The organism is Serratia sp. FS14, assembly GCF_000695995.1.
Lineage (GTDB): Bacteria > Pseudomonadota > Gammaproteobacteria > Enterobacterales > Enterobacteriaceae > Serratia > Serratia nematodiphila.
This window is the reverse complement of record NZ_CP005927.1, coordinates 2,696,942-3,619,687: the sequence shown is the minus strand read 5'-3', so window position 1 is coordinate 3,619,687 and position 922,746 is coordinate 2,696,942. Positions and strand designations below refer to the sequence as shown.

Sequence of the window (922,746 nt, the reverse complement as noted above, 5' to 3'; positions counted from 1 at the left end):
TTGTCAGCGAGCACGGCAGCTGGGATCGCTCGCCGCTGAACGGCTATCGGGTCAGCTACGTGGCGTTTGAGCAAGGCAAGCCGGTCGGTAAACTCAAAGCGGTGGTCACTGGCTTTGTCTCCGACGACGAGAAGGAACTCTATGGCGCACCGGTTGGATTAGCGGTCGATAAAGCTGGCGCCCTGCTGATTGCGGATGATGTGGGCAACACCGTTTGGCGCGTCAGCGCTAAATAACGTTAACGTGCAGGTTCCGAAGAACCTGCACGTGACATTGTCACTCAATGCTTTGCGCTAACCAGACCGTTCTTCCCCCGCAGGCGGGATCTTCCACCACATGATCGACCACGCGGAAGCCGTTCTCTTGCAGCAAGCGCGTATACTCCTCCGGCGCCAGGCTGGCGTGAAACAGCGGCTGGCCTTCGAAATTGCCGATCGCCACGCCGTCTGCAGGGCCGCTGGTGAACATCAGTGCGGCATTCGGCTTGGCGTGCCGTCTGAACAGTAGAAACATGCGGCGCTGATCGTCGCGCGCCAAATGGAAGAAGCTGTCCCAGGCCAGCAGGCCGTCGAATCTTGTCGCCAGATTCAGCTGGCGCATATCCATCTGCCGCCACTCCTGCTGTGGAAAACGCTGCCGGCAGCGCGCGATCATCGCCTGCGCACCGTCGATGCCGGTGACTCGATACCCTTGTTCAATAAAATAGGCGGCGATCGGCGCGCCATTGCCGCAGCCGAGATCGAGCAGCCGCGCATTGGCCGGGGTAAGCTGTAAAAAGCGGTCGAGCCACGGCCGCTCAAACAGCGTGATGGGTCTGAGGCGTTCCCAGGCGGCGGCATGTTCGTCATAAAGCGGAATAATCGTGCTCGCCAGTTTTTCCGTCATTAATATTGCCCCGTCACGTTATTGGCGCAAAAAAATAGCCTTTGGTCAGAGTTAACGCGCTTATCCGATAATATATTCATCAACAGGCCGTTGACCAGAAATAAAAGGTTTTAACATTTCGACATAAACCAGTACAATTCCCTACCCTGTGTTAACCCTTTTTTAGGTTGATTGTGTCGTTAATTCAGCCCCATGCATCGCGAAATCGGGCCGCCGCCTGGTTAGGGATGTTTGCCATTCTGATGTTGTTCATTGCGCCGGTGATCTCGCGATCCCTGGAGCATGTACGCGCCGGAAGTGCTGGAACGACCGTCATGGCGGATTGCGGCATGGATATGCCGATACATCACGAGATGCACTCGCCGCCGCCTGAACCTGAAAAAGCCGCGCAGCCGCTGATGCAGCACGGCGGCGGCCACCACAACATGGCGATGATGATGGACGACAGCGCCTGCGGCTACTGCGTGCTGTTGTTGCATGCGCCGCTGCTGGACGTGAGCCACGCCCCGCTGTTCTGGTCCCTGCCGCTGGCTTCGCGCCCGCCGCCGATCCACTATCTCGTTCCCCTGTTTGCCCACGTCGTTCACACCGAATTACAGCCGCGCGCGCCGCCCGTCTCTTTCCTCTGATTTAACAATAAGCCCATTGCCGTTCTCTGTATTGCCGTTGATCGCTTCAACCCGGCGGAATTAATTCGCCCAATGGTTAATCATCGAGACGACATTATTAGCCCGGTTATTTCCACGTTCAGGGAATTAACCCCCGTATTTACCGATGGTGATTTACGCCAGGCCTCCCCACGCCTGAATAATCCCTCGGCCAAGAACGGAAAAAGTTAGCTTAAGGAAAGATGATGTTTAAACCCGTTTATAAAAAGAACGCCGCCACCCGCGCCATTACCACCGCCATGCCGCTGTTCCTGCTGGCCGGCCACGCGGCGCAGGCGCATCAGCACCCTACCGACGCGCAGGTTAATGATGGCGACGTGATCACCGTCACCGCACCACTCTACTCTCCGCTGACCATCGTGACGTCACCGAAAACTCCGCGCCAGCCGGTGCCCGCCAGTGACGGTTCGGACTATCTGAAAACCATTCCCGGCTTTTCTCAGATCCGCAACGGCGGCACCAACGGCGATCCGGTGTTCCGCGGCATGTTCGGTTCGCGGTTGAAGATCCTCACCGACGGTTCGGAAATGCTGGGCGCCTGCCCATCGAGAATGGATGCGCCCACCTCTTATATCTCGCCGGAAAGTTTCGATCTGCTGACCATCACCAAAGGGCCGCAGACGGTGCTGTGGGGGCCGGGATCGTCGGCGGGCACCGTGCGTTTCGAACGTGAACGCCCGCGCTTCGACAAGCCGGGCGTCAAAGGCAACGCCAGCGTGCTGACCGGCTCCAACGGCCGCTGGGACGAGAATATCGACGCCAGCCTCGGCGCCGAGCAAGGTTACTTGCGGGTGATGGCCAACAAATCCCGCGCCAACGATTATCAGGACGGCACCCATACGCGCGTGCCGTCGCGCTGGGACAAATGGAACGGCGATCTGGCGCTCGGCTGGACGCCGGATGCCGATACGCTGCTGGAAGTCACCATGGGTCGCGGCAACGGCGAAGCGCGCTATGCCGGCCGCAGCATGGACGGTTCGCAGTTCAAGCGCGAAAGCCTGGGCATGCGGGTGGAAAAATCCAACATCGGCGAGGTGCTGGATAAGCTGGAAGCGCAGGTCTACTACAACTACGCCAACCACGTGATGGACAACGTCACCCTGCGCTCGCCGGGCGGCGGCGGCATGGGTGGGCACGGCGGCCATGGCGGCATGAGCATGGGCGGCCATGGCGGGCATATGATGTCCTCCGGCATGACGATGCAGCTCGATCGCCGTACCGTCGGCGGCCGCGTGATGGGCACCTGGCAATGGCAGGACGTGAAGCTGGAAAGCGGTCTGGACACCCAAACCAACACCCACCGCAGCATGAGCCGCGGCAGCTGGGAAAAAGACGCCCAGTTCAACAGCTACGGCGCCTTCGGCGAGCTGACGTGGTCCACCAGCGAGCAGGATAAGCTGATCGGCGGCGCGCGTCTCGATCGCACCCTGGTGGAAAACTTCCGCAGCGGCGGCGATGCGGAGCGTTCCGACACCCTGCCGAGCGGCTTTATGCGCCTTGAGCACACGCTGGCCGAGCTGCCGCTGATGCTGTATGCCGGCGTCGGTTATACCGAGCGCTTCCCGGATTACTGGGAGCTGTTCTCGCCGAAGCTCGGCCCGAACGGCAGCAAGGATCCGTTCTCCAGCGTCAAGAGTGAGAAAACCACGCAGCTCGACATCGGCGCGCAGTACAACGGCAAACGCTTCAACGGCTGGGTCTCCGCGTATGTGGGCCGCGTCGATGATTTCATCCTGTTCAAATACGATCCGCACAATGCGCGTCTCAGCCAGGCCGATAACGTCAACGCCAACATCATGGGCGGCGAAATGGGCATGGGTTATCAACTGAGCGAACACTGGAAAACCGATGCCAGCCTGGCTTACTCCTGGGGCAAAAACACCAGCGACGGCCGGCCGCTGCCGCAGATCCCGCCGCTGGAGGCCCGTCTGGGGCTGACCTATGAGTACGGCGACTGGAGCGGCACCGGCCTGTGGCGTTTGGTCAGCAGCCAACACCGCGTGGCGATCAACGAAGGCAACGTGGTGGGCAAAGACTTTGCCGAAAGCGCCGGCTTCGGCGTGCTCTCCGCCAACGCCGCCTACAAGGTGAATAAAAACGTCAAGCTGAGCGCCGGTCTGGATAACATCCTGAACAAGACCTACAGCGAGCACCTCAACCTGGCGGGCAACAGCGCCTTCGGCTATTCGGCCAACAGCGCGGTGAATGAACCGGGCCGCACCCTGTGGGCCAAGGTTAACGTCACCTTCTAAGCTATTCACCGGGCGATGGATAACCGTCGCCCGGTCAGGCGATATGCGATCCGGTTCTTAGGATATGAGTTTTAAGTTTTCCCATTCGGTTAGGCGGCGATTACTATCATCCTCAGGTTAATCATTGCCCCGGAGGGAATATGCAAAAGCTCACTCGTTTTCTGGCCCTGCTCGGCGAGCTGATGATCGAAAAAGCCGAAGACGCCGCGCCGCAGGCTACTCAGCCAGATGATCGCGACGACGCGTTGCCACCGCGCCTCGAGCGTGGCGTTCCGTTGGCCGACCGCTTCCTGTTCATGTAATTTCCCGCGCTGTTTTTTGTCCCGCACGTTCCGGTATTTCATTACCGGACGCCTGCGTCTATCTTCTTTCGATGGTTCCAGCAGATTCATTACGCCTGAAACCCCTGTGGAGGAGATAGCAACGCAATGAAGATCAGAACGATAACCCCGCAAGACGCTGAAGCGCTGACGCAGTTATTGAATGAGGTGATCAGCGCCGGCGGCACGACCGCGATAGAAACGCCCCTCAGCTCAGCCGAGTTCAGCGAATGGTTCATCAGCGGCGACAATGCGCTGAGTTGCCAGGTCGCGGAGGTGGATGGGTTGTTGGTGGGCTTTCAGTCGCTGAGCGTTGACGATGCACTGCCGCCCGATACCGCAGATATTGCCACCTTTTCCCGCCTGTCGCCGAAGGTGCGTGGCGTTGGCAGCGCGCTGTTTCCCGTCACGTTAGCGGCAGCGAAGTCGCACGGTTTCAAGCACATCAACGCCACCATCCGGGCGGATAACGTCGGCGGCCTCGCCTATTATCAAAAAATGGGCTTTCGCGATTACGATCGTCTGCTGCAGGTGCCGCTCAGCGATGGCACGCCGGTCGACAGAATCAAAAAGCGCTTTTCCGTTTAATCAGCTGCCCCTGAAAGCGCATTTCGCGCCGGGGCAAGACGGTTTCGGCGTTCACATCAAGTAACCGGATGCGCACTCCCTGGCGCATCCGGGGAGTCTCGTTAATTCAGGGCGGCGAGAAATGTCCGATAGTCCTGCGCGCTGCTGTCCAGCTCGTGCTGCTGAACCTGCTCTGCCGCCCCGTCCGAAGCGGCTTCCTTGCCGTAAAAGGCAAAGAACGAAGCATAGTCGGCCCGCACGTAACCGGCGGTGACTTCAAACGGCCGGAAGATTTCCTCCAGCGAGTAGCGATAACGCCCTTCACGCGCGTAATCTTCTGCGCGCACGCCCGCCGTGACCGCCAGCGCCAGTTTCTTGTTCTGCATCTTATAGCCGCTGCGGGAACCGTAGGCCCAGCCGTAGGTGAGCACGTCGTCCAGCCATTTTTTCAGCAGCGGCGGGCTGCTGAACCAGTAAATCGGGAACTGCAGCACGATGTTGTCATGCGCTTCAATCAACTGCTGTTCTTTGGCGACGTCGATCTGCCAGTCCGGATAGGCCTGATGCAGTTCGTGCACGGTATACAGCGCCGGATAGCGGCGCAGTTCCTCCAGCCAACGTTTGTTGACCACCGAGTTCGCCATATCGGGATGGGTCACGACCACCAAGGTTTTCATACTGAGTTCTCCAGTCAGGTGTTTCGACGCATCTTAGGGTATGCTGACAGAATGTAAAATACGCACACTCACGACACATACTTACCCTGGAGAAAGTGTAAATGACCGCAGAATCCCGCTGCAGCCCAACGGGCATCAGCCTCGAAGACACTGGCTATGGCTATACGCTGTCGGTGATCAACGGCAAATACAAAATGATTATTCTTTACTGGCTGGCGCTGTATAAGCCGGTATTGCGGTTCAACGAACTGCAGCGCTGTATCGGCACCATTTCGTACAAGACGCTGAGTTCGACGCTTAAAGAGCTGGAAAAAGATCGGCTAGTGGTGAGAAAGGAGTATCCGCAGATCCCGCCCAAGGTGGAGTACAGCCTGTCCGAGCGCGGGCGTTCGCTGATCCCGGTGATCGACATGATGTGCCACTGGGGGGAACAGCACCGGCCGGAAGCGCCGGTGCCATAAGGGGTTAATTGTCCGCCGCCGCTGAGGTTGCCGGCGCGGGTTCATCGTGCTCGACCAACGCGTCTGCCGGCCGGCACTGGCGCAGCGTGCGCACGCTGCAGGCCACCAGCACGCTGAGCACTGCGGCGAACGCACCGAACGACAGCACGCTCATCAATGGGGTGAACACCCTGCCCAGAACGCCGAGCCCCAGCGCGCCGATCGAATCGCCGGTCACGTCCTGTGCGGTGCCGAGGCTGTTCACCCGCCCCAGCAGATGGTCCGGCGTGTTGCTCTGGATCAGCATGAACTGCAGAAGTGAGGCGATGGCATTGGCATAGCCGTAGCACACCAGCGCCAACAGCGCCGGCGCCAGATGGCTGAACAGCCCCAGCGATGCGATGGCGGTGAACGCGACGATAGCGGCGATCAGGATCAGCACCCCAGGGCGAGGGAAACGCCCCACCCAGCCGCTGGTCAGCGCGCCCAGCATCGCACCGAGCGGCACTGCGGAGTACATCAGGCCTATAGAGGACGCGCCGACGTGGTAAGCGTCCTGCGCCAGCGCCGGAAACAGCACCCTGACGGCGCCGACGATGCTCATCAACATCCCCAGCAACACCACCGAGCCGACCACCTTATTGCGCCAGACAAACTGGAAGCCGCTGGCGAGCGCGCGCAGCGGATGTTCCGGCTCCTGCTGCTGCGGCAGCAGCGTCGGTAAGCGCACCAGCGGGACCAGGGTGCCCAGCGTCCCTGCCGCCGCGACGGCGAAAGCGAGACCGACACCGCCGAACACGATGATAATCCCCCCCAGCGCCGGCGCCAGGATCGCGCCGGTGCGCACCGTCACCATGCTCAAGGCCCCCGCCGCCGCCAGGTTTTCACGCCCGACCAGCAGCGGGATCACCGCCATCAGCGCCGTCATGCCCAGCGCGCCGAAGAAGCCGTCCCAGGCCGCCAGCAGGTAGAGCGCCCACAGCGAAGGCGCCGGGGCGAAGGCGTTCAGACTCAGGGCGACAAAGCCCAGCCCGCAGGTGCCGCGCGCGAACAGGATCAGCTTACGGCGATCGTAGCGATCGGCGAGTACCCCGCCCAGCATCAGGCCGATAAACATGCCCACCCCGTCCAGCGCCACCGCCACGCCCACCTGCAACGTGGAGCCGGTCATCGCCTGGATCTGAATCGGCACCCCCACCGCCAGCATGCCGAGGGAAAACACCGACAGCATGCGGGCGCAGAAAATCGCGCGAAAATGCGCATTGCTTCTCAGCAAACTGAAATCAAGAAAAAAAGAAGGTCTGGCCATAGTGTCCTGCATATCATGTTTTAGTACGGGCCGTGGCGCACGCCCCGGCCCGGTTGCGTTATACCAACCCGTATTGCCGCGTCAGCAGCGAATGCAATAGCGGCCCGAGCGTCTCCAGCGAGGCCGGCGACAGGATGTCTGCGTGTTCGCAGCCTTGGTGATGGCAGATCAACCCATCCAGATACGGCGCCCACACGGCGTTGATATCCATCAATGGCGGCAGCGTCCGGTCGGCGACGAACAGCGTTGCCGTGCCGTGGAAACGCTGACTGCGCGCCTGAGAAAGAAGGCGCACCGCGTCGCGGTAGTTGGCGACAATGCTGTCAAACATCGCCGCCTTCTCCGCCATCAGCGCCGGATCGCCATGATCTTCCGCCATAAACTCGGCCTGTTCCTGCGCCACCTCCTTCTGCGCCTCTTCCTCGGTGGGGCCGGTCCAGTCCTGGCCTTCCGGCGGATAGGTATCCAGCATGCCGAGGAACGCCACCTCTTCACCCTGCTGCTGCAGACGCGCGGCCATCGAATGCGCCAGCGTGCCGCCGAGCGAATAGCCCAGCAGGTAGTAAGGCCCCTGCGGCTGCAGGCGGCGCAGAGTGGCGAGATGACGATCGACCATCTGCTCAATGTCCTCACAGGTGGCGATGACGCCGTCCGGTCTTGGCGACTGCAGGCCTATGATCGGGTAACTCCCCGACAGATACCGGCTCAGCCCCGAGTACTGCCAGGCGAAACCGGAAGCCGGATGCAGGCAGAACAACGCCGGGCCTTGGCCGGCCCGCAGCTGCAGGCATTCGCCGACGCCGCGGCTCTCGGCCGAGCCGGCGGCCTGCACGTCATCAAGCAGATGCGCCATCTTCTCCAGGCTGCGGGCGAACATGATTTGCCCGACGGTCAATGGCCGAGGGACGCGCCGCCGCAATTCCGCCGCCAGACGCATCGCCAGCAGCGAGTGGCCGCCCAGTGCGAAGAAGTCGTCGTCGGCATACACCGTCTCGCGCCCCAGCAGTTCGCCGAACAGCGCCGCCAGCAGGCGCTCGCTGTCGCTGTGCGGCGCGCGGCCGCTCTGCGGGTTCAGCTGCGGCCGTGGCAACGCCTTGCGATCCAGCTTGCCGCTGGCGCTGAGCGGGAAGCTGTCGGTCATGACATAGCTGACCGGCATCATATGCGCCGGCAAACGCGCCTCCAGCGCCTGATGCAGTACGGCGGTATCCAGCGTCACGCCCGGTTGGGCGATCAGCCAGGCGACCAACTGCCGCATATCGGCGCCGCCCAGTCCCGTCGCGCCCTCGCCCAGTTCGATGGCGTGCACCGCCGCTTGCGCTACCCCCGGCTGCGCCAGCAGCGCCTGCTCGATTTCACCCAGCTCGATGCGCTGGCCGCGGATCTTCAGCTGATCGTCGCTGCGGCCCAAATACTCGACGCTGCCGTCCTCCAGCCAGCGGGCGATATCGCCGGTACGATACATGCGCGCGCCGTTGCCGGCGGGATCGGCGACAAACCGCTGCGCCGTTAATCCCGGCCGATGCAGATAGCCGTCGGCCAGCTGAATGCCGCGCAGGTAGAGATCGCCGGCGCAGCCGACGGGCACCGGCCGCAGCATGGCGTCGAGAATGCTCAGTTGGGTGTTCCAGACCGGTTTGCCGATCGGCACGCCGGCGCCGCTCACCGCCGCCAATGCCTCGCCGGACGCCGGTTGATAGGTAACATCGACCGCTGCCTCCGTCGGGCCATACAGGTTATGCAGCGGCGCGGCAACCAATGCCTGATAGCGGGAAGCCAGTTCACACGACAGCGCTTCGCCGCTGCAGAACACGCGTTTCAGGCTGGCGGCGGCGCGCTGCGGCGCCCGTTCGTTCAGCGCCTCAACCCAGATAGCCAACATCGACGGAACGAAATGCAGCGTGGTCACGCCATAGTCGTCGATCAAGGTCGTCAGCGCCTGCGGATCGCGGTGCGCCTCCGGCGGCGCCATCACCAGGCGCGCGCCGACCATCAGCGGCCAGAATAACTCCCAAACGGAAACGTCGAAGCTGCACGGCGTTTTCTGCAGGACCACGTCCTGCGCATCAAGCGCATACTCATGCTGCATCCAGAACAGGCGGTTGACGATCGCCCGGTGGTTCACCACCACCCCTTTCGGCCGCCCGGTAGAGCCGGAGGTATACAGCACGTAGGCGGGATAATCGCCGCTCCTCGCCGCTGGGCGCGGTGCCGGTTCGCGCCCGCTGTCGTCCAGCGCATCGAACCGCAGCGTCGGCGCCAGCGCGGCGAAGCGGGCATCCAACGCGCTCTCGGTAACGATCAGCCGTGGTTTGGCGTCCTCCACCATGTAGGCCAGCCGCTCGTCCGGATAGCCGGTATCCAGCGGCAGCCAGGCGGCGCCGGTCTGCACAATCGCCGTCAGCGCCAGGCTGAGGCGCACCGAACGCGGCAACGCCACCGCGACGATATCGCCCGGCTGAATGCCGGCCGCCGTCAGCCGTTCGGCCAACAGCGCGGCCTGGCGCTGCATGTCACGGTAGCTGAGGCTGTGCCCGGCGTCCTGCAGCGCGATGCGTTCCGGCGTGCGCCTCGCTTGATCGGCGATCGCCTGATGCAAGGTGGTGTCCGCCACCGCCTGCCCGGTGCGGTTGACCGCCGCGACCAGCGCCTGCTCCTGCGGGGTTTGCAATTGCCAGCGCGGCAGCGGCAGATCCGGTTGCGCTATCCATTGTTGCAGCAGCGCCATCAGCCGTGCGGCGAAGCGTTCAGGCTGCGGCACCGAATCGCGGTACTCCATCAGCAGACGCAGGCGCTCGCCCGGCAGCACCAGCAGCGTCAGCGGATAGTGGGTATAGCCTTTGTTACGGATGGCATCGCAGCGCAAGGAACCTGCGCCGCCAAGCAAGGCGTCGTTGTCCGGGTAGTTTTCCACCACCAACAGCGTGTCGAACAGCGTGCCCGCCCCGGCCAGATGCTGGATCTCTCCCAAGCCCAAGTCGTCGTGCTCCAGCAGTTCAATCTGCCGATGCTGCAGTTCGGTCAGTTGATCCGTCAACGAACGGTCATGCTGCAGACGAACCCGCACCGGCAGCGTGTTGCTGAACAGGCCAACGTGTTCCTCAATCCCTTCTATCTGGCCAAAGCGGCCGGAAACCGGCGAGCCGAACACCACGTCCTGATGGCCGCAACAGCTGGCCAGCTGCAGCGCCCAGATGCCCTGCATCAGGGTATTGAGCGTCAGCCCGCGCTCGCGGCACAGGGTCAGCAAGCGCCTTTCCTCGGCCGGCGGCAGCGTCATTTCCAACTCATGCACGCTATCGTCATGCGATTCACCGAACAACAACGTCGGGCGCACATCCTGCAGCGTCTCACGCCAGAGGCGGCGCGAGGCGTCGGCATCCCGCGCGGTCAGGCGGCGCACGATATCGGCGTAGTTCGAGCGCAGCGGCGGCAACGCCTGCTCGCCTTCACGCAGGGCCAGCATCAGATCGTTGAGCACCACCGGCGTCGACCAGCCGTCGACAATCAGATGGTGTGCGTTAAGGAACAGCGTGTAGCGTTCGCTATCGCCGTGTTTGATCCGCAGCGCATGCAACATCGCGCCCGGCTGGTTAAACAGATCGCGCTGCAGCTCTTCCTGTTCCAGTTCATGCAGCGCCTGCGTTTCTTGCTCTTCGGACAGCGGCGGCAGCTTACGGCTGTCCAGCGGCCAATGGCTTTCCTGCGGTATCAGTTGCAGCGGTTCGCCCTCGCGGTTGAACCGGGCGGCCAGCTGCGGATGGCGGCGGATCACCGCATTCAGCGCTTGCTGGAGTTGATGTTCGTCCAGCTCGCCGCAGAGGCTCAGGCGCGTCAGCGAGTTATAGCTGCCGCCCTGCTGCGCCGTCTGCGCATGGAACAGCAGGCCATGTTGCAACGGCAACAGCGGCAGCGCCGCGGCCAACGGCCCGCACTCTTGCTCCCAGGCGCGCACCGTCTCATCGTCAACGTTCGGCTGGGCGATCTCGGCCGCCACCAACGTTGCCGCCGCGCGTTCGGGATGACGCTCGGCAAACTCGCACAGTGAACGCACCGCTTGCTCGATGCCGCTGTGCAGCTGCGCAATGTCGCTCTCGCTGAAAATCGCCTCCAGCCAGCTCCAGTTGATCGCCAGGCAGGCGCCGTCGCGCCGCTCTTCGACAAAGATATTCACCTCCAGGCCATACGACAGCGCCTGTTGCGCATCCTGCGCCACGGCGAAGGCGTCGCGGAAGCGGGTTTGGCTGCGTTGCGGCGTCCAGTGCCCCTCATCCTGGCTGAAACGCCCGAGGTAGTTGAACAAGATCTCCGGCGCATTGCGCTGCGCCAGCGCCGCCAGTTCGTCACGCTGCGGATGCAGATAACGCAGCTGGCCATAACCGACGCCGCGATCGGCCACCGCTCGCGTCGCCCGTTTCACCGCACGCACGGCCTCATTGTGCTCAGCGTCATGCAGTTCAATGTGCAGCGGATACTCCGCCGTCAGCCAGCCGACAGTGCGGGCCAGATCGAGTCCGTCGTCCAGTTCTGCGCGGCCGTGCGACTCCAGAGAGAAACGCAGCGAAGCGGCCTGGAAACGGCGGCGGCAGGCCTGAGCCAGCGCGCACAGCATGATCTCTTCAACCTGCGCGCGGTATCCCTGCGGCAATGTGCCGAGCAGCGCGGCGGTCAGCCGGCTGTCGAGTAACGTGCGTTTTTCCGATACGTCGCCAGTGCGATCGCTAAGCGGATCCAGCGCGCGTCGCCCCAAACGCGGTGCGCCGTCCGCCAGCATCTGCCGCCAGAACGGCAGCTCGGCTTCCCGGCGTTCAGCGTCGGCTCGTAGGCGTGCAGACCACTCATAGAGCGAGGTTTCTTCCGGCGGCAAGGTGATTGGCTGCCCCTGCATGGCGCTGTCGGCCACCTGCCGCAGCTCGTCGAGCAGGATGCGCCAGGAAACGCCGTCGACTACCAGGTGATGGATCGCCAGCACCAGCCCCAGGCTCTGCCCGTCGCGCTGCAACAGGATGCCTTGCATCATGGTGCCTGCAGCCGGTTCGAGATGGTCAAGTGCGGCATCAAACGCCTGTTCCGCCGCTAACTCCAGCTCACCGGATACGTTATGAACCTGCATCAGCTCACCGGCGGCGGCGGTTTCAACCACCAACTGCCCCTCGCGGATCCGCGCGCCCAGCGCCGGGTGCGCCGTACGCAGCTGTTCCAATGCATAACGCAGCTGTTCCGGTTGCAGCTCGGCAGGCACGCGCAGAAAAACGCCGTGCGCGAAGCGACGATGCATATCGCCCGTCTCGGCAAACCAATGCAGGATCGGCAGCCCGTCGATCGGGCCTTGTTGCACGCTGCGCGCAGCCTGAGAGTCTACGGCCAGCGGCTGCATCGCCTGCGCCATGCGCGCGGGGGTGTGCAGCGCGAAGATCTCGCGCGGCCGCAGCAGATACCCTTTGCGCCGCAGGGCGGTGCCCAGCCCCATCGCCGAGATGCTGTCGCCGCCGAGCGCGAAGAAATCGTCGTCGGCGCCGATACGATCCATCCCCAGCAGCTGCGCCATGGCGCCGCAAATCAGCCTTTCCTGCTCGGTGGCCGGCTCGCGAATGCTTTGCGCCAGCGTCTCCTGCGGTTTGGGCAGCGCCTGGCGGTCAATCTTGCCATTCACGTTAAGCGGCAGCTCCGGCATCACCACCAGGATCGCCGGCACCATATAATCCGGCAGACGTTGCGCCAACTGCCCCAGCAGCTCGCTTTGCAGCGAGGGTGAGGCACGGCGCGCGTCATCCTGCACCGAACAGTAGCCGATCAGGCGATAGGTGGCGCCGATCGGCTCGGCGATCGCTACCGCCCGCCCCACGTCCGGCAAGGCGGCCAGCGCGCTTTCCACCTCACCCAGCTCGACGCGGAAACCACGCACCTTGATTTGGTGATCGGTCCGGCCAATGAACACCAACTGGCCCTCAGCGCTCCAGCGCATCAGATCGCCGCTGCGGTACATCACTTCGCCTTCGGCGAACGGATTGGCGACAAAGCGCGCCGCCGTCAGATCCGGGCGCCGCAGGTACCCGCGCGCGATGCCTTTGCCGGAAATGTACAGCTCGCCCGCCGCGCCGATCGGCACCGGCTGCAGGCGGCCGTCGAGCAGCCAGACTTCGGTATTGGCGAGGGGACGGCCAATCACCGGCTGTTCGGCGGCCGTGACCGGCGCGCCGAGGGTATCGACGGTGTATTCGGACGGGCCGTAATAGTTGTGGATCTCCACCTCCGGATGCTGCTGCATCAGGTTCCACAGCGTCGGCGTTGCCGCCTCGCCGCCGATCATCACGAATGCCGGCAGCGGGAACTGCCCCTTCAGCAGGCCGCAGTCCACCAGTTGCGAGAAGAATGACGGCGTGATGTCCAGCAGATCGATCGGCGTCTGTTGGGTTTGTTCGAGCAGCGCCCAGGGATCGCGGCGCAGCTCCTCATCGAAGATGACCAGTTCGCTGCCCATCATCATGCAGAACAGCGGTTCCCAGGAGGAGTCGAAAGAGAACGAAGCGGTATGGCCGGCGCGCAGGCGGCGCCCATGGCGAGCCTGGAATTTTTCGATCGCCGGGCCAAACAGCGAGGCCTGATGCGACAGGAACAGGTTCAGCAGCCCGCGGTGCGTGGACATCACGCCTTTGGGTTTGCCGGTCGAACCGGAGGTGTAAATCATATAGGCCAGATGCGCCTCGTTCAGCGGCGCACGCCGTTCGGCATCCGTTATCGGCGCAGCTTCGGCGGCCGCGCAGCGCGCCAGGCACGCTGCGTCGTCCAGGCACAATACCTGTGGCAGATCCGGCATATTGGCCTGCGTCACGCGGTGGGTCAGCAACATCGCCGGTCGCGCGTCGTCGCACATCAGCGCCAGGCGTTCACGCGGGTAATCCAGATCGAGCGGCATATAGGCCGCGCCGCTGGCCAACACGCCGAACAGCGCGACCAGCGTGTCCACCGAGCGCGGAATGCCGATGGCGACCACGTCTTCCGCGCCGATGCCGCTTTCGATCAGCACTCGCCCCAGCTGCATCACCCGTTCGGAAAGCTGACGGTAGCTGAGGCGCACATCGCCGCAGGCCACCGCCAGCGCCTCGGGCTGCCGCTCAACCTGGCGCTGAAACGCATCCATGATTGACACCATGCCTGCCGGCGGCGTCAGATGCGCGCCGCGCCCCCAGGCCGCGAGCTGCTTTAACTCCCCTTCGCCGATCAACGTCAGTTGACCGTTCGGCTGGTGCGGCTGCCGCGCCAGTTGCTGCAGCCAATGGCCGATGCGCTCCGCGTGGTGATGCAAGGTGCGCGGCGAGTATTTGGCCGGGCTGGCCACCAACGACAGCGTCAGCACGCCGTTGCGAAAGCCGATCTCAAACTCGAGATCGTCGACCGGCCCCATCGCCAGCGTATGGGTAACGGCCGCCTGGCCGTCGAAGGACAAGGCGCTGTGGTAAACCTTGACGTTGATCACCGGGCCGTACAGTTCCTGATGGCCGCCGACCAGGCCGAGATCGCGTTTGATCTGCTCCGCTTCATAGCGTTGATGGCGGCGCGCCTGTTTGATTTGCGCCACGGTCGCCTGGCAGACGTCCGCCAGCGACATCTCCGGCGTCACATTCAGCAGCAGCGGCAGCACGTTAACCACCGGGCCGACCGCCGCCAGCGCCTGGGAGCCCATACGGCGCATGAAAGGAAAACCGAGTGAAAAACGGGTTTCGCCGCTCATGCGCGCCAGATACATCGCCAGCGCCGCCGTGACGATATCGGCCGGTTGCAGCGACTGCAGCGCGCCATCGCGCAGCGCTTCGTCAAACAGCGATTCCGGCAGCACCAGCGCCTGTTTGAGCGGCCGGGCGCCCGGTTCAACCTCCCGACTCTCCGTCGATAACGACAGCGGCGACGGCAAATCGCGCAGATGCTGTTGCCAGAATTCGGCCGCCCGCCGGCGCGCCGGCGACGTTTGCCATTGCTGAAACTCTTCCACCACCTTGCCGAACGGGGTAAACGGCGATGCCGCCGGCGACAGTCCGTGACGCAGCGCGCGATAGATATCGGCGATCCGGCGGGTGATGGCCTCGAAGCTGAAGCCGTCCAGGGTCAGATGATGAAAGCGCTGGTACCAGAACCAGCGATCGGCGCTGACGCGGATCACCGCATGGCGATAGAGCGGCCGTTCGCCGTCCGCCGGCAGATCCTGCGCCAGATCGTTGTTCATCAGCGCCAGCGCCGCCTGCTCGGCGTCCGGCCGGGCGCTGAAATCGAACCACTCCGGCGCCTGCACGCGTGCGGGATCGGCTATCAGCGGTAAACGCTGCACCGGCTGGCCGTCCTGCGCCTCAAAGAATCGCGCCTGAACCGTATCCGCTTCGGCCAGCCCTTGACGGATCGCGCGCTCCAGCGCCGAACGATCGATAGCGCCGTGCAGTTCGGTGTAGTGCGCCACGGCGAAGCTGTTGCGGCGCAGCGCGATTTGGTCGGCGATCCAGATCCCCGGTTGCGCAGCAACCAGCGGATAATCCCGATACTCGACCTGAGTATCCGGTAAAGAAAGCGTTTCTGACATGGTGTCTGTCCTTTCCCTCAAACGGAATATATCGATTGACTGCCAGGCGCTTAACGCGCCGCATCCGCCGCTTTCAGCGCCGCCGGCCGCATGTCCTGCCAGTGCGTTTCGATGTAGTCGATGCACTCGCCGCGCGACGCCGGCCCCATCAGCACGCGCCACCCCTGCGGCGTATCGGCAAACTGCGGCCACAGCGAATACTGCTGCTGCGCGTTGACCAGCACGGAGAAACGGAGGCTTTCGTCATCGAACGGGTTTTGTTGTTCCTGAGTCATTTTCATTACCTGTCTGTCAAAATGTGGGATTACTTCATTGCGGAAAGCAGCCGGCGCACGCCGTCCACCAGACCGCCGCGCCAGCAGAGCGCGTCATGTCCGCCGGAATACACGCGGTATTCGGCGCGGTGCCCGGCCGCCGTCAGCGCCTGGTGCATCTGGCGATTGACGAATTCGATGTCCGCCTCCCGATCGCCGGCCTGTTGGATCACGGTGAGCTTGGGTGCCGCCGCGTTGCGCTGCCGAACCTGGCGTATCAGCCAGCCTTCCTCCAGTTCGTGGCGTTTTTCGAACTGGGTCACAAATTGCACCGTAGGCCACCAGAAGGAGCCGGACTGGCTCAGCACGTGGCCGAAGCGCTCTGGCCAGTGCAAACCGGCGTATAACGCCGCCAGCCCGCCGTAGCTCTGGCCGGCGACCACGGTGCGCGCCCCAGTCTCGCTGAACGCTTCGCGGCGCTGCGCCTGCGGCAGCAGTTCGTCGATCACCGCCTGCCAGAAGACGGCGTTGCAGGGCAGCTCGTTTTCCCGGTATTCACCATCGATCGCATCGATCAGCAACCAGCACGCGGGCGGCAACTGCCCTTTTGCGGTTTCGTTCTCGATCACCGGCAGCAGCGCATGCCTTTCGATCCAGTTTTGGCCGTCGAGCAGCAGCACCAGCGGGCGGTTCGCTTTCACCGCCGCGTCGCCGCTGGCATACAGCCAAACGCGCCGCTGGTTACCCAGCCGTTCGCTGTGCCACTGAAATCGCTGTAGCCGCGCCTCATCCAGCGGCCGATCGGCGGCCTGCCAGGCGCTTTGATCGTCGGCATCCGGCCCTTGCGCCAGGGATACGGACCGCGGGCGATGAGACGGCCCCAGCGAGAGCCGATTCAGCGGATCGGCTCTCGCCAACGGGAACAGCGATACCCACCAGGCACGCTGCTGGCGGTCGCGTAACGTTTCGTCGTCGCTGAAGACGGGGGGGAGATCTCGCTCGGTAATGGGGATCAGGCTGTAGCTGCCGCGCCAGCGGCGATCGATAACGGCCGAGCCGTACCAAACGTCAGTGCCAGGGAGCCTGGTCAGGCTGCTGGGGGACGTGCTGTGGTGATTGGTAATGCCGTTGATATCGGCGTAAACGCGGCATATCGGCGAGTGCCGTTCATCGCCGGCGGGGTCGCGCCATAGCCAGGTCATTTTGACGTGGCGTTTGTCGAGCGCGTCGACGATGGGCGTGCCCTGCGCGGCAACCTTCTGCCACCACACGGATTGCCCTGCCGCCTCTTCACGCAGCCATTGCGCCGCCAATCCCTCAAGGTCGTTTCCTGGCCTCTTTTCCGGCAAAAACTCCATAGCGCCCCTTACATAACATGAGTGATTTTTACAAAACCTGACAATCGTATTGATACTCATTATCATTTTCAATACTATTTGTCGGATTTTTACCGTCGTGCACATACGGCGTCTCCGCGTCGACGGGTGAATACCGCTCGCCGATATTTCGGGGTTTATCAGGGTGGCATAACACACAACGCAGGTATGCAGGAGAGATAATGAAGATTAAAAACAAAGGGATAGCTAACGGGAATGCGGAGGCGATGTCCGCCAGGCATCTGTTGCTGGGATCGGCGCTGGCGTTATTGCCCTTGGCGCAACACGCGTCTGCGGCAGCGGACGAAACGATTTTGGTGACCGCCGACGCGCAAAACAGCGTGACCGCGCCGGTCAAAGGGATCGTCGCCAAAGAGAGCGCCGCCGGCACCAAGACCGCCGCCTCTCTGCGCAAGACGCCGCAGTCCATCTCGGTGGTCACGCGCGAGCAAATGAACGACCAGGAGCCGGCGTCGGTCGCCGACGCGCTGAACTACACCAGCGGAGTGATCACCACCTACCGCGGCAACTCCAACCGCAATGACGAAGTGATCAGCCGCGGCTTCCGCTATGCGCCCAAACTGCTCGACGGTCTGCACTTTGGCCTCTCGAGCCAAAATGGCGGCGCCGGGCAGATCGACCCCTGGCTGCTGGAGCGCGTGGAGATGGTGCACGGCCCGGCCGGCGTGCTGTACGGCCAGGTCAGCCCCGGCGGCGTGGTGGTGATGACCAGTAAACGCCCTACCGCCCAGAGCATTCACGAAGTCAAATTCAGCACCGGCAACCGCCATCTGGCGGAAACGGCGTTCGATTTCGGCGGCAAACTCAACGACGACAACACCCTGTTCTATCGCCTGAACGGTATCGCCAGAACCGAGCACGAGTTCGTCAAAGACAGCAAGCAGCAACGGGTGGCCATCGCGCCGGCCTTCACCTGGCTGCCGAACGAAGACACCAGCTTTACGCTGCTGACCAGCTACCAGAACGATCCGAAAGCCGGGTCGCGCAACTTCCTGCCGCGCGCCGGCACGCTGTTCCCGACCAGCGCGGGTTACGTGCCCTATGACTTCAACGTCAGCGAGCCCAGCTTCAACAAATCGCGGCGCGAGCAGGCGTCGATCGGTTACAGCCTCGAGCACAACTTCAGCGATGCGCTGTCGTTTACCCAGAACCTGCGCTTCACTCACCGCGATGAAGACTATAAATATCTGGTCTATAACGTAAATTCTGACGTTAACGACCACACCGTGACGCGCAGGGCGCAGCATGAAACGCAGATGACCAACGAGTTTGGCGTGGATAACCAGCTGAAGGGCCTGTTCGATACCGGCGAGGTGAAGCACACCGTGCTGGGCGGGCTGGATTACCGCTACAGCCATAGCGATTCGAAGATGTATCGCGATCGCGGCAACGATTACCCGATCGACTGGGCCAATCCGGTTCGCCCCAGCATTGATGGCAGCGCGCTGACGCTGGTTTCCAGCGAATTGAAGACGCTGAATCAGGTCGGGGTGTATCTGCAGGATCAGCTGGAGTGGAATAACTGGAACCTGCTGCTGTCCGGCCGCCAGGACTGGTCGCAGGTCAACACCCGCGATCGCACCGCCGGCGGCAAAGAGCAGACCTACAACGATGCCCAGTTCACCGGCCGCGCGGGGCTGCTCTACGCCTTCGACAACGGCATTTCGCCGTATGTCAGCTACAGCACCTCGTTCGATCCTAACCTGTATCCGAGCGCGCCGGGCGCCGATCCGCTCAAGCCGACCACCGGCAAACAGACCGAGGTGGGCGTGAAGTACCAGATCCCGGGCGGCAATACCCTGCTGACCCTCTCCTGGTTCGACATTACCCAGCGCAATGTGGCGTCCTATAACCGTCTCACCTCCGCCTACGAGCAGATTGGCGAGGTGAAATCCAAGGGGATTGAGGCGGAAGTGCACGCTCAGCCGACGCCGGCGATCAAGCTGACCGCCGCCTATACCTACACCGACGTAGTGACCAAAGACTCCAACTCGGCGGACGAAATCGGCCACAGCCCGGCGGGCATCCCGCGCCACGCGGCGTCCGCCTGGGGCAGCTACAGCTTCCTGAGCGGCGCGCTGAACGGCCTGACCGTCGGCAGCGGCGTGCGTTACATCGGCGATGCGCCGGCCGACGCCACCGGCCAGTACGACGTGCCGCACTACACGCTGTACGACGCCATGGTGAAGTATGACCTCGGTCAGGCTTCGTCGGCGCTGCGCGGCGCGGCGCTGCAGCTCAACGTGCAGAACCTGACGGACAAGAAATACGTTTCGTCGTGCAGCGGCGAGTATGCCTGCTTCTACGGCAGCGGCCGCAGCATTATCGCTTCGGTCAACTACCGCTGGTAACGACAAGGGGCGGCCATCGCCGCCCCTTTCTTCCGCCTTTCTCGCCGCCTTTACTCCTGCTTCAATTCCCGCAGGTGCTTGTACACCGTGGCGCGCCCCATCGACAGCACGTTGGCGATGTAATCCGCCGCGCTTTTGGCCTTGAACGCCCCCTGATGATAGAGATCGCTGACCAGCCGCCGTTTCTGCTCGCGGCTCAGTGAGCCGAGCGCAGCGTTCTCGCGCCGCAGCCAGTCATGCAGGAAGGTGTTGATCTTCTCCTGCCAGTCGTCTTTGAACAGCTGTTGCGGCTGCGGCTGCAATCGCGTGACCGATAAAAACATGTCCAGCGCATTGCGGGCGTCCTCGAACATCGCGGTGCTCAGGTTGATGCACAGCAGATAGCTGGGCTTGCCCTGCTCGTCGCGCGCGGCGATGCTCACCGAACGCATTTTTTTGCCGTCCCAGTTCAGCTTTTCATAGGGGCCGGTCACGCCGGCGCCGCCATCGAGCTCGAAGTCTTCCAGCCCGGCGTCATCGCCCGGTTTGCGCTTCGACAGGTTGTTCGCCAGATAGGCAATCTTGTTGGTGGCCAAATCGTGGATCACCACTTCCGCATTCGGGAAAAACAGCGCGGCGATGCCGTCGGCGACCGATCGCAAAAGGTCGAGTTGAGAAGAAGAGTTCGGCACGCTGGGGGTCTCCGTATAGCCCGGTTTGGTTTGCGGTTCAGCCGCTTAGCATACCGCAGTTGCCGCCGCTTGCCGAGCGGAGCGGCGGCAAGCGGCGTATCCTTCGCCGGTTATTCCGCCTCGGCGCCGCGCCGATAAAACACGTAGCTCTCGCGCGCCACGCTGTCGCGGACCCGATAGCGCCAGATCAGGCCGAGCGTGGTAAACCACAGCGGCATGCTGCACAACGCGATCAGCGTATCGCGATCGAACACCATCAGCACCAGCGTAAAGGCGAAAAATGCCAGCGTCAGCCAGGCCATCGCTACCCCGCCCGGCATTTTGAAGTGGGAAGCGGCGTGCAGATCCGGCCGCTTCTGGCGATACACCAGGTAGGCGACCAAAATCATACCCCAGCTGTAAACCACCAGGATCGCCGCCACGGTAGAGACAATGGTGAACAGCGTCATGACGTTCGGCACCAGTGCCAGCAGCAAGGTGCCGGCCACCATGCAGAAGCAGGAAAACAGCAGGCTGCGGATCGGAATGGCCGTGGTGCGCGACAGAATGCGGAACTGACCGTGGGCATGCTTTTCCATCGACAGGCTGTACAGCATGCGGGTGCTGGAATACACCCCGCTGTTGGCCGAGGACATCGCCGAAGTCAGCACCACGAAGTTGATCACCGCGGCGGCGGCCGGCAGCCCCGCCCGATCGAACAGCATCACGAACGGGCTGCTGTCCGGCGAGATGTGGCTCCATGAGGTGACGGCAATAATGGTCAGCATCGAGCACACGTAGAAGACGATGATGCGGGCCGGGATCGCGTTGATCGCCTTCGGCAGCACCTTCTCGGGGTTTTTGGTCTCCGCCGACATCGTGCCCAGCAGCTCGATGCCGGTGCAGGAGAAAATGGCGATCTGGAAACCGGCGAAAAAGCCGAAGATGCCGTGCGGCATGAAAATGGCGGGATCGGTGACGTTATGCAGCGAAGCGGTCACGCCGTCCGGCGAAGTCCAGCCGCTGAACACCATCCAGGCGCCGGTAGCGATCAACGCGACGATCGCCACCACCTTGATCATCGCGAACCAGAATTCGGCTTCGCCGAACATCTTGACCGACAGCATGTTGAACAGACACAGAAACCCCAGCGTCAGCAGCGCCGGCAACCAGGGCGAGACGTCTGGCAGCCAATATTGCACGTAGCCGCCGCACACCACCACGTCGGCAATGCAGGTTACGACCCAGCTCAGCCAGTAGGACCAGCCGAGAAAAAAGCTGGCGCGCGGCCCCAGGTATTCGGAGACAAAATCGGCGAACGAGCGGTAATCGAGCCGCGTGAGCAGCAGCTCCCCCATCGCTCTCATCACCATGAACATGAAAAAACCGACGATGGCGTAAGTCAGTACGATGGAGGTGCCCGATAGCGCGAGGGTTTTCCCGGCGCCCATAAACAGCCCGGTGCCGATGGCGCCGCCGATCGAAATCAGTTGAATGTGGCGCGCACTCAGCCCGCGCTGCAAGGTTTGGGCACAGTGAGGCCCCTCGGCTGAACCTGGGTTCAGCCGATCGCAGTGGTTTTTTGTCATGGTGTTACCTGTCCGTCGTTAAGGCGATTAAGCAACCGATGCGCGGTTGCAGCAGGAATGAAACGCCCGCGGGCGCTCTAACCGGCAAAAAAATTGAGACCAAACGCTGCCCGCCCCGTTGTGACAGGGAGGTAATAATAATGGGTACCAAGAAAATGCTCTCGTGAGCCGTCGTATCGCCCACGTTTGGCGTACAAAGCCTGAGCGTGGTGGGTAAACACTACAATATCAAATGGTTATACTTTCTCTTGTGCAACAAAAAAACGACGCCGGAGCCGTTTTAACATTAATTTAACTCTGGCGAGGGGAAATGCCATTGTCAACATGGCAGTTAAATAAAATGAAACTTTTTGATCACATTCAAGCTTCTGAAAAATAGATAAAAAGGGTTTTTATGCGCTTTATATGCATAAATTATGCATGTGATCGCTCACCGCCGACAAAAAGTAATTAACTATTCATTTACCGCTCTGCAGGCGGCGAAAAACCGTCCGCTGGCCCGATGAGAGGGGGGCTAACAACCGGCATAATTAGTGGTAAATTTAGCGTCGCAAAGTGTTATGCGCTTGCTAATCCACGGTTAAACGAAATAAATACCTCTAATATATAAAGGTTGGTTATGGAAAAGCTATCCTACGCTTCAGACAGCAGCACCACCGCTTGGGCTACATATCTGCAACAAATCGATCGCGTCGCCCCTTACCTCGGTGACCTGTCACGCTGGGTTGATACGCTGCGTCACCCTAAGCGCGCTTTGATTGTCGATATCCCGCTGCAGATGGACGATGGCACCATCCGTCACTTCGAAGGTTTCCGCGTACAGCACAACCTGTCGCGCGGGCCGGGCAAAGGCGGCATCCGCTTCCACCCTGACGTCGATCTGAACGAAGTGATGGCCCTGTCCGCCTGGATGACCATCAAGTGTGCCGCGGTCAACCTGCCGTACGGCGGCGCCAAGGGCGGTATCCGCGTCGACCCGTTCAAACTGTCTGAAGGTGAACTGGAGCGACTGACCCGCCGCTACACCAGTGAAATCGGCTTCATCATCGGGCCACAGAAAGACATTCCTGCGCCGGACGTCGGCACCAACGCCAAAGTGATGGCCTGGATGATGGACACCTACTCCATGAACCACGGCACCACCATCACCGGCGTGGTCACCGGCAAACCCATCCACCTCGGCGGCTCCCTGGGCCGTGAGAAAGCGACCGGCCGCGGCGTGTTCGTCACCGGCAGCGAAGTGGCCAAGCGTCTGGGCGTGCAGATCGAAGGCGCCAAAGTGGCGGTACAAGGCTTCGGTAACGTGGGCAGCGAAGCGGCCCGTCTGTTCGTCGGCGTCGGCGCGCGCGTCGTCACCATCCAGGACCACTCCGCTACCCTGTTCAACGCCGACGGCATCGACCTGGCCGCGCTGACCGAATACCAGGCCAAGCACAAGCAGATCGCCGGCTTCCCTGGCGCCAGCGAGATCGAGAGCGAAGCGTTCTGGTCGGTCGACATGGACATCCTGATCCCTGCGGCGCTGGAAGGCCAGATCACCCGCCAGCGCGCCGAAATCCTCAGCGCCAAACTGGTGCTGGAAGGGGCTAACGGCCCAACCTTCCCAGAAGCGGACGACATTCTGCGTTCCCGCAACATCACCGTGGTTCCGGACGTTATCTGTAACGCCGGCGGCGTAACGGTCAGTTACTTCGAGTGGGTGCAGGACATGGCGAGCTACTTCTGGAGCGAGTCCGAGATCAACGAGCGTATGGACAAGATCATGACCGACGCGATGGTCCACGTCTGGAACAAGGCCGCCGAGAAAGAGTGCAGCCTGCGCACCGCCGCTTACATCGTGGCCTGTGAGCGCATCCTGACCGCACGTAAAGAGCGCGGCATCTACCCAGGTTGATACCCGTATTCCGGCCTGCCCCGGCAGGCCGGATTTTCCTCAGCGCAAACAGCGTTTCAACACCTTACCGGTACTGGTCATCGGCAAGCGTTCGACAAACTCGACGATACGCGGATACTTGAACGCCGCCAGCCGCTCCCGGCTCCAGGCGATCAGCGCTTCTTCCTCGATCGGTTCTTCCGTTTCCTTCAATACCACCACCGCTTTGATCTCTTCGCCCAGCGAAGGATGCTCGACACCGATCACCGCCACCAACGACACCGCCGGATGGCGAATCAGCGCCTCTTCAATCTCGCGCGGATAGACGTTGAACCCGCCGCGAATGATCATGTCCTTGGCACGATCGACGATAAAATAGAAGCCGTCGGCGTCGCGGCGCGCCAGATCGCCGGTGCGAAACCAGCCGTTTTCCAGCACCTCCGCCGTCGCTTCGGGGCGATTCAGATAGCCTTTCATGATGTTGTAACCGCGCACCGCGATCTCCCCCACCTGATCGACACCGTCGATCGGCTGCCCGGTGACGTCGAGCAAGCGAACCTCCACGCCCCAGATCGGTTGGCCGATGGAGCCGGGTTTGGTCACGCGGTGCGGATGGTTAAAGGTGGCGACCGGACTGGTTTCCGACAGCCCATACCCTTCGAGAATGTTGACGCCGAAGCGGCGCGAGAAATCCTCCAGGATCTGCACCGGCAGGCTGGCGCCGCCGGACACCGCCATACGCAGCGTGCTGCGCAAGCGTTCGATATCCGTGTGCTCATCCAGCGCATTCAACAGCGCCCAATACATGGTCGGCACCCCGGCGAAAAAGGTGATGCCGTGCCGTTGCATCAGCGCGATGGCCTGTGCGGCGTCGAAGCGCTCGACCAGCACCAGGGTGGCGGCGGCGGCAAATCCGGCGTTCATCTGCACCGTCGAACCAAACGTGTGGAACAGCGGCAAGGTTACCAGGTGACGATCGGGATTCGCCTCTGAACCGTCGAACAGCCGCACCGATCCCAATGCGTTGAGCACCAGATTGGCGTGGGTCAACTCCGCACCCTTGGCCCGGCCGGTGGTGCCGCTGGTATAGAGCACCACCGCCGTGTCGCTTTCGAGCGTCGCGGCAGACGCGAACTCAGTGGACTGTGCGGCTATCGCCTGGCTGAAACGCTCCCCCTCGAGCGGCAGCCGATCGCCGATAATAAACACCTCGCGGCATTGTTCCGCCTTCGCCGCCGCCCGCAGCGCCTCTTCCCCCAACGGCAGAGTGCTGCTGCCTTCGAAACAGAACAGCGCCACCGCCGCCGAATCCGCCAGGTAATAGTCGAATTCGGCGCTTTTAAGCAAAATATTCAGCGGCACCACCACGGCGCCGCTTTTGAGGATGCCGTAGTAGATAGCCGGAAACTCCGGCCGGTTTGTGCAGGCCAGCGCCACCCGTTCACCGGGCTGCACGCCGCGCGCGACCAGCAAATTCGCCACCCGGTTGGCCATTTCATTCAGCGCCCGATAGCTGAGCGGGATATCGTCCTGTATCACCGCCGGCCGCTCCGGCCAGGTATGCGCACTCTCTTCAAGCAAGGTTGCCAGATTCAGCATCGGGGATCCTCCCTGGGGTTGAGCGACGAGAAAAGCGCCGCAGTATCACGAGTATAGATAGGCGCTTTGCGGTTCGCATTCCAAGGGGGGCTGGGCTATACCTTAGGCATTCCCCCTCCTGCAGGAGTTGTGATCATGAGCAAGAAAAAGATCCTGATGCTGGTCGGCGACTACGCCGAAGATTACGAAACCATGGTGCCGTTCCAGGCATTGCAGATGATCGGCCATTGGGTGGACGCCGTGTGCCCCGGCAAAGCCGTCGGCGACTATATCCAGACCGCGATCCACGATTTTGACGGCGCGCAGACCTACAGCGAGAAACCCGGCCACCGTTTCACCCTGAACGCCGACTTCGCCGCCGCCAAAGAAGAGCACTACGATGCGCTCTTGATCCCCGGCGGTCGGGCGCCGGAATACCTGCGTCTGAACCCCGACGTGATCGCGCTGGTACAGGCGTTTGACGCCGCGAAAAAACCGATCGCCGCCGTTTGCCACGGTCCGCAGCTGCTGGCGGCGGCCGGAGTGTTGAAAGGCCGCACCTGCAGCGCCTACCCGGCCTGCGCACCGGAGGTGCGGCTCGGCGGCGGTCATTATGCGGAGATCGGCATCGATCAGGCGCACGTCGACGGCAATCTGGTCACCGCCCCGGCCTGGCCGGCGCATCCGCAGTGGCTGGCGAAATTCGCTGAGGTATTGGAGCAGTAATGCGGCGCTAACGGAGCTGCTCGATCAGAAAATGGATGTCGTACAGCCAGCGTTTGGCGCGCGCGGAGCGCACCAGCATAGACACGCACAGCGGCCGGGTGTGTTCTTTACAGGCGGAGGGAGAAAACCAGCGCCCGGTATTGCTCGGCGGCTGGAAATACAGCTCGTGGTTATAGTTGCCGCTGTCGACGCCGAAGGTGTCGAAGTAGCGGCGCATCAGCGTGTTGGAGTCGCTGAACGACAGATTGAGCACGGTGTTAATCTCGGTTTCCGGGGTGATGGCCACGCCCTTCTGCAGCCGCCCTGATGCGTTGAAGGCGGCGATAAGCGCGATGACCTGTTGCTGAATGTCTTCTGCCATGACGACCTCGAGCCGATATGAAGAAAAAGTGAGTGCAATTACCTGTCTGACTCTGCCCGCCGCGGCGAGTTCGGGCCGCCGCGCGGGTTTTCCGTTTCTTTACACTTTCCATAAAAAACGCGCGCAGCCAAACGCCCGGCGCGCGCGGTCGAAGGTTAGCGGCTGAGCGTCGTCTTGTCGGCGATGACGCCATCCCCCTGCCGCTCGGCGGCAACCCCGCCGCCCAACACTTTATACAGGGTCGCCTGATTATCGTACGCCGTCTGCTGCGCGGCGATCAGCGACTGCTGCGCCGTATACAGCGTGCGCTGCGCGTCCAGCACGGTCAGATAGCTGTCCACGCCCTGGCGGTAGCGCAGTTCGGCCAGACGATAATATTGCTGCGCCGCCGCCACATAGCCGGTTTGCGCCGCCAGCTGTTCCCGCAGCGTGGCTTTGCGCGCCAGCGCGTCGGCGGTTTCCTGAAATGCCGTCTGCACCGCTTTCTCATAGGTGGCGACATACAGATCTCTCTGCGCTTTGCTGTAGTTCAGTTGCGACGTGTTATAGCCGCCGCTGAAAATCGGCAGGCTGATGCTCGGGGCGAATGACCAAACGCCCGCGCCGTGGCTGAACAGCGACGAGAGTTCACCGCTGCCCACCCCGCCGCTGGCGGTCAGGCTGATCGACGGGAAGAACGCCGCCCGCGCCGAGCCGATATTGGCGTTGGCGGATTTCAGGTTATGCTCCGCCTGCAGCACGTCCGGCCGCGTCAGCAGAACCTGCGAAGAAACCCCGGCCGGCAGGTCGCGCATGATCCCGCCCAGCGCGTCGATGCCGCCGGGCAGCAGGTTTTCCGGCACGCTTTGCCCCACCGCTAAATCCAGCGCGTTTTTCGCCTGCGCGGCGCTGGTCGCATAGCTGGCGGCGTCCGATCGCGCCTGTTGATAAACGGTCTCCGCCGACGCCACGTCGACCAGCGACGAGATGCCGTGCTGCTGGTTCTTGCGTGTCACCTCCAGCGACCGTTTGGCGCTTTCCATCGTCTGCTGCGCCACCGCCAGATTGCTGCGCTCGGCCGCCACCGCCACCCAGTCGGTGACGATGTCGGCGATCAACGTCAGGCGGGTACTTTTCGCCGCCTCCGAGTTCGCCAGATAGGTTTCGAACGCCGCCCGCGACAGGCTGGCGTTTTTGCCGAACAGATCCAGCTCAAAGGCGCTGACGCCGGCCTGCGCTTCGTAACTCTGGCTGATGGCGGTGGCATTGCCGTTGCCGGTCAGCGAACGCCCGCGGCTGCCGTCGGCGGTGGCGTTGATCGTCGGCAACAGCGCTGCCCGCTGCTCACCGTACAGCGCGCGCGCCGAGGCGATATTGGCGATCGCCTCGCGCAGATCGCGGCTGCTGCTCAGCCCCATCGCCACCACCTGGCGCAGCCTGGCGTCCTGCACATAGTCGCGCCAGGCGACGTCCGGGTAGCTCAACGCCTGCTTGCCGGCGGCCTCGCCCTGCGGCAGGTTGGCGGGCACCGGCGCCGCCGGGCGCTGGTAGTGCGGATCCAGCGACAGACACCCGCTCAGCAGCAGCGGTAAAGTTAACATCATGACTCGTTGCAACACGTTATTCTCCTGCCTGCGACGGCGAGTTGGCGGGCCGACGGGTAAACATGCGTCGCACCAGCACATAAAACAGCGGTACGAAGAAGATCGCCAAGGCGGTGGCGGTGATCGTGCCGCCGATAATGCCGGTGCCGATGGCGATGCGGCTGTTGGCGCCGGCGCCGCTGGATACCGCCAGCGGCAGCACCCCGGCGGTGAACGCCAGCGAGGTCATCAGGATCGGTCGCAGGCGCATGCGCGCCGCGTGGACCGCCGCGCCAATCAGCGTTTCCCCCCGCTGGTGCATCTCCTCGGCGAACTCGACGATCAGAATGGCGTTTTTTGCCGACAAACCGACGATGGTGAGCAGCGCCACCTGGAAGTAGATGTCGTTTTCCAGCCCGCGCAGCGTGATCGCAAGCAGCGAACCGACGATGCCCATCGGCACCACCAACATCACCGCAAACGGAATCGACCAGCTCTCATACAGCGCCGCCAGGCACAGGAACACCACAATGAGCGAAATGGCGTACAGCGACGATGCCTGACCGCTGGTCAGCCGCTCCTGATAGGAGAGCCCGCTCCAGGAATAGCTGCTGCCGGCGGAGAACTTCGCCGCCAGTTTCTCCATCTCGCTCATCGCCGTGCCGGAACTGACGCCGGCGGCGCCCTGCCCGGTGATCTCGAACGACGACAGCCCGTTATAGCGCGACAGGTTTTCCGGGCCGTAGATCCAGTGTGAGGAAGCAAAGGCGGAGAACGGCGTCATGCTGCTGTCGCCCGCCGCGTTGGTGCCGCGCACAAACCATTTGTCGAGATCTTCCGGCTTGGCGCGATACGCTACGTCGCCCTGCATATAGACTTTTTTCACCCGGTTGCGATCGATAAAGTCGTTGACGTAGGTGCTGCCGAACGCGCTGCTGAGCGTGCTGTTGACGTCGCCGGCGCTCAGGCCGAGCGCCTGCAGTTTGCCGCTGTCGATCTCCACCTGCAGCTGCGGCGTGTCCGGCAAGGTGTTGGCGCGCACCGCCAACAGCGACGGATTGCCGGCGGCGGCGGCGACGATCTGATCGCGCATCGCCTGCAGCTCGGCGCGGGTGGTCGCCCCTTTGGCCTGCAGCTCGAAGGTGAAGCCGTCGGACTGACCGAAGCCGTCGATCGCCGGTGGGCTCATGGAAAAGACCTGGGCGTCGCGCAGCGAGGCGAAGTGCGCCATGGCGCGTTTGGCGATGGCGTCGGCGGTGTTTTCGCTGCCGCCGCGCTGGCTCCAGTCTTTGAGGCTGACGAACGCCATGCCGGCGTTTTGCCCGCTGCCGCTGAAGCCGAAACCGTTGATGGTGAAAATGGTGCTGACGTTGGCCTTTTCCTGCTCGAGGAAATAGGCGGTCACCGCCTCGCTCACCGCCGAGGTGCGGGCATTGGTGGCGCCGGCCGGCAAGGTGTACTGCACCATCACCGACCCCTGATCCTCATTGGGCAGGAAACCGGTCGGCAAACGCAGATACATCACGGCGGTGGCGATCAGCAGCAGGCCGTACAGCAGCAGATAGCGCGTCGGCCGGTGGATCACCCCGCCGACCTTGTCGGCGTACTTCTCCTGCAGCCGGTTATAACCGCGGTTGAATTTACCCAGCAGCCCTTTGTCGGTCTGTTCTTCATGCGACGCTTTCAGCAGCGTGGCGCACAGCGCCGGCGCCAGCGTCAACGCCAGCACCACCGACAGCACCATCGAGGAGACGACGGTGATCGAGAACTGGCGGTAGATCACCCCGGTGGAACCACCGAAGAACGCCATCGGCAGAAACACCGCCGACAGCACCAGCGCGATGCCGACCAGTGCGCCGGTGATCTCGCGCATCGATTTCTCCGTCGCCTCGCGCGGCGGCAGCTTATCTTCACGCATCACGCGTTCGACGTTTTCCACCACCACGATGGCGTCGTCCACCAACAGCCCGATCGCCAATACCATGCCGAACAGCGTCAGGGTATTGATCGAGTAGCCGAACGCCGCCAGCACGCCGAAGGTGCCCAGCAACACCACCGGCACGGTGATGGTCGGGATCAGCGTGGTGCGCAGGTTTTGCAGGAACACGAACATCACCACCACTACCAGGACCACCGCTTCGAACAGCGTTTTCACCACCTCCTCGATCGAGATGTTGATGAAGTCGGTGCTGTCTTTCGGATAGGCCACCTTATAACCCTGCGGCATCGCGCTTTGGTATTCCGCCACTTTGGCCTTCACCAGTTTGGCGGTATTGAGCGCGTTGGCGCCCGCCGCCAGCTTGACCGCGATCCCCGCCGCCGGGTGGCCGTTGAGGTGCGCGCTGGCGGAGTAGTCTTCGTTGCCCAGTTCAACCCGCGCCACGTCGCCCAGCCGCACCAGCGCCCCGCTGCTGTCGCTTTTCAGGATGATATTGCGGAACTGTTCCGGCGTTTGCAGCCGCGACTGCGCCTTCACCGTGGCGGTCAGCTGCTGGTCGGCGGCGGCCGGCAGATCGCCTACCTTGCCGGCGGACACCTGGGTGTTTTGCGCCTCGATCGCCGTCTGCACGTCGGAAGGCATCAGCGCATAGCTCGCCAGCCTGGTCGGATCCAGCCAGATGCGCATCGCGTATTCCGAGCCGAATACCTGCACGTCCCCCACGCCCTCGATGCGCGACAGCGGATCCTGCAGGTTGCTGACCAGATAGTCGGAAATGTCGGCCATTGTCGCCTTGTCGGTCTCGTCATACAGCCCGACGATCAGCAGAAAGCTGCTCTGGGATTTCTTGACCGTCACGCCTTGGGCGGTGACCGCGCTCGGCAAGCGGCTTTCCGCCTGCTGAACTTTGTTTTGCACCTGCACCTGCGCGATATCCGGATCGGTGCCCTGATCAAAGGTGACGTCGATGCTGACCGAGCCGCTGGAGCTGCTGGTCGAAGAGAAATACAGCAGGCCATCCAGCCCGGTGAGCTGCTGCTCTATCACCTGGGTGACGCTGTTTTCCAGCGTTTCCGCGTCCGCGCCCGGGTAGGTGGCGGAGATGGAAATCTGCGGCGGTGACACGTCCGGGTACTGCGAGATGGGCAACGAATTGATCGACATCAGGCCGCACAGCATGATGATGATGGCGATCACCCAGGCGAACACCGGCCGCCGGATAAAGAACTGCGCCATATCACTGCTCCCCGCGTTGGTTTTTGTCGACCGAGACTTCAACCGGTTTCACTGCGGCGCCGATCGTCACCTTGCTGGTGCCTTCGACGATCAGGCGATCGCCTTCGTTCAGCCCGCTGCCGATCAGCCAGTTGCTGCCCACCACCCGTTCGGCGCTGACGGTGCGCTGCGCCACTTTGTTTTGCTCGTCGACCACCAACGCGGTGGCTTCGCCCTTGGCGTTGCGGGTGATGCCCTGCTGCGGCGCCAGAATGGCTTTGGGATCGACGCCGTTATCCACCGTGGCGTGGATATACATGCCGGGCAACAGCTCATGTTCGGGGTTGGGGAACACCGCGCGCAGCGTGACCGAACCGGTGGCCTCATCCACCGCCACCTCGGTCAGCTCCAGCTTGCCGGGGTGGGCATAAGACGTGCCGTCCTCCAGCTTGATGGCGACCGGCGTGACCGCGCCGCGCTGTAACGCCGCCTGCTGGCGCCGCAGTTTAAGCAGCTGGGCGCTGGACTGGGTAAGGTCGACATAGATAGGATCCAGCGCGCGGATGGTGGTCAACGCATCGCTTTGGCCGGCGGTCACCAACGCGCCCGGCGTCACCGACGAAATACCGATGCGCCCGGCGATCGGCGCACGCACCTGGGTATAGCCGAGATTGATGCGCGCCGTCTCCAGCGCCGCCTGGTACTGCGCCACCGACGCCACGGCCTGCAGATACGCGGCTTTGGCGTCGTCTGCGTCCTGTTTGGAAACGCCGTTTTCTTTCACCAACGCCGCATAGCGCTGCGATTTGAGCCGGGTGGATTGCACCGTAGCCTGGGCGTTTTTCAACTGGGCGGCGGCCTGATCGTAGCTGGCCTGATAGCTGGCGGGGTCAATTTGATACAATACCTGCCCGGCTTTCACCTCGGCCCCTTCGGTAAACAGCCGCTGCTTGATGATACCGTCGACCTGCGGCCTCACGTCGGAGGTCATGGTGGCGTTGACCCGGCCGGTCAACTCGCTGCTCAGGGTCACTGACTGGCCGCGCAGCGTGACCACGCCGACCTCCCGCTCACCGCCCGCTCCCGCCGGCGCGCCGGCGTTTTGCCCATCGCAGCCGGCCAGCAACAGCGACAGCCCCAGCGCTAAAAGCGTTTTCCTCTGCATTGCAATACGATCCTATTGAGAATGACTATTCTCAATATATCGAATGCCGCAATGCGCTTCTGAAAGGGTTGCGTAAGGATTGCGTAAAATCTTTTCGGGCTGGAAAACGCGCAGCGCGGTGGGTTTACCCTAATCTGCGCGCAAGCGTCAGCGCCAAAACCGTGGCGATGCTGATACCCGCCGCTCCCAGGAAAACGGCGGATGAGCTGCCGGGAATGAACGCCATAAAGGATGACAAGAACTGGCCGGAGAAAATCGCCATCGATAAATAGGCCAGATTTCGCCCCCGGGTGCGGGGGGAACTTTGTTCTACGGTCATATGATTAACCAACGGCACCGAGAAGCCGAACCCGCATCCCATCAGAATGCCGCCGGCAACAAATGCCGCAGTGCCGTGCGCAGAGGCGAAGAGCAGATGCGCTGCGGCATAACAGACAAACGCCGCGCCAAGCGCGCCGTTTTCTCTGAGTAAAGCCACCAACCTGGGCATCAGCGCGGCGGCAAAAACGGCGATAAGCGAGATAAACGACAGGAAGTATCCCGTTTTCGCCGCCCCGATATTCATGTGGTGGAAATGCTGCGGGATGACAATGATCCCGGTGAAGAAGCAGATCATGGAAAGCACAGCGGAAAAATAGACCGCGGTTAATCTGCCGGCGCCGGTGGAAATGGCATCACCGCGCTGAACGTTGTCTGATTCACCCACATCGGACTGGGGTTTGGGCACAAACAGCAACTGCATTGCCAGCAACACCCAGGCGACAAGATACAACAGGAAGGGCCAGCGCCAGCCGAGCGTCGCCAACAGTCCGCCGATAAACAGAAAGATGACGCCGCCCAGCTCGATCGACATGCCTTGCGAAGCGATCATTTTCAAGCGCGCCTGCCCACTGTAAAAAGCAGAAATCAGACCGGTGCCGGCTGACATCACGATCGCCGTGGCGCCGCCAAGCAGCAGGCGGTCGAGCATCACCGGCCAAAAGCCGCGAAGCAACAGCCCCCCCGCACCAAGCAGGCCATACAACAACAGCCCCCAGCTGAGCGCCGCGTAAGCGCCCGCCCTGTCAATAAAACGTCCGGCGAAGGGGCCAAATATCACCACGCCCAACGACGGCACGGTGACCAGCCAACTGGCCGCGGAAGGCGTGCCCAACTGGCTCGCGATCTCCGTCAAACCGGGAACGATCACGCAACCGACCATGATCGTCAGACAGGCCACGGCCAAGAGCGTAAACGCCGCCATTTTTCTTAATTCACGCATAGAGTGCCTCACTGAAATATCCGATATATGGATATAGTATCCACAATTCGGACGGCATTCTTGAGGCTTCTGCCCAACATGTCAACGCGCGAACTGTAAATCGAATGTCAATCCTACCCTGCCAACGTCGGCAACCCCTCAGTTATTACCTGCAATGGCTGGCAGGCGCTTTTTGGCAATCCATGCGCTTTGTCACTCAATGAGCGTTGACATCGCCCACATCCAGCAACAGAATAATAACCATTATACGGATGAATGATCCATCATGCGGATAGTTCAGAATCAATATCAACCACACCACATCTCGCCGCCGTCAAGTCGGCGACAACCTAAGTGAGGATCTCATGAGTAAAGAAATTTCACGTCGTAATATCATCAAACGCATTCCGCTGTTGGCTGGCGGCGCCTTGCTTTCTCAATCCCTGCTGTCTTCCGCCATGGCGGCGCCATCATCCGCCCTACCGGCGGCGACGCGGAAAGGCGCGTTTACTGATGCGGGCGCATCGCTCGATAAGTCATTGATTTCCTACTATCAGGTGCCGATGCAGAAACGCTTGAAGATCAATGAGAAAGGCATTCAGGGCAAGCCCTATGCCGAGTTCTTCGACAGCAATCTGGATGCGCCCGTAGAGATGATCCGCGCGCTGGAACAGGGGCCGTTGGCAAAAGAACACATTCTTCAACCCACGAAAGCGGGCCTGAAAACCCTATTGGAACGTTTTGACGAGTTTCCGGTATCGGGTTACGCCGTCGTTGAGGATGGCGGCCCCTGCGCCTATGCGCAAAGCCGCCATATTTTTCCGGGCGTGACCACGGAGATGTTCAAGTGGTGGTTCTGCTGGCACCCGATCGAGAGCGAACGCTATTATCTGTGGTTCCCGCATGCTCATATCCACAACTCGGTTGTCGATCCCAAGCGTTTGGCGGATACCCGTCTGTCCTACGCTGAGCGGCTGTACGGCAACCCGAACCACATTACCGAGTACATTGGCGATAACTATCTTGACGGCGTTATCCATTTTAATGCGCCGGAAAGCTTCGGCGTCGAGAGCGAGTTGCTCAAAAAGCATCGCTTTACCTTTAACGCCAGCGGCATCATCACGCCTTATGATGCGCAATCAACGCCGCTGGTGCTGATGATTCATCTGGGACGCGACACGCCGCAAGGGATGGAAATGGTCAACCGTTACTGGATCGGCACGCATGAATCCTGGGATAGATTCGACAAGTTCCCGGACGGCGGAAAACGCTCGCGCGAATACATCGCAAAAGCGGGGATGACGAAAGCGTCGCTGGAAGGCTTTGCCTATGAAATGGCCGTCCACGATATGACGGAGTTTTCTTCGCTCGGCCGTTTCCTGCCTGAAATTTATGCCCGGTTCGGCAACAGCTGACTGCCGCCTTCCCCTCGCCAACGCAGCGCCGGGGGCGAGGCATGCTTGCCCATGCGGCGTTTAGCGCCTGCCGGGCCAAACGCCCCGGCTTGTTATGCCAGCATCGCCTCGATTTCCGCTTTGCACTGCATCAGCGAACCGAGCAGATGGTCAAACTTTTCCTCGAAACGCATGGCCGGAACCGCAATGGATATGGCGTAAAGCTCGTTGACGCCGATATTGAGGTAAACGCCGACGCCGCAGACGCCCCGAGCGTGCTCTTCGCGATCGATGGCGTAACGACGGATCCTGGTCTCCCGAATGTCCTCCAGAACGGATGAGACGGTTCTGAGGGTGTTATCCGTTCTGACATCCGGCTGGCCGCCGAGCAGATCCGCAATTTTTTCGTCAGGCAGCTCGGCCAGAATGGCTTTGCCATGCGCCGTGCAGTGGCACGGAAAGGCGGTGCCAACGGCTGATACGACGCGAAGTTCCTGATCGGAAACAAACTGGCCTACCGATACCGCGTGGCTGCCGCGGTAAACGCACAAATCGACGGTTTCACGCGTGCGGCGGCCAAGCGTTTCCATCGCCGGTTTTGCAAGGGTGATCACATCCGTATGCGCGGAAGCCGCCAGGCGGGCGAGCGCCGGCCCTAATTGAACGCCGCCGCTGCCCATGATGAGCAGCTGTTGCGATTCAAGCGAGGTGACCAAACGGTGTACGGTGGTGCGTGGCAGCCCCGTTTCCCGGGACAATTGAGAGATGGTCATGCCCTTCGGTTGAGTTTCCAGCGCCCGCAGCAGGGTGGCGGCCCGGGCAATCACCTGTGAGCCGCTGTTATCCGCGTCATTACTCATCGTGATGTTCCACATTGAATGGGGTCAGGGACGAAAGAATATCACAGGTTGTCCACATATTGGATAGGTGGACAAGATCCATGGAAAATCCCCCGCCTACCTGCCTCATCACAGATACCAGGATTTTTTAGAGCAACACCGTGAGATAAAAGCAATAGCTCCCCCCATGATATTCAGGATGGCCGTCTGCCCATGTTTCATCATCGCGCAGGCGCCTACGCCAACAGCCTCGCGTACCTACGGCTTTTTACGGCTTCGCCAATCTGAACACCGTTTTGGTGTGCCAATAGTAGTCGATCGCCGCCGCGATATTCGGCATCCAACCGTCCGGCTCATAGGGCACGAAGCCGGAAAAACCCAGCCTGCGGGCAGAGACCTGGAACCCCGCGCCGGAGAAAATGCGCGCATAGTCGTCCAGCGAGCGATCCTGCACCACGGTATGCGTCTGTTCAGCGACCCTTGCGCGCCATTGCGGCCACAGCGGGTTGTCGGTGTGGCAACCGGTCACCGCATAGTAAACGCCGCCCGGTTTCAGCGCTCGCAGCATATCGGCGGCATGCTGCGCGATATCTTCGATCAGGTAGATGACTTCATGGCTGAAGGCGATATCGAAATGGTCATCCCAGCCTGTCAGCCGCGTGTCGGTTTGATAATCGATCGGCAGGTTTCCTTTCAGGCGATTGGCGTGTTCGACGGACTGGCGGGCGATATCGACGCCGAGCCCTTCACGAAATGGCCGGATTTGGTGCAACAGACGCAGAAAACCGCCCTGATTGCAGCCGAAGTCCAGCACTCTGACGCCGGACAGTTCGTGTTCCGGCACCAGAGTTAGCAGATGCCGCCAGATAGGCGCATGGCCTTCGGCCATGGCCTGCTCTGCGTGCGGATCGCGATACCAGGTGGGAATGCTCAAGGATGAGTCGTTCATGATGGCCTCCTTATGTTTCCACTCAGCCAACCACAGCCTATGGTGACAAACAACCGTGCGCGCATTTTTTGAACATTCACTGCTCTGGTTTGCCATGCACCGGCAGCTGGCTGGTCACGCAGTGAATGCCGCCGCCGCCGGCCGCGATGGCGTCGATCTCCAACTGCACCACCTTGCGCTGCGGATAGAGCGCCGTCAGCAGCTCAAACGCCGCTTTATCCGCCTGCGGATCGCCAAACTCAGGGGCGATCACCGCGCCGTTGATCACGAAATAGTTGATGTAGCCCGCCGCAAAATCGGGATTGTGGCGGCTGAAACGACTGTCGCGCGGCGCCAGCGGCGGCGAAAGCGTATGCACCTGCAGCTTGCGGCCGTCGGCGTCGGTCGCTGCCTTGAGGATCGCCAGATGCGCCTGGGTAACCGCATGATCATAAGAGGCCGGATCGGTGTCCAGGTTGGCCACCACCACGCCCGGCCGCACGAAACGGGCATAAAAATCGACGTGGGCATCGGTGATGTCCCGGCCTTTAATGCCCGGCAGCCAGATAATTTTGCGTAGGCCGAGCATCGCCTTCAGCTCCTGCTCCACCCGATCGCGGTTCCAGCCTGGATTACGGTTTGCATTCACCCAACTGCTCTCGGTCATGATGCCGGTGCCGCGCCCATCCACCTCAATGCCGCCGCCTTCCCCCACCAGCGCGCTGCGGCGCGGCTGAGCGACACCGTATTTTTTGGCGGCGAACGCCGCCAGACGCGCATCCTTGGCATGCTGCTGCTTATCGCCCCAGCCGTTGAAGTTGAAATCCACCGCGCCCAGCGCACCGGCGTCGTTGATGACGAAATTGGCGCCAATGTCACGCATCCAGATGTCATCCAGCTCGGTGACGACATAGCTGACGTTCTGACTGCCGCAGGTGGCCTCCGCCAGCTGCCGTTCGTGCGCGCGGCAAAATACCGTCAGCGGCTGAAACTCGGCGATGGCGCGGGCGATGCGCCCCTGCGCTGCCTGCACGTCCGCCGTGAACCCGCCCCAGATAGCCTTCTGGGCGCCGAAGGCGAGAAACGCCCGCAGCTGAGGTTCCCCTTCGTCGGGCATCCGCCAGGCCGGATTAAGCGCAGCTTCTGCGTGACCGCGTAATGGAAAGCCCAACGATGCCGTCAAGCCGACGCCGGCCACCGCCGAAAGCTGCTTGATGAAGGTGCGACGCGATGACATAAACGACCTCTTTTAATTAATTTAAATTCAAATGGTTAACCGAATTCTTCACTCTCCGGCATTTGAATCCCATGCTAGTCTTCCCCTGCCACCGCGACAAACGATATATTTAGTGGATATCTGATTAGACAGGCTTATCGATAATGTTAAAACACTGGCCCCCTTTGAGCGCACTGCGCGGTTTCGAAGCGGCGGCGCGCCTGGGCAGTTTTCATCAGGCCGCCGAAGAATTGCACCTGACCCAGTCGGCCATCAGCCAACAGATCCGCAGCCTCGAGGCGTTTTTGGAACAGCCGCTGTTCTTCCGCACCGGCCGCAGCGTAACGCTGACCGACGCCGGCCACGATCTGTTCAGCACCGCGCAGGTGATGCTGCAACAGTTGGCCGTCGGCATTCGCCGTTTGGATCAGTACCGCAAACCCAATCAGCTGATCGTCAACACCACCCCGGCCTTTGCCCGCCACTGGCTCGCGCCGCGGCTGGGCGAGTTCAATCAGCGGCATCCGCAGATCGATCTGTGGCTGTTCACCAGCTTTGAACCGCCGGATATGGCGACGAACAGCATCGATCTGGCGATCCGCGACGATCTCAGCGCGCAGGCGGACTGCACCTTTAACGTTCTCTGTACCGACCGGCTCTATCCCGCCTGCCACCCCAGCCTATTGGTGCTGGCGCCGGAGCAGCGCGTGACCTTGCATGGCGAACGCGAGATGGACTGGAGCCACTGGACGGTGGCGGGCGGCGCGCACGTCGGCCAACGCGACAGCGGGCTGAACTTCTCCGATCCTGGTCTGCTGCTGGACGCCGCCTGCAACGGCCTCGGCATCGCGTTGGTCAGCCAACTGCTGGCGCAACACGCGCGCGACGTCGGGCTGCTGCAACCGTTAACCGAGCAACGCGTGCGCGGCGCCAACTGGGCGTGGCTGCTGCACCGCGACAGCGAACATAATCCGCTCGCCCGGCACTTCTGCCAATGGCTGCAGTCGGCGCTGCCCGCCGGCGCATAACGCGCCACATCACGATTTGCTACTCTGGTCAGGCGGCCCCGCCTGACCGCTGCTACCTTCAATAAAGCGCCGCAACAGCCCGAAGAAAACGCGCTAACCTGCTGTTTCAAAATAATTAGTTGAATTCACCTGATAACTGAACATCGCTAAAAGGATCTTCTATGTCTGCCGGTTTATTGAAAACGATAGCGCTGAGCGTGACCCTTGTTTGCTCCCTTCCCGCCGCCTGTGCCGCCGATCTGACCGCCGGCGCGGTCGCCGCTCCGGATCAGTATGGCGCAAAAGTCGCCGCGCACATTCTGCAGGCCGGCGGCAACGCGGTCGATGCGGCGGTCGCCACCGCCTTTACCCTGGCGGTGACCTACCCTGAAGCCGGCAATATCGGCGGCGGCGGCTTTATGACGCTGTACGTCGACGGCAAGCCCTATTTTCTCGACTACCGCGAAGTGGCGCCCAAGGCCGCCGGCAAAACTATGTATCTGAACGAGAAAGGTGAAGTGATCGAAAATCTCAGCCTGGTGGGCAGCCGCGCCGCCGGCGTGCCGGGCACCGTGCTGGGATTGTGGGAAGCCCATAAACGCTTCGGCAAACTGCCCTGGGCCGAGCTGCTGACGCCGGCGATCGGTTACGCCCGGCAAGGTTTCACCGTAGCGGATCAGCAGTATCAGTACCGTGAAGACGCCAACAAGCTGTTCGCCGGTAAAACCAACTTCGGCGACTATTTCGGCGCCATGAAGCCCGGCACGGTGTTCAAACAGCCGGAGCTGGCCGCCACCCTTGAGCGCATCGCCAAATCGGGCGCCGACGATTTTTATCACGGCGAAACCGCCCGCCTGCTGGTGGCGCAAATGCAGCGCGACAACGGGCTGATCGGCGCGGCGGATCTGGCCGACTACCGGGTGAAATGGCGCGAACCGATGCGCATCAGCTGGCGCGGCAACACCGTGTATACCGCCCCGCTGCCCAGCTCCGGCGGCATCGCGCTGGCGCAGCTGCTGGGGATAAAAGAAGATCGCGCCGCCGACTTCAAGGGCGTGCCGCTGAACTCGGCGCGCTATATCCACCTGTTGGCGGAGATCGAAAAACGCGTGTTCGCCGATCGCGCCGACTACCTCGGCGATCCGGATTTCACTAACGTGCCGGAAGCGCAGTTGATCGCCCCTGATTACCTGCAAAAACGCGCCGCCGAGATCAATCCGCAGGCGATCTCACCGACCGAGCAGGTACGGCCGGGGCTGGAAACCCACCAAACCACCCATTTCTCGATCGTCGATGCCGCCGGCAACGCCGTCAGCAACACCTATACGCTCAACTGGGACTTCGGCAGCGGCGTGGTGGTCAAAGGCGCCGGCTTCCTGCTCAACGACGAGATGGATGACTTCAGCGCCAAACCGGGCGTCGCCAATGCCTTTGGCGTGGTGGGCAGCGACGCCAACGCCATCGAGCCGGGCAAACGCATGCTCTCCTCGATGAGCCCGACCATCATCACCCGCGACGGCGACGTCACCCTGGTGATCGGCACCCCGGGCGGTTCGCGCATCTTCACCTCGATCTTCCAGGTGATCAACAACCTCTACGATTACCACCTGCCGCTGGCGCAGGCGGTGGCCGCCCAGCGCGTACACCATCAGCTGTTGCCGAAAGACACCGTCTACTATGACAGCTTTGCGCCGCTGACCGGCAAACCGGCGGACGAGCTGAAGGCCATGGGCTACACCCTCGAAGACCAGGGCTGGAACATGGGGGATATTCAGGTCATCCGCATCGATGGCCGCACGCCGGAAACCGCGTCCGATCCGCGCGGCCGCGGCGTGGGCCTGGTAGTGAAGAAGTAACGCCCCGGCGGCCCGCCTCAGGTTAGACGGGCCGCTACTTCCCCGCATTGACTGCCGCTGCGCCCTTTCTTACTCATCTATACTGAAGCGACAGGCTCGCGTTTGACGACGGCGGCGTCTGCCTTCCTTCTTAGACAATAACGATAATATTAATTTTAAATCAATCACCTGCATTTATCGTAAGCGGTGTCGGAGGCAATCAACAATGGCGAAAAGACGAGCAGTACCCGGTGTTCATCCCTACGATGGGCCCGCCGGCGGTTGGGGCGCGCTGAAAGCGACGGCCATCGCCGTGCGCACACAGATGGATACCCTGGAAGCGCCGGTGACGCTGATGCGTACCAACCAGCCCGACGGGTTTGACTGCCCGGGATGTGCGTGGCCGGATAAAGAGCATCGCTCCACCTTTCAGTTTTGCGAAAACGGCGCCAAAGCCGTGACCTGGGAAGCGACCAGCAAGCGCGTGACCCCTGAATTCCTGGCGCAAAATACCGTGACCTCACTGCTGCAAAAAACCGATTATCAGTTGGAGGACTACGGCCGTCTGACCACGCCCCTGTTTTATGACGCCGGGACGGACACCCTGCGCCCGCTGGCCTGGGACGAGGCGTTCCAACGCATCGCCGCCGTCTTGCAGACGCTGCCGCCGGAACAGGTGGAATTTTATACCTCCGGCCGGGCGTCCAATGAAGCGGCCTACCTGTTCCAGCTGTTTGCGCGTGAATTTGGCAGCAATAACTTTCCCGACTGCTCCAACATGTGCCATGAGCCGACCAGCGTTGGCCTGCCGCAGTCGATCGGCATCGGCAAAGGCACTGTCTCGCTGGACGACTTTGACAGCGCGGAGCTGGTTATTTCCATCGGGCACAACCCGGGCACCAACCACCCGCGCATGATGGGCACGCTGCATGAGCTGGCGCGCAAAAAAGTGCCGATCATTGTGTTTAACCCGCTGCGCGAGCGGGCGCTCGAACGTTTCACCGATCCGCAAAACGTCATCGAAATGGCGACCTACAGTTCGACCCCGATCGCTTCAACCTACTATCAGGTCAAAGCCGGCGGCGATGCCGCGGCGCTCAAAGGCATCGCCAAAGCGTTGCTGCAGTTGGATGATGAGCATGGCAATGCGCTGGATCACGCCTTTATTGCCGAGCACACTGAAGGGTTTACGGCTTTCGACGCCGATCTGCGGGCCACCCGTTGGGAAGCCATTGAGGCGGAAAGCGGTCTGACGCGTCAGGATCTGGAACAGGTCGCCGCCGCTTACGCGAAATCCAACGCCACCATCGTGACCTACGGCATGGGCATTACGCAGCACAATAAAGGGACGGCCAACGTGCGCCTGATCGCTGACCTGCTGCTGCTGCGCGGCAACATTGGCAAACCGGGCGCCGGCATTTGCCCGCTGCGCGGCCACTCTAACGTGCAGGGCAACCGCACCGTCGGCATCACCGAAAAACCCTCGGCCGAATTTTTGGCGAAGCTGGAAACGGTGTTTGGCTTCACGCCGCCCAAAGCCCACGGTCACGATGCCGTGAAATGCATGCAGGCGATGATCGACGGCGCTTCGAAAGCGTTGATTTGCCTGGGCGGCAACTTCGCCGTGGCGCTGCCGGACCCCGAGCAGAGCTTCCCGGCGATGAAAGCGTTGGAGTTAAGCGTGCATATCGGCACCAAACTCAATCGCAGCCATCTGTTGGTGGCGAAAGAAACTCTCATTCTGCCCTGCCTGGGCCGTACCGAGCTGGATCTGCAGGCCGGCGGACGGCAATCGGTGACGGTGGAGGATTCGATGTCGATGGTGCATGCCTCGTCCGGCAAATTAAAACCGGCGTCGGAACTCCTGCGTTCGGAACCCGCCATTGTGGCCGGCATGGCCAAAACGGTGATGCCCGCCAGCAAGGTGCCCTGGGATGAGTTGGTCGAGGATTACGACGTGATCCGCGATCTGATCGAAAAAACCATCCCCGGCTTCGACAATTACAACGCGCGCATTCGCCAACCCGGCGGTTTTCGCATGCCATTGCCGCCGACAGAACGCCAGTGGCCGACGGCGACGGGCAAAGCGATGTTTTCGGTGTTCAGCGGGTTGCACGAAGACCAGATTGCGGCGGAACAAAATACGCTGCGGCTGATCACCCTGCGCAGCCACGATCAGTACAACACCACCATCTATGCCCTGGATGACCGCTATCGCGGGGTTTTCGGCAGGCGCGATGTGCTGTTTATGAATGACAGCGATCTGCAACGTTTGGGGCTGGAGCATGGCGACGTGGTCGACCTGGAAACGGCGCTGCCCGGCAGCACCCAGCGCCTGGAAGGCATCACGGTGATCGCCTACAACATCTCGGCCGGATCGGTCGGCGCCTACTACCCGGAAGCCAACGTGCTGGTGCCGCTGCATTACATCGATGAGGAGAGCGGTACGCCTTCGTACAAATCGGTGCCAATCCGCGTGAAGCTAAGATCCAAAGAGGTGCGCGCGGTCGATATCGCCTGACGGAAGCGGTTTGAGCCTTTCTCCGCATGGAGAAAGGCTTCTCCCCTTTATACCTGCGCCACCAACACATTAACGTTGGCGGGGAAAACCAATCCTTCCAATGCATTACCGCTGTCGGAGGTCACCAGATAATCGACCTCGGGCCATTTGGCCACCAGCGTCATCGCATGCCCGCGCAGCTTGTTTTCGTCGGCCAGCACAATGCACTTGCGGCTCTGCGCAATCATTTTGCGCGCGATGGCCGCCTCATTGACGTTTTGATCCATCACCCCGGTCTGCACATTAACCGCACCGGCGCCGATAATGGCGTAATCGGCGAAAAACGCTTCGATATTATTCAACGCGATCGCGCCCAGGCACGCCATTTTGGAGTCGATGAACTGCCCGCCGATCAGCACCACGTCGATGGAGTCATTTTCCAGACAGACGTTGGCGATCAGCGGCGAGTTGGTGATGACCGTCAACTGATCCACCGTCGCCAACTGCCGAGCGAACTCCAGCGTGGTGGAGCCGAAATCCACGAACACCGTATCGCCCGGTTGGATCAGCGTCACCGCTTTCTCCGCGATGGCGCGCTTCTCAGCCTCGGCGATTTTGGCCCGCTCATTGAATTCATGCTCGAACTTGAACTGGCTGCTGACCGCGCCACCGTGGATCTTCTTGATCAGCCGATAGTCTTCCAGCTTGTTCAGATCGCGCCGAATGGTTTCCTGCGAAACCTGGAATTTATCCGCCAGCTCATTCACGTAAACCCGGCCATTGGCCTGGATCAGCGCCAGTATTTCATTGCGCCTTTCCACGGAATTAGAGATATCCATTCACATTACACTCGCTGCCTTAAGTAAGAGTGACTGCTTCCGCCGAGACTCGCGGCGTTAACTGACGGAATACTACGGGTTTCAGGGCGTTAGACGCAAGCCGTAGCCGCCGTTCATCCGGTGGGTTCGATGCTGATGTGCAGCGCGTCACGCTCGCCGCCGGGCGGCAAGGCGATATTGCGCAGCAGGATCCGCCGTTCCGGCAGGCAGCGATGCGTTTTGCGGTACAGCACTTTCTCCCCCAGCCGCACCACCACCGAACCGGACACCGGCTGTTCCACGCGCATATTGATCGTGACCGTGGTGGGATTGCCGATCAGCGCCACGTTGGCAGGCGCGGTCAGGCGGATCCGCTCGTCATGCCGCACCGGGAGGATTTGCCGCGCCGGCGGCAGCGTGCGCTGCAGCGAACGGGCAACGGCTTCGCCGACGTGCAGCCCTTCCTGATAACACTGGTCGCCCATGTCTGCCGGATGTAGCATGTTACCGACGGCGAAATAGGCGGCGTCGGAACAGCGGCCGAACTGATCGGTCAGCGGGCAGCCGCTGTCCGGCCGCTGCGCCAGGTGGCTCTGGCGGATCAGCGTATACTCCCCGGTGAAGCGGCCGGTGAAGATCAGGCTGTCGCAGGCGATGCGCCGTTTCTCTCCCTGGCGGTTCTCCACCTCGATGGATTCGACCCGATCGCGGCCGGCAATGTCGGTCACCCGCGAATAATAGTGAATCGGCACCCCCATCAGGCGCGCATAGAGCGCGCTCAGCCGCCAGGCGACGGGCCTGCCGCCGCTTTCAATCATGGCGACGGCGCGCACGCCGGCGTTGCGCAGCGTCCACAGCGCGGAGAAACTGACCAACTCGGTGCCGACCACCACCGGCGCCTTGCCCGGCTGCAGCCCGCGCAAATAGACGAACTGCTGCAGCGCGCCGGCGGTCAGCACGCCCTGCGGCCGCAGGCCGCTCACCAGGCGCGGATGACGCGGCGTCTCGCGCACGCCGGTCGCCAGGATCACCCGCTGCGCTTTCAAGGTGCTGACGCCACGGCGGTCCGTGATGGTCAGCTCACCGTCTGGTTTGATGGCGAGCACCGTCACGCCGGTGCGGATCTCTACCTGCCCGGCGCGCGCCAGTATCTTATCGACATAGGTGGACCCCAGCATCGGCCGGTAAAAAGTCTGCAGCCCGAAGGTGGGATGTCGGCAGTGCCTGGGCACGCCGCCCGCCTGCTGTTCCCGCTCCAGGATCACCACATCCTCGATGCCCGCCTGCCGCAGCGCGGTCGCCGCCGCAATCCCGGCCGGCCCGGCGCCGACAATCGCCACCTGATACTCAGTTTTCATCAATGCTCCCTACGGCCAGCGTTTGGCCAAAACGATCGCCCACCATTTCCGCCACCCGGCTGCTGCAATAGAAACCGTTGCAGCGCCCCATCATCACGCGCGTGCGGCGCCGCAGCCCGCCGATGCATTCCGGCGGCACGGCGGAATCGAACGCCGCCTCTATCTCCCGCTGGGTCACCAGCTCACAATGGCAAACGATGCCGCCGTTGTCCGGGCGCGCATAATCGCGCAGCGCATAGTCGGCAAGCATCGGCATCTGCGGCCAATGCACGGTCTGCGGCGTTGTCAGCGTGAAGCACGGCGTAAAGTGGTCGCGATAAAGCTGCTCCACGTATTGCGCGATGCCGAGCGCCGCCGTCAGGCCGGTGGAGCGAATGCCCGCCACGCAGATCCACTGCCGATCGGGATAGTGCTGAATGCAGTAGTGTTTCTGTTCGGTCGCCGGGCGTAATCCGGCATAGCTGGCGGTCACGCTGTAATTCGCCAGCGTGGGCAGCAGCCGGGTGCCCTGTTCGATCAGCTCGCGCATTTTGGTTTCGTCCACCGTCGCCGTCTCGCGATCCTGCTGCTCTTCGGCGGTCGGCCCGAGCAGCAAATTGCCGAAGATGGTTTTCGACAGCAGCACCCCTTTGGTGATCGCCGTCGGCACCGGCAAGATGATGGCGTTGACCTGACCGGCGGCGGCCTTGTCGAACACCAGGAACTGCCCTTTGCGCGGGCGGATTTCAAACTCGGGCTGATGGCAGAAACTTTCTACCCGGTCGCCCTGATTGCCGGCGCAGTTGATGACGATTTTGCCGTGAAACTCGCCCCGGTTGCTGGTTAGCCGCCAGCCGGTCGGCAAGCGTTCGGCGCCGGTCACCTCGGTATTGAAGCGATAGTCGCCGCCGTGTTTGACACCTTGCGTCAGGTACGCCAGCGGCGTGCTCCAGGGATCGATCACGCTCTCTCCCGGTACCTCTACCGCCGCCAACGCGCCGGGCGCCAGTTGCGGCTCACGGCGATACAGCTCGGCGGCGTCGATCTGCGCCACGTCCAGCACGCCGTTGTCATGCGCCTGCTGCACGATCGCGGGCAGCGCCGCCAGCTGCTGCTCGTCCCACGCCACCACCAACGCGCCGGTAGGCAACAACGGCAAATTCATCCGTTCACGGATGGCGATAAACTCCCGGTAGCCGGCCTGCATGCAATGCAGTTCCAGGCTGCCGCTCGGCGCATCGAAGCCGGTATGCAGCAGCGCGCTGTTGGCTTTGCTGGCGCCGGACAGGATATCGCCCCCCTTTTCCAACAGCAGCGTACGGGCGCCCATCAGGCAGAATTTGCGGAATACCGCACACCCGACCACACCGCCGCCAATCACGACAATGTCCCAATCCGTTTGTTCTTCCATCATGCTGATGTCCCGTTTTGATGTGATAACCACAATAAAACCACACAATAACCGCATTTGAAATGATAAAAACAACACAACTCCCAAAAAAAGGCCGCAAAAGGCGGTGATAAGCAAAAAGTATGAGGTCGATCACGCGGGGTTATTTTATCTTGTGATTTATGTTGCTTTAATGTGTGAAATTGAAGATAGATTATTAAAACAGTCACACAACCAACACCAGGCGCAATAAAAAACAAAACCTATAAGAGAGCGAAGCAATGATGAATCAACGTTATGCCGCGATTGATCAGGGAACCACCGGCACCCGGGTCGTGGTGTTCGGCGAAGACGGCAGGCACCATTCGCCGGCCAGCATGCCGCACAAGCAGATCACCCCCAATCCGGGCTGGGTGGAACACGACGCCCTGGAGATTTTGGCGAATATCCGCCGCTGTCTCAGCCAGTGCGACATGGTGGATGCCATCGGTTTAGGGCATCAGGGCGAAAGCCTGCTGGCCTGGGACGCCGACAGCGGCCTGCCGCTGTACAACGCCATCGTTTGGCAAGATCAGCGCACTGAGCCGGAGATCCAGCGCCTGAAACGCGAAGGCGTCGAGCCGCTGGTGATGGCGAAAACCGGCCTGCCGCTCGATACCTACTTCTCCGCCAGCAAGATGGGCTGGCTGATGAACAACGCGCCAGGGGCCAGGCAGCTGGCGCAACGCGGCCGCCTGCGGCTCGGCACCATGGACGCTTTCTTCCTGTTCCACCTGTGCGGCCGGCACCTCACCGACTATAACTCGGCCTCGCGCACCTCGTTGTTCAACATTCATACCCTGCAGTGGGACGAGGAGCTGTGCCGTTTGTTCGGCGTGCCGATCGTCAGCCTGCCCGAGGTCAGAGACAACATCGGCCACTTCGGCGACGTCGCGCTCAACGGCAAACCGGTGCCGCTGACGGCCTGCATCGTCGACCAGTTTGCCGGCACATACGGCCACGGCTGCCATCAACCGGGGCAGATGAAGATCACCTTCGGTACCGGCGCCTTTTTACAGGCGATCACCGGGCCGCGCCCGATCGATGCCGGCGAGTCCGGCCTGTTGCCCACGCTGTGCTGGAAGCTGCCCGACAGCGAGCCGGTGTATGGCCTGGACGGCGGCGTTTATAACGCGGCCTCCGCCATTAACTGGGCAAGAAAGATAGGCCTGTTCAACGAGTTCGATGAATTCGGCGACTTCCCCTCTCAGCCGGCCATCGCGCGCGGCCTGGCCTTTGTGCCCGCGCTCTCTGGGCTGGCCTGCCCGTACTGGGATCGCTCCGCCGCCGGGATGTGGGCCGGCCTGTCGCTGGAAACCGAACGCAAGGATCTGCTGCAGTCGATCCTCGAAGGCATCGCCATGCGTTCCGCCGAGGTGATCAACGCCATGGATAAACTGAAACCGATCGGCGACAGCATTTCGGTGGACGGCGGTCTGTCCGCCAACCGTTACTTCACGCAGTTTCTCGCCAACCTGATCCAAAAGCGCATCGTCTCTCCCGCCAATAAGGAGATCACCGCCCAGGGCGTTGCGCTGCTGGCGCGTAAAGGATTGGGGATGGAACATCCGCTCAAGGTGCTCAGCCGCTATGAAGTGACGGAACCCGCCGAGGTCGATATGAGGGTCTGGTTTACCCGCTATCAGGAAATCATCGCGCGCTCGCGCGGCTTACGTTCACCGCAGGAGGAACACCATGGCTGAGTTCGGTAATGTCATCATCTATATCATCATGGCCGGCACCCTGATCGGCGCGTTGGCGTCGATCGTCAAGCCGGAAGGCGAGCTGGGGCGTGAGTTCGTCAACGGCATTCATGCCATCGGCCCGGTGTTTCTCGCCCAGGCGGGCATCATGGCCGCGATCCCGATCATCTCTTACCTGATCATGTACAGCATCGGCCCCTTCTTCTCGGCGCTCGGCTCAGACGCCTCGATCGCGGCGCTGGCGGTGATCGCCGTGGACATGGGCGGCTACCAGTTGGCCGACGCCATCGCCGCCAACCGCGATATGTGGATCGTCGCCATGCTGGTGGGTTACACCTCCGGCGCCAGCATCGTCTACCTGATCCCGGTCGGGCTTATCATGCTGAGCCGCGACGACCATAAGTATCTGGCGTTAGGGGCCATGGCGGGTTTGATCAGCATTCCGTTCGCCGTGCTGATCGCCCTGGTGACCATCACCTTCAACAACCTGCCGGTCAGGGAGATCATTTCCACCACCTCGCCCGCCGCGCACTATCTGCAGCTGGACTTGCTGCAGGCGCTGCGGCTGCTGTCGCCGCTGTTCGCCCTGTGTTTCCTGCTGGCGCTGGGGCTGAAGCTGCGGCCGGCAGCGATGGTGAAAGGGTTCCTGATCTTCGGCAAGGCGGCGGATGCCTTTATCAAGCTGGTATTGGCGTTATGCATCATCGAACATTTCACCGGCGTGTTTAAAAAGGTATTCGGCGGCTGGGTATTCGATCCGTTATTTGCCGACAAAGACGAATTATTCCGCGCTATCGAGATCGCCGGCTATATCGGCATTATGTTGGCGGGCACATTCCCCATTTGTTATTTATTCCAGCGCTATTGCCGCAAGCCGATGCATTTCATCGGTAAAAAGCTCGGTTTATCGGATACCGGCGCGCTGGGCTTTATTATGGTATTGGCCAATATCATCGCCGTTTATCACCTGTTCAAAGGCATGCGGGCGCGCGATAAGGTGCTGTGCGTGGCCTTCGGCATCTGCGCGCAGGCCACGTTGGGCGATCACCTGGCGTTTACCGCCAACTTCCAACCTTCGCTGGTGTTGCCGATCATGATGGGCAAATTCCTCGGCGGCATGATCGCCGTGCTGATCGCCATAAAAATTTCAGTGCCGGAGGCTGAATTGCTGGAAAAAGAACAGACGCAAAGGCAATCGACGGCCATCGCCGCCGCCGCTCGCTGAATTTATCCCTAAGCCATAAAAATAAACGGGGCGCCGCCTCACGGGGAAGCTGCGCCCTTTTTTCGTCCCTGACAACAATTATTGAGAGAACAAACGCTAATGAGAAAAATATTTTTGGCCTGCCCCTACAGCCACGCCGACGCCAACGTCGTGCAGCAACGCTTTATCGCCTGCAACGACGTCGCCGCCGCTATCGTGCGCGCCGGCAATGCCGTTTTTAGCCAGGTCAGCATGTCGCATCCGATCAATCTCTGTCTGCAAGATCTCGACAAAACCGCCATCGGCACGCTGTGGGCGCCGATCGACGCGCTGTTCATGGCGGCGATGGATGAATTGATCGTGCTCGACTTGCCGGGTTGGCAAGAGAGCGGCGGCATCAAGCGCGAGATGGACGCTTTCGCGGCGCGCGGTTGCCGCGTCAGCCTGTGGTCCGAGGTCGCTAGCGAGTTCAACTGAGGCGTGCGCCCCGCCGCTTCGCGCGACGGGGCAGCGGCCTATTTGCCGTTGGCCAATTCACCGTACACCACCTGGCCGCGGAAACCGCGCCGCACCTGCTGGAACAGCTCGCGGAACGCCGGGTAATCCTGCGCCTGGCACAGCGCTTCCTTGCCGCGAATGGCATTCACCTGCAGGCGGTGATTGACGGTCACCTGCTGCCCGTCGCGCCGCCATGCCACGCGATAGTCGCCCGCCGCATTGCGGAACTGCCTGTCTTGCGGAATGGCGATAATCGGCACGTTGGCCGGCAGCTGCAGACGGTAGGTTTCGTCGTAGCGCTGCGCGCTGCAGTAGAACGGGGTTTCGTTGCCCGGCGCCGCCGTGGTGGTATACAGCGTGCGGAACGATTTGCCGCCGGGCGGGTTGGGCAAGGTCATGCCGCCCACCACGCCGAAATCGACGTAGTCGTCCGCCTTGAAGCGGAAGCGGTAACCGAACTGCTTTTTGAGATCCAGCGGATCGCTGTTCATCGCCACCTCGCCGCTGCCGTCGATGCCGGATGCGGACATGATCGTCGCTTCGGCCTGCGCCCGGTTCTGGCGGTTGATCTGCGAGAAGTAGCCCCGCAGGTCAATCTCTTCCACTTCGCTCAGCCGGCGCTCGGTTTCCCCCTGCAGGTTGCCCGCCTTGTCGAACACGAAATCGACGCTCAACGCGCTCTTGACCGGCTGCTCGTCGCTGCCCGGGGTGCGCGCCAGTTTGGCGTCACGCGTGAGCAGCACCGGCGCCCCCAGGTCGCCCTCCGGCAGTTGGCCAAACCGCGCCCAAGGGTTAGTGGAGTCCAGGTACAAATTGAACTCGGGCACGTAGGTGATGGCGTGATTAAAGCGGCCGAGCAGCGGCACGTCAGGCAGTATCGGGCCTTCGTCCATGCCGATCAGCACCGGCGAGCTTTCGATGCCCTTGGCGGCGAGCAGCGCCTCCAGGATCACCACGTGATCCTTACAGTCGCCGTAATGGTTATCGAGAATGCTCTGCGCCGAATTCGGCTCCAGCCCGCCGTTGCCCAGGTACACCGCCACGTAGCGAATGTTTTGCGCCACCCAGCGATAGAGCGCCTCCGCCTGCTCGCGCCGATCGCTGATGCCGGCGGTGATGTTGTCCGCCAGCGCCTGAATGCCCGGCGTCACCTTTGCCGCCGCGCCGGCCTTCAGCTGGTAGGCCTTGGCCAACTGCGGCCAATCGCGGTAGGTGCTGGCCATGATGGTCGGGCTGAAGGTCCAGCTGTCCGCCGCCCAGTTTTGTGCCTTCATCGGCACGTTTCGCGAATAATGCCAGCGCCAGTGCGCCTGCCCGTCGCGGATCTGCGGCTGGTCCCCGCCTTCCACGCCGCGCGTGAAGATATGCATCGGCAGCTTGGCCGGCGCCTGTAGGGTCACTTCGGCGTCGTCGAACTGATCGAAAACGCTGAACGTCTCCCACAGGCCGAAATAGTCGGGGAAATACGGGGTGTTTTGCGTGCGGCGCAGCTCATACACCACGCGCGATCCCGGCGCCAGGTTGGAGAACACGATGACGCGCACTTTGCGGTCGGCATACAGCGGCGCCGTGGCGCTGGAGTAGCTCTCCTGGGTGTAGATGCGGTCGGGCGCCACGTCGTGGCGCTGGCCGTCGGCGGTCAGCGTATAGGCGGCGACCACCTCCAGCGTTTCCATTTTTTCGCTGTAGCTCAGGCGGATCTGGCTGAATTTCTCGATCGCCGCCTTGGTCTTCAGCAGCACTTCGTAGCTTTCCGTCTTCACGTTGGTGGCGTTGGCGTTAACGCGATAATCCGCGCGATAGCGCACGAAGCTGAAATCGTTGTTGGCCGTGTCGTTCTGGCCCTGATCCGCCGCGGCGGGCGGTGCAGCGGCCAACACGGTGGCCGGGTGCGTCGCCGTCAAACCGGCGAGTAACAGTATGGAAGGAATAGCGATTTTCATCTTCGGTCCTTGAAGGGCGTTAAGCAGCGACACCGGCCATACGTCCGTCCCGGCGTCAAAACAGGCGGGCACACTAATATAATTGAGAATCATTTTCAATAAACGAACCGTCAACGCCGTGCTAGCCCTGCTCGATCAACATCACGGCGGTGGTCTCCGACTCCAGCGCTTCGAAAATATGCTCGCGATCGGCGGAGTAACTGATGTAATCCCCGGCGCTCAGCACCTGCGGCTGATCCGCCGGGCCAAGGCGCGCCCGTCCACTGCTGATGATCACATGCTCGACGGTGCCCGGCGGATGCGGCCGCGAGCATTTCGTTTCACCGGGTTGCACCCGCAGCCGGTAAATGTCGCGCTGCGCGCCCGGTGGACAAGTGGCCAGCAACGTGGCGGCGTAGTTGCCCTGTTCCGACAGCGCCGGCGTTCCCTCATGGGCGCGGATCACTTGCACCGGCCTGCTCGGCTGTGAAATCAGCCGGCTGACCGGCACATCCAGCGCCATCGCCAGCGCCCACAGCGTTTCCAGGCTGGGGTTGCCGCTGCCGGCTTCGAGCTGCGACAGCGTGGACTTGGCGATACCCGCGCGCTTCGCCAGTTCGGTAACGGACAGATTCAATCGCTCCCGCTCACGGCGGATTGCCGCCGACAAGAGGCCAATCGGCGTGATGTTCTGCATTAAGCTCTCGCTCATTGTTCGTTATACCATTCAATTGTTCGGCTTGACGAACAGCGTCAACCGTGTTCATCATAATGTTCGATTGTTCATTTTAATGATTAAGCGACTTCACCACAAGCACGGTCAGGCCGCGAGGGAAACGACATGAAAACGAAAACGCGCGGCGCAGTGCAAATGATCCTCGCCATGACGATCTCCGGCACCGTCGGTTGGCCGGTACTCGTTTTAGCGCAGCCGCCCGCCACGGTGGTGTTTTGGCGCTGCGCGTTCGGCGCGCTGGCGATGCTGGCCACCTGCGCCGCGCTTGGGCAACTGAAATCAGGCGCCATCAACCGGCGGCAGCTGGCTTTCGCCGTCCTGGGAGGCCTCGCATTGGTGCTCAACTGGACGCTATTGTTTGCCGCCTATGCGCATGCCTCGATCGCTGTCGCCACCGTGACCTACCATGTTCAACCGTTTATGTTGGTGGCGCTGGGAGTGCTGCTGTTCGGCGAAAAACTGACGGCTAATCGGCTGGGCTGGCTTCTGCTGGCGTTCGCGGGGATGGTGTTGATCGTCACCGGCCGGCAAAGCGGTGGCGGCGATGGCGACTATCTGTTCGGCGTGGCGCTGGCGCTGGGGGCGGCCCTGATGTACGCCCTGGCGGCGGCGATCGTCAAACAGCTGGCCGCGCTGCCGCCGCAGCTGATCGTGTTGATTCAGTTGACCGTCGGCGCGCTGGCGCTGGCCCCGTTCGCCGGTCTGGCCCACCTTCCCGCAGATTCGTTCGACTGGCTGCTGCTGGCGACCCTCGGTCTGGTGCATACCGGGTTGATGTCCACGTTGCTCTATGGCGCGATCCAGAAAATCCCCACCGCTCTGGTCGGCGCACTGTCGTTTATCTACCCGGCAGTGGCGATCGTGGTGGACTGGGCGGCGTTCGGGCACCGTCTCAGCCTGTTGCAGCTGCTGGGCACGCTGGCCATTCTCGGCGCGGCGGCGGGCATGAACTTCGGCTGGCGATGGCCGCCCGCCGCGCACCGGGCCGGTAAAATCGGTTAATCCCGCCCGACGGGCAAGCTATGCACAATAAGGCATTCGCCTTGTGTCCGGCGCGGTGCTATTTATTTAAACCGTGTAGGGTAGAAGGAGTGTTCTATGTGGCATCACCGCCTGCAACGGCGCATCCGTTTCAGCTACTGGAACGAACTGTGCGTCACAAAAAAATAAGGGAAGGCGCAAGCCTTCCCTTTTGTCATTCACCGCTCGGGTCAAAAACGGTCGGTTTTCACCACCTCGTCGAACGGCAGCTTGCCGATGCGCGGGTAAGGTTGCCCCGCCGCCTTGCCGATAGCGACCATCAGCGCGATCTGATAATGCGCCGGCTTATTGATAATCTCGCCCACCGCGTCGAAATCAAAACCGTCCATCGGGCAAGAGTCGTAGCCCTGCGCCTTGGCCGCCAGCATCAGCGTCTGGGCGAAGATGCCGCTGCTGCGCATCACCTCGTCGCGCTGCACCTGCGGCTTACCGCGATAATACTGATCGACGGCCGGGATCATGAATTGCTGCACCGGCTCCGCGGCCTCGGCCCAGACGGTTTTTACCTGTGACTCCCAGCTCGACAGATCGCCGCACAGCACGACCAGCATCGACGCGTCGGTCACCTGCGCCTGCCCCCACGCCGCCTCGCGAATTTTCTCGCGCTGCGCGCGATCTTCGATCAGCAGCGGGCGCCAGTGCTGCAGGTTAAACGCGCTGGGAGCGCCCTGCAGCGCGATAGTCAGCAACGCTTTTTTCTCTTCGAGCGTCATCACGTGCTGCGCATCGAACTGCTTGGTGGCGCGGCGCTGGCGGATTGCGTCTAACGTATTCATTTTACTGCCTCTGTCCATGTGAAAAGCTCTATTGTCGCCAACGCGGCGTGGCTGTCCAGCCCCCGGCGGCTATTTCTGCTCGGTTTCGGCGCGCAAGCGGCCGACCTGCGCCGCCAGGTCCGGCCACGGCGCCTGACCGGCGTAATGCTGCCGCAGGTAGTTGAGCAGGATGGCGATCTGTGCGTCATTCAGGTTATGGCGAAAGCCTGGCATATAGCCCAGTTCGGCGTTCGCCGGCCGCTGTATGCCGTCCAGCACCACGCGAATGGCGTTGTCCGGCGCCTCGGCGAACAGGTTGGTATTCAGCGCCAGAGACGGGCGCACCCCCGCCATCTGCGCGCCTTTTTCCTGCGCATGGCACGCCATGCAGGCACCGGAAAACAGCCGCGCCCCTTGCGAACTCAGGGGCTCGACCTGGCGCTCCGCCTGAGCGTTCAAGGTTGCCGCCGCGGCCTGCGCCGCCGCTTCCGGATGATAGCTGCGCAGATAGACGGCGATCGCCTGCAGATCGGCCTGCGACAAGCGCGACAGCCCTTCTTCGATCACCGGCGCCATCGGCCCGGCGGCGACGCCGTGGTTGGCCGAGTAGCCGGTGCGCATGAAATCGACCAGATCCTGCTGCGTCCAGGCGAGCGGCGCGGGCGAGCGGCCGCTCAACGCCGGCGCCGTCCAGCCCTCCGCCACGCCGCCGGCCAGGTGCTCGCCGCCGGTTTTCTCACCGAACAGCACGTTGCGCGGTGAGTGGCAGGCGCTGCAGTGCCCCAACCCTTCGGCCAGGTACGCGCCGCGGTTCCAGTCGGCGCTTTGGGCTGGCTGTTCCGGCAACGCGCCCGGCGTCAGGAACAGCAGGTTCCAGGCGAAGATGCCCTGGCGAATGTTGAACGGAAAGTGCAGATCGGTGGCCGGCGGCCGGTACTTGACCGGAGGCTGCGACATCAAATAGGCATACAGCGCCTGCAGATCGTCGTCGCGGGTGCGGGTAAAGGCGGTATAGGGAAACGCCGGATAGAGATAGCGGCCCTGGCGATCGACGCCGTGGCGCATGGCGCGTTCGAACGCCGCGTAGCTCCAGCTGCCAATGCCGGTTTCCACGTCCGGCGTGATGTTGGTGGTGTAAATGGTGCCGAAGGGGATCTCCATCGCCAGCCCGCCGGCGTTGCGCTCGCCGCCCGCACGGGTGTGGCACACCGCGCAGTCGCCGAGATCGGCCAACGTTTTGCCACGCGCGATCTGCGCCTCGCTGAAACTGTGGGTCGCATCGGCGGCGAGCGGCGCAATCTCCGGCTGCCAACTGGCGACCACGCCGGCGACCACCACGGCGATCACCGTGACGCCGCCCCACCCGACGATTTTTTTCATCTTACTCATCTTTGCTGTCCTTGTTCGTTACGGGGGGTTAATGGCCGGCCTGAGCGCGCAGCGCGGCGAGCACCCGCGCCGGTGTGAACGGCACCTCGCGCAGGCGCACGCCGAGGGCGTCAAACAGCGCGTTGCCGATCGCCGCCGCACTCGGCACCGAGGCGGACTCTCCTGCGCCCATCGGCGCTTCGTCCGGGCGGTCGATCAGCTGGATATCGACCTGCGGCAATTCGTCAAAGCGCAGGATCGGATAGCCGCCCCAGTCCAATGACGTCACGCCCGACGCGTTGAAGGTCACAAACTCTTTCAGCACCCGGCTGGCGGACTGGATAATGTTGCCGTGCACCTGATGGCGCACCCCGGCCGGATTGATCATCCGGCCGCAATCATGCGCCACGAAGATTTTATCGAGCGTGATCTGCCCGGAAAGGCGATTGACGCTGAGATCGCACACCCAGGCCGCCCAGGCGGCGCCGAAGCCGGGAAATTTGCTGTGGAAATAGCGCGCATAGGCGAAGCCGCGGCCGCTCACCACTTCGGCGCCGGCGGCGCGCGACCGGTGCGCCGGGCCGTCTTGCCAGTTCGCCTGGCGCTTCAGGGCCTCAATCAAGGCCACTGCGCGCGGATCGTTCAGGTAACGCAGGCGAAACACGATCGGATCCTCGCCGGCACGCCAGGCCAGCTCGTCGATCCAGGACTCATGGGCGAACACGTTGGGCAGCGCCGAAACGCCGCGCATCCACGAGGCCCGCACGATCGGCGCGGCGTCCTGACAGATCACCCGCATGTGCGGATACTCGTATTGCGGAATGGCGGTGCGATCGCCCATCTGTTGCACGTCAGCCCGGTTGGCCACCTTGCCGGTCAACACCAGCGGCAAGGTCACCGCATTGTTGGAGGGATAGCTGGTTTTCAACTCGTAGGCCGCCACTCGGTTTTGCGCGTCGAGGCCGCCGCGCACCCGGATCAACTGACCGGTGCCCTTTGGCTCCCAGCCGGATTCCTGTTCGCGCATCAGCTGCACCCGCACCGGGCGGCCGGTCGCCCGCGCCAACAGCGCCGCGTCCGCCGAGACGTCGTCGGCGCAGTTGCGGCCATAGCAGCCGGAGGCCTCCATGCGGGTGATATGCACCTGCTCAGGCGCCAATTCCAGCAGCGTGGCGATATCTTTGCGCAGATCGTGCGGGTTTTGCGTGCCGGACCACACCTGCGCCCGCCCGTCTTTAACCTCCGCCACTGCGCAGGAAGGGCCGATCGAGGCGTGCTGATGGTAAGGCCAGACATAGTCCGCCCGCACTTCGGTATGCAGCGATGCCAGCGCGTCGTCCGTGCCCGCATCGTCGCGCAGCACGCGGTCGGTTTTCGGGTTGGCTTCCAGTGCGGCGGGCAGCGCCTCCGGCGACAGGTCCGGCAGGCCGGCCCAGGGTTTCCATTCGGTTTTCAGCCGACGCATGGCGGCGATCGCCTGCTCTTCGCGCTCGGCCACAATGCCGATGAAATCGTTGATCACCACCAGTTTCACGATGCCCGGCAGATGCGCAATCGAACTTTCATCCACCGACAACAGGCCGCCGCCCAGCGGCGCGCTGCTGTCGGCGCCTGCGTAAGGCGGGCGCACCACCCGGCCATGCAGCATGCCGGGCAAACGCAGATCGTGCACGTAGGTCAGCGCGCCGCTGACCTTGGCCGGAATATCGACCCGGGCGACGGCGCGGCCGACATAGCGGTTCTGCTGTTCACCGTTCAGCGGCACGTTTTTATCCAGCGCCACGTGCAGATTCTGCCCGCTCGCCAGCTGCGCATAGCTCAAGGCGTGCCCCGGATTCTTGGTCACAAACACCTGCCCCGCCGCCGCCGTCAGCTGGTCGGCCGGCAGTTCGAAGGCTTTGGCCGCCAGCGCCGTCAGCATATGTCGCACCTGCGCCGCCGCCTGCCGCAGCGGCACCGACGTGACCTGGATGGTGGCGCTGGCGATGGTCGGCCCCTGATCCGGCGTGCGTTGCGTATCGCCAAGAATCATCGTGACGTGCTCAAACGGCACGCAAATTTCGTCGGCGACGATCTGCGCCAGCGCGGTGCGAATGCCGGTGCCGAGATCGACATGGCCATTGAAGGCCGTCACCCGGCCGTCGGCGGTGAGGCTGATAAAACTGTCTACCCTGTCCAGCGGCAGATCGGCAGGCGTTGGGGCGGGCTCGGCGGCGAAGGCGTTAAACGGCGCGGGCAGCAGGCTGCTGACCATCACCACACCGCCGGCCTGCAACAGCTGGCGGCGGGTCAGTTCGAGGCGGCTCATGCTTGCCTCCGTGCAGCCAGCAGCGCGCGGGCGCGTTCGGCGGCGCGCAAGATCTCAAGATGGGTGCCGCAGCGGCACAGGTTGTAGGCCAGCTCTTTCTTGATCGCCTGTTCGTCCGCCTCGGGTTCACGTTCGAACAGCGCGACCAGCGTCATGATCATGCCGTTGACGCAGTAGCCGCATTGCGCCGCCTGCTCATCGATAAATCCTTGCTGCACCGGGTGCGGCGTTTCCGGCGTGCCCAGGCCTTCCAGCGTGGTGACGGACTTGCTTCCTACCGCGGCCAACGGCATTGAGCAGGAGCGAGCGGCGACGCCGTCGATAAGAACGGTGCAGGCGCCGCACTCCCCCAGGCCGCAGCCGTATTTGGGGCCATTCAAGTGCAGATCGTTGCGTAACACGTACAACAGCGGGGTCTCGGGCGAGATATCGCCGAGTGGAACCACCCGGCCATTAACATTGATTTCCATGGTGAAACTATCCCTTAAACAAACGGATTTAATCCGTAACATCACTGCGGCGAATAATTGCGCAGCGTGCTAATAATTATCATCAAAAGACTTGATAATGTTAAGGGAATGTAGCCGCCATGGCTTTAACGAAAAGTGGGTATTTTCTATAAATTTCCGATAGATAAGCCCGGTTTTATGATTGCGTCCCGTGATTATTGGCGTTCGTCAGTCCGGCCTCGGCGCCATCGACCAACAGCCGCACGCCGGCTTCGAACAGCGCATCCGCGCCCTTCTCCTGCAATGTTTCCCAGCCTTGGCACAGCAGCGGATAACGGCGGCGGTCGGCATCATTGAGCGGATCGTCAGGCTGCATTTGCTGTTCCTCCAGCACCCAGCCCACCACGAAACGCCCGACGGCGAACAGCAGGTTTACCGCGCGCTCCGGCGTCAACCCCGCCCGGCACAGCAGCGCCACCTTGGCCTCAATGACGGCGAATTGCGGCTCCTGCGGCCGGGTGCCGGCATGCAGACGCGCGCCGTCGCGGTAAGCCAGCAGCGCCCGACGGAAGTTGCCGGCATTGGTGACAACCCAATCCTGCCAGGCCATATCGGCGGGCAGCTCTTCACGGTGATCCAACATGATGGTTTCCGCCATCGCTTTCAACAGCTCGGCTTTGTTCTTGAAATGCCAATAGAGCGTGGGAGATTGCACGCCGAGATGTTGCGCCAGGCGACGGGTGCTCAGAGCATCGATGCCGATTTCATTCAGCAGCGCCAGCGCTCCGCGCAGGACGGTTTCACGCGTTAAACGTATCGCAGTATTTTTTTCGCTCATATCTCTATCACTGATAGGGTAACTATGGAATACTCAATACTCTATCACTGTTAGAGTCACAATCTTGAAAAAACCTATGCTGGTTATTTTGTTGACGGTGTTGCTGGATGCGGTGGGCATCGGTCTGATCATGCCGATCCTGCCGGCGCTGTTGCGCTCGCTGGGCGGTCTTGACGCCGGCAGCCTGCATTACGGTGCCCTGCTGGCGGCCTATGCGTTGATGCAATTCCTGTTTTCACCGATCCTCGGCGCGTTGAGCGATCGCTTCGGCCGGCGGCCGGTGCTGTTAATTTCACTCGCCGGCGCCGCGGCCGACTACCTGCTGATGGCGTTCGCGCCGACGCTGGCTTGGCTCTATCTGGGCCGGTTGCTGGCGGGCATCACCGGCGCCAACATGGCGGTCGCCACCGCTTACGTTACCGATATTACTCCTGCCGGCCAGCGCGCGCGGCGTTTCGGCCTGGTGGGCGCGGTGTTCGGCGTCGGCTTTATCGTCGGCCCGCTGCTCGGCGGTTCGCTGGGCGAGTGGCATCTGCATGCGCCCTTCCTGGCGGCGGCGGCGATGAATGCCCTCAACCTGGCGATGGCGTTTTTCCTGCTGCCGGAATCGCGTAAACCCCGCACCCGCGCCGCCGAGAAAATCCGCCTCAATCCCTTTTCGGCATTGCGACGGCTGCACGGCAAACCGGGCCTGCTGCCGCTGGCCGGCATTTACCTGATCATGGCGCTGGTTTCACAGGCGCCGGCCACGCTGTGGATTTTATACGGCCAGGATCGTTTCGGCTGGAGCATGATGGTGGCGGGCCTGTCGCTGGCCGGTTACGGCGCCTGCCACGCGCTGTCGCAGGCCTTCGCCATCGGCCCGCTGGTCGCGCGGCTCGGCGAACGCAAGGCGCTGCTGATCGGCCTGACCGCCGACGCGCTGGGCCTGGTGCTGTTATCGATCGCCACGCGCGGCTGGGCGCCCTTTGCGCTGCTGCCGTTCTTCGCCGCGGGCGGTATGGCGCTGCCCGCGCTGCAGGCGTTAATGGCGCAAAAGGTGGACGACGATCATCAGGGCGAGCTGCAAGGGACGCTGGCCAGCATGGGCAGCCTGATCGGCGTCGCGGGGCCGCTGGTGGCGACGGCGCTGTATGCCGCCACGCGCGATGTCTGGCCCGGCCTGGTCTGGGCGTTGGCCGCCGCCCTGTATCTGCTGGTGCCGCCGTTGCTGGCGCGTTCGCGCGAGCGTGACGCGGCATAGCGTAGAGATCCCCTTCTCCCGCTTAAGCTGATTTATGGCTAAGCAAGGCATTATTCAGCATAAGCGGGCGCTTTACACGCCACTGCGCCGCTCATTATCATCGCCCTTATCCCGCCGCAGGAAAATTTGAATGCTGTTTCATGGTGTTACGCCCAGCGCGTATCGCTATTGTTCACTTCGCCTATCGGAAAATCAGGATGAGAAAACTCACAACGCCTCTGATCGCCGCCCTGCTGCTGGGCCTGTTTAGCCTGCCGGCCGGCGCGCAGGATAAACCGCAGCAAATCACCATCGGTTACCAGAAAGCCAACATTTTTGCGCTGCTGAAATACCGCGGCACGCTGGAAAAAGCCCTTGAGCCGCAGGGCGTCAAGGTTCGCTGGATAGAATTCCCCGCCGGCCCGCAGATGTTGGAGGGGTTGAACGTCGGCAGCATCGATCTGGCGGCGACCGGCGACGCGCCGCCGGCCTTCGCGCAAGCCGCCAAGGCCGATCTGGTTTATTTGGCGCATTCGCCGCCCAGCCCGAAAACCGAAGCCATCGTGGTGCCGCAGGATTCGCCGATCCGCTCCGTGGCCGATCTGAAAGGCAAACGCGTGGCGTTGAACAAAGGGTCTGACGTCAATTACCTGCTGGTGAGCGCGCTGGAACAGGCCGGCTTGAGCTACAAGGACATCACGCCGGTCTATCTGCCGCCGAGCGATGCCCGCGCCGCCTTCCAGCGCGGCAGCGTCGACGCCTGGGTGATTTGGGATCCCTACTACGCCGAGGTGGAAACCCGCGCCAACGCCCGCCTGCTGAAAGACGCGGAGGGCCTGGTGCCGCACTATACCGCCGCTTTGCCGAAACCTACCCGGACAGCGCCAAACAGGTGATTCAACAGCTCGGCGCGCTGAGCGACTGGGCCAACGAGCATCCACAGGAAGCGGCGGCGATCCTCGCTCAGAGCACCGGTCTGGATCAGGCCATTTGGGCCAGAGCCATCGCCCGCATGCCGTTCGGCAGCCAGCGCATGTCGCCGGAGGTGTTCAGACAGCAACAGCAGTTGGCGGATAAATTCACCGCCATCGGGCTGCTGCCGGTTAAGGTGGATGTCAACGCCGCCCGCTGGTCCGAAGATAAGCCCGAGGCGCCATAGCCTTTGCCGCGCTTTGGCTTTAGAAAGCAGAAACCGGCATTTTGCCGCCGGCATCAGCTGGCCTATGCTAACCCTGTGTGATGAAACGCGTTTTCATGGCATGTCTTCCGGAACGTTTTGCTTTAATTTGTTCGTCGTGAACCCTGGGCCGCCCCTGACTGGTGCGGCTTTTCTTTTTGTTCAGCAGTGCCGGCGGCGGCGAATTTTGCTATGGTAACCCGCAGATAAATGTCCCGTTTTCAGCCGCCGGATCGACCCATGTTTACCCATAAAGCAATCGCCGAGCTCAACGCCCTGGAGCTGATGGTTTATAACTACGTCAGCAAACACAAAAATCAAGTGATGTACATGACCATCCGCGAGCTGGCCGAGGCCGCCGGCGTATCCACCACTACCGTGCTGCGATTTTGCAAAAAAATGGGTTGCGACGGTTATTCAGAATTTCGCATCCGTTTCAAACTGTATCTGGAGCAAAGCGATGCGCCGCCGGTCGATTCCGGCATCGGCGAAATTCTCAGTTTTTTTAAAAGCGTCAGCAACGACGAATTTAATCAGTTACTCGATGAAGCGGCGCATCATATCGCCGCCGCCGAGCGGATTATTTTCGTCGGCATCAGCACCTCTGGCGCCTTGGGGAAATATGGTGCGCGTTTCTTTTCCAATGTCGGGAAATTCAGCACCCATATCGACGATCCTTATTATCCCGTCAACAGCGATATGTATAAAAACGCGGTGGCGATCATGCTGTCGGTTTCCGGCGAAACCGAAGAGATCCTGCGGCTGGCCAGCCAATTCAGTCTGCACCACTGCAAGATCATCAGCATCACTAACAACGAAACCTCTTCGCTGGCGCGGCTGGCGGACTTTAATCTCTCCTACCACGTGCCGCAGCATTTGATCGGCGGCCATCACAATATCACCACGCAGATCCCCGTGCTTTACATTATTGAAACCATCGGCAAACGGCTTGGGCATATTAATTCGGCAAAAATAAAACAGGCTGTTTTTTATTGTGACAAATCACTTTGTCCGGCGATTTGTTATATCGTGACATTTCTTTTGGTCTTGTTACTCTATTGGCAATGCGAACGTTATTATCCTTCATTAAATAAGATGAGACATTGACGATGAAACAGTTGCCGAAAGATTTTCTGTGGGGAGGCGCGGTCGCCGCGCACCAGGTTGAAGGCGGTTGGGATCGGGGCGGCAAAGGCCCAAGCATCGCCGACGTGCTGTCCGGCGGTTCGCACGGCGTCGATCGCGTGATGACCGACGGCGTGCTCGACGGCTACCGTTACCCCAACCATGAAGCGGTGGACTTCTACGGCCGCTACAAACAGGACGTGGCGCTGTTCGCCGAGATGGGCTTCAAGTGTTTTCGCACCTCGATCGCCTGGACGCGCATCTTCCCGAACGGCGACGAAGCAACGCCAAACGAGGCCGGCCTGCAGTTTTACGACGATCTGTTCGACGAGTTGCTGAAATACGGCATCCAGCCGGTGATTACCCTGTCGCACTTCGAAATGCCTTACCATTTGGTGAAAACCTACGGCGGCTGGAAAAACCGCCGGGTGGTGGAATTTTTCGTGCGCTTTAGCGAAGTAGTGATACGCCGCTACCGCGAGAAGGTGAAGTACTGGATGACCTTCAACGAGATCAACAACCAGAGCAACTACCGCTACCCGCTGTTCGGCTACTGCTGTTCCGGCGTGGACTACACCCAGGAAGACAACCCGGAGCAGGCGCTGTACCAGGTATTGCACCACCAGTTCGTCGCCAGCGCGCAGGTGGTCAAACTCGGCCATCAGATCAACCCGGAGTTCAAGATCGGCTGCATGCTGGCCTGCGTGCCGTTCTACCCTTATTCCTGCAAGCCGGACGACGTGATGTACGCCGTGGAGGCGATGCACCAGCGCTATCTGTACACCGACGTGCAGATGCGCGGCTACTACCCAAGCTATCTGCTGCGCGACTGGGAACGCAAAGGGCTGAAGATCGAGATGCAGCCGCAGGACGCACAGATCCTGCGAGAGGGCTGCACCGACTACATCGGCTTCAGCTATTACATGAGCAACGCGCTGCAGGCCAACGCGGTGGAAGGCAGCGACGGCATGTTCGGCTTCCCGGGCAACGTGCCGAACCCGCACGTCAAGGCTTCCGACTGGGGCTGGCAGATCGATCCGGTCGGACTGCGCTACTCGCTGAACGTATTGTATGAACGTTATCAGAAACCGCTGTTTATCGTGGAGAACGGCTTCGGCGCCTTCGACAAGGTGGAAGCGGACGGCCAGATCAACGATGACTATCGCATCGACTATCTGCGCGCCCATATCGAAGAGATGAAAAAAGCGGTGATTGAAGACGGCGTAGACCTGATCGGCTATACGCCGTGGGGCTGCATTGACTGCGTATCGTTCACCACCGGCGAGTACAGCAAGCGCTACGGCTTTATCTACGTCGATAAACACGACGACGGCACCGGCACGCTCGAACGTTCGCGCAAGAAAAGCTTCGACTGGTATCGTCGGGTGATCGCCAGCAACGGCGAACAGCTGTAACCGCCGCAGCTCAGGGGCGGAGACGCCCCTTCTCGCCCATGCCGCCCGGCATGGGCGTTTTCGCTTATATCGCCGGGAATGGCGCCCCGACATAATTTTCCGCCAGCATCGTCATGGCGCTGCGCGATTTCACCGTGTACTGCAGCTCTGAGAGTTGCAGCCGGTGTTCGAAAGGCGTGTCTTCCCGCCGGGTATGCAGCATGTGGGTCATCCACCAGGAAAAATGCTCGGCGCGCCAGACCCGCTGTAAGGCGGTGTCGCTGTAATCGTCCAGCCGTTGCCAGTCGCCTCGCCGGTAAAACGTCTCCAGCGCCTGGGACAACAGGCAAACATCGGCCATGGCCAGGTTCAACCCTTTGGCGCCGGTCGGCGGCACGATATGCGCCGCGTCGCCCGCCAACAGCAGGCGCCGGTAGCGCATCGGTTCGGTAACGAAGCTGCGCATGCCCACCACGTTTTTCTGAAATATGCGGCCCTTTTTCAGCGTCCAGCCTTCATGGTTTTCCAGCCGCTGATCCAACTCGCGCCAGATACGATCGTCCGACCATTGATCGACCTGTTCCGCCGGATCGCACTGAAAATACATGCGCTGCACGCCGGGCGAACGGGTGCTGATCAACGCAAAACCGCGCGGATGGCAGGCATAGATCAGCTCTTCGCTGGACGGCGGCGCTTCGACCAGAATGCCGAACCAGCCGAACGGATAGGTGCGGGTGTAATCCTGCCGCAGCCCGCCGGGCATCGCCGCGCGGCTGATGCCGTGGAATCCGTCGCAGCCGATGACAAAGTCGCAGCGGAGCCGGCGCGGCTGGTCGCCATGACGGTAGTGAACCTCGGGCTGCGCGCTGTCCAGCGCCCTCAATTCAACCTGCTCCACCTCGAAAAACAGATGGCCCTGCGCCGCCAGACGCGCGGCGATCAGGTCTTTCAAGACTTCATGCTGGGCATAAACGGTGACGGCGCGCTCGGTCAATCCGGCCAGATCGATGCGGTGCTGCCGGCCGCCGAACGCCAAGCGGATCCCCTGATGCCGCGTCCCTTCCCGCCGCATCCGCTCCCCCAATCCGGTCTGCTCGAGCAGATCGACGGTCCCCTGTTCGAGCACCCCGGCGCGAATGGTCGATTCCACCGCCTCCCGGCTGCGCGTTTCCAACACCACCGATTCCACACCTTGCAGGTGCAGCAGATGGGACAACATCAAGCCGGCCGGACCGGCGCCGATGATCACAACCTGTGTGCGCATAGCATGACTCCCTCATAGCATTTTGTTGAGCGGCGCCGGCAGCGCCGGGTAGCCGCCGGAAAGGTGTTTGGCGAGCAGCGCCAGCGCCGCGATCAGCGCCGGGATGGCCAACAGCGTGAAAATGGTGCTGAACGACAGCTGCATCTGCATCAGCACGCCACCGCTCATCGCCCCCAGAATGCCGCCAAAACGCCCGAGCCCGAGCATCCAGGCCACGCCGGTCGCCCGGCTCTGGGTGGGATAGAACCCGGCCGCCAGGGCCGGCATGGATGACTGGGCGCCGTTCATGCAGGTGCCGGCGATGAACACCGTGAGCGCCATCAGCAGCGGAGAGGTATAGACATAGCCGATGATGCCGACGAACAAACCGGTCAGCAAATAGCCGACGGCCACCACCTTGTGCGGGTTCATGCGATCCATCAACCAACCGATAATCAATACGCCAAGCCCCCCGCCGAGCGGAAACAGCGCGGTGATCAGCGACGCCTGCGTAACGGAGGCGCCGGTTTCACGGATCAGCAGCGGCAGCCAACTGGTCAGCAGATAGAAGATCATCAATCCCATGAAGTAAGTCAGACACAGCATCAACGTGCCCAGCAGATAGCGACGCGAAAAGATCATGCCCAGCGGCGACGCTGCCTTTACCTGCCCCTCTTCCTGCAACATGAAGCGCGGCGGCGGCGTCATGCGGATCGGCGCAATGCGCTTCAGCACCCTGGCGATGCGCTCTGCGGCATAGCCGCGCGCGACCATGAAGCGCACGGATTCAGGCAAGGCGGCGATCAGGACCAGCGCCAGCAGCAACGGCATGACGCCGCCCAGCACCATCACGCTCTGCCAGCCGAAATGCGGTATCAGCCAGGCGGAAGAAAAACCGCCCAGCGACGAACCGAGAGGGAAACCGCAAAACATCAGATTCACCATCAGCGCCCGGCAGCGCTGAGGGGCATATTCCGACATCAGCGTGGCGGCGTTCGGCATGGCCGCCCCCAGTCCCAGCCCGGTAAAAAAACGCAGCAGCGTCAGCGTCGAAAGCGAGCCGGCGAAGGCGGTCAGCAGGCTGAAGCCGCCGAACAGCAGCAGCGAAATCACCAGCACTTTCTTGCGGCCGATGCGATCCGCCAACGGGCCGGCGGCCAACGCGCCTACCGCCAGACCGACCAGCGCGGCGCTCATTACCGGCCCCAGCGCGGTTTTGTCTATTCCCCACTCCTGCACCAGCGACGTGGCGATGAAGCCGATAATGGCGGTATCGAAACCGTCCAGCGCGACCGCCAAAAAACACAAAGCCAGTATCAACCACTGGTAGCGAGAAAATGGCTGGTTATCGATAAACCCTCGAATTTCTACGTTGTTATCATGCGGCATGGCTTGCTCCTCAGAGAGTGCGGCAAACCTCACCGCACGGAACAGCCGGCTGCGAGCCGGCGAGAGGGTTAATTTGTGCGATTATCGGAATATAGTCCGTTAATCGACAATCAAATCAAACCACCCCACGGCGAATGCTTCAATATTGTTAAAAAAATAAGCGTGCGATAAACGAACATCAGAAAACGGTAAATAAAATAATTTTATTTACTATTAATTGGATATGGAGATTTAAGCCGTGACTGCGGCGTGGGGAGTTGTGATTTTGTTAACATTTTAAAAGCATCATGAGCGCCCGGTCTGACGTTGACCCTGGGCCGGAGGGAACCGGCGCTTGTCAAACCGCGCTCGCCGCCTAAAAACAGGAAGCGAGCGCAAGCCTCGGCGCTATTGGCTCACGGCGCCGTTTGCGCGGCGGCGAGGTATTTCGCCATTTCCGCCGTCGGCACCATGCCGCCGCCGGTCGCCCATACCAGATGCGTCGCCTGGGCCAGGTGCTCGGCGCTTATGCCCTGCTCGCTGAGTTCCCCCGCATGGGCGGCAACGCGCCACGGCCCGGCCATGCCCGCCAGGGCGGAGGGTTCCAGCTGGATATGCTCGTGCCTGTCCAACAACCCGAGCAACGCGAACATCTCTTCGTCGCTCAGGGTGTAAAACGCGCTCAGCAGGCGCTCCATCGCCCGGCCGACAAAACCGGAGGCGCGCCCCACCGCCAACCCGTCCGCCGCCGTGCGGTTGTCGATGCCGAGATCTTGCACCGCAATGCCGTCATGCAACCCGCTGTAGACGCCGAGCAGCATGCAGGGGGAATGGGTCGGTTCGGCGAAAATGCAGTGAACGTGATCGCCGAACGCCAGCTTGAGGCCAAAGGCCACACCGCCCGGCCCGCCGCCGACGCCGCACGGCAGATAAACGAACAGCGGATGCTGCGCGTCCACCACGATGCCCTGTTCGGCAAACTGCCGCTTCAGGCGGCCACCCGCCACCGCGTAGCCGAGGAACAGGGTTTGCGAGTTTTCATCATCGATAAAGAAGCAACTCGGATCGTTCGCCGCCTGTTTGCGCCCTTGTTCGACCGCCACGCCGTAATCGTCAGCGTATTCCACCACCGTCACGCCATTGTCGCGCAGCTTCTGTTTTTTCCACTCTCGCGCATCCGCCGACATGTGCACGCTGACATCAAATCCCAGGCGGGCGCTGATGATACCGATGGATAATCCCAGATTGCCGGTTGATCCGACGGCGATGCGGTACTGGCGGAAGAACTGACGGAACTCGTCGGAAAACAGCCGGGCGTAGTCGTCGCCGGTGTGCAGCAGCCCCGCCTCCAGCGCCAGCTTTTCCGCGTGCGTCAGCACCTCATAGATGCCGCCGCGCGCCTTGATTGAGCCGGAAATCGGCAGATGGCTGTCCTTTTTCAACAGCAGGCGCCCGCCCAACGTCTGCCCATAGCGCCGATCCAACGCGAGCTGCATGGCCGGGATCGCCACCAGTTCGGATTCGATGATCCCCTTTGTCGGTTGGGTTTCCGGGAAGGCCGCGGCAAGATAAGGCGCGAAACGCGCCAGGCGCTGCTCCGCGTCGGCGACGTCGGCGGCGGTCAACCCGACGTGGGGCAACCCTGCGGCCAGCGTTGTCGCGCGCGGATTGAACCAGGTGATCGGCTCTAGCGCGACCATGCGTTGCAACAGCGGATGCTGGGCGACCCACGATAGGATCTGTGATTTCTGCATAAGTGTCCCTGACTGATGTTGGCGTTGCCGTCACCTTGCCGCGAACGCCGGCGGCTGACAAATGATAAATTCTGAGCTTGAGGTGCACTAGATTGATGCAAGCGCGACGTTAGCCAGCCGTCACGCCAAACAGCATGCCCACGCCGGAAGAAACCGCCATCGCCAGTGCGCTCCAGATAAGGATGCGCGCCACGCCCGGCAAGATCGGCGCCCCGCCGGTTTTCGCGGCGATGCCGCCGAGAACGCCGAGGGAAATCAGCGCCGACGCCACCAGCGCCGGCCGCGTCCAGGCGACCGGCACCCACAGCGCCACCAGCAGCGGCAACAGCGCGCCAAGGGAGAAACTCAGGGCCGACGCCAACGCAGCCTGCAGCGGCCGGGCGCGGGTGGCGGAGGAAATGCCCAGTTCGTCGCGCGCGTGCGCCTCCAGCGCATCATGCGCCATCAGCTTTTCCGCCACCTGCCGGGCCAGCGCCGGATCCAGACCGCGATGCACGTAGATTGACGTCAGTTCGCGAAACTCCCCCGGGTAGTCTTCAAGCAGCTCCGCCTGCTCTTCCGCCAGCGCGGCCTTTTCGGTATCCGCCTGCGACGAGACCGACACATACTCGCCGGTGGCCATCGACATCGCGCCGGCCACCCACCCGGCGACGCCGGCGATCATCAGCGCGGAATGCGAGGCGCTGGCCGCCGCCACGCCCAGCAGCAGGCTGGCCGTTGAAACGATGCCGTCGTTGGCGCCGAGCACCGCCGCCCGCAGCCAGCCGATGCGTTCAATACTGTGCCGCTCTCGATGCATCCTTTCTCTCCTTCGTTCTCTTACCGCTAGCCCCGCGCCGCCGCTTCCAACCCGGCGATGTCGATTTTGCCCATCAGCAGCATCGCTTCCGTGACCCGCCGCACGCGGGCGGCGTCGGGATCGTTCATCAACTCCGTCAGGCGCCGCGGCACAATTTGCCAGCACAGCCCCCAGCGATCGCGCAGCCAGCCGCACTGCTCCGCCTCGCCGCCCTCGCTCAAGGCATCCCATAGCCGGTCGACTTCCGCCTGATCGTCACATTCCACCATCACGGAGAAACTGTGATTGAACGGATCCAGCGGCCCGGCCTCGATCGCCGCGTAGCGCTGGTCCCCCAGCGTGAAAGAAGCCAGTTTCACGCTGCCGGCCGGGCCGCTCGGCGTATCCGCCGGCAGGTCGGAAAACCAGTTCACGGATGATCCGGGGATCAACGCGACATAGCAATTCAGCGCCGCTTCCATGTCTTTTTCAAACCACAGATGTTGCGTAATTCTGGCCATCTGCGCCTCCTTTACGCATCTAGGATCGGCGCGAAACCGCCGAAGATCATGCGTTTGCCGTCGAACGGCATCTCACCCAGCGCTTTCATGCGCGGATCGTTCATCATTTTCTCATTGGCGGCGTCGCGCACCGCTTTGGAGGGGTACTCTATCCAGCTGAACACCACCACTTCGTCTTCCTGGGCCTTCACCGCGCCGCGAAAATCGGTGAGCTTGCCATCGGGCACGTCATCGCCCCAGCACTCCACGATGCGCGTGGCGCCAAACTCTTTGAACAGCGGAGCTGCCGCCGCCGCCAACCGGTGATAAGCCTCCTTATTGGCGGCCGGCACCGCCACCACAAACCCGTCTACGTATTTCATTCTGGCATCCTCTTGTCTGATTAAGGACAGTCGGTTCAGCGCGGGCGACGTTGCCTGCGCCCCCTACCAGTTTAGACGGCGGGCGCGCAACCCGGATCGGAAGTTCAGCGCTCAGGATCGTTCGGTGGGTCAGAGTCCGGTGTGGCGACCCGGTTACGGCCGGCGTTTTTCGCTTTGTATACCGCCAGATCCGCCAGCTTCAGCAGGTCGGCCAGGCTTTGGCCGGAACCGCCCGGGCAGGTCACCATGCCGATGCTGACGGTGATCTGCAGCGGATGGCCGGCCGGCATGGTGATCGATTCCGCCTCAATGCGTTGCCGCAGCCGTTCGGCCAGCTGCAACCCTTGCTGTGGCTGGCCGAGCGTCGAGACGATAGCGAACTCTTCGCCGCCCATGCGGCCGAACAGATCATCGACGCGCAAATCGGCGGCGATCGCGCGGGTAAAGGCCATCAGCGCCTGATCGCCGCCGGCGTGGCCGAAACGATCATTGATCGATTTGAAGTAATCAATATCAAGCATCATGACGCATACCAACTCGCCCTTTTGGTCAATCATCCGCTCGCCGCGCTGCATAAACGCATTGCGCGTCAGCACGTGGGTCAGCGCATCGTGGTTCGCCACATGCTCCAGCGTGCGCAGCAGCGCGCTGCGCGCATAGTTCATGCTGGCCACGGCGATGGGCCCCAGCGCCAGCAGTGCGATGCCCAAACGCATCGATACCGCGTTTTGCAACACCTTCATGTCGAGCGTCGTGCTAAGCAACCCGAAATCGATCGCCAGATGGCACCACAGCACATAAATCAGCACCGCAATCATGGTGCAGAACAGTGAGAAGGACATCGCCAGCCACAGCAGCACCGGCATGGGAAAGATCACCGCCCCGGGGCCGCCGATCAGCACGCTGCACACCGCCGCCAGCAACAGCAGCGCCAACACCGTGAGTTTTCGCCCCGCCCGCGGCCATTGGCTGCGCTGGGTGAACATGGCGCCGGCCGCCGCAAGGCGACGTCGCCAATCGCCGGGAAACGCCAGAATAAACGGCATCAGCGTGACGTAATTGGTGAACTCGGACGAGAACCACAGCGCCAGCGAGGTCAGATAGGGTCTGCCGAACAGCCACTGCGAAGTTACGGCGCCCACCGCGCCGGTCGCGGCGGCTGCGGCCAGGCAGATGCCGAACAGGTACATGCTGGACGTGCCGCGTTGCAACATGCGCGCCGGCGGCGACAGCCGCATGAACAACAGATACCCCACCACCACGCCGGTCAGATTGGCGACGTTCAGCAGCAGCGTCTTTTGCAGCGAACTGCCGGCCGCCAGATAGCCCAGCACCGCCATGCCCCAGCCGGCCCGCGTAGCCCACTGTGGCCGACGCACCAAAACGGCCAGCAGTACGGCGTTCACCGGCCAGAATATCGCCAGAAAGCTGCCGGGGCGACTCACGATGCCCAGCAGACACAGGGTGAACACCAACAAAAAAATGATGAGCGCGGGCCAGATTTTCCGGGTATCGGACAACGAGGTGGTTTGCATCTTGGATCCAGAGACTTCCGCTAGCATAAAGTGACAGTCTGTTCGCGTCACAACCGTCGACGATGAGGAGAAGATAAGCGGCCGACCCGCCTATTATTGCCAGTTTTGCCCGCCCGGACACCTGTTTATTCATTAAGGGAAAATATATTTGTGTATCAATATATTGACAGGAATCACCCTTCCAGCGAACAAACTGCCGCGCCCCTCCCGTCACTGCGATCGTTATTGCCATCCATCCGACTTTTTACCGGCAAAATCGCCGCCTTTTTCCCTAATGGCAAAATTAAATCGTGCAATGAAGGGATACCGGCATTCCCCTCTATTCAAAACCTATAAATGATAATTATAATGATAATCGTTACTATTTATTATTTTTTCATGGAATTATATGCACCAGTCAGTTCTTCGCCACCCCACTAAAAGAAATAAAAATCACGTTCTTCGCACACTGCCCCTGATTGCCGGTTTGTTCCCCGCGCTGGCGATCGCGGCCGCGCCCGGCGCAAAAACGGAGGAATCCATTACGGTGACCGCCGCGGCCCAGCCTTCCGGCAGCTATAGCGCCGACACTGCCTCGACCGCCGGCAAGACCGCCGCGCCGCTCGCCGAGGTGCCGCAATCGGTCAGCGTCGTCACCTCTCAGGTCATTGACGACTTCCAGGTCAAAAGCGTCAATGAGGCGATGAAGTTCGTCAGCGGCGTCACCCAGGGCAACACGCTCGGCGGCACGGAGGATGGCTTCGTCAAACGCGGGTTCGGGGTTAACTCCGACGGCTCGGTCTTCATCGACGGCGTGCGCAGCAACCAAGGGCTGAGCATGGACGCCACCACCGATCGCGTCGAGGTCCTGAAAGGTTCCGCTTCGCTGCTGTATGGCATCCTCAGCCCCGGCGGCGTCATCAATCTGATCGGTAAAAAACCGCAGTATGACTGGAACACCCGCATCAGCGGCGCCACCCACAGTTTTGGCGGTGGCAGCGGCAGCGTCGATGTGACCGGCCCGCTGGGCGGCGGCTTCGCCTTTCGCCTGATCGCCGAACGCCAGCACGCAGATTACTGGCGCAATTTCGGCAGCGACGAACACACGCTGATCGCCCCTTCGCTCAGTTGGTTCGGCGACCAGGCTTCCTTTAACATCGCCTACAGCGAATACAAGTACGACATTCCTTACGATCGCGGCACCGCATTTATCGACGGCAAACCGGTCGATGTGCCCTATGACCGCCGCTTGGATGACTACGCGAACCATGCCTGGGGCAAGAACAAACGTCTGAACGCCCATTATGAGTACGCGCTCGATCCGATCTGGACCACCCGCTTCAACTACGCCTGGCTGCAACGCCGTTACGACAGTAACGAAGTGCGCGCCACCGCGGTCGACACCACGACCGGCATCGTCTCGCGCCGCGCCGACGCCAACCGCGGTTTCAATCATCAAACCCACTATTACTCCTGGGATCTGACCGGTTCGCCGCAGCTGTTCGGCATGCAGCACGACCTGCTGCTGGGCGTGGACTACGAGAAGAATCAGACCTACAAGGCCTATTCCTACCGCGGCAAGGTCTCGAAGACCTTCAACATGTACGATCCGGTGTATGGCGAAACGCCGGTCACCGACAGCACCACTTACAGCGACGCGTCAAGCAACCTGCGCGCCACGCTGTTCAGCCGCTCCCTGTACGCCAAGGACAGCATTCATCTCTCCGATCAATGGATCGCGGTGCTGGGCGCGCGCTATCAGTCGTATTACCAGAACAACAGCAACGGTTTCCAGAAACCGAAAAATACGCTCAATGACAAAGACGACCAGTTTTTGCCGCAGGCGGGGTTGGTGTATAAGCTGACGCCGAGCCTGTCGCTGTACGGCAACTACAGCCGTTCATTCACGCCGTCCACCGCCATCGACGACAATGGCGACGTCGCCACGCCGGAAACCGGCACCACCTATGAGGTGGGCGGAAAATGGCAGATCACCCCGGCGTTTGACGCCACGCTGGCGCTCTATCGCATTGATGAAAGCAACATGTCGATCTTTATCAACGGCGTGACCCGCAGCATCCCCAAAGCGCGCTCCACCGGCGTCGAACTGGAGTTGAACGGGGAAGTGGCGCGCAACTGGGATCTCACCGCCAACTACAGCTACGACAAGACCGAAATTGTCGAAGACAACCTCAACCCGGACAACGTCGGCAATCGGCTGGTCAACGCCCCAACCCACATGGGCGGCCTGTACCTCAGCCGCCGCATGACATTGCCGGTGGTGCCCGGCGAGGTGCGCGTTGGCGGCGGCGCGCGCTACGTCGGTCGCCGCGCCGGCGATCCGGAGAACAGTTTCACCATGCCGGCCTATACCGTGGCGGATGCCTTTGTCGCCTGGGACAGCAAGCTGCTTGGGAAACATACCCAGCTGAAACTGAATGTGAAAAACCTGTTCAACCGCGAGTACTATGCCTCCAGCGCCGGTAATTTACGCGTGATTGAGGGGGAACCGCGCAGCCTCAGCCTGCAGGCGACGGTCGATTTCTAACCTGCCGATTGTCGGGCGCCGTTTGGCGCCCGTTTTCATTTCATCCCGCGTCGAAATGCCTTGCGATACATCACAAAACCGGGGCGCTCCGCCACCTTGTCGTACAGCCGCATGGCGATCTGGTTGGTTTCGTGGGTATTCCAATAGACGCGCGGCAATCCCAACTGCTGCGCGCGCTCGTAAACCGCCGCGATCAGCGCCCTCGCCACCCCTTTGCCGCGCACCGCCTCTGCGGTGAACAGATCCTGCAGATAGCAGTTGGGCTGCAGCTGAATGGTGCTGCGGTGCAGAAGATAGTGCGTTAATCCAACGACCTGCCCCTGATGCTCGGCGACCAGCGCGTACATCGGTTCGTAGGCGTCGAAAAAACGCCGCCAGGTGGTCTGTGTCACCTCATCCGGCAGCGCCGTTGCCCCCTCCCGGCCGTAAAAGGCGTTATACCCTTGCCACAGTGCCAGCCAGGCGGCGTAATCCCGTTGTTCCAGCGATCTGACCACGATGCTTTCGCTCATGATGTCCTCTTCGATGATGCCCAAATGCCCCGCCTCCAGCATAGAACAACGAGCGTCAACGCGCAGGCGGCGGCATCACACCGGCGAGAAAATCCAGCAACGCGCGGTTGAACAGCGCGGGCCGCTGCAGCGGCGCGAAATGGCTGACGCCCGGCAGTGTCGTCAAACGGGCGCCAGGAATGCTGCGGCTCAGGTAGGCGGCATGTTCGGCGCGGATAAATTCATCGTGTTCGCTGTGAACGATCGTCACCGGCACGCGAATGGCCGCCAATTCCTGTGCGCGGTAGTCCGGCTGGCTGCTCATCATCAGGCTTACGGCGGAGACGAAGGGAGCGAAATCCTCCGGCGTCGGTGACAAGGCGGCATAGTCCTGCGCATGGCACGCAAAGCAACGCTCGACGAGCGGACTGGACGGCGGCGGTTTAACCCCGCTGGCATCCATATTGCAGCCGAAGAAAAAGACGCCGTCCACCCGCTCGGGCGCCCGATGTGCGGCGATGAGCGCGACGCAAGCGCCGTCGCTCCAGCCCGCCAGCGCGGCGTGGGGGATTTGCAGCGCCGCCATCACCGCCAACAGATCATCGGCCATCCGATCGTAACGATACGGCCGGGCGTCGCGCGTGCTGCGCCCGTGCCCGCGGCTATCGATGAGCAACACCCCGTACCCGGCGGCCAGCAGCGCCGGCAGTTGATACCCCCAGTTGCCGCTGTGGCCCAGGCCGCCGTGCAACAGGATCAGCGTCGGATCAGCGCCATAGGCCGCATACCAGATGTGCGCGCCGTCGTGTTCGACAAAGCCCTGCCTGGAACCGGGCGGCAACGGCGGCGCGCCCTGCGCGGCAAAGCGGGTCAAATCGTCGTCGGTTTGCATCTTTCTCCCCTCATTCGCCGAGGTTGAGCATCAATACGGCATCCAGGGAGTATAGTTCGCAGCGGCAAGCGGTGCCGTTCGCTTTCCCGGCATATACTTAAAGGAGGAATCGCAATGGAGGACGGTGAGATGAAGAAGATAATTCTCGTGTTTTTGACGTTGATGCTGAGCGGTTGTATCGGCGGAGGCGGCGGCCCATCGAATGCGCCTTCGGCATCGCCAAATGAACCTTACACCTGCACCAAATCCAGCGCCAACAGCGACTGCTCGCAATCGGTGGAACCATCGATGTACTAGCCGCGCTCGGCGGGCCGTCGCTTAACGGCCCGCCGCCTCAAACCAGCACTAGGAGGAGTGCTCCTCTTCATTGGCCTGATATCGCGTCGCCTGCTGCTTCATAAATACCACTTCTTGCGGGCTGGACAGGCTCACTTCCTGCGCGCGCAGCAGCTTGAGGATATTGAACAGCAGTTCGCTCTTGGTGGCGCCGACCATGCGCGGGCTCGGCACATAGCCGGTCACGCTCAGGATAATGCCGTCCGGCCCCAGTTGGCTGAAGCGCACGTAAGGCGCCGGCGTGTCCAGAATGGTTTCGTACTCGTTATAGGCGCTGAGCAAGATATTGCGCACCTGCTCCGGATCGATCGAGGTCGGGAACGTCAACGCGATGGTCACCACGCCTTGCGCGTTGCCCATGGTGGCGTTGCGCACGTTCTGCGAGATCAGCTGCGAGTTCGGTACGATCATGGTGGAACGGTCGCTGAGCTGGATTTCGGTAGCGCGCACGTTGATGCGCCGCACGTCGCCTTCCACGCCGCCGATGCCGATCATATCCCCGACCTTCACCGGGCGTTCGGTCAGCAGGATCAGGCCGGAAATAAAGTTCTTCACAATCTCCTGCAAACCGAAACCGATACCGACCGACAGGGCGCTGACGATCCACGCCAGGTTGCTCCACTGGATGCCCAGCGCCGCCAGGGTGATCAGAATCACCAGCACATAGCCGATATTGCTGAATAGCGTCACCAGCGAGGCGCGAATGCCGACGTCCGAAATGGTCTTCGGCAGCAACTCAGAGCCCAGCCAGCGCCGCACCGCGCGCAGGATGTAGATGCCGATCGCCAGGCAGATCACGGCGTTGAGCAGGTTGCCGGGCACGATGTTGAAACGCTGCAAGCCTTCGCCGGTCAGGATCGAGACGATTTTCTCCATCAGCGAGCCCGGCGTGGTGCTGCCGAACGAGCCGTTGAACAACGCGACGATCATCAACAGCAACAGTGAACATTTGGCCAGCGCGGTGGTGATGATCGCCACCTGCTCCAGATGGCGATCCTTGAAGCTGAGCGTTTTCTTCAGCATCTTGCCGCTGACGGTCTGCGGCGAAAACAGCGCGGCGCACAGGTCGGTGGCGAACAGCACCATGAAGTAGAACGCCATCAGCACCAGCACCACCCAGATCAGCTGGTAGGTCAGGAAGCGGGCGAAGGCGATGTAGCCGATAAGCAGGGAAAGCAGGATCACCACCGAACACACCAGGGTGACGATGTGCACCAGCCCGCCGACCAGCGTGCGTTTTTCCAGGTGCGCGCCCTGCTGCTCCAGACGGCGACGAATACGCTGGCCGCGCAGCGGCGCCGCCAGCAGCACCATGCCGATCAGCCCCGCCACCAGGCCGTTGCCGAAGATGGTGGTGGCCAATGAGGCGCTGACGACGTTGTTGATCAGCTCCACAGTACCGAACGCCAGCGCCAGACCGGCCAGCAGCGGCGAGAAATAACGCAGCCCGGCGGCCACTTCATTGTCCAGCGCAGCCAAACGCCAGGACGGGCGATTCAGCGACAGCGCCGCACGCCCCAGCCCGGCGATCAGCGCGCAGAAAATCCCCAGACGGTTAAAGCCTTCGGCAAAGTCTTCCAGCATCACCGGCAGCGGCTGCACGCGGATAAAGACGTAATACAGCAGGTTCAGCGCAATCGAGGTGGTGATCACCGTCACCGCCACGGTGATGATGGCCATAAAGCTGCGGCGCAGGCGCCCGTCCGGCAGGAAGCGAATGCTGACCCAGGCGAGGAAACGCTCGGACAAATAGCGCCCCCAGGACCAGACGATCACCGCCAGCGCCAGCAACGCCAGCGTGCCGTACCGCCATTCGTCCTGCCAACTGGCGTCCCAGGCCGCTTTCATCTCGGCGTTGAACTGGTCCAGCCGCTGCACGTCATCCGCTGACGGCTGCACGACTGGCGTCCAGAATTTGACGCCCAAAATGCTGCCGGTGTTCAGCGCCAGCTGGGTTTTGAACGCCACCCTGCGCAGATCGCTGATCTGCTGGCCCAGATCGAAGGCGCTGGTCTTGATGGCCTGCGCGCGTTTTACCGCATCGTCCAACTGCTTCTTGCTGCTGTTCAGCGCATTGCGCTGCTGGGCGACGGCCGGGGTTTCCGGCAGCGCGCCGGCCGCCGGGGCCGGCCCCAGCACGTCCAGCTGCGCCTGCAGTTTTTCCTGCACCGGCTGCAGATCGGCGGACAATTTATCCATGCTGGCGACCAGATCGTCCGTCGCCAACCGCAGCTTGCTGAGCTGGGTGTCGGTCGTCGCTTTGGAAACCAGCTGCTTCATGCTGTCCAACTGCTTTTGCGCGGCTTTCAGCTGCGTAGCGGGATCGGGCGCGCTTTCGGCGGCGGGATCATCCTGGGTGGCGGCGACGGCGGCGAACGGCGTCAGTTGCATACCCAACAGCAATAATAACAACAGCAGGAACGGGCGAGGCTTTAACATAAATTCAGTGCTCAGCATCATTATCTGATAGACAGACGAACAGGCGGCGGATGAACCGTCGCTTAACCATAAACGCTAATTATAATAGCTGCTTAATGTCGGCCGAAATACAGTAATTATTCCCATTGTGTGCCACGCGCCCGCGCTCGCCTTAGCTTGCTGATAATTCAGGCGCTTTTACACTGGCGATACGGCATGAAGCGCTCTATAATCCAGCCACCGATTAACCTGCAACCAATAAAAGGAGACTTACTATGCTGACGTGTGAATTGGTTTTTCACTCACACTTCTTTGGTAATCGTCGCCGCTCAAGCATTACCGGTATCGCGCTGCGATAACCCAGCTTGAGCGAAGCTTACTAAATCCAGGATCTTCCCTCCGGCTTACCGGGTTGTCGTCAGCAATGTTTGACGATAGGCATTGTCATGCCTGTAACTCTTGAGTAAGCAATGAGCACATTACTGTCTGCACAATCTGTCGGTTACGACAACGCGTTCGGCGTCCTGCTGAGCGAGATTTCCTTCAGCCTGAAAAAAGGCGACCGCATCGGTTTGATCGGCGATAACGGCTGCGGCAAAAGCACCCTGCTGCAAATTCTCAGCGGCGACCTGCCTGCGCACACCGGAACGGTGACATTGTCACATCAATGTCTGATGGCGCGCATCGAGCAGCACCTGCCGCCGGAACTGCACACCAGCACCCTGCTGGATGCGGTTCTGGCGCGGCTGCCTGCGGGCCAACACCTCAGCGAACGCTGGCGCTGCGAAGCGCTACTGGCCGAGCTGGGGTTTGAGCCGGCGAGCTGGACGCTGACCGCCGGCACCCTCAGCGGCGGCCAGCATACGCGGCTGCTGTTGGCGCGCGCGCTGATCCGCCAACCCGATCTGCTGCTGCTCGACGAACCCAGCAACCACCTGGACCTGCCCACGCTACTGTGGCTGGAACAGTTCTTGCGTAACTGGACCGGCAGCTTCGTGCTGGTGTCGCACGATCGCTACCTGCTCGACCAGGTAACCAACTGCACCTGGATCCTGCGCGACAAAACACTGCAGTTCTTCCGTTTGCCCTGCTCTGCGGCGCGCACCGCGCTGGCGGAACAGGACGCCGCAGACGAACAGCGGCGACAGGCCGAGCAAAAGGAAATCGACCGGGTGGAAAAAAGCGCCAAGCGCCTGGCGACCTGGGGCAAGGTCTACGACAACGAAGATCTGGCGCGCAAGGCCAAGCAAATGGAGAAGCGCGTCGATCGGTTGAAGGAAGAACAGACCACCCTGACCGCCGGCAGCCCGTGGCGGCTGCGGCTGCAGGGAGAAGCGCTGGACGCCGATCGCCTGCTGGCGCTGCCGCACTGGGCGGTGCGCCCGGCGCCGGATGCGCCGGTGCTGTTCAGCCTGGAACATCTGCGCGTGAAAAGCGGCGATCGCATCGCCATCGTCGGGCGCAACGGCTGCGGCAAATCGTCGCTGCTGCGCCTGCTGTGGCGCGAGTATCAGCAACAAACGCAGCGCCCGGCGCTGTTCCATCCGCGCGTGCGCATCGGCTATTACGATCAGAGCCTGCAACAGCTGCGCGATGAAGACACGTTGAGCGAAGCGCTGGCGCAGTTTGCGCCGCTGACCGAGGAACAGCGGAAAATGGCGCTGATCGGCGCCGGTTTCCCTTACCTGCGCCACCATCAGCAGATCCGTTCGCTGAGCGGCGGCGAGCGTTCACGGTTGCTGTTTGTCGGCCTGACGCTGGCCAACCATTCGTTGCTGCTGCTGGACGAGCCCACCAACCACCTGGATATGGCGGGCAAAGAGGAGCTGGCGGAAACGCTGCGTCAGTTCCCCGGCGCCGTCATGCTGGTCACCCACGATCGGATGCTGATCGAACAGAGCTGCAACCGCTTTTGGCTGATAGACCAACAAAAACTGGAGGAGTGGCACGATCTGGCGCCGGTATACCAGCGTCTGGCGGGCGAAACGCCGGCGCTGCCGACGGCGCACCAGGCCAACGCAGACGCCCCGACGCCAAACCCGCAGTTGGAAGGCGAAGAGGCGTTGCTGACCGCCCTGTTGGCCCTCGAAAGCAAACTGGAGGCCGACCTGGCGCGTAAACCGAAGCATCAAAAACCGGAGCTTCAGGCGCGTTGGCGCCGCGAGATTGCCGACATCACCGCCCGGTTGCATCTGGGCTAATCCCACAGGCCGCCCCCGGCGGCCTGTCAGGCTATTGACAAAGAGGGGAAAAAGCGTGGTTTTTCCCCTCTTTGTGGCGATCAGCCGAAAATCAATAAATTGATTTTCCTTGTTTTTTATTCGGTGCTCTCTGCCAACCCGGCAAGGGTATAAGGTTTGTCATCAATCTCACAGGCCGCCCGGCGGCCTGTTTTTTCCTCTTTGTAAAAACCGCGTGCCGCCGGCGGTTTGAGACGCGACACGCTGCGCTTTTGTTATCCGCAGCGCTGAGCGACACATTACTTTCATCATTCTCTGGCAGGCTACTGCCATTCTTTTTTTCGTTATCAGGCACTCCATGACGTCACTCTCTCCACGGGACATCGAGGCGCGCTACCGCTTCGCGCGTGAGATCGCCCGCGCCGCCGCCGATCTCGCCTTCAGCTTTTATCAACGCCGGCAAAGTCTGGCCGTCGAGTTTAAACAGGGGCTGCAGGACGTGGTCAGCGAGGCCGACCGCCGAGTCGAGGCGCTGATCCGCCGTATGATCAACCGTCGGTTTCCCCAGGACGGGTTTCTCGGCGAAGAGAGCGGCAGCAGCGGCGATAATGCCGCCTGTATTTGGGTGGTCGATCCGATTGACGGCACCGCCTGCTTCCTGAACGGGCTGCATACCTGGTGTATCGCGATAGGCGTTGTGATCGACGGTGAGCCAGCGATCGGCGTGGTCTACGATCCCAACCACCGCGAGATGTTCCGCGCCTGCCGCGGCCAAGGCGCTTTCCTCAACGGGGAACCGATCGGCGTGCATGCCGGGCGCAGCGTCGCGGATGGCGTGATGGGCGTCGGGATATCACCGCGCGCCTCGGCGGCGGAATTCAGCGGTTTTCTCTGTCGCCTGCTGCAGGCGGGCGGCATGTTTGTGCGCAGCGGTTCCGGCGCGTTGATGACCGCACAGGTGGCCGCCGGCCGGCTGCTGGGCTATTACGAACCGCATATGAACGCCTGGGACAGCCTGCCTGGGCTGGTGCTGACGCGCGAAGCCGGCGGCGTGGCGAATGACTTTATGCACCACAACGGGCTGCGACGCGGCAACCCGCTGCTGCTGGCCAACGCGGCGCTCTATCCGCAATTGGCCGAGCTGATTCAAACGCCGGGCTTGATCGGCTCGACGTGCCCTATCGCGCGTGAGATGGCCGGATAAAGCGCGCGCAGCCGCCGCTCGACCCGATCGACCGCATCGTGCGCGGCGGCGATGGTTACCGCCGGCGACACCCGGCAGTGGAAGTTGACGATGATGCCGCCGTCGGTCCTGCGCGCGCGGATGTTATGGACGTCTTGCACCTTATCCCCCTGCTCCAGCGCCGACTGCAAAATCAGCCGGATATCGGCCAGCTCGGCGGCGGAAACATCCTCGCTGGCCAGCCAGTGCGGCGTCTGCGGCTCCAGATGGGTCTCTATCTCGGTGTCCTCGCCGATCGCCTGACGCAGGATCCCTTCTATCTCCGTGGCGATATCATGCGCCTGCGCCACGCTGGCGTTGGCCGGCACCGCCAGATCCATGCCGATCGCCATGCGCGTCGGCAACTGCTGCAAGGTGACGTTCTGCACCTGCGCGCCGTGATTGGCGGCGATCGCCCGAATGCGCGTCGCCATGTCTTCGTCGCTGCGGGTCTGCGGCACCGCGATGACGGTAAACTCCGCCTTGGCATACTGCTCCCGCAGTCGTTCGACGATTTCTCGCTTGAGCGCATCGATGCGCTCCAGCGGCAATGTGCGGCACACCGCCACCGTGAGCTCGACAAACAGTACGGCGCCGGCGTTGCGAATACGCACGCTGTCGCAGGCCAGCACCGCCGGGAAGCTGTCCAGCGTGGCGTGAATCGCCTCGGTGGCTCCGGCCGGCGCGGCATCCATCAGCGAGTCGAAGGAGCGTTTACCCAGTTTGATTGCCGCGACAAAGATAAAACCGGCGACGATCAGCGCGGCGATGGCGTCCGCACGGCCAAAGCCCAGCAGCACAAACACCATGCCCAGCAGTACCACGCCGGACGAAAGCATGTCGGAGAAGAAATGCAGCGCATCCGCTTCCAGCGCCGCGCTGTCGGTCGCCCTGGCGACGCGGTTGAGCGCCCGCACGCGGAAAAAATCGACGCAGATGGAAATCAGCAGCACCGCGATCACCACCGGCGCCGCGACGATCTCATGCGGCTGCCCAAGCAGGCTGCTGCCCGCCTCGTAGACGATCCAACCGGCGGCACCGAGCAACAGCAACACCTCGAACAGCGCCGCCAGGTTTTCCACCTTGCCGTGGCCGAAGTGGTGATCGTCATCGGCGGGTTTATCGCTGATGCGCACCGCCAGCCAGGTGATGCTGGTGGCGATAAAATCGGTGAAAGAGTGGATCCCTTCGGATATCAGGCCAATACTGCCGGTAAAAATGCCGGCGACGAATTTGCCCGTGGCCAGCAACCCGCTGGCGATCATCGAGTTTCTGGCCACGGCCTGTTTTTCATTTTGCATGATGCTGCTCACATTCGGACGGTGATTTATTTTTTACTTTAGAGGATAATTGCCAGACAAAGGCGATCAGCAGCATACTGCCAGAGAAAGTCAGCATGAGGCTAGTAAGAAAATTGGATTTTCCGGTGGAATAAAAATAAATCTCATTCACCCCCACCGAAATCATTAAAATGGCGTAGAGCAATCCCAGAATAAGAATCGTCATTATTATCAACTCCCGTTTTAGGCTGCGCGTTCAGCGCGCCGCTAAATCCTCCCCATAATAAATAGCGATCACGGGGAGGATGCATCTAGGCGGATCTTTAGCGTTCATTAATCATCCCATTTGGTGCTCATATAGGCCGCCAACAGGCCCAGCGAGCTGATCATTGCCAGGAATCCCATAAAAATAGTCATGTTTCCCATTATTTTGTCCTCAGGTTAAATGTTATCGATAAAATCCCCTTGCGTTAAATATCGGGGTTGGTCGGCATCCATGGTTTTTAACGTCCTCCTCAGGCTTGTCACATTTCCACCCTTTATGGGCGGAGCGGTTTAAATACCCAAAACGTGCTGGGCGATTTTGAAATAAATAATCAGGCCGGTGCCATCGATAAAGGTGGCGATAAACGGCGCCGACACCACGGCAGGATCGATGCCGAGACGTTTCAGCAGCATCGGGATGATCGACGAAACAATGGCGCTCCACACGGTGATCGCCACCAGCGATAGGCTGACCACCAGCGTCACCTCCATGCCGACGCCCATGATCCAGGCGCGCACCCAGGCCGCCAGACCAATGGTGACGGCGATCAGCAGCGAGGTCGTGACCTCCTTGCGGATCACCGCGCCCAGGTTGCGCAGGCTGACCTCTCCCAGCGCTATGGCGCGCACCAGCGTCGAGGTGATCTGGGTGCCGCTGTTGCCGCCGGTGCCGATCAGCAACGGGATGAAGAACGCCAGCGCAATCGCCGCTTCGAGCTGATCTTCAAACGCTTTCAGCACGTTGCCGGTGTAGGCTTCAGCGACGAACAACATCAGCAGCCACACCGAGCGTTTGCGCCACAGCGCCCACGGGCTGGTCTCCAGATAAGGCTTGTCCAGCGGCAGGCTCGCACCCTGGCGTTGTGCATCCTCGGTGTTTTCATCCTCGACCAGCCGGGCGATCTCGCGCTCGCCCAGTACGCCGACCAGCGTGTTATTGGCCACCACCGGCACCACGTCCAAACCGCCTTTGCCCAGCAGATGCGCCACGTCATTGCGGTCATCGTCGGGTGAAACCTGGAAATAGCTGTAATCCATCATTACGCCGACGGCTTTATCCTGTTCTTCGCACTGCAACAGTTTTTTCACCGACAGTGTGCCGCGCAGATGATAATCGTCCGCGGTAATAAATACCCGGCTGGGAATTTCGTCCGTTTTGAGCTGCGAAAGTAAATATTCCCGGGCATGATTGACCGTCATCGTTGCGGGAACGGTAATAAAATCGGCGTTCATATAACCGGCGACCGAAGTCTCGTCGAGAGTTTCAGTCGCGTTCAGCGCCGGAGAAGAAGAGTGTTGATGTGACTTGATCATTTTGTCAGTCCCTATTTCTGTTGTGAACTTCAACAGCGAATCGCATAGGGGCGTAACCACAGAGGGAGTGCAGACTGCCTATCTCCGCGTCCAGGTTTTAGCACTATACAACGTATCCGAGTTGTTGCTCGGAAGTTACTTTGGGCTGAACCTTAATCCGATAAAGCCTGTCTTAACCTTGGGCATCTCTCGATGTCGTCAGATCAGTAACCTGTGTTTGTATAGGAGCCTCGCCAAACGAGATACTGCATATAAACTACCGGCGCAGTATAGGCGTTGTTTTATCCGGCGGGAAGAAAAGATTGCCCGTCGTTTATGGAGTATTTAGGATAATGTTAATTAAACGGCCATTTATAAAAACGGCTGATATAAATCAGCCGTTTTTTATTTTTCAGTGTTCGAGAATGTAGACGTTTTTATCGTATAAGGCGCCCTGACGAGTAAAGTCGATCCCCTTCACGTAAGGTTTGATGAGCGTGGCGTTGGCTTCGTAGTACACCGGCGCGACCGGCGTATCGACGGCCAGCACCGCCTCGGCCTGCTGGAAATACTGCTGCACCTGCTGCGGTGTCGGCGCCGCCGTCGCCTGATGCAGAATGCGATCGTACTCCGGATTGCGGTATTTGGGGCTGTTCTCGCTGCTGTCGGAACGGAACACGTTCAGGAAAGTAGACGGATCGTTGTAATCCGCCAGCCAGCGGGTAAAGGCCACGCCGTACTGCCCGCGGTTGATATTGTCCAGCGTGACTTTGCGCTCCTGGCTTTGCAAGGTGGCCTCTGCGCCGAGGTTCTTTTTCCACATGGCGGCGGCGGCGATGACGATCTTCTTGATGGTGGCGTCATTGCTGTACAGCACGGTAAAGCGCAGCGGATGCTCGGCGTTGAAACCGGCCTGCGCCAGCAGTTGCTTCGCCTGGGCGTGGCGTTGTTCCGGCGTCAAACCGGCCGCGGCGCCGGGCTGCAGGCTATAGCCGCCCGCCCCGGTTGGGGTAAAGGTCCAGGCCGGCTGCTGGCCGTATCCCAACACTTTGCCGGCGATAATCTCTTTGTCCAGCGCCAGGTTCAGCGCCTGGCGCACCCGCACGTCGTTAAACGGCGCCTGGCGGTTGTTGAAGGCGAAATAGCTGGTGGAGAGCAGCGGATAGGTCACCAGCTGTTGCTCGCCGAGCGTTTTTTTCAGCTGCTGATACAGCTCCGGCGGCGTGGTATACCCCAGCTCAACCTCACCGGCGCGAAAACGCGCCACTTCAGGGAAGCCCTGGATCGGCAAGAAGGTGACCTTGTTGAGCACGGTATTGGCGTTATCCCAATACTGCGGGTTACGTTCCACCACCACCTTTTCGTTCACCACCCACTGGCTGAGGCGGAACGCCCCGTTGCCGACAAAGTACGCCGGCTGCGTCCAGTTTTTGCCGTACTGCTCCACCACCTTGCGGTTAACCGGCAAAACCGGGAAATGCACCAGTTGCTTGAGCAGATAGGAATTAGGCTCCGACAGCGTCACCTGCAGAGTGTGCGCGTCCGGCGCCTTGACGCCCAGCTCGCTCGGCGGTTTGCTGCCGGCGTTGATCGCCGCCGCATTCAGCACGTAGGCCGAAGCCAGATAGCTGCCGTACGGCGAGGCGGTTTTCGGATCGGTGAGGCGCCGCCAGCTGTAAACGAAATCGTCGGCGGTCACCGGATCGCCGTTCGACCATTTGGCCTGCGGCCGCAGATGGAAAGTCCAGACGTTGCCCTGATGCTCCCACGTCTGCGCCAGTGCCGGGATCACTTCACCGTCTTTTCCGACGCGCAGCAAGCCTTCGAACAGATCGTTGAAGATGTAGAACTCCACATTGCTTTCGGCCAGGTTTGGATCCAGCGTCGCCGGTTCATACCCGTTGGCGCGCACCAGTTCTTGCACCGCCGCCAGTTTAACGCCTGCCGGCACCTCGGCGGCTTGGGTAGCCGCAGCGTTAAAAGCCAGGAGGATTAAACCAGCCAGTTTCTTGCTATTAAATGAATATTTCACGTCGATATCCCTGATTAGTGTTTTATCGCGTTTAATATGCAATGAGGCAGTGGAATAAATTAAATCATTAATCGCTATGAGTCATAACCAAAAGCGGTGTTGAATTTCTTTCATTATCAAAGAAGTACTGGCGACAGAACGATGAAAAACACGAGGATAAACGCGGAGACCGGCATTCCCGTCAGGAACGCCGTGAACCGGCGGTGACATAAATTCAGGCAATCAATACAGATTATTCCAGCCGAAGCTTAACTTATCCTTAGGGCAATTCATTTTGTGAGCGATCGTCAAAAATAATTTAATACGAATCGTTTTCACTATCATTATTGATGTTCTTGGCTAAAATCGGCCTGCTTGCGCTCGCCAGGCGATATTCGTTTTCTTCATTCGAACGCTAAAAAGGATAACTGCATGAAGCTGCGTATTTCATCTCTCGGCCCCGTCGCCCTGCTCGCCTCCTCGATGATGCTGGCCTTTGGCGCTCAGGCGGCCTCCGCCGACCAGGGCATCGTTATTTATAACGCCCAGCATGAAAATCTGGTGAAATCCTGGGTCGACGGATTTACCAAAGACACCGGCATCAAGGTGACGCTGCGCAACGGCGGCGACAGCGAACTGGGCAACCAACTGGTACAGGAAGGCAGCGCTTCACCTGCCGACGTGTTTCTGACGGAAAACTCCCCGGCGATGGTGTTGGTGGATAACGCCAAGCTGTTCGCCCCGCTGGACGCCGCCACGCTGGCCCAGGTGGAACCACAATATCGCCCAAGCCACGGCCGCTGGATCGGCATCGCCGCCCGCTCTACCGTGTTTGTTTATAACCCGGCCAAACTGAGCGACGCGCAGCTGCCGAAGTCACTGCTGGATCTGGCCAAGCCGGAATGGAAAGGCCGCTGGGCCGCTTCGCCGTCGGGCGCCGATTTCCAGGCGATCGTCAGCGCGCTGCTGGAGCTGAAAGGCGAGAAAGCCACGCTGGACTGGCTGAAAGCGATGAAAACCAACTTTACCGCCTATAAAGGCAACAGCACGGTGATGAAAGCGGTCAATGCCGGCCAGATCGACAGCGGCGTGATCTATCACTACTACCCGTTCGTGGACGGCGCGAAAACCGGCGAGAACAGCAACAACATCAAGCTGTATTACTTCAAACATCAGGATCCGGGCGCCTTCGTCAGCATCTCCGGCGGCGGCGTGCTGGCTTCCAGCAAGCATCAGCAGCAGGCGCAGGCGTTCATCAAGTGGATCACCGGCAAACAGGGCCAGGAGATCCTGCGCACCAACAACGCCTTCGAATACGCCGTCGGCGTCGGTGCGGCTTCCAACCCGAAACTGGTGCCGCTGAAAGATCTGGACGCGCCGAAGGTAGACGCCGCGCAGTTGAACAGTAAGAAAGTTGTCGAACTGATGACCGAGGCGGGCCTGCTGTAAGGCCCGCCGGCAAACCGAGAGTTTTTGATCGTTATGTCAAACCTGAGTACCCACGCCGCGCAGACCGCGCGGCGTTATTCTGTTGTCCCCCGTCACCCGCGGCCAGGGGCGATCGTGGTGGTCAGCGCCGTGTTGCTGTCGTTGCTGGCGCTGCTGCCGTTGGGATTCGTTATCGGCGTGGCGGTTGAAACCGGCTGGCAAACGGTCAAAGCACTGGTTTTCCGCCCGCGCGTGGCGGAGCTGCTGTTGAATACCCTGCTGTTGGTGGTGCTGACGCTGCCGATCTGCGCCGTGCTGGGCGTGGCCCTGGCCTGGTTGACCGAACGCACCACGCTGCCGGGCCGCCGTCTCTGGGCGGTATTGGCGACCGCGCCGCTGGCGGTGCCGGCCTTCGTGCAAAGCTATGCCTGGATCAGCCTGGTGCCGTCGATGCACGGCCTGGGCGCTGGCGTTTTCATCTCGGTGCTCGCTTACTTTCCGTTTATCTACCTGCCTGCCGCCGCCGTGCTGCGCCGCCTGGATCCCGGTATCGAGGACGTCGCCACCTCACTCGGCTCCCGGCCGCCGGCGGTGTTTTTCCGCGTGGTGCTGCCGCAGCTGAAGCTGGCGGTCTGGGGCGGCTCGCTGCTGATCGCGTTGCACTTGCTGGCGGAGTATGGCCTGTACGCCATGATCCGTTTCGATACCTTCACCACCGCCATCTTCGATCAGTTCCAGTCGACCTTCAACGGCCCGGCGGCCAACATGCTGGCCGGCGTGTTGGTGCTGTGCTGCCTGGGGCTGCTGTTGCTTGAGGCGATAAGCCGTGGCCGCGCACGCTATGCCCGCGTCGGTTCCGGCAGTGCCCGCAGCCAAACGCCGCGCCGCCTTTCGCCGCCGCTCGCCGCGCTGGCGCTGCTGCTGCCGATCGCGCTGACTGCGCTGGCGTTGGGCGTGCCTTTCATTACCCTGGCCCGCTGGCTGTGGCTGGGCGGCCTCGACGTATGGCGCAACGCCGATCTGTGGCCCGCGCTGTGGCAAACGCTGTCGCTGTCCGCCGCCGGCGCGCTGCTGATCACCCTGTGCGCCATTCCGATGGCCTGGCTGTCGGTACGCTATCCGGCCCGGCTGTATCGGGTGCTGGAAGGCTGCAACTACGTGACCAGCTCGCTGCCCGGCATCGTGGTGGCGCTGGCGCTGGTGACCATCACCATTCACAGCTTCCGGCCGATTTACCAGACCGAAATCACCCTGTTGCTGGCGTATCTGCTGATGTTTATGCCGCGGGCGCTGATCAATCTGCGCGCCGGTATCGCACAGGCGCCGGTGGAATTGGAAAACGTGGCGCGCAGCCTGGGCAAATCGCCGGCGCAGGCGTTGTGGAACACCACGCTGCGGCTGGCGGCGCCGGGCGCCGCTGCGGGCGCGGCGCTGGTATTCCTGGCGATCGCCAATGAACTGACCGCCACGCTGCTGCTGGCGCCGAACGGCACCCGCACGCTGGCCACCGGCTTCTGGGCGCTGACCAGCGAGATCGACTACGTCGCCGCAGCGCCTTATGCGCTGATTATGGTGGCGCTGTCATTGCCGCTCACCTGGCTTCTTTATTCTCAATCTAAACGCACGGCGGGACTATGAGCACGCTCGAACTGCACGGTATCGGAAAATCTTACAACGCCATCAGAGTGCTGGAACGCATTGACCTGCAGGTTACCGCCGGCAGCCGCACGGCGATCGTCGGCCCTTCCGGCTCCGGCAAAACCACTCTGCTGCGCATCATCGCCGGCTTTGAAATCCCCGACGGCGGCCAGATCCTGCTGCAGGGGCAAGCCATGGGCAACGGCGGCGGCTGGGTGCCTGCGCATCTGCGCGGCATCGGCTTCGTTCCGCAGGATGGCGCGCTGTTCCCGCACTTTACCGTCGCCGGCAACATCGGTTTTGGCCTCAAGGGCAGCAAACGCGAGAAACAGCATCGCATCGAGGCGTTAATGGAGATGGTGGCGCTGGATCGCCGTCTGGCGGCCCTGTGGCCGCATGAACTGTCCGGCGGGCAGCAGCAGCGAGTCGCGCTGGCGCGCGCTCTGTCGCAGCAACCCCGGCTGATGCTGCTGGACGAGCCGTTCTCGGCGCTGGATACCGGCCTGCGCGCCGCCACCCGAAAAGCGGTGGCCGAACTGCTGACGGAGGCCAAAGTAGCGTCGATCCTGGTCACCCACGATCAGAGCGAGGCGCTGTCGTTCGCCGATCAGGTGGCGGTGATGCGCAATGGCCGGCTGGCGCAGGTGGGCGCGCCGCAGGATCTTTATCTGCGCCCGGTCGATGAACCGACCGCCAGCTTCCTTGGCGAAACGCTGGTGTTGACCGCCGAACTGGCGCACGGCTGGGCCGACTGCGCACTGGGGCGCATCGCCGTCGACGATCGCCAACGCAGCGGCCCGGCGCGCATCATGCTGCGCCCGGAGCAGATTCAAATCGGTTTGTCAGATCCGGCACAGCGCGGCCAGGCGGTGATCACCGGCATCGATTTCGCCGGCTTCGTCTCTACGCTCAACCTGCGGATGGTCGCCGGCGGCGCGCAAATCGAGATCAAAACCGTCAGCCGCGAAGGCCTGCAGCCCGGTTCTCAGGTCACTCTCAACGTGATGGGCCAGGCGCATATTTTCGCCGGCTGACTCACTTAAGGCCGGGCTGCTCCCCGGCCTTCTCAGCGGCAAATCTTGTCGCGGCGCGGCTTTTTCGGCGCCAGCAGATAATCCACCACGCTTTCGTCAACGCAGCTGTCGATGCCGTTCAGCGCCAGCGTATGCCCGTCGCGTTCGCGGGTGATCAGCGGGCTTTTAAAGGCGGCGGCCATCACTTGCGCGTTGCGGTACGGGGTGGTCGGATCGTAGCGCTGGGCGACGAACAGCAGCGGCGGCAGCGCGGCGGACGCAGCCGGGGTGTGCGGCCGATCTTTGCCGCGGTACGGCCACAGATCGCACATTTCCAGCGGGTATTCGTGCAGCGGCAGATAGTGGGCATACAAAGCGGCGGTATTGATCTCCTGCCGCTGCCGGCGCAACTGCTGCGGATCGGCCGTCGGGTTGGCGACGTCGGCGCAGGTGATGACGTTCAGGGCGTCATCGGCATCCGGCGAATAGCTTTCGTCGATCAGATCGGAAACCTGCTGCCCGGCGATGCCGGCATCGAGCTGGCGCAGCACGGTGGCCAGCTCATGCCAGCGCTCCGGCCACAGCAGCAGCGAACGCGTGACCGTCAACACGTCGTCGGCGGAGATTTCATAGCCTGCCGCAGTGACGAACGGCTGCTCGTGCAGCTTGCGCAGCAAGGCGTGATAGCGCTGCAGCGCCTGATTGGCGCCGCCGCCCAGCTGACAGCTGTCGGTTTTACCGCAGTAGGCGGCGAAGCGCAGGAAGCTTTGCTGGAAACCCCGTTCCTGGTTCAGCCGCTGGGTGAAATCGTCCTCAGCCAGATCCACCACCCCGTCGAGCACCAGCGCGCGCGTTTTCTTCGGAAAACGCTCGGCATACAGCGCCGCCACCTTGGTGCCGTAAGAGTACGCCACCGCCGTCAGCCCTGGCTCGCCCAGCGCGTGGCGGATCGCATTCAGATCGTTGACCGCTTCGTCGGTGCCGATATGTTGCAGCACGTCCGCGCCGGTCTGTTTGATGCAGGCGGCAATCAGGGCGCGCGTCTGGTTCTCCGCGCCGGCCACGTCGTTGTCGTCCGTTTCAGGGAGTTCGTCACCTTCGGCCAGCTGGCAGGAGATTTTCGGCGTCGATTGGCCGACGCCGCGCGGATCGTAACCGATGATGTCGTAGGATTTACGCAGTCTGGCGACGTGGGCGTCGTTGCCTAAATAGGGGTTGATGCCCGGCAGGCCCGGCCCGCCGCTGATCGTCACCACGCTGCCCTTTTTCGGCCCGGTGGCGGGCAGCAGGGTCAGCGCCAGGCGCACGGTCTGTTCGCCCGCCTGCACGGTATGAGCGGGCGGCGTGGCGTACGCCAGCGGCACCTCGAGATAGCCACAGCGCAGCCCCGGCGGCGGCGCCTCATCGAACCAACGCTGAAAGCCGCTGTTGAGACAAGATTGCCAACGAATGCCGTTTCCGGCCGCCGCCCCGTGGAGCGCAGGCTTAGCCTGAGCGGGCAACGCGGCGGCAGTCGCGGCGAGCAGCGCCAGAATACGCAGTACTGACATGGGGAGTCCTTTCAACTCAACGAATCGGTCAAAGGGTAACGGTACCCGGTTAAACCGCTAGCCAATAGAACACAAAAAGCCGCGCGGGTGAAGCCGTCACCGCGCGCCCGGCAAGACTTTTCTCTGCTCGGATTGCTCTTATAACGCACAGAATGCTGCAAAAAACGTCGTTTGCCTGCTAGGCTTAGAGTTCATTATCCCACAAGGAACAGGAGAGCAGCATGTTTGGAAAAGCGGAAGACAAAGCCAATGAAGCCGCAGGCGCGGTAGAAGAAGCGTTCGGCAAAGCCGTTGATTCGCCGGAGCATCAGGTGCGCGGCGCGGCGCGCAAATACGCCTCCCAGGCCAGCTATGCCGCCCGAGACGCCGCGGACAGCGTAAGAACGCAGGTGGAAGCCAACCCGCTGGCCGGCGTGGCCGTTGCGGCGGCGGTCGGCATCGTTTTCGGCTTCCTGCTGGGACGCAAATAAGCGGCGAACGCGCCGCTCGACAACAGGCCCGTTACGGGCCTTTTTTTCGCCTGTGTGCAAACTTTCATCTATCACAGCCATCGCTTAAAAAAACCAACGCCTTCAACTACGATTAGTTTGTGACCAGAGCGAGGCTCTGCGATCCGACGGATAACCCTATGAGGATTATCACCATTATCCATGCTGTTTAAGCCGCTCTCCTTCACGCGGCTAAGAAAGGTTGATTATGGCTCGCACCACCCCTATCGAACGTTATCGCAATATCGGCATCTCCGCGCATATCGATGCCGGCAAGACCACCACCACCGAGCGGATTCTGTTTTACACCGGGGTCAGCCACAAGCTGGGTGAAGTGCATGACGGCGCGGCGACCATGGACTGGATGGCTCAGGAACAGGAGCGCGGCATCACCATCACCTCGGCGGCCACCACCTGCTTCTGGAACGGCATGCAGCATAACTATCCGCAGCACCGCATCAATATCATCGATACCCCCGGGCACGTCGATTTCACCATTGAAGTGGAACGCTCGATGCGCGTGCTGGACGGCGCCGTGATGGTCTATGACTCGGTGGGCGGCGTGCAGCCGCAGTCGGAAACCGTCTGGCGCCAGGCCAACAAGTACAAGGTGCCGCGGCTGGCGTTCGTCAACAAGATGGACCGCATCGGCGCGGATTTTTTCCGCGTGCGTAAAATGATGATCGAGCGCCTGAAAGCCAACCCGGTGCCGATCGTTATCCCCATCGGCGCCGAAGACCGCTTCAGCGGCGTGGTGGATCTGGTGCGGATGAAGGCCATTCTGTGGGACGAGGCCTCGCAGGGCATGAACTTCAGCTTCGAAGAGATCCCGGCAGAGCTGCGCGATTCGGCGCAGGAATGGCGTGAAAACATGATTGAGGCCGCCGCCGAAGCCTCGGAAGAACTGATGGAGAAATACCTCAACCAGGTGCCGCTGAGCGAAGAGGAGATCGTCCACGGGCTGCGGGTGCGCACCGTCGCCGGTGAAATCCAGCCGATGCTGTGCGGCTCGGCGTTCCGCAACAAAGGGGTGCAACGCATGCTGGACGCGGTGATCGAGCTGATGCCCTCGCCGCTCGATGTGCCGCCGATGGAAGGCCACGGCGAACACGATGAAATCATCACCCGCAAAGCCGACGACAACGAAAAGTTCTCGGCGCTGGCGTTCAAGCTGATGACCGATCCGTTCGTCGGCCAGCTGACCTTCGTGCGCGTCTACTCCGGGGTGCTGGCCAAAGGCAGCAGCGTTTACAACCCGATCAAAGGCAAAAAGGAGCGCATCGGCCGCATCGTGCAAATGCATGCCAACGATCGTAAGGACATCGACGAGCTGCACGCCGGCGACATCGCCGCCTGCGTCGGCCTGAAGGATGTCACCACCGGCGATACGCTGTGCGATCCCGGCGCCATCATCACGCTGGAGCGCATGACCTTCCCTGAACCGGTGATCGCCCAGGCGATCGAGCCTAAAACCAAGGGCGACCAGGAGAAAATGGGCATCGCGCTGCAGCGCCTCTCTTCGGAAGATCCGTCGTTCCGGGTGCGCACCGATGAAGAATCCGGCCAGACCATTATTTACGGCATGGGCGAGCTGCACCTGGAGATTATCGTCGATCGCATGCGCCGTGAATTCGGGGTGGAGACCACCACCGGCAAGCCGCAGGTGTCGTACCGCGAAACCATCCGCAAACGGGTGGCCGACGTGGAAGGCAAGTTCGTGCGCCAGTCCGGCGGTAAAGGGCAATACGGCCATGTGGTGCTGACCGTCGAGCCGAACGAACCCGGCAAAGGCTTCGAGTTCTTCGATGAGATCAAGGGCGGCGTCATTCCCGGCGAGTTTATCCCGGCGGTGAAAAAAGGCGTGCTCGAGGCGCTGAATAACGGCGTGCTGGCCGGTTATCAGGTGGTGGACGTCAAGGTGCACCTGACCTTCGGTTCTTACCATGACGTCGACTCGTCGGAACAGGCGTTTCGCATGGCGGCGATCTTCGGCTTCAAGGACGCCTGCCGCCTGGCGGATCCGGTGATCCTGGAGCCCATCATGTCGGTGGAGGTGGAAACGCCGGAGGATTACGCCGGCAACGTGATGGGCGACCTCTCCTCACGCCGCGGTCTGGTGCAGGGCATGGAAGATATCCCGGGCGGCGGCGGCAAGGAAATACGCGCCAAGGTGCCGCTGTCCGAGATGTTCGGCTACTCGACCACCCTGCGTTCGATGTCGCAGGGCCGCGCCACCTACACCATGGAATTCAGCCACTACGCCGAAGCGCCGCGCAACGTGGCCGAAGAGATCATTCACCACAGCAAGCGTTAACCCTCACGCCCGCCGCTGCGGCGGGCGTCACCTCGGCTTGTCCTCCAGCGCCACCACCACCGGCTGCGGCTTGATGCGCATGGCGTACACCACGCCGGCGATCAAACAGACGATGCCCGCCAGCGTCAGCAACGGCGGCCAGGCCTGGCGCAGCAGAAAGGTATACGCCAGCCCCGCCAGAATTTCGAATACGATGAGCGGCCCCACCAACACCGTCGGCAGCCGCTGGCTGGCTTCGTTCCAGCACAGCGCCCCCAGCCAGGAGCAGAACACGCCGATGATCAGCATCAGCGGAATAAACACCTCGGGGCGTGGGCCGAACGGCAAGGCGAACGCCGGCTCGCTCAGCGCCAGCTGACCGCAGACAGCCAGATAGCCCAGCAGCGCCAGCGGCAGCGTCACCAGCCCCTGCGCCGTGGCCCAGGTGGCCGGCCGCTGCGTCGGATTCTCCCGCAGCCAGCGTGAATTGCGCAGCGGGAACCAGGTCCAGCACGCCACCGCCAACACGGCCAGCCCAAGACCGCTGAGATAGCGCCAGCCGTCGATCGATACCGCATTGCCGCGCAGCTCGGCGACGTTCACGCACGCCAATCCACAGACGATCAGCAGCAGCGCCGGCGCCAGTTTGCCCCAGGCCAGGCGCCCGTCGTGCCGGCCGTAAAACAGATTGGCGCAAATGGCGATCACTACCGGCAAGGTGCCGATGATCATGGTCGAGACCGGTGCACCGGTGCGCTGAATGGCGCTGGCCAAACACAGGTAGTACAGCAGATTGCCGATGGCCGTCAGCTTGAGCGCTTCCAGCCAATCCTGGCGCCGCAGCTTGCGCAGACGACGACGATCAAACCAGGCCAGCGGCAAGGTAATCAGCCCAAAGGCCAGATAGCGCCCGGTGGACTGCAGCGCGGCGGGATAGTCCGGTACCAGCAGCGGGCCGACGAAAATCAGTCCCCACATCAGCCCGGCGGCCAGGGCAAACACAACGCCAATGAACATAACGACTCCGACAAACGGCCGGCGCGGCCAACCCGCCCGGCAAGACAGCGGCAGAGTAGCGAAAACGCGGGGAGGAATTATTGTAGCAGGTTGCTGTTTTAGCCCAATTTCACCTGTTTCTGGAAACGCACCGGCGTGACGCCGTAACGGTTAGCGAACGCGCGCGTCAGATGTGCCTGATCGGTCAGCCCCGCCGCCGCCGCCACCTGTGCGGCGGGTATGCCGCGCTCCAGCATGCGTTTAGCCTGCGACAGCCGGATCGCCATCAGCATCTGCTGCGGCGAGACGTGATATTCGGCCTTGAACTTGCGCTGGAAATGGTACGGGCTGAGCGAGACCAGATCGGCCAGTTGGTGGAGGGTTACGGCCTCGGCATAATTATCGTGCAGGTAGCTTTTCACCACCTCGAAACGGTGCGCCGCCTCGGCTTTCTCTCGCTGCCCGGTACGGATATGCGGGTGCAGCAACTCGACGGCCTCCAGCAGCAGGCCGTCGAGCGTAAGCGGATCCTCGGTTTGCCACAGCATGGCGAGAATGGCGGACAGGCGCTGCGCCGCCCGCGGATCGTGACGCACCGCCTCGGTAAACCACTGGCTCCGATCGCCGGACAGCTGCTCCAGCGCCTCGGGCGCCAGATAGAGCATGCGGTAACACCAACCGCCCGGCGTTTCGGCTTCGCCGGTGTGCAGCTCGTCCGGGTTCATCAATACCAGCGCGCCCGGCGCCGCCAAATGCTGCGCCCCGCGATAGCGAAAACGCTCGGCTCCGGTATCTACGGTGCCGATGGCGAAGGCGTCATGGGTATGCGGCTCGAAGGCATAGCGCTCAATGTGCGCCTGATAGAGTTCGACGCCGGGCAGATGCGACAAATGCCGGAACTGCGCGCAATCCTTCTCGAACGGAAACTGTTGTGGAACCCCTTGCACCCGACCTCCTCATCCGTGCTGACAATCTGCTCAGCATAGCCAAAACATCGCCGATTGAGTAGCCGCCCTGGTCCTTTCGTGCCCCTCGCCTGGACGATCGCCGCCATTCGGCGTAGGGTTAAGATCCCTGTCCCATTCAGGCGCGCCGCATCGCAAAACTCAGCGGCCCCTGACCACTCCGTAAACAAGAGGCAACAATGTATCCGGATACTCAACTGTATATCGATGGACAATGGCGCAACGCGCTGGCCGGGAAAACCCTGCCTGTCACCAACCCCGCCAGCGACGAGGTCATCGGTCAGGTGGCGCACGCCGCCACAGAGGATCTCGATCTGGCGCTGGCCGCCACCGAGCGCGGATTTAACCTCTGGCGCAACACCGCCGCACACCAGCGCGCCAACCTGATGCGCAAAGCCGCTGCGCTGCTGCGCGAACGCGCCGACGCCATCGCCGCCATCATGACGCAGGAACAGGGCAAACCGGTGGCGCAGGCCAAGATTGAAATTCTCAACGCCGCCGACGTTATCGACTGGTTCGCCGGCGAAGCCACCCGCACCTACGGGCAGATCATTCCGTCCCGCGCCCGCGACGTGCAGCAGCAAACCCTGAAACTGCCGGTCGGCCCGGTGGCCGCCTTCACGCCGTGGAACTTCCCGATTAACCAGATCGTGCGCAAGCTGTCCGCCGCGCTGGCGGCGGGTTGTTCCATCATCGTCAAAGGTCCGGAAGAAACCCCGGCCTCACCGGCAGAGCTGATCAAAGCCTTCGCCGACGCCGGTATCCCAGCCGGGGTGATCGCACTGGTGTACGGCACCCCGGCGGAAATCTCGGAATACCTGATCCCACACCCGACCATTCGCAAGATCTCCTTCACTGGCTCCACCCGCGTGGGCAAACATCTGGCGGCGCTGGCCGGCCAGCATATGAAAAAGGCCACCATGGAGCTGGGCGGCCACGCGCCGGTGCTGATCTTTGACGACGCCGATCTCGACGCGGCAGCCAAAGAGCTGGCGCAGTCGAAGTTCCGCAACGCCGGCCAGGTCTGTATCGCCCCGACCCGCTTCCTGATCCAGCAAGGCGTTTACGAGGCCTTCGTGGAGAAATTCACCGCCGCTGTGCGTGAGCTCAAGCTCGGCAACGGGCTGGAAGACGGCGTGACGATGGGCCCGATGGTGCTGGGCCGCAGCGTCGACAATATCGAGGCGCTGGTGCAGGACGCTATCGCCCACGGAGCGAAGGCCAGCACCGGCGGCAAACGCGTGGCGGGCAAAGGCAACTTCTTCGAGCCGACGGTGCTGCGCGACGTGCCGCTGAGCGCGCGCGCCATGTCGGAAGAGCCGTTTGGCCCGGTCGCCCTGCTGCGCCCGTTCGCCACCTACGACGAGGCGATCGCCGAAGCCAACCGCCTGCCGTACGGGCTGGCCGCCTACGCCTACAGCCGCAACATCGCCACCGTCAATGCGCTGGGGCGCGACGTGGAGAGCGGCATGCTGAGCATCAACCACATCGGTTTCGGCCTGCCGGAAACGCCGTTTGGCGGCGTGAAGGACTCCGGCCACGGCACCGAAGGCGGCAGCGAAGCGATCGAATCCTACCTGGAAACGCGCTTTGTCACCGTCGCCGGCCGTTAATCGCGTGTCTGATGAATAGCCAAACGCCCCGCAATGCGGGGCTTTTTTTTCACTCGCCGGCCAGCTGGAACAGGCGCCGCGCCGCCGGGGTCAGCCCCAGCATGTGTATGCAGGCATGCACCATGCCCGGCAACCGTTCGCAGCGTACCGCCACGCCCGCCTCGCGCAGCCGCTGCGCATACTCCTCGGCCTCATCGCGCAGCGGATCATATTCGCAGCTCAGAATGGTGGCCGGCGGTAACCCGCGCAGCGTGGCGGCGTGCAGCGGTTCGCCGTAGGGTTCGCGCCGCTGAGCCAGATACTGCTGCCAACAAAATACCATCGCGTCGCGCGTCAGAAAGTGCCCCTCGGCAAACTCGCGATAGCTCCTCGTCGCCATTTCGCGGCTGAGCGCCGGATACAGCAGCAGCTGACGCTCGATATGCGGGCCGCCGCGATCCCGCGCCAGCAGCGAGACCGCCGCCGCCAGATTGCCCCCGGCGCTGTCGCCCCCCACCGCCAGGCGCTGCGCGTCGATCCCCAACTGCGGCGCCTGTTGCACCACCCAGCAGAGCGCCTGATAGACATCTTCCAGCGGCTGCGGAAACGGATACTCTGGCGCCAGACGATAGTCGACCGACAGGATCACCCGGCCGGTTGCGTTAGCCAGCGCCTGGCAGGGCTGGTCATACAGCGACAGCGAACCGAGGCACCAGCCGCCGCCGTGGGCGAACAGCATCGCCGGTTGTGCGGCAGCGCGCCTTTCCCCCGCCGGTAGATAAGCGCGCAGCGCAATCCGGTGCCCATCGGCGGCGACCACCGTATAGTCCCTGACGCCGCCGCTCGGTGCCGCTTCGCCCTGCAGCAAGCGCAAACCGGTTTCCGTGGCCGTGCGCATTTCCGCCAGCGACGCGGGTGGCAGTGCGTCGACCGATGCCGTCAAAAAGGCGGCGATGCGTTCATCAAGCGGCATGTTGTTCTCCCGCCAGGAACGGCGTAATCAGTGCGATAAACGCCTCATGACACTCCTCAGTGATGAAATGGCCGCAGCCGGCGACCGTTTCGCCCCGCAGATCGCGCGCATTGCCCTGCAGCGTCGTCAGCGGCGCGTCGCCGGTGGCGTGTTCCGCCCCCACGGTCAGCACCGGCATCGTCAATGGCGTGGCGGCGCGCACTCGGTTCTGGCGAACGGTCTCCGGGATCGCCCGGTAATAGTCGAATCCGGCGCGCAAGCCGCCCGGCGCCGAATAGGCGGCGATATAGACCTCAGCCGCCACCCGATCGCGCCGATAAGACCAGCGGTTGAAGATATAGCCAAGATACTCCCGTTCGCGCCCCTGGGTCAGGGTCTCCGGCAAATCCGCCAACTGGTTGAACATGAAATGCCACAGGAAGATGTTCTCCTCCGGCGCGACGAAAATCGGCGGCGGCGGCGCCAGACCGGGGATCACCGCCTCCGTCAGCACCAGGCGCTCCACCGCCTGCGGGAAATCGCTCGCCATGGCGTAACCGACCCACATGCCGATGTCGTGGCCGACCAGTTGGTAACGTTCGTGGCCCAGTTGCGCCATCATCGCGTGCAACGCCGCACCGATGCTGCCGGTGTCGTAGCCGCCAGCGGGCTTGTCAGAGCCGCCGATGCCCGGCGGATCGACGGCGATCGCCTGAAAACCGGCCGCCGCCAAGGCGCGCATCACATGGCGCCAGGTGTACCAGGTTTGCGGCCAGCCGGGGATCAGCAACACCGGCCGCCCTTCACCGGCTATCACGCAGTGGATACGTTGGCCATTGACCTGGGTATAGACGTGTTCCGCCCCGAGATCCTGCAACAGGATCTCGTTCTCTTGTTGTTTCATGGGGTTAACTCCCTGTGGGATCAGGCTCAGCGAATGCCGAGCAACGCATTGATCTGCTGTGGGTTGACCGGCGCACCGGCGAAGTCATCGAACACTTTGTCGGTGACATGGATGATGCGATCGCGAATGAAGGCCGCGCCTTCGCGCGCGCCGTCCTGCGGATTTTTCAGGCAGCATTCCCACTCCAGCGTCGCCCAGCCCGAATAGCCGTACTGCGTCAAACGGGAAAAAATGCCGTTGAAATCGACCTGGCCGTCGCCCAGCGAGCGGAAGCGGCCGGCGCGATCGATCCATGACTGATAACCGCCGTAAATGCCCTGGCGGCCGGTCGGGTTGAACTCGGCGTCCTTAACGTGGAACATGCCGATAACCTCTTTATAAATATCGATAAACTCCAGATAGTTGAGCTGCTGCAGCACCATATGGCTCGGATCGAACAGCACCCGGCAGCGCGGATGGTTGCCGACGCGCTGCAGAAACATCTCGTAGGTCACGCCGTCATGCAGATCTTCACTCGGGTGAATTTCGTAGCACAGGTTGATGCCCTGCTCGTCGCAGGCGTTGAGCACCGGCAGCCAGCGTTTGGCCAGCTCGTTGAACGCGGTGTCAATCAATCCTTCAGGGCGCTGCGGGAACGGGAACAGATAGGGCCAGGCCAGCGAACCGGAAAAGGTGCCCAGCTCGCTGAGCCCGAGCCGCGCCGAGGCTTTTACCGCCAGCAGCATTTGCTGCCGCGCCCACTCGCCGCGCGCGTTGGCATCGCCGTGCAGCGCCGGCGGCGCGAAGCTGTCGCACAGCGCATCGTAAGCCGGGTGCACCGCCATCAGTTGGCCGAAAATATGGCTGGTCAGTTCGCTGACCACCAACCCATGCTCCGCCAACATACCGGTCAGATCGTCGCAGTAGGTTTGGCTTTGCGCAGCGGTGGCCACGTCGAATAAACGCCGATCCCAGGCCGGGATCTGCAACGCGCTAAAACCGGTCTGCGCCGCCCACTCGGCAATGGCGGGCAGGCTGTTGAACGGCGCTGTCTCATCGCTGAACTGCGCGAGATGCAGGCTTGGACCTTTGAGGGTTTTCATCGTAAACTCCTATTGGTTGTCGATTGACAAACAATAGAAGCAAAGCGCGGCGACCGCAAGCGAAATTTATAAAGGCATTGGTATTCCCGCCGATTTAAGCGATCCTATGTCGCTGAATGGCAGGTAAATTGGAGCAGCGAATGGCAGGCAGACCGCGCGAGTTCGATCGCGAACAGGCGCTTTTGAAGGCGCGAAACTTATTCTGGCGGCAGGGTTACGAAGGCACCTCGATGTCGGATCTGGTGGCGGAATTGGGTATTGCTTCCGCGCGCATCTACAAAGCGTTCGGCTCCAAAGAGCAGCTGTTCCGCGAGGCGATCGCCAGTTACGAAACCAAGGAAGGCGGCTTTGCCGATCGCGCCTTCGCGCAGGAAAGCGGCATTCGCCCGGCGATCAAACGCCTGCTGGAAGATGCCGTGCGGCTCTATAGCCGGCCGGATCTGCCGCAGGGCTGCATGGTGGTCTCCTCCGCCGCCAGCGTCAGCGCAGAAAACGACGGGCTCAAAGCCTGGCTGGCAGAGCACCGGCTGCAGCGCACGCAGCAGATCGTCGAACGGCTGCGCCAGGCGGTGCAAACCGGCGAACTGCCGGCCGACACCGACGCCGACAGCCTGGGAGACTATTTCGCCGTATTCCTTCACGGCCTGTCGATTCAGGCGCGTGACAGCGTCACCGAGGCGCGGTTATTGGCGGCGGTAAACGTGGCGCTCAGGGCCCTGGGCAACCGCGCCTAATCGATTCTTGAATGCGGTTCAAACTCCGGCGCGTTTTACCTATGGCTGTGGAGGAACCGCGTTTGTGACAAAATCTGCGACGTGAGGATTGGTATTTTCCGGCTTGTGAATCAAAGCAACCTGATACAGGATCTGTTCTCCACTAAGCCGACAAAAAGAAACGTTTGCCCAGCCGCTTTTTTGCATGAATTCAGGGACCAGACTGACTCCTAATCCCGAAGCAACAAGGCCGACTATCGTTTCCATCTGCACGGCTTGCTGAACAACCTCAGGAGCAAATCCTGCCTTTTCGCAGGCCTCAATGATAGCGCGATAGAGACCTGGCCCTTCCTGCTCGGGAAACAATACCCACGGCTCCCTGGCCAGGGCAGAAAGCGAAAGAACGTCGCTTGTTCCGGCAGGATGTTTACTCGGCATAACGGCAATCAGCGGGCAGCTAAAAAATGGATGGCAAGACAGTTTCGGTATGGCGTATTCAGGAACAGGTAAAACCGCAATGCCAATATCAAGCGTGTCTTCCAAAAGGCTCACAACCTGTCGCGCGGTGGTCATTTCTTTCAGTTCAAGGACGACCTCCGGACAGGAAAAGTGAAAACGGGCGACTATTTCGGGAAGCAGATGTCTGACGGCGGAAGCGACAAAACCGATGCGCAAAGCCCCCGTCATTCCCTGGCCGGCGCGTCGTGTCAGCAACATCGACCGTTCCATCTGCATCAGCGTCGCAGCCGCTTCTTTCTGTAACACTTTGCCTGCCGGCGTCAGCGCCGTTATACGATTAGTTCGTTCAAAAAGCCGGGTGCCCAACGTCTCTTCCATATGACGGATCGCAGCGGTAAGGGGCGGCTGAGCCATATGCAGGCGCTCTGCCGCTTTCCTGATATTCATGGTCTCCGCAACAGCAAGAAACTGGCGAAGCTGACGCAGGGTGAGCATATCGCGATACCTTAAACGTATTAAGAAAGCCTCACGATAGTATTAGACACACAAGCAAGGCCGCCAGAAGATGCTTTCTGTATATATTCGCGGAGCAGAAATAACAATGAGCATACTCAGATCGTTGTCACTGACTTACCGAAGCCTAAATATGTTGCTGGCCCTCCTTGTGATGTCGGCATCACCCACACTGGCTGCATCGAAAGAAAATGAAATCTCCGCGCCGATAAAGCGAACAGACAGGTACATTGTGCTTGCGGACGGAGAGCAACTCCATGTCAGGGAAGTCCGCCTGAAATCTGAAGGCAAGATACCGCAACCGCCTGTGCTGCTGATTCATGGCGCGCGGGTTCCCGGCCTCGCCTCCTTTGACTTGCCTGTCAAAGGCGGCTCTCTGGCGGCAGATCTGGCATTTGCAGGCTTTCGAGTGTACATCCTCGATCTGCGGGGGTATGGGCTATCCAGCCGCCCGGCCGCGATGAATAGCCCCCCAGACCAATCGGCGCCTTTAATCCGCACTGCGGATGCCGTGGCCGATATCGCTCACGCCGTGCAGGCTATTCAGGCGTGGAGCGGCGCCCCTCGCGTTAACCTCCTGGGATGGGCGACGGGAGGACACTGGGCGGGCGCTTATGCGGCCCAATACCCACAGAATGTGGAACGACTGGTGCTTTATAACACGCTTTATGGCGGAACCACCCACCACCCGCTGCTGGGCCAGGGATCGCCGCTGGACGATCCTCAAAACCCGGGACATTTCAACGCAGCCAAATTTGGCGGCTGGAACCTGAGCACGCGGGACAGTCTGTTTGTTGCCTGGGATAACAGCATTCCCGTGGCGGATAAAACACAGTGGCGTGATGAGACAGTTAAACGCGCTTACGGTGATGCCGCACTGGCATCGGACAACACCTCGCAGCGCAGAACGCCACACAGCTTCCGCGCACCGACCGGTGCAATGGCTGACAGCTTTGAACTGGCGATGGGCAGAAAACAGTGGTCGGCAACCGCCTTAACCACCGTTCCCGTATTGGTTGTTCGCTCGGAGCGGGATTTCTGGAGCCGGCCCGAGGATGTTGACGCCATCATGAAAGATGCCCCTTCAGCCGAAAAGCTGGTCATTCCTGAAGCAACACATTTTGTCCATCTCGATAGAGATAACGCCGGCAGACAACGCTTTCTCCAGGGCGTTGTCAGATTTCTGGCGCAGCCTCAGCCCAACGACGGCGCTTGATCTTCCGGCAAATCGACAATCACCAGCGTGCCTGCGCTGCCCGGCAACACGCGGTGCGGCACGCCGGCCGCGGCCTGATACAGCTGACCGGCCCGCACCACCACTTCTTCCCCCGCCACCTGCAGCCGCAGGTGGCCGCTGATCACCAGCAACCCTTCGCTGTAATCATGCACTTCATCCGCAATGCTGCGCGCATCCATGCGCAGCACTTTGATATTGGCCGCACCGACGCGGCCTAGCACGGCAGAGCGCCAGGCCTCAGGCAGTTCGGCCGCCTGCTGGTTTAAATCGAACAGCATCGGAATCCCCCAGGTGCATGAAAAGCGCACTCTAGCCTGATTCTGCGCCGCAGGGAAAGACGCTTTGGTTGCAGGTTATGACCGTTGGTTCTGAGGCGAGACGCGCCGGATGAACGCTTAAGGCAGCAGCGCCGCGGCCTCCCGATCGGCGATAATCAACAGGTCCGGATGCAGCATCAAAATGCTGGCGGGCACTCCGCTCTCCACCGGCCCGCTGACAATGCGCCGCATAATGTCCGCTTTGTGCGAACCGTTGACGAGCAGCACCAGCTTTTTGGCGGCCATCACGCTTGCCGGCCCCAGGGTGACGTAATGATCGGGCAACCATTCAGTGCGGCCGCCCACCTCTTTGAGCAAAATGTCCGCCATATCCGGCCTGGCGGAAACCGGCACCCGACAGGTACGGTCTTCGAAGGCGGTGGTGCCCGGCAGATTGCCGCAGAAATGCCCGTCGGCTCCGACGCCCATCACAATCGCATCCAGCCCGCCATCCTCGGCGATACGCCGATCGTGCTGAAGGTAGTTGTCCGAATTCAAGACATGCAGTTGCCGCTCGGGGATCGCCGCCGGGCCAAAGAACATACGGTGCAGATTCTCCATGGTGACGCCATAGCCCGATCGGCCGGCGTAAGGAATTTCATCGAAATTATAGTAATGCGCGTTGGCGAATTCCGCGTGGCCCTTGACGCGCGGAGCCAACAACTCATACATCCGTTTAGGCGTCGAGCCGGCGGTGATAGCCAGATTGACGCGCTGCGGGCGCAGTATGTAACTCAACAACAGGCTGGCGGCCAACTCACTCATTTCCTGGTAGTCATTAGCGACGACAAGTTTCATTCCCTTCTCCTTTTTGCAAAAAAAACCTAACCGCCCATCCGGCCATGTTCGATGCCGGGAGAGAAGTTAGGTTTTGCCTGATCGCGTCAGTAACAATCCGTTTCTTGTCAGGTTATGGCGGCCAGGAATGAAATGCAATCTGCACGGTGTGATAGGCGCCGCAGTTGTGACATTTCTTTTCTTGCCGGCTATCAAGCCGCGCAAATCGCCGCGCCAGGCTGGGCGGTTCGAAGGTTCCGCGCCGCCATGGCCAAACGGCGCTTAATCCCCTCGGCTTTCCGCCGCCTCACGGCGCAGCCACTGCCGCAGATTTTCGCCTTCCTGCGACAGCTCGCTATCCAGTCGAGCGCACAGGTAATAATCGCGGCCGTCATCGATCGGCAGATCGAACATTTTGATCAACTCACCGCTCTCAAGGTAGTGGGCGATTAACGGTTCACGCATCAACGCGCACCCTAACCCCGCCTGCACCGCCGCCAACGTCAACAATCCATCCTCGAACATCGGGCCGATACTGCGCAGCGGGCGCTTGACGCCGGCCTGCTGAAACCATTGCATCCAGGTATTGCGCTCCTCGTCGTGCAGCAGCGGCAGCGTCGCCAGCTGATCCGGCGTATCGAGCAGACCGTGCAGTTTACTGAATGCCCGGCTGCACACCGGCACCATTTTTCCGGACATCAGCTTCTCGCTGCGATAGCCGGTCCACTGCCCGACCCCGAAGCGGATCGACAGATCGGCGGCGTCGCTCAGGTAATTGCGGTGGTTGGCGTAGACCACATTGATGTCGATATCCGGATTTTCACGCAGAAAACCGCGCAGCCGCGGAATGAACCAGCCCATGCCGAACAGCGGGATCAGGCTGATGGTCACCTGCCGCGACGCGGATTGTTCACGCACGTGTTCGGTCGCCTGGCGCAGCACGTTGAACGCCGAGCGAATCGAGCGGTAGTACTCCCGCCCCTCGCTGCGCAACACCAGGTTACGCCCCTGCCGTTCGGTCAACGGCATCTGCAAAAATGCCTCCAGCGTTTTGAGTTGATGACTGACCGCCGAAGGCGAAATCATCAGCTCGTTAGCCGCCGCGCTGATGCCACCCAGGCGCGCGATGGCCTCGAACGCCCGCACGGCGCGCAGCGGCGGATCGTTCGGCAGCATCGGCAATGGCTCATCGTACTGTTCTGTTTTTTTCATATATTGACTGTTTTTGGGAAATCGAAACTGAAGGAATGGATTTAATATACATAAAAATCAACACATTAAAATCACTCATTTTTTGTATAAGAAAGTATTTTTCCGTATTTTACAATTTTTTAAATTCTCTACTGTGAGCCTCTGACTCATTATCTCCGGACTCTCCTTATGGATACGCTGGTACAGCAAACCGTCAACGGTTTGATGCTCGGCAGCATTTATGCGCTGATCGCGCTCGGCTACACCATGGTGTACGGCATCCTGCGCATCATCAACTTCGCGCACGGCGACGTGCTGATGGTCGGGGCACTGAGCGCGCTGTCGGCGATAAACGTGTTGCAACACCACTTTCCCGCGTTATCGCCCTACGCCACGCTGCTGCTGGCAGCCCTGTGCGCCATGGCGGTCTGCGCCATCACCTCGATGGCGATCGAGCGTCTGGCCTATCGCCGGTTGCGTAATGCACCGCGCCTGGCCCCGCTGATCAGCGGCATCGGCGTCTCGCTGCTGTTGCAAACCCTGGCGATGCTGATCTGGTCACGCAATCCCCTGATGTTTCCGCAGCTGTTGCCGATGACACCCATCGCCCTGACCGCAGGCAGCGCCGAACATGCGCCGGCGGTGATCACCGGCACGGCGATCGTCACGCTGGCGGTGGCCGTAGCGGTGATGGCCGGTCTCTGGCTGCTGGTCGAACACAGCCGTTTCGGCCGCGCCATGCGCGCCACGGCGGAAAACCCGCAGGTCGCCGGCCTGATGGGCATCAGTCCTGACCGCATCATCGTTCTGACCTTCGCGCTCGGTGGCGCGCTGGCGGCGGTCGCCGGCATCATGATGGCCAGCAACTACGGCAATGCCGGTTTCTCGATGGGCTTTCTGCCCGGCATCAAGGCGTTTACCGCCGCCGTGCTCGGCGGCATCGGCAACCTGCGCGGCGCGATGCTCGGCGGATTGCTGCTGGGCCTGTTCGAATCGCTGGGCACCGGCTATCTCGGCGAGCTGACCGGCGGCGTATTCGGCAGCAACTACCAGGACGTGTTCGCGTTTCTGGTGCTGATCGCCGTGCTGGTTTTCCGCCCCTCCGGGCTGTTGGGCGAACGCATCGCCACGCGCGCATAAGGACATCACCATGACCGTTTTGACTCCCCCCGCTCCTCTGGCCAGGCCGCGTCGCGCCGGGCTGGGGCTGACGTTGTTCATTCTCGCCCTGCTGCTGGCGCCCTGGGTGGCGGGTGCCGCCGGCGGCAACTATTGGGTGCGCGTTGTCGACTTCGCCTTGCTGTACCTGATGCTGGCGCTCGGGCTGAACATCGTGGTGGGCATGACCGGATTGCTGGACATGGGCTTTATCGCTTTTTACGCCGTTGGCGCCTATCTGGCCGCGCTGCTGTCGTCACCGCATCTGACGCAGCAGTTCCCGCTGCTGCTGCAGTGGTTCCCCGACGGACTGCACCTGTCGATGCTGTGGCTGATCCCGCTGGCGGCGCTGCTGGCGGCGGCTTGCGGCATCCTGCTCGGCGCGCCGACGCTGCGGCTGCGCGGCGATTATCTGGCGATCGTCACGCTGGGCTTCGGCGAGATCGTGCGCATTCTGATGCGCAACCTGGATCGCCCGGTCAACCTCACCAACGGCCCCAAAGGCATTTCCGGCGTCGATCCGGTCAGCCTGTTCGGCCTGAAGTTTTCCGGCATGCATGAGTGGTTCGGCGTGCGTTTTTCCGGCCTGTACCTGTATTACTACCTGTTCGCCGCGCTGCTTCTGGCGATCCTGTTTATCAGCCTGCGGCTGCAGAATTCGCGCATTGGCCGCGCATGGACGGCGATCCGCGAAGACGAGGACGCCGCGCGGGCGATGGGCATCAACACCCGCAACTTCAAGCTGCTGGCCTTCGCCATCGGCGCCACCTTCGGCGGCGTGGCCGGCGCGCTGTTCGCCGCGTTTCAGGGCTTCGTGTCGCCGGAATCCTTCACCCTGCAGGAATCGATCGCCGTACTGGCGATGGTGGTGCTCGGCGGCATGGGGCACATCCCCGGCGTGATCCTGGGCGCGCTGCTGCTGGCCGCCCTGCCGGAGCTGCTGCGCAGCAGCATGGGGCCGCTGCAGCAGGCGCTGTTCGGCCAGGTGCTGATCGACCCGGAAATCATCCGCCAACTGTTCTACGGCCTGGCGCTGATCCTGGTGATGCTGTATCGCCCGGCGGGCCTATGGCCGGCTCGCCATGCCGGGAGGAACGCCGCATGACGCCGCTGCTCGCTTTAAATCACGTCAGCAAACGTTTCGGCGGCCTGACGGCGGTGGATGACGTCAGCATGAGCATCCGCCAGGGGGAAATCTACGGCCTGATCGGGCCGAACGGCGCCGGCAAAACCACCTGCTTCAACCTGATCACCGGCCTGTATCGCGCCGACGAGGGCGAGTTCAGCCTGTTGGGCCAGCGCTATAAACCGCAGGCCATCGACAAAGTGGCGCAGGCCGGCATCGCCCGCACCTTCCAGAACTTGCGGTTGTTCAATGAAATGAGCGTGCTGGAAAACGTGATGGTCGGCTGCCACGTGCGCACCCGCAACGGCCTGTGGGCGGCGATCGCCCGCCACCGGCGCGCGAAAGAGGAGGAACAGGCGGTGCGCGATAAATCTCATGCGCTGCTGGAGTACGTCGGCATCAGCCAATTCGCCCATTACCGCGCCGGCGATCTCGCCTATGGCCACCAACGCCGTCTGGAGATTGCCCGCGCGCTGGCGACCGAGCCCCGGCTGCTGGCGCTGGACGAACCGGCGGCCGGCATGAACGCCGGTGAAAAAGTAGCGCTGCGCGAGCTGCTGCTGCGCATCCGCGACAGCGGCAAAACGCTGCTGCTGATCGAACACGACGTCAAACTGGTGATGGGCCTGTGCGATCGGCTGACGGTGCTGGATTACGGCAAAGCGATCGCCGAAGGCGAGCCGGCGCAGGTGCGGCGCGAACCGGCGGTCATTCAGGCCTATCTGGGAGGCGGCGCGCATGTCTGAAGCCCTGCTGAGCGTTAAACGACTCAAAGTGTCTTATGGCGGCATTCATGCGGTCAAAGGCATCGATTTCACGGTGAACGCCGGCGAACAGGTGACGCTGATCGGCGCCAATGGCGCGGGCAAAACCTCCAGCCTGCGAGCGCTGACCGGCCTGCAGCCGTTCGAAGGCGACATCCTGTTCGACGGTTGCTCGATTCGCGGCGTGCCGCCGCACCGGTTGCTGCAACGGGGGCTGGTGATGGTGCCGGAGGGACGCGGCATTTTCACCCGTTTGACGGTGCGGGAGAACCTGCAGCTCGGCGCCTATGCGCGGCGCGACAAATCGGCGGTGCGGCAAGATTTCGAACGGGTGTGCGCCACCTTCCCGCGGCTGAGCGAGCGCCTGCACCAACCGGCCGGGCTACTTTCGGGCGGTGAACAGCAGATGGTGGCGATGGGCCGCGCGCTGCTCAGCCGCCCGCGGTTGCTGATATTGGACGAACCCTCGATGGGGCTGGCGCCGATTGTGGTGGAAGCCATTTTCACGGTCATCAAGCAGTTAGCCAGTGACAGTGTCACGCTACTATTGGTCGAGCAGAATGCCCGCCTGGCGCTGGAGTCCACCGATCGCGCCTACGTGTTGGACAGCGGCAGCCTGAGCCACAGCGGCCGTTCCGCCGACATGCTGGACGATAAAAAAATCAAACAGATCTATTTGGGTGAATAACCGTTGTTTCTTTTAACCGCACCAGGAGTATGACATGCAACAGAACATTCGCATCAAACCGTTGGCGCTGGCTGCCATGACAATGATTCTTAGCCTCCCGGCGCTGGCGGCCGACACCGTGCTGATCGGCCTGGCCGGGCCGCTGACCGGCCCTTCCGCGCGCATCGGCAAAGATCTCGAAAACGGCGCGCAACTGGCGATCGCCGACGCTAACGCGCAGAAACCGACGCTGAACGGCAAACCGGTCACCTTCAAACTGGTGTCCGAGGACGACCAGTCCGATCCGCGCACCGCCGTGGCCGTGGCGCAGCGTTTGGTCGACGAAGGCGTCGCCAGCGTGGTCGGCCACTGGAACACCGGCACCAGCATCCCGGCGGCGCGCATCTATCACGACGCCGGCATCGCCCAGGTGGCGCCGGTCGCCACCGGTCACGGCTATACGCAACAAGGTTTTGACACCAGCTTTCGCGTGATGGGCCACGACGACGACGGCGGCAACTACGCCGGGCAATATGCGGTGAAAACGCTGAAAGCCAAGCGCATCGCGGTGATCGACGATCGCACCGCTTTCGGCCAGGGGCTGGCGGACGAATTCATCAAATCGCTGCAGGCCCAGGGCGTGCAGCCGGTCGCCCGTGAATACGTCGATGACAAGACCGTCGATTTCAGCGCCGTGCTGACCACCGTGCGCAGCAAAAACGCCGATCTGATCTTCTTCGGCGGCGTAGATTCCCAGGCGGCGCCGCTGGCGCGCAAACTGAAACAGCTGGGCATGAACGCGCAACTGATGGGCGCCGGCGGCTTTGTCAGCCAAACCTTCCTGACGCTGGCGCAGCAGGAAGGTGAAGGCGTCGTTGCGTTGGAGCCGGGGCTGCCGCTGGAACAGATGCCGGGCGGCAAGGCGTTTGAGCAAGCCTACCGCGATCGTTACCACACCCACATCGAACTGCATGCGCCCTTCGCCTACGACGCCACCCGGGTGCTGATCGCCGCCATTGAGCAAGCCGATTCGGCCAATCCGGCCGATTATCTGCCGAAACTGCGCGCCATACATTATCAGGGCGTGACCGGCGCCATCGCCTTCGATGCGCAGGGCAACCTGCAACAGCCGAGCTTCACCCTGTATCGGGTGGTTGACGGCAAATGGCAGCCGCAAACCGTGTTGGGCGGCGCCAAACCACAATAAATCAAGAGGAGCAAGGCGATGAGCTGTGCAAACAACGAGTTGGGCATTTTGGCCCGCAGAAAAATCGAGGCGGAGATCATCAAACCGATCTACCAGATCCTGGTGCGTGAAATCGGCAAGGCGCGCGCCCAGGCAGTGATCGGCGAGGCCATCGAGAATGCCGCCATCGCGGCGGGCAAGCAGTTCGCCGCTCAGGAACCGAACGGCGCGGATCTGCGCAGCTTCGCCGCCTTGCAGTACCTGTGGGAAAAAGACGATGCGCTGCGCGTCGAGGTGATCAATCAGGACGAACAGCACTTCGACTATAACGTCACCCGCTGCCGCTACGCCGAGATGTATCACGAGATGGGGCTTGGGGAGATCGGCCACCTGCTCTCCTGCGCTCGCGACAGCCAGTTTATCGTCGGCTATGCGCCTGACGTTGAACTGCAGCGCAGCCAGACCATCATGTCCGGCGCCCCCTGCTGCGATTTCCGTTACACCGCCAAAACGCCGGGAGAAAAGCAATGACGTATCGGGTCAACGGCGAGCGTCTGTGGCAAAGCCTGCAGACGATGGCGCAGTTCGGCGCTATCGCTGACAACGGCGTCACCCGCCTGGCGCTCAGCGAAGAGGATCGTCAGGCGCGCGACCAGCTGCGCCGGTGGGCGCTGGAGGCCGGTTGCAGCGTGCGCGTCGATCGGATGGGCAACATGTTCCTGCGTCGTGAAGGCACGCGGCCCGAACTGGCGCCGGTCGTCACCGGTTCTCACGGCGACTCGCAGCCCCGCGGCGGCCGTTTCGACGGCATCTACGGCGTGTTGGCCGGATTAGAGGTTATTCGTACCCTTAACGATCGGCAGATCGTCACCGAACGCGCGATTGAAGTGATCAACTGGACCAACGAAGAAGGCGCGCGCTTCGCGCCGGCGATGATCGCTTCCGGCGTGTTCGCCGGGGTATTCGACCTGGAATACGGCCTGACGCGCCACGACGAGCACGGCGTCAGCCTCGGCGAGGCGCTGGAGCGAATCGGCTACGCCGGCGAGTATCCGGTGGGCGGCACGCCGATCCATGCCGCCTTCGAGTTGCACATCGAACAGGGGCCTATTCTGGAAGCGGAGCATCTCGACATCGGCGTGGTGACCGCCGCACAAGGGCAGCGCTGGTATGAACTGGAGGTCGTCGGCTTCAGCGCCCATGCCGGCACCACGCCGATGGACCGCCGCCGCGACGCCCTGCTGGGCTTTGCGTCGCTGGTCACGGCGGTCAATCGCATCGGCTGGGATTTCGCGCCCGACGCGCGCGCCACGGTGGGCATGGCGCAAATTACCCCCAATTCACGCAACGTGGTGCCGGGACGCGTCTTTTTCAGCGTCGAATTCCGCCATCCAGAGGAGTCAATTCTGGAGCAGATGGAGCAGCGCCTGCTGGCGGCGGTGAACGCCGTCAACGACGGCAGCCTGACCGCGCGCGCCGAGCGCATCTTCCAGTATCCCCCGGTCGCTTTCGATCGGGGCTGCATCGACAGCGTACGTCATGCCGCGCAAGCGTTGGGCTATCGCCATCGCGACATGATTTCCGGTGCCGGCCACGATGCCTGTTACCTTAACCGCGTCGCTCCGACCGCCATGATTTTCATTCCCTGCGTGGACGGCATCAGCCACAACGAACGGGAAGATATCACCCCCGCCTGGGCCGCCGCCGGCGCCGACGTATTGCTGAACACCCTGCTGGCGCACGCCGGCGCCTGATCCTTGCCCCGGTTTCTTGCCGGGGCAAAAAAACATTCAACAAAACGGTTGAATATTAGCCCGCCTGTTCTATATTCAACCATATGGTTGAATTATCTTCCTCACAGCTGGACGCCATTTTTCATGCGCTGGCCGACCCGACCCGCCGCTCGATGTTACGCGCGCTGGCCGGCGGTGAACGCAGCATCGGCGAACTGGCCGCGCCGTTGCAGATGTCGTTCGCCGGCGCCTCCAAGCACGTGAAAGCACTGGAACATGCGGGCCTGGTGCAACGCACCGTGCAAGGAAGAAACCATATCTGCCGGCTCGAACCCGAGCCTATGGCGCAGGCCATGCACTGGCTGCAAACCTATGAACATTTCTGGACTGAACGGCTGGATGCGCTCGAACAGGCGCTGCTGCAGCCCGAACAGCTTCCTCCCAAGGAGTGAACCATGAATGATTACGGCATGATTATCGAACCCGGCACGCTACGCATCCAGCGGCTGCTGCCCGGCCCCATCGAGCGGGTGTGGGCTTACCTGACCGAATCCGACAAGCGCGCCACCTGGCTGGCGGCCGGCGCCATGAAGTTGGAAAACGGCGCGCCGCTGGAGCTGGAGTTTCGCAACTCCGATCTGGCGGGCGAGCACGAGCCACCGCCGGCCAAGTACAAACAGCACGGCGGCTGCGTCAGCAACCGCGGCCACATCACCTGCCTGTTCCCGCCGCGCCTGCTGAGCTTTACCTGGGCCGAACAAGATCAGGGCCGCCCTTCCGAGGTGACCTTCGAGCTGACGGAACAGGGAAACGCGGTGCTGCTGACGGTCACCCACCGGCGCCTGGCCAATCGCGACGAGATGCTCAGCGTCGCCGGCGGCTGGCACACCCATCTGGATATCCTGCTGGATCGTCTGCACGATCGGGCGCCGCAGCCGTTCTGGAGCACCCATGCCCGGCTGGAAGAAGAGTACCGCGCCCGCCTGTAATTACGACTCGTCCCTGCGCCTGAACGCCAGATAACCGGCGATCAGCGTAAAACTGCCGACCAGCAACACCAGCAGGATAAAACCGTGGTGATTGCTGGCCAGCGGTATCCCTCCGACGTTCATGCCGAAGAAACCGGCGACGATGTTGATCGGCAACGCCAGCACGGTGATCACCGTCAGGGTGTAGAGCGTACGGTTATTCTGCTCCATCAGCTTGGCGCCCAGTTCTTCCTGCAGCAGCCGGATGCGTTCGGTCAGGCTGGTGAGATCGTTCAACACCACGGTGAACTCTTCGGTAAACTGCCGCAGATCCTGCACCACCTCGCGGCTCAGCCAGGCCGGCGGCCGGTTCAACAGGCGAAACAGCGCGGCCGGTTCCGGCGCCAACAGGCGCTGAAAGCGCAATAACATGCGGCGCATGCGCCCCAGCTCGGCGCGGTTGCGCTTGACGCGGCGGGTCAGCAGGCGATCCTCGATGGTATCGACATACTGGTTAGCCTGCCGCACCACCTGCTCCAGCACGTCCTCCTGCTCTTCCAGCAGGTGCGCCAGCAGTTCGGTGGACGACGCCAGCTGCAGCGCCGTCAGGCGGCCCAGCAACCGCTCGATCAATCGCACCGGTTTATGGCGCACGGTCACCACCAGCCCACGGCGGCAATAGAGCCACAGCGTCGCCGTTTCCGGGTTGTTGTCTTCAGGGTGGAAGATCACGTCGTTGAGCACGGCGAACAGATCGTCGCCCTGCAGCTCGATGCGCGTAGTGTGGGAACCGTGGCGAATTTCGTGAAAGAAAAAATCGGAAATGGCGAAATGGTTTTTCAGCCACTTCTCCGCCGCCGCGTGGTTGAGATTGAGGTGCAGCCAGATAAAACCGTCGCCGGGCGACAATGTTTGGTAAGCCTGGCAAACCTGCTGCGAGTTCAGGCGCGCCGGCGGCTCGCCGGAGCGAAACGCAGGGCCGTAGATCAGCCCGGTCACTTCATCATCAAAATCCAGCTTGTGCATCTTTTCCGCTGCCGTTTGCACCATAACGCCTTATCCTGCCTATGGCCGTTAGCCCAGATCGTCCACGCTGTTATAACAATCTTTATCGCTCGGCGTTAATGATTTTCAACGCTCTTGCTCATTAATATTTTCGTCATAAAAACGTCATTTCATTTTAAAAGTTTTCATCCCCTGCCCGTTCAGCAACCGCACAAACGGGGCCGCATTCGCGGTCGCTTTATCAGCTAAAGAATGGGCTATTCAATAAATCCCAGTTTGAACTGCGCCTTGCCCGCCAGCGACATCAGGCTCGCATCTTCAGGATAGGTCGCCAGCAGCGGGAAAAAGACTGCGCCGCCGATAATGCTGCGGCGCTTTGAATCTGCCGGGCGCAGCCCCCAGATATTCTGGTACGTCATCGGTACAACCTGGCCGTCAACGAGCGCATTGCCGATATACAGCATGATATGGCCCGGAATATAAACCAGCGTGGTGAAGGGTTTGCCGTGATCTTTGAGATAGCGCAGCCGTTCACGGGTGTTCGCTTGAGCAAGATCAACCACCCGGGTGGCCGCCTGTATCTGCGCGGCGGAATTTCTGGGAAGAAAGAGGCCAAAAGGCATCAACAGACTGCGCAGTTCGGCGGAGCAGTCATTATTGAAGTTATAGTTCCCCCAGCCATAAGGCCTGCCGCTCATTGACCGCATCAGTACGGCAAAATGTTCGGGCGTCATTTTCCACGGCATGGCGGCAAATTCCCCCTTCTTGACAACGATCCGGCGCATCTGTGCGCGGCCATCCTCTCGGCGTACCGGCACGGCGACCACAAAAAGACCCTGTCGGTGACGGTAAAATGGCAGGATCGTGCCGTGGCGCACCGTAAAATAAAATTGGCCGCCGGCTTGCACCGAGACCGGCTGTTTAATGAATGCCCCCAGATTTTTCTCCGCCAGCGCCAGCCATTCGGTGACAAACTGCCGATCCACCGCCGCGATGTCTTCGCTATGCACCCATCCGATCACCGTTGGCGACGCGACGTAGTTCCAGCGTTTATCGCGGCTTTGCGTAATAACGTATACAGGCGTACCGGGACGGATAGATGAATCCTGTAAATTATCAAACGGATAACCCTGTCCAGCCAGGCGAGGATCGTCATAAGCCGGATCGGCCGTCGGCAGGATCCTGACCAGCGTTTCCCTGACTGCAATGCCCCTGCCCGCAGGATGGAACGCCTTATCCATGTCGGTCGACGCGTTATCTCTGACTTGCTGTTTCCAGCGGTCAGTGTGAGTCCTGAAGTTTTCCCCCCAGGAGACACTTTCACTTCCCAGGTATTTATCCATTGCGGCATCACGGCGGCTTTGCGCTTCACGGTTCAGGACGGAAGCGATGTAATGCGGATTCCAGGGGGATTGATCATTCGGCCCCATGCCAAAATAGTGGGATTTGAGGGCGGAGAAATGGCGCTGCTGCGCGGCGGCATCCATCACGGGCACCCGCCGTTGCGGGCCATAGGGGATCCATTTATCGACAGATTGCGAGTAGTTACCCAGCGGGAATAGCGATTTGGTCGCATCGATAGGGGTTGTCGCTACGGCGTCTTGAGGTGGCTCTCTGACCGGCGCACTATGGCAGGCCGACAGCAACAGAAGCATCATCAATACAAAGGGTTTTATTCCATTAGGCATTTTTTATCATCTCCGTGACAGGTGAAAATTTCTTCTTCATCCTGACCAGAAGTGATTGCAAATGATACTCAATAACACTATCGATTGACGCCCGGTTGAGGAACAAAACGCAAAAGCAAACCCGCCCGCTTGCTCCTGCGCCCTCACATTCTCACCACGCCAACAGACGTTCCAGCGCCGCCGCCGGCCCTTTACGGCCGATAAGCGCCGCCCGATGCCAGATAGAGTCGCTGTCGCTCACCCACTGCTCGCTTACCCACTGGCGCCGGGCCAGGCTGCGCAGTGCCTGGATGCTGTCGACGGTGTTATACACCAGCCAGGCGCCGAACAATACGCCGGCCAAGGCGATCCACAGATTGACCGTTGCCGCCAGCTGCGCGATCAACAACAGCAACAGCGCCATCTGCAGTAAGGTTTTAGCGGTGAAAGCGCACAGAAAGAAGGTCCGCATTCGGTTTTCCAGCGCAAAACAGGGGTTGGTTAACACCTGGCGGGTTTCCTGTACCGGAATGCCTTGCACATAGACCATCCATTGCAAAGCCCGTCGGGGATTCATCGCCACGCCCTTTTCCGCCAGCTGGTGTAACCGCATCGAAACGGCGACCGGCCAGACGAGCGCGAGCAGCAGGCAATAGAAGAACGCCGCACTGACGCCGCACACGCCCAATCCGATCGCGGCCAGCACCGCCAGCAGAGCCTTGCCGGAGTAAAACCAAAACGGCACCACTTGGTAATTCATAAAGTTCCCTTTTAAGTCCATTAACCAGTCCGATAGATTACTCCCTTATCAAGGCGTTAAACGCGAGGGAACAAAAAATTTTTGCTGTTACGCAGAACGCGATCGGCCCCTCTATCCTGCGCCGCCAAACCTGCTAACCTGCGCATTTTGATTTTTGACAGGAGTCTTCCATGCGCCAACGCATCATTGTCTGCCCGCTGATTGAAAACGATAACGCCTTCCTGCTGTGCAAAATGGCGGCGCACAAGGGCGTGTTTCCCGGCCAGTGGGCGCTGTCCGGCGGCGGTGTCGAGCCGGGTGAACAAATAGAACAGGCGCTGCGACGCGAAGTGCGCGAAGAGTTGGGCGCCGCGCTGATCCTCGACAACATCACGCCCTGGACTTTCCGCGATGACGTGCGCATCAAAACTTACGCCGACGGCAGCCGGGAGCAAATCTACATGATTTACCTGATTTTCGACTGCCATGCCGCCAACCGCGACGTGACGATCAACGACGAGTTCGATGACTACGCCTGGGTGCCGCGCGAGCGTCTCGCGGACTACGATTTGAACGAGGCCACCCGCTTCACTCTGCGGCAAAAGGGATTGTTGTAACAGTTTGAGCGATTATCGCCCTATTTCCTTCACATTTGCCCGGCAGACTCTTTTGATATTTTTTAATCACTTAGGGTCACTATTGCCGCCGTTATGCTTTTATCTCACGCTTTTCTCCGTCTGCCTGTCCGGCGCTTCGGCGCCGCCCTGCTGTTCGTTTTGGCGCCCGTGCATGCCGCTGCACCGCCGCTGGTGCTGAATGCCAAATCGGTGCTGGTCGTCAATCAACGCACCGGAAAGACCCTCTATCAGAAACAGCCGAACCGCGTGCTGCCGATCGCCTCGCTCACTAAACTGATGACCGCCATGGTCGCCCTGGACAGCAAACGCCCGATGGGCAGCAAGCTCAAAGTCACCGCCGCCGATCGCGATTTGCTGAAGAAAACCCATTCGCGCCTGACCATCGGCTCGGTGCTCAGCCGCCGCGACATGCTGCACATCGCCCTGATGTCTTCGGAGAACCGCGCCGCCGCCGCGCTGAGCCGCAGTTATCCCGGCGGGCGCAAGGCCTTCGTGGCGAAAATGAATCAGAAAGCGCGCGCCATCGGCATGAAACGCGCCCGCTTCTACGATCCGACCGGGCTGACGCCGCGCAATGTGGCGACCGCCAACGATCTGCTGAAGATGGTCAATCACGCCTATCGCTATCAGTCGATTCGCCGCTTCAGCACCGACAAGCAGCAGATCGTGCGCCCCGGCCGCGGCCAGTTGGTTTACCGCAGCTCCAACGGCCTGATCAACAACCCCGCCTGGAAGATCCAGCTGCAGAAAACCGGCTTTACCGACGAGGCCGGTCACTGCCTGGTGATGCGCACCACCATCAAAGGGCAGCCGGTGGTGATGATCCTGCTCGGCGCGCAGCCGCGCTACGGCCACTACCGTGACGCCATTCGTCTGAAGGCCTGGCTCGAGGGGTAACATCGCGGCGCTTTACCGTTCTGCGCATATTCAAATCCGTTTTGGATCAATGGAATATCCTATCGCCAATCAGTATTAAGGCGTGCGCCGCCCGCATGGTATTTGTCAGGCATATCTGATGAGGAAAGGAGCGGGAAAATGGCTTATGCCTTGAGCATATTGGAAAAGAGTCCGATCGCCGAAGGGGAAAGCGCCGCGCAGGCGCTGGCGCGCACGCTGCATCTGGCGCAACAGGCGGAACGCTGGGGATATCGGCGTTTCTGGTTAGCGGAGCACCACAATACGCCGCAGCTCGCCTGCCCGTCGCCGGAGGTGCTGATCGGCTATCTGCTCGGCCAAACGTCGCGCATTCGCATCGGCTCCGGCGGCGTGATGCTGCAGCACTACAGCGCCTACAAGGTAGCCGAAAACTTCAACCTGCTGGCGGCGCTGGCGCCAGGGCGCGTCGATCTCGGGGTGGGCAAAGCGCCCGGCGGGCTGCCGCTCGCCACCCAGGCGCTGCAGGCCGCCCATGACCGGCAAAACAAACCGGCCTTCCCGCAGCAGCTGTCGCAGCTGACCGCTTACCTGAACGACGACGCCGAACCGGGCCTGAGCGCCACGCCGTTGCCGCCGCACGCCGCCCAGCGCTTTTTGCTCGGCGCCAGTAAAGAGAGCGCGACGCTGGCGGCTGAATCCGGCTGGGCCTTCGTGTTCGCCGCGCATCTGAACGGCAATCCGCAAGACATTAGAGAAGCGCTGGAGCACTACACCGCACACAGCGGCGGCCGCAAGGGGCTGCTGGCGGTGGCGGCGATCGTGGCGCAGAGCCCGGAACAGGCCGCGGCGCTGGCGGCGGAGATTCAGCAATACCGCGTGCACGTCGCCGGTGAGCAGAGCGTGACCGTCGGCAGCCTGGCGCAGGCCGAGAGTTTCGTGCAACAGGCCGGCGCCACCGACTACCGCATCGAGCCGCGGGAAAGCCATATTCTGCTCGGCACCGCACAGCAGGTGCATCAGCAACTGGCGCAGCTGCAGCTGCAGTACGGCGTGGACGAGTTCATCATCGACACGCCGATCGCCGAACCGACCGCCCGGTTAGCCTCGCTACAGCGGCTGGCGGAGGAAAACCTGACGCCGGCTTAGTTGATCGCCGCCCCGGCCCGCATGGCTTCGGACAGATCCTGCGCCAGCGGCGCCAGCTGTGCCGGCACCACGTTGGCCAGGCTAACGCGGAGCGCCGGGCCGCCCTTCAGGCGGAAAGGCTCACCGCCCTGCACCAACCACCCCCGCTGCGCCATCAGCTGCGCGGCGGCGCTTTCCGACCTCACCGGCAGCCACAGATGCAACCCTTCACCTACCGCCAGCGCCGTGTGATTCAATGCATTGAGCCGCTGGACCAGCTCATCCCGTCTGGCCTGATACGCCTGTTGCGCCCGCTGCAATTGCCCTTCCTGCAAGGCTTGTTCCCACAGTCTGGCGGCGATCTGCTGCAAGATATGGCTGACCCAGCGTTCGCTGATGTACTGATCGGCGCGCATCGCCTGCAGCAACGTCGGGTTGCCGCAGGCCAGCGCGATGCGCAGATCCGGGCTGAGAAACTTGCTCAGCGACAACACGTACAGGCCGCGATCGCCATCGAACGGCAGATGCAGCGGCTGCTGCGACAGCGGCCCCCAGAAGTCGTCGACGATCGCCAGACACTGCGGGTTGTCGCGCAGAAAGCGCCGCCACTGTTGCGCGCGCTGCGCAGAGAGCGAAGCGCCGGTCGGATTGTGAGCGCGCGGCGTCAGGATCACCGCGCCGGCGGCCCCGCTTTCCGGCAGCCGACAGCCCTGTTCATCTACCGCCAGCGGCAGCGGCCGTAGACGCAGATGGCGCAACAGCGTCAATAGCGGCGGCCAGCAGGGATCTTCCACCCACACCGCCGCACCCGGCTGCACATGGCAGCGCAGTGCCTTTTCCATCGCGTCCAGCGCGCCGGAGAACACCGCCGGTTCCCCCAGCGTGACGCCCTGGCGGCTGAGCCACTCGCGTCCCAGACCGGTCAATACCGGCAGATCACCACTGATGTCATAACCATTTTGCTGCGGGAACACCTCCGCCGCGCCCAGCGCCAATGCCGGCAACAATGCGGCATCCAGATTGCCGCTGGCCAGATCGCACATTCCCGCCGGCACCTGACGCGGCGTATAGGCCGCACTCACCGCCGCCAGCGGCGGCTCCAGCACCACCGTTCCCGCCCGCCCGCGCGTCGCCACCAGGCCGGCATCGCGCAATCGGGCATAAGCGCTGGCGACGGTATTCGGATTGACCTCCAGCTCCGCCGCCAGCTGGCGTACCGGCGGCAACAGCTCGCCCGGCCGCAGCGCGCCGTCTTTGATGCGTGCGGCGATCTGCTCGGCAATCTGGACAGCGCCGCCGCCTTTTGCATACAATAAACTCATACATAAATCCTTTTGTACTAGTTTAAATAAGATTAGCAGCTTCCGCGGCCAAAAGTAAGGGGTTCCATGGATAAACATTACGTGCTCGACATTCAGTATGCAGGAAAAGCCTTTGCCCGCCTGGAGATGTTCACTCCCTGGGCAGCCGATCAGCTGGAGCAGGCGTGCGCGCTGTTCCCGGCCGCGCAGGGTTATCAGGTGCAGCTCAGCCAGGTCAGCGAACGCCGCATCGTCTACCAGAGCGGCGCGCAGGGCATCACGGTGCTGGGCGAGTCGCTGGCGCTGACGCCGTTCACCCACGCTCACGAGGTTAAACAATGAAAAAAGCCGTCGCCATTCGACACGTCAATTTTGAAAACCTGGGTATTCTCGGTTCCCTGCTCTCGCTGCGCGGCTATCAGATCGACTATTACGATGCCGGTCGCGATGATATTCGTGCTATCAATAATGAAGAGACCGATCTGTTGGTGGTGCTCGGCGGGCCGATCAGCGCCGCCCGGCACTTTTCCGGTGAGCAGCGCTATGATTTTCTCGACCATGAATTGGCGCTGGTCAAACAACGCCTGGCGCAGCGGCGGCCGACCCTCGGGGTGTGTCTCGGCGCGCAGGTGATCGCCCAGGCGCTGGGCGCTGAGGTTATTTCGCTCGGCGTTAAAGAGATCGGCTTCGCTCCGCTGACCACGCTCGCGGCCCAAGACGACTCGGTGCTGGCGCCGCTGGCCGATACGCCGGTGCTGCATTGGCACGGCGATATGTTCATGATCCCGGACGGCGCCCGCTGCCTGGCCGGCACGGCGATTTGCCCGCATCAGGCTTTCGACTATCAGGGGTTCGCGCTCGGTCTGCAGTTCCATCTGGAGGCGGATCACCGCGATATCGAACGCTGGTTGATTGGCCATGCCTGCGAGCTGGAGCTGGCCGGCATCGCGCCCCAGAGCCTGCGCGAACAGGCGGCGCGCCACGGCGCACAGCTGGAACAGCGCGCGCGGCAGGTGTTCGCCCGCTGGCTGGATAATAACGAACCAAGGATGTAACTCATGCAACAGGCTTCACCCTTGCGATCACCGTCCATCGACGTGATCAGCATTCAATCTCAGGTGGTTTACGGCAGCGTCGGCAACGGTATCGCCTACCGGGCGCTGCTGAAAAAGGGGCTGGAAGCGCTGCAGGTGCCCAGCGTGCTGTTCGGCTGCCCTCCCTATTACGGCAAGCCGCATGGCGGCGTCATCTCCGGCGAGTGGTTCGGCGGCTTTCTCGACGATCTGATCGCCCGCGGCGTGATGAAACGCACCCGGGCGGTGATCGTCGGTTACCTGGGCGACGTGATGCAGTGTCATATTCTGGCCAACTGGCTGCAGCGGGTGCGCGCCCTCAATCCGCAGATAAGGATCTATATCGATCCGGTGATAGGCGATTACGGCGAAGGGATCTACGTGGATGAGCGCATCGTCAATTGCTATCGTTCACCGTTCCTGCGGCTGGCCAACGGCCTGACGCCGAACGGTTTCGAACTGGAGCAGCTGTGCGGCCGCTCTCTGAGCAGCCGGGAGCAGACGCAACGCGCCGCACAGGCGCTGTTGAACGACACCACCGAATGGGTGCTGGTGACCAGCGCGCCGGGCGTGGCACAGCACGAAGACGAAGTGGGTTTAATGTTGGTCACCCGGCAGGAAGCGCAGTGCTTTACCCATCCGAAGGTCAAATCGGCGGTCAAAGGCACCGGCGATCTGTTCACCGCACTGCTGGTGAGCCATCTGCTGCGCGGCGCCGCGCTCGACGCGGCCGTGGTGGCCGCCGGCGGCGAAGTGTGCGACGTGCTGGCCGAAGCGGCGCATTTCGGTTGGGAAGAGATCGGCAGCCTGCGGGCGTTAAAACCGTAAGACCTGCGGAGAGTCAGGGGCAGCATGCCCGCCCCTGATAAATATCAGCGTTTTTTCTTTTGTTGAAATCCAGCTCGAAGGCGAACACCGCGCTCTGAATTTTGCGCTCCATCGCCAGCCCCAGCTTGAGGAAACGGCACGACAGGCGCGAGAAGTGCACCACCTGGTCGTTATCGTCGGTTTCCTGATCGTCGTTGACCACCACCAGCTCCATATTGACCTTGAAGCTGCCGTAGCTGCCCAGATCCAGCTCCGCTTTTTTGAACTGCAGGCCAGGCTGGAAGAAATCCGGCAGCGGGCCGTCGAAACGCAAACCGACGCCGCCGGCGGAGAGATCGTGGATACGCAGTTCATAAGGCGTGCCATCCGGGTATTCGCCGGTACAGAAGAATTGGCGCCAGTGAGGCGTGGTGATGCGGAATTGGCGACGGCGCTGGATATAGACCAACTCCTGCGGCAGCCGGGTCGAGCAGGCCTGGACACCCTGATGTTCGGTCAGTTCTGCCTGACCGACGGAAAACTCGATTTTGGCGTCGTGGCTTTCAATCACGATGGTGCAGGCGCCGTCGATGGCGTTTTCCGCTTCCTCACCGCTAAACACGATATTGTCCGGCCCGACGCTCAATAACAGACTTTGAAACCGGTGCTGCTGATTTTCTACGCGCAGCGGCGTGCGTTGTTTGCAAATTTCACGCAGAATCGCCAGAACTTCAAAACGCTCCCGTTTGATAAACAGTCCGTTATCGCTGTGCTCCACACGTCTCTCCTGACTTTTTTTCTAATGACGTCTTATGTATTCCTTATGGTTATCATCTCTGGGAATATTCCTAAAGTCAAATTTGCCAGCGTTGCCAGGCCTGCGGCAGCAGGCGCGCGAAACGTTTCGCCCATGCCTGTTGCCCGCGTTCGTCGGCGATCAGATCCTGGCGAATTTCGATGCCGACGTAAGGCAATCCGCGCCGTTCCGCGTGCACCGGCAACGTGTAGTCGGTGGCGTCGGTCATTGCATAGGGCTCGTTGATCCCCACCTGCAAATCCCCCTCTTCGCGCAGCAGCTCGGCCAGCAGCCGGGCGAATTCCGGGTAGCGATTAAACAGCAACCCCACCTGCCAGGGGCGCGATTCCCCTTTGAACACCGGTGTGAAACTGTGCATGGCGATCACCGCCGTCGGCAGTTCGCGCAGCTGACGTTGCCCCAAATGATCGTCGATGGCGTGGTGATACGGCAAAAACACCTCACGCTCGCGCGCCAGCGCGTGCTCGGCGTCAATACCGATATTGCCGGGTATCGGCGTCAGTTCGGACAAATGCGGGATCGAGCTGGCGATGCCGGGCGCCCGGTTGCAGTCGATCACCAGCCGTGAATAACGCTGGTGGATCAGGGTGGCGTCCAGCTGACGGCTCAGATGGCGCGACACGCTCAGCGCGCCGATGTCCCAGCCGATGTGGCGTTCGATCTCCCCCGGCGGCAAACCAAGGTCGCCAAGGGATTGCGGTATCGCCTTACCGGCGTGATCGCACAGCAGCAAAAAGGGCGCTTTGCCGCGCGGGATTTCCACGGCGGCGGCAGAGGGTTCATCGGCGGACAATAACGGCGGGATAAACGAATGGGGCATGACGGGCTCCGGCGGTGGAAAGCAAAACGTTTATCGTAGCGCTATCCCGTCGCCGGCCCCAAGGTCGTGCTTAGATCAAAAAGGCATGAGTCAGACTGTAGTCATGCCGTCTCGGCCGGCTGCGGCTGGTGCACCGCGATGTAACGCTGATACCGCGATGGCTTGAGCCGCGTGGTATCCACCAACACCAGCCCGTCGATACAGTTGTTGAACGCCGGATCGGTGCCAAAGTCGATAAACTGTACCCCGCCCGGCTCGCACAGTTCGGTGTACTGCTTGTACAGCGTTGGGATCGAGCAGCCGATATTGCTGAGCAGGCTCTTCAGCCGCACCAGATCTTCCTGGTAGTTGTCCCCGGCAAACTGCGCCAGCACCTGCGGCAGCGACGCCGGATAAGGCCGCCGCGACTGCGCGAACGCGTGATCCGGCGAGAAATAGAGCCGATAGAAGGCGATCAGCAAATCACGTGCTGCCAGCGGCATGCCGCCGGAGATCGACACCGGGCCGAACAGATAGCGGTACTGCGGGTATTTCGACAGATAGGCGCCGATGCCCAGCCATAAATAGTCCAGCCCGCGCTTGCCCCAATAGGCCGGCTGAATGAAGCTGCGCCCCAGTTCGATGCCCTGCGCCAGGATCGGTTCCATATCGCGGTCATAGTGGAACAGGCTGTTGCTGTAGATGCTCTCCAGGCCCTTACGCGCGATTTGTTCGGCGGTGGGGATAAAACGATAGGCGCCGACGATCTCCAGCTCCTCCTCGTCCCACAGCACCAGGTGGTAGTAATCGTCGTCGTAGCTGTCCAGATCGCGGCGGCGGCCGGATCCTTCCCCCACCGCGCGGAAAGCGATCTCGCGCAGGCGCCCCAGCTCGCGCAGGATCGGCGTGCGCGCTTCATCGTGACGGCGATAGAGATAGATGGTTTTGCCGTCCGGCGTTACCCCCAACCGTTCGCAGTTCGCCAGCGCCTTTTTCAGCTCCAGACGATCTTCCGGCAGCGCGATCGGCGATTCGCTGGCGAACAGCCCCGGCTTGCCCTGGCCCAGACGATAGACGTGGCGGCGAAAACGCTCCGCCAGATCCTTGGCGCTGGTGTGGCCGTCGTGCCAGTTGGCGAACGGCACGCGGCCGCCGACGCGGATCTTGATACGCCCGCCCCGCTGCTGGAACATTTCGCGCACCAGCAGCAAGGTCGACAGCGGCCGGTAGACCAGAGAGGTAAAGTAGAACAGGTTGCTGTTGCGTGCGCTGATGTGGATCGGCACGATCGGCGCGCGCGCTTTGGCGGCCAGGCGCAGAAAACCGGTATGCCAGTGGCCGTCGCGGATGCCTTTCGGGCTCATGCGCGACACTTCGCCTGCCGGGAACAGGATCAGCGCCCCCTGGTTGTCCAGCTGCTGCTGCATGCCTTCAATCTGTTTGCGGCTGGTTTTATAAGCGACGTTATCCACCGGCACGAACAGGCTGCGCAGCGGTTCAATGTAGGTCAGCAGCTGGTTGGCCACCACTTTCACGTCCGGACGCACCGCGGCAACGGCGCGCAGCAATACCAAGCCGTCGAGCGAGCCGATCGGGTGATTGGCCACGAGCACCACCGGCCCCTGGCTCGGGATATTTTCCAGATCGCCGTCCACCAGCTCGCAGCTGAGGTTAAAGTAGTCCACCACCTGCTCGATCAGATCGAGCCCTTTCAGATGGGGATAATCGGCGGCGAACTGTTTGAATTCTTTTTCGAAGAGAAGGGTTCTTAGCAGGCTGCGCTGCCAGGCGGGGGTATTGCGGTGTGGAAATGCATCTTGCAACAGAGAATCCAGGCTGAACATCGCGTTATCTCCTGACGTAGTCGCTGCAAACTTAAGCCAGAGCCGTGACTCTGACATGTCAGTTACATGACAATAAAGTGAATCCATCGACTATCAGGTATAGCAAAGTAATGGCGAATTGGGAGCGAAAGACGCATTTTCGCCCCCACTTGCCTTCACATCGGCGCCAGCAACGCTTCGATGCGACGGTTTACCGCGTCGCGCAGGCGCAGCAGCGGCCCGGCCTGGTGCGGATAACGCTTGAAGGTGATGCGCATGCCCAGCTCACTTTCTATAAGCGCTTCCACCGTCGCCCGATCGGTCAAACTCTCCAGCAGCTGCAGCGCGCGCATGTCTTGCAGCCCCTGGTGCAGCACCCGCAGGCGCAGCGACTCCACCGGCTGCAGATCCTCACCGGGGTAGACCACGAACGGATCGCCGGAGGGAAACGCATGGCCGCTGTCGGTCACCGCGTACGGATTGATGCGTTCACGCGAATGGGCGCTGTTATAGAAGTTGAATCCCCAGTGCAGAAAGCCGGCGATGCGGTACAGATACAGCTGCACGCCCAATATGCGGTTGCGCGCCGAAGGCTGAGCGAAGAAGCGATTGGCGACCTCGGTCTTCTGCACGCAGCAATAATAGGCCCACAGCCCGGGCACCCGGTGTTCGATAAAGGGTTCGATATGGTCGGTCGCGGCCACCGGGGTCTCCACCAGGCCTTGCTGATAGAACGCGAAATCCGACAGCGCGTCGAAGGTGCGAAAACCGCCCAGCAACGGCCGCAGCGCGGCGCTGGCACGCTGGTAGGCCGCCAGGTTGTCCAGCGTCGGTTCATCGGAAATGTGGAACCACACCTGCCGTTCCAGCCCCCGTTCGCGAAACCAGGCGGTCAACGCCGGCAGCAGCGCGTGCAGGAAACGCTGATACGCTTCGCCCTGCGCATCGGTGTGCCAGCCGAACAGCGGCAGCGTCTCGCCCTGATCTTCTACCACTATCTTCGGCGCATGCGCCGCGCCCCATTGGGTAAACAGCGGCGCGATCTCGAAATGCTCGATGCCCTCTTCCTGTGCCAGCGCCACCCATTGCGCCAGACGGCTGAAATCGAAGCCGAACCCCTGCGCCGAACGCGTCACTTTCACCAGCTGCACCGTGGTGCGTTCACCGCCGACGGCGGTATCCAGCGGCGGCGTAAACAGCGGCGTCAACAGCATATTGACGCCGGCCTGCACCGCGCAGCGCACAAAGTTGCGCACCGCGCGCCAGTACGCCGGGCTGAACACCGCCAAACGGTAGTAATCCGCCAGGCAGTCGGTGTGCAGCCATTCGGTGTGCAACAGCGTTTGCGGCGGCAACGCCGCGGGCACCAGATGCAGCGTCAGTGTGGCCTCGGCCAGCGCCTCGCCGCTCTGGGCATCCAGCAGCCGCAGGGTCAACGGAAAGTCTCCGGCCAGTTGCGCGTCGACCGGCGGCGTCAGGGTCAACCACAGGCTGCCATAATAGCGGCAGGCGGCAAAAAAACGCCGTTGCGGCAGCGGCATCAGCGGATCGGGAAATAAGCCTGGCTCGGTGGTCAGGTAATTCTCATCGGTCTCGCGATAACAGGGAAAACCGCTCGGCACCGATTGCACCTGGCGCACGCTGATATACTCCGCCAGCGGCCCGTCGAGTTGATAACACAGCTCATGGCGAGTCTCGTTGCCCGGAGTTTGCAAACAGTACACCGCCTGCCAGGACAGCACCTCGTTATTTAACCCGCTCAGCCGATTTTCCACGGCAATGGGCGGCATATTTTGGCGATGAAATACTTTTTCCAGGCAATGCGTAAATACCAGAGACAGGCGCATGATATTTCGCCCTCTTTATTTTGGATGAATAAATGTTGTGAGATTCAGGCTAGCGTCTTTTATCGTCACAAACAATAGCCGGCAATAAAAAACGTTCAAGTGCCCTCCTCGGACAGCCCCAGCAAGATTTTTTTGTTTATTTGCATCACAAAAATGAAAGAAGCTGAAGCTTGCACAATAAAAATATTTTTAATCCCCATTATGGTGCAAGGGTTATCAGTTATTCCTATGCCTGCGAAGGCCGCTAAATGCCGCGCCACCGGGGAAAAACCCCGCTAAAAGGTTAATGAGATGTAAACAGAAACCCCTTTCACTTGGCCGTAAAAGCCTTTCGATTTTAACAACAATGAAACATTGTCGCCCCATTTTTGGGCGTTTGGGGGTGTATTGACACATTGAAAGTTAAGGGATAGAAAGAATTTACGTTGCGAAAAACGCTATTCGTCGCTCACCGAGGGGAAAGCAATGTCACCGATAAAAAATACCGGCCGCCTACTGGCGCATTCTATTCTTGCCAGCGCATTATTATTACCCACACTGCTCCATGCCGCAGATAAAATAACTTTACGCTATGCCGTTTGGGACAGAAACCAATTACCCGCCGAACAGGAGATTGCCAAGCGCTTTGAACAGGCTAATCCGGATATAAAAATAGAAATAGAATTAACTCCCTCGGCGCAATATTTCGTTAAATTAGATTCCGCCGCCGCCGGCGGCGTAGCGCCAGATATATTCTGGATCAATATGCCTTATTTTGTGCAGTACGCCAAAAACGGCATTATGGAACCGTTGGCGCCCTATATTAAGGACAGCGGCCTTAAACTGGACGACGTGGTCGCCAGCTCGGTGAAAGCCTATCAGTACGACGGCCAACAGATGGCCATCCCGCGCGACGTCGATTCCATCGCCGTGTGGTACAACAAAAAACTGTTCGATCAGGCCGGCGTCAGCTATCCCACCAGCGACTGGAGCTGGGACGATCTGAAGAGCAAGGCCGCCGCGCTGAAAAACGGGCTGAAAGGCGCCGCCTTCCCGCTGGTGATGGACCTCAGCATCGACGGCCAGGACAGCTACATGAACCTGCTGTTCCAAAACGGCAATCACATCGTGCCCAAGGATGGCCAGCCTACCGACATCGCCAACGACAAGTCCATCTGGGTCTATCAGCAACTGCAGGGCATGATGAAAGACGGCCTGATGCCGAGCGCCCAGCAGATGAGCGAAGTCAAAACCGAGAACATCTTCCAGTCCAACCGCGCCGCGATGGTCTATGCCGGTTCCTGGCTGGCGGCGCCGTTCGCCAATAACCCGCTGATCAACGACCACATCGGCGTGGTGATGATGCCCAAAATTGAACGCCAGTCCGGCGTGGCCCACAGTTTGGCCTTCGCCATGTCGGCGAAAAGCGCCCACAAGCAGGCCGCCTGGAAATATATCGCCTTCATGAGCAGCGAGGCCTCACAGGCGGAGCTGGCCAAGGTGGTGATCCCGGCCAACAAGACGGCGGCCAAAGTCTGGGCGCAGCAGATTCAGAAAGTCGACGTCTCGCCTTACATCCAGACCCTGGAAGTGACCCAGGCTTACCCCACCGCCGGCACCAATACGCCGAAGTGGCAAAACATGTGGATCGCCAGCCTGAAGAAGATCTTTATGGGCGCGGACGCCAAACAGGAAATGGACAAATCGGTCAAGAAGATCGCGCGCGTCATGGAGCAGTAATCGCCCCGCCGCGGCGCGCTGCCCCGAGCGCGCGCCGCGGTGGACCCACGCTGAACGTCATAGGTGAGGAATGGCAACATGTCTCTGGCAGAAACGGCTACGGTCACCCTGAAACCATCCCGGCGCACCGCCCGCCCCGCGCTCAATCGGCTCGAACGCGCCGAACGCTTCTGGGGCTGGGTGATGATCCTGCCGCTGCTGTTGGGGGTGACGGTGTTTTACCTGATCCCCTTTTTGCAGAACATTTTCTACAGCTTTACCGATCTGAACCAATTCATGCGCTGGAGCAGCATCAGCGTCGATAACTATCTCAACCTGTTTGAAGACGACGACTTCTACACTGCCGCCGCCAACACCCTGTTTTACGTGGTGGTCTGCGTGCCGATCAGCCTGAGCCTGTCGCTGCTGCTGGCGATTGGCCTCAACCAGAACATCCGCGGCAAAGGCCTGCTGCGCACCCTGCTGTTCCTGCCGGCGGTCACCATGCCCGCGGCGGTGGCCATGGTGTGGCAATGGCTGTTCAACAAGGATTTCGGCCTGATCAATCAGGCGTTGGGCCTGCTGCACATTGCGCCGGTCGCCTGGCTGTCCGATCCGGACGTGGTGCGCATCAGCGTGTCCATCATCATCATCTGGTCGTCGCTGGCGCTGAAGATCATCATTTTGCTGGCCGGGCTGCAGAGCATTCCGCGCCAGCTGTACGAAGCGGCGGATATCGACGGCATCCCCACCCTGCGGCGCTTCTTCTGCATCACGCTGCCGATGATGGTGCCGACGCTGTTCTTCGTGTCGGTGATGAGCTTTATCGAGATCCTGCAAGTCTTTGACGTGGTGTTCCTGATGTTCGACCGCGCACTGGTGGAGAACGACGTGATGACCGTCACCAACCTGTTCTACAAGTACGCGTTTTACCTGCAGGAAAAAGGTTACGCCTCCGCCATCACCGTGGTGCTGTTCGCCGTCACGCTGGTGATCACCCTGATTCAAATGGCGATCGGCAAGCGCCTGAAAGTCAGCTGAGGAGCTGCACATGAACGCAAGCAAGAAAACGCTGGTGTACCTGTTTATGGGGCTGGCGGCGCTGGCCTCGGTGGTGCCTTTTATCTGGATGCTGGTGACCTCGCTGAAAACCCAGGCCGAGAGCATTCAGATCCCGCTGACGCTGCTGCCGGCGCATCCCAGCCTGCAGGCCTACGGCCGGGTGATGCACGAAATCCCGTTCGCCGGTTTTTATCTCAACTCGCTGCTGGCGACCTTCTTCACCGTCACCCTGCAGATGGCGATCGCCACCCTGGCCGCCTATGGCTTCTCGCGCCTGCATTTTCGCGGCCGCGACGCGGTGTTTCTGGTGTGCGTGTCGATCCTGATGGTGCCCGGACAGGCGTTTCTGATCCCGCAATTCCTGGTGGTGCAGAAGCTGGGGCTGGTCAACAGCATCACCGGGCTGGTGCTGCCGGGCATTTTCAGCGTTTACGCCACCTTTCTGCTGCGCCAGTTCTTCCTGGCGGTGCCGAAGGAGATGGAGGAAGCGGCGTTGATCGACGGTTACAGCTACTTCGCCATCTTCTGGCGCATCATGCTGCCGCTGATCCGGCCCGGCATTATCGCCTGCGTCATCATCAACGGCCTGTGGAGCTGGAACAACCTGATGTGGCCGCTGATCGTCAATACCACCACCGAGAAGCTGACGCTGCCGGTTGGGCTGGCCTCGCTCTCCAGCCGCGCCGGGGTGGAATACCCGTTGCTGATGGCCGGGGCGCTGATGGCGGTGATCCCGATGCTGATGCTGTTCATTATTTTCCAACGCTATTTCATCCAGGGCATCGCCAGCGCCGGGGTGAAAGGCTAACGCGCAGACAAGGTAAACGACATGGCCGGAATTCAGTTAAACAGCGTTAAAAAAGTGTACCCCAACGGTTTCCACGCGCTGCACGGCGTCGATCTGGACATTGAGGATGGGGAATTTATGGTGTTCGTCGGCCCGTCCGGCTGCGCCAAATCCACCCTGCTGCGGATGATCGCCGGGCTGGAGAGCGTCAGCGAGGGGCAGATCCTGATCCACGATCGCTGCGTCAACGACAGCATGCCGAAGGATCGCGGCGTCGCCATGGTGTTCCAGAACTATGCGCTGTACCCGCACATGACGGTGTACAAGAACATGGCGTTCGGCCTGATCGGCAAAGAGAGCAAGGCCGAGATCGACCGCCGGGTGCGCGACGCGGCGGAAAAGCTGGAGATCACCAATCTGCTGCAGCGCAAGCCGGGCCAGCTCTCAGGCGGCCAGTGCCAGCGGGTGGCGGTCGGCCGCGCCATCGTGCGCAAACCCAAGGTGTTCCTGTTCGATGAGCCGCTGTCCAACCTCGACGCCAAGCTGCGGGTGTCGATGCGCGTGCAACTGATCGAACTGCACAACCAGCTGAAGCAGGAAGGCGCCGCCGCCACCATGGTGTACGTCACCCACGATCAGGTCGAGGCGATGACCATGGGCGATCGCATTTGCGTGATGAACCGCGGCGCCATCATGCAGGTGGATAAACCGATCAACCTGTACCACCACCCCGCCAACCGTTTCGTCGCCGAGTTTATCGGCAGCCCGTCGATGAATTTGCACGATCTGGCGATCGTGCGCGACGGCCAAACGGTGCGGCTGCGTATCGGCCTGCAGCACCAGCTCGATCTGCCGCCTGCGCTGCAACGGCAATTGGCGGACTACCCGCATGCGCGGGTGTGTCTCGGCATCCGGCCGGAGTCCTTGCGGCTGTGCGCGCCCGGCAGCGCCAACTGTTTCCCGGCGCAGATCGTCACTATCGAGCGCATGGGCAACGAAGAGCTGCTGCACTGCGAACTGGCCGATCTGCGCTTCGTGCTGCGCATGGCGTCGCTGCCGGATTGGGAGCCGCGCCTCGGCGAAAACATTCATCTGGCATTCGATCTGACGCGCGCGCATTTGTTCGACGAGCTCAGCGGCCAAAACCTCAAATAACAACAGCGGAGTATCCAGCAATGTCGTCAACACAACCCAACAGCTTTGCCCATCGCCCGGTGCGGGTGCTGGTGGTCGGCGCCGGGGCGCGCGGTGAGATCTACTCGCGCTATGCGCTGGCGCATCCCGATTTGATGCAGGTGGTGGCGGTAGCGGAACCACGTGACGCCTACCGCGAGCAGTTCGTGGCGCAGCATGCCATCGCGCCGGAAAACGTCTTCACCGACTGGCGCCTGGCCGCCGACGCCGGCAAGCTGGCCGACGCGGTGCTGATCTGCACCCAGGATCAGATGCATCTGGAGCCGGCGCTGGCCTTCGCCCGCCAGGGCTACGCCATGCTGCTGGAAAAACCGCTGTCGCCGGACGCCGACGAGTGCCGCGCCATCGTCGCCGAGGTGACGCGCCAAAAGCTGATCTTCTCGGTCGGCCACGTGCTGCGTTACACCCGCTATACCCAAAAGCTCAAGCAGCTGCTGCGCGACGGCGCGATCGGCGATATCGTCAGCCTGCAACATTTGGAACCGGTCGGCTACTGGCATCAGGCCCACTCCTTCGTGCGCGGCAACTGGCGCAACGATCGGCAGGCCGCCTTTATGCTGCTGCAGAAATCCTGCCACGACATCGACTGGATCCGCTACGTGATGGAGCAGCCCTGCGAACAGGTCAGCTCCTTCGGCAACCTGCGCCACTTCCGCCGGGAAAACCAACCGGCCGGCGCGGCGGACAACTGCCTGGATTGCGCGGTAGAGGCAAACTGCCCCTATTCCGCCAAACGCATCTATCTAGGCGACAATCACAAGGCTACGCCCGGTTTTCTGCGGGTGCTGACGCCAGAACCCGACCAGACGACGCTGCGGGCGGCGCTGCGCGACGGGCCTTACGGCCGCTGCGTCTACCGCTGCGACAATAACGTGGTCGACCATCAGGTGGTCAACATGCAGTTCGCCGGCGGCCGCACCGCGTCGTTCACCATGACGGCCTTTACCCGCCACGAAGATCGGCACACCCGCATCTTCGGCAGCCGCGGCTGCCTGGAGGGCGACGGTCGCCATATCCGCATCACCTCGTTCCTCGACGACGGTGAAACGCATTACGACACCGACGCCGGCCAGGATCTGCACGCCATGGCCGGCCACGGCGGCGGCGACTACTACCTGATGCAGCACTTTATCGCGGCCATTCGCGCCAACGATCCGAGCCAGGTGCTGGCCGGCCCGGCGGAAGCGCTGGAGAGCCACCTGATGGTGTTCGCCGCCGAACGCGCACGCCGCGAGGCGGCGGTGGTCACCCTGAGCGGAGCCTAAAGCATGGCGATGAGACAGATGCGTTACGGCTTCGACATCGGCGGCACCAAAATTGAAATGGCCGCTTACGATCGCCGGCTCAATCAGGTGCTGCTCCAGCGGGTGCGCACCCCAACCGGCGATTACGGCGAGTTCGTGGCCTGCATCGCCGGGCTGGCCGAGCAGGCGGATCGCGAACTGCACACGCGCGGCAGCATCGGCATCGGTTTACCGGGGATCACCGATCCCGTCAGCCGCCGCCAGTTAGCGGTCAACGTGCCCTGCCTGACCGGGCATTGCCTGGCGGATGACCTGACGCAGGCGTTGGCGCGACCTATCGCCATCGAGAACGACTGCCGCTGCTTCGCGCTGTCGGAAGCCAGCACGCCGCAAACCGCGCACCTGCCGCTGGTGTTCGGCGCCATCATCGGCACCGGTGCCGGCGGCGGCCTGGTGGTGAACCGGCAACTGCACAAGGGGCGCAGCGGCGTGGCGGGCGAATGGGGCCATATGCCGATATCGGCCCAGCTGGCGCAACGTTACGATCTGCCGCTGTTCAGCTGCAACTGCGGGCTGACCGGCTGCTTTGAACGCTACGTCTCCGGCAGCGGGCTGCTGGCGCTGAGCGGCCATTTCTCCCATCCGGCCGCTGACGTGCCGGCGCTGGTCGCCTGCTATCGTGCCGGTGATGCGCTCGCACAACGGTTGATGACCATGTACGTCGACATCCTGGCCTGCGCGCTGGCCGGCTTACAGCTGCTGTTGGACGTCGATGCTTTCGTGCTGGGCGGCGGGCTGTCCAACGTCGGCGAGCTGTACCGGCTGTTGCCGCCGGCGATGCGGCGCTGGCTGCTGCCTGGCATGGAGCCGGCGGCGGTGTTCCCGCCGGTGCACGGTGACAGCAGCGGCGTGCGCGGCGCAGCGCTTTTAAGCGCGCCGGCATTAAAAAAAACAGTGAAAGCCCGGCGGTTGTCGAGCGATCGCTGCGGCTTTCGGCATCGATGGACTGAATGAATAAGCGCTGGGAATTGGCGACTGAAAAATAACGAATTTGCCGTTTTCACTTTGCGTTAACACCGCTTTCGGTTGCCGCTCAACCGAAAGCAAAATCAAATATAACCAACTGATAGATATAGATATTTTAAAATTAATCGATTGCATTTCAGTGTTTCGTTTGCTGTAATTCGCCACGAACAACTGAAAGCGCTCCGGTCGGTATCGCTGCGGCTTATTAAGCCGCGGTCGGGCACGGCTACAGGTAAATCAGGAGTCTGCATTAATGATCAATACCGCAAAACGCCGGGAATTAATTATCGACCAGCTGTGCCGCGAGGGCACGGTGCGCGTGGAGCAGCTTAGCCAGCAGTTTTCGGTGTCCAGCGTCACCATCCGCAGCGATCTGCGCCAGCTGGAAAAACACGGCTGCGCGGTGCGTGCCTACGGCGGCGCCATGTTGAACAAACAGTTCGCCTTCGACCGCCCGCTGCAGGACAAGGGCCGCATCAATCGCGACGTAAAACACGCCATCGCCTGCGCGGCGGCGGCGCTGATTGAAGACGGCGACGCCGTCATCCTCGACTCCGGCTCCACCACCAGCCAAATGGCGCCGCAGCTGGCGGGGAAAAAGGATCTGGTGGTGATGACCAACGCGCTCAACATCGCTTTCGAACTGGCCAACAACGAGCAGATCGACCTGATGGTGGTCGGCGGCAGCGTGCGCCGCAAAGCCTGGTCGCTGTACGGCCCCGCCGCCGAACAACAGCTGCGCCAGTATCGGTTCGACAAGCTTTTTCTCGGCGTCGACGGCTTCGATCTCGCGAGCGGCATCACCACGCCGGATCCGGGCGAAGCGCAGCTGAACCGGGTGATGTGCGAGGTGGCGCGCGAAGTGATCGCCATCGCCGACGCCAGCAAATTCGGCCGCACCAGCTTTTGCATGATCCGCGACATCGGTCAGATCCACCGCCTGGTCACCGACAGCCGCATTCCTGAACACTATCTGCAGGCGCTGCACCATTTAGGGATCGACGTGATTATCGCCGACCGTTAATCGAGGCTTTTTAAGGAGCTGTCATCATGAACGCGTATTTCTCTTACGAGACGAATTGGCTGAAGCAGCGCAACGCCTGGCATACCGCCGCAGAAATTTGGCAACAGCCGGATTTGTGGGCGACGCTGCATCGCCAACTGCAGGATCAACAGGCGCAGTGGCAGCCGTTCCTGGCGCCGCTGCTGGCCAATCCGCGCCTGCAAATCGTGCTGTGCGGCGCCGGAAGTTCGGCATTTGCCGGCCGCGCCCTGGCCCCCTGGCTGCGCGAACGCACCGGCCGCGACGTGGTGGCTTACGGCACCACCGATATTGTCGCCAACCCGCTGCAGTATCTCGACCCTGACCGGCCGACGCTGCTGGTCTCCTTCGCCCGTTCGGGCAACAGCCCGGAAAGCGTGGCGACAGTGGAGCTGGCCGATCAATTGCTGCCGGAAAGCTATCACCTGATGCTGGTGTGCAACCCGGACAGCCGGCTGGCGCAGTACGCGCATCAGCGTGGCAACGTCTGCTCGCTGGTAATGCCGCATGGCGCCAACGATCAGAGCTTCGCCATGACCTCCAGCTTCAGCTGCATGATGCTGAGCGCCGCGCTGCTGCTCGGCCCAACGTCGCTTGAGGCCGCCCAGGTGCCGTTGAACGCCATGGTGCAGCGCTGCCGCACACTGCGCGAAACGCTGCAACCGCAGGTGAAGGCGCTGGCCGCCGGCGGTTTCCGCCGCTATATCACCCTCGGCGGCAGCTGCTTTACCGGCCTCGCCGAAGAGGCTTCGCTCAAGATGCTGGAGCTGACCGCCGGCCGAATCGTGACACGCTACGACTCGCCGCTTGGCCTGCGCCATGGCCCGAAATTTATGGTCGACGGCCAGACATTGGTGGTGCTGATGTTCTCCCACCACGACTACGCCCGCCAGTATGACCGCGATCTGTGGAACGAACTGCAGCGCGACGGACTGGCAATGCAGCTGGTCGGATTGACCGGCGAACGCCAACCTCTCGCCGATGCCCTGCTGCATATGCACGATGCCGCTGACGATATCTGGCTGCTGTTCCCGTATCTGCTGTTCAGCCAAATGCTGGCCTTCGAGAGTTCGCTGGCGCTGGGGCTGACCCCGGACAACCCTTGCCCGACCGGCGAGGTTAACCGGGTGGTGAAAGGCGTGACGATTTACCGTTTTCCTTCCCCCGAGCTGTAAGGAGATCCCATGTATCTGATAGCCAACCGAGACATGCTGCTCAAGGCGCAGCGCCAGGGTTACGCCGTGCCGGCGTTTAACGTTCACAATCTGGAAACCGTGCAGGTGGTGGCGGAGACCGCCGCCGAGCTGCGCTCGCCGGTGATCATGGCCGGCACGCCCGGCACCTTCAACTATGCCGGCACCGACTACCTGATCGGTATCTGTCAGGCGGCCGCGCACCGCTACGATCTGCCGCTGGCGCTGCATCTGGATCATCACGAAGCGCTGGACGACATCGAGCACAAGGTAAAAAGCGGCATCCGCTCGGTAATGATCGACGGTTCCCATTTGCCGTTCGAGCAGAATATCGCCAAGGTGGCCGCCGCAGTGGCCCTGTGCCACCGCTACGGCGCCAGCGTGGAGGCGGAGCTGGGCCGCCTGGGCGGGCAGGAAGACGATTTGATCGTCGATACGGCGGACAGCTTCTATACCGATCCGGCCGCCGCGCGCGAGTTTGTCGCCGCCACCGGCATCGATTCGCTGGCGGTGGCGATCGGTTCCGCCCACGGCCTGTACCACGGCGAACCCAAGCTGGATTTTGAGCGCCTGGCGCTGATCCGCGAACAGGTGGACGTCCCCCTGGTGCTGCACGGCGCCTCCGGCATTCCGGAAGCGATGGTCAAGCGCGCGATCTCGCTCGGCGTTTGCAAGGTCAACGTCGCCACCGAATTGAAAATCGCCTTCGCCGATGCGGTAAAAAGCTACTTTTCACAGCACCCGGATGCCAACGATCCGCGTAAATACATCGTCCCCGGCAAGCTGGCGATGAAAGAAGTGGTGGCGGACAAGATCCGCATCTGCGGCAGCAGCGGCATGCTGTAATCCCGCTCTCGCCCCCGTTGCTGCCGCCGCGCAACGGGGACGAAAACGGCCCGCCCTTGTCTGACTTTCCTGAGAGAACGATCACAGCCTGTTATCCCGCCTGCGCCTTAAATCATTAACCGGCCTTCACTATGATCCAAATCATGGTTTTACTCATCCTACCTCCCTATTATCAAATTCATTGAATGCGGGCAGTAGGATTTTTGCCCATTCGTTTTTATTTCTCCAAGCGAAATAGCTTATTTGATGAAAACAAGCGCGCTTGTTTTTTAATTGGCAGTGTTTTTACTCTGAAAGGAACAGCATATGAACCATTACTTAGCCGTATTAAGCGCATTGGTCATTCTGCCCTTCGCTCTGCAAGCAAAACCGCTTTCCGGCAGCCAGGTCGCCTCCGGCGTCGTGCGCTTCACCGGCGCCATTACCACGCCGGCCTGCACCGTCAAACATCAGGATGAAAAGCTTATCTCCAGCTGCTTCGGTAAAGTGACGGAATATCAGAACGGATATATATCCTCTTCGTTAAAAGAGATGCCAAAAGAATTAGTTTCTGCCGTCAGCAGTGAGTTGGTGAATAACGATCCCCATTTAAAACGCGTGACTATCAGCTATAAGTAAGCACAAAGCGTTACTGCCTGCTGAAATAATAAACAAGACACAGCTTGTCTTGATGACTTATAAATTTATTTTATAAATTTATCGCACAATAACTCCCCGCCTTACCGTAAGCCGGCTATTCGGGCAACCCTGCGGTTGCCCATCAGCATGTCCGAAATCCGCCATCGCTCCCTCCCAGTTCATGCGATAATCGCCACACTAAACTGAGGAGTGAGCCAGATGCAGACTTTTTTGATTGATCGTACCGCCACGCCGGTGGGAGAACTGGTGCTGATTGCCGATGAACAGGGGCGCCTGCGGGCGATCGACTGGACCGATCACGAAGCGCGCCTGATGAAGCTGCTGAACACCCACTACCGCGCCGAGCGGTTCACCCTGCGCGAACAGCGCGATCCCAGCGGGCTAACCGACGCCATGCAGCGCTATTTCGCCGGGGAGCTGAGCATTATCGATCGGTTGCCGGTGATGACCGCCGGCACCGAGTTCCAGCGCACCGTCTGGCAACAGCTGCGCCAAATCCCCTGTGGCGAGATCCTGACCTACGGCCAGCTGGCGCAACGCATCGGTCGTCCGACCGCCTCGCGCGCCGTCGGCATGGCCAACGGTTCAAATCCGATCAGCATCGTGGTGCCCTGCCATCGAGTGATCGGTTCGCAGGGCGCGCTGACCGGCTATGCCGGCGGCGTACAGCGCAAGCAGTGGCTGCTGCAGCATGAAGGCTACCTGCCGAAAAGTTTGCTGTAGCCGCTGCGATCGGCTTATCCAGCGCCATTGTTTGGCGCTGCTTAATAAAGCACAGTGCCCAACGCCGCGCTCGTGCCCGCAGGGCACTATTAATAACTTGTGTGAATAGAACGCATAAGTCACAAATAATACTCATAACTTCAGTCCGATACAGAATAATCGGCGGCATGTGTGCGCAAAATTCGCACACAATACCCCTATTCATGCTAATGCCACCCTTATCAGCTGCAGCAAAAGATGTTAAAATTGACTCATATCAATTATTGAATGAGCGTAATCTATGATCCCGGAAAAACGCGTGATTCGTCGTATCCAGTCTGGTGGTTGTGCGATCCATTGCCAGGACTGCAGCATCAGCCAGCTGTGCATTCCTTTCACCCTCAATGCTCACGAGCTGGACCAGCTCGACAACATTATCGAGAGGAAGAAGCCCATCCAGAAAGGCCAGACCTTGTTCAAGGCCGGCGACGAGCTGAAATCGCTGTACGCGATCCGTTCCGGGACCATCAAAAGCTACACCATCACCGAGCAAGGTGATGAGCAGATCACCGGCTTCCACCTGGCGGGCGACCTGGTAGGCTTCGACGCCATCGGCGGCCTGAAGCATCCGAGCTTCGCTCAGGCGCTGGAAACTTCGATGGTGTGCGAGATCCCGTTCGAGACCCTCGACGATCTGTCCGGCAAAATGCCGAACCTGCGTCAGCAAATCATGCGGTTGATGAGCGGCGAGATCAAAGGCGACCAGGACATGATCCTGCTGCTGTCGAAGAAAAACGCCGAAGAGCGCCTGGCGGCGTTCGTTTACAACCTGTCGCGCCGCTTTGCGGAGCGCGGCTTCTCACCGCGTGAGTTCCGGTTGACCATGACCCGCGGCGACATCGGCAACTACCTTGGGCTGACGGTGGAAACCATCAGCCGTCTGCTGGGCCGCTTCCAGAAAAGCGAAATCCTCAGCGTGAAAGGCAAATACATCACCATCGAAAACGCCGACGCGCTGTCGGTGCTGGCCGGTACGCCGCGCATCAACGTGACCGTCAACGCCTGATCCCCCCGCCGGATCAACATTTCACCGAAATTGTTGATCCGGCACGCTTCCGTTGTTGTTCTGTTTTTCAATGTTGGGTTACTCTGTAAATTAACAGACTGTTGATTTCAGCTGTAAGGAGGCCCTATGGCGAAGTATCAGAATCTTCTGGTGGCTATTGACCCCAATCAGGACGATCAGCCGGCATTGCGCCGCGCCGTATACCTGGTAAAACGGAACGGCGGGCGCATCAAGGCCTTCCTGCCCATCTATGACTTCTCTTACGAAATGACGACCCTGCTCTCCCCGGATGAAAGAACGGCGATGCGGCAAGGTGTGATCAGCCAACGCGCCGCCTGGATCAACGAGCAGTGCCGCTTCTATCTCAACGACGGCGTGCCGATCGAAATCAAAGTGGTTTGGCATAACCGCCCCTTCGAAGCCATCATTCAGGAAGTGCTGTCCGGTCAACATGACCTGCTGCTGAAAATGGCGCACCAGCACGACCGGTTGGAGTCGGTGATCTTTACCCCCACCGACTGGCACCTGCTGCGCAAATGCCCTTGCCCGGTGTGGATGGTGAAAGACCAGCCCTGGCCGGAAGGCGGCAAGGCGCTGGTTGCGGTCAATCTGGCCAGCGAAGAACCCTATCACGACCCGCTCAATATCAAACTGGTGCAAGAAACCGTCGAACTGGCGCAAAACGTCAACCAGACCGAGGTTCACCTGGTCGGCGCCTATCCCGTTACCCCGATCAACATCGCCATCGAATTGCCCGACTTCGACCCGAGCGTCTACAACGATGCCATTCGCGGCCAGCATCTGATCGCCATGAAGGCGCTGCGGCAGAAATTCTGCATTAAGGAAGAGTTCACCCACGTGGAAAAAGGCCTGCCGGAAGAGGTCATCCCCGATCTGGCCGAACATCTGCAGGCCGGCGTGGTGGTGCTGGGCACCCTGGGCCGTACCGGTATTTCAGCCGCCTTTATCGGCAATACCGCGGAACATGTGATCGATCATCTGAAATGCGACCTGCTGGTGATTAAACCGGAAAACTTCAACTGCCCGATCGAAGCGGATGAAGACGACGAACACGACGACGAAGATTAGGCTTCGCTCATAAAGAAACGGGCCGCTGAAAAGCGGCCCGTTTTTCTTTGGTTGCCCAATTCTACTTCTGCAGCGCCCGCAGAATCGCTTCCACGCTGTCTTTGGCGTCGCCGAACAGCATCTGGGTGTTCTCCTTAAAGAACAGCGGGTTCTGCACGCCGGCGTAGCCGGTGTTCATCGAGCGTTTGAACGCGATCACGTTCTGCGCTTTCCACACTTCCAATACCGGCATGCCGGCGATCGGGCTGCGCGGATCTTCCAGCGCCGCCGGGTTCACCGTGTCGTTGGCGCCAATTACCAGCACGGTATCGGTATCCGGGAAATCGTCGTTGATTTCATCCATCTCCAGCACCACGTCGTACGGCACCTTCGCTTCCGCCAGCAGCACGTTCATGTGGCCCGGCAAGCGCCCCGCGACCGGGTGAATGCCGAAACGCACCTTCACGCCGCGCGCCCGCAGTTTTTCGGTGATTTCCGCCACCGGATACTGTGCCTGCGCCACCGCCATGCCGTAGCCCGGGGTGATGATCACCGAGGTGGAGTTCTTCAACTGCTCGGCCACCTCTTCCGCCGTGGTTTCACGGTATTCGCCCATCTCTTCGGCTTCGCCGGTGGATGAACCGTCACTGCCGAAACCGCCGGCGATCACGCTGATAAACGAACGGTTCATCGCCTTGCACATGATGTAAGACAGGATGGCCCCCGAAGAGCCCACCAGCGCGCCGGTGACGATCAGCAGATCGTTGCTCAGCATGAAGCCCGCAGCCGCCGCCGCCCACCCCGAGTAAGAGTTGAGCATCGACACCACCACCGGCATGTCGGCGCCGCCGATCGAGGCGACCAGATGCCAGCCGAACGCCAGCGCGATCGCCGTCATCAGCAGCAGCGCTATCACCTGCCAGCCCACGCTGTCGGTGCGCACGAACGCCACCAGCAACAGGAACGAGATCACCAACGCCGCCAGGTTCAGCTTGTGGCGATTCGGCAGCATCAGCGGTTTGGAAGAAATGATGCCGCGCAGCTTGCCGAAAGCGACGATCGACCCGGTGAAGGTCACGGCGCCGATAAAGATGCCGAGGAACACTTCGGTCAGATGGATATTCGCCATCACCGGCTCCATCGGCGCGCCGTGATCCAGGTAGCTGTTGAAGCCGACCAGCACCGCCGCCAGGCCAACGAAACTGTGCAGCACCGCCACCAGCTCCGGCATTTCGGTCATCTCGACCTTCTTGGCCAGATAGACGCCGATCGAGCCGCCTATGATCATGGCGATGATGATCCAGCCGACGTTGCCGGAATCCGGCCCCAAGATGGTGGCGATCAGCGCGATCGCCATTCCGGCGACGCCGAACAGGTTGCCCTGCTTCGACGTTTCATGACGCGATAGGCCCGCCAGGCTGAAAATAAACAAAATAGCGGCAACAATGTATGCAGCTGTAACCAATCCTCCAGACATTTGTTACCCCTTAGTTCTTGCGGAACATCTTCAGCATGCGCTGAGTGACGGTGAACCCACCGAAAATATTGATGCTGGCGATCAGCACGGCGATAAAGGAGAGGAAACTCACCCAGCCGCCGTGGCCAATTTGCAGCAGCGCACCGACCACGATAATCCCTGAGATCGCGTTGGTAACCGACATCAGCGGGGTATGCAGCGCGTGGCTGACGTTCCAGACCACGTAGTAACCGACCACGCAGGCCAGCGCGAACACGGTAAAGTGCGACAGGAACTCTTTCGGCGCCGCGTCCGCCAGCCAGCCGAACAGCAGGATCGCCAGGGCCATCAGGCCATACTTCAGCCACGGGGAGGTCGGTTTGGCTTCGGGTTTGGCGGCCGGTGCGGCGGCGGGCGCCGCTTTCGGTTGGGCCGAGACCTGGATCGGCGGCGCCGGCCAGGTGATTTCACCGCTGCGTACCACGGTAACGCCGCGGATCACCGTATCGTCGAAATCGATGTCAATCTCACCGTTTTTCTCTTTCGACAGCAGCTTCAGCAGGTTGACCAGGTTGGTGCCGTACAGCTGCGAAGATTGGGTCGGCAAGCGGCTCGGCAGATCGGTATAGCCGATGATTTTCACGCCGTTGTCGGTCACGGTAATGGTGTCGGCCACGGTCAGTTCGCAGTTGCCGCCGGTTTGTGCCGCCAAATCGACGATCACGCTGCCCGGCTTCATCGACGCCACCATCTCTTTGGTGATCAGCTTCGGCGCCGGTTTACCCGGGATCAGCGCAGTGGTGACGATGATGTCAACCTCCGCCGCCTGCGCGGCGAACAGCGCCATCTCGGCCTTGATAAAGGCTTCGGACATCACTTTGGCGTAGCCGTCGCCGCTGCCCGCTTCCTCTTCAAAATCCAGCTCGAGGAACTCCGCCCCCATGCTCTGCACCTGCTCTTTCACTTCCGGGCGGGTGTCGAAGGCGCGCACGATGGCGCCGAGGCTGCCCGCGGCGCCGATCGCCGCCAGGCCGGCCACGCCGGCGCCGATGATCATCACCTTGGCCGGCGGCACTTTGCCGGCGGCGGTGATCTGGCCGGTGAAGAAACGGCCGAACTCATGCGCCGCTTCGACGATCGCGCGGTAGCCGGCGATGTTGGCCATCGAGCTCAGCGCGTCCATCGACTGGGCGCGCGAGATGCGCGGCACCGAGTCCATCGCCAGCGCGGTGACGTTGCGCGCCGCCAGCTTGGCCATCAATTCGGGGTTTTGCGCCGGCCAGATAAAGCTGACCAGCGTGCTGCCTTCGCGCATCAAGGCGATCTCGTCGTCTTGCGGCGCGTTGACTTTCAGGATCAGATCCGACTGCCACACTTCGCTTTCGTCCACCAGCGCCGCGCCGGCGGCTTCGTAAGCGACGTCTTCAAAACTGGCCAGTTTGCCCGCCCCGCGTTCAATCGCGACGGTAAAACCCAGCTTCAGCAGTTGTTCCACCGTTTTCGGCGTGGCTGCGACCCGGGCTTCATTGGTCAACCGCTCTCTTGGTACACCAATACGCATAATGTTCCCTTCTCACCTGTCTTGGATGATGTTTATTATTTTCCTGCCCATAGCATGGCGCCGTCGGCGAGCGTTGCGTTAACTTGCCCGCACTGATTTCAGGCGCCAACTATAACCTACTGAAAATAAGGTCGATGATCCATAATTGCTTACGCATTCATCCCTGTTTTTACATAAAAACGCCGCGCGCGATATGACAAATCGCAATTTACAGTGAAAAAATCCATACAGAACAGCACATTCTGCGTGACAAGAGGTTTACGCCCGGCGTAACGATTTATGGCCGCGCGCGGCGTAAAAGCATAAAAGTTATCATTTTGTGAATAATTAACATTAATGACACCAAAGCCGTTATTATGGAAACTTATGACGGCGGTGCCATCCGTGCGCCCCGCGTCGCCATCGGCGATTTGTCGCACGGGATAACATAAAATGCTGAGACAGTTTTCAGAATTACATGTAATAATCGACGGCTGAATTACACTTAAACAGTTCAGTACGTTATAAACGTTAATGCGCTAGGCGAAAGGATTTTTTATGAAGCTGAAGACCACGATCATCGCGTCAGCCTTGTTATCACTCACCGCGCTGTCTGCTCATGCGGCGCAAGAGTTAACTCCTGAGAAAGCAGCGGCGCTGAAGCCGTTTGATCGCATCACGATTACCGGCCGCTTCAATGCCATCAATGAAGCCGTCGACGCCGTATCCCGCCGTGCAGACAAACTGGGTGCCGATTCCTTCTATATCCAGGACAGCAACAACAGCAACAACGGCGGCAACTGGCGCGTCACCGCAGACCTTTATCATAAAGATGCGCCAGAAGTGAGCAAAACACCAAAATACCGCGTATTTAACGGCGTGAACGAACTGCCTAAAGAGGAAGCCTACCTGCTGGAGCCTTACGATACCGTGAGCGCCAGCGGCTTCTACCGCAGCCAGCCGGACATCAACGACGCCATCTCCAAAGAAGCGAAGAAAAAAGGCGCCGCTTCGTTCTTCATCGTGCGCCAGGTTGACGCCAACTCCGGCGGCAACCAGTTCGTCACCGCCTACATCTATAAGGCCGATGCGCCGAAACGCCGCGTGCAGAGCCCGGACGCCATTCCAGCCGATTCTGACGCCGGCCGCGCCGCCCTGGCCGCCGGCGGCGCAGCAGCCGCGAAAGTCGAAATTCCTGGCGTCGCGTCTTCCGGTTCGCCAAGCCGCGAAGTGGGCCGTTTCTTCGAAACCCAGTCCTCTACCGGCCAACGCTATACCGTCACGCTGCCTAACGGCACCAAGATCCAGGAAGTGAACAACGTGACCGCCGCGCAGATGGTGCCGTTCGATTCCGTCACCTTCACCGGCCACTTCAACAGCATGACCGATGTCTCCACCGAAGTGGCGAAACGCGCGGCCGAGAAAGGCGCCAAGTACTACCACGTCACCCGCCAGTGGCAGAACAAGAGCGGCGGCAACCTGACCGTCAGCGCCGATCTGTTCAAATAAAATCCGTTTTTAGGTTTACCATCGGGCAGCCCTTGAGCTGCCCGTTTTTATTGCCGCTTTTTCCATCGCGTGTTGAATAGTTTTTTGTAAATTCCGCATATTCAATCATTGCATCTCTAATCATCCCTCCGTAGAATTTGCGCCAATTTTTAGGGCTATTGTCTATTCGCGCAGTGGTTGTTAATACATTGTTGCCGCCAAGCAGTTCCCTTCCAGTTGTTTATTCTGCGTTCAGGATCCGTCATTGAAAAAAAACTCGGTCTTACCGCGCTAACCGCTTTGGTGCTCAGCTCGATGCTGGGCGCCGGCGTGTTCAGTCTGCCGCAAAACATGGCGCAGGTCGCCAGCCCCGCCGCGCTGTTGCTGGGTTGGGGGATCACCGGCGTCGGCATTCTGTTTTTGGCATTCGCCATGCTGTTGCTTACGCGTTTGCGTCCGGATCTGGACGGCGGCATCTTCACCTACGCCAAAGAAGGATTCGGCGAACTGGTGGGCTTCTGCTCCGCCTGGGGTTACTGGCTGTGCGCCGTGATCGCCAACGTCTCGTATCTGGTGATCGTGTTCGCGGCGCTGAGCATTTTTACCGATCGCGGTGGCAACGTTATCCTCGGTGACGGCAATACCTGGCAGGCGCTGATCGCCGAATCCGCCCTGCTGTGGATCGTGCACGCGCTGGTGCTGCGCGGCGTGCAAACCGCCGCCAGCATCAATCTGGCGGCCACCCTCGCCAAGCTGTTGCCGCTGGGGATGTTCGCCGTTCTGGCGGCGATCGTCTTTAAAATGGACGTGTTCACACTGGATTTCAACGGCATCGACCTCGGCAAACCGGTGTGGGAACAGGTCAAGGACACCATGCTGATCACCCTATGGGTGTTTATCGGCGTGGAGGGCGCGGTGGTGGTTTCCGCCCGCGCCCGCAATAAGAAAGACGTGGGCCGCGCCACTATGCTGGCGGTGCTGTCGGCGCTGGCGGTGTATCTGATGGTCACGCTGCTGTCGCTGGGCGTGGTGCCGCGCAGCGAACTGGCAGAGATGCGCAATCCGTCGATGGCGGTGCTGATGGTAGAACTGATCGGCCCGTGGGGAGACGTGCTCATTGCCGCCGGCCTGATCGTTTCCGTGTGCGGCGCCTACCTGAGCTGGACCATCATGGCGGCGGAAGTGCCGCTGCTGGCCGCGCAGCACGGCGCGTTTCCGCGCGTGTTCGGCAAGCAGAACCGCCATCACGCCCCGTCCTCTTCGCTGTGGCTGACCAACATCGCGGTGCAACTGGCGCTGGTGCTGATTTGGCTGACCGGCAGCAACTACAACTCGCTGTTGACCATCGCGTCAGAGATGATCCTGGTGCCTTACTTCCTGGTCGGCGCGTTTCTGTTCAAGGTGGCTTACCGCCGCCGCGACAAACGCCTGATCTTCGCCGCCACCGGCGCCTGCGTCTATGGCCTGTGGCTGCTGTACGCTTCCGGGCTGATGCACTTGCTGATGTCGGTGCTGCTGTATGCGCCGGGCCTGTTGGTGTTCATGTACGCCCGCCGCGGCCATCAGGATATCAATCTGCTGAATCGCCTGGAAAAAGGCAGCATCTTACTGCTGCTGGTGGCCACGCTGCCCGCCGGCTGGTTTATGCTGCACTAAAGTGCCCCGTCAATGCGGCTGCCCGTCAGCCGCATTTTGCTTCCTCTTTTTCCCCTGCTACCGCGTTTCCCCCCTTTGTACAGTCAGCCATGCGCCACGCTTGCGATCTCAAATGCAATTAATTATCATTATCATTTATTGGTCAATGGTAAGACGCGAGTGCCCCTGGCGAGAGGCGTCAGGCGGCGGATGAAGACAGGCTGAAAATGGAAGGCATTTCATGGCTGAGAAACTGCTGCACGCATTACCTTTGTTTACCGCCTGGGAGGCGCTGATCGCTGAGGGCAACACGGCATTCAATCAGCGGCGCGATCGCCTGGCGATGGCGCGCTATCAACAGGCGCTGGAGGGGGCTCAGGCGATCATCGCCGAGAAGCCCTGGCTGAATGCGGAATATACCGCCAGATTTGAAGCGCTGAATATTTTCGAGTCTGCCCTTGCCGCGCTGATCGTCACGTTCAACAACATTACCCATCTGCGCCTGCGGCAGAAGCCTCTTCGCGGCGTCGAGCTGCATGTTCATCAGGCCCGAGTCGCTATCGAGCAACTGTTGGACGATACGTCGCTGTGCGAACAGATGCAGCAGATCGCCGAACGGCACCTGCTGCGTTTCAGGATTGAAACTCTGCACTTGCTGCGCGAACACCGGCTGCCGGAAACCAGCGTCTGCGCGCCGGCGGCCAACGCTTCCGCTACCTTGCATTAAAAGTGACACACCAATCTGAGGGTCATCTGTAATGAATGAATTGAATGACGAGATGAAGAAGATGCTGGCTAAACAGCTGCCTGTGCAGGCGACCAGCAGCCCGAACGGCGTTCCCGATATCGGCCCCAAGCGCTCTTTGCGCCTCTATGATGACCGTACGCTGATTTACAACGAAAATACCGGTGGCCAAACGCTGAAAAACATCAAGGCCGGCTCGAAAATGGCCGTGGTGATCATCGATCGCGAGGCGCTGGACGGTTACCGCTTCGTTGGCACGCCCGAACTGTTTCTGGCGGGCAAGCCGTTTGACGATGCGTTGACGTTTGCGGAAAAAAATGGGATGAAGCCGCCGAAGTACGCGGTGTTAATTCATATAGACAGTATTTATACCCTGCGCTCCGGCCCGAATGCCGGGACCCAGCTCTAGACACCGGCCGTCATGCGGCGTGAGACATCACGTTCATGGTTAGGCCATCGCGGTAAGTCAATTGCCTAACCATGAACGGGCGGCCTGGTCGGTACACCCGGTCAGCTTTTAGGGGGAATGGTGATGGTCATGCGCTCACCCACCAGGGCGATCGCAATGCCTTCCTCGCACTCTTTTTGAATGGCCGCCAGCTGTTGCGCTTCCAGCGCATAGGGCAACTGAATATCAAACACCGTCAGGCCCTGCTGCTGCGCCAGGTCAATCAGGCGCACGATATTGGTTTCATCGCTGACCTGTGTCGACACCACTTGCAGCGCCAGCTCTTTCAACTGCTCTTTGCGCGTTTGTGACGTGGTCACGCGCGATTTCAACACCATGCCGAAGATCGGCATCACACCATAAATAGCATCAACAAAGCGCCAGTGCTTCCTGCACGATGCGGACAGAAAATCCATATAGTCGAAACAGATTTTCTCACTGCGCGCGATGGATGCAAGGTGATTGCTGTTCATCCCCTCATTCCTCTCATGGCCAGTGTTAACCCGTGGTCTTTCAAGCCGCCGCCGGGCGGCAACCTGAAACGCATTGGGGATCTTACATCCAGAAATGGATAATCATGCGAAGCTTTAACGACTTTCCGCCGTATGATGGCATAATTCCCCTATTGTTTGCCAGTCTGTCCAGGAGCTTTAATCAATGGAACACCCCAACTCTGCACCGGTGCTGATTACCGGCGGCGCGCGGCGCATCGGGCTGGCGCTCGCCAGAGCGTTTCTCCAGCGCGGCGTTCCGGTCATCATCGCCTATCGCAGCGAATATCCGGCGATGACCGAGTTGAAAGCCTTGGGCGCCAGTTGCATTCAAGGCGATTTTTCCACGCACGAAGGTATCTACCGTTTCGCCGACCAGGTGCGACAGGTGGCGCCCAAATTGCGCGCGGTGATCCACAACGCCAGCGCCTGGCAGGCCGAGTCGGCGGAAGTGCCGCCGGAGCAAGTGATGGCGGCGATGCTGCAAATTCACGTCTATACGCCCTATTTGCTCAACCAACTGCTCGAATCTTGCCTGACCGGCCAGGGCCAGGCGGGCGCTGACATTATCCATCTGACCGACTACGTGGTGGAAAAAGGCAGCGACAAACATATCGCCTACGCCGCCAGCAAGGCCGCGCTGGACAATATGACCCGATCGTTCGCCCGCAAGCTGGCGCCGGAGGTGAAGGTCAACGCCATCGCGCCGGCGCTGATCATCTTCAATCCGGGCGACGATGAAGCCTACCGCCAACAAGCGCTGGCGAAATCGCTGATGAAGGTCGCGCCGGGCGAGAGCGAAGTGGTCAATCTGGTGAACTACCTGCTGGAGAGCCGTTACGTGACCGGCCGCACCCACGGCGTCGACGGCGGGCGGCCGCTGCGCTGAGGCAAAGATCCGCATGGCGCATCGCTGTAGGCCGCGCTATGCTGAAATCCGCTTTTCTTATTAAAACACGGGCATATGCATAAAATTGTTTTTGTGGAAGACGATCCTGAAGTCGGCAAGCTGATCGCCGCCTATCTGGGCAAACACGACATCGAGGTGCTGATCGAACCGCGCGGCGACAGCGCGCAGGCGCGCATTGAGCGCGAGCAACCCGATTTGGTGCTGCTGGACATCATGCTGCCCGGCAAAGACGGCATGACGCTGTGCCGCGATCTGCGCCCTACCTTCCCCGGCCCGATCGTGCTGCTCACCTCGCTCGACAGCGACATGAACCATATTCTGTCGCTGGAGATGGGCGCCAACGACTATATCCTGAAAACCACGCCGCCGGCGGTGTTGCTGGCCCGCCTGCGTTTGCACCTGCGCCAACACAGCCAGCAGCCGAAAGAAGAGTCGGTTCAGCCGCTCACCCAGCACAACGCGCTGCATTTCGGGCTGTTGTGCATCGATCCGGTCAACCGGCAGGTCACGCTGGGCGAAGAAACGATCACCCTGTCCACCTCGGATTTCGATTTGTTGTGGGAATTGGCGACCCACGCCGGGCAGATCATGGATCGTGAGGCGTTGCTGCAAAACCTGCGCGGCGTAAGCTATGACGGCATGGATCGCAGCATCGACGTGGCGATCTCTCGCCTGCGCCGCAAGCTGTACGATAACGCGCTGGAACCGTTCCGCATCAAGACCGTGCGCAATAAAGGCTATCTGTTCGCCCCTAACGCCTGGGCATCGGTGCAACAATGAGAAAACTTTTCGTCCAGTTCTTCCTGTTGCTGTTCGTCTGTTTTCTGGTGATGGCGATGCTGGTTGGCCTGGTGTACAAGGTGACCGCCGAGCGCGCCGGCCGCCAGTCGATGGACGATCTGATGAAAAGTTCGCTGTACCTGATGCGCAGCGAGCTGCGCGAAATCCCGTTGAAGGACTGGAACAAGACCATCGCCACGCTGGATCTCAATCTGTCGTTCAAACTGCATATCGAACCGCTCGGCAAACAGGCGCTGAGCGAGGATCTGAAAAAACGGCTGCGGCTGGGGGAAATCATCGCCCTCGACGATCAGTACACCTTTATGCAGCGCATTCCGCGCAGCCACTACGTGTTAGTGGTCGGCCCCATTCCTTATCTGTTCTACCTGCACCAGATGCGCCTGCTGGATCTGGTATTGCTGGTATTTATCGGCATGTCGCTGGCGCTGCCGGTGTTTCTGTGGATGCGGCCGCACTGGCAAGACCTGCTCAAATTGGAAAACGCCGCCCAGCGGCTCGGCGCCGGGCATCTGGATGAGCGCACCCACTTCGATCCCACCTCCAGCCTGAGCCGGCTCGGCGTGGCGTTCAACCAGATGGCCGACAACGTCAACACCCTGATCGCCAGCAAGAAACAGCTGATCGACGGCATCGCCCACGAGCTGCGCACGCCGCTTGTGCGCCTGCGCTATCGGCTCGAGATGAGCGATAACCTGTCCGAAGGCGAGCAGCAGGCGCTGAACCGCGATATCGGCCAACTGGAGTCGCTGATCGACGAGCTGCTGACCTATGCCCGCCTGGATCGGCCGCAGGTTGCGCTAAACATTGAACCCATCGATCTGCCAAAATGGCTTGAGGACAAGGTCGATGATATCCGTCTTATTCATCAGGAACGTGACATCCAGCTCGATGTCCCACACGTCGGCGACTTCGGCGGCGTCGATCTGCGCCTGATGGAGCGCGTGCTCGACAACCTGGTCAACAACGCGCTGCGCTATTCCGAACAGCGTCTGCGCGTCGGCCTGTGGTTTGACGGCGACCTCGCCTGCTTGCAGGTCGAGGATGACGGGCCGGGTATTCCGCCGGAAGAGCGTGAACGGGTGTTTGAACCTTTCGTCCGTCTCGACCCCAGCCGCGATCGCGCTACCGGCGGCTGCGGGTTGGGACTGGCCATCGTCCATTCCATCGCCGTCGCCTACCAGGGGCAGGTGTTCGTCGAAGGCAGTTCGCTCGGCGGTGCCAGTTTCCGTTTCTGCTGGCCGGTAAAGCCGACATTCAGTTTAAAAGCCGATCTGGCATAATGCCGCCAGACCTTCTCATTGGAGCCGAATAATAATGACATCTGCACATTCCAACACGTCTGCTTACGATCACCTGCGCGCCCTGTTCAGCCGGTTGTCGCGTTTCGGCCACCTGTCCGCCATCGCCGGTTGGGACATGCAAACCATGATGCCACCGGGCGGCAGCAAGGCGCGCTCCGAAGCGCTGGCCGAGCTGAGCGTGCTGCAGCACCAGATTTTAACGGCACAAAGCACCGGCGCGCTGTTGGATCGCGCGCAGCAAGAGACGCTGGACGAACTCGACCGCGCCAACCTGCGCGAGATGCGCCGCCAATATGAAGACGCCGTGCTGCTGCCGGCGTCGCTGGTCGAGGCCAAGTCGCTCGCGGGTGCGCGCTGCGAACACGCCTGGCGCGCCCAGCGCCCGGCCAACGATTGGGACGGCTTCGCCGACAACCTGCGCGAGGTGGTCAAGCTCAGCCGGGAAGAGGCGCAGATCCGCGCGCAGGCGGCCGGCACAAGCCGTTACGATGCTCTGCTCAACCTGTATGAGCCGGGCATGCGCAGCAGCGATCTCGACCACATCTTCGGCGATCTGAAAACCTGGCTACCGGATCTGCTACAGCGCGTGGTGGCCAAACAAGCTAATGAGCCCTGCCAGGCGCCACAAGGCCCGTTCAATGTGGACACCCAGCGTCAGCTGAGCCTGAGCGTGATGAAACTGCTCGGTTTCAACTTCGACAATGGCCGTGTCGACGTCAGCGCCCACCCGTTCTGCGGCGGCGTGCCGGAAGATGTACGCATCACTACGCGTTACAACGAGAAAGAGTTTCTGACCGCGCTGCTCGGCATCGTGCACGAGACCGGCCACGCCCGCTACGAGCAAAACCTGCCGCGCGATCTGCTTGGCCAGCCGGTCGCCCTGGCCCGTTCTACCGCTATCCACGAATCGCAGAGCCTGCTGTTCGAAATGCAGCTGGCGCGCGGCAATGAATTCCTGAAAATCTTGCGTCCGTTAGTCACCGCGCAGTTTGGCGAACAGCCGGCGCTGGAAGAGGCCAACTTCATTCGCCTCAACCAGCGCGTTAAACCGGGCCTGATCCGCGTCGACGCCGACGAAGTGAGCTATCCTGCTCACGTCATCCTGCGCTACGAAATTGAAAAAGCGCTGATCGAAGGCGATATCGAAGTGGAAGACATTCCGGCGCTGTGGAATGAGAAGATGAGTGCTTACCTCGGCCTCGACACCATCGGCAACTACCGCAACGGCTGCATGCAGGATATTCACTGGACCGACGGTGCCTTCGGCTACTTCCCGACTTACACCCTCGGCGCGATGTACGCCGCGCAGCTGTTCCACAGCGTGCGTCAGGCCCTGCCTTCGCTGAACGAAGATATCGCCGCCGGCAACCTGCAGCCGCTGTTCCACTGGCTGCAGCACAACATCTGGCGCCACGGCAGCCGTTTCCCGACCGAGACGCTGATCGCCAACGCAACCGGCGAAGCGCTCAACCCACGCTATTTCCGTCAGCATTTGGAAAACCGCTACCTGTAATCTCCCCTGGCGCGGCCCTGCCGCGCCCTTTTCCCGCCTGCAAGACCGGATAATGCCTCATAACGCACGTTCTGTGCCGACATCGCCTTGGCTACAGAGTGGCGGGTGGCCACCCACCATTAGTATGTTGTAACTAAAGTAGCAAAAAACGCCGGCATTCCGGCCTCTCATCCCAGTGCATGACGGGCGATCATCGCCGCCAGCTGCGGCCTCAACGAGGCCGGCAGGTCATGCCCCATGCCTGGCATAATATGCAATTTGGCGTTGACGACCGCGCGGGCGATCGCCACCCCACCCGCCTTGCGTACCAGCCGATCGCGATCGCCGTGAATGACCAGCGTCGGCGCGGCTATGCGCCGGCTGTAGCGACGCAGATCGCCGCTGCCGAGCAACGCGGAAAGTTGCCGCTGCACGCCTTCGGGATCCACGCCCCGCTTCAACAACCGATTCACCAATGCATCCAGCTCCGCCTCCTCCGGCGGATAAAACCGGGTACCGAGCGCGCGCAGGAAGGCCTTCATTCCCTCGTGGCGCTGCTGCAGCGTCAAATCGGCCGCCGGCCGGCGCACCAACAGCCACAGCAGCGAAGGCGCCGGCGGTGGCAACAGCGGCTGATTGGTGCTGGAGAACAAGATGCATAACGAGGCGACGCGCTGCGGGTATTCGGCGGCCAACACCTGGGCGATCATCCCCCCCATCGAAGCGCCCAGTACGTGAGCCTGCGGGATGCGTAAATGATCGAGCAGATGCGCCGCGTCCGTCGCCATGTCCGCCAGGGTATAAGGCACCGGCGTTTGCCAACCGAGCTGGGCGCGCAGCATCAGCAGCCACAACGGCTGCGTGCGTTGCGCCTGCGTTTTGCCGGAAAGGCCGACGTCGCGGTTGTCATAACGGATCACCCGAAACCCCTGAGCCACCAGGGCGCGGCAGAAGTCGTCAGGCCACAGCAACAGCTGCGCGCCGATGCCCATGATGAGCAGCAGCGGCGGATGCGCCTCATCGCCCCAGTCCTCATAGGCCAGCGGCACCTCGCCCTGTTCGGTTACGCCACAACGAATCACTATCTCGTTCATTTTCAATCCCTTTTATCGCGCCTGGCGGTCATTATAGCAGCAATCCCCCCGCCGCCGTCGCCCTGTACATTAGGTTACATGCCGAAACCAATCACTCACGGAAAGCCGGGCGCCATTTGCCTACTATCATTTCAACGGCCCCGCAGTGGGGTTGATACCCAAAAGTCATGTTGAGGATTCTACGATGAAAAAAGTATTAGCTCTGGTTGTTGCCGCTGCAATGGGTCTGTCTTCCGTGGCTTTCGCTGCCGAGGCTGCCACCACCGCACCTGCGGCTACCGCAACCACCGCCACCGCTGCGCCGGCTAAAGCTCAGGTGAAACACCACGGCAAGAAAGCGCCGGTACAGAAAGCGCAGGCGGCCAAGAAGCATCACAAAAAAGCCGTGAAGAAAGCCCCGGCGCAAAAAGCCCAGGCGGCTAAAAAGCACCACAAGAAAACCAGCCACAAAAAAGCGTAATGACGTGAGGGTCCCCTCACCGCTTCAGGCTTGACGTGTACGACACCCGGTTCGCCGGGTGTTTTTTCATCGGGGGGTTCTCATTGATGCTGCGCCGCTACCTGTTCGAGATCGTTCTGACCGCCCTGATCCTTTGTGGACTGATCGCCGTCTTTTTTTATCTGTAGCCTGTCGCCTCGCGGCGGGAAATTATTGAAAAATCAGTTATTGCTCATCCACATGGCTGCTAAATCAGTCTATAGTTAGCATTCAGTGTGTTTATGGATGATCCGTATTTGTCAGGCAAGAGATCTATGCGCATATCCGTTTTACTGTTGCTGTGCTCACTCCCGCTCATCGCTGCTCAGGCGGCACGCGCCGACGGCCCGTCCAAGGCCGAGCAAACGCGTCTGTTTTTCGGCAAAGATGAACGAATCAAGGTCACGGATACCGCCGCCCAGCCGTGGCAAGCCATCGGCCAGGTCGAAACCGCCAGCGGCAATCTGTGTACCGCCACGCTGATCTCCCCGCACCTGGCGCTGACCGCCGGCCACTGCGTGCTGGCGCCGCCCGGGCAACTGGATAAAGCCATCGCTCTGCGCTTTGTGGCAGGCGATAAATCCTGGCAGTATCAAACCGGCAATATCGAGACCCTGGTCGACAGCAAGCTGGGCAAAAAGCTGAAGCCGGACGGCGATGGCTGGATCGTCCCGCCCGCTGCGGCCGCTTATGATTTTGCGCTGATCCGGCTGAAAGACAAAAAGCCGCTGCCGATCGCACCGTTGCCGCTGTGGCAAGGCGACAGCAAGGCGCTGACCCAGGCCCTGAAACAGGCCAAACGGCTGATCACTCAGGCGGGTTACCCGGAGGATCATCTTGATGACCTCTACAGCCACCAAAACTGCAAGGTCACCGGCTGGGCCCAGCAAGGCGTACTGTCGCACCAGTGTGATACCCTGCCCGGCGACAGCGGCTCACCGCTGCTGTTGAAAACCGCCGACGGCTGGCAGCTGATCGCCATCCAAAGCTCGGCGCCGGCGGCGAAAGATCGCTATCGCGCCGATAACCGCGCCCTGGCGGTGCCCGGCATCCGCGAAGCGCTGGACGCCCTGGCGGCGGGCAACTAACCCTCTCACAACGGCGCATTATGCGCCGTTGTGCTTTTTCAGCCCCCTTGCATATAGCGCCGCGGCGTGGTGCCGGTGAACTGGCGGAAAAAAGCGATAAACGCGCTGTCGCTGGAAAATCCCAACCGCTGTGCCACCGCGCTGACCGACGGCAACGACGCCAGCAGTTCGATCGCGCGCATCAGCCGCCACTGCTGGCACCACTGCTGATAGCTCAGGCCGGTTTCCCGCTGAAACAGCCGCGTCAGCGTTTTGGCGTGCAGATGCAAACGCTGCGCCAACGCCGCCAACGCCGGCAACTCGTCGCTCTCCGGCAGCGTCGCCAGCCAGGCGGCAAGACGCTTATCCTGCGGCAGCCGCAACTGGGTATTCTCGCGCTGCGCCTCGCCCAACTCATTGATCAGCACCGCCAGCAAATCGCGCGCCTGGGGCTGCGCCAACGCATAGTCCAGCGGCCAGTGCGCGATGCGCTCAACGATCGCCGCCAACAGCGGGTTTACCGCCAGCACCGCTGCCTGTGGCGGCATGGCGGCCGTCAGCGCCGGATCGAAATACAGCGAGCGATACGCGACGCGGCCACGCAACTGCACCCGATGCGCAATGCCGCCCGGTATCCAGACGCTGCGCGTCGGCGGCAGAATCAGCCACTGCTGCGCCAACGTGACCGTCATGCATCCCTGCGGCGCATACAGCAGCTGCGAACGCTGATGCCAATGCAGCCCGGAGTCGTGCTCCACCAGTTCCGCCGCGATGCCGAGAGCCGGTGCCGGCAGCCGATCCGGGTCGAACGGGTGATGCTGTTGAATCAGCGCCATCAGATTGTCCTATACCTGTTGTTTTTGTCCGGATGATTGTAATCGAACAAAATGCGACTCCCTATACTGACGCCTTAACATTTAGGGAGACCCTGCATCATGCAACGCTTATCTTTACCGCTGCTCGTCACCGCCATCATGACGCCGCAGATCCTGGAAACGCTGTACAGCCCGGCGCTCACCGCCATCCGCAGCGACTTCGGCATCAGCGCCGCGCAGGCCGGGCAGACGTTATCCATCTATTTCATCGCCTTCGCCCTCGGCGTCGCCTTTTGGGGAGCCTTCTGCGATCGGTTCGGCCGCCGTCCGGCGATGCTGGCCGGCCTGGCGCTCTATCTGGTCGGCGCCGGCCTCGCCCTGCTGAGCGGCAGTTTCACGCTGTTGCTGGCCGCCCGTGCGCTGATCGCCTTCGGCGCCGCGGTCGGCTCAATCGTCACGCAAACCATGCTGCGTGATGTCTATCAAGGCCCGGCGCTGGGGCGCATGTTCGCGCTGGTCGGCATCGCGCTCTCCATCAGCCCGCTGCTGGGAATGTTTGCCGGCGGCGCGCTGGTCGCCAGGGGCGGCAGCGCGGCGATTTTCACCGCGCAGGCGGCCTGGGCGCTGGTGCTGCTGCTGTGGAGTTACGGCACATTGCCGGAAACGCGGCCGTGGCAAACCGCAACGGCCGCCGCGCCGGGCATTACCCTGGCGACGATGTTGCGCGATCGGCACATCTGGTGTTCGGCGCTGCTGGTCGCCAGCTTCAATATTATGGTGTTCAGCTACTTCAGCCTGGCGCCGTTCATGTTCGAAAGGCTGGGGTTGAACAGCCAACAGTTTGGCTACTCGGGTGTGATGCTGGCGCTCGGCAGCCTGGCGGGGGCGCTGTTGAACCGTCACCTGCTGGCGCGCGGCGTCAGCGCCAAACGTCAGATCCTGCTGGGCGGTTTGCTGGCGGTGGCCAGCGGTGTGGCATTGTTCGGGTGGCAACACAGCCTGTGGATGCTGCTTCCCTGTGCGCTGGTGATGCTGGCGTTCGGGTTGGCTATCCCGAATGTGCTGAGCCAGGCGCTGAGCCGCTACCGGCAGCAACTCGGCACCGCCGGCGCGTTATTCGGGCTGCTGTACTATCTGTTGATCGGCCTGGGGCTGACGATTGCGGCGCGCGGGCAGGATTTGGCCGCCACGCTGCTGCTGTGCGGCCTGTTGAGCCTGTGGTGCGCCGGCCGCTTGCCGGCCGGTGCGCCCGAGCTTAACCCGAAAGCTGCTCGATAGTTTGCAAAATGCGCTTGTCGGAGATCGGGTAAGGCGTGCCCAACTGCTGCGCGAACAGGCTGACGCGCAGCTCTTCGATCATCCAGCGCACCGCCTTCACCTCTTCCTCCTGCTGTCGCTTCGGCGGCAGCTTGTTCAACCACTGCTGCCACGCCTGCTGTACCTGCTCCACCCGCAGCATCTGCGCGCGATCCCGGTGCGGATCGATAGCCAGTTTTTCCAACCGCCGCTCGATCGCCTGCAGGTAGCGCAGCGTGTCCGGCAGGCGTTTCCATCCGTTGCCGGTGACAAAACCGCGGTAGACCAGGCCGCTGAGCTGGGTCTTGATATCCGACAGCGCCAGCGCCAACGACATGTCCACCCGCCCCTTCAGCCGTTTGTTGATGTTGAAGACCGCCGTCAGGATCTGCTCAACCTGTTTGGCCACCTCGACCACCGTGTCGTTCAACTCGGCGCGGATCTGCTCCTGCAGGCGCGCAAAGCCTTCCTCTTGCCAGACCGGGCCGCCGTGTTCGGCGATCAGCTTGTCGATGCCGCACGAAATGCAATCGTCGATCAGCTCCAGCACCTTGCCGTACGGGTTGAAATAGAGCCCCAGTTTGGCCTTGTTCGGCAGCTTTTCATGCAGATATTTGATCGGCGAAGGAATATTCAGCAACAGCAGGCGGCGTGTGCCCTGCCACATCGCCTGTTGCTGCTCGATTTCGCTGTCGAACAAGCGGATCGCCACGCTGTCCTTTTCATCTACCAGCGCCGGGTAAGCCTTCATCGAATAGCCGCCGCGCTTCTGCTCGTAAAAGGTAGGCAGTTGACCAAAGCTCCAGACATGCAGATTGCTCTGCTCCAGCCCATCGTCGGCCACCGCCGACAGCGTCTCCTGCACCTTCTCTTTCAGCTGCAGGCGCAACGCGGCCAGGTCTTTGCCTTCGCGCAGCGTCTGGTTTTTCTCGCCCACCACGCGGAAAGTCATCTTCAGGTGATCGGGCACCTGATCCCACTGCCAATCATCACGTGACACGGTCACGCCAGTCATGCGCCGCAGTTCACGCTCCAGCGCGTCCAGCAGCGGCAACTCCAGCGCCGTTACGCGGCCGAGGAACGCTTCGGCGTAGTTCGGCGCCGGCACAAAGTTGCGACGCACCGGTTTCGGCAGCGACTTGATCAGCGCGATCACCAGCTCACGGCGAATACCGGGGATCTGCCACTCGAAGCCCTGCTCCTCCACCTGATTGAGGATCGGCAGCGGGATGTGCACCGTCACGCCGTCGGCGTCGGTGCCCGGTTCAAACTGGTAGCTCAGCCGCAGCTTGAGATTGCCCTGATGCCAGAAGTTCGGGTAGTCCAGCGCGCTGATCTTGTTGGCGCCGTCTTTGATCAGCATCTCTTTTTCGAAGTTCAGCAGATCCGGCTGCTGCTTGGCGGCATTCTTCCACCAGCTGTCGAAATGACGGCCGGAAACCACGTCGTTGGGGATGCGGCGATCGTAGAAGCCGAACAGCGTTTCGTCGTCCACTAGAATGTCGCGGCGGCGCGATTTATGCTCCAGCTCTTCCACTTCGGCGCGCAGCTTCTGGTTGTCGCGGAAGAAGGCGTGGCGCGTCTGCCAGTCCCCCTCCACCAGCGCATGGCGAATAAACAGCTCACGGCACAACAATGGATCGATGGCGCCGTAATTGACCTGGCGCGCCGCGACGATCGGCAAACCGAACAGCGTGACCTTTTCGCTGGCCATCACCGCCCCTTGCGACTTCGACCAGTGCGGCTCGCTGTAGCTGTGTTTCACCAGATGCTGAGCCAGCGGCTCGATCCATTCCGGTTCGATGCGCGCGGCGATGCGCCCCCACAGGCGGCTGGTTTCCACCAGTTCGGCCACCATGGTCCACTTCGGCGGCTTCTTGAACAGGCCGGAGCCGGGGAAGATTGAGAAGCGGGCATTGCGCGCGCCGGTGTATTCCTGCTTGTCCGCATCCTTCTGGCCAATGTGCGACAGCAAGCCGGTCAGCAGCGCGGTGTGCACGCTGCGGTAGTCGGAAGGCGTGCTGTTGATCGGCAGCCCCAGCTCTTTCACCACCTGGCGCAGCTGGGTATAGATATCCTGCCACTCGCGCACCCGCAGGTAGTTGAGGAAATCGTTGCGGCACAGCCGGCGGAACTGGCTGGAAGAGTTCGCCTTTTGCTGCTCCTGCAGATAATCCCACAGGTTGACGAACGCCAGGAAATCGGAGTCTTTGTCGGCGAAGCGGCGGTGTTTTTCGTCCGAGGCCTGCTGCTTGTCCATCGGGCGCTCACGCGGATCCTGAATCGACAGCGCGGCGGTGATGATCATCACCTCGCGCACGCTGCCGCTCTTCTGCGCTTCCAGCACCATGCGCGCCAGACGCGGGTCAATCGGCAACTGCGCCAGCTGACGGCCCTGCGGCGTCAGCTGATAGTGGCCGTTGTCGGCGGTGGCGATCGCCCCCAGTTCTTCCAGCAGGCGCACGCCATCCTGAATGTTGCGTTTATCCGGCGCTTCGACGAACGGAAACGCGGCGATGTCGCCCAGCCCCAGCGAGGTCATCTGCAGAATGACCGACGCCAGGTTGGTGCGCAGGATCTCCGGATCGGTAAACGCCGGCCGCGACAGGAAGTCCTGTTCGGAATACAAGCGAATGCACACCCCTTCCGATACGCGGCCGCAACGCCCTTTACGCTGGTTGGCGGAAGCCTGCGACACCGGCTCGATCGGCAGGCGCTGCACCTTGGTGCGGAAGCTGTAGCGGCTGATGCGCGCGGTGCCCGGATCGATGACATACTTGATGCCCGGCACCGTCAGCGAGGTTTCCGCCACGTTGGTGGCCAGCACGATGCGGCGACCGTGGTGCGACTGGAACACCCGGTTCTGCTCGCTGTTCGACAGGCGCGCATACAGCGGCAGCACTTCGGTGTGCGGCAAATTGAGGCGGTTCAGAGCGTCGGCGGTGTCGCGGATCTCGCGCTCGCCGCTCATGAAGATCAGAATGTCGCCCGGCCCTTCGCGCCCAAGCTCGTCCACCGCATCGAAAATCGCCTGCAGCTGGTCTCGGTCGGTGTCGTCGCCGTCGTCGATCACCGGGCGGTAACGCACCTCCACCGGGTAAGTGCGGCCGGAAACCTCGATGATCGGCGCATTGTTGAAATGGCGCGAGAAGCGCTGGGGATCGATGGTCGCCGAGGTGATGATCACCTTGAGATCCGGGCGCTTAGGCAACAGTTCGCGCAGGTAGCCGAGAATAAAGTCGATGTTGAGGCTGCGCTCGTGCGCTTCATCGATGATCAGCGTGTCGTACTGCATCAGCAGGCGATCCTGCTGAATTTCCGCCAGCAAGATGCCGTCGGTCATCAGCTTGACCAGGGTGTTTTCCCCGACCTGATCGTTGAAGCGCACCTTGTAACCGACGCTGCCGCCGAGCGGGGTTTCCAGCTCGTCGGCGATGCGGTTGGCGACGGTGCGCGCCGCCAGGCGGCGCGGCTGGGTGTGGCCGATCAGCCCTTTCACCCCACGCCCCAGCTCCAGACAGATCTTCGGCAACTGGGTGGTTTTCCCCGAGCCGGTCTCCCCGGCGACGATCACCACCTGGTGATCGCGGACAGCGTTTAAAATGTCCTGCTTTTTCTGACTGACCGGCAGGCTTTCCGGATAGGTAATGCGCGGGCAAGACGCGGCGCGCGCCAGCACTTTTTGCCGCGCCGCCGCGATGTCGCTTTCCACTTCGGCGGCAACCGCCAGCTGGGCATCGGGATTTTTGATTTTTCGTGCGCCCTGCAGGCGACGACGCAGGCGTTGTTGATCGCGGAGCATCAGCTCGCCCAGTTGGGCCGGCAGTGCCTCGAGCGGAGATTTCACGTTCGGTGTTCCTTGTTTCTTCGCCGCCAAGACCAGGCTTAGCAACGGTTTAATGTTTTTTTAGCGATTTTTTTGCTTTAGCCGCACAGCCTATCACAAACGGCTTTTTCGCCCTACTTCCGCGAGCAAAACCTCGGCATGTCATTCAATAAAATCGAACGAAGATCTCGAAATATTGCGCTATCACTGTTGGAGGAATGTGAATAGCATGTACTTCATGCAAGGGACGCTGAGTCCTGATGTCACTGTCACAACGTAAGGAATTATCGATGAGCAACGTATTGGTTCTGAAATCAAGCATCCTGGCGACCTACTCTCAGTCTAACCAACTGGCCGATTTCTTCGTAGAGCAATGGAGCAACGCCCACAGCGGCGACACCATCACCGTACGCGATCTGGCCGCACAGCCAATCCCGGTGCTGGACGGCGAACTGGTTGGCGCGCTGCGTCCTTCCGATGCGCCGTTGACCCCGCGTCAACAAGAAGCGCTGGCGCTGTCGGACGAGCTGATCGCCGAGCTGCAGGCCAATGACGTCATCGTGATTGCCGCACCGATGTACAACTTCAACATCCCGACCCAGCTGAAAAACTATTTCGATCTGGTTGCCCGCGCCGGCGTGACCTTCCGCTACACCGAAAACGGTCCGGAAGGCCTGGTGAAAAACAAACGCGCCGTGATCCTGACCAGCCGCGGCGGCATCCATAAAGGCACCCCAACCGACCTGGTAGAACCTTACCTGCGTCTGTTCCTGGGCTTCATCGGCATTACCGACGTGGAGTTCGTCTTCGCGGAAGGCATCGCCTACGGCCCGGAAGTGGCCACCAAAGCCCAGGAAGACGCCAAAGCGGCCCTGTCTCAGGTGGTTGCTGCCTAAGACCCTGCGCAGGGGCGCCGTGCCCCTGCCGGACAAAAGGCAAGTCCTGTCAAACCTGCACTACCCTCATAATAATCATCTATCCGTATCATTTAGCGCGCCAGACGGCGCGCTTTTTTTATTTCTTCAACCATTGTCCGTTGATGCCGCGCACATACTCGCCGCTCTGCGCACGCGTCACCAGCTTCTGCCCCGCCATGCGCGCCACTTCGTCGACGGCGATATGGTTGCCGTCCGCCACTTCCTGATACTTCTCGGCGCGGCCGGCGTTGATGCGCTTCACCAGCGCCAGCGTTTCCGCATCCTGTTTCACCGGCGCAATATAGCCGCTCAGGGTTTCGCCCACCCGCCCTTGCTGCTTCGCCTCATCCAGCGTCAGCGCCATCGCCACGCTGCTGAACAGCCAGGCGGCGCCGGCCAGCCACACATAACGTTTTTTCATGTCGGCTCCTAGAACAGACCGCTTTGGGTTTTCAGCAGGTTTTCGACGTCCTTATCCACCTTGATATGAATCTCATGCTCGATCTTGACGTTCATATTGATGGTGATCGGATCCTTCGGCGTCGCCACCTCGATGCGCGGCACGCAGCCGCTCAGCAGCGAAACGCACAGCACCGCTGCCAGCGCCGACACACTCATGATTTTCATTGTTGCTCCCCAGGTTGTGAGAGGGCCTGCTCCAGCCACTCCTGTAAATTGTCGCCGAAGCGCAAACTGCGCCACAGCTGAAACACGTTTTCCTGATGGCGATAGTTCAGGATCACCTCGCGTTTGGCGCTTTTCTGCGGGTTGATACCGTCGATGCGCGCGCTCAGCGTCAGCTCGCCCAGGTTATCGAGATCGACCCGGGCGTGCGAACGGTTGATTTCCATGTAGCGCAGCCAGTCGATCGCCGCGCCGGTCGCCAGGTTATTGCTGCCGATGGCGTCGGCCATGTCTTTGTCCAGCCGCAGCGTCAGGGTGCCGGCGTTGGCGATCCAGCCGTTTTGCACCAGCCATTTCGGGTGATTCAGGAACAGCGGCAGTTCGCCGTCGACCCGGCCGGACATGGCGAACTGCTTCGGTTTCAGGGCGGTGAACAACGCGCTGAGATCGACCTTGTCCAGCTTCAGCACCGCGGCGTCATGCTGCGGCAACCGCAGCGCCGACAGGCTGATATGCCCGTTGAGCATGTCCACGCCGACGTTGCTCAAGGTCAGCGGCTGCCTTTCGCTATAAGGATAGGTGCCCTGCAGATCGGCGGAAATATTCTGCATCTCGAACAGGTTGGTGAAAGACTTGATGCGCAGCGATACCGGCTGTTTAGCTCCCAATTGCCAGTGATGCTGCTTGAACCGGTACGACAGGATGAAATCCAGGCCGCTCATTTCCCCGTCTTTCAGCCACATGCCGCCGTTTTTCACCACCCAGTGGCCACCGGCCTCGAACCCCTGTTCGCGAGCGGCGGAAAACGCCGACTGCGCGTAAAACTCGCCGTCGCGCAGCGTGAGATTGAGATCCGGCGCCAGCAGCGGTTGGAAGACCTTCAGCGACTGTTTCGGCCACCAGCCTTCGCCGCGCAGACGTTCGCCGTCCCAACGGCCGCGCAGCGCGATCGGCCCAATCTGTTGCGCCTGCAGCTTGCCCTGCAGCTGGAAACTGTCCGGCGAACGGCCGTTCACCTGCAGCGCCAGCACCGGCGCCGGCAGATAGCCGCCGTCGCTGAAGCTGACCTTATCCGCCGCCAGCTGCAACTCGCCGTTGAACTGCGGACTTTGTTCATCACGCCGCCAGCGCAGCGGTTGATTGAGGCTCAGGCGCGGCGCGGCGACCGTCACCAGACCGTACTTCAACTTATCGAAGCCGGTGGAGAGTTTATCGAGCACCAACTCACTGTCGCGCCAACGGCCGCTGCCGGCGACGTCCCAGGCGGCCTGCAGCGGCGGCAAGCGGCCATTGCCCCAGTAACGCCATTGCCAGTTGCCCTTGTCCGGCCAGAAATCCTGTGCCTGGCCGTCCAGGTGCAGCTTGAAGCGGCCCCAGTAACTGTCGCTGGCGCTCAAAATCGCCTGCAGGCGGCCGGTGATGCCGGCGGCGGTCACCTTCACGCCCGCCAGCGGTAAACGCGCCTCTTCCAGCGTCATTTCCGGCGTCACCTTGCCCCACAGGCGCAGCAGCGAACCGGGCTGCAGCACCAGCGTCGGGTTGAGAATGCTGCCACCGATCACTCCCGGGATCGACGCGGTAGTGGAAAAGTCGGCCAGATTGGCCTGGCCGGTCAGTTGGAAGCGCAGATCGCTGTCGGTCAACCCCACCTTGCCCGGCCCGAGGGTGAGCACCGCATTGCCCTTGCCGTTGTGACCCGCAGTGATCACGTTCAGCCGCGCGCTGATCTCCGTTTCATCCAGCCCTTTGCTCCAATCGTGCAGCGCGATGCTGAGCCCGCCGTTCAACGGCTGCTCGCTGTACGGCCAACGCCACTCGCCCTGCTTGATGCTGACCCGCTGCGGCGAGACTTCCCACGGCAACACCGCCAGCGGGCGATCGTCGCCTTTCTCGCTCACCGTCAATACGCCCTGCTGCTGTTGCCAGCGCATGTCCAGCAATACCGGTTTTTCCAGATAGGCGGTCTGCATTTCCCCCTGCAACGCGCCCTGCGTCGGCAGGCTGGCCAGATCCAACGGGATGGTTATCTTGCCGGCGAGGTGCAGCGGTTGTGCGCTGTTGGGCGGAACCACGGTCAGGCTGTGCAACGTCAGCTGTTGTTTTTCATCCAGCTGCGCCTCGGCGCTGAGATTCGGGCCCCGATAATGCAGACCTTGCCCGTCGGGGCCGGAGGAGAGCTGCAGCTTGCCGGCATAGCGCTGCCAGGGAATGAGCGTCAGGTCATTAATGGTGAGATCCAGCGGCGGCAGCTGTTGCTGCAGCTGATCGAGCGCCAGCGGCGCACTGTTGGCGTCGCCGCTCGGCAGTTTTGACAAACAGGCGCTATCGATGCTGACCTTATCGCTCGACAGCTGCCAGCGGCCCTGGCGGTAAGCCAGCCGCGTCGGCCCGACGTTGGCCAACAGGCAATCTTGCGCAGTGAAACGCGCCCCCGCCAACGCCAGGCCGCCCTGGCGCCAGTGCAATTTGCCCTGCAATTCCAGGCGGCTCCCCGCCGGCAACCAATGCGATAACACCCCCGGCAGCCAGCGCGGCAAGGTTTGCCACAACGCCAGCACCAGGATTGCGCAGCCCGCCACCGTCCCTATGAATACTTTCAATCGCCTGGTCATTAAATGATTGCTTCGTTCCTGAGTTAGGCATTGGTTAAGTCTATGCCTGAATTGACAATAATGATGGCACGAATTTGACATAGGGTGAAGCCGAGCGGGCTCGCAGAAGCGATTTGCACCTTTTTGGCGCAAACGTGTGCGGGGTTGTAGATTTTCGTTACATATACATCACATAAACAGGACAGTTTTCAGACTTTTGTTATTGTTGTTACCGTTGATGATTAATAGTCTTGCAACCATTCTAATAAAAGTTTAGCTGCTAGCTAACTGTGTACTAGAGAAGCCATTCCCCACACCCCCGTGGGGATTTTTTTGCCGCCTGTCGCCACCGTCGTCTTCCCTCCATCGTATCCAGCCCCACCGCAGCCTTGCAGCAGCGATTTCGGCCATGTCGGAACGGGCTAACCAATTGTCGAATTTACTAAAATCTGTTAAATTGATCACAAAATCACGGTGGAGAAACCACGATGAAATTGGCGATATACAGTACCAAACAGTATGACCGTAAATACCTCGAACTGGTGAATCAGCAGTTTGGCTATGAGCTGGAATTCTTCGACTTTTTACTCAGTAAAAAAACCGCCAAAACGGCCGCCGGTTGCAAGGCGGTGTGCATCTTCGTCAACGACGACGGCAGCCGTGAAGTGCTCGAAGAACTGGCGGCGCTGGGCGTCGAAATTCTCGCCCTGCGCTGCGCCGGTTTTAATAACGTCGATCTGGACGCCGCCAAAGAACTGGGCATCAAGGTGGTGCGCGTGCCGGCCTACTCGCCGGAGGCCGTGGCAGAACACGCGGTCGGCATGATGATGTGCCTGAACCGCCGTATTCACCGCGCTTATCAGCGTACCCGCGACGCCAACTTCTCGCTGGAAGGGCTGATCGGTTTTAACATGCACAATCGCACCGCCGGCGTGATCGGCACCGGTAAAATCGGCGTGGCGACGATGCGCATTCTGAAAGGCTTCGGCATGAAACTGCTGGCCTACGATCCGTTCCCGAGCGAACAGGCGCTGGAACTGGGCGCGGAGTATGTCGATCTGAAGACGCTGTACGCGCAATCCGACGTGATCACCCTGCACTGCCCGCTGACGCCGGAGAACCACCACCTGCTGAATGCCGACGCCTTCGCGATGATGAAAAACGGCGTAATGGTGATCAACACCAGCCGCGGCGCGCTGATCGATTCCACCGCCGCCATCGATGCGCTAAAGCAGCAAAAAATCGGCGCCCTTGGGATGGACGTCTACGAGAACGAACGCGATCTGTTCTTTGAGGACAAGTCTAACGATGTGATTCAGGACGACGTGTTCCGCCGCCTGTCGGCCTGCCACAACGTGCTGTTTACCGGCCATCAGGCTTTCCTGACCGAAGAGGCGCTGACCAGCATTTCGCAAACCACGCTGCAGAACATCAGCCAGTTGGATCGCGGCGAAACCTGCCCGAACCAGTTGAACGCCTGAGCGTAACCTCGGGGCGCCCTTGCGGCGCCCTGTTTATTTGAGAGAACGCGATGAGAAAAACCACGGTAGCCGCCCTTGCGGCGCTGGCCTTAGCGGGGTGCAGCATGAAACCACACACGGCCGTCACGCCAGGCGATCTGTTGCATCACAACTTCGTGTTGCAAAGCGTGGATGGCGAAACGGCAAAATCACCGGCGGGCGGCGGCCTGCTCAATCTGGAGTTCGGCGAGAACCTGCATGTCTCCGGCACGATGTGCAACCGCTTTTTCGGCCAGGGGCAATTACGCGACGGCGTGCTGACGGTGAAATCGCTGGCCACCACGCGCAAGCTGTGCCCTGATGAGCAGCGCAACCGCTGGGATCGGGTGATTGGCACCGTGCTGGAAAACGGCGCCGAAGTGACGCTAAACGCACAGCAGCTGACGCTCACCGGCAGCGGCCACACGCTTATTTATACCCTGCGCGATTGGGTGTATTGATCCTGCAGGCCAGGCGCCGTGGGCTTACCCGGCGCAGCTGCCCAGGCCCAGCGTGCGTTCCTCACACTGCTTGCCGTTCGGCATCTGGCACATGCGCAGCGCTTCACCGTTCAAGTTGTGCGCGATGGTGGTAACGCCGCCGACCGCCGCGCAACCGGCGCTGGTCTGCAACGTATTGATTCTGGCACTGTTGCCCTGCTGTACTGGCTCTTCGTTATTGCTGCTGCAGGCGGCTAAAAGCAGCACGGCGCTGGCAAGCAGCCATTTTGATGTCGTCATTATCCCACTCCTGAACCCGGAACTGCGCTGTGTAAAATCGCCATTGCTGATAACGCGCGTCACTTGGCGGACACGTTTCGCTATCTTTGATGCAAACTTGTTTAATCTAGCTCGATATATAAATAATGAAAATATATTCCAGCCATTATTTGTCGTTTTTTTGCGCCGGCCGAACATTTATTTTGTTTGCAGAATATTTCCGTGACGGCGCCACGCGCTGTCAGGCGCTGGCCGCACGCAAAAAAGTGATAACGTCACCGCTGCCATCGAGGAAGTTTTTCCCGCGACAGCGGTATTAATTATCTTCGTGTGCTTTCATTGCAGCGGCGCATTTTTTTGCTACCGGAGAGAACGATATTTGTGTCTATGCTGGCGGCGCTAAGTAATTAGCATTCCACTATTTTCAGTGAATGATGACTGAATTCTTCAACCGGCGCGACTTGCTGTCACGCCGGCTTTTTTTACATCAAAATAACATTCAGTGCACCGAGGCTTTCGACAGTAAATTAATCACCAGCACGCCGGCAATAATTAATCCCATGCCGACGATCGCCGGCCAATCCAATTTTTGCTGATAAACGAACACCGCGGCGACCGACACCAGCACAATCCCCATGCCCGACCAAATCGCATACACGATGCCCAGCGGCATGCTCTTGACCACCATCGACAGCCCCCAAAACGCCACGCCGTAGCCCAGCACCACCAGCAGCGACGGCCACAGGCGGGTAAAGCCCTCAGAGGCTTTCAACATGGTGGTGGCGATCACTTCCGCGACTATCGCCATCGTCAAATACATAAATGCGCTCATGGTTTTCTTCTGTCAATTTGCCGATGCGCAATTATGACGCGCCGGAAATAAATTGTCTTTAAACGGTGAAAACAATTTATTGCCGCCGGCCCCTAATCGGCGAGGAAATATGCCTTTGACGATTTATCACCCGCCACACAAACGCGATAAAGCCGCGTTCGCCCCCTCTGTTAGACTTTTTTCCATTACTGCGAAAGTGCGCTTTCGCGGCTTTGTGAGCAATGAAAAGGTAACGCCGATGATAACTACAGATGGTAATAATGCAGTCGCTTCCGTGGCCTATCGCACCAACGAAGTGATTGCCATCTACCCTATCACGCCAAGCTCCACCATGGCGGAGCAGGCGGACGCCTGGTCCGGCGATGGCCGGCAAAACATCTGGGGCGATATTCCGCGGGTGGTGGAAATGCAGTCGGAAGGCGGCGCGATCGCCACCGTGCACGGCGCCTTGCAAACCGGCGCGCTGTCGACCTCGTTCACTTCATCGCAGGGTCTGCTGCTGATGATCCCCACGCTGTACAAACTGGCTGGCGAGCTGACGCCGTTCGTGCTGCACGTCGCCGCGCGCACCGTGGCCACGCACGCGCTGTCCATCTTCGGCGACCATTCAGACGTGATGGCGGTGCGCCAAACCGGCTGCGCCATGCTGTGTGCCGGCAACGTGCAGGAGGCGCAGGACTTCGCGCTGATCTCGCAGACCGCCACCCTCAACGCGCGCGTGCCGTTTATCCATTTCTTCGATGGTTTCCGCACCTCGCACGAGATCAACAAGATTGTGCCTCTCAGCGACGATACGCTGCGGCAGATGCTGCCGCAGGCGGCGATCGACGCTCACCGCCGCCGGGCGCTGTCGCCGGATCATCCGGTGGTGCGCGGCACTTCCGCCAACCCGGACACCTATTTCCAGTCGCGCGAAGCCACCAACCCGTGGTATGACGCCACCGGCCAACACGTGATCGACGCCATGGAAGCCTTCGCCGCCCTCACCGGCCGCCGCTATCGGCCGTTCGACTATTACGGCCACCCGCAGGCCGAACGCGTGGTGGTGGTGATGGGTTCCGCCGCCGGCACCTGCGAAGAAGTGATCGACACCCTGCTGACCCGCGGCGAAAAAGTCGGCGTGCTGAAGGTGCGGCTGTTCCGGCCGTTCTCCGCCCAGCATCTGCTCGGCGCGCTGCCGGACAGCGTGCGCAGCGTCGCGGTGCTCGATCGCACCAAAGAGCCGGGCGCGCTGGCCGAGCCGCTGTATCTGGACGTGATGACCGCGCTGGCGGAAGCCTACAGCCGGGGGGAGCGCGCCACGCTGCCGCGGGTGATCGGCGGCCGCTACGGCCTGTCGTCGAAAGAGTTCGGCCCGGACTGCGCGCTGGCGGTGTTCCGCGAGCTGGCCCTGCCGCAGCCGCGACCGCGCTTTACCGTCGGCATCTTCGATGACGTCACCGGCCTTTCGCTGCCGCTGAGCGACGAAATCCTGCCGCAGCGCGCCTCGCTGGAGGCGCTGTTCTACGGTTTGGGCAGCGACGGCTCGGTCTCAGCCACCAAGAACAACATCAAAATCATCGGCAACGCCACGCCGCTGTATGCCCAGGGCTATTTCGTCTACGACTCCAAAAAGGCCGGCGGCCTGACGGTGTCGCACCTGCGCGTCAGCGAGCAGCCGATCAATTCGGCCTACCTGGTCAGCCACGCGGACTTCGTCGGCTGCCACCAGCTGCAGTTTATCGATAAGTACCAGATGGTCGAACGCCTGAAGCCCGGCGGCACCTTCCTGCTCAATACCCCTTACGGCGCCGATGAGGTCTGGTCGCGCCTGCCGCAGGAGGTTCAGGCGCTGTTGCACCAACGCCAGGCGCGTTTCTATATCATCAACGCCGCCAAGCTGGCGCGTGAATGCCGGCTCGGCGCGCGCATCAACACCGTAATGCAGATGGCGTTCTTCCACCTGACGCAGATCCTGCCGAGCGACGTGGCGCTGCAACAGCTGCAGGACGCCATCGCCCGCAGCTACAGCAGCAAGGGCCAGGAGATCGTCGAGCGCAACTGGCAGGCGCTGGGCGCCACCCGCGCCGCGCTGACCGAGATCCCGCTGCAGCCGGTCGACGCCAGCAGCCCGATGCGCCCGCCGGTGGTGTCGGACGCCGCGCCGGACTTCGTCAAAACCGTTACCGCCGCGATGCTGGCCGGGCTGGGCGATGCGCTGCCGGTTTCCGCCTTCCCGCCGGACGGCACCTGGCCGGTGGGCACCACCCAGTGGGAAAAGCGCAACATCGCCGAAGCGATCCCGATCTGGCAGCCCGACCTGTGCACCCAGTGCAACCACTGCGTCGCCGCCTGCCCGCACTCCGCCATTCGCGCCAAGGTGGTGCAGCCGGCGGAGATGGAACACGCCCCCGCCTCTCTGCAGTCGCTGGATGTGAAAGCGCGCGATATGCGCGGGCATAAATACGTGCTGCAGGTAGCGCCGGAAGATTGCACCGGCTGTAACCTGTGCGTCGAGGTCTGCCCGGCGAAAGATCGCCAGAACCCGGAGATCAAGGCCATCAATATGGCGTCGCGCCTCGATAATCTGACGGCGGAGAAAGACAACTACGACTTCTTCCTGCAGCTGCCGGAAATCGATCCGGCGCAGCTGGAACGCATCGACATTCGCACCTCGCAGCTGATCACGCCGCTGTTCGAGTACTCTGGGGCCTGTTCCGGCTGCGGCGAAACGCCGTACATCAAGCTGTTGACCCAGCTCTATGGTGACCGTTTGCTGATAGCCAACGCCACCGGCTGTTCGTCGATCTATGGCGGCAACCTGCCGACCACGCCGTACACTACCAACGCCGAAGGGCGCGGGCCGGCGTGGGCCAACTCGCTGTTCGAAGACAACGCCGAATTCGGCCTGGGCTTCCGCCTGACGGTCGATCAACATCGCGCGCGAGTGCTGCGTCTGCTGAACGCACTGGCGCCGCAGCTGCCGGAGCAATTGGTCAACGCCCTGCAGATGGAAGACGTGGCGCCGGAGCCGCGCCGCAAGCAAATCGCCGAACTGCGCACGCTGTTGGCGAGTTTCGAAGGCGAAGATGCGCGCCAGCTGGCGGCGGACGCCGACTACCTGGTGGATAAATCGATCTGGCTGATCGGCGGTGACGGCTGGGCCTACGACATCGGCTTCGGCGGTTTGGATCACGTGCTCAGCCTGACGGAGAACGTCAACGTGCTGGTGCTCGACACCCAGTGCTACTCCAACACCGGCGGCCAGCAGTCGAAAGCCACGCCGCTGGGCGCGGTGACCAAGTTCGGCGAGCACGGCAAGCGCAAGGCGCGCAAGGATCTGGGCGTCAGCATGATGATGTACGGCCATGTCTACGTCGCGCAGATTTCGCTGGGGGCGCAGCTCAACCAGACGGTGAAAGCGATTCAGGAGGCCGAAGCCTATCCGGGCCCGTCGCTGATCATCGCCTACAGCCCGTGCGAAGAGCACGGCTACGATCTGGCGCTCAGCCACGATCAGATGAAACAGCTGACCGCCACCGGCTTCTGGCCGCTGTACCGCTTCGATCCGCGCCGCAGCGCCGAGGGCAAGGCCGCATTGGCGCTGGATTCGCGCCCGCCGAACAGCAGCCTGGCTGAAACACTGCTGAACGAGCAGCGTTTCCGTCGCCTGAACGCGCAGCAGCCGGAGGTGGCCAGCGCGCTGTATCAGGCCGCCGAGAAAGAGCTGAAGGAGAAGTACGATTTCCTCAGCCTGCTGGCCGGCAAGGCGGAAAAGTCCGCCGCTGAGTAACCTCCCTCAGGGCGCGAGCGATTCGCGCCCTGTTCTTTTACCGCCGACGTAAATCGCAGCAACAAAACCTGCTGGCATTCCGGCGCGCAATCCGTACCATACAGGCCTCGCGTCGGGTGCGTGGCGGCTGGATGATGAATAATGATCAAAATCGGCCGGTTGAATGGTAAACTCGCGGTCTATAACGCCATGCCCCTAGTGCCCCCCATTGAGAATGAGCACGATTTAAATGTCAGAAAAGCAATCCGTTAGCCAAAAAGAGCAGTACAACCTGAACAAATTGCAAAAGCGCCTGCGCCGCAACGTGGGCGAAGCGATCGCCGATTTCAATATGATTGAAGAAGGCGACCGCATCATGGTCTGTCTGTCCGGCGGCAAAGACAGCTACACCATGCTGGAGATCCTGCGCAATCTGCAGCAAAGCGCGCCGGTCAACTTCTCGCTGGTGGCGGTGAACCTCGATCAGAAACAGCCCGGCTTCCCGGAGCACATTCTGCCCGCCTATCTGGAAAGCCTGGGGGTGGAGTACAAGATCGTCGAAGAAAACACCTACAGCATCGTTAAAGACAAGATCCCGGAAGGGAAAACCACGTGTTCGCTGTGTTCGCGCCTGCGCCGCGGCATTCTGTACCGCACCGCCACCGAACTGGGCGCCACCAAGATCGCTCTGGGCCACCACCGCGACGACATTCTGCAGACGCTGTTCCTCAACATGTTCTACGGCGGCAAGATGAAAGGCATGCCGCCCAAGCTGATGAGCGACGACGGCAAACACGTGGTCATCCGCCCGCTGGCCTATTGCCGCGAGAAAGACATCGAGCGTTTCTCGATCGCCAAAGCGTTCCCGATCATTCCATGCAATCTGTGTGGCTCGCAGCCTAATCTGCAGCGCCAGGTGATCGGCGACATGCTGCGCGACTGGGACAAGCGTTACCCAGGCCGGTTGGAAACCATGTTCAGCGCCATGCAGAACGTGGTCCCTTCGCACCTGAGCGATATCAACCTGTTCGATTTCAAAGGCATTCACCACGGCAGCGCGGTGGTGGACGGCGGCGATTTGGCCTTCGATCGCGAAGACATCCCGATGCAGCCGGTCGGCTGGCAGCCGGAAGACTCGGACGACGCGGCGCCTGCGCCAGAGCGTTTGAACGTGCTGGAAATCAAATAAGCCCCCTCGCCGCTTGCCATCCTGCGAGCGGCGACATTTCTCTTTCCCGACGATCTCGATCCTGTTCACAGTTTGCGCAAAATTTGCTGGGCAGTGCCGTTTTTACCCTATACTGTTTATTTATACAGTCATATGGAGATCGCGCAATGAACATCACCCCCTGCCTGTCCCACGTCTCGCTGGGCTCCAACGATTTCGAGGCCGCCGCCGCCTTTTACGATCGTGCGCTGGCCGCTTTGGGTTGCCGACGCGTGCTGGAGCATCCCGGCGCCATTGGCTACGGCCGCGACTACCCGGAGTTTTGGCTGCAGGTGCCGATCGACGGCCGGCCGGCCTCGCCCGGCAATGGCACGCACGTCGGTTTTTTCGCTACCAGTAAGCAACAGGTGGATGAATTCCATCGCCAGGCGCTGCTGGCCGGCGCCGTCGATGAAGGCGCGCCCGGTTCGCGGCCGCATTACGGTGAGGCTTACTACGGCTGCTTTGTCCGTGATTTGGATGGGCACAAGATTGAAGCCAGCTTCTGGGATGAAAGCGCGGCCTGAAGAAGAAGGAAATCGAATAAAAAAATGCCGGTGATTAAACCGGCATTGTACGAATCAAATGTGCTATGCAGTAATTCAAAAATAAGAAAGTAAGACAATTATGGAGCGCAACGCCCATCGCTTGACGTTGCATTCACCTGCGAGAGAGATCATGCCCCATTTCCCCCGGCTAAATGTTGATATTGCTCAATGTTAACCGGGTTTTCGTCATTTTTGCCTACAGCCAGCGGCTGCGCTTCAGCCACCAGGCGACGCCAAGCACCAATCCGACCAGCATCAGGCAAAATGCCGCGAAACCGAAAGGATTACCGCCGCCCGGAATACCGCCAAGGTTGACCCCGAACAACCCGGTCAGAAAAGTGGTGGGCAGAAATACCATCGCCAACAATGACATGGTGTAAGTGCGGCGGTTCATCGCGTCGGCCATCACCGTGGTGATTTCGTCGGACAAGATGGCGGTGCGCGCGATGCTGCCGTCCAGATCGTCCAATCCCCGTCCCAGGCGATCGGCGATATCCTGCATGCGGCGGCGATCGTCATCGCTCATCCACGGCAGGCGGTCGCTGGCCAGCCGCGCGAAGACGTCGCGCTGCGGCGCCATGTAACGGCGCAGCACGATCAGCTGTTTACGGATCAGCGCCAGCTGGCCGCGCTCCGGCACCTGCTGCTCCAGCAAGGCGTCCTCCAGATCGATAATCTTGTCGTGCAGATCCTCGATAAATTCGCTGGTGTGATCGGTCAACGCATCGGAAATTTCCACCAGCCAGCTGCCGCTGTTGGTCGGCCCGGCGCCGCTTTGCAGATCGTTCACCACCTGATCGATGGAATACACCTTGCGGTGCCGGGTGGAGATAATCAGCTTGTCGGTGATATATACGCGGATGGTGACCAGCTGATCCGGCCGGGAATTAGCGTTAAAGTTGATGCTGCGCAGGGTGATCATGGTGCCTTCGCCCTGGCGGCTGACGCGCGGCCGTGAGCTTTCGCCGGAGAGCGCTTCACGCACCGAGTCCGGCAGCAGCGGCGTGGTACTCAGCCATTCAGCGCTGGCCGGGTGCGCGTAATCAAGATGCAGCCAGCACGGCGCCTCGCAGGTGATCTTGTCATCCCGCTCGATCGGCGTGACGCCCCCCTTGCCGTCGAGCTGGTAGGCGTAAACCGCATCGGCGACCTGCAGCTCGCTCCCCTCAATCACATCCATTCATTTATCCCCTCAGTCTTGCTTATGTTGCTGAGTCTAGCGTTAACACCTTGGAGATCAAAGGCCAAGCTGTAACGCCAGTTTTCTCGTTGTCCCATAAACGTGATCTATACTTCTGCCGCAAGGAACGAACGGAGAACCGCAGGAGATCGTCATGCTAAAAACTTTTCTGGACATCGTCGTACCCACCGTAGGCGCCTTTGGCGCGATGTTTTTCGCCCTCGTCAAAATGCCCTTCCGCATTCGGCGGGAAAACCACGATAAGCTGCTAAACCTGCTCGAATCCGTCGAGAAGCCCCAAAGCGCCCCCATACGCCTGTTGCGCTTTCGCGACTATATCGGCAACAGCAGCGCCAGCCTCGCTGCGCTGCAGCTGCTGCTGGCGTTACCGGACAGCGTAGCGGCGCTGGAACGCTATCGTTTCACCGGTGGCCGTCAGCAAATCTTGCACGCCACGCCCGCTGGCTTCGTGTTGCGGCCAAGCGCCAATAACGCTTTCAAACGTTTCCTGCTTTCCTGCCGCTATTTTTTGCTGTATTTGGTGTTCGTTACGCTGCTGGTGCTGTTCCCCGCTTTGACTCAATGGGGACTGCAGCAGTTAGGGGTATTGATTACGCCCCATTCACTCCGCTATCTGCCTAATGCGCGCATCACCGACGGCTGGCAGCTGCTGTTCCCCGGCCTATTATTTATTATGATTATGTTCAGTCTGGCATTCCTGACCTTCAGGCAGCTGGCACGCGCGGGTAACCTCAGTTCGGAACGCGCCTTTTATCGCTACTATCAACGCGCGCGTGAGGAACAACGATGCCGGGAAGTCCTGAGACAAATGCGCACGGTGCTGCGCCGAACCTGACGAGGCTGCGCCGTCTGCGCGGCATCGCCATGGCCACCCTGCTGCTGTTCGGCCAATCGGTTCGCGCAGAACCGGTGTTAGAACATCTCGCCACGCCCTACCACGCGCCGACGGCGGCGGGTTCCCTGCCTTATTTTGTCGCTCGCGCTCGATCCCCCCAGCCGCGTACCGCGCTGGTGGTGATGCACGGGCATCCACGCGACGCCGCCAAGACATTGCAAGCGGCGATCGATGCCGCGCAGGGAGCGGGAGACAACAGTTTGCTGGTCGCCCCGCTGTTCCAGGTTCCGGTGAAACTCGCCGTCCACTGCCATTCCGCCGGTCTGCCACGGCCGCAAGACGGTGACGCTCTCTGGCGCTGCGGCTCGTGGATCGCAGGCGGTTTGGATAATGGCGGGAAAACCGGCTCGTTCAACGCCATGGATAACCTGCTGGCCGATCTGAAACGGCGTTGGCCTTCGCTGCAGTCGATCACCGTGGCTGGTTTTTCCGCCGGCGCCCAATTCGTGCAGCATTATGTCGGCTTTGCTCATCCGCCGAGCGGAGTGCGTATGCGCTATGTCGTCGCCGATCCGGGCAGCTGGCTCTATTTTGACAACCTGCGCCCTCTGCCCACAAGCTGGGGAAGCTGCGGCAGTGAAACAACCTGCCGCTTCCGCTGGCAAACGCTGGACGCCGGCCGCTGCCCGCAGGCCAATCGTTGGAAATACGATCTGGAAGCGCTTCCCGCTCACCTGCAGCGCACTGCAGACGCAGCCCGCCGGCGCTATGCGGCGGCCGATATCACCTATCTGGCCGCCGCCGATGATACCGGCACCGCGCCGGGCGCCTACTATCGGATACTCGACAAATCCTGCGCCGCCCAGCTGCAGGGTTCCTATCGGCTGCAGCGCGCCCTGGCCTATGCCGACTATGACCGACGTTATCTGGCGCCGGATAAGCCGCATCGGTTAACGATCGTACCCGGCTGTGGGCACAACGTCGCCTGCGTCTTTCCGGCTCCGGCGGCCAGGCACACGCTGTTTCCCATTAATGCAGACTAATAATAACGGCAATGAAATAAACCCTTGCCGATAAATCAGACAATATCACCGATAAAGAGCTGGTAATGCCGTTATTATTATGACTTAACATATTGCTATCAATTTTAATTCAAAATGATAATAATAAATCAACACAAAGCTGTTTCAGCGCAAATTTTAGGGGCATATACTTTTCTCACTACGAGGAGGTAGTTATGTTACGCGACCATTTAAAAATAAACGCCAGCGATACGCTGGAAAAAATCAGCAATATTCATTTGCAAAACCAGGGCCAGGAAGAGATCAGTGAGTTCGTGGTGAAAAACGCCGCCGGGCTGCAGATTGGCAAGGTCTCCGTCCACGATCGTTTCAGTACCCGCCGTTCTTATCCCACCAGCTACCGCATTACTCAGACCGATATGAGCGGCCGCGTAGTGGTGGACGCCATGCGGGACTGTCTGTAAGCGTAACCGCGCTCTGAAATAGACAATATTAATGTGATGATGGCAACCCTGTTTATTATTAAACGGGGTTTATCGCGTGGAAAAATTAATTAGCCTCGTAGTTTCGCCGCCGAAAAAAAATAACGCCCCCACATTGCGCGGGGGCGATAAATAAATCGACTCAGTGTTTGATGATATACATCGTTTGGCTATAGGCCACGTCTTCCGGATTGGTGATCGGGTAGCCTTTTACCCACGGTTTGATCAGGCGGCCATTGGTGTATTGATATATCGGCGCGATTGGCGCCTGATCGGCAATGATCTGTTCCATCTTGTTGTAATCGGCGGTCACCGCCGCCGGATTGGTTTCCCGCCCCGCCTGCGCCAGCAGCTTGTCGTAGTCCGCATTCTTGAACTTGGCGATATTGCCGCTGTGGGTGGAGGTCAGCAGCGACAGGAAGGTCGACGCCTCGTTATAGTCACCTACCCAGGAGGCGCGGATCACATCGAAATTGCCGGTATTGCGGCTGTCGATGTAAGTTTTCCACTCCTGATTCTGCAGCTTGACGTCAATACCGAGCTTTTTCTTCCACATCGAGGCCACGGCGATGGCGATCTTCTGGTGGCTTTCAGAGGTGTTATACAGCAGCGTCAGCTTCAGCGGGTTGTTCGGGCCGTAACCGGCCGCCTGCAGCAACGCCTTGGCCTGCGCGTCCAGCTCCGCCTGTGATTGCTGTTGCAGCAAGCTCGCTTCCGGTTTGAACCCGGCGGTCACGTCCGGCGTAAAGTGGTAGGCCGGTTTTTCGCCGGTGCCCAACACTTTTTCCGCGATAATCTTGCGATCGATGGCGTAGGACAAGGCCTGACGCACCCGCACGTCGTTGGTTGGCGCACGCTGGGTGTTGAACGCGTAATAATAGGTGCCAAGCTGATCCGGGGTGTACACCTGCCCCGGGATGTCTTTCAGCAGCTTCTGATACATATTTTTCGGGAAGGATTCGGTGATGTCGATGTCACCCGCCAGGTAACGCTTGGTGGCGTTGGATTCCTGGTTGATCGGCACGAAGGTCACTTTGGTCAGCACGGTGCGCGCATGATCCCAGTAATGGTCGTTAGGCGTCAGCACCAGCTTCTCGTTCACCACCCGCTCCTGCAGTTTGAACGCGCCGTTGCCCACCAGATTGCCGACCTTGGTCCAGTCGTTGCCGTATTTTTCCACCACCGCCTTGTTCACCGGGAACAGGCTGAAGTTGGCCGTCAGGCTGACGAAGTACGGCACCGGCTTATCCAACTGCACCTTGAGCGTGTAGTCATCCGGCGCCGATACGCCCAAGCGATCGGCAGGCAGTTTGCCGCTGATGATCTGCTCGGCGTTCTGGATCCCCGCCAGCTGCGCGAACCAGGCGAACGGCGACAGATTTTTCGGTTCTACCAGCCGCTGCCAGCTGTAGACGAAGTCTTTTGCCGTGACAGGGTCACCGTTTGACCAACGCACGTCTTTACGCAGATGGAAAATATAAGTCTGGTTGTCGCTGGTCTGCCAGCGGGTGGCGACGCCGGGGATCACTTTGCCGTTGGCGTCCTGATTGACCAGCCCTTCGAACAGATCGCGCGCCAGCTGCGCCTCCGGCAAGCCAACCGCTTTGATCGGATCGAGCGAGGCCGGTTCGTCTTTAATGTGGCGCACGATTTCCTGTTTGTCCGCCAGCGCGGTGCCCGGGGGAACCTGCGCCGCCATGGCGCTGCTCATACAGGCGCCGATCGCCGCCGCGCAGAGCGCCAAACGAAAACCCCGTTGCATTTTTTTTCCCGTCATTGTGATTTGTCCCCCGTTAACCATCTGAATTTTTTATCATATAGCACAAGATCCATCCGGCCTAGCGCTCACGGCCGAGAAGTTGCAAAAAGTGCGATTCAGGCGATAAAAAAACCCGTGCGGCGCAGGGCGGCACGGGCGGTGTTTGCAGCGGCGACCGTCAGTCGTACAGGTGGATGCTGTTGATGCGGTAGCTGAACTCTTCGCCCTCTTCTTCATCGAACACGGTGAAAAAGCCTTTCTCGGCCAGCGGACGTGCCGAGATATCGGTTTTTTGCAGCTGACGCGCATCCGCGTCGTCGTAACCGTAGTCGAGGTAGAAGGCATCTTTCTGGTAATCGATATGCAGGGTGAACGGATAGTTCGATTCGTCCCCGCGCCCGTCGTCGTTTTTCACCACGCCGAACCATTCCCCCTGGCGGATCTGGTTTTCAGCGTCTACGCCGCACAGCAGCGTGATGGTGTCATTTTCATTTTCGCTATAGCTGGCGATGATTCTGGCTACTGGCATGTTAAATCCTCTTGCGGGTGATTGGCTTAGCTCTGCCGTTAGTATAACAACAGCCTCAGGCCAGGTGCGGTTTAATTGGCGTTTTCGCCGCTACCGCATCACAGATCGCGCAAACGCCGCACAATTGCGATGGGAAAGAAGTCTCAAAGCGTAATACACTGAATAAAATGACAATGACTCTCGGCCTTTAACTCAGGGACAACACCATGACCGAACATCGACCGCGCAGTGAACGTGGCCAGTTGGCCATCGCAGGAGAGAACTACGGCAGCTCGCTGCTGGGCGCACCGCTGCTCTATTTCCCGGCGGCGGTCAGCGGCCCGCAGACCGGGTTGATCATCGCCGGCACCCACGGCGATGAGAGCGCCGCCATCGTAACCCTGTCCTGCGCGCTGCGCAGCATCGCCCCCGAACAGTTGCGCCACCACGTGGTGCTGGCGGTCAACCCCGACGGCTGCCAGCTGGGGCTGCGCGCCAATGCCAACGGCGTCGATCTGAACCGCAACTTCCCGGCCGCCAACTGGCGCTCCGGCGACACCGTCTATCGCTGGAACAGCGCGGCGCCGGTGCGCGACGTCAGGCTCTCCACCGGCGGACGCCCCGGCTCCGAACCGGAAACCCAGGCGCTGTGTCATCTGATCCATCGCCTGAAGCCGCATTGGGTGGTGTCGTTCCATGAGCCGCTGGCCTGCATTGAAGATCCCGCCAGCTCGCGGCTCGGCGTTTGGCTGTCGCACAAGTTCGAGCTGCCGCTGGTGACCAGCGTCGGCTATGAAACGCCCGGTTCGTTCGGCAGCTGGTGCGCGGATCTGTCGCTGCCCTGCATCACCGCCGAATTCCCGCCGATCTCCGCCGATGCCGCCAGCGAGCGTTACATCGACGCGATGACCGAGCTATTGACCTACCCGGATTAATCCCTACGGGGCGATATCGACGATCGCCCCGCATTCGAACGCCAGGCCCGGTTCAGCGTCTCGCGCCAGCCAGGTCGGGCCGTCCAGATCGACGAAGCGCGCCGCCGGCGCCAGCGGCAAGGCGGCGGATATCGCCCGCGACGTGCACAACATGCAGCCGAGCATGATGGCGAACCCTTGTTCGCGCGCGGCCTGCGCCAGCGCCAACGCCTCGGTCAAGCCGCCGGTTTTGTCCAGTTTGATGTTGACCATCTGATAGCGTTGCGCCAGCCGCGGCAGATCGGCCCGGGTGTGGCAGCTCTCATCGGCGCAGATCGGCAGCGGATGGATAAAGTGCTCCAGCGCGGCGTCGTCACCGGCCGGCAGCGGCTGCTCCAGCATCGCCACGCCAAGATCGGCCAGCAGCTGGCAGCGCGCCGCCAGCCCTTCCGCCTGCCAGGATTCATTGGCGTCGACGATCAGCGTCGCCTGCGGCACGGCGGCGCGGATCGCCACCAGCCGCTCGCTGATATAGTGATCGTCGAGTTTGATCTTCAGCAGCGTGGCGCCCTGCCGCTCCAGCTCACGCGCGGCGAAGGCCATCGCTTCCGGCGTGCCGATGCTCACGGTCTGCGCCATGCGGATCTGCGCCGGCGCCGTCACGCCGCTGCGCTGCCACAGGCTTTTCCCGTGCAGACGACACTCCAGATCCCACAGCGCCGAGTCCAACGCGTTGCGGGCCGCGCCCGCCGGCATCTGCGTCAGCAGCTGCTCGCGGGTGATGCCCTGCGCGATCGCCGGCGCCATCTCAGCCAGCTGCGCCATCACCGATTCCTCGCTCTCGCCATAGCGCGGATACGGCGTGCATTCGCCGACGCCGCGCATGCCCTGCTGTTCGATTTCGACCACCACCACCCGGGCTTCGGTGCGGCTGCCGCGCGCGATCACGAAGGCGGTGTGCAGCGGCCAGGCTTCCGGGTAAAAACGCATGTCTCTCATAACGGCTCCTGAGCGAAAACTGCGCATCCAGGCAGGCTGATGCGCCGGTGATGTTTTATAGAACAGCCTAATATATACAACTATTTAGCAAACTTTGATATCCAATCCGCCCCGCTTGTCATAAACTGGCGCCAGGGTGTGAACCTGATGTTAACAGCCGTCGCCGGCGCGCCGTTCCATCAGGTTCATACCCTTTGTATAAACACCTGTAAAAGGAATCTAGCAATGACTCAGACAGTACATTTTCAAGGCAATCCGGTCAGCGTAGCGGGCAAACTGCCACAGCAGGGCGAACAGGCCAAGGCCTTCTCGCTGGTTGCCAAAGACCTGTCAGACGTAGCGCTGAGCAGCTTCGCGGGTAAACGCAAAGTCCTGAACATCTTCCCAAGCATCGATACCGGCGTCTGCGCGACGTCGGTGCGTAAATTCAACCAGTTGGCCAGCGGCCTGGATAACACCGTGGTGCTGTGCATCTCCGCCGATCTGCCGTTCGCGCAGTCGCGTTTCTGCGGCGCGGAAGGCCTGAGCAACGTGGTTACCCTGTCTACCCTGCGCGGCGCCGAGTTCAAGCAGGCGTACGGCGTTGAAATCGCCGAAGGTCCATTGGCAGGCCTGACCGCGCGTGCGGTCGTGGTGCTGGATGGCCAGGACAACGTGCTGTACAGCGAGCTGGTGAACGAAATCACCACCGAGCCGGATTACGACGCGGCGCTGGCAGCGCTGAAATAACAAAGCCGGCGTTCGCCGGCTTTGGAAACACGCTAAAGGCGCCGCAAGGCGCCTTTCTTATTCTTCGCCCTCGGCGCCGCCTTTACGGCTGCTCAGGCCATACTCGCGCAGCTTGTTGGCGATGGCGGTATGGGAAACGCCCAGGCGCTTCGCCAGCTTGCGGGTGCTGGGATAGGTGCGATACAGGCGCGTCAGCACCGAGCGCTCGAAACGCTTGCTGATGTCGTCCAGCGAGCCGTCCAGCACCTCGTCGCCCAACGACATTTCCACCTCGAACTCCGGCAACACGATATCCTGCGGCCGCAGTTCGTAGCCTTCGGTTTGCGTCAGCGCGCGGTAGATGGCGTTTTTCAGCTGGCGCACGTTGCCCGGCCAGCCGTATTTGCTGAGAAAGCCGCCCAGATCGTTCGCCAGCTTAGGCCGCGCCACGCCCTGCTCATCGGCGAAGCGCGCCACGAACAGTTCGGTCAGCGGCATGATGTCCTGCGGACGTTCGCGCAGCGGCGGGATGGTGATGGTCAGCACGTTGAGGCGATAATAGAGGTCTTCGCGGAATTCGCCGCGCTGCACCAGCTCGGTGAGGTTTTTCTGGGTGGCGCAGATCACGCGCACGTCGACGTGCACCTCATGCTCCTCGCCGACGCGGCGGAAGGTGCCGTCGTTGAGGAAACGCAGCAGTTTGGTCTGCATGCGCGGCGACATTTCGCCGATCTCGTCCAGCAGCACCGAACCGCCGTTGGCCTGCTCGAAGAAGCCTTTCTTGCCTTCCAGCGCGTTGGGATAAGCGCCCGGCGCATGGCCGAACAGCTCGCTCTCCACCACGTCATCCGGCAGCGCGGCGCAGTTCAGCGCCAGGAACGGCTGCTTGCCGCGCGGGCTGCGCAGGTGGCAAGCGCGGGCCAGAATATCCTTGCCGGTGCCGGTATCGCCCACGATCAGCAGCGGCGCATCGAGCATCGCCAGCTTGCGCGCCTGCTCCAGCACGTGACGCATCTTGGCGCTCACCGCGACGATGTGGTCGAATTCGGTATCGTCGTTCACCGACAGATTTTGCAGTTGGCGGCCCATGCGCGCGGTGGACTTCAACATCACCACCGCGCCAACCGCGGCCGGCTGTTGCTGTTCGTCCTCCAGATAGATAGGCGTAATGTCCATCAGGAAGTCCTGGCTGCGGATCACCACCCGTTCTGAGTGCGGCGCCGTATGCTCGCTCTCCAGCCAGCGGCTGAAGTTATAGCCGCCGATCAGCGCCCCGGCGGTCTGGTTGCGGATCTTGTCTTCGCTCAGGCTGAACAGCGCCAGCGCCGCCGGGTTGGCCAGCTCGACCTTGCCCTTCATATCGATAGAGAACACCGGCTCCGGCATCGACTCCAGCAGCGCACGCAGCGCGCGATGCTCGCGTTCGGAAGGCATAAAGCTGACGGTGCGCACGTCGGTTACGCCGGCGATGCGGCGGATCTCCGCCATCAACGCGCGGAAAGTATCGAAGTCCAGCTGGGAGAAATTGAGGTAAATGCGGCCGATGGGATCGATCTCGATGCCACGTAAGTCAATGCTGCGCGATACCAAAAGATCGAGTAATTCTCGAGTGAGACCGAGGCGGTCTTCGCAAAATACTTCCAAACGCATCAGTGTTGGCCTTATCTCTGCAAGTGCGGGGATCGTTAGCGATGATGATACTCCCTCGCACCGGGCGGTAGAAGCGATCTGTCAGCAAAAGTTGACAGAACTCTGATTTATTGCCGTGGTTGCTGATTTTAAACGCAAGTGAATAACAGCATCGGCGTCATTTTAGCCTGCAAACAGAGAGTTATCACAATCATAATTAATTTTTCAGAGATTTATCACGCAATCACAGGGGGATCGACTGTCGTCAAGTCTCGATTACGTCCGGCGTCGGCACCGCTCAGAAAACGGCGCTCCTGAGAGCGCCGTCGTGGGGTTATTTGGCCTTGCCGTCGCCCTTTTTCAGCGTATCTTTCAACTGGCCGATCAGCTGGCTGCGGAAATCGCCAAGCTTCGGTTTTTCCCCTTCCAGCCACGGCAGCGGGCGGCACAGTTCCATCGCCTTGATGCCCAGCCGCGCGGTCAACAGCCCGGCGCCAATGCCCTGCGCCGCGCGCGCCGACAGCCGCGCCGCCAGATCCTGCGACATCCAGTCCATGCCCACTTCGCGCACCAGCTCGGAAGCGCCGGCGAAGGCGATATTGAGCAGCACCAGCCGAAACAGACGAATGCGGCTGAAGTAACCCAGTTCGATGCCGTACAGCGCGGCGATGCGGTTAATCAAACGGATGTTGCGCCAGGCGATAAACGCCATATCCACCAGCGCCAACGGGCTGACGGCAATCATCAGCGTCGATTCGGCGGCGGAGCGGCTGATTTCGCGCCGCGCCTGATTGTCGAGCACCGGCTGCACCAGTTTGGCGTACAGCTCCACCACTTCACGATCGTTTTGCGTTTCATGCAGCGAGGCCTGCCAGCGCTGCAGCGCCGGATGCCCCTGATCCAGCCCGGCCTGGCGCGCCAACTTCTCGCAGAATTCGCGCCCTTGCCCCAGCCCGTGGCTGTGCAACAGCTCGCGCGCCACGTCGCGCTCTTCCGCGCGCTGGCGCAGCCGATACAAACGCCGCCACTCGGTGACCACCGAACCGACGCCGGCAAACACGATCAGGCCGCCGGCCACGCCGCCGCCCATGGCGATCCAGTCCTGCTGCACCCAGGCGGTATGCACCCACTGCACGCCCTGCGCCACCACGCTGACGCCGAACAGCGCCAGCCCGGCGGTCACCATTTTGCGCCACAGGCTGCGTTTAGGTTTCAGCGCGGCGTTAATGATGCCTTCGGCGCGCCCTTCCTCCTCTTCCTGCTGCAGCTCCGGCGCCGCCGGAAAGAAGCTTTCCGCCTGCTCGGCGTCGAAAGCGACGCCGGCGCGCAACGCCGGTTCCTGCGGCGGTTGCAGCGGCTCGTCAAAGTCGATACGCGGTTTGATCGGCTCGCTCATCGCAATTTGTCTCCCAGTAAAAATTCCATCACCGCATCCAGACGGATATGCGGCAACGGGGTGTCCACGCTCATGGCGCGCGGGCGAAATTCATCGAAGTGGAACCCCTGGCTCTGCCAGAACGCCGGCCCCGGCAGGCGGGCGGGCACTTCGCCGGGGAACACCGTCAGCGGCGCGCCGTCGCTGAGGCGGTTGCCCTTCAGCGCCGGGATACGCTGCCCCTGATGATCGACGATGCCGCTCTCGGTCGCCTGCACCGAGGCCAGGCCGACGCAATCCATGCTGATGCCTTCGAACGCCGCATTCTGCCACGCCTCTTGCACCAGCTGTTGCAGCAAGGACACCAGATTGGCGTGCTGATCGGCGGTGATATGGTCCGCTTTGGTGGCGGCGAACATCAGTTTGTCGATGGTCGGCGAGAACAAGCGGCGAAACAGCGTGCGCTTGCCGTAATGGAAGCTCTGCATCAGTTGGGTCAACGCCAGACGCATGTCGTTGAACGCCTGCGGGCCGCTGTTGAGCGGCTGCAGGCAGTCGACCAGCACGATTTGCCGATCGAAACGGACGAAATGCTCTTTGTAGAAGTTCTTGACGATCGACTGGCAGTAGTAATTGAAGCGAGCGCGCAACATGCCGATGTTGGTATGCTTGTCGGCCTGCGCCAGCTTCGACTCGCCGCTCGCGGCCACGTCAGGCCACGGGAAAAACTGCAGCGCCGGCGCACCGGCCATGTCGCCCGGCAGCACGAAACGCCCCGGCTGAATGAAGTGCAGCCCTTCACTTTTGCAGCGCAGCAGATAATCGGTGTAGGCCTGGGCGATCGCCGCCAGGCGGTTTTCGTCGGCCGGCGCCAGCGGATCGCAGATTTTGCACAGCTCAAGCCAGGGCTTGGCCCATTCGGCGCGTTCGCCCTGCAGCAGCCCGGTCATCTGGCGCGACCAGGCCAGGTAATCCTGTTCGAGCATCGGCAGATCCAGCAACCATTCGCCGGGATAATCGACGATCTCCAGATACAGCGTGGAGGTGTCTTTAAAGTGGCGCAGCAGCGAGTCGTTGGAGCGGTAGCGCAACGCCAGACGAATTTCGCTGACGCCGCGCGTCGGCGTCGGCCAGGCCGGCGGCGTGCCGTACAGCTGCGCCAGCCCTTCGTCATAGGTGAAACGCTGGATGCCGAGATCGCGCTGCGGGATGCGTTTAACGCCCAGCAGGCGTTCTTCGCGCACCGGTGAAAACAACGGCATGCGCGCGCCGCTGTGCACATGCAGCAGTTGGTTAACGAAAGCGGTGATAAAGGCGGTTTTGCCGCTGCGGCTCAGGCCGGTCACCGCCAGGCGCAGATGGCGATCCATTCCGCGGTTGACCAGCGAGGTTAACTCATTTTGCAGTCGTTTCATTGCTCTCCTTGACGTAACGCCCGAAAGCCTTGTTCAGGCCTTTACGGAACAGCGGTTCCAGCACCAGCGCCAGCACGAAGCGCACCGGTTTGCGGCCGACGGTTTTCAACAGCCAGCCGGCAGCGCCCGCCGGGCCATAGTTCAATAACGCTATGATGATGACTTTAGCCAATGTCTTCAACATTGCCGCCGCTCCTCGTTTAAATCCACCCGTTCTGGCGGTGTTCGCGACATCGATTTTATTCATGACAATGCCCTCCGGCACAAGACGATTAAGGTTATTCACGGGATAACGGCGGCGAAGATGCCCGGCCTGCACAGGCCGGGTCTCGCAAGAAGGGTTACAGCTTGCGGAAACGGCTCTGTACGCCGAAGGTGTCGGACGTCACGTAACGCTCGACCTGACGCAGCTGCTGCTCGCCGCTGCCCAGCTCATATTCCAGTTGATCGAGCAGCTGGCGCGGCGTCTTCTGATGCTCGCCTTCGAAGCGGCTGGCCGGCGCCTCGTCCAACACGAACACCAGCGCGATATAGGCCACCAGCGTGAAGAAGAACAGCCCAAAGAACAGCGACAGCACCACCATCACGCGGATCAGGCGCACCGGCACGTCGAAATAGTGGGCCAAACCGGCGCAGACGCCTTTCACCATGCCTTCTTCGGGTACGCGATAAAGCTTTTTACTGCCCAGCGTATTACTCATCAGGACTGTCTCCAGTTCGGGTGTTCCGCATCAAGGATCTCTTCCAGCGCCTGAATGCGTTCACGCATGCGTTTGGCGTCTTCCGCCAGCTGCGCCAGGCGCTGCATTTCTTGCTGACTCAGCTGGATGCCTGTCTGTTGCCGATTGCTGTAATGCAGCCAAAGCCAAATCGGCGCGACAAACAGCACGAAAATTGTCAGCGGAATGGCAAGTAATAAAGCACTCATTGTTATTCCTTCTTATCGGGTCCTGGATTGGCGGCCACCTTCGGTGTGTGGCCGCGGTTCGCCTTACTCTGAGCGGTTCATCTTGGCTTTCAGCGCCGCCAGCTGCTCACTGATGGCGTCGTCGGCTTTCAGCTCGGCAAACTCCTGGTCCAGCGACTTCTTTTTACCGATGCTGATGCTTTCCGCTTCGGCTTCCATGTGGTCGATGCGGCGTTCGAACTGTTCGAAACGCGCCATCGCCTCGTCCAGCTTACCGCTGTCGAGCTGGCGACGTACTTCACGGGAAGAAGACGCGGCCTGATGACGCAGCGCCAGCGCCTGCTGCCGCGCGCGGGTTTCGGTCAGCTTGTTTTCCAGCTCGCCGATTTCGCTCTTCATGCGCGCCAGCGTTTCTTCTACGGTCGCCACTTCCTGCGTCAGCGTGGCGATCAGGTCGGCAACCTTTTGTTTTTCGATCAGCGCCGCGCGGGCCAAGTCTTCTTTATCTTTGCGCAGCGCCAGTTCGGCTTTTTCCTGCCAGTCGCTTACCTGGCTTTCGCCCTGCTCGATGCGACGCAGCAACTGCTTTTTCTCCGCCAGCGCGCGCGCCGACGTAGAACGGACTTCAACCAGCGTGTCTTCCATCTCTTGGATCATCAACCGCACCAGCTTCTGCGGATCTTCCGCCTTGTCCAGCAGGGTGTTGATGTTGGCGTTCACGATGTCGGCAAAACGAGAAAAAATACCCATAATTCACTTCCTCTTGGTTCTGATGGCGTCTGAAGCGCCGCGTTAAGTCGTACAGCTTGCCCAAAGAGATAATCAAAACCCGTGCCAACTTTTATACCATTGAAAAACAACAACTCTTTATTTTTGACTCTCTGTGCGCTTGCTGTAGAGTGATTATTTTCACCAAACATTGGCGAATTTCATCATGAACGAACAGCCAGAAAATTTGTTGGGCGAAGCAAACGCCTTTGTCGAAGTATTGGAGCAAGTCTCCCAGGTGGCAAAGCTGAACAAACCGGTGCTGGTGATCGGCGAACGCGGCACCGGCAAAGAGCTGATCGCCCATCGTCTGCACTACCTCTCCAACCGTTGGCAAGGGCCGTTCATCTCGCTCAACTGTGCGGCGCTGAATGAAAACCTGCTGGACTCCGAGCTGTTCGGCCACGAGGCCGGCGCCTTTACCGGCGCGCAGAAACGTCATCTGGGCCGCTTCGAGCGTGCCGACGGCGGCACGCTGTTCCTCGATGAGCTGGCGACCGCGCCGATGCTGGTGCAGGAGAAATTGCTGCGGGTGATCGAATACGGTCAGCTGGAACGCGTGGGCGGCAGCCAGCCGCTGCGGGTGGATGTGCGGTTGGTGTGCGCCACCAACGACGATCTGCCGGCGCTGGCGGCGGCGGGCAAGTTTCGCGCCGATCTGCTGGATCGGCTGGCGTTCGACGTGGTGCAGCTGCCGCCGCTGCGCCAACGCCGGCCCGATATCATGTTGCTGGCCGAGCACTTCGCCATTCAAATGTGCCGCGAGCTGGGGCTGCCGCTGTTTCCCGGCTTTACCGAACGCGCCAGGCAGACGTTGCTCGAGTATGGCTGGCCAGGCAACGTGCGTGAACTGAAAAACGTGGTGGAACGTTCGGTCTATCGTCACGGCGACAGCGACAACCCGCTGGATGAGATCGTCATCAACCCGTTTGCACCACGCGAGGCCACGCCGCTTGCGCCCGCCCCTGAAGGCGTCGGCGTGTTGCCGTCGCTGCCGCTCGAGCTGAAAAACTGGCAGTTGGAGCAAGAGAAGGCGCTGATCGAGGCGGCGCTGCAGCAAGGGCGATTCAACCAGCGCAAGGCGGCGCAGTTGCTGGGGCTCACCTACCATCAGCTACGCGGTATGCTGAAAAAGCATGCGCTGCTGCAAAACGGCGAAACGGACGAGGAATAGCGGGCAAAAAAAAAGCCAGCACCCGAGCTGGCTTAAAAAACACTGGAAGCAATGTGAGCAATGTCGTGCCTTCCACATCAGAGCCGCAAACTGTGGCCTTCCGTGAACTGCCAGGCGATGATAATAGTTATCAGTATCGTCTGTAAAGCACTTTGTTGAGAATTTTTCTCATTACCACACGAAGATTGCGCAATTACCACTCAGGGAACGGGTCTGCCATCTCCAGCCAATAGTCCACGCCGGCGGCCATTTCGTCGTCGTTCAGCAGGCAGTCGTCCAGCAGACGCACGATCGCCGCCTGTTGCAAGTGCTGGCCGATAAACACCAGCTCCTGGCGCATGTCGCCGAACGGCTCCACCCATTTCTCCTGAATATGCGCCCGCGTTTGCGGATCCTGCGGCCAATTATCTTGCGGGATCGCGCGCCAAAAGGTGCCCGCCAGGCCGTAATGGGCGATGCCGCCGGCCTGGCTCCACTGCCCGGCCTGCCGCGGCCGCGTCGCCAGCCAGAAGAAGCCTTTCGAGCGCAGCAGCTTGCCGCCGCCCCAATCGCCGTTGATCACGCGGTAGAACTTGTCCGGCGCAAACGGCCGCCGCGCCTGATAGACAAAGCTGCTGATGCCGTAGCTTTCCGTTTCCGGCACGTGTTCCCCGCGCAGCTCTTTCAGCCAGCCGGGCGCCTGCTGCGCCTTTTCAAAGCTGAAGCTGCCGGTATTCAGCACCGCCTCCAGCGGCAGTTTGCCCGGCGCGATCGGCACAATGCGGGCGTCGGGATTCAGGCTGGCCAGCAGCGCCATCACTTCGCCCTGCTGCGTTGGCGTCAACAGATCGGTCTTGCTGACCAGGATCACGTCGCAAAATTCAATTTGCTCAATCAACAGGTCCGCCACGCTGCGCAGATCGTCCTCGCCCAGGCTTTGGCCGGCCTCCTGCAGGCTTTGCGCCTGCTGGTATTGCTGAATGAAATTCACCCCGTCGACCACCGTCACCAGCGTATCCAGCCGGGCGAATTGGGACAGGCTTTCGCCCGTTTCATCCTCAAAGGTAAAGGTTTCCGCCACCGGCAGCGGCTCCGAGATGCCGCTCGATTCGATCAACAGGTAATCGAAACGCCCGTCCTGCGCCAGTTCGCGCACCGATACCAGCAGGTCTTCGCGCAGCGTGCAGCAGATGCACCCGTTGCTCATCTCCACCAGCTTCTCTTCCTGGCGATCGAGATGCACTTCATTCTCCACCAGCGCGGCGTCAATGTTCACTTCGCTCATGTCGTTGACAATCACCGCCACGCGCATGCCCTGCCGGTTGTTCAGGATATGGTTCAGCACCGTGGTCTTGCCGGCGCCGAGAAAGCCGGAAAGCACGGTCACGGGAAGTTGTTTCATGGGGACCTCATTAAAATTCATTGCGTAATGCCTGGTAACCGCGCACCAGTTCGACGTTGGTGGCGGCCACTTCTTCCGAAAACTGCAGCGCGCCGCGATCGACCTGGCGATAGCGCGACAGATCGCTGTCGGTGCCCACGCGTTCGGTCGAGGGGGGGGATATAGCGGTTTTCCGGCAGCGTCACGCCGTCCACCACCGCGTTGTAGCGCACCACGCAGCCGGACTGAACGTGGCAGTTGAACAGCACGCTGTTGAAACCGATAAACACCCTATCGCCGATGCGACACGGGCCGTGTACGATGGCGCGGTGGGCGATCGAGCTGTAACGGCCGATGGTGACCGCCGCCCCGCTCTTGGAGTGGATCACCACGCCGTCCTGAATATTGGAGTGCGAGCCGATGACGATCGGCTCCATGTCGCCGGCGGCGTTCAACTCGTCGGCGCGGATCACCGCATACGGGCCGACGTAAACGAAATCTTCAACGATCACCCGGCCGCAAATAATGGCGGTGGGATCGATGTAGGCCAGCGGCGAGACCTGCGGCAGATGGCCGCTGGGATTTTTACGCAGCATGGTGTTCTCCCCGCCAGCTCAGCTCCGCCACCGCATTGTGGGCATGCAGGCTCTCCTGATGTTCGACGCGCAGCGAGAAGGCGCGGTAGTCGCACTGGCTGCGCAGCATGCGATACAGGCGCCGCGCCGCGTCCTCGCAGAACATCAGGTTCTGACCGTTAGCCAGCGCGAAGGCCTGCTCGTCGCGGCGTTTCACCAGCGTTTGCACCGGCGTGCCCAGCGCATGTTCGATGCGGTCAATCAGTTTCACCGGCTCAAACGCCCGTTCATTCTCGGGCGTTACGGTGATCCAGGCCCAGCTGCGCTGGCTGTGGGGCGTGGCCGGCATGCCCTGCTCCAACAGCCACTCGCTCACCTGCCGCTGGCTGACCCGCTCCGCCTCCTGTTCAAAATCAAACTGGAACTGTTGCTGCGCCAGCTGGCGGCTGAGCGCCGCTGAACTCGGGCAGGTGGAGGAATAAGGCACGCCGACGGTCAGCGCCAGCGTCAGCGTGTCCGTCAGGGTGGCCTCGATGCGCAGCGGATAGGCTTTCCAGCCGCGCTGCGGCGACAGCAGCGCCGGGCGCGACAGCAACAGCTCGCCGCTGAGCGTCAGGCTGGCGCGATCGCTGTGTTCCGGCTGCGAAGCCAAAAAGGCCTGCAACGTCCGACCGATGCGCTGTGGCGTCAGCTCTCCCTGCGTCAACTCGTCCAGCGCCAGATACAGCCGCGACATGTGAATGCCGCGTTTCCCCGCCGCTTCGGCGCGCAGGTTGATACCGGCGTCGACCTTCGCCATCAATGGCTTGCCGGCCAGCTCCAGCGGCAGCGCGATCCCTTGCATCCCGACCCAATCGAGCCCGACATCACTCATTTCGCCGCGCCATGCCTGAGCGTCCGGCAGCGAACGGCGTGGTGGAAGTGCAACTTCGTTCATACATCCCCTTGCGTTATGGTGACTTTGCCGGGGAACGGTAACATGATTTTGTTATATTATAACATAACATGAAAAACTTTTTTCTTGCCGCTGAACGGGCTGATTAATCAAGTCGCAGAAAACTCAGCGATTTTGCTCAATGGATTGGGCTGCTGGTCAGAGTGCGATACACTAACGCTATTGCTGATTAACCCATGAGCCTCTATGCGTGGTTTACCCTTTTGGATACTGTCGTTGTGCCTGACGGGCTCTGCCCTGGCCGCGACAACACCGCCCGCGCCCACCGCGGCGCCGCTGCCGGACATTCGCCAAAGCGGCTTTGTTTATTGCGTCAGCGGCATACTGAATACCTTCAACCCGCAAATGGCCAGCAGCGGCCTGACGGTGGATACCCTGGCCGCCCAGCTGTACGATCGCCTGCTGGACGTCGATCCCTACACCTATCGCCTGATCCCCGAGCTGGCGCAAAGCTGGGAAGTGCTGGATAACGGCGCCACCTACCGCTTCCATTTGCGCAAGGACGTGCCGTTCCAGACCACCGCCTGGTTCACGCCCACCCGCAAGATGAACGCCGACGACGTGGTGTTCAGCTTTGCGCGCGTATTCGATCAGAAACACCCGTATCACGACGTGAACGGCGGCGAATACCCCTATTTCGACAGCCTGCAGTTCGGTGATTCGGTGCAGAGCGTGAGAAAGCTCGACGACTACACGGTGGAGATTCGCCTGCAGTCGCCGGACGCCTCGTTCCTGTGGCACCTGGCCACCCACTACGCGCCGGTGTTGTCCGCCGAATACGCCGACACGCTGACGCGCGAAGGCCATCAGGAGCTGATCGATCGCGAGCCGGTCGGCAGCGGCCCGTTCCTGCTCAACGAATACCGCTCGGGGCAATATATTCGCCTGGCGCGCAACGCCACCTACTGGAAAGGCCTGCCGCGCATGCCGCAGGTGGTGATCGACCTGGGCGCCGGCGGCACCGGCCGCCTCTCCAAGCTGCTGACCGGCGAATGCGACGTGCTGGCCTATCCGGCGGCCAGCCAGCTGTCTATCCTGCGCGACGATCCACGCCTGCGCCTGACGCTGCGTCCGGGGATGAACATCGCCTATCTGGCGTTCAACACCCGTAAACCGCCGCTCGACAACCTCAATGTGCGCCAGGCGATCTCGCTGGCGATCAACAACCAGCGGTTGATGCAGTCGATCTATTACGGCACGGCGGAAACCGCCGCCTCGATCCTGCCGCGCGCCTCCTGGGCCTATGACAACGACGCGCACGTCACCGAGTACGATCCGGCCAAATCTCGCGAGATGCTGCGGCAGGCCGGCGTCAGCCAGCTGAACCTGAAGCTGTGGGTGCCGACCGCCTCGCAGTCTTACAACCCGAGCCCGCTGAAAACCGCCGAACTGATCCAGGCCGATCTCGGCCAGGTGGGCATCAACGTCACCATAGTGCCGGTGGAGGGCCGCTTCCAGGAAGCGCGCCTGATGGAGATGAACCACGATCTGACCCTGACCGGCTGGGCCACCGACAGCAACGATCCGGACAGCTTCTTCCGGCCGCTGCTGAGCTGCGCGGCAATCCGTTCGCAAACCAACTATGCTCACTGGTGTGATCCGGGCTTTGACGAAGTGCTGCAGAACGCGCTGCTGTCGCAGCAGCTGTCTCAGCGCATCGACAACTACCGCAAGGCGCAGAAAATCCTCGAGCAGCAACTGCCTGTGCTGCCGCTGGCGTCTTCCTTGCGCCTGCAGGCCTATCGTTACGACATCAAGGGATTGGTGCTGAGCCCGTTCGGCAACGCCTCGTTCGCCGGGGTGTACCGTGAATCCGCGCCGGAGGTGAAAAAGTGATTATCTTTACCCTGCGCCGCATTCTGCTGCTGCTGATCACGCTGTTCTTCCTGACGCTGGTCAGCTTCAGCCTGAGCTATTTCACGCCGCGCGCGCCGCTGAACGGCGCCGCCCTGCTGGACGCCTATCAGTTCTACTTCGTCAGCCTGCTGCACTGGGACTTCGGCGTCTCCAGCATCAACGGCCAGGCGATCAGCGAACAGCTGCGCGAAGTGTTCCCGGCCACCATGGAACTGTGCCTGCTGGCCTTCGCTCTGGCGCTGTTTATCGGCATTCCGCTGGGCATCATCGCCGGCGTGCTGCGCGGCAAGTGGCAGGACACCGCCATCAGCACCTTCGCGCTGCTGGGCTTTTCGATGCCGGTGTTCTGGCTGGCGCTGCTGCTGATGCTGTTCTTCTCGCTGCATCTCGGCTGGCTGCCGGTTTCCGGCCGTTTCGATCTGCTGTATCAGGTGAAACCCATCACCGGTTTTGCGCTGATCGACGCCTGGCTGTCGGACTCGCCGTATCGCGCCGAGATGATCGGCAGCGCCCTGCGCCACATGATCCTACCGATCGCCGCGCTGGCGGTGGCGCCCACCACCGAAGTGGTGCGGCTGATGCGCATCAGCACCGACGACGTGCTGAGCCAAAACTACATCAAGGCCGCCGCCACCCGCGGCCTGTCGCGCTTCACCATCATTCGTCGCCACGTGTTGCACAACGCGCTGCCGCCGATCGTGCCCAAACTGGGGCTGCAGTTCTCCACCATGCTCACGCTGGCGATGATCACCGAAGTGGTGTTCAGCTGGCCGGGCCTCGGCCGCTGGCTGATCAACGCCATTCGCCAACAGGACTATGCGGCGATCTCCGCCGGTGTGATGGTGGTCGGCACGCTGGTGATCACCATTAACGTTCTGGCCGACATTCTGGGTGCGGCAACCAACCCGCTGAAACATAAGGAATGGTATGCCCTTCGATAACGTATACCGCGAGAAAAAGATGCCGAGCCCGCTGCGCTACACCTGGCGGATTTTCTACGGCGACGCGCTGGCGATGATCGGTTTTTACGGCGTGATCGCCCTGCTGCTGCTGTCGCTGTTTGGCAGCCTGCTGGCGCCCTACGCGCTGGATCAGCAGTTCCTCGGCTATCAACTGCTGCCGCCGTCCTGGTCGCGCTACGGCAACGTGTCGTTCTTCCTCGGCACCGACGATCTCGGGCGCGACATCCTCAGCCGCCTGTTGACCGGCACAGCCGCCACCTTCGGTTCCGCGCTGGCGGTGACGCTGGCCGCGGCGTTCTGCGGCGTGATCCTCGGCGTGTTCGCCGGCGTAACCCACGGGCTGCGCTCGGCGGTGCTCAACCATATCCTCGATACCCTGCTGTCGATTCCGTCGCTGCTGCTGGCGATCGTGGTGGTGGCGTTTATCGGCCCCAAACTTGAACACGCCATGCTGGCGGTGTGGCTCGCCTTGTTGCCACGCATGGTGCGCACCATCTACAGCGCGGTGCACGACGAACTGGAGAAAGAGTACGTGGTGGCGGCCCGGCTTGACGGCGCTTCCACGCTGCAGATCCTGTGGTACGCGGTCATGCCGAACATCGCGGCGGTGCTGGTGACCGAGTTCACCCGCGCGCTGTCGATGGCTATTTTGGATATCGCCGCGCTCGGCTTCCTCGATCTCGGCGCGCAGTTGCCTTCGCCGGAATGGGGAGCAATGCTCGGCGATTCGCTCGAGCTGGTGTACGTCGCGCCCTGGACGGTGATGCTGCCCGGCGCGGCCATCCTCGTCAGCGTGCTGCTGGTTAACCTGTTAGGCGACGGTATGCGCCGCGCAATCAATGCCGGGGTGGAATAATGCCGTTACTCGATATCCGCAATTTGACGATTGAATTTATGACCGCCGAAGGGCCGGTCAAGGCGGTCGATCGCGTCAGCATGACGCTGACCGAGGGCGAAGTGCGCGGGCTGGTGGGCGAATCGGGCTCCGGCAAGAGCCTGATCGCCAAGGCCATCTGCGGCGTAACCAAAGACAACTGGCGCGTCACCGCCGATCGTTTCCGCTTCGACGACATCGATCTGCTGCAGCTGAGCCCGCGCGAGCGGCGCAGGCTGGTGGGCCACAACGTCTCAATGATCTTCCAGGAACCGCAGTCCTGTCTCGACCCTTCCGAGAGCATCGGCCGCCAGCTGGCGCAGGCCATCCCGGGCTGGACCTACAAGGGCCACTGGTGGCAGCGCTTCAACTGGCGCAAACGCCGCGCCATCGAGTTGCTGCACCGCGTCGGCATCAAGGATCACGACGACATCATGGGCAGCTTCCCCTACGAGTTGACGGAAGGCGAGTGCCAGAAAGTGATGATCGCCATCGCGCTGGCCAACCAACCGCGCCTGCTGATCGCCGATGAGCCGACCAACGCCATGGAACCGACCACGCAGGCGCAGATTTTCCGCCTGTTGGCGCGTCTCAACCAGAACAACAACACCACCATTCTGCTGATCAGTCACGACCTGCAGATGATGAGCAAGTGGGCCGACCGGGTGAACGTCTTGTACTGCGGGCAAACGGTGGAAAGCGCCCAGTGCGAAGAACTGCTGGCGGCGCCGCACCACCCTTACACCCAGGCGCTGATCCGCGCCATGCCGGACTTCGGCCGCTCGCTGCCGCACAAAAGCCGGTTGAATACGCTGCCGGGCGCCATTCCTTCGCTGGAACACCTGCCGATCGGCTGCCGCCTGGGGCCGCGCTGCCCTTACGCGCAGAAGAAGTGCATCGAAACGCCGCGCCTGCGCCCGGTCAAAAACCACTTCTTCGCCTGCCACTTCCCGCTGAACATGGAGGAGCAATAACATGGAAACGCTGTTGGAAGTGCGCAACCTGAGCAAAACCTACCGCTATCGCACCGGGCTGTTCCGCCGCCAGCACGTCGAGGCGGTGAAATCGGTCAGCTTTACCCTGCGCGAAGGCCAGACGCTGGCGGTGATCGGCGAGAACGGCTCCGGCAAATCCACGCTGGCGAAGATGCTCTCCGGCATGGTAGAACCGACCGCCGGCGAACTGTTGATCGACGATCATCCGCTGGAGTTCGGCGATTATCGTTACCGCAGCCAGCGCATTCGCATGATTTTTCAGGATCCGAGCACCTCGCTCAACCCGCGCCAGCGCATCGGCCAGCTGCTGGACGCGCCGCTGCGGCTGAACACCGATCTTGAGCCCGCCGAGCGCGAGCAGCGTATCAACCAGACGCTGCGCCAGGTCGGCATGCTGCCGGATCACGCCTACTACTATCCGCACATGCTGGCCTCCGGGCAAAAACAGCGCGTCGCGCTGGCCCGTGCGCTGATCCTGCAACCGAAGGTGATCGTCGCCGATGAGGCGCTGGCCTCGCTGGACATGTCGATGCGCTCGCAAATCATCAACCTGATGCTGGAGCTGCAGGAAAAACACGGTATTTCCTATATCTACGTCACCCAGCACCTCGGCATGATGAAGCATATCAGCGACCAGGTGCTGGTGATGCACGAAGGGGAAATCGTCGAACGCGGCAGCACCGCGGAGGTGTTGGCGGCGCCGCTGCACGAATTGACCAAGCGCCTTATCGCCAGCCACTTCGGCGAGGCGCTGACCGCCGATGCCTGGCGGCGCGACGGCGGCCGTTTCTGAGTCACACCTTCACCTACAAACCCGCTGCGGCGGGTTTTTTATCACCTTGCGCGCCTGCCGCTTAGCGAGAAAGCGCACATGCAAATTACATTCTTGTTATATATCCTTATATTTTATTCCTTTCAGTTATTGATTAGTCCGTAACATTATTTTATCTCGCCAGGGCGATCGGTGAGGATATCCCCTACGTTGCACTTCTCATACGACAGGATATCGCACTGATGAACAGCCTTCGCCATCGCCGCCTTACGCAGCTACTGCTCACGCTGGCAGCCGGTTTTTCTGTTTACGGCCACGCCCTCTGCTGTGATGAGCTGCGCTAAATCCGCCTTTCGCCCCGCCTGCGGGCATGTTGCCTCTTTGTCCAGCCGCCGCTGCCGTACGTAGCGTTGGCTGTTGATCATGATTAAGGATTGACCCTATGGAACGACTCCGTCGACAACATAATGCCCAGTGGTATCACGAAACCCAAAGCAGCGTGCGGGGCGATGCGCCGCTGGAGCCTCAGGCGGCTACCCTGCGTGACCGTTTTCTGCTGGGGCTGGGTGCCTTCGCCGATGAAGCCTTAAACAATGCGCTCAGCGCTCGCGCCGGCGTGTTCAGCGCCTCGTTGGCCGGTTACCACGCGCTGTTTCCCGACCAGGTGCCGCTGTCACGATACGTGACATTGTCACCCTACGATCGCCTCAGCACCGCGTTGACCGTCGCTCAGGTGACGGGCGTACAATCGCTTTGTAGCCACTACGCCGCTCGCCTCGCCCCGCTGCACAGCCCGGACGCCTCCCGGGAAAGCAATATCCGCCTCGCTCAGATCACCCAATATGCCCGCCAGCTTGCCAGCCAGCCCACGTTGATTTGCCGCAAAGCGCTGCAACAGCTCGCCGACGTCGGGCTGAGCCCGGCGGATATCGTCACCTTTTCGCAAATCATCGGTTTTGTCAGCTATCAGGCGCGCGTGGTCGCGGGCGTCGCGGCATTGGCCGGCCGGCCGGCGGTGGTGGTGCCCGGCTTTCCTAACGTCGAAGACGCCGATGGCATCGCTTTCAGCGCCGACGAACTGAATTGGTCTACCCGCCTGCCGCCGATCGACACGGAAGCCGCCGCCGCCGAACAGCTTGATGTGCTGGATCAGAGCCACCCGCAGGCGCGCGCCGAATCTTATTATCTGCTGTTGGCGCACGATGCCGCCGCACTGCGCGAGCGTAACGGGGTGTTCAACGGCATCAATGCCGAAGGATATGGGTTATCGAGCCGCCTGAAGGCGCTGGCGACGCTGGCGGTCTCGCGCATCAACGGCAGCCATTACTGCGCGGCCACCGTCGCGCAAGAATTGCAGGATGAGGGATTGGTTCAGGCGCTGTTCGCCGGGCTGCCTCAGGGACTGGCGTATACCGAAGACTCGGTAAAACTCGCGGTGATGCGCACTGCCGCCGAGCTGACTCGCGCACCGGAGAAGTTCACCCCGCAGAGCGTGCAGCCGCTGTTCAACAGCGGCCTGAATCAGGCGCAGGCGCTGGAAGTGATCCTCACCGCCGCGCTCTACGCCTGGGAAAATCGCCTGCGTCAAACGTTGGGCGATGCGGAATCTTTCAGCGCTATCGATTGAATACCTCTACGCGGCTAATTACTGGCCGCAATACATTCTTCCTTCAGATATTTTGCCGCCGCAACCACTCGCTGGCGGCATCGAAAAACTTCTGCGCCAACGGCGTGGCGCGCTCCGCCATATCAACCACCACCGCCGCATGGCGCGGCATGGCGGCGATGGCCACCGGCCGCCGCTGCAGTTCCGGCATCAGCGGCGATTGCAACTGGCCGCGCGGGAACAACCCGCAACCCAGGCCGACGAAAATCCCTTCCAGCAGTTGGAAGATCGAAGCGGTTTCCAGCCGCGGGTGCAGCGTCAACCCGGCGTCGCGGAAATGCTGATCGAGATAGCGGCGAAAATACCGCGTCGGCTCGGCCAGGCACAGCGGCAAGGCGGCCACCGCCTCCAGCGGCAACGGCGTGTCGCCCACCAGCTTAGGAAAGTGTTGCGGATGAAATACCAGCTCAACGCCGGTTTCCACCAGCGGTTGTGATTGAAAATGCAGTTCCTTCAGCGTCGACAGCTCGAAAAAGCCGATGCCGATGTCGACGGTATGCGCCGTCAACGCCTCCAGCAGTTGATCGGCGCTCAGCACCGCCAGCCGGTAATCAAGATGCGGATAACGCTCGCTCACCGCCTTGAGCATTTCCGCCACCGAGATGCTGCACTGCGGCACCACGCCAAGGCGCAGCGTGCCGTGCAAGCCATGCTTGAGCGACTCCACCTCCAGCTTCAGCCCTTGGTAAACCGAGACGATCTCACGCGCCCACGCCAGCACCCGCTCGCCTTCGGCGGTAAAACCGCCGAAATGGTTGCCGCGGTTAATCAGCGAAACGCCCAGCTCTTTTTCCAGGTTTTTCAATCGCATGGACAGCGTCGGCTGGCTGACGAAGCTGGCCTCCGCCGCCCGACCGAAGTGGCGTTCCCGTTCTAAATTACACAGATAAATCAGTTGTTTAATATCCATAGCGCGGCTCAATGATCGGCATTCGCGCTCAGTATACCACCGGGCGTCGTCGCTCGCCCGGTGAGTCAGAGCTTCAGCTTCATGTAATCCATCAGGCGTAAGAACACGCCGCCCTGCGGCACCGCCTGCAGCGCCACCAGCGGCAGGGTTTTCACCACCTGGCCATTATCGCTGATGCGGATCTCGCCAACGGTTTGTCCTTTGTTGACCGGCGCTTCCAGCCGCGCAGCATTGATCACGTACTGCGCCTTCAGTTTGTCCGCCTCGCTTTTCGGTAGGCTGAGCGACTGGTCCTGCGCGCTGCCGACCGGCAAGCGGTGGCTTTCGCCGTACCAGACCGGTTCTTCCCCCAGGCTCTGGCCGGCACTGAACAGGTGCACCGTGGTAAAGTCGCGCAGCCCCCACGTCAACAGCTTACGCGCCTGTTCCTCGCGGCCTTTGGAACTTTTGCCGCCCATCACCACGGCGATCAGGCGGCGATCTCCTTCGGTGGCGGAGGCGATGATGTTGAAGCCGGCCGAGGCGGTGTGTCCGGTTTTCAGGCCGTCGACGTGCAGGGTCTTATCCCACAGCAGGCCGTTGCGGTTCTGCTGCGTGATGCCGTTCCAGGTCAGCGATTTCTCGCTGTACATATGGTATTCCGCCGGCTCGCTCATGATGATGGCGCGCGCAATCACCGCCAGATCGCCGGCGGTGGTGAACTGGCCCGGCGCATCCAGCCCGTGCACCGTTTCAAAATGGGTGTTTTGCAGGCCCAGCTGGGCGCTCTTCTCGTTCATCAGCTTGACGAAGTTGACCTGGCTGCCCGCCACATAGTCCGCCATCGCCACGCAGGCGTCGTTGCCGGAATCAATGATGATGCCGCGGCTGAGATCGCGTACCGTGACCCTGTCACCAGGTTTCAGGAACATCAGCGAGGATCCTTTGAACACCGGGTTGCCCTGCGCCCAGGCGTCTTTCCCCACGGTGACGACATCATCGAGGCCAATCTTATGCTCATCGAGCGCATGATCGATCACCAACCCGGTCATGAGTTTGGTCAGGCTGGCCGGATTGCGGCGCTCGTCGGCATTGCCGGCAGCCAGCACCTGGCCGGTAGTGTAATCCATCAATACGTAAGAGGCGGCGTCTATCGCCGGTGGGGTCATGGTGGGAAAATGGGACGCCGTTTCCGCCGCCTGCGCCGCTAAAGGCAGTAAGATACCGCCGATCACCACTGATACTGAACGCTTCACGCTGTGTTCCTCAGGCCCGCAGGCTAAATAAAATGCCAATATAATCCGCGAGATAGACTGCATGAATTCACTTTCAGGCGAAACCATTACTCTTTTGCAGCGGGTGTCTTTATGCAACCATTTGTTTAGGTCAGCGTCCGCCTGCGATAGATATGCTCTATGCCGCCATTGCCCCATTCGATTAGACGCCTGCCTGCCGCCCCCCTAAACTTGTGACATAAATACGCAAGACGCATAAAAAAGCGTTTACTTTTTAGCTACAACCACCTGCGAAGTGTCACCATGAAATTCAAACCGTCAATCAAGCCTTATACCGGCCCAGCGGGCGGCTGGGGTTCGCTTGAAGCCACCACCCGCTTTGTCCTCGACAGTAAACAAACCCTAAAAAACATGCGCAACCTGATGCGCGTCAACAAGGCGCGCGGCTTCGACTGCCCCGGTTGCGCCTGGGGCGACGATAACCACAGCACCTTCAGCTTCTGCGAAAACGGCGCCAAGGCGGTCAGTTGGGAAGCGACGCGCAGCGCCGTCGAGCCTGAGTTCTTCGCCGCGCACAGCGTCAGCACCCTGCAGCAGCAGAGCGACTATTTCCTCGAATACCAGGGGCGCCTCACGCATCCGATGCGCTACAACGCCGAAACCGACCACTATGAGCCTATTCATTGGCCGGACGCGCTGGCGCTGATCGCCAGGCACATCAACGCAATGGACAACCCGAACCAAATCGAGCTGTACACCTCGGGCCGCGCCAGCAACGAAGCGTCGTACCTTTATCAGCTGTTCGGCCGCATGCTCGGCACCAGCAACTTCCCCGACTGCTCCAACATGTGTCACGAGGCGAGCGGCGTCGGGCTGAAGCAAAGCATCGGCGTCGGCAAAGGCACCATCCGCATCGATGACTTCGAAAAAGCCGACGCTATCTTCGTGTTCGGTCAAAACCCCGGCACCAACCACCCGCGCATGCTGCACAGCCTGAAAAACGCCGCCCGACGCGGCGCGCGCATCGTCAGTTTCAACACCCTGCGCGAGCGCGGGCTGGAAAGATTCGCCGATCCGCAGGATCCGGTGCAGATGCTGACGCCAAAATCCTCGCCGATCAGTTCTTCCTATTACCAGCCGAATCTGGGCGGCGATATGGCGGCGGTGCGCGGCATGGTGAAAGCCCTGCTGGAAACCCACCGCCAGCGGCTGGCCGCCGGTGAACCCGCCCTGTTTGACCTGGCGTTTATCGAACGGCACTGCGTCGGCGTGGAGGCATACCTGGCGCAGGTGGATGCGACCGAGTGGCGGACCATTACCGCACAATCGGGCCTGAGCGAAGCGCAATTGCGCCAGGCGGCAGCCACTTACCAGGGCGCCGAACGGGTGATCTGCACCTGGGCGATGGGCGTGACTCAGCATAAACACTCTATTGCGACGGTGCGTGAAATCACCAACCTGCAGCTGCTGTTCGGGCAACTGGGCAAACCGGGCGCCGGTCTGTGCCCGGTACGCGGCCACAGCAACGTTCAGGGCAACCGCACCATGGGCATTGACGAGAAGTCGCCCAAGGCGCTGCTCGACAGCCTGGAACGCCACTTTAACTTCATCGCCAATCGCGCGGTGGGCCACAACACGGTGGAAGCGATCGAAGCGATGTTGCGCGGCGAAGTGAAAGTGCTGATCGCGCTGGGCGGCAATCTGGCCGCCGCGGCGCCGGACACCGAACGCACCGCCCGCGCCCTGCGCAACTGCGATTTGACGGTGCACATCAGCACCAAACTTAACCGCAGCCACCTGGTGACCGGCAAAGACGCGTTGATCCTGCCGACGCTGGGCCGCACCGAACTGGACATGCAGGCCAGCGGCTCGCAGTACATCACGGTCGAAGATTCTTTCAGCATGGTTCACGCTTCGGAAGGCATCGGCAAACCGCTGGCGGATACCCAACGATCGGAAACGGCGATCGTCTGCGGCATCGCCGACGCGGTGCTGGGCACGCAGCAGCTGGACTGGCTGGAGTTGGCCGACGACTACTCGCTGATCCGCGATCACATCGCCGCCACCATTCCCGGCTTTGAGGATTTCAACCGTCGCTGCGAGCAGCCCGGCGGTTTCTACCTGGGCAATGCCGCCGCCGAACTGCGTTTCGCCACGCCGAGCGGCAAGGCGGAATTCAGCGACGCCGCGCTGCCGGCGACCCTGTTCCCGCAACTGGGCGGCGAGCAAGCGCCGTTTACCCTGCAGACGCTGCGCTCGCACGATCAGTACAACACTACCATCTATGGTCTGGATGACCGCTACCGCGGCGTTTACGGTCAGCGCGAAGTGCTGTTCATTCATCCGGAAGATCTGGCGGCGCTGGGCCTGCAGGATGGCGAACGGGTAGAGATAGAAACCCTGTGGAACGACGGCGTGGTGCGTAAGGTGGATGGATTCAAGCTGGTGAGTTACGACATCCCGCGTGGCAATCTGGCGGCCTACTACCCGGAAACCAACCCGCTGGTGCCGCTGGCGAGCTTCGGCGACGGTACCGGCACCCCGACCTCGAAGTCGATTCCGGTGGCAATTCGCCGCAGCGAGCAGCAACCGTCGCTGCGCATCGCCTGAAAACGCGCGCCCGGTTCACGCCGGGCGCGCCAATATTTCCAGGATAGTCTGCAATTCCTCGGACAGCTGATGCCGCCGCCAGACGAAATAGAGATCGCTCACGCCCTCCTCGCCCATTTCCACCACCTTCAGCCCCGGCGCCGGCAAGATCAGCGGCAGCAACGAACCCGGCACGCAGGCGACACCGCAACCGGCCTGCACGCAGGCTGCCATCGCGGCATAAGATTCCATTTCCAGCGTCATGCGCGGTTTCAGCCCGCGCGAGGCCAGCCAGTGATCGACCTTCAGCCGGAACGAGCACTCGCGGCTGAACGTGTAAAACTCCAGCGGCGCCAGCGTGGCGGCGTCGGGCTGCCCGACATCCGCCGGCATCAGCAGCACCAGCCGTTCGTCAAACGCCTTTTGACTGGCCAGCAGCGGATGTTCAATTGGGCCGTCGGTAATCGCCAGATCGAGATCGCTGTCGATCAGCATGCGTTCCAGCACCAGCGAGTCGCGGCTCAGCACGTTGATGTGCAAATGAGGCTGTAAACGGCGCAGCCGGGCAATGCGCGCCGGCAAGTGACTGACCAGCGAAAAATCCAGCGCGCCGAGGTTTAACAGCCCATGCTGTTGCTCGCCGGCGAACAGCTGCTTGCTGCGCTCGGCCTGCGCCACGATGTCGCGCGCCTGCTGATAGAACAGTCGTCCTTTGGGATTGACGTACAGCCGGTTCTTGTCGCGGAAAAACAGCTCGCCGCCCAGCGACGCCTCCAGCTCGCGCAGCCGCAGCGTGACGTTGGAAGGCACGCAGTGCAGCTCGCGGGCGGCGGCGGCGATGGTTTTGTGTTCCACCACGGTGCAGAAAAACTTCAGCTGACTCAGCTTCATTAATTATTCACTTTTAGTTAGTGTTTTAGTTAAAAACAATCACTTTAGATTAGCATCGATTTCATCTACAGTCTGCCAACACCCTGAGGAGGACCTCTGATGCCACTGAATGACCTACTGACGCTGCCCGGCGTGGCGGCCCAACCGGACGCGGTAACCGACGGTTACGTGTTCAACCACACCATGATCCGCGTGAAGGACCTGACCAAGGCGCTGGATTTCTATACCCGCGTACTGGGCTTTACCCCGGTCTATCTGGAAACGTTCGAAGAAGCCGCTTTCACCATCTGCTACCTGACGCGCAGCCCACGCGAGCAGATCCCGCAGGATGACGACGAACGCAAACGCTGGGCGCTGAGCCAACCGGGCATTCTCGAACTGACCCATAACCACGGCACCGAAAATCAGGCGGATTTCCACTACCACAACGGCAACGGCGAGCCGCGCGGCTTTGGCCATCTGTGCGTCACGGTGCCGGACGTGCGCGCCGCCTGTGAGCGGTTTGAACGCCTCGGCGTCACCTTCCAGAAACGCCTGCACGAAGGCCGCATGAACTACGTGGCGTTCATTCGCGATCCGGACGATTACTGGATTGAAATCCTGCAGCCGACGCCGCTGCGGGACTGATTGCCCCCTCCTTCACCCCGGCCCTCGCGCCGGGGTTTTTCATCTATCGCACTTCGATTGACCATTCTTGCGCAAAATCGCGCGGCAACGCGGGGTTCCGTGACGTTAGGCTTGCTCGCAGCGGGTGATTCGCGTAAAACTGTCAGCCGCAAATCTTGCCACTCACAACCCATTCACTGGACGATATGTTTCAAGATAACCCGCTGCTGGCGCAGCTTAAACAGCAACTTCACTCTCAGACCCCGCGCGTTGAAGGCGTCGTGAAAGGGACTGAGAAAGGCTTTGGCTTTCTTGAAGTAGACGGTCAAAAAAGCTACTTCATTCCACCGCCGTACATGAAGAAAGTCATGCACGGGGATCGCATTATCGCCACCCTGCACACCGAGAAAGAGCGCGAAATCGCCGAGCCGGAAACCCTGGTCGAGCCGTTCCTGTCGCGCTTTGTCGGCCGCGTGCAAAAGCGCGACGATCGTCTGTCCATCGTGCCCGATCATCCGTTGCTGAAAGAGGCGATTCCGTGCCGCCCGGTGCGTGAACTGACCCACAACTTCCAGGCCGGCGACTGGGCGGTGGCGGAAATGCGCCGCCACCCGCTGAAAGGCGATCGCGGCTTCAACGCCGATCTGACCCAGTTTATCACCGACGGTGAAGACCATTTCGCCCCGTGGTGGGTGACGCTGGCACGCCACAATCTGGAAAAAGAAGCGCCGGAGATGCAGGCCCTCAGCGAGCCGGACGCCGCGCTGACGCGTGAAGACCTGACCGCGCTTGAATTCGTCACCATCGACAGCGCCAGCACCGAAGACATGGACGATGCGCTGTATGTGACCGACAACGGTGACGGTTCGCTGCAGTTGACCATCGCCATCGCCGATCCGACCGCCTACGTCGAGCAAGGCAGCAAGCTGGACGATATCGCCCGCGTGCGCGCCTTCACCAACTACCTGCCGGGCTTCAACATCCCGATGCTGCCGCGCGATCTGTCGGACAACCTGTGTTCGCTGCGCCCTAACGAGCGCCGCCAGGTGCTGGCCTGCCGCGTAACCATCGCCGCCGACGGCGCGCTGGGCGACGATATTCAGTTCTTCGCCGCCGAGATCGAATCCAAAGCCAAACTGGTGTACGACGAAGTTTCCGACTGGCTGGAAGGCATTGCCGGCTGGCAGCCGCCGAGCGACGCCATCGCACAACAGATCACCCTGCTGAAACGCGTTTGCGACGCGCGTAACGCCTGGCGCCACCAGCATGCGCTGGTATTCAAAGATCGCCCGGACTACCGCTTCGTGTTGGGTGAAAAAGGCGACGTGCTGGAGATCGTCACCGAGCAGCGCCGCAGTGCCAACCGCATCGTTGAAGAGTGCATGATCGCCGCCAACGTCTGCGCCGCCATCGTGCTGCGCGATCGCCTGGGCTTCGGCGTGTACAACGTGCACACCGGTTTCGATCCCGCGTTGGTTGAGCAAGCGGTCACCGTACTGCAGGCTAACGGCGTGGAAGCCGAAGCCGAAAAACTGCTGACCCTTGAGGGCTTCTGCGAACTGCGCCGCCATCTGGATGCGCAGCCGACTCAGTTCCTTGACAGCCGCATCCGTCGCTTCCAAACCTTCGCGGAGATCAGCACCACGCCGGGGCCGCACTTCGGTCTGGGGTTGGAGGCTTACGCCACCTGGACATCGCCGATCCGTAAATACGGCGACATGGTCAACCATCGCCTGCTGAAGGCAATCATCAACCAGCAATCGGCCGAAAAACCGCAGGATGACGTAACGGTGCAGCTGGCGGAACGCCGCCGCCTGAACCGCATGGCGGAACGCGACGTTGGCGACTGGCTGTACGCCCGCTTCCTGCAGGACAAGGCCGGTACCGATACCCGCTTCAACGCCGAGATTATCGACGTGACACGCGGCGGCCTGCGTGTGCGCCTGCTGGACAACGGCGCGGTTGCCTTCATCCCGGCACCGTTTATTCACGCGGTGCGTGACGAGATGCAGTGCAGCCAGGAAACCGGCACCGTGCAGATCAAAGGTGAAGTGGTTTACCGCCAGAGCGACACCTTGCAGGTCACCATCGCTGAAGTGCGCATGGAAACCCGCAGCGTGATCGCCCGCCCTGTGGCCTGAACGCCAACCTGAAACGGTCGTAACGCAAAACGCCGGCGGTGAGAACCGCCGGCGTTTTTTTCGCCCCGCGTCTGCTAGCGCAGCGGATCGCCGCCGGTTTCACGCAACAGCGGCAGCGCGGCCAGCGAGATCAGCGTCGCCAACATCAGATAGCCGGCGGGCGCCAGCAGCGAACCGCTGAACGCGATCGACTGTGAAGCGATGTATTGGGCAAAGCCGCCGAAGATTGCGACGCCAAGGCTATAAACCAACGCAAACCCCAGCGCGCGCACCCGCTGCGGAAACAGCTCGGAAATCACCAACAGCGTAGGAACAGACCCCAACGTCGTTAGCCCAACCATCAGCGCCACCACGCTCAGCAACACCGCCGGATGCGGCGCCACCGTCAGCAGCCAGAAAACCGGCAACGCCAGCAACAAAATGGCGATCCGCGCCCAGCGGATCAGCGGCAGACGGCCATAGCGATCGCACCAGCTCCCAACCAGCAAACTGCCGCCGAAAGTGATGATCCCGGCCAGCAGCATCGCGGCATAGCCGTAAGTCTGCGCCATGCCCAGATACTTCACCGCAAAGGTACCGAAATAATACATAGAGATGTAAGTGGCGACCGTGGCGCCGATGGTCAACATCACGCCGAGTACCACCGCACGCGAGTGCCGGCGCAGCTGCACAGGCGGCTCCTGAGTGCGCGGCATCGGCGGACGGTCGCTTTCCAGCCCGAGGCGCAGCCAGCAACCGAGCGGAGCAAGCGCCACGCCGATAAAGAAAGGAATGCGCCAGCCCCATTCAGCCATCGCATTCGGTTCGCCCGAAAGCAGCGGCAGCGCGGCGCTCAACCCCAGCGCTGTCACACCGCCAATCACGCTGGCGATGCCCTGCGTCGCCAGTGACCAGCTGGAATAGAAGCCGCGCCGATTAGGCGGCGCCGACTCCACCAGCAACGACATCGACGCCCCCACCTCTCCGCCCGCCGCCCCCCCCTGGATAAGGCGCGCCACCACCAGCGTGATGGTTCCCCAATAGCCGGCGCTGGCGTAGGTCGGCGCAAAACCGATCATCGCCGTACCCAGGCTCATCAGTGAAATCGTCAGGATCATCGCCGGTTTGCGTCCACGGCGATCGGCATAGGCGCCGATCAAAATACCGCCCAGAGGCCGCATAATAAAACTGACGCCGAACGTGGCGAACGCCAGCAGCAACGCCAGATTAGGATCGCTCGACGGCGGAAAGAACAGCACACTAATATAAATGACGAAGAAGTTATAAATGCCGAAGTCGAAAAATTCCAACGCATTACCGAAGGAGGCGGCAAATATCACTTTCTTGCCGCCTGTCTTCGACGGCGCGTTTATTTCTGATTGCGTCACCGCCGTATTTTCACTCATTATTATCTTCCCTGTTATTATTTTTCTGACTTATTTTAAATACGCTTCCGTCAGCGCGCCCCAATAATGGCTGCCCGCCGCCAGACATTCATCGTTAAAGTCGTATCCCGGGTTATGCACCATACAGCTGCCTTCACCGTCGCCATTGCCGATCAGCAGATAACACCCCTGCGGCTGCGCCTCGAGCATGAAGGTGAAATCCTCGCTGCCCATCAGCGGCTTAGCGCCGTAGTGCGCGCGCGCGGCACCAAACTGCTGTTCCGCCACCTGATGCGCGAAACGCGTCATGGCTTCGTCGTTGACCAATACCGGAGCACCGTTGACATGAGTCACGACCGCGCTGGCACCGAAACTTTGCGCCTGCGCCTGAATCAGCGCGGGAATGCGCGATAACAGCGTTGTTCGCCATTCGCGCCCCAGCGCTCGTACGCTGAGCTTCATTTCCGCACTATCAGGGATCACATTGGCCGCCTCACCGGCTTTAATGCTGCCGACGGTGATCACCGCCGCTTCAAGCGGATTGGTATTGCGCGATACGATGCTCTGCAGCGCAATGACAATGTGCGACGCCACCAGTACCGGATCGACCGTCAAATGCGGCATGGCGCCGTGGCCGCCACGCCCCTGTATCGTGACCACAATCTGATCCGAAGAAGCCATAAAGGGACCGTGCTGGAAAAAGAACTCGCCGGCGGGCAACCCAGGCATATTGTGCATGGCGAAAATGGCGTCGCAGGGGAAGCGTTCGAACAGCCCCTGTTCCACCATGCGCGCACCGCCATCCAGCGTCTCTTCCGCCGGCTGGAAAATCACATGCAACGTGCCGTTGAAATTGCGCGTTTGCGCCAGGTAACGCGCAGCGCCAAGCAACATGGTGGTATGCCCGTCGTGGCCGCAGCCATGCATGCGGTTGGCTACGCTGCTGCTCCAGGGTTTGCCGTTGTTTTCCTCTAGCGGCAAGGCGTCCATATCGGCGCGCAGCCCGAGGCTTTTCACGCCGTCACCCACCCGCAGCGTCCCCACCACACCAGTGCCGGCCAATCCGCGGTGCACCTCATACCCCCACGAACTCAAATAATCCGCCACCAAATCGCTGGTACGAAACTCCTCGAAGCCAAGCTCCGGGTGCTGGTGAATATCATGACGAATCGCCGTGAGCTGCGGTAAATACCCTGCAATAACTTTATTTATCATAATTAAATCCCTTTTCTTTCCCTATTATTTATTTAATGAATGAATAAACAGACGGATGAAAATAAGGTATAACACGACGCGCGCCATTTTATTCCGGCACACCTCTACAGATGAAATAATAAGCCGACAAACGCCACACCCAGATAAAAATCGGCGATGATTCGCTGCATGCGCAGTAAAAGTGCAGAATGAAAATCTGTTCGGAAATGCGTGGGCGGTAGCCTGCGCCAACGGCGTTTCATCGCCTTGTTTTTACACCAAAACCCCACCTGCTTCACATTTCTCATCCGACCTGCCGCGGTTCAGCGGCAAAACTTCTACTGTTAAAACGTCATCCCTAATAACAACGTCAATTTCTACCTCTGTACGCCAAGGAGTTGTTTCATGAAAAACATCAGGTCCGGACTTATCTGGCTGCTGGTGGCGTTGGTCGGCGCTTTCGCCTTCGCCATGCTGGCGCTCAGCCGCGGCGAACACGTCAACGCCGTCTGGCTGGTGGTCGCCGCCGTCGCCTGCTACAGCATCGCCTACCGCTTCTACAGCCGGTTCATCGCCGACAAGGTCTTTGAACTGGATGACCGCCGTCTAACCCCGGCCGAACGTCACAACGACGGCCTGGACTATGTACCCACCAACAAATGGGTGCTGTTCGGCCACCACTTCGCCGCCATCGCCGGCGCCGGGCCGCTGGTGGGGCCGATCCTGGCCGCACAAATGGGCTTCCTGCCGGGAACCATCTGGATCCTGGTCGGCGTCATGCTGGCCGGCGCGGTGCAGGACTTCCTGGTGCTGTTCATCTCCACCCGCCGCGACGGGCGCTCGCTGGGGGAGATGGCCAAACAGGAGCTGGGGGCGTTCGCCGGGGTGATCACCATGCTCGGCGCGCTGGGGGTGATGATCATCATCCTGTCGGCGCTGGCGCTGGTGGTGGTGAAGGCGCTGGCCGACAGCCCGTGGGGGCTGTTCACTATCGCCGCCACCATCCCGATCGCGCTGTTCATGGGCATCTACATGCGCTTTATCCGGCCGGGCAAAATCGCTGAAATCTCAGTGTTCGGCTTCGTGCTGATGCTGCTGGCGATCGTTTACGGCGGCAACGTGGCGCAAGATCCCTATTGGGGGCCGTTCTTCACGCTGCACGGCACCACCCTGACCTGGGTGCTGGTGATCTACGGCTTCGTCGCCTCGGTGCTGCCGGTGTGGCTGCTGCTGGCGCCGCGCGACTACCTTTCGACCTTTATGAAGATCGGCGTCATCATCGGCCTGGCCATCGGCATCGTTTTCGCCATGCCGGAGATGAAAATGCCGGCGGTTTCGCGCTTTATCGACGGCAGCGGCCCAGTGTTCGCCGGCGCCCTGTTCCCATTCCTGTTCATCACCATCGCCTGCGGCGCCATTTCCGGCTTCCACGCGCTGGTTTCCAGCGGCACCACGCCCAAACTGGTGGAACGCGAAAGCCACATTCGCTTTATCGGTTACGGCGCCATGCTGATGGAGTCTTTCGTCGCCATCATGGCGCTGATCTGTGCCTCGGTGCTGGATCCGGGCGTTTACTTCGCCATGAACTCACCGGCGGCGCTGATCGGCACCACGGTGGAAAATGCTTCGCAGGTGATTAACAGCTGGGGCTTTATCGTCACGCCGGAGACGCTGGCGCTGATCGCCAAAGAGGTAGGTGAGAACTCCATCCTGTCGCGCGCCGGCGGCGCCCCGACCTTCGCCGTGGGTATGGCGCACATCATCAGCGAGGTGTTCAACAGCCGGGCGATGATGGCGTTCTGGTATCACTTCGCCATTCTGTTCGAAGCGCTGTTCATCCTGACCGCCGTCGACGCCGGTACCCGTGCCTGCCGCTTTATGGTGCAGGATCTGGTGGGCGTGGCGGTGCCGCAGCTGGCCAACAACCGCTCCTGGTTCGGCAACCTGGCGGGCACCACGGTGGCGGTGGCCGGCTGGGGCTTCTTCGTGTATCAGGGGGTGGTCGATCCGCTCGGCGGCATCAATACCCTGTGGCCGCTGTTCGGCATCGGCAACCAGATGCTGGCGTCGATGGCGCTGATCCTCGGCACCGTGGTGCTGTTCAAGATGAAAAAGCAGCGCTACGCCTGGGTCACCATTCTGCCGACCGCCTGGCTGTTCGTGACCTCCATGACCGCCGGCTGGCAGAAGATCTTCCATGAGAAACCGAGCATCGGTTTCCTGGCGCAGGCGAAGAAATTCTCTACCGGCATCGAGCAAGGCACGATCATTGCGCCGGCCAAGTCGCTGAAGGACATGGAGACCATCGTGTTCAGCAACCAGATCAATGCCGCGCTGTGCGGGTTCTTTATGCTGGTAGCGGTGACCATGCTGATCGCCGCCTTCTTCGCGATCCGCCGGGCGCTGTGTTCCGAACAACCGACGGCGCACGAGGTCAGCGCCGCACTGCGGGAAGAAACCGGCCGCGGCTAAGCGGCCCCCCCTCAAGCAAGGGCGCCGCGGCGCCCTTTTTACTGCCCAGGCTTCAACCCAGCAGCGTGGAACCGAACGCCCCCTGCCAATCCTGTTCGAACTTCTCGACCGCGGCCTGCACCGCCGGCGCATTCAGGAACTGCTCCGCGACGTCCACCGGCAGCGTGATGGCCTGACAGCCCGCGAGCAAGCACTCCAGCGCCTGGCGCGGCGTTTTGAAGCTGGCGGCCAGCACCTGCGCCGACGGCGCATGCAGGCTCAACAGCTGCTGCAGCTCGTGCACCATTTCGATGCCGTCGCCGCCCTGCGCGTCCACGCGGTTGACATAAGGCGCCACATATTCCGCCCCGGCCAATGCCGCCAACAGCCCTTGCCCGGCGCCGTACACTGCGGTGCCCAGCGTCGGAATGGACATCGTTTTAAGCTTCTTGATCGCCGCCAACCCTTCGGCGGTCGCCGGGATCTTCACTACCAGCCCCGGTACCCGCTGGCTGAGCAGCGCCGCCTCCGCCACCATACGTTCCGCATCGGCCGCCATCACCTGCGCAAACAGCTTGCCGGTGCCGCCGAGGGCGTCGCGCAGCGCGGGCAGCACTTCCCAGATCGGCTTGCCTTCCTTCGCCACGATGCTCGGGTTGGTGGTGACGCCGTGCAGCGGCAGAATGCGCGCCAGGCGTTTTACCGCGGTCACATCGGCGGTATCGAGATAAAGCTCCATCACGGACTCCTGTGTCATGTTCTGTGGGCGGATTCAAACTCTGATCATCATAGGGCAAAAAAACCGCCAACCTTTGATCAAAATCAATTCAACTTTCATTCGAAACACCTTTAATGGCGAAAGATTCAGCAACGCCAAACGGGTGACTCATGTTCTTTAATCTGCAGCGCTACTCGACCCATGACGGCCCCGGCATCCGCAGCGTGGTCTTTTTAAAAGGCTGCCCGCTGAGCTGCCGCTGGTGTCAGAACCCGGAAAGCCGTTCGCGCCACGCAGACCTGCTGTTTGACGAGCGCCTGTGCCTGAGCGGCTGCACGCTGTGCGCCGAGCGCTGCCCACAAGGCCTGCAACGTGACGAGGAGGCATTGACGCTGCGGCGTGAAGTCATCAGCGCAGACGACTACGCAGCGCTGGCCGCCACCTGCCCGACCGGCGCGCTCAGCCTGTGCGGCAGTCCGGTCAACCCCGACGATATCATGGCCGAGGTAATGCGGGATAAGCCTTTCTACCTGCGCAGCGGCGGCGGTTTAACGCTGTCCGGCGGCGAGCCCTTTATGCAGCCGGAGGTTGCGGCGGAACTGCTGCGGCGCGGCCACGAGGCCGGCATCCACACCGCCGTCGAATCCTGCCTGCACGTTCCCTGGCGTTACATCGCGCCTTCGTTGCCGTGGCTGGATCTGCTGCTGGCCGATCTCAAACACACCGACGAAGCGCGCTTCAGAGCCTGGACCGGCGGCTCCGCCCGCCGGGTGATGAACAATTTCCGCCGGCTGGCGGCGCACGGCGTGCCAATGACCGTGCGCGTGCCGCTGATCCCCGATTTCAACGCCGATCGCCGCTCTGTCCGCGCGATCGTCGACTTCGCCGCCGACGAGATCGGCGTATCGGAGATTCACTTTCTGCCGTACCACACGCTGGGCATCAACAAATATCACCTGCTCGGCGAGCCCTACCGCGCCGCCCGCACGCCGCTGGACGCGCCCGATCTGCTGGCCTACGCCGAAGACTATGCCGGCGCCAAAGGCCTGACCGCCATTTTGCGAGGATAACGCCATGACCACGTTGGATTTGACCACCCTCAGCGCCCGCATTCAGGCGCACAAGAACGCGCTGATTCACATCGTCAAACCGCCGGTGTGCACCGAACGCGCGCAGCACTATACCGAAGCCTATCAACAGCATCAGGACAAGCCGCTGCCGGTGCGCCGCGCGCTGGCGCTGGCCAACCACCTGGCGAAACGCAGCATCTGGATCGCCAACGACGAGTTGATCGTCGGCAACCAGGCCAGCGAACTGCGCGCCGCGCCGATCTTCCCCGAATACACCGTCGGCTGGATAGAAAACGAAATAGACCAGCTAGCCGACCGGCCGGGCGCCGGTTTTTCGGTCAGCGAAGAGAACAAGGCAATTTTGCATCGTCTGTGCCCCTGGTGGCGCGGCCAAACGGTGCAGGATCGCTGCTACGGCATGTTCACCGACGAGCAAAAAGCGCTGCTGGCCACCGGCATCATCAAGGCCGAGGGCAACATGACCTCCGGCGATGCTCACCTGGCGGTCAACTTCCCGCTGTTGCTGGAGCTAGGTCTCGACGGCCTGCGTGAAAAAGTGAACGCGCGCCGCAGCCGCCTGCGCCTGACCGAGTGGGAGGACCTGCACAAAGCGCAGTTTCTCAACGCTATCGACATCGTGCTGGCGGCGCTGAGCGAACACATCCTGCGCTTCGCCCGCCTGGCGCGCGACATGGCGCAAAACGAACCGCGCACTGGCCGGCGTACCGAGCTGCTGGCCATCGCGGATAACTGTGAACAGATCGCCCATCGCCCGCCGCAAACCTTCTGGCAGGCGCTGCAGCTGTGCTATTTCATCCAATTGACGCTGCAGATCGAATCCAACGGCCATTCGGTTTCCTTCGGCCGCCTCGATCAATACCTCTATCCCTGGTATCGGCGTGACGTGGAGCTGGAGCAAAAGCTGGCGCGGGAAGACGCCATCGAGCTGTTGCACAGCTGCTGGCTGAAGCTGCTGGAGGTCAACAAGATCCGCTCCGGCTCGCATTCCAAGGCTTCCGCCGGCAGCCCGCTGTACCAGAACGTCACCATCGGCGGACAGAAGCTGATCGACGGCCGGCCGTGCGACGCGGTCAATCCGCTGTCCTACGCCATTCTCGAGTCCTGCGGCCGCCTGCGTTCCACCCAGCCCAACCTCAGCGTGCGTTACCACGCCGGGATGAGCGCCGATTTCCTCGACGCCTGCGTACAGGTGATCCGCTGCGGCTTCGGCATGCCGGCATTCAATAATGACGAAATCGTCATTCCCGAGTTCATCAAGTTGGGGGTCGAACCGCAAGACGCTTACGACTACGCCGCCATCGGCTGTATCGAGACCGCCGTCGGCGGAAAATGGGGCTATCGCTGCACCGGCATGAGCTTCATCAACTTCGCCCGCGTGCTGCTGGCGGCGCTGGAACAGGGCCGCGACGCGACCTCCGGGCAGATCTTCCTGCCACAGGAACAGGCGCTGTCCAAAGGAAACTTCGCCGATTTCGAGCAGGTCTTAGCCGCCTGGGATCGGCAAATCCGCTACTACACGCGCAAGTCGATCGAGATCGAGTGCGTGGTGGACAGCGTGCTGGAGGAGAACGCCCACGATATCCTCTGTTCCGCGCTGGTGGACGACTGCATCGAACGCGGCAAAAGTATCAAACAAGGCGGCGCCAAATACGATTGGGTTTCCGGCCTGCAGGTCGGCATCGCCAACCTGGGCAACAGCCTCGCGGCGGTGCGCAAACTGGTGTTCGACCAAGGGGCGATCGGCCAGCAGCAGTTGGCGACGGCGCTGGCCGACGACTTCGCCGGGCTGGATGGCGAGCAGCTGCGCCAGCGGCTGCTCAACGCCGCGCCCAAATACGGCAACGACGTGGACGAGGTCGATCGGCTGCTGGTACGCGCCTACCAAACCTACATCGAAGAACTGAAGCAGTATCGCAACACCCGCTTCGGCCGTGGGCCGATCGGCGGTGGTTACTACGCCGGCACCTCGTCGATCTCGGCCAACGTGCCGTTCGGCGCTGCCACCCTGGCCACGCCCGATGGACGTAAGGCGCACACGCCACTGGCGGAAGGCGCCAGCCCGGCGTCCGGCACCGACCACCTGGGGCCGACGGCGGTGTTCAATTCGCTCGCCAAATTGCCGACCGAGGCGATCCTCGGCGGCGTGCTGCTCAACCAAAAGCTGAACCCGGCGACGCTGGACAACCCGCGCGACCGGGAAAAGCTGATGCTGATGTTGCGCACCTTCTTCGAGAGCTACCGCGGCTGGCATGTGCAGTACAACATCGTGTCGCGCGAAACGCTGCTGGCGGCGAAGCAACACCCTGACCAATATCGTGATTTAGTGGTTCGCGTAGCTGGCTATTCCGCCTTCTTTACCGCATTATCCCCTGAGGCGCAGGATGATATTATTGCGCGCACAGAACATACTCTTTAAACCTTTGACTCTTAGCGGCCGCGCCTTGGCGGCCGCATCATCAGGCCGATATGAATTTACGACAACAGACCATATTGCAGTTGGTTAACGATCGCCGGCGGATCAGCGTCAATGAGCTGGCGCGCGCCTCGGGCGTCTCGGAAGTCACCATCCGGCAGGATCTCAACCTGCTGGAAAAGCGCAGTTATCTGAAGCGGGTGCACGGTTCCGCCGTGGCGTTGGAGAGCGACGACGTCGACGCCCGCATGATGTCCAATTTCACCCTCAAGCAGCGGCTGGCGCAATACGCCGCCGCGCAGGTCAACGACGGCGAGACGATCTTTATCGAGAGCGGCAGCGCCAACGCCCTGCTGGCGCGCTACATCGCCGAACACAAGCGCATTACGCTGATCACCGTCAGCCACTACATCGCCAACCTGCTGAAAGAAACCGACTGCGACGTGATTGTGCTGGGCGGTATGTACCAGAAGAAAAGCGAGACCGTGGTCGGCCCGCTGACGCGGCTGTGCATTCAGCAGGTGCATTTCAATAAGGCGTTTATCGGCATTGACGGCTTTCAGGCCGAAACCGGCTTTACCGGCCGCGACATGATGCGCGCCGATGTGGTCAGCGCGGTACTGGCCAAGGGCGTGGAGAATATCGTGCTGACGGACTCCAGCAAATTCGGCCAGATCCAGCCCAATCCGCTGGCGCAGCCGGGGCAAATCAGCCGGGTGATCACCGATTCACGTTTGGCGCTGGAGTATCAGCATCAGCTGAAACGCCAGGGCGTACAGGTGGAGCTGGTCAACGAATAACGCGCCGCGCGGGCCACGCCGCCCGCCGTTTCCCTTGCGCAGCGGGATTTTAAGACTATTTACCTGTTTATCCTTCCCGAGAAACCTATACTCAGCTTCGGTAATTTTTGGGCCGTAACCCGCTAATTATTCGGCCGTTAACAAAAAATGCCATTTTTTATATCGATACCGTATGGGAATCAACAGCAGGCCTGATTTATGGTTAACGCCTATACTTATAAGGCACTTCCATATAGCCAATGCTAAGGAGAAGTCATTATGATGATTATCAATAAACGTTTCGCCACCGCCGCTCTGGCTCTGACTCTGGCGTTTTCACTGAGCGCCTGTTCCAACATGTCCAAACGCGATCGCAACACCGCCATCGGCGCCGGCGCCGGTGCAGTCGGCGGCGCAGTGCTGACCAACGGCAGCGCTTTGGGCACGCTGGGTGGAGCAGCGGTGGGCGGCATCATCGGTCACCAGGTTGGCAAATAACCTGCCCGATGTTCCTCCGCCGACAGGCGGGCAAAAGCGACTTGGCGCTTTGACGTATTAACCAATAACGATGATTTCAGGTCTGTTTTACGTTAAGTCTATGGTTCTTTCGCCGTTAACGGGTTAATCCCCGGAAGCAACAACCTCTAGCCATGCCGCAGCATTGCACTGCGGCATGGCGATTCGCCTCAACCGCCCGCCAGTTTGACCTTCATGCCTTTGGCCTCCAGCAGCTGTTTGAGCAGATCGCGTTTATCGCCCTGGATCTCGATGACTCCCTCTTTCACCGAGCCGCCGCAGCCGCATTTCTTTTTCAGTTCTGCCGCCAGTTTGTCGAGCGCGGCATCATCCAGATCGACGCCGGTAATCAGGCACACGCCCTTCCCCTTGCGGCCGCTGGTCTGGCGCTGGATGCGCACGACGCCATCGCCCTTGGCGCGTTGCGGTTTAACCTCTTCCTGCTTGATGCGACCGGTGTCCGTGGAATACACCAGACGGCTGTTATCGTCATTCATCATCGCTTCCTCAGGCCAAAGAGGCGCGGATCGCGCGCAGCGTCGTGGCCGGATCGGCGGATTGGGTGATCGGACGCCCAATCACCATATAGTCAACGCCGGCGGCCTGCGCCTGCACTGGCGTCATGATACGACGCTGATCGCCCGCCGCGCTGCCTTCAGGGCGGATCCCCGGCGTCACCAGTTGGAAAGCCTGCCCGCAGGCCGCCTTCAGCCGCTGCGCTTCGTGTGCCGAACACACTACGCCGTCCAGCCCGCAGTCGCGGGTCAGGCGCGCCAGGCGCTCGGCGTGTTCCGCCGGGCTGGCCTCGATGCCGATGCCGCGCAGGTCTTCCGCTTCCATGCTGGTGAGCACGGTTACGGCGATCAACAGCGGCGCATCCGTCCCGAATGACGCCAGCGCTTCTTTAGCGGCAGTCATCATGCGCGCGCCGCCGCTGGCGTGGACGTTAACCATCCAAACGCCCAGTTCGGCCGCCGCCGCTACCGCATGCGCAGTGGTATTGGGAATATCGTGGAATTTCAGGTCGAGAAACACGTCGAAACCGCGCCCATGCAGATCGCGCACCAGTTGCGGCCCAAACAGCGTGAACATTTCTTTGCCCACTTTCAGCCGGCAGTCTTGCGGATCGATACGGTCGGCGAACGCCAGCGCAGCGTTCTTATCGGCGTAATCTAACGCCACAACGATTGGAGATGATTTTAAGTCATTGTTATTAGCGTTATTTTCAGACTTCATTTCTTCTACCTTTTGTAAAATGGAGATAATCAGGGACTCACCCGCGAAACTGACCGCCGCATTCTACATGTCGGAGGCCCGAAATCCCAGCCGCAGCGCGCACCTACGCTCTGTCATGTTACCTCCCGCCTTTGTCATGGCGCGTCAATGAACGCCCGTCAGCAATAAACCACGCAGCGTAAAACGCCGTAAAGATGCGTAAATTGTTAATCAGATATTTTGAATGACTTACTCAGCATTATCAGATTTTCAATCGGCACGGATGCTTTATTATTCACCCCATCGGAAGCGAATGGCTTCCTTCCTAAATAAACAGACTGGAGTCACCCATGAAAACCATCAAATATTTTGCAGCCGCAGCCGCTATCGCACTGACCTCTTTCGCCACCTTCGCCGCTGAACCGATCAGCAGCCAGCAGGCCGATAACCTGACCGCCGCCGGCATCGTTTCCGCAGGTCACGCAACCACCCTCAGCAGCCTGGAGAAAAAACTGGCCGCTAAAGCGGATGCCCAGGGCGCCATCAGCTACCGCATCATCTCCGCCGGTGGTAACAACATGTTGAGCGGCACCGCGATCATCTACAAATAATGTTTCCGGTACAGGGCCCGAACGTTCGGGCCCTGCCTCTGTTTGCCGCCTGAAAAAACCGCATTTTCCCCGCCCCGCTTTGTTACAAAAATATTAAATTTTTATTACACACTAGACACCCGATCGTCAGTGGCTTAGCTTGAAGGCATCTTCCTGCAGAAAGGCTTTCAAAATGAGCGAGATATCGACACTTACCATTAAAATTCCTCTGGAACTGAAGGAAAAAATTCGCGCCGCCGCCGCTGAAAACGAATTTTCGTTGAGCGTGGAAGTGTGCCAGCGCCTGGAAAGCAGTTTCAGCGCGCCCGCCACCAAAGCAGAAAAACCGGCCAAAAAGGCGGATGAGCTGCACCACGGCGAGATCGACAATCAAAGCACCGAAGAAGAAATTGAACAGCCACTGAGCCAGAAAGAGCTGAAGAAACTGCGTCAGCTGTTGAAAACCGGCGTCAAAGGCGGCAAGAAAAGTAAGTGATGAACATAAAAAACGGGGCGATTTTCGCCCCGTTTTTTTGCCGCTCCGCCGCGTTATTGTCCATCCAGACCGCGTATCGGTTTGACCGATGACCAGGCGCGGCACGACGGGCAATGCCAATAGAGCGAGTGCGCGGTGAAGCCACATTTGTGGCAGCGGTATCGAGGCTTGGTGCGAATTTGCTCGCCGACCATATCGCGCAACAGCAGCAGACTCTCTTTCGCACGGCCGTCTTCAGCGTCCGCCAGGTGATAATCCATCAGCCGATAAAACACCCGCATAGTGGGATGACGCTGCAGCTGACGGTTGATATAGACCTGCACCACGTCGCGCCCTTCGTGCTGCTCGATGATCTCGGCCAGCATCAGATCGGCGGTGGCGCCGGTGTTCTCTTCTACGCAGCGCTTAAGGAAATCCGCCCAGTTGTGCTGCTGTTCCGGCAGATGCGTGTAGCATTCCTGCAGCATCGGCAGCGTCTCGCTGACCAGCTCTTTATCCTGGCTCAATACGCGCTGCAGCGACTCTGCCGCTTTGGCGTAGTCGTTTTGAGCCATGTAGATGCGCCCGAACATGATGGACACGCGCGCGCACTGTTTATCGGCCGCGTCCGCACGCTTGAGCAGGCTCATTGCCCGATCGAGATCGTCGCTGCCCATTGCCTGCAGCGCCAACTCACAGTAAAAGTGCGCGATCTCGACGCGTTGCTTCTCTTTGCCCAGCTTGACCAGTTTTTCCGCCACGTCGATCGCTTTCTGCCAGTCGCTGGTCGCCTGATGGATCACCAGCAGTTGCTGCAACGCCGAGACACGAAAATCCGCTTCGTCAGTCAACTGGCTGAACATGTCTTCCGCGCGGTCGTAAAGCCCGGCGGCCATATAGTCACGGCCCAGCTGTTGCACCGCCAACAGGCGCTGCTCAAAGGTCAGGGAAGCGCTTTCCATCAAGGCCTGATGGATGCGGATAGCGCGGTCGACTTCGCCGCGCGAGCGGAACAGGTTGCCCAACGTCAGGTGGGCCTCAACGGTGTTGCTGTCCTCTTTCAACATGTCGAGGAACAGATCGACCGCCTTATCCTGCTGGTTTGAAAGCAGAAAGTTCACCCCTGCCACGTATTCACGCGACAGGCGGTTGGCTTCTTGCTGTTTATCCTGCTGAGCGCTTCTGCGCCCCATGTACCAACCGTACGCGGCAGCCACGGGCAGCAACAGAAACAGCAGTTCTAACATAGAGGGTTATTCCTTGCTGACAACGGCCTGAGCCGCCGGTTCAGCGGGCTGCTCAAGCTGCAGCTCCAGCCTTTTGATCTTGCGCTCGGCGCGACCCAGCGCAATACGCGTGCGCAGGTAGAACAGGCCGCAAATGATCCAGCCGAGAACGAAACCGGCACCAAACAGCGTGGCCAACAGGGTCGATACGCGATAGTCGCCCTGCGCAACCAGATAGTTAAAATTGACCACCTGATCGTTATGCGCACCCAAAGTGACGGAAATCACGAAGATCACCAGAACCAACAAAAAAATCAGCAAATATTTCACATTCTTTCCCGCGATGCCGAGTGAATCGGATGAACGATGCCAAAATGTGGCGTCCCTAACCCTTAAGTTAGCATTTCCCGTTGCGGCAGGGAAACCCTGCGGCACGATAAAACCACATATCTGCTGGCATATTCGGCAGTAAACGGCTTTAACGAACAAATTGATGAGAAAGCTTCTCAAAACGTCGAATTTATAAGGATATGGGGGCGACGGCGCGGATTGCAATGGCGGGAAAATGTAAGCGGTTAATGCGGCACCGATCCGATGCCGCCTATTTTGTGACGTGGTCACATAGCGATCATATCTCCGGCTTGCGCGCCGCGATTTCCTGCTGCTCTTGTGGCGGCGGCGTCAGCGGGCCGAACCAGCGCTGCGCCAGCCAGCAGGTGACCACCACCAGCAGCCAACTGATCAGCGTAGCCATCGCCAGATCGCGCGGCCAGTGCATGCCCAGCAGCAGACGGCTGCCCATCACCCCCGTTGCCCACACCATCAGCAACGCAACGGTTTTATAATGGCGGCGCGGCCACAGCAGCCCTACGCCCAACAGCGCCCAGGTGGCGGCGAACATCGTATGCCCCGACGGAAACGCGAAGCCGGTTTCAAACTGCCAGTGCTTGCGCAGCCAGTTCGGCACCAGCGTCTGGTCTTGCAGTTGCTCGCGCACCAGCGCGCTGCGCTCTTTGCGATGCAGCGAATAGAAATATTTTCCGTCCACGCCGTGGGTTTGCTCGAGCCATACCACAAACGGCCGCGGTTCTTGCACCCGATCCTTGATCAACGACTTGACCCCCTGCCCAATCACCAACGCGGCGGAAAGCAGGATCGCCAGACCGATGGCCGCCTTCAGCCGAAAGCGCAGGCACCACAAAAACCAACCGCAAAGGACAGCGCTGGTCAGAATGCCCCACGGCGAGGTAACGGTTTCGGTCACCCAGAACAGCGCTTTGAGCAGCCGATCATTGCCGCCGGGCTGCCAATGCCAGCCGGATGCCCATACCACCAGCGGCATCAACAGCAGCAGCAGCGCGCCGCCCGCCGTACGTTTTGCTATCTCATACATTCCCGTTTTCCTCTGCGTGAATCAGGCTGCAGTGTAACAAGAGTGCAATATTGATAACACGCGAAAAATTAAACAGATAGAAAACCTATCGCAATAATAGGTGGCCAGAAAACGCCATCTGCTGGTTTGCTGAGCACCGCCCGGCAAGAAGTTGTGGCAAAATAGCCGATAATTAACGAAATAGAGATCGGCGTAGCACGTTTTAGTCTTGGTCAATTTACTGAACCGGACTTAGGATGCGCGACAATGATTGAATCGTAGGTTTTTGTGGAGAGTGACATGCAGCTGAAACGGGTGGCAGAGGCTAAACTGCCGACACCTTGGGGCGATTTCCTGATGGTAGGATTCGAAGAACTGGCGACCGGACATGACCATCTGGCACTGGTATTCGGTGATATTTCCGGCGAAGCGCCGGTGCTCGCACGCGTGCATTCCGAATGCCTGACCGGCGACGCGTTGTTCAGCCTGCGCTGCGACTGTGGTTTTCAACTGGAAGCCGCACTGGAGCAGATTGCGGAAGAAGGCCGCGGCATCCTGCTGTACCATCGCCAGGAGGGCCGCAATATCGGCCTGTTGAACAAGATCCGCGCCTACGCCCTGCAGGATAAGGGCGCAGACACCGTGGAAGCCAATCACCAGCTCGGCTTCGCCGCCGACGAGCGCGACTTCACCCTGTGTGCCGACATGTTCAAACTGCTGGGCGTCGACGCGGTGCGTTTGCTGACCAACAACCCGAAAAAGGTCGAGATCCTGACCGAAGCCGGTATCAACATCAGCGAACGCGTGCCGTTGATCGTCGGCCGCAATCCGAAGAACGAACGCTATCTGGCCACCAAGGCCGCTAAAATGGGCCATTTGCTCGACCAGAAGTGATCGCCACCGCCGCGGAAACAATCAGGGCGCCTTACGGCGCCCTTTTTATTGATTAATTACAGCATTTTCCTGATCACATAGTGCAGGATGCCGTCGTTTTCGTAGTAAGTCAGCTCATTGCCGGTATCGATGCGGCACCGGGTGTCGACCACTTCCTTGCGCCCGTCGGCATAAGTGATGTGCACCGGCACCGTCTGGCCCGGCTGCAGCTGTTGCAGGCCGCCGACGCTGATCTGCTCATCCCCGGTCAACCCCAGCGTTTTACGCGTCACCCCTTGCGGGAACTCCAGCGGCAAAATCCCCATGCCGATCAGGTTAGAGCGGTGTATACGCTCGAAGGATTCGGCAATCACCACCCGCACGCCCAGCAGGCGCGGCCCCTTCGCCGCCCAGTCACGGCTGGAGCCGGAACCGTACTCTTTACCGGCGATCACCGCCAGCGGCACCTTCTCCTGCTGATACTGCATGGCGGCGTCGTAGATAGACAGCTGCTGTTGCGAAGGAATATGGCGGGTATAGCCGCCTTCCACGCCCGGCACCATTTCGTTGCGGATGCGAATGTTGGCGAAGGTGCCGCGCATCATCACTTCGTGGTTGCCACGGCGTGAACCGTAGGAGTTGAAATCCTGCGGCGCTACGCCATGCTCGCTCAGGTAACGCCCCGCCGGGCTGTCGCGCTTGATGTTACCCGCCGGCGAGATGTGATCGGTGGTCACCGAGTCGGCCAGAATCGCCAGAATACGCGCATCTTTGATGTCCTGCACCGGATCCGGCTTCACCTTCATGGTGCTGAAGAACGGCGGATGGCGGATATAGGTAGAATCCTCCTGCCACTGATAGGTCGCCGAACCGGTCACCTGGATCGCCTGCCAGTTGGCATCGCCGTCGAACACTTCGCCGTACTCCTTATGGAACATCTCGGTGCGCACTTCTTCCACCGCCTGAGCGATGTCCCGGCTGCTCGGCCAGATGTCCTTCAGGTAGACCGGCTGGCCATCGTTGCCCTCGCCCAGCGGCTCTTTGGTCAGATCGATCTTCATGCTGCCCGCCAGCGCATAAGCCACCACCAGCGGCGGCGAGGCCAGCCAGTTGGTTTTCACCAGCGGGTGGATGCGCCCTTCGAAGTTACGGTTGCCCGACAGCACCGCGCCCACGGTCAGATCGCCCTCTTTGATCGCCTGCTCGATCGGATCCGGCAGCGGGCCGGAGTTACCGATGCAGGTGGTACAGCCATACCCCACCAGATTGAACCCCAACTCTTCCAGATAAGCGGTGAGTTTGGCGCTGTCGAAGTAGTCGGTCACCACTTTGGAACCCGGCGCCAGCGAGGTTTTTACCCAGGGTTTGCTGCGCAGCCCTTTCTTGACGGCATTTTTCGCCAGCAGGCCGGCCGCCATCATCACGCTCGGGTTGGAGGTGTTGGTGCAGGAGGTGATCGCCGCGATCACCACTGCGCCGTCGCGCAGTTCGTGCTGCTGCCCGTCCAGCGTAAAGGTTTTGCTGTCTGTCTTGGCCTTGTGGCCGCCGATATCCAACTCGGTAGCGGCCTTGAACGCCTGCGGCACATTCGGCAGCGCCACGCGATCCTGCGGGCGTTTCGGCCCGGCGAGGCTGGCCTCGACCGTCGACATATCCAGCGCCAGCGAGCTGGTGAATACCGGCTCATCCCCCGGGTTGCGCCACATGCCCTGCGCCTTGGCGTAGGCTTCCACCAGCGCGATTTGTTCGGCGCTGCGGCCGCTGAGCTTCATGTAGCCGAGCGTGACGTCATCTACCGGGAAGAAACCGCAGGTGGCGCCGAACTCCGGCGACATGTTGGCGATGGTCGCCCGGTCCGCCAACGGCAGATCGGCCAGGCCGTCGCCGTAAAACTCGACGAACTTGCCAACAACGCCGTGCTTACGCAGCATTTGGGTGACGGTCAGCACCAGGTCGGTGGCGGTAATGCCCTCGCGGAGCTTGCCGGTCAGCTTGAAGCCGACCACGTCCGGGATCAGCATCGATACCGGCTGGCCCAGCATCGCCGCTTCCGCTTCGATACCGCCGACGCCCCAGCCGAGAATGCCCAGGCCGTTAATCATGGTGGTGTGAGAATCGGTGCCCACCAGCGTATCCGGATAGGCCACGCGGCGACCGCTTTCGTCGCTGTGCCACACCGTTTGGCCGAGGTATTCGAGGTTGACCTGGTGGCAGATGCCGGTGCCCGGCGGCACCACGCGGAAACGGTTGAAGGCTTTCTGCCCCCAGCGCAGGAAGGTGTAGCGCTCGTGGTTGCGCTGCATTTCGATGCGCACGTTGTCTTCAAAGGCATTATCGTCGCCGAATTCATCGACGGTGACCGAGTGGTCAATCACCAGATCCACCGGTGACAGCGGGTTCACCTGGTCGACATTGCCGCCCAGCCGCCGCACCGCTTCACGCATCGCCGCCAGATCCACCACCGCCGGAACGCCGGTAAAATCCTGCATCAGCACGCGTGCTGGACGGTAGGCGATCTCACGGTCAGCATGGCCGGTTTGCAACCAGGCGACGATGGCCTTGAGGTCGTCAACCTGCACGGTATCGCCATCCACATGGCGAAGCAGGTTCTCCAACAGCACTTTCATTGATTTCGGCAACCGGTCGATATCACCCAGCTGCTTCGCCGCCAGCGGCAGACTGTAGTAGTAATATTCGCTATTGAGCGCAACCAGCTTATCCAGACTTGTTTCACGAAGATCGGACGACATAGCTCCTCCATTTCTTATTGTGATTAAAACAGGGTAATCAGTGAGGTCTTGTTTAAAGATACCACAAAGATAAGTTAACGTTTTGATAACAACACGATTTGATCACAGCGATAGGTGAGAACAATCAAGAAGAAGGAAGTGCGAGCGCAGCCAAGGGGTTAGGCTACGCGTCAACGAAAACGCCGCAACGAGGCGGCGTTTTTGCAGGGAAAATCTCGCGGCTTTAGCGGGATTGGCGCACCAGGCGGCGACAGACTGTGAGCACAACTGCAGCAATGATGGCAGAGACACCCAATTTAATGGCAATGACAGCCGAGTCGAAATTATTCATCCCTATTTCACCATCACCGCTAATTTCAATCTTGTTGGAAACGAAGCTGTCGAAAGGACGACGGCTTTTCAGGATGATCCTGAGAAACAAGGAAGGTGCGGGTTTCCGGGCTAAAAAAACCCGGTTTGACAGGCGCCTAACCGGGTTTGATTTGATATCGTCAACGATTACTTGATCGGCAGCTTGATGTCCTTGAACATCGCCTCGATCTCTTCGTTGGAGCGCAGCGCCACCGCGCTGTCGACCACGTCGCGCGTCAGGTGCGGCGCGAAGCGCTGAATGAAGTCGTACATGTAGCTGCGCAGGAAGGTGCTGCGGCGGAAGCCGATTTTAGTGGTGCTGTAGGTGAAGATATCGCGCGCATCCACCGTCACCAGATCCGGATCCTGCACCGGATCCACCGCCATGCTGGCGATCACCCCCACCCCCAATCCCAGACGCACATAGGTTTTGATGACGTCAGCGTCGGTGGCGGTGAAGACGATGCGCGGCGTCAGGCCGGCGCGGTTGAAGGCGGTGTCCAGCTCTGAGCGGCCGGTAAAGCCGAAGGTGTAAGTGACGATCGGGTAAGCCGCCAGCTCTTCAATGCTGATGCTGCTTTTGCCCGCCAAAGGATGATCGGGCTTCACCACCACCGCACGGTTCCAGTGATAGCACGGCAACATGATGAGATCGTCGTACAGGTGCAGCGCCTCGGTGGCGATGGCGAAATCGGCGGTGCCTTTGGAGACCGCTTCGGCGATCTGCGTCGGCGAGCCCTGATGCATGTGCAGCGAGACGCGCGGGTAACGCTCGATAAAGCCCTTGATCACGTTTGGCAAGGCGTAGCGAGCCTGCGTATGCGTGGTGGCGACGTACAGCGAGCCTTTGTCCGGGTAGGTGTGTTCACCAGCAACGGCTTTGATGGCGTCTACTTTGGACAACACTTCACGCGCGATGCGAATGATTTCCTGGCCGGCGGGGGTGACCTGGGTCAGGTGCTTGCCGCTGCGGGCGAAAATCTGGATGCCCAACTCATCTTCGAGCATGCGCACCTGTTTGCTGATGCCGGGTTGAGAGGTATAGAGCCCTTCTGCCGTCGAGGAGACATTCAGGTTGTGGTTAACCACTTCCACAATGTAACGAAGCTGCTGCAATTTCATATCTTATACCATCCTAGGTTAAACACTGCGGCTTACCCGCAGCCAGGTATATCGGTGTCGCCCCGGTATGCTGAAACTCACAAGCCATAAACCCCGTGTTCTACCCTGATGGTGAAGAAAACGCCGTTGTTAATAAGCTTTAATAATAAAAAAAATTTTTATATAACCACTATACCACGATGCAGCTTCAAGTATAGATCCGCGTCACACTATGATAACGATTATTTTGCATGGGTATCAACGTGAAACGGCGGTGTCGGAGGGATAAAAACAGCAAAGGATAGATCCGTTTGCCCCTTTTCATCAATAAAAAAACCAGCCACCAGGGCTGGTTTTTCATCTTGCGGGCAGGACATCGGCCTTACTTCTTGCCTTCGACCCACTTGCCGTCCACGTAGAACGCGGACCAACCGGTCGCCTTGCCGTCTTTTTCAGAGGAGACGTACTGCTGCTTGGTTTTACGGCTGAAACGCACCAGCGTTTTGTTGCCTTCGGCATCCGCCACCGGCGCATCGGCCAGATAGCGCAGTTTCTCCGGCAGACGATCCTTGAAGCGAGCCAGCTCTTCCACCAACGGCGCGCGGGTCTCGCGCGATTTAGGGAAGGTGTTGGCCGCCAGGAACACGCCGGCAGCGCCGTCACGCAGCACGAAATAGGCGTCGGACTTCTCGCACGGCAGCTCCGGCAACGGCACCGGATCTTCCTTCGGCGGCGCGACATCGCCGTTACGCAGGATCTTGCGGGTGTTTTTGCAGTTCTCGTTGGTGCAGCCCATGTACTTGCCGAAACGCCCCATTTTCAGGTGCATTTCCGAACCGCACTTGTCGCACTCCACCACCGGGCCGTCATAGCCTTTCAGGCGGAACTCGCCCTCTTCGATCTCATAGCCGTCACACGCCGGGTTGTTGCCGCAGACGTGCAGCTTGCGCTGGTTATCGATCAGATAGCTGTCCATCGCCGTACCGCATTTCTGGCAGCGGCGGCGGGCGCGCAACGCGTTGGTTTCCGCGTCGTCGCCTTCGAGGATGTTGAGCACTTCCGCTTCAGGCACCAGGTTGATGGTGGTTTTGCAACGCTCCTTCGGCGGCAACGCGTAGCCGGAACAGCCGAGGAACACGCCGGTGCTGGCGGTACGGATGCCCATCTTGCGGCCGCAGGTCGGGCAGTCGATGCTGGTCATCACCATCTGGTTAGGCCGCATGCCGCCTTCTTCCGGATCCTTCTCCGCCGTTTCCAGCTGCTCGCTGAAATCAACGAAGAATTCGTCCAGCACCGCTTTCCACTCGGCCTGGTTGTTGGCGACCTCATCGAGGCCGTCTTCCATGCGTGCGGTGAAGTCATAGTTCATCAGCTCGCGGAAGTTCTCTTCCAGACGATCGGTGACGATCTCGCCCATTTTCTCGGCATAGAAACGGCGGCTTTCCACCCGCACATAACCGCGATCCTGAATGGTCGAGATGATGGAGGCGTAGGTGGACGGACGGCCGATGCCGCGTTTCTCCAGCTCTTTCACCAGCGAGGCTTCGCTGTAGCGCGCCGGCGGCTTGGTGAAGTGCTGACTCGGGATCAGTTTCTGCAGATCCAGCTCACTGCCGATTTCGACGTAAGGCAAGGTGCGATCTTCATCGCCCTTGCGCAACGCCGGCATCACCTTGGTCCAGCCGTCAAAGCGCAGCGTACGGCCCTTGGCGCGCAGCTGATAATCGCCGGCTTTCACCGTCAGCGTAGTGGAATCGTATTGCGCCGGCGTCATCTGGCAGGCAACGAACTGGCGCCAGATCAGCTGATACAGCTTCTGCGCGTCCGCTTCCATGTCTTTGAGCTGCTCGGCGAGCACGTTCACGTCCGAAGGACGGATCGCTTCGTGCGCTTCCTGCGAATTCTCTTTGCTGCTGTACTGATTCGGCGCCTTCGGCAGGTATTTATCGCCGAAGTTGTCGCCGATATAGCCACGCACCATGTTGAGCGCATCCTGGCTCAGGTTGGTGGAATCGGTACGCATATAGGTGATGTGGCCGGCTTCATACAGCCGTTGCGCCATCATCATAGTTTTCTTCACGCCGAAGCTCAGGCGGGTGCTGGCGGCCTGTTGCAGCGTGGAGGTAATGAAAGGCGCGCCCGGCTTGCTGCTGGTCGGTTTGTCTTCGCGATCCAGCACCGTGTAGCGGGCTTTTTCCAGCAACTTGACCGCGGCGTGCGTCTGCTCGCGGTTGACCGGCTTGAACGGTTTGTCGTGCGCATGGGTCACTTCCATCTGCAGCGCGGTTTCACCCTTCGCCAGCAGATCGGCATGCAGCTCCCAGTACTCTTCCGGCACGAACGCCTTGATGTCGCGTTCGCGCTCAACCACCAGACGCACCGCCACCGACTGCACACGGCCGGCGGACAGGCCGCGGGCGATTTTCTTCCACAGCAGCGGCGAGACCATATAGCCCACCACGCGGTCCATAAACCGGCGCGCCTGCTGCGCGTTGACGCGATCAATGTTCAGCTCGCCCGGCTGTTTGAACGCCTGTTGGATCGCGTTTTTGGTGATTTCGTTAAACACCACGCGGCTAAAGCGTTTGTCATCGCCACCGATCACTTCCCGCAGGTGCCAGGCAATGGCTTCCCCTTCGCGGTCAAGGTCGGTTGCGAGATAAATGTGGTCGGCGTTTTCCGCCAACGATTTTAACTCGGCGACCACTTTTTCTTTACCCGGCAGGATTTCATAATGCGCTTTCCAGCCATGGTAAGGGTCGACGCCCATGCGATTTACCAGCGCCGCCTTCTCATCTTTTTTAACTTTTTTCTTGGCTTTGTCTTCGGTTGAGTCAGCGCTCTTTTTGCTGGCTGAGCCACTGGTCGGCAAATCACGGATGTGACCGACGCTGGACTTCACCACGTAGTCACTTCCTAAATATTTATTAATAGTTTTGGCTTTTGCCGGGGACTCAACTATTACGAGAGCTTTACCCATATTTACCTTTACCTAATTTATTTCTTCTAAAAAGAAGTCTTTTATCTCGCCGTGCCGCGGCAATTCGTGTCTCTTTTTTTATATTGCGGCAGTCTGGCAAGAGATCAACAGATTTTTTTCTTTTGGTTGCCCAACAGCTCAACCTGAACGCAAGTTGTTGATCCTGCCTGCTATTCACCCATGCCCCAGAAGTATGGCTGTGTGAGTTTTATTCATGGCGTAAACAAAACCTTCCACCCGACGCCGCAAAATCCCACACTGTACCTGATAAAAACCGTCACGCAACCTAATTAGCATGGAAAGTCCGATTTCGCCAACCGGCGGCCGCCCATGGCCATCCAGACGGCAAATAAACCTTAGTCGGTTTGCGGATAAAAGCGAACCGGCGTTAGAATATGCGCAGAGTTTTTAGTTTGGAGTCTAATAAATGCGCACGAATACTGCACCTATCGGCCGCGAGGCCCTGCTGGCGGAAGCAAATAACATCATCCGCCAACACGAAGATTATCTGCACGGCATGATCGCCACCGACGTTGAACAAAAAAGCGGCGTTTTAGTTTTTCGCGGCGAATACTTTTTGGATGCCGATGGATTGCCCACCGCCAAAACCACCGCGGTATTTAATATGTTTAAACATTTGGCTCACCTGCTTTCGGAAAAATACCACCTGGTCGATTAAGACAAGAAAACGGGGGCACCTGGCCCCCGTTGATTCCCGCTCTCGTTGCCGTTACAACAACGGCTTTTCCCCACGCTGCCACCAGCGCAGTAGCAAACGATCGACGCTTTCCGCCGCGCTGCCGGTGAAGCGATCCATCAGGCGTTTGCGGCGCGTATAGCGCACGGCGATCACTTCGTGGTTATCCAGCTCGGCGATCAGCAAATCATCGCTGGTGCCGATGGCGTCGATCAGGCCCTTCTCTTTCGCCTGTGAACCGAACCAGTGCTCACCGGTGGCGACGCTGTCGATGTCGAGCGACGGACGCTGCTCATGCACAAAGCGCTTGAACAGCTCGTGCGTTTCGTTCAGATCTTCTCGGAACTTCTCGCGCCCTTGTTCGGTGTTTTCGCCAAACAACGTCAGCGTGCGTTTAAATTGCCCGGCGGTGTGCAACTCCACGTCGATATCGTTCTTTTTCAACAGGCGGTGGAAGTTCGGGATCTGCGCCACCACGCCGATGGAACCGATGATGGCGAACGGCGCCGCCACGATGCGATCCGCAACGCAAGCCATCATGTAGCCGCCGCTGGCCGCCACTTTATCCACCGCGACCGTCAGACGAATGCCGCCTTTGCGCAGGCGCTCCAACTGCGAAGCCGCCAGGCCGTAGCCGTGCACCACCCCGCCAGGGCTTTCCAGGCGCAACAGAACTTCATCCTGCGCCGACGCCACCGCCAGCACCGCCGAGATCTCTTCGCGCAGCGAGGTGACCTCGTGCGCGTCCATGCTGCCCTTGAAGTCCAGCACATACAGGCACGGCTTGGCCACTTCCACCGCGCCGGACTTGGCGCGCTGTTTCTTCAATTTGTCATCAGATTTAGTCTGCTTTTTGAACTGTTTCAGCCAAACCTTCTGCTCGGCGGCATCCATGCGCGCCAGGCGCATATCGCGCTGCATCTCGCGATACTGTTCGCCGAGATCGGTCAGCTGCAGCTCCCCTTTCTGGCGGCTCTTGCGTTGCCCCAAACTGACCGCCAGGATGGCCAACGCGGTGATGGCGAGCACCACCGTGGCGACCTTGGCCAGAAACAGGCCATAAACAGATATAAACTCCACAGATTCCGCCTTTATTTACAGGTTGTTAGTATGCTTATTTCCATTTTAGCCAACCGCAGCGGCTGCTGTCGCGGCTAAATGAAAATTCATTGCGCACAGAGCATCACTATGGGGACGATTTACGGCCGAACCAAGCCGCCACCGCCGCGCTTTTGTTACAAAAGAATGCCATTTCAGCCTGCTACGCATTGAAAATGCCCGCGGATTAAGGCATATAACACCCATTATTCATCAATATGATGAGACGGATTCGCTGCGCGGCCCGCAGACGGTCGAGCCTTCGCTCCCGCCCCGGCCGCGCGTTTCACCCTTGCTCCCCGATATCTGCGGGAGAACAGCCACCCAGGCGAGGATTTATCGTGCATTACCAACCCAAACAAGATCTGCTCGAACAACGTAACATTTTGGTCACCGGCGCCGGCGACGGCATCGGCCGTGAAGCGGCGCTGACCTACGCGCGCTTCGGCGCCCAGTTGGTGCTGCTGGGGCGCACCGAGAGCAAACTGCTGGCGGTACAACAAGAGATCGCAGCCCAGGGCGGTGCCCCGGCCCTGGTGGTGACGCTGGACTTGCTGCACGCCACTCAGGAGCAATGCCGGCAGATAGCCGACGATCTGGCGCGCCAGATCCCCCGCCTTGACGGCGTGCTGCACAACGCCGGCCTGCTCGGCGACATCGCGCCGATGGCCGACCTGTCGATGACCATGTGGCAAGAAGTGATGCAGGTTAACGTCAACGCCACCTTTATGCTGACTCAGGCGCTGCTGCCGCTGCTGCTGAAATCCCACGCCGGGTCGCTGGTGTTCACCAGCTCCAGCGTCGGGCGTACCGGCCGCGCAGACTGGGGTGCCTATGCGGTGTCGAAGTTCGCCACCGAGGGCATGATGCAGGTGTTGGCCGACGAGTACAAAAACCGCAATCTGCGGGTGAACTGCATCAATCCGGGCGGCACTCGCACCAAAATGCGCGCATCTGCCTTCCCGCACGAAGACAAGAACAAGCTGAAAACCCCGGCCGATATCATGCCGCTGTATCTGTATTTGATGGGCGAAGACAGCCGCCGCAAAACCGGCATGAGCTTCGACGCGCAGCCGAACCGCAAACCCGGCGCAGCCGAATAATCAGGAGCGTTTCATGGCGGAAGATCGTCATCAACAGCGCCAGCAGCGCCTGAAAGAACAGGTCGATGCGCGCATCGCCGCGGCGCAGGACACCCGCGGCCTGCTGCTGGTGTTTACCGGCAACGGCAAAGGCAAAACCACCGCCGCCTTCGGCACCGTCACCCGCGCGGTCGGCCACGGCATGCGCGCCGGAGTGATCCAGTTCATCAAGGGCGAATGGCCCAATGGCGAAAAGAATCTGCTGCAGCAACACGGCGTTGAATTTCAGGTGATGGCCACCGGTTTTACCTGGGAAACGCAAAACAAGGCCGGCGACACCGCCGCCTGCCAGGCGGTGTGGCAGCACGGCAAACGCATGCTGGCCGACAGCAGCCTGGATCTGGTGCTGCTGGACGAAGTGACCTACATGCTGACCTACGGCTATCTGGAACTGGAAGAGCTGAAGGAAGCGCTCCTGCAACGCCCTGCGCATCAGACGGTGATCCTGACCGGGCGCGGCTGCCATCGCGATCTGTTGGAACTGGCGGATACGGTCACGGAGATGCGGCCGGTGAAACACGCGTTCGACGCGGGCGTGAAGGCGCAACAAGGGATCGATTGGTAACAAAACGTTCTGGCCCCGAACGGGGCCAGAATGGCGGGATTAGCTGCGTTTGCTTGGCTTGCCTGGTTTGCTGCCTGGCGCACTGCGGCGGCCGCTGCCGGCCACCTGCGAGTGGCGCTTGACCGCCCGGCGGATCTGGTTGGCCTTCACGCGGCGGCGCTCACGCTCCACCGGCATTTTGCTGACCGTTTCCGGTTTCAACTCCACCAGCTCGCGCAGGTAGTTGATCGCCGGCAGATCCAGTTCGGCCCAGCCGCCGCGCGGCAGGCCTTTCGGCAGATCGATGTCGCCGTAACGCACGCGGATCAGGCGGCTCACCTGTACGCCCACCGCTTCCCACAGGCGACGCACTTCACGGTTGCGGCCCTCGGTCAGGGTCACGTTGTACCACTGATTGAGGCCTTCACCGCCCTGGAAGCTGATGGTACGGAAGGCGGCCGGACCGTCTTCCAATTGCACGCCTTTGCTCAGCTGCTTCACTTTCGCATCGTCGACCTGGCCGAACACGCGCACCGCGTATTCGCGCTCCACTTCACGGCTCGGGTGCATCAGACGGTTGGCCAATTCACCATCGGTAGTGAACAGCAGCAGACCGGAGGTGTTGACGTCCAGGCGCCCTACCGCCACCCAGCGCGAACCGCGCAGCTTCGGCAGGCGATCGAACACCGTCGGGCGGCCTTCAGGATCGCTGCGGGTACACAGCTCGCCTTCCGGTTTGTAGTAAGCCAGCACCCGGCAAACCACCTCTTCGGACTCTTTGATCGACAGGACATGACCGTCCAGACGAATTTTCATCGCCGGCGTCACTTCAACGCGATCGCCCAGCTTGGCGACCTTGCCGTCGACGCTGACGCGCCCGGCTTCAATCATGGTTTCGATTTCACGACGCGAGCCATGCCCGGCGCGCGCTAAAACTTTCTGTAACTTTTCGCTCATTGAGCAACCTCTAATGTCGCCTTCACAGGCGTCGGGGGGATACCGCCGTGGCCAACCGCCACCACGGTCATAATACGTTTATCAGGATCGAACCGCGTATTATACAGGCTTTCTAAGGTGTTGAAACCCACTTTATCGGCGGTGGCCCCCACAGGCGGCGTTCACGGCGCCAAAAAATCCTCCACTGCCCACAGCACCGCTTCAGGCCGTTCCAGAATACCGAGGTGAGTGCGGGCCTCCCCTAGACGCACCACGGAGAAAAACGGCTGCTCGGCAGCAAATGCCTGCTGTTGCCGCAGGTAGTCGTCGCGGCGATCCAACGAGTAGATGTGCCGGCACGGCGGCGGCGCGCTCATGCCCGCCAGGCGTTGCAGCGGCGAGCCGAATTGCCGGTAGGCCTGTTCGATGGCCACCCCGGCGGCACGCCAAAGCCGGTAATCCTCCTGCGCCATCTCGACCTCCAGATGGCGTTTGACCCGATCGTGGCGGATGCCGCCCTGCCAAAAGTCGAACAAGGCGTCGCGTGCCGCCAGCCACTGCTGCGGCTGCTGCATGCGGCTCACCGCCGTAAAGAACGCCGGCTCCGGCTGCGTCATGATCCAGTCGAGAAACACCATGCCCCGTACCCGTTGCGGCAACGCTTCGGCCAACGCTACCGCCAGCCAGCTGGCGTGCGCCACCGACAGAGTGACCGCGTTATCCAAACGCAGCGCCGTCAGCAGTTGGCGCACATCCTCCAGCAAGTCGTCCGCCGTCAGCGACATCTCCGTGGCTTTTGACGACAGGCCATGGCCGCGCCAGTCGATGCTGATCACCCGATAGCGTTCGGCCGCCAGAGCGATGAACGGCTCAAACACGGTTTTCGGTTCGCACCAGCCGGGCAGCAACACCAACGTGAGCGGCCCTGAGCCGACATCCTGATAGTCGAGTATCATGTTGGCACTGTGAAATGCGGTCATATTACCTCCTGCGCGTCTCTCCCCGACCCGTTCGGGGAATACCGACGGGGATAAGGTGACAGCGCAGCAGGTATTGATCTATTGAAGTTCGTGCGGAAAGCCCCCTGGGCGCACCTTATGAAAAAATGCGCACTAATTGGAATGGGAACTTAATGGCGCACGCAAGGATAGGCGGCACTTAACGCCAGCATGATCACCGACGGTGCGGAATAATGCAGTTGCTCAGGATGCTCGTTCAAATACTGCATCACCGCGTCGGCGGCTACGCCGATGCTCATCCCGGCTTCCGGGCAGATATTGCGATTGCCCTGCATGGAATAAGTATCGAATACGCCGGCGACGTATCCCATGAACATGCCGCCATTCAGCGCTTCGGCCACGGTGGCTTCACCGCTTTTATTTTTTACGTAACCGCTGGATTCCGCCAGCAGACCACTGCCCGAATAAAACCCCGCATTTGCCATTGAGGAAAATAATAAGGCCGCTAAAAAAGAAACCTGTTTAATCATTGCTGCGCATCCTGCCCATTATCAATTCTGAAGTCTTCAAGAATAGCGGCTTTCACGCGAAATAGCGTCGCTTCAGCCGATTTTCAGACAATGGGCAAGGTGGCAACAATTGACATCAACGGAAAGGCGCCGCGTCGCCCGCCCCCTCACGCACCACTTCCGGCGAGGATTCGGTCAGATCGATCACCGTAGTCGGCTGTTGGCCGAGGAAGCCGCCGTGGATCACCAGATCGACCACCTTGCCCAAATGATCGTTGATCTCTTCCGGATCGGACTCGGCAAAATCATTGCCCGGCAGCATCAGGGTGGTGGACATCATCGGTTCGTTCAGCGCCTCCAGCAGCGCCAATGCGATCGGGTTCGACGGCACGCGCAGGCCGATGGTTTTGCGCTTTTCATTCATCAGGCGGCGCGGCACTTCTTTGGTCGCTTTCAGAATGAAGGTGTAGTTGCCCGGCGTATTGTTTTTAATCAGGCGGAACGCCGTATTATCGACGTGCGCATAAGTCGACAACTCGGACAGATCGCGGCACATCAGGGTGAAATTGTGGTTGCCGTCCAACTGACGGATGCGGCAAATGCGTTCCATCGCCGCCTTTTCTTCCAGCATACAGCCCAGCGCGTAGCCGGAATCGGTGGGATAAACGATCACTCCGCCCTTGCGCAGCACCTCAACCGCCTGGTTAATCAAACGCGGCTGTGGGTTGTCCGGGTGAATATAAAAAAGCTGACTCATGACTTGCTCCTAAAATGATGCCCGCGCGCGTTGCCACGCGCGAAAAATCAGACCGCCTCGCCAGGCTGCGGCCAATCGCGCCACACCGGCTCGACCCCGCCCGGCAGCCACAGTTTGCGGCCCAGTTCGATCCACGAACAAGGCTGATGAAAATCAGATCCTTGCGAGGCCAACAGGCGGTAGTCCTGGGCGTATTTCGCCAACTGCGAGCGCTCATGCGGCGCCTGCTGACACTGCGCCACTTCCATGGCGTCGCCGCCGTGTTCGGCGAAATGCGCCAGCAAACGTTTCAACCACTTCGCGGTCAGATCGTAACGGCCGGGATGCGCTATCACCGCCTGGCCGCCCGATTGATGAATCGCATCAATGGCTTGTTCTATTGTACACCACTGCGGCGGCACGTAGCCGGTTTTGCCTTTGGCCAGATATTTCTTGAACACCTGCGCCATGTTGTCCGCTACGCCAATCTCCACCAGGTAACGGGCGAAATGGCCGCGGGTCACCGCACCGGCCCCCGCCAACCGCTGGGCGCCGGCATAGGCGTCGGGAATGCGCGCTTTACCCAGACGCGCGCCGATCTCCTGCGCCCGCCGATGGCGACGTTCGGTTTGTTCCGCCAATAGCGCCACCAGCGCCGGGTGCGCGACGTCCATGCCCAACCCAACGATATGAATTTCATGGTTCTCCCACAGCGTCGAGATTTCCACCCCGTTGACCAGCCGCAGCGGCAACGCCTGCTCCGCAATGGCGGCGGCGGCCTCAGCCAAGCCTGCGGTAGTGTCGTGATCGGTGATCGCCAGCACGCCCACGCGCATCTCTACCGCCCGCAGCACCAGCTGCGTCGGCGTCAGGTAGCCATCGGAGGCGGTCGTGTGGCTGTGGAGATCGTACAGAGTAAAAGCGGTGGATGGGGGGTTACTGTCTGTCAAAACGGCTATCCGGCAATGGCTTGGCTTTCTATCATACCCGCGATCGGCGGCCGGACGGAAATCTATTCTGCGCCAGGCAGACGATGAATAGAATTCACGCTGATCGCTAAAACATTGTGCAAAAAGAGGGTTGACTTTGCCTTCGTGAACCAGTTAACTAGTACACAAGTTCACGGCAACGGCCGTGTCGGATGAGAGTTAACAAAGAGAGTCTGCAAATGAACACATACATTTCTCTTCACGGTTGGTGGCGTACCTCCCTCTTGCGGGCGGTGTAATCGCGCATAGCTGTCATCTGACAATGCAGATTTCCTGAGCCCGCACCTGATGCGGGCTTTTTTATGGACAGAATTCACTGGAACCACCGATGATGAACACCAAACCACAACTGACATTGCTGAAGGCGCAAGCCAGCTACCGGGGCGATCCCACCACCCTTTTCCACCAGCTGTGCGGCGCCCGTCCGGCCACCCTGCTGCTGGAGTCGGCGGAAATCAACAGCAAACAGAATCTGCAGAGCCTGCTGGTGATCGACAGCGCGCTGCGCATTACCGCACTGGGCCACACCGTCAGCGTGCAGGCGCTCACCGCCAACGGCGCGGCGCTGCTGCCGCTGCTGGACGAAGCGCTGCCGCCCGAGGTGCGCAATCAGGCACGCCCTAACGGCCGCGAGCTGACCTTCCCGGCGATCGACGAGGTGCAGGACGAAGACGCGCGCCTGCGCTCCCTGTCGGTGTTCGACGCACTGCGCACACTGCTGACGCTGGTGGACTCCCCGGCGGACGAGCGCGAAGCCGTGATGCTGGGCGGCCTGTTCGCCTATGATTTGGTCGCCGGTTTTGAAAACCTGCCGGCGCTGCGCCAGGATCAACGCTGCCCGGACTTCTGCTTCTATCTGGCGGAAACCCTGCTGGTGCTGGATCATCAACGCGGCTCGGCCCGTCTGCAGGCCAGCGTCTTCAGTGAGCAGGCGAGTGAAGCGCAGCGTTTGCAGCACCGCCTGGAACAGCTGCAGGCTGAGTTGCAACAACCCCCGCAGCCAATCCCGCACCAAACGCTGGAAAACATGCAGCTGAGCTGTAACCAGAGCGACGAAGAGTACGGCGCGGTGGTCAGCGAGCTGCAGGAAGCGATCCGCCAGGGCGAGATTTTCCAGGTGGTGCCGTCGCGCCGCTTCACCCTGCCGTGCCCGGCGCCGCTGGCGGCCTACCAAACGTTGAAAGACAACAACCCCAGCCCGTACATGTTCTTCATGCAGGATGATGACTTCACCCTGTTCGGCGCTTCGCCGGAGAGCGCGCTGAAATACGACGCGGGCAATCGCCAAATCGAAATCTACCCGATCGCCGGCACTCGCCCACGCGGCCGCCGCGCCGATGGGTCGCTGGATTTGGATCTCGACAGCCGCATCGAGCTGGAAATGCGCACCGACCACAAAGAGCTGGCCGAGCACTTGATGCTGGTCGATCTGGCGCGCAACGATCTGGCGCGCATCTGCCAGGCCGGCAGCCGCTACGTGGCCGACCTGACCAAAGTGGATCGCTATTCGTTCGTCATGCACCTGGTTTCCCGGGTGGTGGGCACCCTGCGCGCCGATCTCGACGTGCTGCACGCCTACCAGGCCTGCATGAACATGGGCACCCTCAGCGGCGCGCCGAAAGTGCGGGCGATGCAGCTGATCGCCGCCTCCGAAGGCACGCGCCGCGGCAGCTACGGCGGCGCGGTGGGCTACTTCACCGCCACCGGCGATCTGGATACCTGCATCGTCATTCGCTCCGCCTACGTTGAAGACGGCATCGCCACCGTGCAGGCCGGCGCCGGCGTGGTGCTGGATTCCATCCCGCAGGCGGAAGCCGACGAGACCCGTAATAAAGCCCGTGCCGTGCTGCGCGCCATCGCCACTGCGCACCATGCCAAGGAGGTGTTCTGATGGCCGATATCCTGCTGCTCGACAACGTCGACTCCTTTACCTACAACCTGGTCGATCAGCTGCGCGCCAGCGGCCACCAGGTGGTGATTTACCGTAATCAGATCGCCGCCGAGGTGATCATCGAGCGTCTGCAACAGATGAAACAGCCGGTGCTGATGCTGTCGCCCGGCCCTGGCGCCCCTTCCGAAGCGGGCTGTATGCCGGAACTGCTGCAGCGTCTGCGCGGCCAACTGCCGATCATCGGCATCTGCCTCGGCCACCAGGCGATCGTCGAAGCCTATGGCGGCCAGGTCGGCCAGGCGGGCGAGATCCTGCACGGCAAAGCCTCGGCGATCGCTCACGATGGCGAAGGCATGTTCGCCGGCATGGCCAATCCGCTGCCGGTGGCGCGCTACCACTCGCTGGTCGGCAGCAATATCCCGGCCGATCTCACCGTCAACGCCCGTTTCGGCGAAATGGTGATGGCAGTGCGCGACGACCGCCGCCGCGTGTGCGGCTTCCAGTTCCACCCGGAATCGATTCTGACCACCCACGGCGCGCGCCTGCTTGAGCAGACCCTGGCCTGGGCGCTGGCGAAGTAATATAAGGAACACGACGATGCAACCTATTCTTGAGAAACTGTACCGCGCCGAGTCGATGAGCCAGCAGGAAAGCCAACAGCTGTTCAGCGCCATCGTGCGCGGCGAGCTGGAACCGAGCCAACTGGCGGCGGCGTTGATCAGCATGAAAGTCCGCGGCGAGCGCCCGGAAGAGATCGCCGGTGCCGCCAAAGCGCTGCTGGACGACGCTCAGCCGTTCCCGCGCCCTGACTATCTGTTCGCCGATATCGTCGGCACCGGCGGCGACGGCACCAACAGCATCAATATTTCCACCGCCAGCGCCTTCGTGGCGGCGGCGTGCGGCGCGAAGATCGCCAAACACGGCAACCGCAGCGTTTCCAGCCGTTCCGGCTCTTCGGATCTGCTGGCGGCGTTCGGTATCCGTCTGGATCTGCCGGCGGAAGAAGCGCGCAAGGCGTTGGACGATCTTGGCGTGTGCTTCCTGTTCGCGCCGCAGTACCACACCGGTTTTCGTCACGCCATGCCGGTGCGCCAGCAGCTGAAAACCCGCACGCTGTTCAACGTGCTGGGCCCGCTGATCAACCCGGCGCGTCCGCCGCTGGCGCTGATCGGCGTTTACAGCCCGGAACTGGTGCTGCCGATTGCCGAAACCCTGCGCGTGCTGGGTTATCAGCGTGCGGCGGTGGTTCACGGCGGCGGCATGGACGAGGTGGCGATCCACGCCCCGACGCACGTGGCGGAATTGAACAACGGCGAAATCAGCAGCTACCAGCTCACGCCGCAGTCCTTCGGATTGGAAACCTATCCGCTGGAAGCCTTGCTGGGCGGTACGCCGGAAGAAAACCGTGACATTTTGGCGCGGCTGTTACAAGGTAAAGGCGAGCCGGCGCACGCCGCGGCGGTCGCGGCCAACGTCGCGTTGCTTCTGAAGTTATTCGGACATGAAGACCTGCGCCAAAATGCGCGGCAGGCACTGGATATGATCAACAGCGGGCAGGCCTATGAGCGTGTCATCGCACTGGCGGCAAGAGGATAAATGATGCAGGAAACCGTGCTACACAAGATTGTCCGCGACAAAGCGCAATGGATCGCGGCGCGACAACAGCAACAGCCCCTGGCCGGCTTTCAGAACGACATCGTGCCGAGTGAACGCAGTTTCTATCACGCGCTGCAGGGCACCCGGACGGCTTTCATTCTCGAATGCAAGAAGGCCTCGCCTTCCAAAGGGCTGATTCGCGAGAACTTTGATCCGGTAGAGATCGCCACGGTGTATAAAGATTTCGCCTCGGCGATCTCGGTGCTGACCGACGAGAAATACTTCCAGGGCAGCTTCGATTTCCTGCCGCTGGTCAGTAAAGCCGTCAGCCAACCGGTGTTGTGCAAAGACTTTATCATCGATCCGTATCAGATTTACCTGGCGCGCTACTATCAGGCCGATGCCGTCCTGCTGATGCTGTCGGTGTTGACCGACGACCAGTATCGCCAACTGGCGGCGGTAGCCCACAGCCTGAATATGGGCGTGCTGACCGAAGTGATCAGTGAAGAAGAACTGCAGCGCGCGATCGCGCTGGAAGCGCGCGTGGTCGGCATCAACAACCGCGATCTGCGCGATCTGAGCATCGATCTGAACCGCACCCGCCAGCTGGCGCCGCGCGTGCCGCATGGCGTGACGGTGATCAGCGAGTCAGGCATCAACAACTATGGGCAGATCCGCGAGCTGAGCCATTACGCCAACGGCTTCCTGATCGGCAGCGCGCTGATGTCGGAACCCGATCTGCGCGCCGCCGTGCGCCGCGTGATCCTCGGCGACAACAAAGTGTGCGGCCTGACTCGCCCGCAGGACGCCGCCGCCGCGTATCAGGCCGGCGCCATCTACGGCGGATTGATTTTCGTCGGCCGCTCGCCGCGCTATGTGGATATCGTCCGCGCCCGCGAAGTCATTTCCGGCGCGCCGCTGAAGTACGTCGGCGTGTTCTGCGACGCCCAGCTCGATACCGTGGCGTTGACCGTTGAGCGCCTCGGGCTGCATGCGGTGCAACTGCACGGCGCGGAAGACCAGGCCTATATCAGCGCCCTGCGCGCCCGTTTGCCGGCCGATTGCCGCATCTGGAAAGCGCTGAGCGTGAAAGATCGAGTGCCGGCGCGCGATCTGCAGCATGTCGATCGCTACCTGCTCGACAACGGCGCCGGCGGCACCGGCCAACGCTTCGACTGGTCGGTATTGCAAGGCGAAGATCTGACTAACGTGATGCTGGCGGGCGGCCTGCGCGCCGACAACTGCGTCGAAGCGGCCAAGCTCGGCTGCGCCGGGCTGGACTTCAACTCCGGCGTGGAAAGCGAACCGGGCATCAAAGATCCCGCGCGCCTGGCCTCGGTCTTCCAGACCCTGCGCGCCTACTGAATACGGCTCTATATTAATAACGGATAATAACGGGAACTCTCATGACGCTGCTTAACCCCTACTTCGGCGAATTTGGTGGCCAATACGTGCCGCAAATTCTGATGCCGGCCCTGAAACAACTGGAAGAAGCCTTTGTCAGCGCCCAGCGCGATCCGGCGTTTCAGGCGGAATTTATCGATCTGTTGAAGAACTACGCGGGCCGCCCGACGGCGCTGACGCTGTGCAAAAACCTCACCGCCGGCAGCAACACCAAGCTTTATCTGAAGCGTGAAGACCTGCTGCACGGCGGCGCACACAAGACCAACCAGGTGCTGGGTCAGGCCTTGCTGGCCAAGCGCATGGGCAAAACCGAGATCATCGCGGAAACCGGCGCCGGCCAACACGGCGTCGCGTCGGCGCTGGCCTGCGCGCTGCTCGGCCTGAAATGCCGCATCTATATGGGCGCCAAAGACGTTGAGCGCCAGTCGCCGAACGTCTTCCGCATGCGGCTGATGGGCGCGGAAGTGATCCCGGTGCACAGCGGCTCCGCTACGCTGAAAGACGCCTGCAACGAAGCGCTGCGCGACTGGTCCGGCAGCTATGAAACCGCCCACTATATGCTCGGCACCGCCGCCGGCCCGCACCCGTACCCCACCATCGTGCGTGAATTCCAGCGCATGATCGGCGAAGAAACCAAAGCGCAGGTGCTGGAGCGCGAAGGCCGCCTGCCGGATGCCGTCATCGCCTGCGTCGGCGGCGGCTCCAACGCCATCGGCATGTTCGCCGATTTTATCGATGACGCCGAAGTGGGTCTGATCGGCGTGGAACCCGCCGGCCTGGGCATCGAGACCGGCCAGCACGGCGCGCCGCTCAAGCATGGCCACGTCGGCATCTACTTCGGCATGAAAGCGCCGATGATGCAGACCGCCGAAGGCCAGATTGAAGAATCCTATTCAATCTCCGCCGGGTTGGACTTCCCGTCCGTCGGGCCGCAGCACGCCTTCCTGAACAGTATCGGCCGCGCCGAATACGTGTCGATCACCGACGACGAAGCGCTGGAAGCGTTCAAGGCGCTGTCGCGCCATGAAGGCATCATCCCGGCGCTGGAATCCTCACACGCCCTGGCGCACGCGCTGAAAATGATCCGTGAAACGCCGCAGAAAGAACAGATCCTGGTGGTCAACCTGTCCGGCCGCGGCGACAAAGACATATTTACCGTTCACGACATTTTGAAAGCACGGGGAGAAATCTGATGGAACGTTATCAGCAACTGTTCAAACGCCTGGAAAGCAACAAGGAAGGCGCCTTCGTCCCGTTCGTGACGCTGGGCGATCCTAATCCGACGCTGTCGCTGCAGATTATCGACACCCTGATCGAAGCGGGCGCGGACGCGCTGGAGCTGGGCATCCCCTTCTCCGATCCGCTGGCGGATGGCCCAACCATCCAGAGCGCGACGCTGCGCGCTTTCGCCGCCGGCGTCACGCCAACCCAGTGCTTCGAGATGCTGGCGGCCATCCGCCAGAAGCACCCAACCATTCCCATCGGCCTGCTGATGTACGCTAATCTGGTGTTCCATAAAGGCATCGATGCGTTTTACCAACGCTGCGCCGAAGTGGGCGTGGATTCGGTGCTGGTCGCCGACGTGCCGTTTGAAGAGTCTGCGCCGTTCCGCGCCGCCGCCGCTCGTCACGGTATCGCACCCATCTTCATCTGCCCGCCGAACGCCGATGACGATCTGCTGCGCGAAATCGCTTCGCACGGCCGCGGCTATACCTACCTGCTGTCGCGCGCCGGCGTCACCGGCACCGAAAGCCGGGCGCAGCTGCCGCTGCATCACCTGGTGAACAAGCTGCGCGAGTATCACGCCGCGCCGCCGCTGCAGGGCTTCGGCATCTCCGAGCCCGAGCAGGTGAAGGCCGCGCTGCAGGCCGGGGCCGCCGGCGCGATCTCCGGCTCGGCCATCGTCAAAATCATCGAACAGCACCATGCCAACCCGACGGAGATGCTGACCAGGCTGGCGGCCTTCGTCAGCAATATGAAGCGCGCCACCCGGGCGTGATCCTCTCCAGCGAGCGCCCCGCCGACGCTCGCTTTAACAGCTTGTTTCCCCTCAAAGTTTGTTCCATTTATTTACAGCAAAAATTTGAACAAACGCAGGTCTTGTCTCACAATGAACTTTGTTCGCTATGCATTTCTTCGTTTGATTTGGGGAATGCGCTCGCTGCGGCGAAAAACCGTACGAGTTTCAACCATAACATTGCATGGAGAGTAATTTATGAAGCTTTTTAAAACCCTTTCGGCCTTGTGCATGGCCGCCGTTGTGGCGGTCGCGGTGAGCGCTTGCGCGCCGACGGCGAAATCTGAGGGAACGGGCGGTTATATCGATGACACGGTGATCACCACCAAAGTGAAATCGGCACTGCTGGCGGATAAAAACATCAAGTCACGTGAGATCAGCGTGGAAACCTTTAAAGGGCGCGTTCAGCTGAGCGGTTTCGTGACGTCCAGCGATGACGCCAATCGTGCGGTGCAGGTCACTCGCGGCGTTGCCGGCGTGAAATCTGTTGAAAACGTGATGCAACTTAAATAATACCGACACAGGGAGGCGCAACGCCTCCCTGTTTGTGGCCTTCATCAGAAGCGGTAACCCGCCCCGAACATGAACACCCACGGATCCAGACGCGTATCGAAGCTGTGGTGCCCACCGTTCGCATCGTTGAAGCGAGTTTTGGTTTCGATGTTCATCCACCACACCGACATGTTCAGCATCCAGTGCTCATCCAGGTTGTAATCCAGGCCGGCCTGCGCCGCCACGCCCCAGGAATCTTTCAGATCGAGGTTGCTCAACCCGGCGCTTTTGCCGTAGTCGTTGAATTTCTCGTCAAAGAAAGTGGTGTAGTTAACGCCGACGCCCAGGTAAGGACGCAGCTTATCCTGCTTGTCGCCGAAATAGTATTGCGCCATCAGCGTAGGCGGTAATTGGTGAACGGTCGCCAAATCAGTGCCGCCCAGCGTAACCTTGTGGCGGAATGGCGTTGCGGCCAACAACTCAACGCCGATGTTGTCCGTCACCATGTAACCGAAGGTCAGACCGAGCTGGGTGTTGTTTTTCGCATCCAGCGAACCCAACCCCAGCACGTTGTCCGAACCTGCATTTGGACGCACCGTCGCGGTGCCCGCGCGGAACAGGAAATCACCGGCCTGATGCGCACTTGCCAACATAGGCGCCATCATCGTCGCCAATACCATCAGAGTTGTCTTTTTCATTATCCATTCCATTTGTGTGGTTAATCGCTCGAGGGGGGAATATACCTACTTTCGGGTATTTGTGATCCCATCGAGATCACATCTTATGTGTAAAAATTTAAAATCCTACTAAAAACAAGGTTACCTAACCGTCTAATAAATCAAGGATTGATCTGCATCAAAAAATCGATTTTGTTGCAAATTATCTACATGTTCAAATTTCTGTTGCGGAGAAAAATGCGGCTGAGGTAATTTCATTTTCCGTGTTGGTTTTGGTTGGTGCCGTGAGGAGTCGGTGGGCAATCAAGATGAGCGAAATCCTTAATCCCTGTGTCAGCTGCGGCGCATGCTGCGGTTATTTTCGAGTGTCATTCTATTGGGCCGAAGCCGAAGACGGCGGCGGCACCGTTCCCCTTTCCTTAACAGAGCCTTTGACCCCGTTCCTGCGCTGCATGCAGGGGACCAACAGCAAGTCCCCCCGCTGCAGCGCGCTGGACGGTGAAATAGGTAAAGCCGTTTCCTGCTCGATCTACCTGAATCGGCCCAGCCCGTGCAGGGAGTTCGATCAGTCCGGTGAAAACGGCCTGCGCAACGAAGCCTGCGATCGCGCCCGGGAACGCTACGGCCTGCCGCCGTTGCCGGTGCCCTTGCCGCTTTCGCTGCCTGAGACGACGATCGTTGAAGAAATAGGCGTAGTGCAATTCGCGGGGTGCCACAGCGGCGTGGAACAGGGTACAATCACCCACTGATTTATCTCTGTTTTCCCGACGCCAAGGAGTCTGCATGCCTATCACGGCCAACGCTTTGTACCGTGACAGTTTTAACTTTTTACGCAACCAACTGGCCAGCATCCTGATGCTGGCGCTGTTGACGGCGTTTATCTCCGTGCTGCTGAATCAGGCCTTCAGCCCTGATGCCGAACAGTTGGCGACGCTCGCTGCCACCACCAGCGATTTCGCCTCGTCTACCGGCATGGGCATTCAGGAAGTGATCCAGCAGATGACGCCGGAACAGCAGATGGTGTTGCTGAAAGTGTCGGCGGCCGCCACCTTCTCTGCGCTGGTCGGCAACGTGCTGCTGGTCGGCGGGATGCTGACGCTGATCCGTCTGGTGTCGCAAGGGCAACGCACCAGCGCCCTGCGCGCGCTTGGCGCCTCGGCGCCCGACTTGCCGCGCCTGCTGCTGCTGCTGTTTATCTGCACCCTGCTGATCCAGCTCGGCCTGACGCTGTTTGTGGTGCCGGGCGTGCTGATGGCTATCGCCTTCGCGCTGGCGCCGGTGATCGCCTCCGTCGATAAAAAAGGCGTGTTCGCTTCGCTCAAGCTGAGCAGCAAATTGGCCTTCGCCAATGCGCGCGTGATTGTGCCGGCGATGATGCTGTGGCTGGCGGCTAAGCTGCTGGTGCTGTTCCTGGTGAGCCATCTGTCGGTGCTGACGCCGAACGTCGCCAGCGTGGTGCTGACCGCGTTGAGCAACCTGGTCTCCGCCCTGCTGCTGATCTACCTGTTCCGGCTGTATATGCTGCTGCGCGGCTAACGCCGGCGTAAGCAAAAACCAAGGGGCACGCTTCGGCGCGCCCCTTTTTTGTTTACCCCACCACGGCGGCTTCCGCCTGCTCCTTACTCTGAATCAGCTTCAGCGCCAGGTACAGATCCGGCACCAAAATCAACTCTTTATCGCGTCCTAAGCGGTTGATGCGGAACCAACGCGTCAGTTCGGTGCGACGCCCCGCCAGCACCAGCCTTACGTTACGTTGTAACAGATCGCGTTTCAGTTCATCGATGGCCGCCAGCACGCTGATATCGGCATGGGTAAAACTGGCCACCGCATCCACCACCACCCAACGCGGCTGGAACGGCGTGCCGTCGACCAAATTGAGGATACGGCGTTTGAAATACGCCACGTTGAAATAGGTCAGCGGCGAATTGAAGCGATACATCATGACGCCAGGTACCGCCTTCACCCCATTGTTATTGCCCATGGAATGGATCATACCTTCATCGTTGACGCCCAGCAGTTGTTCCGTCGGCCGGAAGACGGTGCGCAGAAACTGCATCAGCCCCAGCAACACCGCCAGCCCGATGCCGCTGATCACGCCCACCAGCAGCACGCTGAGGAAGGTAAACAGCGCCAGGCGGAACGCCTGCGCGTTGCGACGGCGCAAGATCCAGATGCCGCGAATGTCCAGCAGCGACCAGGCCGCATACATCAGCACCACACCCAATCCCGCCACAGGAATAAACTGCAGCGGCGCCATCAGGAACAGCAAGACAAAGGCGATGACAGCGGCGGCGATGATCGACACCAACTGGCTCTTGCCGCCGTTGGCGTCATTCACCGCGGTGCGAGAATCTGCGCCGCTGATGGCGAAACCTTGCGACAGCGCAGAGACGATATTCACCAGTCCCAGCGCGCGAAACTCAGCGTCGGCGTTCACCTCATAACCGTTTTTGGCGGCGAAGCTGCGGGCGGTGAGCATCATGCTGACAAAGCTCACGACCGCCAGGTTAAGCGCCGGGATCACCATATCGCGCAGTAAACCGGGCTGGAAGTCCGGCCACTGGACGATCGGCAGCACGCCGCTGAAACCGCCCACCGTCACCACGCCATGCTGCTGCAGGCCGCCCGCCCAGGTCACGAACGCCGCCAGCACGATAGCGAACAGCGGCGCCGGCCAATTAGGCCGCCATTTTTTAAATCCAAGCAGCGTCACCAGCGTCAGCAACGACACCGCCATCGTCAGCCAGTCGCTGTGCAGCAGGTTACCGGGCAGCGCGTAGATGCGCTCGATCAACTGTGCCGGGCGCATCGTAAACCCCAACACCTTGCCGATCTGATCGACGATAATGGTGATCGCCACCCCGTTCAGCAGCCCGCTGAGGATCGGCCGCGACAGCAGATCCGCCAGCGCCCCCAGCTTGAACCGGCTGGCCAGCAGGCACCAACCGCCCATCATGGCGGTCATCATGATGGTCAATTGCCAATGGCGTTCCATATTGCCCGCCGCCAGCGGCGTCACCACCGCGGCGATCACCGCACAGGTGGCGGCATCGGGCCCGACGATCAGCTGGCGTGACGAGCCGAACAGCGCATAGGCCACCATCGGCAAGACGCAGGAATAGAGCCCCACCACCGGGCTGACCCCGGCCAACTCTGCGTAGGCGATAGCCACCGGCAACGCCACGGCGGCGACGGAAAGACCGGCGCGAATATCCGGCTTGAGCCAGCTGCGTTGATAGCCCAATAAATGCGTCAAACCAGGCGTCAGGGCCTGGAGAGATTTCCACTGCATGCTGTTTTCCGCGGTAAATTATCTGGTTATTATGACGCTTACTATGCGGCCTGCGGCCCGCGCTGGCAATGCGCCCGCGCTTTCTTGCGTAAGTTTATGCAAATTCCTGCTTTCGCGGCAGAAATCCGCCGGCCAAACGCCGATAATCGGCAACGCCCGGCGGTACACAGAGCTCGCCGAATCCGGTATAGTCGGCCGATGAACAGATGATGGATTGATTTATGAAGCAGTTTCTTGATTTCCTCCCGCTAATTGTCTTTTTCGCTTTTTACAAGCTGTACGACATTTACGTCGCTTCCGGCGCATTGATTGTCGCCACCGCGCTGGCGCTGGTGTTCACCTGGGTGAAATACCGCAAGGTCGAGAAGATGACGCTGATCACCTTCCTGATGGTGCTGGTGTTCGGCACCCTGACGCTGGTGTTCCACAACGATTTGTTCATCAAATGGAAGGTCACGGTGATTTACGCGCTGTTCGCGCTGGCGCTGCTGATCAGCCAATGGGTGCTCAAAAAACCGCTGGTTCAGCGCATGCTGGGTAAAGAGCTGACGCTGCCGGACAAAGTGTGGAGCAACCTTAACCTGGCCTGGGCGGTCTTCTTCCTGGCCTGCGGCCTGGCGAATATCTATGTCGCCTTCTGGCTGCCGCAAAGCGTCTGGGTCAATTTCAAAGTCTTTGGCCTGACGGTGCTGACGCTGGTCTTCACCCTCCTCAGCGGTATCTATATTTACCGGCACATGCCGGAAGAACAGAAAAAATAGTTACAAAATTGTTAATGCCTGCGGCGCTTGCCGCGGGCAGTATGATGTTATTCCCTCCTTTTAAAAGCAGACTGCTATGACACAACAACGACCTTTACCCAGCGGCGAGCTGGTGCTGCGCACGCTGGCGATGCCGGCCGATACCAATGCCAACGGTGATATCTTCGGCGGCTGGCTGATGTCGCAAATGGACATCGGCGGCGCTATCCAGGCAAAAGAGATCGCCGAAGGGCGCGTAGTGACGGTACGCGTAGACGGCATGACCTTCCTGAAACCGGTGGCGGTAGGCGACGTGGTTTGCTGTTATGCGCACTGCATCCGCACCGGACGCAGCTCGATCACCATCAATATCGAAGTGTGGGTCAAAAAAGTCTCTTCCGCCCCGATCGGCCAGCGCTACCGGGCGACCGAAGCGGTGTTCACCTATGTGGCGGTCGATGCGGAAGGCAACTCGCGCGCGCTGCCTGAGGGCAAAATGAATTTCCGCGTCGGCTTCGAAGAATAAACTGACGCTACACTGCAAATGCAAAAAGGGTCGCCGAGGCGACCCTTTCTTTTTGGTATGACCAAACTCAGTTCAATTCGGTCGTGCCGTTCAACTTGAAGCGGATAGTGACGGTGCGATCTTTCGCTTCTTTGGCTTCATAGCGCCATTTGCGCATCGCCTGCTTCACTTCACGTTCAAACATGTTGCGCGGTTCGGCCGACAAGATACGCACGTTGCTGACGCGCCCGTCGCTGTCGATATCAAACTGCACCCGCACGCTGCCTTCGATCTGTAAAGCCTGGGCCCGCGGCGGATAGAGCGGATTGGCGCGGCTGATCGGCCTTGGGCCGAGCTCGCGCGAGTTGCCCTGCACCGGCGCGGCAGGCGCCTGTTTCACCGGCGCTTTGTCTATCGGCTTGGCCGGCGAGTCGTTGTTGAACGGCGACGGTTCGCGCGGCTCGACTTTTTTCGGCTCCGGTTTCACCTGTTTTTCGACCTTCGGCTTCGGCTTGGGTTTCGGTTTCGGCTTGACCGGCTCCGGCTTCACAATCGCCTTCGGCGGCGGCTCCACAATAGGTTCCGGTTCTGGCTCCGGCTCAGGTTCGACCTGCGGCGGCTCCGGTTCGGCCGGTGCCGGCGGCGGCGGTTCGGCCATCGCGGCGGTATTGACCATCATGACGCTGATCGGCGCGTCCTCTGGCTTCGGCAGCTCCACCACTTCTTTTACCGAAGCGTAAAGCAATCCCGCCACCAGGGCGCTGTGAAGGCCTACGGACAAGACGAAAGGCACGGATATACGGCGATTAAGGAACATCTTTTTTAGCGGCATAATGATTCTGTTTCCTCTGGTTCGCCAAGTTTAAATGCAAATAGCAATCATATTCAATAACGAAAGGCAAACTATCGCTTTAATCGTCAGTATGCGCGGCGAAAACCAGCAAACTCATAAGGATATTAACCTGGCCTTTGCTTTTTTACCGCCGGGGCGACACGCTTCATTAACGTTTGGCCAGGCGTCAAAAAGTAAAAACCCGCCGGAGCGGGTTAATTGTGGTGAGTCAGCGTTATTCTTCATCGCCATAGTAAAGCACGCCCAGCTTGATCAGCGGCCGCCCTTGCGCCTTACGGTGCAGGTTGGTGTCGCGCAGCGAATAGACGCAGCCGCAGTATTCCTGCTGATAGAAGCGTTCGCGCTTGCTGATCTCTATCATGCGCGATGAACCGCCCTTCTTGCGCCAGTTGTAATCCCAGTACACCAGATCGGGATACTTTTCCGCCGCGCGGATGCCGCAGTCGGTGATCTGCTGCATGTTCTTCCAGCGCGAGATGCCCAGCGAGCTGGAGATAGTGTCGTAACCATGCTCATGCGCATACAGCGCCGTGCGCTCGAAACGCATATCAAAACACATGGTGCAACGAATGCCGCGCTCCGGCTCATTCTCCATCCCCTTGGCGCGGGCGAACCAGTTGTCGGTGTCGTAATCGGCATCGATAATCGGCACCCCGTGCTGCTCAGCGAAACGGATGTTCTCTTCTTTACGCAGCAGATACTCTTTTTGCGGGTGAATGTTGGGGTTATAGAAGAAAATGGCATACTCGATCCCGGAGGCCTGAATCGCTTCCATCACCTCGCCGGAACAGGGCGCACAGCACGAATGCAGCAGCAGTTTGTTTTTGCCCGCCGGCAAATCGAGTTTTTCCCTTACCAGTTCCGTCATGTCCTCACCTCAATGGCATATCAGTTTAAGCGCGCCGCACTATACGAATAAAAAGTAGCGGCTTCAAGGCATAAGCGCCAATCCGCCGGGAAATTCGCCCTATGCCGTTCCCCTGCCGCGCCTTTTGCGCTACCTTGGTAGCACCGTTTTATAGCCATGATTTTAAAGGTGAAACATGCTTTATCTGATCTACGCGCAAGACGTCCCCAATTCGCTGGAAAACCGTCTGGCGGTGCGCCCGGCACACCTGGCGCGCCTGCAGGCGCTGCGCGACGCCGGCCGTCTGGTGGTCGCCGGCCCTAACCCGGCTATCGACAGCAACGATCCCGGCGCCGCCGGCTTTACCGGTTCGACGGTGATCGCCGAATTCGCCTCGCTGGCGGAAGCCCAGGCCTGGGCGCAGCAGGATCCCTATATCGCCGCCGGCGTCTATGCCGACGTGACGGTGAAGCCGTTCAAACAGGTGTTTTGATATCCACACCGCCCAATACCGGGAACGCCTTGCGATACGGCGTTCCCGGCGCCAGCCACCTCTCTCCGTCACCTTCGTGCTCGATTCGTCTTCCCCACGCGGCCGATATTCATCTTCCCCACCGTAAATACTCACCGATGACGCTTTCCAGCACCGCCACCGCCGGTTGGCTGGCGGCCGCGGCAGAACGGAGCAGTTGCACTTCGTGTGGTGTGACCGACGGCAATTCGTCGAGTATCCGCATCGCCGCCGAAACCCGTGCGCGGTCGAGCAGCGTGACGGCCAATCCTGCCTCGACGGCAGCCGCCACCACGCTGGCCGAAGGGCTGCTCACAACCACTCGCCAATGCCTTTCTGCTCTGGTCAATGCATCGATCATAGCCTCACGATAAGGGCAATCGGCGGCATGCAACGCCAGCGGCAGTGGCCGGTTAGCCTGCAGCGCCAGCGAACGACCTCCGGCCCACACCGGCGCAGTCACCACGAGCGGTGTCTGACACGGTTTCCCCGAGGGTTGAACCACCAGCGCGAGATGCAGCCGATTACGGCCAACTTGTTCCGCCAGCGCCTGACTGGCAGCGGTAGAGACCTCCAGTTCCACCGCGGGAAAACTGTCGGCAAACCGCGGCAAAATATGGCGTATCACATGAGAAGCGTACTCATCAGGCAACCCCAATTTGATATGGCCGCTTAGCGGCGCACCCTGCAGTTCCCGCAGAATATCGTCATGGGCGCTCAGCAGCCCGAGCGTCGAAGCCAGCAGCTTGTTGCCCAGCGGCGTCAACGCCACGGACTGATTGTCACGCTCCAGCAAGCGGCCGCCCGCCACCTGTTCCAGGCGCCGGATATGCACGCTCACGGCGGCGGGGCTGCGATTGACAAATGCCGCCGCCGCGCGAAATTGCCCCAAACGCGCAATAGCGTGAAAAGTGCGCAAGAGATCGATATCCAATGTCGGCCGCATGATTTAACTCCATTAAACAACTGAACGAAAATTATTCGATTTATTAAATTATAGCCACTCACTACCATCGGGCGGAAAGGAGGTGACCATCATGTCCCTACCACCATTTCGCCCCTCTTCCCACCGAGGCAAAGCCGCCCTCTGGCTGGCTGCGGCCGAGGTCCTGCTGATCGTGGCCTGGAGCTCCGGCTTCGTCGGCATCCGCTTCGCCGCCGATTACGCGCCGGTGTTGCTGGTGGCGTTCTGGCGCTGCGTGGTGGTCGCGTTCGCGTTGCTGCCGCTTAGTGTGCGTGCCATCAGGCGCGCATCTCCGCTGACGATAGCTGTTCACGCCGGGATTGGGTTGCTCGCCATGACCGGTTACCTGACCGGCGTCAGCAAAGGCATCGAATATGGCGTGCCGGCCGGGTTGGCCGCGCTCATCGCCGATTTGCTCCCGCTCGGCACCGCGCTGCTGAGCATGCTGTTGCAACGCCGCTTGCCCGATGGCCGCGTTTGGTCCGGGTTAGCCTTGGGGGTTAGCGGGGTAACGCTGGCGACCGGCAGCGCCATCTCATGGGGAGACGCCCCATTGTGGAGTTACCTGTTGCCGCTGGCGGGGATGTTGGCGCTGGCGCTGGCAACGCTGTGGCAGGAACGGTTGCCGCAGACGCAAGCAATGAGTTTGCCAGCCTCGCTGGGGATACAAAGCGCGGTTTCCGCGCTGGCTTTCGCCGCCATGGCCGGCGCGGAAGGCCCGCTGCTGCCAACGGTAACGACGGGGGTTGTGATCGGCGTGCTTTGGACCGCGCTACTGGCGACGCTGGCCGGCTACGGTCTGTACTGGTTTTGTCTAAGGCTCACTTCTGCGTTGCGCGTGACGAGCCTGCTGTTTCTCAGCCCCTTCGTCACCTTCTGCTGGGCAGGGTTAATGTTCAATGAACCCCTTTCCTGGCCCATGCTGCTAGGCGCGGCGGTGGCAGGAAGCGGTTTATGGCTGCTAATCCGTCCCGCCGGGCGGGATGAGCCCAAAACAGCGCAACGCGTTGAAAAATGACGGATAAGGCGAAAGGCGGCGCCGTTATGCGACGAGTTTTCCCCGCACCACCACCTTGCCCGGCTTGATCTCGGGGTCGGCAATACGACGGATCGCCAGATTCAACGCTTGCCAGGCGATCTCTTGCAAGTCGTGTGACACGCACGGGAAATGAAAACCGTAGATCTCGGCATGTGAAACCTCATCGATGCTGAACAGCGACACCTCCTGCATCAACGGCAGCCGGTGTTCGATGCAGGCTTTGATAATGCCCAGGGAGATCTGGTTATTGCAGCCAACGAAAAAGTCCGGGGCGCGGTGATTGGCCAGCCAACGGCTCGTTTCTTGCCAGGCGACATCCATAAAGAAATCGGCATACAACACTTCAAACGACGCCACTTTCCCTTGCAGCGCCGCCTGCAGCCCTGTAACCCTGTCCCGTGCAACGTTGGAGTTCTCCGGCCCGGACACCACCACCACCCGCTGCGCTTTCTGTTCCAGCAGCCAGCGCCCCGCCTGAAGGCCGCAGTCCAGGTTATCGATATACACCCCGCTGCAGTGGCGATTGTCCAGCTCACGGTCGATCAATACCACCGGGATATTCAATGTTTCCAACCGCTTTAGATAGGAAGGCTGGTACAGATGATCGTTGGAAATGACCGAGAGAATGATCGCATCGACGTTGTAGCCAATCAGTTTGTCGATGATTCTGTCTTCGCTTTCCTGAGACTCATAGGAATCGAACACCAGGGTGTCATATCCCATTTTTTGCGCTTCAAGCGTCATCAACCGCGTCAGGCCGCCAAAGAACGGGTTGGCCATATCAGGGTTGACGATGCCGATGGTTCTGCTGCTTTTCGCCCGCAGGTTGCGCGCCGCAGCATTGACCACATAACCGAGTTCGGCAGCGGTCTCCCGAATGCGGCGCAGCGTTTCCGGATGAACCTTGTCCGGCTGTGAAAATGCCCGCGACGCGGTGATTTTACTGACGTTTGCCTGTGCGGCCACGCTAGCCAGCGTCGCTTTCCGTCCTCGCCCCACCGCCAAATGCAGCTCCTTAGCTTAAAGTTATCATTTTGTACCATTAACAACATCATGACAGAACTTTCATCGTGGCGCTAATGGTTTACGCTTGCCAGCCGGTTAATCCGGGGATCGGTAAAGATATCCAGCTCGTCACGGCTCTCGGAAGAGAACTCGGACACCACCGCCCCCCGCTTTCCAGCCTGAAACCAGTGCCGGGTATTGGGCGCGATGGTGTATTGTTCGCCAGGCCGCAAGAGGATATAGCGATTGCAGGTATACCACTGCTCCGCGCCTTCAGGCACCCGGCATACCGGTTCACCGCCGGCGTCATTAAGCGTCAGGTTTTCATCGTCGACAAACAGAAACACCTCACCCCAACGGCAGCGAAACGTCTCTTGCTTGCCGGGCGTGCCGGCAAAAGGAGGATGCAAATGCTCTGGGCAAGTCTGCTCAGGAAACAGCACCAACTCTTTCGCACAATACCGAGGTGAGTTGACATAGGTCAGCAGCTGCAGCCCTGAGACAGGATAGTCGGCCAAGCCAAACGTCGCAATTTCAATACGTTGCTGCTCTTTTTCGGTCAGAACGATGTCCGCCTCACGCAAATATTCCAGCGTAGCGGCTATGGCACGTTGTTGTTTGTTCATCATTTCCCCTGCAAGGTAACGGTATCGATATCAGAATGCTGATATTAAAACCGTCATTACATCGCCGATTTTGTGATCTTCATCCCCATATTGAATAACAACCCACCAGCAAAATTAACTCCCATCGAGTAATTCCAACATCGATCACAGTTTAACCACCCGCTTTGGCCCACTATCGCCGCATTGAAATGATATCGTTACCATAAAAATGATTCACCAGGAGGCAATATGAAAGCATTAGTGTTGGCCAAGGCGGGGGAAATCGCTATCGAGGACGTCCAGCTTGCCGAAACGCTGGGGCCCGATGATGTGCAGATAAAAATTCATTCCGTGGGCATCTGCGGCAGTGATGTGCACTATTACCAACATGGCCGCATTGGCCCGTTCGTGGTTAACGCCCCGATGGTGCTCGGCCATGAAGCTTCTGGCGTGGTGCTCGCGACAGGTAAAAACGTCACTCACCTCAGTATCGGCGATCGCGTTTGCATGGAACCCGGTATTCCGGATCTCAACTCGGCGCAGACGCGCACCGGGATTTACAACCTTGACCCGGCCGTGCGCTTCTGGGCGACGCCGCCGGTGCACGGCTGCCTGCGCGAAACCGTCATCCACCCCGCCGCCTTCACGTTCAAATTGCCGGACAACGTCAGTTTCGCTGAAGGCGCCATGGTGGAACCCTTAGCCATTGGCATGCAAGCAGCCACCAAAGCCGGGATCAAACCCGGCGATATCGCGCTGGTGATCGGCGCCGGGCCGATCGGCGTGGTCACCGCTCTCGCGGCGCTGGCGGGCGGCTGCTCGGACGTCATTATTTGCGACCTGTTTGACGAAAAACTCGCCGTTGCGGCCAGTTATGAGGGGCTGCACGCCGTCAATATCAAAACCGGCGACCTGGCGGGGAAAGTGGCCGCGCTCACCAGCGGCAATGGCGCCGATGTCGTGTTTGAATGCAGCGGCGCAAAACCGGCCATCGCTACGCTGGCCGAACATGCGGCGCCAGGAGCGACCGCCGTGCTGGTCGGCATGCCGATCGATGCCGCGCCGATGGATATCGTCGCCGCGCAGGCCAAGGAAATCACCTTCAAGACCATTTTCCGCTACGCCAACATGTACCCGCGCACGCTGCGGCTGTTGAGCAGCGGCAAATTGCGCGTCCAGCCGTTGATAAGCCAAACCTACAAGTTCTCCGACAGCGTGGCCGCCTTCGAGCGCGCGGCGGCGGGACATGCCTCGGACATCAAAATCATGCTGGAAATGGAGTGATCCTATGGCGCTCTATGCTGGCATAGACTGCGGTACGCAAGGCACGAAAGTCGTGATTGTCGACAGCACACAGGGCGTGATCCTCGGTGAGGGCAACGCCCCTCACCGTCTCATCAGCCAAGCCAATGGCCGGCGCGAACAGGAGGCCGACTGGTGGATCGAGGCGCTGGTCATCGCTTTTCGCCAAGCCGTGACTAACGCCGGTATTGATGCCGGGGAAATTCATGCTCTGGGGGTCTCGGGCCAACAACATGGGTTTGTACCGCTGGACGCAGACGGCAACGTGCTGCACAACGTCAAGCTGTGGTGCGATACCGAAACCGCAGAGGAAAACGAACGGCTCCTGCAGCAGCTCGGCGGTGCCAACGGCTCGCTGGAAACACTCGGCCTGCGGATCGCCACCGGTTATACCGCGTCAAAAATCCTTTGGTTCAAGACACACCATCCTGCGTTGTGGGCAAAACTGCACACCGTATTGTTGCCTCATGATTATTTGAACTTCTGGCTGACCGGAGAGCGCGTAGCGGAATACGGTGACGCTTCCGGCACCGGGTTGTTCGATGTGCGCACCCGTAGCTGGAGCAAAGCCGCCGTCGATCTCATCGACGACAGCGGCCGTCTGTGGCAAGCCCTGCCGCCGCTCAAAAATGCGGAGTGCTGCATCGGCACGGTGCGCCCCGCCGCGGCGGAAAAACTCGGCCTCAGCCCAACGGTGCGGGTATCGACCGGCGGCGGCGACAACATGATGGCGGCCATCGGTTCCGGCAACATCGAGGCCGGCACCCTCACCCTGAGCCTGGGCACCTCCGGCACGCTATTCGCCTGGTCTGCCGCCCCCGTCGCGGCGGAATCAGACATGATTGCCGGCTTCTGCTCCAGCACCAACGGGTGGCTGCCATTGATTTGCACCATGAATGTCACCTCGGCCACCACCGCGGTACAAACGCTGCTGGACGAAGACCTTGCCGGCTTTAACGGTTTATTGGCGCAGGCCTCACCCGGCGCAGGCGGTGTCGAGATGCTGCCGTTCTTCAATGGCGAGCGTGTTCCGCCGTTGCCTCACGCGCGCGCCAGTCTGCATAACCTCGATAGCGACAATTTTACCCGCGCCAATCTCTGCCTGGCGGTGGTCGAAAGCGCCACCTATGGCCTGCGCTATGGCATCGAGCTGTTTCGCCGTCAGGGCATTGAAGCGCGCGAGATCCGCCTCACCGGCGGCGGCGCTCGCAGCGCCGCCTGGCGACAAATCGTCGCGGACGTGATGGGGTGCCCGGTGGTCTGTCTGAAAGCCAAAGAGACCGCTGCGCTGGGCGGCGCCATTCAGGCGATGTGGGCGACGACGTTGGCCGACGATCCGCTGCGGAATGCCGGCGCGTTGCTGTCCGAACTGTGCCAACGTTTCGTTGCGCTGGATGAGGCCACACGCGCACGGCCACATGCCGGCAGACGGGCGCAATACGAGACGCTTTATCAACGGTACCTGCAACGCTTGCAGCAGACCTACCCGGAGGTGCAACTGTGACGCGAGATCCCCATACGCAAGCGCCCGCCTACCTGCTGGAGGTCAGCGGCGTCAGAAAAGCCTTTGGCCCGGTCGTGGCGCTCAAGAATGCGGAGTTTTGCCTGCGGCGTGGTTCCATCCATGCCCTGTGCGGCGGCAACGGCGCGGGTAAATCCACCTTTCTCAGCATTCTGATGGGCTTTATTCAACCCGATGGCGGCGACATTTTTATCAATGGCCAACGCTGTGAATTTCATCATCCCCGGGAAGCCCTCAACGCCGGCATCGCCATCGTGCAGCAGGAACTGAGCGCGATCCCGGATCTGACGGTGGCCGAAAACATTTGGCTGGGCCGTGAGCCGAGACGCCTGGGGTTCGTCGATTTCGCCACGCTCAATCAACGTACCACCCGTCTGCTCAAGGAACTCGATTTCAAGATCGACGCCCGAGAGAAAATGCGCAACCTGAGCGTCGCCGAGCAGCAGCTGGTCGAGATCGCCAAAGCGCTGTCGCATGCCAATGCCGACATCATCATCATGGATGAACCCACCTCGGCGATTGGCGAGGAGGATGCGCAAAAAATCTTTCAGACGCTTCAGCAATTGGCGGCGAAAGGTAAAGGCATTATTTACGTCTCTCACCGTTTGTCAGAGATATTTCAAATTGCGGACAGCTACACCATTTTCCGCGACGGCGCCTATATCCATGAAGGCTATATCGCCGACATTACCCGTGAGCAGTTGATCGAACACATTATCGGCGGCGAGTACGACAGCGAGTTCGCCAAATTCAATCAGCCCGGCGAAGAGGTCTTGCTGGAGGTCAACGGCCTGTGTTGGCGCAGCAAGATAAAGGATATCAGCCTGCAGCTTAAGCACGGTGAAATCCTGGGCATCTACGGGCTGGTGGGATCGGGCCGCAGCGAATTTCTCGATCTTATCTTCGGCATTCAGCATGCCGACAGCGGCACGATCCGTTTGGGCGACAAGACGCTGAACCGCCATTCCCCGCGAGAGGCCATCGACAGCGGCATTGCCTACGTGACGGAAGATCGCAAGGAAACCGGCCTGGTGCTGTGCCGTTCCGTCAGTGAAAACATCAATATCGCCTCTTTTGCCGGCATCAGCCGAATGGGGTTCGTCAGCGAGAAACGGGAGCAGGCGCGAACCCGCGACATGATCCAGCGCTTCAACGTTAAAACCCACGATGGCGAACAGCCCGTGGGCAACCTGAGCGGCGGCAACCAGCAAAAAGTGGTGCTGGGCCGCTGGGCGCTGCTGGATCCGGAGGTGTTGTTGCTCGACGAGCCGACGCGCGGCATCGACGTCGGCGCCAAGAAAGAGATCTATCGATTTATGTCGGAGTTCGCCTTGCAAAACAAGGGGATCATCATGGTTTCCTCCGAGCTTTCGGAAATTATCGGCATGAGCGATCGCATATTGGTGTTTCGTGACGGGCAGTTGGCCGGTGAGCTTTCGGCAGCCGATGCGACCCAGGCAGCACTGATGAAACTTGCGGTTTAACAGAGAGAGAAAAAAAATGAGCAGCGCCCACTCCTTATCACCAGGAATTTCATTTTTCACCCGCAATAAGCGTCGTATGCACAAATACGGCATTATCATCGCCTTCTTCGCGCTGTGCCTGATCGTGGCGCTGATTGGCGAATATCAGGTCGCCCAGGGGGCCTGGAGCAGCAATTATTTTCTCAGCAATGAAAACACCCTGATCGTCCTGCGCCAGGTCTCGATCAACGGCATTCTGGCGATCGGCATGACCTTCGTCATCATTACGGCCGGCGTCGATCTCTCCGTGGGCTCGGTGCTGGCGCTAAGCGGGATCGTCGCCGCCCGCTTCGCCACCAACAACAGCGGATTGGCTATCGGCGACACCGCGACCGCCGTCATGGCGCCGCTGATCGTGGCGCTGGGCATCGGGATCGTCTGCGGCCTGGTGAACGGCACCGTGTTGGCTCGCTACCGGCTGCAACCCTTTATCGTCACCATGGGCATGCTCTCTGCGGCGCGCGGTTTAACCATGTTGACCACCAACGGCAATCCGGTTTCGCAATTGAACAGCGATTTCCGCTGGTTGGGCAATGGTTATGTCGGCGGCGTTCCGGTGCCGGTCATCATCTTCATCGTGCTGTTCGCCCTCGCCTGGCTGGTGCTGAATAAAACCCTCTTCGGGCGCTACATCTACGCCGTCGGCGGCAACCCGAAAAGCGCGCGCACCTCGGGGATTAACGTCACGCGCATCAAAATACTGGTGTATACGCTGTGCGGCGCGCTGGCCGGCATCGCCGGCCTGATCCTCACCGCACGCACCGGTTCGGCGCAGACCAACGCCGGCGCAGGGTATGAGCTGGACGCCATCGCAGCGGTGGTGATCGGCGGCACCAGCATGGCCGGCGGCGTCGGTACGCTGGTCGGCACCTTCTTCGGCGTGCTGATTATCGGGGTGATGAATAACGGCCTCGATCTGCTCGGCGTGCAATCGTATTACCAACAAATTATCAAAGGCGCATTGATCGTTCTTGCCGTCTTGCTCGACCCATCGCGTAAGCAACAGCGCGATTAATAACATCAGACCCAACTCTACCAGGAGAAAACCATGAATAAGACCAAGATAGCGTTGTTTGCCTCTGCCATGATGCTCGGCAGCCTGTCGGCAGCTCAGGCCGCCCCGGTAAAAATCGCGGTATTGATGTACGGCAACAAAGCCGAGTTCGTGCAATTGATGGAAAGGTTCGGCAAGGAGCACCCGGCGGTGAAAAGCGGCGAAGCCGTGCTGACCTTCTACGATGGGCGTTATGATGCCTCGGTGCAAAACGATCAGGCCGCCACCGCTATCCAGACGCGCGCCGATGCCATTATCGTCAACCCGATGGATTTTGAGGCCAATATCGATATCGTCACTAATGCCAACGAAGCCAAAATTCCGGTGGTGGTCACCAACGCGCGCCTGAACACGGACGCGATGACGTCTGAAGTAGTGTCTAATGACGAGTTGGGGGGATACCTGGAAGCCAAAGCCGTCCTGGACAAACTCGACTGCAAGAACCGAAAGGTGAACGTGGTGATTATCGAAGGCCCGAAAGGCGGCAGCGGCGAGATCCAGCGCGGCAAGGGCAATGATAAAGCGATTGCCGAGTGCGGCGCCGGCCAGGTCACAGTACTTGAACGTAAAACGGCCAACTGGTCACGCGCGGAAGCGCAGCCGCTGATGGAAAACTGGCTGCAGAAACACCGGGGCAAAATCAACGGCGTGATCGGCCAAAACGACGAGATGGCGCTGGGCGCTATCGAAGCGATCAAAGGCGCCGGCCTGAATGTGAAGGACTTCGCGATTGCCGGCGTTGACGGCGTTTCCGACGCGATTCATGCGGTGCAGGCCGGTGAAATGGTCTCTATTCTGCAAGATGCCAAAGGCCAGATGCAGGGCTCCATCGACGTCGCGCTGCGCGCCGTGAAAGGGGAAAGCTATCAACCGCAGTCGGAGATCTGGAAGCAATACGCCAAGGATCTGAAATGGGAGGGCGGCACGCAAAAGCATTACTACATTCCGTGGACCGTCGTTACCGCAGAGAACGCCCAGTCGCTGTTGGACGCCCGTAAATAATTTCCCCCGCCCCCTGCCTTCAGGGGGCCCCGCTGGGGCGCTTGCCTGCAAACAAAAAAAAGCCAGCACGGAGTGGCTGGCTAAAAAGTTCTTCGAGGGAATATCTTGTGCGATAAACATACGCCTTTCACTGCGGGCTTTACTAGCTATCAGTGCGATAGGCACCCTCAGTTAAAATCAACGCCTGCATATCGGTGAACATCGCTTCCCATTCCGCCTGATCGATATCCATCAAACCAAAGTAACGCAGCATAAAGGCGCCTTCCGTGGCGAGAAACGCCAGGCGCGCGCGCTTGCCTTCTTCCGTCGTCAAATCCAAACCGGCGATGCGGCTGCGATACCATTCGCGCGTGCTCGCCAGATGCTCCGGCGTTTGAATCAGCGTCGCCATCAGCCCGGCGGCCTTGGCGCTGGCGGTCTGATCCGAGCTTTGCGTCGCCAGCATATGCGCCCGCACGCCGGTCTGCGGTGAAGGATCGTCACCGGCGATAGCGGCGAACAGCGTCTCGTAGGCACTGCCCCAGCGATCGAACATGGCGTCAATCAGGGCGTCTTTGCTGCCGAAACAGTACTGCACCCCGCCCTTGGAGATCCCCATCGCTTTGGCGACGGCGTCGATGGTCAAACCGGCGGCCCCCTGAGTGGCGACGATCTCTTCGGCGGTGTCCAAAACCTTGTCGCGATCGATGCTGCGTTGACGTCCCATTAAGAAACCCTTCTTTTCAATACGAACGTATGGATATATATTATCACCAGTATATCACCCGGCATCGCCGGATGGGTTACCCGAATGGCGGCGCCTTCGCGCCGCCTACTTTAACTGGATTATGACTTATGTACGCCAAGAACCGCTGGTTGATCCTGACGATGGTCGCCAGCGCCCTGTTCCTGATCGTCATCGATATGACGGTGCTCTATACCGCTCTGCCGCGTTTAACCCAGGCGCTGGATGCCAGCGCCTCGCAAAAACTCTGGATCGTCAACGCCTACCCGTTGGTGGTGGCCGGTCTGTTGCCTGGCGCCGGCATGCTGAGCGATCGCATCGGCCATAAACGGCTGTTTCTCGCCGGGCTGCCGGTGTTTGCCGTCGCGTCGCTGTGCGCCGCTTTCTCGCCTACCGCCGAGTGGCTGATCGCCGCACGGGTATTCCTCGCCGTTGGCGCGGCAATGATGATGCCCGCCACGCTGTCCATCGTACGCCACGTCTTTACCGACGAACGCGAACGCGCGCTGGCGATCGGCATCTGGGCGTCGGTGGCCTCCGGCGGCGCGGCCATCGGCCCGGTGGTCGGCGGCCTGCTGTTGGAATATTTCTGGTGGGGCTCGGTGTTCCTGATCAATGTGCCGGTGGTGTTGCTGGTCTGGCCGTTGGCATGGAAACTGATCCCGCGCTGCGGCGGCGATAACCCGCGCCCCGCCGACATCGTCGGCTCGATACAGATCATGATAGGCCTGGTCGGCGCTATCTATGCGCTGAAAGAATTGAGCAAGCCGGCGCCTGACGTCAGCGCCTTGCTCACGGCGGCTGCGATCGGCGTGTTGTTCCTGGTGCTGTTCATGCGTCGTCAGCAGCGCAGCGCCCACCCGATGATCGATTTCTCTCTGTTCCGCAACCGGCTGTTCGCCGGCGGCATCGGCGTGGCATTGCTGTCGATGGTGGCGCTGATCGGCGTCGAGCTGGTGCTCAGCCAACGCTTGCAACTGGTACTTGGCCTCAGTCCGCTGCAGGCGGCGCTGTTCATCTTGCCGATCCCGCTGGCCTCGGCGTTGGCGGGGCCGATGGCCGGTTTGCTGCTGCCGCGCTACGGCGAACGCAGCATCATCCTTGGCGGTTTCGCCCTGACCGCCTTCGGCATTGCCGCCCTCGCCCTGCTGTCTCAGAGCGGCATAGCGCCGCAGCTGGTGAGCCTGGCGCTGGTGGGCTTTGGCCTCGGCGGCGTGATCACCGCCGCTTCCACCGCCATCATGCTGAACGCGCCGGAGGAGAAATCCGGCATGGCGGCGTCCATCGAAGACGTCTCCTACGAGCTGGGCGGCGTGCTGGGCGTGACGTTGCTCGGCGGGCTGATGACGGCGGTTTACAGCCACACTCTGGCGCTGCCGGCGGAGCTGCCGGTCAGCGATTTAGCCTACGACAGCATCGACGAAGCGTTGCGCCTGGCGGCCGGAATGGCGGCCGATCGCGCGCAGCAGTTGACGCAACTGGCGCGTCTGGCCTTTGATCGCGCCTTTATTTCGGTACTGATCGCCGCCGCGCTGTTAATGGCGCTGGGCGCAGGTGTGGTAAAACTGGCGCTGCGCAAGTAACCGAGAAAAGCGGCTTTTTTCGCCTGCGGAACCTGCGTAAACTGATTCGGCAATTTGCTCGACGGATTTATCGTCATCGGTTTGAGCGATGGCAATAATGCCTGTTATCGTATTTAACCCTGCGATAAATCCGGTTACTGTAACAGCTATGGAAATTGATTCTGTCTACTATCGGAACAAATAATCAGGAGAAGATTATTATGGCAACGGCAAAGAAAGCAGCGAAAACCCATATCGGCCTTGACAGTAAACAATCGGCAAAACTCGCCGAGGCGCTCAATGCGCTGTTGGCAAACTATCAGGTGCTGTATATGAACGTGCGCGGCTATCATTGGAACATTACCGGCCCGCAGTTCTTTGAACTGCACGCGAAATTCGAAGAGACATATAACGATCTGCTGACCAAGGTAGATGAGCTGGCGGAACGTATTCTGACGTTGGGCTCGCAGCCGCGTCACGCTTTCAGCGATTATCTGAAAACCGCCGACATCAAGGAACACACCAACGTGACCGATGATAAGGGTACGCTGCGCGGCCTGTTGGAAGGGTATTCAATCTTGCTGCAACAGCAGCGTGAGCTGCTGACGGTGGCGGCAGACGCCGGCGACGAAGGCACCGCGTCGCTGATGAGCGATTACATCAAAGAGCAGGAAAAACAGGTCTGGATGCTCAACGCCTATTTGGGCAAATAACTCAGATGCCATAACAAAACAGTCCCTTACGGGACTGTTTTCGTTTTTACCACTCGCAGGATACCGCAAACAGCAGCGCGCGCCGATGCTGATCGTCCAGGCGGCGCCGCACCCGGATAATATGGCGATTGCTGCACGACTGGCGTTCCAGCCAGCGATGCCGCCGACGTTGGCTCTGCCGCAACATGCGCCAGCGGCCCACTTCATTTCTACTGCGTCTCATAATTCCGTCACTCGTTCGTCTAATGCCAACCGCGGGCATTATAGCCCTTTCCGCCCGCGATCCAAGCCGCCGTTATCGGCGGCACAGCGGACGCCACGCGGGCAAAAGCCGCCCTTTCAATTTCGGCAAGTGCCTTAACTTCATCATATTTATGCAACATAAGCGCCGATAAAAGGTTTCGCCTTGCCCGATCTGTGCGTACACTCATCATTGGTGGTTTGCGAACGGGATTTTTCGCCTTTATGACAACATTTTATACCGTAATCAGTTGGCTCATGGTGTTCGGCTACTGGCTGCTGATCGCCGGCGTGACGATGCGCATTTTGATGAAACGCCGTGCGGTTCCCTCTGCCATGGCCTGGTTGCTGGTTATCTATATTCTGCCGCTGTTCGGCATCGTCGCCTATTTATCGTTCGGCGAACTGCATCTGGGCAAGCGCCGTGCCGAGCGCGCCAAGGCCATGTGGCCGTCGACCGCGCGCTGGCTGAAGGAATTGAAAGAGAGCCGCCGCATCTTCGCCACCGAATACAGCGAAGTCGCCGAACCGCTGTTCCAGCTGTGCAACCGCCGCCAGGGCATCGACGGCGTCAAGGGCAACCAGCTGCAGCTGCTCACCACTACCGACGACACGTTGAAAGCGCTGATCCGCGACATCGAGCTGGCGCGCCACAACATCGAAATGGTGTTCTATATCTGGCAGCCCGGCGGCCTGGTCGATCAGGTGGCCGAATCGCTGATGGCCGCCGCGAGGCGCGGCGTACACTGCCGCCTGATGCTGGACTCCGCCGGCAGCCTGCCATTTTTCCGCAGCCCCTACCCGGCGATGATGCGCAACGCCGGCATCGAAGTGGTCGAAGCGCTGAAGGTCAACCTGCTGCGCGTATTCCTGCGCCGCATGGATCTGCGTCAGCACCGCAAGGTGGTGCTGATCGACAACTACATCGCCTATACCGGCAGCATGAACATGGTCGACCCGCGCTATTTCAAGCAGGATGCGGGCGTCGGCCAATGGATCGATCTGATGGCGCGCATGGAAGGCCCGGTGGCCACTACGATGGGCATCGTCTATGCCTGCGACTGGGAGATTGAAACCGGCAAGCGCATTCTGCCGCCGCCGCCGGACGTCAACATCATGCCGTTCGAGCAGGAAAGCGGCCATACCATTCAGGTGATCGCCTCCGGCCCCGGCTTCCCCGAGGAGATGATCCACCAGGCGCTGTTGACCGCGGTCTATTCCGCGCGCGAGCAGCTGATCATGACCACGCCGTACTTCGTGCCGAGCGACGATCTGCTGCACGCCATCTGCACCGCCGCTCTGCGCGGCGTTGAGGTCAGCATCATCGTGCCGCGCGACAACGATTCGATGATGGTGCGCTGGGCCAGCCGGGCGTTCTTCTCCGAGCTGCTGGAAGCCGGCGTGAAAATCTATCAGTTCGAAGGCGGCCTGCTGCACACCAAGAGCGTGCTGGTCGACGGCCAGCTCAGCCTGGTCGGCACCGTCAATCTGGATATGCGCAGCCTGTGGCTCAACTTCGAGATCACCCTGGTGATCGACGACGACGGCTTCGGCAGCGATCTGGCCTGCGTGCAGGAAGATTACATCGCCCGCTCCAAGCTGCTGAACGCCAAAGAGTGGTTGAAGCGGCCGTTCTGGCATCGCCTGGTCGAACGCCTGTTCTACTTTTTCAGCCCGCTGCTGTAAAAGCCGCAGCGAGCGTGCTTTAATAACGCCAAATCATTTGTTATCAGGATTTTTTTATGGATTTGAATAACCGCCTTACCGAAGACGAAACGCTGGAACAGGCCTACGACATCTTCCTCGAATTGGCCGGCGACAATCTGGATCCGGCGGATATTCTGCTGTTCAATCTGCAGTTTGAAGAGCGCGGCGGCGCAGAACTGTACGACCCCTCCGAAGACTGGAGCGAGCACGTGGATTACGACCTGAATCCGGACTTCTTCGCCGAAGTGGTGATCGGTCTGGCGGACAGCGACGGCGAGCCGATCAACGACGTGTTCGCCCGCGTGCTGATCTGCCGCGAGAAAGACCACAAGCTGTGCCACATTCTGTGGAAAGAGTGATTCGCCGCTCATATTTCGGATAAAAAAAGCCCCGCTGAGTCAGCGGGGCTTTTTGTTGCTGGCTAGCGGCGCATTACAGCGGATCGACCTTCAGGCATGAAACCGCATGACGGAAACTGCCCTCCAGCAGCGGACGCGTCTTGGCGCACTCCGGCCCGGCGATCGGGCAGCGGGTGCGGAACACGCAGCCGGACGGCGGGTTGATCGGCGAAGGCAGCTCCCCTTCCAACAGCTGGATCTGCTTTTCCTTCTCCTTGTCCGGATCCGGGATCGGCACCGCCGACATCAACGCCTTGGTGTAAGGGTGCTGCGGATTGTGGTACACCTCGTCATAGGTGCCCAGCTCCACCGCATGACCCAGGTACATCACCAGCACGCGATCGGAAATGTGCTTCACCACCGCCAAATCGTGGGCGATAAAGATCAATGACAGGCCCATCTCGCGCTGCAGCTGCTGCAGCAGGTTTACCACCTGCGCCTGAATCGACACGTCCAACGCGGAAACCGGCTCGTCGCAGATCACCAGCTTCGGTTCGAGGATCAGCGCGCGCGCGATGCCGATGCGCTGGCATTGGCCGCCGGAGAACTCGTGCGGATAACGGTTGATCAGGTTAGGCAGCAGGCCGACCTTCAGCATCATCGCCTTGACCTTGTCCTTCACTTCCTGACGCGGCATTTTCGGGTAGTAAGTGCGCAGCGGCTCGGCGATGATTTCGCCGATGGTCATGCGCGGGTTGAGCGAGGCCAGCGGATCCTGGAAGATCATCTGGATATCGCTGCGGGTTTTGCGCCAGTCGGCGTCGTTCATGCCCAGCAGATCTTTACCCAGCCAGGCGACGCGCCCGCTGGTGGCCTTCACCAGGCCGATGATGGCGCGCGCGAAGGTGGATTTGCCGCAGCCGGATTCGCCGACCACGCCCAGGGTTTCCCCCTCGAACAGCCGCAGCGTAACGCCATCAACCGCCTTCAGGGTTTTCGGCGGCTGCCAAAACCACTGCTTGTCGTCATGAATGTCGAAGTGCACTTTCAGATCGGCCACTTCGAGCAGCACTTTCTTGTCGGTTACCGCTGTCATACCAACGCCTCCACCGGTTTAAAGCAGGCGCGCAGGCGCCCTTCCCCAAATTGCTCCAATGGCGGAGCGCTCGCGCACTGTTCCATGGCGTACGGGCAGCGCGGCTGGAACGGGCAACCTTTCGGCAGCCGCAGCAGGTTCGGCGGGTTGCCGGGAATGGTCAGCAACGCTTCGCCTTCGGCGTCGAGGCGCGGCACCGCGTTCAACAACCCGATGGAGTACGGGTGGCTCGGCTGGTAGAACACCTCGCGCGCGCTGCCGTATTCCATGGTGCGGCCGGCGTACATCACCAGCACCTTGTTGCAGATGCCGGCCACCACGCCCAGATCGTGGGTGATCATGATGATGGCGGTGTTGAACTCGCGCTTGAGCTCATTGAGCAGCGTCATGATCTGCGCCTGAACGGTCACGTCCAGCGCGGTAGTCGGCTCGTCGGCGATCAGCAGCTTCGGCCGGCACAGCAGCGCCATGGCGATCATCACGCGCTGGCGCATGCCGCCGGAAAACTCATGCGGATACATGCGCATGCGCTTGCGCGCTTCCGGCATTTTCACCGCGTCGAGCATGCGCACCGACTCTTCGAAGGCTTCGCTTTTGCTCATTTTCTTATGCAGCATCAGCACTTCCATCAGCTGTTCGCCAACGCGCATATACGGGTTGAGCGAGGTCATCGGGTCCTGGAAGATCATCGAGATCTCTTCGGCCCGCAGCTTGTTGAGCTGGTTTTCCGGCAGGTTGAGGATTTCGCGGCCGTTGAATTTGGCCGAGCCGCCGATGCGGCCATTGCTGGCCAGCAACCCCATCAGGGCGAACGCGGTCTGCGATTTGCCGGAGCCGGATTCGCCGACGATGCCCAGCGTTTCACCGGCGCGCAGATCGAAGTTCAGATCGTTCACCGCCGTCACATCGCCGTCCGGGGTGGAAAACGTGACGCGCAGGTCTTTCACGTCCAGCAGCGGCGACGCTTTAACGCCGACGGCGGTTTGCAGCTCAGGATGTTCAATGGTGCTCATGGTGGCACTCCTTAACGATCTTTCGGGTCGAGGGCGTCACGCAGGCCATCGCCGATGAAGTTGAAACAGAACAGAGTGACAACCAGGAAACCCGCCGGGAACAGCAGCAACCACGGTGAAACTTCCATTGAGTTGGCGCCGTCGCTGAGCAATGCGCCCCAGCTGCTCAGCGGCTCCTGCGTACCCAGCCCCAGGAAGCTGAGGAAGGATTCGAACAGGATCATGCTCGGCACCAGCAACGAGGCATACACCACCACCACGCCGAGCACGTTCGGCACGATATGCCGCAGCACGATGTTGCGCGTGGAGACGCCGCACACCAGCGCCGCTTCGATAAACTCCTTGCGCTTCAGACCGAGGGTTTGGCCGCGCACGATACGCGCCATGTCCAACCACGACACCATGCCGATCGCCACGAAGATCAGCAGGATATTCTGGCCGAAGAAGGTCACCAGCAGGATCACGAAGAACATGAACGGGAAGGAGTTGAGGATCTCCAGCAGGCGCATCATCACCGAGTCGATCTTGCCGCCCAGATAGCCGGACATCGCGCCGTACAGGGTGCCGACGATCACCGCCACCAGCGCCGCCGCCACGCCGACCATCAGCGAGATGCGCCCGCCGATCGCCACGCGCACCAGCAGATCGCGCCCGGAGGAGTCGGTGCCGAAATAGTGCCCCGATTCAACGCTGGGTGCGGCGGACATCATCGCCCAATCGGTATCGTCGTAGGCGAATTGCGACAGCATCGGTGCCAGCACCACAAACAGTGTGATCAGCGCCAGTATGAACAGGCTGCTGACCGCCGCGCGGTTGTGCATAAAACGCCGACGCGCGTCTTGCCACAGGCTGCGCCCTTCCACTTCCAGCTTCTCGCTGAAGTGTTCCAGAGCTTCGCTGTTCTTTTTAGTCAACATCATTCGCGTGCTCCAGATTAATAACGGATTTTCGGATCGATGACCGCATACAGCACATCGACGATCGCGTTGAACAGAATGGTCAGAGCGCCCACCAGAATGGTCAGGCTCAACACCAGGGAGTAGTCGCGGTTCAGCGCGCCGTTAACGAACAGCTGGCCGATCCCCGGCAGACCGTAGATGGTTTCGATCACCATTGAACCGGTGATGATCCCGACGAACGCCGGGCCCATGTAGGACAGCACCGGCAACAGCGCCGGCTTCAGCGCGTGGCGGAAAATGATGCGACGCATCGGCAAGCCTTTGGCGCGCGCGGTGCGGATGAAGTTGGAGTGCAACACTTCAATCATCGAGCCGCGCGTGATACGGGCGATGCTGGCGATATAGGCCAGCGACAACGCCACCATCGGCAAGATGATGAACTTAGGCGCACCGCCGTTCCAGCCGCCGCCCGGCAGCCATTTCAACGTGATGGCGAAGATCAGCACCAACAGCGGCGCCACCACGAAACTGGGTATCACCACCCCGGTCATGGCGAACCCCATCACCGTATAGTCCCATTTGGTGTTCTGGTTCAGCGCGGCGATCACACCGGCGCTCACGCCCAGCACCACCGCCAGCAGAAACGCGGCCAGACCGAGTTTGGCGGAGACCGGGAAAGAGCTGGCCACCAAATCGTTGACCGAATAATCCTTGTATTTAAAGGACGGGCCGAAGTCTCCCTGCGCAAGCTGCGCCAGATAATGACCGTACTGTTTCCAGATCGGGTCGTTCAAATGATATTTGGCTTCGATATTCGCCATGACTTCCGGCGGCAATGCGCGTTCCCCGGTAAATGGACTGCCGGGCGCCAGGCGCATCATGAAGAATGAGATGGTAATAAGGATAAATAGTGTCGGGATCGCTTCCAACAAGCGACGAAGTATAAATTTAAGCATTGCCCTAACCCTGTGCGACAGCCTGATAACGGCTTATTATTCTCAACATGGGCCGGCGGCCAAGCCGCCGGCTCTTACCGTATCAATGCTTGATGATGTACAGGTTTTTGTCGTACACGTTATCAAGCGGGTCTTTGCCGGTGTAGCCACCGACGTAAGGTTTCACCAAACGGGCGTTCACATAGTAATACAGCGGAACGATGGCGGAATCTTTATCCAGCTGAACTTCCGCTTTCTGATACAGATCGGCGCGCTCGTCTTTGGTCTTCGCGGTCAACACGTTGGCCATCAGCTTGTCGAACTCGGCGCTCTTGTAGTGCGGGGTGTTACTGCTGCTGTCGGACAGCATCATGTTCAGGAACGAACTCGGCTCGTTGTAATCGGCACACCAGCCGGCGCGCGCCACGTCATAGGTCCCCTGATGGCGGGTATCCAGGAAGGTTTTCCACTCCTGGTTCACCAGCTTCACGTCCACGCCCAGGTTTTTCTTCCAGATGGAGGCTGCGGCGATCGCCAGCTTCTTGTGCAAGTCGGAGGTGTTGTACAGCAGGGAGAAGGTCAGCGGTTTACCCGGGCCGTAGCCGGCGTCCGCCAGCAGTTTCTTCGCCACTTCGTTGCGTTTTTCCTGCGTCCAGCCGAACCACTCCGGCGGGGTCAGCTTGGCACCGTCGGTGTATGGCGGCGTAAAGCTGTAGGCCGGCAGATCGCCCTGGTTTTTCACCTTGTTGACGATAATGTCGCGGTCCATGCCCAGCTTCAGCGCTTCACGCACGCGCGCATCGGTGAACGGCGCTTTCTGGTTGTTGATTTCGTAGTAGTAGGTGCACAGATAAGGATCGACGTGCACCTCTTTCGGGATCTCTTTCTTCAACTTCTGGAACAGTTCGATCGGCATGTTGTTGTAGGTCATGTCGATTTCACCGGTGCGGTAGCGGTTAACGTCGGTCACTTCCGACGAAATAGGCAGGAACGTCACTTTATTGATGATGGTTTTGGCGTTATCCCAATATTCCGGGTTACGTTCCAGTACGATGCGTTCGTTGACAATCCAGTCTTTCAGTTTGTAAGCGCCGTTGCTGACATAGTTGGCCGGCAGCGTCCACTTCTCGCCAAACTTCTCCACCGCGTCCTTATAGACCGGTTTCATGGCGTAGTGCGGGGTCATTTCAACCAGATAAGGCACCGGCTCGCTCAGGGTCACCTGGAAAGTGTGGTCGTCGATGGCCTTCACGCCCAGCGTCGACTTGTCTTTTTTACCGGCGATGATGTCATCGACGTTTTCCACATGGGCGTACTGCAGGTAGCTGGCGTAAGGCGACGCGGTTTTCGGATCCACTACGCGCTGCCAACTGTAGACGAAATCTTGCGCCGTCACCGGCTTGCCGTTGGACCATTTGGCGTCTTTGCGCAGGTGGAAGGTCCAGATTTTGAAATCCTTGTTATCCCAGCTTTCCGCGACGCCCGGCACGATGGAACCATCCGGGCTGTTGTTCGCCAGGCCTTCCATCAGATCGCGGGTCACGTTGTTTTCCGGCACGCCCTCGATTTTATGCGGGTCAAGCGACTGCACTTCGGAACCGTTGTTTTTGACGATTTCTTGCTTGTCGGCCAGTTGCACGCCTGCAGGAACGTCGGCCGCGAAGGCGGAGGTGGTTGCTGTGATGCCGAGTGCGGCGATGACGCCGGCGGCAATGAGGGTTTTCTTCGTGATGTTGGTCATACTTATCGACTCCAGTTTTTTATTATCACAGGCTCTTCGTGGAGCCTGCGTTGCCCGTAAGCGGACTCTGTTTTCCCGCCGCTGCGGAACGAATGCGGCGGCGGGCCTTCCCCATATTCCCCTGCGGTTCAGCGTGAGGAATACCCCTTTTACTGCTTGATGATGTACAGATTTTTAACGTCGGTATAGTCCAGCGGATCTTTGCCGGTGAACCCGCCAACCGTCGGCTTAATCAACCGCGCGCTGACGCGGTAATACACCGGGATCAACGCGGAGTCTTTGTCCAGTTGCGCTTCTGCCTGCTGATAGAGCGCGGCGCGCGCGGCCTCATCCGGCGCCTTCAGGGTGGCGGCCATGATGGCGTCGAACGCCGGGCTCTTATAAAACACGGTATTGATGCTGCTGTTGGACAGCACCAGGTTCAGGAACGCGCTGGGCTCGTTGTAATCCCCGCACCAGGTGGCGCGCGCCACGTCGTATTGCCCCTGATGGCGGCTTTCCAGCGAGGTCTTCCACTCCTGATTGCGCAGCGTGACGTCGGCGCCGAGGTTCTTTTTCCACATCGACGCGGCGGCGATCGCCTGCTGTTTGTTTTGATCGGAGGTGTTGTACAGCAGCGAGAACTTCAGCGGCTTGGCGTCGCTGTAACCCGCTTCCGCCAGCAGTTTCTTGGCTTCGGCGTTGCGCTGTTCCTGGCTCCAGCCGGCCCAGGCGGGCTGCGTGAAGTTGGCGCCTTCGGTGAAGGTTGGCGTGAAACTGTAGGCCGGGATCTGCCCCTGGCCCATGATCTTGTTGGCGATGATGTCGCGATCCAGCGTCATCTTCACCGCCGCACGCACCCGCGGATCGGTGAACGGCGCCCGCTGGTTATTGAGTTCGTAATAGAAAGTGCACAGATAAGGGTTAACGTGCAGTTGCTCGGGCACTTCGCGTTTCATTTTGACGTACAGGTACGGCGGAATGGCGCTGTTGGTGATGTCGATCTCGCCGCTGCGGAAGCGGTTGACGTCGCTGACTTCGGAAGCGATCGGCAGGAAGGTCGCCTGATTGATCACCGTCTGCTTGTTGTTCCAGTAGCTCGGGCTGCGCTCCAGCACAATGCGCTCGTTCACCACCCACTCTTTCAGACGGTAAGCGCCGTTGCCGACGTAGTTGGCGGGCAACGTCCATTTGTCGCCGAATTTCTCCACTACCGCGCGCTTTACCGGTTTGAGCGACGTGTGGCTCAGCATGCTGATGAAATACGGCACCGGTTCGCTCAGCGTCACCTGCAGCGTCTGGTCGTCCAGCGCCTTGACGCCGAGGGCCTGTGGAGGCTTCTTACCGGTCAGGATATCGTCGATATTGTCGACTTTGGTGTACTGCAGGTAGCTGGCATAGGGCGAGGCGATTTTCGGATCGGCCAGGCGCTGCCAGCTGTAGACGAAGTCTTGCGCGGTCACCGGGCTGCCGTCGCTCCACACCGCGCCGGGGCGCAGGTGGAAGGTCCATTGCCGATAATCCTGGTTTGCCCAGCTCGCCGCCGCCGCCGGCACCACATGCCCGTTGGCGTCGGTGCTCACCAGCCCTTCCAGCAGGTTAAGAATGATATTGCTTTCCGGTACGCCCTCGACCTTATGCGGATCCAATGAAGCCACTTCGCTGCCGTTGTTGATCACAATATTCTGCTGCTGCGCCAACTGAACGCCGGCCGGCACTTCCGCCGCCAAACTGCTATTTATGGCGCCGACGCTCAGCGCGCCGCTAATCAACAAGGTCAAAGAAGTGCGCTTCAGGGTTTGCTGCATAATCGAGGCTCCTTTTCACCGACAAACATCGCTTATCGAAGTTTGTGAAGTGTTTATAAGAATTCTAAATAAACGGATACCAGCAAAAATCATTCCCGTTTTTATGGCGCATTTCAGTTAATTGACCACGGGAAAGTTGCTCGGAAATTAGCAGAAGCCAAATTCCATAGCCAATAAATTTTACGAAAATGTTAAGCAATTCTCTTTTGTCGCACGAAGCCCGATCCGGCCCCCAAGATAGAGGACGCGGAGAAACAAAATCATCGCCATGATTTTAAAGAAAAAAAGACGAAATCATTTCATTTGAAACCATCAACGCAATCTCATTACCGCACAAAGAAACATTCAGTTAACAATCCAGGCATTCAAAGAACAAACACCTGCCTATGGTCGGTTAATCACTAATAACACCTGGATGAAAGTGAGACAAGCCCCACAGAATGATGTGATTAATTTAACAACAGCTTTACCGTTGAGCGGGGGCAAAACGCGCGAAAATGGGGGAAGAAAAGTGTCTGAAATAACGCTTAGCGTTTTTTTTGCACAGCAACATGAGATTTATGCAACATAAGAGTGCAACCGCATAAATTTTATTCATCCTGTGCACTATAATAATGCGAACCAATAAATAATTTAAACTTTAAAATTAATTTTAGCCGCGCCAAGGCGAAAGGTGCGCGGCTAAACAAAGGGTATTACAACAGGCCGGGGAATATCGCCTTAATGCCGGTAACGATAAACTCGATCCCTAGCGCCATCAGCAACAGACCCATGATACGGGTGATCACGTTGATGCCGGTCTGCCCAAGCAAACGCACCAACAGCGGCGCGGCGCGGAACAACAACCAACAGCAAAAGGCGAACAAGGCGATCGCGACCGTAAAGCCGAGCAGGCTTTGCCAGTTGTGATAACGGGAACTCCACACGATGGTGGAACTGATCGCCCCCGGCCCCGCCATCAGCGGCAGCGCTAACGGCACCACGCCGATGCTCTCGCGGATCGCGCTCTCCGATTTTTCCTGTTTGTTCTGTTTGTCTTCTCCCAGCTTGCCGCTGATCATCGACATGGCGATGGTCACCACCAGAATACCGCCGGCGATGCGGAACGAATCGATGGAGATGCCGAACATCCGCAAGATCCCTTCGCCCAGGAACAGCGATGTCCACAGAATAATGGCGACCGACAGGTTGGCGGTCAGGTTGGTTTTATTGCGCCCTGCTTCCGCCTGGTAGCTGGTCATGCTGATAAACACCGGCAAGATGCCCACCGGGTTGACCAGCGCAAACAGACCGACAAAGAACTTGATAAAGCCGGAAAGATCCAACAGAGATTGGCCCACAGATGGCTCCGCGTTAAGTGCTATAAAAAGGTGTGCTGCCTATGCGCGCTAATGTAATGGAATTGCCGCGGGTAATCCATCCGGCCAGAGCAGCATTTTTGACTACCAGCAAGTTAGGCAACAAAACAAATGCCCTTTGTTAAAGTGATGTATGGCCTTTTGATTTTTTATGTTGAAAAAAGAGTCATCGATCACAGTTATTGATAATCACTCTCAACACCGTCAAGCTGAAAGGTGTCAGCTTGCACTTTTCATGATTTAGATCACAAATCAACTACCCAACAGTGGGTAAGCTCTTAGTCGTAGTCAGGGAGTAGAACAAAGTCGGTGGCAATCCAGCCGGTTCCGTTCTCTTCACTGCCTGCCCCTCCGGTTGGCGCAGGGTAAAGCTCTTTAAGCAAATCAGCAGCATGCGAAGAAATAACGCGGGAAACCCCCGGTATTCGAATCACCGTTTATTCCCGTTATGACTATACTAGTGGCTCGCACGGCTTATTTACTGAAAGAGTTTAACATTATCAGGAGAGCATTATGGCTGTAACGAATGTCGCTGAACTGAACGAGCTTGTCGCACGTGTCAAAAAAGCCCAGCGCGAATATGCCAACTTCACTCAAGAGCAAGTGGATAAAATCTTCCGCGCTGCCGCCCTCGCCGCTGCTGATGCCCGTATCCCGTTGGCCAAAATGGCCGTGGAAGAATCCGGAATGGGTATCGTCGAAGACAAAGTGATCAAAAACCACTTCGCTTCCGAGTACATCTACAACGCCTATAAAGATGAAAAAACCTGTGGCATCCTGTCTGAAGATGACACTTTCGGTACCATCACCATCGCCGAACCTATCGGCCTGATTTGCGGTATCGTCCCTACCACCAACCCAACTTCTACCGCGATCTTCAAAGCGCTGATCAGCCTGAAAACCCGTAACGGCATCATCTTCTCGCCGCACCCGCGTGCGAAGAATGCCACCAATAAAGCCGCCGATATCGTGCTGCAAGCCGCTATCGCCGCCGGCGCGCCGAAAGACATCATAGGTTGGATCGACCAACCTACCGTCGAGCTGTCCAACCAGCTGATGCACCACCCTGACATCAACCTGATCCTGGCCACCGGTGGCCCGGGCATGGTGAAAGCCGCCTACAGCTCCGGCAAACCGGCCATCGGCGTCGGCGCCGGTAATACGCCGGTCGTGGTAGACGAAACCGCAGACATCAAGCGCGTGGTCGCCTCTATCCTGATGTCCAAAACCTTCGACAGCGGCGTTATCTGCGCTTCCGAACAGTCAGTCATCGTCGTTGACGCTATCTATGATGCGGTACGTGAACGCTTCGCTTCCCACGGCGGCTATCTGCTGCAGGGTAAAGAACTGAAAGCGGTGCAGGACATCATCCTGAAAAACGGCGGTCTAAATGCGGCCATCGTCGGGCAATCCGCACCGAAAATCGCCGAAATGGCAGGTATCAAAGTGCCGGCCAACACAAAAGTGCTGATCGGTGAAGTGAAGCTGGTCGACGAGTCCGAACCTTTCGCACATGAAAAACTGTCGCCTACCCTGGCGATGTACCGTGCCAAAGACTTCGAAGACGCGGTCGCCAAAGCCGAAAAACTGGTCGCCATGGGCGGTATCGGCCACACCTCCTGCCTGTACACCGACCAGGATAACCAAACGGCTCGCATCGCCTACTTCGGCGATAAAATGAAAACGGCTCGCATCCTGATCAACACCCCGGCTTCTCAGGGCGGTATCGGCGACCTGTACAACTTCAAACTCGCGCCTTCGCTGACGCTGGGTTGCGGTTCCTGGGGTGGCAACTCCATCTCTGAAAACGTCGGACCTAAACACCTGATCAACAAGAAAACTGTAGCGAAGCGAGCAGAAAACATGTTGTGGCACAAACTTCCGAAATCGATCTACTTCCGCCGTGGCTCGCTGCCTATCGCGCTGGAAGAAGTGGCGACCGACGGGGCGAAACGCGCCTTCATCGTGACCGACCGTTTCCTGTTCAACAACGGCTATGCTGACCAGATCACCAAGGTTCTGAAGTCTCACGGCATCGAAACCGAAGTGTTCTTCGAAGTGGAAGCCGATCCGACGCTGAGCATCGTGCGTAAAGGCGCCGAGCAGATGAACTCCTTCAAACCGGACGTCATCATCGCGCTGGGCGGCGGTTCGCCGATGGACGCCGCGAAAATCATGTGGGTGCTGTACGAACATCCTGAAACCCACTTCGAGGATCTGGCGCTGCGCTTCATGGACATCCGCAAGCGTATCTACAAATTCCCGAAAATGGGCGTGAAAGCGAAAATGATCGCCATCACCACAACCTCAGGTACCGGTTCAGAAGTCACGCCGTTCGCGGTCGTGACCGACGACGCCACCGGGCAGAAATACCCGCTGGCCGACTATGCGCTGACCCCGGACATGGCGATTGTCGACGCCAACCTGGTGATGAACATGCCGAAATCCCTGTGCGCCTTCGGTGGCCTGGATGCGGTGACCCACGCGCTGGAAGCTTACGTGTCAGTGCTGGCGAACGAATACTCCGACGGCCAGGCGCTGCAGGCGCTGAAACTGTTGAAAGAGTATCTGCCGGCCAGCTACAAAGAAGGCGCGAAAAACCCGGTTGCCCGTGAACGCGTGCACAACGCCGCCACCATCGCCGGTATCGCTTTCGCCAACGCCTTCCTCGGGGTTTGTCACTCCATGGCGCACAAACTGGGTTCGGAGTTCCACATTCCGCACGGCCTGGCCAATGCGATGCTGATTTCCAACGTCATTCGCTACAACGCGAACGACAACCCGACCAAGCAGACGGCCTTCAGCCAGTACGACCGCCCTCAGGCGCGCCGCCGCTACGCTGAAATCGCCGACCACCTCGGCCTGAGCGCACCGGGCGACCGCACCGCGCAGAAGATTGAGAAACTGCTGGCCTGGCTGGACGAGCTGAAAACCGAGCTGGGCATCCCAACCTCCATCCGTGAGGCGGGTGTGCAGGAGGCGGACTTCCTGGCGAAAGTCGACAAGCTGTCGGAAGACGCGTTCGACGACCAATGCACCGGCGCCAACCCACGCTATCCGCTGATTGCCGAACTGAAGCAAATCATGCTGGATACCTTCTACGGCCGCGAATTCAGCGAAACAGTCGAAGAGGAAGCGACAGCTCCGGCTGCAGCCAAAGCCGCGGTAAAGAAGTCCAAGAAATAACAGTTTCGTGAACCGATAAAAAAACCCGCCAAACGGCGGGTTTTTTATTGCGCCGGAGGCGCTGCATTTCGACTCACGCCGCCAAAACGCCTCAGCGGGCTTTGGCGGCGTTTTCTCCCCTACTCCAGGGAGTGAATCGCCTCTTTATAATGCTTGCGGCAGACGGAGACATAGCTCTCGTTACCGCCAATCACCACCTGCTCACCGGCGTGCATCGCCTGGCCGTTTTCATCCAACCGCAACACCATATTGGCTTTGCGCCCACAGTGACAGATGGTTTTCAATTCCACCAGCTTATCGGCCCAGGCCAGCAAATATTGGCTGCCGGTAAACAGCTCACCGAGAAAATCGGTACGCAGGCCGTAGCACAATACGGGAATGTCCAGTTGGTCCACCACATCACACAATTGCTCAACCTGCGCCTTGGTCAGGAACTGGCTTTCATCCAGCAGTACACAATGCACCGGCTGCTGTTGATGCTCTTGCTGAATCATGGCGTACAGCATCGAGTCGTTGTTATAGAGCTGGGCCTGCGAGGATAAACCGATGCGCGAGCTGACCTTACCTACGCCAAAGCGGTGATCGATCTCCGCAGTGAACACCAGCGTGCGCATACCACGTTCTTGATAGTTATATGAAGACTGTAGCAGCGCGGTGGACTTGCCGGCATTCATCGCAGAGTAATAAAAATAAAGTTGAGCCATGGCCCCGCAACTCCGATGGTATAAGAAATATTCAAATGTCGATTAGGACGGTAAGTGTACCATAAGCCGCCCCCCAGGCTCAGCCCAAAGCGAACGAATATTGCGTTCGCCGTAATAATGCGCTTTCAAGCGAAACATATCGTTCTGTCGGCCCGTTCTTTTTACAGCTATTTACAGGATAATGTATGCCTGTCATCACTATTAATTCTTGCTAATGGTTAACCGCGATCATTTGCCCATTAATGCATAATCACCCTTTCGCCGCGGCGGGTGCCGCAACCGCAACGGCGCGCCAGTCTATTATACACGGGGCCAATACAGGGCATTTAATCACCTCCGCTGTCCCCGACGTTTCCTGACGCAATCTTTACCTATATACCCCTATTGTTTACAATGTCTGCCTTGCCATGACGTGATTAAGCCCACAGAACCCATTGTAATATTGATATAAATTACGGCGATAACTTATCGATGAAAGCCTTGCGACACGCGCCTTTTAAAGCATGCCTGCTGAAATTTTGACTTAAGTGCGACAAGGGTAATAGTTAACAGCCCTTCCTATATTAGTCGGACAGATCCGATTAACGGATTTTTAAAAGGTAAATTTGAGTATTCAAGTCAATTTGGCTATTGCAGAAAAGAAAATAGCGCTCTATTATTATCGAGACGCCCCCCACCAATATAATTTGAGACTAGGACAATGAGCGAAGCATTAAAGATTTTGAACAACATCCGCACTCTGCGCGCCCAGGCAAGAGAATGCACACTGGAAACGCTGGAAGAAATGCTCGAGAAACTGGAAGTTGTTGTGAACGAACGTCGCGAAGAAGACAGCCAGGCTCAAGCAGAAATCGAAGAACGCACCCGTAAACTGCAGCAATACCGCGAAATGCTGATTGCTGACGGTATCGATCCGAATGAACTGCTGCAAACCATGGCTGCCAACAAGGCTGCCGGTAAAGCAAAACGCGCAGCACGTCCTGCTAAATACCAATATAAAGACGAAAACGGCGAATTGAAAACCTGGACCGGCCAAGGCCGTACTCCAGCGGTGATTAAGAAAGCTATCGAAGAGCAAGGTAAATCTCTGGACGATTTCCTGCTGTAATAGCGATTCGGCCCGTATCTGAAAGGCTCCCTGCGGGGGGCCTTTTCATTTTAAAGCTTATCGCCGCGATCCTGCCTCATCCCTTTCCTTTTAGTAAATATCCTAATTCGCATTTTGTTCCTTGCGTGAGGTTCCAGCGATAAAAAAGGGCCCTAAGGCCCCTTTGTCGCATATACCCTCGTTCAATTATTGAACCTGGTAGAATGCCTTATACCAATCAACAAAGCGCTTCACCCCTTCTTCAACGCTGGTTTCCGGCTTAAAACCAATGTCACGATAAAGCTCCGCGGTATCCGCGCTGGTATCCATCACGTCGCCAGGTTGCATTGGCAACATATTCTTGCGGGCAGTTAGCCCCAAAGCCTGCTCCAACGCCGTGATATATTCCATCAGTTTAACGGGGGTGTTATTGCCGATATTATAAACATGATACGGCGCGGAACTGGTCGCCGGCGATCCCTGTTCAACGGTCCATGACGGATCTGCCTGCGGAATAACCGCCTGCAGCCGCACAATCGCCTCGGTGATATCATCAATGTAAGTAAAGTCACGGTGCATTTCACCGTGGTTATATACATCGATACTCTCCCCCGCCAATATGGCCTTGGTAAACTTGAACAGCGCCATATCCGGACGCCCCCAGGGACCATATACGGTAAAGAAGCGTAGCCCCGTCGTCGGGAGACCGTATAAATGAGCGTAACTGTGTGACATCAGCTCATTGGCTTTTTTGGTTGCCGCATACAGTGACACAGGGTGGTCGACCGAATCTTCGGTAGCAAACGGCAACTTGCGATTGAGGCCATAAACAGAACTGGAGGAAGCGTAAAGTAAATGCTCGACCTTATTATGACGGCAGCCTTCCAGAACGTTCAAATGACCGATCAGGTTAGCGTCCGCATAAGCCAACGGGTTGACCAGCGAGTAACGCACGCCGGCTTGGGCACCCAAATGAATGACTCGTTGGAACTGATGCTCGGCGAACAATGTCGCCATGCCTTCACGATCGGCCAAATCCAACTTGATGAAGCGGAATCCCGGCTTATCCGCCAGTCTGTCCAGACGGGCCATTTTCAGGCCCACGTCATAATAGTCATTCAGGTTATCGATGCCGACAACCTGATGCCCGGCGGTCAACAAACGCTCTGCAACGTGATAACCAATAAACCCTGCGGCGCCTGTAACCAGGAATTTCATGCCCACTCCTTAAATAACCGGTTTAATCGAGGCACCGCGGCCAATCGCATAGTAGGTAAAGCCGCGATTCGCCAAACGCTCAGGATCGTACAGGTTACGTCCATCGAAGATCACCGGCTGCTTCAACGCGCCCTTGATCACATCAAAGTCCGGCGCGCGGAAATTCTGCCATTCGGTGCAGATCACCAGAGCATCGGCGCCGTGCAACGCAGCCTCTTTGGTACCCATCAGCTTCAAGTCGTCGCGCTGGCCATAGATGCGCTGAACTTCGTTCATCGCTTCCGGATCGTAGGCCTGAACGGTGGCGCCGGCAGCCCACAGCTGCTCCATCAGCACACGGCTGGACGCTTCACGCATGTCATCGGTATTCGGCTTGAACGCCAGACCCCACAATGCGAAGGTTTTGCCCTTCAAATCGCTGCCGAAATAGTCTTTGATAAAGCTGTTCAGCTTGTCTTTTTGTTGGTAGTTGACCTGCTCTACCGCCTGCAACAGCTTCGGTTGGTAACCGATCTGCTCCGCCGTGCGGATCAGCGCCTGAACATCTTTCGGGAAGCAAGAACCACCGTAGCCACAGCCAGGATAGATGAAGTGATAACCGATGCGTGAATCGGAACCGATGCCCTGACGCACTTTCTCAATGTCCGCGCCCAACATTTCCGCCAGGTTGGACATTTCATTCATAAAGCTGATTTTGGTCGCCAGCATGCAGTTGGCGGCATATTTGGTCAGCTCCGCGCTGCGGATATCCATCATGATCATACGATCGTGATTGCGGTTAAACGGCTCGTACAGCTCGCGAATAGGCTCGATCACCTCTTTATTATCGGTGCCGATCACGATGCGCTCAGGGCGCATGCAGTCAGCCACCGCAGCGCCTTCCTTCAGGAATTCAGGGTTGGACACCACGTCGAACGGCACGTTGCTGCCGCGTTTTGCCAGCGTTTCCGCCATCACCTGACGCACTTTGTCCGCCGTACCGACCGGCACGGTAGATTTGTCGATCACCACTTTGCGATCGGTCATGTGCTCGGCGATGGTGCGCGCCACCGCGGTGACATATTTCAGATCGGCGGAACCGTCTTCATCCGGCGGCGTACCGACGGCGATAAACTGGATATTCCCGTGCGCCACGCCCGCTTTGGCATCGGTGGTGAAATGCAGGCGCCCAGCCTCATAGTTTTGCTGTACCAGCGGCGTCAGGCCCGGTTCAAAAATCGGGATATTCCCTTTTTTCAGGTTCTCGACTTTTCGTTCGTCAACATCGATGCACATAACATCATGGCCAACTTCAGCCAGCACGGCGGCCTGTACCAGCCCCACATAACCAATACCAAAAACTGTTACTTTCATGTGAAAATCCTAGTTTTTCAAATTAAGACGAAAGATCAAATTACTTCTTGTCAGCGGCAACAACCTGTTGCAGCCACTGAGAAAACTCTTTGCCCAGGCTGGCATGACGCATGCCGTACTCCACGAAGGCCTGCATGTAACCCAGTTTGTTACCGCAGTCATGGCTCACGCCTTTCAGGTGATACGCTTCCACCGTTTCCTGCTGCATCAGCATTTCGATGCTGTCAGTCAGCTGAATTTCATCGCCGGCGCCTGGAGGCGTTTTCGCCAACAGCGGCCAAATATCGGCGGACAACACATAACGACCGACAATCGCCAGGTTGGAAGGGGCTTTATCCGGCGACGGTTTCTCAACCACGCTGACCATCGGCGCGCTTTCGCCCGGTTGCAAATCAACGCCCTTACAGTCGGCTACGCCGTAGTTTCCGACATCCTTATGCGGCACGGGTTCAACCATGATCTGGCTGACGCCGGTGGCTTCGAAGCGCTGCAGCATTTCGTGCAGGTTGTCTTTTTTCGGATCGGCGCTGTATTCGTCGAGGATCACGTCCGGAAGCACCACCGCGACCGGTTCATCGCCCACCATCGGGTAGGCACACATAATCGCGTGCCCCAGGCCTTTGGCATTACCCTGACGAACCTGCATCACGGTAACGCCTTTCGGGCAGATCGACTGCACTTCGTCCAGCAATTGGCGCTTGACGCGTTTTTCCAGCATCGCTTCGAGTTCGAAACTGGTATCAAAATGGTTTTCGATCGAGTTCTTGGAGGAGTGGGTGACCAGCACAATCTCGTTAATCCCCGCCGCAATGCACTCATTGACGACGTATTGGATCAGAGGTTTATCAACCAGCGGCAGCATTTCTTTCGGAATGGCTTTGGTGGCCGGCAACATCCGCGTACCCAAGCCTGCAACCGGGATCACGGCTTTTCTGACTTTGCGATTTACAGCAGGCATTATTTCCTCTCTTAAAGCTAAAGCGCTCATTTTATGAGCGTGGGCTCGATATAAAAAAACCTTCGGAGTATACCAGCTTATGCGCGCCGAGCATTAACCAGAACACAAATAGAAAACATTTAGGACTATTACCCGTTCGGATAATCCGGAGAATAAATAAACGGTTTAATTACAGATAAGTAAATAGCTTAAGATCGCGCCGATCGCTGCCTGCTATTCAGCGCTGAGCATCAGTCGCAATCGGCCACCGCTGCCCCATACCTGACATTGCCAGGCGGTACAACGCTGGCTGATCTGATTCATGTAGGTAGCCCCCAGCGTCCCCAGTGGCACGCCGTTGCTCAGCTGGATTTGATTGTCACCGGTATTGACGTTGGCATGCAGCCCGGCGGAAACCAGAATCAGGTTTTTATTTTCGGCGTGATAATATCCCAACAACAGAGGGAATTGACCGTCCAATTTCCCCTGCCGCAATAATTGATTAACCTGCTTTAACAATGCCGACATTTGCGGCAAACGATGCTGTTGATTAGCCAGATGGTCCTGCAGCAGCCCATTAAATAATGCGCGCAACAGCAGCGCCGCCAATACGCCATTATCGCCGGCGCGCGTGACGTCCAGACAATAGAATGCCAGATCCTTTTCTGACAAGGCGGCGATATCCAGCACCAGGCCGGGATTTTCGCCGGTGGTTAACTGTCGATAGTTGATCCGGCAATGCGCAATGTTCTGCTGTACCGGCGGCTGCAGTTGCTTAAGCAGTTTGACGGCTTCGGAAGGATTTTTGCTCAACGCATCCCAATCCTGAAACAGTTCAACCTCTTCAATCGCCTGGGAGGTGAACATATTGGGGTATAAGCACGCCAGCACCGCTTCACGCAGGCGATTGAGATCGGTCAGCGGCTTGAGCAGCACATCCTGCACGCCCAACCGCAGCACCTTGGCGATGTCCGCCATCTTGTCGGTGGCCGAGATCACCAGCACCGGGATCTGCAGCCCCTGCAAACGCAGGTGTTCAACGAATTCGATACCGCCCATTTCCGGCATCGCGAGATCGCACAGAATCAGATCCGGCTTGAAGTCATCGACGGCACTCAGCGCCTGTAAACCGTTGGTCGCCTCGCCGGTTTCAGCGCCCAGCGAGGTCAGATAACCGACCAGCACGGAACGAAAAACCTGTTCGTCCTCAACGATCAAGATGCGCTTGTGAGTGAGTGGTAATGCCATCAGCCGAGCCTCGTCCCTTTCCATAGTGTAATAGTGGCTCAAAAAGGTCACTTATGCTCGTCTGAAACAGACCAACTGCGCATTGCCAACCAAGAACCGAGAATTATCTATTTTTTATCAACGGCAACAACCGATCCAGTTGTTTTTCAACCGCCAGCAACCCCGCCTCGATCGCTTCATCGGCGCGGTGGAAATCCAGCGTTGAGATTTGCGGGCAAAAAGGCTGGATCAAGACATCCGGCGGATCGCTCGCCATCCGGTTGCGCTTCAGGCGATTCTCCAGCATTTGAATCGATGTGCTCATAATCTCCATCGCCGTCGGCGCCGTAGCCGGTTTGCGCTTGCGCATTCTGCCGACGCGTTCCCGCAGACGCCCGCGCCAGGTAGCCGCAGGCGCATCGTCCGGGCTTTCTTCCTCGATACGTATCGAGAACAGATCCTGCTGCATCAGGTGCGCGTCATGCTGCAGATCGACCGCAATGACGATATCGGCGCCCATGGCGCGGCAAAGCGACACCGGCACCGGATTGACCACCGCGCCATCCACCAGCCAATAGCCGTCGGCCCATACCGGCGCCAACAGGCCGGGCATGCTGCAGGAGGCGCGTATCGCCTGATGAATATCGCCTTCGGTCAGCCACAGCTCACGGCCGGTACTGAGATTGGTCGTCACGGCACCGAACTTCAACGCACAATCGGCGATATCATTGATCTTCAGCAGCTGTCCAACGGCGTTAAACACCCGCTCGCCGCGCAACAGGCCGCCGCGCTGCCAGGAAAAATCCATCAGGCGAATCACGTCCCAATAGCTGAACGATCGCACCCACTGCTCCATCGCCGGCAGGCGATGGCTGGCGAACGCGGCGCCCACCAACGCGCCGACAGAGCAGCCGGCAACGATATCGACCTCAATCCCCAGCTTCTTTAACGCATTGATCACGCCGATGTGCGCCCAGCCTTTAGCCGAGCCCGCTCCCAGCGCCAGTCCGATCTTGATTTGCCGCATCGCGTCATCCTCTCGGTAAACGGTGTTCTCTGCTTTCAGGGTAGATTGTCACTGACGAATATTGTTAGGTAACATATGCGCTAAATTCATTTTCAGCCTCGTTTTCTCAGGAGTCATTTTGCCCGAATCATGCCCATGCGGCAGCGGACTGGCGTATAACGCGTGCTGCGCCCCTTTTATCAGCGGCAGTCAACCGGCGCCGACGCCCGGCCAACTGATGCGTTCACGCTTCACCGCCTACGTGAATCATAACGTCGACTATCTGATCGCCACCTGGCACCCCGACTGCGGCGCCGAAGCGTGGCGCAATGCCATCGTCGACAGTTTTAAGAATACCGAGTGGCTGGGCCTGACGATCGTGGAAGAGAAAGCCGGTCATGAGCCGGATGAAGGCTTCGTCGAATTCATCGCCCGTTTCACCGATGGCGAAAGCGGCGAGCCGCAGGCGATGCATGAGCGCTCGCGCTTCCTTCGTCGCGATCAACGTTGGTATTATATCGACGGCACCAAACCCCAGCCCGGCCGAAATGCGATGTGTCCCTGTGGCTCAGGGAAAAAATACAAGAAGTGCTGCGGGCGCTAACCGGCCGGCGCTTCACGTTTACGCCTGCGCAGACAGGCCATTCAGTATCAGACAGGATCCTCAAACCCATGCCACACCAAAATGTACAACGGAAAGTGTTACGCACCATCTGCCCGGACGCCAAAGGGCTGATCGCCAAGATCACCAACATCTGTTACAAGCACGAACTCAATATCGTCCAGAACAATGAGTTCGTCGATCACCGCACCGGGCGTTTCTTCATGCGCACCGAACTGGAAGGCATTTTCAACGACAACACGCTGCTGGCCGATCTGGACAGCGCCCTGCCGGAAGGTTCACTGCGTGAACTGCACAGCACCGGGCGCCGGCGCATCGTGGTGCTGGTCACCAAAGAGGCGCACTGCCTGGGCGATCTGTTGATGAAAAGCGCCTATGGCGGCCTCGATGTTGAGATCGCCGCCGTAATCGGCAACCACGACACGCTGCAAACGCTGGTGGTGCGTTTCGATATTCCTTTCCATCTGGTGAGCCACGAAGGCTTGACGCGCGAACAGCACGACCGCGAAATGACGGCCAAGATCGATCAATATCAGCCGGATTACGTGGTGCTGGCCAAATATATGCGCGTGCTGACCCCGGCCTTCGTGCAACATTATCCGAATCAGGTAATCAACATTCACCATTCGTTCCTGCCGGCGTTTATCGGCGCACGACCTTATCACCAGGCCTACGAGCGCGGGGTAAAAATCATCGGCGCCACTGCCCATTACGTTAACGACAATCTCGACGAAGGCCCGATCATCATGCAGGACGTGATCCACGTCGATCACACCTATTCCGCCGAGGATATGATGCGCGCCGGCCGCGACGTGGAGAAAAACGTGCTCAGCCGAGCCCTGTATCAGGTGTTGGCGCAGCGCGTCTTCGTCTACGGCAATCGCACCGTTATTCTGTAATCGTTCAATAAATCGGTGCATTTCGTTCAGGGATGCACCGCCAAGAATAAAAAAACGGCAAACGATTCATTTTCTGCATTTCAATGCTTTACACATCCGCTTCATTTGATATGATGCGCCCCGCTTACCGAGACAGCGCTCTCGCAAGCAAGGCCAGTTAAATAGCCATGTATATGGTGGGGTTCCCGAGCGGCCAAAGGGAGCAGACTGTAAATCTGCCGTCACTGACTTCGAAGGTTCGAATCCTTCCCCCACCACCATCTTCTCTCTGTTGATGAACTTGAAGCGAAAGCTGAAATATCATTAGACGCCGAGGGGGAGGATGAGAAGCTTCGACAAGGTTCGAGCCGAGCGCAGCGAGACAACGCGCTTTAGCGCGGTAATCCTTAGAAGCGCACAATAGGAATTTAGCCCTTTCCTTAAAAAATCAGCAAATCCATGAATACCATGGTGGGGTTCCCGAGCGGCCAAAGGGAGCAGACTGTAAATCTGCCGTCACTGACTTCGAAGGTTCGAATCCTTCCCCCACCACCATCTTTTGCAGAAAATCCCCCAACCGAATTACAAGCACATCGCCTCATAATGCTCCGCATTGGGGAAGGATGAGAAGCTTCGACCAAGGTTCGAGTCTCACGCAGTGAGACAACGCGCTTCAGCGCGGCCCGCAGGGTGAGTCGCGCAGCGACGAATCATCCTTCCCCCACCACCATCTCTTGCAGAAAATCCCAAAACCCACTTAAAGCACATCGCATCCAACACGTGCATCCAATGTTCTCGTATCAATAAATCAAGTTATCTCCCCTTATTAACCGCTTTCATCCAGCCGTTTTGTTCCTCACTCCCAGCCGTAACTTGAACTCCGGCCGACAATTCGCTATACCACTGGCTTCTTTAGTGCAGTAAGGAACAGGTGGATGCGAAACAATATTTGCGTTTTTTGTGGCGCCAGCGAAGGCGTCAATCCCGCTTATGCCGAGCAGGCTCGTCAACTGGGGCAACTGCTGGCCGCACAGGGGCGCCGTTTAATCTATGGCGGCGGCAAAAAAGGATTGATGGGGATCGTGGCGGACGCGGTGTTGGCCGCAGGCGGTGAAGCGGTCGGCATTATCCCCGAACGCCTGGTTGAAGCGGAAACGGCGCATCGTGGCCTGACTGAATTGGAAGTGGTGCCAGACATGCATACGCGCAAAGCCCGTATGGCAGCGCTGGCGGACAGTTTTATCGCCCTGCCCGGCGGCATCGGCACGCTGGAAGAGCTGTTTGAAATCTGGACCTGGGGGCAAATCGGCTATCACAACAAGCCGGTCGGCCTGCTGAACGTCAACGGATTCTACCGCCCGCTGAGCCAGTTCCTCGAGCACGTCGCCGATCAGGGCTTTATGCGTCACGACTATCTCGGCACCCTTCACATCAGCGAATCGGCACAGACGCTGCTGCAACAGTTTGACGACTATCAACCTAAAAATTACGACCGCTGGGCGAAATAAACCCGCTGCGCAGTCAGCGGTCCTGCCGCTGTCTGCGTTACATTTCCCGCCAAACTCTGCTACTATCACAGCACATTTTTCTCGTGAAAACGGCACCGCTCATGAAGTTTGTCTCTTTTAATATCAATGGACTGCGCGCGCGTCCGCATCAGCTGGCGGCAATTATCGAACAGCACCAGCCCGACGTGATCGGTCTGCAGGAAACCAAAGTTCACGATGACATGTTCCCATTGGAAGAAGTCAGCCAGCACGGCTATCACGTGTTCTATCACGGGCAAAAAGGCCATTACGGCGTGGCGCTGCTGACCAAAGCGGAGCCCCTGGCCGTGCGCCGCGGTTTCCCAACCGATGAAGAAGACGCGCAGCGTCGCATCATCATGGCCGATCTGGCTACGCCGCAGGGCACGCTGACGGTGATCAACGGCTACTTCCCGCAAGGTGAAAGCCGCGACCATCCGATCAAATTCCCGGCTAAAACACGCTTTTATCAGGATCTGCAAAACTACCTGGAGCAGCAGCTGTCGGCGGAATCCCCGGTGCTGATCATGGGCGACATGAATATCAGCCCCAGCGATTACGATATCGGCATCGGCGAAGACAACCGCAAACGCTGGCTGCGCACCGGTAAATGCTCCTTCCTGCCGGAAGAGCGTGAATGGATGGACCGCCTGCTGAACTGGGGCCTGGTCGATACCTACCGCCACGCCAACCCGGGGCGCAACGACGAGTTTTCATGGTTCGACTACCGCTCCAAAGGGTTCGACGACAATCGCGGGCTGCGTATCGATCTGCTGCTGGCCAGCACCCCGCTGGCTTCGCGCTGCATCGCCACCGGCATTGATTACCAAACCCGCGGCATGGAGAAACCTTCCGACCATGCGCCGGTCTGGGCGGAATTCACGCTGTAACCCCATCCCCCGGCGCTCGCCGGGGTTTTATTCTGTGAAGCCGATGAAAATTATCGACGTAGTAGCCGCCATTCTGGAACAAAATGGGCGTATTTTGCTGGCCCAGCGCGGCGCAGGCAGCGATCAAGCCGGCCTGTGGGAGTTTCCCGGCGGCAAGGTAGAAACCGGCGAAAGCCAACCGCAGGCGCTGACGCGCGAGCTGGATGAAGAATTGGGGATTAGCGCCCGTATCGGCAACTATGTGGGCAGCAACCAGTGGCGGCAAGGCGAACGCATCATCCGACTGCATGCCTGGCGAGTCGCGGAGTTCTCCGGTGAACTGCAACAGCGCTGCCATTCGGCGCTGGTCTGGGTCACACCGCAACAGGCGCAGGAATACCCCCTGGCGCCCGCTGACGTTCCACTGCTGGCGGATTATCTCGCCGCGCAAGGCGAGGCGCGCTGAGCGCGGTGACAGGTTACATCGTCACTTCTTTAATCGTACCCAAATCAAGGGGTTGGTGCCGATAGTATTAGGCTCACGCACGCACTGCAGCACTTCCCCTTCGACTTTGAGCACCGCCCCCTCGGAATAGTTCTGATTCTGGTAGACGCAACAACGGCTGCAGGGCTGAGCCGGCGGCGGATTGTCGCCGCTTTTGGCCGCGCCCCAGATCTCCGGCGAAACCGGTAGCACCACGTCCACATCGCCCCGGTTGGCGGCCGCCAGGCCGCAGTACGCCAGGGCAGCGGCAGCCAGCATCCCATTGAGTCCGTGCTTCATTCACTCTTCTCCTGCGCCTTGCCGGCGCTTTTCCTGCGTTTTTTGCCTCCGCTGGAAGGCGGCGGCGGCAACCCACGAAACGCCATGCTCGCCCGGCTCTGCTTAGCCTGATAAATCAGCTCTTGCAGCGTGCCGACCAACGGCTGCATAAAGTCCTGATAACGGCAGGATTTCTCGCTGATTTGCGTCAGCGTGGCCTCCCAGTTGGCCGTCATATCAGGACGCGCAGCAAGATCCGGCAGCGAGTGAATCAACGCGCGCCCGGTTTCGCTGGAGTGAATATAGCGTCCCTTCTTGTACAGAAACGCCCGTTTGAACAGCAATTCGATGATCCCCGCTCGCGTCGCTTCCGTACCTAAACCATCGGTCGCCCGCAGGATTTTCTTTAGCGCTTTATCTTGTACGAAGCGCGCGATGCCGGTCATGGCCGACAACAGACTGGCGTCGGTAAACGGCCGCGGCGGCTGCGTCTGGCGCTCCACCACCTCACCGCGCTCACACAGCAGCTCATCATCTTTAGCCACCACCGGCAGCGGTGCGCCTTCGTTTTCTTCGTCGCGCTCCTTGCTGCCCAGCAGCGTACGCCAGCCGGCTTCCGCCAGGAAACGCGCCTTGGCGATAAATTTGCCGCCGGCGATATCCAGCTCAATCACGCATTTGCGGAATACCGCATCCGGACAAAACTGCATCAGATACTGGCGCGCCACCAGCCCATACACGTTCCGCTCATCCTGCGTCAGATTAATCTTGCCGGCGCGGGCGGTGGGAATGATAGCGTGGTGCGCATCGACTTTTTTATCGTCCCAGCAGCGGTTGCGGCGATCGCTGTCGATCACCGGCTGCGGATACAGCTCGGGCTGGTGCACGCTGATGGCGTTCAGCACCGCGTGGCGGCCGGCGAAATGCTCTTCCGGCAGGTAGCGACAGTCGGAACGCGGATAGGTAATCAACTTGTGGGTTTCGTACAGCCGCTGGCAAACGTCCAGCACCTGTTGCGCGCTGAGGTTATAACGCCGGGCCGCTTCGATTTGCAGCGTGGAGAGCGAAAACGGCAGCGGCGCGGTATCTGATTCCCGTTTATCGTTATAGGACGTGACCAGCGCCGGCTGGCCCTCGATGCGCTTGACCACGTGCTCCGCCAACGGCCGGTGCAGCAAACGCCCCTCTTCGTCCTGATAAGGCTCGCACGACTCGCTGGGCTGCCACAGCGCCACGAAACGCTCTTCTTTCGGCGTAACGATGTGCGCCTTGACCTCAAAGAAGTCTTTTGGCACGAAGTTTTCGATCTCTTCATCACGCCGTACCACCAATCCGAGCACCGGCGTCTGCACCCTGCCTACCGACAGCACGCCGTCGTAACCGGCGTTGCGGCCCAGCAGCGTGTAGGCGCGGGTCATATTGATGCCGTACAGCCAGTCGGCGCGCGAACGCGCCAGCGCAGACACGCACAGCGGGATGAAGTCACGGTTGTCGCGCAGGCGTTCAACCGCGCGCTCCACCGCCTGCGGGTTGAGATCGTTGATCAGACAGCGGCGCACGTTCTGGCGCTTTTCCGCCGTCAAATCCAGGTAGTCCAGCACCTCATCCACCAGCAGTTGCCCTTCGCGATCCGGGTCGCCGGCGTGAACCACTTCATCGGCTTCGAGCAGCAACTTTTTAATGGCGTTGAGCTGTTTGCTGACCGAAGGCCGCGGCTGCAACCGCCATTTTTCGGGAATTATCGGCAGGTCTGCCAACGACCAGCGCGCATAGCGGCTGTCATAGGCGTCAGGCTGGGCCTGCTCCAACAGGTGGCCGACGCACCAGGTCACCACGTCGTTGTTGCCACAGGCGATATAACCGTCGCCGCGGCGATGCGGCTTGGGCAATACGTCGGCAATGGCGCGCGCCAAACTCGGTTTCTCGGCTATGAACAGTCGCATTATTCACCGTTTTTCTGGCTGAACGTCATCAAGAATTCTCTTACTTCTGCATAGTTCCCACGGAAGACGATCCGCTGGGCTTTCTTTTCCAACTGATAGCAATACATCGGATCGTAGTACTGCTGCAACAGGGGCGCCAGCCACTCGCGGTGCGCCTCGCCCTGGCCGCTGAGCCGCTGTGCCCGCAGCGCCGCTTCCAGCCGCTGCGTCAGCTGCTGGAAGCGTTCCAGGCCCAACCGGCGGCGAATGGCGAACAGGCCGTGATGCAGATAGTCGTCGTACTGCCGCCAGCCTTCTTCCACGCCATAGGCCTGTTCGAACTGTTCGCGCATCCCGTCGATATATTCGGCCTGCAGGCGTGCCAGGCGAATATCAAACGGATCGTCGATCACCGCCACCGGCGCCTGCTGCATGCCGTTGAACAACGGCAACGGCAGATTGTTGCTGCCGATGATCCGCCCTTCGTCTTCCAGCACCCAACGGCGGCTGCCACCATGCTGTTTTTTCAGCAATAACACAGCCAGACGATTCTCAAAATCGATCTGTGAGCTTTGCCCCGCCAGCGTTCGGCCAAAAGATGAACCGCGATGGCGCGCCGCGCCTTCCAGATCGACGCCGTCGGCCAGTTCGTTGACCAACAGCGTCTTGCCGCTGCCGGTATTGCCGCCCACCAGGACCATCGGCAATGCCGCGCTTTGTGCCAACACGCCGAGCAGATAATTGCGCAAAGCCTTATAACCGCCAGTGATACGCGGGTACTCGACGCCGGCCTCATGCAGCCATTGCTGCACCAGCTGTGAGCGCAGCCCGCCACGGAAGCAGTAAATATAACCTTCGGGTCGCTGCGCACAGGCCGCCAGCCAGGCGGCGGTGCGCTGTTCGCGCAGTTTGCCGTTCACCAGGCTGTGGCCGAGCGCAATCGCCGCTTGCTGACCATGCTGTTTATAGCAGGTGCCCACCGCCTGCCGCTCGCTGTCAACCATCAGCGGCAGGTTCAACGCCTGAGCGAAGGCGCCTTGCTGAAACTCGATCGGCGCACGCACGTCAATCAGCGGCACGTCCTGCAGGAAAATGCGTTGGTAATCGTCGCTGTCCGGCCTGCCTTGCATCTTGGACACTACACAACCTCGATCAGCGGTTTACCTGCCTGTGCGGCATGCAGCTCACCGATAGGATTGAGCGTGATGCCGTGCTGCTCGGCAATCGCCAGCACCTGCGCCTGCGCCTCCGGCAATACCGCCAACAGCAAACCGCCGGAGGTTTGCGGATCGCACAGCAGCTGACGCTGCAAATCACTCATCTCGCCCACCAGATGGCCGTAACTGTCGAAGTTGCGCCCGGTGCCGCCCGGCACGCAGCCCTCGGCGATATACGCCTCGACATCCGGCAGCTTCGGCACCCGATCGAACCAGACCGTCGCCTGCAGACCGGAGCCCTGACAAACCTCGCTCAGGTGGCCCAACAGGCCAAAGCCGGTGATGTCGGTCATCGCCGTGACGCCCGCCACTTCGGCAAAGTCGGCGCCCGGCTTGTTAAGACGACACATCACGTCCGTCGCCAGCCCTTGATGTTCAGGGCGCAGCTTGCTTTGCTTCTCGGCGGTCGTCAGCACGCCAATGCCCAGCGGCTTGGTCAAATAGAGTTGCGCCCCGGCCTGTGCGGCGCTGTTCTTTTTCACTCGCTCGGTATTGACCACGCCGGTGACCGCCAGGCCGAAGATAGGTTCCGGCGCATCGATGGAATGGCCGCCGGCCAGCGCGATCCTCGCCTGCTGGCAAGCGAAACGTCCGCCGTCGATCACCTGCTGCGCCACCTCCGGCGGCAGTTTGGCGATTGGCCAGCCGAGAATGGCGATCGCCATGATCGGTTTGCCGCCCATGGCGTATACGTCGCTGATGGCGTTAGCGGCGGCGATACGGCCGAAATCGAACGGATCGTCGACGATCGGCATGAAGAAGTCGGTAGTGCTGATGATGCCGACGCCGTTGCCGATGTCATACACCGCCGCGTCGTCGCGGGTTTCATTGCCGACCAACAGACGCGGATCGACAAATTTTTCCCGCTCGCTGTGCAGGATGGTTTCGAGAACTTTCGGTGAGATTTTGCAGCCGCAGCCAGCGCCATGGCTGTACTGGGTTAAACGGATCGCTGGCGATGTCATAGTCCACTCCCTTCGATAACGGCACTCAAGATAACATAGGGTAGCGCTTGCCGAGGGGATTGATAAGAGCGGGCCGCCGATAAGCGAACGGCCTGCTCAGAAACCATGCAATTTTGCGGGGTTTGGCGCATTTTCGCCGCGCCCCGTTGGATAATACTTAGAAATAGCTGACGAAAGGCGTGTTGTCCGGCGGCGTCACTTTAGTGGAGGCCTTCAGCTGCGGCGTGCCCAGATAGAGGAAACCGACGATCTCGTCCTGCTCGCGGCAACCGAAGGCTTCACGCACCAGCGCATGCTCGGTCCAGGCGCCGGTGCGCCAGATGCCGTTAAAGCCCTGCGCCAGCGCCGCCATCTGCATCGCCTGCACGGCGCAACCGGCGGAAACCACCTGCTCCCAGCGCGGCACCTTGGTCTCTTCAGTGCAATGCGCGATGACGGTGATGATCAGCGGTGCGCGGAACGGCGCCTTGGTGGCTTTTTCGATCGCCGCTTCATCCAACTGATCCTGCTTCGCCGCCGCCTGCAGCAGCTGACTGAAGCGCTCCAGGCCCTGATTCTCGATCATCACGAAACGCCACGGCTGCAGCGCACCGTGATCGGGCGCACGCAGGCCCGCGTTGATGATGTTTTGGCGCACTTCCCCCGCCGGTGCCGGTTCCGCCAGGCGCGAAGCCGAGCGACGATTCAATAAAAGATCCAGAGCATCCATCGTAAACTCCTGATAACAATTTTCATTCCGGCCACGTTAACATAGCTAAACGGCGAGTTACAGCCTCGGCGATAGCGTCTGTGTGCCACGATTTAAAGCTGACATTTACCCGGCCGCTCATTAGGATAGCGGAACATTCTCGACTCTTGTTGGAGAGCACATGCGCACATTGTGGCAAATTATTGCCGGCATTTTCCGGTGGACATGGCGTCTGCTGAATTTTATCAGGGAACTGATCCTTAACCTGTTCCTGGTCCTGCTGATCCTGGTTGGGGTCGGCATCTATCTGTCCTTCCAAAGTTCCTCCACCTCGACGGCCCCGGCGCGCGGCGCGCTGTTGGTCGATTTAAGCGGCGTGGTGGTCGATCAGCCTTCGGTAAACAACCGGGTGCGGCAATGGGGGCGTGAACTGTTGGGCGCCTCCAGCAGCCGCCTGCAGGAGAACTCGCTGTTCGACGTGGTGGACAGCATCCGCAAGGCCAAAGACGACAAAAACATTACCGGCATGGTGTTGCAGCTGAATGACTTCGCCGGCGCCGATCAGCCGTCGCTGCGCTATATCGGCAAAGCGCTGCGCGAGTTCCGCGACAGCGGCAAACCGATCTTCGCCATCGGCGACAGCTACAACCAAACGCAATACTACCTGGCCAGCTACGCCAACAAGGTCTTCCTGTCGCCGCAGGGCGCGGTCGATCTGCACGGTTTCGCCACCAACAACCTGTATTACAAGTCGTTGCTGGACATGCTCAAGGTCACCACCAATATCTTCCGCGTCGGCACCTATAAATCGGCGGTCGAACCGCTGATCCGCGACGATATGTCCCCGGCGGCGCGCGAAGCGGACAGCCGTTGGATCGGCGGCCTGTGGCAGAACTACCTGGAGACCGTGGCCGCCAACCGGCAGCTGACGCCGCAGCAGCTGTTCCCGGGCGCAGCCGGCGTGCTGAGCGGCCTGCAGGCGGCCGGTGGCGACACCGCCCGCTATGCGCTGGACAATAAGCTGGTGGACGAGCTGGCGTCGCGCACCGCGATCGAAAATCAGCTGGTCAAGACCTTCGGCTGGGACAAACAGGCGAACGATTTCAACGCCATCAGCATCTACGACTACCAGCCGAAGCCGGACGCCAACCAGGGCGGCAAGATCGCCGTGGTGTTCGCCAACGGCGCCATCATGGACGGCCCGCAGACGCCGGGCAACGTCGGGGGCGACACCACCGCCGCCGAGCTGCGTCAGGCACGTCTGGATCCGGCCGTCAAAGCCGTGGTGTTCCGCGTCAATAGCCCTGGCGGCAGCGTCAGCGCGTCCGAAGTGATCCGCTCCGAGCTGGCCGCCGTGCGCGCCGCCGGCAAACCGGTGGTGGTGTCGATGGGCGGCATGGCCGCGTCGGGTGGCTATTGGGTCTCGACGCCGGCCGATTACATCATCGCCAGCCCGAGCACCCTGACCGGTTCTATCGGCATTTTCGGCATCATCAATACCTACGAGAAAACCCTGGATACGCTGGGCGTACACACCGACGGCGTGGCGACATCGCCACTGGCCGATATCGCGGTCACCAAGGCGTTGCCGCAGGAGTTCTCGCAGATGATGCAGCTGAATATCGAAAACGGGTATAAGAACTTCCTCGATCTGGTCGCCAAATCACGCAAGATGACCCCGCAGCAGGTTGACCAAATCGCACAGGGCCACGTCTGGCTCGGCAGCGACGCCAAGGCCAACGGCCTGGTCGATCAGTTGGGTGATTTCGACGACGCGGTGAAGAAAGCCGCCGAGCTGGCAAAGCTGCAGCAGTGGCAGCTCGACTGGTTCGTCGATACCCCAAGCCTCAGCGATATGGTGCTCAGCCAGTTTGGCGTTTCCATTCACGCCATGCTGCCGGCCGCGATTCAGGCCATGCTGCCCGCCCCGCTGGCTTCGGTCGCCAACGCGGTGAAAGAGCAGCCGGGTTTGTTCAATAACCTGAACGATCCGCAGAACCGTTACGCGATCTGTCTGACCTGCGGAGAAGTCCGCTAACAAATAATTCTGCAGCCCGGCCACCGCCGGGCTTTTTTTCTGCCGCCATGACCCTATAATTCAGCCCATCTTATCTTTGTTAAAATCATAACCATGCAAAAGAAATCCATTTACGTCGCCTACACCGGCGGCACCATCGGCATGCAGCGTTCCGATCACGGCTACATCCCGGTTTCCGGCCACCTGCAGCGCCAGCTGGCGCTGATGCCCGAATTCCATCGGCCGGAGATGCCGGATTTCACCATTCATGAATACGCGCCATTGATTGACTCTTCAGACATGACGCCGGAAGACTGGCAGCACATCGCCGACGACATCAAGCAGAACTACGATCGCTACGACGGCTTCGTGATCCTGCACGGCACCGACACCATGGCGTTCACCGCCTCTGCGCTTTCCTTCATGCTGGAAAACCTGGCCAAACCGGTGATCGTCACCGGCTCGCAGATCCCGCTGGCGGAGCTGCGCTCCGATGGCCAAACCAACCTGCTCAACGCGCTGTATCTGGCGGCCAACCATCCGGTGAATGAAGTCAGCCTGTTCTTCAACAACAAGCTGTTCCGCGGCAACCGCACCACCAAAGCGCACGCCGACGGCTTCGACGCCTTCGCTTCCCCCAATCTGCCGCCGCTGCTGGAAGCCGGCATCCATATTCGCCGCCAGCAAGGCATCGACAGCCCGGCTTGCAACGGCGCGTTGCAGGTGCATGACATCACGCCGCAGCCGATCGGCGTGGTCACCATCTATCCGGGCATTTCCGGCGCGGTGGTGCGTAATTTCCTGTTGCAGCCGGTCAAGGCGCTGATCCTGCGCTCCTACGGCGTCGGTAACGCGCCGCAAAAGGCCGAGCTGATCGACGAGTTGCGTGCGGCCTCTGAACGCGGCATCGTGGTGGTCAACCTGACGCAGTGCATCTCCGGGCGCGTCAATATGGAAGGCTACGCCACCGGCAACGCGCTGGCGCATGCCGGGGTGATCAGCGGTTTCGACATGACGGTGGAAGCCGCCCTGACCAAGCTGCACTATCTGTTGAGCCAGCCGCTGACGCCGGAACAAATCCGCGCCCTGATGCAGCAAGATCTGCGCGGCGAGCTGAGCATCAACGGTTAACCTACTGAACTCTGGAGCGGCGATGAAAACGGCCCTGTTGTTGATCGATCTGCAAAACGATTTCTGCCCCGGCGGCGCGCTGGCGGTCACGGAGGGCGACGCCGTCATTCCGGTCGCCAATCAGGCGATCGCCGCCTGCCTGGCGCGGGGCGAGCCGGTGGTGGCCAGCCAGGACTGGCATCCCGCCAATCACCGCAGCTTTGCGGTGAACTCCCATGCGCAGGTCGGCACCCTCGGCGAGCTGGAAGGTCTGCCGCAGGTGTGGTGGCCGGTGCACTGCGTGCAAGGGAGCCACGGCGCCGATTTTCATTCTCAATTGCAGCGGCAACACATCGATGCCGTTTTTCGCAAAGGGCAGGATACGAGCATCGACAGCTACAGCGCGTTCTTCGATAACGGCCACCGGGCGCAGACCGAACTGCACGATTGGCTGCAATCGCAGGGCGTCCGGCGGCTGGCGATCATGGGCCTGGCGACCGACTACTGCGTGAAGTTCAGCGTGCTGGATGCACTGGCTGCCGGCTATCCGACGCAGGTGATCGTCGACGGCTGCCGCGGCGTGAATCTGCAGCCGGGCGACAGTGAGCAAGCGCTGCAGGACATGGCGCGCGCCGGCGCACAGCTAGTTACCCTGTCACAGTTTCTCGCCAACTAAATCCTCTCGGGCGCCACCGGCGCCCTCTCTACGCAGCGGCGAAATTATCGACGCCGCTCACAATACCACCTTTCTTCTTCCCCAACGGCTTGTGACCGGCAGGCGCTTTTGCTGTTATGGCTGCGACGCTTTTGGCGTCAATCGGTTATACGCATCCGGGGCCCACTGAGCCCGGCTTTATTGTGCCCGCCCCTGGCGGTACGGTCGGCCTTGCCGACCACAAGGAGACAGACATGAAAATAACCCGAAAACTGCTGCCTTTGCTGGCGGCGGTGCAATTGGCTATGGCCGGCGCAAGCACGGCCCAGGCGGCCTATCTCTCCGTCGGCTACTTCAACGGCGGCGGCGACGTTACCGCCGGCCCCGGTGGTGACATCGACAAGCTGGACGTGACGCAAATCACCCATCTCAACTATTCGTTTGGCCTGATCTACAACGACGAGAAAGACGAAACCAATGCGGCGCTGAAAGACCCCGCTCGCCGCCACCAGATCTACCTGTCGCCGAAAGTCACGGCCGATTTGCAACGGCTGCCGGTGCTGCGCAAACAGAACCCCGAGCTGAAAGTGCTGTTGTCGGTCGGCGGCTGGGGCGCACGCGGTTTCTCCGGCGCTGCCGCCACCGCGGGAAACCGGGCGATTTTCATTCGCTCCGCGTTGCAGGTGATCGAGCAGTACGGGCTGGATGGGATCGATCTGGACTGGGAATACCCGGTAAACGGCGCCTGGGGTTTGGTGGAAAGCCAACCGGCAGACCGAGACAACTTCACCCTGCTGCTGAGAGAGCTTCATCAGGCGCTGGGTAAAGGCAAGCTGTTAACCATCGCCGTCGGGGCCAACGTCAAAAGCCCGCAGGAATGGGTCGATGTGAAAAGCATTGCCCCTTACCTCAACTACATTAATCTAATGACCTACGACATGGCTTACGGCACGCAGTACTTCAATGCCAACCTGTACGATTCAAAGCGCTGGCCAACCGTAGCCGCCGCCGACCGCTACAGCGCCGATTCCGTGGTAAAACATTATCTGGCCGCCGGATTAAAACCGGCGCAGATGAACCTGGGTATCGGTTTCTACGGCCGGGTGCCGAAACGAGCGACCGAGCCGGGCATCGACTGGGACAAGCCGGACGCCGCCAAACATCCGGTGACGCAGCCTTATTTCAGTGCGCGAGAAACCGCTCTGTTCCGCACGCTGGGGTTGGATCTCAGCAAAGACACTTACTTTAAATACCACGATATCGTCAGCAAATTGCTCAACGATCCGCAGCAGCGTTTTCGCGAACACTGGGATTACGACGCCAAAGTGCCATACCTGACGCTGCAATCCGCCGAAGGCAAACCGCTGTTCGCCATCTCCTACGAGAACCCGCGTTCGGTGGCTATCAAAGCCGAGTACATCAAAAGCCAGGGATTGGGGGGAGCGATGTTCTGGGAGTACGGCGCGGACGACAATAACCGGCTGGCGCAACAGCTGGCGGAGTCGCTGGGAATAAAAGGCGAGAAACGGTAAATCGACGGGGGCGATGGCGACATCGCCCCGCTTTAGGGACAGCTTACTGCGGTTTAAGTTTGACCAGCGGCTCGGCAACAAACTGCTGCTTCAGTTCTTGCTTGCTCTTCATCACGATCTGCCCGTCGGTGCCGATGCTCATGTGCTGCGGATCGACGTTGTTCATCGACTGCCACAGCATCACCGCCTGCAGGCTGTTTTCCTTCTGCTCAGGCGTCAGCGCCACGCCGTCCGGCCACTTGCCCAGCTCAACCGCCTGCACCAGGCGCTGGTATATCTCGGGCGTCATCGCCGCAATCAGATCTTTCACGTCCATCAGAGCCCTTCTCGCTTACAGATGAATAATTAGCTGAATCGATTTTGTTGATTAAATTACCACTTAACCGGCCGTTTGGTCGCCATTTTCGCCATCGGTGAAACTCAGCGAGGCGGAGTTGACGCAGTAGCGGTCGCCAGTCGGCTGCGGGCCATCAGGGAAAACGTGCCCCAGATGCGCGTCGCAGTGGCCGCAGCGGATTTCAACACGATGCATATTATGTGAATTATCATCAAGATAACGGATTGCATCGGCGGAAACCGGCTCATAAAAGCTCGGCCAGCCGCAGCCGGAATCGTATTTGGTTTCGGAATAGAACAGCGGCTGGTTACAGCACAGGCAATGGTACACGCCCTCGCGCTTGTTGTGCAGCAATTTGCCGCTGAACGGCGCTTCGGTGCCACGCTGTTGCGTCACATAACGTTGGATTTCATTCAGTTCCGTGACCGGATGACCGGGGGTTGTCTCTTTAGCCATTTGTGCTTATCTCTGAATGTGGATAATGTCAACGAAAACAATGATTAATAATAACAAAAAATTAACACCGCTGCAGGGGTTTTTGGCCTAAACTGTAGCCCATAAAGGCCACGTCACGATGATATGTGATAACGATCACACATCTTGCGTATGCTGACTTTATACTTGGCGGCTTGTCCCCATATAACGGATGAGGCCGAGCGCAAATGGACTGTGCAATAAGCGTGCAAAACCACCCTTCCGGTTTGACTTGCCGCAAGTATTGACACGATTCCGCTTGACGCTGGGTAAGGTTTTTGTAATTTTACAACCAACCTTTTATTCACTAACAAATAGCTGGTGGAATATATGACTATCAAAGTAGGTATCAACGGTTTTGGCCGTATCGGTCGCATTGTTTTCCGTGCTGCTCAAGAGCGTTCTGACATCGAGATCGTTGCAATCAACGACCTGTTGGACGCAGAGTACATGGCTTACATGCTGAAGTATGACTCTACTCACGGCCGTTTCAACGGTACGGTAGAAGTTAAAGACGGCCACCTGGTTGTTAACGGCAAAACCATCCGTGTTACCGCAGAGAAAGACCCGGCTAACCTGAAGTGGAACGAAGTGGGTGTTGATGTGGTTGCTGAAGCGACCGGTATCTTCCTGACCGACGAAACCGCGCGTAAACACATCACCGCCGGCGCTAAAAAAGTGGTTCTGACTGGCCCATCCAAAGATGCGACCCCAATGTTCGTTCGCGGCGCCAACTTTGACAAATATGCCGGCCAGGACATCGTGTCCAACGCCTCTTGCACCACCAACTGCCTGGCGCCACTGGCTAAAGTCATCAACGACAACTTCGGTATCGTTGAAGGCCTGATGACCACCGTTCACGCCACCACCGCTACTCAAAAAACCGTTGATGGCCCGTCTCACAAAGACTGGCGCGGCGGCCGCGGCGCATCCCAGAACATCATCCCTTCTTCTACCGGCGCAGCGAAAGCGGTTGGCGTGGTTCTGCCAGAGCTGAAAGGCAAACTGACCGGCATGGCGTTCCGCGTACCGACCCCTAACGTGTCCGTTGTTGACCTGACCGTGCGTCTGGAAAAAGCGGCTACCTACGAAGAAATCAAGAAAGCCATCAAAGACGCCGCTGAAGGCTCTATGAAAGGCGTTCTGGGCTATGTTGAAGACGACGTGGTTTCCACCGACTTCAACGGCGAAGTACTGACTTCCGTGTTCGATGCCAAAGCCGGTATCGCACTGAACGACAACTTCGTGAAACTGGTTTCCTGGTACGACAACGAAACCGGCTACTCTAACAAGGTTCTGGATCTGATCGCTCACATCTCCAAGTAATGGCATGATGTTAAGCTGATAATGAGGGCGACATTTTTGTCGCCCTTTTTTATTTGTATCTCCGGCAAACAATAGGTCATGAAATGAACGAGAAAATTTTCACCCTGCCCGTTTCCGAACAAATTTCTCCTTATATCAGCCAGCGGCAACTCGATGAGCTGGGCGTGGTTGTGGTGTCGCACCCGAAAGTGCGCGCGGCCGTCGCGCTGCAAGGCGCGCATTTGCTGGCCTGGCAGCCCAGCGGTGAGCAGCCGGTGATTTGGCTCAGCAACAACACGCCTTTCGCCACAGGCAAGGCCATCCGCGGTGGCGTGCCGATCTGCTGGCCGTGGTTCGGCCCGGTGGCGCAACCCTCCCACGGCTTTGCTCGCAACCAGCCCTGGAGCCTGACGGCGCACGATGAAGATGAGAACGGCGTCATCCTGACCTTTACGCTGAAAGACAATGAGCAGACCCGCAAACTGTGGCCGCACGCCTTCACGCTGATTGCTCGCTTCAAGCTGGGTGAAGAGTGCGAGATCGAGCTGGAATCGCACGGCGATTATCAAGCCACGGCGGCGCTGCACAGTTACTTCCAGGTCGGCGACATCGATCGGGTCAGCGTGGCGGGCCTGGGCGAGCCTTATATCGACAAGGTGGCGGGCGGCGCAGAGGCGCATCAGACAGGTGAAGTGACATTCATCGGCCAAACCGACCGCGTCTATACCCGCCCGGAAGCTTTCAGCCAGATCCGCGATCCGGCACTCGCTCGCACCATCGAGGTTCACCACCATCATATGAGCGACGTCATCGCCTGGAACCCCGGCGTGGAACTCTCCTGCAGCATGGGGGATATGCCGAACGACGGTTACAAGACCATGGTCTGCATCGAGACCGGGCGCGTCAGCAAACCGCTGGTCGCTGCCGGCGAGCAACCCGCCCGTTTGGGTGTCACCTTCCGCAGTCGTAAGAAGGCCTGAGGAACCGTGCGCGGAAGCGCACTACAGATGTGCAAAAGGGGCGCCAGCGCCCCTTTTTGATGCACGACATGCACGATAGTTGTGCAATGCGTGATTAGAAGGTGTAGCTCACACCCGTCATCAACAAACCGGTGTAAGATTTATCCACCATCGGGCTGTCTTTCACTTCATCCGACAACTTCACATAGCGGCCGACGAAGAAGGCGTTCCAGCTTTTGTTGATCTGATAATTGGCGCTCAGCTCGAGATACGGAGCCCAGCTATCGCCAGGGGTGTAGCTGTCCAGGCCGCTGCGACGTGATTCATTGGCGCTGACGCCGTAGTAATATTTGTTCTGGTTCTTGCTGTTCCACATCACGCCCACGCCCGGGACCAGCGTCAGCGCGTCCAGATCAAACTTGTACAGATAAGCGACATCGCCCACCAGCCCGTTGCTGTTGTTCAGCGTGTCGCCGGTGAACGTGGTACGAAGGGTGCCCCATTCCGCGTTGTGCGAATAGGCCAGGCCGGCCATCAGCGTGCCGCGACGCTTGTCGAGGCGCTTCATGCGATCGTCGTCGCTGTCGCCCGGACGGTAGCCCCATGGCGTGTAGTAACCCATGATGCTCAGCTGGTTTTCTTGATCTTTCCACAGGTAGTAACCGGCGGTCAGAGTACGGAAGTAGAAGTCGTCACCTTCATAGTCGATGACGGGCACCGGATAAACGCGGTCCTGATAACCGCGATACGCGTCCGGACTAACCAGCGCGGCAGCACCGAGTGACCAGGTCCCCGCCTGAGCACTTTGCGCACAAACCATTGCGGAAGCGATAATTGCTAGCGTTTTGAGTTTTGAAATCTTCACTGGTTCTTTTTCCATAAATTACAGGGTTAATAGCCGCGATAGTTTATGTGAAAATTTAGTTGCGCGCCTAATCTTTACAAAGGAAAACGACCAAGATCGAATAACTTATAGCGGAATTATGAATTAATCATGGCGGAACGATGACGTTTTATCCCGCAGGCCGCGCCAGACAAGGCATTTGGTTATCCCGGCAATAACTGAGTCATTGATATGACTTAAAAAAAGCTTTTTCTGCGGCAGGAAATTTTCCGGCAAGCAAACTAAGCTTAAATCAGAAGGTGAATTTATCCTGGGCCCAGTGGCATACAGCGCAACTCGCGATAATAAGCGCACCAAGTTGGCATACGGGTTGCTGTACTCAGGCGTATTCTCATCTTTCGGGAGCCAGAACACTATCACACGCTCTCTTTAACCTGTGCTAATAACGAAAGGACGGGCATCATGAACATATTTGACCACTATCGCCAGCGCTACGAAGCTGCCAAGGACGAAGAGTTCACACTGCAGGAATTTCTTACCATTTGCCGGCAAGATCGCAGTGCCTATGCCAACGCGGCCGAACGTCTGCTGATGGCTATCGGTGAACCTGTGATGGTCGACACTGCGCTAGAATCACGCCTGTCGCGCCTGTTCTCCAACCGCGTGATCGCACGCTATCCGGCCTTCGAAGAATTCTACGGCATGGAAGAGGCCATCGAACAGATCGTCTCTTACCTGAAGCACGCCGCGCAGGGCCTGGAAGAGAAGAAACAGATCCTTTACCTGCTGGGCCCGGTGGGCGGCGGTAAATCCTCGCTGGCAGAACGCCTTAAAGCGTTGATGCAGCGCGTGCCCATCTACACCCTCAGCGCCAACGGCGAACGCAGCCCGGTCAACGATCATCCGCTGTGCCTGTTCAACCCTCAGGAAGATGCCTCAATCCTGGAAAAAGAGTTCAACATCCCAAGTCGCTATCTCGGCACCATCATGTCGCCGTGGGCGGCGAAGCGCCTGCACGAGTTCGGCGGCGATATCACCAAGTTTAAAGTCGTGAAGGTGCGCCCTTCCATCCTGGAGCAGATCGCCATCGCCAAAACCGAACCGGGCGATGAGAACAACCAGGACATCTCGGCGCTGGTCGGTAAAGTGGATATCCGTAAGCTGGAGAACCACGCGCAGAACGATCCGGACGCCTACGGCTATTCCGGCGCACTGTGCCGCGCCAACCAGGGGATTATGGAATTCGTCGAGATGTTCAAAGCGCCGATCAAAGTGCTGCATCCGCTGCTGACGGCGACTCAGGAAGGTAACTACAACGGCACCGAGGGCATCTCCGCCCTGCCGTTCAACGGCATTATTCTGGCGCACTCCAACGAATCCGAGTGGGTGGCCTTCCGTAACAACAAGAACAACGAAGCGTTCCTCGACCGCGTGTATATCGTCAAGGTGCCTTACTGCCTGCGCGTGTCGGAAGAGATCAAGATTTACGACAAGCTGCTGGACCACAGCGAGCTGACTCACGCGCCCTGCGCGCCGGGCACCCTCGAAACGCTGGCGCGCTTTAGCGTGCTGTCGCGGTTGAAAGAGCCGGAAAACTCGAGCATTTACTCGAAAATGCGCGTGTATGACGGTGAAAGCCTCAAGGATACCGATCCGAAAGCCAAGTCCTATCAGGAGTACCGCGACTACGCCGGGGTTGACGAAGGCATGAACGGCCTCTCCACCCGTTTCGCCTTTAAAATCCTCTCGCGGGTATTCAACTTCGATCACGCCGAGGTGGCAGCCAACCCCGTGCACCTGTTCTATGTGCTGGAGCAGCAGATCGAACGCGAACAGTTCCCGCAGGATTTGGCCGAGAAATACCTCGAACATCTGAAAGGCTATCTGATCCCGAAATACGCCGAGTTTATCGGCAAAGAGATCCAGACCGCCTATCTGGAATCCTACTCGGAATACGGACAGAACATTTTTGACCGTTACGTGACCTACGCGGACTTCTGGATCCAGGATCAGGAGTATCGCGACCCCGACACAGGTCAGCTGTTCGACCGCGAGTCTTTGAACGCCGAACTGGAGAAAATTGAAAAACCGGCCGGCATCAGCAACCCGAAAGATTTCCGCAACGAAATCGTGAACTTCGTGCTGCGCGCCCGCGCCAACAACAACGGCCGCAATCCGAACTGGACCAGCTACGAGAAGCTGCGCACCGTGATCGAGAAGAAAATGTTCTCCAATACCGAAGAGCTGTTGCCGGTGATTTCGTTTAACGCCAAAACCTCGACGGACGAGCAGAAAAAACACGACGACTTCGTCGACCGCATGATGGAGAAAGGCTATACCCGCAAGCAGGTGCGCCTGTTGTGTGAATGGTATCTGCGGGTCAGAAAATCCTCATAACGCCTCAGGTAAGCGGCATTATCAGGGCCATGTCCACAGTCATGGACGTTGCAGCGCAGCTCAAGGAGGGGCTTACACATTGCGCTGTCGCGACCGGGACATGAAGAGTTGGCAACGTCGTTTGGGGGAAGTATGGCCTATTTCATTGACCGACGGCTGAACGGCAAAAACAAGAGCATGGTGAACCGCCAGCGCTTCTTGCGCCGTTACAAGTCGCAAATCAAACAGTCGATTGCCGAAGCCATCAACAAGCGTTCGGTCACCGACGTAGACAGCGGGGAGTCGGTCTCCATCCCCACTGACGATATCAACGAACCGATGTTTCATCAGGGGCGCGGCGGCACACGCCATCGCGTTCACCCAGGCAATGACCACTTCGTACAGAACGATCGCGTTGAGCGGCCTCAGGGCGGCGCAGGCGGTGGCGGCGGCCAGGGTAACGCCAGCCAGGACGGTGAAGGCCAGGATGAATTCGTCTTCCAGATCTCCAAAGACGAGTACCTCGATCTTTTGTTCGAGGATCTCGCCCTGCCCAATCTGAAAAAGAATCAGTACAAGCAGTTAACCGAGTTCAAAACCCATCGTGCCGGCTATACCGCCAATGGCGTGCCGGCCAACATCAGCGTCGTGCGTTCGCTGCAAAACTCGCTGGCGCGACGAACCGCCATGACCGCCGGTAAAAGACGCGCGTTGCACGAGCTGGAAGATGCGCTGACCCAGTTGGAAAATACCGAGCCGGTGCAATTGCTGGAAGAGGAGCGGCTGCGCAAGGAAATTGCCGAACTGCGCAAGAAAATCGAAAGCGTGCCGTTTATCGATACCTTCGACCTGCGCTACAAAAACTATGAGCGCCGGCCGGAGCCCTCCAGCCAGGCGGTGATGTTCTGCCTGATGGACGTGTCCGGCTCGATGGACCAGGCGACCAAAGACATGGCCAAGCGTTTTTACATTCTGCTCTATTTGTTCCTGAGCCGAACCTATAAAAACGTCGAGGTGGTCTACATTCGCCATCACACCCAGGCGAAAGAGGTGGACGAACAGGAGTTCTTCTATTCGCAGGAAACCGGCGGCACCATCGTTTCCAGCGCGCTGAAGTTAATGAATGACGTAGTCGAAGAGCGTTATGACCCGGCACAATGGAATATCTATGCCGCGCAAGCGTCGGACGGCGACAACTGGGCCGACGATTCACCGCTGTGTCATGAGCTGTTGGCGAAAAAGATCCTGCCGATGGTGCGTTATTACAGCTACATAGAAATCACTCGCCGCGCTCACCAAACGCTGTGGCGCGAATACGAGGATCTGCAGGCGAAATTCGACAACTTCGCCATGCAGCATATCCGCGAACCGGACGATATCTATCCGGTATTCCGCGAACTGTTCCGTAAGCAGACCGTGTGAATAACGCCGCGTGAATGTCACCACAGCCGGAAAGCACCGTTTTCCGGCTGTTTCTTTTTCGCATTATATATTTGCAAAACCCATGTTTATTTTTTAAACAATGACAACAACAATAATAAGTCAGATTCCCCAGAACGGTCCTCTCTATTATTTGTTCTTCTGAGGTTATTCCTAAACATCCGCCGCTCCCCCCGCACGGCTTGATAGGAATATTCCCATTCAGTTATCGTTACCCCATCGCTTAAGTCTCTTCCTAAGCGAAATTTGCCTCATTTTATTTTTCTATGGCTTCTCAGCCCGCTGCGGCGGGCATTTACCTGTCAGCAGGTTAGACATCATGATCGACTACACCCTCTATGGCCTCAACAAGCACGATGTTGATGAATACCATAAGCAAATATGTTGCCTGCTCGGCAAAAACGTGCTGCTGGTGTTGACCGCCAACAAGCCGATAACCAAACAGAACCTGCTCGCCAGCCTTATCCAGGAGATAGAAAAGCAGCCCGATGATTATTTTCAGCGGCTGCATCGCGCGGCAATAGAAATGATCGGCGTTAACGGACGCTAAGGCGATATGCGTAAGGCAGACCTCTACGCCATTATTGCCGTCGCCGTCGTGTTGATGATGCTGTTATAACGATATCAGCGAAGGGATAATCTGCCGCAGAATGTCGAGCCTTCCTGCCCCTGCTTTATTTCAAACCGGCCGCTTCGTCAATCAAACCCGCCACCTCATCGGCATGGGAAACCAGCGAGGCATGGCTGGCATTCAGCACCATCACTTTCTTGGCCTGCAGCCGCTGCGCCATGCGCCGCTGATTCTCCGGCGCTATCATGCAATCGTCGCTGGAAAGTTGATACCATGACGGCTTATGTTTCCAGGCGGGCTCGCCGATGGTGTTGCCAAAGGTCTCGGCCAGCGGGGCCTTCTGCGCCACCGCCATCACCAATGCCTCGTCGGCGGTCAGATCCTGGCAAAAGCTTTCGTGAAACTTGTCGGTTTTAATCCACAGATAACCGTCGCTGTCCGAGGCCAGATTCTCGACTGCCGCAGGAGGATGCGCTTGCGTAATACCGCCGGCACTTTCACCGGCATCCGGCGCAAACGCGGCGATGTAGACCAGGCCAACCACGTTAGGCTGGTTGCCCATTTCCGTGATCACGGCACCGCCGTAAGAGTGCCCGACCAACAATACCGGTCCCGCTTGCTGCGCGACCATCTTGCGCGTACGTTCCGCATCCTCAGCCAGCGACGTCAACGGCATTTCCACCGCATGAATCGCCGTATATCCCCTGCGCGACAACTCGATGATGACCTTACTCCAGTGCGCGGCGCCACCCCAGAATCCGTGTACCAGCACGATAGTTGGTTTTGTGCTCATTGCCGACTCCTTCATCTCATAGGAAAGCGCCGCAGGCAGATGAACGCCCCCGCAAGGGGCGAGCCTGGCTGCCTTCGACGCCACGCAGTCCCCCTTTTATATAGTCAGCCTCATGGCGTTCAGCAATAGCTACGACGAGTTAACGTCCCCGATTTTCCACCGCCGCCACGGCTTATCGAAGCGGCTTACGCCGCACGGCCGGGAAAAAAAGGATTAAAACTAGGATTTTTACCCATACCGATCTAAAATTTCGCGCAAAAACAAAGAGAAGTAAATTTGGCTCACCGGGAAAAGGAATGAAGTTGTGAAGGAAATGATCTCCATCGTTTTTATGGCATGCCTGCTGGCGCTGCTGTTTTCGTGGCTGTTCGTCTACGGTCTTAACATTCATTAAACCCATAACGACAACCATCCCCCTCCCTGGCGGGCAAGCGGCGTATCGCGACTGATGCGCTAAAACCGGTGCCTGAAGGGTTCACATACCGCCAAACCCGACGCCACCTCACCTGCCGTCCGCAAATACATCATTAATCTTTATGAGTCATAACCCCACCGCGTTTCCCCCTTCACCGACTCTTTTACTACTCAGCGGAGTTCACTCCAGAAGGATGGCTCGCCTGACGCAAAATGTTACCGGTAACTATGCTGTTGATTTCTTTTGGCAATAAACATAAAGCCGCTAATAACCCTACGTTCTTTATAGAAATAAATTATGCATACTTATGGATAAAGGTTTGAATAAAGGGCCTTTGGTCATTGATTATCACCCGCCAAGCTCCTAGAATTCGCGCGTAAAAATACAACTGGGATCGGGTTTCATGTCGCCGCTGTGGGTTGCAACGCAATACTGTTATTTTATTGGTCTGTTAGTTTCTATGGTTTTCACCTACCTGGTTAGCCGGGACACCGTCAAAATTCGCTGTATCAGCGCACTGACCATCGGGTTAACCTGGCCGTTGAGCCTGCCGGTGGTGTTGCTGTTTTCGCTGTTCTAACGCCCCAATGCCGCGCGCTGGCTTTTAAACAGTCATATTAATGAAAAGAGGCTGACCACCGGCGTCATGGTTTTTGGCGTGGGATAAAAAAGTGCCGGCGCAAGGCTGGCATGAAAACGGGAAGCAATGTGAGCAATGTCGTGCCGGATCGGGGGGCTCAGAAGGAGACAACCCTTTTCCCCTCACCGGTGAATAAAATGATAATACGTCTCATTATTGAATAAAAAGTCATTTCCCCAGGCAACTTTCCCCCTTGAGAAACTATCAGCCGCGCGGCGATCGCCAGCGCTGATACAATCGCCCCGCCCCCCACACCAGCAGCCAGAGCAAAGCGTTCAACCCCAACCATAGCATCAGCAAGTAGAAGAAAGTCTGATAGCCGGGTATGCCCCGATCGGCCAAAAACGGGTTGAAGTGAAAAAATTTGACGATCGCGAACGGATTAAGATTGAAACGGTTGAACACGACCGCCGTCAGCAACGGTGGCAACAGCGTATAAAACGCCAGGCTGAACAGCAGCAGGATTTTTGTGCCCGAAGTGTTTTTATAATCTTTCATATCAATAAATTATATCTGTCATCATAGTGCAAAAACCGCCAGGCATTCGTACGCCAATCGACCCCGCGGGCGCAAAAGAGTTCCAGGCCAACGCGGAAATAAAGCCGATCCCGCGTTTAATTGTCATTTAGCGCTCGGGTGATATATACCCTGTGGATTTTAAATTACGATGTCGCCGCGCCGTCTTCAAGCACAGCGTTTACATGGCATCATCAGGAGGCATTAATGAAACCGGACGCACTCTCCCTGCCGCCGACCCCGAAAAAGCTCAAGGTCATCTACGGCTGGTATATTTATGTGATCTATATCCTGCTGGTTTTCAACATTTATATGGCGGTCTACAACGTCTGCGTTCGGCACCCGATCGAGGCCCCGCTGTTGTCGCTGTTTCACAGCCTGTTTCTCGCGTTGATGCTGCAGCAGGTGCTCAAGAAGAACGTCGTTTTCGCCTGGATCTTGCTGAGCTATTTTATTCTGATGCGCCTGTATTACGCCAATGTGCTGCATGTTGAGTTCACGCTGGTGAGCCGTTGCCTGGTGCTGCTGATTCTGACGCTGCTGCTGACCGGCGCCGTAGCCGTCGGGCAACTGGCCACGCCGCCGCAGCGGCATGACTGGCTGGCGCGGCTGGGCGGGCGGCAATGGGGGGCACTCACGGCGCTGGCGGCCATCCTGACACCGCTGATTACCACCGACTATCTGGGATAAACTGGGGGCTATTTGGGAATATGAGGTTCGGAAATGTCTACGACGCGGCATATTTTGGTGTAGTTACCCGCCTTCTCACAGATCTTGTCCGTGACGAACATGCTAAGGTAGCCCAGCAACAGCAAGTAGCCGACCATGCACAGAATAAAGATAAGCGTTCTCACCGATAGCGACCAACCTGACAAGAGTATCACGAGCATCATAACCTGAACGAGGCGCTTTAAAAGGATTTCATGTGCGCACCGGCCGCATCGGCGCACGTTCTGTAGTAACATTAAGCCACCACGCCCACCACCGGAAACGCCGATGCACCATCTGATGTTAGACATTGAAACCCTGGATATAAAACCCAGCGCCGTCATTCTGGTGGTTGCGGCGGTGTTTTTCGATCCCCGGACCGGGGAACTCGGCGCCGAATTCGAGGCCGCCGTCAGCAGTCAGAAAGACCAACCAGGCCGTACCATCAGTCTGGACACGGTCGCCTGGTGGGCGAAACAGTCCGATGAAGCACGCAAACAGGCCTTCGGCGGCACCGAGAGCCTGAAGCGCGTGCTGAGCAGCCTCAGCCGCTTTATCCATATGAACAGCACCGATACGGTAAAGGTCTGGGGGAACGGCAAAGAGTTCGACTGCGCGATCCTCGAACACGCCTTCCAGCAGTTGGAAATGCCCTGCCCGTGGAAGTTTTGGGATACTCAGGACGTGCGCACGGTGATCACGCTGGCGGAACTGCATGGCTTTAACCCGAAAAAGGCTCGCCCGTTCGAAGGTATGCCGCATCGTGCGCTGGATGATGCTCGCCACCAGGCCCGTTATGTGGCCGATACCGTCTCGGCGCTCTATTATCGTCAGGGGGCGCAGCGCTGACCCGCTTTGCCCCTTTTCATTTGCCGCCAGAGTCTCTACTCTAGCCCTCTTTGTCACTCGGACGTGCCTTTTCTGTTATGCAAAAGTTTCTGTTTATGCTTCTCAGCCTGGTGCTGCTCGGCCCATTAGGCATCGATCTTTATCTGCCGACTATTCCCGCTATTGCCGTCGGTCTGGGCAGCAGCGAAGCGTTGATCCAATCCACCATATCGCTATTTATTCTGGTACTTGGCCTCGGCCAGGTCATCGCCGGCCCGCTGGTGGATAACTATGGCCGCAAACCGGTGGCGCTGGCCGGCATTATCCTCTACATGATCGGCGCCGCGATGGCGGCGCTGGCCACCAGCCCGACGATTTTCATCGCTTCGCGTCTGCTGCAAGGGGTGGCGGTTTGCTGCACCGCCGTCGTCGCCTTCAGCGGCGTGCGCGATCGCCTGAATGGCGACGACGCCGCCCGCGCTTTCGGCTTTCTTAACGGCACGCTGAACATCATCCCGGCGCTGGCGCCGCTGCTCGGCGGCCTGCTCGCCGAAGCCTTCGGCTGGCGCGCGCCCTTCTGGTTCCTGGTCGGCTACGCGCTGCTGGTGTTGGCGCTCATCGCGCTGCGCCTGCCGGAAACTCGCCCCGCCGACACCGTGCCGGTCAAGGGGTTGCCGGTGCGTCAATACGCGCGCATCCTCAGCGAACGGCGTTTCCTCTCTTTTGCGGTGGTGAACTCCGGGGCGATGGGCATGGCGCTGACCTACGTTTCTCTGGCACCGAACGTGCTGATGGGCACCGCCGGCCTGACGCCGCTGCAATTCTCGCTGGTGTTCGGCGCCAACGGTTTCTGGATCATGCTGGTCAGCTTCTTCGCCAACCGCATCATCCACAAGGTCGGCCGCCCGGTTTGTCTGGCGACCGGCGGCATGTTGATGGGACTGGGCTGTCTGGGCCTGCTGCTGGGCGTCATGCTGCTGCCCGCGACGGCGCAAACGCACTGGCTGACGTATATGCTGCCAGTCGCCAGCGCCTGCGCCGGGTTGGCATTCGTGATGGGCCCGGCCACCAGCTACGCGTTGGAACCCTACTCCAATGAGGCCGGCGTCGCGTCCGCGCTGGTCGGTTTCGTGCAGATGGCGGGCGGCGCCGCGCTGGGTCTGGTGGCGATGGCGTTGCCGCTGCAACCCAAGCTGTCGCTGGCGCTGGTGATGTTGGCGGGCTGCCTGCTGGCGCTGCACGCACGGCGGCTCAGCAAGCAGATTAAAGGGCAGATCAGAAAAGTCGCCTGAGCCCCGGCTCAGGCTTCGATGGCGACCGGCACTCGCGCCGCTAACGCCGACAGCAGTTCATAGCCTAACGTCCCTGCCGCCGTGGCCACCTCATCCACCGGCAGACGTTTCCCCCACAGCTCGACTTCGGTGCCCAGTTCGACTTGCGGACAGGGCGTCAGATCCACCGCCAGCATATCCATCGATACCGTTCCCAGGGTGCGCGTCAGCACGCCGCCAACCCATACCGGCGTACCGGTCGGCGCATGACGCGGATAGCCGTCGGCGTAACCGCAGGCCACCACACCGATACGCTGTGCGCCTGCGGCGCTGTAACGGCCACCGTAACCCACACGATCGCCAGACTTCAGCTGCTGAATGCCGATGATTTCACTGCTCAGCGTCATCGCGGGCTGCAGCCCCGTCGCCGCAATGTCATTCCAGCAACCGCTCGGCGAAGCGCCATAGAGAACGATCCCAGGACGGATCCAACTGCCGTGGGTCGAAGGGTGCCACAGCGTGGCGGCCGAGTTGGCCAAGCAGCGCGGCAACGGTATATCGTTAGCCGCCGCCTCGATGGTGGCCATCTGCTGCGTCACGCCTTCGGGGCCGTCGGCGGTGGCGAAATGGCTCATCAGCGTAAGCTCGGCAATGTTGGCTACCGCCTGCGCCCTGCGCCACACCTCATGCAGCCGCTCGGGTGCGAACCCCAGCCGATTCATGCCACTGTTCACTTTCAGATAGACATTGAGCGGCGCGTTCAGCGTGGCGTCGGCGATCGCCGCCAGTTGCCAGTCGCTGTGCACCGCCGTCGTCAGGCGATAACGGTCAAGCAACGCCAGATCCTGCGGCTGGAAGAAGCCTTCCAACAACAGGATAGGCCCTTGCCAACCCGACTCGCGCAGCAGCACCGCTTCGGCCAGATCCAGCATGGCGAAGCCGTCGGTTTGCGCCATGCTGCGCCAAACGTGTTTGATGCCGTGGCCATAGGCGTTAGCCTTGACCACCGCCCAGACTTTGGCGCCGGGGGCGAAACGGCGCACCACCTGCAGGTTATTTTCAATCGCGCCGAGATGCATCGTGGCGGTTATGGGACGGGGCATCGCTTCTCCTTGGGGCAGCGTACGGCGGCCACGCGCGCCTGCGCGTGGCCGGGAAAGTCTATGACAGAGTCAACGATTAACGTGCGGGATGCACGTCGTTCAGCGGAACCGCGTGTTGCTGACGAAACCCGGCGCTGTAACGCGCCACCGCCAGGTCATCGGAAGGGATCGCCGGCGTAATGCCGGACATCAGATCGGACAACAACTGCCCGGAGCCACAGGCCATCGTCCAGCCCAACGTGCCATGCCCGGTATTGAGATACAGGTTCTTCAGCGAGGTGCGGCCGACAATTGGCGTACCGTCCGGCGTCATCGGCCGCAGGCCGGTCCAGAACGTTGCCTCTTCCACTCGGCCGCCGTTCGGGTAGAGATCGCGCACCACCATTTCCAACGTTTCGCGCCGTTTTTGCTCCAGCTGCGTATTGAAACCGACGATCTCCGCCATGCCGCCAACGCGAATGCGCTGGTCGAAGCGTGTGATGGCGATTTTATACGTCTCATCCAATACCGTAGAGAACGGCGCCGCCGCTTCGTCGGTGATAGGAATGGTCAACGAATAGCCCTTCAGCGGGTAAACCGGAATGGACACCAGGCCGCGCAGCAGTGCCGTGGAGTACGAGCCGAACGCCACCACATAGCTGTCGGCCTTGAACACTTCCTCGCCGCACTGCACGCCGGCGATCTTGTCGCCCTCCACCAGCAGACGATCGACGCTGCGGTTGAACAGGAAGGTGACGCCCGCCTGCTCTGCCATCTTCGCCAACTGTTGCGTAAACAGCTGGCAATCGCCGGTTTCGTCGTTCGGCAACTGCAGGCCACCGGTCAGCTTGTGCGCCACCTGCGCCAGCGCCGGCTCGACGCTGCCGAGCTGGCCGGCTTCCAGCAATCTGTAAGGCACGCCGGCATCTTCCAATACCGCAATGTCTTTCGCGGCGTTTTCGAACTGTTGTTGAGTGCGAAACAGCTGCAGCGTGCCGCCCTGACGACCTTCGTACTGGATGCCGGTTTCCTGACGCAGCGCCTTGATACAATCGCGGCTGTATTCCGCCAGGCGCACCATGCGGCCTTTGTTGGTCATGTAGTGTTCGGTGTTGCAGTTTTTCAACATCTGCCACATCCAGCTCAGCTGGAAGCTGCTGCCGTCGAGGCGGATGGCCAACGGCGCATGGCGCTGGAACATCCACTTGATGGCCTTCAGCGGCACGCCCGGCGCCGCCCAGGGGGCAGCATAACCCGGTGAAATCTGCCCGGCGTTCGCCGCGCTGGTTTCCAGTGCGGGGCCTGGCTGACGATCGATCACCGTCACCTCATGCCCCGCCTTCGCCAAATACCAGGCACTGGCTACGCCCACCACTCCACTACCTAAAATTACCACTCGCATCGCTGACTCCAGCCCAAGGCTTCACAAAGCATAATCTTCTGCTTACAGGAAATTAACTCAGTGAAAAAATCCGTCCAACAACTTCGTCATCAAACGTGACAATATTCACAATTAATTTATCGTCGATGGGCCATGTATTTGCAATAGCCGTCTGCAAATAGCGATAAGATGCGGTTTAGAGGGGATTATGGCGTCATACCGCCACTGAATTGATATCAACGCTATCAATGATAGCACTCAAAAAAGGCGTAATAAGCAACATTGATTTAACAGAATATAAAAATACCAGCCAACATTTAAACAGAATAAAAATCTAATAAAATAAAAAATACCAACATAACAAACAAAGAGAGCCCCCTCCCTCCGCAGCAGAAAAATCGCGCAAAATTTCAGCTGCCGTTAACCTTGCTTTCAGTGCCGGAATAAAACACCCGAGCCCTTGGCCCGCCCGTTTATGTTGAACGCTGCAGCACGATATGAACGTTAAAGCCAGAAGCAGCGCCTAAAGTTCACACTGTCGCTATTGTGGAGAACGTCTTATGTTCATCGCCATCTACCAGTTTTCAGTCAAACCCGGACACGAGCACGCCTTTCGCCAGGCTTGGCTGGCGTTGACCCAAGGTATCTATCTGCAGCGCGGCAGCCTTGGCTCGCGCCTGCATCGGGATGTGGGCGGGCAGTTTATCGGCTATGCGCAATGGCCAAGCCGAGTCGCATGGGAAAGCGCCGGTGATATTCAGTTGGATGAACGCTACCTGCAAGCCCGGGAACGAATGCGTGCGACCTTGTTGGCAGATAAAACGCTATTTGAAATGGAAGTGACGGATGATTACCTGCAAATCAGACCGTTTGACTGAGCACAAGCCCACACAGGCGGGCGGGCTTGTGGTTGCGGGAACGAGCAGCATCAATGATGCAGCATCTCGTCCACGACTTCTTTGGTTTGCAGTTGGAATGGGTAGTAAGTCGGCCAGTTATCCATCTCTTTCAGCAACGCTTCCTGCGACGTGTTGCCCATAAAGATATGGAAATGCGCCGATTTGCGCGGGCCGATAATGTGATCGCTGAACTGCACGAATTTCGGCGCCAGGCTGCCGGCATCCTGGCATTCAAACAGATAACGCACGCCCTTTTTACCGGAAACATACGTCAGGATCTTATGCCCGGCGTACTTATACTGACAGGCGCTGGATTGGTCACCGAGGTGAAATTCCATGACGCCGTTTTCAATGCCGATGGTATCCACATCGGTGGCATACCCTTTGCGGTAATACGCCTTCACTTCGGCGAAGGTCTTGCGCTTGTCCTGTGCCGCTTTCTTCTTGAACACCGGGTCAAGATCCCCATTGAGCAGATAGGGATACACGGATTGCCACACGCCCTCCCAGTCGGCCAGATCGCGATCTTTGACGTCCTTATCGTCGAACACGCCTCCCTCCGCCTTTTTTTCCGCCTCCGTCAGCGGCTTGCCATGTGAATGATGCCCGTGGGCGCATGCCTGCCCGCTGATAAACAACGCGGCCAGCGCCACCGCCAGTTTGCCAAAATGCCTCGCCAAAATGCGCTCCTTGTCCGTTATCGAGAAAAATCAAAAGTTACAATATAACATAACAATTTTCAATCCTTGTCGTGCAACAGGCATTGTGTTGCGCCCCCCTGCCGCAGGGTTATACTCGAAGAGGAAGTGCGGTGCCGCACCGCCTTCTGCCGGGACGGGCGCCGGATTGACCGCCGTTCGCTCCTTTGCGTACCGGCATTTTTATTTCACTGATTTGCAATGGTTAATTATGACTTGAACTATGCTTGTTACAGGGTCTGCCGTTTGAGCAAGACCCGTGAATAATGAGGGTGCGCTGATGACTACTTCAACACATGAAAAGGTTAAGGATGATAAACGTCTGAGCGATGGACCGGACTGGACGTTCGAACTGCTGCAGGTGTATTTGGAGCAGATCGACCGCGTCGCCAAGCATTACCGACTCGACACCTACCCCCATCAAATCGAGGTGATCACCTCAGAGCAGATGATGGACGCCTATTCGAGCGTCGGCATGCCGATCAACTATACCCATTGGTCCTTCGGCAAGAAGTTCATCGAAACCGAACAGCGCTACAAACAGGGCCAGCAAGGGCTGGCGTATGAAATCGTCATCAACTCCAATCCCTGCATCGCCTACCTGATGGAGGAGAACACCATCACCATGCAGGCGCTGGTGATGGCGCACGCCTGCTATGGTCACAACTCGTTCTTCAAGAATAACTATCTGTTCCGCAGCTGGACCGACGCCAGCTCCATCGTCGATTATCTGCTGTTCGCCCGCCACTACATCAGCCAGTGCGAAGAGCGCTACGGCGTCGATGAAGTGGAGCGACTGCTGGACTCTTGCCATGCGCTGATGAACTACGGGGTCGACAGGTACAAACGCCCGCAAAAAATCTCTTTGGTGGAAGAAAAAGCGCGCCAGAAAAGCCGCGAAGAGTATCTGCAAAGCCAGGTGAATACGCTGTGGAAGACCCTGCCACGCGTCGAGCGCGAAGAGTCGCCGGAGCAGGCGCGCCGGTATCCGAGCGAACCGCAGGAAAATATCCTCTATTTTATTGAAAAGAATGCACCGCTGCTGGAACCCTGGCAGCGTGAGGTGTTGCGCATCGTGCGCAAGGTCAGCCAGTATTTCTACCCGCAAAAGCAGACTCAGGTGATGAACGAGGGGTGGGCCACCTTCTGGCATTACACCATCCTCAACCATCTGTACGATGAGGGCCGAGTGACCGAGCGGTTTATGCTGGAGTTTTTGCACAGCCACACCAACGTGGTGTATCAGCCGCCGTACAACAGCCCGTACTATAACGGCATCAACCCTTATGCGCTGGGCTTCGCCATGTTCCAGGACATCAAGCGCATCTGCCAATCGCCGACCGAAGAAGACCGCTACTGGTTCCCGGACATCGCCGGAAAAGACTGGTTGGACACGTTGCACTTCGCCATGCGCGACTTTAAGGATGAGAGCTTTATCAGCCAGTTCCTGTCGCCCAAAGTGATGCGCGACTTCCGCTTGTTTACCGTGCTGGACGACGATCGCAACAACTATCTGGAGATTGCCGCGATCCATAACGAAGCCGGTTACCGGGCGATCCGCCAGGAGCTGTCAGCGCAATACAACTTGAGCAACCATGAGCCGAACATTCAGATCTGGAACGTGGATCTGCGCGGTGACCGCTCACTGACATTGCGCTACATCCCGCAGGAACGCGCGCCACTGGATAAGAGCCGCCGCGACGTGTTGAAGCACCTGCATCGCCTGTGGGGCTTCGACGTGATCCTCGAGCAGCAAAATGAAGACGGCAGTGTAGAGCTGCTCGATCGCTGCCCACCGCGGCCTACGCCGCTGTAACCGCCACAACGACAAAGGGCGCCGCATGGCGCCCTTTCTTATTTCATTGACTCGCGATTAACGACGCGCTTCGGTCAGATCGCTCGGCATGGTGCCCTGCATGCTCTGCCAAATCGCTCCGCTGTCTTTACCGTAGCTGCGCACGGTATCCATCACCTGGTCGTACAATTTCTCATGGCACAGCGTGGACAGCTTGCTGTAGAAGGCCAGCGCCAGCTTGCGCGCTTCCGGATTGGAGAAGTAGTAACGGCCCACGCGGGTGTACAGCCCTTTCAGACCGTTGAAGATCAGGCCGTAGATCGGGTTGCCGGAAGCGAACGCCAGACCGCGGAAGATCTCGTAATCGAGCAGATTGAAAGCGTCCGCCTGATCTTCTACCTCGGCGGCCTTCGCCAACACTTCCTGGGCCTGCTCCGGATGATTGCGCACCGCGGCGCGAATAAAGATCGACGCGATATTGGTGCGCACGGACAGCAGGTTATCGATCAGCTGAGGGACGCTTTTGTGATCGAGACGGGCCACCGTCTCAAGGATATTGAGGCCGGACGTTTCCCAAAAATTGTTCACTTTGGTCGGTTTACCATGCTGAATGGTCAACCAGCCATCGCGGGCCAGACGTTGCAACACTTCACGTAACGTGGTGCGCGTGACGCCAATCAACTCCGAAAGCTCACGCTCCGCGGGCAAAATAGAGCCAGGGGGGAAGCGATTATTCCAAATACTCTCAATAATGTACTCTTCCGCGAAACCGGCAGGACTCTGCGCCTTTATGACCATGTGTTTGACGTTCCGTTGCGACGATAAAATCAGTAAAAGTAATCAGCTCATCATACCAGATCGTGCTGACATGACATAGCGTGAGCGAAAAACAATAAACGAAAGTGTGCATAACGTGGCAAAAAACGAGCAAAAATACCGGTCGTAGGAATTTTCTCATCGTAAAACAAGCTCAGGTTGCGCACGCCCCCGCCGCATTGTTAGGGTACGTGCTACGACTGATTGAAGGATGCATAGAGCACAATGGAAACAACCCTGCGTAGCGCCCTGCTCAAAAATTTTCTGGGGCAATCTCCCGACTGGTACAAACTGACCATTCTCATTTTTCTGGCGATCAACCCCCTGGTGTTCTTTTTCGCCAGCCCGTTTATCGCGGGTTGGCTGCTGGTGGTCGAGTTCATCTTTACCCTGGCGATGGCGCTGAAATGCTACCCGCTGCTGCCGGGCGGCCTGCTGGCGCTCGAGGCCGTGGCCATCGGCATGACCAGCCCGGCGCAGGTCTCGCAGGAAATCGAACATAATCTGGACGTGTTGCTGCTGCTGATCTTTATGGTGGCCGGCATCTACTTTATGAAGCAACTGCTGCTGTTCGTGTTCACCAAGCTGCTGCTCAACATCCGCTCGAAAACGCTGCTGTCGCTGGCGTTCTGCCTGGCCGCAGCCTTTCTTTCCGCCTTCCTCGACGCGCTGACGGTCGTGGCGGTGGTGATCAGCGTGGCCACCGGCTTCTATTCCATCTATCACAACGTGACGTCGAATCGCCCCGACGGCGACATCGGCGATGACAGCGATTTTACCGGCGAAGAGCGCAAACAGACGCTGGAGCAATTCCGCGCCTTTCTGCGCAGCCTGCTGATGCACGCCGGCGTCGGCACCGCGCTCGGCGGGGTCATGACCATGGTGGGCGAGCCGCAAAACCTGATCATCGCCAAAAACGCGGGCTGGGGTTTTATCGACTTCTTCCTGCGAATGGCGCCGGTCACGCTGCCGGTGTTGGTGTGCGGCCTGTTGGTTTGTTGGCTGGTAGAACGTTTTCGCCTGTTTGGCTACGGCGCGCAGCTACCGGAAGCGGTACGCGACGTGCTGAAAGAGTATGACCGCAAGGCCACGGAGGGCCGTAGCAAACAAGAACGGCTCAAACTGGTGATGCAAGCGCTGATCGGCGTTTGGCTGGTGCTGGCGCTGGCCTTCCACCTGGCTGAAGTGGGGCTGATTGGCCTGTCGGTCATCGTTCTCGCCACCTCCCTGTGCGGCGTGAACGACGAGCACGCCATCGGCAAAGCGTTCCAGGAAGCGCTGCCGTTCACCGCGCTGCTGACGGTGTTTTTCACCGTGGTCGCGGTCATCATCGAGCAGCACCTGTTCAGCCCGGTGATCCAGTTTGTGCTGCGCGCCGAGCCCGCTTCTCAGCTTTCGCTGTTCTACCTGTTCAACGGCCTGCTGTCGTCGGTTTCCGACAACGTGTTCGTCGGCACGGTTTACATCAACGAGGCGCGCACCGCGCTGGAAACCGGCGCTATCGGGCTGAAGCAGTTCGAGCTGCTGGCGGTCGCCATCAATACCGGCACCAACCTGCCCTCGGTCGCTACCCCTAACGGGCAGGCGGCGTTTCTGTTTCTGCTGACGTCTGCGCTGGCGCCGCTGGTGCGTTTGTCGTATGGCCGCATGGTATGGATGGCCCTGCCTTATACGGTGGTGCTGACGGTGGTTGGCCTGCTGTGCGTCCAGTTCACCTTGGAACCGGCGACCGAGCTGTTGACGCAGTGGCATTGGCTGACGCTGCCGTCCATCGACGCCGTCGGCCACTGAGACGGCGCCGGCAGGGTGAACCGACTATTTTTACGCTGAATCCGGCCCAGGTGGCTGGCAGCGAAGAGGAATTGGTTTACACTGCCGGTTCAATTGCTTACTGCATGGAAGAATCTAGATATGTTGCAATTCTTTAACCGCTGTTCACAAGGACGCGGCGCCTGGCTGCTGATGGCCCTGACAGCGTTGGTGTTGGAACTGGTCGCGCTCTATTTCCAGCACGTTATGCTGCTGCAGCCGTGCGTGATGTGCATTTACGAGCGTTGCGCGCTGTTCGGTATCCTCGGCGCCTCGCTGGTGGGCGCCATCGCGCCGAAAACGCCGCTGCGCTACGCGGCGATCTTGCTGTGGATCTACAGCGCCTGGGAAGGCGTACAGCTGGCGTGGAAGCACACCATGATCCAGTTGCATCCTTCGCCATTCAATACCTGCGATTTCTTCGTCAGCTTCCCGTCCTGGCTGCCGCTGGACAAATGGCTGCCGGCGGTGTTCCACGCTTCCGGTGACTGCTCCGTGCGTCAATGGCAATTCCTGACGTTGGAAATGCCGCAATGGTTGGTCGGCATCTTCGGCGCCTATCTGCTGGTGGCGCTGATTGTGCTGATCGCGCAGTTTGTTCGCCCACGCCGCCGCGACCTGTTCGGCCGCTGATCGGCAGACAAACAAAAAACGGCGCCGGAAGGCGCCGTTTTTTTTAGGTATTGCTGCCACATTCCGAGATAAAGCCACCTCAGGTATGTGTAAGGAAGTAAACGAGCACGATCAGCGCTCCAGCTACGGCAAACAGGCGGATCATTTTCATTGTTATACTCTCGAACTTGCGGGAGAGCGGCCAAATTACCCAACTTATCGTTTAAAAAGAAGCATCCCGGCACAATTAAGCGCGTAATTTACATAACATTAAACTTCTGCGATATCGGCGACTAAAAACTGGCCGCTCTGGCTCATTCCTTTCAGCCTTCGAGCATCAATAAATTACCGTTACTTATGAACGACTGCACCTTTGTCACATTCAGAGCACAATATTTTGGTGAAGTTTACCCATAAAATCCTTATAGTATCGGCAAAGTGAGTACTACCGATTTCCCTGGTGTTGTTGTGTGTCTTGCCCCTCATCTTTGCAGGGGCTTTTTTCCCCCTCCTCCCCCGCACAAGCCCTTACCATCCTTAAATAAATTGTTGGAATTTGCCTCTATCCGGCAGCAAGCATCAACGCCATTCGCGCACTAAAGATTAAAATCGTTCGCGATGCTTTCCCTATGCTAAATGACGTGTTGACTTTCACTCTTTCTTCCTGTGAGCCAGGTTTTGGCTGACTACAGCACATCATATGACATCAAGGACACGATACTATGCCGGATACCACATTGCCCCCTTCGTCTCAGCGCCCCTTCCTGCGGCGCATGCTGCTCAAAGCCGGGAAAAAATTCCTGCGCTGGAACGGCGAATTTCAGACTCGCCATTCGCTCATCTCCACCACACCGCGGATCGGTAATCATGAATTTAATTGGGTGACGGCGCTGGAAGCCCGTTGGCCGGCCATTCGCCAGGAGTTGGATCGGTTGCTGGAGCACCCGGAGGATATCCCAGCATTCCACCAAATATCGCCGGATCAGAAACGCATCTCTAAAGGAGATAACTGGAAAACCTTCGGGCTGTTTGTCTACGGGCAACGGGTTGATGAAAACTGCGCCATCTGCCCGCGCACAGCAGAGGCGGTCAGCGAGATCCCCGGCATGCGCACCGCCATGTTTTCAATCCTCAAACCGCACTATCACATCGTGCCCCACAAGGGCCCGACTCGAGCCGTCGTGCGCGCGCATCTGGGATTGATCGTGCCAAAGGATCGGGACAAGCTCTGGATCCGCGTTGACGACCAAATCCTGCACTGGGATGAAGGCAAGGTGATTTTGTTTGATGATTCTTATGAACACGAGGTCCGCAATGATACCGACGAGCTGCGTGCGGTGCTGTTTCTCGATATCGACCGGCCAATGGACAAAGTGGGCACGGCGGTGAATAAACTGCTGTTCAGCCTGATCAAAGCCAGCCCGTATGTGAAGCAGCCGATGAAAAATCTGGCCAACTGGCATCGCCGAGATAAAAAAGCGTGAAGCAAGAGTCTCACGCGCGTAAGCTCAATAGCCAAGAGGGCGGAATGTCTTAACACGCCGCCCTCTGGCATTAAAACTCGTGTTGCCGAGCAACATCTGTCAAGGTATCCGCGTTATCTGGCCCAGTCCGGCTTGTTGAGGATATGATCCTGCCAGTCCACCACTTCACTCTCGCGCACCGCGATATGCCGCACTGTGATGCGCTCGCCGTGCATCGCCGCCTTGGAGCCGCTCAGCAACGGGTGCCAGGGGAACAGCGGTTTACCTTCGCCAATCAGACGATAGGCGCAGGTAGGCGGCAGCCAATCGAAGGTGGTGAGATTTTCGCGCGTCAGTTTGATGCAGTCTTCTTCCAGCTCGAAGCGCCGCTCGTAGTTGCGGCATTGGCAGGATTTGATGTTGAGCTGGTTGCAGGCTACGTTGGTAAAATAAATCTCGTCGGTATCTTCGTCGATCAGCTTATTCAAACAGCATTGCCCGCACCCGTCGCACAGCGATTCCCACTCTTGTTCTGACATTTCCGCCAGCGTTTTCTGTTGCCAAAAAGCGAGTTGTGACATGTTAGCGTCCGGTTTCGGTAAATGGATAAGTCACCTGCGCGCAGGTTCGAGGGGGGACTATATAGACATTTTAGCCACAAGATGCAAGCTTTGCCGCCGACGATGCCGGCGGCAAGGAGAAATCAGATCACCCGGGTGCTGAGCGTTTTGCCGTTCAGGCTGATTTTCAGCATGTCGCCGGAAGCCATCGGGCCCACGCCCTGCGGCGTGCCGGTCAGGATGATGTCACCGGCGCGCAGCGTGAAGAAGCGGCTCATGTAGCTGATAAGCGGCAGGATTGGCGTGATCATGTCGCGCGTATTGCCCTGCTGGCGCAATTGATCGTTGACGGTCAACGACAGCTCGGCGTTTTGCGGATCGCCGAATTCCGCCACCGGGATAAATCCCGACATCGGGCAGGAACCGTCGAAGGCCTTGGCCTTTTCCCACGGCTGGCCGGCCTTTTTAAAGCCCGCTTGCAGATCGCGCAGCGTCAGATCGAGCGCCACACCGTAACCGGCGATCGCCCGCGCAACGCGATCTTCGTTGGCCTGTTTCAACGGTGTGCCGATCAATACCGCCAGCTCCACCTCATGATGCACCGCACCGAACTCTTTGGGGATGGCCACCGGCTGGCGAATATCACACAACGCCGTTTCCGGTTTGATAAACACCACCGGTTCGACGGACACCGCGCTGCCCATTTCCTTGATGTGATCGGCGTAGTTGCTGCCGACGCAGACTACCTTGTTCACCGGGAAATCGAGCAACGAACCCTGCCAGTCTCTATGTTGATACATACCGCTTCTCCCAAACTGTAGAGGCTTGGCGCGCCAAGCCGATTATTGGTGTGCCGGATCAATGCCCGATCGCGTCTGCCATCATACCCACGGCGAGAGCGAAATAGTAAGAGCGATTCCAGTGCATGAGGGTGCGGAAATTATCATAGACCAGGAACGTCCGCCCCTGCAGATCATCCGGCGCGATAATCCAACCGCGCTGCACGGCATGCGGCAACGCACTGCCATCCGCGCGGCGCACGCCGCGTTTTTGCCAGTCGTTGACGCTGCGCGCCTGCGCGTCTTTCAGGCCCAGTTCGGCCCGGTTGAAACCGGCGGGCAATTTGACCTCGCGCCCCCAACCGATGCCGGGCTGCCAACCCTCTTTGGACAAATAGCTGGCTGTAGACGCGAAAACGTCGTCAATGTTATTCCAGATATCGATGCGCCCATCGCCGTCGCCATCCGCCGCATAGCGCAAGAAGGAGCTCGGCATAAACTGGCATTGCCCCATCGCGCCGGCCCAGGAGCCTTTCAGCGGCGTATCGCCGACATGCCCCTGCTCAACTATCTGCAGCGCCGCCATCAGTTCCTGGCTGAAAAAAGCTTCACGGCGCCCTTCAAACGCCAAGGTCGCCAGCGCAGACACCACGTCTTCCCGCCCCTGAATCTTGCCGTAGGCGCTCTCCATCCCCCACAGCGCGATGATATAACGCCCTGGTACCCGATAGCGCTCGCTGGCCCGCGACCATTGCGCATGGCGCAGCCGATACAGTTCGCGTCCCTGGCGCACCTTGGCGGGCGACATCACCCGCCGTAGATAGTCGTCCAGGGTTACCTTCTGCTCCGGCTGATTGCGATCGGCCTTGATCACCCGATCGATGAAATGGATTTGCGCAAACGCGCGATCAAGGGTGGCCTGACTGATGCCCTGTTCCCGCGCCCGGCGCTTAAGTTGATCGACATACGCCGGGAACTGCGCCGGATCGCGGCCGCTCGCCGCCAGCGTCGTCTCCTGCGCCGCCTGCGATGCGCCGGGCATCAGCACCCCGCCCAGCGCCAACCAGGCGGCCAATACGGTCTTTCTCGCCGAACGTGTCATCGCGCCTCCCCTGGCCGTGGCGACTGTCTCAGGCCTTATCGCCCGCCAGATGCTGATTGAGCAGGTTTTCAACCGGCGGCGGGAACTGCAGATAATAGCCTTCGTCTTTCAACGCCTGCTTCACCTTTTCGATATCCGCCGAGGCCAATTTTTTGCGCTCATCGAGCGACAGCATCATGGCGAATTGCGGCACGCCGAAACTTTTCATCAGCTCTTCCGGCACACGAGAGAAATCGTCTTTTTTTTCGACATAAAGATAAGTTTGATCGCGTTTCGGGCTTCTATAGATCACACAAAGCATTTTTTTAACTCTATTTAATTGAGGGAGCGTCTTGCCTGGATATAACTCTGACTATAACATGCTTATAGTACATCGGAATATCGCACCCCGAGTGGTATTCCGGGGATTTAAAGTTGCTGAGACTGAGTCAGGATAGATGTCACAATCGCCAATTGAGCTAAAAGGCAGCAGTTTTACCCTATCGGTTGTTCATTTGCATAATTCGCAGCCCGAGGTAATACGCCAGGCGTTACAGGAAAAAGTTGAGCAAGCGCCCGCTTTTCTGAAAAACGCCCCTGTTGTTATCAACGTCGCAACGCTGGAAGGCGATGCGAACTGGAAAGAACTTCAACAGGCTGTCGCGGCAGCAGGTCTGCGCGTTGTGGGTATCAGCGGTTGCAGAGATGAGCGTCAAAAGCGCGCGATAGCCCGCGCCGGGCTGCCGCTGTTGAGCGAAGGCAAAGGCCAGAAAATGGCGGCGCCGGAGCCTGCACCAGCGCCCGTGGTAGCGGATAACGCCCCCGCCAAAACGCGCATCATCAGTACGCCTGTCCGCTCCGGCCAACAGATTTACGCCCGCAACAGCGATCTAATCGTGACCAGCAGCGTCAGCGCCGGCGCCGAGTTGATTGCCGACGGCAATATTCATGTCTACGGCATGATGCGCGGTCGCGCACTGGCAGGCGCGTCAGGAGACACGCAATGTCAGATTTTTTGCACCCACCTGGCGGCTGAGCTAGTCTCTATCGCAGGGCAGTACTGGTTGAGCGACCAAATCCCGTCCGATTACGTCGGGCAGGCCGTACGACTCAGCCTGTTGGATAACGCTTTAACCATACAACCTTTAAATTAAGCCCTTTTGACAAGGAATCCATTTCATGGCACGCATTATTGTTGTTACATCGGGTAAAGGGGGCGTTGGCAAGACCACTTCGAGCGCGGCCATCGCTACCGGCCTGGCCCAGAAAGGCAAGAAAACCGTCGTGATCGATTTCGATATCGGTCTGCGTAATCTTGACCTGATCATGGGCTGCGAACGTCGGGTAGTTTATGATTTCGTGAACGTGATTCAGGGCGATGCCACGCTGAATCAGGCGTTGATCAAAGACAAACGCACTGAAAACCTCTATATCCTGCCGGCTTCGCAGACGCGCGACAAAGACGCGTTAACCCGTGAAGGCGTTGAAAAAGTCCTCAACGATCTCGGCGAGATGGATTTTGACTTCGTGGTCTGCGACTCACCGGCCGGTATCGAAACCGGTGCGCTGATGGCGCTGTATTTCGCCGACGAAGCTATCATCACCACCAACCCGGAAGTCTCTTCGGTACGCGACTCCGACCGTATCCTGGGCATTCTCTCTTCTAAATCACGCCGCGCTGAGAAAGGCGAATCGCCTATCAAGGAACACCTGCTGCTGACCCGTTATAACCCGGGCCGCGTCAGCCGTGGCGACATGCTGAGCATGGAAGACGTGCTGGAAATCCTGCGCATTCCGCTGGTGGGCGTAATCCCGGAAGACCAGTCCGTGCTGCGCGCTTCCAACCAGGGTGAGCCTGTCATTCTGGATGCCGAGTCAGACGCCGGTAAGGCGTATGACGATACCGTTTGCCGCTTGTTGGGGGAAGAACGCCCATTCCGCTTCATTGAAGAAGAGAAGAAGGGTTTCCTGAAACGCCTTTTTGGGGGATAAACCATGGCCTTATTAGACTTCTTTCTGTCCCGCAAAAAACAGACAGCCAATATAGCCAAGGAACGGCTGCAGATTATCGTCGCAGAGCGTCGTCGCGGGGACAGTGAGCCCCCGTATCTGCCTGATTTGAAACGCGATATTCTGGCGGTTATTTGCAAATACATTCAGATCGATCCTGAAATGCTGCATGTGCAGTTCGAGCAGAAAGGGGACGATATTTCGGTACTTGAACTTAACGTGACATTACCGGAATCGGAAGAAGCAGCTAAATGATTGCGACGCATTAATTACCCCCTGTATATTTTATGCAGGGGGTAACTGTATGTGCATCCAGTTATTAAGCATTATCGACAGCAAAAAATCGATTTTTCCCTTTGGGATAATTCCCAATTAACTTTGCCGCCACCTCGTTTAAAGTAAATTCTGGCCAGATTTACCTTCAACGCATTATTTCCTGCCTATATTCACCCGAGCAGAGTTTCCCTACCCTGCCCTGGTGATAACCAGCGATTAATAATCTTTCAGGATGTCCTGCAACGGCACCATTAATAAATCGCCGCGCCAGCCGCTGATTAATTCAGGGCGACTCTCGCCGTCCTTCAGTTTCCAATGCCAGTTCAACAATTGGTTAATTTGGCGACGGGATGCCAGCAGCTCGCTGCTCAACCCGCTTTGCTCGCTGACGGTAGCGATCGCCGCCTTGATGTCTTTGAACACCTTCTTGTAGCCCGGCTGATCGATAAGGTTGGCCAACGGCGCCGGCAACTCGGACTCGTCCAGCGCTTCGGCCTCCGCCACCAGCGCCAGCAGCGTTTTACCGTGATAACGGATCTCCGGCCCGCTCAGACCCAGCGAATCCAGTTCTCCCAGCGAAGACGGCATATAGCGCGCCACCTGCCACAGGTTCTCCTCACGCACCACAAAGTTCACCGCCAGATCGCGCTCACGCGCCTGGCGCAGCCGCCATTCCGCCAACTTCTGCAGACAACCGAGCTGACGCGGGCGCAGCTGCCAGGCGTTGCTGATTTCGCGGTAGGCCAATGCCGGCGCCAGCGTCTCGCTACGGCGCTGGCACAGCAGCAGGCACTCGTTATTGGCCGCCGCGGTCCAACCGGCCACTTCGGTCTCCTGCACCAACTGTTTAGCCATCGGCAGCAGATAGAACACGTCGGCGGCCGCGTACACGCATTGCCTTTCGGTCAGCGGGCGCGCCAGCCAGTCGGTGCGCGACTCGCTCTTGTCCAGCTCAACCTTCATATACTCCGCCACCAGCGTCGCGAAGCCACAGGAGAGCGGCCGGCCGGTAAAGGCCGCCAGGATCTGAGTGTCGACCATCGGCGTCGGCAGCGTTTTAAAGGCGTTGAGAAACACTTCGAGATCTTCACTGCCGGCATGCAGGAACTTCACCACGGCGGTGTCGGCCAGCAGGTCGACAAACGGCTGCCATTGCTTGATCGGCAGAGGATCGATAAGGGAGAGTTGTTCACCGTCGTAGAGCTGGATCAGGCCCAGCTGCGGATAGTAGGTGCGCGTTCTGACAAACTCGGTGTCCAGCGCAATCTGGGCATGCTTTCTCGCCTGCTCGCAGACCTGCTGCAATCCGGCATCGGTAGTGATCAACTGATAATTCAAAACATCATTCTCTTGTAGGATTCAAACACAACAACGCCGGCATTCACCGGCGTTGTTGATAGTCAGGCGCGAGAGCGACACCTAGGCGGCATCGGCCGGCTTCGGCGTTTTTAGCTCATCGCGCAGTTCTCGCCGCAAAATCTTGCCGACGTTAGACTTCGGCAGTTCATCGCGGAACTCAACAATTTTAGGCACTTTATACCCGGTCAGGTGCCGACGGCAATGGGTCAACAGCTCTTCCTTGGTCAGCGAGGCGTCTTTCTTCACCACGCAGATCTTCACCGTTTCGCCGGAGACCTCGCTCGGCACACCGATCGCCGCACATTCCAGCACTTTCGGATGCTGGCTGACCACGTCCTCGATCTCGTTCGGGTAAACGTTGAAACCGGAGACCAGGATCATGTCTTTCTTGCGGTCGACGATGCGCACGAACCCCTGCTCATCTACGGTCACCACATCGCCGGTCGCCAACCAGCCATCTTTCAGCACTTCGTCGGTGGCGTCCGGGCGCTGCCAATAGCCTAACATAACTTGCGGCCCTTTGACCCACAGTTCGCCCGGTTCGCCCGGCGGTACATCCTGGCCATTGTCGTCCACCAGACGAATGTCCGTCGACGGCACCGGCAGGCCGATGCTGCCGCTGTAGTGTTTCAGATCGTAAGGGTTACCGGCCACCAACGGCGCGCACTCCGTCAGGCCATAACCTTCCAGCAGGTGTTTACCGGTGGTTTTCTCCCACTTCTCGGCCACCGCTTTTTGCACCGACATGCCGCCGCCGACCGAGAAACGCAGCGTAGAGAAATCGAGCTTGTGGAACTCTTCGTTGTTCAGCAACGCGTTGAACAGCGTATTCACCCCGCTCATGGCGGTGAACGGATATTTGCCCAGTTCTTTCACCAGCCCCGGAATGTCGCGTGGGTTGGTGATCAGCAAATTGCGCCCGCCCAGATCGATAAACAGCAGGCAGTTCACCGTCAGCGCGAAAATGTGATACAGCGGCAACGCCGTCACCACCAGTTCCTGCCCTTCGCGGAACAGCGGCGAATAGGCGGCCTTGGCCTGCTCGAGGTTGGCCTGCATGTTGCGGTGCGTCAGCATCGCGCCCTTCGCCACCCCGGTGGTGCCGCCCGTATATTGCAGGAAGGCCAGATCGGCATTAATGATGTCCGGTTTTACATACTGCAGGCGGCGGCCGCGCTGCAGCGCGCTGCGGAAGGAAATGGCGTCCGGCAGGTTGTATTTGGGCACCAGGCGCTTGACGTACTTGACCACGAAATTGACCAGCGTACCTTTGGCGGCCGACAGCTGATCGCCCATGCGCGTCAGGATCACGTGTTTGACCTGAGTGTTGAACACCACTTTTTCCAGCGTATGGGCAAAGTTGGACACGATGACGATGGCGCTGGCGCCGCTGTCGTTCAACTGGTGCTCCAGCTCACGCGGGGTATACAGCGGGTTGACGTTGACCACCACCATGCCGGCGCGCAGAATGCCGAACAGGGCGATGGGGTATTGCAACAGATTAGGCATCATCAGTGCGACGCGGTCGCCCTTCTTCAGGCCCAGTTCATTTTGCAGGTAAGCCGCGAAAGCCCGGCTGCGTTCTTCCAGTTTGCGGAAGGTCATCACCTCGCCCATATTGATAAAGGCGGGCTGATCGGCATAGCGCTGCACGGCATGCTCAAACATTTCGATCAACGACGAATAGCGATCGGCATCAATCTCTGCGGGCACATCTGCCGGATACCGTTTTAACCAGACCTTATCCAAGGTATTACTCCTGAAATCATTACTAATTATCATCGCAGCCCTCAAACTCGCAGCCTAACCATAACAATATTTTAACTCAGCAGACCAGTTCGGGTTTTAAACATTATTCAGGTTGCGATGTACGTCACTAATTGTCGGATATTCCTTATCCCAAAAAACAAAAGGGCGGCCTGAGCCGCCCTGTCAAATGTGTTCACATCAGCGTATGCTACTCGGTTACGATGGTTTGCACCTGTGCCGGGCCAGGGTTGTACCAGCCATAGCCTGCGCCCCAACCGGGTCCCCACGGACCTCCGCGCCAGCCCCAAGGGCCCATCGGCGCCGGCGGCATCACCACCTGCTGCACCAGATGCCAGCGTTTGAAACCGGTCACGTTCATCGTCACGAAGCGATACGGCGTCATGCCGATTCGCCCCTCTTTCAGACCGGTAATGGCGCCGACGACGGTCACCAGCTGGCCTTTGAAATCGACCGGTTCGAGGAAGCCGTTTACCGTGGCCAGCAAGCGGCCGCGCGACGGTTCGCCCAGTATCGGCCGCGCACCGCTGTCGAGCGGCACCGCCGCAATCTCCAGCACCGTGCGCCCTTGTTCGTTGGCGACGTTTACCACGGTGCCGCCGAAACGGGCTTCCGCGCCGGTAAACAGGTTGGGTGCATTTTGTACCGAGGAAAGCTGAGTCACCGGCGTAGGGCTGGAGCCTTTGATCGCATCCGGTACGGTGACGCACCCGGATAAAACCAGTGCGCCGCAGGCGACGGCCAGCAGCGACAGCTTTTTACTTGCAGTGCGGATTAACATGGTCGCAATCTCCTGAAATGGCTGTAACTTTGACCGCGTTTCATCGTTCAAGTTGCAGGCCTTCATCGCCCGGTATCAACATCAGCACAATACGCCGCGATCAGTCGCGGCCCGGCAGTTTTTTCCAGGTGACTTCATTGCGCAGATAGGTCGGCTCGGCGTTTTCCACCGCTACCGCCAGCCCTTCTTGCCAGGCCTGCAGCGCCAGCGGCAGCATGTCTTCCGCCTGCGGCAACAGCATCTGGCCGTCGCGCACGCTCAGCGTGGAACCGTTGACCAGATCGGGGTAGGTTTGCCAGCCGGTGCCGACGTGGGCCCATTCGCCCTGCAGGCGCTGCGCACGCTCCAGCACCTGCGCCGGCGACAGCACGGCCTCGCCTTCGCTTTCCAACCAGCGGCCGTCCGCCTGGCGTTCGAACTGCCCCCAGTAAACTTCCCCCATGCGCGCATCGATCGCCGCCAGCACACGCTCCGCGCCGCTGACGCGCCAGGCGCCCTGCGCCATGGTTTGCAGCGTGGAAACGCCGATCATCGGCAGATCGGCGCCCAGCGCCAGGCCTTGAGCGATGCCGATGCCGATGCGCACCCCGGTAAAGCTGCCGGGGCCACGGCCGAAGGCCAGCGCATCGAGCTGGTTGAGCGCCAGACCGGATTCCGCCAGCACCTGCTGCACCATAGGTAAAATTCGTTGCGTATGCTCGCGTGGGCACAGCTCAAACAGGGCGTGGATTTCGCCTTGATTCCAGACGGCGACGGAACAGGCTTCCGTCGCGGTATCGATCGCTAAAATTCGCGTGGACATGCCAACCTCTGGCGGGAATAATACTGGGTTTTTCATACAGGGCGCGCATTGTAGCACAGCCCCGTAAGCCCTTCATCTTTCACGTGGCCGACGTGTCGGCGGCCTGCAGGAAGGCGATTGCCTGCTTCAGATCGCGGGTGCGCGGCGTGGGCGGCAGGCTATTGAGGAACACCTCGCCGTAAGGGCGCATCACCAGACGGTTATCGCAAATCACCAGCACGCCGCGATCGTCGGTGTCGCGGATCAAACGGCCGACGCCCTGTTTCAGGGTGATGACCGCATCCGGCAACTGCACATCATTGAACGGATCGCCGCCACGCAGGCGGCAATCTTCAATGCGCGCCTTCAGCAACGGATCGTCCGGTGACGTGAACGGCAGCTTATCGATGATCACGCACGACAGCGCATCGCCGCGCACGTCCACCCCTTCCCAGAAGCTGCTGGTCGCCACCAGCAGCGCGTTACCGGCGGCGACGAACTGCGCCAACAGCTGGCCTTTACTGGTTTCCCCCTGCAACAGCACCGGCAGCGTCATCGTGGCGCGAAACTCTTCCGCCAGCTCACGCATCATCTGGTGCGAGGTGCACAAGAAGAAGCAGCGGCCGTTGTTGGCTTCGATTAATGGCCGCAGCATGCGCGCCAGCTGGCGCGCCCCGCCGGGCTGATTCGGCGAAGGCAAAAAGCGCGGCACGCACAGCAACGCCTGTTTGGCATAGTCGAACGGGCTCGGCAGCAGCAGCGTTTTGGCCTTGGTCAGCCCCAAGCGTTCGGTAAAGTGGCCCAGCTGATCGTTGACCGACAGCGTGGCCGAGGTAAAGATCCAGCTGCCCGGCTTCTCGTCCAGCATTTCGCGGAACCGGTCGGCCACCGTCAGCGGCGTCAGCGCCAGCACGAAGTGGCGCGAATTGCACTCATACCAATAGCTGTAGCCCGGTTCCGTCACCGCCTTGAGGCGTTTGAGACGCGCGCGGTACAGCGTGGCGCGCTCAAAGGCGGCGTCCAGCAGCGCCGAACGCCCCAGCGACAGTTTCATGACGTCGTAACACAGCTCCAGCGCGTCATCGAGCAGCAACAAAGCGCGCTGCACGTTCGGTTCGCCGAGCACATCCCGCAGGTTGCCGCGAAAACCCGGCTCTCCCAGATTAAGGCGAAAATCTTGCGTGCTCAGGCTGAGACGATCGGCGCTTTTTTGCAGTTGGGCGGCATCGCGCACCTCGGTGCGGTAGGCGATGGTGATGTCCTTCGCCAGATCCAGCAGTTGGCGGCTGGTGAGCTGCTGGCCGAAATACTGGCTGGCGATGTCGGGGATTTGGTGCGCCTCATCAAAAATCATCACCTCGGCTTCCGGGATCAGCTCGGCGAAACCGCCCTCTTTCACCACCATATCCGCCAGGAACAGGTGATGGTTCACCACCACCACATCCGCATCCATCGCGCGGCGGCGCGCTTTGACCACGAAGCAATCCTGATACAGCGGGCAGTCGCTGCCGAGACAGTTATCATTGGTGCTGGTCACCAATGGCCAGACGAAACTGTCTTCCGCCACTTCGCTGCAGGTGCTGATGTCGCCTTCTTTGGTCTGCGACGACCACTTGCGCAGCTGCACCAAATCGATCAGCGTCTGCCCCGCCAGCTCCCCGCCGGCCATCGACTGTTGCTCCAGCCGCTCCAGACACAGGTAGTTGGAGCGCCCCTTCAGCAGCGCCAGCTTGCCTTTGTACTTCAGCGCCTTGGCGACGGTGGGCAGATCGCGCGCATACAGCTGATCCTGCAACGCTTTCGAACCGGTGGAGATGATCACTTTGCGATCGGCGCGCAGCGCCGGCGCCAGATAAGCGAAGGTTTTGCCGGTGCCGGTGCCGGCTTCCACCACCAGCTCCTGCTTGAAATTGATCGCCTCGGTGACGGCCTGCGCCATCTGCCGCTGCGGCTCACGCGGTTTGAATCCCTTGATAGCCTGCGCCAATGCGCCGTCTGTTGCAAAATCGTCTGTCACGCTGTCTCTCTGCCGGTGTCATTCAGCGGTGATTATGCCAAGCCTGCCGCCCGGCTACCACCCACTTTATCGCCGCGCTTTTTCATCACCGGCTGTGCTACCCTTAGCGGGACTATGATATGGAGATAAGCAAATGAATATCGAAAGAATTGATCCCGATCAGCGCTGGTCCGAAGCCGTGGTGCACAACGAGACCGTTTACTATACCAGCGTGCCGGAGAACCTGGATGATGACGCGACCGCGCAGACCGCCAACGCCCTTGCTGCCATCGACGTGCTGCTGGCGCGCGTAGGCTCGGATAAAAGCCGCATTTTGGACGCCACCATCTTCCTGGCCAATACCGCCGACTTCGCCGCGATGAACGCCGCCTGGGACGCCTGGGTCGTTGCCGGCAGCGCGCCGGTACGTTGCACCGTGCAGGCGCAGCTGATGAATCCGAAATATAAAGTGGAAATCAAAATCATCGCCGCGCTGTAAGCCTGAGCGCAGACGAAAAAAAACCGCAGACGGCAACGCCTGCGGTTTTTTATTGCCCGCTATCAGGACAGTTTAAGGATCACCATCCCCGCCAGCAACAGCGCCAGGCCGATCCAGCCTTTGGCGTTTAACCGCTGGCCGAACATGATCCAGCCCGCGGCGATAGTGGCGGCGATACCGAAACCGCCCCACAACGCATAAGCGATCGACAGATCGATGCCCTTCACCGCCTGCGCCAGGGCGCTGAACGCGCCGAGCACCGACAGCAGCGACAGCAATCCCAGCCAAATTTTACGGAAGCCGTCCGACATCTTCAGGAAGATGTTGGCGATGATTTCCAGCACGATGGCCAGCCCCAGGAACCCAATGTGGTACAACTCAAACTGTTGCATGGTTGTCACCTCGCGGGCTGACCTGTTTTCGCTCTTTGCGGGTACCGGATTTCACCAGCATGATGCCGGCGATCAGCGTAGCCAGGCCCAGTACTTTCAGCGCCGAAATGGGTTCGTCGAACCACAGCACGCTGAACAGGGTGATGAACAGAATGCCGATACCTTCCCACAGCGCATAAGCCACGCCCAACGCCACGCGTTTTACCGCTACTGACAACAACACATAAGACGCGGTGATCATCACGTACATCACGATATGCCCGATCATGCCGCCATTGACGCTGGCGTATTTCATCGACAAGGTACCGATGATTTCGGTCATGATGGCCAAACCTAAAAAGATCCAATAAATCATAATTTTTCTCCCAAACGGCGAATAACACGCGCCAAGGCATATTTATCCCGATTTATCTCGTCGAACGGCCGCAGTACGGCGCGCAAGACGCAGAGATCCCTGGGGATAAACTGACCCAAACGCAAAAAGAATGTTTGCCCGGCTGAACGGTAGAACGAAGGCCTAAGCCCGCTACCCGCACCGGTTAAGGGAGAAAGACGCTATAGCTCGCTGCACCAGTGATGCTCACTGGCAAGGATCGCAGACAGGAAGAGTTGGCACGTAGAGGTTCTGAGGGTAGTTCCGTTAATAGTCATCATAATAGTTCTCTATTATCAGCCGCACACCGTGCGATTTGCCCAATATCCTCATAAAAGTAAAATTTTCAACTGAGATATTTTTACCACAGCCAAAATAAGAAAGCAAACTGCCGTTTTCATCAAAAAACAGAAAAAAACGGGTTAAAAATAAGAAAGTTAATCGCGATAAAAATTAAAAAAGGCTCAACGGAGCGTTGAGCCTTGCGATATCCGCGGGTGAGCAAATAAGCGCCAATCCCAGGCCTGGCGCGGGTTACAACGCGGCGCCGCTGACGGCGCTGCGCGCCAGTTCAGTGATGCGCGCATAGTCGCCTTTTTCGAGCGCGTCCGCCGGCACCAGCCAGGAACCGCCGATGCAAAGCACGCTTTTCAGCGCCAGATAATCGCGGTAATTGTTTGGCGTAATACCGCCGGTCGGGCAAAAACGCACCTGCGGGAACGGGCCGCCGATCGCCTGCAGCGCCTTCACGCCGCCGTTGGCTTCCGCCGGGAAGAATTTGAATTCCCGCAGACCGTGATCCATGCCCTGCATCAGTTCAGACACGGTGCTGATGCCCGGGATCAGCGGGATGGGTCCCGCCGTCGCCGCCTGCAGCAAGGCCTCGGTCAGCCCTGGGCTGATGGCGAACTGCGCCCCGGCTTCGGTCACCTGCCGCAGCTGCTGCGGGTTGATCACCGTACCGGCGCCGATGATCGCCTCCGGCACCTCTTCGGCGATAGCGCGGATAGACTCCAGCCCGCAGGCGGTGCGCAGCGTCACCTCCAATACCCGCACGCCGCCGGCAACCAACGCTTTCGCCAACGGCACCGCCTGCTCCAGCTTGTTGATCACGATAACAGGCACCACCGGCCCCGCCGTCAGGATCTGCTCGGCGCTGGTTTTCCAGTTTTTCATCGTTATTTCTCCATTACTCGCGGTTAACAATGGCACGCCCCTGCCACAGGGCTCCGCACAAATGCGCGGACGTCCGGCCGTACCGTAAGTGATGAGGCCCACGCGCAGATCGCAGGCAAAAAAAAGCCGGCAGACAGGCTGCCGGCATTACGCATTATTCGAACTCGTTCCAGGAGCGGCCGTCGCGGGTGATCATCGCCACCGAGGCCACCGGTCCCCAGGTGCCCGCCTGGTAAGGCTTAGGCGCCTCGTTGTCGGCTTTCCATGCGTCCATGATGGAGTCGACCCACTTCCAGGCTTCTTCCACTTCATCGCGGCGCACGAACAGCGCCTGAATGCCGCGCATGGTCTCCAGCAGCAGGCGCTCGTAGGCGTCCGCCACGTGCTCCTGGTTAAAGGTTTCCGAGAAGCTCAGGTCCAGCTTGGTGGTCTGCAGACGGTGCTTGTGATCCAGCCCCGGCACCTTGTTCAGCACCTGAATTTCGATGCCTTCGTCCGGCTGCAGGCGGATGGTCAGCTTGTTCTGCGGCAACTGCTGGTAAGAATCGCTGAACAGGTTAAGCGGCGGGTTTTTGAAGTACACCACCACTTCCGAACATTTGGTCGGCAGACGTTTACCGGTACGCAGGTAGAACGGCACGCCGGCCCACTGCCAGTTGTCGATATCCACGCGGATAGAGACGAAGGTTTCGGTGCTGCTGCTCTTGTTCGCCCCTTCCTCTTCCAGATAACCCGGCACTTTCTTGCCCTGGACGAAGCCGGCGGTGTACTGACCACGCACGGTGGTTTCCCGGACATTGGTCTGATCGATGCGGCGCAGCGAGCGCAGCACCTTCACCTTCTCGTCGCGGATGCGGTCGGTGGTCAGATCCGCCGGCGGCGACATGGCGATCATGGTCAGGATCTGCAGCAGGTGGTTCTGGATCATGTCGCGCATCTGGCCGGCCTGGTCGAAGTAACCCCAACGCCCTTCGATGCCTACCTCTTCCGCTACGGTGATCTGCACCGAATCGATGGTGCGGTTATCCCAGTTGGAGGCGAACAGCGAGTTGGCGAAACGCAGCGCCAACAGGTTCAGCACTGTCTCTTTGCCGAGATAGTGGTCGATACGGTAAACCTGGGATTCGTTGAAGTACTCCGCCACCTGATCGTTGATCACGCGTGAGGACGCCAAATCGGTGCCCAGCGGTTTCTCCATCACCACGCGCGCCGGCTCATGGTTCAGCTTGGCTTCGCCCAGCCCTTTGCAGATGGCGCCGAAGGTGCTTGGCGGCATGGCAAAGTAGTTGATGGTGGTGCGGTGCTTCTGATCCAGCATTTTACCGAGTTTGGTAAAGTTCTTGCTGTCGTTGACGTCCAGGTTGCAGAAGTCCAGGCGCGCGCTCAGCGTGGCCCAGAGTTCGTCATCCAGTTTTTCCTTCATGAAGGTGCCAAGCGCTTCCTTGACCACTTCGGTATAGGCTTGTTTATCCCACTCCGCGCGGCCGACGCCGATGATCCGCGTATCCGGGTGGATGTGTCCGGCTTTCTCTAACTGGTACAGGGAAGGCAGCAGCTTACGGCGCGCCAAATCACCTTTCGCGCCGAAAATAACCAGGTCACACGCCTGGGCTGTAGAGGTTACCGCCATGTTCATCTCCTCGTTGCAGGATATTTGTAATTTTCTTACATTACTAATGTACTCTGTTTGACTACGGCCAGCAAACCCGGAGCAAAGCAGAAAAAAAGGCCTCAAGATTCCAGTGGAAAGCGCCAATGTACGCCAACGCCCTCACCACGGGCAAAACTGTAATTTTTCGTCTTTTTTGACGCTCTGTTACCATTATGAAAGTTAGACACAGGTCATATTCTGGTGAAAAAACCCTGCATACGCCGTGTCGAGACTGCCAACGGTTACCAGCACGTAGTATATTTTCACTAAACCGGCATTGATTTCTCCTTTGTTTGAAATCGACATACCCTATCGATTCCAGGTTACAGCCGCTCGTTTGGCGTCTGCTTGCACGGCGAACACGGGCGAAATTCGACGCTGTTGCTTGAAAGCCACAGGGATAAAACCATGAGTGACTCTCGTTATATGAATACGCTGGACAAAATCCAGAGCCATCTGGAACGCCTGAGCAAATCTGAAAGGAAAGTCGCCGAGGTGATCCTGGCCTCCCCGCAGACCGCCATTCACTCCAGCATCGCCACGCTGGCGCGCATGGCCGACGTCAGCGAACCTACCGTCAACCGTTTTTGCCGCCGCCTTGATACCAAAGGCTTTCCCGATTTCAAACTGCATCTCGCCCAAAGCCTGGCTAACGGCACGCCCTACGTAAACCGTAACGTTGAGGAAGATGACAGCGTCGATTCCTATACCAGCAAGATCTTCGAATCAGTAATGGCCAGCCTGGATACAGTAAAGGCAAATTTGGATATTGCCGCAATCAATCGTGCGGTTGACCTGCTCACCCAGGCAAAAAAGATCTCTTTCTTCGGGCTGGGCGCCTCCGCGGCGGTGGCGCACGATGCGATGAACAAATTTTTCCGCTTCAACATTCCGGTGGTCTACTTTGATGACATCGTCATGCAGCGCATGAGCTGCATGAACTCCAGCGAAGGCGACGTGGTGGTGCTGATCTCACACACCGGCCGCACCAAGAATCTGGTGGAGATGGCCCACCTGGCGCGGGAGAACGACGCCACGGTACTGGCTATCACCTCGCGCGACACCCCGCTCGCCCAGGCGGCGACCCTGGCCCTGCTGCTCGACGTGCCCGAAGACACCGACGTTTACATGCCGATGGTGTCGCGGATCGCGCAATTAACGCTCATTGACGTGCTCGCCACCGGATTTACCTTGCGCCGAGGGGCTAAATTCAGAGATAACTTGAAGCGGGTCAAAGAAGCGCTCAAAGAATCGCGCTTTGATAAAGGCGTGGTCATTCCCAACAGTTTTGATTCGTGACCCGACGAAGAAAAAATCGCCGTTCAACAGACATTTGAATGACGGCATCAGAGGCGGTACCCTGTTAACATGCTCATACGGGTAACCCGGGTGAAATATCAGTGTTGTAAAATTACATTTCACGCCTGGTTTCGTTATCCGACGTTATCGCAACACCAATATTTGCTTCACCAGTCAACGGAGTAATACATGTCCAGACGGCTCAGAAGAACCAAAATCGTTACCACCCTGGGTCCGGCTACAGACCGCGACAATAATCTGGAAAAGATCATTGCCGCCGGCGCCAACGTAGTTCGGCTTAACTTCTCCCACGGCAGCCCGGAAGATCACCAGGCTCGCGCTGACAAAGTACGCGAAATTGCTGCCAAGCTGGGGCGTCACGTCGCTATCCTCGGCGATCTGCAAGGACCGAAAATTCGCGTATCCACCTTCAAGGAAGGCAAAATCTTCCTCAACGTGGGCGATAAATTCCTGCTGGACGCCAACCTGTCAAAAGGCGAAGGCGATAAAGAAAAAGTCGGTATCGACTATAAAGGCCTGCCAGCCGATGTGGTGCCGGGCGACGTCCTGCTGCTCGATGACGGCCGCGTTCAGCTGAAAGTGCTCGAAGTTCAGGGCATGAAAGTGTTTACCGAAGTGACCGTCGGCGGCCCGCTGTCCAACAACAAGGGCATCAACAAACTCGGCGGTGGCCTGTCGGCCGAAGCCCTGACCGAAAAAGACAAGGCGGACATCGTGACCGCCGCCAAGATTGGCGTCGACTACCTGGCGGTCTCCTTCCCGCGTACCGGTGAAGACCTGAACTATGCCCGCCGCCTGGCGCGCGATGCAGGCTGCAACGCCAAGATCGTGTCCAAGGTTGAGCGCGCCGAAGCGGTGTGCACCGACGAAGCGATGGACGACATTATTCTGGCCTCCGACGTGGTGATGGTGGCCCGTGGCGACCTGGGCGTCGAAATCGGCGATCCGGAACTGGTCGGCATCCAGAAGAAACTGATCCGCCGCGCCCGCACCCTGAACCGCGCGGTGATCACCGCGACCCAGATGATGGAGTCGATGATCACCAACCCGATGCCGACCCGCGCCGAAGTCATGGACGTGGCCAACGCCGTGCTGGATGGCACCGACGCTGTCATGCTGTCGGCGGAAACCGCCGCTGGCCAATACCCGGCGGAAACCGTGGCGGCGATGGCGCGCGTTTGTCTGGGTGCCGAGAAGATCCCGAGCATCAACGTTTCCAAACACCGCCTGGACGTACAGTTCGACAACATCGAAGAGGCGATCGCCATGTCTTCGATGTATGCCGCCAACCACCTGAAAGGCGTCACCGCGCTGATCGCCATGACCGAATCCGGCCGCACTGCGCTGATGATGTCGCGCATCAGCTCCGGCCTGCCGATCTTCGCCATGTCGCGTCATGAGCACACGCTGAACCTGACCGCGCTGTATCGCGGCGTGACGCCGGTTTATTTCGACAGCCACAAAGACGGCGTGATCGCCGCCAATGAAGCCGTCAATCGCCTGCGCGACAAAGGCTTCCTGGTCTCCGGCGATCTGGTGATCGTCACCCAGGGCGACGTGATGGAAACCGTCGGCACCACCAATACCAGCCGTATCCTGCGCGTCGAGTAATCCACGCCGCAGACGACATGCCGGCCGGCTCACGTTGGCCGGCATTTTTTTTGCCCTGACACCGCCATAAACGACGGAGAACGCCATGCTCCACCAACGCAATCCAGCCTCGACCGGTGATGCGCTCGATCTCGATGGGCGCGGTCTGACGCAGCTCGACGAATCGCAGCTAACCGGCCACGCGCTGCGCAAAATCAGCCTGTACGACAATCAGCTGACGGCCTTCCCCGCCTCCATCTTGCAACACCGCAACCTGCAGGTGCTGAACATCTCCTGCAATCAGCTCGACCGCCTGCCGCCGGAGATTGGTCAGTTGCAACAGCTTGAGATGTTCGACTTCGGTCACAACCGCGCAAGCGAACTGCCTGAAACATTGGGGCAACTGCACCGGCTGAAATACCTCTACCTGAGCGATAACGGCTTTAGCGACCTGCCGCGTGCGCTGGCGCAACTGCAGCAGTTGGTTTACCTCAACGCGACCGATAACCAACTGACCGCCTTGCCGCAGGCAATACCGAGTCTGGCGGCATTGCAGGAGCTGCGTTTATACAACAATCGCATCGGCAACCTGCCCGGCGAAATCGGGCAGCTACGCGCGCTGCGCGAGTTGCATATCATGAAAAATGCCCTGACCGCGCTGCCGGCGGAAATGGCTCTGCTCGGCGAGCTTGAGATACTCGATGCGGCCAACAATGCCATCACCGAACTGCCGGCAGCCTTCTGCCGCCTGCCGCGATTGAGCGAGCTGAACCTGCGTTTTAATCAGCTGACGCGCCTGCCGGAAAATATCGGTGAGCTCACGGCGCTGAGAAGCCTGGATCTGCGCGCCAACCGCCTGAGCAATCTGCCGGAAAGCCTCGGTGAACTGAGCCGGCTGCGCAAGCTTGATCTGCGCTGGAATGATTTCACCCACACGCCTAAAATCGTCGACATCCTGCGGGCTCGCGGCTGTAGGGTGCACATCTGAAGAGACGCCGGCCGGGTTGTGGCCCTGCCGGCGTTAGCGGTAGAAAGGATTAACGATACAGATCGTCGCGCGAGTAAGGCTCAATCTCCCCTTCCTTGCGCGTCTTCAACAGTTTGAGGATCCAGGTGTACTGCTCCGGGTTCGGGCCCACCAGGTTTTCCACTTCTTCATTCATACGGCGGGCAATGCGCGGATCGTCCGCTTCGGCCAGATCGTCCATCGGCTCGCGAATATAGATATCCAGCATGCTGGTTTTGCCGTCGTACACCGGGAACAACGGCACGATCGCCGCACGGCATACCTTCATCAACCGCCCGACCGCCGGCAACGTCGCCTTATAGGTGGCGAAGAAGTCGACAAACTCACTGTGCTCAGCGCCGTGATCCTGATCGGGCAGATAATAACCCCAATATCCCTGGCGAACCGAACTGATAAACGGTTTGATGCCGTCATTGCGCGCGTGCATGCGGCCGCCGAATTTACGACGCACGGCATTCCACAGGTAGTCGATCAGCTGATTGCGCTGATTGTGGAACATCGCCGCCATCGGTTGACCGCGCGCGGCCATCAACATCGCCGGCACATCCACCGCCCAGCCATGTGGCACCAGGAAAATCACGTTGCGCCCTTCCGCGCGGATCTTGTCCAACACCTCTTCGCCGTGCCAACGCACACGCTTGAGCACTTTTTCCGGTTTGGTGCAGGCCAGCTCAGCCATCAGCACCATCGACTGCGGCGCGCAGGCGAACATCTGGTCGATAATGTGCTCGCGTTCGCTTTCAGGCAACTCAGGCAAGCAATACAGCAGGTTGATGCGGGCACGACGGCGCGCGCCCTTCGCCAACTTGCCGGCCAGTTTGCCGACCGCACCCAGCACCGGATCGCGCAGGCGCGCAGGCACCAGCGAAATGCCGGCCATCAGACCGGTTCCCAACCACACGCCCCAGTAGCGCGGATATAAAAAGGCTTTTTGAAACTGCGGAATGAACTCTACGTTCGATTTCTTCTCGTTTTGCATGCACATGCTCTTGGCTTAGCGATTCGGCTAATCATAATTGCCAGCACCGATTTTGCAATTAACAACCGCGAACCGCCCAGGTAAAACAGCATCGGCCCGCAATCAGGCCGATGAAATTAACGGCGCCGAAGCGCCGGAAAAAGGGGGCGTTAATCCAACTGCAGCTGAGGAACCACTTCCTTCACCTGCGCCAGATAATCGCTGCGGTCTTTGCCGCCCAGCCCTTCGGAACGCGGCAGTTTGGCCGTCAGCGGGTTCACCGCCTGTTGGCCGGTCCACAGTTCAAAGTGCAGATGCGGCCCGGTGGAGCGGCCGGTGTTGCCGGAGAGCGCAATGCGATCGCCGCGTTTCACCTTTTGGCCTGGTTTCACCAGCAGTTTTTTCAGGTGCATATAGCGCGTGGTGTACTGACGACCGTGGCGGATCGCCACATAGTTACCCGCTGCGCCGCTGCGTTTGGCGATCACCACCTCACCGTCACCGACCGCCAGCACCGGCGTGCCGACCGGCATGGCGAAATCGACGCCCTTGTGCGGCGCCACGCGGCCGGTCACCGGGTTCACGCGGCGCGGGTTGAAGTTGGAGGAGATGCGGAACTGTTTCATGGTCGGGAAACGCATGAAGCCGCGCGCCAGGCCAGAGCCCTGGCGATCGTAGAATTTGCCGTCTTCGGCGCGGATCGCGTAGTAATCCTTGCCGCCGGTGCGCAAACGCACGCCCAACAGTTGGCTTTGCGATTTCTTGCCGTCGAAATGCTCACGCGACATCAGCACGGAGAACTGATCGCCTTTGCGCAGCTTGCGGAAATCGAGCTGCCACTGCAACGCCTTGATCACCGAGTTGATTTCGTTACGGCTCAGCCCGGCGTCGCCGGCGCTGCTGACGAAGCTGCCGTTGACCCGGCCGCTGATCACGTTGTTGCGCCATTCGCCCTGCTGCGCCTCTTTTGACTCCTTGAAGCTGTTGCCGACGCGATCATAGGTGCGAGTTTCGCGGCGGGAAACCTCCCAGGTCAACTGCTGCAAATCGCCTGCGTCGTTCACGGTCCACGACAGCTGTTGGCCGATCTTCAGGTTACGCAGATCGCGGTTTTGCGAAGCCAGCAAGGTGACATCCGACATATCAATGCCGTACTGCGTCAGAATGCTGCCAAGGGTGTCGCCGGTGGAAACCACATATTCATGCACGCCATCATCGCCGGCATCCTTCTGGTCCAGCTCATCCTGCGGGATTTCGTCATCGGGGGTGGGTTGGTCGACATCTATCGGTTCACTGGCTTCAGGGAGCAATGACCGCATCTGGCTGGATTCTAACTCGACGCTCTTGGCGATGGGGTTGTGTTCTGGGTGGTAAACAAAAGGCCGCCAAACAGCGACGGCCAATGTGACGACTGTCAGCGACCCCAGCATGACGCGGTGGGGCCGTGGCAGGTTGTTATACGCCAGAGCGATAGTTCGGACTATCTGCTGCACTCGATATTATCCTCATAAGCTTTACTTCAGGCAGCTCACGTACTGGTTTGACAGCTGAGTCAGGAATTTCCCGTAGCTGTCCTTCTCCAGCGCGATGCCGGTGCCCAGCGGGTCCAGCGTTCCGGAACGCACTTTGGTACCCTTGGCGACGGCATTGATTACGGCCGGCCTGAATTGTGGCTCAGCAAAAACGCATACCGCTTTCTGCTCAACCAACTGTGTTCGAATTTGGTGTAGGCGCTGTGCTCCAGGCTGAATTTCGGGATTGACGGTGAAATGGCCCAGCGGACTCAAACCGTAGTGTTTTTCAAAGTAGCCGTAAGCATCATGAAAAACAAAATAACCCTTACCTTGCACAGGCGTAAGCATGTTACCAACATTTTTGTCAGTTTGCGTCAGCAGATTCTCGAACTGGCGCAGGTTTGCGTCTAATTTGTCCTTATTTTGCGGCATAAGTTCCAACAATCTGTCGTGAATCGCGATCGCGGTCACTTTTGCTATCTCCGGCGACAGCCAAACGTGCATATTGTACTCGCCGTGATGATGCCCATGATCGTCATCGGCATGGTTATGCGCTTCGCCTGCATGTTCATGATCGTCGTCCTCTTCGCCTTTCATCAGCAGCGGCTTCACCGCCGGCAGTTCGCTGATAGCCAGCTTTCGCGTCGCCGAGATCGGCACCAGCGCCTTGGTCAGGAACGCTTCCATGTCCGGCCCGACCCACAACACCAGGTCAGCGGAACGCAGGCGCTGGATATCGGAAGGGCGCAACGCAAAATCGTGTGGCGAAGCGCCGTCCGGCAGCAACACCTCGGTCGGCGTCACGCCGTCGGCGATGGCCGCAGCGATAAAGCCTAAGGGGCGAATCGAGGTCACCACCGCAGCGGAAGCGCTGCTCAGCGGGCCGGCCATCAACAGTGCGCTGGCCAGCAGCGTGCGCTGCAGCCATTTATTTTCTTTGCCATCATCAGTAATCCCATCGTTTTCATCAATAAGGCGTGATATTATAACATCCGCTTCGTTCTGCAACCTGTAATCTCGAGATGTCTACACTGATAACGCTAAAAAATATCTCCGTCGCCTTCGGCAGCCGCAAGGTGCTGTCGAACATTTCCCTCAGCCTGCAGCCCGGCCGTATTCTCACGCTGCTTGGCCCGAACGGCGCGGGCAAATCCACACTGGTACGCGTGGTGCTGGGATTGGTCAAACCAACCGCCGGCACGCTGGAGCGGGAGCCCGGCCTGCGCATCGGCTACGTGCCGCAAAAACTCCACCTCGACGCCACCCTGCCGCTGACCGTTAGCCGCTTTATGCGTCTTAAACCCGGCGTAAAGAAAGCCGACATTCTGCCGGCGCTCAAGCGCGTGCACGCCGCCCACCTGCTCGACCAGCCGATGCAAAAGCTCTCCGGCGGCGAGAACCAACGCGTACTGCTGGCGCGAGCGCTGCTGAATAAACCGCAGCTGCTGGTGCTGGACGAACCCACGCAAGGGGTGGACGTCAACGGCCAACTGGCGCTGTACGACCTAATCGATCAGCTGCGCAAGGAGCTGGGCTGCGCCGTACTGATGGTCTCGCACGATCTGCATCTGGTGATGGCGAAAACCGACGAGGTGTTGTGCCTCAATCAGCATATCTGCTGCTCCGGCGCGCCGGAGGTGGTCTCGATGCATCCCGAATTCATCGCCATGTTCGGCAACCGCGGCGCAGAGCAGCTGGCGGTGTATCGCCACCATCACAACCATCGCCACGACCTGCAGGGAAGAATTGTCTTGAAGAAAACCGGGAGCCACGAAGCATGATCGAATTGTTACTTCCCGGCTGGCTGGCCGGGGTGTTGCTGGCTAGCGCCGCCGGGCCGCTGGGCTCCTTTGTGGTTTGGCGCCGCATGTCCTACTTCGGCGACACCCTGGCGCACGCCTCGCTGCTCGGCGTCGCCTTTGGTCTGCTGCTGGACATCAATCCTTTCTATGCGGTGATCGCCATTACGCTGCTGCTGGCCCTGGCCCTGGTGTGGCTGGAACGCCGCCCGCAGCTTTCGGTAGATACCCTGCTCGGCATTCTGGCCCACAGCGCCCTGTCGCTGGGTCTGGTGGTGGTGGCGCTGATGTCCAACGTGCGGGTCGATCTGATGGCCTACCTGTTCGGCGATCTACTGTCAGTCACGCTGAGCGATATCGTGATGATCGCCGGCGGCGTCGCCGTGGTGCTGTTGGTGCTGTGGTGGCAATGGCGCGATCTGCTGTCGATGACCATCAGCCCGGAGCTGGCGCACGTCGACGGCGTCAATTTGGCACGGGCGCGTACCGTGCTGATGCTGGTCACCGCGTTGACCATCGGCCTGGCGATGAAATTCGTCGGCGCGCTGATCATCACCTCGCTACTGATCATTCCGGCGGCCACCGCTCGCCGCTTCGCGCGCACGCCGGAGCAGATGGCGGGTGTCGCGGTACTGCTCGGCATGGTGGCGGTTACCGGCGGCCTGGCCTTCTCGGCATTTTACGATACGCCGGCCGGCCCTTCGGTGGTGCTCAGCGCTGCCGTGCTGTTCACGCTGAGCCTGTTCAAAAAACAACAGGCTTGATTAAAGCCGGGATATGACAAGGGCCGCATCTGCGGCCCTTTTTTACTGGCGGATTAAAAATTTACTCTTCGCGTTCGAGACCAAAGTGCCGGTAGGCGTGCTGCGTCGCCAGACGGCCGCGCGGCGTGCGCTGGATAAAGCCCTGCTGGATCAGAAACGGTTCAATCACGTCTTCGATGGTTTCGCGCTCTTCACCGATCGCCGCCGCCAGGTTATCCAACCCGACCGGGCCACCGGTAAACTTGTCGATAATCGCCAACAGCAGTTTGCGATCCATATAGTCGAAGCCTTCGGCATCGACGTTGAGCATATCAAGCGCCTGCGCCGCCACTGAACCGCTGATCACGCCGTTGGCGCGCACTTCAGCGAAATCGCGCACCCGGCGCAACAGGCGGTTGGCGATACGCGGCGTGCCGCGCGCGCGGCGGGCCACTTCATGGGCGCCCTCGTCGGACAGCTCCAGCCCCAGGCACCCGGCGCTGCGCGAGACGATGTGCTGCAGATCCGCCACCTGATAAAACTCCAGCCGCTGGACAATGCCGAAGCGATCGCGCAGCGGCGAGGTCAGCGAACCGGCGCGAGTGGTGGCGCCCACCAAGGTAAACGGCGGCAGATCGAGCTTAATCGAACGCGCCGCCGGCCCTTCGCCGATCATGATATCCAGCTGGTAGTCTTCCATCGCCGGATACAATACTTCTTCCACCACCGGTGACAAACGGTGAATTTCGTCGATGAACAACACGTCGTGCGGTTCGAGGTTGGTCAGCATCGCCGCCAAATCGCCCGCCTTTTCTAACACCGGGCCGGAAGTGGTGCGCAAATTTACGCCCATTTCGTTGGCCACGATGTTGGCCAGGGTGGTTTTCCCCAGCCCCGGCGGGCCGAAGATCAATAAATGGTCGAGCGCGTCGCCGCGCTGCTTGGCCGCCTGAATGAAGATCTCCATCTGCTCGCGCACGTGCGGCTGGCCGACGTATTCAGTCAGCAGCTTGGGACGAATGGCGCGATCGAGGATCTCCTCTTCGTTGATCGGTTCGGCGGAAATCAGGCGATCGGCTTCAATCATTATCTACCCCTTTTCGGCCTTACAGGGCGGCGCGCAGCGCGTCGCGGATCAGGGTTTCGCAGTCGGCGCCCGGCTTGGCAATCTTGCTGACCATGCGGCTGGCTTCCTGCGGCTTATAGCCCAGCGCCACCAGCGCCGAGACGGCTTCGGCTTCTGCGTCCGCTTCCGGCGTTTTGTCGGCGGCGGCCGGCAGGCTGATCTCGCTGCTGTTGTTGAACAGATCGCCGTTCAGCCCTTTGAAGCGGTCTTTCATCTCGACCACCAGGCGCTCGGCGGTTTTTTTGCCCACGCCCGGCAGCTTGACCAGTGCGGTGATCTCTTCGCGCTCCACCGCGCTGACGAACTGCTGCGCGGACATGCCCGACAGGATGGCGAGCGCCAGTTTCGGCCCGACGCCGTTGACCTTAATCAGCTCACGGAACAGCGCGCGCTCCTGCTTGTCGTTGAAACCGTACAGCAGCTGCGCGTCTTCACGCACCACGAAGTGGGTAAACACGATGGCCTCTTGCCCCAGTTCCGGCAGCTCGTAAAAGCAGGTCATCGGCATGTGCACTTCATAACCCACGCCGTTCGCCTCCAGTAACACCAGCGGCGGCTGCTTTTCCAGAATATTTCCTCTGAGACGACCTATCATTTACCCTCCTGCAGAATTACCGGGCATGGCGCCCTGCCATGCCGTTGCTGGTAAAGCTTATAACATAAAAAAGGCTGGATGAATATCCAGCCTGAGCAATCATCGTTTCGCGTCAGCGCAAACGCCCGCGCGCCAGGTTCAGCCGCCCTTCGCTCATTCGCAGCACGTTCTGGCTGAGGTGGCAGTGGGTGATGGCGATGGCCAGGGCATCCGCGGCATCCGCCTGCGGGTTTGCCGAGAGTTTGAGCAGCGAGCGCACCATGTGCTGTACCTGCGCCTTTTCGGCCGCGCCGGTGCCGACCACGGTTTGTTTGACCTGCCGCGCCGCATACTCGAACACTTCCAGGTTCTGATTAACCGCCGCCACGATTGCGACGCCGCGCGCCTGGCCAAGCTTGAGCGCCGAATCCGGGTTCTTGGCCATAAACACCTGTTCGATGGCGAAGAAATCGGGCTGAAACTGGGTGATGATCTCGCTGACGCCGGCGTAAATCAGCTTCAGCCGCGTCGGCATGTCGTCCACCACCGTGCGGATGCAGCCGCTGGCGATATAGCTCAACTGACGCCCCTGCTGGCGGATAAGGCCATAGCCGGTGACGCGCGAGCCGGGATCGATACCGAGTATGATCGCCATATCTACATCCACCTTGCATGCACGGCGCCGCCGAACGGCGGCGCCCGTTTTACCGGATTACAGCGTCGCCGCCACTTCGTCGGAGATTTCACCGTTATGGTAAACTTCCTGCACGTCGTCGCAGTCTTCCAGCATATCGATCAGGCGCAACAGCTTAGGCGCGGTTTCCGCGTCCATGTCGGCCTTGGTCGATGGGATCATCGACACTTCCGCCGCTTCGGCTTCGAAGCCCGCCGCGGTCAGCGCGTCTTTCACCGCGCCCAGGCTTTCCCAGGCGGTGAACACGTCGATGGCGCCATCATCATAGGTCACGATGTCTTCCGCACCGGCTTCCAACGCCGCTTCCATTACGCTGTCTTCATCCAGGCCCGGTGCGTAGGTGATCACGCCCTTCTTGGTGAACAGATAAGCCACGGAACCGTCGGTGCCGAGGTTGCCGCCGCATTTGGTAAAGGCGTGGCGCACTTCCGCCACGGTGCGGTTGCGGTTGTCGCTCAGGCATTCGATCATGACGGCGGTGCCGCCAGGACCGTAGCCTTCATAGATGATGGTTTCCATATTGGTATCATCATCGCCGCCCACGCCGCGCGCGATTGCACGGTTCATGGTGTCGCGCGTCATGTTGTTCGACAGCGCCTTGTCCATCGCCGCGCGCAGACGCGGGTTGGAATCCGGATCGCCGCCGCCCAGCTTGGCGGCCGTGACCAGCTCACGAATAATCTTGGTGAAAATTTTACCGCGCTTGGCGTCCTGCGCCGCTTTACGGTGCTTTGTGTTGGCCCACTTACTATGACCTGCCATAAAAAATCTCCGAAAAAAACTACTGGACTGAATTGATCACGAACTCTTCAATCGCCTGCTGATTGCTCCACGACTTGGTCAACTTCACGGCCTCGGCCGCCTCAAGCCATTGGTAAGCGTGATGCTCGGTAATCACCGGATCGCGCTCCTCGGGCAACGCCAGACAGAACCAGTGCTCTTTATTGCGCGTGGTTCCCGGCGCATAGCGATGTCGCAAATGGACAAAGAGTTCAAACTCCACGCAGCGCTGGCAATCGAACAACGGCAGGTGCTCTGCTTCGATATCGATGCCGACTTCTTCCATGACTTCACGCCGCGCGGCATGCGGCGGCGACTCATCCTGCTCCAGACTGCCGGTGACCGACTGCCAGAACTCGGTATCGTCGCGCCGCTGTAACATCAGCACCCGACCACTGGATTTCGCGTAAATCACTACCAGGATAGATTCAGGGCGCTTATAACTCATCACTCGCTCTCTTGTTCCGCACCGGCTTTCTTTACCACGCTGATCGCCAGCTCCTGCAGCGACGCCGGGTTGGCGAAGCTCGGGGCGTCGGTCATCAGACAGGCCGCCGCGGTGGTTTTCGGGAAGGCGATCACGTCGCGGATATTGTCGGTGCCGGTCAGCAGCATCACCAGACGGTCCAGGCCGAAGGCCAGGCCGGCGTGCGGCGGCGTGCCGTACTTCAGCGCGTCCAGCAGGAAGCCGAACTTCTCGCGCTGTTCGTGTTCGTCGATGCCCAGAATGCTGAACACCGTCTGCTGCATTTCGCTGCGGTGAATACGCACCGAACCGCCGCCCACTTCGTAACCGTTGATCACCATGTCATAGGCGTTGGCGATGGCGTTGACCGGCGCGGCGGCCAGCTCTTCCGGGCTCATATCGCGCGGCGAGGTGAACGGGTGGTGCATCGCCGCCAGGCCGCCCTCTTCGTCTTCTTCGAACATCGGGAAGTCGATCACCCACAGCGGCGCCCAGCTGTCGAGTTGGGTCAGCCCCAGATCGCGACCCAGCTTCAGGCGCAGCGCGCCCATCGCATCGGTGACAATCTTGAAACTGTCGGCGCCGAAGAACAGGATGTCGCCGGTCTGCGCGTCGGTGCGCGCCAGGACGGCTTCCAGCACGTCCGCGCTGAGGAATTTGGCGATCGGGCTCTGCACGCCTTCCATGCCCGCGGCGCGGTCGTTGACCTTCAGCCAGGCCAGGCCTTTGGCGCCGTAGATGTTGACGAAAGCGCCGTACTCGTCGATCTGCTTGCGGGTCAGCTGTGCGCCGCCCGGTACGCGGATCGCCGCCACGCGGCCTTTGGCGTCATTGGCCGGGCCGGAGAACACTTTGAACTCGACGTCCTTGACCAGGTCAGCCACGTCCACCAGCTCCAGCGGGTTACGCAGGTCCGGCTTGTCGGAACCAAAGCGACGCATCGCTTCGGCGAAGGTCATGACCGGGAAATCGCCCAGATCCACGCCCTTCACGTCCAGCCACAGTTCGCGCGCCAGCTTCTCCATCACTTCACGCACCTGCTCGGCGGTCATGAAAGAGGTTTCGACGTCGATCTGGGTGAATTCAGGCTGACGGTCCGCACGCAGGTCTTCGTCGCGGAAGCATTTGACGATCTGGTAGTAACGATCGAAGCCGGACATCATCAGCAGCTGTTTAAACAGCTGCGGAGACTGCGGCAGCGCGTAGAATTTGCCCTTGTGCACGCGGCTCGGCACCAGGTAATCGCGGGCGCCTTCCGGCGTCGCTTTGGTCAGCATCGGCGTTTCGATGTCGAGGAAACCGTGGCTGTCCATAAAGCGACGTACGAAGCTGGTGATTTTGGCGCGGGTCTTCAGACGCTCGGCCATTTCCGGGCGACGCAGATCGAGGTAACGGTATTTCAGGCGCGCTTCTTCGCTGTTGACCTGGTTGGAGTCCAGCGGCAGCGGCTCGGAGCGGTTGATGATCTCGAGCGCGTGGGCGAACACTTCCACTTCGCCGGTGGCCATATCTTTATTGATCTGGCTGTCCGGACGCGCACGCACGGTGCCGACGATCTGGATGCAAAATTCATTGCGCAGGTCATAGGCCTTGTCGAACGCCACTTTCTCGTCCGGGTCGAAGAACACCTGCACGATGCCTTCACGGTCGCGCATATCAATAAAGATCAGGCCGCCCAGATCGCGACGACGATTGACCCAACCACACAGAGTGACTTCCTGGCCCACGTGGGACAGATTCAACTGCCCGCAATATTCAGTACGCATACGCTATCCTTTTACACAGCCGATGCCGCGCCGGGCTACTGCGCCCCTGTCGCGCGGCTGTTATCTGATAAATTCTACTTGTTGCCCGGTTTAAAATCCGTCGCATACCAGCCGGTGCCCTTAAGCTGGAAACCGGAAGATGAAATCAACTTGGTCAACGCGGGCTGCCCACACGCCGGGCAGTCTGCCAGCGGCGCATCGGAAAATTTTTGCAATTTCTCTAACCGATGGTTGCAAGCACCACATGCATATTCATAAATCGGCATAGGTCGTTGGATTAAAGAGTGTTGAAAAAAGGGAGTCATTATAAAGGAAATTCATCCGCCCGATAAGTGCGAACACAGCATTGTTACTGCACTAAATGGCGCGTTTTTGTTCGAATCAACACATCGGTTAACAAATTTCCCATTAACCTGCGACAGTTTTTTCACGTAGCCTGATTCTCCCCCGGTTTTGCGCCGAACGCAGCTCGCCCGACGCGCCGAACAGTTTTTATCCACTTCGCAACGAGATGAAATCCATGCTGAAACTTGACGCCCAAACCACCGCTCTGGTGCTGATCGATTTGCAAAACGGCATTCTGCCTTACGCCGGCGGCCCGCACGGCGCCGACCAGGTGGTGGCGAACGCCGCCCTGCTGGCCGCGCGTTTTCGCATGCTGGGCGCGCCGGTGCTGTTGGTGCGCGTCGGTTGGTCAGACTCCTTCGCCGAGGCGCTGAAACAACCGGTGGATAAACCAGCTCCCGCGCCCGCCGGCGGTTTGCCAGCCAGCTGGTGGGAATTCCCCGCGCCGCTGGCGGTCTGCGACAACGATATTCTGATCACCAAGCGCCAATGGGGCGCCTTCTACGGCACCGATCTGGACTTGCAGCTGCGCCGCCGCGGCATCAAATCCGTAGTCTTGGGCGGCATATCCACCAATATCGGCGTGGAGTCCACCGCCCGCGCCGCCTGGGAGCACGGCTATGAGCTGGTGATCGCCGAAGACGTCTGCAGCGCGCAGAACGCGGAAATGCACCGCTTCGCGTTCGAGCACATTTTCCCGCGTCTGGCACGGGTGCGCGACACCGGCGAAATTCTTGCCGCGCTCGAGCGGTAACGTTAAGTTGTAGCCTGATAAGCCAAGCACAAGTAAAGGAAGACGACGCCGTGATCTACATCGGACTGCCGCAGTGGCAACATTCAGCCTGGAACCGTATCGGGCTGCGTGATTTGGCGGATTACAGCCGCTACTTCAACTGCGTGGAAGGCAACACCACCTTCTACGCGCTGCCGAAGCTGGAAATCGTGCAGCGCTGGCGCGACATGACCGGCGACGATTTTCGCTTCTGCTTCAAATTCCCGTCGGACATCAGCCACAAGGCCGCCCTGCGCAACTGCGCCACCGAGCTACAGGCGTTTTACCACTGCCTGAGCCCGGTGCATCAGCGCATCGGCCAGTTGTGGCTGCAGCTGCCCGCCGCCTTCGGTCCCGATGAGCTGCCGCGCATGTGGCAGTTCTTCGAAAGCCTGCCGCAGGAATTCACTTACGGCATAGAAGTGCGCCATCCGGCGTTTTTCGCCAAGGGCGAGGAAGAGCGCGCGTTGAATCAGGGGTTACACCAGCGCGGCATCAATCGGGTGATCCTCGACAGCCGCCCGGTGCATCACGCCGCCCCCAATACCGCCGCCGTGCGCGATGCCCAGCAGAAAAAACCGAAGCTGCCGGTACACGCGCTGGTCACCGCCGACCAACCGTTGGTGCGCTTTATCGGCGGTGACCAACTGGCCGATAACCTGCGCTGGTTCGAAGCCTGGCAACAAAAACTGCCGCTGTGGCAGCAACAGCATCAGCCCTATCTGTTTATTCATACGCCGGACAACGGCGATTCGCCCCAGCAGGCGCAAAAAATTTGGCAGCAGTTGCGCCTGGCGATCCCTGATTTGCCTGCGCCGCCAGACTGGCCAGAACAAGATGCACTGTTTTGACCTATTAATCTGACCAATAACATCAAATATTTCCCCGCGACAGTGAATACAATGACGGCTATGATGCTGGCTGCCAGTTTTGGTTAGGGAACGGAGTTAAAAATGGTAAGCGCGCTTTATGTGGTGCTCGGCGCATTGTTGTTGATCAAACTCTCTTATGACGTAGTCAGATTAAGGATGCAGTACCGCGTAGCCTACGGCGACGGCGGTTTCTACGAATTGCAGACCGCCATACGCGTGCATGGCAACGCCGTTGAATACATTCCTATCGCTGCCGTATTGCTGGTGATCATGGAAATGAACGGCGCGGAAATCTGGATGATTCACCTCTGCGGCCTGATGCTTATGGCCGGGCGGCTGGTGCATTACTACGGTTTACGCAACCGCGAGGTTCGCTGGCGCCGTTCAGGCATGGCCGCGACCTATATCTCTTTGTTGTTGATGGTTCTGGCAAATATCTTCTATCTGCCTTGGGATCTGATTTTCAGCCTGCACTGATCCCGTTTTATCATCAGGCGGCCGCGCCGCCTGCTTCCGCTCCGCTTTTTTGCGCTTTTCTGTTAGACTACGCAGCTTCGAATTCTGAACTGATTTGCCGCTATGCCAAACCGCGATACTCTTTTCTCCGCCCCCATCGCCAAACTGGGCGACTGGACCTTCGACGAACGCGTCGCCGAAGTGTTCCCCGACATGATCCAACGCTCCGTTCCCGGCTATTCCAACATCATCTCGATGATCGGCATGCTGGCCGAACGTTTTGTGCAACCCGACAGCCGGGTGTATGACCTGGGCTGCTCACTGGGCGCGGCGACGCTGTCAATGCGGCGGAATATCAAGGTGCCCGGCTGCCATATCGTCGCCGTCGACAATTCGCCGGCGATGGTGGAACGCTGTCGCCGCCATATTGACGCCTTCCGCGCCGACACGCCGGTTGAGGTTATCGAAGCCGACATTCGCGACATCGACATCGAAGACGCCTCGATGGTGGTACTGAACTTTACGCTGCAGTTCCTCGAGCCGGCCGATCGCCTGCGCCTGCTGGAGAAAATCTATCGTGGCCTGCGCCCAGGCGGCGCGCTGGTGCTGTCGGAGAAGTTCAGCTTTGAAGACGCCGAAGTCGGCGAGCTGCTGTTCAACATGCACCACGATTTCAAACGCGCCAACGGATACAGCGAGCTGGAGATCAGCCAAAAACGCAGCATGCTGGAAAACGTGATGCTGACCGATTCGGTGGAGGCGCACAAGGCGCGTCTGCAACAGGCCGGATTCGAGCATGCTGAAGTGTGGTTCCAGTGCTTCAACTTCGGTTCGCTGATCGCCCTGAAAGCGGGGGATGCGCAATGATCGAATTCGGTGATTTCTATCAGCGCATTGCCAAGAGCCCCCTCAGCCACTGGCTGGATACGCTGCCCGCGCAGCTGAGCGCCTGGCAACGCGAATCGCTGCACGGCAAATTCAAGCAGTGGTTCAACTCGGTGGAGCATTTGCCGACGCTGACCCCCACCCGTCTCGATCTGCTGCACGGCATGCGCGCTGAGATGGAGCCTGGCCTGTCGCCGGGCCAGCGTGAAGGCGTCGAGAAAATGCTGCGCACCCTGATGCCGTGGCGTAAAGGGCCGTTCTCGCTGTATGGCATCGATATCGATACCGAATGGCATTCCGACTGGAAATGGGACCGCGTGCTGCCGCACATCTCCCCGTTGGCCGGACGCACCATTCTCGACGTCGGCTGCGGCAGCGGTTATCACCTGTGGCGCATGATCGGCGCCGGCGCACACTTTGCCGTAGGCATCGATCCGATGCAGCTGTTCCTGTGCCAGTTTGAAGCGGTGCGCAAACTGTTGGGCGGCGATCAGCGCGCCCATCTGCTGCCGCTCGGCATCGAGCAGTTGCCGGAACTGGCGGCGTTCGACACCGTGTTCTCGATGGGCGTCCTGTATCATCGCCGCTCGCCGCTCGATCATCTGTATCAGTTGAAAAATCAGCTGGTAGCTGAAGGCGAACTGGTGCTGGAAACGCTGGTGGTGGAAGGCGATCGCCACCAGGTGCTGGTGCCGGGCGACCGTTATGCGCAGATGCGCAACGTGTATTTCATTCCTTCCGCCGAAGCGCTGAAATGCTGGCTGGAGAAATGCGGCTTCGTTGACGTGAAAATCGCCGATATGTGCGTCACCAGCCTCGAAGAACAGCGCCGTACAGACTGGATGACCAGCGAGTCGCTGGCTGAATTCCTCGACCCGAACGACCGCAGCAAAACGGTTGAAGGCTATCCTGCGCCGCTGCGCGCCGTGTTGACCGCCAAAAAGCCCTAGCGCTTGCTAATTGGGCCGGCCTGCGCCGGCCTCAACTTACCCGTTGCCGGCATCGACAATCCGCAGCTCATACACCATCGTCGCGTTCGGCGGTATCTGCGGCGCATAGCCCGTTTCACCGTACGCCAACGCCGGCGGCACCACCATCGTCAGCGAGCCGTGATTTTTCAGATGGCCGATCGCCTCGCGGAACAGCGGCGGATAGGCAGAGAGCGGCTGTGACATCACCTTTCCACTGCGATCCATATCCTGGATCACGCTGCCGTCGGTCAAGCTCTCTTTCACCACGATGTCTACCCGCGCGTTTTCCGCAATGGTTTCATCCCCCATATAATCGATGCGATACCAGAAGCCGGAAGGCGATTTCTGCGTGCCCTTCTTCTTTTTGAACTCGGCAACAAACGCTTCGCCTTTGCTGGTTTGCGTCTTCGCCGCCTGGCTTCTGGCGTCGTTCACCGCTTTTTCCGACTCCGCCAATGCGCTGGCCAGCTGCGCATCGCTCAACTGGTAATGGCCGTTGAAGGTATCAATTACACCCGCCAGCAGCACAGTTTTATCGGGTGTGATACCCCAATTTTTACGCTCCGCCAGCATCGTTTGAATGTCGCGCCCCAGGGCGACGCCGGCAGCATAGCTCTGTTGTTCCGGCTTTTTCTTCAGCGTTTTCACCTCCGGCAACCATTTGGCCCGCGATCTCAGCCCGCTCAATTCGTCTTGCAAAGCTTGCTGAGCCTGATGGACGGCAGCCAGCTCCACCGCCGTTTTATCCGCCCGTTGCGTCGCTTCATCCCTCTTCTGCGCTGCCTGCACGCTTTCCGCCGTCACCGCCGCCAGACGTTGTTCCAGCGCTTTGGCCTGCACGGTTTGCGTTTTGTTTTTTTCCTGCAGTTGCGCCAACTGCCGCTGCAGTTCCTCCGTCGCTTTGGCGGCTTCTATCGCCTGCTTTGCCAGCGCCGCCTTCAGGCTGTTCTCTTGCTGCTCGGCCTGCTGGCGTTGGCCATCACGCTCTTTTTGCAGCGCTGCCAGTTGCTGCTGAAGTTCCCCCGTAGCTTTGGCGGTCTCGGTCTTTTGCTGCTCCAGCGCCATCTTCAGGTTTTTCTCCTGTTGTTCGGCCTGATGACGTTGAACACCCTGTTCTTTCTGCAGCTGTGCCAGCTGCCGCTGCAGTTCCCCCGTCAACTTGTCGGCTTCGGCCTGTTGCTGCGCCAGCGCTGTCTTCAGGCTTTTCTCTTGTTGCCCCTCCAGCTGACGTTGGACACCCTGTTCTTTCTGCAGTTGTGCCAGCTGCCGCTGCAGTTCCCCTGTCAACTTGGCGGCTTCGGCCTTCTGTCGTTCCAGCTCAGCGGCGGCCGCTTTTTTGTCCTGTTCATAACGCTGACGCGCTTTATCGTTGGCGGTTTGCGCCGCCGCCAGCTTCTCCTCCCAAACCTGCTGCCGAACGTTTTCCGCCGGTTTAGGCAAGGCCGCCAGCCGTTGTTCCAGCAAGGCAATGCGCCGATCTCGCTCCGCGGTTTGTTGCTTTTGCCGCGCTAACGCGGCTTGCGCTTCGGCGATCTGCGCCTGAGCCTTGTGCTCCTGCGGCGTCAGATTCAGCGCCTGTCGCACGCCACTGGCGAAGTCGCTCAAGGCGCTCAGATCGGGAGCAGGTGCCGGTTTATCGGCAGCCGTCAGGGATGACGCAACGCGCAGCGCGGTCAGCTCCTGCTGCAGTGATTGAATAGCGGCTTGCTGTTGTTCCAATCGAGTCTCTTTCTCACGCAGCGCCTTTTGCAACTGCGTCAGTTGCTTTCTCTGCGCAGCCGTTTCACGAATCTGAACCGGCCGGGACGCCGGCTTTTGGGTTTCCTGAGATGGGGTAACCACGGTATCAGCCGCCGGTGCGTCCTGCCGCTGATAACGCTCGGCAAACTGCAATAACGCCGGCACATCGTCATCCGCCGCGGCCACCGCCGGCGCAAACGCCAGCGGTATCATCAGGCTCAGTAATGCCTTTCTTGCACGAGGGGTCATTGGGCGCGTTCTCCGCGCTCAGCCAGGCCGGTCATCATGGCAGAACTGATGTCTGCGCAGAGGCGGCTGGTGCGATAACGATACAGCGCGTCGACGGTTTCCTGCGTGCCCGTGTTGACCCGCAGGCGTACCCCGGCATACTGCGCGGCGCCGCTCATCAAGGTATCGAACTCGCGTTTGAATTTCTGATATTTCTCGTTATCCATGCCGCGCATGGCATCCAGTTCGCGCTGGCACTGTTGCATGCGCTCGGCCTCACGCTGCCGCTTATCTTGCTCCGCAACTTCTTCTGCGCTGGGCGGCTTACTCAATGTAGAAACGGGCCGCTTGGCGGTCTGGCAGCCGGTCAGGGCCAACGTCAGTAAAAGCGCCGCGGTCCAACAGTGTGCCGTTCGGGTCATTATCATTATCTCCTTGTTAAGTCCGCCGCCAACGCGCTCTGCAATCGAGCTGACGGCTCTCCTCATTGATGCTGTGATGTTCCGGCCATCAGCCAAGCTGTGTTCGGACATGAAAATGCAGACGCAGCATTGAGAGGCATGGCGCCAATCATTTACTGCATCAATACATATCAAAAAATCATTTAATGTTATGATATTTAAAGGATTTTAACTCACAAACTTATCAGCAGGACATGACGATCGCAAGAAGATATGGGGGGTGGTCGACCGAGATACCACGTTGAAACGGGCGAATGGTCTTTACAAAACATAAAAAAAGCCCCGGCAAAACGCCGGGGCCTGACTTTACGCTGTATCAGCGTCCTACAAACCTTATCGACTGTTTCAATCGTCCCATCTGATTGACAATCATGTTGCCAACCAACAGGAGAAATTCCATGAGCAATATGATTAGTGTAAATAATATCAGTGAATTGCGTAATCTGACGCCAGTTACAGATGACCAGATTGTCTTTTTAGTTTCTCACGCCGCCGGACGTTTCGCCGGCGGCGGAGAATTCTATTATGCGAAAACGGATACAACCAGTGCGGATAATAACGGCACCGTGGTGGTTACATCGGGAGGAGCCCGCTGGAAACGACTGGAGCAGAAACTTAGTTTCGATCACTTCGGCGCCGATCCCAGTGGTGCCTCCGCCTCGGATGCAGCAATCAGCGCGACATTAAACTATGCCGCGAGTTTAAAAAACAAAGTGGTCTATGCTTCGGAAAATGCTCAATATCTGCTGACCAGTGCTCAACCTATCAACGTCGCTAGCGGCGTCACTGTGAGAGGCTCCCGTCGCGGTATTGCTCAAGGTCCTGCAAGCCTCACAAGCAATGGTCCTAATCGGGCAGGCCTTGCGGACGACAGTGCTTTCATTATCAAAAAACCCGCGGGTACGGTTTGTTTCGCCTGCGATAAGAATGTTGTCTTTGATGGTTGGTCGTTCCTCTACCCGGATCAAAAATATACTGCCACCCAGCCGGAGACATTCGTTCAATACGGTGCCACCATTACCGCAGGTGGCGCTCTGTCAGTCGCCAACTGCCGTTATGTAGGCGCCTATGACTTTGTTGAAGCTCGAGGAGAAGCCAACAACTTTGAGAATATCTACGGTTGGGCAGTCCGCTGCGACTACAGGGTTTATGAAAGCAGGGACATCAACAGATTTACCAATGTTCACGTCAATGCCAATGTCGTGCGTCCGACAGAAAACGCAGTTACTGCCTCTATCGCCGTAGCCGGTTCTTGTGCTTTCAATTTCGATCGCCACGACAATACGTTTATGGTGAATGTATTCTCTTATGGCAAAAAGATCTTTATCAAAACCACAACACAAGGAACTTCCTATTTAGGCGGTCTCAGCCTAAGCAATTTCATGGCAGACAGAAATGGTACCGGCATCGATATCGACTCAGATTCCTCCGCCAATATTCAAATCGCCAACGGTTCCTACATCAATGATTATGGTGATGCCGTTGGGGGATTCCTGGTATTAAGAAAATCCACCAGCCAATCTAATATCACCCCAGTTCAAATCAGTAATGTTAACTTCGCTACCGCCAATGGGCCCAAGGGCACACTGTCGCCCCAGGCTATTCGCTTCGAAGCTAACGCTGGGTATCAACTCTCATTCAGCAACACCGTTATGCCAATGTGGACAAACGGCAGTCTGAACAATGAAGCTGGTTACAACATTCTCAGAGGCACACTGGGCATTGCACAGCGCAGTTATCAGCTGCATGAGGCCCCGCTAAATTATTTGACGAACAGCAATCTGATCGCCATCGGTGCTGACAATCAGCCTACAGGCTGGTTTATCGACGGGAAACTGACGGTAGACAGCAATCTTCTGACAGCCACTGGCGACAACCCGGCCTACAAAGGTTTGGGTCAACGTATTCATCGGAGCATGGGACCGAGGACATTCTGGGCCATCGCATCCTCTATCGGCGATCAATCTACCGCGCAAGCTTCGACTGGCATTTGGGCCCGCTCGTTCAACGATAACTATACCGACACTGTCGAGAGCAATCAGGCTATTCCCTGGATACGCATCGGCAACCTTTACTACGCGCGTTTTGTCATGAACAACAATCGCACTATCCACGATATCTTGGTCAATCCCGGCAGTGGCAATAATACGGTGCGCATTTTAGCCTGCGGCATTAGCCCGGGTGAAATCTTCGACTTCTCGCCTGACACGTTGCAATAGTCTCTCGCGGCATAAAAAAAGCCCCGGCAAAACGCCGGGGCCTGGTACTTGCGTGATCGCCGAGGGCTTCAGTGACACGCAAAGGGGTCTTACGGCCCGGAAACCGGTTGTCAAACGCGGCTAACTGCGTGCTTATGCGCTTTGCGCCAGAGGATCAACCAAGGCCAGCGCGTTTTTCATCGCCTCCACCATTTCGCCATCCACGCAATAATGGCTAAATTCGTCAAACTCGTTATCGGAGCACATGGTGACGCCCGCCTTGCGATAACGCATGGTCGACGGCACCAGATGGCCGGAAGAGCTGTGCAGTTCATGCAGGCCGATATCGACAAACTTGTGCAGATTGCTGAGGCGCACGCCGGCACCCGCCATGATCACCGGACCCTGGCTGGCCTGGCGCAAATCGCGCAGCAACGGCAGGCCAAGTTCGGCGCTCTGCTGCTGGCCGGAGGTCAGAATGCGCGCCACACCCAGTTCGGTCAGTTGCTCCAGCGCCACCATCGGGTTCTGGCACATGTCGAACGCGCGATGGAAGGTCACCGCCATGCCCTCGCACAGCCTCATCACTTCGCGCATGCGCGGCAGATCGATGTGCCCTTCGTCGTCCAGCATGCCAACCACCACGCCGGGGAACCCCATCTCGCGAATTTGGCGGATATCTTGTTTGATCACTTCGAAATCCACCGCGCCGTAGCAGAAATCGCCACCGCGCGGGCGAACGATCGGATGCACCGGGATCGCAACCCGCTCACGCGCCAGACGCAGCGTGCCATAGCTCGGCGTCAATCCCCCTTCGCTCTGGCTGGCGCACAACTCGATGCGATCGGCGCCCGCCCGTTCGGCCGTCAGCGCACAGTCGACGCTAAAGCAACAAACTTCCAGTTTTATCATTGTCACCCCCAGATAACGGCCAACATACGGCGGCAATTGTTCATTTCTTCATTTCTCACGTAGGCTCATGCTTAGGCATAAACCGGCTCAGGGTTATCACTATGGCATTCAATTTTGATCAATGGGTAGACCGCAGTCACAGTGACAGCGTTAAGTGGGATAAATATCGCGGCAGCGACATCATCCCGCTTTGGGTCGCCGACAGCGATTTCACCTCACCGCCGGCGGTGATCGAAGCCTTGCAGCGCCGCGTAGCACACGGCGTATTCGGCTACACCCACCCATCCCCTGATCTTATTGAGGTTTTTACCCGCCGCATGGTAGAGCGCTATGATTGGCACATCAAGCCTGAATGGATCATTTTCCTGCCTGGCCTGGTGTGTGGCCTGAACCTGTGCGTGCGGGCCTGCACCGAAGAACATCAGAGCACGCTGGCCCCCTCGCTCATTTATCCGCCGTTTCGCAAAGCGGCCAAATTCGCCGGGCGTAAACACCTTCCGGTATCGCTAACAGCGGTCAGCCAGCGTTGGGGACTGGATTTTTCCTCGATGCATGATCAGCTCAACGGCAACGAAAAACTCCTGTTGCTGTGCAACCCGCAGAACCCCGGTGGCACCGTGTATCGCCGAGAGGAGTTGTTGCAGCACCATCAGTTCGCTCGCGAACACGATTTAATCGTCTGTTCGGATGAAATCCACTGCGAACTGCTGCTTGAGCCCGGCGCGCGGCATATCCCCTTCGCCACCCTGAATGAAGACGCGGCCCAACGCAGCGTGACGCTGATGTCACCGTCAAAGACGTTTAATCTCGCCGGGCTCGGCGCCTCAATGGCGATCGTTCCCAACGAAGCATTGCGACAAAAGCTGAAACGCGCACGCAGCGGCATCGTGCCGGAGGTCAATCTGTTGGCGCTGGTGGCGGCGCAGGCGGCTTATCAATACGGACAACCCTGGCTGGATGAGCAGTTGATTTATCTGCGCGCCAATCGCGATCGGCTGACAAAACGTATCAACGCCATGCCGGGATTGACGTTGCTGCCCGTCGAGGCCACCTACCTGGCCTGGATAGACTGCAGCGCGCTGCCGGTAGATAACCCGCATCAGTTCTTCGAACGTGCGGGCGTTGGGTTAAGCGCCGGCCTGGACTTCGGCGATCGGCGCTTTGTACGGCTTAACTTTGGTTGCCGATGGGCTCTGCTCGATGAAGCGCTCGATCGCATGGCGCGCGCCTGTGCGGCGCTGCCTGGCTAACCTTGTTCGCTGGCGACGATGTCTCGAATGGAATACGGATGAAACTTGATCGTAACCGTTCCGTCGGTGATGGCCAGCGTCGGGTTCGGTAGCCGCTCGCCCTCGCCTTTTGGCGAGCTTTGCTTCAGCTTGATCCCCGGCACCAACAATGCCTCATCGGCAAGGTGGCTCAACGCCCGAACGTACAGCGTCTGAGGATCGCCACTGAGCACTAATTCGACGTGTTCCCAGCCTTCGTGCGGATAGCGTTTCTCCCCAGGATACGGCAGCTCGATGCAGTCTATCCGCCACGGCCCTACGGCCAGCGGCTGAGACAAATCGAACAGACAGATAGGCCGCCCGTTGATCATCGATTCGGATAGCAGTGTCCCGCACTGCATCAGCCCCTGGCGCCAACGTTCGGCGGTGGCATTCTGGTGACAGCGCAAAGAGATGTGATCGGCGGTGAACGCGGCCAGATCAAGCCGCAATTTGGCGGCAAATTGATGCAGCGCCTGCTCGAAACGCGGCAAATCGAGCTTCAGATCGTCAAGCTCGGCAATGGCCTGCAAGGGAGTGGTCATAGAAACCTCAAAACAACGGAGCGCAAAGTTAAACGCGGTAATTTACACGGTGGCGGCAGCGCTCGCCACCGTTACGACGTTTTTCGGCGGCAGTTCAGAATGATTTTTGGTTGCGGACGGGTAGAATGAAAAAACCAGTCCCTTATTAAGATGACTGCTTATTAAAACAACAGAAAAATAAAAATAAGATTTTTCGCAAGCCATTATACCTTTTCTTCATGACGCTATGATTTAAGTTATTTTGCACAAAACTCTCTGCAGCCCATTGGTCAACTCGATTGAATAGTCTGGTTTAATCAAACCTGATCCACTTATCGAAACCACATAAAACCATAAGCATAACCTATTGTAAAAGAAGGAAATAAACCCCATTAATTGATGGGAATCTAAGGATTATCTTAATTTTCCCCCGGGCAATTGATTCACCAAGACAACTCAGCTACTTTGGAGGAAATTTAAATTCGAGATGATCATTATGTTATTGCTGACGATATCCTTGGTGTTGATAATTATCGCCGTATACGCCATCTACCGTCATTTCAAATCACGCAGCGCCAACACGCTGGATGCCGGTCGCCGAAATAAAAAGCGCTAGCTTCGCAACTCTCCCCTTCGTACATTCTGTTCAGATCATTCTGCTTTCACCTTCCGGCAATCAACGCGCCGCCCTCGACAACTGTTTCATCGCAGCGGCCGCGCCAACTGCTGACGGGCTCCGTCAGATCGGTTACAATTACAGGCTGTTTTGTGGCGGTCGCCCATCGCGCCCGCCACCGTTGAATCCCGCAGGGGCTGGCTTCAGCCCCTCGTTCGTCATTAAGGTAACCCGGTGAATATTCAGGTTCTTCTTTCAGATAAAGTCAGCCAGGCGCTGATCGCCGCTGGCGCGCCAGCCGATTGCGAAGCGCAGGTCCGCCCTTCCGCCAAGGCGCAGTTTGGTGATTACCAAGCCAACGGCGTGATGTCAGTCGCCAAAAAGCTGGGCATGCCGCCCCGTCAGCTGGCGGAAAAAGTGGTGCAACTGCTGGATCTCGGCGACGTCGCCGGTAAAGTGGAAATCGCCGGTCCCGGCTTTATCAACATTTTCCTGAACAGCGATTGGGTCGCCCGCCAGGCCGATCAGGTGCTGAACGCACCGAAGCTGGGCATTGCGCCGGTTGAGCCCCAAACCATCGTTATCGACTACTCCGCACCGAACGTGGCGAAAGAGATGCACGTCGGCCACCTGCGCTCCACCATCATCGGCGACGCCGCGGCGCGTACCCAGGAGTTTTTGGGCCATAAAGTGATTCGCGCCAACCACGTCGGTGACTGGGGCACTCAGTTCGGCATGTTGATTGCCTATCTGGAAAAAATGCAGAACGAAAACGCCAGCGACATGGGCCTGTCCGATTTGGAACAGTTCTATCGCGAAGCCAAGAAACACTACGACGAAGACGCCGAGTTCGCCGAGCGCGCGCGCGCTTACGTCGTGAAGCTGCAGGGCGGCGATCAGTACTGCCTGAAAATGTGGCGCAAGCTGGTCGACATCACCATGGCGCAAAACCAGCTGACCTATAACCGACTGAACGTCACGCTGACCGAAGACGACGTGATGGGTGAAAGCCTGTATAACGCGATGCTGCCGGGCATCGTCGCCGATCTGAAAGCCAAAGGGCTGGCGGTGGAAAGCGAAGGCGCCACCGTGGTGTTCCTCGACGAATACCAGAACAAGGACGGCGACCCGATGGGCGTCATCATCCAGAAAAAGGATGGCGGCTACCTCTACACCACCACCGATATCGCCTGCGCCAAGTATCGCTACGAAACTCTGGGCGCCAACCGCGTTCTGTATTACATCGACTCCCGCCAGCATCAGCACCTGATGCAGGCCTGGACCATCGTGCGCAAAGCCGGTTACGTGCCGGAGTCCGTCTCGCTGGAACACCACATGTTCGGCATGATGCTGGGCAAAGACGGCAAGCCGTTCAAAACCCGCTCGGGCGGCACGGTGAAGCTCTCCGATCTGCTGGATGAAGCCATCGAACGCGCCGAACAGCTGATCGCCGGCAAAAACCCGGATATGCCGCAAGACGAAATGAAGACCGTGGCCCGCGTGGTCGGCATCGGCGCGGTGAAATACGCCGATCTGTCGAAAAGCCGCACCACCGACTATGTCTTCGACTGGGACAACATGCTGGCCTTCGAGGGCAATACCGCGCCTTATATGCAATACGCCTATACCCGTGTGGCATCGGTATTCAAGCGCGCCGGGATCGACGAAAGCAGCCTGACACTGCCGCTGACGCTGACCGAAGAGCGTGAGATTGCGCTGGCTACCCGCCTGCTGCAGTTCGAAGAGGTGCTCACCACCGTCGCACGTGAAGGCACGCCTCACGTCATGTGCAGCTACCTGTATGATCTGGCCGGCTTGTTCTCCGGCTTCTACGAGCACTGCCAGATCCTGAACGCCGACAGCGAAGAAACCCGTCAGAGCCGCCTGAAGCTGGCGCTGCTGACCGCTAAAACGCTGAAAACCGGCCTGGATACGCTGGGCATCGAAACCGTCGAACGTATGTAAACCGCACCGCGCGGAAAGTAAAAAGGTCGCCAAGGCGACCTTTTTTTGTTCTTGCATTCGGCTCAGGCGACGCGGCGCGCAAAATCACGCGGGCGGAAGCCCAACCCGGCCAGCACGCCAAAGTAGGCCACCACACCGGCCACCACCACCGCCGCCAAACGCAGCAAACGTTCCAGCATATTGCCCTGATCCCAGGCCGGCATCAGCCACATCACGCCAATCAGCACCGCAGACATCGCCAGCACGGCGATCACCAGCTTAGTGAGGAACAGCGCCCAACCCGGCTGTGGCTGGAAGATCTTCTGCTTGCGCAGCTGCCAATACAGCAGCGAGGCGTTCAGGCAAGCCGCCAAGCCGATCGACAGCGCCAGGCCGGCATGCTTCAGCGGACCAATAAACGCCAGGTTCATCACCTGCGTCATGAGCAGCGTGATGATAGCGATCTTGACCGGCGTTTTGATGTCCTGCCGCGAATAGAAGCCCGGCGCCAGCACTTTAACCACGATCAGCCCCATCAGCCCTACCGAGTAAGCCACCAGCGCGCGTTGCGTCATCGCCGCGTCAAAGGCGCTGAACTTGCCGTACTGGAACAGCGAGACGGTCAACGGTTTGGCCAAAATGCCCAGCGCGATGGCGCTCGGCAGCGCCAGCAGGAAACACAGGCGCAGCCCCCAATCCATCAGGCGCGAATATTCATCGTGGTTGCCGCTCGAGAAGCTTTTGGCCAGCGACGGCAGCAGGATGGTACCCAATGCTACGCCCAACACGCCGGAAGGAAATTCCATCAGGCGGTCGGCGTAGTACATCCAGGACACCGAGCCGGATACCAGGAACGATGCGAAGATAGTATTGATGATCAGCGAGATTTGGCTGACCGACACCCCAAGGATCGCCGGCCCCATCTGACGCATTACCCGCCAGACTCCGGCATCGCCCAATTTGATGCGCGGCAGCACCAGCATGCCGATCTTGCGCAGGTGCGGCAGCTGGTAGCCCAATTGCAGCACGCCGCCCACTACCACCGCCCACGCCAGCGCCAGCACCGGCGGGTGGAAATACGGCGCGGCGAACAGCGCAAAGCCAATCATGCTGACGTTAAGCAGCGTTGGCGCAAAGGCCGGGATCGAGAAGCGGTTCCAGGTATTGAGGATCGCCCCCACCAGCGACGCCAGCGAGATCAACAGAATATAGGGGAATGTGATGCGCAGCAGCGCCGACGTCAGGGCAAACTTGTCGGGCGTATCGGTAAAGCCCGGCGCGGTGAGATAGATAACCCAGGGCGCGGCCAACATCCCCAGCACCGTCACCACCGCCAGCACCAGCGTCAGCAGCCCGGAGACATAGGCGATAAAAGTGCGTGTCGCCTCGTCGCCCTGCTGGCTTTTGTATTCGGCCAGGATCGGCACGAAGGCCTGCGAAAATGCCCCTTCGGCAAAGATACGGCGTAACAGATTCGGGAGTTTGAACGCCACGAAGAAGGCGTCCGTTGCCATGCCGGCCCCGAACACCCGCGCGACGATCGCATCGCGGGCAAAGCCCAACACCCGCGAAAACATCGTCATCGAGCTGACGGCAGCCAAGGATTTGAGTAGGTTCATGTGGTTGTCTGATAGGTACCGTAAATATCAACGCCTGCAACAGCAGGCGTCAGTGAAACAATCGGCTCAGTTTACGCATCCGGAAAAGAATAGCTACCGCCAGATGTTACATAGAGTTATCCCGCAGCAAACGCTCGACCACCCGCTGGGCAAGCAGCGCCTGTTCGCCGCCGGTTTCCGGCGCGCTCTGATTGGCGACGGCATCAAGGAAATGCCGCACCGCACCGTCGAAGCCGCGTTGCACCAGCGTGCTTTGCCAGCCCGGCACCGGTTGTTCCAACTCGCCCTGCGCATCTTCACGCAGCCAGTGGCGCATATCGGTCAACTGATACAGCGCGCCGTCTGTCACCGCCTGCACGCTTTCGCGCTGGCTGCCGCCGCGGCGATGCATGCTGGTCGTCACCTGCGTATCGCCGCAGGCGAAGTGATGCTCGGCGTACAGCATTTCGCCTGCGGCGTTGGCGCGCACGCTGCCGCTCAGCAGTTGCTCGCCGCCGCCCGCCAGCCACAGCGCCGTGTCCACCACGTGCAGGTAATCATCCAACAGGGTAAAACGCAGATCGTGCGGGCCGACGCTGTCCGCCCGATGTTTATCCATGCGAATGGAGGCCGGCTGGTTCATTTGCTGCTTGAGCTGCCGGTAAAGCGGCGCGAAACGCCGGTTGAACCCCACCATCAACGTTTTGCTTCGCCGCTCGGCCAGCTCAAGCAACTGCTCGCCCTGCTCCAGCGTCTCCGCCAGCGGTTTATCGACGTAAACGTGCACGCCGCGGTTCAGCAGCTCGCCTATTACTGAAAAATGGCTGGCGGTGCTGCTGTGAACAAAGACCGCGTCGCACTGTTCGGCCAGGCTGTCCAGCCGGGAGAAACAGGCCATGCGGTAGCTGTCGCACAGCGGCTGCGCTTTTTGCTGATTGGGCGAAAAACCGCCCACCAGCGTCCAATCCGCCGCCTGGCCGAGGATTGGCAGATAAGCCTTCTGCGCGATACTGCCCAATCCCACCACGCCTACACGCAATTTAGTCATTCGCATCCCTCACCAACAGATGTTGCAACTGCCGTTTCAGTTCCGCCACTTCGCTTTCCAATGCGCTAACCCTGGCGCTCAGTTCGCCGTCGAACTCGGATTCGAACGCCGCCGCCGGCGCTTCATCAATCTGGCCGCTGAACAGATGCATGAATCGGCTTTCGCGCTTGCCCGGCTCACGCGCCAGGCGCACCACGAACGGGCCATCTTCTCGCGTGGCCAGCTGTTGCAACACCTGTTCGACCTCGTTGACATCACTGAACTCGTGCATCCGATTGGTACGGGTGCGCAGCTCGCCGGGCGTTTGCGCGCCGCGCAGCAGTAAGGTGGCGATCACCGCCAGTTCGGCGGGCGTAAGTTTCAGTTGGCCGAACTCGGAGTTGCAAAACCGCTGTTCGTACTTCACTACCCGGTTGCCGAATCCGCTGAGGGTGCGCAATAAATGTTTGCGCAGCAACAGATCGAGCAGCTGCTGCACTTCGCTTTCGCTCAGATCCATCACCGGTTCACGGTTGGTTTTTTGGTTACATGCCAGCGTAATGGCATTCAGCGAAAGCGGGTATTGATCCGGGGTCGTGACCTGTTTTTCCAACAGGCAGCCGATAACCCGAGCCTCTTTGGCGTTCAATTCATATTTCATCGTTTGGCCTCAACGTGGGGGTAGCCACTCTTTATTGGTGTATGCCGTCAAAACGTGGTCTTGCCACTGGCCGTCGATCAGCAGGTAATCCTTGGCGTAACCTTCGCGTTCGAATCCCAGACGCGTCAGCAATGCGCCACTGCGCTGGTTGTGCGGCATATAGTTGGCCATGATGCGGTGCATGCGCTGTTGGCGCAGCATATAGCGGATGGCGGACTGCAAGGCTTCGAACATCAGCCCCTGTCCCTGCCATTTCTCCCCCAGCGAATAACCGAGGAAACAGGCGTGAAACGAACCGCGCAGCACGTTGCTGAAGTTCGCCACGCCGCGCACTTCCTGCTCTTCTGGATCGAGCAGGATAAAATAGTAGGCGCTGCCCTGCTTTTGCATTTCAGCGATCATCCCCAGACGCGCCTGCCAGCCGGAAGGATAACAATGGCTTTCGTCGCGTACCGGCTCCCAGGGTTTGAGAAAGGCTCGGTTCTCGGCATAATAATCCGCCAGACGATAGGCATCCCGTTCATGCACTAAACGGACCACCATCCGGTCGGTAGTAAGACGTACTTTTGGCGATGCAGAGCGGTAGCCGAACATCATTTCCCCCGCAGTCAAAACGGTTCGATAAGAAGTATTTATTGGGAAGCCGCGTGGATAATCATCCGATGCCGATCTGATGGCATGATTTTATTTTGCCAATAGCGCTTCAGAACCGCACTTCCCTGCATTCAATATAACCGTAGCCCGCCCCCGAGGTAAAACCTCGGTCGCTCAGTAAATCGCCGAATACGCGTTTTACGGCGTTTTTCCGCCCATTTTGCAGCACAGGTAACACCTTGACGATAAAAAAATATTATCTACTCCGCCCCTGTCGCCGTCCGGCAATTGGGTAGAGAATGGTGGGGTTGCCTTCCCCCTCTCTCTTAATTGCTCATGGTGATGCATGTCTCTGGTGTCGCAAGCGCGCAGCTTGGGTAAATATTTTCTGTTGCTCGACAACCTGCTGGTGGTTTTAGGCTTCTTTGTCGTTTTTCCGCTTATTTCGATCCGCTTCGTCGATCAATTGGGATGGGCGGCGCTGATCGTCGGCATCGCGCTGGGTTTGCGTCAGCTGCTGCAACAAGGGCTCGGCATCTTTGGCGGCGCCATCGCCGATCGCTTCGGCGCCAAACCGATGATCGTCACGGGCATGTTGCTGCGCGCCGCCGGTTTCGCCACCATGGCGATGGCCGATGCCCCCTGGATCCTGTGGTTCTCTTGCGCACTGTCCGCCCTCGGCGGCACGCTGTTCGATCCGCCGCGCACCGCTTTGGTGATCAAGCTGACCCGCCCGCACGAACGCGGCCGTTTTTTCTCGCTGCTGATGATGCAGGACAGCGCCGGCGCGGTCGTCGGCGCGCTGATCGGCAGTTGGCTGCTGCAGTACGACTTCCACTTTGTCTGCTGGGTCGGGGCGGCGATCTTCGTGCTGGCCGCCGGCTGGAACGCCTGGCTACTGCCGGCTTACCGCATCTCAACCGTGCGCGTGCCGATGAAAGAAGGCATGCTGCGGGTCGTGCGCGATCGCCGCTTCCTCACCTATGTCCTGACGCTGACCGGCTACTATATGCTGGCGGTACAGGTGATGCTGATGCTGCCGATCGTGGTCAATGAAATCGCCGGCTCACCGGCGGCGGTGAAATGGATGTATGCGATTGAAGCGGCGCTGTCGTTGTCGCTGCTCTATCCGCTGGCGCGTTGGGGAGAAAAACACTTCCGGCTTGAGCAGCGCCTGATGGCGGGCCTGCTGCTGATGACGCTCAGCCTGCTGCCGATCGGCCTTGCCAGCAGCCTGCAAGGCGTGTTCACGCTGATCTGCTGTTTCTACCTGGGTTCGATCATCGCCGAACCGGCGCGCGAAACGCTGAGCGCTTCGCTGGCCGATCCACGTGCGCGTGGCAGCTATATGGGCTTTAGCCGCCTTGGTCTGGCGCTGGGTGGCGCGTTAGGTTACACCGGCGGCGGCTGGATGTACGATACCGGACGCACGATGAACATGCCGGAGCTACCCTGGTTGCTGCTTGGGGCAGTGGGCTTCGCTACGTTGCTGGCGCTGTACTGGCAGTTCAGCCCGCGGCGCAGTGCATCGATGATGCTGCGCGGCGGTTAACGCCATAGAAATCCGGCCGAATCGGCAACAGCTGCTATCCTGTTAGTAAAAACCCCCACAGGAGCCCGTCGGCATGAGTGAAGAAGCAAAATTACCGCAACTACTCGAACATATGATACTGAACTTGCGCATGATTTATGCGCGTTCCACCCTGGTGGAAAAGGCCCTGGCCCATATCCTCGCCAGCGACGCCGGCCTGAAAAACGATATTATCAAACAGCTGCAGGTCGTCACCGCCGCCAACGAACGTGACAAAATCGACCTGGAAGAAGCTCGCATTCACCTGATCGATGTGCTCAACTCGGTACCGGCCAAGAAATAACGCCCCCTAGCCCGCGCCGGTGCGCGGGCAATATCGCAATAACGCACCATCCAACACACGCACGTCAAGACAGCCTCGATAAGCTGTGGTAACTATTGCTGTTAAAACCTGACAACCCGGAGCAAGCATGAAACTGTTCATTTACGATCATTGCCCATTCTGCGTTAAAGCCCGCATGATTTTTGGCCTGAAACGTCTGCCGATTCGTCTGGTCACGTTGCTCAACGACGATGAGACGACTCCGTTCAATCTGATCGGCCAAAAAATGGTGCCTATCCTGGTCAAAGACAACGGCGAAGCGATGCCGGAAAGCCTGGATATCGTGCGCTATGTCGATAACCTGGACGGCAAGCCGGTGCTGACCGGCCGCACCAACCCGGCCATTGCCGAGTGGCTGCAGCGGGTCGGCGGGTACAGCGCAAAATTGCTGTTGCCGCGTATTGCGCATGCCGATTTCGAAGAGTTCGCCACCGACAGCGCCCGCCGTTATTTTATCGATAAAAAGCAGGGGTCAATCGGTGATTTCGCCGAGCATCTCGCCAACAGCGCCGATCTGATCGCCCAGCTGGAGGCCGATCTGCAAACCCTGTCACCGCTGATCGTCTCCGCCGAAGCGGTAAACGGCGAACTGTCTGAGGACGATATCCACCTGTTCCCGCTGCTGCGCTCGTTGTCGATCGTCGCCGGGGTTGCGCTGCCGGAGAACGTGGAAACCTACCGCAACCGCATGGCGCAGCGCTGCGAGGTGCCGTTGCTGCTGGACATGGAACAATAACGTTTGAATAACCCAAAGGATAGGGCGTACTGATGCTGAAAATGGTGCTCGCCACCGCTCGCGATCGGGCGCGGCTGAAGGAAATTACCTCCGTTCTGATTCGTTACGGCCTGCAAGACGTTCTGCGTCTGCTGGGCCTGGGGGCTTTGCTGCGCGGCGCCCGCGCTGGATCCGCCCAACAGGACGCACAAACCCTGCCCGAGCGGCTGCGCGAAGCGCTCGAGGCGCTGGGCCCGACCTTCGTCAAATTCGGCCAAATCCTGGCCACACGTTCTGATCTTCTGGATCCGGCCTGGACCGACGAACTGGATCGCCTGCACAGCCAAGCGGCGGTATTGCCATGGGAGACACTGGCGCCGCAAATCATCGCCGATCTGGGCGGCGAACCCGAGCAGCAGTTTGCCGAATTCGATCGCACGCCGCTGGCGGCGGCGTCGATGGCGCAAATCTACCGCGCACGCCTGCACAACGGCGAACAGGTGGTGGTGAAAGTGCTGCGGCCCGGCCTGGCGAAAACCATCCATGCCGATCTGCGGCTGCTGGCCTCGCTGGCGGAAACCGTGGAGCAGCAGAGCCCCGCGTTGGCGCGCTATCGGCCGCGGCAGATGGTCAGAGCGCTGGCGACGGCGCTGAATCATGAGCTGGATTTGACTCACGAAGGGCATAACTGCGATCGCGTCGCCGGGATGTTCGCGCATGAACCCGATGTGGTCGTGCCGAAAATCTATTGGCAATGGTCTTCCCCGCGCCTGTTAGTGCAGGAGTACTTGCCCGGCACCGCGCCGGAGAACCCTCAGCAATTGGCGGCGGCGGGCTTTGACGGCCCACTGCTGGCGCAACGCGGCGCGCGCGCCTTTATGAGCATGGTGCTGGAGCATCGGTTGTACCACGCCGATCCTCACCCCGGCAACGTCATGGCGCTGAGCGGTGACCGCGTCGGCTTTATCGACTTCGGCATGGTGGGCCAACTGTCTGAGCGGCGGCGCAATCAGTTGCTTCTGCTGCTGCAGGCCATTGCCGATCGTCAGTCCGAAGGCATCGTCAACACGCTGATCGCCTGGTCGGACAGCGAACCGCTGGATCTGATGGATCTGGAGCTGGCGGCGCAAAACTTTCTCGACAAACAGGCCGCCGCCACCCTGACGTTGGGCAAGGCTCTGACCGACCTGCTGGTGATGGCGCGTGAACACCAGTTGGCGCTGCCGCCCGATCTGGTGCTGCTGTTCAAGGCGTTAATCACCGCCGACGGCGTGCTGCACCGATTGGATCCCGCCTTCGACATCGTCGCCACGCTCAAACCGATGCTGCAACAAACGGTGCTGCAACGCTATGCCCCTGACGCCGTGCGCCAACGGTTATTGGCCCTGGGCGGGGAAGCGCTCGACGCCGGGGAAGAACTGCCGCAAACCCTGCGGCTGTTGGTGCGCCGCCTAAAACGCGGGCAGCTCAATGCCGATATCAACGTCAGTAATCTCGGCCAGTTGAGCAAAGCGCTGGAACGCGCCGCCGTCACCCTGGCTATCGCCATTGTCACCGCCGCTTTCGCCCTGGGCCTGGCGCCTTATCTGATGCACTCCTCACTGCAGTTGTGGGGCATTCCGCTGTTCCCGCTGTTGGGGGCCGCGGCCTGCCTGGCCGGCGTGATCCTCCTGGCGCTGCGATTGCGGCGCTGACGCTTTCGGCGTTATCCGATAGGTGTCGCCCGTTTTTGCGCGCACTATCCTCTGCACATCGCTGCCTGCCGTTTTCACGCGCAGGCGGAACGTTTATAATGATTAATCAATTATCTGCAGCACTTTTCGCCAGCAGTCGCAATGAGGCATTAATGAAGAAGATCCTGATGGGCGCAGCCGCCCTGCTGTTCGCCGGCGTATTGGCCGGTTGCAATCAACTGACCCAGTACACCCTGAGCGAGCAGGAAGTGAATGATTACCTGCAGAAACATAACGACTATCAGAAGCAGATCGGCGTGCCCGGCCTGGTGGACGCCAACATCGTGCTGACGCAGCTGCAAAGCCAGATCGGCCGCAGCGAGCCGGGTAAAGTCACCCTTTCCGGCGACGCCAAGGTCAACATCACGTCGATTCTCGGCCCGCAGGCGGCGGATCTGAAGCTGACGCTGAAAGCGCAGCCGGTTTACGACCGCGCACAGGGCGCCATTTACCTGAAAGACATGGAACTGACCGATTACAGCGTGCAGCCGGAAAAAATGCAGACGGTGATGAAAGCGCTGACGCCATATCTGAACCAGTCACTGAAGTCTTACTTCGACCAAAAGCCGGCTTATGTGCTGAATCCTGACAACAGCAAAACCGAAGCGCTGGCGAAAAAACTGGCGAAAGGGTTGGAAGTGAAACCGGGTGAATTGGTGATTCCGTTCAGCGACTGACGCCGTCCGGGGACATCAAGCCCGCCGCCAGGCGGGCTTTTTATTGCCAAAAAAGCGTTACTGTGGCGCGCTGTAGGCGATTTCGCCGGTGTTGCAATTAAGCGTCACGTTGTAGGTTTTATCTGCCTTGGTGCCACGCACCGTCAACGGCACCTGCCACACCTGATCCTTGCCGCTGATGGCATCCGGGCTGACCCAGGCGATCGGGGTGGCGGTGCCCAGCAGCTTTTTGTCCGATTCCCAGCGCGTGATGCGGTTCTGCAAGAAGTCGCGCTTGACCTGGGCGGCGATATCCGCCGGCTGCAGACCCGCACACTGCCCCACCTTGGCGGCGCGCTGCTCGTGATCCTGCGCCCACACCGCAGTCGATGCTCCCATCATGGCCAACAAGGCGATAGCCAAACCCGTTTTTTTCATGTCTCCTCCCGTTGTGATTAGCGCTATCCGGGCGCCCATCCCTGGCTCACAACAGGGTTTCGGCAAAGGGTTTACCGTTTGACGAACTCGATGACAAACAGCGCATCCAGGCCCGGATAGATTTCCTTGATCACCTGCTTCAGTTCGCCGAGCGACATGTTCTCCTGCTGTGCGTGGCGTTCAGTCAGCGCGTCCAGGCGCACCGGCGTTACCGACAGCACTTCGATAAAGCAGAAAAATACGCCGTCTTCATTGCGGCTTACGCGCAATACCTCGCCCGGTTCGAAGTGCGACTCACTGGCATCCCGAATGGTGATGGTTTTGCGCCCGGCCAGAATATCTTGCTCAAAGCGGCTGAAGAAAGTTATTTCACGGCTCATTTTAGATCCTTTTTCATCACAACACCGCAACATAAGTCATTATGCCGCTTGCTTTTCTGACGCAGATCCCTCTTTTGAGTTAGAGGCCGCTTTTTTCGCTTTCGCTTCCGCCGGTTTCTTGAGGGTTTCCGCCGGTGAAGCGCCGCGCAAAATCAGACCCAGCGCATCTTTATTCTCTGCCAGGAAGAAGCTCAGCCCTTCACGCTGTTCGTCGTCCAGGTTCAGCGGCGCCTGTTGCAGCCACTCTCCGAGGTTATCCGCCAGATCCAGCATTTTGTCGTAGGCGTCGGCTTCTTTCTTGCTCGCGAAAGTCATTTTTTCCTCACCGTTTCTCACCACCACATATTTAACTTCAACCGCCATGCGTGCGTCCTCAAATACTCAAATAACTGTAATTACATACAGTATAAATAGATAATGGCGGGAGGGCAAACCGCCGCCCGCCTTCGGCTTATTTCAGCAGCCGCACCTTGCAGCTCTTGCCTTTGATTTTGCCCTGTTGCAGCTGTTGCAGCGCCTTGCGCGCGCTGGCTTTACGGATCGCGACGTAGGCATGCACCGGGAACATGTCGATCTTGCCCACTTCCGCCGCCGTCAGCCCGGCATCGCCGGTCAGCGCGCCAAGGATATCGCCGGGACGGATCTTGGCCTTGCGGCCGCCGTCGATGCACAGCGTCACCATCTCTGCCTCCAGCGAGCCGTTGGCCGCCCCGCTCAGCTCGGACACCGGCGCCCAATCGACGGTCATCTGCAGGTAGTCTTCAATCGCATGCGCCCGCGCCATCTCCTGCGGCGTGCACAGGCTGATCGCCAGCCCGCTCATGCCGGCGCGGCCGGTGCGGCCGATACGGTGCACATGCACTTCGGGATCGAACGCCAGTTCGTAGTTAACCACCAGCTCCAGCTCTTTGATGTCCAGCCCGCGAGCGGCGACGTCGGTCGCCACCAACACTCGGCAACTGCGATTGGCGAAGCGCACCAACACCTGATCGCGGTCGCGCTGCTCCAGATCGCCATGCAGCGCCAGCGCGCTGATGCCGCGGGCCTCCAGGGCCTCAAGCACTGTCTGACAATCGCGCTTGGTATTGCAGAACACCACGCAGGACGCGGGTTGATGGTAGCGAATGGCCGACACCAGGAGCGCCGGACGCTGCTCGCGCGTAGTCTCATAAAAGCGTTGTTCGATAGCGGTCTGCGCTTCGTCATCGTCCACTTCGACGCTCAGCGGCTGACGCTGAACACGCTCGCTGATGCGTTCGATGCCCGCCGGATAAGTGGCGGAAAACAACAGCGTCTGACGCTGCGGCGGCGTGTAGCTGATCACATCGTCGATATCGTCGGCGAAACCCATATCCAACATGCGGTCGGCCTCATCCAGCACCAACACCTTCAGCTCGTCCAGCAGCAGCGTTTTCTTGCGCAGATGCTCCTGAATGCGCCCCGGCGTCCCCACCACGATGTGTGGCGCGTGCACCAGCGAGTCGAGCTGCGGCCCCATCGGTTGGCCACCGCACAGCGTCAGAATTTTGATGTTTTGCGTGAAACGCGCCAGGCGACGCAGCTCTTTGCTCACCTGATCGGCCAACTCGCGAGTGGGGCAGAGCACCAGCGCCTGCGTGGCAACCTGAGTAACGACGATGTTATTCAGCAAGCCAATGCCGAATGCCGCCGTTTTGCCGCTGCCGGTTTTCGCCTTGGCGCGCACGTCTCGCCCTTGCAGGATAGCGGGCAACGCGGCGGCCTGCACCGGCGTCATTTTGGCGTACCCCAGTTCGTTGAGGTTGGCCAACTGTTCGGCTGGCAGAGGCAGGGAAGAAAAAGAAACTGTGCTCACGGCGATAACTCTTATATGACGAATGGAATGGCGGCGCGCCCGCAGGTTGGCGCCGAATCAGCGGTAAATGATAACAGAGATGGGCGGCGTTACGGGCAGCGGGCATAAAAAAACCCGCCGGCGGCGGGTTTCTTGGCGGCTCAGTCGTTAAATCGCAACGACGTTGGCTGCAGCTGGGCCACGTTGGCTGTCCTGGATGGAGAATTCAACCCGCTGGCCTTCAGCCAGAGTCTTGAAACCATCGCTAACGATAGCGGAAAAATGAACGAAAACGTCTTTAGAGCCGTCGGCAGGCGTGATGAAGCCGAAACCTTTGCTTTCGTTGAACCATTTAACGTGACCAGTGATCTTGCTCATTTGTGTTTCCTTTACTTGATAAACCTGCCTTGACGGCACGAGACACGAAAACCTTGCTATATATAGGCCTTCTTTCGCCGTCGCTTATTAACGCACAATCGCCCAGGCAGGGCAAATATTTCTGCTTGTTATAAAAACAGTAAGTTAGCAACAAACCTGGCGCGGTGGCTGTGAACGCAATCGTTTTCGTATATACTGCCCGCCGATCATCAATCCGCTTACTTTCACCGATCCAGGTACGAAACTATGTTAACGATTGGAACCGCCCTGCGCCCTTCCGCCACCCGCGTTATGTTGCTCGGCTCCGGGGAGCTGGGTAAAGAAGTCGCCATTGAATGCCAGCGCCTCGGTCTGGAAGTGATCGCCGTCGATCGCTATGCCGACGCCCCCGCCATGCATGTGGCGCACCGCAGTCACGTCATCAATATGCTGGACGGTGACGCGTTGAAAGCCGTTATCGAACAAGAGCGGCCGGACTATATCGTTCCCGAAATCGAAGCGATCGCCACCGCCATGCTGGTGGAACTTGAACGTCAGGGCCACCGCGTGGTGCCCTGCGCCGAAGCCACGCGCCTGACCATGAACCGCGAAGGCATCCGCCGTCTGGCGGCGGAAGAACTTGGCCTGCCCACCTCCAGCTATCGCTTTGCCGACAGCGAAGCGGCTTTCCGGCAGGCGGTCGAACACATCGGCTACCCGTGCATCGTCAAACCGGTGATGAGTTCTTCCGGCAAAGGGCAAAGCCTGATCCGCGCGCCTGAGCAGCTGCAAAGCGCCTGGGATTACGCGCAACAGGGTGGACGCGCCGGCGGCGGCCGGGTGATCGTCGAAGGGTTGGTAAGATTTGATTTTGAAATTACGTTGCTGACCATCAGCGCCGTGGACGGCGTACATTTCTGCGAGCCGATCGGCCATCGTCAGGAAGACGGAGATTATCGCGAATCCTGGCAACCGCAGCGCATGTCAGCCACGGCGTTGAGCCGTGCTCAGGCTATTGCGGAGAAGGTGGTGAAAGCCCTGGGCGGGTTCGGCCTGTTCGGCGTGGAGCTGTTCGTCTGCGGCGACGATGTGATCTTCAGCGAAGTGTCTCCGCGGCCGCACGATACCGGCATGGTTACGTTGATCTCACAGGATCTGTCCGAGTTCGCCCTGCACGTTCGCGCGTTTCTCGGGTTGCCGATTGGCGCCATCCGCCAGTTCGGCCCTTCCGCTTCGGCGGTGATCCTGCCGCAGCTCACCAGCAGCGATGTGCGTTTCAGCGGACTGGAAAATGCGCTGCGCGGGCACAACCAGCTGCGCCTGTTCGGCAAACCGGAGATCGCCGGGCAACGTCGTTTGGGCGTAGCGCTGGCGACGGCGAACACGACGGAACTGGCGGTGGAGCAAGCGAAACAAGCCGCCGCCGCCGTGACGGTCAACGGCTGATACTCACGGGGCCGCTTGCGCGGCCCCGATAACGTCAATAGTCTTCGTCTTCTTCAGCATCGTCATCCCGCGACGCCTCCGGTGCGGCCTCATGTTGCTCGTCTTCGTCATCGAACAATACCGCAACCTGAGCACCCTGATGCTTCTCGCGAATTTCCTGCGCAACGCGAGCAATGGCCTCACCGCTGCTCATGCCCTGCTCCATCAGTTGATGGATGCGATCCGCCGCTTCCTGCTGCTCCGCGTGATTCAGTAATGGCATACCTGCATGCATGTGTCGTTCTCTCCGGCAAAAGGGAGAAGGAGTATACGCGCTAACGCGGCGGATCCCAACGTCTGGTGTGTCAGGCCGGTTGCGAACAGCCGTTATCGTTGCGCCACTGCTTCAGGCGATGCCGCCACAGCATGACATGCCACCCCTGCTTCAGGCCGCGCGCATTGGCGAACATCGCTCTGTCGATACCGCGCTGATAGAACTCTTCGGTGATCTGACTCTGAGCGGCCGGTTCCGGCTCGCGACGAATGCTGTGGCAAATGCCCAGCGCTTCGCGGGTGATTTGCCAATGGAAAGCCGGACGAATGACGATAGTGCCCGCATAGCGCTGGTTGAGCCGCTCCAGCATGTCGACGATTTTCATATAGTGGCGTTGATACTCCACGTTCGCCTTACCGATGCGACGACGATTACTGATCGACTTGTCGTGCACCCGTTGACGGTACAGCGGCGTACTTAACTATTTGACCCGTTTGGCATTAAACATAACTTCTGTCGTCCAGGGAATATCCTGGTGATGTAACCCCGGCTCGAAATAAAGCCGATGCTGGCGAATAAAGTCGAGGCGATATATTGCCAGCCATACAACGTGAATAAACTTTCGCGATTTCAGCGCACGTTCAAACCACTGCACGCCACTGATCACATCGGTGGTACGCAAACGCGCCTCGGGAAAAATCGGCTGCAATTCATCTTGGCTGGTGAAATAGCGCTCGCCATTACATTGCATCACGTCTAATTGGTGTTTTTCCGCCTGTTCCAGCAGCGTGGAATACATCTCCGGCGCCAGCAAGTCGTCGGCATCGGGAAACGCCACATATTTGCCTTGGGCAACGGCAAGCCCGGCATTACGCGCGTTAGAAACACCGGCATTGGCCTGATCGATCACACGAATATGCGGATGTACCGCCGCGTAACGGTGCGCGATATCTCCTGAACCGTCAGTGGAACCATCGTTGACGATGATCACCTCCAACCGTTGCTCGCGCTGGGCCAGCAGCGAGGCCAGGAAAGGCTCCAATAATTCCCCCGCATTGTGCATCGGGACGATCACGCTCAGCATTAACGACATAGTCAGCTCTTCAATGATAATGTAACAAAATAATAATTTTATTTTCTAAAAGACTCATTCGGCCTGCGTAGGCTTGGGATAGGCGTGAAACACTGCAAATTCCCGCGCCGGCTAATGGGACCGAACTGGCCTTTCTTTCTCAAACCCACGCCAGAAAAGCGCTGAGTAATTAAGCCATTAATTCCAAAGGGCGGCGACGTTGCTAAAATCGGGCATAGCAACATCTCCCCCGCTTCTAATAACAAGCAGAAATAATAAATTTATGAAATTAACGAATCTATTTTATATTTCTCGGGTATTGCGCCCTCGATGAATAGGCTTCCAGTGCATTTGACGTTAAATTTTTAACATATCGAAGTATAATCAATGGCGCAAAAAATGCCTTATTTAAGGTTTGTTGAGCTGCTGTTTATGTGAACTGTGCTTCATGTCGCGCATGGCAAAACATGCATGACGTGGCCGTCTATGGCACACTAGCCGCCAGATTATCGCCGTCCTCACAGCCAGGTTTATTGACGTTCATGAGCGTAACCGCCCCAAACATAAAATCTTTGCCCTACAGCCGCCGTGCCCTGATGACGCTTTTCGCCCCGCTTTCATCGCAGCCTTGGGCGATGCTGCTGCATTCGGGCTTTGCCGACCATTCGCACAACCGCTTCGATATCCTGGTTGCACAACCGCGCGTGACACTCACCACCCGGGGTGCCGACACGCAAATCGAAAGTGACGGTGTCACCATTCAGTCGCAGGAAGATCCGTTCTCCTTGCTGCAGCAGCAACTGGCGGCGCAAGGCTGGCAGCCGGCGTTTAATCCGGACCTGCCGTTTCAGGGCGGAGCTCTGGGACTGTTCGGCTACGATCTAGGGCGCCGGGTGGAAACCCTGCCGCAGTTGGCCGAAGCCGACCTCGCTTTGCCGGATATGGCTGTGGGCATTTATGACTGGGCAGCGATCGCCGACCACCAATTGCAAACCCTGACGCTGCTCAGCTATGGCGATGTGGAGCAGCGCTGGCGCTGGCTCAATAGCCAAACCGCACCTACAGAACGCCCTTTCACGCTGCTGAGCGACTGGCGCGCCAATATGAGCCGGCGACAATACGGCGAGAAATTCCAACGTATTCAGCACTACCTGCGCAGCGGCGACTGTTACCAAATTAATCTGGCACAACGATTCTCCGCCGACTATCAGGGGGATGAATGGCAGGCGTTCTGCCGCCTGAGCGCCTGCAACCGCGCGCCGTTCTCGGCCTTCCTGCGCTTGCCGCACAACAGCGTACTGAGCGTCTCTCCCGAGCGCTTCCTGTGGCTGGAGCAGCAGCGTATCCAAACCCGCCCGATCAAGGGCACGCTGCCGCGGCTGGCGGACGCGGAACAGGACGCCGCGCAGGCTCGCCGTTTGGCCGATTCACCCAAGGATCGCGCTGAAAATCTGATGATCGTCGATCTGCTGCGCAACGATATCGGCCGCGTCGCCCAACCTGGCAGCGTACGGGTGCCGGAACTGTTCGCCGTGGAGCCGTTCCCCGCCGTGCATCACCTGGTGAGCACCATCACCGCGACCCTGCCAAACCATACCTCGGCGGCCGAACTGCTGCGTGCCTGCTTCCCCGGCGGTTCGATCACCGGCGCGCCCAAGGTGCGCGCGATGGAAATCATCGAAGAGTTGGAGCCGCAGCGCCGCAATGCCTATTGCGGCAGCATCGGTTACCTGAGCGCCTGCGGCACCATGGACACCAATATCACCATTCGCACGCTCGTCACCGAAAACGGTCGCATCCACTGCTCCGCCGGCGGCGGCATCGTGGCGGACAGCCAGGAGCAGGCGGAATACCAGGAGACCTTCGACAAGGTCGGCCGCATTTTGCCGCAGCTAGGGGAGTATGCCCTGTCGTGATCCCATCGAACTCACCGGCCTCACTGCACGCCTTTATCAGCCGTTTTCAACTGCAGCTGCCACAGGCGACGCAGATTTCGCACCATGTGCGCCCGGCGGCGGTGCTGATCCCGATCGTCTGCCGCGCCGAGCCGACGCTGCTGTTGACCCGCCGTGCCGACTCGCTGCGCAAACATGCCGGTCAAGTGGCCTTCCCCGGCGGCAAAACCGACGCCGAAGACGGATCGGCGATCGTCACGGCGCTGCGAGAAGCGCAGGAAGAAGTGGCGATACCGCCGCAAGCGGTGACTGTCCTCGGCCAAATGGCGCCGCTCGACAGCAGCACCGGATTTCAGGTTACCCCTATCGTCGGCCTCATCCCGCCGGACGTGCAGTTCCACGCCAATGAAGGCGAAGTGGCGGACGTGTTCGAGATGCCCCTGCGGGAAGCGCTGACCCTGTCGCGTTACTATCCGCTGGATATTCATCGCGCCGGCCATACGCACCGCATCTACCTCTCCTGGTATCACAGCCAGTTTATCTGGGGGCTGACCGCCGCTATCATTCGGCGCCTGGCGCAACAGGTCAGTATTTAGCCCGCATTACGTGATCTGACTCGCAATCTGGCACGGTTGCCGACCTCCGCGGCGGGTAAAGCGATCGCTATCACTTCATTTGATCGCTTTTTCAACTACCGTTCCGTTTGAATGGTTTTAAAAAAACTGTAAACCCTCTCTTAAACCTTACGAAATACCTGTAAAATACCACCGTCCGAGATAAACCACTGTAGAAACAGGGATTAAGCCGGCGGCGTTCAGCACGGAAAGCTGGCGCGATTACCGCTAATGGAGCTTGGGCGAAAGCGGATACCCCGCACAAGGGTTCGCCCCGGGTAATCAGTAAAAAAAGCGACACCACGGATTATTTAATTTCATGCGAAAAAGGCAGCCGAACCCGCACGGCCCTTTTACAATATCGCTGTTCCCTGCGCGGTTTTTGACCGCCGCAGCCATAACAATACGTCTCTTTAAGGAGTTTTAGCGTGATTAGCGTTTTCGACATGTTTAAGATCGGCATCGGCCCGTCCAGCTCTCATACGGTTGGACCGATGAAAGCCGGCAAACAGTTTGTCGACGATCTGGTAAATAAAGGCCTGATGCCTTCTATCACGCGTGTTGCCGTAGACGTTTACGGCTCACTCTCATTGACCGGCAAAGGTCACCATACCGATATCGCCATCATTCTCGGCCTGGCCGGCAACATGCCGGACACCGTCGATATCGATAGCATTCCGGGTTTTATTCGCGATGTAGAACAACGTCAACGCCTGATGCTGGCCAACGGCCTGCATGAAGTCGATTTCCCACGCGACGGCGGCATGGTCTTCCGCAGCGACAACCTGCCGCTGCACGAAAACGGCATGCAGATCCACGCCTTCGCCGGCGATAAAGAAGTGTACAGCAAGACCTATTACTCTATCGGCGGCGGTTTCATCGTCGACGAGGAGAATTTCGGCAAGGCCGCCGAGCAAGAACTGCAAATGCCATATCCGTTCAACTCCGCGCGCGAAATGCTCGACCACTGCCGCGAGACCGGCCTGTCGCTGTCCGGCATGGTGATGCAGAACGAACTGGCGCTGCACAGTAAGCAAGAGATCGAGACCTACTTCGGCAACGTCTGGCAAACCATGCGCGCCTGTATCGACCGCGGTCTGAACACCGAAGGCGTACTGCCGGGGCCGCTGCGCGTACCGCGCCGGGCCTCCGCGCTGCGCCGCATGCTGGTGGCGTCGGACAAACTGTCCAGCGATCCGATGAACGTGATCGACTGGGTCAACATGTTCGCGCTGGCGGTTAACGAAGAAAACGCCGCCGGCGGCCGCGTGGTCACTGCGCCGACCAACGGCGCCTGCGGCATCGTGCCTGCGGTGCTGGCTTACTACGATCACTTCATCGAGTCCGTCAGCCCGGATATCTACATCCGCTACTTTATGGCGGCGGGTGCGATCGGCGCGTTGTACAAGATGAACGCCTCCATCTCCGGCGCCGAAGTCGGTTGCCAGGGTGAAGTCGGCGTTGCCTGCTCCATGGCGGCGGCCGGTCTGGCCGAACTGCTGGGCGGCAGCCCTGAGCAGGTCTGTGTGGCGGCGGAGATCGGCATGGAGCACAACCTGGGTCTGACCTGTGACCCGGTCGCCGGCCAGGTGCAGGTGCCGTGCATCGAGCGCAACGCCATCGCCTCGGTCAAGGCGATCAACGCCGCCCGCATGGCCCTGCGCCGCACCAGCGAGCCGCGCGTTTCGCTGGATAAGGTGATCGAGACCATGTACGAAACCGGCAAAGACATGAACGCCAAGTACCGCGAAACGTCACGCGGCGGCCTGGCAATCAAGGTGCAATGCGACTGACAGACAACCCCGCCACCCGGCGGGGTTTTTTATGGGTAATCAATTCACTGGCCGCTTTTTGTGACAATGTCACCAGAAAAAATCCTGCATTTCTCTCATCGATCCGGTGGTTAGCCTGCAAATTGACCTTCTGTTTTGCCAAATCGAAATAATTTACTGAGTTACCATCAATCTTGTATAACCTCAGGCTAGAATTAGCCGAGCGCAACTTAAGGATCTATGACCTGACCGTGACTCGGGGCTGGATTACCGAACAAGGATTTACCGGATGTTGATGACCCACCTCGCCGCGTCCCGATATCGTTATTACCGTTGGCTGCTGGCCGGAGCGGTGGGCGCGGCTATTCTGTTGGTATCGCTGTATACCCGTTACTATCAAGAGGTCAAAAGTATCGAGCTGAGCCAACAGACATTGGCCACCCGCACCGTCGGCAAGCTCAACCAGTTGTTGACGCCGGCTCAGCTGCAGGCGGAGCGCAGCATGGACATGCTGGACCAGCCCTGCGAGAACGTTTCGTCGACCCTGCGCTTTCGCGCCGCGCAGAATCAGGCGCTACGCGCCATGTTGCTGGTAAAAAACGGCATTATTTACTGCTCCAGCCTGTTTGGTTCCCGTCATTATCAGCTGGCCGCGGTAATGCCGACCTTCGTCAACAGCAACGCCAGGCTGGCGCTGCGCCCCTCGCTGGCAGTGAGCAAAGGCCTGCCCACGCTGGTGATGTGGACGCCATCCCCCCACGATAAAACCAGCGGCGTGCTGCACGTGTTTAATATCGAGCTGCTGTCCAACTTTTTACTCGAGCCGCAGGAGCCTTACGTTCAGCGCGTGGTGCTGAACGTGGCTGACAGCAGCCTGGAATACGGCCGACGCGAAATCCTGAGCCGTGACACCCTGACCAACGATCTGCGCTACACCGCCGGCTCTGCGCTATACCCGTTCTCGATTTCGCTGTTCGGCCCGCAGATCGGCATGCTGGCGCTTTCCGCACTGCCGCGCCATATCCCGCTGGCGCTGCTGATCAGCCTGTTGGCCGCCTATGTGGTCTATCTGCTCACCGCTAACCGCATGAGCCTGTCTTATCACATCGGCCATGCCATCACCCATCGCGAGTTCCGCGTCTATTGCCAGCCCATCATCCATAGCGACACCGGGCGCTGCGCCGGCGTCGAGATGCTGCTGCGCTGGAAAAAGAAGCGGCAAGGGTGGATCTCCCCCGACGTGTTTATTCCGCTGGCCGAGCAGCATGAGCTGATCATTCCGCTGACCCGTTATCTGATGAACACCGTGACGGAAAATCTGCAGCTGTTCCCGCCGCGACCGTCGTTCTACATCAGCATCAACGTCGCCGCCGAACACTTTAAAACGCTCAACATCATCGACGATATCCGCCGGATTTGGCTGCCGGCGCATCCGATGCCGTCACTGATGCTGGAGCTGACCGAACGCACCGCGCTGTCGGCGATCCAGCATGACCAGATCCGGACGCTGAAAGACATGGGGATCATGCTGGCCATCGACGATTTCGGCACCGGCCACAGCTCGCTGAGCTACCTGAAGAACCTTAGCCCGGACGTGTTAAAGATCGACCGCGGGTTTACCGCGGCCATCGGTACCGACGCGGTCAACGCCACGGTGACCGATACCATCATTACGCTGGCGCAGCGGCTGAAGCTGAAGCTGGTGGCTGAAGGGGTAGAAACGGCGGAACAGGCCGACTATCTGCGCTCGCGTGAGGTCAATGCCCTGCAGGGGTATTATTTCGCCAAGCCGATGCCGATCCACGTTTTCCCGCTGTGGTTGCAGCAGTACGAATCGCGCGTCAGGAAAACAGAAGAGAATACGCCGGAGGCCTGAGCCTCCGGCGGGTGGGTTACGAATGCGCCGGTTCGTCGAAGACGACGCGGGTGACACGCACCAACTCGATGCGATAGTCGGAGACCTCGACGATATCGAAACGCAGGTGGTTCAGTTCAATGGTGTCCCCCACCACCGGCATCTGGCCGTAGTGGGCTAACAGCAGCCCCGCCAGAGTGGCGTAGTCTGCGGTTGGGCTGACCAGGTCATCGCAGGCCAGCGCCTGTTCCAGCGAGTGCAGGTCGGTCCCGCCTTTGACCAGCCAGCCGTCGCCTTCCGCCACGATGTCCGGCGTTTCATCTTCGTCCGGGAACTCGCCGGCAATCGCTTCCAGCACATCCAGCGGCGTCACCAGCCCCTGCACCACGCCGAACTCGTTGGTGACCACCACCAGGCGCCCTTTGGCGCGGCGCAGCACCGCCAGCAGCTTGATGACATCCATGGTTTCCGGCACCACGATCGGCGGCGTGCGGGCGGCAAACTCGGCGATATCTTCCCCTTGCTCCAGCGCCACCAACAGATCCTTGGCGCGTACCACGCCGACGATCTCATCCACAGAGTCGCGACACACCGGGAACAGGCTGTGCGGCGTATCCAGCAACTGTGCGCGCACCTCCTCACGGGAGCGCTCGCAGTCGACCCAGGAGATGTCAGTGCGCGGCGTCATCACGCTGCGCAATGAGCGCGAGGCCAGCGTCAGCACACCGCTGATCATATAACGCTCTTCCGCCGCAAAGGTTTCATCCCTCGGCAACGCCACCGCATCGTCCGCCTGCTGCGCGCGCTGCTGCCCCATCAGGCGCATGATCGCTTCCGCGGTGCGCTCGCGCATCGGGCGACGCGCCTGATGCTTGATAAAGTTGCGACGCGCGATCTGATTGAACAATTCAATCAGGATCGAGAAGCCGATCGCGGCGTACAGATAGCCTTTAGGAATATGCAAGCCGAAGCCTTCGGCGATCAGGCTCAGACCGATCATCAACAGGAAGCTCAGGCACAGCACCACAATGGTCGGGTGCGCGTTGACGAAGTTGGTCAACGGCTTGGATGCCAGCAGCATCACCGCCATCGCGATCACCACCGCCGCCATCATCACCGGCAGATCGTTCACCATGCCCACGGCGGTGATCACCGCATCAAGCGAGAACACCGCGTCAAGGATCACGATTTGCACCACCACCGCCCAGAACTTGGCGTAACCGCGGTTGGCGCCATCCTGGTGCGTCTGCCCTTCCAGCCGTTCATGCAGCTCCATGGTGGCCTTGAACAGCAGGAATACCCCGCCGAACAGCAGGATAAGATCGCGGCCGGAGAAGCTGAAATCGCCGACGCTGAACAGCGGCGTGGTCAGGGTTACCATCCAGGAGATCACCGACAGCAGACCCAAACGCATCAGCAATGCCAGCGACAGGCCGATGATGCGCGCCTTATCGCGCTGCTTAGGCGGCAACTTGTCGGCCAAAATGGCGATGAATACCAGGTTGTCGATGCCCAGCACAATTTCCAGCACCACCAGCGTAAGCAACCCCGCCCAAATAGAGGGGTCCATTAAAAATTCCATATCAGACTCCAGAAAAAAGTGGGAATGAGCGCACGCCGCTCAGACATGACGATGCCGCCGCTGCATGGGCGCAGTCGACAATAGCAAAGTGACGGGATGGGATTACCGGGAGATGGCCGAAGGGCCGAACAACATATGCAACGCCAGCAGGTGGCGGGTGAAACCTGGAAAAACAGTTACTTCGGTGACAGTCCATAGGGAGGGCTGAGGCCCTTCACTCCTTGGTGATGAAAGAGGAAATTACTGTATCAGGATTTTTCTGGGGGACAAAGCGGCTTTTTCAACGGCGGTTTAGGGTGACGCCACGCCATATCGTCTGCGACAGCTAAGATTTCTCCGAGCATTCAATAGCGGAGCAGCGTCACAAAAAATATTTTTTCACTCACTAAAATAAATCTCGCGTTCGTGAAGTATCACGCACAGGCATTTGATACTGCGTGAGAAATGTTAGGCGTGCGTTTCTTTTTTTCTACCATAATGTATCTGAACCGCGGAAGTGACTGCCAAGACGGCGCGGAGAAACGACACAAACCGCGTCTGGAGTTCAACGAGGAGGTAGCGAGTGGCAATAGCTATTATCATCGGCACACACGGGGCTGCAGCGGAACAACTGCTGAAAACGGCGGAGATGCTATTGGGCGAGCAGGACAACGCCGCCTTTATAGACTTCGTTCCCGGTGAGAATGCCGAAACGTTAATCGTCAAATACAACGAAAAAATCAGTGGATTGGATACCAGCGGCGGCGTGCTGTTCCTGGTGGATACCTGGGGCGGCAGCCCGTTCAACGCCGCCAGCCGCATTGCGGTCGACAAAGAAAACTATGAGGTCGTCACCGGGGTCAACATCCCGATGCTGGTGGAAACCTTCATGGCGCGGGACGACAACCCCGCTTTCGATGAACTGGTGGCGCTGGCGTTGGAAACCGGCCGAGAAGGCGTGAAAGCGCTGAAAAAAACCGCAGGAAGAACCCGCAAAACCCGTGGCGCCCGTCGCCAAAGCCGCTGCCCCTCAGGCGCCGCTGGGGCCGAACGACCACATGAAAATCGGCCTGGCGCGCATCGATGACCGCTTGATTCACGGCCAGGTGGCTACCCGCTGGACCAAAGAGACCAACGTCAGCCGCATCATCGTCGTCAGCGACGAAGTCGCTGCCGACCATGTGCGCAAAACCCTGCTGACCCAGGTCGCCCCGCCGGGCGTCACCGCCCACGTGGTGGACGTGGCGAAGGCTATCCGCGTCTGGAACAACCCGAAATACGCCAACGACCGCGTGATGCTGCTGTTTACCAATCCGACCGACGTCTGGCGTCTGGTGGAGGGCGGTGTGGATATTCAATCCGTCAATATCGGCGGCATGGCGTTCCGCCAGGGGAAAACCCAGGTGAACAACGCCGTTTCCGTCGATGAAAAAGATATCGAAGCGTTTAAGAAACTGAACGATCGCGGTATCGAGCTGGAGGTGCGTAAGGTCTCGTCCGACAGCCGGCTAAAAATGATGGACCTGATTAACAAACTCAATTAGTGGCGCCTGCCGCTGATTATTTTACTCAGAGCTTTTTTGGTCATAGGAGAAGTGCAATGGAGATCACCACTCTTCAGATTGTGCTGATATTTATCGTTGCCTGTATCGCCGGGATGGGTTCCGTCCTCGACGAGTTCCAGTTCCACCGTCCGCTGGTCGCCTGTACCCTGATCGGCTTCATCCTCGGCGATATGAAAACCGGCATCATTATCGGCGGTACGCTGGAAATGATCGCCCTCGGCTGGATGAACATCGGTGCGGCGGTCGCGCCGGATGCCGCCCTGGCGTCCATCATCTCGACCATCCTGGTCATCGCCGGCGGGCAAAGCGTCGGCGCCGGTATCGCCCTGGCCATTCCGCTGGCGGCGGCCGGCCAGGTGTTAACCATCATCGTGCGAACCCTCACCGTGGCCTTCCAGCACGCAGCGGACAGCGCGGCGGAGCGCGGCAGCCTGCGCGCCATCAGCTGGATCCATGTCGGCGCCCTGCTGCTGCAGGCGATGCGTATCGCCATCCCGGCGGTCATCGTCGCCATCTCGGTGGGCACCGCCGGGGTGCACGCCCTGCTCAACTCGATCCCGGAAGTGGTCACCAGCGGCCTGAACATCGCCGGCGGCATGATCGTGGTGGTCGGTTACGCGATGGTGATTAACATGATGCGCGCCGGCTACCTGATGCCGTTCTTCTATCTCGGTTTCGTTACCGCCGCCTTCACCAACTTCAACCTGGTGGCGCTCGGCGTCATCGGCGTGGTGATGGCCGTGCTGTATATCCAGCTCAGCCCGAAATACAACAAGTCTCAGGTTGTCCAGGCCGGCCCGGCTAACGCGAACGATCTCGATAACGAGCTCGACTAGGAATAGGTGAGAGAAATGGTTGATACAACTGCTCAAAAGAAACTCACGCCGGCCGATATTCGCGGCGTATTCCTGCGTTCGAACCTGTTCCAGGGTTCATGGAACTTCGAACGCATGCAGGCGCTGGGTTTTTGCTTCTCGATGGTGCCGGTGATCCGTCGCCTGTATCCGGAAAACAATGACGATCGCAAACAGGCGATCAAGCGTCACCTGGAGTTCTTCAACACCCACCCTTACGTGGCGGCACCGGTACTCGGCGTGACCATGGCGATGGAAGAGCAACGCGCCAACGGCGCACCGATCGACGACGCCGCAATCAACGGCATCAAGGTTGGTTTGATGGGGCCGCTGGCGGGCGTCGGTGACCCGATCTTCTGGGGCACCGTGCGGCCGGTATTCGCCGCGCTTGGGGCGGGCATCGCCATGAGCGGCAGCCTGCTCGGACCGATCCTGTTCTTCGTGCTGTTCAACCTGGTGCGCCTGCTGACCCGCTATTACGGCGTGGCCTACGGTTACCGTAAAGGGGTGGATATCGTCAACGACATGGGCGGCGGCTTCCTGCAGAAACTGACGGAAGGAGCGTCCATTCTCGGCCTGTTTGTCATGGGGGCGCTGGTCAACAAGTGGACGCACGTGAATATCCCGCTGGTGGTGTCCAAGATCACCGACCAGACCGGGCATACCAACGTCACCACGGTGCAGACCATCCTCGACCAGCTGATGCCGGGCCTGGTGCCGCTGCTGTTGACCTTCGCCTGTATGTGGCTGCTGCGTAAAAAAGTCAATGCGCTGTGGATCATCATCGGCTTCTTCGTCATCGGTATCTTTGGCTATTGGATTGGCCTGCTGGGCCTGTAATCGTTCGAAACGGCCGGGGGGCAACCCCCGGCTTTTTTATGTGTGGAGCAAGAGATGTCACTGACCGACGCCGTACTGATGCTGTTTATCGCCCTGCTGTTGCTGTATTCGCTGTACGACGAATTCGGCATGAATCTGCTGAAAGGCAAAACGCGGCTCAAAGTGCCGCTCAAACGCCGCAGCCGCCTCGACAGCCTGATTTTCGTCGGCCTGATCGCCATTCTGATTTACCGTAACGTCACCGCCAACGGCGCGCTATTAACCACCTATCTGCTTATTTCTTTGGCGCTGCTCGCCATCTATATTGCTTATATCCGCTCGCCCAAAATGGTGTTTAAAGCGCACGGTTTTTTCTTCGCTAATGTTTTTGTCGAATATAACCGCATTAAGGCCATGAATTTATCGGAGGACGGCATTCTGGCCATCGACCTGGAGCAGCGCCGGCTGTTGGTTCAGGTGACGCACCTGGATGACCTGGAGAAGATATACAATTTTTTCGTTGATAATCAATAAATAAAGGAAAATTAATTTTATTCTCGCTCAAACCTTGCGCTGTCTGTGGATAATTAATCGGCAGCGCCATTTCATTTCTGACTATTATTTCTGCAACATTGTTACCCGCGTCTACATTATATTCCCGCATGAACTCAGATTAATGAAAACGAGTCTCAATTAAGAACAAAAATCGCGCCAGAATAAAGTTGTCGGTACCGGAAATAATATGGTATGGTTGCGCCGTCATTGGGGAGTAGCCGGTTTCTGGAGAATAAAACGCCAGAAACGCCCGTATCAACATACTCGTTTCGCCGTATGAAACGTGGTGCGGGCAGCCAGGTAAGGTTGGCGAGACCATAGACACGTAACTCCGTCGTTTGGTTGGGGGTGGGTTACGTGTATATGGAGCCACCCGGCCGAGGCTATTTCACATGAACCTTTCAGCAACGCTTATTCTCGCTTTCGGCATGTCCATGGATGCGTTCGCCGCTTCTATCGGCAAAGGCGCCAGTCTGCATCAGCCGCGCTTTCGCGAAGCGATCCGCACCGGTCTGATCTTCGGCGTGGTCGAAGCAATCACCCCGCTCATCGGTTGGGCCATCGGCCTGTTCGCCAGCCAATACATCATGGAATGGGATCACTGGGTCGCCTTCTCGCTGCTGTTCATTCTCGGCATGCGCATGATTGTCGAAGGGGTGCGCAACAGGCCCGATGAAGAAGAGAAGGTCAAACGCCACGGCTTCTGGATATTGGTGGCCACCGCTATCGCGACCAGCCTGGACGCCATGGCGATCGGCGTCGGTCTGGCCTTCCTGCAGGTGAACATCGTGCACACCGCAATGGCCATCGGCTGCGCCACCATGATCATGGCAACGTTGGGCATGATGATCGGCCGCTTTATCGGCCCGCTGCTGGGCAAACGCGCCGAAATCCTCGGCGGCGTGGTGTTGATCGGCATCGGCGTCAACATCCTGCTGGAGCACCTCGGCTACCTGGCCTGAGGCGACCGAACTGCAAAAAAAACCTGCCGCGGCAGGTTTTTTTTGTTTCTGAGTTCAAGGCCCCTTAAGCGCGACGTCGGTACAACGCCAACACGAAATCCGTCTCGCACACAAACTCGCCGCCCTCGGCCAACCGCTGTTGCACCTCCGGCGTAGCGCGCCAGGCGAACGGCGTCATCTGCAGCAAATTGGCGGCCTGCGCGCCCGGTAGGGTCATCGTATAGGCCAGCGCCTCTTTGCGCTCGCAGTCGAATCCGTCGAACTGTTCATCCTGTTCGGCATGCAGCTGCACCTGCTGGTACACCTGCTCTTTCAGCTGGTACAGATGACGCGGGCCCGGCGAAACCGTCAGCACCACGCCGCCCGGCTTCACTACCCGCGCCAGCTCCTCCGCCTTGCAAGGCGCATAAATGCGCAAGACCGCGTCCAACGCCCCGTCGGCGAACGGCAAACGGTGACTGGAGGCAACGCAGAACGAGACCGCCGGATAACGTTTGGCGCCATAACGGATCGCCACCTTGGCGACGTCCAGCCCATAGACCGCCATATTGCGCTCCTGAGCCAGCCGTGCGGCCACGGCGGCGGTGTAATACCCTTCCCCGCAGCCTATGTCCAATAACGCGCCTGCATCGGCCGCCAGCGCCGAATCCAGCCACTCGGCTACCTGCGCTTGCAACGGCTGATAATATCCACCGTCGAGAAACGCGCGCCGTGCCTGCATCATTTCCGCGCTGTCTCCCGGCTGCTTCGATCGTTTGTGCTGCACCGGCAGCAGATTCACGTAACCTTCTTTGGCTTGATCGAACTGATGATTGCCGTCACAACGCCAGTGTTGTGATGAAAAATGCAGCGGTTGATGACACAGGGGGCAGTGATAAGACATGAATGGGCTTCCAGAAAGACAGGGCGCGGCTAGTCTAAAGAAGGCGTCGGCTTGATGCAAGGCGCATCCCCGCTCGCTTTCGCCGCCAACAACATCTGGTCAAGCGGGGAAAAAGCTGGCTACACTGAGAGTCTGTTTTCTCATGCAGGTGAACATAACTTATGAGCGATCGTTCCGCGCTGCTCGATGCGGTGCCCCACATTCAGCACGGCTTCGGCAGCAAACTCGCGCTGCTGCCCGGGCATCTGCTGCCCTACAGCGCCACGCTGCCGGAAAAAAAACAGGTGCACGGCACCCGCATCGTCGATGTGCTGCAGCCGGCGCAGGCATGCGGCGAGGCCGATGGTTTCTATACTCGCCAGCCCGGCATTCTGCTCAGCGTACTGACGGCGGACTGTTTGCCGGTGCTGTTCAGCCGCCGTGACGGCGGCGCCATCGCTGCGGTGCACGCCGGCTGGCGCGGGCTGCTGGACGGCATTCTGGAACAGATGGCAGCACGCATTCGCCAGGACGGCGACACCGCCGATTGGGTCGTCTCCATCGGCCCTGCCGCCGGCCCGTGCTGCTACGAAGTCGATGAAGCGCTGGTGGAGAGTTTTTAAACAGCGCCTGCCGCTGCCCGCCACGCTGATCAGCCCGCATTACCGGCATCTCGATTTGGCCGCAATTGCCGAATACAAGCTGGCGGCGCTCGGCTTCGCCGCCGTTGACCGCGCCGGCAGTTGCACCATCTGCACGCCGGACGTCGACCCACAGCGGCCGCAGCGCTTCAAATACACCAGCTATCGCCGCAACAGCCACCGGCGCGCGCAGGATCCGACGCATCCGGGGATCAAAGGCCGCAACCAGTACGCCGGCATCATCATCGCCGCCGGATGACGGAAACGAAAAAGCCCGCGCGAAGGCGGGCTTTTTGTACAGCTGACGCTGATTAGATAGCAGTAACGTTTACTGCAGATGGGCCTTTCTGGCCATCTTGGATTTCGAACTCAACGTTCTGGCCTTCAGCCAGGGTTTTGAAGCCGTTACCCTGGATTGCAGAGAAGTGTACGAACACGTCTTTGCTGCCGTCAGCCGGGGTGATGAAACCGAAACCTTTAGACTCGTTGAACCACTTAACTTGACCTTTGATCTTTGCCATCTTGAGTATTTCCTTTGGATTGTTTAAACCGCCCGAGGGCGTTACATAGACAAACTAGAGTCGTTACTGCTTGAGGCACTAAGATAAGGATCGGCAGAGAAGCGGTATTCAACGCTAACGTCTTTACTCAGAACTTCTTTACTGAAAATGCCACACATATACAGAACTGTACCTCGTTTTACCCAGATGCGTTATCACATACTCTGTATGCGATGGCAAGCCATTTTTAATCACTGAACGACATGTCGCACATATTTGAAACGGTCGAGCGCAACATTTGCTTAAATAGGCCAAAAGATGTTGAAGCATCGGCTATTTTCTGCTTGCCAAAATCACTGCGCCAGACCCCGCATTCTGCTGGAGTTTTAACAAAACTTTCATCGTATTGACGCCTTTGCGTCTCATCATTTCCGCTTTTTTGCCGCTTATAGCGTTAAAAAATTTGAATCTTTATGGAATTTGATATGCAACATCTGAATATCGATGAACGGGGGCCAATTTATTCATCGCTCCTCCGACCATTTACCGCCGGAAAGCCCATTCATCATCGGCTTTCCGCCCTGCCGCCAAACGGCGCGGGCGAGAACGGCGCACGGGTCGGCGGCAACGTCTCCACCCTGCACAACGGATGCATAAGCATGCAAAGCGCCGGCACATCTTCCGCTGCCTGTGGTTTCATCATAAATAATCCGAATGTCATTAACCTCAATAGCCGGAATAATCTTATCAATAACGAAAGTTCAACGTTGAATTAAATCCTGAAAATACGGGGGTTATTTGAATCACCACCCGCACTTATCAATTCTGCTAATTACAGCTGCGCTTTCAAACCATTGACTTTATTCATCCCGCTGCGCCGACGGGTGATTAGGTAACGCAGGCGATGAGCCCTGCAACGCGATGCGCTCGCCAATCTTCAGCGGGAGGAATTGATGCTGCTCCAACCCCGCCTCGCTCAGGGCCAGGTTCAGCTGCTGCGGCGGTTCGTCCAGCGATTCATCCGCCAGTTCGAATACTCCCCAATGGATAGGAATGGCTCGCGGCTGATTCAGTTCGCGATACAGCGCCACCGACTGCTGCGGATCCATATGCTGCTCCTGCATAAACCAGCGCGGTGCATAGGCGCCGATCGGCAACGCAGCCACGTCGAACGGCCCCAGCCGTTGACCGATCTCCGCCAGCCGTTCCGAATAACCGCTGTCGCCGGAAAAATAAAACCGTAGCGCCGGATGGTGGATCACCCACCCGCACCACAGCGAGCGATTGCGATCCCACAGCGTGCGCATGCTCCAGTGCCGCGCCGGCGTGGCGTAGACCGTCAGCTCGCCCAGTGACAGGCTCTGCCACCAGTCCAGTTCATGCACCTTCAGCCGGTAGCGGCGAAACCAGCGCTTCAACCCCAACGGCACGATGAACTCGGCCTGTGGGAAACGCCGCGCCAATTGCCGCACCGTGCGCCTGTCGAGGTGGTCATAATGGTTATGGGAGATCAGCACCACATCCACCGCCGGCAGTTGCCCCACCGTCAACGGCGGCGGCGTTCTGCGCTTTGGGCCGTAAAAGCTCAGCGGCGATGCACGTTCGGACAATACCGGATCGATCAGGATATAGCGGCCACTCAATCGCAATAGCATCGAGGCATGCCCCAACCACCAGACGCTGTCGTCGCTGCCACTGAGATCGGCAGGTTGCCACCAGCGCTGGGTAAATTGCGCATAACCCTGCTGCGGCGGCCTGGGCAGCCCCTGCCGCTTGCGTTCATCTTGCCAACGCCGAAGATCGCCCTCCTCACGCCGCGAAGGTTCCAGGTTGCGAAATCCCTCCGGCGTATGATGCGCCTTGGCCGCGTCGTAATAACGGTTGATTCTTTTCATCCTGCCTTTTCTCCCGACCACAGCGCCCTGCACGGGCATGACTTTCAGTGTAACAAACCCGATGAAGCTCGCACTTTGTCAGCCGTGCGCTGCATCTCGGGACCTTTTGCCGTATGCTGTTGTCTCACTCCGGTGGAAAGCCAGGGCCGCCAAGAGCCCGTTAAGACTCTCTTAAGATCTTTGTGATTGACTTGTAGGGCATACAGAAAAGGAGAAGTTATGAGTCGTTCTACATCCCGCAAATCAGGCATCGGCCTGGGGCGTCGTATTCGCAGCGCGCTGCTCGCGCAGAAGCAATACTGGAAAATGTATTTCGCCATGAAGCTGCGCCGGCTGCGCGTGCCTGCACCGTTGGTGCTGCTGGGCGGTTCGCTGCTTGGGTTCTTCATGCTGACTCTGCTGATGCTCAGCGTAGTCGCCATCGACGTCATCAGCACCCTGCTGCTGCTGTGCCGGAAACTGCTGGGGCGGGGTCACGGTGAGGGCCGCGCCTTTATGCCGCGCGGCTAACGAGAAAAGAAGCGGAGGCGGGCAATACGCCTCCGCAGCACGCAGATTAACGCTTGGCGCCTTTGCGGCGCGTCAGCATGAACCCGCACCACAGCATCGCAACCCATACCGGCATCAGCAACACCGAAATGCGGATCCCTTCGCTGAAATACATGATCACCAGAATCAGGCCGAGGAACGCCAGGCACAGGTAGTTGCCGAAAGGATACCACAGCGCCTTAAAGCTGGGGATGACGCCCTGGCGGTTCTTGGCGGCACGGAACTTCAGGTGCGCCAGGCAGATCATCACCCAGTTGATCACCAATGTTGACACCACCAGCGCCATCAGCAGCTCAAACGCCTTGCCGGGCATCAGGTAGTTGATCAGCACACCGATCGAAGTAATCAACGCCGACAGCGCGATGGACAGCACCGGCACGCCGCGTTTATTCACGCGCGTCAGCACCTGCGGCGCATTGCCCTGGCTGGCCAGCCCGAACAGCATGCGGCTGTTGGCATAAACGCCGCTGTTGTAAACCGACAGCGCGGCGGTCAAGACCACCACGTTGAGCACCGTTGCCACCAGATTGCTGTTCAGCGCATGGAAGATCAGCACGAACGGGCTGCCGCCCTCCACCACTTGCCCCCACGGATAGAGCGAAAGCAGCACGGTCAGCGAGCCGATATAGAAGATCAGGATGCGGTACACCACCTGATTGGTGGCTTTGGGAATGCTGCGGCGCGGATCGGCGGCTTCCGCCGCGGTGATGCCGACCATCTCCAGCCCGCCGAACGAGAACATGATCACCGCCATCGCCATCACCAGCCCGGAGAAGCCGTGCGGCATAAAGCCGCCCTGCTGCCAGAGGTTGGTGATGCTGGCCTGCGGCCCGCCGTTACCGCTGGCCAACAGCCAGGCGCCGAAGACGATCATGCCGACAATCGCCACTACCTTGATGATGGCGAACCAGAACTCAGTTTCGCCGTACAGGCGCACGTTCACCAGGTTAATCAGGTTGATCAGCACGAAAAACAGCGCGGCGGAGGCCCAGGTGGGGATCTCCGGCCACCAGTACTGAATGTAGATGCCGACGGCGGTCAATTCCGCCATGCCGACCAGAATGAACATTGCCCAGTAGTTCCAGCCGGAAAGGAAGCCGGCGAAATCGCCCCAGTATTTATAGGCAAAGTGACTGAAAGAGCCGGCGACCGGCTCCTCCACCACCATTTCACCCAGCTGGCGCATGATTAAAAACGCGATAAAACCGCCGATGGCGTAGCCCAGCAGCACGGCGGGGCCGGCCATTTTTAATGGTTTGCGCAATGCCGAGAAATAAACCGGTACCGATGGCGCCCCCGAGGGCAATAAGCTGTATGTGTCTGTTTTTTAAACCGCGTTTTAGCGGAGTATCCTGATGCTGACCGCCCATCTTATCCTCATATGGCGTATACCCTTGCCGCTATCGGCCAAGATTTCACCAATCAATAAATGTATCTGCGGGCGGCTTTTTAACACTTAACCCCGTGAGCATCAAGGAGAAGCGCCCCGAAACGGCAGGCCGGAGCGCGATTTTTTTACCGCGAGAAAGCGGATAACGGCAGCGTTTAGCCAGGCATACCGCACAGTTTGGTCAGATTGCGCGCGCCGATCATCAGCGTGGCGACATAAGATTGGCTACGCGTGACCACTTCCACCGCCACGCGATCGTTTTGATATTTTATCAGGTAGGTCGAGGGCCAGCCCTGACGGCGCTGGCCGAAGCTTTCGGCATGACGATCGATCGCCGCATGGGCAATCACCAGATGAGACAAGTTTTTATCACCTTTGATAATGCGCTTCATAAACAGCCTCCGCCAACGACAGCTCTGTTATTAGAAAAAGGAGAAACTCTTACCAATCACCGGTATTGTTCGACTCAGTTAGCCTGTCGGCTCATCAGGAAGCAGATCATCGCCGCGCGCAGCGGACTGGCGCTGTCCGCCTGCCATTCACCGCCCTGAGTGCTCATGCGCGCCTGCCACTGCGGGCTGTCGCTTTGGTTATCGGGGTTCAGACTGATTTTGTTGGCGCAAATGATCGGCCAGGCATCGGAGGGATTCTTGCAGTAATCTTTACCTTTCACACCACCGTAGGGATACCACTTGTCCGGGTTCTCTCCGGTCAGCAGCGCAATGCTGCGGTTCACTTCGGCATCGCTTTCTTCGTACCATTTAATCATCGGCTTCATCCATCTTTCGTAAGGTTCGCGCCACATTACGATGTCTGTACGACAGTTTTATGACAGCGCCGCCGGTTTTCACATTATCTCTACTAATGCTTTATCCCCTTTATCTTTCCTTAGCGCCTGCGTAAACTTTTCTCCCTGTTCAACGCCCGGAGAACGCATGCATGTTGACCGGCCTTAACCATCTGACGCTCGCTGTCAGCAATCTCGATCGCAGCTTCGATTTTTATCGGCATCTGTTGGGATTTATCCCGCACGCCCGCTGGCAAGGCGGCGCCTATCTGTCGTTAGGGCCGTTGTGGCTATGCCTGTCGCTGGATGAAACGCGCATGCAACAACGTGAGCGCGATTACACCCATTACGCCTTCAGCGTCGCGCCGGAACACATTGAGCAGGTCAGCGAGCGGTTGCGCCAGGCCGGCGTCGAAGAGTGGAAAAGCAATCGCAGCGAAGGTGAATCACTCTATTTTCTCGATCCCGATGGGCATCAATTGGAGATCCATGCCGGCGATTTGGCCAGCCGCCTGGCGGCATGCCGGGAAAAGCCGTATCAGGGCATGGTGTTTTACTGAGGCGCCCCGGCGACGCTGCCGTCGGCCGGGGCATCATGCTCAACGTTCGGGGATGAAACCTTTGAAATCCAGCGCGGGGTTGAGATCGTCGTCAGCAGCAGCGGCGCCGTCTGCGCCGGCGCGGTGCGCCATACGCTTCAACAGCGCCGTTTGCTGGCGTTGTTGCTCGGCAATCTCCTGCAGCAGGCGAATCTGCTCATTGGCGCGCACGCTGGCGCGGTTCACCAGGAACCAGACCCACAGCCCGGCCAGCAACGCCACGGCGGCGAGGGCCAGCGACAACAGGCCGTTCTGGCCAAAACCTAAATCGTACATGGACAACCCTATCTACTGCGAAATTCAGGCCGCCATCTTAACACTCGCGGCGGCCGTGCGAACATCCCTGCCAAAAATTGCTTACCAGGGCACGAAGCGGGTCACCGAACAGATGCCCAACGCAAAATTTCCACCATCGTCGCAATAGCTGTCCAGCGCCAGCAGGTAGAAAAACAGGCAGGCAGCGACGGCCGTCATTATCACGAGGATTTTTTTTCGCAACAAATTTAGCAGCCTCATTGTTATCTTGGTAATCTATCGCGCATGTTATCACAGCGAAGTTAAACGAAGTTTAACTTTCCGTTTAGATTTCTGGCTATCGCCCGGTTTTCAGACTGTTACCCTTGCCCTCGCATAGGCGCCGTGGCTAGATGAACCCTCAGGGATAACGAGGAAATACGATGAGCAAATTGATTAAGTGGGTATTGGTGTTGGCGGTCATTTACGGCGGCTTTTTGATCTCGGGCTACGGCGTGCTGATCGGCAGCAACAAAAACGTTGGCGGGTTGGGGTTGCAGTGCAAATACCTGACGGCGCGCAACGTGGCGATCGCCCAGTACGTGAATGGCGACAACGGTTTCATCGGCGTAGCCGACTGCCCGCTGTTCAAGAAAATCGAAACGGTGGTGGATTAACCGCCACCGCCCGACGCCGCCGCTTTGCGGCGGCCCCGCCTCAGTTGCGGGTAAACTTCATCTCGATCAGCGCAATCGCCTTGTCAATCGCTCGGCGGGTCACCGGATCGGCGCCGGCAGGATGCGTGGAGAAATCGATGCTTTTGAGCTGACCCGCCATCTTGTCGCGCACTTCGGTCGGCGCAATCACGTCGATAACGTCCAGAATCTGTTTGATGACCAGTTGGCAAGCGACCAGATCGGAAGCCAGTTCCTGCTCGTTGCTCAGCATGTCAGACATAATAAATTTCCTTCTTGATTCAAACGCCGCACAGAATAGCATGGCGTCCGCGCCATTGCCCGCACTCCCCGTCTTTTTCCCCATTCTGCGCACCGGCGGGCAAAAGCCTGCGGCGGATTGGCCTATACTTGCTGCATGGCGGTGGTAAAAACCACCCGAAAGCCACAACCAACAGGAGAAAGTTATGGCGAATCACAATGTGAAATCCTGGGCGACAGTGCGTGAAACTTCGGTGGAAATCGCCGAAGCCATTTTTGAGCTGGCAGGGAACGATGAAGTGTTGGCGCAGAAAATCTGGGAAGAAGGCAGTGATGAGGCGTTGGAAAAGGCCTTTGCCAAAACCACCGCCGACCAGCTTTATTGGGGAGAGGAAACCGTCGAGCGGAAAAACGTTTGAGCGGTTACGCAACAAAAAGCCCGGGTTTCTGACCCAGGCTTTCCCGATTAGCGCTCGCCCCGCTCAGCGGCGTGCATGTCTTCTTGCTCTCACGGTTCTTCACCTCCCACACCTTCCGCATTCTTCATGCTCATCACCGGCGTCGCCATAAAAGCGCCGACGCCCACGATTACAACCAGAGTAATAATCACTGTCATTAACATGCGATCACCCCATCAACGTTGAGTTGTTACGGCTGACTCTGTTTTGGCGGTTCTTGCTGCGGCTTTCTTTGCGTCCCCCACCGCGGCGGCGACAGTCTCAGATTAGCCGTTTTTCCTTTCGGCTGACAAGCGGCGATCAAACGGTTTTTCCGAATAATTGCCCCCCGTCACCGGCGGCATTTTTGTCGACGGCGGCAAGTTGTGTATACTTCACCGCTATGTAGGTCTCACACTGACGCACTGATGATACAAGAACACCACCTCTCGTTGGTCTGCGCCCTCAGCAAATGGGTCGAAACTCACCTCGGACGAGTGATCCATCTCGAAGAGCTGGCCGAGTACTCCGGCTACTCGCTGTGGCACATGCAGAAGCTGTTCAAAGAAGCGACAGGGATTTCGCTCGGTAAATACATTCGCGAACGCCGTCTGGCCGGCGCGGTCTATCAACTGCGCAGCAGTGAAGCGTCGATCTTCGACATCGCCCTGGACTTTGGCTTCGGTTCACAGTCCCACTTCACCTACATGTTCAGAAAGCGTTTTAATATCACACCCTATGATTTCCGCCAGGATTTGAGCGTTGATCTGCACATCGATCCGCCGTTGCACGTCATTCACCAAAAATCCGCCTGAAGCCCGCCGCAAGTCGGCGGGTTAACGCGCCCCCCAGACCGCCAGCATCGCGATCGCGGCCGGCAGCGCCTGCACCCACAGAATTTTGCGGCTGGCGCTCAACCCGCCGAACACCCCGGCCGCCAGCACACACCCGAGAAAGAACAGCTGCAGTGCCATATCCCCACGCCAGTAGCTCCATACCAACCCCAACGCCAGAAAGCCGTTGTACAACCCCTGATTGGCGGCCAACACCCGCGTGGCTGCGGCGAACTCCGCCGTTGTGCCAAATGCGCGCCTGCCGAGGGGCGTACGCCACAGGAACATTTCCAGCACCAGGATATAAAGATGGAGCGCTGCGATGAGCAGCAGCAAAATATCGGCAAAGAACTTCATGATGGTTCCAGTCGTTTATTGAAGATGCCATCAATTATAAACGCCTTCGCTCACCTCCCCATCGGCGGAGATAAAAAACCCGCCGAAGCGGGTTTATGCAGGAGTCATTTTTTGAGGTTAGTTTAATACGGCGACCAACAATGCCGCGACAGAGACCCAAAACAGCGCCGTGGCAACCACGACATGGGACAATCTTGCACGATAAAGTACCTGGCTCATAATGACCTCACTGACATCTGACTAACGGGAGACAACCTGACTTCCTGAGGATTATCCTAAACTTCTTCTCACTGTCGTTATATGCGCCAGATCACTTTTCCGCCGAGAAACCTTATATTGTCGTAAAGCTGGAGCCGCGATCACATTAATTACGCCTTATTAGAGCGAAATAAGCCGAATAATCGCGGCGATTATATCCTAACGCTATCAAACATCGTTCCAGGGCAGGCGCGGTGCGGTCATGCGCTCACCAGAATAACCGCTAACCGGCAGGAAACGCGGCGCGCCTTGTTCCCAATCATGCTGAGCCCGAGTAATTTCAGCCTTGGTATGGCCAACGAAATTCCACCAGATAAGGATCTCTTCGTTTAATGGCGCCCCACCGATGAGTAATCCCCGGCTCCCCTTCCGTGCATTTAACCCAATAGAGTTATTCTTTATGCCCAAATAGGCGAATTCATCAGGTGAAAAGGTTTCACCATTAAGTTCAAATGCACCAATAAGGGGCAAAAAGCCGATTTCATAATCATCGCGCAACGGCAATTCGATTCTTGCCGCTTCTTCCCATTCCAGATCAATGGCGATTAATGGCGAAAGAGTGAACACCGGTGAACGATAAGCGCCAAATTCCCCGACCAACAAACGATGATTCACGCCATTATTCTGCCATTGCGGCAAATCAGGATAATGATCGAAGCGTGGTGCCATGTCGGCATGTTCGGCCGGCAGCGCGATCCATAATTGCGCAGCATGCAATCGCCGTTGCTCACCCACCGACTGTTCCGTATGCGCAATGCCGTGCCCTGCGGTCATCAGGTTAACCTGACCCGGACGAATCACCTGCTCACTGCCGAGGCTGTCTCGGTGCAGCACCTCACCTTCTATCATCCAGGTGAACGTTTGCAGCCCGGTGTGCGGATGCGGCCCCACATCCATGCCGGGCGAAGTGCCGTTGAATACCGTCGGCCCGGCGTGATCGAGAAAACACCAGGCGCCGACGGTGCGCCGCTCCCGGGTTGGCAACGCACGGTTGATCGGAATGCCCCCCACTTCGGCGTTACGCACGGCAATACGTTGTATCTGGCGCACGCCGTCAACGACGGGGCACTCGCGTGAAGGTGAAGAGAGCGTAGGACGTGGCTGACTCATCGCAAAGACCTCCTGAATGGCGCCGATTCGCCAAGGGTAACCGCCCAAGCTTAACACAGGACAGCTCCTCCGCAGAGCGGCGACGTGCAGGCACGTTTGCGCGGTTCAGGGGGCTTTGATATAGCAGCTCTTGATGTCTATATCGTCATGCGCGTGCCTGAGATCGGAGAAATAGGTCACGCCAAAGAGAATTGATACCACCAGCAGCACGGACACCAACAGGCCGATGATCGCCAGCAGTTTGGTTTCATCATGGAGATTAGGCTCCATTTTATCTCCCCTAGTTAATCGCGTCAGGTCACCCACAGCGTGACCGCCAGCGTAAAGATAATCAGTGAGCAGGACGCCACCGCCAACACGACGATCGCAAATTGCGCATCACCCAAGGTTTCTCGATAATTTTTATCCGTTGAGGCGTTACGCTCTTGTTTCACTAAATCGGTTTTCACTCGTTCAACTGCTGCATTGCTGTTTGACGGGGCAAAAAGTCCCCTCAGAATAAGGCGCCAACGTCGCTGACTTGGTCGCTCCGGCCTCAACCGGGGGATGACGCTATCAATTTTCCCCATCAGGGTCAACACCGCGCCTGCCGGCGAGCGAGCAAGTACACAGGGGAGATGTAACTGGCATGGAGAGCGCAAGGAAATAAGAGACGCCGATTGCAGAGGGCAAAAAAAAGCCCGGTACGTGACCGGGCCAGGGTAGACCGACGCGTTATTGCGGGATACGCAACACCTGCCCCGGATAAATCTTGTCCGGGCTCGACAGCATCGGCTTGTTGGCTTCGAAAATCTTGTTGTACAGATTGGCGTTGCCGTACATCTCTTTAGAGATCGCGCTCAGCGTATCGCCCTTCTTCACGGTATAGAAGCGGCTCTCGGCGTCGGATTGCGCTACCGCCACCTTGTCTTCCACACCGCTGATACCTGCCACGTTGCCGATAGCCACCAGGATCTTCTCTTTTAACTCCTGGCTGACGGCGTCGCCGGTCACTACGGCTTTACCATCGACCACCTGCACATTCACTTTGTCGGTGCCCGGCAGGCCGCTCTTATCGAGATGCTCCTTGAGTTTGGCGCTTTGATCTTCGGCGGAGGCATTGCCGGTGACTGTATCCCACAGTTTTTCGCCCGCTTCTTTGACGAAGTTAAACAAGCCCATATTCACTCCTTTTGATGGTTGCAGTAATGCGTTTAAGTAAGGCTTGTTAAGCTTAGCATCGACAAAAGGATATGCCATCCGCTCACGGCGTCAGAAACGGGTAGAGTATTCCGAAAGTGTCGTCAGCGGCGTTTCCATGGCGATTAATCGTGCAATGATGCTGAAAAATCGCGCTTTTCTACCTACACTGTTGCAGACAAGGCAACTCGACGAAGGAGGCGTGCGACGATGTACGCATTGGTGATGTTTGTCTGTTATCTGGATGGCGGCTGCAGTGAAATGGTGGTCGATATATTGCGCGACGAGCCGCAATGCCTGGTCGCGATGAAGGAACAGAACTTGCGACACGCCGGCTGTTATCCCATGGAAGAGTTTATCGACGGCTTCTGGTTGCCAGCCAGCGAATATTCGGATTTTTAACCTGCTCCCCGCGCAATGCTGAGGAATTTCTGATTTCATCGGAAACTTCGTCTTCCTCTGAGGCATAAGGCCGCTGTTTTGCTAAATTGCGGCTCCCGAAGAAGAGAGAGACAGAGAAAGGTCATGCCAGCATCGGCTCATTCCAACGAGCAATATGAAACTCTGCTGCGCGACGTCAGCCTGGCGTTAGGCGACGCAGTGTTGCAGTTAATCCAAAAACATAAAAAGGTATCCGGCGGCAATATTCTTTCACAGCTGGTGGACGAAATAGAGCGTGAGCAGGATCAGCAACGTTTCGTCGCACTGCGTTCCGCCATTGAACTGGTCGGGCTGGCGCCCAAAGGCTGAGATCCCGATAAAACAAAGGCAGGGCTTGCGCCCTGCCTGATTACCAATCCCGACACAGGATGAAGGTAATGAAATTGCAGATTAGAAACGATACGTCAGGCTGACGGCAACGATATCATCGTTGGCCAGTTTCAGTTTGTTATCGTCGCTCAGCTGGTTGATTTGATAATCGACGTAGGTGTACATATTTTTGTTGAAGTAGTAAGTCGCCCCCACTTCCACGTATTTCACCAGGTCGGCATCACCGATCCCTTCGATATCCTTGCCTTTGGACTGCACGTAGGCCACGGAAGGACGCAGGCCGTTCTCGAATTGATACTGAGCCACCACTTCGAAGTTTTGCGTTTTATTGGCGAAGCCGGAAGTGCCGTTGACGCTGATCGGCGTCATGTTACGGGTTTCGGCATACATCGCAGCCAAGTAAACCTGGTTGGCGTCGTATTTCACCGCGGTGGTCCAGGCGGTAGCGCTGTCACCCTTGCCATACTGCAGCGCTTTCTGAGCGCTGGTGCGGTTGGAATCGGAGAACGCCGCCGCTACGCCGATGCCGGAACCGCCGATATCCTGGTAGTCCAGAGACAGGCCGTAACCGTCGCCGTTTTGCTTGGTCACGCTGCGGCCGTCACCGTCGTTTTTACCCTGATACTGCACCGCCAGGTTCAGGCCTTCCACCAAACCGAAGAAATCACGGTTGCGGTAGGTGGCCAAACCGTTGGAACGGGCGGTCATAAAGTTATCGGTATAGCTGTAGGAGTCGCCGCCGAATTCCGGCAGCATGTCGGTGTAAGCCTCGGCGTCATACACCACGCCGTAGTTACGGCCGTAGTCGAAAGAACCGTAGTTGCCGAATTTCAGCCCCGCGAAGCCCAGACGCGTTTTGGTGCCGGCGGTGCCCTGCGCTTCGTCGTGATTGGCCTGGACGTTGTATTCCCACTGGCCGTAGCCGGTCAACTGGTCATTGATTTGCGTTTCGCCTTTGAAGCCCAGACGAACATAGGTCATATCACCGTCGTTGGACTTACTGTCGCTGAAATAATGCTTGGCGTTAACGCGGCCGTACAGGTCGAGTTTATTGCCATCCTTATTGTAGATTTCAGCCGCGTTGGCGAAGGAGGTGATCGCCCCGAGGGCGACAGCTAAGGCTAATACACTGCGTTTCATCATTTATTTTCCTAGATATTATAATTAGACCCCTGCCCGTCACGCCCAATTTATAATTTGGGCTGTGATTTTATCTTTTGGTATTTTATGAGCTCCCCTAATGCCGGGGTAATGTGACATTAGCATCATGAATCAAAACTTAAAATCAAAAAGTTCATGAAACAACGAGGAGAAAGCATGTTTATGTGTAACTAAATATTACAAAAAGAAATCACTCAACTCATTGAATATAAGAATTTTTTATCACATAAGTTATAACCAAAATGGTGCAATGCACCAATTTAGTGCATTTTGGTTTCGTTTTGCGTGCTTTCTGCGCGATTCAAAAGTAACAACAAGATTAGCATGGTTATTAAAAACGTTACTTATTTCACATTTTTATCTTAACAAAGTCACCAGGCAATTAAGGCTTTTCGATAACGGCTGAATACGGCCTTTATTCATTCACGTAAAGAAATCCCTATGGGACGAATAAAATTCGATTTATGGCCATTTAAATAGCGGGAAATAGCAGATTAAAATAATGAAAGGAATAACGGCGGCGCGCTGACGGCGCCACCGTGGATAAATCAATACAGCGTAGAGCGGGAAACTTCGCTCAACAACATGCCGGCACGCAGGCCCAACGCCACGCTGGGGTTAGGGAACAGTATCCACGCCCCCTCCTGGCCCACGCGATAGTCCTCTTGCGGCTGCTCGCACAGCAACATACCCGGTTGCAGTTCGGTGAAGTTGGCCGTGTCATCGTCCAGATGCAGTTTGAAATCTTCGCTGTGCTTGATCAACGAATGCATCACACGAAAAACCCGAATCTCGGCGCCCGCACGCGCCGGTAGTGCCCCTTCGCTGACCGCCGCCCGCAGAGCGCGATCGATGGCGGCAAACTGCTGCAGATCGTTGCTGCCGAACGGCCGCGCCTTGCCCAGCTCGAGCGTACAGCTCGCCGCATTGAGATGTTCGCTGGAGTAATGGCTAAAAGTCCCGCCCGGCGCACTGTGTACCACCAACGCATCCAGATCGGCGGCATCCAGCAGCTTCAACATCGGCTCACTGTACGGGCGTTTCTGAAAGGGCAAAATGCCGAAACGTGGCAAACGCGATTCACGGATGGCGGTGTGCAAATCGTAATGGAAACGTGCCGCCTGCTCCCCATCGAAAAAGGCGGCGAGCGCACGCTCCAACTGCTGCGCGCGCACGGTTTCGCCGCTGGCGGCGAAGTTGCGGTAGCGGCCGCCGAACATGCGGTTCATATCGCTGTGCAGATAACGCTTGCCGGCCCGCATCGCCGCCGGGTTGCCCAGCACCACCAACAGTCGCACCGTCAGCGGCAACCGGCCGGCAAGGAGATCGCCGACCAGCTGATTGAGCAGTTCAATCGGCGCGGTTTCATTGCCGTGCACGCCCGCCGACATCACCGTCGCCTGGCGGTAAGGCTGTCGCGGCGTAAGCTCCAGCACCCCTTCCCCCTGCCAGCGCCACCGCAGCTGCGATGTTTCACCTTGCCATTCGACGGGTTCGTTCCCTTCCAGCGTCAGGGGCAGTAGATCGATCATGCTGCCTCCCTTAGCGTTGGAACGGATAAATGGCGCCGAGACCGAGGATCGACGTCAGCGCATCCAGCGCCTCGCGCCCTTCGCGCAGCAGCAGCGGATCGGCCAGGTCATCCTGCGTCAGGCGGTCACGGTAATGACGATCGACCCACTCGTTCAACGTTGCGAACAGCCGATCGTTCATCATCACGCGCGGATTGACCGCTCTCAACTCTTGTTCGTTGAGCGCCACCCGCAACCGCAGGCAGGCAGGGCCGCCGCCGTTGCGCATGCTTTCACGCAGGTCGAACACGCGGATTTCATCGATAGGGCCGCCGCTGCCGACCATGTCGTTGAGGTAACGCCACACGCCGGCGTGCTGACGCGACTCCTCCGGCACGACGATCATCATCTTGCCGTTCGGTTTGGTAAGAATTTGGCTGTTGAACAGATAGGTCGCCACCGCGTCCGCTACCGAGACGCGCTCTGTCGGCACTTCGATCGCCACCAGCTCGCTGTCCAGCGTCGCCATCTTGCGGCGCACTTCATCCAGCGCCTGTTGCTGGCGGTAAAACGCCTGCTGATGATGGAACAGCACGTTCTGGTTGCTGACCGCAATCACGTCGTTATGAAACACGCCCTGATCGATCACCGCCGGGTTTTGCTGCACGAAGACCGTATGCTGTTCATCCAACTGGTGCAGGCGAGCGATCGCCTCACCGGCTTCGCGCGTCTGGCGCGCCGGATAACGCGCCGGCGCCGTTTCGCCGCCGAACTCCTGACGACCATAGACGAACACCTGCACGCTGCGCCTGGCGTAGTCGCCGCCCAAACGGTTATGGTTGGCCGCCCCTTCGTCGCCGAACAACGCCACCTGCGGCAGCGCCTCGTGGTGGACGAAATGCCGATCGTCGCTGAACATCGCCCGCAATACGGCGGTGGTGGTTTCCGCTTCGATGGCGCGGTGGAATTTGTTGTTCAGGTTGGCGGCGGTGAAGTGCACCTTGCCGTCGGCGCTGTCCGCCGAAGGCGAGACGGTGGCCGCATTGGCGGTCCACATGCACGACGCCGAGCTGAGCGCCGACAGCAAGCGCGGCGACTGACGCATCGCCTGCGCCAGCACCGCCTCATCGCTGCCGCTGAAACCCAGGCGACGCAGCATCGGCAAATGCGGCCGCTCCTGCGGCGGCAAGACCCCTTGCTGGAAACCGAGATCGGCCAGCGCCTTCATTTTCAGCAAACCTTGTTTCGCCGCCAGCTTCGGGTTCGATACGCTGTTTTGATGCTGCGTCGACGCCTCGTTGCCGAACGACAGCCCGGCATAGTGGTGCGTCGGCCCCACCAAACCGTCGAAATTGACTTCATATCCTGACATGTTTATCCCCTGGGGATAGCGTGCGGCAGCGCCATCGCGCCGCCGCAGACGATTAACGGAACGACAAGCCCGGCGAGAGCGTGGCCGGCAGCGACAGGCTTTCGCTTTCCAGCGAAGCCATCGGCCAGGCGCAATAGTCCGCCGCATAGAAGGCGCTTGGGCGATGGTTGCCGGAGGCCCCCACGCCACCGAACGGCGCCGCGCTGGACGCCCCGGTCAGCGGCTTGTTCCAGTTGACGATGCCGGCGCGCGCTTCCAGCAACAGCCGCTCGAACAGCTCGCGCTGCGGCGAGACCAATCCCACCGACAGGCCGTAGCGCGTCTGGTTGGCGAGCCGCAGAGCCTCGTCGAAATCGCGGTAACGCACGATGGTGGTCAACGGCCCGAAGTACTCTTCGTCCGGCACGCCGGCCACGCCGGTCAGCTCGATGATGCCCGGGCTGAGCAGCGAACTGCCCGGCTCCAGCAGACGCATGGCCAGCAGCGATTTGCCGCCCAACGCCAGCAAGCGCTGCTGCGCTTTCAGCATGTTTTCCGCCGCGGCAGCCGACACCACCCCGCCCATGAACGGCTGCGGTTCGGCATCCCAACGGCCGACGCGCAGTTCGCCCGCCACCTGAACCAAACGCGCGATAAAGGCATCGCCTTCCGCCCCTTGCTTCACCAGAATGCGACGCGAACAGGTGCAACGTTGACCGGCGGAGATAAATGCCGACTGGATAGCCAGGTTGACCGCCGCGTCGCGATCCTCGAAACCGTCGACGATCAGCGCATTGTTGCCGCCCATCTCCAGCGCCAGGATCTTCTCCGGCTGCCCCGCCAATTGGCGATGCAGGTGATAGCCGGTGCCAGCGCTGCCGGTAAACAGCAGACCGTCGATATCCGCACTGGCCGCCAAGGCTTCACCGGTTTCGCGGCCGCCTTGCACCAGATTGATCACCCCGTCCGGCAGACCGGCCTGCAGCCACAGTTTCAGGGTCTCCTCGGCGGTCAACGGCGTCAGCTCGCTCGGCTTGAATACCACGCAGTTACCGGCCAACAGCGCCGGCACGATATGGCCGTTCGGCAGATGGCCGGGGAAGTTGTAAGGCCCGAATACCGCCAGCACGCCGTGCGGACGATGGCGCAACACCGAAGCGCCGTCGGCCATCGCCGTCTGGCTAAAACCGGTGCGCGTCTGATAGGCCTGCAGCGAAATGCCCACCTTGCCGATCATCGCCTGAATTTCGGTCAGCGTTTCCCAACGCGGCTTGCCGGTCTCGCGGCTGATGGTTTCCGCCAGCGACTGCTTGTGTTCCTCCAGCAAGGCGGCGAAGCGTTTCACCAGCTGTTCGCGCTGCTCGAACGGCGTGCGCGCCCAGGCGGGGAACGCGGCGCGCGCGGCTTCGCAGGCAGCGGCGACGTCATCGGCGTCGGCGGCGTTAGCGCGCCACAGCGGCTGGTTGCCGACCGGATCGGCCTTGCCGAACTCGGCGCCGCGGCCCTGCCGCCAGACGCCGTTAATCAACAGTGCAGGATGGGACATCATGCTTTCTCCTGTGCAATAAGGGGGAGCACCCGCACCGGGCTGCCCTGTTCGACGCCCAGCGCCGCGGCGGTGGCGGCGTTGATATGCAGGCGGTCGTCATACAGATCGGCATTGACCAACAGTGCGCGGTAATTCTGATAGTTGTCGTTGGCCACCAGATGCACCGGCGCATCGGCGCGCATCGGCGTGTCATCCAGCACCACTTTCACCAGGCGGCTCTGCTTCACCGCGCGGATATGGTCGATCTCCGCTTCCAGCGTCGGGCCGCCGTCGAAGATATCGACGTAGCCCTGATAACTCAGGCCTTCCGCCTCCAGTAGGCGGCGCGCCGGCAGGGTTTGCGGGTGCACTTCGCCAATCACTTTCTGCGCATCTTCGGCCAGGAAATCGACATACAACGGGTGTTTCGGCATCAGCTCGGCGATAAACGCCTTTTGCCCGGTGCCGCTCAGGTAGTCCGCCTTGGCGAACTCGATGGAGAAGAAACGGTGACCGACGCTCTCCCAGAACGGCGAACGGCCGTTTTCATCGGAGAAACCGCGCATCTCGGCGATCAGACGCCGGGAGAAGCGTTCACGGAACGCGGCGATAAACAGGAAACGCACCTTCGACAGCAGCTTGCCGTTCTCGCCGTGGCGATAGTCCGGATCGAGGAACAGCGTGCACAGTTCCGAATGCCCGGTATGGTCGTTGCTGAGGAACAGCGTCGGCACCGATTTATAGACGTTCAACTGTTTGGAGGCGTGCACCTGCGTGCCGACGCGGAAGCTGTACCAGGGTTCCGCCAGGCCGACGGCCACTTCAATTGCGCAGACCCCCACCGCCTGCCGGCGCTCGCTGTCTTCCAACACGAACAAATAACACTGGTCACTTTGCGGAAGTTCGCCTTGCCAGGTTTTTAACGCCCGCTCAATGCGTGCCGACAGGGTATCTTCATTTTGCGGCAGCGACGTGAGACCGATACCGGATTTGCCGGCAAGCGTCAGCAAATCCGCCAAATCGCGGCGCTCTATAGGGCGAATAATCATCATAATGCGAACCTCTTCTGAATCAGGCTGCGCCGGTGAAGGCGCAGCCCGCTGATTAGCTGCAAATGCGCGCCACGGCGCGCGCGAATCGCGCCAGCCCCTCTTTCACATCCTGCTCAGGGATGATCAGCGACGGCGTGAAACGCACCACGTCCGGACCGGCGATCAGCGCGATAACGCCTTCTTCGTTGGCCAGTTGGGTGATCTGCTTCGCTTTGCCGGCATAATCTTTCTTCAGTTGGCAGCCGATCAGCAAACCGCCGCCGCGAATCTCGGCGAAGATCGGATACTGACGGTTGATGTCGTTCAACCCGTCGATGAACCACTGGTGGCGCTGCTTGACGCCTTCCAGCACTTCCGGGGTATTGATGATGGAGAACACTTCCCCCGCCACCGCCGTCGCCAGCGGGTTGCCGCCGTAGGTGGTGCCGTGGGTGCCGACGCCCAGCGTTTTCGCCAGCGCATCGGTGGTCAGCATCGCGCCGATCGGGAAGCCGCCGCCCAGCGCTTTGGCGGTGGTCAGCACGTCCGGCACCACGCCGTACTGCATGTAGGCATACAGATGGCCGGTGCGGCCGACGCCGGTCTGCACTTCGTCGAAGATCAGCAGCGCGTTATGACGATCGCACAGTTCACGCAGCCCCTGCAGGAAACTGGCCTCCGCCGGCAGCACGCCGCCCTCGCCCTGAATAGGCTCGACGATCACCGCGCAGGTGCGATCGTTGATAAGCTCGGCCGCTGCGGCCAGATCGTTATACGGCGTATGGGTGATGCCGCCCGGCAGCGGCGCAAAATCCTGCGAATATTTCGGCTGGCCGCCGGCGGAGACGGTGAACAGCGTGCGGCCGTGGAACGCGTTGTTGAACGCCACAATCTGATCTTTACCGGCGCCGTGCTGGTCGTGCGCGTGTTTACGCGCCAGTTTCAGCGCCGCCTCGTTGGCTTCTGCACCCGAATTACAGAAGAACACCTTGTCGGCGAACGTGGCGTCGATCAGTTTTTTGGCCAGACGCAGTACCGGTTCGTTGGTATAGCCATTGCCCAGATGCCACAGTTTGCCCGCCTGTTCCACCAGCGCCGCCTTGACCGCCGGGTGCGCATGGCCCAGCGCGTTAACCGCGATGCCGCCGGCGAAATCGATGTAAGACTTACCCTGCTGATCCCACACCTGCGATCCTTCGCCACGCACCAGAATAAAATCGGCAGGGGCATAAACCGGGACCATCCAGTCATCGAAAGACTGGCGGGTAACTGCGATTGGCTGTTCCATAGTGACCTCATAATCTCAGCAAAGGCTGAATTTTGACTGTAAGGGCCGCTCAAGCCCGGTTAGACCGCCACAATGCAAAAAAACCGTTGTTCAAAACCGACTTTCGCGGCGGAGAAAATGCTGTCCCTTACCGCTGATTTAGAAACAAATCTGTTACATAAAATCGGTTTTTCACTATTTATGGCGTATATCCGGTCCCTGAGCGGGGAGTAAATGTTAACGAGCAGTTAAAATACATGTCGTTTGATAAAGAGTGTAGAGCAGCTATCGTGCCAAAACGGGATTTTTGCCGGATTTTGCTATTTTTACGTTAAAACAACGGCTTATAATGAATATTTATTCATTTTCTATGCATTGGTAATGCATAAATTAAAAATAAGGCCTAAAATCATCATTGCGTGCGAAATCCTATTCAATTACGAAAAACTTCAGGATTTCTGATCGGGCTCGCAAAAATAATTTCCCCCAATTTGCTCGCTATCACACTTTTTGCCCCCATCGGGTGCAGCGGCGCGCCAGCATGGTGCAACGCGGCAGCGACGCAGAGGCGCCACCCGCCATACTCGCGAAAAAGGAGCCGCGCTGACCGCGATTCGTGCTTTGTACGCCAGCGACTACACTGTGATCCTGACCGCCCCTTCTCTTCTGCGCACAAGGAGCCACCATGCCCAAGAAAACCGTCGATCTCAGCCAGCCGCACGCCCAACACGACATCCGCGCGTTTCTCGACGCGCTGAATGCCGGTGGCGGTAAACCCATGGATCAGATGAAGCCCAAAGAAGCGCGCAGGGTTTTGGAGGACGTGCAACGCAGCGTCGAGGTGCCGCTGCGCGAGGTGGAAATCAGCGAGAAAACCATCCACGTTGAGGGCCAGGATATTCTGCTGCAGTTGGTGCGGCCGGCCAGGGTCAAGGAGGCGTTGCCGGTATTCATGTTCTTTCACGGCGGCGGCTGGGTGCTGGGCGATTTCCCCACTCATGAACGACTGGTACGCGATCTGGTTTACAGCTCCGGCGCGGCGGCGGTATTCGTCAACTACCCCCGCTCCCCGGAAGCGCATTACCCTCAGGCGATCAATCTGGCCTACGCCGCCACGGAATGGGTGGCCGAGTACGGCGAAAAAATCAATGTCGATGGGTCACGGCTGGCGGTGGTCGGCAACAGCGTCGGCGGCAATATGGCGGCGGTGGTCAGCCTGATGGCCAAAGAGAAAGGCATACCGGCGCTGCGTTGCCAGATCCTGCTGTGGCCCGTCACGCACGCCCACTTTGATACCGATTCCTATCATCAGTTTGCCGAAGGCCATTTCCTGACCCGCAACATGATGAAGTGGTTTTGGGACAGCTATGCGCCCGATAAGGCGCAGCGCAAAGAGATCTACGCCTCGCCGCTCAACGCCACGCCGGAACAGCTGCGGGGCTTGCCGCCGGCGCTGGTGCAAATCGCCGAGCTGGACGTGTTGCGCGATGAGGGGGAAGCTTACGCGCGTCTGCTTGACGCCGCCGGCGTCGAGGTCACCGCCACCCGCTACAACGGCCTGATCCACGATTACGGCCTGTTGAATCCGCTCGCCCACGTCCCGGCGGTGCATTCGGCGATCCACCAGGCCGGGCGCGCGTTGAAGCACTACCTGTCCTGACGCTAGCCAACCACGTGGCAAGCCACCTGATGGCCGGGCGCCACGCTGCGCAGATGCGGCGCCTGTTCACGGCATTGCGCCGTGGCCAGCGGACAGCGGGGATGGAAACGGCAGCCGCGCGGCGGGTTGGCGGGATTGGGCGCTTCGCCCCCGGCCACCCACGCCGGCGAACGGTGCGCATCCAGCGTCGGCACCGCCGCCAACAAGGCCTGCGTGTAGGGATGCAGCGGTTGGCGAAACAGCGAATCGCGGTCGGCGCTCTCGACGATCTGCCCCAAATACATCACCGCCACGTCCTGGCACAGATGCTCCACCACGCCGAGATCGTGCGAAATAAACAGCAGCGTCACCCCCTGCCTTTCCTGCAAATCGGAAAACAGATTGATGATCTGCGCCTGAATCGACACGTCGAGCGCCGATATCGGTTCATCGGCGACGATAAATTCCGGTTGCAGGATCAGCGCGCGCGCAATGCCGACGCGCTGCCGCTGGCCGCCGGAAAACTCATGTGGAAACCGCCCGTAATGCTGCGGCGACAGCCCGCAGATCGCCAGGGTATCGAGCACCCGTTCACGCAGTTCCGCCTTGCTTGCCAGGCCATGCTGCAACAGCGCTTCGCCGATGGCGTCGCCCACGCGCAGACGCGGATTCAGCGAGCTGTACGGATCCTGAAACACCAGCTGCATTTTCGGCCGCAGGGCGCGCAGCGCGTCTTTGCTGAGGCTATCCAGCGCCTGCCCTTTGAACATCACCTCGCCGGCGGTTTTATCGTGCAGGCCGAGCAGCGTGTGGCCGACGGTGGTTTTGCCACTGCCGGACTCGCCCACCAGCCCGAAAACGCGGCCCTTGCGAATGCTGAAGCTGACGTCGTCCACCGCCTTCAGTTGGCCGGTGGTTCGCCCGAACAGCCCGTCGCGCAGCGGGAAATATTTCTTTAATCCTTTCACTTCCACCAAGGGTTCAGTCGACATGCAGGCGCCCTCCGGCGTTGAGGAAGCAGGCGGATTGGCGCTGTTGAGTCCCGTACAGCGGCGGGATGCCGTCGCGGCAGCGCGCGGTGGCCTGCGCGCAGCGCTCGGCAAACGCACAGTGTTCAGGCAGCCGCGCCAGATCCGGCACCTGGCCGGGAATGGAGTACAAACGGCGACGCCGCTGCCCCGGCACCGGCCGCGAGGCGATCAGCCCCTGAGTATAAGGGTGCCGCGGTTCGGCCAGCACTTCCCGCATCGTTCCCTGCTCGACGACGCGCCCGGCGTACATCACCGCCAGCCGATCCGCCATTTGTGCGATCACCCCAAGATCGTGGGTGATCAAGATCATCGCCATATTGTGTCGCCGGCTCTGCTCGCGCAGCAACGCCAGGATTTGCGCCTGTACCGTGACGTCGAGCGCCGTGGTCGGTTCATCGGCGATCAGCAGCGCCGGCCGGCACCCTATCGCCATGGCGATCATCACGCGCTGCAGCATGCCGCCGGAAAGCTGGTACGGGTAGCAGCGCATCAGCGCCTCCGCGCGCGCCAACCCCACTTCCTCCAGCAGTTGCACCGCCTGACGCCAGGCCGCTTTCGGCGACAGGGCCAGATGACAAATCAGCGGCTCCAGCAGCTGTTCGCCGAGCGTCAGCACCGGATTGAGCGCGCTCATCGGCTCCTGAAAGATCATCGCCAGCCGGTTGCCGCGCAAATCGGCCATCTGCGCCGCCCGCAGCGACAACAGGTTTTGTCCTTCAAAACGAATCTCGCCGCCGTCTACCTGCGCCGGCGGGTGCGGCAACAGCCCCATCAGCGCCATGGCGGTCACGCTTTTGCCGCAGCCCGATTCGCCGACGATCCCCAGCGTTTGCCCGGCCTGCAGTTCCAGGCTGACCTGCTGCACCGCCCGCACCGGCCCCTGCTCGCCCTGAAACGACACCGACAGTCGGTCGAACACCACCAGCGGTTGACTCATCGTGTTACTCCGTTCATTTTCGGATCGAGCGCGTCCCGCAGGCCGTCGCCCAGGATATTGATCGCCACCACGGTGACGAAGATCGCCAGCCCCGGCGGCATCCACAGCCAGGGCCGGCGCTGAAAGTCGATCAGGCTGTTGGCGGCGTCCATCATGTTGCCCCACGACGGCGTCGGCGGCACCACGCCCAGCCCGAGGTAACTCAGCGCCGATTCGCTGAGAATGGCGTTGGCCACCGCCATGGTGGCCACCACCACCAGAATCGGTACGGTGTTGGGCAGCAGATGGCCGAAGAGGCGTCGCCGGGTGGAGAGACCCAGCACCTCGGTGGCCAGCATGAAATCCCGCTCGCGCAGCGACAGGATCTGGCCGCGCACCAGCCGCGCCAATGACGGCCAGCCCAGCAGGCTCAGCATGATCATCACCATGTAGATGCGGTAGTCCGGCGACACGTCGAGTTCGGTCAGCATCGCGCCCATGATGATCAACAGCGGCAGGCCGGGAATGGTCATCAGCAGATCGGCGAAGCGCATGATCAGCCGGTCCGCCACGCCGCCCAGATAACCGGAAAGCGCCCCCAGCACGTAGCCCAGCGTCACCGACAGCAACATCGACACCAGGCCGATGGTCAGCGATATCCGCCCCGCCAGCAGCAGCCGGGTGCAGATATCGCGGCCGAGAAAGTCGGTGCCCAACCAGTGCGCGCCGCTCGGCGCCTGATTGATAAGCACATCGCCGGCATCGTCGCGCCACGGCGACAACGACGGCCCAATCAGGCACAGCAACGCCAACAGCACCAGCAACGCCAGCGAAATCATCGCAGGCCGGTGGCGGCGCAGCCGTCGCCAGGCCTGCGCCGCGGGTGGTGGCGACAGTTGCGCCAGCGCCGGCAGTTGCGCCTGGCGCCAGCGGCGACGGCGGCCGAAAAACAACGTAGCCAACATCGTGTTACCTCAAGCGAATGCGTGGATCGGCGTAGGCGTACAGAATGTCCGCCAGCAGATTGCCGAGAATGGTCAAGGCGGCCAGAAACAGCGTGAACCCCATCAATACCGGGTAATCACGCGCCGCCAGCGAATCGATATGGATGTGTCCGGCGCCCGGCCAGTTGAAGATTTTTTCGGTGATCAGCGCGCCGGAGAACAATCCCGGCAGCTCGAACCCCAGCAGGGTGATGATCGGCAATAGCGCATTGCGCAGCGCGTGTTTGAGGATCACCGTTTTCTCCCTGAGCCCTTTGGCGCGCGCGGTGCGAATATAGTCCATGCGGATCACCTCCAGCATGCTGGCGCGGAAATAGCGCGTCAGGCTGCCAGCCTGCAGCATCACCAGCGCCAGCACCGGCAACAGCAGGTGCGCCGCCACCTCCAGCGCCCAGGCCAGCCCGCTCGCCTCGCTGCCGGTGCGCAGCATGCCGCCCGCCGGCAGCCAGTGCAGATCGACGGCGAACCATTTGATCAGCAACAGGCACAGGAAGAACGTCGGAAACGACATGGCGGCGAACACCGCCACGGTGATCAGATGATCGAACAGCGAATAGGGTTTCATCGCCGAGATCACTCCCACCGCCAGCGCGATGCCCCAATACAACACCATCGCCACCGCCGCCAGCAGGAACGAATTCCAGATGTATTGGTTCAGCAGCGTGCTGACCGGGATCTGGTACTGCAGTGAAAAGCCGAGGTCGCCCTGCAGCAGCCGGCCAAGCCAGTGCAGATAGCGGCTGAACAACGGCTGATCCAGCCCGTACAGCGCCCGCAGCTCGGCGGCGCGTTGCGCGGTCAGATTGATGTTGCCGTCGATAAAATCGCCGGGCGCCAGGGCGAAAATGCAAAAAATCAGCAAGGAAGCCAACAGCAGCATCGGGATCGTCTGCAGCAGGCGGCGCAGGATAAAATTTCTCATCGCGGGTTCCATCGCCGCCGCCCGGAATGGCGCGGCGGCGTCAGGGCGTTACGGCGCCGGTTTGACGTTCGGCAGGCTGCCGACCAATCCGTTGTAGATATCCGGTTTAAAGCCGGTGACGCGCGCGCTGCTGGCGCTCAAAATCTCGCGGTTGCCGAGCAGGATCACCGGCGGATCGTCTGACAGCGCCTGGTACAGCTGGTGGTACAGCGGCTTGCGCTGCGCGATATCCAGCGTGGCATTGGCTTTGGCGATCAGCCCGTCCACCTGAGGATTGTGATAGCCGGTCTCGCTCTCGCGGCTGATGAAATCGCGTACGCCGTCGTGCGGATCGTTCAGCGTGCTGGTGCTGAGAGACGCCAGATCGTAATTGCCCGCCTTGCGCTGCGCCAGCAGCGCGTTGAAATCCAATACCTGCGGTTTCAGCACCACGCCGAGCCGGCGGTAGTTATCCTTGGCGATCGGCACCAGCGCGTCGTTGATCAGCTTTTTGGTCACCAGCAGCGTCAGCTCCAGCTTTTTACCGTCTTTCTGCCGGATGCCGTCCGCCCCCGCCTGCCAACCGGCCTCGTCCAACAGCTTTTTGGCCTTATCGAGATCGTAAGCGTAAGGATTGATGCCATTCGCGTCATAGGCCCAGGAGATCGGCGAAATCGGCTGGTTGGCGACCTTGCCGTACCCCTGATACACCACGGCGATCAGCTTTTGCCGATCCAGGCCGTAAATCAACGCCTGGCGCACCCGCTTGTCCTGCAGCGCCGGGCGCTTGAGGTTGAAGTCGATGCGGCTGTAATCGCTTGAGCTGTAAAGGTTGATATTGGCGAAGCCGAGCAGCTTGAGCTGTTCGATATCGTCCGGCTTGGCGGTAAAGGCGTCGTAGTCGGTCTCACCGGTCTGGAACAGCTGGAAGTTGGTGGCCGGGTTGGTGACGCGATAGATAAAGCGCGCCATCGGCGGCGGGCCGAGGTAGAAGTTCGGGTTGGCGTGGAAGCGGATCTCCTGCCCCGGCACGTACTTGTCGTAAATATAGGGGCCGTTGCCGAGCGGTTTGCCGTTCAAGGCGCGCACGCCGTCGAGCTTGCCCCGCTGATAGTTTTTGCCGTAGTAAGCCCGCGACAGCACCGGGCCGCCGATCAGTTGCAGCGTGGTAGCGCCCGGTTGCGTGGTGACGATCTGAATGGTGCGATCGTCGATCACCTTCAGGCCGCTGATGCCGGCGGCGGTGCCGTTTTTATACTCGGCGCCGCCCTGAATGTGCGCCGGCGTGATGTCAGTGTCGCCGTCATAGGCCGGATCGTGCAACAGCGTCAGGGTAAAGGCGATATCGTCGGCCTTCAGCGGCGAGCCGTCGCTGTAGACCAGATTCGGCCGCAGCTTGATGGTGTAGGTCAGATTATCGGGACTGACCTGCCAGGACTCCGCCAGGCGTCCTTCCGGCTTGCCCTGGCTGTCCAGGCCGATCAGGCGGCTGAAGATCACGTCGGTGACGTTCTCATCCCAGCCGTTGGTGAACAGATACGGGTTGAAAATCCCCTGCGGTTCCGAGATGCCCGCCACCACGGTGTCTTTGCGCAGCTTGGCGGCGGCCGGCACCCGGCTGACGTCGCTGGCCGGCGTGATGCCTACGGCCAGCGTTTCCGCCTGCGCGTCGGCGCTCAATCCCAGCGCGCAGATCAACGCCAGCGGCGTCAACCGATAACGCAACAGTTTGTTTAGCTTGTTTTTTATTCTACTCACCCACTGCCCCTCGTCTACCCGTTGATAAAAATGTGACAAAATTTATCGCAGAGTAATGGGCGGCTGGAGGGCTGTCTAACAACGAAACCGGCATTCCATTGCCGAAAAAAGCATTATGAATTTTTCTGGGGCGAAGCGGCGTGAAAAACGTGGCTCAACCGGCCGCCGCCAGCCCCCCGGATAAGTTTGGCTAAGGTTTTGATCGCCTCTTCAAAGCGGTCATTCCATTCAAAAGAGGCGTTGAGACGGAAGCAGTGGTTGAAATGGTCGCCGGTGGTGAACATGCGCCCCGGCGCGATGCTGATACCCCGGGAAAGGGCCCGCCGGTACAACTCCATCGACGACAGCGCCGGATCCAGCTCCAGCCACAGGAAGTAACCGCCGTCGGGCTGGCTGACCTTTACCGTCGGCGGGAAATGGTGGGCAATCGCCTGACGCATCGCGCTTTGGCGCTGGGCCAGCAGGCGGCGCAACCGCCGCAGGTGGGTGTCGTAGCCGCCGTGCAGCAGATAATCCGCCAGCGCCATCTGGGTCGGCACGCTGGTGGAAACGGTGCTCATCAGCTGCAAACGCTGGATCTGCTGCGCATAACGCCCCGCCGCCACCCAGCCAACGCGAAAGCCCGGCGCCAGGCATTTGGAAAACGACGAGCAGTGCAGGATCTGGCCGCCGCTGTCGAGCGCCTTGGCCGGCAGCGGCCGTTCGGCGCTGAAGTACAGCTCGCCGTAGACATCGTCTTCGATCAGCGAGATCTGCCGCTCGCGCAGCAGCGCCACCAGACGCTGTTTGTTGGCCTCCGGCAGGGTGGCGCCCTGCGGGTTCTGGAAGTGGGTCATCAGCCAGCAGGCTTTGATCGGATACTGCTCCACCGCCTGCTGCAACGCGTCCAGATCGATGCCGTCCTGCGGATGGGTGGCGATCGCCACCGCCTTCAGCCGCAGCCGTTCCAGCGCCTGCAGCGCACCGTAAAACGCCGGCGACTCGATCGCCACATAGTCGCCCGGTTGGGTCACCGCCTGCAGGCTGAGGCTGAGCGACTCCATCGCCCCGGCGGTGATAACGATTTCGTCCGGCGCGACCTGCATGCCGCTCAGCGCATAACGTTGGGCAATGTGCCGCCGCAGCGCGTCGTTGCCCGGCGGCAGGTTAGCCAGCGAACTGTGCGGCGTGAATTTGCGCGCTACGCTGCTCAGCGCCCGCGCCAGCTTCGGCTGGGCGAACAGCGTGGCGTCGGGAAAGGCCGAACCGAAAGGCACGATGTCCGGATCCTTGCAGGCCTGCAGCACGTCAAAAATAAAGGCGTTGATGTCCACCTGCTCGCTCAGCAACAGTTTCTCGCCGCGCGAAGGCTGAGGCAGCGGCTGCGGACGCGCCGCCACGTAGTAACCCGACTGCGGCCGGGCGACGATCCACCCCTGGCTCTCCAACAGTTGGTAAGACTGCACCACCGTCATCAGGCTTAATCCGGCGCGTTTGCCGCTCTCGCGCAGCGAAGGCAGCTTGTCGCCCGCCCGCCACACCCGGTTCTGGATCTGTTCTCTAATCTGTTGCGCAAGCTGCTCGTATCGGGTCATAACCATTAACTGTTATATGAAAAAGTAAAATAACTGTCACTATTATAGTCACTGTACTTCGTGATTAACTTCACGCCAAGCTTTTCACATAAAAATGACAGCTATACTCAAGAGGTTAATTTATGTTCAACCCTAGGAGGCGCCATGCTGGGTCTTGATGCACTGGAACTCGCCAGAATACAGTTCGCCTTCACCGTGTCTTTCCATATCATCTTCCCCGCCATCACCATCGGCTTAGCCAGCTATCTGGCGGTGCTGGAGGGATTATGGTTGAAAACGCACAATGAAGCCTATCGTGAGCTTTACCATTTCTGGTCAAAGATTTTCGCCGTTAACTTCGGCATGGGCGTGGTTTCCGGGTTGGTGATGGCCTACCAGTTCGGCACCAACTGGAGCTTTTTCTCCGAGTTCGCCGGCAGCATTACCGGGCCGCTGCTGACTTATGAAGTGCTGACCGCCTTCTTCCTCGAAGCCGGTTTCCTCGGCGTGATGCTGTTCGGCTGGAACCGCGTCGGCCCAGGGCTGCACTTCTTCGCCACCTGCATGGTGGCGCTCGGCACGCTGATCTCCACCTTCTGGATCCTGGCCTCCAACAGCTGGATGCAGACCCCACAGGGACACGAAATCATCAACGGCCAGGTGGTGCCGGTCGACTGGCTGAAGGTGATCTTCAACCCGTCCTTCCCGTATCGCCTGCTGCATATGTCCACCGCCGCCTTCCTCTCCTCGGCGTTCTTCGTCGGCGCTTCCGCCGCCTGGCACCTGCTGCGCGGCCGCGATACGCCGGCGATGCGCAAGATGCTGTCGATGGCGATGTGGATGGCGCTGATCGTCGCGCCGGTGCAGGCGCTGATCGGCGATGCGCACGGCCTGAATACGCTGAAACACCAGCCGGCGAAGATCGCCGCCATCGAAGGCCACTGGGAAAACCCGCCGGGCGAAGCCACGCCGCTGATCCTGGTCGGTTGGCCGGACATGCAGCGTGAAGAGACCCGCTTCAAGCTGGAGGTGCCCTATCTCGGCAGCCTGATCCTGACGCACAGCCTGACCGAGCAGGTACCGGCGCTCAAATCCTTCCCGCCGGAAGATCGCCCCAACTCCACCGTGGTGTTCTGGTCGTTCCGCATCATGGTCGGGCTGGGCATGCTGATGATCCTGGCCGGGGTGTGGAGCCTGTGGCTGCGCTGGCGCGGCGGGCTCTATCAGTCGCGCCCGTTCCTGTACTTCATTCTGTGGATGGGCCCATCCGGACTGCTGGCGCTGCTGGCGGGCTGGTTCACCACCGAGATCGGCCGCCAGCCGTGGGTGGTGTATGGCCTGCTGCGCACCAAGGATGCGGTCTCCGCGCACGGCGATCTGCACATGAGCATCAGCCTGCTGGCGTTCATCATCGTCTACTGCTCGGTGTTCGGCGTGGGTTATTCCTACATGATGCGCCTGATCCGCAAAGGGCCGCAGCCGCATGAACACCAAGAAGACAATACCGAGGGCCGCCCGGCGCGTCCGCTGTCCGCGGTCAACGACACTCTGGACGACAGGAGCTGAACATGGGTATCGATCTTCCGCTGATTTGGTTTGTGATCATCGTGTTCAGCACCATGATGTATGTGGTGATGGACGGTTTCGATTTGGGCATCGGCATCCTGTTTCCGTGGGTGAAAGAGAGCGGCGATCGCGATCTGATGATGAACACCGTCGCCCCGGTGTGGGACGGCAATGAGACCTGGCTGGTGCTGGGCGGTGCGGCGCTGTTCGGCGCCTTCCCGCTGGCCTACTCGGTGATCCTCGACGCGCTGGCGATCCCGCTGACGCTGATGCTGATCGGGCTGATTTTCCGCGGCGTGGCCTTCGAGTTTCGCTTCAAGGCGACGCCGCAGAAGCGCCATATCTGGGACAAAGCGTTCATCTGGGGCTCTCTCTTCGCCACCTTCAGCCAGGGGGTAGTGGTGGGCGCCGTGATCAACGGTTTCCCGGTCGAAGGCCGCACCTACGCCGGCGGCGCGCTGGACTGGCTGACGCCGTTCGCGCTGTTCTGCGGGCTGGGGCTGGTGGTAACCTACGCCCTGCTCGGTTGCACCTGGTTGGTGATGAAAACCGCCGGCGATCTGCAGGCGCGCATGTATTACCTGGCGACGCCGCTGCTGGCGATCCTGTTGCTGGTGCTGGCCGCAGTCAGTATCTGGACGCCGATCGCGCATCCGGAAATCGCCGCCCGCTGGTTTACGCTGCCGAACCTGTTCTGGCTGCTGCCGGTGCCGCTGCTGGTGCTGCTCAGCGCCTGGGGCATTCAGCGCGGGGTGAAACGCGGCGCGCACTACTCGCCGTTCATGCTGACGCTGTTGCTGGTGTTCCTCGGCCTGAGCGGGCTTGGCATCAGCATCTGGCCGCACCTGATCCCGCCGGCCATCAGCCTGTGGGACGCCGCCGCGCCGCCGCAGAGCCTCGGCTTTATGCTGGTGGGCGCGCTGTTCATCATCCCGATCATCCTGGTCTACACCTTCTGGAGCTACTACGTGTTCCGCGGCAAGATCAGCCATGAGCACGGCTATCACTGAGGAGGGAGGACGCTATGCAAGATAAAATGGCAGCCGCCGCTCCGGCGCCCTGGTGGAAACGCATCGGTTGGCTGGTGATCATCTGGAGCGCCAGCGTGCTGGGGCTGTTCGTGGTCGCCTCGCTGTTCCGCCTGCTGATGACCGCGGCGGGCATGAAGTCGCATTAACGCGGCGCCTTATCTGGCCGCGCTGTTGGGAAAGTAAAAAGAGACCACCAGCGTGACCAGCGGCAAGGCGCCGATCTTCACCAGCTCGAACACTTGACCGAGCGCTTCGTTTTTGTCCCAATACGCGTGGGCGGCGAATACGCCCACGCTGACCGCAAATATCCCGCACAGTACCTGGCGCGCCAGGCGCAGCCGCTCCATTTCGTCGAAGACCAACACCTGCTCCAGATAAACCTGGCTGGCTTCATCGCGCAGATTACGGCTTTCGATGCTCATGGGAAGATCTCCACGACCCGTCCCACCGCTTCAAGCTGTTCGCCATTCTCTCGTACGATGCCTAGACACGTACCATCCTGCTTCATCCAGTACTTATCGGCAATGGCGATCAGTGCAAACGCCATTTTGATTACCTCGGTTTTTTCCATCCCGTGACGCCGGGCGATATCGTTCAGATCATCATCAATTTTGTTCGATAACCGAATAGGTAAACTCCGCATACTCCACCTCCTGTGGTCGTTGATTCACCGGGGGAAAGTCTACTGGAAGGGTAAATGTCGTTCAATTAGTGAACTGCGTAACGCCTCGCATAACCCGCATGCAACGCTAGTGCGGCTTGCGCCCCATCGCGCTGAGGAAACGCTGCTGCAGGCGCAACAGCTCCTCCAACTCCAGCAGGCGGTAGTCGATGCCGAAACGCGGCGCCACCTCGCCGATAATGCGGCTCAGCGCCGGGTAATGGCGGTGGCTCCAGTGCGGGAACAGATGATGCGTCAAATGCAGGTTCGCCCCGCCGAGCCAGTACCCCAGCCAGCGCGGCCGGGTCAGCCAGTCGAAGGTAGTGGCGAACACATGATGATACCAGCCGTGCGGCATTGCGCCTTGTTCTGGCGCCTGGTAGAAGTTGGCCTTGGCCCAGTGGGTGCCGATGATGAGCATCACGAACAGCAGTGAAGAAAGCATCTGGCTCAGCAAATAGACCAGCAGGATTTGCCCGATGCCGATAGCCGGCGGCAGCAGCCAGCACGGGATCGCCAGCGCCAGCAGCAGGTGCGCCGCCTTCCCCGCCAGAAACCCGATCCAGCCACGCACGCCCTGATGCGCCATGCGCGCCGCCACGCGGGTGCGGCCCGCCCTGTCCAGCCAATCGAACAGCCAGATGTAGTACGGAAAAGTCAGCGCCGCCACCAGCGGCCAATAGTAACGCTGCGCGCGCATAAAAGGCCGCCAGCGCTGGAACGGCGTTTGCCGCAGCACGCCGTTGGCGTCGATGTCGGGATCGTAATGTTCGATATTGTTATGGGCATGATGGAACAGCACGTGCCGCACGCGCCAGCAGTCGGGATCCAACCCCAGCGGCACGCTCACCAGGGCGTTCAACCCGCGGTTGGCCCAGGGGCGACGGAAAAATGCGTTGTGCGAGGCGTCGTGCACCACGTTCACCGTCAGGAACATGCCGATAAAGATAAAACCGAAATAGCAGGCGAAAAACGCCCAGCCGTTCTGCTGTTGCAGGCTCAGCCCGTAACACAGGCCGCACAGCGCCAGCAGCAGCGCGACCTTCGCCAGCATGCCGCCGTCGGCGAAACGGTGATCGCCGTTGGCCGCCAGATAATGCTGGGCGGCCTGCATCAGCGCGCGGTGCAACCCGCTGTCGTCGCGCCGATAGGCTAACGGACGCAGCGGTTTCATGGCTGCCCCATAAGGCGTAAGAAGCGCTGTTGCTGCGCCAGCAGTTCGCGATAGCCGATGCAGCGATACGCCATGCCATGCCGCTGCGCCACCTCTGCCACCGCTGCGGCCAGCGCCGGGTAATGGCGATGATTCCAGCCGGGCAACAGGTGATGGGTCAGGTGATAGTTCAGCCCGCCGGTCAGATGCTCCAGCCAGCGCGGTTCGGGCTGCCAGTCGCAGGCGGTGGCGAAATTGTGCCGATACCAGCCTTGCGGCATGCTGCCGCCCGTCGGCGCCGGGTAAAACTCGGCCTGCGCCCAATGGGTGCCCAGCAGCAAGAACACCACCAGCAGCGAGGCGCACATCTGGCTGAGCGCGTAAGCCAGCAGCACCCAGCCCCAGCCGATGCCGTGCAAGTGGCCCACGACCAGCGGCGCCACCAGCACCAGCGCCAGATGCGCGAGCTTGCACAGCACGAACAGCGTCCAACCGCCGCGCCCCGCCAGCACGCGTTTTTCCCGCAGCGGCGTTTTATCGAGCCGATCGGACCAATCGAAAATCCACGCGATGTAAGGCAAGGAGAGCGCGGCGATCAGCGGCCAGTACAGATGCTGATAACGCATATGCGGTCGCCAGCGCTGGAACGGTGTCTGGCGGAAGAAACCGTTCTCTTCGGTATCCAGATCGTAGTGTTCGACGTTGGCGTAAACGTGGTGGTAATCCACATGCCGCGTGCGCCAGTAGTCCGGATCGACGCCCAGCGGCAGCGTCACCAACCGCCCCACCAGCCGATTGGCCCAGGGCGCACGCAGGAAAGCGTTATGCGAAGCATCGTGGTTGACGTTGACGTTAAGCAGCATGCCCATGGTCACGAACAGGAAATAGCAGAGGAAAAACGCCCAGGGCTGATGCTGCAGCAGGCTCAATGCGTAAAACCCGACGCACAACGCCAGCAACAGCGCGGCCTTGGCCAACCGCGCGGCATCGGCATAGCGATGATCGCCCGCCAGACAGGCGTGGGCCGCGCGCTTAAGATCACGGTGGAAGGCCTGTTCGCCATCGGCGGGAAAACGCAGCGGCGGCAATGATTCAGCCATGCGGTTCCTCCACGGCGGCCGGTGCAGCCACCCGTCCCCAGCCCAGCGCGACGCACAGGGCATGCAACGCCACGGCGGCCATGGCGATATGCCAATAGCGCTGCGGCCAGCCGAGATAGCCGATAAACAGCAGCGGCATGCCCAACGCGACCAGCAACCAGACGGCGATCGCCCAAGGTCGCCCTTCCGTCATGCCGCCCAGCGCCACCGAGCCCAATGCCAGCAACACCAGCAGCGCCATTTGCGGCCAGTTGATGTCGCCGTAGCCGTAACCGTATTGGTAGACGTAACCGACCACCAGCGAGAACAACAGCATGGCGCCGCTGAATACGCTGAGCGCCGAACGGCGGTCGCGTGGCCGGCCCGGCGCCGGGCGCCAGGCCAGACGGAAATAGCGCAGGAACGGCAGATTGCTCGCCCAGAACGGGTTGGCGGACGGCCTGTCGCCGCCGACGCCATAGCTGAACGGCGTGCTCGGCAATGCCGGGCAGAAGGTGCCGAACAGCTTGTCCCAGAAGATAAAGCTGCCGCCGAAGTTCTTATTGGAATAGGCCATGTCCTTGACGTGATGCACCCGGTGATGCGCCGGCGTGACCAGGATTTTTTCCAGCACGCCAAGCTTCGGCGTCAGCGCGTTGTGATTAAACAGCTGGATGCTGTAGTGAAAAATAGAGACCGCAACGAACACCGACAGCGGCACGCCCGCCAGCGCCAGCAGCAAAAAGAACGGGATCGACGTCAACGACGAATACCAGGAGTTGCGTACCCCCAGCGACAGATTGAAATGCTCGCCCTGATGGTGCACCACGTGCACCGCCCACAGCAGGCGGAAACGATGGTGCAGACGGTGCAGCCAGTAGAAACCGAAGTCCCACGCCAGCAGGGCGAACAGCCACATCAGCAGCGGCGGCCAGGCATCCAGCAGCCCCAGGCTGAAATGCGCGGCCACGTAGTCGTAGCAGGTGATCTCCAACCCGCGGAACAGCCACAGCATGATATGGCCGGAATTCAGGTTGAACACCAGATCGTGCCAGTTGACCGGCTCGCGACGTCCCCACTGCAGCGCCACCGCCTCGGCCACCACGATGAACAGCATGAACACTATCGGCAATGCCAGATCGCTCATCCCATTTCTCCTTTAACCACGCGCCGGCGCAGGGTGTTCATACGCAGGGCCAGCCAGCCGGCGAACAGCGCCAGCAGCGCGCCGCCGGCCAAATCGACAAACAAATGGCGACGCAGTTGCAGAATCGAGAACGCGATTGCCGCGCCCCACAGCATCCACAGCGCCGTGCGCACTTTGCGCTCGCCGTCGCTCAGCGCCCACACCGCCAGCACCGTCAGCGCCATATGCAACGAAGGCAGGCAGTTCTGCGGCGAATCCACCTGGGTTAACGCCGCCAGCAGCTGCGCGCTGATCCCGACGCCATCGTTCTGCGGATAGGCCATGGTGGTCGGCCACAGCAGGTAAACCGCCCCGGCGCCCAGCGCGGTGAGCTGCATCGCCCGCGTCAGCCATGTGATCCGCGGTAGCGGCGCCAGCAGATAGCCCGCCGGGACAATGAGGAAGAACGACAGGTAGAGCCATATGGCCGTGGGGCTGAACGGGATCGCCCGGTCAAGCGCCGACGGCGGCAACAGGGTTCCCGCCCCCTGCAGGCGATCGGTCAGACTATACACCACCCCGACCGTCCCCCAGCCGAGCAACATGTGCCCTAGTCTGAACAGCGTATTTTTCATGCTTCCTCCGCCTGGCGCACGATGCGCCGCCGCTTGCGATCGAACTGCGGCAGCACCGCCTGCGCCGTCAACCGCCATTCGAGGCGCTCGGTGGCGATGCCCTGGCGAGCGAACAGCGCGATCAGCTGCGCCTGACAGTGCGCCAACGCCGCCGGGCTGCAATCGGCAATCAATTCCAACCGCCGTTCGCCGCGCTGGATCAGGCGGTAATCGCTGCTCAGCGGCAACGCATTGGCGATCGTTCGGCTGCAGGCATCGGCGAACACCGCCTGCGGTTGCCGCTGCGCATCGGGCAGCATCAGTTGATCGTCGCGCCGCCCCTCGATACGGGCGATCGCCCGCGTCGGCTGCCCGCACGGGCAGGGTTCCTTGCGCAGCACCAACACATCATCCAGCCGATAACGCACGATCGGCTGCGTGCTGCGGGTAAAGTCGGTGATCAACGGCGTAAAACGCAGTTCGTCGATCCACTGCGGTTCGATATGCAAAAACTCTTCGTTCAGATGCAGCGTACCGTGCGCGCAGGTCGCGGCAAGAAATCCTTCGGTGGCCTGATACACTTCGCCGACCGCCGGAAATACCTGCAGCAGCAGGCGGCGGTCCTGCTCTTCAAGCACCTCGGCCACCGAGATCGCTTTTTTGACCGGCAACTTCACCTGCCCGGCCAGCACCGCCAGCGCCAAGGCGCGCAGCACCTGCGCCGGGGCCACGATAATGCTGGGCGCCTGCCGTTCCAATGCGGGCAAATGCTCGCTGAACGGCGCCAGCAGATCGTAAAACGCCAGGCTCAGCCAACGATTGTTCACGCTGTGATAGAGATTATTGTCCGCCCGCAGAAACAGCGCAACGCGCTCGCCGGCCAACAGACCGTCCGGCAGCATCTTCGCCAGCATGCCGCCGGCCCACACCTGCTGTTCGCGCGGGCTGACGACAAACACGCCGCGCTGCCCGGAGGTGCCGGACGACAATCCAACGCTGTAGCGCCCGATCTTCGGCGTGAAATCGCGATCCGCCTCGCTGCGCTGCGCGCAGGCCAGCACCGCATCGCGCTGCAGCCCGGCGGTGTTCATCCGGTCGAACTGCGCCATCATCAGCGCCTTGTCCATCTGCGGCCATTCGGCGAACGGCCGGCGGCTGAAGCCTTGAAAATAGGGGCTCTTGCTCAGCACCCGACGGGCAAAGCCCGCGAGCTGCCGGGCCTGATGCGCCTCCAGCGCCGCACGATCGCCAAAGCGCAGGCGCCGGGCGCGGAAATAGTGCCAAAGGGTCATGAACGGGATCACAGGTCCCCCTCGTGGCACAGCAAAATGTTGACCTGGCCGCCCGCCCACAGCTGGTTGAGCCGCTCCAGCGTGCGGGTGTACGCCACCGCGTCGTCCATCACCAGATTGGCCAAGCGCGAAGGCCCGCGCAGCGTCTGGTAACTCTGCGGCGACCAGGCGGCGTCGCTGGCCAGCAGCGTCCAGCCGGCGTCGGTGAGAATAAAGGCGCCGATATGGCCGGCCGCATGCCCCGGCAGCGGCACCAGCACGATCTGCCCTTCGCTGCCCGGCAGCGCATAGCCGCGCTCGAACGGCGCCAGCAGCGCAGGCAACGCCACCGAGGGAAAAGCTTCCATAAACTGCAGGTTGCTCTCGAAATCTGCCGGGATCAGACCGGGAATAAAGGCGCGCTTCAGCGCCGCGAAACCGCGCAGCCCGCGGGTTTGCTGCCAGCCTTCGCCGGAGCAAATAAAGTCGAGTTGGCTGAAATCCTGCAGCCCGGCGATGTGATCGGCGTGAAAATGCGAGACGATCAGCGCCTGAATATCCCCCTCGGCGTAACCGGCGGCGCGCAGCTGATGCGCCAACGACTCGGCGGGATCGAAATAGACCGGCGTCATGCGGCGATACAGGCTGAACACCCCCGACTGCGTGTGCTGCTGAAAATAATGCGCGTAGCCGGTATCCCACAGCCAGCGGCGCTCCCCCACCTCCAGCAGATAGGCGCGCGCCGGGAATTTGCACACCCGGAACCCGGCTCCGCGCAGCGCCATGCAGCCGATATGCGTGCAATAGCCCACTTCAAACACGGTGACCTTAGCCATGCTGTCCGCCTCCTTGCCGCCGCAACCACTCGCCGGTCAGGCGAATGCCCTCTTCCATCGAATAACGCGGCTGATAGCCCAGCTCTTCGATCGCACGGGTCTGGCTCAGCGTCATGTCAAAATGCACCGCCGCCACGCTGTAGCGCGTCAGCAGCGGTTCCTTGCCGCTCAGCGTCGCCCACAGCTCCATGCCGCCGGCCAGCGTATGCAGCAACGGATAGGGCACGGCCTGCAGCCGGTAGCGCAGCCCCAGTTCCTGACGCAGCAGCGCATCCAGCATCTCCGCCAGCCGCTGCGGCTGGTGATTGGTAATGTTGTAAACGGTGCCGGACGGCAACCCGCGCTGCCGGCTGGCCAGGTCCATCGCGTGCACCACGTTGGGGGCGAAGGTCAGGTCCAGCAGCGCTTGCCCGCCGCCGGGCAGCCGCAGCACGCCGCGATCGCGTTCGAGCTGCTGCAACAGCCGCGGCACGATCACCCGATCGTGCGGGCCAAACAGGCCGCGCGGCCGCAGCATAATGTAGGTGGTTTGCGGGTAGATCTTCGCCTGCGCCAACAGGCGTTGTTCAGCCGCATACTTGCTGGCGGCATAGTGATTGGCGAAGCGCCGGGCGCGGTAACCTTCGTCAAGATCGTAATGCGGCTGAAAATCGAAGTAGATTGCCGGCGTGGAGATATGCACAAAGCGCCGCACGCCGCAGCGCCCCGCCGCCTCCGCCAGCCTCTCCGTCGCCGCGGCGTTGATGCGGTGAAACTCCGCTTTGCCGCCCCAGGGTGAAGACTTGGCCGCACAGTGCCAGACCCATTCGCAGCCGGTCACCAGCTCCCGACACTGCTGCGGCGTGGCCTGCGCCAGATCGAGCGCGCAAAACTCGGCGCCCAGCCGACGCAACGCTGCGCCGGCCCGCTCGTCGCGGCCGGTGGCGCGCACCTGATGTCCGGCCTCCAGCAGCCACTGCGCCGCGTTGCGTCCCAGCCCGCTGGTCGCCCCGGTGACCAGCACCCTCATGGCAGCAACACCATGCCGGCCAGCGCCAGCCCGGCGGCGGTGCCGATCAGCATCACCGGCTGGCCGGGGTTGAAGCGCCCGGTGGTCACGGCGGCATGCAGCGCCGTCGGGATGGACGCCGCCACCTGATTACCATGATGGCGGTAGATATCGACCAGCGCCTCGCTGGAGACGTGCAGCCGTTTGCGCATATGTTCGAGCGACAGATGGCTGGCCTGATGCGGCACAACGGTGGCGATCTGCGCCAGGGTCAGGCCGCTGGCGCTCAGCAGCCGGTCGAGGTAATCCTCAATCAGCGCCGACGCCTGGCGGAACAGCGGCTTGCCTTGCATATGAAACAGGAAGTCTTGCTCGCACATGCCGGCGCGCGGGTTGCGACGCGTGCCGCCGGCGCGGATCTCACACAGTTCGCTGCCGGCGGGGTAGGTTTCCACCAGGCTGGCGAGGATGCCGCTGGCGCCGTCGCCGCGCTCCACGATGGCGCAGGCCGCGCCGTCGCCGAAGATCAGCGACGACTCTTCGTGCTGCCAGTCGATGCCGCGTGAAGCGAGATCCGCCGAGACGATGGCGATGCGTCGATACGTTCCGGCGTTCAGCAGCCCCGCCGCCACCTGCAGCGCAGAGATAAAGCTGACGCAGCTGCTGTTGATGTCGAAGCCCGGCGTGCCCGGCGCCAGCCCCGCCACCTTGAGAATGTGCGCGGCGGTGCACGGCAGCGCCTGCACCGAAATCGCCGAGGCGGAGATCAGCAGATCGATCGAGTCCGCCGGAATGGCGCGGTGAGCCAGCGCATCCTGCAGCGCGGCAGCGGCGAGTTCGGCCTGGCTGGCATCGTCGGCGGCGTGATAGCGGTAAACGATGCCCGAGCGTTTTTCAACGTAGCCGGCCGGTTTCCCCAGCCGAGCGTCGAGCGCAGAGGACGCCACGCGGTTAGGCGGCAACGCGGCCCCGGTGGCGATGATTTTCAGAGGCAGCAGCTCGGATGAGCGTAATTGTGTGGTCATTATTGTTATTGATTAACCTGACTATCCATAAAGCGATTCTCCCGTACGGCGCGAAGGCCACACGGATCATCCCCGGTTTTTATGTCCCAAAATGCCTTTCATCAAGGCGGTATCTCTTGTTATCGGCTACCACAGGCCGACGTCCGTCGGCGCAAGCATAAACGTAACATAACTGAGATAGTGAGTTTACGACAAGGCGACGAGAATGGGCAGACGGCAGGGGAATTATCGGAATAGCGCCGCCGCTGGGGATCAGCGGCGGCGAGGTCAGGCTCAACGGCGGTTGCGCACCAGCTGGTAACGGCGGGTCAGGTATTCCACCGGCGCGCTCCAGATATGCACCAGGCGGCAGAACGGGAACAGCACGAACAGCGTCATGCCCAACACCATGTGCAGCTTGAAGATCAGCGCCACCCCGTCGAGATGCGCAGAGGCGCCGGCGTGGAAGGTCACCACCGCCTGGGCCCAGGCCACCAGCTTCATCATTTCGCTGCCGTCCATATGCTGGGCGGAGAACGGAATGGTCAGCAGGCCGAGGCACACCTGCACCACCAGCAACGTCAGGATCATGATGTCGGCGAAGCTGCTGGTGGCGCGCACCCGCGGGTTGGTTAACCGGCGTTTGAGCAACAGTGCGCCGCCGATCAGCGTCATCAGGCCGCAGGCGCCGCCGGCGATCATCGCCAGCTTCTGTTTCACGTCGATCGGCAGAAAGGCCTCATACATCCAGTGCGGCGTCAGCATGCCGAGGAAATGGCCGGCGAAGATGCCGATAATGCCGATGTGGAACAGGTTGGACGCCAGCCGCATGCCCTTTTTATCCAGCATCTGGCTGGAGCCGGCGCGCCAGCTGTATTGCCCGTAGTCGTAGCGCAGCCAGCTGCCGATCAGGAACACCGCGCCGGCCAGATAAGGGTAGATGTCGAAGAAGAACTGATTCAAAAATTGCATGATTAGCGTCCTTTGGTTCCGGTTAACGCATCCGTCAGGTCCAGATACTGTGGCGCCACCGCGCCGGCGAAGCGCCGCTGGTGCGCCGTCTGCTGGGCGGAGGCGCAGCCCTGTTCGCCGAGAAACTTGACCTGCTCCTCTTCCCACACCGCATCCAGCGCCTGCGGCGTATCGTCGCGCGCCTCTTGCGCCACCTGCGTCTCCAGAGCCTGCGCCTGTACCTCGCTGCCGGACAACGCCAGCAGCAAATCGAACAGCACCGCATACGGGCTTTCACGCTGCTGCAAGCGCGCGCCCAGCAGCGCCAGGATCGGCGCGATGTCCTGCAGCCCTTCGCGCGCCTGCGCCGCGTTGCGGCTGGCCAGATACTCCAGGTACAGCGGCAGGAAATCCGGCAGCTCGCGGCTGTCGATCTCCAGCCCGGCGGCGCGGTACTGCGCCATCAGGTCAACCATCGCCTGGCCGCGATCGCGCGATTCGCCGTGCACGTGTTCAAACAGCAGCAGCGAGGTGGCGCGGCCGCGATCGAACAGTTCGCAATAATCGGCCTGCGCGTCCAGCAACGGGCGCGCGCACAGGCGGCGGATAAACAGAATCAGCTGCGCGCTGTGGTGCAGATCCAACTCGCTGGCCGGCTCCAATGCTTCGATCAGCGCCTGCTGATGGTCAAACAGCGCCTGCTCCGGGTAATCCAGCAGGCGGGCGATCACTTTCAGGCTGATCATGAGGCATCCTCCGGCCGCGCGGTTTTCGCGGTCACGTCGATGGCGTCAATGCGGCGGCTGTTGAACAGGTTGAACTTGCCGTCGCTGCCGTGGCAGCCGTCGCCGAAGCTGAAGCCGCAGCCTTTGCTTTCCGGGAAGGCTTCACGCGCCAGCTCGCGGTGGCTCGACGGCACCACGAAGCGATCTTCATAGTTGGCGATCGCCAGGTAGCGATACATTTCCTGCGCCTGCGCTTCGCTTAACCCAACCTGCTCCAGCGCGCTGGTGTCGACCACGCCGTCGACGGTTTCCGCCCGTTTGTAATGGCGCATCGCCAGCATGCGCTTCAGCGCCAACAGCACAGGTTCGGTATCGCCGGCGGTCAGCAGATTCGCCAGATACTGCACCGGGATGCGCAGGCTCTCGACGTCCGGCAATACGCCGCTGTGCGCCAGTTCGCCGGCGTCGGCGGCGGACTGAATCGGCGACAATGGCGGCACGTACCACACCATCGGCAGCGTGCGGTATTCCGGATGCAGCGGCAGCGCCAGCTTCCAGTCCATCGCCATTTTGTACACCGGCGACTGCTGAGCGGCTTCAATGACGCCCTGCGGCACGCCGTCCGTCAGCGCCTGGGCAATCACCGCCGGGTCATGCGGATCGAGGAAAATATCGAGCTGGCTCTGGTACAGATCCTTGTCGTTTTGCACCGCCGCCGCCTGCTCGATGCGATCGGCGTCGTACAACAGCACGCCGAGGTAGCGAATGCGGCCGACGCAGGTTTCCGAACACACCGTCGGCTGCCCGGCTTCGATGCGCGGGTAGCAGAAGATGCACTTCTCGGACTTGCCGCTCTTCCAGTTGAAGTAGATTTTCTTGTACGGGCAGCCGGTCAGGCACATGCGCCAGCCGCGGCACTTGTCCTGGTCGATCAGCACGATGCCGTCTTCGCCGCGCTTGTAGATCGCCCCGCTCGGGCAGGTGGCGACGCAGGCCGGGTTGAGGCAGTGCTCGCACAGGCGTGGCAAATACATCATGAAGGTGTTTTCGAACTGGCCGTACATCGCCTTCTGCAGGTTGTCGAAGTTCTTGTCCTGCGAGCGTTTTTCAAATTCCCCGCCGAGGATCTCCTCCCAGTTCGGGCCGCTTTCGATCTTGTTCATGCGCTGGCCGGTGATCAGCGAGCGCGGGCGCGCCACCGGCTGGTGCTTGCCCTGTTTGGCGGTGTGCAGATGCTGATAGTCGTAATCGAACGGCTCGTAGTAGTCGTCCAGCGCCGGCACGTCCGGGTTGGCGAAGATTTTCGCCAGCACGCCGACGCGGTTGCCCATGCGCGGCTCCAGCTTGCCGTTGATTTTACGGATCCAGCCGCCCTTCCATTTTTCCTGATCTTCCCAGGCGTGCGGATAGCCGACGCCGGGTTTGCTTTCCACGTTGTTGAACCAGGCGTATTCCATGCCTTCGCGGCTGGTCCAGACGTTCTTGCAGGTGACCGAACAGGTGTGGCAACCGATGCACTTGTCCAGATTCAGCACCATGCCGACTTGCGAACGAATTTTCATTTGTGGTTCTCCTGCTGACTGCCCTGCGCGTAGTCGTTGCCTTCATCGTCCAACCAATCAATACGGTTCATCTTGCGCACCACCACGAACTCGTCGCGGTTGGAGCCGACGGTGCCGTAGTAGTTGAAGCCGTAGGCCAGCTGCGCATAGCCGCCGATCATGTGGGTCGGCTTCGGACAGGCGCGGGTCACCGAGTTGTGGATGCCGCCGCGTTGGCTGGTGATCTCCGAGCCAGGCAGATTCACGATGCGCTCCTGCGCGTGGTACATCATGGTCATCCCCGCCGGGATACGCTGGCTGACCACCGCGCGCGCCGTCAGCGCGCCGTTGGCGTTGAAGGCCTCGATCCAGTCGTTGTCCGCGATGCCCAGATCTTTGGCGTCGTCTTCGCTCAGCCAGACGATCGGCCCGCCGCGCGACAGCGTCAGCATCAGCAGGTTGTCGCTGTAGGTGGAGTGGATACCCCACTTCTGGTGCGGCGTCAGGAAGTTCAGCGCCTTCTCCTTGTTGCCGTTCGGCTTGCTGTTGAGCAGCGGCTGGGCGGCGCGGGTATCGATCGGCGGCCTGTACGCCAGCAGGCTTTCGCCGAAGGCGCGCATCCACTCGTGGTCCTGATACAGCTGCTGGCGGCCGCTGAGCGTGCGCCACGGAATCAGCTCGTGCACGTTGGTGTAGCAGGCGTTATAGGAGACATGTTCGTCTTCCAGGCCGGACCAGGTTGGGCTGGAGATGATTTTGCGCGGCTGCGCCTGAATGTCACGGAAGCGAATTTTCTCGTCTTCCTTGTTCAGCGCCAGATGCCGGTGATCGCGGCCGGTGGCGTTGCTCAGCGCTTCCCAGGCTTTCACCGCCACCTGGCCGTTGGTTTCCGGCGCCAGCGACAGGATCACTTCCGCCGCGTCTATCGCGCTCTCGATCTTCGGCCGCCCCGCCGCCGGGCCGTCGGCCTTGACGTAGTTCAGCTGCTTGAGGAAATCGACCTCGGTCTGGGTGTTCCAGCTGATGCCCTTGCCGCCGTTGCCCAGTTTGTCCAGCAGCGGCCCCAGGGAGGTAAAACGCTCGTAGGTGGCCGGGTAATCGCGTTCCACCGCGATGATGTGCGGCGCGGTTTTGCCCGGGATCAGATCGCATTCGCCTTTCTTCCAGTCCTGCACGCCGTAAGGCTGCGCCAGCTCGGCGGCGGAGTCGTGCTGAATAGGCAAGGTCACCACGTCGGTTTCCTGGCCCAGATGGCCGACGCACACCTCGGAGAAGGCTTTGGCGATGCCCTTGTAGATTTCCCAGTCGCTCTTCGAATCCCAGGCCGGATCGACCGCCGCCGACAGCGGATGAATGAACGGGTGCATGTCGGAGGTGTTCATGTCGTCTTTTTCGTACCAGGTGGCGGTCGGCAGCACCACGTCGGAATACAGGCAGGTGCTCGACATGCGGAAATCGAGCGTCACCACCAGATCCAGCTTGCCTTCGCCGCCCTGCTCGCGCCATTCCACTTCCTGCGGCTTCACGCCGCCCTGCTGGCCGAGATCTTTCCCCTGGATGCCGTTCTCGGTGCCCAACAGGTATTTGAGCATGTATTCATGACCCTTGCCGGAAGAGCCCAGCAGGTTGGAGCGCCAGACGAACAGGTTGCGCGGGAAGTTCTGCGGATTGTCCGGCTGCTCGGCGGCAAAGCACAGCGCGCCGCTCTTCAGGCTGTCGACGGTAAATTCGACCGGCGATTGGCCGGCGGCGCGGGCCTGCTCCGCCAGGCGCAACGGGTTAGCGCCCAGCTGCGGCGCCGACGGCAGCCAGCCCATGCGCTCGGCGCGCACGTTGAAGTCGATCAGGCTGCCGCCGAAGCGCGATTTGTCCGCCAGCGGCGACAGCAGCTCATCGGCGCCGACGGTTTCATAGCGCCATTGGCTGGAATGGTTGTAGAAGAACGAGGTGCTGTTCATGTGGCGCGGCGGGCGTTGCCAGTCGAGGCCGAACGCCAGCGGCAGCCAGCCGGTTTGCGGCCGCAGTTTTTKCCTGGCCGACGTAGTGCGCCCAGCCGCCGCCGCTCTGGCCGACGCAACCGCAGAAGATCAGCATATTGATCAGGCCGCGGTAGGTCATGTCCATGTGATACCAGTGGTTGACGCCGGCGCCGACGATGATCATCGAACGGCCGTGGGTCTTCTCGGCGTTTTGCGCGAATTCGCGGGCAATGCGGATGATGTTATGGCGCGACACGCCGGTGATCTGCTCGGCCCAGGCCGGGCTGTAAGCCTTGACCTCGTCATAGTCGGCGGCGCAGTTGGCGTCGCCCAACCCGCGCTCCAGGCCGTAGTTAGCCAGCGTCAGATCGTACACGCTGGTCACCAGCGCTTCGCTGCCGTCCGCCAACTGCAGGCGTTTCACCGGCAGTTTGTGCAGCAGGATCTCGTCCAGCGCCACGCTGTTGAAATGCTCGCTGTCGGCGCCGCCGAAGTACGGGAAACCCACCTCGGCAACGTCGTCATGCATGCCCAACAGGCTGAGTTGCAGCTCGACTTCCTGTTGCGACTTGCCTTCGCGCTGCTCCAGGTTCCACTTGCCCTTCTCGCCCCAGCGGAAGCCGATGGAGCCCTGCGGCGCCACCAGCTCGCCGCTGCGGCTGTCGATAGCGACGGTTTTCCATTCGGGGTTGTTTTCCTGGCCCAGCCCGTCCACCAGATCGGCGGCGCGCAACAGGCGGCCGGCGGCGTAGTGGCCGCCTTCACGCGGCTCGAGCAGCACCAGCATCGGCATGTCGGTATAGCGACGCACATAGTCGCGGAAGTAGCCAACTTCGCGATCGAGATGGAACTCTTTCAGCATCACGTGGCCCATCGCCAGCGCCATCGCGCTGTCGGTGCCCTGCTTCGGATTCAGCCAGTGGTCGCACAGCTTGGCGACTTCGGCATAGTCCGGCGTCACCGCCACGGTTTTGGTGCCCTTGTAGCGCACTTCGGTAAAGAAATGGGCGTCCGGGGTACGCGTTTGCGGCACGTTGGAGCCCCAGGCGATAATGTAAGAAGAGTTATACCAGTCGGCGGACTCCGGCACGTCGGTCTGCTCGCCCCAGGTCATCGGCGAAGCCGGCGGCAGATCGCAATACCAGTCGTAGAAGCTCAGGCAGGCGCCGCCGATCAGCGACAGGTAGCGGGCGCCGGCGGCGTAGGACACCATCGACATCGCCGGGATCGGCGAGAAGCCGATAATGCGGTCCGGGCCGAAGGTTTTGGCGGTGTAGACGTTGGCGGCGGCGATCAGTTCATTGACCTCTTGCCAGCTGGAGCGGACGAAACCGCCGCGGCCGCGCGCCACCTTGTAGCTCTTGGCTTTTTCCGCATCGCCGACGATAGAGCCCCAGGCTTCGACCGGATCGCTGTGCTGCGCTTTCGCTTCGCGCCACAGCTTGAGCAGGCGCTTGCGCATCAGCGGGTATTTCAGCCGGTTGGCGCTGTACAGGTACCAGGAGTAGCTGGCGCCGCGCGGGCAGCCGCGCGGTTCATGGTTGGGCAGATCGGGGCGGGTGCGCGGATAGTCGGTTTGCTGGGTTTCCCAGGTCACCAGACCATTCTTCACGTAGATCTTCCAACTGCAGGAACCGGTGCAGTTCACGCCGTGGGTGGAACGCACCACTTTGTCGTGTTGCCAACGGCTGCGGTAGCCGTCTTCCCAGTCGCGGTTGGTGTTCAAGGTCTGGCCGTGATCGCCAGAAAAAGGCTCCGCCAACTGCTTGAAATAGCGGAAACGGTCTAAAAATTTGCTCATCCGGAATGCTCCTGAAGGCTCTTGTCGTTATAAGAAGACATGCTCAATCTGCCGCCAGCCTACTGACGGCCAAGAGGCGGCAAATTGATTGCGATCAAGAGAAAGCGGGAGGCACCGCGCGCGTCGGCTGAGAAATACCACCAAAGTATAGGTGTGAAAGATTAAGTTAATTGATTGAATTAAAACGAGTAAAACAGAATATAGAGATAAAGGTGGGCAGGCGGGAGGCAAGGCGGGGTATTTGGGGGTAGGACGCGGGAGAAACCTCCCGCGTCAGACTGTTGACAAAGGGGGAAAAAGCGTGGTTTTTCCCCCTTTGTGGTGAGCGGCCGAAAATCAATAAATTGATTTTCCTTGTTTTTTATTTGATGCTCTCTGCCAACCCGGCAAGGGTATAAGGTTTGTCATCAATCTCACGCGGGAGAAACCTCCCGCGTGATGCTAACTCGATGCTTTCAGCGTTGGAGCCACAGCGTCGCGGTGCCCACTGCGGGCAACGCCAGCGCGATCTCCGCACCCGCGCCCTGCTGCCGCCAGCCCGCCGGAAGGCGCAAGCGGGTGCTTCCCTCCCGATAGTAAGGATTGGCTACCAGCAGCAAGGCGCGATCGCCCAGAATAAACATCCGCGCCGGCATTTGCGGGTCGCTTCCCGCCAGCGGCGTCGATTTTCCCGTCAGCAGATAAGGGGTGAAGGCGGCGATTTGCTGCGACACGGCAGCCACACCACGCCAGGTGGCGTCAAACTCCCGTTGGTCGAAGCGGCCGGTTTTGCGTTTGTAAAACAGATCGGTATAAGAATAAAACAACAGCCCCTTGGCGCCGCCGATCAGCGCCTGCCAGGCCTGATTGCGGATTTCCGCCTCTGACGGCGGATGTGGCTTGCGGCGGGCGTCATAAGCGGCGTGATCCATGATTTGCATCACCACCCAGGCTCCGCGTGCCTGGCGGGCGGCCTGCACCGTCAGTGCGGTATAACGCGTGGTGCGCGTCAGATCGCTATCGTTCCCCACCGGATAAGGGTCGGTCGCCAAAATGTCGCTGCTGTTGAAGTGAGCGTCCAACTCCCCGGTTTTGTTCAGCACCTGGAAAGTCGGATGATCGCCGTCAAGTCGCTTTATTTGCAGGTTTTTTTCCTCGATTTTATCGAGATATTCCGGCCCCAGCTCATCGTTGATGTACCAGGCAAGCAGGTTGGGCTGAGAGCGCAAACGCTGCACGTACCAGGCAGTCAGCGCCGCGTAGTCGCCACCGCGGACGGCCGGCGCGAAGCGGCTGCCGCGGTACTGATCTTTGACGGAGTAAATGACCAACAGCCCGCGCTTGCGTGCGTTGCGGAAAAAGGCGTATGGATCTTTCTTTTCCCCGTAATCATAGTTCAGCACCGTGTTGAATCCCGCCGAGGCGATGCGCGCCAAATGCTCATCGGTAGCCACGTTGGCGTAAATGCCCAACGGGAAAAGCCGTTGACCGTCGCGCAGGGTAAAACCTTCGCTGTCGATCGCCACTTTGGCCGCAGGCTGCCCGACGCGAAAAGACAGCTCGCTGCCCTGAGCCTGGCGGGATTGTGGACCGGTAACCTGCTGACGCAGGCGGTATTCACCCTGGACCAGGCCGGCCGGCGGTTGGTATTCGATACGGCGTTGTCCCTCAACCTGATAACGGTCGCGGCTACTGTGAACAACCTGCCCCTCGGCATTGAGCAATTCGCTGTCGACCTGCAAATGCTGCGGCTGCGAAGTGACGACCAGCGTGTCAACCTTCCCCTGCGCCGACGCGCCGAGCTGATATAACGCCGGCATAGACGCTCGAGCACAGGCATAGGCGTCGTCAAACCAGGCGGTACCGGTGCTCCCCTTACGCAGATAAACGCCAAAAGTGATTCGCGCCGCCTGCGGCGGCACGGTATAGCTGGCGTTCACCTGCCGCCAGCCGCTGTCGCCGGTTACCCCAGCCGGATAGCTGCCTTCCAGAAAGCGCCCCTGCGCATCAAAGCTCTGCAGATAAACCCCAGCGCCGCCGTCGCGGCTTTGCCCGCGTACGCCGCGAGTCTTGAGCCAGACGCCGAAATCTATCGTCTGTCCGGGCACAACCTGCAGCGCCTGGTTGAAGGTACGGTATTGCGCTACATCTGCATTGTCATAACGCAGACTCCCCCTGCCACTGTGCGTATCGCCGTCGGCCTGCGCGCCCTGCGCTCGCCAGCCGCTGAGCCCCTGCTCAAAGCCGGGGTTGGTCAACAGATTGGGTTGGCAGTTCTGCGCCAGAGCCGCTGCGCCCCACAAGGCGCAACAGCCCAGAGCCGCCCGCCGATACATCCCCCTCATGGTCATTTCCTTTTCACCACGGCATTGAACAGATAGGTGGCGAACAAATAGCAGGATTTCTGGTACGACAGCCCCAAATGCTGACGGTAAATCCGCCATTGCCAGTCCGCAGCGCGGATTTTGTTGCCCGACAGCGAATGAGTAGACAATCGGTAACAGGCCAGCGGTTCGGGAATGCAGTAGGCCAGGCCGTTACGCGCCTTCTGCAGCACCGCCAGCCACATCAAATAGTCCTCATGCCCCACTTTTTGCTGATACACCTTACCGATGCGCTTCTGGTTATAGATGCCGGTGAGATTGCCGATCCAGTTGCTTTTCAACATGTCCTGATAGCCGATAAGCTCATCCGCACCACGGGTGTTTTTGATCAACTTCAGATCGTCTTCGAAGGTGTAATAATGGGAACACACCACGTCATAGCGGCGGGTTTGCAAAATGCTCGCCTGGCGCGACAGCTTGTTGGGGAGCCATACGTCATCACTGTCGCAGAAAGCGATATAATCCCCGCTCGCCGCCTCAATACCGATGTTGCGCGTTTCCGCCACGCCCTGGTTATGCTCATTGCGTATATAGGTGAGGCGATCGTGGATAAACGGCCGCACCACCTCGGCGGTGTTGTCGGTGGACGCATCATCGATCACATACAGGTGATAGTCGGTAAATTGCTGGTTCAGCACACCAAGAATCGATTCTTTGATTGAGTTTGCCGCGTTGTAGGCGGGCATTATCACGGATATCTTTTCCATTCGGTCCTCACTCAATGAGCTGTTGCCACTGGGGATAAATACGTTCGGGAGAAAAACGGCGAGACTTATCAAGCGCAGCGACAGAAAAGCGCTCGCGCAGAGCCGGATCGCGCATCAGTTCGAGCACGCCTTCGCTGAAGGCGGCGGCATCGTCATCGGGCACCAGATAGCCGTTGACGCCGTTGTCTATCAGCTCGGCCGGGCCGGTCTTGCAGTCGTAGGCCACCAGCGGCAGGCCGAAACTCATGGCTTCGATCAGCACCATCGGCAACCCCTCATAGCGCGACGTCATCACGTACAAACTGGCCTGGCGATAATAGGCCGCCACGTCGGCGGTGGCCGGCAGCAGGCTCACCTGCTGCTCCAGCCCGGCGCCTTCAATCTGCCGCCGCAGTGCGTCGCGCTCAGGGCCGTCGCCAATAATCAACAGCCGCCAATCCGGCATCTGCGCCGCCACCCCTCGCCACAGCGCGATCAGACGATCGAAGCCTTTCTGATTGCTCAACCGCCCCACCGCCAGCGCCACCTTTTCCTGCAGCGCCGGCGTCGGCGCCTGTGCACCGAACGGCGAAACGTTCTCGATCACCCGGCATTTCCCGGCACCCACCCAGCGAGCGATGGCGTCGCTATCTTGCCGCGTCAGGAAAATCACGCGATCGCTCAAGCGGTAAACCAACAACTTCAACCATTTAAATACGCGCGGATACTGGTGAAAGCTGACGTGTTCGCTCAATAACAGCCGGCTGCGGGCACAAAACAAACGTAGAAAAGGCGTCATCACCACCGACAGTTTTCCCATGGAAACGGTAATGATCACATCCGCGCGTTCACGCCGCAGAGCCAACGCCAGCCGCCATGGCCAGAACAGCGAATCGCCGCCGCCACAGCGTAACCGGACGTTGCTCGCCAGCGGAAAGAAGCTCCGCTCGCCACACAGCGAAAACACCGCCACCTCGTAATTCGGCAGACGCGCCAGCGCATTGGCCAAACCGCTGGCGACCCGTTCAGTGCCGCCCTTGCCCGCCATATTTTCGATGACGATGATTACCTTGCGTGCTTGCATATCATCTCCTGAATCCCTGGCGCACATTGCGCAACAGCCGGCCGCCAACCGAGAACAACCCCAGCCGCGTCAGACAATCGCCATACCATTTGATCATCTTGAACTTGCCGCTCAGGCTGTGCCGCACGATGCGCGACGAATAATAGTTGAACGCCTGGGCGTTTTCCGAATACAGCGAGGCCAGCAGGTGCTTGCAGGCGAATCCGCTGATATGGCGATCGCTGGGGCTGAGGAAGGTATTGATGAAGCGGTCGCTGGCCTCCAGATTAAGCTTCGCCGTCATGCGTCCGTAGCGCCCCACGTCGAGAAACACCCCGCCGCCGGCGTCATGCGCCACTTGCGCGCCCAAATTGGTGGCGTTGACCAGAAAGCCCCAATCCTGATGTTTGTTGAGAAACTCGGGAAATAAAAAGCGGCGATCGCTTTTTTTACGCATGCTGATGGTGGATGACCGAATATCACCCATTTCCAGAAAAAGAAAATCCTCACCGGAAGAACCGGATTTGTAGTGGAAATTGAAGTCGCGTACCGAATCACCGCTCACCTCTGCATAATTACCGAAGATAATATCAATATGGCGATCTTCATGCTTCTTCATGCGGCGAATGATATAGTTGGTAGTGAAGTAATCATCCGAATCGAGAAAAAACACGATCTCCGATTGCGCTAAATTGGCGCCCAGGTTGCGCGATACCGCCGCATTGCTCTTTTGTTTTTTCTCATGCAGCATCACGTTGCTATTAGTCGCCGCTATCTGGCGAATATATTTGATATCATCCTCGTCAGAGCAATCATCAACCAAAATCACCTGATAGTCGAACCCTTGGCAAGCGTTGAAAATCCGCTTCAGAGTTTTAGGCAGGTAACGCGCACTATTATAAATAGGGATCACGATCGAGAAATCCATTTCTTAACCCTCCAAATTAGAATTTATCATTTCTTTTCCACGGCAAAGCAGCAATAACGACACGTTAAATACCGGGACCAAAAAATAGGTTTCCGTAAAAGTTGTTAGCAGGAAAACCACCACCACCCAGCGCATGAATCGACTCAGCCTGCGCATATTCCCCAACAGGTGAAAATAACAAAAAAGCATGACAACAGAGGCTATCCCACCAGCCGAATAAAACATGGCGATGAAGAAAAAATCGACCGGCTTATAGGGTTCGATATTCATGCCGAACAGCGGATTGGGTAGCCCCACCGCCTGAAACATCTGCCAGGAGAACCAGATGCGCCCGGTCAACGCCTGGTTCAACAGCGCGTCCAATGCCGGATTGTTCCCCCAGCGTATAACGCTGGCGAACTGAAAGCCTATGATGGCCAACGTCAGCGCAATGCAGACTTTTCTATTGGGGGTAAAACGCAGCAGCGGCGCCAGCCAAAACAGCAACAACATCAACAGCGCCAACATAAAACAGGTGCGGGAATAGGAATACATCAGCACCGGGATAATTAACGCCGACACCGCCAGTGAGGCGATATTTTTCATTCCACGCGTTAATTTTGCATGGTCGATCAGGCACAGCAGCATGGCGAACAAGGCAAAAGAATAATACGCCAAGGTGTTCGGGTTATCGAAACCCAGCGTTAATCTGTTGCCATAGCGCTCATCAAGATAAACAAATCCCTCGGTGTAAAAGGTATAGGGGATAACCATCAACAGCCCGGCAACCACAAAAGCGATAGCGAACATTTCAGCGCCGCGCACCATCTCGATGCGGCGGAATAAAATTATCACCGCCGAGCTGAATACCGCGCCAAAAAGGTAATCACCATGTCCGGTGGCGATATTAACCAGAAACAGCAGAACCAAAAAACCCGCAACCGCTTTTTCCGCCATCGTAGCGATGAAAAATGCATAGCCGACATAGAGCAACATCAGGGCATTAAGCCCCGTCACGGTTTTATTAATCAGCTCGCTGTTGAACGATCCCGAGGTAAGGAAAGTTTTCACGAAAAAGATCAACAGGAAGGTCAATATGATTGATTGATTGACCAAATCCCGCGACTGATTATAACCGACATTGGCATGCATGTGAAAATTGGAGGCGACTCTCTGCATAAGCGTTTACTCAGTAAAATAACTGCCCCATTCCTGCTCGATGTTTTCCGGCTTAAGCTTGCTTAACCCCGCACCAGGCGTAAACGTCAATTCACCGAAATAGACCTTCTCACCGACCTGGTAGAAATCCACGCGGACATAAGAGAACTGCTGCGCAACCTGGCGAGCCAAGCGCGTCATTTCTTCCAGCCGCGTAGGCCGCGGCATCGGTTCGTCGGCATTCGGCAAGCTGATGCGGATTTCGGTGCGGTTCCAGTCGATATCAAAAATGTCGCGCCGATGGGTACCGAAACGCTGGTAATCCACCTGGATGAACATGCGAATTTCATGGTTGTCGTTGAAACAATGAAACTTGATATCGTTCGGCACCTGCTCACCATCCAGCAACATGCGTTCCACCATGATGCAGGGTTCGATGTCCAGATAATGCTTTTCGCGACTCTGCTCGTAAAAGTTGCTGCGCATCCACGAACTGCTGAGATCGTACAATTCCGCGTAGCTAACCTGTTGCTTGTCGAACACCAACCGGTTATAGCCGCTGCCATGGTTGGCCTTCAGCACGAAGGCGTCGGGCAACTGCCTGAACGTGTCGTAGCTGAGTTCCGTGCCATGCGCATACAGCTCCACCAGATACTCTTCGCCCCACAGGCCGGCAATAAATTCACGGACCTTGTATTTGTCCGACAAGGTGGTGTAGATGCTGCGCGGATAAATTTTGCGGCGCATGATCTTTTCGCTGAAGCCGGTCGGTTTTGACAGGTGCGGCAGTTTTTTGAAATAGAGCGCGTATTTAACCTGATGGTGCCAGGCATCGGGCAGGCGCTTGGAAATGCTTTTAACCAGGGTGTTTAACATGCTCTCTCCTTAATTTGCTGACAAGACGCGGCAGGCAGTAAAAACAGGTCAGCTGCAGTCGGGTAATTTTCCCGCCACGGAATAAACTGTTCAGAACGAAGAATGAAATGAATTCCGCCAGTAGCGTAGACACCGCAGCGCCGGTCAGGCCGTACCGCGGGATCAGCAGCAGATTCATCGCCACGTTCATCAGAGCCACCAACGGCATCTTGATGGCGATAAAGCGATAACCGGCGAACAGTACGATGCTGCGGTACGAAACCGTCCCCATCACTGAGAACAGCGAGGTCAGCGTACAAATAGCCAGGATGTCGGCGGCCGGTTGAAAAGCGGCGCCATACAGCAGCGCAATAGCCGGGTGGGCGAACCACCACAGCCCCAGCAGCACCGGCAACGACAGGCCCAATACCACCAGATACAGCACCCGGATGCGGTACTCCTGCTCCAACGGATCGCGACAGTTGGCAATACCCGGCATCAACGAGGTGATCAGTGCCATCGGCACAAAAACCCACCCCTGACTGAGGGTGGTAGCGGCGCTGAACCAGCCCACCGCCTGCTCGCCGACCAGATTGCCCAGCATGATTTGATCGATGCGGGTATAAATCACTATCGCCAGACTGGAGATGGCCAACGGCAGGCCCACTTTCAGCAAATAACGGCCATAGCGCCTGGCCTGGCGCGGCGTAACCCGCGGCGTGGCCGCAGCTTCCCCACGGAATAGCCAGAGGCGCGCCAGATAAGGTACGGCGCTGCTGAGGATGTAGGGTACCGCGAACCACACCAGCGGCAGCGCAACGCTCACCAGCGCCAGCCGCAGCCCGATCGACAGCAGCAGCGCCAGGTTGTTGATCAGCGTATTGCGTTTCGACTGCAGGCGGGCATCGTAATAAATTTTGTACACGTCCTGAATCGAGAAATAGGCGCTGATAAGCAGCAACAGCGTCATCAGTTGACTGGCTGGCGGCTGGCTGAAATAGCTCCATATCAGCATCGGCAGCGCCACCACCAGGAACAGCCGGCGGCGCAAACGCATCGAAGCCAACATCAGGCGAATGCCGCTCGGCTGGCGGCGGGCGACGCGGTTGAAAATGATGCTGTCGGCGCCCAGCTGCACCAGCGGCACCACGATGGCGATCGTCGCCAATAGATAGTTGAGAGCGCCAAACTGGGCGGGCCCCAGATAGCGCGCAACGTAAATGGAGACGAAGATGCCGGACAGGCTGAGCGAAACGCGTTCCAGCATCAGCCACAGGGCGTTGGTGATAATGGCCTTCACCCGCTTATTCCTCTGCCTGCCGGTGATCTTCCCGATGGCTTGGATAGGCGAAGTTGTAATAGCTCATGTCGGTCGCCGCCCTCTTCACGATGCCGTTGAGGATTACGCCTCTGATCGCCACGCCATTTTGTTCGAAACGGCGCATGCTGGTTTCGATCTGCTTGACGGTGTTCACCTCAAAACGCACCACCAACAGTGACGTACCGGCGTGATTGCCGACGATGGCCGCGTCCGTCACCGCCAGAATCGGCGGCGTATCAATCAGCACCAGATCGTAATTTTGCCCGGCCCAGCGCAGGAAATCGGCGAAACGGCGATGCATCAGCAGCTCGGACGGGTTCGGCGGCACCTGGCCACGCGGTACGAAATCCAGATTGGCAATGGCGGTTTTCCGCACCGCCTGTTCCGTCGTCACTTTGCCCACCAGCATGTCGGACAGCCCTTGATGAGCGTCGTCCGATAGCCAACGATGCAAAAATCCTTTACGCATATCCGCGTCGATCAACAGCACCCGCTGCCCGGCCTGCGCCACCACCACCGCCAGGTTGGTGCTGGTAAAACTCTTGCCGCTTTCCGGGCTGGCACCGGAGACCATCAAAATGTTGTTTTTGGCCTCCAGCATGGCGAAATGCAGGCTGGTGCGCAGGCTGCGAATGGCCTCCACCGACAGATCCGCCGGCTCGGCCACCGCCAGGATCGGCAGGCGACGACCGCCGGATTTGGGCAACAGCAGGCGTTGTTCGCGATTGCGTTTCGCCTGCCATGGCGACAGCGGCACGGTGGCGTAGACGTTGATGCCTCGCTTCTCCAGCGTATCGATATCATTGATGCCGCGATGGAAGGCCGTGCGCAGCAGCACCACGGCCGCGGTGCCTGCAGCGCCCAATATCAACGCCAACAACACGATTAGCATCTTTTGCGGCTGAATCGGTCGGATAGCGGTTTCCGCCTCGTCAACGATGCGAATATTGCCCACCGTGCCGGCCTTGCTGATGCTCAGCTCCTGCTGTTTGTTCATCAGTTGCATGTAAACCTGCTGATCCACCTGCACGTCGCGGGTGAGGCGCAGGATCTCCTGCTGCATTTTCGGCAGCGTCTGTACCTGTTTGCCGAGCCGCGCCTTTTCCGCCTCCAGCGTGGCGCGCTTTTCCATCAGCGCCCGGTAAGCCGGGTGCACGCGGGTATAAAGCTTGGAAATCTCCGCCTCTTTGAAGGTCAGCTCGTTGAGCTGGGCTTCGAGCTGTACCTGCGTGTCCAGCACCGACTTGGCTTCCAGCGACAGATCCACCGAGTCGTTTTGCTGGCGGAACTGGTTGAGCTGGGTTTCGGCGTTGTTGAGCGAGGTTTGCGTTTGCGGCAACTGCTCCTGCAGGAAGGCCAGCATCCGCTGCGCCTCTTCCGTTTTGCGATCCACGTTCTGCTGCAGGTAGTTATCGGTGATGTTCTTCAGCACCGCCTCGGCACGCTGCGGATCTTCGCTCGGCAGCGTAAACGTCATGATGCCGCTGTCTTTGCCGCTCGGCACTACGCCCAGGTATTTACGCAGATCGTCCACCGCTTCTTGACGCGCGACTTTAACCACGGTGAAACTGGTGCCCGGCGCCGCGTCCAGCGCCGAAACGGTCATGCCCCACTCGCCCTGCGCCACCGGTTGCCCAACCACGCCGCTGAACAATTTGGCGCCGTCATGGCTCAGCTCGTAATGTTGCCCATCGCGCACCGTCAGCGTCAGCGCTTCGCCCTGCATGTCCGCCGGCGTTGTCAGCGTGGCGATGTCCAATACCGGCGCCTTTTCACCGCTCAGTCGGGCAAAGCCTTTACCGAATACCGGGAAATAGTCCGGTTCGACGCGCACCGTCAGGCCGAGGGCATCCACCGTTTTGCCGAGCACGTAGCGCGACTTGACCAGCGTCACCTCATCCTGCGTCGCCGCATTTTGCCCCAGCGAACTGTCCAGCGTTTCACGCAGCAGCGAATCGCCGGACAGCTGATTCTCCACCTGCACCACCGCCGTGGCCTGGTACACCGGGGTAGCCAACAGGGCGTAGGCGACGCCCAGCGCACCGACCACGCCGGTCACGACGGCGATCCGCCAGCGGTTATCCCACAGCGGCCCTACCAGACGCTCCCACTCCAGCTTTTCATCTTGTTCGGCCACCATCACGGACAGCGCATTATTTTTCATCTTCTGTTCCTTATTCACCCTGCTGAGTTACCAGTTGCGCACGCGCAAGGTAGCCTCGCTGAGATCGTTAAAACTGCTGATGGTCGGCACCAGCTGGCTGATCAAACGGTTCCAGCGCGCGACCGGCGCCGCGGTGACGTACACGACGTCGTAAGGGTGCAGCTGAAATTCAGCGCCCATCGCCAGCGCGCTGGCGTCGGAGAGATCGAACTGATACAGCGTCGCCAGCCGCTGCGGGGGATTGCCGCCGCTCGGCCGGATCACGAACACCCCGGTCGCATCCGCCACCGTCTGGCTGATCCCTTCGGAAGATCCGAGGGCTTCGGTCAGGGTCATGCCGCTGCGATCCATCTTCAGCGTCGCTTGCTTGCCCACCTCGCCCATCACGAACACTTTCAAGTTGTCATTGCGCGGAATGTAGAGGATGTCGCCCGGCTGCAGCAGCTCATTCTGGCTGATGTCGCCACGCTGCATCAGCGCCTGCAGCGAGATGGCCCGCTCTTTGCCCTGATGGGTCAGCACCACGTTGCGCCAGTCGGCATTGTCCGTCAGGCCGCCGGCGGCGTTGATCGCATCCAGAATGGTCAGCGGCACGTTGGTGATCGCCTGCTGACCGGAGGTTTTCACCTCACCGGTCACATAAGCCTTCTGCGAACGGAACGCGGCGATGCTGACATCCACCTGCGGGCTTTCCACATACTGCGCCAGACGGCCGGCGATCAGGCTGCGCACTTCGGTGACGGTTTTACCCACTACCGCCACGCGCCCGATATAGGGGTAAAAGATCGTGCCATCCGCATGCACCCAGTTACCGGTGTCGCTGGCGCTGCGATATTGCCCGGCCGGCGTGGTCAACTCGGGGTGATCCCAGACGGTGACGTTCAACACGTCGCCGACGCCGATACGGTATTGGTAGCTCTGCAACCGCTGATCCAGTGCCGGATTCGGCTGGGCGACCGGTTCAACGCGCCGCATTTTCTGCAGCAGCATCGGTGACATGCGATAAACCTGTACCTGGCTATTCAAATCGAAATCGTCGTCTTGTTGCACGACGATGGCTTTTCCGCTGGTCGATAAATGTGAGCCGGGAACCACCGTACAACCGCTCAACAACGCGGAGGTGAAGGCCAACGGCATCAAAAGAGGCAAATGAAAATTCATGGAAGTACCGTGATAAACGGGCTGCTGCCGCAGCCCGTGAGAGGATTAACGCCCGACGGTTGGATTATCGCTGAGCATCGTCGCCTGACGCGGTTCGCGCAACATGGCGAAATAACCGCAAAAACAGAACAGAAACGCCACCAGCATCAGGCTTTCCTGCAGTTGCAACACTTCACTGCAAATGCCGATGCAGGCCAGCGTCACCGCCAGCATGGTGCTCATCGCCAGTGCCTGACGCGCATTGAGCCCGCGACGCATCAGAATATGGTGCAAATGATCGCGGCCCGCTTTGAAGGGGCTTTGGCGGCGCAACAGGCGGCGCACCATCACGGTCACCATGTCCATCAGCGGAATGGCGATCAGCCACAGCGCGGTGACCGGGCGCATTACCGCCTGCTGCCCCTGCGTCGCCAGCAACACCAGCCACAGCACGCTGAAGCCGATCACCATGCTGCCGGCGTCCCCCATAAAGATTTTGTTACGCGCGCCGAACAGGCTCAGGTTGAACAGCAGATAAGCCGCCAGCGCGACGATCATGCCCAGGCACCACAGCGCCAGATCTTCCCGGCCACCCAGTCCGAACACGATGGCCAGCGCAACAAAGGTCACGCAGGACAAAGCGCCCAGTTGCCCGTCGATGCCATCCACCATGTTGTAGGCGTTGATCGCTCCCCATACCGCCAGCGGCGTGAGCAGCAACGCGCCATAACCGAGCATCACTTCCTGATGGCCCCAGGCATGGCCCAATGAGGAAAGCTGCATCCCTGCCGCCAGCATCATCGCCAGCGCGATCCCTCCCTGCACCATGACGCGCGGCGCCACGGGCAGATCAAAGCGGTCATCCAGTACGCCCAACACCACCAGCGCCGTGATGCACAGCAGGTAGACGGTGTTGTCGGGCAGCCAGGCGGGTTGCCACAGCGTCATCAGCATCAGTGTCAGGTAAACGGCGATGCCGCCGACCAACGGAATATGTCCCAGATGTTGCTTGCGCGCATTGGGCTTATCCACTAATCCCACCGTCAAGGCGACCCGGCGGGCAATAAGGATCCACGCGACCGCCAGCACAAATATCACGCTCAGTTGATATAACATCGTTCCTCCAGCGAATAAGCACGCTACCGCCCTTGAGTTACAGCTCCCAATGCGCTATTAACAAAAACAAAATTGATCCTGCCAGGATATAAGTCAGCATGAATTTATCCTGAAAAATACAGATTTATCCGCTTGTCAGCGGAATAATCAAATAACGTCAGCGTGCGATTAAGTTATCTATCAGAAAACTCATGTTTAATGGTTCTTTCGATTGCCGAATCAAGTTCAACAGGCGCCACGAAATTATTTTGCACATTACTTTTAAACTGCGTTCTGGCGCAGAATTTCTGTACTCTGACACGACTGATTGGGAATTTCTTTCGACTTATTTTACTCACAACATCCAATGCGGTTGCGCCGCATATGCCTACGGCATAAGGAATGCGAATCGTCTTATTTTCTCTCCCCAATGAAGAGGAAATTACGTCAACCAATTGATTCATCGTAAAGTCCGGTTTATCGACGTAGTTGCTGACCTGATAACTTGACTGTTGATCCAGTGCATATTCCAGCCGCGCGGCAATATTTTCAACGTAGGCCATCGACTTCATATTATTGCCGCTGCCAATCATCACGAAACGTCCGCTGGCGATCTGACGGAACAGGTTATACACGTTGCCACGGTTGCCTTCGCCGAATACCACCGTTGGGCGGATGATAGTCAACCGATTTTCCTCATCGGCCTTGCGCCAGGCTTCATAAACGTATTCCGCCTCGAGCTTGGATTTGCCGTAATGGTTGAAAGGCTCGAAACGGCCTTCTTCGCCGGTCTCCTGTTTGACGAAGCCGTAAACAGCGACCGAGGAGGTGAAAATGATTTGACGGATATTCAGGGCGGAGGCGGTCATGCAGACATGGCGCGCGCCTTCGACATTGACCTGATAATAGAGCGAAATAGGATCGACATTGTCCTGATGCTCCGCCGCAAGATTAATGATGGCGTCGCAGCCCGCCAGCGGTTCTTGCAAGGTCTGGGGTTGCGTCACATCGCCATACTGATAAAGGGATGGAAAATGTGCACTGGGTTGCTTATCGACGATGACCAATGTCAGATCATCGCGCTTACTGAGACGTTTCGCCAGGCGTGTTCCGATAAAACCGGAACCCCCGATAATAGCTACTTTACGCTTATCCATAATTTGTCACTCAGCAGGTTATCATTATTCCCGTCACCCGATTGGGACAGGACGCTAATACGCGTTAGGTAATGATTTCCAGACTGGACAAATCGAACCTGGCTTTCAAATAACAAATAATGAAATAAAAGATTTTATCAAATGTAAAATTATCGCTAAAGATAAAACCTCATTTAGCGTTAATTTTTAACATCGTAAGCAACTTGATATTGCAAGGTTTTATTCGGCAATATAAGATTAATCCGACCTTTGCCCGGCGTCGAAGAGGTCTCATATTTTACCGGCAGTTTCAGATGACCTTGCTTAGGATCGACACATTCGATGGTGGCTTGATCCATGTTCTCTCCCTGATACAGACAGACCAGCGTTTGCGGGCTGTTGGTATGGGGGTTATTCAGCGTCAGCGTCAACACCACGCGCGTGTTGTTCTGAATATCATTGATCACCGGGGGGCGGGTTTGGTTGCCGAGCACATATGAAAAATGTGAAATAACCAGCAAAGAGGCGAGTAGCGTCAGGTATTTCACTACACTGCTGGCGGGCATGCTGAAAAAGCGACGCGCCGCCGCCGACTTTTTTTCACGCGCCGGTTCTTTGGATGACTCCACCGTTGCCACAGGCGCAGCAACCAGCGTCGATTTATGCGGCTTATCTATTTTTTCATCGTTTGTTTCAGACGACTCACTTTCACTTTCAGAAAGTTCCGCTTGAATATCAACGCCAATATCTTCACCGCCATTTAATATATCATCATCAGCGTAGTCTTCATCCTCGGATATAAAGTGAAAAGCCGCTTGATTTTCCACCTTGTAACCCAAACGAGGAATGGTTCTGATAAGCGTGTGTTCCGTGTCGCTAATTTTTTGGCGAATAGATTTAATTGTTTGATTTATCGTTGAATCTGAACAATAGGTTCCTTTCCAGATATTTTCTATAATTTCCGTTCGGGTAACCAGTTCTGGCGATCTGGCGACAAGCAGCGAAAGAATTTGATACTCCTTCCAACGCAGACGAAGTTTCTCCCCGGCAGGAGTCAAAACATCGAGATTCCTAATCTTTATTCTTTTATCAAGATTCACTTTTAATTTCCTTAGCGTGCCTGTCCTGCACACTTTGTATAGAAATATCAAAAAATGTTCAAGAAATTAAATGTAAACTCAACAGGTTGCATTCATCGGATATTGGCCTTTATAAAAATTTTCTGATTTCATTTTTTACATTAGGCCATATTAAGGATGTTCCGTTTATCCAAATGACTCTTTTTCCCTGTTGGCAACATGGATTTCTTTCATGGTTACCGTAAAATTCAAATGAACACCCCATTGATTTAAAAAGAAAAACTAACCATACTGTTCGATTGTTAACCAAATGAAATTGTGAAATTTCATTCTTATCCGTGAATTCATGGTGTTTTCCCACCTAATCTGATTGTCAGATAGACTACAAAAAGCCGAAAAAAACAGAATGAGAGTTGTCTGATTTAACCCCGTTACACATTCCGCTCGGTGTATGCTGCATCTAAGACAAAATCCTATTACTGATTTTATAACAATCGCACTAATTATGCTTTGCCCTCCCGGAAATTTCATTTAATCTGCGAAAAGACATTAACGCCTTAATGTAAGAATACTCTCAATAAAACGAAAAAACGTGCAAATAATATAATCCGTTTTGGCGAAAACATTCTCACATTGAGAGATAGTGCTATAAAAAAGAAAAAAACGGCAAGCGAAGATGAGAATTTTACCTAAAGACAGAAAATTTCACTGAGGAGGTGAGGAGAGATGACTCGGAATGAGAGAAATATCCCTCCCCTGGCGGGAGGGATTGAGAAAGCAGTTTGATCCTCAGGCCTTTTTCTTGCGGCCATACACCGCCCAGGTGATGACCACACACAAGATATAGAACACCAGGAATACTTTCATTGCCCCCGCCGGTGAGCCGGTCAGCGCCAGCGAGGTACCGAATGCCTGGGGAATAAAGAAGCCGCCTGCGGCACCGATCGCCGAGATAAAGCCCAATGCGGCGGCGGAATCCGTCACCGCTTCACGCTGTGCGCTCTCGTCACTGCCGCCGGCCGCTTTCACGCGATCGACAGTGATTTTACGGAAAATGACGGCGATCATTTGGAAAGTCGACCCGCTGCCCAGCCCCGCCGTGAGGAACAGCACCATAAAGATGCCGTAGAAGGCGATGAACGAACCGCCCTCGCCCGCCGTCGGCAAGGTCAGGAACAACAGCGCGGCGAACACGGCCATCACCACAAAGTTGATCAACGTCACCCGCACGCCGCCGAAACGGTCAGACAGCGCGCCGCCGACCGGCCGCGCCAGCGCACCGAGGAACGGCCCGAAGAAAGCGTAATGCAGGATCACGACCTCCGGAAATTGCGTCTTCGACAGCATGGCGAAACCGGCGGAGAAACCGATGAAAGAACCGAAGGTCGCGAGGTACAACAAACTCAGCATCCACAAATGCCCACGTTTGAGCACTGGCAGTTGCTGGCGCAGCGATGCCTTGGCCGCCGCCAGATCGTTCATGCCGAACCAGGCCGCCAAGGTGGCAACCAGCAGGAACGGTACCCAGATCCAGGCGGCGTTTTCCAGCCATAACAGCCCCCCTTCTGCCTGATCTTGCGCCGTGCCACCAAACAGACCAAACAGGCTGAAAGAGATCGCCAGCGGCGCGACCAGTTGCATGACGCTGACTCCCAGATTCCCCAACCCGCCGTTGAGACCCAACGCGCCGCCCTGACGCGCTTTCGGGAAGAAGAAGCTGATATTGGCCATGCTGGAGGCAAAGTTGGCGCCCGCAAAACCGCACAGCAGGGAAATGATGACGAACACGCTGTACGGCGTGCTGCTGTCCTGCACCGCGAATCCCAGCCACAAGCACGGCACCAGCAGGAAGCAGGTGCTGATAGCGGTCCAGCGACGGCCGCCAAACAGCGGGATCACGAAGGAATACGGCACGCGTAAAATAGCGCCCGAGACCGACGGCAGCGCTGTCAACAGGAACAGTTGATCGGTGGAAAAGTTGAAGCCAACCTTGTTCAGGTTGACCGCCACGGCGCTGAACAGCATCCAGACGCAGAAGGCCAGCAGCAGACAGGGAATGGAAATCCACAGGTTGCGGGTGGCGATGCGATGGCCGCGCTGCAGCCAAAAGGCGCTGTCTTCAGGATGCCAATCCTGAATCAGCGCACCGGTTTTCTTTGATGAAGGCGTTGCAAGTTGCGACATAAAAACCTCAGACACGGGGGATTATTCCGACACCCTAGGGGGCGGCCCCGGCGGCAAAGTTGATGTATATCAACCCGAATGCAAGTAGTTGGCGGCACAAATAGCGCCTTCATCCCCTTAGGGGTACGTTCCGGATAAAAATTAAATCATTTACAATCAATAAATTATAATCAACCGCTTCGTCATCCTCACCGCTTCGCCGCCCCGCTGGAAACTAATGGGTACTTCATTCGAGGTATGGGGTTATGCTCAGGGATAATCAAAAATACGGCTGAATCGTGACTTGTTTACCCCGTCGCCGCCTTCGCCCCTGAGCTTCAGCGGCGCCAAATGCCAGGAACCCGCGCTTATGAAACGCCTGTTGGCCCCGCTTTCGATCGTGAATCAGGTCGCCCTGCTGATGTTGCTGTCGGGCATTCTGGGCGTGGCCGGCATGGGGATTTCCGCCTGGATGTCGCAAAGCATTCAGGGCAACGCGCATGCCATCAACAAGGCCGGCTCGCTGCGTATGCAAAGCTACCGTCTGCTGGCGCAGGTGCCGCTGGATGAACGGCATGAAGCGTTGATCCGCGAACTGGAGCGCGACGAAAACAGCCCCGACCTGCAGCGTTCGGTGGAGCAGGAAGGGTTGACGCAACCTTTCGACACCTTGCGCGACTACTGGCAACAGACCCTGCAACCTCGCCTGCGTAGCGCACAGCGCCCGGCCGACGCCGCGCCGCAGGTGGCGCACTTCGTGCAGCTGTTGGATAAGCTGGTCTCGGATATCGACAGGCAAACCGAGCGCCGCCTGCTGATGGTGACGCTGGTGCAGGCCGGCTTTATCGCGCTGACCCTGCTGCTGCTGATCGGCACCACCTGCTACCTGCGCCGCCGGTTGCTGCATCCGTGGCGGCAGCTGGTGGAAATGGCGTTGGCGGTGGGCCGCGGCGACTTTAGCCGCCGCTTCGCGCAGCGCGGCCATCAGGATGAAATGGCGTCGCTCGGCGGCGCGTTGAACACCATGTCCGACGAACTGTCGGCCACCTACAGCGGGCTGGAGCAGCGCGTAGCCGAGAAGACCGCGGATCTGCAGCAAAAAAATCAGATGCTGAGCTTCCTCTATCGCGCCAGCCGCCTGCTGCACGCCAGCGAGCCATTGTGCAGCCGCCTGACGCCGCTGCTCAACCAACTGCAAATCCTGACGCCGCTGCGCGCCATTCAGGTGCGGCTGTATGAAAACGACAGCCGGGAGCCGCTGCTGCAGCTGAGCGGCAACCAGCCGCTGCGGCCGGAGCATTGCCATAATCCGGTGTGCAGCGCCTGCCTGCACGACAGCGACCGCCAGCATCCCGACAACCCGTCGCTGAGCTGGAGCCTGAGTGACAAACTTGGCGACTACGGCGTGATCGTGGCGCAACATGCGCCGCAACAGCCGCTGAACGATGAGCACCGCCAGCTGGTCAACACTCTGGTGGAGCAACTGACCAGCGTGCTGGCCATCGAACGTCAGGTAGACCACCAGCAGCAGCTGATGCTGATGGAAGAACGGGCGGCGATCGCCCGCGAGCTGCACGACTCCATCGCCCAATCGCTCTCCTGCCTGAAAATGCAGATCGCCTGCCTGCAGATGCAAGGCGAAACGCTCTCGTCCGCCAGCCAGGCGCTGGTGCAGCAGATGCGCGAAGAGCTGAACGGCGCCTATCGCCAGCTGCGCGAGCTGCTGACCACCTTCCGCCTGCAGCTGACCGAACCGGGCCTGCTGGCGGCGCTGCAATCGACGGTAGCGGAGTTCAATCCCAAACTGGGCCTGAACATCAGCCTCGATTACCAACTGGGGCCGCGCACGGTGCCCGCCTACCAGGCCATTCATCTGCTGCAGATCGCCCGCGAGGCGCTCAGCAACATCCTTAAGCATGCCGCCGCCAGCGAGGTGAGCATTCAGGTCATCAACAAACGGGGCGAAGTGACCCTGAGCGTATGCGACAACGGACGCGGCCTGCCGGCCGAAACATCCCGCCCCGACCATTACGGCTTGATCATCATGCGCGATCGCGCCAAGAGCCTGCACGGCCGTTGCGACATTTTACCGCGCAGCGGCGGCGGCACCGAGGTGCGAGTCAGCTTCACGCCGGATAACCACGCCATCGACTAACGGAGACACCATGACGACAGAAACCGCCGCCACCATCTTACTGATCGACGACCACCCGATGCTGCGCAACGGCGTAAAACAGCTGATTGGCATGGACGCTCGCCTGCAGGTCATCGCCGAAGCCAGCAACGGTGAGCAAGGGGTCGCGCTGGCGGAGCAGCACGATCCGGATCTGATCCTGCTCGACCTCAACATGCCCGGCATCAACGGGCTGGAAACGCTGGATCGCCTGCGCCAGACAGACCTGTCGGGGCGCGTTGTGGTGTTCAGCGTGTCCAACCATGAAGACGACGTCGTCAGCGCGCTCAAACGCGGCGCCGACGGTTATTTGTTGAAAGACATGGAGCCGGAGGATCTGCTGAAGGCGCTGCATCAGGCGGCGGCCGGGCAGATGGTGCTCAGCGAAACGCTGACGCCGATCCTCGCCGCCAGCCTGCGGGAAAACCGCCCCAGCGCCGATCGCGATATTCAGCAATTGACGCCGCGCGAACGGGATATTCTGAAGCTGATCGCCCAGGGGCTGCCGAACAAGCTGATCGCCCGCCGCCTGACCATCACCGAAAGCACCGTCAAGGTACACGTCAAACACCTGCTGAAAAAGATGAAGCTAAAATCCCGCGTCGAGGCCGCCGTGTGGGTGCTGCAGGGCAAAAACGGTTAGTCGCCGCCGTACAGCGGCCCGGTTTGCGCCGGGATCGGCGGCGGCGTCAGGGTTTTGATCGGCGGCAGGCCCGCGTCATCACCGGCGGTCGCCGTCAGCGGCGGCGCCACTTTCAGCTCTATCCAGTTGGACGTCACGCGCTGCTGTTTATCGTCCTCCAGCGTGACCGATAGCCGGTAGCTGTTGGCGGCGCCCGGCGCGTCGTCCCACGGCGGCACGATCGCCGTCCAGCCCTGCGGATCGTTGGCATTGTGCGGCGGCGTCAGGCTCAGCGCCTGCGTATCCCCCTGCCAACTGACGTGAGAAATCCCGTTCAATGCCTTGATTTCCAGCACCAGCGGCACGGTTTCCCCCGCCTGCAGGCTCCACGGCGGCGTAGCGAGGAACACCTGCAGCGTTTTACGCTGGCGGAACTCCAGCACCGGCACGTTCTTGCGTTCGATAGGATCGTAGCGGCTGCCGCGCAGCGACTTGGCCTGCGCCACATACTCCGGCGAAATCTGCTTCACCAACGGCACCCCGAGCCGATAGCTCAGCGCCAGCTCGATCTGATCCTGGCTCTGCCCGCCCGCGCCAATCTTATGCAGCGCCTTCATCGTCACCAGCGGCACCGGGGTGTAATTGAGCCCCAGCTGCATCGCGCGCGGATCGTTTTGTTTTTTGCCGCTGCCGAACAGATCGACATTATCGCCGAGATACTGCTCATAGCTGAGCGAACCGCCGATCTGGCGATAAAACGGCAGATAGCCTTGCGTCGTAATGTCGTAACCGCGCGCCGGGCGGCTGAAAAACACGCCATCGCCAGGCTGTTGCGCCAGCGCCGACAGCGGGTAGTAATAGTTGGTGGAGAAACGCAGGTAGTCTCCCCAGGCCTCCGCGCCGACGCTGCCGCGATTGCGCTGCCGGGCGAAATCGCTGTCGAGCGCCGTGTTGTACCCCAGCAGCCAGTCACCGGCGATCCAGCGCTGCCCCAGCGCGAAATTACCGAGCGCCCCGGCGCTTTGCTGTAGCCAGCCGATCTGGCTGTAGGTCAGCAATCCGTCGACGTCGTACAGCGGGCTGAATAACTGCCCGTTGCTGCCGGTAAAGTCCCCCTCACCGGTCATCTTCAGCGATAATCGGGCGGTGCCCAGCGGCGACAACAGTTCCTGCGCCTGCTGTTGCAGCGCGCCGGTCGCCTGGCCCAGCAGATAATCCTCGGCGCGGCTGCGCATCTGCTGACGGGAAACGTTATTCAGATCTTTTTCGCCGAACTGCTTGGCCATCTCGGCCCACTGCTTCTCGCGCGCGGCGTCATCGGGCGCGCCGCCCAGTTCGGGCAAATTCGCGGCCGGATCTGCGGCGGCCTGTGCGGAAGAGACAACGCTCTCCGGCGCCGGCGGGGATTCGGCGCAGGCGGGCGCCGCGCCGGCCAGCCACACCAGCGCCCCGGCCAGCCACATCGTCCGGCGGCTGTGCCAGCGTCGTTTTTTGGTTTTGATGAGTCCCGCCTGAATTTCGTCTTTCATGGCACCGTTGGCCCCCCTCCCTCCTGGAGCGGGCCAACCCACTGCTTTGCTGTCGCCATTCCCGCGGCAGATCTGGAAACCCTACGCCCCGTCCAGGCCGGGGCGCCTCTCCCTTAAAGTCTAACGGCTTGACGAACAGAAACAATAGGATAAACCCCAATCACTCCCCAGTGACGCCGTCACTTACGCCCTTTACCGATCCATTCCGGCCGCCAGGTGAATTCACACCATTTCAGCACCGATTTTGCCGATAAAAAGCGCAACACCCCACTGCTGCGCGCCTCCGCGCATGACATTGCCTCACTCTGCAATACGTGAAGTGGCGATGCGTACAACTGCGCATTCCTCACAGCCCACCGCATTTCACCCCGATGAAATACGCATTTTGCCGTTATTTTAAACATCTATTTCACGACTGACGGAGCCCCGATGTTTCTTTCCTTAGTGTGGCCCGCGCTGTTTTTCACCGCGCTGCTGTCGGCAGGTGCGGTCGCCTTCACGCTCATCACCCGATTGGAGCGAACGGCGGCCGTGCGTGCCAGCCCACCGAAATTGCGCCGCCGTAGCCTGCTGCTGACGGCCTTCGGTTTGGCGTTGACGGCGCTGCCCTTCGACCTGCCGGCAGCACACCGGCTGTGGTTGCCGCCGGCCGCGGCGCTGCTGATCGCCCTGGCCTGGCTAGACTGGCGCCATCGGTGGCTGCCGGACCGGTTAACCCAGCCGCTGCTGTGGGGCGGGATGCTGTGCAATCTTGACGCTCGCTGGGCGACGCTGGGCGACGCGGTTATCGGCGCCGCCGCTGGCTACGGGGGGTTGTGGCTGCTCAACGCGCTTTATCGGCAGGTGCGGCGGCGTAACGGCATCGGCCAGGGTGATTTCAAACTGCTGGCGGCGCTGGGCGCCTGGCTCGGTTGGACGATGCTGCCGCTGCTGGTCTGTCTGGCGGCCATGTTCGGATTAGGCATGGCATTGACGCGCGGCCGCCGCAACCGCCGCGCCTGGCGAACGCGTCAACCTTTCGGCATCGCCTTGGCGGCCGCCGGCTGGCTGTTGCTCTTGATGGACGCCGGCCAGAACGCGCCGACGTTATTCGGTTAGTTCTTCAGTGTCTCGATCAGCCGATTGAGCAATCCTGCCACTTCCGCAGTGCTGGCCGTTGTCGGATTGGCCAGTGGCTGGATCACTGCGAGCCTGGTGGTGGATAACACCTCATCGCTGCGGATTTCCAACGCATCGGCGGGTGGCGTGCTCAATGAAACGCCGTCCGGCCGCCAGTAGCTGCCGCGCGTAGTCTGCACCTGATAACTGCCAAAGCCGAAATCTTTCTCGACGCGGTAATATATTTCGCAGCTTAACGGCCCGGTGCGCCGCAACATAAAGGCGCCTTTCGCACTATAGCTGCCTTTATTGACGACAAAGGCGGTCGCCTGCGAAGACAGATCGAACGTGATATATAAATCGCACGCCAGCACCTTGGTGCTTACGCCCTGTTGAAGAGTAATGCGCGTTGTAGGTTGCCGATCCGGCGCGGTCAGGGTGCCTAAAAAAGTCCACGATTGCTGTTTCGAGATATTGCGCGGCAAATGGTTGCTGGTGGCGGAAGGGGCAATTCCCCGCTCGCCCAGACTGTACATCGCTTCGACCCCGCTTAAAAACGACGTAACGTCGACGGTGCTTTTGCCGGCCACCGGGACGCCGCCGTTGTATACGTTACTGAAGGTTACCTCGGTATTGTTGCTGCAGGCGGCGATCGCCGCCGGGAACGGCGTCTTAGAACCGCTGTAAAGAGTCAACTGACCGATGTCCCAACGAGACTCGTTGATGAATCGGCACAACACGCTCCCGCTCTCCACATTCTGCGCATCCTGGATATTGATATTGCCTATCGTGCCCTGGGCAAAGTTGGTGGACAACACGCTGACATTGGCGGCGCGCTGCGTGTTGCGGTTCTCGCAACCCAACGAATTGATCGTGCCGTTAAAATCTTTGAACGAGTAGATATCGCCGATACAGTCATCCGCAGCCAACGAGCCGATAGTAGAGTAAAACCCTGAAATTCTGAACGCAGTCCCCTTGGCGCGAGCGGCGTAGAGGCCGTCTATAAAATTGGTGGTGCCGGACTTGTCCATCCACAGCACCCCATCGCCCGGCCGATTGGCGTTTGCCTCCATCTGCACATTCACCAGCCAGTTAATGAACATATCGCCCGAGACAAACAGCGAATAACCGCCGACCTTGGTGTAGATATCGCGAATATCAAACTTCGTCATATTGCGATCGCTGAACCACACGCCGTGAGTGTCGTCTACGTCGGTATCATCCCGCAACGTCAAGCCGTGCAGCGTCAGATTGGCGAAGCCTTTCACCACGATCACCGCTTTCTTCGTTTCGCCTTGTTCGTTGGTGTAACTGCTGTCCGCCGTCTTGACAATTTTGGTCGCCCGTCCCAATCCGACCACCCGCAACCCGATGCCGCCGTAGATGTCCGTTGTCGTCTGAATGAGTACGTGTCCGGCGACCGTATACACCCGCTTCCCAAGGGACAGCGTACCGCCGGCTTGCAGCGCCGCCGCCGCCGCTTTGTTGATCGCCGGCCCCCAGTTGCTTCCGTCGCTGTCCTGATAAAACTGTTCCGGCGTAACAACCTCACCGGTGGCGATCAAGGTTGCTGCGCGCGCTCCTGAAGCGTTTTCGTTATTGTCCATAATATCTCCTGACGTGATGTGTCCGCATCATTGCGGACGGCCGCGGTGAAAGGCGTCAACAACGCCGCCTTTCAGTGCCAATCTATCACCGTCATATGAGTGCGTTATGAAATTTCATTTTATTTCACCCTGACACAACATCTCGCGATCCGAGGTGACAACAGCCAGCGATTTCACTCGCCGTTGGCCTTTGGTGCGACAGAAAGCTCGGACAGGCCCGCGGCATTGCCGCTACTTGCTGACCCGATCCAGATACAGCATGCTGTTGGCGATATCCAGCCGGGCACCTTCGACGTTGTCTCGCAATGCCACCAGCGTTTGCCCCTGCAGCGCCACCACATACGGCGAACTGGCCTGCAGTTCCCGTTGCAACGTGACGTAACGTGCGCTGCGCGCGGCGCTGTTCCCTTCCGCAGCCGCGGCGCGCGTTTCCGCGCTGATGGCGGGAATGTTCCACTGGGTGCGCCAGGCCAGAGTTTTCGGCCCACCGGGCACGTTATAGGCAAAGGCGCTGGCGTTGGTGTTCGGATCCAGGTAGTCGGCGCCCCAGTAGGTGAAGATCGCCTGAAAATCGCGGCCGCGCATCTTGCCCCACAGATCGCTTTCTACCACCGGATGGATATCCAACCGCAGCCCGGCCTGCGCAAAACTGGCCTGCAGCGCCTGCGCGATGTCGGTATACGGCGGTTGGTTGATGACGATAAGATCGATGCGCGTACCTTCAGCGATGCCGGCATCGCGCAGGATCTGTTTGGCTTTGTCCACGTCGAGCTTAAACGGCCGATCGTCGAGTGCCCCGTCCAACCCCTGCGGCAAGAAGGCCTGATGCACGCGATATTGCCCTTTCAGCAGTTGCTCGGCGATGCTCTGATAATCGACCAGCCAGCGCGCCGCCTGCCATAACGCCGGATTGCCCAGCGCCGGATTGTCTTTGCTGCCGGTGTTGAAACCGAAGTAATAGATCCGGGGCGCATCGGCCTGCTCAATGCGCACGCCAGACGCGTTACGCAGTGAGTCGAACTGGTCGGCCCCCAGATCGTAGGCCACGTCGGCATCCCCTTTCAGCAACAGCAAACGGCGGGTACCGGCGTCGCTGACGTTCTTGAACAACACCGTTTTCAACCTTGCCGGCGACGGAGCGTAGTCATTACGGCCAAACAGCAGCGCTTCATGCGGCACATAGTTGTTCACCCGATACGGGCCGCCGCCGGCGGAATGGCTGCGCAGCCAGCCGTTACCGTAGTCCCCCTGCTGCGCGTGCTCGTTCAACAGCTTTTCATCCACGATCGAAGCCACATTCGCCGTCAGCAGCCGCAGCGCCAACTCGCTGCCGATGTTGGCGGGCCAACTGAGTTGCACCTGGTTATCTCCCACCTTCTTCAGCTGTTGTTCAACGTTATCCGGCGTCCAGCCAAACTCGCCGAGAATAAACGACGGCGCCTTGTTCAGCTTCACCGCGCGAACCAGCGAAAAAATCACATCTTCTGGCCGCAGCGGGTTGCCGGAAGCGAAACGCTGCTGCGGTTTCAGGGTAAAGGTCAGGCTGTGGCCATCGGCGCCCGCTTGCCAACTGCCTGCGGCGTCCGGCGCCAGCTTTTGCGGCGCGGCGCGATCCGGCGCCACCAGGCGCTGATAGAGGTTGACCAGATTGGCCGAACTGACGGTTTCAAAGCTCTCCGCCGGATCGAGGCTGATAATGCCCTCCAACGAACTGACCACCACCAAGGTATCCTGCGGGGTGGCAGCCTGCGCACCGAAAGCGGTCGCCAGCGCGCCATACAATAAGGTTGGAATTAACCGTTTCATCGATACACTCTCCACAATCACGCGGTTGCGCTGTTTTTCGAGTGTAGGGGGTAAGAATTAACAGAAGAACGACGATAAATTGCTTTATTTATTACCAAGATGGATATGCCCGCCGCGTTGGCGGGCACAGGTTTAAATGCTGATGCGGCCGTGCGCCATTGCCACCGAACGATCGCACATATGGTCAATCACGTCCGCATCGTGGCTGACCAGCACCATGGTCAGCTCGCCCGCCTGCTTCAGCTCGTTGAGCAGATTGAGGATCTCCGCCTGCACCGACATGTCCAACGCCGAAGTCGGTTCATCCAGCAGCAGCAACTTCGGCCGCAGCAACAATGCGCGCACGATCGCCACGCGCTGCCGCTGGCCGCCCGACAGCTGATGCGGGTAGCGATCCAGCAGGCGCGGATCCAACCCCACCTGGCGAAAGCCCGCGCTGATCTTGCGTTCGATATCGCTTTCCTGCAGCAGTTTGAGCGGCTCCGACAGCGTACGCAACAGCCGGTGCTTGGGGTGTAGCGAAGCATAGGGATCCTGAAACACCATCTGTACCTCGCGCCGCAGCTCGCCGGTAAATGCCTGCCCCGGTTGCAGCCGCCGCCCCAGCAGCTCAAAACCGCCCTGCCAGCTGCCATTCAGCCCGGCCAGCACCCACAGCAACGAGGACTTGCCGCAGCCGGAAGGCCCCACCAGCCCGAAACACTCACCCGGTTCGATGTGCAGGTTAACCTCATGCACCACGGTGCGCAGCTCGTAGCTCTGGCGGTGACTGACGCTCAGGTTCTCCAGTGCGATTACGCTCATTTCAACGTCTCCAACAGCGCGCGGTCCAGCACCGGCAGCGGTTTGCCGCGCGTCTCGCGGCTCGGCCGGCACGCCCACAGCGTGCGAGTGTAAGGATGCGTGGCCTGCGCCAGCTCTGCTGCCGGCAGTTGATCCAACAGCTCGCCTTTGTACATCACCAGCACCCGCTCGCAGTGGTGCGCCACCTGCTGCAAATCGTGGCTGATCAGGATCAGCCCCATGTTGCGTTGCGCCACCAGATTGTCTATCAGTTGCAGCACCTGATCGCGCATCTGGTGATCCAGCGCCGAAGTCGGTTCATCGGCAATCAACAGCTGCGGATCGTTGATCAACGCAATGGCCAGCATCACCCGCTGCCCCATGCCGCCGGAGAGCTGATGCGGATAACGGCCCCACAGCGCCGCCGGATCGGGCAACCCCACCGCCGCCAGCATCTCCAATACCTTTTCACGCCGCTCGGCGCGGCTCAGCTTGGCATGCAGCACCAGCGGCTCCTCCACCTGACGGCCGATCGGCTGATTGGGATTCAGCGCATGTTTGGGATCTTGCATCACCATCGCCACCCGGTCGCCGCGCAGGCGGCTCCACTGGCGTTCGCTCAGGCGCGTCAAGTCTTCATCGCCCAGCGTCAGGCGCTGCGCCTGCAGCTGCAACGGCGGCGGCAATAGCCCCATCAGCGCACGCGCGGTCAACGACTTGCCGGAACCGGACTCGCCGACCAGCGCCAGCCGCTCCCGCCCCATGCTGAACGAGATATTCTTCACCAGCGCCGCCGGCTGCGGCCCCGGCACGCCGATCGCCAGCCGTTCGACGGTCAATACAGTGTTATCAGTGCCCATGACGAGGATCCATTTTGTCGCGCAGGCCATCGCCCAGCAGGTTAAACGCCAGGCTGGCGAACAGGATCGCCCCGCCTGGTGCGGCGGCGACCCACCATTGGTCGAAAATCACTTTACTGCCTTCGGCCACCATCGAACCCCATTCGGCGGTCGGCGGCGCGACGCCCATGCCGAGGAACCCCAGACCGGCGGCGGACAGGATGATGCCGCCCAGGCTCAGCGCCGCACGCACCACCGCGCTCGGCAGGCATAAAGGCAAAATGTGGCCGACCATCAGCCGCAACCCGTTGATACCCTGCATGCGCGCCGCCGCCAGGTAGTCACTGCGGCGCAGCGCCAGGGTTTCGGCCCGCGCCTGGCGGGCAAAGGCCGGCCAGCTGGTCAATGCCAGCGCCAGCGCGCCGTTCATCAGCCCCGGCCCCATCACCGCCACGAACGCCAGCGCGATCACCAGACTCGGCAGCGACAGGAAAATGTCGGTCAGACGCATCAAAATGCGCTCGACCCAGCCGCCGAGGTAACCGGCGCAAATGCCGACCAGCAGGCCGATGGGAATGGTCAACACCAGAATCAGCGACACCAGGATCAGCGTCGGCCGCGCGCCGTAAATCACGCGGGAGAGCAAATCGCGGCCAAAGCCGTCGGTGCCCAGCCAATGTGCAGCCGAAGGCGGCAGTAACCGCAGCTCGATATGCTGCAGATTGGGATCGAAAGGCGCCAGCCACGGAGCCAGCAGCGCGGTGACAAGCAGGATCGCCACCAGCGCCGCGCCCAGCGTCAGCGTGGTCAGACGCCGACCGCGGCGGTCACCGACGGCTGGCTCGCTTTGCGGTTCGTGTTCAGAGAGATATTGGCTCATCGAGTTCGCGGATCCACTAAATAGGTCAAGGCGTCGGCCAGCGCATTCAACAGCACGAAACAGGTGCCGATCAGCAGCGTGGCGCCGAGGATCGCCGGCGTGTCGGCAGCAAACAGCGCCGAGGTCAGGTAACGCCCGACGCCGGGCCAGGCGAACACCGTTTCGGTCAATACCGCGCCCTCCAGCAGGCTGGCGTAGGAGAGAGACAGTACGGTGATCAGCGTGCCAAGCACATTGGGAAACACATGGCGCAGCAGAATGCGCAGGCGGCCGGCGCCCTTGGAACGCGCCAGCGTCACGTATTCCTTGTTGCACTCTTCCAGCATCGCCGCCCGCAGCAGCCGGGTAATGCCCGCCATCGACAGCAGCGCCAACGCCACCACCGGCAGCCACAGGTGTCCGATGGCGTTGTAGAACATTTCACGATCGCCGGACAGCCAGCTGTCGATCAACACGAAACCGCTGCGCGGCTCCATGCTGTACAAGTAAATGTCGTCCAGCCGCCCCGGCCCCGCCGACCAATGCAGCGTGGCGTAGAACAGCAACAGCCCGAGCAGGCTCAGCCAGAAAATCGGCACCGAATAACCGATCAGCGACAGCAGACGCGCCGCGTTATCCAGCCAGCTGCCCGGTTTGAGCACCGCCAGAAACGCCAGCGTAATGCCGCCGAGGGCGCCGAGGATAATGGCGCAGGTGGCCAGCTCCACCGTCGCCGGGAAGGTACGCAACAGATCGCTCAACACCGGCTGCGCGGTAATACGCGAAATGCCCAAATCGCCGTGCGCCAGGTGCACCAGGTAACGCCAAAATTGCACCGGCAGCGGCTGATCCAACCCCAGCTCGTGCCGCACCTGCGCATAGGTGGCTTCGCTGGCGTGATCGCCCGCCACCTGCAGCGCCGGATCGATCGGCGCCAGGTGCGACAGCATGAAGGTGAACAGCAGCAGGCCGAGCAGCGTTAACGCCAGAGACAGCGCGCCGCCGAGCAGCCGCCCGCCCCAGCGCCAATACCGCCGGGCCGCCCCGGCGCCGGCGGACAGGTCAGCGGCCATTACTTGCTGACCTTGCTGTAGAACACCATGTCAGGGTTGATGCCCTGCACATAGCCCTTGAGGTTATCACGCACCGCAATCAGGCTGCGCGCCTGCAGGCCGATGACAAACGGCGAGCTTTGCTGCACCTGTTTTTGCAGTTGCTGGTAGTCTGCCACCCGTTTGGCGGTGTCGTTTTCCGCAGTGGCGGCCAGCGTCAGCTTGCTCAGCGCCGGGATCTGCCAGTTGGCGCGCCAGGCCAGCGTCTTGCTGCCGTCTTCCGGGTTGTAGGCGAAGGCGGCGGCGTTGGTGTTAGGGTCGAAGTAATCCGGCCCCCAGGAGGTCAGCGTCGCATCGTAGTTAAGCGCTTTCACCTTGGTGGAGACCTGCGAACTGATGCCCGGCACCAGTTCGACCTTCACGCCGCCCTGGGCAAAACTGGCCTGCAGCGCCTGGGCAATATCCAGATACGGCGGCTGGTTGTTGACGTCCAGACGGAAACTGACGTTGCTCAGCCCCGCTTTGGCCAGTATTTCTTTGGCTTTCTGCGGATTGAAGCTGTACGGCTGGTCCTTGAGCGCGCCCAGATAACCGTCCGGCAGGAATGCCTGATGGCTCTGGAACTGCCCTTTCAGCAGATCGTCGGCGATGCCTTGATAATCGAACAGCCAGCGTGCCGCCTCCCAGAACGCCGGATTGCCGAGCGCCGGCGACGCCTTGGCATTGAACTGCAGGAAATAAAGCGAAGCATAAGGAATAGCCAGCGGTTTGACGCCCGGCTTGCCCTTCAGAGCCGCCATCTGGTCTGCCCCCAGGTTGCGGGCGATATCGGCATCGCCCTGCTCGATCAGCAAACGGCGCGCCGCCGGATCGGGCACGTTTTTGATCAGGATGGTTTTCAGCGTCGGCGCCCCTTCCGGCGAGCCCGGGTTGGCGTCCAGCACCACCACTTCGTGCGGCACATAGGTGCGGATTTTGTAAGGGCCGCTGCCGGCGGAGTGGCTGTTCAACCATTGATGCCCCAGATCGTCGCCCTGCTGGTGCGCCAGCGCCTCTTTGGCGTCGACGATCGAGGATACCGGCGCCGACAGCAGGCTGAGCACGAAGGCCGGGCTGACGTTCTCACTCCAGCTGATTTTTACCGTGTGCTCGTCCACCTTGCTCAGGTGTTGCTCCACGTTCTTCGCGTTCCAGCCCAGCTGCGTCAGGATAAACGACGGTTCGAGATTGAGTTTAACCACCCGTGAAAGCGAGAAGATCACGTCTTCCGGCCGCAGCGGATTGCCGCTGGCGAACCTGGCGTCCGGGCGCAGGCTGAAAGTCAGGCTGCGGTCGTCGGCGCCGGCCTGCCAGCTGCTGGCCAGGGTTGGTTTAAGATCGATGGGATTGTGCGGATCTGACTGGATCAGACGTTGATACAGGCTGTTGAACGACTGCACCGTGGTTAACTCAAATCCCTGGGCCGGGTCAAAGCTGACCACGTCATCGATAGATTGCGCGATCACCAGCGTGTTGGCCGGCGTCGCCGCCTGTACGTTAACGCTGGCCGCCACGGCCAAAAACAGCAAAGAAGGAACGAGCGCTTTCATCTGAAACTCTCCAAGCGGATGGAATTTATAATAATTTTGCGAGTGTATGCGAGCACGATCGGCAGCTGAAGGTACTTAAATCACTATAGATATTCTTTTTATGTATATAGATGGGATTTTGATTATTAGGCGGGCTTTGAGGAAAATGCGGCAGGAATTGCCTGCCGCCTCTCGCTTAAATCTGGTAGTCAATCACCGCATCCAGCTGCGACGAGAAGACCTTGTCTTTGATTTCGGTCAGCGACAACGTCGGGTTGCACAGCTGAATAAAGCGCCAGGCATAGTTGCGCTGCAGCTGGCTGCGTTTCAGGCCCAGCCAGACCGTATTGGGTTCAAACAAATGCTCGGCGTTGAGGCTGACCAACCCGCGATCGCGCTCTTTTTCATACGACATGTCCGCCAGCACGCCAACGCCCAACCCCAGCTCGACATAGGTTTTAATCACGTCGGAATCTTGCGCGCTGAGCGCAATGTCCGGCGTCAGGCCCGCTGATTTGAACGCCGCATCCAGCTTCGCGCGGCCGGTAATGCCCTGGCGGTAAGTAATCAGCGGCAAGGTGCTGAGCATCTCCAGCGTCACCTGCGGCTGCCGCGTCAACTCGTGCCCTTCCGGCACCAGAATGGTGTGATGCCACCGGTAGTAGGGGAACGCCGCCAGCGACTCGTCGCTCATCAGCCGTTCGCTGGCAATGCCGATATCGGCTTCACCGGCGGCCAGCATCGAAACGATCTCCTCCGGGCTGCCCTGATTGAGCACCACCCGCACCCGTGGATAAAGCGCGCGAAACTCTTTGATCACCCCCGGCAGGCTATAGCGCGCCTGGGTGTGCGTTGTCGCGATATGCAGCTGCCCCGAATCGTTGCTGCTGAAGACGTCCGCCAGGCGACGGATGTTATTGGCATCGTTGAGAATGCGCTCCGCCACCACCAGCAGCTCTTTGCCGGGTTCGGTCATGCCCAACAGCCGCTTGCCGCGGCGAATGAATATTTCAATGCCCAGCTCTTCTTCCAGCTCGCGAATATGCCGACTGACGCCGGACTGCGAAGTAAATAAGGTATTGGCGACCTCGGTCAGGTTGTAGTTGCAGCGCGCCGATTCGCGAATAATTTTTAATTGTTGAAAGTTCATCCCCGTCTCCCTGTTTCTTGCGGTAGCGTCTGCCATATTGATACGGAGTCCTGCGGGGCTGAACAAATAAGAAATAACCTTTACTTATGCAATTTAATACTAAGTGAATTATTTATCGTGGCTCTCGGGGGGTGAGGACGGGGGAAAATGATGAATGGCTTTAAAAATAATGAGATAAATAACCACACAAATAAAGAGCCTTAGATCATCATGCAGAATAAAGTTATTAAATAGAGGTATTAGATATATGAAAAAGGGCTCAGCATGCTGAGCCCTTCAGTGTCTGCTGCCCTGCTAACGCCTCAGGCGGTAGCCTCAGCCCCGAAAGCGCCAGGGTGGTTCTGTTGCAACCACTGCTGTACATAGCGCACCAGATCGCCGATGCAATCATCCTGCATGCCGTGGTGTTTCAGCTCGTTATCCAGCGCAAACAGGTATTGCGCGTTGGTACCCAGCGGGCCGCTGGCGCTGGCGATCAATGGCGCGATCACCTGGTGGCTGGTGTCTGCTTCAAACAACGGGTGCTGCGCGTTCATCACAAACACCAGCGCAGTCACGCCCTCGCCGCCATCCAACTGCAGTTCACACCAGGTCGGCACGTAGCAATCGGTCACCATTTCGCGCTTCCAAAGCAGCTCCAGCTCTTCACGCAGCTTGCCTTCCGGCAGACGAAACGCCAATCCGGTGGTTTGACCGCCCTCTTTCAGCGCCAGCATGCGCCCCGGCTGATGCAGCGTGCCGCGCCCGGCGGTCAAACGCATGCAGAACGCCCGATGCCAGCCCTGCAGCATGGCGGGCCGCACTTCTTCAGATTCGAAAACCGGATTCCACATCAGCGAACCGTAACCGAATACCCATACCGGGCTGTGATCCGGCCGGCGCGATAACGTGCATTCCAACGAGGCTGCGCGCTGTTCAGGCGTCAGCAGCAGCGACTCCTCAATAGCGCCAAAGGCGGTTTTGCAATCCGCTTTTTGCAGAAAATCTCGCGTTAACACTGTTACAACCTCCCGGGAATACGATTTCTCGTCCTCCCTCGCCACTACTGAACCTTTGCAATTTTATTTTTTGGTGCGGAATTTTATTAATTCAATAACCGCGCCGATTAATAATGACCATATTCTTTTCCCGCCGCGCAATCAAGTTGCAAAGCGGCGTTAACGTGGAAAAGTATTTGTACTGAGCAGCAATAATATTAATTGCCGAGGTCAGCATAACGTCAGCGCGTTTTTTACCGGGGCATAAAGGCGTTACTTTTTATGCCAGCGTTCGTCGTCGCCCTTGCGATAGCTTTGCTTGACCGCCGCCCAGGCCACCTTATGCGCCGTCTCCTCCCGGCTGTCGTCACCGCGCCGATCGTCGGGATCCCGGTATTGTTGCCAGGCGCTGTTGAACGCTTCTTTATAGATCGCCTGCGCATGTTCCGGTAGCACATGCTTTACATTGTCCGGCAAGTCGCTCGTGTCTTGGTATGGCATCACGTCCTCCCGTGCGTATTGCGTGAACCTTAAGCCTAGCTCACACGCGGTTGCGCCTCAATGAGCAAACAATTCTCATTATCAAACGGCATGGTATACTCACCGCCAAACGACCTATAAGGAGATCCTCGTGACTACCGAAGCCCCCCGCTCACGCGCCCCCTACCTGATCGCCGTCAGCGCCGTACAGGACATCACCCCGCATCTGCGCCGCATCACCTTTACCGCTCCCGACCTGCGTTACTACCCGGCCAATGCCGCCGCTGCGCACATCAAAGTCTTTTTGCCGCTCGCCGGCCAGACGCAGCCGGATCTGCCCACGCTGACCGAAAACGGCCCGCGCTGGGCCGCGGACGCCGTGCGCCCGATCGTGCGCACCTATTCCATTCGCGCCGTGCGCCCGGAGCAGGCGGAAGTGGACATCGAGTTCGCCATCCATGACCACCAGGGCCCGGCGGTCGACTTTGCGCGTCAGGCGAAAGCCGGCGATAAAATCGGCATCAGCAATCCAGGCGGCCCCAAACCGATGCTGCCGGCCGCCGACTTCTACTGCCTGGCAGGCGATCCTTCCTCGCTGCCTGCGCTGGCCGCGCTGCTGGAAAACCTGCCGCCGTACGGCGCCGGGCGCGCTTTCATCCGCGTCGACAGCACTGCCGACGTGATTGACCTGAAAAAACCTGCCGGCGTTGAGGTGAATTGGATCGTCGGCGGCACGGAAAAAACCGACGAATTGATCGCTCGGTTCCGCGCGCAGTCCCTGCCGCAGGGGGAAGCGCACTTCTGGCTCGCCGGTGAAGATCGCCTGGTGGTGGAGCTGCGCCGTTACCTGCGCCGCGAACGTCAATGCGATCGTAATCGTCTTTATGCCGTGCCTTACTGGCGTGAAGGGCTAAATGAAGAGGGATACCACAATAAACGGCATGAAATCATGGATAATATTGACGACTAACGGTCGTATTTTCCTTGATTAACCACGCACTAAATAAGTAAACACGACTTTTCTCAAATCTAACGTTGTAAATTGACGTTATTGCGTAAAAGTAAGTAAATAAAACCGCACTCCGTGCGGTTTTTTTGTTACTCTGATCACATAAAGCAAGCAATTGCTTTCTCAGATAAAAACAACATCACACCGGCGCCGCGGGTGTATCCTAATATAAAATACCTACTGGAAACGCAGAGTTGCCGCATCACGGCGACCGGCGCTGACGGGCTACGCTGTTTGAGAAGGAGTGCCACCCTCATGAAGTCGCAACACGATCCTGGCCGATCCACCAAATCTCGCCACACCGAATACTCGCTGATCTTCCCCATCGCCGCGCTGGTGGTGTTGAATTTATGGGGCAGCACCGCTAACTTTCCGCTGATCGTCGGCATCAATATTCTCGCGCTGGTGGGGATCCTCAGCAGCGCCTTCAGCGTGGTGCGCCACGCCGACGTGCTCGCCCACCGACTGGGCGAGCCCTATGGCTCGCTGATCCTCAGCCTGTCGGTGGTGATCCTAGAAGTCAGCCTGATCTCGGCGTTGATGGCCACCGGCGACGCCGCGCCGGCGCTGATGCGCGACACGCTGTACTCCATCATCATGATCGTTTCCGCCGGCCTGGTCGGCTTTGCGCTACTGCTCGGCGGGCGCAAGTTCGCCACCCAGTACGTCAACCTGGGCGGCATCAAACAGTACCTGATGGCGATTTTCCCGCTGGCGGTGATCGTGCTGGTGTTCCCGAGCGCGCTGCCGGGCGGCAACTTCAGCACCGGGCAAGCACTGCTGGTGGCGTTGATCTCCGCCGCCATGTATGGCGTGTTCCTGGTGATCCAGACCAAAACCCACCAGAGCCTGTTCGTGTACGAGCATGAAGACGACGATGGCGATCCGCACCACGGCAAGCCCTCTTCGCACAGCAGCGCCTGGCACGCCGCCTGGCTCATCGTGCACCTGATCGCGGTTATCGCCGTCACCAAGTTCAACGCCAATCCGCTCGAAGGCCTGCTGACCAAGATGAATGCACCGGCGCAGTTCACCGGTTTCCTGGTGGCGCTGCTTATCCTGTCGCCTGAAGGCCTGGGCGCGCTGCGCGCCGTGTTGAACAATCAGGTGCAACGCGCCATGAACCTGTTCTTCGGTTCGGTGCTGGCGACCATCTCCCTGACGGTGCCGGCGGTGACCATCATCGCTACCCTGACCGGGCAGACGCTGATCTTCGGCCTGCAAACGCCGCATATCGTGGTGATGTTGACGGTGTTGTTGCTGTGCCAGCTGTCGTTCTCGACCGGCCGCACCAACGTGCTGAACGGCACCGCCCACCTGGCGCTGTTCGCCGCCTACATGATGACTATCTTCGCCTGATCAAAAAGGGGCGCACTCTGTGCGCCCCTGCCTGCGTTATACCGAGAAGAATATCGCCGCGGCGATCCCCCCGAACAAAATCCACTTGATGATGTAATAACCGGTGCGGTTCCAGGCCTTCAGCCGTTTCCCCACCCGGCGAATTGCATAGATGTATTTGAACATCTTGTTGACGCCGCCGGTGCGATCGCCCTCTTCATTCGGCGCGGTGGCGGCGCTCATCAGATTGCGCCCCAACCAGTGGTTAACCGCCTGCGCCCAACGGTAGCGCATCGGCCGTTCGATATCGCAGAACAGGATCAGGCGATTCTGCCCGCTCTGGTTTTCCGCATAGTGCAGATAGGTTTCATCGAACATCACCCCTTCACCGTCACGCCAGCTGTAGCGCTCACCGTCCACCTCAATGAAGCAGCGGTCATCATTGGGGGTAATCAGCCCCAGGTGATAACGCAGCGAACCGGCGTAAGGATCGCGGTGGCGCGGCAACCGGCTGCCGTCCGGCAGTTCGGCGAACATCGCCGCCTTGACCGAAGGCAGACTGCGCAGCAGTTCCGTGGTCTGCGGGCACAGGGTCATGGCGGAGGGATGGCTGTCCTCATACCATTTCAGATAAAAGCGTTTCCAACCGGTCTTGAAGAACGAGTTGAAACCGGCGTCGTTGAATTGATCGGACGCTTTGATCTGCTGGATCTCCATCAGCTTCTGTCCTTCGTCGCGGATGGTTTCCCAGTTCTCCCGCAGTACCGTCAGCTCAGGAAATTGCTCCGGCTTCAGGTACGGCGTGGTCGGCACACGGGAAAACAGATACATGAAGACGTTCAACGGTGCGGTAAAGGTGGAATGGTCAGACAGCTGCCGCCACACGTTGTAGCGCACCCGCCCGCGGTAATGCACATAGACGACGCATAAAATAAGCAAAAGCAGAATGATGTATTTCATGTTTGAATCGCAGCAAGGAACCCACACGCTATGCGCCGCGCGGCGCACACCCCAGAAAATGTCCTTTTGGCGGCGCACGCAAACTGCGCGCCAATCTGGAACCCATTAATCATTAACGCTAACTCAACGAAAATCTATACAAATAACCACAATAATTTACACAAAGGTTAAACGAAATGGTAAATAGGCGGCGATAAAAAAGGCCGCCGAAGCGGCCTTTTCAGTAGCGGGTAGGTTAACTGTAAGCGTTGAGCGTGCGCTGGCACAAAGCGGAGCGTACGCAGTCCTGTTTTTCAAAGCGGATAACGCCGATCATCTCGTCCTCTTCGAAGCGCTCCAGGGCATCGCTGAGGCCGGATTTCACGCCGCGCGGCAAGTCGCACTGGGTCACGTCGCCGTTAACGATAACCGTCACGTTTTCCCCCAGGCGGGTCAGGAACATTTTCATCTGGCTCGCGGTCACGTTCTGGGCTTCATCCAGGATAACGACCGCATTTTCGAAGGTGCGCCCACGCATATAAGCGAACGGCGCAATCTCTACCTTGCCGATTTCCGGGCGCAGGCAGTACTGCATAAAGGAAGATCCTAAACGGCGCACCAGAATGTCATACACCGGGCGGAAATAAGGCGCGAATTTCTCGGCGATATCCCCCGGTAAGAAACCGAGGTCCTCATCCGCCTGCAAAACAGGACGGGTAACGATAATCCGATCCACCTCTTTATGGATCAGCGCCTCCGCCGCCTTGGCGGCGCTGATAAATGTTTTGCCACAGCCGGCTTCGCCGGTGGCGAAGATCAGCTGCTTATTCTCTATGGCTGATAAGTAATGACCCTGAGCTTCGGTTCTAGCCTCGATGGGTGAGCTATCGCGCTTGTCTCGCGCCATGCCGATAGACTCGACTCCCCCCATTTGCACCAGCGAGGTCACAGACTCTTCTTCCAGCTGGCGATGACTACGAGCGTCACGACGAATAACGCGTTTCGCTTCACGACGTGCTTTGATCACTGCTTTCTGTCTACCCATAGTGGCACCTTACAGTTTGTTTCACCTACCGCAACGGCCAGGCCGCGCGATTATGTTTCACACACGTATTAGGTTTTGGCCTCCTCCGAGCCAATAAGAGCCAAGGGACAAAGTGAATCGACGGCAACGCTTAAGCGCCGTGTCTTCACGGGACAACGCGGACTGCATCAATAAACGTGGAGTAAAAAGTGATGAGATTCGGTAGCGATAAGGGTGCGGAGTTGCCGGTAAAAGAGAGTCGGAGAGAGAACCCTCGTTACAACGAGAAATCAGGGGAGATGTGTTATTTTTTCTTTCCAGCCCAACCAAGGACTTTACCATTAGCGATCCCCGCAGTGATATTTACAGCTTCAAGCTGTGCACCGTGTGAAAACTACCGCCAGATGATTACAGTATAATGACATTCAATCCTGCCGCGTTACTAAAATGTAAAAAAATTTTATATGTTTTGTTTTAGTTATCGCTAAAACACTATATCACGCGCAACACGTCATTCCATAAAAATTTTTAACACATAAATTTCAACTAGTTACAATTAAAATCCGCGAATGACACTTTGGTTTCCCGATTAAATTTTGCGCAACCAAAAGCAGCGGAGATGGGTGTTTTTTTATCTGCTGGCAAAGCATTGAATTGCGTTTCATCGTTAACTGCCCCCCTGCAGCGGGTAAGACAAACGTAAAACGAGGCGGAAGATCCCGCCTCGTTATTCCGGCTTCAGGCCTTGAGCAGGCCGCTGGCCAGATAATCGCCGCCCTCTTTCACGCCCGGCAATACGAAGAAATACCCGCCGCCAATCGGCTTGATGTATTCCTCCAGCGCTTCGCCGTTCAGCCTTTTTTGCACCGTCAGGAAGCCTTTCTCCAGATCGGCCTGATAGCAGACGAACAGCAGCCCCATTTCCAGCTGGCCGGCATTGGAGACGCCAAGGGAATAGCTGTAGCCGCGCCGCAGCATCAGGTTGCTTTGGCTTTCCGGCGTGCGAGGATTAGCCAGCCGGATGTGCGCATCCATCGGGATCACCTTGCCGTCGGGATCGTTCGCGTAGTCCGGCTCGTCATGTTCACGCTTCATGCCCAGCGGCGCCCCGCTGTGCTTCTCGCGGCCGAAGATGGTTTCCTGCTCCTGCAGCGGCGTGCGATCCCAAAACTCGACGCGAAAACGAATAATGCGCGCCGCCTGATAGCTGCCGCCCGCCGTCCACGCCGGCTCACCGACGTTGTCGCCGACCCACACCACCTTATCCATCAGCGGTTTGTCGTCGGTTTTCGGGTTCGCAGTGCCGTCTTTGAAACCCAACAGGTTGATCGGCGTCTCTTTGCCTTTGCTGCGCGCCGCGTGCGCGGAGATGAACCCCTCCCGCTTCCAGCGCACGCTGAGCAGATCCGGCGAATGCTTAATGATGTCGCGCAGCGCGTGAATCACCGTTTCGTTGGTGTTAGCGCAGATCTGCAACAGCAGGTCGCCGTGGCAAAGCGCGGCGTCCAACGCATCGTTGGGGAAGCGGGTCATTTTCTGCAACCGCAGCGGCTTTTGCGCCTGCAGACCAAAGCGTTCATCAAACAGCGATGCGCCGACCGAGACGGTGATGGTCAGGTTGTCCGGGTAAATCTCCGGCCCCATGATGCCGGAATCGAGCGGCGGCAGCTTGGCGTCCACCTCCGGCGCCTTGCCGCCGTGGGTCAGGAAGGCGATGCGATCGGTCAGCAGCCGGAACAGGCGCTCCAGCCCCGCTTTGTCGGTCGCCAACACATCGAACGCCACCAGCATCATCGCCGCCTGTTGCGGCGTCAGCACGCCGGCCTGATGGCGGCCATAAAACGGCTGTTTCTGCCAGCGCTCATCCTGCGGCGTCGCCAACGGCTCCGCCGCGTTACCCGCCGCCTGCGCCAGGCGGCTGCCGCCCAGCGCCAGCGCGCCCAGCCCCAGCCCTTGCAGCAAACGGCGGCGCGAAGGCGATGCCGCCCCCTGCGATTGCGGATGCGGCCCGTTATTCGGGCCTGCCTTGTTGCTCATAACCGTATGCCTCAGTCCAGACCCAATACGCCGCGCAGCTGGGAAAGATCCTCCGCCAGCGTGGTGATCGGCCCTTTCAACGCATTGCGATCGGCATCGGTCAGCTTCTCATAGGACTCATAACCCTCTTTGGTTTGGTACTTCGCCAAAATGGTGTCCACGGTTTTGAAGTTGGCGTCGATTTTGTCCAACAGCGGCTTATTGGCCTTAACCAGCAGCGGGCGCAGCAGATTGACTATCTTTTGCGCGCCGTCGACGTTGGCCTGGAAGTCCCACAAATCGGTGCGGCTGTAACGGTCTTCTTCACCGCTGATCTTGCTGGCCGCCACCTCTTCGATCAGCCCGGCTGCGCCGCCCACCACCTTGCTCGGCGGGAAGGTCAGTTCACTCACGCGTTTTTGCAGCTCAACGGTGTCGTGATACAGACGATCGGCATATTGGCCCATGTCTTTGGTGGAGTTGTCAGCAAACAGCGCCTTCTCCAGACGGTGGAAGCCGGTGAAGTTCGGGTCCGCCGCTTTCTTCTCGTAGTCGTCTTCACGGGCGTCGATGCTGCCGTCCAGATCGGAGAACAGCTCGGCGATCGGCTCAATGCGCTCATAGTGCTGGCGGGTCGGCGCATACAGCCTGCGCGCCTGCTCCACGTTGCCGGCCTTCACCGCGTCGGTAAACAGCTTGGTCTGTTTCACCAACCCATCGACTTCTTTGGTGACGTAAACCTTGTATTCGGCGATCGGGCCGACCAGGTCCAGCGCGTTCGGCTTGCCGTCGGTGGCGCCGTTGGCCGCTGCGGTGACAGTCAGTTTGCCTTTCGGATTGCTCAGCAGCCCGCAGGTCATGTCATATTCGCCCGCTTCCAGCGTGGCGGTCATTTTCTGGGTAAAGCCCGGCGCGATGTTCTCGCGCTCTTCCACCACCATCACCCCTTTCAGGATTTCCCATTCGACGTTTTTCTGGCTGGTGTTGTGCACCACAAACTGTGTCTTGCCGGCCGGGACCGTCAGTTGCATCGGTTCGCACTGCTTGTCGTTAACCGTAACCTTGACCTGCGGCACGTCCGCCGCCAAGGCGTCGATGCTCAGCGCAAACGCCGGGATAGCCAGTAATGCTGCGTGCAACGCCTTGCGGCGAAATAACGGAGTAGACATACGAGATTCCCTATTAAACATTAATGATTGGTTTTACGTTGCGCCGGGGCCGCTGCCGGCTCCGCGCGCTGCGGCAGGAAAAAGAAAATCAGCGCTGGGATCAGATACAGGAAGTAGACCGCCACCTCGCTGACCGTCGGCGCTTCCTGGTAACCGAGAATGCCTTCCAGCAGGGTGCCGAACAGCGAATGGGTCGACAGGGTGTTGCTGAAATCGAAGGCGATGTCCTGGAAGTGGTTCCACAGACCGGCTTCGTGGAAGGCGCGGATCGCCCCGGCGGCCAGGCCGGCGGCGACGAACAGAATGAACAGGCTGGTCCATTTGAAGAATTTGGCCAGGTGCAGCTTCACCCCGCCCCAGTAAATCATCATGCCCAGCACGATGGCGGCCACCAGGCCGAGCACCGCGCCGATCGGCGCCGCGGCGCCCACGTCTTGCTGGAACGCCGCCAGCAGGAAGAACACCGACTCCAGCCCTTCGCGCGCCACGGCGAAGAACACCATCGCCACCAGCGCCCACCCCTGCCCTTTACCGGCGCTGAGCGCCTGATCGATAGCCCCTTCCAGATGCACCTTGACCGATTTGGACACCTTACGCATCCAGAACACCATATAGGTGAGGATCAGCACCGCCACCGCCGCCACGATGCCTTCGAACAGCTCTTGCTGTTTCTGCGGGAACTCGCCGGTGGTCTCATTGATGAAGATGCCGAGCGCCAGACACAGCGCCGCGGCGACAATCACGCCGATCCACACCGCGCCCAGCCATTGGCTGCGCTGCGTGCGCTTCAGGTAGCTGGCGATCAGGCTGACGATCAGCGCGGCCTCCAGCCCCTCACGGAACATGATAAGAAAGGGAACGAACATAACTAATCACCCCTGAAAAGACCGCGGCGGCAGAGAAAACCGGCTCGAAATGAGCCGCGGCGAGTATGTAAAGAAACGTAAAATACAACGAGAGTGATTATCATTCTGGCAAAAAGAAATACAAGAGGCACAAGCGTGATTTTTTCTAATCAAATGTCGCCAGGTGTTACAGCCGAATGACGGGCAAACAGGCAAAAAGAAGGGGCGCTCTGCGCGCCCCTTGCCGACTGACATCAAACGGCGTTATACCGTTTTGTATTCGGCTTCCGCCTGATCGAAACGTTCGGTCATGGTTGAGGATGGCTGGCGGCCCATCAGGCTCACCACCACAATGGCCAGGCAACCCAGGATGAAGCCAGGGATGATTTCGTACAGGCCCAGCCATTCGTACTGTTTCCAGACGATCACCGTCACCGCACCGACCAGCATGCCGGCCAGCGCGCCGTTGCGGGTCATGCGCGACCACATTACCGAGATCAGCACAACCGGGCCGAAGGCGGCACCGAAACCGGCCCAGGCATAACTCACCAGGCCCAGCACGCGGTTCTCCGGGTTGGCCGCCAAGGCGATGGCGATCAACGCCACTACCAGCACCATCACGCGGCCGACCCACACCAGCTCACGCTGGCTGGCGCCCTTGCGCAGGAACGCCTTGTACAGGTCTTCGGTGATCGCGCTGGAGCATACCAGCAGCTGGCAGCTCAGGGTGCTCATGACCGCCGCCAGAATCGCCGACAGCAGCACGCCCGCCACCCATGGGTTGAACAGCAACATCGCCAGTTCGATGAACACGCGTTCGCCGTTCTGCGACACGTTACCGGCCTGATCCGGGTTATTGGCGAAGTAAGCGATACCGAAGAAACCGACGGCGATGGTCCCGGCCAGGCACAGGATCATCCAGGTCATGCTGATGCGGCGCGCGCTGCGGATGGTGCGGTGAGAATCCGCTGCCATGAAACGCGCCAGGATGTGCGGCTGGCCGAAGTAGCCCAGGCCCCAACCCAGCAGCGACAGGATGGCGACGAAGTTCAGTCCCTTCAGCATGTCGAGGTTGGCCGGGTTCTTAGCCTGGATCACCAGCATCGAGGTATCGATGCCGCCGACGGCGAAGATCACGATCACCGGCGTCAGGATCAGCGCGAAAATCATCAGGCTGGCCTGTACGGTGTCGGTCCAGCTCACCGCCAGGAAACCGCCGATAAAGGTATACAGGATGGTCGCCGCGGCGCCGGCCCACAGGGCGGTTTCGTAGCTCATGCCGAAGGTGCTTTCGAACAGGCGCGCGCCGGCCACGATGCCGGAGGCGCAGTAAATGGTGAAGAACACCAGAATGACGATGGCCGAGATCACCCGCAGCAGCTTGCTGTTGTCTTCAAAACGGCTGGTGAAATAGTCCGGCAGCGTCAGGGCGTTATTGTTGGCTTCGGTATGCACGCGCAGCCTTCCTGCCACTAGCTTCCAGTTCAGGTAAGCGCCGATGGTCAGGCCGATGGCGATCCAGCTTTCGGAGATGCCGGAGAGGAAGATGGCGCCCGGCAGGCCCATCAGCAGCCAGCCGCTCATGTCGGAAGCCCCGGCGGACAGCGCGGTCACCACGCTGCCCAAACTGCGGCCGCCGAGAATATAATCATCAAAGTTGTTGGTTGCCCGGTAGGCAAGCAGGCCGATCAGCACCATCCCGAAAATGTACACCAGGAAGGTCACCAGCATAGGTGTGCTCATTGTCATTTAATTCTCCACTTTCATTATTATTCGCGTTTCGCTCCGGCCAAGCCGGCGCCGGTAAACCCACGCGCAATGCATTTCACTGGCCGCCGCGCCGGAACGTGGCGCAGCCTGCGAGCAAGTGCAGGTAAAATAGTTTCTGCCCGTAATTGTTGACCGTCGGTTATCCTAGATGAGCCTTTCATCAACCAACAAGATATTTAACAACAAAGTTACACAAAGTTTACCCTGCGTCACATTTACCGGGTTCAAAGGTTGCACTCACGACAAGCAAAATGAGTTGCACCCTGCCATTACCCTTATATACCGCAAGGTAAAGCGTCTGCGGCATCATTAACCCCGCCGCGTTCGCTCAATAACGCAACATTCGTGCCAACTGCCCGTGTTAAAAAATCGATGAAACTCACACTTCGCTCATCCGCCTGATTTAACAAGGTTGCACAAAGTTGCAACATGCAGGATATTGTCTGCATTCTTAACACCACACATCTCACGAACCTATCCCAACAGGCTTTCCGGCCTGCTGTTTGTCTAGCCTGATGGGATAGGTTCTAAACACAGGAGTTGGACAGGCATGGGCACTACCACAATGGGCGTGAAACTCGACGAGGCAACACGCGACCGGATCAAGAGCGCCGCGCAGCGCATCGATCGCACGCCGCACTGGCTCATCAAGCAGGCCATCTTTAATTACCTCGAGCGTCTCGAGAGCGGTACCGATATTCCTGAAATTCCAGCGCTGGCCGCAGCGGGCCAGCCTGAAGCGGACGACATTATGCCGCAAGCGCAGGAAGAGTCACACCAGCCATTCCTCGATTTCGCCGAACAAATTCTGCCGCAGTCGGTGACCCGCGCCGCCATCACCGCCGCGTATCGCCGCCCGGAGACCGAAGCGGTGCCGATGTTGCTCGAACAGGCGCGATTACCCGCCGATCTTGCACAGGCTACTCATAAAATGGCCTATGGCATCGCCGAGAAATTGCGTAACCAAAAAAGTGCAAACGGCCGCGCCGGCATGGTGCAAGGCCTGCTGCAAGAGTTCTCCCTCTCCTCGCAGGAAGGTGTGGCGCTGATGTGCCTGGCGGAAGCGCTGCTGCGCATTCCGGACAAACCGACCCGCGACGCCCTGATCCGCGACAAGATCAGCAACGGCAACTGGCATTCGCACCTGGGGCGCAGCCCGTCGCTGTTCGTCAACGCCGCGACCTGGGGCCTGCTGTTTACCGGCAAGCTGGTGTCCACGCATAACGAAGCCAATCTGTCCCGATCGCTGAACCGCATTATCAGCAAGAGCGGCGAACCGCTGATCCGCAAAGGCGTGGACATGGCGATGCGCCTGATGGGCGAACAGTTCGTGACCGGCGAAACCATCGCCGAAGCGCTGGCCAACGCGCGCAAGCTGGAAGAAAAAGGCTTCCGCTACTCCTACGACATGCTGGGCGAAGCCGCCCTGACCGAAGCCGACGCCCAGGCCTACCTGGTTTCCTACCAGCAGGCGATCCACGCCATCGGCAAAGCCTCCAACGGCCGCGGCATCTATGAAGGCCCCGGCATCTCCATCAAGCTGTCCGCCCTGCACCCGCGCTACAGCCGCGCGCAGTACGAACGCGTCATGGAAGAGCTTTACCCGCGCCTGCTGTCGCTGACCCTGCAGGCACGTCAGTACGATATCGGCATCAATATCGACGCCGAAGAGGCCGATCGCCTGGAGATCTCGCTCGATCTGCTGGAGAAACTGTGCTTCGAGCCGCAGTTGGCCGGCTGGAACGGCATCGGCTTCGTGATCCAGGCCTATCAGAAACGCTGTCCGTTCGCCATCGACGCGGTGATCGACATGGCGCAACGCAGCCGCCGCCGCCTGATGATCCGTCTGGTGAAAGGCGCCTACTGGGACAGCGAAATCAAACGCGCCCAGATGGACGGCCTGGAAGGCTACCCAGTCTACACCCGCAAGGTGTACACCGACGTTTCCTACCTGGCCTGCGCCCGCAAGCTGCTGTCGGTGCCGAACCTGATCTATCCGCAGTTCGCGACCCACAACGCCCATACGCTGAGCGCCATCTATCACCTGGCCGGCAACAACTACTACCCTGGCCAGTATGAATTCCAGTGCCTGCACGGCATGGGTGAACCGCTGTACGAGCAGGTGGTGGGCAAAGTGGCCGACGGCAAACTGAACCGCCCTTGCCGCATCTACGCGCCGGTCGGCACCCATGAAACCCTGCTGGCTTACCTGGTGCGTCGCCTGCTGGAAAACGGCGCCAACACCTCGTTCGTCAACCGCATCGCCGACGCCACCCTGCCGCTCGACGAGCTGGTGGCCGATCCGGTCAGCGCCGTGGAAGCGCTGGCGGCCAGCGAAGGTCAAATTGGCCTGCCGCATCCGCGCATCCCGCTGCCGCGCGAGCTGTACGGCGAGAAACGCGTTAACTCCAGCGGTCTGGATCTGTCCAACGAACAGCGTCTGGCCTCGCTCTCCAGCGCCCTGCTCACCAGCGCCAGCCATCCGTGGCGCGCAGAACCTATCATCGACGCCGAATTGGATCAGGGCGTGGAGCAGCCGGTGATTAACCCGGCCGAGCCGGGCGATGTGGTCGGCTATGTGCGTGAAGCCACCGAAGGCGAAGTCAGCCGCGCGCTCGACGCCGCCGCGGCCGCCGGCCCAATTTGGTTCGCTACGCCGCCGACGGAACGCGCCGCGATCCTCGAACGCGCCGCCGAACTGATGGAAAGCCAGCTACAAAGCCTGCTGGGCATTCTGGTGCGTGAAGCGGGTAAAACCTTCAACAACGCCATCGCCGAAGTGCGTGAAGCGGTCGACTTCCTGCACTACTACGCCGGCCAGGTGCGCGACGACTTCGCCAACGACAGCCACCGCCCGCTGGGCCCGGTGGTTTGCATCAGCCCGTGGAACTTCCCGCTGGCGATCTTCACCGGCCAAATCGCCGCCGCGCTGGCGGCGGGCAACAGCGTGCTGGCCAAACCGGCCGAGCAAACGCCGCTGGTGGCCGCGCAGGCGGTGCGTATCCTGCTGGAAGCCGGCATTCCGCAAGGCGTGCTGCAGCTGCTGCCGGGCCAGGGTGAAACCGTTGGCTCGACGCTGGTCAACGACGCCCGCGTCCGCGGCGTGATGTTCACCGGCTCCACCGACGTCGCCGGCATTCTGCAGCGCAGCATCGCCGGTCGTCTGGATCCGCAAGGCCGTCCGACGCCGCTGATCGCCGAAACCGGCGGCCTGAACGCCATGATCGTCGACTCCTCCGCCCTGACTGAACAGGTGGTGACCGACGTGGTGGCTTCCGCCTTCGACAGCGCCGGGCAGCGTTGCTCCGCGCTGCGTATCCTGTGCATTCAGGAAGACGTGGCCGAGCACACGCTGCAAATGCTGCGCGGCGCGATGGCCGAATGCCGCATGGGCAACCCGGAACGCCTGTCTACCGACGTGGGCCCGGTGATCGACGCCGAAGCCAAAACCGGCATCGAACGCCACATCCAGGCGATGCGCGCCAAAGGCCGCAAGGTGTACCAGGCCGCCAAAGGCAGCGCGCAGGATGAAAAAGAGTGGGCGCGCGGCACCTTCATCAAACCGACGCTGATCGAGCTCGACAGCTTCGACGAGCTGCAAAAAGAGATCTTCGGCCCGGTGTTGCACGTGGTGCGCTTCCAGCGCAACAATCTGGACGCGCTGGTCGATCAGATCAACGCCGCCGGTTATGGCCTGACGCTGGGCATTCACACCCGCATCGATGAAACCATCGCCCGGGTGACCGAGCGCGCCAAGGTCGGCAACCTGTACGTCAACCGCAACATGGTCGGCGCAGTGGTCGGCGTGCAGCCGTTCGGCGGCGAAGGCCTGTCGGGCACCGGCCCGAAAGCCGGCGGCCCGCTGTACCTGTACCGTCTGCTGGCTAACCGTCCGGACGACGCGCTGCAACGTACGCTGCACCGCCAGGACGAAGAGCGCCCGATGGAAGCCACCGCGCGGCCGCAGCTGTTGGGTGCGCTGCAATCGCTGGAGAAATGGGCGGTCACCAGCCAGCACGGCGAACTGGCGGCATTGGCGCAGCGCTATGCGGAACTGGGCCAGGGCGGCACCGTACGTCCGCTGCCGGGTCCGACCGGCGAGCGCAACACCTATGCCCTGCTGCCGCGTGAACGCGTGCTGTGCCTGGCGGATAACGAAGCCGACGCGCTGATCCAGCTGGCCGCCGTGCTGGCGGTTGGCAGCTGCGCGCTGTGGCCGGAAGCGGAACTGCAACGCAATCTGTTCCGCCGCTTGCCGAACGATGTGCAGGCGCGCATCGCCTTCAGCAAAGACTGGCAGCAGGACAAGGTCGAGTTCGACGCCGCCATCTACCACGGCGATGCAGACCAGCTGCGCACCCTGTGCGAGCAGATCGCCCAGCGCGGCGGCGCCATCGTCTCGGTGCAGGGCTTCGCCCACGGTGAAACCAACATCCTGTTGGAACGCCTGCTGATCGAACGTTCCCTGAGCGTCAACACCGCCGCCGCCGGCGGTAACGCCAGCCTGATGACCATCGGTTAATGCATCCTCAAGGCTGCACGCGTTGCAGCCTGATGGGCTTACCGCTACGCAAACCCTGCACGAGTGCAGGGTTTTTTATTGTCCGCAGGCCGATCGGCCGTTAGCGCCTTGTTATCCTTACAGGGTGGGGCGTTGCTCATGGACGATAACAACATAGACGGATTACTCTGCTTGAAGGCCGCATCAAAGCGCTACGAGACGCATTGACTATCGGGTTCGGTAATATCCGGAATACGGCAGCCGCAGCGGATTTCTCGCCGCCGCCGCGCGAAACGAATGGTTGAAAGCGGAGTGAATGCAGTCGGGGGAAACGCCCCCGACGCCTTATTGATTCCGGAACTTGTCGAGGAATTGCTGGGTACGCTGATGCTGCGGATTGGCGAAAAGCGCTTTGGCCGGGCCCTGTTCGACGATGCGGCCGTGATCCATAAAGATAACCCGATCGGCCACGTCGCGGGCGAAGCTCATTTCATGGGTGACGATCACCATGGTGCGTTTCTCTTCCGCCAGTGAACGCATGGTATTGAGCACTTCTCCCACCAGCTCGGGATCGAGCGCCGACGTCGGCTCATCGAACAAAATCACCTCCGGCTGCATCGCCAGCGCGCGCGCGATCGCCACCCGCTGCTGCTGCCCGCCGGACAGCCGACGCGGATAAGCCGCCTCTTTGCCGCTCAGCCCCACCTTGGCCAGCAACGCGCGAGCGCGCTGTTCGGCGCTGGCTTTCGCCTCACCTTTAACGATAACCGGCCCTTCAATGATGTTTTCGAGCACCGAACGGTGCGGAAACAGGTTGAAGTTCTGGAACACAAAACCGACCTGCTGGCGCAGCGCGCGCACCTGATTTTTCTGTTTGCTCAACGGCTTGCTGCCATCGATCAGGATATCGCCGACGCGAATGGTGCCGGAATCCGGCTCCTCCAGCAGGTTGATGCAGCGCAACAAGGTGGTTTTCCCTGAGCCGCTCGGGCCGATGATCGCCACCACTTCACCGGCATCCACCGCCAGATCGATCCCATGCAGCACCGTCTGACCTTTGAACTGCTTGGTCAATTGCTTAACTTCAATGGCACTCATGCGTTACTCCTGATCCTGGCGATTAACGTGGGCTTCCAGACGGTTTTGCAGTGCGGAAAGCAGGGTCGCCATCACCCAGTAAATCAGCGATGCCGCCAGGTACATGGTGAACACTTCCAGCGTGCGCGAGGTGATGAGCTGCGCCTGGCGGAAGAGTTCCGGCACCTGAATGGTAGCGGCCAGCGAGGTGTCCTTCACCAGGCCGATAAAACTGTTGCCCAGCGGCGGCAAGGCGGTGCGCGCCGCCTGCGGCAGGATCACCCGGCGCAGGGTTTGCCAACGGGTCATGCCGATGCTGGCGGCGGCTTCCCACTGCCCTTTGTCGATCGACGAAATCGCCGCGCGCAACGTTTCTGAGGTGTAGGCGGCGGTATTGAGCGACAGGCCAATCAGCGCCGCCGGGAAAGGATCGAATTCGATGCCGAACTGCGGCAGACCGTAATAGATCATAAACAGCTGGGCGATCAGCGGCGTGCCGCGGAACAGCGATACGTAAATGCGCGACAGCCATGACAGCGGCCAAAGCGGCGAAAGGCGCATCAGCGCCAGCAGAAAACCCAGCAACAGGCCGAACGCCATACCGCCCAGGCTAAGCTGCAGCGTCAGTATGGCGCCCTTCAATAAAAATGGCGCTGAATCCAGCGCCAGTTGAATACTTTCGTGCATTATTTAGTTACGTCCGCGCCAAACCATTTCTCGGAGATCTTCGCCAGCGTGCCGTCTTTTTGCATCTCGGCGATCGCCTGGTCAATCGCGGCCAGCAGCTCTGGGTTATTCTTGCGCAGCGCCACGCCGGACTCCTGGCGGGAGAATGCCGGGCCGGCCACCGCCAGCGTATCGCCGGTTTTCTTCACCAGATCCAGCGCCGCCAGGCGGTCCACCAGAATGGCGTTGATGCGGCCGACGCGCAGATCCTGATACTTGGTCGGATCATCGTCGTAAGTGCGCACGTCCACGCCCTGCACATTCTCGCGCAGCCATTGCTCATAGTTGGTGCCCAGGCCAACGCCGACCTTTTTGCCCTTCAGGTCATCCGGCTTGGTAATGGTGCCTTCGTTGCCCTTTTTCACCAGCGCCTGAATGCCGGAAACGGTGTAAGGGGTGGAGAAATCATATTTCTTCTTGCGCTCATCGGAGAGCGTCACCTGGTTGATGACCACGTCGATGCGCTTCGAATCCAGCGAAGCCAGCATACCGTCCCATTTGGTCGGGTTCAGCTTGGCTTTCACGCCCAGATGTTGCGCCAGCGCGTTGGCGAAATCCACTTCGAAACCGGTCAATTTGCCGTCTTCCCCCTGGAAACTGAACGGCGGATAAGTACCTTCCAGCCCGACGATCAGCGTGCCGCGCTGTTTCACCTGCTGTAGCAGGTTATCGGCGGCGTAGGTTTGCGTCGTCACACCGGCGGCCAACGCAATACCCACCACGCCCAACAACCATTGACGACGAACTTTCGCAAACATCATAAACACCCCTGTATGTTGTTTATCTTTTTTGATATCAGCACTTTAACAGTGCAACCGCCCGCATAAAGGAATATAACCTTATAAATATAGTTCAAAATGGAATAACACGCGGTGTTTACACCTGCGGATGGTAGGCGAACAGCGCCGGCGCACCGCCGGTGTGAACAAACAGGATGGGACCTTCGTCGCGGAAGCGCCGCTGGGCGATGCCGTCGATCAAACCAGCCATCGCTTTGCCGGTGTACACCGGATCCAGCAATACCCCCTCTTGCTGCGCCAGCAACTGCACCGCCGCCATGCCCTCTTCGTTCGGCATGCCGTACTGCGGCGCGAAGTAATCATCCCACAGCGCGATCGGCGCCAGTTTGTCGATATTCAGCGAACAGGCCAGGGCTTTCTGGATTTGTTCCACCTTCGGCAACTGATCGATCACGGTGCGCGAGACGGTCACGCCGATCAACTCGGTTTCGGGCAGCAGCTGCTGCAGCCCCACCGCCAGCCCTGCGTGGGTGCCGGCGCTGCCGGACGCCACCACCACCGAACTGAACGCCACGTTGCTGCGTTGGCTCTGTTCGGCGATTTCCAATGCGCACTGCACGTATCCCAGCGCGCCCAGCGCATTGGAGCCGCCCACCGGCACCACGTAAGGCCGGAAGCCCTGCGCCTCGAGGCGCGTCGCCAGTTCCGCCAGTTGCTGCTGCGGATCGTGCAGCGCTTCGCACATTACCACTTCGGCGTTGAACAGGCCGAGCAACAGACGGTTGCCGTTGGTCAGGTAGTTTTCCGCGCGGGTATCGATCGGGTTTTCCAGCAACGCGACGCAGTGCAGGCCCAGTTTCGCCGCCACCGCCGCCGTCTGGCGCACGTGGTTGGATTGAATGGCGCCGGCGGTGACCAGCGTATCGGCGCCTTGCCGCAACGCATCGGCGGCCAAAAACTCAAGCTTTCTCAGCTTGTTGCCGCCCATCGCCATAGGCGTGACATCGTCACGTTTAAGGTAAATTTCACGGCCGAGGTAATCGGAGAGACGGGACAGTTTTTCCAGCGGTGTGGCGACGCCAACCAGATCCAGACGCGGAAATTGCGCCAGTTGTTGTTGCAGGTTCACTACTTCCCCCCAGGGAATCGAATATCAACATCTGATAACCGATAGATTTAGCAGATGTGAACTGAATAATCATCCTTTATCACGGGGGAAACAGCAGACCCCGGCCCAGCGGCCGGGGAAAGTCTCAGTAGCTGCGCTGCCAGGCGAGATACTGATCGTACTTGCGTAGCGCAATGCGGTAGTTGTTGTGCGCCGCGGTAGGCAGATCGTCGATGATGCGCTGATGGCTGGCGCTGTTGGCGAATTTGTCCGCCGGGTAATTCCGCGCCACCAGCATTTCATCCAGCCGGCGCAGCCGCACCACGTACTCGCGAATGGTGCTGTGGCTCATCTCGGTCTGTTCGAACAGATACTGCTTGAACGCCATAATGTCGAAATAACTCGGGTGGCTGTTGCAGGAAATCTCGCTGCAAAAGCGGCACAGCGCGGTCAGCTCGTGCTGCACGTTTTGCCAGACCGCATCGTCGATCGGCTGATCCATGCGCGCGATGGCTTCTTTATTGATTATCTTGCCGCGAAACACCAGCGCCATGCGGTCCAACAGTTTGCCGCACTGGGAGCAATGGGTCTGGCTGTGCTTGTAGTCTTTCAGGTAACGGCTAAGCGGCCGTTTCTTCAACAGTATTCCTGGCATAAGGGGCAGTCCGATTGTCGCATGAGTCATCGAGTTGGGGGCGGCGCTCCGCCGTCAGGTATCGTTCGCCAGCCGCGCGCGCAGCCGTTTGATCGCCTGACTGTGCAGTTGGCTGACGCGGGATTCCCCCACGTCCAGCACGGCGCCGATCTCTTTGAGATTCAACTCTTCCTGGTAATACAGCGTCAGCACCATTTTTTCGCGCTCCGGCAACGCCTCGATGGCGTCGATCACCCGCTGGCGCAGGCTGCCTTCCAACAGGTGATGCAGCGGGTTGGCCTCTTCATGCCCTTCCAGCATCGGTTCCGCGTTCTCGCCATGCTCCTCGCGCCATTCGTCGTAGGAGAAAAGCTGGCTGTTATTGGTGTCCAACAGAATTTGACGGTACTCATCCAGCGAGATGTTCAGCGTCTGCGCCACTTCCGTCTCGCTCGCCGGACGGCCGTAACGCTGTTCCAGTTGCCGCATCACCTGCGCGACCTCGCGCGCGTGGCGCCGCACGCTGCGCGGCACCCAGTCGCGGCTGCGCAACTCGTCGAGCATCGCGCCGCGAATGCGCTGCACCGCATAGGTGGTAAAGGCGGTTCCCTGTAGGGCGTCATAACGCTCAACGGCGTTTAATAGCCCGATTCCCCCGGCCTGCAACAGGTCGTCAAGCTCCACGCTGGCGGGCAGCCTGACCTGCAGGCGCAACGCCTCGTGGCGCACTAACGGCACGTAGCGCAACCAGAGAGAATTTTTGTCCATCACGCCTTCGGCGGTATACAGATCGCTCACTATGTCTTAAACCTGCGGATAAGAGAGTCAGCGCTATTATGCGTAGGGGGCAGAATGCCAATCGGCTGAACAGTCGCACAAAACGGGCTTTATTTGCGCCATGTAATAACCGCGCGGTGCGCGAGCATAAAAAAACCCCGCCGAAGCGGGGTTTCTTTGCGACAGTTAATCGGGAGAGACGATTAACGCAGCAGGGACAGGACGTTCTGAGTAGACTGGTTAGCCTGTGCCAGAACAGAGGTGCCAGCCTGTTGCAGGATGTTGGCACGGCTCATGTTGGACACTTCGGTCGCGTAGTCAGCATCCTGGATACGAGACTGAGAAGCAGCCAGGTTGTTCACGGTGCTGTTCAGGTTGTTGATAACAGAATCGAAACGGTTCTGTACCGCACCCAGGGAAGAACGCAGACCGTCAACCTGTGCCAGCGCTTTGTCCAGGGTATCCAGTGGGTTTTTGATGGTAACAGCGGCGCCGGCAGTTACTTTGCCGTCATCAGCAATAGTAGCGGCTTTGTAAGTTTTGGTGCCGTCAGCAGCGGTAGTCTGTACGTAGTTTACTGCTTTACCGTCTTTATCTTTACCGGAGACCAGTACTTCGCCTTTAGAAGCATCCAGACCAGATGCAGCAGCATCATAAGCTACATCTTTAGAGGCACCCTTCACCATGGTACCGTCAGCAACAGCGGCGCCAACAGATGGACCTTTGTCGGTCACGTTGAAGGTGTCCAGGCCCAGTTGCTTAGCGTCGATTTTTTTCAGGTCGATATCGATGGTTTCACCGTCGTTAGCGCCAACCTGGATAGTCAGTTTCTGATCGCTGCTCAGCACTTTCACGCCGTTGAAGTCAGTCTGCTCGGAGATACGGTTGATTTCAGACAGACGCTGAGTGATTTCGTCCTGGATGGATTTCAGGTCGCTGGTGGAGTTGGAACCGTTCTGCGCCTGTACGGTCAGACGACGGATGTTCTGCAGGTTGTCGTTAACTTCGTTCAGTGCGCCTTCAGTGGTCTGCGCCAGAGAGATACCGTCGTTGGCGTTGCGGGAAGCCTGAGTCAGGCCTTTGATGTTCGCGGTGAAACGGTTGGAGATCGCCTGACCCGCAGCATCGTCTTTCGCGCTGTTGATACGCAGACCGGAAGACAGACGCTCAATCGCAGTGCCCAGAGAAGACTGAGATTTGTTCAGGTTGTTCTGCGCCATCAGAGACAGGCTGTTAGTGTTGATTACTTGTGCCATTGTTTGCTTTCCTTACGAGTCAGTTGCGTTCTTCGCAACACGGTTAAAAGGTTCGGGCTTGTTTGCCCACGGCGTCAACCACCGTCCCCTCAGGTATCGGCCCTCCCCTAACAACCTTTAGCAATTTTTTAAAATTTTTTGTGCCCGTTGCAATGGCGGAAATAACGCGCTTTTTCCCTCCTCTATTGCGCCATCGTTTTTTTGTTTTTTTCGGTAAACTTTTTCACCACTGGGCCGATAACGCGTAAAGCGAATAAAGTCATAATCAAGGAGAATTACTCATGGCAACGATCAGTTCATTAGGTCTCGGCTCAGGACTCGACCTCAATGGCTTGCTGGATAAGCTGACCAAAGCGGAACAACAGCGCCTGACCCCTTACACCACCAAGCAATCCAGCTACAACGCCCAGCTGACCGGTTACGGCACGTTGAAAGGCGCGCTGGAAAAATTCGACAATCTCAGCAAAGAGATGGCGAAAGAAGATTTCTTCAAGGCCACCACCGCCACCGAACACGACGCCTTCAAGATCACCACCAACGCCAAGGCGGTGCCGGGCAACTATGTGGTGGAAGTGAACAAACTGGCGCAGGCGCAAACCCTGACCACCCAGGCGAAAGTCAGCGACCAGGGCGCTAAGTTGGGCGCTGAAGGCGTGACAGACCGCTCCCTGACCATCACCGCCGGCAACCCGCCGAAAGAAACCAAGATCCCGCTGAGCGACGATCAAACCTCGCTGGTTGAGCTGCGCGACGCCATCAACGGCGCCAAAGCCGGCGTCACCGCCAGCATCATGCGCGTCGGCGACAACGACTATCAGTTAGCGGTCAGCTCCTCCACCACCGGCGAAAACAACAAGATTTCTCTGCAGGTCGATAACGACGACCAACTGGGCGATATCCTGAACTACAACGCCACCCGCGGCACCGGCACCGCCATGAAGCAGACGGTCGCGCCGCAGGATGCTGAGCTGACGGTGAACGGCACCGCTATCAAGCGCAGCACCAACTCGATCAGCGATGCCCTGCAAGGCGTCACCATCGATCTGAAAACCAAAACCAAAACCGATGAACCGCAACACCTGGTGATCAGCACCAACACCGCCGGCACCACCGACAAGATCAAAGAGTGGGTCGACAGCTATAACTCGCTGCTGGACACCTTCAACGCGTTGTCCAAGTTCACCCCGGTGAAAACCGGCGAAGCGCCAAACCCAACCAACGGCCCGCTGCTGGGCGACAACACCCTGCGCGGCATTCAGTCGTCGATCAAAAGCGCGCTGAGCGCAGCCCAGGACAACCCGGAGTTAAAAGGCCTGGGCAACCTCGGCATTTCCACCAACACCAAAACCGGCAAGCTGGAAATCGACAGCGCCAAGCTGAAGAAAGCGATGGATGAGAAGCCGGATCAAGTCAGCAACTTCTTCGTCGGTAACGGCAAAGACACAGGCATGGCCACCGAGATCCACAACGAGATCCAGAGCTACATCAAATCCGGCGGCATCATCGAGAACTCGACCAAAAGCATCAACACCAACCTCGATCGCCTGAACAGCCAGATCACGACGGTCACCGCCAGCATTCAGAACACCATCGATCGTTATAAACAACAGTTCGTTCAGCTGGATACCATGATGTCGAAAATGAACGGCACCAGTAACTATTTGGCTCAACAGTTCAAGTAACCCTTTAACAAGGTAAAGAAAACAGCATGTATAACCGTAGCGGCACTCAGGCCTATGCACAGGTCAGTCTGGAAAGCGGCGCCATGAGCGCCAGCCCGCACCAGTTAATCGTGATGTTGTTCGACGGGGCGCTCAGCGCCCTGCTTCGCGCACGCATCCTGATGAACCAGGGCGATATCGCCGGCAAAGGCATGGCGCTGTCCAAAGCCATCAATATCATCGACAACGGCCTGAAAAGTGGCCTCGACCCTCAGCAGGGCGGCGAGATCGCCGAAAATCTGGCGGCATTGTACGACTACATGAAGCGTCGACTGATGCAGGCCAACCTGCACAACGACGAAGCGGCGATCGCCGAAGTGGTTAAACTGCTGGAAAACATCGCCGACGCCTGGCGTCAGATCGGCCCTAACTACCAACCTTCGCAGGACGCCGTGTAATGGAACGTCAACAGCAGCTGTTAGCCGCTTATCAACAAATTTACAGCCTGAGCAGCCAGATGATCGCGCTGGCGCAAACCGGGCGCTGGGAGGAGCTCGTCGAGCTCGAATTCGCTTACGTAACGGCGGTGGAGAAAACCGCCGCCTTTACCGGGCAAGCCGGCCCGTCCATGGCGCTGCAGGAGATGTTGCGCAATAAGTTGCAACAGATCCTCGACAACGAAACCGAGCTCAAGCGTCTGTTACAGCAGCGAATGGATGAGCTGAAGATGCTGATCGAACAGTCCACGCGCCAGAACGTGGTCAACAATACCTACGGCCAGTTTCATGATCGTGCGCTGTTGCTGGGGGAACCACAGGTCCGATAAGATCGACAATACTGACGAAAATGGATTAAATAGCACTATGCGCTATTACCCTCGGGTTACGTTAGGATATTAATCTATGGCATTTGAATTATTCAGTTTATGGGTAATTGGTAAAATGCGCGCTTCGAGCCTGGCTCTCACTTTAATGGATAAACATCATCCCGACACGGACGTTTTCTGTTCAGCAGGAAATTGATTTTTGATAGATAAAACACGCCGCTGTGTTTCACGGCCCATGGAAAAATGTTGCTCCAACGCTGATCAAAGCGTAAAGATATTCTCAGATAATGGCTGCGAAATGAATATCGATGGAACGTACAATTAATCTCTGTCCTGGAATTGGCGCCTCAGCGCACATCATTCAGCATACTGAATTATTATTCCCTTCAGTCTATTTTGAGCAACCACATCTGTATCTGATACAACAAGGCCATAAGCGCGTACGCTGGCAACAACACGAAGTGGTCGCTCATCCCGGCGAGCTGTTGATTATCGACGGCGGGCAAACGGTGGACATTATTAACGGCCCGTCCGAAGACGGCGTATTCAGCTGTCAATTGCTGACCTGCGATCCCCTGTTGCTCACCGTCCAACCTCCGGCGGAGGAAACGCCGGCGCCGATGCCGTTCGAGGCCGTCCTGGCGCTGCGCAACCTGCCCTGCGCCCTCAAGCACAGTTTTGAAACCACCGGCCTGGCGCTGACGCTGCGGCAACGCTTTCCCACCATCATCGTGCGGCACAAAATGCTGGAAATTCTACTGTGGCTGGCCCAATTCGGCATTCGCTTTATTCACAACGAAGCCAAGGATCTGACGCAACGCGTGCGCCGCTGCCTGGCGACCGACCCGCACAGCATTTGGACGGCGGCCAAAGTCGCGGAAAGCCTGTCGATGAGTGAAGTGATGTTGCGCCGCAAACTGTCGATGGAAAATACCGCATTGCGCAATCTGATGATCGACGTGCGCATGAGTAGCGCGCTGGCCCTGCTGCAGTCGACCGACTGGCCGATCTCCGCCATCGCGCAACATGTGGGTTATGAAAGCGCATCGCGTTTCGCCGAACGTTTTCGCAAACGCTTCGGTTTCGCGCCTACCGCCATTCGCGGCCATCAAAGGATTATGGAACCCGGTTCTCAGGGCGTTGAGGCGATGGTCGCCGGAGAAACATAAATAGACGCGCAACAAAATGGCTTTATTTAACACAAGTCCCTAACGGTTGTAACACCACTGAGATACGCTAAGCAACGCCCATCCGCCGAACAGCGAATTAAATGATGCGTAATGAAAAGCGATTATTTTCTCTGGCAATAATTTTGTTGGGGCTGTGGCTGTTAGCCTTACTGAATGAAGAAGAGATGATGCGTTTACTGGCCGCACAATAAAACGGCCAGGCTTTTTATCGTCTGGTCAGACTTCAGTCCAGTTTAACCAGAACGCCAATTAATACCGCCAGCAGCGCCAACATTAAAATACTGATCAGACGCCATCTGGATTCGCTTTTCGTGCTCATTGACCGGCCTCGAATAATAACCCTACTAATCACGTCATAATAAACGGTCACCTGCGCATTCAATAAACCTGACAGCACCATTTTCTGCCCTCTATTCGGTACATTAGTCGGTTGTGGCACCGGCCATTAGCGATGCGATACCCACGGTGCCGCAAGCGCCAATTTTCCCGGCCGCGCCGCCACCAGCTTGTCTACCGCCAGCCGCACCTTGAGCGGCTGGTAAGGCATATAGGGCCACACGACGTTCACCGGGAAACTGAGGCTGGACTCACCGCGCATGATCTCCACCAACGTCCCCGCCATCAGCCGCTCGCGCACCAGCCACTCCGGCAGCCAGGCAATGCCGGCGCCGGCGGACACCGCATCGACGATCCCCTGCATGTCATCCATCATCATCTTGGCCGGTGGCCTGAACGGCCGCAGCTCGCCGTTTTCACCGCGAAGCTGCCAGGGCAACACGGCGCCGGCGTGCAGATACCCCACCGCCTGATGTCGGCTTAACGCCTCTACCGTTCTCGGTTCACCGCAGCGCTGCAGATAATCGGGCGAGGCGCACAGCAGCATGCCGTGTTCGCCCAAGCGCCGGGCAACCAGGCTGCCGCTGTCCGCCAGCTCGCCAATGCGCACCGCCAGATCGAACCCCTCGTCGACGAGATCGATCCTGCGGTCGCTGAATGAAATCTCCAGCGTCAGTAAGGGATGCTCATTCGCCAGCACCGTCAACACGGGCGCAATGCACAAATGGCCGAACAGCACCGGCACCGAGACTCTGAGCCGGCCGCTGACCTGCATCTTGCCGCTGTCGAGCTGGTTTTCCGCCGCCTGAATGTTTGCCAACGCCTGCCGGCAGTGCTCATAGTACAGCGCCCCTTCATCCGTCAGGCTCAGGCTGCGCGTGGTGCGCATAAACAACATCACGCCAAGCCGAGCCTCGAGACGCGACACGATTTTGCTGACCGCAGAGCGCGTCAGATGCAGTTTCTCTGCGGCGGCGGCGAAACTGCCGCCTTCCGCTACGGCAACAAAGGCCGGCAGCGCACTCAGATCGCTTTTCATCTTAATGTTGCCAATATGGAATCAATTTAGTGAAAACCTATCACCACTGGTGAACCTCAAGCAATGATAACCTGCAGTCATTCCGAATCCCCGGTGAAAACCACAGATGACCGTCAGAGGACAACAGCATGAAAAAAATACTGGTACTCAAATCCAGCATTATGGGAAATGACTCGCAGACCAATAACCTGATTGACCGCTATCTGGCGGCGCGTAAGGCGAAAGGACACGAAGATCGGATCGTCGAACACGATCTGACGGCGTTGGATCTGCCGGTATTGGACGGCGAGCTGTTCGGTGCGTTGCGCGGCGCGGAAAACATCAGCCCACGCGCCAAAGCGGCGGTGGCGCTCTCCAACCAGCTGATTGCCGAACTGAAAGAGAGCGATCTGCTGCTGCTCGGCGCGCCGATGTACAACCTCAACGTCCCGACCCAGTTGAAAAACTGGTTCGATCTGGTGGCTCGCGCCCGGATGACCTTCAACTATACCGCCACCTACCCGGTGGGGTTGGTGGAAGGCGTCAATGCGCTGGTATTCAGTTCACGCGGCGGCATGCACGCCGGGCATCCGACCGATGCCGTAACGCCCTACCTGCGTTCGGTGCTGGGGCTGATGGGGATCGGCGACGTGCAATTCATCTATGCCGAAGGGCTGGACATGAAACCGCACGGCCGCGATCAGGGGCTGGCGAACGCCCACCAGCGGATCGCGGAATTGGCGGGCTGAAGCAAATGCACGGCAGCATTGATTTGTTATAATATAACAAATATGATAATCGCGTTGACGCCACCTCGAGCGGGTGTCGACGCTCCTACATGACATAAATGTTTTATCGCACCTTCAACCAGCTATTTCGATAGCTGGTTTTTTTCCTCGGCTGGCGCGCGGCTTCAGCATTGTCGGACTGGCCGTCACTCTAAGGTAACAGCGCCGAGCCAAATTTCACTGAAAAATAGTCGGCCCGTTCATCACACCGGCATATTCATGATGTCCTGGTAGGCCGCCACCAGCTTGTTGCGCACCTGCACGCCCAGTTGCAAAGAGACCGACGATTTCTGCAGATCGACCATCACATCGTTCAGGCTGATGCCTGGCGCGCCCAGCTCGAAATCCTGCGCCTGTTTGCGCGCCATTTGCTGGGTCTCGCTGATCTTGCCGAGCGCCGCGGTCAGTTCGCTGGCGAAGCTGACGCCCTGCGGCGCCGCATTCTGCCCCATCTTGCCGGCCTGAACCGCCATGGTCTGCATCTGCTGCAGTACCCCTTCAATGCCCTGAATCGCCATCTGGTCCTCAATCATCTCGTCTCGCCGGGTGACGTTTTCACCCTGCACTTCTCCAATGATGCACACCCTAGCACAGCGTTTTCGGACCTAAAGCGGTTAATTAACTGCAAAAAACCCGGCTTATCGGGCAATCGGAATTGTCTGATAAGGCGAATAATGGCCTGCCCAGAAATGGGAGCGCCGCTATTTAGAAGATATGTGTATCAGGGAGTCTGTTTTGTCACACAACGCTAACCATACCGTTCATCAGCCTGGCAGGGAGCTGCTCAGCGGCCCGTACGGGATCGTGAGCGCCATTGAAGGACGAGACCTAAAATGAGTGCTTCGATAACCGCCGGCGAAAGCCGCGACAACGGCCTGCAGGCCATCTGGAACCGTCTGCGCGCCAACCCGAAAATTCCGTTGCTGGTCGCCGCTTCCGCCGCGATCGCGATCGTCGTCGCGCTGCTGTTGTGGGTGAAAAGCCCCGACTACCGCGTGCTGTACAGCAATCTGAACGACCGCGACGGCGGCGCCATCGTCACCCAGCTGACGCAGATGAATATCCCTTACCGCTTTGCCGAGAATGGCGCGGCGCTGCTGATCCCGGCGGAAAAGGTGCATGAAACCCGTCTGCGTCTGGCGCAGCAAGGGCTGCCGAAAGGCGGCGCCGTCGGCTTCGAACTGCTGGATCAGGAAAAATTCGGCATCAGCCAGTTCAGCGAGCAGATTAACTATCAGCGCGCCCTCGAGGGCGAGCTGTCGCGCACCATCGAATCGCTGGGGCCGGTGCAAAACGCCCGCGTTCACCTGGCGCTGCCTAAACCTTCGCTGTTCGTGCGCGAACAGAAATCCCCTTCCGCCTCGGTAACGCTCACCCTGCAACCCGGCCGTGCGCTGGACGACGGCCAGATCAACGCCATCGTTTATATGGTGTCGAGCAGCGTCGCCGGCCTGCCGCCGGGCAACGTGACCGTGGTCGATCAGGCCGGCCGCCTGCTGACTCAGTCCGACGGCACCGGGCGCGATCTCAACGCCTCGCAGCTGAAATACGCCAACGAAGTGGAAAACGGCTTCCAGCGCCGCATCGAAGCGATCCTCGCCCCGGTGGTCGGCAGCGCCAACGTGCGTGCGCAGGTCACGGCGCAGATCGATTTCGCCACGCGCGAACAAACCGATGAACAGTACCAGCCGAACCAGCAGCCGGACAAAGCCGCTATCCGCTCCCAGCAAACCAGCCTGAGCGAGCAGATCGGTGGGCCGCAGGTGGGCGGCGTGCCGGGCGCGCTGTCCAACCAACCGAGCGCGCCGGCCACCGCGCCGATTGAAACCGCCAAGCCGGCCACCGCGGCAGGCAACAACGCCAACGCCACCGCGCAAAACGCCGCGGCCACCCGCAGCGCGGCGGCCGGCGGCGTGCCGCAAAATACCCGACGCGACGCGACCACCAACTACGAGCTCGACCGCACCATTCGCCATACCCAGCAAAAAGCCGGCACCGTGCAGCGTCTGTCGGTCGCCGTGGTGGTCAACTACCTCGGCGTAGACAAAGACGGCAAACCGCAGCCGATGAGCAAAGAACAGCTGGCGCAGATCGAAGCGCTGGTGCGCGAAGCGATGGGCTACTCCAGCAGCCGCGGCGATACCCTGAACGTGGTCAATACGCCGTTTACCGACAGCCAGGTGACCGGCGGTGAACTGCCGTTCTGGCAAAGCCAGTCGTTTATCGATCGCCTGATCGACGCGGGTCGCTATCTGCTGGTGCTGCTGGTGGGCTGGCTGCTGTGGCGCAAACTGGTGCGGCCGCAGCTGCAACAGCGCCAGGCCGCGCAACAGGCCGCCCTCGCCGCCGCCAACGCCCCTGCCGCCAAAGCGGCCGACAGCAACAAACCGAGCAACGAGGAGCTGGCGCAGCGTCGCAAATCGCAGCAGCGCGTCAGCGCAGAAGTCCAGAGCCAGCGGATCCGCGATCTGGCTGACAAAGACCCGCGCGTGGTCGCTCTGGTAATCCGCCAATGGATGAGTAACGAGATATGAGCCTGACCGGAACCGACAAAAGCGCCATCTTGCTGATGACGCTGGGTGAAGATCGCGCGGCGGAGGTGTTCAAACACCTCTCCTCGCGCGAAGTACAGCTGCTGAGCGGCACCATGGCCGGCATGAGCCAGGTTTCACACAAACAGCTCGGCGAGATACTGACCGAGTTTGAAGACGACGCCGAGCAATACGCGGCGCTGAGCGTCAACGCCAGCGACTACCTGCGCTCGGTGCTGGTCAAGGCGCTGGGCGAAGAGCGCGCCGCCAGCCTGCTGGAGGACATTCTCGAATCGCGCGAGACCACCACCGGCATGGAAACGCTCAACTTTATGGAGCCGCAGAGCGCCGCCGATCTGATCCGCGACGAACACCCGCAGATCATCGCCACCATTCTGGTGCACCTCAAACGCGGCCAGGCGGCAGACATCCTGGCCCTGTTCGACGAACGCCTGCGCAACGACGTGATGCTGCGTATCGCCACCTTCGGCGGCGTGCAGCCGGCGGCGTTGGCGGAGCTGACCGAAGTGCTGAACAACCTGCTCGACGGCCAGAACCTCAAGCGCAGCAAAATGGGCGGGGTGCGCACCGCCGCCGAGATCATCAACCTGATGAAAACCCAGCAGGAAGAAGCGGTCATCGACGCGATGCGCGAATACGACGGCGAGCTGGCGCAGAAGATCATCGACGAGATGTTCCTGTTCGAAAACCTGGTGGAAGTCGACGATCGCAGCATCCAACGCCTGCTGCAGGAAGTGGAAGGCGAGTCGCTGCTGATCGCGTTGAAAGGCGCCGAACAGCAGCTGCGCGAGAAGTTCCTCAAGAACATGTCACAACGCGCCGCCGACATCCTGCGCGACGACCTGGCCAACCGTGGGCCGGTGCGCATGTCGCAGGTGGAGAACGAGCAGAAAGCCATCCTGCTGGTGGTAAGACGCCTGGCGGAAACCGGCGAAATGATCATCGGCGGCGGCGAGGACACCTATGTCTGATCGCATTAACACCCTGCCCTGGCAGCCCTGGTCGCTCAACGATTTGGGCGAACAGAAACCGGTTCTCGACCTGCCGCCATTACCGGATCTCGAACTTGACGATCCGTCGCCGGACGCGCAGGCCGAATTACAGCAGCAGCTGGCGACGCTGCGCCTGCAGGCGGAGCAACAGGGCCAGCAACTGGGCTATGCCGACGGCCAGCAGAAAGGTTACGAGGCAGGTTTTCAGTCCGGTCTGGAGGAAGGCCGTCAGCAAGGGCTGCTGGAAGCGCAGCAGCAGCAACAGCCGCTGACCGCCCACTGGCAGCAGTTGGTTACCGAATTCCAGCACACGCTGGACGCGCTCGACAGCGTGATCGCGTCACGGTTGATGCAGTTGGCGTTGACCGCCGCCAAACAGGTGCTGGGCCAGCCGCCGGTGTGCGACGGCACCGCCCTGCTCGCGCAGATCCAACAGCTGATTCAACAGGAGCCGATGTTCAACGGCAAGCCGCAGCTGCGGGTCCACCCGGACGACTACCCACGCGTCGAGCAGCAGTTGGGGGTTACCCTCAGCCTGCACGGCTGGCGCCTGCTGGCGGACGGTGAACTGCATCCGGGCGGCTGCAAGGTCAGCGCCGAGGAAGGCGATCTCGACGCTAGCCTGGCGACGCGCTGGCATGAACTGTGCCGCCTGGCGGCACCGGGAGAAGTCTGATGACCGCGCGTCTCGGCCGCTGGCTGAGCTCTCTGGATACGCTGGAAAAGCGCATCGCCCGCGCGCCGACGGTGCGCCGCTACGGTCGCCTGACCCGCGCTACCGGGCTGGTGCTGGAGGCCACCGGCCTGCAGCTGCCGCTCGGCGCGACCTGCCTCATCGAACGGCACGACGCCGGTGAAGTGCAGGAAGTGGAAAGCGAAGTGGTGGGCTTCAACGGCCAGCGGTTGTTCCTGATGCCGTTGGAAGAAGTGGAAGGCATCGTGCCGGGCGCGCGGGTTTACGCCCGCATCGCGCCGGAAGGCCAAAGCGCCGGCAAACAGCTGCCGCTCGGCCCGGCGCTGCTGGGGCGCGTGCTGGACGGCAGCGCCAAACCGCTCGACGGTCTGCCTTCACCGGAAACCGGTTACCGCGCGCCGCTGATCACCGCGCCGTTCAACCCCTTGCAGCGCACGCCAATTGAGCAGGTGCTGGACGTGGGGGTGCGCACCATCAACGGCCTGCTGACCGTCGGGCGCGGCCAGCGCATGGGCCTGTTCGCCGGCTCCGGCGTCGGTAAGAGCGTGCTGCTCGGCATGATGGCCCGTTATACCCAGGCGGATGTGATCGTCGTTGGCCTGATCGGCGAGCGCGGCCGCGAGGTCAAAGACTTTATCGAGAACATTCTCGGTGCCGAAGGCCGCGCGCGCTCGGTAGTGATCGCCGCGCCGGCGGACGTGTCGCCGCTGCTGCGCATGCAGGGGGCGGCTTACGCCACCCGCATCGCCGAAGATTTCCGCGACCGCGGGCAGCATGTGTTGCTGATCATGGACTCCCTTACCCGCTACGCCATGGCGCAGCGTGAGATCGCCCTGGCCATCGGCGAGCCGCCGGCGACCAAAGGCTATCCGCCTTCGGTCTTCGCCAAGCTGCCTGCGCTGGTGGAACGCGCGGGCAACGGCATCAGCGGCGGCGGCTCCATCACCGCTTTCTACACCGTGTTGACCGAGGGGGACGATCAGCAAGACCCGATAGCTGACTCGGCGCGCGCCATCCTCGATGGCCACGTGGTGCTGTCGCGGCGGCTGGCAGAGGCCGGCCACTACCCGGCTATCGACATCGAAGCGTCAATCAGCCGCGCCATGACGTCGCTGATCGACGAAGAGCATTATCGCCGGGTTCGCACCTTCAAACAGATGCTGGCCAGCTATCAACGCAACCGCGATCTGATCAGCGTCGGCGCCTACGCGGCGGGCAGCGATCCATTGCTGGACAAAGCGATGACGCTGTATCCGCAGATGGAAGCCTACCTGCAGCAGGGTATCTTCGAACGCAGCGGCTATGATGAAGCCTGTCAACAGCTGCAGCAGTTGATTGTTTAACGTCACCAGAGGCGCACAGCGATGAAATCACAATCCCCCCTGATTACCCTGCGCGATCTGGCGCAGGATGCGGTGGAGCAAGCCGCGCAACAGCTTGGCCAGGTGCGGCAGGCGCAGCAGGCGGCGGAGCAGCAGCTGTCGATGCTGCTCAACTATCAGGACGAATACCGCCAGAAGCTGAATCATACGCTCTGCGACGGCATGGACAGCTCACGCTGGCAAAACTACCAGCAGTTTATCGGCACGCTGGAGCAGGCCATCGACCAGCACCGCCAGCAGCTGCTGCAGTGGGGGCAGAAAGTGGATCACGCGGTGAAGCAATGGCAAGACAAACAACAGCGGCTGAACGCTTTCGAAACCCTGCATACCCGCGCAATGAACGCGGAGCAGCAGCAGGAGAACAAACGGGATCAAAAATTGATGGATGAATTCGCTCAACGCAGCGCACAAAGGAATATCAACCCATGAATCTGAACGCCCTGCCCGGCCTGGCCTTACCCGGCGACGCCGGCGGTCTGACCGAACTGACCTCGGCGCTGGACGAAAGCCAGCTGTCGTCCGCTTTTGCCCAGCTGCTCGGCGCGCGTTTCGCGCCCGCCGCCGATGGCAAACCTCAGCCGGCCACGCTGAGCGCGGACGATGAACGCGCCCCGGCCCTGAGCCGCAACCAGCTCAATCAGCTGCTGGCCACCTTCGGCGAGCGCGGCGGCCTGTTGCCGAACCTGTCAGCCTCAGCCGACGCGCCTTCTTCTGAAGCCGTTGAAGGCGATGCGCCCGCCGCCGGCGATAAACCGGCGCAGCCGCCGATCGTCGCCGCCAAAGAGCTGGATGCCGCGACGCTGCAGGCGCTGTACGCCATGCTGCCGGCCGCGATCGTCGCTCAGGCGCAACCGGCCGAAGGCCAACGGTCGCTGCCGATGGAAAACGCTGACGAGACGACTACGCTGCAGCCCGGCAACGGCCTGCTGAACATCGCGGCGGCCGGTGATAACACCGCCGCGCACTCGTCGGCGGCCCCCGCCTCGGCGGTGACGGGCGCGAAAACGCCGGCTACCGATGGCGACAACGCTGCCGCAGCGCTCCCGCAGCCGACCAGCGGCGAACGCGCAAACGCCGCACAGCCGCTGCCGGCGAGCGATGCGCAGCAGCCGACGACGCTCAATCACGCTGTCGCCCTGGCCGCCGCCAGCCCGACGCAAACGACCGCCCCGGCCAGCGCGCTGGTGACGGCGCCGCCGGCTCCGCAGCTCAACGCGCAGCTGGGCAGCCCGGAGTGGCAGCAGGCGTTGAACCAACAGGTGCTGATGTTCCACCGCAACGGCCAGCAGAGCGCCGAGCTGCGCCTGCACCCGCAGGAACTGGGCGCCTTGCAGATCACGCTAAAACTGGACGACCAGCAGGCGCAGCTGCACATCGCCTCCGCGCACGGCCAGGTGCGTGCGGCGGTGGAAGCGGCGATGCCGCAGCTGCGGCACGCGCTGGCGGAGAGCGGTATCAACCTGGGGCAGAGCAGCGTGGGCGGCGAGTCCACCCCGCACTGGCAGCAGGCGCAACAGCAGGCTTCCAACGGCCAGGGCCGTTCCAGTTATGCTGAACATCATGGCGCTGACGGCGCAGCCGCCGAGGGCGTCAGCGCACCGGCGGCGCTGCAGCGTATGGCCAGCGCGGTCAACGGCGTCGATATTTTCGCCTGAGCCGCCGCAAACGCCCAAGCTGGCACCCATTTGCGCGTCTATTCAGGCTATTGCACGCCACAATAGACGCGATAATACCTTTACATGTCATGCGTGCGGCTTTGCCGCGCGCTATGCCCGCCGCCTCGCCGGCCGCGGGTGGAACAACAGGAATTAGATTTCGCTATGTCTCAGAACTCCCTTCCGGCAGCACCGAAACGCCCCCTTCTGGTCATCCTGCTGGTGTTGATCAGCGTCGTCGCCTGTGGCGCCGCGGGCTACAGCTGGTGGCTGCTGCAACAGCATAAAAACGGCGCCGAACCGGCCGCCGTCAAAGAACAACCGCCGGCGGCGCCGGTGTTCATGCCGCTCGACACCTTTACCGTCAACCTGGTGACGCCGGACAACAACCCGGATCGCGTGCTGTACATCGGCCTCACGCTGCGTCTGCCGGACGAAAGTACCCGCCGCCAGCTGAACGATTTTCTGCCGGAAGTGCGCAGCCGTCTGCTGATGCTGCTTTCCCGCCAGGAAGCGAGCCAGTTGGCCAATGAACAAGGGAAGCAACAGTTGGTGGCGCAGATTAAGGATGTGCTCAGCCCGCCGCTGGTTAAGGGACAACCGAAGCAGGTGGTCAGCGACGTGCTGTTCACCGCCTTCATACTGCGGTAATCACTATGGGCGATAGCATTCTTTCACAGGCAGAGATCGACGCCTTGCTCAACGGCGACAGCGCGGGTGATGAACCCGAGGCGGTGGTCGGCAAAGAGAGCGAGGTCAAGCCTTACGATCCGAACACCCAGCGCCGCGTGGTGCGCGAGCGCCTGCACGCGCTGGAAATTATCAACGAACGTTTTGCCCGGCAGTTCCGCATGGGATTGTTCAACCTGCTGCGCCGCAGCCCGGACATTACCGTCGGCCCGATCAAAATCCAGCCGTATCACGAGTTCGCCCGCAACCTGCCGGTGCCGACCAACCTGAACCTGGTGCATCTGAATCCGCTGCGCGGCACCGCCCTGTTCGTGTTCGCGCCGAGCCTGGTGTTCATCGCCGTCGATAACCTGTTCGGCGGCGACGGCCGCTTCCCGACCAAGGTCGAAGGCCGCGAATTCACCCCGACCGAACAACGGGTGATCAAGCGCATGCTGCGCCTGGCGCTGGACGCCTACGGCGACGCCTGGAGCGCCATCTACAAGATCGACGTAGAGTACGTGCGCGCCGAAATGCAGGTGAAGTTCACCAACATCACCACCTCGCCGAACGACATCGTGGTCACCACGCCGTTCCAGGTGGAGATCGGCGCGCTGACCGGCGAGTTTAACATCTGCATTCCCTTCGCGATGATCGAACCGCTGCGCGAGCTGTTGACCAACCCGCCGCTGGAAAATTCGCGGCAGGAAGACAGCCACTGGCGCGAAACGCTGGTGAAGCAGGTGCAGCACTCCGAACTGGAGCTGATCGCCAACTTCGTCGATATCCCGATGCGGCTGTCGAAAGTCCTGAAGCTGCAACCGGGCGATGTATTACCGATAGACAAGCCGGAACGCCTGATCGCCCATGTGGACGGCGTACCGGTTCTGACCAGCCAATACGGCACGTTGAACGGGCAATACGCCCTGCGTGTTGAACATTTGATTAACCCTATTTTGAATGCTCTGAGTGAGGAACAGCCCAATGAGTGATCCTAAGCAACCGTCTGGCGAAGGAAAGGAATCCGTAGACGATCTGTGGGCTGATGCGTTTAACGAGCAGCAGTCTTCAGAGAAATCCGGCGCGAGCACCGAAGGGGTGTTCAAGTCGCTGGAAGCTCAGGATGCGCTCGGCAGCCTGCAGGATATCGACCTGATCCTGGATATTCCGGTCAAGCTGACCGTGGAACTGGGGCGCACCAAGATGACCATCAAAGAGTTGCTGCGCCTGTCGCAGGGTTCGGTGGTGGCGCTGGACGGCCTGGCCGGCGAACCGCTGGATATCCTGATCAACGGTTACCTGATCGCACAAGGTGAAGTGGTGGTGGTGGCCGACAAGTTCGGCGTGCGCATCACCGACATCATCACCCCGTCCGAACGCATGCGTCGACTGAGCCGCTGATGACCGCCGCCGCGCCCGTTACCGTGCAAAGCACCCAACAACCCGCCGCGCCGGCCCTGCCGGCCGGTTCGGTGTTGATGCAGGTCAGCAGCGCGCTCGGCGGCATTCTGCTGCTGATCCTGCTGGCCGGTTGGCTGTTCCGTCGGCTGGGGTTCGCCCCGCAGGCGCGCAACAACAAACTGCTCAACCTGCGCGCCAGTTGCCAGGTCGGGCAGCGCGAACGCGTGGTAGTGGTGGAAGTCGACGACACCCTGCTGGTCTTGGGCGTCACCGCCCAGCAGATCACCCCGCTGCACACCCTGCCCGCCCCGCCGAAAGACGAAGGCGAGACCAACGCGGCGACACCGGCGGACTTCCGCCAACTGATGCAAAAAGTTCTGAAACGCCCGGAAAAATCGGCATGACCTCGACTCTTCATACCCTCGTCCGCCGTCCGGCGGTTTGGCTCCCTGCCGCCCTGCTGCTGATCAGCCCGGCGGCTTTTGCACAACTGCCGGGGCTGATCAGCCAGCCGCTGGCCAACGGCGGCCAAAGCTGGTCGCTGCCGGTGCAGACGCTGGTGCTGTTGACCTCGCTGACCTTCCTGCCCGCCATGCTGCTGATGATGACCAGCTTCACCCGCATCATCATCGTGCTCGGGCTGCTGCGCAATGCGCTGGGCACGCCGTCGGCGCCGCCGAACCAGGTGATGCTGGGGCTGGCGCTGTTCCTGACCTTCTTCATCATGTCGCCGGTGTTCGACAAGGTCTATCAGGACGCCTACCTGCCGTTCAGCCAGGACAAAATCGGGCTGGAAGTCGCGCTGGATAAAGGCGCGCAGCCGCTGCGCGAGTTCATGCTGCGCCAAACGCGCGAAACCGATCTCGCGCTGTACGCCAGACTGGCCAATCAGCCGCCGCTGGCCGGCCCGGAAGCGGTGCCGATGCGCATCCTGCTGCCCGCCTACGTCACCAGCGAACTGAAAACCGCCTTCCAGATCGGCTTTACGGTATTCATTCCGTTCCTGATTATCGACCTGGTGGTCGCCAGCGTGCTGATGGCGCTGGGGATGATGATGGTGCCGCCGGCCACCATCTCGCTGCCGTTCAAGCTGATGCTGTTCGTGCTGGTCGATGGCTGGCAGCTGCTGCTTGGCTCGCTGGCGCAGAGCTTCTATTCGTAACCCCTGACCGGAGAAAGCGAGATGACACCTGAATCGGTTATGGCGCTCGGCACCGAGGCGATGAAAGTGGCGCTGGCGCTGGCCGCCCCGCTGCTGCTGGCGGCGCTCATCAGCGGCCTGGTGGTCAGCCTGCTGCAGGCCGCCACCCAGATCAACGAAATGACGCTGTCGTTCATCCCCAAAATTCTGGCGGTAGTGGCCACCATCATCATCGCCGGCCCCTGGATGCTGAACCTGTTGCTGGACTACATGCGCACCCTGTTCAGCAACCTGCCTACCCTGATCGGCTGACCGTGCTCACTTTCGACAGCGCCCAGCTCACCGTCTGGCTCAGCCACTATTTTTGGCCGCTGCTGCGCATTCTGGCGCTGATCAGCACCGCGCCGATATTCAGCGAAAAGCAAATCAGCAAAAAGGTCAAAATCGGCCTTGGCGGGCTGATCGTCATCCTGATCGCGCCGACGCTGCCCGCCAGCAATATTCCCATCTTCTCCGCCGCCGGCCTGTGGCTGGCGATTCAGCAAATACTGATCGGCGTGGCGCTGGGGTTGACCATGCAGTTCGCCTTCGCGGCGGTGCGCCTGGCGGGCGAAGTGATCGGCATGCAGATGGGCCTGTCGTTCGCCACCTTCTTCGATCCCAGCGGCGGCCCGAACATGCCGGTGCTGGCGCGCCTGCTTAACCTGTTGGCGATGTTGCTGTTCCTCAGCTTCGACGGCCATCTGTGGCTGATTTCGCTGCTGGCTGACAGCTTCCACACCCTGCCTGTCCAAACGCAGCCGCTGAACGGCAACGGTTTCCTGGTGCTGACTCAGGTCGGCTCGCTGATCTTCATCAATGGCATGATGCTGGCGCTGCCGCTGATCTGCCTGCTGTTAACGCTCAACATGGCGCTCGGCCTGCTCAACCGCATGACGCCGCAGCTGTCGGTCTTCGTGATCGGTTTCCCGGTCACCATGACCTTCGGCATCATGACGCTGGGCATGATGATGCCGATGTTGGCGCCGTTCTGTGAGCACCTATTCGGTGAAATCTTCGATCGACTGGCGGCGGTAATCGGCGGCATGACCTTCTGAGCCCCTGCGGCCCCTTCCTTTCCCCCTCTTCCGCCTGAGACAAAATGGCAATAAAAACGCTTTCTTGGGACAAAAGCCTGAGAAACGGCTTTTATCCGGATTAAGGTTCAAATGTCTCCGGTGGCTTGAATAAATAAAACCCCGACCTAGAATAGACCCGGTAACAAAAATATCGCCACAGCGCGTGAGTCTCCGCAGCGATAATATACAACCATTAATTAGAGAAAAATAAAATAACGCAGCCACGCAGGGTTAAATGCGCGGCAGATAACTTACACCCTGAATAAATGCGTCTGGCAGCCTGCCGGCTGCAGGGCGCAGCATCGACCTTTGCTAACTACAGGAGCGACATCATGATTAAAGCGAAAAGCAACCGCAAAGCACGCCGGTTATTCGGCATGGCCCACTGGAAAAGCAACAAATTTAAAGTTGCCATCAGCGAAACGGCCGCCGGTGAAAAATGGAAAGTGGTGAAGAAAAAGAAATAGCACCGATATTTATCGTCAGGAAAATAATATCCATCGCGATTTTTCCGCCACTGACTTCAATAATGCCATTGCGCATTAAACAGGGGTGACAATCGTATTATTTCTTCCCTGATGAAAAAAAGGCGCGTCACTCAGTCAGTAGTGGGAGAACGAACGACGCGCCAAACGAGTGCGCCCGGTTTCAAGAAGCCTCCCTCCCCGCGGGGCGAAGAGGGCATTTTCTAAGCGCACTAAAGGGAAACCCGTCGCGGTCAGGCAACGGGATATTGCTCTTAACGATTCATCTGGAACAACGACATGCCCTGCATATCGCTAAAGGTTTTATACGACGCCTGCAGCGCCGCCTGCTGCATGAAATAAGACGAGATAGACTCGGCCAGGTCGGCATCCGTCAGCGCGCTCATCTGGATCTGGTTGGTCATATCGCGCTCTTTGCCGATGCTGTCCAGTTGATCCATCTCCTGTAGCTGGCTGCCCAGCTCGGCGCGCACGCTCAGCACATTGTTGTAGGAGTTGTCCAGGCCGCGGTTGGCTTTCGCCAGCGCATCGTTCACCTGCTGCTTGGTGGCCTCGTCGGCGCCCTGCAGCGGGATTTTCAGCGCGTTCAGCGCGATATCGATGCTCTCGAATACGTTGCTGACCGGTGCGCTGCCGTCCGGCTCGGGCTTCGGGTTGCTGGTCAACGACATGAACACCGCGTTGCCGGTATGGCCGATGGTCATGGTGCGGTTGGCGTCCACTTTCTGCTGAACCGTCTTGTCGCCGCCCTGATAGCTGACGGTGCCGCCGTTGTCGACGAACGGCGCCTTGTCGTTCACATACCCGCCGAACATATAGCGGCCGTTGCCGTCGGTGCTGTTGGCCTGGTTCAGCAGCTGATCTTTCAGCCCCTGCAGCTGAGTGGCCAGCGACTGGCGATCGTTATCGCTTTCCGTACCGCCGGCATTGACGATCAGCGCCTTCATGTCCGCGATGGTGGAGGTCGCGCCGGCCAAGACCGTTTCTTCCATCGACACGTTCTGACGAGCGAAGGTGCGCGCCAGCGTGTACTGGCTGTTTTCCGCCTGCGACTGCGACAACATCACCGCGCGCGACGCCGCCAGCGGATCGTCGGACGGGTTGATCACCCGCTTGCCCGAGGAAAGCTGCTCGGCCGCCTTCATGAACAGCGACTGGTTGCCCGTGATACCGTTCATGTTCTGTTGGTACATCATGCTGGTGCTCATGCGCATGCTGTGGGTTCCTTACTCTGAGCGACCGGCGCCGTTATCGGCGCCGATTAACAATGAAATCAACGAATATTCAGCAGCGCGTCGAACAGCGAGCTGGCGGTCTGAATCACCTGCGCGTTGGCCATGTAGTACTGCTGGAAACGCAGCAGTTCACCGTACTCTTCGTCAAGGTTGACGCCGGACATCGACTGCTGTTGCGCGCCCAGCTGCGTGACGATCTTGGCCTGCGAGGTGGCGATGGCCTTGGCGGCAGCGGTCTGGTTGCCGACGCCGCTGACGATGCCGGCGTAAGCGCCGCTCAGGGTCGCCTTGCCGTCCACCAGGTTTTTGGTTTGCAGATCCAGCAGCTTCTTGGCGTTTTCGTTATCGCCGCGGCCGCTGTCGTCTTTACCGGCGGCGGCGATCTTGGACGAATCGGTGATGGCCACTTTCAGATTGCCCGCCACGTCGCTGACCGGCTTCACGGTGAAGCTGTCTTTGGCCTGCGCATTGCCGTCGATGCTCACTTCCAACCCGTCGAAGTTCAGCGTCGGCTTGCCGTCGGCGCTGGTGCCCGGCGTCGCGTTGACTTTTACGTTGTCCGGCAGGCGGCTGACCTGCCAGTTGCTGCCGTCGAACTCGACGCGATAATCGTTGGCCTTCACCTTGCCGGTATCGGTGTAAGAGACCGACAGCGACGCGTCGCCGGTGTTGCGGGTGTTATCCACCACCCGGCCGCCGCTGAAGCTGAAGAAGTCGCCGCCCGCGTCGCCGTTCAGATCGAAGCCGGCGCGATGCTGTTGGTTAAAGCTGTCCGCCATCGCCAGCGCCAACTGGCCCAGCTGATTGCGCACGCCGTCCAGCGTTTCGCTGCGGAATTTCAGCACGCCGCTCAGCGTGCCGCTGGTGATCTGGCCTTCCGGCACTTCGCTGGCGCCGTTGCCGCGGTTATAGCCGATGGTCAGACGGGAAGGATCGCTGCTGGATGGCACGGCTTCCACCTGATAGGTGTTGCTGCCCTGCACCAGGGTCAAGCCGTTGGCGAAGGAGACGGTATAGGCGTCGCCGTCCTGTTGCGTGACCTGTACGCCCACCAGCTGGTTCAATTCGGTGACCAGCTGATCGCGCTGATCCAGCAACGCATTCGGCTCGCCGGCGGCGCTGCCGCGCAAACGGGTGATCTCGTCGTTCAGTTTGGCGATCTGTTGGCCGTAGCTGTTGATCTGCTGCGCCGTATCGCTGATCTGTTGATTAACGCCGTTATCCATGTCGCGCAGGAATTTGTCGGTGTTGTTGAACTGGTTCACCAGGCCGTTGGCCTTGCCCAGCACCGTCTGGCGCGCGGCGTCGTCACCGGCGTTGCTCACCAGGTTCTGCAGGTTGGTGAAGAAGTCCTGCATGTTGGTCGACAGTGGGTTGGTCTTGCTCGCCAACAGGTTGTCGATCTGTGAAATCTTCTCGTAATAGGCGTTTTGCGCCCCGAACGCACTTTGTGCGCCGCGCAGCTGGTTGGTGATGAACTGGTTGTACTCGCGGTTGACGCTGGTGACGGTCACGCCGTTGCCGATAAAGCCGCTCATGGTGGCCATGCCCCCGTTCTGCGCCAGGATCGCGGTCTGGCGGTTGTAGCCCGCCACGTTGTAGTTGGAGATGTTGTTGCTGACGGTACTGAGCGCCACCTGAGCCGCATTCAGCCCGCTCATCGCGGTATTGATTAAGCTATTGGACATCGGAATTCCTTATGCTGCGGCGCCGGCGGCCCACAGGGTTCTTAATTGAGCTGCTGAGCCTGTTCGCTCAGCCTGTTTCGGTTATCGGCAAAAATGAGAAGAACTTGAGGAAAAAAAGCGGCAACGCGCTCAGCATCCAGCCAGCCTTCGTTACCGCCTATCCCCTAAATAATTGGCGCCGCTGCGGCGTCAAGAATGACGGGGATTTAGAACAAATCTTTCAGATCGTGGGTGTAAGCTTTCACCGCCTGTTCCCCCGCGCTCTTCATCTGCTGAATCACGCTGACCAGTTTGCTGGCGTACTGCGGGTCGGTGGCATAGCCGGCGCGCTGCAGCGCATGCGCCGCCTGTTCCGGGCTGCGCGCGGCGGCCACATCGGCGTAGCGCGGGTTGTTGGTCAGCAGTTTGACGTAATCGGCGATCGCTTCGACGTACGAGCCGTAGACGCGGAACTTCGCCTTCACCTTCTTCGCCGCGCCCTGTTCGAACTCGGTGGTGGTGATCTCCGTCACCGGCCCGTTCCAGCTGCCGCCGGCCTTGATGCCGAACAGGTTGTAGCTCGGCGTGCCGTCTGAGGTCGGGATCTCGCGCTGCCCCCAGCCGGACTCCAGCGCCGCCTGCGCGACGATCAGCTGATGCGGAATGCCGCTCTGCTGGCTGGCGACCTTCGCCGGTATCGACAGGCGGGCGACGAAGTTGCCGTTGTTGAGCGACAGCGGCGCTGCGGTCGGCGGCGCTTTCGGCATCGCCCGGCGCACCATCTGCTCCAGCGCCTGGTTCGGCAGCGTTTGCAGCACCTCGTTGTCCAGCGCCATCGGCGACAGGCCCGCGGTTTCGCTCGGCACCGCGTTGGCGTTGCTCATCTGCTTGACCATCATGTCGGCCAGCCCCAGCCCTTTTTGCGACATCTGCTGGGCGATTTGCTGGTCGTACATCGAGGTATAGAGCCGCGTTTGATCGCTGCTCAATACCCCGTCCTGCGGCAAGGCGGAACGCATGCTTTTCAGCATCATCTGCACGAACATGCCTTCCACCTGCTGGGCCACCTGCTTGAGGTTGCCCTGCGGGTCGGCCGCCGCGTCGCGCTTCAGGCCGTTCAGCGCCTGGGCGTCATAGGCCGCGCCCGACATCGCCATCAGATCGCCGGCCATCAGATGATTTCCAACTTGGCGCGCAGGCAGCCGGCGCTCTGCATCGCCTGCAGGATCGACATCAGATCGATCGGCGTGGCGCCCAGCGCATTCAGCGCGCGGATCACATTGTTCAGGTTGGCGCTGGCATTCACCTTCTGCAGCGACCCACCCTGCTGTTGCACCGAGATCTGGGTGTTAGGCGTCACCACCGTCTGGCCGCCGCCAAACGGGGTCGTTGGCTGGCTGACGGTGTTCTGCCGATCGACCACCACCGACAGGTTGCCCTGGGCCACGGCGCAAGAATCGAGGATCACATCGCGGTTCATCACCACCGACCCGGTGCGCGAGTTGATGATCACTTTGGCGTCCATCGCGCCGACGTTGACGGTGATGTTTTGAATCTCCGCCAGGAAGCGCACCTGAGAGCTGTTGCCCTGCGGCACCAGCACCTGAATGGTGCGGGCGTCGAGCGGCGTCGCGGTGCCGCCGCCGCGTTGGCGGTTGATGGCGTCGCTGATCTGCTGCGCCAGCGTGAAATCCTCGTCGTTCAGCTGCAGGTTGAGCACCCCGCCGCTGCCGAAGGTGGTCGGCAACTCGCGTTCGATGGTGGCGCCGTTGCTGATGCGCCCGCCTGCCAACTGGTTGACCTGCACGCTGCTGCCGCCGGCCGCCGCGCCCGCGCCGCCCACCAGCACGTTGCCCTGCGCCAGCGCATAAACCTGGTTATCCACGCCTTTGAGCGGCGTCATCAGCAGGGTGCCGCCACGCAGGCTCTTGGCGTTGCCCATCGAAGAAACCACCACGTCGATATTCTGCCCGGCGCGCGAGAACGGCGGCAGTTTGGCGGTCACCATCACCGCCGCCACGTTTTTCAGCTGCATGTTGGTGCCCGGCGGCACGGTGATACCCAGCTGCGACAACATGTTGCTCAGGCTCTGGGTGGTGAACGGCGTCTGCATGGTCTGGTCACCGGAGCCGTCCAACCCCACCACCAGGCCGTAGCCGATCAGGGCGTTGTCTCGCACGCCCTGCACCGTCACCAGATCGCGGATGCGCTCCGCCGCCGCCGGCAAGCACACCAGCCCGACGCACAGCGCGATAAACCATTTTTTCAGCATCAGTCAATCCTTAGAACGGTGAAACATTTAAGAAGAAGCGCTGCAGCCAGCCCATGGTCTGCGCCTCGTTGATATAGCCATTGCCGACGTATTCGATACGCGCGTCCGCCACCTGCGTCGAGGTGACCGAGTTGTTGCCGCTGATGGTGCGCGGGTTGACGACGCCGGAGAAACGAATGAATTCGGTGCCCTGGTTGATGGCGATCTGCTTTTCCCCCACCACGTGCAGGTTGCCGTTGGCCAGTACCTGGTTGACCGTCACCGTAATGGTGCCATTGAAGGTGTTGTTGGCGTTGGCGCCGCCCTTGCCGCCGAAGGTGCTGTCGCCGGAAATGTCCATATCGGCGCGCGCATTGCCCAACAGGCCGTCGAGGTAACGCGGCGAGGTGGCGACGCCGAACTTGCTGGCGCCGTTGCGGCTGGCGTTGGCGGAGGAGCTTTTGCTGGCGCTGACGTTTTCCTGCAGCACGATGGTCAGGGTGTCGCCGACGTTGCGCGGCCGGCGGTCTTCGAACAGCGGCTGATAGCCGTAGTTCATCGGCTGCACCGTCTGGAAGATTGAGCCGTTCGGCATCGGCGCGCTGGCCGGCGCGGGCTGCGCCGTGGTCGCGCCGTCCACCAGCGGTTTATGCGGAATATAAGCGCAGCCGCTCAGCGTCAGCATCACCATTCCCGCCAGCCAGCGTTGTCCCTGCCGCGGCAGGATTGCCATCGAATATGTGGTTACCACGGGTATCGCCTTTGTTTCACGAAAGAGAATGACGGGCGCGGCATGCCGGGCCCGTCAAGGACAGATTACAGTTGCGTCAGCTTTTGCAGCATCTGATCGGAGGTCGATACCGCTTTGCTGTTGATCTCATAAGCGCGCTGAGTCTGGATCATGTTGACCAGCTCTTCCGCCACGTTGACGTTGGAGGTCTCCACGTAGCCCTGATACAGCAGACCGGCGCCGTTCAGCCCCGGCGTGCTCTCGTTCGGCGCGCCCGAGCTTTCGGTTTCCTGATACAGGTTCTCGCCCACGCTCTCCAGACCGCTGTCGTTGACGAACGTGGTCAGCGTCAGTTGGCCCACCTGCTGAGCGGCGGTTTGCCCCTGCTGGGTAACGCTGACGATGCCGTCGCGGCCGACGGTGATGGACAGCGCGTTCGCCGGAATGGTGATCGCCGGCTGCACCTGGAAACCGCTGGAGGTGACCAGCTGGCCGTTCTGATCGATCTGGAACGACCCGTCGCGGGTGTAAGCCTGGGTGCCGTCCGGCAGCATCACCTGGAAGAAACCCTGCCCCTTGATGGCGACGTCTTTGCTGTTGTTGGTCTGCGACAGGTTGCCCTGGCTGTGCAGGCGCTCGGTCGCCACCGGGCGCACGCCGGTGCCGATCTGCAGACCGGAAGGCAGCGTAGTCTGCTCGGAGGACTGCGCGCCCGGCTGACGCATGGTCTGGTACAGCAGATCTTCAAATACCGCACGCTGGCGCTTGAAGCCGTTGGTGCTGACGTTCGCCAGGTTGTTGGCGATCACGTCCATGTTGGTCTGCTGCGCGTCCAGACCGGTTTTGGCAATCCATAAGGATGGAATCATCGGTTATTTCCTTGCTGCTTAGCTCACTGAGAGCAGTGAGTTGGCACGCTGTTCGTTTTCATCCACGCTGTGGATGACCTTCATTTGCATTTCAAAACGGCGGGCGTTGGCGATCATGTCAACCATGGTCTCCATCGGCTTGACGTTGCTGCCTTCCAGCACCCCGGGCATCACCCGCACCTGCGGATCGTTTTGCAACTGATTGCCGCGCAGCTGTTGGGTTTCCGGCGTCAGGCGGAACAGCCCGTCGTCACCGCGCATCACTTCGCGCGCATCGGCCTTCACCAGCTTCAGGCGGCCAATCTGCGCGATGGTGTTCGGCGGATCGCCGGCGTTCAGCGCCGAAATGGTGCCGTCGGCCGCGATGGTGATCTCCGCCGACGGCGGCACCTCGATCGGCCCGCCGTCGCCCATCAGCGGCATCCCCTGCACCGTCAACTGCCCAGTGGAGGAAATCTGAATGTTGCCGTTGCGGGTGTAAGCTTCACCGCCGCCCGGCAGGCTCACCGCCAAAAAACCATCCTGCTGCAGCGCCACGTCCAGCGGGCGCGCCGTGTAGTTCAGCGCGCCCTGGCTCATGTCGGCGCCCGGCGTCGAGGCACTCACCAAGGTGCGTGTCGCCAGGCTCGGACCGTCGACCGGCACCGCGCGCAGCGCGGCGAGCTGGGCGCGAAAGCCCGGCGTCGACGCATTGGCCAGGTTGTTGGCGGTAATGGATTGCTGCTCCAGCGTTTGGCGAGCCGCGCCCATCGCGGTATAAATCGCGTGATCCATAACTCGGCCCTATTAGCGCAGGCTAACCAGCGTCTGCAGGATGGAGTCCTGCGTCTTGATGGTCTGGGCGTTGGACTGGTAGTTACGCTGTGCGACGATCATGTTCACCAGCTCCTGGCTCAGATCGACGTTGGAAGACTCCAGCGCGCCGCTGGTCAGCTTACCGAAGCCGCCGCCGCCCGACAGACCAACGCGTGGCTGGCCGGACGCGCCGGTTTCCTGCCAAACGTTATCGCCCTGCGACGCCAGCCCTTCCGGGTTGGAGAAGTTGGCCATGACGATCTGACCCAGCACCTGGGTCTGCTGGTTGGAGTAGATGCCCACCACTGTGCCGTCGTTGTTGATCTGGAAGTTGGTGTATTCACCGGCGGCATAGCCGTCCTGCGCCACCTTGCTCACCGAGTCGCTGCCTACGTTCTGCTGCATGCTGCCGGCGAAGCTCAGGGTGAAGTTTTGCGCCGGCGCGCCGTCTTTGGCGGTCATCGGGATCACCATGCTGAACTCGCCCGGCGCGCCGTTGGTGCTGGTGGTTTTCACCAGATTACCGCTGGTGCTGAACTCCATGGTGCCGGCGTTCACTGGCGCCGCGCTGCCGTCCTGGGTGTAGACCTGCCACTTGTTGTCTTCGGTCTTCACAAAGTAAGCGTTGATGTTGTGCGCATTACCCAGCGAGTCGTAAGCGGTGATGGTGTTGACGTAGTTGTAGCTGTCCTGCTTGGTCGGATCGAAGGTCTTGTTTTCCGGCACTTTATGGGTGGACTTCAGGTTGGCCACCATCTCGCCGGAGGTGGACGCCTTGGCGTTCATCATGCCTTCGGGAATGCTCAGCGGCACCGGGTTGGCGCCCTGCTGGATGGTCGGTGGGGAACCGGCCGCCGGGTAACCGGTCAGCTGCAGGCCCTGCATGTTGGTCAGGTTGCGGTTCTCGTCCAGTTTGAACTGGCCGTTGCGGGTATAGAAGATGCCACCGTCTTTATCCTGCATGCGGAAAAAGCCGTTGCCGTTGATGGCCACATCCAGCGCGCGGCTGGTGCCGGTGGTGGTGCCGCCCTTGAAGTTCTGGGTGATGCCGGACACTTTGACGCCCAGCCCGACCTGCGAACCGGCGAACATGTCGGCAAAGGAGACGCTGCCGGATTTGAAGCCCGCGGTTGCGGAGTTGGCGATGTTGTTACCGATCACGTCCAGGTTGGTTGCTGCCGCGTTCAAGCCGCTGACTGCCTGAGAAAAGGCCATGTTATTCTCCGAATAGTGGTCAGGCTATCGTCCGATTGAGCCTGATGCTTAGGGTTATAAGATCTGTCGCACGTCTTCCAGGGTGGCGTTGCCCGCCAGGCCGAGATCCAGCTTGGCGCCGTTGCCGTCGCGGATCACGCCATTCACCAGCCCGAAGTGCAGGCTGCGCGCCACCAGCTGCTCGCCGTTGCCTTTGGCGTTAATCGCCACTTTGTAGGCGCCGTCGGGCGCGGTGGAGCCGTCATCCAGCGAGCCGTCCCAGGTGAAGGCGTGCACGCCGGCGGTCAGGCCGCCAATTTCAATGGTGCGCACCACCTGCCCACTGGCGTTGGTGATGGTGGCGGTCACCTGATCGGCGGCGCGCTCCAGTTCAACGCCGAACGGCGTGGTGCTGACCTTGCCGTCCTTGCTGCCGACCAGAATATTGTTGCCCGGCACCATCACGCCGTGACCGATCAGCGCAGTGGCCTGCAGCGACTGGTTGCTGTTGATCTGGCCGGAGATCGACCCCAGCGTGGTGTTAAGCTTTTCGATACCCTGAACGGTGTTGATCTGCGCCAGCTGCGACGTCAGCTCGTTGTTCTGCATCGGATTGGTCGGATCCTGGTTTTTCAACTGCGCCACCAGCAGCGTCAGGAAGCTGTTGTGCAGATCCTGGCTGTTGGTGGTCTTGCTGTTGTTACCGATGACGGTGTTGTCCAACGACTCGTTGGTGGTTGCGGCGATAGCCATGGAAATCTCCGGTTACTGACCCAGCGTCAGGGTTTTCATCATCATCGACTTGGTGGTGTTGAGCACCTCGACGTTGGCCTGGTAGCTGCGGGAAGCGGAGATGGTGTTGACCATTTCCCCCACCACGTCGACGTTCGGCATGCGCACATACCCCTTGGCGTCCGCCAGCGGGTTGCCCGGCTGATACACCAGGCGCTCGGGCGCCGGATCGTCCACCACCTGGGCGACGCGCACGCCGCCGGTCGGCTGCCCTGGCGCCGCCGCGACCTGGAACACCACCTGCTTGGCGCGGTAAGGTTCACCGTCCGGGCCGGTCACGCTGTCGGCGTTGGCCATGTTGCTGGCGCTGACGTTCATGCGCTGGGATTGCGCCGATAACGCCGAGCCGGAGATATCAAAAATATTCAGTAAAGACATGCGCCTTATCCTTGTTGCAGCACGGACATCATCCCTTTGATCTGCCCGTTGAGCAGCGTCAGGTCGGTCTGATATTTCAGGCTGTTATCGGCAAAGTTGGTGCGTTCGCGATCCATGTCCACCGTATTGCCGTCCATCGACGGCTGGTCCGGCACTCGGAACAGCAGATCAAGCTGTGGCGGCTGCATGGTCTGCGCCGGGATGTGGCGCGCCGCCGTCAGGTTCAGCGCCATGCCGTTGCCGCTGACGCGCCCCTGCTCCAGCACTTTGTTCAATTGGCTGGCGAAATCGATATCTCGCGCCTGATAACCCGGTGTGTCTGCGTTGGCGATGTTGGCGGCCAGAATTTCCTGCCGCTGGGCGCGCAAGTTCAGCGCCTCTTGGCCAAAGCGCAGAGCCGCGTCCAGTTTGTCGAGCATGCTCCCTCCGCGAGGTTAGAATTTGGAGTCGACAGCATAAACGCCCCCTGCGCCACCCTATCGCGGGAATAAACGCAAAATGGGGCGCTATTTATCTGCTTAGCCTGCGCGCGCTGCGGGTACACTTACGCGTATCCCGATGAAGCTTGAGAAGATGACGATGAAAGGTAAAATGCTGCTGCTTATCGGCCTGCTGTGCAGTCTGAACGCGCGCGCCGACGATCTGGCGACGCAAATCGAAAGCTTCATCCAAGGCAAGTTCAGCGGCGAACCGGTACAGGTAAAAGTGCGGGTGCGCACGCCGCCGAACCAATGGCCCGCTTGCGAACTGCCGCAGCTGTCGCTGTCGCCCAACGCGCGGATCGGCGGCAACGTCAGCATTTCGGCGCTCTGTGGCCAGGAGCGGCGTTTTATCCAGACGCAGGTGCAGGTGTTCGGTCGCTATCTCGTGTCGGCGCGCGGCATCAGCGCCGGCAGCCGGTTGACGGCGGCGGATCTGGCGTTGAAACAGGGCCGGCTCGATACCCTGCCGCCGCGCGCGCTGACCGAAGCGGGCAAAGCGTTAGGCGCCGTCAGCCTGCGCAACATCAGCCCCGGTCAGCCGCTGACCCTCGCCATGCTGCGCCGCGCCTGGATTATCAAGGCTGGGCAACCGGTGCAGGTCAACGCACAGGGCGAAGGATTCAGCATCAGCGGTGCGGGTAAGGCGATGAACAACGCCGCCGCCGAAGACAGCGTGCGGGTACGCATGGCCTCCGGGCAGATCGTCAGCGGCGTGGTCGGGGACGACGGCGCGATCCGCATTACGTTATAAAAAAGTAAAGGTTCCGCCAACCTTGCCGATAAGACAAATCAAGCAGCATTTTATTGGCCACCAGGGCCGCAACACTTTCATTGCAGCGTCGTCGCCCGCGAGCGGCGACGGCGTAAACGGAGATGGACCATGAGTATCGATCGCACCCAGCGGTTACAGCCGGTTTCCACTGTGCAACCGCGTGAAACCCCGGCCGACAACCCGCTCCAGCCGCGCAAGGCCGCCGTGGCCGAAACCGCCGTCAGCGGCACGCAGGTCAAACTGAGCGAGGCGCAGGCGCGCCTGATGCAGCCGGGCACCCAGGATATCGATATGGGTCGGGTCGAGGCCATCAAACAGGCGATCCGCAACGGTGAACTGAAGATGGACGCCGGCAAAATCGCCGATGCGCTGCTGCAAGACGCGCAGAGCGATGTTCAATGGATCGCCGGACGCGACTGACAGCACGCGGCGAATAGCGGTAAAGGATAAGTCATTACTATGGAAAAGCTGGCACAACTGCTGGATAAACTGTTGGAAACGTTGCAGGCGCTCAATGGTGTGCTGGAGGAAGAGCACGACTTGCTGTGCTCCGGCCAGTTGCCGGGCGTGGCCTTGCAGCGCGTCACCGATGCCAAAAGCCAACTGCTGGCGACGGTCGCTTATCTCGAGCAACAGCGCCTGGGGCAGGAAAAAACCTGCGGGCAACGCGCGCCCTATGCCAGCCAAGCGTCCCTGGCCGATCGTTGGCAGCGCGTTCAATTGCTGAGCCAAACGCTGCGCGAAAAGAACCAGCACAACGGTCTGCTGCTCAATCAGCAGATCGACCATAACGCTCAGGCGCTGGCCATCCTCAGTAAAAACAACAAATCGCTGTATGGCCCGGACGGCCAGTCGCACGCCGGCAGCCTGCTCGGCAGAAAAATCGGCGTTTGACCTGACTCATTTGCCCGGTGAGCCTATCACCGGGCATGCGTTCACCGGCTTCTGCGCATCCCGTCGCATTTTCTCCCTATCACTCTTTGAATTCACTTAAGGCTTTGCGTCAGGCTGCGCATGGCGTGAATTTGGCTGTTTCTTTCTCTTTGGCCTCTTGTCACCCTGTGGTTATTTTTAAACCACTTGAAATATACCCTTAGAGGGTATAGATTCGCAGGGAGAGCGAATGGCCGACATTTATCTCACCAAAACCTTTCAGGGTTTTGCCGCACGCGAGCGCATTAGCGACGCCACGATAGTGAAAGCGGCGCGAGAGATGCAACATCAGCTGTACGATGCCAATCTTGGCGGTTGCGTATACAAAAAGCGCATCGCTCGGGCTGGTGCGGGCAAACGTGGCGGCTATCGGGTACTGATCGTTTTTCGCGATGAAGACCGCCTGTTTTTTATGCGCGGCTTTGCCAAAAGTGAGAGAGAAAACATCAGTGCGGATGAGTTACAAGGATTGAAACATCTGGCTGCGCTGTATCTGGATTATTCGCCATTCAGACTCTACCAGCTGGTCAACAACAAGGAATTACGGAGGCTAAGCGATGAGTAAAATTCTTGCCGAGATCCACCAGGAAGTTCAGGGCCTGCATCGCGCCGGTTTCGTCGATGACGTGACCATGCGCACCTTCGACATGCTGTGTCTGCGGCCGGTGAAACAGTTCGGGCCGGCCGAGATCCGCGCGCTGCGCGAACGGGAAAACGTCAGTCAGCCGGTGTTTGCGCTGTATCTCAACGTCAGCAAAAAAGCGGTGCAGAAATGGGAGCGCGGCGAAGCGCAACCGAACTCCGCCGCGATGAAACTGCTGACGCTGGTGGAACGCAACGGCCTGCAAATTCTGGCCTGATGTTACTGATAATTGACGATCACCTGATTGCCAATCACACGCAGCGGCGGATTCAGCCCGCCTTGCGACTGCACGTAATAGACAAAGCGCAATTCCGCATTGGCCGGCTCGCCCTGCAGACCATTGCTGCTGCCGCTGCCGCCGCCCAGCGGAATGCAGCGGTTTACCGTGCAGAGCTGCACCTGCAGGCCCACCGGTTCCGGCCCCAGCAAACGATAGCGCCAGCTGACGCTGGTGATGCGCGCATGGGCATCCGGCAGCGCGTTCGGCGGCCGCAAAGCAGCGGATTCATCGCGCATCCCGCCCTGTTCCAGCGTGACCCCCGCCCCTTCAGCCACCCAGGAGCCGGACACCGCGCCGGCGGCGAGCGGAGCCAGCAAACAAAATACGAACAGACAGCGTTTCATCAGGCCGCTCCGATGGTCGAGGTCATGCGAATCTGGCGATCGTCGTTGATCTCCAGATTGGACAGCACCACGATCTGCGGCAGGCTGCGACGCAGGAAGCGCGCCAGCAAGGCCCGCAGCGCATGGTTGACCAGCAGCACCGGCGGCGCGCTGAGCATTTCTTGCCGCTGCAACGCCTGGCGTGCCTGATCCAACAGACGATCGGCCAGCCCCGGCTCCAGGCCGCCGCCGCCCTGCAACGCCTGCAGCAACAGACGCTCTAACTGGGTATCCAGGCCGATAACCTGAATCTCGCCGTTGCCCGGGAACCACTGCTGCGTGATCGCCCTGCCCAGCGCCACTCGCACCACGGTGGTCAATTCATAAGGATCGCTCTGCGCCGGGGCGTGTTCCGCCAGCGTTTCGACGATGGTGCGCATATCGCGAATGGAAACGCGCTCGGCGAGCAGATTTTGCAGCACTTTGTGCAGCGTCGTCAGCGACACCACGCCCGGCACGAAGTCTTCGGTCAGCTTCGGCATCTCCTGCGACACGCGATCCAGCAGCTGCTGAGTTTCCTGGCGGCCAAACAGCTCGCTGGCGAACTGGCCGATCAGGTGATTGAGGTGTGTCGCCACCACGGTGCTGGCCTCCACCACGGTAAAGCCCTGGATCTGCGCCTGCTCGCGCAAGGCGCTGTCGATCCATACCGCCTCGAGCCCAAAGGCCGGATCGACGGTTTTGTCTCCCGCCAGCTCGCCTACGGCATTGCCGGGGTTGATCGCCAGCCAGCGGCCCGGCTGCGCTTCACCGCTGCCGATCTCGACGCCTTTCATCAGGATACGGTAGCTGGCAGGCGGCAGTTCCAGGTTGTCGCGAATGTGCACCACCGGCGGCAGATAGCCCATGTCCTGGGCGAATTTCTTGCGGATGCCGCGGATACGGCCCAGCAGTTCGCCGTTCTGCTGAAAATCGACCATCGGAATCAGCCGGTAGCCCACCTCCATCCCCAGCGGATCTTCCAACTGCACGTCGGCCCAGCTGGCTTCGGCGGCCTGCGGATTCTCCGGCATCACCGGATCTTCCACCGTTTTCGGCGCCTGTTGTTCACGGCCGCGCAGCCACCAGGCGAGGCCCAACAGAGCCGCGGTAAACAGCAGGAACACCAGGTTCGGCATGCCCGGCACCAGGCCCAGCAGCCCCAGCACCCCGGCGCTCAGCAGCATCACGCGCGGATTGTTGAACAGCTGGCCCACCATCTGCTCGCCGACGTCCTGATCGGTCGCGACGCGGGTGACGATGACGCCGGCGGCGGTGGAGATCACCAATGCCGGGATCTGCGCCACCAGGCCGTCACCGATGGTCAGCAGCGTATAGCTTTCCGCCGCCGCCCCCAGCTCCATGCCGTGTTGCACCACGCCGACCAACAGGCCGCCGACTACGTTCAGCACCATGATCATCAGGCCGGCGATGGCGTCGCCGCGCACGAATTTACTGGCACCGTCCATCGAGCCGTAAAAGTCGGCCTCCTGGGTCACTTCGGCGCGGCGTTTCTTCGCTTCGTCTTCACCGATCAGGCCGGCGTTCAGATCGGCGTCAATCGCCATCTGTTTGCCCGGCATGCCGTCCAGCACGAAACGCGCGCCCACTTCGGCGATACGCCCCGCACCTTTGGTGATGACCATAAAGTTAATCAGCACCAGGATGATGAACACCACGATGCCGATGGCGAAGTTGCCCCCCACCAGGAAGTGGCCGAAGGCTTCCACCACGCGGCCGGCGGCGGCGGAACCGGTGTGCCCCTCCAGCAAGATGATGCGCGTCGACGCGACGTTGAGCGACAAACGCAGCAGCGTGGAGAACAGCAGGATGGTCGGGAAGGCGGCGAATTCGAGCGTGCGCTGGGTGAACATCGCCACCAGCAGCACCATGATCGACAGCGCGATGTTGAAGGTAAACAGCAGGTCGAGGATAAACGCCGGCAACGGCAACACCATCATCGACAGGATCAGCAGGATCAGCACCGGGCCGGCCAGCACCTGCCACTGCGTATCTTTAAAATTGCCCGGCAAACGAAGCAGGGAGGCCAAATTAGCCATCAGAGTCACTCTCTCTTGCAAAATCCAGTGCTTCCGGCACCGGTAAACGTTCAGGTTTTTTCGGGATCAGGCCGCCCTCGCGCCGCCAGCGGCGCAGCTGGTACACCCAGGCCAGCACCTCGGCGACCGCGGCATACAGGGTGGCCGGAATATGCTGGCCGATCTCGCTGTGCCGATACAGCGCGCGCGCCAGCGGCGGCGCCTCCAGCATCGGGATGCGGTGTTCCGCGCCGAGTTCGCGAATGCGCAAGGCGATTTCGCCGGCCCCTTTGGCCAGCACTTTCGGCGCACTCATTTTTTWGTCGTTGTACTGCAACGCGACGGCGTAGTGCGTCGGGTTGGTGACGATCACGTCCGCCTTGGGCACGTCGGCCATCATGCGGCGCCGGGCGATCGCCCGCTGCTGCTGACGAATGCGCCCCTTGACGTGCGGGTCCCCTTCCTGGTCTTTGAACTCGTCGCGGATATCCTGCTTGGTCATCTTCAGCTTTTTGAAATGGCTCCACAGCTGATAGAACACGTCGAACGCCACCATCGGCGTCAGCCCCAGCACCACCAGAAAACCGCAGAACAGGATCATCTGCAGCGCATTGCCCAGCGCATCGAGCGGCTGCTGGGTCATCAGATGCAGCATTGCCGCCCAGTTGTGCCACAGATAGAGGCCGGTCACCCAACCGACCAGCGTCGCTTTCAGGATCCCTTTCAGCAGCTCGGCCAGCACCTGGCTGGAAAAGATGCGCTTCAACCCGGATAACGGGTTCAGCCGCTTCAAATCGAACTTGATCGACTTGCCGCTGAACAAAATGCCCCCCAGCAACATCGGCGCGGCGAGCGCCACCAGCACCAGCCCCGCCATGATCGGCAGCAGCGCCAGCACCGCCTGGCGCAGCAGCATGCCCAATTGGCGCAGCATCTGTTTATCGTTGCTGACCATGCCGTGATCGAAGTTCAGACCTTGCGTGAGCATCGCCGCCAGCTGTTGCGCCATGTTGCTGCCGGACATCAGGATAATCGCCAAGCCCGAGAGCAGCATCAGTACCGAGGTCAGCTCGCGCGAGCGCGGGATCTGGCCGTCTTCACGCGCCTTCTCCAGCCTGTGGGGCGTGGGGGCCTCGCTTTTTTTCCAGATCGCTGTCTTCAGCCACGAAACGCCGTTCCTGTGTCGGGAGGGTAAAGAATGGCGGTCAGCATGCCAAAAAATTGGCGATGTCATTGGGGGAACAACGGGGAAAAAGGCGGGTTATTTAGGGGATGAGACCAAAACGACGTGGCTTGTTGTCGGGGCGCGCCGTCGCGCGCCCCGAAAGGCCTCAGAAACCGAGGCTGTCGAGCAGATCGTCGACCTGCGCCTGATTGGCGATCACGCCGACGCCGTTCTGGTCGAGCTGCGGACCGTTCAGCAGGCTGTCGTTCGGCCGTTTTTCCTTCACCGGCTGCTCCGGCATGTTTTCCATCAGCACCATCAGCAGCTGCTTTTCGATCTCCTGCACCACGTCCATCATGCGCTTGATCACCTGACCGGTCAGATCCTGGAAGTCCTGCGCCATCATGATCTCCAGCAGCTGGGCGTTGGTGAAAGCCGTATGGCCCGGCACCTGATCCAGATACTGGCGCGTGTCGTTGACCAGAGAACGCGCGTCGTCCAGTTCGATGGGATTGGCGAACCACTCGTCCCAGCGCCCTTTCAACGCGTTGGCGCCGGATTCCAGCTCCGCCTGGCGCGGTTGCGCCGCCTCCACGCAGTTCAACGCCCGTTCCGCCGCCTGCGCCGTCATGGTTACGACATAGTCAAGACGGTCGCGCGCATCCGGGATCGCCTCTGCCGCCTGGGCGATCGCCTGATCGAGCCCCAGTTCGCGCATGCTGTCGCGCAGCATTCGGGTCAGTTGGCCGATGCGGGAGATGATCTCTCCCGCGGTCGCTGCATCGCTGGCAGGCATTGGAATGTCTCTCATCGCCCTCTCCTTACATGCCCAATTTTTCAAAAATCTTGTTGAGCTTTTCTTCCAGCGTCGCCGCCGTAAATGGTTTTACTACATAACCGCTGGCGCCGGCCTGCGCCGCCGCGATGATATTTTCTTTCTTGGCTTCCGCGGTCACCATCAGTACCGGCATCGCGGCCAGCGCGCTGTCGGCGCGGATGGTTTGCAACAGCTCAAGCCCGTCCATGTTCGGCATGTTCCAGTCGGACACCACGAAGTCGAAACCGCCGGCGCGCAGCTTGTTCAGCGCATCCGCGCCGTCTTCAGCTTCTTCGACGTTGTTGAAGCCCAGCTCTTTGAGCAAATTTCTGACGATGCGGCGCATGGTAGAAAAATCGTCCACAACCAGAAATCTGAGGTTCTTGTCTGCCATTGTTACTCCTGAAATAGTTAACCGTTTAATGATGCAACACCGCAGGCCGCCGCACGGCGAACCTGGGTCATATCGCCGCCGGGAAGACCCCGCGGACTGAAATCAAATGCGCAATGCCTGGCCACCGGCGATCTGCGCCAGCATTCGCTGGCTTATTCTGTCCAGCTCGACCACTTCGCTGACGCCGCCGCTGGCGATCGCCTCGCGCGGCATGCCGAACACCACGCAGCTCGCCTCGTTCTGCGCCAGGGTATAGGCCCCGGCGCGGTGCATCTCCAGCATCCCCGCCGCACCGTCGTTGCCCATGCCGGTGAGGATCACCCCCACCGCATTGCGGCCGGCGTATTGCGCCACCGAGCGGAACAGCACGTCGACCGAGGGGCGATGGCGGTTGACCGCCGGGCCGTCATGCAGCTTCACCTGATAGTTGGCGCCGCTGCGCGTCAGCTCCAGATGGCGGTCCCCCGGCGCGATATAGGCGTGGCCCGGCAGCACGCGCTCGCCGTCCTCCGCTTCTTTCACCGTGATCTGGCACAGCTTGTTCAGCCGCTCGGCGAACGAACGGGTGAAACCCGGCGGCATGTGCTGGGTGATCAGCAGCGCCGGGCTGGTGGCCGGCAGCGGCTGCAGCACCTGGCGGATCGCTTCGGTGCCGCCGGTGGAGGCGCCGATGGCGATCAGTTTTTCACTGCTCAGCAGCGGCGCATGGCTGAGGATCGCCGGCGCCGGGCTGCTGGAGCGCTGAGGCAGGCGCGCTCTGGCCGCGGTGCGGATCTTCTCGGCAATCAGCTCGCTGTAGGCCAACATGCCCTCGCGAATGCCGAGTTGCGGTTTGGTGACGAAATCCACCGCGCCCAGTTCCAGCGCGCGCAGCGTGATTTCCGAGCCTTTGCCGGTCAGCGAAGAGACCATCACCACCGGCATCGGCCGCAGGCGCATCAGCTTCTCGAGGAAATCCAGCCCGTCCATGCGCGGCATCTCGACGTCCAGCGTCAGCACCTGAGGATTAAATTTTTTGATCAGATCGCGCGCCACCAGCGGATCCGGCGCGGTCGCCACCATTTCCATGTCGGCATGGCCGTTCACGATTTCCGTCATCAGCTGGCGCATCAGTGCCGAATCGTCTACGCATAACACTCTGATTTTACTCATTACCTCTCCTTGGTCAGCCCATACACGGTCTGCCCACGCAAGTAGAAATCCCGGCTGATCTGGCTGAAATTCTCGGAGTGGCCGGCGAACATCAGCCCCCCCGGCTTAAGCAAGGGAACGAAGCGGCGCAGGATGCGCTCCTGCGTCGCCTTATCGAAATAGATCATGACGTTGCGGCAAAAAATGGCGTCGAATTGCCCCGGCAGCGCCCACTCCGGCGCCAGCAGATTCAGCGGCTGAAAGTTCACTCGCGCCGCCAACTCCGGCCGCACGCGCACCAGCCCCTGATGCGGACCGGTGCCGCGCAGAAAATAGCGCTGCATTTGGGTCGGCGTCAGGGTGCGCAGATCTTCCTGGCGGTAAACGCCCGCCTCCGCTTTTTCCAGCACCTGCGTATCGATGTCGCTGGCCCAGACCTGGCAACTGCCGGCACGCTGCCCCAGGGCATCGCTCAGCGTGATGGCGATCGAATACGGCTCTTCGCCGGTCGAGGCCGCGGTGCTCCAGACGCTGTAGCCGTTCGGCCGCGAGCGCGCATGCTCCGCCAGGATCGGGAAGTGATGCGCCTCGCGGAAAAATGCCGTCAGGTTGGTGGTCAGCGCGTTGATGAACGCCTGCCACTCCGCGCTGTTCGGATCGCTTTCCAGCAGCGCCAGATAATCGCCGAAATCGTGCAATCCCAGCAGCCGCAACCGGCGCACCAGGCGGTTGTAAACCATCTCGCGCTTATGCTCCGCCAGCACGATGCCGGCGCGTTGATAAATCAACTGGCTGATACGGCGAAAATGCACGTCCGACAGCGGCAGGCGCTGCACCATTTGCGTCAACATCGACGCAGTATCCCGGTTAGAAGTTGACGGCGCCTGTTTCATGCCGCCTCACCGGAGTAAAACGTGCTGCTTATGCGGTTTGACAATCTTGGGCTTCCTTTACCACGGGTGAAACTGCGTTGTTGCTGTTACCTGGCGCGACGAAGTTATCGTCCGCCAGACGGAATACCGCGACCGCGTCGGCCAGGGTAATAGCCTGCTCTTCCAGCGCGGTGGCGGCAGAAGCGGATTCTTCCACCAGCGCGGCGTTCTGCTGGGTAACCTGATCCATCTGGGTCACCGCCTGCGTCACCTGCTCGATGCCGCGGCTCTGTTCATCCGAAGCCGACGCGATCTCGCCCATGATGTCGGTCACGCGAGTTACCGAACGCACGATGTCCTGCATGGTGGCGCCGGAATTTTCCACCAGCACCGAGCCGTGTTTGACGCGGCTGACCGATTCGTCGATCAGCACCTTGATCTCTTTCGCCGCCTGCGCGCTGCGGCTCGCCAGGTTGCGCACTTCGCCGGCGACCACGGCGAAACCGCGCCCCTGTTCACCGGCGCGCGCCGCTTCCACCGCCGCATTGAGCGCCAGAATGTTGGTCTGGAAGGCGATGCCGTCGATTACGCTGGTGATGGCGCCGATTTTCTGCGAGCTGTTGGCGATATCGTGCATGGTGGTGACCACGTCCCCGGCCAGTTCGCCGCCCTTGGCCGCGGTGGCCGAAGCGTCGCGCGCCAGCTGAGAGGCCTGCCGCGCATTGTCGGCGTTCTGTTTCACCGTCGCGGTCAGCTGTTCCATGCTGGCGGCGGTTTCTTCCAGCGAAGCGGCCTGCTGCTCGGTACGGGAAGAGAGATCGTTATTGCCTTCGGCGATCTCCTGCAGGCCGATCAGAATCGACTCCGCACCGTCGCGCACCGCGCCGACGGTACCGATCAATGACTGCTGCGTGCGTTGCAGGCTGGCGAACAACATGCTGATTTCATTGCGGCCATACACCTGAATCGGCGTCGCCAAATCGCCGGCGGCGATGCGCTCAAAGTGGCTGCGGATTTGGTTCAGCGGCTGTACCAACATGGTGCGCAACCACCACATGGCGCTGCCAGTCACCACGATCAGCATCAAGACCGCCCCCGCCAGCATCAGGCCCGCCAGCGTGAAGGAGAATTGGTTGGCGTCTCGAGCCTCGCTGATGTCACCGTTGACCAACTGCAGGTACTGCACAAAGTCAGCCTCAAACAGGTCCTGGGTTTTCTGCGTCGGCTGATCCATAAACGCCTGCAGCTCGCCCTTTTCCAGGAAACCGATCAGTTCACGCAGTGCGCCGCGCAGCCGCTCGTAGCTGGCCTTGGTGGTGGCCGTCTGCTGGTTCTGCTGTTCACTGCTGCGTTCAACCGCCATAAACTGATTGAAATAGAGATCGGCCTTCTGAAGCGAACTGCGGGCGCTGCTCATCAATTCGTTCACCTGCTCCTGCGGCAGTTTCAGCGCCGCGCGGGTGCCGGCGCGGTTCAGCGTATTGCGCGCCTGCAACAGCGACACCCAGCTCAGGCTGAGCGAATCGCGCTGCTGGCTGCCGAGGGTGATGATGTCGAGGTTGTGGTTATCGGAGCGAAACGCGGAATACGACAGGCCGCTGCTGGCCAACTGCAGAACGCAGAAGGTCATCAACAACAGGAACAAGCTGGTAGAGATACGGATTCGGTTAAACACTGTGAACCTCCTTGCAGCCGGCCGGCGACCGGCCTACGTAGGGAAAAGGGCCTCTGCGAGAGAGGCCCGATACCGGTCAGAACGTTTCCCAGTTATCCTGCAGATCGCTGGCGTTCATTTTCTTATGATTAATTACCGGTGTTACCGGCGCCTTGCTGGTGACAGGCGCTTTAAACTCTTCCTGGCCTTCCGACCTCAGGCGGAATACCGCTACCGACTGGGTCAGCATGCTGGCCTGTTCTTCCAGCGCCGCCGCCGCCGAGGCGGATTCTTCCACCAACGAGGCGTTCTGCTGGGTCACGCGGTCCATTTCCGCTACCGCCTGGCCAACCTGATCGATACCGCGGCTCTGCTCGTCGGAAGCCGAGGCGATTTCGCCCATGATGTCGGTCACGCGGGTGACGGCGTTGACGATGTCGCCCATGGTTTCCCCGGCGCTTTCCACCAGCACGGAGCCCATATCGACGCGGCTGACCGAGTCTTCGATCAGGCCTTTGATCTCTTTCGCCGCCTGCGCGCTGCGCTGCGCCAGGTTGCGCACTTCACCGGCCACCACCGCGAAGCCGCGGCCCTGTTCGCCGGCGCGCGCCGCTTCCACTGCGGCGTTCAACGCCAGGATGTTGGTCTGGAAGGCGATACCGTCGATCACGCCGGTAATATCGGCGATCTTCTGCGAACTGCCGGCGATGTCGTGCATGGTCTGCACCACGTTGGCCACCACCTTGCCGCCTTTCTGCGCGGTTTCGGAGGCGCTCAGCGCCAGCTGTGAAGCCTGACGGGCGTTTTCGGCGTTCTGTTTCACCGTCGCGGTCAATTGCTCCATGCTCGCGGCGGTCTCTTCCAGCGAAGCGGCCTGCTGCTCGGTGCGGGAGGAGAGATCGTTGTTGCCCGCGGCGATTTCAGACGCGCCGCTGTAGATGGCGTCCGCACCCTGGCGCACGCCGCTGACGGTTTCGATCAGTTCGCTTTGCATGTGTTTCAGGCTGGCCGCCAGCACGCCCATTTCGTTGCGGCTGTTGACGACGATCTGCTGAGTCAGGTCGCCGGCGGCGATCTGTTTGATGTGGTCGATCATGCGGTTCAGCGGGCGCACCAGGATGTGATGGATACCGGTCCAGACCAGTACGATCACCGCCAGCACCACCACCAGCACCACGATCAGCGTCCAAATGGCCGAGTTGTAGGAGCTGTTGCTGCCGTCAACCGCGATTTGGTACAGCTTGCCGTTTTGCTCCAGATAAACGTTGTAGCTCTGCTCAAAGTTGTCCTGGTAACTCTGCGTAGGCTGATCGAAGAAGGCGTTGATTTTGCCTTCGCCCAGCAGTTGGATCAGCTCGGAGAGCGCGCCGTACAGCACATCGTACTGCTGCTTGAGGCGTTCCGCCGATTGAGGATCCTGGCGCGGGTCCTGAGGAATTTTCTCGTACGCGGCGTAGTGTCTTTCCGCTTCACCCAGCTCTTCCTTCGCCTTGGCCAGCAGTTCATCAATGGTGGCGCCGCTGCCGATCTTGTTGGTATCCATCATGTAGCGAATACCGGCGCGGTTCAGGGAGTTGCGCGCCTGCAGCAGGTCAACGCGGCTTTCACTCAGCTGCAGCTGCTGCTGGCGGATCGTTTGCAGGACGGTAAAGTTTTCCTTATCGCTTTTCAGCGAGGAGAAAAAGAGTCCGCCCGAAATCAACTGCAAGGCGCCAAACAGCACCAACACCAGCAACAGGCTGGTGACCACCTTCATACGATTTAACATGATTTCCCTTGTTGAAGCCCGCGCAGACAGGCTCTGATGACGTTGAATGTGAGAGTTATCGGCGCCGTGCGGCAAAACTTTATGCGGGAAAGTAACTATTTTTAGTGGGGGTTCCGAGCGCGGCTGAGGCCATCGCGACAGATCAGGGAAAGTGAAGATTAAAGGGGGCGGCGCCCCGCCCCTTGAGTCTGAAATCAGACGCTTTTCGCCACGCTGTCGACCAGCGACATCTCTTCGCTGCTCAGCAGCTTTTCGATATCCACCAGGATCAGCATGCGCTCGCCCAGCGAACCGAGGCCGGTGAGATATTCGGTCGCCAGGGTCACCGCGAACTCCGGCGCCGGACGGATCTGATCGGCGGTGAGCGACAGCACGTCGGAGACGCCGTCAACCACGATGCCCACCACGCGCTGGCCAAAGTTCAGCACGATCACCACGGTGTTTTCATCGTAGGAAACGCTCTGCTGCGAAAATTTCACCCGCAGATCGATGATAGGAACAATCACGCCGCGCAGGTTGGTGACGCCCTTGATGAACGCCGGGGTGTTGGCGATGCGGGTCACCTGATCATAGCCGCGAATTTCCTGCACCTTGAGGATGTCGATGCCGTACTCCTCGTTGCCCAGGGTAAAAATCAGAAACTCTTGCCCTACCGTTTCGCCAGCCAATTTGCTGACGGCTGCCAATCCTGCCATATCATTCACCTTTTAAATCAATAAACTCATTATTATGCGGCGGCGTCCGTCAGACGCTTTTCACGGTTCAAGGTTTGCAACGCCGAGACATCGACGATCAAGGCCACGCTGCCGTCGCCCAGAATGGTCGCGGCGGAGATGCCCGGCACTTTGCGGTAGTTGCTTTCCAGATTCTTCACCACCACCTGATGCTGGCCAATCAGCTGATCTACCAGCAACGCATAGCGGCGGCCGGCGCTTTGCAGGATAACGACGATGCCCTGCGTGGCGTCGGTTTTGGCGCCGTCCACTTCGAATACCCGATACAGCTCCACCAGCGGCAGGTATTCGCCGCGCACCTGCAGCACGCGTTCGCCGCCGGCCAGCGGATGCAGATCTTCCGCCTGCGGCTGCAGCGATTCCATCACCGCATTCAGCGGCAGGATAAAGACTTCGTCGTTCACCTTGACCGACATGCCGTCGAGGATCGCCAGCGTCAGCGGCAACAGGATACGGATGGTGGTGCCTTTACCAGCCTGCGAACGGATCTCGACGTGGCCGCCCATCTCCTGAATATTTCTTTTCACCACGTCCATGCCGACGCCGCGGCCGGAAACGTCGGTCACCTGCTCGGCGGTGGAGAAGCCCGGCGCAAAGATCAGCATGCCGACCTCTTCGTCGCTCATGCTGTCGCTGACCGCCAGCCCTTGCGAAGCCGCCTTGGCGAGAATTTTTTCGCGGTTCAGCCCGGCGCCGTCGTCGATGACTTCAATACAAATGTTGCCGCCCTGGTGTTCGGCCGACAGCACCAGATTGCCCACCGCCGACTTGCCGGCGGCGATACGGGTAGCCGGCTCTTCGATACCGTGATCGAGGCTGTTGCGCACCAGGTGCGTCAACGGATCGATAATGCGTTCGATCAGGCTCTTGTCCAGTTCGGTCGAGCTGCCCTGCAGCGTCAGCTCCACCTGTTTATTCAGCTTGCCGGCCAGATCGCGCACCAGCCGCGGGTAGCGGCTGAAGACGTACTCCATCGGCATCATGCGGATCGACATCACCGATTCCTGCAGATCGCGCGCGTTACGCTCCAGCTGGCTCATGCTGTTCAGCAGATCGCCGTGGTTCACCGGATCGAGCGTGCCGGAGCGTTGCGCCAGCATCGATTGGGTGATCACCAGCTCGCCCACCAGGTTAATCAGCTGATCCACCTTTTCCACCGCCACGCGGATGCTGGTGGATTCGCTCGCCTTGGCGCGCGCTTTTGGCGCTTCGGCCGGTTTCGCGGCAGGCGGCGCGGCGTTCGCGACCGGCGCAGGCTCCGGTAAGGCGGCCACTTCCGGTAAGCTCGCTTCTGCGATGGCCGGTTCGCTCTGGGTCGGCGTCGAGAAGCTGATTTGTTCCGGTTCCAGCACGAAGCACAACACGGCGCTGATGTCGTCTTCACTGGCGGAGGTGAGCAACGTCACGTCCAGACTGTGTTCCGTCTGATGCGGATCTTTAACCTCGCCGAGGTTGCCCAGCTCTTCCAACATCAAGGGGATTTCACTGGCTTTCAGCCCGTTCAGGCTGATGCGCATGCCGCCCTCGATCGCCGCCGGCGCGGCCGATGGCTTAACGACAGGCTGCTGAACGGCCGGTTGAGCCGCAGGCGCCTCTTGCTGCTGTTGCGCTTCCAACGCCAGCTGGCGCAGCGCCTGACAAATGTATTCAAAGCTTTCAGCGTCAGGCTGTTGCGAGGTTTTATAGGCGTCCAGTTGCTCCTGCATAATGTCTTTGGTTTCCAGAAACAGGTTGATAATCTCGGTGCTCAGGCTCATTTCCTGGCGTCTTGCACCGTCCAGCAGGTTCTCCAGCAGGTGGGTGGTTTCCTGCAGCACCGAAAAACCAAAGGTCGCCGCGCCGCCCTTGATCGAATGCGCCGCGCGGAAGATGGCGTTCAACGGCTCGATATCGGGGGCCAGCGGATCCAGCTCCAGCAGGTGTTGCTCCATGTCGGCCAGCAACTCGTCTGCCTCATCAAAGAAGGTCTGATAAAAATCGCTAATGTCCATGCTCACGGGGTCACCTCTGGCTGTGAGTCGCGGTTAGTCGGTGCGGGTGCGGACGCCGGTGGTTCCGGCGCCTGATCGGCCGGTGCTATCGCCGGGGATGCCTGCGGTGGAGCGCCTGGCGTTGTCGCCACCGGTTCCGGGGCCGTCGCCGAGGGTTCCGGCGTTTGGCTGGCCGGTGCGGTCGCCGACGGCGCCAGCTGCTTCAGGCTGTCCGGCTGGGCGATATCCATCGCGTTGCTTTCGGCATTTTCGTGCTCGATGCCCTCTTGCGTTTGCTTGTTCAGCACCAACACGGTGATGCGACGGTTAATCGCGTCATCGGCGCCATGCTGTTTCAGGCTCATGGTGGCCGCCATGCCCACCACCCGCAGCACCTTGCCTTCCGCCAGGCCGCCGGCGATCAGCTCGCGCCGGGAGGCGTTGGCGCGATCGGCCGACAGTTCCCAGTTGCTGTAGCCGCGCTCGCCGGTGGCGTAAGGGATGTCATCGGTGTGGCCGGACAGGCTGATTTTGTTCGGCAGGTCGTTAAGGATCGGCGCTATCGCCCGCAGAATATCGCGCATGTAGCTCTCGACCTGCGCGCTGCCGGTTTTGAACATCGGCCGGTTTTGGCTATCGATAATCTGGATGCGCAGCCCTTCGTCCATCATGTTGATCAGCAGATGCGGACGCAGCGCCTTCAGGCGCGGATCGGACTCAATCAACTCATCCAGCTTTTCGCGCAGCTTGTTCAGGCGCAGCTCTTCGGCGCGCGAGTCCGGCGAATCGACCTGTTTTTTCACCAGGCCATGCTGCTGCGTGGGATCGTCGCCGCCGCCAGGAATGGGGCTGCTCTCGGAACTGCTCTTGTCGCCGCTGGTCAGGGCAACCTTGAGCGGCGTACGGAAATATTCGGCGATTTGCGTCAGCTCCTGCGGGCTGGCGATCGCCAGCAGCCACATCACCAGGAAGAACGCCATCATCGCCGTCATAAAGTCGGCATAAGCGATCTTCCAGGAGCCGCCGTGATGGGCGGCATGATGCGACTTGCGCTTTCTGACCAGAACGACCGGATGATTCTGTTTCATGCTTCTTCTTCTTCCGTCGCCTGCTGCGCCGGCGCTTTCACGCGGCGCACGTGTTCTTCCAGCTCAACGAAAGAAGGACGTTCGGTGGTATACAGCGTTTTGCGGCCAAACTCGACTGCGATCTGCGGCGCGTAACCGTTCAGACTCGACAACAGCGTGACCTTGATGCACTGCATCATCTTGACGTTTTCGGCGCTCTTCTGGCGCAGCAACGTCGCCAGCGGCGAGATGAAGCCGTAGGCCAACAAAATGCCGAGGAAAGTACCGACCATGGCGTTAGCGATCAGCGCGCCCAGCTCAGCGGCCGGACGGTCAGCCGAAGCCAGGGCGTGCACCACCCCCATCACCGCCGCGACGATGCCGAACGCCGGCAAGGAGTCGCCCACCATCGCCAGACTGCCGGCGGGCACTTCGCTTTCCTGCTCGTAGGTTTCGATCTCTTCGTCCATCAGCGCTTCGATCTCGAACGCATTCATATTGCCGCTCACCATCAGCCGTAAATAGTCGGTAATGAACTCCACCAGAGTGTTATCGGCAAGGATGCGCGGATAATTAGAGAAAATTTCACTTTCTTGCGGATTATCGATATCGAACTCGAGCGACAGCATGCCCTGCTGGCGCGATTTGGCCAGCAGACGGAACAGCAACGCCATCAAATCCATATACAGATCTTTGTTGTATTTGGAACGGCGCATCAGCCGCGGCAGCGCGCGCAGCGTGGCTTTGATCGCTTTGCCGTTGTTGCCGACGATAAAGGCGCCGACGCCCGCCCCGCCGATAATCAGAAATTCCGCCGGCTGATACAACGCCCCGAGATGACCGCCCACGATCAGGTAGCCGCCAAACACCGCACCCAATACCACGAGATAACCCAAAATAACTAGCACACGCATTCCTTAAATTAACAATGTGGATGGAAGGTGGGGCAAACGCGCCCTGGCGCGACAGACCAGGCTGCATGTCTGGGGGCGGCATGCCGCCCCTGCGTATCACACGTCGGTATTCATTGCCGAGAGCCGGCAACGTGGCGGCTCAAATGGCGCGTTTGACCTGCTCGTCCAGCAGTTGAGGAATAATATCGGCCAGTTGCGGCGAAAGTTTACGTCTTTTTACGGCGCGGGATGGGGGTTGGCATAAACTGCAGATGAAACCATTCAGCGGCTGGTGCGCGTGGGTGATAAATGCGCCGCCGCAGCAGCTGCAGGCGGAAAGCTGCAACATGCCGCTATCGACGAAGCGCACCAGCGTCCAGGCACGGGTCAGCGCCAGCAACGGCGCCTCGCCGGCCTGCTGCGGACACTGCTCGAGATAGAGGCGATAGGCTTTGATCACCGCCTCCACGCCGCTGCACTGCCCGCTTTTCATCAAAAACAGGTAAGCGTTGTAAAACATCGACGAGTGAATATTTTGTTCCCAGGTCATAAACCAGTCGGTTGAGAACGGTAACATTCCTTTTGGCGGCGGGCTGCCGCGTAACTCCTTGTAAAGTTTAATCAAGCGCCCGCGGCTAAGCTGGGTTTCACTCTCCAGCATCTGCAATCGGGCTCCCAGCGAAATCAGCTCCATGGCGAGCTGAATGTCCTTGGCTTCTTGAACGATACTTTTCTCAACCATCATCAGGCTCTTTTCTTCGTCGGGCTAGCGTCTTTACTCGATAGCTCTTGCAGTAAATGGCTTGATAGCAAAATGCCGGTATGGATTTGTTGCAGATCGTCGACGCGCGACTCTTTGGTCAGGCGTTCGATGGTCTGGCTTTCGTTAAAGCGGAAGTGGCAAACCAGCTGGTTGGTCTCGGCCAGTTTAACCATTTGCGGCAAAGTCAGCTGCGCCAGCGCATCGGCCATGGTTTCATCAATACCCAGGCGAAACATTGCGGACGCTTTTTCATCGTTGATCAAACGCTGTGCTAAAAGTAAATATGACAGATTGATGTCATAAATATGCTTAAGTAATTCAGACGTACCCATATTCCCCATCCCGACAGACTATGTTTAAAAACATACGCTGGGTGATAAATTTTATCGCCCGTGACTTGGGTTGTTTCCCAAAGTTGGCAAATTAATCTCTCAAAAACGACTGCTATAATTTTCGACAATCGCTAAATTCGACCACTGTTCAGTATTTGCTACGAGCGTAAACCAACGTGTATGGATGTACAGCATTCTGCTTCGATAGTGTTTAGTCACCATGAAACTATTTTTACAAATTTAATAAGATTATTCCTAAAGCAGCGCAACTCTACCCCCGAACCATTAGCACACACAATGTAAGTGAGAGGCAATTTTAAATACAATGCGACATAGATCACAAAAATAAAAATAATTAAGCCAAATACCCCCAAATGCGCTCACTTATTGACCGCCATTTTGCTCATAAAATAGCCACAGGTAAAAAAACGTCTTAAAAACAATGTTTATCCGCCAAAAAATTATCTTTTTTAGATCAATTCGAACAAAAGCATCACCAAACCAAAATAACAGAACAAAAATCTGCATATAGGCAACAAACTCAGTATAAATAACCATTTGAGTTACTRAAAAATATCCAAGCTGAAAAATAACCAATGTAAACTATGAGGTTATTAGCTATCGAATTTGACTTAAGCCTTCAGCCTGAGGCTGTTCTAATTTTCAACATCAGGTGATTATGGCTTATCAATGATTCGCAGGCGTAGTGAACAAGCCAACAGACGTAACGATATGTTTCCGTATTAGCACGATGCAAGAGTGCTTTTTTTGAGTTAAATTCCCCCAAAACGTTATATCGGCAGCAATTCATAAAACTTTAATGCTTTTTATTTCTTTTTCTGACGCCGAGATAATTCCCCCTCCCTCCAGAGATTATTTACATGGCTTTGGCTTTCATTGCTTCATTGTCATAAAATAAAACGCAGTTTTGTTTTACTGTTCATATTTCTTCATCGAACAAAACGGCTTTTCAACGCAAGCAGCGGCGACAAACATCGCCCAATGCCGCGGCGGCGCCACGGCCGGGTGAAAAAATCACCCAAAAGAGGCCCGGCACGGCACCTTGTGCTTGCCCACAGCACGAACGACGACGCGTCGACCGTCAACCGCCCTGAGACTTTCCCTATTTCTCCATTAATCAGCAGGCTGAGATTGCTGACGGCGCACTGGCATATTATGCTTTACCAAAGCGCCGCTACGGGCGGCGCGACATCATTACCCAGTGCAATTTATCTAATTGAAATGATTTTTGTCAGGTCGTACATCGCTGCCTCGACGGCGTCGCCGTGAGTCGCTATGTGTTATTCACCCGGCTTTAACTATTAACAGGCTATATTTTAATCATGACCGATACGCTCGAATATCTGCTGACATTTCGTAAATGCTCCTCTTTGGACAGCCTGGAGAAGGTGTACGACAAACTGAACTACTCCATTGAAAACGATACGGAAATGAGCAATATGTACCGTGCCGCCGACCACCGTCGCGCCGAGCTGGTTGCCGGTAAATTGTTCGATCTGGGCAAGGTGCCGAAAACGCTGTGGGCACAGGTGCTTTAATTCAGTGAAATTACGTGCGGCAACGGTTTTATCTTTTATTGCTATATAACCGGGGCACATTCAGCTTTTATTGCCGCGCGTGATATGAAACACATTTATTCCCCCCGCCAGGTTCTACCCTTTATCCGACGCAGTACTTCCACCAAGGCCGCCGCTGCAGCAGCCTGAAACACGATGGATACAACAAGGAGTCGGATATGGGGTATCAAAACGTTCTGGTCACCGTCGCCGTTGCCCCTGACAGCCACCGCCTGGTGGAAAAGGCCGTCTCCATCGTTCGCCCCTACGGCGGCAGCATCACCCTGTTAAGCACCCTCGCCAATCCGGAAATGTACAATAATTTCGCCGGGCCGATGCTGGGCGATTTGCGCTCGCTGATGGAAGAGGAAACCCGGCTGTTTATGGAGGAACTGCGCCAACGCGCCGGCTACCCTATCGCCGATACGCTGATCGTGCATGGCGAGCTGGGTGACAGCCTGGCATTCGCCAGCCGCCGTCAGCCGTTTGACCTGCTGATCTGCGGCAATCACCGAGACAGCATGATGAACAAAGTCTCCTGTTCCGCCGCCCGCTTTATCAATATCAGTCATATCGACGTGTTGATTGTTCCGCTCTGAGCTAAGCACATTCGGTCACGTCGCCTCAGCGCTCCTGCACTAGGCTTAACGGACCTTGTTTGCCGCACCACAAAGGAGCTTTCGATGTCCCCTTCTCAACAGAACCGCCGCTTCCTGCTGGCCTCGCGTCCGAACGGCGAACCGACAGCGGCGAACTTCCGTCTCGATACCGTCCCCGCACCGCAACCCGGCGCCGGCCAACTGCTGCTGCGCACCGTATATCTGTCGTTGGATCCTTATATGCGCGGACGCATGAGCGATGCCCCCTCCTATGCGCCGCCGGTGGAGATCGGTCAGGTGATGGTGGGCGGTACGGTATCGCGCGTGGCGGCCTCACAGCATCCCGATTTCAACGTCGGCGATTGGGTATTGGGCTATGACGGCTGGCAGGAATATGCGCTGTCCGACGGCAGCGGCCTGCGCAACCTCGGCCCGCATTTGCCGCACCCTTCCCGCCTGCTGGGCGTGCTCGGCATGCCGGGATTTACCGCATACATGGGGCTGCTCGATATTGGCCAACCGCAGGCGGGTGAAACGCTGGTGGTGGCCGCCGCCAGCGGTGCGGTTGGTTCGGTGGTCGGCCAAATCGGCAAACTGAAAGGCTGCCGCGTCGTCGGCGTCGCCGGCGGTGCGGAAAAATGCCGCTATGTGGTGGAAGAGTTGGGTTTCGACGCCTGTATCGATCACCGCGCCCCAGACTTTGCCGAACGGTTGGCCGCCGCCTGCCCACAGGGTATCGACATCTATTACGAGAATGTCGGCGGGGCGGTGTTCGACGCCGTACTGCCGCTGTTGAACACCAAAGCGCGTATTCCGGTCTGCGGCATCATTGCCCATTACAATGCCACCGGGTTACCTGCGGGGCCGGACCGCTTGCCGCTGCTGGAGGGGCTGATCCTGCGCAAACGCATCCGTATGCAGGGCTTTATCATCTTCGACGACTACGGCTCACGCTTTGACGAGTTCTTGCAACAAATGAGCAGTTGGGTCGAACAGGGGAAAATCAAGTTCCGCGAAGACATCGTCGACGGGCTGGAGCAGGCGCCGCAGGCGTTTATCGGCCTGCTGCAAGGCAAAAACTTCGGCAAACTGGTGATCCGCGTCGCCGACGAATAACCCGTAGCAGGGCGTGGTACGCCGCGCTCTGCTTTTAATGTACGGCGCCGTCGCCGAATCGCACATCTTCCTCTACCGTCAGCGTCACCTGAACGACAGTGCGCACCGCTTCCACCATCGTCGCCAGTGCCATGCTCGGCTTGCCCGGGTGCGCTGCCGCCAGTTCATGGCTGTACGGAATATGCACGAACCCGCCTCTGGCCCGCGAATGCTGCGTCTCCAGATAGTGACGCAGACCATAAAAAATGTGGTTGCAGTTGTAGGTGCCCGCCGTATAAGAGACCGCCGCGGGGATCCCCTGCCGGCGCAGTTGCTGCACCGCGGCCTTGACGGGCAGCGTACTGAAATAGCCCACCGGCCCGCCGGCAACCACCGGCACGTCAATCGGTTGTTTACCGGCATTGTCGGGAATGCGGGCATCGATCAGATTGATGGCTACCCGTTCCAGGGATATCTCGGCCCGGCCGCCGGCCAGCCCCAGACAAATCACCGCCAGCGGCTGCAATGCCTCAATCGCCGCGATCAACCGCTGATTGGCTACGCCCAATACGCAAGGTAGCTCGAGCACCACAATCTCCGCGCCGGCAATATGCTCACCGGCCAACGCCTGCGCAATCTGCCAGGAAGGATTCACCGCATCACCCTCGAATGGCTCAATGCCGGTGATCAAAACTTTGTTCATCATTTCCCCTGATTGAAGGCTAAATTCGTGTACTTCCAGCCTAAAGAACGCAGTATGATTCTGGAAATGGATTATCTGTATATAGAGTATTCATAAAATGAATTTATCCAGCGTCGATCTCAACTTGCTGGTGGTGTTTGAGGCGTTGTATCAGACGCGCAACGTCACCGCCGCAGGCCGGCGTCTTAACCGCGCGCAACCTTCCGTCAGCAATGCATTGGCGCGGCTGCGCATTCTTCTGAACGATCCGCTGTTTGTTCGCAGCGGCGGCGGCATGGCCCCAACGCCGCGCGCCCACCAGTTGATGCCGCAAATACAGCGGGTGCTTGAACAGATCCATCTGGCGTTGGCGCCCCCTGCCCGTTTCGACCCGGCCACCACCGGGCAGCGGCGTTTTACGCTGGCGGCCGGCGACTATGCCGATATCTTGCTGCTGCCCGCCATCATCAGTCGATTGCGTCAGGCCGCACCCGGCATCGATATTCGCGTTTCGCGCCTGGATCGCCACAATATTTACCGGCAACTGGATCGCGGCGAGGTGGATATCGCGCTGGGAGGGCACCTTTCCGGTGCGGAAAGCCACTATGTGCGCACGTTGTTTGAAGAACATCTGGTGTGTATCGCCAGCCGTTCACACCCACAGCTGGCGGATGGCCGCTGGGATCTGGCGCGCTACCTCAGCCTGCCGCATGGGCTGTACGCACCGGCAGACGACGGCTCTGCCAGAGGGTTGGTCGACCGGCGTCTGGCGGAAATTGGCGGTCAACGGCGCGTTGCCGTGACCTTTTCGCACATCGTCGCCCTGCCGGCGGTGGTCGCCGACAGCGATCTGATCGCCACCCTGGCCGCCAGCGTGGCCCGGCGTTTTTCCGATCCGCAACGCGTACGCATTCTCCCGCTGCCTAAGGAGTTGGCCATCGCGCCTTTCCCCATTGAGCTGATCGCCGGCCGACAGGCGCAACGCGACCCGGCCTTAATCTGGCTCTGTGACCTGATAAGCCGACTTTCCCTCGATCCCCTTCCGCGCTAACCGCATCAATTGCTGCTTTATCAACCATTCAGACTCACCGTCGGAGGCCCGCACCGCGGGCTTTTCACGCCGGCCAAATAGGAATCATCCGAATTAACATTCGGTAAATTTATATATTTGATCATCTTTAACTAACGAATGGTAAGGATAAAAAATACTCAGTGACTTTTTTCACGGAAAAAAAGAGTTGTTTTATAAACACGTTGACTTAAGTGTTACAGATTTATTATTTGGTATTACCATTTACCCAATAATTTGAGATAAAAAAAGATCTGCGCGTATCTATATGTTTTAGATAATAAAAAACCAGATCGTGAGCGAGTTAACGAATTGAGCATTGATCCACAAGGCTATTTTGCAAATGCAGAGCTCTATTGTAGACTGCACAAATCGTGCCTTTGTGTAAACTTTGTTAAATCTTTCGTCAGCCCCTGTCTCAATTCGTGACAGATACGCCATCGGGATCGCGCGTCAAATCTCGTGCGGTAGCTATGCCTAAACCGGGGATATAGTATGGATCGCCTTATCATTGCGCACACGCCTTTGCCCGCCAATCAGCTGTTGTTCAGAAGCCTTTCCGGTGAGGAAAGACTGGCCGGGCTGTTCGAATTCGACGTCGAGCTGCTCAGCCCTGACAATCGCCTCGATCTGAAAGCGCTGCTGGGACAAAAAATCACGCTGGAACTGCGGGGCAATCCGTTGGCGCCGCGTTATCTCAACGGCAATATCACGCGCATGACCCTCTCCGGACGAGAAGCCGGCGGCAACCGTTACTATATCTACCGCGCCGTGCTGCGCCCCACGCTGTGGTATCTGACGCAAAACCGCGATTTTCGCATCTACCAGGAACAGACCGTTCCCGACATCCTGACTCAGGTGCTGGGGCAGTATCAGGTGAAGATCGATAACCGTCTGAGTTACGACTACCGCATCTGGGGGTACTGCGTGCAGTACCAGGAGAGCGATTTCGATTTCATCAGCCGCCTGATGGAACACGAAGGCATCTATTACTATTTCACGCACCAGCAAGACGGCCATACGCTGGTGCTGGCTGACGCGCCGGCGGCCCATCAGGAACTCGCCGGCTATGCCAGCATCCCCTATCAGCTCGCGGAAGGCGGCCTGGTGGAAAACAAGGACAGCATCAACAGCTGGAGCGTCTCGGACGCCATCACGCCCAGCCTGTATAGCCTGGATGACTACGATTTTCGCAAACCGCGCGCACGGTTGCTGGAGGCCCGGCAGAATCCTGCCTCCTTCGCACAGGACAAAGCCGAGGTGTTCGACTGGCCCGGGCGTTATACCGATCACGCCCACGGCCAGTTTTACGTCAAGGTGCGCCAACAGGAGTTCGAAGCGCAGCATGAGCAGATGAGCGGCGAAGGCAATTCGCAGGGCATTGCGCCCGGCTATCGTTTTCAACTGACCCAGGCGCCGCGTATGGAAGACAACCGCACCTACCTGGTGGTCAGCGCACATTACTTCATGCAGGAGAACAGCTACGCCAGCAACGATAACGACGTCGGCGAACAGCGAACCGAATTTCAGGTCGTTCCGGCGGATATCAATTGGCGCCCGGCGCGCACCACGCCCTGGCCGAAAACCCATGGCCCGCAAACTGCCGAAGTGGTGGGCCCGGAAGGCGAAAGCATCTGGACCGATAAATATGGCCGGGTGAAACTCAAATTCCGTTGGGATCGCCACGGCAGCGGCAACGAAACCAGCTCCTGCTGGGTGCGCGTCTCCAGCGCCTGGGCCGGCTGGAAATACGGCGGGATCCAGATCCCGCGCGTCGGTGAGGAAGTGGTGGTCGACTTTATCAACGGCGATCCGGATCGCCCCATCATCACCGGCCGCGTTTACAACGAAGACAGCATGCCTCCGTGGGATCTGCCCGGCGACGCCACCAAAATGGGCTTTATGAGCCGCAGCAAAGGCGGCGGCGTCGACAACGCCAGCTTCCTGTTCCTGGAAGACTCGCCCGGCAACGAATCTTTCGACATGCACGCCGAACGCAACATGAACATGACGGTGGAAAACGACAAGAACGTCAATATTGACGGCAGTCGCACCACCACCATCGGTCGCCAGCAGGACGACACCGTCACCGGCGACGCCACGTTCCTGTACAAAGCGAAACGCACCACAACGGTCAATGGGCTGGAAACCGCCAACCTGAACGCTCACCAGACGGTGAACATCAAAGGCGGCCGCGACCTGACGATTATCGACGGCGGCGATAAAATCGACATCACCGGCAATCAGTCCTTCAAGCTCGACGGCGCGCAGACGCAAAACATTACGCAAACCCAGCATGTCACGGTGAAAGGCAACCAGACCCTCGACATTACCGAGGGGCAACAGACCAGCACCATCAAGCAAGGGCAGACGGTCAACATCACCTCCGGCGGGCAGGAATTGACGATTGAAGGCGGCGGCCAAACCGCCACCGTAACCGGGGATGTCACCGAGACCTACAAAAACGATCAGAGCACCACGATCACCGGCACGCTGACCATCAAGGCGAAAACGATCAATATCACCAGCGCGGACGGCGTATCGGTGCAGACACCGAGCTGGAAAGATAACTGCCACGGCTTGAAATGGGTGGCGACCGGGGCCAACTTCGCCTTTTACGGTTCAAATCTTGCGTTGACAGGAGCCAGCCTGAAACACACGATGCTGGATATCTCGCACAACCCGCTGTCGATCAGCAAAACCAATTTCAAGCTCAGTAATGATCCCATGACGTTCACGCAGCTTGGCGCGCTGGTGACCAACGGTGCCTTACGATTGAGCACCAAGGCGCTGGCGATCTTCTTGTAAAGGGACTCCCATGTCGAAGGCCAAAAATGTTTTCACCGTTATCGGTTTGATTTTATTGGCTCCCATTCTCAGCCTGGTGGGCTTTTTCAAATTCATCACGGTCGATATCTGGGGTTATTTCAAACATATCGGTTCTTCCCTCAGCGTGATGGAGAACGGTATTTCTGCCTCAGGGCAAATCGTCAGCATTCGCCAGACCAACCTGTGGGACGGGAATCGGCCGGTCTGCGAAGTCGAAGTCAAGTACATCGCCCAAGACGGGAAAAACCATACGGCCGTGGCGAAAGGCCCGATCAGCGTCGTGGATCTGCCGCGTTATCAGCCGGGTCATTTCATCGCGATAAAGTACGATCCGAAGAATCCCAAAAAAGCGGTGATCGAAGAGCTTTCCCGGCTTTGAGCGAAAAGCATCCCTTCAATCACGCGATCCGATTTCAACGTTCCGTAAACGGCTTACCGTTCATCAGTTCGCGAAATCACCTTGCATAAGGAAGTGTCACGATGGGCACGTTCATTGCCTTTTCGACGCAGGACAGCCTCTGGGGACAAGTCCTGTTTACCTTCTTTGGCATCCTGGTTGGCTGCGTATTGCTCGCTGCGATCGGCAAAACCTTTTTGTCGGCCAACCGAGCGGCCACGTTGCCTGTGCGGCTGCTGATCTTTGTCGCGCTGATGCTGGCGCTCCTGAAATACAACCAGCAGGTGATGTCTGCGGTAAATGCCCCCGCAGAACTGATCGGATTGCTGATTTTTCCCGGCTTTTTGATGAGTTACCTGGGTGCGGCGCCCACCGGCAGACTGGCGCTGGCGATAGAGCTGCCCTGTTTTGCGGCGCTCGCCGCGCTGCTGATCCTGGGCACCAATGACATCGGCTTCTTTGCGCCCTATCACCTGGAGAGCGCCGGCCAATTGATCGCCAAGGCGATCGCCGCGGCGTTGTCCGTGGCCGCCGTGCTGCTGGCTCGTGGAATAAGCGGAAAGGACAACGCACTGTCCTCTTGATCATCCATTTCGAAGCGGGGCGCTCCCCGCATTGGCGATCGGCTCTGAACGCCGCATCGTTTTCTTCATCTGTTGTGACATAGCCTGATATCTATTAAACCGAAAAACGGATTGTTTTTGAGCAAGCAGCCTGGCTGCCGGCTGATATCCACAGGAAGCTTTACACACACAATGAAAGTCGTAAAACCTCTGCGCCTCAGCGCGCTTCATCGTCCCTTCTCTTGGCAAGGGCAAAACCATCTGGGCGTTTCCGTTTTGGCCTTGGCCGACATGGGGGCCGCCCCGCGCCTGCGTCCCGAACCGGAGTTGTGGCAGTTGGCCGCCGACGAACTCACGTTGAGCGGCGGCGTGCTCGATTTGGCTATCCCAAAAGCCTGCGCGGAGTTTCTCGCCACCGGCAATGCCTACACCCATCATCAACAAGACAAAACCGCTTGCGCCGTGAAGATCCAGCTTGATTCGCTGGAAAAAACGCTGGTGGTTTTCGGCGATCGCCATTGGATCAACGATCGTCCCTCTACTCCCCTCCCTTTTGCAGAAATGCGTCTGGACTGGCGCCGGGCTTACGGCGGCGCACAGTTCGCCGATAATCCGCACGGCATCGGCGCCACCCCAGAAACATTTCCGCAAGGCCGCATCCATCGTCTACCCAATGTTGAACCCCTGCAGGGGCGCCTTGCGTCTTCTCGGCAAAGCGCGCAACCGGCAAGCTTTGACGCGTTGGATATCACCTGGCCGCGCCGCTTCTCCCGCATCGGCAAAAACTACGACGCCGACTGGTTGAAAAACAGCTTTCCCGGCTTCGCCAACGATATCGACTGGCGCCTGTTCAACATGGCGGAAAGCGATCAGCAGTTTCCTCAACGCGACAGCTTGCCGCCCCGGGCCGCCTATCGGATTTGGAACATGCACCCTTCAGAACCGGTGCAGCAAGGGCATTTGCCGCCGTGGCGCGCGCGCTGCTTCATCAACCGGCTGCGCGGCGGCGAAACGCATTTCGAAGAGATCGCGATGCGCCACACCACCGTCTGGTTCTTCCCCCATCGGGAACAGATGCTGCTGATTTATCAGGGCAGCGCACGCATCAATGAAGACGATGCCGCCGACGTGATGCAGCTGATGCCGGCCCTGGAAACCGAAGGCGAGCCCCGCACCACCGCGCATTATCGGCAGGTATTGGCCCAGCGGCTGGATAAAGAACGGGGTGCTCTGCACGCTTTTCGTGAGCAAGAGTTGTTGCCGGAGGCGTGCATCGGCGCCTGGCTGGATACGGAAACGCCGACGCAGCAAAGCCCGATGGCGGAAAATATCGCCGCCTACGAGCACCAGCAACGCGAAGAGCATCGCCAGCGTCTGCTGCGCGAGGGACAAGACATTGATGAACTTTTCCCGCGCCCGTCGCAAGAGGCGCCGCCGAAGCTGGACCAGCTCGCCGAATTCGTCGAGCGTCTGGAAAGCCAGGCCGAGGCGCAGTATCAGGACATGCTCAAGCTGACGCAAGCCGAGGGTATCGATCCGCTCAATCCCGGTGGGGACCATGTGCCGCCATCCGGTGCGGAAAGCTACCAGCAGCAACGCGATCTGCTGTTCCAGGAGGCACGCCGGCATCCTGACGCATTTAGCGATAAACAGCGTGGGGAAAGCGAACGCGCGCTGCACCAAATGTATTTAATGTCGGCACAGGCGCAAAGCCCTGCACTGCGCCTGCGTGGCGATCTGGCGCAAATCATTCGCCAACGCGTCGCCGCCGCCATGCTGCGCGATAAGGATCTCAGCGGCCTGGATCTCACCGGCGCCGATCTGTCCGGCATGGATCTCTGCCAGGCTAACTTGCGCGGCGCTTTGCTGGAAAACGCCGATCTGCGCCAAACCCAATTGGTGGGTTGCGATCTTCGCGAGGCGATGTTGGCGCGCGCCGATCTCAGCGGCGCCGTCTTACAGCAGGCCGATTTGAGCCACGCCTCCTTAGCCCTGGCGAAATGTGAAGCGACGGATTTCGGCGGCGCGCAGTTGCACGAAACCAACATCCAGCAAACGTTGTTTCAACGCTGCGATTTCACTATGGCGTCGTTACGCGACTTGCTGGGGTACGAAACCCTGCTCGGGCAGTGTGACTTCAACCGCGCCACGCTGGCCAACATTACGCTGATGGAGCTGCAACTGGAGCAGCTGACATTCAGCCACGCCCGGCTCGACAAAGTCAGCTTCGTCAAATGCCGGCTGCTGGCGGTGAACTTCGATCGGGCGCGGCTAGAGAGCTGCGCCTGGGTTGATACCGAGACGCAAAGCCTCAGCTTCCGCGCCGCACGCCTCACCGCCTGCGCCTTCGCGGCAAAGACGCTGTTGCCGCAGGCGGATTTCAGCGACGCGACGCTGAACCAGTGCAATTTGCGCCAGATGCCGTTGCAGCGGGCTAATTTCAGCCGTGCGCGCCTCGACAACTGCGACCTGTCGGAAGCCCGGCTGAACGAGGCCGATTTCCGTCAGGCCAACGGCAGCGGCAGCCTGTTCATTCGCTGCGATCTGTCCAAGGCCAACCTGCGCGACGCCAATTTCATCGCGGCGATCCTGCAAAAATGCGTGCTGTCAGGCGCCGACCTGCAGGGCACCAATCTGTTCCGGGCCGATTTGTCGCAGTCGCAAGTGGATCAGGCGACCCGGCTCGACGGTGCCTATACCGCCAGGGTGAAAACCTTGCCTCGCCACAACGGGAAGGAAGTATGACGTCAAAACCTGAGCAGATACGCCAGCGCGTGAAACGCGGCGAGCTGATTGCCGGTGAGGATTTGCACGGCCTGTCATTCGCCGGTATGGATTTGGCCGGCGGCATGTTCAACGAACTGAACCTGAACGGCGTGAACTTCTCCGATTGCGATCTGCGCGACAGCGTCTTCAGCGATTGCCGGCTCGAACACGCTCAATTTGCGCGGGCGAACCTGAAGCAAACGGCCTTCAATCAGTGCGCCATGGCGGGCGGCCGCTTCAGCGAGAGCCATATCGAACTGACGATGTTCAACGGTTGCCGGCTTGAACAGAGCGACTTTAGCCGGCTGTCGCTCAACCAAAGCCACTGGATGTCATGCCAATTGGCCGGCGCGAATTTTTCCGCCACTCAGCACGATCGCACCACCTTTTACGAAAGCCCGCTCGACGGCGCAGATTTAAGCCATACGAGGCTGTCACTTGTCACGTTCTTTCGATTAAATCTCTGTGAAACAAGGTTTGAAGGGGTTGATTTCGACCGCGTCACGTTTTTCGAATGTGATCACCGCGGCAAAAGTTACGCCGGGCAGCGCCTCATCGCCTGCCAGTTTACCGATAACCAACTGGACGACGTCGATTTCAGCCAGGCGACATTGCGTCAAAGCAACTTCAAGGGCGCTTCGCTGCTGCGCGCCAACCTGACGGGCGTGCAAGCGCAGCAGTCACTGTGGCTGGAGGCCAATCTGACCCACGCGCAGTGCCGCAGCGGGCAGTTCGATCAGGCGATCTTCAGCGAAGCGACGCTGGACGCCGCCAACTTTAGCCAGGCGCGCCTGTATCAATGCGTGTTCCAGCGCAGCCGCGCGGCGCGCTGTGATTTCAGCGACAGCGACCTGACCTACGCCGACTTCTGTTACGCCGACATCGGCGCCGCCGATTTCCGGCGCGCGCGTTTTATGCGCACCCGCATGCACCGCGCCCACCAGCAGCAAACGCGCTGGGGCGATCGCAGCGGGATCCTCGAGCGCGACGAAGAACTGTACGCCGCGGAAACCTGGAGCGCACAGCGCCAGAGCCGAATCTGAATGCATTGACCACTTCACGAGGGGATCACCATGAGCGTTGCCAACACAACTCGCGCCGTCAACATCGCACCGCCCCAGCAGGCCGCCGGCCAGGTCGTCAACCTGTTGCCGGACGGCAGCCTGGTGGTGGAGTGCGAAGGCCGCGGCTGGCATTGCCGCCGGGCGGCGAGCTGCCTGCTGACGCCGGCCCTCGGCGATAACGTGCTGGTCGCCGGCTGCGGCCATCAGCTGTGGGCGATCGCCGTCCTTGAGCGCGCAGAGCCGCAAAGCGCGGCGCGGCTCTGCGTCGCAGGCGATCTGCACATTGAAACGCCGAACGGCTCGCTGTCGCTGCACGGCGCGCAGGCGCTGAACCTGAGCGGCGACGCCATGACGCTGCAAGCGAACAGCGGCGACTGCCACGTCGACAAGATGAAATACAGCGGCGAAGAGCTGTCGGCCTTCGTCAGCCTCAGCCGCCTGGTCGGCAAACGCTGCGAGTCGCTGTGGCATTCGGTCAGCCAGATCAGCCATTCGCTGTTCCGCAAAGTGCGCCAGACCGAGCACGTGCGCGCCGGGCAGATGGATTACCAGGCGGAAGATTACGCCCGCATTCATGCGCGCAACACGCTGATTACCTCGAAAGACATCACCAAGCTGGATTCGGAACAAATCCACGTCGGATAACCTGCGGAGGCCTTTATGTTTGCCAACAGCCAAATGATCGGCGTGGACCTGGCGTTTCCCGACGTCTGTCTGACGCCAAGCCCGGCGCCGGTGCCCGTGCCTTACCCGGATATCGCCCTGGCGCCGACCGCCATCCCGAATGCGTTCAACATTCTGTTCGTCGGCACCCCGGCGCACAACATGGCGACGGTGACGCCCCTGACCAACGGCGACAACCCCGGCGTGGCCACCGGCGTCGCTTCCGGCACGGTGATGGGGCCGTCCCGCCACCTGACCGGCGCCTTTACCGTGCTGCTCAAAGGCACCCCGGCCACCCGGTTGACCAGCCTCAGCCTGCAGAATTCCACCAACGCGCTCGGCATGCGCATCGTGCCGAGCCAATTAAAAGTGTTGCTGCTTGCGCCCTGATGACGGCGCCTTATTACACAGCCATTCAATCAAGAAAAAGAGGACATTGTGAAAACACGGATTACCCTGACGCTGCTGACCGCCCTGACGCTTGCCGGTTGCTCCACCCCGCCGCCACCGCCGCCGGCGCTCAATAACGACGCCATCGTCAGCAGTGAAGTCAATGGCGTCACGCTAAAGCACCGCGCCGCGGTGAGCGCGCCGAAACAGTTCAAGCCGATCGGTGAGGAATACCGCAGCCTGTACGCCGCCAGCATCATGAGCAGCCCCGATTATACCGGCACCGCCGTCGGCAGCCTGGACAACGCCGCCGCGTTCTACGCGCTGGGCGAAGTGGAAAACAACTGGCTGGCGATCTCCGCCATTCGCGGCGGCGACCTGGTGGGTTATATCCAGGCCAACGCCGGCGTGCCGGAAGCGCGCTACAAATCAACGCTGCGCAAAGATCTGCCGCGCCGCGCGCGCGCCGCCAAACAGGACTGCGTCAAAGTCGGCGGCGACAGCAAGGCGTGTAAAAACGCCGGCTCAGCCACCTGGATCCTCCAGTAGTCAGTACGCCTGCGGGCGACGAGATTCCCATGATGACGACCCCTATCGCTTCCCGCTGGTGCGGGATGCTGTTTCTGCTGCTGGGCGCGTTGGCGCTCGGCGGTTGCATGTCTTCCGCCAAAAGCGTGCCGTCGCGCTACAGCCTGGTGTTCGATGCCGATCGCCAGGTCAACGCCGCCGCCGGCGCGCAACCGGCGCCGATAAAAATTCGCGTGCTGCTGCTGCGTTCGGATGCGGAATTCATGGATGCCGACTTCTTCAGTCTGCAAAACGACGCCAAAAGCGTGCTCGGCAATAGCCTGCTGGACAGCGATCAGTTCTTCCTGACGCCGGGCCAGACCGGCAAGACGCTCGGCGGGCAAAGCGCATTGGACGCACGTTACATCGGCGTGATCGCCGAGTATCAAAACCTGGACGGCAAGGCCTGGCGCATTTCGCTGCCGCTGCCGGAGCCCACCGAAACCAATTTCTACAAGGTATGGCAATTCTCGCCGGATGAGCTGGAAGCGCATATCGTCGCGGGCGTGAATGGCCTGCGCCCCGTAAAAAAGGTCGACTGATCTACCGCTGCGCTGAAGCGAAGTAACTATAGGTGTGATGATGAAAGATGCTCATAAGGTTGTCTGGACTGAGGGGATGTTTTTACGCCCTCACCATTTCCAGCAGGCGGAAAACTATCTCGAAGGCTATATGCGCAACTGGGGCCAGGCCCACAGCGGCTGTTTCTGGGGGTTCCTGACCCTGGATCTGGACCAAACGCTGCTGCGCCAGGGCAAGATTGCGCTCAACGCCGCCAGCGGCATCATGCCGGACGGCACGCCGTTTCGCTTCTCCGGCGCCCAGCAGGCGCCCGCGCCGCTGGCCATCGCCGACAACAAGACCGGTGAAAACGTGGTGCTGGCTCTGCCGACCTATCGCGCGGGGCGTGAAGACGTGATCTTTCAGGAAAGCCCGGAAGCGCTGGCGCGCTATCTGGCCTACGAGAACGAAGTCGACGATCTCAACGCCGTCTCGGTGGGCAGCGCGGCGCTGCAGTTCGGCCGCCTGCGCCTGCGGCTGATGCTGGAGAGCGAGCTGAACGCCGAATGGACGGCGCTCGGCGTTACCCGCGTGCTGGAAAAGCGCGGCGACAACAGCCTGCGTCTTGATACGGCGCAAATCCCGCCGATGCTGAACTGCCAGGGCAACCCGGTACTGAAGACCTTCATCAACGATCTGCAGGGCCTGCTGCAACAGCGCAGCCAGCAGATGAGTCAACGCCTGCTGCAGCCGGGCCGCGGCGGCAGTTCCGAAATGGTCGATTTCATGCTGCTGCAGCTGATCAACCGCCATCTCGGTCAGGTGAGCCATGCCTACCACCTCGACCATCTGCACCCGGAGCGCCTGTTCGCCGATTGGCTGCAGTTCGCCACCGAACTCGCCAGCTTCTCGGCGCAGCGCACCCCGGAAGGCCGCCTGCCGGTGTACGACCACGACAACCTGGCGCTGTGCTTCGGTAAGCTGATGCTGTTGCTGCGTCAAGGATTGTCAGTGGTGCTGGAAGACAACGCCATTCAGCTGACGCTGGTCGAACGATCCCACGGGTTGAACGTCGCCACCGTGCAGGACACCAAAATGATGCGCGACTTCGGTTTCGTCTTGGCAGTGCGCGCCGACGTGGCCGCCGAGGTGTTGCTGACCCACTTCCCGGCGCAAATGAAGATCGCCCCGGTCACGCGCATCCGCGATCTGGTGCAGCTGCAGCTGCCGGGCATCGGTCTGCGCACCATGCCCGTCGCGCCGCGCCAGATCCCTTATCACGCCGGCTATACCTATTTCGAGCTGGAAAAAGGCGGCGACCTGTGGAAACAGATGGAAAAATCCAGCGCCTTCGCCCTGCACCTGGCCGGCGAATTCCCGGGGCTGGACATGGAATTTTGGGCGATTCGCAGCCATACGGACCGTTAACCTATGACTCAGGAAAATAGCATGGCGCCGGCGGCCAATCCGCTGGTGGACGCCGCCAACCCGCTGCTGAACGCCATTTCGCAGATCCGCCAGTCGGCCACGCACGCCAACCCGGCGCAGCTGCGCCAACAGCTGATCGACGAAATGCGCCGCTTCGAGATCCGCGGCCAACGCGCCAATCTGCCGTACGAAGTGATCATCGGCGCGCGTTATTGCCTGTGCACCGCGCTGGATGAAGCGGCGGCGCTGACCCCGTGGGGCAGCAACAGCGTGTGGTCCGGCAGCGGGCTGCTGGTGACCTTCCATAACGAAACCTGGGGCGGCGAAAAGTTTTTCCAGCTGCTGGCCAAGCTGTCGCAGAGTCCGCGTGAGCACATCAACCTGCTGGAACTGATCAATTATTGCCTGCTGCTGGGCTTTGAAGGCCGCTATCGGGTGATGGAAAACGGCCGTTCTCAGCTGGAAACCATGAAACAGCGCTTGCTACAGCTGATCCGGACGGTGCGCGGCGGCTACGCCCCTCCCCTGTCGCCTCATGCGTTGGATCTGCCGGTACAGCAAAAACTGTGGCGCCCGCTGGTGCCGCTGTGGGCCTGCGTGGCGCTGACCGGCTTCCTGGCTTCGCTGCTGTTCATCGCCCTCAACTGGCGGCTGGGCGACAACACCAGCCCGGTGCTGGCGGCGATTTACCAAACCAATCTGCCGCAGGTGGCGATCGGTAACCCGGCGCCGGCCGCGCCGCCGACGCTGAGCCTGAAAAGCTTCCTGCGCAAAGAGATCGCCGAAGGGCTGGTGGTGGTGCGCGACGAAGCGCAGCAAAGCGTGGTGATCCTAAAAGGCGACGGGCTGTTCGACTCCGCCGCCACCACGGTGCGCGCCAACTATATCCCGGTCATCGACCGCATCGCCGCCGCCATGAACGGCGTCAGCGGCAAGATCCTGGTCACCGGCTACAGCGACAACCTGCCGATCCGCAGCGCCCGTTTCGCCTCCAACTGGGAGCTGTCGCTGGCGCGCGCCGAAGCGGTCAGCGCCCGCTTGCAAAAACACCTCGCCAACCCGCAGCGGGTCAAGGCCGAGGGCCGCGGCGAGAGCAACCCCGTCGCGCCGAACGATAACAAAGTGAACCGCGCGTTGAACCGCCGGGTAGAAATTACGCTGTTGGTCGCCCCGGAAAACACCCAGGCGGAAATCAACGGCTTGCCGCAAGGAACCGGAAAGTAATGCTCAGTACGTTATTCTCCATCATCACCAGCCGCCTGCTGTGGGGCTTTGTCGGCATTACCGCGCTGGCGTTCATCATCTGGATGATCGGCCCGCTGGTGGCCATCGGCGACTATCGCCCGCTGGAGCCGGAACTCAACCGCCAGATCGCCATTGGCGTCATCTACCTGATCTGGTTCCTGTGCCGCCTGATCCCGCGCCTCTACAGCGCCTGGTTCAACAGCCGCCTGCTGAGCAACCTGCGCGCCGCCGAAACGGTGCCGGCGGAAGACGGCAAGCCCGAGGTTAAACAAGACGATCAGCTGGCGCAGCGCTTCGACGAAGCGGCGCAGCTGCTGAAAAAGGCGCGCTTCGCCCCGGGCCAGGGCGACGGCAAACACCGCTGGATGACCCGCTTTAGCCGCCAATACCTGTACCAACTGCCGTGGTATGTGATCATCGGCGCGCCCGGCGCCGGCAAGACCACCGCGCTGGTCAATTCCGGCCTGCACTTCCCGCTGGCGGATCGCTTCGGCAAATCCGCGCTGCGCGGCGTGGGCGGCACCCGCAACTGCGACTGGTGGTTTACCAACGACGCCGTGTTGCTCGACACCGCCGGCCGCTACACCACCCAGGAAAGCCAGCGCGAAGAAGACGCCGGCGAATGGCAAAGCTTCGTCGCGCTGCTGAAAAAATATCGCACCCGCCAGCCAATCAACGGCGTGATGGTCACCATCAGCGTCGCCGATCTGCTGAGCGACAGCGCCGAAGCGCGCGCCGCCCAGGCCAGCGCACTGCGCAAACGCCTGATCGAACTGCACGAACAGCTGGGCATTCACTTCCCGGTCTACGTGCTGGTGACCAAAACCGACCTGCTCAATGGCTTTATGGCCTATTTCGGCAGCTTCGACAAAGCGCAGCGCGACCAGATATGGGGATTCACCTTCCCTTACGAACGCTCGCGGCAGCCGGACTTCAACCTGAACGCCGCCTTCGAACAGCAATACGCCCTGCTGCAACAACGGCTGGATGCGGCGCTGCCGGATACGCTGCTGATGGAGCACGACGCGCGCCAACGCGCCGAAAGCTATCTGTTCCCGCAGGAATTCGCCGCGCTGCGCCCGCTGCTCGGCCACTATCTGGAACAGGTGTTCGCCACCTCCAGTTTTGAAACCCGCTTTACCCCGCGCGGCATCTATTTCACCAGCGGCACCCAAGAGGGGCTGCCGTTCGACCGGGTGATGGGCGAACTGAACCGCTACCTGCAGCTGCCGACGGCCAACTCAGGGGCGCAGGCCAACGCGGCCTGGGACAGCGTGGGCCAGGAAACGCCGATCCCGGCGGCCAAGGGCCAGAGCTTCTTCCTGAAAGAGACGCTGGAATCGGTGATCTTCCAGGAGTCCGGGCTGGCGGGCAGCAACCGCTGGTGGGAATACCGCAACCGCGCCCTGCACTGGGCGGGTTACATCGCGCTGGCGGTGGTCCTGGCGGTGCTGGCGATGCTCTGGTTCACCAGCTACGGCAACAACAAGGCCTACCTGGCGGAAGTGGCCGCCAAGGTGCCCGGCGTCGAGCGCCAGGGGCAAAACCTGACGCAGGTGGGCAACGGCGACATGTTCTCGCTGCTGCCGTTCCTCAACAGCCTGCTGCACCTGCCGGACAGCCAGAACTTTTCGCTGGACGATCCGCCGTTCACTTACCGCATGGGGCTGTTCCGCGGCGATCAGGTCGGTGACGCCGGCAATGCCCTGTATCAAAAAGCGCTGAAAGAGCTGCTGCTGCCGCAGGTGGCGCAACAGATCGCCACCACGCTGCGCAACGATAACCACGGCGACGCGGACTTCAGCTATGAAGCTTTGAAGGCCTACCAGATGCTGTATCTGCCGAAGCAGTACGACGGCAAATTCCTGCGCGCCTGGGTGATGCTCAACCTGCAGCGCAACCTGCCGCAGGGCAGCACCCAAAAACAGCTGCAGCAGATCGAATGGCACCTGAGCCAACTGCTGGATGCGCAGATCCAGGCCTCGCCCTACGCCAAAGATGAACAGCTGGTGGCGCAGGCGCAGGCCGCCATCAATCGGGCGCCGCTGTCGCAGCGCGTCTATGGCCGCCTCAAGCGCTTGCTGCTGAAACAGACCGACATCAAGCCGGTCAGCCTGGTCGATTTGGCCGGCCCGCAGACCGAGCTGGCGTTCAGCCGCAAAAGCGGCAAACCGGTCACCGACGGCGTGCCGGGCCTGTTCACCTCGCAAGGGTACTGGAAAGCGTTCAACGACAACATCGATCCGGTGACCGATACCCTGCGCAAGGAAGACGTCTGGGTGTTGAACAGCCAGACGCCGGAGCAGAAGAGCGCCGATCTGACCAAGACCATCCGCCAGCTGTACATGCAGGACTTTATCAGCGCCTGGGATGAGCTGCTGGGGGATATCCAACTGGCCAACATCGGCAACCTGACCCAACGCATCAGCAGCGCGCGCCTGCTGTCAGGCAACCCGTCGCCGATGCGCAACCTGCTGGTCAACGTCAGCAAAAACGTCACCCTGCGCGACGAGAAAAGCGACGCCGATTCCCGCTCGCTGCTGGCCAAAACCGAAGACAGGCTGAATCAAAACGCCAACCGCACGCTGGAGGCGCTGTTCACCAACCGGCCGGCCAACGCCGACGGCGACGTGTCGGCCCAGCCGGAACAGCTGGTGATGGCGCACTTCGCGCCGCTGCTGGAGCTGGCGCAAAGCCAGGGCGAAGGCAATAAGGCGATCCCTTTCGACAGCGTGCTGAAACAGGTCGATGAGCTGTACAGCTACCTGACGGCGGTGCAAGGCGCGGCCAACAGCGGCATGTCGGCGCCGCCGAGCGACATCATCCCGCGCCTGCAGGCCGAGTCCGGCCGCTTGCCGGTGCCGTTCAAACAGATGCTGCTGTCGCTGGCGATCGGCGCCAGCAGCGACACCCAGCGCAAAGAGATGGAGAACGTGAAAAAACGCATCAGCTTCGAGGTCGGCAGCTTCTGTCGCCAGGCGATTGCCGGGCGTTATCCGCTGGTGGCCCGGGCGCGCCAGGAAGTGACGCCGGACGATTTGGCGCGCATGTTCGCGCCGAACAGCGGGCTGATGGACAGCTTCTTCCGCGACAACCTGCAGGGCAAGGTCGACACTACTCGCGCCAACTGGCGCTTTACCCCCGGCGTGGACGGCAAGACGCTGCCCGGCGGCGAAGGCATCCTGCGTTCGTTCCAGCAGGCGCAGCGCATCCGCGACGCCTTCTTCGCCAACGGTACCGCGACGCCCTCGTACCGCGTGACCGTGCGGCCGGTGCGGATGGATAACGACATCCTCAACCTGACGCTGGATATCGACGGGCAGCTGTTCAAATACAGCCACGGCCCGCAGGTGCCGCTGGTGGTCAGCTGGCCGGGTACCCGTAATACCAACCAGGTGCATCTGCAGCTGGCGCTGGCCAACGGCACCACCGCCAGCCTGGTGACCTGCGGGCCGTGGGCGCTGAACCGCCTGGTGGATATGGCGCAGTCTTCGGGCACCGGCGGCCTCGGCCGTCAGGCGACGTTCAATCTCGACGGCCACCGCGTCACGCTGGAGTTCACGCCCAACAGCATTCGCAATCCGTTCCAACTGCCGGCCTTCTCGTGCCCGTAGCCCCGAAAGGACATGACCATGAGCACTGATTCAAGCGCCCCGACGAGCATCGGCTGGTACGGCAAACTTCCTTCCGCCGGTGACTTCCTGCAACGCCGTTTGCCTGACCCGGTGATCAACAACTGGGCCCACTGGTTCCATAACGGGCTGGTGAATTTGCAGCGCGATGCGCAGGGGCCAAACGATCACCCGTTCAGCAACGCGCCGGTGTGGAACTTCGTGATCCCCGCCACGCTCGGCAGCCAGTACGTGCAGATGGGCTGCCTGTTGCCGGCGCGCGACCGCGTCGGGCGGCGTTACCCCATCTGCGCGCTGCGCCTGTTCAGCCAACAGGATTGGCGCCCGCAACAACTGAACATGGCGGCGAGCTGGTACCAACAGCTCGGCCATACCCTGCTGAACGGCGTGCGCAACGGCTTCTCCGCCGAACAGATCGACCGCACGCTGCAGGCGATCCCGGCGCTGCCCAGCCCGCCGGCGGAAGCGGACTCCGAGATATTGTCGATTATCGGGTTCCAGCATCCGGACGTACCGGGCCTCGGCTGGCAACAGGCCGCCGACTGTTTCGATCCGGCGCAGTACACCAGCTTCTGGTGGACCAATCAGGCCGATGGGCACCCGCTCTACACCCACGTGCACAGCGGCAACCTCACCGTGCAGCTGTTTTCACTGCTGTTCGAGCCCAACGGCTGGGCGCGCCCCGGCCGCGGCGGCCAGTACCCGCAAATGTTTGATTAACATCGCTCGTTGAAGGAAATTTTATGGCTATCGACACCGATACCCTGCTGGCCCCGGTTGACGCGGACAATCCCTGCGGCGACAACCTGGAATACGACGCCGACTTTCTGGCCATGGCGCGCGCCGCCACCGGCAAAGCCGAACAGCAATTCGGCAGCACCATCATTCCGGAAGAAGCGCCGGACTGGGTGCAGGTCGAGCGCCTCGCAAGCTCGCTGCTGGCGCGCACCAAAGACCTGCGCGTCATGCTGTATCTCACCCGCGCCTGGACCCAGCTGCGCGGATTGCCTGGCTATGCCGACGGGCTGACGCTGATCCACCAGGCGATACTCCGCTACTGGGATGCCCTGCAGCCGCCGCTGGAGTTCGACGGTGAGGCCGACCCGCTGTTTCGCATCAACGCGCTGGCCGACCTTGGCGACAAGGCCGCGCTGGCCGCCAGCGTGCGCGCCGCGCCGCTGCTGAAAAGCGCCGCCGGTGAAATCTCGCTGCGCGATGCCGGCGCCCTGCTCGACGGCAGCAAGCAAGAGTGCCCCAACTTTCCCGGCGGCCGCGCACGACTGCAGGATGAGCTGGCGCAGCAGGATCGCCCCGAAGGCGCGCTGGTGATGCACATCGCCAACACCCTGGCCGCCATCCGCAGCGAAGTCACCCGCCATCTGGGTGAAAGCGCGCTGCCGGAAATGAGCGCGCTGACCAAGGTCTTTTCGCTGGTGGCGCTTGCCGGCCAGAGCGAGGCCCCGGCCGCCACCGAAGCGGACGCCACACAGGAAACCGCCGCTGAGCAGCCACCGGCCGCCGTGCAGAGCGCCTCTGCCCCACTCAACTGGCGCAGCGCGCAGATCCAGTCGCGCGACGACGCTCAGCTGATGCTGGACAAGGTGAAAAACTATTTTCGTCTTCATGAGCCAAGCCACCCGGCGCCGCTGATGATCGATCGGGTACAGCGACTGATTACGCTGGACTTTATGCAAATCGTCCGCGATTTGGCGCCCGATGGGCTTAACCAACTGGAGACCATTCTCGGTCGCCCCGACAACGAGGAGAACAGCTAGCCGCCGACTTTTGTTCTCTTGATGACACCCGATACCGTCTGCCCCTGCGCAGACCCGAATCAGAACCTGACTCTCCCAGCCGGACGAGGCGCGTTCCCAATCGCCATTAGATGGAGTAAATCATGTCAAACTCGAAATCCCGCAGCGGGCAGAAATTCATCGCCCGCAACCGCGCGCCGCGCGTACAGATTGAATACGATGTCGAAATTTATGGCGCAGAGCGCAAAATCCAGCTGCCGTTCGTGATGGGCGTGATGGCGGATCTGGTGGGGAAAGCGGTCGATCCGCAAGCCAGCGTGGAGGAGCGCAAATTCATGGAAATCGACGTCGACAACTTCGACGAGCGCATGAAATCGCTGAAGCCGCGCGTCGCTTATCAGGTTGACAATACCCTGACCGGCGAAGGCAAGCTGAACATCGATCTGACCTTCGAAAGCATGGAAGACTTCTCCCCCGCCGCTATCGCCCGCAAGGTCGACGCGCTGGACAATCTGCTGGACGCCCGCACCCAGCTTTCCAACCTGCTGTCCTACATGGACGGTAAAAACGGCGCCGAGGAGCTGATCTCCAAGATCCTGCAAAACCCGGCGCTGCTGAAATCCCTGACCGACGCGCCGAAGCCGGCGGTTAACGATGACAACAACGAGCGTGAGGATTAATCGATGAGCAACTCGCCTCAGCAACAGAATGCGTTGCAAACCACCGAGACTTTTTCCAGCGATGAGTTCAGCGCGCTGTTGAACAAAGAGTTCCGGCCGAAGACCGATCAGGCCAAAGAAGCGGTCGAGAACGCGGTGAAAACGCTGGCGCAGCAGGCGCTGGAAAATACCGTCACCGTTTCTTCCGACGCCTACCGCACCATCCAGGCGCTGATCGCGGAAATCGACGAAAAGCTGTCGCAGCAGATCAACCAGATCATTCACCACGACGATTTCCAGAAGCTGGAAGGCGCGTGGCACGGCCTGCACTACCTGGTCAACAACTCTGAAACCGACGAGATGCTGAAGATCCGTTTCATGAGCATTTCCAAGCAGGAGTTGGGCCGCACGCTGAAGCGTTATAAAGGCGTGGGCTGGGATCAGAGCCCGATCTTCAAGAAAATCTACGAAGAAGAGTATGGCCAGTTCGGCGGCGAGCCGTTCGGCTGCCTGGTGGGCGACTACTACTTCGATCACAGCCCGCAGGACGTGGAGCTGCTGGGCGAAATGGCCAAGATCGGCGCCGCCTCGCACTGCCCGTTCATCGCCGGCACCGCGCCAAGCGTGATGCAGATGGAGTCCTGGCAGGAGCTCTCCAACCCGCGCGATCTGACCAAGATTTTCCAGAACACCGAATACGCCGCCTGGCGCAGCCTGCGCGAATCGGAAGACGCGCGCTACCTGGGCCTGGTGATGCCGCGCTTCCTGGCGCGCCTGCCGTATGGCATCCGCACCAATCCGGTGGACGAGTTTGACTTCGAAGAAGATACCGACGGCGCGACCCACGGCAACTACACCTGGACCAACGCCGCCTACGCCATGGCCGCCAACATCAACCGTTCGTTCAAAGAGTTCGGCTGGTGCACCGCCATTCGCGGGGTGGAATCCGGCGGCGCGGTGGAGAACCTGCCGTGCCATACCTTCCCGAGCGACGACGGCGGCGTGGACATGAAGTGCCCGACCGAGATCGCCATCAGCGACCGCCGCGAAGCCGAGCTGGCCAAAAACGGCTTTATGCCGCTGGTGCACCGCAAAAACTCCGACTTCGCCGCCTTTATCGGCGCGCAGTCGCTGCAGAAGCCGGCGGAATATTACGATGCCGACGCCTCTGCCAACGCCCAGCTTTCCGCGCGCCTGCCGTACCTGTTCGCCTGCTGCCGCTTCGCGCATTACCTGAAGTGCATCGTGCGCGACAAAATTGGCTCCTTCCGCGAGCGCGACGACATGGAGCGCTGGCTGAACGACTGGATCATGAACTACGTGGACGGCGATCCGGCCAACTCCTCGCAGGAAACCAAGTCGCGCAAACCGCTGGCCGCGGCGGAAGTGCAGGTGGAAGAGATTGAAGACAACCCGGGCTATTACAGCGCCAAGTTCTTCCTGCGCCCGCACTACCAGCTGGAAGGCCTGACCGTCTCCCTGCGCCTGGTGTCGAAGCTGCCTTCGCTGAAACAAAACGACGCGTCCTGATGGACTGAAGTCAGGCCGCGATCGCGCGGCCTGGCTGATGTATCAACCTCATCGTCAGCCTATCGCAGAAAACCCGGATCGCATGTGGAACCAAGATAACGCGAAATAATTAAGCATTGAGCCATTAGCACTTAATAGTGGCTCGGTAACCCGTACCGATAGTTTTCGGTATTTAAGAAGGTGCATGGCACAAGGATATAAATTGGTAATGCATTACCACACTTGCAATTCCTGCTGCTATTACCTGAGTTTTTCAACGTAACGTTAATACTACTGTTAACCCTTAATAAAGAGTGAAGAAACTATGGCTATTGATATGTTCCTGAAAGTTGAAGGTGCCAGCGGCGAATCCAAAGATTCGAATCACAAAGGCTGGACCGACATTACTTCTTTCTCCTGGGGCGCTTCTCAACCGGGCAATATGGGCGTTGGCGGCGGCGGTGGCGCCGGTAAAGTGTGCTTCAACGATCTGCACGTCAACGCGCTGATCGACAAGTCAACCCCGGCCTTGCTGAAACACTGCTCAAGCGGCAAACACCTGACCAAGATTGAGCTGTCGGTTTGCAAGGCGGGCGGCACCCAGGTTGAATACGCAAAAATCACTCTGGAAGACGTGCTGGTCACCGCCGTGCAGTACACCGGTGCAGGCGGCGAAGACACCGTGGGCGTCACCTACTCCTTCCAGGCGGCGAAAGTGAAACAGCAGTACTGGGAGCAGAGCGATAAAGGCGGCAAAGGTGCCGAAAGCAGCGCAGGTTGGAACATCAAGGAAAACCGCGAAGCTTAATCTGCATGCCCCCCCGGTTACGGCCGGGGGGATTAATATAGGGAAATAACAATGAATAATAATCGCCCCATTTTTTCAGCAGCATGGGCTGCAAGCACTAAAATATATAACGCGCAATATTCAGCTCAAAATGTTGCCAAGATTATCGGCGGGCGTGTCGCCATGAATATTGCGCCCAATGGAAAATGGGAAAACACCTGCGCTGTGCGTATGAGCTACATCTTGAATAAATCTGGCTTCCCCATTCCTTATGTAAAAGATCAGACCGTATCAGGCGCCGATCGTCAATGGTATTTTTTTAGAGTTAAAGATCTTATCGCTTATCTGACAAAGATCTGGGGCAAACCCGACCTTCGAGTCAAATTCCCTCCTCCAGGTGGTGGTGAATTAGCCGGGAAGAAAGGGATCATACTGTTTGAAATTGCAGGTTGGAGCGATGCTGGAGGACATGCTACGCTTTGGAATGGGAACGGCGATTGTTATGATCATTGTTATTTCAATGAACCAGAAGCTCGCTATACAACAAATTACGCTAACTTTTGGGTATTGAGATGAAAAAAATCCTTATCTCTTTTCTTTGTATATATGCTACTTGTGCTATAGCACAGAAAAACCAAGAAGAACCCATTGAAAAGTGGCCACCGCAAGCGGCGTACCGAAACTATTTGCAAAACTACAAGGATATTGCTCTGACCTACTGCATTTCCGTCGCTTATAAGACATCACCAGAGGCTAGCAAAGATGCAATTGCCTCATCGAATGGTATCGATGCTTGGTCATACTATGCAATTCGTGATGAAGAATCCCCTATCATCAAGCTGACAAAGCAGTATTTGCAAAAGAATTACAATGCTAAGGATGGGAAAAGCCGCTTAGACTTAATGAAGTGCATGGATATGTACCATAGTGAAGAGCTTGATAAACTTGCGAAAGATTATGTACAGCGCCCTAATGATAATTGGGTGAAAGACAATCCGGACAGAGTAAATGAAAATCCTCCTCGGAAATAATCAGTGAAAAAAATCTCACTGACTGTGGCCATCGCCGCAACCTTGAACGTCAATGCAGCGACAGAAATTGACTATTCCCCTGCCGAGTACCTCAAAAACTACGCGCTTAGCGTTTGTATCGCCGAGGGGTACTCAGCAAAAGAAGTCAAAAACGATGCCGCCGCCACCGCTCGGGGTTACATGGAGTTCGGCGATTATTCTCTGGAAGCGCATACCGCCGTCAGGGCGCTGGCAAAAGAATTTCTGGCAAAGCCCTATGACAGCATGTCTGGGAAGCCGATGACGATGGCCAAGTGCATCGATCTTGTACGCAGCCAAGAGCTGCAAGCCATCATCAAGAAGTACCAAGGGAAAGACGACAACTGATATCAGAGTTGCTCAAACGACGGCTCATATCAAAGGTTATCTCGGATGAGAAGATACACGTACTTTTTAATGTCTCTGCTGCTCGGAAGCCATGTAGTCCTTGCTGAAAACTCGCTCAATGCTTTATCGCAAGAGGCACTATATAAAAATTGGTTAGTCAGCCGCTGCATTGGGAAGTCCACTGACTCAGAAAAAACCAAACAAGACGCCTTCCGTTCCGCTTCCGCCTATTTAGAATTGAGTAAACTGCCGATGGATGCATTTGAACAAGGTGAAAAACTGGCTGAACAGTACGCAAATAAAAACAGCCAAGGCTCAGTTCAAGGGACTTACCATACTTTAGATTGTCTTTCACTGCAGAACGCCAGTGAAGCTGAAACCATTTTTGAACGTTACTCAAAGTAATAGCCGCAGTGATAGAATTCATTTTTTTGCAGCCATCAGCCTCAAATTAATTACATTTTTATCACTTATAATTTATTACTTGAAAATATACCAGCACCATTAATCATCAGTCATTGGGAAAATATTCCTTGGCTTTCTATTACTCAGTACAAACCATATGGAATTTTAGAGCATTGGGATAAGGAAAAAACAGTGATCGATGACGTCACACTTTCCACCTACTCTTACTCATTTGTGTTTTTATACTTTTTCCTGTCAGTCTTAGTATTTGTCGGGCTTTATCACCTAAAACAAAAAAACAACAATAGAAAATCCTATTCCCTTTTTGTGATAGCTACCACAGTAAATTTATTTGCAAGCATCATCCAGGGTTTAGTATTTAACTATGGTTCTGAGATACTGGATCCAATGCTCAATATAAAATTTCAAGACTATGATGAGGTGTGGTACGCCAGTATTATATTCGCCCTTACTTACCTGTCTCAATTACCAACTAATCTCTATTACAAAAGAAAGACTAAGAATAATGCGAATAATAGCAATGACATCACCTGACATATACAGCATCACGTTATTATATTGAAGTTTTCGACCATATAATGCGTTAACCAAAAAAATTAGTCACTCACATTCAAAGATCTATCTTAGGAAAGAAATTAAGTCAAACTCATCCAGTTATCGAGTTCCACTGTCTGGCCATAAGATCTAATCAGCAGGAATGCCTTATGCGATTTTCCATTGTRAAAAATAAAAGCGGCCAGGTTCCGCCGCAGAGCAGTTGCGATTTTCTGCCGCCGGGCGGCACCATCGGCCGCAGCGTGGACAACAACCTGGTGCTACCGGACGAAGAGCGCGCCATTTCCCGCCTGCAGGCTATCGTGCATATTTCCGCTGACGGCGAATGCCGCATCACCAACCGCGGCAACGTCACCCGCGTGCTGCTGAACGACATTCCGCTGGAGCGCGGCCGCCAGGTTGAACTGCAGGATGGCGACGTGCTCGGCATCGACGATTACCAGATTGAAGTCAGCGCGCTGCAACAGCACGCCGCGCCGCAGGCTCAACCGGTGGCCAAGGCCGTTGCCGCGGCCCCTGCAGCCGCCGCCAAAGAAAAATCCGCTGCGCCGATCCCCAACGAAATCTGGGACAGCCTGGTGGAAGAATTTACGCCGAACGCGCCGGCCGCCGTCACACCGCCGCCGATCGCCAATCCGGACAATCATCCGCTGCTGGATACCCCCGCTCGCGAGCTGAACCCGGCCGATCCGCTGGCGCAGCTGGCGGGCGAGGTCGATCTGCGCCAACTGCAGCAACAGCAAACCGATCCGGCGGCGCTGTTCAATACCGACACCACTTTTGAACGCGAACACATTCTGGCCGACACCACCCCCAGCGCGCTGCTGGCGGAGCAGGCTGCGCCGACGCGTCCGGCAACACCGGCCCGGAATGCGCAGCAACCGGAGCAAGAGCTGGATCCGCTGGCGCTGTTCGGCGGCTCATCCGCGCCCACTTCGCCAGAGACGCTGAACAGCAACGATCCGCTGGGGCTGCTGATGGGCGGCGCCGTGCCGCTGGCTCAGCCGGAGGAAGCGGTACAGCCGCCGTCCCCGCCGCCAGCACCGGCTCCGGTCGCCGCACAGCCGGTAGCGCCACGCCCTCAGCCGACGCCGCCGCCCGTGCAGATGCCCGAGCCGCAACCCCAACCCGCGCCGCAGTTCAGCCCGCAGGAGCCGCCTGCGCAGCCGCCGCGTCCGCGCCAGGGCAACCGCCTGGGCATCGATCCGGTTGCCTACCAGTCCGCTCAGCGGCAGCACGCCGCCGCGCCGAATGGCGACACCTTGGAAGGACCGTTGCTGGCGGCGCTGCTGCAAGGCATCGGTCTTGACGATCTGCAGCCGCAGCCGCATTTCGACGAACAACAGATCCGCCTGGCCGGCCGCCTGCTGAGCCTGTTCTCGCAAGGCACCGTCGCCCTGCTCTCATCCCGCTCGATCCTCAAGCGCGGCGTGAAGGCCGAGATGACCATGATCCTCGACGAAGCCAACAACCCGTTCAAGTTGCTGCCTTCGGGCAAAACGGTGCTGATGCAGATGTTCGGCAGCCAGATGCCGGGCTTTATGCCGCCGGAGCAGGCGGTGCGCGACGCGCTGATCGACCTGCAGGCGCACCAGCTGGGGATGATCGCCGGCATTCGCGCCATCATCGCCGCCATGCTGCAGTCGTTTAACCCGGAGCGTCTCGAAGAAGAAGCGCGCAAGGAAGGCGTGGCGCCGCGTCTGTCGCTGCCCGCCAACCGCAAGGCCGCGCTGTGGGACTACTTCGTGAAGAACTATCAGCAAACCTCCGGCGAAATCGAGGACGATTTCCACACCCTGTTCGGCGAAGCCTTCCTGCACGCCTATGACGTTGAAGTGAATCAATACAAAGACTCACAGACCAAACCGGACGCGTAATGAATATCACCATAGCCTCTACCTCCAACCAGGGCGGCCGCGCCTCCAACCAGGATCAGACCGGCGAGGTGCTCGGCAACCGCGCCGCCTGCTTCGTGGTGTGCGACGGCATCGCCGGTTTTCCGGGCGGCGATATCGCCGCCAAACTGGCACGCGACACCATTTTGCAAAACTTCGACGGCGAAAAGCACCTGAACGCCCAGAGCATTCGTCAGCACATCACCAGCGCCAACGCCGCCATCCACCAGCAGCAGCGGCAGTCGGACGAATACAGCAAGATGGGCACCACGCTGGTCAGTCTGTTTATCGATCGCGATTACCAGTTGGCCTACTGGGCGCACGCCGGCGACAGCCGCCTGTACCTGTTCCGCCGCGGCTACCTGCATGCCGTCACCACCGACCACAGCCTGATCCAACAGATGCAGGACGCCGGCTACCAGACCAACGGCATCAACAGCAACCTGCTGTATTTCGCGCTGGGGCTCAACGAAGAGCGCGACGCCACCTACAGTGACGTGCTGCAGCTGGAAGACGGCGACGTTTTCCTGCTGTGCACCGACGGCTTCTGGCACAGCTTCAGCCAGGCCGAACTGGAACAGTCGCTGCACATGGTCAACTCCCCCAGCGAGTGGATCGCCCTGATGCAGCAGGCATGGAAGAAAAACAATAACAGCGATAACTACAGCGCTATCGCCGTCTGGATTGGCTCACCGCAGGAAACCACCCTGCTGCATTCGCTGGCGGATGCGGAGCGGTTTCTGAGCCGCGACTGAGCAGCGCACATTCACAGCAAGGTTCACTATGAAATATTGGATGCCGGGGCTCGTCGCCCTGATGGCGGTGCCGACCGCGCAGGCGATGAACTATCGCCTGGTTTACTCCCCCAGCCAGAAGCTGGAAGTGTTTATCGATGACGTCAAAAACAGCAATCCGGCAAGCTGGTGCGGCAAAAGCATCCCGCTGCGTATCGTCTCGGCGCAAAGCCAGGATCCGGCGGTGCTGAACGACTTTCTGCCGCGCGTCGGCAATCTGTTGGAAAAGCAGTGCCCGAAAGCCGGCCAGCTGCCCTGGACGCTGACCGACAAGCGCGGAGAGAAACTGGCCAGCGGCGAAGCCGCCAAAGCGCGCGGCTGGAAACCGGTGGTCAAACAAGAGGCCTCCGAGCCGCCGGAAACCCCGCCGCAACCGGCGATCCCTGCGGCGGTGGCCGTGACTTCTCCGCAGGCGGACAGCGCGCCGGCTCAGCGTTTCAGCCTGCCGCAGGGCTGCCACTTCCGCACCTTCTGGCGTGACGAGGCCAACGGCGGCTCGCTGTTCATTCCCGCCGGCGACGCGCTGCGCTGCGGCGAGGACGGCTGGCTGCAGGGCAGCGGCGCGGTCACGCTGCAACAGGGCGGCCAAACCCTCTCGCCGACGCTGTGGTTCCTGCAAGGTTACCCGCTGGCGCAGGTTAACGGCGGCGATCGCGCGCTGACCGTCGTCAGCGCCAACGCCCAACGGCTCATTTTGGGCGGCAACCCGCAGGCGCCGGGCAGCTTCCTGCTGCTGACCTTCGAACCGCAGTTGCACGCCTGGGCGTTCAACGGTGAAGCGATCGTTGAAATGCCGCGTGTCGACGCCGCCGACGAGACCAAGATCAAACAGCGCGTGCAGCAGGCGCAAACCGCCTGGCAGCCGCTGCTGAGCGCCCCCGCCCCGCTGACCTTCAAGCTGGTGGAAAAGCTGGCCGCAGACCGGGTCGATCCCGCCAGCGGCAGCTACCTGTCGGTCAACGGCGCCACTCACTGATTATAAGGAAAGCCTGTGAAATCATTAGCAAGCATGCTGCAAGGCCAGTCGATCGGCGCGGCCATCACCGCCGTCGAAAACGATATCAAGGCGAAACCGGCGGATGCCGACCTGCGCGCCGCGCTGGTGCAACTGCTGTGTCTGAGCGGCAACTGGACGCGCGCCAACGCGCAGCTGAAATCCTGGCAGGCGCTGAAACCGATCGCCCAACCGACCACGCTGCTGCTGATGCAGTCAGTCAACGCCGAGCTGCAACGCCAGGCGGTGTTTGCCGGCACGGCCGCGCCGGCGCTGCTGCGGCAGGATCAGCCTTGGCTGCAACTGATGGTGCAGGCGCTGCATCAGGATGCGCAAGGGGTGGCCGAACAGGCCCAGGCGCTGCGTGATGAAGCGCTGGAGGCCGCTCCGGCCGGCGCCGGGCGGTTAACGCTGGCCGAAGGCGAACAAGAACGGCAGCTGCGTTTCGACTGGCTGACCGACGGTGACGGCCGCCTCGGGCCGGTATGCGAACTGGCGCTGAACGGCGTTTACTACTGGCTGCCGTTTGCCGACATCGCCGCGATCCAGTTCCAGGCGCCGCAGAGCGCCATCGACCTGGTGTGGAGCCATGCGCTGGTGCGCCTGACCGATGGCCGCGAACAGGTATGCCAACTGCCCGCCCGTTATCCGCTGGCCGAAGGCAGCGACGACGCGCTGCTGCTCGGCAAGCGCACCGAATGGCAACCGCTGGGCGACGGCACCCACTATGCGGGGCTGGGCCTGAAAACCTGGCTCAGCGAAAGCGATGAATTCCCACTGCACAGCCTGCGGCAGCTGAGCTTCGACGCGAGCGCCTGACCATGAACGATAAGCGCCCACCCCACTACGACGGCGGCGATCTGCGCCACCAGGGCTATCGCTATCGTCAGGACAGCGAACGCCTGACCTCGCGCGACAAAATGCAGCCGGTGCTGCTCGATATGCTGACCGACGACGAACCGCAGAAAAAGCAGGAGGCGCAGGTGCGCAACCTGGTGTCGCACAGCGAGCTGCGCCGCCGGGTATTGCGCGATCTGCAGTGGCTGTTCAACTGCGTCAACAGCGAATCCAATCTGGATCTCGGCGATTTTCCGCAGGTGCGGCGCTCCACCCTGAATTACGGCATCGCCTCGCTGGCGGGCAAGCGCATGTCGGACATCGAATGGCTCGACATTCAGCGCGCGCTGACCGAATCCATTCTCCATTTCGAGCCGCGCATTTTGCCCGAGGGGCTGCAGGTGCGCTGCATCTCGGATACCGGCTCGCTGGAGCTGCACAACGTGCTGTCGATCGAAATCAAGGGCCGCCTGTGGTGCGTGCCCTATCCGCTGGAGTTTCTGTTCCGTACCGACGTGGATCTGGAAAACGGCCACTTCGATCTGAAAGACATAGGGTAAGGCGATGGACAGTAAACTGTTAGATTATTACAACCGCGAGCTGGCCTATCTGCGTGAGATGGGCGCCGAGTTCGCCGAACAGTACCCGAAGGTCGCGGGCCGTCTCGGCATGCGCGGCATCGACGTGGCGGACCCTTATATCGAGCGCCTGATGGAAGGCTTCGCCTTCCTCACCTCGCGCGTGCAGCTGAAAATGGACGCCGAGTTCCCGCGCTTTTCTCAGCGCTTGCTGGAGATCATCTACCCCAACTACCTGTCGCCGACGCCGTCGATGGCGATCGCCGAGCTGCAGCCGGACAGCAGTAAAGGCGATATCAGCAACGGCTTCGTGGTGCCGCGCGGCACCATGATGGACAGCCAGACGCTGAAGAAAAGCGGCATCACCTGCAGTTACACCACGGCGCATGACGTCACGCTGCAGCCGGTGCGCATCGCCGGCGTCGAGCTGGGCGGCATTCCGGCCGATATTCCGCTGGCCTCGCTGGGGCTGCAGCACAGCGGCTGCGTTAGCGCGCTGCGCATTCGTCTTGAGTGCTACGAAAGTGTGACGCTCAACAACCTGCAGCTGGATCAATTGATGTTTTACCTGGCCGGGCCGGACATGCAGGCGCAGCAGCTGCTGGAGTTGCTGATGCAGCACAGCGTCGGGCTTGTCTGCCAAACGGTGGAGGCTCAGCCGCAGCGGCGGGCGCTGGCGTTGGACGGGCTGCGACAGGAGGGCTTCGCCGCCGATCAGGCGCTGCTGCCCAACGATCTGCGCAACTTCGAAGGCTACCGGCTGCTGCAGGAGTATTTCGCCTTCCCGGCGCGCTTCCAGTTCTTCAGCGTCAACGGCCTGCGTCCGCTGCTGCAGAGCGTGCGCGAAGGGAAAAAGGGGCTGCGCCAGTTCGAGATCGTGGTGCTGCTCGATAGGCACGACGCCGCGCTGGAACGGGTGGTTGACGTTGCTCACCTGGCGCTGCACTGCACGCCGGTGATCAACCTGTTTCCGAAAGTGGCCGAACGCATCACGATCAACGAAAAGAACCACGAATACCATCTGGTGGTCGACAATATCCGGCCGCTGGATTACGAAGTGTTTTCGGTGCAGCGGCTCGGCGGCAGCGCCAGCGAAAAACGCTACGAGCAAGAGTTTCGGCCGTTTTACAGCACCCTGAGCGCGGACGACGGCAACTATGGCGCCTACTTTTCGCTGCGGCGCGAACAGCGCACGCTGTCGGAGCACGCCCGCCGCTACGGCACCCGCACCGGCTACGCCGGTTCGGAAGTGTTCGTGTCGCTGGTGGACGAACGGCAATCGCCGTGGCACAGCGATCTGAAATACCTCACCGCCGACGTGCTGTGCACCAGCCGCGATCTGCCGTTGATGCTGTTGCAACAGGATCAGGGCAACTTCGTGATGCCCGATTCGATCCCGATCAAGCAGGTCTCGCTGCGCAAAGGCCCTACGCCGCCGCGTCCGGCGCTGGCCGAAGGGATGATCACCTGGCGGCTGATCAGCCAGCTGCAGCTGAATTACCTCAGCATGATGGACGGCGATCCGGAACAGGGCGCCGCCAGCCTGCGCCAGCTGCTGGGGCTGTACGGCAACCTGAGCGAGCCGGCGATCGCCAAACAGATCCAGGGCGTGCGCCACTGCAACCTGCGGCCGGTCTATCGGCGAGTGCCTGAACCCGGCCCCATCGTGTTCGCGCGCGGCATCGCCATCGATCTGACGGTCGATGAGCAGGCGTTCTCCGGCAACAGCCCTTACCTGCTCGGCAGCGTGCTGGAGCGCCTGTTCTCGCGCCTGGTGGCGATGAACACCTTCACCGAGATGACGCTCTCCAGCCAGCAGCGCGGCGAGATCGCCCACTGGCAGGCGCGCATGGGCAAAAGGACGCTGATATGAGTGCGGAAATGATCGCCACCGAACTGGCGCCGCCGCAGATCAACGCGCTGTATCGCCTGCCGGACGACTTCTGGCCGCGGCTGCGCAGCGCGCCTTACAAGCACGATCTGTTTCAACTGCTGCGGCGCATCGACGCCCAGGGCGGCCAACCCTACCTGTTGGGGCGCGCGCCGCTGCCGCGCCACGAGATGCTGCGCCTGGGCCAGGAACCTTCGCTGTCGTTCGCGCCGTCCACCCTGGCGCAGGTGACGCCGCGCGCCAACAGCACGCTGCACGACGTTTCGATCTTCAGTTTCGGCCTGTTCGGCCCCAACGGGCCGCTGCCGCTGCACCTGACCGAATACGTGCGCGAACGGGTGTATCACCATCAGGACACCACCCTGCTGGCGTTCACCAACCTGTTCCATCACCGGTTGACGCTGCTGTTTTACCGCGCCTGGGCCGACGCGCAGCCGACGGTATCGCTGGATCGCCAGGACAACCGGCGCTTCGACGAGTACCTGTCGAGCCTGATCGGCATCGGCCAGCCGGCGCAGCAGGAACGCGACAGCATCAACGCCCACGCCAAGCATTTTATGGCCGGTCATCTGATTCGCCACAGCCGCGATCCGGAAGGCCTGAGCAAGATTTTGCAGCAGTATTTCAAGGTGCCGGTGCGCATCGTCGAAAACGTGCCGCACTGGCTGCGGGTGGAACCGCGCGAACAGGCGCGGCTCAAGGCCGGGCGCGGTGCGCCGCGGCTCGGCGAGTCGGCCTTTCTCGGCATCGCGGTGCGCGATGTCCAGCATAAATTCCGCATCGAGCTGGGGCCGATGCCGCAGCAGGACTATGACCGCTTCCTGCCCGGCGCCGAGCTGTGCCGGCAACTGCGCGACTGGGTGCGCCAATACCTGGGCATCGAGTTCGTCTGGGAAGTCCGCCTGATCCTGGCGAAGGAACAGGCGCACGGCATCCAGCTCGGCGGCGCGCAGCGATTGGGCCTGAGCAGTTGGCTGGCAGACCATCGGCGCCAGCGCGATCTCGACGATCTGATCTTCAGCCCTGAACCGCTGGAAAACCCGTTCTGACCCTATTTCGGCCGACGCCCCGCGGCGTCAGGCCACTCTGAGACCTGAGGAAAACCATGTCTGAAATCAGCCGCTCGGTATTATTCGGCAAACTGGATAGCCTGTTATTCACCTCTCTGGAAAGTGCGACGGCGTTTTGCAAGCTGCGCGGTAACCCCTACGTCGAATTGGCGCACTGGCTGCATCAGCTGATGCAATCGCCGGACGGCGATCTGCAGCAGATCGTTCGCCACTTCGCGCTGGACGAGGCGCAGCTGGCGCGCGACATCGTCGAGGCGCTCGATCGCCTGCCGCGCGGCGCCAGCGCCATCTCCGATCTGTCCGAGCACATCGACAGCGCGGTAGAACGCGCCTGGGTCTATGGCTCATTGAAGTTCGGCGCGTCGCGCATCCGCGGCGCCCACCTGCTGCTCGGCATTCTGAAAACCTACAGCCTGCGCCATCTGCTGAAGGCCATTTCCCCGCAGTTCGAGCGCATCAACGCCGATCTGTTGATGGAGCAGTTCGCCGCCATTACCGCTCACTCGGCGGAAAACGCCCAGGATGCGCCGGCGGAAAGCCGCGCCGAGAACGCATCCGGCGCGGCGCGCAGCGGTGAAAGCGTGCTGGCGCAGTATGCCCAGGATCTGACCGCCAGAGCGCGCGACGGCGAGATCGACCCGGTGGCCGGCCGCGATGAAGAGATCCGGCAAATCATCGATATCCTGATGCGCCGCCGCCAGAACAACCCGCTGCTGACCGGCGAGGCCGGCGTCGGCAAAACCGCGGTGGTGGAGGGCCTGGCGCTGCGCATCGTGGCCGGCGACGTGCCGCCGCAGCTGCGCGACGTGAAACTGTGCCTGCTGGACATCGGCATGCTGCAGGCCGGCGCCGGCGTTAAGGGCGAGTTTGAAAAACGGCTGCAGGCGGTAATCGACGAAGTGCAGTCCAGCCCGACGCCAATCATCCTGTTTATCGACGAAATTCACACCCTGATCGGCGCCGGCGGCGCCCAGGGCACCGGCGACGCCGCCAACCTGCTGAAGCCGGCGCTGGCGCGCGGCCAACTGCGCACCATTGGCGCCACCACCTGGTCGGAATACAAGAAATACATCGAGAAAGACCCGGCGCTCACCCGCCGTTTCCAGGTGGTGCAGGTGCACGAGCCGAGCGAAGACAAGGCGCTGCTGATGCTGCGCAGCACCGTCAGCCCGCTGGAGCAACACCACCGCGTGCTGCTGCTGGATGAAGCGGTAGACGCCGCGGTGCGGCTGTCCCATCGCTATATTCCGGCCCGCCAGTTGCCGGACAAGGCGGTGGCGCTGCTGGATACCGCCTGCGCGCGCGTGGCGGTCAGCCAACACGCCGAGCCCGCCCAGGTTGAAGACTGCCGCCACCGCATCGATGCGCTGCAGATAGAGTTGGATATCGCCCGCCGCGAGGCCAAGGTCGGCATCGGCGATCCCCTGCGCCCGCAGGAGATTGAAGCTCAGCTGACCGCGCTGCGCCAGGAGCTCGAACAGCTGACCGATCGCTGGCAGCAAGAGCTGGCGCTGATCCAAGAGATCATCACGCTGCGCGCCCAGCTGCACCGGCAGGAAGCGGAGGAGCCTGCCGGCGAAGAAATGGAGGCTGGCCCTGATGCCGACGCGCTGCGCGCCCAACTGGGCGAACTGCAGCAGCAGCTGAGCGCGCTGCAGGGCGAAGCGCCGCTGATCTTCGCCGCCGTCGACGCCAACATCGTGGCGGCGGTGGTGGCCGACTGGACCGGCATCCCGCTGGGCCGCATGGTGAAAAACGAGATTGAAGCGGTGCTGCAGCTCTCCGACACCCTGAACCAGCGCGTGATCGGCCAACGCCATGCGCTGGATCTGATCGCCCGCCGGGTACGCACCTCACGGGCGCGGCTGGACGATCCGAACAAGCCGGTCGGGGTGTTCCTGCTGGCCGGGCCCTCCGGCGTCGGCAAAACCGAAACCGCGCTGGCGCTGGCGGAAACCCTGTACGGCGGCGAGCAGAACGTCATCACCATCAACATGAGCGAATTCCAGGAGTCGCACACCGTTTCGACGCTGAAAGGCGCGCCGCCCGGCTATGTCGGCTACGGCGAGGGCGGCGTGTTGACCGAGGCGGTGCGCCGCCGTCCTTACAGCGTGGTGCTGTTGGACGAGATCGAAAAGGCGCACCCGGACGTCCATGAAATCTTCTTCCAGGTGTTCGACAAGGGCTGGATGGAGGACGGCGAAGGCCGTCATATCGATTTCCGCAACACCATCATCATCCTGACCTCCAACGTCGGCACCGATCTGATCGCCGGGTTGTGCAGCGATCCGGAGCTGCTGCCGGAGCCGGAGGCACTGAGCGGCGCGCTGCGCCAGCCGCTGCTGTCGGTGTTCCCGGCCGCCTTGCTCGGCCGCCTGCTGGTGGTGCCGTATTACCCGCTGACCGACGCCACGCTGGGCAACATCGTGCGCCTGCAGTTGGGCCGCATTCAGCGCCGCCTGGCGGAGAATCACGACATCGTCTGCACCTTCGACGACGCGGTCATCGAGCAGATCGTCAGCCGCTGCACCGAGGTGGAGTCCGGCGGCCGCATGGTCGACGCCATCCTGACCAACACCCTGCTGCCGCAGATCAGCCACACCCTGCTGACCGGCAGCGCCAACGACCAGCGCTATCGCCAGCTGCATATCGCGCTGCAGAACCACGAATTCATTTGTCAATTTCAGGCATAACGCCGCGGCCGCCGAGACGGCGGCCCTTTGAACACAGAGAGTCATCACTATGTCGGGAACCGGGATAACCAAACCGAATTCGAACAGCCTGCCGAGCGGCTATCGATTCAACGAATTCGAGATCCAGGAAGCGATCGGCGAAGGCGGCTTCGGCATCGTCTACCGCGCCTACGATCACCAACTGGAACGCACCATCGCCATCAAGGAGTACATGCCGACCTCGCTGGCGAAACGCAACGACGATCTCAGCATCGGGCTGCGCGGCGAGCGCTTCGGCAAAACTTTCCAGGCCGGGCTGAACAGCTTTATTCAGGAGGCGCGTCTGCTGGCGCGCTTCTCGCATCCCGGCCTGCTGCACGTGTTGCGCTTCTGGGAAGAGAACGGCACCGCCTATATGGGCACCCAGTTTTACAGCGGCACCACGCTGAAAAACCTGCAGGCGCAGCAGCCGGAGAAAATCGACGAGGCGTGGATCCGTCGGCTGCTGCCGCCGCTGTTCAGCGCCATCAACACCATCCATCAGGAAGGTTATCTGCACCGCGACATTTCGCTGGATAACATCCAGATCCAGGAGAGCCAGCTGCCGGTGCTGCTGGACTTCGGGTCAGCGCGCAAAGAGATCGGCAACCTGTCGGACGAAACGGAGATCATGCTCAAACCGGGCTTCGCGCCGATCGAGCAGTACACCGAGAACAGCGACGGCGAACAGGGGCCGTGGACCGATATCTACGCGCTGGGCGCCGTGCTGCACACGCTGATCGTCGGTTCGCCGCCGCCGGTCAGCGTGGTGCGCAGCATCGAAGACAGCTACCAGCCGCTGACCGAGCGCCGCCCCGCCGGCTACTCGCCGGAGCTGTTGCGCACCGTCGATCGCGCGCTGGCGCTGAAGCCGGAAGACCGCCCGCAGACCATCGATGAAATGGCCGAGCTGTTGCATTTGCCGATCGCCGATGAAAACGAAATCATCAGCACCCCGGCCGCCGCGCCGGAGAACTTGTTGGTCGCCGCCAACCCGGCCGCTGCTGCGGCCGCCGCCGGCGCCGTTACCGCGCGCGGCACCCAATTCTCACGCCCGATGATGGCCGGCGCCGGCGTCGCGGCGCTGCTGGTGATCGGCGCCGTCGCCTGGCTGAGCGGCGGCAAGGACGATGCCCAGGCCGTCGCCCAAAACACCGTAGCGTCACCGGCGCAGAAAACCCTGACGGAGCAGCCGAGCGCGCCGCAAACCGCGCAGCCTGCAGCGACAGAACCTGAAAAAGCGGCGCCGCCGGCGCAGCCGGTGGCGCTGGTGTACTTCAAACTGCAACCGGGCGAACAGGTCAGCCTCGACGGCAAGCCGCAGCAGGTCACTGCGGGCGAAAACGGCTTTGCCAGCCTGAACCTGGCGCCGGGCCGCTATCAGCTGGAGATCCGTCACAACGATCGGCTCCGCCGCCAGCAGCTCAGCATCGACACCGCCGGCACCTGGCTGGTCAACCCGGCCACCGCCGGTTAATCCCGTTCTGAAACTCCGCCGCGGCGGGGTTTTCCCTATTTCATGAGACTGACGAGCAACTGCCCCCTCATTGGCCGCGCGGCAAGGCCGCTGCAACGCCGGAGTATGCAGGGCATGACGTCAATCACAGAGGATGTTCTCATGTTGGATCGCATTATTGCGCACACGCCGCTGGGCCAGGAGCAACTGCTGTTCCGCTCGCTGGACGGCATCGAAGCGCTTTCCACTCCTTTCGACTTCTCTATTGAATTGCTGAGCACCGACGCGCGGCTCGATCGCAAAGCGCTGCTCGGCCAACCGCTGACGCTGGAGATCCCTACCCAGGGCTTTCTCAGCGCCCCGCGCTACCTGAACGGCAAGATCACCGCCATCGCCGTCAGCAGCGAAGAGATCGGCGGCACGCGCTACGCGGTGTATAACCTGCACGTGCAGCCGGATCTGTGGCCGATGACCAAAGACCGCAACTTCCGCATCTTCCAGGAACAGACGGTGCCGCAGATCGTCAAGACCCTGCTGGCGGAGCACAACGTGCAGCTGGAAGATCAGCTGACCGGCGACTATCGCCTGTGGGGCTACTGCGTGCAGTACAACGAAAGCAGCTTCAACTTCATCAGCCGCCTGATGGAGCTGGAGGGCATCTATTACTATTTCAAACACGAGATGGGCAAGCACACGCTGGTGCTCGGGGATGCGCCCCACCACCACCAGCCTTATCCCGGCTACGAGATGATCCCCTACCATCTGACGCCGTCCGGCGGCAGCACCAGCGAGGAAGGCATCAGCCAGTGGACATTGTCCGATCGCGTCACGCCGGGCATCTATAGCCTGGACGACTATGATTTTCGCAAACCTAACGCCTGGCTGTTCCAGGCGCGGCAAAACCCGGTCTCCCCCACGCCGGGGCAGATCGACGTTTACGACTGGCCAGGCCGCTATACCGAGCATCAGCAAGGGGAGTTCTACGCCCGCGTGCGCCAGGAGGCCTGGCAGGCCGAGCATCAGCAGATCCGAGGCACCGCCACCGCCATGGGCATCGCCCCCGGCAGTACCTTTACGTTGTATAACGCCCCGCACGCCGACGACAACCGCGAGTACCTGACGCTGCAGGCCAACTATCACCTGAAAGAGAACCGCTACGCCAGCGGCGACGATCAGAGTAGCGAACACCGTATCGACTTCACCGTGCTGCCGGCGGACGTGCCCTGGCACCCGCCGCAGCAGGCCAGCTGGCCGAAAACCCACGGGCCGCAGACCGCCCGGGTGGTCGGCCCGGCCGGCGAATCGATCTGGACCGATAAATACGGCCGCATCAAGGTGAAATTCCACTGGGATCGCTTCGGGCCGAAAGACGACGGCAGCTCCTGCTGGGTGCGCGTCTCCAGCGCCTGGGCCGGCCAGGGCTACGGCGGTGTGCAGATCCCGCGCGTCAACGACGAAGTGGTGGTGGACTTTATCAACGGCGATCCGGATCGGCCGATCGTCACCGGGCGCGTCTATAACGAAGCCAGCATGCCGCCGTGGGCGCTGCCGGCCGCCGCTACCCAGATGGGCTTTATGAGCCGCACCAAGGACGGCACCGCCGACAACGCCAACGCCCTGCGTTTCGAAGACAAGGCCGGCGCCGAACAGGTGTGGATCCAGGCGGAGCGCAACATGGACACCCAGGTGAAAAACGATGAAAGCCACACCATCGCTAACGACCACACGCATCTGGTGGGCGGTAACCAGATCAAACGGGTGGTGCTCAATCAGGCGACCGGTGTCAAAGGCGAATCCTCCGCGCTGACCGGCAAAACGCGCAGCGACGCCGTGGTCAATGCCTTTACCCTCGGCTCCGGCGAATCGCTGCGGCTCGAGTGCGGCGAAAGCGTGATCGAACTGCTGGCGGACGGCCAAATCAACATCACCGGCACCAGTTTCAATATCACGGTGAAAGAGGATGGCGCGATCAACACCGGCGGCCAGCTGGATCTCAACCAGCCTGGCAGCGCCGCACGCACCGCCGCACCGGGTGGCGGCCATCAGGCGGCAATCCAGAGCGCCGTCGATCAGTTGTTCCCTAAAGAGTAGGTAATTGGTACGCCGGGAAAGCCGGTTAACGCCGCCCCCCGGGCGGCAGTACCGGCAAAAACGCCGTCCGCTGTAACCCCTTTTGGCAAGGAGATGAATAGGCTGGCGGCAAAATCACTGACGTTAAGCCAACACAACGGGCTGAATCTGTACCGCCCATCGATTCAGCCTTCTTTATCATTTCCCCTTCACCACTTCTTCACCGTCTGGTAAATCTCGAGGTCGAAATAGCCGTCGGCTTCGCAGTCGTTGAGATAGTGTTCATAGCTCACCCCCTCAACCGGCTGGTAGCCGCTGGCCGGCAGCAGCTTCTGATAGAACTCGCCCCACACCCGCTCGAAATCGCCATCGCTGATACGCACGTGGTAGACCGCATACTGCCCGGCGGGCAGCGTCTGCACGGTGACGCCCTCGCTGCCCGCCGGCAGCGCGAAATCGTCCGCCTCGCTCATCACCACGTCGGCGCGCAGCTTTTCCGGCGCCACTTCCGCCGGATCGTCCCAATACAGCACCAGCCATTTGCCGAACGGCACGTCGTGGCGCTGCCGCCATGCCAACAGTTGCTGCGAGCCCTGCGGGATGGTCTGCGGATACGGCCCCACGACTCTCACTCCCACCACCTTCTCCGCCGCCTTATCGATAATCCTCACGCTCATCGCCCTTCCCCCTCACAATGTCTCAGGCGCCGATTTCGGTACGCACGTCCAGCAACTCGGGGAAAAAGGTCAGATCCAACGCCTTTTTCAGGAAGCTGACGCCGCTGGAGCCGCCGGTGCCCGACTTAAAGCCGATGATCCGCTCCACCGTTTTCATATGGCGGAAACGCCACAGATGGAAACTCTCTTCGATATCCACCAGCTTCTCCGCCATTTCATAGGCTTCCCAGTAAGTTTGCGGGTTGTCGTAGATCACTTTAAACGCCGGCAGCAGATCCGGGTTGCGCTGGTAGGGCTGCGTCCAGTCGCGCTCGAGACACTCCTGCGGGATCGGCAAGCCGTGGCGCGCCAGGTACAGCAAGTATTCGTCGTACAGGCTCGGCGCTTCGAGGATCGCCTTCAGCGCGGCGTGCTTTTCCGCGTCGTTGCTGAACACCGCCAGCATGGCGGCGTTCTTGTTGCCGAGCAGGAATTCGATCGACCGGTACTGGTGCGACTGGAAGCCCGACGAACTGCCCAGCACGTCGCGAAACTCGACGTATTCCGACGGCGTCAGCGTTTCCAGCACCGCCCACTGTTCGAACAGCAGCCGCTGGATCTGTTTGACGCGCGCGAGGATTTTGAAACAGTGGCTGAGTTTGTCCTGCTGCACCAGCCGCAGCGCCGCCTGCAGCTCGTGCAGCATCAGCTTCATCCACAGTTCGGAGGTTTGATGCTGTATCACGAACAGCATTTCGTCATGATGCGGCGGGTTGGAGAGCGGGTGCTGGCAGTCCAGCAGTTGGTCCAGGCACAGGTAGTCGCCATAGCTCATGCGTTTGGAAAAATCGGTGACAATCGCGCTTTCTAATTCCCGTTTGTTCATCTGTGATCTCCGTTGCGCCCAGCGCCCCATCGGCCTGGAACGTGCCGCAAAGAGAAAACAATAGTACAGAACCCGCCGCCCCGAAGGGCGATAAACGAGAGATGCTTCGCAGATCTCACTCATCTGCGTTAACACAGTGCCCCCACCCCCGCTGTTGTTTAGTAAACAACACGGCTGCCGCCTGACGACTCTCACAAATGCGCGATCCCATGCACGCGGCGCCCCGGTTGCAGCTTGCCTGCGGCCGGCTTCCCTTATAGATTGCAGGCTAACGGCAGGCAGCAAGGTATCGGCAAATGGCAAATATTCGTGATGTGGCGCGGTTGGCCGGCGTGTCCATCAGCAGCGTGTCGAACCTGCTGAATAATCGCAGTCACCAGATGAGCGCGCAGACCCGTGAGCGCATCGAACGAGCGATGGCGACCCTGGGCTACCCACCGGCCCGAGCGGCGGTGCCCGCGCCGCAGGCGAAAATCATCGGCCTGCTGCTGCCGTCGATCGTTAACCCGAGCTTTTCGGCGCTGGCGCATGCGGTCGACGGCGCGGCGCGGGCTCACCGTTACCGGGTCTTGCTCGGCAACGCCTACCGCCAGGAGCAGGAGGAGGCCGCGTTTATCGACGATATGTTCCTGCACGGCGTGCGCGGCATCATCGTGGCGGCGAGCGACATTCGCCAGACCCATTTTGTTCGGGCCGCCGAGCGAGGCATGAAGATTGTCAGCTACGACAGCCCGTTTGCCGAGCAGATGGCCACCGATAGCCGGCTGTTCGACAGCGTGTCGATGGACAATATCGCCGCCGGGCGCCTGGCCGCACAGCACCTGCTCGAACGCGGCTGCCGACACATCGTGTTCGCCACCGAAGCGACGCTGACCGTGGGGCGCAGCCACAAGATCGACGGTTTTCTGAGCGCGCTGGGGCACAGCCTGAGTGAACGCCAACGGGTGATCGAAGGCAAGGCCACCAGCGCCTACGGCGACACGGAAATGTTCGAATTGGGGCTGACGCTGGCGCCGCGCGTTCTCGCGTTGGCGCCGCGCCCGGACGGCATCGTGGCGATTAACGATGCGTTAGGCATCGGGCTGATGGTGGGCCTGCGCGCCGCCGGCGTCCAAGTGCCCGCAGACATCTCGGTAATCGGCATCGACAATATCGCGCTGGCCGGCCTGGCCGAACCGGGGCTGACGTCCGTGCGGCCGCCGCTGGCGGAGATGGCGCAGCTGATGGTCGAACGCCTGATCGGCCGCATCAACCATGATTCGCAACCGCCCGGCGAGTTTCTCTTCCCGCCGACGGTCATCAGCCGGCGCTCGGTCAAAACCGCCGGTTAATAGAGTAAAAACGGCTTTACCAAACGATGTGCAGCCGGGCATCGTTCGGCTCGGCGCAGCCAAAATCAGAGAAATAGAATCGTCGCAATAAATAAACGGCGCGACGCTTTTATGCACGCAACGTCGTTATTCAGCTCTCCGCTCATTGCTTTGGGCCGGGCCGCTATTATTCCGATTAACCACATGGGAAAAACCATGATGAAAAAAATAATGCCAAAGGATATTGAACGCAGCGCCATCAGGAAATTGACGCTGCATATTGTGCCCCTCATGATATTGTTGTATTTCCTGGCCTTTCTCGACCGCAACAATATGGCTTACGCCGCCAAAGCGCTGGAAGATAACCTGGGCCTCACCGCCTCGGCCTTCGGCTTCGCCTCCGGGATTTTCTTTATCGGCTATTTCCTGTTTGAAATACCCAGCAACGCCGGCACCATTAAATTCGGCCCGCGCATCTGGTTCGCCAGAATATTAATTTCCTGGGGCATCTTCGCGACCCTGCTCGGTTTTGTGCGCACGCCGATGGAGCTGTATATTTGCCGTTTTATGCTGGGCGTGTGCGAAGCCGGTTTCTTTCCCTCGGTGGTGTATTACTTCACGGTGTTCTTCCCGGAAAAGTACCGCACTAAAATTCTCGGCATGTTCATCATCGTCCAGCCGCTGTCCAACGCGGTCGGCTCGCCGATTTCCGGCTTTATTCTCAATATTCAGCATGACTGGTTCGGGTTCGCCCCCTGGCAGCTGCTGTTCATCCTCGAAGGGCTGCCGCCGATCGTCATCGGCCTGTTGATCCCATTCCTGATCAAGAACTCGCCCAAGGATGTCGGCTATCTGAACGTGGAGGAAAAAGCCTGGCTGATGAGCAACGCCGGCCGCTCCAAATCCGGCTCTAAAATCACGCTGGGCGACTTCCTGAAAGGGATTAAAAACAAGAAATACCTGCTCTACGCGCTGCTCAACTTCGGCATGGTGTGCGGCATTTACGGCTTCGGCACCTGGCTGCCGTCGATCATCAGCGCCATTTCCGGCGGCGATATCTTCCGCGTCAGCCTGCTGGCGCTCATTCCCTACGGCCTGGCCGCGCTGCTGGTCTATCCGTGGAGTCTGTGGGCCAGCAAAACCAAAAAACTCGGCGTGTTCGCCGGCCTCAGCATGGTGATCGCCGCCATCGGCCTGATGGGCGCGGTGACATTTTTTAAATACGACCCGTTCGTCGCGCTGTCATTCCTGTGCATCGCCGCCATCGGCATCTACACCGCCGTGCCGCCGTTTTTGTCCATGCCCGCCAACATTTCCACCGGCGCGGCCGCAGCAGCCGGGCTGGCGGTGGTGAGCTGCATCGGCAATATCGGCGGTTTCGTCGCCCCCTATGCGGTGGGCGTGCTGAACGATCTGACCGGCAGCAGCGCGCCGGGGCTGTTTTTCCTGGCTTCGTGCCTGCTGGCCACCGGTTTGATCTGCATTTTCTACTGCGCCAAACAGCGTGAAGGCGTCATCAATTCTTAACGAACTAATAAGGAGTCAATCATGGGCGATCTTGCGGGAAAAAAGGTCTTTATCACCGGGGCGGAACAGGGCATCGGCCGCGCCACCGCGGAGCGGCTGATCAAGGCCGGTTGCGACATCTATTTTCACTATCACAGCGACGAAAGCGGCCCCAAAGCGCTGGTGGCGCTGGCCCATTCATTGGGGCAAAAGGCCGCCTACGGCTACGCCGATCTCATCGATACCGACGAAACGCTGCGCTGCGTCTCGGCCGGCGCCGAGTTGCTCGGCGGCATCGATATCCTGATCAATAACGTCGGCGGCATCGTCGGGCGCAAATGGCTGGGCGAGATCGACCGCGCCTTCTGGCAAACCGTGATCGACGTGAACATGACCACCATGCTGAACGTTACCCAGAGCGCGCTGCCGCACCTGAAAGCGGCACCGGACGGCGCCAGCATCATCAACCTGGCCTCGCTGGCCGGCCGCGCCGGCGGGCACGCCGGCTCGCTGGTCTATTCCGCCACCAAGGGCGCGGTGCTCACCTGGACGCGCTCGCTGGCGGCGGAGCTGGGCGAGCACGGCATCCGGGTGAACGCGGTGGCGCCCGGCCTGATCCTCGGCACCCGCTTTCATAATCGCCATACCACCCAGGCATCGGCGGAGGAAACCGTTCGCGCTATCCCGCTGGGCCGCGCAGGCACGCCGGACGACGTGGCGCGCGCCATCGCCTTCCTGGCGGCGGAATACGACGGCTTCATCTCCGGCGCCACTCTCGACATCAACGGCGGCATCTTCCGCATGTAGTTCAGTTGGGGGCGGCACGCCCGCCCCCCTATTCAGGAATCGCTTTATGATCAAATCCGCCATCACTCACCCGCCGCTGCTCGCCGCACTGGCGCAATGCGGGCATAAAACCCAGGTGTTGATCGCCGACGGCAACTACGCCTGCATGACGCATGCGCCGAAAGACGCCACCGTGGTCTATCTGAACCTGGCGCCCGGCACGCTCGCCGCCCCGCCGATCCTGGAAAAACTGCTGGCCTGCATCAACGTGGAAAGCGCGGCGCTGATGACCTGCCCGCCGGACTTCACCAACACCATCGAAGCCGAATACCGGCAGCTGCTGCCGGCACATTGCCCGGTCGAACACCTGCCGCGCGAGGCGTTTTACGCCGCGGTCAAATCGGATCGAACGCTGCTGGTGATCGCCTCCGGCGAACAGCGCCGTTTCGCCAATCTGCTGCTGACGGTGGCGCCGGTGGTGTGAAAGAGGTAGAGGGTGTGAGGGGTAAAATGAGGGGGCCAGCCCCCTCATGCCGTTACAGGTCAGCGACCCACTTCTCCAGCTCCCCCGCACGTTCCGCATCGATATAGCTGGTGGCCCAGCCAAACAGGTAAGCGAAGGCGAAAATGCCCACCGTCGACGACACCAGCGTCGGCGCGAAAAACGCGGCGATAGCGGAGAGCGTATACCCAGCGCCGATCGACAACCCGAGCGCTTCGAGCTGGTTGCGGAACGCTTTCCAGTTGCCGGTTGAGAAACCTTCAATCGCGGCGTTTACCAGATCCGCGCCTTTGATCGCCCAATCCACCCCGGTGAAGACCTTGCCCAATACCCGCGCATTGCGGGCATACTGTTCCGCATCGATCATTTTCAGCCAGGTGACAATCGCCGCTTTGTCCTGCGCCTTAAGCTTTTTGTTCAGGCCCTTCGTCAATTGCTCGTAGGTTTTCTCCGCATCTTGCACGTTGCGGATATATTTCTCTTGAATTCCCGCCTCCAAATCCTTGGCGAGTTTGGCGTATTTCGCGCCTATCTTTTCCGCGATATCTTTATTGATACCTGCGGCCAGGCTGACGCCATCCTTGATGGCTTTTAATTCCGCATTTTGATATTCGACGAATTCCTTAACGATCGTTTTTACCGAGCCGGGCGATTTTACCGGTTTGCCGTTGGCATATTTCACCTCCATGGCATTCAGGTTATCCCCTCTCACCACGGCGATAAACGCGGGCCGGTTCTTATTGGCCTTATAGTAGAGGTTGTAGGTCACCACTCCGTCTTGCTTTTCCACCTTCAAATGATGAAAACCGTAGTAACTCCCGGTCGTGCGGGTCGTCGAGAATTCGCCGGTTTTGCCGTTGCCATGCCAGCCGCTGACGGGCCGATCGCGATGCGAGTCTGTCACGAAACTGCCTAACGAAGAGGCGCCGATCTGCCCGGCATTCAGGCCATTGTTGCCGCCTTTGCCAGGGGTTGAGGGCTTGCGCGCATGGCCGGTTTCGATATCCCCGAGCGCCACTGTCACCCCCTTGGCATTGACCCCCATCACCAGCCCCCCCAGGCCAATGTGCTTCGCCTGATCGGCCGTCAAACCGGTGGCGGAAAGGCTCAGCGTGCCGGATGGGCTGACGCTTTCAATATGCAATTTCGCATCCGGGTTAATTCTGCGCGCCGCCTTAATCACCGCCTCCAGCTTCATGCGCAGCGCCGGATCGTTTTGGATCGCCGCTATCTGTTGTTGTTCCGGGCTGTTGCCAACGCCGGCGCCGCCGCGATCGCGATCGCCGGAATGGCCTTTATCGCCGCCCCCCGGCTCAGGGCCCGTACCACGTTCAGAACTCCAGTTAGTCCCATCTCCTTTACCACCATAATTAAATCCAGGCATATGCTTTCATCCTTATTTCGTTTTATTTTTAAGATGCCGATATTCTCGTTTAACGCGGATTGACACGCGCATTATCCCTATCGGCAAACCGTTTTTAGCTGCCCGTCATTTATAAAAAACTGCAGAAATAAGGACAACGGATGGCGGCTGTCTGGTCGGTGAAACAAATAGGATCGCATCTGCAGAACCTGAATATATCGCCGCGGGACACACCTGGATGGCTGCGACCTGTTCAGAAGTCATTGGCACACGCCATGAATTGCAATTACAATCATCGCACTTGCAACTTAAAGAGAATGCTCCGCATGTCGCCTCAACGTATAACACTGCCCGCCGCCTCGGCCAGAACCCAAACCCTGGCCGAAGCCTGTATCCGCAAGATGACCTCCGCCAGCCAAAAAGCCGGCGCTTCGCGCCCTTCTGCCAGCGCCTGGACGGCGCAAACTCTGGGCGAACTCAACGCCAGCGGCGACATCTGGCTTATCGACGGCAGAAGGCGCGCCGAGCCGCCGATTTCCCGCTACGCCACCGCCTGGCCGCTCTGGTTTGGCCATCAATCAGAGCGTTATGAGAAGCCGCTGTTTTACTTCGTCAACACGCCCTCGGTGGACATGCTCCGCGGGCTTGAGCCGGAAACCAATCGCAAGGGGATTTTCATCAGCGATGCAGATACCGGCAGTGCCGATTTGCCGAAAGGCGTTCAGGCCTGGTTCCCGCTTCAGCTCACGGCCATGCCGGGCTGGTTGCCTTTCGATCCGGCCAATGCCAGAGAAACCGGCGCGATACTCCATCACGCCCTGCGCGCGCTCTATCTGGAGGGAACGAGAAAGATGGTGTATCTTGCGACCAACGCAGACAATGGCCCCCTCTCTTCAGGGGAGCCGTTTGTCGCAGAACAGGCGTTCAGGGGAATGTATCGCGTCGCCGCCGCGGCAGACTCACCGTTGCAGGTTCGTCTGTGCGGCGCCGGCCGTGCGCTCGCCCGCGTTCAGCAGGCGGCCGAGGTATTGAAAAACTGGGGGATTGCGTCTGAAATCTGGAGCTGCCCCAGCTACACGCGGTTGGCGCAGGACGCCGAACTCGCCGACATGCAGCGCCAGGACAGCGGCGGCAAATGCCATCTGAAAACGTGCCTGGGTGCCGGGAATGCCCCCGTCGTCGCCGTCACCGACTATTCGCACCTGATTGCCAATCAGCTCAAGCGATTCATTCCCGCACGCTTTGCCGCGGTGGGCTCAGATTCACGGGTGCGCGGCGAAATCCACTACCCGCAGGCGGAATGGATTGCCCTCTGCGCCCTCAAACTGCTGGCCGACGAGCAGAAAATCCCTTCGGCGCTGATCGCCGATGCGCTGCGCGTTCTGCACATCACACCCGATGCCTGATCACTCTCTGGCCAGCTGCATCGCGTTGTCCAACGCGTCGGAGAAGCGTGCGATCTCTTCTTCGCTGAACTGGTTGAGAAAATGGGTGTTGACCACCGTGCGGTAGATCTCCCACATCTTTTTCCGCAGGGCCTTGCCTTCCTCGGTGATAGTCGCGAAGGAGGCCCGGCGATCGTCATCCGATCGAAAACGCGTGACCAGCCGCTCTTTTTCCAGGCGATCCATCAGGCGGGTCAGGTTGTAACGCTCAATCACCAACACGTCCGCCAGCTCATGCATGCGGCGTGTGCCGTTTTCCCCGCTTTCCAATCCCCATAACACGTCATACCAGGCGTAAACCGGCAGCCCCGCCTCCGACAACTTCGCCTCTATCTTTCTGATCATCGCCCGATGCGCGCGCACAAAGGAGAACCACAGGTCGGGTTGTTTATCTGTCATGTCATTTTTCTCGTCAAAAACGGTGAGTTGCAATTGCAATTGTAAAGGGATAGAGTGGCTTTCGCCATTATTGCATTTGCAACTATTGCACTTGCAATTCAATAAATCCCTGTATCGCTCAGCGCCTTATCAGGTAAGTACATTTGGAGCTTTTATGAACCAACCCGTGGTTAAAGCAGATCTTGACCCGCAAGAGACGGCTGAATGGCTTGAGGCATTTGAAGGCGTCACCGATATCGACGGCCGTGAGCGCGCGCATTTTTTACTGGAGAAAATGGCCGAAGCCGATCAGCGAAAACACGGCGATTTCTTCAGCCTGGTCACCACGCCCTACGTGAACACCATTCCGGCTTATAAGCAGCCGACGTATCCCGGCGATCTGGCCGCTGAAGCGCGCATCAATGCGTTTATTCGCTGGAACGCCATGGCGATGGTGCTGCGCGCCGGCAAACATTCCAACGTTGGCGGGCATATCGCCACCTACCAATCGGCCGCAGTGCTTTACGATGTGGGATTCACGCACTTCTTCCGTGGGCGCACCGATGATTTCGCCGGCGACATGGTGTATATCCAGGGCCACTCCGCCCCCGGTATTTATGGCCGTGCCTATCTCGAAGGCCGCATCGACGAGGAGCTGCTCGACAACTTTCGTCGCGAATCCGCGCGCCGTGGCCTCTCCTCCTACCCGCACCCGCGGCTGATGCCGGATTTCTGGCAATATCCCACCGTTTCGATGGGGCTGGGGCCGCTGACCGCCGCCTACCAGGCGCGCTACATGCGTTATCTGGAATACCGCGAGCTGAAACCTCACCAGGGAAGAAAGGTGTGGGCGTTCCTCGGCGACGGCGAGATGGATCAACCGGAATCGCTGGCGGCGATTGCGCTGGGCGGGCGAGAAAAACTCGATAACCTGATCTTCGTCGTGAACTGTAACCTGCAGCGGCTGGATGGCCCCGTGCGCGGCAACGGCAAGATCATTCAGGAACTGGAGGGCACCTTCAAAGCCGCCGGCTGGCAGGTGATCAAGGTGATCTGGGGCAGCGGCTGGGACAAACTGCTGCAAAAAGACCGCTCCGGACTGCTGATGCAGCGGATGATGGAGTGCGTCGACGGCGATTACCAGACCTTCAAATCGCAAAGCGGCGCCTATGTGCGGGAGCATTTCTTCGGCAAGTACCCGGAATTGCTCGAGCTGGTCGCCGACCTGAGCGACGATGAGATCTGGGCGCTGCACCGCGGCGGCCACGATCCGCAAAAGGTGTACGCCGCCTACCATCAGGCGGTGCATACCACGGGCAGACCGACGGTGGTGCTGGCCAAAACCGTCAAAGGGTTTGGCATGGGGGAAGCCGGTGAAGGGCAGAACATCAACCACCAGCTGAAAAAAATGAGCCAGGATGCGGTGAAAGCCTTCCGCGACCGTTTAGGGCTGACAATCTCCGACGCCCAACTGGCAGAGATCCCTTACCTGAAGCCTGAACCCGACAGCGCGGCGGCGAAGTACATCACCGCGACGCGCACTGCGTTGGGCGGCTACATCCCTGCCCGCTTCGGCCAATCCGCTCCGCTGGCGATACCGGAACTATCGCGCTTCGACGGCCTGCTGAAGGGCAGCGGCGAACGCAACATGTCGACCACCATGGCTTTCGTCAATATCCTCGGCACGCTGCTCAAAGACGCCAACATCGGCAAACTGATTGTGCCCATCGTGCCGGACGAATCGCGCACGTTCGGCATGGAAGGCCTGTTCCGCCAGATTGGCATCCATTCCTGGCTCGGCCAGCTGTATACCCCGCAAGACGCCGGGCAGCTCAGCTACTACAAAGAGGCCAAAGACGGCCAGATTTTGCAGGAAGGCATCAACGAATCCGGCGCGATATCGACCTGGATCGCCGCCGGCACCGCCTACAGCAACCACGATGTCGCGACAATCCCGTTCTATATCTTTTACTCCATGTTCGGGCTGCAGCGGGTGGGCGATCTCGCCTGGGCAGCGGCAGACGCGCGCACCAAGGGCTTCCTGCTCGGCGCCACCTCCGGCAGAACCACTCTGATGGGCGAAGGCTTGCAGCATGACGACGGCCACAGCCACGTGCTGTCTTCCGTCATTCCCAGCTGCGTCTCCTACGATCCGACCTATGCCTATGAACTCGCAGTGATCGTTCAGAGCGGCATGCGCAGGATGTTCGTTGAACAAGAGGATATTTACTACTACATCACCTTGCTCAACGAAGGATACCCGCAGCCGCCGATGCCGGCGGGCGTGGAGGACGGGATTATCCAGGGCGCCTATTTGCTCAAACAGAACGAAACGGCAAACCAAGAGAGCCCGCGCGCTCAGCTGATCGCCAGCGGCGCCATCATGCGCGAGGCGCTGGCGGCGGCGCTGTTGGCCGAGGACTTTGGCGTTGCCAGCGATATCTGGAGTGCCACCAGCCTGAGCGAACTGCGCCGTAACGGCATGGCGGCCGAACGCTGGAACCTGCTGCACCCGGAAGACCCGCCGAAAGTCCCTTATATACAGAGTCTGCTGGCGGCGCATCCTGGCCCGGTGGTGGTGGCGACGGACTATATGAAGATCGTCGGCGATCAGATCAAACCGTTCTTGCCGGACCGCGCCTTTATCACCTTGGGCACCGACGGCTTTGGCCGCTCGGACACCCGCGAGGCGCTACGTGAGTTCTTCGAGGTCAACCGCCATTTCATCGCGATCGCCGCGTTGAAACTGCTGGCTGACGAAGGCCGTATCGCCCGCAGCGAGGTCAACCGCGCCATGGTGCTGTATGGCATCACCCCCGATAAGCCGGACCCGGCAGCGGTGAAGTAACGCATAGCCTACCCACGCCGCCGGCTGTCACCCGCGGCGTTTTTCCTCCTTCGGCTCGGCGGCGCGCGGCTCCCGCTCCCCCAGCCGCACCAGCGGGATATCCGCCAGCCGGGTGGTGTAAGCCGGCGACAGCATTTCGCGCTTCATTTGCCACGGTTTGACGATCCCCTGCCCGGCGAACCATACGCGCCCGCGCCCTTCCTGATTCAGGCGATCGAGGGTCGCCATCAGCCGCTCGCTGTTGCGGCGCGGCGGGCAGTCGTCGAACAGGTCGATCTGCGCCATGGCGGCGGCGCTGAAATCCCCCAACATCACGCCGCCCTTCAGATAACGCCGCCCCTCCTGCCAGATGCTCTCCAGCGCGCGCACCGCCATGGCGATGATGTCGCGGCTGTCGTTGCTCGGGGTTTGCAGCCGGGCGGTGCCCATATTGCTGTAATAGCCTTCGCCCGCCGAATGCGGGCTGGTTTTGATAAACACCGACACGTTGCGGCAATAGCGTTTTTCCTGCCGCAGCTTTTCGGCGGCGCGTTCGGCGTAGCTGCAGATCGCCTCGCGCATGTGCGGGTAATGCGTCAAACGCTGGCCGAACGAGCGGGAACAGATGATCTGCTCTTTCGCCGCCGCCTCATCTTCCCACCGCAGGCACGATTCGCCGCGCAGTTCACGTATCGTGCGCTCCAGCACTACGCTGAAGGTTTTACGCGCCAGCCGGGTATCGCAATCCGCCAGCTGCAGCGCGGTATGGATCCCCATCGCCTGCAGCTGGCGTGTCAGGCGGCGCCCCACGCCCCACACCTCTTCCACCGGGATCAACGCCAGCAGCTTGCGCTGGCGCACCGGATCGGATAAATCCACCACGCCGCCGGTGCCGCGCCATTTCTTGGCCGCGAAGTTGGCCAGTTTGGCCAGTGTCTTGCTCGGCGCAATGCCGACCCCGACCGTCAAATGCAGCTCGCGCCGGATGCGATCGCGCACCCGCCGGCCGAACGGTTCCAGCGCCTCACAGCGCGCCACGCCGTCCAGCCGCAGAAAGGCTTCGTCGATGTAAAGGAAAGAAGCTCTACCATGGACATGACTCCAAATTAGAGCATTCCAATATTCAAACTTCGATGTCGACTGTCCATAGTAAGAAGATCTTTTCCAGAAAATTAGACTTGATAAAGTCTATATCCAAAATCGTTCCCAACCTCATTTGCGTTGGCTAGCAACTTGTAGCCCCCCATAAAGGTGCCCAGAAAACGGGCGGTGGTGAGCTGAAGCGCAATTCCCAGCCGGTTATGCCTGCCCCGTCGCTGGTTAATGAAGGCAAGATCCCGTTCATCAAGATGAAAATAGCGCGCCAGCTGCACGTCATTGGGTTCTGCAACGTAACAACCGTAATTCTGTTCCTGCTCAGTGGTCAGAAAATCGACGGGCATATCGGCCTCCCTGCCTGGTGGGCATTTATTAACAATTTCGCAACCGTCCGAAATATTATAAATTATCGGACATACTAAAATGGTGCTGTTTATGTGTCTATTAAATCGATTTTTTGTTATAACAGACACCTGTCGTCCGATATTGGATTTAGGATACATTTTTATGCGCCTTTTTGGTTACGCACGGGTATCAACTAGTCAGCAGTCGCTCGATATTCAAATCAGGGCGCTCAAAGACGCAGGAGTCAAAGCAAATCGTATCTTTACTGATAAGGCATCCGGTAGTTCAGTTGAGCGTCCGGGGCTTGATCTGCTGCGCATGAAGGTAGAGGATGGTGACGCCATTCTGGTGAAGAAGCTCGACCGTCTTGGCCGTGACACTGCCGATATGATCCAGTTGATTAAAGCATTCGACGCTCAGGGCGTAGCTGTCCGGTTTATCGATGATGGCATCAGTACTGATGGTGACATGGGAAAAATGGTGATCACTATTCTGTCTGCTGTAGCTCAAGCCGAACGTCAAAGAATATTAGAACGAACAAATGAAGGTCGCCAAGAAGCAATGGCAAAGGGAGTTGTGTTCGGTAGAAAAAGAAAAATAAACAGAAGTGCGATATTGAATATGTGGAAACAAGGTTTAGGAGCCTCACACATATCTAAAACAATGAACATTGCTCGTTCAACAGTATATAAAGTAATAAATGAAAGCAACTAATATAAAAGGTTGAATATGGAATTTAATATTACTTCAAAATCTAATCCGTTTGGCGATACAACAGCAGAAAATGATAAGAAAATGTTAAGCAGTGCTTTCATCGAAACTGCTGACTTTAGAACTTTAATTGAAACAGATGACCGTACTATTGTTGTAGGCAGACGTGGGACTGGTAAAAGTGCTTTGTTCATTCAGCTAAATGAGCATTGGAAGAAAGATAAAAAAATATTAATCCTAAGTTTTTCACCAGACGACACTCAAATAATTGGCTTTAGATCAATGTTGAAGCCATTTACAGGCTCATTCAATTTAGCTAGGGCAGCAACAAGGTTATTATGGCGATATGCTATGTTAATGGAGATAGCATCATATATATCTTCTCATTATAAATTATCATCTCAAATTTCGACAGAAACATTGTTGAATGAGCATTTGAAAAAATGGAGTTCTGCACAAGGTGATATTTTAAGAAAGTGTAGGATTGTAGCAAAAGAATATTTAGATGAAAATAATCCTGAAGAATCAATTGGTGACCTTCAATTTAATTTGAATATTTCAGAAATCGAAGGCAATATAGTTTCACTTCTTGAGCGCTCAGACAGGAAAGTTGTCATATTGATGGATAAGCTAGATGAGGCATATGAACCGGATAATATAGGGATCGGAATCATAGCTGGTCTGGCATATGCCTCAATTGAATTAAATCAAAAAGCAAAATGCATTCGCCCAATAATTTTTTTGAGGGATAATATATTCAGATCGCTATCAAAGGAAGATCCTGACTACTCAAGAAATATAGAGGGTCAAGTCATAAGACTGCATTGGGATTGGGCACAACTCCTAATGCTATCGGCTAAAAGAATGAAAGTGGCATTTAATTTAGATATTGAGAAGGATCAACGGGTTTGGGATAGGTGCACAGCCGATGACCTCAAAGGAAGGAATGGTTTTAAGCGATGCTTACAATTTACCCTTTACCGCCCCAGAGATTTACTGTCATTGTTAAATGAAGCTTTTTTCTCCGCATTTAGAGAGAATCGAGAAACCATTATTAACACTGATCTAGAATATGCAGCCAAGTCAATTTCCATGGCCAGGCTTGAAGATCTTTGGAAGGAGTACCAGAAGATCTTTCCTTCAATACAATTTATAACTAGTGCATTCCGTAGTATTGAGCCTGAATTAACAGTCTACACTTGCTTAAAAAAAATAGAAGCATCTTTCGAATCAATAGAAGAAAATGAAGACCCCAAAATAATCTCTGAAATACAATTACTAAAAGCTAGTGGAATCCTCCAAAGTTTGTATAGTGTAGGATTTGTGGGTATACGTGATAAAAATACTTCATCCTATTCATTTTGCCATGATGGACGAACCCCAGATAAAGGTTTTGAAAGCAGTGAAAAACTATTAATTCACCCATGTTATTGGCTTGGCTTGAATTTAAATCGCAACGCTCTTGCTCCAGAGGAAGCTGAGGAAATAAATGACGAATATGATATCAATGTTGTTTCCGATAATTCAGCCATTAGAAATAAAACAATAGGTCAAATAACCACTCATCTGGATCAGATACCGACAGGCAATGAAGGGGCTAATGAATTTGAACAATGGTGCTTAGACGCACTAAGAATTGTATTTGCATCACACCTGACAGACATAAAGCCGCATCCAAACGGTAACGCGGTTCAGAGACGAGATATTATAGGTACCAATGGTGGAAAATCAGATTTTTGGAAACGCGTATTAGAAGACTATAAAACAAGGCAAGTTGTTTTTGATGCAAAAAATTTTGAAGAATTAGGTCCATCTGAGTACAGACAATTACAATCATATTTAACAGGTCCGTATGGGAAATTAGGATTTATTATTAATAGAGAAGAAAGTGAGGCATTGAAATCAGGTAGAGATTTAGATTGGACAAAAGAAATGTATCAATCTCATAATTCATTAATAATAAAATTACCTGCAAAATATTTATCTAAATTGCTGCAAAAGTTAAGAAACCCTGAGAAGCATGACGCTATAGATAGTCAGATGGGGAAACTTTTAACTCTATATGAAACATCATATATGGCTATTAAAAGTACTCAAAAGAAACGAAGAAAATAGCATCAATTACATCATATGAGAGGGTTCCTGAAAAGGAATTTTCTCATATTTTATTATAAATCAATAGAATATATCCTTAGCGTACGTTTTCGTTCCATTGGACCTCAAACCTCCTTTATGTCGTGTTATCCACCGGAACCGCCTAGCGGTACCTTCAGCAGCCTTCCCTACATCACCGACACCAGTTGCTGTTACGCATTCAGCAAGCGCAGGGGACAGCCGTTCACCGTTGCGTAATCTCTCCTGCTCATTACCCGGGTGCTCGCCCCTCGGGACGAGTGCCCAGAAATAGGGACATACCACAATCACCTTCAGTGAGTTAGCTCCCGGTGGCACGCTACTATCATGATTAATAAAAATTTTATCTAGATTAATTTAAATTCCAGTCAGCAACCCTGATCAAATTAGTTAAATTTGTTTATGGATTGCTATTGATAAGATGCAAATTTGTACTATATATGTAGATTGTCTATGTGAACCGTTTTTACGAAAACTAACGCATAGGCTCGATGGAGTAGCAAAGATTTCACTTCTAATCGATGAAATATCAATCGTTCTGAGAAGTTAGATGTGGACGAAAAATCTCATTAACTTAATAGAAAATAAGGATATATTCATGGAAAAAACTAACATCAAAATGCACCCACGTTTACAGGCTGCAGCGCCGATGAATCTTGCTAAGGTCATTGGCGGATTTGACTCGACTAAGTCATTACACCCGCGTTTGCAAGCAGCCGCTCCCATGAACTTGGCTAAAGTGATTGGTGGTTTTGATTCTACCAAGGCGTTGCACCCGCGTTTACAGGCGGCTGCACCTATGAATCTGGCTAAGGTCATCGGAGGTTTTGATTCCACCAAAGCCTTGCACCCGCGTTTGCAAGCGGCTGCCCCTATGAATCTGGCTAAGGTTATCGGTGGATTCTAGTTAATATTCCATGCCTCAATTTCGTATTGAGGCATTTTTAAAAAGGATTTTTAATGAGCACAATCTCTGTTATCGGCAGCGGCATGCTGGGGGTAAATCAGATTACCACAGAAGGTTTTTCCGTCATTCAGAGTGTAAATCGAGTTTTCTGGATCGGAGACATTGCTGGTCTAAATGAATATCTGTCCCATCATAAAATACACCATGAGGACCTCTCATATTTGTATGAAGATGGCGGCATTGATGTTGATAATTACACCAGGATTATCCAGTACATCTCAGATGCACTTACTGAGTGTGAACATGTCGGCCTTATCGTTCCTGGTCATCCGAGAGTCGGTGTGACCATTGTTCAATTACTACAAAAATCATCTCAGGATAAGACTTTTACTTTTCATTGTTATCCTGGAATTTCAAGTTTCGACGCGATGATCAATGATATTGGTATTGACCCACTGGAAGAAGGTGTCAGCATACTTGATGCTAATCGGTTGATTATCTATGATTATGCAATGGATCCCTGCATCAATTATTTTATTTATCATGTCTGCTCTATTGGCAATGCTAATACGGACTACTCATCGCCGCAGACCTCAAATAAAGTTATGTATTTGAAATCGAAGTTATTAAAACATTACCCAGCCAATACACCTATTTTCTTGTTGAGTGCCTCAACCCAAAAAGGACAATATGCGGATAAATTACAAGGTGAACTTTCTGACATCGAGACATTGCTTTCAAAAGTTACTTATCGGCATACTCTTTATATTCCTGGCTCTTTACCCAACAAAGAGAGGGTGAATTTCGATTTTCTTAAAGAGATCAATATTATTTAGCAGGAGGGTGAAATGTCAATACTTTCCTATAACGGAAACGATATGCTGAATGATTACTACTCATGCTGCGAGGAATCGGCCCTTCACAAAGATATCCGCGAAAAGTGGCCCCCTATTTGCGCACAAGTTCGCGATCAAGCGATGCACGATAGATTTTTTTTGCATTACCACGAAAACACGTCTCAAAGATTGACATAGGAAACTGGTCATTTAACTGGACAAATGCTGATGCAGGAGAGGCAATGGCTCTGCTGATGGGGATTTCTGATGTCGGCAGCATTCCAGTATGCGATAATCGATTGGCATTCCTCAATGACGGAGTGAAAAGATTTTCTTCGTTATATGAAAGTGAAATGACATTCATCGCTGATTTTATCTCAACATTGGTATGGTTGATTCCTAAAAATGCAAATGCCAATAATGGAAGTGCTTCATTTTACGAGCTTCCACATGTTACCTTTATTTCCGATGCCACACTCTTCTTTGTTCCACCGTTCCATCAGCTTCCAAGAGAATTCGGGTTTCTTGGTTTCGTCGAAAACCTCTATCACGAAGCACTTCATCATCAAGTACACACGTTCAACGCATTTCATGGCAATCAATACTGTCAGGGAGCTCTGGGGGAGTCGCTGATCGATTTCCCTCAACGGCAAGATCGAACTTTCAGTTATACCCAAGCTTTCAATGCTTGTTACGTTTACGGGGAAATTGTTAGATATCGTCGCAAAGTAGCTCAACACCTTTCCGCGGAGTATCAGGCTAAAGAATTAACATGGATAAATGAGGCATTGGATTCTGCAACAATGATGCGATTTAATCTGGCCGAACGTTTATATCACGTCAGAGACGCATTTTTGCCTCCCTGGAAATCACTCATCGAAGAATGGCAGTTTGAAAATGAGACGGGGAAATATTTCAACTCGGAGGAAACATTATGATTAATATAGTCGAAGGGGAAGGTTATCTGATTTTTGACGAGTTTTTGAGTAGCGATGAACTCTTCGCCCTTCAGTTATATATGCAATTTGAGAATTACTATCTCGTCCATTCTCAAGGGTGGTCAAAATCATGGAGAATGACCGACGGTGAGCCTTTGGTGAGTGTTAGTTACTTTTACTCATTGCTGACAGGAAAAACCACCATAGATGATAATGTTATTATGGATGGTATTCATATTTTAAGTGAAAAGATCAGCATAATAACATCACGTCTGCGTGATTTTCTTGGGGAAGACTGGAATGCGTTTTCACTCACAACATTCTTGTATCCCGCAGGTAGCGGACTGGGCTGGCATGAAGACGATGCTCAATATAAAGGGGCATATATATTTTATGCGCACCCCGAATGGAAACCTAATTGGGGTGGGGAGCTTTGCGTCATCAATACACCTGTTAATTCCAGTGCGGGGTTATCTGAACAAACCTACAATGCTTCTGAAGAAGTCTTACGCATGTCAGGGATAACCGGAGGGGCTGTCGGACCGGAGTTTGGATGGACCATCCGTGAACGCAGCATCAATGATTCTGGGATCGGGACATTTATTTATCCAAAACCCAATCGACTTGTGGTCATAAAACCAAATTATTCACACTGTATCAAAAAGGTTGATGTCAGTGCTGGGGACATTATGCGTTGTTCCGTTGCTGGTTTTTTTCATAAAAGCTGAAGCTACGGCCGGTAATCAATACCGGCCGTTTTAATGTCATTAAGACTGACGTTTTACATGCAAAATCAGTAGAGAAGACAGCAATAATCCTGTCATAGAACAAATGATAAGTGCCAGAGGACTACCTACTTTGTCAGCCAATATGCCCGCCGAGATACTGACAACTGCACCGATAATAATTTGTTTTCTGTAGCTGCTGGCAGAGGCGGCAGCTACCTGATCGTTGTCAAAGTTCGTCAGCAAACTGTACCAGCCAAGGCTATAGATAATATTTGAAAATACATGGGCAGAAAAAACCAGTAATAGCGAAACACTCAATAACGGTGTCAGTGGAACGAATAAATAGCACACAATAAATGCCGCCATGCACGCAATAATAAACAGTGATGACTGATTCTTGTAACGATCTTCATTGACCAAAAATGGCCCAAGAAGTTGTCCCAGACTGCGGGCAAACAATAAAAAAAGCAGTGTTTCTTTTTGGTCACTGTTGCTGTGGACCAATGTAGGCAAGAGTGACATGGCCGGTGCTCCAGTCATCGCCAGTGCCGGCAATAAATAAAGGCTAGCACGTTGTTTTGATGACAACCTTTTAGGCAACCCTTGTGCATAAACATTCTGTTCTGCATAATTCGCCAGCTTTGGCAGTGAAAATATAAATGTAATGGCTATGATGTAGCTGACTAGATTTGCCAACAAATAGGTATTGCTCTGAACGGTGCCATAAAGAAATACGCCGACACCGATGCCAAATAAAACCTGGCAAGCAAACACCAGCGTGTCGATAACCGCACCGGCCCCAATATCTTCTGGAGCAAGTTTAGCTTTGGTATAATGATTAATGGCAGGAATGGTTATCCCCGCAGATACTGACGAGGCAACGCCAGCAAGCTGTAGGATGGTCACGGAACTATGAACCAATCCGTACCAAGGAACAATTAAACCCAGTGCGCCAATACACTCAGCGATCATGAAGCAATATTTTGCTTCAATACGTGCAAGCAAATATTTTCCTGCAATACTCCCCAAAAAACCCGGTGATGTTGACAAAATAAACGCCAAGGCAAAGGAAGACGGTGCCGCATTCAATCTGGCTAGCTCACCAAAAACCATGATGAACGTCAATCCAGAACCTACTGAACTGCAAACTAACGCCAACAAGAGTGTTCTTAACCAAAAATACTTACGCATTGAGCGTAACAATATCAAAAACATAGTCACCTCAAGACCATTAAACGATTAATTGAATTGATTCCCCTCCATGCGATGTCAATTACATCGTCTAACTCCTTATCTGGATTTGGTTGTTGAGGTGGGTATACTCGACCGAGTATAGGTAATCTTTTCCTATTTTCCAGTTTTTAGTCCCATATTTAAATCTCCGAACATATTGACTTTACTGATGAATAAGCCGTTAGCTTTTCTTACTGTGGGCCAGGGCTCGGTAAGCTGTTGATCGTGAAACTGAAAATAACTCAACCAGATCGCTGATCGGGTTCAGCCCGATTTCATGCATCCGGTACAGCTATTTTTTATTTATCAGACTGTTTTGGCTACATCCCCCACAGTTTTCCCTTCTCCCGCACAATAGCCATCCCTTCGAGAGTGCTGCTAATCCGCAGATAGCACACTGTCATCGATAGTACTGATGACGTCTTTTCGCGTTGTGCTTCCAGCTTTTGGTGAGACTATCTACATTTGAAGGATAATCATCCCATGGATCGGCCAGCGACTTTCCTCGTGCGGCTCTCAGTTTAAGCGGATAGGCTTTGTACTCAATACGATGCAGATAGAAAAAGCTTTTTTCTTGCCGAGTGCTGAAATGCTTATAGTACGCATTTCTCAGCTGTGGGTACGTCAGCAAATGCCGCTCGTAGAAAGATACAACGCTAAGAGCTCGATATTGCGGTTTTAATTTTTTCATCACATCTCCAGGTCAGTTAACGATACCTAGAAATGCGCCTCTGCGTAGTAGTTCATCTTTCCTCCAGATAACACGGTTTGCAAAATCTACTGTACCTGATTTTGCGGCTGGCCAACAAGATATGGCGATATCGCTTCTCCTCGCCCCCAGTCGGTTTTCCGCTTCAAAGTTTTTTACGGCCTCGCGGATCAATGGGCAGAACGTTCGAGCCCGGTAGTTGCCTTTCTAACTCGGTAATACGGTCATACAGTTCAAGAATGGTCGCGTCGGCTTCACTTAGCAGACTGGCCAGGTGATCCCGCTGCTGCTCAATTTCACCAATCCGCTCTCGAAGCCCACGATTTTTTTGACGGGCTAATAGACTGACCTGGCGAACGGATAATGGGCGATCCTCTGCATACGATGCAACATAGGTTTGGATCTCGGCGATAAGTAAAGGAAAGCGCGTTTTCTTCAATGCGGAGGGATCTCTGCCGGCCTCTTTAGCCACATTATTCTGACTGACAGGGGTTCCTTTCGGCAGTCTTTCGGGTTTGTTGTTTTTTAGGCGCTCGAACGCTGCTCGATACTGCTCTCCAGCTCCCATTTGCTTGGCCGGGTCTGTGAAGTCATGTTTTGCGGATGACATGGCGGTAGTTCTCCACACTGCGTTTTTGGGCTTCCAGTGCAGCCCTCAGCGGGCTGTCTGCATCGGCGATGGCCAGCCGCTCGTCCAGTACTACGGCAAACGCCTCGACTTCGTCAAGTTGATCGGGATCATACAGTACGTCCGCACAAGGTTTGGGGTCTGCTGGGGAATCCCCCCCGCCACAACGAGCGATGTTGTCGATACCGCCGTAGGGACAAGGGGTTCGGCTGGTACAGACGCCCAGCAAAATGGGGCGATGAGCCACGACGCCCTTCCTGGCCAGATTGATGATTTTCTTGGCCTCTGCGGCCGAAATCAATCGGACTATCTCGGCTTTCCGTTTTTCTCCGTGGGGGCTGATGAACCGGCTGCTCGTCAGTTGTTGCAATTGCCTGCCTAACATCTCGTACATAGTTCGGACATAGTAGCTATGAGCCTTTTCCTCCATTCGCACCCGTGAATGGTTTTGCCCATAATAGAGGCTCATCGCTCTGGCGACATGCTTCAGTTGAAACTGCAAGGAGGCGTCGCTGACCAAACCTGATGCCTGCATATTGACTGCGCCGGTTCGCCGCAGCTGGTGCCAGGCCAACGGCCAGATTTTACCCGCCGAATACTCCTCGGACAACGTTGGCGTCACCAATCGCGCCAATTCAAAATCTTCTGCCGTAATGCGCAATTGCTCGGGATCGAACAGCTTATCGAACGACTGAACTACGTTGGCATAGCTCAGAATCGTGGGACGAATCGTGCGGTTGATTTTAGTGAGCTTTGCTCCCCAGGGTTCCAGCCTGTAATCAAGCAAATAATGATTGGAGGAGTTTCCTTGTTCAGAACCTACGCTAGAGGGCGTGTTACATTCTGCGCGAAGATCTGCAACCCTGCGCATAGCTTCAACCGCCGTGCAGGCAGAGGGAGACGTTACCCATAGGGCTTCAGCATCTTGCATTGTTTTCGTTGTTCACCCACGCAATACATAAATGTCGCCAAATTGCGGATCACGTTCAATATGCAAGCAATCAGCGCGCAGGTTCCATGCCTCTTCGACTCGCATGAGACTGAAGTTCAGCAGATAACTTAACCCTGCATGACTCACAAGACTCAGGTAGCGACTCAACGTTTGAATACGAATTTCGTCGTCGTTCACACCCAGCCAGCGACCAAACAACCCCACTATGCCAAACCGATGCGCGGTATCGATAAAAGGGCCGTAGTACTTGCGTCTGGTTAACTTTCCATTTGTTCCATCCGAAGGCCACTGAAAGGGATAGAACGATGACGGTCTGATTTGCCCCTGGAGATTGGCAGCATTATGCCTATAGGCCGCCAGGCAGAAACGGAAGCACTCCTCAATCTTCTCTTTATGCGCCAAAAAATCATCCAGGCATTCGCGTAAGCGCATAACCTGATAATGCCAAATGCGAGGGGGAATATAGGGGGTTTGGCGTTTTTGGTGAGGGGGTATGGCCGCCGCAAGGCGTGCCAGCCCTGCACGATCCAACAAGGTAAAACCCAGTGTATCTCGCTGCTCATACAGTTCGTGCAACAGTGTCAAAAGCTCCCATGCCCGGGAAACTTGCAGCTTTTTCGAAAGGCACTCAACCACACGTGGAAACTGGCTCAACTCGGAGGCAAGAATGCCTTCTTGAGTACACAAAACGAAGATCTTACGTATTTGATCAAAGCGGGTTTTCAGACCTCGATATCCACGGGCACCATTGGGGCCATACAGCCACCAACCGATAATTAACCGCAGTAAATCGGCGTTAGCAGGATCTATCGCGGCGGCATATTTCTTTGCCGGGCCATCGCCGAAATTAAGCGTAACCGCTTTTCCCGCCCACGGGTCGAGCCGCCAAACGGCATCCCCCCAACGGCTCACCACCTCACCAGCGGCATCAAGAATGACTGGCCAATCAGGCTGGGGTGGCCAGCACGGTGGGCGATAATTAGGTGCATCAGGCTCTGCAAGGGGGGAGCCGATACCAAGGCGAAGTTCGGAAAGAATATTTTTCGTCATGATGATTTCTGCCGCAGCTCTGCCAAGCGGATGAAACCATCCCAGGCCGGGTGATAATTGCCCTCACGGATACGGGCTTTCGACTCTTCGACCCACAGCCTACGAACTTCACTACTTTCTTCAAAAAAGCGCAGCTTAGCCGCCAACCGCTCAATGACCAACAGGGCCGGATGTTCTGCCGCCATATTCTGACTCAAAACGAGGGGGCGGTAGCGCGCCAGCTCAAGCGATTTTAGGTAACGCAAGCTATCGAGAGACCACACATGATCTTCACTTTCGATATCCCGGTGCTGAATACAGAACAAGCAACCTGCAGCATTTATACAGTCAGGTCGCGGAGCGTTCTTCGGCATCGCAACCATTGATTCAGGTTCGACCGAGACACATCGGCCTGGTGCAGGTGGTGAAAGGGACGGATCGCTCTGTTGATGGAAGCGTGTAATCTCCACCATAGCGATCTGCGGATGGGGGGCGGCGTAAACGCGTATTAGCGTTTCCACCGTGTGCTGGGCCAACTCAGCCACCTGCTCTGGGTTCTGGGACTCTCGAAGCAGCCAATTGATGCGTACCCCGCGCAGTTTTCGCGGTCTCACCATCGGCATCCCAAGCTCGCGGCAAATGCGCATAACGTTGGTGAACTGCGTCGCTTCCTCCAAAACTCGTCCCCCGCAACGTATCAGTGGAAAGAGCAGACTTTCCATCTCATCGGGAAACCACGCCGAACGCCATTCGAGATAACGCTTAAACCACTCTCGATAACCGGCAAAGATCTCGAACAGCACTTCACCTTCACGTCGATTTTTGTATGCACGTACCTGGTAGCCATCCAGGTGGCTGGCGTAATGAAATTGTTCGACCCGCAAAGTATGGGCTTGCTGCAGATTCATGCCGGTCTGAGCGATGAACATCAGCAACTCACTTTCGATGCGTAAGTTGACAAGGGGGGAACGAGTTCGCACGGTTCGATCCTCTTCCCAGGCGGCACGTGCTACTCGCGACTTTTCTATCTGCGTCATTGTTTGAGGTCTGGTACGGCGCGCCGCCACTTTCTCCGGGTAGGGCAGCCCAGACCATTGCTTCAGTATCTGGCCTGTACGCAATCGGATGCAGACCGGCAAAGGTCCTATCGTTACCTCCCAGGTCAGAGCATTGCATATATCTGCCAGAACATGCCCGAACGCAAAAGTATTTTGCAGATCCTGCTTATCCGCTTTGCTCGTATGCACTTTGCCTTTACCGAGCGGCTTGTGAATACGCGTGCTCTTGCTCAGACTTGCCTGGCGATCCAATACTCGATCAAGCATCGTCGCCGTGAGCCTGGAGAGATCGTATAACGTCCCCTCACTGAGGCTGTGCTCAATCCGATAACGATGTAGCAAATGTTCGGTCCAACGAATGAAAGTGTCGGCTACCGTGTCAAGACTGAGGTTATCGCCTGCCAAATCGCACCAGGCAAAGAAACTCCGCAACGCACCTATCTTATTTTTTGCCGAGAAGCGGCTGCCGCCGCCAGCAAGATCGCCGGCGACATGTTCATGTAGCCTTGTCACCAGTTCAATACGTTCTGTCAAAAGGCCACCACACTCGCCTTGGGCGATCCGGCGAGCCACAGACTTTACCTTTGCCGCTGCGCCTCCGCGAAACAGCAACGGCCGGAGATCCCAGGGCGTTTCAGAAACCCCATACTCAAGCATCGGGAAAGTGAGATCGATACTGGAACTATCCATTCTGCCGCTCCTCCAGGTTGACACCACTAAATACAGCCATAAAGCGATGAGAAAGGGCTTGCTTTGTCGGCACTGCCTGCACGAATCGTATGTACCTGAAAGTGGTAGCCTCGGAGTTAGGGGCATGAAGCAGCGCATCGCTGACTATTGCAATGGCGAGAGCCGCATCGGCACAAGTGGAGAGAGCCAAACGCGCCAGCTCTGTACCGAAGGTACAACGCGACTGATGAAAGCGAAACCTACGGAGTATCTGTAACCCAGCCTTGCTCCCCCGCTTTCGAAAGTTCGACATTTCGACATTCACCGCGGATGACTGCTCGGTGCCGCGCCTGCCGTAGGCGTTGCCAAAACGAGTCAAGAACAGCAGATCGCGATTTTCGGACGTGGCTTTCGCCCCTCGCTCCATCCGTCGCCAACTCGTTGCATATTCCAGCAACTTATCGCACAAGGCTTCAGGTAGCCAAACCTGCCCGGTCACGCCGAACTTTGTATGTACAGGCGGAGCTGCACCCGGCCCCACCGCAATCCGTAGTAACCCTTCAGCAGAGGGATCAGGGACGGCATGTTCAAGCGTCTGAACTTTAAGATCACAAATGCTGCCGAGCCGCATTCCGGTAAAAAAGCCGAGTGCCAACATAAGATAGAGCTCCGGCGTAGCGTTCGCGGCGGCGAAATCCAGGATGGCATCACGATCCGCTGCCGACACCGGCAATAGCCCATCCTCCAGGGTTTGGCCAAGTCGTTTGCGATTTGGGATGCTGAGATCGGTGGTGATTCCGTTTACCGATCGCTCAAACCCCACCTGATCAAAGAGTTTGACGGTGTAGGGCTTCTCCCGCCACAGAGGAACGCATGATGCCAGAAGTTCCCTGTGCCTCACCCACCGGTAAAACATGATGCAATTGCGCATATATTCAGACGCCGTGGAGGGGCTTATCTGACCCGCATTACGCATCGTGATCAACGCTCCACGGTATAGCACTAAACAACGATCGGCTTTTCGGACAGGAAACTCGAACCAATGCAACCCACGCGACTCAAGGAACTTGGCGTAATTCAAAAGGCCATTCATGTTACTGGCAACGGTTTTCAGGGAAGCTTCCCCTGCCGTTGCTCGCTCCATGGCCCACAGGTTTGCCTCTCTCCATGGCATTCCCCCTGCCCAGAAAATCTGAGGAAAACCCTTGATAGAGGGCCGGTTGCTGCTGACTGAGTAAGTTACGCGGCTTTCTCTACGCTCGAGAATGTGGGGTACAAAATGAATGTGTTCCAGTGTCGCCATGCAACCCCCTCAGACGTTTAAAAATGTCCATAGCTCGGATTCCACTGTTTGGGTGACCACACTATACAACTTACTCTTATCCAGCGAATAAATCTCCACCGCCGGCGCCATCTCTTCCAGCGTGTCCATCACCCGGCGGGACATGTCGGCGTACAGCGCGTAGTTGGAGGAAAACACCGCGACGTTGCGGCGGCGCATCTCCTCTTTGATTTTGAAATAAGGCGCGCCCATCGGCACGCCCAACGCCTTCGCCTCGGCGCTGCGGGCGATCACACAGCCGTCGTTGTATCTGAATGTGACTAACAGTTAGTTGTTAATAATATGATGATTTTAAATCATATTTAATTGCTAACTTTTTTCTGTGTTTTTGGCCTTGGTGATTACTTATGTTGGTAGGATCTAGAGGTGAATCCGGTGAGATGCAACTTCAGCCAGACTAAGGGGGCTGAAGCCCAACGATACTGAGACGCACAGAGAGTACGCTTTTTGAACAAGACATATATCCAATTATAACATCGCAGGATCATCAAATTATACATCGTGGATACTTGTCTTAAATGCATCGACTATCCTTGATATATCATAGTCAGTTAGATCAGAATTTATTGTAAGTCTAATTAAAGCTTTGTTCTTTGTCGTGGCTGGATAACAAAAAACGGAACCATATACTCCCTTCTTCTGAAGATTGTTTTGCAATGATTGTACATTTTTTTCACTACCCATTTCCACTGCGATAATTTGCTCTGTTCCACTGGAAACATTATATCCAAACTGGTTCAGACTTGATCTTATTTTCCTGGAATTAAAATGTAATTTTGCTCTCTTAATATCAGATGAAACAATAACTGGAATAACATTCATAAACCATTTTAAATCATGATTCATTAGCGCCGAACTAAATATTGATGGATGCGACTCAAGTAGAAAGTAATCTTTGAATTTATTGGAGCAAGTTATCAAGCCAGCTCTGCCAGCAAACGCTTTGGCAAGACTGACGGTAATAAAATCGACTTGTTCATTAAGTTTTAAAGCATTTACAATTCCCCTTCCCTCTGGACCATGTGTTCCTGCTGAGTGGGACTCGTCAACAACTAAAATACAATCTAACTCTTGAGCTAATGTAGCAAAATCACTTAATGGGCAAAGGCTACCATTAGTGCTATAGACGGAGTCAACCACTATAATACCAGGACCATATTGTGATATCTTTTTTCTCGCATTATTTACATTGTTATGGGCAAACACATAAGATTTTGCGTTTGCTAACCGCACTCCATCATGGAATGACATATGAGCTAAAACATCAATATATACCGGTGTGGTATCATCCGCTATTGATTGTATTAACCCTGTATTTGCAGCCCAACCAGATTGACATAAAATGCTATCTTGAACATTAAAAAAATAGAAAATTCGTTTTCCACTCTAGTCTGAAAACTAGATTCGCCCAGAAAAACCGAGGACATCAACACGTCGTTTGATATGTCTTTCCCCATATCAAAATAAAGTGACTTATCTTTACAAAGGCAAAGGTAGTCATTGCTACTCAATAGAACATCACTCGATGATAGTGATGGGGATTTTAATAAGTGCACTCCGCCCCACTCATTGATAAATCGATCATGATAATGTTCTTTTATTCTTTTTTCAAGGAAAGGTGGGAGTGGTTTCTGACTCATATGTCACCAAAATAAATAAGTTATATTTAAATATAGTCAATAGAAATCGTTTTTTACCATGTCATTTTAACGTGCACCCTAACCTGACATCAGGCCTGATAGTGAAAAACTGTCAGAATAAAGTCACTATGCGAATTTATTGACATGGGTAATTAAAGGTCATAGATTCTTTTCTGACACAATCAGTATTGGAGGTGTATGAAAGGTCAGCGTATTGGCTATATCCGGGTAAGTAGCTTTGACCAGAACCCAGAACGACAACTGGATCAGACTCAGGTGGATAAAGTCTTCGTCGATAAAACATCAGGTAAAGATATTCAGCGTCCAGAGCTGGATTCATTGTTGTCATTTGTGCGTGATGGCGACACCGTGGTGGTTCATAGTATGGACAGGCTGGCTTGTAACCTGGATGACTTGCGCCGTCTGATACAAAAGCTTACCCATAAGGGAGTGCGTATCGAATTTGTTAAAGAATGCCTTACATTCACTGGCGAAGATTCACCAATGGCAAACCTGATGCTCTCAGTGATGGGGGCTTTTGCCGAGTTCGAACGTTCTTTAATCCATGAACGTCAGCGGGAAGGGATCGCTCTGGCCAGGCTACGCGGAGCTTACCGTGGGCGGAAAAAATCACTGTCTTCAGAACAACAAATTGAAGTTCGAAGGCGAGCAATGGATGGTGAGAAAAAAGCCCAGCTTGCCCGAGAGTTTGGTATTAGTCGTGAAACACTATATCAATATCTGAAACTGACTGATTAACTTCTCATTTTTATGTATTCGTATGTGGTCCGTCGCCAGGGAGGCATTTTTTCCCGCAGAATTTTTAAACGCGGAACAGCGCGCCAGTTATGGTCAGTTCTCTTGATGGTTAGGAGAAGGAATCATGGTTTTAAGAATTTCCTGGCCATGAATACCTGTGTCAAAAATGCACTGATGATGTGCCGCCGGGAACGTTATGGTAATAAAATGATTATTTCGACGTATTTTTAGCCTGTAACCCGTTTTTCAGATGTATTTATCCCGCAAGCTGTGCCAGAAGCCATCGTTTCCGATCGATGTTATGCAGTCTTTCTGCCACTAACTCCGTGGCGTGTCTGCCGGCCTGCGCACCGGTAAAGCACAGCCGGTTGCCGCACAGGATGCATTTGTACAGTTCAGTGCGCAGGAACGCCCTCATCAGTGCGGCGAAGCCCGGCTGCTCCGGTTTTTCCGCGCCTCCATCTGCAGAGCATCGCATACCTTCGGCAGCAGCTCACCGTGTTTCCGGTTGGATAAAAAACCGTAGTAGCGCACCATCTTAAAATGCTTCGCCAGTACGTGGCTGATATAGCGACCGATCATCTCTTCCTGGGTCAGCGTCTGCTGGCGGTACCGCAGGCGAGCATGCGCTTGACGCTGAGTCGGGTCCAGGGAGTTATGCTGTCGCCATTCGAATCAGGGTATCTATTCCCAGCCGTCATCGATGGTAAAAATGATGCTCGCCCTGTAAGGGCGCCATGTTCATGCGCCAGCAATGCCCCACGGCACGTTTATGCCGACGAAACGCCTTATCCAGTAACGGCACCAGGCGGATGACCCAGCGATGCAACGTGGAATGGTCAACAATAACCCCCGCGCTCAGCCATCATTTCCTCCAGATTACGCAGGCTCAAGGTATAGGCCAGATACCAGCACACACACAGGGCGATGATATCGACAGGATAATGCAGTCGCTGGAAGGCATTTCGGATCAAAGACATGGCCAGGTAACATCATAAAAAAACAGCATATTACCCGACGACGCCTTAATGCGACAGAGTCTTGAAACCCCTCCGTAGTTAACAGAGTGTTAAATTTTTTGTCATGAAATTATTAATTAATTCAATCAGTAATAACAAAATTATACCTGTACGGAATTTAAAGTTAGAAGATGGATTTGACAACGAAAAATACATTGCCTTAATAAAAATCTGAGCAAATTAAAACGCCAGCACCCCAACACAGTGAATATAAAGATGGTGAATATGGAAGAAATGCTTATTCTTGTTGATAAAAAAGATAACTCTATTGGTTCTGAAGGAAAACTATCAGTGCATCAGCAAGGGTTATTGCATCGAGCATTTTCAATCTTTATATTTGATAGTAAAGGAAGATTGTTGTTACAGCAGCGCGCACATGGTAAATATCACTCCGCCGGACTGTGGACCAACAGTTGTTGCGGACACCCTCGCTGGGGGGAGCGTACTGACACCGCTGCCAGTAGACGGTTGCAGGAGGAGATGGGATTTTCTACCCGACTGAAAAGAGTCTCTAGTTTTATTTATCATGCTGAAGTCCCTGGAAATTTAATTGAGTATGAGTTTGACCATATTTACGTAGGGTCTTTTGATGGCGCTCTAAATGTTAATCCTGAAGAAGTGGAAAACTGGTTGTGGATTGATATTCCTCAATTGGTTTGTAGATTAAAATCGCAGCCTGAACACTTCACCGTGTGGTTCAGGGAGATAATAAAAGATATCAATAAATTAAATATTTGGCGGGAGATTATTTCCCATGAATGAAGTTTACATAAAACAACGGGTGAACACCTATGGGTACCCTATTGGATTTAATTGAATCTCCTGCAGACTTGAGGAATTTAACCTATGAGCAACTCGTATCATTAGCCAATGAGTTACGCAAATTTTTATTATCCAGCATTGCAAAAACAGGTGGTCATTTAGCCTCGAACCTTGGCGTGGTGGAATTAACGCTCGCCTTGCATTATGTCTTTGATACGCCAAACGACCGCATTGTCTGGGATGTCGGGCATCAATCCTATCCGCACAAAGCCATTACTGGCAGGCGCGATCAGATGAGTGGCCTGCGCCAAAAGGGGGGTATTTCCGGCTTTCCAAGGCGGGATGAGTCTCCTTATGATACTTTCGGCACCGCCCATTCCAGCACGTCCATTTCTGCAGCTCTGGGAATGGCTCACGCTGCCCTGTTGCAACAACAGCCAAGACATTGCATTGCCGTGATTGGTGACGGGGCGCTCAGCGCGGGTCTCGCTTACGAGGCAATGAATAACGCTACGCTCGATCCTGATATGCAGCTGCTGATCGTTTTGAACGACAACGACATGTCGATCTCGCCGTCGGTCGGTGCCTTGAAGAAACACCTTACCAGCCTGCTTGTTGGTAAGCCAGCGGCACTGTTTAATGCGTTAAATTTTGAATACTCGGGGCCAGTTGACGGTCACGACATGGCAGCATTGCTAACGGCACTGAAACAAGTGCGCGATCGTAATGGCGTTCAACTGCTACATGTCATTACCCGCAAAGGATATGGATTTTCACATGCCGAGGCAGATCCTGTCGGTTATCACGCCCCCGCCAAATTTTGCCCACGGGACGGAATACCGCCCGCTGCCGCAGGAAAGCCCACCTACACCAAAGTATTTAGCGATTGGTTGTGCGATGAAGCCGAGTCAGATCCACGCGTGGTCGGTATTACCCCGGCAATGCGCGAAGGCTCCGGTCTGGTGACCTTCCAACAGCGCTTTCCCGACCGTTATTTCGACGTGGGTATCGCCGAACAACATGCGGTGACCTTTGCTGGCGGTTTAGCCGCCGAGGGAATGCGACCGGTGCTGGCGATTTATTCGACCTTCCTACAACGTGGTTATGACCAGTTAATCCACGATATCGCCATTCAACAACTGCCTGTGACTTTCGCCATTGATCGTGCTGGTGTGGTGGGCGCCGATGGAGCAACCCATATGGGCATGTTCGATATCGCCTATCTGCGCTGTATTCCCAACCTGTTGGTGATGTGTCCGGCGGATGAAAACGAGTGTCGGCAAATGTTGCATACCGCGCTGAAACACAGTGGCCCGGCAGCAGTGCGTTATCCGCGTGGCTGTGGCCCCGGTGTTTCACCGCTGCGGCAAATGACGGCCCTGCCGCTGGGGAAAGCCAAGGTCTGTCGTATCGGTCGGCGGATCGCCATTTTGGCTTTTGGTTCCATGGTAACGCCAGCGCTTGAAGTCGGTGCCCGACTGGATGCAACCGTGGTCAATATGCGTTTCGTCAAACCTTTGGATGAGGCGATGTTGCAGCAAATGACGCGCACTCATGAACTGATCGTCACCGTGGAAGAAGGCTGTATCGCGGGCGGTGCAGGTAGCACCTGCCTGGAAAGTCTGTCCGTCGCTGGGCTAGCGGTGAAAACGTTGTTGCTGGGCTTCCCTGATAATTTTGTCGAGCACGGCGAACCCGCCGAGTTGCTAGCAGCATACGGCTTAGACGCCAGCGGCATCGAAAGTGCCATTACCCATTTTATCACCTCGAAAATGGGTGATTTAGTCGCGGACGTAAGGAATCTACCCGAAGGACGCAGCTCTTTTTTGCCAGAAAATACGAGTATTTATCGAGGAGAGAGACCATGAGTAATCTATCTGAAATGAAGTCACCCGATCTGGTTTATCTGCAAAACTTACCTTATCAGGTGATCCGGGATACCAGTACCGACAGCTATGAGGAAAAGGTCGTGCAAACTTATTGTGAAGATCCGAACCACTGGCGCAAGGCCATCGGTGATACGTTGCTATTTCAATTTGGGGTGTTTGAGGATACGGTATTCCCACTGATGCCAGGAGCTAGGCTTAAACCCACGGCTTCACTGGATGAATCAAGCATACGTTACTTCGAGCAGCAACTGTTTCTGGCCGGTGTGACTGGCAGCGATCGACCGGTGATGCGTCGAATACTGGATATCGGTTGCGGTTGGGGCTATATCCTCAAACATCTAGCGGAACGTTATCCCGAATGCCAACGGCTGGATGGCGTTAACGTCAGCGCACAACAGCTAAATTACTGCGCCAGATTCCACGCAGAACAAGGGGTGAGCGAGCGTATTAACCTATTCCTGTGCAATGCGCAGGACATAGGGATGCTGCCCGACCCTGAGGATCTTTATGATTTAGTGATTATTCGCGGTGTGATTTCACACTTCCCCAATGAGCTGTATGAAAAGGCAATGCGCGCGCTGTTTACACGAGTACGCCCCGGCGGAAAAGTGATTATTTCAGACAATCTATACAACGTCGAACCGGATCGTTACCAATCCGATACGCCGGATATCGTCGACCGCCTCGCCTGCCGCCATCAGAAAACCCCCGCCTATTTTAAACAAGTGCTGGAAGAGAGCGGTTTTAGCATCAAGGATTTCCGCGTATTACCCTCTAACGTGGATGTGGCGCATTGGCTGATGGACTCTAAGGCAAATATTGAACGCCATTTTCCTGATGGAGTTGGCGGCTCTTTGGAAGAGTTACGGGTGCTGGCGGAAAACTGGTCGGTGGCGCTTCTAAAGAACAAAGTATCGACCTACAGCATGATTGTGACTAAACCCATAAAGCAAAATTCCAATAATGCGGAGTGAGGCCCATGACCATAGTAAAGTTACCTCCTATTTATTGTCCTTTCACTCATAAAATTCACCCCAAGCTGGAGCAATTTGATCAGGCTACCGCCGACTGGTTGGATCACTGGGAGCTTTACTGGGATGAACCTCAACGTCGAAGAATGGTGAGGCCGGGTTGGGGGGAGTTGGCGGCATTAGCCTACCCTACAGGGCGTGATGAATTGATCCAATTGGCTTCAGATTGGATGGCTTGGGCATTTGCTTATGATGATGAATGGTGCGATGAAGGGCCAGTAACCAAAAAACCGGAGGCCATGATTATGGCCACGGCGCAAATGAATCGGGCATTGGAGTGTCCTGAATATCCAGTATCCGCAGATGAGCGTTACAGCCTCTCAATGCAGGAGCTACGGATACGTCTTGAACTCTATGCTACCTCCGAGCAAGTGAATCGTGTGGTTGAAGCGCAAAAAGGCTACTTTTTGGCTGAAATGGTAAAAGCAGGGTGCATGAACCCTACGTTGGACGAGTGTACCTTCCTGCGCTTGAACGGTGGGGGGGGCATGATTTTCCCAGTGTTGCGACATGTGGTTGCCGGTATCGATATTAGCCAGAATGAGTATTTGTCACGCCCTATTGTCGCGATGACAGAAATGGCCGCCACGTTGGTCGTTTGGGAGAATGAGCTATTTTCTTATGCGAAAGAAAGCCTACGTAACAGTCTGGATAGCCGTGGTCATAATTTGGTTGATGCTATTCGACGCCAATTTAATTATTCCGCTATCGACGCCCTGCATTGGCTAAATACCATGCACGATCGCATTATGAGCCTGTTTGTACGGCTACGAGATAAATTGCTTCAAGATGCGGCACCGCACATTGTGCATTACATTGAAACACTGATCGACTACCAAACCGGAATTCTTGAATGGCATCGGCGCGATCGACGTTATAGGTTTCTTAATGCTGACGATGAGCGGCCCTGTTATGAGGGGGGAGAGCCCGCAGATAGACCGTCAAACTCTAGCTTTGAGCCTGTGCCAATCCCGTCCATTGCCTGGTGGTGGCATTACGATCCCGCTCGACAGATCGGTAAAGTTAATTACCATCCTAATGACAGAGTGGTATTTGCCAGAAGCGCCGGACGCAAGTTTAACGCGATTCAGGAACCCTATGTTCATAAGCCACTTTAAGTCTCCGTCAGGAGGATCAATGCATCAACATGAGTTTTCATTGCAGCAACGTGAATTACTGCCTTATCCCAGTGGTTGGTTTGCTGCCTGCTTTAGTCATGAACTAAAACCTGGAGCAGTCCTGACGGTACCTTTTATGGGAAAAGAGTTGGTTTTGTATCGTACCCACTCAGGTTTGGCTCGTGTGATAGAACCTTACTGCCCCCATTTAGGGGCACATTTAGGGCATGGGGGTCTGGTGGAGGGTGAGCGATTGACTTGCCCGTTTCACGGTTTGGCTTTTGGGCCTGATGGTGTATGTATAGCGTCGGCTCACTGTATAACCCCCAAAATGAAGTTGACACCTTACCATATGGATGAAGCTCGTGGGATGGTGTTGGTATGGAATGATGAGCAGCGGCAAGCTCCTAGTTGGCAATTGCCTGCATTGGATTTAAGTGACTTTTCTCCGCCCAGTTCCAGTTGTTATCAACTGAGTGGTTATGCACAGGATATGGCGGAGAACAGTGCCGATCCGCTGCATTTTACTCACGTACATGGCTTTCGCGAGGTTGTCATGAAGCATCATGTCGATGGCCACATGATGGAAATGAATATGACTGCGCGATGGCGGAACTTACCGTTACACATGCGATTACGCAACTATGGGATCGGCCACGTTTTAGGGGAAAGTGAATTCCCGGGGCTAGGTGTACAGGTGAAAACAATGGCATTCAGCACGCAAACGGCACCATTGTCTTGGACATTCCGCTGGAGTGATGTTCTACGGGTAAACTGTTTCGATTCGTTACCCCTGTTATTGCGCAAATGGTTGCATGCGATGCTTATCGGCTTAGCGCATCGCTGGTTTGTCAAAGTTGTTAGCGATGATTTTGCTATCTGGAATCATCGCAATTATGTGAAGAACCCACAGCTTCTGACTGGTGAGGGCACGATGGGGACTTTCCGCCATTGGAGCGCTCAATTTTATCCTTAATTGATTGAGTAACCTGAGGGAATCTCACTCTCAGTCCCCTCGCGGGTTGTGTCTGACCCGGCCAAAATAACGAGACACGTTTTCCCCCTCGCAATATGTGGATGCCTGTCGCTCAAGCGGTGGAGACAGTCCTCTGCTCGCAAGCCCTTGCTGGCGGAAAACTTCTACTTTGACCAGCCCTTGGGTGAGATGCGCCTGGTGAGCAGAGTCTTTGAAATGTAAGTATTAGACGACAATTACTTTTGCCGATCGTGTTGCCTCACCAGTTAATTGTTGCCAGTCGCAGTCGGGCAGGATGTGCTGTTGCACGGCAATCCATTGCTCGGTGGCCTTGAGGCCACAGCTGCTGCAGGCCTTGGACTTGCAGCTCTGGCAGAAGAAGCGGGTATGGGTCTAGGTGTAGCGACCCGCGTTTATAAATACCCAAACCTGCATTTACCCCTGATATTCAGCCCACATTAGCTGCAACCAGCGATAGTCTCAGACCCACAATACCTGCAAATGAACCTGCATTTATCCGCGACGACCTGCATTCCATTTCAATCGACCCATATTAACTGAAAACGAAAGCCTTTTCTTTAAATCCTCAGGAAGTCTCAGTATGCTCATGAATACCATTATTTGTTTGTGGTGAGCGTTCCCGATGTTTGTTGGTTGCAGACACTCGCCGTGAGAAAAGAGTAAGAAATATCCCGGCAACTAACGGTATAATAAACAGCATTGATTGAGTTGAAATTGCATATCCATATACATAGCTTTCCAGGCTTACCGCAATCAGAGGAAAAATAAGGAATACAAGTGAAGCCTGAAAGGCACTGGCCTTTTGCTGAAGTGCAAAGTAGCACAATATTCCAAAAACCCCGGCAAAAGCTCCGAGATACAGGGTAGCTAATATTGAGTGTGCTGAGAAGGCTGACACCTGTGGTCTTTCGAAGAACCATCCTGCCGCAGAAAGTAACAATCCTGCCAGAAAGCACGGGAGCGCATTAAACGTTATAACAGAGACAGTACAGCTTCTTTTCTTGCATTGAGTATATATTATGGCATGGATGATTACGGCTGAAACAAGCGCAATGATTCCCTGCCATTGGGTCTCTGTGCTTGTTTTCGTTTCTTCGAGAAGAATGCCCGCCAGTGCAACTATTGCGATAGTTAAACCCGCAATCTGCATTGAGTTTGTTTTTTCATTCAAAAACAAAACTGATGCCATCAAAACAGCCACAGGCATGTTTGAAAATATAATGGAGGCAAGCCCGGAGCTGACATAGGTTTCACCATAAATCATTAATGAAAAAGGAATGGAAAAATAAAAAATACAAATTACAAGCTGGAACAAGCGTTGTCCGGGTGGAAATAGAAGCGGTGTTTTTCTTAACCATGCAATGCTGATTAAGAATGGAGCTGCGAACATAAACCTCATCCCGGTTGCAAACACCGGAGGGATAGTTTCAGCGGCTATCCGCATAGCCAGCCATGTGGTCCCCCAGGTCAGTGAAACCAGCAGGAATAATACCAATATCGTCACTCTGCGCATAAGATGCTCCCAGTAAAAGAAATTAATTTAACTTTTTAGCGGGAGAAAAATATTGTTTTCTTCACTGTTATTTTATACTTTTAGAGAAAAATATTCTCCATCAGAAGGGACGGTTATGCTGGACAAGAAGGATAAGGAGCTGCTCAGGCTGTTACAACATGACTGTACACTGTGTCTGCAGGACTTGGCAGCGGCTGTCGATTTAACGCCGAATCCTTGCTGGAAGCGCATAAAACGTCTTGAAGATGAGGGGATCATCACTGGTCGGGTTGCTCTGTTGAGTAAGGATAAGCTTAACTTGTCGCTTACAGCCTTCGTGATGATAAAAACACAAAACCACAGCCATGACTGGTATAAACATTTCGTTTCGCAGGTCAATAGTATGCCAGAAGTGATGACTTTTTTCCGTACCACGGGAGAATATGATTATCTTCTTCAGGTAGTGGTTTCAGATATGAAGGGTTACGATAGTTTTTACAAAAAGCTGGTCAGTTCAGTAAGCGGGTTGAGTGATGTAACATCCAGTTTTTCCATGGAGGAAATAAAACACACCACTCAACTTCCATTACCAGGTTAATGGTTTCGCTATTAATTGTCAGTCTCCATAAAACGACCGTTTTATGGACCTGAGGCCATGATCGTGAGCACTGCACTGTAACCTGCGGTGCAGGGTTGCACTTTCTCATTCCAGTATTCATTTTCCATCTATACTCAAATCTGATGACTTACTGGAATACATAGCATGCTAATTGGGTACGCACGGGTTTCCACTGCCGACCAGCAGTCTCGACCTCCAGCGTGATGCACTGACGCAGGCAGGTTGTGAGCGTTTTTTTGAAGATAAAGGACTCCGTCACATTAACAACGACAGGTCAGCAGAAATCGCGTTGCCGGTTATTTAGGCAGCCAACAGATACAATTGTTCTGCGGGTGACAATCCATCACTTTGCGAATGTTGGTGCTGCCCTTTACGTATCATGTGGAGCTGCTCGATGCCGGCCTGCTGGGTCTGTGCTCGGCGAAATGATTTGAATCCCAGCATCTGACGTATCCGGCGTTTGATATTGCGCTGATCTTGCTCTACCAGGTTATTCAGATACTTGCTTTGCCTGACGGTGATGCTTTCCTCTGCGGGGTTGCCAGCATTGAGCGTGGCCAGGGCAGCGGTATTGGCGTCGCTTTTATCAATGGTCACCACTTCGGGCTCGCCGTGGTGGCGGATGGCCTTACGAAAGAAACGCAGCGCTGCGGCCGCATCCCGTTTGGCGGTAAGCAGGAAATCGATGGTCTGCCCCACGCTGTCAACGACGCGACACAGGTATTTATACTGGCCTCTGACGTTGATATAGGTTTCGTCCATGCACCAGCGACGCCCCACGGCACGTCTATGTCGGCGAAACGCCTTATCCAGTAACGGCACCAGGCGGATGACCCAACGATGCAACGTGGAATGGTCAACAACAGTCCCACGCTCAGCCATCATTTCCTCCAGATCACGCAGGCTCAAGGTATAGGCCAGATACCAGCGCGCACACTGGGCGATGATATCGACAGGATAATGCAGTCGCTGGAAGGCATTTCGGTTCAAAGACATGGTCAGGTAACATCATAAAAAACAACATGTTACCTGACAACACCTTAATGCGGCAGAGCCATCCCCTCACGTACCGCGACCAGCATGCCCGGCTCACCGGAGAGATAGCAGATGGCCTTGTTGGCCACCTGTGCCAACAACGGGTAACAAACGGGTCTTCCGCAACCTGGGTGGATATTTTCATGCCAGAGGACACATCCCCCATCGCCTAAGCAACTCGAACCCTGCCCGACCATACACATCTTCAGACGATTTACATGGCCCCCGATAACACCGTTACTCCATCTGCTGCTTATCGCTTCGTGTATTGCTGTTGCATCGGCTTCCATCCCGGCAGCAACGCGCTGACAGGCAAAGATTTCGCACTGGCGATATAGCGGCAGGTGTTCGCAGTATTTGGCCGTTAACACACGGGCCAGCAGACCCGGTCCGGCGATACCCCGATCGATGGGGCGGGATGGCGCAGACGCTTCAACGATACTGCCACATCGGGTGCAGACCTTTTCACCCTGACCGTGCGGATCACTTTCAGGGCGCTGGGGACCAGTTCCAGCTGCTCCGCACTGACTTCGCTGGGGTATTTCATATCGCTGCCGTAGTCCGGGCAGCAGGTTTCTGCTGGCTCCAGACGATGGATCTCACGGGGAAGATGTTCAGGGAGAGGTCGACGGTGACGGGACTGGCGAAGCTGGCGTGAAACCTGCAGATCGTCTTCCCGTCCGTTGTAGCGATCGTTTTCCTGCTCCTGCCGTTTCAGCAGGGCTTCAGCTTCTTCGACCTGCTGACGAAGTTTTTCTGAACGGATACCGAACAGCATCCGCCGTAGTTTTTCTATCTGTGCCCGCAGATGCTCTATTTCACGCTCTTCGTTCTCTATTTTCTCTCCTGCGCGGGCCAGCGCCGAACGCAGGAACGACTCAGTCTCTGCAACGAGGCTGAGCCGGCTGTCTTTCTGGCGAAGCGCGTCTTCCAGCGCAGCGATACGGGCAAGATAGTCCTGACTCAGGACCATATTTATAATGCGGTCATGTTCTTTTTACAACATTGTCAGTGAGTTAAGACGTGCTATTTTTTGGCTGACGCCAGTCCAGCTTATTGAGGAGCATCGCCAGCTGTGAGCGGGTGATGGTGATTTTGTCGTCGCGTACAGCATGCCATATGAACTGACCTTCTTCCAGACGTTTGGTAACCATCAGCATCGGCCCAGAGGATTTTAACAGTATCTCCCTTGCGGCCACGGAAGATAAACAGATGGCCGGAGAAACCTGCGTAACACCATGGAGAGTTGACCGCCAGCCTTGAACTGGTTAAACATACGAAAGCCCCGAGCCATTGCAAGCTGTCGGGGCTTATTATTTTGACGATAGCAGTATTATTCTTCTGTGGTTAGGGTATTTAATATATGTTCAAATACCTCCTCTGAAGCTAATAGTTCGTTGTGTTTCATCTGAGACACCTGAATGTTATCAGCTCCAGATAGTGGTGTGCTCGTTGGGGGGGATATTTGCTCATCACCAGCGGACCAGATAGTTGTATATTGGGTTGGATTTGGAGTTTCAGTATCCTGATTTAGGTTCGTGATGACATAAGAACCCGGCGTCATGTCCCTACAGCCCTGATCCCATAGTGCACATAGCCAGCCAAGTTGAGTGCCATGGTTGGGACCGGCAATCGAAATCCATTGGCGCACCGAATCTTTACCCCCCTCAAATTTGATAAACCAGCGTGTTAGTAAGGACCCCAAAGAGTGAGCAACGATATCAACTTTACCAGCACCAGTCTGACTGAGCACGTCGGCAACATAGGTTTTAAACTGTCCAGCAAGGACTTCATTTACCGACTGAGAACTGTCATAATTCCAACCAAATAACAAGTCATCGGTGTAGCCTTGTGTTAGTAAATATGACTTAAGCGCAACCCATACACCAGAGTCGGCATTTCTGCCATGGACAAGGATTAGCGGATTAGAGGCGCTGCGTGGCGGTTGTATTTCACGCATCGCTAACTCGTTAATTTCCATTACTAGTGATACTGCATCCAGGCTTTGATTTATAGCATCTATATAGACTATATTGGGAAAACAGCTGTTGTTGCATGCTGGAAGTAGTCGTTCAGTTAAAACAGAATTAGCTTCGTTAGCTAAGTCAATAATGCTGTTTGGTAGTCCCGCTGCACAGCTTGTCACTTGGGATACTGATTGGGTAAGTGTCCATGATAACAAGAAGTATGCTGAATTAGGTGCGGTTTTTTGTTCGCGCATCTTTCCCAGCTGGTCAGTAATCATTTGTTCTACATTGTTACTTTCCGAATAAGCATTATACACGGGGAATTTGTTTGTCAGGTAAAACCCTGAATCTGAAAAGCTGTCAATATTTATAGCGTCGCCTGAAGGTTCAACTATCACTATAACAGCAGGCTCTCCATTACCAATGTAGTCATTAAGTGTTTTCTGTGTCAAATCATCAGTTGACAGTATTTTTAAATTATTAATACTTTCTTTCATTGTAGATAGTAAACCATTCCACTGAGCTTGGGTAAATGGCGCGTATTTACTATTCCCAACATCAGTATCTAAATCATGGGAAAGGTGAAGAATAACTAATTCTGCATTATCGCGGGTAAATGTATTAACATCATTGATAATGGCTTCCATGGATTGGCCATTTGCCCCTTGCCAACTACTTAAACCAACCAAACTCAGTTTGGTATAATGTCCGGTATAATACTGCCCAGCACTGACCACAGGGCGGATATCAAAATATCTCGCTCCAAGTTGTAACTGCCCGAGCACAAGCGACGTTTGTGTTACTGTATTGCAGGGGGATGCGAAAGGGGTACCTGGCGTAAATACGCCCATTCCAGAATCATGTGTGCCAGGTATGCATAGTTGTCGGAGTGTTCTGTCGCCAATTTTATCCAGACTTTCTTGCATCCAGGTTGAGTTTGTTAACATCATTAACTTCTCCATGTTATTTAAAATAAAGCCGACAGCGCGGCTGTTGGGTGAGGTAGAATTGTGGAGTAAGAGGGGCAAGCTTCGCCCAGCCACCTACTCTGGAAATAAGATACAGTATATAACGCCAATCAAAATAAAATATTTAACGCGGAATTGTGAAATAAAATCACGAACTGTCGTCATCGGAATGTCTTGTTCGGCAGTGAATTTATTGCTGTAACTACGGACACATTTTATATCCTGTATTAGAGCTTACCTCAATGAGTGATAAACGCAGACTCCCATTAACACTAAAGGCTAGTGGAAACGATGTTTTTGCATAAGTCTGTGTGCCCCCCCCTGGTTGTCAAGGACTTCTTACTTTCTAGGTTTGATTCTCGGTCATGACTGAAACCAATCATCCGCACTTTCCCATGTCTCCTGCAGTACTTCTTCTATCAACTTCCTGTCGGCCGGCGTGCCGTTACGCACTGATAAGCTATCTATGCCTGCTAGACGAACGGTAGTTTCAGTATCAGTAAACTAATGGTGAAAATCCTGTGGGCCGATCGCGACGGGCTGTGCCTGTTCGCCAAACGCCTCGAACGAGGCCGTTTCGTGTGGCCGGTGACCCGCGAAGGGAAAGTACATCTGACGCCCGCCCAGTAGTCCATGCTGCAGGAGGGTATCGCATGGCAATATCCAAAACGGACGGAACGGCCTGGTATACGGATATAACCCGTGATAAAACAGGTGAATGAACAACGAGCTTCCCGACGACGTCGCGCAACTGAAGGCCCTGCTGGTCGCCCAACAGGCGGTTATCGTTCGTCTCTCCGGAGAAATAACCGGCTACGCCCGCGAGATAGACTCACTAAGGGCACTGGTCACTAAACTGCAGAGAATGCTGTTCGGCCGCAGCAGCGAAGAAAATAGAAAAGAAGATCGCGCAGGCTGAAAAGCGCATAACCGAGCTTCAGGACAGGCTTGGTGAAGCACAGTCGCAACTCACCTCAATGGCCGGAGATACGGTGCCGAAAGCATCAGACTCACCAACGCGCAAAGCGCTTCCGGCAACACTTCCCCGTGACAGACAGGTTATCTCCCCGGATGAAACTGAATGTCCTGTCTGCTGCGGCAAACTGAAACCGCTGGGGGAAAGCCTCTCCGAACAGCTTGATATCATCAACACTGCGTTCAGGGTCATCGAAACGGTTCGCCCGAAACTGGCCTGCAGCCGGTGTGACGGTATCGTGCAGGCACCACTGCCACTGCCACCGAAACCCATCGAGCGCAGTTACGCCGGTCCGGGCCTGCTGGCCCGTATCATCATGGCGAAGTTCGCCGAACATCTGCCACTGTACCGCCAAGCTGAAATCTACGCCCGGCAGGGCGTGGAACTGAGCCGTAATACAATGGGACGCTGGGTTGACATCATGGGAGAGCAGCTTCGTCCGCTGTACGATGAGCTTAACCACTATGTGCTGATGCCGGGTAAAGTGCATGCCGACGACACGCCGGTGAATGTTCTGGAGCCCGGTCAGGGTAAAACCCGTACCGGGCGGCTGTGGGTCTCTGTTCGTGACGATCGCAACGCCGGTTCGACCATGCCGGCTGATGTGTGGTTCTCATACTCTCCAGACCGCAAAGGTATCCACCCGCAGCAACATCTGGCGGACTACAGCGGTATCCTGCAGGCCGATGCCTATGCGGGTTACAATGCTCTTTACGAAAGCGGGCGGGTAACCGAAACGGCCTGTATGGCACATGCCCGACGCAAGATCCACGATGTACATGTCCGCCATCCAACAACAGTAACGGCAGAAACGCTCCGTCGTATCGGGGCGCTGTACGCTATCGAGTCTGAGAGCCGCGGCAGTTGAAAGACCGACTGATCGCCTATCTGGTTAAGCCATGGTATAAATATTTGAGCGAATATTTACAGGCCATCACCGTGGGAGGTAACTCATGTCTGAGTTCATTTTATTCAGAAAAGATCATCACCGAACCTCAGTTAATAAATCAGACACTGAAAGCGCTTCTTTGCTTGTTGGGCAAGGCTATGAACAACAACCTGAAGAAATAGACGCATCTGATGCCAGCATGGCACTTAAAAGATTCGCAGATATAAAAAATGAAGAAATAGCGACAGAACACGCCTTTACTACCGGAGCTGCGTTCAGTTCAGTGTTGTCAGCCATTCTAAAATAAATTGGCTGAACATAACCGGGAGATAAGAGCTTTATTATCGCCGATAAAAAAACAGCAAGGATAGATGTTTCATCTATGTCCAACAATCTATCCCCTCCCCACTCACCGTAACGCTGGTGTTTAACGAGTTGTGATGGCATAATGAGGCTGGACTCTATCCCCCCCCCCCCTTCTTTTTAACGGTGTTTCGCCAGAAGCGATCGATAACCAGAACTTGAAATGGCGCTGTGAGGCATTGCTGTTACCCTGCATTCCCTTTTGGCTCACGACAGGGCTCTGCCTGTTTTTTCTCATTGCCTTTCTTATCTTCGTAATCGCCGGTACCTATACCCGGCGAGTCAATGTGACCAGCGAGATCAGCACCTATCCCCGTGCTGCCAACGTCTATTCCGCCGTCCAAGGGGTTGTGGTCAAACAATTTGTCACCGAAAGGCAGGTGATCGCCGCCGGCGCACCCATTTACCAGATTGACGTCAGCAAAAGTACCCGCTGCGGAGTGGTCAGCGATAACCAGCGGCAGGATATTGATGGCCAGCTAGCACGCCTTGCGCAAATCATCAGCCGACTGGACAGCAGCAAACAAGCCACGCTCACCATGTTGGAAAAACAGAAGGCGCATTATACCGCCGCCTTTACCCGCTCCACCGACACCCTCCGGCGTGCCCAGGAAGGGATACGCATCATGAAGGAAAATATGGAGAGTTACCGGCACTATCAAACCAAAGGGCTGATCAACAAGGATCAGCTCACCAACCAGGTGGCGCTGTATTATCAACAGCAGAACAACCTGCTGGACCTGTCAGGCCAGAACGAACAGAATGCATTGCAGATCACAGCGCTGGAAAGCCAGATCCATATCCAGGCCGCCGAATTTGACAACCAGATTTACCAGGTGGAGCGGCAGCGCTACAAGCTGCAGAAGGAACGGATCAACATCGATGCCGGTGGAGCGATCATCGTTAGCGCGCTGGCCGACGGCCGCATCGATTCGCTCAGCGTCACGGTTGGTCAGGTGCTCAACGTTGGCGACAGCCTGCTGCAAGTGATCCCCCACAACATCGATCACTACGCCCTGGTGCTGTGGGTGCCCAACGACGCCATCCCTTACATAGCAACCGGTGACAAGGTCAATGTGCGTTATGACGCCTTTCCGGCGGAAAAATTCGGCCAGTTTGCCGGTACGGTGTCCGTCATCTCCAAAGCCCCTGCCTCACCACAGAAAATCCTGACCTACCACTACCAGGGAGCGCCCAAAGCGTCTCTGACCGCCGCCGTGCCTTAAGGGTAAGCGTATGCCGTGTACCGTCTGGCGATTTTCTGACACCTTCGACAAAGTTGTTCCCACCAAATAGTGATCTGAGCCCCGGATCCTGTTTTGCATTGTGGATGGACTGAATTTATTTGCATGAAGGAACCTTGCATAAGATTGAACTAATGAACCCAATGAACTTGCAGTAAGCCTTTTTAGAACGTCGAGATTAGAAAAAAGCTGATTCAACATAGTGATCTCCTTATTACCTCGTCATTAAGGAATCACCAGTTTGTTCTCTTTTGCAGTATTTTTTTATGCGGTGTGTTCAAAACGGAAGATCTCGCTGCCTTTGTGTAGGATTTTGTGCACTTCACATAATCAATCGCTTTTCATAAAGCACTTATGTGGTGCACCGCATAAGTGCTCGATAAGTACCATCACGTAACCGTCAGCGCCGTCGGTGGTTTTCAGGCTGTAGAGCATGTCGCTGAGATACTGGCGCAGGTCATCTTCAACAAAGGAGCCGAACTCCAGCTTCAGCGTGTTGAGATCACAGATGGTCTGCAGTTCGCGGCAAATGTATCTCCATGAAGTCGCGGGCTATTTCAGGTTGGGTCAGAAATTGCCGGAAAGTGGCATCATGGGGCGTTGGATTTTTTTCATGAGGCTATCGTAGCATGTTCGGCCACCGGCTCACTATGTGTAGTGACCTGCATTTGAAATCGGCTTGACCTGCATTTACCCTCGATTTCCAGCCCAGATTAACTGCAACTGAAAATGGTACCCGACTCACATTAGCTGTAAATGAACCTGCATTTATCCGTATCGACCTGCATTCCATTCTCACTAACTCGCAATAACTGCATCTGAAAACCTCAATCACAACAGCCCCCTGGAAGGCTTGTCAAGGTGCGGGGTAACACTGTGGTGGAGCGGAGCTTTAGGCTGTACTATGCCAGGCCTGGCCCAGCAAAAAAGCCAACTCCAGCGCCTGCGTCCGGTTGAGGCGTGGATCACAGGTGGTGTAATAACGGTGGGATAAATCTCGCTCGTTGATTTGCTGCACCCCGCCTGTGCATTCGGTCACTTCCAGGCCGGTCATTTCAACATGCAGTCCCCCGGGGTGGACACCGTGCCGATGCATAATGGCGGTAAACGCCAGCGTTTCCGCCACTATGGTGGCGAAGGCGCGGGTTTTGTGGCCGGAGTCCGTAGTGCAGGTATTGCCGTGCATTGGATCGACTAACCAAATCACCGGATGACCGGAGGCCTTAACTGCCTGGATCAGTGTGGGAAGCTTTGCGTCGATCTGCGTAAGGCCCATGCGGGCGATCAGCACGATTTTCCCCGGTGTGCCCTGCGGGTCTAACCGTTTCAGCAGGCAAAGCAGCCTGGCCTGGGTCATCGCCGGGCCGCATTTGATGCCGATGGAGTTGGCAATGCCGCGCAGGTATTCGACATGAGCGAAATCGGTATCACCAGTGCGTTCCCCCAACCACAGCATGTGTGCCGAACAATTATACCAACCGCCGTGGGCAAGATCCCGCCGGGTTAAGGATTCCTCATAATTGAGCAGCAGTGCTTCGTGACTGGTAAACAGTGGCAGGCGCGGCGGCTGATCGTTGACGCTGCGGTAGCAGTCCTGCAGTTGCGCGCGCAGCGTGCGGTAGTATTGCTCGGTCACGCCGGGGTGAGGGCTCTCCTGCTGCTGCACGGTGTAAAACGAAAAGACTAAGTTATCCAGTGCGCGCAACAGATTCAGAGTTGAGGCCGAGTGGTGATAGGCTCGCAGCATGCGTTGTGGATCCGGCGTGCGGCCGTAGGCGCTAAATTCGCGGCCATTGATAATCTCGCCGCGGAAGCTGGGCAGGGTGAGCTCGCCAACGGTTTCTTCCGGCTGGCTGCGCGGTTTAGCGAACTGTCCGGCGATGCGGCCGATTCTCAGAACCGGCAGCCCGGTAGCCTGATGAATCAACGCCGCCATTTGCTCCATGGTCAAGACGTGATCGCGCACCGAGGTAGTCTGGCAATCGGCGAAAGACTCGGCGCAGTCACCGCCCTGCAGCAGGACTGCGTGGCCTTCGGCGACCTGGGCAAGCTGCTGCTGACAGTGACGAATTTCGGCGGCCAATACTAATGGCGGGCTCTGTTGCAGTTGTTTCTCGTAGTATTGCAGTGCACAGGCATCGGGATAAACCGGCTGCTGTTTAGCGGGAAAACGCCGCCATGACGCGGGCGACCAGTCCTCATGCTGCGCAGGGGGATTACTACAGGATAATTCTCGCTCCCGGTAAAACTCACCGGTCAGCACGTCAATATCATGGATGAATATCATGATGCTCACTCACAGAAGGAACAGCGAAACGCAGACCGACGTGGGCTGCGTTTATTGCTCACCGTTAATCGGCACGCTGTGATTGGGTCAGGTAGGTTTCGGTGGCGCCGTTTTGCCGGGCCACATAATCCTCACGCACTGGCGTATAAACATCCAGTACCTCAGAATCCTCCAACGCTTCGGCATGGTGGACCGCCCAGGAGGGAATAATGAAGGTGTCGCCAGCATGCAAATAGACCGTCCGACCATCGACGGTCAGGCGCAGTGCGCCTTGCAAGATAATGGTGGCCGTTTCGTGCACGTGTTTGTGTTCAGGAATTTTGGTGCCACCTTTGAATTGCCAAAACGCCAGGGTAAAACCCATGCCATGCACAAATCTGGCGGTGATTTTGCTTTCGGTCCCTTCCGGACGCTGTAGATCCATATCGTAGGGAACCATTTCACTGCTTAAATGTAAGCTCATAGGGATACCTGCCTTCTTGGTCTGTTGACGTTAATGGGGGCGTTGCTTGAATCAGGCGATTTTAGCGTGGATGGAAAACCCCATCGGCACTGGGCCAAAATCGACCAATATGGTCAAGCCACAGCGGAGAGCGGATATATCGGTGGAAATGCAGGCGTCTACCGCATCTGCCGCACATTGACGCGCCGCTTCGCTGTTGGAGTTAAATAACCTGATGGACAGTTGTTTATTGATGCCCGGCACCTGGTGAATTAAATCCTGCGGTGCAGGGTGAGAGCCCACGGTTCTAATTTCGTCTGGGTTCGGTTTCTTACCGGCGAAAACCATATTATGGGTATCCATGACAAAGCAATCTATTAACTTTAAATTACTGAGGTTTTTGAACACCAGATGGTGAAGTTCCGGATAAACGATGCAGCCCAATAAAACATCGTCGGCATCGGTTTTATTCATGTATTTAGCCGCATCCTCAAGCGTCTGATGTAATTTAACCTTGCCGCGATGACTGTTATTTTTCAACCACAGGTGCGCCGCTTTTTCGCAATTGGTGCCTGCCGGTCCCAGCGTATGGACAGTTATCATGATTTATCTCGTTAATAATGGAAGGATTAAATTCTACCAGTGGTATTAATCAGCTCGGGCAGGCGTGCGCCCTGTCTGATTTTTTCCAGCATGGCGTTTTCCGTGCTGTCGATAGATAGCGCCTGTTGAAGAAGTTGCGCTGTCAGCGCCTGCGGCACCACTACTGTGCCGTTGGTGTCCGAAACCATCAAATCGCCGCTTTGCACAGTTACCTGTTCTATCTGGCACTGGGTGCCGGTTTCCGCCACCCAGTAAGCGCCCTGGGTATCGGTGGGAATAGGGTTGCTGGCGATTACCGGCATTGACAGCTGCTTAAGTTCGCGCAGATCGCGCACTGCACCGCCCAGAATAACACCGGCAAAGCCTAACTGTTCGAAGTAGGTGCAGCTCATGCCACCGGCCAGCGCGGCATGAGTCAGCACCGGCCCGGCTCCGGCAACGTAGACCAGGCCCGCTCCGCTGTGCAGCTCAGGCACCAAAAAGCGACTGACCTGCGACCAAGTAGCGGGCTGTGCTTGCATGATGTCACTGCTTTTACGCACCATTTTCCAACTGACGGTATAAGCCTGGGCGGCAAAATAATGATCGGGCGCATTGATTGCTTGTATTTTTGGTGTCAACGCATTGCCGGCCTGCAGACCGTCAAGAATATCAATAACTGTAGAACTGCTTATTTTTCTTGCTTTAAACTCTGCCAGTAACTGAGGTGATATCATTTCAAATGACATAATTTATGACCCCGTATTTAAAATAACGCAGCTGCGGTTAAAGTTTTTCAATCGCACAGCATTACAACTGAAAATTAGGTTCCCTCCATGTGAATAGCCAAAGTTCCTTAGAAAGGAATAGAAGTGATCATGATTTTAGTCAATGTACGATTATGAAATATTTATCATTTGAATGGATGGGTTGAGTTTAAATAAATTAAATCAACCAATTGCATATTATAAAAAAACACCATGTCGTTATTGCAATCTGATTTCCCCGCAAGGATATGGAGCGTTACTGTGAACTGGTCGCTGCACTTAAGTTTCGCACCACCAACAAAAAGGGCCGACATCTTTCCACCCGTCGACGCCCTGCTCAGACGTCCAGATGCCGCCGTTCTTAAAACCGAAGCGAGCCAGATCCCCCCACTCACTCCAAAGTGAGCCCACTGCCCGCGACGGCCTACCGGGGTGTAGTTCACCCCGGCCGTGATGGCATGCGGGTCACGCTGCCGGTTGTCCTTGCCGAACAGGCCCACCTCGTTGCCGTAATACTGTTCGTACGTCAGCTTGCCGCCCAGCTGCGGCAACGCCGGCACCCAGGCCTGCGCCCGAACGTCCCAGCCGTTCGCCGGCCGCTCCTCGTAGTCCGTCACATCCGGCGAGTCCTTCCAGCCGCTCAGCCGCGTGTAACTGTTGGCGCCCAGCTTCAGGAAATCACGCCAATACTCCACGCCCACCCCCATACGGGTATGGGAACGGGAAATATCGTGATCGAGAAACGTGTTCCCCCCCAGCATCCAGCCGTCGGCAAACCAGCGATACCCCATCCCCAGGTTGACCTGGGTCCGCTCGTCGGTACGGTGCACACTGCCCTGGGTAAATACCAGCCGGTCCTTTTGCTCATGCAGGGGAACCAGCAGGTCAAGCCGGGAATTCTTGAGAGAAAACTGCTTGTCCGCATCCAGCTGCACCCGGGCAGTACCGAACTGATTCAGCCATTGCTGTATCTCTCCCCCGACCGCCCCGGTGGCCATTCCACGTGCCAACGACGAGGCGGCCTCGCCGTTCGGGTTGCTCCCCAGAAATCCGCCGACCCGCGAGGCCAGCCCGGCCGCGCGCTGGGTCTGGGTATCCTCTGACGCCGGCGCTGAAGCGACCTTCACGCCGCCCTCCCACACGACCTTCGGCAAGGGCGCCGAGGGCACATCCAGCTCGTCACCCGGGCGCAACTGCGCCCAGCCACGGGCAAAACTGCGGAACTGATTGAGCTTGCGCAGCGCATCTGGCGTCATGTGATAACGCGCCGCAACCGTATTGACGGTCTCGCCGGGGGCCAGGGTATAAGGGCGTGTTGCCAGGGTGGCCACTGCCCCACCGGCCGGCAAAAACGCCGGTTTATTGACCTGTGCGGCAATAGCCGGCGTAAACGCCGCCGATATCGGCAGGGCAAACTGCACGCCGATATTTAACCAGGACAGACATGCCATGGCAGGGGATACCCGCCGAAGCCTCTTCCCAGAGGAAATGGGTTTATTTTCCATAACGAAAAACTCTCAACACTTAATTAAACACCTTGGGGCAATAACCGCCTCAGCGCCCAAAACGCGTCAGCATGACGCACCAGGAAACCGTCTGATATCTACAGATACGCGGCTAATGCTGTGCATAGGAAATAGGAAATAGAAAAAACAAAAAAACGCTCACACTGATGCTATGCCCCTCCTTAAAAATACCTGCAACGATAACAACAAAGGCGCAAACAGAAAGCGCGCCACAAACACACAAATAAAAAATGAAACGTGACCACCACAAAGGGGGTTCACGAAAAACACACCCCTTTAAAAAGGCAGAGAGCGCCCTAACGTAAAAATGTCACACCATTGTTTTTTATATTCCCATCGCGGATTATCCATCCCCAGCGAGAACGCCATTTTGATATTATTTTTTTGACATTCTTCCCGTAAGCGTACAGCGTGAACCGTCTGGTCATAATCTGAAGCATCCGACAAGGTGAGGCGCCGTGGGTAACCCATCCGCCGTACCGTCGGTAATCGGTAACGATGGCAGACGCCCTCGCAGCCACATTCGTCCTGACGGCAGGCGAGTCGCCGTTTGGATCGCATCTTCAGGCCAATCAATTGACCAGATGCCGCTTTCCGCCATTCTCCGTTCCATCACATACCGACAACGGTGCCCTGCGTCGATCCCCTTGATGCCGATATAAACATCGGCATCCGCGCATGAGATTGCGCCGGAAATGTGATGAGACGCACTGATACCATGGCTACCGCACGGGACATTTTGATACAAAATGTCTCACCGGGATGAGGGTGTTTATTATTTCATTGATATTGATGTGTTTTTTTTGGATTGCGGGGAGATGCGGGCAAATGTTGTAAATTTGTTTGGGAACTGTTTATTGTTGCCTTTGAGATTCATCTACTATCATTGCGCAGAACTGGGGTAAAAGCGGGCTGAAATTGGTACATTATTTGGCCGTTCAGATTTTTTTTTGTTCGCTTTGCCGGTTGCGGGACATTTTGTATCAGAATGTCTCACGGGACTGCACAGGATTACGTGATGTATATTAATCCTTCCAGATATTGAGGAAACGCGCTGAATTACTGGCAGTGTATGTTACGGTATGCTGAATATTACGATGCCCCAGGTAGTCTTGAATTAATCGGGTGTCAATGCCCAGATCTGCCAGAGCAAACCCGCAGGAATGTCTTAACATATGCGGATGTACCCTGACGGAAATGTCAGCTTGCTCACCCAACGTGACCATCAAACTATAGACCCTCTTCCTTGATATGCCACCTCCCTTCATTGAAATAAATAAAAAATCGCTTCCTGATACATTTATCTTTTCTCTTATTACCAACCATTTTCTGAGCATGACAATCTCTTTATCCCTTAATGGATGTACGGTAGAAAATCCATTTTTCAACCTATATACATATATTGTTTTCGCTTCCAAATCGATATCAGACAATCTTAATGAACAAAGCTCACTCACGCGTAAACCGTGTGTAAAGGCAAGATAAATTAGACAATAGTCTCTTGTACCCCACACGCCACTCAAACTGATGTTAAGTAATTTATCTATTTCATGACCGGTTAAATATTTTCTTTTCTTCATAGCAACACCTAATGCTCACATCCCTAATTTAAATACAAACCAGTTATCGTATCTATACGTGTAAACAGCAGCAATCGAAAACGAGAATATATTGATTGACTGAGTCCGAAAAAACTGGTTTACCTGACAACAAGATGAACCAAGCCCATCTTGAAACAAGATTATACATTCATTCGATAGATGACTTGTTGCAACAAATGTGTTTGCCACCACAATCTTTGCTACAGAAGGAACGGTAGTTCGCTAGCTAGTTGGCAACATGCAACAGCGAGCGACCGTATGAATCCCTGAATAACCGTGTGCCTAAGATCACCGTTCTGTCGCCCCCGCCCCCCCCCCCCACAGAACATATCAGAATAATGCGTTGGATTAAATTTCATAAAGACTCACAGTGCCTTACCATCTTATTTCCCTTCGTTGCAATGTTTCTCTGCTCGATATACTCAATGGCAAGATGAGCCTATAGGAAAATGAGGGCAATAGCAGCCCTCTAACTATCAAAATGAAAAATGGTTTAAGTGGCTAATCTTTCCAAATTTTGAGGAACCGAGCTGAATTGCTCGCAGTATAAGTCACCGTATGTTGGATATTACGATGTCCTAAATAGTCCTGGATTAACCGAGTATCAACCCCTTTATCAGCTAGCGCGAATCCACAGGAATGTCTCAGCATATGAGGATAAATCCTTATGGGTATATTCGCCTGAATACCTAACGTGATTATTAGACTATACACTCTTTTTCTGGAGATCCTCCCCCCTCTCATTGAAGTAAATAGCCAATCACTTTCAGCCCCTCGAAGCTCACTTCTTAGCTTCAACCAACTCCTTAACATATCTACTTCTTGTTGTCTTAATGGATGCACAGTGGAAAGCCCATTCTTTAACCTATATACACAAATTGTTTTTTCTTCCAAGTCTATATCGGACAGCCTCAGTAAACAAAGTTCACTTACTCGAAACCCATGAGTAAAAGCAAGAAAAACCAAACAATAGTTTCTGGCACCATACAGACCACTAAGACTAACCTTCAGTATCTTATCTATTTCACTATTAGTTAAATGCTTTCTTTTTTTCACAAAGCCCCCAGTAAAAAAAGCCATTAATACTTAACCAAAAAAAATAGAGCTGGAACTCTATCATATCTTTTCCAAATTAACGGCAGTATATTCTAGGAATATTCTCATTAACAATGTGCTACATATCACAATCCGAAAACTTGAGAGGAAAAATGAACACTTCTCGGCACTGCACGGCTAGTTAGCAACTTCCCCCATACCTATCCGTCTTTCTAACGCAAACTTTTTGCCATCACAACAAAATCATCACACCATGATTTTTAATTACTAATACATTACCAGAGTGGCAAAGAAGCAAGAAATGCAATGCTACCTACCCATAATAAAATTTGATGCTTAATTGTAATTCGATACACTCCTTTAAATCCCCCGCCATGAGTAGCTGATAAACAATCATTATAATTCCGTGAACGCACCTTCTCACGTAGTTCTGGGAGAGGCCAACGGGGGGTTAACTCAAGCTGTAGCCGGCATACGGCAACAACTCATCCAGCCGACGGTTCGGCCACGACGGTAGCCGCGTCAGCACATCGCGCAACCAGGCGAACGGCTCCAGTCCGTTCATCTTCGCCGTCTCCAGCTGTCGCCATCCGCTGACCGGCGCGCAGACTGCCAGCAAAAAGCCAATTATTGCGCCGCACCGCCACCGACCTTATCGCGTTCTCCGTCCGGTTGTTGTCTATTGGCACCCGACCATCTTCCATGACCTGAAATTGAGAACCAGGGGCTATGTTATATCGCGGAATCCAACCGTCTATAGCGATCTTTCCAGCTGCAATGCAACCAGAAACTCGTCACGGCTATGCAATTGCGCAAACCGGCCGCACATTGATCGTTCCTGCTGTGATCAATCTGCCAGTATGGCTTATAGTTCATGTTGGCGTACCGTACACCGTACATAGATGGGCACATGAGTGAAAATCTAATCCAACATGGAGGTGTAATTATGAACAAAATGCGGTTAGTTGCATTTACAGTGATGCTTTCATTCTTGACCATCGTTTTTTTCCTCTTGTTTGTGGAGCCAGCGGACGCAAAGACATCCATGCCTGCACTAGGCTGCGTCCCTTAATTGCATAACCTTTTGTAAAACGACGGATGCAGTCCAGTTTAACCATCGCCAGATAATTCCTCGCCGTTTTGTCGTAACGTGTGGCGATGCGGCGATATTCTTTCAGGCGACCAAAGCAACGTTCAACAACGTTGCGATTGCGGTAAGCATCACGATCAAGCTGTGAACGGCCATCCGACGCCATCTTCTCATTTGATTTGCGAGGAATGACTGTCTTTATCCCTTTACTTTTCAGTCCGTTACGGAATGCATGTCCGGAGTACGCTTTATCAGCCAGTACCGCATGACCACGACGTTTCATGCTGCCGTTCTGGCGCTGAACACCAATGCCGTCCAGAAGACGTAATGCGAACTGACTTTCGTGGGCTTGTCCGGGGCTCAGCACGATGTTTAACAGCAGACCTCTTCCGTCTGTCGCCAGATGGATTTTGGTGCCAAAACCGCCGCGAGAGCGACCCAGCCCATTATCTCCTGTGATATCGGGATGTTTTTTGAGCCCCGGCTGCACATCTGAGCGCACGGATATTACTGCCATCCAGCGCTGTCGCTGACCAGTCAATAAGATTTTTTGCATCAAGAAACGTAAGTAACCTATTGAAAATAATATTAATCACTCCCGATTTCGACCAGCGATTGAATCGGTTATAAACCGTTTTCCATGGCCCATACCGCTCAGGCAGATCGCGCCATGGGGCGCCGGAGCACAGTACCCAGAACATTCGGTCGATGATCATACGATGTTCTGCCCATGGGCGTCCGGCCCGTGGTATTGCTGGTTCAGCAGGTAATTAATAAGGGCTGGATGATAGCCCATGTTTCATCGGGAAGGTCGCAGCGAGCCATAGTTCAATGTATCGTGGAAACAGGTAGTTACTATAGCTCAGGTGATTAAGGGACACTGCCTAGACTCCCCCCTACGATGAATACTTTCTTTGCACATCTGCATCTGACTTGACTACCCATTTGTATTTCACTTGTTGAGCATTCCCGAATTACTTGACCGTCTCCAGGGCAAAACCGGCTACAGGGTCAGGACGTCCAAAGTGATTATCTGCTGTAGGATTATTGGAAAGTACTCTTATTGAATTTCTTTATATAATTCAGCTACTATAAACAAAGCCGAATGGCAATGGGGGGCGTATGATGGGCGTCTACGGCCCCCTGATTTTTTAAACCATATAATAGTGCACATCTGCCATCGTAGTTCTATTATTAATAGATGACCGCTTCGATTATAACCTTATTAAATAGGCTGGGTATCTATGAGTAGAGCAAATCGAGATAATCTCCTTGACATTAATGAAATAATTCAAGGCATTAAAGTGCAAAGCCCTTATTTTGCTTTTCAACAACTCTGGCAAGAGGGGGAGTCGTTGGTTGGCTCATTTACATCTGAACAGCCCCTTTTATACGAAGCAGGCTGCATTACAGCGGGAGAATTGGGGAGGCACCTGGCTATATTGGGTAGCTGCACTGCGGTCGCATTGCATAACGGGCCAGAGGGCTACTATTTGGCGACAAAGGCTCATTTTATCCGAAAGTCGGGGAAATATACCCTACCTCAGAGAATATTATACGCAAGAGCGCAGGTAGTAGATATGAATAAGCGGGAGCTGAAAATTTTTGCTCAGGCATGGGCTAGTGACCCCATAGCAGAATTGCATTGCGAATACACCATTCTTTCACCCGCGTTATTCCAACGTAATTTCAAACATTATGCCTGCAAAAATTTGTCTACGCCACTAGACTCACCTTATCAACATCCTGTTTCATTATATAATTTAGAGCACAATAAAAAGGAGCTTATTGCCTTTGCCGGCCCTCTATCTCCTCATCAATGTACCGGCCATTTCCAAAACTATCCATGTTGGCCAGTGGCAATCATCTCACAAACAGCATTCCAGGTCACTGGAGAGTTACTCAATAAAGTTTATGGCCCCGGGATCCAATTTTACGTAAATGACACTCATTTATCAGCGATGAAGTTGATTGGTGCCGATACAGTATTAAAATTCTGTGTAACACTAAAAGAAAACCAGTCCCCCTTGATACTGAGTGACATTGTGGTATATCGTGATGAAGAAGAGATAGCCAGGCTAACAAACCAGCTTGAATTGATATTACCCATTAGGCCATAAACAATTTTCACTCTACACAAGGAGTTTACAAACTAAAACAGCCCTGTAGATTCCTTGCAGACATACTCCATTAACACTCTTCTACACCGAGTTTAACATGGGAGATTTACTTCAAAGATATCCAGTGTTATAGCATGCACAATTAGCACCCGCTATGACCAATGATTTATTTAATATAATTTAAATACATGACACTCAAAGAAATTCACCGCCTGCATTTCTGAACTCTCGGTTGCGTATTCAATATGGTGAACGTACTACAAGGCATAATACTCACTCTCGATAAGCATACCAATGTTATTATTATGCGCCCCCTCCAATTTTGAGCACCTCAGTGACTTGTGCTTCCGTCGTTTCAGTCTGTTGCGAAAACTCAGTTTCCTTGTTCCCAAAATTGCTTAAAGAACGGAATAGATAACTTTACCGATTCATGTTTACGGGTGACGAAATTAGGATCGAACCCGTCATCCGCAGCATTGATCTCTTCCCTTTGTTCAGTACCGGCGTAAAGTGGAGTTTCCGGCCTTTCTTTCCCTGAACAATATTGGGAAGAGATCAAGTAATATCGGTGACCCAGACCTGATTGGCCCGGACAACGGTAAACTGCCGCTGCACGCGATTAGGAGCGACCACTGAAGGTCTGCCGGCGATACGACGTGGCGCTTTATAGCCGCGTACAGCTTTAATCCGGTTCAGCTGCATGATGCGGCCACCCGGTTTTTACCGCAGGTTTCCCCGATTTCGTTCAGATCGCCATGAACCCGTCTGTAACCGTATACACCTCCGCTCAGTGAATATGAGTCGCGGATAAGCATCAGCAGACGCTGGTTATCTTTATCACGCGCCGAGACCGGGTTGCCCGGGCGACATTCAGTACCCGACACATCGTCATCACACCCCATACAGTGCGGTGTTCATTGATAAAGCGGTACTTCAGTCGGGCTCCCTTGCAAAGTACCGCGCGGCCTTTTTCAGGATATCCCGTTCTTCTTCGGTGCGTTTTAGCTGCGCCCGTAGTTTCAGGATCTCGCTTTTGGCTTCCAGTAAATCCCGGGCATGCTGTTCGCTGTTATCAGGCTTGATAGCCCGTAGCCACTTGTAAAGGCTGTGCGCAGAAACGCCCAGACGGTCGGATACTTCGGCAACGGAATATCCGCGTTCTGTTATCTGACGGACGGCTTCTTCCTTAAATTCAGGTGTAAATCGTGGTGTGCCCATATGCTCCCCCTATGCTCAAACTATAGGGCAGGATCGTCTACCCGGGTGGTGTCAGTCCATTTTCCCGGAATCGGAGACGCTCGAACAGACGGCTTATATGTGACACTTACCCGGAATTCATCGTTCGCGTCCATCAATATTCAGATGGACGCGATTGTTACCAGACAGAACAATCTTCTCAAGACGTCCTTCACGGGGCACTTGCAGACGCCCCGAAAATTCAGTGGCCTAACAAGCCGGAATAAAAAATCCCGCCGCAGTTCCAGGAACTGTGGCGGGAAAATGTCAATACTAGAAATGTCATTAATAGAACGAATTATCACGGGGTATGAAAATAACCGCGAAGGGTTATTCTGGCACCACCACCTTTCAATAGATTGGCTGACGATATATGCCCCTGAAGGTAGATATCGGTTGGCTCCTTACTGTCTTCCTCGCTCACCGTGTAAGTGTAAATTCTAGAATCATTATTCCATAGATCCTCATGATGTGTGTAAATATGATGCTTATCATCGAGTGCTTTTGTATTATTGATTCTTAAGCATGTTTCTACAGATGTACGGCATCCAGCGTCATTCTGGATGTGAACCTCAATTTTGCTGTAACGCCCTAATGGGAGATGCAATGACTCCACTTTCACGCTTTTGCCATCCAGGTTTCGGGTGCTTCTTATCGTTGAACTTGTAAACGTTTGGTCATGCCAGGGTACGTCAATGAACCTGTCGCTCATCAAAAGCCTCTCATCGGAAAAGTGTTGATAACAAGCGCCTTATCACAGAAAAATGTGTTAAGTACGCCCTTTCATCTTCGACCATAACGAAGATGTGGTAGCAGCCGAAATATTATAGTAGGGAAAACCAGCACACACTGGAAATCGTTCCGGCGCAGGCGCGCATTCATGGCATGTCAGCACTGGCTGAATAGTGATCCGTAGGGCATTTTACATCGGTACTAACCAATGATGTGCCGATTTAGCTAAAATGTCCTCCCCGCCGCATCCGCAATATACTTCTCCGCCTGCTCCTCACCACCATTCTTGCGGATGGCATCAATCTTGGCTTGACCAAAATGGCAGAAGCCTGCCCCGGGAGCACCAAATCATCACTCGAAGATATTCAGGCATGGTACATCCGCGACGAAATCCATTCAGCCCTCCTTGCAGAGCGGGTAAACGCGCAGGAGAAAAGGCCACTGGCGGCATTCTGGGGAGACGGGACAACGTCATCATCAGATGGACAGAATTTCTGAACAGGTAGCTCAGGCCGTTACGCAGGGCAAGTTAACCCGAAATATAGGCAGGAGCCCGGACGTCAGTTTTATATCCATATTTCGGATCAATATGTAACACTGAAGACTGCTGCTACGGACCAGCACAAGGAGCCAGTGATTCCGCAAATATTTTGCGTGAACAGGATAGATTACGGCAGTACCAGTGCCGGACAGCAAAGATTAACCAGAGCATGGGGGATGTTGTATCCAGCGCCGCCGACGACTATGGACTGAGCGGCTGCGCTTAAGGCATTCAGGACATAGTGCTGTTTTACGTGTAGCACGAAGATGGATGGTTATCCCATCAGGACTAACAACTTGTCGGCTGGATTGCCACCCGCAAGGCAGTTGCAAAAGCGTCTTAAGTGAAGGCATAACGTTATCCATAACTTAAAACAGCTTAGTTCCTTGTTAACTAAAAAGTCCCATTGATTTTCTTCCAGCCAAGTTGCGGAAGACCCAGTTTTGCACCGTTGGTAACAACCTGGTTGTGCGTGAAGTTGACCTGCCTGTCAGAGCGCGCCGAAATGGCTTGCCCCACAACCTGTGTCCCCAGCGCATCGCAGATTTCCAGCGCTTGTTCCATCTCGGTAAGCGTCACATCCAGACCGTATTGACGCTTATGCAGATGTGAGATCTGCTTTCCACGGCAGCAGGTCGCGCAGCCGGTTTACCGGCCAGTCCTGGATATGACTCAGCACATAACGTAGCCACGCCTCCTGCTCCACACCATTCAGCCGGCAGGTGACGATCAGCGAGTACAGTACTGCTGCTCTCTCCCCACCCGCATCTGAACCAGCGAACAGCCAGTTCTTCCGGCCCAGGGCAACGCCCCGCAGCGCGTTCTCCGCGATGTTGTTGTCGATCTCCGCCCACCCGTTGCTGCAGTACAGGTTCAGTGCGTCCCACTGCTTCAGCACATACGCGAACGCCTTCGCCGTATCTGAGTGGCGCGACAGCACCTTCATCTGTGCCTGTATCCAGTCGTAGAGTGACTGCATCAGTGGGGCTGTCTGCTCTTTTCGTACCACCAGCCGTTCGTCTGCCGGACTGCCGCGTATCTCCGCCTCGATGGCATACAGTTTTCCGATACGCTTCAGCGCTTCGGTTGTGATATCAGTCGGGGTACGGACGTGAACGTCGTGGATTTTTCGCCGGGCATGCGCCATGCAGGCCGCTTCCGTGATGCGGCCGTCTTCGTACAGCGCGTTGTAGCCACCGTACGCGTCCGCCTGCAGGATACCGCTGTACCCGGCAAGATGTTGCTGCGGATGTACACCTTTCCGGTCCGGCGAGTACGCGAACCACACCGCCGGTGGAAGCTGTGAACCCGCGTTGCGGTCATCCCGCACGTACACCCACAGCCGGGCCGTGCGGGTTTTACCGCTGCCCGGCTCCTGCACCGGTACAGGGATATCGTCGGTATGCACCTTGCCCGGCATCAGCACGTACTGGCGCAGCAGGTCGTACAGCGGCTCCAGCAGCTCGCTGACCGCACCGGACCAGCGCCCCAGCGTGGCACGACTCAGCTCCACGCCCTGGCGGCGATATATCTCTGACTGACGATAGTGAGGCACATGTTCGGCGAACTTCGCCGTGACGATGCGCGCCAGCAGGTCGGGGCCAGCATAGCTGCGCTCGATGGGTTTTGAGGGCATGGCTGCCTGAACGATGTGGTCACAGCGACAGCAGGCCAGCTTCGGCCGCTGCGTTTCGATAACCTTAAAGGCGCTGCTGATAAGCTCCAGCTGCTCCGATACGTCGCAGCCCAGCCCGCTGAGCTCGCCGCCGCATTCCGGGCAGGCGATTTCTGCCGGCGACAGCGTGCGGGTTTCACGGGGAAGCGATGCCGGCAACGGTTTGCGGGAGGAAGACTGGCGCAGCGGCTGCGGGAGTACCGGGTCATGCTGTTCACCCAGCACCTCCGCCATCTCCTCCTGCAGGGCGCTGATGCGCTCCTCTGCCTCACGGACCTGGCGGGCCGTTTTCTCACGCAGCTTTTCGGAGCTTTTGCCGAACTGCATGCGCTGAAGCTTAGCGACAAGCGCCTTCAGTCGGTTGATTTCGCTGGCGTACGACGCCACCCGCTGTGAGAGCAGGCGGTTATACTCCGCCATTTTGCGGATGGTGGTCTGCTGCTCCTGCAGCAGTGCCCTGAGCCGGGCGTTTTCATCAGGGTATGAGGTGTCCATAACCTCACTTTACAGCAGGTTATATGCGTATTCCAGGTCGTTCCGTCCGCTGCGGATGTTTCCAGTTAATGCCTTCCAGCAGCATGGACAGCTGCGCCGGCGTCAGGTGGACTTTACCGTCGCGGGTCACCGGCCACACGAAGCGACCCCGCTCCAGACGTTTGGTGAACAGGCACAGGCCGTCCCGGTCCGCCCACAGCACCTTTATCATGTCACCGCGACGCCCCCGGAAGATGAACAGATGCCCGCTGAACGGGTCATCCCGTAACGTGTTCTGCACCCTGGAAGCAAGGCCATTGAAGCCGTTGCGCATGTCCGTCACGCCAGCAACCAGCCAGATGCGTGAGCCCGCAGGGAGTGATATCACCGGCATTCTCCCTGCATTTCCCGGATGAGCATCTGCAGCAGCTCTGGCGTCAGCTTTCCACTGATACGCAGCGTACCGGCGGGCAGAACCAGCTCACAGCAGGGCGCGTCGTCGTTCAGAACGGAGGGAGGATGAGTCGGTTCGGGGCCGGATTCAGCTGCGAACATCACGGGCAGCATGACCGGTGCTTCTGACCGTGCAGTCAGCAGATCCTGCTGATAACGACGCCTCCAGTTGAACAGCAGATTGTCATTAATGTTATTTTCACGGGCAAGCTGTGCCACACTGATGCCGGGCTGCATCGACTGCGCCACCAGTGCGATTTTGAAGTCGCGGGGGAAGTTGGGGCGTCGTGGTCGTTTGCGGGCGACAGTGATCTCACAGGGAGCAGGGGCTACGGGAAGAACGGACGATTTTCGGGATGCCTGTCGGTAAAGGCGTTTATCCAGATTTTTTGCGTTGACTCGTGGCGGTAAAGGCCAGGACAGACCGGCTTTTCTGAAGCGAACAAAGAGATCGCAGGCCGTGGTTTTGGGGATGCCTAACCGGTATCCAGCCTCAATACGCAGCAGTTTTTCTTCAAAGTGGAGGCGAAGTACCTCAAGAAGCCATGTCCGGTGTTTCACGCGATAGTGTCCATTAAAAATGATGGACACTATTTTCCCGGAACCGGAGTCCGCTGCACAGACGGTCTAATTGTGACGCTTACCCATCTCGTGGCATCAGTTCATAACATTGTGTTCTTCATTTGCAGGGAGCATGAGACGGAATCCAGCAAGTCCGGAATGTCCATCTTGGGTAGTACGACCTCAATAAAGGTGAATTGGCGGCTAATCGCCACGTCATACAGCGCCTGCCGTAGCTGTTCCGGCTCAGTGACGCGCAGCGCCTGCATGAGGGGGCCCTCCGTTAACGCTTGCGGCAGTAATGTCCAATTCCACAGAGCGATATCGTTGTAACGTTGCCCTGGACCGTGGATCGCTCGCTCAACGGTGTAGCCTTCGTTGTTTAGCAAGAAAATCACTGGCCTCAACCCATCGCGCAGCATCGATCCCAACTCCTGGACAGTAAACTGCGCGGAGCCGTCGCCGATCAGCACAATTACCCGGCGGTCCGGCGCAGCGATTTGCGCACCATAAGCTGCCGCTAACGTATAACCTACCGAAGCCCACAACGCCTGAACGATAAATTTACAGCCCTGAGGCAAGTTCAACGCCGCTGCACCAAAGCAAGCAGTGCCTTGTTCAGCAAAAATAATATCGCCCGGCCGCAGAAAATCCTGAATCTGCCGCCAGAAAAACGACTGATCGAGGCGCTCATGCTTGACACTCTGTAACGCTGGGCGACTAATCAGCGGTGTTTGCCACTGGTTTGCCAGCGATAGGCTCAGTTGATGCAGCGCTTTAATCGCTTCATGCATTGGCAGCTGGCTGAACCCCCGTTTCCCTACTCTTGCTTCAAACGGCTGGATATTGATGCACTTTTCAGCTGGTAAATTGTGGCTGAATCCCGCCGTGACGGTATCGGTAAACAGCACACCGACGTTGATCACGACATCGGCTTCTTCTATCCATTGTTTAACTTGCGGATCGCTTGCCGCACCCGCATAAGTGCCGGTAAAACCAGTACGGGTTTCATCGATCGCACTTTTTCCCAGCAGCAAGGTAGAATGCGGTAAATGAACCTCATCCAACCACTGGCCCAGCCCCCCCGTAGCATTGAAACGCTCCGTCAGAAAACCCGCCAAGACTGAGACGCTGCGTGCTGACCGCAGTTTCTCGCCGGCCGATGCGATAAACGCCCGTAGAGAGGCTTCCGACAGGCTGGACTGACGCAGCTTTAGCGACAGCGGCCGTGAAGCCAGCGGAACTTCCGCCACATCACAGGGAAGCAGCAAATATACCGGGCGGTGTTCAAACATCGCCGTGGTTAGCAGACGATCGATTTCTGCTTCGGCATTGTCGGGGGTGAGACATGTTTGCGCGATAGTCACTTCTTTTGCCATGCGAGCAAAATGGCCGAAGTCACCATCTCCCAATGAATGATGCAATAAACGACCAGTTTGCAGAGCCTTCATGGCCGGCGCACCGATAACATGGATTACCGGCACGTATTCAGCATAACTGCCGGCGATGCCGTTCATTGCGCTCAGTTCACCTACTCCGAAAGTCGTCAGCAGCGCTGCCGCTGGCTGGCAACGCGCATAGCCGTCAGCTGCATAGGCAGCATTGAGTTCGTTGGCGCAACCAACCCAGGTAATTTGCTGATGGGCGATCACATGATCGAGAAACTGCAGATTGTAATCCCCCGGCACGCCAAAAAAATGACGAATACCGATCTGAGCCAATCGATCGAGAAGATAATCTGCGACGGTATAATGGTTAGTCATGAGGAGCACCTGCCTAAAATGTATGATTAAAAATCCTGCTGCGTTGGGCGTAAAACGATTTCATTGATGTCTACATCGGCCGGTTGTTCAATGGCATAGGCTATGGCCCGCGCCACAGAACTCGCCGGAATGGCCTGCTCGTAGCATTCCAGCAAGAATTGCAAACTTGCCGCATCCGAACTGCCGAACTTCAATTCTGAATCCACAAAACCCGGACAAATGGTTGTAGTTCGAATATGCCCCCCCGTTTCATGACGTAGCCCTTCAGAAATAGCACGTACAGCAAACTTGGTGCCGCTATAGACTGTCCCGCCCGGGCTGAAAACCTTTACTCCGGCAACTGAAGAGATATTGATGAAATGCCCCTCATTCTGTTTCTCGAATACAGGTAGAACCTCGGCGATGCCGTACAACACCCCTTTCACATTAATGTCGATCATCCGCTCCCATTCATCGACTTTTGTCATATTGATCGGTGCAATCGCCATCAGTCCGGCATTATTAATTAATACGTCAATCCGCCCAAATTGCGCGAGGGTTTCCGCGACCATGGCCTTAACATCGCCATGCTGTGTAACATCGACAGTAACAGCCAACGCTTGGCCCCCGGCGGTGATGCATTCACTCACCAGCGCATCAAGGCGTTCTTTACGGCGCGCCGCCAGCACCAACGTGGCGCCAAGGGAAGCGAGATGATGAGCCGTCGCAGCGCCCAATCCACTGCTGGCTCCTGTAATCACAACGACTTTGCCTGATATCTGTCCCATGCTGTTCTCCTGATAGCTACTTGCGGCCGTTAATATGTCGCGTGAGAAACAAGCGATATCACCACAGGACATCGCCTGAATAGACTCGTTATTACCGTCGATATATCAATTTATCTGTTTGGAACAACTTCCATGATAGAGACATAACAGCCGGTATCAATAATTCGGTTCAATTTCAAATCGGTGCTGGCCAACAACGCGCGCAGTTTATCCTCTGTACGGGTTTGCCCCCCATCAAAACTTGCCAACAGTAATAAATCGATTTCATTACCGCCATGCCAAGTGTTACCTTTGGGGATAACTGGCTCCATAATCAGCAGTTTCGAATTATCATGCATAGCATTTCGGCAACAGCGCAATATGGCTTTCGCCTGCTCATCAGGCCAGTCCATAATGATGTATTTCAATAAATAAAAATCCGCCGTAGGACAAGACTCAAAAAAACTTCCTGACTGAATTTGCCAGCGTGAATCATCACCCAACTCCCCAAGACGATTTCTGGCCAATATCTCGGGCCGATCAAAGAGAATGCCGTGCAGCGTTGGGTTACTGCGTAAAACGCGCAACAGTAACCCCCCCATACCACCGGCAATATCGACCACCGTTGCATTCTCAGGGAAATTATAGCTATGTGTTAAAAATAGGTTCTCCACCGCTGACATGGAAGACATCCCAGTATGGAAATCATACCCTTCCCTTTGATTGCTCGCCTTCGACCAATATTCGTAAAAGGACATGCCGTATAAATTTGTAAAGGATGACTCGCTACGTAGGCTATCGACGAGGTTACCCAATGGCGACCAAAACGTTTCGTCGGTAAGCATCAGCACCGCGGAGCGTAGTGAACAGGGGACATCAGACCGGAGGAACTCTGCGGCAGGCGTCAGTGAAAACCGAGCGTTCTCCACTTCTTCAAAGATCCCCTTCGAAGCGAGCATACGCAGGACGCGGTACAGTTTTTGCCCATCGACACTCACTTCTTTTCCAAGCTCATCAGCGGTTTTGTCCCCTTCCTTAAGACAATCGGCAATCCCTAACACCGCTGTAGCACGCAGCGCAGCCTGATAGGTCAACCCCATTGATTGCTCTAGTAAATATACTGCAGCATTAGCGTTTTCAGGTATGGAATTATTAACCATGGAATTAGCTCCTTTATTAAACCATTTATTAAAAAGCTCATCAAATGAAGGTCGCACTCATTATGATACAACTGATAAATAGCAGTGTGCGCAAGCCAATAGAATGGCTCAATGATTTTATCAAACACTTCACATTGTGCTTTACATCAATAAGTTATGGAAAAACCATTAAGTCATACAAACGCTTTCAATCATGTGAGCACACCTCCAGACAATCTCAATTAAAATAGTTCAACTTGCATATATAAATATAAACCACACCTAATTCAACAGGTGATTATCCAGCAACAGACAACCCAAAACAAAAATTAATTACATTACTAACAATCCCTCTCGGTTAACATCGTCAATTATTTAAATGTCGTTTGAGTAGGTAGAGTGTGGTCTTTTTTTAGTTAAAGTCAAACCTGTCTTTTAAATTATGACATCAGCGCTTATGTAAGCTAATTTCCTCGTAAGGGGAGTCAAAGCGGCTCTGTCTCATTAAGGCGCTGTCGGGTAACATGTTGTTTTTTTATGATGTTACCTGACCATGTCTTTGAACCGAAATGCCTTCCAGCGACTGCATTATCCTGTCGATATCATCGCCCAGTGTGTGCGCTGGTACCTGGCCTATACCTTGAGCCTGCGTGATCTGGAAGAAATGATAGCTGAGCGCGGGACTGTTTTCGCCGACATAAACGTGCCGTGGGGCGTCGCTGGCGCATGGACGAAACCCATGTCAAAGTCAGAGGCCAGTGGAAATACCTGTATCGCATCGTCGACAGCGTGGGGCAGACCATCGATTTCCTGCTTACCGCCAAACGGGATGCGGCCGCAGCGCTGAGTTTCTTTCGTAAGGCCATCCGCCACCATGGCGAGCCCGAAGTGGTGACCATTGATAAAAGCGACGCCAATACCGCTGCCCTGGCCACGCTCAATGCCGGCAACCCCGCAGAGGAAAGCATCACCGTCAGGCAAAGCAAGTATCTGAATAACCTGGTAGAGCAAGATCAGCGCAATATCAAACACCGGATACGTCAGATGCTGGGATTCAAATCATTTCGCCGAGCACAAACCCTGCAGACCGGCATCGAGCAGCTCCACATGATACGTAAAGGGCAGTACCAACATTCGCACAGTGATGGATTGTCACCCACAGAACAACTGTATCTGCTGGCAGCCTAAATAACCGGCAACGCGATTTCTGCTGACCTATCGCCGTTAATGCGACGGAACCATATTCAGACCTGCCTGTGGCGAGTGACATTATTTAGGCAAGCTACCGGAAAGGAAACAGCCTCTGGTGAGTGCCACTCACGTTCGCCACGCTCACGAAAATCAGCGATAGCGTCCTCGATGACTTGCTGACTTAAATAAGGAGCATCAACAATCATTCGTAATCCTAATCCATAAGCGTAACCAGGTAAAAATTTATAACCACAGTGAATAGCAGGGAGATCGTTAATCTCTATTTCAAACTCTCGCTTTTCAACAAATTCCAAAAATGTGAGACCACCGAAAACATCATATTTACATGCTTCACGATGTATTAATGTATGACTGATTATTTTTCCTTGCGAATTATAATTAGGGAATGTATTTATTTGAAATTCATTTTCACGCTCTTGCTCACTTAACATCTCGCAGGCTTCGTCGAATGCACGGGAGTGACACACATCTCTGAAAGCCACCTGTGCGGTGATAATTTCCGCATTCCAAAAGTCAGCGGAATCTAACCCGGTGAAATAGACATCACTCAACTCCCAAATATGATCAGGCTCATTGTCAAACTGAGCAAAGTCACACTCATCATAAAATATGCCACCACAGCGGTGGCGTTCATTATAGATAAGGTTTTTTATACGTATCACTTTCTGACGGCGACTACGCCGTGAAAGGGAGGAAAAAATACGGTGTTTACGACGATAAGACATAAAAATCCTCAGCAATTTGGGAGAAGCCCAACCGATCACCATGCCAGAACCAAGCACTAATTCATACCATCTTCCGTCGATAAACCACTGTAGTCATGGGTTCATAGTGGCACATGGTTCCGAAACTGCTCTAAAGGCTACCTTCTGTCAACCCCGTTGAGTCCCGACCAGACCGTTTGTGGCGACAAAACCAGAATATCATAAAGACATATAATGATGGGTCAGCCCAATGCAAAATGGAGACGACGTACTATGTGCTCTCAACGTGTCTCCATAACGTCAGAATGGGGAAAGAAACCCGATATGTTAAGCCCCGTAGATAGACTGCTAACAGAGCCTATCTACGGGACTTGGAAGAAATGGAAACAACGCCCCCACAGCCTGAAGCCTTCAATTCGGCCATTTCGAACAACAGGCGTTGATTTACAGAAGCAATTCGGGCCAGCTCCTCTAAAAGTTGGTCGTTCTCTGCACGGAGTGCTCGGTTCTTCTCCTTTTCAACCATCAGCGCTTGGTGTTTCGAATCACGCTGGGCGCGTACTGACTTACCCATAAGAATGCGGATCCTCTCCGCCACCGCAGGGTAAGTGTTATGAATGAGCCCGGGCGTAACGCCTACCATTCGGGCAACCAAGGCGATGGAAATCTTTTCGTTACCTTCGACAAGGCCATCAATAGTTTTATCAAGAGCATCTAATGTTTTTGACCGCGAACGGGCAAGAGGTTGCCGTTCAGAAGACTTAATCGCCATTTTCAGCCTCGCTGGTATCGTTATTGATGGGAGACAGACCTAAGCTCGTAATGACATCCAATGCAACCTGTAAGTCTCGCTCTGCTCGCTGCCTTACAGCAGGGCCCACATCCTCGATTTTGATAAGCTCCTGCTGTTGGCTATAAATTTCCTGCCACGTATTAACGAAAAACTCATCAATAACCGAGTTTTTACATCCTGGGCAGCGTGTAGCCTCGTATAGACCAGCACCACCGCAGCCCCGCTCCGTTGCAATACACCAGCCATGGCCAGTAGCACGAATGTTCGCGTGTGGAGCCGTTTGGGCAAGTAGTGCTGCCCTATCTTTGATCGGAATAGCCCTCATTTCGACGATCTTTTCACCAGCACCACCGGTCAAAGGCTGATCATCGAGCCATGATTCAAACAGTTCGATTTTAAATTCTGCCATCTGCTGTAAGATCTCATTAAAAAGCGCCAAGTCTTGCTGCGGATTAGACGCATAGAGCTGAGTCATGCTCATGCTGCTGTGTTTGAACTGCCACTTGAGAAATATAAGTGAAGTACGCCCCATACGGGACTCCACAAAACACCTTGCATACGTTCTCCTGCATTGGTGCGTCCTTAAAGGCCAATCGCTCCCTGCAGCTTTTGCTATACGACAGAACGCAGCATTTGAACCCGCACCGCTGAGTGCCTCAACATGATAACCTTCCTTAATTTTCCCCCCTTGGCTGCTTCGTCCTAAAAATAGCTTTTTCGAGTCTTTTCGAGCTTTTTCGAGCCTAAGGATATATTCAGTTGAATTCGAAAAATCTCGATTGTTTGCAAGCAGCCTAATCTCTTGCTCCAATTCCTTTCTGATCGGCGCTGAATATCTCGCCAAAAGATTTAGTGCTTCAAGTGTCAACTCTGGCACAAGATACTCGACTCGACCTTTGCCTGTTTTATGTTCTATAGTGGCTACCCAGCAAAAGATAACCCCATTTTTTAACTCCTTGCGCCAAGCACCGATCTCAATCCCAATTGCCTCATCATTACGCATACCGCTAGTGATTGAAACTATATATAGTACAGCGTCTCTACAACGAATTGACATCTGTTCATCGCTAGGATGATATCCAATACCACTGACAGCCAACTCCGCCTTCATCTCTTTGACAATATTTTCACAATAATTAAAAATCTTGGATTGCTCATCAGGCGGAATGATACCCGTTCGCCCAACGTTTTTATTAGCAGCATCTAGCCCTTTTACATTAGCAATTCCGCAAATACGCCATAACGTCGAATTACCCCAAGGATAACTCTGAAGGGGGAAAATTGTATCAGCAGAAAAAACCCAAAGAAGATCAATAACTCGCAAGTGTCCATACAGCGGTAGAGGTCTTAACTTCAACTCATTTTTGCAATAATGTACGTAATTGCTGATATAGATTGGACTGATATCTGAAAAACTTGTAATTCCCAATTTATTTAACCAACGAATAAAAGGCATCACGCTGGCAACAGCAAAAGTAGTGATACCTCGTGCAATAGGTGGTTGAGATCTCGGCATTCCTCTTTTAAACCAAGCATAAGTAATAGCTTTGCTGTCATCAATGAGCGCCCGAGGCATGCTCATATCCCAGTTAATAAATTTAAAAGAATGAGAAACGTTAGCCTGATCAAAAAACGGGCGCAGATCCCACTGTGAATCACCAAAACGACTGAGAACCAACGTTTCGCCACTCTCATTAACTATTGCGCTGATCACAATTGCATTCCGCTCTGCAGTACTTAGTCCGTTAGCTGTAGCTGGTTGTGCGATGAGAACATCATATGCTTTCAACATTGCATTAACGCTTTTTATATTCAAATTTCACCACCTAATTTCCTCCTCATAAACTGGATCTTTTTACTCCAGAATAAGTGCGGAGAGTATTCAGCTTTGGCCTTTGCTTGCGAGACCAATGCAAGATCAAATTTTCGAGAAGTGAAATCATCTATAACTCGAATAAAGTTAAACTGCCGTTTTCGCCATGCATCCCATTCATCAGTCATAAAGTATTCGACTTCGGCATATAAGAATTGTTGGTAGCTGAACAGCCGGTATAAATCATCCAGAGTTCCGATAATTGCATAGCTAGGGCAACTGAGGCAGTGAATGAACTCAGCACAATGATTGACTCCATCCTTAGGTGCTAGACTGCCATATAGACTGTCTTTACAACCACCTAATGGGGTCGGTGCAATAGTGGTACCACGAAGTTTTTCAGGGAAAGCATCACCAACGAAAATCGCACCCTCGGTCTTGATTTCATCGTTTATTTTTAAATAATGGTTATCAGCAACTTGTGGAGTATGTCCCATGATAGAAGACACTTCGATTATGTCCCCACCACTCAGTTTCCACAGGCGACTTTCCATTGTTTTCCGTAGACGACTGAGCGTGACATTTAGTCGATTTCCTTGATCATCCTGGAGTCTGTGACGCTCACAAATATTTTTGATATACACGAATAAAGCACCAGGCGTAAGAGCAACAATTTTATTCTCCCCACCTCGCTGTCCAGAACGATATAACCATATATATGAACGAATTTCCTCTGATGCCAGTTGCACAAGTGGGGTACTAATTTCAAGGGCTCGATTCAAAACAGCAACTCCATCTAGTGGAATGGCATTATATTCATCTAGCAGATTAGTCTGGCGTATTGCTTTGCTCTGCGCACCTTTTCCACGGCGCTTGAATGTGTTTATCAGTCTAAGATTTTGCATAAACGGATGTGGTGTTAAGGCGTCTCTCGCCATCTCTAATAATGGTGTGGTATTAAGACCCGATCTTGCAGCAATGATTAGTAGCATCACAGCCATTGACTCACCTCCATTACCTTGAAACGTCCCCTTGCTGATAGCAATAAAGTCGGACTTTAATGCATCAAGCAATCTTTTCATTTCTCCCATAGTAAGCGGCTCTGCATCTTTTATATTATGTGCATTGTTGGGAAACGGATTTGGCGGCAATAGGTCGTCAAGAGCGTTTTCTATAAATCCATAATCCGCCAAGACAATGATCAGTGATTTAAAGCTTGTATAATAATTCTTGGCCGTCGAACCATTTGGGTACTTGAGTTTTAACCAAGAGACATAACGTGCCAAATGGTGTTTTGTTAGGTCGTTTGGCGTAGCAGGTGGCGACTCGATTGAATCTCCACTCAAAAATTTCAGAAAGAACCTTAAACCATTCACTGAGTAACCGATCAATGTGGTGACAGAGAAGTTTCCACCTTGCAGTAACGCTCTGATCACGTAAATACTTTGAATTGCCCAAGCGTCTAGCCCTACATTTAAGTATTGGGAATGATCAATCCGTCTATAATTGCTAGGGTTTCTTGGTAAATCAATTCTGATGAGTTCTTCGCCCGCCTCGAACTTTTTCGTAACAGAATTAAGAACTACCTTATAACTCTTTTGGTGAGCCAAGATATTTACCTCAGTTATGATTTTTAGATTTAGCCATAAACATCATGTCGATCTCGTCTTCATGTGCAAGAACGGATTGAGCTTCCAGTTGATTAATAAGATGTAAATAGATCATCGTTGTTTGAACATCTGAATGCCCCAGCCGATCTCTGACATACATTAGTGGCTCACCTTCAAATTCTTTGCTCTTCCGAAGAGCAAGCAAAGTATAAGTTCCATAGGTGTGACGCAGCATATGGGCCCGCACATAGAAACCGCACTTTCGCTCGTAGGACTTCATAATATCTACGACAGCATCTTTTGAGTATTGCCTCCCTTCACTTGTTAGTAATAACGCGGTAACACTCCCATCTCCTCTGAAGTTACGAACCTCTCGCTGATGAAGGGAATAAGACCACATATCTTCCATCAGTGACCACGGAACATCAATGACTCTTGGCCGATCATATTTAATTTGCATATCTGAAGGATCAAGTGCAACGCTGATCATCTGCCCTCGGCGCAGTCCATTCTTCAATTTAGGATTAAACACATATTTGAGGGGAAACGATCTGGCTTCACAGGAACGAAGACCGGTACGCACCATAAGATGGAATAGTATCTGATGGCTTGGGTCGACATCTAAGGCGAGGCATATTTTGACTTGATCTTTAGTCAAAAATTTCATTAGACGCTTTCGCTCTCGGAGCATTATTGAAACCTTATTTATTCCTGGTCCAGGTCGAGTTACATGACTTAAAAGACCTGAGTGAGGAACAACATGAGTCTTTTTCTCACCGAAAGGCAGCACCTTTATCAGATTGTTCTGCTTCGCCCATCGATAAAACCTCACGATCAGCGCTAGACGGTTGTTCACTGTGCGAGGGACTAGCGCTAGTTCACCGATTGACCAATCTCTGTATATCGAAAGAACACTGAGGCCATGGGCTGGAGTCTCATCATTCCAAGCCAACTTATTGGCTTCCAAGAAAGCATAGTAGTCATACAAACGTCGACCATACGCTTCCCAGGTGAGAGTACTTAGGGATTCCCCTGACTCAATAAGGGTGTACCAAAGGAAAGATTGTGCCGGCTGAACTGGCCTCCCATCTGATCCAATTAGCAACGGAAAGCCCTCAAAGGAACGACCAGCCAAGGTCAGGTCTTTTGTTGCAAACACAAGCCTCATATCACGCCTCAGACCATCAAGAATAAGATGATATGAACAGCATAGGATTAACTAACGTTTCTCACCACTCAGATCGTTGTTGGACAGCACGATCACCGGCCGCCCCCGCAGATCGGGCCGAAAGATGGTTTCGCAGGAGGCGTAGAAGCTGTTGACGTCTACCAGGGCAAACATGGTTACAGCGCCGCGTAGACGATAAAGGTCACCACGCCGAAGATCTCCAGCTGCGCCTCGTCGTTGAACACGATTGGCGCATAGGCGGGGTTCATCGGCAACAGCCGCACGTCGGGGTAGCGCTGCAGTTTTTTGACGGTGAATTCACCGTCCACGGCGGCGATCACAATATTGCCGTGTTCCGGCGTCAGGGCACTGTCGACAATCAGCAGATCGCCGTCCTGAATATTGCCGTCGATCATCGACTCGCCGCTGGCGCGCACGAAGTAGGTGGCGTTGGGATGCCGCACCAGCAGCTTGCCGATATCCAGCCGGCTCTCGACATAGTCCTGCGCCGGGGAAGGAAAGCCGCAGGCCACGCGATCGGCAAACAGCGGTAACGTCAGAGACTCACCTGGTGAAAAAGCATACAACTTTGAATTGCTCAGCATAATCATAACCAAACTGTATATTTATACAGTAAAGCATAAACAAAACTCGAACGCGCGCAACCCCAAATTCCCCTGCGGATCGCGCTTTGCCGCGTAATATAATAATTTTCTGAGTGATTTTTCCTGCAGATTTTGGCGTTCTTCACGTGTGTTTGCACACATGATACCCACCAAAACTGTGGATAATTCGGCACTCAGACCGTTGGCGTATCGATGGGCAGGATGAGTGAGGGATTGTCATTGCGAACGGCGCCGACGGCGGGCGATACCGGTTGCCAGACGAAATCCTCTGCCTGCAGGCTGTACACGTCAGCCTGCATTTGACCAGAGGGCGGGACTAAGCGGGTGTCGAGCCAGTCGCGCGCGGCCGTCGGTCTCTGCTGCGTACAGCGCCGCAAAGAACAGCAGCAGGCCTTGCCTCAGCAAGATCCCACGGGAGGAACGGCGGACGGCCTTACAAAATGACGCCAATAAAATTGCGACTGGCAATGGCATCGATGGGACGGCCAGAGACGAAAGTCAGTACGTTATGCCAGGAGCTTGGGATCACCCGACAAACGCTGTACCGCCACATTTCCCCTGATGGTCCACTGCGAGCTGACGGTATAAAGCTGCTCAACCGGGGATAATTTTAGCGGACGGAAAAATCTGGGGTTCCGGCGTAGAACCCCGAATAAGGAATAGTCCTTAATTCATTTCAGGATTATTAATTCCATCTAAAACCTCTCGGCAATATTCTTTTTTATAGGCTTCATCATTACTTAATGACTTAACCAAAAATCAGCATTTTTCCAACCATTATCCCAATGCGTATCGAATCCTGACTGTTCATACTTTAATTTTCTAGTTAATGAGTCTTTTATTTGTTTTTTATATTTATCAATCTTCTCATTGGTCGCCCCACAAACATCATGTGCAACACGAGCATTTGAGCCAGAAAAACCTATTGCTGAAATTGCCATCGCTTCATTTGATTTGTCGAAATCATTCGCATATGCCACAGCATTAGATAAAGCGAATATGACAAGAGCAGGTATGGTTTTTTTGTATGAAATCATCTTTCACCTCTCACTCATTGATTGTTCATGGGGTCAGCTTGGATATCGAAAATTATTGTACATTAAGGCTGCTTTTTAATCAGTCTCAACTTCTTTATAGAAGGCCTGAATGCGACAAACTTGGGAAGTACTGTAGCCTGTCGCGTCTGCTGTTTCTCGGATGCTCAGTTTCTTAATCTGTCGGTAGTACAGGACTTTCTGATGTCGTTTCTGATCTGCCTGCTTTCCCCGGTATCTACCCAACGTATGCGCCCGTTCAATTCCCTGCTTTTGCCATTGGCGGCGACTCAACCAGTCCTTATGTGACATCGCGGCCATCAGGTCGATTAGCATGTTATTGATGGCGGTTATTACTGCACGGGTGATCGGGTCCGCCTGTGAAGGATCTTTCTCTGACAGCGCCTGCCATGAGGTAGGGACATCCAGGCTGACAATCCGTAACTCATGCTGCTCAATCTGCTTTTTCAACGTCATCCAGTCACTGTTGCTGAGACGGGTCAGGCGGTCTATCTGCTCAACCAGCAAAATATCAGTTACCGTTTGGGGGCGGCATACTTCCGCATCAGTCTCCAGCAAAGCGCCGATGAGGACAGGCTCCAACCCCAGCGTCTATTCCTTTGCCCGGATACGGCCGTCATTCACCAGGATCTGCACCGGCAGCCCGGCATCATACGCGGCCTGATACCCGCCGGCGACCTGCAGCGCGTCACCTTCCAGCTTTATGATCGTTCCGTCCACGCGCCACGCACGAAATAAGTGGCATTAGGATGCCGCACCAACAACTTGCCAATGTCCAGCCGGCTCTCGACATAGTGCTGTGCGGGAGAAGGAAAACCGCAGGCCACGCGATCGGCAAACAGCGGTAACGCCAGAGACTCACCTGGTGAAAAAGCATACAACTTTGAATTGCTCAGCATAATCACAACCAAACTGTATATTTACACAGTAAGGCATAAACAAAACGCGAACGCGCGCAACCACAAATCCCCCTGCGGATCGCGCTTTGCCGCGTAATATAATAATTTTCTGAGCGATTTTTTTTTACGCCTGCTAACGGTTTCACTCTGCCTTGCGCACACGTTATCCACTAAAACTGTGGATAACCTGCAGGGCGTGATTCCCTACGCGAGCGGGATCAGAATCCTGTATAATCCCCACACCTGCTCAATAAGCATTCATCCCCGTCGGCGCCTCGTCACCGACGGTCACGAGAACGTTATGAACAAGCACCTACTCCTCGCAGAAACCGACGACATCGAACAGGCCTGCCTGTCTCGCCATGCGGTCTGGCAGCGCAACGATCTGGCTCAGGCGCAGCAGGATTGGCTGGCGGAAGAAGTGCCGGTTGCCCTGGTGTACAACGGCATTTCCCACGTGGTGATGATGGCGACGCCGAAAGACCTGGCGGCCTTCGCCATCGGTTTTTCGCTGTCCGAAGGCATCATCGCCTCCCCCGACGATATCTACGACATCCGCCAGCAACCGGCCTGCAATGGCATTGAAGTGCATGTGGAACTCTCGAGCCGCCGCTTTATGCAGCTGAAAGAGAAGCGCCGCAGCCTGGCCGGCCGCACCGGCTGCGGCGTCTGCGGGGTCGAGCAACTGCAGGAGGTCGCTCAGCCCATCGCGCCGCTGCCTTTCACGCAGCGTTTCGATTTGGCGCTGCTCGATCGGGCGTTGGCGCAGCTGCAGGAAGTGCAAACGGTGGGGAAACTGACCGGCTGCACCCACGCTGCGGCCTGGATCCAGCCGGACGGCGCGCTCAGCGGCGGATGTGAAGACGTCGGCCGCCATGTGGCGCTCGACAAACTGCTGGGTTATCGCAGCCAACAGGCGTGGTTGCAAGGGGCGGTGCTGGTGTCGAGCCGCGCCAGCTATGAAATGGTGCAAAAATCCGCCATGTGCGGCGTCGAGATCCTGTTCGCCGTTTCCGCCGCCACCCGCCTGGCGGTGGAGGTGGCCGAGCGCAGCAACCTTACGCTGGTGGGCTTCAGCAAGCCGGGGCGCGCCACCGTCTATACGCACCCGCAGCGGCTCTGGCAATCGACAACGGCGGCCTAACGCCGCCGGATAAGAATCGACTATTCTCAATAGCAGGACACCAGGAAGCGCCCACGTTATGATAATCCGCCCGCACCAGAACTGGTTTTTTCGCCTGTTCGCCTGGCACGGATCCGTGCTGTCAAAAATTACCTTTCGCCTGTCGCTGAACGTGCTGATGTCGATAGTGGCGGTGATCAGCTACCAATGGTACGAACAGCTCGGCGTGCATTTGACTATCGCGCCGTTCAGCCTGCTGGGCATCGCCATCGCGATTTTTCTCGGCTTTCGCAATAATGCCGGCTACAGCCGCTTTGTCGAGGCGCGCAACCTGTGGGGCTCGCTGCTGATTACCGAGCGATCCCTGCTGCGCCAGATCAAAAGCCTGCTGCCGGACGAACCGGCGGTGCAGCAAAAGGTCGCCAAGCTGCTGATCGCCTTCAGCTGGAGCCTGAAGCATCAGCTGCGCGCCACCGATCCCACCGCCGATCTGTACCACAATCTCAGCAGCAAAGAGCTGGCCGAAGTGATCGCCAGCCCGATGCCGACCAACCGCATCCTGCTGATGCTGGGCCAGGAGATCGGCAAGCTGCGCCGACGGGGGCTATTGAGCGACATCACTTTCGAGCTGCTCGACAACAAGCTGAGCGAGCTGTCCCACGCCCTCGGCGGCTGCGAACGGCTCGCCAGCACGCCGGTGCCGTTCGCCTATACCCTGATCCTGCAGCGCACCGTTTACCTGTTCTGCAGCCTGTTGCCTTTTGCCCTGGTGACCGATCTGCATTACATGACACCGTTTGTTTCGGTGTTCATTTCCTATACCTTCTTATCCTGGGACTCACTGGCCGAAGAGCTGGAGGATCCATTCGGCGTGTCGGCCAACCATCTGCCGTTAAACGCCATTTGCAACACCATTGAGCGCAACCTGCTGGAAATGAATGACCAAAGCCCGCTGCCACCGCCGATGAAACCCGACGAGCACTTTAATTTGATCTGAGCTATTTCACCCGAACACACTGGAGCCGAATGCAATGAATGCAAATACCCCCCTGCCGCAAGCCGTATTCACGCCGGTGACGCGCCATGCCATCTTTATCGTCGCCACCCTGTCGCCCGTTCCCGCCCATCTGGCGGCGGTTCGCGCCTGGTGCGGCGACATCGCCGCCGTGGTGCGTTCGGTCGGCAAACGCGCGCCGGCGGGCAACCTCACCTGCGTCTGCGGCTTCGGCTCCGAGGCCTGGGATACGCTGTTCGGCGCGCCGCGCCCTCGCCAGCTGCATCCGTTCAGCCCGATCGGCAGCGGGGAACGCGTCGCCGTTGCCACGCCCGGCGATATCCTGCTGCATATACGCGCCGATGAAATGGATCTGTGTTTTGAACTGGCCTCTCAGCTGATCGGCAAGCTCGGCGACGCCGTGACGGTGATCGAGGAGGTGCACGGCTTCCGTTACTTCGATCAGCGCGCCATGATCGGCTTCGTCGACGGTACGGAGAACCCGGAAGGGCATGAAGCTTTCGATTACACGGTGATCGGCGACGAAGACGCGGCGTTCAGCGGCGGCAGCTATGTGCTGGTGCAGAAATACCTGCACGACATGCAGGGCTGGAATTCGCTCAGCGTGGAAACGCAGGAGAAGATCATCGGCCGCCATAAGCAGTCCAACATCGAGCTGGATGAAGCGGTCAAACCGTCGTCGTCGCACAGTTCGCTGACCACCATCACCGACGAGCAAGGCAACGAGGTGAAAATTCTGCGCGATAACATGCCGTTCGGCCGCCCCGGCCTGCGCGAGTTCGGCACCTACTTTATCGGCTATGCGCGCTCCCCGCAGCCGATCGAGCAGATGCTGGAAAACATGTTTATCGGCCGCCCGGCCGGCAACTACGATCGGCTGCTCGATTTTAGCCACGCGGTGACCGGCACCCTGTTCTTCGTGCCTTCCGCCCCGCTGCTGGAAGCGCTGGCCGATCGCAGCGGCGCCGAACTGCACTGATTGGCCGAAATGCAGGGCCGCAGCGATCAGCCTTTGGTTATCCTGCGGCCCTGCGCGTCGATCACCGGCTCGCCGTCCTCTTTGCTGAAGGCGCCGCGCTGCGGATCCGGCAGAATCTCCAACACCGCCTCCGACGGACGGCACAGGCGCGTGCCAAGCGGCGTCACCACGATGGGGCGATTGATCAGGATCGGCTGTTGCACCATGAAGTCGATCAGTTGATCGTCGCTCCAGCCGGCTTCGTCCAGCCGCAGCTCGGCATAAGGCTCGACGTTTTTACGCAACAACGCGCGCGGCGTCATGTTCATGTCGGCCAGCAACGCAATCAACCGTTCGCGGCTGGGGGGCGTTTCCAGATACAGAATCACCTCCGGCTCAGCGCCGCTGTTGCGGATCAGCGCCAACGTATTGCGCGACGTGCCGCAGGCGGGGTTGTGATAAATTTTGATGTCGCTCATGTTAGTTGCTCCGGTTATGGCAAAACGGACAGCCGCAGCACCAGCGCGGCCAGGGTGACGAACAGAATTGGCAGCGTCATCACCAGTCCCACGCGGAAATAATAGCCCCAGGTAATGACGATGTTTTTCCTTGCCAACACATGCAGCCACAGCAGCGTGGCCAGGCTGCCGATCGGGGTGATTTTGGGGCCGAGATCGCTGCCGATGACGTTAGCGTAAATCATCGCCTGCCTGATGACGCCTTCCGCGCTGCTGCCGTCGATCGACAGCGCCCCTACCAGCACCGTCGGCATGTTATTCATGACGGAAGAGAGAAACGCGCTCAGGAAGCCGGTGCCGAGCGTCGCCGCCCACAGCCCCTGCCGCGCCAGCGCATCCAGCACGCCGGACAGCAGATCGGTCAAGCCGGCATTGCGCAGCCCATAGACCACCAGATACATACCCAGCGAGAAAATCACGATCTGCCAGGGCGCCCCGCGCAGCACTTTACCGGTATCGATCGCCCGCCCGCGTTTCGCTACCGCCAGCAGCACCAGCGCGCCGCAGGCGGCGACCAAACTCACCGGCACGCCGAGTGGTTCCAGGGCGAAAAAGCCGATCAGCAACAGCGCCAATACCGCCCAACCGGCTCGAAACGTCGCGCGATCGCGGATCGCTTCCCGCGGTACCGGTAAACGCGTCAACGCGTAGCCCGGCGGAATATCCTTGCGGAAGAACAAATGCAACATCACCAGCGTCGCCGCCACGGCGACGAGGTTGACCGGCACCATCACCGCCGCATACTCCGTAAAGCCCAAGTGGAAGAAATCCGCCGAAACGATATTCACCAGGTTGGACACCACCAGCGGCAGGCTGGCGGTATCGGCGATAAAGCCCGCCGCCATGACGAAAGCCAGCACCGCCGCAGGACGAAAACCGAGCGCCGACAGCATGGCGATCACGATCGGCGTGAGGATTAACGCGGCGCCGTCATTGGCGAACAGCGCCGCCACCGCCGCGCCCAACAGGAGCATATAGGTAAACAGCCAGCGGCCCTTGCCGTTGCCCCAGCGCGCGACGTGCAAGGCGGCCCAGGCAAAAAAGCCGCTTTCATCCAGCAACAGGCTGATGATGATGACGGCGATAAAGGTCGCAGTCGCATTCCAGACTATCTGCCATACCACGGGGATGTCGCCGATGTGCACCACGCCGCTCAATAATGCCAATCCCGCCCCGATCGACGCACTCCAGCCAATACCCAGCCCCTTCGGTTGCCAGATGACCAAGATCAACGTCAGAATAAAGATCGCCCCTGCCACTATCATCGCTGTCCTTCCGCCCCTTTAAGTTTACATATTCGATTTTTCATATATGTTTGCGTAAATTTTTTACCGTTACGGGCAACCTTTCGCCACGCGTTGCGCTAACTCCGTCATCTGTTCTGGCCGGCACTGATAAGCCTGCTCAATAATCGCCGCCGCCCAGGCCGGCATATGCGGCGACAGGCGATAATGTATCCATTTACCCTCGCGCCGATCGAGCAGCAGTCCGCTTTCACGCAGCATCGCCAGATGCCTTGAAATCTTGGGTTGCGGCAGCGCCAGTGCGCCCGACAGCTCGCACACGCACAGTTCACCGGCGTGGCGCAACAGCAGCACCAAGGTCAGACGCGTCTCGTCAGACAGGTTTTTTAAACAGCTTCAGCGGCGTCAATGACGGCATGTCACACTCCCGTTAACCTTTCTCTTCACCACAACTCGCTCGTGAAGATACCAGCTTCACATGCGAAAAAACAAATATAAAATGCAAAACGTTGCCCTCCTCACCGAGACATATACTTATCTTTATGCCGTTCTTGCAGGAAGGAGGTACCATGCCGCTCACATTCAAACGTTCGGAAAGGCTCTCCATCGGCACCGAAATAGAGTTACAGCTGGTCGATGCCGAGCACTACGATCTTACGGATCGAGCCGATCGGGTGGTCAGCGCGGTCGGCGACCGCCGGCGCGTCAAGCATGAGCTCACCAAATCGATGGTGGAGCTGAACAGCTCGGTGCACCGCGATCTCGATGAGCTGCACACCGAGCTGCGCGCCCTGACCCATACCGTCCGGCGCAGCGCGCAGCGCCTGGGCTGTGACGTCTGCGGCGGTGGCCGCCACCTGAGCAACGACTGGCGCAAGCAGGTCATCAGCGACAACGCGCGCTACAGGCAGCTGGCCAGCCGTTTTGGCTATCTCTCCAAGCTGGCCTGCGTGTTCGGCCAACACATTCACCTCGGCGTCAACGACGGGGACGAAGCGATGTACCTGTGCCATGCGCTGACGCCCTACTTTCCGCAGTTGATCGCGCTCAGCGCCTCGTCGCCGCTGTATCAGGGGGTCGACACGTGCTTTGCCAGTTCCCGCTTCAGCGCCCAGAACTCCTTCCCCAACTACGGATGCCTGGAACACATCTACAGCTGGCATGAATTCAACGCCTACTACGAACGGTTGAATGCCGCAGGCGTGATTGAAAGCGTCAAGGATATTTACTGGGATGCGCGGCCAAAACCGGAGCTGGGCACGGTAGAGATCCGCATCTGCGATACGCCGCTGCGCCTCACCCACGCCGTGCTGCTGGTCGGTTACTGCCGCCTGCTGGCCAATTTTCTGTTGCAGCACCGCTCACCGATCGCGCCGGAATACGATGCCTTCACCAATTACAACAAGATCAACGCCTATCGCAGCGGCTTTGCCGCCGAATACGTCGATCCCGCGACGCTGCGCCGCAGCAGCCTGACCGCCCACATCCTGCACACTCTCGAAGCGCTGAGCGGTTTTGCCGAGCGACGGGAGGATCGTGCCCTGCTGCAGGCCGTCGAGCGCCATGTCCGCCAGGGCATCAGCGATTCGGAGCATATCCGCCAGATGTTGCACAACGGCCTGCCGCAAGCTCAGGTGATCAAGCGCCTGTGCGATGAGCTGTTGCAGCCTGCAAGTTAAGTTTCGGCTATCGATTCCATACGCCAAAGCCGCTGTTCATTATGTGCTCTTTCGCTACAATCGTGAGCACTGACATTCACCGTATCGAGGACACCATGTACAACTTCTCCCGCTATCAGGCAAAAGAACTGGCGCTGGCTTACATGAGCGGCAAAAAACACGATCTGTCGCCGCAGGAATTTTTGCAGCAGCTGAAAAGCAGCGAGCGATCGTTTGAGCATCTGCTGAAACACGGCAGCGAAATGCCGCGTGACGTGCTGGTTAAAAGCTTCTGAACAGCCGGTTGCCGGCCATTTTCCCTCTACGCCGCCGGTGGCGAGCCTGGCAGGCCCGCGCATTCCCGGCCGTTCATCCCACGTTCCTCATCCTGCCTCGTTTCGCCTTCACAGGCGAAAACCCCATAAATTCGCACCTGGAGGCGAATTCTTGACATATTCGTATCCAGGTGCGAATTTATAGTCATCCCTCCGCAAATAATGGAACACGCCATGCCGACGCCAATCAGCGTAATCAGCGGCGATCTGGTCGATTCCCGCCGATCAGACACCGTCAACTACCTCAATGGGCTGCATAACCTGCTCGATCGGCTGCGGCGTGACGGGCGGCTGCATCAGGTGGAAATCTTTCGCGGCGATGCCTTCCAGGCGCAGGCCGCCCCGGAGGACGGGCTGTTGCTGGCGGTGTACATACGCCTCGCGCTGCGGGCGATGGGCGCCGCGCACTGGGATGCGCGCATCGCCGTCGGGCTGGGTAGCCAACGGCCCGACGCCGCCGGTTACGGCAGCGCCTTTATCAACTCCGGCAGCGCGCTGGACGCCATGGCAAAAAATTGCCGGCTGGCTCTGAAAACCGACAACGATCGGACAAACGCCATTGTCAGCGATCTGCTGCCGATGTTAGATCATGTAATTGGCCGCCTGTCACAGGCCGAAGCGCGCATCGTTCAGGCGAGAATGTTCGCCGACAGTGGCGCCGCCGTGGCGGACCAGCTGCAAAAAGCCGCCTCCACGGTCTCCGCCGCGCTGAAACGCGCGGCCTATGAGGAAATCATGCGGTTTATTCACGCCATTAACAGGATCGTCTGACCATGGATCTGACCTATGCGCCTTTGCTGGCCTGGCTGTTGCTCGTCCATCTGCTGGCGGATTTTCCGCTGCAGCCGCTGAGTTGGGTGGAAGATAAAATCCAACATCGCGCGCGTTCGCGTTTTCTGCTGTTGCACGCGTTGCTGCACGGGGTGCTGGCCGCCTGGGTAGTGGCCGGTTTCGGCCTGCTGCACGGCGGACTGTCTTCACTGCAGGTGCTGGCCAGCCTGCTGGCCATCGCCGTCAGCCACTACCTGATCGATTTGCTGAAAGTCACCGCGATGAACCGCCTGAGCCCGGCCCGCAGCTTTCTGCTCGATCAGGGATTGCATCTGGCGGTGATCGCCTTGCTGTGGCTGGGGCTGACGCCGAATGCCGGTGAACTGCTCGCGGCGTTGGGACGGCAACTGGGGAGTTGGCAAACCGGCCTGGTGCTGGTGGCCTACAGCCTGATTTATCTGCCGATGAGCCTGCTGATTGGGCAACTGCTGGCGCGCTGGACGCCGCAAATGCCGCCTTCGGCCAAGGCCGACAACGACTCGCTGCTGCGCGCGGGCAAACAGATTGGCTATCTGGAAAGAACGCTGATCCTGACCTTTGTGCTGCTGGGGCAAATTACGGCGATCGGTTTTTTGCTGGCGGCCAAATCTATCTTCCGTTTCGGCGATCTGCGCCAAAGTGACGATAAGATGCGTACCGAGTATGTGCTGCTCGGCACGCTGTTTTCCTTCACGCTGACCATCATGCTCGGCCTGCTGGTCAACAAACTGCTGTAGCGGTGCGGGGGCGAAAAATTTCGCCCCCGAAGTGAACGCCGAGGCGGCTTACAGCCACTCGCCAAAGCGGCGGATATAGAAACGCTTCATCAACTGCGCGACCACGCAGTAGCTGACCAGCGTTGCGGCCAACCACGGGAAGTATTCCCACGGCAGCGGCTGCAGGCCAACCAGGGCGCCGAGCGGCGAGAACGGAATGTAGATGCCGAGCGCCATCACCAACCCGGTGGTCAGCAACACCGGCAGCGCCGCGGTGCTCTGAATGAACGGGATCTTCTGGGTGCGCAGCATATGCACCACCAGCGTTTGCGACAGCAACCCCTCAATGAACCAACCGGACTGGAACAGCGCCTGGTGTTCTACGCTGTTGGCAGCGAACACGTACCACATCAGCGCATAGGTCGTAATATCGAAGATCGACGAGGTCGGCCCAATCCACAGCATAAAGCGCCCGATGTTTTTGGAATCCCACTTGCGCGGCTTGCGCAGGAACTCTTTGTCCATCTTGTCCCACGGCAGCGACAGCTGGGAAATATCGTACATCAGATTTTGAATCAACAGGTGGATCGCCAGCATAGGCAGGAACGGGATGAAGGCGCTGGCCACCAGCACCGAAAACACGTTGCCAAAGTTGGAGCTGGCGGTCATGTTCAGGTACTTGATGATATTGCCGAAGGTCTCGCGCCCTTTGATCACCCCCTCTTCCAGCACCATCAGATTCTTTTCCAACAGGATGATGTCCGCCGATTCCTTGGCGATGTCGGTGCCGGTGTCGACCGAAATGCCGACGTCGGCATCGCGCAGCGCCGGCGCATCGTTGATGCCGTCGCCGAGGAAGCCGACGGTATGGCCGTTGCTCTGCAACATTTTCAGCACCCGCGATTTTTGCAGCGGCGTCAGCTTGGTGAAGACCGTGCGTTGTTCCACTTCGCGCGCCAACTCTTCGTCATCCATCTGTTCAATCTGCAGCCCGGAGAGCGGCTCGCCCGGCTCCAGCCCGACGTCCCGGCAAATCTTGCAGGTGATCACCGGGTTGTCGCCGGTCAGCACCTTCACCGTCACGCCGTTTTCCTGCAGTGCGGCGATCGCCTGCTGCGCGCTCTCCTTCGGCGGATCGAGGAAAGTCAGCAGCCCTTGCACCACCATGTCGCGCTCGTCGGCCACGCTCAGCGGTTCGGCCGGGCGCTGCGCATCCAGCTCGCGCGTCGCCAGCACCAGCACGCGGAAACCGTCTTCGTTATACTCGCGGGCCAGCGCCTGCAGCGCCGCACGGCGCGCGTCGTCCAGTTCCAGCGTTTTGTCGCCTTCGCGCACGTGGGTGGCGATCTCGAGCATCTCCTCTACCGCGCCCTTACAGATCAGCTGCTGCTTGCCATTTTCGTCCGCCACCACGATCGACAAACGGCGGCGCACGAAATCGAACGGCAGCTCATCCACCTTGCTGAAACGGCCCAGGGCTTCGATCCCCGGTTTGCCGCGCCCGAAACGGATCACCGCCTGGTCCATCAGGTTCTTCATGCCGCTCTGATGGAAGCTGTTCAGCCAGGCCAGGTGCAACACCTCGTTATCCCTGGCGCCAGTGACGTCGATGTGGTGCTCGAGAATGATGCGATCCTGGGTCAGGGTGCCGGTCTTGTCGGTGCAGAGCACGTCCATGGCGCCGAAGTTCTGAATGGCGTTCAGGCGCTTCACCACCACCTTGCGGCGCGACATGGCGATCGCCCCTTTCGCCAGGTTGGAGCTGACGATCATCGGCAGCATTTCCGGCGTCAGGCCGACCGCCACCGCCAGTGCGAACAGCGCCGCCTCGCTCCAGTCGCCCTTGGTGAAGCCGTTGATCAGCAACACCACCGGCACCATCACCAGCATGAAGCGAATCAGCAGCCAGCTGACGCTGTTCACCCCGCGATCGAACGCGGTTTGCGCCCGCGAACCGACGATCGACTTGGCCAGCGAGCCGAAGTAAGTGCGCCCGCCGGTTGCCACCACCACCGCCGTGGCGGTGCCGCTGGCGACGTTGGTGCCCATCAGGCAGATATTGGACAGCTCAAGCAGCGCGTTCTCGCTGGACACTTCCCCTTCACTCGACTTCTGCGCCACGTTGCCCATGGCATCGTATTTCTCGATCGGGATCGCTTCGCCGGTCAAAATCGCCTGGCTGATGAACAGATCGCGCGAGGCGATAAGACGCACGTCGGCCGGCACCATGTCACCGGCGGAGAGCTGAATGATATCCCCCGGCACCAGTTCGCGGATCGGCACTTCCAGCGTCAGCGGATGCGCGCTGTAGCTGCTGCGGCGCAGCACCGTAGCGGTGGTGCGCACCATCGATTTCAGCGCTTCCGCCGCCTTGTTGGTGCGGTATTCCTGCCAGAAACGCAACAGCCCGCTCAACGTGACCATAGTCAGGATGATGATGACGCCGGTGAGTTCAGTTTCTTCACCGCTCTGGAGCGGCAGCCAATAATCGGTAAAGAAACTGATCGCAGCCAGCACCATCAGCACGAAGATAAACGGGTTGTTAAAGGCCTTGATCAACTGAATCAAGGCATGCGGTGCCTTGTCGTGGGCGACCTGGTTGGCGCCGAACTGCTCCAGCCGCTCATCGGCATCGTCCTGGGTCAAGCCGTTGCGGTTGCACTTCAGGTTCGCCAGCGTTTGGGCGATGCTGTTGGTCGCCTCTTGCGCAATGGCGTAGGTCACCGAGTCTTTATCACGGCGACGCATTCTTTCATTAATCTGAGTCATAACGCTATTCTCTTATTTTCGTTCTGCGCACAGGGAGATCCCGCCCGATAAACAGGTGACTCTGCGCAGAGTGGAATTTTTTAATTAGCGTGACTGAATAGCGTGATTACCCTGTCAGCCACGCAAGAATCATTTCCCTTCCGGGGTCATCGTCCATAACGCCTCCTTAATGCTCCGCGTTATTCAAGGCACTCATGAATAAAACCGAACATATAATCAAGTTAATCAATATTTATATTATTACTCAGACCGGTAATTCGGACGCGACGCGCCAACGCACGGCACTCACGCTTTTTTCCAGACTGACGCGGCAAACAATACCCTCAATTTCTTTTTGCGCGACCGGCGTAGCGGTAATTTCCGCGCACACTTCCAATTGCCCAGGGCTGGCAATATCGGCGCTGCGCAAGGATTGCAGCCGCAAGGCGACGCCGTTCAGCGCCTGCAGAATCAGGGTGCGCACCAGTATTTCATCCTGCTCGCCGCAGGTCACCTGAATGCGATAGCACAGTTCCAGATCGGTCGCCTGCTGGTGCGGCTGCAGGTTGATGCGCTGCGCGGCCTCGCGCAGCAGGATATTGGCGCACAGGATCACCAGCGTGGCGACCACCGCATCCCAATGCTGGCCCAGGCCGCACAGGACGCCGATCCCCGCCGAACACCACAGCGTGGCGGCGGTGTTGAGGCCGCGAATGTTCAGCCCTTCACGCATGATTACGCCGGCGCCGAGGAAGCCGATACCCGAGACGATCTGCGCGGCCACCCGGCCGGCGCTGGCCGGATCGGTGGACATGGAGCTGAGAATGAAGACCGCCGCACCGGTCGCCACCAGCGCATTGGTGCGCAGGCCGGCCATGCGTTGGCGCCACTGGCGCTCGGCGCCAATCACCGCGCCCAGGCACATCGCCAGCAATAAATTTAAAACGAAAGGAGTCATAGCCATGACTTTCCCCTTAATTAATCACAGGAGATAAAATCATGTGCTGTTTAGCACACGCGAAAACGCGCTGAAAATAAATCAGCGAATCAGCGTGTCATGCCTGGAGGGAAAAGGCTGTGGCTGCAGAATACCATAATAACGTCCAACTCAATTCGCCTGAAGCCACCTGGCATCAGGAAACGTTTTCTTATTCGGGTATGCACAGCTCAGAAATAACTGGAGAGGGGTGCTGCCCGCCGATAACGGCAAGCAACAAATCAGAAGAGAATTGGTCAGCTTGCCTTATTTATTTTATTACAACTACAACTGTCCAATTGGGTTTCTCCACTGAAATTTTGGCTGAGTATAGTGACGTCGGGTAATGAAGTAAAGGCTAATTTATTAAACGAAAAATAAACTGGAATACGGCGTTTATATTTCGATGTCACAAATAGAAGATGGCGACATTGGGCGACAGTGCGCTTATCGGTAAACTGCCCTCTTTCATCTTCCAAGGACGCCCCGATGAAACAACGGCTTTCCGCGCTCGCGCTGGCGCTGCTCATCAGTTTTCCCGCCGATGCCTTACTGCTGCAGCAAGGCGACGTGCAATTTGAACTCGACCCTGCCACGCTGCATATCGCCGCAGGCCCGGTGCCGATCAATCTGGCGCAGCCTGCGCAGCAGGTAACGGATCTTACCGCAACGCCACGACGCGCCAGCTGGCGATGGCCGCAACGCGCAATCAACGTCAGCGCCCGTCTGGAAGGCGGCGATCTGCGCCTGAGCTTCAGCAGCGATCGGCCGCAAACCCTGAACTGGTATCGTATGCCACAGGGGGAAACGTTGCTGTTGCCGATCGGCGAAGGCAGCCGCATCCCGCTGGACAACGCGGTCTGGCGTCATTACCTGACGACGGAAATGACGCCGCTGGATACCAACTGGGATCTGAAACTGCCGCTGTGGAGCCTGCAACACCAGGGTAAGGTCTACAGCTGGCTGATGTTGACGCCGTTCAGTAACCAGATAGCCTTCGCCGCCGCGCAGGAAAAGCTGGCGATGCGCGCCAGCCACCAATTCAATCGCTTCAATCAACAACAGGCATTCGAGGTGCTGCTGCACGTCGGCGATGCCCCGCTGTCCGGCGCCCGCCGTTACCGCGACTATCTGCAACAAAACGGCCGGTTCAGCAGCCTGCGCGAGAAGATCAAGCAGGCGCCCGAAGGCGAAAAACTGATCGGCGCTACCCATATCTATCTGTGGGGCGACCAATTGCTGGCGGCGGAAGATGTCAAGGATTGGCCGGGATTACTGCACTACCTCACCTCTCCCGCCGCCGAAGCGCTGCGGCAGAAGATGGACGCCGAGAGCAGAAGCTTGCTGCTGCGGCTGGCGGGAAAAACGCCGGAGGGCTGGCAACAACAACCCCTGATCGACGGCATCAACCGGGCGTTGACGGCGCAGTTCGCGCTAGGCGCAACGCCGGATGACGCCGACTTTCTGCAGGCGCAGCAGCGCCAGGCCGCCGCAGTGCGGGCGCTGGCGCAACGGGAGCTGGGACGCTGGTTAACCCCAGCGGACGGTTGGGGGCAAGGGTTGGCCAAACCGGTGATCGACGCGCTGCGCCAGGCCGGTTTGCCGCGCCTGTGGTTGGGCACCGATAACTGGACCGCCGCCTTCCTGCACCCGCAAGCGGTAGCCGCCGCCAAAGCGGCCGGTTATCTGATCGCCAGCTACGACTCCTACGATACCGCCATCGCGCGCGGCGTCAACGACAGCTGGCTCACCGCGCAGTTACCGACGACGCTGCGGGAATCCTGCGCCATCGTGCGCGCAGACGGCAGCAGGAAACCCGGCTTCGGTAAACAGGGTTATTACCTCAATCCAGGCTGTGTCCTGCCCTATTCTCAACAGCGCATGCGCGAACTGGTGCAATTGGCCGGGTTGAATAGCCTGTTTCTCGATGTGGACGGCACCGGCATGGTGTCCGACGACTATCAGCCCGATCACCCAACCGGCGCGGCGCAGATGGCCGAAGCCCGCAACGCCCGGCTCGCCTGGTTCAGCGCCACCCTTAAGTTGCCGCTGGGCTCAGAGGATGGCAACGCAGTGACCGCGCGCAGCCTGATGTTCGCCCACGGCATGGAAACCTGGGGATTCGGCTGGGGAGATAAACAGATGAATCAGGATAAATCCTCGCCCTATTATCTCGGCGCTTGGTGGCCCAACGCCCAACCGGCGTTTTTCTTCCGCCCCGCCAAAGTGAAACAACCCTACCGTACCGTCGAATTCGATCCGCGTTACCGCCTGCCGCTGTACCAGGCCGTTTTCCACGATGCTATCGTCAGCAGCCACCACTGGAATTACGACAATCTGAAGTTCAGCGACGTTCAGACCACCCGCAGCCTGCTCAGCCAGCTGTACAACACCGCGCCGATGTTCCACCTGAGCCGCGCCACTCTGGCGGCGCGCTTACCGGCGATAAAACGCGCCGACGCCGCCTTCCGGCCGCTGCATCAGGCCTTGTGGGACAAAGCGTTAACCGACTTCCGCTGGCTCGATCGGGACGGCTGGGTGCAACAGACGACGTTCAGCGACGGATCGACCCTGACCGCCAACTTCAGCGCGCAGCCATTCGCCGGCGTAGCGGCCCGCAGCCTGCGCGCCAAACTGGCCGATGGCCGCACGTTCGACGTTGCGCCTTAGCAAGGTCGCCGGCGGTGGGCTACGCTAGGCTATATTTCCGACGACCCGCAAGGAGTGGCCGATGACGCCTCTGATCCACACTCTGCTCGACGAAATTTGGCAAAGCCTGGGGCAGCGCCCCGCCCCCGCCGACCGGCTAACCGTAAGCGGCACCGGCGCATTGCCTTCGGCTTTTCCCGTAACCGAATTGGCTACCGCCGCCTGGAGCGCCGCCGGTTTGGCCTGCGCCGAGTTGCTTCGCCGCGAGGCAGCCGACGCGCCGCAGGTCTGGGTCGATCAACGCCTGGCCTCGCTCTGGTTCGGCTGGACGCTGCGTCCGTTGGGGTGGACGCTGCCTGCGGCCTGGGACGCGCTGGCCGGCGACTATGCGACAACGGATGGCTGGATACGCCTGCATACCAATGCGCCGCACCATCGGCGAGCGGTGGAGCAGGTGCTGGGTTCGGCATCGGATAAAGGCACGCTGGCGGAACGCGTGCTGGGCTGGAAAAAAAGTGAGCTGGAGGAAGCGGTGATCGAAGCCGGCGGCTGCGCGGCCCAAATGCGCTCGGCGGCCGCGTGGCGACAACATATTCAGGGCAAAAGCGTAGCGCTCGAACCGCTGATCCACGCCTCGCTGCAGCCGGAAGCGCCACCGCCGGGCTGGGCGCTACCCATCGCCCGGCCGCTGCATGGCGTACGGGTGCTGGATCTGACGCGCATTCTCGCCGGGCCGATCGCCACGCGTTTTCTTGCCGGTTTGGGTGCCGACGTGCTGCGCATCGATCCCTACGGTTGGGATGAGCCCGGCGTTGAACACGAAGTCATGCTGGGCAAGCGCAGCGCGCGCCTCAACCTGACCAATGCGCACGATCGCCATACGTTTGAACATCTGCTGAGAAACACCGACGTGATCGTGCACGGCTACCGTGCCGGTGCGCTGGAGAAGTTGGGCTATGGCGCGGAGGAAAGGCGCGCGCTGGCGCCGGGCCTGATAGACGTCTGCCTGAATGCCTATGGTTGGAGCGGGCCGTGGCGCACCCGGCGCGGTTTCGACAGCCTGGTACAGATGAGCTGCGGGTTGGCGGAGGCGGGCATGGTTTGGCGCAGCGCCAGTTTGCCGGTGCCGTTGCCGGTACAGGCTCTGGATCACGCCACCGGCTATTTGATGGCGGCGGCGGTGCTGACCGGTATGGCGCAGCGCCTGAGCCGCGGCACCGGCTACCACGCGCGGCTGTCGCTGGCGCGCACGGCGCAGCTGCTGCTGGCGCATCCCTGTTCGGCAGATTATCGGCCGGAACCGCTGGCGCCGGCCGGCCCCGCCGACGAGAACCCGGAAACGGAATTGACTTACTGGGGGGCCGCGCAACGCCTGCGCGCCCCGTTAAGCCTGCAGGGCACGGCGCTGCAATGGGCGCTGCCGGCGACTACGCTCGGCACCTCGCAACCGGAATGGCTACGCCGCTAAATCGCCGCCAACTGTTGCTGCAGCCACTGCAGCAAGCGGGTGACCGCCGGCGTCAACCCGGCGGTCTGCGGCCACACCAGATAAACGTCGTCATCGCTCAGGCGACGGGGCGCGGCCAACGCCATCAGTCTCCCGGCGTCGAGGGCATCCTGCACCAGCAGCTTTTTCGCCAACGCGATGCCAAACCCTTGCTCCGCCGCGCGAATCAACAATCCGGCATCGTTGAACAACGCCTGTTGCCGCCCGCATAACGGCCGCCCCTGCGCGTTGAACCAGTCGCGCCAGGGACTGACGTCGTGCTCGAGCAACGGAATATCGCCACCGTTCTCGAACGCAGCCCCCCATTCTCGCGCCATATCCGGCGAAGCGACCGGCAGCACGTCACCCGACGCGATGCGCTGCGCCTGCAGCCCCGCCCACTGGCCGCTGCCGATGCGGATCGCCGCATCAAACCCACGCTGCGACAGATCCTGCAGCGTCAGCGACGCATCGATATCCAGCGCAATATCGGCGCAGGCTTCATGGAATGCCGGCAGACGCGGCAACAGCCAATAGTGGGCAAAAGACGGCAACACGCTGATGCGCAGCGTCTGGCTTGTCGCCGCACGCCGGGCGCGGGCGACGCCCTGCTGCAGCGCCTGCAGCGCCGGCTCTACCGCCGCCAGCATCTCTTTCCCGGCCGCATTCAGGCGCACACCGCGCCCGCACCGTTCAAACAGCGGATAGCCGACCGCCTGCTCCAGCAACTGAATTTGCTGGCTGACCGCACCGTGCGTCAAATGCACCTGCTGCGCCGTGGCGCGCAAATTTTCCAACCTGGCGGCGATCGCAAAGGTCGGCAAGACATGCAGGGGAATGCGTTCATTCATCATTGGTTAACCATGCTATCCAAAAAGGTTATTTTTCATCGATTTTGACCGGCAGGCAAATGTTCTATGTTTACCCCATCATCCCTGACGCTTTCGGAGCCGCCATGCACCCACGTTTACAACAAGACCTCGCACAGTTTCCGCAGATCCTCGACCACACTCGCCAGTTGGCGGAAGATTTTCTGACCGGGCTGCAGCAACGCTCGGTCTGCCCACCGCGCGATCAACAGCAGCTGCATCCGGGAGACGATCGGCTGGCGGAAAACGGCGAAGGCGCCCTGGCGGCGCTGGATAACTTTTGGCAACGCTATCAGGCCGGCATTTCCGCCAGCGCCGGCCCGCGTTATTTCGGCTTCGTCACCGGCGGCGGAACCCCGGCAGCGGTAGCGGCGGACTGGCTGGTTAGCGTGACAGACCAAAATAGCCTGCTCAGCCATGATACCATCGCAGCCACGATCGAGCTGGCGGCCGTGACACAGTTGAAATCCCTGCTGGGCCTGCCGGAAACGTTCAGCGGCAGCCTGGTCAGCGGCGCGACCATGGCCAATTTCACCGGGCTGGCCATTGGCCGGCAGTGGCTGGGACAACAGCACGGCGTGGATATCGCCCAACAGGGCCTGGCGGCGCTGGGTTCCATCCGGGTATTGTCGGCCAATCCACATTCCAGCAGCGTGAAGGCGCTCAGCATGCTCGGTATCGGCCGCGAGGCGCTGACGACCGTCGCCAGCCTGCCGGACTCGGAAGCCATGGATATGGAAGCACTGGAACGGCAGCTCGCCGCCGGCGCCGGCCAGCCAACGTTGGTGCTGGCCAGCGCCGGTACGGTCAACACCGTCGCGTTCGACGATCTGCCGCGTCTGCTGACGTTGCGGGAGCGTTATCCGTTTTGGCTGCATGTCGATGCGGCATTTGGCGGCGTGGCGGCCTGCTCACCGCTCTACGCTCCAAGACTTGAGGGCTGGCAACATGCCGATTCCATCACTGTCGACGCACACAAGTGGCTGAACGTGCCTTATGACAGCGCGATCCAATTTACCCGCCATTTGGATCTGCAAATGCAGGTATTTCAGAACCATTCGGCCTATCTGGAAGCACCGACATTGCGGCCAGACAACTATCTGCATCTGACGCCGGAGAATTCGCGCCGCTTCCGCGCCCTGCCGCTCTGGCTGACGCTGAAAGCCTATGGCCGCAGCGGCATACGGGATATCGTCGAGCGCAACGTCCGATTGGCGCAGGCGCTGGGGGTGGCGCTGGCAGCCGATGACGGTTTCCAGCTGCTGGCGCCGGTGAATTTGAACGTGGTCTGCTTCGCACTCAGCCATCCACAGGGCGACAGCGAGGCGGCGCGCGATCGTTTTCTCGAGCGCCTGAGCCGGCACGGCGTGGTGTGCTGCACCCCTACGCGTTATAACGGTCAGCCGGGGATCCGCGCCGCACTGGTCAACTGGATGACGGAGGAACAGGACATCCGGCTGGCGTTGGACTCGTTGCGCCATTGCCTGGCGGAAACGGCCTAACGCGCGCGGCGTATTACCCGAGTTGGAAGGCCTGCAAACGCCGTTCTTGCCGCCCGTCATCGCCGATATTATCCGGCGACAGCCAGGCGGCAAACGCCGTGCGCCGCGCCGGCCATTCCCCGTCGACGATCGACAGCCAGTCGGTGTCGCGCGTGCGTCCTTTGACGACGAGGGCCTGGCGGAAGGTGCCTTCATAGCGGAAACCCAAGCGCTCGGCGGCCTGGCGTGAAGGAAGATTGAGGCTATCGCATTTCCATTCGCAGCGCCGGTAGCCAAGATCGTCGAACAGATGCCGCAGCATCAGGAAAATCGCCTCGCTGCCCAGCGCGCTGCGCTTCATCAGCGGCGACCAGTTGATGGTGCCCAGTTCGGCCACGCCGTTGGCAGGATCGATGCGCAAAAAAGCGCAGCTTCCCACCGCACGCCCGTTTGACTGATCGATCACTACCATCGTGTTTCTGTCAGCGCTGGACGCCTGAGCCTGAAGATAACGCTGGAAATCTGCGCGCGACTGCGGCCGTTCCCAAAACAGATAAGTCCAGTCGCGATCGTCCTCGGCGGATTGATAAGCCTGATAAAGCGCCTCCCCCCAGCGCTCGAGGTTAAGCGGTTCGAGGCGGCAAAACCGCCCTTGCAGTGGCGAGTGCCCGGGCATGCCTGCCGGCTGCCAATGAGGGAGGGCTTCGCCTATCGGCTGCCCATACTGATTCCGTCTCACCGCGACATCCTGTTTTTGAAAGGTGGAGAGGCAAGTTAAAACCAACGCGGGCCAGAGACAACTCCGACCTGCCATTCCTCCCCTGCGGATCGGGCAGCAGGATGATAGTTTAGAGAAATCACTCAATCACCGTTAAACATTCACGAAAATTATTTCATTTAAAATAAATATCCAGATAACTCATTGTAAAACGGTGATTTATAGCAACAAATAAGCTACACATTCCGGCCATAATGTTAACTTTCATTTGCCGTTATGATAAAAAAGAAGTGCTAATCATTAGCATGGAAAGCATGAAATCAACACAACTTAATGATTTTTAAACAAAAAATAAAATAACCTCAGAGAGGGTATTTTTTAATCACTCAAAAAATGCGCTGAAAGACTTCAAAAAAACGACACATGAATTTTTTTTAAGACTTTTCCTAGCAAACTAAAATTTTGTTTCGTGACATGATGAACAGATTCGCGGCAAGCAATGCTGGCAGGCGCGGGCGCCAAGCGCAGATCAGGCTCAACATGCCGAAGCTGGACGAGCAGCAGATCGCTCTGACTTAAGCCAAACTTATAGATTCATGCAATTAATAAGTTTAGTATGAAAATATCATTGAGTGACGCCGTGTTTATTGATAGAACACTCGCTACACTGAATTATTGCTCCATTTTGCCTTTCGGCTTTTTAGGCTTTTTTTCATATTACCGCAGTAAAACGGATTTAAGTGGGGGTGCGATATGCCAACGATTATCATGGATTCATGCAGCTATACCAGATTGGGGTTAACCGACTATCTGACTTCGCATGGCGTGAAGAAGCGCCATATTAATGCCATCGAGGACATTGACAGCCTGCATGAAAAATGCAGCAAGTTGAATCCGAGCCTGGTGTTTATTAACGAGGACTGCTTCATCCACGAAGCAAACGCCACCGAGCGAATAAAACGGGTGATTTCACTGCACCCGGATACGTTATTCTTCATCTTCATGGCCATTACCAACGTACATTTCGACGATTATTTATATGTTCGCAAGAACGTCATCATATCGTCAAAATCCATCAAACCAGAGACTATGAATCAGCTACTTAGCCACTATCTCGAGAGAACGTCCCTCCGTACGGAGAAATCCTCTCTGGATCAAACGCCGGTAACGCTGAGCCAGACTGAATCAAACATGTTACGCATGTGGATGTCCGGTCAAGGCACCATCCAGATATCAGACCAGATGCAAATAAAGGCCAAAACGGTCTCTTCCCACAAGGGAAACATCAAGCGGAAAATAAAAACGCACAACAAGCAGATCATTTATCACGTTGTTCGTTTGACCGATACATTGACCAGTGGAATATTCGTCAATAGCCGCTGAACCACAGAGAACGCCCCCGCTCTGTTTTACCAGCCGTTAAATACCCGATGATAATGTCATCTGGATAGCAGCCGCTGGAACCACAAAAAAATACCTGTTGCGTTATCCCCCGCTAGCGCAACGGGTATTTTTTTGCCGTCGATAAAAAAAATCTTACCGCAATGAAATAATCTCAAAATGGACAATTTCATTAGCAAATTAATGAGATTAGCCCAAGTTACTGCCCGTGCTCGCGACAGGGCTCCACAAACGTGCCGTCACGGCTGTCGATCTCATTAAAAAACCATACGCCCGCCGGGTAGTCGTCAAGAGAAACCAGGTACATGGTGCCTTCGTTGAACACCTCTACGGCCAGAATGACGCCTTCACGCCGCGGGCCGCCGTCTGTTTTTACCGTCACTCGATCGTTAACTTGCATACCCTTCTCCCTTATTTACGATTGCCGTCAGTGTATTACAAAACCGGAGGCGATGGACACCGCTCCAGCCCTGCCGGCCTCTGCTATCAGCGTAGCAGCCGCCTGGATTTTCACTTTCTTAACGGTTTGGCCGCAGAATCTTAAGCCGGTCTCGCGTAGCCTGTCTTCAGGCGTTTCCCCCCCAGAGAAGCGCTCGCAAATGAAGAAGTAACAAGGAACTTTTGCCCGCAGACTTGCGGGCTTTTTTTTGCGCGCTGCCAAATTGCAGGCATAAAAAAACCCGCCGCAGCGGGTTCTTTTCAATCAGCGGGAAACGCCAATTAGATAGCGGTAACGTTAGCCGCAGATGGACCTTTCGCACCGTTCTCGATAGAGAACTGTACGTTCTGGCCTTCAGCCAGGGTCTTGAAGCCTTGATCCTGGATAGCAGAGAAGTGTACGAATACGTCTTTGCTGCCGTCTGCTGGGGTGATGAAACCAAAACCTTTAGCTTCGTTGAACCACTTCACTTGACCTTTGATCATGTTAGACATGTCTAATTTCCTTCAATAATAAATGTAAGCCGCCATGGGCGAGGTAGCCGGTCATCAGTTACTTATGGAGGCACTGGAAAGGAAATTCGTCAGAGAAGGGCTATCCGGGATAACGCTTTAAATTTGAACTACTTTACTCAAAATGTCGTGCATAAATAGGTCTGTACCACAGGCCGACATCATTAACTCATGAGCGAGCGGCAATAGCAACCTTTTTCGCCGCGATGGGACGCTAATCTCGGCTAAACGCACAGGATTTGACCCTGTCTGCCGATAGGGCCGCCGCCTGGCTCGCCCGTAACGCCCAAGGCAAATGATAGTAATTCTCGTTCTGCTGTTTTATAGTTGCCTGACGAAATCATTCAGGGAGATTCACCATGCCGAGATGGCTTACATTACCGGCTGTCAGTGCCGCCGCCCTGCTGGCCTTTGCCGCTTACAGCGCTCCGCAGAGTGCACTGGAGCTCAATTATCAAGCCCCCGACCCCAGCATGGTTCCCGCGCCCAAGCCGCCTGCCCCCTCAGGGCCGGCCCCCAAAACGGGAAAACCGCCGATTGCCTGGACAGAGGCGAGAGATAAAAGCGGTTTTCGCGTCGATATTGAGTGCGATCATCCTGGCTGCAGCAAACCGCGCGCCAAACCTTATCCCGCGTATGAAGGCCCGGTGAAGAAACCGATCGCCGCCGCCAGTCTGATCCCTATTCCACCAATAAGGATCCCGATTACAACATTCAGTTGGGGTATGAGTGGTAGTGGCGCTTTCGGAGTAATGCCTATATCAGCCTCCTTTGCCGCTGCATAGAATATGCCTCAGTTCACCACTCCTCCTGGTGTTGAACACAACAAGCTGTGTTGCAAATCTTTATGCGCCTCCCTATAGGCGCTTTTTTTTTGCCTATCCCTCAAAGCGTCTTCCGATTACAGATTGCTCTCATTGCCCCACAAAGTGATGAATGTCACAAATACGCCTCCTTGCCATTCTTATTCGGAGGTAACGTTCATGGCCACAGGATCCCTTGCCCTCCTGGCCGTCTTGGCCGGCATTGCGGGCTTCGCCCTCTACAAGCATTTAAAATCTCAGAAAAAAAGCACACTCGTCCGCCCGCACGATCGGTAACCGACAACGCGCTTTCACCGCGAAGGCCCGGCACATCGCGCGCCGCGCCTTCGCGGGCTGTCATGCTTTCATCACAAAATTGTCACATTATGGCCATATGATGATTCGCGTTTATCCGCTCTGGCTTAACACCAAGGATTTCGCCCATGACCATAATTAAAGCTGCAAACCATCAGGAAGCAGAAAAACTCATCCGCGCCGGCACCGCCAAGAAAATCGAACTGGCTTACGATATCGGCAGCGACGACTTCTTCCAGCTTGCCAGCCTGTGGTGCGATAAAGGCGCCAAAATCTCCAAAGGAAAAGAACACTTCATCGTCTCGTTAAAAGGGTTCCGCATCCCGCCTAACGATTAATGCCCTGCCGCCCATCGCGGCGGCTTCGCCTCTTCCTCGCAAAACCGCTCTATTCAACCACGCGCGCCTCATTCGATTTCGCTAAGCTAACAGCAGACTTTATTGCGGACGTTTCGCCTGATAACCACGTCCGCCACGATGAGGAGAGTAACCATGTCAACAAATGCAGCGCTGCCCGGCACGATGAAAGCGATTGAAATCAGCCAACCGGGCGCTCCCGACGTTCTGGTCGTTACCGAACGCCCGGTGCCCGCTCCGCAAGCGGGCGAACTGCTGGTGAAAATCGCCGCCGCCGGCGTTAACCGCCCCGACGTGCTGCAGCGCCAGGGGAACTATGCGCCGCCGCCAGGCGCCTCGGATATTCCAGGCCTGGAAATTGCCGGCGAAGTGGTGGCCATAGGTGAAGGCGTGACCCACTTCGCGCTCGGCGATCGGGTTTGCGCCCTTATCGCCGGCGGTGGCTATGCGGAATACTGCACCGTGCATGAAAGCAATGCGTTGCCGGTGCCGGCGGGGCTGAGCCTGACCGAGGCCGCCGCGCTGCCGGAAACCTTCTTTACCGTCTGGGTCAACGTGTTCCAGCGCGGTCATCTCAAAGCCGGCGAAACCGTGTTGATCCATGGCGGCACCTCCGGTATCGGCACGGTCGCCACCATGCTGGCGAAGGCCTTCTGCGCCCAGGTGATCACCACCGTCGGCTCCGAAGAGAAACGTCAGGCCAGCCTGGCGCTGGGCGCCGACGTGGCGATTAATTACCGCAGCGAAGACTTTGTCGCACGCACCAAAGACGCCACCAACGGTAAAGGCGCCGACGTCATCGTCGACCTGATCGCCGGCGATTATGTCGCCAAAAACTATCAGGCCGCAGCGATGGAAGGCCGCATCGTGCAAATCGGCACGCAAAATGGCGTGGTGAAAGAGCTCAATCTGATGCCGCTGCTGTTGAAACGTCTGACCCATACCGGGTCGACGCTACGCTCGCGCAGCGTGGCGGACAAAGCGCAGATTGCCGCCGATCTGCGCGAAAAGGTTTGGCCGCTGCTGGAGCGTGGCGTGCTGAAACCGCAAATTTTTAAAACCTTCCCGCTTGAGCAAGCCGCCGCCGCGCATACGCTGATGGAGTCCAGCGAGCACATCGGCAAGATCATGCTGACGTTCTGAGCCCATTCCCCGCGGCCGGTGCTGCGGGGAAACCAATGCCACGTTCAGGGAATGATGCCGCGGCGGCGGAACTCATCGAACAGTGAGAAAAACATGGCTTCGGTTTCGACAAACTGGTGGAAACCGAAGCGCCGCGCCTTGCTGCCATCCGCGAACATGTCATAGTCCCAGGAAAAGACGAAATCGGCGAAACGCCAGCCGGCCACCGCGCGATAGTCCGGTTCGGCCAATTGGTGCCGCTGCGCCAGCTCCCGCCACAGCGACGCTTTGTCCGTCATCATGATCTCCAGCGACATCGGCAGCGGCGGCGCGCATTCCAGCCCAAAGTAAGCGGCGATTTTCGGCCACATCTCGCTCCAGCGAAACAGATCGCCGTTGTTGATATTAAACGCCTGATTGGCCGCCGCAGGTTCGGTCGCCGCCCACAGCGTGGCGCGCGCCAACAGCCCGGCGTCGGTCATTTCCAGCAGGCTGTGGTAAGCGCCCGGTTTACCCGGGAAGCGCAACGGCAGCCCGAGCGCTTTGCTGATCGACGCGTAAACCGCGATGCTTAACGCCAGATTCATTGGGTTGCCGAGGGAGAAGCCCCCCACCACGCTTGGACGGATGGCGCTCCAACGCCAGCGTTTGCCGGCCTGCCGCTGCGCCAGATACTGCTGCTGCGCCACGTTAAACTCCGGCGGCATATGCCCGACATCGCTTTCGCGCGCCGGCGTTTTAAACGGCCCCAAATGCGCGCCATACACCTTATAACCCTGCATCAAACTGATGTGCTCCAACGCCGGCGCGATCGGCTCCAGCCCTTCGACAACGTGTTGCAACATCTGCAGGTTCGGCGCCACCAGCCCCGCCCAGTCCGGCGCATCCTGATAGGCGGCATAGAAAACGTGACTAATCGCGCTCAGCGGCCGCAGCGCGTCGCGCGTCGCCGCCGCATCCAGCAGATCAACCTGAAGGTGGCGCACCCCCGGCGCCGATTGTCCCCCCCGGCGCGAGACGCCCACCACTTGCCAGCCCTGATCGGTCAGCTCCTCAATCAATCGGCGCCCAATCACGCCATTGGCGCCGATCACCAATGCCTGTCGCTTTGTATCCATCTTGCCACTCCTCAGGTTGTCGATACCCTGAGTGTCATTGATTAGTAATACTTGCGGTAGAAGAGACCTTCCACTAACACTTATAAGAAAAATCTATAGGCAAGATCGACATGGATAAGCTGAACGCAATGAAAACCTTTATGCGGGTGGCGGAGCTGGGCAGCCTGTCGGCCGCCGCTCGCGATCTGCGTTTGACGCAGCCGGCGGTCAGTCAGCAAATCGCCGGTCTGGAGCAGCAACTGGGGGCACAACTGCTGTTTCGCAGCACCCGGGCGGTCACCCTGACCGATGCCGGCAGCAGTTATTATCAGCGCCTCAAACCGATTCTGGCGGCGGTCGATGAAGCGGAAGAAGCGCTGCACGGCCAGCACCACCAGTTACAGGGCAATCTGCGCATTCATGCCCCGACCGGGTTCGGGCAGTTGCACGTCACGCCGCTGGCCATCGCTTTCCAGCAACGTCATCCGAACCTCGCCATCGAGCTGCTGCTGGACGATCGTCGCGCCGACGTGATCGGCGAAGGCATCGACATGGCGCTGCGTTTCGGTGAACTGCATGCGCCCGGCATGGTGGCTAAACGTTTGGGCGAGCTGCAACGCCTGCTGGTGGCGTCACCGGCCTACCTGGCCAAGTATGGCGCTCCACGTTCGCCGGCGGAGCTGGCTAAACATGCGCACATTCGTTACAGCGGTTTGAACGACGGCGATACGCTCACTCTGTTCGGGCCGCACGGCCCCGAGATGGTCGCTCTGCGGCCCACGTTCCGCGCCAACAATACGCTATCGCTGCTGGCCGCCATTGAGGCTGGAGCCGGTATCGGCGGCGCCCAACGGCCTTTAATCGCCCAGCAGCTGGCGACGGGGGCGCTGGTGCCCGTTTTGCCGGAATACCGCTACCCGCCCATGGCGCTGCACGCGGTCTATCCCGCTTTACGTTTTATTCCGGAGAAAGTGCGCGCCTGGGTGGCGCATCTGCAGCAGGCGTTGACGGCGATCGAGGGAATTAGCGGAGTGAATGCTCCCGGCCAGACGCCGGGAGCCTAATCATTATTTGAACAGTTTACCGACCATATCGCCCAGCTCGTTGCTGTCTTGCTGCACTTCACCGTTTGGTGAGGCGGCATCCGCGACCGTTGGCAAGAACTGTGCAATGGTGCTGGACGCCTGTGCAGGATCGATGCCCAGCTTTTCAGCCAGTTGGTTGATGGCGTCGCTACCCAACGCCTGCTGCACATGGTCGCCGGTAATCGGCTGATTTTCGCCATTGCCGAGCCAGGAACCGACGATATCGCCGAACTGCCCCTGACGGAACTTGTCCAAAATGGCCTGCAGGCCGCCTTGTTGCTCGACCCACTGCATAATGGCGATGTAGTCGATACCTTTACCACCGTTGGCGCCGCCGCCCAGAATGTTACCCAATACGCTATCGAACAGACCCATGATATTCCCCTTTCAGCGGATACGGCCCGCGCCGCACCGCCGGATTGATTTCACGAAAAAGGGCCGCCGCGGCGACCCTGTTGAGCAACGGCTGCTTAGCCTTTGATCTTCCTGTAGACAAAAAGCACCACCAGGGCACCGATGACCGCCACCACAAAGCTGCCCAGGTTAAAACCGTCAACGCGGCCCATACCGAAGAAGGTGCTGATATAGCCGCCGACGACGGCGCCCACGATCCCCAATATAACGGTCACAATAAAGCCGCCGCCGTCTTTGCCCGGCATAATCCACTTGGCCAGGATACCGGCGATTAAACCAAAAATGATCCAGGAAATGATGCCCATCTTTACTCTCCCTATTACCTTTTGCCTAACAGAAATCCTATTACCAGGCCCACGACGGCGCCGGCGCCTATCCCCGCCCAAGGGTTATCCTTGAGGCAGGCACATGATTGCTCGAGCGCTGCTTTTACACCGCTGCTCACTTCGCAGGCGGTGGTTTTCACGTAGTCGCTCGGTTGCTCAACACCGTTTAGATCGTCATTTTCATATGACATGTCAAATCCTTACAGACCAACCCTCTGAGAATTTCGTCACATGTTTCGCGCCAGGCGCCATCCGCTCCGCGATCTTGCTCTGGGCAATCTGCCCGCTGCCGCTCAATGCGGAGGCTTCCGGCGGCAAACGCACAACTTCACACTATGACTATAGTAAAAAATCAGCGGCTTACCTATTTCCGTCCGTCTGAATTTCACCATACAAAAAACGATCTGATTTCATCCCGCTGTCATCTTGCAAGGCTAAACTTTAATCATATCCTCCGGGAGGAAACGCCGATGTTCAATGCACCTTTTGTCCTGATCCTCGCGCTACTGTACGCACTGGCCGCCGCTTGGGACGGTTCCGCAGCGTTACTGTTTCATTAAGGTTACATAGCCGTTGTCACTTTTGCGATGCGCTTAATTGTGTCTTTATTTTTCAATTTCGCCAGCCGATTGAAATAGCGGAAAACATCCCCTCCTCCCTCGGTAAAAATCCTATTTCGCTTCGTTTTTCGCCTGCGTTTAAATAAAGCGTAAAAAAAGCATTAATGGAAAATCCTGTTTAGCACAAAATATTCTATCATCTTCCTCATGACAATTTGGGTTAAGGTCCCATTGGCAAAGAAAAGGAATAACAGGAAAAATGCTTTCTAACCAACGCTTTGAGCGCGAATTCTTGCGCCCTCGTTATTGGTTGTTGTGGATAGGACTGGGAATACTCTATCTCTTGGTATTACTGCCCTACCCGCTCATTTATCGGCTCGGACACAGCCTTGGCAGAATAGCCATGCGCCTAATGAAACGCCGGGTAAAAATAGCGCGCCGCAATTTAGAACTCTGCTTCCCCGCAATGCCCGCCGCCGAGCGCGAGGCGCTGATCGTCAAAAATTTTGAGTCCGTCGGCATGGGCCTGTTCGAAGTCGGCATGGCCTGGTTCTGGCCCGACTGGCGCATTGCCCGCTGGTTCAAGGTGAGCGGCATGGAAAACATGCGGCTGGCGCGTCAGGACGGCAAAGGCGTTCTGCTGATCGGTCTGCATTTCCTGACGCTGGAACTGGGCGCACGCATTTTCGGCATGCAAAACCCCGGCATCGGTGTGCATCGCCCGCACAACAACAAGCTGATGGAATGGGTACAGACCCGCGGCCGGCTGCGCTCGAATAAATTCATGATCGATCGTAAAGATATCAAAGGTATGATCCGCAACCTGAAACAGGGCGAAATCCTGTGGTACGCGCCGGATCACGATTATGGGCCGCAAAGTAGCGTATTCACACCGTTCTTCGCCGTGGAAAATGCCGCCACGACCACCGGCACCTTTATCCTGGCGCGCATGGGGCGGCCGTCGATCGTGCCTTTCGTGCCGCGCCGCCTGCCAAATGCTCAGGGCTATGAGCTGATCGTGCAGCCGCCGTTGACGGACTTCCCGCTGGATGATGAAACGCGCGCGGCGGCCAAGATGAACCGCGTGGTGGAAGAACAAGTGCTGCTGGCCCCCGACCAATACATGTGGCTGCACCGCCGCTTTAAAACCCGCCCACCCGGCGAACCGTCGCTGTATTGACCCCTTCGCGCCTTTGCCCGTCACACCGCCGGCGAAGGCGCGCTCACCTCGCACAAGCATTCTGCGCCAGGGGAACTACACTAGTAAGTCACCGACGGCAATTATTGCCGCCAGCAATCATTTCGTCCGCCCGAGAGCCGGTCGTTGCCTGTCGGGCCATAATCGAGGTCAATGTCATGCTGGTACAACCCTATCTGTTTTTCAGCGGTAACTGTGAGCAAGCGATTAACTTCTACGTACAGCAGTTGAATGCCAAAGTTGAAATGGTCATGCGCTTTAAAGACATGCCCGAAGAAGCCCGGCAAGGCGGACCGCAGGACGTCAATCCGGAAGCGATCATGCATGCGCGCCTGCTGATCGGCGACGGCGTGCTGATGGCCTCCGACGGCTGTCCGCAGGATGACAGCGGCGGTGCTTCTCACAAAGGTTTCTCGCTGTCGCTGAACCCCAGCGATGCGGAACAAGGACGCAAACTGTTCGACAATCTGGCGCAGGGCGGCCAGGTGACGATGCCTTACCAAGCCACCTTCTGGGCCAAAGGTTTTGGCATGCTGACCGACAAATTCGGCGTCAACTGGATGATCAACGTCGAATAACCCCGCATGGCGCCGCTAGCCATAGCGGTGCCAGTCATACGCCGCCTTGGCGAACAGCACGAACAGCAGCGCCAACAGCGCCAATCCCAACCGCCAATAGGGCGACCGGCGGCGGCGCCAGGCGAAGTACATCATCACCGCCAGCGTTCCCAGCGTAAGGGGGTAATACACCGCCAGCGTCAGTAAAGCGATAATGATGTAATCAGACATGGCTCTTTCACTCCGAGGTGTTCACACCGCCGCTGATGCGGGCAGCGATCGACCTTTCGCCTTATCGCCTCGTTAAAGGCTAGAGGTCTGGCGCATTTATGCATAAAATATAAGATTGCTCTTAACTCAAACTGAATAGTAATCAAACAACAAGGGTGACATGACTCAGCAGCAACCCATACAGGATGCCGTGCCGGCGCGCAGCGTTAAAAGCTCCCCATTATTATTTCAGGCCGGCGTGTTTGTCATCATCGTTGCCGCCACGCTGATCCTCTTTAACAGCTGGCAAATCTGGAACGCACACCAGCGCGATCTGCGCAGCGCCGAGCATGAATCCGCCAACCTCGCCCGCTCGCTGGCGCAGCATGCCGACGATACTTTCATGCAGGTGGACGGCAATCTGCTCGATCTGACCGAACGTCTCCAGAACGACGGACTGGGGCCATCGCAATTGACCCGGCTGCAGCGGGTGATGCAAACCCAGGTCGGCAACCTGCCGCAGCTGCATGGGCTGTTTCTCTACGATGCGCGCGGCCGCTGGCTGGCGACCTCCTCGGGCAAGTTCATCAAGAACGCCAACAACGCCGATCGCGAGTACTTCATATACCATCAAAACCGCGACGACGGCGGCCTGTACATCGGCAAGGTGATCCGCAGCCGCACCACCGGCGATCTGATCATTCCCGTTTCGCGGCGTTTCAACAACCCGGACGGCAGCTTTGGCGGCGTGGTGCTGGCGACGCTGTACATCGATTATTTCCGCCAGTTTTACGATAGCTTCGCCCTCAACACCGACGCCTCACTGAACCTGCTGCTGGCGGACGGCACCATCCTTTACCGCCGTCCTTACTCGGCGGCGTCGATCGGTAAAAATATCGCCAAGGGTGTGCTGTTCAGCGAAATTTTGCCGCATTCGGAATTCGGTAACGCCACCATCACCTCGCTGTACGACAAAGTGGAGCGCATCTACGGCTATTCGCGGGTCAACCGCTTTCCGCTGGTGATCGCCGCCGGGCTGTCGAAACGCGACGCGTTGGCGGACTGGCGCACCGACGCCGGCCTGTTCGCCGTCGGCGGCCTCTCGCTGCTGATGATCCTGTTGGCGATGGGCATGGTGCTGCTGCGGCAAATCAAGCACAGCATGCAAACCGAAGCCGAGCTGATGCGCACCCGCGATCAGCTGACCAGCATCAACCAGATGCTCGAAGAGTTGGCGCTGCTGGACGGCCTGACCGGGCTGGCCAACCGCCGCCAGTTTGATATCGCGCTGAAGAACGAGCTGGCACGGGCTTCGCGCAACTACCGCAGCGTGGCGCTGCTGATGCTGGATATCGACTATTTCAAACAGTACAACGACAGCTATGGCCACGTCGCCGGTGACCAATGCCTGCAGCAGATCGGCCAAACGCTCAAAGGGTTGGCGTGCCGCAGCAACGACGTTCTGGCGCGTTACGGCGGCGAAGAGATGGGAATTATCCTGCCGGATACCGACGTCCAGGGCGCACTGATTTTCGCCGAACGCGTCATCAACGCGGTGCGCGATCTGAAAATTCCGCATCAGGGTAATCCGCACGGCATCGTCACCATCAGCATCGGTATCTGCGCCAAAGTACCGCATATGTATAACGATACGCCGATCAGTTTTATCAATGAGGCGGACAGTGCGTTGTATCAGGCCAAGAAAAAAGGCAAAAACTGCATTTACGGCGCTTAATCATTAATCGGGCCACCAAATTTTGGCGGCCCGATTTATTACCAACCAAAATGAAATAATTCCTCTCCGCAACATTATTTTCCCGGGTTACCCTGCGCTCTGAATAAAATAACGCCAATAATAAGCATAATATTTATTTCCATTAAAATTCAACAAGATAAAAAATCGCCCTTCCACAGACAATTCGTGCCATTTTTGATTATTCGTGCCTACGCGCAGCCCCGTTTAGCCCTCGTTTACTTTTCATTGGTATTGCCGGTGATATCCTTATCAGGACTATTCTCTATATCAGGAAGCCATCGCACGCTTCGGCGCACTGCGCCCTGCTGATACATCCATAATAGAACCCACAAATTTCACGTTGCAATTGAGCGGCCTGTTGACGCCGCTCCAGCCAGCCACTGCGCAAGCCAGTGCAGCCAATCACGCGGCAACCTGAAAGACGGGAATAAAGCGATATAGATTTGCGAGGAGATCTCATGCCTACTGGCGATATTATGCGTGAACAGGCCGTCCTGACGCTGCCGTTGCGACAATGGGCGGCAGCGGAAGCATCCAGCGCGGTCAGCGAACTGGAACAGGGCAAGGTACTGTTTCTGCCCGAACTGGCCTTCCCCCTGTCTGAACAGGAAATGCCGCTGCTGGATCCGACGTTGGTCGATCCGAAGCGCAAAAACATCAGCTATCAGCCGCTGTCCGGCAAACTGAGCGGCGTCGCCGTTGCGGAACGCCGGCAACAGGTTCAGCAACTGCTGGAGCGCTATTATCAATCTTGCCGCCAGCTGATCGCCGGGCTGTTGCCCGAGTATCAGGAGGCGCTGCACCACCCGACCGGCAGCCTGCGTTTGCACCCGGTTTCCGCCTGGCGGGCGACCAGTTCCTGGCGCAAAGACGACAGCCGCCTGCACGTTGACGCTTTCCCGTCGCGCCCGAACTACGGCGAACGCATTCTGCGCATTTTCACCAACATCAACCCGCACGGCGAGCATCGCCAATGGCGCGTCGGCGAGCCGTTCCCTGAGCTGGCGGCACGCTTTATGCCGCGCCTCGCACGCTACTCCGCCCTCAGCAGCTGGCTGCAGCATCAGGTGCGCATCACCAAGACCCGCCGCAGCCATTATGACCACCTGATGCTGCAGTTGCATGACGCCATGAAGGCCGACGGCGATTATCAGCAACGGGGTCCGCAGCTGGCGCTGGAATTCCCACCGGGCAGCAGCTGGATTTGCTTCTCGGATCAAACGCCGCACGCCGCAATGGGCGGCCAGTTTATGCTGGAACAGACCTTCCTGTTGCCGGTGAACAAGATGCAGGATCCGCAGCGTTCGCCGCTGAAAGTGCTGGAACAGCTGCGCGGGCAGCCGCTGATCTGAATGGCTCGCCGCCGCCGGGATGCCGGCGGCGGCGAAACGCGCATTATGCCTCGAAGTCCCCTTGCTGGCGCGCCACCAGCGTCAGAATGCTGTAGAGCGCCACCGGTTGCTGTTCCTGATTCAACACCTGAACATCCCACACCACCACGCCGTGCGGCCGATCTTCGGCGGTTTTTTGCGGCTTGCGGATTTTCTTTTTGCAGGTCAGCCGCACCTGAATGGTGTCGCCGATCTTCACTGGTTCGATAAAGCGCAGATTCTCCATGCCGTAGTTGGCGATCACCGGCCCGACGGCGGCGTCGACAAACAGCCCGGCCGCAGCGGACACCACAAAGTAACCGTGCGCCACCCGCTCGCCGAACAGCGAATCGGCGGCGCCGATCTTGTCCATGTGCGCGTAAAAATGGTCGCCGCTCAGGCAGGCGAAGTTGACGATATCCGCTTCGGTCACGGTGCGGCGCGCGGTCAACAGGCTGTCGCCCAGCTGCAGCTGCTCGAAGTATTTCCGGAACGGGTGCACCGGATGTTCGGCGACCGGCGCGCCGCGCACCCATTCACCGCCGATGGCCGCCAGCATCGCCGGGCTGCCCTGGATCGCCGTGCGCTGCATATAGTGCTTCACCGCGCGCAGTCCACCCAGTTCTTCACCGCCGCCGGCGCGCCCCGGGCCGCCGTGCACCAGCATCGGCAACGGCGAGCCGTGGCCGGTGGATTCCGCCGCCGCCTGCTCATCCAAAATCAGCATACGTCCGTGAGCGCAGGCCGCCGCGCGGATAAAGCGCTTGGCCACTGCCGGATCGGCGGTCACCAGCGATCCCGCCAGGCTGCCCTGCCCCAGCAACGCCAACGCGATCGCCTGCTCGGTATCCGCATACGGCATCAGCGTCGCCACCGGGCCGAAGGCCTCAGTGCCGTGCACCGCCTGATGGGTGAACGGATCGGCGCAATACAGCAGGGTCGGCGGATAAAACGCCCCACCGCGCGCGCCCTCGCCCATCACTTCCAGCTTATCCAACGACGCGCCGCACAGCGGTTCGCAGCCGTTGCGCAGCAGGAACTCCACCTTGCTTTGCACATCATCACGCTGCTCGTGGCTGACCAGCGCCCCCATGCGCACCTGCTCCAGCTGCGGGTCGCCCACCGTCACCCCCGCCAGACGCTGCAACAAGGCCTGACGCACCGCCGCCACCTGCGCCGCCGGCACGATGATGCGGCGGATCGCGGTGCACTTCTGCCCCGCCTTGGCGGTCATTTCACGGCACACCTCTTTGATAAACAGGGCAAATTCCGGCATCTCCGGCGTCACGTCTTCCGCCAGCACGCAGCAGTTGAGCGAATCCGCCTCCATGGTGAACGCGATCGATTTTTCCAACAGGCGCGGATGCGCCCGCAGCCGCTGCCCGGTCTGCGCCGAACCGGTGAACGTTACCGCATCCTGATAATCCAGGTGCGCAAACATGTCGCCGACGCCGCCGCATACCAACTGCAGCGCGCCTTCCGGCACCAGCCCGCTGTCGACGATCAGCCTGACCATCGCCTGCGTCAGCTGCGCGGTGGCGGTGGCCGGCTTGATGATGGCCGGCATGCCCGCCAGCCAGGTCGGCGCCAGTTTTTCCAGCATGCCCCAGCAAGGGAAGTTGAAGGCGTTGATATGCAGCGCCACGCCGGGGCGCGAGGTCAATACGTGGCGGGCGGCGAACTGCGCCTGCTTCGACAGCGGGATCAGCTCATCTTCCGGCCACAGCGTATCGTCCGGCAGATCGCGGCCGGCCATGCCGGCATAGGCGAACAGCGTGGCGATGCCGCCTTCGATATCGACCCAGCCGTCGCTGCGCGTCGCCCCGGTTTGATAGGAAATCTGATACAGCGCCTCTTTATGCGCCAGCAGGTGTTTCGCCACCGCTTTCAGCATCTGGGCGCGCTGCTGGAATGTCATGTGCGCCAGCGCCGGGCCGCCGTGGCTGCGGGCATAGCTCAGGCTCGCCGCTAACGGCAGGCCGTCGGAGCAAACCTGGTACAGCGCTTCGCCGGTTACGGCGTGACGGATCTCGCGCGCCTCTCCCTGCCCGTACACCCAGGCGCCAGAAAGATAACTGTGTAACTGCTGCATGTGCCCTCCGGAATTCATAAATTTTCACCATACAGCTTAATTACGTATCATATAAATGCCAGTCTACGCCAAGCCAAATTTTAACAAAAAGAGAACAAAACGCACCACCAAGCCACTCACCTTGCCATTAATACGGAGTTGATCACCTTAATTATTAAATTAAATCAATAAATTAACTGCGCACCCTGTGATTGAGCTCGCAAAACCACATAAATCTCGTTTGATCTTTTTGTTACCAGTTTGTAGCCTTATGGTTAGTTAAAGTGATTCACATTTTTATATTCGATGTGAAAAATACGAATCACCAAGAGGCAAGCATGACAACTGACGCACAGTATCAGCAGCATTTCGACGACAAGATCGCGGCGGATATCGCCATTGAGGCTAAAGACTGGATGCCGGACGCCTATCGTCAGAACCTGATTCGGCAGATCGGCCAACACGCCCACTCGGAAGTCATCGGCATGCTGCCGGAAGCCAACTGGCTGACGCGTGCCCCCACGCTGCGCCGCAAGGCGGTGCTGCTGGCCAAAGTGCAGGATGAGGCCGGCCACGGTCTGTACCTCTACAGCGCCGCCGAGACCCTCGGTTGTTCGCGCCAGGACATCTACCAAAAGATGCTCGACGGCAAGATGAAATACTCCTCTATCTTCAATTACCCCACGCTCAACTGGGCGGATATCGGCGTGATCGGCTGGCTGGTCGACGGCGCCGCCATCGTCAACCAGGTGGCGCTGTGCCGCGCGTCCTACGGTCCCTATGCGCGGGCGATGGTGAAGATCTGCAAAGAGGAGAGCTTCCACCAGCGCCAGGGCTACGAGGCGGTAATGGCGATGGCCAACGGCAGCAACACGCAGCGCGCCATGCTGCAGGACGCCATCGTTCGCTTCTGGTGGCCGGTGCTGATGATGTTCGGCCCGAGCGACGCCGACTCCCCCCACAGCGCCCAGAGCATGGCGTGGAAAATCAAACGCCACAGCAACGATGAGCTGCGGCAGAAGTTCGTCGACAACACCGTACCGCAGCTGGAAGCGCTGGGCATGACGGCGCCGGATCCGGATCTGCACTGGGATGCCGCTGCCGGCCACTATCGCTTCGGCGAGATCGACTGGAGCGAGCTGCATGAGGTGATCAAAGGGCGTGGCCAATGCAACCACGAACGCCTGCAGGCCAAACGCCGCGCCTGGGAAGACGGCGCCTGGGTGCGTGACGGCGCCATGGCCCACGCCGCGAAAAACGCCGCTTCCGCCGCATAGCCACCATAAGGAATCGAGATCATGAGCCACGTTGAATGGCCGCTGTATGAAGTGTTTATCCGCAGCAAACAAGGGCTGGCGCATCGCCACGTTGGCAGCCTGCACGCCGCCGACGACCAAATGGCGCTGGAAAACGCCCGCGACGCCTACACGCGCCGTAATGAAGGCTGCTCGATTTGGGTGGTGCAATCGCGCCATCTGATCGCCTCGCAGCCGGAAGATCGCGGCGCCTTCTTCGATCCTTCCGAAGACAAGATCTACCGTCATCCGACGTTTTACACCATTCCCGACGGCATCAAGAACATGTAGAGGCGACCATGACGGTTAACGATCCGCGCATCAGCTATTTGCTTCGCCAGGGCGACACGCCTCTGATCCTCGCCCAGCGCCTGTGCGCCTGGTGCGGCCACGCGCCCGAGCTGGAGATCGATCTGGCGTTGGCCAACATCGGGCTCGATCTGCTCGGCCAGGCGCGCAACTTCCTGGGCTACGCCGCCGAACTGGCCGGGCCGCCCTGCAGCGAAGACAGCCTGGCCTTCGGGCGCGACGAACGCCAGTTTCATAACCTGCTGCTGGCGGAACAGCCGAACGGCGGTTTCAACGACACGTTGGTGCGCCAGTTCCTGCTCGACGTCTACCACGTGCAGCTGCACCAGGCGTTGAGCCGCAGCGGCGATGCGCAGATCGCCGCCATCGCTGCCAAGTCGTTGAAGGAGGCCGATTACCACCTGCGCTTCAGCCGCGGCTGGATGATCCGCCTCGGCGACGGCAACGACGTCAGCCACCGCAAGATCCAGCAGTCGCTGGATAACCTGTGGCGCTTCACCGCCGAGCTGTTCCACGCCGACGCGCTGGAGCTTGAGCTGGCGGAACAGGGCATCGCCGTCGATCCGCGCGAGCTGCAGGCTCCCTGGCAAGCGCAGGTGAAAGAGACGCTGCGCCAGGCGACATTGACGCTGCCCGCCGAGCAGGCGTTCCGGCACGGCGGCAAACAAGGCCGACACAGTGAACACCTCGGCCCGCTGCTGGCGGAGATGCAGTTCCTGCAACGCGCCTATCCAAACGGCCAATGGTAGGAGGCCGCGATGAACGTCACTCGTTTGCAACCCGCTGAAATCCCGCAGATTTGGCACTGCCTGCAGCAGATCAGCGATCCCGAACTGCCGGTGCTGTCGATCACCGATTTGGGCATGGTGCGCGACGTGGCGCGCGACGGCAACGGCTGGCGCGTGACCTTCACCCCCACCTACTCCGGCTGCCCGGCCACCGAATTTTTGCTCAACGCCATTGAGCAGCGGCTGACGGCCGCCGGCTTCAGCCCGGTGCGGGTGGACATTCGCCTCAGCCCGGCCTGGACCACCGACTGGATGAACGCCGACGCCCGCGAGCGGCTGCGGCAATACGGCGTAGCGCCCCCGCAGGGCCACACCTGCGATCGGCCGCACGCCCACGGCCCGGTCGCCTGCCCGCGCTGCGGCAGCACCCACAGCGAGAAGATCAGCGAGTTCGGCTCTACCGCCTGTAAAGCGCTGTACCGCTGCTGCGACTGCCGGGAACCGTTCGACTACTTCAAATGCATATAGGAGCGCTGACACCATGACGGTCTTTCATCGCCTGAACGTCGCCGCCATCGAGCGCGAAACGCCGGACGCCGTAGCCATCACCCTGCGGGTGCCCGAAGAGCTGCAAAACCAATACCGCTACACCCCTGGCCAGCACCTGACGCTCAAGGCGCTAGTCAACGGCGAAGAGCTGCGGCGTTGCTATTCCATCTGCAGTTCACCGCAGGAAGGCCTGCTGCAGATCGGCGTAAAAGCGATTGATCAGGGCCGTTTCTCCGGCTTCGTCAACCGCATGCTGAAAGTCGGCGATGCGCTGGAAGTGATGGTGCCGCAGGGGCGCTTCGGCTATCAGCCGCAGGCGGAGCGCCGCGGCAACTATCTGGCGATCGCCGCCGGCTCCGGCATCACGCCGATGCTGTCGATCATCAAGGCGACGCTGCAGCTCGAACCGGGCAGCAGCTTCACCCTGATCTACGGCAACCGCAACAGCCGTTCAATGATGTTCAAAGAGGCGCTGTCGGATCTGAAAAACCGCTATCCGCAGCGTTTTCAGCCGCTGTACCTATTCAGCCAGGAGAGCCTCGACAGCCCGCTGCTCAGCGGCCGCATCGACCGTGAACGCCTGGCGGCGATCGGCGGCGCGCTGCTGGATTTCCGCGACTATGACCACGCCTTCATCTGCGGGCCGGAATCGATGATGGACGACGCGCAGACCGTGCTGGAACAGGCCGGCGTACCGGCCAACCACATCCACAGCGAACGTTTCAACACCAGCGGCCTGGTCGCCCGCCCGCGCCACAGCGGCGATCGCAATGCCACCCGGGTGGCGATCCTGCTCGACGGCCGCCGATTGGATATCGAGGTCGGCGAACAGGACGACAGCATTCTCGATGCCGCGCTGCGCCAGGGCGCCGATCTGCCCTACGCCTGCAAAGGCGGCGTGTGCGCCACCTGCAAATGCCGGCTGAAGGCCGGCCAGGTGGAGATGGGCGTCAACTACAGCCTGGAGCCGGATCAGCTGGCGGCGGGCTACGTATTGAGCTGCCAGTCGTGGCCGAAAGGCGACGGCGTGGTGTTGGACTTCGACGTCTAGGAGCCGCGATGGATACCCCCTTTATTTTGCATCAGCAGCAACACCGCGTGGTCACGCTGACGCTGCATCGCCCGGAGGCGCGCAACGCCCTGAGCACGCCGTGCCTGGAACAGCTGGTTACCCGGCTGGAGCAGGCTGACGCCGACAGCGGCGTGGGCGCCGTGGTGATCGCCGGCGCGGCGCGCTTCTTCGCCGCCGGCGCCGATCTGCGCGAACTGCAACAACAGGATCTGCCGGCCGCGCTGGCGGACAGCCGTCCGCAGCTGTGGCAACGTCTGGCGCAGTTCAGCAAGCCGCTGCTGGCGGCGGTGAACGGTTATGCCCTGGGCGCCGGCTGCGAGCTGGCGCTGGCCTGCGACATCGTTATCGGCGGCGAAAGCGCCCGCTTCGGCCTGCCGGAGATCACCCTCGGCCTGATGCCAGGCGCCGGCGGCACCCAGCGCCTGATCCGCTGCGTCGGCAAGGCGCGCGCCAGCCAGATGGTGCTGACCGGCGAAGCCATCGACGCCCGCATCGCGCTGCAGGCCGGCCTTATCAGCGAAGTATGCGTCGATGCCCTGACGCTGGAGCGCACGCAGCAGATTGCCGATCGCATCAGCCGCCAGGCGCCGCTGGCGCTGCGCGCCGCCAAACAGGCGCTGAAACAGGCCGAGGAAATCGGCCTTAGCCAGGGACTGGCGATGGAGCGTCAGCAATTTGTCACCCTGGCCGCCACCGACGATCGCCGCGAAGGCATCGCCGCCTTTTTCGAAAAACGTACGCCAAACTATCAGGGGCGCTGATTTATGGATAACGCATTGATTCTCAGCCATCTCGACGCCGGCGTGTTGACGCTGACCCTCAACCGTCCGGATCGGCTCAACAGCTTTAACGACGAGATGCATCGCCAGCTGAGCGAGGCGCTGACGCAAGCCGAACGCGACGACAACGTGCGCTGCCTGCTGATCGCCGGCGCCGGGCGCGGTTTCTGCGCCGGGCAGGATCTCAACGATCGCAACGTCAGCGCCGATCAACAGGCGCCGGATCTCGGCCTGTCGGTCGAACGTTTCTACAACCCCCTGATCCGCCGCCTGACCGCCCTGCCGAAACCGGTGGTATGCGCGGTCAACGGCGTGGCGGCCGGCGCCGGCGCCGCGTTGGCCCTGGCGTGCGACATCGTCATCGCCGCCGACAACGCCGGCTTTATTCAGTCGTTCTGCCGCCTGGGGCTGGTGCCGGATTCCGGCGGCAGCTGGTTCCTGCCGCGGCTGGCCGGCCACGCCCGCGCCATGGGCATGGCCTTGCTGGGTGACAAAATCAGCGCCCAACAGGCGCTGGAGTGGGGCATGATCTGGCAGGTGGTGCCGGCGGATGAATTGGCCGACCGCACGCAAACGCTGGCGCGCCATCTGGCCACCCAGCCGACTTACGGTCTGGGTCTTATCAAGAAAGCCATCTACAGCTCGGCCACCAACAGCCTCGATCAGCAGCTCGATCTGGAGCGCGATCTGCAGCGATTGGGCGGCCGCAGCGACGACTACCGCGAAGGCGTCAGCGCGTTCTTCGCCAAACGCACGCCAAACTTCAGCGGGAAATAGCCATGAACGCTCCCCTTCTTAACGGCCAGGTGGCGGTGATCGGCGCCGGCACCATGGGCATCGGCATCGCCCAGGTGGCCGCCGCCGCCGGTCACCCGGTGCGGCTGTTCGATATCGCCCCCGCCGCCGCCCAGCGCGCGATCGACGAACTCGCTCGCCGCCTGCGGCAACGGGTCGACGGCGGCAAGGCCGACGCCAACGCCACCGAGGCGCTGCTGGCGCGTCTCGAACGCGCCGATTCGCTCGAGCAACTGGCCGACAGCGCGCTGGTGATTGAAGCGGTGGCGGAAAATCTGGCGATCAAGCAGAGCCTGTTCCGCGATCTGGAAGCGGTCTGCTCGCCCACAGCGCTGTTCGCCAGCAATACCTCCTCGCTGTCGATCACCGCCATCGCCGGCGCCTTGCAACACCCGGCGCGCATGGCCGGGCTGCACTTCTTCAATCCGGCGCCGCTGATGAAGCTGGTGGAGATCGTCAGCGGTCTGGAGACCGGGGCCGAGACTCTCGCCGCGCTGCAAGCCCTGGCGCAGCGCTGGGGTAAGCAGAGCGTCGTGTGCCGTTCGACGCCGGGATTCATCGTCAACCGCGTGGCGCGGCCGTTCTACGCCGAAACCCTGCGCGCGCTGGAAGAACGGGTGGCCGACGCCGCCACCCTGGATGCGGTCATGCGCGACGCCGGCGGCTTCGCCATGGGCCCGCTGCAGTTGACCGATCTGATCGGCCAGGACGTCAATTACGCCGTGACCGACTCGGTGTATCAGGCCTTCTACCAGGATCCGCGCTTCACCCCCTCGCTGGTGCAGCAGGAGCTGGTGGCCGCCGGGCGCCTCGGCCGCAAATCCGGCCGCGGCTTCTACCGCTACGACGCACAACGCCCCGCCGCAGAGATGATCGCCTTTGCGCCGCCGGCGCAGGCCGCGCCGCCGCAACGCGTCACGCTGCACGGCGACTGGTCTTCTCTGGCCGATTTAGCGGAACTGTTGATCGAAAATGCGGGGGCGATCAAACAACCTGGCCAGACCAGCCCGTACCTCACGATCGACGACGTTACACTGATGTTAACCAATGGTAAAACCGCCGGCCAACTGGCCGACGAACGTGGAACGCCTGTGGTGCTGTTCGATCTCTGTGCCGACTATGCGCATGCCTCCGCCATCGCCATCAGCTGCGCGGCGCAAAACGGCGCGCAACACAATGCCAACGCGATTCGCCTGCTGCAGTCCCTCGGCAAGCAGGTCATTCAACTGCCGGATTATCCCGGCCTGCTGACGATGCGCACCCTGGCCATGCTGGTCAACGAAGCGCTCGACGTGGTGAACAAAGGCGTCGCCGGCGCCGAAGATACCGATCTGGCGATGCTGCGCGGCGTCAACTATCCGCGCGGCCCGCTGGCCTGGGGCGCCGCACTCGGCTGGCGTCACATTCTGACGACGCTGGAAAACCTGCAACGCTATTACGGCGAAGCGCGCTATCGCCCGATGCCGCTGCTGCGCCGCTACGCTTCCCCCGCCTCTTTCCCAGGAGCCGAACGATGAACGCCAATCCGCCACGCGCGCTGGCTCAGCGCTGCGCCGAACAGATGTTCCAGCAAGATACCTGCGCTCAGGCGATGGGGATGCACATCGACGCCGTCGACGCCGGGTACGCGCAGGTCAGCATGACCGTCGGCCCGCAGATGCTCAACGGCCACCAAACCTGCCACGGCGGCCAACTGTTCAGCCTGGCGGACACCGCCTTCGCCTACGCCTGCAACAGCCAGGGGTTGGCGGCGGTAGCCTCCGGCTGCAGCATCGACTTCGTCCGCCCGGCGCTGGCCGGCGATCGCCTCACCGCCAGCGCGCAGATGCGCCATCAGGGCAAAGCCACCGGGCTGTATGACGTCGAAATCGTCAATCAACAGGGCAAAACCGTCGCCTGGTTTCGCGGCCGCGCGCACCGCCTTGGCCACAGCATTTTAGGAGATCAGGCATGAATCAGGCATTTATCTGCGACGGCGTGCGCACCCCGATCGGCCGCTACGGCGGCGCGCTGGCGCAAGTGCGCGCTGACGACCTCGCCGCCCTGCCGCTGCGCGTGCTGCTGGAGCGCCATCCGCAGGTGGATTGGGCACAGCTGGACGACGTGATCCTCGGCTGCGCCAACCAGGCCGGGGAAGACAACCGCAATCTGGCGCGCATGGCGCTGCTGCTGGCCGGATTGCCGGTCGGCGTTTCCGGTACCACGGTGAACCGCCTGTGCGGTTCGGGCCTGGATGCGTTGGCGATGGCGGCGCGCAGCATCAAAGCCGGCGACGCCGGGCTGCTGCTGGCCGGCGGCGCGGAGTCGATGACCCGCGCGCCGCTGGTGATGGGCAAGGCCGACAGCGCCTTCAGCCGCCAGGCGCAGCTGTACGACACCACCCTCGGCTGGCGCTTCGTCAACCCGCGCATGCAGGCCGAGTTCGGCACCGATTCGATGCCGGAGACCGCCGAAAACGTCGCGGCGCAGTTCAACATCAGCCGCGCCGATCAGGACGCCTTTGCGCTGCGCAGCCAGCAGCGCGCCGCCCGGGCGCAGGCGCTGGGCCACCTGGCGCAGGAGATAGCCCCGGTCAGCCTCACCGGTAAAAAAGGCGCGGTCACCCTGTTCAGCCAGGATGAACACCCGCGCGCCGACACCACCTTCGAGCAGCTGCAGGCGCTGAAAACCCCATTCCGTCAGCCCGGCAGCGTCACCGCCGGCAACGCCTCGGGCCTGAACGACGGCGCGGCGGCGCTGATCGTCGCCTCCGAAGCAATGGCGGTGCGCCAGGGGCTGACGCCGCGCGCGCGCATCGTTGCCACCGCCACCTGCGGCGTGGAGCCGCGGCTGATGGGCATCGGCCCGCTGCCGGCCACCCGCAAGGTGCTGGAGATCGCCGGGCTGAACCTGGCGCAGATGGACGTCATCGAACTGAACGAAGCGTTCGCCGCCCAGGCGTTGGCGGTGATGCGCCAGCTTGGCCTGCCGGACGATACCCCGCAGGTTAACCCCAACGGCGGCGCGATCGCTCTGGGGCACCCACTGGGCATGAGCGGCGCGCGCCTGGCGCTGGCCGCCCTGTTTGAACTGGAACGGCGAGCCGGCCGCTACGCGCTTTGCACCATGTGCATCGGCGTCGGCCAAGGCATCGCCATGATCATTGAGCGTGTCTGACCCCTGAGGCTAACCATGACAATAAATCCACAGCCCCTCGAAACGATCGAATTCGCCTCGCGCGATGAGATTGAAGCGTTGCAGTTGGCGCGTTTGAAGTGGACGCTGCACCACGCCTACGACAATGTGCCGATGTACAAGCGCAAGTTCGATCAGGCGGGCGTACACCCCGACGATCTTAAGCAGCTGAGCGATCTGGCGCGCTTCCCCTACACCACCAAGCAGGATCTGCGCGACAACTACCCGTTCGACACCTTCGCGGTGCCGATGGAGCAGGTGGTGCGCATCCACGCCTCCTCGGGCACCACCGGCCGCCCGACGGTGGTGGGCTACACCCAGCGCGACATCGATAACTGGGCCGATATCGTCGCCCGCTGCCTGCGCGCCGGCGGCGCCACCGCCAAAGACAAGGTGCACGTCGCCTACGGCTACGGCCTGTTCACCGGCGGCCTGGGGGCGCACTACGGCGCGGAGCGGCTCGGCGCGACGGTGATCCCGATGTCCGGCGGGCAGACGGAACGCCAGGCGCAGCTGATCCTCGATTTCAAACCCGACATCATCATGGTGACGCCGTCCTATTGCCTGACGCTGATCGACGAACTGGAGCGCAAGATGGGCGGCGACGCGCGCGGCTGTTCGCTGCGGCTCGGCGTGTTCGGCGCCGAACCCTGGACCGAAGCCCTGCGCCACGAAATCGAATCCCGCATGGGCATCAAGGCGCTGGATATTTATGGCCTGTCGGAAGTGATGGGGCCGGGCGTGGCGATGGAGTGTCTGGAAAGCGGCGGCGGCCCCACCATCTGGGAAGACCACTTCCTGCCGGAGATCATCTGCCCGGAGACCGGCGTCGCCCTGCCGGACGGCGAGCACGGCGAACTGGTGTTTACCACCCTGACCAAAGAGGCGCTGCCGGTGATCCGCTACCGCACTCGCGATCTCACCCGGCTGCTGCCGGGCGACGCGCGCCAGATGCGCCGCATGGGCAAGATCACCGGCCGCTCCGACGACATGCTGATCATCCGCGGCGTCAACGTCTTCCCGTCGCAGGTGGAAGAGCAGATCATGCAGTTCGAGCAGCTGTCGCCGCACTATCAGCTGCAGGTCAGCCGCAGCGGGCACCTGGACACGCTGGCGGTGCGCGTCGAGCTGAAAGAATCGGCGCTCAGCCTCAGCCACCAGCAGCGTTGCGACATCTGCCACCAGCTGCGCCACCACATCAAATCGATCGTGGGCGTCAGCACCGACGTCAGCATCGCCAACTGCGGCGATATTCCTCGCTCGGAAGGCAAGGCGCAGCGCGTGGTCGATCTGCGGCCGCGCTGAGGCGCACGGCGTCACGGATGACGCCGCCCCAAATTATGTTAATGTTGTGGCTCATCGAAGGCTAACCCATGGAAAAATATGGAACATAAACTGGATGAGTTCATTCGCCACGCCGTCGACGCGCAGCCGATCAGCGGCACCTCGCTGATCATTTCGCTGTACGGCGACGCGCTCAGCCACCGCGGCGGCGAAGTGTGGCTCGGCAGCCTGAGCGCGCTGCTGGAGGCCTTCGGCTTCGGCGATCGTTTCGTGCGCACCTCGGTGTTCCGCCTGCAGAAAGAGGGGTGGCTGGCGGTGGAGAAAATCGGCCGCCGCAGCTTCTACCGCGTGACCGAGCAGGGAATGCGCCAGTTCCGCCACGCCGAATCGAAAATTTATCTGCGCGAGCAGCCCGCCTGGGACGGCAAATGGGAGCTGTTGCTGCTGGAATGCGCCGAAAAAAACGCGCGCGCGCGGCTGAAAAAAGAGCTGGGCTGGCTCGGGTTCGGGCAGATCGCCAACAACCTGATGGCCGCCCCCACCCATGCGCAAACCGACGTGACGGCGCTGCTCGGCGAATTGAACGCCAGCGAGCAGGTGATCTACTTCCGCGCCGATTACCCCTACAACCGCTCCGAGCAAACGCTGCAGAAACTGGTGGCCGACTGCTGGTCGCTCAGCGACGTGGCGGCCGGCTATCACGAATTTATCGTCTCCTTCCGGCCACTGATGGCGCTGCTGCGCGAAGTCGACCCGGCGGCGCTGACGCCGCTGCGCTGTTTCCAGATTAAGCTATTATTGATTCACTTCTTCCGTCGCGTGGTGTTGAAAGATCCGCTGCTGCCGGACGCGCTGCTGCCCGCGCAGTGGGAGGGCCAAATCGCCCGCAACCTGTGCATCAATCTCTACCAGCAGGTCGATCGCGCCGCGACGGAGTACGTCAGCTCGCTGGCGGAGACCACCATCGGCGCCCTGCCCGCGCCGGCCGCCGGTTACTATCGGCGCTTCGGCGGCCTGCCGCGCGACCCTACATATTAAGGAACTCACGCTATGCCTGTGTATCAGATTGACGGCCTGACGCCGGTCGTTGACCCCAGCAGTTACGTGCACCCGACGGCGGTGCTGATCGGTGACGTGATCGTCGGCAAACACGTGTATATCGGCCCGAACGCCAGCCTGCGCGGCGATTTTGGCCGCCTGGTGATCTGCGACGGCGCCAACATTCAGGACAACTGCGTAATGCACGGCTTCCCGCAGCAGGACACGGTGGTGGAAGAAGACGGCCATATCGGCCACGGCGCCATCCTGCACGGCTGCCGCATTCGCCGCAACGCGATGGTGGGCATGAACGCGGTGGTGATGGACGGCGCGGAGATCGGCGAGAACACCATCGTCGGCGCGATGGCATTCGTCAAAGCCGCGGCGACGATCGAAGCCAACAAGCTGGTGGTTGGCAGCCCGGCGCGCGTGCTGCGCGATCTGACCGAACAGGAGCTGGCCTGGAAGATTGCCGGCACCCGCGAGTATCAGGATCTGGTGCAGCGCTGCAAATCCTCGCTGCACGAAGTGGCGCCGCTGACCGAAATCGAACCGGGCCGCCAGCGCCTGAGCTTCGGCGATCACCTGATCCCGAAAAGCCAGCTTTAATCCCCAGGGCTGAGGTGCGCCTCAGCCCCTCCCCCGCATTACTCCACTTCCGGCGCCTTGAGCGGCGACGGCGTAGCCGCGCGGCGGCTCTGGAAGTGATAAGCCACCACCAGCAGCAGGGTGAACGGAATACCGAACCACAGCGTCATGCGGAAAAATTCGGTAAACGCGGTCGAGATCATCAGCGCCGCCATCAGCCCGCCACCCAGTAAGGTGGTATAGGGGAATCCCCACATGCGGAACTTCAGATGGGTCTGCCGGTGCCGGCGGCGGAAGAACAGATGGGTGACGAAGATCATCAGCCAGGTAAAACAGGCGCCATACACCGAAATGGACATCATGGCGGCGAACGACGTTTCCGGCGCCACCAGGCTCAGGACGATGGACACCACGATACCGATGCACGACATCGCCAGCGCATTGACCGGAATGCCGCGCCGGCTGACGCGCCCTAACGCCGCCGGCGCTTGCCCGGCGCGCGACAGCGAGAACATCATGCGGGTGGTGATGTACAGCTGGCTGTTCATCGCCGACAGCGCCGCCACCAGCACGATAAAGTTGAAAATACCGGCGGCGGCGGGCAGATGGATCACGTTCATCGCCATCAGGAACGGGCTTTCGCCGGTGCCGGACTGGCGCCAGGGCACGATGGCCAGCATCAGGGCGATCGACAGCATGTAGAAGATGAACAGCCGCACGATGGTGCCCTTGAACGCCGCCTTCACCGCAATCACCGGATTTTTCGCCTCGCCGGCGGCCACCGCGATCATTTCAATGCTCAGGTAGCTGAAGATGGACACGATCACCGCGAACCACATGCCCTTGACGCCAAACGGCATGAAGCCGCCGGCGGTCAGGTTGCGCAGGCCATAGGCCGGGTTGCCCGAGAACGCCAGAATGCCGATGCCGATCAGAATAAACGCCACGATAGCCGTTACTTTGACGGTGGACAGCGCGTATTCCACCTGGCCGAACGATTTCACGCCGATCACGTTAACGACGATCACCGCCGCCGAGAACAGCAGCACCCACGGCCAGGTCGGCGTCGCCGGGAACCAGAACTGCATGTACATGCCGATGGCGGTGACTTCGGTGCCCACCGCCAACACCACGCAGGACCAGTAAGAATAACGCACCAGAAAACCGAACAGCGGGCCGAGATAGAATTCGGCGTAGTCGCCGAACGAGCCGGGCGTCGGGTGTTCGGAGGTCATTTCCGCCAGGCTGCCCATCAGCAGCAGCGCAATGACGCCGCCGATCAGGTAGCTCAGCAATACCGACGGCCCCGCCATCTGAATGGCGTAGGCGCTGCCGAGAAACAGCCCGGTGCCGATGGCGCCGCCGATCGCCAGCATCGACATCTGTCCGGCGGTAAGATGCTTGTTCAACCCGCCCTGACGGCGGGCGATATGCTCAAAATCATTCATCTGTGGCATGGCTGTGCTCCCGGGCGGAGTTAGGCGGTACGGGTGACGTCGAGAATGGCGGCGGTCACGTAGTCAATGTTGCCGGGGTTAAGCCCCGGCAGACACATGCGGCCGGGCGAGACCAGATAGATGGCGTAGCGCTGCCGCAGGGTCTGCAGCTGCGCTTCGTTCAGGCCGGTATAGCTAAACATGCCGCGCTGATCGCGAATGCGCCGGTGATCCAGCGAAGAGCCGCCCTGCGCCAGCCCGGCGGCCAGCTGTTCACGCATTTGCTTGATGCGCGAGCGCATTTCCGCCAGCTCATCGCGCCAAAGCTCGCCGAGTTCGGCGTCGCCGAGCAGGGTTTCCACGATCTGGCTGCCGTGCGTCGGCGGGCAGGAGTAGCTGCGGCGGATCAGCGTTTTTAACGCCCCTTTGACGTTGGCGGCATTTTCCGCGTCGGCGCAGCGCACCGACAGCGCGCCCAGACGCTGGCCGTACAGCGCGACGTTTTTGGAAAACGAATTGCAGACCAAAAACGGCAGATCGGTTTTCAGCGCTTGGCGCAATGCAAAGCAGTCCTCCTCCAGCCCGTCGCCGAAGCCCTGATAGGCGATGTCGAACAGCGGCAGCAGGTTACGCCGCTGCAGCACGGCGAGCGTGGCGCGCCATTGCTCCGGCGTCAGATCGGTGCCGGTCGGGTTGTGACAACAAGGGTGCAGCAAGACCACGCTGCCCGGCGGCAGGCTGTCCAACGCGTCGAGCATGGCGGCGAAACGCAGGCCGCCCGCCGCTTCGTCAAAGTAGGGATAGGTTTTCACCCGCAGCCCCGCCCCTTCGAAAATCGCCCAGTGATTGGCCCAGGTGGGATCGGACACCCAAATTTCACCGCGCGCCAGAAAGTGGCGCAAAAAATCCGCCGCCAGCTTCAACGCGCCGGAACCGCCGACGGTCTGCACCGTGGCGATCTCGGCCGCCTGTTGCTCACCGAACAGCAGCGACTGCACCTGGCGAGCGAACTGCGGCGAACCTTCGATCGGCGGATAACCGTGCGGGCGACGCAGCGCCAGCAGCCGCTGCTCGGCGGCCTCAACCGCCTGCATCAGCGGAATATTCCCCTGCCGATCGTAATACAGCCCAATGCCTAAATTCACTTTTTGCGGATTGGGATCCTGCAAATAGGCTTCCATCAGCGACATAATAGGATCGGCGGCGGAAGGTGCAATCTGTTTAAACATGACGCATCCTTAACTCGTTATTGAATTAATATGAAGGTTGACTTAAGAAGAAATTAAATCAGGCGATGGCGCTGACGGTAATTTCTATTTTCATTCCCGGCACCACCAATTTTTCGACAATGACCGTGGAGCGATTGGGATAAGGATAATTAAAGTATTTCCGGTAAATATCATCGAGACATTTAACGTCGTTGACGTCGGTGAGATACACGATCACCTGCAGCACCTTATCGCTGTGGCTGCCCGCCGCCTCCAGCGTCTGCGCCAGATTATCGAAGGTCAGCGTAATCTGTCGCTCCGCCGCGCCGGTGTCGATGCTGCCGTCCGCCCGCACCGGGCCGTGAGCGGTAAACAGCATGCCGCCGCCCCGGGTGGCCCAGGAAAAAGGCTGGCCGATCTCCGGCAGCCCGGTCTCTACGATCTCGCGCATGTCAGTGGTTCCCGTGGTGGTTAAGTTGGTGAAGCAGCGCGCCGTCGGCAGCGAACAACGCATCCAGAATGGTAAAATGATTGGCGCCGGGCACCGCGACCAGATCGGCCGGCAGCCCGCGTTGGCGCAGCGCCGCATGATAGTGTTGCGACTGGCCTCTCAGTTCCGGCAGTTCCAATGCGCCGTAATACAGCGTAAGCGGTTTGCCGCGCGTCGGCAGGCGGCGTGCCGGGCTGAGCGTTTCAATTTGCCGCGCGCTCAGCTGCAGCGCCCGATTAACATAGCTTTGTTGCAACGGCGCCAGCTCGAACAGGCCGCTGATGGGAAAGACAGCATCCACCAACGCATGCTGCTGCCAGAACGCCGCCAGCTGCCCGCCGGCGGAATGGCCGCACAGATAAACCGGATGGGCATAGTGCGGCGGCAGGCGGCGCTGAATGGCATCCAGCGCCATCCCGATCTGTCGGCATATTTCGTCGAGATCCACCGCCGGCGCCAGCGCATATTCCACCAACACCACGTCAAAACCCAACGCCAGCGGCTCGGCGGCGATAAAGGCGAAATCCGCCTTATCGCAGAATTGCCAATAACCGCCGTGAATAAAAATTAACGTCCCCTGATGCTGCTTGGCAGAATAGAGCCAATCAAATGTTTCGCGTTCGCCGTTGCCATAAGCAATATTATTTTCATGGCGCGTCTGTTTATAAACAGCCGCGCTGCGAGTTTGAAATGAAGTCAAAATAGCCGCTTCATTATCCACCGTGGCGCCGTTATCATAACTCCCCGCAAGTGGTTTCATATATTAAACTTCGTTTATTATTTAAAATGTAAATTAACTATTAGCACCGGCAACATTATTGTCAAGACGGGCGCATCAGCAATGCGCGCCCGGTAAAATAAAACCTGATGAATAATGAAAAAGTTTAACCCATGAAACTTTTTGCGCTTATTTCCCCCGCCCGTCCGGCTGAATTTGCGGCAAGGCGCTAAGCCGTTCAAATGCATAATCCCAAAAGGCGCGCACCTTCAGCGGCATGTGCTGCGCCTGCTGCGCCACCAGCTGTACCGGCATCGGCAACGGCTCATGATCCGTCAACAGCCGCACCAGCGTACCGGCGGCCAAATCGTCCGCCACCTGATACGAGAGCAACCGGGCGACGCCCTTGCCGGCGCGCACCGCCAGCAGTTGTGCTTCCACGTCGTTGAGCAACAGCCGGGGAGCCAATCGCACGCGCTCGCCGTTTTCCTGCGGGCCGAAGCGCCATTCACGCAGCGACGGCCGCTGGGTGCCGACGATGGTGGCGTGCTCCGCCAGCTGCGCCGGCGATCGCGGTTCACCGCAGCGCGCCAGGTAATCCGGGCTGGCGACCGTCACCCGGCTGACCTGCCCCAGCCGCCGCGCCACGCGGGAAGAATCCTGCAGATGACCGATGCGCACCGCGATATCCAACCCTTCGTCAATCAGATCGAGATTGCGATCGTTCAACACCATTTCGATCTGCATCTGCGGGTAGTCATCGAGAAACGCCATCACCACCGGCGCCACGTAGCGGCGGCCGAACTGCACCGGCGAAGTAACGCGCAGCAAGCCGCTCAGCTGCGCTTCTGCGGTATCCTGCACCACCGCCTGATAATCCTGCAGCAGCTGTTGCGCGCGCTCCAACAGCCGCGCGCCCGCTTCGGTAGGCGCCAGCCGCCGGGTCGTGCGCTCCACCAATCGGGTGCCGAAACGCTGTTCCAATGCGGCGATCGCCCGGGTGACCGCCGGCGCCGAACGCCGCAGTTTGCGCCCGGCCGCCGCCAGGCTGCCCTGCTGCACCACCGCCACGAAGATGGCCAACTCGTCTAGCCGATCCATAGATTCTTCCGAAAAGTGAAATTATCAATTTCCACATTGCCGGATTTCGCTCGTTCAACGCAAGAGTATGCTGACAAAAAGCACTGAGGAGAAACGCCATGTCCACCATCACACTCTACGGCACCCCGCTTTCCGGCCACGTTCATCGCGTGGCGTTGCTGCTGCGCATGCTGGCGCTGCCCTATGCATGGGTCGAAGCCTCGGCGGAGGTGCGGCAGAGCGCAGCCTTCCGCCGGCTCAACCCGTTCGGCCAGATCCCGGTCTTGCAGGATGGCGATCTGACGCTGGCCGATAGCAACGCCATTCTGGTCTATCTGGTGAAGCGCTATGCGCCGGACAGCCACTGGCTGCCGGAACAGCCGGCGGCGGCGGCGCGAGTGCAGGCCTGGCTTTCCAAAGCCGCCGGTGAAGTCCGCTACGGCCCGGCGGCCTGCCGACTGATCGCCCAATTCGCCGTGCCGGAGGATTATCAGACGGCGCGGGCGGTCAGCGATCGTTTCCTGCCGCAGATGGAACAGCACCTGAGCGAACGCGACTACCTGGCCAGCGAACACCCGACCATCGCCGATCTGGCCTGCCACAGCTACGTGGCGGTCGCGGCCGAAGGCGGCATTTCGCTGTCGCCTTACCCTGCGATACGGCGCTGGGCGGCGCGCATCGCTGCACTGCCCGGCTTCTTTGCCATGCCGGCCCTGCCGGAACCGGCGGGGAGCTGACGCCATGATCCCGCAACTGTTCCATCCCGATGAGCTGCGCGCGCAGACGCTGGCCGGGTTTGGCGGCGTAGGCGGTGGCATCTACCCTGCGATGCCGGATCAGCACCGCGCGTTTTTCGCCGCGCTGCCCTACCTGTTCGTCGCCACGCTGGATGAACAAGGCTGGCCGATCGCCACCCTGTTCACCGGCCCGCCCGGATTTTTACGCACGCCGGACGACACGCACCTGCGTATTAGCGCACCGCGTCGCAGCGACGATCCCGCCCAGGCGCTGTTGCTGCCCGGCAAACCGGTCGGCGCGCTCGGGCTGGATTTCAGCAACCGGCGGCGCAACCGCGCCAACGGCACCGTCGGCCGCACCGACAAAAAACGGGTAGAGATCGTCGTTCAGCAAAGCTTCGGTAACTGCCCGCAGTACATTCAGCGCCGCGAACTCTACCCGGTGGACAGCCGGCCACAGCCGGTTGAGCATTTAGTCTCGCTGGATGCGGCGGCGCAGGCGCTGATCCGCACCGCGGATACCAGCTTCGTTGCCAGCTGCGCGCACCTGGCACTGGCGCAGGGCGGCGTCGATATTTCCCATCGCGGCGGCCGCCCCGGCTTTATCCACCTGGAAGGTGACACGTTGTGGATGCCGGACTTTCGCGGTAACCGCTATATGAACACGCTGGGCAATCTGCTGGCCGAACCGCGGGCGGCGCTGCTGTTCATCGATTTTGAACGCGGTGACGTGCTGCATCTGCAGGGGGAAACGCAGATCCTCTGGCAAGCAGAGGGGCATCCCGGCGTTGAAGGCGCAGAACGCTATTGGCGGTTTGACGTTCGCCGCGCCTGGCGTTTTACGGCGGCGTTGTCGTGGCGGGGGCGTAATCTGGAGTATTCGCCGGCGACGCTGGCGACCGGGGTGTGGCAGCGCTGAAATGAAAAGCCCCGCTGCGGCGGGGCTGGTTCGGAAATTACAGGCTGTGTTCGGCCGCCGATGCGGCCTGATAAAGCTGACGAAAATAATTCAATCGCGCAAAGAACAGGCGGCTTTGCTGCTCCGACATATTGCCGGCCACCTGCCCGGCGTCAATCTGTCGCCCTTGCCATTCCATCAGAGCGATGCTCGACGCCAAAAAATCCATTTCGCTGCCGTAGGCCGCGAGATGTCTGTCCACTGATTTCATCATTCGCACACTCCTTTTAATTACATCGAAAAGGGTCATATGCCTGCTCTTTCAGTATCGGCCCGGCGAAGGATATTTTTTGTACAGAAGGTGCGCATAAAGAAAACCACCATCTTGTTGCCGCGTGGGCAAACGGCGGCGGCAAAATTTGCTAGGGTAAAGGGTAGCCGTATGGGATAGACCACTCTGTTGAACTCAGCAAAGGAAGAGACTCATGAGCACCAGTATCTGCGCTACCCTCAAGGATCCCACGCTGTTCCGCGAGGCCAACTACATCGACGGGCAATGGTTGCCGGCCCAGGAAGGCCGTTCGATCGCCATTCATAATCCCGCCAACGGCGAACGGATCGGCCACGTACCGGCCTTCGGCGCCGAAGAAACCGCACGCGCCATCGCCGCCGCCAAAAAAGCGCTGCCCGCCTGGCGCGCGCAGACCGCCAAAGAGCGCGCCGGCAAGCTGCGCCGGCTGTTTGAATTGATGATGGAAAATCAGGAAGATCTGGCGCGCATCATGACGGCGGAACAGGGCAAACCGCTGGCCGAAAGCCGCGGTGAAATCGCCTATGCCGCCTCCTTTATCGAATGGTTCGCCGAGGAAGGCAAGCGAGTGTATGGCGACACCATTCCACAGCCCCAGGCCGGTCGCCGCATCATCGTGCAAAAAGAGCCGATCGGCGTGTTCGCCGCCATCACCCCGTGGAACTTCCCGGCGGCGATGATCACCCGCAAAGCCGGCCCCGGCTGGGCCGCAGGCTGCACCGGGGTGATCCGCCCCGCCAGCCAGACCCCGTTCTCGGCGCTGGCGATCGCCGTGCTGGCGGAGCGCGCCGGGCTGCCCGCCGGGGTGTGCAACGTGATAACAGGCCCCAGCAAAGGCATCGGCGGCGAACTCACCGCCAACCCGGACGTGCGCAAACTCTCCTTCACCGGCAGCACCGAAGTCGGTGCGCAGCTGCTGGCCCAGTGTGCGCCCACCATCAAGAAAACCAGCATGGAGCTGGGCGGCAACGCGCCGTTTATCGTGTTTGACGACGCCGATCTGGACGCCGCCGTGGCCGGCGCGGTCGCCTCGAAATACCGCAACGCCGGCCAGACCTGCGTCTGCACCAACCGTTTTCTGGTGCAGGACGGCGTATACGATGCCTTCGCCGCCAAACTGAAAGCCGCCGTCGCCAAGCTGAAAGTCGGCAACGGCCTGGATGACGGCGTCACCATCGGCCCGTTGATTAACCCGGACGCGGTGGAAAAAGTGCGCGAGCATATCGCCGACGCCGTCGAGCACGGCGCCTCGGTGCTGCTGGGCGGCAAGCCTGACGCGCTGGGCGGCAATTTCTTCACCCCGACTATCCTGACCGATGTGCCGCGCACGGCGAAAATCTTCCGCGAGGAGACGTTCGGCCCGGTGGCGCCCCTGATCCGCTTCAGCCAGGAGACCGACGCCGTCGAACTGGCCAACGACACGCCGTTCGGCCTGGCCGCTTACTTCTACAGCCGCGATATCGGCCGAGTGATGCGCGTGGCCGAAGCGCTGGAGTACGGCATTGTCGGCATCAACGAAGGGTTGATTTCCACCGAGGTGGCGCCGTTCGGCGGCATGAAACACTCCGGTTTGGGCCGCGAAGGATCGAAGTACGGCATCGAGGACTATCTCGAAATCAAATACCTGTGCCTTGGCGGCGTGGATGCCTGATGCGGTCGCTATCCATATCGGCTGCCGCTGACGCGCGCACAGGAAAGCGACCGCGTTAGTCCTCGCCTTCCTCGGCCCCTGTCTGGCTTGCCGGCTCCGCCTGCCTGTACGGAGCCGGTGAGTCAATCAGGCGTCCTGATTGAGTGCGTTGCCGATCGCCTCCTCACACTGCAAGATATTATGGTGGTGACAAGCCAGCGGGATAATCTTGAGCTGCGCGCAAACCGCGCCCAGCCCATTACCTTCCAGCGCCAGCAGCGGCGCCGTTATCGCCTCCGGCAGCTGCGGGTTACCCTCCGTCGCCTTAAACAACGTCACTTTCGTGGTCTGCAATCTGCGGCTCAGCCTTCCCTCAGACAGCCGCCGCTCCGCCTGCCCGGCGGCGATGGCGCGGGCAGCCGCCTCTCCCTCGATGCCCAGCGCCGGCAGCAGTTGCTCCAGCGGCCACTCCGCCGTAGCCTGCTGATAGAAGCTGTCCAGCAGATACAGCTGCACGTTACGGCAGCCGCGCGCCTCGAGGCGCGCGGCGATCTCCAGCGCGATAATCCCCCCAAGCGACCAACCGAGAATGCGCAACGGCCCGGCGCCTTGCAACAGGCCGGCGGCGATCATGTCGCTCAGATACCGTTCGGCCAGCTCGCCGAGCGAGTCGATGGTCGGTTGATGGTAAAGATTGTGGTTATCGACGCCATAGCAATTGAGTCTCCCTTGCAACGGCTGAGCGAAAGCATGAAACGCCTCCGCGCCCACCAGCGCCGGGTGGATCATCCATACGACCGGCGCCCCTTCTGTCCAACGATTAAGCGGCAAGACCAAGCGGCGCTCGTTGGCAGCCAGCAGATTTTTCAGGGTGCGGCTTTGCAACAGCTGCACCACCGGCACCGGCGCGGCCATCAGCGCCCCCATGCCGACGCACAGGGAGATCGCCTTGATCGAGGTGCCGCCCAGCAGGAAGAAATCGTCCGTCATGCCGACCTGCTCGCACTGCAGCGCCTCCTGCCACAATCCGCACAACTGCTGCTCCAGCGCGTTCGCAGGAGCGACATAGGCCTGCGGCGCATTCGCCGTCGGCGCCGGCAACGCCTTGCGATCCAGCTTGCCGCTGGAGTTGTACGGCAACGCTTCCAGCCGCACCAGCGCCGCAGGCAGCATGTATAGCGGCAATTGCCCGCTCATAAAGGCCAGCAGCGCCGACTCCTCCAGCGGCGCCTCACTGACGTAATACAACGCCAGACGCTGCCGGTGCGCCTCTGACAGCACCACGGCGCAACAGGATTTGATCGCGCCGAACGCCAGCGCACATTGCTCGACCTCCCCCAGCTCGACGCGGTAGCCATTGATTTTCACCTGAAAATCCATACGGCCGAGGAACTCCAGATTGCCGTCCGGCAAATAGCGCCCGGCATCGCCGGTGCGATAAAGCCGCTCCCCCAATTCCGGATGGTAGATGAATTTTTCCTCGGTCAGCGACGGATTGCGGTAATAGCCGCGCGCCACGCCGGCCCCACCGATGTACTGCTCCCCCGGTAAGCAGGGCGGCAACACGCGCAGATGGCGATCCAGCACATAGAAACGCTGATGAGCCATCGCCCGGCCATAAGGCACGCTGGGCGCCAGGATCGGCGTTTGCGGAATATCGTACAAAATCGACCAAATGGAGCTTTCGGTCGCGCCCCCGGCGCTGACTACCCGGCACCCTGGCCGCCATTGGCGAATGCGCGCCGGCAGTGAACGCGAGATCACCTCGCCCACCAGCACCACGTTGCGCAGATGCGGCCACTGCGCCTGCGACGCGGCGGACTCCAGTTGCTCCACCAGCAGCGTCATCACCGAAGGCGCGGAATTCCAGAAGGTCACGCCCTGAGTCATCAACAACCGATGCCACGCCTCCGGCTGATAGCGTTCGGTTTCGGACGGCATCACGATGGCGCCGCCCACCGACAGCAGGCCGAAAATATCGAACACTGAAATGTCGAAGCTCAGCGCGCTGAGCGCCAACCCGCGATCGTCCGCGCCGAGTTCCAGCTGGTGCAAGGTATCGATAATGCTGTTCACCGCGCCGCGATGTTCTATCGCCACCCCTTTCGGCGTGCCGGTAGAACCGGAGGTGAAGATCACATAGGCCAGCGCGGAAGGCGCCGGCAAGACCGGCTCACCCGGCGCCGCCGGCGGCAACGCCTTGACCGCACCTTGCGGATCGATCGTCAACAGTCTGGCGTCACCGTGGGCCGCCCACGCCCGGCTGCTGAGGATAATCCGGGTCTGCGACTGCGCGACGATATCCAGACGGCGGCGTTCCGGCCAGGCGCCGTCCAGCGGCAAATAGGCCTTGCCGGCCATCAGGATCGCCAGCACCGCAATGATTTGCGCCCGCCCTTTGTCCACCATCACCGCGATGGTGTCAGCGCGCATATCCGCATGCTCGCGCAACTGCAACGACAGCGCCAACGCACGCCGATACAGCTCGCCGTAGTTCAGCTCACCCCATTCATCGACGATCGCTACCCGCTGCGGATGGCGCTCGGCCTGACGGATAAAATCATGATGGATGGCGCGTTCGAAATCGTAGGCCGGCGGACAGGATTGACGGAAGGCGCGCTGCCGTGCCGTTTCACTCGCCGATACCAGCGCCAACTGACTGACGCGCTGCTCGCCGTGATTGACGATCTGCGTGAGGATCGTCAGATAATACTCACCCAACAGCGCCAGCGTGGCCGGTGCAAACAGGGCGGTGGCATAGTTGAAGATCGCCCTGCCGCCTTGCGGCGCCGACTGGATGCTCAGCGTCAAATCGAATTTGGCCGCCTGATAGTGGGTCAACAGATCCTGCGGCACCAGCCAGGCCGGCGCTTCACCCGCCTCTTCCAGCGCGAACAGCGTCTGAAACAGCGGATGGCGCGACAGATCGCGCGGCACCTGCAGCAGTTCAATCAACTGATCCAACGGTAAATTCTGATGCCGCTGCGCCTGCAGCACGCCGTCAAAGACCCGATGCACATAATCGTTCAGCGACGCCGCATCGTCTATTTGCGAGCGCAACGGCAGCGTATTGACGAAGAATCCGATCGCCGAGCGGGTCTCCGCCACCGGCCGGTTAGCGACCGGCGTGCCGACCAGAATGTCTTGCTGGCCGCTGAAGTAACCGAGCAGCAGCTTAAAGGCCGCAAGATACAGCGCAAACGGCGTGACGCCTTGCCGCCGGGCGAACTGCGTCGCCTGCATCGTCAGGACCTCCGGCAGCGCGATGACGTGATTGGCGCCGCGATGATCGAAGCGCGCCGGCCGCACGAAATCGAGCGGCATCTCCAGCGCCTGCCACCCATCCAGCGCTTGTCGCCAATACGCTTTCGCCTCATCCGCCAGCGCGGAGTCCAACCAGCGCTGCTGCCAGACGGCATAGTCGCCATACTGCAGCGGCAACGCCGCCAGTTCAGCCTCCCGCCCTTGCCGCTGCGCCTGATACAGCTCATCCAACTCCTGCAGCAGCACCGGCTGCGACCAGCCGTCAAACGCCAGGTGGTGCACCAGGATCAGGCTGTAAGTCACCCGCCCGCCATCAGGCTGCGCCACCTGGTAAACGCTCGCCCTGATCGGCAACTCCGCCTCCAGGGCAAACGGCCGATCGATATCCTGCCGCAGTCTGTCCGGCCAGCTCACCGCCTCCAGCGCCACGCGCTCCAGCGAAAGCGTTTGTTCACAGGCACGGGCGACGGCGAGTTGGGACGGCTTCTGGGCAATCAGGCTGTGCAACACCTGATGCCGGGCGACGATCGCCTGCAGACTGCGCTCGTAAGCCGTCAGACAGACCTCCTCGCCGAGACGGAACAGCATCGGCACATGATAAAGATTGCCGCCGCCGTTCAGGTTCTCGATAAACCACAGCTGCAGCTGTGAAGCGGAGAGCGGATACTCGCGTTGCCGCAGCGGCGGGATCGACATCGGCGCGGCACCCTGCCCCTGCCGCAGCAACGCACGGCACAATGAACGGATCGTCGGGAACCGGCCCAGCTCGCTCAACGTCACCTCGCCCCCCAACCGCTGACCGATCTGGTAACAGGCCTGGATCGCCAGAAGGGAATTGCCGCCCAGCGAGAAGAAATTGTCCTCCACGCCGATATCCTGCCGCTGCAACAGATCGCGCCACACTGCCAGGCAAGCGTTCTCCCGCTCGTTCTGCGCCGCGACGAACTCGCGCGCTGCTCTTTTCGGCGGCGGCAACGCCTGTCGGGCTATCTTGCCGTTTTCGGTCAGCGGCAGCTGCGCCAGCTGCATCAGCGCCTGCGGTACCATGTAAGGAGGCAGTTGGCTGCTCAAATGCTGCGCCAAATCCTGCGGGGCGATCGCCTCATCGGCAACGAAGTAAGCGGCCAGACAGGGCTGAGGGTCGGTGACGAGCACGCAACAACAAGCGGTCACCCCCGGATAACCGAGCGCGGCATGCTCTATTTCACCCAGCTCGATGCGGTAGCCGTTCAGCTTGACCTGCTGATCGAGACGCCCCAGGAACTCCACATTACCGTCCTCGAGCCACCGGCCCGCGTCGCCGGTGCGATACACCCGCACCTGCAGCTCCTCATGCCAGAAGAAACTCTCGGCGGTGCGTTGCGGATCGCCGTAATACCCGCGCGCCAACCCTTCACCGGCCAGATAGATCTCCCCGCGCACGCCCGGCGCCGCGGGCCGCCGCTCCGCATCCAGAATGTAGCAACGCTGGTGCGGCAACGGTTTACCGTAAGGGATGCTGACCGAGCGAATTTTCTCGCCTCGCGGCACCTCATACAGCATGGTGAAGATCGCCGCCTCCGTCGCGCCGCCGGCGCTGCAGAAGCGGACGTGCGGCGCCCAGGCCAGGCAGCGTTCCGGCAGCGAGGTGGCGATCCAGTCGCCCCCCACCATCACCGCCCGCAGCGCCGGCGCAGGCCCAGCCGCCAGCCCCGCGCCGTTTACATAGTCCAGCAACAGCTCCATCAGCGCCGGTGCGCTCAACCATTGCGTCACTCGATGTGTCATCATCAGCTGATACCAGGCTTGCGGATTGACCCGATCTCGCTCGGCCGGCATCACAACCGCGCCGCCCGCGCTCAACGGGCTGAAAATATCGAAGATCGCCAGATCGAAGCTCAACGCGCTGAGCGCCAGGCTGCGATCCCGCTCGTTGAACCCAAAATACCGCCGAACGCCTTCCAGCATGTTCACCGCGCTGCGATGTTCGATCGCCACGCCCTTGGGCGTGCCGGTCGAGCCCGAAGTGAAAATGATATAGGCCAGGCTGTCAGGACCGGCCTCCACCGCCGGCAGACGCCTCTCCGGCAGCGGCAACTGCGCCGCCAGCCCGCCGGCATTCAGTTCGACCAGGTTGATCTCGTCGCAGGCCCAGGGCGCATCGCTGAGCAACGTATTGATGCCGGCCTGCGCCATCACCTTCAGCCGCCGCTGCGGCGGCCATGTCGCCTCCATCGGCAAAAACGCCTTGCCGCACATCAGCGCCGCCAACAGGGCGATCGGCTGCCGGCGCCCCTTGTCCGCGACGACGGCGATGGCGTCGCCGGTCATCTTGCCCTGCACACGCAGCTGAGTGGCCAGCGTTAACGCCGCCTCGTGCAGTTCGCCGTACGTCATTTCCCCCTGCGCGTCGATCACCGCGACGGCCTGCGGATTGCGCTGCGCATGCCGCACGAAATCCTGTTGCAGGCTGCGCTCAAACGCATAGCTAAAGGCCGGCGCCGCAGGCAGCACCGGGCTCTGCGGCTGCAGACGAATATTTTCCAGCGGCCAGTCATCGTGGTGCGCCATCTGTTGCAATAGGGCGAGGTAGTAGCCGGCCAACCGATCCATCGACGCTTTGCTGAACAGCGCCGACGCGAAGTTGAAGCGCGCGCGCATCTGCTCCCCCTGCGGCGTCAGCGTGAGCGTCAGATCGAACTTGGCGGTGCGCTCATCAGCGCTCAGATCGACCACCGATAGCCAGTCCGGACGCGCCGGTGCGCCGCTCTCGCCCTCCAGCGCGAACATGACCTGGAACAGCGGATGCCGCGAAAAGTCGCGCGGCAGCGCCAGAGCGTCCACCAGCGCCTCCAGCGACAGCGTCTGATGCTGCTGCGCCCGCAGCGTCGTGGCTGCAACCTCTCGCACAAACTCGGCGACGCCCTGACGCGGGTCGATTTGCCGGCGTAAAGGCAGCGTATTGACAAAGAACCCGATCAGATTCTCCAGCTCAGGGCGATTGCGGTTCGCCAGCGGCGTGCCCACCATGACATCGTTCTGACCGCTGTAGCGGGCAAGCAACAGCATGAACCCCGCCAGCATCACGGCATGCAGCGTCACGCCCTCTCGGCGCGCCAACGCCTCCAGCGCCTTCACCAGCGCCGCCGGCAGCGGCACTTCGCTGTTGTCGCCGCGCACCTCGAAGACCGCCGGCCGCAAAAAATCCACCGGCAGCGAGAGCGGCTGCCAGCCCGCCAGCTCTCGCCGCCAAAAGGCCAATTCGTCGGCCCGACGCTGCGCATTTTCCGGCGCTTGTTGCCAGCAGGCATAGTCGAGGTATTGCAGCGCGGGCTCCGGCGGCGCAGGCGGCACGCCCCGATAGCGCGCGTCCAGTTCCTGCAGCAGCACCTCAAGCGACCAGCCGTCAAAGACGATGTGATGGAACACCAACAGGCATACGGCCGTTTCCCCGCCCGCCGCATCGCGGTAACGGTAGCGCGTGGCGCGCAGCGGCAGCTCGCGTGTCAAATCCATCGGCCGGCTGCAGGCCTGCGCCAGCGCCATGTCAAACTCAGCGCCGCTCACCGTCAGCAAAGGCACCGGCAGCACGGCGTCGCTGACCCACTGGCTGGCTTCGCCCCGCTCATTCTGGCGAATCAGGCTACGCAGGATCTGGTGGCGCTCGACGATCGCCTGCAGACAGTCCACAAAACGTTGGTCATCGATGTCCGGCGCCAGCCGCAGTAGCACCGGCGACAGATAGTGCGTGGCGTCCGCCGACAGTTGCTGAACAAACCACAATCGCGACTGCTGAAGCGACAGCGGCCCCTCCCGCAGCTCGCCGGGGAGGATGGGCGGCTCATCCGACGGCGCCTGCCGTTGAGCGGCGATATGCTCGCTCAGCGCGGCCACCGTCGGATGCTGATTCAACGTCAGCACCGAGATCTTCGCCCCCGGCAGTTTATTCACTTCGTGACACAGCCTGATGGCCATAATGGAGTTGCCGCCGAGGCGGAAGAAGTTGTCGTCCATGCCGACATGGCCGCCCAGCAGCCGATTGAACAGCGCAGAAAGCTGAGTCTCCAGCGGCGTGCCCGGTTGGCGAAACGCCGTTTGCCGCTCGACCGGCAGCGGTTCCGGCAATGCCCGGTAATCGACCTTGCGGCTCACCGTCAGCGGCAGCGCCGACAGCGCCGACAGCGCCGACGGCAACATATAATGCGGCAGCTGCGCCGCCAGGCGTTGCAAGATGTCGCCGGCCTGCGGCGTCGCGCCGGGCTTCGGCACATACCAGGCCGCCAGTTGGTCCGTCGTGCCGGGGCGCAGGGTCACCACCGCCTCGGCCACCTCGGGCAGTGCGCGCAGCTGCATTTCGATCTCGCCCAACTCGATGCGATAACCATTGATCTTGATTTGCTGATCGTGCCGCCCAAGGTACTCCAGGCTGCCGTCGGCCAAGCGCCGTACCCGGTCGCCGGTGCGATACAGGCGCCGGTAAGGCTCACGAAGTTCAAAAGGATTGACAGCGAACGCCGACGCCGTCAGCCCCGGCAAGTTCAGGTATCCGCGCGCCAGGCCGATGCCGGCCAGACACAGCTCGCCCTCCGCCCCCAGCGGCATTAGATTGTCATGCTCGTCAACCACATAACAACGCATATTGGCGATGGCGTGGCCGATATTGCGCGCGCCGTTGCGGCGATAGATATTCAGACTGGCGCTGACCGAGGCTTCGGTCGGCCCGTACATGTTGGCGACCTGCATGCCGCCGGCCAGGTAATGGTCGAGCGCCTCCTGCGCGGTCGCCTCCCCGCCGGTCGCAAGATAGCGCACCGAAGGCGGAAGTTCAGGCAAAGTGCCCAGCAGCGCCGGCGGCAGGAAACAGGCCTCGATGCGCCAGGCCGCCATCTGTTCGCATAACAGCGCCGGATCCCGCCGCTGCGCGTCGCCCGCGATGAACAGCCGGTGGCCGTTGCTCAGGGCCATGAACACTTCAAACACGTGCGCGTCAAAGGCCAGCGACGCGAACTGCAGGCAGTTGAGCGCGCCCGATTCATTGCGCAGCAAACGCTGCGTATGACCCCGCACCATGTTGGCCGCGCCCCGGTGTTCACACAGCGTGCCTTTCGGCCGCCCGCTGGTGCCGGAGGTGTAAATCACGTAGGCCAATTGCCAGGCTTCGACATTCGGCAGGCTCGCGGCATCCGCATCGGCAAGCGGTTCATCTGCCGCCAGGCAAACGCCGTCCGGCGCCAGACGCCGCGCCTCCCCTTGCAATGCGCTTTCCGTCAGGACGATGGGGCTGTTCACCTCTTGCAGAATATATTCCAGGCGCTGCGCCGGCGCCGCGGGATCCAGCGGCACATAGGCGCCGCCCGCCTTCATGATGGCCAGCATCGCCACCACCGCTTCCGCGTTGCGCTGCAGATACAGCGGGATCAGCGTCTCAGGCGGCATGGCCACGCCGCGCAGCCGCTGATATTCCGCCCGCAGCCGCAACGCCAGGCGATCGCTGCGCTGCGCCAGTTGCCGATAACTGAGCGAACCGTTGGCGTCGGTCAAGGCGATGCGATCCGGGTGACGGCGCACCTGGCGGGCCACGCCGTCGAGCAGTGTCGCCTCCGGCTCGGCCGTTTCAGGCCTGCTCTCCCAGGCGTCGCGGCAGCGCACTGCCTGTTGTGCCGTCAGTTGCGGCCAGGCGGCTATCGGCGCATCCGGTTCGGTTAACGCACGCTGCAATAACCCGAGATACTGCTCCGCCATCTCCGCCATTTGCGTGGCGTCGAACAGATCGGTGCGGTAACGCAGGCGAAACTCAAAGGCCAGCTCGGTCGGCTGATACTCCAGCAGCAGTTCCGAACCGGCCAGATCGACATTGAACCGATGATTGACGTCGATGCGGCAACCATCGAACGCCAGCGGCGCATCTTTCAGGTAAGCCTGAGTGAAATTGACGTTTAGCTGACGCACCGGACTAAGGCTCAGCATGTCATAAACCGGCAATTGGCTGTGCCGCAGCTTGCCCGTCGCCTTGAGCGCTTTGCTGTAGGCCAGCGTCGCGCGGTACAGCTGGTTGAACGTGGCTTCCGGGGCGAGCGTTAAGGGAAACACCGCGGTGTTGACCTGGGCGCCGAAGAACAGCCGATCGCCCCCCTCCGGTGCGACGGGATACCCGATATGCACCGTCTCCTGCGCGGATTGCCGGGCGATCAGCAACGCCCACAGCGTTTTGAATATCAGGAAGGGATTGGCATACCTGACGCCGGCCTTCAGCGTTCGCCACTCGGCAAACGGTAACGAAAAGCGCACTTCGCCGGCGCCGTACGCTTCAGAGTGTGCGCCGGGGAGATAAGGCAACGCCACGCGCGGCGCGCACTCGGCCAGCGTGTCGCCCCAGAATGACGCGGAACCGAAGTCTTGCTTCAACGCCGCGATATCCGCCTCATAGCGCCGGTATAATGCGCAAAGGTCCGCTTTATTCTCCTGCGGCGGCGTCACTGCCGCGCCGCGATGGTAATAAGCGGAAATAGCGCTGTAGAACTCCTGGCCGGAGAGACCGTCGATCAAGATGTGATGAACGACAATGATCAAGTTATAACGCTGGGGAGCCAGTTCAATAAGGTAAAAGCGGCACAACGGCCCTTCCCTGAGATCGAACGGCATGTTGATGAGCTGACCGACATCGCAATCGGCATTGAACGTTTCCAGCGCAATTTTTTTCGTCGTCTTTATCCAGCGTAATTGCGAATCACTGTCGTCCAGGACGTGATGGAACAGAATAAAGTCTCGGCAAACCCCGTCGATCGCCGCGCGTAGTCGATCGACGTCCAGCGCCCCCTCAATGGTCTGATCCATCACCAGGTTGTACTCGCAGGAGCGTGGATTGAGGACGTATTCATTCCAAAACGTGTGGGTATAGGGTGAAGCGATGATCGCGCCCATGAATCAATTCCCTTTTAATATATTCCAACAATATATGAATAGATATTTATGCGTGGCATAAATACCGTGACGGTTATGCGACTGAGCTGTTAGGTGAAAACTTAAAAAACGTTAGAGCGAATATTATTTTATTTTCGCAAAAAATAAAGACACAAAAAAATAAATAAACTAAAATCAATAAAAACAATAACATGGTGAATCACTTATCATTTAAAAATGATTATTGATTTTTCATTCACAAATAAAATAACTATTGAAAATAAATTAAAAACAAAGATAGGAATATATTTAATATAAATAAATTTAATTTAAAGGCATCGCAGGAAAAGCGATAAAAAAGAGAATCTTCTTAAATGAAAACACGCATCTTTCAGTTGCGCTATTCCAAAGCGTACGGTGTCGGAATATCCTATACTCGTTGCAGGATGCAGTTTCCCTCCCATTGAATGCCAGTACAGGGAGTCACAAATGGCTATTTTCGCCCACTTGCGGGCAATTTTTTCAGCATTATTGGCAGAATTATCTGATGAATAAAAAACGTCCCGTCTTGACCCCGGCAACCCTGTTATTGCTGCAGCCGGTCTGCATCGGTTCGGCCCTGGCAGCGGATCAGAAAGACAGCGATACGCTGGTGGTAATGGCGCAACCCATCGGATTGACCGAGCTGGGATCGCCGGTGTCCGTCAGCGTGATCGACGGCCAGGACCTGCGCAACGCCGCCCCGCAGATTAACCTGTCGGAAAACCTTGGCAGCGTGCCGGGTCTGCAGCTTCAAAACCGGCAAAACTATGCGCAGGATCTGCAGCTGTCGATACGCGGGTTCGGCAGCCGATCGATGTTCGGCGTGCGCGGGGTGCGCATGTACGTCGACGGCATCCCCGCCACCATGCCCGACGGCCAGGGACAAACCTCCAACATCGACATCAACTCCGTCGAGCGCATCGAGGTGCTGCGCGGCCCCTATTCCGCGCTGTACGGCAACGCTTCGGGCGGGGTGATCAACGTTGACACCCAGACCGGCGCCCAGCCGCCAACGCTGGAGGCCGGCAGCTATTTCGGCAGCGACAACACCTGGCGCTACGGGGTGAAAGCGACCGGCGCCACCGGCGACGGCACCCAGGCCGGCGACGTCAACTACGCCATCTCGGGCACCCGCTTCACCACTCAGGGCTATCGCGATCACAGCGCCGCGCGGAAAAACCTCGGCAACGGCAAGCTCGGCGTGCGGTTGGACGACGTCAGTACCCTGACACTGATGTTCAACAGCGTCTCCATTGACGCCGGCGATCCGGGCGGCCTGACCGAAGCGGAATGGAAGGAAAACCCGCGCCAGGCGCCGCGCGCGGATCAATACAACACCCGCAAATCGCTCGATCAGACCCAGGCCGGCCTGCGCTATCAGCGCCAGATGAGCGAGCGCGACGAACTGACGCTGACCGCCTACCACGGCGAGCGCCACACCACGCAGTACCAATCCATTCCACGCGGGCCGCAGCTCAACCCTACCCACGCCGGCGGGGTGATCGTGCTGGAAAGAAAATATCAGGGCATTGACACTCGCTGGAAGCATGAGGATACTCTCGCCTCGTTACCGGTAACACTGATCGGCGGTCTGGATTATGAAACCATGACCGAACGCCGGCAGGGGTTTGAAAACTTTATTCTGCGAGACGGCACAGTGGACTACGGCGAGAAAGGCGACCAGCGGCGCAACGAGAAAAACCGCATCTGGAACCTGGATCCTTACCTGCAAACCTCCTGGCAACTGACGCCGCACTGGACGCTGGACGCCGGCCTGCGCTACAGCACGGTCAGCTTCGACTCGACCGACTACTACATCACGCCGCGCAACGGCGACGACAGCGGCAGCAAACGCTACCACCAGTGGCTGCCGATGGGTTCGCTCAACTATAAAATCAATCCGGCGTGGAACGTTTATCTCTCCGCCGGCCGCGGCTTTGAAACCCCGACCATCAACGAACTCTCCTACCGCCCCGACGGCCAGGCCGGCCTGAACATCGGCCTGCAGCCGTCCACCAGCGACACCGTCGAACTGGGCAGCAAACTGCGCCTCGGCAACGGCCTGGTGAGCGCCGCCCTGTTCCAGACCGATACCGACAACGAGCTGGTGGTGGCGGAAAGCAGCGGTGGGCGCACCAGCTACGCCAACGCCGGCAAAACCCGGCGGCGCGGCCTGGAGCTGGCGCTGGATCAGGAGTTTGCGCTGGACTGGCGTCTGCATATGGCCTGGACGCTGCTGGACGCCACCTACCGCAGCGATATGTGCGGCAAAGCCGTTTGTACCCCCGCCGGCAATCGCCTGCCGGGCATCGCCCGCAACATGGGCTACGCCTCGCTGGCCTATGCCCCGCCGGAAGGCTGGCACGCCGGCGCGGAGCTACGCTACATGAGCGACATTCAGGCCAATGACGCCAACAGCGCGCAGGCTCCCTCTTACACCGTGGCCGGCGTAAACGCCGGTTATCGCTTTACCTGGAACCGCTGGGCGCTGGACGTGTTCAGCCGGGTGGACAATGTTTTCGATCGCCGATACGTCGGTTCGGTGATCGTCAACGAAGGCAACGGCCGCTACTTCGAGCCGGCGCCGGGGCGCAACTGGGGTGGCGGCGCCACCTTGTCTTATCGCTTTGAATAAGGCAAAGCACCTTAAGGTTAAAAAACGGGATGGGTTTTACGTCACCCTAGCGGCTTCTCGCTGAAATAATAGGGAGAAACCGCGTGTTTTTTCCGATTTGGCTTAATCTCTAAATCGGGGACTTTCATTTTTGGTAAGGGTATTGCTATGCAAAATAAAGCGTCACTATCGCCGCTTATCGTCATAACGGCGCTGTTTGCCGCGCTGAGCGGGCTTTATCTGCTCGGCGGCGGCATCTGGCTGGCCAAGTTGGGCGGTTCGCTGTATTACATCATCGCCGGGCTGGTGCTGCTGGCGACCTCCTGGCTGCTGTTCCGCCGCCGCGCCACCGCGCTGCTGCTGTACGCGGTATTCCTGCTGGGCACCACGATTTGGGCCCTGTGGGAAGTGGGGCCGGACTTCTGGGCGCTGACGCCGCGCCTGGACGTCACCTTCTTCTTCGGCCTGTGGCTGGTGTTGCCGTTTATCTATCGCAAGCTGGTGGCCAACGGCAAATTCGCCTACGGCGCGCTGAGCGCGGCGCTGGCGATCACCGTCATCGCGCTGGCCTATGCCGTGTTCAACGATCCGCAAGAGATCAACGGCACGCTCGACGCCGCGCAGGTACAGCCGAAAGACGCCACCGGCGCCGACTGGCCGGCCTATGGCCGCACCCAGGAAGGCACCCGTTACTCGCCGCTGAGCCAGATCAACGACAAAAATGTTGGCCAGCTGCAAGAAGCCTGGCGTTTCCAGACCGGCGATCTGAAGACCGCCAACGATCCGGGTGAGATCACCAACGAAGTCACGCCGATCAAAATCCGCGATACCCTTTACATGTGTACGCCGCACCAGAAGCTGTTTGCGCTGGATGCCGCCACCGGTAAAGAAAAGTGGAAGTTTGATCCGCAGCTGAAATACAACCCAACCTTCCAGCACATCACCTGCCGCGGCGTGTCTTACCACGAAACCGCCGCAGCCGCAGGCGCCGCCGGCGATGCCGCACCGGCGATGTGCGCACGCCGCATCATTCTGCCGGTCAACGACGGCCGCCTGTTTGCGCTGGACGCCGAAACCGGCAAACCCTGCCCGGATTTCGCCAACAACGGTGAGCTGAACCTGCAGAGCAACATGCCGTATGCGACGCCGGGCCACTACGAGCCGACCTCGCCGCCGGTGATCACCGATAAAGTGATCGTCATCGCCGGCGCCGTGACCGACAACTACTCCAACCGCGAGCCTTCCGGCGTGATCCGCGGCTTCGACATCAACAGCGGCAAGCTGCTGTGGGCCTTCGATCCGGGCGCGAAGGATCCGAACGCCATCCCGGCGGACGAGCACCACTTCGTGCCGAACTCGCCGAACTCCTGGGCGCCTGCCGCCTATGACGCCAAGCTGGATATCGTTTACCTGCCGATGGGCGTTTCCACTCCGGACATCTGGGGCGGCGATCGCACCCCGGAAATGGAACGCTACGCCAGCGGCCTGTTGGCGCTGAACGCCTCCACCGGCAAACTGGCCTGGTTCTATCAGACGGTCCACCATGACCTGTGGGATATGGACGTGCCGGCGCAGCCGACCCTGGCGGACATTACCGACAAGAGCGGTAAAAAAGTGCCGGTTATCTATGTGCCGACCAAAACCGGCAACATCTTCGTGCTGAACCGCACCAACGGCGAACTGGTGGTGCCGGCGCCGGAGAAACCGGTACCGCAGGGCCCGGCCAAAGGCGATCGCCTGTCACCGACCCAGCCGTTCTCCGAGTTGACCTTCCGTCCTGAGAAGAAACTGACCGGCGCCGACATGTGGGGCGCGACCATCTATGATCAGCTGGTCTGCCGCGTGATGTTCCACAGCCTGCGTTATGAAGGCACCTTCACTCCGCCTTCCGAGCAGGGCACGCTGGTGTTCCCGGGTAACCTGGGCATGTTCGAATGGGGCGGCCTGGCCGTCGATACCGATCGCGAAATCGCCATCGCCAACCCGATCGCGCTGCCGTTCGTCTCCAAACTGATCCCGCGCGGCCCAGGCAACCCGATTGAGCCGCCGGAAGGCGACAAAGGCGGCAGCGGCACCGAGTCCGGCGTACAGCCGCAGTATGGCGTGCCGTTCGGCGTCACCCTGAATCCGTTCCTGTCGCCGTTCGGTCTGCCGTGCAAACAGCCGGCCTGGGGTTACATTTCCGCCGTGGATCTGAAAACCAACGACATCGTGTGGAAAAAACGCATCGGCACCGTGCGCGACAGCTCACCGCTGCCGCTGCCGTTCAAAATGGGCATGCCAATGCTGGGCGGCCCGGTGACCACCGCCGGTAACGTGTTCTTCATCGGCGCCACCGCAGACAACTACCTGCGCGCCTTCAGCGTGACCAACGGTGAAAAACTGTGGGAAGCGCGCTTGCCGGCCGGCGGCCAGGCGACGCCGATGACCTATGAGGTCAACGGCAAGCAGTACGTGCTGATCTACGCCGGCGGCCACGGTTCCTTCGGCACCAAGCTGGGCGACTACGTGGTCGCTTACGCTCTGCCCGATCAGAAGTAACCACCGCCGTTAGTACCCCGCAAAGCACGCCGCAAGGCGTGCTTTTTCTTTTCCCGCCCCGCCGGCTGTCCCCTCGCAATACCCTTAATTTTTTCACTCGCATTATTGATAATGGTTATCATTCGCAATATTATACCTCTGCGGCCCCGGCAGCGGCTGCGATCCTCTCCAGCTTAATGGGCAATACAACGATCGGCCGCCTTCGGGCGGCCCTATTCGGAGGCGCATGGTCGACCATACTCGGAAGCATCGAAAGAAGATCCTGCAAGCGGCGGTGAAGACGCGGCGTGCCGGTCTGCCGTTCACGGCGGACTCCCCAGCCACCCCGCCCTTTATTGGTTTGCCGCATCAGCCGAAGGCGGTGCTGGTGCATCTGGTCGGCCATGATAGCGCACAGGAGGAACATGAATGAATCTGCAGCCCTTTACCGCCATGCTGATGTTCGCCTATGTGCTGCTGATGGTGCCGCTGCTCTACGTCATCGACAGCCGCCTGAGCGCCAGCAAACTGATGCGCAAAGCCACGCAAAACGTCATCATCATCGCGTTGACGCTGCTGTTCTTCAGCGCGATGACGCTTTTATACTGAGGCCATCTCGCCGGTGCCCCGCGGCCGACGTTACCCGGCCTCCCGGCGTTTGGCCCGCGGATATTTCCACAGCCAGCGCCCGCTGACCATGCGCCAGTAGAACAAGGCGCCGCGCACCGCCCAATCAAGGAACATCCCCAACCAGACACCCACCACGCCCATGCCCAGTTCGATACCCAGCGCGTAGCCCGCCACCACGCGGCAGCCCCACATGCCAAGCATCGTCACCCACATGGCGAAGCGGGCGTCGCGCGCGCCTTTCAGCCCGGCGGGCAACACCCAGGAAGCGGCCCAGATCGGCATAAAGGCGGCGTTGAGCCAAATCAGGGTTTTCACCACCGTTTTCACGTCATCCTGCGAGGTATAAAACGCGGCGAATACCCCGGCCAACGGCGCCGTACCCCAGGCGATAGCGGTCAACTCGAGGGTAGACAGCCAGAAAATATGGCGCAGCTGCCGCTCCGCCTGACCGATCTCGCCTTTGCCGAGCCGCCGGCCGACGATAATGGTCGAGGCCGATCCCAACGCGTTGCCCGGCAGGTTGATCAACGAAGCGATGGAGAAAGCGATAAAGTTACCGGCGATCACGTTGGTGCCCATGCCGGCGACGAACATCTGCGTCAACAGTTTGCCGCCGTTGAACAGCACCGACTCGACGCTGGCGGGAATGCCGATCCCCAGTACTTCCCACAGGATGCTCATCTTCAGCGGCGTGAAATAGCTTTTCAGCGTGATGTGCAGCGCCGGATTAAAACCGATCGCCAGCACATAGAGGATGGCGATGGCGCCGATATAGCGGGAAATCGTCAGCCCCAGCCCGGCGCCGACGAAGCCCAGGCCGTGCCAGCCCAGCATGCCGTAAATCAGGATGCTGCTGATGATGATATTGAGGATATTCATGCCGCCATTGATAAGCAGCGGGATCTTGGTGTTGCCTGCGCCGCGCAGAGCGCCGCTGCCGATCAGCGCAATCGCCGCCGCCGGGTAGCTCCACACCGTGGTTTGCAGGTAAGAGAGCGCCAGCGCTTTCACCTCCGGCGAGGCCGCGCCGGCGATCACATCAATGATCGGTTCGCCCGCCAGGTGAATGCCCGCCGCCAACAGCAGCGCCACGCCGGTCATCAGCACCAGCGACTGACGCGCCGCCGCCCGCGCCCGCCGGCGATCGCGCTTGCCGAGGCTGAAGGCCACCACCACGGTGGTGCCGAGATCCACCGCGGCAAAAAAGGCGATGATCACCATGTTGAAGCTGTCCGCCAGCCCCACCCCGGCCATCGCCTCTTTGCCGAGCCAACTCACCAGAAAGGTGCTCAGCACCCCCATCAACAGAACGCAGGCGTTCTCCAGAAAAATCGGCACCGCCAGCGGCGTGATTTCGCGCCAGAACAGCACGCGGTAGCTTTTCCGTTTGGCGTACCAGGGCGTATTTTCCACGCGCTGACGCAGTGCGGCATACAGGTTCAAGGTGGGCTCGATGGATAAAAGTGAAACATCATTTCAAATGATGAGCGATAAATCGTTATCCTGCAAAGAATTTTTGGGCGCCCGTGGCGAGCGCCCGACAGGCACACCGTAGCGCTACTCCATGTAGTCTTCCTGATCGGCCTGCGCCGCCGCGATAAAGCGCGCGGTGCTGCGGCTGAGCGTGGCGCATTTGTCCGTCAGCAGCTGATTGTCCTGTTGCAGAGTCAGGTAACGCGCCTGGGTGAGCGCCGGCAACTGCCGATACCCTGCCGCCTGCGTATCCCAGCCGCGGTGCTGCGCTGCACGCATCGCGGTGCGTTGCAATTTCACGTCGTCCGGCACGTCGCTGCGCCCGCAGTCCACGCGCAGGAAATGCCCACCGGCCAACATCAAAGCGATGTGATCCAATTGCGCCTGCAGCGGCGGCGCCGGTTGATGCGCCGTCTGCTGACAACCCGCAAGCAGCAACAACGCCGCTACGCCGCAAAGAGACGTGCGAAACAGAGTAGACATGGACGCTCCCGGAAACCTGTGGGTGATGAGATGATCTTAGGTGAGCGGATGCCGGGCGGCAAGGCGGGCAGCACGCTTAGCGCCGGCCGCTGCTGACCTTGGTGGCGCGGGCGGGGTTGCCGGCGACGAATTCCAACGTGGGGGAATAGTAAAACGGCAGCCAGGCGTTATAGCCGCTCTCCCACTCCCATTTAACCGGGCAAGGCCACAGCATGTCTTCATGCAGGATGTAATAGATCCACCGCCCGGGCGGGCGGCGCGGTTTGCGCGTTTTCATAGCGGGTTCGACGGCCTGATGGAATGCGATAGGGTCAACTGCTGCATTTTACCGCGATTTAGGTCGCGGGGACAGCCTGCATTGCCGGCTTCGCCCCGGCGCCGGCAAGCGCCCTTTATTCACCGCCGCCTGCCAGCGCGCCGCTCTCGGCCCCCAGCACCACCACCCTGTCGGCCGAGTCGATGGTCGACTTTCTGTGGGCGACGATCACGCGCGTAATATTCAGCGAAGATATCGCCCGGTTGATCGCCGACTCATTCTCAACGTCCAGATGGCTGGTCGCTTCATCCATAAACAGCACGCTCGGGCGGCGATAGAGGGCGCGCGCGATAAACAAACGTTGCTTTTGCCCGCCGGAGATGCCGTTGCCCAACTCGCCGATCAGGGTTTCGTAGCCCATCGGCATCTGCATGATTTCATCGTGGATATTACTGTGTATCGCGCAGGCCATGATCAGCTCTTTATTGGCATTGACCTCAAACCCGCTGATGTTTTCCGCAATGGACCCGGAGAACAGCCGGTCGTCCTGCAACACGCAGGCGATCGCGTTACGGTAGTTATTCACCCCGACTTTGTGGATATCCATCGCGTCGGCCAAAACCTGGCCGGAAGTGGGGCTGAGCAAACCGCACATCACCTTCAGCAAGGTGGTCTTGCCCGCGCCGGAGGCGCCCACGACGGCCACGCTTTCACCGGCCGCAATGCGCATGTTCAGGTCTTTGAAGATCGGCCGCGACAGCGCGTCATATTGATACGTAAGATTTTTTACCTCAATGGCAATCCCCGTGCCCGAGGGGAAAACCTGTCGCGGCGCGGACTCCGTCTCCGCATCGGTAAAGACGATGTCTGATATCCTCTCATTGTGCAGCGACAACATGCGCAAGCCGATCGCCAGGTCGATCAGGCTCGAGGCCCGCTGAGAGAATTGGCCGCGATAGGCATTGAACGCCATGAACATGCCGAGCGTCATGGAGTTGTCGATGACCATCATGGCGCCAAGCCACAGGATCGCCACCTGATCGAGCGTCGTGATAAAGGTATTGATCCCGCCGAACATCATATTGAATCGGGTGATTTTGATATTGGTATTGGCGGCGTCAACGTTCAGATTGAGCCAATAGCTGGAGCGCGTTTCCTTGATGCCCAGCGCCTTGACGGTCGAGATGCCGTACAGCGTCTCCATGAAATGCGAGTTGGCCTTGGCCGCCTTGACGATCTGCTCCTCCGAGAATTGACGGTAGGTTCTGTAAGTCATCATCCTGATGAGGATGTAGATCAGAGTGAAGCCCGCCACGACCCAGACCAGCCAGCCGCCGTAGACCATCATCATCGCGAACAGCCCGGCCGTCATGATGCCGTCGATGATCCCGCTGACGATATTATTGGTAAAGGTGGTTCTGATCGCATCCAGCGAGGAAAAGCGCGATTGAATGTCCCCCAGGTGCCGTTTTTCGAAAAAATCCAGCGGCAGCTTCATCAGGTGTTCAAACAGCGTCGTCTTCCACTGAATATCGGTCAGCGTCCCGAGCACGATGGAGATCCAGGCCCTGGCGATGCTGACCACCGCGCGGAACAAGGTGAAGAAGATCAGCCCCAAACAGATGACCGTCAGCAGGCTGTAGTCATGCGCCTGAATGACATGGTCGGTCACCAGTTGGGTTCCTACCGGCAGCAGCAGGTTGACCGATTCGATGACTATCGATAACGCAAAGATCTTGAGCAGCGTCCCCGGCAGGCCCTCGATGTTTTTCATCAAATCCAGCAGGCGCAAACGGGTCTTGAGGGTCTCTTTTTGAAAGGCCCTGTCGGGCCACAGCTCCAACGCGATGCCGGTAAAATGATTCGACATCTCCTGCAGCCCGATCACTCGGCGCCCGAAGGCCGGATCGTGAATGACAAAACCGGCGCGCTGCACCTTAACCAACACCACGAAGTGATTCATATTCCAGTGCAGTATGCAGGGCGTTTTCAGCTGATTGATTTCGTCGATGTCCAAAGACAAGGCGCGCGTCTTCAGCTGGATTTGCGACGCGATTTGAGAGATCGTCCCCAGGGTCGCGCCCTGGGTGGAAATGCCGAATCGCTGCCGCAGGCTCAGCATATCCACATTAAACCCGTAATAGGAGGCGATCATGGCGAGGCACGCCAGGCCGCATTCCGATGATTCCGACTGCAAGATGCTCGGCACCCGCTTGCGCAGTGAGAAGGTTAACTTCTCGTTGATCCGTTCAAAGAGATTATTGTCCTTCATCGACTCGCCCCACAACGCTGTTTTTTATGTCATACAAAGGCGCGACCGCCCACTGATAAAGCGGTTTCTTATCCAGGAAGACGATGACCCTGGCCTGCAGCCCGCTGCTGATTTCGAGATATTTGCCTTTATCGCTGAATTGCGTGTCGCTGATGGACGCCAGCACTTTGTAGTAGGCGTTCCTTTCCCTTTTATTTCCGCTGCTGTATTCCGACATTTCCTGCGGGGAGGCGGGGACCGACGAGATGGATTCTATTTTTCCCGGAAACTGACCGAATTTATCCGACGGGAAGGCTTCATAGCGAATGTTGATGCCATCGCCGATTTTCACGTAGGGCAAACTGTTATTCGGCAGCCATAAAACCAGATAATATTTGATGTTATCAATCGGCTTGATTTGCGCCAGACTGCTGCCGCTCTCGACCACCTGCCCGGCGGTCACGCTCAGCGACTCGATTTTCCCCTTGAGCGGCGCTTTGATAATGACCTGGCCGCCGGCATTGGACTCCGCCAGCTGGCGTTGTAAATCACTGCGTTGCGATTCGCTTTGCGATATCTGATTGTCGTAATCGGCGGCGCGAATCAGCAAATCGCTGCGCAACTGCGACAGCTGAATATTTTGCTGGATCTTTTGGCTGTAGAGCGCCTGATACGAGCTTTGCTGTTGTTGAAAAAGCGAACGCTGATAATTTAACTGATCTTTGGTGATCAGGCCTTTCGTCAAATAGTGTTCGTAATTTTTCAGGCTATCCCGCATTTTATCCATCCCCTCTTTGGCACTGAGGTTCAGTTTCTCGGTTTCTTTATAGGCGTTTTCATAGCTATTGATCTGTTTGCGCAAATTATCCAGCATGGCGGTTTTATTTTTATTCAGCTTGCTGATTATCGAATCCAGATTGCTAATCTGTTTGCTTATTTCGCTGGCCGCGATATGGCTGACATTGCCGGACGTGGTGCTTCTCGAGACATCAATCACATACAGCGGCTCGTCCTTTTCCACGACGTCACCGGCTTTATGAAATGCCTGGCTCACGTAGCCGTATTGGGAGGAAAACACATTGGTGGAATGCGGGATGCTGATCACCTCGCCTTCAACATCGACCCGGCGCGTGTACTCGCAAAAATAGAGTGCGCCCGCCAGGATCAGAATAAAAGTGAAACAGGTGGCGGCAATCACATGGCTCGACGCGCCGGAAATTAACAGCGCCCTGCCGGTCCATCTTTGACGTTGATAATTGACCGCCTCCTGGCGGAAAATATTCCTGCTCTTATTATCACTCATAGGAAGAACCTGCGCTTGCCTGACCGGGAGACAGCCGCAGCGAGAACGCTGCGGCTTTGGACCGCGTATGGATTTAGCTGATGGTGCCGTTAATCAGCCCATCGAGGCCTTTTTTGGAGTATTCCAGCGTGGTGTCCCAGCCAATAACGGCTGCGGCCACGCCGCTGGCTACGCCGCCCAGGATGCCGCCGGCGACCATGCCGACGCCCTGGCCAATCGAGCCGACGCCCAGCAGGCCGCCGCCGTCGCCGCCGTGCTTACCGCCGATGACGGCGCCCGCCATGCTGCCCACGGAGGCGCCCAGAGCGATGGATGAAACGGCTTCCGCGGCATTGGAGACGGCGCTGCCAATCAGCCCCGACAGTCCATTGCTCATATCCCAGGAATAAGCGCCTGACACTTCATTCATTTCGATAACAGACAGTTCTTTCATTGGTTAATCTCCATATTTAAACGGACAAACACTGCCATACATGCGTGTTGTCATTGCATTGGCATCGGCCTGCAGCGCCTGATGCCACCAATAATGTCGCGCGAACAGACGACATTATATTTTTAATGGGGGTCTCTTTAATTCTGCGTAATGGTGAATGTCATCACCGCGTCGGCCTGTCCGGGGCTAATGGCTCCCGTTTGCTTATAGCGCGCCATCAAGGGGATCCTGATCTCTTTTTCAGCCGCGGTGTGGTAATTGATCGGTCTGGAAAACGTTAATGGGTTACGGTTCTCATCCAACACTTCCACGGCGACGCCCTTCGCCGCATCGGCGCCGTCGGCGATATCAATCATTCCCACGCCTGGCGAATTTCCGGCCGCCTCGAACGTGACCTGAACCGGAATATTGTCCTCCTGACATTGCAGAACCACGGAAAAATTGCGTTCGGAAGACGCCGCCGTGCTGCCGACGCCGTTAAACTCGCTGCGTTTAGGGCTGCCCAGATTCACCGTTTGATTTTTATAGTTCAAATCAACCAGGCAACTTTTCTGAATGACCTTCATGCCGGAAATACTGAGATCCAAAATGGAGGTCGAATCCAGATAATATCTGGCGATAATTTTCCCGCCCATATCGCCGCCGGTTTTGATCGGGCCGGTTTTAATAAACGTCAGCCGAACATCGTTTCGATTGATCCATGGCGTCAGCAAGTTGGGCGAAATCGCCGTGTTGACGGGCACGTTCTTATTGCTCTGCCATAAGTCTGAAATCGTCACCCCCACGCCCTCAATGCCCGTTTCAAATACGCCGGGCAGCGCGCTCGGCGTCAGCGGCGACATGGAGCGATAGGCGACCGAACCGGAACAAAGAAAAGAAAACGTCGTGCCGTTCATGCTGTTCTCGGTTCGAACAGCCAACTGCTCGCCGACTTCGATGCGCGGATCCACGGCCAGCGTCAGCAACCCCATGCGGGCGGTTTTCGCGTTGGTAGTACAGGTGCCGGCATAAACCGCCGTCGTGAGCGTCGCCAGCCACACCAGGGCGCCGTAACCGAATATCCTGAGAAAAACGTTCATTTTCACTCTCACTTAAAAGTCATGATGGAGATAGAGCGAGATCTATTGGCAAACACCGTTTAGGGTTTGGAGACCCGCTGACGGCGGCTCCGCCGGCAACTGGTAACGGATGCGGCATTGGTTCTCGCCATTCCTGCCCCACTGCGCGATGAGCAGGCCCTTTTCCGCCATGCCGGTCAGATAGACCACGCCGTCGCCGCCGACCAGGAACGGCTGAGTCGCCCCCTCGGCAAGACGCAGGCTGGCGCCCAGCGGCAGAGGTGCCCCCTGCGAGTCCGTCACCTTCATCAAAATCCGTCTGCCGACGTTGGCTTTGAAATTCGCCCGGCTCACCGCGCCGCGAGTCGGCGTGACCGACTGGTTCGTCAACTCGAGATCGACATCATCCGGCAAGCTGTCGACATCGAGGCGAATCGAATTGTTGCGATAAGGCGTGACGTAAGGAACGATCGCGTAGCCGCGCCAGTCGGTTTTCACCCCGACCTGATTGCCGACCGCCACATCGCTCGCGCCGGCTGCCTGTACCAGGGCGACGGTTTCGCCGAACGGTTGACCGAAGGTCACACCGTCTTCATGGGCGATCACCCCGCCCTTCACCCCGTAGTTGACGCGCTGTTGACTGCGATCGTAGGCGTAGCCCGCCGTGAGTTCGCCGTACGTCGCGCGCCAGTCGGCGTTGGCGTTGCCGCTGTTGCCCTGGCCCTGGCTGCCATACCCTTCCTGTACGCTCCAACTGAGGTTGCCGCCGGCCAGCACCGTGCCGTTGAGGCCCGCCGTATGGCTGGTATTGCCTTTTTTGCTGGTGTTGAGGTTGTAGGTGGCGTAGGTGTTGCTCAGCCATTTCTCTAATGGCACGCTGATGTTGAAAGCGAAGATCTGATCGCGATCGTAAATGCGCCCGCGGTTCGAATCGCCGTAAATAGCCTGTGAATTGCGGCTGTAGCTGTAGTTAAAACCGTAGCTGATGCCATTCCAGCTATTGTTGTAACCCGCGCTCAGCGACTGCATATTGCGCTCGGAGCCCCAATAGTCTTCGGAGACCGCGCTGAGTGAAAGCGACCCCGCCCCTTCCCATAAATTCTGGTTCAGCGTGATTTCGCCGCGATTTTTGCGGCGGTCTATCGGGGCGTAACGGTTGCCGCTGCGATAGGTGTCCAGCACTTCCTGCAGCCCATAGTAGCCGCTGGTCGAATAGCGGTAGCCGGCGATGGCGAAGTTCGTCCCCGTCTCGACGATATTTTTGCTGTAGCGCACGCGCCACGACTGACCATCGCTTTTCGGCTGATGCTCCTGCTTTGCCCACGCCTGGGTGACGTCGGCCGACAGGGCGCCGAACTCGCCCAGGTTCTTGCCCAGACCCAATGCCAGCGATTGATACGGCCCGGCGAATTGGCCGCCGCCATACAGGGTGAAACCGGCGGGCAAGCCATAAATCAGGCTGGCCTGCGAGAAGATCTTTTTATCCACGCTGTGATCGTAAGTGCGGTATTGCCCCGAGGTCAGCGCATATTTCAGCCGCCCTTCGCGTTGCAGCACCGGCAGGCTGGCGAAGGGAACGGTCAGGTGCTGTTCGCTGCCGTCCGCCTCCTTGATAGTCACCTCCAAATCGCCGCTGCCGCCGGTCGGGTACATGTCCGAAATTTCAAACGCGCCCGGCGCAACGTAACTCTGGTAGATGACATAGCCGTTTTGGCGAATGACCACTTGCGCATTGCTGCGCGCGATGCCGCGCACCACCGGCGCATAACCACGCAGGCTTTCCGGCAACATGTCGTCATCGGAAGCCAGCTGCGCGCCGCGAAACGACACGCTGTCAAACACATCGGACGGGCTGCTGCTTTCGCCGAGCGTCAGCAAGCTTTTCAGGCGAATAATATTGCGCTGGGCGTAGGTATAGACGGAGTCCCAACGATCCTCCGACGCTCGCCCGCCGCCGGCGCTGTTGTAGCTCCAGGTGGTGTAGTTCCGCACTCGCCAGGCGCCCAGGTTGAAGCCCGGCCGCAGGTTGAGGTAATAACTGCTTGCGCTCTGGGTGAATCGATCGCGCCCCTTGCTGTTGCTGCCGGTGAAGCCGTAGTTCAGCAGCATCGCCGGCAGGCCTTCATCCCATTGTTCCGGCGGAACGTATCCGCGCACCTTATTTTCCAACGCCGCCTGGGGGATACTCAGCATCAGGCGTTGGCGGTTAAATTGAAATTGCGCCGAGGCCTGTGGGATCGCGGCCAAATTCGCGCAGCGATCGGCGCCGGCCAAACCGGGAAACAGCTCAACTTTCACCCCAAGCCGTTTCAGATCTTCCCGCGTCAGACAAGGCTGCAGATCGGCCTTCTCGTCGCTGCCGGCCCGCAGAGCGAACGACACCTCGCGCGTTTCCAGCAGCATGTCGTTCACCCAAATATCGACCCGATACGTGCCGGGAACCTGCTGGCCATTTTCAAAAATCGACAGATCGACGTGCTGCTGACCTGAGCGCCCGGTTTCCAGCAACGCCGGATTAAAATAGTCACGAGAGAAGGCGGGATTAGCCATATTGCCGCATACCGCCGTTGTTACCGTGAATAAGGCTATGCGTTTCAGCCAAGCATCCCGCTTCGCTAATATACGCTTTTGAGTTATCATTCATTAGCTCCATTATTGAAATGTTTTATCCCTTTTTCTGCCTTCCCTTACAGATTAAATACCTGACTGATGTTCTTTACCTGTGCCGCCATAATCATTAATTAATTTCCAGCTTACCGACGTTGCGCCCGCCACGGGCAATGCAAACATTTCGCTGCTCATCGGCGCGATATATGCCACCTCTTTCATTTCCCGCCCCCCGATACGGACATAATGGAAGTTCATATAATAAGGCGTTGGGTTGGTGAGTTTTAATTCTGAACCGACACGCTGCCATTTCAGCTGCTGCGTCACTTCTTCGGGTACCTGGCGGAGCAGCGGCGCCGGCCGATAAATCAATTTGATGCGGGTCTTGACCGCTATTTGCAGCGTATTCGATTTACCCGTCTGTGTTGTTGAAGGAATGGATTTAATATTCATCCAATACAAGCTTTCTTTATCTTTCGGTAAGTCATCGCCCACTTTCACGATGCGCAACATATTTTCCTGGTTGCCGTCCAACCGAAATAAAGGCGGCGTAACGACAAACGCGATTTTATCCACTCCGCTTTGTTGATTCTCCAGCCAGGACTGAATCAAATACGGTTCTTTATCCGGATTATCCACGCTGATTGACGCTTCTTTTTTTTCGCCGTTGAATATCACCCGCGTCCCGCCAATCACCACGCCGGCGTGAACCGTAGACGCAAACAATAAAATAATGAGAGCCGCTAAGGCGCCGTAGCGATTAAAACGCATAATATTATCTCCGAGGCAATACAGCCCGCTGTGAACCAGCGGGCAAGAAAATATTATCAGTTATAATTCAGCGTAAAGGTGGCGACGCTATTGGCTTTACCGGCGGTCACATCTGCCTGCGTGGAAATATAGCGGGCGGTAAAATCGAGGTTATTTTTCACGCCGCTGCCGGAAGCCAACGGATAAGCCGTCGACGCCGTGTAAAGCGGCAGAACACTGTTAGAAATATCAGACAGTTGGATACCGACGCCGGTAGCGACATCCGTTTCCTGAGTCAGCTGCAATACGTTGCTGTCGCCGTTATCGGCCGCGCCGTCAAACTTAACGGTGGCGCTTTTTACCGTATCCGGACAATCGGTGACTTCCAGCGTGAATTTTGTCGCGCTGGACGTTGATCCCTTGCCACCCGCAAATGCCGTTCGGGCCACATCACCCAAAACAACATTTAATGGATTACTCAAGTCATTCGTGACCTTGCACGCAGCATCGACAATATTCCCGGTAAAATTAACCTGACCATCTGCTGCCAGAGCAGGCAAAGCGCTTGAACACGCTGCCGCGACAAATGCCAACATAATCACTTTTTTTTCCATCATGGGTACTTCTCCTTTTGATTAGACAGACTTCAAAATATCCCCGCCACGGAGATCCCGGACAGGGAGAATAGGAGCCCCGCTCCTTTCACAGTTAATTATGCTTAGCTTTCCCCCTTTAGCAATACATAAAATCAATGTAAAGATGAGAAAAGATAATTACCCCAAATAGAATTAGCATCATTCTTAATTTTATTTTGAAAAAACCGCCAAATCGGCGTTTCTTGATTCATTCATCTGGCCGCAAGGGAATTTATTCTCGCGCTATTCGAAGGCGCTTTCGCCAGATCCTCCTCATTTCCCCCTCAGCCGGAAAATCGGGCGACATCGCCGTAAAATGAAAATCGGGCGAAAAAAAATCGCCCTAAAACAAATGACATTTATATTACGAAAGACATCACGACGCGGCGGCAGAGAGAGGGGCGGCAGAATAGCAAAAGCATGGCGATAACGGTTTATCGAACAGGAGGGAGAATAAGGCATTCGCCGTTCGTGAAACCGGCGCGGTCATGTGACAACGAGAAAATGGCGTTACGCAGAAATATTCTGTCTGGCGCCGTTCACTATTTCGAAAATAAGGTGGCAATGCGCTCTGTCGCGCAGAATAACGCATTGCTGCCTTATTGTTTTTCGGCGCCGCTAATTAATCGTCATGGCGATAATCTTCACCCAGCCCTCTGCCGGGTAGGGTTTCACACGCCAGGCCATCGCCCGCGGGAACGGCAGACGGATAGTTATCGTCCGGCGTGATAAAGACCGGCGTGGTCGCGATAAACCCATCGTTGAACACCGCCTCGATAAAGGTGGCCTCCCAGCCTTGCGCCGGGGCGGCCAGACGAAACTCGCCGCGATCGGCCTCCGCTGCGGCCAACGGCTCCGGGGTAAAGCGTACGCCGCACGAATAACGAAAATCTCGGGCCGTGCGGTTGTGCGCGCTCCAGCGCCGCACGGTGACCGGCGGTTCGGAAAAACGCAGCGTGCGCACCGCAGCATCCGCGGCGCTGCCTTGCACCTCGATCGTCGGCAACGCGATATCGCGCTGGCGGCGCTTGATCATCGCCAGTATGGCGCGTTCGGCGGCCGGCCGACTTGCCGCGCGATCCCCGTCGGCAATCGCGCGCAGCGAAGCCTCTCCCGCTGAGGCGCTGAAATAGAATCGCGTGCTGTCCGGCGGATAACGTTCGTCGCCGCTGGCGATGATGACATATTTCGGTACAGCTGGCCGCGCTCCCGCTGTCGGCGGCGGATAAGCGGTGGGATCCGCTATTTGCATCAGTTTGTCGAACGCCGGCGTCTCTATGCGCCGATCGATGCCGAGTTGGTAATAAGGATGAAACGCCAACGGCCAACGGCCGCCATACGTACGATAGGTATGCTTCAAGACCTGCCGCGCCGCGACCCCATCCGGGAACATGGCGACGACGGCATCGATGCGCTCATCCGACAATGACGCCAGCCACGCCGCGGTTGCGCCGCTCGCCGCGCCCGCCACGATGAATTTATCTATCCCCCACCGGCTCAATTCGCGCTGCGCCAGCGTCATGGTTTGCGACAAGGCCGCCGTCATGGGGATCGCCAGCGGCATCATCAAGTATTCATCCGCATCGTCCAGGAACAATCGCCAGCCTCTGGCCTGGCCGTCCTCCCCCGCACGATGCCGCCCCTCATTTTGATATTCCAGGTACGGATAAGGCAACCGGTTGACGACAATCACGACGGTGTGACTTTCCGCCGCCAAGGCCGCCGGCGTAGTGACGGAAAACGCCGCATTTTGCTTGCCCGGCCCGCTCGCCCCTGCGGCGGCGCAAGCGCAGTCATCGCTCATCAGCACCAACGCTTTACGGGCAAGCGCCCCGTTGGGGATATAAATATCCACATCGTGCCACCATTGCGTCGGCCGGATGGCGTCTTGCGGCGACCAGGATTGCGACATCAACCGATAATGACGTATCGACACGTCATGGCCGTTATCCACGCCCTTTAACGAATATGACAGAGGCAACATCGCCAACTGATTGTTATAACAAGGAATAACGGTGTGCAAGGCGGAATGTTCGTCCGCAAAGCAGCGATCTTCCTCTGCCGCCATAGCCTGCCGGCCGCCGATTAAGGCCAGGCAAATCAGCGCGATGTATCCGATGCGTTTTAGCATTTTTCCTCCCCCCTTTGTCCGTGGCAAATCCCTTTTACGCCGCCTGGCGGCAGGAAACCTTCCGCGCGCCTAGAGCACCTGATGAAAGCGTATCGGATAGCCAAAGCTGTCCTTTTCGAACGCCACGTCCCTGTCGTTCTCGCCCAGCAATAGGCTGTAAACGCCGTTTTCCTCATAACGGCTCATGGCGATATACAGCACGACCTCCCGATGGTCAGCGATCGTAAACTGTTTGCGCCTGGCGTTGATTTCCAACGTAAACGCCACCACCGGATTGTTGTTCAGAAATACCGAGGTCTGCTGCATGGAGACGATCCTGCCCTGCGCTTTCTCGGTCACCTGAAAGGGCGTGGCGTCATTGGGGGCGCGTATATCCACCTTCTTTTGGATATAGATAAAGTTAAACACCGCCAACGCCACCGCCACGAACAGATTGATGGCCATGATCAAGATGATTTTATTCGCCATGAACTCTCCCTTTGCCGTTCTTCCGGCTCCCGACATGTGCGAGGTAAAAGTGCCCTTGCGGGCACTTTTCATTAAGGGCCGGGCTTATGACGATTTACGGCCAAACAGCTGCGAGAAGGCGCTAATCCCGGCATCGATGACGGCGCCAATGCCCTCACCGAGTTTGGCGCCGGCGCCCGCCGCATCCGCGTGGATCCCGAATAGACCGGTACCGGCATCTACGATGGCGCCAATGCCATTGCCCAGGATTTTGCCGGCATCGGAAGCGATGCCTGCGCCGGAAACCGCCATGACTTCTGCTTCAGTCAGTTCTTTCATACTGTCTCCTTTGTATTTATCGACATGTTTAGTAATGAAAAAATGAAACCCTCACTGTTTGTTCACCTCCTTGTTATCTGCCCACGAAAGACCCTGTTGCCAATGCGTTCACCCGCGCGGCGGTGACAATGTCAGAATAGGCCGAACTCACGGCAGAGATAATCGGCAACGCCATTGCGGCTGTTGGGCAACGCAATCGGGTTAAACGGCAGCGCGCGCTTCAATTCGCCCATCGCATTGCCCATCACCACCCCCGTTCCGGCCCAGCGCAGCATGTCCAAATCGTTCATCGCATCGCCGAAAGAGAGGCAATCGCGCATCGCTATCTGTTTGGCGCTCAGATAGTCGGCCACGCTCCTGGCCTTGGAAATATGCTTATCCATGATGTCTATCGTTTCCGCAGAGGACTTACAGATGGACAGCGTTTTTCCGAAAGCCTGACTGACCTCGTCGTAAAACCGCTCGATCAGCGCCGCTTCCCCCTGCAGCAGCACTTTCAGGATCGGTTGCCGTTTCATCGCCTCCGGCTCGACATAGCGGCAAGCGACGCCCGAGGTTTTGATATAGTCGGCAAAATGCGGATTCTCTTCGGCCATCATCCATCCTTCCTGGGTGAACAACGTCACGTGGAGCGGACAGGCGAAGAGGTAATCCATCAACATCATTTGGCTGTCGCGAGGCAGGAAATAGCTTTTATCCGCCACCGGCCGCCCCTCGATATTGACCATCGCGCCATTGCAGGAGACGATCGCCGGCGAGAACCCCAAGCCATCCACAATCCCGCGCGCATCCGCATCGCAACGGCCTGTCGCGATGACGATTTCCAGCCCTCGGGCATGCAAGATATTGAGCGTTTCCACCGTCAGATCAGACAGATTTCCGGCAGGATCCAGCAAGGTTCCGTCAAGATCGCTCACGATCGCCCGGTATTTTATTTTGCCGTCGATAGCAAGCCACATATCACGCCTCCTCCGCCTGGATAATCCCGTCTTCGGCGCGGATTTCGCTGTCGGGCGGAAGGTGGGCGATCGCGAGCGCAATGGCCTGAAAACGGCGTCCTACCGCAACGATGGTCTCCTGAGCTATCTCGTGAGAATCATAAAACAGTGAAATGGCGAGCCGTTCCGCTTCGGGGAACAAGCACAGCACCGTCTGGTGGTTGCTGCCGCTGACGATATCCGTCACCTGGAACGTAAACGGCAAGCGCGGATCCTTCTGCGGTTGCGGCATGTTTTCAAACACAAACAGGCTGCCGAACGGCGAAGTGGGCACCCATTGTTCGTCGTAGCGGTTCAGTTCGGAAAAGGCGTACTTCTGCCTCAGCGTCTGGGAATCCGCGATATCGGCCAGCAACGCATAAATGGGCCGGCGGCGAATCGCCTGCAGGCGCAGCACCGGGCTGGCGACACACAGGCCAAACAGCGTCTGCACCTGCTCAATGTCCGCCGGGCGCTCGCTCATGGTCGTGCCGATCGCGATATCGTCACAGGCCAGCGCTTCGGCCAGCGCCAGCATCCAGGCCAGCTGCGTCAGTTGATTGACCGTGATCCCCTGGCGCCGGCAAAACGCGGTGAGGCTTGCCACCTGTTCCGCGCTGAATTCCGCGCCATATTGCCGCATGCGTCGCCCCTGCGGCGCGGCATCCGGCGAAGCGCTCAACGGCAAACGTTGGTTGACCGGCGCCCCGCGCAAATAGTTCGCCCAGAACGCCTGCGCCTCGGGATCGTCGCCGTGCGCACGCACATAAGCGGCGAAAGGCTCAAATCGGTTAATTTCCAGCGCCGGCGCGCCCCCTTCCAGCAAGGTGAGGTAGTCGTTGAACCAGTGTTCGAACAGAACGCCGAGGGACCAACCGTCGAACAAGATATGGTTAAAGGTCTGCACCAGATAGTGTTCATCGGCGTTCAACTTGATCAGGCGCCAGCGGATCAACGGCGGCGCATCCAGCTCAAACGAGGTTTCTCGTTCCCGAGCCAACAGCGCTTCCATCCTTTCTTCCAGCAAGGACGGCGGCGCGTCGGTCCAATCCTCGATCGCGATCGGCGCCTGCAGCGTCTCGCAGATGAAGACGTTGGGCCGCCCACGGCGGGTTTGATCGCCAAACCCGGCGCGCAGCATTTCAAATCGCTGCAGCGCCAGCGACCAGGCCTGGTTCAACACCTCCGGCTGCAGCGGGCCGGCCACCTCATAAACGGCCTGATCGATCTGATACTCGCGGTTAAGCCGGTTGAAATACATCAATTCCCGCTGCGTGACCGTAGCCTCGAAAACGGCGGCGATGCGATGACGTTGCTGCCAGCGGTCCAACTCGGCGAGGCTGACGTTGGCATGGGGGAAGTCCCCCGGGCTGGCGAGGCGAACGCCCTGGCTCGCCTCGTGGCAACAGTGTTCGACCAGCGCCGACAGGCTCTCCCGATAGTGCGAACCGATCCGGGCCAGCGTCGCCTGCGGCAATAAGCCCGACATCACGATGCTCAGCCGGTCGCCGTGCACGTAGAGCACCAGATCCAGCACATTGTCGCTCGCCGGCAGCGCGCCGTTTTCCAGATCCGCCGTTTGGTCGATCAAGGCCCACAAGGCGTCGTCAGTCTGTTCGTTAAAGACCCCGAGATAGTTGAATGAAATGGCCGGCAAGCGGTGGCGCCGCAGACAGGCTATCGCTTCGTCGTCCGACGCTGAACCGTATTTCAGCGCCGAATAGCCGATGCCGTGATCCGGCATCTTTCTTAATGCGTCCTTGATGGCGCGCAGCGTGTGTTTTGGGCTCTGATGCGCGGTGATGCGCAAAAGCAGTAAGGCGGTGAACCAGCCGACGGTGTCGTCGAGCTGAATTTTATCGTCATTGATATCGCGGCCATGGTGTTCGAGCGTCAGGTAACTGTCCGCACGGCCATGCCAGGCCTGCAACACCGGCGCCAGCGCCGCCAGCAACACATCGCGGATCGAGGTACGGTAGGTCTGATGACAGCTGTCCATCAACAGCGTCGTCAACGCCGCGTCGCACTCGAAGCGGCAAAACGCCGGACTCTGCGCCCCCTCGCTGAGCGTGGCGTAATCGGGTTGCCCGGCGATCATCGCCAACCAGTAAGCGCATTGGTCATGCCGGCTCGCCGCGTAGTGCCTTAACGTCTCGCCCCACTGCCGGTAGCTGGTGCCTTTCGCCGACAGCGATTCCCCCTGATGCAACCGTCGCATGTCTCTGACAATGATGCGCCAGGACACCACGTCGATGATCAGATGATGGAATGCGCAGAACATCAGCGCGTAGCCGGGCGCGCTGCTGTCGAAAATGTAGACGAAGCGGCACAGCGGCCCTTCTACCGGATCAAACCCCGATTGCCATTGATGCAGAAGTTCGGCGCGGCTTTGGCGACAAAGCGCCAGGTCATAGTATCCCCATGAAGGGCCGCCGTCGGCCATCGACAGATAGCGCTGCGCGACCAGCGCGCCGGCGTCGTCGGCGCTAAACCGCGCGCGCAGCATGTCATGGCGCGACGCCAGCCCGTTCACCAGATCGGCCACGCGCTCGGCGGACATCGGCGGCACCCGCACCAAAAAAGTCTGGTTGAAGAAGGCGCGATGTTGCGGCGGCTGCTCGTTGTACCAGCGCTGAATCGGCAGCAATTCGAATTCGCCCTGCAGCTCGCCCTGTTCATTGAGCGGCGCAATCGCCTCCCGTTGCTGCAAAATGCGCTTGGCCAGCGCCCGCGCATTCCGGGTTTCGAACACCGCACGCGAGTTGCTGTGATAGCCCGACTTGCTCAATTCGCTGGTGAACACGATGCTTTGGATCGAATCGCCGCCCAGACGAAAGAAGTCGTCATCCACCCCAACCCGTTCAACGCCGAGGATCTCCGCCCACAGGGCGCAAATCAACGCCTCCAGCGCGTTCTGCGGCGCGGCATATCGCTCGCCTTGCGCGAATTGCGGCGCGGGCAGCGCCGTGCGATCCAGCTTGCCGTTCACCGTCAGCGGTATCTCGTCGAGCGCGACATAGCTGGACGGCACCATGTAATCCGGCAGGATCCGCTCCAGCCGGGCGCGCAAATCGGCAGGATCCAGCGGCTCGCCCCGCGCCATCAGCACATAAGCGGCAAGGCGCTTGCTATCGCGATGGACGACATCCACCACGACGCATTTCTCGACGCCCTCCAACGCATTGATCGTATTTTCTATTTCGCTGAGTTCAATTCTGAAACCGCGGATTTTTACCTGGCAATCGTTTCTGCCGAGATACTCCAGATTGCCGTCGCGCAACTCTCGCACCCGATCGCCGCTTTTATACAAGCGTCGCCCGTTCAGCGTAATGAAACGCTCTTGCGTCTGCTGCGGCTGGTTGAGATAGCCGCGTGCCAGCGCGTCTCCGCCGATATACAGCTCGCCGGCCAGCCCTGGCGGCAACGGCTGCCGCCAGCGATCCAGCACATGAAGTTCGCGCCCCGGTATGGCTCGCCCAATCGGGATGCTGCTGCGGGTTTCGTCCGCCGCGATGGCGTACATCGTGGTGAACGTGGTGCATTCCGTCGGGCCATAGCCATTGATGACCTGCTGCGGGCGGTTGGCTTGCCGCACCAGGCGCTGCATCAGCGTGGCGGTCAGCGCCTCCCCGCCCACCAGCAGACAGCGCAGCCCGGCGAACAGGTCGGGGTGACTGAGGTAAAGATGATCGAACAGGCTGCGCGTCGCCCACAGAATCGATACCTGCTGCCGACGCAGCAAGGCTTCCAGCTGCGGCACATCGCCGGCGATATCCTCCGTGTCGCGCACGACGACCAATTTGGCGCCGTTGAGCAATGCGCCCCACACCTCGAACGTCGCCGCATCGAACGCCGGGCTCGAGAGGAAGAGCAACGCGTCATCGGGCGTGACAGCGATGCCGGACGCGGTCGCCAACCCGCACATCGCGTGTTGCTCGAGCATCACGCCTTTCGGGATCCCCGTCGATCCCGAGGTATAGATCACCGCGCCGAGCCGGTCGGCGCCGGTGACGGCCGGCAGATTCTGCCGCTCATGCGGCAGGCGGTTCAGATCGCCCAGCGCGAGGACGGACACGGCGTGCGGCATCATCGCCGCCAGCGCCTCGGCGGCCGACTGCAGGCTTTCCCCGGCGATGAGCACCGGCGCGCGCGTTTCTTCGAGAATATGCCGAATGCGCGCCTGAGGATAATTGCAGGAGAGCGGCACATAGGCCGCACCGGTTTTCAGCACCGCCAGCAGCGCCACCACCATTTCCAGGCTTTTCTCGCTGTACAGCGCAATCAGCGTATCCGCCTGGGGGGCGCCCCCGGTCAGCGCTTGGTAGCGGAGCGTAATTTCGCGCGCCAGGCTATTCGCCATGCCGTTCAGCTCACGGTAGCTGACATACAGCCCCTCAAACTCCAGCGCAATCTTATCCGGATAACGCAGGGCGATCGCCTCAAACCGGGCGCTGAGGGTTTCTCTCGGCAACGCGGGGGCCGCGTCGTCATCTGGCGGCATGTCGGCGGCGGGATAAAAGGCGAGGTGGCGTAAAGGCGCGTCAGGCGCGCGCATCACCGCTTGCATCAAGCGCATGAAATGTTCCGCGCAGTCGCGCATATCTTCTTCGTCAAACATGTCCTGACGAAAACGCAGCCGGAACTGCAAGGCATCGCTGTCGGCCCGATCCTCATATTCCAGGGAAAGCGACGCGCTGGCCATATCGTGGTTGGCTTCAAACAGCGGCGAAGTGGCGCAATCGGCCAGCGCCAATGCCGCATCGCGCAGGTTGGTTTGGGCAAAGGAAATCGGCATCGCGCGGATCCCCAACGCCTGCACCACCTGTTGCGTGGGCAGTTGGTTAAACCGTTGGCGCGAGTGCGGCGCCGCGGCGGTAATAAACGCCAGCGCGCGTTGATAAACGGCGGCGAAGCCTTCGCCGTCACGCAGCGAGAGGGGCATCACGCTGGTGTTGACATGCCCGCCAAGCGCAAATCTTTGCCCCTTTTTTATCGACACCGGATAGCTGATATAGACCGTTTCCTGATTGCCGCTGCGCGCCATCAAGATGCCCCACAGCACCAGCAACGCCAGAAAGTCATTCATTCGCCGTATTCCCGCGCCCTGCTTCAGCGCTTTCCATTGCGCTTTGGGCACCTGGAAACGCAGCTCGGCCGCCTCATCGCTTCGCACGGCGCCGCTTTTCTCAAAGGGCACGTCTATCGCGCCCAAATTTGCCGCTTCGGCCCGCCAGTGCGCCAGCGCTCCGTCGGCGGCCAGTTGTTCCACCTCGCGCTGCAGCTGCCGGTTGATGGCGGCAATCTCGGCCGCCTCGAGGCGTGTCGATAACCGCTGTTGACCATAGTACTGGCTCACCAATGAGAAAAACTCGTCGGAAGACGCGCCGTCGATCACCAGATGATGGCCCACCAGCGCCAGGGTATAGCGCCCCGCCCCCTCGGCGAAAAGCGCCCAACGATAAAGCGGCCCGCGGTAAATGTCGAAGGGCTGGCGAATCACTTGGGTCAGCAGCGTGCGGTCCGTGTAATGCTGCAAAGGATGGATTGCGTCATTGCGACGCCAATACAGCTCGCCATTCTGTTCATGAATATGGCTGTTCAGCAGGACATGATCTTGCACCAGCGCATTCAGCGCAGCTTGTAATCTGATGGGATCCAGCGCGCCCTCAATACGCTGCAGCACCAATACGTTGTAATTACAGCCCTCTGGATGGCGGTCATATTCATCGATAAAAACTTTTGAATAGGGTGATACAGGAATCTCTTCCATGACAAACACTCCATTTAGAATACACGTGCCCTGCTTAACGGCGATCCATGCGGCATACCCAAACCTCTTTCGGCATCAGCTCGCTTATCTTTTCTGAGTAATAACCGATCAGCATGTTGATGCGCTTTTCTGCAATGACCTCCGCCGCCTGAGCGCAAATCGACTTGTAAAAACCAATAGGGATCATCACTTTGCAACGGCTATGCAGGTGCCGACAAACGCCGATGGCCCAGGAAAAACACTCCCTGGAAGGATTGGAAATATCCAAAAGTTCGGCACACTCACTGGAACAGCCAATCACAGCGTAGAGATTGCCTTTATTGATATAATGAATTTTATGATACAGAGGATGTTTTTCAATATATTCAAATGCGCGATGATCTTTTTCTCGCCCCAGATTATTGATAAAACTGGCCTGCCGCGCTTGGCCGCCCTCGGTAAAACGAAAGGCCATAAACTTATCAGGCTTTAAGGTTAATTCGACGAAGGGATAGATTTGCGTATTGGTGGTTAAATACTTTCTGAAAATCTTTTCATAAACCCTGATCTTCCTGTCATCGGAAAAGCAGATATCCGCCGCCACATCCGAACGCTTAGCCTGCAGGAAAAAATCTTTCAAGACGGTAGAAGATTTGACCTGACGGTGGATCCCAAGATCGCCAAGCATATTGACATTAAAAGACAATTTATTGATTTTAAAAGGATAAAAACTGGATACAAACATCCCGAGATAACGTTCTTGATCCTTGTAAAATATGCCCGTTTTTTCCATCGGCGCCCCACAATGCGGATCGAGCAAATGCTTCCAGTGCAGGAAACGCTCCCCGCCCAAATCTCTGCCATAAAGCTCCTGCAATAATTTGAAATGATTATGAGAAACCGCTTCCCTCACAAAGACAGCCATGTTTTATCTCCCTATAAAACCGATTCCATGCTAGGCGGAAATCAATAAAAGATGACCGCTCAGCGCCGTTGATAATACGGCGCCGGACCGTTCGCTTCCTTTCCCTGATTAACAAGAGTCGCTGTGCATTTTTAACCAGCGCAAGAATTCAATATTATTATCGATGTTCAGTTTTCTCATGGCCGAACGTTTATGAATACTCACCGTTTTCGGGCTGATGCCGAGCAACATCGCCGTTTGGTTTTGTGAATAGCCCAAATGGATCAAACGGCACACTTTCCCCTCGCTAAAGGTCAACTGGGTACGACAACGCGGGCAATAGCTTGAAACCAAACTATTTTTTTTGCGATAGCAGAACATGACCTTGTCCACGATCGCCGCCACGCTGTCTTTGCGCGTAATACTTCCGGCTTCCAAATTGCAATGAATTTTAGGGAATGTCTTTTTATGCTCCAATATTGAAAAATAGAGCGGAATAGAAGAAAAGTTGCCCTGCAAAAGCTGGGTATGACAAAAATTTATGGACACCCGCTTGTCCGGCGCCCTGAATATGATGTTGGCACGTTCTTCTCCCGTGATCTTGGCCTTAATGCCATTGGTGAGAAAACCTTCTTGCAAGGCAAGACTCAACCCCAGCTTGAAGAATTGATTTTTATCCACAATAGCGATATTGACGCGCTCCATTAACAAACCTCCCTTTTGACTACGCTTGCTCACTCTCCTTACTGCAATATCATTGCTGTGATTATTTTTTGTTTTAACGTGCTTTTTAATAAAAAGCGTTATAGGCGAAGCAAAAAAAGCCATGCCTCGCAAAAGTGCATTTTATATAGGGTTATATAACTCATCTGCCCTGGAGAGCATACAAAAGCAAGACGCGGTAAGCTGCCGCGCTTCGCAAGGGAAATTGCTATCGTAAGATATATTTATAAGGCATCATTGCCATCAGCATCACGGTGCTAAGATTTTTCTCTGATACGTTAATTTTACTCCAAGAGCGCAATATATCCAGATAAATATCGAAAAAACACATAATATAGAACATAACATTGCGCGACATTGATTGTTAAGAGAATCCGTTTATGCATTAGGAATTTACTTATGATAAAGGCAGGATAATGCTTTTTTCGCCCGTGGCGGCGGGGTCATCGCAGACCCTATTAAACAGAGTATAACCATATTCATTTTATTGTAAAAAAACTTGCATAAAAAAACGCTACACTTTATGGCAGTAAGTGATTCCCGCCCTTTCATGTAGACGGCAACAAAAAAGAAGAAGGCGAACCCATCGGCCGCCCGTGCAAGAAACGCCAGGTAGGATTAAAGATTTTTCAGGAGTGATGCGCAGCGCAGAGAGATAACGCGGCATCGTTGACGAGCGGGATGAATTATATTTTTTTGATCCTCATCAGCTTTTTGGCCTCCAGGCAGGAAACCAATCCGAGGTGATCTTTTTTTAGCTGCTTGTCGCTCCCAAGAGGAAGAATGACTTTGAACGTTTGCAACTTACCGTGATTATTATAGATATCAAAGACTATCACCGGCGGGCCATAACCCAGGATCATGCAGTCTAAAAACCGCAAAACGGCGCACCCCAAGCGGCTCCTGGCCTCGCGGATGATTTTATCCGCAAGCTCATCATACCGGAAAGGTCTTTCCGGTGTCGTCAATACCTTCATAAGGTCTCCCTTCTGGTATATATCATTCCGATTTAAAATAATAACCTCATAAAACCGCCGCCGTTCAAGGCGAGTGAGATATAACAATCCAGACTTCGGCAATATATAATCTAACGATGCAAAATCAATCTAACAAAACACACAATAGTATAAAAAACAACGCGAGTTTTATTGAAAAAATGACCTGATTTGCAATAATGAAATGGCCTGAAGTAAAGGGCTAACTGAAAAAGGAGTTTCAATCATGAAAGAACTATCCGCAGTAGAAATTGAACAAGTTAACGGTGCTGGTTTTTTTGGTGACGTAGGCACACTGATTGGCAGTGCGGTAGGTACAGGTATTGATACCATTTCCGCGATTGCCGGTGTTAACCCGGATGCCAAAACCGTTGTCGGCACCATCGGTAAAGGTATTGGTCTGGCTGTCGATGCGCTGATTTCCAGCGGATTGCAGATCATCTCTAAACTGTAATAACAACTCATAATCATCCCTTCCTATTTTTTAATTCGCTTCATTTTAAGCACCTTCGCGGGTGCTTTTTTTTACTTCAAAGAATCAAAAAATAGATAAGGTCAGAAAAACCAATATCCAAAAAAACAGGCTGGGTATCACCATGATAAAAAAACCCATGCGTTTATTGGCGTTTTTGAGCATCCAGTCATAGATCATCGCACCACTCCTTGTGAATACCAGGAGGCATTTCCACCTCCCGGTATTTTATCCATCAAGTTTTTGATTACAGTTTCGGCACTTTGGAAAAGAAGTCCGCCATTTCGTGCGGGAACCCTTTCGCAATCGCCGGACGAAGATCGTCCATGGAAACATTAAAATCTTTCGGCTGCTCGCCCGTTTGCATTTTTTGGTGTGCGTTCACATTCGATTGCAGACCATTAAAAATGCCCTTCATATTGCCGAACATATCATCACAAGATTTTGTCACATTACTCATGACCGACTTGGCCGCATCCGGCCCCGACATTTGAATATTGCTGACGCCTTGCATAAACGGTTGACTCAGCGACGATTGGGAATTGGTGCCCAAATTGCCGCCGGCCTTCATGGTTTCTAAAATTTTGGCTGGATCTAACATGTTTATCACCTCTTTACGGTTGTGTTTACATCGCTTTCGGGCACGAGAATCCTCGCAACGCCCGTGACCAAAGTGGGAAATCTTTCATCGTCGAGCGCAATTCCAGTTTGAGCACGCCCACCACCGACGACATCGACATCGTCAGCTCTCGCCTGTCGCTGGCGAGCGGCACGGGATTGCTGGCGTCGAACATCCGGAACAAGGCCCAGGGCCCGTCGAAACTGGCGACCTGGATCTGGCCGGTGCCGGTGCGGAAGGTGAGTCGAACATAGCTGCCGCCTTTCGGGCCCGGCCAATCGATACGGGTAGGCTGGCTGAAACCATGGCTGTAGTTAATCACCTGCCCGTCGATATCCAGGGTCGCTTCCGTAATGGTCGGCGTCAGGGACAACGGCCTGATGAACATGGAGAAAGACAGCTTGTCGCCGGCAGTGAAGAAGGTATCGCGGATCAGGCGGGCATTTTCAAACGCGCCCAGCGTGCTGGCATTGACGATCCCCTCTGAACCCGGTTTGGCATTCCATTTCTGCGCGTTGACGTCCACATAAGGGGCCAGGTTCTCATCGAAGAACTGCTGCATCGCGCCGCTTTGGCCAAACATGCGCGAGAAGTCCTCGATGCCGACCTCCGCTCTGGCGTTGCGCGAGAATGGATAACGCCCGCTGATGCTGCTCTTGCACAAGCCGGAGGCCAGCGACGAAGCACCTTTGCTCAGGTTCTTTTGGCTCTGCTGAATCGTCTGGCTGTCCCCGACCTGCAACAAGTCCATCATCACGCTGCGCACCGGTTCCGGCTGGCGCGCCGCATCCAGCTGCAGACGCTTCAGCGTGCCTCCGGCGGGCACCACCTGGCCGCCGCGCAGCGAGGTGGACAAGGTGGTCAACTGGCTGTACAGCGCTTCGAAACTGCGGCTCAGCGGATCGTTGCTGGCGTTGGTGGTCTGCAGCAGCTGATAGCCCAGACGCCGCAGCAGCTCGAAGCGATCTTCCACCGCGCGTTCCGGCGTGAGACGAAAACGCGCGCGCTCACCGGAAATCTCGCCGAGGATGTCGCGCCGCTGCTGCTCGATGCGGTTGCGCTGGCGATCGAACCAGCTTGCCGCATCGCCCTGGTTGGTGCCGGTCATGCTGGTTTCGCGCGCGGCGAAACGCACCAGATTGGCCAGCGGGAAAGAAGGGTCGGACAGTTGACGCGCCAGGATCGCCGCATCCTCAAGCCCGTTGACCGGCCGGGCGCGCACGTCGCGCATGAACGCATCCCATTTGTCGGCATACTCGATGAGGTAAAGCTTCCTCGCCTCGTCGGCCAGCTTCTGCGCCGAGGCCAGCGAGTTCACCGCGTTTTTCCCTTCCCCACTGTCGCGCAGCACCCAGGACTCTTCTTCAATCATGTCCTTGGCGGCGTCATCGAGCTGCGCCAGGAAAACGTCGCGATAGCTGGCGCGGGTATAGAACCCCGGCACGGCGGTATCGGTGACCGTCGCCTGGCTCTTGCGGCGCAGCATCAAGGAGACGTTCGGCCCGGCGGCGTCGGCCAACGAAATATCGTTGATCGCCGCCGGCAGCGGTTTCTCTTCGATGCGGCGCACCACCCGCACCTGCATCGGAATGTTCATCGCTTTCACCCGCGCCAGGCGCAGCAGATCGCCGTTCATCTTCATGACCGGCGCGTCCGGCAAAGAGAACATCTCCCGCAGATGGTAAGCGAAGATGCCTTTGTTCATGTCGGTGTACCCCTGCGGCATAAAGGTTTCCCAGCGCGCCATGAACCAGTCGACCAAGGCTTCGGCGGAGCGGTGCGAGGGTTCCCCCATCATCAGGTACACTTTCAGGGTGCCGTAGACGTCCTTGTTGGACGCCGAGACGTCATTCTTGAGTTCGTCAGCGATATAGTTTTCCACCGCCGGCCAGAAGATCTGCAGCAAATGGCGTTGGTAGGTTTTTTGCGCCGCGCTGTTGATCAGCTTGTGCTCGAAATAGGGATTCGGCACCGGCGACACTTCGCCGCCCAATTGCGCGTTCATGTAGCCCAGCTGCTCATAGGCGGAAATGACATCGTCGCTGACGCGGTTAGTCACCGGAATTTCCCGCACGATGCGCTTTGTCTCATCGAAGCGCGCCGCAATATAGGAGATGTAATCGCTCTCCCACAGGTAACGCATCGCCAGCAGGTTAAACGAGACCGCCAACAGAATGAGCACCAGCACATAGCGGCCCAGGGAGCTCATGCGGCTGCCGAGCGGCCTGGCGTGCGAAGACTGCTGCATCACCCCGCGTTCTTGCCGGGCGTAATCCAGCTCCGGGTGATAAATGCGCCCGGTCGGGCGAGCTTCATAGATATCCGCCGCTTCCGCGTTGTAGATCGCCCCCTGCGGCGGCAAGGCGATGGTGCTGCCCAGCCAGACCTGCTGCAGATGGCAGGCGTAGCCCACCGGCGTTTGCGGGAAGATCTGCTCTAACAGGGAATACAGCGGGTTGCCCAGCGACCCCAGCGACTCGGTGAAGAACAGCAGCTGCTGGCGGTTTTGGCCGTCCGGCGCATCGTGCAACAGTTCGAGTACGTGATGGCTGACGCGCGCCACCATCTCCCGGTAGAGGGTTTCATACTGCTCGAAGGGGGTTTCTCCCTGTTCGGCGCGGTTCAGGCTGAAGCCCATGCCTTTTTGCAACAGATCGTCGCCCAGCATCGACAGGAAGGTCTCGCCGCCGACCAGTTGATCGAGGTGGCTGATGGTAAGATAGACCGGCAGCTCGCTGCGGAACCACGAGGCCATCTCCAGCAGGCGCACGCGCAGCGCGTCGGCGACCGACTTTCTCTCCGTCAGCGAGGCGTGCAGCAACCAACGCGCATCCAGACACAGCATGATGCCGTCGATGCCCGGATGGCGGCGATGGCGGCGGATCAGTTTGAACAGGGTGTCGCGCGCCCTGGCGCCCTCTTCCCCCAGGCCGTTCAACTGCAGCCATTCGCCGGAGGTGTCGACATACACCGAATTCTCCGCCAGCCACCAGTTGCAATCCTGGGTCGGCCCGACGTCCACCGTCTGCTGCAGTCCATAGTGCTCGGCCAGCAAGAAGCGTTCGCCGCTTTCGCCGATCAGCGAGGTTTTGCCGCTGCCCGGCGGCCCGATGACCAGAAACCACGGCTTTTCGCTGACGTAACGGCGCGCCAGGCGGTATTTGAAGCGCTGCCAGGGGGTGCGCTGCTTCGCCGTGCCGACGTACTGCAAGGTGCGCAAGGCGTCGTAAAAGCGCGAGGTCACGCGATCTCGCTGGGCGGTCTTGCGTTTGGCCGGGGCCGGCGCTCGCGCGTGGCGGAACACCCAGGATAAGAACGTCGCCACGAACGGCCACAGCGCCCAGCACAGGATCAGCGCGATGATGATGCCCCTGACCCAGACCGACAGCAGCGGCCGATAGGTGCCGATGGCGATCAACGGCCCAATCCACCACACCACCGCACACAGCAGCAAGGCAATCACCAATATGAATGATCTACGTATCATATAATTTCCTTATTATCTCTACGCCGGCGGATGTCTTAGTTATCCTCGGGGACCTCGGCGGCTACCCCTGCCTGATTTAACGTTGCAGACGGTGAAGCCATCTCCCTCTCGCCGATTTTCCAAAGGATGTCCACGCGGCGGTTGCGGCGGCGCCCTTCTTCCGTCGCGTTGTCGTCCAGCGGCTCCTGATCGCCCTTGCCGACCGATGTCACGGTGCGGTTGTATTTACTGTTGGCCAAGGATTCGCGCAGCTTGTCGGCCACCGTCTGCGCGCGCGCCTCGGACAGTTTCAGGTTGGAGTTGTTGGAGGTGTTGCGATACGGTTTGTTGTCGGTATGCCCTATGACCTCCAGATCGCCCGGCCACGGCGCCAGCGCTTCCCCCAAACGCTCGATGTTGCGTTTCTTTTTAAACTCTTCCGACAGCTTCGACTGCCCGGTGGCGAACGCGCCGTCGGAGGTGAAGATCAACAGCCAGCCGCGCGGATCGGCGCGCACCTCCAGCCACCCTTCGCTGAGGATTTGCGGCAGCGGCTGCGGCAGCGTCTCCATGATGTTGATTTTGCGCGGCTGCGGCGGCGTCCAGGCCAAAATGGCGTTGCGCAGCGCGCGGGACTGATCGTGCAGATACCAGGCGGCCGAGGCATACGCCAGCAGCGCGATGGCCAGGCCGTAGCACAGCAGCTTCAGCGGCGTGATGCGGGTCGCCTTGCGCACCACTTTGCTCGGCTCGGCATCGGCCAGCGTCTGCGTCGGGTTCTGGCTGTACAGATAGCCGTCAAGACGGTTGCGCACGTCGGCCAACAACACCGCGCCGCGTTCCATCACGTGATATTGCCCTTCGAAGCCCAGCGACAGGATCAGATCGTAAAACGCCAGGATCTCCTTGTTGCGCGGCGAGGCGGCCAGATAGGCCTGCAGATGCTCGAAGCACTTTTCCCCGCCCCAGGCGTCGCGATAAAACTCCACCAGCAGGCTGAGATTCAGTTCGCCGGATTCGAGCGTGCTCATGCAGCACTCATCCACGTAGGAGCACAGCAGATAGGCCAGCTTGTCCACATCGCTCGGCGCGATGTGATCCGCCAGCAGCGTCTGCTGAAATTGTTGGATCTCGCGCACGATCTGCGCGCGCACCGCGCCCGGATTCAGCTGTTTCTGATCGCGCACCCGCTCCACCTGCAGCAGGACCGGGATGGCGGCGGCGATCAGCGGGTTGTCCCAATGGCCCATCATCACGCCGGGCTTGCTCAGCGCGGCGCGGCCAAACAGCCCGCTCGAGGTCGGCGCCGCCTCGGCCGGGCGCTCGCCCGGCGCGGGCTCGCTGCTTTCCGGCGCAACGCTTTCCGCTTCATAAGGCTTGGGTTCGGGGGGCGTCGCCAGCCCGGCGCTTCCCGGCCGCAGCTTGGCGGCCAGCGCCCGCGCGCCGAAGGACAGCGCGGCGATCTCCGCCGTCGTTTTGCCCACCGAGCCGGACGCGGGAAGGCGCGGCGTCGCGTTGTTGCGCGTTACCGCCATCGCCTCGCGTATTTTTCTCTCGAATTCGTTCATCCCACCCTCCCTTGCCTTAATCCCCAGACGTCAAAACGCAGGTCGGGGAAATCACCCACGATGCTGAGCGCCATCGCCGAGCCGGCCATCATTTCCTTATAAATCGGGTCGGCATGATCAACCTCGAAATAGATGCTGTTCGGGTAATACGGTATGTGCCGCGGCGGCGAAGCCATCGGCAACAAGCGAGCGCCCGGTAATTGCAGATCGATCAGCTGAATGATTTTCTCGACCGGCCCCAGTTTGACCTGCGCGGGGAAATACGAGCGCAGATGCTCGATGGACAAACCGCAGCTGACGGCGAACACCAGTTTTTCCAGGCGCAGCTGCGAGTCGTTCGGGCACAGATAAATGCTGTCGCCGCGATCGGTAAACGGCAACGCCACCGCCGGCGCTTCGATCACCAGCGACAGCGCGCGGCGAATCGAGGCGAACAGCTGGAAGTAGCAGTTGTGCGGTTCATCGTGCAGATACACCAAATCGGCCCGATCCCAGAGGCGTTCGCCGCCGGGAATGATGCTGAGCCGCCCCAGCAGGCTCAGCAACGTGTCGAACAGGGTTTCAGGATGCACCTGCGGGCTGGCCAGCAGTTGGCTGATGCGCAAATTGAACTCGCTCAAGGTTTGCAGCAACAGCAGTTCCAGCAGCTCGGAAAGCCCGCCGATCGTCATATGCACGTCCGGGCGAAAAACCGACTCCAGACGCTGGCTGATCAGCCCAAGCAATTCGGTGGTGAAAGCGGGCAGCCAGCCGATGGCGCGGAAATCCAGCATCGGCGGCAAGGCGCGCTCATCCAGCAGCACCCGACGGTCGCTGGTCAGCTCGCGCACGAAACCGACCGGCAGCACGCTTTCCGCGCTGCTGACCGCGTCCTCCAGGCTTAGCCGCGTCACCAGGCTGCCCAGTTGCATCGTGCACACGCGCGGCGTTCCCTCCAGGCTGACGCCGTGGTTGCGATCCGGCACCTCGGCGTCCATGGTGCGAAAACGGCTGCTTTTTCGCGCATCCTGGATAAGATCGATCTGGGCGTTGCCGGCGATGTCCATCAGCACGGACAGGCACACCACTTTCCCCTGGCAGCCTTCTCCCAGCACCAGCGGCGGCGGCAGCGGAATATCCTCAGGCATGCTGAACGCCGTGCCGTCGGGGAAAACGCCCTTGGCTTTCTTCAGCGCAAACTTGCCCTGTTCCAATAGCCCGTTGTCGATCTCCAGCGTCAGGAACCCCCAGGTGAAGGTTTCGACGCTGCGCAAGCGCGCTTCAATCAAGTGCTCGAAAAAACGTTCCTGCTGCTGGAAATGCTGCGGTTCCATCAACATGCCTTCTACCCAGGCGACGCGTTGTTTAGGTAACATGTCATTCATCCATTTTGTCGTTAGTCACTATGCTGAGTGACGTCATCCCCACCATCACCTTCATTTGCGAATCAGCCTGCGCAGGGGACTTTTGCTCGGCGAGCGGCAACACGCCGCTGATTTGCTGAAACTCCGCCCCGACGACGACCCATCGCTCTTGCCCCGCCGGCACCTCGAAGCGATAACGCAACGTCTCCCTCGGTTGCAAAATGCTCTGGTGCCGGCTCAGCGCCCCTTCCGACGGCGCCGTCTCGCGGCAAGGAGCGCCGTCGCCAATCCCCTCGGGCATCCACCCCGAGCGATTGGTTTCTATCACGCATACCTTGACCGGTTGCGCCTCGCCGGCCGCATTCGGGTTCACGTTGTCGTTGGCGGTCACTTCGACGTCGATAAACCGCAACCGACGCCCCGCGTCCGCTGCCTCGTCGTGAGAAAACCAGCTGCATCCGCCGAGCATCCCCACCGCCAACAATCCCCCTGCCGCGACTCCCCGAAGCGTCTTCACCATGTTGAACTCCTATGCATTAACGAAACATTTGGTCTGGCTCGGCGCGACCTGAGTGGCGACCATGTTGTTATTGTTCGTCGTGCTGGAATCGCCTAGCCGCGTGACCGGCATGCCGCCGGTGAAATACTTGCCCGACCCCTGCACCGGCTGCATCTGGGCCGAATGCGTCCCGGAGGCGGCGCCGATCACCCCGCCCGAATCGACGGTGGCCGCGCGAATGCTGCCGAGGTTCTGTTCATTGCCGCCGCAAAGGAAACAGTTAGGCACGTTCGGTATGCCGGTGTTGTTGGGCGCGGTGTTCGGGCCCGGCACCGGTATCATCGGGTCACAGCCGGCAAAGCTGATCCCGGCCATGTTGTTATTGGCTGCAGTCATGGTGGTTTACCCCATATGTATCTGGCCGCCGTCGATCTTCAGCACCGCCGAAGACTTCAGAGAACCAATTTCACTGTTGATGACGAGGGATTGCCGCGCATCCTGAATGATGTGCTTCGCCAGCACCTCGTCGGTTTCCTCCACCCGCCGGCTCGCGTGCTTGCTGCGCACAAACAGGCGTTGAGAGATTTGGTGCAGCGTTTCGGCCACCCAACGGCTGCTGCGCGTCAGCAGCGTGAAGTGCGGGCTGCGCAGCGTCAGCCGCTTGCCGCCCTGCAGCTCGATCTCCGGCGCCACGATGCGCAAGTTGGCGCAGCGGCTGTCCAGCGTCATGACGGCGTGCGCCTGTTGCCGCGACAGGATCTCGGTGATGACCAACTTGTCGCCGTCGGCGATGACGCAAACGCGATCGCCCGCCAGCGGCTGAACCAGGCAGCTGGTGGCGACCGCCAGACAATGGGCTCGCATGCCGTCGACATACAGACTGCCGTTGGCGTCGGCCGCCAGCGTCACCACCTTGCGCCCCCCTTGTTCGGGAAGCGGAGCGCTGCGCACCAACTGCAAAGGCGTCACCCTGGCGTTGGCATAGACCTTCTGATGCTCTCTTCTGGATTTATACATATCTGCTTACTCCTGTTGGCCGTTGATACGACGGTTGCCGCGGCCCCGGTTGTTGATGCGCATACCAGGCGTCGATCGCACTCAAGAACGGATCGGCGGTAAGCGGCACGTTTTCGGCGCGATGACGCTGCGCGCCATGCAGGCGAGCGCTCTGTTGCTGAGCGGCGGTCAACGGCTGTTCGATCAGGTTCGCTTCCCGCAGTTCGGCCTGCTCAAGATTGGCTAACGCCAGATCGCACGCCCTGAATTCCGCTTGCGGCAAGATGGCGCGCCCCCAGTTGGCGCCATTCATCGCGCATTCGCTGAACCGGGCCTTCTGCCCCTGCGCCAGGGTCAGCGTCGCGCGTTCGAAATCGCAGCGCTGTACCTGCGCTTCGGCGAAGATCGCCGAGGTCAGATCGCTGTCGGCGAACGAACACCCCTCCAGCTCGCTGCGGTGAAAACTGGCGCCCTGCAGCTGTAGCTGCGCCAAAGTGCAGCCCGACAGGCGGCAGGTGAACCAGATGCGCGCCTGTCCCGCGATCGTCTGCCAGCTGCACGTCTCCAGCTGACAACTGCCCATCACCTGACGATCCAGGGTCGATGCCTGCCACAGGCACTGCGTGAGTTGGCAGGCGTACCAGTTGGCGTCCTGTATCACGTCCTGGTGAAACATCAGGTTGGTCAGGGTGCTGGACTGCACCGCCAGATGCCCCAGGCTGCTGCGTTCAATTTCCGCGCCGTTGACCTCGCACCGGATCAAACCGCAGTCATCCAGCAGACAATCGCCGACGTAACACCCCTGCAGCGCGGTGTCGTTGCACGCCAAATTGCACAGCAGCCCCTGTTGCAGCGTCAGGTTGTCAAACCGGCATTCGTTGAACGACAGGCGCATCAGGCTGCCACCGACCACGTTGACCTGCTGCAGGGTGCAGCCCTCAAAGCGCACCGCCCGCAAATCACAACCTTCAAACGTGACACGTTCGAAATGACAGTCGATGAAAAAGCAGTCGCTCAGCGTCAACCCTTTCAGCTCGCGATCGTGGAACCGGCGTTTCTTGAAGATCCGCGGCATGGGCGGCGTCTGCGCCACCGCCTGGGCGACCTCCAGTTCGATCGCCTCTCGGTCAGGCAGCGCCTGTTGAATCACGCGGCTTTCAGTTTTCATGCGCATAGTCCCCATGAATGATTCTGCGCGGCACCCAACACGCACGCTCCAGCAGACAACCGCTGAACCGCGTGCCGGCGTCCTGCCAGGTCATCGCCAGATGCGCCGCCGCCAGATTGCACTGGTCAAATGCCGCATCGCGCAGATCGGCGTTATAAAACAGGCCTTGCTGAGCGCTGCTGTTTTGCCAACGTGAGTGCGTCAACAGGCTGTCTTTAAACCGCACGCCGGCCAGATCGCAGCCGGCGATCGCGCAGGCCGTCAGATCGGCCTCGTCAAAGTTGCATTCAGTGAAAACGCTGTACTGCAGTTGGCACCTCTCCATACGCGCCGCTTTCAATCCCACTTTGGTGAAACAGCTATCGCTGAACACGGCGTGGGAAAAGTTCGCCTGCATGCCCGCCGTCAGGCTCTCGACACGGCAGCGTTCGAACCGCACGCCGCGCCAGTTGCCGCCAAGGAACGAGTTTTTGGTGAGCGTCATCTCCAGCGCAACCGCCTCTTCGGCGAGGCAGCGGTTAAACACGCACGCGTCCAGCTCGCCTTGCAGAAACTGCGCGCGGATCAGCGTCGCGCCATTAAACATGCCGTTGCCGATCGCCGCGTGTTCAAAGCGGCTCGCGGTGAAATCGCCCCGCTCGAAAACGCAGTTATCCAGCTTCACGTGGTCGGCGCGCAGGCCTTGCCCCTGAGGCTCCGCCAGCGTCACCCGTTCGAAGACCGCCTCTTGCCACACGCTTTCCGCCAGCAACGGCTTTTGCAGCGTGCACGAGATCATGCGGATCTGGCGCAGCGCCGCCTGCGTCAGGTTGACCCCATCAAAAACGCAGTTTTCGAAGGTGCAGTTCTCAAAAGAAGCCTGCGAGAAATCGCAGCGCTCAAAGCGGCACTGCAGAAAATGCCTGCCCGACAGCGCCTCGCAGCGCAAACCGCTGAAGGTCTTTCCTTCCACGGTCGCGCTATCGGGGAAAAACGCGTCATTGCCGTCTTCGGCGGGAAGATCCGGCAAATCGGGCAGCGTCACGGAGGCGGGCTCCGCCGCCGCTTGTTGCTGGTGCAAAGCGATCGCCTCGCGAATGCGTTGATAGAACACGGCGGAATCGCCCAGAGAGGTGGGCGACGGATCGTAACGCAAATCGCTGGGGTGATCCGACACCGCCTGGATGACGTTCAACCCCATCTCCGCCGGCATCAGATCCGGATCGAACAGAAATTCAAAGGGCGAGGCGTCATCGTCGCTACGCTTGCGGAATACCTGTTGGAAATAGTCGAACGAGCGCGGCGCATCGCAGCGATCCAACGCCAGCATGACGGACTCGATGGACTCGTCCAGCAGATGCGTCAACGACGCATTGCCGGTGAAGATAAGCAAAGCGATGTCGCTGTCGGGCAGGAACCACAGCGTTTTGCGCTGCAGCTCGATTTCCTCGAGGCTGTCGCTATCGTGACGGCGGATGAACGCCCGTCCGCACACCGCCGGCAGCTCGCCGCGAATCGCCTCGCTTTGCGCGCCGACGCCCTGCAGCTCGAAGGGCACCCGATCCGGCCACGCCGCTTCCGGCAACCACTGCGCCGGCGGCGCCATCTGGAAATAACGCCGATCGATATTGGCCGGCAGCCCGGGGAATACCGTCTCGAGATAGGCTTTGCCGGCGATCTGGCCCGCCACCTTATCGATGTGCGCCTTGCGCAGCGCAAACTCGTGCGGCACCGGCGCCGGCGCCGCCAGCGGAGAGCGCTCCTGCGCGGTCCCCTCGGCGGACAGCGTCATCAGCAGCGGCCGCAGCCCGTCATTGCAGCCGCGGCCAAACGGGTTCTCCTTGTTGTCTTTGCCGCCCCAGGCGGAGGTGTGATCCAGCGGCACGCTGAGGAAGGGTTCCACCTCCATCGCGCCGCGCCGTCCCTCGCCCTCGACCCGCCAACGGCGCTTCAGCCCGCCGATGTCGGCGCTGACATTCAGCGTTTTCACCGGCTGACCGATACCGGCATGGCCGGCGATCAGGTATTCGGCGAACGGCTTCGGCTCGGCAACATCCAATATCGGCAGGCTGAGTGGCACGCGCTTCCACGCCTCCCAGATTTCGGCTTCGTTCACGAAGTGTTCAGGCCGGGACAGGTAGCATCCGGCCACGACGCTGATGCCGAGCCGGCTGTCTGTCCCGATCTGGTAACTTCCTTTAATCGCCACCAATTGCTGTGGCCGTATAATTCTCATTGCCGCGCCTCGTTAGTTTTTGCTTTGCATCCCGACTTTTTTCAAATCGACGCCGGTCTCGGACAGTGACGCGCCGGTATAGCTGATCGACACCCCTGTCGTGCTGGTGCTGCTGCCGGTATTGCTGACGCTGCTGCCGGTATTGCTGACGCTGCTGCCGGTGCTGCTGACGCTGCTGCCGGTGGTGCCGACGCTGCTGCCGGTGGTGCTCACGCTGCTGCCGGTGGTGCTGATGCTGCAGCCGGTGGTGCTGGTCGACGATCCGGTGGTGCTGATGCTGCAGCCGGTGGTGCTGGTCGACGATCCGGTGGTGCTGACGCTGACGCCGGTAAAGCTGGTGCTGCTGCCGGTCTGGCTGGTGCTGACCGTGGTGTAGCTGTTGCTTTCGCCGGTCATGCTGTTGCTGATGCTGGTGAAGGAGTTGCTTTCGCCGGTCATCGAGTTTGATACGCCGGTGCAGCTGGTGCTCTGCCCGGTAAACGAGGTGCTCAGCCCGGTGAACGAAGTGCTCACGCCGGTAAATGACGTGCTCACGCCGGTGAACGAGGTGCTGACGCCGGTAAACGAGGTGCTCACGCCGGTGGCGGTGAGGCTGACGCCGGTCATCGACGCGCTGACGCCTTTAATCGAGGCGTCAAACCCGGTAATGCTGAAGACGTAATCCTTGTAAGAGACGTGGTTGGTGAACCAGTCCGTAAAGGTGCGGCGGATGATGTCGAACTTGTCCATTCCCACCTCGGTGGCCTGGTTGCGCTCCACCGTGGTTTGCAGATCGCGTTCGGCATGCAGCATGACGCGTTCGTTGTTGCGGTTGTCATCGAAGGTCAACTGGCTGGCATGCTGCGGCTTGCCGAAGCGCAGCGAACGCGACACCATGCCCGAGTAGTTGATGTATTCAGGCAACTGATAAGGCGGCGGGTTGTCGCCGTTATACACAATCCCGGTCACCATCGGACGATCGAGATCGCCGTCGACATAGGTCACCAGCACTTCCTGGCCGACGCGGGGCATGGCGATCACGCCCCAGCCTTTCCCCGCCCAGGCCTGCACCACGCGGATCCAGCAAGAGCTGTCTTCCTCGGTGGTTTTGTAGCGATCCCAGTGGAAATGCACGCGGATGCGCGCAAATTTGTCGGTATGCACTTCGGAGTTGGGCGCGCCGACCACGGTGGCGCTCTGGATGCCCGGCATCTGCGGCTTTGGCGTTTCGCGCAGCGGGCGGAACGGCACGTCGTCGTTCAACGCATTGAAACGGCAGGTGACGTTGCGGCCGTCGCTGCTGCTGTCCGGGCCGTCTTGCACGAACACATAGTCGCAGCGAGTCAGCTTGAAGCGGCGGTTGCGGTTGGCGTCCGGGTGCAAAATCAAGGAGAAATCCTTGCCGGCCATCAGCCCGACGGCGTTGCTCTCGCCAAACAGCAGATGGCCGTCGCTTTGCATTTCTTCCAGGCGCAGCCGCGCCAGGTTTTCACCGCGTTCGGTATCCACATAACCCGCCGCGTAGTCGTACCACTCCAGCGGGGTGTTCTGCAGGCCGAGGCGGCTCTCTTCCACCTTGGTTTGCAGGTTCTTGCGCGGGTTCTGGAAGTCAAAGTCGCGCAGCACGATTTCATTCGGGCGCACTTTGCGGGAGCGCTGGATGCGCTGGATCCCTTCGCGGATGGCGCGGTTTTCTTCGCTGTCCGGCATGAACGGCAACACGGCGTAACCGAAATCCAGATCGTCGAAATTCTGCCGGTCGGTGATCACCAGCGTGTGTTTATCCTCGGCGTGATCGAAGTAATACCAGATGCCTTCGTCTTCCAGCAGGCGGCTGATAAACGCGAAATCCGTTTCGGAAAACTGCACGCAATATTCACGCGTCGGATAAGTGCCTTGAATATCCAGACGGTAGTCGGCAAAACCGTAGCGCGAGAAGATTTGCTCGATGATGTCGAGCACGTTCAAATCCTGGAAAATGCGGCTGTTGCGGTTTTGCATCAAAAACCACAGCCAGGTGCTCAGCTCCAGCTTATAAACGAACTTATCCTGATGCTGCCCCGAATCGGAGGCGCCGATCACGTAAGCGTAAAACGGCCGCGCGCCGAAATCCGGCCTTTCTATTTGAATGCTGATCCCTTGACCCAGCAGAGATTCATAATCAACGTCCGCCTGTTCACATTCGAATTCGAGCGTATATTGCGAGTTGCTCGACAACCCTTCTTTGGTGGTGAAGCTGAGTGGAAACGCATTTAATTCGGCTAACACCGGGTTATCAATTTCGATTAAAGGCATAACAACCTCTCTGATCCGATATCGAACCCCGCCCCGTGTTTACGGGCCGGCGGCAAATTAAAAATCAGTCGAAATAAACACTTAAACTATCGTTCTCGACCATGAGTTGGATATTCTGCAGTTCCTGTCCCGTCCGTTTGCGCTGCAGCACTTCATTGCTGATGGGCGGCAAAATCGCCTGCTGCAGCAGCGACTCGACCGCTCTGCCGCGCGAAGGATGGGCGCTGATGCGTTTGGCTATCCAGCCTGGAATGTCGCCTTCCAGCACCAGCGACACGCCCACTTCTTTGTGCAAACGCTGTTGTAAACGCGAAATCTGTTTGGTGGCGATATGGGTTATCGCTTCGGTAGAAAGCGGCACGTAGGGAATGACGTTCATGCGCGCCAACAGCGCCGCCGGGAAGAAGCGCGCCAGCACGTCGTGCAGCATCGGCCGCAGCGCTTCGGTTTTCAGATCCGGCGTTTCCGCCAGCGTGGCTTCTATTTCGCCGGCGCCGATATTGCTCGTCATTAAAATGAAACACTGGCGGAAGCTGATCATGCGGCCCTCACCGTCTTCCATCACGCCCTTGTCGAAGACTTGATAAAACGCCTCGTGGATATCGGGATGCGCCTTGTCGAATTCGTCGAGCAAGACGATAGAATAAGGTTTGCGGCGCACCGCCTCCGTCAACTTGCCGCCCTTGCCGTAGCCGACATAGCCCGGCGGTGCCCCTTTCAGGGTGGAAACGGTATGCGATTCCTGAAACTCGCTCATATTGAAGACGATCAGGTTATGCGCGCCGCCGTACATCGCCTCCGCCAGCGCAAACGCGGTCTCCGTTTTGCCAACGCCGCTCGGGCCGGACAGCATGAAAACGCCCAATGGCCGATCGTGCGCCTGAATGCCGGCGCGGGAGATGCGCACCGCCTGCGCGATTTCATCGATCGCCGTCTGCTGGCCGAATATCTGGCGGCTCAGCAGTTGGTTAAGATTGAGCGCATTGTCCAGATCGCTTTGCAGCATGCGGCCGGTGGGGATGCCGGTCCAATCCGACAACACCTCCGCCACGACGCGGTCATCCACCCACGGATACACCAACGGCAGGCCACCGTCTTGCAAGGCTCCCAGCTCGGAGGCCAACTGCGGCAAGCGCTCCGGCGACTGCCGCTCCGCGTCGAGCAAGGTGGTGACCGCCTGTTGCTCCTGCGCCTGCCGCTGACGCAGCGCAGCCAGTTCGCCTTCCATATCGCTGAGGGTCTGCTGCAATTCAGTGATGCGGCTGAGCGCCAGATCGTCGAATTTGCTTTCCTCCTGCAGGCCGTTCATTTCGGTGCGCTTCACCGCCAACCCGGCCTCGAGCGACTCGATTTTTTCAGGCAGCGCATGCTGGCTCAGCGCCACCCGCGCGCAGGCGGTGTCCAGCAAGCTGATGGCTTTGTCCGGCAGTTGTCGCGACGGCAGATGGCGCAGCGACAAATGCACCGCCGCCTGCAGCGCCGACTCGCGGATCTTGACGCTGTGGTGCTGCGCAAAATGCGGGGCGATGGCGCGCATCATGTTCACCGCATTCTCTTCGTCGGGTTCAGAAACCAACACGTACTGGAAACGGCGCGTCAGCGCGGCGTCCGGCTCGATGAACTGTTTGTATTCCGACCAGGTCGTCGCCGCCACCATGCGCAGCGCCCCCCTGGCCAGCATCGGTTTCAACAGGTTGACGGCGTCGCCGGTACCGGCCTGCCCGCCGGCGCCCACCAGCGTATGCGCCTCGTCGCAAAACAGGATCACCGGCACCGCCGAATGCGCGATGGCGTCGATCAGCGCTTTCAGGCGCGATTCGAATTCGCCCCTCATGCTCGCCCCGGCCTGCATGCGCCCCAGATCCAAAGACAGCAGCCGGGCGCCCTGCAGCAGCGGCGGCACCTGCCCCTGGGCGATCTTGCAGGCCAGCGCTTCCGCCACCGCCGTTTTGCCGACCCCGGCTTCGCCCACCAAAATCGGGTTGTTCTGCCGGCGACGCAGCAAGATGTCGATCACCTGGCGCAGCTCCGCTTCGCGGCCAATCACCGGATCGATTTCACCGTCGCGCGCCTGGCGGGTCAGATCGGCGCACCATTTATCGAGAATATCGACCGTCTCGGACGTCTCCGGCGCATCGCCGTGGGCGCTGTAGACCTCTTCTTCCTCTTCCTCATGCTCGACGGACTCCGCCAGAATCGCCGGATAATCGTCGAACAGCTGCGGGATCGGCAGTTTTTTGAACTCGTCGCTCAGCCGGTACAGGCTGCGCTGCAACGTGGGATCCTGCAGAATGCCGACCAGGATATGAATGGTGCGCACCCCGCCGGACGGCGTTTCGGCGAGCTGGCTCATCAGCAGCCCTCTTTCCACCACCGTTTCCAGTTGCGTCGACAGATCCACCACCGCATTCGTCCGGTTAGGCAAGGTATGAAGTATGCGATCCAACGCATCGCTGATGCGCTGACTGTTGATGGCGTAGTGCGCCAGGATCAGCGGCAGGTCGCCGCGCTCCTTGTCCACCAGGACTTTCAGCCAGTGTTCCAGCTCCACGTATTCGTGCCTGAAGGTTCGGCACAGCTTGGTCGCTTCGACGAACGACTGATAGGCAAAGTGGCCCAATCGCGAAAAAAGACGTTCTCGTTGATACACCTTAAATTTCCTTATATTAAGTTGTTGATTGATAAACCAGCTGCCTAAACGTCCCTGTCTTAGGTTTCAGCCAGCTGTCTTTACTCAGCGACTTGCCGCCCAGCTGCGCCGCCATGCCCGGCTCCGTGGCGATCAGCAGGCTGACATCCAGCATCAGCTGATGGCTCGTAAAGTCATGACAGATGCTCACCAGCGCCTGCAGCCGCCGGCTGCCGCGCTGATACTGCTGATACTGCGGGGCCCCCAGCGGGCCGATCTGAATATGCGCGCCGTACTGGGCATCGAAAAAGCGGCTGCCGATGCGCGTGCTGCCCAACTTGCCCAGCTTTTGGCTGCCGCTTTGCTTGCCGTCGTCGATCCACTTGGCGTAGCGCGGCGTAATCGTGATGGGAACGGCGAAATAGGCCGCCAACATCTTGTTGAGCTGCCGCAGCGAGCGGCGACCGGGCAGATAAGTGCCGGGGTACGCCTCGCGCAGGCGCTGGATATGCGGGTTCACCGTCAGCGCCGTATCGACGCCCACCGTCTGGCGCAAATGGCGCAAGAACGGGTTTTTGTCATCGTCATGCTCATGGCCGATCATCGCCTTCAGCTGCGCCCAGGCCCGGTAGTGCAATACGGCGAAGCGCTGGCTGACGATGCCGACGAACTGCTGGAACGCCTGGTTGCGTCTGGCGATGACTTCGGTGCGCGCGTGCTCGGTCACATGGATCGGCAGCGGGCCGTAGGGGGCGAACATGCCGAAATGCCGCGCCTGAATCAGCACTTGCTTAGGGCGCTGCACGATAGAGGCGATTTCACGCGAAGCGAACGCCATATCCGCCGGCTGGGTAATGCAGAGCCTTTCGCGGCTGCGATCGTTGGAGACGCCGAGCCGCGGCGCATCCGGCTGCGCGCGTTCGATACGCCGCAGCAGCTCGAAAAAATCCTGTCGATTGGACAGCCCGCGGATTTCGGCCTGGCCCGCGCTTTCGCTTTGCGCCCCCGGCGTCGGCGCCTGTTCCAACGAGAGCGCCGTTTCACGCATCAACGACATATCAGCCATAGTAGAGCGCCCCCCAGTCGGCGTGGGTTTCCCCATCCAGCAACAGCTTCATGCTTAACGTTTGGTTCAGGTCGCCGTATTGGCTCAACGCGTGGTGCAATATTTTGCCGAACAGATAGGCGCCGTGGTCGGCATGATGGTTGGCGCTTAAGTTGACGGCGATCTCGGCCCCGCGGATCCAGGCCAGCGGCCCCGGCCCCTGATTGCGTTCGAAGTGGTGCTCCACCCAGGCGTTTTTGATGCTGGCGATGCGCTTGCGCTGGCTGGAGTCATCCTGATGGCAGAACAACGACAGCCAGTCGCGCAACAGCGCCGAACAATCCTGAACGTCGGGGCGCGCATGGCGCAGAGGATTGGAGGCCAGCATCTGAATCGCCTGCCACGCCTGGCTGATGTTCGGTACCGCGACCGGGTTGCTCGGGTAGCGGACGATCTCCACCTGGTGGATCGGCATCGCCGTTTCCAGCTGGAAATGCGGCTGCTGAAGGTGCGCCGGCACCAGATGCCGTTCGCATACCAGCGCCTCGACGCTGAGCGACGTGATGTCGTCGATGTCGATGCCGCTTTTGCCCGGCGAGATGGCGATGAAGGTATCTTCGTTGGGCAGGTGCGGATTGTTGTACTTGGAGGGCGACGGCTCCCGGCGACGGTGCAGCGTATAACCGGCCGGCTCCCGCTCGCAGTCGTACTGCACGTCGGCCTGCAGCGAAGAGAAAATCACCGGGTTGCCGTCGGGCAGCATGCCTTTCACCTGTTTTACGCTGTGTATCTCATACAGCGAGGTGTTCAAACGATCGACCACCAGCTGGTGCTCCGTGCGCTCATCCGTCAGCAGCACCGGCGAGCAATGGCGGCGATACAGGTTGATGACCGGGGTCGCGAAAAGATGAAAATCCCTGGCGTTGACGCGACCGATCAGAGTGAGTGGGCGTTGCTCCAGCGCGAACAAGATCTCGAACTCGTGAACGCGTTCACATTGGCGCAGAAAATCCTGCACGCCATGCAGCTCCAGGCTGAAGAAGCGGCTTGGCGCGGCGAAGTATTCACGCATCAGCCGGTTGCCGGGCAATTCCCCCACCACGGTGGGCAACAAGGCTTCTTCATCGCTGACGCCGCCCAGGCGCAAGCTGCCCGGCGGCAAGACTTTGACGATTGGCCGGTCGTCGCTTTTCGCCCATAGCACGATGCGCAAGGTGCGATTAAGCAACGCGGCCAGCAGTTGATTGGCCCGCACCGTATCTTCCGCCAGCGTCAGGTGCAGCGGCTCGAGATCCAGCTCCGAGACGGGAAGCACGCCGTGCGTCGTCAGGCATATCCTGACGTAGGCCGAGCAATCCTGCATGTGTCTGGCGGCGCCGTCAGGCAAATGGTGCGGCGGCAAAATCTCGCATTCCGCCAGTGAAATCTCAACCGGCTGTACTTTAATATGCCGCGCCGTGGTGAACGTGGCGGGTTTGTTGTTCAGCGAGATATCGTTGAGGGTCATGCGGCTCCCGCGCGGCAGGTCAACCTGGCTGTGCCACTGGGGAAAAGAGAGATCGGGCTTAATCGCGACGGTGGCGATCGCGGGAACCGGCGTATACCACAGCGGCGCCAGGCGTGAGAGCATTTGCAGGGCAAATTCCGGCTGCTCATTGTTCAGCTTTTCCTGGATGCGGGTGCAAAGGAACGCGGAGCCCTCCAACAGACGCTCAACGAAAGGATCCAGCACGCCGTCGATATGCATGCCTAAATGCTGGGCGACCTGGGGATGAGAAGAGGCGAACTGACGACCGGCCTCGCGAAAATAACGCAGCTCATCATTATATAATTGGAGAAAGCGCTCACTGAACATAGTCACCCCTATTAATCAAATACGTGTACGGCGCCACAGGAATAATCAAGAGCGATGCGCAAATTAACCAGCATTTCGTCACCCGGTAATGAGCAGGTGCCATAAATATCGAATAAAATCGCCAGCACATACGATTGGCGTTCATTCACTACAGGCACCACACGAATCGTTTTCGGATCCAGACGCGGCTCAAACGAAGTAATGATTCTTTGTATATGTCTCGCCAGCGTTAACGGATCGGTATTAATCGGTATGCGTTGGCTCAGCGACGGCAGGCCATAATTCAATACCGAACTTTCGCTGTGCGCATAATCATGAAGTTTCAAATCAGCGCTGCGCGATGCGTCATTCAGTAAAAATTCGATATCACGCACCAAAACACGCCTCCAATTATCGGCGCTGGCGCTTTGATGTCTCACGCTGAGCTTATCGAATAGCATGGGCAATGACGCTTTCATTTAACACCTCGCGATAAGGCTTATGTCTGCCCGCAATCGCTGCGGGCAGACAGCCTGCAATTAGTGTTGTGACATCAATGATCAGATACGGGCATTAAGCTTGAGGTCATACCCCGTCTTAATTACCGCACCCATGGAGCCATCATTGTTTTGCTCTTTGTACTCAACTTCGATACGTGCGAAATTCAGCTTGATAACGTCGGTTGGCAGCACGGTATCGATTTCAGTACCGATGGTGGAATTCAGCGGCATATTACCCACGGTCTTGAATGAGGAAACCAGGCAGTTGCTGAAGGTCACGGCAATGAAGTCTTGCTGACCCTGGCCTGATTTACGGCAAACAAGTTTTGCCTGAGGAATATGCTCGCCGGTGGCGCACATCAGGAACAGTTTCGGCGAAGCCTTGTTGCTCACCATGCGAAACTCAAAGTCTTTCATCTCGACTTTGCCTGAACCGCCGCCGCTCCCGAACCCCCAACGGCCGGCGTTTTCTTCCGCCCATTGCCAGGCTTGCAGCTGAATCCAGCCAGGGTAGGTTTGGTCGGGTGATTCACCATCAACACCCTCAATTTTCAAAAAATAGTCTACTAAAGCTTTCGTGCTCATTTTTTGTCTCCTTGACTGATAGGTCTACTTCGTTAATTGAAAAGTCTATTCAGATAAGTCGTTATATTGCCTACGCGATCATTGAAATAGCGACAATGAGAACCCATTAGCCATTAATAAATAGCAATAGCGTAAAAAACAGCGCCACTAAATTTCAATGAAATATCAATTCCCACCAACGCCATTTAATAATTAACGTCGGCAATATCCAAACCAATGACCAGCCGTAACTTATCTGCTCCCATCTTTTTTGGCTGACGGAAGTTTTGATACAAGTCGCAAGGACACGGTCATGCCTTCCAACTGGTAATGCGGGCGCAAATAGAAATGCGCGCGGTAATAACCCGGATCATCTTCCACATCCTCAACGCGCACCTCGGCGGCGGCTAATGGACGACGCGCCTTGGTCGCCTCGGTCGATACGGAAGGATCGCCATCGACGTAGTTCATCAGCCAGTCATTCAGCCACAGCTGCATATCGTCTCTGGAACGGAAAGAACCGATTTTGTCACGCACGATGCATTTCAAATAGTGCGCGAATCGGCACGTGGCGAAAATATAAGGCAAGCGCGAAGACAGCTTGGCGTTGGCCGTCGCGTCGGGATCCTCGTATTTCGCCGGCGCGTGCATGGTGCAAGAACCGATAAAAGCGGCGAAATCGGAATGCTTGCGATAGACCAGGGGCAAGAACCCGGCGTCGGAAAGCTCTTGCTCGCGCCGATCGGAAATGGCCACTTCCGTCGGGCACGTCAGTTCATATCCGCCCTCATCGGAAGGAAACGCGTAGGCGGGCAGTTCTTCCACCGAGCCGCCGGATTCGATGCCGCGAATCTTCGAACACCAGCCGTACTCATGGAACGCGCGGTTGATGTTGACGCCCATCGCATACGCCGAGTTGGCCCAGGAAAAATCATCATCCACATCCGGCCTGACGGACTCCTCGAAAGCGAACTCTTCGATCGGGTTGGTTTTCGCCCCGTAAGGCAAACGCGACAGGAAACGCGGCATCGTCAACACCAGGTAACGCGAGTCGTTGCTTTCGCGCAGGCGGCGCCAGGACGCATATTCCGGCGTGGTGAAAATCTTGCCGATATCCCGCGGGTTGCCCAGTTCGTTCCACTTGCTCATCTGCAGCAGCGACGGCGACGCGGCGGAAATGAACGGACAGTGCGACGCCGCGGAAATTTTCGCCAACTCGGTCAGCAGCGTGACGCTCATCGGGCTGTGATCGAATTCAAAATCGCCGATGATGCAACCGAACGGCTCGCCGCCGAACTGACCATATTCCTGTTCGTAAATCTGTTTGAACACCGGGCTTTGATCCCAGGCGGAACCCCGATAGCGGCGCAAATTGCGCGTCAGCTCATCCTGACTGATGTTCAACACCCGGATCTTGAGCGTTTCGCTGACGTTGGTGTTATCGACCAGATAACTCAGACCTTGCCAGGCGGACTCCAGCTTCTGGAACTCCTTGTGGTGCAAGATATTGTTCATCTGTTGCGAAAGCTGTTCGTCGATCTGGGCAATCAACGATTCAATGGTCAATACGACATCCTGGCTGACCTTGACCTTGCCTTTGTTGGCATATTCGGACAGCGTGCCGATAGCCCGACGAACCGCTTCCGAAGCCTCGTTCGTTCTGGGCCGGAATGAACGCTTGAGCAAACCGTCAAGCTCATTTTCCGTGTCCTGCGTTTCAACTTCAGCGACTGCCGTAGCCTGCTGCTTAGCCGAATAGCGTCGTTGCCTCGCTCTCATTCCTCATCTCCTTTATTGCCGGGATCCTGCACATCCTGTTCCGCATCCGCGACCGTTTTACGCGCATCCGTCACCAAACGATGCAGAAAATCGGGTTTCTCCAGCAGATTCTTCACCACTTCTTCCGCGCTGGATTTACCATCCATATAGGTGATCAGCTCCGTGAGATGCTCCCGGGCTTCAAGCAGGCGTTGCATCTGCGGAACCCGTTTGGCGATGGCGCCAGGCGTGAAGTCATCCATCGATTCAAACTCCAATTCCACGTCCAGCAACGCATCGTCTTCGCTCAGGGTGTTCTCTACGTAAAATTGCAGACGAGGCTTGATGGCGCGCATGCGATCGTTGAAGTTGTCCTGATCAAAGGTCAGGAATTTCCGCTCTTCGATCGGCAGCAAAGGCTTTTTCCGATGCCCAGAGAGATCGGACATGACCCCCGTAACAAAGGGCAACTCCACTTTCTTTTGTGAACCGTAAAGCTCTACGTCATATTCAATTTGCACGCGCGGCGCGTTATTTTTACCGATAAATTTCTGAGAGCTTGAGTCCTTAGCCATTGGAAAACTCCTTTGTGATAAAAATTACTTCCCGGACAATTGATTTAACGAGGCCAGAGATTCCGGCAAAAGCTCCTCAACAATCGTCGCGAAGTCCATACCGATCATTTTTTGTGAACGTCGAATAAGAATGGGGGCCGGATGGCTGGGCTCATAGTTTTGGAAATAGTCCAAAACCTGATCCAACAGCAAGATGACATCCTGCCGGGAACGGATATATTTGCCGGGCATGGCGACAGGCGCGTCAGCATCCGGCGAGTCAATCTCCGCGTCATCCCGTTCAGCCGGCAATTCCTGCTGTTCCAGTGAAGCCAGCTGGCGGCTGAACTGTTTCAAATAGTCGCGTACCTGCCGGCAGTCCAAACGATAATCTTCAGCCTGCAGATTGGCGTAATTCTCGACGCGCTCCAGCGCATCGATTTCCAGCGCCAATTGCTCTTTCAGCGAAGGCAGATTTCTGCCGGCAAAATAACTGTCGGCTTGCCCCAGCACCTTTACCACCTCTGAAAAATGCAGGCTTTTGCCTTCCTGCTCGTCAAGCCGCATATTCAGCAGCTCGTCGGTGGTTAACGGCGTGTCGGGAAAAATCTTGCTGTTCTTGATTTCGTGCAGACAGGACGATGTGGCGAGCCACCCTAATGCGGCCGCATGAAAGCTGTCCGATGAGGGTTCCATGTCCGCCTGAGGGAAAATGGTGGCGCCCTCCTCGGCATATTTGGCGTCAATATCCTTAATGCCCTGGTAGAAGGCCGAAAAACCGTCGATATGAAGATTGGCGCGCATAAACCACAGCACGACATGTAAATCGAAGCACTGTTCCAGCAACGCGGCAGACTGCTCGCGAATGGCGTGCCAATTAATATCACGCGCATTGTCTACGGCATTAAGCGGATCGGTTTGGCTGTCATATTCCGAAAGCGTGAATTCAATTTCACTGTATCGTGGATCAAATTCGACGCCATTCACTTCCGTTGAGATGACTTCATTCATGGCCTGATATCCTTTTCAATCAGCACTAGAAACATAAAGCCTAATAAAGCGGGCTTTTACGTTCGCCAGTCTTTCCCAGAGTCCTTTTAGCGTAAGTTAGTCGTCACCAAGCTCGCAAATTGTTTAGATGTATTAATATTAACAACAATAATAGATTAAACCTATCAATAGAATCACAGTGATCGGTTTAAACTATTTTACATTTACATATTTATTTTTCTCTTTTTAAATCAATAAATTGCAAGCGATAATTATGCAAGCTAAGAATAGGAAAAAAATCAAAAACTGCCCTAAAAACAACGTTTCATCCTTGGTAGGATAATTCCAGTAATACCTCTGGATACAAATAATTTAATTAGCAAATGATAACCACAGTAAATAGTGAAATTTTTTCATAAAACCATGACAGCCAGTCGTTTCTTGCAAGCGGGTAGCACGCAATGATCAATAGAAGACGATGGCAGTGTGACTTTCATTTCCAGCACTCAGTACTTACACATGCGAAACCTGGTGTGAAAATAAACAATTTGGCGAGAGTTTTGATTATTAATTTTAAAGCTAAAGCACAGATTAACATTCCGCCGTGGTGCACCGAATACCTATTGGTACACAAACAGCCTGGTGGATAAAGCATCATTCTTTTATAGTTAACTCAGGGTAATGATCAGAATAATTTAAGATTCAATTCCCCTTCGTGTGTGTTCTCATACGGCTTACCGCGGCAAAAGCACCACTGCGGTAAAGAGTCTCGCAGACTAAAGTGGCATTAGAGATATCATTTACTATAACGGCAAAATAACCACGTAAGCGCTGCAACGACAGGAACCGTGTTAAGACCAGCGATCTGTTCCATATACAAGAAATGTTTCCCTAACTGATAAGACCACTAATTTGATACTAGCAAAGGCAAACCCAATATCAAGAAAAAATATTATTTTTTTAATAAAAAAATAACAAATCAATATACATAAAACAAACAATTCAATAACTTAAAACAGCGCTGAATCGATTACTTTTACGCCAGGAAAAATAGTTCATGGAAATTTACACCCACTCATAACCCCCTCAGTCAATCTCACTCATTCTCTTCGGCATTGAATTGTCATCAAAAAATAAGAAAATCTATAAAAATAAAACCCGCCACTGGCCGTGCGTCCCACAGGATCAACTTTCGCAAGGCAAAATAAGCAAGATAATTCCCAATAAAAAGGCCGAAAAAAAGCGTTAATGATTTAGCGGTTCAAAATAAAATAAAGGTAACTCTATTGGGTTATTAAAGCGAAAACGCGCACCTTTTCATTGCTGCAAAAAAACCTTATGAATCTTTACGTTGCCCGTCCTTTGACAATCATTGATGAAAACGCAAATCAGGTAGCCAACACATACAGAAAAGAGATGGGCTACGCGGCGGGCCAACCCTGCCGATGACTTTTCTCATCCCCGGTTCGGCCCGTGCGCGCAGGTTATTCCGCCTAAAAATCAGGCCGCATCGCCGGCCTCGTCCGGCGATTTAACGCCAAGCCGCCGTTTTCCTGATCCAGAACAGCTTTCGCATTCATCCGACTGATATATTGATTGAAAATCATTCCTATTCAGGAGAAAAAGCCATGGTTAAGTCACTCAATGCGGTATTCACTCGCTTTTCTGACCACCCGGACGCCGGCAAATTGGCGCTCAGGCTAACCTTCGGCGGACTGATGCTGTTTCACGGCGTGGCGAAGATTCAGCACGGCGTCGGCTGGATCGCCGGGGCGTTGCAGGAACAGGGGCTACCCGCCTTCATCGCCTACGGCGTGTATGTGGGGGAGATCCTGGCGCCGATACTGATCATTTTGGGGCTGTTCACCCGCCCCGCCGCGCTGGTTTACGCCCTCACGCTGGTGGTGGCGTTTTTGATGGTGGGCACCGGCAAGGTCTTCACCGTCACCGACGTCGGCGCCTGGGGCATTGAAAACGAACTGGTATTCTTTATGGGTGGGGTCGCCATCCTGCTGCTGGGCAGCGGCAAATACGCGATCGCGCGGAATGAAGCCTATCGATAAACCGCGCTATCAATAAGGAGGTTCCCGTCGAACCTCCTTTTTAGGCTTTAAGGTTTGCCGAGCAACGTGTTAGCCATGAAAGACAATAAGGCGGTCGATTGAGGGTAAGCCGCACGATTCTCGGTGACCTCGCGATCAAACCGCCAGTTCATGATGTAAACCACGGGCGCATTGGGATATTGGTTAATAAAATCCCAATACAATTGAATTTGCGCATGCAACTGCTGGTCATTCATTCCTAACGATGCCGTCGAAGGCGGCACCAACACCCACTTTTGCCCGGCAGAGCTCATCGGCGCCAGACGATTGTATGTGCTCCACATATCCGCCACCGACCAGTTGTAGTTGTCCACGCCAACCCAGTCGAGCGTGCTTTTTACATTGCTCGGACACGCGGTCGTGGGCGCGCCCTGCTGCATTTCACGGATCAATTCGGCGTTATTGGCATGCCGGTAGGACAAAATGGTGTAAATGGGGATCGCGATCCCATACTGCTGCATAGCCTGACGCAGGGTGCAAACATAGCTGGAATATTGGTAAGCGTCATATTTTCCCGCCGTCTGTAAGGCCGGAACATCGAACGGCTCATCGATAAAATAAATAGCGCCGGGTTTATATTTAGCGGCGGCGATCTTCTTCACCACCGTCCAGATCGCATTCCAGGAACCTGCGGCCTGACAGCTGCTGTTCGAGTCCGCGCCAGAGCAGATATCGATAAACGGCGATCCCGAGAGCGCCCCCGAGCCGGCCTGTATGTTCACGGCGCATGCTCCCTCGGCGCAAACGGGCAGATTGAGGTTTTCCAGGGTGTGCACCACGTTCAGATTGGTCATACTGAAACCGGTGCCGGAAATGGCCTTGAGCGCCTCTGTAGCGCTGAAAGACGGCGTGGCGGTTTCATAAAAATCCAGCCAGTCATAGCCGTAATGCTTGATATTGGCGTTGGGGCCGGCCGCCAGCGCATGGGCACCGAACAGGCACCCGCACAGCAACGCAAAACGTTTCAACATGTTCTTCTCCTTCAAATCTTCATCGTTGTAAGCCAACGGAGGACAGCAAACGGTGCCATCAACCGGAGACGCTATCGTGACACCCGCCATCGACGACGGCCCGCCGTTTGCGTTGTGCTGCAGCCGATCGAACGGTGAGGAGGGTTTGAGAAGAAATCGCGCCTATTTTCTTATCGAGCGTCGAGGAAATGAGGGTAGAAAAAGAGGAAACCACCGCGGGGTCAGACTGTCCCCGCCGGAAATCAGGTTTAAACCAGCATAATGAATCGCCAGTCATCGGCCATTAACGGTCGGCCAGCCGGTAAACCGGTACCTTGCGCGTCGTGCCGGTCAGGGTGTCGAAAATCTCCGTTTCCGCCGTCACGATCGTCATGCCGGTTTTTCTTAGCCTGCGCACTTCGGCGGCGATGCGCTGTATGCCGAACCAGAACAGTCCGTCCAGCGCCGTGACGCGCAGCCCCTGCTCCAGCGCCAGCTTAAGCCGCTCACGCGGCGCCTTGAGCGCCTTGGCGATTTCCCGGTAAGGCTGCGCATCCACGCCCGACGCCGATGCTCGGTGAATACGGGTCGACAGGCCATATTGGAAGGCCTCGGGCACGTCGCTTAAATCGCTCTTCAGGCTGTAAACGCAGCCAAAGCGCTTGCCGTTGAACACCACATTTTTTTGACTGATCGACAGCTCATCGCGCAGGCCGGCAATCAGCTGCGGCGCCCGCACCAGCAATAAGCGAAACGGCAATTCGAAACTGGTCACATAGTCCACGTTGAGCAGCGCAATGCGCAGACGCTGTTCCGCCCCGGCCTGCGTCTGGCGACACTCGTTCAACACCTCGCTCCACTGGCGCGCGAGCCGCGGGGCTTCATCCAGCGGCGCGAAGTGGTATTTCTCGATGTGGTAGTCGATCCTTTCATTCATGTCCGTTGGCCCCTGCCTCAGTCATCATGCCCTCAGCAAATTACCTTACCTGCGGGCAACAGTACAACACCGCAGACGCCCCCTGCGCGCTCGCTCAAGGTGAGTCGTGCAACAGCAGCGATATCTCTTCGGCGGCCGAGCGCAACAAAGGCAGGTGGTGCTGGTGCAAACGCTCTGCGGAAACCTGGCCGGCATGCACGCCGACGTTCAACGCCGCGGCGATGCGGCCGTCCGGCGTGGTGAGCGGCACCGCCAGTGAACGCAGGCCAATCTCCAGTTCCTGATCGTTGATGGCATATCCCTGCTGACGCACGCGCGCCAGCTCTTCCCGCAATGCGCTGACGCTCACCAGGGTATGGCTGGTGTAACGCAGCTGAGTCAATCGCGCCAAATAGTCATTCAACGTCTCACTGGCCAGCCCGCTGAGCAGCACCCGCCCCATCGACGTCGTGCTGGCGGGTAAGCGACTGCCGACGTGCAAATCGATGGTCATGATCCGCGAAGTTGATGCGCGGGCGATATAAAGAATGTCATCGCCGTCCAATATGGCCATGGAACAGGACTCATTGAGCGTCTGGCTGAGTTGCCTCAACACCGGCTGCGCGGCATTGGCCAACGGCGAAGCCCCCAGCCAGTTGTGACCCAGCGACAAGACGCGCGGGCGCAGCTCATAATTCTTGCCGTCTTCCGCGTACACAAAGCCCAGTTTACTCAGGGTGTAAAGGCAGCGGCGCACCGCCGCGCGCGGAATGCCGGTACGCTGGCTAATCTGCGACACCGACATCAGCCGCCGCTGCGGTGTAAAAGCCTGCAGGACCTCCAATCCTCGCGCCAAAGAGGCCATAAAGTCGGGATCCCCCTTCCAGGGATCGGTGCTGCTGCGCGTAATTTCCTGTTCTTTTTCCATTCTCGTTACCCCGCTGTCTGCCTGAAATATCGGTGTGCCGACGATCACAACCTGCGAATGCCTCTCAAAGAATAGCCGATAATCGCACACTTTTTCGATAATCGGTATTGTTTGCCTGAAAGGGACGATCTACTTTTCCCATTGACGATAAACACTCCCCCGGCGGGCGCCGAATGAAAGGAACAACAGATGATCGATAAAAGTGTGGCCACCCTGGAAGACGCCGTGTCCATCATTCCGGACGGCGCGAGCATCATGATTGGCGGCTTTGGCCCCGCGGGGCAGCCGCTGGAACTGATCGATGCGCTGATTGAACGCGGTGCCCGCGAGCTGACGGTAATCAGCAATAACGCCGGCAACGGCGACAGCGGCCTCGCGGCGCTGCTCAAGACCGGCTGTGTGCGAAAGATGATTTGCTCCTTCCCGCGCCAGGCCGATTCGTGGGTCTTTGACGACCTTTATCGCCGCGGCGCGATCGAACTGGAACTGGTGCCTCAGGGCAACCTTGCCGCCCGCATGCAGGCCTCCGGCAGCGGGTTGGGCGGCATTTTCACCCCAACCGCCTTTGGCACGCCGCTGGCGCAAGGCAAAGAAACGCGTGAAATCGACGGACGACATTACGTGTTTGAAACGCCCTTAAAGGCGGATTTCGCCTTGATAAAGGCCCATCGGGGTGACCGCTGGGGCAATCTGGTTTACCGCAAAGCGGCGCGTAATTTTGGCCCGGTGATGGCGATGGCCGCCGCCACGACGATAGCGCAGGTCGCTGAATTGGTGCCGCTTGGCGCACTGGATCCGGAAAACGTGATAACGCCGGGCATCTTCGTCCAGCGCCTGGTGGCGGTGGCGCGCCCCGCGACCTTTTCCCTCTCTGCCTGAGGAGTCATAACATGCAAAAATTAACCCGCGACCAATTAGCCCAACGGGTAGCGCGCGATATTCCGGAAGGCGCCTACGTCAACCTCGGGATTGGGCTGCCGACCCGCATCGCTAACTACCTGCCCGCCGACAAAGAGGTGATTCTGCACAGCGAAAACGGCCTGCTCGGGATGGGGCCGTCACCCGCGCCGGGCGAAGAAGATCCGGAACTCATCAACGCCGGTAAAGAACTGGTGACCTTGCTGCCCGGCGGCAGTTATTTCCATCACGCCGACTCTTTTACCATGATGCGCGGCGGCCACCTCGATATCTGCGTGATGGGGGCGTATCAGGTCTCGGCTGCCGGCGATCTGGCCAACTGGAGCACCGGCGCCGAAGACGCGATCCCGGCGGTGGGCGGCGCCATGGATCTGGCCATCGGCGCGCGCAAAGTCTATGTGATGATGGACTACCTGACCAAGACCGGCGAATGCAAGCTGGTGGAACAGTGCAGCTACCCGTTGACCGGGTTGGCCTGCGTCAGCCGCATTTATTCGGATATGGCAATCATTGATATCACCCCGGACGGCCCGCAGGTGCTGGAGCTGTGTCCAGGGCTGACCTTTGACGCGCTGCAGGCGTTAACCCCGATACGTTTACTGCAATCTGACTTGATCCCCGCTTGAGGAAATCGCCATGCAACAGGCTTTTATCTGCGATGCCGTTCGTACGCCATTCGGCCGTTACGGCGGCGCATTATCCGCGCTGCGCGCCGACGATTTGGCCGCTCTGCCCCTGAAGGCGCTGCTTGCCCGACTGCCGCAGTTGGATCCCCACGCCATTGATGACGTTATTCTGGGGTGCGCCAACCAGGCCGGTGAAGACAACCGCAACGTGGCGCGAATGGCGCTGCTGTTGGCCGGGTTGCCCCACACCGTGCCGGGCACCACCCTCAATCGCCTGTGCGGTTCGGGATTGGACGCGGTAGGCATGGCGGCGCGCGCCATTAAATGCGGCGAAGCGGAGGTCATCATCGCGGGCGGCGTGGAAAGCATGTCGCGCGCGCCCTTTGTCACCGGCAAAGCGGACAGCGCCTTCAGCCGATCGCTGAAAATGGAAGATACGACGATGGGATGGCGCTTTATCAACCCGCAAATGCGCGCGCAGTTCGGTGTCGAAACCATGCCTGAAACCGCCGAAAATGTGGCTCGCGATTTCGCCATCAGCCGCGCCGATCAAGACGCCTTTGCATTGCGCAGCCAACAGCGCACCGCCCGCGCTCAGGAGCTGGGCCTGTTTGATGAGGAACTGATCGCCGTCAGCATTCCGCAACGCAAAGGCGAGCCGCTCAACCTGGTTCGCGACGAACATCCCCGCAGCACCTCGTTGGCCGCGCTGTCCGCCCTGAAAGGCGTCGTGCGCCCCGAGGGGAGCGTCACCGCCGGCAACGCCTCGGGCATCAACGACGGGGCCAGCGCCCTGCTCATTGCCAGCGAACGCGCGGCGGTGCAGTATGGACTCGCCCCGCTGGCGCGTGTGGTCGGCATGTCCGCCTGTGGCGTAGAGCCGCGCATCATGGGTTACGGGCCGGTTCCCGCGGTCCGCAAAGTGCTGGCGCAAACCGGTTTGAGCCTGGCGCAAATGGACGTCATCGAGTTGAATGAAGCCTTTGCCGCCCAGGCGCTGGCCGTGACGCGCGCCCTGGGACTGCCGGATGACGCGGAACAGGTCAACCCTAACGGCGGCGCTATCGCGCTGGGTCATCCCCTGGGGGCATCCGGCGGCAGGTTGGCCATGACCGCCGCTTATCAACTGCGGCGCACCGGCGGGCGTTTTGCCCTGTGCACCATGTGCGTCGGTGTCGGGCAAGGCGTCGCCTTGATTCTGGAACGGATATAACGAATGTCTCTCTATAGCGCAATGTTTATGGCTTCGCCATTAACGCCCTGCTTCAGCGACGCGGCGCTGCTGCAGGGCATGCTTGATTTCGAAGCCGGCCTGGCGCAGGCTCTGGCGTCTGCAGGGATTCTCGATGACGCGTCCGCGCGGATCATACGCAGCCACTGCCAGGCGGAAAAGCTCGACGCCGCCGCGCTGACGCAGTCCGCCGGATTGGCGGGTAATTTAGCCATTCCCCTCGTCAAACAATTGACGGCGTTGGTGGCGCAAACCTCACCGGAAGCGGCGCGTTTCGTTCACTGGGGGGCGACCAGTCAGGATGCGATTGACAGCGGGCTGGTGCTGCAACTGCGCAGCGCGCTCGATAAAACCGACGCGCTGCTCAATCAGCTGATTGCGGCGCTGACGGCGCAATGCCGGCGCCATAGCGCAACGTTAATGGTGGGCCGCACCTGGCTGCAACACGCTTTGCCAACGACGCTGGGGCTGAAGCTGGCCGGCACGCTGGACGCCTTGCTGCGCTATCGGGCTCGTCTGGCTGAAATGCGGCCACGCGTGCTCGCGTTGCAATTCGGCGGCGCGGCCGGCACGCTCGCCTCGCTCGGCGAACAGGGCGAGCGCGTTGAGCGGGCGCTGGCGCAAGCGCTGGCCCTGCCGCGCAGCGCCACGCCGTGGCATACCCAACGCGATCGGTTGTTGGAGCTGGCGAGTTGGTATGCCGGCCTGACAGGCTCGCTCGGCAAGCTGGCGCGCGACATGTCTTTGTTGATGCAGACCGAAGTCGCTGAAATCAGCGAACCGTCGGCCCCCGGACGCGGCGGCTCTTCCACGATGCCGCATAAGCGCAATCCGGTGCTCTGCGCAGCCATCCTCAGCGCGGCCAACCGTCTGCCTGCGTTGATGTCGGGATTGTATGCCGGCCTGGTGCAGGAGCACGAACGCGCGCTGGGCGGCTGGCAGGCCGAGTGGCAAAGCCTGCCGCAGCTCTTGGTGCTGAGCGGGGCGGCATTGGCGCAAAGCCTGGATCTCATTAACGGTCTGGAGGTGCATGAAGCGGCGATGCGGCGCAATCTGGCGCTGACGCAAGGGCTGATCATGGCTGAATCGGTTACCCTGGCCTTAGCCCCTACCCTCGGACGTCAACAGGCGCACCATCATATAGAGCAGTGCTGCCGGCAAGCCCTGGCCACCCAGCAACCCCTGTTAACCCTTCTGTGCGCCGATGCGGAAGTCTCTTCCCGACTCAGCCGGGAAACCCTGAAAACCTTGCTCGATCCGGCCAATGCCACCGGCAGCACGCAACGTTTCATTCAACAAGTCCTGGCTATGGCCGAGAGGGAGCAATCATGTTGAATTATGTCCTTGAGGGGCCTGAAAACGCCCCGGTTATTCTGTTTGGCAACTCGTTGGGCACCTCATTGGCCATGTGGCAGCCGCAGCGCGACGCGTTCATCGCCCACTATCGCATTCTGCGCTACGACGTGGCCGGCCACGGCGAATCTGCGCCCGATGAACGGCCCGGCTCGCTGGCGCGACTGGGTGAACAGGTGCTGTCCCTGCTGGACACTCTGGCGATTGATCGGGTGCATTTCTGCGGCATCTCCATGGGGGGGCTGACGGGGTTATGGCTGGCGCGCTTTCATGCCGATCGCTTGCTGACGCTGACGATCGCCAATAGCGCCGCGAAAATCGGGGTGACGGAGCATTGGCGAGAACGCGCCGCGCGGGTACGCCAGTGCGGCATGTCCGCCGTCAGCGATGGCGCGGCAGCGCGCTGGTTCACCCCGGCATTTTGCCAATCCGCCCCCGTCAGGGTGCAAACCGTCTTGCAACAGCTCACCGCCTGCGATCCCGAGGGCTATGCCGCTTGCTGCGACGCGCTGGCGACCGCCGATTTACGCGCCGAACTGGCAGGCATCCGCGTGCCGACGCTGGTTATCGCCGGACATGAGGATGCGGTAACGACCGTCGACGATGCAAAAGCCTTGGCGGCAGGCATTCCCGACGCGCAATGCGTCATCCTGCCCGCCGCCCACCTGTCCAGCATCGAAGCCTGGCGGGCATTTAACCGCGCGTTCCGGGCCTTTTTGGATGAGCAGCTCACGCAGCGACAGCGCTATCAGCAAGGCCTGACGGTGCGCAGAGCCGTGTTGGGCGATGAGCATGTCGATAATACCCTCGCGGCGCTGTCGCCGCTCAACGAGGAGTTTCAGCATTTCATCACCCGCTACGCCTGGGGGGAAATATGGACGCGTCCGGGCTTGTCACGCCATACCCGCAGTCTGATCACCATCGCGATGCTGATCGCCTTGAATCGCGAAGCTGAGCTGAAAATGCATATCCGGGCCGCCTTCAATAACGGCGTCACGCGTGAAGAGATCAAAGAAGTGCTGATGCATGCGGCGCTTTACTGCGGCTTACCCGCCTCGAACGCCGCTTTTCATCTGGCGCAGTCCGTTTTTGCCGAATACGACGCCGGGCGGCGATCGGACGACTAGAAGACGCGGTTATACCGGCACATCCAGCACCCTTTGGCGCAGCGCAGCAACCAGGCGCTGCTGTTCAGGGGACGAGAGCGCCTCTTGCCGGGTAATGATGCCCAGCGGCTCGGCCATGCCCTGGGTAGGCAACGGCAGCGCACGCAGGTGATTGCTGAACAAATCGTCACGCACCGCGCCGTAAGGCACCAGCCACATATAGCCATACTGCAGCGTCAGGCAGCGCGCCAGCGTGACCGACAACGTCTCGACGCACCCTTCCGGCACCGCCAGCCCTTGGCTGACAATGAGCGCCTCCGCATTCTGACGCGGCACCGTACCCCGCGGCGAGAGCACCAGTGGCCAGCTCAACGCCTCCGCCAGCGAGACATCCGAATGCAACAGCGGATGATGAGGAGCAACCACCAGCCGCAGCGTTTCATGGTACAGCAGCTCGAAGTTGAGCCCCTCCATGCGGGAGGGGTCTGACATGCGCCCGATGCCTAACGTTAATTGCCCCGATCTCACCGCCATCATCAGCGCATCGTTGGCCAGCGTCGTAACCTGCATGCGCCAACCGGGGGATTGCTGCTGCAACCCCACCACGACCGGCGCGACCAGGCTCACCAGCGTGGTGGGCAGCGCGCCGATATGCAGCGGCGCCGGCAGCGCCTCGCTGTCCGAGGCAAGCGTGCGCCCCAACACATTCAGCGCATCCAAAACGCGGCTGGCATCCTGCAGGAAGCGCGCCCCGGCGGCGGTCAGTTCCGCCCCCTGCCGATTGCGCGAAAAAAGGCGCTCGCCGGCCAGGCTTTCCAGTTCGTTGAGCGTTTTAGAGAGCGCGGGCTGCGTGATGCCCAATTGCTGTGCGGCGCGCACCAACGTCCCCTGTTGCGCGGTAGCGACAAAGGCGTGCAGATGACGAAGGCGGATGCGTTGGCTGAAGCGAGAAGTCATGTTCATGATTTATAGTATTAACTTGCCGCCGACGCGGCAAGCTCATTGTCAGGGCGAACGGAGGATCAAATATCAAAAAAAACGGTTTCGTTCTCGCCCTGTAACCAGATGTCGAAATGGTACACCGTCTGATCCCCGCGCTGCCGCCTTTGCGCCAATAACGTGCTGCGCCGTTTTTCCCACTCGATGAGATTCAACACCGGATCTTCGGCATTGGCTGCCTGTTCGTCGGCAAAGTAGAGACGCGTGTTCAACCCGATGTTGATGCCGCGAGCCACTATCCACAGATTGAGATGGGGCGCCATCAACCGGCCGTCGCGCCCCGTCACGCGGCCCGGTTTAATCGTCTCGAATTGCCACAGGCCGCTGGTGAAATCCGAACAGGTTCGCCCCCAGCCGCGAAACGCCGGATCGTCGGGTTTATCCAACTGGCCGTCGGCGGGGTGCTGATATCGCCCGGCGGCATTGGCCTGCCAGACTTCGACCAGCGCGTCTCGCACCGGCGTGCCGGAGCCGTCATAGACATGCCCTTCCACCACGATGCGCTCTCCGCGCGTCTCCGGTTGCGTCAGCACATGGGTGAAATTACGCTCGAAAATATCAAAGCCGGCGGCATGCGGCGCCAAACCGATGTGCACATAAGGCCCGGCGGTTTGCGAGGCCGTTTCAGACAAATACTTTTTCATCACGCGGCTCCCTGTGTACGGTTCTCAAACCACGTGGCTCGATGGCCCCGCAGCACCAGATCGAAGCGGTAAGCCAGACTGTCCAGCGGCACGGCGGCGTGCATATCCAGCTCGGCAATCAGCGTGCGCATCGCATCGTCACTGCCTACCGACTGCAAGATGGGGCAGCGAACGAGCAACGGATCGCCTTCGAAATACATCTGCGTGATCAAGCGCTGCGCGAACGCCTCGCCGGAGAGCGAGAAGTGAATATGCGCCGGACGCCAGTCGCTGACCTGATTGCGCCAGGGATACGGGCCCGGCTTGATGGTACGAAAACAGTAATACCCGTTGTCGTCGGTCAGCATCCTGCCGCAGCCACCAAAGTTGGGATCGATAGGCGCCAGATACTGATCTTTCTTGTGACGATAGCGCCCTCCCGCATTGGCCTGCCATACCTCGACCAGAGCGTTGCGCACCGGCGCCCCGAAGGCATCCCGCACAAATCCATGCACGATGATCCGCTCGCCGATCGGTAAGCCGTCTTTGGCGTAATTCAGAATCAGATCGTGATCCAGCGGGCCGATATCCGTTGGCGTGAAGACGGGGGCGGTCAGTTCAGACAGCGAGTTTTGCAATGAAATTAATACATTGCGCGGCGACCGCAGCACGCTGGTTTTATACAGCGGCGCCAGCGCCGGCGGGTGATGACTGTAATCGCGATGCACCAGTTCTCGCGCCATCCAATCACTTTTCATCCCGGTATCCTTATTATTTGAGGGTACATGTCGACAGAGTGTAGGAAGCGCAATATGTAAAAGTAAAGTGAGAAAACCGATCGCTTTATATAACCAAAAGTAATGGAATGTTCTGAATTGACGAAACATTTCATTTGGTCCATAACATGATTCAATTCCCGTCGGTGGTCCGCCTCGCTGCTGAATGGTCGCTTTCAGGTCATCCATGACCGCTTAACTGGAGGCAATGATGAAACGTTCTATCGCGACGGTCTCGGTATCGGGTTCGCTGCCGGAAAAACTGCGGGCTATCGCCGCCGCAGGCTTTGATGGCGTCGAAATTTTCGATAACGATCTGGTCTACTACCCCGGTTCACCGGCGGAAATCCGTGAGTTGTGCGCCGAACTGGGCCTGGAAATTTTACTGTTCCAACCGTTTCGGGACTTCGAAGGAGGCCCGCGCGAAACGCTGGCGCAGAACCTTTCCCGCGCGGCGCGCAAGTTCGAAGTCATGCAGCAACTGGGCTGTTCTCACATGCTGCTCTGCAGCAATGTCTCGCCCGACAGCAGCGAAGACATGGCCACGCAAGTGAGCGATTTGCGCGCGTTGGCGGAGTTGGCCGCCGAGTATGATATTACTGTCGGTTATGAAGCGCTGGCCTGGGGACGTCACGTGAATATGTGGCGCGATGCCTGGGCGCGCGTGAAGGCCGTAGATCATCCGGCGTTGGGGATCATTCTCGATAGTTTTCATATCCTGTCGCGCGGCGATAACCTCGATGGCCTCGAGGACGTGCCGCCCGAAAAAATCGTGTTTGTCCAACTGGCGGACGCCCCGCTGTTGAAGATGGATGTGCTCGCCTGGAGTCGCCATTTCCGCTGCTTCCCCGGCCAAGGGGAGCTGAATCTGACCCAGTTCATGACCCAACTTTCCGCGCATGGCTATCGCGGCGCCTGGTCGCTGGAGATATTTAACGATGGTTTCCGCGCCTCGCCGGTACTCCCCACAGCCCAGGACGGTTTCCGATCGTTGTTGTGGCTGGAGGAGCAAACCTATGACTGGTTGGCCAAACAGCCTCTGCTGCCCAACGCCATGGCCTCGCTCATGGAACGTTCCTTATTCCATTCGCAGCCGCATCCACCCTTGCTGGCGCTGGAGTTTATCGAATTTGCCGTCTCGCACAACGACGGGCTGGCGATGGGCCAATGGCTGACGCAGCTGGGATTGGTTCACGCCGGCGAGCACCGCTCCAAAAGCGTCGCCCTCTATCGCAACGGCAAAGTGAATGTCATTCTGAATGCCCAGCCGGAAAGCCAAGCCAGCGGCTATTATCACCTGCACGGCATTTCCCTGTGCGCCGTGGCGTGGCGGGTGCGCGGCGTAGCGCGTTTACTGCAACGGGCGCAAGACTACGGGTACGCCATCTGGCAAGGCGAAACCGGCCCCAACGAGCGGCAAATCCCCGCGCTGTGCGCACCGGACGGCAGCCTGATTTATCTGGTGGAAGCGGACGAAGATCCCAAGAACGATATTTATCACGCCGATTTTCATCTGACGCATCGCAGCGCGCCGCCGCCCGCGCTGCAGAGCATCGATCACCTGGCGATTGCGCTGGCGGATGAATCGAGCGGCAACTGGATCATGTTCCTGCGCAGCGTGCCGGGTTTTGTGCAGGACAACGAGTGGGAATTGCCCGATCCGCTGGGTTTGGTTCGCAGCCGCGTCCTGCGCAGCCCCAACGACGCCATCCGGCTGCCGCTGAATATGTCGGTGAGCCGGGAAACGCAAATCGCCCAGGCGCTAACCGCCTATCAGGGCGCAGGCTTGCAGCACGTCGCCTTTGGCTGCGAGGATCTGTTCAGCATGGTGAAAGCGGCGCAGGCGCGCGGATTAAAAACGCTGCGTATTCCCGATAACTACTATCACGATCTCAGAGCGCGTTTCGATCTGGACCCCGCTTTTCTCTCACAGCTGCAAGCGGGCAATGTGCTCTACGATCGAGACGATCAGGGCGGTGAATTGCTGCATGTCTACACCGTGCCCTATGAAAAAGGCCGCTTCTTCTTCGAACTTCTGGAGCGCCGAGGTGGCTACCGCGGCTTTGGGGCCGCCAACGCCCCGGTTCGGCTCACCGCCATGCGTTAATCGCGCGGGCCATCAAGGCCCGCCTGTTCTTCCATCTTACTGAAAAGGTTAATGATCGCGCTCACACTCTCAGTCGCCTCCGGCGCCGCCATTCTCACGGCAATCCCTTTTCATAACATAAAGTTAACACTGTCTCGTCACTCACCGCCGGCTCAATTGTCCGATAAACGCACATTTTTTCGATTATCGCCGTTTAACGTCCACCCAGGGGCTGCTTATAGTGATGACACTCAACTACTGCACCGGGAGCAACCCATGTCGGGAAACAACGCAATCAATGTTCGGGCGCTGATCGACGACCGCCCGTTAGGCAAATGGCAAAAGATGATCGTGCTGCTCGGCTTTTGCATCATTGCTCTGGATGGATTCGATATCGTTATCATGGGATTTATTGCGCCAGAGCTTAAGGCGGATTGGCAAATCACTAACCGCGAACTGGGGCTGGTGATCAGCGCGGCGCTGATTGGCCTGTCGCTGGGCGCGATGCTTTCCGGGCCATTGTCAGACAGATTCGGCCGCAAAGTCGTCATCATCAACAGCGTGTTCTTTTTTGGCGTTTGGACGCTGGTGACGGCGTTTTCTCAAAATATGGAGCAGATGATGTTATTTCGCCTGCTAACCGGATTGGGGCTGGGCGCGGCTATGCCGAATGTCGGCACCCTGGTGGCGGAATTCGCGCCCGCCCGACGCCGCGCTTTCTTGATTACCGTGGTTTTCTGCGGCTTCACCTTTGGCGCCGCCTTGGGTGGATTCGCCGCGTCCTGGCTGATGCCGCGCTTCGGCTGGCATGCCGTGCTGCTGCTCGGCGGGATCTTGCCCCTGCTGTTCGCGCCCGTGCTGATGGCGGCGTTACCCGAATCGGTGTGTTTCCTGGTAGCGAAACGGGCAGATCAGGGCGGCATTCAGCGCATTCTGGCGAAACTGGCGCCCGATCGCGATTTTCGACATTGTACCGTCGTTCTGCCCCCGCCGGGCCAGGTCTGCACGCATCCGGTTAAACTGGTGGTGAGCGCCCGGTACCGCTTCGGCAGTTTAATGCTGTGGGGCGCGTATTTTAGCGCGCTGTTTCTATATTACACCTTAGGCAGTTGGCTGCCGCTGCTGATTAAAGACAGCGGTTTCAACATCGCGCAAGCGGCGGTCATCACCGCGCTGTTTCAGGCGGGCGGGACATTAGGGTCGCTATTTTCCGGGTGGTTGATGGACAGATCCGAACCACATCGCGCGTTGGCGTCGATTTATGGATTGGGGGCGCTGTTCACTCTGCTGATGGGGATAGCAATGGGTTACCCCATCCTGATGGGCAGCTGCGCGATGGCCATCGGGTTCTGCATCGGAGGCGCCAACACCGGCATGAACGCGTTGTCGGCCGGCTTTTACCCCACCGAAGCGCGAGCCACCGGATCCAGCTGGATGCACGGCATCGGCCGTTTGGGTGCTATCTTAAGCGCGCTGGCCGGCGCTGAAATGTTGGCGCTCGGTTGGAGCTTCAGCACCATTTTCGCCGTCCTGGCGCTTCCCGCTCTGCTGACGGTGGCGATGATCGTCGCCAAAGGGTGCCATCAAGTTCGCCAGGCGGCAGGGCATGAGTATGCAGCCTGTTTTGACGCACGTTCAAATGACATTCGCTGAACGCACGGAGTCACGCCCCGTTTGAAAAGCGACGACAGGATAGCAGGGGTGACATTCCCTGCCTTCCTTTCTCCGGAAAAGACGCATTCCAGTTTCAAGCGCGCGATGCCTGAACCGGAAAGCGCACTATCGCCGACTAAAAACGCCACCTCATTCCCCTTATTTAACCCCCTCAGAGAACAGTCACTAAGGAGCTCATATGCAAAAAGCGCATAGGACGCGGGACGGGAAAAAGTACCCCCTGTGGTTTCTTGCCGGATTGATGTTCATTATCGGCCTGGCAATCTGCCTTCTCGGCGCCAGATTGGCCTTCGTCGGCGGAACGTTTTATTTCATGGCGATGGGTCTGGCGATGATTATCGCCGCCATACTGATTGCCCGCCGCCGCCGTAGCGGCATCATCCTGTACGCGATCGCCTTCGTCGCCTCCCTGTTTTGGGCGGTCGCCGATGCCGGCTGGCATTACTGGCCGCTGTTCTCGCGCCTTTTCACCCTCGGCGTTTTAGCGTTTCTTTGCGCTATCGCCTGGCCATGGATGCCCGGTCATTCAGCCCAAAAAGGCCCGGCTTTCGGTCTAGCGGCGATCCTGGCCATCGGACTGGGAGCCAGCTTCGGATGGATGTTCAGATCCCAACCGCTGGTCAGTGCGACGAAAGCCATCCCCGTGTTTCCGGTAGCCGCCGGCGAGCAGCAAAAGAATTGGGAGCACTGGGGAAATACCCCTTACGGCGATCGCTTCGCCGCACTTGACCAAATAAACAAGCAGAACGTAGCCCGATTGCAGGTGGCCTGGACTGCCCATACCGGCGATATTCCCGTGAGTAAAGGTTCTGGTGCGGAAGATCAAAATACGCCTCTGCAGATCGGTGACACGCTTTATGTCTGCACCCCATACAGTAAAGTACTGGCTTTGGATGTGGATAGCGGAAAAGAAAAATGGCGTTTCGATCCGCAAGCCGCCTCGCCGAACTGGCAGCGCTGCCGGGGCCTGGGCTACTACGAGAATCACGCCACACCCGCGATAGCAAACCCGAGTCGCCCACCCGCGCTCTGTTCGCGCCGTTTGTTCCTGCCCACGATTGACGCTCGACTCATCGCCCTTGATGCCGATACGGGAAAATTGTGCAACGCCTTTGGCGATCGCGGAACCGTCGATCTCGGCAGCGGCATGGGCGAAATCAAACCGGGCTATTATCAACAAACCTCCACGCCGCTGGTAGCCGGAGAAGTCGTCGTTGTGGGGGGACGCGTAGCGGATAATTTTTCCACTGACGAACCTCCCGGCGTTGTTCGAGCTTATGATGTCCACTCCGGCAACCTCGTGTGGGCCTGGGATCCGGGCAATCCTGAACTGAGCGGCCTGCCGCCGGAGGGGCAAACCTATACTCGCGGCACGCCGAATGTCTGGTCAGCCATGTCCTATGACAAACAGTTGAACTTAATCTATTTACCCACAGGCAACGCGACGCCAGACTTTTTCGGCGGCACTCGCAGCGCGCTGGACGATAAATACAGCTCCGCCATTGTCGCCGTAGACGCGGCTACCGGCAAAGTACGCTGGCACTACCAGACGACCCACCACGATTTGTGGGACTTCGATCTGCCCTCACAGCCACTCTTGTTCGATTTGCCCAACGGCAAAGGTGGCATTACGCCGGTTCTGGTGCAAACCAGCAAGCAGGGCATGATTTTCATGCTCAACCGTGTAAACGGCGAGCCCGTCGCGCAAGTTGAGGAACGCCCTGTACCGGCGGGAATCATCAAGGGTGAACGCTATTCCCCCACCCAGCCGTACTCGGTGGGAATGCCGATGATGGGCAATGAACAGCTGAAAGAGTCGGATATGTGGGGCGCAACGCCGATTGATCTGCTGTTATGCCGCATTCAGTTTAAAGAAATGCGCTATCAAGGCATTTTCACTCCACCGGGTGAGGACCGCGCCCTTCAATACCCAGGATCTCTGGGGGGAATGAACTGGGGCAGCGTCTCCGCGGATCCACACAATAACCTGATGTTCGTCAACGATATGCGTCTGGGCTTGGCGCATTATCTGGTGCCGAGGGATAAGGTTCCGACCAACGCCAGCGGTATCGAAATGGGGATAGTCCCGATGGAGGGTACCCCGTTCGGGGCCATGCGAGAACGGTTCCTCTCCCCGTTGGGGATCCCCTGCCAGAAACCGCCGTTCGGCACGATGTCCGCCGTGGACCTGACTACCGGCAAATTGGTGTGGCAGGTCCCTGTGGGGACAGTCGAAGATACTGGGCCGCTTGGCATCAGCATGCGGATGCCTATCCCTATCGGCATGCCAACGCTGGGCGCGCCACTGTCGACACAATCAGGTCTCCTGTTTTTCGCCGGCACGCAGGATTTCTATTTACGCGCCATTGATACCGCCAACGGTAAAGAGATTTGGAAGTCGCGCTTGCCGGTAGGGAGCCAATCCGGCCCGATGACTTACCTCTCGCCGAAAACCGGCAAACAGTACATTGTCATCAATGCGGGTGGCGCACGGCAATCACCGATGCGCGGCGACTACATTATCGCCTATGCGCTACCGGACAAGTAATCCGGCACGAGAGATATCCAGTGAACATGGGGTCTAGTGAGCGAGTCAATTCCATAAACAACGGGCGGCGTCAAACCCGCCTACAGCTCACAAGATGACAAACGGTAAAACGAAAAGACGGGTTGATAACGTCGGTAAAGGATCGTGACAAGGAAATGAGGGACGGCAACCGATAAGAACGGTGGTTTTACTGTGATGGGGATCGTTGAAAGATTTATTCGTAAGTGATTGAATAGTGGCGGAGAGAGGGGGATTTGAACCCCCGGTAGAGTTGCCCCTACTCCAGTTTTCGAGACTGGTCCGTTCAGCCGCTCCGGCATCTCTCCTGACAACGCTTGCTATCATGCCCGCTTTTGCGGCATTTTTACAGCATTAGCATACCGCTGAACGTTCAAGTGATGAGTTTACGAGCAACCTGATGATTAAATGGCCGTGGAAAGCGACTCAACCCTCTCAATCCCAGGCAGACATCGAGGCCCAGTGGCAGGACGCGCTGGCGATCCCGCTGCTCTCGCCGCTGAATGAGCAGGAGCGGCAGCGGCTGGTGGCCGTCGCCGGGCAAATATTGCAGCAAAAGCGCATCGTGCCGCTGCAGGGGCTGCAGCTCACCTCGCAAATGCAGGCGCGCATCGCCCTGCTGTTCGCCTTGCCGGTGCTGGAGCTCGGCGCGGAATGCCTCGACGGCTTCAACGAAATTCTGCTCTACCCCACCCCGTTCGTGGTGGAAGACGAATGGCAGGACGAGATCGGTCTGGTGCACTCGGGGCCGGTGGTGCAGTCGGGCCAAAGCTGGGAACAGGGGCCGATCGTGCTCAACTGGCAAGACGTGCAGGACTCTTTTGACCTCTCCGGTTTCAATCTGGTGATCCACGAAGCAGTGCACAAACTGGATATGCGCAACGGCGGCGTCGCCACCGGCGTGCCGCCGATCCCGCTGCGCGAGGTGGCCGCCTGGGAACATGATCTGCACGCCGCGATGGAAAGCCTGCAGGACGAGATCGACATGGTCGGCGAAGAGGCCGCCAGCATGGATGCCTACGCCGCCACCGATGCGGCCGAGTGCTTCGCCGTGCTGTCGGAGTATTTCTTCAGCGCTCCCGAACTGCTGGCCGAACGCTTCCCGGCGCTGTATCAGCACTTTTGCCGCTTCTACCGCCAGGATCCGCTGGCGCGCCTGCTGCGAGACCAGGCGGAAAACAACGCGCAATGGGCTGATTGACGGGCAAATTGCTCAGATACCGAGCAGTCGCACCGCCTGGGGCAATTTAGCGTTGACACACCCGGAGCCGCTGGATATGATGCGCCCCGTTCACACGATTCCTCTGTAGTTCAGTCGGTAGAACGGCGGACTGTTAATCCGTATGTCACTGGTTCGAGTCCAGTCAGAGGAGCCATATTTAGAGAAGCCCGCTTAAGGAAACTTAAGCGGGCTTTTTGCTGTTGGGCGTTTAGAGCCCGCGTTGTTCCATCAGCAGCGCCAGATCGACCAAGCGGTTGGAGAAGCCCCACTCGTTGTCATACCAGGCGAGCACTTTCACCAGGTTGCCACCGATCACCAGCGTGGACAGGCCGTCGATGATCGACGAACGCGCATCGCCCCGATAGTCGCTCGACACCAGCGGTTCATCGCTGTACCCCAGGATCCCTTTCAGCGGGCCGGACGCCGCCGCCGCGCGGAAAGCGGCGTTGATCTCCTCCACCGTCGCCGGGCGTTTCAGCGTCACCGTCAGATCGACGATGGAAACCACCGGCACCGGCACCCGCAGCGAATAACCGGTCAGGCGGCCGTCCAGTTCGGGGATCACCTTGCCGAGCGCCTTGGCCGCGCCGCTGGAATAAGGCACGATCGATTCCGCCGCTGCCCGCGCGCCGCGCAGATCTTTTTCCGGCTGATCGTGCAGCGCCTGGCTGTTGGTATAGGCATGCGTGGTATTCATCAAGCCGTATTCGATGCCGAACGCCTGATGCAATACCTGCGCGGCGGGCGCCAGCCCGTTGGTGGTGCAGCTGCCGTTGCTGACCACCTTATGCAGCGCCGGATCGTAGAGGTGATCGTTAACCCCCATCACCAGCGTGATGTCGTCATTCTTGGCCGGCGCTGAGATAATCACCCGCTTGGCGCCGCCGTGCGTGATGTGCACTTCCGCCTTGGCTTTATCGGTAAAGAAGCCCGTCGCTTCGATCACCACGTCCACGCCCACGCTGCTCCAGGGGATTTCGGCGGGATCGCGCTGCGAAAACACCTGAATCGGCCGACCGTCCAGCAGCAGCTGGTTGTCGCCAGCTTCCACCCTGGCCGCCAGCGTGCCGGAAAGCGTGTCGTATTTCAGCAGGTGCGCCAGCGTCTTGCTGTCGGTCAGATCGTTGATCGCCACCACTTCAAAATCGCTGCGCCCCAGCGCCGCGCGCAGCACGTTGCGCCCGATCCTGCCGAAGCCGTTAATGCCTACTCTCACCATGATGCACTCCTCATTTGTGGACTTTGCCTAAAATCTAGCGCCGACCAGAAGCGGCGTAAATGACGTTTACCAATCAATTTACGCCAAATTGCGCGCATGAAAGCGTTCGCGGTATTCGCTCGGGGTCAGCTGCAGTTTGCGCTCAAACACCCGCCGCAGGTTAAGGCCGTTGCCGAAGCCGGTGGCCAGGGCAATCTGCTCAATACCTTCCGCGCTCTGTTCGAGGCGCTGCCTGGCGGTATGCAACCGCCCCTCTTCAACGAATTTGGCGGGAGAAATGCCCGTCTCGCGGGTGAACACCCGGGTAAAGTTGCGCGGGCTCATCGCCACGCGCTCGGCCAACCGATCGACGCTGAGATCGTCGGCGAGGTTTTCCAGGATCCAGGATTGCAGGTCACGGATCGGCCCCGGCGATTTGGCCTGGTTGAGCGGATAGCGGCTGAACTGCGCCTGCCCGCCGGGGCGGCGCAGAAACATCACCAGGTCCTGTGCCACTTCGCGCGCCTGCACGAAGCCGTAGTCGTCCTCCACCAGCGCCAGCGTCAGATCGAAGCCGGAGCTGACGCCGCCGGAGGTCCAGATCGGCCCGTCCTGCACGTAAATTGGGCCGTTTTCGACCTGCACCCGCGGGAAGCGCGCCTGCAGCGTTTCCGCCAGCCGCCAGTGGGTGGTCGCCCGCCGCCCGTCCAGCAACCCGGCTTCGGCCAGCAGCAGTGCGCCACCGCAAACGGAAGCGATACGGCGCGCCTGCGGCGCCGCGCGTCGCAGCCAATCGGCGACCAGAGCACCCTCTTCTTCGGTCGCCCCCTTGCCGGCGACGATCACGGTATCGCGCGGCAGGGCCGGATCGAGATCCGCCAGGCGATGATCGGCCAACAGGCTCAGCCCGGACAGGCCGTGCACCACCCGGTGAGGTTGCGTGGTGGCGACCGCGATCTGATACAGCGGCGTCTCGGCAGGGCTCAGGCGATTGGCCTGCATCAGGATATCGGCGATGCCCGCCGCTTCGAACAGCATGCCCCCTTCAGGGACGATAATCAGGAATGAGTGCATGGCAATAATATAAATAACAATCAAAACAGGCCAGGCGACCACTGTATAAGAAAAGCCCCGTCGGTTCACCCTGCGGGTATAAAAAAGCCCGCCGATAATCACCGACGGGCCAGGAAGGAACGGCCATCAAGCCTGCGGCAGGTTCACCCCGCCGGCGCGCGCCAATTGCGCCAGCAGCGCCGTTTGAAACGCCTCATCGTGCACCGCCGCGTGAGGTTCAAACCGCTGCTGGTGGTGCCAATAGCCGCCGGAAATCAGTGCCTGCGGCTCATCGCTGCTCACCAGCCACGCCTGCGTCACGTGTCCCAGCGCCAGATCGTCGGGCGCATCCGCGCCGCCCATTTTGGTCGGCACCCAGCCGGGATCGACCGCGCTGCTGATGACGCCGGGCCACAGGCGCGCCACGGCGGCGGCCAGCGCGGTGACGAACAGCTTGCTGTCCGAATAGGAGCCGGCTGCGCCGCCAAGCCAGTCCACGCCGTTCAGTTCCGCCACGCCGTCAAAGTGCATGCTGCTGCTCAGGTAGACGATGCGATCGGGGCGTTCGATCAGGGCCGTCAGCAGATAGGGGGCCATCACGTTCACCGGCATCACCTGCGGCCCGGTGAACATGCCGGCGTTGTGGATCACCGCATTCGGGCGGCCGATGCGATTCACCTGCTCGGCAACCTGCCGGATCTGCTGCACCTCGGACAGATCGCCAATCACCGCCTGCGCGCCTTTATCCAGCAGATCGCGCACCGCCTCCAGACGGCCGGGGGCGCGCGCATGCAGGATCACCTGATGCCCTTCCTCCAACAGCGTTTGCGCGGCGGCGCGGCCCAGCCCGTCGACCGAACCGGTAATGAAAATGCGTGACATGCCACTCCTCCGTTTAGCGCCAGCCGAGCGCCGGCGCGACATGGGTTAAAATCGATTCGATAACGTGGGCGTTATAATCCACGCCCAGCTGGTTAGGCACGGTCAGCAGCAGCGTATCCGCTTCGGCGATGGCCTCGTCCTGCGCCAGCTGCTCGATCAGCGCGTCCGGCTCGGCGGCATAGCTGCGGCCGAAGATCGCCCGGGTCTGCGCGTCGATATATCCCAGCTGATCGCCCTCTTTGCCGCTGCCACCGAAGTAATTGCGATCCCGCTGATCCACCAGCGCAAAGATGCTGCGGCTCACGGAAACCCGCGGCTCGCGCGCATGGCCGGCCTCTTGCCAGGCGGCGCGATAGGCGCGGATCTGCTTGGCCTGCTGGATATGGAAGGGTTCGCCGGTCTCGTCATTCTTGAGCGTCGAGCTTTGCAGGTTCATGCCCAGCTTCGCCGCCCAGACGGCGGTGGCGTTCGAACCGGCGCCCCACCAGATGCGATCGCGCAGCCCGGCGGAAAACGGCTCCGGCCGCAACAGCCCGGGCGGATTGGGGAACATCGGCTGCGGATTGGGTTCAGCGAACCCTTCGCCGCGCAGCGCTTCCAGAAAGACTTCGGTATGGCGGCGGGCCATGTCAGCGTCGGTTTCGCCCTCGGCCGGGGCGTAACCGAAATAGCGCCAGCCGTCGATCACCTGCTCCGGCGAGCCGCGGCTGATGCCGAGCTGCAGCCGCCCGCCGGCGATCAGATCCGCCGCGCCGGCGTCCTCCACCATGTACAGCGGATTTTCATAGCGCATGTCGATCACGCCAGTGCCGATCTCGATACGTTGGGTTTTGGCGCCGATGGCGGCCAACAGCGGGAACGGCGATCCCAGCTGGCGCGCGAAGTGGTGCACGCGAAAATAGGCGCCATCCGCGCCCAGATCTTCGGCGGCAACCGCCAGATCGATGGACTGCAGCAGCGCATCCGCTGCGGAACGGGTGCCGGACTGGGCGGAAGGCGTCCAGTGGCCAAACGAGAGAAAACCAATCTTTTTCATCGGGCATCGTCCTCAAAGGCAAAATCATCGGCCTACAGTGACAAAAACCGCGCGCCTTGCGCCAGCAAAATCGCCCCCGATCGCACTAAACGAACCGATTGCCGCCGCGCCGACCGGCGATTGTAATCAAAAAACAAATGTCGTATAACAGGCAGCTCCGAGGGGTGTCCTGTTACGGGCTGAGATGGCGCAAGCCGAACCCTTTGAACCTGATCTGGGTCATGCCAGCGAAGGGACGGTTAGGCAACAACGCGATAACCCGTTGCCTGTTCATACCTCAGCGTGCCCGGATCTCCACTGACTCAAGGAGGTCCCATGTCCATCACCACTCTGTTCGAAAGCGGTCTTTACGGCCGGCTACGGCAACAAGCCGGCAGCCACTGGCAGGACTACGTCGATCACCCGTTTCTGCAGCAGCTGGCCGTCGGCACCTTGCCTGAACGCGCTTTTCGCCGTTACCTGACCCAGGACTATCTGTTCCTGCTGCACTTCGCCCGCGCCTACGCGCTGCTGGTCAGCAAGCTGCGCACCCTGCCGGAGATGCGCGCCGCCACCGCCTCGCTCAACGGCATCGTCGCCGAGCTGCCGCTGCACGTGGCCTACTGCGCCGAATGGGGGCTAAGCGAAGCGCAGATCGCCGCCCAGCCGGAAGCGGCGGAGACCATGAACTACACCCGCTACGTGCTGGATATCGGCCATGCCGGCGACGCCCTCGATCTGTTGGCCGGTCTGCTGCCCTGCGTGGCCGGCTATGCCGAAATCGGCCTGCGGCTGCTGCACGATCCCGCCACCCAGATGGAGGGCAATCCTTACGCCTCCTGGATCCGCAACTACGGCGACGAGGGCTATCTGGCCGGCGTACGCGCCGCCATCGAACTGCTGGAAGCCGTTGGTCGGCAGCGCGGCGCACAGGATCGCTTCACCGAGCTGGCGCAGATTTTCACCACCGCCACCCAACTGGAGTCGGCATTTTGGCAGATGGGGCTGAACGCCTCATGACCTCTCCGCTTCTCCCGCCCGGTATCCAGGTGCGGGATCTCAGCCTGCGTTTCGGTCAGCACATCGTCTTCGACCGGCTGAGCTTCGACATCGCCGGCGGCAGCTTCGTCGCCCTGCTCGGCGCCAGCGGCGCCGGCAAAACCAGCCTGCTGAAGATCATCGCCGGCCTGGCGCAGGCCAGCTCTGGTTCGGTGACCGGCAGCGACGGCCTGCCGATCGCCGGGCGCATCGCCTACATGGGGCAAAAAGATCTGCTTTACCCGTGGCTGACCATCGAAGAGAACGTCGCCCTCGGTTCGCGGCTGCGCGGCGAAACGCCGGATCGGGCTTGGGCGGCGCACCTGCTGGAGCGCGTGGGCCTGGCCGCGCATGGCCGCAGCCTGCCCGCCTCGCTGTCCGGCGGCATGCGCCAGCGCGCCGCCATCGCCCGCACGCTCTACGAACGCCAGCCGATCGTGCTGATGGACGAACCCTTTTCCGCGCTGGACGCCATTACCCGCGCCGAGATCCAGAGCCTGGCCGCCGAGCTGCTGGCGCAAAATACCGTGCTGTTGATCACCCACGATCCGATGGAAGCCTGCCGCCTGAGCCACCGGCTGCTGGTGCTGTCGCCCTGGCCGCTGGGCCTCGACGATACTCACCGCATCAGCGGGCTACCGCCGCGCGCGCCGGATGACGCCGACCTGCTGAAAAGCCAGGCCGAGCTGCTGCAGCAGCTGGTGAGGGCTGCACAATGAATAGTGCCCAAGAGCGTGGACTCACCCGCCTGCGGCGCGGGCTGACGGTGTTTGTCGGCCTGCTGCTGCTGTGGTGGCTGGCAGCGCAAAGCGGCATTCCGGCCTTTCTGCTGCCCACGCCGGGCGCAGTGGCGCAGGCGCTGTGGGACGGGCGCGGCTATCTCGCCTGGCACACGCTGGTCACCGCTTCGGAGATCGTCAGCGGGCTGGTGCTCGGCGTGTTGCTCGGCGCGGCGCTGGCGCTGTGCATGATTTTCTCGCCGCGCCTGCAGCGCTGGCTGATGCCGCTGGTGCTCACCAGCCAGGCAATACCGGTGTTCGCCCTGGCCCCGCTGCTGGTGCTGTGGTTCGGCTTCGGCATGAGCGCCAAGGTGGCGATGGCGGTGCTGGTGATCTTCTTCCCGGTGGTGTCGGCCTTTTTCGACGGGCTGCGCCGGGTCAACAACGACTACCTCGATCTGGCACGCACGATGCGCGCTTCGCGCTGGGCGCAGCTGCGGCACGTGCGGCTAATGGCGGCGCTGCCGGCCTTCGGCTCCGGCCTGCGCATGGCCGCCGCCGTCGCGCCCATCGGCGCCATCATCGGCGAATGGGTCGGCTCGGCCGAAGGGCTGGGCTATGTGATGCTGAACGCCAATGCGCGCATGCAGACCGACGTCTGCTTCGCCGCACTGTTTATTTTGGTGCTGATGACCGTGCTGCTGTGGGCCGCGGTGGATGCGCTGCTGCGGCGCCTGATCGCCTGGGCGCCGGAAAACGACTGATGATTGCAACCATAACCAGGGATAAAGGAACGACCATGATCAAACAAACCGTCTGCGGGCTGCTGCTCGGCGCCGCCATCACCGGCCAGGCCGGCGCGGCCGACAAGCTGACGCTGGTGCTCGACTGGTACATCAACCCCGATCACGCGCCGATTATGGTGGCCGAGCAGATCGGCGCCTTCAAGGCCGCAGGGTTGGACGTCAAGATCGTGCCGCCGTCCGATCCGGCGCTGCCGCCGCGGCTGGTGGCCGCCAAACAGGCCGACCTCGCCATCACCTATCAACCGCAGCTGCACTTCTTCGCCGATCAGGGCCTGCCATTGATGCGCGTCGGCACGCTGATCAACACGCCGCTGAATACGGTGATCGCGCTGGATAAAAACATCACCTCGCCGGCGGATCTCAAAGGCAAAACGGTGGGTTACTCGGTCAGCGGCATCGAACAGGCGACGCTGGCCACCATGGTCGAACACGAGCATCTCAAACCGCAGGATATCAAGCTCATCAACGTCAACTTCCAGCTGACCAGCGCCCTGCTGGCGGGCCAGGTCGATGCGGTGATCGGCGGCTACCGCAACATCGAAGCGCTGGAGCTGAAGCTGCAGGGCAAAAAGCCTGTGGTGTTCAACGTCGAAGACTACGGCGTGCCGGCCTACGACGAGTTGATCATCGTCGCCAACCGCGATGCGGTGAACGAGCCGAAAATTCGCAAATTCCTCGCCGCGCTGAAGCAAGGCAGCGACTACCTGCACGCGCACCCGCAGGACACCTGGCTGGCGTTCGCCAAGGCGCACCCGGAGCTGAATACCGAGCTGAACAAACAGGCGTGGCAAGCCAGCCTGCCGCTGTTCGCCCGCGATCCGGCCAAGTTGGATCGGGCCCGCTACCAGGCTTACGAACAGTTCCTGTTCGACAATAAGCTGATCAAGAAAATCACCCCGGTAGACCAGTACGCGGTGGAGCTGAACTGATCACGCCGAGGCGGCGCATTCCGGTATAGGTTGCCCCACAACGCCCGATGAGCCTCACCGGGCGTTGTGGCAAATGCAACGAGTCACGCATCAGCAAGGCATGACGCTTATTCTCTCTTGCTCTGAGAGGAAGAGTCGGATGCGTTTTGCTTTATTCGAATTTCGATAACAGGGTTCATGACCTACTGTTGTTCACCCGAATAGCGCGTGAAACGGCGTTCAAAAATTCAGGGACATCCATTTTTGGCAACACCACCTCGATAAAGGCTAATTGCGGGCTGTCTGCCACTGCGCTCATGGCCTGTTGCAACTGCGCCGCTTCGGTAACACGCATCACCTGCACCGAATGTTCGCCCGCGAATGCCTGCAGCAAAAGCGTCCAATTCCACTGGGCAATATCATGGTAACGCTGCTCTGGCCTATGGATTGCCCGCTCAACGGTGTACCCCTCGTTATTCAATAAGAAGATGATGGGGTTCAAACCGTCACGCACCATCGCCCCCAACTCTTGCGCGGTAAACTGGGCGGAACCGTCGCCGATCAGCACCACCACTCGACGCCCAGGCTCAGCGGTTTGCACGCCCAAAGCGGCCGCCAACGTATAACCCACCGATGCCCACAGAGATTGGACAATAAATTTGCACCCCTGAGGCAATCTCAACGTCGCGGCGCCAAAACAGGCCGTTCCTTGATCTGCGAAGACAATATCTCCAGGCCGCAAGAAGCCCTGAATTTGCCGCCACAAGACATTCTGATCGAGACGCTCCTGTTCAAAACTCAGCGGCATCGGGCGGTTCATTCTGGGTGATTGCCACTGTTTCGCCAGCGGTAAACTCAGTTGGCGTAGTGCGCTAACGGCGACAGGCATGGGAACCTGGCTGAAAACTTGTTGCCCGACGCGCGCTTCAAACGGGTGAATACTGATGCATTTCTCCACGGGAAGGGAGTGACTAAACCCCGCCGTGACGATATCAGTGAACAGCACGCCGACGTTGATCACGATGTCCGCCTCTTCTACCCACTGTTTGACCTGCGGAGGGCTAGCCTCGCCGGCATAGGTGCCGATGAACTCGATGTGGGTTTCATCCGCCACACCTTTGCCTGACAATAGGACAGCATGCGGCACCTTAACCTCATCCATCCACAGCCTCAACGTTTCCGCGGCGTTGAAGCGTTCAGTCATGCCCCCCGCCAATACCGAAACCCGGCGCGCTGCTTGCAGTTTGTCGCCCGCCGCCGCAATAAACCCCTGTAATGAGGCTTCCGACAACTCTGCCTGACGCAATACCAGCGACAATGGCCGTGAGGCTAACGGTGTTTCCGCTACGTCACAGGGAAGCACCAGGTGCACCGGGCGGCGTTCAAACAACGCCGTCGTCAACAAACGATCGATTTCAGCTTCGGCATTGTCGGCAGTGAGACAGGCCTGCGCCACGGTCACTTCCTTCGCCATGCGGACAAAATGCCCGAAGTCGCCATCCCCCAGCGAATGATGAAGCAAGCAGCCAGCTTGCTGAACGCGCAGAGCCGGCGCACCGACCACATGGATCACCGGCACATATTCGGCATAGCTGCCGGCAATGCCGTTGACAGCGCTGAGCTCACCCACGCCGAAGGTTGTCAGCAATGCAGCCGCCGGCTTGCAGCGCGCGTAACCATCGGCAGCATAAGCCGCATTCAACTCGTTGGCGCAGCCTACCCAAGAGATCTGTCGATGAGCGCTCACATGATCGAGAAACTGCAAATTGTAATCACCCGGTACTCCAAATACATGGCGGATGCCGATCTGGGCCAAGCGATCGAGAAGGTAATCAGCTACGGTATAATTTTCAGCCATGGCAAGAACCTGCTTAAAAGTGAAAAGCGCTGAACGAGACCACAGTCAAAAGACTTCTTGTGTTGGGCGCAGAACGATTTCATTGATGTCCACATCGGCAGGTTGCTCAATTGCATAGGCAATGGCCCTTGCCACGGAATCAGCCGGGATAGCCTGCTGATAAAACGCCTGTATAAAATGGGCGCTCTCTGCGTCCGAGCTGCCGAACTTCAATTCTGAATCCACCGCGCCCGGACAAAGAGTTGTGGTTCGAATATGCGCACCGGCTTCATGACGCAGCCCCTCCGAAATCGCACGTACGGCAAATTTCGTCCCGCTATAAACGGTGCCGCCGGGGCTGAAAACTTTTATCCCGGCAACCGAAGCGATATTAATGAAATGCCCCTCATTTTGTTTTTCGAAAATCGGTAGCGCTGCGGCAATGCCGTACAACACCCCTTTAATATTGATGTCGATCATCCGCTCCCATTCATCAACTTTCGTCATATTCATCGGTGCGATAGCCATCAGCCCGGCATTGTTAATCAAGACGTCAATACGGCCAAATTGCATGACAGCGGTAGACATCAGGGCGCTCACCTCATCGCGTTGTGTAACATCGACCTGTAGCGCCAAGGCTTTGCCCCCTGCGGCAATGCATTCACTGGCCAACAGATCGAGACGTTCCTTACGGCGCGCCGCCAACACCACCGTCGCACCAAGAGAAGCCAGATGGCGGGCGGTGGCAGCCCCCAACCCACTGCTGGCTCCCGTAATAACAACCACCTTGCCAGAAACGTTCCCCATTTTTCCTCCTCATCGCCAAGCGAGAATGAATTTATCCATCATTTGTTGACTTCCACACCGTCTCAATAACCGGCACGGCAATACGCGCCAGATTAATGACAGGCGGGAAGTCAGCGTGATTATTAAACAGAGTCAGAGCAAAAAATGTTTATAGCAATAAAACTGTCAACTCCAGATACAATTAATCGATGACAGCTTCGACGATAGAGACATAACAGCCAGTATTGATGATACGATTCAGTTTTAAATCGGCGCCAGCCAGCAAGGCGCGCAACTTTTCTTCAGAGCGGGTTTGCCCGCCGTCAAAACTTGCCAGCAACAATAAATCAATTTCATTCCCCCCATGCCAGGCATTACCTTTCGGGATCACGGGTTCCATAATCAGCAGTTTTGAATTTTCGCGCATGGCATTACGACAAGAGCGTAATATCGTCATCGCCTGCTCATCAGGCCAGTCCATGGTGATGTATTTCAACAAATAAAAATCGGCCGTAGGGCAAGACTCAAAGAAACTGCCTGCCTGAGTTTGCCAGCGTGAATCATCGCCCAACTCCCACAGACGGTTTCGCGTCAAAACTTCGGGCCGATCAAAAAGAATGCCGTGCAGCGTGGGATTATGGCGTAAAACGTTCAGTAAAAGCCCGCCCATCCCCCCGGCAATATCCACCACCGTTGTATGTTCAGGGAAATTATAACCATTTATCAAGAATAGGTTTTCCACCGAAGACATCGAGGACATACCGGTATGAAAATCATACCCTTCTCTTTTATTTTTATCATTTGACCAATATTCATAGAAAGACATGCCGTATGCATTTTTAAAGGCAGAATCACAGCGTAGGCTGTCAACAAGATTACCCAGCGGTGACCAAAATGTTTCATCAGTCAGCATAAGCACCGCTGAACGCAGCGATTGAGGGGCATCCGAACAAAGAAACTCTGCAGCCGGCGTCAGTGAAAAACGCCCCCCTTCCACTTCTTCAAAGATTTGTCTCGATGCGAGCATACGCATGATGCGGTACAGCTTCTGCCCATCGACATTAACTTCTCGACCGAGTTCATTTGCCGATCTGGCGCCCGCCTTGAGATAATCCGCGATACCTAAAACCGTCGCGGCCCGCAACGCGGCCTGGTAGGTCATCCCCATTGATTGCTCCAGAAGGTGGACTGCCGCCGCATCACGCTCGGAAATACCATTACGATTATTTTCCATAAAATCATTTCCTCTTGTCATTTATCCACTAAAAAATCCAGAACGAAGCCATTAAAAAACTGAATTAATTACCATTTGAAAAAAATAAATTAAACACACCTGCAGCGTGGCCGATAGATAAAGCATGCCACGGCAGCACATTACCTTAATTAACAATAACCACTGGATAAAACAGCCATCCTCCCCGTCTGAAAAACGAGACAGGCATGGTAAAAAAATTATTCCTTTAGCTATACAGTTAGCATTTCAATTTTAGATCATCGCACCTCTTGAAATCATCAATAAAATAAAAACCCATTCATTACATTTTAAATAATTCAATTTAAAATAACCACACCAATAAAGAAGTTTTTAGTTTCAGATCAAATTCTGGTCGCTTTAAATAGAAAGTCAAGGATATTTATTTTTCTCAACACAACCAATTGATAAGCATAATTAAATAAAACACCAAAATACTATAAGCGCGAAGAGCATTCAGGCTGGCATATTATTTGTATTGATGTCATTAGTGGGGCCTTGCCTCTGACAGCCGCTACGGCTGGCCCCCTCAGTTTCGCTTTCGGTCGGTAAAAATACTCCGCCGCGCGGCGATTACGGTTTGCATCGCGACTGCGTTTTGAGCGAACCATCATTCAATCGCTCACGAACACAAGCCGCTGCTGCAGCTTACGTCACCTGATCACGCCGAGGCGGCCGGCGGCGCCACCGTCACCTCGCCCTGGCCGCTGCGCTGCAGGGCCGCCTTCACCAGCCCATTGGCCTTGCAGCGTTCGATAAACGCGTTCACGTAGGCGGCGCCCTGCGTGTTTTGCCGCGGCACCGCCATCGCCTGACGGATGGCGGTAAAATGTCCGTCCAGCACTCGGTAGCCGGGATGGGCGGCCGCGGCGGCCAACAGCGGTTGACGCACGCCGGCCGCCGCCTCCAGCCCCCGTTCGAAAAACAGCGCGATCGCCTCGGCGGAGGTTGCCGCCCGCACCAATTGCGCCTGCTGCAGCGTGCGCGATAAAAATAGATCGTACGCCGCCCCCTGCCCGACCGCGATGCGCACCTCCGGCCGGTCGAGCTGCGCCACCTCAGAGTAAGGCGCGTCGTTCGCCACCAGATAAGTCCCCTCAATGATCACGTAGGGTTCGCTGAAGGCGATTTGCGCCGCGCGCACCGGCTCGATAGCCATAAACGCCAGGTTCCAGGCGCCGCTGTCCAGATCGGCGAACACCTTGCCGGCCGCGTCATAGGTCACCAGCTCCAGCGCCACGCCCAGTTCGCGAGCCAGCGCGGCGGCCAGCTCCACCGAAGCGCCTTGCGGTTTGCCATCAGCCCCGGCCTGCGCCAGCACCGGATTGCCGTAGTTGATCGCCGCGCGCAACACGCCTTGCGGGGCCAGATCGTCGAGTACCGCTGCGGGGATTGTCTGCATACTTCCTCCTGAATGGCTGATAGGCGCACCGTCGCGGCGCTCATTAAGCGTAGAGCGAAACCTCCGACCAGCAAGCTTTCGCCGCCGCGGCCGCCGTCGGCGTGATTAACGTCACACTATTGTCATAAAAATGTACAATAGCCGCCGCTCGTCGGCCGTAGCGGGAGATCGCGCGTTGTTCCGCCGCCGGCAATAGGCTATACCCTTCACTTTTCGCGCCGCGGCACGCTCGGCGGCGCAAACCAGGGCAGCAACGTTTTTATTTCAATCAGACAAGGTTTGGCGGATGGTTTTAGCAGTCGTTTCGTTTGTTCTCTTTTTGGCGTCGATTTTGATTTATCGCACCCGGGCCGCCGCCAACCGCTGGTGGTTCGCCATTTTGCTGACGCTGCTCGGCAGCTATCTGGTGCTGAACGTCATCCTGATCGCCAGCAACTACTTCACCGGCGACGGCATCACCGATGCGGTGATCTACACCGTCACCAGCAGCCTCAAAGGCGCGGGCATCAGCAAATACGTGCTGCCGTTTATCGGCCTGCTGGCGGCGCTGGGGGTGATTTTCGCCGTGCTGGCCCGCAGCCTGCTGCGCCGCAAGGCCAAAGGCAGCAGCGTGGCCTACAGCGTCGTCGCCGTGCTGCTGGCGCTGTTTTCGGTCGGCACCACCCCGGCGTTTCAGGACATCTCGCTGCTGGTCAAGAGCCAGATCGTCGGCGATACCGCCGATTTCACCACCTACTACAAGGCGCCGAAAAAGACCGTGCAGGGCAAACGGCCGAACCTGGTGTACATCTATGCCGAGAGTCTGGAGCGCACCTACTTCGATACCGAGCTGTTTCCCGGCCTGGCCGACGAGCTGAACGCCCTGCGCACGGACAGCATCGATTTCAGCAATACCCAGCAATTGCCGGGCACCGGTTACACCATCGCCGGCATGGTCGCCTCGCAGTGCGGCATTCCGCTGTTCGCGCCCTTCGACGGCAACGCCTCCAGCGCGGTCTCCACCTTCTACCCGGAGAACGTCTGCCTGGGCGACGTGCTGAAGGCCGCCGGCTACAGCAACTATTTCTATCAGGGCGCCGAGCTGGCGTTCGCCGGTAAAGACACCTTCCTGAAATCCCACGGCTTCGACCACGTTTACGGCTTCAAAGAGCTGCGCGATCAGGTCGCCGATCCGAGCTACAAAAATGACTGGGGCTGGTACGACGACAGCGTGCTGGACGTGGTGTACGGCAAGTTCGTCGAGCTGTCCAAACAGCGCCAGCCGTTCTCGCTGTTCACCCTGACCGTCGATACCCATCACCCGGACGGCTTTATCTCCGCCGGCTGCAGCAAGAAAAGCTACGCCTGGCAGAACAAGGAAAACCGCTCGCTGAGCGCGGTAGCCTGCAGCCAGCAACACATCGCCGCGCTGATCGACAAGATCAAACGCTCGCCCTATTTCAGCAATACCGTGATCGTGGTCTCCTCCGATCATCTGGCGATGAACAACACCGCCTACGACATCCTGACCAAACAGAAGCGCCGCAACCTGTTCTTCATCATCGACGGCACCCGGCCGCTGGCGGAACAGCGTAACGAGAAGCGCAGCACGCTGGACAACGGCGCCACGGTGCTGGACGTGATGGGCGGCGACAACTACATCGGCCTTGGCCGCAGCAGCCTGTCGGCGCCGTCGCTGTCCACGGTGTTCCTGAACATCGAAGAGAAGATCAACGGCTGGAAACCGGCGGTGATCAATCAGTGGGGCCTGCCGAACCGCATCAGCGACTACAGCGTGGATACGCGCCAACGCAGCTTCAGCTTCTCCGGCGTCACCTACAAGGTGCCGTTCATCCTGCGGGTGGGTGACAACCGCATCGAACCGATGTTCAACGTCTACCTCTCCACCCCACTGCGCAAGCAGCTGGCCGGGCTTGGGGCGGGGGAGAAATTCGTCTGGGTCGATAAATGCTACGAGATCGGCCGGGTCTGGGCGCCGCAGCTGGCGCTGAGCACCGACATCTGCGTGGCCTCGGGCACCCTGGCCTCGCCGCCGCAGATCGCGCAGGCCAGCGGTGAACGCTTCAACGGCAAGGTGAACTTCTCCGGCCCGGCGGCGGACAGCGTCGCCGATTATCAAAACGCCGTCGCCCGCCTGCAGGTGGACGACGCGGCGGTGAAATACCGGGCGGACGCCATCGAGTTCATGCTGCCCGGCATGCCGGAACAGGTGAAAGCCATCACCGGCGTCTCCGCCGTCGAGGAATGGGGCCGCTGGTCCGACGCCAATCTGGCGCCGGCGGTCGACATCGATTACGTCGATCCGCTGCCGAAGCGCTTCGATCTGGTGCTGCGCGCCCGCGCCTACGGCAACAACGTCGGCGAACCGATTTCGGTGCGCGTCGGCGACGAAGAGCGCTTCGTGTCGCTCGGTGAACAGGACAGCACCGTCACCCTGCGCTTCGACAACCCGCGCGGCGCGCAGAAGATCAGCATTACTCCGCCGGCGCCGACCGAGCCGAAAGAGAGCGCCAGCGGCGGCTTCACGCCGAAGAAGCTGGGCATCGGCCTGGTGTCGCTGAAGGTCGAAGCGGCCGCTCCCGCCTCCTGATCCCCCGCCTTCACGGGCGCGGTATTTTCTTTGCCGCGCCCGTCATTTCGACCAAGCTTTTACGCCCTTCTTCGGCTAACCTGTGACGGTAAAACGCCGCAACCCCGCCACAGAGCCGGGACATCCAAGGAGAAAGTATGAGCTATGCCCCACCTCGCAGCGGCCTCAGCGCCGATCAGGCACTCGATCAACTGGAAGCCCTGTATGACGCCGCGGTAGACGCGCTGCGGCAGGCGGTCAGTGACTTTATCAGCCACGGCACGCTGCCGGATGCACAAGCGCGCGCCGCCGGGCTGTTCGTGTATCCCGAACTGCGCGTCAGCTGGGACGGGCAGCAATCCGGCCCGAGCAAAACCCGCGCCTTCGGTCGCTTTACCCATCCCGGCAGCTACAGCACCACCGTGACCCGGCCGCAGCTGTTCCGCCACTATCTGGCCGAACAGCTGTCGATGCTGGAACACGATTACGCCGCCCATATCGAAGTGGCGCCGTCGCAGCAGGAGATCCCGTTCCCTTATGTCATCGACGGTTCCAGCCTGGCGCTTGATCGCTCAATGAGCGCCGGCATCGCGCAGCATTTCCCCACCACCGAGCTGGCGCAGATCGGTGACGAAACCGCCGACGGCCTGTACCACGCCACCGACAATCATTTCCCGCTGTCGCATTTCGATGCGCTGCGCGCGGATTTCTCGCTGGCGCGCCTGCGGCACTACACCGGCACGCCGGTGGAACATTTTCAACCGTTTGTGCTGTTCACCAACTACACCCGCTATGTGGACGAGTTCGTGCGCTGGGCCTGCGCCCAGATCGCCGATCCGGCCAGCCCGTACATCGCGCTCTCCAGCGCCGGCGGCACCTACATCACGCCGGAAACCAGCGCCCCGGAGCAGGCGGTGTCCGATCTGGCGTGGAAAAACCACCAGATGCCGGCCTATCATCTGATCTCGCGCACCGGCCAGGGCATCACGCTGATCAACATCGGCGTCGGCCCATCCAACGCCAAGACCATCTGCGATCACCTGGCGGTGCTGCGCCCGAGCGCCTGGCTGATGATCGGCCACTGCGGCGGCCTGCGCGAAAGCCAGGCGATCGGCGACTATGTGCTGGCCCACGCCTATCTGCGCGACGATCACGTGCTGGACGCGGTGCTGCCGCCGGATATCCCGATCCCGAGCATCGCCGAGGTGCAGCGCGCCCTGTATGACGCCACCAAGATGGTCAGCGGCATGCCCGGTGAAGAGGTCAAACAGCGTTTGCGCACCGGCACCGTCGTCACCACCGACGATCGCAACTGGGAGCTGCGCTACTCCGCTTCGGCGCGCCGCTTCAATCTCAGCCGCGCGGTGGCGGTCGACATGGAGAGCGCCACCATCGCCGCTCAGGGTTATCGCTTCCGGGTGCCGTACGGCACGCTGCTGTGCGTCTCCGACAAACCGCTGCACGGCGAGATCAAACTGCCGGGCCAGGCCAACCGCTTCTACGAAGGGGCGATCTCCGAGCACCTGCAGATCGGCATCTGCGCCATCGATTTGTTGCGCGCCGAGGGCGATCGCCTGCACTCGCGCAAGCTGCGCACCTTCAACGAACCGCCGTTCCGCTAACGGTGCCAGGCCCGCTGCGGCGGGCCGTTTTTTCCTCAACGCACCAGCGCCAGCGCGCGCTTCTCCTGGCTGCGGCCGCCGGCGATCGACAGCAACAGGTCTTTCACCAGCAGCGCCGGGGCAGACAGCCCCTGTTGGCTGGACATGCACAATGACAGCGGCACCGACATCGTCGGCGCATTGATGCGCGCCATCCAGGCCTTGGCCGGGCCGATCATCGCGCGCGCCACCGATTCCGGCAGCACGGTCGCCCCCAACCCGCTGGCGATCGCGGCGCTCAGCGCGCCCGAGGATTCGATCTCCCCCACCACGTTGGCAGCCAGCTTGCGCAGCGCCATCGCCTCCTCCAACTGGTTGCGCACCGCATCGCCCTCGCGCGGCAGGAACAGGTTCAGTCGCGCCACGTCCAGCAGCTCGACGCTGTTGCCGGGATGCGGCACCGCGCGCGTCGCCACCAGATAAAGATCTTCCCGCATCAATGCGATGGCGTGCAGCCCGGCGGGCATTTTGGCGCCGTAGACCATCGCCATGTCCAGCGTCTGGTTAGCCACCTGCCCGGCCAACGCCGCGCCGCCGTTTTCATGCAGGCTGAGCAGGATGCCCGGCTGCTGATCGCGCAGGGTCTGCAACAGCGGCAGCGCCAGCTGCGCCGCAGTGCTGCCCGACGCCAGCCCGAGAGACACCTGGCCGCTCATCGCCTGCCCGACGCTGTTGACCGCGCTCTGCGCCTGTTCGCACTGGCGCAGAATGGTTTGCGCGTGGGCATACAGAATGTTGCCGGCCTCGGTCGGCTGCACCCCGCGCTTGGTGCGGATCAGCAGCTGCTGCTTCAGCTCCCCTTCCAGCGTCGCCAGCTGCTGGCTGAGCGCCGGTTGGGCGATATGCAACACCTCCGCCGCCTGGGTCAGGCTGCCGATATCGACGATTTTCACGAAGTACTTCAGACGTCTGAAATTCATAGTGCCTCCAGCGAGCCGCTAAATTGAGAATGCCGAAATCCGGTCATGCAATCACAGCAAGATCCAGGCCAGAGTCGGTAAACGGCCGTGGAAGCGGGGTACAAGGCGGTAAATGGCCGTTCGCCAGGCGGCGCGCGCCACCGCGCAGGGCAACCGTTGCACCATCGGCAGGCAAATGCGCCACACAACGGGCCATTCGGCGGCGCTGCGCGCGGGATAAGCGACAAAAGCGAGAAAAAGCAGCAGGTTGGGCAATCTTGCAGCAAACGAACACACCGGGCGCTTTCACGCTTTACAAGCCGCAACCACCCCGCTATTATTCGCCCCGTTCACACGATTCCTCTGTAGTTCAGTCGGTAGAACGGCGGACTGTTAATCCGTATGTCACTGGTTCGAGTCCAGTCAGAGGAGCCATATTTAGAGAAGCCCGCTCAGGGAAACCCGAGCGGGCTTTTTGCTTTTCAGCCGCCGTCAAAAGCTGCGTTTCGCCACCAGATAGGCGCCCGCTACCAGCAATAAGGCGCCGAACAGCGCCGGCAGATTCTCGCGCAGCGCCGCCGGGCCGGCGCGGTAGACGTCCGCCAACAGCCCCATGCACAGCTGGCTGGCGACCAGGATCGAAATGGTGGCCGCCGCCCCCAGCTTCTGGTAACCCAGAATGCCGGCGAACACGAACAGCGATCCCAACAGCCCCGGCAACAGCATCCACCACCTGGCGGCGCCGGTCACTTCCGCCACCGCGCCGAGGCCGTTTTTGGCCAGCAGCAACCCCACCAGCAACAACAAACCGACGCTGGAGTTGATCACCAGCGTAATGAGGATGGTCGAAACGCTTTCGGTAATGCGCACCATCAGCAGATTCTGCACCACCAGCCCCATTCCCGCCGCGATCAGCAGTAACAGCATATTCATCGCCCTGTCTCCCGGGATCAGCGCGCGGGCGGCGTCGCCCGCTCGTCGAGCCTCAGCTGCAGGAAGGTCAGATCCAGCCATTGGCCGAATTTGGCGCCCACTTGTTCCATGCGCCCCACGTCGCGAAACCCCAGCGCCAGATGCAGCTTAATCGAGGCCTGATTGCCGGATTCGATGCCGGCCACCATCACGTGCTTGCCGATTTCCCGCGCCCGTGCGATCAGCGCCAGCAGCAACGCCTTGCCAATCCCTGCGCCACGATGCGCCTGATGGACATACACCGAATGTTCCACGGTATGGCGATAACCATCCCAGGCGCGCCAGTCGCCGAACGACGCGTAGCCGATCGCCTCGTCCGCGGCGTTCACCGCCACCAGCACCGGGTAGCCCGCCGCCTGCCGCTCGCCGATCCACGCCGCGCGGTTGGCCGCATCCACGGTTTGTTCATTCCAGATTGCGGTGCTGTTCAACACCGCGTCGTTATAGATAGCGGCAATCGCCGCGCTATCGTTGAGCGTCGCATTTCGTATAATCATGGTTTACCCCGGCCAATTGTCCACTATAATACTACGATATGAATATTAAATTAGACAATCTAAATCAGCTGATCGGCGCGCGCATTCGCATTGAACGCGAGGCGCGCCACTGGTCGCTGTCCGATTTGGCCGAACGGGCGGGCGTATCGCGGGCGATGGTGCATAAGATCGAACGCGGCGAGAGCAGCCCGACGGCGATGCTGTTGGGCAGACTGGCGGGGGCGTTCGGTCTCAGCATGTCCAAACTGATCGCCCGCGCGGAAACGCAGGAAGGCCGGCTGCTGCGCCGGGAAGATCAACCGGTCTGGGTCGATCCGGAGAGCGGCTACGTGCGGCGCCACGTGTCGCCGCGCACCGATCTGCCGCTCGATCTGGTGCGCATCGAACTGCCGGCCGGCGCAGCGATCCCGATGCCGGCTTCGGTGTATGCCTTCAAGCGTCAGCTGATCTGGGTTTTATCCGGCGAACTGGTCTTTCTTGAGGGCGACGCGCGCCATGAAATGGCCGAAGGCGACTGCCTGGAGCTCGGCCCACCGGCGGACTGCCGCTTTGAAAACCAAAGCGATGAGGCATGCGTGTATATGGTGGCGGTGCTGAGCGCCGCCTGACGGCTCACCGGCGCTACCCCGGCGTCGGCTGGTTATAGCCGGCGTGGAAAAACTTCTCCGCCAACCGGCTGTCGCCGCCGGAGAAGAACTCGCTCATCGGCTCGCGGCCGAGGCCATAGGCGCGGCTGAGCTGCCCAGCCTCGAACGCCGCCCGGTTCTCGTCGCCGCAGCGCTGCGCCAAATGGTGCGCATAACCGAGCACGAAACCGCGCTTGTAGTCGGAGCAAAAGCGCGACAGCTCCGCCTCCGGCTTCAGTTTCTCCACCTTTAACCCCGCCAACAACCCTTTGCCAAAATGATCTCCCACGGGTTCCTCCTCACCGCACAATCGCTATATAACAAAATATACAGCGAATGAGCGAACGAGAACATACTCCCTAAGTTTTACTCGCCGCATAAAAAAGGCCCGCCAAGCGGGCCTGCGAGAAAGCGGGCAATCACAGCGTGAAATTCAGCCCTTCGCTGACGGTCCTGCCGAGCGGCAGACGGCCCGACGGCGCTTCTTTATCCTGCAGGAAATCCGGCAGGCGGGCTTTGTCGCCCGGCTTGCCGATCGCCACCATAGCGTGCACCGCATAGTCGTCCGGCAGTTGCAACGCCGCTTTGATCTTATCGTGGTGAATGCCGCTCATGCAGTGGGTCAGCCAGCCTTTCAGGTGCGCCTGATGCGCCAGGTTGGCCCAGGCCGCGCCGGTGTCGAACGCGTGGGTCGGGTTGTCCACCAGGCGCTCGCCGTTCAGGCTGGTGGTTTTGGAGACGATCACCACCAGCGCCGAGGCGTGTTGCGCCCAGCCGCGGTTGAAGTCGATCAGGAACTCCAGGTAGTTCTCCCAGCTGTCGGAGCCGTGCTTGCTGTAGGCAAAGCGCCACGGCTGAATGTTGTAGGCCGAAGGCGACCAGCGCGCCGCTTCAAAGAAGCTCAGCAGCGTTTGATCGTCGATGGCGTCGTTGGTCATCGCGCGCGGCGACCAGCGCTCGATAAATTGCGCGTCAATCGGGTAATCGGAGATTCTTGGCTGGCTCATGATAGGTTCTCGCAGTGAAGTAAAAACAAAAGTTCGCTGATATTCCCACAGCTTAGGACGGTAAAACTTTTATTTCGTGCCATTGTCCTGCGGCAATTCCTGCTGCAACCAGGCCAGAAACGCCCTGACCGGCGGATGCCGCTCGCGCCCCGGGGCGCACAGCACGCTGTATGCGGCGCCCGGTACGCGCACCTCCGGCCGGTACGCCACCAGCAGACCGTTGTCCACCATCTCGGACACCATCACCGAGCTGGCGAGCACCCATCCCTGCCCGGCCACCGCCGCCTGCAGGGCGTAATGCTCCTCGTGATAGCTGCGCATCGCCGCATGGCGCTGCCACCAGTCCACGCCGGCGGCCCGGCACCAGTCATGCCAGCCGCTGTCGTACAGCGCCGAATCCCCCCACTTGACGGTGATCAGCACCGGATTTTCCGGCGGAGCGGCGGCCAGCCCCGGCGCGGCGTAGACGCCAAAGCTTTCCTCCAGCCGCGCCGCCTGATGCAGCGCGGGATAGTGCGCGCGGCTGTAGCGCACCGCCACATCCACGCTGGCGTCCTGCTGCAGGTCGATCACCTCGGCGCAGGCCTCCAGGCGCACCAGATAGTGCGGATGCGCCTGGTAGAAACGCCCCAGGCGCGGCACCAGCCACAGCGCCGCGAACGAGTGCGTCACCGAGACGCATAGCGAGCCGCTGCTGGGCTGCGGCCGCAGGCCCTCAAGCGTGGCGGCGACGTCCAGCAGCGCGCCGTGCACGCCGGCAAACAGCGTCTCGCCCTTCGCCGTCAGCCGCACGCCGCGCGGCACCCGCTCGAACAGCGCAAAACCCAGCTGCTGTTCCAGCGCCTTGATCTGGTGCGAAATCGCCGTCGGCGTCACCGCCAGCTCGGCCGCCGCCAGCTTGAAGCTGCGCAGGCGAGCGGCGGATTCAAAGGTGCGTAACGCGTTGACGGGCAGCGTAGCGAACATGGCGAAGCCTCTTGGGATGAGTTGAGTTCATCCTGGCAGAAAAACCGTCATTTGTCGCCTGCAGACGTTCGCTTCTAGATTAAGGCTGAGTTCACTTCACACCAAGGAACATGACATGAATACAGCTCATCAATCCAAGCGCCTGGTGGTGCTGGTCGGCAGCCCGCGCCGCGACGGCAACAGCGCCACGCTGGCGCAGGCGATCATGGCGGGCGCCGCCGAAGCCGGCACTTCCGCCAGCCTGCATTTTCTCGACGATTACCTGAGCGGTTTTCTCAGCGATGAACGCCATACGCCGCCGCCGGCCGATCGCTACGCCGAGCTGTTCCTGGAGCACTTCCTGCCGGCAGACGGCGCGGTATTTTGCACGCCGATTTACTGGTACGGCATGTCGGCGCAAACCAAGGCCTTTTTCGATCGCTCGTTCAGCTTCTATTCCAACGCCTACCCTCAGGCGGAACAGGTGCACCAACGCATGAGCGGCAAACGCATCGGGCTGGCGGTGGCGTCGGAAGAAACTTATCCCGGCGCGGCGCTGGGCATCGTGCATCAGATCCAGGAGTTCAGCCGCTACACCCATTCCGCCTTCGTCGGGCTGGTGCACGGTGCCGGCAACCAGCGCGGCGAGATCGCCCGCGATCCGCGCAACCCGCTGCGGGCCGCCCGCGAGTTGGGGCGCGAGTTCTTCACCCGCCCCTACTCGGATTATCAGATGGACAGCCCGCGCAGCACGCAGGTTTGGACGGAATAGCCACGGCCTCAACCGCCACTGCCGATTTGCCAGATAAAGGTCGGCGTATGGCGGTTAATTTCCCAGTCACCGATATTGCGCGCCTTGTAGATCACCGGATTATGTGAAGAGAGCGTGCGCGCATTGCGCCAGTGGCGATCCAACGCCTTGCCGGTACGGGTATCTGAAGCGCCGAGCGCATTGAACAATTCACCGGCGGCGCGCTGCACCCACTCCCCGGCGATGACCTGCGCCCTGGCCGCGTCCAGCTCCGCCGTCACGTTAAGCGCCTGCAGCAGCGTTTCATCGCCGGATCGATGCGCCTCGTAAGCCTGCTGCAGCGAGGAAGTCGCTTTTAGCACCGTCGCCTCGACCGCATAGGCCCAGGCGCTGATTTGCCCCACCACCTGCTGGATCTGCACGTCGTCCTTCACCCAACCGGCGTTGCCGTGGCTATAGATCCTTTTACGTTGCCTCACGCCCTCGCCGACGTCTCGCAGCACCGCGCGGCCGATCCCCGCCAGCGTCGCCAGCAAAACATGCTGATAGAACGCAGTTTGGTAGCGGAAGCGCTCGGCAAAGTCATAGACGTGCGCCTGCTCGACCTGCGCATCAATAAAACGCGTGGTGCCGCTGCCGGTAGTGCGCTGGCCAAATCCGTCCCAGTCGTCGTCGCGCTCTACGCCCGGCTGGGCGACGTTCACCAAAGCGATCACCGGGCCGCCGCTGTCGCTGCGCTCGGCATACACGTCGATCCAATCGGCAAACAAACTGCCGGTGCTGTAAAATTTCTCGCCGTTGAGCGACCAGCCGTCGGCCTGCGGCGTTACCCGGGTATTGACCTGCCCCAGCTTCACGCCGCCGATCTCGGTCCAACCGCTGCCGACCAGCTCGCCGTCGAGAAAGCGTTCGAACCAGCGATCGCGCTCCGGGCCGTCCGGCGCGTTCAGCCGATCTTCCACGAAGGCGAAATGCGCCCGCAGCGCCTGCGGCAGGTTAGAGTCCGCCTCCGCCAGTTCGGCCAGCAGTTCGAACAGCTGCGGCAACGAAGCGCCGTCGCCGCCCTTTTCACGCGGGATGCGCACCCTGCCGAAGCCCGCCTCTTTCAGCCAACGGATCGGTTCATGCGGCAGCGTGCGCGACAGCTCGCGCTCCACCGCCCCAGCGGCGATTTCGGCGAAGATCGGCCGAAAACGCGCGGCCAGCTGTGCGTAGTCTGCTCCGGTGGATAACAGGTGTTGCGTCATGTCAGTGTCCTCTGTGGTTAAGCGCGATCGGCCAGATCGTCGATATCGCGCGCCGTCGGTTCGAAGCGAATGATCAGCAGGAAGACGATGGGGATCGCCGCCGCCAGTGAAACAATCCAAAACATGTCGGTGCCGAAGCGCGCCTGCAAAATCGGCAGAATAAACAGCGCCAGCGCGCTGCCGATACCGGACAGCGAACGGCCGAAACCGACGCCGGTGGCGCGGATCGCCGTCGGGTAAGAGAGCGCCGGGTAAATCATCATCTGCGCGCCGGGGCCGAAGCCTTCGGCGAACAGCCATAGGCCCAACATCAGGATCGCCAGCCCAACGCCGAACGCCGCCTGCGGATGCCCGATCAACGCCAGGGCAATCAGCGCGATAAACTGCAGCGCAAATCCGGCGATCGCCACGTGGCGCGACGGATACTTCCATGCCAGACGCATGCCGAGCAGGCCACCGGTAAAGGCGAACAGCACGTTCAGCCCGAGCGAGGCGGAGAGGGTTTCAAACACCCCGGCGCCGAGAAACTGCGCCAGAATCGACGGCAGAAAGAAGGCGATGGCGGTGTATTCAAAGGAAATGCAAACGTTCATCACGCAGGAGACCAGAGTGCGCTCGCGGTACGGCTTGCGGAACAGCACGCGGAAGCTGACCTTCGGCGCCGCCGCCGGTTGGGCGGCGTCAGGTTCCGCCTCATGGGCGGCGATGCCGTATGACTCGCGCAGGATGCGCGCCGCCTCTTTCAAATCGCCCTGGTTAGCGGCCCACAGCGGCGACTCGTTCATAAACTTGCTGCGCACCATGATGATCAGCAGCGCCGGCACCGCGCCGAAAATCAACGAGGCGCGCCACAGCCAGTTCGCATGTTCGGCCGGCAACAGAAAATAGAGCGCAAAGATGATCAGAAAACACATCGACGAAGCGGCGTACCACATCGGGCACCAGGCTGCCAGGCGCGACGCCTTGTTGGCCTTGCCGGAGAATTTGGAGAATTCGGCCAGATAGGCCATCGCCACCGGCAAATCGATGCCGACGCCGATACCCATCAAAAAGCGCGCGCCGATCAGCACCCAGACGTTGGGCGCCAGCCCGGCGGCGATGGCGGAAACCACAAAAAACAGCATATCGGCCATAAACACCTGATAGCGGCCGTACTTGTCGGTCAACCAGCCGCCGACCAGGTTGCCAAGAATGGTCCCGACCATGATCGAAGAAGTTACCACCCCGGTCAGCAGCGGGCTGAGGCTGAATTCACGCACCACGTCATCGATGCCGTAAGACAGCGTGGTCAGATCATAGGCATCGAGAAAAACACCGCCCAGCGCCAACAGCACGATCATGCGCGCATGGGTATTTTTCTCGCTGCGTTGGTTAATCAAACGCGCCACATCGCTGGCGGAGCCGATGGGCGCAGATAACGGCGGCGCGGTATCGATATTTAAGGTACTCATAGTTTCCTCGTTGTAATTGGCTGGTGACACCTCGTTTATAGGGTGAAAAAATTACGCCGACAAACAACAAATATTTCTATAAATATCATTAAAATCAATAAATTAAACACAGTTACAGCGTAACGGAAACGCCGGATTAACACGCGTTAATCCGGTCTTTATCACGGCCATTTCGGGCGGGGATTATTCTGCCGATACCGGCACCAGCACGCCTTTCACCAGCGGGTCGTCGGTGTTTTTCAGCCACGCCTGCAACCTGGGATCGGCAAACGCCCGCTGCAGCTTGCGAATATTTTCGTCCTGCAGATAGGGCGTGCCAATCACCAGCTGCGAGGCGAAGGTCTTCGGCGCCGGTGGGAACAAGATGCCCTTCTCACGCGGCACTTTGCCGGCGTCGAACTGCGACACATAGCCAATGGCCGCATCTACCGAATTCAGCGCGCGCGGCATGGTCAGCAAATCCAGCTCCTTGAAGTTAAAATGGCGTTTGTTCTCGCGAATGTCTTTCAGCCTGGCGGTGCGCGCCTCGATCGCCGGATCCAGCCCGATCAGTCCAATGCGCTGCAGCAGCCACAACGCCTGCCCCTGATTGGCGCCGTCGTTGGGCACCACGATCTCCGCGCCGTCCGGCAACTCGGCGATCGACGTATAGCGGTCGGAATAGATGCCGAACGCCCACTGAAACACCGGCAGAGTCGGGGTCAGCTTAAAACCGTTGGCCTCCACCACCTGCTTTAGCCACCACTGGTGCTGGTAGATCGTGGCGGCGTACTGCCCCTGCGCCACCGCACGATCGGCCTGCACCGGGTCCTGCAGGCCAACCGCCTCCAGCCTGAGGCCGTAATCCGGCGCGATATGCTCGCCGACGTACTCGATCACCCGCTGCTCTCCGGCCATCGCCGGCTCAAAGTGCACTTTCAGCGTGCTGCCGAACTGCACCGTCTGCTGCTGGCGGGCGCTGAAGTGCCAAACCGCGGCGGCGATAATCGCCACCGCCGCGATACCCACCGGCCACGGCCAGCGTTTCTTCTTCACTATCTCAAAATCGTGATTAGGCATGATTAAAGGGTTTCCTGATGATGACGCAACGCGGCGACCAGGCGGTCACCAATAAACTGAATCAGTTGGATCGTGGCGATCAGCACCACAATGGTGGCGATCATGATGTGATTGTCGAAACGCTGGTAGCCGTACACCACCGCCAGATAGCCGATGCCGCCTGCGCCAATGGTGCCGGCGATGGCCGAATACTCGATCATCGAGATGACGTTCAGCGTGATGGCGGCGACGATCGCCGGCAGCGCCTCGCTGAGCTGCGCGCGGGTGACTATCTGCCAGATCGAACCGCCGGACACCAGCCCCACCGCCGTCACCTCCGGCGGCAGTTCACGCAGCGCGTTCTCCACCAGCCGGCCGAAGAACGGAATGCCGGCGACGATCATCGGGATCACCGCTGCCGGAATGCCGATGGTGGTGCCGGTCAACCAGAAAGTGAACGGAATAATCGCCGCCATCAGCACCAGAAACGGCAGCGAACGGCCCATGTTCACCAACCAGCTCAGCGCGCGATTCAGCGCCGGGCGCGGAAACAAGCCGCGCGATGAGGTGTTGAACAGCACCACGCCGACGGCGCCGCCAATCGCCACCACAAACAGCATCACGATGCCGACCATCAGCCAGGTTTCGCCGTAGGCCGGCAGCATCAACCGATGGATCTCGCGCCAGGGTGTGTCCTGGCTCATCACGCTGTCAGACAGATTTTTCATACCGCCTCCTTCAACGCCGCCGGCTGTTCCAGCACCTCGGCGAGAATGCCCAACCGCCGCAGCTCGTCCTGCAGTTCAGCCACCGAACGCGAACCGCCGCCAAAACGCACCGCAATCTCCAACCGCCCGGCCAGGCTGCCGCCCACCACTTCAACGTGGCCGCCCAACAGATCGATCTGCAGGTCGAGTTGGCGGCTGATGCGGCTGATCCAGTCGGTGGCCGCCGGCTGACGGGCGCAGTAGGTTACCTGCAGCCGCAACGCGGCGTCGGACGCCAGCGTCTTCAGCGGGAACAGCCGGCGGCCCAGCGAGGAATCGGGCGCTGCCAACAGCTCGCGCACCGGCCCTTGCTGCACAATCACGCCGTCGCGGATCTCGGCCACCGCGTCGGCGGCGTCGCGCACCGCATCCATCTCGTGGGTGATCAGGATGATCGACAGGCCATACCGATCGCGCAGCTGTTTAAGCAGGCTGAGAATGGCCCCGGTGGCGTCCGGATCCAGCCCGGAGGTGGCCTCATCCGCCAGCAGCACCGACGGATTAAGCGCCAGCGCGCGGGCGATGCCGACCCTTTGGCGCTGGCCGCCGGACAGCTGCGCCGGGTAAAACGCCGCCTTGTCCGCCAGCCCCACCGCCGCCAGCAGGCTCTTTACCCGCTTGTCGATATCGCGCGGCACCACGCCCAGATAGGTCAACGGCAGCGCCACATTCTGCCAGGCGGTTTTGCGCTGCAGCAGCGCGGAAGACTGGAACACCGTGCCTATCGCCCGCCGCTCCCTGCGCAGCGCCTCGCCCGCAAGCCGCGACAAGTCCTGACCGTTCACCCGGATACTGCCGCTGCTCGGCCGCTCCAGCAGGCTGATGCATTTCGCCAGCGTCGATTTGCCCGCCCCGCTGGGGCCGACCACGGCGGTAATCGATCCGGCCGGCACCCGCAACGAAACGCCCTTCAGCACCTCAATCCGGCGCCCGTCCGGCGCGCGGTAAGCCTTGTGCAACTCCTCAATCTCTATCATCGCATCCTCACTTGACGCTCAGTGCATCGGCCAAGGACGCACCGGCCGGCCAGCGGTAGCCCACCGCCGGGTGCGGCCCCGCCAGGCGCGGCCCCTGATTGAACAATTTTTCTCGCAGAGTGCCCGCCGTGTAGTCGCGCTTGTACGCTCCGCGTTTTTGCAGCTCGGGGATCAGCAGTTCCACCACGTCGGTGAAGGTTTCATGGGTAACGGCGTAGGCCAGATTGAAACCGTCAACATCCGTTTCCTCCACCCACGCCTGCAGTTCGTCGGCCACGGTTTGCGGGCCGCCCACCAACAGCGGGCCGAAACCGCCGATGCCGACCCATTCGGCGATGCCCTGCACTGTCCATTCACGGCTGGGATCGGCGCTGGAGAAAGTTTCCACCGCCGACTGAATGGCATTGGTGTGCAGATGCTTCAGCACCTGATCCGGCTGATACTGGCCGAAATCGATGCCGGTCCAGCCGGACACCAGCGCCAGCGCGCCTTCGTAGCTGGTATAGGATTTGTATTCCCGCCATTTTTCCTGCGCCTGTCGGTCCGTTTCACCGACGATCACCGTCTGCAGGTTGAAGATCAGGATGCTGCGCGGATCGCGCCCGGCCTCGGCGGCGCGGCGGCGGATATCGGCTACGGTTTTTTTCAGCAATGTTTTCGAAGGAGAAGCGACAAACACGCATTCGGCGTGTTCCGCAGCAAACTGCTTGCCGCGGCTGGAAGCGCCGGCCTGATACAGCACCGGCGTGCGCTGCGGCGAAGGCTCGCTCAGATGAATGCCCGGCACCTGGAAGAACTCGCCCTTGTGGTTGATCGGATGAATTTTCGCCGGATCGCTGAAGATGCGCCGCTGACGATCGCGCAAAATCGCGCCGTCTTCCCAACTGCCCTCCAGCAGCTTGTAAACCACCTGCAGGTATTCATCGGCGTAGTCGTAGCGCGCATCGTGATCGGTCTGCGCCCGGTGGCCAATATTGCGCGCGCCGCTCTCCAGGTAAGAGGTGACGATATTCCAACCGATGCGCCCCTTGGTCAGGTGATCAAGCGTCGACAATCTGCGGGCGAAAGGATAAGGGTGCTCGAATGACAGCGAGGCGGTCAGCCCGAAGCCGAGATGTTCGGTAACCAGCGCCATCGGCGTCACCAGCGCCAGCGGATCGTTAACCGGCACCTGCGTCGCCTGGCGGATCGCCGCGTCGCCGCTGCCGTTAAGCACGTCGTAAATCCCCAGCACGTCGGCGATAAACAATCCATCGAACTTGCCGCGTTCCAGCAGGCGCGCCAGATCGGTCCAATATTCGAGATCCTTATACTGCCAGGAACGGTCGCGCGGGTGCGCCCACAGCCCCGGCGACTGATGGCCGACGCAGTTCATATCAAAAGCGTTAAGACGAATTTCACGTTGCGATGACATAGCGAGCTCCACAATTATCTGCCGGCCACGGGCGGAGCCGGGCCGGATGGGGGGTCTTAGGGTGTTAAAAACGGGAATGGACGATCAGTTTGCAGCCGGACATCGCGCCAGCAGGTATTGCGCGACGCTTTGGGCGTGTTCCGCCACCTGCGGCAGCCCCATAAGTTCGCCGAAGCGGCCGCGCGCCGCCGGGCCGGCCACCAGCAGGCGCGGGTTGGCAAGGCCGTCGCCGCCGATCGCCTGGCTGTCGGCATTGACCCACAGCCCCAATCCCAGCGGATCGGCGCGCAGCGCCCCCTGCTCCGCCAGCGAACTGAGCAACGGGCTGGCGGCGATCAGGCCGGCATGAGCCGGCCCCGTAGCGATCAGCAACCGCTGCGCCTGCAGCGCCCGCTCTGCGCCCTGGCGCGGCAGAATCGTCAAGCGCACGCCCTGCGGCATGGGTTCCGCCCGCCGCAGACGAGCGGCCAATACCTGCAGCGTGCCCGCCGCCTGTTGCTCCGTCAGCAGCGTGCTCACCTGCGGCGCAAGGCGATAGCGGTGCACGTCCCAATAGGCACGCAGATGCCGCAGAAAGCGCTGCTGTTCGGTCGGCGTCAACGCTTGCCACAGGCGCTGGCCCTGGGCGCGCACCGCGTCCAACACCGCCTGCCACGGCACCCGTTGCCGAGCGGCGCGCGCCACCTCAAGGCGCACCTGCCGCACCCCGTCACGCAGTCCGGATGGCGGGGTAAACGACCACGTCGGGTACTCCCCTTCGGCATTGGCACGCGGCAGCAAGCCGTGACGAGAGAACGCGGTAATCGGCCCGCGATGCCTGCGGCGGTGCAACGCCGCCACCGCATCGGCCATCGTCAGCCCGCTGCCGACGATCGCCAACGATTCATCGGGTTCAATCTCATCCAGCGCCCCCTCCGCCCAGGGATTGGCGATCAAACGCGCGTCGCGCGCCAGTTCCGGGGCGATCTGCCGCGGCAGCGCGGGCGGCGGATGGCTGGTCGCCAACACCACATAGTCGCCCCACAGCCGTTCGCCGCCGGCGGTGATGACGGACGCGCCCTGCGCCTGCGGCTGCAGGTGCTGCGCCCGATCGCGCAGGTGCCGCAAGCGGGCCTGGCCCGACTGCGCCGCCTGATGAAAACGTTCCTCGACATAGCGGCCGAAGGCGCCGCGCTGCGGATAGGCTTTACCGTCGCGCCACAACGCCTGCGGATCGGCCGCCAGCCCGCCGCTCTCGCGGAACCAGCGGTCAAAATCCCCCGCCGGTTCATCCGCCAGCTGCATCCTTTCGGCCGGGACGTTGATGCGGTGAGTCGGCTCGGTGGTCGAATACGCCACGCCATAGCCCGGCGCGGCGCGCGGTTCGATCACCGTGACATCCACCGCTCCGCGCGCCAGCTGGATCGCCAGCGCCGCGCCGGTGAAACCGCCGCCGATAACGATAATATGGGCACGCTTCGCCATCAGCCCCCCCGCTGCGCCGGGCCGGGACGACGATCGCCGCCGATGGTTTCGCCAAACGGGCCGGTATTGATCGTGCGAGCCGTCTGATGAGTCGACTGCGCCAGCGGCAGCAGCGGCATCACCAGCTCGGCGAAGCGGTGAGCCTCTTCCAGATGCGGATAGCCGGAAAGGATGAAATTGTCGATGCCCAGCGCCTGATACTCGCGTATGCGCGCCGCCACCTGCTGCGGGTTGCCCACCAATGCGGTGCCGGCGCCGCCGCGCACCAGGCCGACGCCGGCCCACAGGTTGGGGCCGATGCGCAGACTCTCGCGCGAGCCGCCGTGCAGTTCGCTCATGCGGCGCTGGCCGGTGGAGTCCATGCGCGCAAAGATCTGCTGCGCCGCCGCGATGGTGTCGTCATCCAGATGCGCAATCAGTCGCTCGGCCGCCGCCCAGGCTTCGTCTTCAGTTTCGCGCACAATAACGTGCAGGCGAATGCCATAGCTGAGTTTACGCCCCTGCCGCTCGGCGCGCTGGCGCACCGCCGCCAGCTTTTCCGCCACCTGAGCCAGCGGCTCGCCCCAGGTCAGGTAGGTGTCGATCTGCCCGGCGGCGATGTCGATCGCTTCCGACGATGAGCCGCCGAAATAGAGCGGCGGGCCGTTTTCCTGCACCGGCGGGAACAGCAGTTCGGCGCCTTCGACGCGAATATGCTTACCGCTGAAATCCACCTTCTCCCCTTGCAGCAGCCGTTGATACACCGTGAGAAATTCCTGTGTCACCTCGTAGCGTTCGGCATGGCTGAGGAAGATGCCATCCCCTTTGTTTTCCACCGGATCGCCGCCGGTCACCACGTTGATCAGCAGGCGCCCGTCCGACAACCGGTCCAGCGTCGCGGCCATGCGCGCCGCCAGGCTCGGCGGCTGCAGGCCGGGGCGCACCGCCACCAGATAGCGCAACCGACGGGTGATCGGTGCCAGCGCCGCCGCCACCAGCCAGGAATCCTCGCAGCTTTTACCGGTTGGGATCAGCACGCCGTAATAGCCGAGGTTATCGGCGGCCAGCGCCACCTGCTGCAAATAAGGCAGGTCTACCGGGCGCCCGCCCTGCGCCGTGCCCAGATAGCGGCCATCGCCGTGGGTCGGCAGAAACCAGAAAACGTTGATGCGTTCTTTCGCTGACTCAGTCATTTATGCTTTTCCTATATAACTATTCTCAATATTTATCGATAGAAAAATCTTGCTTGGTTATAAAACGAAAAGCAGGATGCATGCCACAGTGGCGGATTTTAAAAACCAATACATATCAATACGTTGAAAATAAATTGCCGCCCAAACGCTGCTGCATTGGCAGCAGGCGGCGGCGAAAAGCTGTTGCCAATGCAGCACCGTGCGCCTTTTACCCTCTCGCGGCCGCTCATGGGCTGGGATAAGATTTTTCCCCCCTTCGCCGTCAGCCAGGAGACGCCCATGTACGATCCCCAACCGTTCGCCGCCGACAAACCGGTGCTGATCGATCCGGCGTCGCTCGCTCTGCAAAGCGTGCTCGATCGACTGGCCCCCACCGACGCCACCGTACTGATCGTCGGCGAAACCGGCACAGGCAAAGAGGTGGTGGCGCGCTATCTGCACCACCACAGCGCGCGCCGCCATCGCCCTTTTTTGGCGGTCAACTGCGGCGCGCTGACGGAAAGCCTGGCGGAAGCCGAACTGTTCGGCCATGAGAAAGGCGCCTTCACCGGCGCCGTCGGCACTCATCAGGGCTGGTTCGAAGCGGCGGAAGGCGGCACCCTGCTGCTGGACGAGATCGGCGAGCTGAACCTGTCGCTGCAGGTCAAGCTGCTGCGCGTGCTGCAGGAACGGGAGATCACCCGCGTCGGTTCGCGCAAACCGCTGAAGATCGATGTGAGGGTCATCGCCGCCACCCACGTCGATCTGGCCGGCGCGATTCGCCAACGGCGGTTCCGTGAAGATCTCTATTACCGCCTGAACGTGGCGGCGGTGACTTTACCGCCCTTGCGCCAGCGGCCGGACGATATTCCGGTGCTGGCCAGACATTTTCTTGCGCTGTACGCCCGCCGTCTGGAACGGCCACTGCCGCGGTTGACGGCGGAAGCGCAGCAGGTGCTGCTGGACTACCCCTGGCCCGGCAACGTGCGCGAGCTGGAGAACACGCTGCATAATGCGGTCTTGCTGAGCCAGGAGGAGCCGATCGCCCCGCAGCAACTGCAGCTCACCCATCGCCTGACGGATAACGGCGGCGGCGGCGACGACGCCATCGATCGCTTTGTGCAGCAGCAGTTGCAAGGCGACAGCGCGCAGCTTTACCAACGGGTGCTGGATGCGCTGGTGCGCAACGCCTTCGAACGCAGCGGCGGCAACCAGCTGCAAGCGGCGTCGTTGCTCGGCGTCAGCCGCAATACCCTGCGCACCCATTTGGCGCATCTTGGTCTGATCAAACCGCGCCGCCGCAGCGCCGGCGCCCCCTCACATTCACCGGCCATCAGCGCAGCGCCGCTGCCCGAACGCGAACTGCGCATCGGCTATCAAAAGTTCGGCAACCTCGGGGTGCTCAAGGCGCGGCAAAGCCTGGAACAGCTCTTCGCCACACAGCGCATCAGCGTGCTGTGGAGCGAGTTTCCCGCCGGGCCGCAGCTGCTGCACGCGCTCGACGGCGATGAGATAGACTTCGGCACCACCGGCGAAGTGCCGCCGATCTTCGCCCAGGCACAGGGCAATGCGCTGGTGTACGTCGGTTTTGAGCCGCCGGCGCCGCAGAGCGTGGCGATGGTGGTGCCGCAAGACAGCCCGATACGCAGCGCCGCCGATCTGCGCGGCAAACGCATCGCGCTCAACAAAGGCTCCAACGTGCACTATTTATTGCTGCAGATGCTGGACGAACAGGGATTGACGTTGAACGACGTGCGTATCGTCTACGCGCCGCCGAAGTATCCGCTGTCGGCGACCGATCTGCAGGCGGTGGACGCCTGGATGATGTGGGATCCGCTGCTCAGCGACGCGCAACGCAGCGGGGAACTGCGCGTGATCGCCGACGGCACCCAGCGGGTGCTCAATCAGCAATTCTACCTGGCGCGCCGCGACTTCGCCGAGCGCTCGGGCGATCTGTTGCAGCCGCTGATGCAAGCATTGCAGCACACCGGCCGCTACATCACTGCGCAGCCGAGAGAAGCCGCTCGTCACCTTTCCAACGAACTGGGGCTGGCGAGCGCCTCGCTGGAACTCGCGCTGTCGCGCCGCAGCCACGAGATCCGCGCCATGGATTTGCAGGTGATCCGCCAGCAGCAAAGCATCGCCGACCGCTTCTACGCCCTCGGGCTGCTGCCCAGAGCGATCGCCGTGCGCGAGGCGGTCTGGCCGCTGTGATCCCCTGCCGAAAGCGCCGACGCCAGATGTCCGGCGGATCCCGGGCGGCAGCCGACAATGCCGCCGCCTGAAAGAGGGCAGAGATCAGAGATAAGGTTCGCCCAGCGTCAACATCAACCGGTTGGCCCAGGCGAAAAACGCCGTCGCCTGCACCAAATCCAACAGCGCCAGCTCATCCAGGCCCTGAGCGCGCAGCGCCGCCAGTTGCCCGGCGTCAGCCTGCGGCGGCGTGGCGGATAGCGCGGCGGCAAAGGTTATCTGCGCTTGCCAGGCGTCATCCTGCCCCTGGCTCAACGCGCCGCCCGGCGCCACCGCCAGCAACCGATCTATCTCGGCTTCGCGCTTCGACAGCTGCGCCGCCTTGCGCGCATGCACCGAGGCGCAGTAGATGCAGCCGTTCACCTTGCTGGCGACCGTCGCCGCCAACTCGCGATCCTGCCGCGACAGCCCGCCGGGGGTATAAAAAAATCGCCCGGTCCGCCAGCGTGCGTTGTTCCAGCACCGGATGGTTGCGCGCCAACAGGCGGAAGTAATCGGAATCGGCGTGGCCAAACCGCTCTAGCAACGCCCGGCCGGCGTCATCGAATTCCGCCAACGGCTTGGCGGCGATCCACGGCTCCCACCCCAGTTCTTGCCGGGTAAACGCCGGCGGCGCGTGACGGCCGCCCCGCGTCGAGCTCCCCGTTCGCCAGCGGCCGGCCGTTACCGGCTGATGCGCCGCAGCGTCGTCCGTCTTGCCGCCCAACAACCGGTAGCCCCGCAGCAAGCGGCTTTGGAAACTGACAAAGGCGATTAACTGCGACAATGTGACGATGGCGTCCAGCGACCAGCCGGCCTGCCGCAGCGCCTGCAAGTGCTGGGCGTTGGCGTTGGCCGGTTGAAACGCCAAACGTTCTGCATGCGCCAACGCCGCCGGCAGCCGCTCGTCTTCCGGCGCGTCGCCCTGACGTTCCAGCAGAGCAGCGTAATGCGCGGCCAAGCGCGGCTCGCCATGCCATTCACTGATGCGCTGAGCCAACCGCAGCCGCTGCGCCAGCGGGAAATCGCCGGCGTCCGCAGGCGCAAACAGCGCCAGATAGCTGGACTGAACGGCATCGGTCGCCGCCTGCCGGGTGGCTCTGGCCTGCGCCAGCGTGGAATCCGGCGCAATCTCGGCCAGTTCGGCCAGCAGATCGACCTGGTGCGGTAATGTCGTCATAGCTTTTCCTCAACGTGATATTCATAAGCAACGGCGGGCGTGCCGCGCCGCCAGCCCAGTTCAGGGGCCACGTGGCGGGCGATAAGATCGATAGAACGCAGAATATGGGCGTGCGGCGGGTCGATGGAGTGCACCTGAAACGCCAGATCGGTGACGCGCGCCAGCGCCCTGTCCCGTTGCAGCGAGGCTATTACCTGATCTGGCGTGCCCAAGTGCACGTCGAAAGCGCGGATCAGGCCGTCGAGCGACGTATCGGCCAACCGGTGGCCGCTGGCGCGCATCCGCTCCAGCCCACGGCTCAACCCGGCCGTGGCGAAGTCGCGTGCCTGCTGGCCGTTCTCGCTGACAAACGCAGTGCGCGACCCCATGATGCGCGGCGCCACCCCTGGCGGCAGCGCCGCCAGATAAGCGTCAATGATCGGATTCTGCAGTTCGTCCAGCGGCAGGTCAGGCGCGTCCGCCGGGCGCGGCTGCGTGCGCGACAGCATCAGGCCGTCACCGGCGCGGCCGGCCCGTTCGCCCCCTTCCACCGAGAACGTGGCCTGCCAGACGCGCTGCGCCAGCTGCGGCGCCGCCGGGTACAGCCGGTTGTCTTCGCCGCCCAACGCCTCTCCGCGCCAGGCGCTCAGCAACGTGCGCAAATTCTCGGCGAATGCCGTGTTGCGCTGCCCGGCGTCGAGACCGAAAGCGGCGAAAGAAGACGGCGTGCCGCCGCCGGCCACGCCTACCTCCAGTCTGCCGTCGGACAACAGATCCAGTACCGCAGTGTCTTCCGCCACCCGCAGCGCCGACTCCATCGGCAACGTGATCACCCCGGTGCCCAGCCGGATACGGCGGGTGCGTGCCGCCACCTGCGCCAAAAACACCAGCGGTGATGGCAGACCGCCCTCATCGGCATGAAAGTGGTGCTGCGCCACCCAGGCGGTGTCGAACCCGGCTCGTTCGGCGTGCACGATCTGTTCGGTCGCCAGCCGGTAGCGCTCCTGCGCGCTGCCCTGATCCAGCAATCGGGTGAAGAAACCGAGTCTTTTTCCGCTCATATCGCCTCCTCGAATTTTGGCTGTCCGGCATGCGATGCGCGGCCGGGAATGGCGGCGATCAATTGGCGGGTGTAATCGCTCCCCGGCATGGCGAACAACTCGGCGGTGGCGCCGCCGTCTACCCGTTCACCGCGGTGCAATACCGAAACGCTGTGCGAAATCCGCCGCACCGTCGCCAGATCGTGAGAAATAAACAGGTAGGTCAGGTCCCGCTCCTGCTGCAACTCTTGCAACAAATGCAGGATCTGCGCCTGCACCGTGACGTCGAGCGCCGACGTGGCCTCATCCAATACCAATATTTGCGGTTGCAGCACCAGCGCGCGGGCAATCGCCACCCGCTGACGCTGGCCGCCGGACAGTTCGTGCGGCCTGCGGTTCAGCAAATCGGGCGGCAGCGCGACCCGTTCGAACAGCTCACGCACCCGCCGATCGCGCTCCGGTTTGCCGATCGGCGCGAAATTCAGCAGCGGTTCTTCAATCACCCGATAAAGAGTCTGTTTGGGATCGAGCGAGCCGAACGGATTCTGATAAACCAGCTGAATGCGCTGCCGAAACTGACGCAGCGCTTCGCCCCTGAGACCGATAACATTGACGCCGTCGATCAGGACCTGCCCGGCATCCGGCCGCTCGAAGCCCAGCAGGCAACGCGCCAGCGTGCTTTTGCCCGACCCGGACTCTCCCACCAACGCATGGGTGGTGCCGCGCGGCACGCTGAATGACACGCGATCCAGCGCGCGGAACCCCTGGCCGCCGGACAGCCGAAAATCCTTAACCAGCGCCTGAACCACGATCGCCGGCGGCTGCCCGCTGCGTTTCGGCGGCGGCGCAACGGCGCCGCTCAATGAAGGCGCATCGGCTAACAGTTTACGGGTGTATGCGCTGGCAGGCGCGCGCAGTACCTCGGCGGTAGCCCCCTGTTCCTGCACCCGGCCGTGGCGGAACACCAGCAGCCGATCGGCGCGTTCCGCCGCCACGCCCAAATCGTGCGTCACCAGCAGCACTGCAGTGCCGAATTCGCGCCGCAGCTCGTCGATCAGATCGAGAATGCGTTTTTGCACCGTCACGTCCAGCGCGCTGCTCGGTTCGTCGGCAATGATCAACGCCGGCTGCAGCGCAATGGCGATGGCGATCAATACCCGCTGCTTCATGCCGCCGGAAAGTTGATGCGGAAACTGGCGCGCCCGCAGTTCCGGGTGCGTCAGCCCGACGCGGGTCAGCAGTTCCGTCACCCGCTGTTGTACCTGCCCGCGCGGCAACCGGCGGTGAATATTGACGATCTCCGCCACCTGCTCGCCGATGGTTTTTACCGGGTTGAGCGAGCTGGCGGGATCTTGCGGGATCAGGCTGATTTGCGCCCCTCTCACCGCATCCAGCCGCCGCGATGACCAGCCGGCGATATCGGTGCCGTGCAGCCGGATGGCGCCCTGTTCAAGGTGGCCGTTGTCGGCCAGCAAGCCGATGATCGCCTGCGCCGTGGTGGTTTTGCCGGAACCGGATTCGCCAACCAGCGCCACCACCTCCCCCGGCTCAATCGTGAACGACACCTCATGCACCACCCTTCGCCTGCCTTCGTTGCCCTGATAGGCGATGGAAACCTTGTCCAGCGCCAGTACCGGCGGCCGCGCCGCCCGTTGCCATGCCGCTTGCATGCTCATCGCGCTTTTCCTCCCAGCGAACGGCTGATGCGGTTAGCCGCCAACACCACCGCCACCACCACCATGCCCGGGAAGGTGGTCAGCCACCAGGCGGTGGAAATGTAGTTGCGCCCTTCGGCGATCAGCAGCCCCCATTCCGGGGTTGGCGGCGGAGTGCCGTAACCGAGGAAGCTCAGGGTGGCGATCGCCAGGATCGCACTGCCGAACTGCAGCGCCGAGAAGGCGATCACCGAAGTCAGCGAGTTCGGCAGGATATGCCGCCACAGCACCGCCCAAAAGCTGCCGCCGCTGCCGTAAGCCGCTTCAACGTAATCGCTGTGCCGCACTCGCACCACTTCCGCCCGTGCCAGACGGGCAAAGTTGGCAACCGAAGTGACGCCCACGGCGATGGCGGCGTTGACCGTACCGAAACCAAGCAGGATGATAATGCTCAGCGACAGCAGCAGGCCGGGGATCGACAGCAGCACATCGACGACGCGCATCACCGCGTCGTCCGCCACGCCGCCCAACGCGCCGGCGATCAGGCCGAGCGCGGTGCCGAACACCAACCCCAGCGCCACCGCCACTACCGCGCCGGCCAGGGTTTGCGACGCGCCGTACACCATGCGCGCATACAGGTCGCGTCCCAGTTGATCGGTGCCAAGCCAATGAGCACCGCCGGGCGCCAGTCGCTGCGCGCCGGCAATGCCTTCGGTGCCGCTGTAGGCGGTAAACAGCTGCGGCGCCAACGCCCACAGCACCACCAGCGCAATGACCGCCCAGGCCAGCAAAAGCGTCAGGGGGACACGGCGGCGGCTCGAACGACTGGCGGGCAGCGCGCCTTCACTTTCAGCGCCGGACAGATCGCGCTCCGGAACCGTGGCTTTTTCAAAGGAGATACTGCTCATAGGGATGCTCCTGCCTGGGTTTTCAGCCGCGGATCCAGCAGCGGGAACAGCAGATCCACCAGCAAGTTGATGATGACGAAAGCGGCGGCCGAGATCAGCACTATCGCCTGCAGCACCGCCACGTCCTGATTGACCACCGCTTGTTGGGTCAATTGCCCCAGGCCGCTGCGGCCAAACACGGTTTCGGTGATCAGCGCCCCGGCGATCAGTTCGCCGAACAGCATGCCGGCGATGGTCAGCGCCGGCAGCATGGCGTTGCGCGCCACATGCCGCCACAGCACCCCGCTGCGGCTGGCGCCCTTGGCCCGCGCCACCGCGACGAACGGCTGGGTTTGCACCGCATCGATGCTGCGGATCAGAATTTGCGCCAGCGGCGCGGAGATCGGCAGCGCCAGCGTCGCGATCGGCAAAATCACCCCCTGCCACTCGCCGGGGTTAATGATCGGGATCAGCTTCAGGCGGAACGAAAAGAGCTGAATCAGCACAATGCCCAGCCAGAAGGTGGGTACTGAAACGAACAGCGACGGCAGCATCTGCAGCGCCGAACGCAGCCAGCCGAAGCCGGTCAGGTTGGAAACAAAAGCGATAATCAGCGCCAGCAGCAACGCCACCGCAAAGCCCAGCACCGCCAACTGCAGCGTGGCGGGCAGATTAGCCGCCAGCAGCGCGGTAACCGGCACCCCGGCCTGCATTGAGAAGCCCAGATCGCCATGCAGCACGCTGCCCAGGGTATGCAGATACTGCCGCCACAGGGGGACATCCGCGCCATAGGCCGCGCGCATGTCGGCGATCTGCGCCGGACTCAGCCCCATGTCCGGGTTCTGGAATTTGATCAGGATCGCATCGCCCGGCAGCACCTGCAGCAGGATGAACGACAGGGTAAAGGCCGCCCACAGCACCAATGCCGCCTGCCCGATGCGCCCCGCCAGATATCGCTTCATTGCGCCCCCTTAATGTTTCTCTAACCAGGCGCCGTAGAAGCTCGGGCGACCGACCGCTTCGAAACTCACCCCCTTCAAATAAGGCGCACCAGCGAACACCTGCGGCTCCTCAAAAAACGGGATCACGTAGGCTTGGTCAATCAGGTAGTTTTGCGCCTCGCCGGCGATCTGCAGGCGTTGTTGCGCATCAACCTCGGAGGCAATGCCGAGCAGCAGGGCATTCAGCTTGTCATCGCTAAAGTTGCTGTTGCTGCTGGTGCCGCCCTTCTGCAGCAGCCCGTCGCGGTTGGTTGGGTAAAACTGACTTTTAATCACGTCCGGATCGGCGCGCCCCACCTCCACCACCGTCGCCGGGGTTTTCTGTGGGTCGAGATTATCCGCCACCCGGCTGCCGGCGTCGCCCGCCAGAATGTTCAGCCGCGCGCCGACTTTCCCCCACTGCTGAGAAACCAGCTGCAACACCGCCTTGTTCTGCGGCTGCGGCAACGATTCATACACCGTCAGCACCAGCTTCTTGCCGTCCTTTTCCCGCAGCCCGTCGCCGCCCTTTTTCCAACCCGCTTCATCCAACAGCCGGTTGGCCTGCTGCGGGTCAAATTTCAGCTTGTCGGACAGATCGACAAAGCCGGCGGCCGAGGAGGCGATCACCGATTTGGCCTGCGGGTAGTTGGCGGAGAACAGCGTATCGACGATCTGATTGCTGTCGGTGGCATGCAGCAGCGCTTGACGCACGCGCAGATCGGCCACCAGCGGGTTATCCGGCCGGAAAGCGATGCTGTCGTTGACGCCGCGCGTCGGTGCGGCATAAATGATAAAGCCCTGATCCTGCGTTTGCTTCTCGTCATAGGCCTGGATCTGGCGGATAAAATCCGCCTGCCCGGCCTGCAGCGCACCGATGCGCACGCTGTCCTCGCCGGTGACGATCACCTTGATGCCGTCCAGATTGGCTCGCCCTTGTTGGGGCGATTTGACCGGCCCCCAGTCATAATCCTTACGGGCGCTAAGCTCGACCTCACGCCCCAGCGTTTCGCCGCTGACCACAAACGGACCGGAACCGATGATATGGCGCGCATCGCCCAGTTCGTCGTAGCTGCGGTTCAGCGTGCTGAGCGATACCAACCCGGAGCCGATAGTGGCGGTGCCCTGCAGGAAACCCGGCGACGATCGCGTGAAATGGAATTTAACCGTCAGCGGATCCACCACTTCACTGCGCTGGTAGTTATTGATCACCTCGGAAACCGGCAGGCGTTTCTCCTTGTTGCCCAGCCCGTAGGTGTCGAAGTTCTTCGCCACCGCGTTGGCGTCCAGTGGCGTGCCGTCGGAGAAAGTCACGCCGGGGCGCAGCTTGAAAGTGTATTCGGTTTTGTCGGCGTTGCTGCTCCAGGACTCGGCGATCCAGGGTTCAATCTCCAGCGTCTTGGGGTTCTGGTAAGTCAGCTTGTCGGTGATCTGATTGAGAATACCGCCGTTGGGGTAAAACCCGCCGGAAGGCGGATAAAGATTGGTGTGCGCCTGTTGTTCGAGGTAGATCAGCGTGCCGCCCTGCACCGCCGCCAACGCCGGGCTCATCGCCGCCGCCCCTCCTAACGCCACCGCTATTCCACCGGTTAATACCTTGAAAGAAAACTTAAACATTAGTGCCGCACCCATATTATTTCTGAAAGTTATGGGTTAGATAACAAACCAAATCGGCGGGGAATTGAACGAACTAATTTCGCTAACCAATGGTGTAAATCGCACAAGACGCGTCGCTTGGCGGCGAATGCAATCTGTTATAAAGTATCAAAACCTCAGCCAAAGGAAGACGACGATGAAAATCCAGCTGTCGCTGTTATTTCTCAGCCTGCTGGCCGGCAAGGCCGCAGCGTTTCAGTCGAAAGTGCCCGAACCGCGACCGGAGCAGGCGCGGGTGGCGGAACAAAACATCGAAAATCTGTTTTACGGCTTTCACGCCATGGACGCCCAGCCGGTGAGCATCGGCAGCTGCGCAGCGGTGCCGGTGGCGGGGTGCCAATGCGCATTCTGCACCCAGCTGCGGCAGGCCGGGCGCTGAGCCACCCCCTTATTCAACCCAGCTCATATTGCACGTTCAATTGCCCTTTCTTCATCTTTAGGCCGGTAATCGCGATCGCGCCCACCTCGCCCAGCGCGGCGACATGGGTGCCGCCACAGCCGTAGGCGGGCAGCTCGCCGAAGCCGACCTGGCGCAGGCCGTCCACCGCCTGCTGGCGGCGCGGCAGATCGGCGGCGATCAAACGCATCAGCTCCTCCTGCAAAAAGTCCGCTTCTATCGTCTGCGCATCCGGTCCCGGCGCGAAAGTGATGCGCCCTTCCCCCGGCCAATGATGCGCCTTGACCGGCCGCCAGCCCCGGGTTTCGCCCAACCAGCCGATCAGATGCCCAGCGGAGTGCCAGCGGGCGTGCAGCCGACGCTGCGCTTCATCGATTTGCATCGTAACCGGCCCGTTCGGCAGCGGCGCGGCGGTAAAGTGCACCACGGTATCCCCCTGCTGCTGCACCCGCAGCACGGTAACGCCGCCTAACGCCCCCACATCGGAAGGTTGGCCGCCGCCCTGCGGGTGGAACAGCGTGGCGTCCAGTTCCACGGCGTAAGCGCCCGCCTCGGCCGGCGCACAGCTCAACACCCGCGCCTGGCCCTGTAAATCGTCGCTGTAGTAATAACGTCGCTCGGTCATCATTTTTTCTCCTCGGTTCGGAGAGCCATTATATTCATGCCATAATTGGAGGATAATCCGCCGCCATCACAATGGACTTTTGCGTCATGAGCACAAATCTTTCTTACGCGCTGTTGGCCGAAATGGCCGTTTTCGTTCAGGTGGTAGAGAGCGGCAGCTTTTCCGCCGCCGCCCGCAAGCTGGGCGCTTCGCCTTCCGCAGTCAGCCGCAGCGTGGCGAAGCTCGAACAGGCGCTGACGCTGCAGCTGCTGCACCGCACCACCCGCAAACTGCGGCTGAGCGAAAGCGGCGAAGAGGTGTTTGCGCACTGCCGCACCCTGCTGGCGGCGGCCGACGCGGTCATGGCGATCGGCGGGCGCGGCGCCGCGGAGCCCGAAGGGCTGGTCAGCGTCAGCGTACCCAAAGCGGTGGGCCGCTTCGTGCTGCATCCGCACATGCCGGAGTTCCTGCGCCGCTACCCGAAGGTGGACGTGAGGCTGCGGCTGGAAGATCGCTACATGGATTTGATAGACGATCGGGTCGATCTGGCGCTGCGCATTACCGATCGCCCCTCGCCCGGGTTGATCGGCCGCCAGTTGATGAGAATAGACCATCTGCTGTGCGCCACGCCGCACTACCTGGCGCAGCACGGCACACCGCAGCATCCGCACGATCTGGCGGCGCACAGCTGCATCTATCTGGGGGAAACGCCGAGCGACGCGCAATGGAAATTCCGCCGCAGCGGCAAAACGGTGACGGTCAACGTGCGCGGCCGCTACGCCGCCAACCACACCGGCGTGCGGCTGGACGCGGTGAAACGGCATATCGGCATCGGCAGCCTGCCGTACTTTACCGCCCGCCAGGCGCTCGACGACGGCGAGATCGTGCAGGTGTTGCCGGAATGGGATTTCCTCAGCAGCTATCACGGCGGCCTGTGGTTGCTCTACGCGCCCAACCAGTATCTGCCGCCCAAACTGCGGGTGTTTATCGACTATCTCGTCGCCTGCCTGGCGCAGGAGCCGCAGCTAAAGCGCCTTGCGTAGCGTGATGTTGATGCGGTGCGGCCCCACCAGCGAGTGGTAGCCTTCCTTGACCGGCAGGATGCCGTGAAAACAGAGCCGCGATGGGCCGCCCCACACCACCACATCGCCGTGCGCCAGCGGAATGCGCCGCGCCCGGTCGCTGCGCTGCAGGCCGCCGAACTGAAACACCGCCGGCAGCCCGAGCGACACCGAGACGATCGGCGCGCCGAAGTCGTGTTCGTCTTTATCCTGATGCAGCGACAGCTTGCTGCCCGGATCGTAACGGTTCATCAGGCAGGAATCCGGCACGAAGGGGCCGAAGCCCGCCTGCTGCGCAGCTTCGTCCGCCAGCGCCATCAGGATGGGGGGAATGGCCGGCCAGCGTTTGCCGCTGCGCGCGTCGCGTTCCGAATAGCGGTAGCCCCGGCTGTCGCTGGTCCAGCCGTTGCCGCACCAGCTCATCGCCACCGACATCACGTGCCCGCCGGGGGTGGTCAAATGCCGCCACGGCACCTGGGCCACCACGCCCTGCACCGCCGCCAGCAGTGCCGGCCCGTGATCGCGCACGAAGCCGTGCATCACCACCGCGCCGGGGGCGATCTCTTCGCGCCACGGCGGCGGCAGCGCGTCTTCAAAAAGATCGATTGTCATCGCCAAAACCTGTATGAATACACAGTATCCATTGTAACCCGCCGCCGCCGATTGTCCAGCACCCGGCGGCGCCATTGTCGTTGGCGGCAAATTTCTCTACAGTAGCCGCCATAAAATCAATCACTCACCAGGAATGCGTGTGATTAAGGGCATCACTCTTTCAGTCGTCGCCTCCATCTTGTTCGGCGCGATGTATTACTTCATCTCTACCCTCACCCCGCTGAACGGCGAGCAGGTCTACGGCTGGCGCACGCTGCTGACGCTGCCGTTCCTGACGCTGTTCATGGCGCTGTCCGGCGATTGGCGCAAGGTGGGCGACACGCTGGCCTGGATCGGCCAACGGCCGCCGCGTCTGCTGGGCCTGCTGCTCACCTCGGCGCTGCTGGGGGTGCAGCTGTGGCTGTTCCTGTGGGCGCCGCTGCACGGCAAGGCGCTCGACGTGTCGCTCGGCTATTTTCTGCTGCCGCTGACCATGGTGCTGGCGGGGCGCCTGATCTATCGCGATCGGCTGTCGCTGCTGCAAAAACTGGCGGTGGCATGCGCCATGGTGGGGGTGGGCAATGAGCTGTATCAGGCGGGTGGCGTGTCGTGGCCGACGCTGGTGGTGGCGCTGGGTTATCCGCTCTACTTTATTTTGCGGCGGCGTTTCGGCACCGACAATCTCGGCGGGCTGTGGTGCGAGCTGGCGTTGATGCTGCCGGCTGCGGCCTGGTTCGCCTTCGGCAACGGTGGCGCGGCGGCGCTGCAGATCAATACCGAGCTGTATTGGCGCATTCCGCTGCTCGGCGTCATCAGCGCCGTGGCATTGGTGTGCTATATCCTCGCCAGCCGCCTGCTGCCGTTCAGCCTGTTCGGCCTGCTGAGCTATGTGGAACCGGTGCTGCTGGTGATCGTCGCGCTGCTGCTCGGCGAGAGCATCAGCCAAAGCGAATGGCCAACCTATCTGGCGATCTGGCTGGCGGTGCTGCTGCTGGCGGCGGAAGGTGCGCAACACCTGCTGCGCCGCCAGCGGGTCTGACTCAGGCGGCCAGCGTGGCGCCGCCGTCGATCACGATATCCTGCATGGTGATGTGGCTGGCCAAGTCGGAGGCCAGGAACAACACCGCGTTGGCGATCTCGTCCGGGCGGGCGATTTTACCCAGCGGGATCCCCAGTTTGAACAGCTCGGGGAAGCCGGCGATGGTGCGCTGCTGCGCATCGTCGGTCTGCCACATGCCGCGCTGCATCGGCGTGTCGGTCGAGCCCGGCGACACCAGATTGCAGCGCACGCCGAACGGCGCCATCTCCAGCCCCACGCAGTGGTTCAGGCTGGTCAGCGCCGCCTTGGAGGCGCAGTAGGCCGCCATCTGCGCGCGCGGCACGTGCGCGGCGTTGGAGCCGATGCTGACGATCGCCCCGCTGCGTTGCGCCTTGAAGTGCGGCAGCACGGCGCGGAACAGGTAAAACGCCCCCGAGGCGTTGACGTTGATGCACTGGTGCCAGTCATCCACGCTCAGATCTTCAGTATTGCCCATGCGCAGAATGCCGGCGGCATTGACCAACACGTCCAGTCGCGGGTTTTCCGCCAGCTGTTGGCGGCACACCGCCTCCACCTGCTCCGGCCGGCTGATGTCCAGCGTCACGCAAGGGTAAGGCAGATCCGGGTTGGCGAACTCGCGGTCAAACCCCACCACCTCGGCGCCCTGCGACAAAAAATGCCGGGCGATCTGCTCGCCGATGCCGCGCGCCGCGCCGGTCACCCACACGCGTTTGCCGGTGAAATCCATCTGAATGCTCATGCGCGCACCGCCATCCGGGCGCACAGCCGGGTCATGTTGTTGTTCATCGTTGTCTCCTGCGAAAAGCATAGGATGCGGCGCGCTGCGCCGCAAAGTGGCCCTACAGCGCGCCGCTGTTCAGGCCGAAAGCGTTGAGCATGGTGCCCAGTTTAGCGGCGGTTTCCATCCACTCGGACTGCGGCGTCGAGGCGGCGACGATCCCCGCGCCGGCGAACAGCCGCACCCGGTTGCCGCGCAGCAGGCCGCTGCGGATGACGATCGCCCACTCGCCGTCGCCGTTGGCGTCGCACCAGCCGACGATGCCGCTGAACAGGCCGCGATCGTGCGGCTCCAGATCGGCGATCAGCTGGCGGGCGCTCTCGGTCGGGAAGCCGCACAGCGCCGGCGTCGGATGCAGCAGGCAGGCCAGCTGCATCACGTTGAGCGCCGGATTCAGCAACTCGCCGCGAATGCGGGTGGACAGGTGCCACATGGTGCCGGTGCTGAGCAGCGACGGGCCGCTCGGTACGCTCAGGCTGGCGCACAGCGGCGCCAGGCGCCGACGAATGTCGTCGATCACCAGTTTGTGTTCGTATTTGTCTTTGGTCGAGCGCATCAGGCGCTCGCTGCCGAGGCGATCCTGCCGCGCATCGTCCTGACGGCGCGCCGACCCCGCCAGCGGATTGGTGTGGATTTCGCCGCCCTGCTTGCGGATCAGCAGCTCCGGGCTGGCGCCGAGCAGCACGCCGCCATCGGCCAGCGGCAGGGAGAAGTGGTATCCGGTCGGGTTCTGCACCATCAGGTTATTGAGGATGTGGTGGCCCGCCACCGGCTGCTCCAGCTCGATGTCGAGGATGCGCGACAGCACCGCCTTGTCCAGCTTGCCTTGTTTGAAGCGGCTGACCGCTTCCGCCACCGCGTGCTTAAAGCGCGGCTCGTCCGGAATGCTGGTGCAGGCGACCAGGCGATGCGGCTGTTGCAGCATCGGGCGCGCGGCGCGGGTAAAGCTGTCGTTGGCGACAAACTGGCAGTTTTCAGGCACGTACAGGCTGGAAGGCCGGCGCGTATCGAACGGAATGGCGCCCACCACCACCGGCGCCGCCTGACCGGCGGCTTTGGCGCGCGCCAACGCCTGGCGGATATGCTGCGCCAGCGCGCTGTCTTCCTGCTCGCCGCCGAACGCCGGCGTCTCAATGCGCTCGAACACGCCGCTGGCGGAGAGGGAACGGAATTCGGACCGGTACAAAAAGGTCGATTGTTCGGCGTACGCAAACCCGGGGAAGGTTTGGTTTTCTGTCGTCAGTGTCGCCACAAGACCACTCCTTTGTTGCGCCTCACCAATGATAATGTTTATGCGAATAGTTATCATTAGCTGTAAAGGGATGGTAAATTACACCGGTTCCCCACCGTGGGTCAATCTCCGATGAATGAATCTTTCCGCCCGCTGCGTCAAATCCGCGTTACGGCACGAAAAGAAATAACACATTGTTATTATTGTGTTTTAGCAAAAAATAAAGGTCGTGACGTCGTCACCTTCACGCCAAAAATGCCCGCTGAACCGGCGCCCGGCGGCGCAATGCGGCGTCAATGTCTTAAGCAGCTCTAATACGAACGTCTGCCGCTGCACATCCACGGCCGTCATGCGCGCATCAAGAAAATCGAAGTAACAACGCACCTGCGGATACAGCGCCTTAAACAGGCTCTCTTTGGCGGAAAACGTCAGCGTCAGCAGCGCGTTGAACGGCAGCGTTTCGCCCAGCAACGCCTCGCGCTCCGCCGGTGAAACGATCGCCCCCCACAGCTCCTCAGCTCGCTCCACGGACAGCAACGTCTCCACGTCCAACCCAACGCCGCCCAGCCCGCTCTCGCGGTGCACGGCGCACAGCGCGGTATGCGAATTATGGCTCAACGCCCCGGCAATGCCCGGCGGCCACTGCGGCGCGCGGTCTTCGCCGCGCGCCAGGGTGAAATCGGCGAAACCGAGTGGCGCCAGCAGCTGGCGCGCCAGAACACGCCCGGCCAAATACTCCGCGCGGCGTTTCGGCACCGCGCGCGCCAGATGGTCCGGCAACGTAAAACCTGCCTCGGGATAACTCTCGTCGCGGTAATCCGCCAGCGCAAACTGGCAGCGCGCCACCTGGCCCGGATAACCGTCCGGCGTGAAAAATTCGATATTGCGGATAAAAGTGGGCAACGGCGGTATCCATGATAAGCAGGCAGGCCGATGATGTTAGCCCCCGAAACGGCCTGCAACAATGACCCTGGGCAAAATAAATGGCGTTAAGTCCCGCGCGGCGCCGCGTTAGACGAAGTGGGAAAAGGCCTCTCCCCCGCATTCGGGAGAGAGGCCGGGCATTACAGGATGCCTTTCATGGTCTTCTCGAAATCGCTCCAGGCGCAGAAACCGTCTTTATCGATCGGGCAGCCTTTCAGCGCCAGCGTCACGCGCTGCGGCGGGGTTTGCAGCGTCAGCGGCGTCGCCTTGCGCAGCTGTTCGGTGGACTGATAGACGTACTCGATCTTCAGCAATTCACGGTCGTTCTGCGCGTCGCGCCAGCGCTGGAACACCAGCTTGCCGCCGATCGGCGTTTTCTCGTACTGCTGCGGCAGCTGATACGGCTGGAACTGCATGGCCGACAGCAACGAGGCGATATTGGAATCGTGGCCGACCAGCACCGTCAGCTTCGGCGCGTCCGGTTTACGCTCGCCGAGCAGCGCGTTGTTGATGTAGGTCAGCAGCGGCTTGGCGACGTTTTGCGCCACCACCGGCGAGGTGAACAGCGAATCCTGATAGCCGTCTTTCAACTGCGCCAGCTGCTTCCACTGCTGCGGGGTGACGATTTTGCCCCAGGCCACCTCTTTCATCGGGAAACCTTCGTAGTACTGCAGCATAAAGGCGTCCACCAGCGAGTTGCCCACCCGCAGCGGGCCGGAGACGCCCGGCTCTTTGCCCGGCACCGCGCTCATCACGCTGGCTTCTTTGGTCAGATCGCAGTGTTTGTCGGTCTTGCAGGCGGCGGAATCCTTGTAATCGATGATCTTCGCCAGCTGTTGATAAGAGGCGTCCAGCTTCAGCGATCCCAGCGCGGCGTTCATCGCCGCCAGCGCCTGCTGGTTGAAGGCTTCGCCGGTGTCGGTGATGATCGGGTTGAAGGTCGGATCCATCTCTCCCATCTTGTCCTGATGGTGCACGCTGACGTCGCAGCCCGGGAACGCGCCGTTGCTGAAGAACTGCGCGGTGGCCACCGTGCGCTGCAGGCTGTTGGCGTAGACGTACACGCTGCCGGCGGTCGGGCAGCCCTCTTGCGGCAACAGGCCGGTCTGCTTCAGCCAGGCGTTGAAGTAGTGCCCCATGTACACTTCCAGCACCCCGCCCTTGGTGGTCAGCTGGCCGCCCGGCGTTTCCCAGGCCGGCCAGGCCTTCGGCGTGGACTGCGCCAGCACGCTGCCGTTGTTGGCCAGCGGCGCGCGCAGGTTATGGCGGCTCATCACCAGTACCTGTTCCAGTTGATAACCGCCGGCTTCCGCCAGCGCGTTCCCGGTGAATAACAAAGGCAGGCACAGCAATAACGTTTTTTTCTCATCCGCAGAGGCTCCCGGAAAATGATTATTTTTAAGGTGTTAGCGTTTGCCTGAGTATGATGGCGGGGTTAGTGTGACAAGTGTGTGACAGGGTTCACGGGAAAAGATCGTACCAGCGGCCACCGGGCGGCGGCCGCTGTGCGTCAACTCAGTACCACAGGCTCATGATCGGCCAGCCGATCAGCAGCAGCGCGGCGATGTACACCACGCCGAGAATGCCGCCCAGGCGCCAGTAGTCTTTCGATTTCACGTAGCCGCAGCCGTAGATGATCACCCCCGGCCCGGTGGCGTACGGCGTCAGCACGCCCATGATGCCGATCGACAGCACCAGCAGCATCGACAGCTGCTCCATCGGCACGCCCGGCAACCCTTTGCCGACCGCCAGGATCACCGGCAGCATGGTGGCGGTGTGCGCCGACAGGCTGGCGAACAGGTAGTGGGCGAAGTAGAACACCAGCACCAGCGCCACCACCGTCATGTTCGGCGAGAAGCCGTCCAGGTGGGTGCTCATGGTCTGGGCGAACCAGTCGATAAAGCCGGAGCGCGTCAGGCCGTTGGCCATCACCACCAGCGTCGCCAGGTTAACCAGCGTATTCCAGGCGCTGGAATATTTGGTGATTTCTTTCCACGACACCACGTGCAGCGCCAGCATCAGCGACACCGCCAACAGGCACACCGCGGTGGCGTCCAGCACCTTGCCGCCGAACACCCACAGGCACAGGCTGAGCAGCACCAGGCCGATCAGGGTGTATTCCTTGCGCGTCAGCTTGCCCATTTCCCCCAGCGCGGTATCCGCCCAGGCGGCCACTTCGCTGCTGTGGGTCACGCCCGGCTTGTACAGATAGTAGGAGATCAGCGGCGCGATGATCAGCAACAGCAGACCGACCGGCAGGAAAGCCAGGAACCACTGCATCCAGCTGATGTGCACCCCGGCGATCTTGCCGACGAACTCGATGCCCAGCACGTTCGGCGCGGCGCCGGTGACGAACATCGAGGAGCTGATGCTGGTGCCGACCACCATCATCCACATCAGGTAACCACCGATGCGGCGCGAGGAGGGATCGTTAGGGAAAGAGTCGAACAGCGGCGGCAGGTTTTTCACCACCGGGAACACGGTGCCGCCGGTGCGCGCGGTGTTGGACGGCGTGAACGGCGCCAGCAGGATATCGATGATCACCACCGCATAGCCCAGCGTCAGCGTGCGCTTGCCCATGAATTTCACCAGGAACAGCGCGATGCGCCGCCCCAGCCCGGTGGCCTCGTAGCCCAGCGCAAAAATAAAGGCGCCGAACACCAGCCAGACGGTGGTGCTGGAGAAGCCCGCCAGGCCCCATTTCAGCGCCTCTTTACCGGCCTTGAAGCCCGGCTCCGCCAGTTCCTGCGCGCCGAACAGCACCCAGTTGGCGCTCAGCACGCTGACGGTCACCGCGATAAAGCTGATGGCGGTGGCCGGGATCGGCTCCAGAATCATGCCGACGATCATCGCCACAAAGATGGCGAAATAGTGCCACGCCTGCGGCGGCATGCCGTCGGGCACCGGTATCAATAACAGGATCGCGAGCACCGCCAGCGGCGCTATCGCTTTCCAGATCTTTTCCTGGGTTTGGGACATAGGGACTCTCCTGAAGGCTTGGTTATTATTCTTGGGCACCCAGCTGCGCCAGCAGCCAGGTCACTATCAACAGGTCGGCGCTGCCGCCGGGGCTGAGGTTGCGAGCGATGCAGTCGGCATCGAAGCGCCGCAGGCGTGCCAGGCCCGCCTCCCCGGCCGAACCGCCCTGCGCCAGCAGCAACGCCGCCCGGCGCCGTAGCCAGCGCAGTCCGTGCATGCCGCCGCGCGAGGCGACGTTGGTGTCACCGTTGTGGGCCATCAGCCACAGCAGACTGTCCAGCAGCGCCCGCTGTTCGTCGCCGTCGGCGGCCAGCCGTTGCCGATACAGCGGCAGCGCGCCGTCCAGCACCAGCCGAAAACCGGCCTCCGCCTCGCCGCGCGCGCCGCTGAGGCCGTAGGCAGCGAACAGCCGCTGGCCGGCGGTCTGCCCGGCGTTGTTGCGCCGCAGCTCGCGGTCCACCAATCCTCGGCACATCGCCGCCGTTTCGGCGCACAGCGCCGCTGCGCCGATGGCGCGCCCCTGCTGCTGCAGGCGGCCAAAGGCGGCGCACAGCAACCCGAGCGAGAACACGCTGCCCTTGTGGGTGTTAATGCCGCCGGTGGCGCGAAACATCTGGTTTTCGCAGGCCAGGCCGAGCGGCCGCAGCCGCGCCAGCTGCTGTTCTGCCGGCAGAGCCGCGTCTTCGCGCCCGCGCTGGATAAAGCGCGGCAGCCACACGCCGATGGCGCGGGCGCTGCGGTAGAAGTGCCCAAGATCCATATCGCGGTGGGCGCCGGTGTTATGGCGATCCACCAGCCCCGGCTTGGGCGTGAGGTTGACTTCCACCAGCAGCGCGCGAAAGGCAGCGCGGGCGAAGTCGCAGGCCGGTTCGGCACGGGGGGCGGGCAGATTAATCGGCAGAGAGCGCATCGTTGAACATCCTTTCCATTTCATGCAGCAGCTGCTCGCTGCTGTGCCGCCGCTGGCGGGCGCAGATCTTGGCCGGTTGGCCACACAGCAGACAGCGCCGTTCCGGCAGGCCGATGTCGCGGCGCGACAAAATGCGCCCCTGCGTATCCAGCACGTCGATGTCCCACAGCCGGCCGATCGGGCGGCTCACCTCCAGCTGCATGGCGCAGTCCTTCACCCGCTGGGCATCGGCGCGCAGCGCCACAAACCCTTCGCAGCCGGTGGAAAGCGCCAGCGCCTCGGTCTGCGGGCTGGGCCAGCCCTGTTCGGCGCACAGCCGCAGCAGCGCCGCCCACCCCAGGTTGAAGATGCCGCGCGTCAGCGCGCTGTCCTTCACCGGGCCGGGGACGACCAGCGTCAGCACCAGCAGCGTGCACTCGTGCTGCGCCAGCCACGCCTGCTGGCGCGCCTGACGGCATTCGCGGCTGGTGAGCAGCTCCGGCAGGCTGACCGCGCGTTCGGCGGCCAGTTGTGGATCGACGGCGGCCATCGGTTACTCCGCCACCTGATGCACCACGTCGATCACCGAGCCGTCGCGGTAGCGCACCACCGCCACCACTTTGTCGGTAAAGGCGATCGGCTGCGGTTCGCCGGTCAGCTGCAGCGCGCGGGCGCGCAGCCAGTCGATGCTCACCACCTCGAGCCCGGCCTCCCGCAGGCGCTGCGCCAGCTCCGGCCGCGCCGGGTTGACGGCAATGCCGTGGTCGGTCACCAGAATGTCGATGCTGGAGCCCGGCGTGACACAGGTGGTCACCTGCTCCACCAGCGTCGGGATGCGCCCGCGCACCAACGGCGCGACGATGATCGCCAGCCGCGCGGCGGCGGCGGTATCGCAGTGGCCGCCGGACGCGCCGCGCAGCACGCCGTCGGAGCCGGTCAGCACGTTAACGTTGAAGCCGGTGTCGATTTCCAGCGCGCTCAGCACCACCACGTCGAGCCGATCGACCGAGGCGCCCTTGGAGCTGAAGTTGGCGTACTGGTTGGCGCTGATTTCGATATGGCGCGGGTTGCGCGCCAGCGAGGTCGCCGCCGCCCGATCGAAGCTCTGCACGTCCAGCAGCTTGCCGATCAGCCCTTTCTCGTGCAGATCCACCATGGTCGAGGTGATGCCGCCGAGGGCGAACGCGGCGCGAATGCCGCGGGCGCGCATCTTGTCCTCCAGGAACCGGGTCACCGCCAGCGAGGCGCCGCCGGTGCCGGTTTGCAGCGAGAACCCTTCGGTGAAGTAGCCGGAACCGGCGATCACCTCGGCGGCGCGGCGGGCGATCAGCAGCTCGCGCGGGTTCGAGGTCATGCGCGTGGCGTCGGCGCCGATCTTGTCGGCGTCGCCCACCCGCTCCAGCTGCACGATCAGGTCCACCCGATCCTGCGCCAGGCTGGCGGGATGATGCGGATACGGCACCAGTTGCTCGGTCAGCAACACCACGGTGCCCGCCGCCTCGGCGTCCACCCGCGCATAGCCGAGCGAGCCGCAGCAGGCTTCACCGCTGTAGCCGTTGGCGTTGCCGAACTCATCGCAGGCCGGCACGCCGAGGAAGGCCACATCTATCTTCAGCTCGCCGGATTCGATCAGATTGACCCGGCCGCCGTGCGAGTGAATTTGCACCGGCTCCGCCAGCAGGCCGCGCGAAACGGCGTCCGCCAGCGGGCCGCGCAGCCCGGAGGTGTAAATGCGGCTCACCACGCCGTGGCGGATATGCTCAACCAACGGCGCATGGCAGTCGGTCAGCGAGCTGGAGGCCAGCGTCAGGTTGCGGAACCCCATCGCCGCCAGCGTCTCCATCACCTGATTGAGCGCCAGATCGCCGCCGCGAAACGCATGGTGGAAGGAAATGGTCATGCCGTCCTGCAACCCGCTGCGGCGCACCGCTTCCTGCAAGGAGTCACACAGCTTGAGATCGCGCGGTTTGCGCGCCTGCAGGTTGGCTTTGGAAACGTCCTGATAGCCCGGCAGATCCGCCGGGTTGGCGAAGGTCATCAATCGTTGTTGGCGGTTCATCATGCTTCCTCCCCGTGCTGCGCCGGTTCTTCCCGTAAGCCGGACAGCGCGGCGCGCTCCAGCACCAGCCGGGCGCGTTCAATCACCGGGCTGTCGACCATTTTTCCGTTCAGCGACACCACGCCGCGCCCTTCCCGCTCCGCCGCTTCGGCGGCGTCCACCACCCGCTGCGCGTGCGCCACCTCTTTGGCGGTCGGCGCGTACAGGTTGTGCAGCAGCTCAATCTGGCGCGGGTTGATCAGCGATTTGCCGTCGAAGCCGAGCTGTTTGATCAGCGCCGCTTCCTGCAGGAAGCCGGCCTCGTTGTTGGCGTCGGAATACACGGTGTCGAACGCCTGAATGCCGGCGGCGCGCGCCGCCTGCAGCAGCGAGCAGCGGGCGAACAGCAGCTCGATGCCTTCCGGCGAGCGTTCGGTGCGCAGGTTGCGTACATAGTCCTCCGCTCCCAGCGCGATGCCGATAAGACGCGGCGAAGCGTGCGCGATCGCCACCGCGTTGGTGATGCCCTGCGCCGATTCGATCGCCGCCAGCAGCCCGGTGCTGCCGACCGGCCGGCCGCAGGCCGCTTCGATGGCGGCAATCTCGCGCTCCATGTCGATAACGTCCTGCGCGCTGTCGGTCTTCGGCAGGCGCACGATATCCGCGCCGCCGCGCACCACCGCCTGCAAATCCGCCAGGCCGTAGGCGGAGTCGAGCGCATTGACGCGCACGATGGTTTCCACCTCCTGGTACAGCGGGTGCTGCAGCGCGTGGTACACCAGCCGGCGCGCCGCGTCTTTTTCACGCAGGATCACCGAGTCTTCCAGATCGAACATCAGCGCATCGGCCTGATAGATAAAGGCGTTGCTGACCATCGCCGCGTTGGCGCCGGGGACGAACAGCATGCTGCGGCGCAGCCGGGTTTTATTCAGCGTTTTCATCTTTCGCCTCCCACGGCAGTTGGCCACCCTCGCAGGCGCGCATCAGCGCGGTTTCCAGCCGGGCGCGCAGCACGCAGTCCAGCGCCCCTTTGTCGTCGACGATCACCTGCACCGGTTCCACCTCATAGCGCTGCAGCACCTCCAGCAGGGTGCGGCGGATCGCCGCGCCGAACTGTTTTTCCACGCTGCTGGCGATCAGCAGATCGTGCTGCGGCCCCTCGGCGGGCGCGATGCGCACCATGACATCGCTGGACTCCAGCGTGCCGGCCATTGCTTCTCGGATAATTTTCATCATTCACCTGATTGTGCGGACTCAAAAGGATGCGGGGCCGCCTTGGCCCGGCGCTGCGTTTGCAGATCCTGCAGGTAGTACAGGGTGTCCGGCGGCACCAGCGGCGCGGCGGCGTGGAAGTCCCCCGCCGCCAGCAGCTTGCGCACCCAGGAGGCGGAGATCGCCGTGCCCTGATATTGCAAACGCTCGATTTCCACCAGCGCGATCGGCGGGCTGGGCAGCGCCGGCGTTTCCAGCCAGTAGCGCATGTCGCGGTTGTATTTCGCGGTCACCGCGCAGAACGGCTCGTTGCCGACGAAGCGGTGCGTAATGCCCAGCGCGGGCGCCAGATACTGGCGGAAGATCTTCAGATCGATTTCGGTGTAACAGTCGTCGGCCACGCCCTGGTCCTTGATGAAGTAACAGGGGAAGGTGGCGCGCGAGATCACGTACTGCGAGCCTTCGTGTACCGTGAGGTTGGGGATATCGGCGGTGCCGGCCAGCACCAGCCGGCGCCGGTCTTCATAGCTGAAGCGCGAGGTGTTTTCCTTCACCAGAAACAGGTGCAGCCAGTCGCAGCGTTTGGCCGCCTGACGCACCAGATACTGATGCCCGCGGGTAAAGGGGTTGGCGTTCATCACGATGCTGCCGATGGTCTCGCCCGGCCGGCGCTGGCTCGCCAGCTGTGCGGCGTAGCGCTTCAGGCGGCACGGGCTGTTTTCCATCAGCACCACAATGCCCGGCACGGTGGCGATCGGGTAGAAACCGCACTGGCGGAACAGCGGCTCGTTCTGCACCTTGGTGTAGATAAACAGCTGGGTGTGATGGCGCTCATAGGCCAGGTTCACCAGCTCGGTCGCCAGCGCCAGCGCCAAGCCTTCGCCGCGCATCAGCGGGCTGATGGCGACGCATTTGATAATATTGTCGGCGATGCCGCCGCAGGCGACCAATTTGTCGTGCTGGGTAACGGTAATAAATATTTCAACCGTGGTATCGATATTCAGATCGTTACTGCGCAAGAAGGCGCTTATTTCTGAAATCGCTTTATGATCCGATCGCTTTACCCGATTAAATACGGCATCGCCTAACATAACACGCTCTCTGGGTTAACTGGCAAACAACAAATGAAATACAAAAATGCATTTTAATTAACATCAGAAATGGCAATTAAAACCTTAAAAACCATGAAGATAAAATCACCCTCTCGTTCAATAAACCCATGGTAAGCAGAAAAAAACGCGGATTATTGACCTATTTCACAAACCGATCCCGGTTAATAAGTTATTTAATGTTCTTTATTTGCTTAATTAATCTTATGGTGTTTATTATTGAGATAATCTTTATTTGGCGCCGCAATTCACTTACATTCATTTAGCATCTTGATTGCAATAGTAGGTTTCATTATGGAATGGCTGAACATCCTGATCGTTGAAGACGAAACGCCGCTGGCGGAGATGCACGCGGAGTTTATCCGCCAGAACGGCGGCTGCCGCCAGATTTGGCTGGCCGGCACGCTGGCGCAGGCGCGCGCCATGACCGAACGCTTCAAGCCGGATCTGATCCTGCTGGACAACTTTCTGCCGGACGGCCAGGGCATCACCCTGCTGCGCGAACTGACGCTGAGCGGCTATCGCGGCGGCATCGTGTTCATCACCGCCGCCAGCGACATGGCCACCGTAGCCGAGGCGTTGCGCTACGGCGTGTTCGACTACCTGATCAAACCGCTGGCCTATGACCGGCTGAGCCAGACGCTGCAGCGCTTCAGCCAGCGCCGCGAAGCGTTGAAGGACAAGGCGCGCCTTAACCAGCGCCGCATCGACGAGATGTTCAACACCTACGCCCGCGGCGAGCAGCAGGCGGCGCTGCCCGCTGGCATCGACGAGCTGACGCTGGGCAAGGTCCGCGCGCTGTTCGCCGAACCCGCCGCGCGGCATACCGCTGAAAGCGTTGCGCAAAAAATGGGGCTCAGCCGCACCACCGCGCGCCGTTATCTGGAGTTTTGCACCGCCGCGCAGCAGCTGCGCGCCGAGATCATTTACGGCAAAGTGGGCCGCCCACAGCGGATCTATCGCGCCGGCGAGCCGCATTAGCGGTTATTTGATCGCCCTTGCAAGGTTGCGTGTAACCGCTTTACTTTTTATGCGCCGGTCAGCATCTTGGTGAGCATCACCTAGCCGACTGGACGATCGCCGATGCCTGCTGCCCCCCTAGTTTCCCTGACCGATATCCTCGCCCGCCGTGACTGGCAAAACCCCGCCTGCACCCACTACCGCCGGCTGGACGCCCACCCGCCGTTCGCCAGCTGGCGCACGGTGGAAGACGCGCGCGACGACGCCCCCAGCGCCAGCCGCCGCTCACTGAACGGCGAGTGGCGCTTCAGCTATTTCCCGCGCCCGCAGGCGGCGCCGGAAGGCTGGCTGCAGCAGGATCTGCCGGACGCCGCCCCGCTGGCGGTGCCGGGCAACTGGCAGCTCGCCGGCTACGACGCGCCAATCTACACCAACGTGCGCTACCCGTTCCCGGTCGATCCGCCGCGCGTGCCGGAAGACAACCCGACCGGCTGCTACTCGCGCGTCTTCAGCGTCGATCCGGCCTGGCTGGCCGCCGGCCAGACGCGCGTTATCTTCGACGGCGTCAACTCGGCGTTCTATTTATGGTGCAATGGCCACTGGGTCGGCTATTCGCAGGACAGCCGCCTGCCGGCGGAGTTCGATCTCAGCCCGTGGCTGCAGCCGGGTGAAAACCGGCTGGCGGTGATGGTGCTGCGCTGGTGCGACGGCAGTTATCTCGAAGATCAGGACATGTGGCGCATGAGCGGCATCTTTCGCGACGTCAGCCTGCTGCACAAACCCGCCGCGCACCTGAGCGATGTGCGCATCACCACCCCGCTGCATGACGGCTTTACCCGCGGCGAACTGGTGGTGACGGCGCGCGCCAGCCGGCCCGGCCCGCTGCTGGTGCAGGTGCAGCTGTGGCGCGATGGTGCGCGGGTGGCCGAGCGCACCCAGCCGCTCGGCAGCGAGATCGTGGACGAACGCGGCGCCTATGACGATCGCGTCACGCTGCGCCTGCCGGTGGAACGCCCGGCGCTGTGGAGCGCCGAAACGCCCGTGCTGTATCGCACCACCGTCGCCCTGCTCTCGCCCACAGGAGAAATTATCGAGGTGGAGGCCTATAACGTTGGCTTCCGCCAGGTGGAAATCAGCGGCGGGCTGTTGAAGCTCAACGGGCAGCCGCTGCTGATCCGCGGCGTTAACCGCCACGAGCATCATCCGCGCCACGGCCAGGTGATGGACGAAGCGACGATGCGCCACGACATCCTGCTGATGAAGCAACACAACTTCAACGCGGTGCGCTGCTCGCATTATCCCAACCACCCGCTGTGGTATCGGTTGTGCGACCGCTACGGGCTGTACGTGGTGGACGAAGCCAATATCGAGACCCACGGCATGCAGCCGATGAACCGCCTGGCTGACGATCCGCTGTGGCTGCCGGCGATGAGCGAGCGCGTCACCCGCATGGTGCAACGCGATCGCAACCACCCTTGCATCATTATCTGGTCGCTGGGCAACGAGTCCGGCCACGGCGCGAACCACGACGCGCTGTACCGCTGGGTGAAAAGCCAGGATCCGACCCGCCCGGTACAATATGAAGGCGGCGGCGCCGACACCGCCGCCACCGACATCATCTGCCCGATGTACGCGCGAGTGGATCAGGATCAGCCGTTCCCGGCAGTGCCCAAATGGGCGATCGGCAAGTGGATCGGCCTGCCGGAGGAACAGCGCCCGCTGATCCTGTGCGAATACGCCCATGCGATGGGCAACAGCTTCGGCGGCTTTGAGCGCTACTGGCGCGCGTTCCACGCACATCCGCGCCTGCAGGGCGGCTTTATCTGGGACTGGGTCGATCAGGCGCTGATCAAGCGTGACGAGCGCGGCGAGGAATTTTGGGCCTACGGCGGCGACTTCGGCGACACCCCCAACGATCGCCAGTTCTGCCTGAACGGGCTGGTGTTCGCGGATCGCACCCCGCACCCGGCGCTGTTCGAAGCGCAGCGGGCGCAGCAGCTGTTCCGCTTCGCCTTCGACGCCGCCTCGCTGACGCTGACCGTCACCAGCGATTACCTGTTCCGCCACACCGACAACGAACAGCTCAACTGGCGGTTGGAGCTGGACGGCGTGGAGCGCGCCAGCGGCAGCTTCGATCTGGCGCTGCCGCCGCAGGGCAGCGCTAGCTTCATCTTGCTCGAGCGGCTGCCGATGCTGCATCAGCCCGGCGAGCTGTGGCTGAACGTGGAGGTGGTGCAACCGCAGGCCACCGACTGGTCTGAAGCGCACCACCGCTGCGCCTGGGATCAGTGGCGGGTGCCGCGCGCGCTGCATCCCGCGCCGCCGCCGGCGCAGGGCGTGCCGCCTACGCTGATTGAAGACGATCAGGGGCTGACGCTTACCCACGGCGACCAGCGCTGGCGCTTCGAGCGCAGCAGCGGCCACCTGACGCAGTGGTGGCAGAACGAGCAGCCGCAGCTGCTGACGCCGCTGCGCGACGGCTTTGCGCGCGCGCCGATCGATAACGACATCGGCGTCAGCGAGGCGAACCATATCGATCCCAACGCCTGGGTCGAACGCTGGAAGCTGGCGGGCCTGTACCGGCTGGAGGAGCGCTGCACGCAGTTGCAGGCCGATGCGCTGCAAAACGGCGTGCGGGTGGTGAGCGAACACCAGTTCGGCGTGGACGGGCAGATTTTGCTGATCAGCCGCAAGCAGTGGCTGTTCGACGCGCTGGGCGCGGTGAGCGTGAACGTGGAGGTCGAGGTGGCCGACGCCCTGCCGCCGCCGGCGCGCATCGGCCTGCACTGCCAACTGGCGACGGTGCAGCCGCAGGCGGAATGGCTGGGTCTGGGCCCGCACGAGAACTACCCGGATCGCCGCCTGGCCGCGCAGCACGGGCGCTGGCGCCTGCCGCTGGCGGATCTGCACACGCCGTATATTTTCCCCGGCGAGAACGGCCTGCGCTGCGACACCCGCAGCCTGCGCTACGGCGGCTGGCGCATCGACGGCCGCTTCCACTTCTCGCTCAGCCGCTACGGCCTGCAACAGCTGATGGCCTGCAGCCACCAGCATCTGCTGCAGCCGGAAGCAGGCACCTGGCTGCACCTGGACGGCTTCCACATGGGGGTGGGCGGCGACGACTCCTGGAGCCCGAGCGTGCACCGGGATTACCTGCTCACCGCCGGCGTTTACCGCTATCAGCTGCGCCTGCAGCGGGCGCCAGAGGGCTAAATCTGCCAAAAAACTCAACGGGTTGCGCATTCTGTAAGCAAACAGTCACAGAATGTGTAATCCGCCTTTGACATGCCTGCGGCGCCTCGCTATTATTCGCCCCGTTCCAACGATTCCTCTGTAGTTCAGTCGGTAGAACGGCGGACTGTTAATCCGTATGTCACTGGTTCGAGTCCAGTCAGAGGAGCCATATTTAGAGAAGCCCGCTTAAGGAAACTTAAGCGGGCTTTTTGCTGTTGGCGGGTTTGGGCTGCGACAGGCAACCGGCTGTCTGAATGCCAACCGCATTGACAGCGAAAATACCCTTGCCCGACGAACGTCTGCGCCGCAGGCTATCACCCCGGCCCTTCACTGCCCGCCGCCAGCAGCGGCACCAAGATATCGCTAATCGGCGTAGGGATGCCCTGCAAGCGCCCATAACGCTGCACGACACCGTTGCGTATGTCCCACTCCAGTGGCCGGTTGGCCTGCCGGTCAGCAAGAATAGAGGTGCCCAAATCCGCGGGCGCACGCTGAAAGCCGTCCACGATCGCCTCCGGCACGTTATCGTGAAGCACCGCACCCTGCGCGCGCGCGACGGCCAGGCATTCACGCAGATAAGCCAGGGCCAGTTGCGTTATGTCGGCGCGCGAAAACATGCCTGCGCGGCGATTGGCCAGCACCATCAGCCCCGCAGCCGCATTCTGCAACAGCTTACGCCAGGCAATCGAGAGAAAATCCGATGACAGCTCAACCGCACAGCGTGAACCGCTGAGCGCGTCGGCGATCGTTTGCGCCTGTGGCGCATCCGGCAGCGTCAGGCGCGGCGTGGCGCGTAGCCTGACGGACGCATCTTGCTCGCGCTGCGCCGGAAACCACACCACGGAGGGCAGCACCGTCGCCCCATTGACGTAAGGCGCCAGCAGAGATTGCTGCTCGACGCCGTTTTGCAGCGCACACACGACGGTGTTTTTATTGCACAACGCCGCCAGCCAGCCCGCGCTGTCGGTCACCTGCGTGGTTTTTACGGCGACAAAAACCAGATCGTAGGGATGGGCTACGGTACGCGGATCGCTTAAAACCGGCCCCGGCACCACCACTTCTCCCTCATCGTGGCGCAGAATTAATTGCGGATGGGCCGTACGCCCGCAAAGCAGCGGCGTGCGGCCCACTTCATGAAGCGCCGCAGCGATGGCGGTGCCGATGGCGCCGGGGCCGATAAGCGCAATAGTAGGGCGATCGGACATAGCGAGTCCTCCAGGTTGGATTAACCGTTCATCAGCCCGCGGTTTCTGTTACGCGCTAATGCTGATGCAGGATAAGCGGGCACCAGGGTAAATGATACGGCGACAAGGAGAGAAAAGCAGCTGTCGGAAACTATCCGGCCCCTCCCCACCAGCGAAACCCACTCTTTTATCTAAGAAGATTCCTAACCAAGATGACGGAAATCCCTCCCTGGCGCCAATACGCGGGTTAACCCGCCGATTTACAGCAATAATCCTGTAAAAACAAGTCGATAAGCGAATTGTTCGCGCTCGGTAAGTTACGTCTATCCTTTCGCTATGGGCGCCTGCCGCCCATCGTTCGCTGCAGATCGCGGCATGCGCGTTTCTGGCTGTTCGGGTTTCGGTTTATTCCATCGCGCGCTTCCATTCATCATGTTGAATTCCAAGATAATCTCTCAGCAACAAGGAGTGTTTATATGGCTTACGTCATTACCGACCGAGAAAAACTGCAAGCGATTTGGGAGGCCGCCAAAGCCGGCGACTGGCCGGCCGTGTATGCCGCATCCGTCGATACGCTCACCGATCCCAACCATGCCAACCAACCCATTGAGGGCGTGGATATCGCGGTGTATACCTGGATCAAAGGCGCCTATGGCGTGAACTCGAATCAGGGGGCGTTTGCCCATTACATTCGCGACCAAACCAAGTTGCAGTATGAGCTGCGCACCGGGCATGTGCCCGATGACTGGGAGGCGCGCATTCAGAATGCCTCCGACAACATCGCCAAAAACTTCGCCAAAACGCTGTTTGGCGTCGATCTGAGCAGCGATCCCAATGCGCCGCTGCCGGATGCCCCGCCCACCAGCGCCAAAGTGCCGGATATTCACGAGGTCGGCCTGATCGACGCCGGCGCGGCGGCGTCCGAAGTGTTCACCGACGCCTCCTCGACCGGCGCCCCCAACTATTCCCCCTGGGCCGGCACCACGCTGTTCTCTTATTTAGGCGATACCTCGTTCTTTACCGAATGGGTGGCGACCAACGACACCTCGGCCTTTAAGGTGGAAGGCGGGACTTACGATCTGATTGCCGCGGCGCAGGTCTCCATGCAGATGAAAAACCTCAGTTACGTGGTTGAAACGCTGCTGGCGGGCGAAGTGCCCACCTATTTGACCACCCTCGGCATTGGCCACGAGACCATCCGCCTCGCCGCCGAAGCGGCGCGTGATTTCTACACCGAATCCTACGGCAGCAGCGTGACCGGCGGCGGCAGCCTCATTCCCGGCAAGCTGGATATCGGCTCGGCGATTTTCAACGACATTGCCGACGTGCTGTCCACGCCGAATCTGTACCGCGTCGGTACGCTGCATGACGACGATTTCACGCTGGCGTTCGGCAATATCGCCGTTAACACCGGCAGCGGCGACGACACCATCAGCGTGCCGCGCGGCTGGCAAAACAACGCCGGCAACTACGGCTGGACGGTGATCGATGGCGGCAGCGGCCACGATACGGTCGATTATTCCAGCCTGTCGCACGGGGTAAACCTGAAGTTTGACGCCCAGGGCAGCTACGGCGGACGCGGGGTGATCGAGAAAAACGGCATCGGGCTGTATGGCTTTAAGGACGGGCTGTACAACATCGAAGCGGTGAAACTGACCGACTTTAAGGACAACGTCACCTTTAACGATCGAGTGCTGACGCCGGCCAACGGCCTGGAGGTCAACCTGGGAAAAGGCTCCAGCGAGATTCGTTTCGAGCACGGTTATACCACTGCGCCGGGAGGGAGCGCGCCGCAGGATTATCTCGGCGTGAACCTGAGCATGCTGTCCAACGATGTGCCCTTCCCCAACAGCCTGCTGAACATTCCCGTGAAACAGACCCACAATATCTACATCGACGACAGCTTCGAGCTGGGCTTTTTACAGGCCTCCTCCCTGTCTATCGATAACCACCTGCTGGCCTTCGGCGCCGAAGGATCAAACAGCAGCTTCTCACTGAATTACAACGCGCAAACCCATACGCAGGATCTGTCGATATTCATGCAGGGCGAAAGCGCGCTCAATCAGCACGTCGTCAATATCTACAATTGGGATCAAGGATACTTTGGCATCAATCTGGAGCAGCCGGCCATTCAGCTTGTCGGTTTGCAAACCATTGCCCCGCAAGAGCTGGCGGCCGCCTAAGCGAAGCCCGCCGGGTTTACCGGCGGGCTGTTTACCTGCAGCGCGGCGGCTCAGCCCCCATCCCGCTCCGCAATCCGCGCCATCAACGCCCCCAGCAAGGCCAGATCGACCAGCAGCGCCAGCGCGAAACAGGCTCCCTTTATCCCCGGCGCGGCATAGGTTTGCACCAGCGAAACGGCAACCACTACGGCCACGAGAGTCACCACCGTCGTCAGCCTGCACGCCACGGCGAACGCCGCTTTCTCCCCCACCGCCGTGCGGTAGGCGACGCCCTGCCCCAGACCGCCGAGGGCGAGGCCCGGCAGCAGGGCCGGCCAGCCGTGGCCGCCGAACAGCATCAGCAGCATCAATAGCCATCCCGCCGCCGCCAGTAAAAAGCCGTGGCGGAGAATCGCCAGCGCAGGCCGGTTCCGCAGCGTCCGCCAGCGGGCCAGCGCGGCGCCGCCGAGAAACGCCAGCGCCAATGCCGTCAGCAGCATCAGGGTCGCGCCGATGCCCAGCAGATTTTCGGTCTTCAGCAGCAAGGCGCCCGCCGCGACCGGCACGCTGAGCGCCAGGGCGCTCGCCGCCGTTCCCGTGTGTTCCATGGCGCCCAGGGCGCCGTTGTTGATATAGAGGCTCATCGTTCACTCCGACATGATGGAAATGATGAAATAAATTCATTTCCCTGTTCACATGTCAGTAGCCTATCTCTTGTATAATCGGTAAGACAAACTCATAGTTTTCAGCCTTGGATGAGAATAATTCAGCCATGAGAAAAACCCGTTTGCCGCCGCTGGGCGCGCTGCGCGCTTTCCACGCCGTGGCCGTCTGCCGCAGCTTCAAACTGGCCGCCGAGGCGCTGGACGTCAGCGCAACGGCGATCAGCCATCAGATCAAGCTGCTGGAGTCGGTGCTGGCATGCCGGGTGTGCGAGCGCAGCGCGCAGGGCGTCAGCCTGACCGAAACCGGCGAGATCCTGTATGCCGGCACCCAGCGCGCCTTCGCCGCGCTGGAGCAGTCCGTCGCCCAAATCACCCGCGCCCGGCAGCCGCCGGCGCTGACCGTCACCACCACCTCCAACTTTCTCACCCACTGGCTGGTGCCGCGCCTGGCGGATTTCAAGGCGGAGTTTCCCGCCATCGATCTGCGCCTGCACACCAGCGTCGAGCGGGTGGATCTCAGCCAGCGCACCGTGGACGTCGCCATCCGCTACCGTGAAACGCCGGAAAGCGATCTGCACTGCACCCTGCTGCATGAGGATCGCTTTATCGTGGTGGCCAGCCCGGCGCTGGCGCTGGAGCGCATCGAAGATTTGCTGCGGGTGACGCTGTTTCACGTGGAGCATCGGCAGGTGCCCGCCGACTCACCGACCTGGGAGAACTGGCGGCGGCGCTACGGGCCGGAAGGATTGAACGTGGAAGCCGGGCTGACCTTCAGCGACGAGACCCATGCGCTGCAGGCGGCGGTGGCGGGCCAGGGGGTGGTGATCGCCAGCCGGCTGCTGGCGCGCGATTTGTTGCAGCGCGGCGTGTTGGCGGCGCCGTTCGAGATGTCATTGCCCGGCGCCAACTACTATCTGGTGGCCACCGAAGAGACCGCGCAGCGCCCCGATATCATGGCGCTGCGCGCGTGGCTGCTGCGGCAAATGGCGGCGGGCTAACGGCTCTCGGGGGCGATTTCGCCCAGGCGGATCGCCACGCTGATCGCCTGCGCGGTGGTGGCGGCGCCGAGACGTTGGCGAATGCGCCGCAGGTGATTTTCCACCGTGCGTTCAGACAGGCCGAGCATCGCGGCGATATCAGCCTGCCGCCGGCCAATGGCGGTCCAGCTCAGCACCTCGCGCTCGCGCGCCGACAGCCGGCCCTCCCGTTCACCGGCAGCAGGTTCGAACAGCCGCCGCGCCGCCAGAAAAGCCGCCGCGCCCACCAGCGACAGCGCCAGCCGCACCGGCGGCGAGGCGTCGATGCGCTCGCCCCCCAGGCTGACCGCCCCCTCCAACCCGGCGGGTCCGAATACCGGGATCTGCACGCCGTGCAGACCGGCGCCGCGCGGCGTGCGCACAATCCGGTAGCGCTCGCCCTGCTGTGCCCGGGTTTTGGTCCAGAAGAACGGTTCGGCGGCCCGCAGCATGTGCCGGGTCACCGGGCAGTGCCGCACGTAGGTCAGCGCATCGACCGCCTCCCCCTCACCGAACCAGTCGCCCTCGACCCAATAAATATGCTCGATCCCCGCCTCCGCCGCCGCGGAGGCGGAAAACAGCACAAAGCGGTTGTAACCGAACGGCGCGGCGAAGGCGCGAACCCGCCCCTGAATGGCGGACAAGGTGCGCTCGTAGTCCATCGCCAACGCCGTCTGGAAAGCGCGCTGCGCGATCTCGTCGCTCATCGCGCGGCGACGTCGGCCAGCAGCGTTTCTGCCGCCAGTTTGCCAAGGTTGTTGGAAGCCAGCGGGCTGTCGCCGGTCAGCAGGCGCCGATCTTTATGCACCTTGCCGGTGATGTCGGCGTTGACGATCTTAACGCCCAACTCGCGCAGGCGTTCGCCTACCAGCCAAGGCATCGGGCCGGGGATATAGCCGATATCGATGTTGGCGCCGGTATCGAGCGAGTCCGGGAACACGCACATCTCATAGCCGCGATAGAGGAAATCCGCTTTGCTCTCGCCGATGCCCGCCGCCAGCAAACCGGCCGGCCCGTGGCACAGCGAGATCACGTAGCGATCGTGGTCATGCGCCCAGTGCAGCGTCTTTTTCACCTCTTCACTGAACGGGATATCGTTGAGCACGCCGTGGCCGCCGGGAATGAAAACGCCGAGGTAGTTGCCGCCATCCAGATCCTTCACCACTTCCGTCAGCTTTTTCGGCTGCTTAAGTTGGCTGCGGTACTTCTCGTAGGTGGCCTTGACCGCTTCATCTTCATGCGGGAACGCCCACATCTCCAGCTTCACCGGATCGCCGGACGGCGTGGCGACGTCGATCTCGAAACCGGCCAGATCCAGGTGATACATCGGCAGCAGCATCTCGACCGGGTGATTGCCGGTGGAGAAGAACTTGCCGTTTTGCATCAGCAGGTAGCGCTCCTGCGAGGCGATCATCAGCACCTTCCACTTGCCGCCGCGATAGGCGTTCGGGTAGCTGGCGCCCGTGAAGTCGGTTTTGGACGAGGTGTACTGGCTGAGGGAGTAAGGGGATGGGAAGAACGCGTTGTCTTCCGCCACATCCGGGGTGGGATTACGATCGTTGGACACTGAATCAGTCATGATTATCTCCATATTCATCGTTGCATTGCCCATTCAGCTTAAATAACCGCCGGCAGGGCCGCAATGAGGGATATCCCTCAAGCAGCGCCCAGGCGGCGGAGCGTCCCCCTGGGCGCTGTTCTTAGCTGTTCACAAACGCCAGCAGATCGGCGTTGACCTGATCGGCGTGGGTGGTCGGGATGCCGTGCGGCGCGCCCTTGTAGGTATGCAGCGTGCCGTTTTGCACCAGCTTGGCCGACAGCACGCCAGAGTCCTGATAAGGCACTACCTGATCGTCGTCGCCGTGGATCACCAGCACCGGAATGGCAATCTTCTTGAGATCTTCGGTGAAATCGGTCTGCGAGAAGGCGACGATGCCGTCATAGTGCGCCTTGGCGCCGCCCATCATGCCCTGGCGCCACCAGTTCCAGATAATGGCCTCCGACGGTTTGGCGCCCGGACGGTTATAGCCGTAGAACGGGCCGGCGGGCACGTCGTAATAGAATTGCGCCCGGTTGGCGGCCAGCTGCGCCTGGAAATCATCGAACACCGCTTTGGGGGTGCCCTGCGGATTGGCGTCGGTTTTCACCATCAGCGGCGGCACCGCGCTGATCAACACCGCTTTGGACACCTTGTCCTCGCCGTGGCGCACGATATAGCGTACTACCTCGCCGCCGCCCGTCGAGTGGCCCACGTGCATCGCGCCCTGTACGCCCAGGTGTTTCACCACCGCGGCGACATCATCGGCGTAGTGGTCCATGTCGTGCCCTTCCCACACCTGGCTGGAGCGGCCGTGGCCGCGGCGATCGTGCGCAACCACGCGGAACCCTTGGTTCACGAAGAACAGCATCTGGGCATCCCAGTCATCGCTGGACAGCGGCCAGCCGTGGTGGAAATAGATAACCTTGCCGTTTTTGGGGCCCCAATCCTTGTAGAAAATCTCGACGCCATCGCTGGTCGTTACATAACCCATGTCGTTTCTCCCATTTACACTATGGTTAAAAAAGAAGGTTTATACTGCGCACGGCGCCGGGATCTCTGGTTCCCTCATCCCGGCTGGCCGACGATCTTGCGTTGATCGTTTAACGAGTATAGGTTTAAAGTTCACTTTAAGGTCAAACCCAATTCGGCAAACCGCATTCCCGCCTTCGATCGGCATCAGGAGTATTCAAGTGCAAGGAGATGACACCGCCACGACGATGGAGCAACGGCTTGCCGCCCAGCGCCACGCCTTCCTGCGCGACGGCGCGCCGACGATGGATCAGCGCAAGGCCGCCCTGCGCCGCTTGCGGAGCGCCATTCTGGCCCAGCGCGGCGCGCTGGCAGCGGCCGTCAGCGCGGACTTCGGCCACCGCTCGCCTTACGAGACCGACATTTTGGAGATTGTGGTCACCGTGCAGGCGATCGATTACCTGCTGCGCAACCTGAAACGCTTCATGAAACCGGAGCGCCGCCACGTCGCCCTGCCGTACCAGGCTGCGCGCGCCTATGTGCAATATCAGCCCAAGGGCGTGATCGGCGTTATGGCGCCGTGGAACTACCCTTTATCGTTGACCTTCATCCCGCTGGCCACCGCCCTGGCCGCCGGCAACCGCGTGATGCTGAAACCTTCGGAGCTCACGCCGCATACCAGCCAGCTCATCGAGACGATGCTGGCGGCGCAGTTTCCCGCCGACGAGATCGCCGTGGTGACCGGCGGGCCGGAGGTCGGGGCCAGATTCAGCGAGCTGGCGTTCGACCATCTGGTGTTCACCGGCAGTACGGCGATCGGCCGTCAGGTCATGCAGGCGGCCGCTAAAAATCTGGTGCCGTTAACGCTCGAGTTGGGCGGCAAAAGCCCCGCCGTCATGGCGCGCGGCGCGGTTAACGCCAGAAACGTCCAGAGCGTGGCGTTCGGCAAGCTGTCGAACGCGGGCCAAACCTGCATCGCGCCCGATTACCTGCTGATCCATCAGGACGATCTGGCAAGCTTCATGGCGCTCTACGACGCGGCGGTCAAAGCGTTTTACCCCACAGGGCCGACGGGCAGCGACTACGGCGCCATCATCAGCGACAGGCACTATCAGCGTTTGCAAGACCTGCTGGCCGACGCCCAGGCGCGGGGCGCGCAAATCATTCCGGTCGGCCATCGCCCGGACTCGGCGTCTGAACGGCCGAAAACCCTGGCCCCCACGCTGATCGTCGGCGCCCCCGACGACAGCCGGATCATGCAAGAAGAGATCTTCGGGCCGCTGCTGCCGGTGCGCACCTACGCCGCCTTTGATGAAACGATCGACGTTATCAACGCCGGGCCGCGCCCGCTCGCGCTCTACTACTTCGGCCCGCCGGGCGAGGATCGGGACCGGTTGCTGACGCACACCACCTCAGGCAACGTCAGCGTCAACGCCACCCTGCTGCATTTCGCCCAGGACGATCTGCCGTTCGGCGGCATCGGCCCCAGCGGCATGGGGGCCTGTCACGGCGTCGAAGGATTTCGGGCGCTGAGCCACGCCAAGGGCGTTTTCATCCAGAGCCGCTGGCACTTTACCGGCCTGCTGCGCGCGCCGTTCGGTAAACTGGCGGACGCGGTGCTCACGTTCATGTTGCGGCGCCGATAAAGCGGTGTGCTGACAATCAATAGCACAGCCATGAATCGCCGCAAGCTATCACAATATTCACTCATTCCTATTTTATCTCTCCGCCGCCGCTGACTAAGCTTAGCCATGAGTCACCCTCTGTCCGTTGGCGACGGGGGTGACGTAAATCGATTGAGTTCAGTTATTTAGCGCAACACCCGACGCAAGCCTTACCCGCATGCCTTGTTAACCGCTCCACGCCCGGCGGCTGGAGCATCTTTACGGAAGCAGAGAGCGCATTATGACAACTGAAAGCAAATGCCCGTTTTCGGGCGGCAAGCAGCCCGCACCGCAGAACGGCCCCACCAATCAGGATTGGTGGCCTAATCAGCTCAGCCTGAAACCGCTGCATCAGCACTCCCCCCTGTCCGATCCGATGGATAAAGACTTCAACTACGCCGATGCCTTCAACAGCCTCGATCTGGCGGCGGTCAAACAGGATCTGCACGCCCTGATGACCGATTCGCAGGAATGGTGGCCGGCGGACTTCGGCCACTACGGCGGCCTGTTCATCCGCATGGCCTGGCACAGCGCCGGCACCTACCGTATCGGCGACGGCCGCGGCGGCGCGGGCGAAGGCCAGCAGCGCTTCGCCCCGCTCAACAGCTGGCCGGACAACGTCAGTCTCGACAAGGCGCGCCGTTTGCTGTGGCCAATCAAGCAGAAATACGGCCGCAACATCTCCTGGGCCGACCTGATTATCCTGACCGGCAACGTGGCGCTGGAATCGATGGGCTTCAAAACCTTCGGCTACGCCGGTGGCCGCGCCGACACCTGGGAGCCGGACGACGTCTACTGGGGGTCTGAGAAGATCTGGCTGGAACTGAGCGGCGGGCCGAACAGCCGCTACTCGGGCGACCGCGATCTGGAAAACCCGCTGGCGGCGGTGCAGATGGGCCTGATCTACGTCAACCCGGAAGGCCCGGACGGCAACCCCGATCCGGTGGCCGCCGCGCGCGACATCCGTGAAACCTTCGCCCGCATGGCGATGAACGACGAAGAAACCGTGGCGCTGATCGCCGGCGGCCACACCTTCGGCAAGACTCACGGCGCCGGCCCGGCGTCTCACGTCGGCGCCGATCCGGAAGCGGCCGGACTGGAGTCACAGGGCCTCGGCTGGCACAGCACCTTCGGCACCGGCGTCGGCAAAGACGCCATCACCAGCGGCCTGGAAGTGACCTGGACTACCACCCCGACCCAGTGGAACCACGACTTCTTCCGCCACCTGTTCGAATACGAATGGGAGCTGAGCCAAAGCCCGGCGGGCGCGCACCAGTGGGTGGCGAAAGACATCGGCGAAACCATTCCCGACGCCTTCGATCCCAACAAGAAGCGCCGCCCGACCATGCTGACCACCGACCTGTCGCTGCGCTTCGATCCGGCCTACGAGAAGATTTCACGCCGCTTCTATGAACACCCGGAAGAGCTGGCCGACGCCTTCGCCCGCGCCTGGTTCAAGCTGACCCACCGCGATATGGGGCCGCGCGCGCGCTACCTCGGCCCGGAAGTGCCGCAGGAAGAGCTGATTTGGCAGGATCCGATCCCGGCGGTCGATCATCCGCTGATCGACGAGCAGGACATCGCCGCGCTGAAAAGCAAGGTGCTGGCTTCCGGCCTGCCGGTGTCCGCGCTGGTTTCCACCGCCTGGGCTTCCGCATCGAGCTTCCGCGGTTCCGATAAACGCGGCGGCGCCAACGGCGCGCGCATTCGCCTGGCGCCGCAGAAGGACTGGGCCGTCAACCAACCTGCGCAGCTCGCCGCGACGTTGGCCACGCTGGAAGGCATCCAGCGCGCCTTCAACGATGCGCAAACCGGCGGCAAGCGCGTCTCGCTGGCGGATCTGATCGTGCTGGCCGGCGCGGCGGGCGTGGAACAGGCGGCGAAGAACGCCGGCTTGACCCTGACGGTGCCGTTCGCCCCAGGCCGCATGGACGCCTCGCAGGAACAGACCGACGTGGACTCCTTCGAGGCGATGGAGCCGCTCGCCGACGGATTCCGCAACTTCCTGAAGGGCAAATACCGCGTGCCGGCCGAAACGCTGCTGGTCGACAAGGCACAGCTGTTGACCCTGACCGCGCCGGAAATGACGGTGCTGGTCGGCGGGCTGCGGGTGCTCGGCACCAACGTTGGCGGCACGCAGCACGGCGTGTTCACCCATCGCCCGCAGGCGCTGACCAACGACTTCTTCGTCAACCTGCTCGACATGGGCACCACCTGGCACCCGGTGGGTGAGGACGGCCTGTTCGAAGGCCGCGATCGCCGCAGCGGCGCGGTCAAATGGACCGGCACCCGCGTCGATCTGGTGTTCGGTTCGCACGCGCAGCTGCGCGCGCTGGCCGAAGTCTACGGCAGCGCCGACGGGCAAGAGAAGTTCGCCCACGACTTCGTCGCCGCCTGGAACAAAGTGATGAACCTCGATCGTTTCGATCTGGCGTAAACTCCCCGCAACGGTCTGCTTCGGCAGGCCGTTTTTCCTCCCGAGAGCAACACTGCCCCCGCTCAGCGCCAGCCGTAGCGCACGTCGTTATATTTCTTTTCCCGCTTATTCGTATTTACTCAACAAGTCATATAAAAATTTGATGGGCGGCAATTCTTTTAATGCTGTATTTATATTTAGAGGGCAATGAAGAGCGTAAATTCAGCGCGCTAATACGATATATCCCATCAAGGAGAACACCGTTATGGATTATCCTCAATTCACTTCAACACGCGGCGAGGCGGACCGCATTATCAGCGCCGTCCCTTAGCGATAGCGGGCCTGCTGGCCCGGCGCCTCACCGTTTACGCCAATAAGAATAAATGTTCTGCCCCTGCGCTATATTCGCCGGGGCGTCAGAACTTCGCCCCTATTTAGCGTTTCATCACGCGCGTTGCGTTTTTAGCTTTTATTTTTCAGCCGGCGGGAAAGCTCATAGGAAATGACGTTTCACTCAGGAAAATAACCGCTACCTGGAGGTCATCATGCAACACATTATCGGTATTTCTTCTCGTCGGCTGAGGATATCGGCCCTTGCGCTGCTGCTCCCTGCCGTATCATGGGCGGCCGATACGGCATCTCTCGCCGTGGGGCCGCAATATGACACCACCCATGTCTACGTCGAACGCGGCAAGATGGATGCCTTTGTCGACAGCATCCTGAAAACCTTCGGCGGCACCCGCACCGAACGCGTGCTGGTCAACGTCACGCCCACGCCGAGCGAAACCTACTCCCAGCTGATATTGACGCCGGCCGGCAGCTTCTCGGTGTTCGATTTTAAAACGCCGATCCCGTACCCGTTCGGCGTCGAACGCAACGGTTTTCTGGTCAGGGATATGGATGCCGCCATTCAACAAGCCAAGGCCGCCGGCGCCGATGTGCTGGTCGACCCCTTCGACGATCCGATTGGGCGCGACGCGGTGATCCAATGGCCCGGCGGCGTCAACATGCAACTCTATTGGCACACCAAGGCGCCTAACTATAAGCCGCTGCTGAGCGTGCCGGAAAACCGCCTGTATCTCTCCGCTTACCGCGTCGATGACTTCCTGAAAAGCTATCAGACGTTCTCGCACGGCAAAGTCGTGCGCGACGAGCAGGTCAGCGATGCGGCGATCGGCCGCAACGATAACGGCAAGATCCGCCAGATCGAACTGGACTCGCGTTTTGGCAAAACGCGCATTTTCGTCACCGATGGGCATCTGCCTTATCCGTTCGGCCATGAGCGCACCGGCTATGGCGTCGAGGATCTGCAGGCCACGCTGGCCAAAGCGACGGCCAGCGGCGCGCAGGTGCTGTGGCGTTCGACGGCGGCGGAACGCCGCGCCTCGGCGCTGGTGCGTTTCCCCGGCGGCTACATCGCCGAAATTCACCAGACAGCCAAATAAACCCAAGGCGCGCTGCGGCGCGCTTTTTTCTTCGGATATTCATGATGAAACGCACGCTACCCGCACTGTTGCTGTTCTCCACGCTCCCCGCACTGGCGGCGGAGCCCGCCGCTTCCTCCTGGAAAAACATCCTGTTGGGCGATGCGGCCACCTTATCTTTCGACGGTTCACTGCGCGAGCGCTATGAATGGACGGATCAACGGGATCTGAGCGGCGGACGCGACGACACTTTCATGCAGCGCTTGCTGGTTGGCGCGCGCCTCGACTACGGCGACTATTTCGGCGCCTATGTGCAAGTGGGATCGTCGCTGGCCACGCCGCGCGATCGCGGGCGCAAGCCGACCGACGAAGATCATGCCTACCTCGGGCAGGGCTATGTAGATATGAAACTGCCCACTGCCTACGGCCTCGGCACCCTGCGGGTCGGCCGCCAGGAGATTGCGCTGGGCTCGCTGCACCTGCTGGGCACCCGCGACGGCCCCAACGTGCGCCGTTCCTTCGATGCCATCCGCGCCAGCTGGGTCAAGGATAAAAACCGCCTCGACGCCTTTATCGGCCATCCCGTCACCCTTAAAACCGGCAGTTTCGACGACGATACCGACAACAGCCAAAAGGTGTGGGGACTGTACGGCACCACGCCGCTGACGCCGCTGGCGTCCTCGCTCGATCTCTACACCTTTGGCTTTGAGGATAACGACGCCCACTACGCGCAGCTTAGCGGGCAAGAGCGGCGCTATACCGTCGGCGCACGCATCTTCGGCGCAGCGCGGGGGTTCGACTGGGATAATGAAGCTTCCTGGCAGTTCGGCAGCGCAGAACAGCGCGATATCCGCGCCTGGTCGGCGTCGGCGCACGCCGGCTATACGGTGAGCGACTGGCGCTGGCAGCCGCGCTTTGGCGGCAAGATTGGCATCGCCAGCGGCGACAAAAACGGTCACGATGGGCAGCTCAACACCTTCAACGCCATGTACCCCAAGCTGCCCTACCTGACCGAAAACGGGCTGGTGGCGCCGGCTAACCTGATCGCCATCCATCCTTCGGTCACCATTACGCCGTGGCAAACCCTGGCTATCGATTTCAGCTGGGACGCGTTATGGCGGCAACGCCGTGAGGACGCCTTCTATCTCGGGCCAATGCGCCCGGTGAAAGGCAGCGAACAGGGATCGCGCTTTATCGGCAACCAGTACCAGGTCGAAACCACCTGGACGCCGAGAAGCGATCTCCAGTTCAAGGTAGCCTATGTCTACTTCGACGTCGGCCACAGCCTGCAGCAACATGCCGGGCTGAAAGACATGAACTTCGTGCTGGCGCAGGGTACCTACAGTTTTTAAGCATCAGGCAAGTTAATCGGTGTACGCGGGCACCCTCAATAATCCCGTATCCGATTAATGACGACAGCCGGCGTGCGGCCGCCTCTATGCGTTACGGCAATGGCGGCTACTCACCGCATTTCACAGATAAAAAGCTGGAAAAACAGAAAGATAAATCAGCAACGCAAATGCCGCGCGCCGATTACAGAGAAATATTAAATAAAGATTTAATTCCAACGAGTTATTTAAACAAGTCTTTTACTCATATCTTATGCAAAAGATTCATATAAGAATAACTAATTAATAAAATAATTGTGTTTATACTGCTTTAACTCAATCGCAGTGCACAATTAATTCCTCACCGTGATTAATGATAAGGATATATTCCGCTTGAACGCAATATTCAAGCCAGACCAAGGAGGCAAGCCAATGATATCACATTAATTATCCATGATTTTCAAACCTGTGTACGAGCATATAGAGCGTTAGGTGCAATATTGTCAACGTCCAAAGGAGTTTGATATGTCATTAGCTACCGATAAGATTTCCGATTATTTAACCAGTTATGAAAGAGGCGATCACGCGGAGAGCAATAAACCGTCATATACCACGCAAGAGGTTTCAGATCTGCTGCTGAGAAGCCATTATTCCGCCAATGGCAAAGGCGTGACAGACCATGCGGCTACCTTGACCTACTCTTTCCCCGTCTATACCGGCAGCGACAAGACGGGCGCCGCGCAGCTTACCGCCGCTCAGCAAGCCCAAACCAAGCTTTCATTGCAATCCTGGTCGGATGTGGCCAACATCACGTTCACCGAGGTTAAAGGCAACGACGCGAAAAATGCAGATATAAAGTTTGGTTTTTATAAGGCGGCCAGCGGGGGCAATTACACCTCGTATGAAAGTACGCAGAGCGATCTCAAAAGCACCATTTGGATCAGCGGTAATAACGGCTACGACGCCTCCAATCCGCAAACCAATAACTACGCCAGGGATACGCTTACCCATGAAATAGGGCATGCGTTGGGGCTTTCTCATCCCGGCAATTATGATGCGTCAAATGCCACCTACCCCACCTACGCCAACTCGGCGAAGTATTATGAAGACGACCATCAATATTCTTTGATGAGCTATTTTAACGAACAATACACCAACGCTGACTATAAAGGCGTTTGGCCATCAGGACCGCAGCTGGATGATATTACCGCCATACAGAAGCTTTACGGCGCGAATACCACCACGCGCACCGGCAATACCACCTATGGTTTCAACTCGAATACGGACAGAGACTTTCTGAGCGTTAAAGCGTCCACGGACAAAATCGTGGCGGCTATCTGGGATGCCGGCGGCAATGACACGCTGGATTTTTCAGGCTACAGCCAGGATCAGCGCATCAACATTAACGAAGGCGCATTCTCTGATGTAGGCGGCTTGAAGGCGAATATAGCCATCGCCTACGGCGCGCAGATTGAAAATATCATCGGCGGCAGCGGTGCCGACATTCTTGTGGGCAACGCGCTGAACAATACGCTAAAAGGCGGTGCAGGCAACGACATCATTTACGGTGCCGGCGGCGCCGATCAGCTTTGGGGCGATGCAGGCGCGGACACCTTCGTCTTCCGCGAAGCCGGCGACAGCCGAGCCACCACGCCGGATTGGATCCGCGATTTCCAGACCGCGGAGGATAAAATCGACCTGTCGTGGCTCAACCAGACGGCTAAGGCCGAGGGGGGCGAGTTGCACTTCGTGGATAATTTAAGCGGCTCGTTATATGAAGCGGCGCTGAATTATGACGCGCAGCAGAATGTCACCGATCTGGCCATCAATCTCTCCGGCAATCAATTGCCTGATTTTCTGGTTAAAATCGTTGGGCATGTCGACGCTTCCGCCGATATTCTCGTCTAGCCAAGAAACCAACAGTCCGGTGCGAACGCCGGACTGTTCATCTCTTATCAGGCCTCACCCGGCGTCTTTTTACATTGCCACAGCAATAAATCGCGCAGACGAGGTCACACCGCTTCCAGCTCCGCCGCCAGGGTGGCGACCAGCTGCGCCGCCGGCATCGGCCGCGCCAGGCCGACACCCTGCCCGGCCCACAGCGACATAAACTCCCCGCGCCCGGCCTTGGCCGCCGCCTGGCGGATATCGCCGGTGAGCGCGTTCTGCACCGGATAAGGCAGGATCTGCGCCTCTTCCGCGCGCATCTGCCGCATGAAATCATTGACGATGCCGCGCGCCGGGCGGCCGCTGAAGGCGCGCGTCAGGCGCGTGCTGTCATCGCCGGCGTTGCTCAGCGCCGCCCGCCAGGCTTCGGCGATGCCCGACTCCGGGCTGCACAGAAACGCGGTGCCGAGCTGCGCCGCCTGCGCGCCCAGCAATTGCGCCGCCGCGATGCCGCGCCCGTTCATGATGCCGCCTGCAGCGATCACCGGGATTTTCACCGCCGCCACCACCTGCGGCAGCAGGGCCATCAGCCCGACGCAGGATTGTTCGATATCGCCAAGGAAGGTCGGGCGGTGGCCGCCCGCCTCCGAGCCTGAGACGCAAACGAAGTCGGCGCCCGCCTCTTCCCAGGCGCGGGCTTCCGCCACCGTGGTGGCGGTGCCGATCACCCGTGAACCGGCCTTCTTGAACTGCGTGACCGTGGCGCGCGGCAACACACCGAAGGTGAAGCTGACCACCGGCGGCGCAGCCTCCAGCAAGGCTGCGATCTGGTCGCGGTTGTTTTCGGCGAATTGAGTGGGGATCGGCGGCTCGCTCAGCCCCAGCGCTTCGCGGAACGGCCGCAGCAGGTGCTGGGCGCGCTTCAGTTCGGCGAGATCCGGGTGCTGCTCATTGAGCAGAAACAGATTGATGTTGAACGGCGCGGCGGTCTGCGCGCGGATCTGCTGCACACGTTCGAGGATCAGCGCCGGTGAAAACAGCGCCGCCGCGCACGATCCCAGCGCCCCGGCGTTGCTCACCGCCACCGCCAACGCCGGCGGTGACGCGCCGTTCATCGGCCCCTGAACGATCGGATAGCGCAGCCCAAGCTCGCGGGCAAAAGCAGAAGGTGCCGTCATCAATGTGTCTCCCTGTACTGACTACATTCGTCTTACGGCGGCCGCGCCGCCGAACCGACCAAAAGCATAGCACCTTCTCACCGCCTGGCCGTGCAGTTAATGCTTCACCTGCCGCCTGTCCAACGACAGGAAGTGATGCACCACCGGTTTCTCCGGGCCAATATGGAAGCGCAGCGCCTCCTGCTGCAGATCGGCGTCGGCGTGCGACACCCGCTGGTGCTGCCGCAGATGCTCCGCCCAGGACTCCACCAGGAACCACTCCATGATGCATTCCGGATCGCCGGTATGCTCGGTGATACCCCAGGCGTAAGCGCCATCGCGGCGGCGCGCCCGCTCCAGCATCAGCAGCGTGCGCAAGAACTGCGGGCGATCCTGTTCGCGGATGCGGTACTCCACCTGAATCATGACCGGGCCGCGATCGTTTTCGACCGGCGTGTTGACCAACGGTTCCGGCCAATGGTTCGACGGCTGCAGATCGGCCTCACCGGTCGGCAGACGCAGGCGGTGGAACAGCAGCCCCGCCGCCAACAGGCCGACGCCGCCGACCAGCAGCGTGGCGGCCACGCCCAGCTCCTGCGCCACCAGCCCCCACAGCAGGCTGCCCGCCGCCATCGCACCGTTGAACACCATCAGGTAGATGGCCAGGCCGCGGCCGCGCACCCAGTTGGGCAGCACGCCCTGCGCCGCACCGTTGAGCGTGGTCAACGCGATAATCCAGCCTGCGCCCAGCACCAACAGCAGCACCACCGCCAGCCACTGCGGCGGCGCCAGCGACAGGGCCGCCATCACCGCCGCCGTCAACACCGCCGCCAGCAACACCAGCCCGTCGGCATTCAGCCGCTGACGCAGGCGCGGCAGCACAATAGCCCCGAGGATCGCCCCGGCGCCCACCGCCCCCAGCAAAACGCCGTAAAAGCCGGCGCTGCCACCCAGCATGCGGCGCGCCACCAGCGGCAACAGCGCCCAGACCGAGCTGGAGAAGGCGAAAAATACCGCCGCCCGCAGCAGCACCACGTGCAACTCGCGGCTGGAGCGGGCATAGCGCAGGCCGGCGCGGAAGGCGCCGAAGAAATGCTCAGACTGGCCGCTGTCTTCGACCTTGGGTCGCTTCCACCACAGCAGCGCCGCAATCACCAGCACATAGCTCATCACGTCCGCGCCGTAGGCCGCGCCGGCGCCGAAGCTGGCCAGCAGCAGCCCCCCGGCCGCCGGGCCGATGGAGCGAGCGATGTTGATGCCCAGCGAGTTCAGCGCCACGGCGTTTTTCAGCTCGGCGCGCGGCACCAGCTCCGGCACGATCGCCTGCCAGGTCGGCCCCATCAGCGCCGCGCCGATGCCGCCGACGAACGTCAGCGCCAGCAAATACTCCACCGTCAGCGAGCCGGTCTGCGACAGCACCAGCAGGCTGCCGCTCACGCAGGCCAGCAAGATTTGCACGAAGATCAGAAAGCGCCGCCGGTCGAGAATGTCCGACAGCACCCCGGCCGGGATCGCCAGCAGGAACACCGGCAGCGTAGCGGCGGTTTGCATCAGCGCCACCGCCGAAGGGTTGCTCGACAGGTCAGTGATCAACCACGAGCTGGCGACGTCGCGCATAAAGCTGCCGACGTTGCCGAGCACCGTCGCGCCCCACAGCACCGCAAATAATGGGATTTTCAGCGGCGCGAAGCCGCCCGCCGCCGCCTTGTTTTCCGTCTGCTCAGCCATCTGTTCGCTCCTTCAAATCGTTAAATGCCACCAGCAACAGCGCGCCGGCCAGCCCAAGGTGTTCAAAAAATCCGTTCATCATCTGGCCGCGCTCCGCCCCGTCGAACTGCCAGAACGGATTGGCCATCAGCGTCGCCATCAGGGTAAAACCGGCCAGCGCCAACGCGCCGAGCCAGCGATAAAAGCCGCTCAGGATCAGCGCCGACGCAGCCAGTTCCAGCAGCGTCACCAGCACGGCGAACAGCGCCGCCGGCTGCAGGCCGAAGTGGCTCATCTCGGCGACCGCGCCTTCGACGTTCAGCGCTTTGACCAACCCGCCCTGAATATAGGCGGCGCAAATGGCGAGCAGCAGCAGCCAGCGCACCACAGGCGCATGCAGCCGCTGTGCGCAGCGGGCGGCGATAGCAGTCAGGTTCATCGCGCCCCCTTAAAACGGCGAATTTTGGATGAAGGCCAGCAGATCGGCGTTGAAGCGATCGGGATCGATCTGCGCCAAACCGTGCGAACCGCCAGCGTAAACATTCAGCTCCGCCTGTTGCATAAGCTTAGCGGCTTTCAGCGCCGAGGCGCCGATCGGCACGATCTGATCGGCGTCGCCGTGCACCAGCAGCGTCGGCTTGTCGATCGCCAGCAGGTCGGCGGTGTAATCCACTTCGGAGAACGCGCGCACACACTCGTACTGCCCTTTCACGCCGCCCTCCATGCCCATCAGCCAGAAGTGGTCGATCAGCCCCGCATTGCTCTCCACCTCGTCGCAGTGGAGGCCATAGAACGGCACCGCCAAATCTTTGAAGAACTGCGAGCGGTTGCCCGCCACGCCGCTGCGAATGCCGTCGAAGGCCGCCATCGGCGTACCCTCAGGGTTGACCGGCGTTTGCAGCATCAGCGGCGGTACGGCGCCGACCAGCACCACCTTCGCCACCCGATCGCTGCCGTGACGGCCGATGTAGCGCGCCACTTCGCCGCCGCCGGTGGAATGGCCGACCAGGATCAGATCGCGCAGATCCAGCGTTTCGATCAGCAGGGCCAGATCGTCAGCGTATTGGTTGATGTCGTTGCCGTGCCAGGTTTGCTCCGAACGGCCGTGGCCGCGGCGATCGTGGGCGATCACGCGGAATCCGCTCTGGCCGAAAAACAGCATCTGGTTGTCCCAGGCGTCGGCAGACAGCGGCCAACCGTGGGAGAACAGGATCGGCTGGCCGCGGCCCCAATCCTTATAAAAAATGCGTGCGCCATCGGGCGCGGTAAGGGTGCTCATGACGTGTTCCCCGCTCGGTATCGAATTGGATTTTGTACGGGTTAACAGTACGGCAGGCGTAAAGGCAGTGATAACGGAATAATTTTCGCATGATCGCGAGTTTTTTTGCTGAAGAAGCCGGCGTCGCCGCCGGCGCAAAACGTCAGATGTTTTCCAGATCGATACCGCGCGTTTTTGGGCCGAACAGCCCGATCACCAGCATCACGATCAGCATGCTGGCGACGATAAACGCGATCACCCCCAGCGAACCGCCGTACTGCAAGATAATGCCGATGATGATGCTGCTGAACACCGTCGACAGCCGGCTGAAGGAGTAGCAGAAACCGACGGCGCGGGCGCGGATATGGGTCGGGAAGATCTCGGATTGATACGAGTGGTAGCTGTAGGTCAGCCAGGCGTTGGACCAGGTGATGAAGAAACCGCACAGGATCAGCCACAGCGGGTTGTTCTGCAGTGCGAACAGCGAGCCGAAGATCACCGTCACCAGGCAGGACAACACGATCTGCCACTTGTTCTCCATCTTGTCGGCGTAGAAGCTGCACAGCAGCGAGCCCAGCGGGTAGGCCAGCGTGATAAAGAAAGCGTACAGCAGGCTGTGGGTGACCGAAGCGCCCTTGCCCGACAGCAGCGCCGGCAGCCAGTTGCCGAAGCCGAAGAAGCCGATGGCCTGAAAGAAATTCATCACTACCAGCATCAGCGTGCGATCGCGATATTGCGGCGCCCAGATGTCGCGAAAGCGGCCGCGCAGCGGCGCTCCCTCGGCATCGTCCACCGGGCGCGACGGGAAGTCCGCGGCCGCCACGCCGCAGCGCCGCTCCATGTCCCGCATCACCTGCCGGGCCTGCGCATAGCGCCGCTGTTGCACCAGCCAGCGCGGCGACTCCGGCAGCCCCTTGCGCACCAGCCAAATCACCAGCGAAGCCAGCGCGCCGGCGATCACCACATAGCGCCAGCCGCTCAGCCCCCAAATCGTCTGCGGCACCAGCCACCAGGACATCAGCGCCACCGCCGGCACCGACAGAAACTGCACGAAGAACGCGAAGGCGAAAGCCCGGGTGCGCAAGTGCGCGGGCACCCACTCCGTCAGGTAGGTATCGATGGTCACCAACTCGATGCCGAGCCCGACGCCCACCAGAAAACGCAGAAAGATCACCCATTCCGCCTGCTGTTGAAACGCCAACAGCAGCGAGAAGGCGCCATACCAGATCAGGGCGAACATAAAGGTGGCGCGCCGGCCGAAGCGATCGGCGTACGGGCTCAGCAGGCTGGCGCCGACGAACAGGCCGAGAAAGGTGGCGGAGGCAAAGGCCGCCTGATCCGACACGCCGAAAACGCCCTGCGCGCCGGTGTGGAAAATGCCGTCGGCGATAAGGCCAGTGCTGATATAGCCGGTCTGGAACAGATCGTAGAGTTCGAAAAAGCCGCCCAGCGACAGCAGAATGATAAAGCGCCACAGGCCGGCCGACGCGGGCAAGGCGTCGATTCTGGCCGCCAAATCCCGCGCATGGATTGGCGACGCCGCTACAGATTCACTCACCATTAACCTCGCATTAACATTTTTGATGACTTTCTATGCTAGCGAAGCGGCGTCGGAGTTAAATTTTTAATTAGCAGACTATGAAAAAAAGTTAAGCATAAAACGCTACAGCAGCCTGTTTTATAGCAGGAAAATGTAGCGCGGGATGCCGCAGCGGCATCCCGAATCGGCAGGTTAACGGCTGTGGTGCTGCTGCAGCCGTTCGCTGCGGTAGACGCTCAACAGGCACCAGCCGAGGGCGATCAGCGCCAGCGGCGCGGCGACGAAGCCGATGTTGCCCATGCCCAGATGCAGGCTCACCTGGTTGCCCAGCAGCGCGCCGCTGCCGATGCCGAAGTTGTACAGGCCGGAGAAAATCGCCATCGCCACGTCGGTAGCGTCCGGCGCCAGGCTCAGCACTTTGGCCTGCATCGACAGGCCGATCGCCATGATCGCCATCCCCCAGAAGATGCACAGCACCGTCAGGTGGCTTTCACTGCCGGCCGCCGGCAACAGCAGCAGCAGGCTCAAGGCCAGCAGCGTGATGGCACCGATGAAGAAGCCGGAAGGAAACCGCTCGCTGTAGCGGCTGAACAGCAGGCTGCCGACGATGCCGGCGGCGCCGAACAGCAGCAGCATCAGCGTGGTGAAGTTCTCCGACAGCCCGGCCACGGTCTGGATAAACGGCTCGATGTAGCTGTAGGCGGTGAAGTGCGCCGTCACCACAATGATGGTCAGCATGTAAAGCGCCACCAGCGCCGGGCGCTTGAACAACAGCGGCACGCTGGCCAGCGAACCGGAATGCTCGCTTTTCAGCACCGGCAGCAGGCGCCACAGCAGCACCAGCGCCAGGGTGGCGCACACCGCGATGCCGATAAAGGTCATGCGCCAGCCGAGCAGTTGCCCGACCACCCGCCCGAGCGGCAGCCCGAGCACCATCGCCAGCGCGGTGCCACCCGCCAGCAGGCTCAGCGCCTGGGCTTTCTTGCCCGGCGGCGCCACGCGGATCGCCAGCGAGGCGGTGATCGACCAGAACACCGAGTGCGCCAGCGCCACGCCGGCGCGCGAAATGACCAGCGTGGTGAAGTTCCAGGCCACGGCGGTCAGCACGTGGCTGGCGATAAACAGCATGAACACGCCGATCAGCAACTTGCGGCGCTCAATCTTGCTGGTCAGCAGCATGCACGCCAACGAGGCAGCGGCGACGATCCAGGCGTAAATGGTAATGATCAAGCCGACCTGTTCGGTTTGCATCGAGAAGCTGGCGGCGATATCGCTCAGCAGACCGACCGGAATAAACTCGGTGGTGTTGAAGATAAAGGCCGAGACGGCGAGGATAACCACGCGCAACCAGGCGGTTGAGCGCGAAACGGGAGCGTGTTCCATGGTAAACAAAATCCGGACAGGTGCGGGCAAGTCGCGATATTTTAACCAACCGGCCCGCTAAATGCGATATACGTCACACTTTAATTGTGTGGTTTTTTTCACCGCCCATCGACACGCTCACCGACGCACGGTTGCCAAAATGCTGTGCTAATCTATTGAAGCGTACCAATTTTTCCTGCCGTTCTTCCCAGGCCGTCCACGCGCCGCGCCGAAGAAGCGCGCAGTGTCCTTTTGGCGTTTCCTGAGGCGAGGTCATTATGATGTCCGCGATTTATGATTGGTCCGTGCTCGCATTGCGCAATGTTTACGATCGCCGCATTCAGGGCCAACCGGTGCTCGACAGCGCCGCGCTGTTCCCCGACGCCGAACGTTTCACCGCCCAATGGCGGCAGATCCGCGAAGAGGCGCTGACCGTCGCCCACGATCTGCACAATATTCCCCGTTTTCACGAGATCATGAGCCAGCAGGCGTCGATCTCCGCCAACGACGCGCGCGACTGGCGCATGTTCATCATGAAGGCCTACGGCCAGCCCATCCCCCACAACCTGGCGCGCTGCCCGACGCTGGCGGCGCTGATCGCTTCGTCGCCGGACGTGCTGTCCGCCTCGCTCTCCTTCCTGGCGCCCGGCAAACAGGTGCCGCCCCATCGCGGGCCGTTTCGCGGCATTCTGCGCGGCTATCTGGTGCTGGACATGCCCAAACGCGCCGACGGCGCGCCGGCGGCGGTGCTGAAAGTGGACGGCCGCGAATACCGGCTGCACGAGGGGGAGTTCATGCTGTGGGACGATACCTTCGAACACGAGGTGTGGAACGACAGCCCGCAGGTGCGCACCGTGCTGCTGCTGGACATCCGCCGCCGCGACATGCCCGCCGGGCTGCGGCTGCTCTCCGGCGCCATCATCGCGCTGGTGCGGCTGAACGTGCGCTGGATGCAGCGCCAGTTCTGACTGCGGCGCTCAGGCGATTAACCGCCCTGAGAAGCCAGCCACTGCTCGGCGGTAGTGGTGGCTATGCCCTGGCGCGCATTGAAGGTTTTCGCCTTATCCCAGGCCACGCCGTCGGGCCGGGCGAAAGCCAGCCGGTATTTGGCGCCGACATCATGCGGATGGTTCCGCACATCTTCCCGCAGCCGCTCTTTGTCCAACAGGACTCTGTTGACCTCCACGCCCCAGTACGCCTGCATAAGATCGGCAAGCTCGCGGTAGGTCAGCGTGTCGCCGGCGATATAAACCACCTGGTTGCGAAACGCGGGCCGATGGAAAAAAATCGCGGCCGTCAGCCGGCCAATGTCCTCGGGGGTGGTCAGCGTCACCGCGTAGCGCCAGTCGCCCAGCGCGCGCACCGTTTTGCTTGCCGCGTCCACCACGCCAAAGCCGGGGTCAAACAGGTAGCTGGTGAAAATGCCCGTGGAAACAATCACCCACTCCGTCACACGCTGCGCACGCAGCAGGTGGCGCACCTCAAGCTGTTCATCCCACACCTGTTGCCCGCTGCCTTTACCCACGACATCGTAGTCCACGCCGAACTGCCACGGGAAGTAGCGCGCCACGCCCGCCTGCAAGACGGCCTGGGTGATCTTTATCTGCGTGCCCGCCCCGCCGACAAAGCCGCTGCAGTTGATCACCGCGTCGAAGGAACGGAATAGCGCGCTCAGCGCCTCCACGCCGTTTTGCTGCAGATCGCCTTCCACCACGGCGATGCCGAGCCGCGCCAGCGCATCCCGCCGCGCCCGGAGCGGGCCGCTGACGGCGCGTGCAGCCTCCGGCCGGAGCAGCACGCTGATTTTTAAAGATGGAGATAACCGAGCCTGCCGGCTCATCGCACGCAGTACCGGCAGCCCCAGTTCACCGGCGCCGAGTATGAGCACGGTATTGATAGATGGATTTGTGGATTTCATTCTTGCCTCCTGTCTTGACACTGCGTCATCCTGACAGCAGGCAAAAACGGGTTCAATTAGGTACACGCGTGATACCGGAGAGGAATATGACGAGCGATCGGGAAGCGCTGCTGCAATTTTCGCAGGCGTTCTGTGAAGAACTGAGCAACGACGATGAAGGGTTGAAGCGTGAGATCCTCGCGCATGCGGGCAACCGTTGGTCGCTGGGGGTATTGCATATCCTGGGCACTCACGGGCCGCTGCGCCACGGCGAGATAAGCCGCCAACTGGCGGGCGTGACGCAGAGAATGCTGACGCGGACGCTGCGCCATCTCGAGCGGGACGGGCTGATATCGCGCTGCGATTATCAGGAGAAACTGCCCCGCGTGGTTTACACCATCACCGACGCGGGGGAAGAGATGCTGCTCAACATGCTGCCGCTCTGGTCGTGGATTATCGCCTCCGCCGACGCCTTCAGAGCGGCCCGTTCGCACTACGATGGCCAAGAGCGCAACGCCGCTGAAAAATGAACGCGGGCATCCCTGCCCGTGGGGCGGCGCTCAGCCGCCGCCCAGATAGGCCTTTCTCACCTCCGGATCGTTCAACAGCTCCTGGCCGCTGCCGGTGAGGCGGATCTGGCCATTGACCATCACATAGCCGCGATCGGACAGTTTCAGCGCGTGGTTGGCGTTCTGCTCCACCAGAAACAGCGTCATGCCGCTGCGGGTCAGCTCGCGCAGTACGCCGAAGATCTGCCGCACCACGATCGGCGCCAGCCCCAGGCTCGGCTCGTCCAACAGCAACAGCTTCGGCCGGCTCATCAGCGCGCGGGCGATCGCCAGCATCTGCTGCTCGCCGCCGGACATGGTCATCGCCCGCTGGTTGCGCCGCTCCTTGAGGCGCGGAAACAGCTCGAACATGCGCGGCAAATCCTCCTCCAGGTAGCGATTGCCGACGGTGATGGTGCCCATCAGCAGGTTCTCCTCCACGCTCATGTCCGGAAAGATGCGCCGCCCCTCCGGCGCCTGCGCGATGCCGCTGCTGGCAACAAAGTGCGTGGAGCGACGGCTGATGTCCTCGCCGCCAAACAGGATCTGCCCGCCGGCGATGCGCGGCTGGCCGAAGATCGACATCAACAGCGTGGACTTGCCCGCGCCGTTGGCGCCGATCAGCGCCACCGTCTCCCCGGCGTTCACCTGCAGCGACACCTGGCGCAGCGCCTGGATCGGCCCGTAAAACACATCCACTTCGCGAAATTCCAACATCGCTTCGCTCATCCCGCCAGCTCCTCTTCGTCCGCGCCCAGGTAGGCGGCGATCACCGCCTCGTTGTGCTGGATCTCCTGCGGCGTGCCGCGGGCGATCACATCGCCGTGATCGAGCACGATCACCCGATCGGAGATCTCCATTACCATGCCCATGTCATGCTCGATCAACAGCACCGTGATGCCGTGATGCTGCCGCAGGAAGCGAATGATGCGGCTCAGCGTGGCCGTCTCCACCGGGTTCAGCCCGGCGGCCGGCTCGTCGAGGCAGATCATCTCCGGCGCGGTGCACATGGCGCGCGCGATCTCCAGCCGCCGCTGCTGGCCGTAAGACATCTCCCCCGCCAGCCGGTTGGCGCAGCTCACCAGATCCACCACTTCCAGCCAGTAGAAGGCATGATCGAGCGCGGCGCTCTCCGCCCGGCGGTAGCCCGGCGTATTCAGCACCCCGGCGATCAGGTTACGGTTGCTCTGCATGTGCTGCGCCACCAGCAGGTTCTCCACCACCGACATTTCGCGGAACAGACGGATATTTTGGAAGGTGCGCGCCAGCCCGGCGCGGTTCACCAGGTGAGTGCCGCCGAACATCTTGTAGTAGAGGCGCGAACCGAGCCGCTTTGGGCGTATCCAGTCGCCGGCGCGGAACTTCTGCCCCAGCACCTGGATCACGTCGGTCGGCCGCTTGTGGGTATTGAGCAGGATCGCGCCGCCGCTGGCGCGGTAAAAGCCGGTCAGGCAGTTGAATACCGTGGTCTTGCCGGCGCCGTTGGGGCCAATCAGCGCGGTGATGGAGCCGCGTTCCACCTCCAGATTGACGTCGTTCAGCGCTTTGATGCCGCCAAAGTGCATCATCAGGTGTTCCACCCGCAAAATGGCGTCGCTCATGGCGCCACCCCCTTGCGTTCGGCGAAGCTGGATCGGCTGATGCGCACCAGCCCGCGCGGCCGCCAGATCATCATCGCCACCATCAGCACGCCGAACAGCAGCACCCGGTATTCGGCGAAGCTGCGCAGCAGCTCCGGCGCCACCGTCAGCACGAAGGCCGCCAGCACCACGCCGAGGGTAGAGCCCATGCCGCCCAGCACCACGATCGCCAGGATCAACGCCGACTCGAAGAAGGTGAACGAAGTCGGGTTGACGAAGCCCTGGTAGGTGGCGAAAAACACCCCCGCCAGCCCGGCGGTGGAAGCGCCGAGCATAAACGCCGACAGCTTCACCAGCACGTGATTCAGCCCGAGAGAACGGCAGGCGATCTCATCTTCGCGCAGTGCCTCCCAGGCGCGGCCGATCGGCATGCGCGTCAGCCGGTGCTTGATATACAGCACCAGCAGCACCACCAGAAACAGCACCGCGTAGATGAAAATGAACTTGAGATTCGGGTTGTAATCGATGCCGAAAAACTCGTGGATCGGCACCCCGCCGTCTTTGGCGCGCCGGCCGAACTCCAGGCCGAACACCGTCGGCGCCGGCACCGAGACGCCGTTTGGCCCGCCGGTGAGCGACATCCAGTTGTTCAGCACCAGCCGAATGATCTCGCCGAACCCCAGCGTAACGATCGCCAGGTAGTCGCCGTGCATGCGCAGCACCGGAAAACCCAGCAGTGCGCCGGCCAGCGCCGCCATCAGCGCCCCCAGCGGCAGCATCGCCCAAAACCCCAGCCCGAGATATTGGTAGCCCAGCGCCAGCCCGTAGGCGCCAATGGCGTAAAACGCCACGTACCCCAGATCGAGCAGCCCCGCCAGCCCGACCACAATGTTCAGCCCCAGGCCGAGCAGCACGTAGATCAGGCCGAGGATCGCCACCGTCAGCAGGTATTTGGTGGCGACAAACGGGAACAGCAGCGCGATCGCCGCCATCAGCGGCAGGATCCAGCGCAGGTTGGATTTATAGCCCAGCGGCCGCACGTAAACGCCGTCGTTGCCGCCGTCGAAGCGCGCCAACACCCTGCGCCCCGGCGCGGTTTGCAGGAACAGGCTCAGCAGCAGCCGCCCGGCCATCACCGCGACGATGATCCACACCAGCCGATGCGGCTCGAAGTTAAAGCTGTAGCCATTCAGCACGATGCCGACGATCGGCCCGAACACGATCAGGGCGATCAGCCCGGCCAAGACAGCGTCCAGCAGGCTGCGTTTGACGTTCAGCCCGCCGTTGATTACGGATTGCGACATGGCGTTCTCCTTAAACCTTGGCGATCAGGGGCCGGCCGAGCAGGCCCTGCGGACGGAAGATCAGGATCGCCACCAGCAACCCGAAGGAGAACACGTCCTTGTAATCCGAATTCACCATGCCGGCGAACTGCGCCTCCGCCACGCCGAGCAGCAGCCCGCCCAGCATCGCGCCCGGCAGCGAGCCGATGCCGCCCAACACCGCGGCGGTGAAGGCCTTGATGCCGATGATAAAGCCGACGTAAAAATCGAAGGTGCCGTAGTTCATGGTGATCAGCACCCCGGCCAGCCCGGCCATGGCGGCGCCGATCACGAACACCAACGAGATCACCCGATCGGTATTGATGCCGAGAATCGAGGCCATTTTGCGATCCTGCTGGGTGGCGCGGCAGATGCGCCCCAGCCGGGTGCGCTGAATGATGTAGGTGAGGATCGCCATGCCGAGCAGCGACGCCACCAGAATGAACACCTTGGTGTAGGTGATCTGCACCACGCCACCGTCGAATTCCAGGCGGAACACGCCGCTCAGCAGCGTCGGGATGCCCTGCTGGCGCGGCCCTTGGCTTATCTGCGCATAGTTTTGCAGGATTAACGACATGCCGATGGCGGAGATCAGCGGCGCCAGGCGGGTGGAGTTGCGCAGCGGCCTGTAGGCGATACGCTCGATCACCCAGCCGTACACCCCGGTGATGACGATGGTGAACACCAGCGTGCCGAGGATCAGCAGCGGGAACGATTGCAGCCCAAAGAACGACAGCAGCGCCAGGCCGATGGCGCACAGGTAGGCAGAGATCATGTACACCTCGCCGTGGGCGAAGTTGATCATGCCGATGATGCCGTAAACCATGGTGTAGCCGATGGCGATCAGGCCATACACCGCGCCGAGGGTCAGGCCGTTGATCAGCTGTTGCAGAAAGAATACATCCATAATGAGCAGTCTCGCCTGGTAAGGCCGCCAACGCAGTCCGACGCGGCCCAAAGGTAGTCGCGGAACGGGCGCGCCAAGGCGGCGGCCCGTCGGTCATAGGGTCACACCCTCAATGTTCGGCCGTTTACAGTTGGTGATATTTGCCCTTGTCATCCCATTGATAGACCACGTAATCCGAGACCTTCAGATCGCCCTTCTGGTCCCAGGCTTTCTTGCCCATCACGGTGTCCACGTCGTGTGACTTCAGCCATTCGGCGGCCTTGGCGCTGTCTTTGCCGCCGGTGGCGTTGAAGGCGGCGGCGATCGCCTGGATCGAGGCGTAGGAATAGAGGGTGTAGCCTTCCGGCTCAAAGCCGCTGGCGCGGAACTTGGCGATCACCGCCTTGCCCTCCGGGATCAGGCGCGGATCGTTGCCGAAGGTCATCAGCACGCCGTTGGTGTACTGCGGCCCGCCGGCGGCGGTCACCAGCTCTTCGGTCACCACGCAGTCGCCGGAGAAGAACTTGGCGGTCACGCCCTGCTCGCGCATCTGGCGCACCAGCGGCCCGGCTTCCGGATGGCAGCCGCCGAAGTAGACCACGTCAGGCTTGACCGAGGCGATCTTGGTCACCAGCGCGTTGAAGTCTTTCTCACCGCGCGACAGCCCCTCATACAGCACTTCCTTGACCCCGCGCTTGTTCATCGCCGCCTTCGCTGCGTCCGCCAACCCCTGGCCGTAGGTGTCTTTATCGTGGATCACCGCGATGCGCTTGGCCTTCAGCGTATCCAACATGTAGTTGGTGGCGATCACGCCCTGCTGATCGTCGCGCCCGCACATGCGGAACATGCTCTTCATGCCGCGCTCGGTGATCTGCGGGTTGGTGGAGCCGGGGGTAATGGCGATGATGCCGGCCTCGTCATACACCTCGGAGGCGGGCATGGTGGATGAGGAACAGAAGTGGCCGACCACCGCCGACACCTTGTCCTGATCCACCAGCCGGTTGGCGACCGCGACCGCCTGTTTCGGTTCACAGGCGTCATCCCCCTGCACCAGTTTGATTTTTTCCCCTTTGATGCCGCCGGCGGCGTTGATGTCCGCCGCCGCCTGCGAAGCCCCGCGCCAATACTGATCGCCATAGGTGGCGTTCGGCCCGGAGAACGGCCCGGCGACGCCGATGACGATATCGGCCTGCGCGGAAAACGCCGTACCTAGACAACCGATGAGCAAAGCAGCGAGCGGACTTTTTATCAATTTCGATGACATTGTTATCTTCCTCAGCACTGTTGTAGCGAAACGCCCTGGGGCGCGGATCAGTCACTTTATGTGTAGACGGGGAAAATAATTTTCTTGAGAGCGCAGTCGCATTCCCCAAAAATGGGTAAGCAAAAATCCAGCCATTGTGACGACGAATACATATTGTTTGCTTATTCATCCTACATATCAGTTGCAGCGCGGCGTGTAGCGGGGATAAACGAGAGTCTGGGCAGTGCGGCTAGCATGAGAGGGAGAACGGCCCTGCACCATCGCCGTGCAAAGGCGTGTGCAAGCGACGTCAATAACGATTGGGGATGCAAAAATCAACGCATAGCGATGGAAAATGCCGAAAAACAGCGCAAGGTGCTCATTCCCTCAGCAAACGCGCTTTTTTTGCAGTTTAGCGCTTTGACAAACCCCGAACGCCCCGCTATTATTCGCCCCGTTCACACGATTCCTCTGTAGTTCAGTCGGTAGAACGGCGGACTGTTAATCCGTATGTCACTGGTTCGAGTCCAGTCAGAGGAGCCATATTTAGAGAAGCCCGCTCAGGGAAACCCGAGCGGGCTTTTTGCTTTAACGCTAAACGCGTCGACAGGCAGCGTTACTCTTTGGCTATCGGCGCGGCATTCTCATCAATTTTTACCTTACCCTGAATATCAGCAATCTTCTTCTCCAGATCCGCCACCTGCGCTTTGCTGTGCAGCAAGGTATAGGTCAGATCAAACTGCGCACTGGCGCCAGGCTGCAACTGCTTGACGCGTTTTTGTTCGCGCTCGACGGTAACCGGGTAGGCATAGCTGGTGCCCGGCTCAATCCCCGTCACATACCCTTGTTTTAACGTATCGGTATTCTTCCACAGCGTCAGGACGGGCAACTGGCGGGTATCGAACTGAATCGCCACCCCTTTGTCGCCCGCGTTATTGACCAGCGCCGCCAGTGTCTGATGATTCGGATCCGATAATGGCTTAATGTTAAAGACCATTTCATCGAACCCTTTGGTTGGGCCGGCATAGGTTCCCCAGGTATTCAGCCCGGCTTTGGCATAGTCGTTAAACGGGCTGATGCTGGCCATCGGCGCCAGGAAGCGGGCGCCATTTTCCAGAATCGGCGCGCCGAAATTGCTGTGATAAATAATCTGGTAGTCATGGGGATAATCCGCCCGGTTGGTTAACACATCATGCAGGCTGAAACTGTTGCTGCCGGGCACATAGCGCAATTCAGTCAGGGTTTGCAGATCGGCTTTTTTGAATGTGCTCTCTTTGATCAGGCCGCGAATACGAATTTCATACGGCGCTGTATCCGCTACCTCAACCTCAACCCGCGAGGCCGGCGTATTGCCCGCTTTGCCGTGCAACGTGTAAATTTGCCCACCTTCGGTCACCGGATGACCGGTCCACTCATAGCCACAACGCACCATCATCTCATTGAAACCTTCCAGCCAGCCGAGCCCATTGCGGCTTTCCAGATTGATAAAAGCGGGGTTGACCACCTCTTTAACCGGTGAATCCCATCCCATTTTCGCGCCAAAGCCTTCTGCCCGCAGGAGGTTCATGCCGCGGGTGGGACTCAGCGTGATGGTCAGGCCATCCTGGCTGCGGATAATCAGGACTTTGCTGCCTTCTTGCTTACCGCCGTGCAGCACTTTCTGCTCAATGCTGAACGTTTTATCCTTCACCTTCAGCGTCTCGCTCGAAATCTTCCAGTTTCCTTTCTCCACGCCATCTTCAGCGCTGGTCAGCACCCAACTCTGCGCCGCCGCCTGCCCTGAAATCAGGGCCGAAAACACCGCCATAACCCATGTCTTTTTCATTTCCCTTCCCCTTTAGCTGAATCGATTTTTTTCTAAACAAGGAAAATCTACTGTTAAGCAGGTTAAAGAAATGTGATGAGCTTCACCGGGTGAGTATTTGGAGTAATAGCGCGATAAAAATACGAATTTCATCGCAGTTCTAATGAAAGATATTGAGTTTTTGCACATGAAACGAGCTATTCATCAACATAATTTGTATCGTTTCAGCTAAGGAGCAAGGAGACAGTAACGGGCAAGCGAGACATCGCGAAGGGAGTGCAAGTGGCTTGTTTAACGCTATCCGGCCCAAACGAAAGCGCTCACACAGCCTGCCCGTTTTGAGCCTCTTTGCTTTAACGGCCGCCTGCTCGTGTCAAAGGAGCCCTGGTACACAAAGCCCGCTCCGGGGAACCTGAGCGGGCTTTGTGCTTTTCTGCCGTTAGCGCTTACAGCACAAATTCGTAGTGCGAACCGTCCGGCAGTTCGACATCCAGGCGCAGTTTGCCGCCGGCCGCCTCAACATAGCGTTTAAGCGAAGACAGTTTCAGATCGCGGCCCGGTTTTTCCATCACGGCGACGGTCGGTTGCCGGATACCCAGCGCCTGCGCCATTTCAACCTGGGTTTTCTGCACCTTCTCGCGCAGCTCGGCAAGATGGATGTTCAGCATAATGTCCGTCGCCATTGCCTGCGCTTCGGCCACGACCTCGGGCTTTTCCTCCGCAATAAGCTGTTCCAGCGTTCTGCCCATCGCGTCACTCCTTCTCTTTTAGTGTGTTCAGCCAATTCGTGAATTCCCGATCGGCAATCTGCAGCATTCGATCGTAAAAACGTTTTTCATCGCCCGCTTTATTGCCCGCGCAAAGCACCATGCCGACGCGGTACGGATCGAAGGCGAAGAATGCCCGCAACGGTTCGCCACGGCTCTGAATACGCAGCTCTTTCATGTTGCTGTAACGCGAGCCTTTAACCGTATCGGCATAGGGTCTGGGCAAGCCGGGCCCTTTTTCCCGCAGGACCATCAATGCAGCAAGCACGCAGGCCCGGTCGGCATCGCTGAGTGATCTGAACCAATGATCAAATGCATCCGTTGTTTTAATTTCCCACACGGGCCCCCCTAAAATATAGATCAATAGCTATATAGATGTAAAGCTATAGCAGAGAGGCGCTGGGATGGCATGCAAAGGCATGCGTTGTTACTGCAAGGCTGAACGTACATCCACGCATTTTGCAAACGCAGTGCGCGGCATTCACCTTTTTACGCGCGGTATCGAATAATCGTTCAGAGGCACGGGGCGCTTCCCCGCCGCCCCTTTATGAACCCTGTCACAAAAAGCGCATAACGTTTTCGGCGTTCTGCGCAGCGGGCGATGAGCGACAAACTTGTTAACGCCACGTTACATCGGGTTAGGCAACATTGTTAACGCCGATTGATGCGTCAAACGCATCGCGCCATGCGTTTATTGCGCTTATTTACTTTATTTTCCTGAGCGAGTCTTCAGCAACAGGCGCGGCGTCAAGCGCCAATAACAAACTGGAGATAAAGATGCATTCCTCTACCTCACCCATGACCACCCGGGCCAGAACCGGCGCGATACTGCGCGTCACCTCCGGCAACTTTTTAGAGCAGTTCGATTTTTTCCTGTTCGGCTTTTACGCTACCTACATCGCACACACCTTTTTCCCGGCCAGCAGCGAGTTCGCCTCGCTGATGATGACCTTCGCGGTATTCGGCGCGGGCTTTTTGATGCGCCCGATCGGCGCCATCGTGCTGGGCGCTTACATCGATAAAGTCGGCCGCCGCAAAGGGCTGATCGTCACCCTGTCGATCATGGCCGCGGGTACCTTCCTGATCGTGCTGATCCCCTCTTACCAAAGCATCGGGCTTTGGGCGCCGCTGCTGGTGCTGTGCGGGCGTCTGTTGCAAGGCTTCTCGGCGGGCGCGGAGCTGGGCGGCGTGTCCGTCTATCTGGCCGAAATCGCCACGCCGGGCCGTAAAGGCTTCTACACCAGCTGGCAGTCCGGCAGCCAGCAGGTGGCTATCATGGTGGCGGCGGCCATGGGCTTCGCGCTCAATGCGGCGCTGGAAGAAAGCGCCATTCGCGAATGGGGCTGGCGCCTGCCTTTCCTGTTCGGCTGCCTGATCGTTCCCTTCATTTTTTTCCTGCGCCGCAAGCTGGAAGAGACGCAGGAATTTACCGCTCGCCGTCACCACCTGGCGATGCGCGACGTGTTTAAAACCCTGCTGAAAAACTGGCCGGTGGTGATCGCCGGCATGCTGATGGTCGCCATGACCACCACCGCGTTTTACCTGATCACCGTCTATGCGCCGACCTTCGGCAAAAAGGTGCTGCTGCTCAGCGCCTCCGACAGCTTGCTGGTCACCCTGCTGGTGGCGATCTCCAACTTCATCTGGCTGCCCATCGGCGGCACGCTGTCGGACCGTTTCGGCCGCAAACCGGTGCTGGTCGCCATGACGTTGCTGACGTTGGCCACCGCCTACCCGGCGCTGAGCCTGCTCGCCGCCGCCCCCAGCTTCGGCATGATGCTGGCCGTGCTGCTGTGGCTGTCCTTCATTTACGGCCTCTACAACGGCGCCATGATCCCGGCGTTGACGGAGATCATGCCAACGGAAGTGCGGGTGGCCGGGTTCTCGCTGGCCTACAGCCTGGCGACGGCGGTGTTCGGCGGCTTTACGCCGGTGGTCTCCACCGCGTTGATCGAATACACCGGCGACAAGGCTTCACCGGGCTACTGGATGAGCTTCGCCGCGCTGTGCGCCCTGCTGGCGACGCTGTATATGTATCGCCGCATCGCCATGCCGCTGCAAACCGCGCGCTAAGCCGCCATCTCAAAAGGAATGATGCCATGCAAAAACTCACTCGTTCGATCCTCGCTGCGCTGGTGTGCGCCTCCTGCAGTACGGCGGCGCTGGCCAAAGACGTGACCGTCATGATCTCCGGCGGCTTCAAAGCCGCACTAGAGAAGCTGGCTCCGGAATATGAAGCTCAAAGCGGCGACAAAATCATTCTGGTGTCCGGCCCCTCGATGGGCAAAACGCCGCAGGCGATCCCCGCGCGGCTGGCGCGCGGAGAGCAAGCCGATGTGCTGATCATGGTGGGCGACGCGCTCACCCAACTGGAAAAAGAGCGCTGGACCCAGCCGGGTTCGCGCGTGGAGCTGGCCGATTCGCCGATCGGCATGGTGGTCAAACGGGGCGCGCCCAAGCCGGTGATAAAAACGGATGCCGACCTGCGCAATGTCTTGCTGCAGGCTGACTCTTTCGCCTATTCCGACAGCGCCAGCGGCCGCTATGTCAGCGGCCAACTGTTCAAAAAGCTGGGCATCGAGGAACAGGTGAAAGGGAAAGCGCATAAGGTTGAGCGCATTCCGGTGGCCTCTGAAGTGGCGCAGGGGAAATACGCGCTGGGCTTCCAGCAGGTCAGCGAATTGCTGCCCGTGGCGGGCGTGACCTTTATCGGCGAGCTGCCTGAAAACGTGCAGTACATCACCCGCTTCGCGGGCGCGGTAACCGCCAAGGCGGAGCACCGCCGCGAAGGCAAAGCGCTGCTGGACTTCCTCGCCTCCCCTCAGGCGCAGCCGACCATTCGCGCGACCGGCATGCGAACCGTGCCGGCGCCGCAGCCGGTCAAGCAGAGTGATACTGTTCAGTAATCAGCTTTTCCAGCTCGGCGGCGACGAAAGACTGCATGCGGCCGCCGCGTCTGATGAGACCCACGGTACGTTTCACCACCGGATCGACCAGCGGCACCGACGTCAACACCGAGTGCTCTGAAGCGGGCATCGACATGGCGGGCACGGCGGCAATGCCGATGCCCGCCTCAACCATGCCCAGCATGGTCGTCACATGGCGAGTTTCACACACGCTGGGGCGTTCCGGCACGAGGTGTTCCAGGCGCTGATCGAGCAGATTGCGATTGCCGGAGGTTTTATCCAGCGAGACGTAATCCTGCTGATAGAACTCTTGCCAGGTGAGGCTCTTTTTAGCGGCGAGCGGATGGTCGCGCCGGCAGGCGGCCACGTAGACGTCCCCCACCAACGGCACAAATTCAAGATTAGGCTGCAGCCGCCCGGCGAAGCAGATGCCGAAATCGGCCTGGCCGCCGGTGACCGCCTCGATGACATTACCTGCGCTACCGTCGATCAGCTTGACGCGCACGCGCGGATAGCGCAGCCGGAAACGGCGTATCACGTCGGGCATGAAATAGTAGGCCGCCGAGGGCACCGTGGCGACGGTAACCAGCCCCACCCGCTCCTGGCTGACCTTGTCGATATCGGCCAACACCGCTTCGACGTTCATCAGCAGCTGATCCGAACGCTCGGCAAAGGCCTGCCCGTACAGCGTCAAAGTCACGCGCCGGGTGGTGCGATCGAACAGTTTGCTGCCCAGCGCGTTTTCCAGCTTCTCAATCCTGCGGCTCAGCGCCGACTGCGACAGGCAGATGGACTCCGCGGCCAGCCGAAAATTGCCGTACTCCACCAGCGCGCGAAACGCATAGAGATCGTTGAGATCAAAATTCACGGGCATAACGACCAACTCTCCTTGCTGAAATGGCAGAAGACGCAAAACAGCGATGATAACCGCTTATATCGCCACGTTCACCGACTGGGTGGTTGAACCACCCAAGCCCCTATCGCCCCAGCAGCACCATTCCCCAAATAATGATAGTCATCACCACGGCTACCAGCTGCGCTGCGCCGCCCAAATCTTTGGCGCGTTTGGATAGCGGATGTAATTCCAGCGAAATGCGATCGACCACGGTTTCAATCGCCGTATTAAGCAGCTCAACCACCAATAGCAGAAAACTGCAGGTGATTAATAACAGCCTTTCTATATTTGTAATATCTAAACCAAATGTAACAACCAGTAAAATGGCGTTAATAACCAATAATTGGCGGAACGCATCTTCGGTAAGCACAGCATCAATAAACCCGGCCCAGGAATTCCTAATGCTGTAGGTTAATCGGCTTATTCCTTTTTTCTTTTCCACAGGCATACAATCAGCTCTCGTCAAAACTGCGACAGTCACTCGCAAATAAATCACGCAGCGTGAATTTATCTCGAGTTTATTAATTAAAAACCTTAACCGTTCTCTTTCAGGAAACGATGCATTCACTCACTCGCCGTCCCCCTGCTCCTGAAACGCCACCGCCCGAAAATGCCCTGGCGCGGTTATTATTCTGGGAGCGTAAAAAGGGGACGCGATATCATCCGCTTAAAGCGTTTTCTCGTACAAGCGGTAACGTTTGTACGGCACCGCGCCGATGCGTTCTAAAATCGTCCGCATGCCGGTATTGGTTTCCAGGATCCACGACATTTCCAGCGCGTCGATATTGCGCTTCGCGAAAGGCTCGCGCAGCGCCTCAATCAGCAGCAGCGCAATAATGGGCCCGATGCGGCTGAATTGATATTCCTGGCGTACGCCCATCAACGGCACGCGCGCGGTGCGCACGCCGCTGACTTTCAGGCGCCACAATAGCTTCGCCCAGCCGAACGGCAATAAACGCCCCTGCAGATCGGCAATCGCTTCGTTAATGTTCGGCAGACCGACGATAAAGGCGCAGGGGGCGCCATCCACCTCGGCGATATGGATCATATCGTCGGGCACCAGGAACTTCAGCTGATCCCCCATGGTGGCGAACTCGTGCTCGGTGAACGGGACAAACCCCCAGTTATGTTGCCACCCGGAGTTGAACACCTCGCGCAGCACCTGCATCTCCTCGCGAAAGCGCTTGCGATTGAGACGGCGGACGGTCACCTTTTTACGCACCTGATCCATCATCCGGGTTAACGACGGCGAAAAATGCAGGTCGGTTCTTTTCATCCAATAGGCAAGCAAATCAATCCCTTCACTGTAGCCCTGCTGCGCTATCTGGGCCGCGTAGTAAGGTTTCGCGTGCGTCATCAGGGCGGAAGGCGGGGTATCGAACCCTTCGACCAACAGGCCGCTTTCCTGATTGATATTGAGGCTGAATGGCCCGGTGATTTTACGCGCGCCTTTCGACCTCAGCCACTCCTCCGCTACCGTGAATAAGGTGCTGAACACGGCGGGATCGTCAACGGCGTCAATCATGCCGAAATGGCCGGTATCCTCACCATGCAGCTCCCGGTGCAGAGAATCGATTTGCGCAGTGATGCGTCCAACCACTTTGCCCTGTTTTTTGGCCACCCATGCCTGCCATTCAATATGGTCGGTCCCGGGATTCTTCTTTGACAGGTGCTCTTCGCGCTCTACATGCAGCGGCTCAATCCAGTTCGGATCATCGCGAAACAGTTGCGAGGGGAAAGCAATAAATTCTTTAAGTTCGCGTTTATCCAGAACTTTCTCAATACGGATCATAAATAGCCTTACGTTTTAATAAAATAATTAAATAAGCACGCGACAACGCCTTTAGCATTTTTTATGCTGTTGCCTTTTATTGAATTGTGTATTGCCTCCGGCTCACTGATAAGAAAAACCGAATATTCCCCCTCGGCGAATCAGCAACGTGTTGCCTGACATTCACCCTGTGATGTCCATAATTGATAAAAAAAGGAAACAGAAAGCGGCGCAGCCAGGCTACGCTAATAGTGCTCTTTTATTATTTCGTGCTGTTATGGTAAAAGAAACTCGCCGCTTTTAGTGTACCGACTTTAATCAGGAGGTGCGCCGCCATTTTTACCACTTAATGCTATTTTTAAGATTAGCCTTAAATGAATCGTTCACTTTTGAATTTCTTGCGGCATACTGTTTAGGAAGTGTTTAAGTTCCAAGATAGCCATGCATGAGGTCATAACCTATGAGCCGACAGTTATTTCCTGCCCGACAGATGCAGACTAAAGAACGGCGAAGTCCGGATATTACAATAGTCTCTCATATCTCGCCAGGGTGCCGCTCAAGGCTGATAACTCGGGCTACTCACGCTCTGCCCGGTTAATAACCGGCATGCCGCTCGAGCACGGCAATATACGCTGTTCGCGGAATGAAGATGGTTGAATAACAAACTTATTCAAAACCTATTCATAGTAAAACATCAATTACCTCGCCAAGAGTGATTTCTCTCTTTTGGTGATTTTTAATCTATGGCTAAGTTTGTCTATGTCTGAAACAAGTTCCGTTCATTCTCTTCCCATGCGCTATGCGGACTTCCCCACGTTAGTGGACGCGTTGGATTACGCGGCACTCGGTAATACGGGAATGAATTTTTACGACCGTCGCAATCAACTCGTGACCGTTCTCGACTATCGCACGCTGCAGCAAAAAACGATCGCGGGTGCGCGGCGTTTATTGTCCCTGAAGCTCAAGAAAGGCGATCGCGTGGCGCTTATCGCCGAAACCAGCCCGGGCTTCGTCGAAGCCTTTTTCGCTTGCCAATATGCCGGCCTGGTGGCGGTGCCGTTGGCGATCCCGATGGGCGTTGGCCAGCGCGACTCCTACACCGCCAAACTGAAAGGGCTGATCGCCAGCTGCAACCCCGCGGCGATCATCAGCAGCGAAGAGTGGACACCGCTCATCGCGTCGGCCACGGAAAACACGTCGGCGATGCACATCCTCAGCGACGCGGACTTTAACGCCTTGCCAGAGCCGGAAATCGCGTTGCCGGCGCCTTCGCCCGACGATATCGCCTATCTCCAATACACCTCGGGCAGCACCCGCTTTCCGCGCGGCGTGATCATTACCCAGCGGGCGGCCATGGCGAACCTGAACGCGATCAGTCGCGACGGGATCAAGTTGCGCGCCGGCGACCGCTGCGTTTCGTGGCTGCCCTTCTATCACGATATGGGCCTGGTCGGTTTCCTGCTTACGCCGGTGGCGACCCAGCTGTCCGTCGACTACCTGCGCACGCAAGATTTCGCCATGCGCCCGATGCAGTGGCTGAAACTGATCGCCAAGAATCGCGGCACGGTGTCCGTCGCCCCGCCGTTCGGCTACGATCTGTGTCTGCGCCGCAGCAACGCCAAAGAGCTGGCCGATCTGGATCTTTCCAGCTGGCGGGTGGCGGGCGTGGGCGCCGAGCCGATCCCGGCCGAGCTGCTCGCCCAGTTTGGCGAACACTTCAGCAGCATCAACTTCGACAGCAAAGCCTTCATGCCGTGCTATGGCCTGGCCGAGAACACCCTGGCGGTGAGTTTTTCCGACCCTTGCTCCGGCCCGCAAACCAACGAGGTCGACCGCGATATTTTGGAATACGAGGGTAAAGCGGTCGCGCCGGGCAAGAAGACCCGCGCCGTCTCGACCTTCGTCAACTGCGGCCGTGCGCTGCCCGGCCACCGTATCGAGATCCGCAGCGAAACCGGGCAACCGCTGCCGGAACGTCAGGTCGGCCATATCACGATTTCCGGCCCCAGCCTGATGAACGGCTATTTCTGCGACGATGAGTCCCAGCAGCAGATCCAGGTGACCGGCTGGATGGACACCGGCGATCTCGGCTATCTGCTGGACGGCTATCTGTACGTCACCGGCCGCAAGAAGGATTTGATCATTATTCGCGGCCGCAATATCTGGCCGCAGGATATTGAGTACGTCGCGGAATCCGAACCGGAAATCCGTTCCGGCGATGCGATTGCCTTCGTGACCGAAGAACACGACGAAGCGGCCAGGATCATTTTGCAGATCCAGTGTCGAGTCAGTTCGGAAGAACGCCGTGAACAAATCGTGCATTCGCTGAGCGCGCGCATTCAAAGCGAGTTCGGCATCGCGGTGGACATCGAGCTGCTGCCGCCGCACAGCATTCCCCGCACGTCGTCGGGCAAACCCGCACGCGCGGAGGCCAAGAAACGCTGGCTGAGCGCTTCGCTCTACCCGCAAATGCCGCAGCTGGCCGGTTTCGCGCAATGAGCGGCACCGTGGCAGTGACGGGCGCGACCGGCTTTATCGGCCGGCACATCGTCCAGGAACTGCTGGCGCAAGGGTTTAGCGTGCGCGCCCTGACGCGGCAAGCCGGAAAAGCCGCCGCAGACAACCTGCAGTGGATCCCCGGCGCGCTGGAAGATCGGCCCTCGCTCACCGAACTGGTGCGCGGCGCGGAGTGCATCGTGCATTGTGCGGGCCAGGTGCGCGGGCATGCGGAAGCGGTGTTCACCCGCTGCAACGTCACCGGCAGCCTGAATTTGATGCAGGCGGCCAAACAGAACGGCCGCTGCAATCGCTTCTTGTTCATGTCGTCGCTGGCGGCCCGCCATCCGGCGCTGTCCTGGTACGCCCATTCAAAACAGGCCGCCGAGCAGCAACTCATCGCCGCCACGGGCGATATCGCGCTGGGGATTTTCCGCCCGACGGCGGTTTACGGGCCCGGCGATAAAGAGCTGAAACCGCTGTTCAACGGCCTGCTGCGCGGCGTGCTGCCCCGGCTGGGCGCGCCTGACGCCAGGCTCTCTTTTCTGCACGTGAGCGATTTGGCAAAGGCGGTCAGCCAATGGGTGCAAACCGAACCCGCGCAGCCAAATATTTACGAACTGTGCGACGGCGTGGCCGAAGGCTATAACTGGCTGCGCCTGCGGGACATCGGCGCCGCCGTGCGTCACGGGCCGGTGCGTCTGGTGGGCATTCCGCTGCCGCTGCTGAAAGCCCTGGCGGATATCAGCGTGGTGTGGAACCGCCTGGTAAAAAAAGAGCCGATGCTGACGCGCAGCAAAATACGCGAATTAACCCATCAAGACTGGTCCGCCAGTAATCAGGCGCTGTCGCAACAGATTAATTGGTTTCCACAGGTGAGTTTGGAACGCGCGCTGCGTGAAGGGCTGTTTTAATTATTCCAAGTAGAGGTGTGTCAACGTTCTTATGCTAAATCGCGATGCTGTAATGGATTATATCCTGACGTGTTTGCAAGGTATCGTCGAAGGCGGAGTGGAAATAAAACCTGATAGCGATCTCGTCAATGATCTTGGCCTGGAATCCATCAGAGTCTTGGATCTGCTGATGATGCTGGAAGATGAATTAGATATCTCCATTCCTATCAATATATTGCTTGATGTCAGAACGCCTGAGCAACTGCTTGACGCGCTGCGCCCTTATCTGGAGAAACACCATGGGACTGTATGATAAGTTTGCGCGGCTCGCCAATGACCGTGAACAATTTCAAACGTCCGGTCTGAATCCGTTCGGCACCTGTATCGACGAAGTGTATTCCGCCACCCAGGGGCGCATCGGCGATCAAAAGATTGTCCTCGCCGGCACCAATAATTACCTTGGCCTGACGTTCGATGCGCAGGCGATCGCCGCCGGCCAGGCGGCTCTGGCCGCGCTCGGCACCGGCACCACCGGCTCGCGCATGGCGAACGGCAGTTACGGATCGCACCTGACGCTGGAACGGGAGCTGGCGGAATTCTTCGATCGCCCGAGCGCCATCGTGTTCTCCACCGGCTATACCGCCAACCTGGGCGTAATCAGCACGCTGGCGGGGCCGGGTGCCGTGGTGCTGATCGACGCGGACAGCCACGCGAGCATTTACGACGCCTGCGCCCTCGGCGGCGCGGAAATTATTCGCTTCCGCCACAATGACGCCGCCGATCTGGAGCGCCGCATGGTGCGCCTGGGCGAACGCGCCCGCGAGGCGATCATTATCGTGGAAGGCATCTACAGCATGCTGGGCGACGTCGCCCCGCTGGTGGAAATCGTCGACATCAAGCGGCGATTGGGCGGGTATCTGCTGGTCGACGAAGCGCACTCCTTCGGCGTGATGGGCGAGCACGGCCGCGGCCTGGCCGAAGCGCTGGGCGTCGAGCAAGACGTGGATATCATCCTGGGCACCTTCAGCAAAAGCCTGGCTTCGATCGGCGGCTTCGCCGTCGGCGGCAAGGGGATGGACGTGCTGCGCTACAGCAGCCGGCCGTATATCTTTACCGCTTCGCCGTCGCCGTCCAGCATCGCTTCGGTGCGCACGGCGCTGCAAAAAATCGCCCGCCATCCCGAGCTGCGGGAAAAACTGTGGAGCAATGCGCACCGCCTGTACCACGGCCTCGCCGAGCTGGGCTATACCCTGGGGCCGCGCATCAGCCCGGTGGTGCCGGTGATGATCGGTTCAAAGGAAGAAGGGTTGCGTTTCTGGCGCGAGCTGATCGCCCACGGCGTCTATGTGAACCTGGTGCTGCCACCGGCCGCGCCGGCGGGCGTGACCCTGCTGCGCTGCAGCGTCAATGCCGCGCACAGCGATGAAGAAATCGACACCATCGTGCGCGCCTTTGCGGCGCTGAAAAAATAAAGTCTTTCCTTCTCGGCCGCGGCGGCGGTGCCGAAAATGGCCACGCCGCCCTGCCGAACCGATGCGCACCTCAGTGCGCAGCCGTTGATACTCCATCAGCCGAATAGCGATACCCCTGCGCCGCCATAAATTCCGCGATGGCTTTTTCCGCCGCCGAAAGCACCTCCTCGATCGGCCGATCGGCATCGAGATCCACGATGTCGGCGCCTTCGAACGTCAATAGCGGCGTGACGGCGATCTTCTTCTCCAGCGCCGCTTTGCGGTGATCGGGTTTGCGCGCGCAGGCCACGTCCAGACTGACATTCAGCTTGAGCACCAGATCCGGTTTTTGCCCCGCCATCCATTGGAACGCCGCCCGTTCACGCGCCGCCAGCCAACGGACGAAACGGCTGCCTTCAACGTCGACGGGAAAAACCGTGCCGTCGTAAGCGCCAGGGATCTGCGCCTGCGGAAAACGGTCGGTCAACACGATGAACCCTTGCCGGCGATACGCCAGCATGCGGCGAAAACGCAGCAGCCGCCGCCCCACGAAAGCGATGATCACCGCCGACGGCAACAGGCCGATCCGGGATTTTTTCGTTTTGACTTTTTTGGTATTGCTCTCGATAGCCTTGCCCACCGAGCGCCCGAGCAGCGGCAATTTCGCCGCCGCGCGCCCGACGTTACCCGCCTGTTTGCCCAGATGCACCTGCACCGCCGGGCCATAATGTTTCACATACTCGATCAGATGTTCACAAACGGTGGATTTACCCGATCCGTCGCTGCCGATAACCGCAATCAGCGGCGGAAATTTTGCACTCATAATAAGACTCTCTTTCAATACACCAGAAACGGCGTGCCATATTTGAAGCGAACGATCGCTTATCATTGCCGCGGTGGCTGCGTGAAAAAAATTTGCCATACGCAGCGCCAAAAAGCACAAAAGATTAAGCGAAAATTGAAAACCTCTGCTCTTTTTTCGCCGTGAGCCATGCCGAGAATTAACATAAAAAGCGAAACCAGCCCACGCACGAACAATTAGCACAAAATAACAAGAACAAACGCCATGAATATCAATTCAAATAACGAAAAAGAATACCGATCTCATTATTTTATCGCAGCAAAGCACAATAAATATCTTGAACCCAAGGCGTATTGGAATACAATAGTTTTTTTCGCATTGGATCAATTATTGTGAGTCAGCAGATAAGACCTTCATCTGATCGCTCGCCCGTGCGCGTAATAGCGATAACCGGCTGTGACGGCTCGGGAAAATCCACGTTAGCCGCCAGCCTGGTCAACGCTTTATCGGCACAAGAACCTGCCGAACTGCTGTATCTCGGCCAGTCTTCCGGGCGTATTGGCGAATGGATCAGTTCGCTGCCGATTATTGGCGCGCCCTTCGGGCGTTATTTGCTGAAGAAATCGGAACGCGTGCATGAGCGCCCGTCCACACCGCCGGATAATGCCACGGCGCTGGTGATATTTTTACTCTCCTATTGGCGCGTTTATAAATTCCGTCGCATGCTGAAGAAAAGCCGCAGCGGCGCATTACTGATCACCGATCGTTATCCGCAAGCCGAAGTGGCGGGGTTTCGTTTCGATGGCCCGCAGCTGGCGAAAACCGCCGGCGGCAATCGCTGGATCCGCTGGCTGAGAAAGCGCGAACAAAACCTGTACCAATGGATGGCGTCTTATCAGCCCTTATTATTAATTCGGCTGGATATTGACGAACAAACGGCCTATTCACGCAAACCCGATCACTCGCTGGCGGCGTTGCGTGAAAAGATCGCCGTCATCCCACACCTGACGTTTAACGGCGCTAACATATTGGATTTAGACGGCCGCGAACCGGCCGACCGTATTTTCGACGCATCGCTGCACGCCGTTAAAATATCGCTGAGGGCCGCCAATGCCTAGCCGACAAATAACCTTTCCGTACCGAAACAGATGAAAAAAATAAACTCACCGCCGAACAGGATACCTCTCCTACCTGCATCACCGGGCTGATTGCCGTGGTGGGCAGCGACGGTACGGGCAAGTCCACGCTGACCGCCGACCTGGTGAAAAACCTGCAGCAACATCGCCCCACGGAGCGGCGCTATTTGGGGCTGATCTCCGGCGAAGACGGCGACAAAATCAAGAAGTTGCCGTTCATCGGCGTGTGGCTGGAACGGCGCCTGGCGGCCAAGTCCGACAAAACCCAGCGCATGAGCAACAGGCCGCCGGCGCTGTGGGCTGCGCTGATCATGTACGGCTTTTCGCTGTGGCGCGCATCCAACCTGCGCAAGGTGCGGCGGTTGGCGCAGAGCGGCGTTCTGGTGATCAGCGATCGCTACCCGCAGGCGGAAATCTCAGGTTTTTACTACGATGGGCCCGGCATCGGCGTGGAACGCGCAAAAGGGTGGCTATTAAACCGCCTGGCGGCGCGCGAACGCCGTTTATATCAACGCATGGCCGTCTATCGGCCGGAGCTGATCATTCGCCTTGATATCGACGTCGATACGGCCTTTTCCCGCAAGCCCGATCACAGTTACGAAGAGCTGAAAGACAAGATCGCCGCCATGGTGCGCCTGCAATACAACGGCTCGCGCATCATCGAGCTGGACGCCAGAGCCCCTTACGACGAGGTGCTGAGCAATGCGCTCAACGCCATTTCCGCCGTGGTGAATCCCGCGAAGCGCCCGCAGAGCGATCTCGGGCAACCCGGCGAGAACGCCGGTAAAGAAACTCAGGTTTATTAAACGAATACAGGGAAAACGCATGACTGCGGAACACAAAATGCAGCAAAACAACGATAACGGCTGGTTTGGGCTATGAAACGGTGGTTTTCCGACGGCGTGTTTCGTTCCATTTTACGTAATGCCGCCTACCTGGGTTCCGGCAGCGTCGCCAGCGCGCTGCTCGGCCTGCTGGCGCTCTCCTGCGCCGGTAAAGGCATGTCGCCTGAAATGTTCGGCGTGCTGGTGGTGATTCAGGCCTATACCAAAGCGGTCAGCGATTTCATCAAATTCCAGACCTGGCAGTTTGTGGTGCAATTCGGCACTCCGGCGCTGGAACATCAAAATACCGGGCGCTTCCGCGACGTCGTCGCCTTCTCCTTTGGCCTGGATATCGCCAGCGGCGTCATCGCCGTGCTGGGCGGCATGATCATGCTGCCGTTCTTGTCTCACGCTCTGGGGCTGGACAGCGAAAGCTTCTGGCTCGCCATGCTGTACTGCACCCTGATCCCATCGATGACCTCGTCCACGCCGACCGGCGTGCTGCGCGCCTTCAACCGCTTCGATTTAATCGCCATCCAGCAGGCGATCAAACCGTTTCTGCAGGCGGTGGGCAGCGTCATCTCCTATTATTTCGATCTGGGGTTCCCCGGCTTTATCGTCACCTGGTACGCCTCTAACCTGATCGGCGGCACGCTGTTTTGGTGGTTCACCGCGCGCGAGCTGCGCCGCCGCGATATCCATGGCGCGCTGAGGCCGCGCCTGTTCAACGTCGCGCGCCGCATCGAGGGCGCCTGGAACTTCGTCTGGACCACCAACATCGCCCATACCATCTGGGCCGCCCGCAACTCCTGCACCACCGTGCTGGTGGGCGTGGTGCTCGGCCCGGCCGCCGCCGGGCTGTTCAAGATCGCCATGACCTTCTTCGATGCGACGGGCACCCCGGCCAAGCTGCTGGAGAAAAGCTTCTATCCCGAGATCATGCGCCTGGATCCGCGCACCAAGACCCCGTGGCTGCTCGGCCTGCGCTCTTCGCTGCTGGCCGGCGGCATCGGCCTGGCCGTTGCGGTGTTGATGTTGCTGGTGGGCAAGCCGCTTATTTCCGCGGTATTCGGGCAGCAATACCTGGAAGCCTATGACCTGATTCAAATCATGCTGGGCGCGATCATCGTCTCCATGATGGGCTTCCCGCAGGAATCCTTACTGTTTATGGCGGGCAAACAGCGCGCCTTCCTGATCGCGCAGGCGACGGCCTCGGCGGCCTACATTGCGCTGCTGGTGTCGATGGCGTATGCCTTCGGCGTACAGGGCGCCGCCTTCGCTTATTTACTTGGGCAATGTTTAGACGTTCTGTTATCCCTGATACCGACGATCGGCGCCTACCGCAATCGCTTTATGTTGGGGCTGAATGTGCCCAAAGAGAGTAATCAATGACCGCTAGCAATAATTGGAAAAAGTTCTCAGCCGAAACCACCCAGGCGCTGTTTGTCGCGGTGGAAGAGGACGACCTGGTTGAGGCGAATATCAGCCTGCCGCAGCAGATTGATCTGGAATGCTCCCCCGAGAGCATTCGGGACAACTACGCGCTGTGCCTGCAGTTTTGGGAAGACGGCTTTTCCCGCCGCGAGCTGCTGCAATTGGTGAACGGTTTCCTGCAAGACCCGCAGTTGGCGGCGGCTACCCGCATGCGCTACAAATATATCCGCGCCCGCTATAAGCACCTGCGCTTCGCCCAGCAGCTGTACGGCGCTCCCCACCGCGCCAACCGCCTGTTCCACACCACCACCGTGGTGCTCGGCCATTTTCAGGACGCGTTTCGCAACGGCAACCAGAAGAACCTGACGCTTTACGGCAACCTGCTGCGGCTGCTGCTCAGCAAGCCGGTGTGGTCTTACGTGCGCTATGCGCTGCGCCACACCCGGCTGGAAAGCGCACAGGGCTTTATCACCTACCGCCAGGAGCAAATGCGCCAGCTGCAAACGCTGATCGCCGGCCCGGCGCTGACCGGGCATCAGTTCCATGACGTGCGCAAAATCGTCAGCCGCCAGGTCTCGTTCTACGACACGCTGAGATCGATCGATCCCGACAACCGCGAGGCCCGGCAGATCTCGCGCTTTCTGGCGGCGATTAACGGCCTGATGGGCGACCGGCATGACGTGATGGTGGCGGACAAGCTGGCCGGCGGCGATATCTATGATCGGCCGGCGATCCTGGATATCGACATCCGCCAGCGCCTGGAGCTGCTGCTGGCGCGTTTTCCGCTGTCGTTTTCCCAGCCGGCCATCGCGGCGGGCAGATAAGCGGGTTGCACGGAGCCATGATGACGTTACGTCGCTTGCTGACCCTTGCGCTGCTGCTGTCGCCGCTGACGGCATCTGCACATAACTTCGTGCATGGCCGGCCGGTGGCGCCGATCGCCATCGCCGATCGCGGCGAGCTGCTGCTGCGCAACGGCGATTTCAGCTACCGGCCGTGGAACAGCGCAAAACTGGCGGGCAAGGTGCGGGTGATCCAGTACATCGCCGGGCGCACCTCCGCCAAAAAGAAGAACTCGCTGCTGATCAACGCCGTTAAGGACGCGAACCTGCCGGGCGATCGCTTCCAGCCGACCACCATCGTCAACACCGACGACGCGATACCGGGCTCCGGCTTCTTCGTGCGCGGCAAGATCGAGAAAAACAAGCGGCATTACCCCTGGGCGCAATTCATCGTCGACAGCGACGGGCTGGGGCGCATGGCCTGGCGGCTGCCGGAGGAGAGCTCCACCATCGTAGTGCTGGACAAGGCCGGGCGCGTGCAGTGGGCGAAGGACGGCGCACTCACCCCGCAGGAAGTTGACCAGGTGATCGCCCTGCTGCGCGCGCTGATCGCGCAGGAGACGCCATGAAGCGCACGCCGCAGGGAACCGATAACGCATGTCTTTGATTGAACGCTATATCACGGTTGAGATCCGCCGCCTGGTGATGATGATCGCCGGGTTTCTGATCTTCATGTTCGCCAGCTACTCCGCTCAGCGCTACCTGACCGACGCCGCCAACGGCACGCTGGCGCTGAGGGTGGTGGCCGACGTGGTTTTCTATAAATCGCTGATCGCGCTGGAGATGATATTGCCCGTCGCGCTGTATGTCTCGGTGGCGGTCGCGCTGAGCCAGATGTACAGCGATGCGGAGATCACCGCCATGCTGGCCGCCGGCGCCAGCCCGCTGCGGCTGTACAAGGCGGTGCTGATACTCGCCGTGCCGCTGGCGATAGCGGTCACGCTGCTGTCGCTGTATGGCAGGCCCTGGGCGTACGCCAATATTTATCAGCTGCAGCAACAGTCGCAATCGGTGCTGGACGTGAGCCACCTGCAGGCCGACAAATTCAACGTCAGCGGCAACGGCCGCATGATCCTCGCCAGTCACGTCGACAAAACGGCCAACCACCTGACGGACGCCCTGATTTATGTGCGCGGCGGCCATCACACCAACCTGTACCGTGCGCAGTCGGTGGAGGTGCTCGACGCCTCCCCCGCCAGCCCCGCCGTGCGGCTGAAAACCGGCACCGCCTATGTGCTGGATCGTGAGGGCACCGACGACAACGGGCAGAACTACGACAACTTCGACATCGCGCTCAAACCGTTCGTGCCCAGCGCAGAGAGCCGGCACAAGTCGGCCTCGCCGGCGGAACTGGCGCGCTCCGCCGATCCGGGCGACGCCGCCGAACTGCAATGGCGCGAGAGCCGCGGGCTGACCACCGTGCTGATGGTGCTGCTGGCGATCCCCTTTAGCCGCATCAAGCCGCGGCAGGGGCGCTACGCCGCGCTGCTGCCCCTCGCGGTTCTGTTTACCGTGATTTTCTATGGCGGCAACATTTGCCGCACGCTGGTGGCCAACGGCTCTCTGCCGACGATCCCCGGCGTTTGGCTGGTGCCGATAGCGATGGCTGTCGGTATCGCCCTGCTGCTGGCGCGCGACCTCTCCCTGCTGCGGAAACCCTCCCGATGACCCTTTTTAGCCGCTATCTGATCCGCAACGTGTTCATCGGCTTCGCCGCCGCGGCCGGGCTGCTCATCCCGCTGTTCACCACCTTTACGCTGATCAACGAGCTGGAGGACGTGACCCCGGGCGGCTACCGCTGGCAGCAAGCGCTGCTGGTGACCGTGATGACCCTGCCGCGCAGCCTGGTCGATCTGGGGCCGTTTATCGCGCTGCTCGGCGGCATCGTCGGGCTGGGGCAGCTCTCCAAAAGCCTGGAGCTGACGGCGATCCGTTCCGCCGGGATGTCGATATTCCGCATCGCGTTGGTGATGCTCGCCGCCGGGCTGCTGATGAACCTCTCGCTCGGCGCCCTCGATGAATGGGCCGCCTCGCCGCTGCAGCAACGCGCGCTGCAAATGAAGAATAACGCCCTGGCGCAGTCGAATAATAACGACGTTACCGTTAACCCGCTGTGGGCGCGGCGCGGCAACGAGTTTGTAACAGTGAAGACCGTCGATGAGAACGACCAGCCCCACGGCATTGAGATCTTCCGTTATCAAGCCAACCGCGCGCTGGAGTCTTACATTTACGCCGACAGCGCCAGCACCGCCGCCGACGGCAGCTGGCTGCTGCACAACGTGATGCAGAAAAGCTGGCAAGGCAGAAAGGAGACGATTGCACGACAAGACAGCCTGCTCTGGCGCTCACTGTTCGCCGTGCCGAGCCTGAAAGAGCTGACCCTGCCGGCGGGCAGTTTCTCGCTCCAACAGCTGGATCGCTATATCGATTACCTGCAAGGCTCGGGGCAACCCAGCACCGAATACCGCCTGGCGCTGTGGAAAAAACTCGGCCAGCCCCTGCTGGTGCTGGCGATGATTTTGCTGGCCATCCCGTTTACCTTCACCGCCCCGCGCGCCCCCGGCATGGGCAGCCGGCTAGCGCTTGGCGTCATCATCGGGCTGCTGACCTACATCGCTTACCAGATCGTTCTCAACCTGGGGTTGCTGTTCGCCCTCAACGCGCCCTTCACCGCCCTCGCCCCGCCGCTTTTGCTCCTGGCGTTGGCGCTGGTGCTGGTTTATCGGTTTGACCGGCGGGGTTAAGCATTTTCTGAGGTTGATAAGGGATAAGAAGAGAATCGCAATTTCCATTCCAGAGAAAACATCACGCACTCACCTGCTCGCGATTTTTAAGGATGTTAGTTAATGGCAAAGATAGCTGTTTGTATACTGACTTTTAACTCCTCTCGTTTATTACACGAGGTGCTTTCTCCACTCATGGGCATTGCGGATGAGTGGATTGTGGTGGACTCCGGCAGTACGGATAAAACGCTGTCTATTTGCCAAAGCTTTGGAATCAGCCCTATTTATCATCGTTTCGAGACTCACGGACGGCAAATGAACTTTGCGATTTCTCAAGCTCATCATGACTGGGAGTTGTGCCTGGACAGCGACGAAATCCTTGATGCCGAAACCATAGCGTCCATTTTAACATTCAAAGCGCAGGAAAACCCACCGCCACAGCAAGCCTTTAGAATCAAAAGGAATTGGTATGTTCTCGGACAGCCAGTCAGAACGATTTATCCCATCTCCTCACCGGACTACCCCGTTCGGCTGTTCAATAGAACGCAGGTCAGGTTCAATGATGCTCCGGTAGATGATGCCGCTGAAGGCTATATTCTCACGTCGGTCATTCCCGGCAATGTTAAGCACGATACCTTTTACTCTCTCCATGAAATATTCAACAAGCTCAATAGCTATACGACAAGGGTAGTAAAATACAGAAACATTAGGCCCTCGATATTTCGTGGCATCGTTAGCGCGATCGGCGCATTTTTCAAATGGTATGTCCTGAGCGGCGCATGGAAGGAAGGCAAAGTCGGCGCCGTCACTGGCTTCTATGCCGTGGCCTACAGTTTCCTGAAGTATTTTAAATCCTGGTATGGCAAAGATTGATAGCGTTAAGAACAAAAACAGGCGCGTTTCCCCGCCGCTACTGATCCTGGCGTTGGTTTATCGATTTATGCGGCGGAGTTAACACCCTACAGCAGCCTTTAGAAAACAAGAACTTTCCGGTTAATAGTTGACCAGCTTTACAAATTGGCCTGAGCCGTTATCATCCTTTATTTGGTGTCCTATGCGCCGTTAGCTATCACTGGCTGCCGTTCGATAACATGCCCCTCAGGGGGCCGTCGAGTGCAAGGCGTGCGAGTGCCCGCCTGAACAGGCTAAGACGCAGCAAGCAAAGGAAGAGACACACTATGTTTTCCCGTTTGAAACTGCTGTATATCGCCGAAGATATTATTTCACCTGATGATTGAAGATCAGAAAGACGAGGATGTCGCCACTATCAGGGGGAGAATATGAGCAAGTTGATAATGGCAATGGCGTTACTGT

The 922,746-nt window shown here is 59.2% G+C and carries 814 protein-coding genes, 7 tRNA genes, 1 other RNA gene, 37 pseudogenes, 3 riboswitches and 1 other annotated feature (2 of these 863 only partly in view); of the genes and pseudogenes, 383 read left to right on the top strand and 476 right to left on the bottom strand.

Features of this window, described 5'->3' with window-relative positions:
• Window positions 1–236, top strand: partial view of a sorbosone dehydrogenase family protein gene (locus tag L085_RS16380; protein ID WP_044031228.1) — the 3' end only. The gene continues 1,066 nt to the left of window position 1, outside the view; the window shows 236 of its 1,302 coding nt (coding positions 1,067–1,302); its start codon lies beyond the left edge, outside the window; the stop codon is at window positions 234–236.
• A 40-nt stretch (window positions 237–276) separates the two neighbouring features.
• Here L085_RS16380 and L085_RS16375 read toward each other — a convergent pair whose 3' ends face one another.
• The gene (locus tag L085_RS16375) at window positions 277–885 is read right to left on the bottom strand and encodes a class I SAM-dependent methyltransferase (RefSeq protein ID WP_004937922.1); all 609 of its coding nucleotides are present in this window, start codon (window positions 883–885) and stop codon (window positions 277–279) included.
• Window positions 886–1,112: 227 nt separating this feature from the next.
• Here L085_RS16375 and L085_RS16370 point away from each other — a divergent pair, with 227 nt between their 5' ends.
• The 4 genes from L085_RS16370 (at window position 1,113) to L085_RS16360 (ending at window position 4,713) form a co-directional block, all read left to right on the top strand.
• Window positions 1,113–1,514, top strand: coding sequence for a DUF2946 domain-containing protein (locus L085_RS16370; RefSeq protein WP_071591458.1), 402 nt, complete (start codon window positions 1,113–1,115; stop codon window positions 1,512–1,514).
• A gap of 278 nt (window positions 1,515–1,792) precedes the next feature.
• Window positions 1,793–3,805, top strand: a complete 2,013-nt coding sequence (locus L085_RS16365; RefSeq protein ID WP_343309678.1) for a TonB-dependent copper receptor — start codon at window positions 1,793–1,795, stop codon at window positions 3,803–3,805.
• Between the two features lie 140 nt (window positions 3,806–3,945).
• A complete protein-coding gene (locus L085_RS25620) occupies window positions 3,946–4,107 on the top strand; it encodes a hypothetical protein (protein ID WP_193378771.1) in 162 nt (53 codons plus the stop codon).
• A 126-nt stretch (window positions 4,108–4,233) separates the two neighbouring features.
• Complete coding sequence (locus L085_RS16360; protein WP_044031226.1) at window positions 4,234–4,713, top strand: GNAT family N-acetyltransferase; 480 nt, start codon at window positions 4,234–4,236, stop codon at window positions 4,711–4,713.
• Window positions 4,714–4,814: 101 nt separating this feature from the next.
• Here the strand turns inward: L085_RS16360 and L085_RS16355 are convergent, their stop codons facing one another.
• Window positions 4,815–5,369 (bottom strand): NAD(P)H-dependent oxidoreductase, encoded by a 555-nt coding sequence (locus L085_RS16355; protein ID WP_044031225.1) that lies wholly within the window; start codon window positions 5,367–5,369, stop codon window positions 4,815–4,817.
• 101 nt (window positions 5,370–5,470) lie between these two features.
• Here L085_RS16355 and L085_RS16350 point away from each other — a divergent pair, with 101 nt between their 5' ends.
• Entirely contained in the window at window positions 5,471–5,830 is a 360-nt protein-coding gene (locus tag L085_RS16350; RefSeq protein WP_044031224.1) for a helix-turn-helix domain-containing protein, read from the top strand.
• A 4-nt stretch (window positions 5,831–5,834) separates the two neighbouring features.
• On the opposite strand, the gene entS is transcribed toward L085_RS16350, so the two are convergent.
• From entS to fes, 4 genes are read right to left on the bottom strand one after another with little or no spacing between them, the layout of a single operon-like run.
• On the bottom strand, window positions 5,835–7,118 hold the full coding sequence (entS, locus tag L085_RS16345; RefSeq protein WP_044031223.1) for an enterobactin transporter EntS: 1,284 nt from the start codon (window positions 7,116–7,118) through the stop codon (window positions 5,835–5,837).
• Window positions 7,119–7,176: 58 nt separating this feature from the next.
• Complete coding sequence (locus L085_RS16340) at window positions 7,177–15,687, bottom strand: non-ribosomal peptide synthetase (RefSeq protein ID WP_044031222.1); 8,511 nt, start codon at window positions 15,685–15,687, stop codon at window positions 7,177–7,179.
• A 50-nt stretch (window positions 15,688–15,737) separates the two neighbouring features.
• A complete protein-coding gene (locus L085_RS16335) occupies window positions 15,738–15,962 on the bottom strand; it encodes an MbtH family protein (protein ID WP_004937955.1) in 225 nt (74 codons plus the stop codon).
• Window positions 15,963–15,991: 29 nt separating this feature from the next.
• Window positions 15,992–17,299 carry an enterochelin esterase gene (gene fes, locus L085_RS16330; protein ID WP_226988544.1) on the bottom strand — a complete coding sequence of 436 codons (1,308 nt, stop codon included), beginning with the start codon at window positions 17,297–17,299 and terminating at the stop codon, window positions 15,992–15,994.
• Window positions 17,300–17,499: 200 nt separating this feature from the next.
• Here fes and L085_RS16325 point away from each other — a divergent pair, with 200 nt between their 5' ends.
• Window positions 17,500–19,689: a TonB-dependent siderophore receptor gene (locus tag L085_RS16325; protein ID WP_044031220.1), complete on the top strand. Its 2,190-nt coding sequence runs from the start codon at window positions 17,500–17,502 to the stop codon at window positions 19,687–19,689.
• A 50-nt stretch (window positions 19,690–19,739) separates the two neighbouring features.
• Here L085_RS16325 and L085_RS16320 read toward each other — a convergent pair whose 3' ends face one another.
• Window positions 19,740–20,360 (bottom strand): PAS domain-containing protein, encoded by a 621-nt coding sequence (locus L085_RS16320; RefSeq protein WP_044031219.1) that lies wholly within the window; start codon window positions 20,358–20,360, stop codon window positions 19,740–19,742.
• Between the two features lie 110 nt (window positions 20,361–20,470).
• A complete protein-coding gene (locus L085_RS16315) occupies window positions 20,471–21,928 on the bottom strand; it encodes an amino acid permease (protein ID WP_044031218.1) in 1,458 nt (485 codons plus the stop codon).
• A gap of 619 nt (window positions 21,929–22,547) precedes the next feature.
• On the opposite strand from L085_RS16315, the gene L085_RS16310 reads away from it, so the two are divergent.
• Window positions 22,548–23,822, top strand: a complete 1,275-nt coding sequence (locus tag L085_RS16310) for a Glu/Leu/Phe/Val dehydrogenase (RefSeq protein WP_004937972.1) — start codon at window positions 22,548–22,550, stop codon at window positions 23,820–23,822.
• A gap of 39 nt (window positions 23,823–23,861) precedes the next feature.
• Here the strand turns inward: L085_RS16310 and L085_RS16305 are convergent, their stop codons facing one another.
• Window positions 23,862–25,400, bottom strand: a complete 1,539-nt coding sequence (locus L085_RS16305; RefSeq protein ID WP_044031217.1) for a long-chain fatty acid--CoA ligase — start codon at window positions 25,398–25,400, stop codon at window positions 23,862–23,864.
• A gap of 135 nt (window positions 25,401–25,535) precedes the next feature.
• Between L085_RS16305 and L085_RS16300 the strand changes: the two genes are divergently transcribed.
• Window positions 25,536–26,105, top strand: a complete 570-nt coding sequence (locus tag L085_RS16300; protein ID WP_004937978.1) for a DJ-1/PfpI family protein — start codon at window positions 25,536–25,538, stop codon at window positions 26,103–26,105.
• Between the two features lie 7 nt (window positions 26,106–26,112).
• Here L085_RS16300 and L085_RS16295 read toward each other — a convergent pair whose 3' ends face one another.
• From L085_RS16295 to L085_RS16275, 5 genes are all read right to left on the bottom strand, one after another.
• The gene (locus L085_RS16295) at window positions 26,113–26,466 is read right to left on the bottom strand and encodes a DUF1493 family protein (protein WP_004937980.1); all 354 of its coding nucleotides are present in this window, start codon (window positions 26,464–26,466) and stop codon (window positions 26,113–26,115) included.
• Window positions 26,467–26,621: 155 nt separating this feature from the next.
• Window positions 26,622–28,064, bottom strand: coding sequence for an efflux transporter outer membrane subunit (locus L085_RS16290; protein WP_033645806.1), 1,443 nt, complete (start codon window positions 28,062–28,064; stop codon window positions 26,622–26,624).
• Between the two features lies 1 nt (window position 28,065).
• Complete coding sequence (locus L085_RS16285) at window positions 28,066–31,203, bottom strand: efflux RND transporter permease subunit (protein WP_044031216.1); 3,138 nt, start codon at window positions 31,201–31,203, stop codon at window positions 28,066–28,068.
• A gap of 1 nt (window position 31,204) precedes the next feature.
• Window positions 31,205–32,347 (bottom strand): efflux RND transporter periplasmic adaptor subunit, encoded by a 1,143-nt coding sequence (locus L085_RS16280; protein WP_044031215.1) that lies wholly within the window; start codon window positions 32,345–32,347, stop codon window positions 31,205–31,207.
• Window positions 32,348–32,471: 124 nt separating this feature from the next.
• The gene (locus L085_RS16275) at window positions 32,472–33,608 is read right to left on the bottom strand and encodes an MFS transporter (RefSeq protein ID WP_044031214.1); all 1,137 of its coding nucleotides are present in this window, start codon (window positions 33,606–33,608) and stop codon (window positions 32,472–32,474) included.
• Between the two features lie 344 nt (window positions 33,609–33,952).
• Here L085_RS16275 and L085_RS16270 point away from each other — a divergent pair, with 344 nt between their 5' ends.
• A complete protein-coding gene (locus L085_RS16270; protein ID WP_004937998.1) occupies window positions 33,953–35,002 on the top strand; it encodes a hypothetical protein in 1,050 nt (349 codons plus the stop codon).
• Window positions 35,003–35,094: 92 nt separating this feature from the next.
• Here L085_RS16270 and L085_RS16265 read toward each other — a convergent pair whose 3' ends face one another.
• From L085_RS16265 to L085_RS16255, 3 genes are all read right to left on the bottom strand, one after another.
• The gene (locus tag L085_RS16265) at window positions 35,095–35,841 is read right to left on the bottom strand and encodes an IclR family transcriptional regulator (protein WP_004938000.1); all 747 of its coding nucleotides are present in this window, start codon (window positions 35,839–35,841) and stop codon (window positions 35,095–35,097) included.
• Between the two features lie 247 nt (window positions 35,842–36,088).
• Window positions 36,089–36,769 (bottom strand): class I SAM-dependent methyltransferase, encoded by a 681-nt coding sequence (locus tag L085_RS16260; protein WP_021503722.1) that lies wholly within the window; start codon window positions 36,767–36,769, stop codon window positions 36,089–36,091.
• Window positions 36,770–36,845: 76 nt separating this feature from the next.
• On the bottom strand, window positions 36,846–37,985 hold the full coding sequence (locus tag L085_RS16255; RefSeq protein ID WP_021503723.1) for an agmatine deiminase family protein: 1,140 nt from the start codon (window positions 37,983–37,985) through the stop codon (window positions 36,846–36,848).
• Window positions 37,986–38,128: 143 nt separating this feature from the next.
• On the opposite strand from L085_RS16255, the gene L085_RS16250 reads away from it, so the two are divergent.
• From L085_RS16250 to L085_RS16240, 3 genes are all read left to right on the top strand, one after another.
• Complete coding sequence (locus tag L085_RS16250; RefSeq protein WP_044031213.1) at window positions 38,129–38,992, top strand: LysR substrate-binding domain-containing protein; 864 nt, start codon at window positions 38,129–38,131, stop codon at window positions 38,990–38,992.
• Window positions 38,993–39,153: 161 nt separating this feature from the next.
• Entirely contained in the window at window positions 39,154–40,827 is a 1,674-nt protein-coding gene (gene ggt / locus L085_RS16245) for a gamma-glutamyltransferase (protein ID WP_044031212.1), read from the top strand.
• Between the two features lie 205 nt (window positions 40,828–41,032).
• Complete coding sequence (locus L085_RS16240) at window positions 41,033–43,327, top strand: FdhF/YdeP family oxidoreductase (protein ID WP_044031211.1); 2,295 nt, start codon at window positions 41,033–41,035, stop codon at window positions 43,325–43,327.
• A 47-nt stretch (window positions 43,328–43,374) separates the two neighbouring features.
• Here the strand turns inward: L085_RS16240 and L085_RS16235 are convergent, their stop codons facing one another.
• From L085_RS16235 to L085_RS16225, 3 genes are all read right to left on the bottom strand, one after another.
• A complete protein-coding gene (locus L085_RS16235; RefSeq protein ID WP_004938020.1) occupies window positions 43,375–44,145 on the bottom strand; it encodes a DeoR/GlpR family DNA-binding transcription regulator in 771 nt (256 codons plus the stop codon).
• Window positions 44,146–44,258: 113 nt separating this feature from the next.
• A complete protein-coding gene (locus L085_RS16230) occupies window positions 44,259–45,482 on the bottom strand; it encodes an FAD-dependent oxidoreductase (RefSeq protein WP_044031210.1) in 1,224 nt (407 codons plus the stop codon).
• Window positions 45,472–46,875: an NAD(P)/FAD-dependent oxidoreductase gene (locus tag L085_RS16225; RefSeq protein WP_044031209.1), complete on the bottom strand. Its 1,404-nt coding sequence runs from the start codon at window positions 46,873–46,875 to the stop codon at window positions 45,472–45,474. The genes L085_RS16230 and L085_RS16225 overlap by 11 nt, the downstream gene beginning before the upstream one ends.
• A 257-nt stretch (window positions 46,876–47,132) precedes the next feature.
• Here L085_RS16225 and L085_RS16220 point away from each other — a divergent pair, with 257 nt between their 5' ends.
• The 3 genes from L085_RS16220 (at window position 47,133) to L085_RS16210 (ending at window position 50,274) form a co-directional block, all read left to right on the top strand.
• Window positions 47,133–48,593 carry a glycerol kinase gene (locus tag L085_RS16220; protein WP_044031208.1) on the top strand — a complete coding sequence of 487 codons (1,461 nt, stop codon included), beginning with the start codon at window positions 47,133–47,135 and terminating at the stop codon, window positions 48,591–48,593.
• On the top strand, window positions 48,586–49,818 hold the full coding sequence (eutH, locus tag L085_RS16215; RefSeq protein ID WP_044031207.1) for an ethanolamine utilization protein EutH: 1,233 nt from the start codon (window positions 48,586–48,588) through the stop codon (window positions 49,816–49,818). Before L085_RS16220 ends, eutH begins: the two co-directional genes overlap by 8 nt.
• Before the next feature lie 99 nt (window positions 49,819–49,917).
• Window positions 49,918–50,274 carry a DUF1937 family protein gene (locus L085_RS16210; protein WP_044031206.1) on the top strand — a complete coding sequence of 119 codons (357 nt, stop codon included), beginning with the start codon at window positions 49,918–49,920 and terminating at the stop codon, window positions 50,272–50,274.
• 38 nt (window positions 50,275–50,312) lie between these two features.
• On the opposite strand, the gene L085_RS16205 is transcribed toward L085_RS16210, so the two are convergent.
• Window positions 50,313–52,238 (bottom strand): DUF3857 domain-containing protein, encoded by a 1,926-nt coding sequence (locus L085_RS16205; protein WP_044031205.1) that lies wholly within the window; start codon window positions 52,236–52,238, stop codon window positions 50,313–50,315.
• A gap of 121 nt (window positions 52,239–52,359) precedes the next feature.
• Entirely contained in the window at window positions 52,360–52,929 is a 570-nt protein-coding gene (locus L085_RS16200) for an XRE family transcriptional regulator (protein WP_044031204.1), read from the bottom strand.
• A 129-nt stretch (window positions 52,930–53,058) separates the two neighbouring features.
• On the opposite strand from L085_RS16200, the gene L085_RS16195 reads away from it, so the two are divergent.
• Window positions 53,059–53,955: a DMT family transporter gene (locus tag L085_RS16195; protein WP_044031203.1), complete on the top strand. Its 897-nt coding sequence runs from the start codon at window positions 53,059–53,061 to the stop codon at window positions 53,953–53,955.
• Window positions 53,956–54,164: 209 nt separating this feature from the next.
• On the opposite strand, the gene L085_RS16190 is transcribed toward L085_RS16195, so the two are convergent.
• From L085_RS16190 to tetR, 5 genes are all read right to left on the bottom strand, one after another.
• Window positions 54,165–54,770 (bottom strand): nitroreductase family protein, encoded by a 606-nt coding sequence (locus L085_RS16190; RefSeq protein ID WP_004938044.1) that lies wholly within the window; start codon window positions 54,768–54,770, stop codon window positions 54,165–54,167.
• A 69-nt stretch (window positions 54,771–54,839) separates the two neighbouring features.
• Window positions 54,840–56,138, bottom strand: a complete 1,299-nt coding sequence (locus L085_RS16185; protein WP_031299654.1) for a cytochrome c — start codon at window positions 56,136–56,138, stop codon at window positions 54,840–54,842.
• Between the two features lie 28 nt (window positions 56,139–56,166).
• Complete coding sequence (locus L085_RS16180) at window positions 56,167–58,425, bottom strand: molybdopterin cofactor-binding domain-containing protein (RefSeq protein ID WP_044031202.1); 2,259 nt, start codon at window positions 58,423–58,425, stop codon at window positions 56,167–56,169.
• Entirely contained in the window at window positions 58,422–58,895 is a 474-nt protein-coding gene (locus tag L085_RS16175) for a (2Fe-2S)-binding protein (protein ID WP_021503731.1), read from the bottom strand. The genes L085_RS16180 and L085_RS16175 overlap by 4 nt, the downstream gene beginning before the upstream one ends.
• 175 nt (window positions 58,896–59,070) lie before the next feature.
• Window positions 59,071–59,712, bottom strand: a complete 642-nt coding sequence (gene tetR, locus L085_RS16170; protein ID WP_044031201.1) for a tetracycline resistance transcriptional repressor TetR — start codon at window positions 59,710–59,712, stop codon at window positions 59,071–59,073.
• A 64-nt stretch (window positions 59,713–59,776) separates the two neighbouring features.
• Here tetR and tet(41) point away from each other — a divergent pair, with 64 nt between their 5' ends.
• The 4 genes and pseudogenes from tet(41) (at window position 59,777) to L085_RS16150 (ending at window position 64,651) form a co-directional block, all read left to right on the top strand.
• Window positions 59,777–60,955 (top strand): tetracycline efflux MFS transporter Tet(41), encoded by a 1,179-nt coding sequence (gene tet(41) / locus L085_RS16165; RefSeq protein WP_071841640.1) that lies wholly within the window; start codon window positions 59,777–59,779, stop codon window positions 60,953–60,955.
• Between the two features lie 197 nt (window positions 60,956–61,152).
• Window positions 61,153–62,093: pseudogene (locus tag L085_RS16160) on the top strand (sulfonate ABC transporter substrate-binding protein).
• A 258-nt stretch (window positions 62,094–62,351) separates the two neighbouring features.
• Window positions 62,352–63,083 (top strand): annotated as a pseudogene (locus tag L085_RS16155) (MurR/RpiR family transcriptional regulator); the annotation flags it as partial.
• A 131-nt stretch (window positions 63,084–63,214) separates the two neighbouring features.
• On the top strand, window positions 63,215–64,651 hold the full coding sequence (locus tag L085_RS16150) for a 6-phospho-beta-glucosidase (RefSeq protein ID WP_144240701.1): 1,437 nt from the start codon (window positions 63,215–63,217) through the stop codon (window positions 64,649–64,651).
• Window positions 64,652–64,715: 64 nt separating this feature from the next.
• On the opposite strand, the gene L085_RS16145 is transcribed toward L085_RS16150, so the two are convergent.
• The 7 genes from L085_RS16145 to L085_RS16115 form a co-directional block, all read right to left on the bottom strand.
• Window positions 64,716–65,894, bottom strand: a complete 1,179-nt coding sequence (locus tag L085_RS16145; protein WP_044031198.1) for a 4-hydroxybenzoate 3-monooxygenase — start codon at window positions 65,892–65,894, stop codon at window positions 64,716–64,718.
• Between the two features lie 12 nt (window positions 65,895–65,906).
• Entirely contained in the window at window positions 65,907–67,262 is a 1,356-nt protein-coding gene (locus tag L085_RS16140) for an MFS transporter (protein ID WP_044031197.1), read from the bottom strand.
• 395 nt (window positions 67,263–67,657) lie between these two features.
• Window positions 67,658–68,995: a D-serine ammonia-lyase gene (locus tag L085_RS16135; protein WP_044031196.1), complete on the bottom strand. Its 1,338-nt coding sequence runs from the start codon at window positions 68,993–68,995 to the stop codon at window positions 67,658–67,660.
• A 109-nt stretch (window positions 68,996–69,104) separates the two neighbouring features.
• On the bottom strand, window positions 69,105–69,794 hold the full coding sequence (locus L085_RS16130; RefSeq protein WP_044031195.1) for a VIT family protein: 690 nt from the start codon (window positions 69,792–69,794) through the stop codon (window positions 69,105–69,107).
• A gap of 26 nt (window positions 69,795–69,820) precedes the next feature.
• Window positions 69,821–70,294: a VOC family protein gene (locus L085_RS16125; protein ID WP_015377932.1), complete on the bottom strand. Its 474-nt coding sequence runs from the start codon at window positions 70,292–70,294 to the stop codon at window positions 69,821–69,823.
• Window positions 70,295–70,305: 11 nt separating this feature from the next.
• Window positions 70,306–70,656: a DUF1428 family protein gene (locus tag L085_RS16120; protein WP_025302905.1), complete on the bottom strand. Its 351-nt coding sequence runs from the start codon at window positions 70,654–70,656 to the stop codon at window positions 70,306–70,308.
• A gap of 104 nt (window positions 70,657–70,760) precedes the next feature.
• Window positions 70,761–72,191: a GGDEF domain-containing protein gene (locus L085_RS16115; RefSeq protein ID WP_044031194.1), complete on the bottom strand. Its 1,431-nt coding sequence runs from the start codon at window positions 72,189–72,191 to the stop codon at window positions 70,761–70,763.
• Between the two features lie 466 nt (window positions 72,192–72,657).
• Here L085_RS16115 and L085_RS16110 point away from each other — a divergent pair, with 466 nt between their 5' ends.
• Entirely contained in the window at window positions 72,658–74,718 is a 2,061-nt protein-coding gene (locus tag L085_RS16110) for a TonB-dependent siderophore receptor (protein WP_044031193.1), read from the top strand.
• Between the two features lie 35 nt (window positions 74,719–74,753).
• On the opposite strand, the gene L085_RS16105 is transcribed toward L085_RS16110, so the two are convergent.
• Window positions 74,754–75,230 (bottom strand): GNAT family N-acetyltransferase, encoded by a 477-nt coding sequence (locus L085_RS16105; protein ID WP_044032067.1) that lies wholly within the window; start codon window positions 75,228–75,230, stop codon window positions 74,754–74,756.
• A gap of 55 nt (window positions 75,231–75,285) precedes the next feature.
• Complete coding sequence (locus L085_RS16100) at window positions 75,286–76,101, bottom strand: alpha/beta hydrolase (protein WP_044031192.1); 816 nt, start codon at window positions 76,099–76,101, stop codon at window positions 75,286–75,288.
• A 114-nt stretch (window positions 76,102–76,215) separates the two neighbouring features.
• Here L085_RS16100 and L085_RS16095 point away from each other — a divergent pair, with 114 nt between their 5' ends.
• Window positions 76,216–76,398: a hypothetical protein gene (locus L085_RS16095; protein WP_004938091.1), complete on the top strand. Its 183-nt coding sequence runs from the start codon at window positions 76,216–76,218 to the stop codon at window positions 76,396–76,398.
• Between the two features lie 48 nt (window positions 76,399–76,446).
• On the opposite strand, the gene L085_RS16090 is transcribed toward L085_RS16095, so the two are convergent.
• On the bottom strand, window positions 76,447–78,876 hold the full coding sequence (locus tag L085_RS16090; RefSeq protein WP_193378770.1) for a DUF3772 domain-containing protein: 2,430 nt from the start codon (window positions 78,874–78,876) through the stop codon (window positions 76,447–76,449).
• Between the two features lie 449 nt (window positions 78,877–79,325).
• On the opposite strand from L085_RS16090, the gene L085_RS16085 reads away from it, so the two are divergent.
• Both L085_RS16085 and L085_RS16080 read left to right on the top strand, forming a co-directional pair.
• Window positions 79,326–81,056 carry an ABC-F family ATP-binding cassette domain-containing protein gene (locus L085_RS16085; protein WP_044031191.1) on the top strand — a complete coding sequence of 577 codons (1,731 nt, stop codon included), beginning with the start codon at window positions 79,326–79,328 and terminating at the stop codon, window positions 81,054–81,056.
• Window positions 81,057–81,393: 337 nt separating this feature from the next.
• Window positions 81,394–82,239 (top strand): inositol monophosphatase, encoded by an 846-nt coding sequence (locus L085_RS16080; RefSeq protein WP_021503739.1) that lies wholly within the window; start codon window positions 81,394–81,396, stop codon window positions 82,237–82,239.
• Here L085_RS16080 and L085_RS16075 read toward each other — a convergent pair.
• The 5 genes from L085_RS16075 to L085_RS16060 all read right to left on the bottom strand — a co-directional run bounded on the left by L085_RS16075 (window position 82,182) and on the right by L085_RS16060 (window position 87,126).
• A complete protein-coding gene (locus L085_RS16075; protein WP_044031190.1) occupies window positions 82,182–83,558 on the bottom strand; it encodes a cation diffusion facilitator family transporter in 1,377 nt (458 codons plus the stop codon). The genes L085_RS16080 and L085_RS16075 overlap by 58 nt on opposite strands.
• On the bottom strand, window positions 83,548–83,763 hold the full coding sequence (locus tag L085_RS16070) for a hypothetical protein (protein WP_044031189.1): 216 nt from the start codon (window positions 83,761–83,763) through the stop codon (window positions 83,548–83,550). The genes L085_RS16075 and L085_RS16070 overlap by 11 nt, the downstream gene beginning before the upstream one ends.
• A 107-nt stretch (window positions 83,764–83,870) precedes the next feature.
• Window positions 83,871–83,963, bottom strand: a complete 93-nt coding sequence (gene mgtS, locus L085_RS25410) for a protein MgtS (protein WP_004938109.1) — start codon at window positions 83,961–83,963, stop codon at window positions 83,871–83,873.
• 129 nt (window positions 83,964–84,092) lie between these two features.
• The gene (locus L085_RS16065; protein WP_044031188.1) at window positions 84,093–85,115 is read right to left on the bottom strand and encodes a magnesium transporter; all 1,023 of its coding nucleotides are present in this window, start codon (window positions 85,113–85,115) and stop codon (window positions 84,093–84,095) included.
• Between the two features lie 75 nt (window positions 85,116–85,190).
• Window positions 85,191–85,364: riboswitch (M-box (ykoK) riboswitch) on the bottom strand.
• A 142-nt stretch (window positions 85,365–85,506) separates the two neighbouring features.
• Window positions 85,507–87,126, bottom strand: coding sequence for an ABC transporter substrate-binding protein (locus tag L085_RS16060; protein WP_044031187.1), 1,620 nt, complete (start codon window positions 87,124–87,126; stop codon window positions 85,507–85,509).
• A gap of 411 nt (window positions 87,127–87,537) precedes the next feature.
• On the opposite strand from L085_RS16060, the gene L085_RS16055 reads away from it, so the two are divergent.
• The 3 genes from L085_RS16055 to L085_RS16045 are packed head-to-tail and all read left to right on the top strand — an operon-like array spanning window position 87,538 to window position 91,205.
• Window positions 87,538–88,554 carry an iron ABC transporter substrate-binding protein gene (locus tag L085_RS16055; RefSeq protein ID WP_004938115.1) on the top strand — a complete coding sequence of 339 codons (1,017 nt, stop codon included), beginning with the start codon at window positions 87,538–87,540 and terminating at the stop codon, window positions 88,552–88,554.
• 33 nt (window positions 88,555–88,587) lie between these two features.
• Window positions 88,588–90,171, top strand: a complete 1,584-nt coding sequence (locus L085_RS16050; protein WP_044031186.1) for an iron ABC transporter permease — start codon at window positions 88,588–88,590, stop codon at window positions 90,169–90,171.
• Window positions 90,168–91,205 (top strand): ABC transporter ATP-binding protein, encoded by a 1,038-nt coding sequence (locus L085_RS16045; protein WP_044031185.1) that lies wholly within the window; start codon window positions 90,168–90,170, stop codon window positions 91,203–91,205. The genes L085_RS16050 and L085_RS16045 overlap by 4 nt, the downstream gene beginning before the upstream one ends.
• A gap of 32 nt (window positions 91,206–91,237) precedes the next feature.
• Here the strand turns inward: L085_RS16045 and L085_RS16040 are convergent, their stop codons facing one another.
• Entirely contained in the window at window positions 91,238–92,734 is a 1,497-nt protein-coding gene (locus tag L085_RS16040) for an alpha/beta hydrolase (protein WP_044031184.1), read from the bottom strand.
• Window positions 92,735–92,955: 221 nt separating this feature from the next.
• Between L085_RS16040 and L085_RS16035 the strand changes: the two genes are divergently transcribed.
• Both L085_RS16035 and fusA read left to right on the top strand, forming a co-directional pair.
• Window positions 92,956–93,204: a DUF883 family protein gene (locus L085_RS16035; protein ID WP_004938127.1), complete on the top strand. Its 249-nt coding sequence runs from the start codon at window positions 92,956–92,958 to the stop codon at window positions 93,202–93,204.
• A gap of 226 nt (window positions 93,205–93,430) precedes the next feature.
• A complete protein-coding gene (gene fusA, locus L085_RS16030) occupies window positions 93,431–95,536 on the top strand; it encodes an elongation factor G (RefSeq protein WP_044031183.1) in 2,106 nt (701 codons plus the stop codon).
• A 27-nt stretch (window positions 95,537–95,563) separates the two neighbouring features.
• Here fusA and L085_RS16025 read toward each other — a convergent pair whose 3' ends face one another.
• Window positions 95,564–96,532, bottom strand: a complete 969-nt coding sequence (locus L085_RS16025; protein WP_044031182.1) for a DMT family transporter — start codon at window positions 96,530–96,532, stop codon at window positions 95,564–95,566.
• Window positions 96,533–96,630: 98 nt separating this feature from the next.
• Entirely contained in the window at window positions 96,631–97,458 is an 828-nt protein-coding gene (locus tag L085_RS16020) for an AraC family transcriptional regulator (RefSeq protein ID WP_004938135.1), read from the bottom strand.
• A gap of 197 nt (window positions 97,459–97,655) precedes the next feature.
• Here L085_RS16020 and L085_RS16015 point away from each other — a divergent pair, with 197 nt between their 5' ends.
• Window positions 97,656–99,089, top strand: coding sequence for an NAD-dependent succinate-semialdehyde dehydrogenase (locus L085_RS16015; protein ID WP_004938137.1), 1,434 nt, complete (start codon window positions 97,656–97,658; stop codon window positions 99,087–99,089).
• A gap of 49 nt (window positions 99,090–99,138) precedes the next feature.
• Here L085_RS16015 and L085_RS16010 read toward each other — a convergent pair whose 3' ends face one another.
• From L085_RS16010 to L085_RS16000, 3 genes are read right to left on the bottom strand one after another with little or no spacing between them, the layout of a single operon-like run.
• Window positions 99,139–100,041, bottom strand: coding sequence for an alpha/beta hydrolase (locus L085_RS16010; protein WP_044031181.1), 903 nt, complete (start codon window positions 100,039–100,041; stop codon window positions 99,139–99,141).
• Window positions 100,031–100,924, bottom strand: coding sequence for an alpha/beta hydrolase (locus tag L085_RS16005; RefSeq protein ID WP_044031180.1), 894 nt, complete (start codon window positions 100,922–100,924; stop codon window positions 100,031–100,033). The genes L085_RS16010 and L085_RS16005 overlap by 11 nt, the downstream gene beginning before the upstream one ends.
• 26 nt (window positions 100,925–100,950) lie before the next feature.
• On the bottom strand, window positions 100,951–102,006 hold the full coding sequence (locus L085_RS16000; protein WP_044031179.1) for a sugar phosphate isomerase/epimerase: 1,056 nt from the start codon (window positions 102,004–102,006) through the stop codon (window positions 100,951–100,953).
• Between the two features lie 140 nt (window positions 102,007–102,146).
• Here L085_RS16000 and L085_RS15995 point away from each other — a divergent pair, with 140 nt between their 5' ends.
• On the top strand, window positions 102,147–102,740 hold the full coding sequence (locus L085_RS15995) for a TetR/AcrR family transcriptional regulator (RefSeq protein WP_044031178.1): 594 nt from the start codon (window positions 102,147–102,149) through the stop codon (window positions 102,738–102,740).
• A gap of 39 nt (window positions 102,741–102,779) precedes the next feature.
• On the opposite strand, the gene L085_RS15990 is transcribed toward L085_RS15995, so the two are convergent.
• On the bottom strand, window positions 102,780–103,673 hold the full coding sequence (locus L085_RS15990; protein WP_044031177.1) for a LysR family transcriptional regulator: 894 nt from the start codon (window positions 103,671–103,673) through the stop codon (window positions 102,780–102,782).
• Between the two features lie 106 nt (window positions 103,674–103,779).
• Here L085_RS15990 and L085_RS15985 point away from each other — a divergent pair, with 106 nt between their 5' ends.
• A complete protein-coding gene (locus L085_RS15985; protein ID WP_065426065.1) occupies window positions 103,780–104,907 on the top strand; it encodes an alpha/beta hydrolase in 1,128 nt (375 codons plus the stop codon).
• Here the strand turns inward: L085_RS15985 and L085_RS15980 are convergent.
• From L085_RS15980 to L085_RS15970, 3 genes are all read right to left on the bottom strand, one after another.
• The gene (locus L085_RS15980) at window positions 104,886–105,206 is read right to left on the bottom strand and encodes a cupin domain-containing protein (RefSeq protein WP_044031175.1); all 321 of its coding nucleotides are present in this window, start codon (window positions 105,204–105,206) and stop codon (window positions 104,886–104,888) included. The genes L085_RS15985 and L085_RS15980 overlap by 22 nt on opposite strands.
• 117 nt (window positions 105,207–105,323) lie before the next feature.
• Window positions 105,324–106,043, bottom strand: coding sequence for a glucosamine-6-phosphate deaminase (locus tag L085_RS15975; RefSeq protein WP_044031174.1), 720 nt, complete (start codon window positions 106,041–106,043; stop codon window positions 105,324–105,326).
• Window positions 106,044–106,304: 261 nt separating this feature from the next.
• Window positions 106,305–107,234, bottom strand: coding sequence for a LysR substrate-binding domain-containing protein (locus tag L085_RS15970; RefSeq protein WP_044031173.1), 930 nt, complete (start codon window positions 107,232–107,234; stop codon window positions 106,305–106,307).
• A 168-nt stretch (window positions 107,235–107,402) separates the two neighbouring features.
• Between L085_RS15970 and L085_RS15965 the strand changes: the two genes are divergently transcribed.
• From L085_RS15965 to L085_RS15925, 9 genes are all read left to right on the top strand, one after another.
• Window positions 107,403–108,353: a branched-chain amino acid ABC transporter permease gene (locus L085_RS15965; protein WP_004938163.1), complete on the top strand. Its 951-nt coding sequence runs from the start codon at window positions 107,403–107,405 to the stop codon at window positions 108,351–108,353.
• Window positions 108,354–108,363: 10 nt separating this feature from the next.
• On the top strand, window positions 108,364–109,476 hold the full coding sequence (locus L085_RS15960; RefSeq protein WP_044031172.1) for an ABC transporter ATP-binding protein: 1,113 nt from the start codon (window positions 108,364–108,366) through the stop codon (window positions 109,474–109,476).
• On the top strand, window positions 109,473–110,243 hold the full coding sequence (locus L085_RS15955; RefSeq protein ID WP_044031171.1) for an ABC transporter ATP-binding protein: 771 nt from the start codon (window positions 109,473–109,475) through the stop codon (window positions 110,241–110,243). Before L085_RS15960 ends, L085_RS15955 begins: the two co-directional genes overlap by 4 nt.
• Window positions 110,236–110,949: an ABC transporter ATP-binding protein gene (locus L085_RS15950; RefSeq protein ID WP_044031170.1), complete on the top strand. Its 714-nt coding sequence runs from the start codon at window positions 110,236–110,238 to the stop codon at window positions 110,947–110,949. Before L085_RS15955 ends, L085_RS15950 begins: the two co-directional genes overlap by 8 nt.
• 34 nt (window positions 110,950–110,983) lie before the next feature.
• Window positions 110,984–112,135 (top strand): branched-chain amino acid ABC transporter substrate-binding protein, encoded by a 1,152-nt coding sequence (locus tag L085_RS15945; protein ID WP_044031169.1) that lies wholly within the window; start codon window positions 110,984–110,986, stop codon window positions 112,133–112,135.
• Window positions 112,136–112,153: 18 nt separating this feature from the next.
• A complete protein-coding gene (locus tag L085_RS15940) occupies window positions 112,154–112,645 on the top strand; it encodes an L-2-amino-thiazoline-4-carboxylic acid hydrolase (RefSeq protein WP_044031168.1) in 492 nt (163 codons plus the stop codon).
• Complete coding sequence (locus L085_RS15935; protein ID WP_044031167.1) at window positions 112,642–113,868, top strand: Zn-dependent hydrolase; 1,227 nt, start codon at window positions 112,642–112,644, stop codon at window positions 113,866–113,868. Before L085_RS15940 ends, L085_RS15935 begins: the two co-directional genes overlap by 4 nt.
• A gap of 83 nt (window positions 113,869–113,951) precedes the next feature.
• Entirely contained in the window at window positions 113,952–114,299 is a 348-nt protein-coding gene (locus L085_RS15930) for a metalloregulator ArsR/SmtB family transcription factor (RefSeq protein ID WP_004938187.1), read from the top strand.
• A gap of 3 nt (window positions 114,300–114,302) precedes the next feature.
• The gene (locus L085_RS15925; RefSeq protein ID WP_015377962.1) at window positions 114,303–114,836 is read left to right on the top strand and encodes an SRPBCC family protein; all 534 of its coding nucleotides are present in this window, start codon (window positions 114,303–114,305) and stop codon (window positions 114,834–114,836) included.
• On the opposite strand, the gene L085_RS15920 is transcribed toward L085_RS15925, so the two are convergent.
• The 3 genes from L085_RS15920 to L085_RS15910 form a co-directional block, all read right to left on the bottom strand.
• Window positions 114,837–115,865, bottom strand: a complete 1,029-nt coding sequence (locus L085_RS15920) for a transporter (RefSeq protein ID WP_044031166.1) — start codon at window positions 115,863–115,865, stop codon at window positions 114,837–114,839.
• 212 nt (window positions 115,866–116,077) lie between these two features.
• Window positions 116,078–117,508, bottom strand: coding sequence for an SH3 domain-containing C40 family peptidase (locus tag L085_RS15915; RefSeq protein WP_044031165.1), 1,431 nt, complete (start codon window positions 117,506–117,508; stop codon window positions 116,078–116,080).
• Window positions 117,509–117,659: 151 nt separating this feature from the next.
• Window positions 117,660–118,247 (bottom strand): hypothetical protein, encoded by a 588-nt coding sequence (locus L085_RS15910; protein WP_226988543.1) that lies wholly within the window; start codon window positions 118,245–118,247, stop codon window positions 117,660–117,662.
• 170 nt (window positions 118,248–118,417) lie between these two features.
• Here L085_RS15910 and nudI point away from each other — a divergent pair, with 170 nt between their 5' ends.
• The 3 genes from nudI (at window position 118,418) to L085_RS15895 (ending at window position 120,886) form a co-directional block, all read left to right on the top strand.
• Window positions 118,418–118,843 carry a nucleoside triphosphatase NudI gene (gene nudI / locus L085_RS15905; protein WP_004938207.1) on the top strand — a complete coding sequence of 142 codons (426 nt, stop codon included), beginning with the start codon at window positions 118,418–118,420 and terminating at the stop codon, window positions 118,841–118,843.
• Window positions 118,844–118,936: 93 nt separating this feature from the next.
• Window positions 118,937–119,761: a D-alanyl-D-alanine endopeptidase gene (pbpG, locus tag L085_RS15900; RefSeq protein ID WP_044031163.1), complete on the top strand. Its 825-nt coding sequence runs from the start codon at window positions 118,937–118,939 to the stop codon at window positions 119,759–119,761.
• Between the two features lie 138 nt (window positions 119,762–119,899).
• Window positions 119,900–120,886 carry an MsnO8 family LLM class oxidoreductase gene (locus tag L085_RS15895; protein WP_044031162.1) on the top strand — a complete coding sequence of 329 codons (987 nt, stop codon included), beginning with the start codon at window positions 119,900–119,902 and terminating at the stop codon, window positions 120,884–120,886.
• On the opposite strand, the gene L085_RS15890 is transcribed toward L085_RS15895, so the two are convergent.
• On the bottom strand, window positions 120,883–122,187 hold the full coding sequence (locus L085_RS15890; RefSeq protein ID WP_044031161.1) for an aminotransferase class I/II-fold pyridoxal phosphate-dependent enzyme: 1,305 nt from the start codon (window positions 122,185–122,187) through the stop codon (window positions 120,883–120,885). The two genes, L085_RS15895 and L085_RS15890, sit on opposite strands and share 4 nt — an antisense overlap.
• 66 nt (window positions 122,188–122,253) lie before the next feature.
• Between L085_RS15890 and L085_RS15885 the strand changes: the two genes are divergently transcribed.
• From L085_RS15885 to L085_RS15875, 3 genes are read left to right on the top strand one after another with little or no spacing between them, the layout of a single operon-like run.
• Window positions 122,254–122,508 carry a hypothetical protein gene (locus L085_RS15885; RefSeq protein ID WP_004938217.1) on the top strand — a complete coding sequence of 85 codons (255 nt, stop codon included), beginning with the start codon at window positions 122,254–122,256 and terminating at the stop codon, window positions 122,506–122,508.
• Window positions 122,505–123,221: a glutamine amidotransferase gene (locus L085_RS15880; protein ID WP_021503767.1), complete on the top strand. Its 717-nt coding sequence runs from the start codon at window positions 122,505–122,507 to the stop codon at window positions 123,219–123,221. The genes L085_RS15885 and L085_RS15880 overlap by 4 nt, the downstream gene beginning before the upstream one ends.
• 3 nt (window positions 123,222–123,224) lie before the next feature.
• Entirely contained in the window at window positions 123,225–124,067 is an 843-nt protein-coding gene (locus tag L085_RS15875; RefSeq protein ID WP_015377971.1) for a PfkB family carbohydrate kinase, read from the top strand.
• 13 nt (window positions 124,068–124,080) lie between these two features.
• On the opposite strand, the gene L085_RS15870 is transcribed toward L085_RS15875, so the two are convergent.
• The 4 genes from L085_RS15870 to L085_RS15855 all read right to left on the bottom strand — a co-directional run bounded on the left by L085_RS15870 (window position 124,081) and on the right by L085_RS15855 (window position 129,332).
• Complete coding sequence (locus L085_RS15870) at window positions 124,081–124,824, bottom strand: flagellar brake protein (protein ID WP_049870677.1); 744 nt, start codon at window positions 124,822–124,824, stop codon at window positions 124,081–124,083.
• A gap of 76 nt (window positions 124,825–124,900) precedes the next feature.
• Window positions 124,901–125,683 carry an N-formylglutamate amidohydrolase gene (locus L085_RS15865; RefSeq protein WP_015377972.1) on the bottom strand — a complete coding sequence of 261 codons (783 nt, stop codon included), beginning with the start codon at window positions 125,681–125,683 and terminating at the stop codon, window positions 124,901–124,903.
• A gap of 101 nt (window positions 125,684–125,784) precedes the next feature.
• Window positions 125,785–127,506 carry an ornithine lipid synthase OlsF gene (gene olsF / locus L085_RS15860; protein ID WP_015377973.1) on the bottom strand — a complete coding sequence of 574 codons (1,722 nt, stop codon included), beginning with the start codon at window positions 127,504–127,506 and terminating at the stop codon, window positions 125,785–125,787.
• A 155-nt stretch (window positions 127,507–127,661) separates the two neighbouring features.
• Window positions 127,662–129,332: a DUF4091 domain-containing protein gene (locus L085_RS15855; RefSeq protein WP_044031160.1), complete on the bottom strand. Its 1,671-nt coding sequence runs from the start codon at window positions 129,330–129,332 to the stop codon at window positions 127,662–127,664.
• 465 nt (window positions 129,333–129,797) lie between these two features.
• Here L085_RS15855 and L085_RS15850 point away from each other — a divergent pair, with 465 nt between their 5' ends.
• From L085_RS15850 to uspE, 13 genes are all read left to right on the top strand, one after another.
• Window positions 129,798–131,051 (top strand): sugar ABC transporter substrate-binding protein, encoded by a 1,254-nt coding sequence (locus L085_RS15850; protein WP_044031159.1) that lies wholly within the window; start codon window positions 129,798–129,800, stop codon window positions 131,049–131,051.
• Between the two features lie 78 nt (window positions 131,052–131,129).
• Window positions 131,130–132,071: a sugar ABC transporter permease gene (locus L085_RS15845; RefSeq protein WP_044031158.1), complete on the top strand. Its 942-nt coding sequence runs from the start codon at window positions 131,130–131,132 to the stop codon at window positions 132,069–132,071.
• 10 nt (window positions 132,072–132,081) lie between these two features.
• A complete protein-coding gene (locus L085_RS15840) occupies window positions 132,082–132,900 on the top strand; it encodes a carbohydrate ABC transporter permease (protein ID WP_004938251.1) in 819 nt (272 codons plus the stop codon).
• 21 nt (window positions 132,901–132,921) lie between these two features.
• Complete coding sequence (ugpC, locus tag L085_RS15835; protein ID WP_004938255.1) at window positions 132,922–134,034, top strand: sn-glycerol-3-phosphate ABC transporter ATP-binding protein UgpC; 1,113 nt, start codon at window positions 132,922–132,924, stop codon at window positions 134,032–134,034.
• A 20-nt stretch (window positions 134,035–134,054) separates the two neighbouring features.
• Window positions 134,055–135,338: a Gfo/Idh/MocA family oxidoreductase gene (locus L085_RS15830; RefSeq protein ID WP_044031157.1), complete on the top strand. Its 1,284-nt coding sequence runs from the start codon at window positions 134,055–134,057 to the stop codon at window positions 135,336–135,338.
• A gap of 18 nt (window positions 135,339–135,356) precedes the next feature.
• Window positions 135,357–136,331, top strand: coding sequence for an ROK family protein (locus L085_RS15825; protein ID WP_049870676.1), 975 nt, complete (start codon window positions 135,357–135,359; stop codon window positions 136,329–136,331).
• Window positions 136,332–136,596: 265 nt separating this feature from the next.
• Window positions 136,597–137,367, top strand: a complete 771-nt coding sequence (agaR, locus tag L085_RS15820) for a transcriptional repressor AgaR (protein ID WP_004938263.1) — start codon at window positions 136,597–136,599, stop codon at window positions 137,365–137,367.
• 26 nt (window positions 137,368–137,393) lie between these two features.
• Complete coding sequence (locus L085_RS15815) at window positions 137,394–138,560, top strand: SIS domain-containing protein (RefSeq protein ID WP_044031156.1); 1,167 nt, start codon at window positions 137,394–137,396, stop codon at window positions 138,558–138,560.
• 9 nt (window positions 138,561–138,569) lie between these two features.
• A complete protein-coding gene (locus L085_RS15810; protein ID WP_044031155.1) occupies window positions 138,570–139,424 on the top strand; it encodes a tagatose bisphosphate family class II aldolase in 855 nt (284 codons plus the stop codon).
• A 306-nt stretch (window positions 139,425–139,730) separates the two neighbouring features.
• Complete coding sequence (locus tag L085_RS15805) at window positions 139,731–140,042, top strand: hypothetical protein (protein ID WP_015377982.1); 312 nt, start codon at window positions 139,731–139,733, stop codon at window positions 140,040–140,042.
• Between the two features lie 219 nt (window positions 140,043–140,261).
• The gene (gene ogt, locus L085_RS15800; protein ID WP_044031154.1) at window positions 140,262–140,786 is read left to right on the top strand and encodes a methylated-DNA--[protein]-cysteine S-methyltransferase; all 525 of its coding nucleotides are present in this window, start codon (window positions 140,262–140,264) and stop codon (window positions 140,784–140,786) included.
• A 280-nt stretch (window positions 140,787–141,066) separates the two neighbouring features.
• Window positions 141,067–141,831, top strand: a complete 765-nt coding sequence (locus tag L085_RS15795; RefSeq protein WP_004938278.1) for an FNR family transcription factor — start codon at window positions 141,067–141,069, stop codon at window positions 141,829–141,831.
• 126 nt (window positions 141,832–141,957) lie between these two features.
• Window positions 141,958–142,920: a universal stress protein UspE gene (gene uspE, locus L085_RS15790; protein ID WP_004938281.1), complete on the top strand. Its 963-nt coding sequence runs from the start codon at window positions 141,958–141,960 to the stop codon at window positions 142,918–142,920.
• Between the two features lie 61 nt (window positions 142,921–142,981).
• Here the strand turns inward: uspE and pntB are convergent, their stop codons facing one another.
• From pntB to L085_RS25405, 3 genes are all read right to left on the bottom strand, one after another.
• Window positions 142,982–144,376: a Re/Si-specific NAD(P)(+) transhydrogenase subunit beta gene (gene pntB, locus L085_RS15785; protein WP_015377983.1), complete on the bottom strand. Its 1,395-nt coding sequence runs from the start codon at window positions 144,374–144,376 to the stop codon at window positions 142,982–142,984.
• 10 nt (window positions 144,377–144,386) lie between these two features.
• Entirely contained in the window at window positions 144,387–145,916 is a 1,530-nt protein-coding gene (gene pntA / locus L085_RS15780) for a Re/Si-specific NAD(P)(+) transhydrogenase subunit alpha (protein WP_044031153.1), read from the bottom strand.
• 149 nt (window positions 145,917–146,065) lie between these two features.
• A complete protein-coding gene (locus tag L085_RS25405) occupies window positions 146,066–146,335 on the bottom strand; it encodes a hypothetical protein (protein WP_144240700.1) in 270 nt (89 codons plus the stop codon).
• A 118-nt stretch (window positions 146,336–146,453) separates the two neighbouring features.
• Between L085_RS25405 and ydgH the strand changes: the two genes are divergently transcribed.
• The 4 genes from ydgH (at window position 146,454) to L085_RS15760 (ending at window position 150,172) form a co-directional block, all read left to right on the top strand.
• Entirely contained in the window at window positions 146,454–147,404 is a 951-nt protein-coding gene (gene ydgH / locus L085_RS15775; protein WP_044031152.1) for a DUF1471 family protein YdgH, read from the top strand.
• Between the two features lie 243 nt (window positions 147,405–147,647).
• A complete protein-coding gene (locus tag L085_RS15770) occupies window positions 147,648–149,039 on the top strand; it encodes an amino acid permease (RefSeq protein ID WP_044032061.1) in 1,392 nt (463 codons plus the stop codon).
• 220 nt (window positions 149,040–149,259) lie between these two features.
• A complete protein-coding gene (locus L085_RS15765; RefSeq protein WP_044031151.1) occupies window positions 149,260–149,745 on the top strand; it encodes a hypothetical protein in 486 nt (161 codons plus the stop codon).
• A gap of 31 nt (window positions 149,746–149,776) precedes the next feature.
• Complete coding sequence (locus L085_RS15760; protein ID WP_004938299.1) at window positions 149,777–150,172, top strand: pyridoxamine 5'-phosphate oxidase family protein; 396 nt, start codon at window positions 149,777–149,779, stop codon at window positions 150,170–150,172.
• Between the two features lie 101 nt (window positions 150,173–150,273).
• Here L085_RS15760 and L085_RS15755 read toward each other — a convergent pair whose 3' ends face one another.
• Window positions 150,274–150,684 carry a hypothetical protein gene (locus L085_RS15755; RefSeq protein ID WP_004938301.1) on the bottom strand — a complete coding sequence of 137 codons (411 nt, stop codon included), beginning with the start codon at window positions 150,682–150,684 and terminating at the stop codon, window positions 150,274–150,276.
• A 184-nt stretch (window positions 150,685–150,868) separates the two neighbouring features.
• On the opposite strand from L085_RS15755, the gene folM reads away from it, so the two are divergent.
• From folM to L085_RS15735, 4 genes are all read left to right on the top strand, one after another.
• Entirely contained in the window at window positions 150,869–151,591 is a 723-nt protein-coding gene (gene folM, locus L085_RS15750; protein WP_016927586.1) for a dihydromonapterin reductase, read from the top strand.
• Window positions 151,592–151,666: 75 nt separating this feature from the next.
• The gene (gene rstA, locus L085_RS15745) at window positions 151,667–152,392 is read left to right on the top strand and encodes a two-component system response regulator RstA (protein ID WP_004938307.1); all 726 of its coding nucleotides are present in this window, start codon (window positions 151,667–151,669) and stop codon (window positions 152,390–152,392) included.
• Entirely contained in the window at window positions 152,389–153,693 is a 1,305-nt protein-coding gene (rstB, locus tag L085_RS15740) for a two-component system sensor histidine kinase RstB (RefSeq protein WP_044031150.1), read from the top strand. Before rstA ends, rstB begins: the two co-directional genes overlap by 4 nt.
• A 34-nt stretch (window positions 153,694–153,727) precedes the next feature.
• Window positions 153,728–155,227 (top strand): carboxypeptidase M32, encoded by a 1,500-nt coding sequence (locus L085_RS15735; RefSeq protein WP_044031149.1) that lies wholly within the window; start codon window positions 153,728–153,730, stop codon window positions 155,225–155,227.
• Window positions 155,228–155,394: 167 nt separating this feature from the next.
• On the opposite strand, the gene L085_RS15730 is transcribed toward L085_RS15735, so the two are convergent.
• Complete coding sequence (locus L085_RS15730) at window positions 155,395–156,300, bottom strand: alpha/beta fold hydrolase (protein WP_004930448.1); 906 nt, start codon at window positions 156,298–156,300, stop codon at window positions 155,395–155,397.
• A 184-nt stretch (window positions 156,301–156,484) separates the two neighbouring features.
• Between L085_RS15730 and asr the strand changes: the two genes are divergently transcribed.
• A complete protein-coding gene (asr, locus tag L085_RS15725) occupies window positions 156,485–156,760 on the top strand; it encodes an acid resistance repetitive basic protein Asr (protein ID WP_004930450.1) in 276 nt (91 codons plus the stop codon).
• A gap of 293 nt (window positions 156,761–157,053) precedes the next feature.
• Window positions 157,054–157,866: a serine protease gene (locus L085_RS15720; protein WP_044031148.1), complete on the top strand. Its 813-nt coding sequence runs from the start codon at window positions 157,054–157,056 to the stop codon at window positions 157,864–157,866.
• Between the two features lie 38 nt (window positions 157,867–157,904).
• On the opposite strand, the gene L085_RS15715 is transcribed toward L085_RS15720, so the two are convergent.
• Complete coding sequence (locus tag L085_RS15715) at window positions 157,905–158,681, bottom strand: helix-turn-helix transcriptional regulator (RefSeq protein WP_015377991.1); 777 nt, start codon at window positions 158,679–158,681, stop codon at window positions 157,905–157,907.
• A gap of 99 nt (window positions 158,682–158,780) precedes the next feature.
• Between L085_RS15715 and L085_RS15710 the strand changes: the two genes are divergently transcribed.
• On the top strand, window positions 158,781–159,938 hold the full coding sequence (locus L085_RS15710; protein WP_044031147.1) for an MFS transporter: 1,158 nt from the start codon (window positions 158,781–158,783) through the stop codon (window positions 159,936–159,938).
• Here L085_RS15710 and hrpA read toward each other — a convergent pair.
• Window positions 159,916–163,803: an ATP-dependent RNA helicase HrpA gene (hrpA, locus tag L085_RS15705; protein ID WP_071841639.1), complete on the bottom strand. Its 3,888-nt coding sequence runs from the start codon at window positions 163,801–163,803 to the stop codon at window positions 159,916–159,918. The genes L085_RS15710 and hrpA overlap by 23 nt on opposite strands.
• Window positions 163,804–164,072: 269 nt before the next feature.
• Between hrpA and azoR the strand changes: the two genes are divergently transcribed.
• Entirely contained in the window at window positions 164,073–164,678 is a 606-nt protein-coding gene (gene azoR / locus L085_RS15700) for an FMN-dependent NADH-azoreductase (protein WP_015377994.1), read from the top strand.
• A 118-nt stretch (window positions 164,679–164,796) separates the two neighbouring features.
• On the opposite strand, the gene L085_RS15695 is transcribed toward azoR, so the two are convergent.
• Genes L085_RS15695 through L085_RS15685 form a run of 3 tightly spaced genes read right to left on the bottom strand, consistent with a single transcriptional unit; the run spans window position 164,797 to window position 167,935 of the window.
• Window positions 164,797–165,120: a YdbL family protein gene (locus L085_RS15695; RefSeq protein WP_015377995.1), complete on the bottom strand. Its 324-nt coding sequence runs from the start codon at window positions 165,118–165,120 to the stop codon at window positions 164,797–164,799.
• A gap of 8 nt (window positions 165,121–165,128) precedes the next feature.
• Window positions 165,129–165,326, bottom strand: coding sequence for a YnbE family lipoprotein (locus L085_RS15690; protein WP_004930472.1), 198 nt, complete (start codon window positions 165,324–165,326; stop codon window positions 165,129–165,131).
• On the bottom strand, window positions 165,323–167,935 hold the full coding sequence (locus tag L085_RS15685) for a YdbH family protein (RefSeq protein ID WP_044031146.1): 2,613 nt from the start codon (window positions 167,933–167,935) through the stop codon (window positions 165,323–165,325). The genes L085_RS15690 and L085_RS15685 overlap by 4 nt, the downstream gene beginning before the upstream one ends.
• 467 nt (window positions 167,936–168,402) lie before the next feature.
• Here L085_RS15685 and L085_RS15680 point away from each other — a divergent pair, with 467 nt between their 5' ends.
• A complete protein-coding gene (locus L085_RS15680) occupies window positions 168,403–169,395 on the top strand; it encodes a 2-hydroxyacid dehydrogenase (protein ID WP_015377997.1) in 993 nt (330 codons plus the stop codon).
• 50 nt (window positions 169,396–169,445) lie between these two features.
• Window positions 169,446–169,874, top strand: a complete 429-nt coding sequence (gene hslJ / locus L085_RS15675; RefSeq protein ID WP_015377998.1) for a heat shock protein HslJ — start codon at window positions 169,446–169,448, stop codon at window positions 169,872–169,874.
• A 24-nt stretch (window positions 169,875–169,898) separates the two neighbouring features.
• Here hslJ and L085_RS15670 read toward each other — a convergent pair whose 3' ends face one another.
• Both L085_RS15670 and ssmE read right to left on the bottom strand, forming a co-directional pair.
• Window positions 169,899–170,153, bottom strand: a complete 255-nt coding sequence (locus tag L085_RS15670) for a DUF333 domain-containing protein (RefSeq protein ID WP_015377999.1) — start codon at window positions 170,151–170,153, stop codon at window positions 169,899–169,901.
• Window positions 170,154–170,631: 478 nt separating this feature from the next.
• Window positions 170,632–170,964, bottom strand: a complete 333-nt coding sequence (gene ssmE, locus L085_RS15665) for a multidrug efflux SMR transporter SsmE (protein ID WP_004930487.1) — start codon at window positions 170,962–170,964, stop codon at window positions 170,632–170,634.
• Between the two features lie 238 nt (window positions 170,965–171,202).
• Here ssmE and nifJ point away from each other — a divergent pair, with 238 nt between their 5' ends.
• The 3 genes from nifJ to L085_RS15650 all read left to right on the top strand — a co-directional run bounded on the left by nifJ (window position 171,203) and on the right by L085_RS15650 (window position 176,449).
• Complete coding sequence (gene nifJ, locus L085_RS15660) at window positions 171,203–174,736, top strand: pyruvate:ferredoxin (flavodoxin) oxidoreductase (protein ID WP_044031145.1); 3,534 nt, start codon at window positions 171,203–171,205, stop codon at window positions 174,734–174,736.
• 229 nt (window positions 174,737–174,965) lie between these two features.
• On the top strand, window positions 174,966–175,904 hold the full coding sequence (gene ttcA, locus L085_RS15655; RefSeq protein ID WP_004930494.1) for a tRNA 2-thiocytidine(32) synthetase TtcA: 939 nt from the start codon (window positions 174,966–174,968) through the stop codon (window positions 175,902–175,904).
• 146 nt (window positions 175,905–176,050) lie between these two features.
• Window positions 176,051–176,449 (top strand): VOC family protein, encoded by a 399-nt coding sequence (locus tag L085_RS15650; RefSeq protein ID WP_004930496.1) that lies wholly within the window; start codon window positions 176,051–176,053, stop codon window positions 176,447–176,449.
• A 217-nt stretch (window positions 176,450–176,666) separates the two neighbouring features.
• Here the strand turns inward: L085_RS15650 and zntB are convergent, their stop codons facing one another.
• Window positions 176,667–177,650 carry a zinc transporter ZntB gene (gene zntB / locus L085_RS15645; RefSeq protein ID WP_044031144.1) on the bottom strand — a complete coding sequence of 328 codons (984 nt, stop codon included), beginning with the start codon at window positions 177,648–177,650 and terminating at the stop codon, window positions 176,667–176,669.
• A gap of 154 nt (window positions 177,651–177,804) precedes the next feature.
• Here zntB and L085_RS15640 point away from each other — a divergent pair, with 154 nt between their 5' ends.
• The 3 genes from L085_RS15640 to L085_RS15630 all read left to right on the top strand — a co-directional run bounded on the left by L085_RS15640 (window position 177,805) and on the right by L085_RS15630 (window position 179,992).
• Window positions 177,805–178,506, top strand: coding sequence for a hypothetical protein (locus L085_RS15640; RefSeq protein WP_044031143.1), 702 nt, complete (start codon window positions 177,805–177,807; stop codon window positions 178,504–178,506).
• Window positions 178,458–179,549, top strand: coding sequence for a hypothetical protein (locus L085_RS15635; protein WP_081835528.1), 1,092 nt, complete (start codon window positions 178,458–178,460; stop codon window positions 179,547–179,549). Before L085_RS15640 ends, L085_RS15635 begins: the two co-directional genes overlap by 49 nt.
• A gap of 194 nt (window positions 179,550–179,743) precedes the next feature.
• Entirely contained in the window at window positions 179,744–179,992 is a 249-nt protein-coding gene (locus L085_RS15630) for a hypothetical protein (RefSeq protein WP_004930507.1), read from the top strand.
• Between the two features lie 160 nt (window positions 179,993–180,152).
• Here L085_RS15630 and L085_RS15625 read toward each other — a convergent pair whose 3' ends face one another.
• Together L085_RS15625 and L085_RS15620 are read right to left on the bottom strand one after the other, a co-directional pair.
• Window positions 180,153–181,787, bottom strand: a complete 1,635-nt coding sequence (locus L085_RS15625) for an ABC transporter substrate-binding protein (RefSeq protein WP_044031141.1) — start codon at window positions 181,785–181,787, stop codon at window positions 180,153–180,155.
• Between the two features lie 160 nt (window positions 181,788–181,947).
• On the bottom strand, window positions 181,948–182,298 hold the full coding sequence (locus tag L085_RS15620; protein WP_015378006.1) for a hypothetical protein: 351 nt from the start codon (window positions 182,296–182,298) through the stop codon (window positions 181,948–181,950).
• Between the two features lie 206 nt (window positions 182,299–182,504).
• On the opposite strand from L085_RS15620, the gene mpaA reads away from it, so the two are divergent.
• Entirely contained in the window at window positions 182,505–183,212 is a 708-nt protein-coding gene (gene mpaA, locus L085_RS15615) for a murein tripeptide amidase MpaA (protein ID WP_004930517.1), read from the top strand.
• Window positions 183,213–183,215: 3 nt separating this feature from the next.
• Here the strand turns inward: mpaA and ycjG are convergent, their stop codons facing one another.
• A complete protein-coding gene (gene ycjG, locus L085_RS15610) occupies window positions 183,216–184,190 on the bottom strand; it encodes an L-Ala-D/L-Glu epimerase (protein WP_044031140.1) in 975 nt (324 codons plus the stop codon).
• Window positions 184,191–184,415: 225 nt separating this feature from the next.
• Between ycjG and tpx the strand changes: the two genes are divergently transcribed.
• Window positions 184,416–184,919, top strand: a complete 504-nt coding sequence (gene tpx, locus L085_RS15605) for a thiol peroxidase (protein ID WP_004930536.1) — start codon at window positions 184,416–184,418, stop codon at window positions 184,917–184,919.
• 57 nt (window positions 184,920–184,976) lie between these two features.
• On the opposite strand, the gene tyrR is transcribed toward tpx, so the two are convergent.
• The 7 genes from tyrR to pspA form a co-directional block, all read right to left on the bottom strand.
• Window positions 184,977–186,548, bottom strand: a complete 1,572-nt coding sequence (gene tyrR / locus L085_RS15600) for a transcriptional regulator TyrR (RefSeq protein WP_015378008.1) — start codon at window positions 186,546–186,548, stop codon at window positions 184,977–184,979.
• A gap of 313 nt (window positions 186,549–186,861) precedes the next feature.
• The gene (locus L085_RS15595; RefSeq protein ID WP_015378009.1) at window positions 186,862–187,923 is read right to left on the bottom strand and encodes a YcjF family protein; all 1,062 of its coding nucleotides are present in this window, start codon (window positions 187,921–187,923) and stop codon (window positions 186,862–186,864) included.
• Entirely contained in the window at window positions 187,920–189,317 is a 1,398-nt protein-coding gene (locus L085_RS15590; protein WP_044031139.1) for a YcjX family protein, read from the bottom strand. The genes L085_RS15595 and L085_RS15590 overlap by 4 nt, the downstream gene beginning before the upstream one ends.
• Window positions 189,298–189,564 carry a phage shock protein PspD gene (gene pspD, locus L085_RS15585; RefSeq protein ID WP_031299672.1) on the bottom strand — a complete coding sequence of 89 codons (267 nt, stop codon included), beginning with the start codon at window positions 189,562–189,564 and terminating at the stop codon, window positions 189,298–189,300. Before pspD ends, L085_RS15590 begins: the two co-directional genes overlap by 20 nt.
• Window positions 189,565–189,658: 94 nt before the next feature.
• A complete protein-coding gene (gene pspC, locus L085_RS15580) occupies window positions 189,659–190,018 on the bottom strand; it encodes an envelope stress response membrane protein PspC (protein WP_015378011.1) in 360 nt (119 codons plus the stop codon).
• On the bottom strand, window positions 190,018–190,245 hold the full coding sequence (gene pspB, locus L085_RS15575; protein WP_004930553.1) for an envelope stress response membrane protein PspB: 228 nt from the start codon (window positions 190,243–190,245) through the stop codon (window positions 190,018–190,020). Before pspB ends, pspC begins: the two co-directional genes overlap by 1 nt.
• 63 nt (window positions 190,246–190,308) lie before the next feature.
• Entirely contained in the window at window positions 190,309–190,974 is a 666-nt protein-coding gene (gene pspA / locus L085_RS15570) for a phage shock protein PspA (RefSeq protein ID WP_004930555.1), read from the bottom strand.
• 184 nt (window positions 190,975–191,158) lie between these two features.
• On the opposite strand from pspA, the gene pspF reads away from it, so the two are divergent.
• Window positions 191,159–192,166 (top strand): phage shock protein operon transcriptional activator, encoded by a 1,008-nt coding sequence (gene pspF / locus L085_RS15565; protein WP_044031138.1) that lies wholly within the window; start codon window positions 191,159–191,161, stop codon window positions 192,164–192,166.
• 193 nt (window positions 192,167–192,359) lie between these two features.
• Here the strand turns inward: pspF and zigA are convergent, their stop codons facing one another.
• The 3 genes and pseudogenes from zigA to folE2 form a co-directional block, all read right to left on the bottom strand.
• A complete protein-coding gene (zigA, locus tag L085_RS15560; protein ID WP_044031137.1) occupies window positions 192,360–193,547 on the bottom strand; it encodes a zinc metallochaperone GTPase ZigA in 1,188 nt (395 codons plus the stop codon).
• 10 nt (window positions 193,548–193,557) lie between these two features.
• A pseudogene (locus L085_RS15555) lies at window positions 193,558–194,122 on the bottom strand (carbonate dehydratase).
• On the bottom strand, window positions 194,112–195,038 hold the full coding sequence (gene folE2, locus L085_RS15550; RefSeq protein WP_044031136.1) for a GTP cyclohydrolase FolE2: 927 nt from the start codon (window positions 195,036–195,038) through the stop codon (window positions 194,112–194,114). Before folE2 ends, L085_RS15555 begins: the two are co-directional and overlap by 11 nt.
• A gap of 204 nt (window positions 195,039–195,242) precedes the next feature.
• Between folE2 and sapA the strand changes: the two genes are divergently transcribed.
• The 6 genes from sapA (at window position 195,243) to L085_RS15515 (ending at window position 202,143) form a co-directional block, all read left to right on the top strand.
• Window positions 195,243–196,892 (top strand): ABC transporter substrate-binding protein SapA, encoded by a 1,650-nt coding sequence (sapA, locus tag L085_RS15545; RefSeq protein ID WP_044031135.1) that lies wholly within the window; start codon window positions 195,243–195,245, stop codon window positions 196,890–196,892.
• Window positions 196,889–197,854 carry a putrescine export ABC transporter permease SapB gene (gene sapB, locus L085_RS15540; RefSeq protein WP_004930575.1) on the top strand — a complete coding sequence of 322 codons (966 nt, stop codon included), beginning with the start codon at window positions 196,889–196,891 and terminating at the stop codon, window positions 197,852–197,854. The genes sapA and sapB overlap by 4 nt, the downstream gene beginning before the upstream one ends.
• Window positions 197,841–198,731, top strand: coding sequence for a putrescine export ABC transporter permease SapC (gene sapC, locus L085_RS15535; RefSeq protein WP_004930580.1), 891 nt, complete (start codon window positions 197,841–197,843; stop codon window positions 198,729–198,731). The genes sapB and sapC overlap by 14 nt, the downstream gene beginning before the upstream one ends.
• Window positions 198,731–199,723: a putrescine export ABC transporter ATP-binding protein SapD gene (gene sapD, locus L085_RS15530; RefSeq protein WP_004930587.1), complete on the top strand. Its 993-nt coding sequence runs from the start codon at window positions 198,731–198,733 to the stop codon at window positions 199,721–199,723. Before sapC ends, sapD begins: the two co-directional genes overlap by 1 nt.
• A gap of 1 nt (window position 199,724) precedes the next feature.
• Entirely contained in the window at window positions 199,725–200,537 is an 813-nt protein-coding gene (sapF, locus tag L085_RS15525) for a putrescine export ABC transporter ATP-binding protein SapF (RefSeq protein ID WP_004930589.1), read from the top strand.
• A gap of 421 nt (window positions 200,538–200,958) precedes the next feature.
• Window positions 200,959–202,143, top strand: a complete 1,185-nt coding sequence (locus tag L085_RS15515; RefSeq protein WP_044031134.1) for a carboxymuconolactone decarboxylase family protein — start codon at window positions 200,959–200,961, stop codon at window positions 202,141–202,143.
• Window positions 202,144–202,186: 43 nt separating this feature from the next.
• Here L085_RS15515 and L085_RS15510 read toward each other — a convergent pair whose 3' ends face one another.
• Together L085_RS15510 and dacD are read right to left on the bottom strand one after the other, a co-directional pair.
• A complete protein-coding gene (locus L085_RS15510) occupies window positions 202,187–203,092 on the bottom strand; it encodes a LysR family transcriptional regulator (protein WP_033632921.1) in 906 nt (301 codons plus the stop codon).
• A 65-nt stretch (window positions 203,093–203,157) separates the two neighbouring features.
• Window positions 203,158–204,327 carry a serine-type D-Ala-D-Ala carboxypeptidase DacD gene (dacD, locus tag L085_RS15505; protein WP_044031133.1) on the bottom strand — a complete coding sequence of 390 codons (1,170 nt, stop codon included), beginning with the start codon at window positions 204,325–204,327 and terminating at the stop codon, window positions 203,158–203,160.
• Between the two features lie 282 nt (window positions 204,328–204,609).
• Here dacD and L085_RS15500 point away from each other — a divergent pair, with 282 nt between their 5' ends.
• Complete coding sequence (locus L085_RS15500; RefSeq protein ID WP_044031132.1) at window positions 204,610–206,916, top strand: FdhF/YdeP family oxidoreductase; 2,307 nt, start codon at window positions 204,610–204,612, stop codon at window positions 206,914–206,916.
• Between the two features lie 15 nt (window positions 206,917–206,931).
• Here the strand turns inward: L085_RS15500 and L085_RS15495 are convergent, their stop codons facing one another.
• Window positions 206,932–207,786, bottom strand: a complete 855-nt coding sequence (locus L085_RS15495) for a LysR family transcriptional regulator (RefSeq protein WP_044031131.1) — start codon at window positions 207,784–207,786, stop codon at window positions 206,932–206,934.
• 99 nt (window positions 207,787–207,885) lie between these two features.
• On the opposite strand from L085_RS15495, the gene gloA reads away from it, so the two are divergent.
• Window positions 207,886–208,413, top strand: a complete 528-nt coding sequence (gloA, locus tag L085_RS15490; protein ID WP_015378023.1) for a lactoylglutathione lyase — start codon at window positions 207,886–207,888, stop codon at window positions 208,411–208,413.
• Between the two features lie 185 nt (window positions 208,414–208,598).
• Window positions 208,599–210,533, top strand: a complete 1,935-nt coding sequence (locus L085_RS15485; protein ID WP_044031130.1) for an exoribonuclease II — start codon at window positions 208,599–208,601, stop codon at window positions 210,531–210,533.
• Window positions 210,534–210,607: 74 nt separating this feature from the next.
• Here the strand turns inward: L085_RS15485 and L085_RS15480 are convergent, their stop codons facing one another.
• Window positions 210,608–211,918: an MFS transporter gene (locus tag L085_RS15480; protein ID WP_044031129.1), complete on the bottom strand. Its 1,311-nt coding sequence runs from the start codon at window positions 211,916–211,918 to the stop codon at window positions 210,608–210,610.
• Between the two features lie 30 nt (window positions 211,919–211,948).
• Window positions 211,949–213,112 carry a M20 aminoacylase family protein gene (locus L085_RS15475; RefSeq protein WP_044031128.1) on the bottom strand — a complete coding sequence of 388 codons (1,164 nt, stop codon included), beginning with the start codon at window positions 213,110–213,112 and terminating at the stop codon, window positions 211,949–211,951.
• Between the two features lie 384 nt (window positions 213,113–213,496).
• On the opposite strand from L085_RS15475, the gene L085_RS15470 reads away from it, so the two are divergent.
• Window positions 213,497–215,563, top strand: a complete 2,067-nt coding sequence (locus L085_RS15470; protein WP_044031127.1) for a carbon starvation CstA family protein — start codon at window positions 213,497–213,499, stop codon at window positions 215,561–215,563.
• A gap of 52 nt (window positions 215,564–215,615) precedes the next feature.
• On the opposite strand, the gene fsa is transcribed toward L085_RS15470, so the two are convergent.
• Entirely contained in the window at window positions 215,616–216,281 is a 666-nt protein-coding gene (gene fsa / locus L085_RS15465; protein WP_015378028.1) for a fructose-6-phosphate aldolase, read from the bottom strand.
• Between the two features lie 149 nt (window positions 216,282–216,430).
• Between fsa and L085_RS15460 the strand changes: the two genes are divergently transcribed.
• From L085_RS15460 to osmB, 4 genes are all read left to right on the top strand, one after another.
• Window positions 216,431–217,330: a glycyl-radical enzyme activating protein gene (locus L085_RS15460; RefSeq protein WP_044031126.1), complete on the top strand. Its 900-nt coding sequence runs from the start codon at window positions 216,431–216,433 to the stop codon at window positions 217,328–217,330.
• Between the two features lie 4 nt (window positions 217,331–217,334).
• Entirely contained in the window at window positions 217,335–219,767 is a 2,433-nt protein-coding gene (locus tag L085_RS15455; RefSeq protein WP_044031125.1) for a formate C-acetyltransferase/glycerol dehydratase family glycyl radical enzyme, read from the top strand.
• Window positions 219,768–219,817: 50 nt separating this feature from the next.
• Window positions 219,818–220,564: a DNA-binding transcriptional regulator YciT gene (locus tag L085_RS15450; protein WP_044031124.1), complete on the top strand. Its 747-nt coding sequence runs from the start codon at window positions 219,818–219,820 to the stop codon at window positions 220,562–220,564.
• A gap of 258 nt (window positions 220,565–220,822) precedes the next feature.
• Window positions 220,823–221,041, top strand: a complete 219-nt coding sequence (osmB, locus tag L085_RS15445; RefSeq protein ID WP_004930634.1) for an osmotically-inducible lipoprotein OsmB — start codon at window positions 220,823–220,825, stop codon at window positions 221,039–221,041.
• A 188-nt stretch (window positions 221,042–221,229) separates the two neighbouring features.
• Here osmB and yciH read toward each other — a convergent pair whose 3' ends face one another.
• Together yciH and pyrF are read right to left on the bottom strand one after the other, a co-directional pair.
• Window positions 221,230–221,556, bottom strand: a complete 327-nt coding sequence (yciH, locus tag L085_RS15440) for a stress response translation initiation inhibitor YciH (RefSeq protein WP_004930637.1) — start codon at window positions 221,554–221,556, stop codon at window positions 221,230–221,232.
• A 10-nt stretch (window positions 221,557–221,566) separates the two neighbouring features.
• A complete protein-coding gene (gene pyrF, locus L085_RS15435; RefSeq protein WP_049870675.1) occupies window positions 221,567–222,295 on the bottom strand; it encodes an orotidine-5'-phosphate decarboxylase in 729 nt (242 codons plus the stop codon).
• Between the two features lie 329 nt (window positions 222,296–222,624).
• Between pyrF and L085_RS15430 the strand changes: the two genes are divergently transcribed.
• A complete protein-coding gene (locus tag L085_RS15430; protein WP_044031122.1) occupies window positions 222,625–222,885 on the top strand; it encodes a YdgH/BhsA/McbA-like domain containing protein in 261 nt (86 codons plus the stop codon).
• Window positions 222,886–223,057: 172 nt separating this feature from the next.
• The gene (locus L085_RS15425; RefSeq protein WP_044031121.1) at window positions 223,058–223,360 is read left to right on the top strand and encodes an Arc family DNA-binding protein; all 303 of its coding nucleotides are present in this window, start codon (window positions 223,058–223,060) and stop codon (window positions 223,358–223,360) included.
• A 53-nt stretch (window positions 223,361–223,413) separates the two neighbouring features.
• Here the strand turns inward: L085_RS15425 and lapB are convergent, their stop codons facing one another.
• From lapB to pgpB, 3 genes are all read right to left on the bottom strand, one after another.
• The gene (lapB, locus tag L085_RS15420; protein ID WP_015378034.1) at window positions 223,414–224,586 is read right to left on the bottom strand and encodes a lipopolysaccharide assembly protein LapB; all 1,173 of its coding nucleotides are present in this window, start codon (window positions 224,584–224,586) and stop codon (window positions 223,414–223,416) included.
• Window positions 224,587–224,592: 6 nt separating this feature from the next.
• Window positions 224,593–224,895: a LapA family protein gene (locus tag L085_RS15415; RefSeq protein WP_025303024.1), complete on the bottom strand. Its 303-nt coding sequence runs from the start codon at window positions 224,893–224,895 to the stop codon at window positions 224,593–224,595.
• Between the two features lie 298 nt (window positions 224,896–225,193).
• A complete protein-coding gene (pgpB, locus tag L085_RS15410; RefSeq protein ID WP_021503815.1) occupies window positions 225,194–225,958 on the bottom strand; it encodes a phosphatidylglycerophosphatase B in 765 nt (254 codons plus the stop codon).
• Window positions 225,959–226,237: 279 nt separating this feature from the next.
• On the opposite strand from pgpB, the gene ribA reads away from it, so the two are divergent.
• On the top strand, window positions 226,238–226,831 hold the full coding sequence (gene ribA, locus L085_RS15405) for a GTP cyclohydrolase II (RefSeq protein ID WP_004930678.1): 594 nt from the start codon (window positions 226,238–226,240) through the stop codon (window positions 226,829–226,831).
• Window positions 226,832–226,887: 56 nt separating this feature from the next.
• Here the strand turns inward: ribA and acnA are convergent, their stop codons facing one another.
• The 4 genes from acnA to topA form a co-directional block, all read right to left on the bottom strand.
• The gene (gene acnA / locus L085_RS15400) at window positions 226,888–229,560 is read right to left on the bottom strand and encodes an aconitate hydratase AcnA (protein ID WP_021503816.1); all 2,673 of its coding nucleotides are present in this window, start codon (window positions 229,558–229,560) and stop codon (window positions 226,888–226,890) included.
• A 498-nt stretch (window positions 229,561–230,058) separates the two neighbouring features.
• Window positions 230,059–231,033, bottom strand: a complete 975-nt coding sequence (cysB, locus tag L085_RS15390) for an HTH-type transcriptional regulator CysB (protein WP_004930690.1) — start codon at window positions 231,031–231,033, stop codon at window positions 230,059–230,061.
• A gap of 221 nt (window positions 231,034–231,254) precedes the next feature.
• Window positions 231,255–231,389, bottom strand: a complete 135-nt coding sequence (locus tag L085_RS25875; RefSeq protein ID WP_255347223.1) for a hypothetical protein — start codon at window positions 231,387–231,389, stop codon at window positions 231,255–231,257.
• A 5-nt stretch (window positions 231,390–231,394) separates the two neighbouring features.
• Window positions 231,395–233,992 carry a type I DNA topoisomerase gene (gene topA, locus L085_RS15385; RefSeq protein ID WP_004930691.1) on the bottom strand — a complete coding sequence of 866 codons (2,598 nt, stop codon included), beginning with the start codon at window positions 233,990–233,992 and terminating at the stop codon, window positions 231,395–231,397.
• A gap of 427 nt (window positions 233,993–234,419) precedes the next feature.
• Between topA and L085_RS15380 the strand changes: the two genes are divergently transcribed.
• Window positions 234,420–234,671 (top strand): YciN family protein, encoded by a 252-nt coding sequence (locus L085_RS15380; RefSeq protein WP_004930700.1) that lies wholly within the window; start codon window positions 234,420–234,422, stop codon window positions 234,669–234,671.
• Window positions 234,672–234,722: 51 nt separating this feature from the next.
• On the opposite strand, the gene sohB is transcribed toward L085_RS15380, so the two are convergent.
• Complete coding sequence (gene sohB, locus L085_RS15375; RefSeq protein WP_044031119.1) at window positions 234,723–235,769, bottom strand: protease SohB; 1,047 nt, start codon at window positions 235,767–235,769, stop codon at window positions 234,723–234,725.
• A 359-nt stretch (window positions 235,770–236,128) separates the two neighbouring features.
• On the opposite strand from sohB, the gene L085_RS15370 reads away from it, so the two are divergent.
• Both L085_RS15370 and cobO read left to right on the top strand, forming a co-directional pair.
• A complete protein-coding gene (locus tag L085_RS15370) occupies window positions 236,129–236,890 on the top strand; it encodes a YciK family oxidoreductase (RefSeq protein ID WP_044031118.1) in 762 nt (253 codons plus the stop codon).
• A 13-nt stretch (window positions 236,891–236,903) separates the two neighbouring features.
• Window positions 236,904–237,494, top strand: a complete 591-nt coding sequence (gene cobO / locus L085_RS15365) for a cob(I)yrinic acid a,c-diamide adenosyltransferase (RefSeq protein ID WP_004930707.1) — start codon at window positions 236,904–236,906, stop codon at window positions 237,492–237,494.
• Window positions 237,495–237,533: 39 nt separating this feature from the next.
• Here cobO and rluB read toward each other — a convergent pair whose 3' ends face one another.
• The 5 genes from rluB to L085_RS15340 all read right to left on the bottom strand — a co-directional run bounded on the left by rluB (window position 237,534) and on the right by L085_RS15340 (window position 241,563).
• On the bottom strand, window positions 237,534–238,430 hold the full coding sequence (gene rluB / locus L085_RS15360; RefSeq protein ID WP_015378049.1) for a 23S rRNA pseudouridine(2605) synthase RluB: 897 nt from the start codon (window positions 238,428–238,430) through the stop codon (window positions 237,534–237,536).
• Window positions 238,431–238,591: 161 nt separating this feature from the next.
• Window positions 238,592–239,389: an alpha/beta hydrolase gene (locus tag L085_RS15355; RefSeq protein ID WP_044031117.1), complete on the bottom strand. Its 798-nt coding sequence runs from the start codon at window positions 239,387–239,389 to the stop codon at window positions 238,592–238,594.
• 149 nt (window positions 239,390–239,538) lie between these two features.
• Window positions 239,539–239,898 carry a Rap1a/Tai family immunity protein gene (locus tag L085_RS15350; RefSeq protein ID WP_004932057.1) on the bottom strand — a complete coding sequence of 120 codons (360 nt, stop codon included), beginning with the start codon at window positions 239,896–239,898 and terminating at the stop codon, window positions 239,539–239,541.
• 115 nt (window positions 239,899–240,013) lie between these two features.
• On the bottom strand, window positions 240,014–240,634 hold the full coding sequence (locus L085_RS15345; protein ID WP_004932058.1) for an L-threonylcarbamoyladenylate synthase: 621 nt from the start codon (window positions 240,632–240,634) through the stop codon (window positions 240,014–240,016).
• Window positions 240,635–240,681: 47 nt separating this feature from the next.
• Window positions 240,682–241,563, bottom strand: coding sequence for a PHP domain-containing protein (locus L085_RS15340; protein WP_044031116.1), 882 nt, complete (start codon window positions 241,561–241,563; stop codon window positions 240,682–240,684).
• 239 nt (window positions 241,564–241,802) lie between these two features.
• Window positions 241,803–241,906 (top strand) — a sequence feature (Trp leader region).
• Window positions 241,907–241,930: 24 nt separating this feature from the next.
• Between L085_RS15340 and L085_RS15335 the strand changes: the two genes are divergently transcribed.
• From L085_RS15335 to L085_RS15305, 6 genes and pseudogenes are all read left to right on the top strand, one after another.
• The gene (locus L085_RS15335) at window positions 241,931–243,493 is read left to right on the top strand and encodes an anthranilate synthase component 1 (protein ID WP_044031115.1); all 1,563 of its coding nucleotides are present in this window, start codon (window positions 241,931–241,933) and stop codon (window positions 243,491–243,493) included.
• Window positions 243,493–245,089 (top strand): annotated as a pseudogene (trpD, locus tag L085_RS25780) (bifunctional anthranilate synthase glutamate amidotransferase component TrpG/anthranilate phosphoribosyltransferase TrpD). Before L085_RS15335 ends, trpD begins: the two are co-directional and overlap by 1 nt.
• A gap of 3 nt (window positions 245,090–245,092) precedes the next feature.
• Entirely contained in the window at window positions 245,093–246,454 is a 1,362-nt protein-coding gene (gene trpCF, locus L085_RS15320) for a bifunctional indole-3-glycerol-phosphate synthase TrpC/phosphoribosylanthranilate isomerase TrpF (RefSeq protein WP_081835551.1), read from the top strand.
• A 41-nt stretch (window positions 246,455–246,495) separates the two neighbouring features.
• A complete protein-coding gene (gene trpB / locus L085_RS15315; protein ID WP_015378068.1) occupies window positions 246,496–247,686 on the top strand; it encodes a tryptophan synthase subunit beta in 1,191 nt (396 codons plus the stop codon).
• Entirely contained in the window at window positions 247,686–248,492 is an 807-nt protein-coding gene (gene trpA, locus L085_RS15310; protein ID WP_015378069.1) for a tryptophan synthase subunit alpha, read from the top strand. The genes trpB and trpA overlap by 1 nt, the downstream gene beginning before the upstream one ends.
• A gap of 216 nt (window positions 248,493–248,708) precedes the next feature.
• Window positions 248,709–249,023 (top strand): BON domain-containing protein, encoded by a 315-nt coding sequence (locus L085_RS15305; RefSeq protein ID WP_004932073.1) that lies wholly within the window; start codon window positions 248,709–248,711, stop codon window positions 249,021–249,023.
• 44 nt (window positions 249,024–249,067) lie between these two features.
• Here the strand turns inward: L085_RS15305 and ompW are convergent, their stop codons facing one another.
• Entirely contained in the window at window positions 249,068–249,700 is a 633-nt protein-coding gene (gene ompW, locus L085_RS15300) for an outer membrane protein OmpW (RefSeq protein WP_004932076.1), read from the bottom strand.
• Between the two features lie 287 nt (window positions 249,701–249,987).
• On the opposite strand from ompW, the gene L085_RS15295 reads away from it, so the two are divergent.
• Together L085_RS15295 and L085_RS15290 are read left to right on the top strand one after the other, a co-directional pair.
• The gene (locus L085_RS15295; RefSeq protein WP_031299680.1) at window positions 249,988–250,428 is read left to right on the top strand and encodes a YkgJ family cysteine cluster protein; all 441 of its coding nucleotides are present in this window, start codon (window positions 249,988–249,990) and stop codon (window positions 250,426–250,428) included.
• A 34-nt stretch (window positions 250,429–250,462) separates the two neighbouring features.
• Window positions 250,463–251,215, top strand: coding sequence for a YciC family protein (locus tag L085_RS15290; RefSeq protein ID WP_004932079.1), 753 nt, complete (start codon window positions 250,463–250,465; stop codon window positions 251,213–251,215).
• A 52-nt stretch (window positions 251,216–251,267) separates the two neighbouring features.
• Here L085_RS15290 and L085_RS15285 read toward each other — a convergent pair whose 3' ends face one another.
• Window positions 251,268–252,971 carry a SulP family inorganic anion transporter gene (locus L085_RS15285; RefSeq protein ID WP_004932080.1) on the bottom strand — a complete coding sequence of 568 codons (1,704 nt, stop codon included), beginning with the start codon at window positions 252,969–252,971 and terminating at the stop codon, window positions 251,268–251,270.
• Between the two features lie 221 nt (window positions 252,972–253,192).
• On the opposite strand from L085_RS15285, the gene L085_RS15280 reads away from it, so the two are divergent.
• Window positions 253,193–253,732 carry a septation protein A gene (locus tag L085_RS15280; RefSeq protein ID WP_004932082.1) on the top strand — a complete coding sequence of 180 codons (540 nt, stop codon included), beginning with the start codon at window positions 253,193–253,195 and terminating at the stop codon, window positions 253,730–253,732.
• Window positions 253,733–253,808: 76 nt separating this feature from the next.
• A complete protein-coding gene (gene yciA / locus L085_RS15275) occupies window positions 253,809–254,237 on the top strand; it encodes an acyl-CoA thioester hydrolase YciA (RefSeq protein ID WP_004932085.1) in 429 nt (142 codons plus the stop codon).
• A 67-nt stretch (window positions 254,238–254,304) separates the two neighbouring features.
• Here yciA and tonB read toward each other — a convergent pair whose 3' ends face one another.
• Both tonB and L085_RS15265 read right to left on the bottom strand, forming a co-directional pair.
• Complete coding sequence (tonB, locus tag L085_RS15270; RefSeq protein WP_033632889.1) at window positions 254,305–255,048, bottom strand: TonB system transport protein TonB; 744 nt, start codon at window positions 255,046–255,048, stop codon at window positions 254,305–254,307.
• Between the two features lie 235 nt (window positions 255,049–255,283).
• On the bottom strand, window positions 255,284–255,937 hold the full coding sequence (locus L085_RS15265; RefSeq protein WP_015378073.1) for an epoxyqueuosine reductase QueH: 654 nt from the start codon (window positions 255,935–255,937) through the stop codon (window positions 255,284–255,286).
• A 175-nt stretch (window positions 255,938–256,112) separates the two neighbouring features.
• On the opposite strand from L085_RS15265, the gene L085_RS15260 reads away from it, so the two are divergent.
• Window positions 256,113–256,409, top strand: coding sequence for a YciI family protein (locus tag L085_RS15260; protein WP_004932096.1), 297 nt, complete (start codon window positions 256,113–256,115; stop codon window positions 256,407–256,409).
• Window positions 256,410–256,518: 109 nt separating this feature from the next.
• Here the strand turns inward: L085_RS15260 and L085_RS15255 are convergent, their stop codons facing one another.
• Window positions 256,519–257,373 carry a LysR substrate-binding domain-containing protein gene (locus tag L085_RS15255; RefSeq protein WP_044031112.1) on the bottom strand — a complete coding sequence of 285 codons (855 nt, stop codon included), beginning with the start codon at window positions 257,371–257,373 and terminating at the stop codon, window positions 256,519–256,521.
• Window positions 257,374–257,464: 91 nt separating this feature from the next.
• Here L085_RS15255 and L085_RS15250 point away from each other — a divergent pair, with 91 nt between their 5' ends.
• Window positions 257,465–258,409: a DMT family transporter gene (locus L085_RS15250; RefSeq protein WP_044031111.1), complete on the top strand. Its 945-nt coding sequence runs from the start codon at window positions 257,465–257,467 to the stop codon at window positions 258,407–258,409.
• Between the two features lie 24 nt (window positions 258,410–258,433).
• Here L085_RS15250 and L085_RS15245 read toward each other — a convergent pair whose 3' ends face one another.
• Complete coding sequence (locus L085_RS15245) at window positions 258,434–259,435, bottom strand: LacI family DNA-binding transcriptional regulator (protein WP_015378079.1); 1,002 nt, start codon at window positions 259,433–259,435, stop codon at window positions 258,434–258,436.
• Window positions 259,436–259,506: 71 nt separating this feature from the next.
• Window positions 259,507–260,061 (bottom strand): D-lyxose/D-mannose family sugar isomerase, encoded by a 555-nt coding sequence (locus tag L085_RS15240; protein WP_044032058.1) that lies wholly within the window; start codon window positions 260,059–260,061, stop codon window positions 259,507–259,509.
• 228 nt (window positions 260,062–260,289) lie between these two features.
• Between L085_RS15240 and L085_RS15235 the strand changes: the two genes are divergently transcribed.
• From L085_RS15235 to L085_RS15215, 5 genes are read left to right on the top strand one after another with little or no spacing between them, the layout of a single operon-like run.
• On the top strand, window positions 260,290–261,324 hold the full coding sequence (locus tag L085_RS15235) for an NAD(P)-dependent alcohol dehydrogenase (protein ID WP_044031110.1): 1,035 nt from the start codon (window positions 260,290–260,292) through the stop codon (window positions 261,322–261,324).
• Between the two features lie 4 nt (window positions 261,325–261,328).
• A complete protein-coding gene (gene xylB, locus L085_RS15230) occupies window positions 261,329–262,846 on the top strand; it encodes a xylulokinase (protein WP_044031109.1) in 1,518 nt (505 codons plus the stop codon).
• Entirely contained in the window at window positions 262,843–264,348 is a 1,506-nt protein-coding gene (locus L085_RS15225; RefSeq protein WP_044031108.1) for a sugar ABC transporter ATP-binding protein, read from the top strand. The genes xylB and L085_RS15225 overlap by 4 nt, the downstream gene beginning before the upstream one ends.
• Window positions 264,349–264,364: 16 nt before the next feature.
• Entirely contained in the window at window positions 264,365–265,402 is a 1,038-nt protein-coding gene (locus L085_RS15220) for an ABC transporter permease (protein WP_015378083.1), read from the top strand.
• 33 nt (window positions 265,403–265,435) lie between these two features.
• Entirely contained in the window at window positions 265,436–266,443 is a 1,008-nt protein-coding gene (locus tag L085_RS15215) for a substrate-binding domain-containing protein (protein WP_021503840.1), read from the top strand.
• A gap of 142 nt (window positions 266,444–266,585) precedes the next feature.
• On the opposite strand, the gene L085_RS15210 is transcribed toward L085_RS15215, so the two are convergent.
• Entirely contained in the window at window positions 266,586–267,149 is a 564-nt protein-coding gene (locus tag L085_RS15210; RefSeq protein ID WP_004932127.1) for a TetR/AcrR family transcriptional regulator, read from the bottom strand.
• A gap of 128 nt (window positions 267,150–267,277) precedes the next feature.
• Here L085_RS15210 and smfY point away from each other — a divergent pair, with 128 nt between their 5' ends.
• Window positions 267,278–268,750 (top strand): multidrug efflux MFS transporter SmfY, encoded by a 1,473-nt coding sequence (smfY, locus tag L085_RS15205; protein ID WP_044031107.1) that lies wholly within the window; start codon window positions 267,278–267,280, stop codon window positions 268,748–268,750.
• 200 nt (window positions 268,751–268,950) lie between these two features.
• Window positions 268,951–269,442, top strand: coding sequence for a Dps family protein (locus L085_RS15200; protein ID WP_004932132.1), 492 nt, complete (start codon window positions 268,951–268,953; stop codon window positions 269,440–269,442).
• Between the two features lie 46 nt (window positions 269,443–269,488).
• On the opposite strand, the gene L085_RS15195 is transcribed toward L085_RS15200, so the two are convergent.
• On the bottom strand, window positions 269,489–269,665 hold the full coding sequence (locus tag L085_RS15195; protein ID WP_025159792.1) for a YciY family protein: 177 nt from the start codon (window positions 269,663–269,665) through the stop codon (window positions 269,489–269,491).
• 242 nt (window positions 269,666–269,907) lie between these two features.
• Here L085_RS15195 and cls point away from each other — a divergent pair, with 242 nt between their 5' ends.
• Together cls and L085_RS15185 are read left to right on the top strand one after the other, a co-directional pair.
• Complete coding sequence (gene cls, locus L085_RS15190) at window positions 269,908–271,368, top strand: cardiolipin synthase (RefSeq protein ID WP_004932137.1); 1,461 nt, start codon at window positions 269,908–269,910, stop codon at window positions 271,366–271,368.
• Window positions 271,369–271,424: 56 nt separating this feature from the next.
• Window positions 271,425–271,748: an HI1450 family dsDNA-mimic protein gene (locus L085_RS15185; RefSeq protein WP_004932139.1), complete on the top strand. Its 324-nt coding sequence runs from the start codon at window positions 271,425–271,427 to the stop codon at window positions 271,746–271,748.
• 73 nt (window positions 271,749–271,821) lie between these two features.
• Here the strand turns inward: L085_RS15185 and oppF are convergent, their stop codons facing one another.
• The 7 genes from oppF to L085_RS15150 all read right to left on the bottom strand — a co-directional run bounded on the left by oppF (window position 271,822) and on the right by L085_RS15150 (window position 280,538).
• Window positions 271,822–272,823: a murein tripeptide/oligopeptide ABC transporter ATP binding protein OppF gene (gene oppF / locus L085_RS15180; protein WP_004932143.1), complete on the bottom strand. Its 1,002-nt coding sequence runs from the start codon at window positions 272,821–272,823 to the stop codon at window positions 271,822–271,824.
• Entirely contained in the window at window positions 272,820–273,836 is a 1,017-nt protein-coding gene (locus L085_RS15175; protein ID WP_044031106.1) for an ABC transporter ATP-binding protein, read from the bottom strand. Before L085_RS15175 ends, oppF begins: the two co-directional genes overlap by 4 nt.
• Before the next feature lie 11 nt (window positions 273,837–273,847).
• Window positions 273,848–274,756: an oligopeptide ABC transporter permease OppC gene (gene oppC / locus L085_RS15170; RefSeq protein WP_004932149.1), complete on the bottom strand. Its 909-nt coding sequence runs from the start codon at window positions 274,754–274,756 to the stop codon at window positions 273,848–273,850.
• Between the two features lie 14 nt (window positions 274,757–274,770).
• Window positions 274,771–275,691, bottom strand: a complete 921-nt coding sequence (gene oppB / locus L085_RS15165) for an oligopeptide ABC transporter permease OppB (RefSeq protein ID WP_004932150.1) — start codon at window positions 275,689–275,691, stop codon at window positions 274,771–274,773.
• A gap of 82 nt (window positions 275,692–275,773) precedes the next feature.
• A complete protein-coding gene (oppA, locus tag L085_RS15160) occupies window positions 275,774–277,411 on the bottom strand; it encodes an oligopeptide ABC transporter substrate-binding protein OppA (RefSeq protein WP_044031105.1) in 1,638 nt (545 codons plus the stop codon).
• Between the two features lie 149 nt (window positions 277,412–277,560).
• Complete coding sequence (locus L085_RS15155; RefSeq protein WP_044031104.1) at window positions 277,561–279,198, bottom strand: ABC transporter substrate-binding protein; 1,638 nt, start codon at window positions 279,196–279,198, stop codon at window positions 277,561–277,563.
• A 695-nt stretch (window positions 279,199–279,893) separates the two neighbouring features.
• Complete coding sequence (locus L085_RS15150; RefSeq protein ID WP_015378089.1) at window positions 279,894–280,538, bottom strand: YchE family NAAT transporter; 645 nt, start codon at window positions 280,536–280,538, stop codon at window positions 279,894–279,896.
• Between the two features lie 531 nt (window positions 280,539–281,069).
• Between L085_RS15150 and adhE the strand changes: the two genes are divergently transcribed.
• Complete coding sequence (gene adhE, locus L085_RS15145; protein ID WP_044031103.1) at window positions 281,070–283,742, top strand: bifunctional acetaldehyde-CoA/alcohol dehydrogenase; 2,673 nt, start codon at window positions 281,070–281,072, stop codon at window positions 283,740–283,742.
• A gap of 119 nt (window positions 283,743–283,861) precedes the next feature.
• On the opposite strand, the gene L085_RS15140 is transcribed toward adhE, so the two are convergent.
• Complete coding sequence (locus L085_RS15140; RefSeq protein ID WP_015378091.1) at window positions 283,862–284,446, bottom strand: thymidine kinase; 585 nt, start codon at window positions 284,444–284,446, stop codon at window positions 283,862–283,864.
• 700 nt (window positions 284,447–285,146) lie between these two features.
• Between L085_RS15140 and hns the strand changes: the two genes are divergently transcribed.
• Window positions 285,147–285,554, top strand: coding sequence for a histone-like nucleoid-structuring protein H-NS (gene hns, locus L085_RS15135; RefSeq protein ID WP_004932170.1), 408 nt, complete (start codon window positions 285,147–285,149; stop codon window positions 285,552–285,554).
• A 186-nt stretch (window positions 285,555–285,740) separates the two neighbouring features.
• Here the strand turns inward: hns and L085_RS15130 are convergent, their stop codons facing one another.
• The 5 genes from L085_RS15130 to rssA form a co-directional block, all read right to left on the bottom strand.
• The gene (locus L085_RS15130; protein ID WP_015378092.1) at window positions 285,741–286,751 is read right to left on the bottom strand and encodes an NAD-dependent epimerase; all 1,011 of its coding nucleotides are present in this window, start codon (window positions 286,749–286,751) and stop codon (window positions 285,741–285,743) included.
• A gap of 9 nt (window positions 286,752–286,760) precedes the next feature.
• Window positions 286,761–288,104 carry a UDP-glucose/GDP-mannose dehydrogenase family protein gene (locus L085_RS15125; RefSeq protein ID WP_004932175.1) on the bottom strand — a complete coding sequence of 448 codons (1,344 nt, stop codon included), beginning with the start codon at window positions 288,102–288,104 and terminating at the stop codon, window positions 286,761–286,763.
• Window positions 288,105–288,144: 40 nt separating this feature from the next.
• Window positions 288,145–289,062, bottom strand: a complete 918-nt coding sequence (galU, locus tag L085_RS15120; protein ID WP_015378094.1) for a UTP--glucose-1-phosphate uridylyltransferase GalU — start codon at window positions 289,060–289,062, stop codon at window positions 288,145–288,147.
• A 213-nt stretch (window positions 289,063–289,275) separates the two neighbouring features.
• Complete coding sequence (gene rssB, locus L085_RS15115) at window positions 289,276–290,289, bottom strand: two-component system response regulator RssB (protein ID WP_044031102.1); 1,014 nt, start codon at window positions 290,287–290,289, stop codon at window positions 289,276–289,278.
• A 103-nt stretch (window positions 290,290–290,392) separates the two neighbouring features.
• Window positions 290,393–291,295: a patatin-like phospholipase RssA gene (rssA, locus tag L085_RS15110; protein ID WP_015378095.1), complete on the bottom strand. Its 903-nt coding sequence runs from the start codon at window positions 291,293–291,295 to the stop codon at window positions 290,393–290,395.
• Between the two features lie 118 nt (window positions 291,296–291,413).
• Here rssA and L085_RS15105 point away from each other — a divergent pair, with 118 nt between their 5' ends.
• The 8 genes from L085_RS15105 (at window position 291,414) to L085_RS15075 (ending at window position 295,635) form a co-directional block, all read left to right on the top strand.
• Entirely contained in the window at window positions 291,414–291,878 is a 465-nt protein-coding gene (locus tag L085_RS15105; RefSeq protein ID WP_016927486.1) for a YchJ family protein, read from the top strand.
• 68 nt (window positions 291,879–291,946) lie between these two features.
• Window positions 291,947–292,795 carry a formyltetrahydrofolate deformylase gene (purU, locus tag L085_RS15100; RefSeq protein WP_044031101.1) on the top strand — a complete coding sequence of 283 codons (849 nt, stop codon included), beginning with the start codon at window positions 291,947–291,949 and terminating at the stop codon, window positions 292,793–292,795.
• Between the two features lie 175 nt (window positions 292,796–292,970).
• Window positions 292,971–293,055, top strand: a tRNA-Tyr gene (locus L085_RS15095).
• Window positions 293,056–293,244: 189 nt separating this feature from the next.
• Window positions 293,245–293,329 (top strand) — tRNA-Tyr (locus L085_RS15090).
• A 47-nt stretch (window positions 293,330–293,376) separates the two neighbouring features.
• A non-coding RNA gene (locus L085_RS24780) (RtT sRNA) lies at window positions 293,377–293,504 on the top strand.
• Between the two features lie 205 nt (window positions 293,505–293,709).
• Window positions 293,710–294,282 carry a TIGR00730 family Rossman fold protein gene (locus L085_RS15085; protein WP_004932190.1) on the top strand — a complete coding sequence of 191 codons (573 nt, stop codon included), beginning with the start codon at window positions 293,710–293,712 and terminating at the stop codon, window positions 294,280–294,282.
• Window positions 294,283–294,383: 101 nt separating this feature from the next.
• Complete coding sequence (gene xthA, locus L085_RS15080) at window positions 294,384–295,190, top strand: exodeoxyribonuclease III (RefSeq protein ID WP_004932192.1); 807 nt, start codon at window positions 294,384–294,386, stop codon at window positions 295,188–295,190.
• Window positions 295,191–295,233: 43 nt separating this feature from the next.
• Window positions 295,234–295,635, top strand: a complete 402-nt coding sequence (locus tag L085_RS15075) for a pyrimidine (deoxy)nucleoside triphosphate diphosphatase (protein ID WP_044031100.1) — start codon at window positions 295,234–295,236, stop codon at window positions 295,633–295,635.
• Window positions 295,636–295,656: 21 nt separating this feature from the next.
• On the opposite strand, the gene L085_RS15070 is transcribed toward L085_RS15075, so the two are convergent.
• The 5 genes from L085_RS15070 to L085_RS15050 all read right to left on the bottom strand — a co-directional run bounded on the left by L085_RS15070 (window position 295,657) and on the right by L085_RS15050 (window position 300,745).
• Window positions 295,657–295,953: a YnjH family protein gene (locus tag L085_RS15070; RefSeq protein WP_044031098.1), complete on the bottom strand. Its 297-nt coding sequence runs from the start codon at window positions 295,951–295,953 to the stop codon at window positions 295,657–295,659.
• On the bottom strand, window positions 295,950–297,875 hold the full coding sequence (locus L085_RS15065) for a DNA topoisomerase III (protein WP_004932196.1): 1,926 nt from the start codon (window positions 297,873–297,875) through the stop codon (window positions 295,950–295,952). The genes L085_RS15070 and L085_RS15065 overlap by 4 nt, the downstream gene beginning before the upstream one ends.
• On the bottom strand, window positions 297,875–298,984 hold the full coding sequence (gene mnmH / locus L085_RS15060) for a tRNA 2-selenouridine(34) synthase MnmH (protein ID WP_044032057.1): 1,110 nt from the start codon (window positions 298,982–298,984) through the stop codon (window positions 297,875–297,877). Before mnmH ends, L085_RS15065 begins: the two co-directional genes overlap by 1 nt.
• Window positions 298,985–298,992: 8 nt before the next feature.
• The gene (selD, locus tag L085_RS15055; RefSeq protein ID WP_044031097.1) at window positions 298,993–300,036 is read right to left on the bottom strand and encodes a selenide, water dikinase SelD; all 1,044 of its coding nucleotides are present in this window, start codon (window positions 300,034–300,036) and stop codon (window positions 298,993–298,995) included.
• A gap of 157 nt (window positions 300,037–300,193) precedes the next feature.
• On the bottom strand, window positions 300,194–300,745 hold the full coding sequence (locus L085_RS15050) for an NAD(P)H nitroreductase (protein WP_044031095.1): 552 nt from the start codon (window positions 300,743–300,745) through the stop codon (window positions 300,194–300,196).
• Between the two features lie 160 nt (window positions 300,746–300,905).
• On the opposite strand from L085_RS15050, the gene sppA reads away from it, so the two are divergent.
• From sppA to L085_RS15030, 4 genes are all read left to right on the top strand, one after another.
• On the top strand, window positions 300,906–302,762 hold the full coding sequence (gene sppA, locus L085_RS15045; protein ID WP_044031094.1) for a signal peptide peptidase SppA: 1,857 nt from the start codon (window positions 300,906–300,908) through the stop codon (window positions 302,760–302,762).
• A gap of 93 nt (window positions 302,763–302,855) precedes the next feature.
• Complete coding sequence (gene ansA, locus L085_RS15040; protein WP_016927477.1) at window positions 302,856–303,872, top strand: asparaginase; 1,017 nt, start codon at window positions 302,856–302,858, stop codon at window positions 303,870–303,872.
• 22 nt (window positions 303,873–303,894) lie between these two features.
• The gene (pncA, locus tag L085_RS15035; protein WP_015378100.1) at window positions 303,895–304,527 is read left to right on the top strand and encodes a bifunctional nicotinamidase/pyrazinamidase; all 633 of its coding nucleotides are present in this window, start codon (window positions 303,895–303,897) and stop codon (window positions 304,525–304,527) included.
• A 233-nt stretch (window positions 304,528–304,760) separates the two neighbouring features.
• On the top strand, window positions 304,761–306,038 hold the full coding sequence (locus L085_RS15030) for a glycoside hydrolase family 18 protein (protein ID WP_044031092.1): 1,278 nt from the start codon (window positions 304,761–304,763) through the stop codon (window positions 306,036–306,038).
• A gap of 43 nt (window positions 306,039–306,081) precedes the next feature.
• On the opposite strand, the gene L085_RS15025 is transcribed toward L085_RS15030, so the two are convergent.
• Together L085_RS15025 and msrB are read right to left on the bottom strand one after the other, a co-directional pair.
• Complete coding sequence (locus tag L085_RS15025; protein ID WP_004932218.1) at window positions 306,082–306,354, bottom strand: DUF1315 family protein; 273 nt, start codon at window positions 306,352–306,354, stop codon at window positions 306,082–306,084.
• 63 nt (window positions 306,355–306,417) lie between these two features.
• Window positions 306,418–306,831: a peptide-methionine (R)-S-oxide reductase MsrB gene (msrB, locus tag L085_RS15020; RefSeq protein ID WP_004932219.1), complete on the bottom strand. Its 414-nt coding sequence runs from the start codon at window positions 306,829–306,831 to the stop codon at window positions 306,418–306,420.
• 348 nt (window positions 306,832–307,179) lie between these two features.
• Between msrB and gapA the strand changes: the two genes are divergently transcribed.
• Both gapA and L085_RS15010 read left to right on the top strand, forming a co-directional pair.
• Window positions 307,180–308,175: a glyceraldehyde-3-phosphate dehydrogenase gene (gapA, locus tag L085_RS15015; RefSeq protein ID WP_004932222.1), complete on the top strand. Its 996-nt coding sequence runs from the start codon at window positions 307,180–307,182 to the stop codon at window positions 308,173–308,175.
• Window positions 308,176–308,258: 83 nt separating this feature from the next.
• A complete protein-coding gene (locus L085_RS15010) occupies window positions 308,259–309,134 on the top strand; it encodes a D-hexose-6-phosphate mutarotase (protein WP_021503854.1) in 876 nt (291 codons plus the stop codon).
• A gap of 94 nt (window positions 309,135–309,228) precedes the next feature.
• Here the strand turns inward: L085_RS15010 and L085_RS15005 are convergent, their stop codons facing one another.
• Entirely contained in the window at window positions 309,229–309,993 is a 765-nt protein-coding gene (locus L085_RS15005; RefSeq protein WP_015378103.1) for a MipA/OmpV family protein, read from the bottom strand.
• A 426-nt stretch (window positions 309,994–310,419) separates the two neighbouring features.
• On the opposite strand from L085_RS15005, the gene yeaG reads away from it, so the two are divergent.
• The 3 genes from yeaG (at window position 310,420) to L085_RS14990 (ending at window position 314,323) form a co-directional block, all read left to right on the top strand.
• A complete protein-coding gene (gene yeaG / locus L085_RS15000; protein WP_044031090.1) occupies window positions 310,420–312,354 on the top strand; it encodes a protein kinase YeaG in 1,935 nt (644 codons plus the stop codon).
• A 132-nt stretch (window positions 312,355–312,486) separates the two neighbouring features.
• Entirely contained in the window at window positions 312,487–313,755 is a 1,269-nt protein-coding gene (locus L085_RS14995; RefSeq protein ID WP_004932234.1) for a YeaH/YhbH family protein, read from the top strand.
• A 337-nt stretch (window positions 313,756–314,092) separates the two neighbouring features.
• Entirely contained in the window at window positions 314,093–314,323 is a 231-nt protein-coding gene (locus L085_RS14990) for a hypothetical protein (RefSeq protein WP_004932237.1), read from the top strand.
• 124 nt (window positions 314,324–314,447) lie between these two features.
• Here L085_RS14990 and L085_RS14985 read toward each other — a convergent pair whose 3' ends face one another.
• Window positions 314,448–315,137, bottom strand: coding sequence for an alpha/beta hydrolase (locus L085_RS14985; RefSeq protein WP_044031088.1), 690 nt, complete (start codon window positions 315,135–315,137; stop codon window positions 314,448–314,450).
• An 818-nt stretch (window positions 315,138–315,955) separates the two neighbouring features.
• Here L085_RS14985 and L085_RS24775 point away from each other — a divergent pair.
• Window positions 315,956–316,132, top strand: a complete 177-nt coding sequence (locus L085_RS24775) for a GhoT/OrtT family toxin (RefSeq protein WP_015378105.1) — start codon at window positions 315,956–315,958, stop codon at window positions 316,130–316,132.
• A gap of 264 nt (window positions 316,133–316,396) precedes the next feature.
• On the opposite strand, the gene L085_RS14975 is transcribed toward L085_RS24775, so the two are convergent.
• Entirely contained in the window at window positions 316,397–316,690 is a 294-nt protein-coding gene (locus L085_RS14975; RefSeq protein ID WP_015378107.1) for a hypothetical protein, read from the bottom strand.
• A 225-nt stretch (window positions 316,691–316,915) separates the two neighbouring features.
• Between L085_RS14975 and L085_RS14970 the strand changes: the two genes are divergently transcribed.
• From L085_RS14970 to L085_RS14955, 3 genes are all read left to right on the top strand, one after another.
• Window positions 316,916–317,398: a hypothetical protein gene (locus L085_RS14970; protein ID WP_044031086.1), complete on the top strand. Its 483-nt coding sequence runs from the start codon at window positions 316,916–316,918 to the stop codon at window positions 317,396–317,398.
• A gap of 306 nt (window positions 317,399–317,704) precedes the next feature.
• On the top strand, window positions 317,705–318,265 hold the full coding sequence (locus L085_RS14960; RefSeq protein ID WP_004932251.1) for a 3'-5' exonuclease: 561 nt from the start codon (window positions 317,705–317,707) through the stop codon (window positions 318,263–318,265).
• A 77-nt stretch (window positions 318,266–318,342) separates the two neighbouring features.
• On the top strand, window positions 318,343–319,536 hold the full coding sequence (locus L085_RS14955) for a multidrug effflux MFS transporter (protein ID WP_015378110.1): 1,194 nt from the start codon (window positions 318,343–318,345) through the stop codon (window positions 319,534–319,536).
• Window positions 319,537–319,544: 8 nt separating this feature from the next.
• Here the strand turns inward: L085_RS14955 and dadX are convergent, their stop codons facing one another.
• Together dadX and L085_RS14945 are read right to left on the bottom strand one after the other, a co-directional pair.
• Window positions 319,545–320,618: a catabolic alanine racemase DadX gene (dadX, locus tag L085_RS14950; RefSeq protein ID WP_044031085.1), complete on the bottom strand. Its 1,074-nt coding sequence runs from the start codon at window positions 320,616–320,618 to the stop codon at window positions 319,545–319,547.
• A gap of 76 nt (window positions 320,619–320,694) precedes the next feature.
• Complete coding sequence (locus L085_RS14945; protein WP_028127472.1) at window positions 320,695–321,999, bottom strand: D-amino acid dehydrogenase; 1,305 nt, start codon at window positions 321,997–321,999, stop codon at window positions 320,695–320,697.
• Window positions 322,000–322,538: 539 nt separating this feature from the next.
• On the opposite strand from L085_RS14945, the gene L085_RS14940 reads away from it, so the two are divergent.
• Entirely contained in the window at window positions 322,539–322,856 is a 318-nt protein-coding gene (locus tag L085_RS14940; protein ID WP_015378113.1) for an antibiotic biosynthesis monooxygenase, read from the top strand.
• Between the two features lie 50 nt (window positions 322,857–322,906).
• Here the strand turns inward: L085_RS14940 and zinT are convergent, their stop codons facing one another.
• On the bottom strand, window positions 322,907–323,557 hold the full coding sequence (gene zinT / locus L085_RS14935) for a metal-binding protein ZinT (protein WP_044031084.1): 651 nt from the start codon (window positions 323,555–323,557) through the stop codon (window positions 322,907–322,909).
• A gap of 298 nt (window positions 323,558–323,855) precedes the next feature.
• On the opposite strand from zinT, the gene L085_RS14930 reads away from it, so the two are divergent.
• Window positions 323,856–325,391 (top strand): SpoVR family protein, encoded by a 1,536-nt coding sequence (locus L085_RS14930; RefSeq protein ID WP_004932268.1) that lies wholly within the window; start codon window positions 323,856–323,858, stop codon window positions 325,389–325,391.
• Between the two features lie 57 nt (window positions 325,392–325,448).
• Here the strand turns inward: L085_RS14930 and fadR are convergent, their stop codons facing one another.
• Window positions 325,449–326,168, bottom strand: coding sequence for a fatty acid metabolism transcriptional regulator FadR (gene fadR, locus L085_RS14925; RefSeq protein WP_004932271.1), 720 nt, complete (start codon window positions 326,166–326,168; stop codon window positions 325,449–325,451).
• A gap of 243 nt (window positions 326,169–326,411) precedes the next feature.
• Here fadR and nhaB point away from each other — a divergent pair, with 243 nt between their 5' ends.
• The 3 genes from nhaB to L085_RS14910 all read left to right on the top strand — a co-directional run bounded on the left by nhaB (window position 326,412) and on the right by L085_RS14910 (window position 330,091).
• Window positions 326,412–327,977 (top strand): sodium/proton antiporter NhaB, encoded by a 1,566-nt coding sequence (gene nhaB / locus L085_RS14920; RefSeq protein WP_044031083.1) that lies wholly within the window; start codon window positions 326,412–326,414, stop codon window positions 327,975–327,977.
• A gap of 120 nt (window positions 327,978–328,097) precedes the next feature.
• Window positions 328,098–328,628 carry a disulfide bond formation protein DsbB gene (dsbB, locus tag L085_RS14915; RefSeq protein ID WP_004932277.1) on the top strand — a complete coding sequence of 177 codons (531 nt, stop codon included), beginning with the start codon at window positions 328,098–328,100 and terminating at the stop codon, window positions 328,626–328,628.
• A 701-nt stretch (window positions 328,629–329,329) separates the two neighbouring features.
• Window positions 329,330–330,091, top strand: a complete 762-nt coding sequence (locus tag L085_RS14910; RefSeq protein WP_044031082.1) for an aspartyl/asparaginyl beta-hydroxylase domain-containing protein — start codon at window positions 329,330–329,332, stop codon at window positions 330,089–330,091.
• A gap of 113 nt (window positions 330,092–330,204) precedes the next feature.
• Here L085_RS14910 and L085_RS14905 read toward each other — a convergent pair whose 3' ends face one another.
• From L085_RS14905 to L085_RS14890, 4 genes are all read right to left on the bottom strand, one after another.
• Window positions 330,205–330,651, bottom strand: a complete 447-nt coding sequence (locus L085_RS14905) for a YcgN family cysteine cluster protein (RefSeq protein WP_025159803.1) — start codon at window positions 330,649–330,651, stop codon at window positions 330,205–330,207.
• Between the two features lie 122 nt (window positions 330,652–330,773).
• On the bottom strand, window positions 330,774–331,430 hold the full coding sequence (locus L085_RS14900; protein WP_004932286.1) for a fumarylacetoacetate hydrolase family protein: 657 nt from the start codon (window positions 331,428–331,430) through the stop codon (window positions 330,774–330,776).
• 58 nt (window positions 331,431–331,488) lie between these two features.
• Entirely contained in the window at window positions 331,489–332,451 is a 963-nt protein-coding gene (locus L085_RS14895) for a lytic murein transglycosylase (RefSeq protein WP_226988604.1), read from the bottom strand.
• Between the two features lie 88 nt (window positions 332,452–332,539).
• Window positions 332,540–332,812 (bottom strand): YcgL domain-containing protein, encoded by a 273-nt coding sequence (locus L085_RS14890; protein WP_004932294.1) that lies wholly within the window; start codon window positions 332,810–332,812, stop codon window positions 332,540–332,542.
• Between the two features lie 136 nt (window positions 332,813–332,948).
• On the opposite strand from L085_RS14890, the gene minC reads away from it, so the two are divergent.
• Genes minC through minE form a run of 3 tightly spaced genes read left to right on the top strand, consistent with a single transcriptional unit; the run spans window position 332,949 to window position 334,755 of the window.
• Entirely contained in the window at window positions 332,949–333,644 is a 696-nt protein-coding gene (gene minC, locus L085_RS14885; RefSeq protein WP_004932297.1) for a septum site-determining protein MinC, read from the top strand.
• Window positions 333,645–333,669: 25 nt separating this feature from the next.
• The gene (gene minD / locus L085_RS14880; protein WP_004932300.1) at window positions 333,670–334,482 is read left to right on the top strand and encodes a septum site-determining protein MinD; all 813 of its coding nucleotides are present in this window, start codon (window positions 333,670–333,672) and stop codon (window positions 334,480–334,482) included.
• 3 nt (window positions 334,483–334,485) lie between these two features.
• Window positions 334,486–334,755 (top strand): cell division topological specificity factor MinE, encoded by a 270-nt coding sequence (gene minE / locus L085_RS14875; RefSeq protein WP_004932303.1) that lies wholly within the window; start codon window positions 334,486–334,488, stop codon window positions 334,753–334,755.
• Window positions 334,756–334,992: 237 nt separating this feature from the next.
• Here minE and rnd read toward each other — a convergent pair whose 3' ends face one another.
• The 5 genes from rnd to L085_RS14850 all read right to left on the bottom strand — a co-directional run bounded on the left by rnd (window position 334,993) and on the right by L085_RS14850 (window position 341,481).
• Entirely contained in the window at window positions 334,993–336,114 is a 1,122-nt protein-coding gene (gene rnd / locus L085_RS14870) for a ribonuclease D (RefSeq protein WP_044031079.1), read from the bottom strand.
• 81 nt (window positions 336,115–336,195) lie between these two features.
• On the bottom strand, window positions 336,196–337,884 hold the full coding sequence (gene fadD, locus L085_RS14865) for a long-chain-fatty-acid--CoA ligase FadD (protein ID WP_004932309.1): 1,689 nt from the start codon (window positions 337,882–337,884) through the stop codon (window positions 336,196–336,198).
• A gap of 208 nt (window positions 337,885–338,092) precedes the next feature.
• Window positions 338,093–338,683, bottom strand: coding sequence for a Slp family lipoprotein (locus tag L085_RS14860; protein WP_004932312.1), 591 nt, complete (start codon window positions 338,681–338,683; stop codon window positions 338,093–338,095).
• A gap of 100 nt (window positions 338,684–338,783) precedes the next feature.
• On the bottom strand, window positions 338,784–339,485 hold the full coding sequence (gene tsaB / locus L085_RS14855) for a tRNA (adenosine(37)-N6)-threonylcarbamoyltransferase complex dimerization subunit type 1 TsaB (RefSeq protein ID WP_044031078.1): 702 nt from the start codon (window positions 339,483–339,485) through the stop codon (window positions 338,784–338,786).
• A gap of 79 nt (window positions 339,486–339,564) precedes the next feature.
• Entirely contained in the window at window positions 339,565–341,481 is a 1,917-nt protein-coding gene (locus L085_RS14850) for an ATP-dependent DNA helicase (protein ID WP_004932318.1), read from the bottom strand.
• Between the two features lie 133 nt (window positions 341,482–341,614).
• Here L085_RS14850 and L085_RS14845 point away from each other — a divergent pair, with 133 nt between their 5' ends.
• Window positions 341,615–341,959, top strand: a complete 345-nt coding sequence (locus L085_RS14845) for a RidA family protein (protein WP_015378124.1) — start codon at window positions 341,615–341,617, stop codon at window positions 341,957–341,959.
• A gap of 62 nt (window positions 341,960–342,021) precedes the next feature.
• Here L085_RS14845 and mdtI read toward each other — a convergent pair whose 3' ends face one another.
• The 4 genes from mdtI to zwf form a co-directional block, all read right to left on the bottom strand.
• Complete coding sequence (gene mdtI / locus L085_RS14840) at window positions 342,022–342,351, bottom strand: multidrug/spermidine efflux SMR transporter subunit MdtI (protein WP_004932324.1); 330 nt, start codon at window positions 342,349–342,351, stop codon at window positions 342,022–342,024.
• Window positions 342,338–342,706, bottom strand: a complete 369-nt coding sequence (gene mdtJ, locus L085_RS14835) for a multidrug/spermidine efflux SMR transporter subunit MdtJ (RefSeq protein WP_004932327.1) — start codon at window positions 342,704–342,706, stop codon at window positions 342,338–342,340. The genes mdtI and mdtJ overlap by 14 nt, the downstream gene beginning before the upstream one ends.
• Window positions 342,707–343,258: 552 nt before the next feature.
• Window positions 343,259–343,900 (bottom strand): bifunctional 4-hydroxy-2-oxoglutarate aldolase/2-dehydro-3-deoxy-phosphogluconate aldolase, encoded by a 642-nt coding sequence (locus tag L085_RS14830; RefSeq protein ID WP_004932329.1) that lies wholly within the window; start codon window positions 343,898–343,900, stop codon window positions 343,259–343,261.
• Between the two features lie 154 nt (window positions 343,901–344,054).
• Entirely contained in the window at window positions 344,055–345,530 is a 1,476-nt protein-coding gene (gene zwf, locus L085_RS14825) for a glucose-6-phosphate dehydrogenase (RefSeq protein ID WP_004932333.1), read from the bottom strand.
• A gap of 447 nt (window positions 345,531–345,977) precedes the next feature.
• Here zwf and L085_RS14820 point away from each other — a divergent pair, with 447 nt between their 5' ends.
• The 3 genes from L085_RS14820 to L085_RS14810 all read left to right on the top strand — a co-directional run bounded on the left by L085_RS14820 (window position 345,978) and on the right by L085_RS14810 (window position 349,449).
• The gene (locus L085_RS14820; RefSeq protein WP_021503871.1) at window positions 345,978–346,850 is read left to right on the top strand and encodes a MurR/RpiR family transcriptional regulator; all 873 of its coding nucleotides are present in this window, start codon (window positions 345,978–345,980) and stop codon (window positions 346,848–346,850) included.
• A 189-nt stretch (window positions 346,851–347,039) separates the two neighbouring features.
• Window positions 347,040–348,482 (top strand): pyruvate kinase, encoded by a 1,443-nt coding sequence (gene pyk, locus L085_RS14815; RefSeq protein WP_004932339.1) that lies wholly within the window; start codon window positions 347,040–347,042, stop codon window positions 348,480–348,482.
• Window positions 348,483–348,567: 85 nt separating this feature from the next.
• Entirely contained in the window at window positions 348,568–349,449 is an 882-nt protein-coding gene (locus tag L085_RS14810) for a leucine-rich repeat domain-containing protein (protein WP_044031075.1), read from the top strand.
• 49 nt (window positions 349,450–349,498) lie between these two features.
• On the opposite strand, the gene lpxM is transcribed toward L085_RS14810, so the two are convergent.
• From lpxM to znuA, 3 genes are all read right to left on the bottom strand, one after another.
• Window positions 349,499–350,467, bottom strand: a complete 969-nt coding sequence (lpxM, locus tag L085_RS14805; RefSeq protein ID WP_015378127.1) for a lauroyl-Kdo(2)-lipid IV(A) myristoyltransferase — start codon at window positions 350,465–350,467, stop codon at window positions 349,499–349,501.
• Window positions 350,468–350,616: 149 nt separating this feature from the next.
• On the bottom strand, window positions 350,617–351,939 hold the full coding sequence (gene mepM / locus L085_RS14800; protein WP_004932347.1) for a murein DD-endopeptidase MepM: 1,323 nt from the start codon (window positions 351,937–351,939) through the stop codon (window positions 350,617–350,619).
• Between the two features lie 21 nt (window positions 351,940–351,960).
• The gene (gene znuA, locus L085_RS14795; protein WP_044032055.1) at window positions 351,961–352,914 is read right to left on the bottom strand and encodes a zinc ABC transporter substrate-binding protein ZnuA; all 954 of its coding nucleotides are present in this window, start codon (window positions 352,912–352,914) and stop codon (window positions 351,961–351,963) included.
• A 68-nt stretch (window positions 352,915–352,982) separates the two neighbouring features.
• Between znuA and znuC the strand changes: the two genes are divergently transcribed.
• The gene (gene znuC, locus L085_RS14790; RefSeq protein WP_021503875.1) at window positions 352,983–353,741 is read left to right on the top strand and encodes a zinc ABC transporter ATP-binding protein ZnuC; all 759 of its coding nucleotides are present in this window, start codon (window positions 352,983–352,985) and stop codon (window positions 353,739–353,741) included.
• Window positions 353,738–354,523 (top strand): zinc ABC transporter permease subunit ZnuB, encoded by a 786-nt coding sequence (gene znuB / locus L085_RS14785; protein WP_021503876.1) that lies wholly within the window; start codon window positions 353,738–353,740, stop codon window positions 354,521–354,523. Before znuC ends, znuB begins: the two co-directional genes overlap by 4 nt.
• Window positions 354,524–354,584: 61 nt before the next feature.
• Here znuB and ruvB read toward each other — a convergent pair whose 3' ends face one another.
• The 7 genes from ruvB to L085_RS24770 all read right to left on the bottom strand — a co-directional run bounded on the left by ruvB (window position 354,585) and on the right by L085_RS24770 (window position 360,174).
• Entirely contained in the window at window positions 354,585–355,589 is a 1,005-nt protein-coding gene (gene ruvB / locus L085_RS14780; protein WP_004932364.1) for a Holliday junction branch migration DNA helicase RuvB, read from the bottom strand.
• A 19-nt stretch (window positions 355,590–355,608) separates the two neighbouring features.
• On the bottom strand, window positions 355,609–356,223 hold the full coding sequence (gene ruvA, locus L085_RS14775; protein WP_004932365.1) for a Holliday junction branch migration protein RuvA: 615 nt from the start codon (window positions 356,221–356,223) through the stop codon (window positions 355,609–355,611).
• A gap of 112 nt (window positions 356,224–356,335) precedes the next feature.
• Window positions 356,336–356,857 (bottom strand): crossover junction endodeoxyribonuclease RuvC, encoded by a 522-nt coding sequence (gene ruvC / locus L085_RS14770; protein WP_004932367.1) that lies wholly within the window; start codon window positions 356,855–356,857, stop codon window positions 356,336–356,338.
• Window positions 356,858–356,914: 57 nt separating this feature from the next.
• The gene (locus tag L085_RS14765) at window positions 356,915–357,658 is read right to left on the bottom strand and encodes a YebC/PmpR family DNA-binding transcriptional regulator (RefSeq protein ID WP_004932370.1); all 744 of its coding nucleotides are present in this window, start codon (window positions 357,656–357,658) and stop codon (window positions 356,915–356,917) included.
• 19 nt (window positions 357,659–357,677) lie between these two features.
• A complete protein-coding gene (gene nudB / locus L085_RS14760; RefSeq protein ID WP_004932373.1) occupies window positions 357,678–358,124 on the bottom strand; it encodes a dihydroneopterin triphosphate diphosphatase in 447 nt (148 codons plus the stop codon).
• Window positions 358,124–359,908, bottom strand: a complete 1,785-nt coding sequence (gene aspS / locus L085_RS14755) for an aspartate--tRNA ligase (protein ID WP_044031072.1) — start codon at window positions 359,906–359,908, stop codon at window positions 358,124–358,126. The genes nudB and aspS overlap by 1 nt, the downstream gene beginning before the upstream one ends.
• Before the next feature lie 74 nt (window positions 359,909–359,982).
• Window positions 359,983–360,174, bottom strand: coding sequence for a zinc ribbon domain-containing protein (locus tag L085_RS24770; protein WP_033632845.1), 192 nt, complete (start codon window positions 360,172–360,174; stop codon window positions 359,983–359,985).
• A gap of 254 nt (window positions 360,175–360,428) precedes the next feature.
• Here L085_RS24770 and L085_RS14745 point away from each other — a divergent pair, with 254 nt between their 5' ends.
• From L085_RS14745 to cmoB, 5 genes are all read left to right on the top strand, one after another.
• Complete coding sequence (locus L085_RS14745) at window positions 360,429–361,007, top strand: hydrolase (RefSeq protein ID WP_044031071.1); 579 nt, start codon at window positions 360,429–360,431, stop codon at window positions 361,005–361,007.
• A gap of 53 nt (window positions 361,008–361,060) precedes the next feature.
• Window positions 361,061–361,876 carry a DUF72 domain-containing protein gene (locus L085_RS14740; protein ID WP_144240723.1) on the top strand — a complete coding sequence of 272 codons (816 nt, stop codon included), beginning with the start codon at window positions 361,061–361,063 and terminating at the stop codon, window positions 361,874–361,876.
• Window positions 361,877–361,978: 102 nt separating this feature from the next.
• Entirely contained in the window at window positions 361,979–362,374 is a 396-nt protein-coding gene (locus tag L085_RS14735) for an MAPEG family protein (RefSeq protein ID WP_004932387.1), read from the top strand.
• Between the two features lie 102 nt (window positions 362,375–362,476).
• Window positions 362,477–363,220 (top strand): carboxy-S-adenosyl-L-methionine synthase CmoA, encoded by a 744-nt coding sequence (gene cmoA, locus L085_RS14730; RefSeq protein WP_015378133.1) that lies wholly within the window; start codon window positions 362,477–362,479, stop codon window positions 363,218–363,220.
• A complete protein-coding gene (gene cmoB, locus L085_RS14725; protein ID WP_044031069.1) occupies window positions 363,217–364,188 on the top strand; it encodes a tRNA 5-methoxyuridine(34)/uridine 5-oxyacetic acid(34) synthase CmoB in 972 nt (323 codons plus the stop codon). Before cmoA ends, cmoB begins: the two co-directional genes overlap by 4 nt.
• A 36-nt stretch (window positions 364,189–364,224) precedes the next feature.
• Here the strand turns inward: cmoB and L085_RS14720 are convergent, their stop codons facing one another.
• Together L085_RS14720 and L085_RS14715 are read right to left on the bottom strand one after the other, a co-directional pair.
• On the bottom strand, window positions 364,225–366,198 hold the full coding sequence (locus tag L085_RS14720) for an FKBP-type peptidyl-prolyl cis-trans isomerase N-terminal domain-containing protein (protein WP_044031068.1): 1,974 nt from the start codon (window positions 366,196–366,198) through the stop codon (window positions 364,225–364,227).
• Window positions 366,195–366,599, bottom strand: a complete 405-nt coding sequence (locus tag L085_RS14715; protein ID WP_044031067.1) for a hypothetical protein — start codon at window positions 366,597–366,599, stop codon at window positions 366,195–366,197. Before L085_RS14715 ends, L085_RS14720 begins: the two co-directional genes overlap by 4 nt.
• A 437-nt stretch (window positions 366,600–367,036) precedes the next feature.
• On the opposite strand from L085_RS14715, the gene L085_RS14710 reads away from it, so the two are divergent.
• Complete coding sequence (locus L085_RS14710; protein ID WP_044031066.1) at window positions 367,037–368,857, top strand: hypothetical protein; 1,821 nt, start codon at window positions 367,037–367,039, stop codon at window positions 368,855–368,857.
• Window positions 368,858–368,989: 132 nt separating this feature from the next.
• Here the strand turns inward: L085_RS14710 and cutC are convergent, their stop codons facing one another.
• Entirely contained in the window at window positions 368,990–369,748 is a 759-nt protein-coding gene (cutC, locus tag L085_RS14705; protein WP_015378138.1) for a copper homeostasis protein CutC, read from the bottom strand.
• Window positions 369,749–369,849: 101 nt separating this feature from the next.
• Here cutC and L085_RS14700 point away from each other — a divergent pair, with 101 nt between their 5' ends.
• On the top strand, window positions 369,850–370,998 hold the full coding sequence (locus tag L085_RS14700) for a PatB family C-S lyase (RefSeq protein ID WP_044031065.1): 1,149 nt from the start codon (window positions 369,850–369,852) through the stop codon (window positions 370,996–370,998).
• On the opposite strand, the gene L085_RS14695 is transcribed toward L085_RS14700, so the two are convergent.
• Window positions 370,995–371,561, bottom strand: coding sequence for a VOC family protein (locus L085_RS14695; protein ID WP_044031064.1), 567 nt, complete (start codon window positions 371,559–371,561; stop codon window positions 370,995–370,997). The two genes, L085_RS14700 and L085_RS14695, sit on opposite strands and share 4 nt — an antisense overlap.
• A gap of 829 nt (window positions 371,562–372,390) precedes the next feature.
• On the opposite strand from L085_RS14695, the gene argS reads away from it, so the two are divergent.
• A complete protein-coding gene (argS, locus tag L085_RS14690; RefSeq protein ID WP_015378141.1) occupies window positions 372,391–374,121 on the top strand; it encodes an arginine--tRNA ligase in 1,731 nt (576 codons plus the stop codon).
• A gap of 62 nt (window positions 374,122–374,183) precedes the next feature.
• Here argS and murJ read toward each other — a convergent pair whose 3' ends face one another.
• From murJ to rimJ, 4 genes are all read right to left on the bottom strand, one after another.
• Complete coding sequence (gene murJ, locus L085_RS14685; protein ID WP_044031063.1) at window positions 374,184–375,719, bottom strand: murein biosynthesis integral membrane protein MurJ; 1,536 nt, start codon at window positions 375,717–375,719, stop codon at window positions 374,184–374,186.
• A 106-nt stretch (window positions 375,720–375,825) separates the two neighbouring features.
• Window positions 375,826–376,746 carry a Gfo/Idh/MocA family oxidoreductase gene (locus tag L085_RS14680; protein WP_044031062.1) on the bottom strand — a complete coding sequence of 307 codons (921 nt, stop codon included), beginning with the start codon at window positions 376,744–376,746 and terminating at the stop codon, window positions 375,826–375,828.
• Window positions 376,739–377,386, bottom strand: a complete 648-nt coding sequence (locus tag L085_RS14675; RefSeq protein WP_044031061.1) for a DUF480 domain-containing protein — start codon at window positions 377,384–377,386, stop codon at window positions 376,739–376,741. The genes L085_RS14680 and L085_RS14675 overlap by 8 nt, the downstream gene beginning before the upstream one ends.
• A gap of 9 nt (window positions 377,387–377,395) precedes the next feature.
• On the bottom strand, window positions 377,396–377,980 hold the full coding sequence (gene rimJ / locus L085_RS14670; RefSeq protein WP_004929636.1) for a ribosomal protein S5-alanine N-acetyltransferase: 585 nt from the start codon (window positions 377,978–377,980) through the stop codon (window positions 377,396–377,398).
• A gap of 346 nt (window positions 377,981–378,326) precedes the next feature.
• On the opposite strand from rimJ, the gene mdtH reads away from it, so the two are divergent.
• The 5 genes from mdtH (at window position 378,327) to L085_RS14645 (ending at window position 383,018) form a co-directional block, all read left to right on the top strand.
• Window positions 378,327–379,532 carry a multidrug efflux MFS transporter MdtH gene (gene mdtH / locus L085_RS14665; protein WP_033632833.1) on the top strand — a complete coding sequence of 402 codons (1,206 nt, stop codon included), beginning with the start codon at window positions 378,327–378,329 and terminating at the stop codon, window positions 379,530–379,532.
• A 73-nt stretch (window positions 379,533–379,605) separates the two neighbouring features.
• On the top strand, window positions 379,606–379,854 hold the full coding sequence (locus L085_RS14660; protein WP_004929632.1) for a hypothetical protein: 249 nt from the start codon (window positions 379,606–379,608) through the stop codon (window positions 379,852–379,854).
• A gap of 127 nt (window positions 379,855–379,981) precedes the next feature.
• Window positions 379,982–380,629 (top strand): glutaredoxin 2, encoded by a 648-nt coding sequence (gene grxB / locus L085_RS14655; RefSeq protein ID WP_015378146.1) that lies wholly within the window; start codon window positions 379,982–379,984, stop codon window positions 380,627–380,629.
• A gap of 32 nt (window positions 380,630–380,661) precedes the next feature.
• Window positions 380,662–382,302: an AarF/UbiB family protein gene (locus L085_RS14650; protein ID WP_044031060.1), complete on the top strand. Its 1,641-nt coding sequence runs from the start codon at window positions 380,662–380,664 to the stop codon at window positions 382,300–382,302.
• Window positions 382,303–382,454: 152 nt separating this feature from the next.
• Entirely contained in the window at window positions 382,455–383,018 is a 564-nt protein-coding gene (locus L085_RS14645; protein ID WP_004927555.1) for a lipoprotein, read from the top strand.
• 57 nt (window positions 383,019–383,075) lie between these two features.
• Here L085_RS14645 and yebF read toward each other — a convergent pair whose 3' ends face one another.
• The 5 genes from yebF to cspC all read right to left on the bottom strand — a co-directional run bounded on the left by yebF (window position 383,076) and on the right by cspC (window position 386,006).
• Window positions 383,076–383,435 (bottom strand): protein YebF, encoded by a 360-nt coding sequence (yebF, locus tag L085_RS14640; protein ID WP_004927560.1) that lies wholly within the window; start codon window positions 383,433–383,435, stop codon window positions 383,076–383,078.
• Between the two features lie 71 nt (window positions 383,436–383,506).
• Window positions 383,507–383,815 carry a N(4)-acetylcytidine aminohydrolase gene (gene yqfB, locus L085_RS14635; protein ID WP_004927562.1) on the bottom strand — a complete coding sequence of 103 codons (309 nt, stop codon included), beginning with the start codon at window positions 383,813–383,815 and terminating at the stop codon, window positions 383,507–383,509.
• A gap of 39 nt (window positions 383,816–383,854) precedes the next feature.
• Window positions 383,855–384,178: a YebG family protein gene (locus tag L085_RS14630; protein WP_004927565.1), complete on the bottom strand. Its 324-nt coding sequence runs from the start codon at window positions 384,176–384,178 to the stop codon at window positions 383,855–383,857.
• A gap of 88 nt (window positions 384,179–384,266) precedes the next feature.
• A complete protein-coding gene (gene dbpA, locus L085_RS14625) occupies window positions 384,267–385,649 on the bottom strand; it encodes an ATP-dependent RNA helicase DbpA (protein ID WP_031299688.1) in 1,383 nt (460 codons plus the stop codon).
• A gap of 147 nt (window positions 385,650–385,796) precedes the next feature.
• Window positions 385,797–386,006, bottom strand: a complete 210-nt coding sequence (gene cspC / locus L085_RS14620; RefSeq protein ID WP_044031059.1) for a cold shock-like protein CspC — start codon at window positions 386,004–386,006, stop codon at window positions 385,797–385,799.
• Between the two features lie 246 nt (window positions 386,007–386,252).
• Between cspC and purT the strand changes: the two genes are divergently transcribed.
• A complete protein-coding gene (gene purT, locus L085_RS14615) occupies window positions 386,253–387,431 on the top strand; it encodes a formate-dependent phosphoribosylglycinamide formyltransferase (protein WP_004927575.1) in 1,179 nt (392 codons plus the stop codon).
• Window positions 387,432–387,465: 34 nt separating this feature from the next.
• Here the strand turns inward: purT and L085_RS14610 are convergent, their stop codons facing one another.
• Together L085_RS14610 and L085_RS14605 are read right to left on the bottom strand one after the other, a co-directional pair.
• Window positions 387,466–387,705, bottom strand: coding sequence for a YoaH family protein (locus tag L085_RS14610; protein ID WP_015378151.1), 240 nt, complete (start codon window positions 387,703–387,705; stop codon window positions 387,466–387,468).
• Window positions 387,706–387,775: 70 nt separating this feature from the next.
• Window positions 387,776–388,777, bottom strand: a pseudogene (locus L085_RS14605) (glycosyltransferase).
• Between the two features lie 521 nt (window positions 388,778–389,298).
• Between L085_RS14605 and pabB the strand changes: the two are divergent.
• The 4 genes from pabB to L085_RS14585 all read left to right on the top strand — a co-directional run bounded on the left by pabB (window position 389,299) and on the right by L085_RS14585 (window position 394,913).
• Complete coding sequence (gene pabB / locus L085_RS14600) at window positions 389,299–390,672, top strand: aminodeoxychorismate synthase component 1 (protein WP_031299689.1); 1,374 nt, start codon at window positions 389,299–389,301, stop codon at window positions 390,670–390,672.
• Window positions 390,669–391,247 carry a CoA pyrophosphatase gene (locus tag L085_RS14595; protein ID WP_004927587.1) on the top strand — a complete coding sequence of 193 codons (579 nt, stop codon included), beginning with the start codon at window positions 390,669–390,671 and terminating at the stop codon, window positions 391,245–391,247. Before pabB ends, L085_RS14595 begins: the two co-directional genes overlap by 4 nt.
• A 446-nt stretch (window positions 391,248–391,693) precedes the next feature.
• Window positions 391,694–393,058, top strand: a complete 1,365-nt coding sequence (gene sdaA / locus L085_RS14590; RefSeq protein WP_004927589.1) for an L-serine ammonia-lyase — start codon at window positions 391,694–391,696, stop codon at window positions 393,056–393,058.
• A 268-nt stretch (window positions 393,059–393,326) separates the two neighbouring features.
• Window positions 393,327–394,913: an EAL domain-containing protein gene (locus L085_RS14585; RefSeq protein ID WP_004927593.1), complete on the top strand. Its 1,587-nt coding sequence runs from the start codon at window positions 393,327–393,329 to the stop codon at window positions 394,911–394,913.
• 16 nt (window positions 394,914–394,929) lie between these two features.
• On the opposite strand, the gene L085_RS14580 is transcribed toward L085_RS14585, so the two are convergent.
• Window positions 394,930–396,474: a TerC family protein gene (locus tag L085_RS14580; RefSeq protein WP_044031058.1), complete on the bottom strand. Its 1,545-nt coding sequence runs from the start codon at window positions 396,472–396,474 to the stop codon at window positions 394,930–394,932.
• Between the two features lie 562 nt (window positions 396,475–397,036).
• On the opposite strand from L085_RS14580, the pseudogene manX reads away from it, so the two are divergent.
• From manX to mntP, 5 genes and pseudogenes are all read left to right on the top strand, one after another.
• Window positions 397,037–397,997 (top strand): annotated as a pseudogene (manX, locus tag L085_RS25775) (PTS mannose transporter subunit IIAB).
• A gap of 56 nt (window positions 397,998–398,053) precedes the next feature.
• Window positions 398,054–398,854 carry a PTS mannose/fructose/sorbose transporter subunit IIC gene (locus tag L085_RS14565; protein ID WP_015378156.1) on the top strand — a complete coding sequence of 267 codons (801 nt, stop codon included), beginning with the start codon at window positions 398,054–398,056 and terminating at the stop codon, window positions 398,852–398,854.
• Between the two features lie 15 nt (window positions 398,855–398,869).
• Entirely contained in the window at window positions 398,870–399,712 is an 843-nt protein-coding gene (locus tag L085_RS14560; RefSeq protein ID WP_015378157.1) for a PTS mannose transporter subunit IID, read from the top strand.
• Window positions 399,713–399,766: 54 nt separating this feature from the next.
• Entirely contained in the window at window positions 399,767–400,225 is a 459-nt protein-coding gene (locus tag L085_RS14555; protein WP_044031056.1) for a DUF986 family protein, read from the top strand.
• 218 nt (window positions 400,226–400,443) lie between these two features.
• Window positions 400,444–400,631: riboswitch (yybP-ykoY riboswitch) on the top strand.
• A gap of 7 nt (window positions 400,632–400,638) precedes the next feature.
• Window positions 400,639–401,208: a manganese efflux pump MntP gene (gene mntP, locus L085_RS14550; RefSeq protein WP_004927615.1), complete on the top strand. Its 570-nt coding sequence runs from the start codon at window positions 400,639–400,641 to the stop codon at window positions 401,206–401,208.
• Between the two features lie 64 nt (window positions 401,209–401,272).
• On the opposite strand, the gene rlmA is transcribed toward mntP, so the two are convergent.
• The gene (gene rlmA / locus L085_RS14545) at window positions 401,273–402,091 is read right to left on the bottom strand and encodes a 23S rRNA (guanine(745)-N(1))-methyltransferase (RefSeq protein ID WP_015378159.1); all 819 of its coding nucleotides are present in this window, start codon (window positions 402,089–402,091) and stop codon (window positions 401,273–401,275) included.
• Window positions 402,092–402,252: 161 nt separating this feature from the next.
• Here rlmA and pgeF point away from each other — a divergent pair.
• Window positions 402,253–402,970: pseudogene (gene pgeF, locus L085_RS14540) on the top strand (peptidoglycan editing factor PgeF).
• Between the two features lie 52 nt (window positions 402,971–403,022).
• Here pgeF and cspE (L085_RS14535) read toward each other — a convergent pair.
• Together cspE (L085_RS14535) and L085_RS24760 are read right to left on the bottom strand one after the other, a co-directional pair.
• Complete coding sequence (gene cspE / locus L085_RS14535) at window positions 403,023–403,232, bottom strand: transcription antiterminator/RNA stability regulator CspE (protein ID WP_002221949.1); 210 nt, start codon at window positions 403,230–403,232, stop codon at window positions 403,023–403,025.
• Window positions 403,233–403,273: 41 nt separating this feature from the next.
• Complete coding sequence (locus L085_RS24760; RefSeq protein ID WP_002211058.1) at window positions 403,274–403,390, bottom strand: DUF2627 domain-containing protein; 117 nt, start codon at window positions 403,388–403,390, stop codon at window positions 403,274–403,276.
• A 306-nt stretch (window positions 403,391–403,696) separates the two neighbouring features.
• On the opposite strand from L085_RS24760, the gene L085_RS25395 reads away from it, so the two are divergent.
• Window positions 403,697–403,987 carry a hypothetical protein gene (locus L085_RS25395; RefSeq protein WP_126181034.1) on the top strand — a complete coding sequence of 97 codons (291 nt, stop codon included), beginning with the start codon at window positions 403,697–403,699 and terminating at the stop codon, window positions 403,985–403,987.
• A gap of 84 nt (window positions 403,988–404,071) precedes the next feature.
• Here the strand turns inward: L085_RS25395 and L085_RS14530 are convergent, their stop codons facing one another.
• Complete coding sequence (locus tag L085_RS14530) at window positions 404,072–405,106, bottom strand: MBL fold metallo-hydrolase (RefSeq protein WP_044031055.1); 1,035 nt, start codon at window positions 405,104–405,106, stop codon at window positions 404,072–404,074.
• A gap of 219 nt (window positions 405,107–405,325) precedes the next feature.
• On the opposite strand from L085_RS14530, the gene L085_RS14525 reads away from it, so the two are divergent.
• The gene (locus tag L085_RS14525; protein ID WP_044031054.1) at window positions 405,326–405,616 is read left to right on the top strand and encodes a hypothetical protein; all 291 of its coding nucleotides are present in this window, start codon (window positions 405,326–405,328) and stop codon (window positions 405,614–405,616) included.
• 46 nt (window positions 405,617–405,662) lie between these two features.
• Here L085_RS14525 and L085_RS14520 read toward each other — a convergent pair.
• From L085_RS14520 to L085_RS14510, 3 genes and pseudogenes are all read right to left on the bottom strand, one after another.
• Window positions 405,663–407,025, bottom strand: a pseudogene (locus tag L085_RS14520) (amino acid permease).
• 175 nt (window positions 407,026–407,200) lie between these two features.
• Window positions 407,201–407,437, bottom strand: a complete 237-nt coding sequence (locus L085_RS14515) for a DUF4060 family protein (protein ID WP_004927680.1) — start codon at window positions 407,435–407,437, stop codon at window positions 407,201–407,203.
• Window positions 407,438–407,511: 74 nt separating this feature from the next.
• The gene (locus tag L085_RS14510) at window positions 407,512–407,814 is read right to left on the bottom strand and encodes a phage protein NinX family protein (RefSeq protein WP_004927682.1); all 303 of its coding nucleotides are present in this window, start codon (window positions 407,812–407,814) and stop codon (window positions 407,512–407,514) included.
• A gap of 170 nt (window positions 407,815–407,984) precedes the next feature.
• Between L085_RS14510 and fos the strand changes: the two genes are divergently transcribed.
• Window positions 407,985–408,392, top strand: a complete 408-nt coding sequence (gene fos, locus L085_RS14505; RefSeq protein WP_015378164.1) for a fosfomycin resistance glutathione transferase — start codon at window positions 407,985–407,987, stop codon at window positions 408,390–408,392.
• A gap of 39 nt (window positions 408,393–408,431) precedes the next feature.
• On the opposite strand, the gene L085_RS14500 is transcribed toward fos, so the two are convergent.
• Entirely contained in the window at window positions 408,432–408,707 is a 276-nt protein-coding gene (locus L085_RS14500) for a YebO family protein (protein WP_033640075.1), read from the bottom strand.
• An 81-nt stretch (window positions 408,708–408,788) separates the two neighbouring features.
• On the bottom strand, window positions 408,789–408,905 hold the full coding sequence (gene mgrB / locus L085_RS14495) for a PhoP/PhoQ regulator MgrB (protein ID WP_019452853.1): 117 nt from the start codon (window positions 408,903–408,905) through the stop codon (window positions 408,789–408,791).
• Between the two features lie 203 nt (window positions 408,906–409,108).
• Here mgrB and L085_RS14490 point away from each other — a divergent pair, with 203 nt between their 5' ends.
• The gene (locus tag L085_RS14490; RefSeq protein WP_004927690.1) at window positions 409,109–409,342 is read left to right on the top strand and encodes a YobH family protein; all 234 of its coding nucleotides are present in this window, start codon (window positions 409,109–409,111) and stop codon (window positions 409,340–409,342) included.
• A gap of 40 nt (window positions 409,343–409,382) precedes the next feature.
• Here the strand turns inward: L085_RS14490 and L085_RS14485 are convergent, their stop codons facing one another.
• The gene (locus tag L085_RS14485; RefSeq protein ID WP_004927692.1) at window positions 409,383–409,622 is read right to left on the bottom strand and encodes a DUF2766 family protein; all 240 of its coding nucleotides are present in this window, start codon (window positions 409,620–409,622) and stop codon (window positions 409,383–409,385) included.
• A 184-nt stretch (window positions 409,623–409,806) separates the two neighbouring features.
• On the opposite strand from L085_RS14485, the gene L085_RS14480 reads away from it, so the two are divergent.
• Both L085_RS14480 and L085_RS14470 read left to right on the top strand, forming a co-directional pair.
• Window positions 409,807–410,019 (top strand): YccJ family protein, encoded by a 213-nt coding sequence (locus L085_RS14480; protein WP_004927694.1) that lies wholly within the window; start codon window positions 409,807–409,809, stop codon window positions 410,017–410,019.
• A gap of 446 nt (window positions 410,020–410,465) precedes the next feature.
• Window positions 410,466–410,852 carry a helix-turn-helix domain-containing protein gene (locus L085_RS14470; protein ID WP_004927697.1) on the top strand — a complete coding sequence of 129 codons (387 nt, stop codon included), beginning with the start codon at window positions 410,466–410,468 and terminating at the stop codon, window positions 410,850–410,852.
• Between the two features lie 21 nt (window positions 410,853–410,873).
• Here the strand turns inward: L085_RS14470 and L085_RS14465 are convergent, their stop codons facing one another.
• From L085_RS14465 to lysM, 5 genes are all read right to left on the bottom strand, one after another.
• Window positions 410,874–411,227, bottom strand: coding sequence for a DUF1304 domain-containing protein (locus L085_RS14465; RefSeq protein WP_044031053.1), 354 nt, complete (start codon window positions 411,225–411,227; stop codon window positions 410,874–410,876).
• A 426-nt stretch (window positions 411,228–411,653) separates the two neighbouring features.
• On the bottom strand, window positions 411,654–412,595 hold the full coding sequence (locus L085_RS14460; RefSeq protein WP_044032053.1) for a pirin family protein: 942 nt from the start codon (window positions 412,593–412,595) through the stop codon (window positions 411,654–411,656).
• 105 nt (window positions 412,596–412,700) lie between these two features.
• The gene (locus tag L085_RS25605; RefSeq protein WP_004934557.1) at window positions 412,701–412,865 is read right to left on the bottom strand and encodes a hypothetical protein; all 165 of its coding nucleotides are present in this window, start codon (window positions 412,863–412,865) and stop codon (window positions 412,701–412,703) included.
• A 23-nt stretch (window positions 412,866–412,888) separates the two neighbouring features.
• Window positions 412,889–413,164 (bottom strand): hypothetical protein, encoded by a 276-nt coding sequence (locus L085_RS25390; protein WP_144240698.1) that lies wholly within the window; start codon window positions 413,162–413,164, stop codon window positions 412,889–412,891.
• Between the two features lie 145 nt (window positions 413,165–413,309).
• Complete coding sequence (gene lysM, locus L085_RS14455) at window positions 413,310–413,756, bottom strand: peptidoglycan-binding protein LysM (RefSeq protein ID WP_015378169.1); 447 nt, start codon at window positions 413,754–413,756, stop codon at window positions 413,310–413,312.
• Window positions 413,757–413,984: 228 nt separating this feature from the next.
• Between lysM and L085_RS14450 the strand changes: the two genes are divergently transcribed.
• Both L085_RS14450 and L085_RS14445 read left to right on the top strand, forming a co-directional pair.
• Window positions 413,985–414,176, top strand: coding sequence for a YebW family protein (locus L085_RS14450; protein ID WP_004934567.1), 192 nt, complete (start codon window positions 413,985–413,987; stop codon window positions 414,174–414,176).
• 123 nt (window positions 414,177–414,299) lie between these two features.
• Window positions 414,300–414,524 carry a biofilm development regulator YmgB/AriR family protein gene (locus L085_RS14445; RefSeq protein ID WP_004934572.1) on the top strand — a complete coding sequence of 75 codons (225 nt, stop codon included), beginning with the start codon at window positions 414,300–414,302 and terminating at the stop codon, window positions 414,522–414,524.
• 81 nt (window positions 414,525–414,605) lie between these two features.
• On the opposite strand, the gene L085_RS14440 is transcribed toward L085_RS14445, so the two are convergent.
• The 6 genes from L085_RS14440 to L085_RS14415 form a co-directional block, all read right to left on the bottom strand.
• Window positions 414,606–415,688 (bottom strand): porin OmpC, encoded by a 1,083-nt coding sequence (locus L085_RS14440; protein ID WP_015378171.1) that lies wholly within the window; start codon window positions 415,686–415,688, stop codon window positions 414,606–414,608.
• Window positions 415,689–416,254: 566 nt separating this feature from the next.
• Window positions 416,255–417,238, bottom strand: a complete 984-nt coding sequence (gene astE / locus L085_RS14435) for a succinylglutamate desuccinylase (RefSeq protein ID WP_044031052.1) — start codon at window positions 417,236–417,238, stop codon at window positions 416,255–416,257.
• Between the two features lie 10 nt (window positions 417,239–417,248).
• The gene (gene astB, locus L085_RS14430) at window positions 417,249–418,589 is read right to left on the bottom strand and encodes an N-succinylarginine dihydrolase (protein WP_044031051.1); all 1,341 of its coding nucleotides are present in this window, start codon (window positions 418,587–418,589) and stop codon (window positions 417,249–417,251) included.
• 52 nt (window positions 418,590–418,641) lie between these two features.
• Entirely contained in the window at window positions 418,642–420,114 is a 1,473-nt protein-coding gene (gene astD, locus L085_RS14425; protein WP_044032051.1) for a succinylglutamate-semialdehyde dehydrogenase, read from the bottom strand.
• Window positions 420,114–421,148, bottom strand: a complete 1,035-nt coding sequence (gene astA / locus L085_RS14420) for an arginine N-succinyltransferase (protein ID WP_004934585.1) — start codon at window positions 421,146–421,148, stop codon at window positions 420,114–420,116. Before astA ends, astD begins: the two co-directional genes overlap by 1 nt.
• Window positions 421,149–421,200: 52 nt before the next feature.
• Window positions 421,201–422,415, bottom strand: a complete 1,215-nt coding sequence (locus L085_RS14415) for an aspartate aminotransferase family protein (protein ID WP_015378175.1) — start codon at window positions 422,413–422,415, stop codon at window positions 421,201–421,203.
• Window positions 422,416–423,079: 664 nt separating this feature from the next.
• On the opposite strand from L085_RS14415, the gene L085_RS14410 reads away from it, so the two are divergent.
• On the top strand, window positions 423,080–424,054 hold the full coding sequence (locus L085_RS14410; protein ID WP_044031050.1) for an alpha/beta hydrolase: 975 nt from the start codon (window positions 423,080–423,082) through the stop codon (window positions 424,052–424,054).
• A gap of 2 nt (window positions 424,055–424,056) precedes the next feature.
• Here L085_RS14410 and L085_RS14405 read toward each other — a convergent pair whose 3' ends face one another.
• The 6 genes from L085_RS14405 to L085_RS14380 all read right to left on the bottom strand — a co-directional run bounded on the left by L085_RS14405 (window position 424,057) and on the right by L085_RS14380 (window position 431,217).
• A complete protein-coding gene (locus tag L085_RS14405; protein WP_044031049.1) occupies window positions 424,057–425,025 on the bottom strand; it encodes an oligopeptide/dipeptide ABC transporter ATP-binding protein in 969 nt (322 codons plus the stop codon).
• The gene (locus tag L085_RS14400) at window positions 425,015–426,001 is read right to left on the bottom strand and encodes an ABC transporter ATP-binding protein (protein ID WP_044031048.1); all 987 of its coding nucleotides are present in this window, start codon (window positions 425,999–426,001) and stop codon (window positions 425,015–425,017) included. The genes L085_RS14405 and L085_RS14400 overlap by 11 nt, the downstream gene beginning before the upstream one ends.
• Window positions 425,998–426,945 carry an oligopeptide ABC transporter permease gene (gene opp4C / locus L085_RS14395; RefSeq protein ID WP_044031047.1) on the bottom strand — a complete coding sequence of 316 codons (948 nt, stop codon included), beginning with the start codon at window positions 426,943–426,945 and terminating at the stop codon, window positions 425,998–426,000. The genes L085_RS14400 and opp4C overlap by 4 nt, the downstream gene beginning before the upstream one ends.
• 4 nt (window positions 426,946–426,949) lie before the next feature.
• A complete protein-coding gene (locus tag L085_RS14390) occupies window positions 426,950–427,906 on the bottom strand; it encodes an ABC transporter permease (RefSeq protein ID WP_004934604.1) in 957 nt (318 codons plus the stop codon).
• 48 nt (window positions 427,907–427,954) lie between these two features.
• Window positions 427,955–429,643: an ABC transporter substrate-binding protein gene (locus L085_RS14385; RefSeq protein ID WP_044031046.1), complete on the bottom strand. Its 1,689-nt coding sequence runs from the start codon at window positions 429,641–429,643 to the stop codon at window positions 427,955–427,957.
• A gap of 113 nt (window positions 429,644–429,756) precedes the next feature.
• Window positions 429,757–431,217, bottom strand: a complete 1,461-nt coding sequence (locus L085_RS14380; RefSeq protein WP_049870672.1) for a PLP-dependent aminotransferase family protein — start codon at window positions 431,215–431,217, stop codon at window positions 429,757–429,759.
• A gap of 144 nt (window positions 431,218–431,361) precedes the next feature.
• Here L085_RS14380 and L085_RS14375 point away from each other — a divergent pair, with 144 nt between their 5' ends.
• Genes L085_RS14375 through L085_RS24755 form a run of 3 tightly spaced genes read left to right on the top strand, consistent with a single transcriptional unit; the run spans window position 431,362 to window position 433,939 of the window.
• Window positions 431,362–432,762, top strand: a complete 1,401-nt coding sequence (locus L085_RS14375) for a cytochrome ubiquinol oxidase subunit I (protein ID WP_004934615.1) — start codon at window positions 431,362–431,364, stop codon at window positions 432,760–432,762.
• 2 nt (window positions 432,763–432,764) lie between these two features.
• Window positions 432,765–433,772, top strand: a complete 1,008-nt coding sequence (cydB, locus tag L085_RS14370) for a cytochrome d ubiquinol oxidase subunit II (protein WP_004934617.1) — start codon at window positions 432,765–432,767, stop codon at window positions 433,770–433,772.
• A 14-nt stretch (window positions 433,773–433,786) separates the two neighbouring features.
• Window positions 433,787–433,939, top strand: coding sequence for a DUF2474 domain-containing protein (locus L085_RS24755; RefSeq protein ID WP_071841637.1), 153 nt, complete (start codon window positions 433,787–433,789; stop codon window positions 433,937–433,939).
• A 9-nt stretch (window positions 433,940–433,948) separates the two neighbouring features.
• Here the strand turns inward: L085_RS24755 and L085_RS14365 are convergent, their stop codons facing one another.
• The 27 genes and pseudogenes from L085_RS14365 to L085_RS14235 all read right to left on the bottom strand — a co-directional run bounded on the left by L085_RS14365 (window position 433,949) and on the right by L085_RS14235 (window position 466,673).
• Window positions 433,949–434,215: a hypothetical protein gene (locus tag L085_RS14365; RefSeq protein ID WP_044031045.1), complete on the bottom strand. Its 267-nt coding sequence runs from the start codon at window positions 434,213–434,215 to the stop codon at window positions 433,949–433,951.
• Window positions 434,212–434,436, bottom strand: coding sequence for a hypothetical protein (locus L085_RS14360; protein WP_015378182.1), 225 nt, complete (start codon window positions 434,434–434,436; stop codon window positions 434,212–434,214). Before L085_RS14360 ends, L085_RS14365 begins: the two co-directional genes overlap by 4 nt.
• 106 nt (window positions 434,437–434,542) lie before the next feature.
• Window positions 434,543–435,628, bottom strand: a complete 1,086-nt coding sequence (locus L085_RS14355; RefSeq protein ID WP_044031044.1) for an acyl-CoA desaturase — start codon at window positions 435,626–435,628, stop codon at window positions 434,543–434,545.
• Window positions 435,625–436,707 (bottom strand): acyl-CoA desaturase, encoded by a 1,083-nt coding sequence (locus L085_RS14350; RefSeq protein ID WP_044031043.1) that lies wholly within the window; start codon window positions 436,705–436,707, stop codon window positions 435,625–435,627. Before L085_RS14350 ends, L085_RS14355 begins: the two co-directional genes overlap by 4 nt.
• Window positions 436,700–437,833 carry a sterol desaturase family protein gene (locus L085_RS14345; RefSeq protein ID WP_044031042.1) on the bottom strand — a complete coding sequence of 378 codons (1,134 nt, stop codon included), beginning with the start codon at window positions 437,831–437,833 and terminating at the stop codon, window positions 436,700–436,702. Before L085_RS14345 ends, L085_RS14350 begins: the two co-directional genes overlap by 8 nt.
• Window positions 437,830–438,447, bottom strand: a complete 618-nt coding sequence (locus L085_RS14340) for a phosphatase PAP2 family protein (RefSeq protein WP_015378186.1) — start codon at window positions 438,445–438,447, stop codon at window positions 437,830–437,832. Before L085_RS14340 ends, L085_RS14345 begins: the two co-directional genes overlap by 4 nt.
• Window positions 438,444–439,730, bottom strand: a complete 1,287-nt coding sequence (locus L085_RS14335; RefSeq protein WP_044031041.1) for a F390 synthetase-related protein — start codon at window positions 439,728–439,730, stop codon at window positions 438,444–438,446. The genes L085_RS14340 and L085_RS14335 overlap by 4 nt, the downstream gene beginning before the upstream one ends.
• Entirely contained in the window at window positions 439,727–440,533 is an 807-nt protein-coding gene (locus tag L085_RS14330) for an MBL fold metallo-hydrolase (RefSeq protein ID WP_044031040.1), read from the bottom strand. Before L085_RS14330 ends, L085_RS14335 begins: the two co-directional genes overlap by 4 nt.
• Window positions 440,526–441,542, bottom strand: coding sequence for an NAD(P)-dependent oxidoreductase (locus L085_RS14325; protein ID WP_044031039.1), 1,017 nt, complete (start codon window positions 441,540–441,542; stop codon window positions 440,526–440,528). The genes L085_RS14330 and L085_RS14325 overlap by 8 nt, the downstream gene beginning before the upstream one ends.
• The gene (locus L085_RS14320; RefSeq protein WP_044031038.1) at window positions 441,539–442,546 is read right to left on the bottom strand and encodes a 3-oxoacyl-[acyl-carrier-protein] synthase III C-terminal domain-containing protein; all 1,008 of its coding nucleotides are present in this window, start codon (window positions 442,544–442,546) and stop codon (window positions 441,539–441,541) included. The genes L085_RS14325 and L085_RS14320 overlap by 4 nt, the downstream gene beginning before the upstream one ends.
• Window positions 442,547–442,819: 273 nt before the next feature.
• A complete protein-coding gene (narI, locus tag L085_RS14315; protein WP_044031037.1) occupies window positions 442,820–443,497 on the bottom strand; it encodes a respiratory nitrate reductase subunit gamma in 678 nt (225 codons plus the stop codon).
• Window positions 443,498–443,499: 2 nt separating this feature from the next.
• Complete coding sequence (gene narJ, locus L085_RS14310; protein ID WP_004934644.1) at window positions 443,500–444,222, bottom strand: nitrate reductase molybdenum cofactor assembly chaperone; 723 nt, start codon at window positions 444,220–444,222, stop codon at window positions 443,500–443,502.
• Entirely contained in the window at window positions 444,219–445,763 is a 1,545-nt protein-coding gene (narH, locus tag L085_RS14305) for a nitrate reductase subunit beta (protein ID WP_044031036.1), read from the bottom strand. The genes narJ and narH overlap by 4 nt, the downstream gene beginning before the upstream one ends.
• Window positions 445,760–449,522, bottom strand: a pseudogene (locus L085_RS14300) (nitrate reductase subunit alpha). The gene narH and the pseudogene L085_RS14300 overlap by 4 nt, the downstream one beginning before the upstream one ends.
• A 455-nt stretch (window positions 449,523–449,977) precedes the next feature.
• Window positions 449,978–451,846 carry a carbohydrate-binding protein CenC gene (locus L085_RS14295; protein WP_226988542.1) on the bottom strand — a complete coding sequence of 623 codons (1,869 nt, stop codon included), beginning with the start codon at window positions 451,844–451,846 and terminating at the stop codon, window positions 449,978–449,980.
• Between the two features lie 2 nt (window positions 451,847–451,848).
• Window positions 451,849–452,592, bottom strand: a complete 744-nt coding sequence (locus tag L085_RS14290; RefSeq protein WP_015378195.1) for a glycosyltransferase family 2 protein — start codon at window positions 452,590–452,592, stop codon at window positions 451,849–451,851.
• A gap of 7 nt (window positions 452,593–452,599) precedes the next feature.
• Window positions 452,600–453,655 (bottom strand): glycosyltransferase family 4 protein, encoded by a 1,056-nt coding sequence (locus tag L085_RS14285; protein WP_021504021.1) that lies wholly within the window; start codon window positions 453,653–453,655, stop codon window positions 452,600–452,602.
• A gap of 1 nt (window position 453,656) precedes the next feature.
• Window positions 453,657–454,562, bottom strand: coding sequence for a glycosyltransferase family A protein (locus L085_RS14280; protein ID WP_004934661.1), 906 nt, complete (start codon window positions 454,560–454,562; stop codon window positions 453,657–453,659).
• 3 nt (window positions 454,563–454,565) lie between these two features.
• Window positions 454,566–455,720 (bottom strand): hypothetical protein, encoded by a 1,155-nt coding sequence (locus L085_RS14275; RefSeq protein WP_044031034.1) that lies wholly within the window; start codon window positions 455,718–455,720, stop codon window positions 454,566–454,568.
• 6 nt (window positions 455,721–455,726) lie between these two features.
• On the bottom strand, window positions 455,727–456,575 hold the full coding sequence (locus tag L085_RS14270; protein WP_015378198.1) for an ATP-grasp fold amidoligase family protein: 849 nt from the start codon (window positions 456,573–456,575) through the stop codon (window positions 455,727–455,729).
• Window positions 456,556–457,854, bottom strand: a complete 1,299-nt coding sequence (locus tag L085_RS14265) for a flippase (protein ID WP_044031032.1) — start codon at window positions 457,852–457,854, stop codon at window positions 456,556–456,558. Before L085_RS14265 ends, L085_RS14270 begins: the two co-directional genes overlap by 20 nt.
• A 4-nt stretch (window positions 457,855–457,858) precedes the next feature.
• Window positions 457,859–460,039, bottom strand: coding sequence for a polysaccharide biosynthesis tyrosine autokinase (locus L085_RS14260; RefSeq protein ID WP_015378200.1), 2,181 nt, complete (start codon window positions 460,037–460,039; stop codon window positions 457,859–457,861).
• 27 nt (window positions 460,040–460,066) lie between these two features.
• Complete coding sequence (locus tag L085_RS14255) at window positions 460,067–461,200, bottom strand: polysaccharide export protein (RefSeq protein WP_031299728.1); 1,134 nt, start codon at window positions 461,198–461,200, stop codon at window positions 460,067–460,069.
• 45 nt (window positions 461,201–461,245) lie between these two features.
• Window positions 461,246–462,295, bottom strand: coding sequence for a UDP-N-acetylglucosamine--undecaprenyl-phosphate N-acetylglucosaminephosphotransferase (gene wecA, locus L085_RS14250; protein WP_004934672.1), 1,050 nt, complete (start codon window positions 462,293–462,295; stop codon window positions 461,246–461,248).
• Window positions 462,296–462,468: 173 nt separating this feature from the next.
• Window positions 462,469–463,431 (bottom strand): NAD-dependent epimerase/dehydratase family protein, encoded by a 963-nt coding sequence (locus tag L085_RS14245; protein ID WP_031299729.1) that lies wholly within the window; start codon window positions 463,429–463,431, stop codon window positions 462,469–462,471.
• 179 nt (window positions 463,432–463,610) lie between these two features.
• Window positions 463,611–464,510 (bottom strand): helix-turn-helix domain-containing protein, encoded by a 900-nt coding sequence (locus L085_RS14240; RefSeq protein ID WP_041922254.1) that lies wholly within the window; start codon window positions 464,508–464,510, stop codon window positions 463,611–463,613.
• Between the two features lie 768 nt (window positions 464,511–465,278).
• Window positions 465,279–466,673 (bottom strand): NarK family nitrate/nitrite MFS transporter, encoded by a 1,395-nt coding sequence (locus L085_RS14235; RefSeq protein ID WP_015378205.1) that lies wholly within the window; start codon window positions 466,671–466,673, stop codon window positions 465,279–465,281.
• A gap of 349 nt (window positions 466,674–467,022) precedes the next feature.
• Here L085_RS14235 and narX point away from each other — a divergent pair, with 349 nt between their 5' ends.
• Window positions 467,023–468,807 carry a nitrate/nitrite two-component system sensor histidine kinase NarX gene (gene narX / locus L085_RS14230; protein WP_015378206.1) on the top strand — a complete coding sequence of 595 codons (1,785 nt, stop codon included), beginning with the start codon at window positions 467,023–467,025 and terminating at the stop codon, window positions 468,805–468,807.
• A gap of 10 nt (window positions 468,808–468,817) precedes the next feature.
• Window positions 468,818–469,468 (top strand): two-component system response regulator NarL, encoded by a 651-nt coding sequence (gene narL, locus L085_RS14225; protein WP_004934684.1) that lies wholly within the window; start codon window positions 468,818–468,820, stop codon window positions 469,466–469,468.
• Here narL and L085_RS14220 read toward each other — a convergent pair.
• Complete coding sequence (locus L085_RS14220) at window positions 469,465–470,910, bottom strand: YchO/YchP family invasin (protein WP_226988603.1); 1,446 nt, start codon at window positions 470,908–470,910, stop codon at window positions 469,465–469,467. The genes narL and L085_RS14220 overlap by 4 nt on opposite strands.
• Before the next feature lie 495 nt (window positions 470,911–471,405).
• On the opposite strand from L085_RS14220, the gene L085_RS14215 reads away from it, so the two are divergent.
• Window positions 471,406–472,074 carry an A24 family peptidase gene (locus L085_RS14215; RefSeq protein WP_044031030.1) on the top strand — a complete coding sequence of 223 codons (669 nt, stop codon included), beginning with the start codon at window positions 471,406–471,408 and terminating at the stop codon, window positions 472,072–472,074.
• Here the strand turns inward: L085_RS14215 and L085_RS14210 are convergent.
• The 10 genes from L085_RS14210 to chaB form a co-directional block, all read right to left on the bottom strand.
• Window positions 472,071–473,681, bottom strand: a complete 1,611-nt coding sequence (locus L085_RS14210; protein ID WP_044031029.1) for a hypothetical protein — start codon at window positions 473,679–473,681, stop codon at window positions 472,071–472,073. The genes L085_RS14215 and L085_RS14210 overlap by 4 nt on opposite strands.
• Window positions 473,682–473,912: 231 nt before the next feature.
• Window positions 473,913–475,487 (bottom strand): ABC transporter substrate-binding protein, encoded by a 1,575-nt coding sequence (locus tag L085_RS14205; protein WP_044031028.1) that lies wholly within the window; start codon window positions 475,485–475,487, stop codon window positions 473,913–473,915.
• Between the two features lie 132 nt (window positions 475,488–475,619).
• Complete coding sequence (locus L085_RS14200; protein WP_044031027.1) at window positions 475,620–476,291, bottom strand: ATP-binding cassette domain-containing protein; 672 nt, start codon at window positions 476,289–476,291, stop codon at window positions 475,620–475,622.
• Entirely contained in the window at window positions 476,288–477,130 is an 843-nt protein-coding gene (locus tag L085_RS14195; RefSeq protein ID WP_044031026.1) for an ABC transporter ATP-binding protein, read from the bottom strand. Before L085_RS14195 ends, L085_RS14200 begins: the two co-directional genes overlap by 4 nt.
• Window positions 477,120–477,989 (bottom strand): ABC transporter permease, encoded by an 870-nt coding sequence (locus L085_RS14190; protein WP_015378213.1) that lies wholly within the window; start codon window positions 477,987–477,989, stop codon window positions 477,120–477,122. The genes L085_RS14195 and L085_RS14190 overlap by 11 nt, the downstream gene beginning before the upstream one ends.
• Window positions 477,986–479,041 carry an ABC transporter permease gene (locus L085_RS14185; protein WP_004934713.1) on the bottom strand — a complete coding sequence of 352 codons (1,056 nt, stop codon included), beginning with the start codon at window positions 479,039–479,041 and terminating at the stop codon, window positions 477,986–477,988. Before L085_RS14185 ends, L085_RS14190 begins: the two co-directional genes overlap by 4 nt.
• Window positions 479,041–480,609 (bottom strand): ABC transporter substrate-binding protein, encoded by a 1,569-nt coding sequence (locus tag L085_RS14180; protein ID WP_044031025.1) that lies wholly within the window; start codon window positions 480,607–480,609, stop codon window positions 479,041–479,043. The genes L085_RS14185 and L085_RS14180 overlap by 1 nt, the downstream gene beginning before the upstream one ends.
• Window positions 480,610–480,784: 175 nt before the next feature.
• Complete coding sequence (cbl, locus tag L085_RS14175) at window positions 480,785–481,738, bottom strand: HTH-type transcriptional regulator Cbl (protein ID WP_004934716.1); 954 nt, start codon at window positions 481,736–481,738, stop codon at window positions 480,785–480,787.
• A gap of 302 nt (window positions 481,739–482,040) precedes the next feature.
• Window positions 482,041–482,736: a gamma-glutamylcyclotransferase gene (locus L085_RS14170; RefSeq protein ID WP_044031024.1), complete on the bottom strand. Its 696-nt coding sequence runs from the start codon at window positions 482,734–482,736 to the stop codon at window positions 482,041–482,043.
• A gap of 252 nt (window positions 482,737–482,988) precedes the next feature.
• Complete coding sequence (chaB, locus tag L085_RS14165) at window positions 482,989–483,216, bottom strand: putative cation transport regulator ChaB (protein ID WP_004934720.1); 228 nt, start codon at window positions 483,214–483,216, stop codon at window positions 482,989–482,991.
• A 130-nt stretch (window positions 483,217–483,346) separates the two neighbouring features.
• Between chaB and L085_RS14160 the strand changes: the two genes are divergently transcribed.
• Both L085_RS14160 and chaA read left to right on the top strand, forming a co-directional pair.
• The gene (locus tag L085_RS14160) at window positions 483,347–484,165 is read left to right on the top strand and encodes a siderophore-interacting protein (RefSeq protein ID WP_044031023.1); all 819 of its coding nucleotides are present in this window, start codon (window positions 483,347–483,349) and stop codon (window positions 484,163–484,165) included.
• A 294-nt stretch (window positions 484,166–484,459) separates the two neighbouring features.
• A complete protein-coding gene (gene chaA / locus L085_RS14155) occupies window positions 484,460–485,563 on the top strand; it encodes a sodium-potassium/proton antiporter ChaA (protein ID WP_004934723.1) in 1,104 nt (367 codons plus the stop codon).
• A 36-nt stretch (window positions 485,564–485,599) separates the two neighbouring features.
• Here the strand turns inward: chaA and lpxO are convergent, their stop codons facing one another.
• The 6 genes from lpxO to putP form a co-directional block, all read right to left on the bottom strand.
• Entirely contained in the window at window positions 485,600–486,502 is a 903-nt protein-coding gene (gene lpxO, locus L085_RS14150) for a lipid A hydroxylase LpxO (RefSeq protein ID WP_021504035.1), read from the bottom strand.
• Between the two features lie 235 nt (window positions 486,503–486,737).
• Window positions 486,738–487,526 carry a phosphate starvation-inducible protein PhoH gene (gene phoH, locus L085_RS14145; protein ID WP_004934726.1) on the bottom strand — a complete coding sequence of 263 codons (789 nt, stop codon included), beginning with the start codon at window positions 487,524–487,526 and terminating at the stop codon, window positions 486,738–486,740.
• Window positions 487,527–488,243: 717 nt separating this feature from the next.
• A complete protein-coding gene (gene efeB, locus L085_RS14140; protein ID WP_004934727.1) occupies window positions 488,244–489,542 on the bottom strand; it encodes an iron uptake transporter deferrochelatase/peroxidase subunit in 1,299 nt (432 codons plus the stop codon).
• Between the two features lie 11 nt (window positions 489,543–489,553).
• Entirely contained in the window at window positions 489,554–490,690 is a 1,137-nt protein-coding gene (efeO, locus tag L085_RS14135; protein ID WP_044031022.1) for an iron uptake system protein EfeO, read from the bottom strand.
• 20 nt (window positions 490,691–490,710) lie between these two features.
• A complete protein-coding gene (gene efeU / locus L085_RS14130) occupies window positions 490,711–491,556 on the bottom strand; it encodes an iron uptake transporter permease EfeU (protein ID WP_044031021.1) in 846 nt (281 codons plus the stop codon).
• Window positions 491,557–491,799: 243 nt separating this feature from the next.
• Window positions 491,800–493,284 (bottom strand): sodium/proline symporter PutP, encoded by a 1,485-nt coding sequence (gene putP, locus L085_RS14125; protein ID WP_015378228.1) that lies wholly within the window; start codon window positions 493,282–493,284, stop codon window positions 491,800–491,802.
• 571 nt (window positions 493,285–493,855) lie between these two features.
• Here putP and putA point away from each other — a divergent pair.
• A complete protein-coding gene (gene putA, locus L085_RS14120) occupies window positions 493,856–497,827 on the top strand; it encodes a trifunctional transcriptional regulator/proline dehydrogenase/L-glutamate gamma-semialdehyde dehydrogenase (protein WP_033632771.1) in 3,972 nt (1,323 codons plus the stop codon).
• A gap of 324 nt (window positions 497,828–498,151) precedes the next feature.
• On the opposite strand, the gene tcyN is transcribed toward putA, so the two are convergent.
• From tcyN to L085_RS14085, 7 genes are all read right to left on the bottom strand, one after another.
• Window positions 498,152–498,904: an L-cystine ABC transporter ATP-binding protein TcyN gene (gene tcyN / locus L085_RS14115; protein WP_015378232.1), complete on the bottom strand. Its 753-nt coding sequence runs from the start codon at window positions 498,902–498,904 to the stop codon at window positions 498,152–498,154.
• Window positions 498,905–498,907: 3 nt separating this feature from the next.
• Entirely contained in the window at window positions 498,908–499,570 is a 663-nt protein-coding gene (gene tcyL / locus L085_RS14110) for a cystine ABC transporter permease (protein ID WP_015378233.1), read from the bottom strand.
• On the bottom strand, window positions 499,570–500,370 hold the full coding sequence (tcyJ, locus tag L085_RS14105) for a cystine ABC transporter substrate-binding protein (protein ID WP_015378234.1): 801 nt from the start codon (window positions 500,368–500,370) through the stop codon (window positions 499,570–499,572). Before tcyJ ends, tcyL begins: the two co-directional genes overlap by 1 nt.
• Before the next feature lie 115 nt (window positions 500,371–500,485).
• A complete protein-coding gene (locus L085_RS14100; RefSeq protein WP_015378235.1) occupies window positions 500,486–501,478 on the bottom strand; it encodes a D-cysteine desulfhydrase in 993 nt (330 codons plus the stop codon).
• A 124-nt stretch (window positions 501,479–501,602) separates the two neighbouring features.
• Entirely contained in the window at window positions 501,603–502,112 is a 510-nt protein-coding gene (gene fliZ, locus L085_RS14095) for a flagella biosynthesis regulatory protein FliZ (protein ID WP_004934751.1), read from the bottom strand.
• 54 nt (window positions 502,113–502,166) lie between these two features.
• Entirely contained in the window at window positions 502,167–502,889 is a 723-nt protein-coding gene (locus tag L085_RS14090; protein WP_004934752.1) for an RNA polymerase sigma factor FliA, read from the bottom strand.
• 182 nt (window positions 502,890–503,071) lie between these two features.
• Window positions 503,072–504,124, bottom strand: a complete 1,053-nt coding sequence (locus L085_RS14085; RefSeq protein WP_004934753.1) for a flagellin FliC — start codon at window positions 504,122–504,124, stop codon at window positions 503,072–503,074.
• 281 nt (window positions 504,125–504,405) lie between these two features.
• On the opposite strand from L085_RS14085, the gene fliD reads away from it, so the two are divergent.
• From fliD to L085_RS14065, 4 genes are all read left to right on the top strand, one after another.
• The gene (gene fliD / locus L085_RS14080; protein ID WP_015378237.1) at window positions 504,406–505,806 is read left to right on the top strand and encodes a flagellar filament capping protein FliD; all 1,401 of its coding nucleotides are present in this window, start codon (window positions 504,406–504,408) and stop codon (window positions 505,804–505,806) included.
• Between the two features lie 26 nt (window positions 505,807–505,832).
• A complete protein-coding gene (gene fliS / locus L085_RS14075) occupies window positions 505,833–506,243 on the top strand; it encodes a flagellar export chaperone FliS (protein ID WP_004934758.1) in 411 nt (136 codons plus the stop codon).
• Window positions 506,243–506,611 carry a flagella biosynthesis regulatory protein FliT gene (gene fliT, locus L085_RS14070; protein ID WP_004934765.1) on the top strand — a complete coding sequence of 123 codons (369 nt, stop codon included), beginning with the start codon at window positions 506,243–506,245 and terminating at the stop codon, window positions 506,609–506,611. Before fliS ends, fliT begins: the two co-directional genes overlap by 1 nt.
• A 308-nt stretch (window positions 506,612–506,919) precedes the next feature.
• Window positions 506,920–507,780 carry a helix-turn-helix transcriptional regulator gene (locus L085_RS14065; RefSeq protein WP_015378238.1) on the top strand — a complete coding sequence of 287 codons (861 nt, stop codon included), beginning with the start codon at window positions 506,920–506,922 and terminating at the stop codon, window positions 507,778–507,780.
• A 466-nt stretch (window positions 507,781–508,246) separates the two neighbouring features.
• Here L085_RS14065 and L085_RS14060 read toward each other — a convergent pair whose 3' ends face one another.
• Complete coding sequence (locus tag L085_RS14060; RefSeq protein ID WP_044031020.1) at window positions 508,247–509,176, bottom strand: LysR family transcriptional regulator; 930 nt, start codon at window positions 509,174–509,176, stop codon at window positions 508,247–508,249.
• 128 nt (window positions 509,177–509,304) lie between these two features.
• On the opposite strand from L085_RS14060, the gene L085_RS14055 reads away from it, so the two are divergent.
• Entirely contained in the window at window positions 509,305–509,904 is a 600-nt protein-coding gene (locus tag L085_RS14055) for an NAD(P)H-dependent oxidoreductase (RefSeq protein WP_021504082.1), read from the top strand.
• A 242-nt stretch (window positions 509,905–510,146) separates the two neighbouring features.
• Here the strand turns inward: L085_RS14055 and fliE are convergent, their stop codons facing one another.
• The gene (gene fliE / locus L085_RS14050; protein WP_044032049.1) at window positions 510,147–510,461 is read right to left on the bottom strand and encodes a flagellar hook-basal body complex protein FliE; all 315 of its coding nucleotides are present in this window, start codon (window positions 510,459–510,461) and stop codon (window positions 510,147–510,149) included.
• 315 nt (window positions 510,462–510,776) lie between these two features.
• Here fliE and fliF point away from each other — a divergent pair, with 315 nt between their 5' ends.
• From fliF to sra, 14 genes are all read left to right on the top strand, one after another.
• The gene (gene fliF, locus L085_RS14045; protein ID WP_044031019.1) at window positions 510,777–512,477 is read left to right on the top strand and encodes a flagellar basal-body MS-ring/collar protein FliF; all 1,701 of its coding nucleotides are present in this window, start codon (window positions 510,777–510,779) and stop codon (window positions 512,475–512,477) included.
• Window positions 512,474–513,466 carry a flagellar motor switch protein FliG gene (fliG, locus tag L085_RS14040; protein WP_044031018.1) on the top strand — a complete coding sequence of 331 codons (993 nt, stop codon included), beginning with the start codon at window positions 512,474–512,476 and terminating at the stop codon, window positions 513,464–513,466. The genes fliF and fliG overlap by 4 nt, the downstream gene beginning before the upstream one ends.
• Window positions 513,459–514,163, top strand: a complete 705-nt coding sequence (gene fliH / locus L085_RS14035; protein ID WP_044031017.1) for a flagellar assembly protein FliH — start codon at window positions 513,459–513,461, stop codon at window positions 514,161–514,163. Before fliG ends, fliH begins: the two co-directional genes overlap by 8 nt.
• Window positions 514,163–515,524 carry a flagellar protein export ATPase FliI gene (gene fliI, locus L085_RS14030; RefSeq protein ID WP_004934781.1) on the top strand — a complete coding sequence of 454 codons (1,362 nt, stop codon included), beginning with the start codon at window positions 514,163–514,165 and terminating at the stop codon, window positions 515,522–515,524. Before fliH ends, fliI begins: the two co-directional genes overlap by 1 nt.
• Before the next feature lie 21 nt (window positions 515,525–515,545).
• The gene (fliJ, locus tag L085_RS14025; protein ID WP_004934783.1) at window positions 515,546–515,992 is read left to right on the top strand and encodes a flagellar export protein FliJ; all 447 of its coding nucleotides are present in this window, start codon (window positions 515,546–515,548) and stop codon (window positions 515,990–515,992) included.
• Complete coding sequence (locus L085_RS14020; RefSeq protein WP_044031016.1) at window positions 515,989–517,218, top strand: flagellar hook-length control protein FliK; 1,230 nt, start codon at window positions 515,989–515,991, stop codon at window positions 517,216–517,218. Before fliJ ends, L085_RS14020 begins: the two co-directional genes overlap by 4 nt.
• A gap of 165 nt (window positions 517,219–517,383) precedes the next feature.
• Window positions 517,384–517,869, top strand: coding sequence for a flagellar basal body-associated protein FliL (fliL, locus tag L085_RS14015; protein ID WP_015378245.1), 486 nt, complete (start codon window positions 517,384–517,386; stop codon window positions 517,867–517,869).
• Window positions 517,870–517,874: 5 nt separating this feature from the next.
• The gene (gene fliM / locus L085_RS14010; protein WP_004934798.1) at window positions 517,875–518,879 is read left to right on the top strand and encodes a flagellar motor switch protein FliM; all 1,005 of its coding nucleotides are present in this window, start codon (window positions 517,875–517,877) and stop codon (window positions 518,877–518,879) included.
• A complete protein-coding gene (gene fliN, locus L085_RS14005) occupies window positions 518,872–519,288 on the top strand; it encodes a flagellar motor switch protein FliN (RefSeq protein ID WP_004934799.1) in 417 nt (138 codons plus the stop codon). The genes fliM and fliN overlap by 8 nt, the downstream gene beginning before the upstream one ends.
• Window positions 519,288–519,692 carry a flagellar biosynthetic protein FliO gene (gene fliO, locus L085_RS14000; protein ID WP_019452944.1) on the top strand — a complete coding sequence of 135 codons (405 nt, stop codon included), beginning with the start codon at window positions 519,288–519,290 and terminating at the stop codon, window positions 519,690–519,692. The genes fliN and fliO overlap by 1 nt, the downstream gene beginning before the upstream one ends.
• On the top strand, window positions 519,689–520,450 hold the full coding sequence (gene fliP / locus L085_RS13995; RefSeq protein ID WP_004934802.1) for a flagellar type III secretion system pore protein FliP: 762 nt from the start codon (window positions 519,689–519,691) through the stop codon (window positions 520,448–520,450). The genes fliO and fliP overlap by 4 nt, the downstream gene beginning before the upstream one ends.
• Before the next feature lie 21 nt (window positions 520,451–520,471).
• Entirely contained in the window at window positions 520,472–520,741 is a 270-nt protein-coding gene (fliQ, locus tag L085_RS13990) for a flagellar biosynthesis protein FliQ (protein ID WP_004934803.1), read from the top strand.
• A 2-nt stretch (window positions 520,742–520,743) separates the two neighbouring features.
• Complete coding sequence (fliR, locus tag L085_RS13985; protein WP_004934804.1) at window positions 520,744–521,526, top strand: flagellar biosynthetic protein FliR; 783 nt, start codon at window positions 520,744–520,746, stop codon at window positions 521,524–521,526.
• Window positions 521,527–521,813: 287 nt separating this feature from the next.
• A complete protein-coding gene (gene sra, locus L085_RS25380) occupies window positions 521,814–522,014 on the top strand; it encodes a stationary-phase-induced ribosome-associated protein (protein ID WP_144240697.1) in 201 nt (66 codons plus the stop codon).
• A 272-nt stretch (window positions 522,015–522,286) separates the two neighbouring features.
• Here sra and flgL read toward each other — a convergent pair whose 3' ends face one another.
• The 11 genes from flgL to flgB form a co-directional block, all read right to left on the bottom strand.
• Window positions 522,287–523,246 (bottom strand): flagellar hook-associated protein FlgL, encoded by a 960-nt coding sequence (gene flgL / locus L085_RS13980; protein ID WP_015378250.1) that lies wholly within the window; start codon window positions 523,244–523,246, stop codon window positions 522,287–522,289.
• A gap of 59 nt (window positions 523,247–523,305) precedes the next feature.
• Window positions 523,306–524,955, bottom strand: coding sequence for a flagellar hook-associated protein FlgK (gene flgK, locus L085_RS13975; RefSeq protein WP_004934814.1), 1,650 nt, complete (start codon window positions 524,953–524,955; stop codon window positions 523,306–523,308).
• A gap of 206 nt (window positions 524,956–525,161) precedes the next feature.
• Window positions 525,162–526,106: a flagellar assembly peptidoglycan hydrolase FlgJ gene (flgJ, locus tag L085_RS13970; RefSeq protein WP_044031015.1), complete on the bottom strand. Its 945-nt coding sequence runs from the start codon at window positions 526,104–526,106 to the stop codon at window positions 525,162–525,164.
• Window positions 526,106–527,206, bottom strand: a complete 1,101-nt coding sequence (locus tag L085_RS13965) for a flagellar basal body P-ring protein FlgI (protein WP_004934816.1) — start codon at window positions 527,204–527,206, stop codon at window positions 526,106–526,108. Before L085_RS13965 ends, flgJ begins: the two co-directional genes overlap by 1 nt.
• Before the next feature lie 10 nt (window positions 527,207–527,216).
• Window positions 527,217–527,918 (bottom strand): flagellar basal body L-ring protein FlgH, encoded by a 702-nt coding sequence (flgH, locus tag L085_RS13960; RefSeq protein WP_004934817.1) that lies wholly within the window; start codon window positions 527,916–527,918, stop codon window positions 527,217–527,219.
• Window positions 527,919–528,001: 83 nt separating this feature from the next.
• Window positions 528,002–528,784 carry a flagellar basal-body rod protein FlgG gene (gene flgG, locus L085_RS13955; RefSeq protein WP_004934819.1) on the bottom strand — a complete coding sequence of 261 codons (783 nt, stop codon included), beginning with the start codon at window positions 528,782–528,784 and terminating at the stop codon, window positions 528,002–528,004.
• Between the two features lie 18 nt (window positions 528,785–528,802).
• On the bottom strand, window positions 528,803–529,558 hold the full coding sequence (locus L085_RS13950; RefSeq protein WP_044031014.1) for a flagellar basal body rod protein FlgF: 756 nt from the start codon (window positions 529,556–529,558) through the stop codon (window positions 528,803–528,805).
• A 12-nt stretch (window positions 529,559–529,570) separates the two neighbouring features.
• Entirely contained in the window at window positions 529,571–530,794 is a 1,224-nt protein-coding gene (gene flgE, locus L085_RS13945) for a flagellar hook protein FlgE (protein WP_015378255.1), read from the bottom strand.
• A gap of 54 nt (window positions 530,795–530,848) precedes the next feature.
• Complete coding sequence (gene flgD, locus L085_RS13940; protein WP_004934824.1) at window positions 530,849–531,526, bottom strand: flagellar hook assembly protein FlgD; 678 nt, start codon at window positions 531,524–531,526, stop codon at window positions 530,849–530,851.
• A gap of 12 nt (window positions 531,527–531,538) precedes the next feature.
• Window positions 531,539–531,943 (bottom strand): flagellar basal body rod protein FlgC, encoded by a 405-nt coding sequence (gene flgC / locus L085_RS13935; protein ID WP_004934826.1) that lies wholly within the window; start codon window positions 531,941–531,943, stop codon window positions 531,539–531,541.
• Between the two features lie 5 nt (window positions 531,944–531,948).
• The gene (gene flgB, locus L085_RS13930) at window positions 531,949–532,362 is read right to left on the bottom strand and encodes a flagellar basal body rod protein FlgB (RefSeq protein WP_044031013.1); all 414 of its coding nucleotides are present in this window, start codon (window positions 532,360–532,362) and stop codon (window positions 531,949–531,951) included.
• Between the two features lie 160 nt (window positions 532,363–532,522).
• Here flgB and flgA point away from each other — a divergent pair, with 160 nt between their 5' ends.
• The 5 genes from flgA (at window position 532,523) to L085_RS13905 (ending at window position 534,990) form a co-directional block, all read left to right on the top strand.
• On the top strand, window positions 532,523–533,176 hold the full coding sequence (gene flgA / locus L085_RS13925; protein WP_044031012.1) for a flagellar basal body P-ring formation chaperone FlgA: 654 nt from the start codon (window positions 532,523–532,525) through the stop codon (window positions 533,174–533,176).
• A gap of 129 nt (window positions 533,177–533,305) precedes the next feature.
• Window positions 533,306–533,617: a flagellar biosynthesis anti-sigma factor FlgM gene (gene flgM / locus L085_RS13920; RefSeq protein ID WP_004934832.1), complete on the top strand. Its 312-nt coding sequence runs from the start codon at window positions 533,306–533,308 to the stop codon at window positions 533,615–533,617.
• 39 nt (window positions 533,618–533,656) lie between these two features.
• Entirely contained in the window at window positions 533,657–534,091 is a 435-nt protein-coding gene (flgN, locus tag L085_RS13915) for a flagellar export chaperone FlgN (RefSeq protein ID WP_044031011.1), read from the top strand.
• Between the two features lie 229 nt (window positions 534,092–534,320).
• Complete coding sequence (locus tag L085_RS13910; RefSeq protein ID WP_004934837.1) at window positions 534,321–534,695, top strand: type II toxin-antitoxin system RelE/ParE family toxin; 375 nt, start codon at window positions 534,321–534,323, stop codon at window positions 534,693–534,695.
• Window positions 534,688–534,990: a DNA-binding transcriptional regulator gene (locus L085_RS13905; RefSeq protein WP_015378258.1), complete on the top strand. Its 303-nt coding sequence runs from the start codon at window positions 534,688–534,690 to the stop codon at window positions 534,988–534,990. The genes L085_RS13910 and L085_RS13905 overlap by 8 nt, the downstream gene beginning before the upstream one ends.
• Before the next feature lie 2 nt (window positions 534,991–534,992).
• Here L085_RS13905 and L085_RS13900 read toward each other — a convergent pair whose 3' ends face one another.
• From L085_RS13900 to flhD, 15 genes and pseudogenes are all read right to left on the bottom strand, one after another.
• The gene (locus L085_RS13900; RefSeq protein ID WP_044031010.1) at window positions 534,993–535,397 is read right to left on the bottom strand and encodes a flagellar protein FlhE; all 405 of its coding nucleotides are present in this window, start codon (window positions 535,395–535,397) and stop codon (window positions 534,993–534,995) included.
• Window positions 535,397–537,475, bottom strand: a complete 2,079-nt coding sequence (gene flhA, locus L085_RS13895; protein ID WP_021504090.1) for a flagellar biosynthesis protein FlhA — start codon at window positions 537,473–537,475, stop codon at window positions 535,397–535,399. The genes L085_RS13900 and flhA overlap by 1 nt, the downstream gene beginning before the upstream one ends.
• Window positions 537,468–538,620 (bottom strand): annotated as a pseudogene (gene flhB / locus L085_RS13890) (flagellar biosynthesis protein FlhB). The gene flhA and the pseudogene flhB overlap by 8 nt, the downstream one beginning before the upstream one ends.
• Before the next feature lie 165 nt (window positions 538,621–538,785).
• Window positions 538,786–539,430 carry a protein phosphatase CheZ gene (gene cheZ, locus L085_RS13885; RefSeq protein WP_004934858.1) on the bottom strand — a complete coding sequence of 215 codons (645 nt, stop codon included), beginning with the start codon at window positions 539,428–539,430 and terminating at the stop codon, window positions 538,786–538,788.
• 10 nt (window positions 539,431–539,440) lie between these two features.
• Window positions 539,441–539,830: a chemotaxis response regulator CheY gene (gene cheY / locus L085_RS13880; protein ID WP_004934862.1), complete on the bottom strand. Its 390-nt coding sequence runs from the start codon at window positions 539,828–539,830 to the stop codon at window positions 539,441–539,443.
• Window positions 539,831–539,932: 102 nt separating this feature from the next.
• Window positions 539,933–540,982 (bottom strand): chemotaxis response regulator protein-glutamate methylesterase, encoded by a 1,050-nt coding sequence (locus tag L085_RS13875; protein WP_044031009.1) that lies wholly within the window; start codon window positions 540,980–540,982, stop codon window positions 539,933–539,935.
• A complete protein-coding gene (gene cheR / locus L085_RS13870; protein ID WP_025159837.1) occupies window positions 540,982–541,854 on the bottom strand; it encodes a protein-glutamate O-methyltransferase CheR in 873 nt (290 codons plus the stop codon). The genes L085_RS13875 and cheR overlap by 1 nt, the downstream gene beginning before the upstream one ends.
• Window positions 541,855–541,882: 28 nt before the next feature.
• Window positions 541,883–543,508: a methyl-accepting chemotaxis protein gene (locus tag L085_RS13865; RefSeq protein WP_004934871.1), complete on the bottom strand. Its 1,626-nt coding sequence runs from the start codon at window positions 543,506–543,508 to the stop codon at window positions 541,883–541,885.
• Between the two features lie 76 nt (window positions 543,509–543,584).
• Window positions 543,585–545,255 (bottom strand): methyl-accepting chemotaxis protein, encoded by a 1,671-nt coding sequence (locus L085_RS13860; RefSeq protein WP_004934873.1) that lies wholly within the window; start codon window positions 545,253–545,255, stop codon window positions 543,585–543,587.
• Between the two features lie 194 nt (window positions 545,256–545,449).
• Window positions 545,450–545,950 (bottom strand): chemotaxis protein CheW, encoded by a 501-nt coding sequence (gene cheW, locus L085_RS13855; RefSeq protein WP_004934876.1) that lies wholly within the window; start codon window positions 545,948–545,950, stop codon window positions 545,450–545,452.
• A gap of 32 nt (window positions 545,951–545,982) precedes the next feature.
• Window positions 545,983–547,986: a chemotaxis protein CheA gene (cheA, locus tag L085_RS13850; protein ID WP_044031008.1), complete on the bottom strand. Its 2,004-nt coding sequence runs from the start codon at window positions 547,984–547,986 to the stop codon at window positions 545,983–545,985.
• Complete coding sequence (motB, locus tag L085_RS13845) at window positions 547,983–549,047, bottom strand: flagellar motor protein MotB (protein WP_004934882.1); 1,065 nt, start codon at window positions 549,045–549,047, stop codon at window positions 547,983–547,985. Before motB ends, cheA begins: the two co-directional genes overlap by 4 nt.
• Window positions 549,044–549,934 carry a flagellar motor stator protein MotA gene (gene motA / locus L085_RS13840; protein ID WP_015378266.1) on the bottom strand — a complete coding sequence of 297 codons (891 nt, stop codon included), beginning with the start codon at window positions 549,932–549,934 and terminating at the stop codon, window positions 549,044–549,046. Before motA ends, motB begins: the two co-directional genes overlap by 4 nt.
• 145 nt (window positions 549,935–550,079) lie before the next feature.
• Window positions 550,080–550,664, bottom strand: coding sequence for a flagellar transcriptional regulator FlhC (flhC, locus tag L085_RS13835; RefSeq protein WP_016927281.1), 585 nt, complete (start codon window positions 550,662–550,664; stop codon window positions 550,080–550,082).
• Window positions 550,664–551,014 (bottom strand): flagellar transcriptional regulator FlhD, encoded by a 351-nt coding sequence (gene flhD, locus L085_RS13830; RefSeq protein ID WP_004934891.1) that lies wholly within the window; start codon window positions 551,012–551,014, stop codon window positions 550,664–550,666. Before flhD ends, flhC begins: the two co-directional genes overlap by 1 nt.
• A gap of 1,343 nt (window positions 551,015–552,357) precedes the next feature.
• Between flhD and ydgT the strand changes: the two genes are divergently transcribed.
• From ydgT to L085_RS13810, 3 genes are all read left to right on the top strand, one after another.
• Window positions 552,358–552,573: a transcription modulator YdgT gene (ydgT, locus tag L085_RS13820; protein WP_004934895.1), complete on the top strand. Its 216-nt coding sequence runs from the start codon at window positions 552,358–552,360 to the stop codon at window positions 552,571–552,573.
• A 197-nt stretch (window positions 552,574–552,770) separates the two neighbouring features.
• Complete coding sequence (gene uspC / locus L085_RS13815) at window positions 552,771–553,190, top strand: universal stress protein UspC (protein WP_044031007.1); 420 nt, start codon at window positions 552,771–552,773, stop codon at window positions 553,188–553,190.
• Window positions 553,191–553,274: 84 nt separating this feature from the next.
• Window positions 553,275–554,306: an NADP-dependent oxidoreductase gene (locus L085_RS13810; protein WP_015378268.1), complete on the top strand. Its 1,032-nt coding sequence runs from the start codon at window positions 553,275–553,277 to the stop codon at window positions 554,304–554,306.
• A 34-nt stretch (window positions 554,307–554,340) separates the two neighbouring features.
• Here the strand turns inward: L085_RS13810 and pcp are convergent, their stop codons facing one another.
• Window positions 554,341–554,988: a pyroglutamyl-peptidase I gene (gene pcp, locus L085_RS13805; protein ID WP_004934904.1), complete on the bottom strand. Its 648-nt coding sequence runs from the start codon at window positions 554,986–554,988 to the stop codon at window positions 554,341–554,343.
• A gap of 97 nt (window positions 554,989–555,085) precedes the next feature.
• Here pcp and L085_RS13800 point away from each other — a divergent pair, with 97 nt between their 5' ends.
• The 32 genes from L085_RS13800 (at window position 555,086) to tssI (L085_RS13650) (ending at window position 593,485) form a co-directional block, all read left to right on the top strand.
• The gene (locus tag L085_RS13800; RefSeq protein ID WP_044031006.1) at window positions 555,086–556,018 is read left to right on the top strand and encodes a LysR family transcriptional regulator; all 933 of its coding nucleotides are present in this window, start codon (window positions 555,086–555,088) and stop codon (window positions 556,016–556,018) included.
• Between the two features lie 513 nt (window positions 556,019–556,531).
• Window positions 556,532–558,844, top strand: coding sequence for a type VI secretion system tip protein TssI/VgrG (gene tssI, locus L085_RS13795; protein ID WP_044031005.1), 2,313 nt, complete (start codon window positions 556,532–556,534; stop codon window positions 558,842–558,844).
• A gap of 10 nt (window positions 558,845–558,854) precedes the next feature.
• A complete protein-coding gene (locus L085_RS13790) occupies window positions 558,855–559,244 on the top strand; it encodes a DUF3592 domain-containing protein (protein ID WP_004934914.1) in 390 nt (129 codons plus the stop codon).
• A 101-nt stretch (window positions 559,245–559,345) separates the two neighbouring features.
• A complete protein-coding gene (locus L085_RS13785; protein ID WP_015378272.1) occupies window positions 559,346–559,846 on the top strand; it encodes a hypothetical protein in 501 nt (166 codons plus the stop codon).
• A gap of 171 nt (window positions 559,847–560,017) precedes the next feature.
• Window positions 560,018–562,570 carry a DUF2169 domain-containing protein gene (locus L085_RS13780; protein ID WP_044031004.1) on the top strand — a complete coding sequence of 851 codons (2,553 nt, stop codon included), beginning with the start codon at window positions 560,018–560,020 and terminating at the stop codon, window positions 562,568–562,570.
• Window positions 562,567–563,634: a pentapeptide repeat-containing protein gene (locus L085_RS13775; protein ID WP_021504098.1), complete on the top strand. Its 1,068-nt coding sequence runs from the start codon at window positions 562,567–562,569 to the stop codon at window positions 563,632–563,634. The genes L085_RS13780 and L085_RS13775 overlap by 4 nt, the downstream gene beginning before the upstream one ends.
• Window positions 563,635–563,664: 30 nt before the next feature.
• On the top strand, window positions 563,665–564,300 hold the full coding sequence (locus L085_RS13770) for a DUF3540 domain-containing protein (protein ID WP_044031003.1): 636 nt from the start codon (window positions 563,665–563,667) through the stop codon (window positions 564,298–564,300).
• A gap of 15 nt (window positions 564,301–564,315) precedes the next feature.
• Window positions 564,316–564,708, top strand: a complete 393-nt coding sequence (locus tag L085_RS13765) for a DUF4150 domain-containing protein (RefSeq protein WP_004934933.1) — start codon at window positions 564,316–564,318, stop codon at window positions 564,706–564,708.
• A 48-nt stretch (window positions 564,709–564,756) separates the two neighbouring features.
• A complete protein-coding gene (tagV, locus tag L085_RS13760; RefSeq protein WP_033632731.1) occupies window positions 564,757–565,257 on the top strand; it encodes a type VI secretion system accessory protein TagV in 501 nt (166 codons plus the stop codon).
• A gap of 29 nt (window positions 565,258–565,286) precedes the next feature.
• Window positions 565,287–565,817, top strand: a complete 531-nt coding sequence (gene tssJ / locus L085_RS13755) for a type VI secretion system lipoprotein TssJ (protein ID WP_015378277.1) — start codon at window positions 565,287–565,289, stop codon at window positions 565,815–565,817.
• Between the two features lie 40 nt (window positions 565,818–565,857).
• The gene (gene tssK, locus L085_RS13750) at window positions 565,858–567,204 is read left to right on the top strand and encodes a type VI secretion system baseplate subunit TssK (protein WP_044032048.1); all 1,347 of its coding nucleotides are present in this window, start codon (window positions 565,858–565,860) and stop codon (window positions 567,202–567,204) included.
• Between the two features lie 21 nt (window positions 567,205–567,225).
• Window positions 567,226–568,428, top strand: coding sequence for a DotU family type VI secretion system protein (locus L085_RS13745; protein WP_004934945.1), 1,203 nt, complete (start codon window positions 567,226–567,228; stop codon window positions 568,426–568,428).
• Entirely contained in the window at window positions 568,428–572,063 is a 3,636-nt protein-coding gene (tssM, locus tag L085_RS13740) for a type VI secretion system membrane subunit TssM (protein WP_044031002.1), read from the top strand. The genes L085_RS13745 and tssM (L085_RS13740) overlap by 1 nt, the downstream gene beginning before the upstream one ends.
• 18 nt (window positions 572,064–572,081) lie before the next feature.
• Window positions 572,082–572,801 carry a type VI secretion system-associated protein TagF gene (gene tagF / locus L085_RS13735; protein ID WP_004934950.1) on the top strand — a complete coding sequence of 240 codons (720 nt, stop codon included), beginning with the start codon at window positions 572,082–572,084 and terminating at the stop codon, window positions 572,799–572,801.
• Between the two features lie 23 nt (window positions 572,802–572,824).
• A complete protein-coding gene (gene tssA, locus L085_RS13730) occupies window positions 572,825–573,856 on the top strand; it encodes a type VI secretion system protein TssA (RefSeq protein WP_044031001.1) in 1,032 nt (343 codons plus the stop codon).
• 122 nt (window positions 573,857–573,978) lie between these two features.
• Window positions 573,979–574,515, top strand: coding sequence for a type VI secretion system contractile sheath small subunit (tssB, locus tag L085_RS13725; protein WP_015378282.1), 537 nt, complete (start codon window positions 573,979–573,981; stop codon window positions 574,513–574,515).
• A gap of 3 nt (window positions 574,516–574,518) precedes the next feature.
• Entirely contained in the window at window positions 574,519–576,024 is a 1,506-nt protein-coding gene (gene tssC, locus L085_RS13720) for a type VI secretion system contractile sheath large subunit (RefSeq protein WP_004934958.1), read from the top strand.
• 304 nt (window positions 576,025–576,328) lie between these two features.
• The gene (locus L085_RS13715) at window positions 576,329–576,811 is read left to right on the top strand and encodes a type VI secretion system tube protein Hcp (protein WP_004934962.1); all 483 of its coding nucleotides are present in this window, start codon (window positions 576,329–576,331) and stop codon (window positions 576,809–576,811) included.
• A gap of 51 nt (window positions 576,812–576,862) precedes the next feature.
• Window positions 576,863–577,366: a type VI secretion system amidase effector protein Tae4 gene (locus tag L085_RS24745; protein ID WP_071525932.1), complete on the top strand. Its 504-nt coding sequence runs from the start codon at window positions 576,863–576,865 to the stop codon at window positions 577,364–577,366.
• Window positions 577,363–577,821, top strand: coding sequence for a T6SS amidase immunity protein Tai4 family protein (locus tag L085_RS13710; protein WP_016927257.1), 459 nt, complete (start codon window positions 577,363–577,365; stop codon window positions 577,819–577,821). The genes L085_RS24745 and L085_RS13710 overlap by 4 nt, the downstream gene beginning before the upstream one ends.
• Window positions 577,822–577,833: 12 nt before the next feature.
• Window positions 577,834–578,187, top strand: a complete 354-nt coding sequence (locus L085_RS13705) for a T6SS amidase immunity protein Tai4 family protein (protein WP_049870709.1) — start codon at window positions 577,834–577,836, stop codon at window positions 578,185–578,187.
• A 69-nt stretch (window positions 578,188–578,256) separates the two neighbouring features.
• Window positions 578,257–578,592 (top strand): T6SS amidase immunity protein Tai4 family protein, encoded by a 336-nt coding sequence (locus L085_RS24740; protein WP_226988541.1) that lies wholly within the window; start codon window positions 578,257–578,259, stop codon window positions 578,590–578,592.
• Between the two features lie 725 nt (window positions 578,593–579,317).
• On the top strand, window positions 579,318–581,045 hold the full coding sequence (gene tagH, locus L085_RS13695; RefSeq protein ID WP_044030998.1) for a type VI secretion system-associated FHA domain protein TagH: 1,728 nt from the start codon (window positions 579,318–579,320) through the stop codon (window positions 581,043–581,045).
• On the top strand, window positions 581,045–581,818 hold the full coding sequence (locus L085_RS13690; RefSeq protein ID WP_004934976.1) for a protein phosphatase 2C domain-containing protein: 774 nt from the start codon (window positions 581,045–581,047) through the stop codon (window positions 581,816–581,818). Before tagH ends, L085_RS13690 begins: the two co-directional genes overlap by 1 nt.
• A gap of 28 nt (window positions 581,819–581,846) precedes the next feature.
• Entirely contained in the window at window positions 581,847–582,833 is a 987-nt protein-coding gene (locus L085_RS13685; RefSeq protein WP_044030997.1) for a type VI secretion system-associated protein, read from the top strand.
• 15 nt (window positions 582,834–582,848) lie between these two features.
• Entirely contained in the window at window positions 582,849–583,670 is an 822-nt protein-coding gene (locus L085_RS13680) for a type VI secretion system accessory protein TagJ (protein ID WP_275451080.1), read from the top strand.
• Between the two features lie 2 nt (window positions 583,671–583,672).
• Window positions 583,673–584,248: a GPW/gp25 family protein gene (locus L085_RS13675; RefSeq protein WP_004934985.1), complete on the top strand. Its 576-nt coding sequence runs from the start codon at window positions 583,673–583,675 to the stop codon at window positions 584,246–584,248.
• Between the two features lie 4 nt (window positions 584,249–584,252).
• A complete protein-coding gene (tssF, locus tag L085_RS13670; protein WP_044030994.1) occupies window positions 584,253–586,139 on the top strand; it encodes a type VI secretion system baseplate subunit TssF in 1,887 nt (628 codons plus the stop codon).
• A complete protein-coding gene (gene tssG, locus L085_RS13665) occupies window positions 586,136–587,206 on the top strand; it encodes a type VI secretion system baseplate subunit TssG (RefSeq protein ID WP_044030993.1) in 1,071 nt (356 codons plus the stop codon). Before tssF (L085_RS13670) ends, tssG (L085_RS13665) begins: the two co-directional genes overlap by 4 nt.
• 56 nt (window positions 587,207–587,262) lie before the next feature.
• Entirely contained in the window at window positions 587,263–589,920 is a 2,658-nt protein-coding gene (tssH, locus tag L085_RS13660; RefSeq protein ID WP_044030992.1) for a type VI secretion system ATPase TssH, read from the top strand.
• Window positions 589,921–589,969: 49 nt separating this feature from the next.
• Window positions 589,970–591,415, top strand: coding sequence for a serine/threonine-protein kinase (locus L085_RS13655; protein ID WP_044030991.1), 1,446 nt, complete (start codon window positions 589,970–589,972; stop codon window positions 591,413–591,415).
• 141 nt (window positions 591,416–591,556) lie between these two features.
• Window positions 591,557–593,485, top strand: a complete 1,929-nt coding sequence (tssI, locus tag L085_RS13650; RefSeq protein WP_044030990.1) for a type VI secretion system tip protein TssI/VgrG — start codon at window positions 591,557–591,559, stop codon at window positions 593,483–593,485.
• Window positions 593,486–593,673: 188 nt separating this feature from the next.
• Here tssI (L085_RS13650) and sbmC read toward each other — a convergent pair whose 3' ends face one another.
• A complete protein-coding gene (gene sbmC, locus L085_RS13645) occupies window positions 593,674–594,141 on the bottom strand; it encodes a DNA gyrase inhibitor SbmC (protein WP_044030989.1) in 468 nt (155 codons plus the stop codon).
• Between the two features lie 22 nt (window positions 594,142–594,163).
• Window positions 594,164–595,006, bottom strand: a complete 843-nt coding sequence (gene kynA, locus L085_RS13640) for a tryptophan 2,3-dioxygenase (RefSeq protein WP_015378298.1) — start codon at window positions 595,004–595,006, stop codon at window positions 594,164–594,166.
• A 296-nt stretch (window positions 595,007–595,302) separates the two neighbouring features.
• Here kynA and L085_RS13635 point away from each other — a divergent pair, with 296 nt between their 5' ends.
• From L085_RS13635 to L085_RS13615, 4 genes are all read left to right on the top strand, one after another.
• Complete coding sequence (locus L085_RS13635) at window positions 595,303–596,337, top strand: LacI family DNA-binding transcriptional regulator (protein WP_044030988.1); 1,035 nt, start codon at window positions 595,303–595,305, stop codon at window positions 596,335–596,337.
• A gap of 270 nt (window positions 596,338–596,607) precedes the next feature.
• Window positions 596,608–597,843: an MFS transporter gene (locus tag L085_RS13625; RefSeq protein WP_021505752.1), complete on the top strand. Its 1,236-nt coding sequence runs from the start codon at window positions 596,608–596,610 to the stop codon at window positions 597,841–597,843.
• A gap of 21 nt (window positions 597,844–597,864) precedes the next feature.
• Window positions 597,865–598,629, top strand: a complete 765-nt coding sequence (locus L085_RS13620) for an SDR family NAD(P)-dependent oxidoreductase (RefSeq protein WP_044030987.1) — start codon at window positions 597,865–597,867, stop codon at window positions 598,627–598,629.
• Between the two features lie 46 nt (window positions 598,630–598,675).
• Window positions 598,676–599,092: an RbsD/FucU domain-containing protein gene (locus tag L085_RS13615; RefSeq protein ID WP_044030986.1), complete on the top strand. Its 417-nt coding sequence runs from the start codon at window positions 598,676–598,678 to the stop codon at window positions 599,090–599,092.
• A 52-nt stretch (window positions 599,093–599,144) separates the two neighbouring features.
• Here the strand turns inward: L085_RS13615 and L085_RS25915 are convergent, their stop codons facing one another.
• The gene (locus L085_RS25915) at window positions 599,145–600,494 is read right to left on the bottom strand and encodes a colicin-like pore-forming protein (protein ID WP_044030985.1); all 1,350 of its coding nucleotides are present in this window, start codon (window positions 600,492–600,494) and stop codon (window positions 599,145–599,147) included.
• A 305-nt stretch (window positions 600,495–600,799) separates the two neighbouring features.
• Here L085_RS25915 and L085_RS13605 point away from each other — a divergent pair, with 305 nt between their 5' ends.
• On the top strand, window positions 600,800–601,879 hold the full coding sequence (locus L085_RS13605; protein ID WP_044030984.1) for a hypothetical protein: 1,080 nt from the start codon (window positions 600,800–600,802) through the stop codon (window positions 601,877–601,879).
• Here L085_RS13605 and L085_RS13600 read toward each other — a convergent pair whose 3' ends face one another.
• Window positions 601,880–602,317, bottom strand: coding sequence for a MarR family transcriptional regulator (locus L085_RS13600; RefSeq protein ID WP_015378305.1), 438 nt, complete (start codon window positions 602,315–602,317; stop codon window positions 601,880–601,882).
• Window positions 602,318–602,471: 154 nt separating this feature from the next.
• Here L085_RS13600 and aceE point away from each other — a divergent pair, with 154 nt between their 5' ends.
• Window positions 602,472–605,144 (top strand): pyruvate dehydrogenase (acetyl-transferring), homodimeric type, encoded by a 2,673-nt coding sequence (gene aceE / locus L085_RS13595; RefSeq protein WP_044030983.1) that lies wholly within the window; start codon window positions 602,472–602,474, stop codon window positions 605,142–605,144.
• 27 nt (window positions 605,145–605,171) lie between these two features.
• Here the strand turns inward: aceE and umuC are convergent, their stop codons facing one another.
• Together umuC and L085_RS13585 are read right to left on the bottom strand one after the other, a co-directional pair.
• Complete coding sequence (gene umuC / locus L085_RS13590; protein ID WP_255347256.1) at window positions 605,172–606,230, bottom strand: translesion error-prone DNA polymerase V subunit UmuC; 1,059 nt, start codon at window positions 606,228–606,230, stop codon at window positions 605,172–605,174.
• 137 nt (window positions 606,231–606,367) lie between these two features.
• A pseudogene (locus tag L085_RS13585) lies at window positions 606,368–606,565 on the bottom strand (DUF4158 domain-containing protein); the annotation flags it as partial.
• Between the two features lie 163 nt (window positions 606,566–606,728).
• Here L085_RS13585 and L085_RS13580 point away from each other — a divergent pair.
• The 6 genes from L085_RS13580 (at window position 606,729) to L085_RS13555 (ending at window position 612,819) form a co-directional block, all read left to right on the top strand.
• Window positions 606,729–607,280 carry a recombinase family protein gene (locus L085_RS13580; protein WP_044030981.1) on the top strand — a complete coding sequence of 184 codons (552 nt, stop codon included), beginning with the start codon at window positions 606,729–606,731 and terminating at the stop codon, window positions 607,278–607,280.
• A 15-nt stretch (window positions 607,281–607,295) separates the two neighbouring features.
• Window positions 607,296–609,392, top strand: a complete 2,097-nt coding sequence (locus tag L085_RS24735) for a hypothetical protein (protein WP_044030980.1) — start codon at window positions 607,296–607,298, stop codon at window positions 609,390–609,392.
• A 616-nt stretch (window positions 609,393–610,008) separates the two neighbouring features.
• Window positions 610,009–610,317 (top strand): hypothetical protein, encoded by a 309-nt coding sequence (locus tag L085_RS13570; RefSeq protein ID WP_144240695.1) that lies wholly within the window; start codon window positions 610,009–610,011, stop codon window positions 610,315–610,317.
• A gap of 53 nt (window positions 610,318–610,370) precedes the next feature.
• Complete coding sequence (locus L085_RS13565) at window positions 610,371–611,153, top strand: SAM-dependent methyltransferase (protein ID WP_044030978.1); 783 nt, start codon at window positions 610,371–610,373, stop codon at window positions 611,151–611,153.
• A gap of 242 nt (window positions 611,154–611,395) precedes the next feature.
• Entirely contained in the window at window positions 611,396–612,091 is a 696-nt protein-coding gene (locus L085_RS25375; protein ID WP_144240694.1) for a hypothetical protein, read from the top strand.
• Window positions 612,088–612,819 (top strand): 2OG-Fe(II) oxygenase, encoded by a 732-nt coding sequence (locus L085_RS13555; RefSeq protein ID WP_044030976.1) that lies wholly within the window; start codon window positions 612,088–612,090, stop codon window positions 612,817–612,819. Before L085_RS25375 ends, L085_RS13555 begins: the two co-directional genes overlap by 4 nt.
• A 39-nt stretch (window positions 612,820–612,858) precedes the next feature.
• Here the strand turns inward: L085_RS13555 and L085_RS13550 are convergent, their stop codons facing one another.
• From L085_RS13550 to L085_RS24720, 10 genes and pseudogenes are all read right to left on the bottom strand, one after another.
• Window positions 612,859–614,034: an MFS transporter gene (locus L085_RS13550; RefSeq protein WP_144240693.1), complete on the bottom strand. Its 1,176-nt coding sequence runs from the start codon at window positions 614,032–614,034 to the stop codon at window positions 612,859–612,861.
• Window positions 614,035–614,233: 199 nt separating this feature from the next.
• Window positions 614,234–614,335, bottom strand: a complete 102-nt coding sequence (locus L085_RS25760) for a helix-turn-helix domain-containing protein (protein WP_226988540.1) — start codon at window positions 614,333–614,335, stop codon at window positions 614,234–614,236.
• A gap of 117 nt (window positions 614,336–614,452) precedes the next feature.
• The gene (locus L085_RS24725; protein WP_071841635.1) at window positions 614,453–614,743 is read right to left on the bottom strand and encodes a hypothetical protein; all 291 of its coding nucleotides are present in this window, start codon (window positions 614,741–614,743) and stop codon (window positions 614,453–614,455) included.
• 163 nt (window positions 614,744–614,906) lie between these two features.
• On the bottom strand, window positions 614,907–615,371 hold the full coding sequence (locus L085_RS13545; RefSeq protein ID WP_044030974.1) for a hypothetical protein: 465 nt from the start codon (window positions 615,369–615,371) through the stop codon (window positions 614,907–614,909).
• Window positions 615,352–616,260: a hypothetical protein gene (locus L085_RS25755; protein ID WP_226988539.1), complete on the bottom strand. Its 909-nt coding sequence runs from the start codon at window positions 616,258–616,260 to the stop codon at window positions 615,352–615,354. Before L085_RS25755 ends, L085_RS13545 begins: the two co-directional genes overlap by 20 nt.
• Before the next feature lie 72 nt (window positions 616,261–616,332).
• A complete protein-coding gene (locus tag L085_RS25750; RefSeq protein ID WP_226988538.1) occupies window positions 616,333–617,391 on the bottom strand; it encodes a hypothetical protein in 1,059 nt (352 codons plus the stop codon).
• On the bottom strand, window positions 617,388–619,118 hold the full coding sequence (locus tag L085_RS13535) for an integrase (RefSeq protein ID WP_044030973.1): 1,731 nt from the start codon (window positions 619,116–619,118) through the stop codon (window positions 617,388–617,390). The genes L085_RS25750 and L085_RS13535 overlap by 4 nt, the downstream gene beginning before the upstream one ends.
• Window positions 619,111–620,400 carry a site-specific integrase gene (locus tag L085_RS13530; protein ID WP_044030972.1) on the bottom strand — a complete coding sequence of 430 codons (1,290 nt, stop codon included), beginning with the start codon at window positions 620,398–620,400 and terminating at the stop codon, window positions 619,111–619,113. The genes L085_RS13535 and L085_RS13530 overlap by 8 nt, the downstream gene beginning before the upstream one ends.
• Window positions 620,401–620,472: 72 nt before the next feature.
• A pseudogene (locus tag L085_RS13525) lies at window positions 620,473–620,685 on the bottom strand (DNA polymerase V subunit UmuC); the annotation flags it as partial.
• A gap of 246 nt (window positions 620,686–620,931) precedes the next feature.
• Window positions 620,932–621,744: an aminotransferase class I/II-fold pyridoxal phosphate-dependent enzyme gene (locus L085_RS24720; protein WP_255347255.1), complete on the bottom strand. Its 813-nt coding sequence runs from the start codon at window positions 621,742–621,744 to the stop codon at window positions 620,932–620,934.
• A gap of 533 nt (window positions 621,745–622,277) precedes the next feature.
• Between L085_RS24720 and L085_RS13520 the strand changes: the two genes are divergently transcribed.
• Window positions 622,278–622,838 carry a recombinase family protein gene (locus L085_RS13520; protein WP_044030970.1) on the top strand — a complete coding sequence of 187 codons (561 nt, stop codon included), beginning with the start codon at window positions 622,278–622,280 and terminating at the stop codon, window positions 622,836–622,838.
• A gap of 417 nt (window positions 622,839–623,255) precedes the next feature.
• On the opposite strand, the gene L085_RS25595 is transcribed toward L085_RS13520, so the two are convergent.
• Window positions 623,256–623,420 carry a transposase gene (locus L085_RS25595; protein WP_255347222.1) on the bottom strand — a complete coding sequence of 55 codons (165 nt, stop codon included), beginning with the start codon at window positions 623,418–623,420 and terminating at the stop codon, window positions 623,256–623,258.
• 157 nt (window positions 623,421–623,577) lie between these two features.
• Window positions 623,578–623,818, bottom strand: a pseudogene (locus L085_RS25085) (transposase); the annotation flags it as partial.
• A gap of 264 nt (window positions 623,819–624,082) precedes the next feature.
• Between L085_RS25085 and idi the strand changes: the two are divergent.
• Genes idi through L085_RS13495 form a run of 5 tightly spaced genes read left to right on the top strand, consistent with a single transcriptional unit; the run spans window position 624,083 to window position 629,633 of the window.
• Window positions 624,083–624,619, top strand: a complete 537-nt coding sequence (gene idi, locus L085_RS24705) for an isopentenyl-diphosphate Delta-isomerase (RefSeq protein ID WP_071841665.1) — start codon at window positions 624,083–624,085, stop codon at window positions 624,617–624,619.
• Window positions 624,620–624,648: 29 nt separating this feature from the next.
• Window positions 624,649–626,487, top strand: a complete 1,839-nt coding sequence (dxs, locus tag L085_RS13510) for a 1-deoxy-D-xylulose-5-phosphate synthase (protein ID WP_044030969.1) — start codon at window positions 624,649–624,651, stop codon at window positions 626,485–626,487.
• A complete protein-coding gene (locus tag L085_RS13505) occupies window positions 626,484–627,482 on the top strand; it encodes a class I SAM-dependent methyltransferase (protein WP_044030968.1) in 999 nt (332 codons plus the stop codon). Before dxs ends, L085_RS13505 begins: the two co-directional genes overlap by 4 nt.
• A 5-nt stretch (window positions 627,483–627,487) precedes the next feature.
• Window positions 627,488–628,657, top strand: coding sequence for a hypothetical protein (locus L085_RS13500; RefSeq protein ID WP_044030967.1), 1,170 nt, complete (start codon window positions 627,488–627,490; stop codon window positions 628,655–628,657).
• Window positions 628,658–628,676: 19 nt separating this feature from the next.
• On the top strand, window positions 628,677–629,633 hold the full coding sequence (locus L085_RS13495) for a Rieske 2Fe-2S domain-containing protein (protein WP_071841632.1): 957 nt from the start codon (window positions 628,677–628,679) through the stop codon (window positions 629,631–629,633).
• Window positions 629,634–629,897: 264 nt separating this feature from the next.
• Here L085_RS13495 and L085_RS25365 read toward each other — a convergent pair.
• Together L085_RS25365 and L085_RS24695 are read right to left on the bottom strand one after the other, a co-directional pair.
• A pseudogene (locus L085_RS25365) lies at window positions 629,898–630,002 on the bottom strand (transposase zinc-binding domain-containing protein); the annotation flags it as partial.
• A 217-nt stretch (window positions 630,003–630,219) separates the two neighbouring features.
• Complete coding sequence (locus tag L085_RS24695) at window positions 630,220–631,167, bottom strand: DMT family transporter (RefSeq protein ID WP_071841631.1); 948 nt, start codon at window positions 631,165–631,167, stop codon at window positions 630,220–630,222.
• Between the two features lie 115 nt (window positions 631,168–631,282).
• Between L085_RS24695 and L085_RS13485 the strand changes: the two genes are divergently transcribed.
• Window positions 631,283–631,744 carry an Lrp/AsnC family transcriptional regulator gene (locus L085_RS13485; RefSeq protein ID WP_044030965.1) on the top strand — a complete coding sequence of 154 codons (462 nt, stop codon included), beginning with the start codon at window positions 631,283–631,285 and terminating at the stop codon, window positions 631,742–631,744.
• Between the two features lie 321 nt (window positions 631,745–632,065).
• Here the strand turns inward: L085_RS13485 and L085_RS13480 are convergent, their stop codons facing one another.
• The 6 genes and pseudogenes from L085_RS13480 to L085_RS25545 form a co-directional block, all read right to left on the bottom strand.
• Window positions 632,066–632,761, bottom strand: a complete 696-nt coding sequence (locus tag L085_RS13480; RefSeq protein WP_044030964.1) for an IS6 family transposase — start codon at window positions 632,759–632,761, stop codon at window positions 632,066–632,068.
• A gap of 180 nt (window positions 632,762–632,941) precedes the next feature.
• Window positions 632,942–633,108, bottom strand: a pseudogene (locus L085_RS25870) (ISL3 family transposase); the annotation flags it as partial.
• A pseudogene (locus L085_RS13475) lies at window positions 633,106–633,767 on the bottom strand (transposase); the annotation flags it as partial. The pseudogenes L085_RS25870 and L085_RS13475, both read right to left, overlap by 3 nt.
• Before the next feature lie 30 nt (window positions 633,768–633,797).
• Window positions 633,798–634,024, bottom strand: a pseudogene (tnpB, locus tag L085_RS13470) (IS66 family insertion sequence element accessory protein TnpB); the annotation flags it as partial.
• Between the two features lie 109 nt (window positions 634,025–634,133).
• On the bottom strand, window positions 634,134–635,717 hold the full coding sequence (locus L085_RS25745) for a hypothetical protein (RefSeq protein ID WP_226988537.1): 1,584 nt from the start codon (window positions 635,715–635,717) through the stop codon (window positions 634,134–634,136).
• Window positions 635,718–636,098: 381 nt separating this feature from the next.
• Window positions 636,099–636,239 (bottom strand): annotated as a pseudogene (locus L085_RS25545) (DinI-like family protein); the annotation flags it as partial.
• A gap of 6 nt (window positions 636,240–636,245) precedes the next feature.
• Here L085_RS25545 and tnpB (L085_RS25740) point away from each other — a divergent pair.
• The 4 genes and pseudogenes from tnpB (L085_RS25740) to L085_RS13455 form a co-directional block, all read left to right on the top strand.
• A pseudogene (gene tnpB / locus L085_RS25740) lies at window positions 636,246–636,434 on the top strand (IS66 family insertion sequence element accessory protein TnpB); the annotation flags it as partial.
• A gap of 19 nt (window positions 636,435–636,453) precedes the next feature.
• Window positions 636,454–637,576, top strand: a pseudogene (locus tag L085_RS13460) (IS66 family transposase); the annotation flags it as partial.
• 88 nt (window positions 637,577–637,664) lie between these two features.
• Window positions 637,665–637,907 (top strand): hypothetical protein, encoded by a 243-nt coding sequence (locus L085_RS25355; protein WP_071841629.1) that lies wholly within the window; start codon window positions 637,665–637,667, stop codon window positions 637,905–637,907.
• A gap of 199 nt (window positions 637,908–638,106) precedes the next feature.
• A pseudogene (locus L085_RS13455) lies at window positions 638,107–639,186 on the top strand (HlyD family secretion protein); the annotation flags it as partial.
• A 393-nt stretch (window positions 639,187–639,579) separates the two neighbouring features.
• Here the strand turns inward: L085_RS13455 and L085_RS25350 are convergent.
• The 5 genes and pseudogenes from L085_RS25350 to L085_RS13435 all read right to left on the bottom strand — a co-directional run.
• Window positions 639,580–639,778, bottom strand: a pseudogene (locus tag L085_RS25350) (Rpn family recombination-promoting nuclease/putative transposase); the annotation flags it as partial.
• 321 nt (window positions 639,779–640,099) lie between these two features.
• Window positions 640,100–641,470: a 3-deoxy-7-phosphoheptulonate synthase class II gene (locus L085_RS13450; RefSeq protein WP_226988536.1), complete on the bottom strand. Its 1,371-nt coding sequence runs from the start codon at window positions 641,468–641,470 to the stop codon at window positions 640,100–640,102.
• Between the two features lie 88 nt (window positions 641,471–641,558).
• Window positions 641,559–641,957: a cupin domain-containing protein gene (locus L085_RS13445; protein ID WP_043143328.1), complete on the bottom strand. Its 399-nt coding sequence runs from the start codon at window positions 641,955–641,957 to the stop codon at window positions 641,559–641,561.
• Between the two features lie 51 nt (window positions 641,958–642,008).
• Window positions 642,009–642,539 carry a prephenate dehydratase domain-containing protein gene (locus tag L085_RS13440; protein WP_044030962.1) on the bottom strand — a complete coding sequence of 177 codons (531 nt, stop codon included), beginning with the start codon at window positions 642,537–642,539 and terminating at the stop codon, window positions 642,009–642,011.
• 26 nt (window positions 642,540–642,565) lie between these two features.
• Window positions 642,566–643,267 (bottom strand): RraA family protein, encoded by a 702-nt coding sequence (locus L085_RS13435; RefSeq protein WP_044030961.1) that lies wholly within the window; start codon window positions 643,265–643,267, stop codon window positions 642,566–642,568.
• Between the two features lie 263 nt (window positions 643,268–643,530).
• Between L085_RS13435 and L085_RS25735 the strand changes: the two are divergent.
• Window positions 643,531–643,608, top strand: a pseudogene (locus L085_RS25735) (hypothetical protein); the annotation flags it as partial.
• A gap of 114 nt (window positions 643,609–643,722) precedes the next feature.
• Here the strand turns inward: L085_RS25735 and L085_RS13430 are convergent.
• The 5 genes and pseudogenes from L085_RS13430 to L085_RS25060 all read right to left on the bottom strand — a co-directional run.
• Window positions 643,723–644,736: pseudogene (locus L085_RS13430) on the bottom strand (inverse autotransporter beta domain-containing protein); the annotation flags it as partial.
• 1,100 nt (window positions 644,737–645,836) lie between these two features.
• Entirely contained in the window at window positions 645,837–646,391 is a 555-nt protein-coding gene (locus L085_RS24195; protein WP_049870670.1) for a tyrosine-type DNA invertase, read from the bottom strand.
• A 522-nt stretch (window positions 646,392–646,913) separates the two neighbouring features.
• Window positions 646,914–647,492, bottom strand: coding sequence for a tyrosine-type DNA invertase (locus L085_RS24190; protein WP_049870669.1), 579 nt, complete (start codon window positions 647,490–647,492; stop codon window positions 646,914–646,916).
• A 427-nt stretch (window positions 647,493–647,919) separates the two neighbouring features.
• A pseudogene (locus tag L085_RS24670) lies at window positions 647,920–648,172 on the bottom strand (transposase domain-containing protein); the annotation flags it as partial.
• A gap of 364 nt (window positions 648,173–648,536) precedes the next feature.
• Window positions 648,537–649,383: pseudogene (locus L085_RS25060) on the bottom strand (IS5 family transposase).
• A 419-nt stretch (window positions 649,384–649,802) separates the two neighbouring features.
• Between L085_RS25060 and L085_RS25340 the strand changes: the two are divergent.
• On the top strand, window positions 649,803–650,678 hold the full coding sequence (locus L085_RS25340; protein WP_144240691.1) for a hypothetical protein: 876 nt from the start codon (window positions 649,803–649,805) through the stop codon (window positions 650,676–650,678).
• A gap of 558 nt (window positions 650,679–651,236) precedes the next feature.
• Here the strand turns inward: L085_RS25340 and L085_RS25055 are convergent.
• Window positions 651,237–651,896: pseudogene (locus tag L085_RS25055) on the bottom strand (IS3 family transposase); the annotation flags it as partial.
• Between the two features lie 1,017 nt (window positions 651,897–652,913).
• Here L085_RS25055 and L085_RS24665 point away from each other — a divergent pair.
• Window positions 652,914–653,237, top strand: a pseudogene (locus tag L085_RS24665) (Tn3 family transposase); the annotation flags it as partial.
• A gap of 22 nt (window positions 653,238–653,259) precedes the next feature.
• On the opposite strand, the pseudogene L085_RS24660 reads toward L085_RS24665, so the two are convergent.
• From L085_RS24660 to L085_RS13390, 8 genes and pseudogenes are all read right to left on the bottom strand, one after another.
• A pseudogene (locus tag L085_RS24660) lies at window positions 653,260–653,552 on the bottom strand (ISL3 family transposase); the annotation flags it as partial.
• 28 nt (window positions 653,553–653,580) lie between these two features.
• Entirely contained in the window at window positions 653,581–653,751 is a 171-nt protein-coding gene (locus tag L085_RS25505; protein WP_158499086.1) for a hypothetical protein, read from the bottom strand.
• 34 nt (window positions 653,752–653,785) lie between these two features.
• Window positions 653,786–655,357: an IS66 family transposase gene (locus tag L085_RS13415; protein ID WP_044030960.1), complete on the bottom strand. Its 1,572-nt coding sequence runs from the start codon at window positions 655,355–655,357 to the stop codon at window positions 653,786–653,788.
• Between the two features lie 19 nt (window positions 655,358–655,376).
• Window positions 655,377–655,724 (bottom strand): IS66 family insertion sequence element accessory protein TnpB, encoded by a 348-nt coding sequence (tnpB, locus tag L085_RS13410; RefSeq protein ID WP_043143335.1) that lies wholly within the window; start codon window positions 655,722–655,724, stop codon window positions 655,377–655,379.
• On the bottom strand, window positions 655,721–656,380 hold the full coding sequence (tnpA, locus tag L085_RS13405) for an IS66-like element accessory protein TnpA (RefSeq protein WP_044030959.1): 660 nt from the start codon (window positions 656,378–656,380) through the stop codon (window positions 655,721–655,723). Before tnpA ends, tnpB (L085_RS13410) begins: the two co-directional genes overlap by 4 nt.
• 71 nt (window positions 656,381–656,451) lie before the next feature.
• Entirely contained in the window at window positions 656,452–658,113 is a 1,662-nt protein-coding gene (locus tag L085_RS13400) for a thiamine pyrophosphate-binding protein (RefSeq protein WP_044030958.1), read from the bottom strand.
• Between the two features lie 26 nt (window positions 658,114–658,139).
• Entirely contained in the window at window positions 658,140–658,880 is a 741-nt protein-coding gene (locus L085_RS13395; RefSeq protein ID WP_044030957.1) for an SDR family oxidoreductase, read from the bottom strand.
• A 110-nt stretch (window positions 658,881–658,990) separates the two neighbouring features.
• On the bottom strand, window positions 658,991–660,019 hold the full coding sequence (locus L085_RS13390) for a methyltransferase (RefSeq protein WP_044030956.1): 1,029 nt from the start codon (window positions 660,017–660,019) through the stop codon (window positions 658,991–658,993).
• A gap of 532 nt (window positions 660,020–660,551) precedes the next feature.
• Between L085_RS13390 and L085_RS13385 the strand changes: the two are divergent.
• A pseudogene (locus L085_RS13385) lies at window positions 660,552–661,186 on the top strand (IS6 family transposase).
• A 56-nt stretch (window positions 661,187–661,242) separates the two neighbouring features.
• Here L085_RS13385 and L085_RS24655 read toward each other — a convergent pair.
• The 7 genes and pseudogenes from L085_RS24655 to umuD all read right to left on the bottom strand — a co-directional run bounded on the left by L085_RS24655 (window position 661,243) and on the right by umuD (window position 667,909).
• On the bottom strand, window positions 661,243–661,935 hold the full coding sequence (locus tag L085_RS24655; RefSeq protein WP_071841664.1) for a hypothetical protein: 693 nt from the start codon (window positions 661,933–661,935) through the stop codon (window positions 661,243–661,245).
• Window positions 661,936–662,272: 337 nt separating this feature from the next.
• Window positions 662,273–662,686 carry a TetR family transcriptional regulator gene (locus L085_RS13380; RefSeq protein WP_193378766.1) on the bottom strand — a complete coding sequence of 138 codons (414 nt, stop codon included), beginning with the start codon at window positions 662,684–662,686 and terminating at the stop codon, window positions 662,273–662,275.
• Complete coding sequence (locus tag L085_RS25590) at window positions 662,676–664,499, bottom strand: tyrosine-type recombinase/integrase (RefSeq protein WP_193378765.1); 1,824 nt, start codon at window positions 664,497–664,499, stop codon at window positions 662,676–662,678. Before L085_RS25590 ends, L085_RS13380 begins: the two co-directional genes overlap by 11 nt.
• A 20-nt stretch (window positions 664,500–664,519) precedes the next feature.
• Window positions 664,520–666,130 carry a hypothetical protein gene (locus tag L085_RS13370; RefSeq protein ID WP_043140596.1) on the bottom strand — a complete coding sequence of 537 codons (1,611 nt, stop codon included), beginning with the start codon at window positions 666,128–666,130 and terminating at the stop codon, window positions 664,520–664,522.
• Between the two features lie 10 nt (window positions 666,131–666,140).
• Window positions 666,141–667,298 (bottom strand): tyrosine-type recombinase/integrase, encoded by a 1,158-nt coding sequence (locus L085_RS13365; RefSeq protein ID WP_044030955.1) that lies wholly within the window; start codon window positions 667,296–667,298, stop codon window positions 666,141–666,143.
• Between the two features lie 72 nt (window positions 667,299–667,370).
• Window positions 667,371–667,472 (bottom strand): annotated as a pseudogene (locus tag L085_RS13360) (hypothetical protein); the annotation flags it as partial.
• A 2-nt stretch (window positions 667,473–667,474) separates the two neighbouring features.
• Window positions 667,475–667,909 (bottom strand): translesion error-prone DNA polymerase V autoproteolytic subunit, encoded by a 435-nt coding sequence (gene umuD, locus L085_RS13355; RefSeq protein WP_044030954.1) that lies wholly within the window; start codon window positions 667,907–667,909, stop codon window positions 667,475–667,477.
• Between the two features lie 389 nt (window positions 667,910–668,298).
• Here umuD and L085_RS25730 point away from each other — a divergent pair.
• Window positions 668,299–668,532: pseudogene (locus tag L085_RS25730) on the top strand (resolvase); the annotation flags it as partial.
• Between the two features lie 132 nt (window positions 668,533–668,664).
• Here L085_RS25730 and L085_RS25330 read toward each other — a convergent pair.
• From L085_RS25330 to L085_RS25045, 3 genes and pseudogenes are all read right to left on the bottom strand, one after another.
• The gene (locus L085_RS25330) at window positions 668,665–668,961 is read right to left on the bottom strand and encodes a hypothetical protein (RefSeq protein ID WP_144240690.1); all 297 of its coding nucleotides are present in this window, start codon (window positions 668,959–668,961) and stop codon (window positions 668,665–668,667) included.
• A 75-nt stretch (window positions 668,962–669,036) separates the two neighbouring features.
• Window positions 669,037–669,546: a recombinase family protein gene (locus tag L085_RS13350; protein WP_226988600.1), complete on the bottom strand. Its 510-nt coding sequence runs from the start codon at window positions 669,544–669,546 to the stop codon at window positions 669,037–669,039.
• A gap of 108 nt (window positions 669,547–669,654) precedes the next feature.
• A pseudogene (locus L085_RS25045) lies at window positions 669,655–669,878 on the bottom strand (DNA polymerase V); the annotation flags it as partial.
• A gap of 373 nt (window positions 669,879–670,251) precedes the next feature.
• On the opposite strand from L085_RS25045, the pseudogene fdhD reads away from it, so the two are divergent.
• The 3 genes and pseudogenes from fdhD to L085_RS13335 form a co-directional block, all read left to right on the top strand.
• Window positions 670,252–671,022, top strand: a pseudogene (fdhD, locus tag L085_RS13345) (formate dehydrogenase accessory sulfurtransferase FdhD); the annotation flags it as partial.
• 58 nt (window positions 671,023–671,080) lie between these two features.
• Complete coding sequence (locus L085_RS13340; protein ID WP_004935069.1) at window positions 671,081–671,998, top strand: bestrophin family ion channel; 918 nt, start codon at window positions 671,081–671,083, stop codon at window positions 671,996–671,998.
• A 34-nt stretch (window positions 671,999–672,032) separates the two neighbouring features.
• Window positions 672,033–672,995, top strand: coding sequence for a Dyp-type peroxidase (locus L085_RS13335; RefSeq protein WP_015378313.1), 963 nt, complete (start codon window positions 672,033–672,035; stop codon window positions 672,993–672,995).
• Window positions 672,996–673,021: 26 nt separating this feature from the next.
• Here the strand turns inward: L085_RS13335 and arsC are convergent, their stop codons facing one another.
• From arsC to L085_RS13320, 3 genes and pseudogenes are all read right to left on the bottom strand, one after another.
• Window positions 673,022–673,453, bottom strand: coding sequence for a glutaredoxin-dependent arsenate reductase (gene arsC / locus L085_RS13330; protein WP_004935075.1), 432 nt, complete (start codon window positions 673,451–673,453; stop codon window positions 673,022–673,024).
• Between the two features lie 14 nt (window positions 673,454–673,467).
• Complete coding sequence (locus tag L085_RS13325) at window positions 673,468–674,757, bottom strand: arsenic transporter (protein ID WP_044030952.1); 1,290 nt, start codon at window positions 674,755–674,757, stop codon at window positions 673,468–673,470.
• A 69-nt stretch (window positions 674,758–674,826) separates the two neighbouring features.
• Window positions 674,827–675,154, bottom strand: a pseudogene (locus L085_RS13320) (metalloregulator ArsR/SmtB family transcription factor).
• Window positions 675,155–675,305: 151 nt separating this feature from the next.
• Between L085_RS13320 and L085_RS13315 the strand changes: the two are divergent.
• From L085_RS13315 to L085_RS13300, 4 genes are all read left to right on the top strand, one after another.
• Window positions 675,306–676,415, top strand: coding sequence for a YbdK family carboxylate-amine ligase (locus L085_RS13315; protein WP_044030951.1), 1,110 nt, complete (start codon window positions 675,306–675,308; stop codon window positions 676,413–676,415).
• A gap of 95 nt (window positions 676,416–676,510) precedes the next feature.
• Window positions 676,511–676,690, top strand: a complete 180-nt coding sequence (locus L085_RS13310) for a hypothetical protein (RefSeq protein WP_004935085.1) — start codon at window positions 676,511–676,513, stop codon at window positions 676,688–676,690.
• A gap of 213 nt (window positions 676,691–676,903) precedes the next feature.
• Complete coding sequence (locus L085_RS13305) at window positions 676,904–677,500, top strand: hypothetical protein (protein WP_015378329.1); 597 nt, start codon at window positions 676,904–676,906, stop codon at window positions 677,498–677,500.
• Window positions 677,501–677,502: 2 nt separating this feature from the next.
• Window positions 677,503–678,276, top strand: coding sequence for a DUF3307 domain-containing protein (locus L085_RS13300; protein WP_044030950.1), 774 nt, complete (start codon window positions 677,503–677,505; stop codon window positions 678,274–678,276).
• 48 nt (window positions 678,277–678,324) lie between these two features.
• Here L085_RS13300 and mgtA read toward each other — a convergent pair whose 3' ends face one another.
• Together mgtA and L085_RS13290 are read right to left on the bottom strand one after the other, a co-directional pair.
• Complete coding sequence (gene mgtA, locus L085_RS13295) at window positions 678,325–681,024, bottom strand: magnesium-translocating P-type ATPase (protein WP_044030949.1); 2,700 nt, start codon at window positions 681,022–681,024, stop codon at window positions 678,325–678,327.
• Between the two features lie 244 nt (window positions 681,025–681,268).
• Window positions 681,269–681,967, bottom strand: coding sequence for an MgtC family protein (locus L085_RS13290; RefSeq protein WP_044030948.1), 699 nt, complete (start codon window positions 681,965–681,967; stop codon window positions 681,269–681,271).
• Between the two features lie 501 nt (window positions 681,968–682,468).
• On the opposite strand from L085_RS13290, the gene L085_RS13285 reads away from it, so the two are divergent.
• Both L085_RS13285 and L085_RS13280 read left to right on the top strand, forming a co-directional pair.
• Complete coding sequence (locus L085_RS13285) at window positions 682,469–684,649, top strand: glycoside hydrolase (protein ID WP_044030947.1); 2,181 nt, start codon at window positions 682,469–682,471, stop codon at window positions 684,647–684,649.
• Window positions 684,650–684,710: 61 nt separating this feature from the next.
• Complete coding sequence (locus tag L085_RS13280; RefSeq protein ID WP_044030946.1) at window positions 684,711–686,096, top strand: CoA transferase; 1,386 nt, start codon at window positions 684,711–684,713, stop codon at window positions 686,094–686,096.
• On the opposite strand, the gene L085_RS13275 is transcribed toward L085_RS13280, so the two are convergent.
• On the bottom strand, window positions 686,093–686,968 hold the full coding sequence (locus tag L085_RS13275; protein WP_044030945.1) for a LysR substrate-binding domain-containing protein: 876 nt from the start codon (window positions 686,966–686,968) through the stop codon (window positions 686,093–686,095). The two genes, L085_RS13280 and L085_RS13275, sit on opposite strands and share 4 nt — an antisense overlap.
• A gap of 101 nt (window positions 686,969–687,069) precedes the next feature.
• Between L085_RS13275 and L085_RS13270 the strand changes: the two genes are divergently transcribed.
• The gene (locus L085_RS13270; protein WP_044032036.1) at window positions 687,070–688,485 is read left to right on the top strand and encodes a pyridoxal-dependent decarboxylase; all 1,416 of its coding nucleotides are present in this window, start codon (window positions 687,070–687,072) and stop codon (window positions 688,483–688,485) included.
• Window positions 688,486–688,498: 13 nt separating this feature from the next.
• On the opposite strand, the gene L085_RS13265 is transcribed toward L085_RS13270, so the two are convergent.
• Window positions 688,499–689,140, bottom strand: coding sequence for a GNAT family protein (locus tag L085_RS13265; RefSeq protein WP_081835518.1), 642 nt, complete (start codon window positions 689,138–689,140; stop codon window positions 688,499–688,501).
• A 795-nt stretch (window positions 689,141–689,935) separates the two neighbouring features.
• Between L085_RS13265 and rcsA the strand changes: the two genes are divergently transcribed.
• Window positions 689,936–690,565, top strand: a complete 630-nt coding sequence (gene rcsA / locus L085_RS13260) for a transcriptional regulator RcsA (RefSeq protein WP_004935115.1) — start codon at window positions 689,936–689,938, stop codon at window positions 690,563–690,565.
• A gap of 217 nt (window positions 690,566–690,782) precedes the next feature.
• Here rcsA and dsrB read toward each other — a convergent pair whose 3' ends face one another.
• Together dsrB and cspE (L085_RS13250) are read right to left on the bottom strand one after the other, a co-directional pair.
• On the bottom strand, window positions 690,783–690,983 hold the full coding sequence (gene dsrB / locus L085_RS13255; protein WP_004935117.1) for a protein DsrB: 201 nt from the start codon (window positions 690,981–690,983) through the stop codon (window positions 690,783–690,785).
• A gap of 320 nt (window positions 690,984–691,303) precedes the next feature.
• Window positions 691,304–691,516: a transcription antiterminator/RNA stability regulator CspE gene (gene cspE / locus L085_RS13250; protein ID WP_004935122.1), complete on the bottom strand. Its 213-nt coding sequence runs from the start codon at window positions 691,514–691,516 to the stop codon at window positions 691,304–691,306.
• 1,264 nt (window positions 691,517–692,780) lie between these two features.
• Between cspE (L085_RS13250) and L085_RS13245 the strand changes: the two genes are divergently transcribed.
• A complete protein-coding gene (locus tag L085_RS13245) occupies window positions 692,781–692,990 on the top strand; it encodes a hypothetical protein (protein WP_004935132.1) in 210 nt (69 codons plus the stop codon).
• 153 nt (window positions 692,991–693,143) lie between these two features.
• Window positions 693,144–694,151, top strand: a complete 1,008-nt coding sequence (locus tag L085_RS13240; protein WP_044030943.1) for an NAD(P)H-quinone oxidoreductase — start codon at window positions 693,144–693,146, stop codon at window positions 694,149–694,151.
• A gap of 44 nt (window positions 694,152–694,195) precedes the next feature.
• On the opposite strand, the gene L085_RS13235 is transcribed toward L085_RS13240, so the two are convergent.
• Window positions 694,196–695,248, bottom strand: coding sequence for an SDR family oxidoreductase (locus L085_RS13235; protein WP_044030942.1), 1,053 nt, complete (start codon window positions 695,246–695,248; stop codon window positions 694,196–694,198).
• 110 nt (window positions 695,249–695,358) lie between these two features.
• On the opposite strand from L085_RS13235, the gene L085_RS13230 reads away from it, so the two are divergent.
• A complete protein-coding gene (locus tag L085_RS13230; protein ID WP_021505785.1) occupies window positions 695,359–696,291 on the top strand; it encodes a LysR family transcriptional regulator in 933 nt (310 codons plus the stop codon).
• A gap of 3 nt (window positions 696,292–696,294) precedes the next feature.
• On the opposite strand, the gene L085_RS13225 is transcribed toward L085_RS13230, so the two are convergent.
• The 3 genes from L085_RS13225 to L085_RS13215 all read right to left on the bottom strand — a co-directional run bounded on the left by L085_RS13225 (window position 696,295) and on the right by L085_RS13215 (window position 697,243).
• The gene (locus L085_RS13225; protein ID WP_004935144.1) at window positions 696,295–696,687 is read right to left on the bottom strand and encodes a YidB family protein; all 393 of its coding nucleotides are present in this window, start codon (window positions 696,685–696,687) and stop codon (window positions 696,295–696,297) included.
• Between the two features lie 95 nt (window positions 696,688–696,782).
• Window positions 696,783–697,031, bottom strand: coding sequence for a GlsB/YeaQ/YmgE family stress response membrane protein (locus tag L085_RS13220; protein ID WP_004935146.1), 249 nt, complete (start codon window positions 697,029–697,031; stop codon window positions 696,783–696,785).
• A 14-nt stretch (window positions 697,032–697,045) separates the two neighbouring features.
• A complete protein-coding gene (locus L085_RS13215) occupies window positions 697,046–697,243 on the bottom strand; it encodes a hypothetical protein (RefSeq protein WP_004935148.1) in 198 nt (65 codons plus the stop codon).
• A gap of 628 nt (window positions 697,244–697,871) precedes the next feature.
• Here L085_RS13215 and L085_RS13210 point away from each other — a divergent pair.
• Together L085_RS13210 and yjdN are read left to right on the top strand one after the other, a co-directional pair.
• Entirely contained in the window at window positions 697,872–698,792 is a 921-nt protein-coding gene (locus L085_RS13210) for a Kdo(2)-lipid IV(A) acyltransferase (RefSeq protein WP_044030941.1), read from the top strand.
• 176 nt (window positions 698,793–698,968) lie between these two features.
• Window positions 698,969–699,388 carry a VOC family metalloprotein YjdN gene (gene yjdN, locus L085_RS13205; RefSeq protein WP_004935154.1) on the top strand — a complete coding sequence of 140 codons (420 nt, stop codon included), beginning with the start codon at window positions 698,969–698,971 and terminating at the stop codon, window positions 699,386–699,388.
• Between the two features lie 15 nt (window positions 699,389–699,403).
• Here yjdN and L085_RS13200 read toward each other — a convergent pair whose 3' ends face one another.
• A complete protein-coding gene (locus L085_RS13200; protein ID WP_004935157.1) occupies window positions 699,404–699,598 on the bottom strand; it encodes a hypothetical protein in 195 nt (64 codons plus the stop codon).
• 160 nt (window positions 699,599–699,758) lie between these two features.
• On the opposite strand from L085_RS13200, the gene L085_RS13195 reads away from it, so the two are divergent.
• Together L085_RS13195 and L085_RS13190 are read left to right on the top strand one after the other, a co-directional pair.
• Complete coding sequence (locus L085_RS13195) at window positions 699,759–701,312, top strand: sensor domain-containing diguanylate cyclase (protein WP_015378345.1); 1,554 nt, start codon at window positions 699,759–699,761, stop codon at window positions 701,310–701,312.
• 479 nt (window positions 701,313–701,791) lie between these two features.
• Window positions 701,792–702,685 (top strand): Kdo hydroxylase family protein, encoded by an 894-nt coding sequence (locus tag L085_RS13190; RefSeq protein WP_015378346.1) that lies wholly within the window; start codon window positions 701,792–701,794, stop codon window positions 702,683–702,685.
• 43 nt (window positions 702,686–702,728) lie between these two features.
• On the opposite strand, the gene paaZ is transcribed toward L085_RS13190, so the two are convergent.
• A complete protein-coding gene (paaZ, locus tag L085_RS13185) occupies window positions 702,729–704,795 on the bottom strand; it encodes a phenylacetic acid degradation bifunctional protein PaaZ (protein ID WP_044030940.1) in 2,067 nt (688 codons plus the stop codon).
• Window positions 704,796–705,112: 317 nt separating this feature from the next.
• Here paaZ and paaA point away from each other — a divergent pair, with 317 nt between their 5' ends.
• The 13 genes from paaA to paaY all read left to right on the top strand — a co-directional run bounded on the left by paaA (window position 705,113) and on the right by paaY (window position 716,406).
• Complete coding sequence (gene paaA / locus L085_RS13180; RefSeq protein ID WP_044030939.1) at window positions 705,113–706,051, top strand: 1,2-phenylacetyl-CoA epoxidase subunit PaaA; 939 nt, start codon at window positions 705,113–705,115, stop codon at window positions 706,049–706,051.
• A gap of 21 nt (window positions 706,052–706,072) precedes the next feature.
• Complete coding sequence (gene paaB, locus L085_RS13175; RefSeq protein WP_004935173.1) at window positions 706,073–706,360, top strand: 1,2-phenylacetyl-CoA epoxidase subunit PaaB; 288 nt, start codon at window positions 706,073–706,075, stop codon at window positions 706,358–706,360.
• Between the two features lie 8 nt (window positions 706,361–706,368).
• Complete coding sequence (gene paaC / locus L085_RS13170; RefSeq protein ID WP_044030938.1) at window positions 706,369–707,127, top strand: 1,2-phenylacetyl-CoA epoxidase subunit PaaC; 759 nt, start codon at window positions 706,369–706,371, stop codon at window positions 707,125–707,127.
• 9 nt (window positions 707,128–707,136) lie between these two features.
• Entirely contained in the window at window positions 707,137–707,634 is a 498-nt protein-coding gene (gene paaD, locus L085_RS13165; RefSeq protein ID WP_004935179.1) for a 1,2-phenylacetyl-CoA epoxidase subunit PaaD, read from the top strand.
• Between the two features lie 13 nt (window positions 707,635–707,647).
• On the top strand, window positions 707,648–708,706 hold the full coding sequence (paaE, locus tag L085_RS13160; protein ID WP_015378351.1) for a 1,2-phenylacetyl-CoA epoxidase subunit PaaE: 1,059 nt from the start codon (window positions 707,648–707,650) through the stop codon (window positions 708,704–708,706).
• Between the two features lie 8 nt (window positions 708,707–708,714).
• Window positions 708,715–709,488 carry a 2,3-dehydroadipyl-CoA hydratase PaaF gene (gene paaF / locus L085_RS13155; protein WP_044030937.1) on the top strand — a complete coding sequence of 258 codons (774 nt, stop codon included), beginning with the start codon at window positions 708,715–708,717 and terminating at the stop codon, window positions 709,486–709,488.
• Window positions 709,489–709,491: 3 nt separating this feature from the next.
• Window positions 709,492–710,283, top strand: coding sequence for a 2-(1,2-epoxy-1,2-dihydrophenyl)acetyl-CoA isomerase PaaG (gene paaG, locus L085_RS13150; protein WP_033650805.1), 792 nt, complete (start codon window positions 709,492–709,494; stop codon window positions 710,281–710,283).
• Window positions 710,284–710,285: 2 nt separating this feature from the next.
• Window positions 710,286–711,818 carry a 3-hydroxyacyl-CoA dehydrogenase gene (locus L085_RS13145; protein ID WP_044030936.1) on the top strand — a complete coding sequence of 511 codons (1,533 nt, stop codon included), beginning with the start codon at window positions 710,286–710,288 and terminating at the stop codon, window positions 711,816–711,818.
• Window positions 711,815–712,255 (top strand): hydroxyphenylacetyl-CoA thioesterase PaaI, encoded by a 441-nt coding sequence (gene paaI, locus L085_RS13140; protein ID WP_044030935.1) that lies wholly within the window; start codon window positions 711,815–711,817, stop codon window positions 712,253–712,255. The genes L085_RS13145 and paaI overlap by 4 nt, the downstream gene beginning before the upstream one ends.
• Window positions 712,252–713,457, top strand: a complete 1,206-nt coding sequence (gene pcaF / locus L085_RS13135) for a 3-oxoadipyl-CoA thiolase (RefSeq protein ID WP_044030934.1) — start codon at window positions 712,252–712,254, stop codon at window positions 713,455–713,457. Before paaI ends, pcaF (L085_RS13135) begins: the two co-directional genes overlap by 4 nt.
• 15 nt (window positions 713,458–713,472) lie before the next feature.
• Window positions 713,473–714,780 (top strand): phenylacetate--CoA ligase PaaK, encoded by a 1,308-nt coding sequence (paaK, locus tag L085_RS13130; RefSeq protein WP_004935199.1) that lies wholly within the window; start codon window positions 713,473–713,475, stop codon window positions 714,778–714,780.
• Between the two features lie 78 nt (window positions 714,781–714,858).
• Window positions 714,859–715,797 carry a phenylacetic acid degradation operon negative regulatory protein PaaX gene (gene paaX, locus L085_RS13125; protein WP_044030933.1) on the top strand — a complete coding sequence of 313 codons (939 nt, stop codon included), beginning with the start codon at window positions 714,859–714,861 and terminating at the stop codon, window positions 715,795–715,797.
• A 12-nt stretch (window positions 715,798–715,809) separates the two neighbouring features.
• Window positions 715,810–716,406, top strand: a complete 597-nt coding sequence (paaY, locus tag L085_RS13120; protein ID WP_004935205.1) for a phenylacetic acid degradation protein PaaY — start codon at window positions 715,810–715,812, stop codon at window positions 716,404–716,406.
• Window positions 716,407–716,444: 38 nt separating this feature from the next.
• On the opposite strand, the gene L085_RS13115 is transcribed toward paaY, so the two are convergent.
• The 5 genes from L085_RS13115 to L085_RS13095 form a co-directional block, all read right to left on the bottom strand.
• The gene (locus tag L085_RS13115) at window positions 716,445–717,842 is read right to left on the bottom strand and encodes an amino acid permease (protein ID WP_044030932.1); all 1,398 of its coding nucleotides are present in this window, start codon (window positions 717,840–717,842) and stop codon (window positions 716,445–716,447) included.
• 20 nt (window positions 717,843–717,862) lie between these two features.
• Window positions 717,863–719,050 carry an amino acid aminotransferase gene (locus L085_RS13110; protein WP_044030931.1) on the bottom strand — a complete coding sequence of 396 codons (1,188 nt, stop codon included), beginning with the start codon at window positions 719,048–719,050 and terminating at the stop codon, window positions 717,863–717,865.
• A 58-nt stretch (window positions 719,051–719,108) separates the two neighbouring features.
• Window positions 719,109–719,480: a RidA family protein gene (locus L085_RS13105; protein WP_044030930.1), complete on the bottom strand. Its 372-nt coding sequence runs from the start codon at window positions 719,478–719,480 to the stop codon at window positions 719,109–719,111.
• 1 nt (window position 719,481) lies between these two features.
• Complete coding sequence (locus tag L085_RS13100; protein WP_044030929.1) at window positions 719,482–720,279, bottom strand: alpha/beta hydrolase; 798 nt, start codon at window positions 720,277–720,279, stop codon at window positions 719,482–719,484.
• Between the two features lie 147 nt (window positions 720,280–720,426).
• Window positions 720,427–721,338, bottom strand: a complete 912-nt coding sequence (locus L085_RS13095; protein WP_044030928.1) for a LysR family transcriptional regulator — start codon at window positions 721,336–721,338, stop codon at window positions 720,427–720,429.
• Window positions 721,339–721,436: 98 nt separating this feature from the next.
• On the opposite strand from L085_RS13095, the gene L085_RS13090 reads away from it, so the two are divergent.
• Window positions 721,437–722,054 (top strand): glutathione S-transferase, encoded by a 618-nt coding sequence (locus L085_RS13090; protein ID WP_044030927.1) that lies wholly within the window; start codon window positions 721,437–721,439, stop codon window positions 722,052–722,054.
• Between the two features lie 4 nt (window positions 722,055–722,058).
• Entirely contained in the window at window positions 722,059–722,973 is a 915-nt protein-coding gene (locus L085_RS13085; protein ID WP_044030926.1) for a pyridoxamine 5'-phosphate oxidase family protein, read from the top strand.
• Between the two features lie 37 nt (window positions 722,974–723,010).
• Here L085_RS13085 and L085_RS13080 read toward each other — a convergent pair whose 3' ends face one another.
• Entirely contained in the window at window positions 723,011–723,226 is a 216-nt protein-coding gene (locus tag L085_RS13080; RefSeq protein ID WP_004935234.1) for a glycogen synthase, read from the bottom strand.
• Window positions 723,227–723,437: 211 nt separating this feature from the next.
• Between L085_RS13080 and gabD the strand changes: the two genes are divergently transcribed.
• The gene (gabD, locus tag L085_RS13075; RefSeq protein ID WP_044030925.1) at window positions 723,438–724,913 is read left to right on the top strand and encodes an NADP-dependent succinate-semialdehyde dehydrogenase; all 1,476 of its coding nucleotides are present in this window, start codon (window positions 723,438–723,440) and stop codon (window positions 724,911–724,913) included.
• A gap of 126 nt (window positions 724,914–725,039) precedes the next feature.
• Here the strand turns inward: gabD and L085_RS13070 are convergent, their stop codons facing one another.
• Entirely contained in the window at window positions 725,040–735,056 is a 10,017-nt protein-coding gene (locus L085_RS13070; protein WP_044030923.1) for a non-ribosomal peptide synthetase, read from the bottom strand.
• A gap of 637 nt (window positions 735,057–735,693) precedes the next feature.
• Between L085_RS13070 and pqqU the strand changes: the two genes are divergently transcribed.
• From pqqU to L085_RS13050, 4 genes are all read left to right on the top strand, one after another.
• A complete protein-coding gene (gene pqqU, locus L085_RS13065) occupies window positions 735,694–737,712 on the top strand; it encodes a TonB-dependent receptor PqqU (protein WP_081835548.1) in 2,019 nt (672 codons plus the stop codon).
• Between the two features lie 147 nt (window positions 737,713–737,859).
• Window positions 737,860–740,232: a glucose/quinate/shikimate family membrane-bound PQQ-dependent dehydrogenase gene (locus tag L085_RS13060; RefSeq protein ID WP_044030922.1), complete on the top strand. Its 2,373-nt coding sequence runs from the start codon at window positions 737,860–737,862 to the stop codon at window positions 740,230–740,232.
• A gap of 226 nt (window positions 740,233–740,458) precedes the next feature.
• The gene (locus L085_RS24640) at window positions 740,459–740,644 is read left to right on the top strand and encodes a hypothetical protein (RefSeq protein WP_049240746.1); all 186 of its coding nucleotides are present in this window, start codon (window positions 740,459–740,461) and stop codon (window positions 740,642–740,644) included.
• Window positions 740,641–740,820, top strand: coding sequence for a hypothetical protein (locus tag L085_RS13050; RefSeq protein ID WP_044030921.1), 180 nt, complete (start codon window positions 740,641–740,643; stop codon window positions 740,818–740,820). The genes L085_RS24640 and L085_RS13050 overlap by 4 nt, the downstream gene beginning before the upstream one ends.
• 30 nt (window positions 740,821–740,850) lie before the next feature.
• On the opposite strand, the gene L085_RS13045 is transcribed toward L085_RS13050, so the two are convergent.
• From L085_RS13045 to L085_RS12960, 18 genes are all read right to left on the bottom strand, one after another.
• Complete coding sequence (locus L085_RS13045; protein ID WP_044030920.1) at window positions 740,851–742,284, bottom strand: EmmdR/YeeO family multidrug/toxin efflux MATE transporter; 1,434 nt, start codon at window positions 742,282–742,284, stop codon at window positions 740,851–740,853.
• Between the two features lie 114 nt (window positions 742,285–742,398).
• Window positions 742,399–742,797, bottom strand: a complete 399-nt coding sequence (gspS, locus tag L085_RS13040) for a type II secretion system pilot lipoprotein GspS (RefSeq protein WP_044030919.1) — start codon at window positions 742,795–742,797, stop codon at window positions 742,399–742,401.
• Window positions 742,798–742,873: 76 nt separating this feature from the next.
• Window positions 742,874–743,074 (bottom strand): hypothetical protein, encoded by a 201-nt coding sequence (locus tag L085_RS13035; RefSeq protein WP_015378375.1) that lies wholly within the window; start codon window positions 743,072–743,074, stop codon window positions 742,874–742,876.
• 115 nt (window positions 743,075–743,189) lie between these two features.
• Window positions 743,190–745,325 carry a peptidase domain-containing ABC transporter gene (locus L085_RS13030; RefSeq protein ID WP_044030918.1) on the bottom strand — a complete coding sequence of 712 codons (2,136 nt, stop codon included), beginning with the start codon at window positions 745,323–745,325 and terminating at the stop codon, window positions 743,190–743,192.
• Window positions 745,312–746,607: an HlyD family secretion protein gene (locus L085_RS13025; RefSeq protein ID WP_015378377.1), complete on the bottom strand. Its 1,296-nt coding sequence runs from the start codon at window positions 746,605–746,607 to the stop codon at window positions 745,312–745,314. The genes L085_RS13030 and L085_RS13025 overlap by 14 nt, the downstream gene beginning before the upstream one ends.
• A gap of 73 nt (window positions 746,608–746,680) precedes the next feature.
• Window positions 746,681–747,040, bottom strand: coding sequence for a hypothetical protein (locus tag L085_RS13020; RefSeq protein ID WP_004935280.1), 360 nt, complete (start codon window positions 747,038–747,040; stop codon window positions 746,681–746,683).
• Window positions 747,041–747,177: 137 nt separating this feature from the next.
• Window positions 747,178–748,119, bottom strand: coding sequence for a fimbrial protein (locus L085_RS13015; protein WP_004935283.1), 942 nt, complete (start codon window positions 748,117–748,119; stop codon window positions 747,178–747,180).
• A gap of 42 nt (window positions 748,120–748,161) precedes the next feature.
• Window positions 748,162–750,648: a fimbria/pilus outer membrane usher protein gene (locus tag L085_RS13010; RefSeq protein ID WP_343309649.1), complete on the bottom strand. Its 2,487-nt coding sequence runs from the start codon at window positions 750,646–750,648 to the stop codon at window positions 748,162–748,164.
• Between the two features lie 144 nt (window positions 750,649–750,792).
• Window positions 750,793–751,476 (bottom strand): fimbria/pilus periplasmic chaperone, encoded by a 684-nt coding sequence (locus L085_RS13005; RefSeq protein ID WP_044030916.1) that lies wholly within the window; start codon window positions 751,474–751,476, stop codon window positions 750,793–750,795.
• 56 nt (window positions 751,477–751,532) lie between these two features.
• The gene (locus tag L085_RS13000; RefSeq protein WP_004935293.1) at window positions 751,533–752,072 is read right to left on the bottom strand and encodes a fimbrial protein; all 540 of its coding nucleotides are present in this window, start codon (window positions 752,070–752,072) and stop codon (window positions 751,533–751,535) included.
• Window positions 752,073–752,712: 640 nt separating this feature from the next.
• Window positions 752,713–754,221 carry a PhoPQ-activated protein PqaA family protein gene (locus tag L085_RS12995; RefSeq protein ID WP_044030915.1) on the bottom strand — a complete coding sequence of 503 codons (1,509 nt, stop codon included), beginning with the start codon at window positions 754,219–754,221 and terminating at the stop codon, window positions 752,713–752,715.
• Between the two features lie 69 nt (window positions 754,222–754,290).
• Complete coding sequence (locus tag L085_RS12990) at window positions 754,291–754,689, bottom strand: hypothetical protein (protein WP_004935300.1); 399 nt, start codon at window positions 754,687–754,689, stop codon at window positions 754,291–754,293.
• 84 nt (window positions 754,690–754,773) lie between these two features.
• Window positions 754,774–755,007: a hypothetical protein gene (locus tag L085_RS12985; protein WP_004935304.1), complete on the bottom strand. Its 234-nt coding sequence runs from the start codon at window positions 755,005–755,007 to the stop codon at window positions 754,774–754,776.
• A 131-nt stretch (window positions 755,008–755,138) separates the two neighbouring features.
• Window positions 755,139–755,966: a Cof-type HAD-IIB family hydrolase gene (locus L085_RS12980; RefSeq protein ID WP_004935307.1), complete on the bottom strand. Its 828-nt coding sequence runs from the start codon at window positions 755,964–755,966 to the stop codon at window positions 755,139–755,141.
• Between the two features lies 1 nt (window position 755,967).
• Window positions 755,968–761,754 (bottom strand): non-ribosomal peptide synthetase, encoded by a 5,787-nt coding sequence (locus tag L085_RS12975; RefSeq protein ID WP_044030914.1) that lies wholly within the window; start codon window positions 761,752–761,754, stop codon window positions 755,968–755,970.
• Between the two features lie 34 nt (window positions 761,755–761,788).
• Complete coding sequence (locus L085_RS12970; protein ID WP_015378383.1) at window positions 761,789–762,658, bottom strand: hypothetical protein; 870 nt, start codon at window positions 762,656–762,658, stop codon at window positions 761,789–761,791.
• A 108-nt stretch (window positions 762,659–762,766) separates the two neighbouring features.
• A complete protein-coding gene (locus L085_RS12965; protein WP_004935315.1) occupies window positions 762,767–763,342 on the bottom strand; it encodes a LuxR family transcriptional regulator in 576 nt (191 codons plus the stop codon).
• 704 nt (window positions 763,343–764,046) lie between these two features.
• Entirely contained in the window at window positions 764,047–764,337 is a 291-nt protein-coding gene (locus L085_RS12960; protein WP_004935318.1) for a hypothetical protein, read from the bottom strand.
• Between the two features lie 244 nt (window positions 764,338–764,581).
• Between L085_RS12960 and L085_RS12955 the strand changes: the two genes are divergently transcribed.
• A complete protein-coding gene (locus L085_RS12955; protein ID WP_004935320.1) occupies window positions 764,582–764,809 on the top strand; it encodes a hypothetical protein in 228 nt (75 codons plus the stop codon).
• Between the two features lie 265 nt (window positions 764,810–765,074).
• On the opposite strand, the gene L085_RS12950 is transcribed toward L085_RS12955, so the two are convergent.
• The 18 genes from L085_RS12950 to L085_RS12865 form a co-directional block, all read right to left on the bottom strand.
• A complete protein-coding gene (locus L085_RS12950) occupies window positions 765,075–765,428 on the bottom strand; it encodes a DUF6277 family protein (protein ID WP_004935323.1) in 354 nt (117 codons plus the stop codon).
• Between the two features lie 25 nt (window positions 765,429–765,453).
• Window positions 765,454–768,933 (bottom strand): type VI secretion system membrane subunit TssM, encoded by a 3,480-nt coding sequence (gene tssM, locus L085_RS12945; RefSeq protein ID WP_044030913.1) that lies wholly within the window; start codon window positions 768,931–768,933, stop codon window positions 765,454–765,456.
• Window positions 768,934–768,968: 35 nt separating this feature from the next.
• A complete protein-coding gene (icmH, locus tag L085_RS12940; RefSeq protein WP_044030912.1) occupies window positions 768,969–770,480 on the bottom strand; it encodes a type IVB secretion system protein IcmH/DotU in 1,512 nt (503 codons plus the stop codon).
• On the bottom strand, window positions 770,477–771,835 hold the full coding sequence (gene tssK / locus L085_RS12935; RefSeq protein WP_044030911.1) for a type VI secretion system baseplate subunit TssK: 1,359 nt from the start codon (window positions 771,833–771,835) through the stop codon (window positions 770,477–770,479). The genes icmH and tssK (L085_RS12935) overlap by 4 nt, the downstream gene beginning before the upstream one ends.
• A 1-nt stretch (window position 771,836) precedes the next feature.
• Entirely contained in the window at window positions 771,837–772,343 is a 507-nt protein-coding gene (locus tag L085_RS12930; RefSeq protein ID WP_004935335.1) for a type VI secretion lipoprotein TssJ, read from the bottom strand.
• A gap of 9 nt (window positions 772,344–772,352) precedes the next feature.
• Window positions 772,353–772,718 carry a PAAR-like domain-containing protein gene (locus L085_RS12925; protein ID WP_004935338.1) on the bottom strand — a complete coding sequence of 122 codons (366 nt, stop codon included), beginning with the start codon at window positions 772,716–772,718 and terminating at the stop codon, window positions 772,353–772,355.
• Between the two features lie 6 nt (window positions 772,719–772,724).
• Window positions 772,725–773,339, bottom strand: coding sequence for a DUF3540 domain-containing protein (locus L085_RS12920; RefSeq protein WP_021505818.1), 615 nt, complete (start codon window positions 773,337–773,339; stop codon window positions 772,725–772,727).
• Window positions 773,332–774,486, bottom strand: a complete 1,155-nt coding sequence (locus L085_RS12915) for a pentapeptide repeat-containing protein (protein WP_226882927.1) — start codon at window positions 774,484–774,486, stop codon at window positions 773,332–773,334. Before L085_RS12915 ends, L085_RS12920 begins: the two co-directional genes overlap by 8 nt.
• Window positions 774,476–776,701 carry a pentapeptide repeat-containing protein gene (locus tag L085_RS12910; RefSeq protein ID WP_044030910.1) on the bottom strand — a complete coding sequence of 742 codons (2,226 nt, stop codon included), beginning with the start codon at window positions 776,699–776,701 and terminating at the stop codon, window positions 774,476–774,478. Before L085_RS12910 ends, L085_RS12915 begins: the two co-directional genes overlap by 11 nt.
• Window positions 776,702–776,713: 12 nt before the next feature.
• A complete protein-coding gene (vgrG, locus tag L085_RS12905) occupies window positions 776,714–778,975 on the bottom strand; it encodes a type VI secretion system tip protein VgrG (RefSeq protein ID WP_004935351.1) in 2,262 nt (753 codons plus the stop codon).
• 64 nt (window positions 778,976–779,039) lie between these two features.
• Complete coding sequence (gene tssH, locus L085_RS12900; protein ID WP_021505820.1) at window positions 779,040–781,625, bottom strand: type VI secretion system ATPase TssH; 2,586 nt, start codon at window positions 781,623–781,625, stop codon at window positions 779,040–779,042.
• Between the two features lie 16 nt (window positions 781,626–781,641).
• On the bottom strand, window positions 781,642–782,670 hold the full coding sequence (gene tssG / locus L085_RS12895) for a type VI secretion system baseplate subunit TssG (RefSeq protein ID WP_004935359.1): 1,029 nt from the start codon (window positions 782,668–782,670) through the stop codon (window positions 781,642–781,644).
• Window positions 782,663–784,504 carry a type VI secretion system baseplate subunit TssF gene (gene tssF / locus L085_RS12890; RefSeq protein WP_015378390.1) on the bottom strand — a complete coding sequence of 614 codons (1,842 nt, stop codon included), beginning with the start codon at window positions 784,502–784,504 and terminating at the stop codon, window positions 782,663–782,665. Before tssF (L085_RS12890) ends, tssG (L085_RS12895) begins: the two co-directional genes overlap by 8 nt.
• Window positions 784,505–784,515: 11 nt before the next feature.
• Window positions 784,516–784,962 carry a GPW/gp25 family protein gene (locus L085_RS12885; protein WP_015378391.1) on the bottom strand — a complete coding sequence of 149 codons (447 nt, stop codon included), beginning with the start codon at window positions 784,960–784,962 and terminating at the stop codon, window positions 784,516–784,518.
• A gap of 81 nt (window positions 784,963–785,043) precedes the next feature.
• The gene (locus tag L085_RS12880; protein WP_004935369.1) at window positions 785,044–785,568 is read right to left on the bottom strand and encodes an Hcp family type VI secretion system effector; all 525 of its coding nucleotides are present in this window, start codon (window positions 785,566–785,568) and stop codon (window positions 785,044–785,046) included.
• 231 nt (window positions 785,569–785,799) lie between these two features.
• Window positions 785,800–787,326, bottom strand: a complete 1,527-nt coding sequence (tssC, locus tag L085_RS12875) for a type VI secretion system contractile sheath large subunit (protein ID WP_004935371.1) — start codon at window positions 787,324–787,326, stop codon at window positions 785,800–785,802.
• On the bottom strand, window positions 787,323–787,880 hold the full coding sequence (gene tssB / locus L085_RS12870; RefSeq protein WP_004935376.1) for a type VI secretion system contractile sheath small subunit: 558 nt from the start codon (window positions 787,878–787,880) through the stop codon (window positions 787,323–787,325). Before tssB (L085_RS12870) ends, tssC (L085_RS12875) begins: the two co-directional genes overlap by 4 nt.
• 24 nt (window positions 787,881–787,904) lie before the next feature.
• The gene (locus L085_RS12865) at window positions 787,905–788,870 is read right to left on the bottom strand and encodes a type VI secretion system ImpA family N-terminal domain-containing protein (protein WP_004935378.1); all 966 of its coding nucleotides are present in this window, start codon (window positions 788,868–788,870) and stop codon (window positions 787,905–787,907) included.
• Between the two features lie 1,607 nt (window positions 788,871–790,477).
• Here L085_RS12865 and L085_RS12860 point away from each other — a divergent pair.
• On the top strand, window positions 790,478–790,912 hold the full coding sequence (locus L085_RS12860; RefSeq protein WP_044030909.1) for a DoxX family protein: 435 nt from the start codon (window positions 790,478–790,480) through the stop codon (window positions 790,910–790,912).
• 47 nt (window positions 790,913–790,959) lie between these two features.
• Here the strand turns inward: L085_RS12860 and L085_RS12855 are convergent, their stop codons facing one another.
• From L085_RS12855 to L085_RS12845, 3 genes are all read right to left on the bottom strand, one after another.
• On the bottom strand, window positions 790,960–791,922 hold the full coding sequence (locus L085_RS12855) for a hypothetical protein (RefSeq protein ID WP_044030908.1): 963 nt from the start codon (window positions 791,920–791,922) through the stop codon (window positions 790,960–790,962).
• 283 nt (window positions 791,923–792,205) lie between these two features.
• Window positions 792,206–792,838, bottom strand: a complete 633-nt coding sequence (locus L085_RS12850) for a helix-turn-helix domain-containing protein (protein ID WP_044030907.1) — start codon at window positions 792,836–792,838, stop codon at window positions 792,206–792,208.
• 94 nt (window positions 792,839–792,932) lie between these two features.
• Entirely contained in the window at window positions 792,933–793,745 is an 813-nt protein-coding gene (locus L085_RS12845; protein ID WP_033643667.1) for an IclR family transcriptional regulator C-terminal domain-containing protein, read from the bottom strand.
• Window positions 793,746–793,934: 189 nt separating this feature from the next.
• On the opposite strand from L085_RS12845, the gene L085_RS12840 reads away from it, so the two are divergent.
• From L085_RS12840 to pcaC, 6 genes and pseudogenes are all read left to right on the top strand, one after another.
• Window positions 793,935–794,624, top strand: coding sequence for a 3-oxoacid CoA-transferase subunit A (locus tag L085_RS12840; protein WP_044030906.1), 690 nt, complete (start codon window positions 793,935–793,937; stop codon window positions 794,622–794,624).
• An 11-nt stretch (window positions 794,625–794,635) separates the two neighbouring features.
• On the top strand, window positions 794,636–795,289 hold the full coding sequence (locus L085_RS12835; RefSeq protein WP_033647889.1) for a 3-oxoacid CoA-transferase subunit B: 654 nt from the start codon (window positions 794,636–794,638) through the stop codon (window positions 795,287–795,289).
• Window positions 795,290–795,299: 10 nt separating this feature from the next.
• Window positions 795,300–796,502: a 3-oxoadipyl-CoA thiolase gene (gene pcaF, locus L085_RS12830; RefSeq protein ID WP_044030905.1), complete on the top strand. Its 1,203-nt coding sequence runs from the start codon at window positions 795,300–795,302 to the stop codon at window positions 796,500–796,502.
• A gap of 3 nt (window positions 796,503–796,505) precedes the next feature.
• The gene (locus tag L085_RS12825) at window positions 796,506–797,855 is read left to right on the top strand and encodes a 3-carboxy-cis,cis-muconate cycloisomerase (protein ID WP_044030904.1); all 1,350 of its coding nucleotides are present in this window, start codon (window positions 796,506–796,508) and stop codon (window positions 797,853–797,855) included.
• A pseudogene (pcaD, locus tag L085_RS25725) lies at window positions 797,846–798,568 on the top strand (3-oxoadipate enol-lactonase); the annotation flags it as partial. The gene L085_RS12825 and the pseudogene pcaD, both read left to right, overlap by 10 nt.
• 21 nt (window positions 798,569–798,589) lie before the next feature.
• Window positions 798,590–799,000, top strand: a complete 411-nt coding sequence (pcaC, locus tag L085_RS25720; protein WP_208060768.1) for a 4-carboxymuconolactone decarboxylase — start codon at window positions 798,590–798,592, stop codon at window positions 798,998–799,000.
• A 9-nt stretch (window positions 799,001–799,009) separates the two neighbouring features.
• Here the strand turns inward: pcaC and L085_RS12815 are convergent, their stop codons facing one another.
• Genes L085_RS12815 through pcaH form a run of 3 tightly spaced genes read right to left on the bottom strand, consistent with a single transcriptional unit; the run spans window position 799,010 to window position 801,359 of the window.
• Window positions 799,010–799,942 (bottom strand): LysR substrate-binding domain-containing protein, encoded by a 933-nt coding sequence (locus L085_RS12815; protein WP_044030903.1) that lies wholly within the window; start codon window positions 799,940–799,942, stop codon window positions 799,010–799,012.
• 59 nt (window positions 799,943–800,001) lie between these two features.
• Window positions 800,002–800,622 carry a protocatechuate 3,4-dioxygenase subunit alpha gene (pcaG, locus tag L085_RS12810; protein WP_016927159.1) on the bottom strand — a complete coding sequence of 207 codons (621 nt, stop codon included), beginning with the start codon at window positions 800,620–800,622 and terminating at the stop codon, window positions 800,002–800,004.
• Window positions 800,622–801,359, bottom strand: coding sequence for a protocatechuate 3,4-dioxygenase subunit beta (pcaH, locus tag L085_RS12805; protein WP_044030902.1), 738 nt, complete (start codon window positions 801,357–801,359; stop codon window positions 800,622–800,624). Before pcaH ends, pcaG begins: the two co-directional genes overlap by 1 nt.
• A gap of 229 nt (window positions 801,360–801,588) precedes the next feature.
• Between pcaH and L085_RS12800 the strand changes: the two genes are divergently transcribed.
• The 3 genes from L085_RS12800 to L085_RS12790 all read left to right on the top strand — a co-directional run bounded on the left by L085_RS12800 (window position 801,589) and on the right by L085_RS12790 (window position 807,685).
• A complete protein-coding gene (locus tag L085_RS12800; protein ID WP_044030901.1) occupies window positions 801,589–803,484 on the top strand; it encodes a sugar phosphate isomerase/epimerase and 4-hydroxyphenylpyruvate domain-containing protein in 1,896 nt (631 codons plus the stop codon).
• Window positions 803,485–803,739: 255 nt separating this feature from the next.
• A complete protein-coding gene (locus L085_RS12795) occupies window positions 803,740–805,116 on the top strand; it encodes an aromatic acid/H+ symport family MFS transporter (RefSeq protein ID WP_049870667.1) in 1,377 nt (458 codons plus the stop codon).
• Window positions 805,117–805,315: 199 nt separating this feature from the next.
• Entirely contained in the window at window positions 805,316–807,685 is a 2,370-nt protein-coding gene (locus L085_RS12790; RefSeq protein WP_049870666.1) for a membrane-bound PQQ-dependent dehydrogenase, glucose/quinate/shikimate family, read from the top strand.
• Window positions 807,686–807,921: 236 nt separating this feature from the next.
• Here L085_RS12790 and L085_RS12785 read toward each other — a convergent pair.
• Window positions 807,922–808,011: transfer RNA gene (locus tag L085_RS12785), tRNA-Ser, on the bottom strand.
• Window positions 808,012–808,103: 92 nt separating this feature from the next.
• Here L085_RS12785 and mtfA point away from each other — a divergent pair.
• Both mtfA and L085_RS12775 read left to right on the top strand, forming a co-directional pair.
• Complete coding sequence (gene mtfA, locus L085_RS12780) at window positions 808,104–808,904, top strand: DgsA anti-repressor MtfA (protein WP_021505828.1); 801 nt, start codon at window positions 808,104–808,106, stop codon at window positions 808,902–808,904.
• 99 nt (window positions 808,905–809,003) lie between these two features.
• Window positions 809,004–809,079, top strand: a tRNA-Asn gene (locus L085_RS12775).
• A 54-nt stretch (window positions 809,080–809,133) separates the two neighbouring features.
• Here L085_RS12775 and gap read toward each other — a convergent pair.
• The 4 genes from gap to L085_RS12755 form a co-directional block, all read right to left on the bottom strand.
• Window positions 809,134–810,144, bottom strand: coding sequence for a type I glyceraldehyde-3-phosphate dehydrogenase (gene gap / locus L085_RS12770; RefSeq protein ID WP_033632647.1), 1,011 nt, complete (start codon window positions 810,142–810,144; stop codon window positions 809,134–809,136).
• Between the two features lie 78 nt (window positions 810,145–810,222).
• Window positions 810,223–811,197, bottom strand: coding sequence for a helix-turn-helix domain-containing protein (locus L085_RS12765; protein ID WP_044032029.1), 975 nt, complete (start codon window positions 811,195–811,197; stop codon window positions 810,223–810,225).
• Window positions 811,198–811,323: 126 nt separating this feature from the next.
• Window positions 811,324–812,058: an SDR family NAD(P)-dependent oxidoreductase gene (locus L085_RS12760; RefSeq protein WP_044030900.1), complete on the bottom strand. Its 735-nt coding sequence runs from the start codon at window positions 812,056–812,058 to the stop codon at window positions 811,324–811,326.
• 13 nt (window positions 812,059–812,071) lie between these two features.
• Window positions 812,072–813,094: an LLM class flavin-dependent oxidoreductase gene (locus L085_RS12755; protein WP_015378399.1), complete on the bottom strand. Its 1,023-nt coding sequence runs from the start codon at window positions 813,092–813,094 to the stop codon at window positions 812,072–812,074.
• Window positions 813,095–813,244: 150 nt separating this feature from the next.
• A riboswitch (TPP riboswitch) is annotated at window positions 813,245–813,347 on the top strand.
• Between the two features lie 62 nt (window positions 813,348–813,409).
• Here L085_RS12755 and L085_RS12750 point away from each other — a divergent pair.
• From L085_RS12750 to L085_RS12735, 4 genes are read left to right on the top strand one after another with little or no spacing between them, the layout of a single operon-like run.
• Window positions 813,410–814,093 (top strand): TenA family protein, encoded by a 684-nt coding sequence (locus tag L085_RS12750; RefSeq protein ID WP_044030899.1) that lies wholly within the window; start codon window positions 813,410–813,412, stop codon window positions 814,091–814,093.
• Complete coding sequence (locus L085_RS12745; protein WP_033632644.1) at window positions 814,090–814,830, top strand: ABC transporter ATP-binding protein; 741 nt, start codon at window positions 814,090–814,092, stop codon at window positions 814,828–814,830. The genes L085_RS12750 and L085_RS12745 overlap by 4 nt, the downstream gene beginning before the upstream one ends.
• Window positions 814,827–815,594: an ABC transporter permease gene (locus L085_RS12740; RefSeq protein ID WP_015378402.1), complete on the top strand. Its 768-nt coding sequence runs from the start codon at window positions 814,827–814,829 to the stop codon at window positions 815,592–815,594. Before L085_RS12745 ends, L085_RS12740 begins: the two co-directional genes overlap by 4 nt.
• 35 nt (window positions 815,595–815,629) lie before the next feature.
• Window positions 815,630–816,565, top strand: a complete 936-nt coding sequence (locus L085_RS12735) for an ABC transporter substrate-binding protein (RefSeq protein WP_044030898.1) — start codon at window positions 815,630–815,632, stop codon at window positions 816,563–816,565.
• Window positions 816,566–816,740: 175 nt separating this feature from the next.
• Here L085_RS12735 and L085_RS12730 read toward each other — a convergent pair whose 3' ends face one another.
• The 4 genes from L085_RS12730 to L085_RS12715 all read right to left on the bottom strand — a co-directional run bounded on the left by L085_RS12730 (window position 816,741) and on the right by L085_RS12715 (window position 821,821).
• On the bottom strand, window positions 816,741–818,402 hold the full coding sequence (locus L085_RS12730) for a thiamine pyrophosphate-binding protein (protein WP_044030897.1): 1,662 nt from the start codon (window positions 818,400–818,402) through the stop codon (window positions 816,741–816,743).
• A 45-nt stretch (window positions 818,403–818,447) separates the two neighbouring features.
• Window positions 818,448–819,188 carry an SDR family oxidoreductase gene (locus L085_RS12725; RefSeq protein ID WP_044030896.1) on the bottom strand — a complete coding sequence of 247 codons (741 nt, stop codon included), beginning with the start codon at window positions 819,186–819,188 and terminating at the stop codon, window positions 818,448–818,450.
• A 181-nt stretch (window positions 819,189–819,369) separates the two neighbouring features.
• Window positions 819,370–820,401, bottom strand: a complete 1,032-nt coding sequence (locus L085_RS12720; RefSeq protein WP_044030895.1) for a methyltransferase — start codon at window positions 820,399–820,401, stop codon at window positions 819,370–819,372.
• Window positions 820,402–821,080: 679 nt separating this feature from the next.
• The gene (locus L085_RS12715; protein ID WP_004935461.1) at window positions 821,081–821,821 is read right to left on the bottom strand and encodes a transporter substrate-binding domain-containing protein; all 741 of its coding nucleotides are present in this window, start codon (window positions 821,819–821,821) and stop codon (window positions 821,081–821,083) included.
• Window positions 821,822–822,107: 286 nt separating this feature from the next.
• Between L085_RS12715 and opgB the strand changes: the two genes are divergently transcribed.
• Both opgB and L085_RS12705 read left to right on the top strand, forming a co-directional pair.
• Window positions 822,108–824,411, top strand: a complete 2,304-nt coding sequence (opgB, locus tag L085_RS12710) for a phosphatidylglycerol--membrane-oligosaccharide glycerophosphotransferase (protein ID WP_044030894.1) — start codon at window positions 822,108–822,110, stop codon at window positions 824,409–824,411.
• Between the two features lie 137 nt (window positions 824,412–824,548).
• Entirely contained in the window at window positions 824,549–826,012 is a 1,464-nt protein-coding gene (locus L085_RS12705; RefSeq protein ID WP_044030893.1) for an AMP nucleosidase, read from the top strand.
• Window positions 826,013–826,047: 35 nt separating this feature from the next.
• Here the strand turns inward: L085_RS12705 and nac are convergent, their stop codons facing one another.
• A complete protein-coding gene (gene nac, locus L085_RS12700; protein WP_044030892.1) occupies window positions 826,048–826,971 on the bottom strand; it encodes a nitrogen assimilation transcriptional regulator NAC in 924 nt (307 codons plus the stop codon).
• A 338-nt stretch (window positions 826,972–827,309) separates the two neighbouring features.
• Here nac and L085_RS12695 point away from each other — a divergent pair.
• Window positions 827,310–827,385, top strand: a tRNA-Asn gene (locus tag L085_RS12695).
• Between the two features lie 57 nt (window positions 827,386–827,442).
• Here L085_RS12695 and L085_RS12690 read toward each other — a convergent pair.
• Together L085_RS12690 and L085_RS12685 are read right to left on the bottom strand one after the other, a co-directional pair.
• Window positions 827,443–827,883 carry a DMT family transporter gene (locus L085_RS12690; RefSeq protein ID WP_044030891.1) on the bottom strand — a complete coding sequence of 147 codons (441 nt, stop codon included), beginning with the start codon at window positions 827,881–827,883 and terminating at the stop codon, window positions 827,443–827,445.
• A gap of 17 nt (window positions 827,884–827,900) precedes the next feature.
• Window positions 827,901–828,419, bottom strand: a complete 519-nt coding sequence (locus L085_RS12685; RefSeq protein ID WP_033632640.1) for a GNAT family N-acetyltransferase — start codon at window positions 828,417–828,419, stop codon at window positions 827,901–827,903.
• Between the two features lie 38 nt (window positions 828,420–828,457).
• Between L085_RS12685 and L085_RS12680 the strand changes: the two genes are divergently transcribed.
• A complete protein-coding gene (locus L085_RS12680; RefSeq protein ID WP_015378410.1) occupies window positions 828,458–829,027 on the top strand; it encodes an XRE family transcriptional regulator in 570 nt (189 codons plus the stop codon).
• A gap of 13 nt (window positions 829,028–829,040) precedes the next feature.
• Here the strand turns inward: L085_RS12680 and L085_RS12675 are convergent, their stop codons facing one another.
• From L085_RS12675 to L085_RS12665, 3 genes are all read right to left on the bottom strand, one after another.
• Complete coding sequence (locus tag L085_RS12675) at window positions 829,041–829,334, bottom strand: DUF2623 family protein (protein WP_044030890.1); 294 nt, start codon at window positions 829,332–829,334, stop codon at window positions 829,041–829,043.
• A gap of 130 nt (window positions 829,335–829,464) precedes the next feature.
• Window positions 829,465–830,052, bottom strand: coding sequence for a nitroreductase family protein (locus L085_RS12670; RefSeq protein WP_044030889.1), 588 nt, complete (start codon window positions 830,050–830,052; stop codon window positions 829,465–829,467).
• A 69-nt stretch (window positions 830,053–830,121) separates the two neighbouring features.
• On the bottom strand, window positions 830,122–831,018 hold the full coding sequence (locus L085_RS12665; protein ID WP_015378413.1) for a LysR substrate-binding domain-containing protein: 897 nt from the start codon (window positions 831,016–831,018) through the stop codon (window positions 830,122–830,124).
• Between the two features lie 115 nt (window positions 831,019–831,133).
• Here L085_RS12665 and L085_RS12660 point away from each other — a divergent pair, with 115 nt between their 5' ends.
• Complete coding sequence (locus L085_RS12660) at window positions 831,134–831,769, top strand: flavodoxin family protein (protein WP_033632636.1); 636 nt, start codon at window positions 831,134–831,136, stop codon at window positions 831,767–831,769.
• 8 nt (window positions 831,770–831,777) lie between these two features.
• Here L085_RS12660 and L085_RS12655 read toward each other — a convergent pair whose 3' ends face one another.
• The 9 genes from L085_RS12655 to L085_RS25325 all read right to left on the bottom strand — a co-directional run bounded on the left by L085_RS12655 (window position 831,778) and on the right by L085_RS25325 (window position 841,559).
• The gene (locus tag L085_RS12655; protein ID WP_044030888.1) at window positions 831,778–832,995 is read right to left on the bottom strand and encodes an acyl-CoA dehydrogenase family protein; all 1,218 of its coding nucleotides are present in this window, start codon (window positions 832,993–832,995) and stop codon (window positions 831,778–831,780) included.
• 17 nt (window positions 832,996–833,012) lie between these two features.
• Window positions 833,013–834,446 carry an MFS transporter gene (locus L085_RS12650; protein WP_044030887.1) on the bottom strand — a complete coding sequence of 478 codons (1,434 nt, stop codon included), beginning with the start codon at window positions 834,444–834,446 and terminating at the stop codon, window positions 833,013–833,015.
• A gap of 183 nt (window positions 834,447–834,629) precedes the next feature.
• On the bottom strand, window positions 834,630–835,505 hold the full coding sequence (locus tag L085_RS12645) for a MetQ/NlpA family ABC transporter substrate-binding protein (RefSeq protein WP_015378417.1): 876 nt from the start codon (window positions 835,503–835,505) through the stop codon (window positions 834,630–834,632).
• Window positions 835,506–835,507: 2 nt separating this feature from the next.
• Window positions 835,508–836,203 carry a methionine ABC transporter permease gene (locus L085_RS12640; protein WP_086016698.1) on the bottom strand — a complete coding sequence of 232 codons (696 nt, stop codon included), beginning with the start codon at window positions 836,201–836,203 and terminating at the stop codon, window positions 835,508–835,510.
• A gap of 5 nt (window positions 836,204–836,208) precedes the next feature.
• Entirely contained in the window at window positions 836,209–837,228 is a 1,020-nt protein-coding gene (locus tag L085_RS12635) for a methionine ABC transporter ATP-binding protein (protein ID WP_021505840.1), read from the bottom strand.
• A gap of 7 nt (window positions 837,229–837,235) precedes the next feature.
• Window positions 837,236–838,642 (bottom strand): LLM class flavin-dependent oxidoreductase, encoded by a 1,407-nt coding sequence (locus tag L085_RS12630; protein ID WP_044030886.1) that lies wholly within the window; start codon window positions 838,640–838,642, stop codon window positions 837,236–837,238.
• Window positions 838,643–838,726: 84 nt separating this feature from the next.
• Entirely contained in the window at window positions 838,727–840,106 is a 1,380-nt protein-coding gene (locus tag L085_RS12625) for an FAD-dependent oxidoreductase (protein ID WP_044030885.1), read from the bottom strand.
• The gene (gene ssuD / locus L085_RS12620) at window positions 840,106–841,278 is read right to left on the bottom strand and encodes an FMNH2-dependent alkanesulfonate monooxygenase (protein WP_044030884.1); all 1,173 of its coding nucleotides are present in this window, start codon (window positions 841,276–841,278) and stop codon (window positions 840,106–840,108) included. The genes L085_RS12625 and ssuD overlap by 1 nt, the downstream gene beginning before the upstream one ends.
• A 98-nt stretch (window positions 841,279–841,376) precedes the next feature.
• Window positions 841,377–841,559 carry a hypothetical protein gene (locus L085_RS25325; protein ID WP_144240688.1) on the bottom strand — a complete coding sequence of 61 codons (183 nt, stop codon included), beginning with the start codon at window positions 841,557–841,559 and terminating at the stop codon, window positions 841,377–841,379.
• Between L085_RS25325 and L085_RS12615 the strand changes: the two genes are divergently transcribed.
• Window positions 841,558–843,471: a sigma-54-dependent Fis family transcriptional regulator gene (locus L085_RS12615; protein WP_044030883.1), complete on the top strand. Its 1,914-nt coding sequence runs from the start codon at window positions 841,558–841,560 to the stop codon at window positions 843,469–843,471. The genes L085_RS25325 and L085_RS12615 overlap by 2 nt on opposite strands.
• 84 nt (window positions 843,472–843,555) lie before the next feature.
• Here L085_RS12615 and L085_RS12610 read toward each other — a convergent pair.
• The 6 genes and pseudogenes from L085_RS12610 to L085_RS12585 all read right to left on the bottom strand — a co-directional run bounded on the left by L085_RS12610 (window position 843,556) and on the right by L085_RS12585 (window position 850,761).
• Window positions 843,556–844,669 (bottom strand): annotated as a pseudogene (locus L085_RS12610) (alkylhydroperoxidase domain protein).
• Window positions 844,666–845,709, bottom strand: a complete 1,044-nt coding sequence (locus tag L085_RS12605) for a putative FMN-dependent luciferase-like monooxygenase (protein WP_044030882.1) — start codon at window positions 845,707–845,709, stop codon at window positions 844,666–844,668. The pseudogene L085_RS12610 and the gene L085_RS12605 overlap by 4 nt, the downstream one beginning before the upstream one ends.
• Window positions 845,706–847,364 (bottom strand): ABC transporter ATP-binding protein, encoded by a 1,659-nt coding sequence (locus tag L085_RS12600; RefSeq protein WP_044030881.1) that lies wholly within the window; start codon window positions 847,362–847,364, stop codon window positions 845,706–845,708. Before L085_RS12600 ends, L085_RS12605 begins: the two co-directional genes overlap by 4 nt.
• A complete protein-coding gene (locus L085_RS12595) occupies window positions 847,361–848,251 on the bottom strand; it encodes an ABC transporter permease (RefSeq protein WP_015378425.1) in 891 nt (296 codons plus the stop codon). Before L085_RS12595 ends, L085_RS12600 begins: the two co-directional genes overlap by 4 nt.
• Entirely contained in the window at window positions 848,248–849,192 is a 945-nt protein-coding gene (locus tag L085_RS12590) for an ABC transporter permease (RefSeq protein WP_004940833.1), read from the bottom strand. Before L085_RS12590 ends, L085_RS12595 begins: the two co-directional genes overlap by 4 nt.
• Window positions 849,193–849,201: 9 nt before the next feature.
• Window positions 849,202–850,761, bottom strand: a complete 1,560-nt coding sequence (locus L085_RS12585; RefSeq protein ID WP_226988599.1) for a TIGR04028 family ABC transporter substrate-binding protein — start codon at window positions 850,759–850,761, stop codon at window positions 849,202–849,204.
• Window positions 850,762–851,002: 241 nt separating this feature from the next.
• Here L085_RS12585 and L085_RS12580 point away from each other — a divergent pair, with 241 nt between their 5' ends.
• Window positions 851,003–851,245, top strand: a complete 243-nt coding sequence (locus L085_RS12580; RefSeq protein ID WP_004940831.1) for a hypothetical protein — start codon at window positions 851,003–851,005, stop codon at window positions 851,243–851,245.
• A gap of 13 nt (window positions 851,246–851,258) precedes the next feature.
• On the opposite strand, the gene L085_RS12575 is transcribed toward L085_RS12580, so the two are convergent.
• Window positions 851,259–851,888: a serine-tRNA(Ala) deacylase AlaX gene (locus tag L085_RS12575; RefSeq protein WP_044032028.1), complete on the bottom strand. Its 630-nt coding sequence runs from the start codon at window positions 851,886–851,888 to the stop codon at window positions 851,259–851,261.
• Between the two features lie 86 nt (window positions 851,889–851,974).
• Here L085_RS12575 and L085_RS12570 point away from each other — a divergent pair, with 86 nt between their 5' ends.
• Entirely contained in the window at window positions 851,975–852,910 is a 936-nt protein-coding gene (locus L085_RS12570) for a LysR family transcriptional regulator (RefSeq protein WP_004940829.1), read from the top strand.
• Here L085_RS12570 and alkB read toward each other — a convergent pair.
• On the bottom strand, window positions 852,893–853,540 hold the full coding sequence (alkB, locus tag L085_RS12565) for a DNA oxidative demethylase AlkB (RefSeq protein ID WP_016927095.1): 648 nt from the start codon (window positions 853,538–853,540) through the stop codon (window positions 852,893–852,895). The two genes, L085_RS12570 and alkB, sit on opposite strands and share 18 nt — an antisense overlap.
• 139 nt (window positions 853,541–853,679) lie before the next feature.
• On the opposite strand from alkB, the gene rarD reads away from it, so the two are divergent.
• On the top strand, window positions 853,680–854,558 hold the full coding sequence (gene rarD / locus L085_RS12560; protein ID WP_044030879.1) for an EamA family transporter RarD: 879 nt from the start codon (window positions 853,680–853,682) through the stop codon (window positions 854,556–854,558).
• A gap of 1 nt (window position 854,559) precedes the next feature.
• Here rarD and dhbA read toward each other — a convergent pair whose 3' ends face one another.
• From dhbA to citC, 11 genes are all read right to left on the bottom strand, one after another.
• Window positions 854,560–855,318 (bottom strand): 2,3-dihydro-2,3-dihydroxybenzoate dehydrogenase, encoded by a 759-nt coding sequence (gene dhbA / locus L085_RS12555; RefSeq protein ID WP_044032026.1) that lies wholly within the window; start codon window positions 855,316–855,318, stop codon window positions 854,560–854,562.
• A gap of 100 nt (window positions 855,319–855,418) precedes the next feature.
• Window positions 855,419–856,609, bottom strand: coding sequence for an isochorismate synthase (locus L085_RS12550; protein WP_044030878.1), 1,191 nt, complete (start codon window positions 856,607–856,609; stop codon window positions 855,419–855,421).
• A 189-nt stretch (window positions 856,610–856,798) separates the two neighbouring features.
• Complete coding sequence (locus L085_RS12545) at window positions 856,799–857,491, bottom strand: 4'-phosphopantetheinyl transferase superfamily protein (protein WP_044030877.1); 693 nt, start codon at window positions 857,489–857,491, stop codon at window positions 856,799–856,801.
• A gap of 161 nt (window positions 857,492–857,652) precedes the next feature.
• Complete coding sequence (gene agp / locus L085_RS12540) at window positions 857,653–858,855, bottom strand: bifunctional glucose-1-phosphatase/inositol phosphatase (RefSeq protein ID WP_226988598.1); 1,203 nt, start codon at window positions 858,853–858,855, stop codon at window positions 857,653–857,655.
• 172 nt (window positions 858,856–859,027) lie between these two features.
• Window positions 859,028–860,491, bottom strand: coding sequence for an anion permease (locus L085_RS12535; RefSeq protein ID WP_015378437.1), 1,464 nt, complete (start codon window positions 860,489–860,491; stop codon window positions 859,028–859,030).
• A 25-nt stretch (window positions 860,492–860,516) separates the two neighbouring features.
• Entirely contained in the window at window positions 860,517–861,401 is an 885-nt protein-coding gene (gene citG, locus L085_RS12530; RefSeq protein WP_044030875.1) for a triphosphoribosyl-dephospho-CoA synthase CitG, read from the bottom strand.
• Window positions 861,382–861,930: a citrate lyase holo-[acyl-carrier protein] synthase gene (gene citX, locus L085_RS12525; protein ID WP_044030874.1), complete on the bottom strand. Its 549-nt coding sequence runs from the start codon at window positions 861,928–861,930 to the stop codon at window positions 861,382–861,384. The genes citG and citX overlap by 20 nt, the downstream gene beginning before the upstream one ends.
• 3 nt (window positions 861,931–861,933) lie before the next feature.
• Entirely contained in the window at window positions 861,934–863,439 is a 1,506-nt protein-coding gene (gene citF, locus L085_RS12520) for a citrate lyase subunit alpha (RefSeq protein WP_028130661.1), read from the bottom strand.
• Window positions 863,439–864,359: a citrate (pro-3S)-lyase subunit beta gene (gene citE / locus L085_RS12515; RefSeq protein ID WP_044030873.1), complete on the bottom strand. Its 921-nt coding sequence runs from the start codon at window positions 864,357–864,359 to the stop codon at window positions 863,439–863,441. The genes citF and citE overlap by 1 nt, the downstream gene beginning before the upstream one ends.
• Window positions 864,343–864,651, bottom strand: a complete 309-nt coding sequence (gene citD, locus L085_RS12510) for a citrate lyase acyl carrier protein (protein ID WP_004940811.1) — start codon at window positions 864,649–864,651, stop codon at window positions 864,343–864,345. The genes citE and citD overlap by 17 nt, the downstream gene beginning before the upstream one ends.
• Complete coding sequence (gene citC / locus L085_RS12505) at window positions 864,651–865,721, bottom strand: [citrate (pro-3S)-lyase] ligase (protein WP_028127715.1); 1,071 nt, start codon at window positions 865,719–865,721, stop codon at window positions 864,651–864,653. Before citC ends, citD begins: the two co-directional genes overlap by 1 nt.
• A gap of 312 nt (window positions 865,722–866,033) precedes the next feature.
• Here citC and dpiA point away from each other — a divergent pair, with 312 nt between their 5' ends.
• The 3 genes from dpiA to L085_RS12490 all read left to right on the top strand — a co-directional run bounded on the left by dpiA (window position 866,034) and on the right by L085_RS12490 (window position 870,102).
• Window positions 866,034–866,720 carry a two-component response regulator DpiA gene (dpiA, locus tag L085_RS12500; RefSeq protein ID WP_021505854.1) on the top strand — a complete coding sequence of 229 codons (687 nt, stop codon included), beginning with the start codon at window positions 866,034–866,036 and terminating at the stop codon, window positions 866,718–866,720.
• A gap of 102 nt (window positions 866,721–866,822) precedes the next feature.
• Window positions 866,823–869,912: a beta-galactosidase gene (locus L085_RS12495; protein ID WP_044030872.1), complete on the top strand. Its 3,090-nt coding sequence runs from the start codon at window positions 866,823–866,825 to the stop codon at window positions 869,910–869,912.
• 114 nt (window positions 869,913–870,026) lie between these two features.
• Window positions 870,027–870,102: transfer RNA gene (locus tag L085_RS12490), tRNA-Asn, on the top strand.
• 145 nt (window positions 870,103–870,247) lie between these two features.
• Here the strand turns inward: L085_RS12490 and L085_RS12485 are convergent.
• Window positions 870,248–871,138, bottom strand: a complete 891-nt coding sequence (locus L085_RS12485) for an oxidoreductase (protein ID WP_044030871.1) — start codon at window positions 871,136–871,138, stop codon at window positions 870,248–870,250.
• 455 nt (window positions 871,139–871,593) lie between these two features.
• Here L085_RS12485 and L085_RS12480 point away from each other — a divergent pair, with 455 nt between their 5' ends.
• On the top strand, window positions 871,594–873,300 hold the full coding sequence (locus L085_RS12480) for a hypothetical protein (RefSeq protein ID WP_044030870.1): 1,707 nt from the start codon (window positions 871,594–871,596) through the stop codon (window positions 873,298–873,300).
• 50 nt (window positions 873,301–873,350) lie between these two features.
• Here the strand turns inward: L085_RS12480 and L085_RS12475 are convergent, their stop codons facing one another.
• A complete protein-coding gene (locus L085_RS12475; RefSeq protein ID WP_044030869.1) occupies window positions 873,351–873,923 on the bottom strand; it encodes a hypothetical protein in 573 nt (190 codons plus the stop codon).
• 128 nt (window positions 873,924–874,051) lie between these two features.
• Here L085_RS12475 and L085_RS12470 point away from each other — a divergent pair, with 128 nt between their 5' ends.
• Entirely contained in the window at window positions 874,052–874,942 is an 891-nt protein-coding gene (locus tag L085_RS12470; RefSeq protein WP_044030868.1) for a LysR substrate-binding domain-containing protein, read from the top strand.
• Here L085_RS12470 and L085_RS12465 read toward each other — a convergent pair.
• The 3 genes from L085_RS12465 to L085_RS12455 form a co-directional block, all read right to left on the bottom strand.
• The gene (locus L085_RS12465) at window positions 874,939–875,667 is read right to left on the bottom strand and encodes a PA1136 family autoinducer-binding transcriptional regulator (protein WP_044030867.1); all 729 of its coding nucleotides are present in this window, start codon (window positions 875,665–875,667) and stop codon (window positions 874,939–874,941) included. The genes L085_RS12470 and L085_RS12465 overlap by 4 nt on opposite strands.
• Window positions 875,664–876,539: a glyoxalase III HchA gene (hchA, locus tag L085_RS12460; RefSeq protein ID WP_015378451.1), complete on the bottom strand. Its 876-nt coding sequence runs from the start codon at window positions 876,537–876,539 to the stop codon at window positions 875,664–875,666. The genes L085_RS12465 and hchA overlap by 4 nt, the downstream gene beginning before the upstream one ends.
• Before the next feature lie 121 nt (window positions 876,540–876,660).
• Window positions 876,661–877,491, bottom strand: coding sequence for an alpha/beta hydrolase (locus L085_RS12455; RefSeq protein ID WP_044030866.1), 831 nt, complete (start codon window positions 877,489–877,491; stop codon window positions 876,661–876,663).
• A gap of 199 nt (window positions 877,492–877,690) precedes the next feature.
• On the opposite strand from L085_RS12455, the gene L085_RS12450 reads away from it, so the two are divergent.
• From L085_RS12450 to L085_RS12430, 5 genes are all read left to right on the top strand, one after another.
• Complete coding sequence (locus tag L085_RS12450) at window positions 877,691–879,115, top strand: coniferyl aldehyde dehydrogenase (RefSeq protein WP_226988534.1); 1,425 nt, start codon at window positions 877,691–877,693, stop codon at window positions 879,113–879,115.
• A gap of 259 nt (window positions 879,116–879,374) precedes the next feature.
• Window positions 879,375–881,570: a catalase/peroxidase HPI gene (gene katG, locus L085_RS12445; RefSeq protein ID WP_044030864.1), complete on the top strand. Its 2,196-nt coding sequence runs from the start codon at window positions 879,375–879,377 to the stop codon at window positions 881,568–881,570.
• A 524-nt stretch (window positions 881,571–882,094) separates the two neighbouring features.
• Window positions 882,095–882,994 (top strand): glyoxalase, encoded by a 900-nt coding sequence (locus L085_RS12440; RefSeq protein WP_044030863.1) that lies wholly within the window; start codon window positions 882,095–882,097, stop codon window positions 882,992–882,994.
• Between the two features lie 41 nt (window positions 882,995–883,035).
• Window positions 883,036–884,325 carry an alginate export family protein gene (locus tag L085_RS12435; RefSeq protein WP_044030862.1) on the top strand — a complete coding sequence of 430 codons (1,290 nt, stop codon included), beginning with the start codon at window positions 883,036–883,038 and terminating at the stop codon, window positions 884,323–884,325.
• Window positions 884,326–884,826: 501 nt separating this feature from the next.
• Entirely contained in the window at window positions 884,827–886,209 is a 1,383-nt protein-coding gene (locus tag L085_RS12430) for a serralysin family metalloprotease (protein ID WP_044030861.1), read from the top strand.
• A gap of 104 nt (window positions 886,210–886,313) precedes the next feature.
• Here the strand turns inward: L085_RS12430 and L085_RS12425 are convergent, their stop codons facing one another.
• The 7 genes from L085_RS12425 to L085_RS25320 all read right to left on the bottom strand — a co-directional run bounded on the left by L085_RS12425 (window position 886,314) and on the right by L085_RS25320 (window position 893,489).
• On the bottom strand, window positions 886,314–887,366 hold the full coding sequence (locus L085_RS12425) for a nitronate monooxygenase (RefSeq protein ID WP_044030860.1): 1,053 nt from the start codon (window positions 887,364–887,366) through the stop codon (window positions 886,314–886,316).
• Between the two features lie 96 nt (window positions 887,367–887,462).
• A complete protein-coding gene (locus L085_RS12420) occupies window positions 887,463–889,073 on the bottom strand; it encodes an MFS transporter (RefSeq protein ID WP_044030859.1) in 1,611 nt (536 codons plus the stop codon).
• A complete protein-coding gene (locus L085_RS12415) occupies window positions 889,066–889,491 on the bottom strand; it encodes a DoxX family protein (RefSeq protein WP_004928622.1) in 426 nt (141 codons plus the stop codon). The genes L085_RS12420 and L085_RS12415 overlap by 8 nt, the downstream gene beginning before the upstream one ends.
• Before the next feature lie 9 nt (window positions 889,492–889,500).
• Window positions 889,501–890,331: an alpha/beta hydrolase gene (locus L085_RS12410; protein WP_044030858.1), complete on the bottom strand. Its 831-nt coding sequence runs from the start codon at window positions 890,329–890,331 to the stop codon at window positions 889,501–889,503.
• 142 nt (window positions 890,332–890,473) lie between these two features.
• The gene (locus tag L085_RS12405) at window positions 890,474–891,871 is read right to left on the bottom strand and encodes an MFS transporter (protein ID WP_004928618.1); all 1,398 of its coding nucleotides are present in this window, start codon (window positions 891,869–891,871) and stop codon (window positions 890,474–890,476) included.
• A gap of 171 nt (window positions 891,872–892,042) precedes the next feature.
• On the bottom strand, window positions 892,043–893,233 hold the full coding sequence (locus tag L085_RS12400; RefSeq protein ID WP_033632605.1) for a sugar transporter: 1,191 nt from the start codon (window positions 893,231–893,233) through the stop codon (window positions 892,043–892,045).
• A 73-nt stretch (window positions 893,234–893,306) separates the two neighbouring features.
• Complete coding sequence (locus L085_RS25320; protein WP_144240687.1) at window positions 893,307–893,489, bottom strand: hypothetical protein; 183 nt, start codon at window positions 893,487–893,489, stop codon at window positions 893,307–893,309.
• A 4-nt stretch (window positions 893,490–893,493) separates the two neighbouring features.
• On the opposite strand from L085_RS25320, the gene L085_RS12395 reads away from it, so the two are divergent.
• Window positions 893,494–894,180, top strand: a complete 687-nt coding sequence (locus tag L085_RS12395) for an aspartyl/asparaginyl beta-hydroxylase domain-containing protein (protein WP_033645507.1) — start codon at window positions 893,494–893,496, stop codon at window positions 894,178–894,180.
• A gap of 17 nt (window positions 894,181–894,197) precedes the next feature.
• Here the strand turns inward: L085_RS12395 and L085_RS12390 are convergent, their stop codons facing one another.
• Entirely contained in the window at window positions 894,198–895,130 is a 933-nt protein-coding gene (locus tag L085_RS12390; protein ID WP_044030857.1) for an aromatic alcohol reductase, read from the bottom strand.
• Window positions 895,131–895,216: 86 nt separating this feature from the next.
• Between L085_RS12390 and L085_RS12385 the strand changes: the two genes are divergently transcribed.
• Window positions 895,217–895,639: a helix-turn-helix domain-containing protein gene (locus tag L085_RS12385; protein ID WP_004928603.1), complete on the top strand. Its 423-nt coding sequence runs from the start codon at window positions 895,217–895,219 to the stop codon at window positions 895,637–895,639.
• A gap of 30 nt (window positions 895,640–895,669) precedes the next feature.
• On the opposite strand, the gene L085_RS12380 is transcribed toward L085_RS12385, so the two are convergent.
• From L085_RS12380 to L085_RS12360, 5 genes are all read right to left on the bottom strand, one after another.
• A complete protein-coding gene (locus tag L085_RS12380; RefSeq protein ID WP_004928599.1) occupies window positions 895,670–896,386 on the bottom strand; it encodes an ABC transporter ATP-binding protein in 717 nt (238 codons plus the stop codon).
• Entirely contained in the window at window positions 896,383–897,258 is an 876-nt protein-coding gene (locus L085_RS12375; protein ID WP_004928596.1) for an ATP-binding cassette domain-containing protein, read from the bottom strand. Before L085_RS12375 ends, L085_RS12380 begins: the two co-directional genes overlap by 4 nt.
• The gene (livM, locus tag L085_RS12370; RefSeq protein WP_015378468.1) at window positions 897,255–898,541 is read right to left on the bottom strand and encodes a high-affinity branched-chain amino acid ABC transporter permease LivM; all 1,287 of its coding nucleotides are present in this window, start codon (window positions 898,539–898,541) and stop codon (window positions 897,255–897,257) included. The genes L085_RS12375 and livM overlap by 4 nt, the downstream gene beginning before the upstream one ends.
• A gap of 10 nt (window positions 898,542–898,551) precedes the next feature.
• Complete coding sequence (locus tag L085_RS12365) at window positions 898,552–899,466, bottom strand: branched-chain amino acid ABC transporter permease (RefSeq protein ID WP_044030856.1); 915 nt, start codon at window positions 899,464–899,466, stop codon at window positions 898,552–898,554.
• Between the two features lie 124 nt (window positions 899,467–899,590).
• Window positions 899,591–900,709 carry a branched-chain amino acid ABC transporter substrate-binding protein gene (locus tag L085_RS12360; protein ID WP_033632602.1) on the bottom strand — a complete coding sequence of 373 codons (1,119 nt, stop codon included), beginning with the start codon at window positions 900,707–900,709 and terminating at the stop codon, window positions 899,591–899,593.
• Window positions 900,710–901,155: 446 nt separating this feature from the next.
• Here L085_RS12360 and L085_RS12355 point away from each other — a divergent pair.
• Window positions 901,156–901,231, top strand: a tRNA-Asn gene (locus tag L085_RS12355).
• Window positions 901,232–901,304: 73 nt separating this feature from the next.
• Here the strand turns inward: L085_RS12355 and L085_RS12350 are convergent.
• The 3 genes from L085_RS12350 to L085_RS12340 form a co-directional block, all read right to left on the bottom strand.
• Window positions 901,305–902,513 (bottom strand): aldose 1-epimerase family protein, encoded by a 1,209-nt coding sequence (locus L085_RS12350; RefSeq protein ID WP_044030855.1) that lies wholly within the window; start codon window positions 902,511–902,513, stop codon window positions 901,305–901,307.
• A gap of 425 nt (window positions 902,514–902,938) precedes the next feature.
• The gene (locus L085_RS12345; RefSeq protein WP_004935502.1) at window positions 902,939–903,241 is read right to left on the bottom strand and encodes an XRE family transcriptional regulator; all 303 of its coding nucleotides are present in this window, start codon (window positions 903,239–903,241) and stop codon (window positions 902,939–902,941) included.
• Window positions 903,242–903,245: 4 nt separating this feature from the next.
• Window positions 903,246–903,599, bottom strand: a complete 354-nt coding sequence (locus tag L085_RS12340; protein WP_015378478.1) for a type II toxin-antitoxin system RelE/ParE family toxin — start codon at window positions 903,597–903,599, stop codon at window positions 903,246–903,248.
• Between the two features lie 437 nt (window positions 903,600–904,036).
• On the opposite strand from L085_RS12340, the gene L085_RS12335 reads away from it, so the two are divergent.
• Both L085_RS12335 and L085_RS12330 read left to right on the top strand, forming a co-directional pair.
• Window positions 904,037–905,332 carry an MFS transporter gene (locus L085_RS12335; RefSeq protein ID WP_044030854.1) on the top strand — a complete coding sequence of 432 codons (1,296 nt, stop codon included), beginning with the start codon at window positions 904,037–904,039 and terminating at the stop codon, window positions 905,330–905,332.
• A 26-nt stretch (window positions 905,333–905,358) separates the two neighbouring features.
• Window positions 905,359–906,165: a substrate-binding domain-containing protein gene (locus tag L085_RS12330; protein WP_044030853.1), complete on the top strand. Its 807-nt coding sequence runs from the start codon at window positions 905,359–905,361 to the stop codon at window positions 906,163–906,165.
• On the opposite strand, the gene L085_RS12325 is transcribed toward L085_RS12330, so the two are convergent.
• The 3 genes from L085_RS12325 to L085_RS12315 all read right to left on the bottom strand — a co-directional run bounded on the left by L085_RS12325 (window position 906,140) and on the right by L085_RS12315 (window position 908,852).
• Entirely contained in the window at window positions 906,140–907,039 is a 900-nt protein-coding gene (locus L085_RS12325) for a LysR family transcriptional regulator (protein WP_044030852.1), read from the bottom strand. The genes L085_RS12330 and L085_RS12325 overlap by 26 nt on opposite strands.
• Before the next feature lie 103 nt (window positions 907,040–907,142).
• The gene (locus L085_RS12320) at window positions 907,143–907,628 is read right to left on the bottom strand and encodes a diacylglycerol kinase (protein ID WP_226988533.1); all 486 of its coding nucleotides are present in this window, start codon (window positions 907,626–907,628) and stop codon (window positions 907,143–907,145) included.
• A gap of 99 nt (window positions 907,629–907,727) precedes the next feature.
• Window positions 907,728–908,852 (bottom strand): hypothetical protein, encoded by a 1,125-nt coding sequence (locus L085_RS12315; RefSeq protein ID WP_016927031.1) that lies wholly within the window; start codon window positions 908,850–908,852, stop codon window positions 907,728–907,730.
• 738 nt (window positions 908,853–909,590) lie between these two features.
• On the opposite strand from L085_RS12315, the gene L085_RS12310 reads away from it, so the two are divergent.
• Genes L085_RS12310 through L085_RS12295 form a run of 4 tightly spaced genes read left to right on the top strand, consistent with a single transcriptional unit; the run spans window position 909,591 to window position 913,692 of the window.
• Window positions 909,591–911,330 (top strand): fatty acyl-AMP ligase, encoded by a 1,740-nt coding sequence (locus L085_RS12310; RefSeq protein WP_044030851.1) that lies wholly within the window; start codon window positions 909,591–909,593, stop codon window positions 911,328–911,330.
• Window positions 911,327–912,241 (top strand): NAD-dependent epimerase/dehydratase family protein, encoded by a 915-nt coding sequence (locus L085_RS12305; RefSeq protein ID WP_044030850.1) that lies wholly within the window; start codon window positions 911,327–911,329, stop codon window positions 912,239–912,241. The genes L085_RS12310 and L085_RS12305 overlap by 4 nt, the downstream gene beginning before the upstream one ends.
• A 31-nt stretch (window positions 912,242–912,272) precedes the next feature.
• A complete protein-coding gene (locus L085_RS12300) occupies window positions 912,273–912,533 on the top strand; it encodes an acyl carrier protein (protein ID WP_004935539.1) in 261 nt (86 codons plus the stop codon).
• Entirely contained in the window at window positions 912,520–913,692 is a 1,173-nt protein-coding gene (locus tag L085_RS12295) for an aminotransferase class I/II-fold pyridoxal phosphate-dependent enzyme (protein ID WP_004935542.1), read from the top strand. Before L085_RS12300 ends, L085_RS12295 begins: the two co-directional genes overlap by 14 nt.
• Window positions 913,693–913,762: 70 nt before the next feature.
• Here L085_RS12295 and L085_RS12290 read toward each other — a convergent pair whose 3' ends face one another.
• Window positions 913,763–914,494 (bottom strand): ATP-binding protein, encoded by a 732-nt coding sequence (locus L085_RS12290; RefSeq protein WP_015378484.1) that lies wholly within the window; start codon window positions 914,492–914,494, stop codon window positions 913,763–913,765.
• A 371-nt stretch (window positions 914,495–914,865) separates the two neighbouring features.
• On the opposite strand from L085_RS12290, the gene L085_RS12285 reads away from it, so the two are divergent.
• The 9 genes from L085_RS12285 to L085_RS12245 form a co-directional block, all read left to right on the top strand.
• The gene (locus L085_RS12285; RefSeq protein ID WP_033645744.1) at window positions 914,866–915,591 is read left to right on the top strand and encodes a lipoprotein; all 726 of its coding nucleotides are present in this window, start codon (window positions 914,866–914,868) and stop codon (window positions 915,589–915,591) included.
• Between the two features lie 77 nt (window positions 915,592–915,668).
• Entirely contained in the window at window positions 915,669–916,415 is a 747-nt protein-coding gene (locus L085_RS12280; protein ID WP_049870663.1) for a hypothetical protein, read from the top strand.
• Between the two features lie 72 nt (window positions 916,416–916,487).
• Window positions 916,488–917,825, top strand: coding sequence for a lipopolysaccharide biosynthesis protein (locus L085_RS12275; RefSeq protein ID WP_044030849.1), 1,338 nt, complete (start codon window positions 916,488–916,490; stop codon window positions 917,823–917,825).
• Window positions 917,822–918,691, top strand: a complete 870-nt coding sequence (locus L085_RS12270) for a hypothetical protein (protein ID WP_016927024.1) — start codon at window positions 917,822–917,824, stop codon at window positions 918,689–918,691. Before L085_RS12275 ends, L085_RS12270 begins: the two co-directional genes overlap by 4 nt.
• 20 nt (window positions 918,692–918,711) lie before the next feature.
• Window positions 918,712–919,278 carry a YtfJ family protein gene (locus tag L085_RS12265; protein WP_015378488.1) on the top strand — a complete coding sequence of 189 codons (567 nt, stop codon included), beginning with the start codon at window positions 918,712–918,714 and terminating at the stop codon, window positions 919,276–919,278.
• Window positions 919,279–919,306: 28 nt separating this feature from the next.
• Entirely contained in the window at window positions 919,307–920,377 is a 1,071-nt protein-coding gene (gene lptF / locus L085_RS12260; RefSeq protein ID WP_044030848.1) for an LPS export ABC transporter permease LptF, read from the top strand.
• On the top strand, window positions 920,374–921,453 hold the full coding sequence (gene lptG / locus L085_RS12255) for an LPS export ABC transporter permease LptG (RefSeq protein WP_015378490.1): 1,080 nt from the start codon (window positions 920,374–920,376) through the stop codon (window positions 921,451–921,453). Before lptF ends, lptG begins: the two co-directional genes overlap by 4 nt.
• Window positions 921,454–921,555: 102 nt before the next feature.
• Entirely contained in the window at window positions 921,556–922,305 is a 750-nt protein-coding gene (locus tag L085_RS12250) for a glycosyltransferase family 2 protein (RefSeq protein ID WP_044030847.1), read from the top strand.
• Window positions 922,306–922,712: 407 nt separating this feature from the next.
• Window positions 922,713–922,746, top strand: the 5' end (the start) of a protein-coding gene (locus tag L085_RS12245; RefSeq protein WP_044030846.1) for an ankyrin repeat domain-containing protein. Its footprint extends 725 nt past the window's final position; the window shows 34 of its 759 coding nt (coding positions 1–34); the start codon lies at window positions 922,713–922,715; its stop codon lies beyond the right edge, outside the window.

Bases quoted from the DNA above. Each gene is read 5' to 3' on its own strand.
- L085_RS16375 (WP_004937922.1), bottom strand. From the start codon at position 885: ATGACGGAAAAACTGGCGAGCACGATTATTCCGCTTTATGACGAACAT.
- L085_RS16370 (WP_071591458.1), top strand. From the start codon at position 1,113: ATGTTTGCCATTCTGATGTTGTTCATTGCGCCGGTGATCTCGCGATCC.
- L085_RS16365 (WP_343309678.1), top strand. From the start codon at position 1,793: ATGCCGCTGTTCCTGCTGGCCGGCCACGCGGCGCAGGCGCATCAGCAC.
- L085_RS25620 (WP_193378771.1), top strand. From the start codon at position 3,946: ATGCAAAAGCTCACTCGTTTTCTGGCCCTGCTCGGCGAGCTGATGATC.
- L085_RS16360 (WP_044031226.1), top strand. From the start codon at position 4,234: ATGAAGATCAGAACGATAACCCCGCAAGACGCTGAAGCGCTGACGCAG.
- L085_RS16355 (WP_044031225.1), bottom strand. From the start codon at position 5,369: ATGAAAACCTTGGTGGTCGTGACCCATCCCGATATGGCGAACTCGGTG.
- L085_RS16350 (WP_044031224.1), top strand. From the start codon at position 5,471: ATGACCGCAGAATCCCGCTGCAGCCCAACGGGCATCAGCCTCGAAGAC.
- entS (WP_044031223.1), bottom strand. From the start codon at position 7,118: ATGGCCAGACCTTCTTTTTTTCTTGATTTCAGTTTGCTGAGAAGCAAT.
- L085_RS16340 (WP_044031222.1), bottom strand. From the start codon at position 15,687: ATGTCAGAAACGCTTTCTTTACCGGATACTCAGGTCGAGTATCGGGAT.
- L085_RS16335 (WP_004937955.1), bottom strand. From the start codon at position 15,962: ATGACTCAGGAACAACAAAACCCGTTCGATGACGAAAGCCTCCGTTTC.
- fes (WP_226988544.1), bottom strand. From the start codon at position 17,299: ATGGAGTTTTTGCCGGAAAAGAGGCCAGGAAACGACCTTGAGGGATTG.
- L085_RS16325 (WP_044031220.1), top strand. From the start codon at position 17,500: ATGAAGATTAAAAACAAAGGGATAGCTAACGGGAATGCGGAGGCGATG.
- L085_RS16315 (WP_044031218.1), bottom strand. From the start codon at position 21,928: ATGACAAAAAACCACTGCGATCGGCTGAACCCAGGTTCAGCCGAGGGG.
- L085_RS16310 (WP_004937972.1), top strand. From the start codon at position 22,548: ATGGAAAAGCTATCCTACGCTTCAGACAGCAGCACCACCGCTTGGGCT.
- L085_RS16305 (WP_044031217.1), bottom strand. From the start codon at position 25,400: ATGCTGAATCTGGCAACCTTGCTTGAAGAGAGTGCGCATACCTGGCCG.
- L085_RS16300 (WP_004937978.1), top strand. From the start codon at position 25,536: ATGAGCAAGAAAAAGATCCTGATGCTGGTCGGCGACTACGCCGAAGAT.
- L085_RS16295 (WP_004937980.1), bottom strand. From the start codon at position 26,466: ATGGCAGAAGACATTCAGCAACAGGTCATCGCGCTTATCGCCGCCTTC.
- L085_RS16285 (WP_044031216.1), bottom strand. From the start codon at position 31,203: ATGGCGCAGTTCTTTATCCGGCGGCCGGTGTTCGCCTGGGTGATCGCC.
- L085_RS16280 (WP_044031215.1), bottom strand. From the start codon at position 32,347: ATGCAGAGGAAAACGCTTTTAGCGCTGGGGCTGTCGCTGTTGCTGGCC.
- L085_RS16275 (WP_044031214.1), bottom strand. From the start codon at position 33,608: ATGCGTGAATTAAGAAAAATGGCGGCGTTTACGCTCTTGGCCGTGGCC.
- L085_RS16270 (WP_004937998.1), top strand. From the start codon at position 33,953: ATGAGTAAAGAAATTTCACGTCGTAATATCATCAAACGCATTCCGCTG.
- L085_RS16265 (WP_004938000.1), bottom strand. From the start codon at position 35,841: ATGAGTAATGACGCGGATAACAGCGGCTCACAGGTGATTGCCCGGGCC.
- L085_RS16260 (WP_021503722.1), bottom strand. From the start codon at position 36,769: ATGAACGACTCATCCTTGAGCATTCCCACCTGGTATCGCGATCCGCAC.
- L085_RS16255 (WP_021503723.1), bottom strand. From the start codon at position 37,985: ATGTCATCGCGTCGCACCTTCATCAAGCAGCTTTCGGCGGTGGCCGGC.
- L085_RS16250 (WP_044031213.1), top strand. From the start codon at position 38,129: ATGTTAAAACACTGGCCCCCTTTGAGCGCACTGCGCGGTTTCGAAGCG.
- ggt (WP_044031212.1), top strand. From the start codon at position 39,154: ATGTCTGCCGGTTTATTGAAAACGATAGCGCTGAGCGTGACCCTTGTT.
- L085_RS16240 (WP_044031211.1), top strand. From the start codon at position 41,033: ATGGCGAAAAGACGAGCAGTACCCGGTGTTCATCCCTACGATGGGCCC.
- L085_RS16235 (WP_004938020.1), bottom strand. From the start codon at position 44,145: ATGGATATCTCTAATTCCGTGGAAAGGCGCAATGAAATACTGGCGCTG.
- L085_RS16230 (WP_044031210.1), bottom strand. From the start codon at position 45,482: ATGAAAACTGAGTATCAGGTGGCGATTGTCGGCGCCGGGCCGGCCGGG.
- L085_RS16225 (WP_044031209.1), bottom strand. From the start codon at position 46,875: ATGATGGAAGAACAAACGGATTGGGACATTGTCGTGATTGGCGGCGGT.
- L085_RS16220 (WP_044031208.1), top strand. From the start codon at position 47,133: ATGATGAATCAACGTTATGCCGCGATTGATCAGGGAACCACCGGCACC.
- eutH (WP_044031207.1), top strand. From the start codon at position 48,586: ATGGCTGAGTTCGGTAATGTCATCATCTATATCATCATGGCCGGCACC.
- L085_RS16210 (WP_044031206.1), top strand. From the start codon at position 49,918: ATGAGAAAAATATTTTTGGCCTGCCCCTACAGCCACGCCGACGCCAAC.
- L085_RS16205 (WP_044031205.1), bottom strand. From the start codon at position 52,238: ATGAAAATCGCTATTCCTTCCATACTGTTACTCGCCGGTTTGACGGCG.
- L085_RS16200 (WP_044031204.1), bottom strand. From the start codon at position 52,929: ATGAGCGAGAGCTTAATGCAGAACATCACGCCGATTGGCCTCTTGTCG.
- L085_RS16195 (WP_044031203.1), top strand. From the start codon at position 53,059: ATGAAAACGAAAACGCGCGGCGCAGTGCAAATGATCCTCGCCATGACG.
- L085_RS16190 (WP_004938044.1), bottom strand. From the start codon at position 54,770: ATGAATACGTTAGACGCAATCCGCCAGCGCCGCGCCACCAAGCAGTTC.
- L085_RS16185 (WP_031299654.1), bottom strand. From the start codon at position 56,138: ATGAGTAAGATGAAAAAAATCGTCGGGTGGGGCGGCGTCACGGTGATC.
- L085_RS16180 (WP_044031202.1), bottom strand. From the start codon at position 58,425: ATGAGCCGCCTCGAACTGACCCGCCGCCAGCTGTTGCAGGCCGGCGGT.
- L085_RS16175 (WP_021503731.1), bottom strand. From the start codon at position 58,895: ATGGAAATCAATGTTAATGGCCGGGTGGTTCCACTCGGCGATATCTCG.
- tetR (WP_044031201.1), bottom strand. From the start codon at position 59,712: ATGAGCGAAAAAAATACTGCGATACGTTTAACGCGTGAAACCGTCCTG.
- L085_RS16145 (WP_044031198.1), bottom strand. From the start codon at position 65,894: ATGCGCACACAGGTTGTGATCATCGGCGCCGGTCCGGCCGGCTTGATG.
- L085_RS16140 (WP_044031197.1), bottom strand. From the start codon at position 67,262: ATGCCGCATGATAACAACGTAGAAATTCGAGGGTTTATCGATAACCAG.
- L085_RS16135 (WP_044031196.1), bottom strand. From the start codon at position 68,995: ATGCAGAAATCACAGATCCTATCGTGGGTCGCCCAGCATCCGCTGTTG.
- L085_RS16130 (WP_044031195.1), bottom strand. From the start codon at position 69,794: ATGCATCGAGAGCGGCACAGTATTGAACGCATCGGCTGGCTGCGGGCG.
- L085_RS16125 (WP_015377932.1), bottom strand. From the start codon at position 70,294: ATGGCCAGAATTACGCAACATCTGTGGTTTGAAAAAGACATGGAAGCG.
- L085_RS16120 (WP_025302905.1), bottom strand. From the start codon at position 70,656: ATGAAATACGTAGACGGGTTTGTGGTGGCGGTGCCGGCCGCCAATAAG.
- L085_RS16115 (WP_044031194.1), bottom strand. From the start codon at position 72,191: ATGCAAACCACCTCGTTGTCCGATACCCGGAAAATCTGGCCCGCGCTC.
- L085_RS16105 (WP_044032067.1), bottom strand. From the start codon at position 75,230: ATGAGCGAAAGCATCGTGGTCAGATCGCTGGAACAACGGGATTACGCC.
- L085_RS16100 (WP_044031192.1), bottom strand. From the start codon at position 76,101: ATGCAAACCGACGACGATTTGACCCGCTTTGCCGCGCAGGGCGCGCCG.
- L085_RS16095 (WP_004938091.1), top strand. From the start codon at position 76,216: ATGGAGGACGGTGAGATGAAGAAGATAATTCTCGTGTTTTTGACGTTG.
- L085_RS16090 (WP_193378770.1), bottom strand. From the start codon at position 78,876: ATGTTAAAGCCTCGCCCGTTCCTGCTGTTGTTATTATTGCTGTTGGGT.
- L085_RS16085 (WP_044031191.1), top strand. From the start codon at position 79,326: ATGAGCACATTACTGTCTGCACAATCTGTCGGTTACGACAACGCGTTC.
- L085_RS16080 (WP_021503739.1), top strand. From the start codon at position 81,394: ATGACGTCACTCTCTCCACGGGACATCGAGGCGCGCTACCGCTTCGCG.
- L085_RS16075 (WP_044031190.1), bottom strand. From the start codon at position 83,558: ATGCAAAATGAAAAACAGGCCGTGGCCAGAAACTCGATGATCGCCAGC.
- L085_RS16070 (WP_044031189.1), bottom strand. From the start codon at position 83,763: ATGACGATTCTTATTCTGGGATTGCTCTACGCCATTTTAATGATTTCG.
- mgtS (WP_004938109.1), bottom strand. From the start codon at position 83,963: ATGGGAAACATGACTATTTTTATGGGATTCCTGGCAATGATCAGCTCG.
- L085_RS16065 (WP_044031188.1), bottom strand. From the start codon at position 85,115: ATGATCAAGTCACATCAACACTCTTCTTCTCCGGCGCTGAACGCGACT.
- L085_RS16055 (WP_004938115.1), top strand. From the start codon at position 87,538: ATGAAGCTGCGTATTTCATCTCTCGGCCCCGTCGCCCTGCTCGCCTCC.
- L085_RS16050 (WP_044031186.1), top strand. From the start codon at position 88,588: ATGTCAAACCTGAGTACCCACGCCGCGCAGACCGCGCGGCGTTATTCT.
- L085_RS16045 (WP_044031185.1), top strand. From the start codon at position 90,168: ATGAGCACGCTCGAACTGCACGGTATCGGAAAATCTTACAACGCCATC.
- L085_RS16040 (WP_044031184.1), bottom strand. From the start codon at position 92,734: ATGTCAGTACTGCGTATTCTGGCGCTGCTCGCCGCGACTGCCGCCGCG.
- L085_RS16035 (WP_004938127.1), top strand. From the start codon at position 92,956: ATGTTTGGAAAAGCGGAAGACAAAGCCAATGAAGCCGCAGGCGCGGTA.
- fusA (WP_044031183.1), top strand. From the start codon at position 93,431: ATGGCTCGCACCACCCCTATCGAACGTTATCGCAATATCGGCATCTCC.
- L085_RS16025 (WP_044031182.1), bottom strand. From the start codon at position 96,532: ATGTTCATTGGCGTTGTGTTTGCCCTGGCCGCCGGGCTGATGTGGGGA.
- L085_RS16015 (WP_004938137.1), top strand. From the start codon at position 97,656: ATGTATCCGGATACTCAACTGTATATCGATGGACAATGGCGCAACGCG.
- L085_RS16010 (WP_044031181.1), bottom strand. From the start codon at position 100,041: ATGCCGCTTGATGAACGCATCGCCGCCTTTTTGACGGCATCGGTCGAC.
- L085_RS16005 (WP_044031180.1), bottom strand. From the start codon at position 100,924: ATGAAACAACAAGAGAACGAGATCCTGTTGCAGGATCTCGGGGCGGAA.
- L085_RS16000 (WP_044031179.1), bottom strand. From the start codon at position 102,006: ATGAAAACCCTCAAAGGTCCAAGCCTGCATCTCGCGCAGTTCAGCGAT.
- L085_RS15995 (WP_044031178.1), top strand. From the start codon at position 102,147: ATGGCAGGCAGACCGCGCGAGTTCGATCGCGAACAGGCGCTTTTGAAG.
- L085_RS15990 (WP_044031177.1), bottom strand. From the start codon at position 103,673: ATGCTCACCCTGCGTCAGCTTCGCCAGTTTCTTGCTGTTGCGGAGACC.
- L085_RS15985 (WP_065426065.1), top strand. From the start codon at position 103,780: ATGAGCATACTCAGATCGTTGTCACTGACTTACCGAAGCCTAAATATG.
- L085_RS15980 (WP_044031175.1), bottom strand. From the start codon at position 105,206: ATGCTGTTCGATTTAAACCAGCAGGCGGCCGAACTGCCTGAGGCCTGG.
- L085_RS15975 (WP_044031174.1), bottom strand. From the start codon at position 106,043: ATGAAACTTGTCGTCGCTAATGACTACCAGGAAATGAGTGAGTTGGCC.
- L085_RS15970 (WP_044031173.1), bottom strand. From the start codon at position 107,234: ATGAAAAAAACAGAACAGTACGATGAGCCATTGCCGATGCTGCCGAAC.
- L085_RS15965 (WP_004938163.1), top strand. From the start codon at position 107,403: ATGGATACGCTGGTACAGCAAACCGTCAACGGTTTGATGCTCGGCAGC.
- L085_RS15960 (WP_044031172.1), top strand. From the start codon at position 108,364: ATGACCGTTTTGACTCCCCCCGCTCCTCTGGCCAGGCCGCGTCGCGCC.
- L085_RS15955 (WP_044031171.1), top strand. From the start codon at position 109,473: ATGACGCCGCTGCTCGCTTTAAATCACGTCAGCAAACGTTTCGGCGGC.
- L085_RS15950 (WP_044031170.1), top strand. From the start codon at position 110,236: ATGTCTGAAGCCCTGCTGAGCGTTAAACGACTCAAAGTGTCTTATGGC.
- L085_RS15945 (WP_044031169.1), top strand. From the start codon at position 110,984: ATGCAACAGAACATTCGCATCAAACCGTTGGCGCTGGCTGCCATGACA.
- L085_RS15940 (WP_044031168.1), top strand. From the start codon at position 112,154: ATGAGCTGTGCAAACAACGAGTTGGGCATTTTGGCCCGCAGAAAAATC.
- L085_RS15935 (WP_044031167.1), top strand. From the start codon at position 112,642: ATGACGTATCGGGTCAACGGCGAGCGTCTGTGGCAAAGCCTGCAGACG.
- L085_RS15930 (WP_004938187.1), top strand. From the start codon at position 113,952: ATGGTTGAATTATCTTCCTCACAGCTGGACGCCATTTTTCATGCGCTG.
- L085_RS15925 (WP_015377962.1), top strand. From the start codon at position 114,303: ATGAATGATTACGGCATGATTATCGAACCCGGCACGCTACGCATCCAG.
- L085_RS15920 (WP_044031166.1), bottom strand. From the start codon at position 115,865: ATGGTGCAAACGGCAGCGGAAAAGATGCACAAGCTGGATTTTGATGAT.
- L085_RS15915 (WP_044031165.1), bottom strand. From the start codon at position 117,508: ATGCCTAATGGAATAAAACCCTTTGTATTGATGATGCTTCTGTTGCTG.
- L085_RS15910 (WP_226988543.1), bottom strand. From the start codon at position 118,247: ATGAATTACCAAGTGGTGCCGTTTTGGTTTTACTCCGGCAAGGCTCTG.
- nudI (WP_004938207.1), top strand. From the start codon at position 118,418: ATGCGCCAACGCATCATTGTCTGCCCGCTGATTGAAAACGATAACGCC.
- pbpG (WP_044031163.1), top strand. From the start codon at position 118,937: ATGCTTTTATCTCACGCTTTTCTCCGTCTGCCTGTCCGGCGCTTCGGC.
- L085_RS15895 (WP_044031162.1), top strand. From the start codon at position 119,900: ATGGCTTATGCCTTGAGCATATTGGAAAAGAGTCCGATCGCCGAAGGG.
- L085_RS15890 (WP_044031161.1), bottom strand. From the start codon at position 122,187: ATGAGTTTATTGTATGCAAAAGGCGGCGGCGCTGTCCAGATTGCCGAG.
- L085_RS15885 (WP_004938217.1), top strand. From the start codon at position 122,254: ATGGATAAACATTACGTGCTCGACATTCAGTATGCAGGAAAAGCCTTT.
- L085_RS15880 (WP_021503767.1), top strand. From the start codon at position 122,505: ATGAAAAAAGCCGTCGCCATTCGACACGTCAATTTTGAAAACCTGGGT.
- L085_RS15875 (WP_015377971.1), top strand. From the start codon at position 123,225: ATGCAACAGGCTTCACCCTTGCGATCACCGTCCATCGACGTGATCAGC.
- L085_RS15865 (WP_015377972.1), bottom strand. From the start codon at position 125,683: ATGCCCCATTCGTTTATCCCGCCGTTATTGTCCGCCGATGAACCCTCT.
- olsF (WP_015377973.1), bottom strand. From the start codon at position 127,506: ATGTTCAGCCTGGATTCTCTGTTGCAAGATGCATTTCCACACCGCAAT.
- L085_RS15855 (WP_044031160.1), bottom strand. From the start codon at position 129,332: ATGCGCCTGTCTCTGGTATTTACGCATTGCCTGGAAAAAGTATTTCAT.
- L085_RS15850 (WP_044031159.1), top strand. From the start codon at position 129,798: ATGTCACCGATAAAAAATACCGGCCGCCTACTGGCGCATTCTATTCTT.
- L085_RS15845 (WP_044031158.1), top strand. From the start codon at position 131,130: ATGTCTCTGGCAGAAACGGCTACGGTCACCCTGAAACCATCCCGGCGC.
- L085_RS15840 (WP_004938251.1), top strand. From the start codon at position 132,082: ATGAACGCAAGCAAGAAAACGCTGGTGTACCTGTTTATGGGGCTGGCG.
- ugpC (WP_004938255.1), top strand. From the start codon at position 132,922: ATGGCCGGAATTCAGTTAAACAGCGTTAAAAAAGTGTACCCCAACGGT.
- L085_RS15830 (WP_044031157.1), top strand. From the start codon at position 134,055: ATGTCGTCAACACAACCCAACAGCTTTGCCCATCGCCCGGTGCGGGTG.
- L085_RS15825 (WP_049870676.1), top strand. From the start codon at position 135,357: ATGCGTTACGGCTTCGACATCGGCGGCACCAAAATTGAAATGGCCGCT.
- agaR (WP_004938263.1), top strand. From the start codon at position 136,597: ATGATCAATACCGCAAAACGCCGGGAATTAATTATCGACCAGCTGTGC.
- L085_RS15815 (WP_044031156.1), top strand. From the start codon at position 137,394: ATGAACGCGTATTTCTCTTACGAGACGAATTGGCTGAAGCAGCGCAAC.
- L085_RS15810 (WP_044031155.1), top strand. From the start codon at position 138,570: ATGTATCTGATAGCCAACCGAGACATGCTGCTCAAGGCGCAGCGCCAG.
- L085_RS15805 (WP_015377982.1), top strand. From the start codon at position 139,731: ATGAACCATTACTTAGCCGTATTAAGCGCATTGGTCATTCTGCCCTTC.
- ogt (WP_044031154.1), top strand. From the start codon at position 140,262: ATGCAGACTTTTTTGATTGATCGTACCGCCACGCCGGTGGGAGAACTG.
- L085_RS15795 (WP_004938278.1), top strand. From the start codon at position 141,067: ATGATCCCGGAAAAACGCGTGATTCGTCGTATCCAGTCTGGTGGTTGT.
- uspE (WP_004938281.1), top strand. From the start codon at position 141,958: ATGGCGAAGTATCAGAATCTTCTGGTGGCTATTGACCCCAATCAGGAC.
- pntB (WP_015377983.1), bottom strand. From the start codon at position 144,376: ATGTCTGGAGGATTGGTTACAGCTGCATACATTGTTGCCGCTATTTTG.
- pntA (WP_044031153.1), bottom strand. From the start codon at position 145,916: ATGCGTATTGGTGTACCAAGAGAGCGGTTGACCAATGAAGCCCGGGTC.
- ydgH (WP_044031152.1), top strand. From the start codon at position 146,454: ATGAAGCTGAAGACCACGATCATCGCGTCAGCCTTGTTATCACTCACC.
- L085_RS15765 (WP_044031151.1), top strand. From the start codon at position 149,260: ATGGCTGAGAAACTGCTGCACGCATTACCTTTGTTTACCGCCTGGGAG.
- L085_RS15760 (WP_004938299.1), top strand. From the start codon at position 149,777: ATGAATGAATTGAATGACGAGATGAAGAAGATGCTGGCTAAACAGCTG.
- L085_RS15755 (WP_004938301.1), bottom strand. From the start codon at position 150,684: ATGAACAGCAATCACCTTGCATCCATCGCGCGCAGTGAGAAAATCTGT.
- folM (WP_016927586.1), top strand. From the start codon at position 150,869: ATGGAACACCCCAACTCTGCACCGGTGCTGATTACCGGCGGCGCGCGG.
- rstA (WP_004938307.1), top strand. From the start codon at position 151,667: ATGCATAAAATTGTTTTTGTGGAAGACGATCCTGAAGTCGGCAAGCTG.
- rstB (WP_044031150.1), top strand. From the start codon at position 152,389: ATGAGAAAACTTTTCGTCCAGTTCTTCCTGTTGCTGTTCGTCTGTTTT.
- L085_RS15735 (WP_044031149.1), top strand. From the start codon at position 153,728: ATGACATCTGCACATTCCAACACGTCTGCTTACGATCACCTGCGCGCC.
- L085_RS15730 (WP_004930448.1), bottom strand. From the start codon at position 156,300: ATGAACGAGATAGTGATTCGTTGTGGCGTAACCGAACAGGGCGAGGTG.
- asr (WP_004930450.1), top strand. From the start codon at position 156,485: ATGAAAAAAGTATTAGCTCTGGTTGTTGCCGCTGCAATGGGTCTGTCT.
- L085_RS15720 (WP_044031148.1), top strand. From the start codon at position 157,054: ATGCGCATATCCGTTTTACTGTTGCTGTGCTCACTCCCGCTCATCGCT.
- L085_RS15715 (WP_015377991.1), bottom strand. From the start codon at position 158,681: ATGGCGCTGATTCAACAGCATCACCCGTTCGACCCGGATCGGCTGCCG.
- L085_RS15710 (WP_044031147.1), top strand. From the start codon at position 158,781: ATGCAACGCTTATCTTTACCGCTGCTCGTCACCGCCATCATGACGCCG.
- azoR (WP_015377994.1), top strand. From the start codon at position 164,073: ATGAGCAACGTATTGGTTCTGAAATCAAGCATCCTGGCGACCTACTCT.
- L085_RS15695 (WP_015377995.1), bottom strand. From the start codon at position 165,120: ATGAAAAAACGTTATGTGTGGCTGGCCGGCGCCGCCTGGCTGTTCAGC.
- L085_RS15690 (WP_004930472.1), bottom strand. From the start codon at position 165,326: ATGAAAATCATGAGTGTGTCGGCGCTGGCAGCGGTGCTGTGCGTTTCG.
- L085_RS15685 (WP_044031146.1), bottom strand. From the start codon at position 167,935: ATGACCAGGCGATTGAAAGTATTCATAGGGACGGTGGCGGGCTGCGCA.
- L085_RS15680 (WP_015377997.1), top strand. From the start codon at position 168,403: ATGAAATTGGCGATATACAGTACCAAACAGTATGACCGTAAATACCTC.
- hslJ (WP_015377998.1), top strand. From the start codon at position 169,446: ATGAGAAAAACCACGGTAGCCGCCCTTGCGGCGCTGGCCTTAGCGGGG.
- L085_RS15670 (WP_015377999.1), bottom strand. From the start codon at position 170,153: ATGACGACATCAAAATGGCTGCTTGCCAGCGCCGTGCTGCTTTTAGCC.
- ssmE (WP_004930487.1), bottom strand. From the start codon at position 170,964: ATGAGCGCATTTATGTATTTGACGATGGCGATAGTCGCGGAAGTGATC.
- nifJ (WP_044031145.1), top strand. From the start codon at position 171,203: ATGATAACTACAGATGGTAATAATGCAGTCGCTTCCGTGGCCTATCGC.
- ttcA (WP_004930494.1), top strand. From the start codon at position 174,966: ATGTCAGAAAAGCAATCCGTTAGCCAAAAAGAGCAGTACAACCTGAAC.
- L085_RS15650 (WP_004930496.1), top strand. From the start codon at position 176,051: ATGAACATCACCCCCTGCCTGTCCCACGTCTCGCTGGGCTCCAACGAT.
- zntB (WP_044031144.1), bottom strand. From the start codon at position 177,650: ATGGATGTGATTGAGGGGAGCGAGCTGCAGGTCGCCGATGCGGTTTAC.
- L085_RS15640 (WP_044031143.1), top strand. From the start codon at position 177,805: ATGCTAAAAACTTTTCTGGACATCGTCGTACCCACCGTAGGCGCCTTT.
- L085_RS15635 (WP_081835528.1), top strand. From the start codon at position 178,458: ATGCCGGGAAGTCCTGAGACAAATGCGCACGGTGCTGCGCCGAACCTG.
- L085_RS15630 (WP_004930507.1), top strand. From the start codon at position 179,744: ATGTTACGCGACCATTTAAAAATAAACGCCAGCGATACGCTGGAAAAA.
- L085_RS15625 (WP_044031141.1), bottom strand. From the start codon at position 181,787: ATGACGGGAAAAAAAATGCAACGGGGTTTTCGTTTGGCGCTCTGCGCG.
- L085_RS15620 (WP_015378006.1), bottom strand. From the start codon at position 182,298: ATGCCAGTAGCCAGAATCATCGCCAGCTATAGCGAAAATGAAAATGAC.
- mpaA (WP_004930517.1), top strand. From the start codon at position 182,505: ATGACCGAACATCGACCGCGCAGTGAACGTGGCCAGTTGGCCATCGCA.
- ycjG (WP_044031140.1), bottom strand. From the start codon at position 184,190: ATGAGAGACATGCGTTTTTACCCGGAAGCCTGGCCGCTGCACACCGCC.
- tpx (WP_004930536.1), top strand. From the start codon at position 184,416: ATGACTCAGACAGTACATTTTCAAGGCAATCCGGTCAGCGTAGCGGGC.
- tyrR (WP_015378008.1), bottom strand. From the start codon at position 186,548: ATGCGTTTGGAAGTATTTTGCGAAGACCGCCTCGGTCTCACTCGAGAA.
- L085_RS15595 (WP_015378009.1), bottom strand. From the start codon at position 187,923: ATGAGCGAGCCGATCAAACCGCGTATCGACTTTGACGAGCCGCTGCAA.
- L085_RS15590 (WP_044031139.1), bottom strand. From the start codon at position 189,317: ATGAAACGACTGCAAAATGAGTTAACCTCGCTGGTCAACCGCGGAATG.
- pspD (WP_031299672.1), bottom strand. From the start codon at position 189,564: ATGAATAAAATCGATGTCGCGAACACCGCCAGAACGGGTGGATTTAAA.
- pspC (WP_015378011.1), bottom strand. From the start codon at position 190,018: ATGAGTAATACGCTGGGCAGTAAAAAGCTTTATCGCGTACCCGAAGAA.
- pspB (WP_004930553.1), bottom strand. From the start codon at position 190,245: ATGAGTGCTTTATTACTTGCCATTCCGCTGACAATTTTCGTGCTGTTT.
- pspA (WP_004930555.1), bottom strand. From the start codon at position 190,974: ATGGGTATTTTTTCTCGTTTTGCCGACATCGTGAACGCCAACATCAAC.
- pspF (WP_044031138.1), top strand. From the start codon at position 191,159: ATGAACGAACAGCCAGAAAATTTGTTGGGCGAAGCAAACGCCTTTGTC.
- zigA (WP_044031137.1), bottom strand. From the start codon at position 193,547: ATGAAACAACTTCCCGTGACCGTGCTTTCCGGCTTTCTCGGCGCCGGC.
- folE2 (WP_044031136.1), bottom strand. From the start codon at position 195,038: ATGAACGAAGTTGCACTTCCACCACGCCGTTCGCTGCCGGACGCTCAG.
- sapA (WP_044031135.1), top strand. From the start codon at position 195,243: ATGCGTGGTTTACCCTTTTGGATACTGTCGTTGTGCCTGACGGGCTCT.
- sapC (WP_004930580.1), top strand. From the start codon at position 197,841: ATGCCCTTCGATAACGTATACCGCGAGAAAAAGATGCCGAGCCCGCTG.
- sapD (WP_004930587.1), top strand. From the start codon at position 198,731: ATGCCGTTACTCGATATCCGCAATTTGACGATTGAATTTATGACCGCC.
- sapF (WP_004930589.1), top strand. From the start codon at position 199,725: ATGGAAACGCTGTTGGAAGTGCGCAACCTGAGCAAAACCTACCGCTAT.
- L085_RS15515 (WP_044031134.1), top strand. From the start codon at position 200,959: ATGGAACGACTCCGTCGACAACATAATGCCCAGTGGTATCACGAAACC.
- L085_RS15510 (WP_033632921.1), bottom strand. From the start codon at position 203,092: ATGGATATTAAACAACTGATTTATCTGTGTAATTTAGAACGGGAACGC.
- L085_RS15500 (WP_044031132.1), top strand. From the start codon at position 204,610: ATGAAATTCAAACCGTCAATCAAGCCTTATACCGGCCCAGCGGGCGGC.
- L085_RS15495 (WP_044031131.1), bottom strand. From the start codon at position 207,786: ATGAAGCTGAGTCAGCTGAAGTTTTTCTGCACCGTGGTGGAACACAAA.
- gloA (WP_015378023.1), top strand. From the start codon at position 207,886: ATGCCACTGAATGACCTACTGACGCTGCCCGGCGTGGCGGCCCAACCG.
- L085_RS15485 (WP_044031130.1), top strand. From the start codon at position 208,599: ATGTTTCAAGATAACCCGCTGCTGGCGCAGCTTAAACAGCAACTTCAC.
- L085_RS15480 (WP_044031129.1), bottom strand. From the start codon at position 211,918: ATGAGTGAAAATACGGCGGTGACGCAATCAGAAATAAACGCGCCGTCG.
- L085_RS15475 (WP_044031128.1), bottom strand. From the start codon at position 213,112: ATGATAAATAAAGTTATTGCAGGGTATTTACCGCAGCTCACGGCGATT.
- L085_RS15470 (WP_044031127.1), top strand. From the start codon at position 213,497: ATGAAAAACATCAGGTCCGGACTTATCTGGCTGCTGGTGGCGTTGGTC.
- fsa (WP_015378028.1), bottom strand. From the start codon at position 216,281: ATGGAGCTTTATCTCGATACCGCCGATGTGACCGCGGTAAAACGCCTG.
- L085_RS15460 (WP_044031126.1), top strand. From the start codon at position 216,431: ATGTTCTTTAATCTGCAGCGCTACTCGACCCATGACGGCCCCGGCATC.
- L085_RS15455 (WP_044031125.1), top strand. From the start codon at position 217,335: ATGACCACGTTGGATTTGACCACCCTCAGCGCCCGCATTCAGGCGCAC.
- L085_RS15450 (WP_044031124.1), top strand. From the start codon at position 219,818: ATGAATTTACGACAACAGACCATATTGCAGTTGGTTAACGATCGCCGG.
- osmB (WP_004930634.1), top strand. From the start codon at position 220,823: ATGATGATTATCAATAAACGTTTCGCCACCGCCGCTCTGGCTCTGACT.
- yciH (WP_004930637.1), bottom strand. From the start codon at position 221,556: ATGAATGACGATAACAGCCGTCTGGTGTATTCCACGGACACCGGTCGC.
- pyrF (WP_049870675.1), bottom strand. From the start codon at position 222,295: ATGAAGTCTGAAAATAACGCTAATAACAATGACTTAAAATCATCTCCA.
- L085_RS15430 (WP_044031122.1), top strand. From the start codon at position 222,625: ATGAAAACCATCAAATATTTTGCAGCCGCAGCCGCTATCGCACTGACC.
- L085_RS15425 (WP_044031121.1), top strand. From the start codon at position 223,058: ATGAGCGAGATATCGACACTTACCATTAAAATTCCTCTGGAACTGAAG.
- lapB (WP_015378034.1), bottom strand. From the start codon at position 224,586: ATGTTAGAACTGCTGTTTCTGTTGCTGCCCGTGGCTGCCGCGTACGGT.
- pgpB (WP_021503815.1), bottom strand. From the start codon at position 225,958: ATGTATGAGATAGCAAAACGTACGGCGGGCGGCGCGCTGCTGCTGCTG.
- ribA (WP_004930678.1), top strand. From the start codon at position 226,238: ATGCAGCTGAAACGGGTGGCAGAGGCTAAACTGCCGACACCTTGGGGC.
- acnA (WP_021503816.1), bottom strand. From the start codon at position 229,560: ATGTCGTCCGATCTTCGTGAAACAAGTCTGGATAAGCTGGTTGCGCTC.
- cysB (WP_004930690.1), bottom strand. From the start codon at position 231,033: ATGAAATTGCAGCAGCTTCGTTACATTGTGGAAGTGGTTAACCACAAC.
- L085_RS25875 (WP_255347223.1), bottom strand. From the start codon at position 231,389: ATGTCCTGCCCGCAAGATGAAAAACCAGCCCTGGTGGCTGGTTTTTTT.
- topA (WP_004930691.1), bottom strand. From the start codon at position 233,992: ATGGGTAAAGCTCTCGTAATAGTTGAGTCCCCGGCAAAAGCCAAAACT.
- L085_RS15380 (WP_004930700.1), top strand. From the start codon at position 234,420: ATGCGCACGAATACTGCACCTATCGGCCGCGAGGCCCTGCTGGCGGAA.
- cobO (WP_004930707.1), top strand. From the start codon at position 236,904: ATGGCGGAAGATCGTCATCAACAGCGCCAGCAGCGCCTGAAAGAACAG.
- rluB (WP_015378049.1), bottom strand. From the start codon at position 238,430: ATGAGCGAAAAGTTACAGAAAGTTTTAGCGCGCGCCGGGCATGGCTCG.
- L085_RS15355 (WP_044031117.1), bottom strand. From the start codon at position 239,389: ATGACCGCATTTCACAGTGCCAACATGATACTCGACTATCAGGATGTC.
- L085_RS15350 (WP_004932057.1), bottom strand. From the start codon at position 239,898: ATGATTAAACAGGTTTCTTTTTTAGCGGCCTTATTATTTTCCTCAATG.
- L085_RS15345 (WP_004932058.1), bottom strand. From the start codon at position 240,634: ATGAGTCAGCTTTTTTATATTCACCCGGACAACCCACAGCCGCGTTTG.
- L085_RS15335 (WP_044031115.1), top strand. From the start codon at position 241,931: ATGATGAACACCAAACCACAACTGACATTGCTGAAGGCGCAAGCCAGC.
- trpCF (WP_081835551.1), top strand. From the start codon at position 245,093: ATGCAGGAAACCGTGCTACACAAGATTGTCCGCGACAAAGCGCAATGG.
- trpB (WP_015378068.1), top strand. From the start codon at position 246,496: ATGACGCTGCTTAACCCCTACTTCGGCGAATTTGGTGGCCAATACGTG.
- trpA (WP_015378069.1), top strand. From the start codon at position 247,686: ATGGAACGTTATCAGCAACTGTTCAAACGCCTGGAAAGCAACAAGGAA.
- L085_RS15305 (WP_004932073.1), top strand. From the start codon at position 248,709: ATGAAGCTTTTTAAAACCCTTTCGGCCTTGTGCATGGCCGCCGTTGTG.
- ompW (WP_004932076.1), bottom strand. From the start codon at position 249,700: ATGAAAAAGACAACTCTGATGGTATTGGCGACGATGATGGCGCCTATG.
- L085_RS15295 (WP_031299680.1), top strand. From the start codon at position 249,988: ATGAGCGAAATCCTTAATCCCTGTGTCAGCTGCGGCGCATGCTGCGGT.
- L085_RS15290 (WP_004932079.1), top strand. From the start codon at position 250,463: ATGCCTATCACGGCCAACGCTTTGTACCGTGACAGTTTTAACTTTTTA.
- L085_RS15285 (WP_004932080.1), bottom strand. From the start codon at position 252,971: ATGCAGTGGAAATCTCTCCAGGCCCTGACGCCTGGTTTGACGCATTTA.
- L085_RS15280 (WP_004932082.1), top strand. From the start codon at position 253,193: ATGAAGCAGTTTCTTGATTTCCTCCCGCTAATTGTCTTTTTCGCTTTT.
- yciA (WP_004932085.1), top strand. From the start codon at position 253,809: ATGACACAACAACGACCTTTACCCAGCGGCGAGCTGGTGCTGCGCACG.
- tonB (WP_033632889.1), bottom strand. From the start codon at position 255,048: ATGCCGCTAAAAAAGATGTTCCTTAATCGCCGTATATCCGTGCCTTTC.
- L085_RS15265 (WP_015378073.1), bottom strand. From the start codon at position 255,937: ATGACGGAACTGGTAAGGGAAAAACTCGATTTGCCGGCGGGCAAAAAC.
- L085_RS15260 (WP_004932096.1), top strand. From the start codon at position 256,113: ATGCTTTATCTGATCTACGCGCAAGACGTCCCCAATTCGCTGGAAAAC.
- L085_RS15255 (WP_044031112.1), bottom strand. From the start codon at position 257,373: ATGCGGCCGACATTGGATATCGATCTCTTGCGCACTTTTCACGCTATT.
- L085_RS15250 (WP_044031111.1), top strand. From the start codon at position 257,465: ATGTCCCTACCACCATTTCGCCCCTCTTCCCACCGAGGCAAAGCCGCC.
- L085_RS15240 (WP_044032058.1), bottom strand. From the start codon at position 260,061: ATGAACAAACAACAACGTGCCATAGCCGCTACGCTGGAATATTTGCGT.
- L085_RS15235 (WP_044031110.1), top strand. From the start codon at position 260,290: ATGAAAGCATTAGTGTTGGCCAAGGCGGGGGAAATCGCTATCGAGGAC.
- xylB (WP_044031109.1), top strand. From the start codon at position 261,329: ATGGCGCTCTATGCTGGCATAGACTGCGGTACGCAAGGCACGAAAGTC.
- L085_RS15220 (WP_015378083.1), top strand. From the start codon at position 264,365: ATGAGCAGCGCCCACTCCTTATCACCAGGAATTTCATTTTTCACCCGC.
- L085_RS15215 (WP_021503840.1), top strand. From the start codon at position 265,436: ATGAATAAGACCAAGATAGCGTTGTTTGCCTCTGCCATGATGCTCGGC.
- L085_RS15210 (WP_004932127.1), bottom strand. From the start codon at position 267,149: ATGGGACGTCAACGCAGCATCGATCGCGACAAGGTTTTGGACACCGCC.
- smfY (WP_044031107.1), top strand. From the start codon at position 267,278: ATGTACGCCAAGAACCGCTGGTTGATCCTGACGATGGTCGCCAGCGCC.
- L085_RS15200 (WP_004932132.1), top strand. From the start codon at position 268,951: ATGGCAACGGCAAAGAAAGCAGCGAAAACCCATATCGGCCTTGACAGT.
- L085_RS15195 (WP_025159792.1), bottom strand. From the start codon at position 269,665: ATGAGACGCAGTAGAAATGAAGTGGGCCGCTGGCGCATGTTGCGGCAG.
- cls (WP_004932137.1), top strand. From the start codon at position 269,908: ATGACAACATTTTATACCGTAATCAGTTGGCTCATGGTGTTCGGCTAC.
- L085_RS15185 (WP_004932139.1), top strand. From the start codon at position 271,425: ATGGATTTGAATAACCGCCTTACCGAAGACGAAACGCTGGAACAGGCC.
- oppF (WP_004932143.1), bottom strand. From the start codon at position 272,823: ATGACAGCGGTAACCGACAAGAAAGTGCTGCTCGAAGTGGCCGATCTG.
- L085_RS15175 (WP_044031106.1), bottom strand. From the start codon at position 273,836: ATGAGCACCATTGAACATCCTGAGCTGCAAACCGCCGTCGGCGTTAAA.
- oppC (WP_004932149.1), bottom strand. From the start codon at position 274,756: ATGATGTTGACTAAAAAGAACAGCGAAGCTCTGGAACACTTCAGCGAG.
- oppB (WP_004932150.1), bottom strand. From the start codon at position 275,691: ATGCTTAAATTTATACTTCGTCGCTTGTTGGAAGCGATCCCGACACTA.
- oppA (WP_044031105.1), bottom strand. From the start codon at position 277,411: ATGACCAACATCACGAAGAAAACCCTCATTGCCGCCGGCGTCATCGCC.
- L085_RS15155 (WP_044031104.1), bottom strand. From the start codon at position 279,198: ATGCAGCAAACCCTGAAGCGCACTTCTTTGACCTTGTTGATTAGCGGC.
- adhE (WP_044031103.1), top strand. From the start codon at position 281,070: ATGGCTGTAACGAATGTCGCTGAACTGAACGAGCTTGTCGCACGTGTC.
- L085_RS15140 (WP_015378091.1), bottom strand. From the start codon at position 284,446: ATGGCTCAACTTTATTTTTATTACTCTGCGATGAATGCCGGCAAGTCC.
- hns (WP_004932170.1), top strand. From the start codon at position 285,147: ATGAGCGAAGCATTAAAGATTTTGAACAACATCCGCACTCTGCGCGCC.
- L085_RS15130 (WP_015378092.1), bottom strand. From the start codon at position 286,751: ATGAAATTCCTGGTTACAGGCGCCGCAGGGTTTATTGGTTATCACGTT.
- L085_RS15125 (WP_004932175.1), bottom strand. From the start codon at position 288,104: ATGAAAGTAACAGTTTTTGGTATTGGTTATGTGGGGCTGGTACAGGCC.
- galU (WP_015378094.1), bottom strand. From the start codon at position 289,062: ATGCCTGCTGTAAATCGCAAAGTCAGAAAAGCCGTGATCCCGGTTGCA.
- rssB (WP_044031102.1), bottom strand. From the start codon at position 290,289: ATGGCATTACCACTCACTCACAAGCGCATCTTGATCGTTGAGGACGAA.
- rssA (WP_015378095.1), bottom strand. From the start codon at position 291,295: ATGCGGCAAATCAAGATCGGACTGGCGCTGGGAGCGGGCTCGGCTAAA.
- purU (WP_044031101.1), top strand. From the start codon at position 291,947: ATGCCACACCAAAATGTACAACGGAAAGTGTTACGCACCATCTGCCCG.
- L085_RS15085 (WP_004932190.1), top strand. From the start codon at position 293,710: ATGCGAAACAATATTTGCGTTTTTTGTGGCGCCAGCGAAGGCGTCAAT.
- xthA (WP_004932192.1), top strand. From the start codon at position 294,384: ATGAAGTTTGTCTCTTTTAATATCAATGGACTGCGCGCGCGTCCGCAT.
- L085_RS15075 (WP_044031100.1), top strand. From the start codon at position 295,234: ATGAAAATTATCGACGTAGTAGCCGCCATTCTGGAACAAAATGGGCGT.
- L085_RS15070 (WP_044031098.1), bottom strand. From the start codon at position 295,953: ATGAAGCACGGACTCAATGGGATGCTGGCTGCCGCTGCCCTGGCGTAC.
- L085_RS15065 (WP_004932196.1), bottom strand. From the start codon at position 297,875: ATGCGACTGTTCATAGCCGAGAAACCGAGTTTGGCGCGCGCCATTGCC.
- mnmH (WP_044032057.1), bottom strand. From the start codon at position 298,984: ATGCAAGGCAGGCCGGACAGCGACGATTACCAACGCATTTTCCTGCAG.
- selD (WP_044031097.1), bottom strand. From the start codon at position 300,036: ATGACATCGCCAGCGATCCGTTTAACCCAGTACAGCCATGGCGCTGGC.
- L085_RS15050 (WP_044031095.1), bottom strand. From the start codon at position 300,745: ATGGATGCTCTGGATCTTTTATTGAATCGTCGCTCGGCTTCGCGCCTG.
- sppA (WP_044031094.1), top strand. From the start codon at position 300,906: ATGCGCACATTGTGGCAAATTATTGCCGGCATTTTCCGGTGGACATGG.
- ansA (WP_016927477.1), top strand. From the start codon at position 302,856: ATGCAAAAGAAATCCATTTACGTCGCCTACACCGGCGGCACCATCGGC.
- pncA (WP_015378100.1), top strand. From the start codon at position 303,895: ATGAAAACGGCCCTGTTGTTGATCGATCTGCAAAACGATTTCTGCCCC.
- L085_RS15030 (WP_044031092.1), top strand. From the start codon at position 304,761: ATGAAAATAACCCGAAAACTGCTGCCTTTGCTGGCGGCGGTGCAATTG.
- L085_RS15025 (WP_004932218.1), bottom strand. From the start codon at position 306,354: ATGGACGTGAAAGATCTGATTGCGGCGATGACGCCCGAGATATACCAG.
- msrB (WP_004932219.1), bottom strand. From the start codon at position 306,831: ATGGCTAAAGAGACAACCCCCGGTCATCCGGTCACGGAACTGAATGAA.
- gapA (WP_004932222.1), top strand. From the start codon at position 307,180: ATGACTATCAAAGTAGGTATCAACGGTTTTGGCCGTATCGGTCGCATT.
- L085_RS15010 (WP_021503854.1), top strand. From the start codon at position 308,259: ATGAACGAGAAAATTTTCACCCTGCCCGTTTCCGAACAAATTTCTCCT.
- L085_RS15005 (WP_015378103.1), bottom strand. From the start codon at position 309,993: ATGGAAAAAGAACCAGTGAAGATTTCAAAACTCAAAACGCTAGCAATT.
- yeaG (WP_044031090.1), top strand. From the start codon at position 310,420: ATGAACATATTTGACCACTATCGCCAGCGCTACGAAGCTGCCAAGGAC.
- L085_RS14995 (WP_004932234.1), top strand. From the start codon at position 312,487: ATGGCCTATTTCATTGACCGACGGCTGAACGGCAAAAACAAGAGCATG.
- L085_RS14990 (WP_004932237.1), top strand. From the start codon at position 314,093: ATGATCGACTACACCCTCTATGGCCTCAACAAGCACGATGTTGATGAA.
- L085_RS14985 (WP_044031088.1), bottom strand. From the start codon at position 315,137: ATGAGCACAAAACCAACTATCGTGCTGGTACACGGATTCTGGGGTGGC.
- L085_RS24775 (WP_015378105.1), top strand. From the start codon at position 315,956: ATGTCGCCGCTGTGGGTTGCAACGCAATACTGTTATTTTATTGGTCTG.
- L085_RS14975 (WP_015378107.1), bottom strand. From the start codon at position 316,690: ATGAAAGATTATAAAAACACTTCGGGCACAAAAATCCTGCTGCTGTTC.
- L085_RS14970 (WP_044031086.1), top strand. From the start codon at position 316,916: ATGAAACCGGACGCACTCTCCCTGCCGCCGACCCCGAAAAAGCTCAAG.
- L085_RS14960 (WP_004932251.1), top strand. From the start codon at position 317,705: ATGCACCATCTGATGTTAGACATTGAAACCCTGGATATAAAACCCAGC.
- L085_RS14955 (WP_015378110.1), top strand. From the start codon at position 318,343: ATGCAAAAGTTTCTGTTTATGCTTCTCAGCCTGGTGCTGCTCGGCCCA.
- dadX (WP_044031085.1), bottom strand. From the start codon at position 320,618: ATGCCCCGTCCCATAACCGCCACGATGCATCTCGGCGCGATTGAAAAT.
- L085_RS14945 (WP_028127472.1), bottom strand. From the start codon at position 321,999: ATGCGAGTGGTAATTTTAGGTAGTGGAGTGGTGGGCGTAGCCAGTGCC.
- L085_RS14940 (WP_015378113.1), top strand. From the start codon at position 322,539: ATGTTCATCGCCATCTACCAGTTTTCAGTCAAACCCGGACACGAGCAC.
- L085_RS14930 (WP_004932268.1), top strand. From the start codon at position 323,856: ATGACTACTTCAACACATGAAAAGGTTAAGGATGATAAACGTCTGAGC.
- fadR (WP_004932271.1), bottom strand. From the start codon at position 326,168: ATGGTCATAAAGGCGCAGAGTCCTGCCGGTTTCGCGGAAGAGTACATT.
- nhaB (WP_044031083.1), top strand. From the start codon at position 326,412: ATGGAAACAACCCTGCGTAGCGCCCTGCTCAAAAATTTTCTGGGGCAA.
- dsbB (WP_004932277.1), top strand. From the start codon at position 328,098: ATGTTGCAATTCTTTAACCGCTGTTCACAAGGACGCGGCGCCTGGCTG.
- L085_RS14910 (WP_044031082.1), top strand. From the start codon at position 329,330: ATGCCGGATACCACATTGCCCCCTTCGTCTCAGCGCCCCTTCCTGCGG.
- L085_RS14905 (WP_025159803.1), bottom strand. From the start codon at position 330,651: ATGTCACAACTCGCTTTTTGGCAACAGAAAACGCTGGCGGAAATGTCA.
- L085_RS14900 (WP_004932286.1), bottom strand. From the start codon at position 331,430: ATGTATCAACATAGAGACTGGCAGGGTTCGTTGCTCGATTTCCCGGTG.
- L085_RS14895 (WP_226988604.1), bottom strand. From the start codon at position 332,451: ATGCCCGGCGCATCGCAGGCGGCGCAGGAGACGACGCTGGCGGCGAGC.
- L085_RS14890 (WP_004932294.1), bottom strand. From the start codon at position 332,812: ATGCTTTGTGTGATCTATAGAAGCCCGAAACGCGATCAAACTTATCTT.
- minC (WP_004932297.1), top strand. From the start codon at position 332,949: ATGTCACAATCGCCAATTGAGCTAAAAGGCAGCAGTTTTACCCTATCG.
- minD (WP_004932300.1), top strand. From the start codon at position 333,670: ATGGCACGCATTATTGTTGTTACATCGGGTAAAGGGGGCGTTGGCAAG.
- minE (WP_004932303.1), top strand. From the start codon at position 334,486: ATGGCCTTATTAGACTTCTTTCTGTCCCGCAAAAAACAGACAGCCAAT.
- L085_RS14860 (WP_004932312.1), bottom strand. From the start codon at position 338,683: ATGTTAATCCGCACTGCAAGTAAAAAGCTGTCGCTGCTGGCCGTCGCC.
- tsaB (WP_044031078.1), bottom strand. From the start codon at position 339,485: ATGTCCACGCGAATTTTAGCGATCGATACCGCGACGGAAGCCTGTTCC.
- L085_RS14845 (WP_015378124.1), top strand. From the start codon at position 341,615: ATGAATATCGAAAGAATTGATCCCGATCAGCGCTGGTCCGAAGCCGTG.
- mdtI (WP_004932324.1), bottom strand. From the start codon at position 342,351: ATGCAACAGTTTGAGTTGTACCACATTGGGTTCCTGGGGCTGGCCATC.
- mdtJ (WP_004932327.1), bottom strand. From the start codon at position 342,706: ATGATTTATTGGATCTTTTTAGGTTTGGCCATCATGACCGAAATCATC.
- L085_RS14830 (WP_004932329.1), bottom strand. From the start codon at position 343,900: ATGAAAAACTGGAAAACCAGCGCCGAGCAGATCCTGACGGCGGGGCCG.
- zwf (WP_004932333.1), bottom strand. From the start codon at position 345,530: ATGGCGGTAACCTCTACAGCCCAGGCGTGTGACCTGGTTATTTTCGGC.
- L085_RS14820 (WP_021503871.1), top strand. From the start codon at position 345,978: ATGAATACGCTGGACAAAATCCAGAGCCATCTGGAACGCCTGAGCAAA.
- pyk (WP_004932339.1), top strand. From the start codon at position 347,040: ATGTCCAGACGGCTCAGAAGAACCAAAATCGTTACCACCCTGGGTCCG.
- L085_RS14810 (WP_044031075.1), top strand. From the start codon at position 348,568: ATGCTCCACCAACGCAATCCAGCCTCGACCGGTGATGCGCTCGATCTC.
- lpxM (WP_015378127.1), bottom strand. From the start codon at position 350,467: ATGCAAAACGAGAAGAAATCGAACGTAGAGTTCATTCCGCAGTTTCAA.
- znuC (WP_021503875.1), top strand. From the start codon at position 352,983: ATGTCTACACTGATAACGCTAAAAAATATCTCCGTCGCCTTCGGCAGC.
- znuB (WP_021503876.1), top strand. From the start codon at position 353,738: ATGATCGAATTGTTACTTCCCGGCTGGCTGGCCGGGGTGTTGCTGGCT.
- ruvB (WP_004932364.1), bottom strand. From the start codon at position 355,589: ATGATTGAAGCCGATCGCCTGATTTCCGCCGAACCGATCAACGAAGAG.
- ruvA (WP_004932365.1), bottom strand. From the start codon at position 356,223: ATGATAGGTCGTCTCAGAGGAAATATTCTGGAAAAGCAGCCGCCGCTG.
- ruvC (WP_004932367.1), bottom strand. From the start codon at position 356,857: ATGGCGATCATACTCGGTATCGATCCCGGCTCGCGCGTCACCGGCTAT.
- L085_RS14765 (WP_004932370.1), bottom strand. From the start codon at position 357,658: ATGGCAGGTCATAGTAAGTGGGCCAACACAAAGCACCGTAAAGCGGCG.
- nudB (WP_004932373.1), bottom strand. From the start codon at position 358,124: ATGAGTTATAAGCGCCCTGAATCTATCCTGGTAGTGATTTACGCGAAA.
- aspS (WP_044031072.1), bottom strand. From the start codon at position 359,908: ATGCGTACTGAATATTGCGGGCAGTTGAATCTGTCCCACGTGGGCCAG.
- L085_RS24770 (WP_033632845.1), bottom strand. From the start codon at position 360,174: ATGCCGATTTATGAATATGCATGTGGTGCTTGCAACCATCGGTTAGAG.
- L085_RS14745 (WP_044031071.1), top strand. From the start codon at position 360,429: ATGCTGAAACTTGACGCCCAAACCACCGCTCTGGTGCTGATCGATTTG.
- L085_RS14735 (WP_004932387.1), top strand. From the start codon at position 361,979: ATGGTAAGCGCGCTTTATGTGGTGCTCGGCGCATTGTTGTTGATCAAA.
- cmoA (WP_015378133.1), top strand. From the start codon at position 362,477: ATGCCAAACCGCGATACTCTTTTCTCCGCCCCCATCGCCAAACTGGGC.
- cmoB (WP_044031069.1), top strand. From the start codon at position 363,217: ATGATCGAATTCGGTGATTTCTATCAGCGCATTGCCAAGAGCCCCCTC.
- L085_RS14720 (WP_044031068.1), bottom strand. From the start codon at position 366,198: ATGACCCCTCGTGCAAGAAAGGCATTACTGAGCCTGATGATACCGCTG.
- L085_RS14715 (WP_044031067.1), bottom strand. From the start codon at position 366,599: ATGACCCGAACGGCACACTGTTGGACCGCGGCGCTTTTACTGACGTTG.
- L085_RS14710 (WP_044031066.1), top strand. From the start codon at position 367,037: ATGAGCAATATGATTAGTGTAAATAATATCAGTGAATTGCGTAATCTG.
- cutC (WP_015378138.1), bottom strand. From the start codon at position 369,748: ATGATAAAACTGGAAGTTTGTTGCTTTAGCGTCGACTGTGCGCTGACG.
- L085_RS14700 (WP_044031065.1), top strand. From the start codon at position 369,850: ATGGCATTCAATTTTGATCAATGGGTAGACCGCAGTCACAGTGACAGC.
- L085_RS14695 (WP_044031064.1), bottom strand. From the start codon at position 371,561: ATGACCACTCCCTTGCAGGCCATTGCCGAGCTTGACGATCTGAAGCTC.
- murJ (WP_044031063.1), bottom strand. From the start codon at position 375,719: ATGAACCTACTCAAATCCTTGGCTGCCGTCAGCTCGATGACGATGTTT.
- L085_RS14680 (WP_044031062.1), bottom strand. From the start codon at position 376,746: ATGACTAAATTGCGTGTAGGCGTGGTGGGATTGGGCAGTATCGCGCAG.
- L085_RS14675 (WP_044031061.1), bottom strand. From the start codon at position 377,386: ATGAAATATGAATTGAACGCCAAAGAGGCTCGGGTTATCGGCTGCCTG.
- rimJ (WP_004929636.1), bottom strand. From the start codon at position 377,980: ATGTTCGGCTACCGCTCTGCATCGCCAAAAGTACGTCTTACTACCGAC.
- mdtH (WP_033632833.1), top strand. From the start codon at position 378,327: ATGTCTCTGGTGTCGCAAGCGCGCAGCTTGGGTAAATATTTTCTGTTG.
- L085_RS14660 (WP_004929632.1), top strand. From the start codon at position 379,606: ATGAGTGAAGAAGCAAAATTACCGCAACTACTCGAACATATGATACTG.
- grxB (WP_015378146.1), top strand. From the start codon at position 379,982: ATGAAACTGTTCATTTACGATCATTGCCCATTCTGCGTTAAAGCCCGC.
- L085_RS14650 (WP_044031060.1), top strand. From the start codon at position 380,662: ATGCTGAAAATGGTGCTCGCCACCGCTCGCGATCGGGCGCGGCTGAAG.
- L085_RS14645 (WP_004927555.1), top strand. From the start codon at position 382,455: ATGAAGAAGATCCTGATGGGCGCAGCCGCCCTGCTGTTCGCCGGCGTA.
- yebF (WP_004927560.1), bottom strand. From the start codon at position 383,435: ATGAAAAAAACGGGTTTGGCTATCGCCTTGTTGGCCATGATGGGAGCA.
- yqfB (WP_004927562.1), bottom strand. From the start codon at position 383,815: ATGAGCCGTGAAATAACTTTCTTCAGCCGCTTTGAGCAAGATATTCTG.
- L085_RS14630 (WP_004927565.1), bottom strand. From the start codon at position 384,178: ATGGCGGTTGAAGTTAAATATGTGGTGGTGAGAAACGGTGAGGAAAAA.
- cspC (WP_044031059.1), bottom strand. From the start codon at position 386,006: ATGAGCAAGATCACTGGTCACGTTAAATGGTTCAACGAAAGCAAAGGT.
- purT (WP_004927575.1), top strand. From the start codon at position 386,253: ATGTTAACGATTGGAACCGCCCTGCGCCCTTCCGCCACCCGCGTTATG.
- L085_RS14610 (WP_015378151.1), bottom strand. From the start codon at position 387,705: ATGCATGCAGGTATGCCATTACTGAATCACGCGGAGCAGCAGGAAGCG.
- pabB (WP_031299689.1), top strand. From the start codon at position 389,299: ATGAGCGTAACCGCCCCAAACATAAAATCTTTGCCCTACAGCCGCCGT.
- L085_RS14585 (WP_004927593.1), top strand. From the start codon at position 393,327: ATGTTGATGACCCACCTCGCCGCGTCCCGATATCGTTATTACCGTTGG.
- L085_RS14580 (WP_044031058.1), bottom strand. From the start codon at position 396,474: ATGGAATTTTTAATGGACCCCTCTATTTGGGCGGGGTTGCTTACGCTG.
- L085_RS14565 (WP_015378156.1), top strand. From the start codon at position 398,054: ATGGAGATCACCACTCTTCAGATTGTGCTGATATTTATCGTTGCCTGT.
- L085_RS14560 (WP_015378157.1), top strand. From the start codon at position 398,870: ATGGTTGATACAACTGCTCAAAAGAAACTCACGCCGGCCGATATTCGC.
- L085_RS14555 (WP_044031056.1), top strand. From the start codon at position 399,767: ATGTCACTGACCGACGCCGTACTGATGCTGTTTATCGCCCTGCTGTTG.
- mntP (WP_004927615.1), top strand. From the start codon at position 400,639: ATGAACCTTTCAGCAACGCTTATTCTCGCTTTCGGCATGTCCATGGAT.
- rlmA (WP_015378159.1), bottom strand. From the start codon at position 402,091: ATGTCTTATCACTGCCCCCTGTGTCATCAACCGCTGCATTTTTCATCA.
- cspE (WP_002221949.1), bottom strand. From the start codon at position 403,232: ATGGCAAAGATCAAAGGTCAAGTTAAGTGGTTCAACGAGTCTAAAGGT.
- L085_RS24760 (WP_002211058.1), bottom strand. From the start codon at position 403,390: ATGTGTGGCATTTTCAGTAAAGAAGTTCTGAGTAAAGACGTTAGCGTT.
- L085_RS25395 (WP_126181034.1), top strand. From the start codon at position 403,697: ATGCAACATCTGAATATCGATGAACGGGGGCCAATTTATTCATCGCTC.
- L085_RS14530 (WP_044031055.1), bottom strand. From the start codon at position 405,106: ATGAAAAGAATCAACCGTTATTACGACGCGGCCAAGGCGCATCATACG.
- L085_RS14525 (WP_044031054.1), top strand. From the start codon at position 405,326: ATGAGTCGTTCTACATCCCGCAAATCAGGCATCGGCCTGGGGCGTCGT.
- L085_RS14515 (WP_004927680.1), bottom strand. From the start codon at position 407,437: ATGAAGCGCATTATCAAAGGTGATAAAAACTTGTCTCATCTGGTGATT.
- L085_RS14510 (WP_004927682.1), bottom strand. From the start codon at position 407,814: ATGATTAAATGGTACGAAGAAAGCGATGCCGAAGTGAACCGCAGCATT.
- fos (WP_015378164.1), top strand. From the start codon at position 407,985: ATGTTGACCGGCCTTAACCATCTGACGCTCGCTGTCAGCAATCTCGAT.
- L085_RS14500 (WP_033640075.1), bottom strand. From the start codon at position 408,707: ATGTACGATTTAGGTTTTGGCCAGAACGGCCTGTTGTCGCTGGCCCTC.
- mgrB (WP_019452853.1), bottom strand. From the start codon at position 408,905: ATGACGGCCGTCGCTGCCTGCCTGTTTTTCTACCTGCTGGCGCTGGAC.
- L085_RS14490 (WP_004927690.1), top strand. From the start codon at position 409,109: ATGAGCAAATTGATTAAGTGGGTATTGGTGTTGGCGGTCATTTACGGC.
- L085_RS14485 (WP_004927692.1), bottom strand. From the start codon at position 409,622: ATGTCTGACATGCTGAGCAACGAGCAGGAACTGGCTTCCGATCTGGTC.
- L085_RS14480 (WP_004927694.1), top strand. From the start codon at position 409,807: ATGGCGAATCACAATGTGAAATCCTGGGCGACAGTGCGTGAAACTTCG.
- L085_RS14470 (WP_004927697.1), top strand. From the start codon at position 410,466: ATGATACAAGAACACCACCTCTCGTTGGTCTGCGCCCTCAGCAAATGG.
- L085_RS14465 (WP_044031053.1), bottom strand. From the start codon at position 411,227: ATGAAGTTCTTTGCCGATATTTTGCTGCTGCTCATCGCAGCGCTCCAT.
- L085_RS14460 (WP_044032053.1), bottom strand. From the start codon at position 412,595: ATGAGTCAGCCACGTCCTACGCTCTCTTCACCTTCACGCGAGTGCCCC.
- L085_RS25605 (WP_004934557.1), bottom strand. From the start codon at position 412,865: ATGGAGCCTAATCTCCATGATGAAACCAAACTGCTGGCGATCATCGGC.
- L085_RS25390 (WP_144240698.1), bottom strand. From the start codon at position 413,164: ATGGGGAAAATTGATAGCGTCATCCCCCGGTTGAGGCCGGAGCGACCA.
- lysM (WP_015378169.1), bottom strand. From the start codon at position 413,756: ATGGGCTTGTTTAACTTCGTCAAAGAAGCGGGCGAAAAACTGTGGGAT.
- L085_RS14450 (WP_004934567.1), top strand. From the start codon at position 413,985: ATGTACGCATTGGTGATGTTTGTCTGTTATCTGGATGGCGGCTGCAGT.
- L085_RS14445 (WP_004934572.1), top strand. From the start codon at position 414,300: ATGCCAGCATCGGCTCATTCCAACGAGCAATATGAAACTCTGCTGCGC.
- L085_RS14440 (WP_015378171.1), bottom strand. From the start codon at position 415,688: ATGATGAAACGCAGTGTATTAGCCTTAGCTGTCGCCCTCGGGGCGATC.
- astE (WP_044031052.1), bottom strand. From the start codon at position 417,238: ATGATCGATCTACTGCCCCTGACGCTGGAAGGGAACGAACCCGTCGAA.
- astB (WP_044031051.1), bottom strand. From the start codon at position 418,589: ATGTCAGGATATGAAGTCAATTTCGACGGTTTGGTGGGGCCGACGCAC.
- astD (WP_044032051.1), bottom strand. From the start codon at position 420,114: ATGTCCCATCCTGCACTGTTGATTAACGGCGTCTGGCGGCAGGGCCGC.
- astA (WP_004934585.1), bottom strand. From the start codon at position 421,148: ATGATGATTATTCGCCCTATAGAGCGCCGCGATTTGGCGGATTTGCTG.
- L085_RS14415 (WP_015378175.1), bottom strand. From the start codon at position 422,415: ATGGAACAGCCAATCGCAGTTACCCGCCAGTCTTTCGATGACTGGATG.
- L085_RS14410 (WP_044031050.1), top strand. From the start codon at position 423,080: ATGCCCAAGAAAACCGTCGATCTCAGCCAGCCGCACGCCCAACACGAC.
- L085_RS14405 (WP_044031049.1), bottom strand. From the start codon at position 425,025: ATGTCGACTGAACCCTTGGTGGAAGTGAAAGGATTAAAGAAATATTTC.
- L085_RS14400 (WP_044031048.1), bottom strand. From the start codon at position 426,001: ATGAGTCAACCGCTGGTGGTGTTCGACCGACTGTCGGTGTCGTTTCAG.
- opp4C (WP_044031047.1), bottom strand. From the start codon at position 426,945: ATGTTGGCTACGTTGTTTTTCGGCCGCCGTCGCCGCTGGCGCCAGGCG.
- L085_RS14390 (WP_004934604.1), bottom strand. From the start codon at position 427,906: ATGAGAAATTTTATCCTGCGCCGCCTGCTGCAGACGATCCCGATGCTG.
- L085_RS14380 (WP_049870672.1), bottom strand. From the start codon at position 431,217: ATGACCCGATACGAGCAGCTTGCGCAACAGATTAGAGAACAGATCCAG.
- L085_RS14375 (WP_004934615.1), top strand. From the start codon at position 431,362: ATGCTGGGTCTTGATGCACTGGAACTCGCCAGAATACAGTTCGCCTTC.
- cydB (WP_004934617.1), top strand. From the start codon at position 432,765: ATGGGTATCGATCTTCCGCTGATTTGGTTTGTGATCATCGTGTTCAGC.
- L085_RS24755 (WP_071841637.1), top strand. From the start codon at position 433,787: ATGCAAGATAAAATGGCAGCCGCCGCTCCGGCGCCCTGGTGGAAACGC.
- L085_RS14365 (WP_044031045.1), bottom strand. From the start codon at position 434,215: ATGAGCATCGAAAGCCGTAATCTGCGCGATGAAGCCAGCCAGGTTTAT.
- L085_RS14360 (WP_015378182.1), bottom strand. From the start codon at position 434,436: ATGCGGAGTTTACCTATTCGGTTATCGAACAAAATTGATGATGATCTG.
- L085_RS14355 (WP_044031044.1), bottom strand. From the start codon at position 435,628: ATGAAACCGCTGCGTCCGTTAGCCTATCGGCGCGACGACAGCGGGTTG.
- L085_RS14350 (WP_044031043.1), bottom strand. From the start codon at position 436,707: ATGGCTGAATCATTGCCGCCGCTGCGTTTTCCCGCCGATGGCGAACAG.
- L085_RS14345 (WP_044031042.1), bottom strand. From the start codon at position 437,833: ATGAGCGATCTGGCATTGCCGATAGTGTTCATGCTGTTCATCGTGGTG.
- L085_RS14340 (WP_015378186.1), bottom strand. From the start codon at position 438,447: ATGAAAAATACGCTGTTCAGACTAGGGCACATGTTGCTCGGCTGGGGG.
- L085_RS14330 (WP_044031040.1), bottom strand. From the start codon at position 440,533: ATGGCTAAGGTCACCGTGTTTGAAGTGGGCTATTGCACGCATATCGGC.
- L085_RS14325 (WP_044031039.1), bottom strand. From the start codon at position 441,542: ATGAGGGTGCTGGTCACCGGGGCGACCAGCGGGCTGGGACGCAACGCG.
- L085_RS14320 (WP_044031038.1), bottom strand. From the start codon at position 442,546: ATGACCACACAATTACGCTCATCCGAGCTGCTGCCTCTGAAAATCATC.
- narI (WP_044031037.1), bottom strand. From the start codon at position 443,497: ATGCAATTTTTGAATCAGTTCTTCTTCGACATCTACCCTTATCTGGCC.
- narJ (WP_004934644.1), bottom strand. From the start codon at position 444,222: ATGATCAGCCTGAAAGTGATCGCCCGCCTGCTGGATTACCCGGAGCAG.
- narH (WP_044031036.1), bottom strand. From the start codon at position 445,763: ATGAAAATTCGTTCGCAAGTCGGCATGGTGCTGAATCTGGACAAGTGC.
- L085_RS14295 (WP_226988542.1), bottom strand. From the start codon at position 451,846: ATGAGGGGGATGTATCGGCGGGCGGCTCTGGGCTGTTGCGCCTTGTGG.
- L085_RS14290 (WP_015378195.1), bottom strand. From the start codon at position 452,592: ATGGAAAAGATATCCGTGATAATGCCCGCCTACAACGCGGCAAACTCA.
- L085_RS14285 (WP_021504021.1), bottom strand. From the start codon at position 453,655: ATGCAAGCACGCAAGGTAATCATCGTCATCGAAAATATGGCGGGCAAG.
- L085_RS14280 (WP_004934661.1), bottom strand. From the start codon at position 454,562: ATGGATTTCTCGATCGTGATCCCTATTTATAATAGTGCGCGTTACCTG.
- L085_RS14275 (WP_044031034.1), bottom strand. From the start codon at position 455,720: ATGCAGAGAGTCGCCTCCAATTTTCACATGCATGCCAATGTCGGTTAT.
- L085_RS14270 (WP_015378198.1), bottom strand. From the start codon at position 456,575: ATGTTAAACACCCTGGTTAAAAGCATTTCCAAGCGCCTGCCCGATGCC.
- L085_RS14260 (WP_015378200.1), bottom strand. From the start codon at position 460,039: ATGAAAAATAATGCGCTGTCCGTGATGGTGGCCGAACAAGATGAAAAG.
- L085_RS14255 (WP_031299728.1), bottom strand. From the start codon at position 461,200: ATGAATTTTCATTTGCCTCTTTTGATGCCGTTGGCCTTCACCTCCGCG.
- wecA (WP_004934672.1), bottom strand. From the start codon at position 462,295: ATGTTATATCAACTGAGCGTGATATTTGTGCTGGCGGTCGCGTGGATC.
- L085_RS14245 (WP_031299729.1), bottom strand. From the start codon at position 463,431: ATGGATAAGCGTAAAGTAGCTATTATCGGGGGTTCCGGTTTTATCGGA.
- L085_RS14235 (WP_015378205.1), bottom strand. From the start codon at position 466,673: ATGTCGCAACTTGCAACGCCTTCATCAAAGAAAACCGGTGCGCTGATT.
- narX (WP_015378206.1), top strand. From the start codon at position 467,023: ATGAAACGCCTGTTGGCCCCGCTTTCGATCGTGAATCAGGTCGCCCTG.
- narL (WP_004934684.1), top strand. From the start codon at position 468,818: ATGACGACAGAAACCGCCGCCACCATCTTACTGATCGACGACCACCCG.
- L085_RS14220 (WP_226988603.1), bottom strand. From the start codon at position 470,910: ATGTGGCTGGCCGGGGCGCTGGTGTGGCTGGCCGGCGCGGCGCCCGCC.
- L085_RS14215 (WP_044031030.1), top strand. From the start codon at position 471,406: ATGTTTCTTTCCTTAGTGTGGCCCGCGCTGTTTTTCACCGCGCTGCTG.
- L085_RS14210 (WP_044031029.1), bottom strand. From the start codon at position 473,681: ATGGACAATAACGAAAACGCTTCAGGAGCGCGCGCAGCAACCTTGATC.
- L085_RS14205 (WP_044031028.1), bottom strand. From the start codon at position 475,487: ATGAAACGGTTAATTCCAACCTTATTGTATGGCGCGCTGGCGACCGCT.
- L085_RS14200 (WP_044031027.1), bottom strand. From the start codon at position 476,291: ATGAGCGTAATCGCACTGGAGAACCTGAGCGTCAGTCACCGCCAGAGC.
- L085_RS14195 (WP_044031026.1), bottom strand. From the start codon at position 477,130: ATGGGCACTGATAACACTGTATTGACCGTCGAACGGCTGGCGATCGGC.
- L085_RS14190 (WP_015378213.1), bottom strand. From the start codon at position 477,989: ATGAGCCAATATCTCTCTGAACACGAACCGCAAAGCGAGCCAGCCGTC.
- L085_RS14185 (WP_004934713.1), bottom strand. From the start codon at position 479,041: ATGGCCGCTGACCTGTCCGCCGGCGCCGGGGCGGCCCGGCGGTATTGG.
- L085_RS14180 (WP_044031025.1), bottom strand. From the start codon at position 480,609: ATGAAAGCGCTCGTTCCTTCTTTGCTGTTTTTGGCCGTGGCGGCCAGC.
- cbl (WP_004934716.1), bottom strand. From the start codon at position 481,738: ATGAACTTTCAACAATTAAAAATTATTCGCGAATCGGCGCGCTGCAAC.
- chaB (WP_004934720.1), bottom strand. From the start codon at position 483,216: ATGCCATACCAAGACACGAGCGACTTGCCGGACAATGTAAAGCATGTG.
- chaA (WP_004934723.1), top strand. From the start codon at position 484,460: ATGAAGTCGCAACACGATCCTGGCCGATCCACCAAATCTCGCCACACC.
- lpxO (WP_021504035.1), bottom strand. From the start codon at position 486,502: ATGAAATACATCATTCTGCTTTTGCTTATTTTATGCGTCGTCTATGTG.
- phoH (WP_004934726.1), bottom strand. From the start codon at position 487,526: ATGGGTAGACAGAAAGCAGTGATCAAAGCACGTCGTGAAGCGAAACGC.
- efeB (WP_004934727.1), bottom strand. From the start codon at position 489,542: ATGAGCAACAAGGCAGGCCCGAATAACGGGCCGCATCCGCAATCGCAG.
- efeO (WP_044031022.1), bottom strand. From the start codon at position 490,690: ATGTCTACTCCGTTATTTCGCCGCAAGGCGTTGCACGCAGCATTACTG.
- efeU (WP_044031021.1), bottom strand. From the start codon at position 491,556: ATGTTCGTTCCCTTTCTTATCATGTTCCGTGAGGGGCTGGAGGCCGCG.
- putP (WP_015378228.1), bottom strand. From the start codon at position 493,284: ATGACAATGAGCACACCTATGCTGGTGACCTTCCTGGTGTACATTTTC.
- putA (WP_033632771.1), top strand. From the start codon at position 493,856: ATGGGCACTACCACAATGGGCGTGAAACTCGACGAGGCAACACGCGAC.
- tcyN (WP_015378232.1), bottom strand. From the start codon at position 498,904: ATGAGTGCCATTGAAGTTAAGCAATTGACCAAGCAGTTCAAAGGTCAG.
- tcyL (WP_015378233.1), bottom strand. From the start codon at position 499,570: ATGCACGAAAGTATTCAACTGGCGCTGGATTCAGCGCCATTTTTATTG.
- tcyJ (WP_015378234.1), bottom strand. From the start codon at position 500,370: ATGATGTTTGCGAAAGTTCGTCGTCAATGGTTGTTGGGCGTGGTGGGT.
- fliZ (WP_004934751.1), bottom strand. From the start codon at position 502,112: ATGCCAGGAATACTGTTGAAGAAACGGCCGCTTAGCCGTTACCTGAAA.
- L085_RS14085 (WP_004934753.1), bottom strand. From the start codon at position 504,124: ATGGCACAAGTAATCAACACTAACAGCCTGTCTCTGATGGCGCAGAAC.
- fliD (WP_015378237.1), top strand. From the start codon at position 504,406: ATGGCAACGATCAGTTCATTAGGTCTCGGCTCAGGACTCGACCTCAAT.
- fliS (WP_004934758.1), top strand. From the start codon at position 505,833: ATGTATAACCGTAGCGGCACTCAGGCCTATGCACAGGTCAGTCTGGAA.
- fliT (WP_004934765.1), top strand. From the start codon at position 506,243: ATGGAACGTCAACAGCAGCTGTTAGCCGCTTATCAACAAATTTACAGC.
- L085_RS14065 (WP_015378238.1), top strand. From the start codon at position 506,920: ATGGAACGTACAATTAATCTCTGTCCTGGAATTGGCGCCTCAGCGCAC.
- L085_RS14060 (WP_044031020.1), bottom strand. From the start codon at position 509,176: ATGAAAAGCGATCTGAGTGCGCTGCCGGCCTTTGTTGCCGTAGCGGAA.
- L085_RS14055 (WP_021504082.1), top strand. From the start codon at position 509,305: ATGAAAAAAATACTGGTACTCAAATCCAGCATTATGGGAAATGACTCG.
- fliE (WP_044032049.1), bottom strand. From the start codon at position 510,461: ATGGCGATTCAGGGCATTGAAGGGGTACTGCAGCAGATGCAGACCATG.
- fliF (WP_044031019.1), top strand. From the start codon at position 510,777: ATGAGTGCTTCGATAACCGCCGGCGAAAGCCGCGACAACGGCCTGCAG.
- fliG (WP_044031018.1), top strand. From the start codon at position 512,474: ATGAGCCTGACCGGAACCGACAAAAGCGCCATCTTGCTGATGACGCTG.
- fliH (WP_044031017.1), top strand. From the start codon at position 513,459: ATGTCTGATCGCATTAACACCCTGCCCTGGCAGCCCTGGTCGCTCAAC.
- fliI (WP_004934781.1), top strand. From the start codon at position 514,163: ATGACCGCGCGTCTCGGCCGCTGGCTGAGCTCTCTGGATACGCTGGAA.
- fliJ (WP_004934783.1), top strand. From the start codon at position 515,546: ATGAAATCACAATCCCCCCTGATTACCCTGCGCGATCTGGCGCAGGAT.
- L085_RS14020 (WP_044031016.1), top strand. From the start codon at position 515,989: ATGAATCTGAACGCCCTGCCCGGCCTGGCCTTACCCGGCGACGCCGGC.
- fliL (WP_015378245.1), top strand. From the start codon at position 517,384: ATGTCTCAGAACTCCCTTCCGGCAGCACCGAAACGCCCCCTTCTGGTC.
- fliM (WP_004934798.1), top strand. From the start codon at position 517,875: ATGGGCGATAGCATTCTTTCACAGGCAGAGATCGACGCCTTGCTCAAC.
- fliN (WP_004934799.1), top strand. From the start codon at position 518,872: ATGAGTGATCCTAAGCAACCGTCTGGCGAAGGAAAGGAATCCGTAGAC.
- fliO (WP_019452944.1), top strand. From the start codon at position 519,288: ATGACCGCCGCCGCGCCCGTTACCGTGCAAAGCACCCAACAACCCGCC.
- fliP (WP_004934802.1), top strand. From the start codon at position 519,689: ATGACCTCGACTCTTCATACCCTCGTCCGCCGTCCGGCGGTTTGGCTC.
- fliQ (WP_004934803.1), top strand. From the start codon at position 520,472: ATGACACCTGAATCGGTTATGGCGCTCGGCACCGAGGCGATGAAAGTG.
- sra (WP_144240697.1), top strand. From the start codon at position 521,814: ATGCGTCTGGCAGCCTGCCGGCTGCAGGGCGCAGCATCGACCTTTGCT.
- flgL (WP_015378250.1), bottom strand. From the start codon at position 523,246: ATGCGCATGAGCACCAGCATGATGTACCAACAGAACATGAACGGTATC.
- flgK (WP_004934814.1), bottom strand. From the start codon at position 524,955: ATGTCCAATAGCTTAATCAATACCGCGATGAGCGGGCTGAATGCGGCT.
- flgJ (WP_044031015.1), bottom strand. From the start codon at position 526,106: ATGGCCGGCGATCTGATGGCGATGTCGGGCGCGGCCTATGACGCCCAG.
- L085_RS13965 (WP_004934816.1), bottom strand. From the start codon at position 527,206: ATGCTGAAAAAATGGTTTATCGCGCTGTGCGTCGGGCTGGTGTGCTTG.
- flgH (WP_004934817.1), bottom strand. From the start codon at position 527,918: ATGGCAATCCTGCCGCGGCAGGGACAACGCTGGCTGGCGGGAATGGTG.
- flgG (WP_004934819.1), bottom strand. From the start codon at position 528,784: ATGATTCCATCCTTATGGATTGCCAAAACCGGTCTGGACGCGCAGCAG.
- L085_RS13950 (WP_044031014.1), bottom strand. From the start codon at position 529,558: ATGGATCACGCGATTTATACCGCGATGGGCGCGGCTCGCCAAACGCTG.
- flgE (WP_015378255.1), bottom strand. From the start codon at position 530,794: ATGGCCTTTTCTCAGGCAGTCAGCGGCTTGAACGCGGCAGCAACCAAC.
- flgD (WP_004934824.1), bottom strand. From the start codon at position 531,526: ATGGCTATCGCCGCAACCACCAACGAGTCGTTGGACAACACCGTCATC.
- flgC (WP_004934826.1), bottom strand. From the start codon at position 531,943: ATGTCTTTACTGAATATTTTTGATATCTCCGGCTCGGCGTTATCGGCG.
- flgB (WP_044031013.1), bottom strand. From the start codon at position 532,362: ATGCTCGACAAACTGGACGCGGCTCTGCGCTTTGGCCAAGAGGCGCTG.
- flgA (WP_044031012.1), top strand. From the start codon at position 532,523: ATGAAAGGTAAAATGCTGCTGCTTATCGGCCTGCTGTGCAGTCTGAAC.
- flgM (WP_004934832.1), top strand. From the start codon at position 533,306: ATGAGTATCGATCGCACCCAGCGGTTACAGCCGGTTTCCACTGTGCAA.
- flgN (WP_044031011.1), top strand. From the start codon at position 533,657: ATGGAAAAGCTGGCACAACTGCTGGATAAACTGTTGGAAACGTTGCAG.
- L085_RS13910 (WP_004934837.1), top strand. From the start codon at position 534,321: ATGGCCGACATTTATCTCACCAAAACCTTTCAGGGTTTTGCCGCACGC.
- L085_RS13905 (WP_015378258.1), top strand. From the start codon at position 534,688: ATGAGTAAAATTCTTGCCGAGATCCACCAGGAAGTTCAGGGCCTGCAT.
- L085_RS13900 (WP_044031010.1), bottom strand. From the start codon at position 535,397: ATGAAACGCTGTCTGTTCGTATTTTGTTTGCTGGCTCCGCTCGCCGCC.
- flhA (WP_021504090.1), bottom strand. From the start codon at position 537,475: ATGGCTAATTTGGCCTCCCTGCTTCGTTTGCCGGGCAATTTTAAAGAT.
- cheZ (WP_004934858.1), bottom strand. From the start codon at position 539,430: ATGAGAGACATTCCAATGCCTGCCAGCGATGCAGCGACCGCGGGAGAG.
- cheY (WP_004934862.1), bottom strand. From the start codon at position 539,830: ATGGCAGACAAGAACCTCAGATTTCTGGTTGTGGACGATTTTTCTACC.
- L085_RS13875 (WP_044031009.1), bottom strand. From the start codon at position 540,982: ATGAGTAAAATCAGAGTGTTATGCGTAGACGATTCGGCACTGATGCGC.
- cheR (WP_025159837.1), bottom strand. From the start codon at position 541,854: ATGAAACAGGCGCCGTCAACTTCTAACCGGGATACTGCGTCGATGTTG.
- L085_RS13860 (WP_004934873.1), bottom strand. From the start codon at position 545,255: ATGTTAAATCGTATGAAGGTGGTCACCAGCCTGTTGCTGGTGTTGGTG.
- cheW (WP_004934876.1), bottom strand. From the start codon at position 545,950: ATGGCAGGATTGGCAGCCGTCAGCAAATTGGCTGGCGAAACGGTAGGG.
- motB (WP_004934882.1), bottom strand. From the start codon at position 549,047: ATGAAACAGAATCATCCGGTCGTTCTGGTCAGAAAGCGCAAGTCGCAT.
- flhC (WP_016927281.1), bottom strand. From the start codon at position 550,664: ATGATGGTTGAGAAAAGTATCGTTCAAGAAGCCAAGGACATTCAGCTC.
- flhD (WP_004934891.1), bottom strand. From the start codon at position 551,014: ATGGGTACGTCTGAATTACTTAAGCATATTTATGACATCAATCTGTCA.
- ydgT (WP_004934895.1), top strand. From the start codon at position 552,358: ATGACCGATACGCTCGAATATCTGCTGACATTTCGTAAATGCTCCTCT.
- uspC (WP_044031007.1), top strand. From the start codon at position 552,771: ATGGGGTATCAAAACGTTCTGGTCACCGTCGCCGTTGCCCCTGACAGC.
- L085_RS13810 (WP_015378268.1), top strand. From the start codon at position 553,275: ATGTCCCCTTCTCAACAGAACCGCCGCTTCCTGCTGGCCTCGCGTCCG.
- pcp (WP_004934904.1), bottom strand. From the start codon at position 554,988: ATGAACAAAGTTTTGATCACCGGCATTGAGCCATTCGAGGGTGATGCG.
- L085_RS13800 (WP_044031006.1), top strand. From the start codon at position 555,086: ATGAATTTATCCAGCGTCGATCTCAACTTGCTGGTGGTGTTTGAGGCG.
- tssI (WP_044031005.1), top strand. From the start codon at position 556,532: ATGGATCGCCTTATCATTGCGCACACGCCTTTGCCCGCCAATCAGCTG.
- L085_RS13790 (WP_004934914.1), top strand. From the start codon at position 558,855: ATGTCGAAGGCCAAAAATGTTTTCACCGTTATCGGTTTGATTTTATTG.
- L085_RS13785 (WP_015378272.1), top strand. From the start codon at position 559,346: ATGGGCACGTTCATTGCCTTTTCGACGCAGGACAGCCTCTGGGGACAA.
- L085_RS13780 (WP_044031004.1), top strand. From the start codon at position 560,018: ATGAAAGTCGTAAAACCTCTGCGCCTCAGCGCGCTTCATCGTCCCTTC.
- L085_RS13775 (WP_021504098.1), top strand. From the start codon at position 562,567: ATGACGTCAAAACCTGAGCAGATACGCCAGCGCGTGAAACGCGGCGAG.
- L085_RS13770 (WP_044031003.1), top strand. From the start codon at position 563,665: ATGAGCGTTGCCAACACAACTCGCGCCGTCAACATCGCACCGCCCCAG.
- L085_RS13765 (WP_004934933.1), top strand. From the start codon at position 564,316: ATGTTTGCCAACAGCCAAATGATCGGCGTGGACCTGGCGTTTCCCGAC.
- tssJ (WP_015378277.1), top strand. From the start codon at position 565,287: ATGATGACGACCCCTATCGCTTCCCGCTGGTGCGGGATGCTGTTTCTG.
- tssK (WP_044032048.1), top strand. From the start codon at position 565,858: ATGAAAGATGCTCATAAGGTTGTCTGGACTGAGGGGATGTTTTTACGC.
- L085_RS13745 (WP_004934945.1), top strand. From the start codon at position 567,226: ATGGCGCCGGCGGCCAATCCGCTGGTGGACGCCGCCAACCCGCTGCTG.
- tssM (WP_044031002.1), top strand. From the start codon at position 568,428: ATGCTCAGTACGTTATTCTCCATCATCACCAGCCGCCTGCTGTGGGGC.
- tagF (WP_004934950.1), top strand. From the start codon at position 572,082: ATGAGCACTGATTCAAGCGCCCCGACGAGCATCGGCTGGTACGGCAAA.
- tssA (WP_044031001.1), top strand. From the start codon at position 572,825: ATGGCTATCGACACCGATACCCTGCTGGCCCCGGTTGACGCGGACAAT.
- tssB (WP_015378282.1), top strand. From the start codon at position 573,979: ATGTCAAACTCGAAATCCCGCAGCGGGCAGAAATTCATCGCCCGCAAC.
- tssC (WP_004934958.1), top strand. From the start codon at position 574,519: ATGAGCAACTCGCCTCAGCAACAGAATGCGTTGCAAACCACCGAGACT.
- L085_RS13715 (WP_004934962.1), top strand. From the start codon at position 576,329: ATGGCTATTGATATGTTCCTGAAAGTTGAAGGTGCCAGCGGCGAATCC.
- L085_RS24745 (WP_071525932.1), top strand. From the start codon at position 576,863: ATGAATAATAATCGCCCCATTTTTTCAGCAGCATGGGCTGCAAGCACT.
- L085_RS13710 (WP_016927257.1), top strand. From the start codon at position 577,363: ATGAAAAAAATCCTTATCTCTTTTCTTTGTATATATGCTACTTGTGCT.
- L085_RS24740 (WP_226988541.1), top strand. From the start codon at position 578,257: ATGTCTCTGCTGCTCGGAAGCCATGTAGTCCTTGCTGAAAACTCGCTC.
- L085_RS13690 (WP_004934976.1), top strand. From the start codon at position 581,045: ATGAATATCACCATAGCCTCTACCTCCAACCAGGGCGGCCGCGCCTCC.
- L085_RS13685 (WP_044030997.1), top strand. From the start codon at position 581,847: ATGAAATATTGGATGCCGGGGCTCGTCGCCCTGATGGCGGTGCCGACC.
- L085_RS13675 (WP_004934985.1), top strand. From the start codon at position 583,673: ATGAACGATAAGCGCCCACCCCACTACGACGGCGGCGATCTGCGCCAC.
- tssF (WP_044030994.1), top strand. From the start codon at position 584,253: ATGGACAGTAAACTGTTAGATTATTACAACCGCGAGCTGGCCTATCTG.
- tssG (WP_044030993.1), top strand. From the start codon at position 586,136: ATGAGTGCGGAAATGATCGCCACCGAACTGGCGCCGCCGCAGATCAAC.
- tssH (WP_044030992.1), top strand. From the start codon at position 587,263: ATGTCTGAAATCAGCCGCTCGGTATTATTCGGCAAACTGGATAGCCTG.
- L085_RS13655 (WP_044030991.1), top strand. From the start codon at position 589,970: ATGTCGGGAACCGGGATAACCAAACCGAATTCGAACAGCCTGCCGAGC.
- tssI (WP_044030990.1), top strand. From the start codon at position 591,557: ATGTTGGATCGCATTATTGCGCACACGCCGCTGGGCCAGGAGCAACTG.
- sbmC (WP_044030989.1), bottom strand. From the start codon at position 594,141: ATGAGCGTGAGGATTATCGATAAGGCGGCGGAGAAGGTGGTGGGAGTG.
- kynA (WP_015378298.1), bottom strand. From the start codon at position 595,006: ATGAACAAACGGGAATTAGAAAGCGCGATTGTCACCGATTTTTCCAAA.
- L085_RS13635 (WP_044030988.1), top strand. From the start codon at position 595,303: ATGGCAAATATTCGTGATGTGGCGCGGTTGGCCGGCGTGTCCATCAGC.
- L085_RS13625 (WP_021505752.1), top strand. From the start codon at position 596,608: ATGATATTGTTGTATTTCCTGGCCTTTCTCGACCGCAACAATATGGCT.
- L085_RS13620 (WP_044030987.1), top strand. From the start codon at position 597,865: ATGGGCGATCTTGCGGGAAAAAAGGTCTTTATCACCGGGGCGGAACAG.
- L085_RS13615 (WP_044030986.1), top strand. From the start codon at position 598,676: ATGATCAAATCCGCCATCACTCACCCGCCGCTGCTCGCCGCACTGGCG.
- L085_RS25915 (WP_044030985.1), bottom strand. From the start codon at position 600,494: ATGCCTGGATTTAATTATGGTGGTAAAGGAGATGGGACTAACTGGAGT.
- L085_RS13605 (WP_044030984.1), top strand. From the start codon at position 600,800: ATGTCGCCTCAACGTATAACACTGCCCGCCGCCTCGGCCAGAACCCAA.
- L085_RS13600 (WP_015378305.1), bottom strand. From the start codon at position 602,317: ATGACAGATAAACAACCCGACCTGTGGTTCTCCTTTGTGCGCGCGCAT.
- aceE (WP_044030983.1), top strand. From the start codon at position 602,472: ATGAACCAACCCGTGGTTAAAGCAGATCTTGACCCGCAAGAGACGGCT.
- L085_RS13580 (WP_044030981.1), top strand. From the start codon at position 606,729: ATGCGCCTTTTTGGTTACGCACGGGTATCAACTAGTCAGCAGTCGCTC.
- L085_RS24735 (WP_044030980.1), top strand. From the start codon at position 607,296: ATGGAATTTAATATTACTTCAAAATCTAATCCGTTTGGCGATACAACA.
- L085_RS13570 (WP_144240695.1), top strand. From the start codon at position 610,009: ATGGAAAAAACTAACATCAAAATGCACCCACGTTTACAGGCTGCAGCG.
- L085_RS13565 (WP_044030978.1), top strand. From the start codon at position 610,371: ATGAGCACAATCTCTGTTATCGGCAGCGGCATGCTGGGGGTAAATCAG.
- L085_RS25375 (WP_144240694.1), top strand. From the start codon at position 611,396: ATGGCTCTGCTGATGGGGATTTCTGATGTCGGCAGCATTCCAGTATGC.
- L085_RS13555 (WP_044030976.1), top strand. From the start codon at position 612,088: ATGATTAATATAGTCGAAGGGGAAGGTTATCTGATTTTTGACGAGTTT.
- L085_RS13550 (WP_144240693.1), bottom strand. From the start codon at position 614,034: ATGTTTTTGATATTGTTACGCTCAATGCGTAAGTATTTTTGGTTAAGA.
- L085_RS25760 (WP_226988540.1), bottom strand. From the start codon at position 614,335: ATGCATGAAATCGGGCTGAACCCGATCAGCGATCTGGTTGAGTTATTT.
- L085_RS24725 (WP_071841635.1), bottom strand. From the start codon at position 614,743: ATGAAAAAATTAAAACCGCAATATCGAGCTCTTAGCGTTGTATCTTTC.
- L085_RS13545 (WP_044030974.1), bottom strand. From the start codon at position 615,371: ATGTCATCCGCAAAACATGACTTCACAGACCCGGCCAAGCAAATGGGA.
- L085_RS25755 (WP_226988539.1), bottom strand. From the start codon at position 616,260: ATGCGCAGGGTTGCAGATCTTCGCGCAGAATGTAACACGCCCTCTAGC.
- L085_RS25750 (WP_226988538.1), bottom strand. From the start codon at position 617,391: ATGACGAAAAATATTCTTTCCGAACTTCGCCTTGGTATCGGCTCCCCC.
- L085_RS13535 (WP_044030973.1), bottom strand. From the start codon at position 619,118: ATGGATAGTTCCAGTATCGATCTCACTTTCCCGATGCTTGAGTATGGG.
- L085_RS13530 (WP_044030972.1), bottom strand. From the start codon at position 620,400: ATGGCGACACTGGAACACATTCATTTTGTACCCCACATTCTCGAGCGT.
- L085_RS13520 (WP_044030970.1), top strand. From the start codon at position 622,278: ATGAAAGGTCAGCGTATTGGCTATATCCGGGTAAGTAGCTTTGACCAG.
- L085_RS25595 (WP_255347222.1), bottom strand. From the start codon at position 623,420: ATGATCGGTCGCTATATCAGCCACGTACTGGCGAAGCATTTTAAGATG.
- idi (WP_071841665.1), top strand. From the start codon at position 624,083: ATGGAAGAAATGCTTATTCTTGTTGATAAAAAAGATAACTCTATTGGT.
- dxs (WP_044030969.1), top strand. From the start codon at position 624,649: ATGGGTACCCTATTGGATTTAATTGAATCTCCTGCAGACTTGAGGAAT.
- L085_RS13505 (WP_044030968.1), top strand. From the start codon at position 626,484: ATGAGTAATCTATCTGAAATGAAGTCACCCGATCTGGTTTATCTGCAA.
- L085_RS13500 (WP_044030967.1), top strand. From the start codon at position 627,488: ATGACCATAGTAAAGTTACCTCCTATTTATTGTCCTTTCACTCATAAA.
- L085_RS13495 (WP_071841632.1), top strand. From the start codon at position 628,677: ATGCATCAACATGAGTTTTCATTGCAGCAACGTGAATTACTGCCTTAT.
- L085_RS24695 (WP_071841631.1), bottom strand. From the start codon at position 631,167: ATGCGCAGAGTGACGATATTGGTATTATTCCTGCTGGTTTCACTGACC.
- L085_RS13485 (WP_044030965.1), top strand. From the start codon at position 631,283: ATGCTGGACAAGAAGGATAAGGAGCTGCTCAGGCTGTTACAACATGAC.
- L085_RS13480 (WP_044030964.1), bottom strand. From the start codon at position 632,761: ATGTCTTTGAACCGAAATGCCTTCCAGCGACTGCATTATCCTGTCGAT.
- L085_RS25745 (WP_226988537.1), bottom strand. From the start codon at position 635,717: ATGATGTTAACAAACTCAACCTGGATGCAAGAAAGTCTGGATAAAATT.
- L085_RS25355 (WP_071841629.1), top strand. From the start codon at position 637,665: ATGTCTGAGTTCATTTTATTCAGAAAAGATCATCACCGAACCTCAGTT.
- L085_RS13445 (WP_043143328.1), bottom strand. From the start codon at position 641,957: ATGAGCTTACATTTAAGCAGTGAAATGGTTCCCTACGATATGGATCTA.
- L085_RS13440 (WP_044030962.1), bottom strand. From the start codon at position 642,539: ATGATAACTGTCCATACGCTGGGACCGGCAGGCACCAATTGCGAAAAA.
- L085_RS13435 (WP_044030961.1), bottom strand. From the start codon at position 643,267: ATGTCATTTGAAATGATATCACCTCAGTTACTGGCAGAGTTTAAAGCA.
- L085_RS24195 (WP_049870670.1), bottom strand. From the start codon at position 646,391: ATGAAGAAAAGAAAATATTTAACCGGTCATGAAATAGATAAATTACTT.
- L085_RS24190 (WP_049870669.1), bottom strand. From the start codon at position 647,492: ATGGCTTTTTTTACTGGGGGCTTTGTGAAAAAAAGAAAGCATTTAACT.
- L085_RS25340 (WP_144240691.1), top strand. From the start codon at position 649,803: ATGAGTAGAGCAAATCGAGATAATCTCCTTGACATTAATGAAATAATT.
- L085_RS25505 (WP_158499086.1), bottom strand. From the start codon at position 653,751: ATGGAACAAGCGCTGGAAATCTGCGATGCGCTGGGGACACAGGTTGTG.
- L085_RS13415 (WP_044030960.1), bottom strand. From the start codon at position 655,357: ATGGACACCTCATACCCTGATGAAAACGCCCGGCTCAGGGCACTGCTG.
- L085_RS13400 (WP_044030958.1), bottom strand. From the start codon at position 658,113: ATGACTAACCATTATACCGTCGCAGATTATCTTCTCGATCGATTGGCT.
- L085_RS13395 (WP_044030957.1), bottom strand. From the start codon at position 658,880: ATGGGACAGATATCAGGCAAAGTCGTTGTGATTACAGGAGCCAGCAGT.
- L085_RS13390 (WP_044030956.1), bottom strand. From the start codon at position 660,019: ATGGTTAATAATTCCATACCTGAAAACGCTAATGCTGCAGTATATTTA.
- L085_RS24655 (WP_071841664.1), bottom strand. From the start codon at position 661,935: ATGTCTTATCGTCGTAAACACCGTATTTTTTCCTCCCTTTCACGGCGT.
- L085_RS13380 (WP_193378766.1), bottom strand. From the start codon at position 662,686: ATGGCGATTAAGTCTTCTGAACGGCAACCTCTTGCCCGTTCGCGGTCA.
- L085_RS25590 (WP_193378765.1), bottom strand. From the start codon at position 664,499: ATGTTGAAAGCATATGATGTTCTCATCGCACAACCAGCTACAGCTAAC.
- L085_RS13365 (WP_044030955.1), bottom strand. From the start codon at position 667,298: ATGAGGCTTGTGTTTGCAACAAAAGACCTGACCTTGGCTGGTCGTTCC.
- umuD (WP_044030954.1), bottom strand. From the start codon at position 667,909: ATGATTATGCTGAGCAATTCAAAGTTGTATGCTTTTTCACCAGGTGAG.
- L085_RS25330 (WP_144240690.1), bottom strand. From the start codon at position 668,961: ATGATTTCATACAAAAAAACCATACCTGCTCTTGTCATATTCGCTTTA.
- L085_RS13340 (WP_004935069.1), top strand. From the start codon at position 671,081: ATGATAATCCGCCCGCACCAGAACTGGTTTTTTCGCCTGTTCGCCTGG.
- L085_RS13335 (WP_015378313.1), top strand. From the start codon at position 672,033: ATGAATGCAAATACCCCCCTGCCGCAAGCCGTATTCACGCCGGTGACG.
- arsC (WP_004935075.1), bottom strand. From the start codon at position 673,453: ATGAGCGACATCAAAATTTATCACAACCCCGCCTGCGGCACGTCGCGC.
- L085_RS13325 (WP_044030952.1), bottom strand. From the start codon at position 674,757: ATGATAGTGGCAGGGGCGATCTTTATTCTGACGTTGATCTTGGTCATC.
- L085_RS13315 (WP_044030951.1), top strand. From the start codon at position 675,306: ATGCCGCTCACATTCAAACGTTCGGAAAGGCTCTCCATCGGCACCGAA.
- L085_RS13310 (WP_004935085.1), top strand. From the start codon at position 676,511: ATGTACAACTTCTCCCGCTATCAGGCAAAAGAACTGGCGCTGGCTTAC.
- L085_RS13305 (WP_015378329.1), top strand. From the start codon at position 676,904: ATGCCGACGCCAATCAGCGTAATCAGCGGCGATCTGGTCGATTCCCGC.
- L085_RS13300 (WP_044030950.1), top strand. From the start codon at position 677,503: ATGGATCTGACCTATGCGCCTTTGCTGGCCTGGCTGTTGCTCGTCCAT.
- mgtA (WP_044030949.1), bottom strand. From the start codon at position 681,024: ATGACTCAGATTAATGAAAGAATGCGTCGCCGTGATAAAGACTCGGTG.
- L085_RS13290 (WP_044030948.1), bottom strand. From the start codon at position 681,967: ATGGCTATGACTCCTTTCGTTTTAAATTTATTGCTGGCGATGTGCCTG.
- L085_RS13285 (WP_044030947.1), top strand. From the start codon at position 682,469: ATGAAACAACGGCTTTCCGCGCTCGCGCTGGCGCTGCTCATCAGTTTT.
- L085_RS13280 (WP_044030946.1), top strand. From the start codon at position 684,711: ATGACGCCTCTGATCCACACTCTGCTCGACGAAATTTGGCAAAGCCTG.
- L085_RS13275 (WP_044030945.1), bottom strand. From the start codon at position 686,968: ATGATGAATGAACGCATTCCCCTGCATGTCTTGCCGACCTTTGCGATC.
- L085_RS13270 (WP_044032036.1), top strand. From the start codon at position 687,070: ATGCACCCACGTTTACAACAAGACCTCGCACAGTTTCCGCAGATCCTC.
- L085_RS13265 (WP_081835518.1), bottom strand. From the start codon at position 689,140: ATGCCCGGGCACTCGCCACTGCAAGGGCGGTTTTGCCGCCTCGAACCG.
- rcsA (WP_004935115.1), top strand. From the start codon at position 689,936: ATGCCAACGATTATCATGGATTCATGCAGCTATACCAGATTGGGGTTA.
- dsrB (WP_004935117.1), bottom strand. From the start codon at position 690,983: ATGCAAGTTAACGATCGAGTGACGGTAAAAACAGACGGCGGCCCGCGG.
- cspE (WP_004935122.1), bottom strand. From the start codon at position 691,516: ATGTCTAACATGATCAAAGGTCAAGTGAAGTGGTTCAACGAAGCTAAA.
- L085_RS13245 (WP_004935132.1), top strand. From the start codon at position 692,781: ATGACCATAATTAAAGCTGCAAACCATCAGGAAGCAGAAAAACTCATC.
- L085_RS13240 (WP_044030943.1), top strand. From the start codon at position 693,144: ATGTCAACAAATGCAGCGCTGCCCGGCACGATGAAAGCGATTGAAATC.
- L085_RS13235 (WP_044030942.1), bottom strand. From the start codon at position 695,248: ATGGATACAAAGCGACAGGCATTGGTGATCGGCGCCAATGGCGTGATT.
- L085_RS13230 (WP_021505785.1), top strand. From the start codon at position 695,359: ATGGATAAGCTGAACGCAATGAAAACCTTTATGCGGGTGGCGGAGCTG.
- L085_RS13225 (WP_004935144.1), bottom strand. From the start codon at position 696,687: ATGGGTCTGTTCGATAGCGTATTGGGTAACATTCTGGGCGGCGGCGCC.
- L085_RS13220 (WP_004935146.1), bottom strand. From the start codon at position 697,031: ATGGGCATCATTTCCTGGATCATTTTTGGTTTAATCGCCGGTATCCTG.
- L085_RS13215 (WP_004935148.1), bottom strand. From the start codon at position 697,243: ATGTCATATGAAAATGACGATCTAAACGGTGTTGAGCAACCGAGCGAC.
- L085_RS13210 (WP_044030941.1), top strand. From the start codon at position 697,872: ATGCTTTCTAACCAACGCTTTGAGCGCGAATTCTTGCGCCCTCGTTAT.
- yjdN (WP_004935154.1), top strand. From the start codon at position 698,969: ATGCTGGTACAACCCTATCTGTTTTTCAGCGGTAACTGTGAGCAAGCG.
- L085_RS13200 (WP_004935157.1), bottom strand. From the start codon at position 699,598: ATGTCTGATTACATCATTATCGCTTTACTGACGCTGGCGGTGTATTAC.
- L085_RS13195 (WP_015378345.1), top strand. From the start codon at position 699,759: ATGACTCAGCAGCAACCCATACAGGATGCCGTGCCGGCGCGCAGCGTT.
- L085_RS13190 (WP_015378346.1), top strand. From the start codon at position 701,792: ATGCCTACTGGCGATATTATGCGTGAACAGGCCGTCCTGACGCTGCCG.
- paaZ (WP_044030940.1), bottom strand. From the start codon at position 704,795: ATGCAGCAGTTACACAGTTATCTTTCTGGCGCCTGGGTGTACGGGCAG.
- paaA (WP_044030939.1), top strand. From the start codon at position 705,113: ATGACAACTGACGCACAGTATCAGCAGCATTTCGACGACAAGATCGCG.
- paaB (WP_004935173.1), top strand. From the start codon at position 706,073: ATGAGCCACGTTGAATGGCCGCTGTATGAAGTGTTTATCCGCAGCAAA.
- paaC (WP_044030938.1), top strand. From the start codon at position 706,369: ATGACGGTTAACGATCCGCGCATCAGCTATTTGCTTCGCCAGGGCGAC.
- paaD (WP_004935179.1), top strand. From the start codon at position 707,137: ATGAACGTCACTCGTTTGCAACCCGCTGAAATCCCGCAGATTTGGCAC.
- paaE (WP_015378351.1), top strand. From the start codon at position 707,648: ATGACGGTCTTTCATCGCCTGAACGTCGCCGCCATCGAGCGCGAAACG.
- paaF (WP_044030937.1), top strand. From the start codon at position 708,715: ATGGATACCCCCTTTATTTTGCATCAGCAGCAACACCGCGTGGTCACG.
- paaG (WP_033650805.1), top strand. From the start codon at position 709,492: ATGGATAACGCATTGATTCTCAGCCATCTCGACGCCGGCGTGTTGACG.
- L085_RS13145 (WP_044030936.1), top strand. From the start codon at position 710,286: ATGAACGCTCCCCTTCTTAACGGCCAGGTGGCGGTGATCGGCGCCGGC.
- paaI (WP_044030935.1), top strand. From the start codon at position 711,815: ATGAACGCCAATCCGCCACGCGCGCTGGCTCAGCGCTGCGCCGAACAG.
- pcaF (WP_044030934.1), top strand. From the start codon at position 712,252: ATGAATCAGGCATTTATCTGCGACGGCGTGCGCACCCCGATCGGCCGC.
- paaK (WP_004935199.1), top strand. From the start codon at position 713,473: ATGACAATAAATCCACAGCCCCTCGAAACGATCGAATTCGCCTCGCGC.
- paaX (WP_044030933.1), top strand. From the start codon at position 714,859: ATGGAACATAAACTGGATGAGTTCATTCGCCACGCCGTCGACGCGCAG.
- paaY (WP_004935205.1), top strand. From the start codon at position 715,810: ATGCCTGTGTATCAGATTGACGGCCTGACGCCGGTCGTTGACCCCAGC.
- L085_RS13115 (WP_044030932.1), bottom strand. From the start codon at position 717,842: ATGCCACAGATGAATGATTTTGAGCATATCGCCCGCCGTCAGGGCGGG.
- L085_RS13110 (WP_044030931.1), bottom strand. From the start codon at position 719,050: ATGTTTAAACAGATTGCACCTTCCGCCGCCGATCCTATTATGTCGCTG.
- L085_RS13105 (WP_044030930.1), bottom strand. From the start codon at position 719,480: ATGCGCGAGATCGTAGAGACCGGGCTGCCGGAGATCGGCCAGCCTTTT.
- L085_RS13100 (WP_044030929.1), bottom strand. From the start codon at position 720,279: ATGAAACCACTTGCGGGGAGTTATGATAACGGCGCCACGGTGGATAAT.
- L085_RS13095 (WP_044030928.1), bottom strand. From the start codon at position 721,338: ATGGATCGGCTAGACGAGTTGGCCATCTTCGTGGCGGTGGTGCAGCAG.
- L085_RS13090 (WP_044030927.1), top strand. From the start codon at position 721,437: ATGTCCACCATCACACTCTACGGCACCCCGCTTTCCGGCCACGTTCAT.
- L085_RS13085 (WP_044030926.1), top strand. From the start codon at position 722,059: ATGATCCCGCAACTGTTCCATCCCGATGAGCTGCGCGCGCAGACGCTG.
- L085_RS13080 (WP_004935234.1), bottom strand. From the start codon at position 723,226: ATGATGAAATCAGTGGACAGACATCTCGCGGCCTACGGCAGCGAAATG.
- gabD (WP_044030925.1), top strand. From the start codon at position 723,438: ATGAGCACCAGTATCTGCGCTACCCTCAAGGATCCCACGCTGTTCCGC.
- L085_RS13070 (WP_044030923.1), bottom strand. From the start codon at position 735,056: ATGGGCGCGATCATCGCTTCACCCTATACCCACACGTTTTGGAATGAA.
- pqqU (WP_081835548.1), top strand. From the start codon at position 735,694: ATGGCGCAACCCATCGGATTGACCGAGCTGGGATCGCCGGTGTCCGTC.
- L085_RS13060 (WP_044030922.1), top strand. From the start codon at position 737,860: ATGCAAAATAAAGCGTCACTATCGCCGCTTATCGTCATAACGGCGCTG.
- L085_RS24640 (WP_049240746.1), top strand. From the start codon at position 740,459: ATGGTCGACCATACTCGGAAGCATCGAAAGAAGATCCTGCAAGCGGCG.
- L085_RS13050 (WP_044030921.1), top strand. From the start codon at position 740,641: ATGAATCTGCAGCCCTTTACCGCCATGCTGATGTTCGCCTATGTGCTG.
- gspS (WP_044030919.1), bottom strand. From the start codon at position 742,797: ATGTCTACTCTGTTTCGCACGTCTCTTTGCGGCGTAGCGGCGTTGTTG.
- L085_RS13035 (WP_015378375.1), bottom strand. From the start codon at position 743,074: ATGAAAACGCGCAAACCGCGCCGCCCGCCCGGGCGGTGGATCTATTAC.
- L085_RS13030 (WP_044030918.1), bottom strand. From the start codon at position 745,325: ATGAAGGACAATAATCTCTTTGAACGGATCAACGAGAAGTTAACCTTC.
- L085_RS13025 (WP_015378377.1), bottom strand. From the start codon at position 746,607: ATGAGTGATAATAAGAGCAGGAATATTTTCCGCCAGGAGGCGGTCAAT.
- L085_RS13020 (WP_004935280.1), bottom strand. From the start codon at position 747,040: ATGAAAGAACTGTCTGTTATCGAAATGAATGAAGTGTCAGGCGCTTAT.
- L085_RS13015 (WP_004935283.1), bottom strand. From the start codon at position 748,119: ATGAACGTTTTTCTCAGGATATTCGGTTACGGCGCCCTGGTGTGGCTG.
- L085_RS13010 (WP_343309649.1), bottom strand. From the start codon at position 750,648: ATGGCTAATCCCGCCTTCTCTCGTGACTATTTTAATCCGGCGTTGCTG.
- L085_RS13005 (WP_044030916.1), bottom strand. From the start codon at position 751,476: ATGCGTTTTAATCGCTACGGCGCCTTAGCGGCTCTCATTATTTTATTG.
- L085_RS13000 (WP_004935293.1), bottom strand. From the start codon at position 752,072: ATGATGGAAAAAAAAGTGATTATGTTGGCATTTGTCGCGGCAGCGTGT.
- L085_RS12995 (WP_044030915.1), bottom strand. From the start codon at position 754,221: ATGCTAAAACGCATCGGATACATCGCGCTGATTTGCCTGGCCTTAATC.
- L085_RS12990 (WP_004935300.1), bottom strand. From the start codon at position 754,689: ATGGCGAATAAAATCATCTTGATCATGGCCATCAATCTGTTCGTGGCG.
- L085_RS12985 (WP_004935304.1), bottom strand. From the start codon at position 755,007: ATGAAAGAACTGACTGAAGCAGAAGTCATGGCGGTTTCCGGCGCAGGC.
- L085_RS12980 (WP_004935307.1), bottom strand. From the start codon at position 755,966: ATGTGGCTTGCTATCGACGGCAAAATAAAATACCGGGCGATCGTGAGC.
- L085_RS12975 (WP_044030914.1), bottom strand. From the start codon at position 761,754: ATGGAAGAGATTCCTGTATCACCCTATTCAAAAGTTTTTATCGATGAA.
- L085_RS12970 (WP_015378383.1), bottom strand. From the start codon at position 762,658: ATGGCTGTCTTTGTGAGGGAAGCGGTTTCTCATAATCATTTCAAATTA.
- L085_RS12965 (WP_004935315.1), bottom strand. From the start codon at position 763,342: ATGGAGCGCGTCAATATCGCTATTGTGGATAAAAATCAATTCTTCAAG.
- L085_RS12960 (WP_004935318.1), bottom strand. From the start codon at position 764,337: ATGAAGGTATTGACGACACCGGAAAGACCTTTCCGGTATGATGAGCTT.
- L085_RS12955 (WP_004935320.1), top strand. From the start codon at position 764,582: ATGAAAGAACTATCCGCAGTAGAAATTGAACAAGTTAACGGTGCTGGT.
- L085_RS12950 (WP_004935323.1), bottom strand. From the start codon at position 765,428: ATGTTAGATCCAGCCAAAATTTTAGAAACCATGAAGGCCGGCGGCAAT.
- tssM (WP_044030913.1), bottom strand. From the start codon at position 768,933: ATGATACGTAGATCATTCATATTGGTGATTGCCTTGCTGCTGTGTGCG.
- icmH (WP_044030912.1), bottom strand. From the start codon at position 770,480: ATGAACGAATTCGAGAGAAAAATACGCGAGGCGATGGCGGTAACGCGC.
- tssK (WP_044030911.1), bottom strand. From the start codon at position 771,835: ATGTTACCTAAACAACGCGTCGCCTGGGTAGAAGGCATGTTGATGGAA.
- L085_RS12930 (WP_004935335.1), bottom strand. From the start codon at position 772,343: ATGGTGAAGACGCTTCGGGGAGTCGCGGCAGGGGGATTGTTGGCGGTG.
- L085_RS12925 (WP_004935338.1), bottom strand. From the start codon at position 772,718: ATGACTGCAGCCAATAACAACATGGCCGGGATCAGCTTTGCCGGCTGT.
- L085_RS12920 (WP_021505818.1), bottom strand. From the start codon at position 773,339: ATGTATAAATCCAGAAGAGAGCATCAGAAGGTCTATGCCAACGCCAGG.
- L085_RS12915 (WP_226882927.1), bottom strand. From the start codon at position 774,486: ATGAAAACTGAAAGCCGCGTGATTCAACAGGCGCTGCCTGACCGAGAG.
- L085_RS12910 (WP_044030910.1), bottom strand. From the start codon at position 776,701: ATGAGAATTATACGGCCACAGCAATTGGTGGCGATTAAAGGAAGTTAC.
- vgrG (WP_004935351.1), bottom strand. From the start codon at position 778,975: ATGCCTTTAATCGAAATTGATAACCCGGTGTTAGCCGAATTAAATGCG.
- tssG (WP_004935359.1), bottom strand. From the start codon at position 782,670: ATGGCTGATATGTCGTTGATGCGTGAAACGGCGCTCTCGTTGGAACAG.
- tssF (WP_015378390.1), bottom strand. From the start codon at position 784,504: ATGTTCAGTGAGCGCTTTCTCCAATTATATAATGATGAGCTGCGTTAT.
- L085_RS12885 (WP_015378391.1), bottom strand. From the start codon at position 784,962: ATGAAAGCGTCATTGCCCATGCTATTCGATAAGCTCAGCGTGAGACAT.
- L085_RS12880 (WP_004935369.1), bottom strand. From the start codon at position 785,568: ATGAGCACGAAAGCTTTAGTAGACTATTTTTTGAAAATTGAGGGTGTT.
- tssC (WP_004935371.1), bottom strand. From the start codon at position 787,326: ATGAGAGCGAGGCAACGACGCTATTCGGCTAAGCAGCAGGCTACGGCA.
- tssB (WP_004935376.1), bottom strand. From the start codon at position 787,880: ATGGCTAAGGACTCAAGCTCTCAGAAATTTATCGGTAAAAATAACGCG.
- L085_RS12865 (WP_004935378.1), bottom strand. From the start codon at position 788,870: ATGAATGAAGTCATCTCAACGGAAGTGAATGGCGTCGAATTTGATCCA.
- L085_RS12860 (WP_044030909.1), top strand. From the start codon at position 790,478: ATGGTTAAGTCACTCAATGCGGTATTCACTCGCTTTTCTGACCACCCG.
- L085_RS12855 (WP_044030908.1), bottom strand. From the start codon at position 791,922: ATGTTGAAACGTTTTGCGTTGCTGTGCGGGTGCCTGTTCGGTGCCCAT.
- L085_RS12850 (WP_044030907.1), bottom strand. From the start codon at position 792,838: ATGAATGAAAGGATCGACTACCACATCGAGAAATACCACTTCGCGCCG.
- L085_RS12845 (WP_033643667.1), bottom strand. From the start codon at position 793,745: ATGGAAAAAGAACAGGAAATTACGCGCAGCAGCACCGATCCCTGGAAG.
- L085_RS12840 (WP_044030906.1), top strand. From the start codon at position 793,935: ATGATCGATAAAAGTGTGGCCACCCTGGAAGACGCCGTGTCCATCATT.
- L085_RS12835 (WP_033647889.1), top strand. From the start codon at position 794,636: ATGCAAAAATTAACCCGCGACCAATTAGCCCAACGGGTAGCGCGCGAT.
- pcaF (WP_044030905.1), top strand. From the start codon at position 795,300: ATGCAACAGGCTTTTATCTGCGATGCCGTTCGTACGCCATTCGGCCGT.
- L085_RS12825 (WP_044030904.1), top strand. From the start codon at position 796,506: ATGTCTCTCTATAGCGCAATGTTTATGGCTTCGCCATTAACGCCCTGC.
- L085_RS12815 (WP_044030903.1), bottom strand. From the start codon at position 799,942: ATGAACATGACTTCTCGCTTCAGCCAACGCATCCGCCTTCGTCATCTG.
- pcaG (WP_016927159.1), bottom strand. From the start codon at position 800,622: ATGAAAAAGTATTTGTCTGAAACGGCCTCGCAAACCGCCGGGCCTTAT.
- pcaH (WP_044030902.1), bottom strand. From the start codon at position 801,359: ATGAAAAGTGATTGGATGGCGCGAGAACTGGTGCATCGCGATTACAGT.
- L085_RS12800 (WP_044030901.1), top strand. From the start codon at position 801,589: ATGAAACGTTCTATCGCGACGGTCTCGGTATCGGGTTCGCTGCCGGAA.
- L085_RS12795 (WP_049870667.1), top strand. From the start codon at position 803,740: ATGTCGGGAAACAACGCAATCAATGTTCGGGCGCTGATCGACGACCGC.
- L085_RS12790 (WP_049870666.1), top strand. From the start codon at position 805,316: ATGCAAAAAGCGCATAGGACGCGGGACGGGAAAAAGTACCCCCTGTGG.
- mtfA (WP_021505828.1), top strand. From the start codon at position 808,104: ATGATTAAATGGCCGTGGAAAGCGACTCAACCCTCTCAATCCCAGGCA.
- gap (WP_033632647.1), bottom strand. From the start codon at position 810,144: ATGGTGAGAGTAGGCATTAACGGCTTCGGCAGGATCGGGCGCAACGTG.
- L085_RS12765 (WP_044032029.1), bottom strand. From the start codon at position 811,197: ATGCACTCATTCCTGATTATCGTCCCTGAAGGGGGCATGCTGTTCGAA.
- L085_RS12760 (WP_044030900.1), bottom strand. From the start codon at position 812,058: ATGTCACGCATTTTCATTACCGGTTCGGTCGACGGGCTGGGCCGCGCC.
- L085_RS12755 (WP_015378399.1), bottom strand. From the start codon at position 813,094: ATGAAAAAGATTGGTTTTCTCTCGTTTGGCCACTGGACGCCTTCCGCC.
- L085_RS12750 (WP_044030899.1), top strand. From the start codon at position 813,410: ATGTCCATCACCACTCTGTTCGAAAGCGGTCTTTACGGCCGGCTACGG.
- L085_RS12745 (WP_033632644.1), top strand. From the start codon at position 814,090: ATGACCTCTCCGCTTCTCCCGCCCGGTATCCAGGTGCGGGATCTCAGC.
- L085_RS12740 (WP_015378402.1), top strand. From the start codon at position 814,827: ATGAATAGTGCCCAAGAGCGTGGACTCACCCGCCTGCGGCGCGGGCTG.
- L085_RS12735 (WP_044030898.1), top strand. From the start codon at position 815,630: ATGATCAAACAAACCGTCTGCGGGCTGCTGCTCGGCGCCGCCATCACC.
- L085_RS12730 (WP_044030897.1), bottom strand. From the start codon at position 818,402: ATGGCTGAAAATTATACCGTAGCTGATTACCTTCTCGATCGCTTGGCC.
- L085_RS12725 (WP_044030896.1), bottom strand. From the start codon at position 819,188: ATGGGGAACGTTTCTGGCAAGGTGGTTGTTATTACGGGAGCCAGCAGT.
- L085_RS12720 (WP_044030895.1), bottom strand. From the start codon at position 820,401: ATGGAAAATAATCGTAATGGTATTTCCGAGCGTGATGCGGCGGCAGTC.
- L085_RS12715 (WP_004935461.1), bottom strand. From the start codon at position 821,821: ATGCAGACAATCCCCGCAGCGGTACTCGACGATCTGGCCCCGCAAGGC.
- opgB (WP_044030894.1), top strand. From the start codon at position 822,108: ATGGTTTTAGCAGTCGTTTCGTTTGTTCTCTTTTTGGCGTCGATTTTG.
- L085_RS12705 (WP_044030893.1), top strand. From the start codon at position 824,549: ATGAGCTATGCCCCACCTCGCAGCGGCCTCAGCGCCGATCAGGCACTC.
- nac (WP_044030892.1), bottom strand. From the start codon at position 826,971: ATGAATTTCAGACGTCTGAAGTACTTCGTGAAAATCGTCGATATCGGC.
- L085_RS12690 (WP_044030891.1), bottom strand. From the start codon at position 827,883: ATGAATATGCTGTTACTGCTGATCGCGGCGGGAATGGGGCTGGTGGTG.
- L085_RS12685 (WP_033632640.1), bottom strand. From the start codon at position 828,419: ATGATTATACGAAATGCGACGCTCAACGATAGCGCGGCGATTGCCGCT.
- L085_RS12680 (WP_015378410.1), top strand. From the start codon at position 828,458: ATGAATATTAAATTAGACAATCTAAATCAGCTGATCGGCGCGCGCATT.
- L085_RS12670 (WP_044030889.1), bottom strand. From the start codon at position 830,052: ATGAGCCAGCCAAGAATCTCCGATTACCCGATTGACGCGCAATTTATC.
- L085_RS12665 (WP_015378413.1), bottom strand. From the start codon at position 831,018: ATGTTCGCTACGCTGCCCGTCAACGCGTTACGCACCTTTGAATCCGCC.
- L085_RS12660 (WP_033632636.1), top strand. From the start codon at position 831,134: ATGAATACAGCTCATCAATCCAAGCGCCTGGTGGTGCTGGTCGGCAGC.
- L085_RS12655 (WP_044030888.1), bottom strand. From the start codon at position 832,995: ATGACGCAACACCTGTTATCCACCGGAGCAGACTACGCACAGCTGGCC.
- L085_RS12650 (WP_044030887.1), bottom strand. From the start codon at position 834,446: ATGAGTACCTTAAATATCGATACCGCGCCGCCGTTATCTGCGCCCATC.
- L085_RS12645 (WP_015378417.1), bottom strand. From the start codon at position 835,505: ATGCCTAATCACGATTTTGAGATAGTGAAGAAGAAACGCTGGCCGTGG.
- L085_RS12635 (WP_021505840.1), bottom strand. From the start codon at position 837,228: ATGATAGAGATTGAGGAGTTGCACAAGGCTTACCGCGCGCCGGACGGG.
- L085_RS12630 (WP_044030886.1), bottom strand. From the start codon at position 838,642: ATGTCATCGCAACGTGAAATTCGTCTTAACGCTTTTGATATGAACTGC.
- L085_RS12625 (WP_044030885.1), bottom strand. From the start codon at position 840,106: ATGGCGAAGCGTGCCCATATTATCGTTATCGGCGGCGGTTTCACCGGC.
- ssuD (WP_044030884.1), bottom strand. From the start codon at position 841,278: ATGACTGAGTCAGCGAAAGAACGCATCAACGTTTTCTGGTTTCTGCCG.
- L085_RS12615 (WP_044030883.1), top strand. From the start codon at position 841,558: ATGTACGATCCCCAACCGTTCGCCGCCGACAAACCGGTGCTGATCGAT.
- L085_RS25325 (WP_144240688.1), bottom strand. From the start codon at position 841,559: ATGGGCGTCTCCTGGCTGACGGCGAAGGGGGGAAAAATCTTATCCCAG.
- L085_RS12605 (WP_044030882.1), bottom strand. From the start codon at position 845,709: ATGAGCGGAAAAAGACTCGGTTTCTTCACCCGATTGCTGGATCAGGGC.
- L085_RS12600 (WP_044030881.1), bottom strand. From the start codon at position 847,364: ATGAGCATGCAAGCGGCATGGCAACGGGCGGCGCGGCCGCCGGTACTG.
- L085_RS12595 (WP_015378425.1), bottom strand. From the start codon at position 848,251: ATGAGCAGTATCTCCTTTGAAAAAGCCACGGTTCCGGAGCGCGATCTG.
- L085_RS12590 (WP_004940833.1), bottom strand. From the start codon at position 849,192: ATGAAGCGATATCTGGCGGGGCGCATCGGGCAGGCGGCATTGGTGCTG.
- L085_RS12585 (WP_226988599.1), bottom strand. From the start codon at position 850,761: ATGAGCCCGGCGTTGGCGGCGGTGCAGGGCGGCACGCTGATCTACCTC.
- L085_RS12580 (WP_004940831.1), top strand. From the start codon at position 851,003: ATGAAAATCCAGCTGTCGCTGTTATTTCTCAGCCTGCTGGCCGGCAAG.
- L085_RS12575 (WP_044032028.1), bottom strand. From the start codon at position 851,888: ATGACCGAGCGACGTTATTACTACAGCGACGATTTACAGGGCCAGGCG.
- L085_RS12570 (WP_004940829.1), top strand. From the start codon at position 851,975: ATGAGCACAAATCTTTCTTACGCGCTGTTGGCCGAAATGGCCGTTTTC.
- alkB (WP_016927095.1), bottom strand. From the start codon at position 853,540: ATGACAATCGATCTTTTTGAAGACGCGCTGCCGCCGCCGTGGCGCGAA.
- dhbA (WP_044032026.1), bottom strand. From the start codon at position 855,318: ATGAGCATTCAGATGGATTTCACCGGCAAACGCGTGTGGGTGACCGGC.
- L085_RS12535 (WP_015378437.1), bottom strand. From the start codon at position 860,491: ATGTCCCAAACCCAGGAAAAGATCTGGAAAGCGATAGCGCCGCTGGCG.
- citG (WP_044030875.1), bottom strand. From the start codon at position 861,401: ATGCGCTCTCTGCCGATTAATCTGCCCGCCCCCCGTGCCGAACCGGCC.
- citX (WP_044030874.1), bottom strand. From the start codon at position 861,930: ATGGCCGCCGTCGATCCACAACTGGCCGCCGAACGCGCGGTCAGCCTG.
- citF (WP_028130661.1), bottom strand. From the start codon at position 863,439: ATGAACCGCCAACAACGATTGATGACCTTCGCCAACCCGGCGGATCTG.
- citE (WP_044030873.1), bottom strand. From the start codon at position 864,359: ATGAAAACGCTGAATAAAACCCGGCTGCGCCGCAGCATGCTGTTCGTC.
- citD (WP_004940811.1), bottom strand. From the start codon at position 864,651: ATGAAAATTATCCGAGAAGCAATGGCCGGCACGCTGGAGTCCAGCGAT.
- citC (WP_028127715.1), bottom strand. From the start codon at position 865,721: ATGTTAGGCGATGCCGTATTTAATCGGGTAAAGCGATCGGATCATAAA.
- dpiA (WP_021505854.1), top strand. From the start codon at position 866,034: ATGGAATGGCTGAACATCCTGATCGTTGAAGACGAAACGCCGCTGGCG.
- L085_RS12495 (WP_044030872.1), top strand. From the start codon at position 866,823: ATGCCTGCTGCCCCCCTAGTTTCCCTGACCGATATCCTCGCCCGCCGT.
- L085_RS12485 (WP_044030871.1), bottom strand. From the start codon at position 871,138: ATGTCCGATCGCCCTACTATTGCGCTTATCGGCCCCGGCGCCATCGGC.
- L085_RS12480 (WP_044030870.1), top strand. From the start codon at position 871,594: ATGGCTTACGTCATTACCGACCGAGAAAAACTGCAAGCGATTTGGGAG.
- L085_RS12475 (WP_044030869.1), bottom strand. From the start codon at position 873,923: ATGAGCCTCTATATCAACAACGGCGCCCTGGGCGCCATGGAACACACG.
- L085_RS12470 (WP_044030868.1), top strand. From the start codon at position 874,052: ATGAGAAAAACCCGTTTGCCGCCGCTGGGCGCGCTGCGCGCTTTCCAC.
- L085_RS12465 (WP_044030867.1), bottom strand. From the start codon at position 875,667: ATGAGCGACGAGATCGCGCAGCGCGCTTTCCAGACGGCGTTGGCGATG.
- hchA (WP_015378451.1), bottom strand. From the start codon at position 876,539: ATGACTGATTCAGTGTCCAACGATCGTAATCCCACCCCGGATGTGGCG.
- L085_RS12455 (WP_044030866.1), bottom strand. From the start codon at position 877,491: ATGGGTTATGTAACGACCAGCGATGGCGTCGAGATTTTCTACAAGGAT.
- katG (WP_044030864.1), top strand. From the start codon at position 879,375: ATGACAACTGAAAGCAAATGCCCGTTTTCGGGCGGCAAGCAGCCCGCA.
- L085_RS12440 (WP_044030863.1), top strand. From the start codon at position 882,095: ATGCAACACATTATCGGTATTTCTTCTCGTCGGCTGAGGATATCGGCC.
- L085_RS12435 (WP_044030862.1), top strand. From the start codon at position 883,036: ATGATGAAACGCACGCTACCCGCACTGTTGCTGTTCTCCACGCTCCCC.
- L085_RS12430 (WP_044030861.1), top strand. From the start codon at position 884,827: ATGTCATTAGCTACCGATAAGATTTCCGATTATTTAACCAGTTATGAA.
- L085_RS12425 (WP_044030860.1), bottom strand. From the start codon at position 887,366: ATGACGGCACCTTCTGCTTTTGCCCGCGAGCTTGGGCTGCGCTATCCG.
- L085_RS12420 (WP_044030859.1), bottom strand. From the start codon at position 889,073: ATGGCTGAGCAGACGGAAAACAAGGCGGCGGCGGGCGGCTTCGCGCCG.
- L085_RS12415 (WP_004928622.1), bottom strand. From the start codon at position 889,491: ATGAACCTGACTGCTATCGCCGCCCGCTGCGCACAGCGGCTGCATGCG.
- L085_RS12410 (WP_044030858.1), bottom strand. From the start codon at position 890,331: ATGAGCACCCTTACCGCGCCCGATGGCGCACGCATTTTTTATAAGGAT.
- L085_RS12405 (WP_004928618.1), bottom strand. From the start codon at position 891,871: ATGGTGAGTGAATCTGTAGCGGCGTCGCCAATCCATGCGCGGGATTTG.
- L085_RS12400 (WP_033632605.1), bottom strand. From the start codon at position 893,233: ATGGAACACGCTCCCGTTTCGCGCTCAACCGCCTGGTTGCGCGTGGTT.
- L085_RS25320 (WP_144240687.1), bottom strand. From the start codon at position 893,489: ATGACCTCGCCTCAGGAAACGCCAAAAGGACACTGCGCGCTTCTTCGG.
- L085_RS12395 (WP_033645507.1), top strand. From the start codon at position 893,494: ATGTCCGCGATTTATGATTGGTCCGTGCTCGCATTGCGCAATGTTTAC.
- L085_RS12390 (WP_044030857.1), bottom strand. From the start codon at position 895,130: ATGAAATCCACAAATCCATCTATCAATACCGTGCTCATACTCGGCGCC.
- L085_RS12385 (WP_004928603.1), top strand. From the start codon at position 895,217: ATGACGAGCGATCGGGAAGCGCTGCTGCAATTTTCGCAGGCGTTCTGT.
- L085_RS12380 (WP_004928599.1), bottom strand. From the start codon at position 896,386: ATGAGCGAAGCGATGTTGGAATTTCGCGAAGTGGATGTGTTTTACGGG.
- L085_RS12375 (WP_004928596.1), bottom strand. From the start codon at position 897,258: ATGAGCGACGCCATTTTGCGGGTGGAACACCTGATGATGCACTTTGGC.
- livM (WP_015378468.1), bottom strand. From the start codon at position 898,541: ATGTCGCAATCCGTAATCAACGGCGGGCTGAACGTCAAACGCAGCCTG.
- L085_RS12365 (WP_044030856.1), bottom strand. From the start codon at position 899,466: ATGGATGTATTCTTTCTGCAACAGCTGATCAACGGCCTGACCCTCGGC.
- L085_RS12360 (WP_033632602.1), bottom strand. From the start codon at position 900,709: ATGTCATCGAAATTGATAAAAAGTCCGCTCGCTGCTTTGCTCATCGGT.
- L085_RS12350 (WP_044030855.1), bottom strand. From the start codon at position 902,513: ATGAAAAAGACATGGGTTATGGCGGTGTTTTCGGCCCTGATTTCAGGG.
- L085_RS12345 (WP_004935502.1), bottom strand. From the start codon at position 903,241: ATGGGCAGAACGCTGGAACAGCTTATTGCGGAGGAAAAGCCCGAGGTC.
- L085_RS12335 (WP_044030854.1), top strand. From the start codon at position 904,037: ATGCATTCCTCTACCTCACCCATGACCACCCGGGCCAGAACCGGCGCG.
- L085_RS12330 (WP_044030853.1), top strand. From the start codon at position 905,359: ATGCAAAAACTCACTCGTTCGATCCTCGCTGCGCTGGTGTGCGCCTCC.
- L085_RS12325 (WP_044030852.1), bottom strand. From the start codon at position 907,039: ATGCCCGTGAATTTTGATCTCAACGATCTCTATGCGTTTCGCGCGCTG.
- L085_RS12315 (WP_016927031.1), bottom strand. From the start codon at position 908,852: ATGATCCGTATTGAGAAAGTTCTGGATAAACGCGAACTTAAAGAATTT.
- L085_RS12310 (WP_044030851.1), top strand. From the start codon at position 909,591: ATGTCTGAAACAAGTTCCGTTCATTCTCTTCCCATGCGCTATGCGGAC.
- L085_RS12305 (WP_044030850.1), top strand. From the start codon at position 911,327: ATGAGCGGCACCGTGGCAGTGACGGGCGCGACCGGCTTTATCGGCCGG.
- L085_RS12300 (WP_004935539.1), top strand. From the start codon at position 912,273: ATGCTAAATCGCGATGCTGTAATGGATTATATCCTGACGTGTTTGCAA.
- L085_RS12295 (WP_004935542.1), top strand. From the start codon at position 912,520: ATGGGACTGTATGATAAGTTTGCGCGGCTCGCCAATGACCGTGAACAA.
- L085_RS12290 (WP_015378484.1), bottom strand. From the start codon at position 914,494: ATGAGTGCAAAATTTCCGCCGCTGATTGCGGTTATCGGCAGCGACGGA.
- L085_RS12275 (WP_044030849.1), top strand. From the start codon at position 916,488: ATGAAACGGTGGTTTTCCGACGGCGTGTTTCGTTCCATTTTACGTAAT.
- L085_RS12270 (WP_016927024.1), top strand. From the start codon at position 917,822: ATGACCGCTAGCAATAATTGGAAAAAGTTCTCAGCCGAAACCACCCAG.
- L085_RS12265 (WP_015378488.1), top strand. From the start codon at position 918,712: ATGACGTTACGTCGCTTGCTGACCCTTGCGCTGCTGCTGTCGCCGCTG.
- lptF (WP_044030848.1), top strand. From the start codon at position 919,307: ATGTCTTTGATTGAACGCTATATCACGGTTGAGATCCGCCGCCTGGTG.
- lptG (WP_015378490.1), top strand. From the start codon at position 920,374: ATGACCCTTTTTAGCCGCTATCTGATCCGCAACGTGTTCATCGGCTTC.
- L085_RS12250 (WP_044030847.1), top strand. From the start codon at position 921,556: ATGGCAAAGATAGCTGTTTGTATACTGACTTTTAACTCCTCTCGTTTA.